Origin of the sequence: Bacillus cereus group sp. MYBK5-2, assembly GCF_051915685.1 — a bacterium.
Taxonomy (GTDB): domain Bacteria; phylum Bacillota; class Bacilli; order Bacillales; family Bacillaceae_G; genus Bacillus_A; species Bacillus_A cereus.
Genome location: NZ_JBQAFE010000001.1, coordinates 284,193 through 1,206,938 on the forward strand (window position 1 = coordinate 284,193; position 922,746 = coordinate 1,206,938).

Genomic DNA, 922,746 nt, shown 5'->3' on the forward strand with positions numbered 1-922,746 from the left:
AAGATGTATCGTTAAATCAATGGATGGCACTGACTCCTAAAGAAATAGTGGAGAGTAATATACATGTTGGCCCGCAAGTAATGGATTCTCTGCGTAAGAAGAAGTGGCCTGTTGTGAAATATCCGGGGTTTTCATATAGTCCGAAAAATGATGAGTAAAAATGAAAATTTGCGTTATTCTTTCTGGAGACTGATAAGAAGGGATGGCGTATTTTTTATGCCTAATCTAGTCTTTATCCCGCTATTTGTCGGGCAGTAAGACCCACCTCAAAATTCAGCTGAAGTAAAGAAGTTAGGTGGGGCGCGGGCTGTCCGTAAAAGCCCGATTAGTGAGGGCTGATTAAAGTTTCACTTTATTAGTATCCGTCCCTTGTATTATTGTTCGGGAAATTATTATTGGAGCATAGTATAGGGAAGATACATATAAAAGAGCGCCATTATAAGCTGTAACGTATAAGTTGTGCAGGAAATGCAACGATAACTCGCTTTACTCTTCATCATTTATTTGAACATAATGGGCATAGAGAGGTGATAAACACAGTATGATTTTTAGTGAGCGTTTAAAAGAAGAAAGGGAAAAAAGAAATTGGTCGCAAAATGATTTGGCTGAAAAACTTCATGTGAGCAGGCAATCTGTTTCGAAATGGGAGACGGGAAAGAACTATCCGAGCATTGAAATTATTATTCATTTAAGTGATCTGTTCGGTATTACAATTGATGAACTGCTAAGGAGTGATGAAGAATTGACGCAGAAAATAATTGAAGATAGTAAACAATTAGCATATCCAAAATGGAAGTTGTTTTTCGATAGTCTATTCACGCTTGGAGTATTTTTGTTTCTTATCAAAATCGTTGTATGGATGCTAAATAAGTTTGCAGGAGCAAGTATTACAATTGTAGCAGATGCGCCATATGTAATGAATCTTTTGCCCCTTGTATTCATGATTATAGGTGGTATAGGTTCCGATAAGTTGAAGAAAATATATAAATAGAGGAAAGATTTGAAAGAAATCCCCAACACTGGCTGTTCTTTTCACTTAAATTGTGTACTATAAAGGATAGGATGACATAAAGAAGGGGACATTTAGAATGGAATTTCATGAACAGAAGATTTTGCCGGCAGTGAGGCAAATTAAAGATTTGGAAAAGCTATTACATAGTTCGTATGAATATATCGTTATTTTAGATATTCATGTCGGTCAATTGAAGAGTGTTATATCGCTTGCGAAGCAATATTGTAAAAAGGTGTTTTTACATGTGGATTTAATTCATGGTTTGCAGAGTGATGGGCATGCGACGGAATATTTATGTCAGGAGTTTAGACCGTACGGGTTACTTTCAACAAAGGCGAGCGTTATTATGAAGGCGAAGCAAAAAGGTGTTGTGGCAATACAACGCATCTTTTTAATCGATTCGAGTGCGATGGAGAAGAGCTGCAATCTTTTAGATAAGACGAAACCGGATTATATTGAGGTACTTCCTGGAGCATTAACGGATGTTATCGCTGAAGTGAAAGAGCGTACTGGTGTACCGATTTTAGCAGGTGGTTTTATTCGTACTGTAGAAGATGTGGAAAGAGCATTAAACGCTGGTGCGACAGCAATTACGACATCAAAACGTGAACTATGGAAACATTACCAAAAAAAGTGACGAAAATGTGAAAAAATTCTGTTGACACCGCTTTCATAAGAGGTTAACATTATAGACAAGTTAATAAACGTGACGGAGAAAAGTAGAGATCCACATTTCATTGTTTCTATATAAATTTATATAGAAGCGTGCAAAGCTGTGGGTCTTTTTCTTTTGACAAAAACGAATGGCCATTCATTTTACCTCTATCACATTTGGAAGCGTTTAAATTGATTGTGGAGGGATACTATGTCAGCATTTTTAGGAGAGTTAATAGGGACTGCGTTGTTAATCGTACTTGGTGGCGGCGTTTGTGCTGGTGTAAGTTTAAAGAAATCGTTTGCGAAAGATTCAGGTTGGATTGTTATTACAATGGGCTGGGGCTTAGCAGTAGCGGTTGCAGCGTATGCGGTTGGATCAATTAGTGGGGCACATTTGAATCCAGCTTTAACGATAGGATTAGCATTTAAGGGAGCGTTCCCATGGAGTGACGTACCAGGTTATATCGTAGCACAAATGATTGGGGCAATTATCGGGGCAGTTATCGTATATTTACATTACTTACCACACTGGAAAGAAACAGAAGATCCAGGAACAAAGTTAGGTGTATTTGCAACAGGTCCAGCAATTCCGAACACATTTGCAAACCTTTTAAGTGAAATGATTGGAACATTCGTTTTAGTATTTGGTATATTAGCAATTGGTGCAAATAAATTTGCAGATGGATTAAATCCATTTATCGTAGGTTTCTTAATTGTAAGTATTGGTTTATCATTAGGTGGGACAACAGGATACGCAATTAACCCAGCGCGTGATTTAGGTCCGCGTATCGCACACTTCTTCCTTCCGATTGCAGGAAAAGGCGGTTCAAACTGGAAGTATGCATGGATTCCAGTAGTTGGTCCAATTTTAGGTGGATCACTTGCAGGTTTATTCCATCAAGTTGTATTTGAAGGAAAACAAAATTCAGCACTTATTTATGTGATTATCGCAACTGTGATTGTACTAGCAATCTCTTATATGACAAGTAAAAAAAGCGGAAGCAATACAAATAGTAGAAAAGTAGCATAAGGGGGAAACCGATATGAAAAAATATATTCTTTCATTAGACCAAGGAACAACAAGCTCACGCGCAATTCTTTTCAATAAAAAAGGTGAAATTGTTCATTCAGCTCAAAAAGAGTTTACACAACATTTTCCAAAGCCGGGCTGGGTAGAGCATAATGCACAAGAAATTTGGGGATCTATTTTAGCAGTTATCGCAACTTGCTTAAGCGAAGCGGATGTAAAACCAGAACAAATCGCTGGTATCGGTATTACGAACCAACGTGAAACAACGGTTGTATGGGATAAAACAACTAGTAAACCAATTTACAACGCAATCGTATGGCAATCTCGCCAAACAGCTGAAATTTGTGATGAGTTAAAAGAAAAAGGTTATAGCGAAATGGTTCGCGAAAAAACAGGTCTTTTAATTGATGCATACTTCTCTGGTACGAAAGTAAAATGGATTTTAGATAACGTTGAAGGTGCAAGAGAGAAAGCAGAAAACGGCGATCTATTATTCGGAACAATTGATTCGTGGCTTGTATGGAAACTATCTGGTGGTAAAGCACACGTAACAGATTACTCAAACGCATCACGTACGTTAATGTTTAACATTCACGACTTACAGTGGGATGATGAGCTTCTAGAAATGTTAACAGTACCAAAGAGCATGCTTCCAGAAGTGCGTCCATCATCTGAAATTTACGGAGAAACAATTGATTACCACTTCTTCGGCCAAAATGTACCGATTGCAGGTGTAGCTGGTGACCAACAAGCAGCATTATTTGGACAAGCTTGTTTCGGTGAAGGTATGGCGAAAAATACTTACGGAACTGGTTGTTTCATGTTAATGAACACTGGTGAAAAAGCAGTAGCTTCTGAGCACGGCCTATTAACAACAATTGCATGGGGAATAGATGGTAAAGTAAACTACGCATTAGAAGGAAGTATTTTCGTAGCAGGTTCTGCAATTCAGTGGTTACGCGACGGAATGCGCATGTTTAAAGATGCAAGTGAGAGTGAAGTATATGCTTCTCGCGTTGAATCAACTGACGGTGTATACGTTGTACCAGCATTCGTTGGACTAGGAACACCTTATTGGGATAGTGAAGTACGCGGCGCTATGTTTGGTGTAACACGCGGTACGACGAAAGAGCACTTCATTCGTGCAACGCTAGAATCTTTAGCTTACCAAACGAAAGATGTATTATGCGCAATGGAAGCAGATTCAGGTATTGAACTGAAAACATTACGCGTTGATGGCGGAGCAGTTAAAAATAACTTCTTAATGAAGTTCCAAAGTGATATTTTAGATGTTCCTGTAGAGCGTCCAGTGATCAATGAAACAACAGCTTTAGGTGCAGCATACTTAGCTGGTCTTGCGGTTGGATATTGGAAAAACCAAGATGAAATTAAAGAACAGTGGCATATGGACAAACGCTTTGAGCCAACGATGGAAGCGAAAACAAGCGAAGAGCTATATGCTGGATGGAAAAAAGCAATTGAAGCAACAAAAGCTTTCAAATAATCATAAACAGTGTTATAATGGTGACAAGTTAATAATTCGGTAGGAGATTTGGAGAGACCACAACGCGCTATAGAGGCGAAATCTATAGCGGAGTTTGTGGTCTCTTTTTTCGTTATCAAAGGGAGGAATTACCATGAAATTTTCAAGTAAACAACGTAAAGACGTATTAAACGGAGTAAATAAACAAGAGTTAGATGTGATCGTAATTGGTGGAGGTATTACTGGTTCTGGTATTGCATTAGATGGAGCAACACGCGGGTTATCAACAATTGTGTTTGAAATGCAGGACTTTGCAGCAGGTACATCAAGTCGTTCAACGAAGCTTGTACACGGTGGTCTACGTTATTTAAAACAACTTGAAGTGAAAATGGTAGCAGAGGTGGGTAAAGAGCGTGCGATCGTATATGAGAACGGTCCCCATGTAACAACACCAGAGTGGATGTTACTTCCGTTCCATACAGGCGGTACGTTCGGATCATTTAGTACATCAATTGGTCTTCGTGTATACGACTTCTTAGCAGGTGTAAAACGAAGCGAGCGCAGAAAGATGTTTAACCGTGAAGAAACGCTAAACAAAGAGCCTCTTGTAAAAAAAGAAGGATTAAAAGGCGGCGGTTACTACGTAGAATATCGTACAGATGATGCGCGTCTTACAATTGAAGTAATGAAAGAAGCAATTGAGCACGGCGCAAAAGCTGTTAACTACGCAAAAGTAGACAGTTTCTTATATAAAGATGGAAAAGTATGCGGTGTACGTGTAATCGATTTACTAGACGGTGAAGTATACGAAGTTTACGGTAAGAAAATTGTAAACGCAGCTGGTCCTTGGGTAGATACACTTCGTGAAAAAGATAACTCGAAAAAAGGAAAAGTACTTCAGTTATCAAAAGGTGTTCACTTAGTAATTGATCAAAAACGTTTCCCGTTAGGTCAAGCGATTTACTTCGATACACCAGATAAACGTATGGTGTTCGCGATTCCTCGCGGCGGAAAAACATATGTAGGTACAACAGATACGTTCTATGATAAAGACGCAGCTGTACCACAAATGACAACAGAAGATCGCACATACATCATTAATGCGATTAACTATATGTTCCCAAGCGTAAAAATTACGGAAAAAGACATCGAATCAAGCTGGGCTGGTGTTCGTCCGTTAATTTATGAAGAAGGTAAGAGTGCATCTGAAATTTCGCGTAAAGATGAAATTTGGACTTCTGAATCTGGTTTAATTACAATCGCAGGTGGTAAATTAACTGGATACCGCAAAATGGCTGAAATGGTAGTAGACTACGTAACGAACTTACTACAAAAAGAAGGTCATAGCGCATATCCGAAGAGCGACACGAAACATATGCCAATCTCTGGTGGACATGTAGATGGTTCACACGGATTCCCAGCATTCGTTGCGAAAAAAGCTGGCGAAGGTACGAAATATGGTTTAACAACAGCCCAAGCAGAAGAATTCGCGAAATTCTACGGCTCTAACGTTGACGTACTATTTGATTTAGCGAAAAAGCATAAAGACGAAGCGAAAGAATACAACATGCCGCTAGACGTTCTAATCCCACTTGTATATGCAATGGATTACGAAATGACAGCAAAACCAGTTGACTTCTTCGTACGCCGCAGAGGCGCTGTATTCTTCAACATCCACTGGGTATATGAGTGGAAAGAAGCAGTAATCAACTACATGGCTGCGAAACTAGGCTGGAGCAAAGAAGAACAAATGAAATATACAGCTGAACTAGAAAAAGCACTAACAGACGCTGTAATTCCTGTAGATCAACAAGAACAGGCAGCTGCGTTAGCATAAAATAGAGAACCACCTGAAGGGGAGCCTTTAGGTGGTTTTTTGTTTTATTATGCACGCACTAAAACCGTGATTATAAGTAAATAGAGTGTATTAATTTTATTTTGAATATTAAGGTTTCTAATGGGTTTATAAGCTTTTTTGCATAAAATAAAAAAAGACAGAACACTCATGAATTTCTGTCTTGTACAACCATACTTCTATGGTGGTAGTAGATGTGGTTATTGAACAATCAAATCAACAATTTAATTGAGAACCGCCCTTACCTTTTTCGCAAGCAGGGTGTTTTTCACTTTTTGTACTGCACGAAATCATTAAAACGATATGTGAAGTAACAAAGAACAAGAAGGAAACGTATGTTTCAAACGGGGACAGTTAAAATTAAATAAATTTCCATCAAAGAACACTCTTCTATTTTGTACTAGATGATTAGAAGAATTTTTATATTTGAAAATTATAATTAAGTGGGAGTATTCGGATTCTCTTCTGTCAGAATATTTAGATATATGTATCTCTAAAGGGAATTTTAATTTATTTATCCAGATATATAAAATTGAATATTGGAAATTATGTGGAACTTATATACAAATTTTGGTTCGTATTGTAATATCAAGATGTCGCTAATGGAAAAAGTAAAAAAACATATTTTTTGTAAAAATATGTTTTGTGTTGTGAAATATAAATGGCAGGAAAATGGAGTTGATTAATTGGATATTTCGGTAAATAAAGATGTAATTGTATATGAAGAAAATAATGAAATTATTCTAGTGAATATGATTAAAAATAATTTCTATGCATTAGATCACACAGGATCTGAGATTTGGAAGAAAATCGAACTTCTATCAGAAGTAACAAAGATAATTGACTCTATATTTCAAGAGTTTGATGGCGAAAGAGAAGTTATTAAGAATGAAATAATGGATTTTATTTTTAATTTAGAGAAGGCAGGGGTAATTGAGATTGATAAGTAAGTTTAAGAATTTGAATACATACATATACTTGTTAGTATTATTAGTAAAATTCGACATGGAATTATCAAGAAATGGATTTAATAATACATTTAAAAGATATGCATATAAACATCTTGATATAAGGGATATAAAATGGGACAAGGAATCTATAGAAAAAACTAAAAGTGAAATCGAAAGAATATTCCATATATTAGATGTTGTTTGTGTTTGGTATCCAAGAAAGGCCGATTGCATACATAAAACTTTACTAGGGTATAAAATTATTAGAAAAAATTTCGCAATACCAGTTGAGATGGTTATAGGGATTAAAAAATTTCCTTTTGAGGCTCACGCATGGTTACAGTGCAATGGTGATAATTTTTTTGATGACCAAGAAGAAACAAGTCGATATAACATTATATTGGATTCGAGGGAATTAAAGAAGGAGGATTTAAAATGAAATGGTTTTTGGTATCCGTTTCTTCTAAGGAAAAAGATTTTAAAAATCTAAGTATAAAGAATACTATTTTTGATGAATTTAAAATAAAAGTTGAAGAAAATTATGGAATGAAAAATCATTTTGAATTTTTTGCCGCCAATAGCCATAAGAATATAAACACTAAATTTGAATTTGGTGACATATTAATTATTGGGGATATTGTATTACATAACAAAAGAGAGCTTATAAGGAAATATAATCTTTCAATATCGTTAGATGAAGACGTAGAAAGTGAATATATCATTAGTTATTTATACAAAGAAAAAGGGATTGAATTTATAAAAGATTTGGTAGGCGAATTCTCATTTGTACTGTATGATCAAGCGAAGCAAAAAACATTTGCAGTAAGAGATCATATAGGGGTGAAAACTTTATTTTGGGTTAAGCATAAGGATGAATACGTTTTAGCAAGTGATATTTTCTTATTAAAGAGTTACTTTGATTTTAAAGATATAAATTATAACTATTTCAAAGAATTTCATGAGAGAAACGGAATAATTGATACAACAGATACACCCTATAATAATATTTTTAGAATCCCTAGTGGATGTTATTTAAACATAAATCAGGACGTATCTAAAGTGCAAACATATTGGGATTTATCTAAAGTTTCTGGAACAATATTATATAAGACTGAGGAAGATTATTTCAGAAAATTTTCAGATTTATTATTTCAAGCTGTAAAAGATAGGCTAGATAAAGAGGAAGGAAACGCAATAATGTTGAGTGGAGGGATGGATTCTACCTCGTTGTACGCAGCTTCCAAAATTATTGCGAAGGAAGAAAAAAAACTCCATATTTCATCAGTTAGTGCAGTTTTTGATGAATTGAAGAATTGTGATGAAAGAGAATATATTAATGAATTAACTCACAAATATAATGATGAAGGAATATATTTAAATTTAGATAATACATTGATGTTTGAAAAATTCCCTAATGATGACCCTTTTACTTTTGAACCGAATGTAAATTCAATATCTTTTAATTTCACATATAATACTGTGAAAAAATCAGTTGAGAATAACTTAGTTAACATATTGAGTGGCTTCGCGGGTGATCATCTATTAAAAGGTTCCTTACATACAACTCGAGATTTTTTTAATAAAGGACAACTGAAAAAAACATTTTCTTGGATTACTGATTATTCTATAACTACAAATACATCAGCCCTTAAAAATTTTTATAACTGTGTACTATCTCCTGATTTAGCCAAAGAATTTATTGGGAATACAGATAGTAATTATTATAAGTTTATGAATAAAAAAATGAGAAATATTAAACGTTTTCACCAAAAGGAATTATATTACCAAATTACTAATGCTAAAGCGCACTTATATATAGATAGGGTAATAGGTGCTGCAGTAGGTGCAGATATTAGTCATCCGTTTTTAGACAGAAGATTAATCGAATTCGTTTACAAAATCCCCGGTGAATTTAGATTTTCAACTGAAACTACTAAATATATATTAAGAAAATCAATGGAGAAATACTTAACTCCAAATATTGTTAATAAAATTAATAAAACAACCCACTTAGATTATACTTATAAAAGCATTCGAAAGAATTGGGATAAAATATACAGATTAATGGAAAATCCGATGATTGTAGAGAAGCTTAACCTGCTTTCGCATGAAGAGTGGCACGAGGAACTCGCAAAATGGAGAAATGGTCTTGAAAATAGAAAAGATTTTTGGACATTATTTTGTATTGAAATATGGTTTATAAAGTATCAACAAAGATTAAATCAAAATAATTAGTAGAAAATATATCAAATAAATAACACAATATTTTTATATATGAAATTAATGTTAACTAATTTTTTGTGAATTTATAATGAATATATTTAATTAAAATTAGTATAAAACTATTGCGTTATTTATCAAAAAACAATAAGGGAGATTGATTTAAATGAAAACATTTGTAAAACCTTCAATGGTGAATTGTGGTAAAAGTGAAAGTGTAATTAAAGGAGATTGCTCTTGGGGGAAAGAAAATTTCGCATTAGATGAAACAGGAGCGTACTATACGAAAAAAAGAAAATATGTACATGCTGGTTGGCTTCCAGGATATAAAGAAGTATTTAAATGTGCGGTTGTAGATGGTTGTAGTTCTGACTCTAACCAATGCTAAAAATAAATAAATAATTATTTTATTAAGCAAAAATATACAGGTGAATAGCGCAATATGTATATTTATTGGTAACAGATTTTTCGAAATGCACAATATGTCAGGAATGTAATTGAAATATAGTTAGAAATTATTTGAAGTTATTATACTCATAAAACTAAAGGGGATAAGTTAAATGAAAACATTTGTAAAACCTTCAATGGTGAATTGTGGTAAAAGTGAAAGTGTAATTAAAGGAGATTGCTCTTGGGGGAAAGAAAATTTCGCATTAGATGAAACAGGAGCGTACTATACGAAAAAAAGAAAATATGTACATGCTGGTTGGCTTCCAGGATATAAAGAAGTATTTAAATGTGCAGTTGTAGATGGCTGTAGTTCTGACTCTAACCAATGCTAAGAAATAATATGTAATTATTTAGGATTATTATACTTATAAAGTTAAAGGAGATAAGTTAAATGAAAACATTTGTAAAACCTTCAATGGTGAATTGTGGTAAAAGTGAAAGTGTAATTAAAGGAGATTGCTCTTGGGGGAAAGAAAATTTCGCATTAGATGAAACAGGAGCGTACTATACGAAAAAAAGAAAATATGTACATGCTGGTTGGCTTCCAGGATATAAAGAAGTATTTAAATGTGCGGTTGTAGATGGTTGTAGTTCCGACTCTAACCAATGCTAAATAAATTGAAAGATAATCATACCAGCTGTGTAGCTGGTATGATTGCCTAATTTTATAGTTTTTAATGAGAGGAATATTAATCCATTGATAAAACATGTTAATTTACTAAACTGATGAAACAAAAAATGTTTAATTGTTTTTAAATTTATTTTATTAGTATTCATAGGAGAATTTTAATGGTGACTTACCTTTTTATAATAATTTTAATAGTAGCAATTATTACATGCGCATACATATATATCAAAATTAAAAAAAATCAAGATTTTACCGCAAGTATTATGAGTGGATCGGAATTTAGGAAGAAGATTAATGACTATACAGGATATGCTATATGCTCAGATAGAGAAAGCTTTATACATGATTTTAATTTGTTTATAGAGTTGTTAAATATTATTAATAAAGAAAGACGATGTGTTTTAGTAGATTTATCTAATGACACACATGCTTCAACTGAACTAAATATGGAACTTATTAAAATGTTAGACATTAGTTTTATTCCTTCAATTATATATATGAAAAATGGTAAGGAATTAAAAGAAATCATACATTTTGGTGAATTCGAGGAAAACTTCAATAATCAAGAATTTCTGGTAGAACTCAAAAAAAGGTTAGGGCAGGATTAAATTATGGATACAGTTTATCTAATTATGATTAAGATGTCATATGTTATTCTTGGTTTGATTTTTCTAAAAAGTGTTAGAACTAAAGTGAAAAAGCCATTTGCTTATTATATGGCTATGAAAGATTATCAAATAGTTAAAAAAGAAAAATCACTAAATGTTATTACTTCTCTATTAATTGCTTTAGAGCTATTCTTAGCATTGTTATTAATAACTACAATATATTCAAATATTGTTCTAATTATAGGTTTAATAATTCAAGTGTTTTATATATTACTGATAGTAATTAACATAAACAAAGAATTTATAAATAATTGTGGTTGTTTTTCCTTAAATATGCCTAAGAAAGTAACAACAAAAAATTTAGCTGTTAATATTATTTTATTATTATCCATAGTACTGATATATGGTTGTGAGATTAGACTTTTATAATAGACCATATTTTAACATGATATATTATGCAGACTAGTTATCGATTAGGAGGAATTAGGCTTTTGAATGTTATAACATTAATATTTAGTGTGTCTGTAGGATTACTTTTTTTTATTTCGGGTTTGTTTAAATTGATTGCTATAAAAGAAGCATCTCAATCGATTGTTGAAATGAATTTAATGCCTGAAAAATTAGCATCTATATTTGGAATGTTATTCCCTTTTCTGGAGATTTTTTCAGGTGTATCCTTAATTATTTTTAATAATAATATGTTTATTAATATTATAGCGATAGGTTTGATAGTCATGTTTATTTTAATCAACTTCAAAGTAATTGTTGAAAAAAAGCAAAAGAAATGTTTTTGTTTTGGAAAAATAATAGAGACTAAACTTGGTTATGGTGGATTAATTCAATGTCTACTATTATTGCTTAGTATTATTCCAAATATAATATTTAATGGCACAAATTTAAGCACAGTATTGACTCATAAGGAGCATTTAATGTATGGACTAGAAATTATTATAATTTCTGTATTTTGGACAATAACATTAATATTAATTCGATTAATATTTGAAATTATATTTCCTAATAAATTATCTAATTAAGTTGTAATTGGAGGAGCAATAATGGATATAAATCATCAAATAATAATTTCATTACTTATTATTATAACGATACAAACAGCCTTACATATAATTACAATTTTAAAATTAAAATGGGGTCAAGTAGTTCAGGGGGGACTAGAAATCGGAGACAAGATTCCAAACGTTGATTTTAACAATGTTGATGGAGACATAAAGGGGATTTACGATAATGTATTAGGAAATAAAAATACACTTGTTTTTTTAGATCTAGATTGCAAAGAATGTAATAAAGTTTTTAGCTCGTTAGATGTTTTTAATATTAGCTACCTAAGTGAAATTAAACTAGTTTTAATAAAAACAGAAAAAAATTTCAAATATATGAGCAATAGTGTTTATAAGGATAGAGCATTATTTATTGATGAAGATATTATTATTAATAAATTCAATATTGATGTATTTCCTTTTGCAATGAGAGTGGATGAAAGTGGTAAAGTTGAAGAGAATAGTCATATTACTAAAGAAAACTTGATTAACTATATAACTTGAAAAATTAAACTAGCTAATTGAGAGGAGGATTATAGTGAAGGAGAAAAGACATAATCAATTTTGGGCATTTATAAAAACTCAGAAATATTTTCTAGGTTATATATATAGAGAGCATCCTTTGAGTTTAATCTTATTTTGTATATTATCACTTATTACCGCTACTATTCCACCAATTTTAATCATTTTAAATAAACAAACCATTGACACGATTACTAATATACATAATAACCCTGATGCTCAAGAAGTTGTAATAATTTTGTTGGTAGTAACTTTTTTATTGCAGTACTTCTCTTCTGTATTAAGTAATATAGGAATATATATATTTACTCGTATTACCCAGACTGTTAATTATGTTCTAAAAAAAATAATGTTAACAAAATTGATTAAAATACCATTAAAAGAATATGAAGATAGTAGTTTTTTTGACACTATAAATTTAGCGAATATAGCAATAAGCGGAAATGGTGTAAGGGTAATTAGTAGTTTGATAGGGGTTTTACAAAGTTTGATTTCTTTAATTGGGATTTGTGGGATATTACTTGCGATCCATTGGATATTACCTATTGCACTATTTTTGTCTACATTGCCAGGTATTATTTTGATTTTTATAGCAAAGTCTAAAAATTATAGAATGACTAAAGAAACAGCGGCTAAAGATAGAGAACTGGGCTTTACTGATAACCTTTTTGTTGATAAAAGTGCTATCAGAGAGATAAAGATTAATGATTCGGGAGATTTTTTATTAAATAAATGGTCTAACTTATTTAAAGTTATACAAAAATATAAACTCAACTTAGCTTTATGGGAGTGCAAAACTAAATCGATTGCCGCATTACTGTTACAGGTGTCTAGTTTAGTTGTATCTTTAATACTTGTATACCAAATATTTGATAATAAGTTATCCATTGGTGACTATGTTGCTTTACTTGGGGCAGTAGCTTCTGTGCAATCAATATTTGGTTCAATTGGTTCTCATCTAGGTTCGATTTTTGAGACAGCTATCTATAATAGTGCTCTAATGCAAATATTGGATTACGATGTTAAAAATAAAAAAGAAGTAGATCCCATAGAAATTCAAAGCGTAGAAGAGATATCTTTAAAAAACATAAGTTTTTATTATCCAAAAACTAATGTTAAGGTATTGGATAATATAAACTTAAAGATTAATAAGGGAGAAAATATTTCAATTGTAGGGCATAATGGTTCTGGAAAGACTACACTAGTTAAATGTATTTTAGGCCTTTATGATGTAAGTGATGGTGAAATTAGAGTAAACGAAAAAAATATTAAAGATATTGATAAAATAACTTATTTTGAAAGAGTAGCAGCAATTTTCCAGGATTTTTATAAATATAAATTTAGTGTAAGAGAAAATTTAGGATTTGGGAATCTAAAGAAGTTAAACGATGATCAGGAATTATATAATGCACTACAAAAGGTAGGGTTATATGAGAAAGTAAAAAATTATCAATTTAATCTGGATACATATTTAACTAGAGAAATACCAGCTGGGAGAGAGTTATCTGGTGGAGAGTGGCAAAAATTAGCTATTGCAAGAGGGTTCTTGAAAGATTCAGATTTAATTATTTTAGATGAGCCTACTGCAGCATTAGATCCACTAAGTGAGATGAAAATTTTTGAACTTTTCAACAAATTATCTGAAAATAAAACGACAATAACTATTTCTCATAGATTAGGACCTACAAAGTATTCAGATAGAATTATTGTAATGGACAATGGGAATATAGTTGAAGAGGGAAACTACGATGAGTTGATGAATAAACGTGGAGTGTATTATGAAATGTATTTATCACAAGCAAAATGGTATGAGGAACAAATAACGCAAAATTCGATTTAAGACATTGAGGTGTATTATGGAAAAGAGTCAGTTTTTATTATCTGTGAAAAATTTGTGTAAAACTTATAAGGGCGTTGGCTATGAAGTTAAAGCGCTAAAAAATGTATCCTTTGATTTATATAGAGGTGAGTTACTTGCAGTTATGGGAACAAGTGGTTCAGGAAAGAGTACATTACTTAACATATTAGGTGCTTTAGATAGTCCAGATGAAGGCACTATTTTGTTAAATGGGGAAGTGAAAAATAATATGTTTACTGAACCATATGCGACAAAATACCGGAGTGAGAATATAGGGTTTGTGTTTCAATCATTTAATTTATTGAAAGATTTATCAGTTAAAGAAAATATTGCATTACCGCTTATTTTAAAAGATATAAAAAAAGAGGAAATAGACACTGAGGTACAGCAGATGATAGAACTAGTTGGTTTGGAAAACTGGTCTAATCATCGACCAGTTCAACTTTCAGGGGGGCAACAGCAACGTGTTGCTATCGGAAGAGCATTAATTACATCACCACCTATCGTATTAGCTGATGAACCAACTGGGAATTTAGACTTTAATAGAACTACAGAACTTTTAAAAATGTTAGTAGAGATGAAAAAAAAATTAAATCAAAGTATGGTTTTAGTTACACATGATCCCAATGTAGCAACATACGCAGATCGCGTGATTTTTTTCCATGATGGAAAAATTGTGGACAATTATGTATGTGATAATGGACCGGTCGATATGGAAAATATTTTAGAGAAGTTTAAAGCGTTGATGGAGAAAGTGCAATGATTAGATCTATTAGGGGAATAGCATTACGTTTTTTTAGAGCGAATAAATTTATTGCATTGTCATCAATTGTTAGTGTGATGTTGTCCATTTCGTTAATTATCACAATGGGAACTTTCTCGGTAAATGCTAGACATTCAATAGAAAATAAAGTTAAACAGATATATGGAGATATGGATTTGTCAGTTGGTTACAGTAGTGATCAAACAAAAGTCATGGATAAGTCCCTATTAGATAAAATTACATCCTCAAAAAGTATTAAACAATCATCGAGTGCCTTGGTTACACGTTTAAAAGTTGATAGTTTAAACACAAATATGTATACAGTTGGGGTTCAAAATGATTTACTAACAAAAAGTAAGTATCATTTTAATGAGAATATAGAATCCAATGAGGTGATAATTAATAAAGAATTAGCTCAAGTATTGAAGGTTCGAATAGGGGATAGTATTTTAATAGAAAATAAACAATATAAGATAAAAGAGTTATTGACAGATTTAGATGCAACGGGGATGCCTCCTGATATAATTATGTTATCTAAAGATACAGTTCAACGACTTATGCAGGAAAAGAATAGTAAAAATATTGAAGCCACTTATGTTTTAATTAAGATGAAAGAAAATGAAGATGTACTAACATTAGCTAATCAAATTAGAGAAATTGATTCGGACTTACGAATTGATGTAACAGAAGAAGATGAATTTTTAAAGAGTAATCTAGCCTCATTAAATATATTTATGATTATTTTGTCGGTACTCATGCTTGTTGTTACTTCATTGATGATTATTTCTAATTTTGAATTGTTTTTATATAAATATAAAAATCAAATTTCTATTATGAGATCCATTGGAGCGACAACAAAACAAATATTTAAAGTTGTGTTATTTCAATGTAGCTTGATTAATATTATTGGTACTATCTTGGGCTTTGTGCTAGCTGTAATAAGTAATCAATTCTTGCAAAAATGGCTGGAAAAATTATTTTCTTTTCAAATTAGTTCGTTAGGATTTGATTATAAAATAGCAGTAATGGTCATGATTTTTGGCGCAATATTGATTGAAATATTCATGCTGTTTCCCTCTTATAAGAGTGCAAAAGTGTTGCCATTTAAAATTATGCAGGACAATGAAAAAGTCGATTTTTCTAATAAAAATAAGTATTTGAAATTTGGGAAATTCATAACTTTTATCAGTGTAGCTCTAATTCTTATAGGAAGGTTTGTAACTTATGGAGAAGATACAAGAGTAGCGTTTGTATTAATTGGATCACTGTTATTAATATTAGGGATATTTATATTGTTTCCTATTTATCTTCCAACGTTATTAACGCGCACTTTACCTATCATTAAATTTCTTATTGGTAATACATCATTTGTAGCAATTAAGAATCTTATACCACAAGTAAAAAAGAATACATTTGTTGTTTTGACTATTAGTACAATGATGATTATTGCTGTTTTTGGATCGGCACTATTAAAAACTATTCAAAAGAATGAAGAAGCATATTTAAAACAAGAATATCCAACAAATATTATTGTGAAAAGTCATTTAAGTAAAAATTCAACAATTAAGCATGCAGAATTGCAAGCGGAGATAAAAAAAATAAAAAGTGTTAAGGAAGTAAGCACGCTAAGTAATTTTGTTTCTGCAGAATTGAAGAAAGGCGATCAATATGTTTCTTTTAATTATGCATTAGCTGATTTAAAGGAGATGGGGAAACAAAATTTACTTCCACTTCTTTCTACAAATGTGGAAAATAAGGTTGTTATTACTAAAGGTTTTGCGCTACAACATGATCTTCATGTAGGGGATAGTATTGTTCTTGGTATGTACTCAGAATCCTCACAAAAAATAGAAGAGAATGGAAGAGTTGTTGTGGGGGAAATCGTTCAAAAATTATCTGGCTCAAATGTAGAAATGTATATGGATTGGAGAAATAAAGAATTTAATACAGATTTCACTGTATTTAGTCGTTTATTTATTAGCTCCAACGATGAACAATATACCTTGAAACAATTAGAAGAATTAAAAAAACAGTATCCAGAATTACAAATCAATAGCTATGAACAGTCGGTCAAAAAGGCAAAACAAATGTTTTATCAAAGATGGTCCATATTTATTGTAGTGATGATAGTAATGGTGTTTAGTGTTATGTTAGGAGTATTTAATACTCTTATTAATAATATAAATTCAAAAAGAAAAGAATTTGCTGTTTTAAGGACGATATGTATTGATAAAAGAGGGATTATAAGGGTCATAATGACACAAGTTATTCTATATATCCTTATAGGATTAATACTTGGTACTTTTGCCGGGATTCTATTAACATATGCTATTAGTTTAATTGATCATGGGAAAGTATATATTGATTTTATTTTTGTGAATACGATTGTAGGAGTTATGTTAGGAATGGCGTTTATTATTTTTGTTCCTTTTGCAAATCGAATAGGGAAAAGAAAGGTTTCTATAGAATTAAATCAAGATAATAAATAATAGGCCATCATTATTGTAAGTTTTGAACGAATTAAGGTATTATTTATCATACTCAAAATTCTCCAGATCTAAGAAGGCTTTCACCACTGTATATGTCTTTATAGCGTTATTAATGATAATAGTGTTGAAATGAAATACACAGCAGAACTAGAAAAAGCACTAACAGACGCTGTAATTCCTGTAGATCAACAAGAACAGGCAGCTGCGTTAGCGTAAAATAGAAACCCACCTGAAGGGGAGCCTTTAGGTGGGTTTTTCTCTTGACTAAAAATAAATAAAATGTGTTACAATGATGATAGAGTATTTAGTGTGAATTTTGCATAAAATAAAAAAGACAGAAGCCTGAGAAACTTCTGCCTTGTGTAACCTAACTTGCTATTGTGGTGGTAGTAGGTGCGGTTATAAGACAATTACATTAACGTTTTAGCCGAGAACCGCCCTTACCTTTTCCACGAAGCAGGGTGGTTCTCGCTTTTTTGTATACAGAAATTAGCCATGGACCGACGTATCTTCTACCGATGACAACGCCAGCTCCGGTTAGGATACCATACACTAATTTAATTACAAACATCGCGATCATATTATCACCTCCCCCTTTTTTCAAAATGGAAGAGATGATTACCACGCCTACTAGTTATAGCTTATTAAGTTACATATTAATTGTATTATGTTTTAAAATAGGGAACAAGACATATGGATGAAAATTCCTGTTTTTAAGCAGAACATTAGTGTCAGGGGACAAGAAGTAAATAAATATTCATAAAAAAACGGTATGGACATTACCATCCGTATTTTTTTATGTATTTATAAAACTTTTCCATACAGTGCGTCGTCTAATATATGGGAAGGAGGAAATGATGTGGATGAATTAACGATAGAAGCGTTTGAAATAGAGGATAAGGAGGACCTTATCGACGAAATAATGAACAAGTATGGACAAGAAGTCCTGCAGCTTGTGTATTCGTATGTGAATAATAAAGAGGTTGCGGAGGACGTAACGCAAGATATATTTGTGAAATGTTATAAATCTCTTCATACATATAGAGGGAAATCGAATGTGAAAACGTGGTTATGGAGAATTGCGATCAATCAATGTAAGGACTATTTAAAAAGTTGGTATAACAAAAAAGTTATCGTGACAGAGGATGACTTTACGTATATGGAGAGTCAAAAAGAAAGTGTGGAACAAACTGTCATTCAAAATGCAGAGGATAGTAGGCTTGCTTCTGCGGTAATGAGTTTACCGATAAAATATCGAGAGGTCATTTATCTATTTTATTATGAAGAATTATCAATTAAAGAGATTGCTATGGTAATAGACGTAAAGGAAAACACGATAAAAACGAGACTGAAAAAAGCGAAGGAGCTTTTGAAGAAAGGATTGGAGGAATAATCAAATGGAAGATCGATTAAAAGGTTTGCGAAAATCAATGGAGAACACAACGTTTAAACATTTGAGTTTTTCTGATCGGCACCAAAAGCGGGTGCACGAAAAAATCAATCAATCGTCCGAAAAGGAAGAAGACATCCTTTTAGCAGTGTTGCAACTTCTTATGAATGAAAAAACAGGTTATGAATTGATGCAGTTACTGCGGGGGAGAGGAATTCAAAAATTCGAAGGTGATGAAGGATCTCTATACACTTTATTGCATCGTCTAGAACAAAATCGCTTTATCCAATCTAGCTGGGATCATGCGGGAGGTAAATATTATCAATTAAATGATAAAGGAAACAAGATGCTGCGAAAGGCAGAGAAGAATGCTACGAAGGCACGATTTATATTAAAAGGATTAGTACAGGAGTGAGGCGGAATTGAACAAAAAAGGGGAGCGTTTTGTAAGCGAAGTTACGAATCATATTAAATCAAAAGAAGCAAAGAGCTTTGTAGCAACGGAACTAGATTTTCACCTAAAACAGGCGAAGAACACATGGATAGAAAAAGGCTTAAGTGAGGAAGTCGCTGAAAATAAAGCGGTGGAACAAATGGGAAGTCCGATTAAACTAGGGCAAGAACTTAATAAACTTCATAAGCCAAAGGTGGATTGGTTTTTACTTATTTTATTAGTGGCTGCTATGGGGTTAGGTTTTTTATCGGTTTTTGTTTTTGAATATACGAATGAAGTAATAATAAATAAGGTGATATTTATTATTCTCGGTGTTGTAACAGCGATTGGGATGATGTTACTTGATTATCGGAAATTAGAGAGAATGGGATGGTTGTTTTATATAATCGGAGTAGTTGTCCTGTTAATACTATACTGTTTTCCAAACGCTTCAATGATTGGAGAATCGTTAATACAAATCGGCCCAATTGCAATTGACTGTCTAATGGCAGTGCCTTTCTTTTTTCTAGCTTGGGCTTCTTTTTTTAATGATAGTAGGTTAAAGATTATACATCTTGTGGTTTTATATTTATTTTCTTTGTATTTATTTTTGATTGTATCCACCCTTTCTTCAATTTTTATCTATATTACGATGGTATTCGTTATGCTTTGGTGGAGTAAGCTAGGAAAGAAAACGTCGTTGATTATTACGATTGTACCTATTTGTTTATTTGTTATCAAGGTATCCGTATCATGGTCTTCAGGATACCACTTAGATAGACTTTTAGGGTATTTAAATCCTGAGAGTGATGCAGGTGGCGCAGGATTTATGTATATACGATTAAAAGAGGTAATGTCATCAGCAGGTTGGTTTGGTACATATGGAGATATGAAATTCATCCCTGCTCCGGATACTGATTTTGTATTTGCAAGTTTGACTTACTATTATGGGTATTGGCTTGCATTAATTCTTGTCTTCGTTCTTTCTCTTTTTGTAGCAAGATTAATAGTCATCTCTTATAAAATAAATGATCGGTACGGTAAATTGCTACTCGTTGGTGGATTGACTCTTTTTGTATTCCAGTTCATTTATAATGTTGGAATGATACTAGGATTATTGCCGCTTGCTGCTATATCCTTACCTTTTATTAGTTACGGATTAACGCCGACTGTATTTCATGCGCTTATAATGGGGATTGTGCTGAGTGTATATAGGCGTAAGGGTATTTCATTCAGAATTAGAAAGACACCTTGATACTTATATAAGTTGCATATAAAAGAATTCATTATTATGATCAAGTAAAAACGTAAATAGATAGTAGAAGAGGGGTATGATAAATACTCCTCTTTTCGTGTTTAAATAAGTGCACTCTCTTTAATAGAAATACATAATTCAGAACAAGAAATTGATTCAGCTAGCTGGTGTAAATAGGCGTATTCTTCCGCGTCTTTTTCGGAAGTGTTAGGATCCAATAAAGGTGAAGAGAGAAGTACAACAATCGTAAGTATGTCTGCATCATGAGAGACGATGTTATAACCTGCAAATACAGGTCGTTTTAAGTCTTTTACTTTTTGAATCATTTGATGGAATTTCGTAACACTTATATGGATTTGTGCGAATGGAAAGCATTTTTGGATTGGATTCTCGATGTTCTTTCTAATTTTATAATCGTATACATAGTAGTACTTTTCTTGCTGCTCGAGTGTTTGCAACTCTTTCGTGAATAAGTGGTATTTGTCTATAAATCCAGTTGTGAGTGCACGATGTTCTTCGCCAACTAATAATGTGAAAGGTCTTGGTGAGGAAATTGAAATGGTGCGGAAGTTTAGGTTAGTAAAAGTATGCTTAGATTGTAAAATGGTATGTAATTTTTCGGTAGGAAATTCACCGTCATAAATAGCAATGAAATAATGATTCATATTTCCACTCCTTGTTTTTTTCTAAAATGATATATTCTACTTTAAAGGTGCAAATCCTGCACAAAAAAAGAAACACCTTGGTTGTTATCAAGGTGTTGTTATAAGCTCAAAACTCTCCGAATCAGCCCCAAGCACAAAAGGACTAACCTCACCAACGCTATAAAGTTGTAATTCATGCATTGCGCGCGTACAAGCAGTGTAGAATAATCTACGAACGCTCTCATCGCTGTATACATCTTTAGAAGCATTGTAAATAATAACAGCATCAAATTCGATACCCTTCGCTAAATAAGCAGGGATCACGACGACGCCTTGCTCATACTCGGCTGAGTTACTTTTCACGAGTTTAATATTCTTGATATGATTAAGTGCTTCGTAAGCAGCGGCGCTTTCAGCCGCAGATTTACATATAATTGCGATCGTATTGTGCTGCTCTTTTTGTAGTTCAGCAACTTTGGCAGTAATATGTTCGTGCAGTTCGCTTTCATTTGATACTTTCGTCACTGTAGGTTTCGCGCCGTCACGTTCAAAGGCGTGAATGTTCTTGCCTTCCGGTACGAGAGCACGTGTGAATTCAATAATTGGTTTTGTTGAGCGATAGCTACGAGTTAAGTTGATACCGTTCGTTTCATCTGGTCCGTATAAGCTAGTAAGTGTATTGAAATTCACTGTTTCACTCGCATGGGCAAATATCGCTTGGTTAAAGTCCCCGAGTACCGTCATTCTTGCAGCAGGGAAGAGACGTTTTAAAAACTCGAACTGAAACGGCGAGTAATCCTGTGCTTCGTCTACGAGTACGTGTTTAATCGATCTGTTCGTTTGGAAGCCTTCAATTAATTCTTTTAAAAGTAAAAATGGAGTCGCATCCTCGTAATATAGCTTTCCTTCATCAAGCATATTTACTGTTAATGAGCAAATATCATCCCACTCTTTCGGTTTTTCTCCAGTAACCCATGATGCATCTGTGAAAAGCTGTTTATATATACCTGTAAAATTGATGAAGCGCAATGTTTGAACGCCTTTACGAAGAGGCTTCAATTTTTTACGGACAATCATACGTCCAAGTACTTTCGCCTCTTTCTCAAAATCGTTAAAGGAGTTGTCGTCAAACTCGCCTTTTTTCTGTAAATATTTATAAGCCTTTTGATATTCATCTTTACTAAGTAGTTCGATTTCTTCTTCTACCCAAGGCTTTTTCAGTTCTGCTTTTTCAAGTGCATCTATTTGCTTATTTAGCCAATCCGTTAACTTCTCAATTCGGCTATGGAAGTGGAGAGAGGAGTCAGTATTATAAAATTGCCCTGTAATTTCTTTAGCTGAGGCAATTAGTTTCCCTCTAAATTTCATTCCTCTAAATAGCATGCCTGAAGATTCAAGAGATTGTCTGTAAGCTCTAATCATCTCGAAAAATTGAGTAGATGCTTTAAATCGGATGCTAGCATTTCTCGTTTTATAGGTAGGGCTATTTGTTTCAGTTAGCATATATTCTAATTGCTCATAAGGGTCTTCAACGGCAAATGACTTACTCAGTCTATGATTTAAATATTCTTGGAATGTCACTTGCTGCATATTTTCTTCACCGAGTTCAGGTAGTACGTTAGAAACGTAGCTATTGAACATAGAGTTAGGGGAGAAGAGAATAATTTGATCCGCTTTTAGCCATTCGCGATATTTATATAGTAAGTAGGCGATTCGCTGAAGGGCAGCTGATGTTTTACCGCTACCAGCAGCTCCTTGCACGATAAGGAGTCGGCCTTCATCGTGACGGATAATTTCATTTTGTTCACGCTGAATCGTAGCGACGATACTTTGCATATGTTTGTTTGTACCTTTTCCGAGCGCTTGTTGCAAGATTTCATCACCAATTGTCAGGCTCGTATCGAACATAGAATCAATCTCGCCATTTTGAATAATGTATTGTAATTTTTTCTCCACATTACCGTGGATTACGCCGCCTGGTGTACTGTATTCAGCTGGTCCTGGTGGATAATCGTAGTATACACTCGAAATAGGTGCGCGCCAGTCATATATAAGAAAGTTTTCTCCGCTAGCATCCGTAAGTGTAGCAACACCGATATAAATTTGATCCGCAGCAGATTCTCCTTCTTCTTTGAAATCAATTCGTCCAAAATAAGGTGCTTTATGCATACGTTTTAGTGCGGCAAGTCGATTAAAGGTGTGCTTATGAGTAATTTGTGTGACAGCTAGTGACTGAGCTTGTTGTCTTAAGTTGATAACTGTTTCAAGATAATCATCAAAAGTATCCGTGTTCACTTTCACATCATCCCAAAAGTGTTTACGAATATTGATTACTTCTGCCCGGCGTCTGCCAGTTTCGTTTTCCAGTTTATCAATTTGCTCCTTAATCGTTTCGATTACGGTATCCAATCTTTTTTGCTCTAAATCAAGTTTTTTGTTCATACGGTAGCACTCCTTTAAAAGTGAAAAATAGAGGTTGACTGAAGATGTGTTTTGGTGTACAATTAAGATACGGATAAATACGTTCCTTTAGTTTTAGAAAACGTGTTTCTGTACTAATTTAACATAGTTTTTGAATTTAATCAATGATAATAAGATAAACCTTGGTTCTGCGTGGCGTGGATCAAGGTTTTTTTGTGTTTTTCTTTAAGGAAGAATTGCAATTTTATTGAGGAGAATGTAAGTAAAGCAAAGAAGAAAATCAGGAATAGGGGGATACTGATGCAAAAATATTTTGAGGAAGCGCATCGTTTTTGTTCTCGTAATAGAAAGCACTTGGAAAAGGATGTTATATGTGGTTGTTTCTATTGTTTAGAAATTTTTCATCCAGAAAAAATTACAGAGTGGTGGGATGATGATAACACAGCAGTTTGTCCGCATTGCGGGATTGACTCTATTATAGGAGAAAATTCTGGATTTAAAATTACAGAAATGTTTTTAAGTGAAATGCATAAAAGATGGTTTTAGTTAAACGAATGAAAAAATAAACTTTCATTAACGAAGAGGATACATAAAAAAGCTCGGGCCGAAGCCCAAGCTTTTTTTACTTCATTATTTCTTTTCTTCTTTTTTATCGTCAGCTTTTTTCTCTTCGAAAAGATCTTTTAAATCTTTATCGTCAACTTTTACGTCAGCTTTTTTGATTTCTTTCATCATAAGATCGTTCATGAATGCGCCATCTTGCACTTTCTTCGCAACAAGTTCTTTTTTGATGTCAGCTTTAGATTGTTCGAATGATTTTTCTGGCTCTTTAATGTCTGTAACTTTAATGATGTGGTAACCGAATTGTGATTTTACAGGCTCACTTACTTCATCTTTTTTCAGTTTATAAGCAGCATCTTCGAATTCTTTAACCATTTTACCAGGTCCGAAGAATCCTAAGTCTCCACCTTTTTCTTTTGAGCCAGTATCTTCAGAGTATTGTTTCGCTAACTCTTCGAAAGATTTACCTTGTCCAAGTTCTTCTTTTACCTTTTTCGCAGTAGCTTCATCTTTTACAAGAATATGGCTTGCTTTAATTTCAGGCTTGTAGTTGTCTTTTAATTCTTTATCAGTGATTGTTTTTTCAATTGCTTTTTCTTGAGCTAATTGAGCACGTAACATATTTTTAAATGTTTCTTCTTTCAGACCTTGTTGTTTTAACAGTGTATCGAATTGATCACCAACTTGTTTTTTCGTTTCATCGAACTTTTTATCTACTTCTTTGTCGTCTACTTTGTAGTTTTTAATAAGTACTTTTTCCATAACCATGTTGTTTAGTACTTGTTTACCAGCTTGTGTCTTCATTTGATTGTAAAATTCTTCTTTTGTAATGTCACCAGCTTTAGATGTAACAATTTTGTCTGATGATGATGTTCCACATGCTGATAATGCGATTACACTTGTTGCGGCTAAGGCAAGCATAGCTTTCTTCATTCGATAAACACTCCTACTATTATGTATTTTTAATTTATCCTACACCAATGAATTTTGATTCATAAGAGCCCGATTAAGTCTCACTGATACTTTTGCTTTTTTATATTGGTAAAGCGCGCTTAACAGGGCTTACCGAGGCTGAGGATAAAGTTTTGATGAATGTTTTGTTCTATAGTATAAGCAATATGTACAAAATTTAATATATCATATTTCGAACCGTTTTCATATTGATAAAGAAAAATTAACCAGCACGTGTCAGATTTTGAAAGTGTGCCATATTGGGCGTATGCCGCATATATAGAATAGAGGAGGGGATGGGGATGAATTCTCAACTTATTTTATTACTTGTACTGTTTATTTTATTGGTTATTGTAGGTATAATTTGCTTATAGAGGAAAAAAGTGAGGAAGGGGCTTTCCTTCCTCACTTTCCATGAAATATAATTTCTATATAACTAGAAATTAATAAAATTGTTATACATACATTAATAACCCGAAAGACACCGGGCTGGCGGCTCGCAGCTATTTGTTTTCGTTCACACAGTGTATGTGTCATGAAATTCGTGTAAAATATAACAAGAAGTGCGAATGCGACAAAAACAACTGTTATAAGTGTCATGAGGCGAGACCTCCTTTTGGCTAAAATACATATACATATATTGTATCACACGATATTTTGTTCGTGTTACAAAATTCAGAAATAGAAGACTTTGTGTTAGAAAGTGAGGGAGAAAATGGACGTTGTTAGAAGATTAGAACAAGCTGAATACTATGTAGACCTACTATTTAAAATGATTGATGAAGAGAAGTGTCCATTTTATTCTTTGATCATAAAGAAAAAAGCTCGTAAAAAAGATATTGAACGTATACTAAATCTTTGTGAAAAACTGAACGAGCAATATGTAGTGGAGAAAGCAGAAGGGCTTCTTTTGTTCGATGCGCTGTTAGATCAATTTGAAAAAGCGCTTCCACATCAGCTCGAAGTACACGAAACTGCGGAAGCGCTAGCAAAACAAGGTTTATTTAAGCCGCTTATGAATGAATTCTTAAGCATGATTGCGAAAAAATAAATAGATTATTTCTTAACTAACTTTTGATCGGATTCTGTAAAGTTCTCTTCAATATCTTCTAATGATTTCTCAAAAATATCGATAAAGTCTTGTCCGTAAATATTACGCAGGATTGCAATCAGTTCGATATTTTCTGGGAACTTCCCATAAAAATTACGAAGTGCAAGAGCTCCATTAAACACTGAATTATTTTCAGGATCATACTCCTCCATTAAGCGAAGTAGTAATTCTTCCCCTTTGTCTGTAATTTCAATGTACGTATTTCGTTTATCATCTTCCTTTTTTGAGAATACAAGATAGCCGCGTTCTTCCAGCTTTTTAGAGAAGTTAAACGCCGTTGATACGTGCATAACTCCAAACTTAGCAATCTCAGAAATAGAAGCCCCTTTTAAATGATAAGCGATTGTTAAAATATGATGTTCATTAATATTTAAATCGTAAGGTTTAATCCACTGCTGCCAATCTTTCTCTACACATTTCCATAACGCTTTCGATAATTGAGCAATGCGTTGGCTGAAAATCATCGCTTCTTTTACCGAGTAATCTTTTTCTCCACTTTTCATTTACTCACCCACTTTAACATTCTTTTTTCATTACTATCTATTATGCCAGTAAAATAAAAATTAATAAAGTCTTTTTGTGAGAATTGTGAAAATTTTTCGGAAAAATGACATTCTATACAAATCATGCATAACTATGGAAGCGTTTTATGAGTCGTGAATACATACGTTGTCCTTACATGTTAAGTGATAACATATATTGTAAATGCATAAAAACACGGCATATCTATACGACATGCCGTGTCAAGGTCAATTTATATAAAAAATATTTGTTATATGCAAAAAACTAAGCAGGAATTTGTTTACGCTTTTTCTGGAACAGCTTCTTGTAGTTTCTCAATTGACTTTTGGATGTCCAAAATTTCTTTCTCAATATGGCGCTTGTTTTGAGAAATATCTTGCTTCCAGTTAGAAAGTGTATCGTGCATATCGTCTTTTAATTCTTGGAACACTTCTTTACCTTCTGAAGCAGTTTCAACGATTTGACGTTTTAATAATTTCGTATCAGCTGTAATATCAGCTAAAGTCTTTTTAATATCATTTCCTTTTTCTTTTAACTTGCCGCGCATGTCTTTACCAGAAGAAGGAGTTGAGAAAAGAACAGCTAGTCCAGCAACTGCTCCGCCGCAAATAACACCTGTAATAAAGGATTTAGCTTTTGACATAAAAGGAGACCTCCTTATTTTTTGTTCGTATTCATGATGGGAAAATATGCATATCTTTCTTATATGTGCTATGCACAAACAATCATCCCTGAGCATTTTAAGTAAAGAAACAAGCCATGCGGAATTTGATGACTTCAGGGAAGTGGCTTGTTATGTATTACGCCTTCTTATAGTGTCATTATTTCACACTATTTGCAATTGTACTTGCGATGTTTTGTAAATTTTCCATAGTGTATTCATTTTGGTGTGATTTCCAAACAGCACCGAAACCATCTTTTTCACCGTAGCGTGGAATTAAATGAAGGTGGAAGTGGAACACAGTTTGTCCAGCTTTTTCACCGTTATTGTTAAGTAGGTTAAAGCCAACTGGATTAAACTCTGCTTTAATCGCATTTGCGATTTTTGGAACGACAGAAAAAATATGTGATGCGATTTCTGGCGTTAACGCAAAAATGTCTTGTTTGTGAACTTTCGGAATAACAAGAGTATGTCCTTTTGTTACTTGACTAATATCTAAAAATGCAAGCACATGTTCATCTTCGTATACTTTTGAGCAAGGGATTTGCCCGTCAATGATTTTACAAAAAATACAATTGTCTGCTGTATGATTCATTGATCTCATCCTTTCAAATATCCTTAGCCGTATTTTACCATAATTACATAAGAGAACAAACACGAAAAACAGGAAGCTGACTCAGCTTCCTGTTTTCTGAAGAGGGATTGAAAAAGCATTATCGTAATTTACGTTTCGCAGACACCTCATTTATTTAAGAAATGCACGGTAAATCGGCTAAAGTTTCTGCCGCAGACACCCCATTTTCAAGTGAAATGAATTGCAATCTTTTTTTAAATGAAATTGTTTATTTTTTAAAACAGTATATGCTCTTTCAGAGACACCCCGTTTCGAAAATGAAACAAATGATCTGGTTATGTGTAAATTTCATTGTCCAACTTGGACACCCCATTTCATGATGACTTCACTATGTTGTTGTACTCATCAATTGGTGGTTGCTTTTTCAATGTGTTCCTTCTTCAATAATTATGATGTCCGCTTTCGGGAAATTATATGCTAATAAATTTAAAAATTTTTTTTGAGTACATGGATACTATGTAGTACAGCATAATTTTTGGTAAGATGAATATAGAATGAATACTAATGAAGAAAGTGGTGTCGTATGAGCGAGTTATTGCGTGTAGAAAATGTTACAGGAGGATATACGAAACGACCTGTATTAAAAGACGTTTCGTTCTCTGTTAATAAAGGCGAACTTGTCGGCTTAATCGGTTTAAATGGAGCTGGTAAAAGTACGACGATTAAACATATTATCGGTTTAATGGAACCGAAAAAAGGAACTGTCACAATTAATGGGAAAACAATTCGTGATGATATGACAGCGTACCGTTCTAGCTTTTCATTTATTCCGGAAACGCCGGTATTATATGATGAATTAACGTTAGAAGAGCATTTGAAATTAACAGCTATGGCGTACGGCGTGGATGAAAAACAATATGAAGAACGTGTAGGACAACTACTACAAGAGTTTCGTATGAAAAATCGTTTAAAATGGTTTCCATCTCATTTCTCAAAAGGGATGAAACAAAAAGTAATGATTATGAGCGCATTTTTAGTGGAGCCATCTCTTTACATAGTAGATGAACCTTTCGTTGGATTAGATCCGTTAGCGATTCAATCCCTTCTTCAAATGATGGACCAAATGAAAAAGAGTGGTGCCGGTATTTTAATGAGCACACATATTTTAGCGACGGCAGAGCGTTATTGTGATTCGTTCATTATTTTGCATCAAGGTGAAGTAAGAGCGAAGGGAACGCTATCTGAACTGCAATCACAGTTTAATATGCCAGGTGCAACGTTAGATGATATTTACATCGCGCTAACAAAGGAAGAAGATTATGAATAGCACAGCGTTATGGAAAGAACGATTTCGTCACTTTCTAAAAGAAGTTCGTACATATAGTAAATACGTATTTAATGATCATTTGAAATTTATTTTCGTGTTCATCATCGGTGCGGGAGCGTATTATTACCAGCAATGGTTACAAACGTTAACAACTTCGTTTCCAACTGCGCTCGTAATGGCAGTATTAATTGGACTCGTGTTAACGGCTGGATCCATTCAAACATTATTAAAAGAAGCGGATCTCGTTTACTTACTGCCAGTTGAAGAAAAGTTAAAACCTTACTTCACAAAGGCATTTCTTTTTACATTTATGATTCAGTTATACATAATCGCAATCGTAGCAGCTGCGCTTGCTCCGTTATACTTCCAACAAATGAAGCAAACAGGAGCTGGCTACATATGGATCGTACTCGCATTTGTCATTGTAAAAGCGTGGAATTTATTTGTAGCGTGGGAAAAGTCATTTTTAACAGATCAAAATATACAAAGAGCGGATTGGTTCATTCGTTTTATCCTAAACGGTTTATTTGTATATTTCCTTGTAGAACGTACTTCAGTTCTTTTCATTGGTGGAATCGTCCTTCTCATGGTGTTATACCTTGCTATCATGCATCAAATGGTCAAAGGAAAGCCACTAAACTGGGAGTATTTAATTTCCGAAGAAGGTAAGAAGATGATGCTACTGTACCGCATTGCGAACATGTTCGTTGATGTACCAGCATTAAAAGAAAGAGTAGCCCGCAGAAAATGGCTAGATTTCATTCTGTCGATGATAGGCGAAAAGCGTACATATTTATACTTATATACGAGAACATTTTTAAGATCTGGTAATTATTTTGGATTATATGTGCGTCTGCTCGCTCTTGGCGGAGTAATTCTTTACTTCATTCCATTTTTATATGGACGATTTATCGTAAGCCTTATCTTCCTATACTTAATCGGTTATCAGCTATTAACTTTATGGAAACATCATCGCATGAAAATTTGGCTTGATTTGTATCCAGTAGGGGGAGAAGAGAAGAAGAAGGATTTTCTTGCTTTATTAAACGCGATTCTAATCATCGGAAGCGTAATCTTTACAGTTATATTTGCACTAGCAACGAAAGATTTCATGATGACAGGAATTTTACTTATCGTAAGCATATTATTTAGTATCGGTTTCGTTTACCAATACGGGGCGAAGCGCATTGAGCGTTTAAATTGAAAGGAATGAACCTATGATTACATACGAAGAGAAGGTTATAAAAGAATTGGAGCAGTGGAAAGCTACATTCATGAAAGGTTCTTCTATGATGACACGGTTCTCCAAAAAAGTGCAGACGAAGGTGCAACAGCTCATTCCGGCGAAAGTACAAAAGGTACTAACAGAGACGATTCGTATGATGGTGCAAACGATTAGCGCCGGGTCAAACTTTATAAAGCCGAAACTAAAAGAGACGACATGGTCACTGCAAAGACGTGACGATGAAGTTCGTAAAAAAATGGATGAGTACAAAAAAATAGCAGCGGCAGAAGGAGCAGGGACTGGAGCTGGTGGTATTCTCCTCGGTCTTGCTGACTTTCCGCTTTTACTTACAATTAAAATTAAATTTTTATTCGATGCAGCGACATTGTACGGATTTGATACGAGTAAACAAGAAGAGCGTCTTTTTATCCTTCACGTTTTCCAACTTGCCTTTTCAAGTGACGATCACAGAAAAGAAATATGGAAAGCAATCGAAACGTGGGATACAGAAAAAGAAAATCATATGGACTGGGAAAAGTTCCAAACAGAGTACCGAGACTATATTGATTTAGCAAAAATGCTTCAGCTCGTCCCAGTAATCGGCGCCCCAGTCGGCGCGTATGCGAACTATCAATTACTGCAAAGGCTTGGAGAAGTGACGATGAATTGTTATCGTATGCGATTGCTGAATAGGGATTAAAAACAAGGCGTCCTACATATGTAATGTAGGACGCCTTTTCTTAGAAGCTAAGTCCGATATAGCTAATTCCAACTATAATCAATACGATAAAAAGTACAATGATTAATGAAAATCCGCTCTTACCAGCTTGTCCCGCTTCACCGCCGCCATTACCACCACTACCACCACTACCACCACTACCGCCATTACCACCAAGTCCCATATGATATCCTCCTTATTCTTATATGTTGCTTTTACTTTATAACTTTCTGTATTTTCCAATAAATACCTTCTGTAGTGCTAACTAAATTGAAAATCATTTCGTTTTGTTTTATAATTTACTTACCGAACGGTAAGTAAAAATAAGTGAGGTACAGTATGACGAAGAATTTACAAACATCGCAGAACATTGTAGAGGCATCATTTAAACTTATGGCAGAACACGGCATTGAGAAGATGAGTCTTTCCATGATTGCGAAAGAGGTAGGTATTTCAAAACCGGCTATTTACTATCATTTTTCTTCTAAAGAAGCGTTAGTTGATTTTTTATTTGAAGAGATTTTTTCTGATTATCATTTTACAAAATACTTTAATGAAGAGCGGTATACGAAAGAAAACTTTGCAGAAAAGCTAATCGCAGATGGTTTACATATGCTCTCTGAGTATGAAGGGCAAGAAGGAATACTACGCGTTATCAATGAATTTATCGTAACTGCATCGCGAAATGAAAAGTATCAGAAACGTTTATTTGAAATACAAGAGGATTTTTTGCATGGTTTCCATGATTTATTGAAGAAAGGCGCGAGACTGGGCGTTGTGTCACAACATGAAACGGAAGAAAATGCTCATACGCTAGCGCTCGTGATCGATAATATGAGCAACTATATGCTCATGGGATTCCAGTTAAAGTATAAAGAAATTTGGATTCGAAATGTGAAAAACGTAATGAAGGAGGAGTAAAAATGAAAATGCAAAAAAACTGGTGGCTCGGTTTTCTTGGATTTATTGGGGTTTATAAAATACCAGGTATGATTGAAGCTTTTCAAGCGGATGGAAATTGGATGAAGTTAATCGGTTTCATTTGGCTACTTTGGTTCGGATATTTTATTCCTGAGAAGAAAGAAGATTAAATTCCAATTTTCTGTAAAGTTACGTAAAATATAGATTGAGAGTATTCATATATTAGATTACTAGATTTGGAGTGGTTACATGGATCCATTGAAAAATGAAATTCACCCTGACATGGTCAAGGTGTGGAAAGCGCGTTCTTTAATTGAGCTAGGAATCAGTATTATAGTCATTTTTGCATATCTTTTCTTTATGATTAAGTTTAATTGGTGGGCTTGGATTTTCTATGTGCTCATCGGATTAACAATTGTATATACACCGTTTGATTACTTTACGTTTCCGAAACTACGTCAACGTTATTACAGCTACCAACTAAATGAAGAAGAACTTGAAATTCAGCATGGCCTTTTCGTTGTTAAGCGCGTATTAGTGCCGATGATTCGTGTACAGCACGTAACGATTGAACAAGGGCCAATTATGAGAAAATACGGATTAGCAGAATTACACATTTCAACAGCAGCAACTTCTCATAGCATCCCAGGTTTAACGATGTATGAAGCTGAAATGTTGAAAACGAAAATCGCAGAATTAGCGAAAGTGAGTGATGAGGATGTATAAAAGGCAGCATCCAATCACGATGTTATTAGAGTTAAAAATAACAGACTTTATACCACTCATTATTTTCATGTTTAGCTTAAACGGAAAGTTCCCGTTTTGGTATTTAATTCCCGCTGCATTCGGTTTACTCACCGTCTTTTCAGCGTTTGAAAAATGGTATTACACAACATACTGGGTTGAAAATAACGTATTACATGTGAAACAAGGTCTCTTTGTGAAAAAGGAGAGCTACTTAAATAAAGAACGTGTTCAAACAATTAATACAAGTTCTAACGTACTATACCAAATGCTCGGTTTGAAAAAAATTCAGATTGAAACAGCTGGCGGAGGCGATGAAGCAGAAGTTAGCTTAGCTGGAATTACGGTAGAAGAAGCGACAGAGCTTATCGCAATGTTAAATGAGTCGGCTTCAGAATTGAAAGTAGAAAAAACATTAGAAGAAGTAGAAGTAAAAGAAATTATTACAGAGGAAAAACAAGCGAGAGAATACAAATTAACGTGGAAAGAGATTTTAATAGCCTCTGTTACATCTGGTCAATTTGGATTATTATTCTCATTAATCTTTTTTGTGTATCACCAAGTAGATGAGTACATTCCGAAATGGATAGAGAATAGCGTAAAGTCGTATGTAATGGAACATGATATATATGGCTGGATTTTGATGATAGCTATTTTGCTCGTCCTTTCGTGGATTATATCGACAATTGGCTACGCGTTAAAACACGGTAACTTCACAGTGAATCGAAAAAATGATGAAGTCCGTATTTCGCAAGGGTTACTGGAGAGAAAAGAACTCGTACTAAAATTGCACCGCATTCAAGGGATTACGATAAAAGAAGGCATTTTACGCCAACCGTTCGGTTATTGTGCTGTGCAAGTAGAAGTCATTCAAAGTGAAGGGAAAGAAGAAAAAGTTACACTGCATCCTATCATTCGAAAAGATCGAGTGCAACAATTACTCGCGCATTTACAATTACCATACGAACTGAATGCAAGTATTACTTCGTTACCAAAAGCAGCATTGCGCCGCTATCTCATTGATAGTTTTATCTTTTTCGCTATGCTCGCAATCCCGCTTACTGGAATAAGCATATACTTTGAAAAGTATTACATCATGTGGGCATTACTACCGCTCGCAATCCTTATCTTTACACTTGGCTACGCAACATTTAAAACAAATGGCTACAGTGTTAACGGAGAACAAATTACACTTGTCTATCGTAGCGTCGGAAAATATACAGGACTTATTAGAAGAAGACACGTCCAATCAATGGAGAAGACACAATCATATTTCCAGCGCCGTGCGGATTTATGTACGTATAAGTTTTCGAGTGCATCATCTAGTTATAAAATAGAGCATACGAGAGTAGAAGATGCGGAGAGAATGCAGGATTGGTATAAGAAGAAAATAAATGAGATGTAACTTGAGAAAGCTTGCCTATTATGAAAGGCAGGCTTTTTTGTTATAGGGAAAAGAGTCGTTTAATCCATATATTAGTACAACTACAGCACACATGTATCAATACGTATGAAAAAAGGTAATATGCTTCTGTTTTAGGAAAATATGTGGGATTTTTGATATAAATGGTATAATAAAATGGAAATAGTATTAGGAGGTTATATATGATAAGTCAGTTGAAAAGAGAAGCACTTGATGCATTAAAAGGAAGATGGGGACTAGCGGTAGGGGCAACCTTATTAATTGGAATCCTTATTGGAGCTGTTGAAATGCTAACAACAGGTATTTTCTCGATATTTTGGGGTTGGGAAGAAGCAAGTGATTCACTTACAGTAAGTATTATAGTAATGCTTGTTATTGGTCCATTAACAATAGGTGCCTATTATCTTGTTTTAAATGCAATTCGTGGGACTGATGCTCGCATTGGTCATATATTTAGATGGTTTAGCGATGGAAGTAAGTTGATGAAGTCGTTTTTAACATATTTACTAATGTATGTATACTTGACTCTATGGACATTACTTCTTATTATTCCAGGTATTATTAAATCATTTTCTTATTCTATGACATATTTTATTTTGAATGATCATCCAGAATATACAGCGAATCAAGCGATTACTGAGAGTCGTCATATGATGAATGGACATAAAATGGATTACTTTTTACTATGCTTAAGTTTCTTAGGTTGGTTCATTTTAAGTATTCTTACTGTAGGAATCGGTTTCTTATGGTTAGCACCTTATTTCTACGCGACATCAGCCGCATTTTATGAAGAGATTTCAAAAGAATATTATAAAAAAGAAGGCACTACTTTCTAATAAAACATATAAACTATCTACCCTAAAGAATGTAGGGAGCAGATAGCAGATGGTTTAGGTGTTTTGATATTTGTCCTATTTTCGGGATTCACTTCAGGATAAGGTATAGATTTTTATATAGAAATGCTACCCTCTATGTTTTATCATAGAGGGTTATTTTTTTATGTAAAAATGATAGGAAATAATGAATAATATATGTAAAGAAACAAGCGAGGTGAATGAGAGTGAGCAAATTTTTAATACCGTATTCATTTTCTATATTAAGTTTCTTTATTTCAGCAACAGCACTTGATTTATATGATAGGATGGGAAACGATAGTGAGCTGGTTTCGCCGAACATAATTGGAAAGATAATTCAATCTACTGCGCAAATGGGAGTCCTTACATTGTATTTCGGAGTACCTATTATTTTAGGTGGCTGTCTACTTGGTGAGCTATTGTTTAGAGGTATCATTTTACGATTTAAACTCAGCTATATTATGTCTTTATTATTATATCTACTTTTAGCTTTTAGTATTGTTTTCGTAACGGTAGGCATTCCAACTACATATGAAGATTCTAATACATTTTTCATGGGGATAACTATGATTTGTGCTGTGACATTCTTTATGGGCCGGAATATATGGGAGAAAAAAGAAATGAATAATGGAGTAACAGAATGAAATATACATGTCCGTGCTGCGGGTATAGAACAATAGAAGAAGAACCACCAGGTACATATGAAATTTGTAATATATGTTACTGGGAAGATGATGAGGTACAGTTTAACAATCCTGACTTTGAAGGTGGTGCAAATGAAGTCTCGTTAAGACAAGCACAGAAAAATTTTATTGCATTTGGTGCTTGCGAGGAATGTTTTATTGGATTAGTTAGAAAATCGACTAGTGAAGATGTGAAGGATGCTAGTTGGCAGCGAATTTGTTAAGTAAAATGTTATTACTCAATTCAATGGGAGTAATAACATTTTTTATTTAGTACTGAAAGAATTACTGCTGTCTTAAAGTAATAAGAAGGAATAAATCGGTAAATTTTATTAATGGATATATTTTCAATAAATACAAAAGTATAGATGTATAGTCAGCTTTGTGTATTTAATGTTATCATATTGAATGATATGGAAATTTTTAATAGAATAAGTAACTAAAAATTCAAAGGTAATGAAGCTTTTGTTGTATAAAGAAAATACTTAGTAGTAATCAACAATATTAAAAATAAGATTCGTATTTATATAAATTTAGTAGAAATGGGGTTTTAAAAAGGAATGAGTATAAGCATAACGCGGCAAAAGATTTTGGCGGCCGCTTCTCAAATTGTGCAATGTAAAGGGGTTGCTAAATTAACCTTAGAAGCAGTGGCAAAAGAGGCGGGTGTAAGTAAAGGTGGATTATTGTATCACTTTTCAAATAAAGAAGCTTTAATAGAAGGTATGATAGTCAGAGGGGTAGAGGATTATGAGGGAGCCATTTACAATAAAGTAGCGGAAGACGCAGAGAAGAAAGGGAGATGGGTTCGCTCTTTTGTAGAGGAAAGATTAAATAATGAGAGAAGAACAGAAGAGTTATCTAGTAGTATGATGGCAGCATTCATGTTAAAACCTGAATTACTTGAGCCATTACAACAATCATTTCAGCAACTGCAAAAGAATATAGAAAACGATGAGATAGATTCAGTTTGTGCAACAATTATTAGATTAGCAGCAGATGGATTATGGTATTCGGAATATTTAGAGGTTGGAAGACTAAGCCCCGAGTTAAGAGAAAAAGTGATTCAAGCTCTTATTGGTAATTCATATAAATAGAATATACGAACTATATAATGCGAAAATAATTCACCATTGCTTCTTTAATGTAGTGGTGAATTATTTTTTTTATTAGAAAAATAGAACAATTTTATAGAGTATTGAATTATAACCGTCCAGACGGTATAGTAATATTTGGTTTAAGAGGAAAATGAAACAAAAAAAGAATAAAAGATATTTTTAGCACACTATTCGAAAGGATAGGCCGCAAAGCTTAGAGTCTACGGTAATACATATTGGTTACTAAGATCGTCTGGTTGCACATTTTTGATGCAACCGGACGGTCTTTTTTTGTTATATAAATATAAAAAATAGGAGGGAACTATGCAAATGAAAAGTACTAAAAGACATATTTCAATGGTTTCATTAGTTTTTCTAGTATTATTTTCAGTGCTGAATGTGTGGGCTCCAGTTATTCAAGCTGCTGTGATGAAAAGTCCAGTGGACGAAATTAATATTTCCCGTACTGATGGCACGACATCTGAACCGTATCAAGCCTCAGATGGTATGAAAGTAGAAGTGAAGTGGTCAGCTAAAGAAAAAATAAAAAGTGGAGATCAATTCACAATTGATATGCCAAAAGAGTTTCGAAAAGACCTTATGAATATGAGTTTTCCTTTAAAAGATGCTGAAGGAAAAACAGTTGGTACATGTGAGATGAAAAAGGGTCTATTAACGTGTACTATGGGGGATTACGTAGAAGGAAAGAATAACATTAAAGGTTCTTTATTCGTAGAATTCTACTTTGGTCTAGAAGCATATGATGGTGTTAAAGAAATTCCATTAGAATTTAACGTTGATGGTCAAATCGTCAATAAAGAAGTAAATGTAAGTAATACGACAGAGAGACCGAAGCCACAGCCCAATACAGATAATCTATTGAAATGGGGTTCTTATAATCAAGAAGATCCTTCGATTGCTGATTGGCTTGTATATGTAAATGCAACTGGAACAGAAATGCAAGATCTTAAATTAACAGATACATTAGGACCTGGGCATGAGTTAATTACAGACAGCGTAGTATTAGAAGAGGCTGTATTTGAAGATGGTTATGCACCAACAAATATTAAGCCAGCAGATTTATCTAACATTAAAATTAATGCAACAAAGGCTGGATTTACAATTGAGTTTCCAGACAGTTCAAAAGGCTATATTTTAAGATATAAAACAAAGGTTACAAATCCTGCTGCGAAGCCTCATAAAAATACTGTGAAATTAGAAGGTAAAAATATTAAAACTGAAGAAAAAGTAGGACAAGTATTTGTAAGTGGTGGGGGAGGATCCGGTTCAGGTGACAATAATCCACCTAGCATTGAAAAAAATATAGTTGATGAGAATGGCAAGCTTGTAGAGAATGAGCAGTTAACAAAAATGGATCAAGTGATTCAATACCAAGTTGGTACACACATACCGAACGATCCTCCTAAATACACATCTATGGTAATTCGTGATGATTTAGAAGATGTTTTAGAAGTATTAGAGGCAAAAGTGTATGATCAAAATGGCCAAGATATTACTTCTAAAGGAACGTTAAATATAGATAAACAAAGAAGTGAAGTAACATTTACGTTTGGTGAGAGTTTTGACTATAAGTCGTATGAAGACCAGATAATTAATCTTAGTATCAAGGCGAAAATTAAAAATGATGCAGACTTATCTTCTTACGTAGATAAGAAGATTCCTAATAAAGCGGAATTACATTTTGATGATAAAACATTAACATCAAAAGAAGTAACTATTACGCCGCCTGAAGCTCCAAAAGATGGTACAGTATCGCTTTATAAAATAGATTCTGAGAATCCGAACAAAGGGTTAAAAGGTGCCGAATTTGAAGTCCGAAATAGTGCAAATGAAGTTGTTGCAAAACTGAAAACGGACGAAAAAGGTTTTTCAGTACCTCAACCTTTAGCTCCTGGGACGTATAAAGTATATGAAACAGTAGCACCAGAAGGATATCAAAAATTAAAAGAACCAGTAGAGGTTACACTTCAAGCTGGAGAAACAAAAACAATTGAAATTAAAAATACTATGCAAAAGGGTCAAATTGAAGTAAAGAAAATTGATTCGGAAAATGGTGAAAAACCATTAGCAAATGCAGAGTTTGATATAGTAAAAGACGGTGTAGTAGTCGAACATATTGTTACAGATAAAGATGGTAAGGCAATCTCTAAACCGTTAGCACCAGGGAAATATATTTTAAAAGAAACGAAAGCGCCTGAAGGCTACCAATTAAAAGAAGCAGAGTTCGAAGTAAATGTAACAGGGGACGGCATATTCCCAATACAAGTGGAAAATGCAATGGTAGACAAAGGTAATATAGAAATTACAAAAGTGGACAAAGAAAACGGAGCAGTATTAGCGGGTGTCGAATTTGAAGTCCAAGATGAGAAAGATGGAGTGGTAAGAAAAGTAGTAACAGATAAAGATGGAAAAGCAAACGTTTCAGATCTATCAGTAGGAAAGTACAAATTAGTAGAGACGAAAAGCTTACCAGGTTATAAAAAGCTAACAGAACCAGTACCATTTGAAATAAAAAAAGGTATGACAAAATCTTTAGCAATAAAAGTAGAAAATGAGCAGTTAGACAAAGGCTCAGTAGAAATTACAAAAATAGATAAAGATAGCCAAAAAGTACTAGAAGGCGTAGTCTTCGAAGTGCAAGATGAGCAAGGCAAAGTAGTAACAGAAGTAAAAACAGATAAAGATGGTAAAGCAAAAATCTCTGATTTATCAGTAGGGAAGTACAAGTTAGTAGAGACGAAAAGTTTACCAGGCTACAAAAAGCTAACAGATTCAGTATCATTCGAAATTACAAAAGGTATGACAACAGTCCTATCGTTGAAAGTAGAAAATGAACAGTTAGATAAAGGTTCAGTAGAAATTACAAAAATAGATAAAGACAGCAAAAAAGCATTAAAAGGCGTAGTCTTTGAAGTGCAAGATGAAGCTGGAACAGTAGTAAAGGAAGTAAAAACAGATAAAGATGGTAAAGCAAAAATCTCAGATCTATCAGTAGGAAAGTACAAATTAGTAGAGAAAGAAAGTTTACCAGGCTATAAGAAATTAACAGAGCCAGTATCGTTTGAAATTACAAAAGGTATGACCGAGATCTTATCATTAAAAATAGAAAATGAAATGGTAGATACGGGAAATATAGAGATAACAAAGATAGATAAAGATAATAAAGCACCGTTAGCGGGAGTAACATTCATCGTACAAGATGAAAAGGGTAAGGAAGTTACGAAAGTAACGACAGATAAAGAAGGAAAAGCAAATGTTTCAGATTTACCTGTAGGAAAGTATGAATTAGTAGAGGTAGAAAGTTTACCTGGTTATAAAAAGTTAGAAAAACCAGTATCATTTGAAATTACAAAAGGCATGACCGAGGTCCTATCATTGAAAGTAGAAAATGAAATGGTGGATACAGGGAATGTAGAGATAACAAAAATAGATAAAGATAGTAAAGCTCCATTAGAAAATGTTGTATTTGAAGTACGTGATTCAAAAGGAAAAGTAGTTGCGAAAGTAAAAACGGATAAAGAAGGAAAAGCAAACGTTTCAGATTTATCTATTGGAAAGTATGAGTTGGTAGAAGTAGAAACACCGGCAGGATACAAACCACTAGAAAAGCCAATTTCATTCGAAATTGAAAAGGGTAGAGTAACAGCGCTAAAGCTAACAGTAGAAAATGAATTAGTGGATACAGGAAATGTAGAAATTACAAAAGTAGATAAAGAAAATAAAGATGCTTTAGCTGATGCAGTCTTTGAAATTCAAGATGAAGCAGGACAAGTAGTCGCTAAAATAACGACAGATAAAAAAGGACAAGTACAAGTTACTAACTTATCAGTCGGCACATACAAGTTAGTAGAAGTAAAAGCACCAAAAGGATATAAACAATTAGTAGATACGATTACTTTCCAAATTGAAAAAGGCATGACAAAATCTCTTGCTTTAACAGTAGAAAACGAAATGTTAGACAAGGGAAATGTGGAAGTAACAAAAGTAGATAAAGATAGTCAAAAAGTATTAGAAGGCGTAGTCTTCGAAGTACAAGACGACAAAGGCAAAGTAGTAACAGAAGTACAAACAGATAAAAATGGTAAAGCAAAAATCTCAGACTTATCTGTAGGAAAGTACAAATTAGTAGAGAAAGAAAGCTTACCAGGTTACAAAAAATTAACGGAACCAGTATCAGTCGAAATCAAAAAAGGTATGACGAAAGTCTTATCATTGAAAGTAGAGAACGAACAGTTAGATAAAGGTTCAGTAGAGATTACAAAAGTGGACAAAGAAAGTGGCGCAGTATTAGCGGGCGTAACATTCGAAGTGCAAGATGAAAAAGGCAAAGTAGTAACAAAAATAACGACAGATAAAGAAGGAAAAGCAACAATTTCAGATTTATCAGTAGGAAAATATAAGCTAGTAGAGGTAGAAAGCTTACCAGGATATAAAAAACTAGCGAAACCAGTATCATTCGAAATCAAAAAAGGTATGACAGAAGTTTTATCACTAAAAGTAGAGAATGAGCTAGTAGATAAAGGTTCAGTAGAAATTACAAAAGTGGACAAAGAAAGTGGCGCGTTATTAAAAGGCGTAACATTCGAAGTGCAAGATGAGCAAGGCAAAGTAGTAACAAAAGTAACAACAGATAAAGAAGGAAAAGCGAAAATTTCAGATCTATCTGTAGGAAAGTACAAACTAGTAGAAGTAGAAAGCTTACCAGGCTACAAAAAGCTAGCAGAGCCAGTATCATTCGAAATTGAAAAGGGTATGACAGAAGTCTTATCATTAAAAGTAGAGAATGAACAGTTAGACAAAGGTTCAGTAGAAATCACAAAAGTAGATAAAGATAGTCAAAAAGTATTAGAAGGCGTAGTCTTCGAAGTACAAGACGACAAAGGCAAAGTAGTAACAGAAGTACAAACAGATAAAAATGGTAAAGCAAAAATCTCAGATCTATCAGTAGGAAAGTACAAATTAGTAGAGAAAGAAAGTTTACCAGGTTACAAACAATTAACAGAACCAGTATCGTTTGAAATTACAAAAGGTATGACAGAAGTTCTATCATTAAAAATAGAAAATGAAATGGTAGATACGGGAAATGTAGAAATTACAAAAATAGATAAAGATAATAAGGCACCGTTAGCAGGTGTAGTCTTTGAAGTACAAGACGACAAAGGCAAGGTAGTAACGAAATTAACGACAGATAAAGCTGGAAAAGCAACAGTTTCAGATTTATCTGTAGGAAAGTACAAGCTAGTAGAAGTAGAGAGTTTACCAGGCTACAAAAAATTAGAAAAGCCTGTACCATTTGAAATTACAAAAGGTATGACAAAATCTTTAGCGTTCACTGTAGAAAATGAAATGGTAGATACGGGGAATGTAGAAATCACAAAAATAGATAAAGACAGTAAAGCACCATTAGAAAATGTTGTATTTGAAGTACGTGACTCAAAAGGCAAAGTAGTTGCGAAAGTAACGACGGATAAAGAAGGAAAAGCAAACGTTTCAGATCTATCAGTAGGAAAATACAAATTAGTAGAGACGAAGAGCTTACCAGGTTACAAAAAGTTAACGGAACCAGTATCATTCGAAATTACAAAAGGTATGACAAAAGTCTTATCATTGAAAGTAGAGAACGAACAGTTAGACAAAGGTTCAGTGGAGATTACAAAAATGGCCGCTGAAAGCAAGGAAGTCTTATCAGGAGCTGTGTTTGAAGTTCATGATGAAAAGGGAAAAGTAGTAGTGAAAGTAACAACAGATAAAGATGGAAAGGCAAAAATCACAGATCTATCTGTAGGTAACTACACACTAGTAGAAGTAGAAGCACCAAAAGGATATGAAAAATTAACTAATCCAATTCCATTTGAAATTACAAATGGAATGATAAATGCAGTTCAATTAGAAGTATTAAACAAATTGAATCATTTAGCACCACCAGGTCCAGAAACACCAGATCCAGAAAAGCCTGGAACACCAGATCCGGAGAAACCTGGAACACCGAATCCAGAAAAACCTGGAACACCAGATCCAGAAAAACCTGGAACACCGGATCCGGAGAAGCCTGGAACACCGAATCCAGAAAAGCCTGGAACACCAGATCCAGAAAAACCTGGAACACCGAATCCAGAAAAACCTGGAACACCAGATCCAGAAAAGCCAGGGACACCGAATCCAGAGAAACCTGGAACACCAGATCCAGAAAAGCCAGGGACACCGAATCCAGAGAAACCTGAAAAAGAATTACCGAAGACAGGGCAGAAAATGCCTGTGGAACCATATATGGGAGCACTTCTTGTAATGATGAGTTTTGGGTTACTCGTATTAGGTAGAAAACAGCAGAGATAATAAAGGTGAAAAGGTATCCTCAAAGTATTTGAGGATACCTTTTTTAGCATAAAAAAAAGCATCTAGCAAAAGTACTAGATGCAAATAAAAACACAAGGGAAGACAAAATTCTTCCCTTTTCCCGTATGTAATTATATCAAAAAATTTATAAAAAACTAGCTATATTTAAAATATAATTTTTAAAAAAGTTATATACATAAATAATTGCAATACGCGCAGTTTTATCTTTCTGAAAAATCCATTTCTTTAATTTCGAATATTAAGACTAATGTTGATAAATCTTCAGATAATTAGAAAAAATAACCAAAAGGATATATAATATTGCTTAATAAATAATTTTAATGAATTACATATATTTCATTTGGTGTATTAATTGAATATCATAATTTAAAATTTTACTAAGCAAGAATCTTGGTTACTTATTGCATTTCTAACATAGGGTGAGATAGAAAAATACAATAGTGTGGAGGTTTTTATAATGACGTTTGTTCTTAGTAAAATGAATGGGTTTAGCATAGAAGAAAAGGTACATGAATTTGAATCTAAAGGATTCCTTGAAATCTCAAATGAAATCTTTTTACAAGAGGAAGAGAATCATCGTTTATTAACACAAGCACAGTTAGATTATTATAATTTGGAAGATGATGCGTACGGTGAATGCCGTGCTAGATCTTATTCAAGGTATATAAAGTATGTTGATTCACCAGATTATATTTTAGATAATAGTAATGATTACTTCCAATCTAAAGAATATAACTATGACGATGGCGGGAAAGTTAGACAGTTCAATAGCATAAATGATAGCTTTTTATGCAATCCTTTAATTCAGAATATCGTGCGTTTCGATACTGAATTTGCATTTAAAACAAATATAATAGATACAAGTAAAGACTTAATTATAGGTTTACATCAAGTAAGATATAAAGCTACTAAAGAAAGACCATCTTTTAGTTCACCTATTTGGTTACATAAAGATGATGAACCAGTAGTGTTTTTACACCTTATGAATTTAAGTAATACAGCTATTGGTGGAGATAATTTAATAGCTAATTCTCCTCGGGAAATTAATCAGTTTATAAGTTTGAAGGAGCCTTTAGAAACTTTAGTATTTGGACAAAAGGTCTTCCATGCCGTAACGCCACTTGGAACAGAATGTAGTACGGAGGCTTTTCGTGATATTTTATTAGTAACATTTTCTTATAAGGAGACAAAATGAGAGAGAATAAAATAATTATGATTTCTGGAGCCAATAGCGGTATAGGTCATGCTTGTATAAAATACTTTTTAGAAAAATCATTTCATGTAATAGCGCTTGATATTCATAATAATAATTTAATAGATTATATGAAAACAGATATGCCTTTGAAAGTAGTGCAAATTGATTTAAGTAATAGCGAAGCGATTCATAATCTTTTTACTCAATTAGATTTAGAAAAGCTTTCTCCTGATATATTAATAAATGCAGCTGGTATTCGAGAGATAACACCTGTTTTACATTTATCCGATGATATGTTTAAAAAAGTAATTGATGTAAATTTAGTAGCCCCATTTATCCTTTCTAGGGAAGTAGCTAAGCGATGGTGTGAATCGAAAATAAAAGGTTGTATTGTGAATATAGCATCAGTTTCTGGATTAATGGCTGAACCAGAGCGAGCTGCTTATGTTGCATCAAAGCATGCTTTAATCGGATTGACTAAACAGATGGCTATGGAATTTGGGAAGCAAAATATAAGGGTAAATAGCATTTCTCCCGGTGTTATTAGAACCGAACTTACAGAAGAATACTTTAGTAATAAAGCCTTGATGTCTATGATAAAAAGTAATCAATCTTTAGATACTTGGGGGTTGCCGCAGGATATTGTTTCATGTATTGAGTACTTGATTTCTGATCAGGCCCGCTTTATTACTGGTTCTAATTTTGTAATTGATGGTGGTTGGACTGCTGGGAAAAATTTATAATTGAGTGTTTTTGAGGAAAAGCACCTGTCCTTTTTTAGGCTGGTGTTTTTCTCACTATAAACCGAGTTTTTATTGGAGGGGGATTAATTTGCTTCAAAAGAGTTTTAAGCAAGAGAAAACGGTACCGGCCTTAAAGATGATAGCATCAATGGTTATCTTTGGATCAGTTGGATTTTTTTCGGTTCAAACAAACTTACCTTCGTTTGAATTAGTGTTTGTAAGGTGTATTTTTGCGACAATATTTTTAAGTGTATGCTGGTTGCTTACAGGGCAATATAAACAAGATAAATGGGAACGAAAAGAAGTTATTCAAGTTTTAATATGTGGTTTTTTCTTAGTATTTAATTGGGTTTTCTTATTTAAAGCCTTTGAAAATATGTCAGTTACAATTGCTATATCAGTTTATCATCTTGCACCAGTAATTGTACTGTTAATTGGAAGTATCGTCTTTAAAGAAAAATTAACATTCATATCTATCATTTCAATAATTGTGTGTTTTGCAGGAGCTTTATTAATTGCTGGTATTGATGGAAGCTTCTCTGTCGGCTCATTAATGTCTTCAGGTATGATATGGGGATTTCTTGCGGCTCTCTTTTATGCATTTACAACTTTATTTGGTAAAGGGATTAACAAAATGAGTGCGTATGCAATGACATTTTTACAAACATTCTTGGGGATATTTCTTTTAATACCATTTATAGATTTAGATGCTTTTAGTGGCCTCACTCAAAGTAATTGGACATATATTATAGCTACTGGTTTTATTCACACAGGGATAGTATATTATCTGTTTTTTGATAGTTTACGCTATTTATCTACAAAAACAATCTCAATATTAGTTTTTTTAGATCCGGCAGTGGCAATATTATTAGATACTGTACTTACTGGATTCCGTCCAACTTTAATGCAAATAACAGGAATTCTTTTTATTTTTATTGGCATGACTTTAACATTAAAAAAATCTAAAGATAAAAAACTAAGCCAAAAAGAAAAGCGAATTGAAAGCGATGCTAGTATATCTCAACAATAATGAAATATATTGTGTATAAAACGATAAACCTTGCATGAATCATGTAAGGTTTATTTTATTTCAATATAATTCATATTTATAATACATAATTTTCAAAACTGAGGTATGTGTTTCTTTAATATGTTTTTGATTCAACTATTTTTATTTGACTATAAATTTACAAAATTGTATATAAAACCTTATTTTTTGATAATATATAAGTAATAAATTCATAGAATTGGAGTGATGAGATGCAGCCTTTAGAAAGGGAGATTCATTCTAATATGCTGAAAGTGTGGAGGATGCACGCTTTAATTGGGGCGGCAGTTATACTAACAGTCGTAATTGCGTATTTCTTTTTTATGATTAACTTTAACTGGTGGGGCTGGTTGTTCGGACTGTTAGTAACAGGAGCTAGTACATTTATTCCACTTGATTATTTTGTGTTTCCAAATTTACGTCAGCGCTATTATAGTTACAGATTAAATGAAGAAGAGATTGAGATTCAAAAGGGAATGTTCGTTGTAAAACGCGTACTTATTCCGATGATCCGTGTGCAGCACGTAACGATTGAGCAAGGGCCGATCATGAGAAAGTATAATTTAGCAGAATTACATATTTCAACAGCCGCAACTTCTCATAGTATTCCAGGTTTAACGAAAGAAGAAGCAGAACAGCTGAAAAGACAAATTGGAGAACTTGCGAAAGTGAGTGATGAGGATGTATAAGAGGCAACATCCGATTACGATATTGTTAGGTATTAGGATTGCGAGTTTGTTGCCACTTATTATTCTTGTTTTATTTAAACCTGATGAACAAGTGGAACCTTGGTATTTATTTTATCTTTTTCTTCTGGTTGTTTTATTCATCATGGCTATTTTTTCAGCAATTAAATGGTATTTTAAAGTGTACTGGATTGAGAATAATATTTTACATATAAAGCACGGTGTTTTTGTAAAGAAGGAAAGCTATTTAAATAAAGAGCGTGTACAAAATATTAGTACGTCTTCTAACATCATTTATCAAATGCTCGGACTTATGAAGTTAAATATAGAAGTAGCCGGTGGTGGTAATGAACCAGAAGTGATGTTGGCTGGTATTAAAGAAGACGAGGCAAAACATTTAATTTCTTTATTACATAAGAAAGAAACTACTGTAAAAGAAGAAATAGAAGAGGAAGAAAGCAAGACGGTTTATCAGTTAACAGCGAAAGAGGTTTTAGCCGCAGCGATTACATCTGGTCGGTTCGGACTAGTGTTCTCTGGACTAGTACTTCTTTACACAAAGTTTGATTTTGTTCTTCCTGAAGGATTCACAAGTAAAGTAGAAGCGTATGTGATGGGAAACGGTGTTTATAAACTAATTGTAATTGCATTAATTTTAATGGCAATTTCGTGGATTATTTCCACGGCTGGATATGTGTTGAAATATGCAAACTTTAAAATTGAGCGAAAAGGGGAAGAGATTCGTATCGTTCAAGGATTATTTGAAAAGAAAGAGTTTGTCTTAAAATTGCACCGCATTCAAGCGATTACTGTAAAAGAAGGTATGCTTCGCCAGCCGTTTGGCTATTGTGCTGTTGAAGTGGAAGCAATTCAAAGTATTGGAGCAGCAAGTAACGAAGTAATGTTGCATCCATTTATGAAGAAAAAAGATGTACAGCACCTGATCACATATTTAGAGTTACCATATGAAATCGAAGCGGAGATCGTTCACTTACCAAAAACAGCGTTGCGTCGTTATTTCATTATGGGCTGGTTAATAAGTATCATACTCACAGTTCTAATTGCCAGCGTGAGTATATATTTTAAACAATATATTGCGTTGTTTGTTATTTTACCGTTATTTATCGTGTTTTCGTTACTTGCGTATGCTAGATATAAAAGTGGCGGTTATGAATTAAGAGAAAATCAACTAACGGTTGTATATCGTAATTTTTCGAAATATACAGGAATAATGCGAAGAAGACATGTTCAAGCAGTAGGTTATAATCAATCGTATTTTCAAAGAAAAGATGAATTATGTACAACTCTTGTAGCGGTAGCTGGGCGCGGTTATGAAGTAAAGCATATGAGAAAAAAAGATTCACTTCGTATATATAATTGGTACAAAGAAAAAGGAAACACCGGTGTGTAATGGTGTTTCCTTTTTGTCATTAAATTGATATCTTTAGTCGAATCGTTGATATATTTCAAGATATGATAGATATATTCGGAAAATCGTTGATATATTTCAAGATGTGATAGATATATTCGGAAAATCATTGATATATTCAAAGATATGATAGATATATTCGGAAAATCGTTAATATAATTTCACGTACTGTTAGTGTTGTATTATGTTTTAATTAAACTAACACATCAAAAGTAGTCACAAAAGATGGACGAGAGAAAATACTCTTTTGCTGTTCCGCATGTGGATGCGCTGGAGCTTGTCCTTCTGCTTGCGTGGGACGTTTTTTATGAGCGTTTTCGAATGAACGTGATTCTGTCCAGTCTTTAAAGTTTTGCTCTGTTTCCCACATCGTTAAGATGACGTATGTATCGTTACTTAATGGGCGTAGAACACGGATCGCTTGGAATCCTGGTTCGTTTTCAATAAGGCCTGCGCGGTTTTTAAAGCGGTTTTCGAATACTGGGCGACCTTCGTCTGTGACAGAAATGTTGTTACAAACGATATAGCCAGGTTGTCCTTTAAATTCACCGACAGCATCTAGTACGTCATACTGAAGTGAGCCTTCTACAGATTCTTCTGTATTTTCTTTATAAAACATATTTTTTTCATCATTTTTTGCAGTGAAATGTGCTTGTTCTAGAGGTGTTTCGTATGAAATAATAGCCTTCATTTTAATGCCCCCTTAATAGTTTGTTTCTATTATATCAACTCTCTTAAAAAACTTCGAAGATTATATACATAAAGATACTTCTTTTTCAAATAATAAATGTACCATCATTTGGAAAGAAGGACGATGTATGAAGAAAGTAAAGTGGACTTTATTAGGCGGCGTCGCAACGTTCGTAGTAGCGATTGTAATCTATAAACTTATCGTGTTAGCTGGTGGCTATATGATGGATGAAAAGCAGCTCGTTTTCCACTCTTCATCACGTATCGTTGACCAGAAAGGGAAAGAAATTACGAAATTATACGTAGAAAATAGAGAGCTCGTACCAATCGAGCAAATTCCGAAGTATGTGCAGCAGGCGTTTGTTGCGGTGGAAGATTCTCGTTTTTATGAGCATCAAGGGATTGATTATCCGTCTATATTCCGTGCTCTTTATAAAGATACGTTAGCTAGAGAGAAGGTAGAGGGCGGTAGTACCATTACGCAGCAACTCGCTAAAAACGTCTTTTTAACTCGTGAAAAAACATTTACGCGCAAATTGAAGGAAGTCGCAATTTCTCTTCAATTAGAGCAAAAATATACGAAGCAACAAATTCTTGAAATGTATATGAATCATATTTATTTTGGTCATGGGGCTTACGGCATTCAAGCGGCAGCAAAGTTGTATTTTAATAAAAATGTTGAGGATTTAACAGTAGAGGAAGGGGCAATGCTTGCAGGCCTTCCGAAGTCACCAAACGGATATTCACCGTACTATTCTGCAGAGAAGAGTAAGGAACGCCGTGATCTAGTGTTGTCACTTATGCATAAACAAGGCTATTTGACTGCAGAAGAAAGCGTTCGTTATCAAGGGAAGACAATTGCTCTATATAAAAATTTAGATGAGAATGAGCTTGCATATATGCCGTATATTGATATGGTCATAGATGAAGCCGCTCGTTTATACGGATTGTCTCATCAAGAAGTACTTCGCGGAGGATATACGTTTGTCGTACCTATGGATGAAAAGATTCAAAAGGTAGCATATAACCAGTTTCAAGATGTAAGGAATTTCCCTGGGAAAGAAGAGGGGGCGCAAGGTGCTTTCTTATTAATGGATAATCGTACGGGAGGGATTAAAGCGGCGATTGGGGGAAGAAAGTACGTCCCGAGAGGATTTAATCGTGTTTTTGCCAAAAGGCAGCCTGGATCTGTTTTAAAACCACTTATCGTTTATGCACCAGCACTAGAAACGAAAAAGTATAATCCGTATTCTTTATTAACGAATGAAAGAAATTCTTTTGAAGGGTATGAACCTCGAAATTATAATCATGAGTATTCAAAAGAAATGACGATGTATGATGCGATTTTAGAGTCGGCAAATGTACCGGCAGTTTCTTTATTAAATGAGTTAGGGGTAGAAGAAGGAAAGCAATATTTAGAAAAAGGAAATGTTCATATTGCAGATGCTGGTTTAAGTACAGCGCTTGGCGGATTGAAAAATGGCGTTTCAACATTTGATCTTGTAAAAATGTATCGTTCATTTTTAGCAAATGGAAATATTATCGAGCCGCACGTTATTGATAAAGTATTAAATAGACACGGTGCAGTCATTGGGGAATCTCCAAAAGTAGAGACAAAAATCTTCTCGAAGCAGACAGCATGGTATATGACGAAAATGTTAGAAGGAGTTGTGAAGGAAGGAACAGCAAGATTTGGTGTATATAACGGTGCGTTAGCTGGAAAAACGGGTACAACTTCATTGCCAAATGACGATAAGGGAGCAAGAGATATGTGGTTCGTTGGTTATACACCGAACTTAGTAGGCGCTGTTTGGATTGGTTATGACCGTACGGATAAGGAGCATCAGTTGCAAGGAGAAAGTGCATCTGCGACAAAATTGTTTAAGAAAATTTTAACGAAGGCTAATGTAGAACATAAAGAGAAGTTTATGAAGCCTGAAGGTGTGGAAACAATCGGCGCTCCGATTCGGCTGCGCAAAATTGAAGATGTAAAAATGAAATTATCATTTAGCCCTTTCGGTTTATTTAAAGCAAAATTAAGCTGGACGCCACTTCCAGATAACAGAATTATGTACCGAATCTATAGAGTGGAGAATGGAATTCATACGCATGTTAGCACTGTAAATGGTGCTGGAGAATATGAGGAAAAGTTCATTAACATATTTTCAAAACCGAGCTTTTACGTTGTACCATATAATACACAAACGAATCGTGAAGGAGAAAAGTCAAAAGTAGCTAAACCATAGTTTTTCTCTGTGTTATAATAAGAATGTTGTGAAAATAGTAAGCGTTTTTACGAATGTTTGTGTCAATTTAATGAACAACGTACATAATATTATGCATTTTGTTTTTACAAGCTGTATAGTAAAAAAAGATAAATATCGAACGTATTCGAAGCATTGGTAAGGAAGGGAGCAAGGGTCTTGGTAAGAACTATAAATGAGACATTTTTAAAAGCATGTAGGGGGGAACGTACTGATTATGTACCAGCATGGTATATGCGTCAGGCAGGTCGTTCGCAGCCGGAATATAGAAAGATAAAAGAAAAGTATTCTTTATTTGAAATTACACACAATCCAGAGTTGTGTGCTTACGTGACAAAGTTGCCGGTTGATCAATATAACGTAGACGCAGCAATTCTTTATAAAGATATTATGTCACCACTACCTGCAATTGGTGTGGATGTAGAAATTAAATCAGGTATTGGCCCAGTTATCGATAACCCAATCCGTTCTTTACAAGATGTAGAAAAACTAGGGGAAATCAATCCAGAAGATGACGTACCGTACATACTAGATACAATTCGTTTATTAACGACAGAAATGTTAGACGTACCGTTAATCGGTTTTTCAGGAGCTCCATTTACATTAGCGAGCTATATGATTGAAGGCGGTCCATCTCGTAACTACCATAATACGAAAGCGTTCATGTATGCAGAGCCGAAAGCTTGGTTCGCTTTAATGGATAAACTAGCAGATATGGTTATTACATATTTAAAAGCGCAAATTAACGCAGGAGCAAAAGCAGTTCAAATTTTCGATTCTTGGGTTGGAACAGTAAATGTAGCAGATTATCGCGTATTTATTAAACCAGCAATGGAGCGTATTTTTGCAGAAGTTCGTAAGATGGGTGTTCCAATGATTATGCACGGCGTAGGAGCTGCACACTTAGTGAATGAGTGGCACGACTTACCGCTTGATGTAGTCGGCTTAGATTGGCGCTTACCGATTGAAGAAGCACGTGCACGGGGCGTTCATAAGGCGGTACAAGGTAATATGGACCCTTCATTCTTACTTGCACCATGGTCTGTTATTGAAGAACATGTAAAAGGTATTTTAGATCAAGGGATGAAACAGCCGGGTTATATCTTTAACCTAGGTCACGGTGTATTCCCAGAAGTAAATCCAGATACATTAAAACGTTTAACTACATTTATTCATGAATACTCTAAAGGGCAGTTAGCGAAGTAAAGGAGCATTGCTGTATGAAAAAGAAAATTGGTTTGCTTGTAATGGCATACGGAACGCCATATAAAGAAGAAGATATTGAACGTTACTATACACATATTCGCAGAGGAAGAAAGCCAAGTCCTGAAATGCTGGAAGATTTAACAGAGCGTTACCGTGCAATTGGTGGTATTTCTCCTTTAGCTACTATTACATTAGAGCAAGCTAAGAAGTTAGAGAAGCGTTTAAATGAAGTACAAGATGAAGTAGAGTACCATATGTATCTTGGCTTAAAACATATTGAACCGTTTATTGAAGATGCGGTGAAAGATATGCATAACGACGGAATACAAGATGCAATCGCACTTGTTCTTGCACCTCACTATTCTACGTTTAGCGTGAAATCGTACGTTGGACGAGCACAAGAAGAAGCTGAGAAACTTGGAAACTTAACAATTCACGGCATTGATAGCTGGTATAAAGAGCCGAAATTCATCCAGTACTGGGTTGATGCAGTGAAAGGTATATATAACGGTATGTCAGATGCAGAGCGTGAAAAAGCAGTATTAATCGTATCTGCACATAGCTTACCAGAGAAAATTATTGCAATGGGCGATCCATATCCAGATCAATTAAATGAAACAGCGGATTATATCGCGCGCGGAGCTGAAGTAGCAAACTATGCAGTAGGCTGGCAAAGTGCAGGAAACACACCAGATCCTTGGATTGGTCCAGATGTACAAGATTTAACGAGAGAACTAAATGAAAAGCACGGTTATACTTCATTCGTATATGCACCAGTTGGATTTGTTGCGGAACATTTAGAAGTTTTATATGACAACGACTTTGAGTGTAAAGTTGTAACGGATGAAATTGGCGCGAAATATTATCGTCCAGAAATGCCAAATGCATCGGACGCATTTATTGATTGTTTAACAGATGTTGTATTAAAGAAAAAAGAATCTGTACTGTAAGAAGAAAGGGGGAGCCTGCTTGAGGAAAAAGGTTGTGATCATCGGCGGAGGCATCACTGGATTAACAGCAATGTATAACTTACAAAAAAATATTCATGAAAAAAACTTGCCGATTGATACATTACTTATAGAAGCATCGGGTAAACTTGGCGGAAAAATTCAAACCGTTCGAAAAGATGGATTTACAATTGAGCGCGGACCAGATTCTTTCTTAGCACGAAAAGAAAGTGCAGCTAGATTAGTGAAAGAATTAGGTCTTGGCGATGAACTTGTAAATAATCAAGCCGGTCAATCATTTATCCTTGTAAACAATCGGTTACATAAAATGCCGAATGGATCAATGATGGGAATTCCAACGCAAATTACGCCGTTTCTATTTTCCGGGCTGTTCTCCCCAATTGGTAAACTAAGAGCTGGCTTTGATCTATTAATGCCGAGGTCAAAGCCAGTATCTGACCAATCACTCGGACAATTTTTCAGACATCGTCTTGGAAACGAAGTGGTTGAAAACTTAATAGAGCCGTTACTATCGGGTATTTATGCAGGGGATATTGATGAAATGAGCTTAATGTCAACATTCCCGCAAATGTATCAAATTGAGCAGAAACATCGCAGTATTTCACTCGGTATGCGTACGCTCGCTCCGAAAGAAGAGAAAGCTGAACCGAAAAAGGGAATGTTCCAAACAGTGAAAACAGGTTTAGAATCTATCGTAGAATCTCTCGAAGCAAAGATGCATGAAGGTACGATAATAAAGGGAACTCGCATTGAAAAAGTTGCAAAACAGGGTGATGGTTATACGATTACTCTTAGTAACGGAAAAGAAATAGAAGCGGACGCTATCGTAGTGGCAACTTCGCATAAAGTATTGCCGTCCATGTTTGCTCAGTACAAGCAGTTTCGTTTCTTCCGTAATATTCCAGCCACATCCGTTGCGAATGTGGCACTTGCTTTCCAAAAGTCTGCAATCCAGCGCGATATTAATGGTACAGGATTTGTCGTATCACGAAATAGCGATTACACCATTACAGCATGTACGTGGACGCATAAAAAATGGCCACATACAACGCCAGAAGGAAAAACACTCCTTCGCTGTTACGTTGGACGTGCTGGTGATGAAGCGGTTGTAGAACAAACTGAAGAAGAACTCGTTCAGCTCGTACTAGAAGATTTAAGGAAGACGATGGATATTACAGAGGATCCAGAGTTTACAATCGTAAGTCGCTGGAAAGAAGCGATGCCTCAATATACAGTAGGCCATAACGAGCGAATGAAAAAGCTCACAACATTTATGGAGAAAGAGTTGCCAGGTATCTACTTGGCAGGTAGCTCCTATGCTGGTGCTGGACTTCCAGACTGTATGAATCAAGGTGAGGAAGCTGCAAAGCGTGTATTATCTCATTTGGAGAAAGTAATAGATGCTGAATTAATCGCACAATAAATTATAAGAAACGCCTTCAATCATATTGAAGGCGTTTCGTTTATTATATAAAATACTTATTCGCCAATAAACATATATAAGTTATTTGGCTTTATAATAGCATCTCCTGCATAAATAACCCACTCTGTTAAGTTATCAAAATCTAAATGATAACTATTTCCTTCACTCATATCCTCTATAAAATATGGTTCATTAATGAGTATTCCTTGAATGAAATCTTCCGTAATGTTTTGCATTTCAAACCACATATGTTCACTTTTTCCTTCTTCGTAGGAGACACCAAACTTAGCAAGGAAACGAAAATCTTCATTTGATTGTTCAATGTGAAAAATGTTGCTGAAATACCCGAAAGTATTTTTCGCATTGTAAGCCATACGATCGGTTTCACTATTTGTTTTATAGAACATGAGCCCTGTAGCTTCCTCGTGTTCTTTGAAAAAACTTTCAATATATTCTTCTGAAGTATTAAATTTGAATAAGAGAACGGATGGAGATTGATGGTATTCATCTCGGGCATCCATTCCGCCTAAGAATGTATTTTGTGCATCTATTGGCTGTAATTTCACTTCTTCATCCTCGATTGAAGATAATTGGTCCATACTCGTTTTATGCCCTATATAAGATAATCCTTTCTCCCACGGAACAGCGACTGTATGTATAGAACCTTGCTGACTATGCGCGATAACGATAGGCTCATTCATAGGGACTTGTCCATTCTCAACGGCATTATTAGCAAATGTTTGAAAGAGATCGCCAATGCCGTAGTAGGAAGAAATACGATTTGGAATAATTAACTCTATTTCAGTTACGCCCGCTCTTAAAAGGCCGTGTGTATGAAACCAATATTGCGTAGGCTCGCCTTCTTTATCGTCTTCATAAACGGAATGAATAACGTATAAGTCAGGAATGTCAGGTAATAATTCATTTTCAACGTGATATTCAATATAGTTTCTAGATATCACTTTCATTGCTGCACTTGAATCGATTACAAATAACAAATCTGGGGCGAGGTTCCATAAAAATTGTATTTGCTGGAAAAAGCAGTCGAGTACATCGCCTACAAATAGCGTACGAGTGAAAATTTCAGTACCGAAAGCCGCATCTTCAAAATTACGATCTACAATTGTAGAATCTTGTCTATTGTACATTTTATATTCTTCTGGGTCATTCGCCTCATCAATATGCAGTTCATACGGTATGATTGTTTCATCCATATGTAACTCAACAATAAGGCTTGTCTCATCACTATAAACAATTTTTAACTCATCAACTTTAGTAGCGATATTTTCTAGCCGTTGTTTTAACTGCTCAATTGTAATTCTAGTTGGTATAACAGCAATCATATCTGAAAAATGACGTTCTAATGTTCCATTCATAGCTGCGCGGTATGTTTCTGTTTGCACTTCCATCCAATCACTCCTATTCAAATGAATCCATTTTACATGCCAATCAAATGTCGATATTTTCTGTTTTCTCTCTCTAACATTATAGAGTGCATTTGTAGAAGGTGTAAAATTATTATTTTGTATTATAGTTTGAAAGCTTGTAAATTAAATAAATCTTTTGTAAAATTTGTCGAAAAATAGTTCTATATAACGAATCATTTGTTATGATAGAAATGCTGAGAAAATATGAAATAGGGAGAGGAAAATGGCTGTGAAGAAATTGTTAAGCGTCTTTTTATCATTCTTGCTATTGCTTTCATTTACTGGAACTTTAGCGCAAGCAGAAGAAACTGCTTCTATGTCAGTAGAAAAAGCAATTCAAGTATTTAAGCAGCAAGGAAAAACGAAGGGGATTGTGGAAGGCTATATTGTCGGATATACGCAAAGTTCTTCTAAATATACGAAGGATCCAGCTAAGTTTGATGATACAAACGTAGCAATTGCAGATTCGCCAAACGAAACGAATCCAGACAAAATCATGCCCGTTCAGTTGCCAAAAGGTGATGTGAGAACGGCAGTGAATGTAAAAGATCACCCTGAAAATATCGGGAAGAAAGTTAGTTTGACTGGGACTCTTGAATTATATTTTAGTAACTCAGGCCTAAAATCAGTAACAGCTTATAAGTTTCAAGGTGAAGGACAAAATCGTGTTAGCGATGTAGTAGCTTCACCGAACGGCGGAGAAGTTGCTAAAGGAACAGCGGTAACATTAACGACGAATACAGAAGGCGCAACAATCTACTATACGTTAGATGGCTCTAATCCTACTAATAAAAGTGTTCTTTATAATGGACAAATTATAGTGAATGAAAATAGTGTAGTGAAAGCAATCGCAGAAAAAGAAGGACTTACTTCTTCAGCAATTTCGACATTTTCATTTATTATCGTAAATAATGAACAGGTTCGTATTCATGACATTCAAGGAAAATCACATATGTCTCCTTACAACGGGAAGAAAGTAAACAATGTGGAAGGCGTTGTCACAGCGCTTGATAAAAACGGCTTTTATATAGAAGATAATCAGCCAGATAATGATCCAGCTACTTCAGAAGGTATGTACGTATATAAAAAAGATGCGAATGTAGCAGTAGGAGATCTTATTCAAGTTGATGGAGTAGTAGAAGAATATGTTGGACCAGGATATGCAGAGCGATTTGAAACAGACTTAACGACGACAGAAATTAAGGCGAGTCGCGTGGCTGTAATCGCAAAAGATCAATCTTTGCCGGCACCGATTGTACTTGGGGAAAACGGTGTGAAAATCCCGGACCAGATTATTGATAATGATGCATTTGGTTTATTTGATCCAAATGAAGATGCAATCGACTTTTATGAAAGTATAGAAGGTATGCGTGTTACGATGCCAACACCAAAAATTATTACACCTCAGAAAAACGGAAATTTATATGTAACAGTAAAAAATGGTGGAGATAAAATAGTAACACAATATGGCACACCTCTATTAGATGAAAATCAATTAAACCCAGAGCGCCTTTCTGTAAAAGTACCTCGTGATTATGTAGCAAAAGTAGGAGATACTTTCACTGGAGATATAACAGGGGTAGTAGGATATGATTACGGTTCTTTCCGTATTTCGCCAATAACAGAACTGCCAGCTGTAGTGGATGGTGGATTTAAGCAAGTAGGCGCAAATATTCAGCCACGTCTTGATAAGTTAACGGTTGCTACATATAACATTGAAAACTTCTCAGCGAATAAAAAAGAAACAACAGATGAAAAGGTAAAAGCGCTAGCGTATTCTATTAAATACAACTTAAAAATGCCAGATATTATCGGTGTAGAGGAAATGCAAGATAATAACGGATCAATTAATGACGGTACAACAGATGCGTCATTAAGCGCAAAACGTATCATTGATGCAGTGCTAGAAATTCGTGGACCGAAGTATGAGTATGTAGAAATCGCTCCAAACAATAATCAAGACGGAGGAGCACCAGGAGCGAATATTCGCGTCGGCTTCTTCTATAATCCATCACGCGTGAAATTAGCGACGGTACCGAAGTTACTTGATAAAAATGTTGTTCGTATTGGAGACGAAAATCCATTATTTGAAAGTACACGTAAACCGTTAGCGGCAGAATTTACGTTCCAAGGACAAAACATTGTTGTCGTTGCAAATCACTTAAACTCAAAACTAGGAGATGCAACGCCATTTGGAAAAGTGCAGCCGCTCGTATTAAAAAGTGAAGACAAACGAATTCAGTTAGCACAAGAAGTAAATCATTTCGTGCAAGGAATTCAGAAAAAGAATACGAATGCACCAGTTGTCGTGTTAGGTGATATGAACGATTTCGAATTCTCTAAACCACTAAAAACACTAGAGGGAACAATCTTAAAAGATATGTTAAACACAGTGCCAAAAGAGAATCGTTACACGTACATTCACGAAGGAAATGCACAAGTGTTAGATCATATTTTAGTAACAAATAATATCGCACCACACACAATTGTAGATCCAGTGCACTTAAACTCAAATATAATGAAAGAGCACGGACGTGTAAGCGACCATGACCCAGTACTTGCTCAAATTGATTTGAAGAAAGCTTCTTAAAGAAAGGAACGCTTAGGTGACTAAGCGTTCTTTTTTTGCATCGTTATAGAATAGTATAAAGAGATGATTCCTTTTTTTGTAATCTAATGATAAAATTGATTGAATATTTAGTTTTTTAATAAGGAGGACAACAATGCAGTTACAAATAAATGGAAAGGTAATGAATCAGTTTGCAATTTTTTTTAGTACGATCGTCATGCTTCAGTTTGTAGCTGATATAACAGGACTTACAAGCAATCTAGATATTACGTATAACTTAATACATACAGCAGCTTCTTATATAACATTTAGTTTGGCGGTTATTTTCACTTTAATAGGTGCAAGAAGAGAATTAAGTAAATATGCAATTGTTTCATTATGTTTAGTAATAGCGATTAAAGCGATTTATTTTGTAGCGGTTGTTATTTTATGGGGATTGGCAGATACACCGTAAGTGAATAGTAAATAAAACCCTAATTTCCAATATAGTAAGGAAATTAGGGTTTTATTATACTTGAAACGCCTTTCTACACCGCTCTCTTTTTTGCAACCTTCTTCTATATTTTTTTCTATCACGTTTTACTCCTTGTATATACATGATTAAGCTAACGAGGAGGAAAAAGGCACATTGTATTGTCAAAATATATGGTGACATGCCATGCAGCGGCTGCCTTGGATCATATAAATGAATAGGTGCTCCGCCTATTGTAGGGAGTACCGTATTTAGCAGGACGTAAGGAATAGAGGTAGTTGCAAATGGAAATAGAAGCGCCATATAGTCCTTTTGGGACCATGCAGATGCAGCAAGTCCTAAAAGAGCCATCAAACCTGCAAATAAAAAATTAATTCCGATATATACAGCAATGTAAGTGATGGGAGAAGTTTCATATAAGTTTGCGAACATCCCGTTATCATTTATAATGCCTGAACCAGCCGTTGGTACTCCGTCTGGAATGGTTAATTTGCAAAATAATAACGATAAGATGAATGGAAATGTATAAAGAAGTCCGCCGCAAAAAAATGTAACGATATATTTCGTTACTGAATAAGAAAATAAAGAAATTTCTTTACTGACAAACGGTTTAAAACCATCGGACTTATCCGAGTTATAACTTGTACTAAAGGGAAGACTTGCAATAACTGGCATTAATAATAAATAAACATCCATTTCATTTCCACGAAATCCAATCCATTTAATATCCGTCGATATAGGTCCATTCGCAGCGTCTCCTAAATAACGAATTACATAATAATAATGATAAATACAAATAAGAACAAATCCACTAAACATAATAATTAAAGAAACACGATTACAAAAAGCTTGCTTTATATTTAAACGAAGCGCACGCATCATGACTGAAAAAGCCTCCACTATTTTGATAAACTTGTCTATTTTCTATATTACTATTAATTGTAAAGATTTTCTTGTTTTTTTATTTGATTATTTGAAAAAGAGGAATTTTGTTGTTGTGAAGTAAGGTTTAGCTGAAATTAATTTTTCTAAAATATGGTTGACAATTAAGTATTACATTTGTAATCTTAATTATAGATTACAAATGTAATACTTAGGAGTGAAACATACGATGACAAATCAATTACCTAAAATATCTGAAGCGGAATTAGAAATTATGAAAGTACTTTGGTCGAGTTCTCCGCAAACAGCGAATGAAATTATAGAAGAACTGGAAGATGCAATGGACTGGAAACCGAAAACAATCCGCACATTAATTAATCGATTAGTACAAAAGGAAGCCGTTTCTTACCATCAAGATAAAGGGCGTATGTACGCTTATTATCCGTTAGTATCACAACATAATTATTTGCAAGTGGAAACGAAATCTTTACTAAAACGTTTTTGCGGTGCAGCGTTTAAGCCATTACTTGTTAATTTCTTAAAAGAGGAGAAATTATCTTCAGAAGATATTAATGAATTAAAACGCATTTTAGATGAGAAGACAGAGGAGAATAAGAGGAAGGATCGATAAAAATGATAAACACGCTTATAAATGTATACCTTCCTCATTTTTTTGATTGGCTTATAGAAACGTCACTTATGGCTAGCATATTAGTCGGATTTATTTTATGTATAAAAGTTCTATTTAGAAATAAATTAACCCCCCGGTGGCAATATATGCTGTGGATCGTATTAATGATAAGACTCCTTTTACCGTGGTCGCCAGATAGCTCTTATAGCATTTACTCATTACTTTCTTATAGTTCTAGCGTATCGGAAGTTATTCCAAAAAATATGCCGGCTACTGAGAATATAGTGAACATAGAAAGCGACCGAAAAGTGGAATTGGAATCAAATTCTAAAATGGTGACAAAAACTAGCGAACCGGAAGTAAAAGTCAGTTCGGAAAAACAGACTACATTTTCTTTATACAAACTTGCTTTGTATGTGTGGCTAGCTGGGGTAATCATAGTAGCAGCCATCACGTTTCTTACAAATAGACGTTTATATTCTTACATAAAGAAACAACCGGATATTACGGACGAACAGGTCACTACAGTGTTTAATCGCTGTAAGCAGTCTATGAAAATGAAGAAGGCAGTTTCATTACGTCTTGCAGGAAAGATTGCAAGTCCAACGGTTTTTAGTTTCTTTCGCCCGAAAGTATTACTATCAAAAAAACATATGAAAGTATTAAATGAACAACAATTACAATATGTCTTTTACCATGAGTTAGCTCATATTAAGAGAAACGATGTAGCTGTAAATTGGATTATGTACAGTTTAATCCTATTAAATTGGTTCAATCCGATTCTTTGGTACGCCTATTTTTGTATGCGAGAAGATCAAGAATTAGCCTGTGATGCATATGCACTTACTTTTATAGATAAAGAGGAACAAATTGCATACGGACATACAATTATTACCCTTCTACAACACTATTCCTATCAAGTACCAAGCCTAGCAAATTTAAGTAGAAATAAACGAACACTAAAAAGGAGAATCATTATGATTAAAAAATTCCAAAAGAAATCGTATCGTCTTTCTTTACTTGGAGTGATTGCGATAGCAGCTATAGCAGGCGGATTTTTATTAAATGCAAGGATAACTGAGGGAGATGAAAGACAGGAAGAAAAGATTGTAGAAAAAAAGCAACATAAAGCGGCTTTTGAAGAAGCGATAGAAACAGTATTAGGTACACCAGAGAATGCAAGTAGAGAATGGGGTATGTCGATAAAGTCATATAAAATGAATACAGATTTTTTGTATTTGGCAGAAAAGAATTTTACGAAAGAAGAATTTGAGCAGTATGTTCAATTATTTAAGGAAGCGCAAGAAATTCATAAGAAAGCAATGGTTAAGAAAAATGTGCCTGAGAATTATGATGGAGATACAAAGGAATATAAACCTGAACGCTTGAAGAAAGCTGATCAAGAAAGACTAGCTACTATTGAGAAGACATTAAAGCCGCTTGAAGATAAGCTGGAGAAGTCTTTAACATATACTATAGAAGAAGCAAAAGAACATGTACCGTATCAAATTAAGCAGCCGACTTATATACCAGAAGGTTATGAGCTAAAGAGAGAATGGGCTGACTCATATTTTGGAAGAGATGTAGAATTAGTTATTAAATCAGAATATACAAAAGGGAAATATGGTTTTACGATTTATCAGTCAAGGATGTATATGGATGGTAATGGTAATGGTGGTAAGGATCCACTACACTATATGATGCCTGGAGAAGAGAATTTAGAAAGTTATAGTTTAGACGGGAAAGGAATGGTCTATAATAAATCTTCTCATGGAGAGGGGAAGTTAAGAGGCCTTAAAATGTTTGTACCAGCACAAGGTAAGAATAGTGATTATCAAATTGTCATAGTGAATGATATTTTTACAAGAGATACAAAGATATACGAAGAGATAATCGATGATGAGCTAACTAAGAAAGAAATGGAGAAAATATTACTTTCTATGTCAAAATAATAGACAGTGTTCTTAAACCTTTGGTTTTAAGAACACTGTCTATTTTATTAAATTTCTAGTGGGATCTAGTCAGCAATTATTTACGAATATATTCTAGCTTTCCATACAAGTATACTTTTTGATAAACTATGGACAGTATGATATAACTTGACTGGAATCTTTTATACTGGAAATAATAAAAAGAGAACTTGTATAGAATGTAAGCGTGTGGTAATATCAAAGATGTACTGATTGACTATATCGTCCGATTGGTCATTTTTGGAGGTGAAGATGTGGCGATAGATCGAAAACGTTCTATTATTGAAGCTGCAACAAAGTCTTTTTCAGCGTTCGGTTATAAAGCAACAACGATGGATCAAGTAGCGAAGTTAGCGAATGTAGGAAAAGGAACGATTTATACTTTTTTCAAAAATAAAGAAGAGCTATTTGGTGAAATTATTTCTAATTTAATTACAGAAATGAAGCAAGTTGCAGAAAGTGCAATTCGTTCAGATGTTTCATTTTTTGAAAATGTACATAGAGCATTATATAGCATCTTGGAATTTAGAAAAGAACATCAGCTTATGATTAAATTAATTCAAGAAGAGCGCGATATGGGAACGAAAGAAGTACAAGAAGTTATGCAACAAGTTGATGTGGAAATCGTTTCTGTTATTCAATCGTATTTAAAGATTGCGATTGAAAAAGGTGAAATTAGCAAATGTGATCCAGAAATTACAGCATTTATTATGCTTCGTCTATATGTATCGCTTATTTTTGATTGGGAAAAAAATCATGAACCGCTAGAAAAAGAAAAAATTGCAGAGTTATTTGAACTTTATTTACTAAAAGGATTGTCAAACTAAGATAATCCTTTTAATTTTATAAAAAATGACCGAATGAACAATGTGGTCATATATTTAAGTTAAGGGGGGATATAGAAAAAATATAATCATAATGAGAAAAAGTTGCATAGTAATAAATTCGGGGATAAGGCATATGTATGAACAAGTATAGCCTTTTTGTTTGGGTAAAAATGACTATATGAACATTTTGGTCATTTTATAAAAGGGGGAGAAATTATGAAAGGTAATCAGTTACTTCGGAAAGAGTTCACGGAAATTATAAAAAGTAAAAAAATATTAATTCCAATTATTGCGGTCTTATTCGTACCGATTTTATATGCAGGGATGTTTTTGTGGGCCTTTTGGGATCCGTATAAACAGTTAGATGACTTACCAGTTGCAGTAGTCAATTTAGATAAAGGCGCAGTATTTGATGGGAAACCAATTGAGGTCGGAAAAGGGCTCGTTGATAATTTAAAAGATAATAAAAGTTTTAAATGGGAGTTCGTAAGTGAAAAAGAAGCAAAGAAAGGAATGGAAGGTAGAAAGTATTACATGTTAGTGCGCATTCCAGATGACTTCTCAAGTAACGCTACAACGTTACTAAAAGACAATCCAAAGCCATTAAACTTAGAGTACATTCCAAACGAAAGTTTAAACTTCTTATCTTCACAAATTGGAGGAACAGCCATTGAAAAGATTAAAACTGAAGTATCAAGCACGTTAACGAAAACATATGCAGAGAAAATGTTCGATTCTATTAAAGACGTCTCAAAAGGATTAGCAGATGGAGCGGAAGGGGCAAGTAAACTACACGACGGATCAAGTGAATTGCATGATGGTTCAAGTAAAGTGACGGATGGCCTTCATACACTTCAAGGGAAGTCTGGGGAGATGAAGGATGGAGTTCAGAAATTAGCGGATGGATCTAATAAATTAGTAGATGGGTCAGGCAAAGTAACAAACGGTTTAAATGTGCTAAATAGTAAAACAGGTGAAATGCAGGTAGGTATAGGGAAATTAGTAGATGGGTCAGGCAAAGTAACAAATGGTTTAAATACACTAAATAGCAAAACAGGTGAAATGCAGATAGGTATAGGGAAATTAGTAGATGGGTCAGGCAAAGTAACAGATGGTTTACATGCATTAAATAGCAATGCAGGTATTGGGAAACTAGTAGATGGATCAGGTAAAGTAACAGATGGTTTACATGCATTAAATAGCAATGCAGGTATTGGGAAATTAGTAGACGGATCGGGCAAAGTAACAGACGGTTTAAATACGTTAAATAGTAAAACGGGTGAGTTGCGTGATGGATCTGAGAAAGTGACCGGTGGCTTGAACAAATTAGTAAGTAAATCCGGTGAATTAAAAACAGGAACAACGGACCTATCAAATGGTATGGGAAAACTCGTTGAAGGGCAAAGCCAATTAGAGAAAGGTTCTCAAGCGATCCAAAAGGGATTGCAAGAGTTAAATAGTAACGTACAAAAGTCTGCTGCAGGCTTAGAGGAAATGCAGTCGAAAGTTCCTTCTATATTGAATACAGTAAATGAAAAAATAGATGGAGCTGGGGCGAATGTAAATCAGTTAAATGAACTTACACAATCAACAGCAGGAGATGCAAAAAATGCAGCACAAGAGGTAGCGAATTTACAAAAGCAAATTGAAAGTTTACCAAAAGAATATCAAGAGCAGTTACAACCGTTCATAACAAGTGCTGTAAAAAGTACAGCGACAGTTCAGCAAAAGGCTGCCGGAGTAGCAGGTGGAACAAATAAACTAAATGAAGAAGTAAAACAATTAAAGGGCGAAATACATCAAACAACAAATGGGTTGCAAAAAAACTTACCAAATCCAGCAGGGATAAAAACTCTAGCAGGTGGTATTGAGAAACTAACGAGCGCACAAAATGAATTTGTTAGTAAGTTTCATGGATTTGGTGAGGGATTAGATAATGCAAAAATAGGTGCCGATAAATTAAAAGATGGATCAGTTCAATTAATTGATGGAGTAACGCAATTACAAAGTGGCTCTGGAAAAGTGACAGCAGGATTAGGTCAATTATCTGCAGGAGTAAATCAATTAGCAGATGGGTCTGGTCAAGTAACAGGCGGTTTAGGAACATTATCTGTAGGAGTATCCAAATTAGCAGATGGGTCTGGTCAAGTAACAGGCGGTTTAGGGACATTATCTGTAGGTGTAACGAAATTAGCAGATGGCTCAAGCCAAGTAACAGGTGGTTTAGGAACATTATCTGCAGGAGCAAACCAAATGGCAGGTGGCGTAAATCAATTAGCAGATGGTTCAAGCCAAGTAACAGATGGTTTAGGAACATTATCTGTAGGAGCAAACCAAATGGCAGGTGGCGTAAATCAATTAGCAGATGGATCTAATCAAGTAACAACTGGCTTAGGTACTCTAAATGGTGGCCTAAATAAAATGTCAACCGGCTCAACCCAGCTAATCGACGGCGTAAATAAACTAGCAGACGGATCTGGTCAAGTAACAGATGGCCTCGTAAAAGTAAACGATGGTTCAGGTGAACTTGCTGAGAAACTTGGCGAAGGGGCAGAGAAAACTGGTGAAGTGAAAGGAACAGATAAAACGTATGATATGTTTGCAAGTCCTGTAAAAGTGAAGACGGAGAAAATGGCGGAAGTTCCTAACTACGGAACTGGATTTACGCCGTATTTCCTATCACTCGGTTTATTCGTTGGGGCATTACTATTATCAATCGTATATCCATTACGTGATACAGTAGGAGTTCCAAAATCAGGATTTAGTTGGTTTATTAGTAAGTTCGGTGTTTTACTATCAGTTGGTATTATTCAAGCGATAGTAGCAGATGTTATATTACTGTTCGGATTGGGTGTAGAAGTACAAAGCATTCCATACTTCATACTCTTTAGTATCATTACAAGTTTAGCATTTATCGCATTAATTCAATGTTTAGTAACAGCATTCGGTGATGCAGGCCGTTTTATTGCCATTATCACATTAATTATGCAGCTTACAACGAGTGCCGGAACATTCCCGCTAGAATTGATTCCGAAGTTTTTACAACCATTCAATGCTTGGTTACCGATGACATACTCTGTATCAGGATTGAAAGCAGTCGTATCGAGTGGAGACTTTGACTTCATGTGGCAAAACATAGGAATGCTCATGATCTTTATCGTTGTATTATCACTTGGAACGATCGCTTCCTTAACTTTGATGCACAAACGACAATTTAAAAATGTTGCTGAAAATCAATCGGTTGAAGCGTAGATAAAAGCACCTTTTTGGTGCTTTTTTATTTTAATAGAGGGCACATCTTTTCCTTAGTTCATCTATAAATCTTTCTAAAAGCTATAGAAACGAAAGAAAAGGAATTACAACAATTTACAGAGAAACATAGGGTAGAGGAGTTGATATGATGAAAGGCAATCTTACTTATTATTTTATCGTAAATCCGCTAATAATCTTTCTTGTTTATGCCCTTTCACCTATATTGTTTGATAAAGAAGTATATACAAGTATGAAAGATGCATTTGGAATACTTACGTTCTATGTAGTAAGTCTATGAACGCTTCAACATTCGAACTTGTAATGTATCCAAGCGTTATATATTCATCTTCATAGTAAAATATTATTTTTTTGTCAAAGATTCTTCTCTTCGTTTCTATGGATAGAATTTTTTCATAATCAAATTCGGCAATGAATGTGTTTTTATATTGGTTAAAAAAGAGAAGTCTTTGATTAGTAGCAAGTAACATGCCAGGATACGGGACTTTATGCGTAATCATATAGCCAGTAAGTGAACATTTTAAAGTAGATAAAATTTTTTCTTCTTTATGTAATAGTTGTTTTGCAGCTGTTAAGATTGGATTCATTGTATACATTCCTTTTATTTTGATATATGAATATTGTATCAAGAGTAAAAAGATTCTCAATATGTAATATTGCATATTGGCCGTTTTATAGTTGTAATATTATTTTTAAAAAGAAAAAGTACGAGGTGATTCAATGATACGGTTAGTAAAAGAGACTGATGCAGAAGCAATTATGAATATTAGAAAAGAAATTATATTATCGGAAACTACTACAAAATTTTTCATAGTATCCCCAAAGAAGTTACCGAATGATATGAATGCAGAAAGAGAAAAGATACGGAAAAGTAATGAGAAAGGTAATCTTTATATCGTGTATGAAGTAGATGGGAAGGTAGTTGGCTTTTTAATTTTCAATCGATATGAACTAGAACGGTTACAACACGCAGGCACAATGGGAATGGGGATTAAAGAGGCGTATTGTAATCAAGGCATAGGCACGAAATTAATTGAATTTCTTATTAGATGGGCGAAAGAGCAGAAAGGTTTAGAAAAAATTTGTTTAGGTGTAGTTTCTGTTAATGATCGGGCAATTAAAGTGTACAAACGTATGGGCTTTGTAGAAGAAGGCAGACAACGAAAGCAAATTAAATATGAAGATGGATCATATGGAGATGACGTATTGATGGGGTTTTATATTGAATAAAGGATATATGGTATTAAGAAAAGGAATGTACATAACGTAAATTTCTAAAAGCAGTATATTGCCCCTGCATTAACAGACTTTTACCTATGTATAATATTAATATAGTAAAATCATAACAACCGATATTGCAGTTTCCAATAATATACTATATAATCAATTTAAGAAAACGTTTTCATGCAAAGGGGGAGAATTTCGTGTCGACTATAGAGGACGTGGCGAAATTAGCGGGGTTATCAAGGACAACGGTTTCTAGGGTGATTAATAATCATCCATATGTTTCAGATGAGAAGAAAAAAAGGGTTCAATTAGCAATGAAGCATTTAGGCTTCGTTCCTAATTCTGCGGCGAGAAGGCTTCGTAAACAAAAAACGGAAACAATTGCGGTGCTAGTTCCAAGGATTACAAATCCTTTCTTCAGTAGATTTATCGAAGCAATCGAGATTGCTGCTTCTGAACATAAATATAAACTGATTATTTGTCAAACAAGATATTTACCGGAAAAAGAGATGGAGTATTTACAATTATTATCTACGAAGCAAGTAGATGGAATTATTTTATGTTCACTAGAAAATCCGTGGGAAGATGTAGAGCCATACTTACAGCACGGTCCAATCGTGTTGTGTAATGAATATATTGAGGAAGCAAATATTCCAACAGTGAAGTTTGATCATGCGCAAGGAGCATACATAGCTGCGAAGCATGTGTTAGATCAAGGATATCGTAATCTTATTTTTTGCCGTGGTAACGAAACCAAAGTCGTTAGCCAGCAGCGAAAAATGGGCTTTTTACGTGCAATAACTGAGAAGAGCCGCCAAGTAGAAGCGATTGACTTTCTTGAAAACGCTTTCTCTTGGGAAGATGGAAAACGAATATTCCATGAAGTATTAAAGGACAAAAAAAATCCTACCGCGATTTTGGCAGGAGGCGATGAGGTAGCAGCTGGAATTATCTCAGAGGCGAAACGCCATAACTGGAGCATTCCAGATGATCTCGCTGTTATCGGTTTTGATAATCAAATATTATCACAGATTACAGAACCAGGTATTACGACAATTGAACAGCCAATTGATGAAATGGCCCGAAAAGTTGTCGACCTAATGATGGATAAAATTCATACGAAAAATTATCGAAAAAAAGAATTGTATGAGTTTGAACTGGAGCTCTTGGTGAAAGGTTCAACGATGAAGGATAAGATGTTATTAGCCTAGTAGACTATGTCTGCTAGGTTTTTTTCTGTTCACAAACTACTATTCTTCGTGAACGCAATCATCACATTTGTTATGGTATGCTTCGTGCTGCTCATCAATTTCTTTCCCGCAGTGCGCACAAGTTTTCGTCGGTAAATTTCTGAAAAACTCCATTGGTTGATCGATCATGTCAATCCCTCCATTTCCATTTCTTACTATCATTGTATTAGTACAAAAAATAAAAGTCAACAACTGTTTTATAACAAAATTGAAAATTAATGAAAAAGTTTAGGAAATGGATTATAGTTAACAATGTAGGATGTAAGTAAAAAACTTTCTCAAGTACGGAGAAAAACTGCATTCCTACTCGGTTTTAGAAAGGATGGATACATATGAAAATGACTGTTGTCGGCTTTTGGGGCGGCTTTCCAGAAGCGGGAGAAGCAACGTCGGGGTATTTGTTTGAACACGATGGTTTTCGTTTACTTGTAGACTGTGGTAGTGGTGTACTAGCACAGCTTCAAAAATATATAACACCATCTGATATAGATGCAGTTGTACTATCGCACTATCATCACGATCATGTTGCAGATATTGGGGTATTGCAATATGCGAGATTAATTACGAGCGCGACAACAAGGCAACTACCAGAACTACCAATATACGGTCATACGTTTGATGAGAATGGTTTCCATTCTTTAACACATGAACCGCATACGAAAGGAATCGCGTACAATCCAGAAGAAACACTTCAAATTGGACCGTTCTCGATTTCATTCTTAAAAACTGTTCATCCTGTTACATGCTTTGCGATGCGCATTACAGCAGGTAGTGATATCGTAGTATACAGCGCTGATTCCAGTTATATTCCTGAGTTTATTCCATTCACGAAAGATGCTGATCTTTTCATTTGTGAGTGTAATATGTATGCACATCAAGAGGCTGCCAAAGCAGGGCATATGAATAGTACAGAAGTAGCAAGTATTGCAAAAGATGCGAATGTAAAAGAACTTTTATTAACGCACTTACCGCATACAGGCAACCCATCTGATTTAGTAACAGAAGCAAAACAAATTTTCAGTGGCCATATTACGCTAGCGCATAGTAGCTACGTATGGAACTCATGAGGTGATATGATGTTATTTATTGATAATAAAGGAATTACAGACCCTAGAATAAACTTAGCGATTGAAGAATATTGTGTGAAGAATTTAGATATTAACGAAACATATTTACTGTTTTACATTAATGAGCCTTCGATTATCATTGGTAAAAACCAAAATACAGTAGAAGAAATTAATGCTGATTACGTAAAAGAAAAAGGGATTCATGTCGTTCGTCGTCTATCAGGCGGGGGCGCAGTATATCACGATTTAGGAAACTTAAACTTCAGCTTTATTACGAAAGATGATGGAGACAGTTTCAGCAACTTCAAAAAATTCACAGAGCCTGTAACGAAAGCGCTTAGTAAATTAGGCGTAAATGCAGAACTAAGTGGTCGTAACGACATTTTAGCTGAAGGTAGAAAAATTTCGGGTAATGCGCAGTTCTCAACGAAAGGTCGTATGTTCAGTCACGGTACGTTACTATTTGACTCTGAAATCGATCACGTCGTATCAGCGTTAAAAGTAAAAATGGATAAAATCCAATCAAAAGGTATTAAATCAATCCGTAGCCGCGTTGCGAACATTACAGAGTTCCTAAACGAAGAAATGACGACAGAGGAGTTTAGACAACTTCTTCTAGAAACAATTTTCGAAGGAGAAACAGAAATCCCAACGTATGAATTAACAGAAAATGATTGGAAAGAGATCCACAAACTTTCTGAAGAACGTTACCAAAATTGGGATTGGAACTACGGAAAATCACCGAAGTTCAACTTACAACATTCACACCGCTTCCCAGTTGGACAAGTTGATGTTCGTCTTGAAGTGAAAAAAGGAACAGTAACAGAATGTAAAATTTACGGCGACTTCTTCGGTTCACTAGATGTTCATGATATCGAAGAGCGTCTAACAGGCGTTCAGTTCGATAAAGATGCATTCACTGCAGCTTTAGAAGGCGTAGATATTGCACGCTACTTCGGTAACATTACAACAGAAGATTTCTTACATTTATTCTTCTAAAAATGAGGGAGGCTTCCATAACGGGCAGCCTCTTTCTTTTTGCGTAGATTGTCAGGTTTTGTCGGTAAGTCGATATATTTGAAAAATCGCCGATATAAACCGAGTTGCGCTGATATATTTGGAAAATCGCCGATATAAATTGAGTTGCGCTGATATAACTGAAAAATCGCCGATATAAATCGAGCTGCGCTGATATAACTGAAAAATCGCTCATATAATTTCATTTACCACAAAACATAAAATCACAGGACATCTGCCTCTTATAAAGGAATATATATATTCAAAAGGAGGCGGATTGATATGAAAAGGGTGATGTACGTTTTATTATTACTCAGCTTCGTCATCGGAATGACAGCGTGTAACAGTGGATTGCCCTCAAGTCGTACAATTTTGTCTATCGGAAAACCGGCTGAGGATAATGTTATATATTTTACGCATACAGATAACAAACGAAAGATACATGATATACAAGACATGTTTCAAAATAAGAAGTGGAAAAGAAATGAAACATTCAGCACTGTTAATAAAACACCAGATGTCGTCTTATCAATAGATGAAAACAACAAAGGGTTACCGACGTTATATGTTACGGTGTATTTTCATGAAGATGGAGCGGACGCTCTTAACTTGCACGGCGAGCATACGACGTTAAATAAAGAGGAACTTAATAAACTTAGAGAAAAGATGAATGCATATTATCCTAAAATGATTTCTGGTCTAGTTTCATAAATTACTTACAAATAAAATCCCCTTATTTTTCCAAAGTAAACTAAGAGAAGGTGGTCTGTCTATATGCAGTTAATAGAATATCACTTGCCACTTTAATTTTCTTTTAATATAATTAATTTAGAATTTTTAAATATTCTAAATTTTATAAAGGTGGGGTTTTTGTGAATCTCGTTCAATCTTTGGCTGAAACGGCAAAAAAGAAGGGGGATAAACCGGCTTATATATTTATGGATCAGTCGGTCTCATATGACCAATTAAACAAAATGGTCACAAGGTTTTCTGGCAATTTAGCAGAAATGGGCATTGGAAAAGGGGACAATGTCGCATTAGTTGTTGGGAACTCACCACATTTTTTGGTCGGTTTATACGGAACAATGAAAGCCGGAGCAACTGTTATTCCAGTTAATCCAATTTATACAGCAGACGAAATGCATTATATTTTACAAAATGGAGATGTAAAAACAATCATCGTACTCGACGTCCTTCTACCTGTTATACAATCTCTTACAACAAGACTTCCTTCATTAGAAAACATCATCATATGCGAAACCTCATCAGATTTTAACCATACAGAAACCGAAAAAATGAAAACGTTTACTAGTTTTGTGGGGATTGGAGATACAACTTACGAAGGTCCTGAACTAGATGAAGAAGATGTAGCGGTTATCCTATACACTTCGGGCACAACTGGAAAACCGAAAGGCGCTATGTTAACACATAAAAATTTATATAGTAATGCGAGCGATGTGGCTTCGTATTTACAATATACGGCTGATGACCGTGTTGTTGCGGCACTGCCTATGTTCCATGTATTCTGTTTAACAGTTGCGGTAAATGCACCGATTGTGAACGGGGCAACGATTTTAATGTTACCGAAATTTAGTCCGAAAGAAGTATTCCGTATTTGTCGTACGTACGAACCAACGATCTTTGCTGGCGTACCGACGATGTACAATTATTTATATTTATTTGAAGAAGCAAGCGCAGAAGATGTGAAGACGCTTCGTCTTTGTATTTCCGGTGGTGCATCGATGCCTGTTGCTCTTCTACAAAACTTTGAAAAACGTTTTAACGTTATTGTTTCAGAAGGATACGGTTTATCAGAAGCATCACCAGTTACTTGTTTCAATCCGCTAGATCGTCCTCGTAAACCAGGGTCGATTGGCACAAATATTTGGCATGTGGAAAATAAAATTGTAAATGAACTTGGGGAAGAAGTACCTGTCGGCGCAGTCGGCGAATTAATCGTTCGCGGACCTAACGTTATGAAAGGATACTATAATGCACCAGAAGATACAGCTGCGACATTGAAAGACGGCTGGCTATATACAGGTGACTTGGCGAAAATGGATGAAGAAGGTTACTTCTATATCGTTGATCGTAAAAAAGATATCGTCTTAGTTGGCGGTTATAACGTATACCCTCGTGAAGTAGAAGAAGTATTATATACGCACGAATCAGTAGCGGAAGTTGTTGTAATCGGTGTTCCTGATGAAAACTTAGGAGAAGCAGTGCGAGCTTACGTCGTTCTGAAACAAACGAACGTAACAGAAGAAGAACTAATGCATTACTGTACGTTACATTTAGCGAAATATAAAGTGCCGAAAAGCATTGAGTTTTTAATAGAATTACCGAAGAATACGACGGGTAAGTTGTTAAGAAGAGCATTGAGAGAGAAAGCGATGCAAGTGTAAAAATGAGGCAACCATCTTTGAAGGTGGTTGCCTCATTTTTTTGTGCATTGATTAAGCTGTGGTGCCATATATTTAAAGCTTCATATGACCAACAAGGAGGAGATATACATAGAACAGAAGGGATTAACGCTTACGGCGAGTGCAATATCTTATTTGTAAAATTATGGATGAACTCTGAAAATGATAAGAACGGTAATTTTAATCAAAATGGAGTAATGAACCGTGAATCAATGGCTACGGTGTTAGTAAATGCATATAAATTAGAATGGAATGAAAATAGTAAGTTACCAAAAGAATTTGCTGATTTGAAAAATCATTGGGCTCGAAGTATGCCAATATTTTAGTTTAGCAAGAAAATTTAAAATCCAAGTTGACACATATGAATTACAGAATTAAAATGAAAAGAAATCGAATACAATACATTAGAAGCTAATCAGATAAACTGAAGGCGCACAATGTTCACATTTGTGAATATATTGTGTGCCTTTTTCTATTGTATAAACTAAGGGGGCTTAACGATGAAAAAGTGGGGTAAGGCAGCGTTTATGAAAAGTACAGGTGTTTTATTATCAGCAGTTGTACTTTTATCAGGGTGTGGTTCGGCAACATCCACTAGTAATTCTGAAGGAAGTGGGGATAAAAAAACAGTTGAGCTTTTAAATGTTTCTTATGATCCAACTAGGGAGTTATATCAAGATTTTAATAAAGATTTTGCGAAGTATTGGAAAGAGAAGCACGGGCAAACAGTAAATGTAAAACAATCACACGGGGGATCTGGAAGTCAGGCGCGTTCTGTTATTGATGGCTTAGAAGCAGACGTTGTTACACTAGCACTTGCTTATGATATTGATGCCATTAGTAAGAAAAAACAACTAGCAGAAGATTGGCAGAAGCGACTTGCGAATAATTCCACTCCATACACGTCAACAATTGTATTTCTTGTTCGAAAAGGAAACCCGAAAGGAATTAAAGACTGGGATGATTTAACGAAAAAAGGTGTGTCTGTCATTACACCAAATCCAAAAACATCAGGCGGAGCACGTTGGAACTATTTAGCGGCGTGGGGATACGCATTGAAAAAATATAATAATAGTGAAGATAAGGCGAAAGAGTTTGTTAGCCAAATTTATAAAAACGTAGAAGTATTAGATTCAGGAGCGCGCGGAGCAACGACAACATTTGTTGAAAAAGGAATTGGTGACGTATTAATCGCATGGGAAAATGAAGCGTTATTATCTCAAAAAGAGCTTGGAAAAGATAAATTTGAAATTGTAACCCCTTCTATTAGTGTACTTGCAGAACCACCAGTAGCGGTTGTAGATAAAGTCGTTGATAAAAAAGGAACGAAAAAAGTAGCAGAAGGGTATCTTGAATATTTGTACTCAGAAAAAGGACAGGAAATTGCGGCGAAAAACTTTTATCGTCCGCGTAATGAAAAAGTAGCAGAAAAATATGCATCTCAATTTCCGAAAGTTCAATTATTTACAGTAGATGAACTATTTGGTGGCTGGAAAAAAGCACAAGAAAAACACTTTAATGACGGCGGCGTATTCGATAAAATTTATCAAAAATAATGCGTACTGCTAAAGGGGGATGAGGTGAAAGAGGATGAGGAAGAAGCGTGTTTTACCAGGGTTTGGATTATCGCTTGGATTTACAATGTTGTACATGAGCTTATTCGTACTTATACCACTTTCTATCGTATTTATTCAAACTTCACAGTTAGGTTGGAAGAAGTTCGCTGGGGTTATAACGAACGAGCGTGTGTTGCATTCCTATCAAGTTAGTTTTACAACTTCATTTGCAGCTGCTATTGTAAATGCCATTTTCGGTTTATTAATAGCTTGGGTGCTCGTACGCTACAAGTTTCCAGGGAAACGACTATTAGATGGACTCATTGATTTACCGTTTGCACTTCCGACAGCTGTAGCTGGTATTACACTTACAACGCTTTATGCGGAAAATGGATGGATTGGGAAAATATTTAGTCTGTTTCATATAAAAGTAGCTTTTACACCAATCGGAATTATCGTTGCGCTTACTTTTATCGGTTTACCATTTGTCGTTCGAATGGTGCAACCAGTGCTGCAAAATATTGATAAAGAAGTAGAAGAGGCGGCTTCGAGTTTAGGTGCATCCCGCTTGCAAATATTTGTGAAAATCATTTTACCAGAAATCTTTCCCGCTCTTCTTGCAGGTTTTTCACTCGCATTTGCAAGAGCATTAGGAGAATACGGATCTGTCGTTTTCATCGCAGGTAATATGCCGATGAAAACAGAAATTGCGCCACTGATGATTATGACGAAACTAGAACAATATGATTATGCGGGGGCAACAGCTGTAGCAACCGTGATGCTTATTATTTCTCTCCTTTTCCTTCTTCTTATTAATATGATTCAAAGCTGGAGTAGAAGGCATGAACTAAAAAGTGAATAGGAGGAGAGAAAATGGAACCAACATTATTAGAAAAGAAAATAGTAAAAAGCGTATCAGCTAAAAAAGAATCTAAGCTTGTACCAGGCATATTAATTACGATTACAGTTTTATTTTTATCTCTCTTTCTATTACTGCCACTCATAACTATTTTTCTAAAAGCCTTTGAAAGAGGGATGGATGTATACATTGCCGCTATTACAGATCAAGAAGCATTTTCAGCAATTAGATTAACGCTTCTCGTTGCGTTAATCGTTGTGCCGCTTAATACGATATTTGGGGTAGCGGCCGCATGGCTTATTACAAAGTTTCAGTTTAAAGGAAAACAAGTATTACTCTCTCTTATTGAACTGCCGTTTGCTGTGTCACCAGTTATCGCAGGATTAGTATTCGTTTTACTTTTCACACCGAGGGGTGCTCTTGGCGAATGGTTACTTGAACATGGAGTGAAACTCATTTTCTCTGTACCAGGCATTATTATTGCAACAATCTTTGTAACCTTCCCGTTCGTTGCACGTGAATTAATTCCCATTATGCAGGCGCAAGGGAAAAGTGAAGAAGAGGCAGCTTTATCACTTGGCGCAAGTGGCTGGAAAATGTTTTGGCGCGTTACGCTTCCAAATATAAAATGGGGTCTTTTGTACGGCATGATTCTATGTAATGCCCGTGCTATCGGTGAGTTTGGAGCCGTTTCTGTCGTATCAGGTCACGTGCGCGGTATTACGAATACGATGCCGCTCCATATTGAAATTTTGTACAATGAATATCAATTTTCAGCAGCATTTGCAGTAGCGACGTTAATGTCATTAATTGCAGTGTTTACACTCGTTATAAAAAACTGGATTGAATGGCGAATGGAAAAACGACAATAAGAGGGGGATTACGGTGAGTATTCAAATTCAAGGTGTATCAAAGCAATATGGTACATTTCAAGCACTAACAGACATTCATTTGGATATTCCAAAAGGTGAACTTGTTGCCTTATTAGGCCCGTCAGGTTCTGGGAAAACGACGTTATTACGCATTATTGCAGGATTAGAAGAAGCGGATGGAGGCTCTGTTTCATTTGATGGGGAAGATCTAACAGACATTCACGTGAAAAACAGGCAAGTCGGTTTCGTCTTTCAGCACTATGCGCTCTTTAAACATATGAATGTATTTGAGAATGTCGCTTTCGGTTTAAAAGTAAGAAAGAAAAGCTTAAGACCGTCAGCAGAAGCGATAGAAGAAAAGGTAACAGAATTATTAAAGCTCGTAAAAATGGATGGCTTTGCTAAACGTTATCCAGCGCAATTATCTGGTGGACAACGTCAACGTATTGCACTAGCCCGGGCACTTGCAGTCGAACCGAAAATTTTATTACTTGATGAACCGTTCGGTGCACTCGATGCAAAGGTGAGAAAAGAATTACGAAGATGGCTCCGAAAATTACATGACGAATTTCAAATTACGAGCGTATTCGTAACGCATGATCAAGAAGAAGCGTTAGACGTTGCAGACCGCATCGTTGTAATGAATGAAGGCTGCATTGAACAAATGGGAACACCGGAAGAAGTATATGAAAACCCAGCAAGCCCGTTCGTTTACGATTTTTTAGGAAATGTAAATTTATTTCACGGCCGCGTTCATAAAGGAAAGCTAAATGTAGGATCGGTCGAACTAGAAGCACCAGAGCATAAGCACGTTTCCAACGTAGACGGAATAGCCTACGTAAGGCCGCATGACTTATCAATCTCTCGTACGAAACAAAGCATAGATGCAATCCCGGCAAAAGTATCTTATTCTCACGCAGTCGGAAATATCGTATATGTAGAATTAAAACGAGACGGAACAGATGAATATTTAGAAGCAGAAATTACGAAAGAACAGTTCAAGCAGCTGAACATTCAAGCGGGTGATTTCGTATACGTACAGCCGAAAGAAGTGAAAGTGTTTATTCCGGAGGATTTTGTAATTTAAGAGTGTTCACTCTTAAATTACAAAATCTATTAATAAGAAAAGGTCTCCTAAAATATCTTTTAGGAGACCTTTTCTTTGTTTATCGTAATAACTTTTTCTCATATGAAATGTAGTCGGAAGTTTGTATATATAATAGCGGAGCGTGTTCAAACAACTATTTGATACGAGTAGTAATGAAGATATTCTTCCTACGTTCTTACATAAAATTTTTAATTTTGGATATTTGTATCATATGTTTCTGCAACAAACACAAAGTCTACATGCTCTTTATCAATAAAAATACTTGTTTTAGATGGAAGACCTGTTATGGTAGAAACAATATCAACCTCAACAAGGTCAAATCCTACACGATAAGCATCTTCAATTTCAATTCCACCAGTTAGAAAATGCAATCCATCCCCAAATGACTTAAATACAAATACATTTTCTTTCAAACTTTTATTGTCCATTTCAATCCATTCTTCGTTAATATAAATCTTAAATGTTGTGCACTTTGGAACACACTCGATGTGATGTATCCCTTTATAACTATTAAGCGAAAACATATAGGTATGAGTTTCTTTAAAGTTAATATCTATCCCGTATTTAAAAGCAAAAGTTTTATATACCATCTCATAAAACAATGGCATTACAATATCATCCCATGCGTCATAGGCAAAAGCATGAATTGGTATTAGATGAGGATATAAACTTACAATCGCTTTTTGAAAATTAAGTAAGATGGTTGTATCTGTAATTTCTTTTAAAGAATCATCTATTTCATGATCATAATCTTTCGAAATTCTGTTATCAATCATATGACAAACTCCTTACATAGTCTTCTATATACTACGTTTTTCCGCATCATCAGTTTGTTCCTTCTTCAACTAAATTGCAAGTTTAACCGATGATTCCAAAAAGGCCCTTGTCTTATTTTATCAATCGTTAAATCGGATTGGGATACTACAAGCATAAATGAGAAAAGAAATCGTCTTTTCTTTTTTATGATAGATGTATTTATTTTTAAACTGCATTTACTTTACTCTTTATTTTATTTAGATTTGGATATGTAACATTATTGTGTTAAAAAATATTTCAGCGAGGTGAGTTTATGAAAGAAAAGAAATGGTATAGGCAATTAGTCGTAATGGTGTAGGAGTATCATCTAAGGCCATTTTAAATGCCGTTAAAACTGGCGAAAAAGTTATACAAAGTGGTGGTAGAGCTAAATCTACTAGTAAACAGGCTGTAGTAGTTTTAAATAAAAAAGGTAAAGTAATTACAACTTTTGCTAAGGGTTCAAAATAAACTGGGAAAGGAGAAGATAAGGTTGTTTAAATTAAATAAAGAGATGCAGATTTTATTGAAACAGACATTAGAATCACAAAATAAACATTTACTATAGTTAAATGTTTATGAAGACTTAAGTATGATAGAAACTGAAAAAATAAATAAATTGAGAGATATTATAGTAGATGAATTAATGGAAAAAGGTTTTGATGAATGAGACAATATAAACGATTTGGGAAGAGCATTAGAAGAGCTAATTGATATCTTAGGAAATTTAATACCCTAGAAAATGTTAAGCTGTATTGCAAAGTTTTTAGCAGATGGAAAGTTCCGTTAATTACAGAATGAAAGATTATATAACTTCTAACAATGCACTTAATACGAGCGTAGCTATGATTAGAGAGTTTTGCATGTGTAGAATAACTCCAAAAATATAAGGATATATTCTGAGGGCCTATGATTATATAGTATATTTATTGATTCGAATATTTAAAAGGAGGGGAAACATGGGGAAAATAATAGGGATTATTCTGATTATAGGTGGTATGATTCCATTAATTTATGCAATGATACAAATCTATCGGCAATGGAAAGAAAAAGGGCCTTCTTTTGCTCTTAAATCAATAATTTTCCTAGCCGTAAGCATTTTGCTAGATACTGCAACAACTATTATATTGTGTATAGTAACAGTATTCATTGGTATTTGTTTAATTATCTACACATAATAAGTTCAAGAAGGCTAACTTATCGATTGTTACTAATTGGAGGGATTGGATGAACTTCATTTTACATGGATCTAAACATACAGTTTTAGCTTCCGTTTTTGACTCATTTCAAGGTAGGGAAAAAGAGTATAATTGGCTTATAACAGACATGGAGATTGTCGCACATCAGGAAGAGAAACTTATCCGAGATTATCCTAAAATGTCGCATCCAATAGTTTGGATAGCAGGTGAAGATCTTTCAAATCTCGTAAAAAAATATAATCCTCAATTTATTTGGGGCGTACTATCTGCGTTTGATAAGTCTATAAACATTGATATTCATAATTTGCTTGTAGAGCCCTATGCAAATGGAAACGAAGGGCTCTGGGTACCAAGTCCAAATATCCAGCACCCTCAAGCAAAAATTGAAATTGTTTGTTGGGATTCCAGTTTAATGTTGTTATTAAGTAACGATATAAATATTGATGATAAATTTAGAAATTACTTTAAAGAAGCTAGGGATTTAAATGCCTATAATTCGGAATTTTGATTTAAATGGAGACAACATTAATCCGTTATACGAAACAGATATGGAAAAGGGAACGGTATGCGTACTCTACAAGTAGCGTATTATAAGGTGAAAAGCGGATTCTCTGTGAGGAGAATTAGATTATTATTGATTTATAAAAACAAATAGGAATAGATAAACTTAATATTATTAAATGAGAATAGTAGGATGGAATAGGGATAAATATAACTTTGAGAGAAAAGAAGGTGTATTATGGAGTTTACATTCGAAAAGGTTCAACGTATTGAAGATGCAAATATATACCGTGTTAGTAATATAACTGATATTTATGAAACAGATTTATTTGATGATTATAATCGTAATGTTGATAATTTAAGTTTACTTGTTCAAGAGAGGATTAATCAGTTTATTGTACATGTAGATAAATCTGAGGAAAAAAATGTGAAAGAAGAAATAGAGTCTAAAAACATTTCCTACACAGTTTTTGATTCGGGAAGAAGGAACATTTTCTTTGTTTTTGATTCTATACCAAGGACAGAAGTATCATATATAATCAAGTATTTTTATGGTGTAAGTATAGAAAATACTTTTGCTATTATCAGTTTAGGAAATAGCGTTGGTATTAAACTAGAGGAAATAAATCAAAGTAAATTGATGAAGTGTTTAATGGGAGAATGTGTTGTACCACAAATCGAATTAGTTCCATCATCGGCGTGTGCATTTATTCAATATGATGGTGCGCTTTTAACAATTGCTAGTAATAATTTCGATATTTATGCAACATGAAAATAATAAGAGGTAATTAAATGATTTTTTTAGCGCAAGGAGATACTGGAGATATCCAAAGTTAATTAATATATATATGTCGCACCACTTATATTTTTCAGAAAAGGTAACTTTAAGAATATAGGAGGATAAAAGATACATGGATAAAGAATATGAAGAACTCATAGTTAGGAGTTTTAAAAAAAAAAAATCCAGGATAGAATTATTTTTGAACTAACTTCACCTAAAAAAAGAGTGAAGGCATTAGGGCGTTTGGCGCATAACCATGACACTATCTTAAATTCTATGTATTTTGAATCTATCCCAAAAAATATGGTGTATGCTGAAGGAATATCAACGTAATTAAAAAAATATGGAGCAAAGGATTCTTGTTACGTATCGGTATAATGTTGATAACAAATTAATGGTAGTTTAAGATGCATGGTAATGTTACATATTAGTATGATGTGAATGCAAAACGATTGTTGAATCTTTCTAGTAAAAATAGAATAGCTGCATTAAAAATTTACAATGAACCTTATGCTATAGGAAAAGAAAGAGGGAATTGTTGATGTGGATAGCGTTTCTAGAATTTTTAGAGTTTATTATAGTTTTGAGTTTAAGTCTTATATTAACATTGGTCGTTTTTTTTCAAGAAAATTATCTGTTTGATATTAAAGAAAGTATTACTAATAATAGGATCTTGTTAATTATTCAAGTCACACGTATTTTAATGGGAATGTGGATAGTATTTGTTACGGAAACTACTATAATTGCTGTCTCAAAAGTGACTGCAATTCAATTAATTATTTTACTTCTTTTTTGGGCATGCTCGAAGTATGTACAAAAAACTCGTGAAAATTGGCTAATCACTATAGTTGCTTTTGTTATTTATGGTGTTGGTACATACATGTATATTCAGTTTGCTTTTAGAGGCTATTAATATATCATCAGAAAAGTTAGTGGTTAGAAAGATGCATTTGTTAAATGTGTATATGAAGGAAGAGCAAATATAGGCTCTTTTTTCTTTATATATAGGATAGGACATGTATCTAATCCTCGTTGGACAAATCAAAATAGAGAGCGGAAGGAATTATATGAACAAAAAAGAATTAAAATTAAAGCTACTGCAAGGTCTAATTGAAGATTTTTCTGCTATGTAATATTTAGAGGTCCTAAATATTTTTAGTTGTGGGGATGTACCTACAATAAGTTTTATAGAAACATTGTGTAGATTAAAGTAGTTCTCTTTTACAGAAAGTAATGTTGTAGATGATAATTTTAGTGTCTGTAAAGGGATAGAATTTGGTAGCTTTATGGATAAGAGGCATTATTCGCATAAAAATAAGAGTTTTAATGGTAAATAGGAGGTTATTATAATGAAATTCCCAAAAGATGAAGATGGACAAGTATTAAATATGTTATACAAGCAAGGTATAGATTTTAATAAAAAACATATAGTAGATTTCTTTATTGCAATTCCTGATCAAGGTAATGGAGAAAAAATAATTGGCAGACTACAAGCGCTGGGCTTAAATTGTGAGTTAGATTATAATGAAGAATTTGAAGATTGGACATGTACTTGTTCTAAAGAAATGTTCTTAATTTATGAGGATATCGTAGAGATGCAAAAGGAATTGAATAAACTGGGTGAAGAGTTTGGTGGATATACAGATGGTTGGGATACATTTGTGTAATATTGAATTTATTTATCGTGATAAAACAAATTATATGGAGTAAAGAAACAATTTATGGAAAGAAGGGCTTATATAAGTTCTTCTTTCTTTGTATATATTAAGATATCTTAGTGGTAGAAACGTATATGATATGTGGGCGGGGGGCTACCGATAAAAGCCCGATTGGTAAGGACTAATTAAAGTTTCACTTTATATAGGATTTGAGAGAGTAAGATATAAGATATATTGTTTGTAGCGGAGATCTTGAATGAAGGGAGCGTGTGATAATTGGCAATGATGGATGAACAATTCGAGAATTATCTTGTTATGTGTTATGACAAATTAGAAAGTAAACAGCAAAAATTCATTTCGGATTATAATATCTATAACTTTGATGAGTATTGGTATGATCAAGATCGATGTATATTACAGTTTGAAAAAAATGGTCAAGTGTTACTTGAATTTAGTGTTGTTTTTATAGGGTCTTGGTCTGGAAAGAGTAACAGTTGGATGTGGTCTTGGGCTAATGAGAATGTGGCTGATTATGCAAGAAGTAAGTCTAACTGTTTGAAAGATCTACAAAATATTACAGGAAATGAAGTTTTTATAAATTCACTTTTTGAATGTGATCAAGAAATGGCGTATGAGCTAGCAGCCTTTTCCATTGAATATTTAGATGCAGAAGGAGTGTATATAGCACCAGGTGAGAGAAGTGATGTATTTATGGCTGTTATGTCACCGTGTGCGTTGTGAGTAGAGCATATTAAAAATATAGATAAGGTAGAATGAAAAAGGAGTACAGTTTAATAAATTAATAAAAGGTATCATAGGTCCCCGATGCATGGTGATAAATTTAAAGGAGTGAATTATATTGCTTGAAGTAAAGTTTTACGATTGGAAAAAAAACGTCCTAAAAAACATTATTTGCTTGTACATGAAATTAGAATTTTTGAGCTAATTTTCTCAAAGAAAGTTAGCGAGTTTGAGATGGGATTAAGAGAGATTGAAAAAGTAACTGTCTTTTGTTTAGCTAACGAAAACACTGATATTTCATATGAAGTGAATAGAGCTTTGGGTGAAATTCGTATATATGTTCCATATGATTTTATGGACTTTTTAGCATTAAATTCAGTTGAAGAGAAATACAAAGAGTTTTGCAAATTAGTACGCCAATATGTTGTCCCTGGACTTGAAGAAAACTCTACTCTTTCATCATCTGTTGTTAAAGGGTATATAGAGGAATCTTTAGATGAAATTGTGAAGCAAAACTATGAAGGAATATTTTTAGTTGGGAAGACACCTAAGAAAAGCCCAAGCCGTAAGAAGATAGCGATATTAAAAGGAATTCATCGTGTTAAAGGTTTCCAGCTACGATGTGAAGTGTATGATGAAAAGGGATTAAAGATTCGAGATCAACTATTGGTGGAAGAGGTAGGTAACGAAATGGTATATTCTAGATTCTTAGGGACATTAAAATGGGAAAGTGAAAATCTAATAGTAGTTCAATCTAAATCCAGTAGTTGGAAAGAAGAAATCTATCTTTAATAACAAGGTTATATAGTAGAAAGAGGGTTGTAGAGCATAAATGAATTTTTTTCGAAAAAATAAATTAAGTGACATTCAGAAAAAATACTATGAACATTTTGGAGAGCCGATTCAATTTGTTAATTATTATAGCCGTGGATCGGTTATGTATTTTCAAACGGATGATACGCTTTATTATGTTAATTTACTGAATGTATGAGGTGATAAATGTGAATGAACGTTTAAAGAAAATTGCAATGTTAAGAGAAAAGGTCGAGGAAAAGGCTACTAGAGAAAAGTTTTTGATGTTATGTCCGTCTATAAAAGAATTTGAGATTATTAGCGGGAAGAAAATTGCTTCATTAGTAAACTTTTTAATTGATGAAACACCGAATCCTATCAAAGTTATGAGTAAATTAAATGCTGAACAAGTTATCAATGAAATAAAAGAATTTGAACGTGAATTAACTAGTTTATTGTCTAAGAAGATTATTGTATGGTATGCACATGAAAATTGGGACTTTGGTGTGCAATTAGAATTAGAAGATTTCATGTTATATACAAAAGAAGTATTACATTTCATTGGATATGACGATGCTCAAAGAGGATTAATTTATTCTAGCCTTATTGTAGTAGATGAAGCAATGAGAAGTGCTTTTTCTTTTCTAAAGAATGAGTATAATGTCGAGATAGTACTATGGAAAGAAAGCTGAGTGTATTAGAGTGTTTTAAAACAAATTGGATGAATGGTTGAATTATTATTAGAAGAAGTGGTGCGTGGTTTAGTGTGATAGAAAGAAAAAGAGAGTCTTCAAGGGATATGTATAAGAGAGTAAAGGAGAGAAAATATGTCTTTTTATAAAGAGGAAATAAAAGGGGATAAATTGATTATAAGTGATGAAAGCATTGATATTTTAATGGATGCTTTTCAAGAGATTGAAAAGATATATAATGAAGGGCCTCGCAGATTACCACATATAAATGAGTTAGAGATTATGTTGAAAAATGCATTAGAAATGCAGAGTGATAGTTTTTCTTTAGAGGAACAAGAAGTAGTAGATTGTAAGTTTAAATTAAAGAAACGTCGCAAAAAATCATTTAAGCCAGGGATAGTTTTTGCGATAAATCTTAAAAATATTAATAAGTATGGGTACGGAATGTTAGTGAAAGGACAAAATGTTACGAGGCCATATGATGGGGAAACATATGTAGAATATTTTTCTTTATTTACAGATGAAAAAATACGGATAAGCGAGTTTAAAAACTATTACAAGAATCAAAAAGAAGTATTATTTACGGCGTATACTGCCTGGTCTGGTTGGTTAGATGGTGATTGGAAAATTATTGGTGGATTACCAATGGAATTGTTTGATCCGGGGGAGTATAATCTTCCAGATTTTTTGTTTGAGAATAAGAATCAGGGGACTTATTTTGTGAGCCGAGGGAGAGCAGATGGTCCTTTAATCGATTTTGAAATGGTTAGTGAAGAAGAAGGGAAGAAAATTAAAAATCCTTCAGGGATAGCAGGACAATATGTTATAGAAGATTGGTTGGAAGAGAAATATAGCATTTTATAAAAAAGAATGTTTTTGTGTTGAAGAGATCGAGGGTTTTACTTGTATTTGAAAGGAGTAATAATATGGATATGTATGAGTTAGCTAATGGTGTAGATTCAAAAGAAAAATTAGTAGAATTCCTGTTTTATTTTCAAAAAGATTTCAAAGAAAATAAAGATGAGTGGGAGAATATAACATTAGAAGATTATTTAGAATCAAAGGAAGCATGGCTAAATGATTGTGATGGTGCTTTTCAAAATAAAGATGAAGAGATGCCTAAAAATATATCATGGAATTTCATAGCGACGGTATTACTCGCGGGATCTTATTATGAATAAGTAAAAAAACGAAGAGTTTAAATAGCCCTTCGTTTTTTTTTACTTTATTTTTTCTCTACTAATTTTTTATTCTTCCAATCTAGTGTGAACAATTTATTAAATGTTTTTTGATCAACGTCTTTTACGTTGTTTCCAACCCAGTTTGCAGTTCCGAATGTGTAGCCTGGACGAAGTTGGTAGTCGTCGGCGTGTTTTGTATAAGCGACTTGTAAGTTAGATTGATCTGTATTTTTTTCAGAGATAACAACAGCAATCATACCAGGAGAGAAACCGCTATTTGTTAATGCTGGAAGTTGATCCATCGGTATTAAATTACCTTTTGCATCAGATTCATATAGGTATGTGCGAGAGTACATGAACAGTTGGTTTCCATATAAAGAATGATAGGAGTCACGTGTGTAAATACCCCAGTTTTGATTGTTATATCCGTTAAAGAATACGTTCCACTTTACGTTTTTGTTTGTTTGGTCAATTAAATTTGTTTTATAACTAGTTTGTTTATAGCTTACAGAGTCAGACCAAGTGACTTGACCAGTTGCACCAGCTTCACCGCTAGGGCCATTAGGCGTTACAGAAGCTTTAACAGAGCCACCAAGTTGATAAGATACGCTAGATGTTACAGTCGTTTCTTCTACAGCATTTGTAGGTGCTACGTTAAAGAAACGAGCGCTGTTATCTTGAAGGTTAAATGCAACATCATATTGTGAAGGATAACGTAATGTTGCACTAGCGCCAGGGATTGGGTAGTTATCAATAGGTGCATCACTTATAGTAGGATTTGCTTTTAGAAAACTACCAGTTGTATTAATAACGGCAATCTGTTTATCAGCGCTCGGGTCATCGATAAAAGTTACCTTTAAAGACATTGTCATATTATCAGCTTGATCATTATTAAATGTATTATAGCTCGTATGTGTTTTTGCATTTTGCCCGATATCTGTTACAACTTGTGACGTCGTTTGAGCGTAAGCAGCAGGTGTTGAAAGAGTTACAGCGCTACTAGCAAAAACAGCGGATAATGCTAAACATTTTAAGTATGTTTTAGAACGTTTCACACAATCACTTCCTTTTATCTTTGTCGATATATGTCGTATTACATTTATATCGTAACATGAAAATAAAACGGAATGGATGGTTATGCATAATTGCATAGGTGAGTTTTGAACGATAAAGATAATAGAATTTCATCCAACACTTAAGACTCAAAAATGTCCATTACAGCCGTTCTTAAAAATTTTAAGATAATATGTTTATCAATGTTCTTATTATGAAGATTGAAGCGCTTAATATTTACGTTATAAGTGCATAACAAGTTATAATAAAAGAAATCAATAAGGAGGCTGGCTGTGAAGAATCTTCGTTATCTCAATATATTTACCATATTAATTATATACACACTACTTATGTTTTACATCGGCTGGAACGGATGGGTTTGGCTTCATGCGGTATTTGGCTGGGAATCTTGGGGATATTATGCTTTTATAGTCGCATTTATTTCATATGCGTACATTCTCGTGCAAGTGTTTAAGTTTTTGCCATTTCTACGAACGATCGGTTCAATTTGGTTCGCGGTCATACAATACGCGCTTATGTTGTTGCCATTAGCTAATATTATGGTCTTTCTTTTACAGTTTTCAGTAGAGAAAGAAGCGGCAATTATTTGGACAGGGGCGGCTGTGATAGCTGCATTTATCTTTATCTTTGCGTATGGAGTATTTAATGCGTATAGTCCGGTAGTAAGAAAGTACGAGGTGCACATACCGAAAAAGGTAGAGGGGCGTAAAAGTTTACGCATTGCGATGGCTTCTGATATGCATTTCGGTAAACTGTCTGGCGTTTCGCATTTAAAAAGACTTGTTCGTCATGTAAATGAGATGGAACCTGATATTATTTTACTGCCAGGTGATATTATCGATGATCATCCAGGTGTGTTCATTCAAAAGAATATGGGACCAATCATGAAACAAATGAAAGCACCATTAGGCGTATATGGCGTATTAGGAAACCATGAATACTACGGCAGAGCGGTTCCAGAGTTTTTACAAGAGATGGATAAGATTGATATTCGTATTCTTTTAGATGAAGTAATTACAATTGAAGATGACTTTTATCTCGTTGGAAGAAGAGATAAAACAGAGCGAGATCGTCAAAGCTTTGAACAATTAATGAGTACGGTAGATAAATCGATGCCTGTTATCGCAATGGATCACCAGCCATTTGAGTTGAAACAAGCAGCAGCGGCAGGTGTAGATTTATTATTATCCGGTCATACGCACCGCGGACAAATGGCGCCCAATCATATTGTAACGAGAAGAATGTACGAGCTAGACTGGGGATACGCACAAAAAGGCGCGTTCCACGCAATTGTTTCTTCTGGATTTGGATTTTGGGGACCACCGCTTAGACTTGGAAGTAGGTCGGAGATTGTGCAGGTAGAAGTTACATTTGAATAGGGGTTATGAAATAGAGAGCTGATGGCTCTCTATTTTTTCAATAAAAACAAATAACAATAAATATTTATGTTGGTGCTAATTTCATAAAAGAGATAAGATTATAAGACTCGATTAAAATAAAGGGGGATTGTAAGTGATCATATCAGATGTACTATACGGAGAATTTGAAGTGGATCAAGTAGTAGAAGAATTAATTTCAAGTAAGTCTATGCAAAGGCTAAAAGGCATTCATCAAAATGGCGCAAGTTACTTAATGAACGAGAAATGGAATGTAACGCGCTTTGATCATTCAGTTGGTGTTATGTTATTAGTTAAAAAACTAGGTGGTTCAGTAAAAGAACAGATTGCTAGTTTACTGCATGACGTATCACATACTGCTTTTTCCCATGTGATTGATTACGTTTTTGATAATGAAGATGAAAGTTATCATGAAGAGATATTTAGTTCTGTTGTGAAAAACTCAGAAATTCCAGCGATCCTTGCGAAGCATGGTTATAACTATGAAGATATTTTATTAGATGATTCGAAGTGGACATTACTGGAAAGGTCAGCGCCCGAATTATGCGCAGATCGAGTAGATTATACGTTACGAGATATGTATACATACGGATATATTTCTTTAGAAGAGGTTCATAGATTTTTAGAGGATATTATTGCAGTAGAGGGGAAAATGGTTGTTCAAAGTGTCGAAATGGCAGAATGGTTTACAGAAACGTATTACAAAGAAGTAATTGATTTCTTTATGAAACCAATGAATATTTACGGAAACGATATGTTAGCGAAAACGTTAAAGTTATCTCTTCATAAAAAGGTTATTCATGCAGATGATTTTCTTCTTGAAGATGAGGAGCTTATTTCGAAATTGCAGCAATGTAATGACCCCGAAGTAGAAGCTTTATTAAGCAAAGTTCATCCAAATGTAAAGGTAAAAGAAGATAGAAACGATTATGATTTACATCAGAAAAATAAAGTGCGTCTTATTGATCCGCCGTTACTTCGTGAAGGGAAAATCGTTCAGTCATCTGTTGTGTCAGAAAACATAAGACAGATAAGTGATATTGCTTATGAAAAAGCGGTGAGAGGGATGTATGTGAAAGTGATTTCGAATTAAAAAAGAAGTAGCGCATCGTTTTTAGAGCGCTACTTCTTTTTTATTAATGATCAAACCAATTCCAAATCTCAATATCTCCAAGAGTCGCATAACGTACGTGCGGGGAGTTTTGTAATTTTAATAACTCTTTCGATGGACCAGTAATAACAATTCCGTATACTTTTACACCGTTGTCCTTTACATATTGATAACGTTTATCTAAGTTTAGTTCTTTCTCAGAAAGCGCTGCTATTTTGCTTACCGTTTTTTTATGGATAGAAAGGATGCGCATCATTTCGGTTACTTTGTCTTCTTGCGTTTTCTGCCCGTCAGTTTCATTATCGAGGAATCTTACATGTTCTGGAAACCCTATAGCTTCTCCGCCATGTAGGATATAGTCATCTACATTTTTTCTTTCTTGTCCTGTATCTAAAGCGTACCATAAAGGAGTTGGAGGGAGTTCTTGTGCCTCGAATATGCTATATAAAAGCGGTTCTAATTCTTTTAAAGTGTAAGCTTTATCAAAAGAAATTGCTACTTCTGCAACGGTTCCATCATGTACTTTTGCAAGTGTATCCCATACTTTTTTTGATGAATCCTTTAAATAATCACCCTGCTCTGTTTTTGGATGAACAAAGAAGAGTTTTGGTTGATAGAACGGATTCATCCAAGTTCGCTTCGTAACATCTACAGATGATAAGAAGCTTTTTGTTTCTATTGTACCGAGGGGCATTTCTTTTGTACCGACGGTTCGTACTAAATCAAATTGGCTATTCGTACGGAAAAAAGCTTCTACACTTGTTCCGCCTCCCATAACACGGCTATTTGGGATCGTTGCTTCAAGTGCAAGCGAAGGAACCTCTCTAATTTCTTCTAGCCTTTTATCATTATTAGCTTGAAAATAAAAGGCTGATAATACCCCGCCGATTATATAGATAACGATGCAAATTGATAATATAAAACCAAACGTTTGTAAACGATGTTTCCACTTAATTCTCCAAAAAGGAATTTTAAGATTTTTTGGAGGTAACTTTTTCTTAATTGGTTCTGTTTTTGTTAACAGCTCATCTAAGTAAGCTTCACACTCTTCACATGACTCAATATGACTTTCTAACAGTTCTTGTTCATCATGCGTGAGCGTTCCATTTTCATACTTCTTCCATAGTTTTTTAAATTCTGTACAACCCATCCGTATCACTCCTTTATGCTTTTCGTGTCTTTCCGTCCCCTGTGTAATTCAATTTTCACTTTCGCTAATGAGAGACCAGTCATTTCTGCTATTTCCTTATAGGAGAATCCATAGTAATCTCGTAGTAGTAGGACATTTCGTCTTTCGAGCGGAAGAGCGTATAAACTGTCTAACCAACTAGCAATCTCATGTTTTACGAAATATTCATGTTCTGTACTTGGCACGTTTGGTAAATGGAATTCTTCCACTGTAGTTGTTTTATACTTTTTTTCTTTTCGATACCAATCGATAAAGGCATTGTAGGCAATTGTAAATAACCACGGCCTAATTTCTTCTCCTTTATAATAGTCAATATGGACGAGCATTCGGTAAAATGTTTCTTGCATGAGATCTTCCGCATAGTGGGAATCTCCGGTTAGGGAGAGAAGATAGCGAAATAAATCTTGCATATGCTCTGAGTAAATTTCTTCTAATGATTGTTTACGTTTCACTACATTTCCCTCCCTTCATACATAACAACGAAATACATATAAAAAAGTTACAATTTTTTATGGAATTATAGTAAAAAACGTCAAGAATTGGATTGCGTTCTCTTTTATCATAATACATATAAGGCGGGTGAACAGAGATGGAAAGCTATGAAACACAAATTCAAAGGTCAATTGATTATATTGAGGAAGATGTAATGGAAAAACAAACGCTGCGTAATTTAGCGCGGGTTGCAGGTTTTTCTGAGTCTCATTTTCATCGTGTATTTCAGGCGTTAGTAGGTGATACGGTAATGGAGTATGTTCGAAAGAGGAGGTTAGCCCGGGCAGCTTATCAACTTTCTCATACGGATGAAAAAGTTATTGATATCGCGTTTGAACATGGCTTTCAATCTCACGAAACGTTCACGAGAGCCTTTAAAAAATTATTTCAAATGACACCGAGTGAATATCGAAAACAAGAAATCGAAACACCGATGTATTACAGAGTAAATGTAAAGCAAAGAAAATTAAATCCGTATTTAGGAGGCATACAAATGGAATATCGTATTGTAAATAAACCAGAATTTTTAGTGGCGGGTTATGAACTGAAGACGACAAGTAAAGAAGGGAAAAACCATCAAGACATTCCAGCATTTTGGCAAGAATATTTACAAAAAGATCTTGGAACGACGATTCCGAATCGTAAAGATACGAGCCAATGGGTAGAGCTTGGATTATGTACTGATTTTAATTTAGAAACAGGAGACTTCACTTATATTATCGGAATGGAAGTTACAGACTTTGAAAATGTACCAAATGAAATTGCAAAGCGTACTTTCCCGGCAGCAACATATGCAGTATTTACAACGCCGAAAGTTCCTCATGAAGAAATGGTATCGTCTATCCACCAAACTTGGAATGCAGTATTCTCAGAATGGTTTCCGCATTCAGGGTATGAACATTGCGGAGTTACAGAGTTTGAACTATACGATGAGCGTTGCCACGAAGATAAGAGTGAGTTTGCACAAGTAGAGCTTTGGATACCGGTGAAGAAAAAATAATAGGGTAAGAGCGAATCATTGGGAGATGGTTCGCTTTTTCATAAAAGGGGAAATAGGAAAATGTTCAAAAAACTAGAATGTGTATCTATACATACGAAAGATATAGAAAAATCAATTTCTTTCTATAAAGAAATGGGAATGAAGCAAAACTGGATGATAGAAAGAGAACTAGAAGAAGGGGGTATTTGGACGTTAATAGGATTGAAGTTTCCAGATGAGAAAAGTTCAGAGTTAGTAATAAGCAATCATCCGGATATTAATTTTACGGAAGTCGAAGTATTAGTAGAAGATGTACAACAAACGTATGAAAGTTTAAAAGATAATAAAGATGTAAAGTGGATTCGCGAACCATTTCCAACAGAATCAGGACATGTTGCAGTAATGGAAGCACCTGATGAGAATGTGTTTGTGTTAGTAGGGAAATAGCTGAAATATGGAGTGACCTTTCATAGTGAGTTATGAAAGGTTATTTTTATCCCGCTATTTGCCGGGCAGCGCGATTGGTGAGGGCTAATAATCAATGGGGGATGAACAAAACCTCCACTGATTAAAGTTTCACTTTATAAGTGGATTGTTAAATTTGTATTGTTTTATCTGTAATACATATGAAAATGGTAAAATAAAGTAGCAATTAAATATTGCGGGTGGAAGGTTATGCCCTTTCTTCATTTTGTGAAGAAAGAAGGTGTAATCGTATGGAATTTCTTTTGCAAATTTTGTTGGAAATTACAAAAACTATAGCTAGAGAAGGTATAGTTTTTGGATTTAAGAAATTAACGGCAAAAAAGCGCAAAAAGAAGACCACCCGTCTGCCTGCGAAGCGTGGGAAGTCTTCTAAGCGCAAATAAGCTTTAGTTGCAACCTTCCACCTTGCGGTAATTAGTTGCAGTGACGGGGTGTTGGAAGCACCTCGTCTACTTCATTTTATGCAAAACTTAGTTAGTTTATACTTCTATTTATAGTATAACAGTTTAGAAATGTATTTGTTAATAGTTTTATTTCTACTTTTACCTTGTATAGTAGGGAAGCAGGTTAGTATTGTCGGTTTTTGTCGGTAAGTCGATATATCTAGAAAATCGCTGATATAATTCGAGTTGCGCTGATATATTCAAAAAATCGCCGGTATAATTTCATATACCTCTAAAACACCTCAAAAAAAACGATCCACATAATTTCAATTACAGTAAAATTATTCCAGGGGAGAAGAAAGACGCCACATAGCGTCTTTCCTACGAACGAAACGGAAATACAAGAATAATCGTCGTTCCTTTTCCGAGTGCACTATCAACGGAAATTGTTCCGTTATGAGCATGAACGAGCTGTTTTGTAATGGCTAGGCCAAGTCCAGTTCCGATGTTGCTTTCTTCTGTGTTTGTTCCGCGGTAATATCGTTCAAATAGAAGTTCTTTCGTTTTTTCATCCATTCCTTTTCCGTCATCTGAAATGGAGAGTGTAAAGGAATTAGCGTTTTGTGATAATTTTACGATGACAGTAGTTGTTTCGTTATTATGTTTTACAGCATTTACGAGTAAGTTTTCGATAATACGCTGGAACCATTTTTCTTCAATGAAATATTGAATTTTATTTGAGCTCGGTACGAATTCAATATTTTGATTTTGGAGTGTTGGATTGTTAATAAATTGCAATAACACTTTTTGAACGAACTGATTGATTTCAACGTTTACGTGTTGGGCAGGAAGGCTGTTATTTTTTAATTGATACGTTAAGCTTAAATCATCAATTAATGTCGTCATATATTGAGATTTCTCTTTCATAACACTACCAAATTGCTGAATATCACGATCAGTCCAGTTATATTGATTCGATTCGAGTAATAATGCGTAGCCATATATAGAGCTAAGTGGTGTTTTTAAATCATGCGTTAGACCGGTAATCCATTCTTCTCGTGTTTGCTGGAGTACTTGCCTCATCGCATCATTTTTTTTGAGTGTAATAGAAAGGTGTTCTAGTGAACTTGTTACATCTCTAAACAAACGAAATGACCATTTTTCTTTACCAGATCGCCGGAACCTGACAGGTTTTCCTTTTTTATTAATAGGTTCTTCATACTTTCCACCAGCGATATTTTTAAGCCAGCGCATCGCATGTAATAACGGTTTCCCGAATTTATTACCGTACCAAATAGAAAGAATGACTAAATAAACAAATACGATAAGAAGGATTAATCCGCATCCAATGAGAAACTTCTTAGTAAATACATCTTCAATTTCGTCATCTGGATAGTAGTGCTCATTTTTTGCAGTTACAACGAGAAGGTTGCCACTATTTGCATCGTAAAAGCTAGACGTGTTTTCTTTATGATTCCACGGCTCTTTTTCATTAAGGGCAATTTGTATCGCTGAAAATGTTTTTTTCTTTCCAGCTGGATAGGCAAAAACCTCTTCGCCATTTTGATTAAATATTTGAAGTGCTGCTTTTTCTTTAGACAGTAACTGTTTTTCTTGATCTGTTAATGTGAACGAATCCATCGTTAAAGAGGAGTGATCCTTTTGAATTGCTGTCAGTAACGCATTGCTTTTTAACATACCACCATAAATAACAAGTACTTTCTTTTCTTCTAATTCAATTTCCCAATATGTAAATTTATAATTACTTTCGATATGATGTTGTATATATGCGACTAAAGATGTCTTCGTATAAGCATTCGGAACATCATTTGGTGTATTAAAGTGGTAGAGGATTTTTCCGTTTTCATCTACAACTTGGAGCCAATCATTTTTCTCCTTTATTAAATCTTGCACTTCAGATTGTAACGAAATATGCCCATCTTCTGAAGAGATGTATCTTGAAATTGTAAAACTATCAGAATCTGGAATGTTAGGTTCGTATAAAGTACTAGTAAGAAGAAAAATTAAATAAGTAAAAGCAGCAACTACAGCGATAAGTAATGTAACTAAAACAAAAACGTGTTGCATGATAAATTGAATAATAAGTCGTTTATTAAAATTCATATCGTCACCCTACTTTGTAACGAACTTATAACCAAGCCCGCGAACGGTTTTTATATATTCTGGTTTACTTGGATCATGTTCAATTTTTTCACGTAGTTTTCGAATGTGGACCATAACAGTGTTGTCATCGCCATTATAGGCAGGTGCTCCCCAAACTTTTTCGTATATTTCCTCTTTCGAAAATACGTAGTTCGGATTCTCGCAAAAGAAGAGTAGTAGTTGAAAGAGTTGAGCGGAGCATTCGACAATGTGCCCATCTACTGTTAGTTCTGCAGAGTGCTGATCAATTTCAAATCTTCCAAATGAAATCGAGTGTGATTTTTGTTCGTGTGGTACGGTTTGTTTCATATGTCTCCGAAGCTGTGCTTTCATGCGTGCTACTACTTCTAATGGATTAAATGGTTTCGTAATATAATCATCTGCACCGTATGAAAATCCGGATATTTTATCTAAATCAGATGCTTTTGCTGATAGGAAGAAAATTGGACAATCTGTTTGTTGGCGAATGATTGGACAAATATCAAAACCAGATTGTCCAGGAAGCATTACATCTAAAATAATTAAATCGTAATTGTTTTGCTTAGTTAGAGATAAAGCCATTTCAGCTGATGTTGCAGTTGTAATATGAGAAAAGCCTTCTTTTTCAAGAATGGTAGTTAGTAATTGTAAAATTGCTGTTTCATCATCAACGAGTAAAATATTTGCTTGGTACATAAACATCCCTCCTAATTTTCTCGAATATCATATCATCATTTTGTAACTTATGGAATTTTTAAGGAAATTTTAAGGTTTTCTTTCGCAAAAAATTAAGAATCAAATGATATGATAAAAGTAACATAGGGGAGGAGATGAGTGTGAACCCGTTTCAAGTGATGCGAGCTAGATATTTTTTAATTGTATTTGCACTATTAATTTTAATAGCGAGAAGTAGTGGCGATTTGCTAACAAGTATATTTCATATACAAAATTCTTCTTTTATAAATATCCTTATATTCTATATCCTTCCGATGGTATGGATTTCTTATGAGTATAGAAAGCACCACATTTCATTTTCATTATTTGTTAATAAAAATGAAACATTTAACTTGGTACAAGTTTTATACATTACGGTTATGTTATGCATGTTTAGTTACGGGTATCTTATTTTGTATATGTATAGTTTTGCATGGATTACACCGGACTTTATTATGAACGCCCTGCATGAACCAATTGTAGATAGTACTGGGGGATATGTATCTCAAGTCATTAGGGTCGTATTCATCGCACCAATTATCGGGGAATTTGTTTTTCGCGGATTTTTACTTCAACGTTTTGCAACAAAATGGGGAACGAGCATAGCGACCATCGTTGTAGCAATATTGTTTGCGTTGTTACATGTTGATTTCCTCGGTGCAGCCATATTCAGCATCGTATTGTCAATCGTATATATTCGTACGAAAAGTTTACTCATGCCAATTGCAATACATATGTTAAACAATGCATTTGTAATAGGTGCGTCTTTTCTAATAAGTAGAGAAAAAATTATGAGTTTTGCCGATTTCTCAAATTATACGACATTCTTTCCTGGACTTATTATTTTTATAACAGGATTAAACTTAGTACTTATCTTTTTATTTGTTAATCGTAAATATTGGAGTAAAGAAGTGCCAGTTATATATGCAGAGCAGGAAAAGAGCTTTTCAGATGTAGTCGGGAGTAAATGAGATGAAGAAGACGGTTGAAAAAATATTAAAAGACATTATAGATACTACGTCTATTACAGATATGTGTGATAAAAGCGTTTGTCATTGGATTCAACCTGTAGTAGATACGATTGTGTTTCCAGAGTATTACTTATTTTCTAGTACTCATTTAAAAGAAAATATTATTTCTCTTCTTATTGTGTTCGGGGTTTTACTAATATTTGGTCTAATTGTAGAAGAAATGATGAAGCGCATCTTCAGAAAGAATGAAGAGAAGTATATGTAGATTCATAAAGTATTCGAGAAAGTAATGGTGGCTTTCCTTTTGTTTTATGGTATAAAAACAATCATTTACTTTATAGCTTTGAAACATCATTAATTCGAAATTTGAAAGGGATGTATAAAATTATATGAATGAAACGATATCGTCAAATAAGTTTTTTTATTTGATTTTACTTAGTCTAGTGTTAATAACGACAGTAAATGTTATTTTGCGCTGGGAGGAAGCTTATTTTTTCATGTATTTAGCGCTCCATTTGTTGGGGATTTTATGTATAAGTGGTGGAGTCGTTACTGAAAAAAAGAATGAAGAAAGCGTTAACTATATGTGTGTGATCGGTCTTGTTTTACTTTTAGCTGTACAGGGTATTATGAAATATAGTTCTTTCTCTTTACAAGATTTTAGTTTATTAATAGATGTACTTCCTTAAAGAGGCTTTTTATGTTATCTAAAAAGCAAGTAGGGTACGTGCTGGTTTGTAAGTGCGATTCTTATTCCGGATTATGAACCGAAGAAAGTGTTTAAAGGTAGGTAAAACTCTTCTTATGTAGAAGAGTTTTTTTATGTAAATAAAAAGATCCAGAGCAATTCACATAATAAGCTTGTTCTAATTTAGCGTGTACGAACTTACAATAATAATAGACAGGCAGCATAGAGGAGGGAATAGCGTGAGGAAGGTTATCGGTTGGTCGCTTTTTTTGTACGTTGGATTTGCGTTACTTATATATTGGTATTTATTTGGATGGAATCATGAACTTATTCCGGACATGTATAAGGGAACGAGTGCAGATCCAGAAACGTTTATGAGTACGAGAGAGCTTACGCTAAGCCAAGATTATTCGCGCGTGAAAAATTTACTATACTTTTTAGCGACGCCTCTTGAATGGATTATTTTATTATTTGTACTTGTGCTAGGTATTTCAAGAAAGTTTGAGAAATGGTCGAAGGAAACGACTAAAATAAGTGTTTTGCAAGTTGCGATTTATTTCTTTTATTTATCATTACTGACAACAGTGCTTGCCTTACCGATGCAATGGATTGGCCGGAAAGTGTCCGTTGATTACGGCATTTCAACACAAAGTACACAAAGCTGGATAAAAGATCATGTTATCGGTTTTTGGGAAAGTTATGCGACTATGTTAATCGTAGTTACCGTTCTATTATGGCTTATCCGTAAATTTCCGAAGAGATGGTGGCTCGCAGGATGGGCGCTCTCTGTTCCATTTACAATCTTTTTAACATTCATACAGCCTGTCGTTATTGATCCGCTTTATAACGACTTCTCGACGCTGAAAAATAAAGAATTAGAAACGAAAATTTTAGCGATAGCAGACAAAGCGGACATTCCTGCTAAACACGTATATGAAGTAAACATGTCAGAAAAAACGAATGCATTAAATGCTTACGTAACAGGAATTGGTCCTAACGCCCGTATTGTAATGTGGGATACAACGCTTAAGCAGTTAAAAGATAAAGAGATTTTATTTATAATGGCCCATGAAATGGGGCATTACGTTATGAAACATATATATTTTGGCGTTGCAAGTTATGTATTGCTATCGTTTATAGGTATGTTTTTAATTAGTCGTATTATAAATATGTGTATTCGCAAATGGGGAGATACATTGCAAATTTCAAAAGTGGCATGTTTCTCCATTTTACCTTTATTTTTCTTAATTTCTTCTATACTCTCATTTGCAGTACAACCAGCAACAAACTATGTTTCACGTATAGAAGAAAGAGCGGCAGATCAATATGCTTTAAATATGACGAAGGACGGAAAATCTGGTGTGAAAACTTTTCAATATTTATCAAAAACGAGTTTAAGCCAAGTGAATCCGCCTGCGTTAGTGAAATTTTTCTTATACACGCACCCACCAATTTTTGAAAGAATTCATACGTTTGAACAATATGAGAAACAAAGAAAAAAGGAGTAGCTATTATGCTACTTTTTTTTATAGAGATATAAGTTTCATATTGGGAATATTTATCATTGCTTTTTATTGCGATTTTGTAAATAATAAGCTATAAAATTCTAAAAATCTATATATAAAGGAATAAAGGTGAAAAAATGTATTTTTTACAAAATTTAAAAGTGAAATATAAATTATTAGCGCTTATTTCATTAGCAGTTTTAGGTATGGTAATTATAAGCAGTGTAGCAATTCATTCTATTAATAAGATTAAGCATGATACAGAGGTTGTAGTAGATGATTATCAATATTCTGCAATTTTATTAGAAGGAATGCTTCGCACACAAAATTCACTAGAATATAACTTATTAGAGTTAATTACGGCATCACAAAATGAAGTGGCAAATAAAGAGGGAATAATTAATAATATTGAAAAGGATCTTAAAAAATATGATTCTTTATTAAAAGAATATGATGATGGTTTTAATTTAAGTAAGCAAGAGGATGAACTGTTTCAGAAGATGAAGAAATCTTTACCAAGTTATAAAGATACATATAAGAAATTATTTGAAAAGGCAAAGGCAACAAACGAGCCGCAAATGGTAAATGAATTTCAGAAGGAATTAAAACCGAAGGGAATAGAGTTAGCTGGTTATGCAGTGGATCTAGAATCGTATGTTTCAAATTTAGCTGACCAAGTATTTAAAGATTCGCAAAAAATGATTGATCGTTCCGTTATTACCTTTATCATTCTTGTAGTAGTTACTACAATCGTTATATGTATAGTAAGTTATATTATTAGCAAGCTTATAGTTGCTCCTTTACAAACGGTTAGTCGTATGATGGAAAGAGCGAAAGAAGGAGATTTAACTGTACATGGTGATTATACTGCTAAGGATGAATTAGGTGTATTAGTAAGTAATTTTAATGAGATGATTGCAGGGCTAAGAACAAATATGCAAGAAGTAGAGAATAATATTCAGCTTCTATTCCAATATGCAGACGGAGTAGCATCTGCGTCAGAAGTATCTAGTAGTGCAGCCAAAAAAATCACTATGGATATTGAAGAAGTCGCAAATGGCGCAGAGAGTCAAATGCAAGCAATGGAACAAACTGCGGGTGCGATGGAAGAGTTGACACAAGGAATGCAGAGTATAGTCAATACATCATCCTCTGTAAATGAATTATCTGCTCAATCAGCATTAGATGCAGAGAGTGGTAACAAATTAATGAAACAAATGATTCAACAGATGGATACAATCCAAAATTCGGTACATAGCGGTGTGAAACAAGTAGAGACTATGAAAGAACAATCAGAAGAAATTGTTAAAATCATTGATGTAATGCAAGGTATTACCTCCCAGATTAACTTATTAGCATTAAACGCCGCAATTGAGGCTGCACGTGCTGGTGAAAGTGGTAGAGGATTTGCAATTGTGGCAGATGAAGTGCGGAAATTAGCAGAACAATCTAGTGATTCTGCAAAACAAATTGAGAATCTTATTACTCAAGTTATGGGAACAACGAACCATACAGTACATATGATGGGGAAAGTAGATAATGAGGTACAGGCAGGTACACAAGTAGTAATGCATACAGAAAAAGTATTTGGAACAATTACAGAAAAAGTACAGCAAGTATCTGAGCAAATTCAAACGGTATCTATGTCTACAGATGAAATTGCAGCGAGTAGTGAGGAAATCTCGGCTTCTGCAGAAGACATGGCTCAAATTTCCCAAAGATCATCTGACCGAACTGATAGGGTAAAAGAGTCTATTCAACAGCAAGAAAAATCTGTTCAAGAGATTTCGGTTTCAATTGAACATATGCATGACGCAGCAGGAAAACTAAAACAAATAGTTGCCCAATTTACTCTTCAAAAGTAGTAGCATATTTGAGTGTTAATAAATATAAAAAAATCATCCTCTTTTAAGAAAAAAGGATGATTTTTTTATCCCGCTATTTGCTGGGCAGTAAGACCTCCACCTCAAAATTCAGCGAAAGCGAGTTATCAGTGAAGGGGAATGCTACCTCTGAAATATAAACCATGAATATAGTAGCCTCCACTATGTATCTCCTTTAGGTGCTAATAAAGGGAAGTTATAAAGTGAAAAGGAGTTTATAAAGAGATTGTAGAATGTTTTAGTATATAACACCTTAGATGTGACAACTTCCTTTTTGAAAAAGAAAGAAGGGAGTATAAAGCAGAAAGGTAGTGGAAATATTTCTTCTAGAAGATTTACATTTTATCTTACATTCACCAAAAAATAATACTCCTGAAACAATGAAGTTCATTTTATTTGAATGAAATAGGGAGAGAGGACAATGAAGAAAAAAATATTGGGTGTAATGATGATTGCGACAATGGCAGGAGGTATATTTGCAGGGACGAATGTGACGCCTGTAAAAGCAGAAGAGTATCCACAAATGATTGTGTTTGAAGATGTTCCATACGGATTTTGGGCATATGATGCTATTATGGACTTAGCATATCATAAAATTATATTAGGGTATGGAAACGGGAAGTATGGTGTTGGCGATCTTATAACACGTGAACAAGTAGCTGGGACTATTTACAGAACACTTGAGATAAAAGAAGAAGGGCCAGTAGCGAATCCATATAAAGATGTTTCTGATAGTACAACAACTTTTAAAAAGGAAATTTTGGCGTTAACAAAACGTGGTGTTTTTTCAGGGGATGGCCAAGGGAATTTTAGGCCGAAAGCACCAATCTCTAGAGCGGAAATGGCTGTCATTTTAAAACGAGCATTTCATTTTGAAACGAAACAAAAACATACATTTAAAGATATTCCAAAAGGCCACTGGGCAGAAGATGCAATTAGTGCGTTACAATCTAATAATGTTGTGAGAGGAACTGGGAATGACATGTATGAATTAAATCGCCCTGTACCTAGAGAACAATATGCTCAGTTTATTAATAATGCGATTATTAATTATCATTTGAAAGAGGATTGGAAGTAGAGTGAAATATGAAAGCACAAATAGAAATATTTGTGCTTTTTTGTTTGTTTAAAAAAGAATTATTATTCTCATTTATGTATTTTTATGGTTATACACAAGCTTTATAATCAACCCGATGAAAAAGACATGATGTGTAATATGATTCACAAAACCGTCACGAAATGTGTCGAAAAATATATTGTCACTATACCATTTATTCTGTATATTTTTAAAAAAACATATACATATTGGGGAGATAATTTGATGAGCAAAAAATTATTAAAAACAGCTACAGCATTAACAATTATGGGTGGGGTGTTATTCTCAGCAGAGAGTAACAGTGTAAAAGCGGAAAGTGCACCGTTGCAAAAAACAAATACAATTGTATTTAAAGATGTACCAAAAGGGCATTGGGCATATGAGGCAATTCATGAATTAGCGGAACAAGAAATTATTTTGGGATATGGCGATGGAATATTCGGTTTTGGGGATAATGTAACACGTGAGCAAGTTGCAGCTTTAATTTACCGTGTGTTTGATATGGAAGAACAAGATGAATATGAAAACCCATATGGAGATATTGATGAAAATTCAACAAGCTTTATCGAGGAGATATTGGCTTTAACGGAAATGGGAATTTTCCAGGGAGACGAGAATGGAAACTTTAGACCGAAGGCGACGTTAACGCGTGCGGAAATGGCACAAGTTCTTACGAATGCTTTTGACTTACAGGCAAAGGGATCTCATAACTTTAATGATGTTTCAGCAAATTCATGGGCAACGAATGCAATTAGTGCAGTACAAACAAATGGTATTACAATGGGAATCGGAGAAGGTAAATTCGGTCCGTCTATGAAGGTAACGAGAGAACAATACGCACAGTTTTTACATAGAGCAATATTGCATGATATGGAACAAGGGCAGTAATAAAGTTTAACTAGTCAAAGTGAAATTTAAAAATAATACAAAAAGGTCGTTGTTGTATAACAGCGGCCTTTTTTGTATGAAATAAAGCGCGAAAGAATGGCGTTTTGAAAAAAAATGAAATGAATTTTCAAAAAAAACTTCCTTTTCTGAAGATTTGTTATATAATATAAAACATGAAATCAAATCTGTTATAAAACAGTTTAAGAAGGGGATGCTAATATGTCGACGCAAACTTCACGGGTTACATTGCCCGGAGAAATGTTACCAGCGTACAACGAAATATTGACACCTGAGGTGCTTAGTTTTTTGAAGGAACTACATGAGAATTTTAATGAGCGCCGCATAGAACTTTTACAAAAACGTGTAGAAAAACAAAAGAGAATTAATGCAGGGGAGTTTCCGAAGTTTCTAGAAGAAACAAAACACATACGTGAAGCGGATTGGACAATTGCCAAGCTGCCAAAAGACTTAGAGGATCGCCGCGTAGAGATTACTGGACCGGTAGATAGAAAGATGGTCATTAACGCTTTAAATTCAGGAGCGCATCTTTTTATGGCGGATTTTGAAGATTCGAATTCACCAACTTGGGAAAACGCAGTTGAAGGGCAAATCAATTTACGAGATGCAGTAAAGGGAACGATTTCACATAAAAATGATAAAGGGAAAGAATATAGATTAAATGAGAAAACAGCTGTACTCATTGTACGTCCAAGAGGATGGCATTTAGAGGAAAAGCATATGCAAGTTGATGGGAAAAATATGTCGGGTAGTTTAGTAGATTTCGGCTTGTATTTTTTCCATAATGCGAAAGCTCTTTTAGCAAAAGGGAGCGGCCCATACTTTTACTTACCGAAAATGGAAAGTTATTTAGAAGCGAGATTATGGAATGATGTATTCGTATTTGCTCAAAAATATATCGGCATTCCAAATGGAACGATTAAAGCAACTGTGTTACTAGAAACGATTCACGCTTCGTTTGAAATGGATGAAATTTTATATGAGCTAAAAGATCATTCTGCTGGCTTAAATTGCGGAAGATGGGATTATATTTTTAGCTTTTTAAAGAGTTTCCGTAATCATAATAAATTCTTACTACCAGATAGAGCACAAGTCACGATGACGGCGCCATTTATGCGTTCGTATTCTTTGAAAGTAATTCAAACATGTCACCGCCGTAATGCACCAGCAATTGGAGGAATGGCGGCACAAATTCCGATTAAAAATAATCCAGAAGCAAATGAAGCAGCTTTTGAAAAAGTGCGTGCTGATAAGGAACGCGAAGCTTTAGACGGTCATGACGGGACTTGGGTCGCCCACCCTGGACTTGTACCGGTTGCAATGGAAGTGTTTAATCACATTATGAAAACACCAAATCAAATTTTTAGAAAACGTGAAGAAATATGTGTAACAGAAAACGATTTACTAGAGGTACCGGTGGGAACGATTACAGAAGAGGGCCTTCGCATGAATATTAGCGTAGGTATTCAATATATTGCATCTTGGTTAAGCGGACGGGGAGCAGCACCCATTTATAACTTAATGGAAGATGCGGCAACAGCTGAAATTTCAAGAGCACAAGTATGGCAATGGATTCGTCATGAAGGTGGAAAACTAAATGATGGTCGTAATATTACGCTTGAATTAATGGAAGAGCTAAAAGAAGAAGAATTAGCAAAAATAGAAAGAGAGATTGGTAAGGAAGCCTTTAAGAAAGGGAGATTCCAAGAGGCGACAACGTTGTTTACAGATCTCGTTCGAAATGATGAATTCGTACCATTTTTAACATTACCGGGTTATGAAATTTTATAAAAAATGAAAAGGGGATGGAACAAATGAAAAACGAAAGAATCGAGAAGTTACAAGAAAGCTGGGAATTAGATGAGCGTTGGAAAGGGATCACACGTCCATATTCGGCAGAAGATGTAATTCGCCTGCGCGGGTCAATTGATATTGAACATACGTTAGCGCGTCGCGGTGCTGAGAAGCTTTGGACATCGCTTCATACAGAAGACTATATTAACGCACTTGGCGCATTAACAGGAAACCAAGCGATGCAACAAGTAAAAGCTGGGTTAAAAGCGATTTACTTAAGTGGTTGGCAAGTAGCAGCTGATGCAAACCTTTCTGGACATATGTATCCAGACCAAAGTTTATATCCAGCGAACAGCGTACCTGCTGTAGTAAAACGAATTAATCAAACGCTTCAACGTGCGGATCAAATTCAGCATATGGAAGGAAGCGATGATACAGACTATTTCGTACCGATTGTAGCAGATGCAGAAGCTGGATTTGGTGGGCAATTAAATGTATTCGAACTGATGAAAGGTATGATTGAAGCAGGTGCATCAGGTGTGCATTTTGAAGATCAATTATCTTCAGAGAAAAAATGTGGCCATTTAGGTGGAAAAGTACTACTACCAACGCAAACAGCAGTACGCAATTTAATTTCTGCACGCCTTGCAGCAGATGTAATGGGAGTGCCGACAATTATCGTTGCAAGAACAGATGCGGATGCAGCTGATTTAATTACGAGCGATATCGATCCTGTTGATAAAGCATTTATTACAGGAGAAAGAACACCAGAAGGGTTTTACCGTACGAATGCAGGTCTTGATCAAGCAATTGCGCGCGGTTTAGCGTATGCACCGTACGCAGACCTCGTTTGGTGTGAAACGTCAGAACCAAATTTAGAAGATGCAAAACGATTTGCGGACGCAATTCATAAGGAGCATCCAGGGAAGCTACTTGCATATAACTGCTCACCTTCATTCAACTGGAAACAAAAACTAGATGAAAAAGCAATTGCAAGCTTCCAAAAGGAAATCGCATCTTACGGTTACAAGTTCCAATTCGTAACACTTGCTGGATTCCATTCATTAAATTACGGTATGTTTGAACTAGCACGTGGCTATAAAGAGCGCGGCATGGCAGCATACTCTGAACTACAACAAGCAGAATTCGCAGCTGAAAAACATGGCTACTCTGCAACACGTCATCAACGCGAAGTAGGAACAGGTTACTTTGATGAAGTTGCACAAGTGATTACGGGCGGAACTTCATCAACGACAGCGTTAAAAGGATCTACGGAAGAAGCACAGTTTACGAAATAAAAGGAAGGGGCACCTTTTTGAAGGGTGCCCCTTGTTATTTTCTAAACGATTCGAAAAGAGAGAGGGAGTTGTCGGCAAAAAACGATACTTCCTTTTCTTTATTACTAAATCAACTCCACTCAGCCCTATGATCACGAATAAACTTTATATCTTTCTCATAATGCTCTAGATGTCCTTCATCAATCATTCTTTGGAAATTCAAGTCGCCTTCTTGCGCTTTTCGTTTCATATATGTACATAATCCTTCTAATCGAAGCAACACCATTCCTAAGTAATCTTCATCCATATTTTTACCATAGGACTGAACGAACAATTTGACTCTCTCTTTAATACGATCTGCATGTTGCGGTGAATCATAATGAACGGCTTCACCGGATTCTGTATAATACACTCTACTTAAAGGCACACAAGTATAAAGTGTATAAGCGATATCCCATAGTCTTGGACCAGGAGCAGCAACATCAAAATCAATAATCCCTACTGGCTTCTCATTATTAAAAATAATGTTATATATGGCAAAATCATTGTGACATAAAACCTCAATGTTATTTGGCGTGTGATCCATCGGTTTCCAATCATTTAATAACGGAAAATCACTTACAGCATCATGGTAAAGGCGGAGCATCTTTGCTATTTCTTTTAATACATCATTAGATCGCATATATTCTTTTAAAGGATAATTGCCAGCTTCTCCTTCAATAAAGGATAAAATCTCTCTATCCTTTTCATCTACACCTAAAAACTTTGGAGCATAATGAAATCCTTTGTTTTCTAAATGTTGCAATAGCTTATGGATCTTTGCACTATCTGGCTTTAACTCTCGACGAACAGTATTTTTAGAACGATATACGTTCGAAACGTTTCCACCTGTTAGCTTTTCTTCGTTATCGTAGTTTGACATGTGAAAATTCCCCCTATAATTAAAAAATCCAATTCCAAATAGTGAATAGACCAACAATGGCAGAAAAGAGAAGGGAAGCAAGCAATGCTAGACAGCCAAAAGGGACTAGCTTATCTTGCCATGTTTCTTTATACTCATAAATTAACTCTTCTGCACTGAAGATAAAGGTTGCTCTTTATACAAACTTTTTATATGGTTAGAATCGCCTTTAAACTTTAAAGCACGTGCAATATGATGAGGACTATTTCCCATTGATTTTTCAAATAATAAACATGATTCATGCATAATGTCTGTTTTATGCTCCTCTAGATACCAGTAACGTCCAGCCATTTCTGGATATTGTAATTTATAATAAATATCTCCGAGTTGTTTTCGAAGATGTAATTCATTTGGGTATGTAAAGATGAGGCCATGCAATCTATCTCTTGCTTTTCCAAGATTATTATTTTCAATATCCTCTTCAATTCTTTTTAATGTTTTTCTAGAAATTTTATTGGTCATAAACTCCCCCTTATTTAGAATAGAGATAAGTATATTTTATAAGAAATACTAAAAATTAGAAATTCTATTTTCGAAAAAGATTGTACATTTTATTTTAATGTGCTATGATGATGTCAGTTGAATAGTTAAATTAAGCAATCCATATGTTATCAAGTGCTGAAAACGAACGAGAAAAAGTATGTGAGAACTAGTTTATGTTTCGTATTTGATAATGTGTGGATTCTTTTTTTAGACAGGAAGACTAAAAAATTTAAAATTTGTATTTTCTTAGGAGGAAATAATTATGGCAGTAACAGGACAAGTAAAATGGTTTAACAACGAAAAAGGTTTCGGTTTCATCGAAGTTCCAGGCGAAAACGACGTATTCGTACACTTCTCAGCAATCGAAACTGACGGTTTCAAATCTTTAGAAGAAGGTCAAAAAGTTAGCTTCGAAATCGAAGACGGTAACCGTGGACCTCAAGCTAAAAACGTAATCAAACTATAATTTTATAGTTGATGATGGAAAAAAGGATGGCTAATGCCATCCTTTTTTTGTTGTGGGGAAAGTTTTTTCAGAGCCTGTTTTTATATCTAAATCTCTTTTTCTATGTTAAAACTGGTGAAAAATTATCTGGAATGCGTATTAGTTTCTGTAGAAGAATTAGTTCAGCAAGAGCATTTGCTGCGTATGATAGTAAATAACTATAAATTTGTATTCTCTATTGAAATAGGGGAATCTTTTCCAGATAGACCTTGAGTAACATCTTTTTTGTTAGCATTGTTGTTGGAATTTTGTACGTTTTGAGATGATGTTTCTAACAGTTGTTCTTGTTCCTTACTAGGGGTATTCAGAGCATCTGAGGGAATGCTATTAACCTGCTGATTTAATGGATTTTCTTTATCCATAGTATACAACTCCTTTTTAGAATTCGATAAAAAGCAATGTAATTATAAATAGCTACTTATATATATTGTGTTTTTGAATGACATTATATACAAAACTTATATTACAAAGTTAACTAATTAACGAATTGTTAGTGATGGATAAAGATGTACAAATTTGAAGTGTTTAATAAAAATTAAAAGCGGGTAACAAGTAATACTCTTTCTCATGTTTTATATAAGGATCATATTACAAATCAAAAAAGATGTAGAGAACCTTGGAAGAAAATATAGTCGTTTTTTAGGGGGAAGAAGAATAAATAAAATGATACTACGAATGTAAAAAGGCATTCCATAAAGGAAGGCCTTTTATTGTTCTTGTCCTGATTTTTTCTTCTCACGTTTTTTACATTCTGGACATTTTGATTTACGAAACGGTTTGGCAAAGAATAGCAGAATGAAAAATAAACCGAATATAATACTAGCTGAGTTTTCACGATAATGACGCTACTATTTTTCATTTGAATCGATGGTTGGATCTCTTTTTCTTCCATAGTGGCCCTCCATATATTGGATTTACATTTTAATTATAGCAAAGTTAATTGTTTTCATGATGTGAAAATAGGAAGGGATAATAAATATTTATAGGTAGTATAAATGCTGTTTTTATAACTTTAAAATTAAATCATTACTATATCGTGATTTTTTTATTTAACAAATGTTTGATAAATGATAAAAAATTGTAAAAAAGCGGAACTTGTAAGCTATTTCCTTTTCATAGATGCTAAAATTATATATGCAGCTGCTAATATAAATGGAAAAAAGGAGATAATGGAGTATGGAAAGTAAAGTGGAACGCTATGTCGAAAATTATGTTGTAACGAAAAATACGATGGCCTTACTTCCTGTTATTCTAAGTGAAAAGAAAATTGTTACGCGAGTCGTTGAAATGAATGATTCTTTTTTCGTATTTCAAAAACCTCTAGATATTATAGAAAGAAGTTGCCGCAAGCATGGCTCTAGTTTCTTAGGCAGAAAAGAAGGAACGAAAGAGTTAACTCATATTACACATAAAGCACCGATTGCGATTAGTCCAGCAGATCAACTTTATTTTTTCCCTACCTATTCTTACTCTAGAAAAGAGTGCGCTTGGTTGTCTCATTTTTATATTGAAAGTAATAAAGAATTAAAAGATGGAAATCTTATTATTAGATTTATAAATGGCTTTGCTGTGAAATTAGAAATATCAAAAACTAGTTTTGAAAATCAACAAAATCGTACAGCAAAATTACGTACTGAATATGAAGATCGTAGGAAAAAACAAGGGAGTCCTTGTTTTAAAGAGGTTGATAAAAAAGAGGAATCAACATTAAGACCCGCTTATGAGAGTGTGTATTTTGTGAAGGAAGGCGAAGTGTGAAAGGATGGGGGAATCCCCATTCTTTTTTTGTTTATCCTGTTATTTGTGGGCAGTAAGACCCCCGCCTCAAAATTCAGCGAAAGCAAAGAAGTTAAGCGGGGTATCAACAAAATCCCCACTGATTAAAGTTTCACTTTATCAGTCTTTGTAGGTAAGGCGATATATTAGAAAAACCGAGTTGTAATTGTTATATTTAGAAAATCACCATTGTAATTTCATTTACCGAAAAAATCAAAAAAACAATCTAAATAACAAAACGAACGACACGTCCTGTCGAATATTGATAGATTATCATAGCTAAATAATGAAGGAATTCTTATGAAAGATATGGAAACTTTAATAAATACATCTCCATATGTCGTATCTACCATTTCCTCTTTCATATAAGCAATGATACAGTAGGGATAGTATTTAGAGTAAAGGGGTAAAGTGTAGAATGGATTTTCAGACAATCAAAGAGTATTTTTCACCAGAAAATATGGATCATATTGTTGAGAGTTATAAAGCGTTCGGACCACTTCTTGGTATTGGTTTACCGATGATAGAGGCGTTGATTCCAGCATTACCGCTTATCGTATTTGTACTGGCGAATGCTGTTGCATTTGGCTTTTGGCTCGGTTTTCTTTATTCATGGCTTGGATCAGTAATGGGTGCATTACTTGTCTTTTTCATCATCCGCCATTTTGGTCGCAGTCGTTTCTTTTCGTTTGTAAATAAGCATGAGAGAGTACGAAAAGCAATGGGGTGGATTGAAAGGAAAGGATTCGCACCGATTTTTGTTATATTTTGTTTTCCGTTTACACCGTCAGCGCTCATAAATGTTGTCGCTGGTTTATCCCGAATTAGTGTAAAACAGTTTGGTCTAGCGTTAGCATTCGGAAAACTTGTGATGATTTTTATTTTAACGTATATCGGTCATGATTTAATGTCATTTATTCATAATCCGGTGAAATCAGTTATTGTAGCGATTGGTATTTTTATTTTATGGTATGTCGGTAAGAAAATCGAAGTAAAGTTAGAACTACATTAAGAATAGTCTTCTTTGTAAAGGAAAGCTTCAGTATTAAAGGATAAGGGGAGAAGCAGATGAAGAAAACTTTGAAAAAAGAAGGCATGGAGTGGATACGAACAATTTTAATTGGTGTATTATTAGCTGTATTTTTTCGAACGTTTTTCTTTTCAACGTATGTTGTAGAGGGGAAGTCAATGATGCCGACATTGCAAGATGGCAATATGCTAGTTGTAAATAAGGTGAGTTATCAAGTTGGGGACTTGAACAGATTTGACGTTGTGGTATTTCATGCGAATAAAAAAGAGGACTATGTAAAGCGGATTATCGGTTTACCTGGAGATCATATTGAATATAAGCAGGATAAGTTATATATAAACGGTCAATTTATTGATGAGCCGTATTTAGAGAAGTATAAGAAAGAGATAAACGGAAGGCAACTAACAGGCGACTTTACATTAGAAGAGTTAACGAAAGAAAAACTGGTGCCACCTGGGTTTATTTTTGTAGTAGGTGATAACCGGCTCGGGAGCTGGGATAGTAGACACTTTGGCTTTGTAAAAGCTGATACAGTCGTCGGTAAAGTTGATTTGCGATATTGGCCAATTCAAGAGGTGCAAACGAATTTTTCAAAAGGTTGATATAATAGATAGAAGTATAGAAAAAGGCAAACAACTCAGTTTGTCTTTTTTCGTGTCCTATAATACAATTATAGTAGCAAACTAACGTTCGTTATGTAAGTGAAAGGTGGGGTTACATGTCACTTCGATTTGTGATTGGTAGAGCGGGAAGTGGAAAAAGTACACTTTGTTTACGCGAAGTGCAAGAAGAGTTAAAACAACGCCCGAGAGGGAAAACAATATTATATCTTGTGCCAGAACAGATGACATTCCAGACGCAGCAGGCGTTAATTGGAAGTGAGGATGTAAGAGGTTCTATTCGGGCACAAGTTTTTAGTTTTTCACGATTAGCGTGGAAGGTACTGCAAGAAGTTGGCGGAGCGAGTCGTCTTCATATTGATGAAGCTGGTGTACATATGTTACTCCGTAAAATTGTAGAGTCTCGTAAAGATGGATTATCGGTGTTCCAAAAAGCAGCGGAGCAAAACGGTTTCTTTGAACATCTTGGCAGTATGATTGCAGAGTTTAAACGTTACAATGTAACGCCATCTAACGTATATGAAATGTGGCAACAATTAGATGCGCATAGTAGCAGTGCCGAACAAAAGTTACTAGCGAATAAAGTGTATGATTTACAGCTATTATACGATGATTTTGAACGTGCTTTAATTGGAAAATACTTAGATTCAGAAGACTACCTGCAATTGCTAGTGGAAAAGCTTCCGCAGTCTGAATATGTAAATGGTGCGGAAATTTATATAGATGGATTTCATTCATTCTCCCCGCAAGAGTTAGAGATTGTAAGACAGCTTATGATTTGCGGAGCGAGAGTTACGATCACGTTAACGATAGATGAAAAAACGTTAGCGCAGCCAGTAAATGAACTCGATTTATTTTATGAAACGACGTTAACGTATGAAAAAATAAAACAAGTAGCGCGTGAAGAGAAAATAGAAATTGAAAAAACAATTCCACTTATGGAACAGCCGCGTTTTCATTCTCCAGCATTAGCGCATTTAGAAGCGCATTATGAAGCGCGTCCGAATGAAAAATTTAACGGTGAAGCGAGTGTAACGATTAGTACAGCTGCGAATTTACGAGCGGAGGTAGAAGGTGTTGCTCGTGAAATTCGTAAACTTGTTGCGAATGAAAAATATCGTTACCGGGATATTGCAGTGCTTCTTCGTAATGGGGAAAGTTATTACGATGTGATGCGAACGTTATTTACAGATTATAATATCCCGCACTTCATCGATGAAAAGCGCCCGATGTCACACCACCCATTAGTAGAATGTATTCGTTCTGCACTCGAGATTATTAGTGGGAATTGGCGTTATGATGCGGTGTTCCGTTGCGTGAAAACAGAGCTTTTATATCCATTAGACGTAAGAAAAGAAACGATGCGTGAAGAAATGGATGAATTTGAAAATTACTGTTTAGCGTACGGTGTACAAGGAAAGAGATGGACTTCAGAGGATCCATGGATGTATCGCCGTTATCGTTCTCTTGATGATACGAACGGGATGATCACAGACAGTGAACGTGAAATGGAAGAGAAAATAAATAGGTTACGTGACGTTGTAAGAACACCTGTTATTCGCATGCAAAAAAGGTTAAAGCGTGCAGGAACAGTTATGCAAATGTGTGAAGCAGTTTACTTATTTTTAGAAGAACTGGATGTTCCGAAAAAACTAGAAGAATTACGTATACGTGCAGAAGAAAGTGGAGATTTCTTATTTGCGACAGATCATGAACAAGTATGGGAAGAAGTAATGAGCCTTCTTGATACGTTTGTAGAGATGCTTGGTGAAGAGAAAATGTCTCTTTCTATGTTTACGGACGTTATGTCGACTGGTCTTGAGGCGCTTCAATTTGCTAACATTCCGCCGTCATTAGACCAAGTGTTAATTGCTAATATTGATCACTCCAGGTTATCTGACGTGAAAGTAACGTTTATTATAGGTGTAAATGAGGGTGTTATTCCAGCAGCACCTATGGACGAAGGTATGCTTTCTGATGAAGAAAGAGAAGTTCTTGGTGCAGCAGGGATTGAATTAGCGCCAACGACGAGACAAACTTTGTTAGAAGAACAGTTCGTTATGTATCAAATGGTAACGAGAGCATCTGAGAAGCTATACATTTCATGCCCGCTTGCAGATGAAGAAGGAAAGACGTTACTTGCGTCTAGCTTTATTAAGAAAATAAAAAGAATGTTCCCTAATGTGAAAGATTCATTTATTACGAATGACGTAAACGATTTATCACGTTCAGAACAAATTTCATACGTAGCAACGCCAGAAGTAACGTTATCTTACGTTATGCAGCAACTACAAACGTGGAAGCGATACGGATTTGAAGGGAATTTAGACTTTTGGTGGGACGTATATAATTTCTACGTAACTTCAGATGAATGGAAACAAAAAAGCAGCCGCGTCTTATCAAGTTTATTCTATCGAAATCGTGCGAAGAAATTAAGTACAGCAGTAAGTAGAGATTTATACGGAGATATAATTAAAGGAAGCGTCTCTCGTATGGAACTATTTAACCGTTGTGCATACGCTCATTTTGCACAGCACGGTTTATCGCTTAGAGAGCGTGATATTTTCAAGCTTGATGCGCCGGACATCGGCGAATTATTCCATGCGGCATTAAAGAAAATTGCGGACAAGTTATTGCGTGAAAACCGTACTTGGGCGGATTTATCCATAAAAGAGTGTGAGCATCTTTCTGTTTTAGTAATAGAAGAAATCGCACCGTTATTACAACGACAAATTTTATTAAGTTCAAACCGTCATTTCTATTTAAAACAAAAACTACAACAAATCATTTTCCGTACTTCAATCATTCTTCGTGAACATGCGAAGTCAAGCGGATTCGTACCAGTTGATTTAGAAGTGCCGTTCGGTATGGGTGGTACAGGATCACTTCCGCCGATGGAATTCTCATTACCAAATGGTGTGAAGATGGAAGTAGTCGGCCGTATTGACCGTGTTGATAAGGCAGAAGATGAAAACGGGACGTTCTTACGTATTATTGATTATAAATCAAGTTCAAAAGCGTTAGATTTAACGGAAGTGTATTACGGATTAGCACTTCAAATGTTAACGTATTTAGATGTCGTTACTTCGAATGCACAGACGTGGATGAAAAAAGGCCACGCAGCATCACCAGCTGGTGTATTGTATTTCCATATTCATAACCCAATCGTTGAGATGAAAGGTGACGCATCTGAAGCTGAAATTGAAAAAGAAATTTTAAAGAAATTTAAAATGAAAGGACTCGTATTAGGAGATGCTGACGTTGTTCGTTTAATGGATAACAAACTTTCAACAGGGAGCTCAGATATTATTTCTGCTGGCCTGAAAAAAGACGGTAGCTTTAGTGCGCGTTCAAGTATTGCAAGTGAGCAAGAGTTTAACGTACTGCAAAAATATGTACACCATACGTTTGAAAATATCGGAAAAGATATTACAGAAGGTGTTATCGATATTGCTCCTTATAAAATGGGAAATAAAGCAGCATGTACGTTCTGTAACTTCAAGTCTGTTTGTCAATTTGATGAGTCACTTGAAGATAATCAGTTCCGATCGTTAAAAGATATGAAAGATAGCGAAGCGATGGAGAAAATAAGAGAGGAGGTTGGCGGAGAATGATAGAAAATTGGCCTAAAAAACCAGAAGGTAGTCAATGGACAGATGACCAGTGGAAAGCTGTTGTAGCGAACGGGCGTGATATTTTAGTTGCGGCTGCAGCTGGATCAGGTAAAACAGCAGTATTAGTTGAACGTATTATTAAAAAGATTATTAATGAAGAGAATCCAGTCGATGTCGACCGCCTGCTCGTTGTAACATTTACGAATGCAGCAGCGCAAGAGATGAAAAACCGAATCGGGGAAGCGTTAGAAAAGGTATTAATTGATGAACCAGGCTCTCAACACGTAAGAAAGCAGCTGAGCCTATTAAATAAAGCTTCCATTTCAACAATTCACTCATTTTGTTTACAAGTAATTAGAGGATATTACTACATGCTTGATGTTGATCCTCGTTTCCGTATTGCGAATCAAACAGAAAATGAATTGTTAAAAGAAGAAGTGCTAGATGACATATTAGAAGAAGAGTACGGAATCGAAGATAATACAATCTTCTTTGAACTTGTTGATCGTTATACGAGTGACCGTAGTGATGATGACTTGCAACGTATGATTTTAGCGCTTCATACAGAATCAAGGGCGCATCCAAATCCGGAAAAATGGCTTGATAAATTAGTAGAAGCATATGACGTAGAAGGAAAGACAATTGAAGATTTAGTATATGCTTCTTATTTATTAGAAGACGTGAAATTCCAGCTTGAAACAGCGGAACAGCATATTCGTAAGGCAACTGAACTCGCAATGCTTCCTGATGGTCCAGCGCCTCGCATTGAAACCCTGCAAGCAGATGTAGCATTACTTGGAACGCTATCATCAGCTGCTCGTGAATCGTGGACAAGTGTGTATGAAGCGATGCAAAACGTATCGTGGCAAACGTTAAAGCGTATTAAGAAAAGTGATTACAATGAAGATGTTGTAAAACAAGTAGACTCTCTTCGTAATAAAGCGAAAGATGAAGTGAAGAAATTACAAGAAGAGTTATTTAGCCGCAAACCTGAAAGTTTCTTACGAGATTTTCAAGATATGCACCCAGTATTAGAAAAGCTTGTTCAACTTGTAAAAGTATTTACAGAGCGTTTCCAAGCGATGAAGCGAGATAAAGGAATGGTTGATTTCACAGATTTAGAGCATTTCTGTTTACAAATTTTAAGTGAACAAAGTGAAAATGGTGAAATGAATCCGTCAGCAGTGGCGCTCCAATATCGTAATAAATTTGCTGAAGTATTAGTCGATGAATATCAAGATACGAACTTCGTACAAGAATCAATTATTAAATTCGTAACGAAAGATTCTGAGAGTGAAGGAAACTTGTTCATGGTAGGTGACGTGAAGCAGTCGATCTATCGTTTCCGACTAGCAGAACCAGGATTATTCCTAGGAAAGTATAAACGCTTCACACAAGAAGGATTAGGCGGCGGAATGAAGATTGACTTAGCGAAAAACTTCCGTAGTCGTCATGAAGTACTAGCAGGTACGAACTTTATTTTCAAACAAATTATGGGCGAAGAAGTTGGGGAAATTGACTACGATGCTGACGCCGAACTAAAGCTAGGTGCTACCTATCCAGAAGGTGAAGATGTAGCAGCAGAATTATTATGTATTCAGCAAACGGAAGAAGAAGTAATAGACGGTGAAGAAGGTGCAGAAGTCGAAAAAGCACAGCTTGAAGCTCGCCTTATGGCGCAGCGCATTAAAGCGATGGTTGATTCCGGTTATGAAGTGTATGACCGTAAAAATGATAGTATGCGTCCGGTGCAATACCGCGATTTCGTTATTTTACTTCGCTCCATGCCGTGGGCCCCGCAAATTATGGAAGAGTTAAAATTACAAGGAATTCCAGTATACGCTGACCTCGCGACTGGTTATTTTGAAGCGACGGAAGTAAATATTATGATGAACGTATTCCGCGTTATTGATAATCCGATGCAAGATATTCCGCTTGCCGCTGTACTTCGTTCCCCAATCGTTGGATTGAGCGATGAAGAACTTGCAACGCTTCGTGCTCATGGAAAGAAAGGCTCGTTTTATGAAGTAATGAGCTCATTCTTAAAAGGGGCACCGCTTGAAGAGGAGCAAGAACTTCATGATAAATTAGAGTGGTTTTATAACTTACTGCAAGGATGGCGTGAATTTGCACGTCAACAATCACTTTCTGATTTAATTTGGAAAGTGTACGGTGAGACAGGTTATTACGACTTCGTTGGCGGTTTACCAGCTGGAAAGCAAAGGCAGGCAAACTTACGCGTACTATATGACCGCGCAAGACAATATGAAGCAACATCATTTAGAGGATTATTCCGCTTCTTACGTTTTATTGAACGTATTTTAGAACGCGGTGATGATATGGGTACGGCGAGGGCTCTCGGTGAACAAGAAGACGTTGTTCGCATTATGACAATTCATAAAAGTAAAGGGTTAGAGTTCCCAGTTGTATTTGTAGCTGGACTCGGTCGTCGTTTTAATACACAAGACTTAATGAAACGTTTCTTATTGCATAAAGATTTCGGTTTCGGTTCGCAATTTATCGATCCGCGTAAACGAATTAAATATACAACATTATCACAGCTTGCGATTAAGCGTAAAATGAAAATGGAATTAATTGCGGAAGAAATGCGCGTACTATACGTAGCATTGACGCGTGCGAAAGAGAAGTTAATTTTAATCGGCACAGTTAAGGATGCAAATAAGGAAATGGAAAAATGGCTTGATGCGAGGGAACATAGTGAATGGTTATTACCAGATCACATACGTGCCGGAGCGTCTTGTTATTTAGACTGGATTGCACCTTCATTATATAGACACCGTGATAGTGAAATGCTTCTTGAATTAGGACAAGGAAGTATTCCAGATGAAATTTACGGGTATGACACTAGCTGGAAAGTAGAAGTTGTGGACGGTAACACGCTACTTGCACCAGAGCCAGTTCAAGAAGAGAAACAAGAATTGTTAGAAGCGCTTCGTGAGAAAAAGGCTGTTCCCCTGCAAAGTGAACGGAAAGAAGAAGTGTACGACAGATTAATGTGGAAGTACGGATATGAGGATGCGACATCTCATCGTGCGAAGCAATCTGTTACAGAAATAAAGAGAAATTATCAATCTGAAGAAGGTAGCGATAACGCCTTTATTAAAAAACTACGTGCACCAATTAAAACACGCCCGCGATTTATGGAGAAAAAAGGGTTAACGTACGCAGAGCGCGGAACAGCAGTCCATGCCGTTATGCAGCATGTTGATTTGAAGAAGCCGATTACGATTGAGGTTCTTCAAGAGCAAATTGCTGGAATGGTAAATAAGGAATTATTAACATTCGAGCAGGCGGAAGAAATAGCGATTGAAAAAGTAATTTCATTTTTTGACAGTGGCTTAGGTAAAAGGGTATTAGCGGCGAAAAGTGTTGAGCGTGAAGTACCATTTACGATGATGCTTGCAGCAGAAGAAGCATATCAAGATTGGCAAGGGAAGAGTGAAGAAATGATTCTTGTCCAAGGGGTTATCGACTGCATGATTGAAGAGGAAGATGGCATTACGTTAATCGACTTCAAAACAGATACGATTGAAGGGAAATTCCCAGGCGGATTCGAACAAGCGAAACCAATTTTAGAAGATCGATATAAAGTGCAGCTTTCGTTATATGCAAAAGCACTGGAGAAAAGCTTACAACATCCTGTAAAAGAGAAATGTTTATACTTCTTTGATGGGAATCACGTTGTAAATATTGAAGAATAGAGGGGCTTGAAAATGGTAACGGAAAAAACGTTAAGAACTTGTGAACAGGGACACGAGTACTATAAAAGTAGCGATTGTCCAACTTGCCCAGTCTGTGAGAAAGAGAGAAAACCAAAAGAAGGTTTTCTCTCTCTTCTTTCAGCGCCAGCAAGAAGGGCATTAGAGCACCGTGGAATTCAAACTGTAGAAGAACTCTCAAAATAAAGTGAAAAAGAAATTTTAAAACTGCATGGTATGGGACCTGCGTCTTTGCCGAAGCTTAGGAAGGCTTTGGAGGAGAGTGGGTTATCATTTAAATAAAATAGTGCCTCTTCACTACTTACTTGTTTATACCACTATTTGTGGACAGTGAAGCTCTTGCTTATTAAAATTTCATTTTAATAATTTTGAATTAGATAAAAGAAAAAAGTAGGAGAATATCTCCTACTTTTTTTACGCTGTTCCAATCTGATCTTGATCTGCCACATCAGAATCAAATGTATTCGTTGCACTAACACCGTTAAACGTATTCACGACAAATCCAACATTGGAAGCTCCAGATCCATTATAAGCTTTCGTGTTTTCTTTCGGAGAAACGTTATAAAAATCTCCTAAATTGAAAGAACCGTTACTGTTTTGAACGACGAGATTTCCAACAACAGAAGGCATATCCATCCACCTACTTTACTAAACTTTGTAATTACTATATGAATTATTGTGCGGAAGGTTCATCTGTAATATATTGGCGGATTTGCATAATACGAGAGTTATTAAAAACATAATCAACATTTCCAATTTGAAATCCACCAGAGTTTAAAAGTGTGCGCAATTCAACGTTATTCACTTCAATAAAAGGGCATTCATTTACAATATTTAATTTTACATCTGTCGTTCGTTTTGGAATTGTAATGTGTTCATCTGTAAAGATTTCAAAAGCATCAAAGCGACCTTCTCCCCGTATATAACAAGGAATTTCACGGTGGACGGCAATAGCTCTACTTTTTAATTCCATTTGGTTTGCATCTCCAACTTGAAATACGGCAGCAATCCCTAACGAAACAATAGAAACATTTTGGACAATAGACACATGATGCAACATAATTTTTCAGTCTCCTTAACCTGGAGTAGGAGGGACATCTGTTACTAATGGTACAAATGGACCCTCTGTAACTGTTTCAAATGGTGTATCGAGAATAGAAGATAGAATGAGGAGATTTGCATCTCCAATTAAAAAGAGTGCGGACGACGATACACCGTTCATTTTAATCTGTCCGACTTTTAATTCACGGTTTACAACGTTAAGGTTCATACCTACTTACTCCTTTCGGAAATTTCCCGGTATGTGCTGAATAAAGGAGAGAAAGGCTTTGTCAATATCTTGTTTCATTGCCTGAATAATGATATCTCGTAAATAATCTGGATCTGTTGAAATACCTTCATATGATTGCGCTTGTGATAAATAATAAGGGAGTCGATGCTCCATCTGTTTTTTTATGTCATCCACCATCATTTGTCGATACATTTCATCAAGCGGTGTTCTCTCTTCTTGTTCAAAATGGAGAATACGATTATATGCTTCTTCATCTAAGTATCGATGCATTTCTTGGAGGATACCTTGATAAAAGTCTGGGTTTGTTTCGGTTTCAGGGTTTACCTTCAATGTTTCTGTATCCACTTGAAAATCTTCAATTTGTTGTCCTTTTGCTGAAAATGGGTTTAAACCAATATTTAAAGTACCATTTAAATTTTCGACTTTTAATTGATCGAATTTGTATTCCACTTTTCCTACAGAAGAGGAGGGGCGATTTTTTAATTCGTTAAGCTCTTCTTGGAGTTGGCGCACTTGATCTTCTAAATTCAGGATGGCTGCTTGTTGTGTTTGAAGAGCTTGTTGAAGTTGGTGTAAGTAAGTATATATATCTTGATTCATTTGTGAAACCTCCTTTTCAATAGGGAGGGTAAAAATATTCCTGCTATATATTTATGACAAGGATGTCTTAAGAAGAACTAGTTGATGGTTTGATAGAAATAATTTGTCCTTTTGCCTGTAATGGGCGAAGCGGTTCCGTAAATCCGCCCGTATTTGAAAATTTAGATAGGGCTTTAATACTTCCGGCAGTACCAATTTGGAACACAGAAGAGGTTGTAATGCTATCAATTTTAATACTGTTGATGATGATACTTTGGTTTACATAAAAATTCAATGCAATTGCCTCCTTTAAGTTGAGCCAATTATCGCTTGATCGATTACATCTGAATCGTTGACAGTCGTTGCACTTTGATAATTGTAGACAGAAACATTATCTCCAACGTTGAAAGAGCCGGCCCCGGCGAAAGCACGTGAGTAACTAATAGGCCTAATCGCAAATACATCTCCAATATGAAAAATACCACTTGATCCAATATTGACGATACGAATATGTCCGACCATAGCTGGCATACAAAACACCCTTCGTTTTTAAAATTTTCTTTTCTACTATTGTATGGGCGTTTCCAATAAAATGTGTATTTTTTTGAAATAAAAGAAACACACGCATTATTGCGTGTGTGTTTTGAACGTTTGATTAGGGTGTAAATCCGTATGTACATGACAAATTACATTTAAGAGCCTGTCCAGTTCTTGGCTACAATCCACTGTTTTTTGAGAAGTCATTCCATAGCGTTCAGCAAAATAAATCATTTTTTCACGTTTTTTTTCAATCGCTTGCTCAAACATTGAAATCGGCTCCATCTCTAAATGAAATTTTTAGTATATATGTAGTACATATTATACAAAAACTTCATAAAAAAGAAATGCATTCGCTAAAAAAAGTAAAATTTCTACATTTTATGCCAAATGATAAAGGGGTAACGAATAGGGGATGAGAAGAATATTGTAAAAATTAGCGTGCATGAGAAGGTTTTTTTCTTGCGGATGCGAATACAATTAAAGGGTATGAGTTTTAGGATGGAGAGTGGAAATATTGCGTTTTGTAACGGCGAAGAAAGAAGAAAAGGTATTTGTAGGTATTGTAGATGAAGAAGAAGAAAAGGTATTACACTTAAGAGAAGCGCAAAGACAAAAAGGGGAAAAGGTTACAATCCCTATTACAATGTTAGAGTGTATTGAAAGAGGGACTGAATGCTTTGAGAAAGTATGTGAAATTGTAAATTGGGCAAAAGAGAACGGGGAAGCGGCGTATTATCCGTTAACAGAGGTGAAAATATTAGCGCCGATTCCAAGGCCAAGAAAGAATATTTTGTGCGTTGGAAAAAACTATCGTGAGCATGCGGTAGAAATGGGCGGAGTAGAGTCTATTCCAGAAAATATAATGATCTTTACGAAAGCACCAACAACAGTTATTGGCATAAATGAGCAAATTAATGGTCACCCTCATGCAACGGACGAACTAGATTACGAAGGAGAATTAGCTATCATTATTGGTAAGCGAGGGAAGCAAATAAAAAAAGAAAAAGCGCTTGAGCATGTTTTTGGTTATACGATTATCAATGATGTAACAGCTCGAGACATTCAAAGAAAACATAAACAGTTTTTCCTTGGGAAAAGCTTCGATACATTTTGTCCGATGGGACCGTATTTAATTCATAAATCGGTGGTTAATGCGCCGAATGCATTACACATTGAAACGGTAGTAAATGGAGAAGTAAGGCAAGCTTCTAACACAAATAAAATGATTTTTTCAATAGAAGAAATTATTTCAACGATAAGTAAAGGAATGACTTTAGAACCAGGCGATATTATCGCAACAGGAACGCCGGCTGGTGTCGGAAAAGGTTTTACACCACCGAAGTTTTTACATGCTGGTGATGAAGTGGTCATTACAGTAGAAGGAATTGGTACTTTACGAAATGTAGTGAAATAAAGAAAAGAGCTATCTTGTTAAAAGATAGCTCTTTTTTATGGCCTTGGGTTATAGAGGTAATCGATAACGGCAAAAGTGTAAAGACCAATGAATGCAAGTGTACAAATGCCAAATAGTATAACCGTAAGTGCGCTTTTTTCTCGTCCAAAACCAATGATAGTAAGAATAACAGCAGTCCAAAATGATGCTTTCAGTAGTGTGAGTGTAGTAGGAGTTGAGTAATGAAGCCATGTTGTGGAAAGTAGGAAACCAAAGAATGTAACTAAAATAAAAGCTGTAGCTAAATAGTTAATATGTTTACCATATCTTAATAGCATGTCGCACCTCCTTTACGATTTTAAAATACAGAAAATTACAATTTTATCTTAATATAAATGAATATAAAAAGAAAGAGGTTGTCCCAACATGTCGGACAACCTCTCTATCATTACGATAATACAGCTTTAATTTTTTGGAATGCCCACTCTAAATCTTCTTCAGAGATTACTAGAGGTGGTGCGATACGAATTACATTTTCGTGTGTTTCTTTACATAATAGACCAGCTGCTTTTAGTTGTTCACAGTAAGGACGAGCTGGCTCGTTTAATTCGATACCGATGAATAAACCTTTACCACGAACTTCAGTGATCATTGGGTTATCAATCTCTTTTAATTGCCCAACTAATTTTTCACCTAATTGAAGAGAACGCTCTGTTAATTTTTCTTCTTCTAACACTTCAAGAGCCGCGATAGAAACAGCACATGCAAGTGGATTACCACCGAATGTAGAACCGTGAGAACCTGGTTCAAATACACCTAAAATGTCGCGGTTTGCTGCTACGCAAGAGATTGGGAACACACCGCCGCCAAGTGCTTTACCAAGTATGTACATGTCAGGAGTTACATTGTCCCAGTCACAAGCAAATACTTTACCAGTACGGCCTAAGCCAGTTTGGATTTCATCTGCTACAAATAAAACGTTTTCTTTTTTACATACTTCAAAAGCTTCTTTTAAGTAACCAGCTGGTGGGATATTAATTCCTGCTTCACCTTGAATTGGCTCTAAAATGAATGCTGCTGTGTTTGGGGTAATTGCGGCTTTTAATGCTTCTAAATCACCGTAAGGAATTACAACGATGCCAGGAAGCATTGGACCGAATCCACGCTTGTACTCTTCATTTGAAGACATAGAAACAGAACCCATTGTACGTCCGTGGAAGTTATCTTCACAAACGATGATTTCAGCACGGTTTGCTTCCACTTTCTTCACATCATAAGCCCAGCGACGAACTGTTTTAATTGCAGTTTCAACAGCTTCAGCACCTGTATTCATTGGAAGTACCATTTCTTTATTAGTTAGTTTCGCAACTTTTTCGTACCAAGGACCTAATTGATCGCTATGGAAAGCACGAGAAGTTAACGTAACACGATTAGCTTGGTCAATTAAAGCGTTAATAATTTTCGGGTGACGATGACCTTGGTTTACTGCAGAATATGCACTTAATAAGTCCATATAGCGGTTTCCTTCAGGATCTTCTACCCAAACACCTTCTGCTTTAGAAATAACGATTGGAAGTGGGTGATAGTTATTTGCTCCGTATGTGTCTGTAAGTTCGATAATATCCTTAGTTTGAATCATGATTGTTCCCCCTTTTGTTATTACAAGAAGTTTGTAAATACTCTAAATATTATAGCATTTAAATGTAAAAAAGCGAAACATTTCCTGAAAATAAATGAACATGTTATCATATAGAGTGAAAAAGTGTGAAAAGAGGAGGTAAGGGATACGATGGTACATATGCATATTACAGCATGGGCGTTAGGTTTAATTTTATTCTTCGTTGCGTATTCACTTTATTCAGCAGGAAGAAAAGGGAAAGGTGTACATATGGGGCTTCGCCTAATGTATATCATTATTATTGTGACAGGCTTCATGTTGTACATGAGTATTGTGAAGACAGCAACAGGTAGCATGCACATGTGGTATGGCTTAAAAATGTTAGCTGGTATTTTAGTTATCGGTGGAATGGAAATGGTTCTTGTGAAAATGAGCAAAAACAAACCAACAGGGGCGGTTTGGGGCTTATTTATTGTTGCGCTAGTAGCAGTATTTTACCTTGGGCTGAAATTACCGATTGGCTGGAAAGTATTCTAATAAAAAATAAAGCCACCTTATAATCTCAAAGACTTGGGAGATTATAAGGTGGTTTTTTACTTTATCCCGTAAACATCAGATTGGTGAAGGCTAATAATCAGTGGGCTACCCCACTGATTAAAGTTTCACTTTATGTCGCATCGATATGCAACTCTTCTCCATTTACTTTCGTAAAACGGAACATATTTTTATTTGACGTAGTGTGACGGACGAAATGGTGCTGCAGTGTACAGATCATTTCTTCGTTATCAAACAAAAGAATATTTACTCCTTCGCGTGACTCCTCTTGCGGTAAGAAAGATAAATAATTATGACAATACATGCAATCATATAAAGAGTAGTGAAGTGATTGCAATGATTCGGTTAATAATGTGAAGACAGAGTCAGGTAATTCCTCCAGCCATTCATTATAGCTAAGAAGTAACTTTTTTCGAATACGTATCATTTCACCATTTTGCAAATGGTGTTGCTCGTTGGCGATTTGTAATACATCTTGTTCATAGAAACGGGCTGGTAGCCAATTGTTATTATACAAAATTTCAAACCCATCTTCGGCAATATCTTCTAATAAAAACGCTTCATCATTTTCATCATCAAAGAATACCCACTCATTGTTTATATATTCTACATTACCGACTGTATGAGCACGGGGCTGATTATATAAAATATGTTTACGTTGTATCATACACGATTTCTCCTTTATGAAAAGTAGTTATTCCTGTTATAGACAGTTCGTGCGTTCTTTATAACTAGACACATCTAGACATAGGTGGGCATACAATAAAACACGTTTTACTGAGTGAGAATGCTATTCCATATGTGGATAGTAGGTTATCGTCAAGTTTTTCATTTTTTGATCCGCACTCTTAGGGTGGGGATTACTGCACGTTCAAGAAAAGAAATAAGATGGAAGGATGATTTATATGTGCGGGATTACAGGATGGGTGGATTATAAACGCTCATTAGAAGGAGAAAGAGATGTCGTTACGAAGATGGCTGAGACGTTAGCGAAACGGGGGCCGGATGATAATAAAGTTTGGATTAAAGGAAATGTCGCATTTGGGCATAAGCGGTTAATCGTTGTGGATCCTGAGGGCGGTAAACAGCCGATGACTTGTTTAAAAGATGAAACGAATTACGCCATTTGCTATAACGGTGAACTTTATAACACAGAAGACATTCGAAAGGAATTATTAAGAAGAGGATATACGTTCAAAGGTCATTCTGATACAGAAGTATTATTAGCTTCTTATATTGAATGGAAAGAAGAATGTGTCGATCATTTAAACGGTATATATGCGTTTGCAGTATGGGACGAACAGAAAGAGCAAGTATTTATTGCGAGAGATCGATTAGGTGTAAAGCCACTTTTTTATAAATATGATAGCGGACGCTTACTATTTGGTTCGGAGTTAAAAGCGATATTGTCGCATCCAGATGTGAAGGCGGAAGTAACGTTAGAAGGATTATCAGAAATATTCGGGCTCGGACCGTCAAGAACGCCTGGCCACGGTATTTATGCTGGTATAAAAGAATTGCGTCCAGGTCATGCGATGACATTTTCAAAGAACGGTTTATGCATATGGAGATATTGGAATGTAGAAAGTAAAAAACATGAAGACTCTTTTGAAGAAACAGTAGAGAAAACGCGCTTTTTATTACAAGATGCTATTACAAGACAGCTTGTTTCTGATGTACCACTATGTACTTTTTTATCGGGTGGTGTAGATTCGAGCGCTATTACAGCTATTGCAGCGAAAGAATATGAGAGATTGGGAAAAGGGCAATTACACACGTATTCTATTGATTACGAAGATAATGACAAATACTTTAAAGCGAATGCATTCCAGCCAAATTCAGATGCTCCGTTTATTAATTTAATGACTGAGACATTTCAAACAACCCATCATCGCTGCGTCATTTCGAATGAAAAATTAGCAGAGTATTTAACTGAAGCAGTACTCGTTCGTGATTTGCCTGGTATGGCAGATATCGATTCGTCATTATTATGGTTTTGCCGAGAAATTAAACAAGATTTTGTCGTTGGCTTATCTGGAGAATGTGCAGATGAAATATTTGGTGGATATCCGTGGTTTTATAGAGAAGATGATTTACAATCGAGTGCATTTCCGTGGATGCGTTCTACAGAGGCACGTGAACAACTTCTAAAAAAAGAATGGAGAAATAAATTAAATTTACAACAATATGTACAAAGGCGCTATGAAGAGTCGATTCAAGAAGTTCCTATTTTAGAGGGGGAAAGTCCGCTAGAAGCAAAAAGACGCCAATTATTTTATTTAAATATGGTATGGTTTATGACAACATTATTAGACAGAAAAGACCGCATGAGTATGGGAGCGAGCTTAGAAGTACGTGTTCCATTTGCAGATCATCGTCTTGTCGAATATGCGTGGAATATTCCTTGGGAAATGAAAATGTATAAAAACCGCGAAAAAGGTCTATTACGTAAAGCGTTAGAAGGTGTACTTCCACATGACATCTTATATAGAAAGAAGAGTCCTTATCCGAAAACGCACAATCCGCACTATACAAAAGCAGTAACAGTATGGCTTCAAAATCTATTAACGGATAAAGGTTCAATTTTACACGAACTGTTTGATAAAGAGCAGTTGAGCGGATTAATTCAGTCTGGCGGCAGTGCATTTCAAACACCATGGTTTGGTCAATTGATGACTGGGCCACAGCTTTTAGCTCATTTAGCACAAATTCACGTTTGGTTTAAAGAATATGGGGTAAATATTAAGGAATAAGGGAAAAGCGGCTTACAATTATGTAAGTCGCTTTTTATTAAAGAAATTTTCATATAAAATTCAAAATCACCTTATAAACAATATTTAATTAGAATTATTATTTTGACGTATTTATTATTACTTGTTATAATTGGAAACGAATGTTCTGAAAAGTATTCTCATTTATAAAATTGAGGTGTTATATAGATGACAAAGAAAAAAATAGGTTTACTCGTAATGGCGTATGGAACACCAGAATCATTAGACGATGTAGAGGCATATTATACACATATCCGTCACGGGCGTACGCCATCAGAAGAAGCGCTTGAAGATTTAATTGGCCGCTATAAAGCGATTGGTGGAATTTCGCCGCTTGCAAAAATTACGAAAGAACAGGCGCATAAATTAACAGATTCAATGAATAACATATTTACAGAGTATCAATTTACTTGTTACTTAGGTTTAAAACATATTGCACCATTTATAGAAGATGCGGTAGAAGAAATGAAGCGTGATGGGATCGAGCAAGCGATTAGTATCGTATTAGCGCCACATTACTCTACATTTAGCATTAAAGCGTATAATGACCGTGCTATTCGTCTTTCAAAAGAAATCGGTGGTCCTGTTATTGAACCAATTGAACAATGGTACGATGAACCGAAGTTTATTTCGTATTGGGCAGACCAAATAAAAGAGACGTTTACTAATATTATAAATAAAGAGAAAGCAGTCGTAATTTTTTCAGCGCATAGTTTGCCAGAAAAAATTATTGCAGCAGGAGACCCTTATGTAGAACAACTAAAGCATACGGCAGATTTAATTGCAGAAGCTGCAAATATTCAAAACTATACAATCGGTTGGCAAAGTGCTGGGAATACTCCAGATCCGTGGATTGGTCCAGATGTGCAAGATTTAACGAAAGATTTATATGAAGAGCATGGGTACGAATCTTTCATATATTGCCCAGTTGGTTTTGTAGCGGAGCATTTAGAAGTTTTATATGACAACGATTATGAATGTAAAGTTGTAACTGATGAATTAAATGCCAAATATTTTAGACCAAATATGCCGAATGCACAATCAGCATTTATCGACTGTTTGGCTGAAATTGTTTCCAAAAAAGTGAAGGAAATAGTTGACAAAGATTTAGTTTTGAATAATAATTAATTTATAATAATTTTAAATAAATAATAATTACTACGAAATAAAGAGGAGGATCCCCCTAGATGAATCCAAATAATCGCTTAACAACAAACCAAGGTGCTCCAGTTGGAGACAACCAAAATTCTCGTACAGCTGGTCGTCGTGGACCAGTATTATTAGAAGACTATCATTTAGTAGAAAAACTTGCACACTTTGATCGTGAACGTATTCCAGAGCGCGTTGTGCATGCACGTGGTGCAGGTGCTCACGGTGTATTCGTAACGAAAAATAGTATGAAGCAATATACGAAAGCGGCATTTTTACAAAATGAAGGAACTGAAACGCCTGTATTTGTTCGTTTTTCAACGGTTATTCATGGTCAAGGTTCTCCTGAAACAGCACGTGACCCACGTGGGTTCGCTGTTAAATTTTATACAGAAGAAGGAAACTACGATATCGTAGGTAATCATTTACCAGTTTTCTTCATTCGTGATGCAATTAAATTCCCAGATATGGTACATTCCTTAAAACCAGCACCTGATACGAATATTCAAACGCCAGATCGTTATTGGGATTTCATGACGTTAAGTCCAGAATCTACACATATGATGACATGGGTATTTTCTGATTACGGTACACCAGCAAGCTATCGTGAAATGGAGGGTTTTGGCGTCCATTCATTTAAATGGATTAATGAAGAAGGTAAAATTGTTTATATAAAATACCACTGGAAACCACAGCAAGGTGTACGTAACCTAAATGCGAAAGAAGTGCAAGAAGTACAAGGGAAAGACTTCAATCATGCAACTCGTGACTTGTTCGATGCAATCGAAAAAGGAAATCACCCAAAATGGGATTTACACGTACAAGTTATGCAATTAGATGAAATGGACTCTTTAGACTTTGATCCACTAGATCCAACGAAAGTGTGGCCAGAAGATCGCTTCCCATTAATGGAAGTAGGGACAATGACGTTAAATCGTAATCCGAAAAACTTCTTTGCAGAAGTAGAACAAGTAGCGTTCTCTCCAAGTGCAACTGTAAATGGTATTGAGCCATCGGAAGATAAATTATTACAAGGTCGTTTATTCTCTTACCCAGATACACAACGTTATCGTCTTGGGGCAAATTACTTACAAATTCCTGTAAACTGCCCATACGCAGCTGTTCATAACCAACAACGTGATGGTGCGATGCAAGTAAATCAAAACCCATCTACAATCAACTACGAACCGAGCCGTCATGCTGAAAATCCAGTTGAAGACCCAGCTTACCGCGATTCAACTATGAAAGTAGAAGGCTATGTATCTCGTGAAAAAATTGAGAAACCAAATGACTTTAAACAAGCAGGTGAGCGTTACCGTTCATTCTCTAAAGAAGAGCAAGATAACTTAATTGCAAACTTAACAAATGACTTGAAAGACGTAAATGAACGCACAAAATTATTAGCTGTTTGTAACTTCTTCCGTGCAGATCAAGAATACGGTATGCGTTTAGCGCAGGCATTAAATGTTGATATTACGCAATATGTAGGAAATGCTCCGAAATAAATAGGAAAAGACGACCGGGCTTCGGTCGTCTTTTTTGTATAAAGTTATGTGGGGTATTTCGCATGTAAAACATGTCGGAATTTGTTGGTAAATCGATATGTTGTGTCGAACCGTTGATATATTGAAAGAAACAATCGATATATTTGAAAAATCGTTGATATATCCAAAAAACCGTTAATATATTTCCAGTTATACTAGGTGGGGTATGTTGCCCGGTACGCAAAAAAGAGATGCAATCTATCATCGATAGATTGCATCTCTTTTTTAGTTCACTCGCTCAGTATACTCATAAGCTTTCTCCCCATGCATCGAAATATCAAGTCCCATATGTTCCTCGTGCTCATCTACCCGGACAGGGAGGAAGAAGTTGATTGCTTTAATAATGGCATACGTCATTATAATTGTGAACGCATATGTTGCGCCGATTGCTACAAGTTGTTTCAACAGCAGCGAGGCGTTTCCGTAAAATAATCCGTTAGCGCCATCACCGTTTACGGCAGTAGTTGCAAATAATCCTGTCGCAATACCGCCCCAAGTTCCACCGATGCCGTGACATCCGAATGCATCGAGTGTATCGTCGTATCCGAATTTTGTTTTTAAGAAAAAGACCGCTCCGAAGCATAATACGCCGCCAATTGCTCCGATAAGAAGAGCTGAGAAAGGTGTAACGAACCCGCAAGCTGGTGTAATAGCGACTAGACCGGAAACGGCGCCACAAGCAGCTCCCATCGCAGTCGGTTTTGATTGGAAGAACCACTCTGAAAGCATCCAAGTTAATGCTGAGGCAGCAGCAGCTATATTTGTATTAATAAATGCAGTTAAAGCTACATCATTTAAAGATAATGCGCTTCCGACGTTAAAACCGAACCAGCCAAACCATAATAATCCTGCGCCTAACATTGTAAATGGCAAATGGTGAGGAGAAGAACCATTTATGTTTTTTCGTTTTCCAAGGAAAATAGCTAATACAAGACCAGCAACTCCGGAAGTGATGTGAACGACGTTTCCGCCAGCGAAGTCTAGTGCACCAAGTTCCCTTAGCCACCCGCCGACGCCCCATACCCAATGAGCGACAGGATTGTAAACAATCGTTGTCCATAGAAGGATAAAAATAAGAAAGGCAGAAAATCGCATTCTTTCAGCAAATGCACCTGAAATTAAAGCTGGAGTTAAAATGGCGAACATGAGTTGAAACATCATGAATAAATTGTGAGGAATAGTAGATGAGTAGTCTGGATTTGGTGCGTAGGTAACTCCGTTTAGACCGAACCAATCAAGTGTACCGATAAGCCCGTGCCAATCTGGTCCGAATGATAAAGAATAGCCGATAACAATCCATTGAATCGAAACGATAGCCATTGCACTATAACTATGCATCGTTGTACTGAGTACATTTTTGCTGCGAACCATACCTCCATAAAAAAGTGCCAATCCTGGTGTCATCAACATGACCATTACTGTCGTCACAAACATAAAAACTGTATCTCCCATATTCATGAGCTCTCCTCCTGTAATGTTAGAAAAAATAACATCGTTTTGTTATGTTTCATATCATATTCGAAAAGGAACTAAAAATCAACTAAAAATTCAGAAAAATATATACGTGATGTTAGAAAATGTAACATAGATTATTTTGTGAGGATTGAAATCGACATATGCGTTTCCCTCGGATAATTGGTATAATATTCTTACAATTAAAAACTTGGGGGATGCGTGTGGGAAAAATACGGACTAGGAAACTATTCATTTGTTTTTGCTTAGCTTTTGTTTTGTTTGTACCAATACATACTTTTGCAGACGAAAAAAGAGAGTGGAAAGATGAAGTTATATACTCCATTATGATTGATCGCTTCAATAATGGAGAACCGAAAAATGACAAACAATTAGAAGTTGGTAATTTAGAAGGGTATCAAGGCGGGGATATAAGAGGAATTATAAAAAGGTTGGATTACATAAAAGAAATGGGTTTTACTACCGTTATGCTTTCGCCGCTTTTTGAAAGTGGAAAGTACGATGGATTAGACGTGCGAAATTTTAAAAAGGTAAATGAACATTTCGGGACAGACAATGATGTGAAAGAACTTGTAAAAGAAGCTCATGCAAAAGGAATGAAAGTTGTATTTCAATTTCCGCTTGGAGAAAACGAACGACAGGTAATTGACGCAATGAAATGGTGGATAAAAGAAGTTGATTTAGACGGAAGTTATGTTATACATAGTGAAAAAAAGCCGCGTTCCTTTTGGGATAACGCGCAAAAAGATATGCAAGTGATAAAGAAAGATTTTCGTATTATGACAAAGGAGGATAGCGAATACAACGAAAAAATAGTAGAATCGTTTTCCGAAGCGGATGTATCGGTGAAATCGTTATACGATGTGAGTAAAAAAGAAGGGGACTTTGTTACGTTTTTAGATGATCAAGAAACAAAAAGATATGCGCGTATTGCAAAAGAAAATATGTATTATCCGCCATCACGTTTAAAGTTGGCGCTTACTTATTTGTTAACATCACCTGGGATTCCGAATTTTTATTACGGAACTGAAATTGCATTAGATGGAGGAAGTGTACCCGATAATAGACGATTAATGGATTTTAAGTCAGACGAAAAGTTTATGCAACACATAACAAAACTAGGTGAACTTAGGCAGGCGAGACCGTCTTTACGACGCGGTACGTTTGAGCTTCTGTATGATAAGAGCGGGATGAGTATACTAAAACGAAAATATAAAGATGAAGTAACTTTAGTAGCAATTAATAATACGAAAGAAACACAAAAAGTCTCCTTACCTGCAAGTGAAATTGGTGAAAAACAAGAGTTAAGAGGATTGTTACAGGATGAAATTATAAGAGAGGAAAATGGAAAATTTTATCTCGTTTTAAAGCGTGAAGAATCAAACGTGTATAAAGTTAACGGAGAAACAGGTGTGAATTGGTTATTTATCTCCTTAATCGTTGGTGTGAATGTATTATTTATTGCGTTTTTAATTGCAGTTAAAAGGAAACGTAGATGAGATGAGAAGTTACTCACTCTATGTTCATGTCTTCTTATTGGATTTGTAAGTTTGTTCGGTGGGGCCAGGTTAGGGAGAAAGTCTTCTTCCTAGCCTGTTTTTGTGTCAATACGGATAGAGAAAGACCTTTGAAACAAACAATAATTGCAACTATATTAATTTTACATTACATTAAAAGTTAGAGAATACTCTTATACTAATATAGTGCTAAATAGTAGGTGGGAAAATGGAGTTTTACGATTTGGGTATTACCATTAAAGAGCTTAGAATTAAAAAAAATATATCACAATCCGAATTATGTCATGGAATATGTTCACAAAGTCAAATTAGCAAAATAGAAAAAGGTGTGATTTATCCATCTAGTATATTATTATATCAATTATCAGAAAGACTTGGTATTGACCCAAATAATATATTTGCATTAACTCAAAACAAAAAATTAAAATATGTAGAAAATGTAAAATGCGTAATAAAAGATTGCTTAAAGCAAAAACAATATAATGAACTTTATGAAATCGTGAAAAAAGAGAAAGATGAAAAGAATTTCCAGGCAAAAGAAGATAAACAATTTCTCCTATGGCATGAAGCGATTGCTATATTTGAGGTGAACAGATCCATAAAAACTGCTTTAAAGCTTTTAAATAATGCATTAAAACTAACTTTAACCAATGTTGATTTTTTATCAGAAAGAGAAATAGATATTATGCAGACGATGTCTATATTTTATGCGGAAAATAAAGAATATGATAAAAGTATTACTATATTAAGAAGGTGTTTAACTAATTTTAATAAGTTAGATTTCCCGAGAGATAAAGCGATTAAATTAAAAATCATTTTTAATTTAGCGAAATGTTTAGGTATGACCTATCAATATGAAGAGGCGGTAAAATACATTGACAAAGGAATCAAATTAGCTATTAATCTAAATACTTTATACTTATTAGGTGAACTTTACTATTTAAAGGGATGGAATTTATTAAGATTTAAACAACAGAATGAAGAAGATATTGCAAATAACATGAAAAAAGCATTATTTATATTTGAACTAACAGAAAAAGAAAATCTGATAAAAATGGTTAAAGAAAAATATTTAGAAAACCAAACTGAAAAAAGTCACTTATAATTCATTTGGAAATCACTTGAAATATAATAAAACCTACAGGGAAAATCTCTGTAGGTTTTATACTTATAAACTTGCTTCTAAAATATTAGTGTTTAATATAAATTTTTGAATAAGAGTTTACTTAGTGTACTTTTTATTTTGAAGTCTGCATCTTTATTAACAATTTATGCTTCTTTTTAATCACATCCAAATATTGTTAAGATTGAGATGATTCAAGTCGGAGGAAGGCACTTTGAGGTGTCTTTTTTTATGACCTTTATCATTAACTATTTAATGTTTTTTTAAATGATTACATGACATATTTTTTTTGTACCAAGCTTTGTTGATACAGTTAGACTTATCCGTTAGTGTATTCGTATTATTAGAACATCCTACAGTATTTAGGGAGAATGTGGCCAATAAAAACCATAATATTAATTTCTTCAAATAACCACTTCTAACTCTTTTTTAATTAACATTTTTTAAAATACTTATTAATTTTACATTACATTAAAGGTTGGAAAATATTCTTATACTCATAAATTGTTACGTTTCGGCGAGGAGAGGAATTATGAGTTATAGCAATTTTTAAGATGACTTTGGCCTAGGATGTAATTGCTAAGAAAAGTAATTCAAATCGAAGGGAAAACGTCTTAAGGTGTCTTTTCCTTATTTTCAATTTACTTAGCGATTTTTACCGCACATACCCTTTTTTCTATAGTTTGTTCTCGTAATATTGTCTCTACAAGACTAAAAAGAAAACTCCTCTAATTAAGAGGAGTTTTCTTTTTAGCGGTAGTTAATGAACTGTACGTCGATTGGTAAATCAGCGCTACGAACAGCTGCGATTACTGCTTGTAAGTCATCACGGCTTTTCGCTGTAACACGTACTTGATCATCTTGTACTTGTGTTTTTACTTTTAATTTCATTTCTTTAATGATGTTGTTAATTTTTTTCGCGTTATCTTTATCGATACCTTGTTGAAGTGTTGCGCGTTGGCGAACAGTGTTGCCAGTTGCAGCTTCAACTTTTCCGTAATCTAAGTTCTTAATTGGAACGTTACGTTTTACAAGTTTAGAGATAAGAACGTCTTTTACTTGCTCTAATTTAAACTCGTCATCAGAAGTTAAAACAAGTACTTCTTTTTCTAATTTAATATCACTTTTACTTCCTTTAAAGTCATATCGGTTTTGGATTTCTTTTAATGCGATATTAATTGCGTTTGTTACTTCAGGTAATTCTACTTTCGAAACGATGTCAAAAGAACTATCTTTTGCCATAGTTAGCACCTCCAAATAAATTTCTAATCTTTTTATGTACTGTACATACTAAAGTATAGCTGAAAACGAGTCTAGACTTAAGTGTTTTCGTATTTATATTCATGTAACCTCATTTTATTATAGTGAATTTTGGGCAGTTGGACAAATATAGGAAAAATCATGTTATAATTAACTTTTGTTTGGAATGATAAAAAAGATAATTTTATATATATAGAAGGGAATTAAAAAATATGTATTTGCAAATAGGATCGATTGAACAGGTAACTGTTTTACGCGAAACGGAAATCGGATATATGGTTGGGAATGAAGAAGAAGAAATTTTCCTACATAAAAACGAAGTGGCTGGAGAAATTGAAGAAGGCGATACGATTGATGTATTCTTATACCTTGATCACCAAAATCGTATTTCAGCAACAATGAAGGAACCAATTATTACAACTTATGATTGGAACTGGGTAAAGGTTGTAGAAGTTATTCCTAGTTTAGGTGTGTTTGTTGATATTGGTGTGTCAAAAGATATACTAATTCCAGCTGATGAGTTCCCGATTTATATGCCGGTATGGCCAGAAGTAGGCGACGAATTATATTGTACGTTAAAATTAACGAATCGTGATCGTTTAATCGCTCTTCCAGCGAGAGACAGTGATATGCAAGAAATTATCGTAGATGCAACGCCATCTATGCGTAATAAAAACGTAAATGGACGTGTATATCGTTCGCTTCAAGTTGGTTCATTCATACTAACTGATGAGCATTTCCGTGCTTTCTTACACCATACAGAAAGAAAAGAACAAGTTCGCATCGGTCAGCGTGTAACGGGCCGTATTATTGACGTGAAAGATGATGGTACAATTAACATTTCACTTCTTCCTCGTAAAGAAGAAGGAATGGAAGACGATGCTGCAGTAATTTATGCATATATGGAAGAACGAGGCGGAGCAATGCCGTTTTGGGATAAGAGCCATCCAGAAGATATTAAAGAACGCTTTAACATGAGTAAAGCTGCATTTAAGCGCGCACTTGGTAAGTTGATGAAAGAAGAAAAGGTTTACCAAGAAGAAGGTTGGACTTACTTTAAGAAATAAGATGAAAGATTAAAAAGCACACCCTTATCTAAAAAGATAAGGGTGTGCTTTTTTTAATTTCCTTGCGGAGAAACAAGAGTAAATGTATCTTTCAACTCACTATCGTTTATTTTAATATTTGCCTTTTTTAATTCCTCTTGTAACAATTTTTTGCTGAATACACGATCAGCAGTACGTTCTTCCTCTAAGTTTTTGCGAATAGAGTTTTTTACCTCATCGTAAGGTTTTAAATCTTTTTTATCAGTTAATTTAATAACGTGATAACCGTTTGATGATTTTACGGGATTGCTAATTTGTCCAACATTTAGTTTGTAGGCAGCCATTTCGAATTCAGGAGCCATTGTACCTGAATTGAAGTATCCAAGGTCTCCGCCTTTATCTTTTGATAGCAGATCTTGTGATTCTTGTTTTGCTAATTCTTCAAATGAAGCACCAGCATCTAGTTTACTCTTTATTTCTTTCGCTTCATTTTCGTCACTTACTAAAATGTGACTCGCTTTAATTTCTGGCTTATAGTGGTCTTTTACGTCTTTTTCTGTAATGCTTTTCTTAATCGCTTCATTCATAGCAAGTTTGAACTTAATTTGATTTTTGAAATCCTCTTCATCTTTTAAACCATAATTTTCTAATACTTTTTTGAATTGATCTCCATATTGTTTTTTTACTTTTTCTACTTCTTTATTTACCTCTTCATCAGGTACTTTATATTTTTTTGTGATGACGTCTTGTGCCATCATTTCGTATAGCATGTCTTTTCCGTAACGATCTTTCAATTGTTTTTCGAAGTTATCCTTTGTAATGGTGGAGTCTGTTGCTGTAGCGACTGTAGCTGAGCCATTCTTTTGTCCGCAAGCAGATAGCATCAATATACTTATTAGTGCAGTAATAATGAAAATATGTTTCCCTCTCATGCCAACACCTCATCCGAATATGTTATCGCTATTGTAGAATATAGAAGTGAACATGAAGTGAATTTTTAATGTTTTTTCCTTTAAAATGTAAAAAAGTACATCAACATAATTGTTGATGTACGATGGAATTAAAGGTGATCGGTCTTTTTAGAGTATGCACGTTTACCTTGCTGAATATTTTTTTGCGCTTGCTCATTTTTTTGTGTGCGTTTTGCGTTATTATCACGTGCTTTTTTGTCGTTATCACTCGTATGTGGCATATGTATCAACTCCATTTCTAAACGTTGTACGTTTATCATTTCCTTTTTCGTAAAGACTATGTATAGCGGTGCATTTATGAAGGGTAAAGGTGGATTCGAAATGGATTTGAAGTTGAATTATACTGAACTTATAAAGAAGTTAATCGTTGTAATCATCGCAGGTTTATTAAACGCGATTGGGATGAATTTATTTTTAACGCCAGCAAAAGTGTATGCGAGCGGCTTTGCTGGATTGTCTCAATTATTATCACAAATATTAGGTGATTTTTTATCGATTCACATATCTACGGGAGTATTGTTTAGCTTATTTAATATTCCTGTCGTTATTTTAGCGTGGAAAAAGGTTGGAAAGGCCTTCACCTTTTTCAGTTTTCTTTGTGTTATATTTATGACTTTGTTTCTAGAAGTCATCCCTGTTAGAGCGGTTTCGAATGATATCATATTAAATGCGATTTTTGGCGGGATTATTTCGGCGATTGGAGTAGGGATTGCTTTAAAGTGGGGGGCTTCTACAGGTGGATTAGATATTATCGCCATGATTTTATCAAAAATAAAAGATAAGCCTGTCGGTACATACTTTTTCTTTTTTAATGCAATTATCATTATCGCTGCTGGCTATGTATATGGATGGGAAAAAGCGTTATATACGCTAGTGACTTTATATGTATCAACGAGAATTATTGATGCAATTCATACTCGTCATGTAAAGATTACAGCATTAATTGTTACGAAGAATGGGGCAGATGTAAGAAAGGCGATTCACTCGCGATTAGTAAGAGGGATTACAACGATACCAGCAACAGGTGCTTATACGAATGAAAATAAAGAAATGTTAATGATGGTTATTACTCGTTATGAGTTATACGAATTAGAGAGGATTATTAAACAAGTGGACCCAGGTGCATTTACAAATATACTGCAAACAGTTGGGGTGTTCGGATTGTTTCGGAAAGATTAAAGAGGACCGAAGTTGGTCCTCTTTTTTAATGTAAATTCGTAATGTTTTGCAATTGCTCTTGCATTTCACGGAGCTGAACTTTTTCAGCAGTTGAAGAGTTTGCGTAAGCGGATTGCAAAGCATTTTTTGCTCTATACACGAGATCTTGTTGCTCAGTACCGCTTGAACAAGATACGGCATTTTCAACAGCATCTCTAGCTTGTTGGAATAGTAAGTTCCCCATTTAAACCCCTCCAAAAGAAGAGTTACTTCTTGCTTTTTCTGCCTCAGCTAATGTACCTCTGTACGGGAATCTTGCATCATGCTTCATAACAGCATCGGCTCCTTGTTGGATAAAACGTTTTGATTTGTTCTTTTTACCCATTCGAAAAACCCCCTTTATTTAGCTGAAAACAATCGACGCAATGTCTCATGCGTCTACTTATAGTATGGACATTTGGCAGGAAACTATAAGTAGGAAATTTTTAGATTACAACCCAAGAACCTCTTCTAAATATAAAGCAATACCATCTTCTTCGTTCGTTAACGTCGTATGGTTTGCGAGTGATTTTAATTCAGGGATGGCATTTCCCATTGCGATGCCGTGACCAGCAAATTCAATCATTTCAAAATCATTATCTTCATCACCGAAAGCGATAATTCGCTCTTGTGGAATGTTGTAATGACTAGAAATTTTTTGTAATCCAACTGCTTTATTTAATCCGCTTTTCACAATTTCAATAATCGGCCAAGGTGCGCCCCATTTTCTATGGTCGATTACTTCCGCATGCATATCGGTTAAATGTTGACGAATTGCAGTAGAATGCTCGTCATGGGCGTCAATTAATAAGCAAGTTGGATGATCGTTTAAAATATTTAATAAGTCTCCCGTAAAAATCTTAGGAGAGCCGAATTCGAAAATATGTTTTTTATCTTCATCAATTTCACGAACATACACATCGTCCATTACTTCCGCGTATATATTTTTTACGCCAAAATCAAAGCAAGCTCGGACAATTTCTTGCGCTGTTGCTAGCTCAAGAGGAGAGTGATGTGTTCCCCAGTTTGAATCAAGAGGATGATGTACGTAAGCGCCGTTAAAGTTTACGATAGGTGTGTTAAGATCAAGTTCTTTATAGTAATCATAACTAGCACGGAATGGACGTCCTGTTGAAATAACGACAATATGTCCCTGTTCCTTTGCTTTTGCAATTGTATGTTTCGTTCGAGTGGAAATTATTTTGTTGTCTGTTAATAAAGTGCCGTCTAAGTCTAATGCGATTAAATGTTGTTTGTTCATAATTTCACCTCTTATAATAATTTTTTTGTATCTATCTGTATTTCCGTTTTTAATATGCAGAAATAAGAGGTTAGACTCGGTGAAATCACCATAGATGGAAATTTCACTATATATCCATCTTACGTCTCAAAGTGCTGTGGTGTCTACTATTTATCGTTGGAAATTAAGAAAAGTCAACATCTTTTTAGAAAGTTCAAACAATGTTTCTTTCATTATGTACAAATTGTGAAAAGGGTTACATTGCTCGTGTGATGAGGCATATAATGAACATGTAATCTTCTCGTATATGTTTGACTCTCCTTTGAAACTAGCCTAGAGTAGGTTGGTTTCTTTTTTTTTCTACAAGTAGGAAAGAAATCCCTGCTTACGCTTGTGTCATTCATATATATGTACAAGAATGAGATGTAGTACTGTTTCCTAAACATGACAGAAAAGCTTTCTTTTAAAATGGATATACTAATGAGGCAAGACGTCATGGAAGGAGAATGAAGATGGGACAAAATCGCAGGTTTCGTTCTGGACAAAAAGCGCCGAATGATGGCATTTACGTAGAAATTGGTGAAACGGGAAGTATGGTGAAAGATCCGCAAATGGTGAAATTAACTGCCGGTGAAAAGTTTCCGGATAACACGAATCATAACCGCCAGTGGACATATAAAAGAAAACCGTAACAGAAGCCGCAATCATTATTGCGGCTTTTTTGTCGTTACACATTGTAATTTCATTTACCGTATTTTTTAGCAGTATAATGAATGCTCTCTTTTTCTTTTTCAAATAATAAGTTTGAAAATACATAGGCAAAATTATTGTATAAAAAAGTCAGTTGGCGTATAATCAAATCAAAGGTCAAAGAAAGTCAAACTTTTGGAGGGCTGTAAAGATGGACTTAAATCAAATGACAACAAAAACACAAGAGGCGATTATGAGTGCCCAATCTTTAGCGGTATCTCATCATCACCAAGAGGTGGATACTGTTCATCTATTACTTGCATTATTAGAAGAGCAAGATGGGTTAGCGGTACGTATATTTCAAAAAATGAATGTTGATATAGAAGCATTAAAGCAAGGTGCTGAAAGTTTAATTAAAAAGAAACCTTCTGTAACGGGGAGCGGTGCAGAAGTTGGAAAATTGTATGTAACGAGCGCTCTGCAACAACTGCTTGTAAGAGCAGGGAAAGAAGCAGAAAAACTGCAGGATGATTACATTTCAGTAGAACATGTATTGCTTGCTTTTTCTGAAGAAAAAGGCGATATAAATCAATTATTTACAAGATTGCATATTACGAAAGATAACTTATTACAGTCTTTAATGACAGTTCGGGGGAATCAAAGAGTGACGAGTCAAAATCCAGAAGCAACTTATGAAGCGTTAGAAAAATATGGCCGTGATTTAGTGGCGGAAGTGAGAGCAGGGAAAATTGATCCTGTAATCGGCCGTGATAGTGAAATACGACGTGTAATTCGTATTCTTTCACGTAAAACGAAAAACAATCCGGTTTTAATTGGGGAGCCAGGTGTTGGTAAAACAGCAATCGTTGAAGGGCTAGCACAGCGTATTGTGAAAAAGGATGTACCTGAAGGATTGAAAGATAGGACGATTTTTGCGTTAGATATGAGTGCACTCGTAGCTGGTGCGAAATTCCGTGGTGAGTTCGAAGAGCGTCTGCAAGCTGTATTAAATGAAATTAAAAAGAGTGAAGGACGCATTTTATTATTCATTGATGAACTTCATACAATAGTTGGAGCTGGTAAAACAGAGGGAGCCATGGATGCAGGAAATATGTTAAAACCGATGCTTGCGCGCGGTGAACTGCATTGTATCGGGGCGACGACGCTCGATGAATATCGCAAATATATTGAGAAAGATCCAGCGCTAGAAAGACGTTTCCAACAAGTATTAGCAGAAGAACCAACTGTTGAAGATACGATTTCCATTTTACGTGGATTAAAAGAACGCTTTGAAATTTATCACGGTGTAAATATTCATGACCGTGCGATTGTAGCAGCATCTGTTTTATCAGATCGATATATTTCAGATCGCTTCTTACCAGATAAAGCAATTGACCTTGTTGATGAAGCGTGTGCAACAATTCGTACAGAAATTGATTCTATGCCAACAGAATTAGATGAAGTAACGCGCCGCATTATGCAGCTGGAAATTGAAGAAGCAGCTCTTGGGAAAGAAACGGATCGTGGTAGCCAAGAGCGTCTAAAAACATTGCAACGTGAATTATCGGATTTAAAAGAAGTTGCAAGTGGCATGAGAGCGAAATGGGAGAAAGAAAAAGAAGACATTCACAAAGTTCGTGACTTACGTGAACATTTAGAACGTTTGCGTCGTGAATTAGAAGAAGCAGAAGGCAATTACGATTTAAATAAAGCAGCCGAACTTCGTCACGGGAAAATTCCCGCAATTGAAAAAGAGTTAAAAGAAGCGGAAGAAATGGGCGCGCATAATAAACAAGAAAATCGTTTATTACGTGAGGAAGTAAGTGAAGAAGAAATTGCAGATATTGTTTCACGCTGGACTGGTATTCCTGTTGCGAAACTCGTGGAAGGTGAACGCGAGAAATTATTACGCTTAGAGCAAATCTTATCAGAGCGTGTCATCGGACAAGAGGAAGCAGTAAGCTTAGTGTCAGACGCAGTTCTTCGTGCTCGCGCTGGTATTAAAGATCCGAACCGCCCGATTGGTTCTTTCATCTTCTTAGGACCAACAGGTGTTGGTAAAACAGAACTTGCAAAAACGTTAGCCCAGTCTTTATTCGATAGTGAAGAGCAAATGATTCGCATTGACATGTCTGAGTATATGGAAAAACACGCCGTGTCTCGCTTAATTGGTGCACCTCCTGGATATGTAGGATATGAAGAAGGCGGTCAATTAACAGAAGCGGTAAGACGTAAACCATATTCCGTTGTTTTATTAGATGAAATTGAAAAAGCACATCCAGAAGTATTCAACATTTTATTACAAATGTTAGATGATGGACGCATTACAGATTCACAGGGCCGTACAGTGGACTTTAAAAATACAGTTATTATTATGACTTCAAATATTGGATCTGCTCATTTACTAGATGGATTAGAAGAAGATGGTTCCATTAAAGAGGAATCAAGAGACCTTGTAATGGGGCAATTAAGAGGACATTTCCGCCCTGAATTTTTAAACCGTGTGGATGAAATTATTTTATTCAAACCTCTTACAACGAATGAAATTAAAGGCATTGTTGATAAAATTGTAAAAGAACTACAAGGTCGTCTAGCTGACCGTCACATTACAGTAGAATTAACAGATGCAGCAAAAGAATTTGTTGTGGAAGCCGGTTTCGACCCAATGTACGGAGCTCGTCCATTAAAACGATACGTACAGCGTCAAGTGGAAACGAAATTAGCACGAGAATTAATTGCAGGAACAATTACTGATAATAGTCACGTAGTTGTTGATGTAGAAAATAACGAATTAGTCGTTCATGTGAAATAAAAATAAAAAAGAGTTCGGATAAAATCCGGACTCTTTTTTTAGTGTTGTTCTACTGGCTCGTTTGGAATTGCAGCTGAAATTGCTAGTACTAACACAGCAAGAACAACTGAGAAAATAGACGCTTGGTTAAAGTCGTATGTACCGCCAGTCATAGAGCCGATTACATAGCTCATCATATGTACAAGTAAGAACGACCAAATTAATGCCCAAATGAAACGCATATTTTACACCTCTATTCGTTCAATCTGTCCTTATTGTAACACAATTGAAAAAAGAATATAGAAAAATATTTGTAGATTTTTCAACGCAAATTTGCATTCCGTTCATACATTATAAAAGAGTGGTTTTATATGTTTAGAAAATAAGGCGGGGGAAAAATGAGTATTACGGAACGTTTTTTTTACTTAGAAAAAGAACCATGTGTCATTTATTTACCGGAGAAGCCAAATGGATTTTCTGTTATGCTCCTCGGTGATTATAACTACTTTATTGAGAATGGTACAAGTTTATGGACACAGCATGCGGGTAGATCTTATTTTTTACATGGCCTTATTGAGCAAGGCTACACAGTCTTTTCTTCTAATTTATACGGAAGACATTGGGGAAACGACCAATCTGTTCGTCTAGCGAAACGTTTATATGACGTTGTGTTGAGAAAAGAGACATTGAATGCGAAAATGCACATTATGGCAGATGGTATGGGAGCACTTGTAGCACTCGAAATGATGAACAAATACCCTGAGTGTATACGCTCTGTCATTATGTTAAATCCGTGTTTAGATTTACCAGAATATGTGGAGTTTGAGAAAGAGCATAAGTTTTTTTACAAGAGACTCGTGAAGGAATTAAGTTTGGCGTATGATGCCAAAGAAGAAGAATTAGAATCAAAAATAAATAAGAAATCATTTACGCTTCTTCCATCTTGTGTACCTGTTAAAATTTTCGTATCAACACAAGAAAAAAGAGGAAGAAAACAGCAGTTGCGTAGATATGAGAAAATGAGGCAACTAAATCAATGTGATACTTCTGTCTTGTTCCATCTGCAAGATGTGAAATATAAAATGGTTAGGCAAACGACCGATTTCTTTAAAAAATATGAAGAAGAATTATGAAGCTCCCATATACATAAATGAGGAGCTATTTGTTTCAGAGGGAAAGGGTTGGTGGTATGGAACGCGTGCTAATTGTAGGTGCACTTACGTTTGTAGGTTATCACCTTGTAAATAAAATGATTGCAGAAGAAGTGGAAGTATATGGTCTTGATTTTGATGAATTCGATAGTATGACGAAAATTAATGAAGAGAAGTTATTATTAATTGGGCGAAATGCATTATTTACGTATTATTCGATAAGAGATGAAGATGGATGGAGATCGGTTGAGGAAGAGAGATTCGATACTGTTTACTTTTGCTTATATGAGCCAAATCAGCAAAGTGGATTTCGGAATGAAAGAGTCATATTACAATATTTAAAGCGAATTATAAGAATGTGTGAAGAACAAAAAGTGAAGTTAAATTTAATTTCTTCTATTGAAGTAGGCAGTACAGATGAATCCGAAAATAAGCGACTATTTTTGAAAGTAGAAGAAGGATTGAAAAAAGGGAATTTACAATATAGTGTATTTCGAGTTCCAACATTATATGGACCGTGGCAACCGTCCTTTATGATGTTTCATCAGCTTATTTTATCAGAATTAGGTGAAAAAGAGTGCCGTTGTACGATTGAGGAAAAGGGGAATGATTTACTTTACGTTGAAGATGTATGTGAATACTTATGGGAAAATGGAACGAACGGGGCGCATCTTGGTATATACAATTTACTTAGTGGTAAACAGTCATTATGGGAGAAAGGTATGAATCTTTTACGCGCGGATGATAAAGTAAATAAAAATAATAACGAAGTAAGAGATGAGGCTATCGAGGTAATTTCAATAAAAAGAAATACTCCGTTAGAATACGGTTTAAATAAGCAACTGGCACACATGAAAAAATATAAAGAGTTATACGAAGAGTAGTACGCGTGTTACACTATTGTATGTGAAAGTTTTAATGGAGAGGAAGAGCATAATATGAACGAAAAAAGCATGCAGTTTTTACAAATCGCAATGAAGCATTTACCGGAAGCAAAGGCAATTTTAGATGATAATGGAATTGCACTTGATATGGAGAAGGCACAGCCGGTGTTAGAGTTGTTAATGAAAGTTATGAACGAAGCTTATGAGCTTGGGAAAGCAGATAAAGAATAAAAAGAATAAAAAGAATAAAAAGCATCTTCTTAAGATGGAAGAGAGGCCCGAACCGTGGATAGAAGCGGTCAGGGCCTTTTTTATTCTCGCCTGGGGGGGAAAACCAGAGATATGAAGAGGATAAAGGAAAAGTAGTGAGGAGAACTCTCTAGTTTAGAAGGAAAGCAGATCAAGAATAAAAAGCATCTTTTTAAGATGGAAGAGAGGCCCGAACCGTGGATAGAAGCGGTTTGAGTCTTTTTATATTTTAGAGGTATGTTTCTGTTTCTTTTAATGAAAAATAACGTGAATAATGCGTTAGCTTTCTGTTTTATGCGAAATATATTCTAGACAAAAATACATTTATGTTTTAAAATTAGTACCAAGTCATAATATTTGATATAAAACGGAGGGCTGCGATGTGAACGTGGGCATTTTAGGGATCGGAAGATATGTGCCAGAAAAAGTAGTCACAAATCACGATTTAGAGAAAATAATGGAAACATCCGATGAATGGATTCGTACGAGAACGGGAATTGCAGAAAGACGCATTGCCGATGATACAATAGATACTTCATATATGGCCGTAGAGGCTTCTAAAAAAGCACTTGAAGATGCAGGAATTAGCGGAGAGGATATCGATCTTATTTTAGTAGCAACAGTAACACCAGATCGTGCTTTTCCAGCAGTTGCTTGTGTAATTCAAGAAGCAATAGGAGCGAAACATGCAGCTGCAATGGATTTAAGTGCAGCATGTGCCGGTTTTATGTACGGAATGATTACAGCGCAGCAATTTATTCAAACAGGAACGTATAAAAATGTATTAGTAGTTGGTAGTGATAAACTCTCTAAAATTGTAGACTGGAACGATCGAAATACAGCAGTACTATTTGGAGACGGAGCCGGTGCTGTCGTAATGGGAGCTGTTTCAGAAGGTAAAGGCGTTCTATCTTTTGAATTAGGAGCAGACGGAAGTGGCGGCAAGCACCTTTATCAAGACGAGTATGTTATGATGAATGGCAGAGAAGTGTTTAAATTTGCCGTTCGTCAACTTGGTGATTCTTGTCTTCGCGTTTTAGATAAAGCTGGTCTTACGAAGGAAGATGTGGATTTCTTAGTACCGCATCAAGCAAACATTCGTATTATGGAATCTGCAAGAGAGAGGTTAAATTTACCACAAGAAAAAATGAGTATGACGATTGAGAAGTTCGGTAATACATCAGCTTCTTCCATTCCGATTGCAATGGTAGAGGAATTGCAAAACGGACGTATTCAAGACGGTGATTTAATTATACTTGTTGGTTTTGGCGGCGGATTAACATGGGGAGCAGTTGCTCTTCGTTGGGGTAAATAAGGACTGAGAGAAAAAAGGAGTGTATTTTGTATGGAAAAAAAGAGGGTCGTAATTACAGGACTAGGAGCTGTTACACCGGTCGGTACAGATGTTGAAACAGCGTGGGAAAACATTAAAAAGGGTGTATCTGGAATCGGGCGACTTACAAGAATTGATCCAGAACTATTTCCAGCAAAAGTAGCAGCGGAAATTAACGACTTTGAAGTCGAGAAATATATTGATAAAAAAGAAGCGCGCCGTATGGATCGCTTTACACAATATGCAGTAGCAGCAGCGAAAATGGCAGTTGCAGATGCAAAGCTTGAAATTACAGAAGAAAACGGACCTCGAATTGGTGTATGGATTGGATCTGGTATTGGCGGTATGGAAACATACGAAGAACAATTTAAGATTTTTACTGAGAAAGGCCCACGCCGCGTGAGCCCATTCTTCGTGCCGATGATGATTCCAGATATGGCAGCAGGTCAAGTATCAATCGCAACAGGAGCAAAAGGAATTAACACTTGTTCTGTAACGGCTTGTGCATCTGGTGCAAACTCAATTGGTGATGCATTTAAAGCAATTCAGCGTGGTGATGCTGATGCAATGATTACAGGCGGAGCAGAAGCACCGCTAACAAGTATGGCATTCGCAGGATTTAGCTCAGCGAAAGCATTAACATTTAATGAAGACCCAGCAACGGCTTGCCGTCCATTTGATAAAAACCGTAGCGGTTTCGTAATGGGTGAAGGTTCAGGTATTCTAATTCTTGAAGAATTAGAGCACGCATTAGCACGCGGTGCTCACATTTACGCGGAAATTGCTGGTTATGGTGCAACTGGAGATGCGTTCCATATTACAATGCCTGCTCCTGGTGGGGAAGGCGGAGTGCGTGCAATGCGTCAAGCTTTAGCTGATGCAGGCCTACAGCCAGAAGATATTGATTACATTAATGCGCACGGTACAAGTACTGATGCGAATGAAAAATATGAAACGATGGCAATTAAAGAAACTTTCGGCGAGCACGCGTATAAAGTAGCGATTAGCTCAACGAAATCAATGACAGGTCACTTATTAGGAGCAGCTGGTGCTGTTGAAGCGATTTTCTCTATTAAATCAATTACAGACGGAGTAATTCCTCCAACAATTAACTATGAGACACCAGATCCAGAATGTGACTTAGATTACGTACCAAATCAAGCGAGACACCAAGAAGTAAATGCAGTATTAAGTAACTCATTAGGATTCGGTGGTCATAACGCAGTGTTAGTATTTAAATCGTATAAATAATCGATGAAATAAGGAGTTTTTTCGCAATAGATTGCGAAAAAACTCCTTATTTATTTTTACGCCTTTTTCTCCTGTAGCATATACATAAGAAAAAGGAGGGATAAAGATGGGGATTGTTGAAACAGCTGAATGGCTACATTTATATTATGGACGGCCAGAAAAACTTTGTGAGAAATTTACGAAGTATATTCCGTTGCCAAAAGAAAGGTTGTATCGCTTTTTAATTTCAAAAGGGATGTATCGCCCGATCATGCGCGGAGAAAAGGAAATTAAAGAATTAGAGGAAAAGGAAATTTGGAAAGAATTGAGCCTGGAGTATGATAAACTGAAAAATTGGTTAAAAGGCCCAGATGTCCCTGTCTTTATTTTATTATCAGATTCCTATAATCGAACTGTACAAGAAGAGTATAACGGTAGGGCTGGATTATCTATGCGTCATGTTATTTTCTTATTCGTATGTGGGCGGAATTCGGTAGAAGAATTAAAAGTGTTATTGGCGCATGAATATCATCACATATGCAGGTTACATCAAATTGAGACGAAAGAAACAGAATATACATTACTTGATACGATGATTATGGAAGGGCTAGCGGAACAAGCAGTAACAGAAAGGTATACAGAAAAAAACAATGCACCGTGGACGGCGTATCTTTCAAAAGAAGAGGCTGTTTATTATTGGAAAAATGTTGTACATGAAAGAATAAGTATAAAACGAGGAACAAGGGAACATGACATCTTATTAAATGGCTTTCACTCTTATCCGAAGATGCTTGGCTATGCGCTTGGATTTCATATTGTCAAAGATTGTGTAACTTTGGAAGGAGAAGATACACTTTCTTTATTATCTATAGATGCAAAAGAAATATTGAATAAAGCAAGTACATTTCATATATAAAAAAACAGGAGTTCTATTTCCTGTTTTTTTAGTATTAATAGAAGAAAAAATAATAATTAGAATATATTTCCTCAAGTGGAATAAAGTTAAGCAAAAATGAACATAATGATTGGTACAAACAGTAGTGAAGTGAGGGGTAGTGAATGTTATATCTACATGATGTATGGGTAAATTGGTTTGAAGGTGAAGAGAATGGGTATAACGTTTGTCATTTTTACGAATGGCGGAAAGATGATACGATTGAGCTATTAGATCAAGTGCCATTATTAAAAGTAGATGCCACATTATATCATTACATCGAGAACGAATTGTTAGAGCTTCCGCAAAAAATGCTGGAAGACGTACATCATAAGGCTTATATTCGTAAAAATCATGAACGTTTGCAGCAAGAGTATTGCTTTGTTGTTACAGATGGGAAAGGCATTATTGCCATTGACACAATTGGTTACAATGTACCTATTCGCAAAAGTAGACTTATACCACGTCAAGAGCAGATGGTATATGAGATGGTAGAAAACGTACAAGCAGAAAAGTATGAGTTCCAAGTAGAAGAAACAGAAAAAGAACATCATATTTTATCACCATCGCCTTTCATTATGAATGGCTTGACTCGTAAAGAAAGACAGTTAAAACAATTATTATTTATGGCGTTAGATCAATTACATACAACGAAAAACACAGCAGAAATTCGCTATTGGTTCACAGAGTGGGATCCATCAGCATATGGAATGGTTCAACATATGGAATTTGAAGATATTTGGGCTAAGCTGTATGATGAAGCGAAAACAGGCTGGTCTGATAAGCACGAACAATTATGCGAGCGTCTCGTAAAAGGACAGCCATTTTTTGAAAAGTTATGGGAAATGGAAAATGAGCAAAAGGTAAATTAAAAAACCGCCAATTGGCGGTTTTTTAATTTTGTAGTAATCTAGCTCCGGCAGCAAGAATGTTCGGTGGCTTCGCGCCTTCCTGCGAGGCAAAAAGCGCCTCTACGTCAGGAGCTCCATCCCCCTCACATTCTAAACGAGCCGCCTCCGCTTTTTGTAGAAATCCAGCTCCGGCAGCAAGCTCTTCGTGTCTAAGAACCTTCCCCACAAGAAGGTAAAAAGCACCTTCTGTGGGAAAGAACCTTAGCCGTCAGGGCTAAGCAGTCGCCTCCGCTTTATATGTTACCTACGTTTTCTGCTTAGTCCCATTGCGTTTTCTACTTTGCGTAGTTGTTTGAATGCAACGCGGTTTGCTTTTTCTGCACCTTTGTCTAGGATTTCGTCTAGTTCTGGTGAGTTGATTAGTTCGTTATATTTGTCTTGGATTGGACGAATTGCTTCTACGACTACTTGCGCTAGGTCGCCTTTGAAGTCGCCGTATCCTTTTCCTTCGTACATTGCTTCGATTTCTTCAACTGTTTTTCCAGAGAATGAAGAGTAGATTGTTAATAAATTAGAGATACCAGGTTTGTTTTCCTTATCAAATTTCACAATACCTTCAGAGTCAGTTACAGCACTCTTAATTTTCTTTTCAATTGTTTTTGGCTCATCAAGCATACTAATCATTGATTTTGGATTCGGATCAGATTTACTCATTTTTTTCGTAGGCTCTGTTAATGACATAACGCGAGCTCCTACTTTTGGAATGCGAATTTCAGGCATTGTGAAGATTTCGCGGTAACGTTTGTTGAAACGCTCTGCTAAGTCACGTGTTAATTCGATATGTTGCTTTTGGTCATCACCAACCGGCACGATTTCAGTGTTGTAAAGTAAAATATCAGCAGCCATTAATGGTGGATACGTAAGTAATCCAGCTGGAACTGAATCTCTACCAGAAGCTTTATCTTTATATTGCGTCATACGTTCTAATTCTCCAACGTAAGCAACAGATTGCATGATCCATCCTAGTTGAGCGTGTGCTGGTACTTCTGATTGTACAAATAAAGTAGCTTTTTCAGGATCGATGCCGCATGCTACATAAAGTGCAGCAAGACTGCGGATGTTTTTACGAAGCCCGACGGGATCTTGAGGTACTGTAATCGCATGTTGGTTTACAATACAGAAATAACAGTCGTGTTCATTTTGAAGCTCTGTAAACTGCTTCATTGCTCCTAAATAGTTTCCAAGTGTAATCGTTCCACTTGGTTGAATACCAGAAAAGATAACTGACATAAGTAATTCCTCCTAAAATAGAATGCGTGATGTGGGGAAGAGAAGGCAAACAAAAAAGCCCATTCATCCCAAAAAACTATAGGGACGAATGGACCGTGGTACCACCCTAATTATTTCACTACTGTGAAATCTCTCTAATCCATAATAACGTTTGGATATAACGCCAAAGCCTACTACTTTCGGTTCAGTTTGGTGCTCAAAAGCCCATTCCATACTGTACAATTACTTGTTCACACCAACCACAAGCTCTCTGAAATTGCCTCAATATGTACTCTTCTTTATCATCGCATACATATAAATTTATTTATTGTTACTTGAGCTCTTTTAATATGAAAGAACTAAAGTTTTATAACAAAATGTTTTGCTGATTATTATATCATATGGGATAGTGTTTGCAAACTACATCAAAATAGTAAAGCTAATGAGGGTCGAGAACAACCCAAGGAAGATACCTGTAATACAAATTGGATATGTCCATTTGAATGAATATGTTTTATAAATACGTTCTTTCTTATCTGTAGGTTCCTCGACTTCTTCAATTAAAGAGTCAATCTTTTTGTTCGTACCAAATACTCTTTGGAATGCGTAAATGGTTACATTGAAAAAACCATTTTGAAATATGTATAAAAAACCGCCGATCAGAATAAAAAACAGTGCAATATAAAACAAAATGTTGACAAAGTTCAACAAAAATTGAGATGAAATGAGGAATGCACCAATACTAGAAGCAATCATCGCTATAAAAATTAGTATACAAGTATGAAAAAAAACTTTATTCAAAATATTCCCCTCCGTCAAAATATTACTAGAATTATTATACTATAAAAGCTATAATAAGTACTAGGATTAATTTTTTGAAAATTATATGCAATTAAAGGTCTGATTTTAAGATGATGGTAGCAATGTTAATGTATCCCTTTACGAAAAATTAAAAATATAAATATTTTATTAAAAATTTTAACAAAAAAACAAAAAACTATATTCACAATTGTTATATTATATGTATAATGAAAATTGTAGAAACTTGGAGATTATTCTTTCAATTCTACTTTTTAACAAGTGAGGGTACAGGAAGTGCAATTAGGGGAGGCAACACAACATGAAGAAAAAGATACCGTTATTACTTGCATCAACTTTAACTGCAAGTATGTTGCTTAGCGCGTGTAGCTACCAAAAAGATGACGCAAAAGCAAAAGGGAAAGAGAACGCTACGAGTAGTAGTAACGGAAAACAGATTCTTAATTTAACAGAGTTATCTGAAATTCCGTCAATGGATGCATCATTAGCATCTGATTCTTCATCTTCTACAGCATTAAATAATACGATGGAAGGTTTATATCGTATTGGCAAAGATCAAAAGAGAATGCCTGGAGTTGCAGAAGATGTCGAAAAGCTAGATGATGGGAAGAAATACATATTTAAATTAAGAAAAGATGCGAAATGGTCGAATGGGGAACCTGTAACAGCTAAAGATTTTGTGTATTCATGGAAAAGAGCAGTAAATCCAGATACAAAAGCAACGTATTCGTACATTATGTTCGATATTAAAAATGCAGAGAAAATTCATAAAAAAGAATTACCTGCTGACCAATTAGGTGTAAAAGCGATTGATGATTATACATTAGAAGTAGAATTAGACAATCCCGTTCCTTACTTTATCGATTTAACAGTTTATCCAGTATTTTACCCACTAAATGAAAACTTTGTAAAAGCACAAGGTGATAAATTTGGTTTAGAGGCAAATACAACATTATATAACGGTCCATTCGTTATGAGTGATTGGAAACATGAACAAAGTTTCCAATTCAAGAAGAATCCTTCATATTGGGATAATAAAACGGTTAAAATCGAAGAAATCAACTTTAATATTGTAAAAAATACAGCAACTGATGTAAATTTATATGAGACAAACGCGATTGACCGAGCGGCTTTAACGTCTGAATTTGTTGATAAGTTTAGAAAAAGTCCAGAGTTCCAAACAAGAAAAGAAGCAGGGGTTGCTTACTTAAGATTTAATCAAAGTAATCAGTACTTAAGTAATAAAAACTTAAGAAAAGCAATTTCAATGTCCTTTGACCGTGATAACATTGCAAAAGTTATTTTAAATAACGGTGCAATTGGAGCTTACGGATTTGTTGGAAAAGATTTCGCTGAAGGTCCGAATAAAAAAGATTTCCGAGCTGAAAATGGAAAGCTAGTTGAAACAAATCCAAAAGAAGCGAAAAAGCTTTGGGAAACAGCGAAGAAAGAGCTTGGAACTGATAAAATCGAACTAGAATTCTTAAACTTTGATAATGAAGATGCTAAAAAGGTTGGGGAATTCTTAAAAGGTGAGATGGAAAAGAACTTACCAGGTTTATCAATTAAAATTAAACAGCAACCATTCGCACAAAAAAATAAATTAGAAGATTCTCAGCAATATGATATTGCGTTTGGTATTTGGGGACCAGATTTCCCAGATCCAATCTCATATTTAGATATGTTTGTTACGAATGGTTCTCAAAATAAAACAGGGTATTCTAATCAGAAATATGATGAGTTAATCCTAAAAGCTAAAACAGATACAAAAGATTTACAAGCTCGCTGGGACAACCTTCTAGAAGTAGAGAAGATGTTAATTAAAGAGGATGCAGTTATCACTCCAATCTTCCAAAAAGGTTCAGCGTATGTAGTAAAAGGTGCCGTAAAAGATATTATCCCAATTAACTATGGTGGTAAATTAACTTACAAATGGGCATCTGTTGAACAAAAATAATCTTTTTTTCCATCGTTTACAAGGGTATATGCCTATGATGGGCATATGCTCTTATTTTAAAAAAATAAAAGTAAGAATATTTTAAACTATCTTATTGCTTTTGAGAAAAACGGGGAGGTGCTTGATATGGGACGTTATGTATTAAAACGTTTCGTGTACATGGCTTTGACATTATTTTTAATTACTACAATGACTTTCTTTTTGATGAAATTACTTCCGGGTTCTCCGCTTAAAAACCAGGAGAAGCTATCACCGGCACAAAAAGAAATCATTCTTGAAAAATACGGATTGAATGATCCGGTACCAGTTCAATACGCACGTTACTTAGGTAACCTAGCAAAAGGTGATTTAGGGGTATCATTCCAATATGATAACCGCCCAGTAACAGACATGATTGTGGATCGTATTGGACCATCAGCCCAATTAGGTTTACAAGCGATTATATTAGGAACATTTATCGGTTTAATTTTAGGTATTGTTGCCGCACTTCGTAATAATACGTGGGTAGATTATAGTGCAACAGTTATTTCGGTACTCGGAATGTCGGTACCATCATTCGTATTCGCCGCATTACTGCAATATTTCGTAGGGGTAAAACTTGGCTGGTTCCCAGTAGCATTCTGGAAAGGACCAGAGTTTACTGTAATGCCTACAATTGCATTATCGATGGGAGTTATTGCAACAATCGCACGTTTCTCTCGTGCAGAATTAATTGAAGTTATGCAAGCCGATTACATTTTAACAGCGAAAGCGAAAGGAATTAGCCAAGGCGTTATCATTGTCAAACATGCACTTCGTAACGCGTTAATTCCAGTTGTAACAATTTTAGGACCAATGGTTGCGGCATTAATTACAGGAACACTTGTTATCGAGCAAATTTATGCTGTACCAGGACTTGGGGAACAATTCGTTAAATCGATTACTTTAAATGACTATACAGTTATTATGGGAACTACGATTTTCTATAGTGCAATCTTCATTTTAGTTATTTTCATTGTCGATATTTTATACGGAATTATTGATCCTCGTATTCGTTTAGCGGGAGGGAAAAAATGATGAAAGATGTACAAAAATTATCTCCAGATTTATTTCAACAAGCCAATCAAAATAATGTTGATAATGAAGTCATTGCCCGTCCAAGCCTAACGTTTTGGCAAGATGTAAGAAGACGTTTATTCCAACATAAAGGTGCGATGCTTGGCCTTGTATTATTAGTTATCATTGCACTATTAGCGATTTTTGGACCGATGGTAAGTAAACACTCGTATAAAGAGCAAGATTTAGGTCGAGCGAAATTACCACCAAAAATTCCAGTTATTGAAAATGTTCATTGGTTACCATTTGACGGTACAGATCAATATGGTGTTGACCAATATGAAAAACGTGATATTAAAGAGTACTTCTGGTTTGGTACAGATGATCTTGGCCGTGACTTATGGACAAGAACATGGGAAGGTACACGCGTATCATTATATATCGCTCTTTTAGCAGCAGCAATTGACTTAGTAATTGGGGTTGCATACGGAGGTATTTCAGCATTCTACGGCGGTAGAGTAGATAACATTATGCAACGTATTATGGAGATTATTAACGGTATTCCATACTTAATCATCGTTATTTTAATGGTAATCATTATGGGATCTGGTATTTGGTCAATTACACTCGCGATGGCGATTACAGGTTGGATAGGGATGTCGCGTATTGTTCGTGGACAAATCTTAAAGTTAAAAAACCAAGAATATGTATTAGCATCTCGTACATTAGGTGCAACAAATACACAATTAATTGTGAAACATTTAATTCCAAACGTAATGGGACCTATTATCGTAATGACAATGTTTACAATTCCATCAGCGGTGTTTGGTGAAGCGTTCTTAAGTTTCATCGGTTTAGGAATTCAGCCGCCATTTGCGTCACTAGGTTCTCTTGTAAATGATGGTTATAAATCTATTCAAACGTATCCGCATATGATGTTCATCCCTGCGGTTGTCATCAGTATATTAATTTTAGCGTTTAACTTAATGGCAGACGGATTACGCGACGCGTTAGATCCAAAAATGCGTAAGTAAAAGAGGGGAGAGGCAAAGATGAAAACATTGTTAGAGGTAAAAGATTTACAAGTCTCCTTTGATACACATGCAGGTGAAGTACAAGCTGTACGCGGCGTTACTTTTGATTTGAAAAAAGGAGAAACATTGGCGATTGTAGGAGAATCTGGTTCAGGGAAATCAGTTACTTCTAAAGCGTTAATGGGATTAATTCCGAATCCTCCTGGACGCATTAAAAATGGTGAAATCGTATTTGAAGGTCGTGACTTAACGAAATTAACAGAAAAAGAAATGCAGCAAGTACGCGGTAAAGATATCGCGATGATTTTCCAAGATCCAATGACATCATTAAACCCAACGATGACAATTGGAAATCAAATTATGGAAGGTCTAATTAAACACCAAGGGATGAGTAAAGCAGATGCACGTAAAGTTGCTTTAGAATTAATTGACCTTGTAGGTATTCCAAATCCAGAAGCTCGTTTAAAACAATATCCTCACCAATTCTCAGGTGGTATGAGACAGCGTGTAGTTATTGCGATGGCGTTAGCTTGTAACCCGAAATTATTAATTGCCGATGAGCCGACAACAGCGCTAGACGTTACGATTCAGGCGCAAATTTTAGAACTTATGAAAGACATTCAGCAAAAAACAGAAGCAGCAATCATTTTCATTACGCATGACTTAGGTGTAGTAGCAAACGTTGCGGACCGAGTGGCAGTTATGTACGCTGGTAAAGTTGTTGAAATTGGAACTGTAGATGAAATTTTCTACAATCCGAAACATCCATATACTTGGGGTTTAATCGCATCTATGCCAAGTTTAGATGGTTCAGAAGAAGAGTTATATGCAATCCCTGGAACGCCTCCAGATTTATTGAAGCCGCCAAAGGGAGATGCTTTTGCACCACGTAACCCGCAGGCACTGAAAATTGATTTTGAAATGGACCCACCTTTATTTAAAGTAAGTGATACGCACTATGCGGCAACTTGGTTACTTCACGAGCAAGCTCCAGAAGTAAAACCGCCAGCAGTCGTTGAAAAACGCATTCTTCAAATGAAAGCAGGTGAACAACATGACTAAACAACGTGAGAAATTAATTGAAGTAAAAAATGTAAAGCAGCACTTCGACGTGAGTGGTGGTGTTGTCAAAGCGGTTAATGATATTTCATTTGATATTTACCGCGGAGAAACATTTGGTCTTGTAGGAGAATCAGGTTGTGGTAAATCGACAACTGGAAGAACGATTATTCGTTTATATGATGCAACTGCTGGTGAAGTATTGTTCGATGGTGAAAACGTACATGGTAAGAAATCACGCGCAGAACTGAAGAAATTCAACCGTAAAATGCAAATGATTTTCCAAGATCCATACGCATCATTAAATCCTCGTATGACAGTAGGGGATATTATCGCAGAAGGTATTGATATTCACGGATTAGCGAAAAGTAAAAAAGAGCGCATGGACCGTGTTCATGAACTATTAAACACAGTTGGTTTAAATAAAGAGCACGCAAACCGTTTCCCACACGAATTCTCAGGTGGACAACGTCAGCGTATCGGTATCGCTCGAGCGCTTGCTGTAGACCCAGAATTTATCATTGCCGATGAGCCGATCTCAGCACTTGACGTATCGATTCAGGCGCAAGTTGTAAACTTACTGAAAAAGTTACAAAAAGAAAAAGGTTTAACATACTTATTCATCGCCCATGATTTATCAATGGTAAAATACATTAGTGATCGTATTGGTGTAATGTACCGTGGCCAAATCGTTGAGTTAACAACAAGTGATGAATTATATGCGAATCCAATTCATCCATATACGAAATCACTATTATCAGCGATTCCACTTCCAGATCCAGATTATGAGCGCAATCGTAAACGTATCGTATATGATCCATCACAGCATAATTATGGTAGTGAAGCACCAACAATGCGTGAAATTCGCCCAGGACATTTCGTACTATGTTCGGAAGCGGAGTACAAGAAATATAAAGAGATTTATCAATAAGAAAAAGAGCCATTCTTCTGTTATGGAAGGATGGCTCTTTTTCTACTATATAAAAGAATTGTATACATTTGTCGGTCAGTCGATATATTTAAAGAATCGCCGATATAAATCTCATGTATCATTAGTGATATCCATATGCAAAATTACTGAACTTGAACAGAAACATTCTCCTCTTGTTCTTCAGGTTTAACAAGTGCATAACGCTCCCATGCTCTACTTTTCCAGCGGAAGAACATAATAATGGCACGTGTCCATTCGTCGATGGCGATTGCTAGCCAAATACCAACGAGCCCCATATCTAAATGAAAGGCGAAAAAGTAACCTAGTGGTAAACTCATTAACACCATAGAGAAGGCACCGATTAAAACAGGATATTTTGCATCACCAGCTGCACGAAGCGAATTAATGATGACGATATTCATCGTACGTCCCGTTTCAAGTAGTACACTTAGTAAAAGAACACTTGCGCCTAACCCGATAATGTACGGATTATCTGTAAACAGTCCCATTAATTGTGTACGGAATGTAATAACGAGAGCGACCATACATAAAGTTACACCAATCGCCCATTTTACACTTTTCCACAAGCGTTCGTATGCTTCATCTTTTTCGCCACCACCAACGAGGCGGCCAATAATAATGGCTGTTCCCATACCAATTGCAATAGCGAATAAATAAGTGAACATAGAAATGTTCGTAGCGTATTGTCTAGCCGCTAACGATTCCGTTCCTAAATATGTTGCATAGTATAAGAAGACAATTTGACAAGCTTGATACATAACTTGCTCAAAAGCAGATGGAATCCCGATTTTTAAAATTTTCCCGATATATTCTTTTGATAAGGTGAAATAATATTGTAATTTTACACGATATTCCATAACGCGGTATAGTAACCAGAAGAAAACAATAAGCGCTATAAGTCGGCTGACAGCAGAAGAAATGGCAGCCCCTTGTACACCGAGCTCAGGGAAACCAAATTTCCCGAAAATGAGTACATAGTTTCCAGCGATATGAATCATATTCATTCCGAGTGAAATAAACATCGCTTGCTTTGTGAAACCGTGTACACGGATAATTGCGGCTAATGAGTTAATAATAGCTTGTAGGAAGATGGCTCCTCCGACGATAGATAAGTAGTTTTGCGCATACGTTAGTACATCGCCTTGTAAGTTCATTGCGAGCATCATATGTTTCGAAAATAAAAGAAAACCAGCGCTTATAACGAGCCCAACTATTAAATTTAATGTGACGGCTAATGCTGATATTTTAGATGCTTCCATAAAGCGTTTGGAACCGAGGTATTGAGATACGACGATAGCTGCGCCGTTCCCGATGACTTCTAGTACCAAAATAGCGATATGGAGGTATTGATTCGCTGCACCAACCCCAGATACAGCATCGTCTGATAATGCACTTAACATGAAAGTATCAGCGATCCCCATTAACATAAAAAGAAAAACTTCTAGAAAAATAGGCCATGTTAATAAGAATAAACTTAATTTCTCAGTAGGCCCGTTTTTTGCCTGAATTGCTGCCATGTCCGTCCCCTCTTTACCGATATCTATTTTTAGCAAAATGTATCGTAACATACTTTCTTAACCTTTGCACTCATTTTAGCCTACATATTTTTATTATGAAGAGAGTGCTATTTTATGATAAAAACAAAAGGATAATTATACATAAAGTATTATGAGATATAAAATTCATTTTTCTCTGATAATTTAGAAAAGTATAAAAAATATTGTTTTTAACACTTTAGTAAGAATGATCAGCAATATGAAACGTTTACAAAGATTTATTTTTTAACAGGAAATTTTAATGAAATAGAAATATAAATATACAAAAAATATATTTGTGTGTATAATATGAATTATTAGAACATATATATATTTCTTTCTGTTTGAAAATGAAAGGGCTAACATTTTTATGGAGGGTGGAAGTATGAAAAAAAAGATGCCAGTTTTTGTAGTATCAACAGTAGCAATGAGCATGATGTTAGGGGCATGTAGCTACCAAAAAGATGAACCGCAAGCGAACGCAAAAGGGGATAGCGGGAAAAGCGGTGCGAAGCAAGTTATTAACTTAATTGAAACGCAAGAAATTCCAACGATGGATCCAGCGTTATCAGCTGATGCAGTTTCTTCAAGAGTAATGGGTAATACGATGGAAGGCTTATACAGTTTAGGAAAAGATGATAAGCTAGTTCCTGGTGTAGCGAAGGAATTCCAAAAATCAGAAGATGGTAAAAAATATACATTTAAATTACGTGAAGACGCAAAATGGTCAAATGGTGATCCTGTGACGGCAAAAGATTTCGTATACGCATGGCAAAGAGCGATTAACCCAGATACAGCTGCGAAATCAGCGTACATTATGTATGATATAAAAAATGCAGAGAAAATTAATAAAAAAGAGATGAGTCCGGATCAATTAGGGGTAAAGGCGATTGATGATTATACATTAGAAGTGGAATTAGATAATTCAATTCCATACCTTGTAGATTTAATGGTATATCCAATCTTCTATCCTGTGAATGAAAAGTTTGTGAAAGAGCAAGGTACGAAGTTTGGTTTGGAAGCGAATACAACGCTTTATAACGGGCCATTTACATTAAGTGATTGGCAACATGAACGTAGCTTTAAAATGACAAAGAGCGCGTCATATTGGGACAATAAAGAAGTGAAGATTGAAGAAGTAAACTTTAATATTGTAAAAGATACATCTACGCCAATTAACTTATATGAAACAAATGCAATTGATCGAGCGTCGTTATTAGCGGAGTTTATTGATAAATATAAAGGAAAACCAGATTTCCAAACAGTAGAAGATACATCTGTATTCTTCCTTCGTTTAAATCAAAAAGATCCAGCTTTAGCAAATAAAAATATTCGTAAAGCAATTTCACTTGCTTTTGACCGTAAGCCATTCGTGGATACATTATTAAATAACGGTTCTAAGCCAGCAACAGGATTAATTCCTGATAACTTCATTAAAGGACCAGATAAAAAAGATTTCCGTGCTGTAAACGGGGATATTGTAAAACCAAACGTGAAAGAAGCGAAGAAATATTGGGAAGCTGGTAAAAAAGAACTTGGTAAAAATGAAATCGAATTAGAATTATTAAATGAAGATGTAGAGTTATCAAAGAAAACTGGTGAATATTTAAAAGGTGAATTAGAAAAGAATTTACCAGGTTTAACAGTAAAAATTAAACAACAACCATTCGCACAAAAACTAAAATTAGAAGATGCGGGCGATTATGTCATGTCATTCTCTGGATGGAGTGCGGACTTCCCAGATCCAATTACATATCTTGATATGTTTGTAACAGATGGGTCACAAAATAAGATGAAGTACTCTAATCCAAAATACGATGAAATCATTATGAAGGCGAAAAAAGATGGAAGCGATGTAAATGCTCGTTGGAAGAACTTATTAGAAGCAGAAAAAATGTTACTTGATGATGCTGCGATCGTTCCAGTATATCAACGTGGTAGAGCATATTTACAAAGAGATTCAATTAAAAATATGTATAACCATAAATATGGCGGCGATTTAAGCTTTAAATGGGCGTCAGTAGAGAAATAAGAAAAAAAGCAGGCGATCGCCTGCTTTTTTTTAATACGTTCGTTTCTTATAAATGCCTTTTCCGCCAACTTGGTTCCAGCCAGATTGTACACCCAAACTTTTGTTAACAAACTTCATTTTTTCTTTTCCACCAAAGAGCTTTTCGCCGATGCTATTTGTAATGACACCAATCAATGCTGTTATTCCGATGATGAGGGCAGCAACCGTAATAAAATCAATAAAAAAAGCAATCATTTGAAAACTCCCCCTTTGCCTGTCTGTATGTTTATTGTATGAGATAAAAAATGAAAAAGAAAGAAATGTCAGAAAAATATTTAATTTACTTTAGAAATCGTGTAGACAGGAGGGAGGATATTTGTTAAAATAAGAACAAATGTTCCTTTTTATTCTCATTTGTATAGTCTTACATTTCTTAATTGATTTATCAAGAAAAAGTAAGAAAACGTTCTCTTTTTCATAGGGAAGATTATAGATAAATAACTATATATTATATGAAAAATCTATGAGAAGTGAGTAGTAAAAGGATTGAAAGTTATTGTTAAAGTACAGCTGAAGTGAGCGTAATCATGTTACATAGCAGTGAAATGCACGGAAGAGTTTTCTCAACTAGCAGGAAATTTACTGTATATTTCTTGCAAAATCTATTGTATAATGATTATAGAAGTTACTTATTAAAAGTAATTGTTGTTTATTATAAGTTGTTGCTTACATGAAATGCGATTTTTGTACTTTTCAATAAGACAAGTTATCGCGAAAAATTGCTGAAGTTAGAAATTAAAACTGTATTTAGTACAGAATTTGTACTCTTTAAGGAGAGTGAGCTTTGTATGGTAACATTATATAGTTCTCCAAGCTGTACGTCTTGTAGAAAGGCGAAATTATGGCTAGAGGAAAATCATATTCCCTATACAGAACGTAATATTTTCTCAGATCCATTAACGATTGAGGAAATTAAAGAGATTTTACGTATGACAGAAAGCGGAACGGATGAGATTATTTCTACTCGTTCGAAAGTTTTCCAAGAATTGAATGTAAACTTAGAGTCTTTACCACTTCAAGATTTATATAAGATGATTCGTGACTATCCAGGGATTTTACGTCGTCCAATTATGATTGACGAGAAACGCCTTCAAGTTGGTTACAACGAAGACGAAATTCGTCGTTTCTTACCACGTACAGTAAGAACGTTCCAATTACGTGAAGCACAACGTCTTGTAAATTAATTATAATAATATGAAAACCTTCTACCTATTATATAGTAGAAGGTTTTTTTTAATGTTTCACATTGCGTAATCGAACTTGTTGTACGATAAAGCCGATGCATAAAATAGTGAAAATGAACAAATAAGGAATGCTTGTAGTGAAACTTGGATTGTTATGAAAAAAGGTTGCAAGTCTGTCTTCATGTGTAACCATTTTTCCTGCAGTATAGGCAAGAATCGCTGCCCCGCAATAAATGAGGAATGGAAATCGTTCCATAAGTATTAAAATAAGTTTGCTGCCCCAAATAATAATCGGGATAGAAATGAGTAAGCCGATTATGACGAGTAAAAATCTTCCGTGAGCTGCACCTGCAATGGCAATAACATTATCAAACCCCATAACGAGATCCGCGAAAACAATTGTCCGCACAGCTTGAAATAAAGTTGTTTTTCCTTGAATAGAAGAAAGATCGTTGCTATTATCGGTTAATAAATTGACTGCAATTAATGTAAGTAAAACCCCGCCAATCAATTGTAGAAATGGAATGTCGAGTAAATAGACAGCTAGTATAGTAAGGATGATTCTTAGTACAATCGCTAAAAGAGTACCGATCAAAATAGCCTTATTTCGTTTCGATTCAGGTAAATTTCGGCTAGCTAGTGCGATGACGATTGCATTGTCACCACCTAATACAACATCGATACCGACAATCATTAGTACGGATGTTAAAAACTCTAAGTCCATTCGTCTGCCTCCATTTATGATGTTTTAATAAGCGAACTATATGTATGTGATGAAGAAAGTTGTTGTTAAATAATCTCTTCTAATAGAAGTTTCACTTTATTACAGTGTACGGGGGAATGTGGAAATGTATGTCCAAATTTTTTGTAAGTAAGAAATCGCTATAATAATATATTTATGTAGTTTATCGAGGAAAGATAGGCATATAACTATTTTTGTAAAATAAATCGATTTTATTTCCATTCTGGAGAATCTTATCATAAAATGAGAGTACAAGGATCTATTGATTTGTCATATGAGTGGGGAATCCCTTCATAACAATTCTAAGCAGGAAGGGAGAGTTGTATTTTGGATATTGAAAGAATTAATGATCATACGATGAAATTTTTTATTACGTACATTGATATAGAGGATAGAGGATTTAATCGTGAAGAAATTTGGTATGATCGCGAACGAAGTGAAGAGCTCTTTTGGGAGATGATGGACGAAGCTCGTGATCATGACGATTTCTTTATTGATGGACCGTTATGGATTCAAGTGCAAGCAGTCGATAAAGGGATTGAAGTACTTGTCACGAAAGCAGAGCTTTCAAAGGACGGACAAAAGCTGGAACTACCGATAGGGGTAGACAAAATTATAGATATTCCTCTAGATGAAGGCATCGAATCATTATTCCAACAAGAATTAGTCGAAGAGGTAGAAGAACAAACAGGAACAAACTTTAATGAAGATGGTACGTTTGGCTTTTTAATTAAATTTAATGATTTTGAAGATGTCATTTCATTAAGTCATCGTCTTATCTTTGAAGATATAAAAGATGAGCTGTATTCATTTGAGGACCGCTATTATGTATATGTGGAATTCGATGAAGTGCTACATGATGAAGAAGAAATCGATCGTATTTTAAGTATTATTTTAGAATATGGAGAAGAATCAACTTTAACAATTCATCGTGTAAGTGAGTATGGAAAACAAATTGTGAAAGAGCATGCGCTTGAAACGATTCGCAATAATTTTCCTGCTAAAACGTAGGCCGATTTCTGTAGTATGAAATCGGCTTTTTATATGAAGAATAGGAAAGCTTTCTTAGTTAGGAGGTAAGAGATGAAAAATACGTTAAAGCTGATTTTCTTTATACTGCTATTGTTCGCATTATTTGTTTCGTTACGTATGTTTATTGATGTAGCATTTTATTCAGATGTGATTGGGATAAAAGATGTTTCGATTTTAGGTATTATTAGTATTTTATTTACAGTATCTGCGTTTTTAATTGGTTGCGTTATTTTCTTAGAAAATCGACATCCATCTAAAACACTTACATGGTTAATTGTTTTAGGGATTTTTCCGGTATTTGGTTTCTTTGCTTATTTATTATTTGGACAAAATTTTCGAAGAAAAAGAATGTTCCAAAAGAAGGCGTTACTTGATGAACAGGCGTTTTTACAATATAAAGGGCATGAAGATTACGAAGAACGAATTTTACGCAATCATAAGCATCAAGAACTGTTATTTCGTTTAGCGGATCGATTAGGAGCTTTAAATATTTCATTTCAAACTGAAACGAGGACATTAACAAATGGAGATGAAACGTTTCGGGCTATTTTAAATGGGTTAAAACGAGCGAAACATCACATTCATATGGAATATTACATTGTGCGTGATGATAAATTAGGAACAGAAATTAAAGATATTTTAATACAAAAATCGAAAGAAGGCGTTGTTGTTCGCTTTTTATATGATGCGGTTGGAAGTTTTAAGTTATCGAAATCGTATATTGAAGAATTAAACGATGCAGGTGTAGAAATGATTCCATTCTTTCCTGTGCGCTTTCCGATTTTAAACGATAAGATTAATTATCGAAATCATAGGAAAATTGTTGTGATTGATGGGAACGAAGGGTTTGTAGGCGGATTAAATATCGGTGATGAGTATTTAGGGAAAAATAAATATTTTGGCTTTTGGCGAGATACGCATTTGTATTTACGTGGTGAAGCGGTTCAAAGTTTACAACTTATTTTCCTTCAAGACTGGTTTTATATGACTGGAGAGGCTGTGCTAGCCCCTGAATATTTACAAGCAAAAGCAGTTGAGGGTGATCATTGGGGAGGAGTGCAGCTAGTTGCAGGTGGCCCCGATAATAAGTGGGAAACGATTAAGCATTTATATTTCGCAATGATCGCTTCTGCTCGGAAATCAATTTGGATTGCAACGCCGTATTTTATTCCGGATGATGATATTTTATCCGCATTAAAGGTTGCTGCACTTGCTGGTATTGATGTTCGTTTATTAATGCCGAGTAAACCGGATAAGCGTACTGTCTTTTACGCATCGAGATCGTACTTCCCAGAGCTTTTAGATGCAGGAGTAAAGATATATGAATACGAAAAAGGTTTTCTTCATAGTAAAATTGTCATCGTTGATTCTGATTTAGCTTCAATTGGGACAGCTAATATGGATATGAGAAGTTTTCATTTGAATTTTGAAGTAAATGCCTTTTTATATGATACAGATAGCATTCGAAAACTTGTTCAAGACTTTAAAGATGATTTAGAAGAATCAAGTGAAATTCATGGTGATCATTTTCATAAAAGACGTCTTCATAGACGAATTGTTGAATCAACGTACCGATTATTATCACCTTTATTATAAAAAGAGATGTCCGAAATTGGGACATCTCTTTTTTAAAAGGAATTTGTAACAAATTGTAGAATATAAGGAGCTGAAAGGGTGTGATTACGATATTTATCGCTAAAAGAGAAAACGGTGAAAAAATTCATTTACTCTATAATTGTAATGAAGAGCTTTTGCGCCGTATGCGTCAACAAGAACGATTCTTTTGTGTAGCTTGCGGAAAGGAAGTGCAAATGAAATTAGGGAAACAAAAAAGTTGGCATTTTGCTCATAAAAAAGTGGATTCATGTCTTGCCTTTTATGAAGCGGAATCAAAGTATCATATGCATGGTAAAGAATTGTTATATAGATGGTTCAAACGTCAAAACTTTCAGGTGGATATAGAGTACTACCTCCCAGAAATTAAGCAACGACCAGATGTTTTTGTAGAGAGGGCGGGTAGAAAAATTGCAATTGAATACCAATGTGCAAACCTCGCTATAGAGCAGCTGTACAAAAGAACATATTCGTATTGGCAAGCTGGTATACAGGTCATTTGGATCGTTGGTGGAAATCAATTGAAAAAGCAATCTGCATATTGGATGAAATTTTCCTCACTTATGGCTTTCTCCTTACAATCTTATCCTCAGCCACTTCTTATTTTCTTCTGTCCGAAACAAAAATCATTTATGAAATGTGCATTTGTCACTCCCTTTTCTACAAATGTTTTTTTCTCACATACTATATATTTACCAACTGATGCGACTACTTTTGAAATGCTTTTTTCTCCTGTTCCTTTCGGGAAAGAAAGATTGGGTGAAGAGTGGAAGAAGAGAAAGAAAAACTTTCGCCAAAATGCCTTACCGATTTGGAATTATAATTATAAGTCATTATTACGCCTCTTATATCAATTTAAATGTACCCCAGCGAGCTTTCCTTCTGAAATTGGTGTTCCACTCCCTTCTGCATTTGCTTTTCAAACAAACCCATTTATATGGCAAGCTTTTCTATATATGAAGTGTATAGGGGAGTTTGCAGTGGGAGAGTGTATTTCTCTTCAATACGTGTGTAGTTATGTAAAAAGGTATACGAAAAGGCGGATACTTCCGTACTTTTCGCAGCACATATGGAAAATGGCAGTTACTGAATATATGACATTTTTATGCTATATAGGTGTTTTACGTAAAGTGGGAACTTATACGTACCGAAAAATAAGGGATGCCGTGATGTTAAAAACAGAGGAGGAAATTATGAAACATGATGAGATTTGCTTAATACATGCGCTATCTTTATTTGAGGCAAATTTTAACATGAGAGGAGGAAAAGCGGATATAATAAAGAATGATTGTGAAGGAATTACATAAGAAAAAAACGAATTGTACTTAAGTAGAGATATTTAAAGGAGGGCTTAAAGAATGTCTGAACAAAACAAAGCGAAAGCATTACCAGATCGCAACGAGATTGAAGAAGCAAGTACGTGGCGATTAGAAGATATTTTCCAAACGGATGCAGAATGGGAAAAAGAATTCCAAGCTATTAAAGAGCTATTACCGAAGTTAACTGAATTTAAAGGGAAACTTGGTGACTCTGCGGACAATTTACTTGAGGCATTGCAATATGAAGATGAAATATCAATGCGATTAGGTAAGTTATATACATATGCTCATATGCGTTACGATCAAGATACAACAAACTCTGTATATCAAGCATTAAATGATCGTGCAACAAATTTATATTCACAAGTATCTAGTAGCACAGCGTATATTGTGCCTGAAATTTTATCGATTTCAGAAGATACATTGCAAACATTCTTGAAGGAAAATAGAGATTTAAGTGTATATGAACATGCATTAGAAGAAATTACACGTCAACGCCCGCACGTATTATCAGAAGCTGAGGAAGCTTTATTAGCGGAAGCATCTGAAGTAATGAGTTCATCAAGCAATACATTTGGTATGTTGAATAACGCGGATTTAAAATTCCCATCTATTAAAGGGGAAGACGGAGAAGAAATAGAAATTACACATGGCCGTTACATTCAGTTTTTAGAAAGTGATGATCCTCGTGTTCGCAAAGATGCATTTAAAGCTGTATATGAAACGTACGGAAAATTTAAAAACACATTCGCAAGTACGTTAAGCGGAGCAGTAAAACGTAATAATTTCAATGCGCGTGTTCGTAAATATGATTCTGCTCGCCAAGCTGCACTGAGCAATAATAATATTCCGGAAGCAGTATACGATCAACTCGTTGAAACAGTAAATGACAACTTACATTTATTACACCGTTACATCGATATTCGTAAGCGTGCACTAGGACTTGATGAGCTTCATATGTATGATTTATATACACCACTTGTACCAGAAGTGAAAATGAATGTGAAATACGAAGAAGCGCAAGACCTTTTATTAAAATCTTTAAACGTACTTGGTGATGAATATGTTGATATTTTGAAAGAGGCATATGAAAATCGCTGGGTAGATGTGTATGAGAATAAAGGAAAACGAAGCGGGGCATATTCATCTGGTGCATATGGAACAAATCCGTATATTTTAATGAACTGGCATGATAATGTAAATAATTTATTTACACTTGCTCATGAGTTTGGTCATTCGGTGCATAGTTACTATACAAGAAAAACACAACCGCACGTATATGGTGATTATTCCATCTTCGTAGCAGAAGTGGCATCTACTTGTAATGAAGCACTTCTAAATGATTATTTATTAAAAACGACAGAAGATAAGAAAGAGCGTCTATATTTATTAAATCATTATTTAGAAGGGTTCCGTGGTACTGTATTCCGTCAAACGATGTTTGCAGAGTTTGAACATATTATTCATAAGAAAGTACAAGAAGGACATGCTGTTACGCCAGACATGTTAACGGAAATTTACTATGATTTAAATAAGAAATATTTCGGTGACGCTTTAGTAATCGACGAAGAGATTGGTTTAGAATGGTCTCGTATTCCACACTTCTACTACAACTATTACGTATATCAATACGCAACAGGATTTAGTGCAGCGACAGCTCTATCTAAACAGATTTTAGAAGAAGGACAACCAGCAGTAGAACGTTATATTAACGAGTTCTTAAAAGCAGGAAGCTCTGATTATCCAATTGAAGTGCTGAAAAAAGCAGGAGTAGATATGGCATCTCCTGAACCAGTAAAAGAGGCACTACAAGTATTTGAAGAGAAATTAAATGAATTAGAAGCATTATTATTTGAAGAAAAGTAATGAAAAAAGACGAGGGATTGTATCCTCGTCTTTTTGTTGAATAGATTCAATGTCGATATTTGTCGGAGAGAAAGGTGAATTTCTTTGTTTTTCTAACTGAAAGGATAGTTTTACGACTGATTTTTAAAATTAAAACCCTTTGAATCGTTTTTTATAATTGAAATAAGAGAGAGTGATAACGATGATTCCGAATAAAAGAGGTAAGGCAATAATTTTAGGAAAAGCTTGTAGTAGAGAGAGGATGTACAAGAAAAAAGAAACGATGACAGCTAGAAAGAGAAGAGCAATATAAGATTTTTTCATAAATAAACCCCCTAAATGACCTTTTTTATAGCTTATTCAAAAATGAAAACGTTTAGAATGTGACAAAAGTGTGAAATTCGACAAAAGGGGTTGTCATCTGACGTCGAATCTTGTAATATAATAAGCGTGAACGAATTCACATACAAACATATACCCCTTTGTTTGAACGTGAAAATTTCTCCCATCCCCTTTAATATTTTTATAAGCCGTAAAGAAAAAGACCTGGTGTTTACACCAGGTCTTTTTCTTTTGCTATCCATTTCCAATAACGTTCGCATTTTACTTCTATCATTTGTACTTTTCGTTTCAGTTGTAATTTTTTTAGTTCGCGTTCAATTTCTTGTTGCGGACAATCATAAATAAATGCTACTTCTTTTGAAGATATAAATTGTGTTGCTTCTAGTAACACTTCTAAAGGTGGTAATGGTTCTGGCTCAATTTCACATTTTACAAGTTCTTTCAATAATTGTACGTATACATCGTAGGAATAATTTCCAGCGATTTTAATACCTTCTTCATCTGAGTTCGCATGAAAAAAGACGAGGGAAGGTATTTCTGTAATATGCATTTCATTCGTGAATTTCAAGTCACATTGGAAAGCTTTTTTTGCACTAGCAGAATGTAGATCTTTTTTAAATTCTTCTACATCAATATTGCTATCTTTCGCACATGCAAGTAATAGTTCGCAGTCAGGGTTTGATACATTTTCAAGGAAAATGTATTCTTGGAGTTTTCGCAAAAACTTCGAACCTGCTTTTCGGCCTTGCAACTCCGCTGCCTTAATTGCCATCGAAACTAAATATGGTGTTGACGATGCTTCTTGCATATGTACCTTTCCATCACATGAAAAACCTTGTAAACTGGTTGTCTTTTCCCACACAAATCGAATATTAGCAGGTTTATTCCATTTGTGTGAGGAAGCGTTCGTTCCATCCACTTTTCCTGTTACGATATGACGAATAGAGAAGTATTTCCCGTATTCAAGCCATAGTTTAATAATAAAAGGCTCAATTTCCCAGCAATCTTTACAAAGTGGATCAATAAATAAATATGCTTCTACAGACTTATGCTCGCATGCGGAAGGAGATGGCATATTTATATGCTTTGCTTCCTGCTTATCCATTACACTTCACCTGTTTCGTTTGGAGTATTAACCATATGCTGAGCGGTTAATGCTAAACGTTCAAAAACAAACTCTCTTATATGACCATGAACTCCAGTATCATCCATTGCTTGCTCCATACATGATAGCCAAGCCTCTGCTCGTTTTGGAGTAATCTCAAACGGAAGATGGCGTGCTCTTAACATAGGATGACCATGTTCTTCAGTGTACAAATTAGGACCACCTAAATATTGTGTTAAAAATTGCTTCTGCTTCCTAGCGGTTTCTGTTAAATCTTCCGGGAAGATGGGAGATAAGTCAGGGTGTTTACTGACATAGGAATAAAATGTATCTACTAATATTGCAATGCATTGTTCACCGCCAATTGCTTCAAATGGTGTCATCGGTTGCTTGCTCATCCTTTATAAACTCCTTTTTCCATGAAATGTATATCTATTGTAGCAATGGAATGTTCGAGAGGGCAAATAAACAGCTTTCTCAAAGATTCTTTGCTTATTCTACGGGTGTAAACTTTTTTAGTGAGATGTATCCACTAGTGAAACATATTCACTAGTGGAATTTTCACTTTAGCGTGCTTTTTTTTGTTTGGCAAGGAAAAAGCGTTTTACTTTGTTATTTGTATGGCGAACAGGTATGTTATGTTGCGTTAATAAATGAATAAATGCAGCTTTTCCTGTTTCTTCATCTTGCACTTCAAATTCAATTTCATAATCATCGTGATTGTAATAGAAACTATGATCAAAGACAAGCGTTCCGCCTTTAAATAATGTTTCTGCTCTTTCTGTTGTTAAACTACCCATATATGTTAAAGCAGAAACAGGAATTTGTAATTTGTGTAATTGATCTACTACTGCTCCTTGAATGATTGTGTTTGTTTCCATCATCATTTTTGCTTCGTCTTCTGTTACGACTTGATGCGTTTCTAATAAACCGATTTCTGCAGGTTGTTTCAACGTTAACGTATAAGTTTCTCCTTTATGACGAATACGAAGTGCAGAGCCAACTTCTTTTAACGAGAAGTCAGGTGTTTCAAAGTAGTGATTCACTTGTTTTGTAAATGCTTCAATAGAAAACGATTTACATAATGTATCGAATTCTTCTTTTGTAACGATATTTTTGAATTCAATTTCAATTTCTTGTGTCATTGTATAATCTCCTTTTGAAAAATAATTCTTTACACATTATCGCTTTTTCATAAATTTGGTTCAATGTTTTATTTGTTTGCGTCCATGTTATGATACAATAATACTGTTAAGTAAGACAGGAAGTTGAGATGGAGGAGTTAGAGCATGCAAAATAAAATCCAAGTTAAGAGCGTAGAAAAGAGAGAGAATGCTCTTATTTTTTGTGCGGAAAATAGTGAAATAGAGGTAAAGGAGTTAAGTGCGCGTAATCACGTACTTGTAGACTCAGACAATTTATCATTTTTATATATCTTAGAAAATGAATCATCTTTCATTTATGTAAGTATTCCGCACACATGCTGGGAAGCAATGCATGAAGCGATGAATAACGATGTGGTTATGTTCGTTCGCGTGAATGACATTGAAATGGAATTAGAAGGATTAAAAGAAGAAGTAGAATATTTAGTTGAAAATATTGAAGGTAATGCAAATTACGGAGAAGAATTAGTAACTGCTGTAGAAAAAGTATTTCTATAAGCAAATGGATTGATTTTGGTGGTGGTTGAAATGAATCGAAATTGGGAAGAATTTTTAGCACCTTACCACCAAGCGGTGGCAGAGCTAAAAGTGAAACTAAAAGGAATGCGTACTCAATTTGCAATGTTAACAGAGCATTCTCCAATTGAGTTTGTAACAGGAAGGGTAAAGTCGGTTGCAAGTATTATTGATAAAGCGGAGAAGAGAAATGTACCGCTAGACCGATTGAGAGAAGATATGCAGGATATTGCTGGGCTTAGAATGATGTGTCAATTTGTTGATGAGATTAAGCCTGTTGTAGAATATCTTCGAAAACGAAATGACTTTGAAATCGTGGAAGAACGTGATTATGTCACGCAAAAGAAAGATAGCGGTTATCGTTCTTATCATGTTGTCATTAGTTATCCTGTTCAAACGATTCAAGGTGAACAAAAAGTATTGGTAGAAATCCAAATACGCACGCTAGCAATGAACTTTTGGGCAACAATTGAGCATTCTTTAAATTATAAATATAGTGGACGTTTTCCTGAAGATATTAAAATACGATTGCAACGTGCAGCTGAAGCGGCGTTTTTATTAGATGAAGAAATGTCTTCTATTCGTCTTGAAATTCAAGAAGCGCAAAAGGCTTTTTCAAGAAAGCAAGAAACGAAAGATTCCGAATCATAAACTAAAGGGTGTTGGGCGATGAAATTTACAATTATGTCAAAGGGAGATCAATCATCAGATACACTGGCAAGCACGATGAAAGAGTACTTGCTAGATTTTGGATTTATAATGGATGAAAAGGAACCCGATATTGTAATTTCTGTTGGGGGAGATGGAACGCTTTTATATGCGTTTCATCGTTATTATAATCGATTGGATGAAACAGCATTTGTTGGTGTACATACAGGACATCTAGGTTTCTATGCAGATTGGTTACCAACAGAAGTAGAGAAATTAGTAATTGCGATTGCGAAAACACCATTCCAAGTGGTGGAATATCCGCTTTTAGAAGTTATTATTCGCTATGTGAATGGAAGTAAAGAGTCACAGTATTTAGCGATGAATGAGGCGACTGTAAAAAGTGCAGAAGGTACATTAGTAACAGAAGTAGAAATACGCGGAGAATATTTTGAAACATTCCGCGGAGATGGCCTTTGTATCTCTACTCCTTCAGGAAGTACCGCGTATAATAAAGCGCTTGGCGGAGCAATTATTCACCCATCTATTGAAGCGATTCAAATTGCAGAAATGGCGTCCATTAACAATCGTGTATTTCGTACTGTAGGATCGCCACTCGTATTGCCGAAGCATCATACATGTGTGTTAAAGCCAGCTGCAGGAATGAACTTACAAATTACAGTGGATCATTTAACGATGGTTCATCAAGATGTGAAATCAATCCAGTATCGCGTCGCAAACGAGAAAGTACGATTTGTTCGTTTCCGCCCATTCCCGTTCTGGAAACGAGTTCGTGACTCGTTTGTTGCAGATAAATAGAAAGGGTTATATATTTGAACAGATTTACATTGAAATGGGATATAGGGCCGGCTGAAGAGGGAACTTTAGTTAGGGAATTTTTGAAAACGAAAGGTATTTCTAAAGCCGCTTTAACGGATATAAAGTTTCATGGCGGAGCAATTGAAGTAAATGGTCAACATGCGAGTGTTCGTCATCAGTTGCGTGCTGGTGAAGAATTACGTGTCTTTTTTCCAGTGGAGGAAAGAAGTGAAGGGATGATGGCAGAAGATATTCCTTTATGCATTATATATGAAGATGACGCGGTTCTTATCATTAATAAAGAGGCGAATATGTCAACGATTCCGTCTAGAGAACATCCGGCAGGAAGTGTTGCCAATGCGCTGTTATCTCATTATGATAAGCAGCATCTTGCAAGTACAGTGCACATCGTAACACGTTTAGATCGTGATACTTCGGGGCTTATGCTTATTGCAAAAAATCGTTTCGTGCATCATCTTTTATCGAAGCAGCATCAACAAAAAGCTGTGAAACGAACGTATGAAGCAATTGTTCACGGAAAGATTGTAGAACGAGAAGGAATGATTGATGCACCAATTGGTCGAAAATCTGATAGCATTATTGAGCGAACGGTTTGTGAGGATGGACAAAGGGCAGTTACTCATTTTAAAGTAATTGATAGTACATATCATAAGACACATGTAGCGCTTGAGCTTGAGACAGGAAGAACGCATCAAATTCGTGTGCATATGGCTCATATAGGACATCCATTACTTGGTGATAGCTTATATGGAGGGAGAAGGGATGAAATGAAACGGCAAGCACTTCATAGTAAATCTTTGACGTTTTATCATCCTATTTTAGAGAAAGAGGTGTCTTTCACTATAAAGCTTCCAAGCGATATGCAAGAAGTGTTGCGGCATACTTAAAAAGGGAACAAAATTCTTATATTATAAAGAATTTTGTTCCCTTTTTTCTTAGCGGAATAATATTAAAATTTGGTTTTCACCCGTACGCTTTATAACGAAAAATCCACTTTCGGCTTTTGTAGCAATGCCATTGTCATTTGGAAGACAAAATCCATGTGCTTCGCAAGTGCCGTCATCACGTACTAACATTTGTCCAATTAATCCGACAGGAAGCCACTCGGCGCGATCTTTTCTTGCTACATATTTGCGAGTTGGATCCCATTCTGTATTTAAAAGAGGTTGTATTTCTTCGGTTTCCGTCCATACATATTGGCGTTTTCCAAAGTTATCTGTTTTATAACGTTTTTCCCAACTTAAAGCCCCGCTATTTCCTATAAGGGCAGGGGTTGCACTAGATATTCCTAAAATGAACGAGTCGTGTGAAGTAGCTATCCGAATTTTTTCTTCGCTACTAAATGTAACGAAATAACCGACATCAATAGGTTTATGATCTTCGGTTTCAAACATTTGTGCAAAATCCGTTCCACTTGCATTGTAAGACGCACCCTCAATGTACATTTCTCCATTATGGGCAAGCCATTTAGCCCCGATATTATGGTCGGTGTCGCTTACACCATTTGCAATAAACCAAGAATAAGCTTCTTCTGCAGTGCCGAAGCGCCCCATAATATGGCTACCTGCAAAATGAGCTGTTGATGTATGATGACCTTCCGCATGAGAAGAGGATCCGTTAGCGATAGTTGCGGTTCCTTCTGCGTGTGCTGCTTCGCCTAAAGCAATCGTCTGTTTACCCTCTGCATGAGAATAAGCTCCGCCTGCTGTCGTTTCACTTCCCTCACTATGGGAACTATGTCCGGTTGCTTTTGAGTTTGATCCTTCTGCATGAGAGAAAGAACCTTTTGCATGTGTTAATAAGCCTTCCGCATGTGCTGCCATGCCCTCCGCATGAGAGTGAAGCCCTTCCGCATATGCATATCGGCCGCCCCTTTTAACTTTTGTATTTTCAGGTGTAGGTGTCTCAATTATGAGTGGTTTTTCAGTTTGTATATCATTCGATGAAGCCAATGCCTCTTTTATTTTTTTTACTTTGTTTATAATAGCAGCTGGAATTTCTGGTTCCACTTTTTTATTTATTGCTACAGAAATATTTTCTTCCGTCTTTTCTTCTGTTTGATTAGAATGTATTACCTGTTCATCTTGATTTGAGAGCTGTTTATTTTTTTGTTGCATCTTTATTTTTCTGCGATCGATTATGCGGCTCATCACAGCATTTTCTAAAGAGACATATGTTGGTTTTACTTTGCTTTTTTTTGATGACTCTTGTTCTTCCAGTTCTTCTATCGCTGCAGCCCGAATACTACACCAGTTGTTAATTCCGTACATGGGCAGATATAAAGGGGGAAATTTTCTTTTTTGTTTAGAAGATTTTTTCTTCATTCTGTCACCTCCTGCGACATTATATGTAGTGTAATTAAAAAAAGATGCACTTTATTGCATCTTTTTTTAATTACTTTACCTAGTTTTATATGAGATCTGCCTAAATAATACGGTAATCTTTCGCTAAGTAAGGTAGTTATGAAATTGGACGGAATTTCTCAGCGACAAAAGGTAAAGAAGAAGGAACAGAGATAGTCTCCATTTCAGGATAACGTAATCCGGTTAATTTGCCACCAAATACAGCACCAGTATCAATATTGACTGTCTGATTGACGAATCGAGGTTCTGCTACTGGTGTATGTCCATATACAATCCAAGCTTGCCCCTTGTACTCTTGCGCCCAATCGCGACGGACAGGTGAGCCATCGGCATGCTTCTCTCCTGTAATATCGCCATATAATACAAAGGTTTGTACTTTTTTATCTCGTCTTCCTATGTAATCTTGCCGAATCCCAGCGTGACATACGATTACTCTTTTTTCATCTAGTATGTGGTAGAGCGGTGATTGTTCATAAAGAGTGATAAACTTTTCTTTTATAACGTTTTGCTTATGAGAAGGAAGTGCCTCATATTCAGCAACAGTTGTTTCAAGTCCGTGAGCGACTGTTACATTACGCCCAAGGAAAAATCGATATAGTTTATTACAGTGATTTCCAGGAGCGTAATAAGCTTCTTTTTTATGTATGACAAGTTCCCATACAATTTCAATCATACGTAATGAATGAGGACCACGGTCTGTAATATCGCCAACGAATGCAAGTTTACGTTGGTCAGGGTGAACCGGTAGACCGCTACTCCAGTTATATCCTAGCTTCTCTGTTAAATTTTGAAACTCTTGGAAGCATCCATGAATATCTCCTATAATGTCATATTTCATCTTTAAACCTCCATCGTATTTTTCATTAGTATATCTAAAAAAGGATAGAGATAAAAATATAGCGTTTTTGTGTTGTTCATTTAAACATAAAGATTTTCGTTCTTGAGCGAACATTTAAAATGAATCCAATCGCAATCATGTATGTAAGCAGTGAACTTCCTCCGTAACTCATAAGAGGTAATGTTATCCCTGTAATGGGAAGTAATCCGATTGTCATCCCGATATTTTGGAATACTTGGAAAGTAAACATTCCGATTGTACCAGCGCAAATGTAACTACCGAAAGGGTCATTACTTTCTAAAGCAATATGAATCATTCGAAAAATGAGTAAGAAAAAAAGAGAAATAATGACACTTGCGCCTAGAAATCCAAATTGTTCAGCGACATTAGTGAAAATAAAATCTGTATGTGGTTCTGGAAAATATACTTGTCCATTTTCCCACCCTTTTCCTTGCATTTCTCCGGATCCAGTCGCTAAGAATGCTTGTCTTAATTGATAGCCTTGTGCATCATATTTGTAAGGTGCTAACCATCCGTAGAAGCGATTTAATTGATATTCTTTTAAAATGTGTGCTTTAAAGAAATCTGTGTGAGTAAAAAAAATATATATTAATGTAGATCCAGCAACGAAAGTACCTGAAACTAATCCAAAAATAAAACGCCATCGGATGCCAGAAACTAGTATCATTGCTGCAAGCATCGCTGAAATGACCATTGTGTTTCCTAAATCTGGTTCTTTTGCAATAAGTAGTAGTGGTGGCAAGCTTGTCGCAAATATTTTTCCAAGTAGTAAAAAATCGTCATGTATCGTTTGGGAAAAATATTTCTCATTATGATTTGCTATAATTCTTCCAATGACGATAATTAAAAACAATTTCATAATTTCAGAAGGCTGAAAATTTCCAATGCCTGGGAGCCTGTACCAAGCGGTAGCGCCTTTAATTGTAACGGCACCTGGTACTTGAAGTTCTAGTCCAATAAGTAGTACCATTGCAAAGCTGTACAAATACCAAGCAATTTTTTGATAACGATCGAAGTCGATAATCATAATAACACCAATGGCTATAAATCCAATGAAATACCATTGGATTTGCTTTAGTACAAAATTGACGTTTTGTAAAAATGGCGGTAAAGAGGCTTGCGCACTTGCAATAGCACAACAACTAACAATCCCAATGGCAAATAAAATAAATAGTAATACGTAGTCTATTTGATATTGAGAATTTGGATCTTTCAATGTAGGTATTCCTTTCTACTGCTCTTTATAGTAATGGATTTTATCCCGCATTAATGGGCAGTAAGACCCCCACCTCAAAATTCAGCGAAAGCGAAGAAGTTAGGTGGGGGATCAACTGCCCGTAAAAGCCCGATTGGTGAGAGCTGATTAAAGTTTCACTTTATAGTATGAGAAAGAATGTATGAACTATACGAATGATTCACATATAGTCCATACATTTTTAATTTTGCAGAGTAGTTTAATTGTTTAGCTCTTTAATAATTATATCCAAACAATGGGAGAGACGTACATGTGCGTCAGGAAAAATATCTAGTTGATGAAGATAGTATTTTAAGGAACTTTTACACCATTGGTAAGCACTAAGTAGAGCTGCTCTATAGTCCGTAGTATTTTGTAAAAAGCCATATTCTTTTGCTGTTATAACAAGGTGTGTGAAATCTTCACAACCTTGAAGGAGCTTATTGTGTATTTGTTGTCCAGCATGGTAGCGAAATTGACTTAAAGGCTCAGAAATGTATATTGCATTTCCTTTAGAAAGTAAAGAAATCCATGAGGCCATATCAACACTACAAGAATATTGTCGCTCTTTAAGGGTGCCAAAAGGTTCAGTGAGCAATTCCTTTCGGAACAAAGTAGTTGTAGGCTCACCGATAATGTTGTGTCCGCCCTTTAACATCCAATTACCTAAAAATATCCCGTTTAATGGGGTGTCTTCACTATATAACCTTTGTGTTGGATGGGAATCACCTATTAGATTTCCATGATCATCAATGCGTACTCGATAAGAAGTAACAAGAGCAAGATTTTTATTGGGATCTTGCTCAAAATAGGTCATCATTTTTTGTATTTTATGCTTATAAAACACGTCATCGTCCATTAAAAAATTTATATACTCACCATTTGATTTTTCTATGAGCATAAGGTCATTGTGAAATTGTCCTAGAGTAGGGGTATTTCGAATGTATGTTATATTTTTATAATTTGGTAAGTATTGTTCGTGTATTAAAGTTGCTGTTTCATCATTTGTACTATCATCTCCGATGATGATTTCAATATTTGAATAAGTTTGTGCCAATGCACTTTCTAGAGCAATTTTGAAATAATGAGGCCGATTATAAGTGGGAATAAGGATGGAAACGAGAGGTGGATTTTTTTCATTCATCATACATAACTTCCTTTCAGAAGCTTTTTTTTGTAAGAACAATATCTTGGTAACTTGTATATTCATGTCTGCCGCACCATAAACCGTAATGCGGCTTATTGATTATTTCTAGGCCGTACTTATTCAATAGATTGCAAATATCTGTCTCAGGATAAGCAACTGCGAAATTCGGAATATCTTTATTTACAACGTAGCAATTTTCGATTCGATGATAAAAACCTAATGTACTTTGTCCTGCATTTAAATAATAGGACGATTCAGGATTTATAAGAAAGAATGTAATGAAACATCTCCCGTCTTTTTTTAATACACGTACAATTTCAGATACGTAATGTTCTAATTCTTTTGGGAGAAGATGCGTAAATACAGAAGTTAAAAAGATAAAATCGAATGTCCCGTCTTCATAGGGGAAACGATATTGAGAGGCATCTTCTTTTCCTTCTGGATTATAGAATTGATTGTATATGTCAACATGTTCAAAGTGAAAATTATTACGCATAGTTGAAATGTTATTTTGACACCAAGTAATTCCATCTTTAAACAAATCAAATCCATAATACGCTCCATCATCATTTAAGTAATTCAATAATGGTACAGCCATTCGACCGACGCCGCAGCCTACATCTAATACTTTTTCATTTGGTTTTAAAGCGCCAATTTGAATAAAATGCTTTAGGAACTCTTTTCCAACTTTTTTGAAGTCGCCACCTACATATTGGACGAGTTCAGGAGGGGGGAGTAAAGTCATTTCTTTGTTAAGTTCGCTCATGAGTATACCCCTTTCTTATGTGAGAATATGCAGTAACTCTATTAATGAAATTTTCAATTTGTAGTGAGAGAACACAGGAAAACAATTGTTATATGTAAGGAGATTCCGAAAAAAATATTTTGTTGGATTAGAAGTGAGAGAAGGATGAGTGAAAATGGGATCTCCTATAGATTAAATCTTTTTTATTCTTTTCTCCAATAAACGCCAAATACATCAATTTTAGTAATAGGGGCTTTTAAATTTCGTTGGTTTCTAAAGTCTGTCACAGCCTCAGCGCATGGCGGTAGTCCGTAGTCATCGATAATTATATAGCCACCTTTAGAAACTTTATCATATAAGTTCACGAGACCATCCATTGTGGATTCGTACATATCACCATCAAGCCGTGCAATTGCTATTTTTTCAATTGGTGCTGTTGGTAAAGTATCTTTAAACCAACCTTTTAAAAATTTCACTTGATCATTTAGTAAATCATATTTTTTGAAATTCTCTTGTACTTGTTCTAAAGAGACGCGTAAGTAATCGAATGTGTGTAAATAATCACCGTAATCTTTTGGATATTGTTCTAGATTCGGTGCTGGCAAACCTTCAAATGAATCTGCAACCCACACATTACGATCCCTAATGTTGTTTGCTTGTAAAAAACCATTCATAAAAATGCATGATCCTCCGCGCCATACACCTGTTTCAATAAAATCACCTTCTATATTTTCACGAACAACGGTTTCCATCGCCTCTTGTAATTGGTTCATACGTTCTCGACCAATCATGCTATGTGCTGCTCTTGGCCAATCCATTCCATCATGACGTTCACTTTTTGAGACATTTGGTTTTACAATTTTTAAGTTATGGTTTTCGGCATATTGCTTAATGAATAAAGGGAGGGGGACTGTAACTGGTTCGAATTCTAGTTCTTTCGAAATATGTAGAGATGCCGGTAAGTATGCCTCATATTCTAACCATATTTCAAATAAAATTGTCTTCTTTAGCAATTCGAGATAAAGCTGAACAGCAGATTTACTTTCCATATTTGTGCCTCCTGCAAAATGTCATACAACAATATGATTATGTAGATAGCGAATGTTTCATGATTGAATTTAAAATTGAAAAAGCAGTAAAACTGATAACAGTTCTACTGCTAAGTAAAAATTAAGCAACTTTTTCAATAATAATAGATGCATTTGTACCAAGAGCTAATGATAGCCCAAGTCCTGTAACGATTACTTCAACTAATGATGGAGTTGTCGTAATTTGCGTAATTGCTTGAACAACGATAGGTGCTCCAACTGAGATTAAAGTAGCCCCAGTACCTGGTACAGATACCCCATTTACTTGGATTGTAAGCCCCCCTAATACACTTATTGCCGCAGTATATACGATAACAGTGATTTTATAGAATCCAGTTTCAGCAATAACGAAAGTATCAGCATCTAATTGAGAAATTGCTGTACCAAACTGAGATCCAACAGTATTAAATGGTACTGGAGCATTAAGTCCAAGATCTAAAGAAATTCCAGCGGAGTTAAATGCATACAATCCTGCTGGAAGTCCTAGTCCGGATGGTCCAGTCGGTCCAGTCGGTCCAGTAGCCCCAGTCGGCCCCGTAGGTCCAGTAGCTCCAGTGTCACCAGTCGGCCCCGTAGGTCCAGTAGCCCCAGTGTCACCAGTCGGCCCCGTAGGTCCAGTAGCCCCAGTGTCACCAGTCGGCCCCGTAGGTCCAGTAGCCCCAGTGTCACCAGTCGGCCCCGTAGGTCCAGTAGTCCCAGTGTCACCAGTCGGCCCCGTAGGTCCAGTCGGTCCAGTTGGCCCAGTCGGCCCCGTAGGTCCAGTTGGCCCGGTAGGTACAGTCGGCCCAGTCGGTCCAGTCGGTCCAGTTGGCCCGGTCGGCCCAGTCGGAAGGGTAAACGGTGGTATCGGTGGTAATGTAGGTCCTACAAGATTAGGGTCAAATGCACTAGCTGATAAAGATTCATCGGGATTTAATCCATTTGAATAATTATTATTTGACATAAATTCACCTCCATAAAGCGTTCATTATATAGTAGATGCAAAACCGAAAGAAAATGACACGGACATTTGAATTATTGAAAAGAAATCTTAAACTACTTGAACAATTTAAAAAAATGGAAAGTTTAGTATATGTATAACATATGATTGATTTGGAAGAGGGTGATTATGTTGAACAAGCAAGGAATTACAATTAGTTTATGTATGATTGTTCGAGATGAGGAGGAGACAATAGCCCGTTGTTTAGACACAGTTGAAAAAATTGTGGATGAAATTATAGTGGTTGATACAGGCTCCGTCGATCGAACGAAAGAAATCGTAGAGAAATACACTTCTAACATATATGATTTCCAGTGGATTGATGATTTTGCAGCAGCAAGAAATTTTTCTTTTTCAAAAGCGACGCAAGAGTATATATTGTGGCTAGATGCAGATGACGTATTATTAGAAGATGCTCAAGAAGCATTGAAACTTTTAAAAAGAGAATTAGATCCTAAAATTGATGCTGTTTCGATGCCTTATCATCTTGCGATGGATTCTAACGGGAAACCTTTATATTGTACAAAAAGAAATCGACTTGTAAAGCGTGAAAAACAATTCCAATGGTTTGGAAAGGTTCATGAGTATTTAGCTATTTCTGGTGAGGTTTTTAGTAGTAATGTTGCTATTACACATAAAAAAGAAAAAAAAGTAACAAATCGTAATTTGAAAATTTTTCAAAATACTGTAGCGGCAGGTGAAGAATTAAGTCCGAGAGATTTATTTTATTACGCAAATGAATCTACGGATAACCAAAAATATGATGATGCAGTTCTTCTATATGAAACATTTCTTAATCAAGACGAAGGATGGTATGAAGAGAAAATTTATGCATGTGGTAAGTTAGGAGATTGCTATGCAAAGCTCGGAATGTGGGAGAAGGCAATCGAATCTTGTGTGAAGTCGTTTCGGTATGGCGTCCCTAGAGGAGAGAATTGTACAAGAATAGGATATATATATATGGAACAAGAAAAATATAATGAAGCGATATTTTGGTTTAAACTTGCAACGGAAGTACCAATGGCAACGGAGAGTCCTTTCCATAGTCCAGCTAGCTACACATGGCTACCCTATTTACAAATGTGTATTTGTTATAGCAGGTTAGGGGAGCAGGATAAAGCGTATTATTACAATGAATTAGCAGCTTCTTATGTTCCGAATAATGCTGCAATTGAATATAACCGTAAATATTTTCGGGGAGTTTTTGATAAACCATATAAAGTGTAATAGGTTTCGTTTTTTAGAAATGATGTATCGTTATTCTAACTCTAATAGATTGGTTATATATTAGAGTATCAGTAACGTAACCAATATAAATAAAAGGTTTTATACTACTATTTGTGGGCTAATAATCAGTGGGGGATGAACAAAATCTGCACTTTATAGAATTCATATGAGATTTATATTTCTAATTCAATTTGCATAAGGAGTGTGTGAAATGAGTCGCGAAAAAAGTTCTTTATATGAAGAAAAATCCGAGCATTATTATAATGCAGCGAATCCGAATTTATTAAAGCATATAAAAAAGGAATGGAAAGAAGTTCTTGATATTGGTTGCTCGAGCGGTGCATTGGGAGCAGCTATTAAAGAAAACGGTACACGTGTATCAGGAATTGAGGCATTTCCAGAGGCGGCAGAAAAAGCGAAGGAAAGACTAGATCATGTTATTTTAGGGGATATAGAAAAAATAGATCTTCCTTATGAGGAGGGGCAATTTGATTGCGTCATATTTGGGGATGTATTAGAGCATTTATTTAATCCATGGGCTGTAATAGAAAAAGTAAAGCCATATATAAAGCAAAATGGTGTGATTTTAGCAAGTATACCAAACGTTGCTCATATTTCAGTATTAGCTCCCTTGCTTGCTGGAAATTGGACGTATACAGAATATGGTTTATTAGATAAAACACATATTCGTTTCTTTACATTCAATGAAATGCTAAGAATGTTTTTAAAAGCAGGATATTCAATTAGTAAAGTAGATCGTGTATATGTTGATCATAAAATGTATGAGCCGCTTATTGAGGAGTTATATGGAATTTGTAAAAAATATCGTCTTGGAAGTGGCTTCATGGCTGAGACAGTTGTATTTCAGTATATTATTGAAGCTGAAAAATCACAATTATGAGTGCTGCAGACAAAACAATATTATTTGTTACATGTATAAATGATCGGAAATTGTATGCAAACTGCGTGCGACATATATTGCAATTGTTAGTACCGCCAGGATATATTGTCCAATTTATGCCGATTCGAAATGCGAAAAGTATGACGAGTGGATACAATCAAGCCATTTCGCATCCAGCAAAGTATAAAGTGTATATACATCAAGATGTTTTTATTATAAATAGAGCCTTTTTATACGGGTTACTTCAATTATTTGAGGAACATGAACATCTTGGTATGATTGGGATGGTTGGAGCGCAATATGTTCCTCCAACTGGTGTATGGAACGAAGGGCGTGGAATTGTAGGAAAGGTCATTGGTTATATGAATGATTTGTTTTATATGGCAAGTTTAGAACAACCGTATCATGAATCAAAAACATTTATTCCTGTAGAATGTATTGATGGTTTATTAATGGCGACACAATATGATGTTCCGTGGCGAGAAGACTTATTTGACGGATTTGATTTTTATGATGTATCTCAATCGTTTGAATTTAAAAAAGCAGGATATACAGTTGGTGTACCTGTACAGCGCGATGCTTGGTGTATCCATTATCATTTTGATGTGAATATGACGAACTATGAAAAGTATCGAAAAATATTTGTGGAACACTATATGTCAGATATAAATAAGGAAGAATAAAAGGGGGGACAAAAATGAAAGATCATACAATATTAGTCGTTGTTTGTGTAAATAATGAGGAGCTTTTCAAACAATGTGAGAGCCAAATAAGAAACATTTTTGTTCCCCCTGGTTATGTCGTACAAATTTTTCCGATACGAGATGCACAAAGTATGGCGAGTGCATACAACCGAGCCCTTTCATATCCAGCGAAATACAAAGTGTATATACATCAAGATACATATCTTATTAATCGAGACATGTTTTCTACACTTATATCTCTTTTTAAAGAAAATGAAAAGCTTGGTTTAATAGGAGTCGCTGGGGCTCAGTTTTTACCGAATAACGGGATATGGTGGGAAGGAAAAAATTTAGTAGGGAAAGTGATTGAGTATAGAAGATGGAATTATCAATTATTAAATTTAGATCAGGTTTTTTATGATAATCAACCATTTTTGTCAGTTCAGGCAATTGATGGCTTATTCATGGCAACGCAGTATGATATTCCGTGGCGAGAAGATTTGTTTCAAGGGTTTCACTTTTATGATGTGTCACAGTCTTTAGAGTTTCAAAGGGCTGGTTATTTAATTGGTATCCCAAATCAAGCAAATTTATGGTGTATTCATTACAACGGGGATGAGTTTGATGCGGATACATATGAGAAGTACCGGAAAGTGTTTGTAGAACATTACAAAGATATATTATCTCCATCATAAAGGAGAGATGCAAAGTGAAAGGAATTATTTTAGCAGGTGGTACTGGATCGAGATTATATCCAATAACGAAAGTAACGAATAAACATTTACTTCCTGTTGGTCGGTATCCAATGATTTATCATGCGGTATATAAGCTAAAACAATGCGATATTACAGATATTATGATTATTACAGGTAAAGAACATATGGGGGATGTTGTTAGCTTTCTAGGGAGTGGTCATGAATTTGGAGTGTCCTTTACGTATCGTGTGCAAGATAAAGCGGGCGGAATCGCACAGGCGTTAGGGCTTTGTGAAGATTTCGTCGGGAATGATCGTATGGTAGTTATATTAGGGGATAATATTTTTTCAGATGATATTCTTCCGTATGTTGAAGAGTTTGCAAATCAAGAAGAAGGTGCGAAAGTGCTATTGCAATCTGTAGAAGATCCCGAAAGATTTGGCGTAGCACATATTCAAAACCGAAAAATAGTTGAAATTGAAGAAAAGCCGAAAGAGCCAAAAAGTTCTTATGCGGTTACGGGAATTTATTTGTATGATTCGAAAGTCTTTTCTTATATTAAAGAATTAAAACCTTCTGCACGGGGAGAACTTGAAATTACAGATATAAATAATTGGTATTTAAAACGAGGGGTACTTACTTATAATGAAATGAACGGCTGGTGGACTGATGCGGGAACTCATGCTTCGCTTCAAAAGGCGAATACGTTAGCGCGTGATATTAATTTTGGGAAACAGTTTAACGGAGAATAGGTGAGAATATGAAAGTTGTAGAAACAAATTTTACCGATGCAAAATTGTTAGAACCGAGGTTGTTTGGAGACGAGCGTGGCTTTTTTTCAGAGAGTTATAATAAGCAGGTGCTAGAAACATTAGGGATAACGTATTCATTTGTACAGGATAACGTATCTTATTCGGCTAAGGCAGGAACGATTCGGGGACTACACTTTCAAAAAAAACCGAAAGCACAAACGAAACTCATTCAAGTTATGCAAGGGGCAATTTATGATGTTATCGTTGATTTACGAAAAAAATCACCAACATTTAAACAATGGAAAGGATATATTTTAAGTGCAGATAACCATCGGCAATTACTAGTGCCAAAAGGGTTTGCGCATGGATTTTGCACGCTTGTTCCGCATACTATCGTTATGTATAAAGTAGATGAATATTATAGCGCAGAGCATGACTCAGGATTACTTTGGGAAGATAAAGATTTAGCAATTCCTTGGCCAGTAACCGATCCTATATTGTCCGATAAGGATCAGATATTACCATTATTAGAGGAATATGAAGATAGTTTTTAAGTAGGAGCGTTGTTTATGAATATATTAGTAACAGGTGGGGCTGGATTTATTGGGAGTAATTTCGTTCATTACATGCTACAAAGTTATGAAACATATAAAATTATTAATTACGATGCATTAACATATAGCGGGAATTTAAATAACGTAAAATCTCTTCAGGATCACCCGAATTACTCTTTTGTAAAGGGAGAAATTCAAAATGGAGAGCTATTAGAACATGTTATAAAAGAGCGGGACGTACAAGTGATTGTAAATTTTGCAGCTGAATCACATGTGGACCGTAGTATTGAAAATCCGATTCCTTTTTATGATACAAATGTAATTGGGACGGTTACTTTATTAGAACTAATTAAAAAATATTCGCATATAAAATTTGTGCAAGTGTCAACAGATGAAGTGTATGGCTCTTTAGGAAAAACAGGGAAGTTCACAGAGAAAACGCCGTTAGCTCCAAATAGTCCATATTCTTCAAGTAAGGCGAGCGCGGACATGATAGCTCTATCTTACTATAAAACATATCAATTACCGGTTATAGTAACGCGTTGTTCTAACAATTATGGACCGTATCAGTATCCTGAAAAATTAATTCCATTAATGGTTACGAATGCACTAGAAGGAAAAAAATTACCGTTATATGGTGATGGTTTAAATGTAAGAGATTGGCTACATGTAACGGATCATTGCAGTGCGATTGACGTTGTTTTGCATAAGGGACGTGTAGGAGAAGTATATAATATAGGTGGAAATAATGAAAAAACAAATGTAGAAGTTGTGGAACAAATTATTAATCTTTTAGGAAAAACAAAAAAAGAAATTAAATATGTTACAGATCGTTTAGGGCACGATCGTCGTTATGCGATTGATGCAGAGAAAATGAAGAATGAATTTGATTGGGAACCAAAATATACGTTTGAACAAGGATTACAAGAGACGGTGAAATGGTATGAAAAGAATAAGGAATGGTGGAAACCACTAAAAGATTAGTAAGGGGCATGTTAAATGAAAGAGAGGGTTATCATAACAGGAGCAAACGGTCAATTAGGAAAGCAACTATTTGAAGAGTTAGACTCTGAAGAATATGATATATATCCATTTGATAAAAAATTATTAGATGTGACAAATATATCCCGAATACAACAAGTGGTACAAGAAATAAAACCACATATAATTATTCATTGTGCTGCCTATACGAAAGTAGATCATGCGGAGAAAGAACAGGATCTTGCATATAGAATAAATGCAATCGGAGCTCGAAATGTAGCGGTTGCTTCACAATTAGTAGGGGCGAAGCTAGTTTATATTAGTACTGATTATGTATTTCAAGGCGCCAGACCAGATGGATACGACGAATTTCATAGTCCAGCGCCGATAAATATATATGGGGCCTCTAAGTATGCGGGGGAGCAGTTCGTCAAAGAGTTACATAATAAATATTTTATCGTTCGCACATCGTGGCTATATGGTAAATATGGGAATAATTTCGTGAAAACGATGATGCGATTAGGAAAAGAAAGAGATGAAATATCTGTTGTAGCGGATCAAATTGGCTCTCCTACGTATGTGGCGGATTTGAATATGGTTATTAATAAGCTCATTCATACTTCTTTATACGGTACATACCACGTATCAAACAGAGGTTCATGCTCTTGGTTTGAATTTGCACAAAAGATATTTTTGTACGCCAATATGAAAGTGAATGTATTACCTGTTTCAACGGAAGAATTCGGGGCTGCGGCTGCGAGGCCCAAATATTCTATTTTTCAACATAACATGCTAAGATTAAATGGTTTTTCACAAATGTCGTCTTGGGAAGAAGGATTAGAGCGTTTTTTTATAGAAACCAAAAGTCATTAACAAATTTCTGTTAATGACTTTTTTGTTTGCCTTTAAGCGGTTTTATGGTACTATAATTATAGTATCAGGTACTAATAACAAGTATAAGTATTTCTGGGAGGATATATCATGGAACTATTACAAGGGAAAACATTTGTTGTTATGGGCGTTGCGAACCAAAGAAGTATTGCATGGGGAATTGCTCGCTCTTTGCATAATGCAGGTGCAAAATTAATATTCACATATGCAGGAGAACGTTTAGAAAGAAACGTTCGTGAATTAGCGGACACATTAGAAGGACAAGAATCACTTGTATTACCTTGTGATGTAACGAATGATGAGGAACTTACAGCTTGCTTTGAAACAATTAAACAAGAAGTAGGTACTATTCACGGTGTAGCACATTGTATTGCTTTTGCAAATCGCGATGACTTAAAAGGTGAATTTGTAGATACTTCTCGCGATGGATTTTTACTTGCACAAAATATTAGTGCATTCTCTTTAACAGCTGTAGCAAGAGAAGCGAAGAAAGTAATGACAGAAGGCGGAAATATTTTAACGTTAACATACCTTGGTGGCGAGCGCGTTGTGAAAAATTATAACGTTATGGGTGTTGCGAAAGCTTCATTAGAAGCGAGCGTGAAATATTTAGCGAACGATTTAGGTCAACACGGTATTCGTGTTAACGCTATTTCTGCAGGACCAATTCGTACGTTATCTGCAAAAGGCGTAGGCGATTTCAACTCAATCTTAAGAGAAATTGAGGAGCGCGCACCACTTCGTCGTACAACAACGCAAGAAGAAGTTGGCGATACAGCAGTATTCCTATTCAGTGATTTAGCACGCGGTGTAACAGGAGAAAACATTCATGTTGATTCAGGGTATCATATCCTAGGATAAATATAATATTAATTTTTAAAGGACAATCTCTAAATGCTGAGATTGTCCTTTTTATTTGTTCTGAGAAAGAACGATTTTTAACGAAAGTTCTTACCACGTGATGAATATAACTATAATAGTACACGATTTATTTAGCTACGTATGGAAGTGGGAGGGACGAGTGTGAAGAATAAAAATAAAAGTTCAACAGTTGGAAAACCGTTGTTATATATCACGCAAGTAAGTTTAGAACTTGCTGCACCGAAAATAAAAAGGATTATTCTGACAAACTTTGAAAATGAAGATCAAAAAGAGAAAAGTAATAGACAAGAAAATATTGTAAGTAGTGCTGTGGAAGAGGTAATAGAACAAGAACAACAAGAAGAGCAGCAAGTGGAAGAAAAAATAGAAGAAAAAGAAGAACACGCAGAACAAGAAGAGCAAGAAGAGCAAGAACCAGAACCAGTAAGAACTGTCCCGTATAATAAATCATTTAAGGATATGAATAATGATGAAAAAATTCATTTTTTACTAAACCGCCCTCATTACATTCCGAAAGTAAGGTGCAGAATAAAAACAGCTACAGTCTCATATGTTGGATCGATCATATCGTATCGAAATGGCATTGTATCTATTATGCCGCAAAATAGTATGAGAGATATTAGGCTGTCTATAGATGATATCCAATCGATTAGTATGGCCGGTTTTTAAATATGTAAAGGTGGTAGAAAGCTTCTACCACCCCAATAGTTTTTTAGTTTACTTTACGATAGAAACGTCGCGTAAGCATTGAATCGCACAGAAACAGCTTAAATCAACAGTAATGCAAGTAGTTGTAGATATTAATCTTGCATTTGGTACAGCTAAAAACGTACAAATTGGATCGTCACCAGGTGGTACCGGAGAACTGTCACCTAAAACTACAGTTAATACACGTAGTACAGCACAGCTATCGTCATCTACACTTTCCACACGGAAAATTGGAGAACGGCAGCTAGTAAGGCTTGATGATGGTGCAAATGCTTCAAAAGGTTCTCCAGTTTTTGTGTATAAAATAAAAGGGCGTGTATTCGCTACTGATGCAGTATTGTGTGCACCTAAGAATGGGATTTCACAACCAGATCCACATGTTGTTGTAGAACAATCTTGTAATTCATTGATGAATTTTACAACGTCAACTACACAATGAGAAGAGCCATGGTGTTTATTTTCGTTACAACTCATTAATGTCACTCCTTATCTTCTTGTTTGTATTTACATTAATAAGATATTGGAGTCGAGGAGATTTGGTCACAATCTCAAGACCTTTTTTTTTAAATAGGCGAAAGAGGATAAGGGAAGGTGGAATCATGCTGTTTACAAGCTGGCTTTTATTTTTTATTTTTGCGTTAGCTGCTTTTAGGCTCACTCGTTTAATTGTTTATGATAAAATTACAGCCTTTTTGCGAAGACCATTTATTGATGAATTAGAGATTACGGAGCCAGATGGAAGTGTATCAACGTTTACAAAAGTGAAAGGTAAAGGATTAAGAAAGTGGATTGGCGAATTGTTAAGCTGTTATTGGTGTACAGGTGTATGGGTTAGTGCTTTTTTATTAGTCTTATATAATTGGATCCCTATCGTTGCAGAACCGTTACTTGCATTATTAGCTATTGCAGGAGCAGCAGCAATCATTGAAACGATTACAGGATATTTTATGGGAGAATAATATATTTTCATAATAAGAGAAAAAGCGGAGTTTAAAAGAATGAGGGAACGGAAATAAAGAGTTGTTCATATAGTAAATAGACAGAATTGACAGTAGAGGAGATGTTTGCTGTGAGCAATAATCCAAGGCAAAATTCATATGACCTGCAGCAGTGGTATCATATACAGCAACAACACCAAGCACAACAACAGGCATATCAAGAACAATTACAACAACAAGGATTTGTGAAGAAAAAGGGATGCAATTGTGGGAAAAAGAAGAACACAATAAAACAATATGAAGAATGAAACACTCATGCTACTGTGAGTGTTTTTTATTATATATAAAAAGCGGTATTTCTGTATTAGAAATACCGCTTTTTACTAGCTAATTTGTGCAACTGTTAATGCTGCAGCACGAATGTCTACAGTTCCAATTAACTGAACTGGCACAATTTGAATTAAGTCACCAGGATTTAAGTTAATAAGAATAACACCGCTGGATACGTCTACTTCACCAGTACCAATAACGTTAGAACGAACTGCTGTACCTGATCCAGGAATAATATTAGCTGGTGTATTTAATGATAAGAAGAAACGACCAGCTTCTGGTGCAACAGGTGAGTTATCAAGACTAATTGTTAATGTATAACTGATTTGATAAATACCAGCTCGTAGAATTCGAATGCCATCTCCGACACTTACTGTATCATTTATTACAGGAACAGTAATATTTGGGTTTGGACTTACGCTAGGTAATAATAGTGGTGTAAATAGTGAAGCAAACTGAGGTGCAGACGCGTTGAAAGCAAAACCAAAGGCAGGTAGTGTACTAGCTGGCTTCGCCTCGCAATCGATTTTAGTAAATTCACAATCAGAAGAGAACATGTTTTTCACTCCTTTATCTGTTTCTACTTTCAGTTAATGAAAAGGACAGGTTCTATGTTCTAGACAAGTTCCCAATTTTAAGAAATTTACATAAGAATACTCGTTAAGCATGGATTGGGTGGCAGATAATTCTGCCACCCAATCCATGCTTAACTCATTATTTAGTTTTAAATAGAAACATCGCGTAAGCATTGAATAGCGCAGAAGCAACTTAAATCAACAGTAATGCAAGTGGAGGTTGATATTAGTCTTGCATTTGGTACAGCTAAAAACGTACAGATTGGGTCGTCACCAGGTGGTACAGCGGTACCATCACCTAAAACTACAGTTAATACACGCAATACAGCACAGTCATCATCATCTATACTTTCTACGCGGAAAATGGGAGATCTGCAGCTAGTAAGGCTTGAAGATGGTGCAAATGCTTCAAAAGGTTCTCCAGTTTTTGTGTATAAAATAAAAGGACGTGTATTCGCTACTGATGCATTGTTATGTGCACCTAAAAATGGAACTTCGCAACCAGATCCACATGTTGTCGTTGCACATTCTTGTAGTTCATGTATAAAACGAACAACATTCGATACACAGTTGAAATCACACTCATGTTGATGATCTTCATTACAATTGCAGCTCATTATGTTCACTCCTTCTCGTGAGTTCTGACATACACTATTACAATATGAGTGGAATATGGCTGATATTACGTTAATTCTCACGATAAAAACAAGGAATTTATATAGGAGGGATGTACATAACGTGATATAAAAAAAGACATCCTTATTTAGTGGATGTCTTTTCAGGTAAATCTTTTCGCACAGTATATAAAAAACGAGATATATCTAATTTCTTTCCTCTGAAAAATTGCGGAGAAGAAATATAAAGTTCTTCTTTCGCACGTGTAATGGCGACATACAGTAATCGGCGTTCTTCTTCTAACGCTTCAGAAGTTTCCGTAACACGATCATTTGCATCTTTTAAAGAAGAAGTATGAGGCAGGATTCCATCACTTGCTCCAAGTAAAAAGACACATGGAAATTCAAGGCCTTTTGCGTTATGGATTGACATAAGTGAAACGGCATCTTTTTGCGGCATTGTTTTTAATGCTTCCATTTCTTTTTGACCTTGAATCGCCTCGTCGATAAATTGTAAATAAGCTGGAATATCGGTGAAACGAGTTGCAGACTCCATTAATTCTTCCAACATTTCTTCTTGTATGTCTTTATGCATCGTAAAGGAAGAACGATCGTTACTTTGTAAGTATTCTAAATATTTTCCTTTACCATGAATGATTTCTTTTAATGCTTTTTTCGGTTCTAATTCTTTAATAAATTTAATAAAATCGATGCGCTCATTTACCTTTTTCACTTGAAAAGGTTTTAAGCTTGGATTTAATAGTAAGAAATGAAGAAGAGAAGGGAAGCGCCCCTCACCATATTTCCATTGTTCACGTTCAATAAATGAAATACAATCATCACGTCCGATATACATCGTCGGCAATATGTTTGAAAGTGATTCTAGTCGAAACGGCTCAATCACGAGTCTTAAATGATCTAATACAGGCTTAATTAAAGAATGTTCATAAAATGATTGGCTCGCCCCGTGTTTAATAAACGGGACTTTATGAATGGTAAGCTGATCAAGTAACGAACGACTTACAGAATGTGTGCGATACAGTAAACAAAAATCTTTAAAGTTACGTTCACCACTCTCTACTTTTTCTTGAATAAGCTGCAAAATTTGATTTGCTTCGTCAAGAGTCGTAGCAGGTCTTGCATAAAAAGGTTGTACACCTTCTTCACGAACGGAGTATAGCTCTTTATCAAAACGTTCTTGATTTAATTTTATAACTTCATTTCCAAGCCCGACGATAAAGGGATTGGATCGATAATTCGTATTTAGTGCAATGATTGTTGTGTTATCAAATTCTTTTGGAAAAGATAAAATAATTTGGTGACTTGCCCCTCGCCAGCCATAAATTGCTTGATCATCATCACCTGCGATGAACAAATTATTTCTTGGCGTGGCTAACAATTTTACAATTTCATATTGTGCATAGGATGTATCTTGAAACTCATCTACTTCAATGTAGTGAAAACGTTGTTGTAATTGAGTTAGTAAAGGAGCATTATTTTCTAACATATAATATGTTTCCAATAAGATGTCATCGAAATCAATATAATTGTATCGTTGTTTTACCTCTTCAAAACGTTCATATACTTCTTTAAATTCTTGTTCCACTGGTGTTTTCGCTTTTACATCTTTCGGACGATTTAATTTGTTTTTTTCAAGTGAAATCATCGCGAGCATCGTTTCCGCATCGTAATCGTCTTTTAAACGCAATTCTTTTAAGATTTTCTTTATCATAATTTGTTTATGTTTTTCATTTGCTAAAATTTGCTGATTATACCCTTGACTACGAAGCAATTTTAAGAAAACAGAGTGGAATGTACCAGCAACAACGTAGCTACTTGCTGCATGATTCATACCTGGTAACTTCGCAACACGACTTCGGATTTCTTCAGCTGCTTTTTGTGTAAATGTAAGTAATAAAATATTTCGTGGATGAACTTGTTTTACATTTACTAAATAACCAACGCGAGTTGTTAAAACAGATGTTTTCCCGCTTCCGGCACCAGCTAGTGTAAGAACAGGACCTTCTGTTGTGCGCACGGCTTCTAATTGTTTTTCGTTTAAAAAAACATTTTGTTGTTCGAGAGCACGGAAATAAGCCGCATCTACATCTTCTTCCATAATTAAATGGGTAGATGTTTTCGGAATATGATATGTCGCACGTGGAATATCAGCGTGTGTTAACGATTTTTGTGAAAATTTTTCTTGTGTCATATGTTCACCTTCAAAACTATAGCATCAACATTTAACTTTAGCGGAAGAAAAAGAAAATAGCAATGTAAAAAAACAGGAGGGGTCACCTCCTGCTTTCAAATTACAATTCTTTTATCATTACGACGTGCGGGATATTTGCTTCCATAAATACATCAGAACTTGTTACATATCCAAGTTTTTTATAGAAATCTTCAGCATGTGTTTGAGCGTGAAGTTTCAATTTTGGTAGCGAATTTTCTTTTGCATACGCTTCAAGCGAATCCATAACAATTTTTCCGATGCCTTTTTTGCGATGGGAATTTAGCACGCAAATGCGTTCTATTTTTCCTATACCATCAAGGATGCGAAAACGCCCAGCACCAACTGGAACATCATTGTCATATATAACAACGTGTGTTGAAGTTTCTTCAAACTCATCGTACTCTTCTTCAGCAGAGACATGTTGTTCATTTACAAACACTTGTTTACGTACAGAGAATGCATCTCTTAGTTGTTCGTCCGTTTGTACAATCTGTGCGTGCAAATTAGTTGTTCCCCTTTCCAAGACGGAATGTTTCGTGTACAGTCCATGTTCCATTTTCTAATTGATATAGAAGATGGAAACGATCAATTGGTTGTTCGTAATAGAAATCTTTCATACGTAATCGGCCCAACACATCAGCATGCTCTGCATCTGATAAGCCTTGTCCGATTGTTAAATGAGGTACGAAAGCATATTCGCGTTCTTGCGTGAATAACCCGCTATGCATTTCTTCATTTAAGAAAGTAAGTTCAGGTGTTTTTTCTACTTTAAAGTAAAGGACGTTATTAACAGGTGCGAAAGAACCAACTTTCCCAACATGAAGGGTGAAAGGGTTCGTTTTACTTGCGATTGTATGTAACTCGTTTACAATCGACTCTAATTGTTCATCTTGCGCCTCAAAGGGTGTTTTCAATGTAATATGTGGCGGAACTAATGCGTAGTGCGGGTCATAACGTTTACGCAATCCGTTCGCTTTATCTTGAATCATTTTAGATGGAAAAATTACAATGCCTAATTTCATGTTCCAATTCCTCCCTTTGTAAGTCTAGTTAGATTTTGAGATAAATAAATCTCTTTATCTATTATATCAAATTATTCTGAATACTGCTCTCTATTATTTCATTGATAGAATATGAGAGAAGGCTTTCGGTAAATCAGTCTGCCAATATTTCCAAGTATGATTGCCTTCAAATTCCTCGTAATGCGTGATGAAGTTTCTATCTGTAAGAAGCGTATTTAACTCACGGTTCGGCCCTACGAAATCAGATACTTGTCCATCAGTACGCTTTACAGCCGTTTCTTCTGTACCGATGACGTGATACAGTTCTAACGCCTGTGGATCTTTGAATTCTTTTGCTAAGTTCATCACTGTCTCATCCACAAATGGTGATTGCATAACGACTTTACCGAATGTATGCGGATACATAAGTGCAGTCATAAAGGAAACTGTTCCGCCAAGAGAATCACCAATTAAAACACGACCTTTTCCCATTTGATACGTTGGATAATTTTCATCAATATATGGTGCAAGTTCATGAGCAAGGAAACGAATATATGCAGCATTTTTTACTTCATTTGGGAAATATTTTTCTTTACGATCATGTACATTTTTATATGGAATACCGACAATAATTGTACGGTCAATTTCTTCGGTTTCACGAAGGCGCTCAATTACACGGTGCGCTTTACCGAGCTGAAAATAATCTCTACCATCTTGTGCAATTACAACTGTATGTTTGTGCAGTGGTGTGTAATTTACTGGTAAATAAACGAGAAGTGTAACATCTTCTTGAAGTGATGCGCTATAAAATGAAATTTCTTCAATTCTCCCTATTGTTTGACTCATGTAGATCCCCCTAAATAAAAATTTACTGTAACGATTGTAAGAGCGACGCTTGTAGTGAAAAGGAAAGAAATATTCACTAATTGGTGCCTTAATTTCTATTTTACCATAATGGTACGAAGAATCTAAAAAATTAGTATTTAAGTTACGAAAGAAAACGGATATAATGAAGTGGGATTTTTGACAGGTGAGAGGGGAGACAGGATTTGAAACAAGAAAAATCAATCGCACTACCATTGGCTATTTCTATAATTGCCATTTCCTTTGCAGCAGTTTTTGTAAAGATGTCCTCAGCACCATCTTCAATATTAAGTATGTACCGCTTATGGATTATCGTACTTATTATGCTGCCTATCGTATGGAAAAAAAGAGAGGAATTTAATAGGATTCAAATGAAAGATTGGGGCTTTTTAATTGGATCTGGTTTCTTTTTAGCACTTCATTTTCTTTTATGGTTTGAATCTTTAAAGCATACAACAGTTGCTAGTTCAACAATTATTTTGGCGCTTCAACCAATCGTATCTTTAGTTGGAGGTTTTTTTCTATTTAAAGAAAGAACAACATATTCAGCCATTGCAACGATGGGAATCGCTATTTTAGGAGTAATGTGCATTGGTTGGGGAGATTTAGGTTTAAGTAAGCAAGCAATTTATGGTGACATATTATCCTTTCTAAGTGTAATAGCGGTTGTCGGTTATTTATTTATCGGGCAAACGACAGTGAAGAAAGTATCGCACTGGATTTATAGCTTTACAGTCTTTGCGTTCGCAGGTCTTTTTATGGGGATTTATAATGTCATATTACAAGTACCCTTTACAGGTTATACGAAGTGGGATTGGACTGTTTTTCTTTTACTTGCGGTTGTGCCGACAGTGTCACATGTAATTAATAACTGGCTATTAAATTATGTAAATGCAACGACAATTTCAATGAGTATTTTAGGAGAACCTGTTGGAGCATCTATACTTGCGTTCTTCTTACTTGGAGAAAAATTAAATGCAATGCAAATTATCGGTAGCATGCTCGTATTGTTTGGTGTATCTGTTTTCTTACTGCAGCAACAAAAACGTACAGCAAAAAACGTCGTAAACGAGCCGGTGTATACACAGGAATTATAATGTTAGGGGAGCAAAGAGAAGTTGTGATACTTCTCTTTTTGTTTTATAGGAATATGGGCATAGAAGGGGGATGGAAATCGAATTTCCATCAAAAAAAGATACATGGTTATATCCAATTTTTGTAGGGAGAGAATATTTTCTTTTGCTTTTTACAATTCCATTAGCAATGTTGTTTAGTTGGAGTTGATTTTTGGCAAAATATATTGCCGGGAAAGAAACAATTACGATTAGATCGGGTCTCATTACAAAACGTATATTTATACGAGATATAAAACAAATTTCAAATACGAAAAATCCAATAGCAACTCATGCATTATCATTTGACTGACTTGAAATTGTTTACGATACACATAAAAACAGAAATTATTTCTCCAAGAAATAAAGAACAATTTATTAACTTTGTAAAAAGTAAAAACTCAAATATTGAAACAAAGTAAAAGAGTGGCTACGAAGCCACTCTTTTACTTTGGGTTTGTCATATAAGGTTGTACGTGAATGACACATAGGTCACGGAATTTGCCTTCAGCAGTTGTGACAATTACGACTGCTTTACCTGCACTTTTTCCAGTAATCGTCACGGTGTCACCTTTTGGATATATGGTGATGATATCAGAATTCATATTTGACCAAATAAGCTCTTTATTCGTTGCTTGTATTGGCAAAATGGAAGCTGCTAACACAATGTTTTGTCCCGTTTTTATTTTTAATTTATGTTTTTCCATATGAACACCGATGACTGAAATAACAGAAGGAGCAATTGAAATTTTAGGCGGGTTAGGTTGCATGTTTAAACAAGATGCAGAAGTATTTGTGATAGGTGAAAATTTTCGTGTTTGTTGTTGCTGGAAAGCTGCTAACATGTTGGAGTCCCCTTTCTGTATAAGTGCTGATATTCATACTATAAAGGAGTAGTGTTATGTTAAATTTAACGAAACATAAAGAATTTGTTAAATTTGATAAGAAGATTGTCGAACTGTAAAAAAATCTCTGCTGTTACGATAACAGCAGAGATTTTTTTATAAATTATGACGATGTTGTTTTTCGAAATCCTCGAATTGCTCTTCAACTTCTTTTGAAGGTTGTGTTAGTAAACTAACAATTACGATGGCTAGTAAACTAATAGCGAAACCTGGAATCATTTCATATAAGAAATCTTTTAAGAATTTGAATTGAGTCCAGATAATAACAGTAGCGGCACCAGAAATCATACCAGCAAGCGCGCCCCATTTCGTCATACGTTTCCAATATAAGCTTAATAAAATAGCAGGTCCGAATGAAGAACCAAAACCAGCCCAAGCGTATCCAACAAGAGCTAAAATCGTATCATTTTGTTTAAACGCTAAAGCGCACCCAACTAATGCAATAACAAGTACAGCCATACGACCGACAAATACAAGTTCTTTATCAGATGCAGAACGTTTGAAGAATGTACGATATAAGTCTTCCGTTACGGCACTAGAAGTAACGAGTAACTGAGATGAGATTGTACTCATAATCGCTGCTAAAATTGCGGCTAATAAAAATCCAGTAATAAGTGGGTGGAATAAAATTTTCCCAAGTTCAAGGAAAATTGTTTCTGGGTTAGATAATGTTAACTCTTGTTGTGAATAGTAAGCAATACCAATAAGACCAGTAAACATAGCTCCAACAACAGAGAAAATCATCCAGCTCATACCAATTCTTCGTGCGCTTTTAAGTTCTTTTACAGAAGAAATTGCCATAAAGCGTACGATAATATGAGGTTGTCCGACATAACCAAGGCCCCATGCGAATAGAGAAATCATTCCTAAAGTAGAGGCACCTTTAAAAATATCTAGACGTGTTGGATCTACAGATCGAATTGTATCAAATGCAGGTCCAAGTCCGTTCGAATTCATAATTGTTACGATAGGAACAAGAATAAGAGCAACTACCATAATGATTCCTTGCACGAAGTCTGTCCAACTTACTGCTAAGAAACCACCAAATAATGTGTAAGCGACAACAACGCCAGCTACAATGAATAATCCAACATGATAGTTCATGCCAAATGAATTTTCAAATAATACAGCGCCTGAAACTAATCCTGAAGCTACATAGAAAGTAAAGAAAATCATAATAACAAGTCCAGATACTAAACGTAGCATATGAGATTTGTCGTGGAAACGGTGTTCCAAAAATTCTGGGATAGTAATAGAGTTATTTGCAATTTCTGAGTAGGTACGTAAGCGAGGAGCGACATATAGCCAGTTTGCGTATGCGCCTAGTGTCAGGCCGATCGCAATCCAACTACTACTTAATCCAACGCTAAACATTGCACCGGGTAATCCCATTAAAAGCCAACCACTCATATCGGATGCTCCAGCGCTTAATGCTGTTACTGCGGGGCCTAGTGTACGCCCGCCAAGCATATAATCTGTTAAGTTGGACGTTCGTTTATAAGCGAAATAGCCAATTACTAACATCCCGAGCATGTAAATTGAGATAGAAGTTAAAGTTAACATCTGCGTACTCATGTAGTTCCCCTTCCTTTTGTCATGTCTTTTGATGCGTTATGCATATTTATAATCTATCATGATTATTCTGAAAAATCCATACAGAAATATGAATTTTCAGAAATGTAAGCGTTTTTTGATGTTATTTTACTTTTTTAATATATAATATTCATACAAAAAACCTTATTTTTAATAGAGTATTTATTATATTTACATAAAAAGCGGTTGTTTTGTCAATATAATATTGAAAGGAAAGAAAAATAAAATTTTTAAAAAAGTATTGACTTGTGAAAAAAGTCAGGTCTATAATGAGTGCAACTTAAAAAAATGCAAGCGTTGATGAAGAAGAGTACACATGATGAACATGTCAGAGAGCTGATGGTTGGTGCGAATCAGTATGGAATTAATGTGGAATGGGCTTCGGAGCTTCCAAACCGAAACGAAAGAAGTAGGCTTTGGCGACATGATCTCATCGATATAAGAGACACGTATTGTTTTTGATACGGTAAAGTGCGTTACATTCGTAACGAATTAAGGTGGCACCACGGGAGTACCCGTCCTTTCTATAGGATGAGTACTCCCTTTTTGTGTATAAAAAATTAAATAAATGAAATCGTTTAAGTAAGAAGAGTACGTATATTGGAGACGTTACAGAGAGCCGGGGATAGGTGGGAGCCCGGTGCGGTGCCATATACGGAATGGGCTTACGAGAGGTATGCTGAACAATTATTTTCAGTAGGCAACCCGGGTTCCGCCGTTAGAAGGATAAGGTATAAATTTTGTACCTGAACAAAGCGGGATGCTTTTGCATCCAACACGAGGTGGTACCGCGGTATATTTATCGTCCTCTACATATTTTCGATATGTAGAGGACTTTTTTATTTTTCAGGGCGAGGTGAAGGACATGATGACGAAAGAAGAATTTATAAAACAAAAAAGAGAGAGAAAGACATTTTTAGTAATCACTGAAGAAGAAGGAGATAGCATTACGCCAATTTCTTTATATAGACGTATGAAAGGGAAGAAGAAATTCTTATTAGAAAGTTCACAGCTTCATCAAGATAAAGGGCGTTATTCTTACTTAGGATGTAATCCTTATGGAGAAGTGAAAAGCGTTGGTACGGAAGTGGAACGAACGATTTACGGCCGGTCAGAAAAATTGCAAAGTAACGTACTTCAAGTGTTAGAAGAAGTGATCGCGTCAGCTCAAGTAGAGAGTCCATTTCCATTTTGCGGGGGAGCAGTTGGTTATATTGGATATGACGTCATTCGGCAGTATGAAAACATTGGAGCGGATTTACACGACCCATTAAATATTCCGGAAGTACACCTTTTACTATATCGTGAGTTTATCGTTTACGATCATTTACGCCAAAAGTTGTCGTTTGTATATGTATGCAGGCAAGATGATTCAGCAGATTATGAAGAAGTATACGAAAGGCTACGAGTATACAAAGAGGAAGTGCTACAAGGAGAAGAAGCTGAAGTAAATGCAATACAATCCCCATTATCATTCACTTCTTCTATAACGGAAAAAGAGTTTTGTGAGATGGTAGAAATGGCGAAAGAATATATAAGAGCGGGAGACATATTCCAAGTTGTACTGTCACAGCGTTTACAAAGTGAATGTATTGGTGATCCATTCGCGTTATATCGAAAACTTCGAATTGCAAATCCATCACCATATATGTTCTATATCGATTTTCAAGATTATGTTGTACTCGGTTCTTCGCCAGAAAGTTTACTATCAGTAAGGGAGGATAAAGTGATGACGAATCCAATTGCTGGTACAAGGCCGAGGGGGAAAACGAAGAGGGAAGATGAGGAAATCGCAAAAGAACTGTTAGGCAATGAGAAAGAGCGAGCAGAGCATATGATGCTTGTAGATCTTGGGCGAAACGATATTGGTAGAGTGAGTGAAATCGGCTCGGTTACGATAGATAAATATATGAAAGTAGAAAAATATTCTCACGTTATGCACATTGTATCCGAAGTTTACGGAACATTGCAAAAACAAATGGGCGGATTTGATGCGTTAGCGTATTGCTTACCAGCAGGGACGGTTTCTGGAGCTCCGAAAATTAGAGCGATGGAAATTATAAATGAACTAGAGAATGAAAAAAGAAATGTATACGCTGGTGCAGTTGGATACGTTAGTTTTTCAGGAAATCTTGATATGGCGCTCGCCATTCGAACGATGGTCGTAAAGGATGAAAAAGCATATGTTCAGGCAGGAGCAGGAGTCGTTTACGATTCAGATCCAGTAGCTGAATATGAAGAAACATTAAATAAAGCGAGAGCGCTTTTGGAGGTAATGAAATGATTGTACTTATCGATAATTACGATTCGTTCACATATAACTTGTATCAACTGTTAGGCGAACATGAAGAAGAAATTGTAGTTGTAAGAAATGATGAAATAACGATAGAACAGTTAGAAGAGGTGAATCCAAGAGGAATTGTACTTTCACCAGGACCAGGAAAACCAGAGGATGCTGGCATTTGTATCGACGTCACCCGTCATTTTTATAAGAACGTTCCCATATTAGGGATTTGTCTTGGCCACCAAGCGATCATAGCTGCATTTGGAGGAGACATTGTTAGAGCAGAATGTATTAAACATGGAAAAACATCGCGTGTGAAACATAACGGAACGTCAATCTTTTCATACGCTACACAGCCGCTAACGGCAATGCGCTATCATTCCCTTGTTGCAGAGCAAACGAGCTTGCCAGAGTGTTTTGACATATTAGCGACAGCGATGGACGACGGAGAGATAATGGCAGTCCGTCACAATTATTATCCGCTCTTCGGATTACAGTTTCATCCGGAATCAATCGCAACAGAAGAAGGCGGAAAGTTAATACGTGCCTTTTTAACAGAAATAAAAGAGGAGGAAAGAGTATGAATAACTATCTTCGTAAATTAGTGGAGGGTCAACATTTAACAGAAGAGGAAATGTATAAAGCAGGACTACTTTTATTAAGTGAAAACATATTAGAAAGTGAAATTGCAGCTTTCTTAGTCTTACTGAAAGCGAAAGGTGAAACTGCAGAAGAAATATACGGTCTCGTTCGAGCTCTTCGCGAAAAGGCATTGCCGTTTTCGAACCATATACAAGGAGAAATGGACAATTGCGGGACGGGTGGTGACGGTGCTCAAACGTTTAATATTAGCACAACATCAGCATTCGTACTGGCAGGAGCAGGTGTAAAGGTTGCAAAACATGGTAATCGTGCTGTTTCTAGTAAAACAGGAAGTGCAGACTTATTAGAAGAACTAGGTGTAAATATTAGTAGTACGCCAAACGAAATTGATTATTTACTAGAGCATGTGGGCATTGCATTTTTATTTGCACCAGTGATGCATCCAGCACTAAGGCGCATTATGAAAATAAGAAAAGAGTTAAACGTGCCGACGATCTTTAATTTAATTGGCCCTTTAACAAATCCAGTGAATTTAGAAACACAATTTGTCGGTATTTATAAACGAGATATGTTATTACCAGTTGCAGAAGTATTACAAAAGTTAGGTCGGAAACAAGCGCTTGTCGTAAATGGAAGTGGTTTTTTAGATGAAGCGTCATTACAAGGGGAAAATCACGTAGTCCTTTTAAAAGATAATGAAATAGTAGAAATGAGTATTGATCCAGAAAAGTATGGTTTTTCAAGAGTGAAAAATGAAGAAATTAGAGGGGGGAATTCAAAAGAAAATGCAAAGATTACGCTTGAAGTATTGAGCGGAGAAAAGAGTGTTTATCGTGATACAGTTTTATTAAATGCAGGTCTAGCTCTTTTCGCAAATGGAAAAACGGAAACAATTGAAGAAGGAATTAAACTCGCGGCACATAGCATTGACTCTGGAAAAGCATTAGCCAAATTAAACTTATTAATTGCAGCAAGCAATGAAAAATTAGAAAGGGTGAACTAAAGTGGGGACGATTTTAGATGAAATTGTAGAACAGAAGCAAAGGGAAGTTGCGGAGTTGTATGAAATATATACACCAGTAAAAACAAAAAGAAAGACACATTCACTTGTAGAAGCGTTACAGCAGTTTACTGTCATTGCAGAAGTAAAGCGAGCATCACCATCAAAAGGAGATATCAATTTACACGTTGACGTACGAAAACAAGTGGGAACATATGAGAAATGTGGTGCAGGAGCAGTATCTGTTTTAACAGATGGTCAATTTTTTAAAGGGTCGTTTCACGATTTACAAACAGCAAGAGAAGAAAGTAACATTCCGCTTTTATGTAAAGATTTCATAATTGATAAGATTCAAATCGATAGAGCATATGAAGCGGGAGCAGATATTATTTTACTAATTGTAGCAGCGTTAACGAAAGAGAAGTTAAAAGAGTTGTATAGCTACGTGTTAGAAAAAGGATTGGAAGCGATTGTTGAAGTTCATGATGAACGGGAATTAGAAACTGCGATTGTATTAAATCCGCACGTTATTGGTATTAATAATCGTAATTTAAAAACGTTCGAAGTAGATTTAAGCCAAACTGAAAAGCTTGGAAAAAGATTGAATGAGGAGAAACTACTTTGGATTAGTGAAAGTGGCATTCATTCAAAAGAAGATATTATTCGTGTTAAAAGAGCTGGAGCCAAAGGTGTATTAGTTGGAGAGGCGCTTATGACATCATCTTCTATTAGTAGTTTTTTTGAAGATTGTAAGGTGAATATATGAAAGTGAAAATTTGCGGCATCACTGATGTGGAAACAGCGAAAAGTGCGTGCGAATACGACGCAGATGCACTCGGATTTGTTTTTGCAGAAAGTAAACGGAAAATCACTCCAAAGAGAGCGAAAGAAATCATTCAGGAGCTTCCAGCCAACGTGTTAAAAATCGGTGTTTTCGTAAATGAATCAGTAGAAGTGATCCAGAAAATTGCAGATGAGTGTGGGTTAACACATGTACAACTACATGGGGATGAAGACAATTATCAAATTAGAAGATTGAATATTCCGTCTATAAAGTCGCTAGGAGTAACTTCAGAGAGTGATATGAAAAACGCTCAAAGGTATGAAACGGATTATATATTATTTGATAGCCCGAAAGAAAAGTTTCATGGAGGAAATGGAAAGACATTTTCATGGGAACTACTTGGGCATATGCCAAAAGAATTGCGAAAGAAAACGATATTAGCTGGTGGATTAAACGCTCTTAATATAGAAGAAGCAATTCGAACTGTTCGGCCTTATATGGTCGATGTGAGCAGCGGAGTAGAGACAGAAGGAAAGAAAGATGTAGAGAAAATAAAACAATTTATTATAAAAGCGAAGGAGTGTTCCAAATGAACTACGCATATCCAGATGAAAAAGGACATTACGGTATATACGGAGGACGATACGTTCCAGAAACGTTAATGCAATCTGTACTAGAACTAGAAGAAGCATATAAAGAAGCGATGCAAGATGAAGCATTTCAAAAGGAATTAAATCATTATTTAAAAACGTACGTCGGAAGAGAAACACCGCTTTATTTCGCTGAAAATCTGACGAAGTATTGCGGAGGTGCAAAGATTTATTTAAAACGTGAAGATTTGAACCATACAGGAGCTCATAAAATTAACAATACAATCGGTCAGGCACTACTTGCAGTGCGAATGGGCAAGAAAAAAGTTGTCGCTGAAACAGGAGCTGGACAACACGGAGTTGCAACAGCTACTGTATGTGCTCTTCTCGGATTAAAATGCGTCATTTTTATGGGAGAAGAAGATGTAAGACGTCAAAAATTAAATGTGTTCCGAATGGAATTACTCGGAGCGAAAGTAGAAAGTGTAGCGGCAGGTAGTGGTACATTAAAAGATGCGGTAAACGAGGCGCTTCGTTACTGGGTTTCACATGTGCATGATACGCACTACATTATGGGATCTGTTCTCGGACCACATCCATTCCCGCAAATTGTACGTGATTTCCAAAGTGTAATTGGAAATGAAACGAAAAAACAATATGAGGCGTTAGAAGGAAAGTTACCAGAAGCAGTCGTTGCTTGTATTGGCGGTGGCAGTAACGCGATGGGGATGTTTTATCCGTTCGTACATGATGAAGAAGTTGCTCTTTACGGCGTAGAAGCAGCTGGAAAAGGCGTTCATACAGAAAAGCATGCAGCAACTTTAACGAAAGGAAGCGTTGGCGTTCTCCACGGATCAATGATGTATCTTCTGCAAAACGAAGAAGGACAAATTCAAGAAGCACACTCTATTTCAGCAGGACTTGATTATCCAGGTGTTGGTCCAGAACATAGCTTGCTAAAAGATATTGGCCGCGTTTCTTATCATTCGATAACAGACGAAGAAGCATTAGAAGCATTTCAATTATTAACGAAAAAAGAAGGCATTATCCCGGCGTTAGAAAGCTCGCATGCTGTCGCATACGCATTAAAATTAGCGCCGCAAATGAAGAAAGATGAAGGGCTTGTCATTTGTTTATCTGGCCGCGGTGATAAAGATGTAGAGAGTATAAAACGTTATATGGAAGAGGTGTAAAAAATGGGAGTAGAAAAAATTAAAGCAGCGTTTGAAAATGGAAAGAAAGCATTTATTCCGTACGTAATGGGCGGAGATGGCGGCTTTGAAAAATTAAAAGAAAGAATTCGTTTTTTAGATGAAGCAGGAGCGAGCATCGTTGAAATCGGCATTCCTTTTTCGGATCCAGTCGCAGACGGTCCAACGATTCAAAGAGCAGGGAAACGAGCGCTAGATAGCGGCGTAACAGTAAAAGGTATTTTTCAAGCATTAATAGAGGTAAGGAAAGAAGTGCAAATTCCGTTTGTACTCATGACATATTTAAATCCGGTACTTGCATTCGGAAAAGAGAGATTCATTGAGAACTGTATAGAAGCAGGTGTAGACGGCATCATCGTTCCAGACTTACCGTATGAAGAACAAAATATTATTGCGTCGTTACTTCGAGAGGTAAACATTGCGCTCATTCCACTCGTTACCGTAACGAGTCCTATTGAAAGAATTGAAAAAATTACGAGTGAATCAGAAGGGTTCGTTTATGCTGTTACAGTAGCGGGCGTAACGGGAGTACGTCAAAACTTTAAAGAGGAGATTCATAGTTACTTAGAAAAAGTAAAATCACACGTCAACTTACCAGTAGTCGCTGGATTCGGCATCTCAACAAAAGAACATGTAGAAGAAATGGTTACAATATGCGACGGAGTTGTCGTTGGAAGTAAGGTCATTGAGCTTTTAGAAAATGAAAAGCGAGAAGAAATATGTGAATTAATATATGCAACAAAACAAAAAGAAGAGGCGTAGTCTCTTCTTTTTGTTTTGCGTAATAAATGTTAAAATATACAGAAAATACATATAATTCAGAGGAGGAGAAGGCATGCTAAGACGTAAATTACTATATCTATTTTTAACTGTACCATTATACGCTTGGCTCATTAGCATGACGAAAATAGAGTTAATGGCTCTATTTTTAGGGTATGTATTTATCTTTTCCAACTTAAATCGCATTCAAGAACAGTCTATTTTAGAAATATGTCTATTTTCGATTAGTATAGAATTATTTAGTATCGTTTCGATTGTATTATTAAACGAATTATTTCTACGGATTCATTCATTTACATTAATGAAATTTTGGAATATTATATTGCAAGCAATATGTACTTACATTGTGTTTGTTGTGTTGAAAGAAATAGTCGGAAAGCAGACAGTTTTTCAGGATAATAGAAAATGGGAGTGAATGAAAAGGAGCCGTTTGGTTCCTTTTTTGAATCTGTTGTAAAAACAATTGAAAAATATAGCATCTGTTATATAATAGTTAAAAATTGTATTTTAAACGAAATGAGATGATAATATGGCCATATTGTTGGCACTTATCCCAATTATGATGATTTTCATTTGTTTATTTTTATTTAAACAAACGTCATTAAGGTCTTCGTTAATTTCTTATGCTGTGTCTGTTGGAATCGTTTTACTCTCGCCAACGTTTCAATTAGGGATAAGTGAAACTGTACACGCAACGATTAAAGGATGGTTAATTTGTTTTATTGTCGGGTACGTTTTATTTTTCGGTATTTTTTTATTTCACCTCATGAACAAAATGGGGTACATCGATCAAGTAGCACGTTTTCTAGAAGCAGTTACTCAGGATCGCTTATTACAAATGCTGCTTATGTGTTTTGGCATTTGCCCGCTTATTGAATCAGTAAGTGGATTCGGTATCGGCTTCATGGTTGCAGCACCTATTTTTCTTTCACTAGGATATAAACCATTTCAAGCTGTACTGCTCTCATTCATCGGCTTACTAGCTAGTTCATGGGGCGCAATGGCAACTGGTACGATTATCGGTTCGCAGCTAATAAATATGCCTCTTACAACACTTGGTACAAATACAGCGCTATTAAGTATTCCGATGTTTGCTTACTTTGTTATTCTTTCTTTACACGTTGTTGGCGGCTGGCAAGCGGTTATAGAAAAGTGGAAAGAAGGAGTAGGATTCTTTCTATTATTTTCTCTCGGAATCTATCTTTCTAATGCGTACGTAAGTGTTGAACTAGCCGGGATATTAAGTTCTATCGTTACGATTACATTTGGCTTTCTTATCATTAAATTAAAAGGAAAAAGTGGGCAAAATCTTATAACAGAACATGCGGCTGCAACGGAGAGAGAAGTATCCATTATAAAAATTATTAGCCCTTATATATTTCTAACAGTTTGTATTTTACTTTCTCGCCTCGTTCCTGCATTACATGACTTGTTCAGATCATATGCAGTCCTTGATTTGAAATCATACTCTTACAAATTAGAAATGCTGTATTCACCAGGATTTTGGCTCGGTATGACTTGCTTATTTACTATTATTTTCTTCCGCATCCCGTCTAATATTATTAAACAATCACTCTCACAAACGATTAAACAATGGATTCCTTTTGCGATTACGACGACAATGTTTATCGCCATTTCAGAACTCATGGGTGCATCAGGCATGCATTCATTACTCGCAAAGACAGCTGGTGATACATTTGGAACCTTTTTCGTTTTCGTTGCTCCGTTTATTGGCGCTATTGGTGGATTTTTAACAGGTAGTAACGCAGGATCAAATGCAATGTTTATAAAACTCCAAATGCAAACCGCACAAAACGTAGCACTCCCGTGGCAATATGTCACAACCCTTCAAAACACTGCATCATCAGTAGCGACAATCGCTTGTCCATCACGGATTACATTAGGTGCTTACTTATGTAATATCCCTTACCATGAAAATGAACTATTAAAGAAGACGACGTTAATGATCTTTGGTGCGGTTTTACTTGTAGTGGTAGAGGTTATTGTTTGGTATATGTTGAGAAATTAAAAATCCTCCTAAAATAGGAGGATTTTTTTTATGAATGGATAATGATTTAAATATGAATAGCTTCTACTAAATGAATAGGAGATGAAATGTATGCCCCTAAAAAACTACGGTGTGTTAAAAGGTACAGTTATACAATCAAAGATGGGAAAAGGGAAAACTCCTCATTATCAAGTTCATTTACAAGATGAAGCAGAAGTAGATTATCGCATTGCAATTAACGTAAAATCGCAAAGCTATCCATCAGAAGTTTTATATTTTGCGAGTAACAATATTAAGTCAGAGGCGATTCATATTTTACCGACATTACCATTCGGTTTTACAGAAATAAAAAACAATGAACCGAAAGTAGCTTTAGATTATGTAAGAGGAAATCTATTTGACTCAAATCAAATGATTCCTTTGCCTCCCGAAAAAGCAGGAGCAGATAATGATTTAAATGAAAAAATAGAACGTTATATAAAACGAGCAATAGAAGAAAAAGCAATTATTTACGCGTTTGGTGAAAGATGGGGACCAGAAGAAAATACACCAGATTCCTATTTTCATTTCAAACCAGGAAATGGTATACATGATATTCATATGAATCAAGGGAATGTAGAAAAATGGCAAGGTGATGATGGCATATGGCAAGACGGAGGAATACTCATTCACTTTGAAAAGGAAGAAGAATGGATTGGTATCTTTCTTGCATTCCAATCACAGTCATGGTGTACCGATGAAGAAGGGCATGCTCGTGTGCCTGTTGAGCATTGTGATTATAAGGGGAATAATTAATAAGAAGAGGGCGTTCAAAACGAACGCCCTCCTCTTATTTTATAAAACCCAAAACTTACAAGTGTAGAAATACAAGAGAAAAGCAGTGCTACACTAGAAAACGCAATGAGATACATATTATATTTCATAACCTGTCCAATTAGCTGGTTACTGTCGTATTGAAACAGTCCCGCGATGATGTTGAATAAAAATAAAACGATAAACATGACGATAACTCCGTCTATTGATCCTTTAATGTCTGGTTTACTTAAAGCGATATGTGCGGAAATGCAAATGGCGATAAATAAAAATAACCAAAAGGAAGGATTCAATAAATTACCGATTGTAAATAAGCTTTTCAATAATACAAACGTCGACAAGAGCATGTTTTGGATCATTTCTACATTAATAGAAGTAGAAGCAATCGTTTTTTCGAGAGTTGTATTAAATAAAAAATATGATTCTGGTACGAAATAGCGCATTAAAAGGATTAGTGCAGTAATACCAGAAATAATAGGCCCAATGCCGATGAAGAAATTCCCAATCCGTTGATACACACTTTTTTGATTGTATTGATGTTGTACGTAACCTAAAGCCCCTTGACTTGTATCTGTCGGGAAGAACTGCGTTGCTACAATCTTATGACGGAACAGCACGCACATAATGGCATGTCCAAGTTCGTGAATCGGAACACCAATCCAAGCCGTTAATAGGAATCCTTTTCTTCCGAAAGCTCTCGACCAATACATGCGTGTGAGAGATTCTAAATAGCCTAATAGAAATCCAATTACAATGATAACGCCAATTAAAGATAATAATTGGATTACGCTTGTAAGGAGTATTTGAAAAATTGAGTTTACCAATTCCATTGCCAGTCATCCAATCTGTTAAAAATATTATTTATTCTGTTTCATAATAGCATTTTTTTTCAAGATTACTAGCACATATATTTTCTTTCGGAAGAAGGATTTCAGAATCTTTTTCTTGTAGTCATGTTTTATGTCCAAAGTCATATATTGAACTTGTAACACCCTATATGGTATATGCTTAAGGAGGGATAAGAGAATGAAATGTCCGTCATGTCATACAGAAAATGCAGCGGAGGCAAAGTTTTGCGGGAATTGTGGACATTCGTTAACGGAAGAAGTAGTGGCAAGTAGTGGCCAAGAAGAAGGGCCGGAACAAGTACGTGCGGCACAAGCAAAGGAAGCTCGGCCAAATGAAACGGTAGAGCAAGCGAAACGGTTTGCGAGCGGCTATTTTCAATTTTTTAAACATGCATTACAAGCACCGACAGCGATTATGAAAAGCGGCGCTATTGAAGTGCGAAAAGGAATTGTAAGTCTTGTTCTTATTTGTTTTTTAGGAGCATGTATTTTTTATAGAATGATGAGTGCAGCATCAGCAGTTACGAGAACATTTGCACCAGATATATCTACTCCCACGTTTTTTGGAGAATCTATAACGGTCTTTTTCTTTTTATTAATTTTAACTTTATTTGTCGGATTTATTATTTTTGTAAGTGGTAAGATGATGAAATCATCTTTTTCGTTTCTTGAAGTATTTGGTATATGGGGAACGATAGCGACGCCGGCTATTGTCATATTAGTCCTTTCTTTTCTTTTTAGTTTCTTATTAATCTTTTTCTTACCTATATTATTATCCGTAGCTGCAACTTATATAGGGATTAGTATAACTGTAGCCGTATTAAAGCTAGACAATGGCGGATTAGATCTCGTTTACACACTTATTATTGCAAATGTTTTAATTGGAATTGCAACGTTCATTGTACTTTGGTCTTACATTAGCACGATAATTCAAGCCTTAACACAGGGAATAACTGGCTTCTAATGAAAAGGTGGTTGACTGAATGAATGTATGTACAAAGTGCGGAGCTCAGTTTGAAGATGGTTTGCAATTTTGTCAAAACTGCGGGTCGAAGAGGGGACGTCCTGTAGTAAAGAAGAACATGAGCGGTGGTGCAAAAGTTGGTATTACACTGTTAGCGCTATTTGTTATAGTGATTATTGGATTGTATTTGTACGGATCGTCGTATTATACGCAGCTGGCACAAGTAGACCGGATGATTACGATTTTACAAGAGAGGGACGGAGAGAAATTAGCTGAGATCGTTACGGCAGATGATCCATCGGTTATGATAACGAGAGAGAGTGTAAAGCCCCTATTTTCATATATAAAAGAAAATCCATCTTACGTAAATGAATTAAAAGGATATTTGAGACAAGGTGAAAAACAACGGGACGGAATAGAAAGAGCTGATTTTTCATTAACGAAAGACGGAAAGTATTTCTTTATATTTGATCGATATAAATTGAAAGCGAAGACGTACTATACAACTTTGCTTACAAATGAAAAAGGCGTATCGTTAAAAATGAACGGAAAAGAAATTGATAAGACAGATGACAAAAAGTTTGAGAAGCAATATGGGCCATTTCTTCCGGGAAATCAAGTGTTTCAATCAGATTATAAAAATGACTATGTAAAATTATCTCGTGAGGAAAAGGTTGTACTTATGAAACAGAGCCAAAATAACGTAACGATAGATTTAACGTTGCAAGGTCAATATATTACAGTTCAAACGAACGCGCCGGGTGCAACATTGTACGTAAATCAAAAACCGGTTACAGCGCTGGCAGGAGAAGAAATTACATGGGGGCCAGTAGCGACTGATGGAAGTGCGACGATTTATTTAGAACGAAATGGAGAAAGCGGACGGGAAACGACACAAGTAGAGACGGTAACGGCACTTTCGTCTTATAATCTTCCATTCCAAAAGAAAAGTACAGAAAAAACAGTTGTTTATAATGTTACTCCAACGCCCGCGACTGGGTATGTATATAATGGTTTCATCTTTCCTGATAGTGATATTCGAAAATTAACGAGCGCAGATTTAACATATTTATCGAAAGAGCAGTTGAAAATTGCTAGAAATGAAATATATGCAAGGCATGGACATATTTTTCAAACGAAAGATATGCAAGCGTATTTTGCAAAACAGTCTTGGTATAGAGAAAATCCTTACTTTACAGGAACGTTAACAGATATCGAAACTTATAATATTGAACTAATCAAATCAAGAGAATAGAACACATGAAAAAAGTACAGTGCATAACTGTACCTTTTTTATGGTTTTTTATCTGAACCAGGATCCCTTGAGAAAAAGATATGAAAGAGAAATGTGACTTTACTTGCTCCTCCTGATGTACTTGCTTGCACATCAGATAAAGAACTAGACGTTAAAGCAGCTTCAGAATGTGGAGGGACGATTATTTTAAGAGCATCTTTTGATTCTGATGATATAGTAACCGTTATTGTATCATCAGAAACATTTACAATTTTAACAGTACCGACTGGGAAGATGGAACTACCAGCGTGTGATGCAGAAGCGAAGCGGGTAGCTTTCCAAATAGTTTGAGAGAAAGTGTCATTGTCTGATAACCAAGCGCGAGCACTGTATAATGTTGCATTAATGGTAAATTCTTGTTCAAGCGGGAGGGCGGCTTTCGGTTCTTTCGGTTCCTCTGGAAACTGAGCGAGAAGACCAGCGCACATGTATGTTTCACCTACTTTCAATAGTTACTGTTATAGCATATTAAACATGTTGTTTATAAGACACGACAGTTACCTATTCAAGCATAGGTTTGTGCACAAAATTTGAAGATGAAATTCTCTTTCTTTACAATGGAAGTAGGTGTTATTTCTATAAAATATGGAAAACGTAAAGAGTATGTAAGAAAGAAGGAGTGGTAAAGTGAACTATGTCATTATTGGCGGAGATGCAGCTGGTATGAGTGCAGCGATGCAAATTGTTAGAAACGATGAAAATGCAAATGTTGTAACTTTAGAAAAAGGTGAAATTTATTCATACGCTCAGTGTGGATTACCGTATGTCATTAGTGGTGCTATCGCTTCACCTGAAAAGTTAATCGCGCGTAACGTAAAGACGTTTCGTGAGAAATATGGAATTGATGCGAAAGTGCGTCATGAAGTAACTAAAGTAGATACGGAAAAGAAAATGGTGTACGCAGAGCATACGAAGACGAAAGATGTCTTTGAATTTCCGTACGATCGATTATTAATTGCGACTGGAGTGCGTCCTGTTATGCCAGAATGGGAAGGACGGGAATTACAAGGCGTTCATCTTTTAAAAACAATTCCTGATGCTGAGCGCATATTAAAAACGCTAGAAACGAATAAAGTTGAAGATGTAACGATTATTGGCGGTGGCGCAATCGGACTGGAGATGGCAGAAACATTCGTCGAACTTGGTAAGAAAGTAAGAATGATTGAGCGAAATGATCATATCGGTACGATTTATGATGCAGATATGGCAGAGTACATACATAAAGAAGCAGATAAACATCATATTGAAATTTTAACGAATGAAAATGTAAAAGCGTTTAAAGGGAATGAACGGGTAGAAGCAGTTGAAACGGATAAAGGTACGTATAAAGCGGATCTTGTTTTAGTATCTGTCGGAGTGAAGCCAAATACTGATTTTCTTGAAGGGACAAATATACGTAAGAATCATAAAGGGGCAATTGAAGTAAATGCATATATGCAAACGAATGTGCAAGACGTATATGCAGCTGGTGATTGCGCAACACATTACCACGTTATAAAGGAAATTCATGATCATATCCCACTCGGAACGACTGCCAATAAACAAGGGCGACTTGCTGGACTGAATATGCTTGATAAACGAAGAGCATTTAAAGGCACGTTAGGCACAGGCATTATTAAATTTATGGATTTGACGCTCGCAAGAACAGGCTTAAATGAAAAAGAAGCGAAAGGGCTAAACATCCCGTATAAAACAGTTAAAGTAGATTCGACTAATATGGCGGGCTATTATCCAAATGCAAAACCACTTTATTTGAAATTACTATACCGTTCTGACACGAAACAATTATTGGGCGGGCAAGTAATTGGAGAAGAAGGCGTAGATAAACGTATTGATGTAATTGCAATGGCACTCTTCAATAAAATGAGCATTCACGATTTAGAAGATGTCGACTTAAGTTATGCCCCACCATATAACAGCGTTTGGGATCCAATTCAGCAAGCGGCAAGGAGAGCGGAATAGCACTTTTTAAAGTGCTATTTTTTTCGTTAAAGGGGAATAAGCCTTTTTGCCGAATAAAAAAGGGGGAAATAATTACAAATAGGGAAGAGGGATCATTAAAAATGTTTGTAACACTTCAAACCGTTCAAGAATCAGAAAAAGAAATATTACGTAATTTGTACGCACTATATCTTCATGACCTCTCTACATTCACTCCTAATATAACGATTGGGGAAAATGGATTTTTTGAATACGAAGATTTGCACATGTTTTGGGAAAATGACGGAATCACTCCGTATTTTATTAAAAGTGATAATGATATTGTAGGATTTTTATTACTACTGGAACGTCCTTTTTTGAAGAAGGAAAACGACTTTGGTATAAATGACATTTTCATATTGAATCAACACAAGGGGAAAGGAATCGGTAAACAAGTTATTGAGAATGTACTAAAAGAGAAACGGGGGCAATATTTCGTTATCGAGCTTGTGAAAAATATACCAGCTGTTTCTTTTTGGAAGAAAGTATATAGGGAGCTAAACATCGAATTTGATGAGAAAATACAGTTAATCGATGATGAAGAATGCCTCGTTCAAACGTTTAAAATACAATGAGATTGGTGCTCCTAGTATATTACTTTGAAATTTAACTTTATTTTGAATATATCGTTCACCCTTGAAAACATAGTACGTATCGCTTATATTGTCATATAGTATTTATTTTTTAAACAAAGCAATGAACGAACCAGGGGGCGCAGTATGGCAATTAATATGAAAACAATCGAAGAATGGATTGTTGAATCAAATACAAGACATGAAGAAGACTTTGGACACGTTGTGGAAGAAATGAAAGAAGTATGTGTCGGACTTGATAACGCGACATTAATTTATACGAAAAATGTATTTTGTTTCGGTAAAAAAGTAGAAGTATTTTTCTTCTTCCAAGACCATGTCGTGATTGGACAAGAAAAAGACGAATATGTTGAGATTGAAAAATTAAAGTATGATGCCATTACAAATAGTAACTTAAAAACAAATGACAAAAATACTACGTTAGAATTAAAGTTTGCTAACGGACAATCTATCAATTTAGATAGTTTAAATGATAACTACGGTACGAAAAATTGGTTATTTGCAAGACAAATTAAGAGTATTTTTAAGTTAATCTAGTAAAAAAGCACGCCGATAGACGGCGTGCTTCTAACAATGCAAAGCCCCTTTTAACCAATTCCGCGCTCGATATGCCCCAACTGGAACTTGAATAAGAGATGTTTCATTCCCAGCATCTATTCCGTACAATTGATCACATGAATTTGTATCAAAACTAAGTAAAGGATGCCCGCCCATCCCCATCGCGGTCGCTGCAAAAACGAGTTTATGAACGAGTATACCTGCTTCCATTTGATGGATACGGTACCCTCTATAGCCTAATGCATTTGTATAATAATCTTTCTTTCCGACTACATGTAGGCAAAGTGGTACTTGAAAAAGGTTTACGTTATCCATCGTCATACTAGACTGAAGTGGGTAGCGAAGGTCTCCATATCGAATTGGTTGTATGGAATGTGTTTTACTGTTATAAGCGTAAGCTCCGTTTTCAATATTTTTCACGTTATAAAAACATCCATATAAGGAGACGCGTGTATTTTTATTTGTATACTTACCATCAAGGTCGTTGTAATAGGGGAAGGAGAGGCTCGCTTCTTGTAGTAAAGTAGCGAGCTCAGCTGCATCCCATTTCGTTAAAGTAAAGTCAGCATCAGGGGAATACCGTTTTCTGCAAAGTTGCAAGAAATCATAAGATAAACGCTCTACTTTCGGCAGTTGTACAGCATACTCATGATGTTGATAGTGCTCTTCATGAGCTAGTGTTTGGAAGTGTGCTGTCGATTCGATCATAGAAGCTTCATTTATTTTTGTTATCATCGGATATTCATCTACATGTTTTGAGCGAACGAAATGTTCATGTGCGAGCGGCGGAATTTGTTGCAACAACTCATGAGAAGTAACTGTTTTATTTTCACGGTAATCATTGTGAAACCAATTAGTTTCTGGCTCTGTACTTAAAGGAATAACGGCATACACACTTTCTTCACCTTCTGACAATCCGAGTAAATGGTTCAGTGCACGGTCTAGAAATTGAAAGTATACGCCGTTCGTATAACCGAACTGATTTGCACATTCTAGTAATTGTCCAATGAGAACCCCGCTATCTAATCCTTGAAGTCGATATGAAAAGTTATTGTATTTAAAGAAGTTTTTCCAAAACATAGTGGATACGAATGCAGCACCGAAACAATCCTGTATGTTACAGCGATTACCGAGTGCGTCTGCTAAATAAGAATCGAAATTTCCTTCGCGAAGTAAAATAAGTCGGTGATGCGCGGCGTCATAATGGTAAATGCCGTCTGGATAATCGTCAATCTTTAAATAGATATACAATTCATTCGGGTATAAGGCACCGCCTGAAGGAATGGATCTACGTAATACATTTCTCTCGCTATTTAGCTGACATAATTGTGTTACACCAAATGAATACCAAAGGTAGTGACCAATCTCATTTAGAGTAGGTGTAGTAGAAGAGTTCGATAAAGATAACGGGATTTCTAAGGAGAGCGGGATGGTAGGTACATTTCGATATAATTTATAAGGAAGCGGTGCGTCTTTCCAGTCCACCTCATGATTTGGCATAATTTCATCGATAGAGAAATGGAGATGATGTAAAAAAGTATCTAGCTGCATGAAATCCCTCCTTTACTATGGAAACGGATGTGGATGTGGATTTAATCTTTCATTTGTTAAAGGTTCGTCTGTATATCCAAGTGTCATCGGTACGGTATATACCCGGTCCAGTCCTGTAACCCGAGTAAGATGGTGTCCGAACGTCATCGGTAACATACCTGGAATAATAACTTTTACACAGTGTAGTCCGTTCTTTTCTATAAGGGGAACGGTTTGATCTACAACGATTACTTCAAGGTCAGATTGATGCAAACGATTTAAAAGTTGGTGGAGATCGGATGTTAAATCCATATCAAATGATTGTGATACATTTATTTCTTGGAACGTTTGCACCGGTGCATCTTCTCGTAAAAGGAAGTGAAGACGTTCTTCCGTTTCTTTCAATCCGTACAGCATACTATGGTCTTCCATTTTATTAACGAAATAAGGATCTTGTAAGCACTTTTCGTAGTATTCTCTTTTGTGCTCGAGCTCATCGTCTGTTATTAGTAACATGCCTGCTATTTCTTGAATGGCGCTTTTTAAGGCTCGAATAGGATCTAAATGAGCGCCTCCCGCACAAACAACGTTCATTCCATTTTCACGCGTATTTTTTGCAATTACCCATAAGCTCGGGATGCCGTGTTCCATCGTCGCATTAAAAGCGTGTAATTCATACCCGGTAATCGTACGTAACCGCTGGATCATTAATTGTAATTCTGTATCATTTGCTGAACTCAGATCAAGGCGGGGAAGAGGTAATTCTGCATACCAAGTGAGTAAGAAGGCATCACGCTCTACAATTTCTAAAATACCGTGAAAAATCGCTTCTTCTAAACTACCGCCAATTGCACATCCATTTGATGTTTCATACACGAAAGCATCTCGATGACCGAGGCTATAATAAGCAATTGATTCAGGAACTAAAAGCGGTCTGTTTTGTGATAAAGAATATCCCCATACCCAGTTTTGCTCATAATCAGGATCAAACGGCTTAAATGGAAAATTATCACGATTGTAATGTTCATTTGCATGTACACCGAGTGTGAGGGGATTTAGTGCATGTTCCTCTAAATCATGAAAACTACCATGCACATTTGTCTTTTTCCCGCGAGGCGACATACCGCAATATCGTTCTAAACCTTCTAAAATAGCAGTTGCTTCACTCATTGCAAATGAATGAGTTCGGCCTGCAACACCTTCATTTCCGAACATTAATGGCATGTTTATAATGACGTCAGCGAATGGTAATAATGAATGCTGCATTTTGCCGTTTAACATACCGACCCGATAATCTAAATAGTCTCGCGTTAAAAATGTGTTTAATTCATGAATGGAACGGCAGCGATACGTTTCGGTGCTTACTTTTAAACTCGGTTGTAAAGAAACTTCCGCCGCATCCGCAGTATCATCAGGTAAATTACTACATACAGGACAGAGAGGATCTGGAAGAAAAGAATGCCGCGTACATTGTAATGTTTGTAAGTTTAGTAAAATAAGTTCATTTTCTAAAGAAGAATGGTTATGAGTTAATATTTTTTCTGTTTCTGCGCAAATAAGATGGCACATTTGTAACATTCCATTTTGGGTGGCACGTACATCACGCCTCGTTACATTATCTGCTTTAAAGGCATATTTCCGTTGTAGTTCCCACATTTCTTTTTGATCAAAGCCAGCGATAAAACGGCGTCCATCAGAACAATGGGAACATCCGGGCGTAAGAGGATGAATGTAAGGACCGATAATACCTTCGCCAAATGAAGTAAAACCACGTAACCACGGAATATGATTTGACCGAAAAATTAGCTCAGCGTCATGATGAATAGTAGAAGGAGATCCGTCATGTAATACGAGAGCGAGATGAATATTTTCAGGAAGTTCTTCTGTAAGGGTATGCTGACGAATGATGGAATATTGTTTGCATAATTGATCATGTACATAGTCTGCAAGAAGGCCATCCCCTATAAGTAATATATTTTGAGTCATAGACCGTCCTCCTTTGCAATTAATACCCCATACACACCGTCTAAGTTTTCTTTCAAAAATGGTTCGATTGCTAAATCAAACACGAAGGGATAAAAATTATGTTCTTCTAAATGCTGTAAGGCAAGCTGTAAAGATTGCACACTTGGAATTTCTTCTTCCGCTTGTATTTCCACTCTAAAAGAATCCGTGTCATATAAAATAATAGATGATTCAGGCAAGATATTAGCTCTGTAAGGAGTCTCTTCACTTTGAATGTGTAGCAGTGATAGTTGTAGTGCGCTTCGTAACGCTAACGTCATATTAATATTAGATGCACCGTACCATCTATCATTTATACCAATCCAAATGACTGGAAAACTGAGAATCTCTTCACTCATTGCAATTTTAGGTGTTTCATGAATTGTAGCAAGAGCATCGTAATAAAATCTACAATGTTTATCGTGAATATCAGTTAAATCAATCGTTGTAAGTTCTTCTAGCATATGTGACTGCCGCTCATACAGTTTATTGTTTAAATGTTGTTGTAGTGCCCGGTAAAATCCTTCTGTCATCGTTTCTCCAGCACCGATACCGATATCGTTATGTTCAGGAATAAGGCGGTGAATGATTTCTGCTACATATGTTTCAATTCCTGTTAAACCGGCTTCTCGGCGTGCTTCATTATGAGTCAATCCACTGCAAGTCATAAGAGGCAGAAGGGGAGCTGGGCCATCTGATAGTGGAGTGGCTACTTGAATATAGCACTGTGATAACGGTAATTGATATGAATCTTGTTCATCCCATACATGGAATATACCGGCTTCTTTAGAAGTTAATGAGTCGAAAAAGCGGAATACATCAGTTGAAGTATGTTGGTTCGACCGATGCTCAAGTTTTTCAGAAAGATTTTCTATCGTATCAATTGTAAAACTTTCATCAGTTGCAAGAGGGTGTTTTATAAAAGGATGCCACGTTCCTTCAAGTGTTTCATAGTTTAATAAAAAGAATTGTGATTCTTTTTCACGATATGAATCATCCGCGACATGTTTAAACAATTCAAAAACGATTACATTTGCTAACATGGCAGATGTAATTTGTGAGAAGGAATCCGATGAATTTTCATTTTGCAAAGTCGTTTCATGTAGTCGATGCCATGCGGATTCCCAGCATTCATCACGGTTTTCCATTACGACAGGTCCAGCTATACCGAGTGTTGATAAACAAATAGCTGGTATAAAATTCTTTTTCGTTTCTCTACAAATAGTGTGAACTGTTTTTAAACCGTCAATGTCTCCGTTTTGAGAAACATATAAAATCCAATCAAAAGGTTCGAATACTTCATGCAAGGGACGGTCAATTGTAGTATCGATTTCTTGAAGGAGTACACTGTTATCAACTTCATATGCACGTTCTATTAGCTCATGTATTCTGTCATAGTTTGTTTCATCCCGATCTGTAACGAGGTAATAAAATGTAGGTAAACCAGATTCTAATAAAGAAGAAACTAAGGAAGTGAGCATATCCCCAGAACCAAGTACAAGGACATTTGCTCCGCGGTACGTTTCGAATTTTAAAGCACCTGAATGAGAATCGGCTTCTAAAAATTCAATTTGCGAAGCATATCTGTCGAGTAATGTACTGTTTAATTCATGAGGTGCATCTTGATTTGCATCACGAACGAAACCATTTTCATATAAAATCTCTCCAATTTCAAATACCCGGTTTTGATAGGGGAGAGGGAGGCCATCGGTTATTTCGGCTAAAGAATAATTCCCGTTAAACATTGGCATTAATTTTTCAATCCAGTCATAAATTCCATCACCGTCCATACGAAATGAACTGGCGTTATTTCGAAAATAGACACCCCCGTTTGAATCGGGGAGGAAGAAAGTATCCTTATTTACTTTAAGTTTTGCATGAATTGGAAGGTTATTCATTTTAATCCTCCTTACGTTTAGGCATACATTATTACCTTATGTCATGAAATTTGTCCCGTATGAACACAATAAAAAAAGGCTGTAGAATGAATCATTCTACAGCCTTTAATAGATTTTTAATCTATCAACCTTCTAATAATAATGACTTTGGATCTTCAAGCATATCTTTAACAGCAACAAGGAAGCTAACTGCTTCTTTACCATCAACAATACGGTGATCGTAAGATAAAGCAATGTACATCATTGGGCGGTTTTCCATACGCTCGTTATCAATTGCAACTGGGCGTACTTGGATTTTATGCATTCCTAAAATACCAACTTGAGGGCTATTTAGGATCGGTGTTGACATTAGAGAACCGAATACACCACCGTTTGTAATTGTAAATGTACCACCTTGTAGTTCTTTTAATGAAAGTTTGTTATCGCGTGCTTTTTTACCTAATTCACGAATTTCGCTTTCGATTTCAGCGAAGTTTAATTGGTTAGCATCGCGTACAACTGGAACAACTAATCCATCTGGAGCTGCTACTGCAATACCGATATCATAGAATTTTTTAATGATAAGCTCGTCACCTTGAATTTCAGCATTTAATAATGGGAATTGTTTTAATGCTGCAACAACTGCTTTTGTGAAGAATGACATGAAGCCAAGACGTACATCATGTTTTTTCTCGAAAGCATCTTTGCGTTCTTTACGTAATTCCATGATCGCACTCATATCAACTTCGTTAAATGTTGTTAACATTGCAGATGTTTGTTGAACTTCTACAAGACGTTTTGCAATTGTTTGACGGCGGCGGGACATTTTCACGCGCTCAACTGGTTTTTCGAATTCCGTTTTTGCAACTGGAGCAGGAGCTGGACTCTTTGGAGCAGCTGGTGCTTCTTTTGGTGCTGCAGCATGAGCTTGTACATCATGTGGTCTCACGCGTCCAAGTGGATCTGTACTACGTACGTCGTTTAAGTCGATTCCTAATTCACGAGCCATCTTTCTAGCAGCTGGTGATGCGATAGGACGGTTTGTATTTGGTAACCCTTGTAGTGTTGCAGTTTGCTCAGCACTTGGTGCCGCAGCTTTCGGTGCTTCAGCTGTTTCTTGTTTTGGTTGCTCAGCCACTGGTGCAGGTGTACTTACTGCAACTGGTGCTCCATTAGCATCTAAAATTGCGATAGTTGCGCCAACTTCAACTGTATCCCCAGGTTCGCCTAGTAACTTCGATACAATACCTGAATCTTCTGCAATGATTTCTACATTGACTTTATCAGTTTCAAGCTCAACAACGCTGCCACCTTTCTCAACTTTGTCGCCTACGTTGATAAGCCATTGTGAAATAGTTCCTTCAGTAATAGATTCTGCAAGCTCAGGTACTTTAATTTCGATCATTTTAAATGTCCTCCCCTTATTTGCCTAACGGTGTGTTTTTTCTTCTTTTGTCTTCGGTAATCTCCATTTGTTAGCCTGGCCTTGGGCAGAATATCTGCCCAAGGAACAAGCTAGAAACCTTCATTGTTACTTTTTAGTTGCTGTAAACTTCAATTTCTTGTTTATCTTGACGGAAGTTATACTTCACATCTAAAGCATGTGCAACAATTAGTTCTTGCTCAGCTTTGTGAGCGAATGGATCGCCGCCAGATGGACTAGAGCGATCAGGACGTCCAATGTAGCCTGTTTTCACTTTATCTCCAGCAAGTTCGAACAGAATTGGAGCCATGTAATGCCATGCACCCATATTACGAGGTTCTTCTTGAACCCAAATGATTTCTTCTAAGTTTTTAAAGCGTTTAATAATAGATTGAACTTTCTCAGCAGGGAATGGGTACAATTGCTCAATACGAACGACATGAACTTCGTCTAAGTTGTACTCATGTTTACCAGACTCGATTTCTGCTGCTAAGTCAATCGCCATTTTACCTGTGCTTAAAACAAGACGTTTTACTTTATTTGGTTTCATGCCAAGGTTTTCTTGTTCTAAAGCAGGTTGGAAACGTCCTTCGCTTAACTGACTAGCAGTTGAAAGCGTAAGTGGGTGACGTAATAAACTCTTCGGCGTCATCAATACTAATGGTCGAACAGCTTCTGTTCCTAAGATAGATGCTTGACGACGCAGGATATGGAAGTATTGTGCCGCACTCGTTAAGTTTGCAACTGTCCAGTTATTCTCAGCAGCTAGCTGTAAGAAACGCTCTGGACGTGCACTAGAGTGCTCTGGTCCTTGACCTTCATAACCGTGTGGTAATAGAAGAACTAAGCCAGATTTTTGACCCCATTTTGCTCTTCCAGCTGAAACATATTGATCAAATAATGCTTGCGCAGTATTTGAGAAGTCACCATATTGCGCTTCCCACATAACAAGAGTTTCTGGAGCGAATACGTTATAACCATATTCGTAACCAACAACAGCAGCCTCTGATAACGGACTGTTATGAACAGAGAACGATGCATTAATGTTTGGTAAGCGATGCAATGGTGAATATGTTTCGTTTGTATCAGTATCGTGTAATACGATATGACGGTGTGCGAATGTACCACGCTGTGAATCTTGACCAGTTAAACGAATTGGCGTACCTTCTTGTAAAATAGAAGCGAATGCTAACGATTCAGCAAGTGCCCATTCAATTTTACCATTTTCTTCAAGAGCATCTTTACGGCGCTCAAGAATTTTCTTCACTTTCGGATATACGTTAAATCCTTCCGGCCAAGATAGTAGACCTTCATTAATTGCACGAAGTGAGTCAATCTCAACACCAGTATCAATTGACTGAATACCTTTTGCAACAACATCTGGCACTTTAACGTGAATTGTTGCATCGCTCGTATCAGCTGGTGGTACTTGTGCATAGTCAGATTTTAATTGTTCTTGTGTAAACTGTGTAATTGTTTCAACCTCATCTGCATTTAGAACACCAGCAGCTTGTAATTGATCTGCATAAATTGCTCTTACAGTTGGATGGTTTTTAATTTTTTTGTACACTTGTGGTTGCGTAACTGCTGGATCATCCATTTCGTTATGACCGTAGCGGCGGTAACCAATTAAATCGATTAAGAAATCTTTTTTGAACAACATGCGATATTGAATTGCAAGGTTAGCAGCTGCAAGACAAGCTTCCGGATCATCAGCGTTCACGTGAACAATCGGAATATCGAAACCTTTTGCAAGGTCACTAGAATATTTCGTAGAACGAGAATCATAGCTATCAGTTGTAAAACCAACTGCATTGTTTGCGATAACATGAATCGTTCCGCCTGTTTGATACGCGTTCAATCTGCTTAAGTTGAGTGTCTCAGATACAATACCTTGACCAGGGAATGCAGCATCACCATGAACTAAAATTACGAATGATTTTGAAGTATCTTGATCTGGAAGACCAGATTTTTTACGATTCTCTTGAGCAGCACGTGCGAAACCTTCTACTACAGGATTCACGAACTCAAGATGACTCGGGTTATTTGCTAATGTCACGCGAGTGCTAACTTCTTCGTTACTAACGACTTGTTCTCTACCTAGGTGGTATTTCACATCGCCAGTCCAGCCAGAATTAGCCACTGCGCCTTCTATTTTTGCATGTTTGAACTCAGCAAACATGTGGCTATATGGTTTTTCTAATACGTGAGCAAGTACGCTTAGGCGACCGCGGTGAGCCATACCAATCATGACATCCTCAACGCCGTTTTTAGCACCTTCTAGAACAATTTCATCTAAAACAGGTACAAGCATATCAACGCCCTCGATAGAGAAACGTTTTTGCCCAACGAATGTTTTATGCAAGAATTGCTCGAAACCTTCAACAGCTGTTAAACGTTTTAAAAGAGCAGTTCGTTTTTTATTTGATAGTGGTTGACGCAATGAATTTGATTCCACCATTTGATGCAACCACGCGCGTTCTTCACTATCTTGTATATGAGAAAATTCATAAGCTAAAGATTTTGTATAAACGTCTTTTAATCTATGAATTACATCAAGTGCAGTGTGAATACCTTCTGGTGCATCTTGCCATACTGTTTTCGCTGGAATCGCTTTCAAGTCAGCATCGCTCAGTTCGCTCATTGCTTTCTCAAGAAGAGATTGTCCATTTGCAGCATCTTCCATCGGGTTGATGTGAGCCAACGTGTGCCCGAAAGAACGAATTTGCTCAACTAGTTGAACGACTTTAAGAATTTTTTCAATGTTACCTGTGTTTTGAGGAGAAAAATGTGTTGCTGTGTTGTCCCCTGTTACGACATCATCTTGAAACGAAGGAGCTCCAAAAATTTCAAAAAGCTCTTGTAATTCCGGATCAACAGAACCTGCTCCAGTTACGTAAAGATCATACTGTTCAATAACATAACCAAGGTTCGGACCGTGGAACTTGGCCCAAGGGTTTGTCGTTGTATTCTTCCTCGTCATTTGTTTAAACCTCCCAATGCATATAATCCTTTTCCATACAAAGGTGCATTTTGCTCTTTTTCAATAAGTAATGAATCAATAATCAATGTAAATGTTTTCTTTACTCTTATGTTATTACAATAATTTACATAATACCAAACACTATTACTTATCTGTTTTGTAAAAAAACATTCACAATAACTTATCACCCAAGTTAATCTTTCATGTTATAAAGTAATTTTACAGAAAAATGGGGTGGATATATTTGGTATGCCTATACTAATAGCTATAATTGTTGCATTTAAATATAGGTATAATAGTTAGAATGTTTCGATAAAATCAGTTTGAATTATGTATATTGAAATAATAAGCGCTTTCATAGATATTATACAACAATATAACGGAATATAGTATAAAAAATAAAAAATTATGAATTTATCGTAAACTTTATTTAGATAGTGTTAAATATTGAAAGGAAAGTGAAGGATTTCTACAAAAAAAGTTGCTAAACATAAAAAATGCTCCATAAACAGTTAGTTTCTATAAATATGACGAAAAACACCGTAAAACAAATAACGTATTTCGTGAAATAAAGAAATAAATGAAATGTTTTAAAAGGATAAAACAAATATGGAGATATTAAATTTTAAAAAAAGAAGTGAGGAGATATAGTAACAGTTATTTACAGTGTTCCGTGTTTCGCTTCAAAATAGACGTGCTGAAATTGAAAAAAGTTTCTTCTATATTATTGAATATACTTATGGCACTTACAATGAGTACCGTCTTTATCTCATTTGTTGTTTTGGCAAAAAGATATTAAGATGGAAGAGAGAAAGGAAGATTAACATATGCAAATGATGTATGCTTTTGGCATTGGGCTTGTATTATTTTTAGCCGTATTCTTATTTATTCGTAAAGACGTTCAAGGCGGGACGTTAACGAAACGAGGATTTTATAAATTAATCGCCTGTTTAGTTGTTATGCTTATAGCGATTATTGTAATGATTGTTTTAATAAGTCAGTCACTATAGAATGTAAAAACGGAACCTTACTTCGGTAAGGTTTTTTTTTATTATTCAACCTAAAAAATACCATTAAATCCATTTACTATAAATAACTTATATTATATAATCCAATGAAATGATAGATAAGGAGTGTAGTATATGAATAAAAAACTATCTTCTATTTATTAACTTGTCTACTACTTGTAGCTAGTACTACTTATATAATATGTAACAAAAGAGAACAAGTGCCACCTATATTAGTATGGGACGAACAAGAATATTATGTTACGAATGAACCTGCCAAAGTAGAAGAAGTTGGGCGAAAACTTGGCGAAGTAACAAGGGAAATTAAAACAAGTAAAAAACCTACTAAAAATAGAGAATCTAATACATTACAAGAGAAAACAGAAGTATTCACAATGATTGAGGAAGAAAAAAGTGAATATCCGCCTTTAATCATAAAGGAAGCTTATAGTGATGAATATAGGGTAGTGAGGTCGATGTCGAAGCAGGTATTGTGATGAAAAGGAGAATCTTTTGTAGACAGTAATTTAGTATTCGTGGTCGTTAAGAAAAATATTTGTCTTTTCCTCCTATCGGTGCCGTTTACATTTTGATGAATAGAGGAGCAATGCAAAAGAGAGATTTCATTTTATATTTATTATTTACTGCTATTAATATATCGCTTTGGTTATCGTTTATGATTTTTGATTGGAGTATGTGGATGGTAGTAGGGCATTATTTGTTTGGAGCAGTTGTTATTGTTTTTTCGAATATGAATAAGAGCTAAGCCAGCAACCTTAAAGTTGCTGGTTTTTATTTTGCTATTTATAATGAAGAAACAAATTTTTAATAGAGAGTAGTGGGCGTTATGAGATGGAAAGAGGGAACGTTTGAAAAAATAGACACGAATGACTCATCTGTTGAGCAACTTATAAACACGTTTAAGGAACAAAACTTAATTGGTGGAACAATAATAAGCTGTTTTAAAGTGCATAACGAAAATTTTTTTAAAGAAATACCACATTCGAAAGATGGACATGAGCACTTCTTTAGAAGAATCTTCAACTCTTTAGACATAATCAATAACTTAGAAGAGTTAAAAATACATACATCAGACAAATATAAGTTTCGTTTTAAAGAGCAGCTGGCAGTTATGCTTGATGGTAGCATTGCTGCGCAAATTTTGTGGGGCGGAGCATATGAAGGGTTTAAGGAACGACCAGTTATCGCAAAACAATTAGCAGTCAATGTATGTCAATATATGTTCCAAGATCGATACGAAGATATTAAAGTCTTCGAAAGCTATCGCCCTTGGACAGATTGGTTTTACGATGTTGCGTGGGATGTTACTTGGATGGTGTTAGATAGTAGGGAGCGTAAAATGTGGTTCATTTGTGCTACGGATACAGATTGATAGAAGAGGGGCCTTGTAGGAATGCTGCAAGGCCCTTTATCTTTTGGGAATTAATAGAAAACGAATCATATAAATGCTATACTAAAAAATGTTTGTAATGTCAGTTTCATAATATTGTATGATGCTGACTTACTAGAAAAGATAAGAGGAGAATGAACGTGCAAAAGATAAAGAAATTATTGCTATTAATGATGGTAGTAGGATTAACAGCAGGTGTTTTAGCGGGGTGTGCAAATCCGAAAGATACTACAGAAGAATTTTTAACAGCGATACAAAAAGGTGATGTAGAAAAGGCTCGTACATTTGTTGAGAGTGACAAGGAATTTAATAAACTAAATGAAAAAACAGATGATGCTGAGGCAAAAGCAATGCTAAGTGCAATTACAAAGAACTTTAAATTTGAAAAGCTAGAAGAAGTATCGAAAAAGGATGACAAAGCAGAAGTGAAAGTGAAAATTACATCTGCAGATCTATCCGTTGCTGTAACAAAAGCAGTGGGAGAAGTTATGCCAATGGCCTTCGCTAGTGCCTTTAGTGAAGACAAAGAACAATCTGAAAAAGCAATCGAAAAAACAATGACATCAACTATCGTCAAAAACTTAGCAGATAAAGATGCAGCAATGGCAACTCGCGAAGTTACATTGAACTTAAAGAAAGACAAAGATGGCGACTATAAAATCGTTGCTGACGATAACTTGAAAGAAGTATTGTTTGCCAATGCGAAGTCTTTGGAGAAGATGTTTGGTGGGAAGTAATTGAATTAGATAAAAAGAGACACCATATCACGTAGAAGGTTGATATGGTGTCTCTTTTTTATGACCCCGGAGAGGCTCGAACTCACGACCTCCACCCTGTCAAGGTGGCGCTCTCCCTGCTGAGCTACGGGATCCCAACTATAAATGTTACCATCAGCAATGTATTTTCATTTCATTCGTGTAATCGGAGGATTTGTACAATTTGTTGGGTATTGTAACATTTGATGTATTCCTATAATAGCAACAAACTTTAATGGTGTAAAGATGTAATTTTCTGAATATTTATATTCTAATTTTTGTATAAAAAAATAAGCCCCGAAGAGCTTATTTTAATAATAATATCAACGCAATTATCAATGATATTTTCAAAAATACAATCATAAATAATGGAGCTTGTTCATAAGCTATTGTCCTGTAACTGTCATTCCTGCTGTGTAAATTGTATCAATAGAACCGTCAGCGCCTTTTATTTCGACTTTATAACGATATGTTCCATCCTCATAAATATCATCGCCATATCCTGTGAAAGTTGCAATTTCATCATTGCTTCCAGCTGGGACCCATTGATTTTGCCAACGGAAGTTGGTTTCAAATTCTCCCCATCTATCGCCATATTTCTTTTCAAGGCTGACATTGTAATGAATTTCTTCAGCTCGGTCATTTGTAATTCTTGCAATTACGCTGTTACCAAAAGTAACTTGTGTAGAGTGTACCTGAACTGTAACACCGTTCACCGTTTCACCAGGACCACAAATGTAATGACAACCATCCCATTCGTCAGCATGTGCTTTTGGTGTTTCAATGTTCATAACCGTTAAAACGCCTAAAGCTAATGCGCCAGTTAATAATACTTTACTAAATGCCTTCACTTGAAATTCCCCCTAAGTATATTCTCAATTCGTTCGATAGATATCACATTAAGTAGTTTTATAACATTAATCTAATCGAACACTTTTTTCCTCGAGTGCATTCGCTATGAATCTTTCATCTTGTAGTAATCTAATCCCTACATAAAATTTCATAGTTTTGATTCCATATATGTATCATGATTTACATAGAACAAATCTGTTAATACGTTTTGGTTATTTGCTTATCCCACTACTCTTTATTACCTTTTATTGGTAAAACGTTGGTTTTATTATATACCATTATTATCTATTTACAAGAGAAAACAATACTGTATGCAAAAATGCATAATAAAAAACACTACTTGTATTCTGAATTACAGAATACAAGTAGTGTTGGGTTTCAATTAATATTTAATTGGAACCTAATGCTAATTTTTTATGTTTAACAGTATACATATATCACTGTTTTTTTAGTCATAATTGATAAAATTTGTTCAGGGGACGCTCTTCCTGCTGAGCTACAGAATCTTCAAAAGGGAAAGTATAAGCGATTATGCTAGTAATGGAGGGATAATGATAAGAAGAAAATTCAGTAAAAAGTAGTTTTTGAATGTAGCTGTTATATTATTTCCGGTATTTATCTAAAGGATTTTCATCGCTTAAATCAACAATTAAAGGGCATAAAAATAACAGTGGTAAAGCGGCGTTAGCTTGATGAAAAGTATCATTAGACATATATTGCCTCCCAAAACAATACGGACAATCTTTTTCAAATGTCACGAGTATTGACCATACATCTTTTACTTTCCATTTCGTTTTACAATACGTACAATGCGCCATTGAGTTCCTCCTCAGTTTAAGGTGTTTTCTAATATATTCTACTTTATTGTACGAAAGTCATTTGAATTTGATGTGGTAAAATACAAAACAAGCCTAACCTCTTTCTACATTCAGGAAGGGGTTAGGCTTGTTTTAATTCCGTTCAAAGTCTCTGTGTATCAGGCTGTTTATACATTTCCTAGATAGCTTCGTGTTAAATTCGGGAGAATAATTTTTCCATCTTTACTGTATTTTTCGAATAGCTCTGATAGGAGAAAAATAAAATTTTTATACTGTTCTTCATTTTCTTTCGGAGCATAAGATGCTGATAAATTCCTTCCCAAAAAACTTTCATAATCAAAAAGTAAATCATTTTGATATTCTTTAAACTCATACTTTCCATCTTTAAAAAAGCTGTTAAAAATTTCTGGCGTTTCCTCGATTCCACCGCTAAATCCTTTGAATTTCGGGCAGGTCTTCTGGCAAATTTCTGCATTCTCTTTAATAATCGGACTAGTTACATCTCTACTATTCCAAACAAGAGTAACATTTGCCTTTTGTTTCAAAATTCGTTGGCATTCGATTTTGAAAGCTTCTTTATCAAACCAATGAAATGCTTGAGCAACAGTTACTAAATCCACACTATTTTCTTTTAAAGTGGTATTTTCGGCAGTTGCTTTTATTGATTGAAAAAGAGAATATCGTTTTAACGATTGCTCTGCCATTTTTCTCATATCATCATTTGGCTCAACTCCAATAACATGCAAACTACTTTCAAGTAACTGACGGCTAAATATCCCCGTACCTGAACCAATATCGGCCACAATCTGATTCTCATTCAGTTCGTTAGCCGAAAGCAAATAATCAATATATTCTTTAGGATAACTAGGGCGATATTTCGCATATATATCGGCCTTGTCGGTAAAATTTTCTGTTGTTTTCACAGTACTACCTTCTTTCTTACGATATGATGTACAGAAATAGAAATTAAATATGAATTCCGGCATCAGTCTCTAAGTCTACAACTTAAGAGTCCAGCTAAATAGAAAGCCTCAGTTTCTTTATTCAAATATCCTTTATCCGTTTAGTATACTATTTTAGATAATATCTTCCAAAAGACTATAATGGCTTACTCAATTATGTTTTAAAGTGTATATTTTTATGGATTTATTTAATAATTTATGAGCAATTGTATGTCGTATTACGTTTACGTAGGTAAGAGATTTTCATTTTTGCTATTTAAATTGGCCAATATATCCTTTTTACAATTTACTGAAAATCATGTATAACAGAGATACATGATTATTTTATCTCGCTATTTGCGGGCAGTAAGATCCCTTACCTCGAAATTCAGCAAAAGCAAAGAAGTTAGGTTGGGTCGGGATGGCCGTAAAAGTCCGATTCGTGAGGGTTGATTAAAGTTTCACTTTATAAATATTCAGAAGTAGAGGGAGAAAAGTTGTAATGGTAAGAAAAACGTTCAAGATGCGCGTGTCTAAAAATAGAACGATTTCGATTAATGGTTCGATTCTTGATGTAGATGTTACACATGATGAATTTTTACAAGAGTTTGTTGAGTGGGTCGATTCTAAAGGTTGGTCGTTTATGGGGATAACGGATGAGATTACGCCCGAGGAAGCTAGTCAAAAGTTAATAGATTCGTTGATTGATGAGAAGGATAAGAAAGAGTAATTCCTTCTTATTTTTATTGTATATTTATGTTCTTTATCGTAAAAATATGATATAGTAAAAAATAGTGAAAATTCTTCCAGTTTAATACAAATTACATATGATTGGTAGATTTATTATTTTGTTAGAGGAGTAAATGGAAAAGGGAGAGTCATATGGTAAATTTTAAGAAAATTTTGGTTTTTATTACAGTTATTTGTTTGTTTTTGTTGACACCTATGACATTGCGTGCTGAGACGAATATTGGAGTAAATCCAGAACAAGTTGCACCACCACCTGCAGAAGGACCGAATGTTTTTAGTCAGTTTGCAACGACAATTGATGCAAAAACAGGAGATGTTTTGTATGACAAAAACGCATATCACCGTGCATATCCTGCTAGTACGACGAAGGTGTTAACAGCGATTTTACTCATGGAGCATACAAAGCCAGAGGATCAATTTACATTTTCACAATTAGCATTAGATCAAGAGAAGAGTAATTATCAAATTGAGTTTCAACCTGGAGAGACAATTAATAGAAATACTGCGCTTATGATTTTAATGGTGCTGAGTGCGAATGATGTGTCGTATGCGATTGCGGAGCGGATTGGCGGGAGTGTTGAGAATTTCGCTAATATGATGAATGAGAAAGCGAAGCAATTAGGGGCGAAAGATAGCCACTTTGTAACACCGAATGGATTACATGATCCGAACCATTATACGACGCCGTATGATATGGCTATGATTACGAAGGGTGTGCAAAAGTATCCTGAAATTTTACAAGCGATGAATACGAAAAGAACGACAGTTACGACGTCTAGGCAGACGGTGTCTATTTTTAATAAATCTAATTTTTTTGAAAATCCATATAGCATTGGCGGTAAAACAGGGTTTACGAATGAAGCGCGTAATACACTTGTTTTATTAAATGAGAAAGATGGAAATCGTATTATAAGCGTAGTAATGGCTTCTCAAAGACCTGAAATTTATGAAGATTTGAAGCAGATGGCGGACTATTCTTTCGGTCAATTTACGAAGCAAATGGTGCTTGATAAACATAATTGGCATCAAAAAACAACATATTTAAATAAAGATGTTAATTCTGAGTTGGAACAAAGTGCAGAGCTTATGCTTAAGAAAGATGAAGGGAAAAATGTGAAAACTATTTTCCGGGCGGCTTCATTAGATAAAGAATCTTTATATCATAAAGGAATACATCGTGGTGAGGTAGTTGGTGCAGTTGATATTACGAAAAATAATCAAACAATTGCGACGGTAAATGTTCTTTCAACAGAAGATGTCACTTTTGCGATGCCTAGAAAAGATACAACTATGCCTGAAGTAAAAGACTCAAATATGAAAGTAATAAGTGTTGGGATAGGTGCGATTGTATTATTTGGAGCAATTTTATATGTAGTGTTGCGCCGAAATACAAAAGGAATGAAATCAGAAGGTAAATAAATTACTAATAAAAAGACTGTGTAAAATTTTGGCACAGTCTTTTTTATATATCTTAAATAACTAATAATTGTAAATTTTCTTATTGCAATAACTTAAAGTTCGTTATATCATTTACTTGTGTTCTTGTTAAAGAACGCAATGGATATTGCATACTTCAAATAATATAAAACAACGGAGAGGGAGAGAGACGATGAAATTAATATGGAAGATAATTAGCAACGCGATCTCATTTGTTTTATTTGCATTGATGGTTTTTTTAGCTTTTGTAGTTATTTCTTCAAAAGCAAGCGGTGGTGATCCGACAGTGATGGGATATCAATTTAAGAGCGTTCTTTCAGGATCAATGGAGCCGACGTTTTTAACAGGATCAATCATTGCAATAGAACCAAACAAAGATGGTTCTAAATATCAAAAAGGTGATGTTATTACCTTTAAAGAGAAAGATCAAAAAATTATCACTCACCGTATTATCGGTGTGAAAGATACAAATGGAAAAGTAATGTATGAAACAAAAGGGGATAACAACAACGGACCAGATTTAGAGCCAGTACTTGCAGAAAATGTAGTTGGAAAGTATGCAGATATTACAGTTCCATATGTTGGTTATTTACTGAATTATGCGAATTCGAAAGCAGGAGCAGCATTACTTCTTATTATTCCAGGAGTCTTTTTGCTTGGTTATTCCGCTATTTCTATTTTTGGTGCTATTCGTAGCATTGACGGAGAAAAGAAAGATAAAAAAGTAGAACAATCCGTCTAGTTCGTTTGGTTATACTTTCCGTTTAGGAAGTTAACAAATATATATTAAGGGGATATGGACATGACTTTAAAGAAAAAATTAGGAATGGGTATTACATCAGCAGTATTAGGAGCAGCTTTAGTTGGTGGAGGAACATTTGCATTTTTCAGTGATAAAGAAGTGTCAAACAATACATTTGCGGCTGGAACACTGGATTTAGCATTAAATCCATCAACAGTTGTTAACGTATCGAATTTAAAGCCTGGGGATACAATTGAAAAAGAATTTAAACTAGAAAATAAAGGCTCTTTAGATATTAAAAAGGTTCTACTGAAAACAGATTATAATGTAGAAGATGTAAAGAAAGATAATAAAGATGATTTTGGTAAACATATTAAAGTAACATTCTTAAAAAATGTAGATAAGCATGAGACAATTGTGAAACAAACTACTTTAGATAAATTAAAAGGTGACACACTTACAGCTGTAGATAATGATTTATCGGCTTGGTTCTGGGATGAAAAAGGTATTTCAGCAGGTAAATCTGATAAATTCAAAGTGAAATTTGAGTTCGTTGATAATGGAAAAGATCAAAATCAATTCCAAGGCGATAAGTTACAATTAAATTGGACGTTTGATGCACAACAAACAGCAGGTGAAGAAAGATAATAATAAAAAGGGCTATCACATGGATAGCCCTTTTTCTATTTTTCTAGTATTTGTCTATCAATTTTAATAGTTCTTTACTATAATATAGATAATGTTCTGTATAAAGAACGTAATGTTCGATGGGAGAGATTAAGATGCTGAAAAGACCGCGTAATTTTAAAAAGATGCTTATATTGCCGTGTATGTGTTCTATTACGTTTTATTTAGGATCTCAAATTATGACGCATACAGAAGCGGCGTTCATTCATGAAACGAAAGTAGAAGCGACGCTTTCTACAGCAATTATATTTCCGAAAACAGTTAATACGTTAAAAGAGCAATCTGAGAAACATAAACAGTTTATTGAGCGTGAGTATGGAACGATGAAGGGGAAATCGAAAGCAACTTCTATTGAAGAAATAAAACAGGCGATTTCTGTATGGCAACAAGGGCGTGAGAAAATTGTTGCTGAGAAGGAAGCTCTGCAAAATGTATATACTGAAATAGAAGCTCCTTACAATCAAATACAAGAAGAATTAAAGGTAAATAAAGATGAGTCGATGCAGCAAGTGTCCATATATGTAAATGAAGGCTTTCGCAGTATCAAAGAGAAGCGTGACTATATTGAGAAAGAAATTAGCTTGAAAGCTATTGATGAGCAAATTCAGGCTCTTCAGCAACAATTAAACGTTGCAATTGAAGCGGAAGGACAAAAGAAAGTAGAAGAACAAAAGAAAGCCGAAGAACAAAAGAAAGTAGAAGAACAAAAGAAAGCCGAAGAACAAAAGAAAGTAGAAGAACAAAAGAAAGCCGAAGAACAGAAGAAAGTAGAAGAACAGAAGAAAGTAGAAGAACAGAAGAAAGTAGAAGAACAGAAGAAAGTAGAAGAACAGAAAAAAGTAGAAGAACAGAAAAAAGTAGAAGAGCAAAAGAAAGCGGAAGAACAGAAAAAGCTAGAAGAGCAGAAGAAAGCGGAGGAACTGCTTTAGTGAAACAGCTAGAAAACAAGAATGTGGTGTAAGAGAGAGTGAACGAATAAGCAAGACTAGTAATATTTATACGAGTGTGAGGGAACGTTAGCCCTCACCTCTTTGTTTTTCTTTTTTCTTATAGTATTAAATGATTTGAGTGTGAAAAAAGTTATAAATTATCATCATTTTTTTCTGAAAAGTCTAAATAATATTGAGAAATAAAAATAACTGAAAATATTAATAAATATGTGTTGTGTTTATATAGGGTTGTTCGTTATAATGAACATAAGGTTTTTAAAAAAGAACACATATTAGCTAAGCTAATATAGTTTTCTTTACATCTCTTATTGAAAAATAAGTGATAAAAATATAAAAAAAAGCTAGGGGGAATTGATTGTGAGTCTGAAAAAGAAATTAGGTATGGGAGTTGCATCAGCAGCATTGGGGTTAGCTTTAATTGGTGGAGGAACATTTGCATTCTTTAGCGATAAAGAAGTATCAAACAATACATTTGCAGCTGGGACGTTAGACCTTACATTAAACCCTAAGACGCTTGTAGATATTAAAGATTTAAAACCAGGGGATTCTGTTAAGAAAGAGTTCTTATTACAAAACAGCGGTTCGTTAACTATTAAAGATGTTAAATTAGCAACAAAGTATACTGTTAAAGATGCAAAAGGTGATAATGCTGGTGAAGACTTTGGTAAGCACGTTAAAGTAAAATTCCTTTGGAACTGGGATAAACAAAGTGAGCCTGTATACGAAACAACTTTAGCAGACTTACAAAAAGTTGATCCAGATCTTTTAGCTAAAGACATCTTTGCTCCTGAGTGGGGAGAAAAGGGTGGATTAGCAGCTGGTACAGAGGATTATCTATGGGTACAATTTGAATTTGTAGATAATGGAAAAGATCAAAATATCTTCCAAGGTGATACATTGAATTTAGAATGGACATTCAATGCTAACCAAGAAGCTGGGGAAGAAAAATAATAAAAAAGCGGGTATCCCCCGCTTTTTTTATAAAGAAAAAGAAGTGCTACTTGTAAGCACTTCTTTCTATTTATTATTTTGCTTCCACTTTGTAAATTCAAGAAATTCACGAAATTGTTCTTTGGAGACACCAGAGTTCATTGCATCTTTAACGAGTTGTGTCCATTCGGAGTCTAGGTTAGTTTCCTTTGTTGTTTCATCATGAAGTAAAGTATCAACTGGAATTTGTAGAACTGCTGCGATCTTTTCAAGAAACTGAATGGAAGGGTTTTTTTGTAAATTTCGTTCTATAGAACTAATGTAAGATTTAGCAACGCCAGCTTTTTCGGCAAGTTCAGTTAATGAAATCCCTTTTTGTAAACGAAGGCGTTTTATACGTTCTCCAATCATATTTGCGCACCTTTCTATCAATATGTAGTTGTCTTATGATGTCATTATTATAACATAAACTTCGTTAAAAAGAACAAACCTATTGAGCCTGACTGGATGGCTTCATACGTTGGAAAAATTGCTCGATGTCTTGCATGGCGATACCGGCATCTAGAGCTTCAAGTATTAAATCAATCCATTCTTGATCCAGTGCGTCTGTCTTATCTTTGTACAAATGTAATTCCTCCCTAATTATCGGTCATAATTGCTGCTACAGAATACATGATAATGCAATTGGATTTTGTGTTTTATATAGTGAATTATCAAATATTGTGTAGATGAAACAAAGATAAAAACCCCATTAAACTCCCTCTATGGAAATTATAAATTGTTCGATAAAAACTTTCAATATTTTCAGAAAACATTGTTGAATTGTGATATATTCGTATGCTAACTATGAAATTTTTACAAATATATTAAAAATATTACATAATATGACTAAATATTGAAAAAATATTGAATTTTTAATAAAATTCAATTTGTAATACATATTATTTATTAGGGGAGGAAATAAGGGATGAACAAGAAACCGTTCAAAGTTTTGTCATCAATCGCTTTAACAGCTGTATTAGGCCTTTCATTCGGGGCTGGCACTCAATCTGCATATGCTGAAACGCCTGCGAATAAAACGGCTACGAGCCCAGTTGATGATCACTTAATTCCGGAAGAACGTTTAGCAGATGCGCTAAAAAAACGTGGGGTAATTGATTCGTCAGCTTCAGAGAAAGAAACAAAGAAAGCTGTCGAAAAGTATGTAGAGAACAAAAAGGGTGAAAATCCTGGGAAAGAAGTACCGAATGGGGATCAACTTACGAAAGAAGCATCTGATTTTTTAAAGAAAGTGAAAGATGCGAAAGCAGACACGAAAGAAAAATTAGATAACCCTGCAACAGGAACACCTGCAGCGACAGGCCCAGTTAAAGGCGGTCTAAATGGTAAAGTACCAACTTCTCCAGCGAAACAAAAAGACTATAACGGTGAAGTTCGTAAAGATAAAGTACTCGTTTTACTTGTAGAGTACGCTGACTTTAAACATAATAATATCGACAAAGAGCCTGGATATATGTATTCTAACGATTTTAATAAAGAACATTATGAAAAAATGTTATTTGGCAACGAGCCGTTTACATTAGATGATGGAAGTAAAATTGAAACGTTTAAACAATATTACGAAGAGCAATCTGGTGGTAGTTACACAGTGGACGGAACAGTTACAAAATGGTTAACAGTTCCTGGTAAAGCTGCTGATTACGGTGCAGATGCTGCTAGCGGCGGTCATGATAATAAAGGACCAAAAGGCCCACGTGATTTAGTAAAAGATGCATTAAAAGCAGCTGTAGATAGCGGTCTTGATCTATCAGAGTTTGATCAATTTGATCAATATGATGTAAATGGTGATGGAAATAAAAATCAACCGGATGGTTTAATTGATCACTTAATGATTATTCATGCAGGTGTTGGACAAGAAGCAGGTGGGGGTAAATTAGGTGATGATGCAATTTGGTCACATCGCTGGACAGTTGGACCAAAACCATTCGCAATTGAAGGTACACAAGCGAAAGTTCCATATTGGGGTGGAAAGATGGCAGCGTTCGACTACACAATTGAACCAGAAGATGGAGCAGTTGGTGTATTCGCGCATGAATATGGTCATGATTTAGGTTTACCAGATGAGTATGATACACAATATAGCGGTGCTGGTGAGCCAATTCAAGCTTGGTCTATCATGAGTGGCGGAAGCTGGGCTGGTAAAATTGCAGGTACAACACCAACGAGCTTATCACCACAAAATAAAGAGTTTTTCCAAAAAACAATCGGTGGTAACTGGGCAAATATCGTAGAAGTAGATTACGAGAAATTAAATAAAGGTATCGGCCTAGCAACATATTTAGACCAAAGTGTTACGAAATCTAACCGTCCAGGTATGATTCGTGTTAACTTACCAGACAAAGATATAAAAACAATTGAACCGGCATTCGGAAAACAGTATTACTACAGCACAAAAGGTGATGATCTTCATACGAAGATGGAAACACCACTGTTCGATTTAACAAATGCAACGACTGCAAAATTTGACTTCAAATCATTATATGAAATTGAAGCAGAGTATGATTTTCTTGAAGTACACGCTGTAACGGAAGATGGTCAACAAACGTTAATTGAAAGACTTGGTGAGAAAGCAAATAGTGGAAATGCAGATTCGACAAATGGAAAATGGATTGACAAATCATATGATTTAAGCCAGTTCAAAGGTAAGAAAGTAAAATTAACATTTGATTACATTACTGATGGTGGTTTAGCATTAAATGGTTTCTTACTTGATAATGCTTCATTAACAGTAGATGATAAAGTAGTATTCTCTGATGACGCAGAAGGTACGCCACAATTCAAATTAGATGGTTTTGCTGTTTCTAACGGAACAGAGAAGAAAAGCCATAACTACTATGTTGAGTGGAGAAACTATGCTGGTTCAGATAACGCGTTAAAATTTGCACGTGGTCCAGTATATAACGCTGGTATGGTTGTATGGTATGCAGATTCAGCTTACACAGATAACTGGGTAGGTGTACATCCAGGACACGGTTTCCTAGGTGTAGTTGATTCTCATCCAGAAGCAATTGTAGGAACTTTAAATGGTAAACCGACAGTGGAAAGTAGTACGCGATTCCAAATCGCAGATGCGGCGTTCTCATTCGATAAAACGCCAGCTTGGAAAGTTGTATCTCCAACGCGTGGAACGTATACGTATGATGGTTTAGCAGGTGTACCGAAGTTTGATGATTCTAAAACGTATATTAATCAACAGATTCCAGATGCAGGACGTATTTTACCGAAGCTTGGTCTGAAGTTTGAAGTAGTAGGACAAGCTGATGATAATTCTGCAGGTGCTGTTCGTTTATATCGTTAATACTGTAAAACTACCGAGAGATTTTCTTTCGGTAGTTTTTTTGTGAGCAATGAATTTTATATAGCTGAAAAAGTCATATATAATGTAACCTTAAGAATAGAAATTTGTTATATATGAAGTCTATATAAATAATGAAAGAATTGGATAAAAATAGTGGGAGAAGGTGAGTGAATGAGTATTTCCTCTATTGTAAGTAGGCAAAAGGAATATTTTTTAAAAGGGCATACGAGAAGCATCGAAATGAGAAAGAATAATTTGAAGAAGCTTTATGAAGGCATTCAGCATTTTGAAGAAGAAATATTTCAGGCATTGAAATTAGATTTAAATAAGTCAGTTCACGAGTCGTTTACAACGGAAGTTGGATATGTATTAAAAGAAATTTCCTTTCAATTGAAACATATTTCATCGTGGAGTAAACCGAAACGAGTTCGAACAGCACTTACTCATTTGGGGTCAAAAGGAAAAGTAGTGCCAGAACCGTATGGTGTGACGCTTATTATTGCACCGTGGAACTATCCTTTTCAATTAGCAATTGCACCACTTGTAGGAGCACTGGCAGCTGGAAATACAATCGTTTTAAAGCCGTCAGAGTTAACACCAAGCGTTTCAAAAGTGCTTAAGAGAATGTTAGATGAATTATTCCCAGAAGAGCTTGTAGCGGTAGTAGAAGGTGGCGTTGAAGAGAGTACATCTTTGCTGAGGGAACCATTTGATTATATTTTCTTTACTGGTAGTGTTGGCGTTGGAAAAGTTGTAATGGAAGCAGCAGCGAAACAGTTGACGCCGCTCACTTTAGAACTTGGCGGGAAAAGTCCTTGTATTGTACATAAAGATGCAAAGATAGAGATGACAGCAAGAAGAATTGTTTGGGGTAAGTTTTTAAATGCAGGGCAGACGTGTGTAGCGCCAGATTATATGTATGTGCATTCTTCCGTGAAAGAAAAGCTAATTGAGGCACTGCGACATGAAATTATAGAGCAGTATAGTAAAGAACCTTTGCAAAATGAAAATTATGTGCGTATTGTAAGTGAGCGTCATTTTGAACGATTATGTGGATTTTTACAAGATGGTCAAGTCGTAATTGGTGGAAACTATAAGAAAGATACATTACATATTGAACCGACAGTACTAGCGGATATTACATGGAAAGATACTGTTATGGAAGATGAAATTTTTGGTCCGATTTTACCAATCATAGAGTACGACAACATAGAAGATGTAATTGGCACAATCCAGCAACATCCGAAGCCGTTAGCGTTATATGTATTTTCTGAAGATAAAGAAGTACAAAAGAAAGTGACGAGTAATATTTCATATGGTGGAGGCTGTATTAATGATGTTGTCTATCATCTTGCCACGCCATATTTACCTTTTGGGGGTGTTGGAAGTAGTGGATTAGGGGGTTATCATGGGAAAGAAAGTTTTCGGACTTTTTCACATTATAAAAGCATTTTAGCCCAATCTACAGCATTCGACATGAAAATTCGTTACTCTTCTACAAAAAGTGCTTTAAAATTCATACGAAAGTTGTTAAAATGATGATGGTGTTTATCAGTAGGCGTAGCCGTATGATAATAGCCCCTTCGCAATGGAAGGGGTTTTTCTGTTCGACGTTATGTATCATGCGAAAATGAATCAAACATACTACATAACGAATAGAAACGAACGCTTGTTAAATAACCATTTTTGTTTGGATCGAAACAAAAAATAGTCTATAGAACATAAATATTTATTCATGAATATAAAAATTTAAAATTTAAGGTAGATAGGACGGGAAAATGAAAAAGATTATTAAAGTTGAAGCAGTTGAAAAACATTTTGGAAATCAAGTGATTATCCCACCTCTTTCTTTAGATATTAAAGAGGGAGAGTTTTTAACAATTTTAGGGCCGAGTGGCTGCGGGAAAACGACTTTACTTCGTATGATCGCAGGATTTGAAACTCCAACTAAAGGGAATCTTTTATTAGATGATGAAAGAATTAACGATTTGCCGCCATATAAGCGTCATATGAACCTAGTGTTCCAACATTACGCACTATTCCCACATATGACAGTAGAGAAGAATATTTGTTTTGGTATGAAAATGCAGAAAGTATCAGCAGCAGAGCAGAAAGAGCGTGCTGAAGAGGCAATGCGTTTAACGCAGTTACTTGAGTTCCGTAATCGTAAACCTGCGAAGCTTTCTGGTGGACAACAGCAGCGTGTTGCAATTGCAAGAGCGATTGTAAATAATCCGCGTGTATTACTATTAGATGAGCCACTTGGAGCGCTTGACTTTAAGTTACGAAAAGACTTGCAACGTGAATTGAAAAACTTACAACGTAATTTAGGAATTACGTTCATATACGTAACGCACGATCAAGAAGAAGCAATGAGCATGAGCGATCGTATTGTCGTTATGAATAAAGGACATATCGAACAAATCGGAACGCCGAAAGAAATTTATAATAAGCCGAAAACATTGTTCGTTGCGACATTCATCGGTGAAAATAATATTGTGAAGAACGGGGAAGGCTATGTAGCAATTCGCCCTGAAAATGTAAAAGTACGTTCGGTTGAAGAACCAATTTTAAAAGAATATCATCTTGGACATATTGAAGATATTGAGTTTGTCGGAAATATGGAGAAGATTTATGTACGTGATGAGAAAACATCAGAATTACTAATGGCATATCAAACTGCTGAAGAGGCAGCGCAGTGGAGCATTGGAGATAATGTATATGTAGGCTGGGAGCAAGAGGACGAGGTGACCTTAAATTGAAAAAAGGGAAATTACTCGCACTACCTACAGTCGCGTGGCTGTTAATTTTCTTCCTAATCCCGCTCGTATTCGTATTAGGATTCGCCTTCATGCAGCGCGGAGCTTACGGGACAGTAGAAATGCAATTTACGCTGGAGAATATATCCCGTGTATTTGATCCATTGTACTTAGGAACGTTATGGGAAACTGTTAAGATCGCAGTTATTACAACAGTAATATGTTTATTAATTGGTTATCCGTTTGCGTATACAATTACAATTGTTGACCGTAAATATCGCTCTATTCTTTTATTATTGGCAACGATCCCGTTTTGGATTAACTTTCTTGTTCGTTCATACGCATGGATTGTTATTTTACGTTCACAAGGTCTTGTGAATACGTTGTTATTAAAGCTTGGCATTATTAGTGAACCGTTAAATTTATTATATAATACTCCTTCTGTAATACTCGGAATGGTCTATTCTTTATTACCATTTATGATTTTACCAGTGTATGCAGCAATTGAGCAGCTGGATAAGCGTAAGCTAGAAGCGGCTTATGATTTAGGAGCAACACCAATAAAGGCATTTTGGAATATAACAGTGCCGATGACGATGTCAGGAATTGCGACTGGTTCTATTTTAGTATTCGTTTCTTCTATCGGAATGTTTGTTGTATCAGACGTGATGGGCGGATCGAAAGTAGCATTAATCGGAAACGTTATTCAAAATCAATTCTTAGGTGCACGTGACTGGCCGTTTGGATCTGCGTTATCGATTATCGTTGTTCTATTCTCTGTTCTGTTAATTTACTTATATTATCGTGCAACGAAAGTATATAAATATAATGAGAACGGAGGGGAATAGGCAAAGATGAAGAAGTTTTTAGTTTCTTATTCTTGGTTAATTTTGTTATTCTTGTATTTTCCAATGATGGTTTTAATGGTCTATTCTTTCAACGACTCTCGCATTAATGCGGAGTGGGAAGGTTTTACATTCCATTGGTATACAGATTTATTTCAAAAACAAGATGTTATTGATGCATTTGTAAATAGTATTACGATTGCAGTTATAACAACGATTGTGACAACAGTACTTGGTGTATTCTTTGCAATTGCTTTGCATCGTTATAAATATCGTTTCGAAGGGGCTATTAATGGCCTTGTATATTTACCAATTTTAATTCCTGATATTTTAATGGGATTATCTTTACTAATTCTTTTCAGTCAGTTAGGAATGGAACTTGGACAAACAACGATTATTATTGCACATATTACATTTAGTATTTCGTTTGTTGTTGTTATTTTAGCTGCGCGTCTTTCAAGTATGGGACGTGACTTAGAAGAAGCTGCAAATGATCTAGGAGCAACGCCTTGGCAAACGTTTCGTTATGTAACGTTCCCAGCAATTGCACCGGGAGTTATTTCGGCAGCATTATTAACATTCACATTATCAATTGATGATTTTGTAATTAGTTTCTTCGTATCAGGACCAGGATCAACAACATTGCCACTATACATTTACAGTATGGTTAAGCGCGGAGTATCACCAGAAATTAATGCTCTTTCTACAATTTTAATTGTTGCTATCGTAGGATTAATGGTTCTATCTGAAATCTTCCGGAACAAAGGTGCAGATGGTGAAGAAAACTCTGGAGGACACCTTCCTTTATAATACGAACGATATAGAAAGTACAAGGGGGTAATAAACCGATGAAATTAATGAAAAGAATAGCTGGCGCAGCAATTAGCTTTAGCCTTGTTGCTGGTGTGCTTGCTGGTTGTGGTGAAAAGAAAGAAGAATTAAATATTTATAGTTGGGCTGACAATTTTGATGAGCAAGTGCTAAAAGATTTTGAAAAGAAGTATAATGTGAAAATTAACTATGACAAGTACGCAAGTAATGAAGAAATGCTTGCGAAATTACAAGCTGGTGGCGCAAAGTATGACTTAATTCAGCCGTCGGATTACATGGTTAAAACAATGGCGAAAATGGACTTATTAGCGCCGTTAGATAAAAAGAATATCCCGAATATCGAAAATATGGTTTCTAATTTTAAAACACCTGCGTTTGATCCAGAGAATAAATATTCTTTAGTGTACACTTGGGGTGTAACAGGGATTGCATACAATAAAAAGTATGTGAAAGAAGCACCTACAAGCTGGGCGGACTTATGGAATGAGAAATATAAAGGACATGTAACGTTACTGAACGATTCTCGTGAAGTATTAGGAGTGGGTCTTAAGAAGCACGGGTTCTCAAACAGTACGAAAGACGATGCACAATTAAAGACAGCAGCAGATGATTTAAAGAAGCTGCTTCCAAACTTATTAGCATTTGATACAGATAACATTAAACAAAAATTCATTACAGAAGATGCTTGGATCGGAACAGTTTGGTCTGGAGATGCAGCATTTATCGCAAAAGATAATAAAGATGTAGAATATGTTGTACCAAAAGAAGGCGGCACAATTTGGGCTGATACGTTAGCAATTCCAAAAGGTGCAAAACATAAAGAGCTTGCTGAGAAATTTATGAACTACTTACTAGATGAAAAAGTAAGTGTGAAAAACTACGAGTCAATTGGTTACAGTAATCCAAATGAAAAAGCTCATCCTCTTCATAGTAAAGAATACCGTGATAATCACATGATTTTCTTAACGAAAGAAGAGTTAGATCGTACAGAATGGCTTGTTGATGTAGACGATAAGTTAAAAGACTATGATCGTTACTGGACAGAGCTAAAAACAAAAGGTAAATAAGCAAGGAAATGCGGTTTCTAAAGTAGAAATCGCATTTTTTCATAGTAGGAGGAAATCGTTTGAAGAAGAAGTTACATCAGTATGAGGTAATGTGTATCGGTTTGTTATTTGCTGTATTTGGTATTGTTGCTTGGCGCGTACATGCAGGTGGCGTTACAGTGATGGATACATATGTCCGTGGATTAGTAAGAGGGCTACAAACGGAAAGTTCTCTTACATTTTTCTCGTACTTTACAAAATTGGGATCAGCAATTGGGATAGTCGCTACGCTCGTTATAAGTTTGCTTGTTTTTTGGAAGAAGCGTTATTATGCTGCGATGATTGTATATCCAATGGGAATTTTAATAACACATCTTGTGAATAAAGGGATAAAAGAGATTGTAAAGAGAGAACGTCCGTCATTAAATGAAGCGCTAGATGCACTTGGATATAGTTTTCCTAGTGGACATGCAATGTTATCGATTATGACATTTGGATTTCTTACTTATATCATTGCTGCTAATTTGAAAAGCGTAGCTGGGAAATGTGTCACAACGATTTTGATGGGTATAGTAATTCTATCGATTGGATTAAGTAGAGTCATTTTAAATGTACATTACCCAACTGATATTTTAGCTGGTTACTGCGTAGGTGGTATTTTGTTAATTATCGCGATTTACTACCATCGTTTACTTACTGAGAGATTAGGGCTTAATAAAGAGAGATAGAAAAACGTCTGGAAAAACTATTATTATAGTTTTTCCAGACGTTTTTTGTTTATATCAAGATGTGATACAGTATAAGTGACAATTGAATTATGTAAAGTAGGTGAAAATGTGTGAAGACAAATGTACATAAAGTTGATAAGTGGGGGAAGTTAGGAGCCTTTTTGTATCAGTTTCGTTATACAGTAATTGTAGCGTTACTGTTGCTCGCAATCGCACTTGGGATTTTTGCTCCAAAGCTACCGGGAGTATTAGGTGGTGACGGTTTCCAAACGGAAGGCGACTATCAAAAAACGAAAGAAATTTTAGATAAAGATTTTAAGAAGTCTCAAGATACGCTGCTGCTCGTTTTTGAGAAAAATAAAGATGCTTCGCATGAGGAATTTAAAAAGCGAATAAATGAAATTGTAAAGAATGTTCAAGAGAAAGAGAACTATGAATCTTTCCATCACCCAATCCAAAATAAAGAAATGCTACAAGATGACATCGGCTATGCGACAATTTTATTTTCCGGGAAAACAAATAAGGAACGAATGGAAAAGACATTACAATTTGCTGATGAGATTGAGAAAGAAAGTAATATAGCATTAAAAGTAACACCTACAGGGTTTCCGAAAATTAATAAAGAGATTAATGAAAGAACGCAAAATGATTTAAAAGTAGCAGAGATGATTGGATTACCAATTGCGTTTCTTGTATTACTATTTTCGTTTGGTAGTCTTTTGGCATCAATTTTACCGATTTTGAATGGGGCGCTTAGTGTTATTAGTACGATGGGTATATTGTATTTCATCGGTGTTGATAAAGAACTATCTATTTTCGTGTTAAACGTTGCACCGATGATTGGACTTGCATTATCTATTGATTTTGCGCTATTATTTGTGAACCGTTTTCGAGAGGAAGTTGCTAAACGAACGGTAAAAGAAGCGATAGCAATTACATATCAAACGGCAGGACGTGCGATTGTATTTTCAGGATTATGCGTATTTGTTGGGTTATCCGGTTTGTTTTTCTTTAAGATAGATTATATTCAATCTGTCGCGATTAGCGGAATGATTGTTGTCATTATGAGTATTTTATTCTCACTCACACTTCTTCCAGCACTATTATCGTTAATCGGTAAAAGAATATTAAAAAAGAATCAAGTAGCACATACGCCGGCAAAAGCATGGCGTAAATTTGCACAATTTGTGATGAAACATCCAATTGCAATGATTATTGTTGTTACAACATTTATTGTTATTTGCTTATTACCGTTACGTACAGCTAATTTGCAGTTCTCTGGTGTTGAAGCTTTACCTGAAAAGAGTGATACAAGGATTGCATATGAAAAGTATGAAGAAGCATTTAATGAAACTGTCAAAACACACGCTGATGTTACATTAGTTGTAGAGACGAAAAAAGATATGAAAGAAAAAGAAAGTCTACAAAAGATAGAAGAAGTCGTTCAAAAGTTAAAAGATGATAAGAAAGTACATGAAGTAAGAAGTTTATACGACGGGTTAACTGGAATGAAAGCAGATCAAGTTGTTGGAATGTTGCAGTCGCCAGAATCAGCGAAACTAACTCCTGTATTTGAAGCATACACGCAAGGGAATAAGACGACGATAGAAATCTTTTTGAAAACAAAACCACGTACAGAGACTGCAAAACAGTGGGTACGTGACTTTAAAAAGAACTATAAAGAAACGGATGTTACGTATTATCTAGGCGGAATGACGACGTTTCAACAAGAATTAGAAGATGAAATTAAAGATAAAGTTGTAATTGGTATGTCTGTTATATTTGGATCGACCTTTGTTATATTATTATTTGCATTCCGATCTATACTCATTCCAATTAAGGCAATTGTTATGAATATACTTAGTTTAAGTGCAACCATTGGAATTGTTGTTTGGTTATTTGAAGGTGGTCATTTCGGTTTAGAAGCAAGTCCGGTTCTGTTTGTCTTACCAATCTTCATTTTTGGCCTCGTATTTGGGCTTAGTATGGATTATGAAGTATTTCTTATTTCACGTATTCATGAGCTCTATGAAGAAACAGGAGATAACGATCAAGCAACGTTAGAAGGGCTCGTTTCAACAAGTAGAATTATTACATCAGCTGCTTTAATAATGATTGTCGTAACTGGTGCATTCGCATTTACTGATATTTTACCAGTAAAGCAGATGGGTCTTGGCGTTGCATTAGCAATATTTCTTGATGCAACAATTATTCGTCTTATGCTCGTACCAAGCTTAATGAAGTTATTTGGAGACTGGAACTGGTGGTTACCATTTCGAAAAAAAAGAGAAAAAGCATCATAAAAGATGCTCATCAATATGATGAGCATTTTTTATGAATAGCAAAGCCTACATTTTGCAAATAGTATGTGATAAGAACATTACATAATGAGTAGGTGAAGGCAATGTTTCGTTATTTTAAGTTTAAGTTAAATGATACAGTACAGTTTGCCGAGAACGATGGGCATATGTATCGCATTGTCGGTTATCGGTTAGAAAAAGGGTTTTATCCAAAAGATGAATGGACTCATATCATTTATGAACTACTTAGAGAATTTGACGGGTATACGATGGATGCAGAAGAGGAAGAACTTGTAAAGGTCGTTCAAGTAGAGGATGAGTATTACAAAATACAAGAAGTATCAGGTTATCGCTATCCAGTAAAAATGAAACAAAAACAACAAGTGATGAAAATAGAAAAGATGGACGATTTATTAGATGCTTACAATGATTATAAAAGGTTGGCGGATTTCTTTAAAGATTTATCGTATGAACAAAAAGCTGAAGAAGTATTGTTAGAAATGAAAAGACTTAGAGCTTGAGGGGCAGTCTATTATAAGACTGTCCTCTATTTTTGACGGTGCATCAAAGTGTGTTTTCCGTTACAATGAGAGAATCAATAGAAATAAGGTGATAAACAGTATGGAAACAAAGAAAAAGGGTGAATGGTGTGAAATTACCGTTCCAGCTAAATGGAATGGTATAAGTATTGAATCGGTATTAAAAGTAGAATGGGAAATACCGAAAAAGCTATTACATCAGCTTCGTATGGAAAAAGGTGTTACGGTTAACGGGGAACAAAGAAGATGGAATGAGCTTTTAAAAGAGAACGATAAGTTACAAGTCCATATGTTTGCGGAGGAAGAGTACGGTGTAGATCCAGAATATGGTGAATTACATGTAGTATACGAAGATGATCACGTACTTATCGTAAATAAACCAGAGCAAATGGACACGCACCCTGCTGAAAAAGGTGGAACCGGGACGCTTGCAAATCTTGTTGCTTTTCATTTTCAAATGCAAGGTTTAGAGACGAAGGTGCGTCATATTCATCGTTTAGATAAAGATACGACAGGTGGTGTCGTGTTTGCTAAGCATAGAATTGCTGGTTCAATTATGGATCGCTTATTAATGGAAAGAAAAATTAAAAGAACGTACGCAGCGCTCGTTGAAGGGAAAGTAAAGAAGAAAAAAGGAAAGATTGATGCTGCTATCGGAAGGGATCGCCATCATGCTACAAGGCGTCGTATTTCTCCAAAAGGTGACCAAGCTATCACATATTATAAAGTAGAAAAGTATTTTAAGAAGCAAAACACGACTTTCGTAACGTTACAATTAGAAACGGGTAGAACACATCAAATTCGTGTTCATATGAGTCATAATGGTAATCCATTAGTTGGGGATGTATTATATGGTGGACAAACAAAATATATGTCCAGTCAAGCATTGCATGCGATGAAGATAAATTTCTTGCATCCAATTACGAAAGAAGCGATTGAAGTTGATGTGCCGTTTCCTACAAAGTTAAATAATAAAATAAAAGAATTTCAAAAAGAAAATGCGTAAAGTATAAGTTTTAACTTGAAAAAAGTAGATTTTTGCAGGGATTTCTCTAAAAGAAGCGAAGCCGTTAAGAGAAAAGAGAGGTGAGAATCACTTGATTAAATATAAGTATGTACTGGGAATATTTTTCGCTTGTCTTTTACTTACTCTATTTCTCTATCCCTATTTACCAAATCGTATGGCAGTACATTGGAATGTAAATGGTCAGCCAAACGAGTTTATGAGTAAACAAGTCGTTGTAGCATTTATTCCCTGTTTTATTATTTTTTCATATGGATTTTTGTATATTATTTCACATAATATATTTAAGTTTAATGAAAGAGAGCATGGTATTATAGGCGGATTTATAAAGAAAATTACGTTATTTATGTTGTTTATTCATACGCTTATCCTCTTTATTAATTTTGGGGATTTGATATCCTTTCAAACAGGATTAACGATTGGGATTAGTATGTTTCTTTTTATGCTGAGTAAAGAATTTAAGAAAATAAAAGGCAAAGAAAAAGAAAAAGATCCAATTAAATTACAAAAAATTTGTTTAGTGAGTAGACGGATTTTTCAAGTGATGGCATGTGGCATATTGTTTTCATTGTTTTTGAACTTAGAGTGGGGATTTTATGTATTGCTTAGTGTAATAAGCTGTGGATCTATGTTGTTTATGTTATATATTTTCTATTCATACATAATAGAAAGCTATGAAACTTAAAAAAGAGTCTTCTCATTATGAGAAGACTCTTTTAATCTATTTACTTCGTAATAAATTGTTGTGTCCAGTAGTTGCCGCTTTCTACATAACCAACACCGATGTGAGTGAAGCCGTTATTTAAGATGTTTGCACGGTGTCCAGCGCTGTTCATCCAAGCTTGTACTACTTCTTCAGGTGTACGTTGACCTTGAGCGATGTTTTCACCTGCAGATGTATAAGAAATACCAAATTTCTTCATCATGTCAAACGGAGACCCGTATGTAGGGCTGTTATGATCAAAGTAGTTGTTTTTTTGCATATCTTCAGACTTAATACGTGCTACTTTGCTTAATTCAGTATCGATTTTTAGTGCTGGTAAGCCTTGTTTTGCACGCTCAGCGTTTGTTAATTCAACAACACGTTGTTCAAACTCGCTTAAAGATTTTGCTTCTTCAGCAGGCTTTTGCTCAGCTGGTTTTTGCTCAGCTGGTTTTTGAGTATTGTTGTTTTCAGCAGGCTTTTGAGCTTCTGGTTTTTGAACTTCTTCAGCAGGCTTTTGCTCGGCAGGTTTTTGCTCAACTGGCTTTTGAGTTTCTGGCTTAGCTGTTGGTTGCTCAGTTACAACATTTTCAGTAGGTTGTTGACCAGGAATGAAGCAGTTTGGTTGGAAGTTTCCTTGTTGCCATTGTGCTAATGATTCAACTCCCATAGATTGTAAGAATGCTTGTAATTCTTGTTGGCTCATTTGTTTCATCATTACTTTTGAATGCTGAATATTTTGAACCTTTACGTTAGATGGTTGTACTGTTGCAGCTTGTGCATCTAGAGAAGATACTCCTAAAGTAAGAGCTGTTGCAGCAGCTACAGATAATAAAACACGCTTTTTCATGATGTGTGTCCCCCTATATAAAGTTTTAATTTGTTTTCACACGATTTGTTTTTGACAGCCTGTCTGACTGACAAATTCATCGTAGCATACAATTTGCGAGAAAAAAGATGGAAAAAAATTCATAGACTTTAAAATTACCTAATTTATCCTAAGAGAAGAAGGGAGTAAAAATAAGAGAAATATAGAGTATAAAAGGAATTTATAGTGTTTTTATACTTGGTTTTAAGAGGGGATTTTTGGATAAAGTTACCTAAATAGAAAATGAAGAATCCTATTGTATCAATGGTTTGAACGATTTTTTGAGGAATATAATGGATTGATTTTTACAAAACTGTAATGTTTCTGTTGTTCTTTTTTATAATAAAGTAACATATTTTTAATGTTGTAGCAGACAAAAAAGCGGCTATCTCTTTACATAGACGAAGGAGATAGCCGTTTTCCTATTATTACGTATGTTACGAGTTAGTTTCAATTGCTTCTAATAATAAATCCACAATGTGAATTCCTCTCATTTTATGAGAAAGCCCTTCTCGCTCAATGCCCAATTTCATTTGTAATAAACAACCTGGATTTGCAGTAACAATGGTTGCTGCTTCTGTTTCATGCACACGGTCCATTTTGTAATCTAGAAATTCCATTGATAACTCTGAATGAACAATATTGTAAATACCAGCAGAGCCACAGCAGCGGTCGGCATCTTTCATTTCTCGATATGTTGCACCTTGGATAGCCTCTAGTAACATACGAGGTTCAGAAGATGTGCGCATAACATTGCGTAAATGACAAGAGTCTTGATACGTAATAACCTGCGGCGTGAGTCGTAAGTCAGTTCGCTTATGGAAGTCTAGTTCTACTAGTATAGCAGTAATATCTTTAATTTTAGAAACAAACTGCTTAGCACGTTCAGCCCAATCCGGATCATCCTTTAAAAGATAATCATAGTCTACAAGATAAGCCCCGCAACCACCTGCATTCGTAATAATATAATCGATGTTTAAATTTTCGAATGCTTTTATATTTCGCTTTGCTAATTCTTTTGCTCCACTCTTTTCACCAGCATGTCCATGCAATGCACCGCAGCAACTTTGTGTTTTCGGAATAACGATATCACAACCAGCTAATTGAAGAAGTTTCATCGTTGCATTATTTGTTTCTAAAAACATCGTATCCATTAAGCAGCCTGTAAAGAATGCAACTTGTTTTTTCTTTGTACTTTCTGCAGGTAAAAATGAAGGACGATCTTTCATCGCTTTCATTTTAGGGACTTTTGGTAAAACGAGATCCATCGTTGCAAGGGTTTCAGGGAATAACTTCATAATCCCTGTTTTATGTGTTAGCGTTTGTAAACCAGAACGTTGATAAAATCCGATTAGTCCAGTTAATGTTCTCATTCGATTTTGATGGGGGAATAATCCTTCAAAAACGACTTTTCGAACAGCTTTCACTGGCACTGAGAATTTTTTATTTTGATTAATAATATCACGAGCTTCTTCTAATAAATGTCCATAATTTACACCAGATGGACAAACAGGCTCACAAGCACGGCAACCAAGACAAACGTTTAATGTATTTTCAACATCTTCATCTGGTTCGATTAAACCATCAACGACTGCTTTCATTAATGCAATACGTCCGCGCGGTGAATGTGACTCTTTATATCCGGATTGAATGTAGGTAGGACAAGTAGGTAAACAAAAACCGCATCGCATACAGTTTAGTAATTCATCTTCACTTAATCGTTCTTTAAATTCTTTTTGAATATTTTCTTTATTTAATGTGGTCATCGCTCAACCACCACTCTTTTTCGAGTGTCTTTCGCGAACATTTTTCCAGGATTCATAATGTTATTTGGATCGAAAGCTTGCTTTATTCCTTGCATAGCTGCAATACCTTCTTTACCTAATTTCATTTCTAAATATGGAGCTTTCATTGCACCAACACCATGTTCACCAGTAATTGTGCCACCAAGTTCAATTGCTTTCGCAAATATTTCGGCAAAAGCTTGCTCAGCTCGGTGCATTTCTTCTGCATTACGAGCGTCTGTCATACAAGTTGGATGTAAATTACCATCACCAGCATGTCCAAACGTACAAATAGGAATATTATATTTTTTTGCAATGGCATTAATAGCTTCAACCATCGGAGCGATTTGTGAACGTGGTACAGTCGCATCTTCTAATATTGTAGTAGGTTTTAATCGTGCGAGCGCTGATAGAGCACTACGGCGAGCGGTACGAAGCGCATCTGCTTCTGTTTCACCTTTTGCAACGCGAACATCAACCGCATTCATAGAGTGACAAACGTTAGCCATTTTTTCAATATCTCGATTGACTACTTCGGGCGGACCGTCTTGCTCGATTAATAAAATTGCTTTTACATCTGTAGGTAAACCGATTTGTGCAAACGCTTCTACTACTTCAATTGTCGGTTGGTCTAAAAACTCCAGTGTTGCTGGAATGATTTTATTTGCAATAATAGAAGAAACAGCACGTGCAGCTTCATTAATATCTTCATATAGTGCAAGCATTGTTTTCTTTGTTTCAGGCATAGGAACAAGTTTTAATATAGCTTCTGTTACCACGCCAAGTGTTCCTTCAGAACCGATAAATAAACGAGTTAAATCGTAACCAGCTACATCTTTTGCTAATTTACCACCAGTGCGAATAATATCGCCATTTGGTAAGACAAGTTCAAGCCCCATTACATAATCACGTGTTACGCCATATTTCAAACCGCGTAATCCACCTGAGTTTTCATTAATATTACCGCCGATTGTAGAAATTTTCATCGAGCTTGGATCTGGTGGATAAAATAAACCTTTTTCTTCTACCGCTTTAATAATATCAAGTGTAATGACACCAGCTTGTACAGTAATTGTTAAGTTTTCTTCATCAATTTCTAAAATATTGTTCATATGGCGGAAAATAAGGACGATACCGCCTTCAAGTGGACATGTTCCTGCGCAAAGGTTTGTTCCAGACCCGCGCACATACACAGGGATTTTGTGAGTGTTACATACTTTTAACACTTCAGCTACTTCATTTGTATTACGAGGAGCAATGACTGCATCAGGCATTGCTTGGAAGTTTGGAGTGGCATCATAACTATAAGTTAAACGCCCCATATTGGATGTATCTACATTATCTTCGCCAACAATAGATACGAATGAATGAATAATTTGTTTTTCTAACATTGGAAATCCCCCTCAAACTGTTAACGTGTTTAGTTATAATAAACAACGTGGTAACAGTGCTTTCATTATAATGATAAAAAAGTCGAGGGATTCTTTCTATGTATAATCATCTAAAGATTAATCTGTTTTATCATTCTTTTTTGTATAATTATCTAATAGGAGAAGTGCGAAGTACAAAACGTTTAAGTCTTTGAATTGTTTTGGATCAAGTCCTGTATGTTCTTCAATCTTTTTTAGCCTGTAATGTAATGTGTTAATGTGTATATGTAATTGTTTAGCCGTCTGTTTATAAGATTGGTTATAATCGATAAATAAGCGTAAAGTTTGCATAAGCTCAGGAAATGATAATAAGTTTTCGATGGTACGCTCTAGAAATTGTTCACGCGTTTCGACAGAAATATCTTGTAAACACATTTCTAAACGTAAATCTTCATTAAATACAATTTTTTTCGTTTCCAATGATACAGAAAGAGCGCGTAATGCTTGTTCGTAACATATGCTCATATTGTTTGGGGTAACTGTTTGTCCAATCCCTATATATAAAGGAATAGAAAATAAAGTTTCGCAGTCTTGTTTTAACCGTTTTAAAAATTGATAAGTTTGTTCTTTGGAGCTCATCGCTGTAAATAAAATAAAACGATCATTTCCCCAGCGAACAAATAGATGCTCTTTTGTTAAAATATTACGTATGTGTTGCCATATTTTACGCTGGAGCATCGTGTCATTTTTGCCAATAGAAAACAAAATAAGTTGTTTTTTCTTATATAAATCAATGCCAAGTGTTTTGGCGCGATCAAGAAAACTCGGGGACCACTCTGTATTTTGAAGCCAATCAAAGACAAAAGCTTCATAAGAACGGTGCTCAAGTTCTAGTTGCTCTAAAAAGTAGTTTTCATGAATTAATAATTCGGTCATCTTACGCAATATTTCTCCATAGCGTGAAATATTTTCAGGTTCTCCTGTAATCCCAATGACACCAATTACTTCATCATGAAATAATAAAGGAAGATTCATCCCAGCCTTTACACCTTGCAATTGCCTTTCATCTTCTTTTGTAATGATGACGGTTTTCTTTTGTTTGGCACAGCGGAGTGCACCTTCATGAAATTGACCAATTCTTTCTGTATCTGTACTTGCGATAATAACGCCTTCTATATTAATGATAATAATATTTTCTGTAATTAGTCTGCGTACTTCTCGTACAATTTTATTCGCTAAATCAGGAAATAGCATAATTGACACACCTCAAATTCTATTTGTTGTACATTATATATGTAAATTGAGTAAGAAAGGGAAATTTCACACTTTCCACACATTTATTTGTTATTTTACAATTATAACGAAATCATCCGAAGATGGAGGGAATCTTTTGAGAAAGTATGTTTTTCTTCTCTGTTTTTTATTTCTATTAGTAGGGTGTCAAGGAAGTTCATATACACCAATTGCTAAAGATAAAAATGTTATTATAACTACGAATATAAAAGAAGGCAGCATTAGTTTTATTGATAAAAAAGATAAAAAGTTAATTACGACATGGGAACTAAATGAGCCAATGGCCGGAATCACACTGCTTCCAAATGGCGATGAAATACTTGTATACGGTAAGCAATTAGAATATATGTATGTATATTCACTAGCGGAAGGAAGGCAAGTGGGAAAATATAAAACTGGAAAGGGCATTGTAAATGTGGTCGTATCAGCAGATAAAAAACAATTATTTGCTGCTGATCAAAATGTTCAAAAGGTAAGGTTCTTTACGATAAATGGGAAAGAGACAGGAAATGTTTCAACAGGAAAAGGGCCTATAACGATGGTAGAGTATCAGAATCGGTTATCTGTACTAAACTTTTATGATACGAAACTAACGACAATTGATACGAAGAAAAAAGAAGTTATTCAATCCTTTATGATTCCGCCAGCATCAACAGGAGCGACGATTAGTCCTGATGGGAAAGAAATATGGATTGGCGGACATGGTGATGGAAATCAAGTAAATGAGAAAGTGTTAGTGTATTCTTTACAGAGTGGAGAAATGGTGCGTTCTTTACACGCTCCATTTATGCCTGTGAATATAACGAGGGATAGTAAGTACGTATATGCACTCAGTCATGGGTCGAATACACTTAGAAAGTTTGATATTAGAACATATAAAGAAATAGCTTCTGTAGAAGTAGGGTCCAATCCATTTGCATTTTTTGAGAGCGGAGCAGAAGGGTATGTAGCCAGTTATGATAGTGATGAAGTGTGCGTTATAGATATGAAGAATTTGAAAATAAAACAAACAATTAAAGTCGGAAAAGGACCGTTTCAACTCATAGAGAGGGAAGGGAAGGACAATGAATAAATATAGAGTGCTAGTTGTAGATGATGAAAGTGATATGAGACAGCTTGTTGGAATGTATTTGGATAACTTTGGATATGAGTGGGGAGAAGCTGAGAATGGAAAAGAGGCTCTTAAAAAACTAGAAACGGATCATTATGATTTCGTTGTATTAGATATAATGATGCCAGAAATGGATGGACTTTCAGTTTGTAAAGAAATTAGAAAAACGTCAGATGTGCCGATTATATTTTTAACGGCAAAAGGTGAAGAGTGGAATAGGGTGAACGGCTTACGTATGGGAGCAGATGACTATATTGTAAAACCGTTTAGTCCTGGTGAATTGGTTGCCCGTATGGAAGCGGTGCTAAGAAGATATACAAAGCAAGAACAGCAAGAAGAGATTCAATTTGGACCAATTCTTATCAATGAAAAAAGTAGACGAATAGAGGCGGATGGTGAGTCGATTTCTCTTACTGTAAAAGAGTTTGATTTATTATATTTTCTTTGCCAACATACAGGACAAGTATTTAGCCGGGAGCAATTACTTGAAAAGGTATGGGGATATGATTATGCCGGAAGTACAAGAACGGTAGATACGCATGTGAAAACGATGCGCTTGAAGCTTGGAGAAAGTGGAAACTACATTCAAACTGTTTGGGGTGTAGGCTATAAATTTGAGGTGTAACGTATGTTTACGATGGTACAAAAACTTTGGCTTACAGTAGTATGTGCAGTATGTGTAACAGTGTCCTTTCTTTATTTCGTATCTTTATACTCGTATGAAAAATTATACGTTGATAATTTAAAAGCTTCGTTAGTAATGGAAGGAAAAAGTCTTGCTGCTCAATATGATAAGCGTGAAGGAATATCAACTTTTGAAGAGAAAGTAAGATCGTTTGATCAAATATCTAGTTCAGACGTTATTTTCGTGTCTAATCCGCGTGATTTAAGCGCATGTTTGCCTTTTGATGTGCATCATCATTCTCTTATAAGTGAAGGAGATAGGCAAACGCTATTAGATGGGAAAACTGTGACAAAAATAGGATATGAAGAACATTTTGACCGTAATATTATGGGGGTTGTCATCCCTGTATTGGAAAATAAAAAATTAGTCGGAATTGTCTATTCGTATATTCCTTTAAAAAGTATAAAAGATTTAATCTATGATATGGGTCTTATTTTAGCACCGTTAGCAATTGCTATGATTTTAATTACGATATGGGTTGGAAGGAAAATTATAATTGCAATTACGAAGCCACTTTCGCAAATGGAGCGGGTTGCAAATCATTTGGCTACGGGAGATTTTTCGGAGCGGATTACAGTTTCTTCAGAGGATGAAATTGGACGATTAGGAAAAGCATTTAATAAAATGGCAAATTCATTAGAAACAGAAGATGTAAAGCGTAAGGAATTTTTAGCAAATGTTTCGCATGAACTTAGAACACCACTTAGTTATATAAAAGGGTATAGCGAGGCTATTTTAGATGGTGTTGCAAAGGGACCGCAGCAGGAAAAAGTAACGCAGCTAATTCATAAAGAAGCAGGTCGTATGCAGCGTCTCGTTCATGACTTGTTAGACTTAGCACAATTAGAAGGTGAGCACTTTCCGTTAAAGAAGCAACCTATCGTTTTTTCACAGCTGATTGAAGACGTATTAGATACGTATGAGATTAAGTTTATAGAAAAGGAAATTCATATTTCAACTAATTTAAATCCAGAGGTCATTGTCATGATTGATGAAGATCGTATGCAACAAGTGCTTCATAATGTGTTAGATAATGCGATACGGTATACAAATCAAAAAGGAAATATCGTTATAACTTTAGAGCAAATCGATGATTACTGTGAATTAAAAATAAAAGATACAGGAATTGGTATTGATATAGAACATTTGGAGAATCTTGGAGAACGCTTTTACCGAGTTGATAAAGCGAGAAGTCGTCAACACGGTGGAACAGGTTTAGGCCTTGCTATTGTGAAACAAATTGTTCATATACATGGTGGACAGTGGAAAATTGAAAGTGAAAAAGATAAGGGAACAACGGTTATTATTAAACTGAATGTACAGGATGAGGGGAGCATGTTCTAATTTTTAGGACATGTTCTTTATATTGAAGAAAATATTTATCCCGCTATTCGCCGGGCAGTAAGACCTTCACCTCAAAATTCAACGGAAGCAAAGAAGTTAGGTGGAGGCCCTGCTGCCCGTAAAAGTCCGATTCGTGAGGGCTAATAATCAGTGGGCGATGAACAAAACCCCCACTGATTAAAGTTTCACTTTATACGTAAAAATATAAATTAATATGTAATAAATATCGAAAATTTGACTATTTTATGAACAAAACATTTGTACTTCTTATCAATTCGGTCTAAAATAGTTATGATGCAAAGTTCTTATAAATCGTTTCAATTGTTGTTTGGAAGATACTGAGGTGATTTAACTGGAGTACAAATCTATTAAACCGAAAAAAATTTACGAAGAAGTATCTGAAGCTATTTTAACAATGATTAAAAATGGTACGTTAAAACCTGGTGACAAACTACTCCCTGTGCATCAATTAGCTGAGCAGTTTCAAGTTGGCAGATCTGCTGTTCGTGAAGCGCTAAGTGCGCTAAGAGCGATGGGCTTAATTGAGATGAAACAAGGAGAAGGTACATATGTGAAGAACTTCGATTCTTCTTCATTAACGAAATCATTAAACAATAGATTATTAATGAAGAAAGAAGATATTTTGAATTTATTAGAAGTACGAAAGGTGCTTGAAGTGGGGGCAGTTCGAGTAGCGGCGGCAAAACGTACGGAAGATAATTTACAAAATATGAAACATTGGTTAGATGAAATGGCAAAGAGCATTGGAGATGAAAAGGCTGGCGAAAAAGCCGATTTTCAATTTCATATGGGAATTGCAGAGTCTTCGCATAATAACATTTTGCTTGAACTCATGAATCATGTTTCAGAGATGATTGCTGAAACAATTGGTGAATCAAGACGCATTATTTTATATGGTGAACAAACGACATCAGAACGACTTATAGAAGAGCATCAAGTTATATATGATGCGGTGTTAAAACAAGATGTAGAATTAGCGCAGCAAGCAATGCTAGATCATTTAACAAATGTAGAACATATTGTCACAGGTAAAAACGATATAAATTCGTAATTTAATCTTTTAAAAATTTAATTTTCTGATAAAATAGAGAAAGATTAAGTAAGCGTTTTCTTTAGAAGAGGGAGAGGATAGGCCATGGTTGAGCCTATTTCTTCTCTACTAAGTCATCTGATGACCATATGTTTGTTGGTGAAGTTGTAAAAAGGGGGAGTAATAGTTATGAAAGTTACTTTATTTGTTACTTGTTTAGTCGATATGTTTGAAACAAATGTCGGCAAAGCAACAGTTGAAGTGTTGGAGCGTTTAGGTTGTGAAATTGAATTTCCAGAAGCACAAGTTTGTTGTGGTCAGCCTGCTTATAATAGCGGCCATGTAGAAGCAGCAAAAGAAGCGATGAAACATATGATTGAAACTTTCGAAGATGCAGAATATATTGTTACGCCATCTGGTTCTTGTGCGACAATGTTTCATGAGTATCCGCATGTTTTCAAAGATGATCCAAAGTGGGCTAAACGTGCACAAAAAGTTGCTGATAAAACTTATGAATTTACACAGTTTATTGTAGATGTTTTAAAAGTTACAGATGTTGGTGCAAGTTTACCAGGGATAGCTACTATTCATAAATCATGTCATATGACGCGTATGCTTGGAGTAAAAGAAGCACCAGGAATTTTATTATCAAATGTAAAAGGATTAACTGTGAGAGATTTGCCAAACGTGCAAAATTGTTGCGGGTTTGGGGGAACGTTTTCAGTTAAGATGACTCCAATTTCTGAGCAAATGGTAGACGAAAAAGTAGATAGTGTCATGGAAACAGGTGCAGATTATTTAATCGGTGCAGATTGTGGGTGTTTGTTAAACATTGGCGGACGTATTGAGCGTTTAGGAAAAGAAGTAAAAGTAATGCATATTGCTGAGGTACTGAATAGTCGCTCATGAAGGGGGAACATAAGCTATGTCTATGAAAATCAGTGAGAAAAAATTTAATGATCGCGTTGGTGATGGAATTCAAGATTCGTTTATGCGCGGAGCAGTATCTTCTGCACAAACGCGTTTATATACGAATCGCTTAAAAGCTGCAGATGAATTAGGAAACTGGGAAGAGTGGCGTGAACTAGGTGAACAAATTCGTCAACATACGTTAGAAAATCTGGATTATTACTTAATGCAGTTAAGTGAAAATGTATCAAAAAGAGGCGGACACGTGTACTTTGCGAAGACGAAAGAGGAAGCTGCAAAGTATATTCAAGACGTTGCCAAAAAGAAACAAGCGAAAAAAGTAGTAAAATCAAAGTCGATGGTAACAGAAGAAATTAGTATGAACCATGCGCTTGAAGAGATTGGCTGTGAAGTGTTAGAGAGTGACTTAGGAGAGTATATTTTGCAAGTAGATAACGATCCACCTTCACATATTATTGCACCTGCACTTCATAAAAATAGAACGCAAATTCGCGATGTATTTAAAGAAAAGCTAGGCTATGAAAATTCTGATGACCCATATGAAATGACAAAGTTTGTTCGTAAACAACTTCGTGAGAAATTTATGGATGCAGAAATTGGTGTAACTGGTTGTAACTTTGCTGTTGCAAATACTGGATCTCTTTGTTTAGTAACGAATGAAGGTAATGCAGATCTTGTTATGTCAATTCCTAAAACACAAATTGCGGTAATGGGTATGGAACGTATGGTTCCGACAATGGAAGAATTAGATGTTTTAGTTGGTTTACTATGTCGTAGTGCAGTAGGTCAAAAATTAACAAGTTATGTAACAGTAGCAGGACCAATTCAAGAAGAGGAAGTTGATGGACCTGAAGAATTCCATTTAGTGGTTGTTGATAATGGTCGCTCTCAAATTCTTGGATCTGAATTCCGTTCCGTATTACAATGTATTCGTTGCGCTGCTTGTGTTAACGTATGTCCTGTATATCGTCACGTTGGTGGACATTCATATGGATCGATTTACTCAGGACCAATCGGTGCGGTATTAACACCGCTTCTAGGTGGATATGATGATTACAAAGAGCTTCCTTATGCATCTAGTTTATGCGGAGCATGTACAGAAGCTTGTCCAGTAAAAATTCCATTGCATGATTTATTATTAAAACATCGTCAAGTCATCGTTGAGCAAGAAGGTCGTGCACCACTTGCAGAAAAACTAGCGATGAAAATGTTTAGTATGGGTGCTTCTTCAGCTGCTTTATATAAAATGGGTTCAAAAATGGCACCAGCGGCAATGAGTCCATTTACATCTGGTAATCGTGTATCAAAAGGTGTTGGACCACTTAAAAACTGGACGGATATTCGTGAATTCCCAGCTCCAAGTAAAGAACGATTCCGTGATTGGTATAAAGATCATAAGAAAGGCGGGGATAAATAATGACAGGATTAATTCAAAACCGTGATGCCTTTCTAGATAACATTGCAAAAGAACTTGGGCGCGCACGTAAAACAGAAGGTGTAGAGCGTCCAGTATGGAAAAGTAATGTGAATATAGAAACGTTAAAAGATTATTCACAAGAAGAATTACTAGAAGTGTTTAAAAAGCAATGTACAAACATTCATACAACTGTAGTAGAAACGACAAATGACCGTTTAGGTGAAGACCTTCAAAAAGTAATCATGGAAAACGGCGGGGGACCTATTTTATTATCAGCAGATGATCGTTTTGATGCATATGGTTTAACATCTTTATTTAAAGAAGAACTTCCAAAGCGAGACGTTGAAGTAAACGTATGGGATCCAGAGAGAAAAGACGAAAATATGCGTTTAGCTGAAAAAGCGAATATTGGTATTGCATTTAGTGATTATACATTAGCCGAATCTGGTACAATTGTTGTACAAAGTCATAAAGGGCAGGGACGTTCTTTACACTTTTTACCGACTGTATATTTTGCTATTATTCCACGTGAAACACTTGTGCCTCGTATTACACAAGCAGTTCAGGATATGAACTCACGCGTAGAAAATGGGGAGACAGCGGCATCTTGTATTAACTTTATTACAGGGCCAAGTAACTCGGCTGACATTGAGATGAATCTTGTTGTCGGAGTACATGGACCATTAAAAGCAGTATATTTCATCGTATAAAAGAGGGGAAAGCAGGCCGGAAAATGGCCTGCTTTTTTAGTAGAATAAAGGATAATATGAAGTAGAAGTTCTCTCCTTTTTTTGCTATGTTTTTTTGGAAAGGAGAGGAAGGGATGTTCACTTATTTATATGCACTGTTAGCAGGGATGGTGTTTGGTTCTTTTTTTATGTTAGTTGCGGTGAGGGTTCCATTAGGTGCGTCTATTATTACCCCGCGTTCACATTGTTATTATTGCAAATATGTGCTAAGGCCAAAAGAACTAATCCCCATCATTTCATTTTATATACAAAGAGGCTGTTGTACGAATTGTAAGAGGAAAATTCCAATTATATATGTAGCATTTGAATGTATAACAGGAAGTATATTTCTTCTTACCGTGTATATGATTGGAATAGAACGAGAACTTATTATCATTTTATCCCTTTTTTCGCTACTTCTTATTATTTCAGTTACAGATTACTTATATATGTTAATTCCTGATTGTATTTTAATTTCGTTTGCCGTTTTACTCATTCTCGAAAGTATTTTTGTACAATTAGTTACTTGGACAGATAGTATAGTTGGTAGTGGTGTTATATTCCTTTTGTTATATTGCATGCAAAAGATATATCCAGAAGGGCTTGGCGGAGGAGATATAAAACTACTTTCGTTACTTGGTTTTATAGTAGGAGTGAAGGGAGTTTTTATCGTTTTATTTTTAGCATCTTGTTTTAGTCTTTGTTTTTTCGGGATTGGTATCGTATTAAAACGTATAGAAGTAGGAAAGCCAATTCCATTTGGTCCTTTTATTAGTCTTGGGGCAATGTGTTATGTATTGGCCGCATATTCAAATTAGAGAGGGAGTCAAAAATGAACGTATATATGGGTGATCAAAGAAGTTGCCCGTTCGGGTATGTGTCCGCAACTACGGTAGAATGTGCCTTGCAAATGGTTCGGAATTATGATGTGAATATTCTTTCCCTTGATTTTAATATGGGGTGGAGAGCAAAAAATGGACTAGATTTTGTAGAAGCTTTTTGTACAGAGGGATTATATGTGAATGAAATTCACCTTCATACGAATGATGTCATCGGTATGCACAAGATGAAACAGAGAATGGATAAGGGAAAAGAAGAAGGAGAAATTAATCCTCACCTTGTTGTTAAATACGTGGGAAGCTAAAAACTCCAAAGTAAAACTTTGGAGTTTTTAATGTTTCATATGTGCTTGTAAAGGAATAATCTCTTCTTGTTGAGCTGCTGCGATTTCAGTTTCTTCCTGTTGAACTTCAGGTGTTTTCTTTGTTAAGTAGTGGTATACCATACCGACAAATACTGATCCGCCAATAATGTTACCGATTGTAACAGGAATTAAGTTATGAATAGCACCTGAAAAAGAAATTGTCTCAGGATGCGGTGAAACTAAAGATAAAGCAAAGAGTGATAAGTTTGCAATACTATGTTCGTAACCAGATAAGAAGAATGTGAAAACAAGTAGCATCATGACTATTATTTTTGCTGTGTCACCTTTAACCTGAGAAGGTAAGAAACAAGCAAGACATACGAGCCAGTTACATAAAATGGCTTTAAAGAATAACTGCATTGTAGGTGTGTTCATCTTTCCTTCAACGACTTTACTCATTAAGTGACCGTGATCAATTGCTTCAAAAATTCCAGTTGCGTAAAATAGTAAGGCAAAGAATAACGCGCCGGCTAAGTTACCTGCATAACAAGCAACCCAGTTACGTAGTGTATCAGAAATCGTTGTTTCTTTTCTTAAAGTTGCTACAGTAAAGTACATTGTGTTCCCAGTAAACAATTCAGCACCGCCATATATAATAAGTACGAGAGCAATCCCGAAAAACATAGAAGCAGCTAAATAAGTTGCTGGTGAATCTGCAATGTGAAAAAAGTTACCTAATTTAAAACATAGTACAATAATAAAACCGATATAAATACCCGCAAGTGCAGCACGAATGAAATATTGCATTGGGTTTGTATCTAGTATTTTCTTTTTGCTTTTAGCCAGTTTGACAACATAATCTAGTCCTTGTTCTAGCATGAGTAATACGCTCCTTTAGTAAATCTTCTATAAATACTCCTTATATGAATAAAGTACATGGAATTGTTCTCACTTTCAATAAGTTTGTGCAATGTTTCACAAAAAGGACATACATACATTAAGAAAACGTTTACAAAAGGTAGTATAATGGAATTTTTTCTGGACATTGGGAGGAAGAAAGAAAAAAGAAAAAGCGCTGTAATTACAGCGCTTTTTCGTCTAAATTCTTTTCTACTTTTACTTCTACTTCTTTTGAGAAGAACCAACCACCAACTGCGATTCCGACTAATACAATCCAGAATGTAAGCTTCCACGGAGTGGATTCTGGGAATGAATGTGGAATTACATTTAATGCAGGGTGTGCTAATGTATAAACTGCTAGCTTCACACCAACCCAACCTACAATTAAGAATGCTGCGGTTTCAAGTCCTGGTTTACGTTTTAAGATTTGTACGAAAGCAGTTGCTGCAAATCGCATAATGATTAATCCGATAAGTCCACCTACAAAGATAACAACGAATTGCCCAGTATCAAGACTACCAATTGTACCTAATCCTGTTTTTGGTAAAGTCATTGCTAGTGCAACAGCAGCTAAAATTGAATCAACTGCGAAGGCGATATCAGCAACCTCAACTTTAAATACAGTCCACCAAAAGTTCTCTTGTTTTTTCTTTGCTTCTTTTTCTTCTGTTTCTTCATCTGTGTTCTTTTTAACATATGTTTTAAATAAGTGATTACCAGCGATAAACATAAGGTAGATGGCACCGATTGCTTGCACTTGCCATACATCGACTAAGAAAGAAATCATAAATAACGATCCAAATCGGAAAACAAATGCCCCCGCTAATCCATAAAATAGTGCTTTCTTTCTTTTTTCTTCTGGTAAATGTTTTACCATAATTGCAAGAACAAGAGCGTTATCAGCCGCTAAAATCCCTTCAAGTGCAATTAGGATGAGTAATACCCAACCATACTCCAATAATAATGATACATCCATGTACATTCTCCTCTCATTTCTATAAGTTCTAAATAAGTGAAGAATTTCCCCACTATTTAGTTTCCCCATACTCCTGCCTATTAACTTTGGAAGAATCTGGAAGTGAATGCAAAAAAGACCTCTGCCGTTAATAGGCAAAGGTCTTGCTAGACATATGTAATAAAAAATGCCAACAAAGCCGGAAGAACTAAGTTCTACGTAATGACGACTTTGTTTCCAAGAAATATTCTTGGACGCTACTCCCCTTTGGAGATATGTTATTGTATTCTCATTATATGGATAATTTATACGGTTGTCAACCTGTTAAAATATCTTCATTCGGATATTTTATTTTCAGGTTCTTTTTACGAGCAAATGAAAAAGCCAATGTTAAAGGACCCATTTTCCCGAAAAACATCATAAAGATAATAATAGCTTTTCCGATTATAGTTAAGTGGGGTGTTAAATTCATACTGAGGCCAACAGTCCCAAATGCTGAAAATACTTCGAAAGCACTCATCAATAGAGGAACTCGCTCAGTAATACTCAAAATTAAAATAGCAAAAAAGATAAATGAAATTGAAATAATAGTAATGGTTAATGATTTGACAATGAGAGTATCTTTAATGGATTTTTTAAATACGACAATATCCTCTTGTTGTTGTAAAAATTTAAATACGCCAAAAAATATGATTAAAAATGTTGTTAACTTAATCCCACCACCAGTTGAAGCGCTACCAGCACCAATAAACATAAGGAGCATCATTAATAGGAGAGAAGGTTTTGACAATGTAGAAATATCAACAGTATTAAACCCGGCAGTTCGCGTTGAAATTGCTTGAAAATAAGAGGCCAATCCTTCTTCAAATGGGGTAAAACCTCTCATAGAAAGGGAGTTATGGAACTCGAATATAAAAATAAAAAGGGTAGCAATAATGTTGACGATTAGAGTAGAAGAGAGCATAAGTTTTGAATGTAGTGTAAGGTTTTTAAAGTTTTTCTTTCTTTTTATGTCTACGATTACTGTAAAACCAATTCCACCTAAAATGATGAGAGAGGAAATGACGAGATTGACAAGAATGCTATGAGAATGGGACATTAAATTATCGCTCCACACAGAAAAGCCAGCATTGTTAAAGGCTGAGATTGAATGGAAAAAACTATAATAGATCCCTTTCATAACCCCATATTTTGGTACCCATTCAAAAGAAAGAATTATAGTAGCGATACATTCGACTGTAAAAGAGAATAAAAATAATGCTTTGGCAAGACGGATGATGCCGCCGATATTCGTTTGATTTAATGCTTGTTGCAGTAAAATTCGATTTTGAAGACCGATTTTTCTTCCGAGCATAATCGCAATTAAGACAGCAAAGCTCATAATGCCAAGCCCGCCAACTTGTATAAGCGTTAAAATGACACATTGTCCAAACAAAGTAAATACTTTTCCAGTATCTACAACACCAAGCCCAGTAACAGTACAAGCGGAAACGGTTGTAAATAAGGCATCGAGCCATGAAATGGACGTTGTCGTAGCAATGGGTAGTTTTAATAAACATGTGCCGACAACTGATAATACAAGAAAAGACAAAGTAAGAACGCGGGGAGGGCTCATGCTAATATTAATCCGTTTCATTTTACAGATCGCTCCTTTCGTTTTGATTAGTATGTGAAAAAGCACCATTATGTATGTTGAAAATAGAAAGAGGCAGAGAATATCTGCCTCTAAGCCATATGTTATATTATTATCCACGTAATTGTTGTTGAGCTAAAGCAACAAGACGTTTTGTTACTTCACCGCCAACTGAACCGTTAGAACGAGATGCTGTATTAGATCCTAAGCTTACACCAAATTCTTGTGCAATTTCATATTTAAATTGTTCAAGTGCTTGTTCTGCACCTGGAACTAATAATTTGTTTGTTTTTACCATGTTGATACACATCCTTATGAGTAGTCCAGTTCAGCTAAGTTCTTATCTAAACTGGTAACGTTATTTTATGTGGAAACGACGTACTCATACGCGGAAGTAATCGGTGCGATTAGAAGTTCTTGGATAGAAAAAAGAGTAGCAAATTTGCTACTCTTTTTTTAGTATTGTCGCTGTTCCTTCCACGACAATATCATCTGATTGATTATATATGTTTGTTTGTAGCGTAATGATTTTTTTATCATCACGCTTCTTAATAACCTCTGCCACAACGCGAAGTGTATCACCGATTTTGACAGGGGCACGGAATGAAACATTTTGGGATAAATAAATCGTATTTTTGCCTGGGAGTTTCGTTCCAAGGATGGTAGAAATAAAACTCGAAACGAGCATACCGTGAGCAATACGTTCTTTAAACATTGTCGTTTTTGCAAAAGAATCTAAAATGTGAATAGGATTCACATCCCCAGTCAATTTTGCAAAATTGATAACATCTTCATCTGTAATTGTTTTTGTAAGGGATGCTTGATCACCGACTTGAATCTCATCATAGCGAAGCTCCGGAACAGTTTGTGCTTCTTGAAATGGATTCATTTTGTCCTCCTTCTTTTCCATATCGAAAAATGTTAGCCATCTTGATGTAGTAGGAGGAAGAAAGAGTTTTGTTTGTGCTGCGGTTAGCTCCCACATTTTTCTTACTTGATGGAAGTAAATAGATTTTTTGAGTTTTCCTCGAACTTTTTTGCGAGTTCCAACTGTTTTGACTTGAACTCTTCCAAAAAACCCTCTAACTGTTTTTGAGCCTCTTCACGTTGTAATTGTTGTTGCTCAATAAATTGTTTTGTTGTTTCTTCAAATTGGCCGCTTGTTTGGGTAAGAATTGACAATGATGTTTTTGTAGGAGAAACAGTAAGCTGATGCATATGAGCAGAAAGTTCCTTCCATTTGTCCTGCCACTCGTTAATTTGATCATTTAAGGAGTTTCCAGTTAATTGTTTCACGTAATCTGTATATTGGTTATTGAACTGAGCAGTGAGTTGTTGTAGTTCTTTTTCTAGTTCATCTACTCCTGATGTTAATTTATGCAAAGCGTCTTGTTGTTGTTTTAATGTTTCTAAAGTAAGTTGCTCTAATTGCTTCCCAGCTGAAGAGAAAAGGGAAAGTGATTGAGACCAGTTTTTCCAAAATGCATCGACTAATTCGTATGGTTTAGTTTCCATTGTTTGACCCCCAAATGTTTTTTTGCATATTGTGAACGCAGATTACTCTGCTGTACCACCAGGTGAAGATGAAGAATCCGTTTCATCCTTTTCTGGAGAAGTAGAAAATGGAAAGAATGCATTGGTGTATAACGTGAAAAACGTTCGCAACATATTTTGATAATGTTCAAAAGAAGTCGCACATGTTGTTAAATATTGCTCTCCATATTCAGTTAAAGAATAAATTCTTTTTGCCGGCCCTCCATCGCTTGTATCCCAAGTAGAAGAAATAAGGTTTTCTTTTTCTAATTTGCGTAGTGTTCTATAAACATTACCTTGGTCAACAGAAGAAAAGCCGATATCCATTAGCATTTGAATAAGTTTGTAACCATGAAGACTCCAGTCTTTTAGACAGAGAAGTAAGAAGGGAACTAAGAAGTTTTTTGGCATGGAGTTTGGTTGTTTCGCTTGGTTGCTCTCCAAACTTTCGCGTTGTTCTGGTTCATTTTGTAGCATGATTGTGCATCACCTCATGAATCAGTTAGATGGAATTTTTTGCTTATAAGTGCAATTTACACCTATCTGTTTTTAAAGTCAACACATTTGTTAGAAAATAGAAAAAAATAAAATATAGACTTGAAGTTTTATTCAGAATATTAGAAAATAGTGAATAGGTTGAATTGTTTCAAAAACGAAAAAGGGAGTGTAGGTAAAGTGATTGATCAAAAATTCGATCCACTACAAGCATGGAAAAATGCTTATGAACAAACCGAAACATTTTGGGGAAAAGCGCTCAATGAAACAATTAAAACAGAAGAATATTCTGCTTGGATGGGCAGCGTTCTAGATTTGAATTTGTTTTATCAAAAAGCATTAAATGATACGACAAAAAACTATTTAGAACAAGTAAATGTGCCGACGAAAGAGGATATCGCAAGAGTGGCTACGCTTGTTATTAACTTAGAAAATAAAGTAGATAACATTGAGGAGTTTCTAGAGGAGAAAGTAGATTCTTTAGGGCAAGCTCCTACATTAAAGCGTGATGTAACGAAAGTAAAACAAGATATTCGTACGCTTGAAACAAAAGTAGATCAAATTTTAGAATTGCTAGAAAAGCAAAATGCAGTACTAGCTAAACTACAAGTACCTGTAAAAGAAGAGGTAAAGCCTGCGAATAAACCAGAAAATAAAAAATGATAAAAGCGCTTGTTTATAACAGATAAAAGAGAGAGGGAGAATCTCTTTTCACGTATAAACAGCGAAACATAATTATATATGGACTCTATAGTATGAGTACCAAAATGATTCATAACAATCGTTCACAAATTCATTTAAGGGGGAAAAGAAATGGTTCAATTAAATGGAAAAGTAGCAATCGTAACAGGTGGAGCAAAAGGAATTGGAAAAGCAATTACAGTAGCATTAGCACAAGAGGGAGCGAAAGTAGTTATTAACTATAATAGCAGTAAAGAAGCAGCTGAAAATTTAGTAAATGAATTAGGAAAAGACGGACATGACGTTTATGCAGTGCAAGCGGATGTTTCTAAAGTAGAAGATGCAAACCGACTTGTAGAAGAAGCTGTGAATCATTTTGGTAAAGTTGATATTCTTGTTAATAATGCTGGTATTACAAGAGACCGTACATTCAAAAAGTTAAATCGTGAAGATTGGGAGCGCGTAATTGACGTGAATTTAAGCAGCGTATTTAATACGACAAGTGCGGTTCTTCCATACATAACGGAAGCAGAAGAAGGAAGAATTATTAGCATTTCTTCTATTATTGGTCAAGCAGGTGGATTTGGCCAAACAAACTACTCAGCAGCAAAAGCGGGGATGTTAGGATTTACAAAATCATTAGCGTTAGAACTTGCAAAAACAAATGTCACTGTAAATGCTATTTGCCCAGGATTTATTGATACTGAAATGGTAGCAGAAGTACCAGAAGAAGTACGTCAAAAAATCGTTGCAAAAATCCCGAAAAAACGTTTTGGTCAAGCTGATGAAATTGCAAAAGGTGTAGTATACCTATGCCGTGACGGTGCGTATATCACAGGTCAACAATTAAACATTAACGGCGGATTATATATGTAATGAAGTAAGAAAAAAGTGCATATCCATAGCAGGAATGCACTTCTTTTTTTTAAGAAGGAAATCGACCAAAAAGGAGATAGAAAAATGACTACATTCGCAACAGAATGGGAAAAGCAATTAGAGCTATACCCAGAAGAGTACCGAAAAGCATACCGCCGAGTGAAAAGGGCGAGTGAAATTTTATTACGTGAACCAGAGCCGCAAGTCGGATTAACGCCGAAAGAGGTTATTTGGACGAAGAATAAGACGAAGCTTTATCGCTACATTCCAAAACAAGAAAAAATACAAAGAGTTCCAATTCTGTTAATATATGCTCTTATTAATAAACCATATATTATGGATTTAACTCCTGGAAATAGTTTAGTGGAATATCTAGTGGATCGTGGTTTTGATGTATATATGCTTGATTGGGGCACATTTGGTTTAGAAGATAGTCATTTGAAATTTGATGATTTCGTGTTTGATTATATTGCAAAAGCAGTAAAAAAAGTAATGCGAACTGCAAAATCGGACGAGATTTCTTTACTTGGTTATTGCATGGGTGGAACGCTAACTTCTATTTATGCAGCGCTTCATCCGCACATGCCAATTCGTAATTTAATTTTCATGACAAGTCCTTTTGATTTCTCTGAAACAGGATTGTATGGTCCTTTATTAGATGAGAAATACTTCAATTTAGATAAAGCGGTTGATACATTTGGAAATATTCCGCCAGAAATGATTGATTTCGGAAACAAAATGTTAAAGCCAATTACGAACTTTGTTGGTCCATATGTTGCTCTAGTAGATCGTTCAGAGAATGAACGCTTCGTCGAAAGCTGGAGATTGGTTCAAAAGTGGGTTGGTGATGGTATTCCGTTCCCAGGTGAATCATACAGACAGTGGATTCGTGATTTCTATCAAAATAATAAATTGGTTAAGGGTGAACTCGTTATTCGCGGACAAAAGGTAGATCTTGCAAATATTAAGGCGAATGTCTTAAATATTTCCGGGAAACGTGATCATATCGCTTTGCCATGTCAAGTAGAAGCATTACTAGACCATATTTCTAGCACAGATAAACAATATGTATGTTTACCAACAGGGCATATGTCTATCGTTTACGGTGGAACAGCTGTAAAACAAACATATCCGACGATTGGAAATTGGCTTGAAGAGCGTTCTAATTAAAAATAAAAAATCCAACTAGCCTATGTTAGTTGGATTTTTTTATGAAAAATAACAAAACATAGAAAGGAGAAATTTATATTTTAGGAGTATAATTATGAAACTTATGACAGGTAAGTTGTTTTGGAATACAGGAGTTTCAGTACCTTGTTATCCACCGTTAGGAAATGATATGATATGTGATGTGCTTGTAGTCGGAAGTGGCGAAGCAGGTGCCCATATAGCGTATTCTTTAGCGAAAATAGGTATGAGTGTAATGCTTATTGAAAAAAGAGAAATTGCATGTGGTAGTACATTTGCAAATGTAGGTGTATTACAGTTTCTTCATGATAAATCGTTAACCTCACTTATCCATACATTTGGTGAAGAAAAAGGGGTACGAGCATATAAACTGTGTTACGAGGCGTTACGGACAATGGAGAAAGTGGTACCTACTCTCGATATTGATCCCTATTTTATTCCGAGAAGTAGTTTATATTATGCAAGTAAAAGTGAGGATGTCTCATTTTTACAAGAGGAGTACAATACGTTACAGAATTATGGATTTCCTGTTGAGTATTTTACAGAATCTGATATTAAGAAACGTTATCCTTTCATAAAACAAGCGGCATTATATACACACGGTGATGCCGAGGTGAATCCGTATTTATTAGCGCACAGTCTTTTGCATAAAGCAAATCAAATGGGAGCTAATATATATGAACATACAGAGGCAATACATATAAAAAAACGTAAAAATGATTTAATTTGTTACACGAAAACAGGAAAACAAATTGTAGCAAAGAATATTATTATGGCGACAGGTTATGAAGCGCTTTTTGGAAAGAAAGAAAGAAAAAATACAACAGTAGACACCTCTTATGCAATTGTAACAAATGAAATAGATCAGTTTGAAGGCTGGCATGAGCGATCGTTAATTTGGGAAACGGCACGGCCCTACTTATATTTTCGAACGTATCGAAACCGCATTATTATAGGCGGATTAGATGAAGCGCTGCAAATTCAAACAATTGGTGATACGAAATTATTGCATAAGCGTGATATCCTTATTAATATTGTAAAAGAGATGTTCCCGCAGTATAAAAATATACAGGCAGACTACTATTGGGCAGCCGCGTTTGGTGGTACTCATGATGGTCTCCCCATTTTAAAAGAAGACGAAAAGATACATAATTTGTTTTACGCATTGCCGTATGGAGGTAATGGAACTGTATATGGAATGGTCTTTGCCAAATTATTTGAGCAGTTATTTACAAATAAAGAAAGTAAAGATTTTTCTTTATTTAATCGATAGAAAAAAGGTAGCGAAGTGATGGAATGAGAGATATAAAAAAGTTTTTACAAAAATTACGTCCTGTACAACTCATCGTTTTGTTTTATTTGTTAGCAGTAGTTGTATCGGTGATATTGCTTAGTTTACCGTTTGTTACGAAGCCTGGTGTGAAATGGACATTTATAGATGCGCTTTTTACATCGGTTAGTGCGGTAAGCGTTACGGGACTGTCTGTTATTACGATTTCAGATACGTTTACTACAGCAGGAATTATTGTTTTAGCCCTTATTCTACAATTAGGCGGCTTAGGAATTATGGCGCTTGGTACATTTGTTTGGATCATTACGGGGAAAAAGATTGGTTTGCAAAGAAGAAGATTAATTATGGCAGACCATAATCAAGGGAATTTATCGGGTCTTGTAGAATTGATGCGTTCTATTTTGATTGTAATTATTTCAATAGAACTTATTGGAGCAATCCTATTAGGTACAAGATTTTTACTTTACTTTCCGACTTGGAAAGAAGCTTATTTTCACGGTTTCTTTGCAGCTGTTAGTGCGACTACGAACGGCGGATTTGATTTAACAGGACAATCATTAATTCCTTATAAAAAAGATTATATTGTTCAAATGATTCATATGTTACTAATTATTTTAGGAGCGATTGGTTTCCCTGTGCTAATGGAAGTGAAACAATTCCTTAGTAAAAGGAGACAACAATTATTCCGTTTTTCATTATTTACAAAATTGACGACAACAACATTTTTTGCACTCGTTGTTGTTGGTACAATTATGATTTTTTTACTGGAGAGAAATCATTTTTTAGTAGGAAAGTCATGGCATGAAACTGTATTTTATACATTATTCCAATCTGTGACGACGCGAAGTGGTGGACTTGCTACGATGGATATACGTGAATTGTCACAACCGACGCTTTTATTTATGAGTATATTAATGTTTATAGGGGCATCTCCAAGTTCGGTTGGGGGCGGAATACGTACAACAACATTTGCTGTTAGTATATTGTCACTATATACCTTTGCAAGGGGTGGTAGAACAGTTAGAGTCTTCAAACGTCAGCTACATGAAGAGGATGTACTGAAAGCATCTGTCGTTATGACGATGGGGATTTTGTTATGTGCTACTGCGCTATTCATTTTATCTATTACGGAAAATGTACCGCTTATGAGCTTAATTGTTGAAGTTTGTTCTGCTTTCGGAACGACGGGACTATCAACAGGTGTTACGCCTGATTTAACAACTGTTGGGAAACTTGTACTTATTGTGCTTATGTTTATCGGACGCGTTGGTATTTTAACATTTATTTTAGCTAGTGGTGGAAGGGAACAACCACCTCGCTATAAATACCCGAAAGAGCGGATTATTATTGGATAGTATGAAACCATTCTACCTACGTTAGGTAGAATGGTTTTTTAGTCGTTAATTCCAAATTGTGGATGCATAAAAGCTTCATTTTTATTATCCGCTTCGTTTTTTAGCAACTCTTGATTTTCTTCTGAAATCCACCCAATATCATTTGTAGGATGGATCCACTCATCGCCAGCCATAATGGCAGGATCTATTTTATCACTCCAATTGTTAAGTGGACTGTTCTCGGAATTATATTTACTGTCTCCAATTACAACATCATATTGATTCACAAAAGGTTGTTGCATCGTTTTTCCTGTTCCTTTAAAAGATGGAAAATTCATTTGATGCGGGAGCGTTTCGTCTAAAATTGGTGATTGAATCTTTTCTTTTTTCTTCAAAATTATCGCTCCTTTTTATAATGATTTCTTCATACGTAGTATTTCCATCTAACGCCTCTTATGTACTTGTTAACACTTGCCAGTAATAATTATTTTAAGTTGTTTCAAACTAGAGTAGAAAGTGATTTCTTGAGAGCAGGTGAATGTATTGGTAAAAAGAAAAGTGAAACAAAATGCGGCAATCAATAATAATAAAACTCCGAAAGAAAGCTTACCAGATGCAGAATTTGCATTAGAGTATGAAGGAGAAAATAGCACAAAGTATGCTAATCGTAATTCAAAAAAAGGGAAACAAAAATGAGGCGTTTTTTACAAACGCCTCATTTTTTTGTGGGATTATAAAGGTTTTTTTAATTATTTGTAAATTTAGTGTTTTCTATTAGCAGAAAAATGCGAAAAAACATAGAAGTAGCAACGTATTACACAAAAACAAACAACAAACAAAAGATTAATGTTGGTTTAATACTGCTTTTACACTAGTTGTTTATATTTGAGTTGTACATAAGATTTGTAAAAGGAGAGAGAAACAGTGAAAAAAACAATCTTTAAAGCTGTAGCGACTGGAATGGTATTTTCGTTATTAATGGGGTGTGGTGCAAAGAAAGAAGAAAGTGCTGGAGCGAAAGTGAAAGATGACAAATTATCTGGATCATTAACTGTTTACACAGCCATTGAAGAAGAGCTTGTACCAATTTATCTTGATTCCTTTAAAAAGAAATATCCTGATGTGAAATTGAACATTGTACGTGATTCAACAGGAGTTATTACTGCGAAATTACTAGCTGAAGGGAAAAATACACAAGCAGATGTTGTATGGGGAACTGCGGCATCAAGTCTATTAGCTTTAGATAAAAAAGATATGTTAAAAGGATACTCTCCAAAAGGAGCAGATCGTGTTCTTCCACAATTTAAAGATGATAAGCAACCTGAAAAATGGGTAGGAAATACTGCATTTATGACGGGGATTGCTGTAAATAAAGAAGAGTTAAAGAAGAAAAATTTACCGATGCCAGAATCATATGAAGATTTAACGAAACCAGAGTATAAAGGAACACTTGTTATGCCACATCCAGCATCATCTGGAACAGGATTTTTAACAGTTTCTGCATGGCTACAAATTATGGGTGAAGATAAAGGCTGGGATTACATGAAGAAACTTCATGATAATATGGCAAGTTATACGCATTCAGGTTCAAAACCAGCGAAATTAGCAGGAGCAGGTGAATATCCAGTCGGTGTATCAATGGTTTATAGTGCTTTAAAAGAGAAACAAAAAGGTGCACCAGTTGAAGTTGTACTGCCGAAAGAAGGATTAGGATGGGAAGTAGAAGCGAACGCACTTATTAAGAAAGATAATGCGAAAAATGATAAATTAGCGCAAGCATTTTTAGATTGGGCAATTACTGATGATGTAATGAAGTTATACTTTGAGAAAAATGGATTTGCGACAATTAAAAATGACTATAAACTTCCAGAGGGATTCCCGAAAGATGTTACGGAAAAATTATATAAAAAGAATGACTTTAAATGGGCAGCAGAAAATCGTGACAAAATTTTAGAAAAATGGGAAAAAGAGTTTGGCCAAAAAGCAGAACCGAAAAAGTAAGTGAGTGGGAGAGAGAAAAATGAGCGAATATTTATCAATTCAACACATTCAAAAACAGTTTGATGCATTTACAGCGTTAAAAGATATTTCTTTTACTGTGAAAAAAAATGAGTTTGTTTGTTTATTAGGCCCAAGTGGCTGTGGGAAAACGACGTTGCTTCGCATTTTAGCGGGACTAGAGGAACCAACGACTGGCAGTATAGCTGTGAATGGAAAAGATATTACAGCATTGCCTCCTGGAAAGAGAAACTTCGGAATGGTTTTCCAATCGTATGCTTTATTTCCGAATTTAACAGCACTTGAAAATATTGAATACGGCTTAAAGACAAAAAAATATGGGAAAGCAGAAGTGAAAGAGAAAGCGCTAGATGCGTTAAAACTTGTAGATTTGCTGAATGTAAAAGATAAATATCCTGCTCAAATGTCTGGTGGACAACAGCAGCGAGTAGCACTTGCACGTGCGCTCGCTCTGTCTCCAGATATTTTGTTACTCGATGAGCCGTTATCAGCTTTAGATGCAAAAGTGCGTGAAAAATTACGTAGGGAAATGCGTGATTTGCAAGAGAAAATAGGAGTAACGACGATTATGGTAACGCATGATCAAGAAGAGGCATTAACGATGGCTGATAAAATTGTTGTAATGAATCATGCGGAAATTATGCAGATTGGAACACCAGAGGAGATTTATCAAAGACCAGCCAATCCGTTTGTGGCAGATTTTATTGGTTCTATTAATTTCTTTTCGAAAAATAACGAAGAACATGCAATTCGTCCTGAACATGTAACAATTGTACAAAAGGACGGTATTAAATCAGTTGTGGAAAGTATGGAATTTCGCGGATCTGTATATCGGACGGAAGTGCGAGTCTTAGAAGAAAACACACACCTTTATAATGAGAAAATTGTAGTGGATATATTAGCATCAGAAGTAGAAGCAACGGCTATTAGAAAAGGAAAGCCGATTCAAATCTCTTTCTCAGAAAATCATATGTTGTCATATGGAAAGAAGGTCATTGTATAGATGGAGATGTTAGAAAACTATAAGGTAGAAAGTACGAAAAAAAAGATTAAGAGAATTATAGGGAAAGAGGAATGGATCCAAAGGCTCGTAATTATCGGTATGATTTTTTCTTTCCTTATCATACTTGTATTACCGCTATTACAACTATTTACACAAGCTTTTTATAATAAAGATGGAGTTTTCGTTGGTTTATCGAATTTCAGTAAATATTTCACAACACCAACTTTAGTTCAGTCTTTACAAAATACAGTATGGATTTCGGGCGCAACAACAATTATTTCAGTTGCAATCGCATTCGTTTACGCATATGCAATTGCCCGTACGAATGTTTTTGGAAAGCGTGTATTTCAGTATGTAGCGTTATTACCATTGTTCGCACCAACGATGATGCACGGTATAGCACTTACATATTTATTTGGTAATCAAGGGCTAGTAACGAAAGGAATGTTTGGTTTATTTGAAGGTATACAAATCCCTTTATATGGACCAGTAGGAATTGTAATAGCTGAAGTTATGTATACATTTCCGCAAGCCTTTCTTATATTGCTAATTGCCTTCCAAGGATCTGATTATCGTTTATATGAAGCTTCTAATATGTTAGGGGCGAGTAAAACAAAGCAATTTTTCACGGTTACTTTACCTAGTGTAAAGTACGGATTAATTAGTGCAATGTTTGTTGTGTTTACACTTAGTTTTACTGATTTTGGGGCACCAAAAATTGTTGGTGGTCAATATAATGTGCTTGCTACTGACGTATACAAACAAGTAATTGGACAGCAAAATATGCCGATGGGTGCAACTGTCGGAATGATTTTATTAATCCCAGCTATATTCGCATTTGTAGTTGATCGTATTACGCAAAGAAAGCAGGCGAATTTCTTATCTTCAAAAGCAGTACCGTACAGAATAATAGCTAATAAGAAAAGAGATGTAATCTTATTCATATATTGTAGTGTGATTACACTTATGATCATTCTATTATTTGTTGCAGTTGGTATTGCTGCAAGTGTGAAAGTATGGCCATATAATATGAGTTTTACATTTGAGCATTTTAATTTTTCAAGTTTAACAGGAGATGGACTTGAAGCATTTAAAAATAGCGTAATTGTTTCAGCAGTTACAGCAGTTATTGGGGCGATTTTAACATTTGCATTCGCATATGCAATTGAGAAAATAGACCAGCTACAATTTTTCAGAAAAACAGGTTACTTTTTCTCTATAGTGCCGTTAGCGATACCAGGTTTAGTACTCGGATTAGGATATGTCTTTTTCTTTAGTCAACCAACGATTCAAATTCTTGGACTATCAGTAACGAATCCGTTTCATTCTTTATACGGAACAATCGCTGTATTAGTACTAGTAAATATCATTCATTTTTATTCTGTAACATTTGTCACGGCAACGACTGCCTTAAAGAAATTAGACCGAGAGTTTGAGCTTGTTTCGCAGTCGATGGGTATTCCGTTTTATAAAACATTCTTCCGAGTAACAGTACCAATGTGTTTACCAGCAATTTTAGAAATGGTAATGTACTACTTCGTAAATTCAATGGTAACTGTATCGGCAGTTGTATTCCTATATGCAGCTGATTTTAAACTAGCTGCCGTATCAATCGTAAATATGGATGATGCAGGAAATGTAGCGCCAGCAGCTGCAATGAGTGTACTTATTGTTGTTACAAATATTGTAGTGAGAGTTGTATATGAATGGGGAACGAAAGCACTTCGTAACCGAACTTCACAATGGCAAAAAAGATAAGTAAGAAGGGTGATGGACAGAATGAAAATTGAAGCAGTTATTTTTGATTGGGCAGGTACGACGGTTGATTACGGATGTTTTGCACCGCTAGAAGTATTCATGAAGATTTTTCAAAAACGCGGCGTTGAAATTACAGCAGAAGAAGCACGTAAGCCAATGGGATTATTAAAAATAGATCATGTAAGGGCACTAACAGAAATGCCTCGTATTGCGGATGAGTGGAAGCGTGTCTTCGGTCAATTACCAACAGAAGCAGACATTCATGAGATGTATGAAGAGTTTGAAGAAATTCTCTTTTCTATTTTACCAAGTTATGCTACGCCGATTGATGAGGTAAAAGAAGTAATCGCTTCTTTACGTGAGAGAGGCATTAAAATCGGTTCAACAACGGGCTATACGAGAGAAATGATGGAAATTGTAGCAAAGGAAGCAGCGTTACAAGGATATAAACCTGATTTTCTTGTTACGCCAGATGATGTTCCAGCAGGCCGCCCATACCCATGGATGTGCTATAAAAATGCAATGGAACTTGGTGTGTATCCGATGAACCATATGATAAAAGTAGGGGACACAGTATCAGATATGAAAGAAGGTAGAAATGCTGGAATGTGGACAGTTGGTGTAATTCTTGGAAGTAGTGAGCTCGGTTTAACGGAAGAGGAAGTGGAGAGTATGGATTCGGTAGAGCTTCGTGAAAAAATAGAAATAGTTCGTAATCGGTTTGTTGAAAATGGGGCTCATTTTACGATTGAAACGATGCAGGAGCTCGAAAACGTAATGGAACATATCGAGAAACAAGAACTTATTATTTCATAAAAGGGGTACGGGATCATGAATGAAAATCACTACTTATTATTAACACCAGGACCATTAACGACAACAAAATCAGTAAAAGAAGTTATGCTATACGATTGGTGTACGTGGGATGTTGAATATAATACGATGGTGCAAGAAGTAAGAGCTAAACTTGTATCGTTAGCGACGAAGGAAGAAGAGAAATATACAACAGTGTTAATGCAAGGAAGCGGTACGTTTTCAGTTGAAGCAGTAATTGGCTCTGTTATTCCGGGAAATGGGAAGCTTCTCGTTTGTACAAATGGTGCGTACGGTAAGCGCATTGTACAAATGGCAGAGATGTTACAGATTGATGTAGTGGTCAGCCAAACAGAAGAGTGGGAACCTACTAATATTGTAGAAGTAGAAAAGTTATTGGAAGAAGATAAAGAGATTACGCATATTGCAGTTGTTCATTGTGAAACAACGACAGGCATTATAAATCCAATTGTAGATGTATGTAAATTAGGAAAGCAGTATGGAAAGGTTACAATTGTTGATGCGATGAGTAGTTTCGGCGGGATTGAAATAGACATTGCTGATTTACAAATTGATTTTTTAATTAGTAGTGCGAATAAGTGTATTCAAGGGGTTCCTGGATTCGGATTTGTAATCGCAAAACGTGATGAATTATTGAAGTGTAAAGGGCAAGGACGCTCTTTATCTCTTGATTTATATGATCAATGGGAAACGATGGAAAAACAAAATGGGAAATGGCGTTTTACTTCACCTACACATGTTGTACATGCTTTTTATCAAGCACTACTTGAACTAGAAAAAGAGGGTGGAGTAAGAGCGCGTTACAATCGATATTACAACAATCAAAAACTACTAGTGAATAGAATGGGAGAAATCGGATTTAAGCCACTAGTAGATGAGAAATATCAATCTCCTATTATTACATCTTTCATTTATCCAAAAGGGGAGTTCGAGTTTCAACAGTTATATAACGAATTAAAATGCTATGGATTTGTTATTTACCCTGGGAAAATTTCGAAAGTAGATACGTTCCGGATTGGAAATATAGGTGATGTACATGAAGAAGATATTAATCGCTTAGTTGATAGTATTGCTAAAGGAGCTGTTATTGGGTGAAAGTATTTTGTTTAGGTGGAGCAGGTAAAATTTGTCGTGAAGCTATTTTGGATTTAATTCAATTTTCATCTTTTGAGACGATTACTGTAGCCGATTTTAACGAGGAAGAAGGCCGTAAAGTAGTAGAATGGCTCAACGATCCTCGTGTTGATTTTGTAAAAGTAGATGTAACGAATCACGAGGATACGGTTGCAAAAATGAAAGGTTATGACATTGTATTGGATGGTACGACGATAAAGCTAAACGGATTGTCGACTCGCTGTATTGCAGAAGCAGGCTGCCACGGTGTGAACTTAAATGGATTTGGTGAAGAAAATGAATCGCATGCTATATTTGTTCAAAATGAAAAAACATGTTTGCCTGGGTTTGGCATGACGCCAGGTGTAACGCAAATGATGGCAATGCATGCAGCAAATCAACTGGATACTGTAGAGTCTGTCCGTGTAAGTCACGGTTCGTATCGTCCGATTGCTTTTTCTGCTTCAATTACAGAGACAACGACATATGAATATGATCCACATTTACCATCGCGTACAGTGTATGAAGATGGTGAATTTAAACAAGTACTTCCGTTTGCGCGTCCGAGAGAAATAGAATTGCCAGCGCCTTATGGTAAGGAAACGCAGTATATCATTCCGCATTCTGAAACGATTACGTTAGCAAAGGCACTAGAAAATAAAGGTGTCAAACTGATAGAGACGAGAGGAACTTGGCCGAAGCAAAATATGCAACTTGTACGTGCTTTATATGATTACGGCATATTGCGTAATGATCAGATTGAAATAAACGGGAAAGAAATAGGCATTATGGATTGTATTTCGCAGTATTTATTGCAATCGAAAGAAGGACAAGAAACAGAGCTTTATGGTTATGCACTTCATGTAGAAGTAATAGGTATGAAAAATAATGAGAAGCAAAGACATGTGTTATATCATACACATCCGTTATCTGATGGTTCTGTTGTAGGATGGGAAAAATTAAGGGCGTATACGAGAAACGTCGGTATTCCATTTGGGATTGCTGCAGAGTTAATTGCAACTGGAAATGTAAGTAGGGTGGGTGTTGTTACGCCTGAAGAAGCTTTTGAAAATCCACAATTAATTTTTGATGAACTAGCAAAGCGCGGTATTCATATTCATGAAGAAGTTTCTACTTACAAAGAAAATTATAACTTTGTATAAGCAAGGAAGCTTATGAGGGAGATATAAATGAGGTGAATCTATGTCTGTAGTAGGAGAAGAAAGAAAGCGAACCATTCTTGAAAAGGTAGAATTTAAAGGAAAAGTAAAGGTTTCAGAATTAGCGAGAGAATTTGCTGTATCAACAGAAACGATTCGTCGATATTTAGAAGAATTAGATCGTGAAAAGAAGCTGAAAAAAGTGTATGGTGGAGCTGTTCAACTTCCAGGCGCTGGGGTAGAGGCGCCAATGTTAGAAAGAGAAATGCTACATATAGAAGAGAAGAAAAGAATTGGTTATAAAGCAGCGACATTTGTAGAAGATGGTGATGTCATTGCAATTGATGATGGAAGTACACCGCTTCAAATGGTTCCATACCTTGTTCATCGTAAAAACTTAACGATTGTAACAAGTTCATTTCCAGTCGCAACACAATTAATTTCTTCTATTAATAAAAAGATGTTTCACGGTGAAGTTTTATTTATAGGTGGAAAAGTATCTCCAAAGCATTCGCGTGTATCAGGGTCTATTTCTCAGCAAGTAATACAGCAATTCCATTTTCATAAAGCGTTCGTTTCGATTGATGGGTTATTACCTAGTTTTGGAGTTTCCAGCTTTGAATTAGAGAAAGCGAAATTGTCAGAGGCGATGATGAAATTAGCTGAGAAAACATATATTTTATGTGATCATACGAAGGTAGGCGTGAAAGGGAATTATCGTATAGCAGCATTTTCACGTATTCAACACGTAATTTGTGATAAAAAAATGCCATATAGTTTTGAAGAAGAACTTATGAAGCATAATATTCAGTGGACAGTTTGTTAAATACAGTGAAAGCACATAAACTCCCACCTAATTTTTAGGAGGGAGTTTTATTATCTGTAAATCGTAAAATAAAAGATTTGCAGTTATGCAAAAAGTGGACACATTTTCTCACCTCTTTCATATAATTTACCAATACAAAAAAAGTTGGTCGAAGGAAAGAAGGGAGAACATGTCAGAACGAATATATAATAAACTTGTATTGTACGCGAATATTTTGCAAAAAATAGGTGTCATCAATGAGAAGGAAAAAAGTGAAATTCTTCATACGATAGGTAAAAAAGCCCTTTGAATAAAGGGCTTTTTTATTTTGTACCTTTAAAAATATAAATTTAATGTAATATTCTCATTGACAATGATAATGAGATTCATTATCATTTATTGTGATTAATTGATAAATGTTATCAATTGTGAAAATTATATATGATAGGGGATATTATTTTGAAAAAAAATTATATGAAGGCGCTAGTAGTAGCGACAACATTAGCGATTCCATTTGCTACGTACTCTACTCCAGCATTAGCGGCATTAAAAGTTGAAGCAAATCAATCGGTAGCAGCAGCGAGTGATCGCACGTATGATACTGAGATTAAAATATATAAGGACCAAAAAGATGAGCCATCTATGGTTTCTCAATATATAAAAAATCCTAAAGTAACGATTGCAGCTGGCAAAAAAATTGTCACTGTAACAATGCAAGATAGCGATTATTTTCAATATCTTAGAATAGAAGATAAAAACCAGCCTGGTGTATTTCATGATGTGAAGGTTTTGTCAGAAGATAAGAGGAAGAATGGAACGAAGGTAGTTCAATTTGAAATTGGCGAGTTTGAGAAGAAGCACAATATGCAAATGCATATACTTATTCCAGCTATTGGATATGATCACAAATATCAAGTTCAATTTGAAATTAAAGATCCAACTGTAGGTAACAAAGAAACAGAGAAACCAGATGATAACTCTAATTCAGGAAATACGGAAACGGATAATCCAGTTGATAATCAAAATATGATAACAGATAACAAATTAAGAGAGCTTGTTAATAAAAAAGTATTTAATAGAAAAGATTTAAATACACCAATTACGAAAGAAGATTTATTACAAGTAAAGGATTTGTTTTTAAATACAAATGAGATACTTGATTATAGTGCATTAAAATATATGCCAAATTTAAAATCTTTAACAGTTGCGAATGCGAAGATAAAGGATCCGTCGTTCTTTGCGAACTTAAAGCAATTAAATCATTTAGCTTTGCGTGGTAATGAATTTGCAGATGTAACGCCACTTGTTAAGATGGATAATTTAGAATCCCTTGATTTAAGTAATAATAAAATTACAAACGTTGCACCACTAACTGAAATGAAAAATGTAAAAAGTTTATTTCTATCAGGCAACCAAATAGAAGATGTAACAGCATTAGCGAAAATGGAACAACTAGATTACTTGAATTTAGCAAATAATAAAATTACGAACGTTGCTCCATTAAGCAATTTGAAAAATGTAACATACTTAACTTTAGCAGGTAATCAAATTGAAGATATTAAACCGCTTTATACGTTACCGTTAAAAGATTTAGTATTAACACGTAATAAAGTGAAAGATTTATCAGGCATTGATCAATTGAATCAATTACAAGAGCTATGGATAGGGAAAAATGAAATAACAGATGTTACTCCTCTAAGTAAGATGACACAGTTGAAAATTTTAAACTTACCCAACAACGAGTTAAAAGATATTACTTCATTATCAAGTTTAGTAAACTTACAAAAGCTTGATTTAGAAGCGAATTATATTTCAGACTTATCACCAGTTAGTAATTTAAAAAAATTAGTATTTCTAAGTTTTGTTGCAAATGAAATCCGTGATGTCCGACCAGTTATAGAACTAAGTAAGACGGCTTATATTAATGTCCAAAATCAAAAAGTATTTTTAGAGGAAACAGAAGTAAATAAAGAAGTAAAAGTACCTATATATGAAAAAGATGGTGAGATTTCTACGAAAATCCGTCTGAAGAGCGATAATGGTACGTATAGTAATGGTGTAGTGAAATGGAGTACACCAGGTGAGAAAGTATATGAATTTGGTGTGAAAGATCCATTCGCGGATACAGGAATCTTCTTTACAGGATCTGTTATTCAAAATGTAGTAGAAAGTAAAGACGGTAATACATCTAAAGAAGATGAGAAAACAGAAGTGGTAGAATTTAAAGATGTACCAAAGGGACATTGGTCAGAAGAAGCAATTAATTACTTAGCGAAAGAAAAATTATTTATAGGCTATGGAAATGGTGAATTTGGATTTGGTGATAACATTACTCGTGGACAAGTAGCACTTCTAATACAAAGGTATTTAAAATTAGAAAATAATCTAGAACAAAAAACGGCATTTACAGATACGAAAGGAAATATGTATGAAACGGCTATTGATGCAGTGGTTCAAGCTGGAATTATGACAGGCTATGGAAATGGTATGTTCCGTCCGGATGGAGTATTAACTCGATATGAAATGTCAGTAGTACTACAAAGAGTATTTCAGTTAAAAGAAAATGAAAATAGTGCAGAGAATTTTAAAGATGTACCAAATGGCCATTGGGCGAAAGGATATGTGAAAGCTTTAGTGGATAATAAAATATCAAAAGGCGACGGGGAAGGGAATTTTTTAGGAGATAATTTCGTAACACGTGAACAATACGCACAGTTTTTGTATAATGCAATAAAGAAATAAAGTGAAACTTTAATCAGTGGGGGTTTTGTTCATTCCCCACTGATTAGTAGCCCTCACCAATCGGGCTGCCCGTTAATGCGGAATAAAAAATGAGGAAAATACGCTATTCTTTAATTAAAGAATAGCGTATTTTTTATGTGCAAAATGAAATAGGAAATAGATAGGAGTATAGACATATGAATAGCCTATTTTAAAGAAGAACCACGAAACTATATTGACAAAAAAGCGTTCTCATGTGATAATTCAATTAAATTTTTAGAATAATCAAAAAATATTCCTTTTACATAGAAAGGATTCGAACCTTATATGAATATTATGCCGGGGGTGACGAAATGTTATTTTTTCTGAAGAAATGGAATGAATTAAAAGATGTGAAATCTGAATTGGCACTTCGTGATTGGTTTTATGGTACCAAAATTAGCTTATCGCTATGTACGTCAAAAGAGCCGTTAACATTTTTAGTAAATGTTGAGGGAAGAGATAAAGGGCTATTTTCGGAAGAAGATTTTATTGTCGTAAATTGCATGTGCGAGTCAGTATTTGAAAATGAAGAAAAACCAGCTGCAGAGTCATTTATGCATGCGGATATTTATAAAAAAAGTAGTGCAGGATGTATTTTACAAGTGCAGACTGTAGATAGTCATTTAATATCAGAGTTATATGGGGAAGAAGGAGAAGTAACGTTCGATAAACGCAGTGTGGAGCGTGTTTTCGGAAAAGAAGGTATAACAGAAATGACAATTCCAATTGTAGAAGATGAAAAAAAATTCGCTGATTTATTAGAAAGCAATGTTCCGAATTTCATTGAAGGTGGAGGAGTAGTTCTTGTTCATAATTACGGCATGATTGTGTGGGGAAAAACGCCAGAAGAAGCGAAAAAATGGCTAGAGGGTATAGAATATTTAATGAACTATCATGTAAAGTTATTAATGATTAAGGGTGCAAGGAGCTCTGTTATATAAAAATGGATGTGATATGGATACAAGTTAATAAACAAATGAAAGCGTTTTAAAAATAATTTCACTCATAAAATATAGGTCTCCTTATTATATATAGATTACATGTTGACATGTAAGGAGGAACATATTTTGCGAGTTAAATATCATTTTCTGCCAAAGCAGCAAGTAACATTTTGCAAGATAAATGATTCTGGTGAAGAGGCACTGCAAATGATGAACGAAACGGGATTTCGAGCCATCCCGGTATTAGCAGAAGATGAGAAGAAATTCACGGGGATTATTTATAAAGTAGATTTATTAGAAAAAAAATGCAATAGCGGATTAGAGCATGTAAGTGCAGGGGATATGCTTGATGATTCCAATGCATTTATTTTTGAAAAGGATTCATTCTTCAGAGCTTTTTATGTAATTCGTCGGCTTCCGTTTTTAGCCGTGCTAAATGATTATAATGAATTTGTCGGTATGTTAACGCATTCGAATATATTTGATGTTATTGAAGATTCATTTGGTATGCGAACAGGTGGTTATATATTAACAATTGCAACACAAGATTGTAAGGGAACGATTAAAGAGCTTGGGACATTGTTAAAAGCATATAATATCGGTGGCCTATTTACGTTAGATAACGGTGATCAATATATCCGCCGCGTTATTGTAAATATATCAGATGAGTTAGATGAAACAAGATTAAAGCAATTAATCGGAAAAATAGAGAAAAAAGGATTCAGAGTGAGTCATGTAGATTATATTTAAGTTAAAAAAAGTACCTATCTGTTATATATAGATAGGTACTTTTTTGTCCCGCCATTTGTGGGCAGTAAAATCCGAGCCTCAAAATTCAGCGCAAGTAAAGAAGTTAAGTGGGGGGACGGATTGCCCATAAAAGCCCAATTGGTGAGGGCTGATTATATGTGAGTAATGAACTTTATTTTGAAACAGGAGGCGGGGATAATGCTAGATCAGATAAGAAAATAAAGTCTGCATGCTCACGAATTTTAGGGATAGAAGTTTCAATAACGCGTGATGTAATTTCACCTGGAGGGCCCACATGCCCGATAGCTACCATAATAGGTTTTTCTTGAATTTTTTTGATGAGTAATTGGGCTTGTTTTGAAATATGTCCTGCTGTATACACATCATCAAAAAATAGTTGGTTTTCAATAATAGGAACTCCTAATTCTTTTCCGATTTTTGGGACGACACTATTAGGATTCGTTTTACTATCTAAGTAAAATAAACCGTGTTTTTTACAAGCAGCAAGTATAAGGCGAACAATTCTTTCATCCGCTGTTACTTTTGACCCCATATGATTGTTCATTCCAATTGCATGCGGTACTTCTTGAATCGCTTGTTCAAGTCGGTTGTTTATTTCTTCATCGCTTAAATCAGTTGTAATTGCTTTCGGCCCAAGCCATTCTTTTTTACCTTTTATAGGTTCCATTGGCATATGTATAATAACTTCATGGCCTTTCTTATGGGCAGCTATTGCATCTTCTTTTGTGGAAGGAAGAAAAGGCATAACAGCAACAGTGAGTGGAATGGGAAGTGATAACATTTGATTAGTCCCCTTCATATTATTTCCGAAATCATCAATGACAATAGCAACTTTATTCGTATGAGCATTTGCTTGAATAGGAAATAAGAAGGACGGTAAAAACAAAACAATGATGAATAATGCAATCGTATATTTTCGCATATAAATATTTCCTTTCTATTGTTATCCCGCTATTTGTGGGGAGTAAGACTCCCACCTCAACATTGGGCTGGATAGGTGGGAGATTCACTGCCTACCCGATTGGTGAATACTAATAATCAGTGGGGGCTGAACAAAAAACACTGATTAAAGTTTCACTTTATCAATCATCATTATGTTTTGCTTTTTTATATAAATTAAACAAAAAATGTCGAAGAAAAGTAGGTGGAAAATTAAGAATCACCGGTTTACGTAGCATTTATAAAAAAACAAGATGAAAAAAATGTCTATTATTGCGAATGTATTTACAAAGATAGAATAATTTGTAATAATTCTCAAAGTGAGGGTAAAGATTTGTAAATTACAGGGAGAAAATGTTAAAATTTCTGATTCTTCAAATTTGTATATGATTAAGTAGTTAAAAAAGTCAATGGAGAAGTGAAGTTAAGAGCATGGAAGTATAATAAGGGGGATATGGATGTTTACTGTAAAAAGGAAGTACACATTAGAAAAGCTTTCACGTGATATTCATATGAAACGTGAAGAAATGATTCAACTAGGATTAACAAGTGGGCTAAATAGTAGGGAGACAATTCAAGTTAGTCAAGAATTGGACAAGCTTATTTTACAATATCAATGTTATAAAGAAAAACAAACACCGAAATGGTTTTCAATTATAAAAATACCTATTTTCCAAATCGGGTATGAAGGAAAATCAAATAATTTTTGGCGAATGCTTGTGGCTGGTTTTATGAAATAAGTATAATTACCCTTATAGGATAAGGATAATTATACTATGTGTAACGGAATTTCGATATGAACTGTTGTTCCTTCGTTTTCTGTACTGTCAATAAAAATATGCCCATTATACATCTCTACAATTCGTTTACATATGACAAGTCCAAGACCTGTTCCAGTATCTTTATTAGTAAAGAACGGATGAAAGAGGTGTTTTTGAATATGTTGCGGAATCCCTTTTCCAGTATCTATAATCTGCAATTGTGCGTGTGTTTCATTGTTTTTTACTACAATGGTTAGTGTATCACTAGAAGTCATGGCCTCAATTGCATTTTTTGTAATGTTTAAAACCACTTGTTTCATATGGTCTTTCGAACAACGGATATGAACAGGATGGTCTGGCAAATGTAAATGGAATACAATGTTATGTAAATTCGCCTCAGATTGAATAATTAATGCTACCTCATTTAGAATTGTTCTTACATCATACGTTTGTTCGATGATGGCGGTTGGCTTTCCGAGAATAAGAAATTCACTTACAATTTCATTGATTCGCTCTATTTCTTGTTCAATTACGGAAAAGTAGAACTGATCTTGCTCATCTTTATATTTCTCTTTTAATAGAGCGACGAGCCCTTTAATTCCAGTAAGAGGATTACGGATTTCGTGTGCTGTACTCGCTGCAAAAGTTCCAACTAATTCAATTTTCTGTAGTTCATTTTGTTGTCTTTCAAGTTTTGTTTGCCGTTTTAACAACATATATTGAGCAAGTAAAAATAAAATAGACATTAAAAATAAAGTAGCTATACACTCTATTGTAACCCACTGGTATAAGGTTTTTTGATGAATAGGTAATGGAGAAACAGAGACCTTCCAATTTAATCTTTGGAGTGGGGTAGTAAGCATATTAGAATGCGTATCACTTGTGTCGTTATTATCATCGGTTAGAAAAACTACATCATGTTTATCAGTTACCTCAAAATGGTATTGTGGTTTAATGGCATTTAAAGAAGATGAAATGTAATCAAAGCGTAAACTAGCTAATAATAATCCTGAGAGCTCCTTCTGTTTATTAAATATGGGGGCAGCAATTATAATAGCTTTATGTCCAAGAACGCGATCAGTAATGACTGATGATACAGTGGTTTTTTTAGTTTGGAGCGCGTCTTGAATATATTTACGGTCTGAAACATCTATAGGCTTTGATTCATCTTCAGATGCGATTGTAATGACTCCTTCTGGTGTAGCGTAATATAGACCAGAAAAGCGTGCATCGTTTCCATCTGTATCATGTACAATTTGTTTAATGCCATTTATATTACCAGTCTCGGTGCCTACAACTTTTGCAAGCATGTCTAAAGCAGAAATTGCTTCACCAAGATGATGATCCAAATAATCTCTATATAAAAAGAGAACTGTATGGGCAGATAATTTGTTTTCCTGTTTCATTTTATATGTATGATACGAATAAAATGTAGCACCAATCCCTATTGTCGGTAGGATAACAAGCAATATATATACAATTATGCTTTGGAATTTGACTTTCAAATGTGGTACTCCTTCTTTTTTTATTATCATTATATATAAACTATGTTAAAATTGTCATGTTTTTATTCAAGAATGATTCTTAATATATTAGGGGAGAGGAAATGGATGAGTGAATGCTCATTCGGAATTCACATGAAGTATGAAGTGGCATTTTCTTTTTATTGCTGAGAATTTAAGTGAAGGGTTGAAAGTTGTATGACATCAAATAATGAACGAGAAGATATTTCTCAATCTTTAAAAGTATTTATTGCATTATCTCGTGTACATCGTTCTGTTATGGATACTACAAATAAATCTATACAAAGTAACGGGTTAAATCCAACTGAATTTGCTGTATTAGAACTGCTATATCATAAAGGCGGTCAACCACTTCAGCAAATTGGTGAGCGTATTTTAATAGCTAGTGGCAGCATTACATATGTTGTAGATAAGCTGGAGAAAAAGGGATTAGTAAAGAGAATTCCATGTCCGAATGACAGACGTGTTATTTACGCGCAATTAACTGAGTCTGGCGAGAACTTTATTGCTTCTATTTTTCCGGGGCATGAGAAAGTTATACATCAGTCTTTTGAAATGTTAACGAAAGATGAAAAAGATGAATTACTTGATTTATTAAAAAAAATTGGGAAGTATGAAAAATAATATGTTCCAAAGGAGCTTTGGATAAATAAATCCAAGGCTTTTTTATTTGTAATGAACTCAGGGCAATCACTGCCGAAATTTGTTGAAAATTAAGAGGGAATTCAAGAATACGTATTGAATTATAATAAAGGTATGTAATGGAGAGGAGGCTCGTTCATGTCATTTAAAGACTATGAATATAAACGCCCAAATATTGAAGAGTTAAAAGAGAAATTTACTGTTGCTTTAGAGAAGTTTGATAACGCAAAAACTGTAGAAGAACAAAAACAAGTCATTCATTCAATTAATGAGATTCGCAACGATTTTGGTACAATGGGAAACCTTTGTTACATTCGCCATTCTGTTGATACGACGGATACTTTTTATAAGGAGGAGCAGGATTTCTTTGATGAATTCTCTCCAGTTGTACAAGGATATGGTACAAAATATTATAAGGCACTCATTAATTCTCCATTTCGTGAAGAATTAGAGGCGTATTATGGAAAACAATTATTTGCTCTAGCAGAATGTGATTTAAAAACATATTCAGATGAAGTCGTGAAAGATTTACAATTAGAAAATAAATTATCATCGCAATATACACAGTTATTAGCATCTGCAAAAATTGACTTTGCTGGAGAAGAAAGAACGTTATCGCAACTGATTCCGTTTATGCAAGGAAAAGAAAGAAGCGAACGTAAAGCAGCAAGTGAAGCATACTACGGATTTTTAGCTGGAAATGAGGAAGAACTAGATCGTATTTATGATGAGCTTGTTAAAGTGAGAACGAAAATCGCAGAATCTTTAGGTTTCAAAAACTTTGTTGAACTTGGATATGCAAGAATGTACCGTACAGATTATAATGCGGAGATGGTGGCTAATTACCGTCAGCAAGTGCTAGATTATATCGTTCCCGTTACAACGGAATTAAGAAAGCGACAACAAGCACGTATCGGTGTAGAGAAGTTAGCTTATTACGACGAAAACTTTGAGTTTGCTACAGGTAACCCAACTCCAAAAGGAGATGCGGATTGGATTGTTGATCATGGAAAGACAATGTATAAAGAGTTATCGGCTGAAACAGATGAATTTTTCAATTTCATGCTAGATAATGATTTATTAGATTTAGTTGCGAAAAAAGGAAAAGCTGGTGGCGGATATTGTACATATATTGAGAATTATAAAGCGCCATTTATTTTCTCAAACTTCAATGGAACATCTGGTGACATTGATGTATTAACACATGAAGCAGGTCATGCTTTCCAAGTATATGAAAGTCGTAAATTTGAAATTCCAGAATATAATTGGCCAACATATGAGGCGTGTGAAATCCACTCTATGAGTATGGAATTCTTTACATGGCCATGGATGAAGCTATTCTTTGAAGAAGATGCAGATAAATATTACTTCTCTCACTTAAGTTCAGCACTTCTGTTTTTACCTTATGGTGTATCTGTTGATGAATATCAACATTATGTATATGAAAATCCTGAAGCATCACCTGAAGAGCGTAAGACAGCATGGCGTAACATAGAGAAGAAATATTTACCACATCGTGATTATGAGGAGAATGATTATTTAGAGCGCGGTGGTTTTTGGCAACGTCAAGGGCATATTTATAGCTCACCGTTCTATTATATTGATTACACGCTTGCTCAAATTTGTGCGCTACAATTTTGGAAACGTGCAAGAGATAATAGACAAGAGGCGTGGGAAGATTATGTGAATCTGTGCCAACAAGGTGGAAGTAAATCGTTCTTAGAATTAGTAGAGGTTGCAAATTTAACATCACCATTTGCTGAAGGCTGTGTGAAAAGTGTTATTACAGAAATTGAAGCATGGTTACATGCGATTGACGACACAAAATTGTAAAAAACATGCGCTTTTTTCACATGTTTAACATCGACATAATGGGAAAATGATGAGATAATAAAAGAAAATTCAGAATACTGAAGGGGTGTTTCTAATAAGGAGCACCTCTTTTCACCAACAAAAGGGGGGAACAAGTATGCTTCAATCTAATATGGATGTAAGTTTAGAAAGTTTAGTAAACTCATTACAGGCTACTCGAAGCACGCTATTATCAGAAATTGAAATGTTAAATGACACAGAAGTGAATGTAAAGCCACGCCGTGATAAATGGAGTATTATTCAAATTTTACACCACTTGCATTTAGTTGAACAATCTGTCACGTCTGCCCTTGTATATGCTTTACAAAAAAATGAAAGAAACATGACTCCATTTAAAGACCTCCAACTTACGCTTGATCGCACACATAAACGAGAAGCTCCTCAGCAAATGCAACCAACAGAAACTTTAATGAAAAAACAGCAAGGAATTCAATTGCTAGAACATTCACGCCAAGAACTATTACACGCGCTTCATAGTGTTATAGATGAAAAAGATTTATTTGAAAATGGATTAAAGCATCCTGTTTTTAATGATCTGAATTTGTATCAATGGGTTCAATTTCTTGATTTGCATGAACAAAGACATCTTACGCAGTTAAAAGAGGCGAAACATGCAATTTTGCAACGCTAAAGTGGAAGAAGTGGGAAACCACTTCTTTTTTGATACGTGCATAGTTTTCTTTCTTATTTTGGAATACTACATGGAGAAAGAAAAGAAGGAGTTGAAAAAACATGTCTAAGAAGAAGCGAGAAGAAGAGCGCGCCTGGAAAGCACGTAAAGAAAATCAACAACCGCACGGAAAAGTGAAAGCTTTTGCTGAATTAGTTGAAGGAACAGAAAAAACGTGATGAGTATTTCATCACGTTTTTTGTATGAGTGGAAAAGTTAATAAAAAGGTTGTACCGATTCCTTTTTCACTTATAATATCAATTTTTCCATTCATAGCTTGAACAACACTGAATACGACCATCATTCCAAGTCCAGTACCTTTTTCTTTCGTTGAATAAAAGGGCGAACCAAGACGTTTTACTTGTTCTGAATCCATACCGACTCCTGTATCTTTTATATATAACTGAATATGCTTATGATCAGGAACTAATGTGAAATAAAGATCACCGCCTTTTGGCATAGCCTCAATGCAATTTTTTAAAATATTTAATAAACATTGATTTAGTTTTTGCTTTTCTCCAGCGATAAAAAAAGAAGTGCTTTGCTTTATATAATGAGTACGTACATTTGTTAAATTAGCAAGCGGTGTAATTAACGACAATGCATGTAGTAATTCTTCTTCTAACTGTAATGTTTGTTCTTTTTCAATGCTTGGTTTAGCAAAGGTTAAATAATCTGTAAGAACATGATTTGCTTGTTCGATGCCATTAATGGCAATGTCGATATATAATTTTCGTTCCTGCTCAGTGCATGTATCTGATTGTAACAGTTGTAAAAAACCTTTCGTTGAAGTTAATGGATTGCGAATTTCATGAGAGATAGACGCTGCCATTTCACCAATTAAATGAAACTTTTCAGCATTTATAAGTTCGTTTTGGAGACGAACTTGAGTTTGTAATATGTGTAGTAAATATAAAATTAGAATCGTACCAAGCATTGAACATAATTCATACACAATAATATGCGGTATATAATCAGTCTTATTTGTAACCTTTGAAAGGAAGAAGGGTATCCAACTAAATCCGTATGTGAGACTGTAGATAATAGCAAGTGTTATTTTTATACGATTAGAAGTTCGATTGAAAAATTTATATGTTAATAATAGAACAATAAATAGAAGAACAGAACCGATAAGAGATGGGAAAACACCTATCCCACCTAATAATAAGCGATATATGTTTAATACAACTAAGATAGAACCACCAGCAATAGGCCCTCCCGTTAATGTACCGACAATTAATACAATATGGCGCATATCAAATTGAAAACCATTATTTGTTTTTGCTGCAAATGTAATACAGAGTACGGTAGCAAGGCAACAGAGTACAATGAATATAGCTGAATTTAATTTAGGAGAGCGTTTCCCTTTTTGATTCCAAAATAAATGATATACGAGCATTGTAATCAGGATGAATAATATATTTAAAAAGAGATAAATAATAAAGGGTTTCAGTGGGATGCCTCCTCTCTTCTTATATTAAATTAATCATACTATAAAATGAAAGAAATGAAATAATAAATAGCTGAAAAATCAGAAATTTTTACGCTAGTATACAATATGTTACAATAAGCTGTGTCAATGAAAGAAGAAATTCCGTGCACCGCGCGGGAGAGGTTCGCGAACTCCCTCTATAAAAAACTATGGAAACAACAATATCCTTAGGTATTGTTTTGTTTTTTTATTGTGACAGTTCAAGAACGTTCTTTCTTCTTATTTATAGTAGAGAAGGAGAATGAGTGAAATGAAAAAAGAAAAAGCAGTTGTTGTTTTTAGTGGAGGACAAGATAGTACGACATGTTTATTTTGGGCAATAGAGCAGTTTGCAGAGGTAGAAGCTGTAACGTTTAATTACAATCAACGTCATAAGCTAGAAATTGATTGTGCAGCGGAAATTGCAAAAGAACTAGGAATAAAGCATACGGTACTAGATATGAGTCTATTAAATCAACTTGCTCCAAATGCTTTAACGAGAACGGATATGGAGATTACACATGAAGAAGGTGAATTGCCATCGACATTTGTAGATGGACGAAATTTACTCTTCTTATCATTTGCTGCTGTATTAGCAAAACAAGTTGGAGCACGTCATATTGTAACGGGTGTATGTGAAACTGATTTCAGTGGTTATCCAGACTGCCGTGACGTGTTTGTGAAATCGTTAAATGTTACTTTAAATTTATCTATGGATTACCCGTTTGTCATTCACACGCCACTTATGTGGATTGATAAGGCTGAAACATGGAAATTATCAGATGAACTTGGAGCATTTGAGTTTGTTCGAGAAAAAACATTAACATGTTATAACGGAATCATTGGTGATGGTTGCGGTGAATGTCCAGCATGTCAACTTCGTAAAGCAGGATTAGATACGTACCTACAAGAACGCGAAGGAGCGAACAACTAATGGATAACTTTTTTGGATTTCGCATCGTAGAGAATTTGCAAAAAATGGACAAGGATATTCAGCGTAAACAACTCAAATACCATAATAAAAGAGTAATGGTCAGCAAGGAATTTACATTTGATGCAGCACACCATTTACACTGTTATGAAGGGAAATGTAAAAACTTACATGGTCACACATATAAAGTTGTATTTGGAATTAGTGGATATGTAAATGAAATAGGTCTTGCAATTGACTTTGGAGATATAAAAGAAATTTGGAAGAATGAAATAGAAATTTATCTAGATCATCGTTATTTAAACGAAACGTTACCTGCAATGAATACGACTGCTGAAAATATGGTCGTTTGGATTTATGAAAAGATGGCAGAAGCACTAACAAAAGAGAATCGAGTGAACGAATATAAAGGAGCTCGCGTTGAATTTGTTCGTCTATTTGAGACGCCGACTAGTTATGCGGAAGTAAGACGGGAGTGGATGCTTGATGAGTAAAATCCCTGTCTTAGAAATATTCGGTCCGACTATTCAAGGTGAAGGAATGGTTGTAGGGCAAAAGACAATGTTTATCCGTACAGCTGGTTGTGATTATAGCTGTGCTTGGTGTGATTCTGCTTTTACGTGGGATGGATCAGCTAAAGATCAAATTAGACAGATGACACCAGAAGATATTTGGGATGAGCTTGTTGCAATTGGAGGAGAAAATTTTTCTCATGTTACGATTTCAGGTGGAAATCCGGCATTACTGAAAAATATTGAGTTTCTTCTTTCTATATTAAAAGAAAATGGAATGCGAACGGCAATTGAAACGCAAGGGAGTAAATGGCAAGATTGGTTACTTCAAATTGATGAGATAACAATTTCTCCAAAACCACCAAGTTCAACGATGAAAACAGATTTTCAGAGGTTAGATGCTATTATTCAGAAACTAGCAGGAAAAGATATTAGTTTAAAAGTAGTAGTATTCGATGATCATGATTTTGAATATGCAGTTAAGATGCACGAACGTTATCCAAAGGTACCATTTTTCTTACAAGTAGGAAACGATGATACAAAAACAGTGGATGATGCGATGCTTATAAAAAAATTATTAGATAAGTATGAATGGCTGATTGATAAAGCTGTAAATTGTAAAGAGATGAATGATGCAAAAGTATTGCCTCAGCTTCATGCGTTAGTATGGGGAAATAAGCGCGGCGTATAACGAGAAGGGATGTTTAAAATGACAGGAAGATTAGATGAAGATTTAAAAGATGTAACATTACTAGGGAATCAAAATACAAAATATTTATTTGAATATAGCCCAGAAATATTAGAGGTATTTGATAATAATCATCCAAACCGTGATTATTTTGTAAAATTCAATTGTCCTGAATTTACAAGTTTATGCCCGAAAACAGGACAACCAGATTTTGCAACAATTTATATTAGCTATATTCCAGAGCAAAAAATGGTAGAGAGTAAATCTTTAAAGTTGTATTTATTTAGTTTCCGCAATCATGGTGATTTCCATGAAGATTGCATGAACGTTATTATGAACGATTTAATTAAATTAATGGATCCACGTTATATTGAGGTATGGGGGAAATTCACACCACGTGGTGGTATTTCAATTGATCCATACTGCAACTACGGGCGCCCAGGGACGAAGTATGAACAAATGGCTGATTACCGCATGATGAACCACGATCTATATCCGGAAACAATTGATAATCGTTAATAGAAAGAAAGGGCCTGTATAGTATACAGGCCCTTTCTTTCTATTATATTATGCATTTTGATTAATGACAGTATAGTTTTTATGACTTACAACTGTAAGAGGTTCCATATCTAGTTCTCTAAAATTCTTCATAATTGTTATATCAACAATAACAGAGTTTTGATTTACTTTTTGAACACGGCCTTGCATTCCACCTTTAAATTCGATGATATCTCCAGTTTCTGCGATCTGCATAAGCAACTCTCCTTGTTACAGTTTTCCCAAAAAAAGAATAAATTTGGGTTTTTTTATTTCCTCCTATTTTGAACCATATTTCCTACTTTGTAAATGTTTCCAAAGTAAAAATTCGAAAAATATTCACTTTTTGTAAGAAAATATGTAGAAAATCCATGTTTTTTGAAAAAAATAGCAAAAATGCGAGAATCTTTATATCGAGGTATAATGAAAAAGTAGAATAACCTGCTGAAGTGGGAGAAATTAGAGGCGGTAAAATGATGTTTGAATTTGTGGGGAGTGTTATAGCTTTAATTTTATTTTTATTTTCTTATATGCATTTAAAAAAGATTCGTCAATATGATACGAGTACATATTTTGATGGGATGGATGGTATCCATGCTTCGATAACACATGATAATGGTGGGGAGATGTAAAGGTATATAACTTTATTTTCTTGCGTGGTATGATGTTTAGAACTAGTGCATAATAGAGTTCATAAGTGATGAATGGAGAGTGAAAAGAATGAAGATTTCTTTTATTCGTCATGGTCGCTTAGATTGTACTATAGAACCAATGACGGTTACATCCTTTCATGAATGGATAAAAGGATATGACTTACATACTATAACAGAAAAACAACCTATACCATTGGAAACAAGAGAAGCGGTTGAAGTAGCGAAATTGATTGTAACGAGTGATCAAAAGTGTGCTGTACAGTCAGCAGCTGAATTAATGGATTCTTTATGTTTTATACAAAATTCTCTTTTTAGGGAAGTGGCAGTTCCGGCGAGCTTTTATGCGCCAAAATGGTTGAAGTGTAAACTTAACGTATGGATGTGTATTGGACGAGCATTATGGATACTTGGTTACCATAAAAATGTTGAATCTTATAAGGAAGTAAGAGAGAGGGCAAGGCAAGCAGCTTACGTATTACATCGTTATGCTCTCGTACATGGAAGTATTGCTCTTGTAGGTCATAATTATTTTAATTCGATGATTGGAACGGAGCTGAGGGCAATGGGATGGTCTGGTTCGCCTATTTTGCATAGAAAGCCATGGGGATGTACAACATATACGTTTCACGAGGCGATGGATGGAAATATATTAAATACGAATTTAACATAAAAGCACACGATTTATATAAATCGTGTGCTTTCTTTTTAAGATACAGAAATTTTGACGTTTAATGGTTTTACGAGATGAGCATAAGGTTCGCCTACTAGCATAACAATTTCATCTTTTTTATAACCTAACTTTTCGTATAGTGAATAGGCGCGTGTGTTTTCTAAATTAACAAGTAAAGCGATTTTTTCATGCCCTTTTTCAGTTGCATAGATTTCGGCAGCTTCAATTAATTTAGAACCGATACCTTTTCCGCCGTGTGCACTTGAAACTGATAGTGTATCAATGTAATACTCATCAAGCTCAGCTTCTTTTTCTAACGTAATTGATTCATCTTTATGTAATTCTCTTAAGTGATGTACAATTGGTGCGTCAAGCTGTGTTGCTTCACTACCGTGATAAGCGACAATAACTCCAACTGCACTCTCGTCTTGTTCATAGACAAAACAGTTTTCGTAGCTCAGACGGTTATTTTCTTTTGAGAACCATGTCTCAAGTCCTAGTAATACTTCTGCTTCATCTGTGCTACCTGTGATTTTTTCAGCAATTTCATGCAGAGCATTATACAATAAAGGAGCTATTGCCATTGCATCTGTCTTTTTTGCTTTCCGAATCATAGTATCCCTCCTAGTTCTATTTGTATATTGTAGCATAGTGGTATGGAACTTTGCATAATTGAATGCCGAAATGTTTGATATAGAGAAGTAGCTATGTTAGTATATGATATTTAGTGGACATATAGTAAAACGATATTGTTTGCGAAATAACGAAAATAAAATCATGGCATAACAACGAGATAAAGTGAAACGTTAATCAGTAAGATTTTTTGTTCATTCCACGACTGATTAGTAGTCAACACCAATCGCACTACCTGCAAATAGCGGGATAAATTTACAGTTGTTGACCTATAGAATATACGATAAAATAAAATATTGCAGAGAGGTGAAATACATGGATAAAGAATTAGCAAATACAATTTTAGATCAGCTAAAAAATGGTGAAATAAAGGAGTATGTTGTTACGAAAGATGTATTTTATACGTTCAGAGAAGTTGTTGTAAATAGAGAAGACTTTAAGCATTTCATTGGTAACGCACAGCGAGGCGGGCAAGTGATTTATACATATTCAGAAACGCCACGTTCATAAAGGGGAATTTTGATCAGCAGGGCATCTTTCACTGATTAGTAGCCTTTCACCAATCGGACGTTTAATGCGGGATAAATAAAAGATAAAGGAGAGGGGAATTATGGGCGATTTTAAACAAGGCATTTTACCACATTGGGATTATATGTGGAAAGATAGAGCCGGCAATCGATTTATGGGAATGGTTATGTATCCAGAGAAACGAAAATGTTCAGCAAAAATGCTTCAGAAAATAAAAAGAGCATATGAAGAAGCAGTAGAAATTAAAGTAACTGTACAAGTTCGACATACATATCAGTACGTAGAAGGAATGATTGTATACTTTGATGAAGAGGCTCCGGTATGTACAATGATTGATAAAGATGAAAATCCGCATCATATATTTGTAAAAGATATTTTGCGCATTGAGCACTCTGAATAAACTTTTCATAAATAAATTGAAGTTCCATAATAATAATCTTTTTCTATAATAGTTATCTTTTAGTATGTAACGAGAAACGAAAGTATATGTATAATATATTTAATAAGGTAAATTTGATAAATGTAATCGTTTTTTAGAGCAGATTATAGTTTCATATCTGTTCTTTTTTGCGTGATGCTGGAGAAATATATTTCTTCAGCATCTACCGTTTTATGACAAAATATATTGTTAACTTTTTTAAAAATAAGGTTAAATTCGTTGACAACTTTTTTGAAAAGCACTTTATTGACATGAGTTTTAGAATGTTGTTTCATAGTCATTGTATTGAAAAAAAACGGCTATCATGTCGAAAAGTAAAAGTTAAAAAAAGAAAGAATTTATACATATATCTTGTGTCTTATTTTGAAACGTAATACAATATATAGAGAAATCAAGAACAACATATAGAGAATATAGATTTGAGAGGGAGGGTCGGAAATGTTAGTTGCATATGATTCTATGACAGGAAACGTGAAGCGTTTCATTCACAAATTAAATATGCCGGCCGTTCAAATTGATGAAGATCTAGTAATAGATGAAGACTTTATTCTTATTACGTATACAACAGGTTTTGGCAATGTACCAGAACGTGTTTTAGACTTTTTAGAGCGCAATAATGAAAAATTAAAAGGCGTATCTGCAAGCGGCAATCGTAATTGGGGAGACATGTTCGGTGCAAGTGCTGACAAGATTTCTACTAAATATGAAGTGCCTATTGTATCAAAATTTGAGTTATCTGGAACAAATAACGATGTAGAATATTTTAAGGAAAGGGTGCGGGAGATTGCGACACATTGAACTGAATAATGAAATCACGCAAATGCAGGACGGTTTTTATCAGCTTCATAAAGATAAAGAGGCATTAGAAGTCTTTATGGAAGAAGCTAGAGAGAATACCGTTCCTTTTAATAGCGTGGCAGAGCGAATGGAGTATATGAAAGAACATGATTACTATTACAACGTTCTGGACGAGTATAGCTTGGAGGAAGTAGAGGAAGTATATAACATCGCTTATGGTGAAAACTTCGAGTTCCAATCTTATATGGCAGCATCTAAGTTCTACAAAGATTATGCGTTAAAAACGAATGATCAAAAACAATACTTAGAAAGCTATGAAGATCGTGTAGCAATTGTTTCATTATACTTAGGACGCGGTGATGTTTCGAAGGCAAGACAATTCGCAAGCATGATTGTAAAACAAAACTACCAACCAGCGACACCAACCTTTTTAAATGCGGGAAGAAGCAGAAGAGGAGAAATGGTGTCTTGTTTCTTGTTAGAGATGGACGATAGCTTAAATTCGATCGGCTTTAACATTAATACTGCGATGCAATTATCGAAAATCGGCGGGGGAGTAGCTTTAAACTTATCTAAGCTACGCGCACGCGGTGAGCAAATTAAAGGTATCGACAACGCTGCAAGTGGTGTAGTACCTGTTATGAAATTGCTTGAAGATTCGTTTTCATATGCGAATCAGCTTGGCCAACGAAAAGGTGCCGGTGCAGTATATTTAAACATTTTCCATTGGGATATTATTGAATTCCTTGATACAAAAAAAATAAATGCCGATGAGAAGAGCCGTATTCAGTCTCTATCAATCGGAATTATCGTTCCAAGTAAGTTCTTTGAGCTTGCTGAGAAAAACGAACCTTTCCATGTTTTCGCGCCTTATACGGTTTATAAAGAATATGGCAAGCATTTAGATGATATTGACATTGATGAAATGTACGATGAATTAATGAGCAATCCGAAAGTGAAGAAGAAGCCACTAGATATTAGTGCACGTGATATGCTTATTAAAATCGCTATGATTCAGCTTGAGTCTGGTTACCCATACTTAATGTTTAAATCAAATGCAAATAATCAACATCCATTGAAGGATATTGGAACTGTGAAGATGTCGAACTTATGTACAGAAATCTTCCAGCTTCAAGAAACTTCAGAAATAAATGATTACGGCACAGATGACATTATCCGTCGTGATATTAACTGTAACTTAGGATCGTTAAATATCGTAAACGTGATGGAAAATAAAGAAATTCGTGAAGCAGTTCATGCGGGAATGGAAGCTTTAACAGCTGTTTCTGATATGACGATTATTCCGAATGCACCAACTGTGAAAAAAGCAAATGATGAGCTTCATTCAGTTGGACTTGGAGCAATGAACTTACACGGATATTTAGCAAAAAATAAAATCGCTTATGAAAGTGCAGAAGCGAAAGAATTCGCTCGTACATTCTTTATGATGTTAAATTACTACTCTATTGAGAAAAGTATGGAAATCGCTACAGAAAAAGGCGAGACATTTAAGGACTTCGATAAATCTGATTATGCGAATGGCACATACTTCGAAAAGTATGAAACAACAGATTACAGCCCAGTAACTGAAAAAGTTCAGCAACTATTTGAAGGAATTCATATTCCAACAAAAGAAGATTGGACAAGTTTAAAAGAGCAAGTGCAGAAGAATGGTTTATACAACTCATATCGTCTTGCCATTGCTCCAACACAATCAATCAGTTACGTTCAAAATGCAACTTCAAGCGTAATGCCGATCGTAAGTCAAATCGAATCAAGAACATATGCGAATGCGACAACATATTATCCAATGCCGTATTTATCAAAAGATACGTTCTGGTACTATAAATCTTCTTACGATATGAATCAGTTTAAATTAATTGATTTAATCGCAGAAATTCAAGAACATATTGACCAAGGAATTAGTACAATTCTTTACGTTAATAGTGATATTTCAACACGTGAATTAGCACGTTACTACATCTATGCACATAAAAAAGGCTTAAAGAGTCTGTATTATACGAGAACACGTAAATTAAGCGTGGAAGAGTGTGTGGCTTGTACCGTTTAATATAAAAAGTGAGACATGATGAGCAGGGTTTTCTGAACCCTGCTCATGCTTAGTTATCATATTTAGAGAAGGGGCGATTTAATGCGTGCGGTAAACTGGAACAAAAAAGAAGATGATTTTAGTTTAATGTTTTGGAAGCAAAACATCGCTCAGTTTTGGACAGAAGAAGAAATTGCGGTTTCGTCTGACAAAAATACTTGGGTGCAATTATCGAAAGAAGAGCAAATTGCTTATAAGCGTGTATTAGGTGGTTTAACACTTTTAGATACGAAACAAGGTGGCGAAGGAATGCCACTTGTACTGGTTCATCTTGAAAATTTACAAGCGAAAAGTGTATTAGCTTTCATGGGAGCTATGGAAGAAGTACATGCGAAAAGTTATAGTCACATTTTCACAACATTAGCTACAGAAGAAGAGATTGATGATATTTTTGACTGGGTAGACAATCATCCGTTACTTGAGAAAAAAGCTGGTATTATTACTAGTTACTATCGTCGTTTATTAAAGCCTGAAGTAACAAAAAAAGAGTTATACATGGCAATGGTAGCAAGTGTGTTCTTAGAAAGTTACTTATTCTATAGCGGATTCTTCTATCCACTTTACTTAGCTGGTCAAGGAAAACTAACAGCAAGTGGTGAGATTATCAACTTGATAATTCGTGATGAGTCAATTCACGGCGTATTCGTCGGTATTTTAGCACAACAAATCTTCGCAGAACTTTCTGCAGAAGAGCAACAAGAAGTGCAAAAAGAAACACAAGATTTATTAATGGAACTATATGAAATTGAAATGGCCTATACAGAAGAAATTTACACTTCTATCGGTCTTGTAGAAGATGTAAATCGTTTCGTTCGTTACAATGCGAATAAAGGGCTTATGAACTTAGGACTTGAGCCGAAGTTTGAAGAAGAAGAAATTAACCCAATCGTTTTAAATGGTTTACGTACAGATACGAAAAACCATGATTTCTTCTCTGTAAAAGGAAATGGTTACGTAAAAGCAACGAACGTTGAAAAGTTAGCTGACGATGACTTCGTGTTTAACTTTTAATATAGGATTATAAAGAAAAACTGTCTTATTCATTGATAAGACAGTTTTTCTTTATAATTTTGTTTACATAACACTATTATTTTTGTATAGCGATTTATATTTGGGAAGTTCTATTCGTTTAACGGATAGAACTTTTTTGTAATTAAATGGGTATTTACAAACCTTTTGTATCGGTGTATTATTTAACTAGTACACCGATACAAAAGGAGGGAAGAAATGAAAATAGAGTTTTCTCCAAATACACCAATTTACATTCAGGTAATGGAATACATAAAAAAAGAGATCGTAACAGGACATTTATTGCCTGGTGATAAAATTCCCTCTGTCCGTGAATTAGCGAGTGAATTACAAGTGAATCCAAATACGATTCAGCGTACATTTCAAGAGCTAGAACGGGATGGAGTTGTTGTCACACGTAGAGGAATGGGACGGTATGTAACGAATGAAGGGGAGAAAATTATGGAGCTGCGAAAAGAGATGGCGAAAGAATTACTTCATTCTTTTATAGATGGAATGGACAATTTAGGTTTTTCAGAAGAAGAAATTCTTACAATTCTTCGTTCTTCATTACATGATAAGAGGGAGGAGAGCCAATGACAGAGCTATTGAAAATAGAAAACTTATGGAAGAGATACGGATTAAAAGCAGTGATCCGTGAATTAAACATAGAGATTACGGAAGGGAAAATCGTTGGGCTTGTTGGAGATAACGGGAGCGGGAAAACGACGTTATTGAAAATGATTGCAGGCTTGCAACACCCTTCTGAAGGTAGTATTACAATAGACGGTAAAAAGGTAGGGTTACAGACGAAAGAAATTGTTTCATTTATGTCCGATAAGCCAATCTTTGATGATTGGATGACTGTAAAAAACGCTTTATTTTTCTATCGAGATTTTTATAAAGACTTCGATATTCAAAAAGCGGTAGATACGATTGCAGAATTTAAAATACCGTTAGAAGAAAAAATTACAGCATTGTCAAAAGGTATGGTTGAGAAGTTGCAGATTATTTTAACGTTTTCTCGAAAAGCGAAGCTATATGTACTGGATGAGCCATTGGGCGGGATTGATCCTCTTTCTAGAGAACATGTATTGGATCTAATTCTACAGTTCTATAGGGAAGATTGTACGATATTAATTTCCACTCACTTAATAAATGAAATTGAAAATATTTTTGATGAAGTGATCTTTTTAAAAGATGGAGAAATGGTTCTATATGAAAATGTAGAAGAAATTCGTTTTCAGAGAGGAAAAGCAGTTCATGAATTGTTTAAGGAGGTGTTTAGTAAGTGAAGTCAGTACTTTCCTATTTATGGAATGTAAATAAGAAAAGATATATTGTTACTTTTTTATTCTTTGTGCTAATTGAAGCTGTGTTATTTTCACAAATGATTGTAAGAAAAAGTGATGCGGCTATCAGTAGACAAGAGGGTATATTTGGAATCATTATGATTATATTTTTCTTTTATATTGTTTATATGTTTATACAAACAATGAAATCATATTCACGCTTACTAACTAATCCAATGTTACGACTTACAGCAATATCTGGGAAACAATATGTAATTTCTATGCTTATTTTCTCATTTATCGCAATGGCTATATGGTATGGGATATGTGGAATTCTTTTCTACGTAAGTTATGTATTAGCTTTTCCTACGACTTCTGTATATGTAGAAGCAAAAGAGATTATGCAAGTAGGCATAATTAATAATTTAATATATACGATAAGCGATTTATTTGAGTTTTTGTTTAGTGTTTTACAAATCATATTGGTAATTACTCTAGTAAAGTTACTTACGAAAAAGAAAAAGGCGCAAAATATACTAATCGTTATTATTTTTCTAGTAATAAATATCGCGATTACTTTAGCGACAACCTTGCTAGGAAAATTAGCTCCAGCTTTCCAAGTATTGCGAAGAGTAGAATATCATAGTGAAAGCAAGAGTCTGTTTATTAATATGTTTCAAGAAAATGGATTTAACATTTTTAATATAAGTTTCATGGTAATGGTTAGTGCTCTAATAATATATGTAATTGCTTATATTATCGATAAAAAACTAGAAGTCTAAAGGAGGAATCAGCATTGGGAAACGTAGTAGTAAAGTTAGAGAATGTTCGAAAAAAGATTGGTGGAACGGAAATTATTCGTGGTTTATCATTTGAGGTTCGTGAAGGAGAAGTATACGGATTCCTTGGACCGAACGGTAGCGGTAAGACGACGACAATCCGTATGATGACAGGTCTTATTTCAATGACAGAGGGCGATATTACAATTTGTGGACATAGTATTCGCTCGGAGCGTGAAAAGGCACTAGAGCAAATTGGAGCGATTGTAGAAAATCCTGAACTATATGATTATATGACAGGAATGCAAAACTTAAAGCATTTTGCGAACATGGCCATTACACCAATTAGTAAAGAGCGCATTGCTGAGATTGTAAAGCTTGTTGAGTTAGAGCATGCGATTCATAAAAAGGTGAAAACATATTCACTTGGCATGAAACAACGTTTAGGAATTGCACAGGCATTACTGCATCAGCCGAAAATCTTAATTTTAGATGAACCGACAAATGGATTAGATCCAGCTGGTATTCGCCAAATTCGTGATTATTTACAACGTTTAGCGAAAGAAGAGAATATTGCTGTAATCGTATCAAGTCACTTATTGAGTGAAGTTGAATTAATGTGTGATCGCGTCGTTATTATTAAACAAGGTGAGTTTGTACAAGAGTACAACTTACATGAAAAAGTGAAACATGATGAGGCAGTCGTTGTAGCGTTTGAAGTAGATGAAGTTCAGAAAGCAAATGAAATCATTAAAGGTAAAGCAAAAGGGAATGTAATTGTAGCATCTGTAACAAAAGACAACATTCCGCAACTTGTAAAAAAACTTGTTCATGCTGATGTGCTTGTATACGGAGTTACTGTTCAAAATAAAACGTTAGAGGATGAGTTCTTAGCGATTACTGGGGGAGTGAAAGCGTAATGTTTAAATTAATTCAAAATGAATTTTTAAAGTTGCATGCGAAAAAAGGTATGTATATTTTAATTGGTGTCATTGCTTTATTGGAGATTTTAGGAGCAGTAGTACTGGCGAAATGGGGTGAAGCTGGTAGTTTAAATGGATCTTACTTAGATTTTGTAAGTTCAGATATCGGCTTAATTATGATATTCGCAACGATTTTTGGAATTACAACAGCTTCGCGTACAATTACAGATGAATTCCAAAAAGGAACGATTAAACAATTATTAATTCGTCCAAGAAAACGAATGACAGTTTTATTTTCTAAATATATTACAGTGTTATTAACGATGTTATTTATTGTATTTGCTAGTACGTTAATTGCTATGATTATTGGATTAATTGTAATGGACGGTAGTAAAACTGAATTAACGTTAGGAATTGTTTTAAAAACAATATTATATCAGCTGCTATCACCATTTTTCTTTGCAACACTTGCATTTTTCTTAGCAAACGTATTTAGAAAATCTGTATTACCATTAATTATTACGATGTTCCTATTCTTCTTACAAGGTGCAATTAATATGGTATTAATAATGTTTGCAAAAGGTGTAGCGAAGTTTGTAGTATTCAACCATTTGGATTTAAGAGCTTACGATAGTAATAAATTAATTAATGGTGGAATGGAACCAACATTTACAGAATTTACGTTTACAACTTCATTATTACTTGTAGTTGCATACTTTGTTGTGTTACTTGTAGCATCAAGTACATTATTCCAAAAACGTGACGTATTATAATAAAAGAAATCCCCGCTTGTAAAAACGGGGATTTTTATTACATAAAATTCATTTAGATTGCAACTTGAAGAACAGGGATACGGTATTTTAAGAGATATGCTGTTTGAAATAATTTGAGAAAAATAGGAAGAATTTCAACTATATTCATATTATAATTTAGTTATCCTGCTATTTATAGGGAAAGGATTGCCTATAAAGTACTGATTAAGGTTTTATTTTATTTTTACTATCTTTGGGGGTGTTTTATATGCACTATGCATTTTCACGTATAAGGCTACGTAGCTTTTTTGGATGGATGATTATAGGGGTGTTCCTTATAATGATTCCATTAGATCTAACAAATGTTTCTGAGAATACGATGGAGGTTATTTCACAAATAACTGTATTTTTTGTATTTCCGTTACTTTGGCTATACGTAAAAACAAATAAAAATAATGTTGTATTTAACAGTTTTTTTGATAAGCCAGGACGTTTATCTTGGGGATTAATTGTATTAGCAACGATAATGGGGATGATTTTTTCAGTTGGCATATCTCAGATTCAATTTTACATATTAGCACATACGTTACCGAATTTCTTAGTTACTATGCTAGAAGACGGAAATGTTATTAATACGAGTAACGTATATATGACGATATTTACTTTCATTTCAGCATGTGTGTTAGCACCTATTATGGAAGAGGTTATTTTTAGGGGATTTTTCTTACAGCGAATGGCTTATAAATGGGGAATTAAAAAAGCTGTAATTATATCTTCAATTATTTTTGGCTTAGGACATCTTGATGTTATTGGTGCGTTCATGTTTGGTGTCGTTATGTGTCTTTTATACATAAAGACAAAAAATATATGGACGAATATAGCTGTGCACGCTCTCAATAATTTGATTGCAACAAGTATGCAATTTTTCGGTGGAGAAGAAAGCGGTACAATCTCGATTACTGAATTACAAGCGCAAAGTAATTTATGGATTGGTATCGGTCTTACAGTTGTTGGATTACTTTGGTTAATTCCTTATGTTTGGAAACAATGGCGTACAGTAAAAGAAGTTGGCGTGCCACCAGTACGTTTTATAAATGAGCAAAAAGTAGTGAGTTCATCACAAGAAAATGAAGTGTATAGTCAAGTGATCTTAACCGATAGATTGATGGCCATAGAGTTACCAGATGAGGCTGTAAATAAGCTTCGGTTAGAAGAAAATGATTATGTAACAGTATCTGTAGAAGAAGATAAAATCGTTATAAAGAAAGCACATAATAGATAATTAAAAAGTAGCTCCTAAAGAGCTACTTTTTAATTTGTAATAATTTCTACTCGAAAATTATTACCGTTCTTTACATATTTAATATCTGTAACAGTGCGGACCGTCTTTAAAATCTCCACTTTTTCACCAATTCGCGGGATTGTTGGGACATTGTCCCAAATACCAAGCAAGTCATCTAATTGTGCCGTTTTTTCATAAAACCAGATTTTCAATGTAAAGCCCCTTTCTCGAACTTTATGTATTTTAATACATAATATATTATTTTTATTCTTATTGTAAGGGGTTTTTTTATATTTTTTTGAATAAAAATAAATTAATCTTCTGGGAAGATATGTTCAATATCAGGAGTAAGAGATACTTCTGATAATACGATATGAGAAACGGTCGTTGCATATGAAGAAACATCATTGATAAATTCTTCAAGTTCAACGAGTGAAGGAACAGAAATTTTTACAATGTAGCATAAGCTTCCTGTTACTCGGTAACAAAAACTTGCAGATGGATAAGACTGAATAAATTGTTGCATACGTGTTGTATCACCATTTTTTAAAGTGATTTCTAAAATACAATCTAAAACGAGTCCTGCCTTTTTATAATCAATATCGATTGTGTATTTTTGAATAACACCTTCGCTTTCGAGTTTACGAACACGTTCTGAAGTAGACGGAGCAGATAAGTTTACTCGTTTCGCCAATTCACGCATCGAAAGGCGACTATCATTATATAATTCATTTAAAATTTTTCGATCAACACGGTCTAATTGCATTTGTAAATATACCTCCAGTAAAATAATGATTTTTGTAAAGGAAAAATATAAATTAAGATTCATATGAAATGTAAAGTGAACGTTATTTATTTTACAATAAAACAGAAGGGAATAGGAGGGGAAATGATGGAGAGAATTTCATTATCAAATGTAGGAGATACAAAGTTTCAAAAGTTATTAGGGCATAATTCGGATATATTACATTCGTGGAGTACGTTAGAAGATACACTGTACAATACAGGAACTCTTTCAGCAGAGTTGAAGGAGCAAGTGAGAAGAACATTAGCGTATGGGAATGAATGTCCGTACTGTATGGCAAAGGGAAGACCTGATGATGTGCAAAAGGCAGAGGAGATTGGTGTAGCTGTTACTTTTGCGCATACATTTGTTCATGACCGAAAAGCAATAGATGATACTATGTTTCACGTATTAAAACAATATTGGACAGAAAAAGAAATTGTAGAGCTTTGCGCCTATGTTTGCTTTATTACTGCGTCACAACAACTTGGTTTTCTATTTCAATTACAGCCAAATTAAGGGGGAAATGATGACAAATCAAATAGCACTTATCATAATCGATGTACAAAAGGCATTTCAATTACCAGATTGGGGCGAGAGAAATAATATTTTTGCTGAAGAAAACATGAGAATTTTGTTAGAAGAATGGAGAAAAAGGGAACGACCAGTTTTTCATATTCAACATGTAAATAAAGAAAATGCTCAGTCAATGTTTTATGAGAGAGCGGAAACGGTAAACTTTAAAGCAGAAGTGCAACCACTACTTGGTGAAGTGGTTATTCAGAAATTCGTTAACAGCGCGTTCATTGGGACAAATTTAGAAGAGCAATTAAGAAAGAACAAATGTAATGCAGTAGTGGTTGTAGGATTAACGACAAATCATTGCGTGGAAACTACGACACGAATGGCAGGGAATTTAGGATTTACAACATATTTAGTGAGTGATGCAACGGCTACGTTTAACCGTAAAGGTTTAGATGGTAAGGAGTATAGTGCAGAGGATATTCACAATATGACACTTGTAAATTTACATGAAGAGTTTGCTACGATTGTGACGACAAAAGAAGTATTAAAATTATTTTAAGAAAATAATTGCGAATTATGTAGAAAAAAATAAGAATATTTCGTATAATCTAAGTACAATCATTTTGAAAATAGGGGTGGCATCATATGGAGCAAATTTCAGTAAAGAAATTAGAAGAGGTACTTGTTGTAGCAGGGGATGATAAACAGAAGCAAAAGGAATTTTATGAATTGCTCTTATCTACTGAGTTTTATGTTGCTGGTTCACTAGAAGCAGAGGACGGGGCAACAGAAGGAATACTTCGTTTGCGTCATTTCCAAGGAGAAGGTAGATGGATCGTTCCGTTCTTTACACAAATGGAATTTGTAAAAGATGTGTTGCCAGAAGGAACGCCCCTTATTACGATACGTGGGAAAGAGTTATTTGGTAGCATTGAGAAAGATGCTACAGCTGTATTAAATGTTGGCACTGATATAAGTAAAACATTTATTCCAGAAGAAATTGCAGATATCGCATCTGGACGAATTTTTAATTATTATAAGTAAAAGGAAAAGCGTAATCGCTTTTCCTTTTTAATTTGAATATGGAGTGGCAATACCAGAAGAAATAGAGACTGTTTTATTATTCGTGTTTATTGTTGCTGTAGCTCCAAGTGGAATACCGATGTTTGGACTTATATGTCCAATTGGTAAATCGAATAGGACAGGTATATGATATGGCGCGAAATATTCATATAATATTGTTTGCAATGATTGAGAGGGCTTTGAAGGAGTGCAGTCGTGACAACTTGTGAAAATAACGCCCCTGCATTCATTAAACTTTCCAGATAAAAGTAGCTGATTTAACATACGGTCAATGCGGTACGGTTCTTCACCAATGTCTTCAAGTAATAAAAGTGTATTGTTCGTAATTATCTCGTAGGGCGAGCCAATTATACTTGTTAACACAGCTAAATTTCCTCCAACTAACGTACCTGTAACTGTACTGTGAGAGCTAGGTACGATACATTCTGATGCAGATAAAATGGTTGAATACGGATGGAATAGCTGATTAAAAGAGGATAAAGATAGGGAATCAATGCCTTTTCCTAGTTCTTCAATCATCGGACCATGAAATGTTATAAGCTTTGCATAACGTGAAACAGCAGTATGTAAAGCTGTAATATCGCTATATCCCCAAAAGATTTTTGGATTTTGCCTAATAACTTCATATTGAATGTGAGGAAGAAGACGAGCACTTCCATAACCACCTCGTGCACAAAAAATTGCCTTCACTTCATTATTTATAAATGCTTCATGTATATCGTCAAGCCGAACTTGATCACTTCCGGCTAAAAATCCATATTTCTCGTAAACACTCTTCCCGATTATTACGGATAACCCCATCTCTTGTAATACATTCACACCTTTTAATACATTTTCGATTGTAGGTGGACCAGATGGTGCAATAATCATTACTGTATCACCTTGTTTTAATGCATTTGGATAAATCATTAAGCTCAGCCTCCTTCTCTTTCAATATATTCGCTTCATATGAAGTTCAACCCTTGCAAAAGCAGGGGAAAGCTTATCAAATAAAGAAGATATAAAGGAAATAGGAGGGAAAATGATGTTTACAAGTCGAGTAACAGACATATTAAAAATTGAGTATCCCGTTGTTCAAGCCGGTATGGCAGGCGCGATTACGACGCCAGAACTTGTTGCAGCAGTAAGTAATAGTGGAGGATTAGGGACGCTTGGAGCGGGCTATATGAGCCCAGAACAAATTCGTGAAGCGATTTATAGAATAAGAGAACTAACAGATAAGCCTTTCGGTGTTAATTTACTTGTAACGAAAGAGATAGAAATAGAAGAAGAGAAGGTAAATGAGGCGAAAGTATTACTAAGCGGAGTGAATAGAGAATTAGGTATAGAAGTAGAAGGAACGTTAAAGCTTCCAAAAAGCTATAAGGAACAATTACAAGTGCTATTAGATGAAAAAGTACCGGTCGTTAGCTTTGCATTTCAAACGTTAGAAAAAGAAGAAATAAATGATTTAAAAAGAAGTGGAATAAAAGTTATCGGAACAGCTACCCATGTGAAGGAAGCGAAAGTACTTGCTGAGCTAGGAGTAGATATTATTATTGGGCAAGGTAGCGAAGCAGGAGGGCATAGAGGAACGTTTATTGGGAAAGAACGAGATGCTATGATTGGTACGTTTGCGTTAATACCTCAGTTAGTAGGAGCTGTTCCGCATATCCCAATTGTCGCAGCAGGTGGTGTAATGAACGGACAAGGGCTTGTTGCGGCATTGGCACTAGGAGCAGAAGGTGTTCAAATGGGATCAGCCTTTTTAACAAGTGAAGAGAGTATTACGCACGATGTGTATAAAGAAGCGGTTTTACATAGTACAGATACGAGCACAACTGTAACTCGTGCGTTTTCCGGGAAATATGCACGCGGTATTCGGAATGAATTTATAGAGAGACATGAAGGAAAAGAAGAAGGGCTTCCGGTATATCCAGTGCAAAACGTATTAACTTCTAAAATACGCCAAGAGGCAGCGAAGCAAAATAAGGAAGAATATATGTCACTTTGGGCAGGACAGGCAGCATCATTGGCACGAATCGAATCAGCTCAGCATGTAGTGGAGCGAGTTATGAAAGAAGCGGCGAATGCAATCGAGCAATTACAAAATATATACAAAAAGACCACTTGAGTAATTCAAGCGGTCTTTTCGTTAGTTTGCTTTATAAAATTGTTGGATGGCTTCGTCGATGTAAACCCAGCCTTTCCAACCTAAGTGCATATGATCTTTTAAGAAGTATTTATCGTATTCATGATTTGAGAAGTCGGCAATTGGATAACCAGCTTTTTCAATTTGCTCATGAATTTTCTTATAGTATGCTTCGCGGCGTTCTTTCGGGAAGCCAGCGTAGTCGTACCAAGGACCTTTGACAGGAACAGAAATGAAGAGTGGTTTTGCACCAGATTGTTTTAATAAATCAAGTACAATTTGTAAATCTTCATATTCTGGCGATTGGTCATAAGCATCATTTTTTAAGTAACCTTCACGTTGCTTTAATTTTTTCTTAATTTTGCTATTGAAGTAACCATCTTCGATACCATATTCATTAGATCCAGATTCTGCTGCACCTGTTTGATCCGCATGTTTACGAGCCTCTTCCCAGTTCATTTGTTTTAATGAAGGATCGAGCTTCTCTTTATGCGGTTTAATATTAAACATAGCTGTAAATAAATCTTTACGATCTAAAATGTTACGGTAAATATAAGCGAAAGGTTTAGCAGCAAGTGCTTTTACTTTATACTTCGTATCATCATAAGCGATACCTTCAAGCGAAATTTTTAATAAAGTTTCTTTTTTTACAATCTCAAAGTTTAATAAACGCTTTGCAATTTGTTTTTTCATTTCAGGTTTTAAATCATTGTTGAAAATGAAGTGGTAACCTTGTTGTTTTGAAAAGTTAGGTGCAAAGTGCGTTTCGTCAATACCTTGTGGTACAAACCATTGCGGAGAAAGAACGAATACCATTTTCTTATCTTTCAATTGATCCATTGTAGATGCGAAGTTTAATACATGTACAAGGTCTTGTGTTCCGCCGCGTCCAAGAAGGAATGGCGTAAATCCTTCAGGCTTTACTTTAAAATAATTAGATGGATGGAAAGCATCCATACGTGCGAATTCCGATGAACCGTACATCGGAAGATATTTTGGATCTGCTAACATCTTTTGCTGTAAAATCATACTTTGAATTTTTTCTTCTTTTAAAGAAGTAGCAGCTTGTTCTACTTTTTCATCACTTAAAAGTGGAAGTAGGAAGCGCGTTGGAATAAGTAAGAATACAGCAAAAAGGGCCAATGCTAAAAGCATCGGACCAAATTTTGCTTTGTTCATCGGATTTCTTCCAACTTTTTAATAACCATGTTTGGTGTAGCCCACTCGTCACGGTCAAAATCAGAAATAGAAACTTCAATATCTAAACGCTCTTGGAATTCAACTAATAAAGATACTACAGCGAAAGAATCAAGGATACCTTCTTCAAATAATTGAACATCTAAGTTTTCTTTCACAATATCGTTTTCACATACTTCTTCTAAAATATCTAATACTTGCTCTTTGAATTCTGCCATTTTTAAAATCTCCTTTATATCCGAAATTATTATATGTGCAACTTCTTAATGGAATAAGAAGGGTGCATTAAAAGTATCTGTTAAGGTGTCCAGAGAAGATTAGGAAACCGAAACATACAACGTGGAACGTAATTACAATCGCAAGGATGTGTGTAAATTTATTGTTTGGCCAAAACTTATGCTTCTTGTTTTTTCGTTCGAAAATATCGAATAAAATAAACAGTGCGGCATGGTATAGACCATAAATAACATACTGCGCAACAGCGCTTCCTTGGATGTGCCAAATTCCCATAATGAAGAAGTTTAAAAATGCCCCGATATACGAAATAGTGTAACGGTTCTTAATTAACTTTTTCTTCGTTGCAAAAAAGACGAAACGCATGTAAATAAAATCACGGAACCAGAATGATAAACTCATGTGCCAGCGGTTCCAGAAGTCTTTAATATTACGACTAAGGAATGGCTTATTGAAGTTTTCTGGCGTTTTAATTCCCATCATGTAACTTACACCAATTACAAAAGAGCTATAACCAGCAAAATCAAAGAATAGATATAAGCTATAGCTATACATGTAAATCATATTTGAAAATATTGTATCGTGTTGAGCGAATGCTGGATCCATACAATATTGCTTTATTAAGTAAGCAATAATAAATTTATACAAGAAACCTTGGAAAATACGATTTAGTCCTGTATATAGTAAATTTTGATATTCTTCAGCGCTAGGTGGCTTTTGAATATCTTTTTGGAATCTTCGGTAACGATCGATAGGTCCTGTTGAAATCGCAGGGAAGAATAAAACGAATTCCCAGAAGTTAAAGAAAGAAAGCTCTTTAATTAAACCATCACGAACTTCAAATACCATTTGAACTGCTCTGAATGTTACGTAAGATATACCTAGGAAAACAACAAGTTTTAACTCAGGTAAAAACGATGCAAACGGCGCGATTTTTGCCAAAATAAGAGGCAAAATCGATAAAATAACAGCTATGCAAAATGTGAATGTACTATTATTTTGTTTTCTTAAAATTAAATAGCCTTTAATAAGGACATATTGCCAAATAATAAATGCAGCTAGCATCATTGCTTGCTTTGGTTTATCTGAGAAGATAATAGCAATCATGACTAATGTTAAAACGGCATTATATTTGCGCAACATTTTACCTTTTAATCCAGCTATGATAGTAGGTATTAATAAAATGCCCACTATAGCGAAAAAATAAAATGATCCATATGCGGTCATGCTGTAACCTCACTCAATAATTTTTTGCGATCTACCTTTCCATTTGGTGTCATTGGAATAGAAGATTGATACATGAATTTACGTGGAATCATGTAGTTTGGTAATCGCTCATTGAGTTCTTTTTTGATTGCAGATGTTAATTTGAATTCTTTTTCAAACGAATGCTCCCCAGGAACAACAACCGCTAATAAATAATCGTATTTCTCACCTTTTTTAATTGGAACGATAACTGCTCCTTCTACGTAAGAACACGCACGAAGGTGATGCTCAATTTCTTCTAATTCCATTCGATAACCATGCAGCTTAATTTGGAAATCAAGACGACCATTATAGAATAGAAGACCATTTTCAACATAGCCAGCATCGCCTGTTTTATAGGCGCGCTCACCGTCAATCATAGTAAATGCTTTTTCTGTTAATTCAGGGCTTCCTAAATATCCAACGCTTACGCTTGGACCGACAATTACGATTTCACCTTTTTCACCATCAGGTGCGATCGTGCCATCTTCTTTCATAATAAGAAGGCGACAGTCTGATTTACAATAGCCAACTGGAAGTGATTTGTATTGATCAAGCACTTCTTCTGTAACGTGAATACCTGTTACAGCGACAGTAGCTTCTGTTGGACCATACGTATTCATAATTGTTGCTTTAGGGAAACGCTCAATTAATTTTCTAGCTACTTCATTTGGTAACACTTCACCGCAGAATAAGAATGTTTTCATGTTCGGTAGCATACTCTCAGAGAAAGATGCTTCCATTAAACACATTTCAGCGAAAGAAGGTGTGGAAGTCCATACTTGAATATCCGATTGCTCTAAAGAAGCAAACAAGTCTTTTGGACGCGCAATCATATCTTTATCGATTGCCCAAAGTGTACCACCTGTTACTAATGATGGGTAAATATCCATTACAGATAAATCAAATGAGAAAGGTGCTTGGTTTAAGAATACTTGCCCTGTTTGTAAGTTGAAATCTTCTACAGCCCATTTTGTAAAGCTAACAAGGCAGTTATAAGTAATCTGAACCCCTTTCGGATTACCTGTGCTTCCTGATGTGTAAATAATGTAGAAGTTCTCATCACCTTTTACCGCATGTTCAGGATTTGGAGTGTTCCCTTTATGAGTAAAGAAAATATCTTTTAAGTTGTCTTCACTTACGATGCGAACTGGTAAATCAGTTACAGTTACTGCTGTTGCCGATAAAAGTAATTTCGCACCAGAATTTTCAGCAATACGTTGTACACGATCAGCTGGGATAGATAAATCTACAGGAATGTAAGCATGTCCAGCTTTTACACATCCTAAAAAGTTAATAATCATTTCAGGTTGCATATGGCCATACACCATAATTGGTGAACGATCGTCTGGATACTCAGAAGAAATCCAATGTGCCAACGCATCAGAATCTTCCTTTAATTGTTTGTACGTAATTTTCGCATCTCGCCAAACAAAAGCGGTTTGATCAGGCGTTTCTGCAGCCCACTTTTCAATTTGTTCTAATAACTTCATAACGTTCCCACCCTAGAATTCATTGTAAATAAATGTACTTGTGTTTGTATCATGGAATCCATACAACCAAAGTAATGCAAATAAAATTGCAAGATAATAAACCGTCTTTGCAACCCATTGTGTGAGTGGTCGAGACCATATCTCTTTTAATCTTTCCATGTCTTTCCCTCTCTTAATGAAATAATAGCTCTTTGTAGGTATCATGTCCTACATTATTGTGAAAAAAACAAAATCCCACATTTTAGGTAAAAATAAGTCAAAAGGCTCTTTTTTGATATTAGCACTAAATACTAAAAAAGAAAATCCCTAACTTAGCAATTATATTACATTCAGCATGAATTTGTAATGGGTTTGACATGTAAATAGAAAGTGGATTGTGTGAATACATAAAAGTGGACTATAAGAATACGTAAAAATACAGTGTTTGTTTTTATTAATCATTTAAGACGGAGTAAACTTTTAAATTTCTAGTTCTTTTGAAAAGGAGGAAATTATCATGAATAGAGTGTGGAAGAATCTAATTTCGGAAGAAAATATCGTGAAATGGAGAAGGCATTTCCATAAGTATCCGGAATTATCATTTCATGAAAAAGAAACTTCGCAATTTATATATGATACATTATGCTCATTTTCTTCTTTTGAAGTAACGAGACCGACGAAGTATAGTGTACTAGCAATTAAAAGAGGTGTGAAGCAAGGGAAAGTAATTGCGATTCGAGCTGATATAGACGCTTTGCCAATTCAAGAGGAGACAAGTAAATCTTATACATCTGTGAATAAAGGAATGATGCATGCATGTGGGCACGATGCTCACGCAGCTATTTTATTAAGTACAGCAGAGGTGTTATCAAATATAAAGGAAGATTTTGCAGGTGAGATTCGTCTATTCTTTCAGCACGCAGAAGAGGTGTATCCCGGTGGGGGACAAGAAATGGTTGAGGCAGGTGTAATGGACGGTGTTGATTATGTAATAGGTTTACATGTTATGTCAGGACTTGAGAGTGGAAAGATAGGAATTGCATATGGACCGATGATGGCAGCTCCAGACGTATTTACAGTTGAGATTCAAGGCAAAGGAGGACATGCGGCGCGACCAGAAGAAACGATAGATCCTATTGCTATCGGAGCACAGATTATTACAAATCTACAACATATCGTATCAAGAAATACAAGTGCTTTTATGCAAAGGGTTGTTTCAGTTACACAATTTCATGGGGGAACGGCTGACAATATTATTCCTAGTACAGCAACTTTAATGGGAACTGTTCGTTCATTTAATCAAGCATTGAGGGTGGAAGCAGAAGGGAAAATCGAGAAAATTGTGAAAGGAATTACAGAAGCACATGGAGGATCGTATACATATACGTATCGATATGGATATGATCCGGTTATTAATGATGAATATATTACGAAAATAGTAGAAGAAAGTGCACTACATTTGTTTGGGAATGAGCGTGTTGTGAAGCTTGAACCTTCTATGGGTGGAGAAGATTTTTCAGCATATTTAAGAAAAGCACCTGGTTGTTTCATTAAATTAGGAACAGGTAATGAAAATATATATACTTGTTATCCACATCATCATCCGAAATTTGACGTGGATGAATCAGCATTAATTTGTGGAGTGGAGCTATTTTTAGAGACGACTATAAGATTACTAAAATCATAGAAAAACAAAAAAAGGCAACTGCACTCTATTGCAGTTGCTTTTATTTCTTTCCGTCAGAGAGGGCTGAGAAAGAACTATGCTCATTCATAGTATATGAATAGCTAACGGACAAGCTTGTACATTTTAATCATTTTTTTAAAAATAGTTATTGACATTGATAATCAATGTCAATTAATCTAAATATAGTTGAAATTGATAATTATTATCAATAGGATGGATGCGACATGTTAATGAGAAAGAATTTTCACCTTCTGCGGAGGGGATTAAAAGATAAAAATAAAGATGTTGATCAGCATATGGAATGGCAAAGAAATGTAATTCGGTCTGAATATGTAGATGAGAAGAAGAGCATTCAAACAGAAAAAGAGATACAAAGTAAAGGGAGAGGTTCAGTTGAGTAAGTTAGTAATGATTTTTGCAAGTATGAGTGGAAATACAGAGGAAATGGCTGACCATATTGCCGGCGTAATTCGTGAAACAGAAAATGAAATTGAAGTTATTGATATTATGGATTCACCAGAAGCTTCTATATTAGAACAGTATGATGGAATTATTTTAGGTGCATACACTTGGGGAGATGGCGATCTTCCTGATGATTTCTTAGATTTTTATGATGCAATGGATTCTATTGATTTAACTGGGAAAAAAGCGGCAGTATTCGGATCATGTGATTCGGCTTATCCGAAATACGGAGTGGCAGTTGACATTTTAATAGAAAAGCTACAAGAGCGCGGGGCAGCAGTTGTGTTAGAAGGACTAAAAGTAGAATTAACGCCAGAAGATGAAGATGTAGAAAAATGTTTACAGTTTGGAGCTGAATTTGTAAAACACCTTTCTTAATGGCAGAAGGGAGATGAAGAGCAAGTGCATGAGAAAATCTCAATCAAAACGATGACAGATTATCATTTGTATGATTTTATGCGTTGTCCGCATAAATTTTATTTTCGTCACATAAAAAGAAGAGAACCTTCTTCATTTGAATGGCAACAAATAGCACAAATGATTGTCAATCAAATTATTAACGAGTATTACACGCTACCTGCGGGTCAACAAACGAAAATTGTACTTTTAATATTAATAGAAAAGTATTGGAAAAAAGTAAGGATTAATATGTTTGCTTCGAAGACGGAATACTATATTGTATTAGCGAAGCTAACGGATCACTTATTACAGTTCGTTGAAAAGGATGATAGTCAGACACCACCATTGTTTTTATACGAGAAGTTTCAAACATATATGGAAGAGTTAGGTGTCCACATGTCATTGACATTTGAAGTTGGTGAGTGGAGTGCTGAGTCGTTTGTAATTAAAAAGTATGTTGTCGATGCAGATGAGGAAATGCTTGCTCTTTGTCAGAAGCTAATGACAGTATTCAGTTATAAAGCTTTCGGAGTTCTTCCAGGAAAAATTGAAGTTATTAATTTAATAGAAGGAACTAAGTATGAGTACATTCCGAAACAGGAAGATATTATAACTGGAATGGCTGATTTATCTAGAATGAAAGAAATGTTAGAGCAACCTGAGCATTATACAGAGCGTCATTTTCGTTCTGAGTGTATAAGTTGTGCGTTTCGTAGTGAATGCCAAGGGGAAGAAGTAAAGACAGAAGCGAAACAGAAGAAAAATATAGTTCATTAAAGGATGCAACTTTGCATCCTTTTTTGTTATTGACATGAAAAGCTTTTCATCATTTACGGTATATTTGTAGCAGATTTTAATAAAGTGAAACTTTAATCAGTGGGGGTTTTGTCAATCACCCACTGATTATCAGCCCTCATTAATCGGGCTACCCACAAATCAGAATAAAGGGAGGAATAATCAATGAAAGATGAAACAAAAGTATTTCAATGGTTAAAAGAACAAAATGCTCCTTTTGAAATTCAACTGCAAATTTTACAGGCGTTTCAATTGTATAAAGTTATTGTTGAAATGGATAAAAAGTTAATGATGTATGAGGAGAGAGTATATAGGGAGAGAATGTAATCTCATCCCTGTAATATCGTTTTTAGCTGTTCTGTGCCTGTAATGAATTCGAGTTCATTCTCTGACTCAAAATTATAAATAATATTATGTAGTAAAGGACTGTATTGATAAAAGGTAGTAATACGATGAATGAGTAATGGATCATGATGAGAAATAAGTGTACTGTACTGTTCATATACAGATGTAGTAAACTCATGTCCGAAATCATAATATAGTCCTGCAAAATCAAAAGCAGGATCGCCAATTTGCGCATCACCAAAATCGATAACACCTGAAATACTTTTGTTATGCTTGTTAAATAAAATGTGATGATGAGTAAAATCAGCGTGAATGATTGTGTTTTGAAAAGTGGATGTAGCTAAACATGCAAAGAAATTTTCAAATAAGCGATTTAAGGCTAGTTTCTGTAATGAAGTAAGGCTAGTAGTGAGATATTGGTTTAATTTTGTTTGTAGCTCTTTCCAGTAGGTACATGTTTTTTCAATAGGGAAACATAGCGTTGTAACTTGGTGTAAAGGAATACTATGTAGTACCGCAAGGAAAGTAGCTAATTGTGTAATAATTGCTTTCAGCTTTGGATCCTCCAGCGTGGCAACTGTTTCTGTTTTTAATGGTTCACCATGAATGAGAGTATAGTAACTACAAAGAGGAACCTCATCAGATTCATTTTTATAAATTAGGTGATATTGTGGAACTTCGATTTCTTGTAGTGATTGAGTGAGAATTGCGCATAGTTCTTTTTCTAACGGAATTCGCATCGCATATTCCTGTTTTCGCGGGAAACGAAACAGTAGCTCATCATTTACTATAACTGCTACATTATCCCATCCTTCTTCATTTTGTTTATATGAATGTATAGAAAGATTAGGCAAAGCTTCTTTTATATAATGTTTGTAAGAGTCCATAATTGTTCCTCGTTTCTGAGTTAAGTTATTCTATTTTATGATATCAGAATTTTCTTTCTATATGTTAAAATATATCTATTATTATGAAGAAGGGCGGGAGTATTACGAAAAAAAGACTGTTAATCATTTCTCTATGTATCGCTTTTGTATTGTTTTGGTCATATAAAGAGGAGGTTTTTGCTACCTTTAAACCGATTGATCAGTACGAGTTAAATAAGGAGTTAAAGAACAAAAGTATAGAAAACTTAACTCATAATGAAATGAAAAAGGTAGGAGAGCATTTTGTGACCGAGCAACTATCAGTGTTTGGGTCTACTAATAAAGAAGATGTGAAACGAAAAGGTGAAGAACTATTTTTAAATAGAGGGTATGAACAATTAATGGGAAATTATTATCCAAATCGTTTTCAAGATTTAGAGTATAAATTTACAAACGAGGAGATACGTGAAGAGACCAATGAGAGTTTTCTTTATCAAGCTGTAGCGTACGTTGCGGGTACTGAAAATGGTAAGAGTAAGAGAAGCGAAATGAAATTGAATTATGAAGTGAAAATTGTAAAGGTTAATAATATATTTATGGTGCTAGAACAAAAGCAGCGCGTACAATAAAGGAAATTCATTGCTCAATAGAACATTTGAGGGTGTATTACTTAATGCGGAATAAAAAGACCCTTAAGGAATAAAGGGCCTTTAAAGATTTTCATTTTGTTGACCAAGTTCTTTTTGAGCAATATATAAATTCCCTTGCTCGACTTGTTTAAGAGTATGAACAGAATCTCCTGCATATCCTTTTTGTGTTTTAACAGTTCTTTTTGAACGATTGGAATCTTGTTTCTTCATATAATAGGCCACCTTTCATCAAAAATAAACGAAAATGATAAGTATGAGTAATACAGCAGCGAAAATGGTAATGCCCATTAAAAACGAAGTGTTTTTATATTTAGGTGGCTTATGTACATCTTGCCGATATCCAGGTGAAATTTCAGGGGCAAATTCTTCATCGAATGATTGCTTTTTTTCTTTGTCGTCCATATGTACCCACCTTTCTTTTTCATTATATTATACGTTACAAGAAAAAATATGCATAAAGAAAACAGCCGCTTTATTATTAGCGGCTGTTTTGTGTTGTATATTTTCGTTGTACTTGAAAGAGACGGATAAGTAGGAAGGCAGCGCCAAATGCTAGACCGATAATAAGACCGATCCAATAGCCTTTCGCGGCCCATTCTGTATACGTCGCTAATATGTAACCTAGTGGTAGACCTATTATCCAATAAGCAATTAAAGTCATAATTAGAGCAACATTTACATCTTTATAACCACGCAAAGCTCCTTGTACAGGGGTTGCAATTGCATCTGAAATTTGAAATAAAATTGCAAAGATAAGAAATTCTTTTGCTAAATGATGAACTTTTGCATCTGTCGTATAAATAGAAGCAATTTGATCATCAAAGAAGTAGAGAAGAATCGAATATAATAAAGCAAAGGCAAGGGCTAATCCAATTCCAATCAGTCCGTATTGTTTTGCATTATCGTAACGTTTTGCTCCAACTTCGAATCCAACCGCAATAGTCATTGCCATTGCTAAACTTAGCGGAGTCATATATAACAAGGAAGCAAAGTTCATAGCTGCTTGGTGAGCTGCAATAGTTGTCGTACTAAAATTACTCATCATGAGCGTTACCGCAGCGAAAATACTCGTTTCAAAAAAGATAGCAAATCCGATAGGGACGCCAAGTTTTAAGAATGCTATCCAACTCGAAAGAGAAGGTCGGTATAATTGTTTGAAAATGTTGAAAGAGGCAAAAGGCTCTTTCGTCTGAATAATAATGACTGTAATAATTAAAATGCACCAATATGTTGCAGTGGAAGCAATTGCTGCTCCGACACCACCGAGCTTTGGGAAACCGAAGTTACCAAAAATTAATAGGTAATTTAATATTACATTAATTGGTAATGATAATAATGTAATAATCATCGTTGTTCGAGTTTTTCCTAATGCATCAATAAATCCACGTAAAACAGTGTAAGTGAATAAAGGTATAATTCCTATTGCGATAATACTTAAAAATTGCGCTGCAATACGTTCCACAGGTTCTTCTAAGCGCATGCCATTTAAAATAGGTGAAACGACGAAAAAACCGATGAGGATAACAACGAAGCTAGCACAAATTGCTAAATAAACTGCTTGTATGACAACGTGGGGAACGTCCTCTTTTTTCTTGGATCCAACGAGCTGTGCAACAATGGGAGTAGTAGCCATTAAAATTCCTGTTAACCCCGTACTAACTGGAATCCATATACTTGTTCCAATTGCAACACCTGCTAAATCAGTTGGACTTGCATGTCCTGACATCGTTGTATCAAAAAAACTCATCGCAAATAATGACATTTGCGTTACGAAAATCGGAAAAAATAGTAATACAAATTGCTTTAACTTTTGTGAGAATGAAGTAGTTTCTTTCATAAAATCCCCTTTCCGTATAAAAAAACAAACTCTTACTATCATACAATTTAATCAAAGATTAGAAAAGAAATACGCGCCTATAACATATGAAGCCAATAAAAAAAGGATGCACTTTGAAAAGGGATAAGGTATTATGATAAGGTGTGAAAAAATTACATATTATTTGTTATTAAGGAGGCACTACTTGTGGCTGATTGGTTAATTGGTTTAATCATGGGTGCTGTTGAAGGGTTAACAGAGTTTCTACCAGTATCATCAACAGGACATATGATTTTAACAGGACATTTAATTGGATTTGACGATGAGAGAGCGAAAGTTTTTGAAGTTGTTATCCAATTGGGATCGATTTTAGCAGTTGTTGTTATATTTTGGAAGCGTCTATGGTCGTTAGTTGGAATAGGTAAAGTAACAGACGGACCATCGTTAAATTTATTACATATTATTATCGGGATGATTCCTGCCGGGGTACTTGGCGTATTATTCCATAGCACTATTAAAGAGGTTTTATTTGGTCCAGGACCAGTTGTTATTAGCTTAGTAGCCGGTGGTATTTTAATGATTGTTGCTGAGAAGTTTTCGAAACCAAGTACAGCAAGAACGTTAGATGAAATCACATATAAACAGGCATTTACAATTGGAATGTTCCAATGTTTAGCTCTTTGGCCAGGATTTTCTCGTTCTGGTTCTACAATAAGTGGTGGTTTATTAGCTCGCGTGTCGCATACAGCGGCAGCTGAATATACGTTCATTTTAGCGGTACCGATGATGGTAGCTGCAAGTGGCTTAGATTTAATTAAAAGCTGGGATGTATTAAGCTCAGCAGATATAACGCTATTTGTAACAGGATTTGTAACTGCATTCGTTGTTGCGATGCTTGCAATTGTTTCATTCTTGAAATTATTATCTCGTGTAAAACTAACACCGTTCGCTTATTATCGTTTCATTTTAGCTGCGGTATTCTATTTCTTCATTATGTAATAAAAAAACCTGCCGAGCTCGGCAGGTTTTTATTTTACTACTTTTTCCATCATGTTTTCCATTACATGTTCCCAAAGAGAAGTATCATCAGCTAATGTAGCACGGAAATTAGCATACATTTCTTTTTGTTTTTCTTCGAAAGTTGGATCTTCTTTTTCAGGTAATGTAGCGCGCATTGAAGTTACTAATTCTTGTACTTTTGGAGCGCGTGGTCCCCAAACAGCTTGTTCATTTCCATCTTTATCAATGAAAATAAAGATTGGAATCGCACGTGCTGTTCCATTTGTTAAATATTGATCCATTAATTCTAAGTTTTCATCGCGAATTAATAAACTCATATCAATATTTGCAACTTCAGAAATTCGTTTCATAACAGGTACGCATAAAAGAGCATCGCCACACCAATCAGCAGTTAATACGATAACACGCCAGCCATCATTTTGACGTTCTTCTAATACAGGAAGTAATTCATTTGGAATTAAAAAATTATTGTAAATGTGTAGTAGCTCGTATTGGTTTACTTGCATTTCATTCACATATGTATCAAAGGACATACCTTTATCAGCCCATTGTTGTAAGTTCATAATTAACACCTCTTTAGTAAGATTTGCTTTCATTGTACCAATTTTTATATAGAAAAGCTTGTAATCTTACTCTTTCTTGTCACTTAATAATTTATTTAATAGAAAAAAGAATAGTATGACACATAATTCAGTTAAGTTGGACATTTGTACGCTTTCTATCCAATCATCAGCAGTATGAATGACGAACCAATCTAGTGTAATTTCAATGAATGAGAAAAGAGTGAGAGAAATCCAATTTGACATGTTTTGAGTCAATGGATATAGCAGCGCTTTGAAGAAACTGAAAATAAATAATGTAATACCATCTAAGAAAGTGATTAATAAAAAAAAGAGAAGTAAAGCAGTACGTGAACTATACGCTATACCTGTAATTTGAAAGATTCCTACATATACAAAAAATATAAATGTAAAAACTATAATGAGAAAAAGAGCAATAATACTAATGATAATTGTTTTATCTTTTAGGCTGAGATTTGAGAACCTATCCTCCTCATGCATTAAAATACCCCTTTTTCTGGAAGTTGACTTCATTTTATCATGAAATACATATTAAAAAACTACGAATTATGGGAAAATAAGGTGACAAAAAGTAAGATTTCATGTAAAATTATTAATAAGGTTTTTATTTAACTAAATGAAATAAAAGGAGCTGTCAATGTTGTCTCAAAATCGAGAGCAATTAATGGAAGAACTATCGACAAATGTGTTTGCTATGTTTCGCACGTTGCGTAATGATATCGGAAAAATATTTGGTGGTTACATACCGTGGAATGAATTCATCGTCCTAAGAATATTAAATCGTACGAATAAAGAAATGGTATCGCGTGTAGCAAATGAATTAAATGTGTCGAATAGTCATATTACAGCTGTTACAGAAAAATTAATTAATAAGGGTTTTGTAACTCGTTCACGTTCTACATCAGATCGCCGAGTTGTGTATTTAGAGATTACAGAACAAGGGAAAGATTTAGTTGCGAAAATGGAAGATGCGAAAAAACAATATTTACAAGAAAGATTCTCTGCACTTTCAGAAGATGAAATGAATGTAATGATTTCAATTTCCAAAAAACTTATTTAAGTGATTATAAACAAGAAAACGCTTACGTGATAAAATAGAAGGTCTTCCTTATAGATGGGAGATCTTCTTTCGTGTGTAATAGATGTTAATAAATAAAATGTGTATGAAAAAAGATAGAGCGCCATACTACTAATACAAGGAAGGAGGGAGAAATATGACGAATCGTAACGGTAGTAAAGGGAGCGGTAATCAAGGATCACCAAAGTCCGGCCAGTTTAATCAGGAATTTAGCACTGAATTTGAAACTGGTAATGATAATAAAGGGAAAGAATATCGTTCTAAAAAAGGGAGTAAATCAAAAAAGGAGTGAAATAATTCACTCCTTTTTTGATTTACGATGCTGCCGATTGATCCGTATTATATTTTTCTTCTGATTTTGCGACAATCATTGCGCAAATTGCATCACCAGAAATGTTTACAGCTGTTCTAGACATATCTAGAATACGGTCAATACCGATAATTAAAGCGATACCTTCTACTGGTAGATTTACTTGATTTAAAACCATTGTAAGCATTACAAGTCCAACACCAGGTACACCAGCAGTACCGATACTAGCTAGTACAGCAGTTAATACGACCATAGCTAATTGCGGTAATGTAAGTTCAACTCCGTATACTTGAGCGATAAATACAGTGGCTACTCCTTGCATAATGGCAGTACCATCCATATTAATAGTTGCCCCTAGTGGTTGTACAAATGAGCTTATCGCTTTTGGAACGCCAAGCTTATCTTGTGCTGTTTTCATTGCAAATGGAAGCGATGCATTAGAGCTAGATGTACTAAATCCAATTGCCATTACTGGTCCGAAATGTTTAAAGAAACGAACAATACTTTCTTTTGCTAATACCTTTAATAAGCCGCCATATACAAAGACCCCGTGAATAATGAGTACTAACATAACGACAATCATATACTTGAACATCGCAGCGACGCCTGCAAGCCCCATTTTACCAACGGATGAAGCGAGCAAACCGAATGTTCCAATTGGGGCTAATTTCATAACGAGATTAACAAGATACATCATTAATTCGTTGCCCTGTTCAAGTAATGAATGGATACCTTGAACTCGTTTTCCTAAAATAGCTATACCGAGTCCAATCAATACGGCAAAGGCAATGATTTGTAACATGTTTCCGTCAGCCATCGCTTTTGCTGGGTTATCTGGTACGATATTTAGCAATGTGTCGACGAAAGATGTTTCAGTTTTTGCACCTTCATACTTAAGACCTTCTGTTTTAAAATTACCGCCAGCTCCTGGTTTTATAATAAGTGCAAATGTAACCGCTATAGAGATGGCAACCGCAGTTGTTACGAGAAAGAATGAAATTGATTTTAAACCGATTCTTCCAAGTTGTTTCGGATCTCCAAGGCCGGCAGCACCAAGTACGATAGAAATGAACACAACAGGAACAACTAGCATTTTAATAAGTCGAATAAACAATTGACCAATTGGGTTGAACACATATTGATTTAGTGGCTCAAAGATAGATGGAGCAGCTAAATTTAGAGTGAGTCCAACAACTAGACCTAGAAATAATGCGATTAAGATTGCTTTTGTTTGTTTCAATAAAATCCCCCCTTTTGTTTTTGCGAAATTTCTTTCTAAAGTAATTATACCGAAAAAATACCTAATTTGACAATATTTTCTGAATTTTTCATTTTTGTTTAAGTGTAGATAGACCGATTTTGTGTTTGGAAAATAAAATAGACCATCACATAGGATGGTCAAGGGAAGGGGACAATTTATGTCAATTTAATTAGGGATGGAAGTTGCTTTAAGACACTGGGGAATGTCTTATAAATTAGGGAGGAACAACTTCGATACATATACTATAAAAGATAGGTGTGACTCTCATGTGAACATAGGGTGAAAGAGAGGGGGAGTTTTAAATAAAAGATAGAAAGACAAAAAAATAAGACCATCATATATAAGATGGTCAAGGAAGGGGACAATTTATGTCAATTTAATTAGGGATGGAAGCTGTTCAAAGACACTGGGGAATGTCTTATAAATTAGGGAGGAACAACTTCGATACATATACTATAAAAGGTGGATGTGACCTCTGTGTGAATATAGAGTGAAAGAGAGAGGGAGTTTTAAATAAAATGAAAATTTAATGAGTGTTTTTTGTTCATCCCCTGTTGATTATTAGCCTTAACCAATCGGGCGTTTATTGCCCACAAATAGCGGAATAAAAGATAGAGAAAACAAAAAAATAAGACCATCATATATAAGATGGTCAAGGAAGGGGACAATTTATGTCAATTTAATTAGGGATGGAAGCTATTCAAAGACACTGGGGAATGTCTTATAAATTAGGGAGGAACAGCTTCGATACATATACTATAAAAGGTGGATGTGACCTCTATGTGAACATAGAGTGAAAGATATGGGGATTTGAAAAATAGTACATATGAAATTGTTATTGCTAGCAATATTGAGTTAGGATATAGAGTTTTCCCAGCATAAAACGAAAAGGAATCTGAATATAAATAAAAGTTGTAATCTATGAAAAAAAGGATTATGCTCAACTATATTATGAGAATATAAGGTTTGTCCCAATTATTTAAGGGCTTTTAAAAAGCTTTTTATTGTATGAGGGGAAAGCTTCACTTTAATAAGGGAGTTAGTGATATGGACGTAACAAAAAAACAAGGGCTGTATAATCGTCTTATACGATTAAACCCACCACAAATATTAGCATTAGGCTTTTTCTGCTTAATTGTGGTTGGCGGTTTGTTATTAAAATTACCATTCGCAACGAAAGTACATATTAGTTGGGTAGATGCTTTCTTTACAGCAACGTCAGCAGCGACCGTAACTGGTTTGGGAGTAGTGGATACAGCAAGTACATTTACGATGTTTGGCGAAATTGTTATTATGTTTTTAATTCAAACAGGTGGTCTAGGTCTTATGACAATTGCCATTTTAATTGTTTGGGTACTAGGTAAAAAAATCGGATTACGCCATCGTTTATTAATTGGAGAAGCATTTAATCAAACAAATATAGGTGGTCTTGTAAAATTAGTAAAGCGTGTCTTTATATTTTCGATTTGTATTGAACTTATTGGGGTCATCTTTTTATCGTTTCGCTTTATTCCAGAGTTTGGTTTTGGAAAAGGTTTATATTATAGTATTTTTCATGTAATTGCATCTTATAATAATGCAGGATTTGCTTTATGGCCAGATAATTTAACAAGATATGTAGGGGATCCCATTATTAATATTGGGATTTGCTCTTTAATTGTAATTGGGGGACTCGGTTTTACCGTATTAATTGATATATGGTATAGCCGCAGTTTTCGAAAATTATCACTTCACTCAAAAATAATGATTATTGGAACAGTAGTGCTAAATGTTATAGCAATGATTGTAATTTTTGTATTGGAATATAATAATGTGAAGACGTTAGGGAATTTATCTTTAAATGAAAAACTATGGGCTTCCTTCTTTCAAGGTATTACTCCGCGGACAGCTGGATTTAATACGGTTGACTATGGAGGTATGGAAGAATCATCTATATTATTTACGATGATTTTAATGTTTATTGGTGCAGGAAGTGTATCGACAGGTGGAGGAATTAAATTAACGACGTTTGTTATCTTAATTACATCTGTCCTTTCTTTCTTTAGAAAAAAGGAGGAAATTGTTTTATTTCAGCGTACAATTAAAATGTCGACAGTAACGAGGGCCTTAGCGATTGCTGTTGCCAGTCAAATACTTATTTTAGCAGCGGTATTCATATTAATGCTTACAGAAAACTTCAGCTTTATTCAATTATTATTTGAGACAATATCAGCGTTTGGCACAGTCGGATTAACGATGGGAATTACTGCAAAGCTATCGGCATTCGGAAAATGTATTATTATGTTTGTTATGTTCTGCGGATTAATTGGACCATTAACACTTGTGTTCTCTTTAGCGCGACCAGCAAAACAAAAAATAAAATATCCATCGGAAGATGTGTTTACAGGATAAGGTATCCCGCGTTAAGCGAGATACCTTTTTCTTTTTTAGAACAGGGAGAACAATAGACCAATAAGTGCTACTCGGAATAAAATTGCGATAAGTGCAGCAATTCCACCGACAACTGCAGCGATACCGCCAGTTACAGTAGCTCCGCGATTATAAGCGTAAATACCGAGTAAAACAGAAACAAGACCAAATAGTGTTGGAAATGTAAATAGCGATAAGATAGATAGCGCAAGAGCGATAAAACCAGCAGTTGATCCAGCAGCGGACGATTTTACAACATCTTTATCGTCTTTATCATCGTAATCATAATCAATGCGTTGTGGTGCAACCTCAGCGGCGTACTCTTCTTTATAGTCACTATAATCACTATCTATTCTATCTTTTCTTTTATAATCATCAAATTTCTCAGTCAAAGTCATGACTCCTTTCATAACAAGGTTCAATAGTAGTATGTATCTCTTTTTCTTTTTTATCCCGCTATTTGTGGGAGTCGAGAAACGTGCACATCCCACTGATTAAAGTTTCACTATACCGGAGCATGTACAGGGAGTAGTATCTTTTAAAAGGAGGAAAATGTTTTCTTGAAATAGGAAAAGTTAGTATGACTTCCTCTATTTTGGAAAATATAAAAAGGAATAATGAGGAAAGGGTGCAATACATAATGGAACATCCAATTGAAAATTTAATGAAAACGGCAATGACAAATTTAAAAGAGATGGTAGATGTAAATACAATTGTTGGGAGCCCGGTTTCAACAGCTGACGGAAATGTAGTATTAACAGTATCTCAAGTGGCTTTTGGTTTTGGAGCTGGTGGAAGTGATTTTAAAGGGGATTTCATTACTGAAAAACATAACGGTGGGCAAAATCAGCATAAAGAGAACAAACAAGGGCATCCATTTGGAGGAGGAAGCGGGGCTGGGGTTTCCATTAGTCCAGTAGCTTTTTTAGTAGTTGGTTCTAATGGGGTGCAAGTATTACATCTCAACAGCAGTACACATTTAATTGAAAAGGCTTTAAATACTGTACCAAGCACTGTAGATAAATTTGTGAATGGTCGTCAAAAGTGAACTTGCATTTTTTAGGAATTATGATATATTAGAAAAAGTGCGCTTTAGGATGATCGGAATAATTGAAATGTAAATATATATGATGTGTGGAATAAGGGAGAGGAATTTATGATTAATATCAAAAACTTAGTAGTTGGCTTATTTATGTTAGTAAGCGGCTTTGTTGTATATGTAATAAAAGAAAAAGCTCCATTCTAAAACAGACAAACCGTTAATGTCTGTTTTTAATTTGGGGAAAAAAGTTGACAAGTTATTGTATTGGTGTTAGAATTTTAATTCGTGTCTCGGTTACAGCTAGTGTAAAGTAAATATCTCTTATGAATGCAATACGAAAAGTTTGCGAAAGATCGGGTAATTTTATCAACAACTTTTGTGAACAAACCCTATAAATTGTATTTGTAAGCTATATATGTATACTAGTGAATCAAGGAGCGGTCAGTGGAACCGTAATGATGAGAGAGAGGTAGGGCTTTCATCCAGTATATGTTACTTTCCCGTTAGGTGAATATAAAAAAGAGGACTCCTTTTAAAAGGAGTCCTCTTTCATTTTTTAAGTGCGACTTTCAACTTGTTGACAAATTTCATCCGTTGTTAAACCGTGAGCTGTAATGACTGATCCTTTAATTGATGTATCTGCAATGCCCATCACATTAGAATCTTGCCCAGTTACAACGCAACAATCACACCCTTGTGCATCCTGTTCTGAGTTAAGTGTAACAACTTCATGACCTTGTTGTTGAAGAGCTTGTTGAACGTCTGTTAATGAGTTTTCAACGCCAATTCTAGCCATAATTATCACCTCCTACCATCTAATTGCTAGTATGCTCAAGTTCACTGCATATATTTATGAAAAGACGGTAGGAAGTAAATCTTTGTTTAGTCGTTATATACGCCAGTAAGCATTTGACTAACGAATTGATCGTTTAATGTATCTTGTGCTGAAGAAGTATTTGAATGGATGTCGATTGAAGCAATAAAATGATTATGTTCTTTCGTATTTGGTTCTACCTCTACGTAATTATCGAATTTACAAAAACCTTTCGTATCCATTAGATCAAATAATTGCAGCATTTCTACTACCTCTTGTCTCGTTCCTTTAATTTGTACACACGCCATATTTATTTCCTCCTTTATTTTGACAAATTGTTTTTTAAAAATAGGATTATGATTACGAAATGAAAAATATGAATGTTATTTTTAGACAGCGCTATTTTTGTTATTTTCCCCCTTTTTCAGCAAAAGTCGTTATATATCCCCGGATTTATAAAATCGGACGTCCGTTTATTGAATACAATAGATTCGTATCAATTGATGAAAATCCTTCTTTTAAACAAATATTTTTTTAGTGGAAATTGGCGAAAAAAATTTTTTGACTTTTTGTAAACGTTAACAATGTTGTTAAATCAGTATAAGCAAAGAAGTACGTATGATTAAAAATTATAAATTTTCTAAAAATTCACTTGATTTATTTAGAAAGGAGAGTAAACTAGGAAACAATAAAAAATTCATAGAACATAGGAGGCGCTTCTAGTGAATGAGCAATGGATTTTCTTAAATGGAGAATTTGTTCCAAAAGATGAGGCAAAAGTTTCAGTATATGATCATGGCTATTTATATGGCGATGGAGTGTTTGAAGGAATTAGAGTTTATAGCGGTAATGTTTTCCGTTTGAGAGAGCATCTTGTCCGGCTGTATGAATCAGCAAAATCAATCCTTTTAGAAATTCCATATTCATTAGATGAAGTAACAAATATTGTTGTTGAGACGATTCGACAAAATAAATTATCTAATGGATACATTCGCCTTGTTGTATCAAGAGGAGCAGGAAATCTTGGATTGGATCCCGATTCATGTAAGAAGCCGAATGTAGTAGTAATTGCAGAACAATTATCTTTATTCCCACAAGAATATTATGAGAAAGGGATTCCAGTTGTAACAGTTGCAACGCGCCGAAATCGTCCCGATGTTTTATCCCCTCAAGTAAAATCTTTAAATTACTTAAACAATATTTTAGTTCGTATTGAAGCGAAATTAGCTGGAGTACAAGAAGCACTTATGTTAAATGATCAAGGATATGTAGCTGAAGGATCAGGAGATAACGTGTTTATTGTTAAAGGAAATAAATTAATTACACCACCAAGTTCTGCTGGAGCGTTAGAAGGTATTACACGAAACGCCATTTTAGAAATCGGCGAAAAACTTGGGTATGACGTAAGAGAAGAGTTATTTACAAGACATGATGTATATGTAGCTGATGAAGTGTTTTTAACAGGAACAGCTGCTGAAGTGATTGCTGTTACGACAGTAGATGGTAGAACGATTGGCTTAGGGCAAACAGGTCCACATACGAACCGTTTATTAGAAGAGTTTCGTAAGTTAGTTGTAGAAGATGGAGAGAAAATTTACGAAGAAAATAAAGTTGGATAACAACTTTTTTAACATAAGAAAGCGTTGATAGGGAGGAGTAGTTGATTGTGAAGCCTCACAGAGAGTCGGTGGTTGCTGAAAACCGATGGTTCACGTCGACGAACATCGCCCTTGAGTGCTAAGCTAAAGCATTTGTCTAGGCTTAGACGGTAGCTCCGTTATTAGCTAGATCCATTTATGGATCACTGAGGCAAGAGTATTCTTGCAAAGAAGGGTGGTACCGCGAAATCTTTCGTCCCTTCAGCACATAGCTGGAGTGTGGACGTAGGATTTTTTTATTGTATAAAAGGTTGAAAAAGGGGGCTTATAAGAACAATGTCTTCAAAAACGGAAGAGAAACTGGAAACTGGTGCACAGCTATTGTTAGAAGCGCTAGAAAAGGAAGGCGTAGAAGTGATTTTCGGTTATCCGGGTGGTGCCGTTTTACCTCTCTATGATGCATTGTATGATTGTGAAATTCCGCATATTTTAACAAGGCATGAGCAAGGGGCAATTCACGCTGCTGAAGGGTATGCCAGAATTACAGGGAATCCAGGGGTTGTAATTGCAACGAGTGGACCAGGTGCTACAAATGTAATTACGGGTCTAGCTGATGCGATGATTGATTCATTGCCACTTGTAGTATTTACAGGCCAAGTAGCAACAACGTTAATTGGGAGCGATGCTTTTCAAGAGGCAGATATTATGGGACTTACGATGCCAGTGACAAAACATAACTATCAAGTGCGAAAGGCCTCAGATTTACCTCGAATTATTAAAGAAGCATTTCATATTGCTAAAACAGGAAGACCAGGACCAGTCGTTATTGACCTTCCGAAAGATATGGTAGTCGAGAAAGGTGAGCGATGTAGCAATGTACAAATGGATTTACCAGGATATAACCCTAATTATGAACCGAATCTACTTCAAATAAACAAATTACTCAAAGTAATTGAAACCGCAAAAAAACCGTTAATTTTAGCTGGAGCGGGTATATTGCATGCGAAAGCTTCGAAAGAATTGACAAGTTTTGCTCGTAAATATGAAATCCCTGTTGTGCATACATTACTTGGACTTGGTGGTTTTCCACCAGATGATGAACTATTTCTAGGGATGGGGGGAATGCACGGTTCTTATACAGCCAATATGGCATTATATGAATGCGACTTACTCATTAATATAGGCGCGAGATTTGATGATCGTCTTACTGGAAATTTAGCTTTTTTTGCTAAAGGGGCGACTGTTGCACATATCGATATTGATCCAGCAGAAATCGGGAAAAATGTGCCAACAGAGATTCCTATTGTTGCAAGTGCTAAGCAGGCGTTAGAAGTATTGCTTCAATCAGAAGGAAAGAAAGAAAATCATCATGAATGGCTCTTTTTATTAAAGAATAGAAAAGAAAAATATCCATTCTCTTATAAAAGAAATTCTGAAAGTATTAAACCTCAATATGCGATTGATATGCTATATGAAATTACGAAGGGAGAAGCGATTGTAACAACAGACGTTGGGCAACACCAAATGTGGGCAGCGCAATATTATCCACTGAAAAATCCAGATAAATGGGTAACTTCTGGTGGATTAGGAACGATGGGGTTCGGATTTCCAGCAGCAATCGGTGCGCAAATTGCAAAGCCTGAAGAATTAGTTATTGCAATTGTTGGTGATGCTGGGTTTCAAATGACTCTGCAAGAATTAAGTGTATTAAAAGAACACGCTTTACCCGTTAAAGTATTTATTTTAAATAATGAAGCTTTAGGAATGGTAAGACAATGGCAAGATGAATTTTACAATCAAAGATATTCACATTCTTTATTACCATGCCAACCAGATTTCGTCGCTCTTGCAAATGCATATGGCATAAAAGGTGTTCGTATTGACGATCCACTTCTTGCAAAGAAGCAAATCCAGCATGCGATCGAATTACAAGAGCCAGTCGTAATTGATTGTCGTGTACTTCAATCAGAGAAGGTTATGCCGATGGTTGCGCCAGGAAAAGGTGTTCACCAAATGGAGGGAGTGGAAAAAGGGTGAAGAGAATTGTTACAGCGACAGTTCGAAATCAAAGTGGTGTGTTAAACCGAATTACAGGGGTTATGACACGAAGACATTTTAATATTGAAAGTATTTCAGTAGGTCATACAGAATCATCAGATATATCGCGAATGACGATTGTTGTACACGTTGAAAGTGAACAGCAAGTGGAGCAGTTAATTAAACAACTGCATAAGCAAATTGATGTTCTGAAAGTATCAGATATTACAGAAGAAGCGATGATTGCTAGAGAGCTTGCTCTTATTAAAGTAGCAACTTCTGTAGCGAGGGCAGAATTATATAGTTTAATTGAACCGTTTCGAGCCGCTGTAATAGATGTTGGGAAGGATTCCATAGTTGTGCAAGTAACAGGTACGCAAGACAAAGTAGAAGCGTTAATTGAATTACTTCGTCCATACGGTTTGAAAGAAATTGCTAGAACAGGTGTAACAGCATTTACACGTAGTATGAAAAAACAAGATAAGCAAGTTATGTTAATTCAATAATCATTTAAATATAGGGGGAAATGAAAATGGCAAAAGTTTATTATGAGAAAGATGTAACAGTAAATGTATTAAAGGAAAAGAAAGTAGCAATCATCGGATATGGCTCGCAAGGTCATGCGCATGCGCAAAATTTACGTGATAACGGATTTGATGTAGTAGTAGGTTTAAGAAAAGGTAAGTCTTGGGATAAAGCGAATGAAGATGGATTTTCTGTATATACAGTAGCAGAAGCTGCGGAAAAAGCTGATGTAGTAATGATTCTATTGCCTGATGAATTACAACCAGAAGTATATGAAGCTGAAATTGCACCAAATTTACAGGCTGGAAACTCTCTCGTGTTCGCACATGGATTTAATGTTCACTTTGATCAAGTAAAACCACCAGCTAATGTAGATGTATTTCTAGTAGCGCCAAAAGGACCAGGGCATCTCGTACGCCGTACGTTCGCCGAGGGCGGGGCTGTTCCTGCATTATTTGCAGTATATCAAGATGCAACAGGAGTTGCGACTGAAAAAGCACTTTCTTATGCTGACGGAATTGGAGCAACGAGAGCTGGTGTACTAGAAACGACGTTTAAAGAAGAAACAGAAACAGATTTGTTTGGAGAGCAAGCTGTACTTTGCGGCGGAGTGACTGCACTTGTAAAAGCAGGGTTTGAAACGTTAGTTGATGCGGGATATCAGCCTGAACTTGCATATTTTGAATGTTTACATGAACTGAAGCTAATCGTTGACCTTATGTACGAAGGTGGACTTGAAAATATGAGATATTCAGTTTCAGATACAGCGCAGTGGGGAGACTTCGTATCAGGACCACGCGTTGTGACTGAAGATACGAAGAAAGCGATGGGGGCAGTATTAGCAGAAATTCAAGATGGTACATTTGCAAGAGGGTGGATTGCAGAACATAAAGCAGGAAGACCAAATTTCCATGCGACAAATGAGAAAGAGAATAAACATGAAATCGAAGTAGTTGGACGTAAATTACGTGAAATGATGCCTTTCGTACAGCCGCGAGTAAAGGTAGGGGTTAAATAATATGAAGCAGGTTTTGTTCATGGATACAACGCTTCGTGATGGCGAACAATCACCAGGAGTAAATTTAAATGAACAAGAGAAATTACAAATTGCTAGGCAATTAGAGAGGCTTGGTATTCATGTAATGGAAGCTGGATTCGCGGCAGCTTCCGAAGGCGACTTCCAATCGGTAAAACGTATTGCGAATACAATTCAAAATGCTACGGTTATGAGTTTAGCTAGAGCGAAAGAAAGTGACATTCGAAGAGCATATGAAGCTGTGAAAGGCGCTGTATCTCCTCGTCTACACGTATTTCTAGCTACGAGTGATATTCATATGAAATATAAACTTTGTATGTCAAAAGAAGATGTGTTAAATAGTATTCATCGCTCGGTTACGCTCGGAAAATCATTATTTCCGACAGTACAATTTTCTGCAGAAGATGCGACAAGAACATCGAGAGCATTTTTAGCTGAAGCAGTAGAAATTGCGATTCGAGCAGGAGCGAATGTAATTAATATTCCGGATACAGTTGGATATACAAATCCGGAAGAGTATTATTCTCTTTTTAAATACTTACAAGAATCCGTTCCATCATATGAAAAAGCGATTTTTTCTTGTCATTGTCACGATGATCTTGGTATGGCAGTAGCAAATTCGTTAGCTGCGGTTGAAGGGGGAGCATTGCAAGTAGAAGGAACGATTAATGGCATTGGAGAAAGAGCAGGGAATGCAGCGTTAGAAGAAGTTGCGGTAGCTCTTCATATTAGAAAAGATTTTTATAAAGCAGAGCCTTCGATGACTTTAAAAGAAATTAAGGCGACGAGTATATTAGTAAGCAGGTTAACGGGTATGGTTGTACCGAAAAATAAAGCAATCGTTGGAGCGAATGCATTTGCTCATGAATCGGGCATCCACCAAGACGGGGTTTTAAAAGAAGTAACAACTTATGAAATTATCGAACCAGCGCTTATAGGAGAATCTCAAAATCTCTTTGTACTTGGGAAACACTCTGGCCGTCATGCGTTTACGGAAAAAATGAAAGAGCTTGGTTATGAATTTACAAATGAAGAGCGAGATGCGGCATTCGAAGCATTTAAAAAATTGGCTGATCGTAAAAAGGAAATTACTGAAGAAGATTTACGCGCACTTATGCTTGGTGAAGCAGCATTTGCAGCTCAGCAATATAACATTACGCAATTACAAGTGCATTTCGTATCAAATAGTACACAATGCGCAACAGTTGTGCTGAAGGATGAGGAAGGAAATATATATGAAGATGCAGCCACTGGTTCTGGTAGTATTGAAGCGATATACAATGCGATTCAAAGAATTTTAGGATTAGAATGTGAATTGGCAGATTATCGCATACAATCTATTACACAAGGTCAAGATGCACTTGCTCACGTTCATGTTGAATTAAAAGAAGGTAGTCACCAAATATCAGGTTTCGGAGTTGCGCAAGACGTATTGGAAGCGTCGGCGAGAGCTTATGTCCATGCAGCAGGGAAATTAAAATCTCTTATAGCGCTTGTGAAATAAATATTTGATAGGTGAGAGAAGCTTTCCTCACCTATCAAATTAAAGTTCTGAAAATTCAGTTAAAAGGAGTGTTAAAAATGGAAAAACGTATCGTTTGTTTAGCTGGTGATGGTGTTGGTCCAGAAGTAATGGAAAGTGCGAAGGAAGTATTGCATATGGTAGAAAGGCTATATGGACATCATTTTCATTTGCAAGATGAGTACTTTGGTGGTGTTGCTATCGATTTAACTGGGCAACCATTACCACAGCGAACACTTGCCGCCTGTTTAGCGAGTGATGCGGTTTTACTTGGAGCAGTAGGTGGACCAAGGTGGGATAGTGCGAAAGAAAGGCCTGAGAAAGGATTATTAGCATTAAGAAAAGGACTCGGTGTATTTGCGAATGTTCGCCCTGTAACGGTAGAAAGTGCAACTGCACATTTATCACCATTAAAAAACGCTGATGAAATTGATTTCGTTGTCGTTCGTGAATTAACAGGCGGAATTTATTTTTCTTATCCGAAAGAGCGAACGGAAGAAGTGGCGACAGATACACTTACGTATCATCGCCATGAAATTGAACGTATCGTTTCGTATGCTTTTCAATTAGCGAATAAGCGGAAGAAAAAAGTAACATCTATTGATAAAGCGAATGTTTTAGAGTCTAGTAAATTATGGAGAACTGTGACAGAAGAAGTAGCACTTCGCTATCCAAATGTGGAAGTAGAACACATTTTAGTAGATGCAGCAGCTATGGAATTAATTCGGAATCCAGGAAGATTTGACGTTATTGTAACGGAAAATTTATTTGGTGATATTTTAAGTGATGAGGCTTCAGTATTAGCTGGATCATTAGGAATGCTTCCATCAGCAAGTCACGCTGAAAAGGGGCCTTCATTATACGAGCCTATTCACGGATCAGCACCGGATATTGCGGGGAAAAATAAGGCGAATCCAATTGCGATGATGCGTTCTGTTGCAATGATGCTTGGGCAATCGTTCGGATTAACGAGAGAAGGATATGCAATTGAAGAAGCAGTTTCTGCAGTCCTTAAATCAGGAAAATGTACAGCAGATATCGGGGGGACTGAAACGACAACTTCATTTACAAAGGCAGTTATTCAAGAAATGGAAGAGCAAGCGTTAGTAGGGAGAGGAAGATAATGGGGAAAAGGTTACTAGATAAGCTTTGGGAAAGACATGTAGTTGCGACTAATGAAAATGGATTGGATTTATTATATATCGATCTACATCTTGTTCATGAAGTAACGTCACCGCAAGCCTTTGAAGGCTTGCGGCTTACAAATCGAACAGTCCGCAGACCAGATTTAACATTTGCAACGATGGATCATAATATTCCAACGAAAGATGTTTGGAATATTACCGACCGCATTGCGAAGCAGCAACTAGATACACTTCGGGAAAACTGTAAACAATTTCAGGTGCCATTAGCGGATATCGGAGATGAAGAGCAAGGGATCGTTCATGTAATAGGACCAGAACTTGGACTCACACAGCCAGGAAAAACGATTGTTTGTGGTGATAGTCATACAGCAACACACGGTGCTTTTGGCGCACTAGCGTTTGGTATTGGTACGAGTGAAGTGGAACATGTATTGGCGACGCAAACGTTATGGCAACGAAAGCCGAAAGCGATGGGCATTGAGTTAAAAGGAAAGTTACCGCAAGGTGTTTATGCGAAAGATATTATTTTACACCTTCTTTCAAAGTACGGAGTAGCAGTTGGAACAGGTTACGTAATGGAATTTTACGGAGAGGCCATTCATGCTATGGATATGGAAGAGAGGATGACGCTTTGCAATATGGCAATTGAAGGGGGAGCAAAGGCTGGCATTATTGCACCAGATGAAAAAACGGTTGCTTACGTAAAAGGGCGTAAATATGCACCGAAAGACTATGAATCTATTAAGAAAAAATGGTCAGAACTTTATACAGATTTAGATGCAGTTTATGATTTACATATTCTAGTAGATGTTACGGATTTAGCACCGTACGTTACGTGGGGAACAAATCCTAGTATGGGTGTTCGGATCGATGAGAAATTGCCAGAAAAGCATGATGCAAATGACGAAAGAGCGTTTTCTTATATGGGATTGAGTCCCGGACAAAGTACGTATGACATTCCAGTTCAACATGTTTTCATTGGATCTTGTACAAATTCCAGGCTTTCTGACTTAGAAATTGCTGCATCTGTCGTGAAAGGTAAAAAAGTAAAAGAAGGTGTGCGAGCACTTGTTGTACCTGGATCTCAAAGGGTAAGAGAAGCAGCGATGCATAAAGGATTACATCGCATATTTGAAGAAGCTGGATTTGAATGGAGAGAGCCCGGATGCTCAATGTGTCTAGGTATGAATCCAGATCAAGTGCCTGAAGGGGAACATTGTGCCTCTACGTCAAATCGCAATTTTGAAGGAAGACAAGGAAAGGGAGCACGAACGCATTTAGTTAGCCCTGCAATGGCGGCAGCGGCTGCGTTATATGGTCATTTTGTTGATATTAGAAAGGAGAGTTATGATGGAGCCATTTCGTATTCATAAAGGTACTGCCGCAGTACTGATGAATGATAACATTGATACAGATCAAATTATTCCGAAGCAATATTTAAAAAGAATTGAAAGAACTGGGTTTGGGAAGTTTTTATTTGATGAGTGGCGATATGATAATAATCGCCAAGAAAACCCTAATTTCCCGCTTAATGCACAAGAAAGAAAAGGAGCCAGTATATTAATCACAGGCGATAATTTTGGATGTGGCTCGTCAAGAGAACATGCTCCATGGGCACTTGCTGATTATGGTTTCCGCGTTATTATCGCTGGAGGATTTGCCGATATCTTTTATATGAATTGTATGAAAAATGGCATGTTACCGATTGTAATGGATAAAGATATGCGTGAACAACTTGCTAAAACAGATGCGAGAGAACAAATCATAGTTGATTTAGAAAATGAAATAATGACAACGAATACGCATAGATTCCATTTTACAATCGAGAAAATGTGGAAAGAGAAGTTATTAAATGGTTTAGATGAAATTAGTATTACAATGCAATATGAACAAGAAATAAAAGAGTATGAAAGAAAAGTGGCTTTACATTAAAAAAATGACGGAATATTAAAAATGTATTTACATTCAAAATTAACTGTTATATACTATGTGAAAATCAGAGGAGAAAGGGAGTAAGTATTATGAATATCGTGCAATCTATTACAATGCTTACACAACTACATCATCATACATGAAACCCTTGAACCTAGCGTGAAAACGTGTAGGTACAAGGGTTATTCCCGTTGTACCTACACTCTACTGAAGAGCCTTGTAGGTATTTTGTCTACAAGGCTCTTTTTATTTTCGGCTTAGGGGAATGAAATAGGCATACATTAGAAGGGGAAAGGTGTGAAAATTTAGATGACAAAATGGAAACGGGCAAATCCGAATGGAACGAGAGATTATTTATTCGAAGAATGTACGTTAATTGAAGAAGTAGAACAAAAATTAAGGCTTACTTTTTTAGAGAGAGGTTATGAAGAAATAAGAACACCTACAATTGAATTTTATGACGTTTTTGCATTTCAAAATAGACCGATAGATGAAGAGAAGATGTATAAATTTTTTGATGAAAAGGGAAGGATTATCGTTTTACGTCCAGATATGACAATTCCTTTAGCGAGAGTTATTGGAACACAGAGATGGGATACGCCACTTAAAGTGACGTATAGCGGGAATGTATTTCGAGCGAATGAATCCCATTCTGGAAAATATAATGAAATCGTACAAAGTGGTATTGAAGTTATCGGGATTGATAATGTAAGAGCTGAAATTGAATGTGTAATAAGTGTCATTCAAGCACTTCAAAAGTTGAAGGTGCAATCTTTTACAATTGAGATTGGGCAAGTACAGTTATATAAATGTATTGTAAAAAAACTCTCCATCCATGATGAAGAAGAAAGGGTACTTAGAACGTATATAGAAAGTAAAAATTATGCAGCCCTCTCAAATTTTATCGGAGAAAAGAAATTAGATCGATGCGATGAGACAGTAAGATTACTTGAGAAATTACCAAGGCTATTTGGAAATTTAGAAGTTATTGAGGAGGCAGAAAAGCTTGCTTCAAGTAATGAAATGAAAATGGCAATTGCAAGAATAAAAGAAATGTATGAAACAATTGAAACGTTAGGATATGGTTCTTACATATCAATTGATTTGGGCATGATTCAACACTTAGATTACTATACGGGTGTTATTTTCAAAGGATATATATATGAAATTGGAGAAGAAATCGTTAGTGGCGGAAGATACGATGAGCTAATTGGCAATTTTGGAGAAATGCTGCCAGCTGTTGGACTCGCGGTACAAGTAAATCAAATTGTGAAGGCGCTGCAAGAGCAGCAAGAACCATATGAACGAAATCAAATTGATATTGTGATTCATTATGAGTTAAATAGATTAGCGGAAGCAGAAAGGCTACGAAATTTACTTCGAAAGGATGGGAAAAATGCTTGGTTATCTCTATTCTCTAATTTAAGCGATACCTTTCAATTCGCAAGAAAAAATAAAATAGGAACGGTCGTTGAGGCAAAGAATGAATACTTAGTGGAATATGTATGGAATGAGAAATGGGTAGTCCAGAAAGAAGGAGAGGCTTCATGCGTAACATTCAAATTGCGTTAACGAAAGGAAGATTAGAAAAACATGTCATTCCACTTTTTGAGCAGATTGGAATTGATTGTTCCGATCTCAAAAATAAAGGTCGGAAGCTTGTATTTCAAAGTAAAAATACAAATGTTTCATTTATTTTAGTAAAAGCGGTTGATGTTGCTACTTATGTAGAACATGGGGTAGCTGATATTGGGATCGTTGGAAAAGATATTTTAATGGAAAACGAGAAAGATATTTATGAAATGCTGGATTTAGGAGTGGGGATTTGTAAGTTTTGTGTTGCTTCTATTCCTACGTATAATCCGAAGAGTTACCGGAAGAAAAGAATTGCTACGAAATACCCGCATATTACTTCTACTTATTTTCATGATAAGGGAGAGGATGTAGAAATTATTAAAATAGAAGGTTCTGTAGAAATCGCTCCTCTTCTTGGATTGGCAGATGCGATTGTAGATATTGTTGAAACAGGAAAAACAATACAAGAGAATGGACTTATTGTATTTGAGGAAATGCACTCTATATCGGCTCGGATGATTGTAAATAAGGCAGCCTTAAAAACTAAAAAAGACGAAATGTTCAGTATTATAAATATGATGGAGCAAGAAATCTTATCAGGGAAATAGGAGGACTTAAAATGAAAATCATTTATGAAGACTTTAAGGAGGCATTATCTAAAGTAAAAGTGCTAAGAGAAAACGCTAATATAATAGAAGAAACTGTTCAAAGAAGTGTAAGAGAAATCATTAGAAATGTAAGGGAAGGGAAAGATGAAGCTTTATCTTTCTATACAAAAAAGTTTGATGGTGTAGAGATGAAAGATTTTCGTGTAAGTGAAGAAGAAATACAGCAAGCGAGTATGTTTGTAGAGAATTCATTTTTAGAAGCTTTAAAAGAGGCGAAGAAAAACATTGTTTCGTATCACGAAAAGCAAAAGAAGCACTCAATATTCGATTGTGAAAGTAAAGGCATAATTAGAGGGCAACTCATTCGGCCGTTAGAAAATGTAGGTGTATATGTACCGGGTGGGACAGCCTCATATCCTTCTTCAGTATTAATGAATGTATTGCCGGCGAAACTCGCAGGTGTGAAAAAGATTGTAATGGTAACACCGCCGAGGAAAGGAGGAATTGATCCGCATATATTAGCTGCTGCAAATCTTGCGGGAGTAGATGAAATTTATACGATAGGTGGCGCGCAAGCAATTGCTGCTTTAGCATACGGGACGGAATCGATTCCGAAAGTGGATAAAATAGTTGGACCGGGAAATTTGTATGTCGCTCTAGCGAAGCGAGAAGTATATGGAATAGTAAATATCGATATGATTGCTGGTCCATCAGAAATTGTAGTTGTCGCGGATGAAACAGGTAATGCAAAATATATCGCAGCGGATTTATTATCGCAAGCAGAGCATGATGAGAGAGCAACGGCGATTTGTATTACAACGAATATGGAACTAGCTAAAGAAGTAGAAAAAGAGATAGAAAGACAGTTAGAAATGTTACCAAGAAGTGAAATTGCACGTGAATCGATAAATAGAAATGGAGCCATCTTTATCGTTCCTTCTTTAGAGGAGGCACTAAAGTTATCAAATGAAATTGCTCCAGAACATTTAGAGTTACATATAAAAGAACCGATGAATGCTCTAGATTATGTGAAACATGCAGGTTCTATTTTCCTTGGGTCATATGCACCTGAACCGCTCGGGGATTATTTAGCGGGACCGAATCATGTATTACCAACGAGCGGAACGGCAAGATTTTTTTCTCCGTTATCAGTCGATGATTTCGTGAAAAAATCAAGTTTTATTTCTTATACGGAGGAAGCATTAAAAAATGTACAGCATCATATTGTAGAGCTTGCAAATAAAGAAGGGTTACATGCACATGCGAGAGCAATCCAAATAAGGTTTGAGGAGGAAAAATAATGCGTCAGTTCAGTCAAGTACGTGAGACGACAGAAACAAAAATTAAATTAAGTTTGCAACTTGATGAAAGTACAAATGTATCTATTCAAACGGGGGTTGGTTTTTTCGATCATATGCTTACTTTATTTGCTAGACATGGAAGATTTGGATTGCAAGTTGAAGCAGAAGGTGATGTATTTGTCGATGCACATCACACCGTTGAAGATGTTGGAATTGTACTCGGAAATTGCTTGAAAGAAGCATTGCAAAATAAAGAGAGAATTAATCGTTACGGTTCAGCGTATGTACCGATGGATGAATCTTTAGGATTTGTTGCAATTGATATAAGTGGACGCTCATATTGTGTATTTCAAGGGGAATTAACAAATCCAAAGCTCGGGGATTTTGATACAGAATTGACGGAAGAATTTTTTAGAGCAGTTGCACATGCTGCCAATATTACATTACATGCGCGCGTTCTATACGGAAGTAATACGCATCACAAAATTGAAGCATTATTTAAAGCTTTTGGTAGAGCGCTTAGAGAAGCGGTCGAAAAAAATGCCAACATTACTGGTGTAAATTCAACGAAAGGGATGTTGTAATTGATTGCCATTATAGATTATGGAATGGGGAATATTCGCAGTGTAGAGCAAGCATTAAAATATATTGGCGCAGAGTACATTGTAACGAGTAATAAAAAAGAGATATTGAGAAGCGATGGCGTGATTTTACCGGGAGTAGGTGCATTTCCGAAAGCGATGGACGTATTAGAAGAAAGAGATTTAGTGTGTGTACTAAAAGAGGTTTGTGATATAGGAAAACCACTCCTCGGTATATGTTTGGGCATGCAGCTTTTATTTGAACGAAGTGAGGAACTAAAAGATTGTAGCGGGTTAGGTTTACTACCAGGGGAAATTCGTAAGTTAAAAGTTTCGTATAAAATTCCTCATATGGGATGGAATGAATTAAGGAAGGAAAGAGAATTTCCGCTTTGGAATGGATTAGTGGATGGTTCTTTCGTGTATTATGTTCACTCATATTACGCGGATTGTCCAGATGAAATTGTATGCGGAGTAAGTGATTATGGAATGCAAGTACCAGGGTTTGTAGCGAAAGGAAATGTATTTGGTGCACAGTTTCATCCAGAAAAAAGTGGTGAAATTGGCATGCAAATATTAAAAAATTTTCAAGGGGTGGTAGAAGCATGGAAATCTTCCCAGCTATCGATTTAAAAGAAGGACGATGCGTTAGACTTTATCAAGGAGAGTTTAGTAAAGAAACGGTGATGAATGAAGATCCGGTAGCGCAGGCAATCATATTTGAAAAGCTTGGAGCGGAAATACTACACATTGTTGATTTAGACGGTGCAATTGCTGGCGAGTCGTTAAATTTGCCCGTCATTGAAAAAATCTGCAAGGCGGTACGTATTCCTGTGCAAGTGGGAGGAGGAATTCGTTCACTTGTAGCGGTGGAGAAGTTATTGTCAGTAGGTGTAGAAAAAGTGATTTTAGGAACAGCAGCTCTTTATGATAAGTCATTTTTAGAGGAAGCAGTTCGTCTATATAAAGAGAAAATCATTGTTGGAATTGATGCGAAAAATGGTTTCGTAGCAACGAGAGGTTGGCTTGATCTGTCTGAAATTTCTTATATTAGTTTAGCGAAACAAATGGAAAGTTTAGGTGTTCAAACGATTGTGTTTACAGACATTTCGAAAGACGGGACGCTTGCAGGGCCAAATTTTGAACAATTGGCGTTACTTCAAAAAAGTGTGGGCATTCGTCTCATTGCCTCTGGAGGAGTGGCATCTATTCAAGATGTGAAAAAGTTAAATGATATGAATATATATGGTGTCATAATTGGAAAGGCGCTTTACGAGAAAACGATTGATTTAGAAGAAGTGTTACAGGTAACGAAGTTATGTTAGCGAAACGAATTATTCCATGTCTAGATGTGAAAGAAGGGCGAGTCGTAAAGGGTGTAAATTTTATAGGATTACAAGATGTCGGTGATCCGGTTGAAATAGCTGAAGCATATAACGTGGCAGGGGCAGATGAAATCGTATTTTTAGATATTACAGCGACTCATGAAGGAAGAAAAACGATTATAGATGTTGTAGAAAAAACAGCAGCTAAAGTATTTATTCCTCTTACGGTTGGCGGGGGGATTTCAAGTGTGAAAGATATGTACAATTTACTAAGAGCTGGAGCAGACAAAGTTTCAATAAACTCAGCGGCAGTGCGAAACCCGAAGCTAATAGAAGAGGGCGCAGAACACTTTGGATCACAATGTATTGTCGTGGCAATTGACGCTAGAAAAGTAGCAGAAGATAAATGGAACGTATACGTCAACGGCGGAAGAGTTGACACAGGAATGGATGCCATAGAATGGGCGAATCGTGTTGTTAAACTTGGGGCAGGTGAAATTTTGTTAACGAGTATGGATGCAGATGGAACGAAAAGCGGATATGACCTTCGTTTAACAGAAGAAATTTCAAAAAGTGTTTCTATTCCAGTCATCGCATCAGGGGGCTGTGGTCATACGGATCATATTATAGAAGTTTTTCAAAAGACAACAGTTGATGCAGCGTTAGCGGCATCCATCTTTCATTATGGTGAGGCGACAGTGCATAGTGTAAAGCGAAAATTAAGAGATGCAAATATTGAGGTGCGGTTATGAAACCTAATTTTTCAAAAGGATTAATACCGGCAATTGTCATCGAAGAAGGTACGAAAGACGTTTTAATGCTAGCTTATATGAATGAAGAAGCATATGAAAAAACGTTAGAGACGAAAAGAACATGGTTTTATTCTCGTTCGAGGCAGTCGTTATGGAATAAGGGGGAAACATCAGGGAATGTTCAATATGTGCAATCTTTATATTTAGATTGTGATCAAGATTCAATTGTTGTGAATGTGAAACAAGTAGGACCTGCTTGTCATACGGGAGAGAAGACATGTTTTCACTATCAAATTATATAGGGGGATACATATGGAAAATGCCTTTAAGTTGCTGTATAAAACAATTGAAGAACGAAAGGGAAGCCCACTTCCTGAATCGTATACAAATTATTTATTTTCAAAAGGAGAAGATAAAATTTTAAAGAAGATTGGTGAAGAGTGTGCTGAAGTAATTATCGCATGTAAAAATAATGATAAAGAAGAAGTAGTGAAAGAAATGGTTGATGTATTTTATCACTGTTTCGTTTTATTAGCTGAAAAAAATATTGCATTGGAAGATGTCATGCGAGAGGTGAAAGAACGAAATGGAAAGCTTTCGAGAGTTGGGGATAGAAGGGAAATAGATACATTATAAGGGGGAATGTATATGAAAGTAGATTATCATCTTCACTTAGAAGAAGGACCGTATTCAATAGGATGGCTTGCTAAAATAAATGAAGCGTTGGAATGTTATGAACCGCTTCAAGAAAGACATTCTATTGATTGGCTTATGAAAACACAAGAGCGTTTGCAAAAGCGTGTGAAGGAAGGGCCATTTACAACAGAATGGATAGATCTATATTTAGAAGAAGCTGTACGAAAAGGAATAAAAGAAGTGGGAATTGTTGATCATCTATATCGTTTTCATGAAGCAAAAGGATATTATGAAAAATATGTAGATATTAGTGATTCTAAGCTCGGTCGTATACAGAAAGAATGGTTGGATCAAGTAAGGGTAGTTTCACTGTATGATTTTACAAAGGCAATTGAAGAGGCGAAAGAACGATGGGGGAAAAGAGGTGTCACACTTAAACTTGGAATTGAAGCGGATTATTTTATTGGTTGTGAAGGAGAGTTAAAAGAATTATTAGCGCTAGGAGACTTTGATTATGTAATTGGTTCCGTTCATTTTCTAAATGGCTGGGGATTTGATAATCCAGATACGAAAGAATATTTTGAGGTGCATGACCTACGCGCATTATATGATATGTTTTTTAAAACAGTTGAGAGTGCGATTCGTACCGAGTTATTTGATATTATCGCTCATCTTGATAATATAAAGGTATTTAATTATCGATTGGATGAGAATGAACAGCTTTCTTATTATGAGGAAATTGCCTGTGCGTTAGTAGAAACGAATACGGCAACAGAAATAAATGCAGGATTATACTATCGTTATCCTGTTCGTGAAATGTGCCCAAGTCCACTATATTTACAAGTATTAGCTAAGTATGGTGTTCCAATTACGATTTCTTCGGATGCCCATTACCCAAATGATTTAGGGAATTATGTACAAGAAAATGTACAAACATTACGAGCTCACGGTGTTACTCAGGTTGCAACATTTACGAAGCGAGCAAGAGTAATGAGGTCGCTTGAAGAAGAAGTAACAAATTCAAAATGAAACGCAATTTTTTGATGAAAACGGTCCTTTTTGTTCAAAATAAGAAAGAATGAAAAGGAGGGTAAGAAATGGCGAAACAACAAAATAAACAAAATGTACAAGGTGCACAGCAACAAGCTTATACTTCTGAAACGAATGCTGCATCTCAATCGGTTATTGAGGAGCAAATTAGCGATACGGTTGCAGAAGGAACTATTGATGTGAAGCTCGGAAAAGAATCGCAGGAAAAAGCGTAAGAAAAGGGGAGAGTTGCATCTCCTCTTTTTTCATGGAAAAGTGTCGATTTTCAAAACTATAATCAAATTCCTTGGTTTTTATATGTGGATTTCTTACAATGAAATATAAGAGATGTCTTATTTTCTATAGAAGAGGTGTTAGTAGTGGCAAAAATATTAGTAGCGGGAAAAATTCCGGAAATTGGATTAGAACTATTAAAAGATCATAATGTAGAAATGTACAATAAAGAGGAGTTAATTTCTATAGATGAATTAACAGAGCGTGTAAAAGATAAAGATGCATTGTTAAGTTTACTTTCGACAAAGGTGCCAAAAGAAGTTATTGATGCAGCGCCTCATTTAAAGATTGTTGCAAACTATGGTGCTGGTTACGACAATATTGATTACACGTATGCGGGCGAAAAAGGAATTGCAGTTACGAATACACCGAAAGTATCAACGGAAGCGACTGCAGAATTAACATTTGCACTTCTTTTAGCAGCGGCGCGTAGAATTCCTGAAGGGGATACGTTATGTCGTACGACTGGATTTAACGGATGGGCACCGTTATTTTTCTTAGGACGAGAAGTTCATGGTAAGACAATCGGAATTATAGGTCTTGGAGAAATTGGGAAGGCTGTTGCAAAACGTGCGAAAGCATTTGGAATGGATGTTTTATATACAGGGCCAAATCGTAAGCTTGAAGCTGAAAGTGAACTGGGAGCAACGTATGTGACGTTGGAAGAATTATTACAAACAGCAGACTTTATTACAATTAACTGTGCTTATAATCCAAAATTACATCATATGATTGATGAAGAGCAGTTTAAAATGATGAAGAAAACAGCGTATATTGTAAATGCTTCACGTGGACCAATTATGAATGAAGCAGCACTTGCTCATGCATTAAAAACAAATGAAATTGAAGGAGCAGCTCTTGACGTGTTTGAATTTGAACCGAAAATTACAGAAGAGCTAAAAGAATTAAAGAATGTAGTACTTGCTCCACATGTAGGGAATGCAACATTTGAAACTCGTGATGCGATGGCTGAAATGGCTGTCAGAAATATTTTAGCTGTATTAAACGGCGAAGAGCCAGTAACACCTGTAAATCAAAAGGTATTAGTTACAAAATAAAAAGAAACCTTCCGGACTTGGAAGGTTTTCTTATTTTTCTTTATTCGCTTTTTTAGACGGTCTTTGTCTAATGAATTGAGATAACATGTACAAAATATATAGTGGAATGGCAATGAATAAGAAAACAGAAAAATTTCCAAATCCTGTTTGATACATTGTAATAATGATTCCAACTAAAAATAGTGTAATAATGATGCTATATCGTGGAATTGGTACATCTTTTAAACTTGGGATACGAATGCGGCTCACCATTAAAAATGCGAACGTTACAAATACGGTAATAAGAACGATTTTTGGAATGGTATGTGAAAATAATGTTAAGAAAGCAACAAGCCCTCCCGCTGCTGTAATCGGTACTCCAGTGAAATATTTCATTGAAGTAGAAGATGGTGTTACATTAAATCGTGCTAAACGATATGCTCCGAAAAGAGGGAATAATCCCGCTATGTATAATCCGATGATTCCGTAGTTTGAGAAAGATGTGTAATACATTAAAACAGCTGGTGCTGCACCAAATGTTACGACATCTGCAAGCGAGTCGAGCTCTTTTCCCATTTGTGAATCAACACGTAATAAACGAGCAACACGACCATCAAGACTATCTAACATCATCCCGATAAGTACTAAAATAGCAGCTGATTTATAATATCCTAAAGATGCATAGCCGATTGATAAAAATCCGCTATATAAATTTCCGAGCGTAAATAAGTTTGGAATAGCTGCTCTATACAAAATCTGATCCCTTGCTTTCTGTAATAAATTCTTAATTAGTGTATGAAAGTTTACTTATTTTATCATACCATAAATTTATTCCTCATACGAAAGAAATTACCAATTTGTGAAAGATTTCATAGAAGGATGGTTTGAAAATTAAGTGAAAATAAAAAGAGGAAGCAACTTGTATAAAGTTGCTTCCTTTACTATTCAAATTTCGTTGTCATCGTTCCAGTTTTATATCGATTATTAGGATCGAAGCGTAATAAATCTCCATAAATTAATTTGTCGGAGAATTTTAATTCTGTTTTTGCTTTTTCAATATACGGCTGACATAGCGTCATGTCAGCTTCTTCACCCGTACTTCTTTTGTAGCACATATTTTTTGTATAAACATACTCTTCAGAAACAAAGCTACCATCACGCATTACCATAAGCGGGTCTTTCTCTTTAATAAATAAGTCAGTTCCAAATTCAACGGATTTATTTGTTTTAATACCAAGTAAATGAAGGAGCGTTGGCTTAATATCAATTTGACCGGATACTTTAGAAACAACTTTTCCTTCTTGGCCAGGCACATGAATAATAAGAGGGACTCGTTGTAATTGCATAGAATCGAATGGTGTAATAGTATCTTTTCCTAGGAACTGTGCCATAGCTGTGTTATGGTTTTCGGAAATACCGTAATGATCACCATAAATGACAATAACGGAATTATCATATAATCCTTCTTCTTTTAATTGTTGAATAAATAATTTAAGAGCTTCATCTGTGTAACGAACAGTTGGGAAGTAGCGGTTTACAACACCACTTTCCGAGTTGAATTCATCAACATATTGATCTTCCGGATTTAGAAGAAACGGAAAATGATTTGTTAATGTAATAAATTTTGTATAGAACGGTTGCGGTAAAGATTTTAACTTTGGAATAGATTGTTCAAAGAACTCTTTATCTTTTAATCCCCAACCGACAGACATTTGCTCCGTTCCTGCGTAATCATTTAAATTAAAATAACGATCATATCCAAGCGCAGGATACATTACATCCCGATTCCAAAACGTTTTATCGTTTGAATGGAAGACGGCAGAAGAATATCCGTATTTCTTTAATTGTTCTGGTGTCGCTGTGTATTCATTTGTTGCATGAGTAAAGAATACAGAACCACGATCTAGCGGATAAAGTGAGTTTTCAACGATAAATTCAGCATCAGAAGTTTTGCCTTGTCCAGTTTGATGATAGAAGTTATCGAAATAGAAACTATCCTTAATAAATTCATTTAAAAATGGTGTAATTTCTTTTCCATTTATTTTTTTATTAATAACAAAGTTTTGTGTAGATTCCATTGAAATTAAAATTACATTTTTACCTTTTGCAGCTCCAAATAAGTTTTTATCAACTTGTTTGTCTTTTGAGTCTGTATAGTTTTTAATTTCAGAAAACCCATCCCCACTTGCAAATACACGCTCAGCTGAAGACTTGGATTGAAGCGTAATATCAAATAGATGGTATGTGTATAAACCTAAATTCTTCACGACAGTTTGACGGTCAAATGAGCGCGAGAACATTTGTGGTTTATAAATAACTGATACAACAATTTGTAGTGCTAATAAAGCTGTTACACCGCTAAAGAAAGTTCGCTTCTCTGAGCGGGAAAGTGGTGTTTTGTCGCCAAATGATGGGAATTTCCGTGAAATAAACATTAAAATAATTGCATCTGCAAATAAAAGTAATGTTTTGTACGTAAAGAGTTCTTTTATACTTGTCCCTAAATCAGCCATATTGTTTGTTTGGAATAAAACCGGGAAAGTAACGAAATCGTTATAGAACCCATAAAACATTGCGTTTCCAAATAAAATAAATGACAGTATAAAACTGATTCCAATTATAATTCGGTTTCGGTGCTTAGATGCAAGTAAAGCTAAGCCGAAAAATAAAAGTAACGCAGCTAGTGGATTGATAAAAAGCATGAATTCTTCAAAGAAATTATCAATTTTAATATCAAATGCTAGCTTGTACACAATATATGTTTTAATCCATAGTAAAACGACTGCAACGAGTGCAAATCGCAGTTTTGGAAACAGATGTTGTAGCATAATATACTCCTCTCCTAAAAAGCATGACAGTTCTTGTGAGTCAGTTTGCTTAACGACTCATTTTATATATACGAACAGTCCTTTGTTATTATGATTATTATACTATGAGTATCATTATACGAAAATAAAAGAAGGTTGTGGGCTTTTTTATAATAATCGAGTAGAAAAAGAGTGGTGGGAGACAATAAAACAGAATTTCTATGTATGATAATTATCGTACGCAGAAAGAATCGCGTGATAATACGGAGGTTATAATGCGAAAATTATTATATTTTATAGCATGCAGTAGTGTTATACTTTTTACTTCACCGAGTGTGTCGGTAGCCCAATATGATGCACCTCTTATGGAAGATGCACTTTATTCTGTTTTATTTCCAAAAATAAATAAAGCAATTGAAAAACAATATGGAAGTTTGAAACCTTATCAATGTCCTAAAATTATTAGTTTAAAAAAAGTGTATAGCGGTACATATTTATTTCAAGCAAGTATTGAAGTGACAAAGTATGAACGTGTTGCTGGGAAAATTGCTCCACCATTTGAGAAGGTAACGATTACATTTAATAACGAAGAAGGCGAATGGGAAGTGACAAAGATTTCAGTAAAGCGCTTACCAAATGATACGAAACTAAACTGTAAAAAAACAATATAAAAAATTGTTTGACAAATAAAATGGTCCTTTGGTATTGTTAATAGCAACAATTAGATGTTTGAAAATTAAATAGACTTACCTCATCTACTCTCAAAGGTAGAGGCCGCGATAGGAAAGAGTAAGCTATGGGAGATTTAATGGAATCTGTGATCATAGGTTGAAAGGGACTATTGCCGAAATATAAGAATAACCATCTTATTCATATATTGGGACTGCATTGAATAAATGTAGTACTGTCATAAGATTTATTTTATGGAGAGCTATTTGGAGATGTTGATGCGGTTTCTTATTTTGAGGAGATAACAACTCGTTTATTTTTTCAATATATATTTTTCCTAATAAGAAACGCGTGTGAACATTGTTCCGCGCGTTTTTTGTCTATCTAAAAGCGTGCTGCAATGAATAGAAGATTGGGGTTATGAGTTTTAGAGGAAATAAGGGAGGAATTTAAATGTATTTACACGGCACAAGCCGAATTAATGGGCAGGGACACTTAGAAATTGGAGGGTGCGATACGACGCAGCTAGCAAAGCAATACGGAACACCACTTTATGTATACGATGAAGAGTCTATTCGAGGAAAATGCCGAGCATTTCATCGTGCTTTTAAAGAAAGTGGTTTCTCTTATCAAATAGCATATGCAAGCAAGGCGTTCTTGTGCATGGAGATGTGCCGAGTAGCTCGTGAAGAGAGTATGTCATTAGACGTTGTTTCTGGGGGAGAATTATATACTGCGCTCCAAGCAGGATTTCCGGCATCACGTATTCATTTTCATGGAAATAATAAAACAGAAGAAGAAATAGTGATGGCTCTTCAGGCGAATATCGGTTGTTTTGTCGTAGATAACTTCTTTGAATTAGAAGTTTTACACGATTTAGCGATGCAACATGGGAAATTTGTGAACATATTAATTCGTGTAACGCCTGGAGTAGAGGCGCACACACATGAATATATTACAACAGGTCAAGATGATTCGAAATTTGGATTTGGTGTTTCAAACGGTCAAGCGATGCAGGCAATTGGATTTGCTTTACAAAAATCAAATTATAATGTGCTAGGGATCCATTCACATATTGGGTCGCAAATATTTGAAACAGCTGGTTTTGTTCGAGCAATTGAAGTTCTTCGCCAATTTTTAGAAGAAGTGAGAGAGCAAACAAACTATGTAGTAAAAGTGTTAAATGTAGGCGGGGGATTTGGAATACGTTACACAGAGTCAGATACACCATTAACTCTTGAGACATATGTGCGAGCTGTAACAAGTGCAGTGAGAGAACAATTTACTGTATGTGAATATCCATTGCCAGAAATATGGATTGAGCCAGGCCGTAGCATTGTAGGTGATGCTGGGACAACAATTTATACAGTTGGATCTGTGAAAGATATTCCTGGTATTCGGAAATATGTATCAGTCGATGGTGGAATGACAGATAATTTAAGACCTGCTTTATATAATGCGCGTTATGAAGCGATGTTAGCGAATCGAGCGAATGATGAGAATGAGGAACTCGTTTCGATTGCCGGGAAATGCTGTGAGAGTGGAGACATGTTGATTTGGGATATTCATTTACCGAAAGTCGCTGCTTCTGATTTACTAGCAGTTTCCTGTACAGGAGCATACGGGTACTCGATGGCGAATAATTACAATCGGATTCGAAGACCAGCCGTTGTCTTTGCAAAAGGCGGAACATCGCAAGTAGTTGTGGAACGCGAAACATATGAAAATATTATTGGGAACGATCGCATACGTATTAAAGAGCTTGTCTAAATAGGAAAAGGAGTTGTTCGAATGGGCAATTCCTTTTTTATAAAATAAAATAATTAAAATATATCGGAAAACTAGGATTGAAAAAAATCAGAATTGTGATAAAATACAAATACAAAGCTTATCAAGAGAAGCGGAGGGAACTGGCCCGAAGAAGCTCGGCAACCTGCTTATAGAAAGCAAGGTGCTAAATCCAGCAAAATGGGATCCATTTTGAAAGATAAGGTAAAATATATTACCGAACAGTCTTTTCGAAATGGGAAAGATTTTTTTTATGAATAAAAAGGGGGGGCTGTTCGCGTGAGTGTACGGGAACATTTTGATGAAGTATCCGAGAAGATTGAAGCGATGCTTGCTGATATGAAATATGGTTCAATTACAATTGTTGTGCAAGATGGAAAAGTAATTCAGTTAGAGAAAAGTGAAAAAGTACGTTTAAAGTGAAAAGCGCTGACTAGAAAAACTAGAGGCGGTTTTAACCTATTTTCATTAGGTTAAAACCGTCTTTTTGCTTTTACAGGGGGAAAAAACATGTTGACGTATGAAACGTGGGAAGAAAATGTTGTTTCGTTTTCGGAAGAAGATGAAACAAAAGGTGCGTTATCAGTATTAAATTGGGTTTATAAAGAATATAAAGATGAGGTTGTCTACGCATGTAGCTTTGGGGTGGAAGGTATGGTATTGCTGCACATTATAAACCAAGTAAATCCATCTGCTAAAGTTGTATTTTTGGATACAAATGTTCATTTTCAAGAAACGTATGAATTAATTCGAAAAGTGCGGGAACGATTTCCTTCATTGAATATTATAGAAAAACAGCCAGAACTTACACTTGATGAACAGGCGAAGTTGCATGGTGAAAAACTGTGGGAGAGCAATCCGAATCTTTGTTGTAAGATTAGAAAAATTTTACCTTTAGAAAAATCATTAGTCGTGGAAAAAGCATGGATATCGGGCTTAAGAAGGGAACAATCAGAAACACGTAAGCATACAAAGTTTATAAATCAAGATCATCGTTTTCAATCTATTAAAGTTTGTCCACTCATTCATTGGACGTGGAAAGAAGTTTGGCGATATGTATACAAACATAGCTTGCCGTATAACCCGTTGCATGATGTTGGCTATCCAAGTATTGGGTGTGAGAAATGTACGTTACCTGTAGGGGATGGTGGCGATTCAAGAGATGGTAGATGGGCTGGAAAAGTGAAAACTGAATGTGGTCTTCATTACCAATAAGATGAATCTTGAAATAAAGCTAAGAGAGGATATAGAAAAATGAGCATAGTAAACGAATTAGTAAACCGTATAGATGAGACATATGATGTATCACAAATTGAAAAAGAAATTAAATTAGACAATATTGCGTTAAGTGATTTAGAACTATTGGCGACAGGTGGATATAGCCCCCTTACTGGTTTTTTAGGGAAGGAAGATTATGATTCTGTTGTAGAAACGCTTCGTTTAGCAAATGGTAGTGTGTGGAGTATACCGATTACATTACCGGTAACAGAAAAAGTCGCAGAAAGCCTGAAGGCTGGAGAGGAAGTAAAGCTTGTCAACAATGGAAATATATACGGTGTCATTCAAATAGAAGATATTTTTGTACCAGATAAAGAAAAAGAAGCGTTACTTGTATATAAAACAACGGATGAGGCTCATCCAGGAGTGAAAAAATTATATGAACGACCAAACGTTTACGTTGGAGGAACTATTATTCTAACAAAACGCTTTGAAAATAATCAATTTCCTTCTTATCATTTAGACCCAATTGAAACGAGGGAAGCATTTAAAAAACGTGGGTGGAAAACAGTGGTCGGATTTCAAACGAGAAACCCGGTACATCGTGCCCATGAGTATATTCAAAAATCTGCTCTTGAAATTGTAGATGGTCTCTTTTTAAATCCGCTCGTTGGAGAAACGAAATCGGATGATATTCCTGCTGATGTAAGAATGGAAAGCTATGAAGTACTTCTTCAAAACTATTATCCGAAAAATCGTGTCTTTTTAAGTGTATTTCCTGCTGCCATGCGTTACGCAGGACCGAGGGAAGCGATATTTCATGCGTTAGTAAGAAAGAATTTTGGATGTACCCACTTTATAGTAGGGCGTGATCATGCTGGAGTAGGAGATTATTACGGAACGTATGAAGCGCAAGAAATCTTCACAAATTTTACGATAGAAGAGTTAGGAATTACACCACTATTCTTTGAGCATAGTTTTTACTGCACGAAATGTGAAGCGATGGCTTCAACGAAAACATGTCCGCACGGAAAAGAAGATCATGTTATTTTATCGGGTACGAAAGTAAGAGAATTATTAAGAAACGGTGAGATTCCGCCAAGTACATTTAGTCGTAAAGAAGTAGTGGAAGTGCTAATTAAAGGCTTGAAAAAAGAAGTAGTAACAGAATAGGGAGAGAACGAGATGGATACGAATATTACTTGGCATACAGCTTCGGTTTCAAAAGATGAGAGAAGAGTGAAGAATGGACATCATAGTTTTGTAATTTGGTTTACTGGTTTATCAGCTTCGGGTAAATCTACAGTAGCGAATGCGGTCGCTCGTAAACTGTTTGAAAAGAATATTGGAAATTATGTGCTGGATGGGGATAACATTCGCCACGGTTTAAATAAAGACTTAGGATTTTCTGAAAGTGATCGCATGGAAAATATAAGACGTATTGGCGAAGTGGCAAAGTTATTTGTAGACCAAGGAGCAGTTGTCCTTACAGCATTTATTTCACCATTTCGAGTAGACCGCAAACAAGTAAGAGATTTATTAGCGGCAGATGAATTTATTGAAATTTTTGTGAAGTGTCCGATTGAAGAGTGTGAGAAACGTGATCCGAAAGGACTTTATAAAAAGGCAAGAAAAGGTGATATTAAGGATTTCACAGGTATTGATTCGCCTTATGAAGAGCCAGAGCAGGCGGAATTAATTGTAGAAACGCACAAATATTCTATTGAAGAATGTGCAGAACAAATCGTGAAGTACTTACAAGAGCGTAGTTTTATATAGGGGGATAAACAATGAGTTATGAAAAAGTATGGGCTAACAATGAAAAATTAAATCAGACCGAGAAAAATAAATTAGAAAAAGATGGCTTAGAAATTTTTAATGATATTCCTTACTATGCGGAAAATGGTTTCGAATCTATTCCGAAAGAAGAGTGGGATGCCTTTAAATGGGCAGGCTTGTATTTACAAAGACCGAAAGAAGCTGGTTATTTTATGATGCGGGTAAATATTCCGTCAGGGATTATTACAAATGCACAGGCAGAAGTACTTGCTTCTATCGCTGAAGATTATGGACGTAATGTAATAGATATTACGACGAGACAGGCGATTCAGTTTCACTGGTTAGAAATTCAGCAAATTCCAGATATTTTTAAAAGATTAGCAAGAGTTGGGTTATCTTCAGCGGGGGCTTGTGGTGATATAACGCGGAATATTACAGGTAATCCGCTTGCTGGTATTGATGCAAATGAACTATTCGATACAACGCATATTGTAAAAGAAGTATATGATTACTTCCAACATAATGAAGAGTTTTCTAACTTGCCACGTAAATTTAAAATGTCTATTAGTTCTAATATTTATAATTCAGCAAACGCAGAAATTAACTGTGTTGCATTTACGCCTGCAACGAAAGAAATAGATGGTGAGAAAAAAGTTGGTTTTCATATAAAAGTAGGTGGAGGATTATCAGCTCGACCGTATTTAGCTGATGAATTAGATGTATTCGTTTTACCAGAAGAAGTGAAGGCGGTGGCGATTGCGATTGCTACTATATTCCGTGATTTTGGATATCGTGAAAAACGTCATTTAGCTCGGTTGAAATTTCTTGTTGCGGACTGGGGAGCAGAGAAATTTAAAGAGAAACTAATAGAGTATACAGGGCCTTTACAAAGTAAAGGGGAAAGTGCACTCAAAGGATGGAATGCAGGCTATTTTTATGGTGTTCAAGACCAAAAACAAAAGGGATTAAAATATGTAGGTTTTAATGTACCGGTAGGTCGTTTACATGCAGAAGAAATGTTTGAGATTGCAAGAATCGCAAAGCAATATGGAAATGGACAAATTCGTACATGTAACTCGCAAAACTTCATTATTCCGAACGTTCCTCCAGAAAATGTAAAAGGATTACTTAGTGAACCGCTGTTTGAAGCGATATCTGCTAGCCCGAAATCATTTATTGGTCATGCGGTTTCATGTACCGGTATTGAATATTGTAATCTTGCACTAGTAGAAACGAAAGAAAGATTACGAAAAATTGCAGAATACTTAGATACACAAATTGCACTCGATGTTCCAGTTCGAATTCATATGGTAGGCTGCCCGAATTCATGTGGTCAACGTCAAATTGCTGACATTGGGTTACAAGGGGTGAAAATGAAAACGAAGGAAAAAGGTATTGTTGAAGCGTTTGAAATATACGTAGGTGGAACATTGTTAGATGGCGGTGCCTACAATCAAAAGTTAAAAGGAAAAATAGATGGCGAGGATCTACCTGATGTACTCGCATCATTTATAAGTTATTTCAAAGAGAATAAATTACCAGCCGAAACATTTTATGATTTTGTAGGTCGTGTTGGTGTAGATACATTACAAATAGCGTTAAATAACGTGCTAGAAGAAGTAATAGCGTCTTAGGAGGGACGATATGGATTTATATCGATTTGAAGCTGTGTTAGTAAATAGTATTGTTCCGATTGTTGTTGTTGCTCAAAGTGAAGAACAGGCATTTAAGCTTGCGGAGATTGAGCTTGAAAAGCATTTTTTACCGTTGCCAGAGGTAAAAGAGATTTCTTTGTTTGAAAAAAAGAAGATTCGAAAAGGTGGGGCATTTGTTATCCATGAGTAGAGATCAGTAATACGAAAAAATAAAAACTTCCATTCTTATATACGAATGGAAGTTTCATTTTAATAGAAGAAATGAGGAGAGATGATGGGAAAGGTTTATATTGTTGGAGCGGGTCCTGGCGATCCAGATTTAATTACTGTTAAAGGGTTGAAATGTATTGAGAAGGCAGATGTTATTTTATACGACCGACTTGTGAATAAAGAGCTGCTTTCATACGCAAAGCCTGACGCGGATTTAATTTATTGCGGAAAACTCCCGAATTATCACACGATGAAGCAAGAGACAATTAACACGTTTCTTATTAAGTATGCGAAAAAAGGAAAAGTTGTAACGAGGCTTAAGGGCGGCGATCCATTTGTGTTTGGTAGAGGGGGAGAAGAAGCTGAAGCATTAGCAAAGCAAGGTGTACCATTTGAAATCATTCCTGGTATTTCAGCTGGAATAGCTGCTCCTGCTTATGCGGGCATTCCAGTGACGCACCGTGATGCAAGTGCAAGTTTTGCTATTGTGACTGGGCATAGGAAAGAAGGTGCTGAAGAAGAAGTGAAATGGGAAAGTTTAGCGAAAGGTGTAGAGACTTTAGCGGTATATATGGGGGTTAGTAATTTGCCCTACATATGTGAGCAACTTATGAAGCATGGAAAAGATAAAAGTACGCTAGCTGCTATTATTGAGCAGGGGACGACGTCTATGCAACGCACAGTTGTTGGAACGTTAGGGACAATTGTAGATGTTGCGAAAAAAGAGCAAATTCAAAATCCGAGTATGATTGTAATTGGAGAGGTTGTCCGTTTTAGAGAAAAAATTCATTGGTTTGAGAAGCAGACAGAAAATGCTTATCAAGTAAGTGGAGTGTTGTAAAATGAAAGCCGTCTTATATATATGTCATGGAAGTCGTTTGAAGACAGCGAAAGAAGAGGCGATTCAATTTATTACATCATGCATGAGCCGTATAGAAGCGACTATTCAAGAAGTTTGTTTTTTAGAGTTAGCGAATCCTTCTATTGAAGATGGTTTTCGTACATGTGTGAAGCGTGGGGCCACTGAGATTATTGCTATCCCTGTTTTTTTATTAGCGGCAGGTCATGTAAAAAAAGATATCCCTTTTGAATTGGAAAAGTTAACTAATCAATTTTCGGATGTTAAAGTGACCTATGGTAATCCGTTTGGTGTATCAGAAACACTTGTTAAATCGGTGTATAGCGGAAGTGGCATCGAACAGGAAGATAAAAATGAAGTGACGTTACTTCTTGTTGCAAGAGGGAGCAGTGATCCTGAAGTATTAAGAGATATAAACTGGATTGCTTCTTTATTTCAAACAAAAGAGAAGGTTAAAAAAGTAGAAGTTTGTTATTTAGCGGCTGCAGAGCCAAAATTTGAGGAGAAGTTAAAGGAAGTTGTAGAACGAAAAGAAAAGAACATCGTTGTACTGCCTTACTTGTTATTTACAGGTTTACTTATGAAACATATTGAGAAAGAAGTGCGCCAATATGAAGTGGAAGAGATAAAAATCAGTCCATATTTAGGGAAGAATGAAGCGTTTCAAGATATGTTAATTCAGAAAACGACGGAGTTATTGAAAGGAGATCAGTATGTATCCACTTACAGTGCGAGTTAATGAGAAACGCGTTGTTGTTATTGGCGGGGGAAAAGTTGCAGGATTTAAAATTATTCCTTTACTCAAACAGGGTGCGGATATAGTTGTGATAAGTCCAGAATTAGATGCGAATTTAGTAAAACTTGTGGAAGAAAAGAAAATTCGTTGGTATCAAAGAGAATATGAAAAAAGTGATATTAAAAGTGCTTTTTTAGTTGTTGCAGCGAGTAGTGATTCAATATTAAATGAACAAGTTGCTGAAGATGCCGCTGAGAATCAATTAGTAAATATTATTACAAATCCGGAAAGTGGTAATGTTCATTTTCCGGCAGCGATTCATCGTGGTTTACTTAATATAGCAGTTTCTACTGGGGGAGCGAGCCCGAAGCTCGCAAAAAAAATTCGAGATGATATTGCAAATAAATATGATGAGACATATGAATCGTATTTAGATTTTTTATATGAAGTAAGGTTGAAGTTAAAAGATTTACAGTTAGAAAAGAGGGAACGAAATATATTGCTCCAAGAAGTGTTGAAATCAGTATATGTGCAAAATGAGGGGAAAAGAGAAAGTTTTTTACGTGAGTTAGAGGAAAAGGTTTTAAAATAATAAAAGATAAAGTGCGCTTTACAAATATAAAAATATAATTTATAATCACAAGTAACTTCAATAGATGAAATCGATGAGCAAGAAGAGTACGTATATTTGATGCGTTCAGAGAGCTGGGGTTAGGTGGGAGCCCGGTACGATAAAATATACAGAATGGGCTTGCAAGAGGTATGTTGAACATTGTAGTAGGCAACCCGGGTTCCGCCGTTAAAAGGATAGAGTATCGGAATTATTCCTGTACTTGAACAAGTGGGATTTATCAATCCAATTGAGGTGGTACCACGGTATTTACATTACATATATCGTCCTCTACATGCATATTTGCGTGTAGGGGACTTTTTTATTTTCTAAAGGAGGTGTGCGAGTATGAAATGAAAGTGTATAATTAACAAAAGTTTAAATATTCAGAAAAGGAGAAATTATGATGAAAGAAACACAGCAATGGACGTCGAAAATAGGCTTTGTACTCGCAGCAGCCGGAGCCGCAGTAGGTCTTGGTGCGATATGGAAATTTCCATATGTTGCAGGTAATGGCGGGGGAGGCGCATTCTTCCTTGTATTTTTACTATTAACTTTATTTATAGGTATGCCTCTTTTAATAGCGGAGTTTGTTATTGGACGTAGCACGCAAAAAGAGGCCGTTACAGCTTATAAAGTACTAGTGCCAAATAGCAAAGTATATCCTTGGATTGGTCGTATGGGAGTTGTTACTTGTTTTAGTGTACTATCTTTTTATAGTGTTGTAGGTGGATGGATTTTACTTTATTTATATTATAGTGTGACAGGAAGTTTCTGGAATGGAGCAGCTGATTATGGACAATTGTTCGGTGAAACGATTTCAAATCCGTTAAGTGCGATTGGAGCACAATTTATCTTTATGCTTTGTACAATTTTTGTCGTAAGTAAAGGTGTAGAGAAAGGTATAGAAAAGGCAAGTAAGTACATGATGCCGCTATTATTTATTTTATTTATTGCGATTATTGTTCGTGCGTTAACACTCGATGGTGCTTTTGCTGGAGTAGAGTTCTTCTTAAAGCCAGATTTTTCAAAGCTTACAGCAGATACGATTTTATACGCGATGGGACAATCTTTCTTCTCACTAACAGTAGGTGCCTCAGTAATGGTCACGTATAGTTCGTATTTAAAGAAAGAGGAACATTTAGCGAAATCAGCAACATCTATTGTAAGTTTAACTGTTTTTGTTACAGTACTTGCAGGATTAGCAATTTTCCCAGCGATTTTCGCATTAGGAGTAAAACCAACTGAAGGACCAGGATTACTGTTTATCGTCCTTCCAGCAGTATTTGCAAAAATACCATTTGGTCAATTTTTCTTTATTATGTTTTTAATTTTATTCTTCTTTGCGACTTTAACATCAGCAATTTCAATGCTTGAAATTGTAGTAGCATCTGTTGCGAAAGGTAATGAGAAGAAGCGTCCGTCAGCATCATTATTAATTGGTATTCTTATTTTTGCAGTCGGTATTCCATCAGCGTTATCATTTGGGATTATGAGTGACGTGAAAATATTTGGGAAAACGTTCTTTGATTTAGTCGACTTTTCGGTAAGTAACGTATTGCTACCGTTAGGAGTACTAGCTATTTCATTATTTGTACCAAATAAAATGAGTAAAGAATTGTTGATGAAAGAATTAGAAGTGACGGAAACGAAAGGGAAAACGTTATTTAACATTTGGTTCTTCTTACTTCGTTATGTTATTCCGGTAACTGTAATAATTGTATTTTTAAATGCGATAGGTGTATTTAAAATGTTTGCATAAAAAAAGGCGGGGATCTCCCGTCTTTTTTTATGTTGATGAATGTAATAGACGATTATACGCTTTATAGGCTGTGGTGACTGCGAGGAATGAACCGATTAAAAATAAAACTGAGCCGCCAAATGTAAATATTCGGCCAATATACGTTCCTCTAGCTTCTTCTATTTTTTGTTGTAATTGCGTATTCATATGGATCACCTCGTCAACTATAGGCATTTAGTTATAGTCTATGTAGAATGCCTATATTGTGTGAAGTGTAAATAAAAAACCTCGGTAGGCACCGAGGTTTTTTTATAATCCGATATAAGGAGATGGGTCAACTGCGTTTGTCTTGCCGACATTCCATTCTCCAAGATGAAGTTCGAAGTGTAAATGTTGTCCGTATGATTGGCCCGTATTCCCCATAAATCCAAGCTGATCGCCTTGTTTTACAGTTTGTCCATTCGATACAGAACGGCTATTCATATGAGCATATACTGTCGTATATGTTTTTCCGTTTATACGGTGAGATAAATACACTACGTTTCCGTAACTAGATGATAATTCTGAGCGAATAACAACGCCATCTGCAGCAGCGATAATTGGAACCGTTCCCGAAGCAGCGATGTCAATTCCTTTATGGTTATCTAAAGAACGTACACCAAATCCGGAAGTTTTTGATCCAGCTGCTGGTTTGATAAAACCACCGATATTTGTATCATGTGGTGTTGGGGCCGCTTGAGCAGATTTAGTAGCTTGTTGTTTGCGAGCCTCTTCTGCCTGGCGGGCTTCTTCCGCTTTACGAGCTTCTTCCGCCCGTTTTTCTTCTTCAATTGCTTTTTGAACAGCTTGACGTTGATTTTCTAAAATGCCCTTGGATTCTTCTAATCCTTCAATCTCTGAATCTACTTTTGCTACTTTCGTATGTAGATCGTTAATAAGAGTTTGTTGCTGCTGTTGGTTATTTTGTAATTCTTGTTGTTTTTGTTCTAGTTTTTGTTCAGAGTCTTTCAGTTGTTGTTCTTTTTTCTCAACAGCCTCTTTTTCTGTCGTTACAGCATTTTGATCAGATGTTTGTTTTTTTACAATATCTGTATCGTTGTTTAATATTAAACTTACGGAGTACATATTATCAACAAGATCAGCAATGTTTGTAGAGTTTGTTAATACTTCTGTAATGATATTTGTACGCGGTTTTTCTTGCATAGATTGTAATCGTTGTTTAATAACTTCCTGACGTGTATCTATGTTTGTTTGTAATTGTTCTATATGTTTCTTTTTGTCAGTAATTACTTGTTGTGTTTTGCTAATTTCTTTTTTTGTATCGTTTAATTCAGTCTCATTTTTATTAATGGAAGTAGTTAATTCATCGATTTTCTTCTGTAATTCTTGAATTTCTTTTTCTATTTGTTCTTTCTCGACTGATTTATTTTGTAAGTCACTTTGTTTGCCTTCTAATTCAGATTGAATGTTAGATAATTTATCTTGATTCGTTTCAGCGTATACGGGTGAAAGTAACGGGGAAGCAAAAATCGTTCCTGCTGCTAAAACACTAAACGCTGCAAATTTCTTTTTCATTGTTGTCTGACTCCTTTCCCTATGAATGTTATATATCATAAGAAGAAGGGTGTCTATCGTTGTAATCATAATGTAAAGAAAATTTTATAAAATTGCTAAGTTTTGTCGGAATTTATCATTTTTCAACTGTAATTGTCATAGTGCTTACATTTTATTCATATGTGTAACAAAGGTGTATTTTGGAATTTTCCTGTAAAATGAAGGAGGAAAGTAATCGTTTTTATGAGGTGAAATATTACTTGGAAAGCTAATAAAACACTAGTGAGGAATCGTTCTCATGTGAGGTTTTCTGACATAGGTCTACTTTTTGTCAAGAAAATTATTTGCGTTCGGGCAAAGTTATTTTGTTGTCAGATTTAAATTTTTGATTTATGATTTTTAACAGGGACAAAATGTAGTGAATTGTCGAATAATATGTAATACTCTTAATTTCTTAGTTTTATAGAGATAGAATGAGAGATAGAGTGACACATCGAAGAGGGGGTTACAACAAATATGAAAAGAATAGGACTAGCATGGCAAATATTAATAGGACTTGCGCTTGGTATTGCGGTTGGGGCGATTTTCTTTGGCAATCCAGCAGTGGTGAGTTATTTACAACCAATTGGTGATATTTTCATCCGATTAATTAAAATGATCGTTGTGCCAATTGTTGTAGCAAGTATTGTTGTTGGGGTTGCTGGTGTTGGCGATGTTAAAAAATTAGGTCGACTAGGCGGAAAAACAATTATTTACTTTGAAATCATTACAACAATTGCAATTATTGTCGGTCTATTAATAGCGAATATTTTCCAACCAGGAAAAGGCGTAAATATGGAGCAGTTAACAAAGACAGATATTTCGAAATATACACATACGACAGAGCAAGTACAAAGTCATTCATTTGCAGATACATTTGTAAATATTGTTCCAACGAACATTATGAAGTCGTTAGCTGACGGAGATATGCTAGCTATTATCTTCTTCTCTGTACTATTTGGTTTAGGTGTAGCAGCGATTGGTGAAAGAGGAAGACCAGTTCTTCAATTTTTCCAAGGTGTAGCTGACGCGATGTTTTACGTAACAAACCAAGTTATGAAATTTGCACCATTTGGTGTGTTTGCACTAATTGGTGTTACAGTTTCTACATTTGGTCTTGCTTCATTAATTCCATTAGGGAAATTACTAATTGTCGTATATGGAGCAATGATTTTCTTCGTCGTAGTTGTCTTAGGACTTACAGCGAAAATATTTGGAATTAACATTTTCCAATTCTTTAAGATTTTAAAAGACGAGCTGATCTTAGCGTATTCTACAGCAAGCTCAGAAACAGTTTTACCAAAAATCATGGAGAAAATGGAGAAATTCGGTTGTCCGAAAGCAATTACATCTTTCGTTATTCCGACAGGTTACTCATTTAACTTAGATGGATCAACTTTATATCAAGCAATTGCGGCTATTTTCTTAGCGCAAATGTACGGTATTGATTTATCTATTACACAACAAATTACATTGTTGCTTGTATTAATGGTTACATCAAAAGGGATCGCAGGTGTACCGGGCGTATCATTCGTTGTATTATTAGCGACACTTGGTACAGTAGGTATTCCACCTGAAGGCTTAGCGTTCATTGCTGGTATTGACCGTATTTTAGATATGGCTCGTACAGCAGTTAACGTTGTAGGAAACTCTTTAGCAGCTGTAGTTATGTCTAAGTGGGAAGGTCAATATGACGCTGAAAAAGGACAAGCTTATTTAAAAGAGATTTCTGAAAAGGGTCAAGCGGCTTAATTATAATATGAACAAGCTCTCACATAATATGTGGGAGCTTTTCTGTATATAGAAGAGGAGTAGACATAATGAAACGTAAATATGGTGACGGTTCTTCGTGGAAGAGACTAATAGAAAAGAGTTATACGGTTAAGCAAATGGAAGAGGGAATGCTCGGAATACTGGATATAAAAAAGGTGAGAGAGCCTAGTTGTAAAGAATATGATGGTGAAGAACTTTGTATTGCAGCGGATCAGTATACGTGGATTCAATATTTCATAGACGGGAAAAACTTTGCGATTACCGCTATGTTAGATGATCAGAAAAAATTAGTGCAATATTATATCGATGTGGCGAAAGAATATAAAATAGACGATCGTGGTTTACCGTATTTTGATGATTTATATTTAGATGTAGTATTATTATCTAGCGGTAAGGTGTATGTATTAGATGAAGAGGAGCTAGAGGATGCTTATAAAAGTGGTGATGTCACGAAGGAAGAGTATGAGCTAGCTTGGTACACTACGAAATGGATATTAGCAACAATGAAAAATAGTGAATTTTATTGGATTTCAATATTGGAAGAAGAAATCGAAAAGTTAAAATGATTGTTGTATTCAAATTTTTGTATAATTACCAAAAAAATCTATACAAAAAATAATTGACTTTTGTTTTGTAAGCGAGTAAAGTTAGGGAAGAAATTATTATTAAAAAATAAATATGAAACCTTCTTATAAAGAGAGGCGGAGGGACTGGCCCTACGATGCCTCGGCAGCGGACTCGATTTCAGAGTGCTGTGCCAAATCCAGCAAGCGTGTGCTTGAAAGATGAGAAGAGTGTTTCTTATAGATGTATAAGACCTCTTCTCATCGGAAGAGGTCTTTTGTTATTCATTAGAAAAAGGTTGAAACTAGGGAGAGATGGTACTTTGAAAGAAACGAGAGGAAATGGTTTAGCTTTATTACCACTTGGGATATTTTTGGCGCTATTTATTGGTTCTGGAATTATTACAGGTGATTTCTATAAATTGCCGATACTTGTAGCGATTTCAATTGCTGTAGGAGTCGCTTTAGTGATGAATCGTAAAGAAAGTTTTAATGTGAAAGTAGAGCGGTTCGCTAAAGGTGCAGGAAATCCGGATATTATGATTATGGTATTAATTTTTGTGCTTGCAGGTGCGTTTTCTGAAACTGCTAAAGGAATGGGCGGAGTAGACTCAACTGTTAATTTAGCGTTAACTATTTTACCGCCAGGATTTATCGTAGCTGGAATCTTTGTTATTGGTGCATTTATTTCATTAGCGATGGGAACTTCAATGGGAACAATTGCAGCATTAGCGCCGATTGCTGTAGGTATTAGTGGTCAAACTGATATCTCAATTGCGCTTGCAATGGCTACTGTTGTTGGCGGAGCGATGTTTGGTGATAATTTATCATTTATTTCAGATACAACAATCGCAGCTGTTCGTTCACAAGGAACAGAAATGAAAGATAAGTTTAAAACGAACTTTTTAATTGTGTTACCAGCGGCTATTATTACAATTGTACTATTAGTAATAGTTACTTCAGGGAGTGACACGCAGATTAAAGCACATAGCTTTGATTGGATAAAGATTTTACCGTACGCAGGAGTACTGATTACAGCGCTACTTGGCTGGAATGTACTTATTGTATTAACTGGTGGAACTGTACTATCTGGTGTTATCGGTCTTATAGATGGAAGTTACACGTTAGAAAGTTTCTTTAAAAGTGTAACGACTGGAATGGGCGGTATGATGGAGTTAGTATTACTTGCTATATTAATTGGCGGTATGGTTGAATTAATCCGATATAATGGTGGTATTCAATATTTAATGAATGTATTAACACGTAATATTCGTTCGAAAAAAGGAGCGGAATTTGGTATTGCTGGTTTAGTGAGTATGACGAATATGTGTACAGCGAATAATACGATTTCAATTATTTTTACAGGCCCGCTTGCAAAAAATATTGCAGATCAATATGAAATAGACCCTCGTAAATCAGCGAGTGTATTAGATCTTTTCTCATGTTGTGTGCAAGGATTAATTCCGTACGGTGCCCAAATGTTAACGGCAGCAGGATTTGCAGCGTTATCTCCAGTTGAATTGTTACCGTATGCATTTTATCCAATTTTAGTTGGAGTATGTGGGATTGTTTCTATTTTAATTGGGTTTCCAAGGTTTTCGAAAGTAGCTAAGAAAAAAGAGTATCATAAAACAGCTTAATTTAATATGAATGTTAGTAATTAAAAAACGTGCAGAGAATAGACTCTGCACGTTTTTTTTGCGTAAAGGGCTGAATATGACTCGGTCTTAAGTCTGAGTAGAAAACGGTTCTTAAGCTCGTTATGGAAAGATGAAAAAATAGTTAAGATAAGAGTATCAAATCGAAGGGAGGCAAGCACAAGATGAAACAATTTCTAGCGTTTATCGCAGCCGGTATTTTGGCTTTAATTGCTCTTGGTAGTCTTGCTGGTATTGTAGGATTCGCAATCGGAGCAGGAGTTGTATATTGGAGCTATAAATCATTTGTGCGAGCTAAATCATTTTTTGGAAAGTTAGCTTGGGGTATTGTTGGTTTAATCGGTTTATCCATTGCACTTTCTCATTCGCCAGCATTAATCGGTATCGCTGCTTTAGTGGTTTTATACTACGGATACCGTGAGTGGAAAAAAGAAAAAGATGTAGTTGTTGAATCTGCTCCAGAAAGTTCTAAATCATATAGCAACTTTGAAGATGAGTGGAACAAATTAATGAAAAACTAAAACAATAAATCAAATTATAATTAAAGTAGAAGAGAGGAAGATTTATAATGAAACAATCTTTATTCGGACGTGTACGCGATGCAATTTTAGCTGATTTTCATAACGTGTTAGATGAGAAGGAAAGAAAAAATCCAATTGCGATGTTAAACCAATATTTACGTGATAGTGAGCGTGAAATAACAAAAATTGAGAAGTTAATTGAGCGTCATAAAACATTAAAATCTAATTTTGCTCGTGAGCTTGAGCAAGCACGTTATTTCGTTAATAAAAGATCAAAGCAAGCTATCATTGCTCAAGAAGCAGGTGAATTACAATTGCACGAACGTGCGTTAGAAGAGGTAGCTTATTATGAAGGGCAAGTAACTCGATTAGAAGAAATGTATGCAGGTGTTGTAGAGCAAATTGATGAGTTAGAGCGTCGTCTTTCTGAAATGAAAAATAAATTAAAAGAAATGCACGCAAAGCGCATGGAACTAATGGCACGTGAAAATATGGCACATGCAAATCGTCGTATGAATACTGCGATGCATAAAATGGATGAAAATAATCCGTTCTTACGATTTGAAGAGATTGAAGATCATATTCGTGACTTAGAAACTCGTATGAATGAAGAGCATGAGCGTGACACGTTTGATATGAAAATTGCAAAACTTGAGCGTGAAATGAAAGAAAAGAATGATGTATCGTTAACGAAAGAGTTAACAAAATAATAGTAGTATATTATAAAACAGGCTTATGATATAGTGATAGGAGAAAAGGTGTTGGAAAGCAATGCCTTTTCTTCTATGTATATGTGACAAGAAGGGGGGAGCTGAAATGAAGAAACATTTTTCAAAGACACAATTAATGGGGATGCTCCTCATCATATTTGGATTCGGTCTTTTTCTTGATATGATACTTGGACATTTTGAACCAGGTGGTCTCATTTTTGCATTTATTATGCTTATGTTTGGAAGGCATTATCGTAAAAAGAATCGTTATGTACGGGGAAATGTATTTTTATTTGTTGGTGGTATCGTATTTTTATTTTTCTTATTTTCATCAGCAGCATTTGTTCTTGTCGTATTTGCTTGTTTAGCTTTAATTGGTTATCAATTGATTCAACAAGGGCATCAGCAAAAAGCAATGAAGGTTGAAATTAAAGAAAAAGGGATTATAGACGAAGAGAAGCAAATATATCGTACAGAAACATATTTGAAAAATATGTTTGTAGGCAATGTACGAATGATGGATCATATTTATGAACTTGAGGATATTAATGTTCAATATGGTGCTTGTGATGTGGAAATAGATTTAACAACTGCTATGATTCCAGAAGGGGAAACGGTAATTGTTATTCGGGGTGTCGTTGGTAATATTCGTTTATATGTGCCGTATGATATTGAACTTTCTTTAAATCATTCTGTTATTGTCGGACGTGTGCTCTTGCCAGGTCATGAAGAGACAGGGTTTAACCGCAATGTTACATTTAGAACAGAGCAGTATAAAGAGGCTCCTCGACGTATTAAAATTATTTCTTCGCTTGTCGTAGGCGACACGGAAGTGAGGAAAGTATAATGAAGAAACAAAAAAATATTTCGTGGATGTATATTCGTTATTCTATGTTGTCCTCTGTTAGTATCGCACTCATTTGTACAATTGTATATGTATGGAAAAGCGAGCAACAAGTGTATGATTTATTATGGAAGGAATCCATCGCTTCTGTTCCAATTGGCTTGTTTATTATGACTACAAGTTTACTTATCGGGGGAATTGTAGGATATGCAATCGGTTATTATATAGAGCAGCGTATACAAGGATTAAATACTTTTCTATTTGAAGTAGAGCGAGGGAATTTTCCGAGCGATGTTTCGTTTACTGCAGATGATGAATTTCATGAAGTGGAACGAAAAGTAATCGTTCTGGCTCGTCGATTAGAGGAGCAAGCTGGACTCTTTCAAAAAGTAACGAATGAACGAGCTCATTGGAATGAAGAGATGAGACAAGAAGCGATTTCTCAAGAAAGGCATCGTTTAGCAAGGGAGTTGCATGATTCAGTAAGTCAGCAGCTTTTCGCAATGTCGATGATGATGTCAGCGATTAATGAACAAATAACTGAATTTCCAGATGTGACAAAAAAACAATTGCAACTTGTTGAAAATATGGTTGTAAATGCTCAATCAGAAATGAGAGCATTGCTCCTTCATTTACGTCCTGTACAATTGGAAGGTAAGAAACTGACAGAAGGTATAGAGGAATTATTAACGGAATTATCGCGAAAACAACATATGAAAATTGAATGGCTTATTGAGCCAATAGAATTAAAAAAAGGTGTAGAAGATCATTTATTCCGTATTGTGCAAGAAGCGCTATCAAACACGTTGCGACACGCGAAGGCAAAGAAAACAGAAGTGCGCCTTCGAAAAATTGATCAATATGCGATTTTAAAAATCATTGATGACGGCGTTGGGTTTGAAGTAGGGGTTAATAAGGCTGGTTCATATGGCCTAAGATCGATGCAAGAGCGTGTTCATGAAATTGGTGGGACACTTAAGGTACTTAGTTTCCCGGCCAAAGGTACACAAATAGAAGTAAAAGTACCGATTATGATTGAGAGAGGGGGAGAAGTATGATAAAAGTATTGCTTGTCGATGATCATGAAATGGTTCGTATGGGTGTATCGGCATATTTATCGACACAGCCAGATATTGAAGTAGTAGGGGAAGCTGAGAATGGAAGAAAAGGATCAGAATTAGCATTGCAATTAAGGCCGGATATTATTTTAATGGACCTTGTTATGGATGAGATGGATGGTGTCGAAGCAACACGTGCTATTATTCAAGAATGGCCAGAAGCAAAAATTGTAGTTGTAACAAGCTTTTTAGATGACGAAAAATTGTATCCTGTTATTGAGGCTGGGGCGACCAGTTACTTATTAAAAACATCAAGAGCAAGTGATATTGCTGATGCTGTACGAGCTACTTATGATGGAGAAACAGTATTAGAGCCGAAAGTTACCGGGAAAATGATGTCCCGTATGCGTCAAAAGAAAGAGCAACCTTTGCATGATGATTTAACGGAAAGAGAGTTTGAGATTTTGTTATTAATTGCAGAGGGAAAAAGTAATCAAGAGATTGCGGACGAGTTATTTATTGCACTGAAAACGGTAAAGACACATGTGAGTAATATATTAAATAAATTGAATGTAAGTGACCGTACTCAGGCGGTTATTTATGCATTTAGGCATCAATTAACGAAGTGATAAAGTGAAACTTTAATCAGTGGGGAGGTTGTTCCTCTCCCACTGATTATCAGCCCTCACCAATCGGACTTTTACGGGCAGTTAATGCGGGATAAAGTAAAACTTTAATTGGCGGGGAATTCCTCGCTGATTATTGGCTCGATACAATATAGATTTGGCGTTAAAACAATTGAATGTTTTTATTGACGACAAATAATGTAAGCGTTATCATTGAGGTGTTAACAGTACATATAAAGGGGAGAATGTATATGTTAGTTCAAACTATATTCGGAATGGATAAGTCTAAAAAATTAGGGGATTATGTGAACGCATTACAAGCGCTTTGTGAACAATATAATGTTGAAACAGATAAAATTGCGATTATTGAGGCAACAGAGGAATACTATTTATTTTTAGTAAAGCAAGAAGAGCGCTATGATGTTGTCAAGGTAGAAACAGTTGATACGAATATTGAATATTATACGAAGGCTTATAAAATAAGCAGTTTTAATCATGCTGCGTATCAAATGTAAAAAAACTCCCTTTTGGGAGTTTTTTTAGGAGGCTTTTACTTCGTGAGATTCGGTTACTAATGGAACTTTTTTCGTACCGCTTAACTTAGCCATTGCAAGACCAATAAGACCTCCTACTAATGCTGGTATTAGCCAGCCGATTCCTTCATTATATAAAGGGATAAATTCAAAATATGGTGTGATAAATGAAACTGAAATACCACCTTGTTTTAATCCATCAAATACGCTCACTACAGCTGCTCCAATTAAAGCACCTACATAAACAGAGCGATATCCACCGAAGTATTTATGAAGTAATGATAGTAGTACGAGTACAATCGCAATTGGATACACAACAAGTAGAATTGGAACAGAGATTGCGATAATTTTCGTTAAACCTAAGTTGGCAACTAGTAATCCTAATGCGCAAATGATACTCGCGAACGTTTTGTATGAAAATGTAGTCAATAATGTTGAAAAATATTGGCTGCACGCAGATACGAGTCCAACGCATGTCGTTAAACAAGCGAGTGTAACGATAAGAGATAATAGGAGCAAACCGTATGGACCGAATAATTGTTGTACGATAACAGTAAGTAGCTGTCCGCCATTTTTTGCATATCCGAGCGAGACGCTAGTTGCCCCAAGCCAGCCGAGTGCACCGTATACAAGTACGAGCCCTGTAGCGGCAATAAGCCCTGCTTTTGCTGTGGCGATGGCAATGGACTTACGATCATTCACACCTTTAGAGCGAATTGCATTTACAACGATAATTCCGAATGCAAGTGCTGAAATAGTGTCCATTGTTAAGTAGCCTTCCATAAAGCCTTTGAAGATTGGAGAAGTTTGATACTCTTGCATTGCTGGTCCTGATTGCCCAAGTGGTGTAAATACACTTTTAACAAACAATAAGAAAATAGAGAGTAATAAAATAGGTGTTAATACATTTCCAATACGATCAACAAGTTTAGATGGATTCAAACTCAGCCAAAATACGATAGTAAAGAAGATGATTGTATATACAAATAGCACTAGGCTGCTAGAGCGGATTGTTTCTGGTAAGAAAGAACTAACACCCATTTCATAAGCGACATTTGCAACACGTGGGATGCCCATAGATGGACCGATAGCAATGTATACAATTACTGTAAAGAAAATTCCGAATAATGGATGAACATGACTTGCAAGTTGCTGCATTCCATTTCCAGATAGAGAAATTGCGATAACAGTTAGTAGTGGTAAGCCAACTCCTGTTAGTAAAAATCCAATCATTGCTGGCCAAAAGTTTTCACCTGCATTTTGGCCAAGCATGGGAGGGAAAATTAAATTACCTGCCCCAAAAAATAAAGAAAATAGCATAAGACCCGTGAAAAAAATATGTTTTTTTGATACAGTGTTCATTGTTTTTCCTCCTTTTTTAAATTCATTTGTAAGAACACAAAAAACTCGTCCCTAAAGAAAGGGACGAGTTATATTTACCCGCGATACCACCCTAATTTACACATGTAGAAATAAATCTATATGTATACGGCTTTGCAACGTACAACATGATACGTGTTCCTTGTAACGGGGGACGGCCGGTAAGAACTTACTGTAACATTCGGTTCTACTTCTCGGAGATGATTTTCGGTTACGCGCTGAACGTTGGCTTTCAGCAAATCGCCAACTCTCTGGGGAACAGTTCTATAACGTACTCGTTCTCGTCAATGAATTTTTATTCAAGTATTCTGACAGTATTGTTGCATGTTTTTTTTAGAAAGTCAATATGTTTTTTGAAAGATATATTTATATACGGAAATATCGAAAGTGATATTCGTTGTTGTAAAGGAAATGATGAATTGTAAAATGGGAGTGAAAATTTGCGGAGAATTGTAAAATTTATAGAGAAAGTTGATATTTATAAGAGTAAAGAAGGGATTGTTTGAATTTACAGAGAATAATACAACAATCCACTTGCTGGAAAGAACAAACCAAAAGAGGTGACTGAAATGCTTGCGATGGGAGTATTATTTGGCATTATTGCTATAATTGGTTTTATGTGGTTATATTATTCGCGTTCGTTTAAACAAGCAGAAGTTTTACTCTTTCAAAAAGGTAGTTTATTGACAAATCAGTCTAGATATTTAGTATGTCCGAAGTGTGGAAGTGCACAGGCCAGAAGTGGAGGATATCAAGAGTGTTGCAAAATTAGATTATGAAAGAAAGGAAGCCTCACATTATTTTGTGAGGCTTCCTTCCTTACAACTTCATGGCGCTCCAAATTGTCCATCGATCTCTTTCAATAATAGGAGAGACGTTTTGTAATGCGGTCTGTATATGTTGTAGAAGTTGAGAAAGTTCATCATCTGTTAACTCATATAGAATAGATCGACCTGTTCGAGGAGATAAATCTTGCAATAATGCTTCTACAGAATCATGTATTTTTCGTATTTCCCATTGTGTTTGTGCGGGAAGTACATGAAGAGAATGTTTTTGTAATTCTGTCTGTATAGTGTTGGTTTTTGGACGTCTTTTTGACTCTATTTCAATAAGTTTTGGAAATAGAGAGAAAAAATATCCGCGAATGTGTTCGGGACTTCCTGGAATTGTACAATCTTCAATTGTTCGATCTTGTAAAATAAGTACACCGTTTTTATTTAATATACGAGAAGCTTCACGTAAAAATGTAGGAATGTCTTGTAAATGATGAATAACTGCACGCGAAATAACTATGTCGAATGTTTCATTAGGGTATGGGATATTATGTGCATCACCGTGGATGAATGAAATGTTTGAAAAGTTGTTACAATTTTCTTTTGCAGCTTGTAATATTTCTTTTGAAAAATCAAGTCCCACAACATTATTGGCTCCCATAAGAGCGAGTTCTTTCGTATAAATCCCACCACCACAGCCGATATCAATTATTTGCTTGTTTTGTATTTCTGTAATGTTTTTTACCATTTCAGCCCAAGAAATATGAGCGTTTCTTGTTGCATATGTGTACTTATTATTTTCATCATGAAAATTAATGGACATGATAAAGACCTCCTTTCAATGATTAGTATAGCGTATTTAATAGGATGTCACGTTTTTGTTTTATGTATGAAGATTATAAGGATTTCTTATCGTAAGAGGAGGATTAATTTGAAAGGGAAATATGTATTGGTGTTGTTGTTTGTTATGTTACTAGCAGCTTGTGGTCAAGTTGAACCGAAAAAAGAAACAAAAAAAGTAGAAGAGACGGTGAATGAAGTGAAAGAAACAATAGGGGTAACCGTTATACAAAAAAAACATAAAGAGAAAAAGTTGCAGGAATCAGAAGCGAAGTTAGTAATAGACATTTTGAATAAAGCTGAGAAACAAGAAATAACAGGAAGCTTCGGTGAACCTGAATATGAAATACAAATTAGTAGAGATGGGAAAAAAGAAACTTATTATGCATGGTTAAGGGGAGAAGATAGACGAGGATGGGTGCAATATAAGAAAGCTATGTATATGTTGAATGAAAAAGATACGGAAAAGCTTTTGGATATATTTCCAAATGTCTCAGAACAAAAAGAAGATGAGATGCAGGTAAGCCCTTTAACGGAAGTAACAAAAAAAGATTTGCAGATTACCGCGTTTCATATTAAAACAGGCGATCAAAACGTGAATTATACGGTACGGTATACGATTTCACAATCACTATACAATAAGTTAGTGAAGGAGCAAGAATATTATTTGCAACTCAATTTTCCAGAAAAAGTTCAAAAATTAATTGGAGCAAAAGAGAGTGAAATGATTTTAGGTGAAAAAGTAAAGGAAGGGTATAAGCAATATGAATTACATGCTACTGTTCCGATAAACAGCGCTTCAGAATCACAATTAAAATCATTAGAAACATATTACGAAAATTATGATTTGAAAATATTAAACAGTGAAAAAGAAAAAATAGGTGTGTTTCAAAATATAATTCAGATTGTTAAAGATTATGGTGAAAAAATGAATTTTCAAAGATAAAGTGAGACTTTAATTAGCCCTTACGGATTGGAATGAATGTAAACTCGTCAAATCTATATGACCTTTCCTAGGAAATGATAATAGAGAGGGGAAAGCACCCCTCTCTATTACTTTGCTTTTGTAGATGGCTCATTCATTGATTTTCGTGTAATAAGAAAAGAAATCATAAGAGCGGAAAGGATGACAAGGGCAATAAATACGTGATTGGGCAACAAATCTAATAATAATACGTAACTAACGGTATAAAAAATAAGAGTTGAAGCTAAAAACGATAGAGCACCTATTATAAGAGATTGTAAATTCATTTGTGTACACCTCCTTTTATTTATATTTTTGGCTGAAAATGGATTATATAAACATTATTTCTAACAATAGAAAAAAATATGTCATAATAGAGAAAAGAACAAGCTTTGATGAATGATATGATTCATTAATGAGAGATAAAGGAGAGGAATATGAAAAATAATAAAAAAGGATTATGGGGAATTATTGTTGCGATAGGTCTATTTTTACTGTCTAAGTTAAAGTGGGTATTTGCAATTTTTAAATTAGCAAAGTTTTCAACGGTATTTAGTATGTTTCTATCGCTTGGCGCATACGCAGTTCTATATGGTTGGAAATTTGGAGTGGCGCTCATTTATTTGTTGTTTGTTCATGAAATGGGCCATTTATGGGCTGCGAAAAGAAAGGGGATCCCAACATCGCCAGCAATCTTTATTCCATTTATGGGGGCCCTTATTGGAATGAAAGAGATGCCGAAAAATGCAAAAGATGAAGCTTACATTGCCTATATGGGTCCGCTTTTCGGACTTCTGTCATTTTTACCAGCGATACCGCTTTATATAATGACGAAAGAGCCATTTTGGGCGCTTGTTATTTTGCTTGGAAGTATGATTAATTTCTTTAATTTAATTCCCGTTTCGCCGCTAGATGGTGGGCGAATTATTTCAGTTGTCAGTACTAAAATTTGGGGAGCAGGCCTTATTTTATTACTTGGCTATTCAATTTACTTTAAAAGTATTTTGGGAGGATTTATTGTTATTATCGGTTGTATGGAGTTATATAGAGTAATAAAGAGAGATGAGCCGATTAAGGAATTAGGGCGTAAAATTGATGGGATGAAAGAATATGTTACTAGGCTTGAAGAGGAATTAAAAGAAACGGGTGCTGTACATCGGACTATATACGTGATGCATCATGAGATGAATGCATTAAGACAAAGAGAACGGGAAAAAGAGTTACAAATAGGTGAACTTCAAAAAATGGAAGTGTTAGAGTATCTTTTACCGAAGTTCGAACCGTTAGATTATGTTCCATATGAAGATGAAAAAGATGAGTATACAATTCACATAAGGGAAGCATTTGAAGCGTCAGAAAGAAAATTAAATGAATGGAAAACAGAAAAGGAACAACAAGAAAACTATTATAAAGTGGATGCGAAAACGAAATGGACAGTATTTGCTTGTTATATCGGATTAATGGCTATACTCGGTTACACAGCTTATGAAGGATATATTGTTTTACAAGAACATTTGCCAACGAGAAATGTATAGAAAAATATTGTCGAAATGATAGGAAGAATTTATACAGGAATTATATTTCTACGAGAGAAAGTTACAAGTATAGTCATACATTGTAATATTTTTAGTAGAGAAGGAGTTCTGTATATGAAGAAATTGTTAAGTGTATTCGGGATTATTATCGTGATGATCATTGCAAGCTATAGTCTTATGAAAGTGCTGTTACATTATGCGAATAAGCCTGCTGAGGTAAATACAATAGCTCAAATAGAAGATGTGCAAGAAGAGACAAAAGTGCTAAATTTTATTCGAATGACACATGAAAGCTATAATAATTTCTTAAATTACGGTAAAGCAGAGAATTATACAGACGGGGATTGGAATCAATTTAAGCAATGGTTTCAACAACAAGAATCATCGTTAAAAAATATACATACAGAAATAAAGAATGAAAAAATAAAACGCGATGTAAATAGAAGCTATGAAATTGTAAAAAAAGGTGTGGAACTTCAAAATATTGAGTATGTAGTGTATGCCCACCGTGTATATCATGACTTGGATATTATCGTAAATAAATATAGAGGTGAAACGAATATCTGGGGATATACGGAGTTTGGCGATGGGAAAGATATAAAAGTAATTGAACAAGCTATACAAACAAAATAATAAGCTAGCTAGAATTCTAGTTAGCTTATTTTCTTTTGTAAATATAATGTTCATATATTATTCACAAAAACACCGTGTTAATAGTGATTAAAATCACAATCTGCATTATAAGATTCAGTTAAACTAAAAACAGTTAAGGAAATAGAGGAGTGGGATACAATGTTAAGTGCAAAAACAATTGAAATCGTAAAGTCAACAGTACCATTATTACAAGAAAAAGGCGTTGAAATTACAACGAAATTTTATGAAATTTTATTTTCGGAACATCCGGAGTTATTGAATATTTTCAACCATACAAATCAGAAAAAGGGAAGACAACAACAAGCGTTAGCGAATGCTGTTTATGCAGCTGCAACGTACATTGATAATTTAGAAGCTATTATTCCAGTTGTAAAACAAATTGGTCATAAGCATAGAAGTTTAGGTATTAAAGCAGAGCATTATCCGATTGTAGGTACATGTTTACTACGTGCCATTAAAGAGGTCGCAGGTGCACCTGATGAAGTTTTAAATGCATGGGGAGAAGCATATGGTGTCATTGCTGATGCATTCATTAGCATTGAAGCAGAGATGTATGAAGAAGCTGCACATAAAGAAGGTGGATGGAAAGACTTCCGCAACTTTGTGATTGTAAAAAAAGTGAAGGAAAGCGATGTTATTACGTCATTTTATTTGAAACCTGAAGATGGAGGGAAAGTTTCTTCATTCATCCCAGGTCAATATGTAACGATTCAAATCAATATTGAAGGTGAGACATATACACATAATCGTCAATACAGTTTATCCGATGCTCCTGGGAAAGAATATTATCGTATTAGTGTAAAAAAAGAAAAAGGTGTAGATACACCAGACGGTAAAGTGTCTAATTACTTACATGAACATGTAAAAGAAGGAGATGTTTTACCAGTAAGTGCACCAGCGGGAGATTTCGTGTTAAATATGGATTCAACATTACCAGTTGTACTAATTAGTGGTGGAGTAGGGATTACACCGATGATGAGTATGTTAAATACGTTAATTGAACAAGATTCAAAACGTAATGTATATTTTGTTCATGCAGCAATAAATAGTAATACACATGCAATGAAAGAACACGTTAAGGCAGTAGAAAATGAATATGAACAAGTTAAAGCATATACTTGTTATTCTGCACCGACTGAAAAAGATTTAGAAATGAAGAACTTTGATAAAGAAGGTTTCATTGAAAGTGAATGGTTAAAAACTATTATTCCGACAACTGAAGCAGAGTTCTATTTCTGTGGTCCAGTAGCATTTATGAAGCATATAAATGCTGCACTAACTGATTTAAGTGTGAAACAAGAGCATATTCATTATGAATTTTTCGGCCCAGCAACAAGCTTACAATAAGCAAAAAAACGAGGTATTTATTTTACCTCGTTTTTTATTTGTTCTCGTAATAAACGGTTTACTGTTTCACGGCGTATACCTATCAGTTGGCCAATTTCGGTTTGTGTTAATATTTCATATATAGGAATGTCACCTAAATATAGAGTGAACCATTCTTGTAAACGATGAAGACGTTCTTTCGGAGAGACGGTTGTCAATTGATCAATTCGTTGTTGCATCATTCTTAATTTAGATTGCAATTGCATAGCAATGTTAGCATACGATTCGGGATTTGCTTGAAGCCTCTCATACCATTCACTACTAGTGATCGGTTCCACTTCTGTTTTTATTAAAGCGATAGCTGTACCGTGATATTCTTTCGGTGAAATTAAAGAATGATGAGGTATCGTTTCACCTGGAACGATAATATTGAATAAAAATGGTGTTCCGTTTTCTTCTAGCCGAACTACTTTTAATAAGCCTGTTTTTATAAAGTATAAAGGACCGTCCTCGCCTTGACGGAATAGTACATCTCCTTTGTGTAGAATCAATGTTAGCCCCCCATTAATATGTTTCTATTTCTTCTATTTTAGCGTATATGTATATAGACAATATGCTATTTCAACAGCAATTTCATTGACGAAATGTATGCTATTACAGTAGTATACTATTTAGTGTGTAATAGTACTAGCAATGAATACGCTGTAGGGGGTTTAGTATATTGTTAGATGCGATGAGAATGACGGATATGAGAATTCCGGCGAATGCTATCATTCATGTAGAAGAGATGAAAGGTGGAGTCGTTTTATCCGTTGAAGTAGACGGCCAAATTATTTATACGATGGCTTATGATGAAGAAACAGATAGCTATGCTGAATTATATGATCGAAACGATAAGAGGGCGTGCCAAGTACATGAAGACTTCATGGGGTGGTCACTTCTTCATTAAAAAAGATGTCAATATGACATCTTTTTTTATTAAATCGATAGAATATACAAAGAAATGAAATATAAGGATAAAATTTGTAATAATTGATTTTGCATTGTTAGCACTCTGTAACTGCAAGTGAACTATTTTTTCGCTATCATAAAGATAACAGTCGCAGTTATAGGAGTGGTCAACTTGAAGAAAGTACATATTTCAAATTATATGTTATTATGTGTTTGTTTAATTTTATTTGTTCTCCTCGGAGGATTTTTATATTCATGTGTATAAGAAAAACGCATTCTAAAAAGAATACGTTATAAAAGGGAAATAATGATTAATCTAGTTCCAAGAATAATCAACGTAATACGTAATAAATTAATTACGGCGTTACCACTTAGTTTTGTATTAATGTAAGCCCCGATTTTTCCGCCAATCCATGCACCCGGAATCAGGATTAATGCATAAATCCAGCTGACATTTCCAAGTGAGATGTGAGTTGCAGAACTTACAATTGCTGATAGAAATACGATGAACATTGAAGTTGCTACTGCAATATGTGCTGGGAATGCAAAAAGAAGCATCATTGCTGGAACAAGTAAGGCACCGCCACCAATTCCAAATAATCCAGATATAAACCCAACTATAAAGGCGATAAAGATAGCAAGAAACGGTGGGAATTGGTAGTGTACAGTATTTCCATCATTATCTGTAAAAGAACGCTTAATTACAGACGTATTTGAGAGGGAAAGAGGTTTTAATTTGTCTCGAAGCATAAGTAGAATTGAGACGAATATAAGGAAAATCCCAAAGTATAAAGAAAATGTGTCTTGGTTTAAAAATTTATTTGCCCATGATCCGATAATACCACCAGGGCCGCTTCCGATAAATAAAATAAGTCCACTTTTATAATCTACTCGCTTATGCTTCATGTAAGTAAGGGTGGAAGATAGTCCTGTGAAAACGACTGTTACCATAGAAGTCCCTACTGCAAGTTGTGGTGATAAACTGTGTAATCCAATTAATAACGGAACAATAATAATTCCGCCTCCAAGCCCAACTAGGCTGCCGACTGTTCCGGCGATTAGTCCGATGAAAAGTAACATGATGTATTCCAAAATTGCCAACTCCTCTAAATAACTTATCCACCAATTATTATACACGCTTTTTAATGAGAAATAGGCTTGTTCACAAAAAAGTCGTCTTCCTAGAAAAATAAGGAAGACGACTTTTGATTAGAAAACAAAATGTAATAGGTAGTAAAACAGAGCAGCTAAAGAAGCTGAAATAGGAAGTGTAATAACCCATGTAATTAACATGCGTTTTGCAGTTCCCCATTTTACCCCTTTCACACGGTGAGAAGCACCAACCCCTAAAATAGAAGAAGAGATAACGTGCGTCGTACTAACCGGTAAGTGAATGAATGTTGCACCGAAAATAACAAGTGATGATGATAAATCGGCAGCTACACCATTTACAGGACGAATTTTCATAATTTGTCCACCGACAGTTTTAATAATTTTCCATCCGCCGACAGAAGTACCAAGCCCCATTGCGATAGCACAAGATAATTGTACCCAGAACGGGATATCGCTAGAAGTATGATAGTTATTAGCCATAAGAGCCATCGTAATGATTCCCATTGCTTTTTGTGCATCATTCGTACCGTGTGTGTAGGCTTGTAATGCTGCAGTGAAAATCTGGAATATACGGAAGTTCTTATTCGTTTTTGTTAAGTTAAAGTTTTTAAATACTACTTTAAAAATACTGTATACGGTATAACCAATAACGAAAGCGATAATCGGTGAAATGATTAAAGCTTCAATAATTTTAATAAATCCTTTAAGATTTAGCGAGCTAATCCCAGCGGCCGCAATTGCTGCACCTGCGATTGAGCCGATAATTGCATGCGAAGAACTACTTGGAATACCGTAGTACCAAGTAATTAAGTTCCAAGCTATTGCCGCAAGCAAAGCAGCTAAAATTACAAGAGAACCATTTTGTAAGGCGAATGGATCAACGATATCTTTTGTAATCGTTTTTGCTACACCTGTAAATGTCATTGCGCCTAAAAAGTTCATAATAGCCGCCATAATAATGGCATGTCTAGGCTTTAGAGCTTTCGTTGAAACAGCCGTTGCAATAGCGTTTGCTGTATCGTGAAATCCATTGATAAAGTCAAAAGCTAAAGCGCAAATGACTACTAAAACGGTCAGTATCAAGAGTGTATCCATGATCAAACTCCTTACGCGTTCTTCATAATAATTGTTTCTAATACGTTTGCAACGCTTTGACAGCTATCAGCTACTTCTTCAAGCTCTTCGTAAATCTCTTTAAATTGAATAATCTTAATCGGATCTTTTTCACGAGAGAATAAGTTCTTAATCGCATGACGGCGAATATCATCACACTGTGATTCATAATCCTTAATCTTAATCGCATTTGTACGAATGTCGACTAATTTTTTGTTAGACATTAATTCAACAGAGTTTGCAATCTCAATCGCACATTGATTAATTGCTTCTACGAATTTAATCATGTATTCATCTGCTTCTGTAATAGAATACATTTCGAACAGACCAGCACTGTGATCTAATCCGTCTAATACATCATCCATACTCATTGCAAGTTGTAGGATGTCCTCACGCTCAATCGGAGTGATAAACGCTTTGTTTAACTCCATAATGATTTCGTGAATAAATGAGTCACCTTTTGACTCATACTCTTTCATGCGCATAGAAAACTCTTTTAAATCGCTAGCATTTTTAATTTTATACTCCACGAAAAACTGCGCGCCTTCTTTTAAATTTTCGGAAACATTCATTAACATTTCAGAAAATTTATCTTTTTTTGATTTAAAGACCATTATTGTTACCCCCACAAAAGTAATATATGTAAAATATATTGGCTAATCAATTCTAACAAAAAACTGTCGTTTTTTAAAACATTTTATCGAAAAGTTTACAAAAACTTAACATAACTCTCGTTGTTCTATTAATAATATTAATATCCAATAGTGAATATCTTACTTGTAGAATGTCCTTTTCTTGCAAAAAGTATGAATGTAAAAGAAAAGCTTTACACTATAGGAATGACTACGTTATTATAATAAATTTAAAAGGCGGTATATTCTTCCTTTTAAAAAGAAGAGTGTAAATAAATGAAGGAAGTGAACGAATGAAATTGAAGAACACTCATTTTAAAAAAATGCTTGAGTGGTTCAATAAGAGGAAGAAACTTCGTAATTCATTAATTGTATTGGGAAGTGTATTCGTTACTCTATTTATTGCTGTAAATATAATAATTTCCATTCAAGACATATCTGAATTAAAACAAGCTGTTCCACAACCGACTTTAATTTATGATGCAAATAATGAGGTCGCAACTAAATTAGCTTCCTCGAAAACAGAAGGCGTTAAAAGAAAAGATATTCCTGATATTATGGTTCAGGCAATTGTTGCAGTAGAAGATAAGGAATTTTTTAACCATCATGGTATTTATTATAGTGGAATTATAAGTGCGGTTTTTAAAAATATTACAGCAGGAGAAGTTGTAGCAGGGGGAAGTACAATAACACAACAACTTGCGAAAAATGTATTTCTGACACAAGACCGCACATACTCCCGAAAAATAAAGGAATATTTTTTAACGAAAAAAATAGAGCGCACGTATACGAAAGATGAAATCATTGAAATGTATATGAACCAAATTTATTTTGGTGAAGGTGCTTGGGGTATAAAAAGGGCAGCTAAATCTTATTTTGATAAAGATGTAAAAGATTTAACAATTTCAGAAGCTGCAACGATTGCGGGCTTGATTAAAGCACCATCTGCGTATTCACCTTATAAAAACTTTAACAAGTCAATTGAAAGACGTAATGTCGTATTAAGTTTAATGAAAGAGCAAGGGTATATTTCTGACGAACAGTATAATAAAGAAAAAGAGAGCGGACTTGTGTTAAAACGTGGCGTTGATGATAAATATAAGGGAAAATACTCTCAATATGTAGACTATATTGTTAGAGAAGCGATGGAAAAGTACGAATTAACACAAAATGAAATTTTAGCGGGTGGTTATCGTATTTATACAGAGCTTGACCCGAAAAAACAACAGGCTGTAGAAGACGTTGTGAATAATGATAGTTATTTCAAAGATAGTGGCTCAGACCAACTTATGCAAACGGGTGTAGTTCTTATGAACCCCAAAACAGGTGGTGTACCAGCTCTAGTTGGAGGCAGAGGGCCGTATCAGTTTTTACAGTTTAACCATGCAACCCAATTAAAAAGACAACCTGGCTCAACGTTAAAGCCTTTGGCTGTATATGTACCAGCGTTAGAACAAGGATATGAAGTATACGATATATTAAAAGATGAACCATTTAACATTAAAGAATATAAACCACAAAATAGCGATCATACTTTCCACGGTGATGTGACAATGTATGAAGCTGTGGCAAAGTCGTACAATGTTTCAGCTGTGTGGCTATTAGAACAAATTGGATTAGATAAAGGATTGAAATCTTTAGAGCGATTTGGTATCCCATTAGTGCCAGAAGATCGTACGTATCCGATTGCTTTAGGCGGTATGCATGTGGGGACATCTCCATTTGTAATGGCTCAAGCATACAGTACATTTGCAAATGATGGAGTCCAAGTGGAAGCTCATGCAATTAGGGAGGTACAAAATGCTGAAGGTGAAACGCTTGGAAAGTGGTATAAGAAAGAGACACGAGTGACGAGCGAGAAAGTTTCTCAAAAGATGACATATTTATTAAAAGGTGTTGTCGAAAAGGGAACGGGCGAAAAGGCGAAAGTTAATAATGTTGATACGGCAGGTAAGACAGGAACTACTCAAATTGTAAATGGCCCGAGCACCGGTGCAAAGGATTCATGGTTTGTTGGATACACGCCAGATTTGGTAGGTGCGATTTGGGTAGGATATGATAAAACAGATAGCGATCATTATGTTCCGGGTGGTAGTCAAATTACGACGACAATGTTCCGGGATATTATGAAAAAAGCAAACGCAAATCCAGCTCAAAAAGCATTCCAGTTATCGCTCATATCTGAGGCTGATTATAAAAAACAATTGACTACAATAGAAGAGGAAAAACGAAGAAAAGAAGAAGAGAAGAGAAGGAAAGAAGAGGAACAACAACGAAAACAAGAGCAACAAGAGTGGCTTGATAAAGTGAAAGAATGGATTCCTTCATTTTGGTAAAAGAAAGAGGCGAATAAAAAAATTCGCCTCTTTTTTTGTATGAAAACAAAATAAAATTTTAATCGGTAGAGATTTTTGTCTATCTTAATTAGCTATTAATCCATATCCGTTGAGATACATGATATTACTCATTAAGTACAATATTCGTACTGCCAAAGGATTCGGAATCGTATGTGACGATTATTTTGCCTTTACTAATAGGTTCGTAAGGCAATTCTTCTTCGTACTTACCATTATTTTCATTGTGGATAGAAAGTGTAATTTCATCGATTTTTTTATTTGTATACTGATCTTTAATCGTTTCAGCGATTTGGAGTAACGCCTCGGAACTAGAAGCTTTCGTAATAAGCATTCCTTTTATAACTTTTTTTTCATTATTTGTTGCATTGGAATAAGGGATGTTGCTTTGTTTTGTATACAAAAGTTTGTATGGAACAGTTTTTCTCTCTGCTTTTGATATAGTGGAATATTTTAGAGTTAAAAAAAATCCTACACATAAAATAATGCATACCATAAGAGCAAACCAAATGCGTATTAGTGACATAACTCTCATTTTCATCCCTCTTTCATATCTTTGACTTCATTATTTATCATACAAAAAGAGGATTAAGATAGAGTAAATTTGAGGTAAAGAAACGTAAAGAAGGAGCACTTATCCTCCCAAATAAGTGCTCCTTTTTATTAAAAGAGAGATTTAATAGTCAATCAAAATCACATCTATTACTTATAAATGTGCCTAGTCCTCCCAAAATATTTTCGGAAATTGTGGTTAGTAAATTCGGAAGACAGATAGTGTCGCAGTTGTATCGCCCGCAGGTCCTTGTTGAGGCCCTTGAGCACCAGTAGTCCCCGTAGTTCCTCCGCCTAGGCAACCAGATCCATATTGAACTAGAATAGCTTGACCAAGAGTTTGAAGAAGTCTAACAAATTCTGTAAGTTCTGACTTAGGGATGTTAATGTGACTGCAAGTTCTGACTTCACAACAATCATTACCATAAAATACTTTTCCTTTATTTTTATTGTTCATCTTTTCATTCTTTTCTTTCATAGAATCATTAGTCATTACTATATATTAAAATGAAATTTATACTAAATTCGTGATGGACAAACTACCATTTCTAAAAAAATAAGAAATTGGCCCACCTAGAAAGAAATAAGTAAGATATAGAGAAAGGTTTATATAATGTAAAGAAGAAAAGTGCAACATAAAAAACTACATGCTAATTGTTGGGAGTGTTTAACAATTGGCATGTAGTTCGTGCATTAGTCCTTTATTTACATTGATTTAATTTTTCAAGGGTTGTTTTAGGTAAGATTGGAATAGAAATAGTGAAAGTTGTACCGTTTGAAGCACTAGTCATTTTGAGCGTGCCGTTATGATTTTGGATGATTTTTTTTGTTACTGACAAGCCTAGTCCTGTTCCCGAATCCTTCGTTGAGAAGAATGGATCAAAGATATATTCTTGAATAGCTGGAGGAATACCAATTCCATTATCTGTGAAAGTAATCCGAACGAAGTTATCAAGGCGATAACTAGTAATTTGAATAGAAAGAGGTTCGTCGCCTTGAGCATCGACGGCATTTTGAAATAGATTTAAAAACACTTGAACAAGTTCATGTCGATCAATATTGACTAAAATATCATCTAATTCATTAGAGAAGTTATAATCAATTGAAATATTATGCAAGGAAACTTCACTAACTAGTAACTGTTGAATATACTCACGTAAAAATGTATTAATGGGAAAGGGTTCTCTTTTAAATTCACGTGTTTTTGAAAGAGATAAAAATTTTGTAATGATACTATTTGCTCGATCTAATTCAGGAATAAGTAAATTTTTAAATAGTTCTTTATTAGATGGAGAAACACTTTCTTGTAAAAATTGTAAATATCCTCGTACTGTTGTAAGAGGATTTCGTACTTCGTGTGCAATTCCAGCTGCGATTCGCCCTGCTAACGAAAACTTCTCTGCATCACGTTCTGTATTTAAATAATGAAAGACACTAATAACTCTAAAAATCTCCCCGTTATAATCACGAATAATTCGGTTATTTATAATGCCATAGTTTTTGTCTAAAACTTCTTCATTATATATTTCTGTTCCCGTTTTTAATGTTTCAATCGCTTTAATTTTTTCTTCCGGCAAGTTTAGTAATTGTTGAATCGGTTTTCCGATAATATCATTTCGTATTACACCGAAATCATCTGCAGCAACTTGATTACATAAAGTAATATTCCCTTTATTATCGACAAAGGTTACATGATGTGAAAAGGCATCAAAAATATGTACAAAGTGTTTTTCGAGTTGTTCAAATAAAAATAATGAATCACAAGTAAGTTGAAAATGAGCCTCTTTATTCTCTTTTGGTATTTCTTGAATGGAATGGGTTGTTCTAGTTTTCTTTATTCGTAAACCAATATGTGGATTTTTGTATGTGAAATGATGTGGTAATTGATTCACAAGTTCTTCATAAAAACGTACTTTATTTTCTAGTTCTTCAATTCGTTTTTCATGAGATACAGTAGCATCGTTTGGAAGCATAAATAAATAACCCCTCATTTTAAAAATTCTTCCGTATAGTATATCATATTTTTATAAGGATACTCTTAAAGAAAAGGCTACATGATGCAAAGTGTTTGGAAAGTGAATAGAAGATGAAGTTAAAAAGGGAGGGGTATATGTGCTGTTTATTGGAGTGACAGGATGGGGAGATCATGATTCTTTATACATAAATCCCTATGAAAATAGAAATAAATTACGAACATACAGCGAGTATTTTCCTATAGTAGAAGTGGATAGCTCATTTTATGCGATGCAACCTGCACGAAACTATACAAAATGGGCAATGGAAACACCGAAAGATTTTTCTTTTATCGTAAAAGCATATCAAGGAATGACAGGACATATGAAAGGTGAAATTCCTTTTTCTACGTTCGATGAGATGTTTGATGTATATAAACAATCTATTCTTCCTTTAATTGAAGCTGGTAAATTAAAAACGATTTTATTTCAATATCCACCATGGTTTGATTGTAAAAAGAAAAATGTAGATTTTCTCCGATATACAAAAGAAAAAATGGAAGGTTTACCATGTGCAATAGAATTTCGAAATCAAACATGGTTTTATCCAGAAATGAGAGATAGGACGTTACAGTTTCTAGAACAAGAGAAATGGATTCATACAATTTGTGATGAACCACAGGCTGGGATAGGTTCTGTGCCACTCGTGTTAGAGGTTACGAATTCAGACATGGCATTAATACGTTTTCACGGTCGAAATGTTCATGGTTGGCTTGATAAAGGGGAAAACTGGAGAGCGGTTCGCTGTTTATATCGCTACAACAATAAAGAATTAGAAGAATGGGTAGAAAGACTAGAACAATTAAAAAAGAAGACAAAGGACATATACGTACTGTTTAACAACAATTCAGGTGGGGATGCAGCAGATAATGCGAAACAGCTTATGAAAATGATGAACATTACATATGGTGAGCCGAAGCCGGAGCAATTAAATTTTTTTGAATGATAATAAACAAGAAAGGCACTGTACAAACAGGGGGAATGTACAGTGCCTTTCTATATGAAAAAGAGGGGTAACAATGTTACTGAGCGTTTGGTTGATTCATCAATTGTTGGCTTCATAATAAATGATAATGGTTATCATTATCATTGTCAATGGTTTTTCTAAAAATATATATAAAACTTTGTATATTTTAAATAGAGATAAAAAAAGAACAGCATTAATGCTGTTCTTTTCCGTTGACGAATTGTTGTAAATCAAAAGGAGTTATCGCCTGGATAAATTCTTTTGAGATAAGTGTTTGAACGAGAGTGCTCTCAGAGATAGAAGCACCTGTTTTCTTTTCATAAGCTTGTTTTAATAAATCAAGTTTTTCAGCCGTTTCTTTCGGTAATTCAATTGTAAGTGTGTTCATAATTTCTCCCCCTTATTATTAGAGTACCACTACAGTATAGGAGAGACAAGAAAAGAGAATATGAAATATAAAAAAGGTTACCAAATTTTCAAATGGTAACCTTTTTTATGTATAAGAGTTATTAAGCAATACCGATATACTTTAAAGTTTTTGATGGAGTACTGTGATCAAAGAAGTGTTGTAAAAATGCAATATCAACACCTGATTTGTATGCACAATAACCCCAAGTTTTTCGAAGTGTATGTGAGCTAATCCCTTCTAATCCAACTTCTTTTGCAGCTTTGTTTAAAATGTACCATGCATGTTGTCTCGTAATAGATTTTGTTCCTTTTTGAGATTTTAACAATGGTTCATTACGTTTCCAAGTTTTACGTTCTTTCATGTAGTCTTCGATTGCGTGCTGTAAGTCTTCATTTACAGCAAACCATTTATGTTTCTTCACTTTTTCATTGTAAAATAAAATGGAATGGCGAACATTTTCATTTTCATCGATTACATCACTAACTTTTAATTGTAAGATTTCACTTACTTTTAAGCCAGAATTTACAGCTAATACGAATAATAAGCCATCACGTTTCGAAGATTGTAAAAGTATATTTTTGATAGTTTCTAATTGTTTTTCATTTTGAATAGGTTGTCCTGCTTGTTTCATTTCACGCACTCTCCTCTTTTATATGTGTAAAGGAAAGGATTAACTTGTTTCTTACTATAAAGGGAGAGTGTGAATTTCATGTGAACTCCTAGTGAAATTAAGACAAATTATTTGACTTCTTTTACTTTTTGTAAATTGAAATAGAATACAACACTGTTAGTCGTATTATACACACCATACTCGGCATGATGGAGGTCTAAAATGTTTTTTACAATAGATAATCCGAGACCGGTACCTCCAGTGTGACGGCTACGCGATGCATCTAGACGATAGAAGCGATCCCAAATTTTTTCAAGACTTTCTTCAGGGATAGGGTTTCCTGTATTCTCGATTTCGACTTTTACGGTATCTTCTGCTTCTATAATGGAGACTTGTATTTTTTCTCCCTCTGGCGTATAACGGATTGCATTACTTAGTAAGTTCACAACTACTTGCTCAATGCGACTGCGATTTGCTTTAACAAGTATAGAAGAGTCTGCATCGATGTTCACTTGTAAATGTTTTTCTTCCATGCTAAATAATAATTTTGTGTAGACTTGTTGCGTTAATTCACCGATTGAGAACGTCGTCATATCTAGTTTGTAAGTACCAGATTCCAACTTTGCTAATTCTAACATTTCAACAATCAGCCTGTTCATATTTTCTGTTTCTTCTAAAATAACATCAGTATAATACGAAGTATCCTTACTAACACCATCTTTAATTCCTTCTGCAAAACTTCTAATTACACTTAGCGGTGTTTTTAATTCGTGTGATACGCCAGAAATGAATTCTTTTCTTGTTTTTTCTAATTGACGTTCACGTTCAATATCTTGTTGTAACTTTGTATTAGCAACATTTAATCGATCGATTCGATCTTTTAAATTTACAGATAATGTATTGATACTGCCAGAAAGCCCGCCAATTTCATCGTCAGCTGTAACAGGTAATTTCTCGCTGAAATCAAAATTAGCCATTTTTTTTGTAACACGATTTATTTTAATTAATGGCTTAACAATGATTTTTGAGTAGTAGAAGGATAACAAAATAATTACGAGAAACACGATGATTAAGGCATAGACATAATAATCTTTTAAAACGAGCATCGCTTCATTAACAGGCTGCAAAGATGCTATCGCAAAAGCGTATTCTGTAATCCTTCCATTTTCTATAATCGGTTTTACAAAGATACTATTTTTTATATTTTCTCCGCCATCTAATATGAAAGTACTTAATTGGTTCGAGTTAGAAGTTCCCTCTCTAATCATATCTGCAAAATATTGAACGGCTTGTAATGTTTCAATATCATTTGCAAGACGAACCTCCGCTTTGGATGGGAGCTGTAACTTAGTTATAACACCTGTAAAGACAATTCGAGTTGTAGATTTGTATCGGCTTGCAAGTCTGTTCTTAGAAGGGTTACCATTAATTGACTGAAAATCCGAATAGAAATGTTCGTTCTGCCATTGATTATAATTCGTTCCTAATTTTTGTGGTGTGATTATATTATTCTCTTGTACGACTCCATCAACATTGATTATTACATCTTTTTTTAAACCTAAATTTTCGAATTTATTATATTCTTCTGGTGTTAAAAGATTATTGAGTGGAATGGAATACTGTTTATTATTGTTGGGATTAAATACATCGATATAGTAATTGTTATCACTTTTAATAATACCGTTAGAATCCAAAAACTGCATATCGGCATTTGTTTTATCATGAAATTCTTGTTTTAGTTTTCTAACCTGCTCATAACTTTTATCACTTTTATCATAATTATCTACGAATTTTTCAAAAGCAGTTTGGACTGTTTTTACTTTCTTATTAATATAAAATTTCTCTAAAAATAGAGATTGTCCTAGGAAAAAAAGTAGGAATATGATTGTAAATAAAGTGGATGTTAATAAAAATAGTTTAAAGACGATACTTCTGTTTTTCACTGCGTCACCTCTTATGAGAAATACTGTAAATGATTTCTTTATCCCGCTTTAATGGGCAATAAGACTCCCACTTCAAAATTCGGCGAATACAAGGGAGTTAGGCGGGAGATCAATTGCCCGTAAAATCCGATTGGTTCAACTAATAATCAGTGGGGGATGGAAAAAACCTCCACTGATTAAAGTTTCACTTCATTATAACAAACGTTACAAGAAAGTAGAGGGGAGAAATCTGTCTCTTTATAAAGTAGTTATTTATAAAAAGTCACATAAAAAGAACTCGCCAGACGTATGACAAGTTCTTTAGTGTATTATTGTTGAATTGCTGCATCTAAAGCGATTTCAATCATTTCGTTAAATGTAGTTTGACGCTCTTCAGATGTTGTTTCTTCGCCAGTGAAGATGTGATCGCTAACTGTTAATACAGATAATGCATTTACACCGTATTTCGCTGCTAATGTATAAAGAGCAGTTGTTTCCATTTCTACTGCTAATACACCGTAATCTCCAAGTTTTTTAACCATGTCCATGCTTTCACGATAAAACACATCTGCTGTTAAAACGTTACCGACACGAACGTGTAATCCTTTTTCAGTTCCAGCATCATAAGCTTTCTTTAAAAGGTCAAAGTTTGCAGCTGGTGCAAAATCAAATCCTGGGAATGTTAAACGGTTCATATTAGAATCAGTACAAGCCGTCATTGCGATAATAACATCACGAACTTTTACATCTTTTTGAATTGCACCGCAAGTTCCAACGCGAATTAAATTTTTAACTCCGTAGCTTTGGATTAATTCGTTTACATAAATAGAAATAGAAGGAACACCCATACCTGTACCTTGAACAGATACACGTTTTCCTTTATAAGTTCCAGTGAAACCTAACATACCACGCACATTATTATAGCAAGTAACGTCCTCTAGAAATGTTTCAGCGATATATTTTGCACGTAATGGATCACCAGGTAATAGAATAGATTCAGCGATTTCGCCTTGTTTTGCTTCGATATGTACACTCATAAAAAAGTCCTCCTTATAATGTATTGATAGAAATCAATATCATTTGCATTATACACTACGAATCCTTTCAATTAAAATCTTTTTATTATTTGTAATATGTACAAAATAGGAGGATTTCATAAATCATAATCTAGAATATATATCTTAAGAAGTTTTGTATGAATAGAGACAATAAAAATGGTAGGTGATGTTTTGAAAAATCTTGTCATTGGGCTTATTGCGTTAGTACTTATTGTGGCAGGAGGATTTTACATAAAAAAATATCAAGAAAACGAAGAGACTGTAGGAGATGTTCAGGAAGTAAAGTGGGATGTTTCAAATGGAAAGGGAAATGAGAAAGTAGATATTGTATTTCAGTTGTTAAACAACAAGAATAATGAAATTCGTGGTGTAAATGATCAAATGCGGGCAGTGATTGTAGATGGACAGTTAAAAAACATACAACAAATTAAACCCACATTTGCAGGGAACGGGTCATATAAGTTATCTTCCAAAATAGCGAAAGACGAAGAATATACAATATTTTTATACGAAGACAAAAATAAGTCCGTAGAGTCATTCGCTAAGAAAGATTTTGGTAGAACGAAAGAGGAGAACAATAAGAAAAAAGTGAAATTTCCAATCGACAGTGTACTTACAAAAAAAATAGGAGAGTATGAAGTTTCTCTTTTATTTGGCGCATTACATCCGAATGAACCAGTTACGTTAACATTTCAGTTTCAAGCGAAAAAGGGTGAAAAATTGAAATTGCATTCAGAGAGAGGAGAAGTAGAGTCACTCTATATAGTGGATGAAACGAAGGAGAATTTTTTATACGCTATGCCTGTAGATACGGATGAGCAATTACAATACCGAATTACATTTCCTGCCGAGGGCACGTATAAAATGTGGGGGAATTTCTATATAAATGGTAAGAAGTATGAAAAAGAATTTATTGTACAAGTTCAAAAAAGAAAAAACAGCTAAGAATTTAGCTGTTTTTTCTTTTTCCTATTAATTTTGTTACAGAGAGCATTGTAATTGGTAAAGAATGATTCTTCCTAAATGCTAAATATTTACCGCTCCATGCTGGTTTATATTTTTCTTTAAAATGTCGTAATCCGCTGAAACTATACGTATAACGAACGTTATTAAAGATTGCAGCAGCCACTCGTTCAGACCAGAAAGACTGTGTGGATAAACCAACATTTGAAAGTGGTGCCATACCGATATTAAAGGAGTGGTATTCATTTTCTTTTGCCCACTGGAATAAGTGGATGAAAATTGCGTCCATAATGCCGCTAGGCGCATCTGGATAATATCGCATTAAATCGACAGATAATGATCCGTTTTGATATACAGGCATGAATGTTGTGAATGCAATAATTTTTCCATCCGCATCAGATAATGTTGCGATAGGAGCGCGACTAATATATTCACGATCGAAGTATCCGAGTGAAAAACCTTTCTCTTTTTTTCCACCAAGCCATGCATCTGAAACTTTTCTTAACTCTTCATATAATTCGTCGGAGAAAGGTGGCTCATGAATAGAGAATGTATAGCCTTCTCTTTCAAAACGGTTGAAAGTAGCTCGCATGCCAGCGCGTTTCTTTCCTGTTATTGTAAAGGTATTTAAATCAACAACAGCTTCTTCACCAAGCTTAAAGAAGTTATAACCAAAATCGTGGTATAAACTCATCCATTTACTTTCAATTTGATAGAATACACAAATGTATCCAAATCGATCAGCCTCAGCTAAAAACTCTTGCAATACAGTACGATAGGAGGAAGGGTCCCCAATTGGATCACCTAGTACAATAAGCCGTTTTCCAGTTATTGAGAAGAGAATGAGTGCTTTTCCATCACTACTGAAAAAGAATTGTTTATCTCCTAAAAAACCTAAATGACTAAGCACATTTCCACCATGTTCATCTAAGAAGTTTTGTAATCGTTTATCATTAGCTGGTTGCCCAGGAAATTCATTTCGATAACGATTTGCAATGAGTGAACCAATTAGTAAAAAAGTAGGAACAAAAAAGGCAGCTGCTAATGCACTTCGTTTCACTTGTGTAATATTACGAACGACAAAATCAGGTTTGAAAGCTTCTTTTGCACCTGCAAATAAAATACCTAAGTTTTTATATAAATATAACGTTACAAGTAGGAATATAAAAACTTTTACGATATCGGAAAGTGAGACTTCCATTTTCTCACGTACAAACCTTTTACGAAGCATATACAATACAGCGAGTACGATTAATAAAATAAAAGTTTCTTCAACATCAATTCCTTTTAGTGTGTTAAAAATAGCCGCTCCAATTAAAGAAACAATCGTCATATAATAAGAACGTTTTGTTCCGTAATATATCCCCCGCGAAAGAATGAGGAGGAGAATACCGAATGTTAGGGATAAGCTAAAAGAAAATTGAATAAGATGTTTTGGAGCTAGAATATGTAAGGCGTGTGCCCGATTTATACTTGTCGGTAGAATGGTTGATAAAATAACCATTAAGCCAGCAAATACTGTTAAAGCAGCAGATGCCCAAGAACCTAACTTTCCTAGAAAGTCACGCTGCAAAGTCCATATAACACCAGTTGTCTCTAATGCAGGCGCAATAAAAGGTTTATCTTCAAACTTTTTAATGGCTACTCCTGTCATTTCAAAAGCTGCAAAAATGAGACCAAGGCAGAAGGGCAAGATGTAATAGACGAGACGATATAATAACATAGCAGGGAGTAAAACACCTGTATCGATGCCGTATTGCCCAAGCCCAGTTAAGAAGACAAGATCAAATGATCCAAGGCCACCAGGAACAAGGCTAACGACACCAGCTAAAGCAGCAATAACATATACGCCTAAAAACTTTTGGAATTCGATTTCAATGCCAAATAATAGTAATATGACGTACATAACAATACCAGCAGATACCCATTCGACTAATGAAACTAATGAGTATAAAACAGTTGGGTTTTTCTCCTCTTCTTCTTGTTCCTCTGTTTGCGTCGCTTTTCTATTTTTTAATTTAGAAAATCCGATATATATAGGGACGAAAAGAGCGAAGAAGATAAGAACAGGCCATAGCCATGGTTTTTCATGCAAAATAAATCTCGTGTCTAATATTCCGATAAGACCAAGAAATGAAAGAATGGCTAATCCATTAATAAAGGCAGTTGTCATCCAAGCGATACTTTTAATAAGTTTTCCATTTTCTTTTATATATGGACGATAAAGCATTGTGCGTACGCCGGCTCCAACAAGACCACCAAACCCGATAAATCCATTTAAAGTATTAGCAATCCACGAGATACGGAAAATCTTTTGGACAGGAATATCAGCTTTTAAGTAACGAAGCATAACATAGTCATAAAAGAACATTGTTGATACAGCGAATGCACCAAGTGTAATTGCTAAAAAGACTCCTCCAGTTGGAATGTTTTTAATTGTATCAATCGCTTCTAAAAAAGAAATGCCCGCTAATTCTTTTTTTGCTTGAAAGAATACAATTGTTAATACAACAAATGGGAAGATAATTTTCCCGATTTGTAAGAAACGTTTCCATGAAAACGACATAAATACAACTCTCCTTGTATAAGAAAACTGAGACAATAATATTATTATGACAAACTTCAAGAAAAATAAAAAGGTAATTTCCTGTATAGGGGAGCTATTTTTTATATAGGTATATTTAAAAGAATATTTCGTTTATCAGAAAATTAAGTTAGAATAAGGTGAAAGAAGGGTGAGGGGGGAGTATATGATTATAAAAGGTTACGTAGGATATGAGTTAGAAAAAGAGAAACCTAATACATCAGAAAATTTTTTTAACAGATCTGAAGTGACATATATATTAAATGGTAAAGAGAAAACTTTTTCGGTTTTATACGTTCGATATTTTGAAGAAGTTTTACAAGAAATTACTCCTTTTGAAGGAAATCCAGTGTATAAAGTAGAAGAACAAAACATATATTTGCGCGATATTGTAGCGATATGTTGTTTAATGAAAGATAAGGAGCTTCGTGCGCAAAAACGTTTGTATTTAAATAATATGGAAGAATTTCAACAATATTTTGATGAGGGAACGGTGTCGAAAGTACAAGAAATATTGGCTGAATTACATAAAAATAAAAGAGTAGAAATAGCGTGAAATGGCAAAGGAGAGAGAAAAAATGTCTAATTTGATGGTTGAAAATCAAACAGAACAAGTTTCTATATTTTTAGAAGATGCTATTAATTTGATAACCAATTATGTAAATTATCATACGTTACCTTCTTTATTAGAGGAAACACCAGCAGGGAATGAGCGATATTATAAAGGGTTATTAGCATCAATGAGACGACTTCTCGTTTTTTGCGAAGAAGGACAGGATGCATGTTTTGTTTTGTTGAATAGCCAGCCATTTCGAAAAACAGCAGCTGAAAAAATTTTATATAAGATTTACCATCAAGTAATTGCAGAGTTTTTTTCACCGAAGAGTGATCATTGGTATGAAAATAGTCGGTCTGCATATACAGGGAAAAATTCTATCGTTTTTCAACAAACACCACCTGCATCTTTAGAGCAAGTGATGAAGAGTTTAGAAGGTAAATTTCAATTGATGCGTGAAGAACTAGAATATTATGAGACGGATTATCAGACAAAGATGTTACACAAATATTGATTGAGGAAAAGAAGCTAAGGTGACTTAGCTTCTTTTCCTTTTGTACAGTTATATAAGGGATTTTCATTGAATATAGTTAAGTGGATAGCATTAGGGAGGTGCAACATGAATCAGCAAGGTGTATTTACAGATTACTTTCATGAAGTAGAAAATTGGTGTGAAAGTGTTCTTCACGTATTAGATAGTCGCGCAATGGAAGTGTATGATGTCCATATGCTTGCTTATAAAATTCAGACGTTATTAGAGCGTATGAAAGAGCATGAGTATGAAACAGATGCAGAGTTTATGTATGAAATAAGCGATGATGTAGAACATATTCAGCATCACTTGCAGGAAGTATTTATGCAAGAAGAAGAGGAATATGAATTATATGAAAGAGGGGATAGTGAACGAGCTGTCCCAATTGGAGGACATACACTCCCGCCATTACCTTATCCGTATAATGCATTAGAACCGTATATTTCTAAAGAAATTATGATGTTACATCATGATAAACATCATCGGAGTTACGTGGAAGGATTAAATAAAGCAGAGAAGATGATGGAAGAAGCGAGAAAAACAAATAAATTTGATTTAATTAAGCATTGGGAAAGGGAAGCGGCTTTTCATGGGTCAGGTCATTACTTACACACGATATTTTGGAATAACATGAAAAAAGACGGTGGTGGAAGTCCAAGAGGAACTTTTTCACAACAAATTGAACAAGATTTTGGGAGCTTTTTACGTTTCCAAAAACATTTTACAGAAGCAGCCTCTAAAGTAGAAGGTTCAGGCTGGGCAATTCTCGTTTGGGTACCCCGGTCTGGAAGGTTAGAAATTTTGCAAAGTACACTTCATCAATTATTTACACAATGGGATACGATACCGCTCCTTGTACTAGATGTCTGGGAACATGCGTATTATTTACAATACCAAAATCGAAAAGATGAATATATTAAAAACTGGTGGAATGTTGTAAATTGGCCTGATGTAGAAAAAAGGTTTGAAACTGCGAAACAAATTGAATGGACACCATATTAGACGCAAATTCTCTGCGTCTTTTTTAATGGAAGTAGAAGGAAGATTTCGTTCATATTTTAAAAGGCCAAGCATACACTTGTACAAAAAGTGCCAAAAGGACGTGGGGGGAAATATGAGACGAATTTGTGTAATCATTACGCTTCTTATGATGTATGCAAGCGTTATGCCGATTCCTACATATGCAAAGATGAACAGCAATGTTAGTGCTCGAAATGCTGTATTAATGGAGCAACAGTCTGGTCGTGTATTATACGGAAAGGCAGAACATGAGCCTCAAAAAATTGCTAGTATAACAAAAATTATGACCGCCTTATTAGCTGCTGAATCAGGGAAGATGAAAGAAATGGTATCAGTTAGTAATGAAGCGGTGAGGGTGGAAGGATCGGCAATCTATTTAAAGCCTGGACAAAAAGTGAAGTTAGAAGATTTAGTATACGGACTCATGCTTAGATCTGGTAATGACGCAGCGCAAGTAATTGCTGAAAGTGTGGGTGGGAGTATAGATGGATTCGTATATTTAATGAATCAAAAAGCGAAAGAAATTGGAATGAAAGATACGCACTTCTCAAACCCTCATGGCTTAGATGGAGATGGATCACATTATTCGTCGGCTTACGATATGGCATTATTAACGAAATATGCAATGGGAAACGAGACATTTAAGAAAATCTTTGGAACCAAAACATATAAATCAGATTCTTGGGATTACCCGTGGAAAAATAAACATAAGCTGGTAACGTCTTATTATGAATTTGCAACAGGGGGAAAAACAGGCTTTACGAAGAAAGCTGGGCGAACGCTTGTTACAACGGCATCAAAAGGTGGACTAGATTTAATTGTCGTAACTTTGAGTGCCTCTAGTGATTGGGATGATCATATGAATTTGTTTGATAAAGGTTTTGACCGTTTCAAACAAACGAAAGTTTTAGGACAAGGAGCAATTGCTGAAATAAATGAAAAGAAGTATGCCAACCATGTTTATACGAAAAATAGTTTTTCGGTACCGTTAACTGAAGAAGAAAAAAAGAACGTAGTATTAAAAGTTGAACTTGATAAAAGTACAAAACTTACGGATGGAGTAAAGGTTGGGAAGACAGACATTTATGTTGGTAATGAAAAAGTTGGAGAACGGAATTTATTTTATAGTAAACGAAAGTTAGTAGCTACAACGGGACTTTACTGGAATAATGTGAAAGAAATTTTTTCTTACATGATAGGTGTTGGGAACGATGGTTAATCTCGTATGGGTAGCGATGGCTGTCATTGGGATTGTATACGCCATGATAAATGGAACGATGGAAGAAGTGAATAAAGCTGTATTTGACGGAGCAAAAGATGCGGTAACGATTTGTATAGGACTTATTAGTGTTTTAGTATTTTGGCTCGGTTTAATGAAAATTGCAGAGGAAGCCGGATTGTTAAAAAAATTAGTTGCACTTTTTATGCCGATAGTAAAAAGGTTGTTTCCAGAAATACCAAAGGATCATCCGTCTATGGGATTTATTCTATCAAATATGATGGCAAACTTTTTTGGTCTAGGTAATGCAGCGACCCCTCTTGGTATTAAAGCGATGGAACAACTGAAAGAGTTAAATGGAGGAAAGGATTCGGCGAGCCGTTCTATGGTGACGTTTCTAGCATTAAATACATCAGCTATTACATTAATTCCTACGACAGTCATTTCCATTCGAATGACGTATGAATCAGCGAATCCTACTGAAATTGTTGGGGTAACATTTATTGCACAAGTACTTTCTATGATCGGGGCAATTTGGATTGACCGCTATTTTTACCGAAGAAGGAGTAGAAAGGGGCGGAAAAAATGAGCATTGTAAATACAATTTCCTTATGGGTAATCCCTTGTGTAATTGGTTTTATCCTTTTATATGGCACAATAAAGAAAGTGCCGACGTATGAATCGTTCGTTGAGGGAGGAAAAGAAGGGATTCAAATTGCAATTTCCATCTTACCGTTTATGGTTGGAATGCTTGTGTCTATTTCTATATTCCGGTCTTCAGGTGCGTTAGATGCAATGATATCGGTAATGAAGCCAATGTTAGATTTGATCCATGTTCCAGCAGAAATTGTACCCTTAGCACTTATACGCCCTATTTCAGGCTCTGCTGGTTTAAGTATTACGACCGATTTAATTGCAACATATGGGCCAGATTCGTTTATTGGGAGATTGGCTTCTACGATGCAAGGGAGCACAGATACGACTTTCTATATTTTAACTGTATATTTTGGAGCGGTTGGGATTAGAAAAATGGGGGATGCACTAAAAGTAGGACTTTTTGCAGATTTAATCGGGATTATATGCTCAATTGTGTTCGTTTCTTTATTGTTTCAGTAATACTATTCATTTTTTACGCTATTTCGCTTATAATACGTATACGACCACTATTAAGGTGTAGCTTAATAGTGGTTTTTTTATGTGGTATTTTTGACAAAATGATGAACTTTTATTGTGAGAAATATGAAAAATATGGACAATAATAAAGGGTAAAAACATGATTTGACCTTTATATGTTTATTATCATCGCTATGTTGTTTAAGTAAGATGAAGCGAATAGCCGTAAAGCGTATGCGGTTGCCAAGTCTTTCTAATGTAAGGTAAGATAAATTCGAGGTGAAAAAAAGAAATGGAACGATTACAAAAAGTGATTGCGCAAGCAGGTATTGCATCGAGAAGAAAGGCTGAGGAATTAATTCAGCAAGGAAAAGTGAAAGTTAATGGAAAAATAGTGAAAGAGTTAGGGACAAAAGTAACTCCTCAAGATAAAGTAGAAGTAAATAATATCCCTCTTGAAAAAGAAGAACCTGTTTATTTTTTACTATATAAACCAACTGGCGTAATTTCAAGTGTATCAGACGATAAAGGAAGAAGTGTTGTAACGGACTTTTTCCCGGAAATTACACAACGTTTATTCCCAATCGGACGCTTAGATTATGATACGTCTGGCGTATTATTAATGACAAACGATGGGGACTTCGCAAACGTATTAATGCATCCTAGATATAAAGTTGAAAAAACATATGTTGCAAAAATAAAAGGGCCATTAACAGGTGAGAAAATTCGCATGTTAGAACGCGGTGTTACGTTAGAAGACGGTAAAACAGCACCAGCACGTGTGAAAATTATTTCTTGGGACAAGCGTAAAGAGATGGCTATTGTACAATTAACAATTCATGAAGGACGTAATCGTCAAGTACGTCGTATGTTTGAAGCGTTAGACTGTAAAGTAGTGAAATTAAAACGTGAACGTTATGCTTTCTTAGAAGTAGGAAGCCTGCGACCTGGTGATGCGAGAGAATTGACACCACATGAGGTGAAACAATTACGCGCGCTTGCTTCTACAAAGCCAAGATAAGCTATAGAGTTAAAAATTCACCAGTGGAGTGCTCTGCTGGTGATTTATTCAATACAACATTTACAGAAGATAATACATAACATTTACCGAGGAGAGGAGAGGTAATATGAAGAAAAATCGCTTATTATTTCGCGTTATTATTCTACTCATTTTATGTGGTGCTGTAGGATTTACCCTTTATCAAGGATTCTTTGCTAATAAAGAGAAAATGCAAATCGGAAAAGAAGCACCTAACTTTATTGTGACGGATTTAGAAGGAAAGAAAATTGAACTAAAAGATTTAAAGGGAAAAGGTGTATTTTTAAACTTTTGGGGCACGTGGTGTAAACCTTGTGAAAAAGAAATGCCTTATATGAATGAATTATATCCAAAGTATAAAGAAAAAGGCGTTGAAATCATAGCGTTAGATGCAGATGAAACGGATATTGCAGTAAAGAACTTTGTGAACCAATATGGTTTGAAATTCCCAGTTGCCATTGATAAAGGACAAAAGATTATAGGAACATATGGAGTAGGTCCTTTACCGACAAGCTTTTTGATTGATAAAGATGGAAAAGTAGTGGAGCAAATTATAGGGGAACAAACGAAAGAACAGTTAGAAGGGTATTTAAAGAAAATTACTCCGTAATAAAGAAAGCCTTTACATAAGGGGTGCGTGTTTATAGTGCCTCTGGTTTAAAAATTCTGAGTATTGCGGTAACTTGAGGTTAGAATATACAATAGTACATATAGATACAGGGGCGGTGAGAGTGTTGAAAGAAATTAAATGTGAATGTGGACATGTTAATCCGATAGGAACCGTTTTTTGTGAAGCTTGCGGGAAACCATTTGAAAGCAATGAAAATGCAAAACTATTGGATATGCGCTATGAGGGGAGTGCACGGAGATCTCTCACGCAGACAAAAACGATAGTCGATAAAATTTGGAGCTTTTTCTCTTCTGTAAAAGTAGGTGTATGGCTAATCGTAATAACTTTAGCTGCATCAGCGATAGGAACTATTTTTCCGCAAGAAATGTACATAACTCCAGGTATTGCACCAGCTGAATATTATAAACAAGAATACGGATTTTTAGGACAATTATACTATCAATTAGGGTTTAATAATTTATACGGTTCATGGTGGTATATGATTTTGATTGCTTCTATCGGTATTTCACTTGTGATATGTAGTTTAGACCGCGTTATTCCACTTTATAAAGCTTTAAAAAAGCAAGGGGTAAAAAGACATCCTAATTTTTTAAAGAGACAGAGATTATATGGGACTGGTACACCGCAAGAAGGTGACCTGGAAAGAGTGCAAGAGAATTTAAAGAAAAGAAACTATAACGTGAAAGTGGAAGACGGAAACGTTTTAGCAGAAAAGGGACGCTTCTCGCGTTGGGGTCCATATGTAAATCATATCGGTCTTATTATCTTTTTATTCGGTGCGATGCTTCGTTTTTTACCGAGTATGTACGTAGACGAAGCACTTTGGTTACGTGACGGTGAAACGAAAGAAATACCAGGGACGGATGGACAATACTACTTAAAAAACGAGAAATTTATAAAAGAAGTTTATGATAAAAGTAAGGACAAGGAAGTTTTTGATGAAGCGATTGATCGTGTAGGCGATAAAATGATTGCGAAAAACTTCCAAACGAATGCCGTATTATATAAAGCGGTAGGAGAAAATATAGCAGGACAAAAACCGAAATTAGAAAAAGTAAAAGAAGCGGAAATTCGAGTGAATGAACCACTGAAATTTGATCAATTTGCAGTGTATCAAGTTTCTTATAAAGAAAGTGAATTTAAAAGTATGTCCTTTAACTTGCAAAATAAAGAAAATAATCAAAAGTGGGGACCAATTAAAGTAGATTTAACGAATCCTAAGGAAAAATATGATTTAGGAAATGGTTATTCTCTAGAACTATTAAGCTATTTTCCTGATTTTTATTTTGATGAGAATGGAAAACCAAATACAAAAACGAAATTACCAAACAATCCTGCATTTGTATTTAAAATGTTTACACCTGAAACACCAGATGGTGAAGTGAGTTTTGTTGGTATTCAGCAAAATATAGAACCAGATGGAAACAACAAATATAAAATGTCGTTTGCAGGTGTTGAAATGCAAAATGCAACAGCACTTACTGTAAGAAAAGATTTAACGCTTTGGATTCTCGGCATTGGAGGATTTATATTTATGGTTGGTGTCATTCAAGGTATGTATTGGAATCATCGCCGTATTTGGATACAACGTGTTAATGATGAATGGTGGATTGCAGGGCATACAAATAAAAATTGGTTCGGTTTAAAGAAAGATATTGAAAGAGTAATAGAAGGTACAGCAATTCCACAGCCAAATGATAAAGTAATTGATAAAAAAATTAGTTAAGGTGGGGAAACGATATGGTGCAAATAAGTAGTAACTTTCTCTTTACCGCATTTATTTTATATTTAATTGCGACTCTATTTTTTGGGGGAGCCATTAAAGAAAAGGGTCATAAATGGGCAAATGTAGGAATAACGATTACAATTTTAGGGTTTATAGCACAAACAGTATATTTTGTTACAAGGTGGATTGCATCAGGGCATGCGCCAGTTAGTAACTTTTTTGAATTCGGTACATTTTTCGGCATGATGCTTGTAGGAGCATTTATTGTTATGTATTTTATGTACCGTGTAAGCATAATCGGACTATTTGCATTACCAGTTGCGCTTTTATTAATTGCCTATGCAAGTATGTTTCCGAGGGAAATATCTCCGCTTATTCCATCTTTAAAAAGTAATTGGTTACATATTCACGTGACGACTGCAGCAGCAGGACAAGCCATTTTAGCGATTAGTTTTATTACAGGCGTTATGTATTTATTGAAAAATGTAGATCAATCGACGAGAAGTAAACGTACATTTTGGCTAGAGACGGTAGTATTTACACTTGTTTGTACAGTTGGATTTATTGGGGTAACAACGGTATTTTCTAGTATGAAATATGAAGCGAAGTTTCAATGGATTGACAAAAATGAACAGCAAGCGGAAATGAAGTACAATCTTCCGGCTTTAGTTGGACCGCATGAAGGGAAGTTACTGACAGAAAATAAATTAGAACCGGCAGTTGAAGTTCCAGCAATTGTAAATGCGAAAAAATTAAATACTGTTATTTGGTCAGTGTTAGTTGGAACATTACTGTATATTGTATTAAGACTTGTTTTACGGAAGCGAGTATCGGCGGCACTTCAGCCGTTAGTAAAGAATACGAATAGTGATCTACTAGATGAAATCGGATATCGATCTATTGCAATTGGATTCCCAGTGTTCACATTAGGAGCGTTAATTTTTGCGATGATTTGGGCTCAAATAGCGTGGACGCGCTTTTGGGGCTGGGATCCGAAAGAGGTTTGGGCACTTATAACGTGGCTCTTTTATGCTGCAGTACTACATTTACGATTATCTAAAGGGTGGCATGGAGAGAAATCAGCTTGGCTTGCAGTAATTGGTTTTGCAATCATTATGTTTAACTTTATTGTAGTAAACTTAATTATTGCCGGTTTACATTCATATGCATAGAGAAATAAAATAGGGGAGTGCATGTCACTTTCCTATTTTATTTTTGTCAACTTTTCTTCTTTTTTGAGAAAAACATGACAAAGTAGCGGTTGATTTTGTAAAATGATGTCGAGGACATTATATACTGTTCAAAAAAAATACATAGTTTTGGAAAAAAATTGAACAAAATTTATTATTCTTGTGAAGCATAATATGGGAAGTGAAACATTTAGAAGATTGCTTAAATAAACAAGAATAGCGCAACATAATAGTTAAAGAAGGGTAGGTGTGAACCGCTGAGGTGAGAGTGCGCAGCGGGTAGAGATGGAAAATGAATCAAGAATTTTAATTGTAGATGATGAGGATCGTATTCGTCGTTTATTGAAAATGTACTTAGAAAGAGAACAATATACGATTGAAGAAGCAGATAATGGTGATACAGCTTTAGAAATGGCGTTGCAAAATGATTACGATTTAATCTTATTAGATCTTATGATGCCTGGTAAAGATGGCATTGAAGTATGTAAAGGGGTTCGTGAGAAGAAAGCGACACCAATTATTATGCTGACAGCAAAAGGTGAAGAAGTAAATAGAGTACAAGGATTTGAAGTTGGAACAGATGATTATATTGTAAAGCCATTTAGTCCACGTGAGGTCGTACTACGTGTGAAAGCGGTATTACGTCGTGCTGTACCAACAACATTCTTTACACAAGATACAACGACAAAAGATGTTACTGTATTCCCGCACTTAACAATTGATAACGATGCACACCGTGTTACTGCAGATGGTAATGAAGTAAACTTAACGCCGAAAGAATATGAGTTACTATTATTTTTAGCGAAAGCTCCTGATAAAGTATTCGATCGTGAGCAACTGTTAAAAGAAGTATGGCAATATGAATTCTTCGGAGATTTACGTACAGTTGATACACATGTAAAGCGTTTACGTGAGAAGTTAAGCAAAAAATCACCAGATGCAGCGAAAATGATCGTTACTGTTTGGGGTGTAGGTTATAAATTTGAGGTTGTGAACGACTGATGCTTTGGAGAAGTGTAGTAGGGAAGTTATGGATGACCATATTACTTCTCGTTTCGTTTGTTCTTGGATTTGTTGCGATTTTACTTTCACAGTTTTTTAGAACGTATTATGTTGATATGAGTGAAGCTAGGCTTCAAAAAGTTGCAACAAGTGTTTCAGAGTTAATTGAAGAAGGTGCCGATGTAAAAACGATTGAGAATATCGCTTACAAATTCTCTGACCCACTTTCAAGGATTATTATTGTAGAAGACGGTAAAGAAATCTCTTCTTCACCGAAACAAGAAGGGTTAGTCACTCTTACAATGGATGACTTAAAAGAAGATAAAGAATTAGCGGCTGTGTTTACAGACAAAAAAGAAATTAAGAATAATATTAGAAAAGCGTCTAATAGTAGGAAGAATAAAAACACCGAAAATGATATTATGATCGTCGGAAAACCAGTGCAATCAAAAAATCAAAGTGCAGTGTTCGTATATGAATCTTTACAAGTACCGATACAAGGTATGGAAAGAACAACTGATTTTATTTTCTTATCGGCTGGAATTGCGATTATATTAACAACTTTCTTTGCGTTCTTCTTATCTACTCGGATTACAGCACCGCTTCGTAAAATGCGTGAGGTTGCTTTTGAAGTGTCACGTGGGAAGTTTGATGCAAAGGCTCCTATGGTATCTCAGGATGAGATTGGTGAGCTTGCAACGGCCTTAAATCAAATGGGAAAACAGTTGAAGTTTAATATGAACGCCTTGCAACAAGAAAAAGAACAGTTAGCAAGTATTTTGAGTAGTATGGCAGATGGGGTTATTACGTTAAATCAAGAAGGGGAAGTCGTAGTTATTAATCCACCGGCCGAACATTTCTTACAAGTTTGGCAAGAAGAAAAAGAGATAGAGTTAAGTAAAAAATTACCTTCTGAACTTGTGGAACTATTCCATCTCGTTGTAGAAAGCGAACAACAACAAGTTGTTGAAATTAATTTACAAAAAGGGAACTATGTAGTTCTTATGACGCCGCTTTACAATCAAACGAAAATTCGTGGAGCTGTAGCAGTGCTGCGAGATATGACGGAAGAACGTCGTCTTGAAAAGATGCGTCAAGATTTTATTGCGAATGTATCGCATGAACTTCGTACACCAATGGTAATGCTGCAAGGGTATAGTGAAGCGATTTTAGATGATATTGTGCAAACGAAAGAGGAAATAGATGAGTTTGTTCAAATTATTTATGATGAATCTGTTCGTTTAGGTAAACTTGTAAATGAATTGTTAGATTTAGCTCGTATGGAAAGCGGTCATGTAGAGTTACATATTGGTGAAGTGGATATACATCCGTTTGTTGAAAAAATTGGTCGTAAATTCCAAGGGATTGCAAAGGATAAAGAGGTCGCGTTAACGGTTGATTTCAAAGATCCAATTGAACAATACCCGTTTGATGCAGATCGTATGGAACAAGTATTGACGAATTTAATTGATAACGCAATACGTCATACGAATGCAGGCGGACATGTAACGCTTGTAATTGATACGAAAAATAACGGTCTTATTTTTGAAGTACAAGATTCGGGTGCAGGCATTCCAGAAGAAGATATTCCATTTTTATTTGATCGTTTCTATAAAGCTGATAAAGCAAGAACACGTGGGAAAAAGGGTGGAACAGGACTCGGGCTTGCGATTGCGAAAAATATTGTTCAAGGCCATGATGGTAAAATTTCTGTATCAAGTGTTGTTGGAGAAGGAACTACATTCTCTGTATATTTACCGAATCGTATAATTTAGATATGCGTTTTTAAAGTTGATAATGAATAAAGTTCTGCTGTTTTTTATTTTTTTGTAAACTCAATTAAATAAAGAATGGTAGAACTTTTTTCTATCTTGGTCGAATTAAAAATAACAAGAGAGGTGCTGTGAAGAAATGAAATTATATACAAAAACAGGAGATAAAGGAACGACAAGTGTAATAGGTGGCAGGGTTGATAAAGATGATATCCGTGTGGAAGCGTATGGAACAATAGACGAGGCAAATTCTCATATTGGATATGCAATGACTAAGCTTCAAGGTGGGGCTTTTATAGATATTTACAATGAGCTCGAAAATATTCAACATGAACTATTTGATTGTGGAGGAGACTTGGCAATAGTGGAACAAAAAATTCCTTATAAAGTGACAATTGAGATGGTTGAAAGTTTAGAAAGAAAGATTGATTTATATATAGAAGAAGCCCCGCCACTAGAACGCTTTATTTTGCCAGGTGGTAGCGAGGCGGCGGCTACTATTCATATTGCACGTACTGTTGTAAGGAGAGCAGAACGCTCTATAGTATCATTGCAAAAAGAAGTGAAAATAAATGAAGTTGTATTAAAGTATGTAAATAGATTATCTGATTATTTGTTTGCGATAGCTCGAGTAATAAATGCCCGATTACAAGTGAGAGATGTGGAGTATAACCGTAGTGCATTAGTTTTTCGTGATAAAAAAGAGAAGGAAGTGGAGTAATTCACTTTCTTTTTTTGTATACTTTTTTCTGTAATATACCAAAATAGAGAAGGTATGGTGGTAATTAGAAAACGGAGGATGTATATGAAAGTTTTAAAATGCGGTGTCATGTTATTGAGTATACTGTTTGTATCTCAATTACATGTTTATGCAGAAGAAAATCGATGGACATGGCCTGTTGAAGGTCAGATAAGTGATTATTTTGGGACAAGGCATGGAAAACACTATGGTATTGATGTAGCTGCGCCGATTGGAACGCCTGTGGCAGCTATCCAAGATGGTAAGGTAACGAGGTCTTATTATTCAAGTAGTTATGGAAATGTTGTATTTATTAAACACGGAGAATATGAGGCTGTATATGCACATTTAAATAAGAGATATGTGAATCAAGGAGATTATATTTCCAAAGGAGAAAAAATTGGAGAAGTAGGGAACACGGGAGAATCGCGAGGTGCGCACTTACATCTAGAACTTCATCAAGGAAGATGGACGATGGCGAAAAAGAATGCGATGAACCCATTGCTTGTTTTAAGTGAACAAAGAAATGAAGTTGTTTCTTCGTCATTATATGTCGTACAAAAAGGGGATACTTTAGTTAGTATTGCACGGAAATTTAGTATGACACTTAAGGAAATTAAAGAAAAAAATGGATTGCAGCAAGAGCTAATTTATCCTAATCAACAATTATATGTTAAGTAAAGGAAACGCTTCGAAAATTAAACTTTGAACAAATTTATGTTCTTCTTAAATAAGATTCAATGTAAATGAAATTATATGGGCGCTTTTGCTAGAACTATTGAGTGAATCAGAGCATCTATATCTAAAAGAAAGCCGTCCCAAAATTTATTTTGGGACGGCTTCTTTTACCAAAAAATAAAGACACATATAAATCCAGAAATAGCTAAATAGCTATATAAGTAAAAAACTTTTGTTCTTGTTTTCTCTTTTGTTCGAAACAGTACGATAGTCGGTTCAATTAAACCGATTGTCAAACAAAGTAGGCCAAGAAGCATACAACCAATCGAGATAGAATACAGGGCGATTTGTGGTGCTTGAAATGGAATCATCCATTTTAATAAAAATGCAATAAGTGCAGTGTAACAAATACTACCGATGTATTTATTCAGTGGTGTATTAGAACGAAAACCAGGAAGTTTTTTTAAGAAAGAGCGGGAAACAACTTCTGTTTGTAAAGATGTATGCTCTTCAATAATTTTTTGAGCTTCTTTTCCTTTTTGAAAAAGAGATAAGATCCAATTTCGCTCACCCTGAAAAATAAATTGAGAAGTTGTCAAATAGTGATCAATCTTCACTTTATTCCAACTCTTCCACGGATGACGCTCACACAATTTTAATTTACTTTCTGTTTTTTTATCATACTGATAAATACTGATGCCATCTTCATCGAAAGTAGCATAGTATGTCTCGTTTGAGAATGTGCCTAAATCAATTGGGCAGTAGAAAAGTAATTCTTTTTTTAAGTAAAAGTATTCTTTTCTTAAGTTTTTTTTCATTGCTTCTCGAATAGAATGTCTCTTGTCTTTTTTCATGACATTTCCTCCATAACTCAGAAAATGTTCTTATCTTAACAATTCAATATCTTATCACTTTTAATTATATATGACTAGGTAATTCAAAAGAGAAATGCCGAATAATAAAAAATATGGATTGTATTGTAAAATATCTCGCAATTTATTTGTTGTTACGAAAAATAAATAACTAATTTTAAATAAGTTACAATTTTTTAGTTCACAATGTTATGAGGTTGTTGTATAATGAAGGGGAAAATAGAATATCGGTCTATCTTCGGGGCAGGGTGAAAATCCCGACCGGCGGTGATGAACTATTTATGATTTTGTTCTAAGCCCGCGAGCCGTTAAGGCAGGATTTGGTGTGATTCCAAAGCCGACAGTATAGTCTGGATGGGAGAAGATGGAGGTTCAAGCGTTCAAAAAAGATATGGATTTGAACGTCTGTTTGATGTGCCTTAAATTCTCCCTTTGTGTAAAACACAAAGGGTTTTTTCGTTCTATGAAAAAATAGGCATAGCAGAACCTTTCCACTTTCCATGAGATGATCGATGGAAAAGGAGAGAGAAAGATGAAACAAAAAAACAGTGTAGTGCAGATGGTGAGTGTAGCGATGCTAAGTAGTATTGCATATTTACTAATGATGTTGGATTTCCCGTTCCCAGGGCTTCCGCCATTTTTGAAAATTGATTTTAGTGATGTACCAGCTCTAATTGCGGCAATTATCTTTGGACCAGTAGCAGGAGTGATTGTAGAGGCGATAAAGAACATTTTACATTACGGGATTCAAGGAAGTTTAACGGGAGTACCAGTTGGAGAAATTGCAAACTTTATTGCAGGATGTTTATTTATTGGGCCAGCAGCTTTCTTATTTAGAAAGTATCGTACTGTGAAGAGTTTAACTACAGGATTAATGCTAGGGACAATTACAATGGCACTTATTATGAGTGTATTAAACTACATCATCATATTCCCGGCGTACACTTGGTTTTTAAATTCACCGGCTATGTCTAGCGAAGCTATAAAAACAACGGTTGTAACGGCAATCTTACCATTTAATTTAATTAAAGGGATTGTTGTAACAATTGTATTTGTAGCATTATTCTCACGCCTGAAAGTATGGGTGTTTGCAAAAATGAAAAATGCATAATATATACTAAAACCATTAGTAGTGTGAAACTACTAATGGTTTTTTATTAAGGAAAATAAAATTTAGATACAAAAAACGCCCCTCATCAATAGGAGGGGCGTTTTTTGAAGTTAATAAAAGACTATTCGAATTTTAAAGCGTCTCCGTCGAATGATTCGTCAGCAACTTTAATTGAGTCAGTTGGACAGCCTTCGAATGCATCCATCATATCTTCAATTAATACATCTGGAATTTCAACGATACCTTGGTTATCATCTAATGTTACAAATGCAATACCTTCATCATCATAGTCATAAATGTCTGGTGCAGCAGCGCCACAAGCACCACATGCAATACAAGTATCTTTATCAACGATTGTATATTTTGCCATCTTTTTTCCCTCCTGATAATATGTATGTGAAAAGCTCGCCATAAAAATTATAACCTTATTGTAAAACGGTTTGTAAAACTTTTCAACATAAAATTATAATGATAATGCTTATCAATTAGAGTGTCAACTTATTTTTGAATTATGTCATAAGATTTTCAAAATACGTAAATATGATTTCGTTTGATACAATAGAATATATACAAGTATATAGTTCTTATATGATAAGTTTAATGAGCGACAGTAGATAGTGTAATTGTACTGAAAAGAATGAAGTTAAGATTGGAAGGTGGAAGCGGTCATGCAAATACAATATACTTTGTTGCATTGTTTAAAACAATTGAATGGTGAAAGAACCGTTTCTTCTATTTATTATTTACTAAAGGGCAAACGTTCTTCGCAAACTTTACAAGATGGAAATATGTTCCGAATTTCTTTTTTGTTCGGAATATATAAATCATTAAATAGAAATGACTATGATGGTGAAGTTGCAAAGTTGTTGCAAGCGGATTTTATTCAAGAAATACATGAAAATACATATGTGTTAACACCTACGGGTAAAATGCAGTTACATAAATGGGAGGAAGTTTATGCTTTTCCGGCGCATTTGCATGGTTTACATTATGGTGAATTAGGTGAAACATTTTGGAAAAGATTATCATTAATTATTCAAACCATATCAAATTTACAACAGAATAATACGAGGTTTATTCCAATTCAGCAAGATACAGAAATAATGATGTGGGTGAAACGTTTTCTAACAGGAAGGCCATATAAGAGAAGTGAGTTGGCGAGAAAACTATGGACGGAAGTACATAATCTTTTAGAAAAGAGTAATGCGATAGAAGCGACGATTGTAACATATCGATTAACAGGTTATGAACGCATTGGTTGTACATTGCAACAATTATCAGAAATTACGAAACAAGATATATTCAGGGTGTATTTTTTATTTTGGGGTACAATACATTTCTTTATACAAGAAGTTCGTGATAAAGAAAATGAATTTCCACTATTAGCTGAAATTATATCTTATCCAAATGAGAGAGCTGAATTATTTAGTTTATCCACGAAAAAAACATATAATTTTTGGAGACAAGGACGTTCTTTAGAAGAAATAGCGACGATTCGGAATTTAAAGGTTGCAACGATAGAAGATCATTTTGTTGAAATTGCTTTGCGAGAAAAAGATTTTTCTATTGAAATGTTTATGGAAAAAGAAAAGATAGACAAAGTAATAAAAGTAATTGAAGCATTGCAAACGCGGAAGTTACGTGTTTTGAAACAAGCGGTTGGAGAAGATATCTCTTATTTTGAAGTTCGTCTTGTATTAGCGCGGATGGAGGGTGTAAATGAAACTTGAAGAATATTTATATAAGTGGTTTGGATATTCTGAATTTCGTCCAGGTCAAAAAGGAGTAATTACAGATTTATTAGAAGGAAAAGATGTGATAGCAATGCTTCCGACTGGAAGAGGGAAATCTATGTGCTATCAGTTTCCGGGGCTTATGCGAGAAGGAACCGTGCTTGTTGTATCACCGTTATTATCTTTAATGGAAGATCAAGTGACACAATTAAAGTATGTTGTGAAAGACCGAGTGATAGCATTTAATAGTTTTCGGACATTAAATGAAAAAAGAGAAGCGATGAAAAAATTATCTTCATATAAATTTATTTTTGTTTCACCAGAGATGTTGCAGTCGGAGTTATTAATTAGGGAATTGAAGAAAATTCATATTTCATTATTTGTTGTTGATGAGGCTCATTGTATTTCTCAATGGGGTTATGATTTTAGACCGGACTATAAAAAACTAAATGTAGTTATTGAAAATATTGGTTCTCCTACAGTATTAGCATTGACAGCCACAGCGACAAAAGGGGTACTGCAGGATATCGCAGATAGTTTAAATTTAAAGGGTGCCGCGGAACATGTATACTCTATTGATCGTCCTAATATTGCAATGGATGTGCAATTTGTAGAGACGATAGAAGAAAAGAAAGAGGCGCTTTTAGAGCAGGTGATGTATTTACAAGGGCCGGGGATTGTTTATTGCTCAAGTAGAGCGTGGACAGAAAGGTTAACGGAATACTTGAGAGGGAAAGGTGTTACTGGTGTAGCTTTTTATCATGGTGGTATGGAACATGAAGAGCGTATGTTAATTCAACAGCAGTTTATGAACAATCAATTGCAACTTGTAATATGCACAAGTGCATTTGGTATGGGGGTAAATAAGGCGAATACGCGATATATTATTCATTTTCATTATCCAACTAATATAGCTTCTTACTTACAAGAAATCGGAAGAGCTGGAAGAGATGGCGAACTGAGTATAGCTATTTTATTATGTAGTCCGTTGGATCATGATTTACCAATTTCAATCATTGAGGATGAACTGCCAAGTAAGTCACAAATACAATTTTTATTTTCTTTACTACAAGAAAGAATGTTTCAAACGAAAGAATTACCAATAGAAGATGTAGAAGAAATTTGTTATAATGCAGCAAGATTTAATGAGCAATATTGGCGTTTCGTTCGTTATCATCTCGAACAGGTTGGAATTATACAACAACGAAGATTATTATTAGAAGGTTTGTCAGATGAAATCATGAACCGATTAATAGCTGAAGTAGAAATAAGGTTGCGTAATAAATATAGTGAGCTAGAAAATATGAAGTCATGGATACAAGTTAAAGGGTGTAGACGTGAATATGTGCTGCAACAGTTCGGTTATAGGAAAGAGCAAGAGTTAATGAATTGCTGCGATTATTGCGGTATTACCAAAGAAGATTATAAAAAAAGACGAGCGCAACAATCGGATTTCGACTATAATTGGGAAACAGAGTTACAAAAGCTTTTCGGCCTAGAAAAGATGGAGGAATGATGAACATTCAAAGGCATAATGTTGAAGATATGAGTCCGCAGGAAATAAGGCTGAATCTATATATAACACAGTTAATTATTATCGGTATTGGCTGTTTACTGGCATATATATTATTTCAAGATGCAAAAGAAGTCTTTAATTTATGGAAATGGGAACCAGTATCTATACTTATTATAGGTGGTTTGTTAGCGATTGGTATTGTGTTATTAGATTATGTTGCAATGCGAGTGTTTCCAGAGTCTTGGTTTGATGATGGTGGTATTAACGATAAGATGTTTCGAGGAATGTCCGTTCTGCACTTACTCGTTATTACGTTCTTGATTGGTTTTGCAGAAGAATTTTTATTTAGAGGTGTAGTACAGACTCATTTTGGAATTGTAATTGCGAGCTTCGTATTTGCAGTGTTACATATTCGTTATATAACAAAGCCATTTTTGTTTTGTTTCGTCTGTTTCATTAGTTTTGTCTTTGGTTATGTATTTGAATGGACAGGAAATTTGTTTATAACAATCTTTGCACACTTTCTTGTTGATTTTATAATGGGACTCCAATTAAGAAAATAAATGGAAGGTGGTGGTGAACAACATGAGGAAACGAATTCCTGATTTTGAAGAGGAATTAGAAGTTGAGCGAGTGGAAGAAAAAGAAAGTTTACCGCCGCGTAGTGAAATTCATAGAAATAAAGAGAAAAAACAAAAGTTTAAAATAAATCACATTTTCGTCCGGGTTTTAACATTTCTATTCATTCTGCTGCCGATTAGTATTTTGTGGTACACGGATAAATATATTCAGGTGAAGGGCGATAGTAATAATGCTGGAAAAAGTGCGTTTGAAGTAATCTTCTTTGATTCAGCTAAATCTGAGTCGCAGAAACATTCTGAAAAAGTAATAACGCATACTGTGAAAGAGGGAGAAACTTTAGAAAGTATAGCGAAGCAATATTTTTCAGATGGAAATGGAATTGAAGTAATTAAAAAGTATAATAACTTGCAGGAAGATGAAGTGAGTGCAGGTCAAGAATTAAAAATTCCGATAAAAGATAAGTCCACAAAGCAAGAAAGCTAGCGAGTTAAGCGATCACAGTTTGTTATAAAAGCCTAGGATTATCTTTATGAGGAGGGAGTCAAAAATATGATATGGATTATATTATTCAGTACTCTCATAGGCATGGGGATTTTATTACTTTTTGTGATGTATAAAGAAGCGATGCGTAATACGGTGTTGGAACATACTTTAGTATTTAAAGAATTTCCGAAAAGTTTTCAAAAAGTAAATGTGTTTTTTATTTCTGATATTCATAGAGGGGTCATTTCAAATTTGTTAATTGAACAAGTAAAAGGAAAAGTAGATCTCGTAATTATCGGAGGAGATTTAGCAGAGAAAGGTGTCTCTTTATCAAAAATCTCTGCGAATATTCAAAAGTTAAGAGAGATAGGTCCTGTATATTTTGTGTGGGGAAACAATGATTATGAGATAGAATATCATGAATTAGATGCGTTATTATTAGAAAATAACGTAAAAGTTTTAGATAATACAAGAGTGGTATTTGAGTCTGAATTAGGAGAGAAAATTTGTTTGCTCGGTATAGATGATGTTGGATTGCACCGTGATCGTCTAGATTTGGCATTGGCGGATTGTAAAGAAGATGGTTTTCGTATCCTAGTTAGTCACAACCCTGATATAATAAAAAAAATGTCTGGAAATGAACAGATTTCACTTGTGTTAAGTGGACATACGCATGGAGGACAAATCCGATTATTCCCATCTAAAAAATATTTAAAAGGTGGCGTATATAACCATTTGAATACGATTCTCTTTGTTAGTAATGGGTATGGAACAACATTGATACCACTTCGTTTCCGAGCACCTGCTCAAACACATATCATTACATTGTGCGGAGGGAAATGATGCCAACTCTTAGTGGGAAATATAATATAAAAGCCGTTTCGAATATAATTGGAGTTCAGCCGAGTACGCTTCGTGCATGGGAAAGACGATATCAAATTATTGCCCCAAAGCGGAATCAAGCTGGGCATCGCTTATATACAGAAGAGCATATTCAAATTTTAAAATGGTTAATGGAAAAAGTTTCTTCCGGTATGATGATTGGACAAGCAGTTCAGTTATTAGAAGAGAATCGTTTGCAGAGTACAGTTCAAAAAGAGATACATTTCGATAAAGAAGTTGTTTTAGTGGACGATTTGCTACAAGCTTTGTTAAAATTTGATGAAATTACAATTGCTGCATTATTAAACGAAGCTTTTAGTATATATTCAACAGAAAAGGTTGTTGCCAGTATCGTTCTTCGAGTGACAGACAAATTATTAACGTCAAAAAATAATAATGAGATTTCAATGGTGCAATTTCAATATGCACTATCATTTTTACAAACGCGTCTAGGGATGGTGTATCACAATGCCTCAATGTTTTCCTCTTTACACAAAGTTATTGTGTTAGAAAAGGATGCATTGAAAGGATTTATTTTTTCAACTTATTTACGCTTAAAAGGATATGAGGCGATATATATTAGGACAAGCTTAGCTGAAGATGGTATGTTATCAGCGGTAGAGGAAATACAGCCGAAATATGTATTTATATCTTTTGCTGACGAACAAGAAATGAAAAAGACGATGAACTTTATAAATTTATTACAAGAAAAAAGGGAATCTCTTTCTGTTGGATTTATCGGAAAGCTAGGCGTTCTAAACCAGTTGGACATTGAAACAATCTTAATTGGTGATACGAAAGAAGAATGGGATGGATGGTTAAAAATGTCGGAATAGTTGTTCGAAAAGAACCATCTATTTTCTATTTCATATAATAAAAATTAGATGCATTGGTTACGTAGGGAGGGTATGAGATGAGGCTGGAACGATTAAATTACAATAAGATAAAAATTTTTCTAACATTTGATGATTTATCTGAACGAGGATTAACGAAAGAAGATTTATGGAGAAATGCACCGAAAGTACAGCAATTATTTCGTGATATGATGCAAGAAGCAAATAAGGAATTAGGGTTTGAAGCAGATGGTCCGATTGCAGTTGAAGTGTTTTCTCTACAAGCACAAGGGATGGTTGTAATTGTAACGAAAGAAAATCAAGAAATGGATACAGATGATGAGTTCCGTGACGAGTTTATTGAAATGCAAGTGACTCTAGATGAAAGTGAGCATATATTATATGAGTTTGCTACGCTAGATGACGTAATTAACCTGTCGAATCGCTTATATAACCTTGGTGTAACTGGCGGAAAGCTATATACGTGGGATGAGCGCTTCTATCTTTGGGTGGAAGAAGAGGAACAAATTCAATTGTTAAAGGCGGATTTTATAGCTATTTTAGCGGAATACGGTAATCCGTCTACAGCAACCATTTATCGCATCATGGAGTACGGTAAAGAATTAATGGATGTTAACGCGATAGAACAAATACACAATTACTTTGTGAAAAAACAAAACCTCAGCTAATACAACATAGCTGAGGTTTTGTTTTTATTTGGAGAAGGGAAGGGATGATTGTAAATACTCGAACATACTTTTTGAAAATAAAATATGCAGTTTTATGGGAGTGTGGTTGATGAGAATAAAAAATATTTAAATATTTAAGTATTTTACTTTTCTAAAAGTAATAAAAGGACTATAATAATAGTGAAAACGCTTGCAACAGAAAATAGTTTGTATATATTTGTTAGCGTTTTCTATTGCATTCCAAATTTAAGGGTGTATACTAGGCAATGAAGGTTTACTAAACAAGTGAAATTACAGGGGGTTTACTTACTATGGTAGCCGAAAAGGGAACTCAAACAAAAACACAACAACAAAGGGAACAACATTTTGAACTATTGAATTCAACACAAATTGTTATTAGTGAAGCGTTAGAAAAATTGGGTTATCCAAACGAAGTATATGAATTATTAAAAGAACCAATTCGTATGATGACAGTGAAAATACCAGTTCGTATGGATGACGGGACTGTTAAAATATTTACAGGATATCGTGCGCAACATAATGATGCTGTTGGTCCAACGAAAGGTGGAATTCGCTTCCATCCGAATGTAACAGAAAATGAAGTGAAAGCACTTTCAATCTGGATGAGTTTAAAATGTGGTATTGTTGATTTACCATATGGTGGAGGTAAGGGTGGAATTATCTGTGATCCACGTGAAATGTCATTCCGTGAGTTAGAAAGATTAAGCCGCGGTTATGTACGAGCAATTAGCCAAATCGTAGGTCCGACGAAAGATATTCCAGCTCCAGATGTATTCACAAACTCTCAAATTATGGCGTGGATGATGGATGAGTATAGCCGTATTGATGAATTTAATTCACCAGGATTTATTACAGGTAAACCGCTTGTATTAGGTGGATCACATGGACGTGAAACAGCAACAGCGAAAGGTGTAACAATTTGTATTCGCGAAGCTGCTAAAAAACGTGGCATTGATATTAAGGGTGCACGCGTTGTTGTTCAAGGATTCGGTAATGCTGGTAGCTTCTTAGCTAAATTTATGCATGATGCAGGTGCGAAAGTTATTGCAATCTCAGATGCTTACGGCGCGTTACATGATCCAAACGGATTAGATATTGATTATTTATTAGACCGTCGTGATAGCTTCGGTACAGTAACAAAGCTATTTAACAATACAATTTCAAACAAAGAATTGTTAGAACTTGATTGCGATATTTTAGTACCAGCTGCAATTGAGAACCAAATTACAGAAGAAAATGCTAATGATATTAAAGCAAAAATCGTTGTTGAAGCTGCAAATGGTCCAACAACATTAGAAGCGACTAAAATTTTAACAGATCGCGGAATTTTGCTTGTTCCAGACGTGTTAGCAAGTGCTGGTGGTGTAACAGTATCTTACTTTGAGTGGGTACAAAACAACCAAGGTTACTACTGGACTGAAGAAGAAGTAGAACAACGTTTAGAAAAAGTAATGGTAAGATCATTTGATTCTATTTATGAAACAGCACAAGTTCGTAAAGTGAACATGCGCTTAGCGGCGTACATGGTTGGTGTTCGTAAAATGGCTGAAGCAAGCCGCTTCAGAGGTTGGGTATAAAATATTATATCTTGAGAAAACGTGATTTCCTTTCGAGGGAATCACGTTTTTTTGTTGAAGTATTAAATGAGGTGTTGTATATGGAGAATGAAATGCTGGAACGAGTAGAACAATTAGAAGAAAAGGTTAAGAGGTTAGAGGGAGAACTTGCAAGAACGATGAAAGCTCGAAAAATAAGTACCGTTCGGATGTTCGGGGAAGGGCTACTGTTTTTGGTATTTGGTGTGGTTGTAGTAGGGCCGATTATTGCCGTTGTAATCTCGATTTTTACTTGGCTTGCTGAAAAATAAAATAAAAATAAAAAGAACGCTTGTTCTATACGAACAAACGTGCTATACTCTCCTTAGATAAACAAAACGGAAATGATTTTAAGGAGAGATAAATGATGAAAATGACAGTAGACCAAAGATTTATGATGCCAGCAGATGTTGTAGAGCGAGTGGAAGTATTACGAAACAAACAAAGCAAGCGTGGCACATTATTACAATCGGTAAATAAATTTTTCGGTTTAGATACGAAAGAAGATTGTGTTTGGTTTTACGGTTTTTATGGAGTGGCTGTAAGTATCTTGTTGTTTATGGTGTTCACTTCAAATATTTTCGATTTTCTCTTCGCGTAAGAAATATGCGATAAGGACATTGCTACCGAATACATATATAAGGAAGTAAGGTAATCTTCTAGAGCGGGAGTTGGTAGCAATGGCGATGTTTCCTATAGAGCGCAACTATATTGGATATGGAAGTTCACGACCGGGGATTCCTCTGACTAAAGTGAGATTTATTGTAAGCCATGATACGGGGAATCCTGGAAGCAATGCGATAGGGAATCGAGATTACTTTAATGAATTACAACCGAAAGCTTCGGCGCATACATTTATAGATGATAAAACAATATTGGAGATTATTCCTATAAATGAAGTTGCGTATCATGTTCGATATGGTGTGCCGACGGATAATGACTTATATGGCTATGACGCGAATAAGGCGGCCATTGGAGTGGAACTTTGTTATGGTGGTGATGTTAACTTTTGGGAAGCATATAATCGTTTTACATGGTATCATGCTTATTTATGCCAAAACTTTGGCTTAAATCCGAAAAAAGATATCGTGTCACATAAAACGCTTGATCCAGCTAGAAAGATTGATCCTGAGAATGTATTAGGGAAACAAGGTATTAAATTTCAGCAGTTTTTAGCAGATGTCTATCGGATGTACGTTTCGTTTAGATGACAAATATATGAAAAATGAATACAATAAAGATAGGTGCCTACTGCTGTAAGTAGGTTTTTTCTTGTTTTTATAAATAGTGTATTGGTAGAAGACTAGGAGTGGACGAGTATGCAGAAAGAAACAGTTATTATAATCGGAGGCGGTCCGTGCGGATTAGCGGCTGCAATTTCGTTACAAAAGGTAGGGATAAATCCGTTAGTAATTGAAAAAGGAAACATTGTAAATGCCATTTATAATTATCCAACTCATCAAACATTTTTCTCTTCTAGTGAAAAATTAGAAATTGGTGATGTAGCTTTTATTACAGAAAATCGTAAGCCAGTTCGAAATCAAGCGCTTGCGTATTATCGTGAAGTAGTAAGACGTAAATCTGTACGTGTAAATGCTTTTGAGCGAGTGGAGAAAGTTCAAAAAGATGGAGAAGTTTTTCAGGTTGAGACGACAAAGCGTGACGGAAGTAAGGAAATATATATAGCGAACTATATTGTTGTAGCAACTGGATATTATGATAATCCAAATTATATGAATGTTCCAGGTGAGGAATTGAAGAAAGTAGCTCACTATTTTAAAGAGGGGCATCCTTATTTTGATCGAGATGTAGTAGTTATAGGTGGGAAAAACTCGAGTGTAGATGCCGCGTTAGAACTTGTTAAATCTGGTGCACGTGTAACGGTACTGTATCGTGGAAGTGAGTATTCACCAAGCATAAAGCCTTGGATTTTGCCGGAATTTGAGGCGTTAGTACGAAATGGTACAATTCAAATGCATTTTGGGGCTCATGTGAAAGAAATTACTGAGCATACATTAACGTTTACAGTTGATGGTGAAGCTCTTACAATCAAAAACGATTTTGTATTTGCGATGACTGGTTATCATCCTGATCATAGCTTCTTAACGAAGATGGGTGTTCAGATTGATGAAGAAACAGGACGTCCAATTTATACAGAGGATAGAATGGAAACGAATGCTGAAAATATTTTCATTGCAGGTGTCATTGCTGCTGGAAATAATGCAAATGAAATATTTATCGAGAACGGGAGATTTCATGGAGATGCGATTGCGCAAACCATTGCATCAAGAGAAAAATAAAAAGGAGCTGTCGGGAAAACCTCGACAGCTCCTTTTTATTCGTGCATAAACATATTTTGAATGGATTCATGAGAATTTGTATTCTCTAATGCAACAAGTAATTTAATGCGTGCTTTTTGTGCATTTAAGCCGTATGTGAATACAATGCCCATATCTTTTAAGTGTTTACCGCCACCTTCATACGAATATACGTCTTGAACGATACCGTTGAAACAGCGAGAAACTAATACGACAGGAATACCTCTATTTAATAATCTTTCTAGACTAGGTAGTGTTCTTGGAGGGAGATTACCTTGTCCAAGAGCTTCGATAACAATGCCGTCTACAGGAAGATTTTCGATTGCTGCTAATAATGTATCATCCATGCCAGCATATGCTTTTAGAACAACTACATTTTTAGACACTTTGTTTATCGTATATGTTTCGTGATGTACTAAAGCGTGATGGAAGACAACGCCGCGTTTTGTTACCATTCCAATTGGTCCGTATTGTGGGCTTTGGAATGTTGCAACATTACTTGTATGTGTTTTCGTTACATTTGTAGCGCAATGAATTTCGTCGTTTAATACGACTAAAACACCTTTTTCTGCAGCTTCATCACAACTAGCAACTTTTACAGCTGATAAGAAGTTATATAGACCATCAGCACCTAACTCATTGCTAGAGCGCATTGCACCTGTCACTACGATCGGAATAGTTGCTTGTACTGTTAAATCTAAGAAATAAGCTGTTTCTTCTAATGTATCCGTGCCATGCGTAATGACTACGCCATGAATGTTGTCTTGTTTTACTCTTTCATCAATGATGACTTGTAATTGTAACATTTCGCTCGGTGTCATATGAGGAGATGGTAGGTGGAACACATCTTCAACGATTAAATCAACATCGCCTTCTAAATCAGGAATGAATTTTAAAAGAGGATTTTTTTCACCTGGTTGTACGACCCCAGTTTCTTTATCTTCCTCCATTGCAATTGTTCCACCTGTGTGTAAAACTAGGATTCTTTTCAATGCTTATACCCCTTTCAAGTAAAAAAATACATTTAGAACATAACATGTTTTGAGTAAATTCGACAATGGAAATGTATAAAAGTATGCCTCGAAAATGACAATAAAATTAACTGCTATATGTACGATGTATAAAATTATGAAACGAAATGTGCAAATATAGTATAGGAGGGAAGAATTCCGGTGAAAAAGATGGAGAGAATTTTTATTCGTATATTAATAATACAATTCATTTGTCTTTCTATTGTGCAATTGTTATTTATACATAAGTCATCAGTGAAATATTTATCTAAAATTGTTTATTATGAGGGTGTCATGGTAAAAAACAAAGTGGAAATCTTGCAGGTGAATAGGTAGTTTTCATTTTCTTCTATGAAGGATTATGCTACAATAATTGAGGATTTAATGACGTGAAGCAAATGAGAAGAAGCAGGGTGAACACCTGCTTTTCGTTTTGTTTTATAAGTGAAAAAATGAGGTGTTACAATGGATAAACGAATTTCAATTGCTATAGATGGTCCAGCAGCTGCTGGGAAAAGTACAGTGGCAAAAGTTGTTGCGAAGGAACTTTCTTACGTTTATATTGATACAGGCGCAATGTACCGTACGCTTACATATGCAGCCCTTGAACAAAAAGTAGACATTGAAAATGAAGAGCAGTTAATGGAAGTTGTAAAGAATGTAAATATTGAGTTTCAGCAAGGAGAAAATACACAGCTTGTATTTTTAAATGGACAAGATGTTTCTGAAGTAATTCGTACACCTGATGTGACGAATCGAGTATCTATTGTAGCGAAACATCGCCTTGTTCGTGAAGAAATGGTACGTCGTCAGCAAGAGTTAGCGAAAAAAGGCGGCGTTGTAATGGACGGCCGTGATATTGGTACACATGTATTACCGGATGCTGAAGTGAAAATCTTTATGCTTGCTTCTGTTGAAGAAAGAGCGGAAAGAAGACATTTAGAAAATTTAAATAAAGGTTTCGATTCTAATTTAGAGCAGCTAAAAGAAGAAATTGCTCAGCGTGATAAATTAGATTCAGAACGCGAAGTTTCTCCACTAAAAAAGGCTGATGATGCATTGGAATTAGATACGACTTCTTTATCAATTGAAGAAGTTGTCCAAAAAATTATGAGCATTGTTTCTGGAGTGTTTGCGAAATAAAGAAAGGGGATAATCCTCTTTCTTTTTTTGTTTAAATAGAAATGTAAAGGATACGTGAATTGTGAGTCTCTTTCCTTGACAAATGAGCTGATTTGTAAGAAGTTAGTTAAAGAGGAATAAAACTGTCAGAATATATTCGCTATTATATTTCAAAACATACTTTTTTCAAGCTGGTTTTGCTGTATACTATTTATATAGGTTTAATATATTTTCTTGTGAATGTTATTGAAAAAGAGTATGTGATGAGAAATTCTTAAACATGCAAATGAAAACTTTGTTTTCATTTCGTATATACATAAAAAATGCTTTGTCAATTCTGTAGGGAGGTATTTCCATGGTAGAGAAAATGAATGAAGAAGTTATGGATTCAAAAGAATTACAAGTTGGTGACGTTGTTACAGGTTCTGTAACGAAGGTTGAAGAGAAACAAGTGCTTGTAAATGTTGGATACAAAACAGATGGCGTAATTCCAATTAGTGAATTAGCTAACGTTCATATTGAAAAAGCAAGCGATGTTGTAGAATTAGATCAAACACTAGAGTTGAAAATTATTAAATTAGAAGAAGATGATCTTGTCTTATCTAAACGTGCTGTTGATGCAGAAAAAGCATGGGTAGAACTACAAGAGAAATTTACTTCTGGTCATGTATTTGATGTTACTGTAAAAGATATTGTGAATGGCGGATTAGTTGTGGACCTTGGTGTTCGCGGTTTTATTCCAGCTTCACTTGTAGAAGTACATTATGTAGAAGACTTTACTGACTATAAAGGTAAAACATTAGCGGTGAAAATTGTTGAATTAGACCGTGAAAAAAATCGTGTAATCCTTTCGCATAAAGCGGTAGTAGAATTAGAACTAGATTCTAAGAAAAAAGAAGCAATTTCTTCATTAAAAGAAGGGGACGTTGTTGAAGGAACAGTACAACGATTAACTGACTTTGGCGCATTCGTTAACGTTGGTGGAGTGGACGGTTTAGTTCACATTTCACAAATTTCACACGAACGTGTAGAGCAACCTTCTGAAGTGTTAGAGCAAGGTCAAAAGGTTAAGGTAAAGGTGTTATCTGTTGATGCTGATACACAACGTATTTCTTTATCAATTAAAGCAGCTCAACCAGGACCTTGGGAAAACGTTGCTGGCGAAATAAAAGCTGGAGATATTCGTGAGGGAGTAGTGAAACGCCTTGTTACATTTGGTGCATTCGTTGAGATTTTACCGGGCGTTGAAGGGCTTGTACACGTATCTCAAATTGCAAATCGTCACGTGAAAAATCCGAATGAAGTATTGGAAATGGGACAAGAAGTAAAAGTGAAAGTACTTGAAGTTCACGTAGCAGAGAAACGTATTTCTTTAAGTATAAAAGAAGCGCTTGAGGAAAATAATGTAACTGAAGATTATAGTCAGTATGAGCCAAATGCTGATTCTGCTACTTTCCAATTAAGTGATATTATTGGTGAACAACTGAAAAAATTAAAGAAATAATGAGGGGTACAAGTGGTAAGGGCAAAACGTAAATTAGATCATATTGAATATGCTCTTTCTACTGGTCAGTCTCGTACGCATGGCTTTCATGATATTGATTTTGTGCATCAAAGCTTGCCAAATTCAAATTATGACACAATAACATGTGAAACAAAAATCGGCGAACTTTCACTAAGTTCGCCGATTTTTATCAATGCGATGACTGGTGGTGGAGGAGAGAAAACGTTACATATTAATGAGCAATTAGCATATGTAGCGAAACATCATAACCTTGCTATGGCTGTAGGTTCGCAAATGGCGGCGTTAAAAGATGAAAGTGAAGCTGCTTCTTATAAGGTGATTAGAAAGGTAAACCCAAATGGTATTTTCTTTGCTAATTTAGGTAGTGAGGCAACTATCGAGCAGGCAGAGCGCGCCGTTGATATGATTGAAGCGAATGCATTACAAATTCATTTAAATGTCATACAAGAGTTAACGATGCCAGAAGGAGACCGTGATTTTACTGGAGTACTTCAGCGTATTGAGAAAATTGTTTTAAATAGTAAAGTTCCTATCATTGTAAAAGAAGTTGGATTTGGGATGAGTAAGGAAACAATGCAACAGTTAGTGAACGTAGGTGTAACAGCAATTGATATTGGTGGGCAAGGTGGTACGAATTTTGCTGCTGTTGAAAACGAAAGAAGGCAGCGAATGCTTTCTTATTTTAATAACTGGGGCATACAAACAGCAACCTCGATTATTGAAGCAACCTCTACAAATAATAACCTCTCTTTTATTGCATCTGGGGGTATACAAACAGCGCTTGACGTAGCGAAAGCGATCGCATTAGGGGCGAATACAACTGCGTTTGCTGGTTACTTTTTACGTATTTTAATGCAAGATGGTATTGAGAAGTTATTGGATGAAATTGAGCTTCTACATACAGATTTGAAATTTATAATGACAGCTCTTGGTGCGAAGACGATAGAAGAGTTGCAATCTGTACCTCTTGTTGTAAAGGGTGAAACATATCATTGGTTAATGCAGCGTGGTATTGATACTGCGCATTATAGTAGGAGATAAAAAATCAACCATTCGGTTGATTTTTTTTTGTTCTATTCTTTTTCGTAATATAAAGTGGAGAATGGAATTAGCATTATATAAAAATATCATTTCATAAAAATTGTAATTGAAAAAGGGTTGAAAAATGTAGATGGTGTGTTGTCGAATTACTGGAGAGAACTTAAGTTTTAATGGGAATAGGTGAAGGTAAAAAGAAGTAATGGGAGGATATAGTGTGCGAAATATTATTTCAATATAAATAGAAATCATTAAACTGATTATGTAAAAGACGGTTTCGTACAATATCGAAACCGTCTTTTTGTATTAATTAGTGCTGGTTTTGTTTTCGAGCCTGTTCTGGTGTATCAAGTCCAGTTGCACCTGGATATTGTAGTGATTGATCACGATCGGATTCAACGCGGCGTGATTCTCGTAGTTTTCGTTCTTGGCGATCTTTACCCATAATGAATAACACCTCCTTGTTAAAAGTGTTGCTGTTATAAGAAAAAACTATGCGTAAATAAAGTGGATTAACTTTCATAAAAAGTTCCCATAATGGAAAACATAGGAGGTGAAGTTGATGGATGGAAGTACTTTTTATTTTGTAGCTTGGATAGGGTGGATCATTGTAACCTTTTTTATGAAAAAGGACTCTATCCGGTGGAAGTTAGGCGCTTGTATACTGATTTTTATAATTTGCTCTCCGTTACATGTAACGATTGCCTCATTCGTGGTATCAGTAAATGCTCTTTTACTTTGTATTATTTCTTTTATAGGGATCACGCTATATTCTGTCTGGAAAAAATTGTATAGCTTACTTTCGGCACTTATTATTGCAATGTTATATACAAGTTTTCATCTGTTAGAAATATATGATCCGATTTGGATTGTGGTGGATAGAGTGTTTCTGCTAAGTAGTGCTCTTGTGTATGCATCGGTGTTATTGCATGGGGATCGCATATTACGATTATGTTCTCTATATGTAGGGATGTTACAAGGAGAGCTGCTAGTGACATTTATTTTTAGGAAATTGAATTTTCCATATGATTACGGTAGTTTAGCATTTTTTGATATCGTCGCCATTTCTACATTATTCATGGCAATATTGTTTTGGATTGCAAAAGCATCAGTATACATGGAACGGTTTAAGAGAAAAACACGTAAAAGAAAGGCGAGGGTAATACATGACTGAATATACACCAGCCATTTTATGCGGCGTAATAGCGGGGACAGTTACAAGGGTGCTAATGCTTCGGACGGATACGCGGCAATATCCGACGAGGCTACATGGGAAAATTATTCATATTGCAATGGGGTTAATTGCAGCTGCTTTAGGAGCGATTGCAATCCCGTCTATTTTGAAAAAAGATTTTTCTGCCATTACATTTCTTACATTAGCAGCGACACAATTTCGTGATGTACGTAATATGGAAAGAAATACGCTTCAACAATTAGATGGGTATGAGCTCGTACCGCGTGGAAATACATACATTGAAGGAATTGCATTGGTTTTTGAAAGTCGCAACTATTTGGCAATGTTAACGTCGTTTGCAACGACGTTTGCGTATATAGGATTCCGTTCATGGATTGCAGGAGTAATTATGGCTATAATCGCATTTTTTATCGCGAAAAAATTAATGTCTGGTAAAAGGCTACATGATCTTGTTGAAATTGAGCACGTTCCGCTTCGTTTTGAAGGAGCAGGGCTTTATATTGACAATATTTACATTATGAATATTGGATTGCCAGCAAGACAAGAAGAAATTATGAAATATGGTATGGGTTTTATTTTAAAGCCGAAATCAATTGATGCGATGGTTACAATCTCAAATTTAGGGCAACGACAAGCTATTTTACACGATGTTTCAGTAGCGTTAGGGATTTATAGAGATTCTGGTACACCAGCGCTTGTACCGTTAGCAAAGCGTGATTTAGAGGATGGCAGGGTTGGGATTTTTGTCCTGCCGCAAGATCAAGATGCAGAGAAAGCGATAGGTGTCATAGGAAATGTACCAACGTTAGAAAGTGCTGTCCATATGTCATCGGAAGCCCCAAAAGGAAGGGGAGATAAGAGATGATGTTAGAAAGTGTTATTCTGGCAGTTATAACAACGACTCCAGAAAAATTTGCAGGTGGTGCTCCTTTATTCGTTTGCGAATCGACGGAGGAACTAGAATTTGTTGCAAATAATTTAGAAGCAATTTTAGATGGTATTGCACATCGCTTACAAGAGAATGTATATATTATTGTGAAACATTAGCAACGTGTGTTATAATGTGAGGTGTTTTGATACGTTGAGAAATATTCTGGAATGCAAATCCCTTCTTGCACAAAGAAGGGTTTTTTACATAATAAACAGAAGCAAGTTGAAAGGATGAAAGTATATGCCGAAACCAGTAATAGCGATAGTAGGTCGCCCGAACGTAGGGAAATCTACTATTTTCAATAGAATTGTTGGAGAAAGAGTTTCAATCGTAGAAGATATTCCAGGTGTAACGCGCGATCGTATTTATAGCGCTGGAGAATGGTTAAATCATGAATTTAATATTATTGATACGGGCGGAATTGATATTGGAGACGAGCCGTTTTTGACACAAATTCGTCAACAAGCTGAAGTAGCAATTGATGAAGCGGATGTTATCATTTTTATGACAAACGGTCGTGACGGTGTAACAGCAGCTGATGAAGAAGTTGCAAAAATTTTATATCGTTCAAATAAACCGGTTGTACTTGCAGTAAATAAAGTGGACAATCCGGAAATGCGCAGTGACATTTATGACTTTTATGCATTAGGATTTGGCGAACCATTCCCAATTTCAGGTACACACGGATTAGGGTTAGGTGACTTACTAGACGAAGCTGCACAACATTTTCCAAAGATTGAAGAAGACGGATATGATGAAGACACAATTCGTTTCTCTTTAATTGGACGTCCAAACGTAGGGAAATCATCACTTGTAAATGCTCTTCTTGGTCAAGAGCGTGTAATTGTTAGTAATGTAGCAGGAACAACTCGTGATGCTGTCGATACACCATATAGTAAAGATGGAAAAGATTATGTAATTATTGATACAGCTGGTATGCGTAAAAAAGGAAAAGTGTATGAAAGTACAGAAAAATATAGTGTACTTCGTGCGCTAAGAGCGATTGAACGTTCTGACGTTGTTTTAGTCGTTTTAGATGGTGAAGAAGGAATTATTGAGCAAGATAAAAAAATCGCTGGATATGCTCATGATTCAGGGCGAGCTGTTGTTATCGTTGTAAATAAATGGGATGCAGTGAAAAAAGACGAAAAAACAATGAAAGCATTTGAAGAAAATATCCGTGCTCATTTCCAATTCTTAGAATACGCACCAATTGTTTTCTTATCTGCAAAAACGAGAAAACGTACACAAACATTAATACCGGTTATCGATGAGGTAAATGAAAGTCATAGTATCCGTATTCAAACGAACGTATTAAACGATGTAATTATGGATGCGGTAGCGATGAATCCGACGCCAACTCATAATGGTAGCCGTCTGAAAATTTTCTATGCAACACAAGTTGCGGTAAAACCACCGACATTTGTTGTGTTTGTAAACGATCCAGAATTATTGCACTTCTCATATGAGCGTTTCTTAAAGAATCGCTTACGTGAATCATTTGGCTTCGTAGGAACGCCGATTCACATTATCGCTAGAGCAAGAGACTAATGGAGAGGATGTGATTTTATGACAAAAATCACAGTAGTAGGAGCAGGTAGCTGGGGAACAGCGTTAGCGATGGTATTAGCTGACAATGGACATGATGTACGTATTTGGGGAAATCGCCCAGAACTTATGGATGAAATTAATACGAAACATGAGAATAGTCGATATCTCCCAGGCATTACATTGCCAAGCACAATCGTAGCCTACTCTTCTTTAGAAGAAGCATTAGTAGATGTAAATACAGTACTGCTAGTAGTACCAACGAAAGCGTACAGAGATGTATTACAAGAGATGAAAGAAATTGTTACTGAACCAATTACTTGGATTCATGCGAGCAAAGGAATTGAACCTGGTACGTCAAAACGTATTTCGGAAGTGATTGAGGAAGAAATTCCAGAGCACTTAATTAAAGATGTTGTTGTACTGTCTGGACCGAGTCATGCTGAAGAAGTCGGTTTACGACAAGCGACAACAGTTACGTCTGCAGCAAAGCGTATGGAAGCGGCTGAGGAAGTACAAGATTTATTTATGAATAGTTATTTTCGTGTATACACAAATCCAGATATCGTTGGAGTTGAACTTGGTGGTGCGTTAAAAAATATTATCGCATTAGCTGCTGGTATAACTGATGGTCTTGGATTAGGTGATAATGCAAAGGCGGCATTGATGACACGTGGTTTAACAGAGATTGCTCGTTTAGGAAGAAAAATGGGCGGGAATCCGTTAACGTTTGCTGGTCTAACTGGTATGGGAGACTTAATTGTAACTTGTACAAGTGTTCATAGCCGAAATTGGCGCGCTGGAAATATGCTTGGAAAAGGACACTCTTTAGAAGAAGTGTTAGAAAGCATGGGTATGGTTGTGGAAGGTGTAAGAACAACGAAAGCTGCTCATGAATTGGCAGAGAAAATGGAAGTTGAAATGCCGATTACAGCTGCTTTATATGACGTGCTGTTCAATGGGAATAACGTAAAAGATGCAGTAGGCTCATTGATGGGACGTGTTCGAAAACATGAAGTGGAAGCTATACCTGATTTACTGTAAAGAAAAGCGACAGAAGTACATTTGTACTTCTGTCGCTTTTTTATTTTTTGGGTCTTTTCACCATTTTTTCATTTTTGCATAGGATGAAGAGTAACTTGAGGAGAGGGTGAAAAGAATGGATAATAATATTTTTAATAATATTGAGAAGGAAGCGAAAGTAAATAAAGAGGATATTTTTAAATTAGCATCATCCGTGCAAAATGCGAATTTACGTGATGAAACTGTACTTCGTCAATTAATTCATCAAGTGGCTCTTATGGCGGGACGTGAAGTGCCGAAAGAGCAAGAGGATCAAATTGTAAAAGCGATTATTAATAATAATATGCCAACAGATTTTGGTTCGTTAAGCAAAATGTTTAAAAAATAAATTATGAGAAACAAAGAGTTTGGAGATTGCATATGATAGCCATGAAAGAATGGGAATAGAGCTGTTTTTGGGCATATTTGGTCAACCGAAGCGAGAGATACAATCGCTTCGGTTTTATTTTTGCCTAGATTGGTGAGAAATGCTGGAAAACCTATTGATTAAAGTTACATACTCGCGATTTGTAGTAAAATGTTCTTTTTGTATTTGTTTAAAGATTTTAATTTGTTAAAATAGTATAAAAATAGATTAATAAAAAGGGGTGTGTATATGTCAGAAGGGCTTATGAAAATGTGGCTGGCTTTAGGGGCAATTGGATTTATGTTTTTTGCAGTAAGTTTTATTTTATTAAGTAGACATAGAATAAAGAATAAATTTTTGAAAGGGATTACAGCGTTAGTAGCGTACACCCTTATGATTGTGTCAGGAATTGTTATTTTTCTTGTTGTATTTAGTGGACCTGTACAGCAGTAAATGGAATGGTCTCGAAAATACTACATACGGAGCAAATTAGATTAGTATGAAAAGGTGATGCTAGTGAAAAAATTCCATATTATTTTAATATTTTGTTGTATGAGCCTTTTAACGGGGTGTCTGTATCCGAAAGAAAATATGAAGCAAAATGCGGTTCCTTATGAAGATCAGCTACAGGTTGTTCAAAAAGCTGTTGTGACATTTAAGGAGCAAAATGATGGGATATTGCCAATTAAGACGAGGGATATGAGTACACCTATTTATCAAAAGTATCCAATCGATTTTCAACAGATTGCCCCGCGTTACATACAAGAAGCGCCAGGGAATGCGTATGAAAGTGGAGGAGTATATCAATACGTATTAATAGACGTTGAAACAAATCCGACAGTAAAGTTAATTGATGTTAGGATGGCTGAACAAATTCAGGAACTATCTTTAAAGCTTAGGATGTATCGTGATGAACATCAATATCCACCTTTTAAAAAAGTAATTTCAGATGGTGTATATGAATTGGATTTCAAAAAACTAGGATATAAAGATGTGCCACAAGTGACAAGTCCATATTCTGGTAAAGGACTTCCTTTTGTAATTAATGAAAAAGGAGAAGTTTTTGTTGATTATAGAATCGACCTATATGACGCTTTGAAAAAAAATGAAGGGCAGTTTACAGAGGGAGAAGATATTCGAAATATACTTTCGAAAGGTTCCCCGTTTGTACCAGCTTATTCTTTACCGTACACAGTAAAGGACGGAGAACCAATTTTTTTAAAATGATAAGTCATGAACCTTTCTTTTAGTGAATAAGTTCTAGAAGAAAGGTTTTTTATGTTATACAACTTATGATGCAAACAAAAGATATTTTTTAATAGTCATATGAAATTGGACAAAATTATATGATATATTGTCCGAACTTCTAGAATACCATTATATTATATCAGATATTATAGGCAACGTTAGAGAAGGTATTAGTTGACTATAAACGCGGAATTATTCCCAAAAATTTTGAGGGAGGGAATCACTTGGAAAAGGTAGATATTTTTAAAGATATTGCAGAACGAACAGGCGGTGATATTTATTTTGGAGTTGTAGGAGCTGTTCGAACAGGGAAATCAACATTCATTAAAAAATTTATGGAACTTGTAGTTATTCCAAATATTGAGAATGAGTCTGACCGTCAAAGAGCGCAGGATGAATTGCCTCAAAGTGCTGCTGGTCGTACAATTATGACGACGGAACCGAAGTTTGTTCCAAACCAAGCGGTTTCTATCGAAGTAGATGAAGGACTTGAAGTGAATATTCGATTAGTAGATTGTGTTGGATATACGGTTCCTGGAGCGAAGGGCTATGAAGATGAGAATGGCCCGCGTATGATTAATACCCCTTGGTATGAAGAACCTATTCCATTCCATGAAGCTGCAGAAATCGGCACGCGTAAAGTAATTCAAGAACATTCAACAATTGGTGTTGTAATTACAACAGATGGAACAATTGGTGAAATTCCAAGAAGAGATTATATAGAGGCAGAAGAACGCGTTGTAAATGAGTTGAAAGAAGTAGGAAAACCTTTCATTATGATAATTAATACGGTACAGCCGTATCATCCAGATACAGAGCAATTACGCCAAAGTTTATCAGAAGAATATGATATCCCGGTTATTGCAATGAGTGTGGAGAGTTTAAGAGAAACAGATGTATATAATGTACTTCGTGAAGCGCTATTTGAATTCCCTGTATTAGAAGTGAATGTGAACCTTCCGAGTTGGGTAATGGTGCTAAATGAAGGGCATTGGTTGCGTCAAAGTTATCAAGAAGCAGTTCAAGAAACTGTGAAGGATATAAAACGTCTTCGTGATGTGGATCGCGTTGTTTGGCAGTTTAGTCAATATGAATTTATTGATCGAGCGAGCCTAGCTGGCATTGATATGGGGCAAGGTGTGGCGGAGATTGATTTATATGCGCCAGATGAATTATATGATCAGATTTTAAAAGAAGTAGTAGGAGTAGAAATTCGAGGGAAAGATCATTTGTTAAAGCTTATGCTCGATTTATCTCATGCGAAAATAGAGTACGATCAAGTGGCGGATGCACTGCGTATGGTTAAGCAAACAGGATATGGTGTAGCAGCACCTGCATTAGCGGATATGAGCTTAGATGAGCCAGAAATTATTCGTCACGGTTCAAGGTTTGGTGTGAAGTTAAAAGCGGTAGCGCCATCTATTCATATGATTAAAGTAGATGTAGAGTCAACGTTTGAGCCGATTATTGGTACTGAAAAGCAAAGTGAAGAATTAGTTCGTTATTTAATGCAAGATTTTGAAGATGACCCGTTATCAATTTGGAATTCTGATATATTTGGACGTTCACTTAGCTCGATTGTTCGAGAAGGAATTCAGGCGAAATTATCTTTAATGCCAGAAAATGCTAGATATAAATTAAAAGAAACGCTAGAAAGAATTATTAATGAAGGATCTGGCGGATTAATTGCGATTATACTATAAGAAAAAATCCCTCTCATTGTAGAGGGATTTTTTGTTTTTTTTGATTATAAAATAGAAAAATAAACAGTCATTATCTAATACATTGTTGTAAATTGTCAAGTTTCATCAGATTTTCACATTTTAAGAGTAACAATTTCCTTAAAAATATTGAATTATAAAGGAGAATCGTATAATATAGGCGTTGATAATGATTTATCTACATCTTTGTAGTATAGAATTTGCAAAAATTGCCTACAAATGAAAGTAAGACTCATTTTATGATCATTATACAGTCTTATCTTTGGGAGGAGGTGAATGGCATGAACAAGACAGATTTAATCAATGCTGTTGCAGAAGCAAGTTCCCTTTCTAAAAAGGACGCAACAAAAGCAGTAGACGCTGTTTTTGATTCTATCTTAGAAGCTTTAAAACAAGGTGATAAAGTACAACTGATCGGATTCGGTAACTTCGAAGTTCGTGAGCGTGCGGCTCGTAAAGGTCGTAACCCACAAACAGGTGAGGAGATTGAAATCGCTGCAAGTAAAGTACCTGCATTCAAACCTGGTAAAGCGTTAAAAGATGCGGTTAAATAATCCTTACATATTAACAGGGAAGAAGAGTTTCCTTTTTGGGAACTCTTCTTTTTGCTTTTAAAAACATAAATATGCTAGAATGTGTTCGTATCACTTTTAGGTTTTCGGGAGGGCTAGCGGATGGCAAAAGTTAATTTAGAACAAATTGAACATGCAGTACGCCTTATTTTAGAGGCGATTGGGGATGACCCAAATCGTGAGGGAGTACTTGATACACCAAAGCGTGTTGCAAAAATGTACGCAGAAGTGTTCTCAGGTATGCATGAAGATCCGAAAGAGCATTTGCATAAAGTATTCGGAGAAGATCACGAAGAGCTTGTACTAGTAAAAGATATACCATTTTATTCGATGTGTGAGCATCATTTAGTACCATTCTATGGAGTTGCTCACGTTGCATATATTCCGCAAGGTGGAAAGGTAACAGGGTTAAGTAAATTAGCTCGTACCGTAGATACAATTGCACGTCGCCCACAACTGCAAGAACGTATTACATCAACAGTAGCGAACTCTATTATGGAAGTACTAGAGCCTCATGGTGTAATGGTAGTAGTAGAAGCAGAACATATGTGTATGACGATGCGTGGTGTGAAAAAACCAGGTGCGAAAACAGTAACGACAGCAGTGCGTGGTGTGCTTGAAAATGATGCTGCAGCGCGCAGTGAAATTTTATCGTTTATTAAAACGAAGTAAAGAAAAGCGGGAAACTGCTTTTCTTTTTTTTTTTAGTAAATAAATGATATAGTTTTAACTAGACAGAGTGAGATTAGAAAGATTGCTTACATGAATGGTAGGTGTAGCCAAGTTTTGGTTATAGAAAATAGAGTGTATGTGTTATAATAAGTTTTATGAATTAGAAAACAAGGGTGATTTTTTGTGTGTGACATCTACGGAGGGTATGCGGGTATAAAAGAAAAATTGATGGAGAAATTACGCCATCCTTATTTTATAAACTATATTGAAGAACCATTTATTGATGAAGAAAAGATAGCATTGTTATATGGTGCTTTAAAGAGTGCAAACTTACATATAGAACAAATTGAGCATTACGTAGTAACAATTATGCTTGTACAAATTGCGCTTGATACGCATGAAAGGGTATCAAATAAAGCAGGCGAGGAAGAGATTGAATTCCATAAATGTCGTCAATTAACAGTACTTGCAGGCGATTACTATAGTGGACTATATTATTATTTATTGTCTATGAATCGTGATATTGTTTTAATTCGTGCACTTGCTGAAGGAATTAAAGAGATAAATGAACACAAAATTATGTTATACCAAAAAGCGCATGAAACGACGGATGACATAATGAAAAGCATAGTAACGATTGAGTCTGCGCTCCTTCAAAAAACATGTGATCATTTTCAGTTATCACATTGGAAGCCATTTATCACATACGTATTAGGTGGAAATCGCCTTCAAAAAGAAATTCAATTGTATGCTGATAAGCAACATTCACCTGTTTTTCAAGCTATGCAAGATGCTTTAGGGGATAAAGCAGAAGTAGTGATTAATGGTTGGATGAAGGAATTGAGAAAGAAAGAAAAACAATTTTTAGAAAATCACACAGACATAAATGAAATAAATTCTGTGTTAAGGAATAAATAGAAGACATAAGCAATTTTACATTGGAAGAAGGTACGAGCATGCAACAATCAAAAGAAGAAAGAGTACATGACGTATTTGAAAAGATTTCTGATAAATACGATGTGATGAATTCTGTAATTAGTTTTCAAAGACATAAAGCGTGGCGGAAAGAAACGATGCGAATTATGGATGTACAACCAGGCAGTCAAGCGCTTGATGTATGCTGTGGAACCGCAGATTGGACAATTGCGCTAGCTGGAGCTGTAGGTGAGCAAGGAAAGGTTGTTGGCTTAGACTTCAGTGAAAATATGTTATCTGTCGGTAAGCAAAAGGTAGAGGCGTTACAATTAAAACAAGTAGAACTTCTACATGGGAATGCAATGGAACTTCCGTTTGAAGATAATACGTTTGATTATGTGACGATTGGGTTTGGTTTACGTAACGTACCGGATTATATGCACGTATTAAAAGAAATGACGCGTGTAGTAAAACCAGGTGGAAAAGTAATCTGTTTAGAAACATCTCAACCAACAATGATTGGTTTTCGACAAGGGTATATTTTATACTTTAAATATATCATGCCGTTATTTGGAAAGATGTTTGCGAAAAGTTATAAAGAATATTCATGGCTTCAAGAATCTGCTAGTACGTTCCCAGGGATGAAAGAATTGGCTCAAATGTTTGAGCAAGCTGGACTTGAACGTGTGCAAGTGAAACCATTTACTTTTGGGGTAGCAGCAATGCATTTAGGAATTAAACCAGAATCAAAATAGAAAAAAGAAGTTTTAGGTTAAGGTGAACAATATGAAGTTACAACTTATGTACTCTTTTTTACGATCGGATATTAATGTGATAGAAAAAGAATTAAAAAAGACAGTCGCTTCTGAACAGCCATTAGTAGAAGAGGCAGCATTACAGCTTATTGAAGCTGGTGGGAAACGAATTCGTCCTGTATTTGTGTTGCTTGCAGGGAAATTTGGAGATTATAAGTTAGATGCGATTAAGCATGTTGCTGTTGCGTTAGAACTTATTCATATGGCTTCTCTTGTTCACGATGATGTTATTGATGCTGCATTTTTACGACGCGGCAGTGCGACTGTGAATGCGAAATGGGGAGATCGTATTGCGATGTATACAGGGGACTATCTGTTTGCTAAGTCTCTTGAATGTATAACCAATATCGAAATTCCAGAGGCACATCAAGCGTTATCACATACTATTTTAGAAGTCTGTAAAGGTGAAATTGAACAAATTAAAGATAAATACAATTATGACCAAAATTTAAGAACGTATTTAAGAAGAATAAAGCGAAAAACAGCATTATTAATTGCCGCGAGTTGTCAATTGGGAGCGATTGCTGCTGGTGCTAATCGTGATACGGTAAATCGTCTATTTTGGTATGGGTATTTTGTAGGAATGTCTTATCAAATTATTGATGACATTTTAGACTTCGTTTCTACAGAAGAGAAACTTGGAAAACCTGCTGGTGGGGATTTACTACAAGGGAATATTACACTTCCTGCTTTATATGCGATGGAAGATCCCGTACTTCGTCAGAAAATCACATCTGTACATGAAAATTCAACAGCAAGTGAAATGCAAGAAATTATTGATGCTGTAAAAAATAGTACAGCAATTGATCAAGCATTTGCGTTTAGTGAACGTTATTTACATAAAGCTTTAGAAATAATAAAACCACTCCCACGTGGAAAAGCAAAGTACGCATTACAAAATGTTGCAAAGTATATTGGAAAACGAAAATTTTAAGGTTTATTCTAAAAAATAAAATAATCTCTCTATTTCAAAACTATTGCACAATTGTGATAAGGGTGATAATATGTGTGTGGGGATATACAATTACATACATAATTCAGAAGTGGAGAGATTTTTTATGGAAAAAACATTTCTAATGGTAAAACCAGACGGTGTACAACGTGCCTTCATTGGGGAAATTGTAGCTCGTTTTGAGAAAAAAGGCTTTCAATTAGTTGGTGCAAAATTAATGCAAGTCACTCCAGAAATTGCTGGACAACACTACGCTGAGCATAAGGAAAAACCTTTCTTTGGTGAGTTAGTAGACTTTATTACATCTGGACCTGTATTCGCAATGGTATGGCAAGGTGAAGGTGTAGTAGATACAGCTCGTAACATGATGGGGAAAACAAGACCACATGAAGCAGCTCCTGGAACAATTCGTGGAGATTTCGGTGTAACTGTTGCGAAAAACATTATCCATGGTTCTGATTCTTTAGAAAGCGCAGAGCGCGAGATTGCTATTTTCTTTAAAGAAGAAGAATTAGTTGACTACTCAAAATTAATGAATGAATGGATTTACTAATTATTTTGAAATAATTTGTAAACGCTTTAATCACTGTGATAATAGTAAAAAGTGCAAGGAGAATAGGGGTATTCTTCTTGCACTTTTTTTATTTTCAGTTAGTTACGAAGTTTGAACTGTTATGATATGTTGATATTTAAATTAGGACTATCGGAAATATAGAATAAGAAAATGGTCGATTTATGATATAATTTCTTTAATATTTTTAGAATGATAAAAGTTAATATAGTGAGATAAATACATATACGAAAAGAGGAATAACGTATGCGATATATTACAGCTGGTGAATCTCATGGTCCACAACTTACAACGATTATAGAAGGTGTTCCGGCAGGATTGTCTTTAGTAGCAGATGATATAAACGAAGAGTTAGCTAGAAGGCAAAAGGGATATGGGCGCGGTAGACGCATGCAAATTGAAACGGATCAAGTGCAAATTTTAAGTGGTGTTAGACATGGAGAAACATTAGGTTCTCCTATTGCACTTGTTGTTGAAAATCGTGATTTTGCACACTGGACAAAAATTATGGGGGCGGAGCCTTTAACTGAGCAAGAAGAAAAAGAGATGAAAAGGAAAGTGACAAAACCAAGGCCTGGGCATGCTGATTTAAATGGTGCGATTAAATATGGTCATAGAGATATGAGGAATGTACTGGAACGTTCGTCAGCGCGCGAAACGACGGTGCGTGTTGCTGCTGGTGCGGTTGCTAAAAAGGTGTTAGCAGAACTTGGTATTAAAGTAGCGGGCCATGTAATTGAAATTGGCGGTGTACAAGCTAAGGAGATTACGTATAGTTCAATTGAAGAATTAAAGAGTATTACCGAAGCATCTCCTGTACGTTGCTTAGATGACGAAGCTGGTAACCAAATGATGAAAGCGATTGATGATGCGAAAGCAAATGGTGATTCAATTGGTGGAATCGTTGAAGTAATTGTGGAAGGGATGCCAATTGGAGTAGGTAGCTACGTGCATTATGATCGAAAACTGGATGCGAAATTAGCAGCTGCAATTATGAGTATTAATGCTTTTAAAGGTGTCGAGATTGGAATTGGTTTTGAAGCAGCGCATAGACCAGGAAGTGAAGTTCATGATGAAATTCTGTGGAATGAGGAGCATGGATATACACGAAGAACAAATAATGCAGGTGGATTAGAAGGCGGTATGACGACTGGAATGCCAATTGTTGTGCGCGGTGTGATGAAACCGATACCTACACTTTATAAACCTCTTCAAAGTGTAGATATTGATACGAAAGAGCCTTTTACAGCGAGCATTGAACGTTCAGATAGTTGTGCAGTGCCAGCAGCTAGTGTCGTTGCAGAAGCGGTTGTGGCTTGGGAATTAGCGACAGCTTTAATAGAACAATTCGGATTAGATCGTATGGAACTAATTCGTGAAAATATTGAGAAACATAATGAATATGCGAGGGGATTTTAATGGGAAACATACATATTCAAACGAAATCAAAAGAATATGATGTACATGTTGGTAAAGAAGTGTTGTCAAACTTAACAACGATCGTTCAAAATATGCAGCCAGCGGTATCTAACGTAATGATTATTTCAGATGAAGCTGTTGCATCACTACATTTACAGACAGTTATCGATGCATTACAAGTAGAGCAGCACGTGTTTTCGTTTGTTGTACCAAGTGGCGAAAAAGAGAAGTCTTTCGAAAATTTCTATGCGGCTCATACGTCAGCTCTTGAAAATAAATTAGATAGAAATTCTTTAATTCTTGCACTTGGAGGCGGAATGATTGGAGATTTAGCTGGTTTTGTTGCTGCATCGTTTATGCGTGGTATTCGCTTTGTGCAGGTTCCGACAACTTTATTAGCGCACGATAGCGCAGTGGGTGGGAAAGTAGCGATTAACCATCCGTTAGGTAAAAATATGATTGGTGCATTCCATCAGCCAGAAGCAGTTGTATATCATACACCGTTTTTACAGTCTCTTCCTGAAAAAGAGTGGCGTTCAGGTTATGCAGAGGTGATAAAGCATGCTCTTATCGGTGATGTGGAGCTATACCATTGGTTAAAAGAAGAAGTGCAAACATTAGCGGATCTTCATGATGAGAAGTTAATCCATATATTAACGAAGGCGATTCCTGTAAAGGCAAATGTTGTGTCACAAGATGAAACAGAGAAGGGTGTACGTGCTCATTTGAATTTTGGACATACGTTAGGACATGCTCTTGAAAAAGAGCTAGGGTATGGAAATATTACTCACGGTGACGGTGTAGCGGTTGGAATGTTATTCGCCATATTTTTAAGTGAGCAAGTGTACAAGGTTGATCTTGCTTATGAAGATATGAAGCAGTGGTTCTTGAAATACGGCTATCCAAAAATGCCAGGAGATTTGAATGTAGAGCGCCTCGTTCAATTGATGAAACAAGATAAGAAAGCAAATGCAGGAGCAATTCATATGGTGCTTATGCAGGAATATGGGGTAGTGAATGTCGTATCTATTTCAGATGAGACTGTTCATATTGCGTTAGAGGCATTTCAAAAAGATATGGTTTAAAATGATAGCGAAGTGCTGTGAAGTGCTCATTTAGAGGTATTCTCGTAATAGTGACGGTTATGACAAAAGATTACAGTAAGGGGCTATAACCGTATTGTAATCAAATTGAATGAAATGACTGGGGGAAGAAAAATGAGAGTGAAAGAGCAATTGTTAACTTTGAGAGCGTATGTGCCTGGGAAAAACATTGAAGAAGTAAAACGAGAATATGGTTTATCAAAAATTGTGAAATTAGCATCCAACGAAAATCCATTCGGTTGCTCAGCACGTGTGACAGAAGCATTAACTTCTTTAGCGAGCCAATATGCCCTTTATCCAGATGGATATGCCTTTGAACTTCGGACAAAAATAGCGGAACATTTAGGTGTAAAAGCAGAACAACTACTATTTGGTAGTGGATTAGATGAAGTCATTCAAATGATTAGCCGAGCGTTACTACATGAAGGAACAAACGTTGTAATGGCGAATCCTACGTTTTCACAATATCACCACCATGCTGTTATTGAAGGAGCAGAAGTTCGTGAAGTATCACTTAAAGATGGTATTCACGATTTAGATGCAATGCTAGAGCAAGTAGATGAGAAAACGAAAATTGTATGGATTTGTAATCCGAATAATCCAACAGGTACATATGTTGAGAAACAAAAATTACTTTCATTTTTAGAATCAGTTCCTAAGTCGGCTCTCGTTATTATGGACGAAGCATATTATGAATACGCGGAAGCAGAAGACTATCCGCAAACATTACCACTTCTTGAAAAGTATGAAAATCTTATGGTTTTACGCACGTTTTCAAAAGCATATGGTTTAGCTGCTTTTCGTATCGGATATGCGATTGGGGATGCGAAGTTAATCGGACAGCTAGAAGTAGCTAGGTTACCATTCAATACATCAACTGTAGCCCAATCTGTAGCACTCGCTGCATTAGAAGATCAAGCTTTTTTACAAGATTGTGTGCAAAAGAATGCTGAAGGTTTAAATCAGTATTATGCATTTTGTAAAGAATATAACGTATTCTATTATCCATCTCAAACAAATTTCATTTTCTTAAAACTCGGTATACCAGGTAATGAAGCTTTCGAACGATTAATGAAAAAAGGATATATCGTTCGTTCTGGTGCTGCATTTGGTATCGATGATGGTATTCGTATTACTGTCGGTTTGAAGGAAGAAAATGATGAAATTATAGAGTTACTGAAAGAGCTTGTAAATGAGCAAGTACAGAAAGAAGAAACATATTCTTAAGAGATTGTGAAGGCTCCTATTATAGGAGCCTTTTTTATCGCATTCAAAATAAAGGTTGAAGACTGCTAATTAAGTTATTCTGTAAACCACGGTTTGTATGGCTTGATAATTAGTGAGAGAAGTTATTTGCACGGTCATAAAAGAAAGCGGTACAATAGAAGATGATGATAAGGTATCGGTGTCATATCCGAACCTTTTGAACAATTAACTACTCTGTAGGAAGAAGTATAAGAAGAAGCATGCTCATTCTAAAGGTTGCGTTCTAACAGTGAGTTGCTTATGATAAATGAACAGAAAAGAATATTTTTTAGAATTAAAGGAGACGTTTATGCAAAAGTTTGAACAAGCTGTTTCATATATTGAAAATGGTGAAGCAGAAAAAGGATTACAATTATTAAAAGAACAATTAAAAATTGCGAATGATGAAGAGAAGTATGATATCGCTCGTTACTATCATACACTTGGATTTACAGATGAGGCATTAGCAATTACTGAAGACTTACGTTTACTGTATCCAGAAGAAAGTGAATTCACTGTATTTTTAGCAGAATTATATATTGATCTAGATAAAGAAGATGAAGCGATTGAAGTGCTTCATGATATTCCAGAAAATGACGATTTATATGTTCAATCGTTATTACTTGTTGCAGATTTATTCCAAATGCAAGGTTTTGATGATGTAGCAGAGCAAAAACTATTAAAGGCGAAAGAAATGATGCCTGATGAACCTGTTATTACGTTTGGGTTAGCAGAATTATATAGTAGTAAAGGTGAAGAACAAAAGGCAATTACTTATTATGAATCGCTATTAGCGGAACATAAAGTAATGGGTGGTGTTGTGATCGCACTTCGCCTCGCAGAAACGTTAAGCGCGATCGGAAACTGGGAAGAAGCGATTTCTTATTATGAAGCAGGCCTAGAGGAACAAAAAGATATTCACTCATTATTTGGATATGCCTTCACATTATACCAAGGTGAAGAATATCAGAGAGCAATTGGTGCTTGGCAAGAACTAAAAGAATTAGACCCTGAGTACGCATCACTGTACATGTATTTAGCGAAAAGCTATGAAAAAGAAGGAATGCTTCAAGAAAGCTATGAAACGCTTCATGAAGGAATTAAAGTAGATGAGCTTTCAGTTCCATTTTATGTAGAGTTAGCGAACATTGCGGCGAAATTAGGAAAAATAGTAGAAGCAGAGGAAGTTCTTCAAAAAGCGCTTGAGTTAGATCCAGGGCATTTAGGTGCAACATTAAAATATGCATATATCTTAAAAGAACAAGAAAAGTACGAAGAGTTAATTGCAATTGTAGAGCGTGCTATTGATAGTGGAGAACCAGATACACAACTACTTTGGGATCTTGCGTATGCAAAAAAACAATTAGAAATGTATTCGGATGCATTAAAACACTATGAAAGTGCATATACTTCTTTTAAGAATCATCCAGACTTCTTAGAAGAGTACGGTTATTTCTTATTGGAAGAAGGAAAACGAAAAGAGGCGAAAGAAGTATTTACCCAGTTATTACAACTAGACCCGACACAAATTCATATTGAAGAGTTGTTATATAATTTAGAGGATTTTTCATAAGTTGGAAGGAAACTGAATGCCGCTTCTTGAATCTAAAAAGAAAAGAGAAAGACAGAGGAGGGACTTAATTGCTATGAATACCCCTGTTTCTGTAAACGAGAAGAAGGATTTTGTAAAATGGTTTTTGAATAATTACCAACTGAAACAGCGTGAATGTGTATGGATTCTGAATTATTTAATGAGTCACGACCAATTGATGCATAAAGTCCACTTCGTAGAGCATGCAAAATATTGTCCGCGTGGCTTAGTGATGTCAGCGAATTGTGTGAAAGACACACCGTTTCACTTTTTTAAACAAAATGTTATGACAACAGATGCTGAAAAATCGTTTCATGATATTCGTTTAAATCGAGATGAGGATATTTATATTCAACTCAACTTTAAATCATCGTTTCAAAATGCGAATTATGTAGCTGTATTAGAAGAAAACCCATATCTACCAAAGCATATTGAAGTAAATGAAAAAGATCGTTTACTTGCAGAAAGGTTTTTGGAAGAAAGTGTATTTTCGTTTAGGAGAGAACGCCTTTTGAAACAAATTGATGAAGCGTTAGATAAGCAAGATAAGGAAGCGTTTCATAGATTAACGGCAGAGTTAAAAACTTTATAGAATTTATTTGGATTAATAAATTTTTACAAATTTCAGACTTTCATCAAGAAAAACTACCTATATTGGGTAGTTTTTCTTTTTTTACCTCTTTTAGTATGGTTTAATATATATAAAGTGAAAGTTCTGTCATTTGTAAGTGAAGGAGGGAAGGAATTTGAAGTGGATTGTAAAAGATGTGGAACAGTTTGAGCAAGCAAGAGAGTATGTTGATACAGGAGTAATACCGCTGTTATCAATTTCGGCAGCAAAAGAAATGAAAATGGTTGTAGAACAAGGTGAATTTATCGAATTGTTGAGCACGGAATTGGAAAGAGAGTATAAGGGAAGAGTGCTTTTACTGCCTGCGTTTACGTATTTGGTAGAAAGTCAAAAGAATGAAAAAGGTCGTTTGCAAGAATGGACAAATCATTTACGAAGTGAAGGTTTTAAGCATATTGCTTATGTTACAAGTGATTTTTCATGGAAAGAGGATATGCAAGAGTTACAGGGAGATTTGTTTTGGTTTCCTTCATTAGCATTAGAACAATTTAGTGATCAAGCAAAAAGAGAAGTTATTCATGCACATATAAAAAATATAATGGTGATGTTGGAAGAGAAATGGGGAAACTCATAATAAACAGAAAGTTCTTATTATTATGAGTAGTATGATATTGACCTGTGCATGAGCGTATTATATCATGATAGTGTCCTAGTTTTTATTTTTTATATAATTTATCACGAGGGGACAATTTCTGATAGAGGGGGGAAATTTTCGTGAGCGAGAAAGAACATCGCGTGTCAAGAAGACAATTTTTAAATTACACACTCACAGGGGTAGGAGGCTTTATGGCTGCCGGTATTTTAATGCCGATGACGCGATTTGCGCTTGATCCGGTGTTAAGAAAAGAAGCGGGAACGGATATGGTTGCTGTTGCGCAAGTAAAGGATATTACAACAGAGCCGAAGCGTTTCGATTTTAAAGTGAAGCAGGTTGATGGTTGGTACAAGTCTGAAGAACCAAAATCAGCTTGGGTTCATAAAGATGAAAGCGGAGACATTGTTGCGTTCTCTCCAGTATGTAAACATTTAGGATGTACAGTTAACTGGAATTCGGACAAAGCACATCCGAATCAATTCTTTTGCCCATGTCACGGGGGTCGTTATACAAAAGATGGGATTAACATTAAAGGTACGCCACCCCTTGCTCCGCTTGATGTGTACGAGTCTAAAGTGAAAGATGGAACGCTGTATCTAGGAAAAGCGAAGCCAAGAGGGGGTGCAAAGTAGATGTTAAATAAAATTTATGATTGGGTGGATGAAAGATTAGATATTACACCAATATGGCGTGATATCGCTGATCATGAAGTACCTGAACATGTAAACCCGGCACATCACTTTTCTGCATTCGTCTATTGCTTTGGAGGACTTACCTTTTTCGTTACTGTAATTCAAATTTTATCTGGAATGTTTTTGACGATGTATTATGTGCCTGATATTAAAAATGCTTGGGAATCAGTTTACTATTTACAAAATGAAGTTGCTTATGGGCAAATTGTTCGTGGTATGCACCACTGGGGTGCTAGTCTCGTAATTGTAATGATGTTTTTACATACACTCAGAGTTTTCTTCCAAGGTGCGTATAAAAAGCCCCGTGAGTTAAACTGGATTGTTGGTGTTCTTATTTTCTTTGTTATGTTAGGTCTTGGTTTTACCGGATATTTATTACCGTGGGATATGAAAGCTTTATTTGCTACAAAAGTAGGGATTCAAATTGCAGAGCAAACACCGCTCATTGGTCCTTATATTAAAACATTACTCGCTGGTCATTCCGAAATTGTTGGCGCTCAAACATTAACTCGCTTCTTTGCTATTCACGTCTTCTTCTTACCAGCAGCACTTCTAGGTTTAATGGCCTTCCACTTCATCATGATTCGCAAACAAGGTATTTCCGGTCCGCTATAAGAGATTGCTAAATTAAAGGGGAAAGAACTAAAGGAGGGAGATTATGCATCGCGGCAAAGGGATGAAGTTTGTAGGAGATTCTCGGGTACCAGTAGCTCGGAAACCAAATATTCCAAAAGACTATTCTGAATACCCAGGGAAAACAGAAGCATTTTGGCCGAACTTCTTGTTAAAAGAATGGATGGTTGGTGCAGTTTTTTTAATCGGTTATTTATGTTTAACAGTGGCGCATCCGTCGCCGCTTGAGAGAATGGCGGACCCAACAGATGCTGGATATATACCACTTCCAGATTGGTATTTCTTATTCTTGTATCAGTTATTAAAGTATTCGTATGCTTCCGGTTCATTTACTGTAATTGGAGCATTTATTATGCCAGGGATTGCGTTTGGAGCATTACTGTTAGCTCCATTTCTTGATCGAGGTCCAGAAAGACGTCCATTGAAGCGTCCTGTGGCAACTGGATTTATGCTTTTAGCAATTGCATCGATTATCTTTTTAACTTGGGAATCTGTAGCACACCACGACTGGGAAGCTGCAAAAAAACAAGGAGCAATTGTAAAAACAGCGCCAGTTGATAAAAATGATGATGGCTATAAATTAATGCAAAAAAATACTTGTTTAACATGTCATGGTGACAATTTACAAGGCGGGGCAGCAGCACCGGCACTGCAAAACTTAACTTTAAAGCCAGAAGAAATTGCTAAAATTGCGAAAGAGGGAAAAGGTTCAATGCCTAAAGGTGTATTTAAAGGTACGGATGAGGAACTGAAGAAGCTTTCGGAATTCGTTGCAAAGTATAATAAAAAATAATAAAAAAGCTGACTACAAAATTTGTAGTCAGCTTTTCTATTTAGTTGGATGAAGTTTGTTATAATAGAGTAGGATTTAGTGAATGAATTACTTTGCTTGAAAGGTGTTGGACATACGGATTGGTGTACTTGTATGCAATGTTAAGACAACGCTCGGTATTATTATTTTTATTAATTGTTAACTTATTAGGTACAATTTATGGATTTATATGGTACGGAAATCAATTGAAAGAAACGTCACCTATATTTTGGCCGTTTGTACCAGATAGTCCTATGGCGACTCTCTTTTTTGTCTTTGTTTTAATTGCTTTTTTGGCAAAGAGAAACTGGGGATTAATAGAAGCGTTAGCGATTGTAACTTTAATAAAATATGGTATTTGGGCTGTTGTTGTAAACGCGATTATGATTTACGTAAAAGGGCCTATAGGCCTTATGGGCTACATGTTAATGCTTTCGCACTTCGCGATGGCAATACAAGGATTTTTATATGCTCCATTCTATCGTATAAAAAAATGGCATTTTATAGTAGCAGCTGTGTGGACGTTGCATAACGATGCAATTGATTATTTATTTTGGCAAATGCCGCGATATGGAATTATGCATTTGTTTGTAGAGGAAATTGGTTATTTTACGTTTTGGTTAAGTATTGCTGTACTATGTATTACATATTATTGTTGCTTACGTGAGCAAAGAAAACAATTTTCTTTATGATGGTTAGAACATTTAGGGGGAGAACATGGAGAAAAATAAGAGTGGTACAAAAATATTGGATCGATTGATTACTTTAGTTGTTTCATATAGCATAGCATTTTCTATTTTTGCACTCGCAACAATGGCAGTTGTATATGGAAAATGGTTGTATTATTTTGAAATTGATTTTTTAAATATTCCTGATTTAGCGGATATGACGAAGGATGAAATTAAAAGAAATTACGATGTGCTTATTACATATTTATCCCCGTTTTATGACGGAGCATTACATTTGCCCACATTAGATATGTCCACAAATGGCCGTATTCATTTTGTAGATGTTAAAAATATTTTAGTAAAGATTCAATATGTGATGTATGCGACAATTATGATTGCAGTGATAGGCGGAATTTATTTATTAAAAAAGAAAAATGAAAAGTTTTTACTGCACGGATCGATTTTAACAATCATTTTTCCGATAGCGCTTATATTACCAATTGCTATTAATTTTGAAAAGAGTTTTGTATTATTCCATAAACTTTTATTTAGTAATGATTATTGGGTTTTTGATCCTGAAAAGGATCCAATTATATTAATGTTACCAGAAGAGTTCTTTATGCATGCTGCGTGTGCTATTTTATTATTCATTTTAGGTGGGAGTATACTTTGTTACAGCTTATATAGATATCTCGTAAAAAAGAAAAGGATGTCACAGAAAAAATTCTCTGCTTAAAGAGAATTTTTTTCTTTGTAAAACGATAATATATTTTTCGGTCTAGTTCTGTTCTATTCTTGTCCAAATTAACATATTTTGTACTAGTAGTTAAGGGGGGACCGGGATGAAGAGAACATTAATTGGATTGATAGCATTTCTAATTATAATGTTTCCGTTACGTATATATGCTGAAGAGTGGAATGAGCTAACAGGGTTGTTAGACGACTCGTTACAGTTAGTGAAGCGTAATGAAGATGAAAAAGCGGTACAAGTATTACAACATTTCTCGGAGCAGTTTTTAATAAAGGGGAATGAAAAGAAGCAGGAAGTAACACCAGATCAAGTTAGAGTTATTTCTTTAGCTTACGATAAGGCGCAACAATCGCTCTCTGAAGAAGGTTTAGGTAAGCAAGCTAAAATTGATAATGTGCTGGCATTACAACTTGCTGTTGATGCACAAGTATCGAAATATCAACCACTTTGGATGGAAAGAGAAAGGAAAGTAATGGATGCCTTTTCTCAAATGGAAAAAGCGATGGAAAAAGAAGATGCTGGGCAGTTTCAACAAACGTTAAATACGTTTTTAAATGAATTCAATATTATTTATCCAAGCTTAATGATTGCTTTGCCAGAAAACGAGGTCCAGCGTGTAAATGTTCATTTATCTTATTTAGATGAATTTCGTAACGTTATGTTAAAAACGAAAGGCGGCCAAATGCAATTAGGGATTATTAAAGGGGATTTGCAAAAGATATTTCACACAGTAAAAAAAGATGAAATTGCACCCTCTCTCATTTGGTTTATGACAATTACTGGGGGACTTATTTTATTCACATTAACTTATGTTGGATGGAGAAAGTATAAAGGAGAGAGAGAAAAAAGAAAAAGTAATGTACATTCTAAAAATAGATAATGCAATAAATAAAGATATGGATTGTAAGGTTTATTCATTGACAATAGTGGCAGAAGAAAATAGAATGAGAAGTACTATAATTAAAACTTCAATGGAGGTTCATGATGTTTTATTTAATTTACTTCGCGATCATAATGATCATACCGTTGTATGCACAGTCAAGAGTACGTAGTGCCTATAGCAAGTATTCACAAGTTTATTCAACATCAGGTATGACAGGAGCGGAAGTGGCTCGAAAAATTTTAGATGAAAATGGATTATACAACGTAGCTGTAGAAGAAACACCAGGTCATTTATCAGACCATTATGATCCAACCGCTAAGACGGTTCGATTATCAACAGATAACTATTATGGACATTCAGTTGCTGGTACAGCAGTTGCAGCACACGAAGTAGGACACGCAATTCAAGATGCACAAGATTATAACTTTATGCGTATTCGTCATTCGTTAGTTCCTGTGGCTAATTTTGGATCGAATATATCATGGGTATTTATTATGATTGGTATATTTGCGACAATGTCAAAACTATTGTTATTAGGTATCATTTTAATGGCAGCAGGTGTTGTGTTCCAGCTCGTTACATTGCCAGTTGAGTTTGATGCGTCAAAGCGCGCAATGCAACAAATTGAAGCGTTAGGTATTGTATCAACAGATGAATATGGGCAAGCTCGTAAAGTATTAAATGCGGCAGCATTAACATATGTAGCAGCTGCAGCTGTAGCGGTATTTGAATTATTACGTCTCGTATTAATGTATACTGGTATGCAGCGTAGCGACGACTAAAGACTATCAATTTTGATAGTCTTTTTTTGTTGTGTGGATTGAATTATATAATGTATTGCAAATAGAAATAATAGAAGTAATGCGGAAAGGTGGTGGGGGAAATGAAATATCCAGACCATTTAGTAAAACAAGTGCAAAAGCGTAGTGCTCCTTATCAACTAGAAGGTTTTTTAAGTGGACAAGGTCCTGAAAATCCCAAATTTATGTTGTTAGGAGAAGCACCTGGTGAAACAGAAATTCATAATGGGATTCCGTTTAGCGGGAGGGCGGGAAAACAATTAATGGTTTTTTTAGAGCGTATCCACGTTACAAGGGAAGAAGTATATATTACGAGCGCTGTTCGGAGTAGACCTTATAAATGGCGAGAGAAAAAAGAACGAAATGGTGAAATCATACAAAAAAAGTATAATAGAACGCCAAATCAGGGAGAAATAGTTGCCCATGCGCCTTTGTTAGATTATGAATTAGAGAAAATACATCCGAAGCTTATCGTCACGCTTGGAAATATCGGTCTTCAACGTTTAACAGGAAAAAATAAAAAAATCACAGATGTACACGGGCAATTATTAAAACAGCCCATTCAAAAATTAAAGGATATGCAAAGTGCAGAGTTTACATGGTCAGAGAAAGAATATCATGTTTTTCCGACTTTTCATCCAGCTTCCATTTTTTATAATCGGAGTTTATTGGAGCTTATTCATGAGGATTTTGAGAAGCTTAAAAGACTTGTAATAAAAAACTAGAAAAGCTAAGGCGCTTTTCTAGTTATATTTAATTATGTAAAGGGTTTTTATTTTCATCTAACGTAAACCCTTCACCAACTACATCATGTACATCACTTACAGCGACAAAAGCATGAGGATCTACAGAAGTAATGATATTCTTTAATTTCACGATTTCATTTTTAGCAACAACGCAATACAATACATTACGTTCCACTTTTGTATACGATCCAACAGCTTTTAAAAAGGTTGCTCCGCGCTCCATTTCAGATAAAATTTTGGCAGCAATTTCATCGTTTTTCTCTGAGATAATAGTCGCTCCTTTGGCAGCATAAGCTCCTTCTTGCATAAAATCAATGACTTTAGCACCGATAAAAACAGCAACTAGCGTATACATGCCCTCACGGTATGATAAATAGGTAAGAATAGAGACGACGATAACGACAGCATCAAACATAAACATTGTTTTCCCCATACTCCAGCCAACATATTTGTGCGCTAGTCGTGCGATAATATCTACACCGCCAGTAGTCCCGCCATATTTAAATATTATTCCAAGGCCGATACCGATAAATGCCCCGGCGAATAAAGCTGCGAGTGTCATATCATTTTGCAAGTTTAAATGTAAGTTGAGTACTTCGTAACGCTGGAAAATCCATAGAAATAAAGATACGCTAAAGGTGCCAATTAATGTATATAAAAATGTCGTTCTGCCAAGTAACCTCCAGCCAATAAAAAATATAGGGATATTTAAAATTAAGTTTGAGTAGGAAGGATCAAACTTAAATAAAAAATACAATAATAGTGTAATACCAGTAAACCCACCCTCTGCAAGGTGGTTTTCAATATTGATATTGACAATACCGAAAGAAAATATAGCGGAACCAATTAAAATAAAAATAATATTTCGCATCTTCAATTTTGATGTCATATAGAAATCCCCCTAATTATGTAATGATTGCATTGCTCCGCTGAAACGGTAAAACATAATAATAAGTAATTTCTAGTTGCTAGTGAAAATAGTAAGAACCTGATTGATGTGGGCTGATTTTTTGTGAAAAGTGCAAAAGAAAGTTTCACTTTATCCCGCTCTAAAGGCTGATAGGAGATGAAGCAAAGAAGAGGGGCAAACCAGCCGTAGGAACCCGATTGGTGTGGGCTGATCTTTTGCAAAAATCGCAAAAGAAGTTTCACTTTACCCCGTACCAACGGCTGGTAGGAGATAAACCTCTGAAGAAAGGCAAACCAGCCGTAGGAACCCGATTAGTTCAACTAATCTTTTGCAAAAAAATCACAAAAGAAGTTTCACTTTATTATAGTCTATCCAAAAATGGGTCGCAAATAGGTGTTTGGCGGGGAATAATATTTGTCAAATCGCGATGAATTGGCTAACATGAAAGAGGAAGGATTAGAGGTGAATAGTATGGAAGCAAAAACGATGAAAGATATGCAGAAAGAAGTAGATGCATATATTGGTCAGTTTAAAGAAGGTTATTTCAGTCCGCTTGCAATGATGGCTCGTTTAACGGAAGAAATGGGAGAGCTTGCAAGAGAGGTAAATCATTATTATGGTGAGAAACCGAAGAAAACAACTGAAAAAGAAAGAAGTATTGAAGAAGAGCTTGGTGATGTATTATTTGTTATGATTTGTATGGCAAATAGTTTAAATATTGATTTAGAGACAGCACATAACATTGTAATGAATAAATTTAATACACGTGATAAAGATCGCTGGACACGTATTGATGAGGGAGAGAAAGAATAATGAAAGAAATTAAAGTAATTATCGCCGGACCAAGAGGACGTATGGGACATGAAGCAGTCCTTCTTATGGAAAGAACGGAACATTTTAATTTAGTAGCAGCAGTGGATTATAAGCATGGTGGTGAGAAGATTTCTGATTTACCTGGCATGCCAGCATTACATGCGCCGATTTACGCTGATTTACATACTTGTTTAGATGAAGTAGAAGCAGATGTGTTGTTAGATTTAACAACACCAGAAGTGGGGAAACAACACGTTACACTTGCAGTTGAGCGTGGACTTCGTTCGGTTATTGGTACAACTGGATTTACAGAAGAAGAATTGGCACGTTTAACAGAGAATGCAAAAGAAAAAGCAGTAGGAACAATTATTGCTCCAAACTTTGCAATTGGTGCAGTTCTTATGATGAAATTCTCACAAATGGCAGCGAAATATTTCCAAGATGTTGAGGTAATTGAATTACATCATGATCAAAAATTAGACGCACCATCTGGTACAGCTGTAAAAACGGTAGAGTTAATTCGTCAAAATCGTGAATCAAAGCAGCAAGGGCATCCAAATGAAGTAGAGCAACTAGCAGGTGCACGAGGTGCAAATGTAGACGGTATTCACATTCATAGTGTACGTTTGCCAGGGCTTATTGCACACCAAGAAGTAATGTTCGGTGGAGATGGACAAATGTTAACAGTTCGTCATGATTCATTCAATCGTGCATCATTTATGTCAGGTGTAAAACTATCAATTGAGACAGTAATGAACCTTGATCATCTTGTGTACGGTTTAGAAAATATTATCGACTAAAGGGGAGACAACGGATGAAAATTGCCTTAATTGCACATGACAAAAAGAAAAATGATATGGTTTCGTTTGCATACGCGTATAAACCAATTTTTGAACAACATGAATTATTTGCAACAGGAACGACAGGGCTTCGCATTATGGAAGCGACTGGATTAGTTATAACAAGATATCAATCTGGCCCTCTTGGTGGAGATCAAGAAATTGGTGCAATGATTGCAAAGAACGATTTAGATATGGTGATTTTCTTCCGCGATCCATTAACAGCACAGCCGCATGAACCGGATGTGAATGCATTACTTCGTTTATGTGATGTATATGCGATTCCACTTGCAACGAATATGGCAAGTGCTGAAATGTTAATGCACGCATTAGAGCGAGGAGATTTAGATTATCGTAAGTTAAGAAAATGAGGGGAACAATTATGAGTGGATTACATATATTAGCGTTTGGTGCTCATGCCGATGATGTTGAAATCGGCATGGCTGGTACCATCGCTAAATATACAAAGCAAGGGTATGAAGTAGGTATTTGTGATTTAACAGAAGCTGATCTTTCTTCAAATGGAACGATAGAGTTGAGAAAAGAAGAAGCGAAGGTCGCAGCTCGTATAATGGGAGTAAAAACGAGGCTGAATTTAGCGATGCCAGACCGTGGTTTGTATATGAAAGAAGAGTATATACGTGAAATTGTCAAGGTGATCCGTACATATAAACCAAAACTAGTTTTTGCGCCGTACTATGAAGATCGCCATCCAGATCATGCAAATTGTGCAAAGCTTGTGGAAGAGGCTATTTTTTCAGCAGGAATCCGTAAATATATGCCGGAACTTTCACCACATCGTGTGGAGTCTTTTTATAATTATATGATTAATGGTTTTCATAAACCGAATTTTTGTATAGATATAAGTGAGTACCTCTCTATAAAGGTGGAAGCATTAGAAGCGTATGAAAGTCAGTTTTCAACAGGGAGTGATGGTGTTAAGACACCGTTAACAGAAGGTTACGTTGAAACTGTGATTGCTCGTGAGAAGATGTTTGGAAAAGAAGTTGGAGTCTTGTATGCCGAGGGATTTATGAGTAAGAAACCGGTTTTATTACATGCTGATTTATTAGGGGGATGTAAATGAAATTAAAAATAGGTATTACATGTTATCCTTCTGTAGGTGGTTCTGGAGTTGTTGGAACAGAATTAGGAAAGCAATTGGCGGAACGTGGGCATGAAATTCACTTTATTACATCGGGTTTACCATTCCGGTTAAATAAAGTATATCCAAACATTTATTTTCATGAAGTGACGGTAAATCAATACTCTGTATTTCAATATCCACCATACGATTTAGCGTTAGCAAGTAAAATGGCCGAGGTTGCACAAAGAGAAAACTTAGACATTTTACATGTGCATTACGCAATACCACATGCAATTTGTGCATATTTAGCAAAACAAATGATCGGAGAGCGTATTAAAATTGTTACAACCTTACATGGAACAGATATTACTGTGTTAGGTTCCGACCCTTCGTTAAATAATTTAATTCGTTTTGGTATTGAGCAATCGGATGTTGTTACTGCTGTCTCGCATTCATTAATTAACGAAACACATGAGCTTGTAAAACCAAGTAAAGAAATTCAAACGGTATATAACTTTATAGACGAACGTGTATATTTCAAGCGTAATATGTCTCAATTAAAGAAAGAATATGGTATAAGTGAGAGTGAAAAAGTACTTATTCATATTTCGAATTTCCGTAAAGTGAAACGTGTGCAGGATGTTGTTCAGGCATTTGCTAAAATTGTTAAAGAAGTAGATGCGAAGTTGCTTCTTGTTGGAGACGGACCAGAATTCTGTACGATTTTACAGATAGTGAAGAATTTACATATTGAAGATCGCGTTTTATTCCTAGGGAAGCAAGATAATGTTGCAGAACTACTTGCGATGAGTGATTTAATGTTGCTTCTATCAGAGAAGGAAAGTTTTGGTCTTGTTTTATTAGAAGCAATGGCGTGTGGTGTACCTTGTATCGGAACACGGGTTGGAGGTATTCCAGAGGTTATTCAACACGGGGAAACAGGATATTTATGTGAAGTTGGCGATACAACAGGAGTGGCAAATCAAGCTATTCAGCTATTAAAGGACGAGGAACTTCACCGTAATATGGGAGAACGAGCAAGAGAAAGTGTTTATGAGCAATTTCGCTCAGAAAAAATTGTTTCACAATATGAAACGATTTACTATGACGTACTAAGGGATGACAAAAATGGAAAGATTTAAAAAAGCTAGTTCTATTATTGAGACATTAAAGCAACAAGGACATGAGGCTTACTTTGTTGGTGGGAGCGTACGAGATCTTATTATCGATAGGCCGATTGGAGATATTGATATTGCGACATCTGCTCTACCAGAAGAAGTGATGGCTATATTCCCAAGAAATGTTCCTGTTGGTCTTGAGCATGGAACTGTAATTGTTGTAGAAAATGGTGAGCCCTATGAGGTAACTACTTTTCGAACAGAAAGCGAATATGAAGATTTTCGAAGACCTAGTAGTGTTCAATTTGTTCGTTCATTAGAAGAGGATTTAAAACGTCGTGATTTCACGATGAATGCAATTGCTATGACAGAAGAAGGCAAAATGGTCGATTTATTTGCTGGACAGGAAGCCATTCAACAGAGAGAAATTGTGACAGTTGGAAATGCTGCGGATCGTTTTCAAGAAGATGCCCTGCGAATGATGCGTGGTATTCGGTTTGTAAGCACGTTAGGTTTTTCATTAGAAATGAAAACGAAGCAAGCGATTGAAACGTATGGGCATTTGCTAGAACATATAGCAATTGAGCGTATTACAGTAGAGTTTGAGAAACTGTTAACTGGTACATATTGTGTGAAAGGTCTCAAAGAATTAGTAGAGACGAAGCTATTTTCTCATTTGCCATATTTACAAATGTCAGAAGAGAGACTGTTAAAAGCTACGCAGTATAAATGGGATTCTTTCGAAACGGATATTGAGGCGTGGGCATTTTTCTTATATTGTATCGGAGAAGAACATCCATCTGTCTTTTTACGTCAATGGAAGTTTTCGAATAAAAAAATAAAAGATATTGTTGCAGTTTTATTGACAATCCGTACTAGAAAGGAGAAGGATTGGGATACAGTCCTTCTTTATAAAACGGGAATTCATATCGCTGAAATGGCAGAGAGAGTATATGAAGCGATGATTGAACGCTATGACCCTACATCTGTTGAACGAGTACAATCAATGTTTCATGCATTGCCAATCCAGGAGCGTCAAGAAATGAATGTGACTGGTAATGATTTATTAAACTGGGCAAACAAAAAGCCTGGTCCGTGGGTTGCTGAGATGCTTCAGAAAATCGAAGAAGCAATCGTACAAGGAAACGTAGTTAATGAGAAAGAGCGTATAAGGGAGTGGCTACAAGGATGCAATCTACTATAAGAAAGCAGTTATTGCAAGTTTTTTCTGAAGCGGATGGCGAGTTTGTATCCGGCCAAACAATTAGTGATAAACTTGGTTGTTCAAGAACTGCTGTGTGGAAACATATGGAGGATCTGCGGAGTGAGGGATATGAACTTGAAGCTGTGCGTCGATTAGGTTACCGAATTGCAAGTAAGCCAGACAAAGTGACCGCTAATGAAATTCAGTTAGGGCTACAAACGAAGCGGATTGGTAGAACAGTGTATTTTGAAGAAACTGTTGAATCAACGCAGCACATTGCAGCAAAACTTGCTTATGAAGGTGCAGAAGAAGGAACAGTCGTTGTAGCAGAAGAACAAACAGCGGGAAGAGGTCGTTTAAGCAGAAAATGGCATTCACCAAAAGGAACAGGGATTTGGATGAGTATTATTTTACGCCCATCAATCCCAGTTCATCATGCACCGCAACTTACTTTGTTAGCGGCCGTTAGTGTTGCACAGGCAATTGAAAAATGCACGGGTGTAAACGTAGGAATAAAATGGCCAAATGATATTTTAATTCAAGGTAAAAAGGCTGTAGGTATATTAACAGAAATGCAAGCGGATCCTGATAAAATTAATGCTGTCATTATGGGCATCGGTATTAATGCGAATCAAAAGCAAGAACATTTTGATGAAGAAATTCAGCACATTGCTACTTCATTAGCGATTGAATCAGGTAAGCCGATTGTTCGTGCAGAACTTATGCAACAAATCTATTTACAACTAGAAAAATTATATGAAGAGTATTTACAAAATGGTTTCTCTGTCATTAAAATTCTTTGGGAAAGTTACGCTGTGAGCATCGGGAAAGAAATTACCGCTCGAACGATGAGAGAGACAATTACGGGGTTAGCAAAAGGAATCACAGAGGATGGTGTATTACTTCTGGAGGATCATGAGGGGAAAGTACATCATATTCATTCTGCAGATATTGAAATTAAGTAAAAGAAGTTCCTCTTTTGGAACTTCTTTTTATTTCAATAGTTTTGAGTTGAATTTGTAACATGATAATAAATTTTTTTCATATTTAAAGTTCATTTCAAAATATCTTCCGCCTAATTGGCAGGGCATGTTATTTGACGATTACTTTGCCTGCCATTCCTTTAAGAAGATGGTATCGACATATTAATTCATATGTACCAGTATTTTTAGGTTTCACGGTAATATTCTTTTCTTTTCCTGACTCGATTACGACGTCAATGCCGAGTTTTTTCACTGTAAAGGTGTGCTCGTTTTTACCTTTATTTTTCAATAGTAATGTTGTTGATCCTGCAAGCGGAATCGTGATAACATTTGGATTAAAGTAATCATCATTTAGTTCAACCTCCATCACTTTCGTTAAATCGGTGGGGGGTGTTACGACAGTAACTGAGGCAAATACATGGGAGGATCCTAAAGACATCCACCATACAATCATTACAAGCAAACTGCTGAATCGAAATAACCACCTGTTCATAGACATCTGCAATTCTCCTTTGTTAAGTACTTTCCTCAATTAACCTGCATCATTAGTTTAAGAGTTATACTATACAGTTAAATGGATTACAGAAAAAATTAACTTGGACTTTTTTAGCATGCGTTGAAAAAACATGTATCTTTTCAGGATAGAATTCTCCATAAAAACTGTATAGCATATATACTCTCGTGTTAAATTTCATATACCGTAATAAGAATAAAAAATTATTTTTTCAAAAAAATGTAGTAATTCCTTTTTGTAGTTTGCTATAATTAGTTCGAATGTGGGCAGTATCAGAGCGAACTGCACCATGATTCGAAGTCATACGAAAAATAATAACTTGGATTCTGCCTTGATCCAATAACGGACTGGGACAGAGGGATGAATAATGCCGACTAACACACAACCCTTCTGCCCTTTTATGGTCAGAGGGGTTTTTTATATGATTTCGGCCATCTCCTCTCTCCTGCATAAAGGAGGAGTAGTTTTTGAAAACAAAAACAGATTTTTTGAAGATGAAAGAGCAAGGTGAGCCGATTACAATGCTAACGGCGTATGATTATCCATCTGCTAAATTAGCAGAAGAAGCTGAAGTTGATATGATTCTAGTTGGAGATTCTCTTGGAATGGTTGTACTCGGATACGATTCAACAGTACCTGTAACAGTAGAGGATATGATTCATCATACGAAAGCTGTACGCCGTGGAGCGAAAGAGACGTTTATTGTAACTGATATGCCATTTATGTCGTATCACGTATCATTACAAGAAACGATGGTGAATGCACGTCGCATCGTTCAAGAGAGCGGGGCACACGCACTGAAGGTAGAAGGTGCTGGAGAAGTTATATCGACGATTCAATATTTGACGAACGCAGGAATTCCTGTTGTAGCGCATTTAGGTTTAACCCCTCAATCGGTAGGAGTGTTGGGTGGATATAAAGTGCAAGGAAAAGATGCGGAGAGTGCAAAAAAATTAATAGAAGATGCAAAGAAATGTGAAGAAGCTGGTGCAATAGCGCTTGTGTTAGAATGTGTACCAATGCAGTTAGCAGAACTTATTTCAGAGCAACTAACAATACCAACAATTGGGATTGGTGCAGGACAAAAAGTAGATGGACAAGTGCTTGTTTATCATGATCTTATCTCATACGGCGTAAATCGTGTTCCGAAATTTGTGAAGCAATATACGTCTGTTCAAGAGGAGATTGTGCGTGGGATTTCACAATATGTTACTGAAGTAAAGACAAGGCAATTTCCTGAAGAAAAACATTCGTTCACAATGAAAGAGGAAGAATGCTTAGCGTTATACGGAGGAAAACAATAATGAAAATCGTAACTACAGTGCAAGAGATGCAGCAAATTACAAGCGAACTTCGTGCAAGTGGAAAGAGTATTGGTTTTGTTCCAACAATGGGTTATTTACATGAAGGCCATGCTACTTTATTACGTAAGGCAAGAGAAGAAAATAAAATTGTAGTTTTAAGTGTATTTGTAAACCCGCTACAATTCGGCCCAAATGAAGATTTAGATCGATACCCTCGTGATATTGATAGAGATGAAAATGTAGCAAAAGAAAACGGTGTAGATTATTTATTTTATCCGAGTGTAGAAGAAATGTATCCAGCAGAACAAACAACAACAGTAGAAGTTGTGAAGCGCACGGACGTATTATGCGGTCAACAAAGACCTGGTCATTTCGCTGGTGTTGCAACTGTACTGATGAAACTATTTAATATTACGGTGCCAACGCGTGCTTATTTCGGTATGAAAGATGCTCAACAATTTGCAGTAATTGAAGGATTTGTAACTGATTTCAATATTCCAGTTACAATCGTACCAGTTGATATTGTAAGGGAAGAAGATGGTTTAGCGAAAAGTTCTCGTAACGTGTACCTATCACAAGATGAACGTGAAGAAGCTCTTCATTTATACCGCAGCCTATGTATAGCGAAAGAAAGAATTGAGGCAGGTGAACGTAATCCGGAAATCATTACAAATCTTGTGAAAGATTATATTGAGACGCATACGAAAGGCACTGTAGATTATGCGGATTTATATGCATATCCGTCATTAACAATGGTAGAGAAAGTCGAAGGAAGAATCATTTTAGCTATTGCAGTTAAGTTTGAAAATGTAAGATTAATTGACAATATAACATTAACGGTTAAATAAGGGGGAGCATCTATGTTTCGCACAATGATGAGAGCAAAGTTACATCGTGCAACTGTAACGGAGGCAAATTTAAATTATGTAGGTAGTATTACAATTGATGAAGACTTAATGGATGCAGTAAATATTGTAGAAAACGAAAAAGTCCAAATTGTAAATAATAATAATGGTGCTCGCTTAGAGACATACGTTATTAAAGGGGAACGCGGTAGTGGTGTTGTTTGTTTAAACGGTGCTGCGGCAAGACTTGTACAACCAGGGGACAAAGTAATTATTATTTGTTATGGGCTAGTTACGGAAGAAGAGATTCATACACAAGAACCAAAAATTGCAGTACTAGACGATAATAATCAAATTATTGAAATGTTAGGTGCTGAAAAAGCGGGTACGATATTATAAGTAGAAAGGCTATCTCCATTGCGGAGATAGCTTTTTTGTGCATCTTTTCATTAAGATGAGATAAAACGTGGTATAGTAACATTATATAAATTATTGTTGTTTGAAAGGTAAGAAATTGAGGTGTTACATATATGAGTAAGCGTTATGTCGTTGTTGATTTAGAGACGACAGGGAACTCCTGGAAAGATGGGAAGGATAAAATTACCCAAATTGCAGCTGTTGTAGTAGAAGATGGAGAGATATTGGAGATTTTTTCGTCTTTTGTTAATCCAAAGAGAGAGATCCCACCATTTATTACAGAATTAACAGGGATTGATGAAAGTCTTGTAAAACAAGCCCCGTTATTTCAAGATGTAGCCCCGATGATTGTTGAGCTATTACAAGGTGCGGCTTTCGTTGCGCATAATGTTCACTTTGATTGGAATTTTTTAAATGAAGAATTAAGGCAAGCTGGATATACAGAAATACATTGTCCGAAAATCGACACGGTTGAATTGGCTCAAATTCTTTTGCCGACAGCCGATAGTTATAAATTACGTGATTTAGCTAAGAAGCATGAACTAGAGCACGATCAACCACATCGTGCGGATAGTGATGCTCTTGCAACAGCGGAATTATTTTTACAATTTTTAAATGAAATTGAAAAGTTACCACTTGTCACGTTGCAATCGCTTTATGAATTAAGTGATGTGTTCCAAAGCGATATAGCTGATGTGCTTTCTGAAAATATTTTAAAGAAAGTAATGCACGGTAAAGAAGATATAGCGGAGTATGAAATACATCGAAATATTGCGCTGAAAAAGCGGAACTATTCCTTAAACCTTGGAGAAACGTGTTCATCAAAGTTTGATGCTTTCTTGAATAAAACGATGGATAAATTGGAATCACATATGCCAAAGTTTGAAAGAAGAGAAAGTCAACAACTGATGATGAAAGAGATATATACGGCGTTAAGAGATTCTCGTTTTTCACTAATTGAAGCCGGTACAGGAACAGGAAAGACTCTCGCTTATTTGCTTCCTAGTCTTTATTTTGCAAAGAGAAAAGAAGAACCTGTCATTATAAGTACACAAACGGTACAACTCCAACAACAAATATTAGAAAAAGAAATTCCGTTATTACAAAAAATAATGCCATTTTCATTTGAGGTAGCTCTTCTAAAAGGAAGAAAGCATTATTTATGCTTACATAAATTTGAGTATGCTTTGCAAGAGGAAGAAAAAAATTATGATATGGCACTTACAAAGGCGAAGATTTTAGTTTGGCTATTGCAAACTGAAACAGGTGATCGAGACGAATTAAATATTCCTGAGGGCGGAAAGTTACTTTGGAATCGTATTTGTAGCGATGCGTATAGTCCAGGCGGTATGCAAAGTAATTGGTTTAGTCGTTGTTTTTACCAGCGAGCGAAGAATAAAGCTTTATTTGCAGATATCGTTATTACAAATCATGCGTTATTATTTCAAGATTTTTCAAGTGAAGAACCGTTGTTTGCTTCATGCGAACATATTATTTTTGATGAAGCTCACCATATTGAAGAAGCCGCGAGTAGAACATTGGGTGAACAGTTCTCTTGTATGTATTTTCAATTGGTTATATCTCGTCTTGGGACACTAGAAACAGAAGATGTACTCTCCAAAGTATATAAAATGATGAAAAAATCAGAGCAAGCATCTCGTTCAACTTTCCGTATGATAAGTTATAGTTTGAAGGAACTTAAGTTTGATGCGGATGAACTCTTCCAAATGTTACGTACTTTTATATTTAAACAAACAAAGCAAGAGCAAGGAACGAATAATATGCCGCTCATCTATAGGTATAACGCAGAACTAGAAAAAGGTAAGTTGTGGGATAGTATCGTCGAATTAACAAATCGTTTTATATATGAATTAAGAAGGGTAGTAACTGCTCTTGAGAAGCAAGTGGATATATTGCAAAGTAAGTTAGAATGGGAGATGCATGTTGTAACAGGTGAATTTATGCATTTAATTGAGTTGCTGAGAAAGATGGCAGAATCATTACAGTTACTCGTATTAGAAAAGAATTCGTATGTAACTTGGATGGAGACTGAAACGAAAGGGACGATTCATTCAACAGTTCTATATGCACAGCCTGTTCATATTGGTGAAAGATTTGCTGATGAATTTTTAACAGAAAAAAAGAGTGTTATTTTTACATCCGCAACACTAACAGTTAACGATACGTTTGATTATATAAAAGAGGAACTTGGTTTACATGATTTCGCTCCAAATACTTTAAAGGTTCCGTCGCCATTTCGTTATGATGAACAGATGAAATTAATGGTGTCAACGGATGTACCTTTTATTAAGCAAGTAAGTAATGAGCGATATATTGAATCTATATCGGAACATATTGCAAAGATAGCGAAAGCCACAAAAGGCAGAATGCTCGTTTTATTCACTTCGTATGAAATGTTAAAAGAAGCGTATGCGAATTTAAAAAATAATGATGAATTAGAGGGTTATTTATTACTCACCCAAAGTGTGAATAATAGAAGTCGAAGCCGCTTAATTCGAAAGTTTCAAGAGTTCGACAAATCAATTTTATTAGGGACGAGCAGTTTCTGGGAAGGAATAGATATTCCTGGAGATGCCTTAAGTTGTCTTGTTATAGTCCGTCTACCATTTACACCTCCTCATCAGCCGATGATGGAAGCGAAAGGTGAGTGGCTAAAAAATCAAGGTGAAGATGTATTCGCTAAATTAGCGCTCCCACAAGCAATATTACGTTTCAAACAAGGATTCGGCCGCTTAATTCGAACGAATACAGATACAGGAACGGTAGTAGTGTTAGATCGTCGTTTGACGAGTTCTTCCTATGGAAAACGATTTCTACAATCGATTCCTAACGTACCTCTTTATGAAGGACCATTAGAAGAATTGTTAGTACAATTAGAAGAACCATCAAATGAATAAAAATGGAAGAAAAATACGCCTGAAGTACTTATAAACTTCAGGCGTAAAAAATGTGGGTAGGAGGAATTTTATTTTTCTTACTTCTTGTATACAAAATGTGTTGGTTTTCGACTTGAAACCTTTTTTTGCTGTACATGTCCTGCTATAATAGATGGGTGATGAAGCAGGGGTTGTAAAGAATGTACTCTTATTGTAACCGCATTGCGTTCTTCTATAATTAGAAATTTTTGTGTAACGGAGGAGTTTTTTCATGGATAAGAAAATCGAAGTACTATCAACGACGCGTATTAAATATTCGTCGGATTTGTATAAAATTGTTGATAGTTTAAATCGTACGTTAAAAGAGCAGGACCTCATGTTCGGACTAGCATTAGACGAAAAAGATAAAGAAACAGCTGTATTTACGATTTACAGAACGTAGTGATACAATGAAAAAGTGGATCTTTGCAATCATTATTGTTATCGTTGCTAGCGGAATATATGGGGCGTATGTTTATAATAAAGCGATGGGAAAGAAAATTCCAAAAGAGTCGAAATTTGTAGAAATTGCTAAAGAAAAAGCAAAGCTTACAAAGGTGAAATCTGTTGATTATTACAACGGAAAATCTGCATATATAGTCGTGCAAGGTACAGATGAAAAGGGAGAACAACTTATCGTTTGGGTGCCTGAGAAAAAAGGGGATACTGTAGTAAGGAAAAAGAGCGAAGGTATTTCTGAAAAAGAGGCTATACAAAGAACAATAGAGCAAGTCGGCAATGAAAGTAAGGAATCAAAAAGTAAGCCGAAAGAGATTATGAAAGTGAAATTAGGCTTTGAAAATGATGTACCACTATGGGAAGTTACATATATTGATGATGACAATCGTTATAGTTATTACTATCTTGAATTTAAAGATGGAAAATTTTTAAGACGATATAGCATTGAAAAATAGATGTAGGGGGAACTACAAATGAAATTAGCAAAGCGAGTAGCTGCTTTAACACCGTCTTCAACTTTAGAAATTACAGCAAAGGCACAAGCATTAAAAGCAGAGGGTCATGATGTAATTGGATTAGGGGCAGGGGAACCTGACTTTAATACACCAGAGCATATTATGGATGCTGCACATAAAGCGATGTTAGAAGGGCATACGAAGTATACACCAACAGGTGGATTACAATCGTTAAAACAAGAAATTGTGAAGAAATTTACTCGCGATCAAGGTATTGCGTATGATCCATCTGAAATTATTGTATGTAATGGTGCAAAGCATGCATTATATACATTATTCCAAGTATTACTTGATGAGGGAGATGAAGTTATCATCCCAACTCCTTACTGGGTAAGCTATCCAGAGCAAGTAAAGCTTGCTGGCGGTAAGCCGGTTTATGTAGAAGGTTTAGAAGACAATGAGTACAAAATTACAGCAAAGCAGCTGCGTGAGGCAATTACAGAGAAAACGAAAGCAGTTATTATTAATTCACCGAGCAATCCAACAGGAATGATTTATAGCAAAGAAGAATTACAACAGCTTGGAGAAGTATGTTTAGAACATGATATTTTAATCGTTTCTGATGAAATTTATGAAAAATTAATTTATGGTGGCGTAGAATATACTTCAATTGCCCAGCTTTCTAATGCATTAAAAGAACAAACACTTATTATTAATGGTGTATCTAAATCTCATTCTATGACAGGATGGCGTATTGGATATGCTGCAGGAAATAAGCAGCTTATTAAAGCAATGACGAATTTAGCGAGTCATAGTACGTCAAACCCTACTTCAATCGCTCAATACGGCGCAATTGCGGCATATGCAGGCTCACAAGAACCTGTGGAAACAATGCGTCAAGCCTTTGAAGAGAGATTAAACATCATTTATGATAAATTAATTCAAATCCCTGGCTTTACTTGTATTAAACCGCAAGGGGCATTTTACTTATTCCCTAACGTAAAAGAAGCTGTAGCTTTATCAGGATATGCAACAGTTGATGATTGGGCAAAAGCTCTATTAGAAGAGGAAAAAGTGGCTCTTGTACCAGGTACAGGATTTGGTGCTCCAAATAATGTTCGTTTATCATATGCGACATCTCTTGAACAAGTAGAGAAAGCATTAGAGCGCATCCATACATTTATGAAAAGTAAAGTGCAAGCTTAATTTTATATTTCATTCATGTAATATAAAAAACCTCCCTATTAATGGGGAGGTTTTTTTGACGGATTGTGGCAAAAAGAAATAGCTAAAGGTGTGTTATACTAGAGAGCGAGGTGTTTGGTGATGAAAAAGAAAATGATGTTACAGTGGTTTGAGCAGGGAAGCATTGCAATTCCAAAATTGCTTATGATGCATTATAAAAAATTAGGTTTAAATGAGACGGAATTTATGGTTGTACTTCATGTACACACATTTTTAGAATCAGGTAATTCGTTTCCGACTCCTTCAGAGATTTCTGAACGGATGACGATAACGGAAATGAAATGTATGGAAGTAATTCAGACGTTGATTCAAAAAGGTTTTTTATCACTAGAAGGTGGACAAAGATCAGAAGCGATGATGTGCGAAAGTTATTCTTTACAACCGTTATGGGAAAAAATATTACATTTCTTAATGGATGAATCAATAGAGGAAGAGCAAAAAGAAAAAAAACAGCTACAAGTAAATTTATATACAGTATTTGAAAAAGAATTTGGAAGACCACTTTCGCCGTTCGAATGTGAAACGTTAGGGATGTGGGAGGACCAAGATCAACATCATCCAAATTTAATTCAAGCGGCTCTTAGAGAAGCTGTAATGAGTGGAAAACTAAATTTCCGATATATTGATCGTATTTTATTTGAGTGGAAAAAGAATGGAATTAAAACGGTAGATCAGGCTCAAAATCAAGGTCAAAAATTTAGAGCGAATCAACAAAGGGCACAACAAATGACAAAACAAGAGACGAAATTTACTGGAAAAGTGCCTTTTTATAATTGGTTGGAGCAGTAATATAGGAGGAAAAATATGCTTAACAAAACGCAAATCCGTTATTGTTTAGACACAATGGCGGATATGTATCCAGAAGCACATTGTGAATTGGTTCATGATAATCCATTTGAACTTGTAATCGCGGTGGCGTTATCTGCACAATGTACGGATGTACTTGTAAATAAAGTGACAAGAAATTTATTTCAAAAATATAAAACACCAGAAGATTATTTAAGTGTTTCTCTAGAAGAATTACAACAAGATATACGCTCTATCGGATTGTATAGAAATAAAGCAAAAAACATTCAAAAATTATGCCGAATGTTATTAGATGACTATAATGGAGAAGTACCGAACGATCGAGATGAACTTACGAAATTACCAGGTGTAGGAAGGAAAACAGCGAATGTTGTAGTTTCCGTAGCGTTTGGAATTCCGGCAATTGCTGTTGATACACATGTGGAGCGAGTGAGTAAACGATTAGCTATGTGTAGATGGAAAGACTCTGTGTTAGAAGTAGAAAAAACATTAATGAAGAAAGTACCAATGGATGAGTGGGGAGTTACACATCATCGTATGATTTTCTTTGGACGTTATCATTGTAAAGCACAACGACCGCAATGTGAGGAATGCAGACTGTTAGAAGTATGTCGTGAAGGAAAGAAGCGAATGAAGGTGAAATAAAGGATGGAACGAGTTATAGAAATACCGAAAGAATTTCACTGTTTACCATTTTTTAAAGAAAGTGTAAATTTAATTAAGTATCATACAGACAATTCTTTTGAAGAGATAATACAAAATACTTACTTTATATTTGATATTGAAAGACAGTATGAGCCATGGAAGGAAATTGAAAACAGCATTCCAGTGATGTTGAATGTATGGAAAAATAAGCATGAAGACATTGCTATACTGTTTCGAAATAGAAATAAGCAAGAGGCTGAGGGACCAATGATTCTTTTTGCAGCTCACTTGTTATCGGTTGTCTATTGGCTAAATGAACAACCTGTTCATAGTTTGAATGAAATGCAAATAAATACGAATAAATTAAAAGTGCAACCTGTTAATTTTATGGAAAGATATTCATTCATTATAAAGAAACCGAGTAATTATCATTCTTATATTCAATTAGCGCAGTTGTATATCGAAATAGAAAAGCTGTATGTAAAGAAAATGATAACAAAAAAGAAGTCCGCTTCTCGTTAAGAGAAACGGACTTCTTTTTTTGTATATTAGGACTCTGTTGTAACAACAGCACCGTCTGCGTGAGGTGTATCTCCTCCGGGATTTTGGTGTTGCTGTTCTTGTTGTTTCTTAGCCTCTTCTTCAGCTTTTTTCTTGGCCTCTTCTTCAGCTTTCTTCTTAGCTTCTTCTTCAGCTTTTTTCTTAGCTTCTTCTTCAGCTTTCCTTCTAGCTTCCTCATCAGCTTTCTTTTGAGCTTCTTCTTGCTGTTTACGTTGTTGTTCTTGCTGTTGTTCTTGTTGTTTCTTAGCCTCTTCTTCAGCCTTTTTCTTAGCTTCGTCTTGTTTTACTTTATCTTCATTAGCCTTTTTCTGGGCTTCCTCATCAGCTTTTTTCTTAGCTTCTTCATCGGCCTTTTTCTTAGCCTCTTCTTCAGCTTTTTTTGCATCTGGAGTTCCGCCAGGCGCAGTGAAGGATGCACCAACTGCTGGGCTTGTGCCAGTACCTTTTTTCGCTACTACAGAGAAGCTGTAAGTAACACCTGGTTTAATACCACCAAGAGTAGCTGTCGTACCACTTATTGATAGGCTACCACTTGAACCGTCAGTTGCTTTATAGCTGGCTGCATATGCATCAACTTCTGCTGGTCCAGACCAGTTTAGTGTAACTGTGCTAGCGCCATCAAAAGTGACATTCAGACCACTAGGGGCATCTACTTTAATTTGTTTAATTGCATCTTTTTTCGCACCTTTTACGTATAACTCTCCGTTTATTTCTTGTACAGAAGAAGGACGTTCAAAGCGTGATTTATCTGTAGCGAATTTGCTCATCATTACTTGGAACATTTGCTGTGCAATTCTAGTGGAGCGATCGCTAACATAATTTTTTGGACCATCTTTTTCGTAACCGGTCCAAACAGCCATTGTGTATTGTGGCGTATATCCAGCAAACCAGCTATCTCTGTTTGCATCAGCTGGGATGTCATATTTTTGAAGAACTGATTCATCAAAGTTTTGTGTTCCTGTTTTACCTGCTACGTCAACACCTGAAACGTATGCTGTTGGACCTGTACCACCAGAACCAGGTTTTACTACGTCACGAAGAACGTCAGTAACCATATAAGCTGTATAGTCTTGCATTGCGCGATGTTCTTTCGGTTTAAAGCTTTTCTTTTTCCCGTCCGGGAAGGTTACTTCTTTTACGAAGTGTGGTTTATTATAGTTACCACTATTACCAAAGGTTGCATATGCACCTGCTACTTCTAATGGAGAACTATCGTTACTACCGATTGCTGTTGATTCGTAGACTTTTCCTTCTTTAAAGGTCATGCCTAAACCTTCAGCAAATTCTTTTGACTTATTAAGACCAACTGTTTGTGCTGTCTTTAAAGCTGGAATGTTTAATGACTTTTTCAAAGCTTCACGTAGTGAAACGTCACCTTTGTAACTCTTTGTTGCATTTTGTATTTTCTTACCATTGGAATACGTATACTCTGAGTCGTTTAATTGATGGTATGTAGACCATTGTAAATTTTCAATTGCCGGACCGTAGTCGAAAATTGGTTTCATTGTTGAACCAACTTGGCGTTTTAAATCAGTTGCCATATTATGACCTTTGAAAGTAGACTTACTTTCTTTACGTCCAGCACCAATTGCTCGAACTTCTCCAGACTGTGTATCCATAAATACGAATGACCCTTGGAATTGATCGTCCGGATACTTAATAAGATTGCCATCCATAATTTTGTCGGCGTAATCTTGAGCATCTTGATCAAGTGTTGTATGAATCGTTAAACCATCTGAACCGATATTTACATCAGGATATTCTTTTTCAACTTCTTTTACAACCGCATCTAAAAATGCTTGATACTTCATCTCAGTTACTTCTGAAGACGGTTGAAGGCCCTCAGTTACTGGAATCTTAACGGCGTTATTCATTTCTTCTTTTGTTATATAACCATGTCGATTCATTAATGATAATACGACATTACGACGATTTGTTGCTCGTTCAACATTTTCCTTTTTTGTTGGATCATAAATGTTTGGACCTTGGGGTAAACCAGCGAGCATAGCAGCTTCATGTAATTGCAAGTCTTTTAAATCTTTACCATAATATTTTTGCGCTGCTGTCGCAATACCGTATGAACGGTTACCTAAATTAATCTTATTTAAGTACATTTCTAAAATCTCATGTTTAGAGTATTGTTGCTCTAATTTGTAAGATAAGTACCATTCTTGTACTTTTCTTTTAGCAGTTTTGTCCATCGTTAGAAAGTAGTTTTTAACGACTTGCTGTGTAATCGTACTACCACCTTGGGAACCGAAACCACCAGTGACATTTTCCATAACTGCTTTTGTAGTTCGTTTAAAATCAATTCCATTATGATCATAGAAACGCGAATCCTCAGTTGCAAGGAATGCATTTTCAACTACTTTTGGAATTTGATCATAAGTAACGTGTGTTCGTTTTTCAGCACCGTATTCATAGAAGAAATTCCCGTTTTTATCAAGAAACTTTGTTGATAAAGGATTAACAAGTTTGGCTTTGTCTAATTTTGGAGCATCCTTTACCATAACAAAGAAAGCGGAAACGCCGGCTACAAGACCAACGATACCAAGAAGTAGACAACCTATAAGAAATTTCTTGAAAAAGGAGCCTTTTTTCTTTGGTTTTTCTTCTTTATGTGTTTTTTTCTCTTGATTTTTCACATGATTTCGTTCTGTACGAGAACGATAATTATCTGACATTATACTTTCTCCTACCTTTCATTCTCTCCCCCAAAAGTCGAAAAAAGAGCCTTAGTGATGACTCTATCACGAAAAATAAACCATGTCTAGTACACGGATATAGTCAATCCGAGGGTGATAACCGCATGATAATAAGGATCCATGCTCTTCTATTTCTTCTTTCGTAATCGACTTGCGTCCACCAGTATTTTGACGATTCCAAAATGCAATAATATGTTTTGCATCTAGTAAATAAAATTCATCAAAAAGTGTAAATTTAATAATAACAAATGCAATTCCATTATGAGCAACCACTTGCTTCATATGTTCAATTTGATGAAGGTGGAAGTTTTGAAGTGGGAAACTAGTTTTATTTTTTGTTTCCTTTGCTTCAAAATCGATGTATTTCCCTTTGTATACACCGTTGTAATCTGTTGTAGAAGGTTGTTTAAAATACGCTTCTTTTACCACTGCAGCACTTCGAGCGGGGTAATCTACTTTTACAATTTGAAGAGGTGTAGGCTTTTTATGTACACATGCAATATTATGGGTTAAGTAATATTGATTTGTTTCATTCAATTCCTCTTCAAGGGACATACCTCTATTACTATAAGTATGTGTTTTTATAGGTGTTTTTTGAGGTTGTGAAGCTTGATTATACCTTTTTCCATTTGGGTAACGAATGGTCATAGTGTGTCCACCCCCAACTTGCTAAGAATTACTTACAAAGGTGATTATATCAAAAAATGAAAAAAGATGTGACCTTTTTGATGAAAGGTATGATGACTTATTTATGTTTACATGGAATGATTATATGAAAATGAAACAAAATCGAGAAAAAAATTTTTGTACAGAGGAAGAAAAAGCAATCATTCACAATATTAAAAAGAAAACAGAAATAGCTAATGTGGACAATATTTCTCGGACACAATCTTATCAAGAATATTATGTAAGAAATAGTGAAATCAGGTGGGCCTTTTTAGCGAGTATGGTTTCGAGAAATGCGGGCTGGAATATGACTGATTTAGAAGGGAGATATTATGCTACTGTTTTACCTAGAACGGTAAAAAAACATTTATTTATTCTGTACGAACAGGCTAATTGGATTATTTTTTTAGATGCATTTCCTCAGCTATTATTGTATGAGGAAAGTAAGAAGAGACGTGCACCTCTCTTTCATTTGTTGCAATATTTCAACGTATCAATTTTTATGGAAAAAGAATGGTTACTTTTCTGGGAAAGAAGAGATATGAATAGGCTTATGACAGCGCTTATTATAAATGAACAAAATAAAATTCAAAAACCAGTCATTGAGAACACATATTTTAAAAAACATGTATTCCATACTGCACTTTTTAAAGTACAAGAAAGACTTCATATTAGTGCAGTTATCTTCCCAACAATTGAAGGGAGAATGTATGGATTTTCGGTTTATCAATTTGAAACGTTACAACAGCGTATAGAACTAGGAAAAAAATTAGCATGGTTATTGTTTCATCCAATTTATAATGGTTCGTTTTATAAGTTTGCATTGCAAACTACACATACTGGGTCTAGGGAAGATTATGAAGTTTACGCAAAGGAAACTCGAAAGTCTTATACGCCAACACTTAGAGATATTTATCCTGTTATTTTACATGAAGAAATAAAAATGAGAGATTGGTTTTGTGCAAATATGAAAATGAATGTGCTATTTGTACCTGAAGAACCTAAAGGGGAAGTTAATATAACAGAATGGTATAGAAGAAAGAGAGAACAAATCTATAGGCTATCTATCGCAAATCGTTTTGCTAAAAGGATGGATGAGTTCATGATATAATAAAAAAGAAGTCCCGTCTTCCATTTTGAAGACGGGACTTCTTAATTTGAAACAATCCTGCTATGTGTGCTACAACTTTAATCTCAAAACGTAATGCTAGTAGGAGATTAAGGGTGACTTGAAATTTAACTGTTCGTAATAAAGTCTCGCTTTATGTAGCAGGGAAGTTTGGACCATCTAGCTTTGGATTGCCAGTCTCGGGTTTATTTTGTTGTTTGTTTTGGTTTTTCTTTTTTTCATTTTTGTTCTTTGCCATTGTAATACACCTCCTTTTTGTATTGTTACCATTTCTATAAATGACATACGAAATGATTTCTTTGACGAATAACAACTAGTTTTGTCATGTGGGCAGGAGTGGTGAATCATTCGGCGAAATTACATGACAAAGGAAAAGCAAAGAAGGAGGCGTTTTGTATATGGCGATGGTTCAGAAGGAAGATGTAATGAAAAAAATGGATCAAATGTTAAGTTCTCTCGATTTGCTGGAAATGAATATAGGGATTAGAATGAATCATGCATTAAAGGATGCGAGTGAAAAAATATGCAATAAGATAGAAATAACAGAAATGCATATTGAACATATGGAAAATAAATTAGTGCATCACGAAGAGAAAGGGAATTGGGTAAAGACATTTCAAAACGTCGTAGTGAGTGCATAATAAGGTGGGAAAGAAATGAAGAATGAAGCATTAATACAGTCTTCAGAAAAACTCATGCAGTATAATAATGAAGCGAATGTAAAAAAGAGAGAACTAACCGAATACGACTTTTATAAGGATATGAAACCGTTTGTAGATATGGTAGATGAGGAATTAAAGAAGTGGAAAGAATTAGCTTATAAGTGGATTAAAGAAGAAAAGCCAAAATATATACATGTACAGCAAATTGATCAAGTATATGATAATTTACAAACGAATGTGTTGCAATGCTTTGTAAATAAAGGTAAAGGTAAACGATTCTTTGAAACACACCAAGCCATTTCGTATACTTTGCAAAATATAGTTGAGCAATGTAAATAACAAGAGGGAGAGCCCTCTTGTTATTTTTATGCTTCTGTCATTGTTGTAGGTTTTGTTGCGCCGTTTATTTCTAATTCTTTTATTAATGTTCGATAATCTGATATGCATATTTTTCCTTCGAGATACCAATGTCTCGCAAAGTCTAATAATTCATTTGCATTCTCTGTGCAATACCCCTTTTTTTGAGAAAACGCTTGTTTTAAATCCCCTAATACCATGTTGATTCCTCCCCCATGAGAATCTTCTTCTTCATTATCATAGCATGGAAGGGTTTTCTTTTTTAATTTTTTAAAAATTTAAACTTCCGACAAAAATAGACAGATACTCCATCACACATATTATTTTATAGGTACATATTATATATGTAGAAACTTATGTGAAGGAGGAGAGAATGCATGTTTCAACAACCTAACTTATATCAGCAAACGAATCCATATGCACAGCAAAATATGTACCAATATAATACGGATACATATTTACGGTATAATATGTATCCTTTCGAGCCTTATTATGGAAATCAAAATTATTATCAACCGTTTGAAGTGTCCTTTATGAATCAAGCTCAACAACCACAACAGCAGCAACCTTATGTGAATCAAGCTCAACAACCACAACAGCAGCAACCTTATGTGAATCAAGCTCAACAATCACAAGCTCAGCAACCATACATGAATCAACCACAGCAGCAGCCTTATATGAATTCGCAATATTATATGCCACCACCATCTCCGTATGCTAATCAACAAGCGATGTTTTATCCACCAAAACAACCGTACCCGACGCAGGGTAAGCAAAAGCAACAACAGCCAAGTCAGTTTTCTAGTTTTGTTTCTCAATTTAAAACATCAGATGGTAACTATGATGTAAATAAAATGATGAATACAGCTGGACAAATGATGAATGCGATGAATCAAGTGACAGGTATTGTAAAGCAAGTTGGAGGCTTTTTTGGTAAGTGATGTTGAAGAATTGTCTATAAAAACAATGTAAATGAAATAAAGGACTAGACAAATTTCCTTGTAATAAATGGGTATATATAACAAACGGCTTTCTCTCTTTTCTCATACTGTAAAGTGTAATCAGATTTTTTTAACGAGAGAGGAGAGAAAAAACTATGCATCATTGTCATCCTTGCTTTGGAGGGCATAAGCCTACAGGACCTATTTGTACGACTGCTCCTGTCATTCATCCGACGAAACAATGCGTAACACACTCTTTTTCAACAACGGTGGTGCCACACATTTTCCCAACACATACAACACATGTACATCATCAACAAATTAAAAACCAAAACTTCTTCCCGCAAACAAATTCAAATGTAAATGTTGTGGACCCAATCGACCCAGGATTCGGTGGCGGATGTGGACCGTGTGGCCATGGTCATCATCATCATCATCACCACGGTCATCAAATATCTCCATTTGGGCCAGGACCGAATGTATCACCGTTTGGACCAGGACCAAATGTATCACCGTTTTTACCAAACAATGTATCACCAGTAGGTCCAAATATCGGACCAAACGTTGGTGGAATATTTAAAAAGTAAATGATATGTTAGAACTAGCGAAATGCTAGTTCTTTTTTTGTAATTGGAGTGTTGATATGAAAGTTATTGCAGTAACAGGATATAAGCCATTTGAACTTGGAATATTTAAAAATGATCATCCAGGAGTGGAGTGTATAAAGAAAGCATTACACCGTAAATTAATCACTTTTGTAGAAGATGGTTTAGAATGGGTTATAATAAGCGGCCAATTAGGTGTAGAATTATGGGCTGCTGAAGTTGTTTTTGAAATGCAAGTAGAATATCCTGATTTAAAATTAGCGGTATTCACTCCGTTTTTAGAACAAGAAGAAAATTGGAAAGAAGATAATCGTGAATATTACGAATTTATTCTTTCTCAAGCAGACCATGTTGATAGTATCACGAAACGGAAGTATGAAAGCCCAGAGCAATTTAAATTAAAAAATCAATTTTTTATTGAAAAAAGTGATGCGCTTTTAGCGGTATACGATGAAGAAAAACCAGGAAGTCCCAAATATATTGTAGAATCAGCAAAGAAAAAAGGGGAAATAGAAAATTATCACAGTTATTTCATTCTTTTTTCTGATTTACAAGATATAATAGAAGAGGAACAGTGGAATAATGCAGAGTAATATGTAATATAGTACTCGTATATATGATTGACAAAAAGCATTGTTTCTGAAAAAATTTAGTTAATGAAAGTTTTGGTAAAAATTTGAGGTGAAGAAAATGATTTCGGATAAAATTAAATTAACAGCGAAAGATATTTTAGAAAAAGAATTTAAAACAGGTATGAGAGGTTATCAGCAAGAAGAAGTAGACAAGTTTCTTGATATGATCATTAAAGACTATGAAGCTTTCCACAAAGAGTTTGAGCAATTAAAGCAACAAAATGCTCGTTTAAAGCGTGAATTAGAGGAACAAAAACTAGCAGTAACGCAAGTTCCACAACAACCTGTACAAACACCAGTTGCACAACCGGTTTATAACAACACGAATACGGATATTTTAAAACGCTTATCTAACTTAGAAAAAGCTGTATTTGGAAGTAAGTTATACGAATGATGTAAGGTGGGAAAAGGTTTAAGCATTTTACATAGAAAAAAACGTTGCAAAATCTTTTTGTTTCCACTATACTAATGGATGTCATAACGTTTGGGTAATCGCTGCAACGCCAACGTTGTAGAGGAAAGTCCATGCTCGCACGGCCTGAGATGGCTGTAGTGTTCGTGCCTAGCCAATTCATAAGCTAGGGTATTCTGGCTGTAAGGCTGGTTTAACGGCAGGGAAAAAACCTAAGTCCTTTCGGATATGGTTTGACTACCTTTAAAGTGCCACAGTGACGAAGTCCTTGAAGAAATGATAGGAGTGGAACGAGGTAAACCCCACGAGCGAGAAACCCAAATAATGGTAGGGGAATCTTTTCCAAGGAAATGAACGACGGGAAAGGACAGGTTTTATAACCTGTAGATAGATGATTGCCACCGGAGTACGAGGCGTGGGCCGTTTGTAGTACAAAGGAACAGAACATGGCTTACAGAACGTTATGAACCAACTATGAAATAACTCAGCTCTCCTTTGTTAGAGGAGGGCTTTTTATTTGTATGAAGTTATAAAGTATGAGTTAAAATGGTTAATGAGAAAATTTTTCGTAAAATGTAATAATTAATAGGACCAATTGCTATTAATTATTGTTTGAATATACATAAGAGGTGAATGCAAATGGGAAAAGTTACTTTAATTGCAACAGCGGCAATGGGTATTGAAGCGTTAGTTGCCCGAGAAGTTCGCGATCTTGGTTATGAATGTCAAGTAGAAAACAGCAAAGTAACATTTGAAGCAGATGAAAAGGCGATTTGTCGTACGAACTTATGGTTACGTACTGCGGACCGTGTAAAAATTAAAGTTGGCGAATTTAAAGCAACGACATTTGATGAGCTATTTGAAAAAACGAAAGCATTAAACTGGGGAGATTATATTCCAGAGAATGGTGAATTCCCTGTTATCGGTAAATCTTTAAAATCTGAATTATTCAGTGTTTCGGATTGCCAACGTATCGTTAAAAAAGCTGTCGTTGAAAAATTAAAAACAACATATAAACGTACAACTTGGTTTGAAGAAGATGGTCCGTTATTCCGTATCGAGATTGCAATGCTCAAGGATATTGCAACATTAACAATTGATGCGAGCGGTGTTGGGCTTCATAAACGTGGATACCGTATGGATCAAGGGGAAGCTCCGTTAAAAGAAACATTAGCTGCGTCTTTAATTAAATTAACAAACTGGAAGCCAGATCGTCCATTTGTTGATCCATTCTGTGGATCAGGTACAATTCCGATTGAAGCAGCATTAATTGGACAAAACATTGCACCAGGATTTAACCGTGGTTTCGCATCTGACGAGTGGGGCTGGGTAGGTAAACAAAACTGGCGTGAAGCTCGTCAAGAAGCTGAAGATTTAGCGAACTATGATCAACGATTACAAATCATTGGATCAGATATTGATCATCGTATGATTCGAGTTGCTCAAGATAACGCAGAAGAAGTAGGCTTAGGCGATTTAATTACATTTAAACAAATGCAAGTAAAAGATTTCACAACAAAAGAGGATTATGGCTACGTTGTAACGAATCCTCCATACGGAGAACGTTTAAGTGAAAAAGCACTCGTTGAACAACTGTATAAAGAAATGGGACAAGTATTCCGCCCATTAGATACATGGTCAGCGTATGTATTAACAAGCTACGAAGCATTTGAGAAGTGTTACGGAAAAGATGCGTCGAAGAAGCGTAAGCTGTTTAACGGATTTATCCGTACAGATTACTACCAATACTTCGGAAAACGTCCACCGCGTAATTCATAGTATAAAACTCCTCTAGCGCGCATATACTGGCTATTATGTAATGCGTAAAGGAGGAAGTCATATGGATAATTTTCAATTATCAATGATTCAAAAAGCTATTCACCGTACGTATGATGAGCTCGGAAAAGAAGTGGATAGTCAAGGTGCGATTGTAGATGAAATACAAAAAGCACAAGAAGAATATTTGTCAGCTCTTTCACATGAAACAGCGATTGATAAACGGTATTTAAAGTCATTAATATAGAAGAAAATTTTCCTTTTTCGAAAGGAAAATTTTTTTTCGTGAATTTCTATGTATTGCAACAGGGGAAAGTGGCTGCACACATATGCGTAGCAGTTGCTATTATCTTTTTATAGAAAAACTTTTTGGTTGGAGGCTAAGGATGTTTACTGAGAAGAGATTACCATTTGAAGTAGGAAAACAAGATAATTTTTATGATAAGTTGAATGAGTGGATTGGAGATGTGTTTTACGACATCCTTCCGGAAAAAGGCTTTGAAGAGCGTGATGAACAAATTTTTATGGCGTTTCAGTTAGAACGCGCTTTCCAAGAAAAGAAAGTTATGTTCGCAGAAGCTGGTGTAGGAACAGGGAAAACAATTGTATATCTTCTATATGCAATTTGTTACGCGCGTTATACTGGGAAACCAGCTATTATTGCTTGTGCAGATGAAACGTTAATTGAGCAGCTTGTGAAAGAAGAAGGGGACATCGCTAAGTTATCTGAAGCATTAGGGCTATCTGTTGATGTAAGGCTTGCAAAATCAATGGATAATTATTTATGCTTACGTAAACTTGAAGATGTTATGAGTGGACGAGCTCCAGAAGTAATTGAAGACGTATATTACGAGTTACCACAGTTTGTATTCGATCATGGTACGATGCAAAACTTTACTCACTATGGTGACAGAAAAGAATTTCCACTTTTAAATGACGAAGAATGGTCAAAAGTAAATTGGGATTACTTCCAAGATTGCTTTACTTGTGATTCTCGTCATCGTTGTGGACAAACTCTTTCTCGTGAACATTATCGTAAAGCAGCAGATTTAATTATTTGTTCTCAAGATTTCTATATGGATCATATTTGGACGTACGATGCTCGTAAGCGTGAAGGGCAAATTCCATTATTACCAGAAAGTAGCTGCGTTGTATTCGATGAAGGACATCTTGTAGAATATGCAGCTCAAAAAGCTTTAACATACCGTTTAAAGCAAACGATGATGGAGCAACTATTAACGAGATTGCTACAAAACGATATTCGTGAGGAGTTTGCACATTTAGTAGAAGAAACAATTTGGCAAACTGAACGATTCTTTGATGTGTTACAAGAGAATAAAAAGGAAATTGCCGGTTCTGATCGTCTAGAAATTACTGTGACAGAAAAAGTAACAGCTGAAGCGAAACGACTTTATGCAAAAATCGGTGAAGTTGGAGATGCATTAGTATTCGAAAGTGAAATGCATACAGTAAACACGTATGATTTAAATATTGTTGATGAGCATTTAGATGTATTAGAACATTCACTTCGTCTGTTCATGCACGAGAAAAATGTAATTACTTGGGGTGAAGAAGGTGATGGTGCCTTCACGTTAGTTATTATGCCACGTGCAGTTGAAGAAGTGTTACAAGAGAAAGTATTCTCGAAGAAAATACCGTATATTTTCTCTTCTGCGACATTATCGAACAACGATTCATTCGCTTTCACAGCTAATAGCCTAGGGGTAAAAGATTACTTGTCATTCTCAGTTGCTTCACCGTTTGATTACGAAGAGCAAATGACAGTAAACTTACTATCACATACGAAAGAAAATGAATGGGAAAGAAAGTGTCAATATACACTTGAAAATATACAAAAAACAAATGGACGTACGCTTGTATTATTCCGTACAACGCAAGAGCTTGCAGCGTTCAAAGAGTATGTAAGTAAAGAGCAAATGTCGGTTCCGTTCTTATATGAAGGAGATCAGGAAATTAGCCAGCTCGTTTCTCGTTTCCAAAATGAAGAAGAGACTGTACTTTGTGCGGTTCATTTATGGGAAGGTTTAGATATTCCTGGTTCATCATTATCGCACGTTATTATTTGGTCTTTACCATTCCCTCCAAACGATCCTGTGTTTGAAGCGAAACGTAAGCACGTAAATGATCCATTCTGGGATGTAGATGTACCATATATGATTTTACGACTTCGTCAAGGAATTGGGCGTTTAATTCGTACAAGTGAAGATAAAGGTGCTATATCAATTTTCTTATCTGATTCAGAAGATGAGAAAGTAGTTGCAGCTGTGAAAAATGTACTGCCAGTAGAAGGTAAAGAATTATAAGGAGAAAGCTTGGCGCTTGCCAAGCTTTTTTTCTATTATAAAAGGAATTTATGTTTCTGTGTCGAATTAAATTTGAGGTAGAAAAAGGAGGCTTTTATACGATGACAGTTGCTACATATGAAGTAGAAAAACAATTTTTAACATACGTGAAGAAGATACAAAATTACGGAGAAGCATTAAGTTTAATGTTTTGGGATTTAAGAACAGGTGCACCCAAAAAAGGTGTAGATCAGCGTTCAGAAGTAATTGGTATGCTTTCGTCAGAAGTGTTTGCTATGTCGACTTCAGATGAGATGGGAAACTATTTAACAGAGCTTGAAGCTTTAATACGTGAAGATAAACTTTCTGAAACAACGAAGAAAATGGTTGAAGAGTGTCGGAAAGAATATGATAGAAATAAAAAAATTCCACAAGCTGAATATGAGGCTTATGTGAAATTAGAAGCGAAAGCAGAGAGTGTGTGGGAAGAAGCTCGTGAAAAATCTGATTTCGAAATGTTCCGCCCATACTTAGAAAAAATTGTTGAATTTAAAAAGAAATTTATTACATATTGGGGTTATGAAACATATAAATATAATACATTATTAGACATGTATGAGCCAGGTATTACAGTAGAAGTTTTAGATCACGTATTTGGTCAACTTCGTGAGCGCATCGTGCCGCTTGTAAAAGAAATCTCTGAGTCTAAAAAAGGATTAAAAACAAGTGCTTTATCGGAACAATTTTCAAAAGAAAAACAAAAGAACTTTACATTAGAACTATTAAAGCAATTGAATTATGACTTTGAAGCAGGGCGTCTTGATGAAACAGTGCATCCTTTTGAAATTACATTAAATAGAGGGGATGTTCGTATTACGACACGCTATGATGAAAAAGATTTTCGTATGGCTGTTTTTGGAACGATCCATGAATGTGGTCATGCAGTATATGAACAAAATATTGCAGAACAATTTGAAGGTACACCACTTTGCAGTGGTACATCTATGGGTATTCACGAATCACAATCATTATTCTTTGAGAACTTTATCGGCCGTAATAAATCATTCTGGAAGAAAAATTATGATTTATTAAAAGAGTATAGCAATGGTCAATTTGATGATATATCAGTCGATGAATTTTATGATGCAATTAACGAATCGAAGCCGTCATTCATTCGTATAGAAGCAGATGAGCTTACATACCCGCTTCATGTTATGGTGCGTTATGAATTAGAGAAAGAATTATTTGATGGTACATTACAAGTGAAGGACTTACCAGCAGCTTGGAATGATAAGATGGAAGCATATTTAGGAATTCGTCCGGAAAATGATGCGCAAGGTGTATTGCAAGATGTTCACTGGGCTGGTGGCTCATTTGGATACTTCCCATCTTATGCACTTGGTTATATGTATGCAGCGCAATTTAAGCAAAGAATGTTAAAAGACATTCCGAACTTTGATGCATTATTAGAAGAAGGAAACGTAACACCAATTCGTGAATGGTTAACAGAAAACATTCACCAATACGGTAAAACGAAAAAGCCACTTGAAATTTTAGAAGATGTAACAGGTGAAGGCTTAAATGCAAACTACTTAGCCGATTATTTAGAAGCGAAATATAAAGAGATTTATGAGTTGTAAAAAAAGAGCTGCTTAATTGCAGCTCTTTTTTAAAGGGGGATGGGAGAATGGACTATACATATAAAGTAATGACGCAAGAAGAAGCAGAAGAAATTGCATACAACTGGCATTATGAAGGGAAATATTCCTTTTACGATATAGAGGCAGATGAAGAAGATTTAGCTGAATTTTTACATGATGAAAGTAGAGGGAATCATACATTTTCTGTGAAGGAAAATGGCACTCTCATTGGTTATTTTACTGTTTGTAAAATAAATGACGGAACGGTTGATATTGGTCTTGGAATGAGACCTAATATAACTGGGAACGGATTTGGTTTACAGTTCTTAAACGCTATACTAGCTTTTAGTAAAGAAAAATATGGATGCAAGTATATAACACTATCAGTAGCTATATTTAATGAGAGAGCGATTAAAGTGTATAAAAGGGCAGGGTTTGAAGTAGTTGGAACGTTTATACAGAAAACAAATGGTAGTTGTTTTGAGTTTTTGAAAATGAATTATATATGTAAAAATGATTAAAAAACAGAAGAATCTCCTTCTGTTTTTTTATGCAGAAATAAATCATACTTTTTGTAATTGGAAGTTTTGAAATTTTGGAAGAGGATGTGTATGATTGAAGTTTAATAGTAAATAGCAAGTTTAGTAAGGAGAGACAGCATGAGTATAATTAAAACGAAAAATGAAATAGAGTTAATGCATGAATCTGGAAAATTACTTGCTTCATGTCATAGAGAAATTGCGAAGATGATGAAACCAGGTATTACTACAAAAGAAATTAATACGTTTGTTGAAGCATATTTAGAACAGCATGGTGCAACGTCTGAGCAGAAAGGGTACAACGGATATCCATATGCGATATGTGCATCTGTAAACGATGAAATGTGTCATGCGTTTCCGGCCGATGTTCCTTTAACTGAGGGTGATATTGTAACAATTGACACGGTAGTAAACTTAAATGGGGGTCTTTCAGATTCTGCTTGGACGTATAGAGTTGGAAAAGTTTCTGATGAAGCAGAAAAGTTGTTGTTAGTAGCTGAGAATGCTTTGTATAAAGGAATTGACCAGGCGATAATCGATCACCATGTAGGAGATATTGGCTATGCAATTGAAAGTTATGTAACAAATGAAGGTTTTTCTGTTGCAAGAGACTTTACGGGACATGGAATCGGTAAAGAGATTCATGAAGAACCAGCAATTTTTCATTTTGGGAAACAAGGACAAGGACCTCAGTTACAAGAAGGAATGGTAATTACAATTGAACCGATTGTAAATATAGGTATGCGATATTCTAAAGTAGATTTAAATGGGTGGACTGCACGAACGATGGACAGGAAATTATCAGCTCAATATGAGCATACAATTGCGATTACAAATGATGGGCCAATCATTTTAACGAAGTTGTAATTGGAAATGAAAGAGTTTGCAAAACTCGAACAAAAATAGTAGTTTTTAAAAATTTGTACGTGTTTTTTCGATAAATGCTTTTCAAAGCATAAAAAGTACGTTATAATCCTTCTATAAAATAAATAGTTAGCTACACTCATATAATCGCGGGGATATGGCCTGCAAGTTTCTACCGAAGCACCGTAAATACTTTGACTATGAGTGAGGACGAATATAATTGCTTGTTTAGCATTCTTTTTTTGCGAAACTCCAAAAGCGCGTCTCTCACTTGTAACGAGTGGTGGCGGCTTTTGGAGTTTTTTTATTGCATAAGAGGGGGAACAAACATGAAAGTATTACAAGAAAAGATTTTGAACGAAGGAAAGGTTTTATCTGGTGACGTATTAAAGGTAGATGCTTTTTTAAATCATCAAATTGATCCAGTACTTATGCAAGAAATCGGAAAAGAATTTGCTAAACGTTTTAAAGAAGAGAACATTACAAAAATCGTGACGATTGAATCTTCAGGCATTGCACCAGCAGTTATGGCTGCATTAGAGCTTGGTGTAAAAGTAATTTTTGCACGAAAACGTAAATCGTTAACGTTACAAGATAATATGTACGTTGCAAACGTATATTCATTTACAAAACAAGAAACAAATGAAATTTCATTATCTCGAAATCATATCGATGAAAATGATCGTGTATTAATCATCGATGACTTTTTAGCAAACGGTCAGGCTGCTTTAGGTTTAATGAGTTTAGTAGAGCAAGCTGGAGCGAGTATTGCAGGAATTGGAATTGTTATTGAAAAAGCATTTCAAGATGGAGGAAAGAAGCTTCGTGAACAAGGCGTTCGTGTTGAATCACTAGCAGAAATTGCATCACTTGATAACGGCACAGTTACATTTGTACAGCAAGAAACTGCGGAGGTGAAATAAACGATGAAGCAGCATCCATTTAAAATTGCATCGCTTGGTATGCAGCATATGCTTGCAATGTATGCTGGAGCAATTATCGTTCCGCTTATTGTGGGCGGTGGACTTGGTTTAAATCAAAAAGAGTTAACATATTTAGTCTCAATTGATTTATTAATGTGCGGCGTTGCGACAATTTTACAAGCATTATCAAATCGCTTTTTCGGTATAGGACTTCCCGTTGTACTTGGTTGTACATTTACAGCCGTTGGACCGATGATTGCGATTGGAAAACAATACGGTGTGTCTTCAATTTATGGAGCAATTATTGCTGCTGGGTTATTCGTTGTTATTTTTGCGAAATTATTTGGAAAACTCGTAAAACTGTTTCCACCTGTTGTAACAGGATCTGTCGTTACGGTAATTGGAGTTACACTTGTTCCAGCTGCTATTAATGATATGGCTGGCGGAGTAGGAAGTAAAGATTTCGGAAGTCTTGAAAACTTAGCGTTAGCATTTGGAGTGTTATTATTTATCATTATTATGTATCGTTTCTTTGATGGATTTATCCGTTCCATTTCTATTCTATTAGGTTTGTTGTTCGGTACTATCGTTGCAGCGTTTATGGGGAAAGTAAGTTTGCAAGCGGTTGGAGAGGCGGATTGGTTCCACGGTATTCAACCATTTTACTTTGGTACACCAACATTTGAATTAACACCAATTATTACGATGATTCTCGTTGCTTGTGTAGGGATTGTAGAAGCAACGGGTGTATACTTTGCATTATCTGATATTTGCAATAAAAAAATCGGTGAAAAAGAATTAACAAAAGGCTATCGCGCAGAAGGATTAGCGATGGTGTTAGGTGGCATTTTCAACGCGTTCCCATATACAACATACTCTCAAAACGTAGGACTTGTTCAATTAACTGGAGTAAGAAATCGCGTTATTATTTATACTTGCGGTGGTATGTTAATCGTACTTGGTTTCATTCCTAAAATCGCAGCTATTACAACAATTATTCCGAAATCAGTACTGGGCGGTGCGATGTTAGCGATGTTCGGTATGGTTATGGCATATGGTATTAAAATGTTAAGTAGCGTTGACTTCGGAAGACAAGAAAACTTATTAATCGTTGCATGTTCTGTCGGAATTGGGCTTGGCGTAACAGTCGTTCCTACATTATTTTCACAACTTCCAGAAAGCATTCGTATTTTAACAGATAACGGAATTGTACTTGGAAGTGCGTCAGCAGTACTTTTAAATATCGTATTTAATATGGTGCCGCAGCGCAAAGTGAAAGTAGAAGAAGAGCCAGTATCTATACAAAATGCAGTAAGAGAAGCGTAAAAAAGCAAGTTCTCGTTATGAGACCTTGCTTTTCTTTTTAAGTGGCATCATTTTCCCGTAAGTACCAAGACGCCAAATGTACTCAAGTGGCCCGTATTGGTAATGTGAAAGCCACCAGCGGCTAATAAAGATTTGTAACGTGTAGAAACTAATGCAGAATATTGGTCCAACCCATAATGGAGCAGGATAATAATTTTTAAGTAATAGACCAAATACAAGTAATGTAACAATTGTATGCGAGATGTAATTTGTTAATGCCATTCGTCCAACGTATTGGAATGGACGTAATAACGTTTGCCATTTTTCTTTTTGTAATAAACGCATTAGAGTGAAAATGTAGAATATGAATAACGTTTTTCCGCTAAACATTGTAAAGACCTGCATATAAATTGGTTCATAAAATGGTTTTGATAAGAAGTAACGGACCATGAAGAACCACATTGGTAATGTTAAAAGGAACATAATAATTTGCCATTTTTTAAGTTTTGGATCTAACTCTTTCGTGCGGCGGAAAATATCCTTTTTGCCGGCGTATAAACCAAGTAAAAATAGCCCAACTGTTTCTGGAAGCATAAGTAAATTTAATCCAATTCCATCAGCGTAAAATGCATGGAAACGATTTTGTATTTGTGACAGCCAGTCTTCTAATGGCATGATAGGTAAGGAAAAACCTAGCTCTTCCTTTGGTACCAATGCAACCGTAATACCAGCTATTAGCATAATGAATTGAAAAATACTCAATAAAACGATAGCCCATATTAAAATAGTACGAGGTTCTCTCTTATAAAATAAAAATAAGAAAAATCCAGCAATCGCATAAGTATGTAAAATGTCTCCGTCCCATAAAAGAACGTAATGTAAGAAACCGAATAATAATAAAATAAGTAAGCGGCGAACAAATAAAATTTTTGGATGATCTGTTTTCGCTTCAGCACGACTCATAAAAATATAAAAACCTAATCCAAATAAAAACGAAAAAATTGTATAAAATTTCGTTTGAATAAACATATCGTAAAATAGGCGAATGTAGCTGTCTATCCCTTCGTAAATTCCTGAAAGATCACGTGAGTCAACCCCGGCGATAACAGGCCAATTCACAAGAAAAATACCTAGTACAGCTATTCCTCTAATAATATCAATGGAGTGTATCCTCTCGCCTTGTGTGAGATTTTGTGTCATTTTTTTCCTCCTTGTTAAGTAATTCCCTTTTATTATACAAAATGTAAGGTGGAGGGGATAGGGGATATTTCCATTTTTTTAAACTGTTAAGTTATGTAGGATGAGATATAATAAGAGTGCACAACAAGTTTTAACCTTTTTCAAAACAGGCAGTAAAGCTCCTTCTTATAAGGAGCTTTCTTTATGAAAAGTGTTGATAATGATTCTCTTTAATGATAAACTGTATTCAAAAGTGATAATCATTATCAAAAAAGGTTGGTGCGTAAGTATGGTATATGCATTAGTAGCAGGTACAGTCGCTGTATATGCAGTTATTGCGAAGTATGTTTTAAATGGAGTAGGAACAGCAAAATGAGTGATATGACATAAAATCCCTTTCATTTGTAAAAAGAATGAAAGGGATTTTTTATTTTTAATGAGAATATGCTGAAAATTTAGTATGATAGTAAAGTGAAACTGTAATCAATGGGTAGGTGTAACTCTCACTGGTTATGAACTCGCAAATAGCGGGGAAAAGTATATACATCTTGGATAAAGGGGAACAAGGGGATGACAAACATAGTACAGACAAACGGTATGAAAAAACTTGTTTGTTTTTATGAAGAGTGGCAAAAACACGGCGATGCAGAGAATAGTTTAAAGTTGTTTGAGGTAATTCAAAAATATAAACAAGAACAGCTTATGATAGCGTTCTGCGGTCACTTCTCTGCAGGGAAATCAACGATGATGAATCATCTATATAAAGCGCAGTTGTTACCGACAAGTCCAATTCCGACAAGCGCTAACGTTGTCAAAATTGAAAAAGGAATGGATCGTGTTGTTGTAACGGTTAAATCTGGAGAGCAGTACGAATATGACGGTGCATATTCAGCAGAAGAATTAAAACAAATTTGTAAAGACGGCGATGAAGTAATTGGTGTTCATATTTATCGAAACGACGCGCCAATTCCTGAAGGGGTTATGTTAGTTGATACACCAGGGATTGATTCAACAGATGATGCCCATCAATTAGCGACAGAGTCGACACTTCATCTGGCAGATGTCATTTTTTATATGATGGATTATAATCACGTCCAATCGGAAGTGAATTTACAATTTGTTAAAGAATTGAAACAACGTAATAAAACGGTTTATCTCGTTGTAAATCAAATAGATAAACATAAAGAAAATGAATTATCATTTGAGAATTATAAAGATAGTGTAAAACAATCATTCTCTAACTGGGATATTGAAGTAGATGGTGTTTATTATACGTCATTACGAATGATGAACCATCCACATAATGAAATTAGAAGCTTAGAAGCGTTAATTACTTCTATTATGAAAGAAAAAGAGCAGTATGTAAGGACTGGAATGGAGCGAGAAACAGAATATTTAATGGGGGAACATTTCTCGTTTATTGTTTCTGAAAATGAAAAAGCTCTTTTGAAATATGAGGAAGAGTTAGCATCACCACTTTCTATTTCAGAGGTAGTTGAAAAGAAGGAAGAGTTAACGGAAGCGAAAAATTGTGAGGCAAGTAAAGAATCTCATGTGAGAAACGAATTTATAAAAGGTTTACAAGCTATATTAGATAACGCTTATTTAATGCCATTTGAAATGAGAGAATTGGCAAATGCATATTTAGAAACGAAATTAACAAAATTTAAGGTCGGTTTGCTATTTTCGAAAGGAAAGACGGAGCAAGAAAAACAAAGACGTGTAGAGGCGTTTTATTCTGCCCTTCAAAAAATTGTTGAAACGCAGCTTGATTTTCATGTGAAGGAATTTATTGTAGCCTTCTTAAAAGAAGAAGGATTGTTCACGGAGGAAATTGGGAAAGACATATATGGGTTAGAAATTGCTTTCGGACCAGAAATGTTGGCCGAAGTAATTAAACAAGGTGCAGGTTTCACAGGTGATTACTTACTTCTTTATACAGCGGATGTAGCGAATGAACTGAAGAAACGTTATTTTATAAAAGCACAGCAAATTTTTGATAAAAGTGCGGTCGTTTTAAAGCAAAAGGTGAGGGAAGCAGTTGCTCGTATTGAAGAAGAGATTGAAACATATACGATGTTGCAAACGGCGAAAGAAACACAATTACAATACAGTAACAATTTGGAGGCATATGAAGACCATTTACGAAATGTTTGGCACGATCATGTTGCTACGCCTGAAGGGTTGCAAATAGATGAGATATTGCAAAGGGAGGCACAAATTGTTAGTGAGAAATTTACACTACAAGAGCAGGAAATCGTAAACGATAACGTAGCGGTTCATGAAGAAGAGCTGAAAGGAACGGCGGCTTTAAATATTCAGCGGATATTAGAGAAAGTGAAAAAAGCTGAAACGATATTAGAGCCATTGCCAGCGCTGAAACATGTACAGCAAGAGGTAATAGAGAAAAGAAGACGTGCGGAAACAAAACAATTTACAGTAGCGTTATTCGGAGCATTTAGTGCTGGAAAATCATCATTTGCCAATGCCTTACTCGGTGAGAAAGTACTTCCTGTATCACCAAACCCGACGACGGCAACGATTAATCAAATTTTGCCGGTTACAGAGAAAAAACCACACGGAACAGTAATTGTTCAGTTTAAATCAAAGCAAGCGTTATTAGAAGATATGAAAGCTGTTTATAAGCTGTTTCATTATGAGATTGCTACGTTAGATGAAGCGTTAGTACAAATTGATAAAGTTATGAAATATCCTTCACCAACTGGGAAGCAAAAAACAACATTTAGCTTTTTACGAGCGGTACAAAAAGGGTATGATGCAGTTTCTACTTATTTAGGAGAACAAGTACAAGTTACATTAGAAGAGTTCTCTGATTATGTAGCGAATGAAGAGAAATCATGCTTCGTTGAGTATATGGAACTTTATTATGATTGTGCTTTAACAAGGCAGGGAGTAGCGCTTGTAGACACACCTGGAGCGGATTCTATTAATGCTCGCCATACGGATGTTGCATTCCAGTATATTAAAAACGCAGATGCTATTTTATTTGTAACATATTATAACCATGTATTCTCTCGTGCTGACCGTGAATTTTTAATTCAGCTTGGTCGTGTAAAGGATACTTTTGCCCTTGATAAAATGTTCTTCTTAATTAATGCGGCGGATTTAGCAGAGTCTGAAGAAGAACTTGAAATGGTAAAAGGTTATATCGCAGATCAGCTGCTGCAATACGGTATTAGAAATCCGCGTTTATTTGCAATTTCAAGTTTATGTGCGCTTGAAGAGAAACAAGGAAAGAATGTTGAAAAAGAGAAGTATGGTATTTTACAAAACTCTGGGATTACGAAGTTTGAGGAATCATTTACGTCCTTTATGATGAGAGATTTAATGCTTGTTTCTGTGCATGCTCTATATGGTGCTTTGCAAGGGGCAGATCAGCTTTTAGTAAACATGATAAAGGGTGCAAAACAGGGGAATGAAGAGAAAGAGAAGCAAACGAAAAAATATGAAGCAGAGCGTGATCAACTACTTCATATCATTTCATCATATAGTGTACTTGCTGAAGAACAGGCGATGCAAAATGAAGTGAAAGAGTTGCTTTATTACGTGCAACAGCGTCTATTCCTACGCTATAACGATGTGTTTACTGAATTTATTAATCCGGCGTCACTTCGAACGGATGGAAATGTGAAAACACAATTGCAACAGTGTGTTATGGAATTAGTAGCATTTATTCAGCATGATTTATTGCAAGAAATGCGTGCGACATCATTACGCCTTGAAAAATGGATAGATGAAGCGATGAAGCGTGCAAAGGACGAAATTGTAGTGAACTGTAAAGTAGAAAATGAATCAATTTCTATGAATGGAACAGTGGAGTATGAATATAAAGATATTACACATAAAGAACCGTTTCCTTCAGTTGAAATAAAAGATTTCAAAAAAGCATTGGCACATTTTAAAAATGAGAAAAGCTTTTTTGAAAAGAATGACAAAGCTTTTATGCAAGAAGACGCTAAATCTGTATTAGAACCGCTCGTATCAAACTATGTAGCTGATGAAAAAGATTTATTTGTTCATCATTATAAGCAAGAGTGGGATATGAAGTGGAACTTATTCCAAAAAGTGATGCAGCAAGATGTGATGAACTATTATGAAAGTATATTGTTTGCATTGGCTGAAACGATTGATGTATCTCTATATGAACAAAGTAAAGAACAATTGCAAAAGCAGTTAGTAGAGATTGAAAAAGAAATTTATGTTATATAGTCGTTAGGAGAAAAAGATTCGTTCAATTTTCTTTTGCAGTACAGTATCTAAAGATTTTACAAATCCAGCAAATTCATCGGTAGAAATCATATGAGTAAGAACGAGTCGTCTGCCATCTGGTGTTTCACCGCATAAGACGAATGAAGAAAATTCATATGTTTTGTTTTCAACTACTAATTTTGGATAGGAATACGTGTCGCTTTTCTTCTTCTTTCCATCAATAGAGATGACGTTGCATTTTTTCTCATTGTTGTCCATGGTGAATCCCTCCTTTCTATTACTTATGGTAGACAAGGAGGGTTTAGAACAATAGAGAAGGGGGAATTTTTTATGTCTGTTGTAATAGAACGTATTCCAAAAGAGGCTATACCGAAGTCTCTATTGTTACTTGCTGATCCAAGTGAACGGCAAATAGCTACGTATGTACAAAGAGGATTAACATACGTAGCTAAGCAGGGGGGGAGCGTTATCGGTGTATATGTTCTTTTGGAAACAAGGCCAAAGACGATGGAAATCATGAATATTGCGGTTGCAGAGCATTTGCAAGGAAAAGGGATTGGGAAGAAGCTATTAAGGCATGCTGTAGAAACTGCTAAAGGATACGGTATGTCAAAACTTGAAGTTGGTACAGGCAATTCTAGTGTTTCACAACTTGCTTTATATCAAAAATGTGGATTTCGTATTTTTTCTATTGATTTTGATTACTTTTCGAAGCATTATGAAGAAGAGATTATTGAAAATGGGATTGTATGTCGTGATATGATCCGGCTTGCAATGGAATTGAATAAAAACGTATAACTATTTAGGGGGAAGAGAAGATGGAAGTACATAAAGCAATTACAGCACATTCTCGTAAACAAAATGAAAGTGTAAAAGCATGTTTACAATTAGATGCACAGCGTGAAGCAGCTATTGAAGCTGCCGTATCTCTTGCGTCAAATGGGAAAGAATTTTCGGTTGATGTCATTAATGTTGTAACGAAGCAAATTAATGATCTTGCAAAAAATGGTGTTACCTTGCAGCGTAAATATGTTACAGAAGAAATGGTTATGGAGTATGTAAGTCGTTTGAAAGAGAAAGAAGGTCGTTAAAGATGATAGTTACAGTCGAATGGTTACGTGAGCATATAGAAGATGAGAATGTCCGTATAATCGATTGTCGTTTTGATTTAGCGAATCCTAATTGGGGTAGAGAAAAGTATGAAGAAGGACATATTCCTCATGCGTTATATTTTGATTTGAATTTAGATTTATCAAGTCCTATAGCAGAACATGGTGGCCGCCATCCTTTACCAAATATTGAGGAGTTTGCAGACAAGCTTTCGGAGGCTGGTATTGATGAGCATACGACAGTAATTGCGTATGACAGTCAAGCCGGTGCAAATGCTGCTCGTTTATGGTGGTTATGTAACTATGTAGGACATGAGAAAGTATATATATTAGATGGTGGTTTCCCGGCTTGGAAAGAGAATGGACTACCGACAACAGCGGAAATTCCTGTTGCTATACGAAAAACATTCAAAGCTAATATACAAGATTATATGCTTGTAACGATGGAAACGGTCAGAGAGAATATCCGTGCAGGTGCGGATGTTACATTAATTGATTCAAGAGAGCCGAAACGTTATGCTGGTGTAGAGGAACTTGTCGATCATAAAGCAGGACATATTCCAACAGCGGTAAACCATTTCTGGAAGGATGGAATGTTGCAATCAGGACAATTTAAGAATAAAGCTGGGCAACAAGAACGATTCCAAAATCTGTCGAAAGATAAGGAAACAATTGTATATTGTGGTTCTGGTGTTACGGCATGTCCCAATATCGTTGCATTAAAATTGGCTGGATTCCAAAATGTAAAATTGTATGCAGGTAGCTGGAGTGATTGGATTTCTTATCCAGAAAATCAAATTGCAAAAGAAGAAGATTAATCACTTGCATGCAAAAATAATTTGTATTAAAATAAGGTCACAAGCAAGAGATTGCTCGAAAAACTTTGTATTTTACACATTAGAAACAATGTGATAATATAACGACAAGTAAATAATACATCCTGCGGTGTGCGTAACTTATTTATGTCTAAAACCGATGTTAGTTATACGGAAGCTCAATATTTAGCGACCATCATCAAGCCTTCCTTGTGGAGGAAGATGTACGGTAACTGTGAGGGCATCCACCTGCGAGTAGCGGGTTTTTGGACATTTACGAGGAGCGGCACGTGCGGGGGTCTTATTTCAACTAACCTTATATAAAATTCCTACGGTGTACGTAGCTTATGCATGTCTTAAACCAATAAGTTTAATATGGAAGTTCAATATTTAAATGTAGCTAACATGCCATCTTTTTAAGAAGGAAGTTACAAACATTTGTGAGAGCATCCACCTGTGAGAGCAGGTTTATGGACATCTAGAGAGAACGGCATATGTGGGGCTATATAAAAACCTTACGTTTTATACGTAAGGTTTTTTTGTTGCATAGATATATCAATATTATCTTGATTCACCTGTGAAGTTTCCGTAATAAATGTAGCACTTTCTGTCTTCATCAATCTCTCTTGAATCTAAGGAGAACTCCATAGACATGCCGTCTCGCTGAATATATATAATATCTGAATGAAGAGATGGTAAAATTTCTTCATAGTTCCATACATCTTGACTATCTACTATGTTTGAACTCGTTTCACTTAGTTCTCTAATTTCAAAACCGATGTAGGAGTATGTAGGGTCTGAAGGGTCATTTGTGAAAACTTCTTTTTGAATATAAATAACTGCTGTTCCGTCTGGATCAACCGAAGTTGCAGTAACAACATAAGTATTTTTCTCTTTAATAAAATATTCACAAGTCATGCGTGCGATAATTTCAAAATTAGAAATATTGGCGTAGTTCCATAAAGCAGGATACCCTTTCGTTTCATCATTAAGTCGATATTCTAAGCGCATTTAATCCCTCTTCTTCCTTTTTCTTCTACTTTATCATGCCATCCTATATAATAGGAATAGAATTTAAAAAGGGGAGTGCGAAGGTGACAAAAACGAAATGGCTAGTAGGTGGTGTCGTAACGTCTTTAATGACTGGCACTTTATTTGGTTGCGTACAAGATCTTCCCCCAAAACCGAATGATAATAGTTGTTCTGATTGGGATTGGGATGATGAACTTGGGGTATGGCAGTGTGATGATAGTAGTTCAGGTTATCGTGGGCATTACTTCTATGGTGGACGATACTATCAAAATAAATCCACTTTTAAAAATTCATCGGCGTTTAAATCGTATCAATCGTCTGCTGAATTTAAAGGTGGAATTGGAAGCGGTTCAAAGGGAGGATTTGGGGGCTAAAATATGTCGCAATACATAAGGGATAGAAAAGAATTTTATTTAAAATATCCGAATTTTTGGTCGGATTTATATGAATGTGAGTATAGTTTGTTTCATGTTTTTTCTATAACAAATCAGACTTTGGAACAAGTACACTTAGCGACTGAACGAATGGGTAAAATATTTTTTAAGACTGCTAGACTTTTGCGAAATTTAAGTGACGAACAGCTTCTTGAGCTTGGTTTTCCTCCTGCGAGCTTATCATTCATTAGAATGAAAGGGCTTTATCCTGAATCTGTAATTTCGCGATTTGATTTTGCCGTAACAGAGGATAACCAAATCAAAATGCTTGAGTTTAATAGTGATACACCAACTTTTATTATGGAATGCTTTCAAATGAATGGGAAAGTATGTGGAAATCTAGGCTATGATGATCCAAACTCGGATCAAGAACGATTGCTATCTTCTGGTGTAACGAAAGCAGTAATGGAAGCAACAAAGGGATTAGATAATCCAAATGTTGTTTTTACAGCACATCATGAACATATCGAGGATTGGAATACCACTATGTATTTAAGTCAGCTATGCCATGTTGAAAATAAAGTAGTGCCAATGTCAGAACTTAGAATTACAAAGGATGCTCTAGTCGATAAAGATGGGGCGAAGATTGATGTTTTATATCGCCAAACATATCCGATAGAAGATTTAATTGAGGATCAAGATCCTGAAACAGGAGATTTGGTAGGTGTGGAACTGTTACAACTTGTAAAAGCCGGAAAGCTTTTTATAATAAATCCTTTGTCAGCATTTTTACTTCAGCCAAAATCAATTCAGTGTCTTATTTGGGGGTTAGCAGAAGAAGAGGCCTTTTATACAAATGAGGAACAACAGTGGATTAAAGAATATATGTTACCTACATATTTAGAACCAGATTTATTTTTAGGCAAAGGTTCTTTCGTTCAAAAACCTTCATTTGGGAGAGAAGGAGATACAATTACGATTCGCGATAAAGACGAAAATATTATGCTTCAAAATGCACACCAAACGTATAAAGCGTCACTGCCGATATTTCAAAAGTATACCGAACTGCCAGTCGTATCCTTGGAAACAGAAAAAGGGATCGAGAAACTGTCATATGTGTTTGGTTCGTTTTTAATTGCTGGAAAAGCGAGTAGTATCGGTATTCGTGCGGGAGAAAAGATTACAGGAAATGAATCGTACTATTTACCGGTAGGTATAAAAAGGAGGGGAAAAAATGATTAATTTTTTATTATATTTAGTAGTAACACTCGGCCTTTTATGTATAGGTCTGTTCTTGATGGAAGTGACAACGAAAGTAAAGGAATTTAAGTTAATGGCTCAAGGAAATAAGGCGGTAAGCTATGTACTTGGAGGACGATTACTTGGGTTAGCTGTTGTTTTATATTCGACAGCAGCTAATTCAATTTCACTTCTTGATATGATTTCGTGGGGAGCAGTTGGGATTTTGGCTCAAATTATCGTCTTTTATTTAGCTGAGTGGCTTACACCACGCTTTAATATAAACAAAAGTCTCGAAGAAGATAATCAAGCAGTCGGTCTTTTTCTTATGTTTTTATCAATTTCAATCGGGATTGTAATTGCTGGTTGTATAACTTATTAAAAACTTTACGTTTAAACGTAAAGTTTTTTATTTTATCCCGTAAAAGCCCGATTGGTGAGGGCTGATTAAAGTTTCACTTTATATATGTTAGTTTGCCATACCTTTTGAAAAAATTGTAGGCTACGGTTGACATCTATTTTAAATAAGAGTAACATTTTCAATGTAATGAAAATAAGTCTCTGTTAGGTGAGGCTCCTGTATAGAGAAATGCTACTGCCCAAAAATGTCGAGAGACGCCAATGGGTCAACAGGAATGATCGAATTAAGGTTTTTCTTAACGTAGCTGGTAATGTACCTATGCTATACAGTGCTAAAACTCGGTGAGGGAGAGGTCCGTAGATTTCTAATTATATTAGAAATCGTTTATTTGTGTATGTAATGGCCGCTACTCTCTTAAGGGTAGGGGCCTTTTTTGTTACCAAGCTATGAGTAATTTCATAGTATAAACTATAAAATTAAACGAGGAGGTGAGGAGCATGTCAAATTCTGACTCGGTTCCGTTACCCATATACTTCAAATCAAAAATATATGATGTAGGCAGGAAACGATTTGTTCCTCCCTCTATATTTATCATAATGTAGCGTTTATAAAACGCGAGACACTTTCACAGTAAAGTGGATAAATTGAGAAACAAAGCGTTTCTTCCTATGTTGTAAAGGAGGAGACGATAATATGTTATATGCAAACAAAACTGTGGGTAACACGTCATATAAACTAAGTAAAAAATCAATAAAAGAACAAACAATGCTCCAAAAAAATAAAGATTTATTAATTGAAATTGCAACAAGAGATGTAAAATCTGTATTTGCATATTTTAAAACAACAAGAGACGGACTATCAATGAAAGAGGCACAAAAACGTATTCAAGTATATGGCCGAAATGAACTAACTTCAAAAAGAGCACTTCTCGCAGAAGTAATGATGAAGCTTGGTGGCATGATTCCAGGTTTTTCAAAACAACGTGTGTGTGATGAATTACAACGTGAAACGATTACTGTATCTAGAGTAGAATGTTCTAGTAGTACAGGGCTAAATAGTGAACTGAAAATGATGGAGATACCAGTGCAAGAACTTGTACCTGGAGATATAATTTTTCTTTCGGCTGGAGATGCTGTGCCGGCTGATGTACGTATTATTTATGCAGATGATTTATTAGTGAATGAGTCTGTGTTAACGGGAAACGAAGCGAATATAGAGAAGTTTGAAAGCTGCTATCACCTTGAACGTAAACGATTTATTCCATTAAAACGGATGAAAGATTATAATCCACTTGAGCTTGAAAATGTATGTTTTAAAGGTTCACATATCGTTAGTGGAAATGCAAAGGCTGTCGTTGTTTCTACTGGAAAAAATACGTATTCAGGCATATTGCATACTTGTTGTAGTAGAACGTCTTAATGTGTTAATGGTGCTAAATATACAAAAACAATGTATAATAGACAAAGTTGAGCAAAAACGTAGAATGGTAATCTATTTATATAACCTTACGTGATAACGTAAGGTTATTATTTTTTTAATAGGAGAGGAATTATGAAAAAAGTATTATTAGTTGATGGTATGGCACTATTATTTCGTGCTTTTTACGCAACAAGTGTCTACGGACAATTTATGAAACGACAAGATGGAACCCCTACGAACGGGATTCATGGTTATATGAAACACTTATTAACAGCTACGCAAGCGATCGAACCAACACATATCGTTACATGCTGGGATATGGGAAGTACGACATTTAGAACAGAATCGTTCTCGAATTATAAAGCAAATCGTGCAGCGCCACCAGAAGAATTAATTCCTCAATTCGATTTAGTGCAAGAAATGACTGCGAAATTATCCATTCCAGTTATCGGTATGAAAGGCTACGAAGCGGATGATTGTATCGGTACGCTTGCAAAACAATACTGCAATGAAGCTGAAGTTTATATTTTAACAGGTGATACGGACTTACTTCAACTTGTTGATAAGAACGTTACAGTTATGCTTCTGCGTAAAGGAATTGGAAATTACGAATATTACACACCGGAGAAAATCATGGAAGAAAAAGGTGTAGAGCCGTGGCAAATCGTCCATGCAAAAGCTTTCATGGGAGATACAAGTGATAATTATCCAGGTGTAAAAGGTATCGGTGAAAAAACAGCGTATAAGCTTATTCAAGAGCACGGAACAGTATCCGCTGTACTAGAAAATGTAGAATCATTAACAAAAGCGCAGCGTACGAAGATTGAAAGTGATTTAGAGAACTTAAATATTTCGTTACAATTAGCCGAAATTCACTGTGAAGTTCCAATTTCATGTTCACTAGAAGAAGGGTTACACACAATGGATGAAGAAAAACTTAGATTTGTTTGTGAAGAAATGAATTGGGGAAGACCTGAAATATTAATAAATATGCTATAAATAGTTTGGAAAGAGGGATGTTGCATAAGTCGAACTTTGACTTGGTGACACCTTCTTTTTGTTTTTGTAAACAGTATGATAGTAAATAAAATTATGTCGAACTCAATTTTTAATATATAAATGTTTCGACAAGATATAATGATAAAAGTTGATGAAAATAGTAATTTTTATAATGAAGTGAATTAATTTCAACATAGTTTTAGAGAGCCTTTTTTTCGTGTTCACAAAGTTGTCAGAAAATAAACGGAATTTTCATATGAAGTTCAAATAGAATTCACAACAATCAATTATTATAAGGACACACAGATAATTCTTTATCTTTTATATAAACCATCCCCCAAGGAGGACAATGAAAATGAGAAAAAAAGTGAGAAAATCTTTTAAACAATTATTAATTGAAAATAAACAATCACTATTAAATAATAAAGAAAATATGAAGGAAATTGAAGAGAGAATTGAGAAACGACATGTAGCATATAGTGGTGCTAGTAATTAAATAAAATAAAAAAGATAGCCTATGCAGGCTATCTTTTTTATTTTATATTGAAAAAACGCTATTCATCTCTTTAATTTATGTAAATTTGCAAGATATTTTTATAGCGTTTTTCTATCAATATTACTCATTTTTCGAGGTTGAAATTGGTATATACCAATTTTTGAGATTCGCTATTCATAATATTACAAAAAATGTTACAATACACTCAAATTTATACTATAAAATCATTTTAATATGAAAAATTGGAATGAAAAGAAAGGAGAGGAATATGAATAAAGATGTCGCTTTGAAATGATTATTATCATTTCATTAGGAGTTGATGTAAAAAGATGAAGAGATACGAGGAATTGGATTCTATAAGAGGGATTTCTTCATTAATAGTAATGATCGGTCATCATTTAATGATTTTTTCAGCATTTCAAAATTACAGTTATGAAGATAATAAACCATTTGTTGTGTATCTATTAAAAGAAACGCCTGCTCGTCTAATTTTTAGTAGTGGTAACGAATCAGTTATTATCTTTTTTGTTTTGAGCGGATTTGTTTTGTATGAATCTATTCAAAAAAACTATAGTAGCTATGGGTCATACCTTTTAAAACGTATATGCAGAATATATATTCCTTATATTGTGGCAATAATTATAGCTATTGTATGCCAGATTACAATTAGTGAATATGGTATTTCTTATTTAAGTGAATGGTTTAATCGCTCATGGACGATTGAAAGTTCTTCAAGCTTAATCGCACAACATATTTTATTGGTTGGGAAATATAATACAGATGCATATAACGGTGTGATTTGGTCACTTGTCCATGAAATGCGAATATCAATAATTTTCCCGTTAATTTTGATGATTTGCTTACGAAAAACGTTAAGGTGTTCATTACTATTATTGTTTAGTTTTAGTATATGTTCTGTCGTAATATTATTTTTGTTTCGCTCGGGCTTAACATTAACAAGCTATGCATTAACATTGCATTACACAGTGCTGTTTTTACTAGGAGCACTAGTTGCGAAGTATAAAAATAATTTAATAGTTTTTTATAGTAATGGTACTAAAAACACGAAAATTGCATGGTTTTTATTTGCGATTTTACTTTTTATGTATGAAGGGCTTATAGGAGAAATTAAAGTGCTCAATAATTTTATATTTCGAGACTACGTAGTGGCGATAAGTGCATGTTTATTGGTCATATTAAGTTTGTCAATATCAACTTTGTCGTCCTTGCTACATAATAAATATTTGTTATATTTGGGGAAGATTTCTTACAGTCTTTATTTATACCATATTATATCGTTGTTTTCCCTTATATACATGCTCCATGAAATATTACCGTTGCCTATTATTTTAATTTTTTCACTTGTTTTTTCGTTTATACTTGCAATGCTTTCGTATGTATATGTAGAAAAATTTGCATTCGGAGTCGGAAAGTATGTAACAAAACAAGTGGATAGAAGAGAGAAAGGGTTATCTGTAAAGAGTGAATTGCAGGATGTTATTCAGAAAAGGGCGGTGAAATAATTGAAGCAAGAAATGAGTATAAAAGATTTTCAACAATTACTGAAAAGAAGATTCGTAACGATTATTTTAACGATGTGTTGTTTAACCGCTTCTTTAGTTCTTATCTCTATGTATGTTTTAAAGCCGTCATATCAATATTCAACGCAAATTCTTGTTGGGAATTTAGATGAGTTTAATAAGGAAAATTCAACAAATAAAACACAAGAGAATAAGCAACTAGTAACATCGTATGTTGATATTTTAAAAAGCCCATTAATTATTTCAACAGTCAAAAAAACTTTGAAATTAGAGCAATCAAGTTATGAATTAGCACAAAAAATCTCGGTTGTGAATACGGACAACTCACAAATTGTAACTGTTACAGTAAAAGATTCCAATCCGAAAATCGTGAAAGACATTGTAAAGACATTGGCAGAGCAATCACAAAAAAGCTTTCAACAGTACACAAATGTACAAGGGGTGAAAGTATTAACTGATCCTGAGTTACAGGAACAGGCTGAAAAATTGTTTCCGAAATTTCAACTGATCATTCCTATTTCTTTAATTGTTAGTTTTTTTGTTGGGATAGGTTTAGCTGTATTTCGAGATTATTTTGATGAACGTATATACACGGAACAGGATTTAGAGAAAATAACAACAGTCTCTGTTATTGGTCACATAAATATGAAACCGAATAGAAAAAAGAAACCTACAGAGGTTGATAAACAATCATCTATATATCGAGGTGAACATGTCGATGTTTAGGACAAAGAAACAGCTGCCATTCGATCTGCATGATGATCTGATGAAAGAGCAGTTTTATACGGTGTATCACGATCTGAAAAAATCTGGAAAACAACTGTTCACAGTTAGTTCAACGAAGGACAGAGGGGTTGTTGCCTCGCTTATAGTAAATATGGGTCTAGTGTTTGCGGAAATGAAGAAAAAGGTGTTACTTATTGATGTGAATTTTTCTGACCCTAAATTACAGGTATTATTACAAAGTGATCACATGATAACAGTAAACGATATAATAAGCTCTTCCCCCTACAATTATGAATCTTTTTCTAGTAATTTGTCTAAATACTTATATTGTATTCCTGCAAAAAAAACAGTACACACAGGGACGTCCTTAGTTGCTATGGATGAATTTGATAATGCGATTGCTAAGTGGAAAGAAGATTTTGATTACATTTTCTTTTATTCTTCTGAAGTATTTGATCTTCCTGCTACGCACATTATTGCAGGGAAATGCGATGGAGTGGTCTTAGCAGTTAAAAAGCGAAAAGATTCACTACGTACAGTGCAAAAAGTAATAGCGGATATAAATAGGAAAGAATGTGAATTAATAGGTATAATTTTATATTCTTGAATGTGGGGGTAACGATCCATGATTCGTGAAACAAATCAAGCCAAGTTGTATACGATTCCGGCTCAAGAAAAGCCTAGCATATTGAATCGAAGTGTAAAACGCTTGTTTGATATTATATTTTCACTCATATTGTTACTATTAACGATACCAATTATGTTGTTCTTTTGTATTATGATTACTTTAGAAACATCAGGGGCTCCAATTTACTTTCAAGAACGTTTAGGTATAAACGGGAAGAAGTTTAATGTATTTAAATTAAGATCAATGGTAAAGGATGCTGAAATAAATGGCCCACAATGGGCAAAAGAACATGATTCAAGAATTACAAAAGTTGGATTGTTTATAAGAAAAACGAGAATTGATGAATTACCACAACTTTTAAATATTTTAAGAGGAGATATGTCTTTTGTAGGTCCTAGACCAGAGAGAGAGTTTTTTTATAATGAATTTGATGCGTATATTCCAGAATTTAAGGAACGTTTAATAGTAAAACCAGGATTAACAGGATGGGCACAAATAAATGGAGGGTATAATCTTGATCCAAAGGAAAAGTTGAGGCTTGACATGGAGTATATTGAAATGAAAACATTTCGGATGGACATCCGTATTTTATGTAAAACCGTTTTAATTGTATTGAACGGTAATGGTGCAAGATAAATAAATATGTAAACAAACAACATATGTAAGTAGGTTACTTGCAAAGGAGAACTTGTATGGGTAGATCTATTCTAAACAATATTATCCATCTATTTTATAGTACGATTTTAGCTAACCTTCTTCAGGCCGTCAGTTTAATTGTTTTAGCAAACTTTTTTAACGCACAACATTATGGGATGTTTAGTGTTGCCATAGCAGTGACGTTTGTTATGTTATTCTTTACAGACTTAGGACTTAGTAATACGTTTCTTCGAGAAGGGGCAAAGGATGGAGCAGATTTAGAGAAGATTTTATCATCGTATATAAAAATAAGGATGATTCTACTTATTCTTATTTCTATAATCGGTTATATTGCTATTCATTATATGTATGCGGATAAAAATTTAATTTATATGATGATAAACGTAATGTTTTTCATGTTAATAGGATTAACTTGGCAAAACATAGGGATTGCCTATTTTCAACTGACGGAACGTATGAAGTATATAGCGCTCATAAAAGTTGTATCAGCATCAGTTGTCATTATAATTACATGTTTTTGTATTTTCGGAGAGTTACCGGTGTATGTAACGGCTCGTTTATATGCTTTTGGGTATATGATCGGTGGTTTATTCAGTATATATATCATGAGAAAAAAGACGAAAATGAATATGAAAGTCGTAATTCATAAAGCGTTATTTTGGCAATTAACTCCCTTTATTATTAGCGGTTTTTTAATAATGAGTACGCCACAATTAGCACCTATCTTGCTTAACTATACATTGCCATTAAGTATGGTAGGTGTTTTTGCAGTGGCGTACCGGATGCCGGCAGCTTTATATCAAGTACCAGGGGTAATTGCAGGTGCATTTTTTCCAGTGCTCTTTAAGCATTATAACCAGAATAATATAGAAGAGCATACGAAATTAAATTTACTTCAAATTAAATCAATGGCGATTGTAGGAATATGTATGACGATCGGTTTATATCATTTAGCACCATACTTTATTTCTATATTTTTTCATGAAGAATGGAGCAATGCAGTAGAGCCACTCCAAATATTATCATTTCTTATTGTGCTACAAAGTTTAAATATTGCCATTGCTGACGGTTTAACGACGAGTGGATGTCAAAATAAGAGAACTGTTGTGCAGTGTGTAGCATTGGTGATCGGTGGGGTTATGCTTTATAGCTTTAGTAGTCTTGGTGGAGTGATAGGAGCGGCATACGCTATGGTTTTATTTGAAATAGTCGCTTTAGTGGGATATATAGCGGTAAGTGTAGTGAAGAAAAAAATTGTATTCCAAATTGTAATACCGTATACAATTTATTTTGGTGTAACCTTTATTGGAGTGCAATATATATTGCATACATATCATTTAATTGCGCTTGTTCTTAATATACTAATTGTACTAGCTGCCATATTCCTATATGATTATGAGCTAAAAAAACTTCTTCTTTCTTTTATAAGAAAAATACGCAAAAAGGATTATATTACGAAACAGGGGATATAGCCTATGGAAAATAATATGAAAGTATCGATGGGATGGATTATTCTTCTAATATTATTTGTTATGTTAAGTAAATACAATTTATATATTGGATTTTCATTGAAGATATATATGATTTTTTTAGTCATATATTTTTGTTTAACAATTAAAGACTTTCATATTCAAAAATTATATTTTCATGAAGTTATATTTTTACTGTTTTATTTCATTTATTGTTTAAGTGGAATTCTTTCTATGTATTTAAATGCTAGTATTCGTATGATTTTTGGCGTGCTACTCGTTTTAGGATGCTATTTTATAATGAGGAATTTATTGGGGAATACGGAAATAGTGGTACTTGAATCATCTATTGCTTATGTAGGAGTAGTATTTAATGTTGTAAGTCTAATACTCTATATAATCGGTTTACAATACTTTAGTTTATACGGTGGAGAAGAGAGAGAAATTTTTGCTGGTTTATTAGTTGATAGAGGATATCCACGGTTAATTGGATTGCTAGATGATCCTAACATCTTTATTTTCTATAATACAATATTTTTTATGTACTATATGACGAATTTACAAAATATCACTAACATTCTAGGGTTAATTTTATGTGTTACGACGAGTTTATTAACCTTTTCAAGGGGTGGTATACTAGCGCTTGTGCTTGTCGTTTTTGTATATATATGTATGTCTAGTTTCGCTAAAAAAATAAAAATAATTATAAGTTTAGTATTGTTTAGTGTAGTTATTTTTAGTTTATCGAATAGTGTAATGGGGGGGCAATTAGATGACATATTAAATAAACGAATTTCTGATTTTTCCCATGATAATGGAAGTGGTAGATTTACATTATGGGAAGCTGCTTTTAAATATTATTTATCCAATCCATATATCGGAATCGGTGCTTTTAACTTTTCGAATTATTATGAGTATCAATTTAATGAAAAATTATATGTACACAATACATTTTTAGAAATCTTGTCTGAATCGGGTACAATTGGTTTTCTTCTATATAGCGCGTTTTTATTCATATTAATGTTCAAGCTAGCGCAGCATACTTTGTTTCGTGAAAAACCATATCTTCTATTGACTATGATTGCATTTATATTTCAGATGATGTCATTGTCACTCATTATTAACGAAGCATTCTTTTTATTTTTAGCAGTTGTTGTGAAGTATATTTCAATATATGAAGGAAGGGGAAAGATAGATGGTAAAATGTCTATCAGCACATAACGAGCCGCCTTATGTTTCTGTAATAACACCTTCTTATAATAGTATACGATTTATAGGTGAGACAATTTTATCTGTACAGAATCAATCGTATGAAAACTGGGAAATGCTTATCGTTGATGACGGTTCAACCGACCAATCTGCCACAAAAATTAAAGATATAATAGAAGGAGACTCACGTATTAGGTTATTATCATTAAAACAAAATGTTGGTGCTGCTAAAGCTCGGAATTTAGCGATCCAAGAGGCAAGAGGAAGGTACATTGCCTTTTTAGATAGCGATGATATATGGTTGCCGCATAAATTGAAGACACAATTGTTATTTATGGAAGAAATGAATATTGCTTTTTCATATGCGTCGTACAGTTTAATTGATGAAAACGGTAATGAATTAAATCGTGAAGTGAGTGCACCAAAATCTGTTGACTATCATTATTTAGTAGGAAATACAATTATCGGTTGTTTAACAGTGATGATTGATCGTGAAAAAATTCCATATGTCGAAATGCCTAGTATACAGCCGGAAGATACAGCGTTATGGCTGAACTTATTACATGAAGGGTATGAAGCAAAAGGTATACAGCAAGTGTTAGCAAAATATAGAATTGTTACAAATTCTGTTTCTAGAAATAAAATTAGAGCAGCTTTCCGGTATTGGAAATTGTTAAGGGAACAAGAACGACTGAATTCGGTGCAAATTTTTTACTATTTTAGTAAGTATGCTTATCATGCTTATAAAAAAAATAAAATCAATGTAGTTGGGAAGACGCAATTATGAATATACTGTTGATGACAGATAAATTGATAACTGGCGGAGCCGAGAGCTATTTCTGTAAATTGGAAAGTAATTTGCGTTATGATGATTTTAAGATTTATACAGCTGCAGGTGATGGAGAACTATATGAATCTCTTACTAGAAAAGAAAATTTTATATTACTTAGTCGATGGAATCATTTGAGAAATATTTATTATTTACGAAACGAAATTTGTAAACGAAAGATAGAACTTATTCATGCAAATAGTTTGCGAATGGTATTATATGCTTTTCTACTTCAAAAGTTTATTAAAAAAAAGATGAAAATTGTTTATACGAAACATAATGTAACGATATTAGAAAAAAAAATGCCAACGCTTTTTCGTTATTTCATGAATAAATATGTGAACAATATTATTACAGTAAGTGAGTTTGAAAAGAATAATTTAATTTCAATTCATGTAGCAGAAGAAAAAATAAATACAATTTATAACGGTGTCGATATTGAAAAGTTTTTATTCCAGCAGAAAAAGAAAGAATCTACATATAAAATAGGGATATTAGCTAGATTATCCAAAGAGAAAAACCATCAACTATTTGTCAAAATTGCAAATGTGTTGAAAAAGAGAAATGATTTTATGTTTTATATTGCTGGTGATGGCCCAGAGAAAGAATTGATTATGAAAGAAATAGAAAAATATGGATTACAGCAAAGGGTGAAGATGCTAGGGAATATTTCAGAGCCGCATGAGTTTATAGGGAATATGGATGCCTTACTTTTATTATCTTTTCGTGAAGTGTTTCCAATGGTAGTAATTGAAGCGATGGCTACAGGGACACCAATTGTTTCAATAGATGTTGGTGGAATACATGAAGCAATAGATGGAGAATCAGGTGTTTTGATATCTGAATATTGTGAATTCGAATTTGCAAATGCACTTGAGGAACTACAAGGGAATGAAGAAAGGGTAAATGATATTAGATTGAAAGCACGAGAGAAAGCATTGAGGTATTTCTCGTTAGCTAAAATGATAGAAGAAACGAAAAATATATATGAATTAAACAAATGACCGGGTAGGTCGTTTGTTTTTTTTATTATAGAAACTTTTAAGAGAAAACTCACATATTATATGAAAAAAGGTAATATGAGGAGTGAATTTATTTTGTCAGAATATATTTCTTCCCAAGAAGATTGTGCGCCAGAAAGTAGCGTTCACATTGATTGTTTTGGAGCAGTTCCAAACTCGGGAAATGATAGCTCATTAGCAATTCAGCAAGCTATTGATTATTGTGTAGCGAATCGAATTTCGACGGTTAGAATTACAGGGGTAAATACGTACAAAATTGTAAAGCCGATTGTTATTAAATCAAACGTAAGATTAGAGTTAGATCCTACCGTAACGCTGCAAATTGATGGGGATTTTAATGCATTTGAGCTACAAAGTAACGCTTCGATAGTTGGTGGTACTATTCAAGTTATAAATCCATTGTTTCAATCGGCTGTTATTTATGCTTCTGGTTCACAACAAATCGAAGTACCTAATCAATCTGTTATATCAAATATAAATATAATAAATACAACTCCATCGTATAAAGGAAAAGCTATACATTTTTATTGTCAAAAGGCATGGGATTATATTAGTTTCTTTCAAGTCAAATTTATTCAAATTAAAAACTTTCAAACTGCAATATATTTGAAAACAGAGTATATAGATGATATTAATACACCTTGCTGGATTAACGCCAATGTATTTCAATCTATATTTATTGATGGATGTGTGTATGGGATTGAAGTAGATGGAAATAGTGATTTGCCAAATGAAAGTTCAGGAAATACGTTTCATGATATTCAAGTGCAATGTAGACAACAAACGAAAAAAGTAATTCGTTGTTCAGGTGCGTATAATACATTTGATTGTATGATTTGGGATACGTACCGGATGAGTAGTGAACAAATTGTCATTGAATTTTCTTCTAATTCGCATCGTAACTACCTTTTTGCAAATTTACTTTCTACAACTATTGTAGATAAAGGACAATACAATGTTTGTAAGTCTACCTATGAAGAATCTCTTCGAATTCAGTTACCGATTACGTTAAATAAACCACATTTAATAGGGAATCAAGATGATATTTTAGTAAATGCTCAGCAGAAGTATACGATTAAGCAAGTAAGTGGGAAAGTGCCTTACGGGGGGAATCTCGCAAATTGCTTTAATTTAATAGATGAACAAAGTGTAAACTATATTGACGTTCCAGATAGTAATCCAGTTGTAATTGAACTGGATTTTACGAAAAAACCAATACAAATGTTAAATTGTTTTGGAATGTATTTTGGGTGGGGAGAGAGCCCAAAGAAAATTAAAATTGAATATGCATTAAGCGCAACTGGAAGTTGGGTTATCGCGTTGGATGTTCCATTAAATGTTGGCGATACAATTATATCGAATATGAAGGCGAGTCAGTTATATAAAGTTAGAATTACATTAAGTGGTTATTCTCAAGATCATAAACGTTTTCGAATTAATCGTATCTTTGCAAGATCTTCTATGGAAAATGGGAGTGCTTGGTTAGCGACAACTGGCGGAAGAATGTTTGGAGATATTGAAATAGAGGCAAGTAAAGGTATAATCATGAAGACTGCTAGTGGAGTGAAATGGAAAGTTACTATTAATGAAGCTGGCCAACTTATTACGACTAAAATAACTTGAGATGGTGTGTAATCGTATATCTTTGGACGAGTTACAACGTAGTGGGATATAGGTAATGAAAAAGAGATTGTAATTTGGTTTCAACCAAACTACAATCTCTTTTTTGTTTCAATTACTTCCACCAAATCCAAGTCCAAAGGTAATTTCGTACATTTCGAGGAGTAATGCGAATGAAGCGTTCACCGTCAAAGAAGCAATTTAAATTTGGAAGTGCTTCATCTGGATTTTCTGGAACAAAGGTGACGATGTTTTCGTTACTTGTAACGGTTACTGTAATTGGTGGGTCGGTAGGCGAGACTTGAAGTTGTAATGAAATATTGGCCGTATTTTTAAATGGATTATTAACAGGTGGGCTTATCACTTGTACTGTGAATAACACGATAATTGTTTCGTTTGGTTCCAAATTAGTAGCGACTAGGAAACCGATATTCGGATTCGCTAGTGGAGAGCGTTCACCGTTAATAAAGACAGTGCCATTTATAAAGTGTAAACCTGCTGGAATAGTATCTTGTAAAGAAATATTTGAGAGTGAAATTTTGGAAGTATTTGTAATACGTACCGTGTAATCAAAATATTGATTTAAATAAGCTGAGCTGACGGAAGCATTTTTCGTGACTGTTGCAGTTATAAATTGAATTGGTATACGAACAATATTTGAATTAACAATGAAAGTAATAATTGGATCCTGTGGTGTCAATTGAAAGGCAGCGGTAACTGTTGCAGAATTTATAATTGTACTGTTTGAAGGAATAGAAGTTACAAGAACTTGAAATGTTATAATTGCTACTGAATCTGCAGGTAAAGAGCCGATATTAATACCGGTGTCTGGACGAATATTTGGAACGGGAGTACCGTTAATTGTTACACTGTTTTCTATAAATGTTGTACCAGCTGGAATTGTGTCTATAACGGAAGTGCTGATTGTCGGAATTGGGGAGTGATTAAATACCGCTAATGTGAATGTAATGATATCTCCTATAACGACAATAGATTTGTCAGCTGTTTTTTCAATGTCAACCATCGGATCAACGACTGTCGTTGTAACGGTATTTGTTTGCTTTGTAACTGTATTTATTTGCTTTGTAATCGTAATAGGTGGTTGGATTGGACCGACAATAGGCGTATAGGAAATAGTAGCATCGTTATTGATTGTAGATTGAAGAGTAGAAGAGGAAATTGTCACTTGGAATGTAATAATAACAGATTCATTTGGAGCAAGATTTCCTAACGTAATACCATTTTCCGGATTCGCATTAGGTTGATTGATTCCGTTAATCGTAACACTACCAATAACAAATGTCGTATCTGCTGGTGCTGTGTCTACTAAAAGAAGGTCTTCGATAATGATATTACCATTATTAGTAATCGTGATGGTATACGTTAAAGTTTGACCGGGTAAGGCACTTGTGAAATCAACAGCTTTTATCGCAATGACATTATCATTTTGGACAGTAGTTGTGACGGTGTTTGTTGTAGTCGTATTTGTAACAGGTACGTTATTTGGGTTGACTATATAGTTAAAAGTAGTAATTGCGTTGTTGTTTAGTTCATTTGGTGTTGGAATAGAAGTCACAGTTACTTGGAATGAAACGATAGCATCTCGACCAATAGTTATAGTACCAATTGGTATGCCGCTTACTGGATTCACTCCTGGAAGAGTTTCTCCGTTTACAATGACGCTATTTTCTATAAACGTAGTACCTTGAGGAATAATATCTTGAATGATTACATCATTTACTGCAACATTACCGGTTTGATTTAGTGTAATCGTATACGTTAACGTATCACCAACCGTTGCAAATGCAAGGTCAACAGCTTTATTACTATTCAAATTTGCGTGATTAATTTCTGTTGCGGCAGCTGATGAAATAATAGTTTCGGTAATAGGTGGTCGATCTGGTACCGTGTATTCATATTCAATTGTACTCGTGTTAGAGATTGGATTTGTTTGTGGAATCGAAGTAACCCGTACTTGGAATAGAATGGTTGCTGTCGTATTAGGTGGAATAGTATCAATTTGTATACCGTTAAGAGGGTTGTCATTTGGCCGAGCGTTGCCGTTCACAATAACACTATTCTCTATAAAGCTCGTATTTGCCGGGATAATATCTGTAACAAGAATGTTTTCGACTTGTATATTTCCGTTATTTATGATGGAAATTGTATAAGGGATGATAGTTTGTAAGTCAGCATATTGGATAGGTGTTGTTTTTGTCGCAATTACATTAGCGGAAATAACTTCAGTGAAGGTAATATTGCTAGTCGATATTTGTTCTTCCGTGTTTATTGTATAACGAGAAGTTGATTGATTTTGAACATGACCGCTAGCAGGAAGAGCTACGACGGTAACAGAAAATGTGACTGGGATAGAAATGTTAGGAGCAATCGTTCCTACAAGTATACCTACACTTGGATTGGCGTTAAACTGAGGAATGTTATTTACTAAAACGCTACCGTCAATAAAGGTTGTTCCATCAGGTATATTGTCTGTAAATACAACAGCAGTGGCATCCGTATTCCCTGTATTCGTTAAAGTTGTTGTATAAGTTAAAATGTCACCAATCGTTACAGAGGTTAAATCAACGGTTTTAAGTGAAACGATATCAGCATCATTAATTTGAACGAAAGTAGTATTGGAAGTAGTAGATTTTTGAATTGGTGCAAAGTCAGGATTGAAAATAAAGTCGTAGACGATGTTTGCAGTATTAGGTGTTGGATTTACAGTAGGTAAATTCGTAACGGAAACTTGGAATGTTATTGTAGTCATTTGACCTGCTGCGACATTAGGAATGGAAAAGCCGATATTCGGATCTGCTGCAGGAAGTACAGTATTATTAACTATTACACTTCCTGGAATAAATACTGTTCCATCCGCTATAGTATCTGTAAAAAAGATGGAGTTAGTTGTAGCCGATCCATTATTTTGAATGAATACTGTATATTCAATGGTTTCATCAATAGTAGCTAATACAGTATTAGCAGATTTTGTAGTAATAAGAATAGCATCAATAAATTGTATGTTTGTAGCATTGGAAGAGGTCGTTTCTGAAATTGGTGGTGTGCTTGGGTCTGGTCGATACTCATAGTGAATGACGGCGATATTATTAATGTTATTTTGTGGCGGTATAGAGACTACGCTTACTTGGAACGTAACAATAATCGTATTATTTGGAAGAATTATATCAAGGTTGATACCGGTAATTGGATTTTCGTTAGGTCTTGGTACGCCATCTACAAGAATGCTATTTGGAACGAATGTGGTGCCAGAAGCAATTGCGTCAAGTAGGAGAGTGTTTGTAATAGGTATTGTACCGGCGTTTGTAACTGCGACTGTATATGTGATGATTTGACCGATACGTGTAATGGATCTGTTAGCGGATTTAATTGCACTAACATTTGCCGTTCGCACTTCAGTATTTACTGCATTTGATAACGATCTACGCTGAATAATTGGAGAACTAGGATCAATTTGGTATTCGTACGAAGTGTCTGAAATATTAATGACTGTATTGCCCTCTGGTATATTTGTAAGTTGTACTTGGAATGAAATAGTGACTGTTTCATTTGGTTGTATCGTGCCGAGAGTTACTCCGTTTTCAGGATTCACGCCAGGCTGAATTACATTATTTATTGCTAAGCTATCTTCAATGAATATAGTACCTTCTGGAATGGTATCAATGAACACGATATTGTTAGCCGGAACGGTTCCTATATTTTGAAGTGTATTTGTGTAGGTAATCATTTGCCCGATTGATACGAAGTTTACATCCGCACTTTTAACAGAAATAATATTTGCATTTTGAAGTGATGTTGTAACAATGTTAGAATTTGCAGAGCGATTTACTGGTGGGGCTGTAGGAATACTTACATATTGGTAAGTTGCTGAAGATTGATTTACAATTTCAGTTTCATTCGGTGGATTATTTGTTTGCACTTGAAATAGTATCGTTTTGGAACTGTTTGCTGGAATTGTTCCAATCGGTATTCCGTTTTCAGGATTTACACCTAGCTGAAGGACACCGTTAATTGTGACACTATCGGGAACGAATGTAGTCCCAGCTGGAATAGAATCTGTGAAATTAATATTTATTGCGTCAACATTACCGACATTTTTCACTTCAGAAATATAAAGGATAGTTCCACCGATATCTACAGTTGTTGGATTGGATGTTTTTGTAATTGCCAATTGTGCTTGCACGAAATTTGTAATGACGATATTACTAGTAGATGTTTCAGTAATAGGCGGTTGCCCTGGGTTTGGTTGGATTGTATATGTTGTATTGGATTGATTTGTAATCGATTCTTGGGAGAATGAATCGTTAATAAGAATTTGGAACGAAATAAGGTGAGTAGCGTTTGCTGCTAAAGTAGGTAAAGTAACACCTACATTTGGATTGGCATCAAGTATAGTTGTTCCGTTAAGTGTAAAACTATTTTCTACGAATGTAGTATCTTGAGGGATCGTATCTGAAAATATGAGATTCGTAGCTGGAATATTTCCTGTATTTTCTAGTGTTATTGTGTAAGTCAAAATATCACCTGTTGTTGCTTGTTGTGCATTGACTGCTTTTAAAGAAAGGATAGTCGCATCCGAAATTTGTGTGAAAGCAGGATTAGACGTAATTGTTCGAGAGATGATAGGAGCAGTTGGATCGGCGATAAAAGTATAGTCAATACGGGCTGTATTAGAAATTGGGTTTACGCTTGGAATAGATTGAACGATAACCTGGAATGTTACAGTGACGTTTTCTGACGGTGCGATGGAGTTTAATGGTATTCCTGCGTTAGGATCGGCACCTGAAACGGAAACGCTATTAATAGTTACGCTATTCGAAATAAATGCAGTTCCTTCTGGGACCAAATCTGTTAAAGTAACTGTATTTGCAGTAGTATTCCCGTTGTTTTGAACGACTACGGTGTAAGTGATTGTACCGTCAGTAGATTGTACGGGAGAATCTGTACTTTTAATTACGGATAACGATGCATCAACAACAGCTGTATTAACCGTATTAGACGAGGATGTTGCTGTAACAGGAGGTTGACTTGGATCGACAATATACGTGTAACTTGTAAGTGCTTGATTTATAATTGCTCCTTGCGGTGGAATAGAACTTGCAAGAAATTGGAACGTAATAGTAGCGGAATCACCTGGTGCGATAATACCAACGGGAATACCGAGAGTTGGACTTGCATCTGGAAGTGAAATCCCGTTGAGCGTAACACTATTTGGAACAAATAATGCTCCTTCAGGAACTCCGTTAATGAGTAATACAGAGTTTGCAGGGAAGTTTCCAGTATTCATTAATGTTGCTGTATACGTAATTACATCCCCGATAGACACAATTGAACGATTTGCTTGTAAAACAGTTGTAACAGTCGCGTTATTAATTTGTGTTGAAGCGCTATTAGAATTTATCGTGCCTGTAACAGGAGGAGAGGCCGGATCAACGATGAATGTGTATTGAATAGATGCTACGTTTGTAATCGGATTTGAAGGTGGAGTTGATGTAACTATGACTTGGAAAGTAACGGTTAAGGAACTACCTGCGCTAATTGTTCCGATATTCACTCCGTTATTTGGATTTGCACCTGGAATGGTACTTCCATTTACAGCAAAACTATTTTCAACAAAGGTTGTTCCTGCTGGAACTGGGTCTGAGAAATTTACATTCGTAGCGTTTGTATTGCCGCTATTTTGAATCAAAACTGTATAAGTGATCGTATCTCCAATATTTGCAAAGGCTGTATTAGCAGTTTTTACAGCTGAAAGTATTGCTGTATTAATAGAAGTAACGAAGACATTCGTTTCCACATTGCCAGGCTGAGCCAGTAATGCATTGCCTACGTTATATTGGAAGTTAACAAATCCTAAGTTTTGGAGTTCAGGTGTGAACGTTGTTGGATTACTTACGATTTGTACTTGGAATATGATTGTAACAGTTTGATTTGGATTGATTGTATTTATGCCAACACCGTTAATAATCGAAGCGGATGGTAATGGAGTGCCATCAACAATAACTGATCCTGCAACAAATTGTGTCCACGATGGTAAAGGGTCTGAGAATATAGCGTTGTTAGCAGGAATATTGCCTGTGTTCGTAATAGTCGTTGTATACGTAATCGTATCACCAATCGTTGCAAAAGTTTTATCTCCTATTTTAATAGTATTTAAAATAGCACTTTCAATTTTTGTTGTAACGTTGTTAGAAATAATATTTTTTGAAACTGGAGGATTAGCTGGATTAACGATATGTTGAAAGCTAACGCTAGCTTGATTAGTAATTGGATTTATAGGCGGAATTTCATTGGCGATAATGTTAAATGCTACGATGACAGATTCGTTTGGCGCGATATCACCGATTGGAACGCCTGTAATGATATCTGCATTTGGGATGCTAGTTCCGTTCAGTGTAAAGCTATTCGGTTCAAAGGAAGTTCCGTCTGGAATAAGGTCGGTAAAAATAACATTTGTTGCACTCACATTTCCGCTATTTGTAATTGTAACGGTGTAGGTAATATCCTGCCCGATATCTACCGTAGATACATTTGAATTTTTTTGTGCAGTAAGGATAGCGCTATTAATTTGTGTTGTCGTTGTATTAGATTGATTAGAAGTTGTAATAGGTGGCTGGCTAGGATCAACGACATAATGATATGTGGTAGAAGCAGAGTTAGAAATGGGATTAAGTGTTGGAAGTGTAATAACAGTTGCTTGGAATGTAACGATTGCCGTATTACCACCATTAATGGAACCAATATTTACACCAGTTGATAAATCGGCGTTTGGAATGGTTTGCCCATTAGCTGTGAAACTATTTGGAACGAAACTTAAATTGCTATCAAGAATATCGATAATAGTTACATCAGTTGCGGTCACATTCCCGGTATTAGGAAGGTTAAGTGTAAATGTTATTGTATTACCAACATCCGCAAAAGTAAGATTTGCTGTTTTGGTGCTAATAATAGTTGCGTTGTTTATTTGAAGGAGTGTAGTGTTGGAAGTAGCTGCACTTGAAACGGGAGGATTAACAGGATCAACAGTAAATTCATACGTCGTTGATGCTGTATTTGGTACTGGGTTACTAGGGGGAATGCTGTTCACTGTAACTTGAAAGACGATACTATATATTTCGTTTGGTGGAAGTGTTGCAAGTAATACACCTGTATTTGGATCCGCGTTAGGTTGTAAAACGCCATCGACAGTTAATGTGTTAGGAACAAATGTGAGTCCACTTGGTAATGTATCTGTGAATACAATATTAGTTGCATCGGTATTGCCTACATTGGTAATAGAAGTAGTATAAAAAGCAGTTTGCCCGATATCTGCAAAGGATACACTTTCATTTTTCGTCATAGACAATATTGCTTCGTTAATTTGGGTTGAAACAGGATTACTAATTGAAGTTTCTGCATCAGGTGGTGAGACTAATTGATACGATGTTGATGAGAAATTTACAATTGGGTTTTGGTTTGGTAATGATGTTACAGTAACTTGGAACGAAACTGTTACTGTAGTCCCGGCTGTTATTGTCCCAATATTCACACCGTTCGATGGATCCGCCCCACTTTGAGGAACTCCGTTAATAGAAAATGTGTTTGCAATAAATGTAGTGACGCTTGGCACTGTATCTGTAAATATAACATTTTGTGCAGATGAGTTTCCATTGTTTGTTAAAATGACAGTATAAGTGAGTGTGTCTCCAATACGACTAAAGGATTTATCGACTTGTTTTAATGAAAGAATGTTAGCTGTATTAATCGTAGTAAACACTGTGTTTGAAGTAACGTTTCTTGAAACAATCGGTGCATTTGGATCAGCGATAAATGTGTAAGAAGCAGTAGCGGAATTGGCTACAGGATTTTGGTTTGGTGTAGAAGTAGCAGTAACTTGAAATGCGATAGATATTGAGTTGTTAGGAGTAATTGATCCGATTGTTATACCTGTATTAGGATCGAGTCCGATGTGTGTACTGCCATTGATTGTGACACTATTCGGAATGAACGTTGTGCCGTCTGGAATAAGATCAGTGAAAGTAATATTCGTTGCATTTGTATTGCCATTATTCGTTAAAATGGTTGTATAGGTAATGGTATCACCTAGTGTAACAATTGTTTGATCGACCGATTTTGCCATCGTTATCATAGCATCTAGTACCGGGTTTGTAATGATATTCGTTGAAGTAGAAGTTGTAATAGGAGTTCCGTTTGGATCGACAGAATAAGAATATAAAATTGTGTCATTACCCATAATTGAACTTGAAGGGGGAACAGAAAGAACATTTGCTTGGAAAGTAACGGTTACTGTTTCACCAGGAGCGATATTTGGTATAGTTACTCCAAGTGCTGGTTGCGCACCAGATTGCTGAACCCCATTTATTTTGACTGAGTTTGGTATAAAGGTAGTGTTAGCTGGAATTGCGCTCGTGAACGTTATATTCGTTGCAGTCGTATTTCCTGTATTTGTAATAGTTGTTGTATACGTAATCGTATCTCCAACAGAAATGATAGATTTATCAACGCTTTTTTGGGTCGTTAATATTGCACTATTAATTGTTGTTGAAACAGCATTAGATACGTTCGTTTGTGTTACGGCAGGTTGGCTAGGATCAACTACATGTGCAAATTGTACAGAACTAAAATTAGAAATTGGATTTATACTTGGAATGTTTGTAACAAGTACGTTGAGAGTAATCACGGCCGTTCCATTTGGGTTTATATTTCCAATCTGAATCCCGTTAGATGGATTTCCGATTTGCTGTGTACCAGAATTGTTTGTAAGAGTGCCAGATATGAATGTCGTCCCATCAGGTAAAGTATCCGTGAAAATTATATTTTGTGAAGTGACATTTCCAGGGTTACTTAATGTAATTGTATAAGAAATTGTATCACCAATCGTTGCGAAAGTTTTATCTACAGATTTGATTGCCACAATTTCTCCAGAATTTATTTGTGTCGAAACAGAATTAGATGTCGTATTTCGTGAAACAAGTGGTAAATTAGGTCCTGTCATAAATTTATAATCAATAGAAGCGCCGTTTACAACCGGTGAGTTTGGTCCGCCTGGTCCAATTGTGAAAATTGGATTTGGAATGCTAACTACTTGCACACGGAAGGTAACATTTATAAAATCTCTGGCAATAATATCCCCAATCGGTATCCCATTCGCTGGATTTACTCCAGGTAATAAAACTCCGCCTACTCGAACGCTATCTTCTATAAATACTGCGTTATTTGGAATCGGATCTGTAAAAATGATATTCGTAGCAGTTGTGTTCCCTACATTTTCTAATAAAACTGTATATGTTAAAAATGAATTTCCAGGTGCAATGTCAGAAAATAGTCGATCCACACTTTTCGTTGCTTGAATAATCGCTTCGTTAATTTGAACTAAAGTTGGATTACTTGTAGCTGTTTCTGTCACCGGCGGCTGGGTAGGATCAACAATGATCGAGTATGTCGTGCTAGACTGGTTCAAAGTTGGGTTTGTAACTGGTATTGAGCCAACGATAGCTTGAAAGCTAATTGTTGTCGTTCCTCCAACTGGAATTGAATCTAAAGAAATCCCGCTATCTGGTCTAAATCCAAGTTGTGGGATGGTATTAATTTGTACGCTATCAGGAACGAATGAAAGTTCAGGTGGTAATATATCGATAAAAACAGGTGTGTTTGCGGCAGTATTTCCGCTATTGGTGAGGGTAGTTGTATACGTAATTGTATCTCCAACAGCAACAAAAGCACTGCTTGCAGTTTTTGTTGCGATAACAGAAGCAGTATTTACTTGTGTAAAGGTTTTATTAGATTGAACTGTTCGTGAAACTGGCGGTTCATTTATATCTACAATAAAGCTATATTGAAGCGATGATTTATTCGGGATTGGATTAGGGTTTGGAAGTGTTGCAATGTTTACTTGAAAACTGAGTGTAGCAGATGCATTTGAATTCAAGTTACCAATATTGATACCGTTTTGTGGATTTGCATTCGGAACGGTTACACCATTTATCTTAAAGCTATTTGGGATAAAGGTAGTACCGTTTGGAATTGTATCAGTAAAAATAATGTTGTTCGCAGTAGTATTTCCGTTGTTTGTAACAGCTGAAGTGAATGTAATTGTATCACCAATTGTAGCGAAAGTTGTACTAGCGCTTTTATTTATTACTAAAGTAGCGTCAATAATTGGTGTAACTGTTGTATTTGTTACAGTGCTACCAACAGCAGGAGATTGGTTTGGATTTACGGTATATTCATAATTTACAAGAGCATTATTTGTTAATGTGCCACTAGGTGGTATCGCTAAAATTTGTGCTTGAAAAGTAATGAATACAGTATCTCCTGGCGAAATATCTGCCAAGTGAACACCAAGTGATGGATCTAATCCTGGTTGTGGAACATTATTGATCGTTACGGAGTTTTGGATAAATGAAGCTCCTGCGCCAAGCCCATCTGTTAAAACAGTTGCACTAGCAGGGATATTACCTGTATTTGTTACTGCAATCGTATAAGTAACAATATCACCAATTGCAGCTGTCGGTGTATTCACAGACTTAGTAGCGACAATAGTAGCGTTATTAATTTGAGTTGTTATTACGTTACTTAACGTATTGGCGGATGCTGGAGGTAAGTTAGGATCTACGACATACTGGTACGTTGTATTACTTTGGTTCGGAATTGGATTTGGATTCGGGATAGAATTTACTTGTACTTGGAACGAGATGATCGTATTTGCATTCTGATTTATTGGATCGATTGCAATTCCGCTTGCTGGATTGACATTAGGCAGTGTATTCCCATTTACAGTAACACTATTAGGAATAAACGATGTTCCGTTTGGAATTACATCTGTAAATATTACATTTGATGCAAGTGTGTTCCCGTTATTCGTTAAAGTAGTCGTGTACGTAATAATATCATTTACGTTAGCAAACTGTTTATCTGCAGATTTAGTAGCGGCAATTGAGGCGTTATTAATAGTTGTCTGTACAGTGTTAGAAGCAACCATCTGCATCACAGCAGGTTTGGATGGATCATACGTATATTGGAATGTTGTGCCTGATTGATTTGTAATTGGGTTTACAGCAGGGATAGTTGGTACAAAAACTTGAAATGCAACGGTGCGTGATGAATTCGCTCCTATCGTACCAATTGAAATGCCGGTGGCAGGATTTGCGTTAGCTACAGGGACATTATTAATCGTTACAGTATTAGGAATGAAGAGGGTACCCGCTGGAATGATATCTGTAAACGTTACATTAGCAGCAGGGATATTCCCGTTATTTGTTAAAATAGTTGCATATAGTATGACATCACCGACATCAGCGAAGTTTGTACTCGTTAGTTTTGTAGCAACGATATTAGCAGTATTAATTTGTGTAGTTACTATATTGCTAGCAGCGTTTCTAACGAGAGCAGGTAAATTTGGATCAGCGATAAAGCTATATTGAAGTGAAGCGCTGTTTTGAATTGGGTTTGGTGAAGGTAGCCCATTTGCACTTATTTGAAAAACAATCGTTGCAAAACCACCTGAAGGAATGGAGCCGACTTGAAGACCGGTACTAGGGTCTGCACCTTGTTGTAAAGTACCACCTATAAAAATACTATTTGGTACGATAGTGGAGCCATTAGGGATTATATCGGTAACAATAACATTATTTGCTGTAGTATTGCCAAGATTAGCTAAAGAAATTGTATATGTGATTGGTTGCCCGACATCGGCGATAGTTAAATCTACTTCTTTGACAATCACTACATTTGCTAAATTAATTTGTGTACTTACAGTGTTACTTACAGATGTTTCTATAGTTGGTGGATCGCCCGGATTTAGAATAAAGCTATACTGTGTACTAGATGAATTTAATGTTGGGTTTTGTGTTGGTAAAGAGGTGACGGTTACTTGATAAGAGACAGTAAGTGAGCCATTAGCAGCAATGGAAGGTAGTGGAACACCTATATTTGGATCTGCGTTATTTTGGAGTACACCATTAATAAGAAAAGTGTTTGGAATAAAGGTAGTACCGTCTGGATTCGTATCTACGAAAGTAGGACTATCAGCAGAAACACTTCCTGCATTCGTCAAAGTAACAGTATAAGTTAATATATCCCCTACGGTAGCGAACGCTCGGTCCACTGTTTTGGCTGAAATGACATTTGCATCGTTTACTTGAGTAAATGTAGTAGTTGAAGTAGTGTTCTTACTTACAGGTGAAGCGTTTGGATCAACGATAAAGTTATAGGAGATGGAAGCGCTATTTGAAATAGGGTTTGGATTTGGAATGCTAGTTATTACTACTTGGAATGAAGCTGTAATTGTAGTATTAGCATTGATGCTACCAATATTGATGCTAGCTGGTGTAACGCCTGGCTGAGTAACACTGTTAACTATAACGCTGTTTGGGACAAAGGCGGTTCCATTCGCAATTGAATCAGATAGTAATATATTGTTCGCTGCAACATTTCCATCGTTAGTAAGAGCAAAGGTGTAAGTTAATACATCGCCAACTTCCGCAAACGTTTTATCTACAGATTTATTAACATGGAGATTTGCTAGTCTAATTGTTGATGTAACAGAATTAGAATTTGCTGTTTTTGAAGTCGGTGGCAAACTTGGATTTACAGTATATAGATAAGAAGCGAAGGCGTTATTAATGATAGGATTTTGGGTCGTAATATTGATGACTGTTACTTGGAAAGAAAGGGTAACAGTAGCCCCACCAGGGATTGTGCCGATAGGTAAAGCAACGAGAGAATCTACATTTTGTAAAACTCCGTTTAGTGTTACAGTACCAGGAGTCAATATCGTTCCGTTTGGAAGTGGATCTGTTAGTTGCACGTTATTAGCGGCTGTATTTCCACTGTTTGTAATAAGGATTGTATAACTTATTGTTTCGCCAATTGTAGCAAATTGTTTATTTGTTGATTTTGTTAATGTTACATTCGCATTGTTAATTTGAGTGGAAACGAGATTCGAAGAAATATTTTTTGTAACAGGTGATTGGCTAGGATTGACAGTGTATTGATAAGAAGCGCTTGATCCGTTAGATACGACATTTGACGTGGGTATTGTGTTTACTACTACTTGAAATGCAACATTTTTTGTTGTGCCGCTTGTTATGGATCCAATGTTCACGCCGGTAGCGGGATTTGCACCCACTTGTGTCGTGCCATCTATTGTTAAACTGTTTAGAACGAAAGTTGTTCCAGTAGGGATGATATCTGTAAAAATAACATTGTTCGCATTTGTATTACCTGTACCTGTAAAGGAAACGGTGTACGTTAGTGTATCACCAATATCTGCAAAATTTTTATCTACTGCTTTCGTCATTGTTACAGTAGCATTATTCACTTGAGTGGAGACAATATTTGTCGTATCAGTCCCACTTACTGCTGGTTGATTAGGTACAGGAATGTATTGATATGTTGTTGTTCCACTATTTAATATTGGGTTTGTTTGAGGGATAGAAGGAACGAGCACTTGGAATGAAATAGTAGTAGTGGAATTTGCGGCAATTGAACCAATTGTTATACCATTAGCGGGATTTGCGCCAGCTTGAGTAACTCCGTTCACAGTTACACTCCCTGGAATGAAAGTAGTCCCGCTAGGAATCGGATCCGTATATATCACATTCGTTGCAGCGATATTTCCTATATTAGCTAAGGCAATACTGTAAGTTAATGTTTCACCAATATCGGTAAAAAGTTTGTTAACTGATTTTGTTCCATTAATATCTGCAAGGTTAATTTGTGTTCCAGCAGAGTTACTTGTTGCAAGACCATTAAAAGTTGTTCCTCCGGCGATTGGTGTATATTGAAATGTAATATTAGCAGTGTTAGAGATAGGATTTTGACTTGGAAGAGAAACGACAGTAGCTTGGAAAGTTACTATACGAGAAGCACCATTATTAATTGTTCCAAGAGATATACCAGCCGCAGGATTTGCATTTGTTTTTGGTACGTTATCTACTGTTACAGTGCCGGGTATAAAAGAAGTACCATTAGGGAGACTATCTATAAAAATAGCGTTATTGGCAGGAAGAAGCCCGGTGTTAGGGATAGTAACTGTATAAGTGAGAATATCTCCAATTGCAGCAACACTTTTATTCACGCTTTTCGTCGCTTGTATATTTGGTGAGTTTATATTAATTTGTAAGCCTACTGTATTTAACATATATGCGTCTCCGTTAGTAGTTAAACGGATTGCGGCGGATACTTGTGAGTTTGTTAAATAAGGAGAAATATCAATGGAAGTAATGTCCCAGCCCTGTCTTCCTGCGGAGATGTTTGTACTTGTAGAAGCACTTTGATTTCGCGTTCCAAATGTCCCAGTTGTATCTAAGTTTCCTGCAGCATTATTAACTTGAGAACCGAAGAAATTATTTATGGCATTATTTGGCCCAGATAAAGCATTTAATGAACTGAAATTTGGTCCAAATAAAGCTTGATCCCCGGTTAAATCTGCATCTCCTTCGGTAGAACTTAAAAATAATCTCCCGCTTACTGGTCCTCCTGAAGGTGTTAAAAATCCAGAAACAGATACATCGGCACTACCAGTTTCTGCAGAAACACGGTTACCAGCTACATAAATGGTTAAGTTTCTTGCTGGCAATGTCCCGTTTTGATAAGCGACGATAAGCGTCCATCCAGCCGAATTAATTGTTCCATTAGAAGCATCTATAGGATCTACAAGCCCAGGAACCGCTCCTGTAGTATAGGAACCAGCACCTCCCGCTTGAATAAGAGTTGTTACGTCTGCTGAACGAGTGTAAAAGCCAAATGTAATAGAGTTTGAAACGAAAGTTTGATTTGAAGCCGTAACAGATGAAGGAGTAATCGAGTATGTTGAAACAGGTGTTGTAAAAGAAACTGGGTTTCCTAATACACTCGTAATGTTTTGATCACGAGATAAATAGTTTCCACCCCAAACGAGTTCTGCGTAAAGAATAGTACTACCAGCAGGGATATTTAAAATAGCGGTAGAACTATTTTGTGTATAGTTTAATGTTGTACCAGCAGGAAAAGTAGTTACTTGTAAAGCAGTATTCGTAGTTGCGAATGCACCAATTGCCCCGATTGTACCAGCACGGTTTTGATTGCTGATTTTACTTAAGCCTAAAGTATTACCTGTAATAGCGAGTGCGCCGTTAGTGGTGGTAGAAAATCGATTCGTAATGGGCATGTTGTCACCTCATTTACAATATAGTCTTGGTCAAAATAACATATGTGTGTGACAAATAAAGGGAAACATGTACAAGTTGATTTCGTAATAATGATTTAAATGTCTAGATAAGGGGATGGAGTATGAGTGAATTAGAAGTTAGGTTGGAGCGTCTTAGGGAAGAACAAATAGGCGATATTGTATCATTATCTTCTTATATTGGTTGGGATTATAACAGAGAAGAAATTGAGACTATTTTTAACGCAGGGATTGTATACGGTGTTTGGAATGAGAAAGAGGAACTAATTGCTAGCGCGGCAATAATATTATATGGGGAGAAATTAGCATCTATCGGAATGGTGATTGTACATCCAGATTATAAGGGGAGAGGGATTGGAAAGATAATAACGGAAGCGTGCGTTAAAAGCGTATCAGCTCATACTCCAATTATGCTTATTGCTACGGATGAAGGGAAACCTTTATATGAAAAGTTAGGATTTAGGGCAGTAAGTTATGTTTCTAAATACATATGTAACTCATACAATGCGAAAGATTATTGTATAAGAAATGAAGATTATGTGATGAATTATGAAGAGGGTGATTTAGAAAAAATAATAAAAATAGATGAATATGCGTTTGGAACAAATAGAAAAGAGTTTTTAAAGAAAAGAATTATGCAAAGTGAACAGTGTATCGTTGTAAAGGACAAGGAACAAAATGTATTAGGTTACGGTTTAAGCATACAAACACCAGAAAATAAGATAATAGGGCCGGTTGTTGCTAAAAATGATGAGATGGCAATGAGAATTGTACATGATTTAGCAAAAGGGCATAATGGTAAATTAAGAATTGATGTACTAGAAGGAAAGAAAGATTTCATGAAAGTATTAGAGATTGCTGGTTTTAAAAAGGTGAATACACCACCAATTATGATGAAAAATAGCGGTCAATTATTAAAAAGGAATAATGAGTTATATAGCATTGCAGCACAAATTTTTGGGTGAAAAAGAATCCTTCTGAATGAAGGATTCTTTTTCGCTAATCACGATATTGATCATGAGTCGGCTGAAAGAGGTCTTCCTCGATATCTCTCACCATAGAAAAATGATCAACGTTATAATGACCGTGTAAAGTTTTATTGTGATGACCAATAATTTGTTCTGCAGACAATACATTAGAATCAGTTGTTGAATGACCGTTTTTAATTAATGTAACGTCAAATCCTTGTACAGTTGCTGCTCTAACTGCAGTGTCAATGCAATGTTCTGTTTTACATCCGCCTATAACAATATGATTAATGTTTTCTTCTTTTAAAAGTTCAAGTAAAGAAGTGCCGTAGAATGAATTGGTTGCTGCTTTATTAATAAAGATTGCAGACTGAGGTATTTGAATTTGATTATGTACTTCAAATCCTTCGCCACTACCAGAAGCAACATCGATATCTCTTACGAAAACAATAAGGGCATTTGAATCTATTGCTTTCTGCAGGGCTATATTTAGTGTAGATAATAGCTCAGTTTTACGAAAAACTTCATTTTCTTGCTCATTTCCATCAATTAATTCTTGCTGAGCGTCGATAATTAATAGTGCTTGTTTCATCGTGTCTCCCCTTTAATATGAAATAAGTTCCACTGTACATATTCCTTCAGATTGTTAGAAAATCCTCCATTGTAAGCGAAGTAGAAGATTGATTTACAAAGTTGTCAAAGAAATTTCATTCTCATAGCGTGTAAAAACATGTATGATAGGAGATGGAGAATTTTTGAGTAGGTGGGAATAACATGCAAACAGTAGAAGATTATCTTTCATTCTTACATACGAAAGGATTTAAATTATCAGAGGAAGCACAAGGGTTTATTATGTTTGGACAAGGATATACTGGTGCGTCTGATGGGATTGTGAACGCAGCAATAGAAGCGACAATTAAACATCAATTGCAGTTTGATGGTAGTTATTTCGTTGCGTTATTAGAACGATTGAAAGAGGAAGAAATTACAGATAAAAAAAGCGCTAAGGCTTTTATGCGGAAGTTACAAGCGTAACTTCACGCAGCCTGCGCTTCTTTTTTTGTTTTGGAAGGTAATTCAACAAAAATCATGCCTAGAAAAATACATAGACATCCGATAATAGCAGAAATAGAAAGTTGTTCATTTGCAACGAGAACGCCTGTTAATGCAGCAAAAACGGGCTCCATTGCGAAAATAATTGCTACCCTCGTTGGAGAAGTGTGTTTTTGTGCCGATGTTTGAATGAAAAAAGCAATAGATGTTGCAAACAGGGCAGTTAGAAAGAGTGCGAATAAAAAGGATTGATTCGTCCATAGTGATACTGAAAATAACTTTTCCCAATCTTCAAACAAAAAAGCGCAAATAGAAGAAAATATACCAACAGCTAATACTTGAGATGTGCTTAATAATAAAGGTGATATTTTTTTAGAAAAGAAGCCGTTAATAAGAATATGGGCAGCGAAAGCGACTGCACAACCAAGAACAAGTATATCTCCTATATTTAATTGGAAAGAATCAGCAGCTGTTAATAAGTACAAACCTGTTGTAGCTACAGCAATACCAAGTATGATGAAAATGGTGGCTTTTTGTTTTAAAAAGATAAATGATAAGATTGGGACCATAACAATGCTTAGCCCAGTTAAGAAACCTGCTTTTGAAGAAGTTGTATAAAGTAAGCCAAATGTTTGTAATAAATAGCCGACAAATAAGAAGAACCCAACCATTAATCCAGCTAAACTACTATGTTTTAATTCTTGTTTTGAAGTTTTCTGTGAAAAAATAATTTGAACGAATAATAAAATAATTCCAGCGAATAAAAAGCGAATACCATTAAACGTAAATGGACCAACGAAAGACATAGCGTTTTGAACGACAACAAACGTAGCTCCCCAAATAAAAGAGACAAATAATAAAGCAAGAGGAGCAATCCACTCTTTTTTCACACTCATACCCCCGTTAATTTTGTAAGATAGCTTTTCTAGCTAATTCATCAGCTACTTTATTTTGACTACTTGGAATCCACTTAATAAAAAAGAGATCGAAGTTTTTTATGTACTGTAGTGCTTCATCTAAAAGAGGTACAAATATTGTATTTTTTGCGTATTCCTTTTCAACAGCCCGCTCAACAAGCTGCGAATCTGTACGAAAAGAGACAGTGCTATAATTATGCTCAATGCAATATTTTAATGCTATAAGTAAAGCGCGGTATTCTGCTTCATGATTGGACATTGTTCCAAGTGGTACTGATAATTGTACAGGCGGCTGAACGCCTTTAATAAACACTCCTGCACCAGAAGGACCAGGATTTCCTTTTGATGCACCATCAATATATACTTCAATCAAAATGAGAAACCTCCAAATTATAAGATGATCCCCTACTTAAATATTTTTTTGAAGTAGGGGATAGAGTAGTTATCCGATTGTGATGCTGTAACGACATGTAAATGTTTCATTCGCTTGTAAAGATTGAATTCCCTTTTTGTCCTTGAAATCTTTTGCTGGATTTACTTCATCAGCGATTCCATACCAAGGTTCAATACATAAGAAAGGTGCGTTATTCCCTGGTGTCCATACGCCGACAAATGGAAATCCATCAAATTCTACTTTTACAAATTTATTATGTTTATGAGAACGAATCGAAATTTCATTTGTATTCATATGTTCAAAAATAAGCGCATCATTTTTGAATAAATCATATGTAAGTGGCAATTCAGTCGTATTTTCAGCGATTAATTGCTTTTTGTTTGAAAGATAAGGTCCTTCTAATATGCTTGTTTCTAAGCGTTCCAAACCATTAAACGATAAGTGATAATCTGTAAATGATTCACCGTCCAATAAAGGGAAGTTGAATCCAGGGTGTGCTCCAATTGAGAAGAACACCTCTTTTGAAGTAGGATTGTTTACTTCATATGTTACATGAACACTTTGTCCATCTAGCTCATAAGAAACGAGTAATTCGAATTCGTATGGGTATTTTTTTAATGTTTCTTCATTACTAGTAACGGTATAAGTGATCTTTGTTTCGCTTTGTTCTTTCACAGAGAAAGTAAGATCACGGGCGAAACCGTGTTGTGTTAATGAATATGCTTTACCGTCTACGTAGTATGTATTATCTACTAATCGACCGACAATTGGGAACAAAATTGGTGCACGGCGTCCCCAATAAGTAGAATCACCTTGCCATAAATATTCTATGTTGTCTTCTTTTAAGCGAACGCTCTGTAATTCTGCACCTTTGTCAGAAATGGAAACGATCACTTTTTCATTTTGAATTGTTGCTGTCATGAAGTGAAACCTCCTAAATCTTTCATATGTTTTATTATACGTTGTCTTAAAGAAAAAAGGTAGTTCACGATAGGAATCTATTGACGAAAGAGGGGCTACCACGTAAAATATAATCTTGTTGCTTAAAAAACGAATAACGTGGTTCGAAACCATCCCACGTAAAAAAACTAAGGAGATTTTGTCATGAATATTAGAACATTAGTCGGTAATGGTATTTTAGCGGCATTATATATTGCTGTTTCTATGCTTATTCAGCCATTTGGCTTTACGAATGTACAGTTTCGTATTTCAGAGATGTTTAATCATCTCGTTGTATTTAACAAGAAAGCAATTTACGGAATTGTATTAGGTGTATTTTTAACGAATCTCTTTTTCTCACCTATGATCGCTTATGATTTAGTATTTGGAGTAGGTCAATCTATTCTTGCATTAGTTGCAACGATTATTTCTATGCGGTTTATTAAAGGTGTTTGGGCTCGTATGATTTTTAATACAGTTATCTTTACGATTACAATGTTTATGATTGCAATTGAACTTCATCTTGCATTTGATCTACCATTTATGTGGACTTGGTTAACATGTGCAGCAGGAGAATTCGTAGTAATGGCGATCGGTATGCCTGTAATGTACTGGATTAATAAGCGAGTACAATTTGAAAGATTTATGTAATAGATGAAAGAGCTATTCCTATGGGATAGCTCTTTTTGTATGTAATCATATTGAATATTATGCTGTGACTCTAGATAAAATATAATAAAATAAAGTGAGGCTTTCATTAGCTGGCTACATATAAGAAGTCTTATATAAGGGGAATGTAGTATGAAATATAAAATTCATTGGTTGTATAAAACGAAGCGCGGGTTGCAGACGGAATTAACAACAGAGTATATGAGCATAGAAGAAGTACTTCAATTTGCAGAGGATTTTGAGAAAACAGGAAGAGTAAAAGAATTTTCATTTTATGATGAAATGGACGCAGAATGGTCATTAAAAGAGATGAAAAAGTTAAGTAAGCAAGTAGAGGAAGAGCCCCAAGAAATACTCGTTTATTTTGATGGTGGGTATGATGTGCAAACGAAAGAAGCTGGCGTTGGTATATGTGTGTATTATAAAAAAGGAAATACAAACTACCGCATTCGCCGCAATGCATATATAGAAGGTATATATGATAATAATGAAGCGGAATATGCATCATTATTATACGGTATGAATATACTCGAGGAACTAGGGATTAAGTATGAAGCAGTTACACTTCGCGGAGACTCACAAGTGGTACTGCAGCAATTAGCCGGAGAATGGCCTTGTTATGATGAACATTTAAATCATTATTTAGATCAAATTGAACAAAAGGCGAAGCAAATGAAATTAAAACTTATATGTGAGCCGATATCTAGAAAACAAAATAAAGAAGCACATCAATTAGCTACGCAAGCATTGGAAGGAACAGTTATTGATAGTCATAAAGAAATAACTGAATAGAGAGGTGCAAAGGTGGATAAAAAGCAACTCATTACAGAGGTAAATGACTTATTAGAAACGTATTGTGAAGGCTGTTTTTTGCGAGAACATAATCGAAAGACAAATAGTAAGTATTACGCTCATTCATTTTGTATAAGGCAATGTACAGTTGGAGAAACATTGAAAAAGTATGGAGACCAGTTGTCATGAAAAACATCCAGAGAAAATTCTCTGGATGTTTTTTAGTGTCTTGCTTCGTTTAGTTGATGCTCACATTTATTTAATTTCTTTTCCTCATTCATTAAAAATGGTTCATCTAAATCAGTTGCAACAGATTTCATAATTTCAAGCTGAGAGCGAGCTGCTTCTACAGCAGTAGTAGCATGCTCTAATGTATCTGGATCCATTGAAATTGTTGCTGATCCTACCATTTTTTGTGCTGTTTCTACACGGAATTTCACTTCTTCAAAATCATTTACTTCTGATCCCATTAATAATTCCTCCTTTGTATAGTGCGCATTTCACATAGTTTTTGCTCTGTAAAACGGAAATATACAAAGGAATAACAAAGGAGGTTACCAAGTAAGGTAACCTCCTGTTATATGTTGGATTAAAGTTTTACTACGTTAGCAGCTTGAGGTCCGCGGTTACCTTCAGTAATGTCGAAAGATACTTCTTGACCTTCTTCTAAAGCTTTGTAGCCGTCGCCTTGAATAGCAGAGAAATGTACGAATACATCGTCAGCGCCTTCCATTTCGATAAATCCAAAACCTTTTTCGTTGTTAAACCATTTTACTTTTCCTTGCATGTTACAATTCCTCCTAAAAGCGTTTACTATTTTCATTTAGTGAAATTCATTTTAAAAGATAATATAAACTAAAAATGCTATATTCTTGAATATTCTGCTAAATGATTAATTTAAATATACACGAATTGGGAGAATTTAGTCAAGTAAGCGATTTTATTTTTTTGTATTTTTAAATAATTTTTCAGTCAAATTTTTAAATAGGTATAGGACAGGCCGAGTATGTAATATTCTTAATTGAATGCTATACATAATGAGGTGAAAGAATGAATAAGTCTTACTTATTAGATAATGAAGGAATGAGAACGAGAACCGACATACCGGATTGGGTTGCAAAAGAATTTGAGATTTTTTCAAATATTGTGTTAGAACCAACTTTTCCATGTTATTTCGGTTTAACAGCTTTGAAAAAGAATGAACTTCGTTATTCATTTCTTTCTCATAATGATTGGAGTCATTTGCCACATACAATGTTATCTTTTTTAGAGTTAATGAAAGAGAGGCCGATTGTAAGAAGGGGCTTTTTCCTTTTTGTAGAACCGGAATGTGAAGAACAGCCACTCGAATATTACCGTGATTCCTTTTGGAAAGTGTTACAGTATTTACATGAAAACGATAATCAAGCATGGCCAAAGCAAATTCCTGAAGATCCAGACCATTATTTATGGGAATTTTCATTTGGTGGTGAGCCAATATTCGCATTTGGAAATGCGCCAGCTTATAAACAACGAAAAACTAGACATTTAGGGAATTCTCTCGTTATTGGGTTTCAGCCACGCACTATTTTTGATGGATTAGAGGGAGATCGTCCTAAAGGAGCATATTCAAGACAAATGGTCCGTGAGCGAGTTGAAAAGTGGGATCAATTGCCGAAACATCCTAACATTAGTCATTATGGTGACCCAGAGCATCGTGAATGGAAACAATATTTCATAGGAGACGATGTAGAGCCAATAAAAGGGAAATGTCCTTTTCTTCATAGGATAGAAAAGTAAGAGCCATCACTTAGATGGCTCTTTTGTATATTTTGGATAAAAAAGGGTATTTTATTATGAAAGCTAGTCTATTTTTTCAAATTACATCATTAACTAGTAGTAAAGAGAGTAGAAAGGATAGAGCGATGTTTGGAGCAATTATACAGCAAATCGTATTAGGTATATCATTAGCTGCGCCAGTAGGGCCGATTAATATTGAAATGTTAAAACGAGGAATTGAACGTGGGTTTTGGCACGCTTGGGTTGTTGGAATTGGTGGAATGACTGCAGATGTTTTATTTATGCTTCTCATTTATTTCGGTTTATCTTCTGTGTTTATGTATACATATGTACAAGCCCTCATGTATTGCACGGGTTTTTTCTTGTTATTTTATTTAGGATTTCAAAGTGTAAAACAAGGAATTTTCGACTCGAATATGGAATATAAAAAAGAAGAGGTAGGTGGCCTTAAGCAATCGTTTATGGCAGGATTTTTAATTGCGATATCCAATCCATTAAATCTTGTTTTTTGGTTTGGTATATACGGAAGTACACTTAGCTCATTACTTACGAAGGTAACGAAACAAGAAGCTTTTTTGTACAGTCTTTGCATTATTGTTGGTATTATTTTATGGAATTTAAATATTGCTTTTTCTGTACATTTTGGAAGAACTTTATTAAAACCAAAAGCGCTTGGCTACATAACAGCCGGAGCAGGTATTATTTTAGTAGGTTACTCTATACATTTTGCATACAAAGCTTTACAGTTGTTCACATAAGATTGAAGGGGAGATTTTTATGTATCGAACCACTATTGACGGAAAAGAAATTATAATTACGTTAGCGCCAAAAATCCGAAAAGAAATTACTGATAGAAATCCACTATATGAAGCGGTATTTCATAATGCTGCAAGATTGTTACAAACAAAGCAACCGACGTTTGCAGTAAATCATGAAATACTTGGGCTCATTATTGGAGAAGTGCAAAGAGGAGAAGTAACAGTGTTTGCAGTGGAACATATTATTCCGAAGCAAAATATATTTGGACCAAACAATTTTTTCTCGACAATAGAACAGCAGGCAAATTTGTAAAGTGAATAGAATAAGAATAGAAAAGAAATAGTCGTAACGATATGTTGCGGCTGTTTTTTTGGAAAAGGGGGAAACAAGATGAAGAAAGTGGGGAAAGAGTTCTTTTTACAACATGATATCGTTATTATGTATAGCATTCTATTTGTTTTCATTATTATTTTAAAAATGCAATTTTTTACGTGGTTTGGCATGTTAGCATGTATGTTTGGGATTGTTTTCTATACACTTAATGAATATATGACACATCGTTTTTTATTCCATATAAAGCCACCTAAAAACACATTTCTATTAAAAATGTTAAGAAGATTGCATTATGATCACCACGTATATCCAGATGATTTAAAACTTTTGTTTTTACCTGTATGGTTTAGTATACCTAGTTTTACGATATATTTACTTATAGCATATGGTATTACAAAAAGTGTTACTATTACACTTTCATTTGGAATCGGAATGATTATTATGCTGCTCGTTTACGAATGGAAACATTATATTGCTCATAGACCGATTCGTCCCGTCACTAAGTTTGGAAGATGGCTAAAAAAACAACATATATTACACCATTATAAAAATGAAAAGTTTTGGTTTGGTGTTTCAAATCCAGTATTCGATTTTATATTTGGAACACTTAAAGACGGAAAAGATGTTGAGCTAAGCGAAACGGCTCGTAATTTAGAAAAGGAAAAAAAGACAAAAGTAGTGCGTTAAGCACTGCTTTTGTCTTAATGAGGATAAATAAGTAAAGTGTCACTTTATTTTGAAAAAGTATATTAAAAATTTAGGGGAAATTGCCGAAAAATGTCTATCAAAAAATCTTTGCATGAATGCATGGATTGTCTAAAATGAATGTAAGTTTCTGAATATTTATAAAATTTAGTCTTTAGGTATGCAAGGGGGAAGTGTATTTCAAGTAAGAGAGGGGATCGGTTAATGAAACGAGACGATACGTCAGCACGTAAGTTGCAAAATGAGGTGAATTATACAGAGGTCGTTCAGTCGGAAGAATTTCAATTGTTATTAAATACGAAAAAGAAGTTTATCATTCCAATGAGTATTTTCTTTTTTAGTTTTTTTATCGCATTACCTATTCTAACATCGTATTCAAAGGTGCTTAATACACCTGCATTTGGAGACGTTACATGGGCGTGGGTATTTGCTTTTTCCCAATTTATCATGACATGGGCACTATGTATGATTTACAGCAAAAAAGCAGAATCATTTGATGAAATCTCCCGAAAAATTCTGCAAGATATGAAAAAAGGGAGGGGCTGAACTTGAATACTACTGCATTTGCACTATTTTTAATTATTGTTCTTGGTACGCTCGTCATAACCTATTTTGCATCGAAAAAAACGAAAAATGCGAGTGAATTTTATACGGCTGGAGGGGGATTAACTGGTTGGCAAAATGGTCTGGCCATTGCTGGAGATTACATGTCTGCTGCTTCATTTCTCGGTATAGCTGGAGCAATCGCATTAACTGGGTTTGATGGATTCTTTTATAGTATCGGTTTTTTAGTTGCTTATCTAGTTGTACTATATCTTGTTGCAGAACCGCTTAGAAATTTAGGAAAGTACACTTTGGCGGATATGATTGCAGCACGCTTTGATGCGAAAAAAGTTCGCGGAGTTGCAGCTCTTAATACGATGACGATTTCTATTTTTTATATGATTGCACAATTAGTTGGCGCGGGTGCACTTATTAAATTATTATTAGGGATTGAATATACGACATCTGTATTAATCGTTGGAACACTTATGACGGTGTATGTTATTTTTGGAGGTATGACAGCAACGAGCTGGGTACAAATCGTAAAGGCTGTATTACTTATGGCTGGTACGTTTATTATTTCTGTTATCGTTTTCGCAAAATTCAACTTCAGCGTGACTGAAATGTTCGCTCAAATGAAAACAGCTACACCTTTAAAAGATTCATTTTTAAATCCAGGTGTAAAGTATAAGGATGGTCTTGATACACTTTCTTTAAATTTAGGACTAGTACTTGGTACAGCTGGATTACCACATATACTTGTCCGCTTTTTTACAGTACGTGATGCAAAAACTGCACGTCAATCTGTCGTATATGCGACGTGGTTAATTGGTGCATTTTATATTATGACGATTTTCTTAGGATTTGGTGCGGCAGCGTTTGTAGGAAATGAAGCGATTATTAAAGCAAACCCAGCTGGTAATATGGCGGCACCTTTATTAGCCAAAGCGTTAGGTGGAGACTTCTTATTTGCTTTCGTATCAGCAATTGCTTTTGCAACGATTTTGGCTGTAGTGGCAGGTCTTGTATTAACAGCAGCATCAGCATTCGCTCATGATTTTTATAATGAAATCATTCGTAAAGGAAAATCAACGGAAAAAGAGCAAGTATCCATGGCTCGTTATGCATCTATTGGAGTAGCGATACTATCTATCATACTTGCATTATTTGCCCAAACATTAAACGTAGCATTTTTAGTATCATTAGCATTTGCAGTTGCAGCGAGTGCAAATCTACCAGTAATTTTATTTACAATATATTGGAAGCGTTTTAATACAACGGGTGCTATTTCTGGTATGATTGTGGGTCTCGTATCAGCTATTGTTCTCGTAGCGTTGAGTCCGAATGTTTGGAACCCTGTAGCTGGAAAAGCTATTTTTGTTGGGGAAGCGATATTTCCATATACGACACCAGGAATTATTTCAATTCCGCTCGGATTTCTTGCAGCATATTTAGGAACTGTTTTATCTAGTAAGAAAGAAGATGCAGCGAAATTTGATGAAATTCTCGTAAAATCTAATACTGGTCACGGTATTAGCGATGCGTCTTCACATTAAATAAAAGAGGAGCTTTTCGATAGATAAGAAAAGCTCTTTTTTCTTTTGTCATTTTCTTGTAAATATTACTGAGTTGTAAGTAGGATTTGTCTTAATTTTGTGGAATGAAAATAGCAGGGAGAAATTTAAGTCATCATGGCACCAGCGCAGCTTTTGTGAAAAATAAGTTGTTATGGAAGGTGGAAGTAATGATGAAAGCGAAGCAAACTGATGAATTATTAGCAAAAGATGAGCAATATGTTTGGCACGGAATGCGTCCCTTTAGTCCAAATAGTACAATGGTAGGGGCAAAAGCTGAAGGGTGCTGGGTTGAAGATATACAAGGAAAAAGATATTTAGATGGTATGAGTGGCCTTTGGTGTGTCAATAGTGGATATGGAAGAAAGGAGCTCGCAGAAGCGGCTTATAAGCAATTACAAACATTATCATACTTTCCAATGTCACAATCCCATGAGCCAGCTATAAAGCTTGCTGAAAAGTTAAATGAGTGGCTTGGGGGAGAGTATGTTATTTTCTTCTCAAATAGTGGTTCAGAAGCGAACGAAACAGCTTTTAAAATAGCAAGACAATACTATGCTCAAAAAGGTGAACCACATCGTTATAAATTTATGTCACGTTATCGTGGGTATCATGGGAATACAATGGCGACAATGGCAGCGACGGGACAAGCGCAGCGTAGATATCAATATGAACCGTTTGCTTCAGGTTTTTTACACGTAACACCACCGGATTGTTACCGTATGCCTGGGATTGAAGGGCAGCATATTTATGATGTAGAATGTGTGAAAGAAGTCGATCGTGTTATGACGTGGGAATTAAGTGAAACAATTGCCGCTTTTATTATGGAACCAATTATTACAGGCGGGGGCATATTAATGCCACCACAAGACTATATGAAAGCTGTTCATGAGACGTGTCAAAAACACGGTGCCTTGCTTATTAGTGATGAAGTAATTTGCGGTTTCGGTCGTACAGGAAAAGCATTTGGGTTTATGAATTATGATGTGAAGCCAGATATTATTACGATGGCAAAGGGCATTACGAGCGCATATTTACCATTATCTGCAACAGCTGTGAAAAAAGAAATATATGAGGCTTTTAAAGGTAAAGGAGAATATGAATTCTTCCGCCATATTAATACATTTGGTGGAAATCCAGCAGCTTGTGCATTAGCACTTAAAAACTTAGAGATTATGGAAAATGAAAATTTAATCGAGCGATCTGCGCAAATGGGTTCCCTTTTATTAGAGCAACTAAAAGATGAAATTGGGGAACATCCGCTTGTTGGGAATATTAGAGGAAAAGGCCTATTAGTTGGAATTGAATTAGTAAATGATAAAGAGACGAAAGAGCCAATTGATAACGACAAAATTGCAAGTGTTGTAAATGCTTGTAAAGAAAAGGGCTTAATTATAGGACGCAATGGTATGACAACAGCAGGATATAATAACGTTTTAACATTAGCGCCGCCTCTTGTTATTTCAAGTGAAGAGATTGCTTTCGTTGTTGGAACGTTGAAGACAGCGATGGAGCGTATTTAATAAATAGAGAGAGGAGCGAGCTGTAATATAAGGCTCGCTCTTGTTTAGTAGGAGGGGACTTTTAATGGAGAAATATGATCCTAACAAACATTATCACATCGGATATTATGAAGACGGATATGATTTAGAAGTGACGGCGTACAAAAGAATAAATGAACCAGTTTGGGATGCTTATATTCCGCACTATGAGGCAGACGATTTTTATAAGAAAGTGGAGGAAATGAAACTGGGTGAATATATAGATGATTATGGTATTAAGGTGTATTCATTTAGTAATGATATCAATGATGAAGAAGCACGAACTATTTTTGAAAAATGGTTAAAAAAGAACGAGATTGTTTAAAGATAAAACAAAAAGGAGATTGCTATCTTATAAAATAGCAATCTCCTTTTATTATAGTAAACTTATTTACTTGCTTTCATTGCTTTATCTTTTGCACCAAAAGTGTATTTTAACATTGGTGGTGTAATCATTGTAGTTAAAATAACGACAATAACGATTGCTGTAAAGTAATCTTGTGCCAATAGACCTGAAGAAAGTCCTGTTCCTGCAATGATAAGTGCAACTTCACCACGAGAAACCATTCCAGCACCGATAATTGCAGAAGACTTAGCGTCAAATCCAGTCATTCGTGCACCGAATCCACAGCCGATTAATTTCGTTAATACAGCGATAACAGTTAATGCTAAGATGAACCAAATTTGATTGCCGATACCGTCAAATGTAATATTCATACCGATACTAACGAAGAATACGGGAACGAACATAGCGTAAGCAATTGGTTCTACTTTCTTTTCTACTTCATGTTTGTAGTTTGTTTGAGAAATTGCAATACCAGCAGCGAAAGCACCGATAATACCAGCAATTCCTAATAATTCGCCGAAATATGCGAATGAGAAACAGATGATAAGGGCCGCGCTCACGATAGACTCAGATACGCGCAGTGGTGATAACCAGCGCATAATCGCAGGAACACCTTTCCATCCGATTAAAATAATAGAAGCGAAGAATACTACTTTCTTCAAGATAACCATTGTTAAGTTAACATCATCAGTACCTAAGAAGCTCATTGCAAATGCTAATAAAATAACGACAAGAATGTCATCAAATACAGCTGCGCCTAGCATAGTTGTACTTTCACGTGTTTTCATCTTTCCTAAATCGCGAAGTGTTTGAACGGAAATACTAACACTTGTCGCACATAAAAGTAATCCTAAGAATACAGCGTTTCCTTGTTCCATTCCCATAATAAGGCCGGAAACGTAACCACCTACGAATGGAAGAATGATACCTCCGAGTGCAACTGCTAAAGAAGAATTACGATTGGCGTTTAATTCTTCTAAGTCTGTTTCAAGTCCAGCCATAAACATTAAGAGAATAACCCCGACATTACTTAATTGAGTTAGAAGCTCTGAATTTTCAATCCAACCTAATACAGCTGGACCGATAACGATACCGACAATTAATTTACCTAGTACAGAAGGTTGACCTAATCTAACACTAAGATCACCAGCAAGCTTTGTACTTAATAAAATAAGTGCAATTTGAAAGAAAAATTCGAATTCCATCTGATCCTCTCCTCGTCATTTTTAATTTTATCATACGATTTCTCGGAATTTGCCTAATGAAAATATGTAAAACCCATTAAACAAAAGGGTCTGGTTACAAGTTCTTTTGAACTCGTAATTTGAACCTGTAATTAATATATAATAGATTTTATAAAAAATCAATGAAAAAATGGGAGCTTTTTGAGGAAGAAGCTGCCTTATTGGGATATAGGTGTAAGAGTAGTGTGTGAATTTTATATGTATAAAATAGTATGAAGTCCTTTTCCATTACAAATAATAAATTCTACATACTATTTCACGAACTATAACTGTGAAAGGGAGGATTTATAATTTGAAGGCATTAAAAAATAACTTGTCTATTGTTGCTTTAGGTGGAGTAAATGAAATAGGAAAAAATATGTATGCTATCCAATATGAAAATGATATTGTCGTCATTGATTGTGGATCTAAATTTCCAGATGAAAGTTTATTAGGGATTGATTTAATAATTCCAGACGTCACATATTTGCAAGAAAATAAAGAAAAAATTCGCGGTTTAATAGTAACGCACGGGCATGAGGACCATATTGGCGGAATACCATATTTTTTAAAACAACTAAATGTACCAATCTATGCAACAAAGTTAACGTTAGGTTTAATTGAAATTAAATTAAAGGAACACAATCTTCAAAATGATACGGAATTAATCGTTATTCATTCAGAATCAGAAATTGATTGTGGTTCTATTAAGGCAACTTTTTTTAAAACGAACCACAGTATTCCGGATTGCCTCGGTATTGTTTTTCATACACCAGAAGGTACTGTAGTACATACAGGTGATTTTAAATTTGATTTAACACCAGTAAATAATCAACATCCTGATATTCATAAAATGGCTAAAATAGGAAGTGAAGGTGTACTAGCTTTATTATCTGAAAGCACAAATGCAGAACGCCCAGGTTTTACTCCATCAGAAAGGTCAGTAGGAGAACGGATAGAGGAAATATTTATGAAAGCAAATAGAAAAGTAGTTATTTCTACGTTTGCTTCTAATGTGAATCGTGTTCAGCAAATAGTTGAAGCATGTATAAAAACAAATCGAAAACTAGCTTTGCTAGGGAGAAGTATGGTAAATGTAGTAGAGGTTGCTCTAGAGAAAGGTTATTTACATATTCCAGAAGGTATGTTGATTGAAGCAAATGAGGTAAATCGTTTAGATCCAAAGCAGGTTGCAATACTTTGTACAGGAAGTCAAGGAGAACCAATGGCAGCTTTAGCGCGTTTAGCTAGTGGAAACTATAGACAAGTGGATATTTTACCAGAAGATACGGTTATTATAGCCGCGACCCCTATCCCAGGAAATGAACGTAACGTTTCTCGAATTATCGATAATTTATTTGCATTAGGAGCAAAGGTGATTTACGGATCAGGTAGTTCTACTGGAGTGCATGTATCCGGTCATGCATATCAAGAAGAGTTGAAGTTAATGCTTACATTAATGAAGCCAAAATATTTTATTCCAATTCATGGAGAGTTTAGAATGCTACATCACCATAGTTTGTTAGCAGAATCAATTGGTATTGAAAAGGAAAATATCTTTATTGTACGTAATGGAGATGTTGTAGATATAAGTAATGAAGTGGCAATTCAATCTAGAAGAATACAGGCAGGAAATATATATGTAGATGGATTAGGAATTGGAGATGTTGGAAATGCATTATTACGTGATCGTAAACAACTTTCAGAAGATGGAATGCTCGTTATAGTTATTACTTTTAATAAAGTGGATGGAGAAATAATTTCAGGTCCAGATATTATTTCTCGTGGATTTGTCTATGTCCGTGATTCAGAAGAATTTCTAAGAGAATTAAATAAATTAGCTGTTATTACGATTAATAATTTAAAGAAAGAGAATGTGAATAGCTGGGGTATTTTGAAAAGGGAGGTAAGAGAAGCATTAGGGAAGTATATATATACAAATACAAAACGAAAGCCGATGATTCTTCCTATAATAATAGAGGTTTAATAGTAAAAAAGAATTCTCGTATGGGAATTCTTTTTTGTTTTGAAGAGAAAATGAACATATAATGAAATAAATAGAAATGGAAGGAAATAAAAGATGTTATTAAATAAACGTTTTACAATTGGAGAAATGGCGAAAATGCATAATATCGCAGAATCTACATTAAGGTATTATGATGAAAAAGGAATTTTTCATCCGTCCATTGTGGATCCTCAAACGAATTATCGTTATTATACAATCGATCAATTTTCATTGTTAGATACGATTAAATTTTTACGCCAGTTAAATATTCCGTTAAAGGAAATTAAGAAATATATTGATGAAAGAAATCCAGCATACGCACTCAATTTACTGGAAAAACAACAAGAGATGATGCTGAAGAAACAAAGAGAAATTGAGTATGCTTTGGCGAAAATGGAGCATAGAATTCATTTAATTAAGAAAGCAACAAAAGCAAAAGCTGAACAAATGGTAATTAAAGAGATTCCGCAGCGAAAAATTACAGCAATTGCGGTTGCTCCAAATACGACGGATGATATGTTTGAGTACTACATCCATTCGTTACAAAAAAATATGAGGCAAATGGATGATAGTTTATTTTCTGGAGATATTGGTGTAACTGTTGCGAAAAAAGGATTAATGCAAAATGAGTTTCAAGCATATAGCAGTGTATTTATTCTTTTGGATTATATGCCGTATGAAGTGCATACTTCAGATGAAATTAAAGAAGGTTTATATGCTTGCTCTTATCATCATGGACCGTATGAAGAAACAGATGCAACGTACAAGGAGTTACTTACATACATTGATAAAGAAGGTTACGAAGTACATGGAGATTCGATTGAGATTGGATTGATTGATTGGTCTGTAACAGAAAATCCAGAGGAGCAAGTAACAGAAATTCAAATTCCTGTAGTGAAAAAATAAGATGAAAACCTTTGAATTGATTACAAATTTACATTCATTAGTATAAGTCAGTTACCTGTTTTTTAATTCTCTCTTGACCTTCAAGTTACTTGAAGGTTTAAACTGAGAAAAGAGAGTTGAAAAAAAGGAGCATATTAGAGTATGGAAGCAACAGAAAAATTAAGAGAAGAACCGATAAAAAGCTTATTTATTTCTTATTTAATACCAGCCGTTCTTGGAATGGTATTAATGTCAGTGAATATTGTAATTGACGCGGTCATGATTAGTAGAGGAGTTGGGGCGAACGGTTTAGCAGGAGTGAACGTGGCTATTCCAGCATTTTCGATTTTCTTCTCTATTTCATTATGGATCGGAATGGGCGGGGCAACGTTATACTCCATTGCATTAGGCGAAAATAAACGAGAAAGAGCAAGGTCTATTTTTACTCAATCCATGACGGTAGCAGTTGTTATCGTAGGGATTTTAGCAGCGATTTGCTTATGGAGAATAGAAGATTTAGCATACTTATTTGGTGCAAATGAAGTGATTCTACCATATGCGTTAGACTATTTACACGTATTATTAACATTTGGAATGATATACGTTTTAGAAAATATTTTAAGTACATTCATACGAAATGATGGAAATCCTAATTTAGCAATGGCTGGTCTTGTTGTAACAGCTGTATTAAATATAGTGTTTGACTATATCTTTATTTTTATCTTTGGATGGGGCGTAACAGGTGCTGCTTCAGCGACTATTCTTTCGGCAGCGATTGGTTTCCTTGTATTATTAACTCATTTCTTTAGAAAAAGTAGTATTTTAAAGTGGACGAAATTCCATTTTGAATGGGATACTGTCAAACAAATTATGGTGATTGGTTTCCCAAGTTTTACAGCAGAAAGTACGGTTGCAATCGTAACGATTGGTTTTAATATCGCATTCGTCCAATATGCAGGAGAAGTAGGAGTAGCTTCCTATGCGATGGTGAATAGTATTCATGCAATGACATTACTATTATTCTTTGGTGTTGGAGCAGCATTACAGCCAATTGCTAGTTTCCATTACGGGGCAAATTTATCAGAGAGACTTCGTGAAGGATTGAAGTTTGCTGTGAAAATTGCAGTTGTCCTCGGAGGCATTGCGATAATTGTCGGATTATTCTTCGGGAAATATATCATTGGTTTATTTGATGTCCAATCTCCAGAATTATTGGAGTTAACCTTAACAGGTATTAGCTTATTCTTTATCCAATACGTATTTTTAGGTTATAACATTGTGTATGGAGAGTACTTCCAATCAGTGCGACAAACGAAGAAATCAGTACTTATTATAATGAGCAGAGGATTACTATTTATTATTCCATTGTTATGGATTATGCCAAAATTATTTGGGATAAACGGAATTTGGCTCGTTATGCCAGTTGCAGAAGTAATGACAGCGATTATCGTATTTACGATGAATCGTATGAAACATCCTGTTCCATTAAATATGGCAGGAGAGAAAGAAGCGATATGATGAAGAAAATCCCCTTAAGCAATTAAGGGGATTTTTTTATTCCTTTAAACTAATCGCAAAAGATCCATCCGTTTCTTGAACAGAAGCAAAGGCAACGTTTTTAATATTTGTAATTCCTTTTTCCTTTAATTCTTTATATAACCATTTTTCATCTTTATGTATTAACTTTAAGTTATCATATTGAATTTGTGAATCGACGATAAGTGCAATTGGTAATCCAGCATACTTAACTTCTATGTTTAAATCTTTTGGAGTTAATGGTACAAGTTCTCTTTTTGGTAAAATACTAATAGCGCCGTTCGCTTCTAAAATAGCGTATTCAATTTCATGAACACTTGGATATCCTGCAACGCGAAGATTAGAAAGCAGTTCTGCAATGGGGTATCTACTTTTTTGTAAGTTCTCAAAAATAATATCACCATGTTTAATTAAAATGATAGGGTGTCCGAGAATAAAACGATTTAGTTTGTTGAATAGGCTTAATTTTGTAAGGAGTAAATGTAAACATGTGATAATAACCATACCGAGAAATGCTTGTAAAGCACCAGAGACGGGTATGGCTTGGAAAGCTAAATAAGATAAAAAGATTATAGCCCCAAAATCATGAGGAGTTAGTTGTGCTAACGCGGATTTACCGAGTAACTTAAGCGATAGTAAAAATAAGATAAAAAAGAACGACACGTTACATAAAAAGAGAAGCAATAGAGACACTCCTTCGTGTAAAGTTGTACTTACTATTCCCGAAAGTAATATAAATATTACCTTTCAGAGGATAAATTAGGGTTTATTGGAATCTGTCTGTATACAAACAAATAAATGGATATTATCATGAAGGAAGTAAAAGAAAATAGGAGTATATGAATATGAGAAAGAAGAAAATAATGAAGGGCATTTTAGTTGTTATAATGATTTGCGCCGTGTATGCGGGGTTTTTACAATATCACATTTATAAGCATGGGCATATGAATGCAACCTACGATGCTGATTACATAATTGTACTAGGATCGAAAGTAAATGGGACGAAACCATCTTATTCATTGCAATATCGTATTGATAAAGCAGCTGAATATTTAAAATCACATGAGAAAACAATCGCTATCGTATCTGGAGGACAAGGAAAAGGCGAAGACATTTCAGAAGCATTAGCAATGAAACAAGGACTAATAAAACAAAATATCGCAGAAGACCGCATTATAATGGAGGACAAATCTACGAGTACAGATGAGAATATTACATTCTCAAAACCGTTAATTCCAGCCGATATGAAAAAAGGTATGATCGTAACAAATGATTTTCACATGTTTAGAGCGAAAAAAATAGCGGCCAAACAAGGTTTACAATTAGAAGGTCTTCCGGCAAAAACACCGAAACCAATCATCATTCCATCGAATATACGAGAATATTTAGCAATTACACAGTATTGGTTTATGAATCGAATATAGTGAAAGTGATCCCGTCTGAAACTTCAGGCGGGATTTAGTTTGAGGAAAATCTTACAAATATGTCACGTTCGTGAAAGGTAAAGCGATAGTTTCTAGAATGATTTCCTGACATAATGAAGGTAACAAAAACTATTTAGAGGTGAATCGGATGAAAGGAAATAATATTTTATCTTCGTTATGTTACTTTAGTATCTTTTTTGCACCATTTTTACTACCAATTATCGTGTACTTTGTTGCAGAAGATGAAGTGAAGTATCACGCGAAAAAAGCATTTTGGTCACATGTTTTCCCATACGCAATCTTATTTGGAGGACTAGCAGTATCAGGCATGTACGGTTTAGGTTTCAATCAATCTGACGGTGCTGGAATTGGAATGGCTATCACATATGCAGTGTTCATTCTTGTAGGAATTTACTACTTCATTTGGAATATCGTAAAAGGTATTAAAGTTTTGAAAACGGCGTAATAAGATAAGTATAATTTCATTTACCGTATCGATAAACGTTTTAAAAAAGAGCAGTTCAAAAAAAGAATTGCTCTTTTTGTGCTTATAAGTTGTGAAAATTGAAAAAGATATGTTAATTTTTCATTATGAAGAGAAAAAAGGAGTGATTTTCATGAATGAGATCATACATAAGATGGAGCAACATGTTTCAGTTCGTAAATATAAAGAAGAATCAATTCCAAAAGATGTAGTAGAAAAGATGGTGCAAGCTGCGCAACATGCAGCTTCATCACATTTTGTACAGGCGTATTCTGTTATATATGTAACAGATCAGGAATTAAAGGCTAAACTAGCAGAGCTATCCGGAAATTGTCATGTGAAGGACTGTGCAGCATTTTTTGTTTGTTGTGCAGATTTAAAACGACTTGAAATTGCATGTGAAAAACATAGTACAGAGATAAAGCATGAGGGAGTAGAAGACTTTATCGTTGCGACGGTAGATGCTTCACTTTTTGCGCAAAACTTAGCACTAGCAGCAGAATCGTTAGGATACGGTATTTGTTATATTGGTGGTATTCGTAATAATCCGAGAGAAGTGAGTGAACTGCTTCATTTACCTGATAAAGTATATCCTGTATTCGGAATGACAGTCGGCGTACCAGATGAAGATCATGGAGTGAAACCACGTTTACCAGTAGCAGCAATCCTTCATGAAAATGGATATGATGAAAAGAAATATGATGAATTATTAAATGAATATGATGAAACGATGAGCGCGTATTATAAAGAAAGATCATCAAACAAGAAAAACGTAACATGGACGGAATCAATGAGTTCGTTTATGTCTAAAGAAAAAAGAATGCATATGAAAGAGTTCTTAAGTGAAAAAGGATTAAATAAGAAGTGAGTAAAGAGGCAAACCTGTGATGTAGGTTTGTCTTTTTGGGAAGGAGAAATACCTAAGGCCAGAAAGTTGTTTATTCTTTCTGAACTTAGGTATTTTGTTTGTTATCATATACATAGAAATAAAAATTAATAATTTTTTACAAAAGTGATAGAAAATGAGAATGAAATGCCAATAGTAAGTAAAAGCAGCTGCTAAAGGGGAACTGAGGAAGGAAGAGGCTTATGATTTTCAATTCTGAAGAGGATTTAATTATAGCTATGAAAAAACATGATCAAGATGCTTTGAAAGAAGTGATTGATCAATATGGAAAATTAATTTTGTACATTATTCATAAATCATTAAGTACCCCTATTGAAAAACAATATGTGGATGATTGTTATAACGATGTATTTACTGTCATTTGGTTTAATATCGACCAATTTGATACAGAAAAGGGAAACTTAAAATCTTGGATGATTGGTATTACTAAATTGAAGGCATTGGAATATAAAAAGAAAGTATATAAAGAGAATACAATCGATAAAGACGTAGAAATAGATACAGGTGTACATGATAGGTATGAAATAGAACAAGAAGAAGAGATTATGGAAATAGTTCAAGATTTAAATAAGAAAGATCGATATATTTTTTTAAAGAGGTATATTGATGGATATTCCATTGACGATATTGCGAAAGAATTAAAAGTAACGGCGGATTATATATACAATCGAATTTCTCGTGGGAAGAGGAAACTTCAAAAACTGTGGAAAGGGAGTGTGTAATATGGATAAAAGATTATTATCGATGTTAAATGAGCTCCAATATTCAGAGGAAGAAATTACACGTTTAGAGAAAGAAGCAAATGAGTCCATCAATATAGATAAGTATTATGTGAAAAACGGGGAGTTATTGAAGAAATTAACGATGCAAATGTTGGAAGAATTAGTTCGTAAAGAGTTACAAGAAGGAGAAAAAATCGAATGTGAAATATTAGTAGAAGAGGGGAGTCTTGTAAATTCTAAAGTTATACCGAATATATTCACGACAGGTGCTACTTTTTATTATTACATTGTTTTAACGAATACAAGATTACGAATTAAATCGTTAGATTGTTATTTCAAAAAAATAAATGAGTACAATGTGCTAATTAGCTCAATTCAAGCAGTTTCGAGACATAAAAAAATGAAGAATGTATATGGAATTACTATAGATAATAACTATATACAATTAGGAAGTACCGAGCATGAACAAGAATTAAAAAACGTAATTGAGAAGCTAAAACAACGTGGAGTGAAAGAAGAGAGATATAAAGATTTTGAAAAAAGTTGGCTGATTTTTTTCAATATGTTTGTAATAGCGATAGGTGGGCTTCTAGTTTTAAAATATTTAATTTGAAAATAAAAAGCGGCATAATAGCCGCTTTTTATCGTTATCATGTTTAAAAATATAACGATACTTCATTTGAAACCTATCTGTTATGGCACAAACTAAAGCACCTTTTATAACAAATGCAAACTTTCAATAAGAAGATATATACCTGTGCAGCTCAAAAGAATATACGTAAATATTTTAAAAATTCGTTGATTAAGCCATTTGAAAATAATTTGACCTATAAACAAACCTAAAAATACAATTGGAATGGCATAAAAACTTGATTCCCAAATGGTTTTGTTTGTGCCAGTAAAGAGTATTTGGGTTACTAGACTAATGAAATATATAAACAGATAAAAAGCTAATGTAGTTGCTCTTAACTTCTCTTTTTCAGTATTAGTTCCTGTAAAATAAAGTAACAGGGGAGGACCTGGCATACCGATACTTGTCGTTAAAAGACCAGATAATCCGCCAACTATGAAATCTCTAGATTGTGTTGATCTAACCTTAACGTTGCATATTAGCAACAATGTTAATAGTAAGAGTAGGATGCTAACTGCTAATTTAAAAGTGTTTATGTTAACGGAAATGAAAACTAAAATGCCAAAAGGAACACCAACTATACTTCCAAAAATAAACCTTTTCAGTAGAACAAAATCAACGTCCATTCTTATTTTCCAAATGAGTGAAATGGAGATAATTAAAGATAAAATAATATTTATTTGTATAGCTTCTTGTGGTAGAAATAACATAAGTAAGAAAGGGGTTGCCATTATGGAAAAGCCAAAACCTGTACTTGCTTGCAAAATAGAAGCCACTAATATAATACATATGAAAATGAATGTGATACCCAAAACAGCCCTCCTATTTAATCAAGTTTAACTAGTTAAAGTCTATTATTTAAGTGCAATATTTCACAAACTTATTTGTATTTTAACATAAATATCTAGTTTTTTCTCAAATAGTGTTGCCATATAAGGCTCTTTAACTAAAAAATCTGACTTGTATTTTTAAACAATTTTATTATGGGGAAACAAATAATGAGTGGGATCAAAATGTATTGATTATCATTAAATTATTCACTGAGATCCCCGCGGTAAAACAAGAACAGCCATATAAAACTTACAAAAATACAGCATGTAGCTAATAAACTGCCAATCATTTGAGGAGAAAGAATTTCTAACAGCCCTCCTGTAAAAAACATCGATAACTGAATAAGAGATCCGTAAATAGAATAATGGAATGAAAAAACTTTACCTATCATATTTTCGTGTGTGTAAGTTTGAAGTAATGTCGTATCAAGTGGAACGATGATTCCTCCTGCTATACGCATACAGAATAAAGTAATGATACCGATAATAAGTTGATCGGATAGAATGAATCCGAGAAAGAAAATTCCTTGTAATAAGTAGGCCCAACCGAATACTTTTTTCATTTTTTCTTTATTATGGGATATATAAAGATTAACGAGAAGGCTTCCTATCATAAGCCCAGCCCCTTGAACCGTATATAAAATCCCAATGTTCGTATGGAAAATTTTTTCGGCATAGATCGTTAGAAGTAGTTGATAAGCGCCTCCAATAATGCCCCATGAAATGCCGACAAGAATTAATGTTAAAATGATTTTTGTTTGTAATATGTATGTATAACCACCTTTTATATCAGTGAAAAATGCTTTGTTCTTGTTACAAGTATCATGAGCAGGAATACTCATGTTATAAATAAAATAGGCTGAAATAAAGTATGATAGGCTATTTACTAAAAAAGCGAACTCAATATGTAAAGATTGTGTAAGTATCCCGCCCAAAGAAGCACCTATAATAGACATAAAACCAGTAATTGTACTAGAAAGAGAGTTAGCAGTTACGAAATGGTTTTGGTGTACGATATTTTTTAAGGCTGCTTGTTTAGCCGGCTCAAATACACAAGAAAGTACGGATAAACATATATTGGCAATGAAAATAATCTCAATTTTATAGCCTGCGAGTAAGTATGTAAGAACTAGAATTCCCCGTGTAATATCGGTGAAAATCATAATATTCTTTTTAGAGAAACGATCTACAATTAAGCCTATGAATGGACTAAGAAGAAGCTGTGGTAAACCTTTACTTATAAAAGTAAGTGCGATCATAAACGGCGATTCCGTTATGCTGTAGACAAATGTTAATAAAGCTACCGTATGGAACCAATCCCCAAGTACACTTAATGTTTGCCCATAAAATAGTTTATTGAAGTTTTTATTTGTTTTAAGAAGTGTGGAATAAGAAACTGACATAAATAGATTACTCCTTATGTAATGACGATGTTTGAATTTGTTCTTTCCACTCACTTAAATACACTTTTTCCGCTGTAGGAAGTCCAACAGGTAATTGTGCAATCAATTCTAAACTATTTCCATCAGGGTCGTTAAAGTATACGGCTGCAGGTGCTAATTCCGGAAAAACAATCGGTTCAATTGGTTCCATTCCAAAGTCTTTTCGTGCTGAAATTCCTTTTTGATTTAGCCAATGAATCGCATTTTCTAAATTATGTAAACTTACTTGAAAGGCGATATGTCGTAAAGAGGGGTGATAATTCACTTTGTATTCTGTGCCTTCCCAAAGGCCGAGCCAACTCTCATTTTCTTTAATCCAAAAGAAAGCAATATTATCGCCTCTTTTATATAATTTTAGCCCTAGTGATTCATAAAAAGGTATTGATACTTTTAAGTTGCGGACAGGTAAATGTGCTTCGTAAAGACCTCTAATCATTGTAATCCCCCCTTAGTAAAAATGTTTCTTATTCCATAGTAAACAATATGTTGTTAGTTGAAATCGCAAATAAGAGGGATATAAATTCATACGAAAGTATGAAAAAAACAGCTCAAATATGAGCTGTTTTTTTATAGTTTTTCGTTCATTTGTCAAGGGTAGAATATATTAATATCCGTATCCGCCGCCACCCCAACAGCTACATCCGATGATGATTAGAAGGATGAATAGTACGATAAGCAAAGCAAATCCACCGCCGAAACCAGCGCAACTTCCACCATAACTCATATGTTTTCCTCCTTTTTAGTAAGTTAATCTATATGGTTCATGGACTACTATATACAGTATGTTTTTTGTATAGAAAACGAGCCAGTCTCATTTATAATTAGACAAATGCCTGTAGATTCATTAGGATTGCATGTTAGTGATTTGTAAATAAACCTTTACGTAATTCATAATTTAGGCATAAAAAATAAAAAATTGTAAAAAAAACCATTTTCTTATTTTTTTATGAGAGAATATGTACTATAATTTTACAAGTAATATTATGGGAAAAGGGAGTTTTAGTATAGAGATGGAGATGGGACAATTAAAAAATAAAATAGAAAACAAAAAGAAAGAGTTAATTCAACTTGTTGCGAGACACGGATTGGATCATGATAAAGTTTTGTTATTTAGTCGTGATTTAGATATACTTATTAATAAGTTTATGAACATAAAAGACAAAGTGCATAAATAAAAAATTTATAGTTTTTTATATTAAGATGTTTCACAGAAAGGAGAGGACAGTAATTGGAACATTTACAGGAAGAATTGTATAAACAAATAAAAGAAGAAAAAGGTACAGTTACAATTTTCTTAAAGAGTGGCGTTAGAATAATAGGAGAAGTTGTTGGAGTGGATAAATTTACACTTTTAATCTTAGTGGATGGAAAACAACAGCTTATTTATAAGCAGGCTATATCAACGATAATGAAATAAGACACTCTTGTTGAGTGTCTTATTTCATTATTGCTTGCATGCCTCAACATCAATGCCGGCAGCAATTAACTTCTTTTCTCCATCTTGTTCAATGATTTTTTGTAATTTAGATAGGAAAGAATCAAAGTTTGTATGCTTTGCTACTTGGAACGTCATTTTATGTTCAATTGGTAGCCACGTATCAATATCAGCTTCGTTATGCTGGATTTTCACCTCAAGTTTATCGAGTGCATTAGCAACTTTTGCTTCGTACGTTTCTTTCGCTTCAAACTCCATCCATAAGTCATATAATTCCTCACCGAGAGAACCTGTTAATGTTTGTTTAATATTTAAAATAGCTTCTAGTTCATTTTTTTGTTTTTGTAGCTGTAATTCATAACTATTCATTGTATCAAATGCAGGGATATCACCAGCTTCGGCTTCGACTAGGTCGTGAATAATAACCATTTTAAGTAATTTCTCAATATTTACTTTTTGATCCAAATAAGGTTCAACTAAAATGGCCATTAGAGACATACGCCATGTATGTTCGGCAACACTTTCTTGACGTCCGTTGGAAAGCCAGCTATGTCGCATTTCATATTTTAGTTTTTCTGCTAATGCAATGACTTGTAAAATGTTGTGTTCCATCGTGATCCTCCTCATTTATTCATACCATAATTCTAATATAGAAATGAAATGTGTCAATTTCATGAGTATATTGCGATAAACAGATGATAAGCGTATAATACATGTTATATGTGAAAACGTATTATTAAAATAAAAAAATGTTATATAAAAATGGAAAGGAAAGGGCAGAAATATGGGAGAGAAAAATCAAGTATTAGCTAGACCACAAAGAAGAAAAAGGAAGTTTGATATTTCTAGCCCAGTGGGCATTATAGTAGGTTTCATTATAGTGATAGCGGCAATTATGCTTGGCGGCGGTGGAATAAAAGCTTTCAAAAACTTTTTAGATGTTTCATCTATTTTAATTGTCATAGGGGGAACAACAGCGACAATTGTTGTGGCATATCGATTTGGAGAAATAAAAAAATATACGAAAAGCATTTTTACTGTTTTACATAGAAGAGAAGAAGATTTAGAACAGTTAACGGATTTGTTTGTCGATTTTTCGAAAAAGTCTAAAAAGCACGGCTTGCTTTCTTTAGAGGTAGATGGAGAGCAAGTAGACAATCCTTTTATTCAAAAAGGAATTCGATTAATGTTAAGCGGTTACGATGAAGATGAATTAAAAGAAGTGTTATTGAAAGATATTGAAACGGAAGTGTATGAGTTAAGAAAAGGAGCAGCATTATTAGATAAAATTGGTGATTTTGCTCCAGCTTGGGGAATGATTGGTACGTTAATCGGTCTTATCATTATGCTCCAAAACTTACAAGATACATCGCAAATTGGTACAGGAATGGCAGTTGCGATGTTAACGACATTATATGGGTCTGTACTTGCGAATATGATTGCAATCCCTCTTGCAGAAAAAGTATATCGTGGCATTGAAGATTTATATACAGAGAAGAAGTTTGTAATAGAAGCAATTTCAGAATTGTATCGTGGACAAATCCCTTCTAAATTAAAGTTGAAACTGGATACATACGTATACGAAACAAAGGTAAAAAAGGTAAAAGGAGCAGCCTAATATTTCAAGGAGTGGTATGATGAGTAAAGGACCGCAAAAGGGATCGCCTCGTTGGATGACGACTTTTACAGATTTAACGATGTTATTATTAACTTTCTTTGTATTACTAGTTGCTACATCAAAGCAAGATGCAGTAAAATTGTCAAAGATGCTTGAAAAGTTTAGTGATACGGGGCAAGTAGATGCAAAAGTAATGGAAAATACAATACCAGATATTTCACATGAAAAAAATGATGAAAAAATGATCTCAAAAAAGAGAATGGATGAATTATATAAGAAGTTAAAAGCGTATGTAGATAATAACGGTATTAGTCAAGTGAATGTATATCGGGAGGATACAGGGGTAAGCGTCGTTATAGTAGATAATTTAATATTTGATACAGGCGATGCAAACGTTAAGCCCGAAGCGAAAGGGATAATAAGTCAATTAGTTGGATTTTTTCAATCCGTACCTAACCCAATTGTTGTAGAGGGACATACAGATAGTAGACCTATTCATAACGAGAAATTCCCTTCTAATTGGGAGTTATCTTCAGCACGAGCGGCAAATATGATTCACCATTTAATTGAAGTGTATAATGTGGATGATAAAAGGCTAGCTGCGGTAGGATATGCAGACACAAAGCCAATTGTACCAAATGATTCACCGCAAAACTGGGAAAAAAACCGTCGCGTTGTTATTTATATAAAAGAGTAGTATATTATTATTTTAATAATAAAATAATAAAAATACGAAAATTCTTTTAAAAAAATATTAAATTTTATCATTTTATTTTGTATAATGAGTGAGAATGATAAGGTGAAATATTAAGATATATTTATACATAGAAGGAGAGAATTAAAAAGAATGGCACATAAAATTTTAGTAGTAGACGATGCGATGTTTATGCGAACGATGATTAAAAACTTATTAAAAAGTAATGCTGACTTTGAAGTTATCGGCGAAGCAGAGAATGGGGTAGAAGCGATTCAAAAGTATAAAGAACTTCAACCTGATATTGTAACATTAGATATTACTATGCCAGAAATGGACGGGCTTGAAGCATTAAAAGAAATTATTAAAATTGATTCAAGTGCAAAGGTTGTTATTTGTTCTGCAATGGGACAACAAGGTATGGTATTAGATGCAATTAAGGGCGGGGCAAAAGACTTTATTGTAAAGCCATTCCAAGCCGATCGTGTAATTGAAGCTTTAACAAAAGTAGCAAATAGTTAATATAGAAGGGGTGCCACAAGGAATCAAAACAGTGATAGCGGATCGACGTGTGGCCCCCTTTTTTCTCATTATAAAACACTAAATTGTTATACATAAATGAAATGTTTGTTAGACAGGTAGGGGATAAAAATGCAAACAGATCTATTAAATATATTTTTCGAAGAGTCAGAAGAACATTTACAGTCGCTAAATGAAAATGTGCTAGTGTTAGAGCAAAATCCTGCTGATATGGATGTTGTGGGAGAAATATTCCGCTCCGCTCATACATTCAAAGGTATGTCTGCGAGTATGGAATTTACGGAGATGGCTGATTTAACGCATAAGATGGAAAATGTGTTAGATGAAATTCGTCATGGAAATATAGTTGTAAATGCGGATATTATTGATGTGATTTTTGAGTGCATTGATAATTTGGAGAAGATGGTTGCAGATGTGCAACAAGGTGGAATGGGCAATATTGATGTAGCCTCAACTAAACAGAAATTAGAAGCGTTATTGAACGGCAATGTAGAAACTCCTACGGAACATATAGAGCAAAATCATATAGACAACGATGATGCAGTTTCGCATGAAGTGCATATAACAGTTGAACAGCAAGCGATTTTAAAAGCAGTACGTGCCATTATGTGTATTGAAGCATTGCAAAATGTAGGGAATATACAAAAAACAGCTCCGAGTATTGAAGAAATTGAAGCAGATGCTTTCGGATTTGAATTTACAGTATTTATGGATACGGATTGTAGTATAGAAGAATTGAAACAAGTAGTACTTCATGTTTCTGAAATTGAGAAAGTGGAAGTAAAGCAAGGAGAACCTATATCGAAGGAAGTAGCTTCTAAAAAAGTCGTTACACAAGAAGTTGTGCAAGTAGAAGAAAAGCTACAACCAGCTGTGGCTACGCAGGTAGAATCACCAATAGAGGCAACGAATCAACCTTCAAGTGCTATGCCAGCTAAAAGTACTACAAAAACGAAAAATGCTAAAGTGGAGAATCGTTCAATTCGTGTTCAATTAGAGAAAATCGAAAGATTAATGAATATGTTTGAAGAAAGTGTAATTGAACGTGGGCGCATTGATGAATTGGCTCAAACGATTCAAAACAAGGAGCTAATTGAACATTTAAATCGATTAGGCGATATTTCAAAAGATATTCAAAATGTACTATTAAATATGCGTATGGTGCCGATTGAAACTGTGTTCAATCGTTTCCCGCGTATGGTACGTATGTTAGCGAAAGATTTAGGGAAAAAAATCGATTTACAAATTACAGGTGAAGATACTGAAGTAGATAAAATTGTTATTGATGAAATCGGTGATCCGCTCGTTCATTTAATTCGAAATGCAATCGATCACGGTGTTGAAACTGTTGAAAAACGACGTGATGCAGGTAAAAATGAGACAGGTACGATTAAATTAGAAGCCTTTCATAGTGGAAATCATGTCGTTATTCAAATTACGGATGATGGAAACGGTATTAATAAAGGGAAAGTATTAGAAAAAGCGATTAAAAATGGCGTTGTAACTGAAGCAGATGCGAATAGATTAACAGATCGTGAAGTGTTTGATCTTATTTTCCAACCAGGATTTAGTACAGCTGAAGTTGTATCAGATCTTTCTGGACGCGGTGTCGGATTAGATGTTGTAAAACATACGATTCATAGTTTAGGTGGACATTTAATTATTGATTCTGAGGAAGGAAAGGGAAGTACATTTAGAATTGAACTTCCATTAACGTTGTCTATTATTCAATCTATGCTTGTTCAAACGAATGATAAGCGTTATGCTTTACCTCTTGGAAATATCGTTGAAGCAATTCGAATTAAGAGGGAAGACATCCAATCCTTACAAGGAAAAGATGTGTTAAATTATCGTAATCAAATTATTGAAGTGAAACATTTAAGTACTGTATTTGGTGAAAAAACAGTAGATGAGGCGTTTGCGTCATATGATGGTCAAATGGTTCCTGTGTTAATTGTTCGTAACACACATCGCAGCTATGGACTTATTGTAAACACAATTATCGGTCAAAGAGAAATAGTCTTAAAGTCATTAGGTGACTTCTTTGCAGAGAGTTCTAACTATTTCTCTGGTGCGACGATTCTCGGTGATGGACGAGTGGTCCTCATTTTAAACCCAGAAGGTTTATAATAGGAATGAAGGAAAGCTCCCCACTTGTATACAATTGGGGAGCTTTTTGGCTAATTGCTACGAATCTAATAATGGGATACATAGTAACGTTTTATACTAATGAGTTTGCTAAAATAAAATAAGAGTTTATATTATTTGATAGAAAAACAGAAATGAGGAGGCAGGGAAAATGCCTGAGCAACACACAAAAGGGGATACGAGCACGATTGTGCTAGAAAAAGAAAATGAGCATTTAACGCCTCAAGAATGCGATATTCTTGGCGAAATTGCAAATATATCATTTGGTTCAGCTTCGACTGTATTATCAACAATTTTAAATAGGCAAGTAAGCATTACTGCTCCTCGCATAGAGTTGGTAGATTTATATGATTCAAGAGATGTCGAAGTTCCACATGTTGTATTAAACATTCATTTTACAAAAGGATTGGATATGGAAAATCTTCTTGTCCTTAAGCAAGATGTTGCATTATCCATTGCTGATTTAATGATGATGGGAACAGGTGAAGTGGAGGACGGAAAAGAACTTGGTGAATTAGAGCTAAGTGCTGTACAAGAAGCGATGAATCAAATGATGGGATTCGCAGCTACATCTATGTCGGAATTCTTCCAAGATACAGTAGATATGTCTCCGCCGACGATTAAAGTTGTAAAGTTATCAGAAGAAATGGAGAAAATCTCTGAAATCGATGGGAATCATACGATTGTTAAAGTATCGTTTGATTTAAAGATAGATAATCTTGTAAACTCTAAACTTGTACAAATTGTTTCAGTTGAGCATGCGAAACAAATGGTAAATAAATTAATGCAATTATCTGGTGGAGTAGAAGAAACAGACGAACCAGCAGAAGTAGTGGAAACTGAGATTGTAGAAGAAGTTGAAAAAGAGCATTTAACACAAGAAGAGAAAGATGTGCTTGGTGAAATTGCAAATATTTCAATTGGCTCCGCTTCAACAGTATTGTCAACGCTTTTAAATCAGCCAGTTACAATTAGTACACCAAATGTGGAAGCAATCAATGTTCGTCATTATGATGGAGTACCAGTACCATTTGTTATTTTAAATGTCGACTTTGTTGAAGGGCTAAAGAATGAGAATGTATTTGTATTTACGAAAGATGTTGCCTTAACAATGGTAGATTTAATGATGATGGGAACAGGGGAAGTTGACCCAGAAAAAGAGCTTACTGAATTAGAACTGAGCGGTATTAAAGAAATTATGAACCAAATGATGGGTCATGCTGCTACGGCGATGTCAGAAATGTTTCAAGAAAAAATGGACATGACGCCGCCAAATGTTAAATTTGTAACGTTAAAAGAAGAAATGGAATATTTGGGAGAGTCAATGGAAGTGGACGAACTCGTTCAAATTACGTTCAATCTTGAAATTGGCGATTTGCTTCAATCGAAGATGTATCAAATTTTGCCAATTTCCGAAGCGAAAGAAATGGTAAGGCGACTTCTGTATCCGATGGTGGAAGAAGAAGAGATTGCCACAGAAGAAATTGAAGAAGAAAAAATTGTAGAACCAGTTGTGCAACCTATTGAATTTAAAGAAGTAAAACAAATGGAACCAGTATATATGGACACGTCCATTCTACAAAATGTAGAAATGAACGTGAAATTTGTATTTGGAAGTACAGTGAAAACGATTCAAGATATATTAAGTTTACAAGAAAATGAAGCAGTTGTACTAGATGAGGATATTGATGAACCGATTCGTATTTATGTAAATGATGTATTAGTGGCGTATGGTGAACTTGTAAATGTAGATGGATTTTTTGGAGTAAAAGTGACGAAATCACTATAAGGCATTGAAATAGGAGTTTGAACTAGTAGATGAAAAACGTAAAGTTTTTTCTAATGAGTTGGCTATGCATACATGTGTGCTTGTTCTTCCCCTTGCAAAGTCAGGCTGAGGAACAAATTGAGTCAGATCAAAAAATAAATGAAGTGAATGTACAAGAAGAAAATAAGGAATCTCAAGAATCGTCAGAACAAGTGGAAACGAAGCAAGATGAAGAGAAACAAAAAGAAGCAGAGCAACAAGAAGTAGTAAATAAACAATTGAATGAAAGAAAGATAGAAACAGAACAAGGAATTATTACAGTAAATAAGCCGGAGCTTAAAGTTGGCGAAGAAGTGCGAATTGCTGTAGAACCAAATGGGAAAAACATTCAAAGTATGAAAGGTATATTGCAGTTACAAAAAAATGGGGAGCAATATGCGCAAGAAAGAATGTTATTTTTTGAGTATGATGAAGAAACGAAGAGCTGGGTTGCTAACTATAAAGCAGGGGATTTTGATTTGCAAGGTGATTGGAATCTTCAGCTCGTTCAAAGTTACAAAGAGAATGAGAAAGAAGAGCTCATAAAAAATGAAGTGAAAGTCCCGCTCATTCGTATTAAAAATGAAACGCCAACTATAGATAAAGAATTGCCAAAGTTACAGGAAGTTACTATTGATGAAGTAAAAGAGAACTTAGTTGAACGAAAACAGGGAGATTCTATACATATACGAGTAAAAGCGTCAGATATAGAATCGGTTGTAAACGAAGTGCGCGTTACATTAAAAGGGAAAGAAAATAAAGAGCTTTCGTTTTTATTAGACTACAACAAGCATGATATGGATTGGCAAAAAGTATTTGAAATAACAGAAGCATTGCCGGCTGGGCCATACGAATTACTTGTAGAGATAATAGATGCAGCAGGTAATAAACTTGTTGAGGAAAGTGAATATACCATTTCTGTTTTGGTGCCAAAAAATGAAGATGATAAAAAGATAGAAGAGAAAGAAGATAAATTAGATAATAAACTAGAAAATGAATTAGAAGATAAGAAAGAAAATGAGAAGCAAGAAGATTCCAAAGTCAAAAACCCGGTTCCAGAAGAAAATTTGCCAGTTGTTCAAATTCCGAAGCGAGATGAGAAAGTAAATAAGTTTATAAAAGAACCGTTGGAAGAGAAAGAGGAATTTACTTACGTTATAAAAGAGCCGTTTGAAGACAACAAGGAAGTACATAAGGCGAAGGACCAAAAAGAGAAAAATAACAAACAAGTTGCCTCTAAAAAGAAAGAACAAAAAGAAGAACCGAAAGACAAGAAAGAAGAAAAAGGTGAACAGGGAGTGCAAGCTTCTGATGTGTTTACTATCATGTCAGGTTTATTCGTACTGTTTTTAGTTTTAAAGAGTAATAAAGAATGGGGCTAATTATTTCATAGTAGTGGAGGCGCTTAAATGGAGATTAAACGTACGACAATTGAAGATAAGGCGTTACAACCATTAAAACAGCCTGCAGCTATTTCGGAGCATGAGATCCAGAAAGAACGAAAGCGTAGCAATTTAGTGTTTACTGGACATTCTAAAATTATTTCGAAAAATAATGAAATAGGTATTTTACTTGCAAGTTTAAGTGATGGAAAGATTATGAAGGAAATGCTTTCTAAAGAGATGGATACAGTGTTACAACTTTTTAAAAAGTTACATACGTTATCTGGAGAAGGTAAGCAAACAGAAAAAATATTTGAACAAGTAATTAGAAGCCTACAAGGGCTTGTTAAGCAGGCGCATATAAAAGAACTTCCTTTGTTAGATGGAACATATGATTTCGCTGAAGTACAACTATCATTTGGTAGAAAAGTACATATTCCGTTACTAGATGTGAGTGCACTTATCTCTAGAGTGGAAAGTGATTCTTCAGAAGGAAATATAAATTTGATGGTAACGGTTATTACTGCTTATATAACGAAATTGTCTAACGAAACAATTTTAATTAGTGTTACAGACCGCATTGCTAAAGATCGGGATGTAAGTGTATGGAGGGCGCTTGCGGAAATGAACATGACACAATTATCACAGGCATTGAAACAAACGATGCAAGAACATAAATGGTCTATGACGCTTCTTTTTCTCTTTATATGGATTGTTGGTATTATTTTAATTCGAGTTATGTAAAAAGGTCGTCACTCCATTGTGACGACCTCTTTTATATTTTTTCGTAGAAGAATGTATCAAATCGCTGAAGATTGTAACGTTCGGGTGTTAAAATTTGTTCCGTACTACCAACAAATAGTACACCGCCTTTTCGTAAAGAACGACTAAATTTTTCGTAAAGTTTTACTCTTGCTTCTTCTGTGAAATATATCATTACATTGCGACAAATAATCAAATCATAATTTGTATCGAATGACTGCATTAAAAGGTCATGTTGTTTAAACGAGACGTTTTGTTTAATGTTTTGATGCAATGAATATAGATCATTCTCTTTTGTGAAATGACGTTCTTTCAAATCAGTAGGTAATTCCTTTAAAGAACGTTCTGTATATTGACCGCGTTTTGCGGTTTCTAAAATATGAAAATCAAGATCTGTTGCTTGAATTTCAAAACGAAATGGAGCAAGATGCTTCGATAAAATTAAAGAGAGTGTATACGGTTCTTCACCAGCAGCGCAAGCGGCACTCCATACCTTTAATTTTCCGCTATTTTGTTCGAGTAATTTTGGTAGTGCTTTCGACTCTAAAGTTTGCCATCGTTCTTTATTTCTAAAAAACTCTGAAACGTTAATTGTAATATAGTCAATAAAATTTAAAAATAAATTTTGATCAGCGCGTAATTTGCTTAAAAAATTAGTGTAGTTTTCGAAGCCTTTTCTCGAAATGAAAGCATCGATTCTACGGCGCATTCTATCTTGTTTATATGAAGCGATGTCCATATTGAATTGTTGTTTAAAACTCGCGATAAAATGATCATAATCTTGTTCAATTATCATATTTACAATGGGCACAATAATGATATTGTGCCTCCCCCTTTACATCATACGAATTTTTTGTTCAAAGCTTTTTTTCATTTGCTTTTCATGTAATCCTGGTAAATCATAAATGACAGCATCAATACCTGCTTCTTTTGCAACATCGACAGGGATGACAGATGTATGTTTGTCCCCATTATAAAAACAGAGAACTAAATCAGTGTCTTCAATAATTTGTTTAACAAAAAACATATAATCTGATCGGTAAATGGAGTCAGAAGGATGATCAAAAGCAACATATTCGGCTCCGTGTTTTTTTAAGTAATCAACGACTTCTTGGAATTCATCTGTAATTGCTTGCAATGGTTGCAGCGTGTAAAGGCATAAATTTTGAGCGAGTCTTTCATTCTCAACGAAAAAACGAAGAACCTCATTTTCAATAGATTTATAACATAATATGTAAATTTTATGTTTGTGAGCATAGTCAGTTAAAAATTTTTTAATTTCTTCTTGATCTAATGCTGTTAATTGATTTGAACCACAAAGGAAAATATTCATAGAATTGTGCCACCTCATGCTAAATTGTAACATATCTTTTATAAAAAATAACTGCAAAATATTACTGTTCAGAGTATAATTATAAATAACTGGATTTTACGATTAAGTTTAGGAAGAAATAAAAAAATAAATAGGTGATATATATGCTACGTTCTATCTCGCATAATCCAATTTTATCGCATATACCACCTGCTACTCAAATGCCGAAAGAAGCAAATGTCAGGACAGGACTTGCATTTTCGGATAATTTGCATGCAGATCCGAAAAAAGATAAATTACTAGAACAAATGGAAGCGTTTGTCGATAATATTGGAGAAATTAAAGAGAAAATTGAAATGGAATTAACGCTTGATAATGTAATGGAATACAAAAACACAGTAAAATCATTTTTGAATTTCTACGTTGATAATGTATTGCAGTATAAAGATGTCATGTCTCGTCACCCACGTTACGGATATTCACAGAAAATGACGATTGTGAAACAGGCAGAAATGGGATTGAATGAATTAGAAGATGTGATGAATCTAATTAATACGAAAACAGGACATTTAGAAATGTTAAATCAAATTGGAGAAATCCATGGTTTAATTGTGAATTTAGTCTTGTAAAAGGAAGGAAGCTATATGTACATACAATTATATGAAAAACTCGTTATTATTCAAAAAGCGTATGAAAATATTCAAGCGCTTGGAGAGCAAATATATGAGAATTTAAAAAATAAAAATGTAAATGCAGTTCAAAAGTTGCAAGTAGAGCAATTGCAGTACATTGATGGTTTAAAAGGGTTATCAAGCTCATTTGAAGAAATGGTTGTTCAGTTCTGTAAAGAACAAGGAGTTGAATCGTTTCGTGTAAGTGCGTTATTTTCGTATTTTTCTCAACAAGAAATTGAAAAAATGGATGAATTACAAAAAAACGTAACTGAATTAGAAGAGAATGTAAAAATGATTCTTTTGAAAAATCAATATTACTTAAACGTACTATTAAAAACTACAGAAAGTATTGTGGATTCTGTTTCTGAATATAACTTAGAGCGAAACAATAATTCGCAAATCTTTATGAACGAACTATTGTAAAGGAGAAGTGAAGCTTTATGAGATTATCTGATTATAATACACCGCTATCGGGTATGTTGGCGGCTCAAATGGGGTTACAAACAACGAAACAAAACTTGTCTAATATTCATACACCAGGTTATGTTCGTCAAATGGTGAATTACGAATCTGCTGGAGGGAGTAAAGGGTATGCACCAGAACAAAGAATAGGGTATGGTGTACAAACGTTAGGTGTTGATCGTATTACAGATGAAGTGAAGACAAAGCAATATAATGATCAAATGTCACAGTTCTCTTACTATGCATATATGAATTCTACTTTGTCGCGAGTAGAGTCTATGGTAGGAACGACAGGTAAAAATTCATTATCTAGTTTAATGGATGGGTTTTTCAATGCTTTTCGTGAAGTTGCAAAAAATCCGGAGCAATCAAATTACTACGATACATTAATTGCTGAAACGGGGAAGTTCACAAGTCAAGTAAGTCGTCTTGCGAAAAACTTGGATACAGTGGAAGCACAGACGACAGAAGATATTGAAGCGCATGTTAATGAATTTAATCGACTTGCTGCTAGTTTAGCAGAAGCGAACAAGAAAATTGGACAAGCTGGTACACAAGTACCAAATCAACTATTAGATGAACGTGATCGTATTATGACAGAAATGTCTAAGTATGCAGATATAGAAGTATCGTATGAAGCTACAAATCCTAATATTGCAAGTGTTAGGATGAATGGTGTTTTAACTGTAAATGGTCAAGATACATACTCACTTCAATTACAGAAGGATAAAAAGCCAATGTCTGTACAAATATCTGGAACAGATATCCCATTAAGTGGTGGAACAATTTTATCGGCAATTGATACGAAAGCAAAGATTACAAATTATAAAGATAATCTGAATGAGTTTGTAAATTCGTTAAAAAAACAAGTGAATAATACTATGAAGAAAGAGCTTTTTGTAGGAGAAGATGCGAAGAAACTTGAATTGAATCCTGATTTTATAAAAGATATTTCAAAAATGAAAATTTCGGCTGAAACTGCCAACAACCTTGCGGCTATTACAGATAAAGGCTATAAGGATGGACTTACATATAAGCAAGCCTTAGATCAATTTTTAGTTGGGGTAGCCTCTGATAAAAGTTCAGTAAATGCATATCAAAATATTCATAAGGATTTATTAGAAGGTATCCAGCAAGAAAAGATGAGCATCGAGGGCGTAAATATGGAAGAAGAAATGGTTAATTTAATGGCCTTCCAGAAATACTTCGTGGCGAATTCTAAAGCTATAACTACGATGAATGAAGTGTTTGATAGTTTGTTTTCGATTATTAGATAAGGAGTAGTCATGTATAGTTGGTAATTGGAAATATTTAAGGAGGAGATAGAAATGAGAGTATCTACATTTCAAAATGCAAACTGGGCAAAGAATCAGTTGATGGATTTAAATGTGCAACAGCAATACCACCGAAATCAAGTAACCTCAGGGAAGAAAAACCTTCTTATGAGTGAAGATCCACTTGCAGCAAGTAAATCATTTGCGATTCAACATTCATTGGCAAATATGGAGCAAATGCAGAAAGATATAGCAGATTCGAAAAATGTATTAACACAAACTGAAAATACTTTACAAGGTGTTTTGAAATCTTTAACAAGAGCAGACCAATTAACAGTACAAGCGTTAAATGGTACAAATAGTGAAAAAGAATTGCAGGCTATTGGTGTAGAGATTGATCAAATTTTAAAACAGGTCGTCTATTTAGCGAATACAAAAGAACAAGGTCGTTATATTTTCGGTGGTGATAGTGCAGAAAATCTGCCATTTACAGAAGATGGTACGTACCAGGGTGGAAAAAATGATGTGAACTGGAAACTAAATGACGGTTATGAATTCAAAGCGTTCCGTAACGGTGAAGCATTATTATCCCCTGTTATAAAAACGTTAAAACAGATGAGTGAAGCGATGCAAAACGGTGACCAAAAAGCACTAAAACCGTTATTAGAAGGAAATAAGCAAAACTTAGATGGCATCATTAACCGTACAACTGAAGTTGGTTCAACAATGAACACAATGGAGACGTTTAAAACAATTTTAAGCGAGCAAAATGTAGCACTTCAAGAAAACCGTAAAGAAATTGAGGATGTTGATTTAGCAGTCGCAATTTCTGATTTAGCTTATATAAACGCAACGTACGAAGCGACATTAAAAGCTGTTAGTACGATGAGTAAAACGAGTATTTTAGATTACATGTAAATGATAAGGAGTGAAAAATATGGCAGGAACAATATCTGATTATGGTGGCAGACAACAAATATGGAATTTAGGGAATAACATAATAGATACAAAGAAGTTAGTAGATTTAGAGTTACAAGCATTGGAAATGAAAAAATCACCTTATACTACACAAAAACAAACATTAACAAATGAAAAAAACGTGTATGCAAGCATGAAAAAAGAATTTGGAAATCTTGTACAAGTGTTCAAAGATTTATACGCATTTAAAGGTGATGAAAAGAAAACAACTTTATCCAAAGATGGTTTTATGAAAGCACAAGCAGACGCTGCTGCAATTCCTGGAACATACACGATTACAGTAGAACGGGTAGCTGAAAGACATCAAATAACTACAGCTCCACTTACTCCTTCAAAAACTCCTGAAGGTATGGAGCAAAAGTTTAGTTTAGATTTAAAACTTGGAGTAGATGATGTATTTCAGATAAATGGAAAAGAAGTTAAAATCTCAAAAGATATGACGTATAAAGATCTTGTCAATAAGATAAATAATGGGAATTATGGTGCATCAGTATACACATTAGGGGATCAACTATTTTTCACATCGACTACTGCAGGAGAAGCTGGAGAGCTGAAATTAACGGATGGCGCCAATGGTTTTTTACAAAATATAGGGTTAGTTACTTCTGCGAAAAATCCGGATGGAACGAATGTTGTTGCACATCAAGTGACAGGAGCAATAAATGCTGAGTATACAATAAACGGAATAAAAGGAACTAGTAAAACAAATAAGATTGATACAATTCCAGGATTAACCATTAATTTAGAAAAAGAAACTACAGAGCCAATAAAATTAACTATTGAAGATTCTGATATAAAAAATTCAATAGATTTAATAAAAAAAATGAAAGACGAGTATAATAAGGCTGTTAAAAGTTTGGATTTATTTGCTGGAGAAAATGGAGTAATGCAAGGGAGTAATGTGTCATTTGCTATCAATAATGCAATGACAGGTATTTTTAAATTTTCCCAAGATGATAAGTATTTATTTTCTTTTGGAATTCAAATTGATAAAAAAGGCAATATGACTCTTGATGAAGAAAAATTAAAAACAGCTTTTAAAGAGAATCCGGAATCTACGAAACAATTTTTCTTTGGTTTAAATGGTTTAGGTCATGATACAGAGAAAAAGTTAGATGGGATATTTGGAGATGAAGGAATTATTGGGAAACGTTCTAAAAGTATTGAAAAGCAAGTAACTGATTTAGAGAGAAAAATTCAAGATATTGATACAGTTAATAAGGAAAAACAAAAAACAATTATTGATAAATATGCAAAATTAGAAAGTCAGTTAGCATTGCTTGATAGTCAGTTGAAGACAATTCAAGCAATGACAAAAACAAAAAGTGATGACTAATGAAAGCTGAGGAAGTGATTGTATGCAAGCATGGCAACGTTATATGCAAAATGATATTATGACGAGTAATCCAATTAAAAATACAATATTTATTTATGAAAGATGCATCATTGAGTTTCGTAAATTGGAAGAACTTTTAAATACATTCAAACTTCAAGATGGTGATGAACTTCTTGAAAAGTTAGAACGTATATTTGAAGAGTTGAAGCTCCAGTTAAATCCTGATATTACGAAAGATTTATACGATAGTTTATTTGGTTTATATGATTGGATTAGCATTCAAATTCAAACGATGAAAGTCACGCGTGAAGTAAAAGACATTGATGCCATTGTGCAAGTGTTACAAGATTTAATAGATGGATACCGTGGAGCGCTTGAAAATGAACAATGATATTTATCGAACGTTTGTCAGTTGTTTTAATGAAATCGGTGAATTACAAGTGTCAGATGAAGAGTTTGCTGAGAAGAGTGAGATGTTAAATCGCTGGATGATGACACTAGATGAAGAAAGACGTGCACAAGTTGCAGCAGAAGTAAGCCCATTCATTATTAAGGCAGCACAGCACATTCGAGATAAGCAAAAGATTTTGGAAGAAATGATAATGGCAAATGATGGGCGAATGAAGGCTAATTCATTTTACGGTAAATATTAATAATAATGTCTGGAAACAGATTCCCCTTTTAAAAGGGGGTCTATTCCTTCGTTTACATAAAGAACTCCGCTGATTGAGGTTTCATTTTATGACTGTGATGAAACAATAATAGTAATCTAAATAATAGAAAAATGGACTTTAGTTTGTAGTTTATATATTGAAATGTTCTATAGATTACTATGTGTATACAGTTTTTTTGCATTCTTTTTTATATTTTTGTATTTTTCTAAAGACAACAATGAAAAAATGGAATAAAATATGTAAGGGTACATAATAGTAAATATTTTAATAAATGCATATAAGAAAATAAATAATGAAGTGAAACTTCTATCAGTGGATCATTACGTTAGAAAAGGAAGGGTGTGGAATATGCCAGATTTAGTGAGTGATGTAAGCCATTATATGAATTATTTAGTGACGAAACGAAATACTGTTTCTAGTAATATTGCAAATGCGAATACACCTGGCTATAAAGCACAAGATGTAACATTTGCTGAGCAGATGAATAAAAGTAGTGCGTTATATAAAAATAATGCGGCTGATTTAAAGAGCAATCCAGATTTATATCAAACGAATGAAATGCACTTACCGACAGTAAATACGAAAAATACATATGCAAAGATTCAAACAAAATCAATGCAAACGAATAAAGACGGAAATAGTGTGGATGTAACGACAGAAATGCTAGATTTAATGAAAGCAAATCAGTTATACGGTATTTCAATTAACGCAATTAATACACAATATGCAATTAACCAAGCGGCACGCGGACGTTAAAAGTAGAGGGAGAGACAACGGATGTTTCAGGCAATTAATGCAAGTGGCTCAGGGCTAACGACAGCGAGAAAGTGGATGGAAGTTACTTCTAACAATATTGTAAATGCAAATACGACGGCGGCTCCGGGGACAGATTTATATGAGCGTCGTAGTGTGGTGCTAGAATCAAACAATAGTTTTGCAAGTATGCTAGATGGGGCTCCTACTAACGGAGTAAAAATAAAAAGTATTGAAGCAGACAAAACGGAAAATTTAGTGTATGATCCGACGCATCCGCACGCAAATGAAGAAGGATATGTACGTTATCCAAATATTGATGTAACTGCTGAAATGACGAATGTAATGGTTGCTCAAAAAATGTATGAAGCGAATACGAGTGTATTAAATGCGAATAAAAAAATGCTTGATAAAGATTTAGAAATCGGCCGAGGATAAGGGGGAAGATCGTAATATGAAAATTCAACCAATGTTACATACACAACCATTTGGAGCAATTCAGTCAATTGGTGCACCGAAAACTTCTCAAACATCGGTAGCTCCGGAGAAAAAGTTTATTGATTTATTGGAAGATATGAATCAAACGCAAAACAATGCACAAACAGCAGTATATGATTTACTAACTAAAGGGGTAGGAGAAACACATGACGTTTTAATTCAGCAAAAGAAAGCTGAGTCTCAAATGAAAACGGCTGCTCTCGTACGTGATAATCTTATTGAAAATTATAAGTCACTAATTAATATGCAAATTTAGGAAAGTGGACGGGTGTGTTTAAATGGAAAAGATTAAAAATGTTATCCAATCGTTAAAAACGTGGCATAAGTTAGTAATCGGTGCTGCGCTTTTAGCGATTGTAACAGGAGCACTTTTATACTTCACCTTGCCAGATAAATATGTTGTTGTATATCAAAATTTAAATGATGCAGATAAACAAGAGATTACAGCAGAATTATCGAAGTTAGGTGTCGATTACCAATTAGCGGCCGATGGTTCAATTCGTGTGCAAAAGAATGATGCTCCATGGGTTCGAAAAGAAATGAATGGGATGGGCTTACCGTTTAATTCGAAAAGCGGTGAAGAAATTTTATTAGAAAGCTCTCTCGGTTCAAGTGAACAAGATAAAAAAATGAAGCAAATTGTCGGTACGAAGAAGCAATTGGAACAAGATATCGTAAGAAACTTTGCGACAGTTGAAACGGCAAATGTTCAAATTACATTGCCTGAAAAAGAGACAATTTTTGATGAAGAAAAAGCGAAAGGAACAGCGGCGATTACGGTTGGAGTGAAACGTGGACAATTGTTAACAGCTGATCAAGTTGCAGGTATACAGCAAATGATTAGTGCAGCGGTTCCTGGTGTGAAAGCAGAAGAAGTAAGTGTTATTGATAGTAAAAAAGGTGTTATCTCAAAAGGAGCAGATGAAGCACATTCTAGTAGTTCCTCTTCTTATGAGAAAGAAGTAGAGATGCAGCACCAACTTGAAGGTAAATTAAAGCAAGATATTGATGCAACGTTAATGACGATGTTTAAACCGAATGAATATAAAGTGAATACGAAAGTATCTGTAAACTACGATGAAGTTACACGTCAGTCAGAGAAGTATGGTGATAAAGGTGTACTTCGTAGTAAACAAGAGCAAGAAGAAAGCTCTACTGCGCAAGAAGGGGCAGATACGAAGCAAGGTGCTGGTATTACAGCGAACGGTGAAGTGCCAAACTACGGTACGAACAATAATCAAAATGGTAAAGTTGTCTACGATAATAAAAATGGCAACAAAATCGAAAACTATGAAATAGATAAAACAGTTGAAACAATTAAGAAACACCCAGAATTAACGAAAACAAATGTTGTTGTATGGGTAGATAATGATACGTTAGTAAAACGAAGAATTGATATGACTACTTTCAAAGAAGCAATTGGAACAGCGGCAGGACTTCAAGCTGATCCGAACGGTAACTTTATAAATGGTCAAGTTAACGTTGTAACTGTTCAGTTCGATCAGCCGAAAGCTGAAAAAGAGAAAGAGCCAGAAAAAAGTGGTATGAACTGGTGGTTATTCGGTGGAATTACAGCTGGCTTATTAGCAATCGGTGGTCTAGTATGGTTCTTATTAGCAAGACGTAAGAGAAAGAAAGAAGAAGAGGAATATGAAGAATACTTAGCAGAAGATGAAATTGCTGCAAGTAATGGAAGTATCTTGGAAATTCCTGAAGAAAAAATAGTGCCAGAGCCAAAACCTGAACCAGAAGAACCGAAAGAACCAACGTTAGATGAACAAGTGCAGGATGCTACGAAAGAACATGTAGAAGGTACTGCAAAAGTAATTAAAAAATGGTTAAACGGACAGTAAGGGAGGAACAACGATGCTAGATGAAATCTCCTCCAAAGAAAAAGCTGCCATCCTTATTCGTACATTAGAAGAAGGGGTGGCAGCAAAAGTCATTGAATATATGACAGCTGAGGAAAAAGAAGTATTACTTCGTGAAATCGCAAAGTTTCGTGTATACAAACCAGAAACGTTAGAAAATGTACTAGGAGAGTTCTTATACGAACTAAATGTAAAAGAATTGAACTTAGTCACTCCAGATAAAGAATACATTCGTCGCATATTTAAAAACATGCCAGAAGACGAACTGGAAAAATTATTGGAAGATCTTTGGTATAACAAAGATAATCCGTTTGAGTTCTTAAATTCACTTACAGATTTAGAGCCACTTCTTACAGTGCTTAATGATGAGTCACCACAAACAATTGCAATTATCGCTTCTTATATTAAACCGCAACTTGCGTCTCAATTAATTGAGAGATTGCCAGATCATAAGCGCGTTGAAACGGTAATGGGTATAGCGAAGTTAGAACAAGTTGATGGTGAGTTAATTAATCAAATTGGTGAGTTGTTAAAATCGAAATTAAATAATATGGCATTTAGTGCAATTAATAAAACTGATGGCTTGAAAACAATCGTAAATATTTTAAATAATGTTTCACGAGGTGTTGAAAAAACAGTCTTTCAAAAGCTGGATGAAGTCGATTATGAGTTATCTGAGAAAATTAAAGAAAATATGTTTGTCTTTGAAGACTTACTTGGTCTTGAAGATCTTGCGCTTCGCCGTGTATTAGAAGAAATTACAGATAACGGTGTTCTTGCGAAAGCACTTAAAATTGCAAAAGAAGAAATTAAAGAGAAATTATTTACATGTATGTCTTCAAACCGTAAAGAGATGATTCTAGAAGAATTAGATGGCTTAGGACCGCTTAAGATGACGGATGCTGAAAAAGCGCAGCAAACGATCACTGGTACAGTGAAAAAGCTAGAGAAAGAAGGAAGAATTATCGTTCAAAGAGGTGAAGAGGATGTCCTTATTTAAAAACAGAATTCCGAAGAATTCTGTTTCTTTTTCTGAAGAAACGTATGAATTACAATTTCCAAAACCAGCTTCAGTTCAAATAGAAGAGGAAGAATTACAAGCTGATCATGCAGAACTTCGCGCCCAGCAAGAATCGTTACATATGGAAATGAATCAGCTAAGGCAAGAGAAGCAAATGCTAGAACGAGAGCGTCAGCAGTTATTACAAGATAAAGAACAATTTCAAATGCATATTCATGAACAAATGGAACAGATGGAAGCAGCGCGTGTGCAGTTTCAAAAAGAACAACAAGAAATAGCATATGAATGGACAGAGTTATTATGGGATCAATCATTTCATTTAGCAGAAAAAATCGTGAATCAAGCGGTAGATTCACGATTGCTTGATGTGTTACCTATTTTAACTGGCATCGTGCAAACATTGCCAACTTCGTTTGAAAAATTAATTATTACAGTACATCCAGAAACGTTTGAACGTATTCAAGAAGAGAAGGAGAATACGAAAGAATATTGGTTACTACAATTAGTAGAATGGAAATATGATTTCTCCCTGCAGTTTGGTGAATTTGTTCTGGAAGAAGAGAAAGAGTTCTTTGAATTTAAATTTGCACCTATATTTGCGAAACTTCGTCAGAAATGGGAAGAAGAGAAGTTATTTGAGGAGCAAAATGTATGAGCCGCCTGTTAATGAATGAGAACGAAAAATGGAATAAGTTCATTGAAACACCGCTGTATACGAAAGTAGGCAAAGTTCATAGTGTACAAGAACAGTTTTTCGTAGCAAAAGGGCCGAAAGCGAAGATCGGAGATGTTTGCTTCGTTGGAGAACATAACGTCTTATGTGAAGTGATTGCCATTGAAAAAGAAAATAATATGCTACTTCCATTTGAACAGACAGAAAAAGTATGTTATGGAGATTCAGTGACACTAGTTTCAGAAGATGTTGTTGTACCACGTGGTAATCACTTGCTCGGAAAAGTGTTAAGTGCAAATGGTGAAGTGTTAAATGAGGAAGCTGAAAACATTCCATTACAGAAAATAAAACTAGATGCACCACCTATACATGCATTTGAACGTGAAGAGATTACCGATGTATTTGAAACAGGAATAAAATCAATTGATTCTATGCTAACAATTGGTATCGGTCAAAAGATTGGTATTTTTGCTGGGTCAGGTGTTGGTAAATCAACTTTACTTGGAATGATAGCAAAAAATGCAAAAGCTGATATAAATGTTATTAGTTTAGTAGGAGAACGTGGCCGGGAAGTAAAAGACTTTATTCGAAAAGAGTTAGGCGAGGAAGGTATGCGAAAAAGCGTCGTTGTTGTAGCGACGTCAGATGAAAGTCACCTTATGCAACTTCGTGCAGCGAAACTTGCAACGTCTATTGCTGAATACTTCCGTGATCAAGGCAATAACGTATTACTTATGATGGACTCTGTTACTCGTTTTGCCGATGCACGAAGAAGTGTTGATATTGCTGTTAAAGAGTTACCGATTGGTGGTAAAACACTGTTAATGGAAAGTTATATGAAGAAGTTGTTAGAGCGTTCCGGAAAAACACAAAAGGGATCTATAACAGGTATTTATACGGTGCTTGTTGATGGGGACGATTTAAATGGTCCTGTACCAGATTTAGCACGTGGTATTTTAGATGGACATATTGTATTAAAGCGTGAGCTTGCAACGCTTAGTCATTATCCTGCAATTTCAGTATTAGATTCAGTAAGTAGGATTATGGAAGAAATTGTTTCGCCACATCATTGGCAACTTGCAAATGAAATGAGAAAGATTTTATCAATTTATAAAGAAAATGAATTGTATTTTAAGCTAGGAACGATTCAACAAAATGAAGAAAATGCTTATATTTTTGAATGTAAAAATAAAGTAGAAGGCATAAATACATTTTTAAAGCAAGGTCGATCGGATAGTTTCCAATTTGATGATATCGTTGAAGCGATACAGCATATAGTATAAGGCCTCTGCATAAGAGGTCTTATTTTTTTGTTTTTTAATATTTCACAGATTTTTTTGGAAAAAAACTATATAATAGAAAAAGAGAACGTTATAATAGGAAGGGGTTATGAAAACAGGTGGATAAACAGCAGTACGACACAATAAAATTGCAAATAAATCAAGAAAAAGAACATATTTTAAAAGAAGTGTATGAATTAGCAGCTGAAAAAAGAAAAATAGAACAAAAAAAAGAATATGATTTATATGTTGTGAAATCGCGTAGTAAAGTCGTACAAACTGGGCAACGTATTATGGCTGGTATGCTTTCTTCACATACGTTTTCACCTGAAAGAATTGAAGAATGGAATCGGAAAATTAAAAAAACGGAAGGTTTTATTCAAAAAAATGAAAGTCTTTTAGAGCAAGTAAAAGAAAAAGAACGTGTCATTGATGAGATGTATCAAGAAGATTGCAAAAAGCTTGCGCAAGCACAAGAAAAGCTGGAAGAAAAAATGCTTCTGGATTTGAAAATGTGTATGAATGGATGAGGTGAATGTAGTGATACAGTCTGTATTACCGGTGCAACAAAGTTTACCTCCGCAAAAAGAAAAAGGGCTAGAAGTACAATCGAAAAATGAAGATTCTTCATTCGATCGTACGATGAGAATGGAAAATAAAAAACAGCCGAAAACGGAGAAAACGAAACGAGAAGAAGCACCAAAAGAAGAGAAAAAAGAATATAACCTTTCTAAACCATCGGTAACGAAAGAAGAACCAATTGTAAAGAAAGAAGAAAAAAAAGAGACAGAACAGTTGTTATTAGCTGTATCTGAGCAAATGGTTGCAATTGAGCAATTACATGTGCAGCCGGAATTGTTATATCAATACATACAAAAAATACAAGAGCTATATAAAGAATATGGCAATATTAAACTTAATGAATTACCTGCAGCTGAATTACAACAATTACAAGAACTTCTTTCAAATATGAATATCAAAAATGCTATATGTTTAGAAGATACAATGCAAATGGTATTAGACAAAATGAAGATGCCAGAGCAAACGATGCAAGCATTGAAGGTTGTAGAAACAGAAACTTGTAATATTGCAAAGGAACAAGAAGAGTCTAAAGAGGTAGATCTTCCGAAACTTGAGAGCGATGATGCAAAGGTAGAGTTGCCAGAAGTTGATGCATTAAACGATTCGAGCTTTGCAGGTGCAGAATTATTAAATAAAACGACGAATACCGAACAAATAGGGAAATCAAATAGTGGTGCTGAGAAAGTTTCATTACCTGACTTAGGAAAGAAAATGGAAGCGCAAGTAGAAGCGCTGCAAAAATTTGTAGTGAAACAAGAACGTGTTTTATTCCAGTTAAATCCAGAAAAACTTGGTACATTAACAGTGTTTATGAAAAAACACGGAGATCAAATTGACGTTCACGTAGAAATGGAAAAACACGATGCGAAAAAACGTGTTGAAATCATTTTTGATGAATTGAGATTAAAGTTAAAAGAAAAAGAAATCAATATTCAAATTAGCTATTCAGATAAAGATGAAAATCGTAAAGAACAGCGAGAACAAGAGCAAAGGCAAAAACAGAAATTAGCAAATACAAATCATGAAAAACAACAATCAACAGAATTTGCGGGATTATTGGAGGAATAACGCGTGCCAACAGTTGGATTAAATACAACGAGTACCAATCATATTCCGTTACAAGCAGGAGCACAAACAAAAAACGCATCTGTAAATGGTGTGCAATCGCCAGTTCAACAAACAAACGGAGTATCAGCAAGTAATCAAAAAACACCCGGTATTATGGATAAAGATGATTTCCTGAAACTTTTTTTAGCGAGCTTTCAACATCAAGACCCGTTTAATGCGATGGATATGAACCAAATGATGAATCAAACGGCTCAACTATCGCTTATGGAGCAAGTACAAAATATGACGAAAGCAGTAGATAAACTACAATCAACGATGTATACGACAGCTCTTGATGGTGGGATGAAATTTTTAGGAAAGTATGTTAGAGGTATAAACAATAAGGGGGAGCAAGTGACTGGTCAAGTGGAAACAGTTCGACTTGCCGAAAATAACGATGTACAACTTATTGTTGATAATCAAGTTGTCTCACTTCGTTTTGTAGAAAGGGTTTCAGATAAACCGATAGCAGAAACAAATCCAGAAGATGAGAAGAAAGATGATATAGAGAAAAATGAAGAGGTTAAGCAAAATTAATAAAAGGAGTGTATATAGGTTATGATTAAAGCGTTATATACGAGTATTACAGGGATGAATGCGGCACAAAATGCATTAAGTGTTACTTCAAATAATATTGCAAATGCACAAACAGTTGGATATAAAAAGCAAAAAGCTATTTTTGATGATCTGCTATATAATAATACGGTTGGTTCACGTGGGGATGGTGCTTATGCTGGTACGAATCCAAAGAGTATCGGTAACGGTGTAAAGTTTAGTGGGACATCTACAGATTTTAGTGATGGTTCTATTACTTTAACTAGTGATAAGATGGAGACAGCAATAGAGGGAAATGGTTTATTTTTAGTTGGCGATCGTAATAGCGGAAATGTAGAGTATACGAGAAAAGGGTCTTTCGGTGTATCGAAAGATAACTATGTTACAAATACAAGTGGTCAGTATGTGCTAGGGTATGGTGTGAAAACAGGAACTCAAGAAATAGATTTTTCTTCACGACCAAGTCCAATTCATATTCCAATGGGATCAGCTGTTGGTGGGATTCAAACAGATAAAGCAACAATAGGTGGAAACCTTCCTAGAAATCAAAATGCATTATCTCACGAATTCACAGTTTTTGATGAGGAAGGGAACTCGTTAACGTTACGTGTAAATATTAAACAAAAGACTACAAAAGAGACTGTAGATGGTAAAGAAGTTGAAAAACCTGTGCCAGGTGAATATACGTATACAGTTTCTGTAAGAAATGATTCTAAAAACGAAAAAGAGTTTAAGCCGGTTGAAGGCATGACGGGCGAAAAAAATCTTAAATTTGATACATTAGGAAATCTAAAGGAGACAGATGAAGCTGTACAAAAAAATCCAGTAACTGGTGAAATTACTAAAGGTGGAACGGTTAAAATTCCTTTTGGTAAGGGACTGACACTGGACTTAAGTGGTTTAACAAATTATCCAACAGGGAAAACTATTTCTACAACAGAAGTAACGGGGCGTCCAGCTGCAATTGCAAATGACTATTCAATTTCTGACGGTGGTTTCGTTATGATGAGATATTCGGATGGTAGTATGAAGGTTGTAGGACAACTAGCTGTAGCTACATTCCCTAATTCAGGTGGATTAATGAAAACTGGGAATGGCAATTACATTGCCACACCATCAGCAGGGATTCCAGGGATAGGTGTTGCTGGTGAGAATGGTGCAGGTAATGTAAGAGGTTCAGCAAAAGAAAGTTCAAACGTAGATTTATCTGTAGAATTCGTTGACTTAATGTTATATCAACGTGGATTCCAAGGAAATGCGAAAGTAATTAAAGTGTCAGATGAAGTATTAAATGAAGTTGTAAACTTAATTCGATAATGTATTATAAAGAAAGATCGTAATGTAGTAGAAAGGGTTTTTATTCGTATGACAAGACAAGAACGAATTTTACAATTGCCATTTTTCGAGAATAAACGTGAACTTGCTGAGCAAGTGCTAAAAATGGAACGAGAAGAGCATGTATATTTACCAGATCAATTTGAAATTAAGCAAGTGCCCCCGTATTCATTTGCTGAAAAGGAAGCGATTATTGGTCGTATTCATGAGTTTTATTTCGTCAGTATTGGCAGTGATGGCGCATGGAAGTATCAACTGTTTAAGGACGAGATGAAGTGCCGTGAGTTTTTTGTTACATTATCAGGCATTACGGATCAGCAAATTGCGTTTTGGTTCAACAATATCGAGTTGCTTAAAGGCGCTTAAAAGTGTTTTTAGTCTTAGGTGGCTCGGAGCTGTAAGAAGAGAACTATAGAAATGTACTGGAATGGTTGAACAATAATCTCTTTATAGCAAGTGAGTACTTTTTATAGTCTGTGAGTTGTGACAATAGGGCAATGAAATGAGAGTATGCTAGTTTCATTTCATATGTTTGTGACGATAGATTTTTATAAAAGGAGAGGTGAAGAGGATGGCGCAAAATAAGTATCGCGTTACATTCATTTCGCCGAGTGAGGTTGAGCAGCGGACTGTAATGGCGGCGAATAGTTTGCCAGATTTAATTCGTAAAGTAGAAAGTATTATTGCAGATCCAAACGGTTATTTTGTAAACGATAAAAAAAATAATTGCTATTTTAAAGTGATTAAAGAAAATGTTACGTTTATTCAATATGAGTTACTATTTTCGGATAAGGAAATTCATATTGAAAAATTAAAACATATAGCACCAGTGGTATTAAAACGATTATTTGAAAAAATAAATGACCCGGAACTATATGCACTCGCGCTACTTGATGTTGATATAGCAACGAAAGAATATGTGCTAGCAGAAATGAATTCTGAGCTGAGAATAAGAGTAGAGACGGAGCTTTCGAAAAAATGGGAAGCAATGCCGACAGAAATTGTAGGGGCGCAAGAAGTGTTATTAGAAGCACTTGCTTCTTTTATACAAGATTAATTGTTTTTTAATAAAATGAATCGATCGACTATCTATATTTTTTATATAGGTAGTTGACTTTTTCTCTTTTATAAAGCTTAATAATTAGATATACGGAATTAATGGAAGGGGAGCGACACCTTTATGTCACAAGCACAAAGTATTTTATTAGAAAGCGGAACAAATGAATTAGAGATTGTTACGTACACTGTTGGTGAAAACCTATTTAGTATTAATGTAATGAAAGTACGTGAAATCATTAATCCATTCCCTGTTACAACTGTGCCAGAATCTCATCATGCAGTTGAAGGTGTTGTTCAAGTACGTGGTGAAATTTTACCTGTTATTAACTTGGCAATGGCTCTTAATTTAAAGTCAACAAAGCCACTTGATCAAACGAAATTTATCATCTCAGAATTAAACCAAATGAAAGTTATTTTTCGCGTTGATGAAGTGCATCGTATTCAACGTATTTCGTGGGAACAGATTGATGAACCAGCTTCATTATCTATGGGACTAGAAGAAACGACATCTGGTATTGTAAAACTAGATGGAAAAATCATCTTACTATTAGATTATGAAAAAATTGTATGTGAAATTAGCGGCACTGGTTATGACAATAAATCAATTGCAGGATTAGAACAAAAAACAGATCGAGCTGAAAAAGTAATTTATATTGCAGAAGATTCAGCGATGCTTCGCCAAATATTAGAAGAAACATTATCATCAGCTGGATATACGAAAATGAACTTCTTCAGCAATGGTGCAGAAGCGTTAGCGCAAATTGAAAAATTAGCGAAAGAGCAAGGCGAAAAAATGTTTGAACATATTCACTTGCTAATTACGGATATTGAAATGCCAAAAATGGATGGACATCATTTAACGAAAGTGGTTAAGGATAGTGAAGTAATGAATCGTTTACCAGTCATTATTTTCTCTTCATTAATTACAAATGAATTATTCCATAAAGGTGAAGCTGTAGGAGCAAATGCTCAAGTAAGTAAGCCAGATATTCAAGAGCTAATTGGTTTAGTTGATAAGTTAGTGCTTTAAAAGCTTCTATTTAGCCGGAATAGAAGCTCTAGCCAAGTGTTGAGCGGTCAGTGCTTAATAGAGCCCTATGCGATGTTGAGATATAGGTAACTAGAAGAGCTGGTGTATAACATTTTTCTATTTAGTAGGAATAGAGGAACTACTTATGTAAGGAAGTTTTCAGTGCTTAATAGAGTCTCATGCGATGTGAGTTCAGAGGTATGAAGTAGTTTTAGGTAAGAAGAAGTGAGACTTCGATTGAGGATTTGAAGACTGGGTTTATAACTCTATTCTGTTAGAGAGAGGAAGGAATTAGCCAATGCTACATATGGCTAATTCCTTTTTAGTATTCTATACTTTAAGCTGGTAGAAAAATGAAAGGTTTCTTGGGTGTTTGTCGCTGTATGTGTGAATAATCTTTATTTAGAGATTTTTGATTTAAAAATATAAGCAAACGTATTTTCGATTGTTATTTTAGTAATATTTCGTGGTAACGCAAATTTTTTCGGTGAAAAAACATTTAAAATACCATATAATATAATTAAATGTAATTAATATGCAATTTTACATATTAATCAAAAAATATTTTCCGAATTTTTATACTTTCTATACATTTTTGTATGTTTATTATTTGACAGATAATTTCGAACTGTTATAATATGGATATGTAAAAATTGCTATTTTCTTAAAAGACATGGGAGTCAGATGAGAATTGTGAAAGGATGAGGGGGAGTGGCACAGATTATGTATCACCACACAGCAATTAATGTATTAGGTCTTTTACAAAACATGTCAAATAATAAAATGAACGATATGCAACTAGAGGTGGAATTTAAAAAAATAGAAAAAGAATTCCAAGTAAAGTATGAAGAATTAGTTGATTTACATAATAGAATGGTATTATTCCAAATAGATATAGAAAAAAATGGCGGGATGCGAGCATATGAAAAATCAACAATTACATGGCTGAAGTCTGAACTAGAGCTACTGTATGAAGTGTATCAATTTTGTCAGCGTCACGGTTTAAACATTTTAAATATTTCAAAATACGTAAGTAAAAATGAACTAAATCTTTTTCCTAAAACGGAAAGTCAATTGCAAAATACGTATTATAAATTGAAAAAACGTGAAATACCGTTTGAAAATATTGAAAAACAAAAACCGGGACGAAAGCGAAAATATATACCAGTAAAAGAGACAATCGTTGCAAGAAAACAAGAAAACGAGTACGAATTAAAAGAAGAAATCCAGCATAAAGAGGATGAAAAAAATCTTGTAACAGTTATATCTGGTATCGTTGATAACTTTGAAACAATTAATCAGTGTAGTGAAAGGAAAGAAGACGAACTACATCAGTTTATGGAAGGTATTTATAAGCTTTCTAGCATGGCGGCAGGGCGTTCTAGAGAAGCAAAGAATACACGTAGCTTAGAAGATGAATTGCAGTCGTTACAACTAGAAAATGAAAGGCTAAAACGAGAGAAAGAAGATCTTGTACAAGATATTAAAGGTATGACGCAGCTTTTAATTCATTTCATTACAAGTTCTGATATTGATCAAATACGTAAATTACCAACTTTCGTACAAGATTGTAAAATGGAATTACATAAACTAGGGCTATATAATGCACAGGACGGTAAAATGAAAATTATGGTTGATCGTAGCGGACAAGTTATGACCGTAACACAGTAATAAAATTTGGGTACAAAATAAAAGGGAGATACATAGTTTATATGTATTTCCCTTTTATTTTGTATGGAATCGTTCCAAAGAAGGAAGATGAATTTTTACGAGTGTAGTAGTTTAGAAACCATCTGCGGAATTTGATTTGCTTGTGAAACCATACTAAGCGCAACTTCAGTCAACAATCTGAACTTTAAAAAATCACTTATCTCCTGCGCCATATCCGCATCTTCAACTTGAGATACAGCATCTGTTAACGCCATACTTTGGCTATTTAAATTTTCAATATTGAACTGTAAACGATTTATCATAGAGCCAAGGTCGGCACGGTGAAGTGATACATTTTGTAAAGCCTCTTCAATTTTAAGAATCGCCGCGCTTGCTTCTTGTTCTGTTGAAATCTTGATGTCATGTTGTGTAGGGGAAGGGGGAATATGTTTCGTCATATGTACCGTATGACTGATATCGTCTAATGAAATAGGGCGGTTTTGACCGTCAAATACGGATAAATCATTAAATTCAGTTGTCTCGCTAATATAGCCAATTTGTTCTGTTAAAGATTGAAACTCTGTATTCAGTGAATCACGGTTTTTATTTGAATTCGTACCGTTCGTAGATTGAACGGCTAAATCACGCATACGCTGCAAAATATTCGTCACAGTTTGAAGGGCAGCTTCTGCCGTGCGAAGCATTGATATCGCATCCTCATTATTACGAATCGCCACGCGCATACCACTTGCTCTCGCATGCATTCGAGTCACAATTGCAATATTAGCGGGATTATCAGAAGCATGGTTTAACTTCTTACCAGTCGCCAAATGCTCCATTGACACATTCATACGTTTCTCATTCTCATACAACGACTGCCTAGCATTCATACTTAAAACATTCGTACCAATACGCATAATAGACACTCCTTATAGATTGATATAATCAATATTCAGAAGCTAATAAACGGCTATGAAGAGAAAAAGAGACTTATTCTCACTTTATCTTTTTGTTTTCATACACGGAACGAGAATAAAATAGGCCCTGACCGCTACTAAATATGGCTAGAGCTTCTCTTTAAGCTAAAAAATCTTTCAATCTATCTATATAGAAAAAATAAACCTCTCCGCAAGCAGAGAGGTTTATTCAGGAAACTAACTCAAATGGCTTATTGTAATAATTTAGAAACCATTTGAGGAGTTTGGTTAGCTTGAGAAAGCATGCTGATTCCAGCTTCGTTCAAGATTTTGAACTTAGTCATTTCAGACATTTCTTTCGCCATATCAGCGTCTTCGATTTGAGAAGCAGCTGAAGCCATGTTAGTAGCTTGGCTGTTTACGTTGTTTAAGTTATGGTCTAAACGGTTTAATTGAGAACCGAATGTTGCACGCATGTCAGCAACTGTTTGGATAGCTTTATCTAGTTGTACAATGGCACCTGCAGCATCATTATCTGCAGCAGGTGGTGCAGGCGGTGCAGGAGGCGTTACAGGTGCTGCAGGTGCTCCGATAGTTTTTGTAAGGCCAAGTCCTGTAGTAGCTGTTGCATCAACTGCTGTAAGTGTAAGGTTATCGCCAGATACATCAGAAAGCTGAATACTAATATTCTTATCTGTTCCAGCCTCAGCTAATAAACTTTTTCCGTTAAAGTTAGTTTTTCCTGCAATGTGATCAATTTCCTCTTGTAATGCCTTAAATTCTAAGTTTAGGGAATCTTTATCGTTGCCACCATTTGTCCCGTTTGCGGATTGAGTAGCAAGGTCACGCATACGAAGTAAGATGTTAGAAATAGAATTTAAAGCAGAATCAGTTGTACGTAAAGCAGACATAGCGTCTTGTGTATTACGAGCCCCAACATTTAATCCGCCTTCTTTTGCACGCATACGAGTAGCGATAGCTAAGCCAGCCGCATCGTCAGCCGCACTGTTGATTGATTTACCGCTAGATAAACGGTTCATCGCAGTGTTCATTTTGTCTTGGTTTTGTCGCATGTATTCTTGCGTACGCATGCTGTTAATATTTGTATTAATTCTCATGTTAAGAACCTCCAGTAGTCGATAAAATATAAAATTTACTATCCGTAGTACAGATAGTAAATTTTACTTTAAACGATCAAGTGAATTATTGTAATAATTTAGAAACCATTTGAGGAGTTTGGTTAGCTTGAGAAAGCATGCTAATTCCAGCCTCGTTTAAGATTTTGAATTTTGTCATGTTAGACATTTCTTTTGCCATATCTGCATCTTCAATTTGAGAAGCGGCCGCCGCCATATTAGTAGCTTGGCTTGTTACGTTGTTTAAGTTATGATCTAAACGGTTTAATTGAGAACCGAAAGTTGCTCTATTATCAGCAACTGTTTGAATAGCTTTATCCAGATTAGTAATAGCAGTACTTGCAGCAGCTGAAGTCTTAACATTTGTCCCAGCAGCTGTAAGTAGGTTATCAGCTTTTGCATCAATTGATGTAATTGTAAGTTTATCGCCAGATACATCAGAGAGTTGGATATCAATATTTGCTCCAGTTGCAGCTAATAAATTCTTGCCATTAAAGTTAGTTTTTTCAGCGATATGGTCAATTTCCTTGTGCAATTCTTGGAATTCTAAGTCTAAAGAATCTTGATCTTTACCACCATTTGTCCCGTTCGCGGATTGAGTAGCAATATCACGCATACGAAGTAAGATGTTAGAAATAGAATTCAAAGCAGAGTCAGTTGTACGTAAAGCAGACATAGCGTCTTGTGTGTTACGAGCCCCAACATTTAATCCGCCTTCTTTTGCACGCATACGAGTAGCGATAGCTAAGCCAGCCGCATCGTCAGCCGCACTGTTGATTGATTTACCGCTAGATAAACGATTCATCGCAGTGTTCATTTTGTCTTGGTTTTGTCGCATGTATTCTTGCGTACGCATGCTGTTAATATTTGTATTAATTCTCATGATAAGAGCCTCCAATAGCTTTTAGATATATATATAATTACTCTCTGTAATACAGAGAGTAAGAAACCATCAAATGAATTATTGTAATAATTTAGAAACCATTTGAGGAGTTTGGTTAGCTTGAGAAAGCATGCTAATACCAGCTTCGTTCAAGATTTTAAATTTCGTCATGTTAGACATTTCTTTTGCCATGTCAGCGTCTTCAATTTGAGAAGCGGCCGCTGACATATTAGTAGCTTGGCTGTTCACATTGTTTAAGTTATGGTCTAAACGATTTAATTGAGAACCGAATGTTGCACGCATGTCAGCAACTTTTTGGATAGCAGCGTCAAGTTCTTTAATTGATTCCGCAGCATCACCGGTGCCTGTCGCATCGCCAATAGTTTTTGTAAGGTTAAATCCTGTAGCACCTGTTGTTGCATCAACAGTTTTAATTGTAAGATTATCGCCAGATACATCAGAAAGCTGAATATTAATATCCTTAGTTGGATCAGCCTTAGCTAATAAATTCTTTCCATTAAAGTTAGTCTTACCAGCGATATGATCAATTTCTTCTTTTAATTCCTTAAATTCCAATTGTAAAGAATCTTGATCTTTACCACCATTTGTCCCGTTCGCAGATTGCGTAGCAAGGTCACGCATACGAAGTAAGATGTTAGAAATAGAATTTAAAGCAGAATCAGTTGTACGTAAAGCAGACATAGCGTCTTGTGTATTACGAGCCCCAACATTTAATCCGCCTTCTTTTGCACGCATACGAGTAGCGATAGCTAAACCAGCCGCATCGTCAGCCGCACTGTTGATTGATTTACCGCTAGATAAACGATTCATCGCAGTGTTCATTTTGTCTTGGTTTTGTCGCATGTATTCTTGCGTACGCATGCTGTTAATATTTGTATTAATTCTCATGTTAAGAACCTCCAGTAGTCGATAAAATATAAAATTTACTATCCGTAATACAGATAGTAAATTTTACTTTAAACGATCAAGTGAATTATTGTAATAATTTAGAAACCATTTGAGGAGTTTGGTTAGCTTGAGAAAGCATGCTAATTCCAGCCTCGTTTAAGATTTTGAATTTTGTCATGTTAGACATTTCTTTTGCCATGTCAGCGTCTTCGATTTGCGAAGCAGAAGCCGCCATATTAGTAGATTGGCTGTTGACATTGTTTAAGTTATGATCTAAGCGATTTAATTGAGAACCGAAAGTAGCTCTATTATCAGCAACTGTTTGAATAGCTGTATCAAGCTCAGTAATAGCAGCACTAGCGTCTGTCGCAGTAGTAATATCTTTTGTAATTTTAAGGTCCGCTGCTTTGGCACTAACACTTGAAATTGTAAGTTTATCACCAGATACATCAGAAAGTTGAACGTCAATATCAGTTCCTGCTCCAGCTAGTAATTTTTTACCGTTAAAATTAGTTTCACCAGCAATGTGATCAATTTCTGTTTTTAATGCTGCAAATTCTAAGTTTAAAGATTTTTGGTCTTCTGTACCATTCGTACCGTTCGCAGATTGAGTAGCAAGGTCACGCATACGAAGTAAGATGTTAGAAATAGAATTCAAAGCAGAATCAGTTGTACGTAAAGCAGACATAGCGTCTTGTGTGTTACGCGCCCCAACATTTAATCCGCCTTCTTTTGCACGCATACGAGTAGCGATAGCTAAACCAGCCGCATCGTCAGCCGCACTGTTGATTGATTTACCGCTAGATAAACGGTTCATAGAAGTGTTCATTTTGTCTTGGTTTTGTCGCATGTACTCTTGCGTACGCATGCTGTTAATGTTTGTATTAATTCTCATGTTAAGAAACCCCCATTTTTTTATATTGATTTTTCTGTTAATTGTTAAACGTAAATATGCAAAAAAATCAATTTCGAGATTAATTGTAATCCTTGGTATATATCGTGTCAACGAATAATTGTAATTAATGAATATAAAAAAATGATAATTTCCTATTTGTTCATTTTTTTATTACAATATTATCAAAAGGATTATTGCAAACTTTAAAAAAAAACTCTAATATTAGATTATCTTTGTTTACCGAAAAGGTGATATTATGATAGTTGGAAATATAGTAAAAGAAGTGCTTGCATATAAAAAAGGACAAATTCAGCAAAAGCTAAGTAGTCCACAAGCATTTGTTAGTAGTCGTTTTCAAGAGAAGTTGCAGAGTGAACCTGCGAAGGAGACGAAGGCTACTACGCAGCCGGCAAAAGTAGAAGATATGAGTCAGCCGGTACAATCTACGAAAATAGAAGCGGTTGTTAATAAGCCGGCAGAAACTATTAATAAAGTAGAGGAAGCGAGTAAGCCTGAAGAAAAGGTTGAAACGAAGAAAGCAGATGAAGTGCAAGTTGCGCAAAAAGAGTTTGAACGACGTTTCCCAGAAACGAAAAATGAGGCTGCTGATACGTGGGAATTAACGAAGAAGTATAATATTCAAAAAATACGTTCTTCCAATGAAGGGAAGTATGAGGACATTATTGATCGTGTAAGTCGTACATACGGAATTCCAAAAACGTTAATTCAAAAAATGATTGAAGTAGAGTCTAATTTTAATCCGAAAACGGTATCACATGCCGGTGCGATGGGTCTTATGCAGCTTATGCCAGCGAATGTGAAGGAGATGGGTGTGAAGAATCCCTTTTCACCAGCTGAAAGTATTGAAGGTGGCGTGAAAGAGTTAAGTGGTTATTTAAAGAAAAATAACGGTGACTTAGTATTGGCACTTGCTTCTTACAATGCTGGTCCTGGTAATGTGAGAAAGTACGGAGGCGTACCGCCATTTAAAGAAACGCAAGGATATATTAAAAAAATATTAAATATCGACGTTTCAAAATAAGAAGTTTCATATATAGAGAGAACATGAAATTTTCGTGAACATGATATGGGAGTTGGCTAGATTTGAAATTACAAGATGATATTCCGTTAACAATTTATTTTGAAATCGGAAATACGAAAAAGAAAATTGAAGATCTGCTTCATATTACGAAAGGTACATTGTATCGTCTTGAAAATTCAACGAAAAATACGGTGCGTCTTATGCTTGAGAATGAAGAGATTGGAACCGGAAAGATTTTAACGAAGAATGGAAAAATGTACGTTGAAATCGTTGAATTGAAAAGGTAGGGAAGGGGATTGTCATGAGTGGCGAAAAATTAAGCCAAGAGCAAATTGATGCCCTGCTGAAGGCGGTAAATGAAGGCGAGGAAATGCCAGCTTTCGCACAAGAAGCAGGAAAGCAAGAGAAATTTCAAGAGTATGATTTTAATAGACCAGAGAAGTTCGGTGTTGAGCATTTACGTAGTTTGCAAGCGATTGCTTCTACTTTTGGAAAACAGACGTCACAGACGTTATCAGCGCGTATGCGTATTCCAATTGAACTAGAGCCTTCAACAGTTGAGCAAGTTCCATTTACGAGTGAATATGTGGAGAAAATGCCGAAAGATTATTATTTATATTGCGTAATTGATCTAGGTTTACCAGAGCTTGGAGAAATTGTTATTGAGATTGATTTAGCATTCGTTATTTATATTCATGAATGTTGGCTTGGCGGAGATAGTAAGCGTAACTTTACGATGCGCAGACCGTTAACAGCGTTTGAGTTTTTAACGCTTGATAATATATTCTTGCTTCTTTGTAAAAATTTAGAGCAATCATTTGAAAGTGTTGTTGCGATTGAACCGAAATTTGTAACGACGGAAACAGATCCGAATGCATTAAAGATTACGACAGCGAGCGATATCATTTCATTACTTAACGTAAATATGAAAACAGATTTTTGGAATACGACGGTGCGTATCGGAATTCCATTCTTATCTGTTGAAGAAATTATGGATAAGTTAACGTCTGAAAATATTGTCGAACATTCTTCAGACAAGCGTAAAAAGTATACGTCTGAAGTGGAAATGAAAGTAAATCAAGTGTACAAACCTGTTCACGTTGCAATTGGTGAGCAGAAAATGACAATGAGTGAGATTGAACAAATTGAAGAAGGCGATATTATTCCGCTTCATACGAAAGTTTCAGATGAATTACTTGGTTATGTAGATGGAAAGCATAAATTTAATTGTTTTATTGGAAAAGATGGAACGCGTAAGGCGCTCCTATTTAAAAGTTTTGTAGAGTAGGAGGATCCATATGAAGCATGAAGTATCTCCCGTGTCATTAATGGGATTAGAAGATTTTGCAGGAAAGCGAAATGAAGCAGGTAAAGCACATATTGATACTGTTTCAGATATTTCGATTGAACTTGGTGTAAAGCTTGGAAAGTCATCTATTACACTTGGTGATGTAAAGCAGTTAAAAGTTGGCGATGTTCTGGAAGTAGAGAAAAATTTAGGACATAAAGTAGATGTGTATTTAAGTAATATGAAAGTCGGCATCGGTGAAGCAATCGTAATGGACGAAAAATTCGGTATTATCATTTCTGAAATTGAAGCTGATAAGAAACAAGCGGCGCTTATGAAAGCGCAAAGTCAAATGCAAGATAAAGAGTAGAGGAGGAGTCATATGTCGTATATGACGACCTTATTTCAAGTCGTTTTACTGTTTGGTGCGCTCGGTTACGGTGCATATTATATGACGAAAAAGACGCGCAAACAGCAGTTTTTTAAGCAAGGTGAAAATGGACATATTCAAGTAAAAGACGGCGTTTATTTAAATCATCAAACGAGTGCCTTTTTATTTGAAGTGGACGGAAAGCAAGTGTTCACTGTTATTAGTAATAACGGTGTGCAGTCTGTGCAATTAACCGGAACAGGAAATCAGTTTCAACAAGCACTAGAAGACGCGGTGAAGAGTGAAACGAAAAAAGTAGAGGATCCATCATGAGAATAAAGAAACAGTTATCATTATTAGCCGTTATTTTCGTATTTTCTATCGTTTTTTCAATTATTTTTGTAAATCCAGCGTATGCAGCCCCGAACGGTTTTATTAATTTCGAAAATGGAAAAGAGTTTACGAGTAATTCAAGTGTACAACTATTTGCGCTCGTTACCCTTTTATCATTATCTTCTTCTATCGTTCTATTATTTACACATTTTACTTATTTTATGATCGTTCTAGGGATTACACGTCAAGGACTTGGGGTAATGAATTTACCACCAAACCAAGTGCTTGTTGGACTTGCATTATTTTTATCACTCTTTACGATGCAGCCTGTACTTGGGCAACTGAAGAGCGATGTGTGGGATCCGATGACGAAAGAGAAAATAACGGTAAGTCAAGCTGCGGAGACGACAGCTCCTATTATGAAAGAATATATGTCAAAGCATACGTATAAGCATGATTTAAAAATGATGTTGAAAGTACGCGGAGAAGAGTTGCCAAAAGATTTGAAAGATCTTTCCTTATTTACACTCGTACCATCCTTTACGTTAACGCAAATTCAAAAGGGTTTACTAACAGGGATGTTCATTTATTTAGCGTTTGTATTTATAGATTTGATTATTAGTACACTTTTAATGTACCTCGGGATGATGATGGTACCGCCGATGATTTTAAGTTTACCGTTTAAAATACTTGTTTTCGTATATTTAGGTGGATATACAAAAATCGTCGACATTATGTTTAAAACGGTCGCCTGAAGCGTTTGATGCTATGTGATAGGAGTCATATAAATGAATACGTCACCAATTATAGATATTTTTCAAACCTTTTTTTATAAAGGGGTTATGATTTTAATGCCGGTTGCCGGCGTAAGTATGATTGTCGTTATTATTATCGCTGTCATTATGGCGATGATGCAAATTCAAGAGCAAACGCTGACATTTTTACCGAAAATGGCGAGTATTGTCCTCGTTATTATCATTTTAGGACCGTGGATGTTTCAAGAGTTAACGACGCTTATTTTAGATTTATTTGATAAAATCCCATCGCTATTGCGTTCGTACTAAGATAGGTGAACTGAAATGAATATGGAATTATGGGCGGCGACGTTTTTTGCGTTTTGCCGCATTACTTCATTTTTATATTTTTTACCGTTTTTCTCAGGACGATCCATTCCAGCAATGGCGAAGGTTACAGTTGGACTTGCTCTTTCAATTACAGTGGCTGATCAAGTGGATGTCTCTCACATCAAGACAGTTTGGGACGTTGCAGCTTATGCAGGAACGCAAATTGTAATTGGATTATCACTTTCAAAAATTGTAGAAATGCTGTGGAACATTCCGAAAATGGCCGGGCATATTTTAGACTTTGATATCGGTTTATCACAAGCAAGTTTGTTTGATGTAAATGCGGGCTCACAGTCTACTTTACTATCAACCATTTTTGATATATTTTTTCTCATTATTTTTATTTCACTTGGCGGCATTAATTATTTCGTTGCCACGATTTTAAAGTCGTTTCAATATACAGAGGCGATTTCAAAATTGCTGACGACTAGTTTCTTAGATAGTCTACTCGCAACGCTATTATTTGCGATCACATCAGCGGTTGAAATTGCTCTTCCGCTTATGGGAAGTTTATTCATCATTAACTTTGTTCTAATTTTAATTGCAAAAAACGCTCCGCAATTAAACGTTTTTATGAATGCATACGTAATTAAAATTACATGTGGTATTTTGTTTATTGCGATGAGTGTACCGATGCTCGGTTATGTGTTTAAAAATATGACGGATGTATTACTTGAAGAATATACGAAACTATTTAACTTTTTCTTAACGAAGTAGGGGGACGCGCATGGCAAAGGATAATAAAACAGAAAAGGCCACCCCGCAGAAGCGTAAAAAATCGCGTGAAGAAGGGAATATTGCCCGGAGTAAAGATTTAAATAATTTATTTTCCATTCTCGTATTAGCAGTTGTCGTTTATTTCTTCGGAGATTGGCTAGGGTATGAGATTGCAAATTCCGTAGCGGTGCTGTTTGATCAAATTGGAAAAAATACAGATTCAACCGAGTATTTTTATTTAATGGGGATTTTATTACTGAAAGTATCAGCTCCGATATTAATACTCGTATACGCTTTTCATTTATTCAATTATATGATTCAAGTCGGCTTCCTATTTTCTTCTAAAGTCATTAAACCGAAAGCGTCACGTATTAATCCGAAAAACTATTTTACGAGACTGTTTAGTCGTAAAAGTTTAGTAGATATTTTGAAATCACTGTTTTATATGGGATTAATCGGTTACGTCGCTTACGTTCTCTTTAAAAAGAATTTAGAGAAAATTGTCAGTATGATTGGATTTAACTGGACTGCATCACTTACTGAAATTATTAGGGAAATTAAATTTATTTTCTTAGCAATTTTAATTATTTTAATCGTTCTTTCTATTATTGATTTCATTTATCAAAAATGGGAGTACGAGCAAGATATTAAGATGAAAAAAGAAGAAGTGAAACAAGAGCATAAAGATAATGAAGGGGACCCGCAAGTTAAAGGGAAACGAAAAAACTTTATGCATGCAATCTTGCAAGGAACAATTGCGAAGAAGATGGATGGCGCAACGTTTATTGTAAACAACCCGACTCATATTTCGGTCGTACTTCGTTACAATAAACACGTTGATGCAGCACCAATTGTCGTTGCAAAAGGGGAAGATGAGCTCGCGTTATATATACGAACGCTTGCCCGTGAACAAGAAATACCAATGGTGGAAAACCGTCCGCTTGCTCGTTCTTTATATTATCAAGTCGAGGAAGATGAGACGATTCCAGAAGATTTATATGTAGCTGTAATTGAAGTTATGCGCTATTTAATTCAGACGAATGAACTTGAAGTATAATAGCGCGTTTGGAGGAGATCTCTTTGTTTAAGATAGATTCTGCAAGAACCTATTTTTCTATCTTTTTAGCAGCGTCATTCGTAGTGGCGCTCTTAATTCCACTTCCACCATTTATACTTGATATCATTATCGTTTTTCTACTAAGTATGTCAGTGCTTATTTATATGCGAGCGACAAGTATTAACGAGTGGGATGAATTAAAGTCATTTCCAACGATGTTGTTATTAATCGGGATTTTCCGCGTATCGATTAACGTTTCGACGACGCGAGCGATTTTGACAGATGGAAATGCAGGTCATGTTATTGAAGAGTTCGGCCAGTTCGTAATTGGCGGAAACTTATTAATTGGTATCGTTATTTTTACAGTATTAATCATATTCCAGTTTATTGTTGCAAACGGTGCATCTCGTACAGCTGAAGTAGCAGCTCGTTTTACACTTGATTCTTTACCAGGGAAACAAATGTCTATCGATGCTGATTTAAACCAGCGTATTATTTCAGAAAAAGATGCACAAGCAAAACGTAAAAAATTAAATATGGAAACAGAGTTTTACGGAGCGATGGATGGTGCCGGGAAGTTCATTAAAGGGGACGTTATTTTCGGGATTGTCATTTTATTTGTAAACATTATTTTCGGTTTAATTGTCGGAATGATGCAGCAAGGAATGAGCTTTGCAGATGCAGCTCTTCATTATACACAGTTAACTGTCGGTGACGGAATCGTAAACCAAATCGGTTCATTAATGCTTGCAATTTCAACAGGTATTATCGTAACGCGTGTATTTGACGGCTCACCGGATACAGTAACAGAAGGTATCTTTAAAGAGTTATTAGCGCATGAAGTCGTTGTATATGCGCTCGGTGGTTTATTTATCGCAATGGGTATTTTTACTCCGCTACCGTTTCTACCATTCGCACTCGTTGGCGGAACAATTATCCTCTTAGGCATTCGTAATAAAAATCGAATAAAGAAAGAAAAAGAAGACGAGCTTCAAAAAGAAATAGAAATGATCCAAGGCGAAGATGAGCAACTGCAACAAGTAGAAGATTCATTTGGAGTATTTACAGATAAATATCCAATTATAGTAGAACTCGGTTTAGATTTAGCAGCACTTGTAAAGCAGAAAATTAACGGAGAAACAGCTCGTGATAAAGTTGTTCTTATGAGGAAGTCAATTATTACTGACCTCGGTATTAATGTTCCTGGAATTAACTTTAAAGATAATACGAGTTTTAGACCACGCGGACGTTACATTATTCGAATTAAAGGTGCGAAGGCGGCTGAAGGTGTTTTAAAATCAGGTTATTTATTAGCACTGAAAACACCAAACGTAATGGCTGATTTAGATGCAGAGCCAGCGAAAGATCCAATTTTCGGTGAAGATGGGTATTGGATTTTAGAGCATATGGTGCAAGATGCACAAATGAAAGGCTATCAAGTGTTAGAGCCACTTAGCATATTAATTACACATTTAGATGTTGTCGTTAGACGTAATCTTCACGAATTAATTCAGCGCCAACATGTAAAAGACTTAATTAACTCACTTGAAAATGATAATGGCGTTCTATTAGAAGAGATTAAGAAGAAAGAAATTGATTTATCACTCGTTCAAAATGTTATTAAACAACTTCTAAAAGAAGGTATTTCTATTCGTGATTTACCAACCATTATTGAAGGTATTATTGACGGCAAAGAAATTTATCAAAACCACGTTGATGGTGTGACATCATTTGTTCGTGAATGTATTTCAAAAGTTATTTGTGAAAATGCGAAAAATCCGGACGGAAAAATATATGCAGCGCTCTTCTCTGATTCAATTGAGTTAGATGCAGATGTTGTGAATAATTCATATCAAGGTTACTTATTAAACTGGGATTTAGATTTAGAAACACGTGTCGTTGAGCAAGTGCAGCGTGTCTTTAAACAAGCACGTTTAATGGGAAGAGAACCAGTGTTATTAACACGTAGAAAAGATTTTAGATTTGCGATTGTAAGACTGCTAGAACGTTATCAAGTGGAAGCACAAGTACTTTGTATTAGCGAATTAGCACCAGAAATTGTTGTGGATCAAATTGCCTATATTGAATAGTAGGGGGTGAAGTAATGGAAAGTACAGAAAAGAAAGAAGCGTTAATGCGAATAAAAGCAGCTTCGAAAAATGAATTGTATCGAAAGTTATTTGACCAATATGGTACAGATTATTATTACGTTGTCGATGAAAGTGTAAAACGAAATATACCGTTTTTTTGGAAAAAGGATTATGAAATGTTAGTTGCATTTCCAGAAGAAAAACAGGAAGAAGTGAATGAAGGTACAGCTCAATTTCATGAACAATTAATGGATGTTGTGAATGATCCTTCAGAACAAATTGTGAAGGCGAATGGAATTCAATCAGTACTGCACAATTTAGAAAACGTAACGACTTCTATGTCATACGCGGCGATGCAAACAGGAAATAGTGAAGAATGGGCAAGAAAAAAAGAGAAACTATTAAAGCTGTTTGAAAAAGGAATCGTCGTTGTGAAACCGATGAAAGAAACGGAAGTAACGAAAGTAACGAAAAAGAAAAAAGTTGTGAAACAAGTCGTTCCAGTAAAGAAAGAAGAAGTAGCTCCAAAGAAAGAAAATCAAGAATCTGTACCGTTTATTATTCAAAAAGTAATTCGGATGCTAGAACAAAACGATGTGGAACAATATTTCATTCATGCATATGCTGAAAAGTTAAAAATAAAGTTTGAAAATGCAACGATGATTACGGAAGAAGAAGTTATCAGGTACATATTGGAAGATATGAAATCTCATTTTAATACGGAAAACGTCTTTGAAAAAGAAGTACAAACAATTGCATTAATCGGTCCAACTGGCGTTGGTAAAACGACGACACTGGCGAAAATGGCATGGCAATTTCACGGTAAGAAAAAAACAGTTGGTTTTATAACGACCGATCATTCGCGCATAGGGACAGTGCAGCAATTGCAAGATAACGTAAAGACAATTGGATCTGAAGTAATTGCTGTGCGTGATGAAGCTGCAATGACAAGAGCGCTTACGTATTTTAAAGAAGAAGCACGCGTCGATTATATTTTAATTGATACAGCAGGGAAAAATTATCGTACGTCAGAAACAGTGGAAGAAATGATTGAAACGATGGGACAAGTAGAACCAGATTATATTTGTTTAACGTTATCAGCTTCTATGAAAAGTAAAGATATGATTGAAATCATTACAAACTTTAAAGATATTCATATAGATGGTATTGTGTTTACGAAATTTGATGAAACAGCAAGTAGTGGCGAATTGTTGAAAATTCCAGCAGTATCATCAGCTCCTATTGTATTAATGACAGATGGCCAAGACATAAAGAAAAATATACATATCGCTACAGCTGAACATTTAGCAAAACAAATGTTACAAACATCGTAGAAAAGAGGTGAAGAATAAGGCGCTTGCCTTATTCAAACGAATATGAACGGTCTTTATATAGGTTCTATGGGCATGATGAATTACATGCAGCGCATTAATGTTCATTCGAATAACGTTGCAAATGCTCAAACGACAGGATTTAAAGCAGAAAATATGACGTCTAAAGTATTTGATGTACAAGACACATATCGCCGCGGAGATGGGGCGGTAACAAATATCGGTTCGGTCGATTACGCTGTAGTACCAGCTGCAACGCATGTGAATTTAGTACAAGGAAATATACAAATGACAAATAGCGCTACAGATTTCTTTTTAGATGACGGCGCGGCCGGCACAACATCATTTTTCGTTACTTCTAAAAATGATGAAACGTTTTTAACGAGAGATGGTAGTTTCACATTAAATAGTGATCGTTATTTACAAACGTCATCTGGTGCTTTCGTAATGGGAGAGAATAATGAGCGTATTCGTATTCCAGAAGGAGCAAAGGTTGCTGTACAAGCAGATGGTACATTATATGATGAAGTAACACAAAATAATATTGCTCGTTTACAAACAAAAACAGTAGATGCAGAAACGAATGCACGTCTCGTGCAACGTGAAAACAAAAGCTTTACACTAGCAGAAGGAAACATTGCTAATTTACCGAACGGAACAGGAATAGTAAAAAATCATATGCTAGAAAATTCAAATGTAGATATGACGAAAGAGATGGCAGATCTTATGACAGATCAAAAGATGATTCAAGCATCACAGCGTGTTATGACGTCATTTGATAAAATTTATGAAAAAGAAGCGAATGAAATATTGAGATAGTGGACTCCTAATAAAGGAGTCTTTTATTAATTTCAAATTTCAGAATTATCAATTGACTTTATGAAGCTTCTTTTTTATATTAGTAGGTATAACTATAACTACTAAAGAGGTGGGAGTATGACAACGGCATTATATTTAGAAGATGCATACAAAACGAGTTGCGAAACAGAAGTGATAAGAGTAGAAGGGAATAAAGTATTTGTAAAAGAAACAGTTTTTTATCCAACTGGTGGAGGGCAAGAATGTGATACGGGTGTCATTGTACAAGATGGGTCTGTATTTGAAGTTGAAAAAGTAAAGAAGGAGCAAGGAGAAATAGTTCACTATATAAAAGATGAAGCTCAAGTAAAATTAGGTCCAGTTAAATTAGAGATAAATTGGGAAAGACGTCATAATTTAATGCGTCATCACTCTTTACTGCATCTTATCGGAGCTGTTGTTTATGAAAAGTATGGAGCTCTATGCACCGGAAATCAAATTTATCCTGATAAAGCACGTATCGATTTTAATGAGTTACAAGAGTTATCGAGCGTGGAAGTAGAAGAAATTGTTGAGGAAGTGAATAAACTTATTAAGCAAAATAAAGAAATTTCTACTCGTTATATGAGCCGCGAAGAAGCAGAAAATGCTGTAGGAATGATTAAAACAGCAATAAATCTCCTGCCAACTACTATCCAAGAAATCCGCATTGTTACAATTGAAAATTTAGACGAACAAGCTTGTGGAGGCACACATGTGAAAAATACGAGTGAAATAGGAACACTTGTTATTGATAAAGTAAAAAGTAAAGGGAAGCAAAATCGTCGTTTTGAAGTAAGGGCGATTTAGATTGTGAGGGGTTACCGATGGATGAAATTATAAAGGAGTTACAAAAGTTAGGATTTTCCCAGTATGAATGTAAAGCGTATATTGGATTGTTAAAACATTCCCCAGTAACAGGCTATGAAGTGAGTAAACAAACAGGAGTACCTCGTTCTATGATTTACGAGGTACTCGGTAAGTTAATGGATAAAGGAGCGGTGCATATTGTACCTTCTGAACCAGTTAAATATGTACCAGTACCAGCTACCGAATTAATGAATCGAATGCGAAAAGACTTTGAAAAGTCCTTTGAGTTTTTAGACCAGAAATTAAATGGTTTAGAACAAGAAAGACAGATTGATGTAATTTCGCATATTCGCTCAAATGATCGTGTTTTGAAAGAAATATGCAATATAATTAGTAGAGCTAAGGAAGAGTTATGGATTTCTGTATGGGAAGATCAAGTGCATGAAATAGAGCCATACATTCATCAAAAGGAAGAGGAAGGTGTACATATATTTTCAATCTTATTTGGAGCTCCAGAAACAAAAATAGGAGCGACATTTCACCATAATTATATGACGCCCCACGTTGTTGAAAAGAGAATGGGTGGTCATTTAACTGTTATTGCTCGTGATGGAGAGGAAGTATTAATTGCGAACTTCTCAAATGATAGCACTTCATGGGCCGTTACAACGTATGACCCAGCGCTAGTTCTCGTTGCGACAGAGTATGTGCGGCACGATATTATGGTTGAAGAAATCACAAAGGAATTTGGAGCTGATAAGTTAGATACGTTATGGCGTGAAAATATAGATTTAGTTCATGTCGTAACAGGAAAACGAACTTTAGAGGGAATGGAGGATGATAGAGATGAGTAAAGCTCAGGCACATGTAGCTTTGCAGAGCGATGATACATTTCAGCAAGGAGTAAAAGATTGTTTACCAACTGTATTTGGTTATTTGAGCATCGGTATAGCAGCTGGTGTAATTGCAAAAACAGCAGGTTTTTCTATCATTGAAATTGCATTTATGTCCACTTTAATCTATGCAGGTTCTGCCCAATTTATATTAGCTGGTATGTATGCAGCCGGTGCTCCTGCTTCCGCAATTATTTTCACTGTATTTTTTGTTAATTTACGCCATTTATTAATGAGTGCTGCCCTCGCACCGTACTTTACGAAACTACCTCTATTAAAAAACGTCATTATTGGTTCGCAAATTACAGATGAAACGTTCGGCGTCGCAGTGCAGCATGCAGCGCAAAAAGGATATTTAGGCGAAAGATGGATGATTGGGCTAAATGTAACGGCTTATTTAAACTGGATTCTTGCTACCATTATTGGTGGTCTGTTTGGTGAGTGGATACCAGATCCACATACATACGGGATGGATTATGCATTACCAGCGATGTTTATCGGATTATTTGTACTTCAGCTCATAAGTAGTAAACCAAAGCTAGCAATTCATTTAAGTGTTGCAATTGTAGCAATTATTATCGCATACGTTTCACACCTATTTATGCCAGATAGTATAGCGGTTATTATCGCAACATTACTAGCTGCGACGATTGGAGTGGTGATTGAAAAATGGAAATGAGATTAGATGTATTATTACTTTTATTAGCAGCAGGAGCTGTTACACTCGTGCCACGTATTTTACCTCTACTCGTATTTAGTAAACTACAAATTCCAGACTGGGGTTTAAAATGGTTAAATTACATACCAATTGCAATATTAGCAGCACTTTTAGCACAAGTATTATTTATGCATGAGACGGTGCAATGGGATTACCTGATCGCAGCAATTCCAACATTTCTTGTAGCCATATATACTCGTAGTTTATTAGGTACAGTATTAACAGGAGTGGTTGTGATTATTTTGTTACGTTTCTTTTTCTAAAAAGGATTACGCTCATATAATAGCGAAAGGTGTAATAACATGAAAATATAGGGGTGGTGTTATGATACTTTTAACGATAGGAGCAATTTTGTTAACGTTGTTTATTTTCTTTATTATCGGTTTCGTTACGTTTATGATGTTTGTTGATAAGGCGACACCTCAAATATATTATACACCTTGTGAATCAGTGACAGTGAAAACTAAAGGTAAACAGAGAAGGAAGAAAAGTTGAAAGTTGGCTTTTCTTCCTTCTTCTATTACATCCCCGAAAGAATTAACAACAATAACCCAAATAAAAAACTAATAAAGGAAAGAAGAACGATACATATGGAAAATACACGATTATTTCTCCATTCGCGCCAGAAAGTTATAAAACCTAAAATACAAAGGAAAAACCAAATGGGTAGGAATAGGAACTCACTAATTTTTTCGGGAAGTAACGAATAAAAAGTTGTTACATATAAGGTCCAATTAGTAAAAAATAAAAGGCAAACGATAATAGATTGTAAGTAGGGGCGGTTGAAAAATAGCCCTTTTTTTACGGTTTTAAAAATGATAGTTAGCGCTGAGATAAAGGCAATGAGTATGAAAACAAGTAAGAGTAATGTCAGCGTCATTTAGAGTCTCCTGTATAAGATTGTTTTTATCACGCATGGGCAGTAAGACCCACACCTTAAAACTCAACGTAAGAAAAGAGATTAGGTGGGGGATGAACCCCCCCACTGATTGAAGTTTCACTTTACAAGAAATGAATCTATTAAATTGTATGCTTCTTTTGTAGAGTGCCCGTTATATTTTTCAGTGTACGGATTTAGAAATCCATGTTCACCGTGTAGTTGTTTTATTTCTAATAAAGGATTCTTTTGTTGCTGCAATGTGTGAATTAAAGAGGATACTGAAAAACTAGCTTCTTTTTCAGGGAATATAAGTAGTGTAGCGCATGTAGGCTTTATGTGAACATAGTCACGTATACGAGAACCGTAACATCCGATAATAAAATCTATTTTCGGATTGTTACTACATAGCCATGAGATGGTAGCTCCAACACTAAAGCCGATAAGTCCAATATGTGTATAACTACTAGAAAGATGAGAAATGAATTCTTCAATTTGCTTTTTTCCATCATCAAATCCAATATGATTTACAAAATGTTCATATGCTTTTTCTTCATCACTGTAATGAAATGCATGTTGTAAGTGTAGAAGATTAGGACAGAATACATCTATATGAGATGAAGTAAAGTGCTGGGTAACGTGATGCATATGGTCGTTCACACCATATATTTCATGAACAATAACGAGAGCTAATTTTTCTTTCATAGTTATATTGTGCCTCTTTGAAACTTAAATTCTTTCTCAACAAGGCAAATACGCAGGTTGAAGTTTTCATACCATTGCTCACGACCTCTTTTTTTCGCTTCTTTATGTAAGGTGTTCTTTTTCCAATTTTCAATCGCATCAAGTGATTCCCAATAAGAAATTGTTATTCCGAGTCCAGAATTACCTCGTGCACTTTCTACACCTAAAAATCCAGGTTGTTGCTTTGCAAGTTTCTCCATTTCTTCGGCAACGGTATTATAGTCAGTTGTATCATTTGATAAATTAGAAGTGAATATAACTGCATAATAAGGCTTGTTTTTTTCTAAATTAGATGCCATTATTTTTCCTCCTTAATGTATAGTACGAATAATTAATCCATAGTTTGTATTTTAGCAGGTCACAAAAAGAAAAGAAGTAGAAAATTCTTATTTTTTCAGCTCATGTAAAATAAAGGGTTGAAGAAATTTATAATAAGTAATCTGAAAGAAGAAAAATGCCACTTCAAAAGAGAAGTGGCATTTCTTATATTTCCTCTAAGCTATTAACTGGAACAGTTAATTCGCGTCCTGGGTTTTTTACTTCATATATGCGGGCGGTTTCATTGCTTTCATCGACGTGTTGAATCATAACAGGCATGCCTTGAAAGCTAACATTAGCTTGTTCCGCTGACGCAGAAAGCTCTATTGCACGTTGTATATTCATTTATATTCCTCCCATCATTATTATCTTTGCTAAAAAAGAGGAATAATATACCATTTAGAGACATTCTTAAAGTTTTTGTATTATTTGTAATGTTTCTTTAATAAATGAAGAAAAGATGGAATCAGGATAACCATCTATCGTTTGAACTGCTTCTTTTGCTTCTTTCAGAGCAGCTGGTTTATCTTGAAGTTTTATATGACACAGGGCACGATATGATCCAGCTGTTAATAACCATGACTGATCAAGTGGATGACTCATATAATCTGGAATATTAGCACGTTTTAATGTTTCCAAAGCTTCCTTGTAACGTTTTAAACCATACAGAGATTTTCCTTTTTCAAGATAATATAATCCATCTGCTTGAAAAATCGGTACATCTTTTAGTTTTCCTCGGAATTGTTCTAAATGTTCTAACGCAATTGTATATTCATTCGTAACGGTATTGTAGTAATAAGCTTTTAATATATCTATATTTGCAGCGGATAGAGTATCTTCTGTAAAAATGGCAAATTGCTCCGATTTTTTTATGTAATATAAATATCGTTCTTTATCGGTTGTAATGATTTTTTGATAAGATAAAATACGGTAAAATTCATCTGTTTTATAATACACTTGATGTTTTTTTGAAAATGCAAGTGCATCTAAAATGATTTTTTCACATTTTTCATAATTACCGTATGCGAGTAAAATAATTGCTTCTTTTAAATATAATTGTATATGTGTAATGAGATCCATTTCTAAATTCTTCGTTTTATATTCATCGCGAATTTTGGTAATCAACTGTAAACATTCTTTATATTTTTTCCGTTTGTAGAGCATATAGTAAAACAGTAGTTTCGTTTCAGTACTTTCACGATACAAAGTATATTTTTCAAATATAGAAACAGCTGTTTCAACGTAATATTCAATATTGTAATCGTTCATAATGGCCGCTCCAGTTATGAACTGTTTATATAAACGTGCTGTGTTTAAAGTAAGGGGTAGTTCTTTTTGAACGATAGGTAGTAAAGTCTTGTATACTTCATCGCATTTATTTGATTTTATTAATGGCTCCATTTTTTGAATAAGTTCCACAATTTCTTCTTCATCTTCTTCTAATAAAAAGCTCGTTTCACATTCAAGTTTTTCCGCAATATATTGTAATGTTTTCATAGAAGGTGTAGCTTTTCCATTTTCAATTTGACTAAGCATACTTTTTGTCAGTTCCGAACCTGCCAGTGCTGTTTGCGTAAGCTTTTTTTCTTTTCGTAACGTTTTAATTTTTTCACCGAGAGTAGCCATATAATTGCTCCTTTATAGTTAGAAAGTTAAATGTCATTAAACTTTTTGTTGTAAAAATTGGAAAGTTGATTATATAATAAGTTTAACACAATTTAACTTTTAAGGGGAGAGAGTCAAAAATGGGAGATATAAGTATAGGACAACATGATTCAAGAATGAAGATTGCAACTAGAAATATCATTTTAATGATGATTGGAAAAATGACGTCTTTATTAGGCGCAGGTATTTATACGTTCGCAATGGGGGTATATGTATTAAAGACTACTGGTTCAGGGATGGGTTTTGCAATTACGCTCGTTTGCGGATCACTTCCAAGGATGATCTGTGGCCCAATCGCTGGTGCTGTAGCAGACCGTGTGAATCGAAAATGGCTTGTCATTGGTACTGATTTATTAAGTAGTTTAACAATGCTTAGTATGTTTATTCTTGCTACTATATTTGGGCCATCACTTCTTTTTATTTATATTTCAGCAGCATTATTATCAATTTGTGCAAGTTTTTATTCTGTTGCATTAACTTCGTCTATTCCGAGTTTAGTAGATGAAGGACGTATTCAAAAAGCGAGTGCTTTAAATCAAACGGCGGCTTCTTTATCAAATATTTTAGGACCGATTATTGGCGGAGTTGTATATGGTTTCTTTTCAATTAAATCGTTTTTCCTATTAAATAGTATTACGTTCTTTTTAGCGGTTATTTTGCAATTATTTATCGTATTTGATTTATATAAAAAAGAAGTGGCTGAAAGTAAAGAGCATTTCTTGATGAGTATAAAAGAAGGTTTTTTATATGTAAAAAGACAACGTGAAATATATGGTTTAATGAAAATAGCATTGTGGGTAAACTTTTTTGCGTGTGGTCTAACAGTTGCACTTCCGTACATTATCGTCCATACATTGCATTTATCTTCAAAGCAACTCGGTACTGTAGAGGGAATGTTAGCAGTCGGGATGCTAATGGGAGCGATTGCTTTATCAGTGCGTAAAGAAGTGAATAATCCGTTTCGTTCTATTTATACTGGACTGTTTTTGTTTGCAGGTTTAAGTTTATGTACAGTCTTTCCGTTGTTAGTTATCATTCCAAAAGTAGCAAGTTTTATTTACTATATTGCTTTTATGATGTTAACTGGTATAGCAATTATGATTGTAAACATTCCAATGCAAGTACATATGCAAAAAACGACAGATCCGAGCTACCTAGGGCGTGTGTTTGGCCTACTTGAAACAATTGCGACTGCAATCGCACCACTTGGTATGATTGTATATGGACTACTATTAGATATGTTGCCAACTAGCATTGTTATGATGACAATAGGCGGAGGGTTATTGTTAGTTGTATTAGTTGGAGTAAAGCAACATATGGCGAAAAAACAAGTAGATGTGTCCGCTTAAAAATAAGAAAATAATAAAAATTTGACTTATCATTATAAAAATGACTAAATTAGTATTTTAGTTTTTGAAACTCTTTTTCATGTATGTTAAAGTAAAGTGAGCTTGCAAAGAAAAGGAGACAACAGCATGAAAAAATTAAGTTTTGTTATGCTTTTTCTATTAGTCGTAATGGCTGGATGTAGCAATTATGACACATATATTGAAACAGGTATGCAATCATTGAAAGATGAAAAGTATAGTGATGCAACAATGTGGTTCGAAAAAGCAGAAAAAGAGAAATCAGGAAATGAAGCGAAATCATATAAAGAAGTTGCTGAGAAAATGGATCACGGAGCAACAGCATTAAAAGACGGTAAGTATTTAGAAGCGAAAGACATTGCAAATGAAGTGTTACAAATGAAAAAAGACGATGCACTTGAAAAAGCTGTAACATCAAATGCAGAGAATATGCTTCAAAAAGCAAAAGATGTGGAAGAGAAAGTAAATGAAAGAGTGGCAAAGCGTAGAAAGGTAGAAGAAGAAGGAATCGATAAAATTATTAAAGCTGTCGATAGTATAGATGAAGTGAAAGAAAAAGAGAAGAAAGTATCAGAAGCATTAGATAAGGCTGAAGAGGCGCAAGCAAAAATTGAGGCAAAGAAAAATAAATAGATTTATAGTTTAAAAGGCTGTCGTGCATAACGACAGCCTTTTAATCTTTTGTTGCAAATGAAGTGATGCTCTGTAGTAAAAAAGAAATGATTTTAGAATTCCATCTGTCCTCATGATGAATCGTATAAATATTACGCTGAAATTCAAATTCAGGGATTGGTATATAGCATAGCTCATTTCGTTGTATTTCTTGTTCGATAGCAAGTTTAGAAATCAAGGCAATTCCATTACCATATTTTAAAATTTGTTTCATCGTTTCTAATGAATCTAATTCAATTTCTGATTGGAATGTAATGTTATGCGCCAACGTCCATTGTGTAAGTAAATCTCTTGTTGTAGATGGGTTACGATGCAATAGTATGCGTTCCTTTTCTATATTTTGTAACGATACATTGTCTTTCTTTGAAAAATGATGTTCTTTGGAAAAGGCAAGAACAAGTGTATCGGGCATTATATTCGTTTGTTTTAAAAGTGGTTCATCAAATGGAGCAGCGGAAATTATCCCAAGATCGATTTCGTGATTTTGTAGCATCATTCGAATTTCAGGAGCTGTTTTAACTAGTAGCGTTATTTTTATATTGGGAAATTCACATTGAAATTGATGAACGACTGCTGGCAAAAGATAAGTCGCTGGTACATAACTAGCGCCGATTGTTATAGCACCTTTATGAAAATCTTTAAACTCTTGCGTGACACGTCTAGCTTCTTTCATAAGTGCATCTATTTTACAAGCATAATGGTGCAAAGCCTCACCAGCCTCTGTTAAGAAATACCTTCCAGAACGTAATTCGAATAAAGACACACCGAGTTCTTCTTCTAAGCTTTTTATATGAAAAGTAATAGTTGGTTGTTTAACGCCAAGTTTTTCTGCAACGATTGTAAGCTTTTTGTATTTCTTAATAAGTACTACAATTTCTAATTTTAAGAGATTCACTATGAATTGCCGCCTTTTTTATTTTAACTATAGAAAAAATCTATAGAAATAAATAGTTTATTAGAAGTTTTTTAATTTAATCTTTACAGTACATTAACATTCAGTATAAATCTTCCATATAGAATGAAAGCAGGTTAAGAATGAGGGGAGAGAGGTGAAGCAATGGATATTACAATTAGTGGATTAGAAAAGACATTTGGAAAAATACAGGCGTTAAAGCCATTGCAGATTGTAATGAAACAAGGGGAATTCACTACACTTTTAGGACCTTCGGGGTGTGGGAAAACGACTTTACTTAGAATGATAGCAGGGCTTGAAGAACCGGATAAGGGAGAAATATATTTTGGAGACCAGTGCATGTATTCTGCTGCCAAAAAGATAAAGACATCTCCTCATGAACGGAATATCGGTATGGTATTTCAAGATTTTGCTTTATGGCCGCACATGACTGTTTTTGAAAATGTTGCATTTGGTTTAAGAGCTACAAAGCAAACGAATCAATTGCGAGAAAAAGTAGAAGATGCGATAAAGCGAGTTCGCCTGCAAGGTATGGAGAAAAGGTATCCACACGAACTTTCTGGTGGACAGCAACAACGTGTCGCATTCGCTAGAGCAATTGTAACAAAACCTCATTTTATTTTGTTTGATGAACCGCTAAGTGCACTCGATGCAATTTTGCGAGAAGAAATGAGAATAGAGCTTATGGATATCGTTCATTCCATTGGTTTAACTGCACTGTATGTCACTCACGACCAAACAGAAGCAATGTCAATGTCAGACCAAATTATTGTCATGAAACAAGGAGAAGTATTACAAAAAGGAACACCGGAAGATATTTATGTGAAACCGTCTCATGAATTTGTTGCCAAATTTGTTGGTAAGGCGAATTGGCTTGTAGAGGGTAAAAAAATGGTTCGTCCAGAGCATGTGAGCTGGACGAAAAATGAAGTGTGCGAAATGTATACAGGTGAAATTCAGCACGTTACATATGTAGGAGAACGGTATGAAATAAAAGTAAACATGGGGGCACTCGGAATATGGACAGCTTATCACAATAGTAAATTAAGCATCGGTAAACCAGTATCGTTATATGTGCCAAAAAAATGTATTCATCATATAGGGGGAGAATCGTATGAAGAAATTCAGTTCGCTTAAGTCTTTATTTGTATGTACTTTATTATTTTCGGCTGTAGTAACAGGGTGTAGTTCAAAGACAGGCAATGCAGATGCAAAAAGTAAAAATACGACTGAAAAGAAAATTGTTGTATATAGTGCAGGGCCAAAAGGGTTAGCAGAAAAAATTCAAAAAGACTTTGAAAAGAAAACTGGTATAAAGGTGGAAATGTTTCAAGGGACAACTGGTAAAATTTTAGCGAGAATGGAAGCTGAAAAGAAAAATCCAGTCGTTGATGTAGTCGTACTTGCATCATTACCAGCGATGGAAGGATTAAAGAAAGAGGGTCAAACGTTAGCTTATAAAGAAGCGAAACAAGCTGATAAGCTGCGTTCTGAATGGTCAGATGATAAAGGACATTATTTCGGGTATAGTGCTTCAGCATTAGGGATTGTGTACAATACAAAAAATGTGAAGACAGCGCCTGAAGATTGGAGCGATATAACGAAAGGAGAATGGAAAGGGAAAGTGAATCTTCCAGATCCAGCACTTTCAGGTTCAGCTTTAGACTTTGTAACAGGATATGTGAAAAGGAATGGAAAGGATGGATGGAATTTATTTGAGCAGCTTAAGAAAAATGAAGTTACAGTAGCAGGAGCAAATCAGGAAGCGTTAGACCCAGTTGTAACAGGTGCGAAAGATATGGTAATTGCGGGTGTTGATTATATGACGTACAGTGCAAAAGCAAAGGGTGAACCGGTTGATATTGTTTATCCAAAAAGCGGAACAGTTATTAGCCCACGTGCAGCGGGGATTATGAAGGATAGTAAAAATGTAGAAGGCGCAAAAGAGTTTATTGATTATTTATTATCCGATGATGTACAAAAACAAGTTTCTAAAGCGTATTTATTGCCTGGTAGAACAGATATAAAAGCTGAAAATAGACCAAATGTAGAAGAGATTCCAGTATTAAATATTGATTGGAAAACAGTTGAGAAAGAGCAAGATGAAATAGGAAAACAATTTAAGAAAGTATTTCAATAAGATGGTGATTCCATGGTAAATCGATTCGTATCAGTAAGACAAGTTGGAATGACGGTAGCGTTATTGCTTGTGGCGATGTTAATCGTCATTCCCCTTTTTCTTATTTTGTTTTCTAGTATATATGAAAATAGTAGTTGGAACTTTTTAAAGCCTTTTGAAGTGATGCAGAGTGGTGGATTAGCTGGGATTTTTCTGAATTCGATGCTTCTAGGTGTACTCGTTGTAATAGGAGCTACAATATTTGCATTTCCATTGGCGTTTATTATGAGCAAAACAGATGTAGGAAAGTATAGTAAGTTAGATATTGTTTTTATGATTCCATTTATGACACCGCCGTATATTGGATCAATGGGCTGGATTTTGTTCATGCAACCTAACGGCTATTTTGAACAATTTTTTCCGATGCTAAAGACAGTTTCATCATCGTTTTTTAGTTTAGGAGGTATGGTCTTAATTATGAGTCTGCATTTATTCCCATTCCTTTATTTCATGCTGAAAAACACGTTACTTCAGATTGGGAGTAGTAAAGAAGAAGCTGCAGCAGTTCATGGCGGAAGTTTTTTCTATCGTTTAAGAAAAATAATATTGCCGTTATTAGTATCAAGTTATGTAATGGGTGCTTTACTCATTTTCGTAAAGACGATTGCTGAATTTGGAACACCGGCTACATTCGGACGTAGAATAGGATTCCACGTGTTAACATCAGAAATCCATAAATTTATTTCGAGTTGGCCAATTGATTTTAGTAGTGCAACAGCATTATCTTCTTTATTACTTAGTGCTTGTATGCTTATTTGGTATATGCAAAATGTATTGAATCGAAAGTATTCATATGCAATGGTTAGTGGAAAAGGTGTGAAATCTAAAAGATATACTTTGTCTATATTTACGCGCGTTGTAGCATGGATGTATGTAATTGGTTTATTAATAGTATCAATTGGAATTCCATACTTTTCTATACTGATTGCTTCTTTGTCAAAATTAAGAGGCGGCGGTTTACATGTAAATAACTTTACAACAAGCCATTATGAGGCATTGTTTACAATAGGATCTCCGGGATTAGAGGCTTTATGGAATAGTTTTCTTTTTTCACTCGTAACAGCGATTATCGCGGTAATGATTGGAGTCTTTGTGGCACTTATGATTCGAAAGGGGAAAAAAACCTCTGAAAAATGGCTTGATATGTGCGGTATGTTACCGAATATGGTACCAGGAATCGTTATGGTTGTAGGTCTTATTCTATTTTGGAATTCACCATATATGCCTATGTCAATTTACAATACACCAATCATGGTTATCGTAACGTATGTTGTTCTGTTTTTACCTTACACGGTGCAATATGTAAAATCATCACTCGGACAAATTGATGATTCTCTCATGCAGGCAGGAAGTGTTTTTTCTGGAAATTATATTTATATTTTTAGAAAAATAATATTGCCTCTTATTATCCCAGGCATTTTTGCTGGATGGGCGATGACATTTACAATTTCGATAAGAGAGTTAGTAGCATCGCTTCTCGTATTACCTCCATCAGTAGAAACGTCAGCAACGTTTATTTTTGCTCAATTTGAACAGGGTGAAGTATCTATAGGCATGGCGATGGCCGCTGTTTCTGTTGGACTTACAACAATGTGCTTATTACTGCTGCAACATATGGAGCAAAAAAGAAAAGGGGTAGCATGATGAGAGTAGAAGTATGGGGAGGAGCTGGAGAGTACGGTCGCTCCTGCTATTTTGTAAAAAATAAAGAGACGAAAATAGTATTTGATTGTGGTATTAATCGATCTTATGAGGATAGTTATCCAAAAATAGAGAGAGAAGCTGTTCCATTTTTAGATGCGGTATTTTTATCACATATTCATGAAGATCATACGATGGGTTTACCTTTATTAGCGAAGTATGGCTATAAGAAAAAAATTTGGACGACTCGTTATACGAAGGAGCAACTGCCGTTATATTATGAAAAATGGAGAAACTATAATGTGATGCAAGGGTGGGATTTACCTTATAGCGACCAACACATAAAAGATTTAAATTATGTATGTATTGATGAGATTAGCAATCCAAATGAATGGGTACAAATTACTCCTACATTGCGGTTTCAATGGGGATATAGTGGGCATGTATTGGGAGCTGTTTGGTTTTTAGTTGATATGTATAATACATACGTATTTTATTCAGGCGACTATTCAGCAGAGTCTAATATACTACGAGCTAATTTACCTGAGAAATTGGGCCACAATATAAAAGTCGCAATTGTGGATGCCGCTTATCACACAGATGATGTTTCGCAAAATGAACGTGTAAACGAACTATGTGCAGAAATTGAACGAGTTATGCAAAATAAAGGAATAGCATTATTACCGCTGCCACAACTTGGTAGGGCGCAAGATATAGTATTGTATTTATATGAACGATATAAAGAATTTCCTCTTATAGTAGATAAAGAAATTTTGGCTGGATTTGAAGAGATGTTCGCATATAAAGATTGGATAAAAAATAATAAAGAACTTAAATGGGTTATGAAGAGTCTAAAAAGAAACATAATAGTGATGGATAATGACATTAGTATGCAAAATAGTTACGGAATAGTTGTAATGAGTGATGCGAATATGCAAACGAAACGAGCACAGTTATACTATGAACAGCTTCGGAATGAAAAGCGGAATGCCGTTATTTTTACTGGGCATATTGCGAAAGGGAGTTTTGCAGAAAAAGTTATGAAAGAGCATGTAAGGAATACATGTAGGGTGAATCGAGTTTCGTATAAAGTTCACCAAAGTATAAGAGACGTTAAAAAGATGTTAAATACATTATTACCAGAACATACGGTGCTAGTGCACGCTCTTAAAGAGGATACGGATCGATTACAACAAAAGCTAAGTACAGCAGGATATGAAAATGTATATTCACTTGCAATGGAACGTATAGAAGTCATTTGAAATGTAAAGGGGATAGGTATATGAAAAAAGTATTTGTATTCGTAAGCATTTTCTTTTGTTGTTTCCTTTATAACGTTAAGGAAGGGTTTACTGCTAGTCCAATGAAACCTAGTTTTGAAGTGAAGTTATTATTAAAGCCAGAACAAGTATTAGGTTATAACAAAGAGATGAAGCAAGAGGTGCTAGAACATTTCCAGGCTGGTACAAAATATGAAAGAATACAAGTGCAATTTTTAGATACTGCGAATAAAAGTTTAAGTGATGAAGGTTGGTTTGCTAGAATTCGAAAGAAAGAATTTAGTAAAGATTTTGAACTAACATATAAAAAAAGATATCCTATTCAAAATGGTGTAATTCAAGATGCACTAGAAGTAGCTAAAAAAGAAGGATTCGATAGTAATACGGATAGTTATGAGGCGGAAATAGATTGGGGATTTGAGAAGAAAACATTAAGCATTTCAAATAAGAAAAGCTACAGTGCTAAAGGATATGGGATACTTGATTTACCAAATGAACAAGCTGCTCAAAACATGTTAATAGAAAAATTACCAGGGAAAATGAACAAATGGTTGTATACAAATTGGGGAGAAGAGATGTTAAAGAATTCCCGTATTTACGGTCCTGTATTAATGAAGCGATATACAGGAGAGTTTGAAAACATAAAAGCAAATATTGAAATTTGGCCATTAAGTAATACTGGGAAATTAGAAGATGACTTCGTAATAGAAGTGTCATTTAAAACAAATGAAGAAAGTATTGTGACAAAACAAAGGGAATTATTAATGGCGGGTTTAGAGAAAAAAGGCTGGTTGTTACCGAAAGATAGTTTAAAGACAGAGCTTATTTTTCAGTAAATGAGAAAAAAGGAATCCATATTTCGTGGATTCCTTTTTCTAATATATGAGTATTAAGCTAAATCAGCTGACACGAACATATCACTATTTTGAAGATTTTTAGAGCGTAAACTATAAGCAACTACCTTCTTTTTATATTGTTTTACAACATCAACATGCTCTTCATGACTGTAAATATAAAATGTGAAATCTTTTTTACCACGTTTTGCATGGATAATTAAAGGCGTGCCTTCATTATGGGGTGGTGCATAATAGCGATCTAAAAATAAACCTTCGTTAAAATCATGAATAATTTTTGATTTCTGTTCGCCTTCTACGTTATTTCCGTGAATTGTAATAGTCACATTCTCTTCTTCAAGTTTTGGATGTGTTTCGTACTTGCTAATAATGGATTCAATAACAGTGTTAGGAAGGCTAGAAACGATAATTTTAAATGCTCCAAATACAACTAACATTACAATAAACCAAGTCGTCATAGTAATCATCCCCTTTATTCTATTTAATAATATAACTCATATGGTAATAGTACATATGGTGAAGTTTTGTATAATTTGTGAAAAATATGCCATTTTTACGAACGAAATGTTAGAAAAATCAATTTTGTTACAAAAAGTTGAAATTGAAGTATTTTGAAAGAAAAAGGTTTATAATAAAAATATAACTAATAACCACATTACTAATTATAAGGAAGTGTAACTATGAGTACTGTAGCAATCGTATATGGTATTATTCTTTCCACAATTATTGTTTTGTTTTTCGTTGGGGTTTCACGTTATATTCATAAATGGAAAGAAGGCGTTGCGAAATTAAATCACATTGAAGAAGAACTTAGTGATTTAATGTTACATCATGGTAAGTAAAATTTTTCAACTAAACAATGTGAAGAATATCACAAAACATGCTTTCCTAATGAAGGCATGTTTTTTTGTTGTTTAAGAAAAGAAGTATTTTTGTATAAATAATCTAATTATTACTTAAAAAGGGAAATTTGTTTAGTATAATATATAATATGTTTATTTTAGGGGGATTATCATGAGGGGATTAAAAGTTGTTGGAATTATAGCTGGAATTACTATAGTAGGCTGTATAGCTTTCTTTTCAGTGAAGGAATATGTCAATTCCAAAGAAGACTCTAATTATGTGCTAAATTACATAAAAGAACATAAGGATGATAAAACAACTTCTTTAATTGTTAAAAGAAATGGTGAAACATTGACATCAATAAATGAAAAAGAAAAACTACCGCTAGCAAGTATGTCGAAAATCGTTATAGCAATTGAATATGCTAAGCAAGTAGCTGAAGGGAAAATAAGAAAAGACGAGCAAATTTCATTGAAAGAATTAGAAAAATACTATGTGAAAAATACTGATGGTGGTGCACACCCTGCATGGCTAGATGATGTAAAAGTTAAAGAGTTAGTGAAGGGTGGTCAAAATTCTTTAGAAGAAGTAGTGAAAGGAATGATCCATTATAGTTCGAATGCGAATACATCATATTTATTGGACAAGCTTGGAGCAGCGCGGATAAATGAAAGTTTGAAAGAGTTAGGCTTAAATAGTCACGATGAATTTTATCCAACGTATACAGGGGCATTATATATGAGGGGCTATGTTGAAAAAGAACTGCATATTCCTCAAAATAAAGCATTGGACAAGCTACGTAATATGTCTAATGATGAATATGTTAAGCATGTATGGCAAATACATGAATGGATGAAAGACGAGAAAGAATGGACAAAACGCGAGATATCGTTAAAAGTCGATATGGACTTTCAGCGTATTTGGTCAGATCGGTTTATAGGTGCAAATGCGAAGGATTACATGAGTTTACTGGAAAAGATAAATAGCAGAAATTATTTTACACCACAAATGCAAGGTGAGATTGAGAATATATTTAAAGGAACCGTAGGAGAGGGTATGTTCGAATTTGCTGGACAGAAAGGTGGTTCTACGGCATTTGTATTAACAAATAGTTTCTATGGTACTGATAAAAAAGGGAATAAGATTGAGATTGTCTTTATGATGAACAATTTGAGTGAAAAAGCATTTGAAAAACTTCTAAGTAATATGGATTACTTTATTCGAGATATTGTCATAAGTGAGGAATTCAGAAATAAATTATAATGAAATAATTTTATTATGTAAACAAAAGGCGCTTATGAAAAGCGCTCTTTTGTAATACAGGATTTTCCAATCTTATTATTGAATATAGATTGAAAATAAGAAAGGAGGTTGAAAAATGACAACAATATATTTTGTTCGCCATGCCCATTCTACATATACAAAAGAAGAACGGGAACGACCTTTATCTGAAAAAGGGCACTGTGATGCAGAGAATGTAACGCATTTATTAAAAGATAAACATATTGATGTTGTTATTTCTAGTCCGTACAAAAGAGCAATCCAAACTGTACAAGGAATTGCGAATACATATAAATTATCAATACAAACAGAAGAAGATTTGCGTGAAAGATTATTGAGCACAGAGCCGGTATCAAATTTTAATGATGCTATGCAGAATGTGTGGGAAGATTGGAGTTTTGCATACGAAGGCGGAGAATCGAATGATGTCGCACAAAGGCGTGCTGTAATATGTATGCAAAATATATTAAAACAATATGAAGGTAAGAAGATTGTAATAGGTACGCATGGAAATATTATGGTATTACTCATGAATTATTTTAATTCGAAATATGATCTTGAGTTTTGGAAAACACTTCATATGCCTGATGTGTATCAATTAAATTTTGATAAAAATCGTTTCATTTCTGCTGAAAGAATAGAGAAAACAGGTCATCGGTTAAATATTTTGTAAAAGTTTATCAAAAAAAGAGGAAAGAGAGAAGTTATTGTAGAAGTATGACTTTGTAACATAAAAAATATATGTTAAAGGAGGCTGTTTACATGTTTGAGAAAGAGAAAGAAGGGCTTATTGAAGTTCAAAACGTATATGAAATTGCACCAGAAGATGGAACAATTATTGGTATGGCAACGGAAGAAGAAATGGAAATTGCTGCTGAACTAGAGTTACAGTACTATGCCCATTCTCGTTTGTTAGAAGCAAATATTCAGTTAGACGGTTCCTCCTACAAAGAGTTACTTCAGGAGTTCCAGGAGTACGAAAGAAAATCAATGAGCTTTTGGCGAGCGATACATAAACGTTTAGCTGTGCCATGGGCGTGGGTACTACGTATTGATGTTGCGAATGGCCCTATATATGTAAGTAATGGGAGTTCATATTACGAAGAAATCGATGATGAAGAAGATTATGAATAGATAAGTAAGGAAGCAGCTTTAGTTGCTTCCTTTTTTGATTTGTAAGAAATGAATCGCTTCAATAATAACATCTGGTCGATCATTTTCTATACCGTGACTAGCATGTTCGGCAAGAATATATTGGCTGTTAGTTGAGAGGTGTAATTGTTCGTGAATTAGTTCTTGCCACATTGCTTCAAGTTGTGTTGCTTCCTCTTTTGGCATGCCACCATTAGTCAATTGAGTAATAGAATATTGAGGATCTCTACCGATAACGATTAATGGTATTTCTAATGTTTTACATAGCTCTTTTAGTGAGAGAGCACAGTTTTTCCACGCCGATAGTTCAGAAGCTGTCGCTTTATATAATGAAGGCGAGGTAGAGAATTCAATTTGCTGTTTTGATTGATCGGTGAGAATAGGTTTTAGTTCATTATAAAGTGTGTCTACATCCATTTTGGAATATATATTATATTTTTGAAACCAAACATCATCAGAATCAGTTTGATCAGAAATTGGTAAATGAAGTTCATCTAAACGGTGTAAGTTCATCGAAGTAGAATCAACTAAAATAAGTGCTTGCAGCTTATCTTCATGTAACATCGCAAAATGTTGTGCACATAATCCTCCATAGGAATGACCGATTAGAATAAATGGTTCTTGAATAGCTAGTTTGTTTAGTAACATATGTAGCTCTTTTGTAACTTGCCTTATTGTACGCGGCTGATTGCCTAAATCACTTTTTCCGTAACCTGGGCGATGGTATGAAACAACTGTAAAGTGCTCTGAAAGCTTTTCTATAATAGGAAACCAATCATAAAATGAGCAAGTCATTCCGGTTTGAATGACTACAGTTTGTTTACCATCTCCTTTTATATGTACTTCTATATTTTGCCCCATTATTTCTACAAATTTATGAATGTTAATTCCTCCTAAGCTTGAAATAATTTTTGACAAGCAAAAACGATACACCAAACACCTATACCAAGTAGGACAGATGTACTAAGTGTAAATGAATTTTTCAAACCAATATAGACGATAAATAATAGTAGTGCTGATGCGGGGAATCCATATAATACCCCTAAAGCAAATTGACTCAATTCTTGTTTATTTCCGCCTTCGAATGAAATCCAAAATAGACTAAGTAAACTCACGAGAGGAAGGGCAGCAATAAAGCCACCTATCGTACTGTAATGTTTAGCGACTTCAGTGATAACGCCGATAATAAGTGCCGAAACGATTATTTTAACGAGGAAATGCATATTTTGCCTCCTTCGCTAATAAGGAAAATGCTTTTTCAATTAATTGTTGTTCTTCTGTTGATAACTGTGATTCTAATATTTTTATCTTTTCTTTATCTAGTAAAGTATGTTTTTCTAATACTTCAATTCCTTCAATTGTTAATGTAAGGTTTACCACTCTTTCATCTTTTTTATTTCTCTCTTTAACGATGAAACCCTTTTGAATAAGGCGTTTTATGTGTTCAGACGCTGTGTTATGAGAAAGACTAAGCTCAGTAGCGACTTTTCCAATTGTTATATCTTTCTCACGAGAAACGATTTGTAAAATACGAATTGCTTGGTGGGAAAGGTTGTCCTCGTATTCGTATCGTAAGTGATAATAAATGCTCTCCCAATGTTGATTAATGTTGTTCATAATAATAAATCCCCTTTTTTATATCGTATAGTAAGATATATTCGTTGTTTTAGAAATAAAATCCTTTTATTTGGATAAAAAATGTTGAAAAAGTTTATTTTTATTGAAATATAAGGTAATCTATGTGTAAAGGTATACATTTAGCAAGAGAGAGGATGATAGCTGTGAATACATTCAAATGGATTAGTCATGAACAGATGTATGTAGATGAAATACATGTTGAAAAATGTGGTCCTCTTTCAGTCGGCGTATATGGGGGAAATCAAGAGAGTGATGCATATGAACGAGGAGATGCGGTGCTGGCTTGGTGGGATCCTGAATTACAATTTGAATTTGTTATGATTTTTGATACACATCACAAAACAAAAAATATAGATTATATAATAGAAGCGATTTCGGAAAGAAAAGAAAAACTAAAAGAGTTATTCTCATATCCAATACATTTAGCTTTCCATCATACACATATGTACTTATTAGCGTTATTTACAGATGAGTTATTTATTAAAAAGTGTGATCAAGATGATGAGGAACTCGCTTGCTTAATTTGTTTACGAAAAGGCGAATTTTTATATTGGTTATCAGTTGGTGATTGTTTCGCGTATTTATTCCATTCTGAGAAAACGAAAAATGGAAAAGGACGATTAAATAAACGGAAGAATTACGAATATATTGGCAGGAAAAATATTTTTGCAGCAAATACACCTTGCTTTACGTCAGGTGTAAGAGGATTAGAAAAAGGAATGAATCACATTGTAATGGCAACGGACGGTATTTTAGAGTGTGACAAACGAAGGTTTGATGATGATCAATCTTTAGTAGAAATATTGCACGACGGAAATAGCTTGCAGATTGAGCCCGTATTAACAAATGTACTGCAGTGGAAAGGTAGAGACTGTGCCACGATTATTGGATGGTCTATTGATACTGATAATAAACAATGTGCTAATTAATATAAAAGGAGTTCAAGGTTTTTATCCTTGAACTCCTTTTTGCTAAGCAATATGGATGTGATATGTTTTCAACCATTCATTTACTTGTAGCATATACTCCATGGCACTTCTTGCCTCAAAATTGTTAATCTCTTTATTACTTTGATCAGCAATTGAAAGTAAGACGGAATGGTTAATAAGTGAGAAAATAGGATTGTTTTTATTGTTACACATATCAAGTGTTAAATTACGGATTGTTTGTAAGTAGAGTGGATCTTGTGAAGTTGGATAAGCGCTTTTTCTTCTATTGCGTACATCGTCAGGTAAAGCTGGTTGTAGTGCTCTACGTAAAATGCCTTTTTCAATATTATCAATACTTTTTATGTTGAAAGGAACATTCCATAAATATTCAACTAATCTATAATCACAAAACGGTACACGAACTTCAAATCCAACAGCCATACTCATGCGATCTTTACGGTCAAGTAAGAAAGGAAGGAATCGTGTTAAAAATAAATAAAACATTTGACGTTGTTTCGCGGATTTTTTACTTTCGCCTTCAAGAGTAGGTACTTCAAGTATCGCCTCTTGGAATCGTGTATCAATATAGTCTTCTAGATTACATTGGTTACTTACTTCATTTAGTAGAAGAGGAGATGTATTTTTCCAATTTGTTAGCCAAGGAAACTTATCTACATATAGTAGTTCTTCTTGATGAAACCAAGGATATCCACCGAATACTTCATCAGCCGATTCGCCGGATAAAGCTACGGTCGCATCTTTTTTCATTTCGCAAAATAGTAAATATAGTGAAGTTTCCATTTCACCAGCACTCGGTAAATCTTTTGCATGAAGGGGAACGAATAATTGATTTGCTAATTCTTCAGCATTCACAATAATATCATGATGCGCTGTCCCGACATGTTCAGAAACGCGTTTTACCCAAGGTGCATCTAAACCAGTGCGAGCAAATGTCAGTTCGAAGTCTTTTGCGCTATTTACAAAGTCAACAGAATACGTATGAAGTGTTTTATTTTCAGCAGCAAATTCTTTACCCGCAAGTGCAGTAATACCGCTAGAGTCTAATCCGCCTGATAACATACAAACGAGAGGAACATCGGCAATTAATTGTCTTTTTACTGTATCTTGTAAAATAGATAAAATATGCGAAGATGTATCTTCTATAGAGTCTGTATGGAACTTACTTTCTAAATTCCAATACTTCGTAACTACTTTTTTATGACGTGTAAATGTTATAGAATGTCCAGCACGTACTTCTTGAATATTTTTAAAGACGCCACATCCTGGAGTGCGAAATAAGCCTAATCCAAATATTTCATTAATTCCATCCGCATCAATTTCAGCAGGGACAGATGGATGCGCTAATAATGCTTTAATTTCAGAGCCGAAAATAATACTGCCATTTCTTTCTGTAAAAAAGAGTGGTTTTACACCTAAATGATCTCGTGCTAAAAACAATTGTTGCTTCTGATCATCCCATAAGGCAAAAGCGAAAATTCCGTTTAAATGTCGTACGCAGTCTTCTTTCCATTCTAAATAAGCATGTAGTAATACTTCTGTATCTGAATGGGTTTCAAATGCATGCCCACATTTTTGAAGCTGCTCTCTAAGTTCACGGAAATTATAAATTTCTCCATTATAAGTAAGAGCATAAGTATAATCACCAGCACGAAATGTTTTTGGCTGCGTTCCTCCTTTAGGATCTATTACGATTAATCGGCGGTGTGCAAAAGCTGCGCGAGGTGAAAACCAAAATCCTTCAGCATCTGGACCACGATGCTGAATACTATTTGCCATCTTTTTTAAAATAACATGTTGATTTGAAAGGTCTTCCTTCCAATCTACCCAACCTGTAATTCCACACATACACATCTCATCTCCTAAATTAAAATAGTAGATTAACGAAATAAAATGTACATCAAGTTAAAAAATGACTATATAAATAGTGTACTACATGAATTAAATTACAGACTTGAGAAAATTTTCTTTGAACGCATAGTTATGTGAGACAATGGCTAAGGGAAAGTATTCCATTACATACAAAAAATAAAAAAGATGAGAGAAAAAATTTTTTGAGACGTTATATAGGATGTAAAAGCTTTTACAAAACAATAAGGGGAATCGCTACATGAAATCAAATGAGAAAAATTTTATAAAAAGATTACAGCGGCAAAAAGAAGACGCGTTAGAATTTGTTGTCGATACATACTTACCACTCATAAAGGGGATCACGCATAAAGTTCTACTCCCAATTCAAAATGATGGACTCATAGAGGAATGTATAAACGATATATTTCTTTCCATTTGGAATAACGCAAATAAATTTCATGGAGAGCCGAGTGATTTTAAAAAGTGGATTGCAGCGATTGCGAAGTTTAAAGCAATTGATTATTACCGGAAATCGACTAAAACAGTAGAAATCATTTCAGATGAGTTTCATATCAGTACAGAAAAATCAGCAGAAGACGAATTAATCGTTATGGAAGATAGGGAAGAATTATTGAAGCTCATTAATCAATTAGAACCGCTAGATCAAAAGGTGTTCATTATGAAATATTTACTTGGTATGAAGACAGAGGAAATAGGTGGCAAGTTAGGATTAACTCGGGCAGCAATTGATAATCGAGTGTACCGGGGGAAAAAGAAACTACAACAAAATGCTACGAATATTAGTTTTGGAGGTAGTGCAATATGAAAGACATTTATGAACTATTAAATGATATTGATATAGATGAAAAAGAACTAGAAGAAATTGAGGCTTCTGAAATTGAAAAGGAAAAAGTAAAACGAAATGTAAAACAATCGATACGTACGAAGAAAAAGATGAAAAGTTGGAAAAAAGGTGTCGCTGCTGCATCTATTTTAGTAGGATTATCAGTTGCAACTCTTGGTATCGGTTTTCCTACATATGCTGGAGGGTTGCCAATTGTAGGTGACATATTCCGATTTTTAGATAATGGTAGAACGGGGTTATATGAAAATTATAAAGAATTTTCGACTGAGTTGAATATGACGAGAGAGAGTAATGGAGTTAAGGTTACACTCAATGATGCTGTTTTTAACGGAAGAACTGTAACGATAACATATTCTATTGAAAGTGATAAGGATTTAGGAGAAAATCCAAATGTAATAGAATTTTTACAAATTGCCGGATTTAATGGTACGACTGGTAGTTCTAAAATTACAAAAGTGGATGACAAGAAATACGTAGGTATGAGTACAGCAACTGATGTTGATGGTATAAAAATGGATGCTGCAAATGTCAAGTGGGAGATAGATAAGATAGAAACAGTAGATGGAACACAATCAATTAAAGGGAACTGGAATTTTGCGCTTTCTTTAAATGCGATGGACAGTAAAGAAGTGAAACTTAAAGGAAGTTCTGAAAATAAATTAATAAAAGTAAATATAGACAAAATGGAAGTAACCTCGATGTCCTTTATCGTTTTTTATAATCAAGAAGAATCTAAGGCGTTAAGAAGTATATGGGATAGCGCTGATGTGGAATTAGAAATAAAAGATGATTTAGGAAATCAATATGCAGGTCAAGGCAATGGTGGAAGTAGTACAGTAGCAGAGCCACATAAAAGTAGTTGGAGTGCTACATTCCAAAAACTGAGCGAAAATGCAACGAAACTTATTATTACACCTCATGTTAATTTAAGAGTTCATACACCAGAAAACTTTGGTGGAGTGGAATTTATTAATGGAATCGAGAAGAAAATAGAAGTACCAAAAAAAGAAGCGAAGAGCAAAGATATTGTTCTAGATGATATCGTAATTGATTTAAAGAAATAAAAGAAAGACTGCCTAAAACGATTAGGCAGTCTTTTTTCGTTAAGAACTAGTGACGAGTAGTGCATGCGGATGCTGCGTTTTATATTCATCTTTCCACGGAATGTTTAGTTGTTCCCACGATTCGCCGCTATCATTGGATTGAAAGACGCCATTGTTATTTAACGTGTAAAACGTATGTGGTTCGGCTTCGTTTGTAGCAAACATCGAAATGACTGTACCGATTGCAGATGGTAGTCCTTGTTGTACTTGCTGGAACGGAGTATCTTTCGTTTTTCGATAAATATAAGATTCATAAGGGATACGATGATGAGCGAGATCAGCACTTGGCGCAGCAGAAACGAGAATCGTATCACAATCAGCTGGATCGATAGCCATGCTGTATAAATAATGATGTTCAAGTCCTGCACTACATGAGATCCAACTGTTTCCATTGTTATAACTCTCAAGATAAGCACGATCAGGTCCGCCCATAAATCCGTCACCACATGATGCATAAAGGCGATTTGGTGCTTTAGGGTGCATAAGTAATTGATGAGCATCGATAGGAGCACCGAATTTTTTATCAATCCATGTATGCCCTTTATCGTTACTTTGAATAACAGCACCAGCTTCGATTGAAACGTGTATTGTATTAGGGTTATTTGGGTCAACTGTAATCCAGCGTACGTGATGGGTAAAAGGTCTAGGCGGAAATGCCCACGTATAAGAAGATAATAATGATTTCATATTTTTAAGTTCAGTCCACGTTTCACCACCATTTTCAGAGCGAAATAAAGCGCTCGGTTCTGTGCCGACATAAACGACACCATATCCGTTAACTTGTTCATTTGAGCTTATTGTTATGGAAGTGATAGAGGAGTGCAAAATACCATCTTCTTTAGGGAAATCAAAGTAACGATAAGAATCTCCAATTGGTCTCCATGAATCCCCCCTATCGTCACTTAACCATAGACCTCGTCCAAATGTTCCGCAATATACACGATTCTTTTGAAATGGATCAACAGCGATACAGGTAGGTTGCATATTTTGTAAGTGATAAGTCGTTTCATAGTTATCATTGTGTTCTTTCACTACAACAAGTTCACGTTCCATACAGAGAAATAAACGTTTCATTTAAGTAACCTCCTTAAAAATTCTTTCATTAGTAAACAATATGAAAATAAAAAAGAAGTAGTCTTGTTTTATTTGAGAAAAAGGGATTGTTTAAAAAATAGCGAAGTGTGTATACAGAGGAAGCGGGCGTTTACAATCAGTCAATTCGGGATAAAGATGGGGAGTTTGTTTCATACTAACATACAGATATTGTACTTAAAGGAGTATAAGTATGGGACATTCGCATGATCATGGTCATTCAAAAAATAAAAAGGCGTTACTAATTGCCTTCCTACTAACAACAAGTTTTATGATTGCAGAAGTTGTTGGTGGATTTGTAACAAATAGCTTAGCACTACTATCTGACGCGGGGCATATGCTAAGTGATGCAGTATCTTTAGCTTTAAGTTTACTTGCGTTTAAACTCGGAGAAAAAACAGCAACAACTGCGAAAACATACGGGTATAAGCGAGTCGAAATGTTAGCAGCATTATGTAACGGTGTCGTTCTTATTGTCATTTCGGTATACATTTTTATTGAAGCAATCCGTCGTTTTAAAGAACCAGTTGAGATTGCTAGTAATGGGATGCTCATTATTGCAGTCCTTGGTCTGCTTATTAATATTTTATCAGCTTGGATATTAATGAGAGGCGGAGATGTAAAAGGTAATTTGAATTTAAGAAGTGCTTTCCTGCACGTACTAGGCGATCTATTGGGTTCCGTCGGAGCGATTATTGCTGCGTTACTTATTAAATTTTTCGGATGGACTGCTGCAGATGCGATTGCTAGTATTCTTGTGTCTATTTTAGTCATTATTAGTGGATGGCGTGTAACACGTGATACGGTTCATATATTAATGGAAGGTGCACCACAGCACATAAATGTTGAAGAGGTAAAAAGTACGTTATTAAATATTCCGATTGTCAAAGAAGTTCATGATTTGCACATATGGTCTGTCACATCAGATTTTCAAGTATTAACATGTCATCTTATTATTAAAGGGAATGAAACGCAAAGTGTATTAAAAGAGGCTACGTATGTATTAAAGGAGAAATTTCATGTAGAACATGTCACCATTCAAGTAGAAATAGATGGTGAATTTCATCACGATGAGACAACTTGCAAAGTATGAAAGAAAAAGGATAAGAAAAAGTGTCATAACATTTTTCGCACGGCATACATATATATAATGTGGCCACAAATACTTTGCAAGGTAAATATTTCATGAAATTACTTTACTTATAAAGAGTCATCTTTTATAATCAAAAGTGGTAATTGATAAAGATTATCATTTTCAATGATTGTAGAAAGGAGTTTTTTAAAAGATGAGTAGTCAACTCCGTTTTGCTGTTGAAAATCGTAAGAGGCATTTAATTGATGAGTTAATTGGGGCAGGTGTGTTTAAGATTCGCGACCGACAATTATACGAGCTGTCTTTAGAGGAATTGGAAAAAGAGTACGAAGATATGGAAGATTATGCAAATGTTCAGGCATAGCTATATAGATTAGTCAAAGGAGAGCTGGTTACGATTTTGTGTAACCAGCTCTCCTTTTATTTCGTAGAAATTATTTTTTGTATTTCTTTCATGGGACGGAGCCAGTTTTGGGTCATTATTTGTTCCATTTGTTTTTCGTCCTGCTTCTGTAATGCTTGAATGATAGAGTGATGTTCTTCAATAGATTGACTTGCTGGAACAAAGTTTTGGAAAAACAAATATTCAAGACGTAAAACGTGAAGTTGCATATTTTCTAAAAAGGGTTCAATATATTGGTTTTTAGCAATAGAAGAAATTGTATTGTGGAATTGTATATCTAATTCTAAAGCTTGTTTTGCGTTTTTTTTCTCTATAGAGTGCTGAAAATGATCATTTATTTCAGAAAGTAGTTGAATATCAGCGTCTGTAATGTTTTGAAGAGCTTGCTTTCCTATAATAGAGTGAAGACCAGCCATCGTTTCATAAATGATAGATACGTCGTCTAACTTAATAGGAGCAATTTTTGTTTTTTGCCCTGGTACCATTTCCACTAATCCAGAAAGCTCTAATATTTGAAGTGCTTCTCTTACAGGTGTTCTGCTTACTCCTAGTGCCTCAGCCAATTCCCCATCATTAATTTTTTCATTGGGCTTCAGTACACCTTCAATAATCCAATTTTGTAGTTGATTTAAAACGAGTGATTTTGCTGAAATTCTTCCTGGTTTTTTATAATTTTGAGGGACAGGCATAGTGAATTCAATCCTTTCATTGTATATTTTCCTTTTTTGCATGAACAAGCTTTAATTTTTGTTTCCCTTCATCCGGCTTTTGGCTTAAGATGAGCACCATTACAATGACACAAAAAGCGCCTAATAACTGAAAAGATTGAAATGGCACGTGCAATATAAGTACAGAAGAAATAATAGCTGCGAGTGGTTCTGTGCAACCAAATAATGTTGTTTCTTTCGGAGTCAGGTATCGTATGCTGTCTAAGTATAAATAAAAGGCAATAAGTGTCCCGAAAATGACGACAAATGTGATGAGCGGTAGGGTACTTAGTTTTACATATTTCATAGTTGATAATAAAATGAATTCGTTTGTAGAAATAAAGTGTACAATCGTTACACCAATACCCCCAATAATCATGCCCCATCCAACGATAACGGAGGAAGACCATTTTTCTAACAATTCCTTTGAATATAAACTATAAAAAGCGAGAGATAATCCAGATAAAATACCCCAAATAATAGCTGGTGTAGAAACAGCCAAGTTATGAACAGACCCGTTTGTTAGTAAGAGAAAAGTGCCTACTAATGAAAGGGTAATTGAAATGAAATCAATTTTTGATGGACGAACGTTCCATTTGAAAAGTAAGTATACAGTGATGAATATAGGAGCTAAATATTGTAATAATGTTGCCACGGCAGCATTTCCTTCTTTAATTGAAGCGAAATACGTATACTGTACAGCAAGCATACCGAATAGACCAAACAAAATCATTTTAATAGCATCAGATTTTTGTTTCCAAATGCCAAATATCTCTTTTTTTCTCGTTCCGAATGAGGAAATAATGAGCAAAATAATTCCAGATATAAGTAAACGGATCGTAACTAACCATTCGGTTGAAACATTGTCATATTGAAAAAGTTGTTGTGCAGCTGTACCAGACAAGCCCCATAAACAAGCACCGATTATGACCATTATAATTCCTTTTAATCGATTTGAATCCATATGATCTAAAATTCTCCTTTCTAAAAATACAAATTGAATACAATATGCAATATATCACAGAATGACTCATCAATAAACTGAAATTTCTAATTTGTTTTTTATGTATAGTAAAATATTGTAGAGGAGGGGGAGTATATGTTAGCTGGATTTTTAGTTTGTTTATTTGTTGGGTTACTTATCATTTTTTTAGGGTATCAAATACATGTGAAAAAGAGGTTGTTTTTGTTAGCAGGATATCAAGAAGAAACGTTTGTTGGAGATAAAAATAAATTAGCGAAGCTTTCAGGAGCATTTTCTTATATAGTTGGAGTTGCTACTATAATATTACCGCTTGGCTTAGAAAAAATAGGGGGGGTAGTTGGTATCGTATATGCTATATTAATTGTTTTAGGTACAATTGTATTTATAATTAAAGCAAACCTATTAAACAAGAGTGCTATAAAGTAAAAAGGCTTCATTCTACTGAAGCCTTTTATTAATTATTATGAAGTATAAGTAAAAGCCGGGATAGGATCAATAAATGTATTCCAGTTTTGTTTCATTTCTTTCTCTGTTAATAGACAACTATCTAATGATTGTTCAATTAAAGAACGGTTCATATCAATTCCGATAAATACGAGTTCGGTTATTCGATCTCCATATTGTTTATCCCAGTTTTTCAATACTTCTGGTTCTTCTGTAATCATTTGATTTCTTTCAGTTTCAGGTAATGCCGCTATCCACTCACCGGCTCCTTGAATTGTAATAGAGGAACCTGCTTGAGATAGAAGCCCTATCATATTATTACGAGATGCCAGCCAGAAGAATCCTTTCGCTCTTACAACATCTAAAGGCCATTTTTCTAGCCAATTCATAAGGCGCTTGGGATGGAAAGGATATTTGCGGCGGTAAACAAAGGAATTGATACCGTATTCTTCCGTTTCCGGTGTATGATGGTCACTATTTAATTCTTGTATCCAGCCGGCCGATTGACTGGCTTCTTCATAATTAAATAGATTTGTGTTTAAAATTTCTTGTAATGGTACTTTGCTAAACGAAGATTCAAGAACTTTTGCATTAGGATTTAATTTTTTTAGTAAATGATGAAGCTCTATCACATCTTCTTTTTCTAGCAAATCTATCTTATTAAGAATAATTACGTTTGCAAACTCAATTTGATCTATTAATAAATCAATAACTTCCCGGGTATCATTCTCATCGATTGCTTGTTTTCGGTCTAATAAACTTTCTCCATCTGCAAAATCATCCCAAAATCTATTTGCATCTACAACTGTAACCATCGTATCGAGACGACAATTTTTCGTTAAATCAATGTTAAGAACTTCGTCTGTATAAGTAAACGTTTGAGCAACTGGAATAGGCTCACTTATACCAGAAGATTCAATAATAATATAGTCAATATCACCATTTTCCACAAGACGATTCACTTCTATCATTAAATCTTCTCGTAGTGTACAACAAATACAGCCATTTTGAATTTCTACTAGTTTTTCCTCCGTACGTGAAAAACCACCCTTTTTTATAAGAGATGCATCAATGTTTACTTCGCTCATATCATTAACGATAACAGCTACTTTTAAGTTATTCTTATTAGTCAAAATGTGATGTAGTAAGGTAGTTTTTCCAGATCCTAAAAAACCACTTAATACAGTGATAGGTACTTTTTTCATGAAATGATCTCTCCTTTAAATCGTAATAATTACGTTTTATGTTAAACGATGGGAAAAGAAAAATCAATAATAAATCATAATGATTACGATTTAAGAATAGAAATAGACTATAAAATTTGTGCTGTAGTATGAAGCATTTGGACAAGCATATGTTTACATATAAATAAAATGGAGGCGAGAAGCTTGGTCTTTAATAGAGTTTCAAAAGAAGTAGTAGGCATAGCTCTTATCGCTATGTTTCTCTTTTTATTATTTTTTGTAGATTTTACAAGTCTAGTAAATTTGCATAAAAATATGCCGCAGGAATGGTTGAATGTAAATACGGTATTTTTAAGTATCATTTTTGAAGCAATACCTTTTATTTTATTAGGGGTCATTGTTTCTTCATGTATTCAAGTGTTTGTGACGGAAGATATGATTCAAAAAGTAATGCCGAAATCTCCAATTGTTGCAATGATTCCAGCAGTATTTGTGGGAGTTCTTTTTCCAATGTGTGAATGTGTCATTATACCAATTGTAAGAAGGCTCATTCAAAAGGGGTTACCACTTCATGTAGGCATTGTTATTTTAATGAGTGCACCCATTATGAATCCAGTTGTTCTTTTATCTACTGTATATGCGTTTCCAAAAAATGATTACGTTGTATATGCACGCTTTGGGATAACAATTCTAGTTGCTCTATTCATAGGTCTAATTGTGTATTATTGCTATCGCGAAAGAAATGTTTTAAAAGACGTAGAGGTTTCAGTTCAAACAAGCAAAAAAAAGAGTTGGAAAGATGTTATGAATCACATTGTAGATGAGTTTTTTGATACTGGTAAGTATTTATTGATTGGTGCTTTTTTAGCAAGTGTATTTCAAACGTTTTTTGATCGGAATATACTGGATGCAGTAGCACATAACGAAGTAATTGCCCCCTTTATTATGATGGGATTTGGTTATGTTTTATCAATTTGCTCTGCAGCCGATGCTTTTATAGCGGCATCTTTTGGACATGTTTTCTCGGTAAAGGCACTTCTTGCATTTCTTGTGTTTGGGCCTATGCTTGATATGAAAAATACGTTAATGCTATTTGCGTATTTTCAAAAGAGATTTGTATTCTTTTTGATGGGAATTGTCATTGTATCTGTGTATACCATTCTGCAAATCATAATGTTATAGGAGGTGAGAAAGAATGGGGAACGAGGAGCAGAAGGCATATCATTGCTATATTCGTGGCATTATTTTAATTGGTTTAGCAATGCTCTTATTTAAACTACTTGTAACAGGGAATATTTATAATTTTATTGCTCCAAAAATGATCAAATTTACGTATATAGCTTTTGTAGTAATTTTAATTTTTGGTATTGTACAAGTTTGGGGAGATGGAAGAGAAAAACAGCATGATTGTAATTGTTGTAAACATCATACAACATCAAAATCAGGGATAAAAAGTTTCTTTGTATATGTTTTATTTGTTGTTCCGATAGTTAGTGCTTTTCTCTTTGGAAGTGTAACAATTGATGGAAGTTTAGCAGGAAAAAGGGGTATGAATCAAAGTGTACAGGCGAGAAGTCTGGAAAGGAACGAAAAAGAGGGGAAACAGGTTAAGTTTGATGGGCGAGAAGTATCAGTTGATCCAGAAGAAACATCAAATTTAGCAACGACTTATAAAACGGAAGAGCAAGTAGTAAAAAGTATGTTAGGACAGCGTAAACTACAAGTAAAGGATAAGGACTATGTTCAAACAATGAATGTAATTGGTCAAAATGTTAATTGGTTTAAAGGAAAAGAAATTACATTTTTAGGGTTTATATATAAGGATAAAGATGTGACGGGTAATAAAGCAGTAGTGGCTCGATATGGTATAACTTGTTGTATTGCGGATGCATCAGTCTGGGGGATGATTGTTACCGGGAAAAATATTGAAAAAATTCCAGAAGAAACATGGGTGAAAATAACAGGATTATTAGATGAAACGACATATAAAGGAACAGTCTTTCCACTTGTAAAAGTAAACAAAATCGAGAAAATTAATAAGCCAACTGATCCATATGTATATGATGCTTTACCTCAATAGAAAAGAATAAATTCTTCATATTTTCATGAAATAGAATCATAATCAAGGCGATAAAAAAATAAAGATAAGAGTAATTTGGTTTGTTAAAAATATGTGCAGAAGGAGTTATGCGATGAACTGGGTTACTCATAAACCATCATTTGAATTTGAAACATTTAGTCCTATTATTCGGTCACAATCTGCGTGGAGTGGACATTTAGATTTTGCATATGACTTAGTACGATTTGAAAAACCAGAAACTTTAGTTGAGTTAGGTACACATCTAGGTGCTTCTTTCTTCAGTTTTTGTCAAGGAGTAAAAGATGGAGGGTTATCGACTAAATGCTTTGCAGTAGATACTTGGGCTGGAGATGGGCATACAGGTCCATATGGAGAAGGGGTTTTTCAAATAGTAGAAAAAGTAGTGAGCGATAACTACCTTAATATAGGAAATTTAATTCGATCTACTTTTGATGATGCTGTAGACCGGTTTCAAGATGAAACGATAAATCTGTTGCATATTGATGGCTATCATACGTATGAAGCTGTTTCTCACGATTATAATACATGGCTACCGAAAGTCGCGAAAAACGGTATTGTATTATTTCATGATATTGAAGTTAGAAGTGGTGATTTCGGCGTGTATAAGTTTTGGGATGAGGTAAAAGCGAAGTGCCCTCATTTTCAATTTGCGCATTCATATGGACTGGGAGTGTTATTTCCGAAGGGTTGTAGTGATAAGTTTGAGGAAATAATTAAAAATAAAGAAGAAATACAAAATATGTATAAATAAAGATAGGGCATACATCATTTTAAGGATGTGTGCCCTATCTTTATGTGGAAAATAATGGTGTTAATTAAAAAGTGAAGATAGTTGTAAAAAGTTTTGTTGCAACAAATATTAAAAAAGTTAGTATGGGATTGTACCTTGTAAATAAAGTGAAGCTTTAATATGTTCATATCGATTCGGAATTTTACAGTAGTTAATTTCTTACCCAAGTGCTTTGCACTTACTGAATTTTAAGGTGGAGGTCTTATTGGCCGAAAATATCGGGATAAATAAAAATACAACATTTTTTATATTTTTCATTGCGAAAAACGTAATCTACTTTTACAATAGAAAGGGTTGTGAATATATTATACTGGAAAAATAAATCGAAATAATATGAAAATTTTGTTTTGTCTTCGCTAATTGTATATTACATACATGTAAGACGACATACGTCATGTTATCGACTTGTAAGGAGAGAAAAAAATGAAAAGTGTAAGATTACCATCGATGCTAGAAATCATAGTTCTTTTATTACTATTTCTTGCTGTTGTCTTTTCCTTCCAAACGATTTTTGATCTCCCAATTCAATTAGCGCTATTTATTTCATGGTTTTTAGTAATTGCGCTTGGATTAAGATTAGGATTTCGTTATCAAGAATTGCAAGATGCAATTACGAAAGGGATTTCTAACGGATTAGAAGCGATACTGATTTTAGTTGCAGTAGGTGCTTTAATTGGAACATGGATTGCTGGTGGGGTAGTACCAACATTAATCTATTATGGATTAGAATTTATTCACCCTAGCATATTCCTATTAGCAACATTAATTATTTGTTCTATAACTTCTATCGCAACAGGAACGTCTTGGGGAACAGTGGGAACAGCAGGTATTGCTATGATGGCGATTGGTGAAGGACTTGGTTTACCACTTCCGCTTGTTGCTGGTGCAGTTCTTTCAGGAGCTTATTTCGGCGACAAATTATCACCACTTTCTGATAGCACAGTTCTTGCAGCTTCTATGGCGAAAGTAGATGTTATTGCTCACGTTCGAGCTATGCTCGTATTAGATGTTCCGGCTTATATTATTACTAGTATTATGTTTACTGTAGCTGGTTGGATGTATGGCGGCGATAATGTAGATTTGAATCGAGTAGAATTTTTAAAAGAAGCTTTATTAAAGCAATTTGATATTAAAATATGGATGCTTGTTCCGGCGGTTATTGTTATCGTTCTATTAGCGATGAAGAAACCGTCTATGCCAACAATTGCAATGGGAGCTTTAATTGGTGCAATTTGGGCAACTCTTTTCCAAGGGATGAACTTTGGAGAGGCGATTGGAACAGCTTATAACGGATTCTCAATTCAATCTGGTGTTGAGTTTGTTGACAAGTTATTAAACCGTGGTGGAATTAACGGCATGCTTGGCTCAGTAGCCGTTATTATTTTCGGTTTAGGATTTGGTGGATTACTTGAAAAACTAGGTGTTTTAAAAGTAATCGTATCAAAATTTGAGAAGAAATTAAATTCTGCAGGTAATGTAACATTGTCTACATTAATCGTGGCATTCTTAGCTAATATATTTGGTTGTGCGATGTATGTATCACTAATTTTAACACCAAAAATTATGGAAGATAGCTATGATAAATTAAAAATAGACCGTCGTGTATTAGCGCGTAACTCAGAAGTAGGTGGAACGTTAACTTCAGGTATGGTTCCATGGTCTGATAATGGTATTTTTATGGCTGGTATTTTAGGTGTAGCAACGTTCTCATACGTTCCGTTTATGTGGTTAAGCTTCGTATCGTTAATTTTAGCAGTTATTTACGGATATACAGGCAAATTCATCTGGTATGTAGATGATGCAGATAAAGGAAAGCAAGCATCATAAAATAAAAATCACCTTCTACAATATGTAGAAGGTGATTTTTTTATTTTTTAATAGCATTTGCTGAAGTTATTTCATTCTCATATTTAGCAATTTTTTGTTGTATCTTTTTTAAGTTTTTTTCAGTGTCTTGCATGAGCTGTAAGACATTGGTCTCCTGTTGTTTCATTAATTCTAACCTTTGAAGGATGGTAGATTCTCCTTCCATAGACCAGTCGATAAATTGTTTTATTTTTTGAATTGGCATACTGGTGTTTTTTAAACACAAAATCATTTCTAAATATTTCAGTGCTTCTTCATCAAAAACTCGATCTCCTTTTTCGTTTCTTTGCAGAAAAGGAAACAGTCCTTGTTTATCGTAATAACGTATTTGAGAAATAGTTAAATGTTGCATTTTGGCGACTTGCCCAATTGTATAATACATATCATTCATCCTTTTATTACCAAGGTATAATGCCATCTTTGTTAAGTATTTTACCATTATAGTTTGTTTCACTTAATGCATATTTAATAATAATTTTAGCACTTTCAGTGGTTGTATGGCCACCGGGGGAATTTCCATTAAGATCCGTAGTTGTAAAACCAGGAGTTACCCCAAATACTTCGGGACCGTTAGTGGAAAATTCTTTACTAAAAGCTAATGTTAAAGCATTAATAGCTGTTTTGGAAGAATTATATCCTAGTGTATTAATTGGATGTGTTTCACCATTAGCAAACATTGTTAGTGAGGCCATGTCAGTTGTTACATTTATTATTTTACTGTTGCTTGAATTCTTTAATAATGGCAAAAAGGCTTGCATCATTTGGAAAGTTCCAAAAAAATTAACTTCAAATCCTTGGCGTAAAGTTTCAATATTTAATTCACTAGGTAGCGTATTGAAGTCTAGCGCTATGCCTGCGTTATTAATTAATAAATGTAAGTGGTCAGTCATTTCGTAAATTTTCTTTATTGCTTCTTGAATGGATTGTGAATTTGAAATATCTACTTGAATATAGGAAACGTTTGAAACATTTAAAGATTCTACGGCTTGTTGTCCAAGTTGTTCATTACGAGCACCTAAAAATACGTGATAATCTTTTTCTGCTAATTGACGAACAAGTTCATATCCAATTCCTTTATTTGCACCTGTTATAAAAGCATATTTTTTCATATTGAATTCCTCCAGTAGTGTTATAGTAGGTTACAATGGAAAGGATACAGCCTAAACTTAAGTTTAGGTCAAGAGGAATTTTTTAAAATAAATATAGAATATCTATATATAAGAGTGAGAATTCTTATCATTTAAGAGAAAGTCTGTTATTATAAGAGATGTAGGTATTATATTTTCAAGGGGATGAAAACATGGAGTACAGAATTGAAAGAGATACATTAGGAGAAATAAAAGTTCCAGCTGATAAATTATGGGCAGCACAAACACAACGTAGTAAAGAAAACTTTCCAATTGGAACAGAGCAAATGCCACTTGAAATTGTAAAAGCATTTGCAATTTTAAAGAAGAGTGCAGCGCTTAGCAATCAAAAATTAGGAAAGCTATCAGAAGAAAAAGCAGAAGCAATTGTAGAAGCTGCGGATGAAGTGATTGCAGGGAAATGGAATGAACATTTTCCGCTTGTCGTATGGCAAACAGGTAGTGGTACACAGTCAAACATGAATGTGAATGAAGTAATTGCAAATCGTGGGAATCAAATTTTGAAAGAGAAGGGATCTGACGTACATATTCATCCGAATGATGATGTGAACATGTCACAAAGTTCAAATGATACATTTCCAACGGCGCTTCATGTAGCTTGTGTAATCGCAGTAGAAAATCACGTATTACCAGCAATTACGAAATTAAAAGAAACTTTAGCAGAAAAAGTAACTGCATTTGAACATATTATAAAAATTGGTCGTACACATTTACAAGATGCAACGCCGTTAACTTTAGGGCAAGAAATTAGCGGATGGCACCGTATGCTTGAAAAAACAGAGCGTATGATTGCAGAGAGTAATACATATATGAAAGAGTTAGCAATTGGTGGAACTGCGGTTGGAACAGGTATCAATGCTCATCCTAAATTTGGTGAGATGGTATCAGAGGAAATTAGTCAATTTACAGGTAAACAATTTGTTTCTGCACCAAATAAGTTCCATGCATTAACGAGCCATGATGAAGTTGTATATACTCACGGTGCATTAAAAGCATTAGCTGCGGATTTAATGAAAATCGCTAACGATGTACGTTGGCTTGCAAGTGGTCCACGTAGTGGTCTTGGAGAAATTATTATTCCAGCAAATGAACCGGGAAGCTCTATTATGCCAGGGAAAGTAAATCCAACGCAAAGTGAAGCATTAACGATGGTTGTAGCGCAAGTGATGGGGAATGATGCAACAATCGGATTTGCTGCGAGCCAAGGTAACTTTGAGTTAAATGTATTTAAACCTGTTATTGCTTATAACTTCTTACAATCAGCTCACTTATTAGCGGATGCAATTGTTTCGTTTAATGACAATTGTGCAGTTGGTATTGAAGCAGATGAAGAAGTAATTAATGAAAATGTGAATCGTTCACTAATGCTTGTAACAGCGCTAAACCCACATATCGGATATGAAAATGCAGCGAAAATTGCGAAGCATGCTCATAAAGAAGGGTTAACTTTAAAAGAAGCAGCATTGCAATCTGGGCTACTAACAGAAGAGCAATTTGATGAAATTGTAGATCCAAAGAAAATGATTGCTCCAAAAGAGTAATAGAGAAAGCCAAGGTTCTTAGTATAGAACCTTGGCTTTTTTGATGTTCATTTTTATGTTTCATTTACTTGCAATACTACAAGCTTCAAAATATATTATTTGTTAGCAGGCGTATTCATTACTTTCATCTGTGGGCAGTTCTCTTTTAAGAGTGAAATGAATTTTTCTTCTTCTAGTGGTACGAAAGTGGTCACTGAGTCAAATAAATTGTAATGGATTTCTAATTGTTGTCTAGTCCATTTTTTTGAATGAAGTTTTTTACCAGAGTATTTAACGTGACGAATATCTTCAAATGGAATTTCAGTATGAAAAATGAAACCGTGTTTTACAACAAGAGATGATTCCGTTATGTTGTAGTGAGAGAAATAGAATGAAGAAAGATTCACGATGTTTAATAGCATCATGAGGGTGAAAAAAATAGAATTTTCATTTTGGAAGAATAGCGAAATGAAAAAAATAATTATAAATAATGTAATGAAAATGACGTGGAATGGATTTTTTTTCGCTTTAAACTTCAAGTTAGTCACCTCAGTATACTTGTCCTTTAACTAAATTAAATCATAACATTGTGATAAAACGTGTGAATATGCAGAATTGCATATTCATACATTTTATTATTCATGTAAAATTTCTTGATGGGATAAATTCAAAAGAAGTTTTGTAATAGTGGAGTGGCATAAAGTGACTTACAAGAATAGAAAGATAGCGTTAGTCATAATTAGTTGTATGATGATTATGAGTAGTTGTGCTAATAAATTTGTTGAAGATAGAAATCGAAAGCATACATTTGTACAAGCAAGTAAGGTTTTAGTAGAGACTGTAAATAGAATATATAAAGTGAAACGTTAATCAGTGGGAGGCTTACTGCCCGGTAAATAGCGGGATAAAAAGTAAAAGGTGTTTCTTATACGGAAACATCTTTTTTGTAGTTAAAATTGAATACTGAAGTTTTGGAATGAGTGAATACCGGTTTCATATTCACTAATCGCATATGTATTCTGTGCAATTTACTTAACGGTAAACCATAGGTCTTGAAGAATATTCATGTTCTATTTTACATCCTATAAAATGAATTTGTATAAACATATTCGCTTTTCGTTGTATTAAATCCTTTCGATAGATGTTTTTATAAAAGTTTATAAAATGGGCAAACGAAACGTTGAAATGTTTGTTTGTGTTGTGATAAGATGATGAAGTGATAATAAACGATATAGTGATTTGTTTGGTTTTTAAATAAACATTTTGAAGGAGTGTTTAGTATGAGCGATATTTCAGAGAAGTTTTGGGATGCGTCAATAGAGGAATTAAAGAAAGGGTATGTGTTTGATGAAGAAAAAGAGGGGTACATTTGCTTAGCTTGTGGTGAAACATTTATTAAAGGTGTTATTTATCAAGATAATCAAGTTTTGTATGAAGCAGAGAAGTTCGTCCAATTGCATATTCAAAATGAGCATACGTCTATGTTTGATTATTTGCTAAATATGGATAAGAAATTTACTGGATTAACGGATTTACAAAAGAAAATGGTTCAGTTTTTCTATACGGGACTGAATGATAAAGAAATTGTAAAAGAGTTGGATGGCGGGAGTACATCAACAATTCGTAATCATCGATTTACACTGCGAGAGAAAATGAAGCAAGCAAAAGTATTTTTAGCGCTAATGGAATTATCAGAAGAAAAATCAAAAGTACAAACGAAATTTGTGCCAATTCATAGAACAGCAACGATGGTGGATGATCGATACAATATTACGGAAGAAGAAAATAATGAAGTATTAAAAGCTCATTTTCCAGAAGGATTGGATGGACCTCTCTCTAAATTTCCGAAGAAACAAAAGCGTAAATTAATTATATTGCGCCATTTAGTGAAGAAGTTTGATAGTAATAAAAAGTATACTGAAAAAGAAGTAAATACAGTGATAGAAAATGTATACCCTGATTTTGTAACTTTAAGAAGATATTTAATCGAATATGGATTTTTAGATCGAACAGCCGATGGAAGTCAATATTGGGTGAAGTTATAATCATACGAAAAGAAAATGAATAGAAGCACAGTATTATAACAACTATACAAAGAGATAGAGATTGAAAATAGATTTTTAATAAAAGGAGAAATGACATTTGAAACCACCTGCAGATAACAATAAAGAAGGTGCGGAGTCACATAAGTTGGAAAGTGAGAGTAAACCGATTTGGAAATCGATGTCGATGTTTTTAGTACCGTTATTATTAAGTAATGTACTACAATCGGTTGGACAATTATTTGGTATGGTAGTAGTAGGAAGATGGCTTGGAGTTAATGATTTAGCGGCTATATCAGCATTCTTCCCATTATTTTTCTTGCTCGTTTCATTTGTAATTGGTATAGGTTCAGGAAGCTCTATTTTAATTGGTCAGGCGTTTGGTGCTAAAAACGAAGATCGTTTAAAAGCTATCGTTGGTACGACGCTGACATTTACCTTTATTATTGGAGTTGTGTTGGCGATAATAGGCAGTATTTTTGCGATGGATATTATGCGTCTAATGGGAACGCCAGAAAATATCATTGAAATAAGTGTACATTATGCACGGATTTTATTTATATCGATGCCAGTATTATTTTTATATTTCGCATATACAACATTTATGAGAGGTACAGGAGATTCTAAAACGCCATTTTACTTTTTAATTGTAAGTACAGGGCTAAATATGATTTTATTACCAGTTCTTATTTTTGGATGGTTAGGGGCTCCGAAATTAGATGTGTATGGAGCAGCCTATGCCTCTGTTATATCTACAGTTATTACGTTTATTGTCATGCTTGTGTATTTAAAGAAGAAAAATCACCCATTACAACTAGATGGAACGGTTAGAAAATACCTTCGAATGGATGGGGAGTTATTAAAGCTATTACTAAGGCTCGGTATTCCAGCGAGTATTAATATGATATTAGTTTCATTATCTGAAATTGCCGTAATCGCATTTGTAAATCGTTACGGTTCGGATGCAACAGCTGCTTACGGCGTTGTGAATCAAGTTGCAAGTTATGTACAAATGCCAGCAGTTAGCCTTGGTATTACAGTTTCTATTTTTGCGGCACAATCGATTGGTGCGAATCAATTTGATAGATTGCAAAAAGTTGTGAAGGCCGGAATTATTATGAACTACGTCATCGGTGGTGTGTTAATATCTCTTATTTACTTATTCTCAAGAGACATTTTATCACTATTTTTAACGAGTCAAACTACAATTGAAATTGCTCATAGCTTAGTTATGATTACGTTATGGAGTTATTTAATTTTCGGTCATGCACAAATTATTAGTGCGACAATGCGAGCGAGCGGTACAGTACTTTGGCCAACTGTTATTGGAGTTGTTTCAATTTGGCTTGTAGAAGTACCCGTAGCATATTATCTTTCTTACCATACAAGTCTTGGAATAGAAGGCATTTGGATCGGGTATCCAGCAGCATTTATTGTCAGCTTACTATTGCAGTATGCATATTATAAGCTTTCATGGCAAAAGAAACGAATTACACGATTAGTTAGTTAAATAGAAAAATGTCCCTAAGTTATTAGACTTAGGGACATTTTTTCGTAAGTGCAGGTTTACAAATAGCTTTTTAAAGTTATATCAAAATGTTGTCTAATGAATGTTTTATCACTCATATAAAACTCCCATGCTTTTTCCGATTCACCGATAATCTCAAAGGATTCCTCTGTAATATATAAAGCGCAATTATCCTCCAGTGCAATTCCTTCTATATTCCCTTGATGATTTTGTAAAAAGGAATGGAAGGCGTTCATTCTGTTTAATTGATTATAATGTGGACAGAATCTTTTATTAACAATTCCCCAACCGTTACTCTCTATATAACCAGAACCCTCATAATCTGATCGGATACTAGACGTGAACCAACACATAGCACCAGCGCTATAACCAGCAATAAGTGTTCCTTGTTGCAGAGCCAATAATAATTTTTCATCGAGTCTATGTTCTTTCCATTGCGTAAGCATGTGAATATAGTTCCCGCCACCTAGATAAATTAAATCAGCTGAATGAATCATCTCGTCTATTTCATACTTAGAAGGTGAATCTGTTGTAATGCGTAAAATTTGTACTTCACAATGTAATTGTTTTTCAAACGTGTCTAAAAATAATTTTATATAGCTTTCATCATCATGACTAGCCGTTGGAATAAACAATATTTTTGGGTACTGTTTATTTGTTAATTCTATAAGGCGTTCATTAATAGGCAAGTGATTTGAATCTTGTAAATCACCGCCACCAATGACAGCTAATTTCATAGTAAAGCACCACCTAATTATTTTTGTTATATAAAAATTCGATAGAAGAGAGTTACATTCCTTCCGTAATGTAATCAATAATTAGAAAATGTAGCTTAAGTATATCGGAATAGTAAAGAAACTACTGACTATATATACCAATGCATTAGAAACCATACATTGATATATAATATTTCATACTAATGTTTCAAAATATGGAAAAAATATGTTTAAATAGATATAATGACGCATTGATTCATATTGAATTTATACTTATATTTTAAAAGGGTATCGGAAATAATAGCGATTTTTTAAAACAGTTTTTACTTTTAATAGGAAGTTGTATTACAATATGTTAAAATTATTTCAATATATTTATTTAATATGAAATACAAAGAAGGAGCGTGAAAAAAGTGGATTTTCGATTTGAATTTACAACGAAGCTGAAAGAATACTTAGACGATGAGAAGGATGAAAAAATAATAAAAGATGGACACAGAGATGTAATTTTTCACTATTTATATGCGTTAGAGACTGAAATTGGCGTTGTTAAAAATCCTAATTTTACTTTTTTTGCATCAGGAAGACGTTCACATATAGTGTTAGAAAACGTTGAATTTAAAACAGAAGTAAATGTAAAAAGTAATATAATTGAAATTACAAAAATAGTGGATAATGTAGCTATTCCGTTAGATACTATCGTAGCGAAAGATCGGGAATTATTTGCACTTGGACGTAATGAGAAGTTTAGTGTACAAATATTAGAGCAGTATCTTTTTGATACATTTGGAGAAAAATTAGGTTTAAAATGAATGGAATAGCCTATGTATTTATGGGTAGTTAATTTTCATATATATCATTTACGTTTGACCTTTCATTTAATTTATACTACAATTCGTAGTGTGAAAGGAGTTGTACAATGTTTACTCAAAACTATAAGTTAAATGAGCACGGGTTAAATCATTTCTTTGGACCGCTTGAAGCGAAAATTATGGAGATTGTTTGGTCTAGCGATGGTATTACTATTAAAGAAGTGCAGCAGAAATTAAGTGAAGAATCACCTGTGAATTTTAACACTGTTATGACAGTTATGAACAGGTTAGTAGAGAAATTACACTTAGAAAAACAGACTGTGAAAAGAAGTGGTATATATCGTGCTGTACAAACAAAAGAAGAATTCTTATCCAATCAAACGAAGAAAATGACACAGGAATTGATGGGGGAATTTGGAGAGTTAGTTGTAAATCATATGTTAGATGAGTTAGAGCAGGCTGATCCGACTTTAATAAAAAAGTTAGAAGACAAATTGAGTCAGTTAAAAAGAGAGGATTAATGAAATGAAATGGCAAATGCGTAAAATCGTATTGTTAGCAGTAATTGTTAGTACCCTCTTTTTCAGTATGTTAGTGTATTACGTTACATATCCATTTCTGTTTCAAAATAAGATGTTCCTTCTTTCAAATTTTTGCTTGTTCCAGTTAGAAAAACATATGAAAGAATTATCGCTGATTCGTATTATAATCGCTGGATTATTATTACTTACTGTATTAATCGTGTGCAAAAGAATTTGGCGACAATTTTTCTATAGTAAAAAATTACAAAAAGTACTTATCCCTTTCGTCCGAAAAAGAAAACAAATATATATATTGCCGACTACGGAAGTTGCGGCATTTACAATTGGGCTATTTCGTCCGAAAGTTGTCATGTCAGAAGGGTTGCTTCAAACATTTTCAAATGAAGAAATTGATGCGATTATTTTCCATGAAGAATATCATCAAAAGAATTGGGATCCGCTAAAATTATTTTGTTTTACGCTATTAGCAGAAGGAATGATGTACATACCGATATTAAAAGGGTTGTTACAGCGATATCATACGTATCAGGAGCTAGCTGCTGATAAATATGCGATGCAAAAAATGGAATCTTCATTTGAGTTAGGTAGCGCGTTATTAAAATTAATTAAAATAAAGACAATGGAAAATCGATGTGTTACAGCTTCATTTGCAAAAACAGCAATAAATTTACGAATCGAGCAAGTGTTAAATGAAAAGGTTGTTAAGCTTACTATTCCGTTACATACGAATTCGGTATATGTAACAGTAGGTTTATTCTGTATGTCGGTTGTACTTATTGTCGGAGAGTGCATATAGCCTCTTTTTTTAAGAATAAACACTACTCATTGTAGTGTTTTAGGGGGAATAAAATGAATGCAGCAGATTTAACAATTTGGCTTGTGGCTGGGGCGGGAGTATTGTCATTTATATCACCGTGCTCTTTACCGCTATATCCATCTTATTTATCTTATATTACAGGTGTGTCTATTCAAGATTTAAAAGAAAATCGTGGGATTATGCAAAAATCAGCGATTATACATACAGTATTTTTTATGATCGGATTTTCGGTTATATTTTACGCGTTAGGTTTATCGGTAAGTTGGATTGGAATAACATTTTCATCTAACCAAAAATTGATTCAACAAATTGGTGGGATTTTTATTGTTTTAATGGGGCTATTTATGACGGGCTTGTTTCAGCCTAAGTGGCTTATGGCAGAGAAAAAGGTGCAGTATAGAAGTAAATCGACTGGATATATTCGCTCGATTTTAGTCGGTATGACATATGCAGCAGGTTGGACGCCATGTGTTGGACCGATATTTTCAGCTGTACTCATGCTTGGCGCGACGAATCCTGAAGGGGCGCTTCTTTATATTACAGCGTATACTCTTGGGTTTGCGGTTCCATTTTTCGTGATGGCATTCTTTATTGGGAAGGTAAAATGGATTGTTACATATGCCAATGTCATGATGAAAATTGGCGGTGGAATGATGATTGTAACAGGTATTTTATTGTATACAAATCAAATGACGAAAATTACAGCATTCTTTATTCGTCTATTCGGTGGATTTACAGGTTTTTAAAAATGAGGAGGAAGAAAAGTGAAGAAACTAATTGCTATTATACTAGTAGGTGCTCTCGCTTGGGCGGGGGTTAACTTTTATAATTCAAAGAAAGAAGAAAAGGAAAGAAAAGCAAAGCAAGCAGAGTTACAAGAGAAAGAAGTATTACCACAAGTAGGTTTTAAAGCACCTGGCATCACATTAAAAGGATTAGACGGAAAGTTGCAGTCGTTAAATGATGCCAAGGGAAAACCATATATTATTAATTTTTGGGCATCATGGTGTGGGCCGTGTGAAATGGAGGCACCTGACTTAGTTCATATGTATGATAAATATAAAAAGGATGTTGAAATTTTTGCGGTGAATGCAACTGTTAGTGACCCAGTACAAGAAGCAAGCGCATTTGCTAATCGCTATGGATTTGAGTTTCCGGTTCTACTAGATATGGACGGAGTAGCTGGACTAGATTATAAAGTATTCTCTTTACCGACGACATTTTTTGTTAATAAGGATGGAATTATAGTAGATCATGTACGAGGTGTATTGCCACCAGATCAATTAGAAAAGAAATTTAAGAAATTGATTGAGAGCTAAAAGGGGATTTCGTGATGATGGAGTGGATCGTGAGATTACAACCCGTATCTCTTATAATTGGAAGTCTATTTGGATTTATGTTGATGAAACGAAAGATGAGGCATCAAAATGTATCATATGAAAAAATGATGGATGCCGTAACAAATGCGTTTCTTATCATCGTATTTGTATGGAAGTTTGCACCAGCAATTTTAAATCCTGTATGGGCTTTTGGATCGCCAGTGCAAGCAATATTAGCTGTTGGAAGTATGCAACATATTGTAGTAGGATGCGTAATTGCTAGTGTATACATTGTTTGGAAAAGTAAAAAGGAAGAATTTTCGCTTCGTATTTTACTTGATGTACTGCCTTTTGGATTGTGTGTGAGCATTATCTTTTATTTTCTATTTCATCATGAAGTAGGTGCACAAACGACACTACCATGGGGAATGAAAATATATGAATCTAAACTATTATATCACCCTATTTTCGTATACGAGATCATCCTTGCTCTTTGTATAATGGGCTTGTTATGGATGAAAAATGAAAGGCTCGGAAATGGAAGGAATATAAGTATTTTTCTAATTGTTGAGGGGTTTGCTCATATTATTATTTCGCTTGTTAGTGAACAAAATTCGGTTCTGTTTGGTCTATCAGCACAGCAAATAATGAGCTTTTGTATTATTAGTTTAGGGATTTTGTTGGTGCCTAAAAAATAAAAAATAGCCATTAACGGATATTCCCCGTACATGGCTATTTTTTTATTACATATATTAAAAAATCGGCGGAGTAACAGAAAATAAGACTACCGCATTTTTCTCAAAATGATTCACCCATTTATGCTTTAAATAAGCAGGTATTTTTACACTGTCACCAGTTTCTAATACGTATTCTTCCTCATTTAAATATAATGTGATTTTCCCTTCTAAGACAAATGCTAATTCTTCTCCTTTATGTTCTAGCACATTTTCTGATGAAGCTGTATTAGGCGGGACGGTCATAATTGCTGTTGCTAAATTTCCAGTGAAATCAGGTGAAAGCATTTCATATGATAAATTATCGATAATCATTTTCTTTCGTTTATGGGAACGTACAATTAAATCGTCTGTATTTGTATCTTCAAGTAAAAAGCTAAATGTTGGCACATCAAGAGCTTTAGCAAGCACTTTTAATGTTTGAATAGAAGGGTTAGCGGACCCACGTTCAATTTGACTTAACATAGATGGTGTAATATTGGCCATCTTTGCTAGTTCTTTACTAGTTAAACCTTTTTCTTTTCTTTGTTTTTCAATTTTTTTACCAATATCTATATTTTCCATAATGAAAATCTCCTTAAGGATTATTAAATTATATTTAAATAAATTAAATTAAAATTAACTAAAGTGAACGATTTGTGTTAAACTATATTAAAATTAATTTAATTATAATTTATTATATGGTGAGCTACAAGGATATAAGGAGGAAACAAAATGAAAGAAATAGGGGCATTACAAGCAGAATACCCATTAGTGAATAAACTTATTGCAACAGAAGAAGTATTTTGGATAAACCCACACATAGAAAAGTATGAAAGGGCAATAAAAGATTCACCACTTAATGAAGAGAATGTAAAAGATGCGGAAGAGAGATTAAAGCGTTTTGCACCATATATTGCGAAAGTTTTTCCTGAAACGAAAGGGACGAACGGCATAATCGAATCACCTTTAGTGAAAATATCTTCTATGAAAGAAGCTTTAGAGACAAATTACAAGCAACCTATTTCAGGAGAATTATTATTAAAATGTGATAGTCATCTTCCAATATCAGGATCAATTAAAGCTAGGGGTGGCATTTATGAAGTGCTAAAATATGCTGAACAATTAGCTTTGCAGCATGGTATGTTAACAGAAGAAGATGATTATTCCATTTTAGATAGTGATACATGTAGAGAGTTTTTTGCCAAATATTCAATTGCGGTCGGTTCAACAGGAAATTTAGGGCTAAGCATTGGGATTATGAGTGCGAAACTAGGTTTTAACGTAACGGTTCATATGTCAGCAGATGCGAAACAATGGAAAAAAGATTTATTAAGAAGTAAAGGTGTAAACGTTATTGAATATGAAGATGATTATAGTAAAGCAGTAGAAGAAGGAAGAAGACAAGCGGATGCGGATCCTAGCTGTTATTTTGTAGACGATGAAAACTCACATGATTTATTTTTAGGATACGCAGTAGCTGCATCACGATTACAAAAGCAATTAGAAGAGTTAGAGGTTGTAGTAGATAAAGATCATCCTTTATTTGTTTACCTTCCGTGCGGAGTAGGAGGAGGACCGGGTGGAGTAGCATTCGGTTTAAAGTTATTGTATAAGGATAATGTTCATTGTTTCTTTGCAGAGCCTACGCACTCTCCATGTATGTTACTCGGCTTAATGACAGGCCTTCATGACAAAATTGCCGTTCAAGATATCGGAATTGATAATGTAACGGATGCGGATGGACTTGCGGTAGGAAGGCCATCTGGATTTGTCGGGAAAACGATGGAACCATTTTTGAGTGGGAATTACACAGTAAGCGATGAAGAGTTATATAGATTGTTAAAAGAACTAGCTGATACGGAGAATATTTATTTAGAGCCTTCTGCACTAGCAGGTATGATAGGGCCAGTGAAAGTATGTAAAGAAGATGAGTATTTACAAAAGCAACAGTTAACAGAGAAGGTGAAAAAAGGTACTCATATTGTGTGGGGAACGGGTGGAAGTATGGTTCCAAAAGATGTAATGAATGAATATTATAGGAAAGGTTTGGAATTAACGGTATAAGAAAAATGAGGCTAGTTGTAGCCTCATTTTTTCATGTACATAAAAATCTTTGTTATTTTCACAATAGTTCTTTATAGTATATATAAAGGATAACTAATATTGAATAAATATAACAAAAAGCTTTATTTTACATAATAAGAGGATGTGTATACGATGTCATTACAGACTAAATATATAGCGGGTATTTCGCTTGGGGTTATGGGTATAGGCTTTGCGGCTTCTATCCCTTTTCAAGGAACGATAGCTGGAGAGATTATACAAGGGGGATTTGAAGCTGGGTTAGTTGGCGGGCTTGCAGATTGGTTCGCAGTTACAGCATTATTCCGTCACCCGATGGGAATTCCAATTCCGCATACAGCTTTGTTACCTAAAAACCGTAAACGAGTAACGAAAGGGCTCATCAATACGTTAGAAAATGAGTGGCTAACGAAAGAAAGTATTACGAATAAAGTAAAAGAAATGCAGCTAGCACAAATGGTGCTACAAATTGCAGAGAGAGAAATACAGTCTGATGCTGTGAAAAAAGGCATTGTAACGATTGCTGAGAAGGCGATTGTTTCAATCGATACAGAAAAATTAGCGGTTATTATTGAAAAAGAATTAAAGACGTATTTACATACAATTAATACAAGTAACATCTTACAAGTGCTTGTTGATCAATTAGTTGTGCAAGAATATGATGAGAAGACACTTGATTACATTTTAGTAAAAGTGAAAGATTGGACAGCGCAAGATGAAGCACGCTACCAGCTTGGAAGTTTAGGTATGAAGGCGATGGAAAATATAAAAGTAGATGGATTCTTACAGTTTACATTGAAATCGTTTATGAATATTGTAGATGAAGATAAAATTGGCGGCATTTTGCAGAAGTTTATTATTAGCAATATTAACAGCTTACAAGATGCAGATAATAGCACGAGACAACTTATATTAGCGAAAATTCGTCAAGAAATTATAAATGTAAAAGAAAATGAAGCGTTACTACAAGAATTAGAAAATTGGAAAGAAAAATGGATTGCCAATTGGAATGCTACTGACAAAATAAAAGAGATGCTAGAGCAAGTACAGCAAAGAGCAGTTGCTTTTGTAAATAATGAAGAATTTGCTGATAAATATGTTATTCCATTTTTACAAAAACAAATGAATAAAATAAAAGAAGATGAACAGACAGTTCAAAAAATAGAAGATTGGTTACAAAAACAAGTTGTAAGTCTTGTTGAGAAGAACCATTCGAAAATTGGTAAGCTTGTACAAGAAAACCTTGATAAGTTAGATGATAAGACGTTAATCGAAATGATTGAAAATAACGTCGGTAAAGATTTACAGTGGATCCGAGTAAACGGGGCTGTTTGCGGATTTATGATTGGATTAGTGTTAGAAGGAATTAAAGCGATTATATGAGAAAAACCTTCCGCAATTGCGGAAGGTTTTTTATTTTTCGAGAACACTCATATTCAAATTATAAGCTTTCTCAATATTTAACTTGTACGTCCCATTTCCAGTTTTAATCGAATTTTTATACCAATGTTCTTGGTTGTTTAATTCTGGATGTTCTTCTGAAGAAGTATTTTCGTTTTTCGTTAAATCTTCTACTTGTTCCCAAGGTGTACTTCCATGTGTTTCTTTTTGATTCGTTACTGCTGTTAAAGATATATCACTTTCTTTTGCAAGATGGACAGACACTCTTGAGCTTTCCTGTACAAACCAATTATTTTGTAATTGACCTGGATAAAGAGATAGTTCGTTATTTGAAGCACGGATTTCCACATTTTTATTTTGCGGAAGAACAAGCGTTGGTTTCACCTGTGGTGCTGAATTAAATAACGTATGCTGAACAGGTAATGATTTTAAAGTGATATACATCGTTTCTCCAGCCGTTTGAACTGAAAGGAAATCATCTCGTTTTAAATTGAGTTTTTCATTTGCTTTCGTTGTCATTTCATAAGTTCCCAAAAGATGAATTTGATTTGTATTATTTCCCTCTATCGTTAGAGGTTGATGTCCTGCATCTACTACGATTTTTTTGATAGATTCAGGTATATCAAATTGTCCGTCTGGAATATTACTCGTTTGCCTCGTTGTGTTAATAGAGTGACGAACTTCTTCTAGTAATCCAGTTGATAATAAACAGTAAAAAGCAATTCCGACGCTTCCTAAAACGCCGATAAAGAAAATACTAAAAATATCATATTTAATAAATGATTGTTCCTTCTTAGAAAATAGAAGATATAGTAAAACTTCGGCTCCAAGTATGATAAGTAAAACTGGCCACCATGCAGTTAGTGTATCTAATACTTGAATTCCTTTTACGACTGAAAATAGTAAAAAGCATCCTAACGATATAATAGAAAGCCCCATTGAGAATGTTCCAACACGCCAAGTCCTCATTCGCTTGTCCCACCTTTGTTTTCTTTATTTCCAAGTAACAATTTAAAGCCGCCGCCAATTAAAAGGAGCGCAACGATAGATGTTTGGAAATAGCGATAATATAGTTCACTAAGATGAATATTAAATATAGTTGCAAAATAATCATTCAAAATAGGAAGGACTGTTTGATTTAATAAATAATAACCACCGAGTGTAATTAATCCGATACCGATCCATCTTTGATGATTTATAAAATAATCGATAATGGGTTCGTCTTGAACTCGTTCTTTTCCGTATTTTGCTGTTTGCTGTAACGCATCAAAAAAGCTATAGAACCAAATGATTGGTACTAAAAACAAAAATGCAGAAAGTCTTAATAAGTCGAGTAAATAAATAGATAGTAAGAAGGCTGCCATAAGCTGAAGACCACGGCGTTGTAAGCCTAAATACATATGACCTGCTCCAGGGAACATCGCTAAAATAGAAGCAAATGTTTTACTTTTCTTTCCCTGCTCTTGATGTTCTTCAAAATCTTCGAAAATAGTACGGTCAATTAATTGCTCGTCGCGTTCTTTTTTCTGTAGTTGCTGAACAACGTCAAAGAAATTATAAATCCATAAAACAGGTAACGTAATAAGGAAGATAAGGAAACTTCCTTGAGATGTTAATAAAGTCACAAATATAATCATGCTGCCTAAGCCAGCGCAAGCGACTAAAAACGTAAGACCGCGTTGCATAAGTCCTAATTGGAAATGGCCAAGTCCAGGGATGATAGATAGGAGAATGATATAAAATCGTTCGCTCTCTTTAGAGGAATTTATCAATTCTCCAGCTTCTTGTTTTTTCGTTTGTTTTATAATGGTGATAACTAAATCTAGTAAGTTAATTGCCCATAGAACGGCTAGTAAAAATAGAGAAAGAAAAGCAATATCACGTTCTCTTACTACTATTGTACAAAATACTGCAAAGGAGAATAGAAATAAAGATCCTCCGCTATATAAAATAAACCGTCCTAGCTTTTTTAAGTATAAATGTCCAAGCCCAGGAATTAGCCCTAATACAAGTGCTAAAAAGGGATTTTTATTCATGCTTTGAACCTCCGTTCTTTTTGGATGTGTCTACCGATTTGTTTACAATTTGTTGTGAAATAGAAGACTCGTTATGTTTTGAAGATTTCTCGAAATTTGATGTCGCTGTAAAAATATATTGGAATAAACCACTTACCATAAAAATAATTGTAGCCGCAGTCGCAATTATGTAGTGAATGATTGTGCGCTTTAGTGAGTTTGTTTTTATATTTTTATTAGACTGTAGTGTTTCAAAATTAATTTGCGTCATAACTTCGTTCGTAAATGAATCATCATTTATCATTGGAAGGTTTTCATGTTGTTCATCAATACTTTCCATATAAAGTGCTAAACAATCATCACATTCATAAAGATGTTCTTCCATAGATTCACGTTCATTGCTTTCTATAAAATCTAATGTATAATTGCGCCAATCTTCTTTTGAATAATGCATCATAGAAACTCTTCCTCCTTCCAATGTTTTTTAATCCATTTTCGTGCCCGATACAGTTTCATTTCGACTGTTTTTACTTCGATGTTTTCCTGTAAAGCAATTTCTTGATAACTTTTTTCTTCTAAGTAATGTGCGAGAACGACGTCACGGTAATTTTCGGGAAGTTCTCTCAGTTTTTGAGCAATGAGTAATTTTTGCTCTTTCGTCAATAGTAAAGCTTCAATGTTATGAGAGGATTTTATATTTTCCTCTGTTTCTTTACATAAGGAGAGTTCTTCGTTTTCTCTAGCTTTCTTTCTCTTATAATCAATAGCGTGATTGGTGGCAATACGTGCCATCCACGTTTTTAATCCGCGAAATTGATAATTTGGGAGAGAGGTGTGAATTTTTACGAATACTTCTTGTGTAACATCTTTCGCATCTTCTTCATGTCTTAAAATAGAAAAGATAACTTGAAAAATATAATGACGATATGTTTGTACAAGGATACGAAAAGCATGCTCGCTTCCTTGCTGTGCTTTTTCAATTAATTGTTTTTCCTCAATCGGTCTCTCCCTCCTTTTTGACGCATTCTATTATATAGACGTAAAGAATGATAAGTCACCCTACACATATTGTAAAAAAAGAATAATATATTTTTTGCAGGAGAGCTAGATGAAAAAAGGTGTGAAAAAATGGTAAAGAGAAGTATATAATGAGCAAGTAGGAAATGTTACGGGAAGAAAGGATGTGAATGTTAGTAGGGGAAGGGCCATACTAACAAACATGAAAATTAAAATATTAATAGCGGATGATAACTCTTTTATTAGAGAAGGCATGAAAATTATTTTAAATACATACGAAGAGTTCGAAGTGGTAGATACTGTAAATGATGGGGAAGAAGCTGTAGCATATTGTAAAAAGCATGAAGTTGATATTGCTCTTTTAGATGTTCGTATGCCAAATATGAACGGTGTAGAGGCGACGAAGTTCATTTGTGAAGAGACGAAAACAAAACCGCTTATTTTAACGACGTTTGATGATGATGAGTATATTTTGGATGCAGTAAAAAACGGAGCGAAAGGTTATTTATTAAAAAATAACGATCCGGAGCGTATTCGTGATGCGATAAAAGGAGTATATAACGGTCAAACTGTTATGCAAGATGTTGTCCTCGATAAAATTAAGTCTAATTTAATGGAAAGTAAAGAGGAAGAATGTAAAATTGATAAGAGCCTTTTCACAGAAAGGGAGCTTAGTATTATCGCATTAATTGCAAAAGGTTTCTCAAATAAAGAAATTTCGAAACAGCTTTTTATATCTGAGGGAACAATTGCAAATTATATTACGTCAGTTTTAGGGAAAACTGGACTTGAACATCGCACACAAATTGCGATTTATTGCTTAACAGGGAAAGTAGATTAATGATATGGAGTTTTGGTTAACTGTAAGTAAATTAATTGTCTTTTTATATATTGTGTTTAGTTATATTTACGCAAATGTAGCAAATTTACCATGGGTTATATTTACATTACTTATTTACCTCTCTGTAAACGTAATGATTTCTATATTTAAAAAAGATATGTATAAAAAAATATTAATCTGTATGTCCATTGGCATAGTTATGTTATTTACATGGAGGGTTCATCCATTTTTTATTTTGTTTTTACCTTTGAACTTATACGAAATTACATTCCATTACATAGAAAAGAATTGGCCACGCTTTGTCGTTATGATGCTCCCAATTACGATTGCAGATGAAAGTATTCGAATGACTTATGGATTAATTGTTGCATTTTCTTTTCTCATTTTAACTATGGCAGATCGATATATATCGCGTGTAGTAAAGCTTGAATCACAAAATGATAAGATGCGAAAAGATATGCAACGACTTACGAAAAGCTTACATGAAAATAAAGAGTACATAAGACAATCTGAATACACATTTAAGCTAGAAGAGAGAAATCGGTTATCGCAAGAAATTCATGATAAAATTGGTCACTCGATGACGGGTGCACTTATTCAAATGGAAGCAGCAAAAAGATTAATGGAAATAGATAAAGAAAAATCTGCGGAGTTATTACAAAATGCAATTCACATTTCAAAAGATGGAATTGAAAGTATTCGCATTACATTAAAAAATATGAAGCCACCAACTGAGCAAATTGGTATTCATCGTATGAAATTATTCATAGAGGAATTTGCCGGTAAGAATGATGTGAATATTCCTTTTGTATACAAAGGGAACTTAGATATGATTTCTCCCATTCAGTGGAAAATTATCGGTGAGAATGTTACAGAAGCACTAACAAATGCAATGAAATATGCTGATGCGACAGTTATTTCTATAGATATTCATGTGCTTAACAAGATGGTTAAGGTGCAAGTGAAGGATAACGGGAAAGGCGCAGCTTTTGTTAAGAAAGGTCTCGGTATTATGGGGATGGAGGAGCGAACAGCATCAGTAAACGGAAAAATTATTGTAGATGGAACAAGTGGTTTTTCAGTGACAATGTTGTTTCCGATATAAGAGAATGGGATGAAGATGAACCATCTCATATGAAAAAAGTGAATATTCTCATGTGAAAAGAATGAATTTCTGCACTGAGCAGGTTCATTCTTTTTGTTTATAATAACAGCAGAGAAACCGAAATAGGGGTGAAATGATGAATACATTAGAAATTAAAAATTTAACGAAAAAATTTGGTGATTTCATCGCAGTTGATAATATGTCTTTATCTATTAAAGAAGGAGAAATATTTGGCTTTTTAGGATCAAATGGTGCTGGTAAGAGTACAACGATAAATATGATTGCTGGTTTGTTAAGAAGTAATGAAGGTGAAATTAGCATATTAGGAAAAAATATAAAGAAACATAATCGATTTGCGAAAATGAATATCGGTATTGTTCCGCAAGATATTGCGATTTATGAAGAGCTAACTGCCTATGAAAATGTGAAATTCTTTGCTGGGTTGTACGGATTACGAGGAGCCGAATTAAAAGCTAGGGTAGAGGAAGCACTTCAATTTGTAGGACTTAGTGATAAACAGAAAAGTTATCCGAAAAACTTTTCTGGCGGGATGAAAAGAAGATTGAATATTGCTTGTGCAATTGCACATAGACCGAAGTTAATTATTATGGATGAACCGACAGTTGGAATTGATCCACAGTCAAGAAACTATATTCTTCAGTCTGTCCGGAAGTTAAATGAAATGGGAAGCACTATTATTTATACGAGTCACTACATGGAAGAGGTAGAAGAGATTTGTACGAAAATAGCGATAGTAGATCACGGTAAAGTGATTGCAGAAGGTACGAAAGAACAACTAAAATCGATTATTACTGACACGAAAGATATTTGGATTGAAGTGAAATCGGTAGAGAATTTAGATGTAGAAAAATTAAAAGAGATAAACGGTGTGAAAGCAGTTCAAATTGAAGAAAACGTAATTAAAGTGAATTCTGATGCGGGATTAAATAATTTAAATAAAATCATTCAACACTGTATCAATCATGATATTGAAATTCGTTCATTAGAGGAGCAGGCTCCCAACTTAGAAACAGTATTCCTTACATTGACAGGAAGAAACTTACGAGATAAATAAAAAGTAAATGAAGAAAAGGTAAAGGGAGGTTCATCAATTGAACATCTTCAATATTGCAATTATGCATATTAAAAGAGATTTCAGAGACGTAAGAACTTTAGTTTTTATGTTAGCATTTCCGATTGTGCTTATGCTTGTGTTAGGAACAGCGTTAACCAACGCATTTAATAGTGATAGTCATTCGATTAAAGATATACAAGTGCTATATAAAGATGAAGCGAGTAGCACGTTTTCTCAATCATTTGAAGCATTTACGAAAGAAGTGGATAAATCAGGTATTCATTTTAAAAAAGCTTCCGGCAGTATAGATGGGAAAGAAGAAGTGAAGCAAAATAAATCTGCCGCTTATGTAGAGTTAAATAAAGATGGTGCAAAATTTTATGGGAGTGACAAAAGTAGTATTGAGGGAAGTATTGTGGAAGGAATGCTTACAACATTTGTTGATAAGTACAATGTAGCGGTCGAAGTTGCAAAAGTAGATCCTACTAAGGTTAGTACGGTTATTTCAAACGGAAATCATAATGATTATATAAAAGAAACATCTTTACAAGCTGCGAAAAAACCAGGTTCTATGGATTACTATGCGGTTGTAATGACAACGATGATTGCACTATATGCTGCGATGGGAGCGAGTTCTTTAATTCGAGGAGAACGAATACGTAAAACAGGAGATCGTCTCATTGCTGCACCTATAAGTAAAGCTGAAATATTCATTGGAAAAGTACTTGGTAGCCTAGTAGCAAATGCCCTGTGCATATTACTCGTCATGTTATTTAGTAAATTTGTTTTTCAAGCGAATTGGGGCGACCATCTTGGAATCATATTTCTTATTTTATTAACACAAGTCTTTCTAGCAATTAGCTTCGGTTTAGGAATCGGATATATCACGAAAACAGCTGAAGCGTCTAGGGCAATTATTATGGTTGTTGTGCAATTAGCTTCTATTTTTGGAGGTGCATATTTCGTAGTAGAAGAAAATTTCGTTACGAATTTATCGCCATTAACTTGGGCAAATACAGCTGTTATGAAAATTATTTATGCAAATGATGTAGGGGCAGCACTACCAGTCATTTCTTTAAACATTGGAATTTCAGCACTCTTTTTATTAATTGCAATTATTGCATTACGTAGACGGGAGGGGCTATAGCATGAAGGATATTTTATGGCTCATACAAAAAACGTTATCTGTGCTTTTGAAAAATAAAAAAAGTTTACTCATTATAATTAGCTTGCCGATAATAGGGACGCTCATTTCCTTTTCGATATACGGAAATGCAGGGCAAGGAACGTTAAATATCGGGATTGTAAATAAAGAAAATGAGCCAATAGCAAATGATACGATAAAGTTTTTAGAAGGATTAAATCATGTGAATGTGAGTAAGGTTAAGGAGTCTGAAGTAGAAGATAAACTCACTTCCAAAAAACTTGATGGAGTTATTACATTAGATTCTGGTTTTTCAAAAAGTGTTCGAGAAGGGAAACCAGAGCATATTGAAATTTCATCGATTAAAGGTGATCAAGTAACAGGATTTATAAAATCATATTTATATAATTATATTGATAATATAGCAGCTATTAGTAAAGTAGCAGGAACAGATCAAAGTACATTCGACAATATGTACGCAGGGTATCAAAAAAGTTCATTTAAAATGAAAACTGAGACGCTAGAAGATACTTCGAAAAATAAAGATATGACAAATCAAACGATGGGTTACCTTATTATGTTTATGCTGTTTTCAGCAGCGAACTTATCAGGTCATATTTTAAAAGAAAAAGAGAATAGAACGTACTTTAGACTATTATCAACGCCGATAGATGGGAAGAAGTTCATATTATCTAATGTCGGGGTAAATATGATAATACTAATAGTACAAATTTTGATTACAATCCTATTCCTAACGAATGTTTTTCATACGAATATCAATATGCCTTTCATAGTGATGATGAGCGTACTAATGCTATTTGCATTAATCGCAATTGGAATATCATTAGTCCTTGTAGCTTTTTCGAAAAACTCAGCATCGGCAAATGCGATGCAAAACATGGTCATTGTACCAACATGCTTACTAGCGGGTTGTTATTTCCCATATGACATTATGCCAAGTGCAGTACAAAAAGTAGCTAATTTTCTTCCGCAGCGCTGGTTGTTAGACACAGTATCGAAACTACAACAAGGAATACCATTCTCGGAGTTGTATTTAAACATTTTAATTTTATTCGCTTTCGCAATTGCATTCTTCTTAATTGCTATTTATAAGTTTGGAAGAAATAATGATGCGAGGAATTTTGTTTAATGTGAAAAGGTGTGGCTTAATGCCATACCTTTTTTTGAAATTTAGAGTATCTTTTGTAGTATAGGAATGCTTTTGTAGAGCACTTCGTTATGTGAAGCATGCAAAACATATTTATTTCCCTCTAGAAGAAAAACGCTATGTAGAACAGCGTTACCGTCACCATGTTTTGTAAGTAAATCACCGACGACTTTGCCGTCTGTCCATTTCAGTTTGGAATGTGAAGGGACGACTTGTAAATATTGAATTGTTTCCTCTCCATCTCCGGCAATGAGTGTCGTTTCAATATTTCTTTTTTGTATAATAAATCTATTTTCATTTAATGTATCGAGGAAAGGGTTTTTCGTTTTCATCTTACTATAAGGAAGAAATGTAATAGAAGAGCCGGATCTTATAAATAAATAATTTCCGTAATCTTTACAAGGAATAACATCTTGTAATCCTGGAAAGTAAATGTGTATCGCCTCAACTTTATTCATTTTATGTAAGATGCTTAAGCAACAAATATATTGTTCCATATAAAAATGAACGATATTTATTTTAGAAGAGGCATGGATAGGGAGAGTACCTCCAGTCCAATAACTATAATTTAGTGAAGATCCAGCGTTTGGTGTGCAGAGTATTATAAGCTGATTCACATCATTTTTATATGTTGCACTTTGAACGTAAGAACGTCCAAGAAGGCCGCCCATACTATGACAAATTAGATTTAGTTTATCGCAACCTGTAATCTTTTTAGCATAAGCAATCGTTTGTAATAAATATTTTTGTGTAGAAAAAACAATACGCTGCCGCCAGTCATAAAAACAGATGAACAAATCTTTATTTCGTTCGTACCCCATACTTTCTAGCATCATGATGAATGGTTCGTAAACAAATGCAGAAAGTCCAAAACTCCAATTACCAGTGCCGGGAATAATAATATTGCTCATTGAACCGAAAAGACCTGGGATAAAAACAATAGGAGTTTTTCCTTTTCTCATATTCGTATCTCCTTTAACTGTTTAGTATTAATAAAAATAAGAAATACATTTCGTATGAAAACATATTTAAATGAAACACTACGAAATAGTAAGGAATATGATTGGAAGGAAACCAAAATGATTAAAAAAATATTAAGAGTTACTTCTATTATTATTGCTATTTTCGTTTTTATTTTAATTTGGATGCATATCGATGTTACCTTAGGTAGGAAAATGGAAGCTGGGAAAAACATGCCGACAGAGTATGCGCCTCATTATAGTGACTTTCAATTATATGTAGAAGGGAAGTCTTTTTATAAACAATTATTTACTGATATAAGAGAAGCGAAAAGCTCCATCTACACTTATTTCTTCATTTTGTCGGATGATAAAAGTAGTCATACTTTTTTAAACTTATTAAAAGAGAAGGCAAAAGAAGGAGTAAACGTCTATTTATCAGTTGATCGCATTAATGATTTATCATTTGAAAGAAAGGTGATAAATGAATTGCGGAAAAGTGGTGTACATTTTACATATAGTAGAAAACCTACATTGCCATTCGGATTTTATTCACTTCACCATCGTAATCATCGCCGTATTACGACGATTGATGGGGAGATTGGCTATACAGGCGGATTTAATATAGGAGATGAGTACTTAGGGAAAGATAAGCGATTTGGATATTGGCGTGATTATCATGTGCGACTTAAAGGAGAAGGAGCAAAAGATTTAGAACAGCAATTCGCTTTAGACTGGAAACGAGATACGGAAGAAGAGATAAAGAGAAGTACGAATAAAGCTAGTAAAGGGAATACATTACATACTATGACTAGTTACAATGGGCATTACGTTGCTGAAAAATATATAGAGCTCATAAAACAAGCTCAGCACTCCATTGTAATTGCAACACCGTATTTTATAGCGAAAAATAAAGAATCTATGAATGCTTTAATCGCGGCGCAAAAGCGTGGTGTTACAGTAAAAATACTTTGGTCATATAAACCGGATCTACCTCTTATAAAAGAAGCGGCGTATCCATACATACGTCAAGCTGTTAATAATGGAATTACTGTATATGGTTATAAAAAAGGAATGTTCCATGGTAAATTAATGCTTATTGATAATGAATTAACCGTTATTGGTACAACAAACTTTACTTCGCGTAGCTTCAATATAAATGATGAAATGAATTTTTATATTTATGGTGGTCCTATTGTAGGACAAGTTAATAAGGCGTTAACAGAGGATTTTCATGATTCGAAAGAAATGACGAAAGAGTTTTTTGAAAAGTTATCTTTTTGGGAGCGTTGTAAGGAGAAAGTGGCGGGATTGGTTGACTTCTATTTGTGATGATGAATTAGGAAAGGGTGCCTATAAAAGGCACCCTTTTTTGGTGGGAAATCATTATTTTTCATGCACCAGCATCGTAACATCATCATTGATCAACGTCCCCACATGTTCGCCTAAACATATTTTCTTCATGACACCAGGCTCATCAAAGTTAAAGACGTGTGCTGGTAAATTGTAGTCCCGGGCAAGCAGTAATGCCGCTTGATCCATGACTTGTATATTTTGTCTAACGACATCATTATAGTTTAGTTTGCTGTACATTTTTGCTGATTTATTATGCTTTGGATCACTTGTAAAGACGCCATCGACCCCTTGTTTTGCGACTAATATGGCATCACTATTCATCTCGATGGCTCTTTGTACACTTGGATAATCTGTTGTCACGAACGGTTGGCCGTTTCCGCCTCCAAAGATAACGATATAACCGTTATCTAAATGGTGGACTGCACGCAAGCGAATGTATGGTTCAGCTACTGCATTAAATGGAATGGAAGTCATAACGCGTACTTCTCTATTTGTTTTACTTGTTAAAACACCGCGAAGCATTAAGCTATTAATGATTGTACCTAACGTACCGATATTATCAGCTTCTACGCGATCAATTCCCCACTCTTCAGCTAGATGTCCCCTAAAAATGTTACCGCCACCGATGACGATGGATACTTCGATACCTAAATCAACAATGGATAAGATTTCGTTTGCGATATGTTCTAATCGTTTGGAGTTAAAGCTATTTCCAGTTTGATCGGCAAGTGCACCGCCGCTTAATTTAATTAAGACACGTTTATATGGTCTCATAACAATTCCCCCTATATAGATCGCAATAAAAAAGGAACAAAGGCGAATGCCTTTGTTCCTTTTTAAGAAAATGAAAAAGAAAAGAAGAAGATAGGACGAATTGCTTTGTATAGTTTTTCATAACATCCACTCCTTTTCATTTTGATTTGTTTTAAGTATATATCTTTTTGATTATACGAAACAATCTGATTACTTATCAAGTTTATTTTATCGTTTTTTAACAAAATGGTGTCAATGAAAAAAAGAAGAAAAATATTTGAATTTTTTGTGACGAACTTGTAGGTTTTTGTATGATTTTGTAGGTTCGCTTATAAGATGTGTGAGTAGCTTTTATAAATTCAAATTGAAAGCGTTCGCATGAAGGGGATGAACATAAATGAAAAAATTCGGATTGGCAACACAAATTTTTGTCGCGCTTGTTTTAGGGATTGTAGTAGGGGCAGTCTTTTATGGCAATAAAACGGCGATTTCTTATATCACACCAATTGGGGATATATTTATTCACTTAATTAAGATGATTGTAGTACCAATTGTTATTTCAGCATTAATTGTTGCGGTAGCTGGTGTAGGAGATATGAAAAAGCTTGGGAAACTGGGCGGTAAGACAATTCTTTATTTCGAAATTATTACGACGATTGCTATTTTAATGGGATTACTTGCAGCGAATATATTCCAACCAGGTACTGGTGTTGATATGAGTAATTTACAGCAAAGTGATATTTCTTCTTATAAACAAACAGCAGATGCAACGGAGAAGAAAGGTTTTGCTGAGACAATTGTTCACATTGTACCAAAAAACGTATTTGAATCGATTGCACAAGGTGACCTATTACCGATTATATTCTTCTCAGTATTATTCGGCTTAGGAGTTGCGGCAATTGGGGAAAAAGGAAAGCCTGTTTTTAACTTCTTTGAAGGCGTACTCGAAGCAATGTTTTGGGTTACAAATCAAGTTATGAAATTTGCACCATTTGGTGTATTCGCATTAATTGCCGTTACAGTTGCAAAATTTGGTGTAGCAACATTACTTCCGCTAGGAAAACTAGTGCTAGCTGTATACGTAACTGTTATACTATTCGTTGTGATTGTATTAGGTATTAATGCACGAATGGTTGGCGTAAACATTTTTACATTAATAAAAATTTTAAAAGAAGAACTGATTCTTTCGTTTACGACAGCAAGTTCAGAAGCTGTTTTACCTAATATAATGAGAAAAATGGAAGAGTTCGGTTGTCCAAAGGCAGTTGCCTCTTTCGTAATTCCGACAGGTTATACATTTAACTTGACTGGATCGGCTATTTATCAAGCGTTAGCGGCATTGTTTGTTGCACAAATGTACGGTGTGCACATGTCACTAACGGAGCAAATAACGTTATTATTCGTTCTCATGTTAACATCCAAAGGTATGGCGGGAGTTCCAGGTGCATCGTTCGTTGTTGTATTAGCAACGTTAGGTTCAATGGGGTTACCACTAGAAGGTATCGCGTTAATTGCGGGAATTGACCGCATTTTAGATATGATTCGCTCATCTGTCAATGTATTAGGAAATGCATTAGCGGCCATTGTTATGTCGAAGTGGGAAGGCGAATTCGATAATGAGAAAGCAAAACAATATGTAGAAACAGTCAAAGAAACAAAAGCAGCATAAGAAATCGTTAAGGAGTGAATAATCATGGCAACATTAACTGAAGTTAAAAATGGTGTTCGAATTGAAAAAGATTTTTTAGGTGAAAAAGAAGTACCAAACTATGCATACTACGGCGTACAAACAATGCGTGCAGTTGAAAACTTCCCAATTACAGGATACAAAATCCATGAAGGCTTAATTAGAGCGTTCGCAATTGTAAAAAAAGCAGCAGCGCTTGCGAATACAGATGTAGGAAGATTGGAATTGAACAAGGGCGGTGCGATCGCAGAGGCTGCTCAAGAAATTCTTGATGGAAAATGGCATGATCATTTCATCGTAGATCCAATCCAAGGCGGAGCGGGTACTTCAATGAACATGAATGCAAATGAAGTCATTGCCAATCGTGCGCTTGAATTATTAGGGATGGAAAAGGGAGACTATCATTATATTAGTCCAAATAGTCATGTAAACATGGCGCAATCAACAAACGATGCATTCCCAACGGCGATTCATATCGCAACATTAAATGCATTAGAAGGCTTATTACAAACGATGGGTTATATGCATGATGTATTTGAATTAAAAGCAGAACAGTTTGACCATGTTATTAAAATGGGTCGTACACATTTACAAGATGCTGTGCCAATCCGTCTTGGACAAGAATTTAAAGCATACTCTCGCGTACTTGAACGTGATATGAAACGAATTCAACAATCGCGTCAACATTTATATGAAGTAAATATGGGGGCAACTGCAGTTGGTACAGGCTTAAATGCAGATCCAGAATATATTGAAGCAGTTGTAAAACATTTAGCTGCAATTAGTGAATTACCGCTTGTTGGTGCAGAAGATTTAGTAGATGCGACACAAAATACAGATGCTTATACTGAAGTATCTGCAGCGCTTAAAGTATGTATGATGAATATGTCTAAAATCGCGAATGACCTTCGCTTAATGGCATCAGGTCCACGGGTTGGCTTAGCGGAAATTATGCTGCCTGCTCGTCAACCAGGTTCATCTATTATGCCAGGGAAAGTAAACCCTGTTATGCCAGAGGTAATTAATCAAATTGCGTTCCAAGTAATAGGTAATGATCATACAATTTGCCTTGCTTCAGAAGCAGGACAATTAGAATTAAACGTGATGGAACCAGTACTTGTTTTCAACTTACTGCAATCGATTAGCATTATGAATAACGGTTTCCGTGCCTTTACAGATAATTGCTTAAAAGGAATTGAAGCGAATGAAGATCGCTTAAAAGAGTATGTTGAGAAAAGTGTAGGAATTATTACAGCCGTGAACCCTCATATCGGTTATGAAGCAGCAGCTCGCGTTGCGAAAGAAGCAATTGCAACAGGCCAATCCGTTCGAGAACTTTGTGTGAAAAATGGTGTATTGTCACAAGAAGACTTAGAGTTAATTCTAGATCCATTCGAAATGACACACCCAGGGATTGCAGGAGCAACTCTTTTAAAGAAAAATTAAAAGAAGAGGGGGACAATCCCCTCTTTTTTGTTTACAATATAGAAATGCTATATATGAATAGAGGTAGGGATGTTATGAGCAAGTTTACAGTAGCTTCTAATGGTGCATTAGAAACAACATTAAGAGGAGCAGAAGTATTATCAACACCACTTTTAAATAAAGGGGTAGCTTTCACACAAAATGAAAGAGAAGAGTTAGGTTTAAAAGGGTTATTACCGCCAGCGGTTTTAACGTTAGAAGAACAGGCACGCCGAGCATACGAACAATTTAGTTCTCAGCCGGATGATTTATTAAAGAATGTATACTTAACTGCGTTACATGATCGAAATGAAGTATTATTTTATCGTATATTAACAGATCATTTACGTGAAATGTTACCGATTGTATATACACCAACTGTCGGTGTAGCAATTCAAAGATATAGTCATGAATATCGTAAACCACGTGGTGTTTATTTATCAATTAACGATCCATCAGGTATTGAAGAAGCATTCACGAATATCGGTGCAACAGCTGAGAACATTGATTTAGTCGTTGTAACAGATGGAGAAGGCATATTAGGAATTGGTGACTGGGGCGTTGGTGGTATTAACATCGCAATCGGAAAATTAGCTGTTTACACTGCTGCAGTTGGAATCGATCCTAGTCGTGTATTACCGGTAATTTTAGATGTAGGTACAAACCGTGAGGAGCTGTTAAACAATCCATTTTATATTGGAAATCGTCACCCTCGTATAACAGGTGAAGCTTACGATGAATTTATTGATACGTTTGTACAAGCGGTAAATAAACAATTCCCGAAAGCACTTTTACATTGGGAAGACTTTAGCTCTCGTAACGCACGAAAAATTTTAGATAAATATCGTCATGATGTTTGTACGTTTAATGATGATATTCAAGGTACAGGTGCAGTTTCACTTGCGGCAGTATTATCGGCAGTGAAAGCTTCTGGTGTACCGCTAAGTGAACACCGCGTTGTTGTATTTGGTGCTGGTACGGCTGGAATCGGTATCGCAGATCAAGTTAGAGATGCGATGGTCCGCGTAGGTGTATCTGAAGAAGAATCATATAAGCGTTTCTGGTGTATTGATCGTAACGGGTTAGTTACAGATAATATGGAAGATCTTCTTGATTTCCAAATTCCGTACGCAAGAAAAGAAGCAGAAGTAAGTGGGTGGAAGCAAAATGATGTGATCGGACTTGCTGAAGTTGTGAAACATGTAAAACCGACAATTTTAATTGGTACATCTACTGTTGCAGGTGCATTTAAAGAAGCGATTATTAAAGAAATGGCTTCTCACGTAGAAAGACCAATTATTTTACCAATGTCGAATCCAACGCCACTTGCTGAAGCGAAACCAGCAGATTTAATCGAGTGGACAGAAGGAAGAGCGTTAGTTGCAACAGGAAGTCCATTTGAACCAGTTACATATAATGGTGTAACGTATGTGATTGGACAATCAAATAATGCACTGATTTTCCCAGGTCTTGGTCTTGGAACAATTGTAGTACGAGCAAGTGTCATGACGGATGGAATGTTCGCAGCAGCAGCTGAAGCAGTTGCAAGTATGGTAGATACAAGTCAGCCAGGAGCACCTATTTTACCAGAGGTCGAAGAATTACGTAATATCTCAGAAATGGTTGCAATTGAAGTAGCTAAAGTTGCAGTTGCAGAAGGTGTTGCAAGAGTGAACTTAAGTGATAACGATATCAAGATGGCAGTGAAAGAAGCAATGTGGAAGCCAGAGTATCGCCAAATAAAAGCGGTAGAAAAGGTTAGAATATAGAAAAAAGCCCGTTTATAACAATAAGCGGGCTTTCGCTTTTACTACTGAAAAAAAGTATAGGAAGTGTCACCTTTGAATTGGAATCAATTATGGAAGAAAGATATGTCCCTTTTAATTATATTAATGGTCGTTGTTCCGATTGCTGGGGAGCTGAACTTTCATCCCTTTAATGATACGTTTCGAGTTAGCTTCGGTACACCGCTATTCTTCTTTTTATTATTATTTTTAAGAAGAGTACCAGCAGGAGTTGCAGGTATTCTTGTTGGTATATCTGTAGTCTTATTCCGAGTATGTCTTGACTGGATCATGCAAGGTTCATTTCATATGACAGAATCATTTTATTTGCGTTATCCTGTGTTCTTCTATTATTTTATTTATGGCAGTTTTTTTTCGCTTTGCAGGGTAAATAAGTTCCATCAGAAACCAATCATTATTGGATGCCTTGGAATTTCAATTGAAATTGTTGCAAGTATGTCAGAACTTGCGTTTTATCACATGTTAGTACTAGGTACAACAATAACGATTTCTGAAGTAAATAAACTCATCATTATTGCTATTTTTCGTAGTTTCTTTGCACTTGGTTTTTTAAATATGATGAATTTATATGAAACGAAATTAAAAGAATCGCAAGTTCGAAAAGAAAATGAAAATATGTTAATGCATCTTTCTAATTTATATGTGGAATCTGTTCATTTGAAAAAGACGTTACAAAATGCGGAGTTAATTACACAAGAAGCATATCAACTATATCGAAATTTACAAGTAAGCGCTGATTCAAGTAGTAAAACAGCATTGAAAATAGCGGGGGAAGTGCATGAAATAAAAAAGGATAATCAAAGGATATTTGCAGGATTATCTAAACTGTTATTAGATAAAAATGTGGCTGAATATGTAGAAGGACATGAGTTAGCAGAAATGATTGTTAGAATAAACGAGAAGTATGCTGAAATGCTAGAAAAGGATATACGTTTTTCTAAACATATAGAAGGTGAGCATGCTGCATACCACGTGTATACAGTTCTATCAATTTTTAATAACCTCGCTGCAAATGCAGTTGAAGCAATTGAAGATAAAGGTGTCGTTATTGTTAAGCTATATAAAAGAGATCAACATATATTTTTTGAAGTAATTGACGATGGACCTGGTATTGCACAAAAGTATAAGAAATTAGTATTTAAGCCAGGATTTACTTCCAAGTATGATCAAACGGGAACACCGTCAACTGGTATTGGGCTTTCTTACATAAATGAAATGGTAACAGAGCTAGGCGGAGAAGTGAGATTAGAAGGCCGAGAAAATAAAAGAGGATGTAAGTTTATCGTTTGTTTACCAGAGGGTAGTTTAAAGCGGGAAGGGGAATAGATTTGTTTTATTATATCGTAGACGATGATGAAGTTTTCCGTTCGATGCTTTCGCAAATTATTGAAGATGGAGATCTTGGAGAAGTAATTGGTGAGGCGGATGACGGAGCTTTTATTGAAGCGGATCAACTAAATTTTAAAAAAGTAGATATTTTATTTATTGATTTGTTGATGCCGATGAGGGACGGAATTGAAACAGTTCGTCACATTGCGTCAACTTTCACGGGGAAAATCATTATGATTTCTCAAGTGGAATCGAAGCAGCTTATAGGTGAGGCATATACACTTGGTGTAGAATATTATATTACAAAACCATTAAATAAAATCGAAGTTGTATCTGTTGTACGCAAAGTGATGGAGCGTATTAGATTGGAGCGTTCTATACATGATATTCAAAAATCATTGAATAACGTGTTTCAGTGGGAAACACCGCAATTGCGTACTGAATCAGTGCAAGAAGGAAAAAAGATAGGGGATTTAGGGCGCTTTTTACTATCAGAACTCGGTATTGCGGGGGAGAATGGAAGTAAAGATTTACTTAGTATGCTGGAATATTTATATGGGCAAGAAAAGGCACAGACATTTGAGTTTGGCTTTCCTGCGTTAAAAGAAATTTTTCATCATATTACGATAAGGAAATTAGGGAATCTAGCTTTAGAGGCGGATATTGATAAAGAGAAAAAAGCGTCTGAACAAAGAGTACGTCGAGCAATTTATCAGTCGTTAAATCATTTGGCTTCTTTAGGATTAACAGACTTTTCAAATCCAAAATTTGAAAGCTATGCTCCAAAATTTTTCGATTTTACCGTAGTTAGAAAACGGATGACAGAAATGACGAAAGATGAACTCGCATCTTCTGGTCATACGCGAATTAATACGAAGAAGTTTATTCAAGTGTTGTATTTTGAGGCGAAGAGGTTGATGGAGATAGAGTGAAGAAGATGCTTATAAATAAGCATCTTCTTTTGTTAAATCAACATTTTATATTTTCTCGTGGAGCATGTAAAATGTTAAGTAAGAGAAAATGGTTTTATATTAAGGAAGTGTCAAAGCGATGAGTTTCACATTGAATAAATCGATTATTAAAGAAGTGTGCGGAGAGACCTCATATAAAAGAGGTGAAGCCTATTATAAATCAAATAAAGTGATAATAGATCATTACGATGAAAATAAAGAAATTTGTGAGGCGACAGTAAAAGGGAACGAGGATTTCCGTGTTACAGTAGAAAAAGCTAAAAAAGGTGATATTGTTGCAAAATGTAGTTGTCCTTCATTAGCGTCTTTTCAAACGTACTGTCAACATGTTGCAGCAGTATTAATACAAATAAACTATAATCAACAAACAGGTGGAATGAGTTCCGCTAATAACAGAAACGATCAATTGACAAGTGGTATGTTTCAGCTGTTTGCGGACAAACCACTGAGGCCAAAAAGTAAACAACACCGTTTTGATACACGTGAAATATTAGATGTTGAGTTTATATGTACACCAGTAGCTACGAGAAGTGGTGGGGCTCTACTTGGAATTCAATTGAAACTTGCCAAAGTGTATTTCATAAATTATATTAGAGAATTTCTTTCTAAGGTGGAGAAAAGAGAGTCTTTTCATTGTTCAAATGAATTTACATATACACCAGATGTACATAGTTTTAAACAAGAAACAGATGCGATTATTCAGCAGCTCATTAAAATGTATCATAATGAAAAAATGTATGAAGATACGCTAGAAGTACATGCGAAACAAGATGAAAGTATGATATTTATACCACCAGCTTCATGGAAAGATATGCTCTTTTCACTTTCTAAAGTTGAATATGTACAGCTGAAACAAAATGAACAACTGTTTCAGGGATTACAAGTTTCAAAAGGGTTGTTGCCGTTACACTTTGAATTTACGAAGGGAAATAATGGCGGATTTACACTTCATATAGATGGTCTAAATCGTGTACAAGTTATGGATATGTATAACAATGCACTTTATGGTGGGAAATTATATCACTTACACATTGAAGATTGTATGCGACTTATTGAATTACAAAAGATGATGAGTCGCTCAAATAGTAATCAGTTTTATATTCCAGAAAGTAAGATGGAACATTTCGTCGCGAAAGTTGTACCAGGATTAATGAAGCTCGGAACTGTACACATTGATGAAGTAATATCGGATCGTGTTGAAACACCTTCGCTAAAAGCGAAATTGTATTTAGACCGCGTGAAAAATCGCTTATTAGCAGGTCTTGAATTTCACTATGGGAACGTCATGATTAATCCGCTAGAAGAGGATGGACAGCCGTCTGTTTTTAATCGTGATGAGAAAAAAGAAAAAGAGATTTTAGACATTATGAGTGAAAGTGCCTTTGCAAAAACAGAAGGCGGTTACTTTATGCATAATGAAGAAGCTGAGTATAACTTTTTATATCACGTCGTGCCAACATTAAAAGGTTTAGTTGATATTTATGCGACGACAGCAATCAAATTGCGAATTAGTAAAGGGGATGCAGTTCCTCTTATTAGAGTAAGAAGAAAAGAAAGAATTGATTGGTTGTCATTTCGTTTTGATATAAAAGGAATACCAGAAGCAGAAATTAAAGGTGTATTAGCGGCCCTTGAAGAGAAACGTAAATATTATCGATTGGCGAATGGTTCGTTTTTATCGCTAGAGAGTAAAGAGTTTAATGAAATTAATCAGTTTATAAAAGAATCAGGTATTCGGAAAGAATTTTTACATGGAGAAGAGGTAAATGTTCCGCTTATTCGAAGTGTAAAATGGATGAACGGACTTCATGAAGGTAATGTTTTAAGTTTGGATGATTCTGTTCAAGAGTTAGTAGAAAACATTCAAAACCCGAAAAAATTAAAGTTTGCTGTGCCAAATACTTTAAATGCAGAAATGAGAAAGTATCAAGTATATGGGTTCGAATGGATGAAAACACTTGCTCATTACCGTTTTGGGGGTATTTTAGCAGATGATATGGGACTTGGAAAAACGTTGCAAAGCATTGCTTTTATAGATTCTGTTTTGCCTGAGATTCGAGAAAAGAAACTGCCTATATTAGTCGTTTCACCATCATCTCTTGTTTATAATTGGTTTAGTGAATTGAAAAAATTCGCCCCGCATATTAGAGCTGTTATTGCAGATGGAATTCAAGCAGAGCGCCGGAAAATTTTGAAAGATATAACAGAATTTGATGTTGTAATTACGTCATATCCATTACTGAGAAGAGATATAAGATTGTATGCAAGACCATTTCATACACTATTCCTTGATGAAGCGCAGGCGTTTAAAAACCCTACAACGCAAACGGCAAGAGCTGTGAAAACAATTCAAGCTGAATACCGTTTTGGGCTAACGGGTACACCTGTAGAAAATTCATTAGAAGAGCTATGGTCTATCTTCCATGTCGTCTTCCCAGAATTATTACCAGGAAGAAAAGAGTTCGGTGATTTAAGGCGTGAAGATATAGCGAAGCGAGTGAAACCATTCGTATTAAGACGATTAAAAGGAGACGTATTAAATGAGTTACCAGAGAAAATAGAGCACTTACAATCATCGGAGTTATTACCCGATCAAAAGAGTCTTTATGCTGCTTATTTAGCGAAGTTAAGGGAAGAAACGTTAAAGCATTTAGACAAAGATACGTTACGTAAAAATAAAATTAGAATTTTAGCTGGTTTAACGAGATTGCGACAAATTTGTTGTCATCCTGCTTTATTTGTTGATGATTACAAAGGAAGTTCAGCTAAATTTGAACAACTGTTAGAGATTTTAGAGGAATGTAGAAGTACAGGAAAGAGAATATTAATTTTTTCTCAATTTACGAAGATGCTTTCCATTATTGGTCGTGAGTTAAATCGCCAAGCAATTCCATACTTTTATTTAGACGGGAGCACACCAGCACAGGAACGTGTAGAGCTGTGCAATCGGTTTAACGAAGGAGAAGGGGATCTATTTCTCATTTCTTTAAAAGCTGGTGGTACCGGACTTAATTTAACTGGTGCAGATACAGTAATATTATACGATTTATGGTGGAATCCTGCTGTTGAACAACAAGCGGCCGATAGGGCGTATCGAATGGGACAAAAAAATACAGTGCAAGTTATAAAGCTAGTAGCTCAGGGAACAATTGAGGAGAAAATGCATGAACTGCAAGAAAGTAAGAAAAATTTAATCGCTGAAGTGATTGAGCCGGGAGAAGAGAAATTGTCCTCAATCACAGAGGAAGAAATTCGAGATATTTTAATGATTTAATATAAAAAAGCTATGCCTTCAAATTTATGAGGGCATAGCTTTTTTGTTGTAATAATTATATTTTGTTTTGTACAAAGTAAAGAAATCAAATGTTATTTAAATTACTTCTTTGTACCTTTACTTTTGTAGGGTTTGGCAGCTGCCTTTTTCTTTGCACTTGATTGCCAACGGTTCCATCCTTTACTTCCTGTACCTTGTCCTACACCTTTTTTCGGTTTTGCTTTCGTTTTACTCATATGATCACTCCGTTATATAAAAATCTTATTTGATAATAGTCAATGATTTAGAAAATACTCTTTATAAATGACTATGATTGCTTTAAGTAAAAATAAACTGCTTGAATGCTATAGTATAACATGAATTTGCAAGTAAACTGAAAGGAATTATAAAGAAAATGAAAATAATAAGAAATACTGCAGATTCTATATTCCGAACGATCACATTAATTGTTGTGTATACGTTAGTTTCGGTCAGTGAAACATTTTTGGGATTGACGAGGCAGAAAAAGTAAAGATGTTAAATTAACAACAATCAATAAAGCCGTAAAATAAAGAATTGAAAAATATTTTAAAACTTTTTGTTGACTTTCTTTATTTTTTGTATAGAATAATCATTAATAAAATGTTTCAGAGATGTGACAACAAAACGACTATGAAAGGACGAGTAGTAGTAGGACGTAGTTTAAGCGAGTCAGGGGTGGTGTGAGCCTGATACGAAGCCTATTATGAAGAACCTCCTGGAGTTGCTAACCGAAATCCTTTATAGGAAAGTAGACTTAGCCGGGAACTTCGCCGTTACAAGAAGAACAGTATCGAGATATTTCATCTCCGTATTGTATAAGTGAGCAACCTCTGTTGCTAATTTGGGTGGTACCGCGGAACCAAAGCCTTTCGTCCCAGTTTTTTGGGAAAGAAGGGCTTTTTTTGTTGGCTTCTTTTTACAACATCCAAACATTTTAGGAGGAAACCACCATGTATCAATCATTAATGACAGTAAGAGAGACTCAAATCGCAATTAAGGAAGTTAAAACATTTTTCGAGGACCAATTAGCAAAACGCCTTGAACTATTCCGCGTATCTGCACCATTATTCGTAACGAAAAAATCAGGATTAAACGATCACCTAAACGGTGTAGAACGTCCAATTGAATTTGATATGTTACATTCAGGAGAAGAATTAGAAATTGTTCATTCACTAGCGAAATGGAAACGATTTGCATTACATGAATACGGATATGAAGCTGGTGAAGGTTTATATACAAACATGAACGCGATTCGTCGTGATGAAGAACTTGATGCAACGCATTCCATTTATGTTGACCAATGGGATTGGGAAAAAATCGTTCAAAAAGAATGGCGTACTGTTGAATACTTACAAAAAACAGTACAAACAATTTATGGAATATTCAAAGATTTAGAAGATCACTTATTTGAAAAATATCCGTTCCTTGGAAAGTATTTACCGGAAGAAATTGTTTTCGTTACTTCTCAAGAATTAGAAGATAAATATCCAGAATTAACACCGAAAGATCGTGAACATGCAATTGCAAAAGAACACGGTGCAGTCTTCATTATCGGAATTGGTGATGCACTTCGTTCAGGTGAAAAGCATGACGGACGCGCAGCTGATTATGACGATTGGAAATTAAACGGTGACATTTTATTCTGGCACCCAGTACTACAATCTTCATTTGAGTTATCATCAATGGGAATTCGTGTTGATAGTAAATCACTTGATGAGCAGTTAACGAAAACTGGTGAAGACTTCAAACGTGAGTATGATTTCCATAAAGGTATACTAGAAGACGTACTACCATTAACAATCGGCGGTGGCATTGGACAATCAAGAATGTGCATGTACTTCTTACGTAAAGCACATATCGGTGAAGTTCAATCTTCTGTATGGCCTGACGATTTACGTGAAGCTTGCAAGAAAGAAAACATTCATCTGTTTTAATAGAAGTGAGGGAATAGCTTAAATATAGAGCTATTCCCTCTTTTTTATAAAACATTACTTATTTATTACCGAGTTCTTCCGCTAAACCGATTAAAATTCCTTCGACTCCACGAATGTAGCAGAGACGATACGAGTTCTCGTACTGAACTACTTCGCCAACGAGCTCTGCACCATGCTTAGTGAGTCTAGATACCATTTCGTCAATATCTTGAACGGTGAACATGACGCGTAGATAACCGAGGGCGTTTACAGGAGCTGTTCGGTGATCTGCTATAGTAGGAGGGGTGAGAAATCGCGAAAGTTCAATTCGGCTGTGGCCATCTGGAGTGACCATCATAGCGATTTCTACGCACTGAGAACCGAGTCCAGTTACGCGACCAGCCCATTCACCTTCGACATTTGCTCGACCTTCGAGATTCAAGCCAATCTCCTCAAAGAAAGAGATTGCGTTATCAAGGGATTCTACAACGATGCTGACATTGTCCATTCGTAGTAATTTGTTTTTTGCCATAGTCTTATCTCCTTATGTATAAAAGTTTATTATTTAATTATCCTCATAAGTATACTATTAAGTAGTTACAAATTCCTTTCAGTCAAAAACACCTTGTCACAGTATAGGAAAATGTGACAAGGTGTTTTTTAATATATCATATAGCATCTTGTTAACGAATAGCTTTTTATTTAATAGGAAGGAAGTAGATTAATATGTTTTTTTTATAAGCGTTACTAAACATATCAAATTAGCTCATTTGCACGAAAGGCTCAATTTTCGCCATAAATGATTGATGCAGCGCCTCAACGCCTGTTACTAAATGAAGGCGGTCAATAACGACAGACACTTTAATTTCTGATGTACTTACCATTTTAATATGAATATCTTCTTCTTTTAAAGTAGTGAACATATTTGCAGCGACACCTGGGTTAGATACCATGCCAGATCCTACGATTGATACTTTTGCTAAATGATTTTCATATTCTACTGCTTCATAGTGAAGTGCCTCTTGATTTTGTTCCAATACTTCTAATGTTTCTCTTAAATCATTAGAATAGATGGAGAAGGAGAGATGAACAGTTCCTTCATTTGTAATACTTTGAATGATGATATCTACATTAATATGTGCCGCTGCTAATGTAGAGAAAACAGTTGAAAGTGAACCTTGTTCTAATCCTTTCACTGTGATGCGTGTAATATTATCTTCAAATGCAATACCTTTAACGATTGATTGTTGTTCCATGTTACATTCTCCTTTTACAATTGTTCCGTTTTCTTGTTCCATACTTGAGCGAACTTCTAAAATGACATTATGATTTTTAGCAAACTCAACAGCACGCGGGTGTAATACACCAGCACCGAGGTTTGCAAGTTCTAACATTTCGTCATAAGAAATTTCATCTAATTTATAAGCATCTTTTACAACTCGTGGATCCGTCGTATATACGCCGGTCACATCTGTGTAAATATCACATTTTTTTGCGTTTAGTGCAGCAGCTAATGCGACAGCAGTTGTATCAGAACCGCCTCGTCCAAGCGTTGTAATTTCAAAATCTTCACTGACTCCTTGGAAACCAGCTACAATAACAATCGTACCTTCAGCAAGATAAGATTGAATACGCTCTGTATGAATGTCAGTAATCCGTGCACTACTATGTACAGATTCTGTCGTAATACCTGCTTGCCACCCTGTTAATGAAATTGCATGATAGCCTTTTGCTTGCAGTGCCATTGTTAATAATGAAATAGTTACTTGTTCTCCTGTAGATAGAAGCATATCCATTTCACGTTTACTTGGATTTTCTGTGATAGCGTTAGCGAGTGCGACAAGTTCATCTGTGCTTTTTCCCATTGCTGAAACGACAGAGACAATGCTATGACCTCGTTCATATTCTTCAATAATTAAATTTGCTACATGTTGAATGCGTTCGACGCTTCCGACAGAAGTGCCACCGAATTTTTGAACAATTGTTTCCATTACAGATTCCTTCTTTCGTCTATTTTTAAGAATAGATTAGGAAATATATAAATCCCAATACTCCTGTAGTTACCAGAAAGACAAACAAAAAACACCATCTCAAATAAGTGAGGATGGTGCTGTTACAGGAAAAGGGAAACAGAAAACGGAGCTAATAAAAAAACCGCCAAAAAAGGAATATCATAAAAAATGATATCTCTTTTTTGTAGATAGCTCTTCATACGTACACGTCTGTACATATGACAGTTCTGTTTCTATTCGAAAACAGCCCCAATTGATAAATGCAGAGAAACTTATCAATTTCGGCAATACTTCCTTTCATCTAAGTTCATAGACATCTCTGTGTCTCCATTAGAATACTCATAAGTATCGCAACCTCTATCTCACGTTTTAGGCGAGAGTGTTTGATTTATGAAGTTGTTGGTAACATTTGTTTTATAATAATTTAAATTTTTCGGGGAATCAAGTGTTTTATATATATTTTAAAAATTCTTTCTTTTTTCTGAGGAAGTTTGTGAAAAATGTAGCAAAATAAATTCATTGCATGTACATTAAACTTATAGTGCATAGGAGGTGGGAGAATGAAAAGGAAACAGCCTATTTATGTTGCGACAAAAATGAACACGACGATAGGAAAATTATGGGAATATACGCAAGAACCAGCTATACATACAGAGTGGGATGCTCGCTTTACTGAAATTTCGTATTTAGAGAAAAAAGAAGGAGAACCACAGAAGTTTTTGTATAAAACAAAGATTGGATTTGGGCTTGAAATAGCTGGAGAAGGGGAATCAATAGGTGAAATAAGAAAAGATATTTTAATGCAGTTATGCAATTGGATGGAAACGAAAATGAAATTGTAGATTATTTTGGCGAACCACATTTACTCGTTTCTACACTGCATTTTCATATCGATGAGTTAGGGGCAATGCATATTTCTTCAAAGAAACAATGGTTTTATATGTTTGGAAGAAAAATGCCGTTACCAAAATTTTTGTATGGTGAAGCAAAAATTGTTGAAAGTTATGATGCAACACTACAGTGTTTTCGAATTCATGTACAAGTACGAAACCCGTTAATTGGCTCGCTTTTTTCATATAAGGGAACATTTGTGGAAAGGAAATAAACGATATGAAAAATATAATATTTGGGCTTGCTTGTTATGTTGTTTTTCTAATATATGAGTGGTCGAATATAAATCCTGTTGAAGCAATTATATTATTATCTGTTTTATTATTTATACCAATGTCACTTTGTATTAGTGATAAAAGAAAAAGAGATGGATCGTATTTATTATTTTATAAATTCGTATCGTTTTTATATCCAATCGCAGCAATTTGTGCAATGCTAGCTTTCGTCACAAATTACAATGTATTTGCGCTAGTTTGGTTTGTATATACAGGAATTGTTGCGTTATTTGGTGTAAGTAGATTGCTAGAAAGAGGATGGAAGCCGTTAGAAGAGATCGCCATAGATAGTGCGTTTATTTATTTGTTTTTAGGTGGTTTTTGGTTTTTTGCTTCAGTAGCAAAACTTTCAATTATGCATTTTAGCTCTGACATTGTTTTACTCACAGCTGCACATTTTCATTATTCGGCGTTTCTATTGCCATTATCAGCTGGTTTAATAGGGAGAAAAAGAGAAAAGAGAAGTAAAGTGTATGATGCTATTATGTTTATCATCATGATTTCACCTATGACAGTTGCAATAGGAATTACATACTCAAGAATATTTGAATTTTTTGCAGTGTTCCTATATTTATGTGCAATTTATGGGTATGGATTTTACGTTTGGAAAGCAAAATTTAATGCTATCAGTGCAAAGATTCTTCTAATCGTTTCGTCTAGTACACTCATGGTTACAATTATGTTCTCACTTATATATTCATACGGGAATTTGAAGCATGTCTTGACGATTACAATTGCTCAAATGGTTTGGATTCATGGTGTTGTCAACGGAATTGGAGTAGCGTTACCGGCATTTATCGGCTGGGTGATTGAAAAGAGTGTTCCGAATTATAAATACTATGGGAAACCAATGAGTAAGTTAAGAGGAAATGTGGCAATTGGTGAGGCTTATTTATATAGCAACAATTTAGTAGACAGTAAGGAATACAACGGTTTAGTCGATAAAGTAAATGACTTTCATAGTGAGGCATTTGATGTGACGAAGGTTCCTTTAAGTATGATTCATTTTTATGAAAATACAGCAGAGTATGAATTGCAATCGAATATTAAATGGACTCGTTGGTTCCGTCCGTTCGCACTTTGCTATGAGAAAATGAGTAAGCGTGTAGAACAAATACATTTAGGTATGGGCGGCAATTGGGAAACGATGCATGGCTCTATCATTAGTGTAATAGATGAGAAAGACGGAAGAGAGAATATAAGGGCTTGGATAAGGAAAAATGAAGCAGGTGAATCTATTTTTGTAGCTCTTTATTCAAAGCATACAAATAAGAATGAGACATATATGAATATCGCCTTACCTTTACCTTATTCGAATATGACTGGTATTTTGAGGCTATGTAATGATAATCATGATTTAATCATTACTAGTAAGTTAAGAGAAAATGGCCAGGGAGATGAGGGGATTTATTTACATACTCGGTTCTTAACAATCCGTTTACCGTTAGCAGAGACTTTCATCATTACAGAGGGTAAGGATAAAATGTTAACAGCTCATCATAGCATGTGGCTATTTGGACTTGAATTTTTACATATTCATTATAAGATTGAAAAAATTGCACAGAAGTAAGAAAGGCTTGGATGGGTTTCCAAGCTTTTTTATGTATGGGTAATTGTCATAGAAATTTGTTTATTTAGCTCATTATCCCAAACACGTTGAATTTCAAAAGTGCCTGTTTCAAAAAATAATGGGAATCTTTCTTTAAACCAAGTTTGCATAGGTAGCTTTAGTGCTGTATCAATTGGCATCCATAATAATTCACCCTCAGGAGGGTTCAAAAGAAGTTCACCTTCAAATGAGTCTGTCCAATAGTTGAATACCATATACCGAACATTCCCTTTCGGATTTACATATTCATCTAATCTCTTAAAATTTAAATCCGAAACAAGTAATCCGGTTTCTTCTTTTACTTCCCTTATAGCGGCTTGAACGATACTTTCGGGAAAATCTACTTTGCCGCCAGGAGCTATGTAGCCAGGGAAACCTCGATGATTGGGTCGTTTTATGAGTAAAACTTCATTGTTACGTTGGATCATACACATTGTATAGATCTGGTGTTCGATGTTATGTGAATTTAGAGGCAGAATGATGTATTCTCCTTTATATTTTTTTGATAATTTTACCATAACATAATTGTTTCTTATATAATTAGAAATATAATATTATAAATTTTCAGTCATATATTATGTATTCTATAGTCATTTGAAAAGAGGAGAGAGACATGCAAGGGGAAATACAAAAGGAGAAAAGTTTAGGTTATATTGGAAAATTATTATTACCAGTTAAAGTATCAACGCACTTTAAGTTTTTATGGATTGGACAATTACTCTCGGCCTTAGGTAGTTCGATAACTATGGTCATACTTCCAGTTGTTGTGTATTCATTAACTGGTTCAACAGTTGTAATGGGGATGACGATGGCAATGTACATGCTACCTAATATTCTTGCTTTACCGTTTGCGGGTTTAATTGTAGACCGAATTGATCGGGTTAGGTTAATGTTATTTACGGATATAATCCGCTGTATATTAATGCTATTACTTGCATCGCTTATATTTATGGATTTATTAACAATTACGATTTTATATATTCTCGTTGCCATATACGGACTTATGGAAGGGATATTCCAACCAGCATATTCTGCTGTAAGGGCGAAAGTATTCGTCCCTGAAATTCGTAATGCAGCTAACGCACTCACTCAAATGAGTAATCAAGGTATACGATTAATTGGGCCAGCACTTGGTGGATTAATCGTATCGGTTGCATCTGCAGGGATAGGTTTCGGACTAGATGCAGCAACGTACTTATTATCATTTTTATGTTTATTATTTTTAAAAGAAATTAAGTTTAAAAAAGTAAAACCCATTGAAAAGAGTAAGCTTAATTACAAACAAGAGTTTATGGAAGGTGTTTTAGTTTTAAAAAGTCATCCGTGGCTGTGGATTACAATTTTAGTTTTTTCTTTTATAAATATTTGTTATGCCGGCATTATCGTCGTATTAATTCCATGGTTATTTAATGTTCATCATCATTTTGAAGCTTACGTGTATGGGCTTGGCATGGCCTTTTCTGGTGGTGGGGCTGTAATTGCCGCATTAATATTTGGTGGGAAAGAGCTGTGGCATAAGAGAGGATTACTGGCTTATGGAGGTGTTTTAATGAGTGGCATTGCTTTATTAATTATGCCATTCATTTCTTGGGCACCCGCTTTAATATTCTTAATGGCAATTGAAGGATTTGGCATGATGATATTTGGACTCATTTGGGAAACGAGTTTACAGGAGCTTGTACCAGAAGAAGCATTCGGAAGAGTGGCAAGCCTTGATATGTTGGGTTCTTTTGCTTTATTGCCAGTAGGATACGTAGTTGTAGGCTGGTTAGCTACTGTCATAGGTGGCGAGATAACTATTATAACACTAGCTAGTTTAGTAATTTTAACAATTGGAATCGCATTGTCTGTACCGAGTATTCGTCGATTTAATTGATTATATGGGAAAAGAGGGCTAGACCTATATAGAAAATAACTTAGCATATAATCAACTAGTATTAATAAAACATCTTTGTAATGAAAAGCCTTCCATACACATTTGGCACAAAAAAATTAGTATGGAAGCAACAAAATTAGAAATCACAAAAGAAGTGACGGAAGCGATACAAGCAGGTTTCAAAAATGAAGAATAAGCCCTAAAGAAATTAGGACTTATTCTTCATTAAATACAAATGTTTGTTTCATTTTTTTACCTTCATTTACCGGATGGCCGTTATAAGAGAAATTCTTTTCTTCCCAAGTGATCACAACTTTAAAATTATGACTATTAAAGTCTAATGGGAACACCATGTAGTCAAAGCTTGTATGACTTTTAGAAATATTTTCATTAGGTGTAGTAGGTTTAAAGGTAGCTTTAGAGGTAGGGTTGTTATCAAGTATTTCCACAGATACATTTGATACATCATGACCGATGTTTTTTACGAGTAAACTATACGTATCAAATACACCTTGTTTTGGCTGAATTGCTTGCTTGTTTGAGTTATGAGATTTATCAATTTCGACATACCATTGTTTAGACTTTGACGCAATCGGCAGTGACTGAAATGTGTAAGCATTAGCTTGCATTGGTAGTGCTAAACATATAAGCGTAAAGAGAGTTAATATTTTTCGTTTCATTTTTTAGAGCTCCCATTCTTTAATGGATTTACTTGTTATTATCTTCTCTTTTTGAGATAATATACCATACGATTTTAGGGGAGGATATATTGAAAGAACTCATAAGTATGGGAAGCAGTATTTTTTTACAATTATTATTTTTGTATATATTTATTTCTGGTGTTTTATTAGAACTCAATCCATGGTATGCAGTAGTTGCTTATGTAACTATTGCTATAATAAGTCTTCTTCTGGGGGTATACTCGATGATTTTCTCTATGAAGAGAAGGCCGAATACCCTTTTTCTAACACTACCAGGTGGAATTATAATAACATTATTTTCAATTTTAATTATTGGCTTTACAGTATTCGCTTATTTTTTACCAGAAGGAGGTATTCCGCCTGTCATTCGTTTGTAGTATGAGTGAATTGATGGAGTTCCTATTTTTTATTGTTAATCTTTCTAATTAAGCGACATATATATTAAAAAAAGGAAGCTGTGTAGAGATTTTTTGCATAGTCTCCTTTTTTGTTTTTGTAATTAATAATAGATGTGCTTAAGGATGCTTAAAAGTATATCAGTAATATTAATTTATCGATATAAAGAAGAGGTGCGATTGTTTGTCAAAATAAATTTGGATTTGAAAAAAATCCCAATGGATATGTTAAAATAACATTGTCATACAACAAGGGGGATTTGTTTTATGGAAAATGGACATCTTGCTAAAGTAGACTTAACGAAAAAAATTGAATCAAAATCTAAGTACAACAAGAAACTCGAAAAATATCAAAGGCGCTTATTAGCATTACAGCAAATTTTGAAAGAAGAAAAAATCGCGGTTATGCTTGTTATGGAAGGATGGGATGCGGCTGGTAAAGGTGGGGCAATTAAGCGGGTGACGGAACATCTTGACCCGCGTGGGTTCCAAGTAAATCCAATTGGAGCGCCTGCACCTCATGAAAAACGTTACCATTATTTGCAACGTTTCTGGTGCAAAATTCCACAGTACGGGCAAATCACCATTTTTGATCGCTCATGGTACGGTCGTGTGTTAGTTGAGCGTGTTGAAGGATTTGCTACAAAGGAAGAGTGGATGAGAGCATATGATGAGATTAATGATTTTGAAAAACTACTAACAGATGACCATTACATAATAGGGAAGTTCTTCTACCATATAAGTAAAGAGGAACAGTTAAAGAGATTTAAAGATAGAGAGAAAAATCCTTTGAAAAGATGGAAAATTACAGACGAAGATTGGCGTAATCGTGAAAAATGGGATGAATATGTTGAAGCAATGGAAGACATGTTTGAAAAAACAAGTAAGCCAAATGCGAAGTGGCATATTATTGAAAGTAACGATAAATTGTATGCCCGTGTGAAAACGTTAAAAATCATTATTTCATTCATTGAGGATTATTTCTTAGAACATGGTATAGAATTGCCTTCTTATTATTATGAAATGAAAGAGGATATTGAAGTTTTGCAAGATGTAGGTGTGAAAGAGTAAAAAAGAAAATGGTCCTGTGAATTGGTGAAACCAAATTATGGGGCTTTTTTATTTAGAAACATTTTACAATTAACAGAATAAGGTATATAATCAACAATCATATTAACATTGTTAATATGATTGTTGATTATATACTATGTGGGGGTTTTACTTTGAAGGGAAGAGATGTTGTTTTAGGTTTATTAATGGAAAAGGAATTGTCTGGTTACGATATTAAAATTGTGTTTGAAGACGTATTTACTCATTTTTTTGATGGAAGTTTTGGAATGATTTATCCAACGTTACGACAATTGGAGAATGAAGGGAAAATAAAAAAAGAGGTTGTCATGCAAGAGGGGAAACCGAATAAGAAAATGTACTTTATTACAGATGAAGGACGTGAAGAGTTTTATCAATACATGCAGACGCCTGTAGAGAAGGATGTTTTACGTTCGGATTTTTTAATGAGAATGTATTTTGGCAACTATAGTGATGATGTGACAATAAAAAAATGGATTAAAGATGAAATTGAAAGAAAAGAAGCGTACATTGCAGATCTTCGATTGAAATATGAAAAGTGGAGAGTAGGTATTACTTTCGTCGAAGAAATTTCACTAGATGTAGGTATTGCATCGTATAGTGCACAAGTGGAGACATTGAAGAGAAAATTAGAAGAGTTAGAGGCAAAAGAAAACAATAAAACAGAAGAATGAAAAACGCATTCACAATAAATAAAGGGGTATATAAAGATGGAGCAATCAAAGGGTATTAAGATTGTCTTTTTAATGTGTCTAGGTATCTTTCTTTGTATGATTGATACGACAATTATGAATATAGCTTTACCGGCAATACAATCGAGTGTAAATACTTCATTAGAAAAGATGTCTTGGGTATTAAATGTTTATACAATGACGATTGCAGTACTTGCCATTCCGTTAGGGCGGATAGCTGATATTTTTGGAAAAGCAAAGATGTATATTCTTGGTCTGGTGATTTTTGGTGGTGGATCGGTACTTTGCGCTTTTGCTAATACAGGTGATTTTCTTATTTTTTCTCGTTTTATACAAAGTATTGGGGCAGCGATTTTATTTCCAACAAGTATGGTAATTGGTGTATCAGCTATGCCATTAGCTAAGAGGCATGTTGCGCTTGCAATTTTAGGAGTAACACAAGGATTGTCAGCTGCTATGGGACCAGTAATAGGTGGAATTATTACGCAAAATTTAGGATGGAGATGGGTGTTCTTCGTTAATGTTCCGGTTTGTATAATAGGAATCGTGTTATGTTGCATCATGCTACAAATAAAAAATGAAGAACGTATTATCTCAAAAATAGATTGGATAGGACTACTATTAAGTAGCACAGCAATTTTTTCATTTACTCTCATATTAGTAAAAGGTAATACATGGGGATGGCAAAGTAATATTGCTTTGTCTTGTTATGCACTTAGCACTATTTCTCTTATTCTATTTGTTTTAGTAGAACGAAAGATTCATAATCCAATGGTGAATTTAAAGTTATTTCAAGATCGAATGTTTGTCGGAGCGTCTATCGTTGTTATATTAAGTAATTTATTTTTAATTGGAGTTACTGTATTGCTTCCAACGTTCTTGACGAAACTACAGGGTCGAACGGAAATTGAAGCGGCTTTTTTAGTGACACCTATTTCAGCAATGATATTTTTTGTCTCACCAGTTGCAGCAACTTTAATTAAAAAACTCGGAAAAGTAACTATTATTTTGTCAGGATTTCTTGTTATGGGGCTTTCCTACTATTGGTTGCAAATGATTGATGTTCATTCAACAAATATAGAAATTATTATTCCATGTATGATATTAGGTGTTGGATATGGTTTAGTAGTGGGGCCAATTACAGTTTTAAGTGCGTCTTCGTTTGAAGGAGAATTGTTAACTGCTTCTCAAAGTGTTGTATCAATGTTACGACAAGTTGGAATTGTATTGGCAGTCGCAATATTTGTCTCTAACTTAACTCACAATTTAACTGTAAATAAAGAAAAAGTATATCGTTATGCAGAAGAAAAGGTGCGTACTATTCATGTGAATAGTACTGAGCAAACTGAAATTTTACAAATGACTAAAGAGAAAATAGAGAATCAAAGTTTAGAGTCGAATATAAATAAGAAACAAAATGCAATGACAATGGGATTAAGTAAAGAGAAAAAGGAAGAATTGATTCGCGACAAGACGGATGAAATATTAAGAAAAGTTCCAGTAGAATATAGAGATGTAAAAAGAGAAGAAGTTATGAGGAAAGTGACAAAAGAAGTTGAAAAACAAGGGGAAAGTATAAAGAAAGAGGTACTCACATTTTCAAATGATGTGAATCATTATGCCAAGAATCAGATGGCTATGAGTTTTACAGATTTATATAAAGCAAGTGTGCCAATTATTTTAATTTGTGCTTTCGTAAGTTTGTTGTTTTGGGAAGGGAAAGCTTTGAGTAAAAAGAGAAAGGGAAGGATAGTAGAAGAAGCGTAAAGGAAAACAGGCTGCTATTAGCCTGTTTTTTCATTGTTTTCTCCTTGCATATTGTGAATAGTAGTATTTTTAATATAGCATGGGATAAGTCGAGTATGATTAGAAAGTTTTTTAGAATGAAAGGGATGAATGGAAAATGCCATTGAATATGTAACGTTATACATAGTACATTAACAAGAGGGATTAATTTTAAAAGGAGGATGGGGAATTGCTAGATAAGGCAGGGGCTTTAATAGATAATCATGTGTACACAGAAGAAGAGCAACAAAAACTATACAAACGAACGTTAATAATCGTCAGCATTTCACAAATGTTTGGCGGTGCAGGACTAGCTGCTGGTATTACAGTGGGAGCACTTCTTGCGCAGCAAATGCTTGGAACAGATGCATTTGCAGGATTACCAACTGCTATGTTTACATTGGGATCAGCATTAGCAGCTTTCATAGTAGGGAAGCTTTCGCAACGATATGGACGCCGGATAGGTCTTGCAACAGGGTTTATAGTAGGTGGATTTGGAGCAATTGGTGTTGTAATGGCAGCTTTAACGAATAGCATTATTCTTTTACTTATTTCTTTACTCATATATGGTGCCGGTACAGCCACGAATCTACAAGCTCGTTATGCAGGTACAGATTTAGCAGATAAGAAGCAGAGAGCAACGGCTGTTAGTATTACGATGGTAATGACGACTTTCGGTGCAGTTGCAGGACCAAATTTAGTAGGAGTAATGGGTAGTTTTGCGCATTCAATTGGAGTTCCTAAACTTGCAGGTCCGTTCATACTATCGGCAGCAGCATTTATACTGGCGGGTCTAGTTCTTTTTGTTATGCTTCGTCCAGATCCGTTAATTATTGCTAACATAATAGAAAGATATAAACAGGAACATACATATAAAGGGCAACCAATAACAGAAGAAGTGAAAGAAAATAAACGAGGTATTACAGTTGGAGCAATCGTAATGATACTTACGCAAATCGTGATGGTTGCGATTATGACGATGACGCCAGTTCATATGGGACACCACGGTCACGGTTTAAGTGCAGTAGGACTTGTGATAGGTTTTCATGTAGGTGCAATGTATCTTCCATCTCTCGTTACAGGAATGTTAATTGATAAAATTGGCCGAACTACAATGAGCATAGCTGGTGGAGTGATTTTACTTGCAGCGGGTGTCATAGCTGCGATAGCGCCAAGTGATTCTTTATTACTATTAATCGTTGCTCTGTCTTTACTTGGGCTAGGATGGAACCTCGGATTGATTAGTGGTACAGCACAAATCGTTGATTCCACAACACCGTCTACACGTGCTAAAACACAAGGGAAAATAGATGTTTTTATTGCGCTAGCTGGAGCTTCTGGTGGAGCGATGTCAGGTATGGTAGTAGCGAATTCAAGTTATGCGGCATTGTCATTGGCTGGAGGCGTGTTAGCGTTATTACTTATTCCTGTTGTGATATGGTCTCGAAAAGAGGCAAGAAATTAAATGAAAAAGAGGTTCTAGTTACTGACTAGAGCCTCTTTTTATACACTTAAATTAAATTCCACTCTACAATAAGCCCTAAATGTGTAAGACCACCACCGAATCCGTATAGTAAAAGTGTGTCTCCATTATTTAACTTTCCTTCTTTTATAGCTAAATCTAGAGCGAGTGGAATGGTGACTGAAGAGGTATTCCCCATATATTCCACGCTCGTTAATGTTTTTTGTATTGGAATTTGAGATTTTTCGCAAATAGATTCGATCATTCGTAAGTTAGCGCTGTGGGGTATGAACCAGTCTATATCATCTACTTGCATATTTACGGTATGTAATAAATTTTTTATGCCTTTTGGTACTGTGCGTGTTGCCCATTTATATACTTCTCTTCCATTTTGAACGATTTTTTCATTTGTTTGCAGTGGTGTGCCATTCATAGTAGTAGATAAGTTTGTTCTATATAGATGAATGCCGCCATCACCGTTTGTTCCCATGTGAGCAGCGATAAAGCTTGGGGTGTTTTCATCTCTTTCTAATAAAATAGCTCCAGCACCATCACCGAATAAAATACAGGTCGTTCTATCGGTATAATCAGTAACTTTAGATAATGTCTCTGTCGCTACGACAAGTACTTTTTCATGTGATCCAGAAGTGATTAAGCTATTACCGACGTGTAGTCCATATGTAAAACCAGCACAAGTTGCATTTAAATCAAAAGCTAGTGTATGAGGTATGTTGAAGTATTGTTGTATTTGGCAAGCAACACTAGGGAAAATGTAATCAGCAGTAGTAGTAGCGACAATGATACAGTCGACATCTTCTAAGTTTTTCTTATATGTTGTACATAAATTTTTAATTGCTTTAATGGCTAAGTTTGAGGAGTATTCTTCGTCACTAGCGATTCTTCTTTCCTTTATTCCTGTTCTTTGTACAATCCATTCATCATTCGTATGGACCATCTTTTCTAAATCGTTATTAGACAATATTTGATCTGGAACATAAGTACCAATTGCAGTAATACGAGATTTAGAATGCATAGGAACATCTCCTAACTTTTATTTTTTATAACCTGATACTAATATTAGGTTATAAAAATGTCAATAAAGATTTTTGTTGTATTAAAACGATAATACTTAACTTACTATGAAGGAATTTGGCGAGTGCTGTAAAAATAATATACGAGAAGTTTCTAAAATTGATAATGAAGGGAGTTAAGCTCCTTGAAAAGGATTTTACACATGTTTCCTGTCGTCATCATTTGTAGCTTTATTCTTATTATTTTTCCTGAGAAATCTTATGCTTGTGATTGTATTAAAGTATCAACAGAAGCTGCATTTCAAAAAAACGATGTAGTGTTTGAGGGAAAAGTAATTGAGGTTGGAACTGAAGTGTTATTTGAAGTGAAGAAAATTTGGAAAGGGACAACTTCTTCGCAAATTATCGTATATACAAAGGGTGGTGATTGTATGTTTCGCTTTGTAGAAGGAGGAGGGTACTTAGTATTTTCTACTCAAAGAGGATCAGAAAAACAATTACACACAAATAGTTGTAGTGGAACGAAGAGATTGGATGAGGCAGGGGCGGACAAAGCGGCTTTAAGTCAAATTGCAAAAGAGTCTGTTCCGACGAAGAAAGTGGATTTAAAAGGTGAGATGGTGAGCGGTTTAAATTGGCGGCAAGTTGCTATTATTTCCATTGGTTTGTTATTGATGATTGTTTTTGTTATTTTTATTGTGAGAAAAACTCGCAAAAAATGACGATTAAAGTAAAAATATAACGATTTTCTTTCGTGTGATATAGGTTGTTAAACCTTGTGAAAGCGAATTACTTATGCTACACTTTATGTAACTTAAAATGAACGGAGGGGCTTCCTTTGATCTTAATCAGATTACGTCTCAATACTTTGTGCCAATAATTGAATAGCGCTCAAAGGCTCTGTCTGTGTACAGAGTGAACGGGATTGGTCTGCCTATTTTAAAGGAACCCTTTATTAAGCTTATATGTGAAAAAGAGGGAGGGAAGAATACGCCCTCTTTTTGTTTTGCCTTTATAAATAGAATGGGATTGTATAGGTGAACGCTTATTGTGGATACGTATACGATCTTGGGACTTTTTGACTATAAAATAGGATGAAAGCATAGCTTTCTTCTATTTCTTTGGTGAACCCTTATCCGTTTACGAAAACACAGGCAGCGACCTGTGTTTTTTATTTTACGTAATCGAAATGGAGGAATAAATATATGGAAGAAGTATTACAAAGAGCAGTTTTAGTTGGAGTAAATGTAGGTAATGAAGATGATTTTGCGTATTCGATGGAAGAGTTAACAAATCTTGCGGAAGCCTGCGATGTAGAGGTAATTGGGCAAGTAACGCAAAATTTACAACGAGTAAATCCGTCGCATTATATCGGAAAAGGAAAGATTGAAGAAGTAGCAGCGTATGTACGCGAAATAGATGCGAATATGGTCATCTTTAATGATGAATTATCTCCTTCACAAATTCGAAATTTAGAAGAGGATTTAGATTGTAAGGTAATTGATCGTACCATTTTAATTTTAGATATTTTTGCGCAACGTGCGAAAACGAAAGAAGCACAGCTACAAGTAGAAGTAGCACATCTTCAGTACATGATGCCTCGTTTAATCGGTCTTCGTGAATCGTTAGGAAGACAGAGCGGCGGCGTTGGTACGAAAAATAAAGGTGTCGGTGAGAAAAAGTTAGAGTTAGATCGTCGTAAAATTGAAGAACAAATTTCAGTTTTAAATAAAGATTTAGAAGCGCTCGTTGCTCAGCGTCAAACACAGCGAAAGCAACGTAAGAAAAATGAAATACCTGTTGTAGCATTAGTAGGTTATACGAATGCAGGAAAGTCAACGACGATGAATGCAATGCTTGAAATTTATAATGGTACAGAAGAAAAGCAAGTATTTGAAAAAGATATGTTATTTGCGACGTTAGAAACATCTGTACGAAATATTGATTTGCCAGATAATAAATCATTTTTATTAACAGATACAGTTGGATTTGTAAGTAAATTACCACATCATCTTGTGAAGGCGTTCCGTTCAACGTTAGAAGAAGTAGCGGAAGCAGATTTACTTATTCACGTCGTAGATTACGCAAATCCAAATTATGAACAATTAATTGATATTACAAATGAAACGTTAAAGAAAATTGGAGTAGAAAATATTCCAACGATCTATGCTTATAACAAATCAGATATGGTGGATGTTGAAATTCCGAAAGTACAAGAAGACCGCGTGTATTTATCTGCGAAGAAACATGTTGGAATGGAAGAGCTTGTAGAAATGATTCGTTCCCATATTTATAAAGAATATACGAAATGTGAAATGTTAATTCCGTATGATCAAGGACAGGTAGTTTCGTATTTCAATAATCATGCGCACGTTTTATCAACGAGTTATGAAAATGAAGGTACGAAACTAGAAGTGGAATGTAAGACGAGCGATTACGAGAAGTATAAGCGTTTTGCAATTTAATGTAAGAGGCAACCCAGTTTGTGATTGGGTTGCCTTTTTCTATAATGTTTTACTGCTGAAAGTTACAAGGATGCAAGTCAATGATGGGAGTTAAGTTATATTTCTGGAAAAAGAAATGAAAGCAGTATAGAATAGAAATGTTTCAAAAGTCAGAATTTATTACACCTACTGTAATAAATATATTTTTTGTACAGAAAGGAGCGATTCACATATGCAGGCAGTTTCGCAAAAAAACACAGTAGAAACACCGACAATATATCGAATATTATTTGCGATTAGCTTTGGACATTTTTTAAATGATTCGATGCAAGCAGTTGTGCCGGCGTTGTTTCCTATTTTGGAAAAAACGATGAATTTATCCTATATGCAAGTAGGGTGGATTGCGTTTGCGTTAAATATGACGTCATCGATTATGCAACCGGTGTTTGGTATGTATTCAGATAAGAAGCCGTCACCATTTTTATTACCACTCGGCATGTTTTCAAGTATGCTTGGAATGATTGGACTCGCGTTTGCACCAAACTTTATTATTGTTATTATTTCTGTTTTATTTATTGGTTTAGGTTCCGCAGTCTTTCATCCAGAAGGCGCTCGTGTTGCGTATATGGCGGCAGGTGCAAAACGAGGGTTAGCGCAAGCGATTTATCAAGTTGGGGGAAACACGGGGAATTCTTTAGCTCCTATTTTTACAGCGCTAATTTTCGTTCCACTCGGTCAAATTGGTTCATTGGGTTTTACAGCATTTGCAGCAGTAGGAATTGCATTATTAATTTTCGTATCGAATTGGTACAAAAATGAATTAGCAACCGGTGCTGTAAGAAGGAAGAAGAGGGCTGCACTTGAGGCGGAAAATGCAATTGTAAGTACACACATTAAATTCGTTATTATACTTCTTGTTTTTCTTACTTTTGTACGCTCTTGGTACGGTGCTGGTATCGGGAATTTCTATCAATTTTACTTAATAGAGCATTACGGTTTATCTATAAAAAATGCCCAGTATTTCGTATTCGCATTTATGATTGCTGGTGTGTTAGGCACTTTCTTCGGAGGACCGTTAGCAGATCGATTTGGTAAGAAAAATATCATCGTATTTTCAATGTTAGGTTCAGCGCCACTTGCACTGTTATTACCACATGTCTCACTTGTGTGGGTCGTACCGTTATTTTTATGTATCGGTTTTATTAGTTCAAGTAGTTTTAGTGTAATTGTTGTATATGCACAAGAGCTTGTGCCTGGAAAAGTGGGAATGGTGTCAGGATTAATCGTAGGTCTTGCATTTGGACTTGGAGCATTAGGTGCTGTAGTTCTTGGGAAATTAGCAGATGTATATAGCCTGCAATTTATTATGCTATTATGTAGTTGTCTACCATTAATTGGACTCACTTCATGGTTACTGCCAAGTGATAAGAAAACGATAGAATAGGGGATGCGCTATGAAATTGTGTGAAAACGTTACGGAATTAATAGGAGATACACCTGTCGTCCGATTATCTAAATTTATTCCGGAAGACGCAGCAGATGTGTATGTGAAACTAGAAATGTTTAATCCATCGCGCAGTGTGAAAGACCGTGCTGCTTATAATTTACTTCACGTTGCAGAAGAGAATGGTCTCATCAAACCAGGAGATACAATTATTGAACCGACAAGCGGGAATACAGGGATTGGTTTAGCGATGAATGCAGCAGCTAAAGGGTATAAAGCGATTTTAATTATGCCAGATAATATGTCAAAAGAGCGTATTAATTTATTGAAAGCATACGGAGCAGAAGTAGTTTTAACACCAGCAGAACAAAGAATGCCAGGAGCAATTGCGAAGGCGTTAGAACTGCAAAAACAAATACCGAATAGTTTTATCCCGCAACAATTTGAAAATCCAGCTAATCCGAATATTCACCGTTATACGACTGCACTTGAAATTTACGAACAAATGGATGGAGAGCTTGATGCTTTTGTTGCAACGGCAGGAACAGGCGGAACGATTACAGGGACTGGTGAAACGTTAAAAGAGAAATTGCCAAACTTATATATTGCAGTAGTGGAACCGAAAGGATCTCCCGTTTTATCCGGTGGTGTACCAGGTCCTCATAAACTAGTAGGAACAAGCCCAGGATTTATTCCGAAAAACTTAAATACAGAAGTGTATAACGAAATTATTCAAATTGCAGATGAAGAGGCTTTAACGACAATGAGAAACTTAGCTAGACAAGAAGGATTATTAGTTGGGCCATCTTCTGGAGCATCTGTTTACGCTGCAATCATGATAGCGAAACGCCTAGGCGTTGGTAAAAAAGTTTTATGTATTGCGCCTGATACAGGTGAACGTTATTTGAGCATGGGGTTATTTGAATAAAAAGGATAGAAACACCTTAATAGTGAATAGCTGCTATTAAGGTGTTTGTTTTATGGAATGAAGAGGGGGAGAAGAACAATGAAACTATTAAAACCAATCCATGAATATAGTGAGCATATTACGGCGTATAGACGAGCGTTTTTACACTCAGGGGAACAACCACATGGAAGTAGTTCTTTACAAAACTTTGATTCTCTTGATGAATGGTTTGAAAAAGTGAGTAAACAAGAACTAGGAGAAAACTTACTAGCTAATCGAGTGTCATCTAGTCAGTTTTTAAGTTTTGAAAAAGGGGAACTTATAGGTTTTGTGAATATTAGACATAGATTAAATCCAGAATTATTACGGGAAAGTGGTCATATTGGATATAGTGTCCATCCGAATAAACGTCGCCACGGTTACGCTACGAAACAACTACAACTTGCATTAGCTGAAGCGCAAAAATTAGGATTGCAGAAAGTATTAATAACTTGCGATAAATCCAATATCGGTTCTGCTAAAACGATTCAAAAGGTTGGAGGTGTGTTAGAAAATGAAGTAGTTTCTTCTCGTACTGGTGAAGTTATTCAGCGCTATTGGATAGAAATATGATTAAGTAGGAATTTGAAAAGGTAATGCAAGCTGTAATATCGAAATAGATAAATGAAATATAGGGGATTACTGCAATTTTAGGGGGAAATGAAATGGGATTAAAAGAGAAAGCGATAGAGATGTCAGAGATTTATAGGAAAAATCCGAAAGTAGAAGCTATTATTTTAGCGGGTTCAGTAGCTAGAAGGCTTGAAGATGAACATTCAGATATAGAATTACATATTTTATGGTCAACACCGCCGGAAGATGAGGATCGTAGGGCCCCTATTTATCATATTGATGGGAAAATATTATCGTATCATCCGTATGAGGAAGAAGAATGGTCGGAAACGTATTTAACGAAAGAGGGAATTAAATTAGAGATTAGTAACTTTTTAACAGAGACAGTAGAGAAAGTGATTTCGGATGTGGTGGATCAATATGATATAAGTTATGAAAAACAATGTATTGTATCATCCATTCATGATGGTGTTAGTTTGTATGGAGAAGGGAAAGTGAATGAATTAAAAGAAAAAGTAGCGGCATATCCAGATGAACTAGCAAAACGGATGATTTCAGAAAATCTATGGTTAAGTAATCGTTGGCACAATCGAAAGGCGCTTTTAAAACGGAAAGATTGGCTTATGCTTTATGACGTTATTTGCGAAGTACAAAGGAACATATTCGGTGTTTTATTTGGTTTGAATAAAATGTACGTACATCATCCAGCGTTTAAATGGATGCCTAATAATGTGGAACGAATGACTATTAAACCTGAAAAATTATATGAACGTATGGCGGACACATTAATAGGGAATCCAGAAAAAAGTGTGCAGGAGTTAGAGTTGCTAATAGAAGAAGTGTTGCAACAAGTTCATACATACGCGCCAGGAGTAAATGTGGATGAGCAAGAAAAATCTATTTTTTATTTTGTGAAATAGAAAATAGTAATAAGGGGGAAGTTATGGGGTTTTTTAATAGGTTTTTTAAAAAAGTTGAAAAAGTAAATGAGCAAGAAGCTACTCTTCATGAATTAAGTGAAGAATTGTATGTTGAATCACCGGTAGAGGAAGCGACTAGTTACTGGGTATCAATGGCACAAAATATAATTGTTAATGCTGTAAAAGCGGCTGACAATGATGTGGAACGTGCCTTCGTGTTATTGAATTTGAAGAAAGGTGAGGCTTCATTTGATATTTTTTATCAAATAAATGGGCAATTGTATTTCTGGGATCAGCTAGAAAATGAGACGATAAGAAATAGAATTCAGAACGAGTTGTTACCGCAAGCTCCAGAAGTTTCAAATGCAGTAAATGAGCAATTTCGTGGAGCTGATCATCCTATAATTTCGTTCGCACAATTGCAGTTTGAATGGGAAACGAAAGCCTGGTTCTCACATATAATTTGGGAAGATAGCCTTGCTGCTCAATTGCCCAAAACTCAAATTCTAAATGAATGGTTTCGTGTAATTAAAGAAGAAACGAAAAATAGACCACTGGATAGTGATGCGAAATTTTCTTGGTATCCATCAAACTCTTAAAAAATGAATACAGAGAGACAGGTTATGTTTCTAGATGATTTGTATTATTGAATAAGTATCAATAATACGTAATTCTTTTTCTATTGCCTGTTAGAATTCGTTATGTACTAAGCTACTTGTTTTCTAAACTAAAACTTATATTTCGAATTTTTAAATAGATTGTAATACATAAAAATTCGAAATATAAGTTGACACTATTTTTAATGTGTGATAAAAATGATAGTAATCAATTCGGAAAATAATATTTGGGCAATGAAAGGGTATAGTAGTGAATATCTCCCTATTTCAGAGAGCTGATGGTTGGTGTGAATCAGTATATAGATTATTCATGAAGTTCGTCCTGGAGCATCTTTCATAAATCTCATATTTTGAGGAAATGAAAGACGGTAGTTTATACCGTTATCAAATAAAGTGGTGAAGATTTTTTCACAACTAGGGTGGTACCGCGATATTTATCGTCCCTACGTATTTACGTAGGGACGTTTTTTATTTAGGTCCTAACTTTGGTGTGGCTTCATAACTAGGGTGGTACCGCGATATTTTATCGTCCCTACGTTTTTGCGTAGGGGCGTTTTTATTTAGGTGGTTTCTTAGTGTTCTTCACAACTAGGGTGGTACCGCGATAATTTTGTCGTCCCTACGTATTTACGTAGGGGCGTTTTTTTATTATTAGGGAGGAAGTGAACGTATTAGAAAAGAGTATTGATAGAACAATATAAATACCGAATTGTAACAAAGAAAAAGAGATAGAGAGGAGATTAACAAATGAATTCACAGCAATGGACATCGAAATTAGGTTTCGTATTAGCTGCAGCAGGTTCGGCAATTGGTCTTGGGGCGATTTGGAAATTCCCATATATGGCCGGCATTGGAGGAGGCGGAGCGTTCTTCTTAATTTTCATCGGTTTCACATTATTAATTGGTTTACCGCTATTATTAGCTGAATTTGTTATTGGAAGAAGTACACAAAAAGAGGCTGTCGATGCATATAGAGAGATTGCTCCTAAAACGTTATGGCCTTGGTTAGGTAAATTAGGAATTGTAACATGTTTCATATTACTTTCTTTCTACAGTGTTGTAGGAGGCTGGATTTTATTATATTTATGGAATGCAATTACAGGTAGACTATGGGAAGGAAATGGAGCATACGAAGCTACGTTTGGTGAAATCATTTCCAATCCATATTTAGCAGTTGGATCACAGCTATTATTCATCCTTATTACTATTTTCATCGTAAGTAAAGGTGTACAAAATGGTGTTGAAAAAGTAAATAAATATTTCATGCCAGCATTATTCGTTTTATTCTTTGTATTAATCGTTCGTGCACTTACATTAGATGGTGCTGGAGAAGGCGTTCGTTTCTTCTTACAACCTGATTTCTCACATGTAACATCAGAAGTTATATTATACGCAATGGGGCAATCGTTCTTCTCATTATCTGTCGGGGTAGCCGTTATGGTAACGTATAGCTCATACTTACCGAAAGAAGAAAGCTTACCACGTTCAGCATTTTCTATCGTAGCCTTAACTCTTGTTATTACATTACTTGCAGGACTTGCAATTTTCCCAGTTGTGTTCGCATTTGGAATGGAACCATCTCAAGGGCCGGGACTATTATTTATCGTGTTGCCAGCTATTTTCAGTAAAATGGCGTTCGGAAAATTATTCTTCATTGTTTTCTTATTACTATTCTTCTTCGCTACGATTACATCAGCAATTTCGATGTTAGAAATTAGTGTTGCATCGTTAACATCAAAAGGTAAAGGGAAACGTGAAAAAATGGCCTTAATCGTAGGGTTATTAATCTTCGTTGTTGGGGTACCATCAGCATTATCATTCGGTATATTAAGTGATCTGAAGATTTTCGGGAAGACAGTCTTTGATTTAGCGGACTATGCAGTAAGTAACGTATTAATGCCACTTGGTGTATTATTAGTTTCTATCTTTGTTCCTTTAAAAATGAAGAAAGATGTATTAATGAAAGAGCTAGGTGTAAGTAAAAATAAAGGTTATAAACTATTCGTATTATGGTTATTCTTACTTCGTTATATCGCACCAATTGCGATTATTATCGTATTCTTAAATGTACTTGGCATTATATAAAAAGAAAGGTAGCGTATCATACAAAGATACGCTACCTTTTTATTTTGCTCTTTTTTGCAATTCATTTACTGTTACGAACTGATAGCCCTTCTTAGATAAAGAATCTAAAATACCTTCAATCGTTTGTAAATTTTCATTAGACTCATCATACATAGAGTGCAGTAAAATGATAGAACCTGGCTTTACATTTTTATTAACGTATTTAATTTTATCAGCCGCAGATTTATAAAAAGTATCGGGCTCAAGATCCCATGTGATTGTTTCGATATTGTTTTTATTTAAATAATATGGCAGCCCTATTAACTTCTTACCGTTAGGGGGCCTAAAATCAATTTCGCCTGTAAATCCTGTTTGGCGGATTAATGAATTCGTTTTTTCTATTTCACCTTTAATAAAAGAAGGTGTTTTGAAAACCATTCTATTATGAGAATATGTATGGTTTCCAAGTTGGTGCCCAGATTGCGCGATAGCTTCACCTAACGATAGATTTTTCTCTAATTCATTTCCAATTAAAAAGAAAGTAGCTTTAGCGTTGTATTTATCTAGTAGCGGTAATATTTGTTTTACATTGTTAGTAGGGCCATCATCAAAAGTTAAAGCGATCACTTTTTCATTTGTTTCTACACGTTGTGTTAAATATCCAAATAATTGAAAGCTTCTTGCGTTCATCAATTTGTATGTTCCGAATAATGCCGTGATAATAAAGAATAGTGTAACGATTGTAATGATAATTTTTTTCTTCATAATGTAACCTCACAATGATTTTTGATTCAATTAAAAAGTATTATATCAAACTAAGTAATTTCGTGCTTTAAGAAGGGTGTGGATGCAAGGAGAAGGAATTTATCATATAATAAAATGCAAAAGGTATATTAGGAGGTGTTTATATGGCGATTATAATTCAATTGCCAGACACTGCAACGTCTCATGCAAAGCCAAGTATGGAAATGGCGATACTTTGCGTGAGGTAGACAAGTAATATACAATCGCCTATATGAGCTCGTATCATTTTTTATATTTGGCTTTGCACCTTATTGAAATGAACCATAAAAAATAAGGGGCGAGCAGAAATGAAATACGTAAAAGCTAATGCTGTTTTACCGGAGAGTTTAATTACTGAAATTCAAAAGTATATACAAGGTGAAACAATTTACATTCCGAAACAAGAAACGAAACATTATAAATGGGGTACACGATCTGGCGGAAGAAAACAACTAGATGAAAGAAATAAAGCAATTAAAGAAGCTTTTAAAAGTGGGATTGCTATTCATCAACTTGCAGAAGAATATTTTCTTTCTGGGGAAACGATTAAAAAGATTGTGTATTCTAAATAAGAGGAAAAGAGTCTGATTCATATATTACTTTGAATCAGACTCTTTTTGTTTTATATGTATTGGATATATGAGGTGTGAATGGGCATGATAATAGAAAAAATGTGCCGTTTTTTTATTAAATGGTATACAGAGCATTTGAAAAGTAGAAAGGTGAACATATATGAATCATATTGGACAAATAACGATAGAGCTTTTAGTTGGTTTTTTTGTTCTATTAATTGCTACAAAAATATTAGGGAAAACACAAATATCTCAGCTAACGCCATTTGATTTTATTTCTGCAATCGTCCTAGGTGAGCTCGTTGGAAATTCAATATATGATCCTAAAATTAAAGTATGGTCTATTTTATATTCAGTATTTGTTTGGGTAATTTTAATTTATACTATAGAAGTGATAACACAAAAAGTAAGAGGAACAAGAAGGTTTTTTGAAGGATATCCTTCAATTATTATTCGTAATGGAAAGATTGATCGTGAACAATTAAGCGTAAATCATTTGGATATAAACCAATTACAACAAATGCTTAGGCAACAAAAAGATATATTTTCAATCCGAGAAGTTGAATATATGATATTGGAACCGAACGGAAACATAAGCGTTCTGAAAAAAAGTAAATACGAATCTCCTACTATAAATGATTTAAGTTTAAAACATAAGCCTGTATACTTACCAATTTCATTAATTAGTGATGGAAAAGTAGTTAAGGATAATTTGAGGGAAGCGGGATTTGATGAAGGATGGCTTTATAAACAAATAAAGCAAAAAGGAATTACTAAATTTGAAGACGTATTATATGCGGAATGGAAAACAGATGATGGCTTCTTTTGTCAGGAAATGCAGCGGTAGAGAATAAGTGATATATGTAATGTTTGTTTCTAAGTTATCTTTTACATATCAAAAAACGTAATCATTGTATACAATAAAACTAGATCAACAATTTGTATGGAGTGATAAAGATGGAAGCGTTTATTAGAAGTGATCAATATAATTTTATAAAATCACAAGCTTATATTTTAGCAAACGGGCATGCAACGGCAAATGATAGAGGTGTAATTCAAGCGTTAAAATCGCTTGCGATTGAAAAGATAATACATGTATTTGAGAATTTAACGGATGAACAGAAAGAGTTAATTGATACGGTATTAACAGTTCAAAATAGAGAAGATGCAGAATCATTTTTAATGAAAATAAATCCGTATGTAATTCCGTTTCAAGAAGTTACAGCACAAACATTAAAAAAATTATTTCCTAAAGCGAAAAAGTTAAAACTTCCTGATATGGAAGAAATGGATATGAAAGAAATATCTTATTTAAGCTGGATTGATAAGGGGTCAAGCAGGAAATTTATTATAGCGAAAAATGATAAAAATAAATTTGTTGGTCTGCAAGGAACGTTCCAAAGTTTAAATAAAAAAAGCATTTGTTCGTTATGTCATGGACATGAAGAAGTAGGAATGTTTTTAGTTGAAATTAAAGGCGATGTACCAGGAACTTTCGTTAAAAAGGGAAACTACATTTGCAAAGATGGTGTAGCTTGCAATCAGAATATGAAATCGCTAGATAAATTGAACGATTTTATTGAACGCTTGAAGAAATAACGAGAAAACCTCTAGTATTTAAACTGGAGGTTTTTATTTTTTGAAGAAGTACAATAAGCTTTCTTTGTAAATGTAGATTTATAATGAAATTTGATAAAAATATCTATTATGATACAGTTGCTTATATGCAAGGAGGTAAAACATGGATTACCTTTTATCGAAAGAAAAAGTGAAGCGATGGCCCAAAGATATGATAGCGGCGGGGCGTTGTCATACAGTTGGCCTGAAATCGGATGGCACGGTAGTAGCGGTGGGCCGGAATAAAGAAGGGGAATGTAATGTAAGTGGCTGGCGAGATATTGAAGCAGTCGCAGTGGGCAATGTTCATATGGCAACGAACACGGGTAATGCTCATACAATCGGTCTTACATGTGACAGTACTGCGGTAGCAGTGGGTTGGAATAAGCATGAACAATGTGATGTAAACGATTGGCATAATATTGTAGCGGTTGCGGCAGGGTGGCGTCGTACTATTGGCCTGAAATCGGATGGCACGGTAGTAGCGGTGGGCCGAAATAAAGAAGGAGAATGCAATGTAAGCGGTTGGCAAGGTATTGTGGCAGTCACAGCGGGTGACTGGCATACAGTCGGTCTTAAATTGGACGGCACATTGACGACTGTGGGGAATAATCGATATGGTCAATGCAATGTAAGTAGCTGGCGAGGTATTGTAGCGGTCAAGGCTGGGTATCTTCATACTGTTGGTCTTAAACGAGACGGTACGGTGACAGCAGTGGGGAATGATAAACATAACCAGTGTGATGTAAGTGGCTGGCGAGATATTGTAGCAATAGCGGCTGGTACGAATCATACAATCGGACTTAAATCAAACGGTACCGTGGTGGCAGTGGGTTGGAATGAGTATGGTCAATGTAACGTAAGTGATTGGAGAGATATTGTAGCGATAGCGGCTGGTTGTGCACATACAGTCGGACTAAAATCAGACGGCACGGTGATCGCGGTAGGTAATAATGAATTTGGCCAATGCGATGTAGTTAGCTGGCGCGACATTCGGTTACCTGGCAAATAGTCAATTTACAATAAATCATTAGTAATATTATTCTATTTTAGGAGTAATTATGGAATAGGATATGTAGAAAATAATTAAACTTAAATCTGCTGAATAAGAATCTCTTTTGAAAAGGGATTCTTATTATTTTTCATAAAATGAGGGTGTAAATGGAATTTTTGAACAAATTTTATTTCAAAATTACAGTAGAAGATATAAATTAAAAAGTATAGAGGAGATAAAGGAATGCTTAAAAGGTTTTTACTTTCTTTACCGGATGTTTTACTTATATGTATCGTTCTCTACATAATGTACACAAATTCTTTTAGTTTTGGACAGATGCTAGTAATTTCCATTGCAATCGGAATTATTGGTGGTCTTGCTATTAGAATTTGTAAGGATGTATTCACGTATATAAGATGGACAATTAAACAAAGAAAAAATTGAATATGTTTAATAGTTATTAGGAGGGAATGAAATGACTAAGAAAAAGAATAGAGTGAAAAACGAGATAATACTTTGGTCACTAACAGCAATTGTTCTGTTAATTGTATGGTACTTTTATCAAAAATAAAAACGCAACGTACTAAAAAAGCACGATGCGTTTTTATTATTTTTTTTGCCAATTTTCTTTTATAAAGTCTTCACGCCCAGATTCTTTTTGCTCAGTAGCATATTTCTCTGGATTCTTTTTATAGAAATGTTGGTGGTATTCCTCTGCTTCGTAAAAAGGTGCAGCAGGACGAATTTCAGTCACGATTGGATCTTTAAACATACCGCTTTCTGCAAGAGCTTGTTTTGATTTTTCAGCAAGCCCTTTTTGTGTTTCGTTATGGTAAAAAATAGCGGTACGATAAGATGGACCACGGTCAAAAAATTGTCCGCCATCGTCAGTTGGATCGATTTGTGGCCAATATAAGTCTAGTAATTTCTGATAAGGAAAAATAGAAGGATCGAATGTAATTTGAACAACTTCTAAATGTCCAGATGTTCCAGCTTTTACTTGTTCATATGTTGGATTTTCTACATGACCTCCTGCATAGCCAGAAAGTACTTTATGAATACCAGGAAGTTCATCAAATGGTTTTACCATGCACCAAAAGCAACCGCCTGCGAAGGTTGCGAGTTCGTATGTTTTTTCGGACATTGCTGTAATCCTCCTAAATGTATATGTTTTATATAGTATTATATAAATTGTTTTATTGCGCAATAAAAAAGATTTGAAAATATATGTTTTTTACAAACAAGATCCTCCGCTCACATCAATTAATTGTCCAGTAACCCAGCGGCTGTCTGGAGAAGCAAGGAATGCAGCAGTATCGGCAATGTCTTCTACTTCACCTAAGCGATTGAAAGCGGAAATAGTAGTAGCGTACTGCTTCATCATCGGGTCGCTCAAGAGTTCTGCATTCATATCTGTTTTAATAAATCCTGGAAGTATTGCATTCACCGTTATTCCTCGTGCTCCAAGCTGTTTTGCTAGCGTAAAAGTCATTGTATTAATAGCGCCTTTCGTCATACTATATGCAACAAAATCAGGTAAAGAAATGCGGGTGGCAGCGGATGAAATATTAATAATTCGGCTATTGTCACGTAAACGTGGTAGTGCTAGTTGAATGATAAAGAATGGAGCTTTTGCATTTACTGAAACCATTCTATCAAAAAACTGTTCAGTCGTTTCTTCAATAAAAGCACCAGGACCAATGCCAGCATTGTTTATTAAAATATCAAATTGTGTTTCACCAGTGCGCTTTTGTAATTCAGTATCTAAAGCGTTATAAAGGTTTTCTACACCGTGTAAGGATTCTAGATTTGCGCCGATAGAAAAAGCTTGGCCACCATCTGATCGAATTTCATGAACAGTTTCTTCAGCGTCATCTTTTCGACTACCGTAATGAACAGCAACCAATGCACCGTCATTTGCTAAACGTTTAGCGATCGCTCGTCCAATTCCTCGGCTTGCTCCTGTAACTAACGCTACTTTCCCTTTTAACATAGTTTCCTTATCTCCTCATAAACTTTATAAGTTTTTCTTTATGTAGTAATGCAAACATACTTAAGTAATATATGAGTGTATGTAAGTAATGCATTCCAATTTTGATTTGAGAAAAAATAAATAGAATGAATTTTGATTTTTTCGAAAAAACATATTGACAACGAAAAGAACAACGTCCTATAATACGTGTAACAAATAAAAGTTAATTAAGAATTTTCTAACTTTATATGTTGTATATGCAAAGAAGAGGAAAGTAGATGATTATGATCGTTTCAGAGAGCTACTCCAAGGCTGTGAGGGTAGTAACAATCGAATCATTGAAGATCACCTCGGAGCATCGCTTGCGAAAGGGAAACTGAGTAGAGGGCGGCGGCATCGTCTCCGGTAAAAGGACGGAGGTCTGATTGGACCTACAAAGCTTATATTTCGTGAGAAGTATAAGGAAGCTGAGTGGTAACGCGAAACTCTCGCCTCAGCAATCAAAGCTACTAAATTGTAGTAGTTGATTGCTGAGGCGAGAGTTTTTATTTTTAAAAATAGAAGAAGAGAATGCGTAGAAGAGGAGAGTAAATGATAAAGATTGTTTCAGAGAGCTGCCCCGAGGCTGTGAGGGTGGTAACAATTCAATCATTGAAAATCACCTTGGAGCACTACTTTTGAAAACTAGTAAAAAGTAGCGGGGTTGTTCCCGATAGAAAAACAAAAGTCTAATTGGACTTGCAGAGCTTATATTTCGTGAGAAGTATAAGGAAGCTGAGTGGTACCACGATTCCCTCGTCTCAGCAATGGATTGCTACAAGTATGTAAGTAATCGATTGTTGAGACGAGTATATTTTCAAGGATTATATACTGAATATTCTGTTAAAAATACTCATCTCAGCAATCGATGTAGAAATAGATTGCAAAAAATAGAGAAAAAAAGAGGAGCGATGTGAGATGGGAAACCAGTACATTTACATGAATGGGGAATTTGTAGAAAAAGAAAAGGCAGTTGTTTCAGTGTATGATCATGGTTTTTTATACGGAGACGGTGTATTTGAAGGGATTCGTAGTTACGGAGGAAATGTATTTTGTTTAAAAGAACATGTGAAACGATTATATGAATCAGCGAAATCTATTTTACTAACAATTCCAATGACGGTAGAAGAAATGGAAGAAGCAGTTTTACATACACTCCAAAAAAATGAATACGCTGATGCTTACATTCGCTTAATTGTCTCAAGAGGAAAAGGTGACTTAGGGCTCGATCCGAGAAGTTGTGTGAAGCCGAGCGTAATTATCATTGCAGAACAATTAAAGTTATTCCCACAAGAATTTTATGATAATGGGCTAAGCGTTGTATCTGTTGCATCAAGACGTAATACGCCAGACGCGTTAGATCCACGTATTAAGTCAATGAATTATTTAAATAACGTACTTGTAAAAATTGAAGCAGCACAAGCAGGAGTGTTAGAGGCTCTTATGTTAAATCAACAAGGATATGTTTGTGAAGGTTCTGGCGATAATGTTTTCGTTGTGAAAGATGGAAAAGTATTAACCCCGCCATCCTATTTAGGAGCATTAGAAGGTATTACGAGAAATAGTGTTATCGAGCTATGTGAACGACTGAATATTCCGTGTGAGGAAAGACCATTCACTCGCCATGATGTATATGTAGCGGATGAAGTATTTTTAACAGGAACAGCAGCAGAGGTAATTCCAGTTGTAAAAGTAGATTCGAGAGAAATTGGAGATGGGAAACCAGGAAGTGTAACGAAACAATTGACCGAAGAATTTAAAAAATTAACGAGAGAAAGAGGAGTACGTGTTCCTGGGCTGACGGAAAGCTTAGCATAAATAAGGAGAGGAGTTAATGGAAATGAAGCAGCAGTATACAGCGTATGAGAAGTTACAGTATGAAGAAATGACAGGCGCTGGGCACGTGATTCAATGTTTGAAGAAATTGGGTGTAACGACCGTTTTCGGCTATCCAGGCGGAGCGATTTTACCAGTATACGATGCGTTATACGAAAGTGGTTTGAAACATGTTTTAACTCGTCATGAGCAAGCTGCCATTCATGCGGCTGAAGGATATGCGAGAGCTTCTGGAAAGGTCGGGGTAGTCTTTGCTACCTCTGGCCCAGGGGCGACAAATTTAGTTACGGGCTTAGCAGACGCTTATATGGATTCGATTCCTTTAGTTGTCATTACCGGTCAAGTTGCGACGCCTTTAATTGGTAAAGATGGATTTCAAGAAGCGGATGTTGTCGGAATTACAGTACCTGTTACGAAGCATAATTACCAAGTTCGTGATGTAAATCATGTATCACAAGTTGTGCAAGAAGCTTTTTACATCGCCAAAAGCGGACGACCGGGACCAGTATTAATAGATATTCCAAAAGATGTTCAAAATGCAAAAGTCACCAGTTTCTTTAATGAAGAAGTTGATATTCCGGGGTACAAACCAGAACTTGTACCAGACAGCATGAAACTTAGAGAGGTGGCTAAAGCAATTTCAAAATCAAAGCGTCCACTTCTTTATATTGGAGGAGGTGTCATTCATTCAGGTGGATCCGATGAACTCTTCGAATTCGCAAGGGAGAACCGTATTCCAGTCGTTTCAACTTTAATGGGACTTGGTGCATATCCACCGGGAGATCCATTGTTTCTAGGGATGCTTGGTATGCATGGGACATACGCTGCTAATATGGCGGTAACAGAATGTGATTTATTACTTGCATTAGGTGTTCGCTTCGATGATCGTGTAACAGGAAAATTAGAACTTTTTTCTCCGCACTCGAAAAAAGTACATATTGATATTGATCCTTCTGAGTTTCATAAAAATATAACTGTAGAGCATCCGATTGTTGGTGATGTGAAAAAAGCGTTACACATGTTGTTACATATGTCTATTTATACCCAAACAGACGAATGGCTTCAGAAAGTAAAGGCATGGAAAGAAGAATATCCACTTTCTTATAAGCAAAAAGAATCTGAGTTAAAACCACAGCATGTGATCAACTTAGTAAGTGAATTAACGAATGGTGAAGCGATTGTCACAACAGAAGTAGGACAGCATCAAATGTGGGCTGCTCACTTCTATAAAGCAAGAAAACCTCGGACGTTCCTTACTTCTGGAGGATTAGGAACGATGGGGTTTGGTTTTCCAGCAGCAATCGGTGCTCAGCTAGCTAAAAAAGAAGAACTTGTTATTTGTATTGCAGGTGATGCTTCTTTTCAAATGAACATTCAAGAACTACAAACAATTGCTGAAAATAATATCCCTGTAAAAGTATTTATCATAAATAACAAATTTTTAGGGATGGTAAGGCAATGGCAAGAAATGTTTTATGAAAATCGTTTATCAGAGTCAAAAATTGGATCACCAGATTTTGTGAAAGTAGCAGAAGCTTATGGAGTAAAGGGATTAAGAGCAACAAATTCAACCGAGGCGAAACAAGTGATGTTAGAAGCATTTGCTCACAAAGGTCCTGTCGTAGTTGATTTTTGTGTAGAAGAAGGTGAAAACGTATTTCCGATGGTTCCGCCAAACAAAGGAAATAACGAAATGATTATGAAGAGGTGGGAAGAATGAGTCATACTTTTTCACTCGTTATTCATAACGAGCCAAGTGTCTTATTACGTATAAGTGGGATTTTTGCTCGGCGTGGTTATTATATTTCTTCTTTACATTTAAACGAAAGAGATACTAGTGGTGTTTCTGAAATGAAACTCACAGCAGTTTGTACTGAAAATGAAGCGACATTACTTGTTAGTCAGTTGAAAAAATTAATTGATGTTCTGCAAGTAAATAAATTATAAGGAGTGTATGGAATATGAAAACATATTATGAAAAAGATGCAAATGTAGAGTTATTACAAGGGAAAACTGTTGCAGTAATTGGTTATGGATCACAAGGGCATGCGCAAGCACAAAATTTACGTGATTCTGGTGTAGAAGTAGTAGTTGGTGTTCGTCCTGGTAAGTCGTATGAAGTAGCGAAAGCGGATGGGTTTGAAGTAATGTCTGTTTCAGAAGCGGTTCGAACCGCACAAGTTGTACAAATGTTATTGCCAGATGAACAGCAAGCACATGTATATAAATCAGAAGTAGAAGAGAATCTCCGTGAAGGACAAATGTTACTTTTCTCACATGGATTTAACATTCACTTCGGCCAAATTAATCCGCCAAGTTACGTAGATGTAGCAATGGTTGCGCCAAAAAGTCCAGGTCATCTCGTTCGCCGTGTATATCAAGAAGGAAATGGTGTTCCGGCATTAGTCGCAGTGCATCAAGATGCGACGGGAACAGCGCTACATGTAGCATTAGCGTATGCAAAAGGTGTAGGTTGTACATGGGCGGGTGTAATTGAAACGACATTCCAAGAAGAAACCGAAACGGATTTATTCGGTGAGCAAGCTGTACTTTGCGGCGGGGTAACTGCACTTGTGAAGGCCGGGTTCGAAACGTTAACGGAAGGTGGATATCGCCCTGAAATTGCATACTTTGAATGTTTGCATGAATTAAAGCTAATTGTTGACTTAATGTACGAAGGTGGATTAACGACTATGCGCCATTCTATTTCAGATACGGCAGAGTTTGGAGATTATGTAACAGGATCGAGAATTGTTACAGATGAAACGAAGAAGGAAATGAAGCGTGTTTTGACAGAAATTCAGCAAGGTGAATTTGCGAAGAAATGGATTTTAGAAAATCAAGCAGGGCGTCCGACGTATAACGCAATGAAAAAAGCAGAGCAAAATCATCAATTAGAAAAAGTGGGAGCAGAGCTTCGTGAAATGATGAGTTGGATTCATGCACCGAAAGAATTAGTAAAGAAATAGAGTAAGAGAGTATAAATGAAAAATATGTAAGAGGGGATTTGACAAGATGAGAAGTGACATGATTAAAAAAGGTTTTGATAAAGCGCCGCACCGTAGTTTATTAAAAGCAACTGGTTTGAAAGATGAAGATTTTGATAAACCTTTTATAGCGATTTGTAATTCTTTTATTGAAATTATTCCAGGGCATAAACACTTGAACGAGTTTGGGAAACTTGTAAAAGAGGCAGTTCGTGCGGCAGGTATGGTACCATTCGAATTCAATACAATTGGAGTTGACGATGGTATTGCGATGGGGCATATTGGTATGCGTTATTCTCTTCCGAGTCGTGAAATAATTGCAGATTCAGTAGAAACGGTTGTAAATGCACACTGGTTTGACGGCATGATTTGTATCCCAAACTGTGACAAAATTACACCAGGTATGATGATGGCTGCACTACGTATTAATATTCCGACTGTGTTTGTTTCAGGCGGCCCGATGGCAGCAGGAAAAACATCTAAAGGAGAAGTTGTTGATCTGAGTTCCGTTTTTGAAGGAGTAGGAGCTTATCAATCTGGGAAAATTTCAGAAGAAGAATTAAAAGATATTGAAGATCATGGCTGTCCATCTTGTGGATCTTGTTCGGGTATGTTTACCGCGAACTCTATGAATTGTTTATGTGAAGTGTTAGGTTTAGCTCTTCCTGGTAACGGGAGTATTTTAGCAATTGATCCAAGACGTGAAGAGTTAATTAAACAAGCAGCAGAGAAATTGAAAATTTTAATTGAAAGAGATATTAAACCAAGAGACATTGTAACGGAAGAAGCAATTGATGATGCGTTTGCGCTTGATATGGCGATGGGCGGTTCAACAAATACAGTGTTGCATACATTGGCGCTCGCGCAAGAGGCTGGATTAGATTACGATATGAACCGTATTGATGCCGTTTCAAGACGTGTACCACATTTATGTAAAGTAAGCCCTGCTTCCAATTGGCATATGGAAGATATTGATCGTGCGGGCGGGATTAGTGCAATTTTGAAAGAGATGAGCCGGAAAGAAGGAGTACTTCATCTTGATCGAATAACTGCTACGGGGCAAACATTAAGAGAAAATATTGCTGAGGCAGAGATTAAAGATAAGGAAGTTATTCACTCTCTTGAAAACCCTCATAGTGAGGAAGGAGGATTGCGTATATTAAAAGGCAACCTTGCGAAAGATGGAGCGGTTATTAAAAGCGGTGCAACAGAGGTAAAGCGTTTTGAAGGACCTTGCGTTATTTTTAATTCACAAGATGAGGCACTTGCTGGCATTATGCTTGGGAAAGTGAAAAAAGGAGATGTAGTTGTCATTCGTTATGAAGGACCAAGAGGTGGCCCTGGTATGCCAGAAATGTTAGCACCAACATCAGCAATTGCTGGAATGGGATTAGGTGCTGAGGTTGCATTATTAACGGATGGACGTTTCTCTGGAGCTTCACGTGGAATTTCAGTAGGACATATTTCACCAGAAGCAGCAGCGGGCGGGATGATTGCACTTCTTGAACAAGGGGATATTGTATGTATTGATGTTGAAGAACGTTTGTTAGAAGTAAGAGTGAGTGATGAGGAATTAGAAAAGCGTAAAAAAGAATGGAAACGACCAGAACCGAAAGTGAAAACTGGCTGGCTTGGACGTTATGCACAAATGGTAACATCGGCGAATACAGGGGCTGTTCTGAAAATCCCAAATTTTGATTGAGCCAATTTAAAAGAGATAAGGATGATATATAATGGTGCAAAAGGTAAAGGAGAGAGTGAAAATTGAAGATATCTTAATGGCTCATAATTGCATGAAAGATATCGTTATTAAAACACCGTTACAACGTGATACAGTTTTATCTGAGAAATATGATTGTGACGTTTATGTAAAACGAGAAGACTTACAATTAATTCGCTCTTTCAAAATTCGTGGTGCATACAATTTGATTCAAAGTTTACCGAAAGAAAAGTTACAAAACGGTGTTGTTTGTGCAAGTGCTGGTAATCATGCGCAAGGAGTTGCTTATACATGTAATTTATTGAAGATTCCGTCGAAAATATTTATGCCCACAACAACACCGAAACAAAAAGTATCACAAGTACAATTTTTCGGTGGTGATTTCGCAGAGATTGTATTAGTTGGTGATACATTCGATAGCTCTTTCCAAGAAGCACAGTGTTATTGTGAAGAAAATAGAATGACATTTGTTCATCCGTTTGATGATCCGTATGTCGTTGCTGGTCAAGGGACAGTGGCAGTTGAAATTATGCATGATATGGAGAAACCGGTTGATTATATCTTTACAGCAATCGGTGGTGGTGGATTAGCATCAGGTGTTGGTACATATGTAAAAGGTGTTAGTCCTACTACAAAGGTTATTGGTGTAGAACCGATGGGAGCTGCATCTATGAAAGAGGCTTTTCTTCAAAATGATAATGTCGCATTAGAGAAAATAGATAGTTTTGTTGATGGGGCAGCGGTTAAAAAGGTAGGAAAGTTAACTTTTGAAACTTGTAAAGATGTAATTGATGACATTGTTTTAGTACCAGAGGGAAAAGTTTGTACGACGATTTTAGAACTGTATAAGAAAAATGCGATTGTAGCTGAACCGGCTGGTGCACTCTCTATTGCAGCACTTGATTTATACAAGGATGAAATAAAAGGTAAAACAGTTGTATGTACGCTAAGTGGTGGAAATAATGATATTGATAGAATGCAAGAAATGAAAGAGCGTTCGCTCATTTATGAAGGACTGAAACATTACTTTATCATTGAATTTCCGCAACGTTCAGGTGCGCTAAGAGAATTTCTAGATAAAGGATTAGGACCAGAAGATGACATTACGCGCTTTGAGTATATTAAGAAACATAATAAAGAAAATGGTCCAGCATTAGTCGGAGTAGAATTAAAACATAAAGGAGATTATGAGCAATTAATTACTCGCTTTAAAGAAAATAATATTCAATTTATGGAGCTTAATAAAAACCCTGTTTTGTTTGATTTGCTTATTTAATAGAAGGGAAGAGTTAGCATCTAAATAAAAAAGATAGATACAAGCGAGGAAATATAGTGCTTGTTCTATCTTTTTTATAGTTAAACTAGAACATAAAAGTAGAACTGCTATAGACATTTTATAAATATTCTCTAACAAACTTACATTTTCTAATAAGTCTTTCAGCATGTTTATCACCTATTCTGTAAAGTATATTACAGAGAAATAGATCTTGAACTGTCTAGTTTCGTTTGTTTTTTATTTTCCCTGTATCATCAATTTCTACATCAGTTGAAATTGTTTGTAAATATTGAAGAGCTTTTTTCTTTTCTTCCTCATTTACAGGGGAAACTTGGTTGTTGCGAATGATATAAGGATTGAATGACATTTGGACATCCTTTTCTTTAAAAGTTAAAGTTAATACGCCAGTTTCAGCGCTTTTCCCATTCACATAACTCGGGAATAAAAAGTTACCTAATGAGTAAGCGATAGGAACTTTATTATAATACTCAAACCCTTGTAACCAATGTGGATGGCTTCCGACAATTGCGTTAGCTCCTGCTTCAACCATTTTAGGTACATATTGCTTTTGGTATTCTACCGGACGATTTGATTTTTCAACGCCCCAATGCATATAGACGATTAAATAGTCTGCATCTTGTTTTTGTTCTTTAATTGTTTTTGTTACAAGATTTAAATCATAGCCATTCGCAACGCCAGGTTTATTCTCACCAGCTACCCAATTAGAATCAGGCATAAATCGAACGAAGGAAAGAAATTTAAATTTTTTCCCTTTTACGGTCATTTCTCGTGCTGTATATGCATCTTTCGCATTTTTTCCGGCTCCAATGTAAGGGAACTTTAATTTTTCTACGTGAGAAATCGTATCTAATAATCCGTCTTGCCCATAATCAAGTGTGTGGTTATTCCCAATATTTACGATGTCATATCCAGTGTTTTTAATAGCTTGTAGTGTAGATGGATCACTTTTAATCCAAAACAGTTGCCCAGGTGCTTTCTTTTCTTTCGTTGTAAATGCCGACTCTAAATTCACAAAAGAAATATCAGCTTTTTTTATTTCTTCTTTTACATGTTGGAATGGGTAATCAGCCCCATTCTTTTCGATTATAGGACGTAATTGCCAATCAAACATTGTATCACCAGAGAAGGTGAGTGTGATTTCTTGGTCTTCTATTTTCTTTTCGCTTTTTGAAGCGGTTTTACTAGATTTGTTTTGCAAATCGGGTTTGTCTTTTGCTTTTGAAATAAAAGAGTAATTGATTAATAAAACAATCGGTGTAATGAAAAAGGCTATTAACAAAAATCGTTTTAGTAAAGTTTTCATATATACCTTCCCTTTTAATATTATCCCGCAATTAAATTAACACTGAATCTATTAAAGGTAATTAAAGTTACAAAAAATAGCGGGTTATGTAGTGGAAAACATTTGTTAATATTCTCAATATTAAGTTAACATATAGATAACCTGTAAATCAATGTATAAACCAAAATATAGAAATAAAGAATTCGAAGGGTGAAGAATGAGAAATGGTTATATTAGGAGCAGTTGTAAATGGGATTTGTATTATATTTGGTACTTTACTTGGTAAATTATTTAGTAGGATTCCAGAAAGTATGAAAGGGACGATAATGCACGCAATCGGTTTAGCGGTTACTGTGCTTGGGCTTCAAATGGCATTAAAAAGTGAAAACTTTCTTGTTGTCATACTGAGTTTAGTGATTGGTACGGTAATTGGAGAATGGTTACAATTAGAAGAAAAGTTAAAACATTTAGGGGATTGGCTAGAAAATAAAGTTGGATCGAAAGGGAAAGGTAGCATATCAGAAGGTTTTGTAACAGCTACTTTAATTTTTGCAATTGGCGCGATGGGGATACTTGGTGCACTTGACAGTGGGATTCGCGGAAATCATGATATTTTATTTACAAAGGCGATTATCGATGGATTTATTTCTATTATATTAACGACAACTCTAGGAATTGGCGTAGTATTTTCGGCGATTCCAGTTGTTTTATATGAAGGTGGTATTGCAGTTTTTGCAACACAAATTAATAGTTTTGTCTCGAAAGAATTAATGAACCAATTTATAGTGGAGATGACGGCTACGGGCGGCATTATGATATCTGCTATTGGATTGAACTTGCTTAGTATCATTAAAATCAAGGTGGCAAATTTACTTCCAGGTATATTGGTAGTGGGTGTAATTGTTTCAATTATTTATGGTTACGGTTTGGTAGTAAATTAGTAGAGGATGGAAACACATATGGAGGAATTTCAATTTACAAAACGTGTGCATAAAATATTGGAGATTGCAGCAAAAGAGAGTGAGTATAACATAATTCACCCAGTCCATCTGTTTATAGGTATGTGTAAAGAAGGTACAGGAGTTTGCGCTGAGTTATTTATGTATTTGTTTCACAAAGTCGGTCCAGATTTTTTAGAAAAACTTTCGTTACGAAAACAATTCGATTTACATAATCAAGAGTATAAAAAAATAGGGCAATATAAACTATCTTATAAGGCGATAGAAATTTTACAAATAGCGAAGAAACGTATGGAACGCTTTCAGCAAGTAGTAGTAAATGAAGGACATGTTATGTATGCATTATTTCGTGTAGATACAAATATTGGTGGATTTATACATACACAAATGCAAAAAGATATATTACGTATTACAGCTGCACCGAGAGACTTAGCGGTTGATTTAAATCGTTTTAAAGCTATTTATAATACATTATTTTGTCATGTAAGAAGAGTTAGTCCTTCTGATTTTGATAAGTTATCACGATTTGTAGTGGATGAATTTGGTGAACGGTGGTTACAGTCGATTGATTATGGATTTCGGACATATAACGAAAAGTTACCTATCTATATTGCACAGCAGGAGGAAGTAATAGTTGGTTTCGCCTGTTACGATGTAGTGAGAGGAAAGAAAGGCTTGTTTGGTCCAATGGGCATAGCGAAACAAAATCGTGTGAAAGGTGTAGGAAAAGAATTATTGCATCATTGTTTATATAATATGAAGCAAGATGGATATGAATATGCGATTATTGGACAAGCAGGTCCCATTGAGTTTTACGAGAGAAATTGTAATGCTCGTTTAATACCGATAGATAATAAGTAACCAACTTCATATAGAGGAGTTGGTTTTATTATGAAAATGATGTAGAGATGTAGTGGTTTTTACTAGAAAATAGCGGGTTTTGTAGTAAATCTTGCATATAAAGCAAATTACTAAACTTTTTACAAGAAAGGGTGTAGAATGGGTATCTAAAGAAAGAAGGTGTGAAAATGGCCAGCTGGAAACGGAATTTAATGATTTGTTGGCTAGGTTGTTTTACCACTGCAGCCGGTATGAGTTTAGTAATTCCTTTCTTATCTTTTTATATTGAGGAATTAGGAGTAACTGGCACTTCAAGCATTGCACAGTGGTCGGGACTTGCATTTGGTGTAACATTTTTAATGGGTGCGATCGTATCGCCAATATGGGGAAAGCTTGGTGATATACATGGACGGAAATTGATGCTTATTCGTGCTAGCCTCGGTATGGCGATTATTATGACGCTTATGGGGTTTGTAACGGATGTGTATCAACTAGTCGCACTAAGATTTTTAATGGGAGCAGTATCTGGTTTCCTTTCAACAGCGATGACATTTATTGCAGCAGAAACTCCGAAAGAACATTCAGGTTGGGCGATTTCCACAATTTCAACTGGTGGTGTGAGCGGTTCGTTACTTGGCCCGTTACTTGGAGGTTATTTGTCTGAGTTAATTGGAATGCGTCATGTCTTTCTTGTTACAGGAGCTTTTTTATTCCTTTCCTTTCTCATCGTTTTTTTCTTCTTGCATGAAGAAAATCACTCTGCTCAAGCAAAAAAAACACAGCCGAAAAAAGTATGGACGATGGTCCCAGCGAAGCATTTAATTATTAGCTTATTTGTAACAACATTTATTATTCAACTTGCTAATATGTCAGTTCAACCAATTGTTACATTGTACGTGAAAAATTTAGTAGGTCCTCATACTGCACATATTGAAACAATTGCGGGTGCAGTTATGTCAGCGACAGGATTAGCAGTTATTTTGGCAGCACCAAGACTAGGAAGATTATCAGATCATATCGGTCCTCAAAAAACGTTAGTTGTAGCGTTGTTTGCAGCTGGAATTATTTTTATCCCGCAAGCATTTGTAACCTCAGCTTGGCAACTATTAATTCTTCGATTTTTATTAGGTATCGCACAAGCAGGATTATTGCCTTCCGTACAAACTCTACTAAAACAACATACACCAACCCATGTTACGGGACGAATATTTGGATATAATCAGTCGTTTCAGTTTTTAGGAAATATGATTGGGCCAGTGCTCGGGGGACAAATTGCAGCGCATGCAGGCTTCCAATATGTTTTCCTCTCTACATCATCACTATTATTTATTGCGTGTATTTGGGTTTATTTTCATAATAAGAACGAAGAAGTATCAGAGAAACAACGTTTGGAAGTTAGTTAACTAAGTGAATGAAAAAGAAAAAGGATGAAGCAACATGTGCTTCATCCTTTTCTTTAAAATCGAAGACAAAGATAACTTAATGTACCAAGCTCGTAACTACGGTGAATGACTTCACCGCTATTTTCACTACTTCCCATAGCGATAAATAAAGGAACAAAATGTTCTGCTCTTGGTACTGCTAATTGTGCATGAGGAGCATTTTTCTCCCAATTAAACAATGCATCTTTATCGTTATTCTGCATATGTTTAATAATCCAATCATCAAATTCAATTGCCCATTTTTCAGGTGTAGTTTGATTCCATTTCAGTGCTCGTAAATTATGAACGGTAACGCCACTCCCGATTACTAAAATATCTTCTTGTCCGAGTCCTTTAAGTGCTTCTCCAATTTCAAATTGTTCTTTTGCAGAAAGGAATGGATTGACTGATATTTGCACGACAGGAATATTTGCTTCTAGATACATGCGGTGCAGGAGTGTCCATGAACCATGATCTAAACCTCTCGTCATATTATGATGGACTGAAATACCTTTGTTCTTAAATTTTGTTTCTAAAATAGATGCAATATGAGAAGAGCCTTTCGCACGATATTTGATTTCGTATAACTCAGGGGGAAAACCTCCAAAATCATAAATTGTTTCATACTCGTTATCTGATGAGGAAATCGTTAATACTTCACTTTCCCAGTGAGCAGTGAAAATAACAATTGCTTTCGGTTTATATGTTTCTCCAAGTATTTTTAAAAATCGTGTATAGTCTGTATCTTGAATAGCGAGCATAGGCGAACCATGTGCTAAAAATAATGATGGCATCATAATAGTAGAAACCTCCTAAAAATTATACAATTACTTTATGTAAGTAACTATATAATTTTATTTTGAATTCGTCAAGAGATTAGTTTAAAAGCAGGTCTGAAAAATACATCATTTGTCATAATGAAAGCAATTACATATAATATAAAATAAGAAAAGTGAATGGATATTCATTTTCTTAAAGCTATACATAATAGAGTTGGGGGCTGACGAAATGAATGTACAGGAAAGTTTCGTTACGGCATTGGATGGATCGGAAATTTATTTGCGTAAATGGTTACCAGAAGGAGATCCGAGAGGAATTATTCAAATTGCACATGGCATGACAGAGCATGCAGGGGTGTATACAGAATTTGTAGATGCTTTATTGGAAGCAGGGTATGGTGTTTATGCGCATGATCATAAAGGACATGGGAAAACAGTAAAAAAAGAAGAAGATTATGGTCATTTTGAACCAAATATAGGGTGGAATCAAGTTGTATCGGATGTTATCTTTGTTTCAGAAAGGATAAAAGAAGAGCAGTCAAGTCCTTTGTTTTTACTTGGACATAGTATGGGTTCTTTTTTATCAAGACGTGCTGTACAACTTAGGGGTGAACTATACGATGGATTTCTGATTTCAGGAACAGGTGGAAATCCAGGGCTTTTAGGAGCTATTGGTCATAAAGTAGCAACAATCGAAATGAAATTGCGCGGGGCAAAAACGAAAAGTCCAATGTTAAACTTTTTATCTTTTGGAAACTTCAATTCGAACTTTAAGCCAAATCGTACAAAATTTGATTGGTTATCTTCAGATAATAATCAAGTTGATAAATATATTGCGGATCCGTTATGTGGTTTCATTTGTACGACGAGTTTTTACCGAGAATTATTTTCTGGAGTATTAGAAGTAAATAAACTAGAAGAATACAAGAAGACGCCAAAGAATCTTCCAATACATATATTCTCTGGTGATCGTGATCCTGTTGGCGATATGGGGAAAGGTGTAAAAGAAGTATATGAAAACTATAAAAAATGTGGTGTGAAAGACGTGACACTACGTTTATATGAAAATGGTAGACATGAAATGTTTCATGAAGTAAATAAGGATGAAGTATTTAAAGATTTAATTTCGTGGTTAGATGCGCATAATAAATGAGAAAGATAATCCCAAACTGTTTGTAATTTGGGATTATTTATTATACAGAAATAGGGGCAATAAATTCTTAAATTCACTTTACTTAATAAAAAATAAATCTTATTCTATAGTCGTTCAAAAAATAAAGAAATATTGTATGAGAGGAAACCTCACTTTTCTGAAGTGAGGTTTTTTGTAGTAACGAAGTAATAGTGAATAAAACTAATTTTAAAAGTAACCTAAAATCAAACTTTTTATAAAGCAACAGATGCTCGTTCATAATAGTAGTATAATAGTGAATGAGGTGTTAATAGAATGGAAGATAGAACATTAGGTTTATTACTAGATGTTGTTGGGGAATTATTTTCAGATGAAATTTCAATTGCTGTTTCGAATACGAAAGAATATATTTACTATCGGCCAAGTAAACGAATTGATTTAAAGATTAGTGTCGGGGATCCTATAAAGGAAGGAACGATTGCTCATAAAGCGATGGTGATGAATCAAAAAACATCTGAGTTTATGAATCGGGATGTTTTTGGTATTCCTTATCATGGAATGGCTGTACCATTTTCAAACAATGGAAAGCTTGAAGGGTGCGTAACGGCAATTTATCCAGCTTTAACGGATGGAAAGTCAGTCGTTACTTTAAAAACAACAGACGGCTGGATTCCGGTTCCTTTTTCAAAGGTTATGTATTTAGAGGCTAAAGATAAAAAGACGTACGTGAATTCAGAAGAGTTATCAGGAACACATAAATACTCTCTGCAAGAATTCGAATACTTGCTTCCGAAAGATTCATTTATTAGATGTCACCGTTCGTTTATTGTAAATGTTAATCATATTAAAGCGATTTATCCTGATACCCATTCTACTTTTGTACTTTCGATGGATAATGGTGAGAGAGTACCAGTTAGTCAATCATACGCTAGTTATTTCCGTAAGCTTCTAGGATTCTAAATTTTTCTGCTTTAGAACCTAGATTTGCTGTTCTGTCTGAATTTTCGGCATTGTATACTAAAATCCCTATTTTGATAGTGTTAATGTGTAAAATAATTATGAATATTCAATGAGAGAGGGATTACATATGGAGAATAATTTAGATAGAATCAGAGATCAACGTCTAAAAGATCGGGTAGTTACACCTGAAGAAGCAGCCTCCTGGATTCAAAGTGGAATGACTTTAGGCTTAAGTGGGTTTACACGTGCAGGTGATGTAAAAGCAGTCCCATTTGCGCTTGTAAACCGAGTTAAGAATGATGAATCTTTTAAAGTAAATGTTTATACTGGGGCTTCTTTAGGCTCGGATGTAGACAAATTATTTGCTGAGGCAGGAATTTTAGGGAAAAGATTACCTTTCCAAGCTGACGCGACTATGCGAAAAGGAATTAATAACGGAGACTTTTTATTTGTGGATCAACACTTGTCTCATACAGCAGAGTTACTCCGCGCTGACGTTCTGGATATAGATTTCGCTATTTTGGAAGCGGTTGCGATTACAGAGGACGGAATGATTATTCCAACCACTTCAATTGGAAATTCCTTAGCGTTTTCCTTAAATGCTAAGTCTATTATTATTGAAATGAATATGGCTCAATCCGCGCAATTAGAGGGGCTACATGATCTATATGAACCAGGTAAACAAGGGGAGAGGCTTCCAATTCCGCTTGTGAAAACAGATGACCGAATTGGAACAATCGGTATTCCAATTGATCCTGAAAAAGTAAAGGGAATTGTGTTTACGAATCAATTGGATTCGCCATCGACAATTGTTCCTCCGGATGAAGAAACTGTTATTATGGCACAGCATTTAATAGAATTCCTTCGAGAAGAAGTTAAAGTAGGCCGATTAACAAATCGTTTAGCGCCGTTACAATCAGGAATTGGTTCAGTGGCTAACGCCGTATTGCATGGAATGTTAGATTCAGAATTTGAAGATTTAGAAGTATATTCCGAGGTTTTACAAGATGCAGTTTTTGATCTTATGGATGCTGGAAAAGTCAATTTTGCTTCTTGTTGTTCTATCACGCTTTCTGAAGAGAAAATGCAACAAGTATTTTCTAACTTTGAAAAATATCGTGACAAATTAATGATGCGTCCGCAAGAGATTTCCAATCATCCTGAAATCATTCGTCGCCTTGGATTAATCTCAATTAATACTGCATTAGAATTAGATATATACGGAAATGTTAACTCTACTCACGTTTTAGGTACAAAAATGATGAATGGTATTGGTGGGTCTGGTGATTTTGCAAGAAATGCACGCTTAGCTATCTTTGTTACTAAATCGATTGCGAAAGGTGGTAACATTTCAAGTATTGTTCCTTTCGTTTCTCATGTAGACCATACTGAACATGATGTAGATGTTATCGTCACTGAAGAGGGGTATGCCGACTTAAGGGGACTTGCGCCAAGAGAAAGAGTGGAACTTATTATTGAGAATTGCGCACATCCAATGTATCGTGATCAACTACGTGCTTATTACGAAGAAGCAAAAACAAGAGGTGGACAAACTCCTCATATTTTAGAAAAAGCTTTTTCTTGGCATACGAATTATGCTAAAAATGGAACAATGCTTGAAGCGGTAGTAGAAACTGTATAGGTTTGTATCGTACAAAATAGTAAAATGAATGAGTGAGTTTGAAGATTAAATTTTAGAAAAAGAGAACGCCAACTTTTAGGGATGGCGTTCTTTTTCTTTAAAAAAATTGTTGAAAATTGTACTGGTTATAATAAAGATTTATAAAAATAATCTCTAATTTATGAAAATAAAAGGTTTTTTGAAGTGCTTTCCGAATCAATTTAGTAGTTTACATATCGAAGGTGAGGAAAAAGAATCATGAAGATAAGAGAAGCGTTATTAAGTGAAGCAAATGAATTAAGTGAACTCGCACTACAATCAAAAGCAACGTGGGATTATAGTGAAGAATTCATACTTGCTTGTAAGGAAGATTTAACAATTACAGAAGAATACATAAAAAATAATTTTGTATATGTTTTAGAAAACGATAATGCGAAGATTGGTTTTTTCTCATTTTTACGTAATGATAAAGCTCTCGATTTCTTGTACATTCATCCTGATTACAAAGGAAAAGGTTACGGGAAAATACTTTGGGAGTATGTAATAGAAAAAGCCAATGAACTAGGATTAAAAAGTTTTACGATTGATAGTGATCCGAATGCAAAAGGATATTACTTGAAAATGGGAGCACAGTTAATAGGAGAGACACCATCAACTGTCTTTAAGGGTCGTGTACTGCCTCTTTTGAAATATGATGTGTAAAACTATTAATAGTAGGGGAAGATTAGAATGGATGATGTAAAGGAAAAAAGAATATATGAAGCACTAATAAAATCGTGGTCGATTGAAACAAGTTCAAAGTGGATAATTGAAAACCCAGCAAAGGGACAATGTGGTGTTACAGCTCTTGTCGTTCAAGACATATATGGAGGAGAAATTAAAAAGACAAAAGTAAGAGAGGTATGGCACTTTTATAACTTTATAGATGGGCAGAGATTTGATTTTACAGAGACTCAATTCAATGGGAAATTGAATTATATGGATGAAAAGTCAAATCGGGAAGAAGCATTTGCAGATACAAATGAAAAACAATATAGCATTTTGAAGGGAAAAATAACGAAAGAATTAAAATTATCTTTTGACTCTTAATCTTTAATAAGTTACTATAATGGTGGTAACTTATTAAAGGGAACTTCATAGAGTTGAAAGGGGAAATACTTTTGAAAACAACTTATGTAAACGCTACAATTGTAACGATGAATGAACAAAACGAAGTGATAGAAAATGGATATATCATTGTAGAAAATGATCAAATTATAGATGTAAAGAGCGGAGAATTCGCTAATGATTTTGAAGTAGATGAAGTAATTGACATGAAAGGAAAGTGGGTTTTACCAGGGCTTGTAAATACACATACACACGTTGTAATGAGTCTCCTAAGAGGTATTGGCGATGATATGTTATTACAGCCGTGGCTTGAGACGAGAATTTGGCCACTGGAAAGTCAATTTACTCCCCAAATTGCGGTCGCTAGTACGGAATTAGGATTACTTGAGATGGTGAAAAGTGGTACAACATCATTCTCTGACATGTTTAATCCAATTGGAGTAGATCAAGACGCAATTATGGAAACGGTATCAAGGAGCGGGATGCGAGCTGCTGTTTCAAGGACTTTATTTAGCTTCGGAACGAAAGACGATGAAAAGAAAGCGATTGAAGAAGCTGAGAAATATGTGAAGCGTTACTATAACGAAAGTGGCATGTTAACTACGATGGTTGCACCACATAGTCCATATACATGTAGTACAGAATTGTTAGAAGAGTGCGCACGGATTGCAGTAGAGAATCAAACAATGGTTCATATCCACCTTTCTGAAACAGAGCGTGAAGTACGTGATATTGAAGCACAGTACGGAAAACGTCCAGTAGAATATGCAGCGAGCTGCGGATTGTTTAAACGCCCAACAGTTATTGCACACGGTGTAGTATTAAATGATGATGAGCGTGCATTTTTAGCAGAACATGATGTTCGAGTAGCACATAACCCAAATAGTAATTTAAAACTAGGTTCTGGTATAGCGAATGTAAAAGCGATGCTAGAAGCAGGAATAAAAGTAGGAATTGCAACAGATAGTGTTGCATCTAACAATAATTTAGACATGTTTGAAGAAATGCGCATAGCGACTTTATTACAAAAAGGTATTCACCAAGATGCAACAGCATTACCAGTTGAAACAGCTCTTACACTTGCGACTAAAGGGGCTGCTGAAGTAATCGGGATGAAACAAACAGGGTCACTAGAAGCTGGTAAGTGTGCTGATTTTATTACGATTGACCCGTCTAATAAGCCGCATTTACAACCAGCGGATGAAGTGTTATCACACCTTGTATATGCTGCTAGTGGAAAAGATATAAGCGATGTAATTATTAACGGAAAACGTGTCGTTTGGAATGGCGAATGTAAAACGTTAGATGAAGAGCGTATTATATTTGAAGCAAGTCGTTATAAACGAGGTCTGCAAAGATAGATAATTATGTGGCAGTTGAAAAAGCTATCCTTTTAAAAGGATAGCTTTTTTCTTGAACGAATAAATATTCAAAAGAATGTCGCATCTTTCTGTTAGTATTTCTGCTATAATATATTACGCTTTATAATATTTTATATTTAAGGAGAACAACTCATGAAGCGAAAAAAGAGCCATTTAATGGTAATGGCACTTGTTACATCTTTATTATTAACAGCTTGTAATAATAAAGCGGATAAAAGTGACATAGAGGTTAAAAAACAAGTGTTAAATGTAACAGTATCAGAAGAAATTCCTTCTCTGGACACTGTGAAAACAACAGATGGTACATCAGCACACATTATGCAGAATATATTTGAAGGGTTATATGTATTAAACGATCAAGATCAGCCTACTCCAGCCATAGCAAAATCGTTTAAAAGAAGTGAAGATGGTAAGAAATATACATTTGACTTGCGTAAAGATGCAAAATGGTCAAATGGGGATAATGTAACAGCAAATGATTTTATATTTGCTTGGAAACGTGCAATTAACCCTGAAACAGCCTCTCAATATGCGTCCATGCTCTTTTATGTAAAAAATGCGAAAGAGATCAATAAGGGAACAATGCCTCTTGATGCACTTGGGGTTAAAGCGATAAATAATTATACGTTAGAAGTTGAACTCGAACAGCCAGTTCCGTATTTTTTACAGTTGTTAGCACTACCTATATACTTACCACAGCATGAATCATTTTTGAAAGAACAAGGAAACAATTATGCATTGGAACCTAGTAATCTCATATATAACGGTCCATTTGTATTAGAAAAATGGAAGCATGAACAAGAGTTTCAATTAAAGAAAAATACTACATATTGGGATCGAAAGAAAGTGAAATTAGATGAAATAAACTTTCATATCCTAAAGGATACAATGACAGCTGTAAATTTATATGAAGCCGGAGATTTGGATCGAGTACCTATTAATTCGCAAGTTGTAGACAAGTATAAAGGGAATAAGGAATTACATATGTCGAGTGATCCTGGAATTGCTATGCTTCGTTTTAATGAAAAAAATAACGCGTTAGCAAATAAAAAGGTGCGTCAATCTATTTCATTAGCGTTAAATAAAGATGATTTCGTTGCTCACTTTATTAATAACGGAGCAAAACCTGCAAGTGGACTTGTACCAGTTGGTCATGTAAATGAAGTGACTGGTAAAGATTTTAGAAAAGAAAATGGAGATATTTCCTCATATGATTTGCAAAATGCGAAAAAACTTTGGGAAGAAGCGAAAAAAGAGCTTGGGGTAGAACAAGTAAACCTAGGGTTCTTAACGTTCGAACAAGATAACGCAATACGTATGGCAGAATATATAAAAGGTGATTTAGAGAAGAATTTGCAAGGACTCGCGATACAAATTAAACAACAGCCATTTAAGCAAAAATTACAGTTAGAACAAATAGGTGATTACGATATAACTATGGCAAATTGGGGACCTGACTATAAAGACCCAATTAGTTATTTAGAGTTATTTACGACAGGGAATCCGAATAATAAAATGAATTATTCTAATGTTCGTTACGATGAATTAATAAAGAAAGCGAAAACGGATTTTGTACTAGATACGGAAAAACGATGGGAAGCGTTGCGAGAAGCCGAGCAGGTATTATTAGAAGATGCTGCGGTGGCGCCGCTTTATCATATTGGCTCAGCATATGTACAAAAGGATTATGTAAAAGGAATTGAAAAGCATCAATTTGGTGGTATTTATACTTATAAGAATGCTTATATTGCTAATGAATAAATACAAAAAACCTTACTTTTTAAAAGTAAGGTTTTTTACACATAAATTCTATTAAACTGATTTTAATAAAGCGTAAAAATTCGTATCATATGGGATATCATCTTGATACATATAATTTTTTAGAACGCCTTCTTTTTCAAAACCTAATTTTAATAGTACTTTATTGGAAGCTTCATTTTCAAGAAATACAATTGCTCCAATCCGCTTTAAATGAATCGTATGGAAACCGTATGATATAACCTCAGAAACAGCTTCAGTCGCATATCCTTTTCCCCAGTGTTCAGGCAAAAAGGCATAACTTATATTGGCTCGTTTATGCTCAGAAGACCAATCGTGAAAACCAATGGTACCGATGAGTTCTTTCTTGTCTTTTAATTCGATTCCCCATTTTATACCGCTTCTTGCATTGTAACTCAACTTAAAGTTATGAATGATTTGTTTCACTTGATCAACATCTTGTAACGGTTTTTGGCCATAATAGCGCAGTACATTAGTATTAGAAAAGCATTGTAGTATACGCGGTGCATCTTCTTCGGTAAGTTCTCTTAAAATAAGTCTTTCAGTTTTTAATAAAGGAAACATATTTTCGCTCCTTTTCACATGAAAATAGAATGTATTTGTTATTATATAATTTAATCTGAAAATAAAGATTATTCAAGGTGTAAGGGTAGATTTGATTTATGATAAACTTAGATGTGGAATATATTTCAAAAAAGAGGTTTGGAAATGGAAAAAAATTCGATATTAATTGTAGATGACGATAAAGATATTATTCAATTTATTAATGTGAATTTAAAACAAGAAGGTTTTAAAGTTTTTAGTGCTCATAACGGAGAAGAGGCTTTAGAAATAATAAATAATAACAGTATTCAACTTGCTATTTTGGATATTATGATGCCTCAAATGGATGGTATAGAACTTTGTAGAAGGATTAGAGAGAAACATAGTTTACCAATTATGTTTTTAAGCGCGAAATCATCGGATGTAGATAAGGTAATTGGATTTAGTACTGGGGCAGATGATTATATTGTGAAGCCGTTCAGTACAATTGAATTTATAGCAAGAGTGAAAGCTCAATTAAGAAGGTATACATATTTCAATCAAAATGCTCCCCAAGTAATGGAAAAGAAAATAAATATTAGAGGTTTAGAAATAGATGAAGTGTCGAGAACAGTAATGTTATATGGAGAGAGAATCAATCTTACGAAAACTGAATATGATATTTTACACTTAATGGCAGCTGCAAGGAATCGTGTGTTCACAATTGAAGAAATATATGAGAGCGTTTGGAACGAAAGAGCCTATGAAAGTAATAATACAGTAATGGTTCATATTGCAAGATTGAGAAATAAAATTGAAGAGAATCCAAAAGAACCGAAGTTTATACAAAATGTTTGGGGAGTCGGATATAAAATTGAAGATTAAATCATTACAAGGCATTAGAGCTAAGTTTTTTATCGCATTCATATGTAGCATCTTGTTAGCGACTGTAAGTATAATAGTGTTTCAAATTTTGGTTGGAAATATATATAGTCAGGTTAATGTTTTAGAGGAAAAATATTCATTTTTATATTTTATAGTTTTTTTGATTTTTACTACAACATACTTTGCATTAATGACAAAAACACTGATGAAAAGGTTGTCTCAAATTAACAAGAACGTGAAGGAAATAAGTGACGGTAATTTTGAAATACATATACCTATTTTGAAAAATGACGAGATTGGTGAACTAGCGGCAAATGTTAATAGAATGGCGAAAAGTTTAAAAGAGTCTATCGAGAATGAAAAAAAATCACAGGAAATGAAAAATGAAATGATTAGTAATATTTCTCATGACTTACGAACGCCAGTAACATCTTTAATCGGTTATGCGGACCTGTTAGGAAATAAACTTCATTCGAATGGAGAAGAATGTGAACAGTATGTAAGTATATTAAAGCGAAAAAGTTATGAATTAAAAAATCAAGTAGATGATTTATTAGAATACTGTCAAATAAAGTATAGAGAGATTGAATTACATAAAGATGAAGTAGATATGAAAGCATTAATTGAACAAATCATGATTGACTTTGTACCACAATTAGATGATGCCAATATGAGCTTTTATATTAAAAGTGATGAAGTGCTACATGTAGAAGTTGATGTGACACTTATAGTGAGACTATTTGAAAATGTAATAGGTAATAGTATTATGTACGGGAGAGATGGAAAGGGAATTGCAATTGAAATTTTCAATAAAACAATGAATGTTGAAGTAGAAATTAAAAATTTTGGACAATGCATTCCGAAAGAGGACCTTCCTTACATTTTTGAGAAGTTTTATCGTAGTGAAAAATCACGTAGTTCTCATACGGGCGGTAAAGGAATAGGACTTGCAATTTCAAAAAGTATAGCCGAGCTCCATCAAGGGGATATCACTGTACGTAGTAATGATAAAGAAACAGTTTTTACTGTGAAATTACCGCAGTATAAAAAAGTAAGAAAGTCGTAAGTATTTCTTTTATATGTCGTAATTTTTACTTTGTATCATTGAGAAAAAGGATATGAGAGTAGGGATGCGACATGTGGAAGAAATTTTTATTAGTAATTATAGTTTCTTTTTTAATTATAAGTTGGATCTTAGTTTATGTAGCTAATGGTGTTACATCAGTCTTTGTTTGGTGGAGTATACAGGCTTTTAGTGTAATTTCCGTTTTTCTCTTAATAGGATCAATAATAATATTTTTTTGGAAAGGCATTTTTAGAAAGCGGATAGATAGAACGCTATTTTTAATCATTCTGTTTTCTATAATTGGAGCTTGGCCTTTCGGTTGGTTTGCTAATATAGGTAGAATTGCTTACCCAGCAGATATACAATCTATGAGTCCTAAAGTAGTAGTTCGTTTTCCTTTGAAGGAACGAGCATTAATCGGTTGGGGTGGTGATCGGTTAGAAACGAACTATCACGTTATAAAACCAAATGAAAGGTGGGCATATGATATTCTCATTCCACCTGCTGAAGTGAAAAGTAGTAAGTTAGAGGATTACGGAATATATGGAGCAAAAGTAATGGCGCCAGCTTCTGGGACGGTTGTATCAATTAATAATAATGAACAAGATTTAGTTCCGGGATCGGATAATTTTCAGTCAATGGCTGGTAATCATATTTATTTACGACTAGATGAAACGGGCACATTTTTGTTCCTTGGTCATTTAAAGAAAGGCTCAATTAAAGTAAAAGAAGGGCAACGTGTAAATGAAGGGGATATTCTTGCGCAAGTTGGTAACTCAGGAAGTTCAAGTGAGCCGCATTTACATATTCATCATCAAAGGCAAGATCCGTCCAAAGTAAGTATGTTTTTTGCGGAAGGATTGCCACTTTACTTTCGAACTGAAAATGGTGTGATGATGCCGGAAAGAGGGGCATACATAAGTGGTAACTAGAAGAAAATCATTTCATCCAAAAAGGGTACTCCAAATTAAAATTGGAATACCCTTTTTTCATTACCCTACAAATGTTTGATACAGTAAGAAGATATTTAAAACGATAACGAGTGCTGCAATTATCCAAGCGATAAATGTTGTTATACGGTGGTTAACGAGTGCACCCATAATCTTTTTGTTACTTGTAAACATAATAAGTGGCACTAGTGCAAATGCAATACCGAATGATAAGACGACTTGGCTCATGACTAGAGCATAAGTTGGATTTACACCTAAAGCGATAATAACTAATGGTGGAATCATTGTAATAAATCGGCGTAAGTATAACGGAATATGCATGCGAATGAAACCTTGCATAATAATATCACCCGACATTGTACCGACAGAAGAGCTAGATAGTCCTGCTGATAAGAGCCCAATTCCAAACAAAGCAGCTGATACAGGACCTACTAAGTTGGTAAATTGAGTGTAAGCAACATCTAAATCTTCAACGTGCAAGCCGTTTTTAAAGAATAGTGCAGCAGCAACAATTAACATACTTGCATTAATTGCTCCAGCAATAACCATTGCAATAATAATATCGATAAATTCGAAACGAAAAATCTTTTTCTTTTGTTCGTCAGTTGTTCCGACCACACGGCGTTGTGTTAATGCAGAATGCAAGTATATTGCATGCGGCATAACTGTCGCACCTAAAATCCCTGCTGCAAGTAATATACTGTCTACACCTTGGAATTTTGGAATAAATAGTCCTGAAAGAAGGGGACTTAATTCTGGTTTTGCATAAAAAACTTGAATCCCAAAAGCAATTACTACAATGAAAATCATTCCTGTAATAATAGCTTCTAGTGGACGAAATCCTCTACGTTGAAATTCAAGGATAATAAATGATCCGGCTGCTGTAATTAAAGCGGCAGGTAGCATCGGGATTCCAAATAGTAAGTAAAGCCCCAATGCAGCTCCAATAAATTCCGCTAAATCTGTAGCCATAATAACTAGTTCACCTTGTATCCATAAACCGATAGACACAGGCTTTGGAAAGTTTTCACGAGCTATTTCGGGTAAATTGTTTCCTGTAGCAATTCCTAATTTAGCTGATAAAGTTTGGATTAATACAGCCATTAAGTTAGAGGCGAGTATAACCCATAATAGTAAATATCCATATTGTGAACCAGCTGCGATATTTGTAGCAAAGTTGCCAGGATCAATATAAGCAACGGACGCTATAAAAGCGGGTCCTAAAAATGGTAACAGTCTTTTCCAGCCTTTTGTTTCTCCACTTAAAGCTAAGTGAGCTGATTGTACGGTTGTACTTTCAGAAGGGAGATGTTCATCTTTTGTTATATCTTTATTCATAGTAGTTTTCCCCTTTAAAATGTTAACTTGATGAAATTATTGTATTTATTCTTACTCATTATTTCAATACATTTAGATATGTTATATGATAATTTCATTTGAACACGAAAGTTTCCTTAATGCAAATTATATGCCTTTATGCAATGGATGGTGTGATAACGTAAAATAAATTGGGAGTTTATGGTGTGATGACGTGGGGAAACATAATAAATTAAAGGGTCAATTTTGAAATTTATGTGAACATAAAGCCGATAATCCAGCATATTAATTGATGGAATTGCATTTGTATGATATATAATATATTGGGATTACAACATAACCATAGTGTTTTGATGTGTAATCTTGTTTTTTATTTTTGTTAACTGATAGAAAATAGTATAAAGAAAAGAAAATGGGATTCATTTTCTTATTATATATGTTTTGATATGAACGTTAACTTATACATGATTTTAAAAATTAGATAGGTGGTAGAAATACATTGGCAACTACAAAACCATACAGAGTATTACTATATTACATGTACACAACAATTGAAAACCCAGAAGAATTCGCGGCAGAGCATTTAGAATTTTGTAATTCACTTGAATTAAAAGGAAGAATTCTTGTAGCGAAAGAAGGTATTAACGGAACTTGTTCTGGAACTGTAGAACAAACAGAGAAATACATGGAAGCAATGAACAATGATCCACGTTTTGACGGTATCGTATTTAAAATAGATGAAGCTGATGGTCATGCATTCAAGAAAATGCACGTGCGTCCTCGTCCAGAGTTAGTTACACTTCGTCTAGAAGATGACATTAACCCACACGAAATAACTGGGAAGTATTTAGAGCCAAAAGATTTTTATGAAGCAATGAAACAAGAAGATACAGTTATCATTGATGCACGAAATGATTATGAATTTGATTTAGGTCACTTCAAAGGTGCGATTAAACCTGATATCGAATCATTCCGTGAATTACCAGATTGGATTCGTGAAAATAAAGAAGTACTTGAAGGTAAAAAGATTTTAACTTATTGTACAGGCGGAATTCGTTGTGAGAAGTTTTCTGGTTGGTTAGTTCGTGAAGGCTATGAAGATGTAAGTCAGCTTCACGGCGGAATTGTAACGTACGGAAAAGACCCAGAGGTACAAGGTGAGCTTTGGGATGGACAATGTTACGTGTTCGATGAGCGTATTGCTGTACCAGTAAACCAAAAAGAACATGTTATCGTTGGTAAAGACCACTTTACAGGTGAACCTTGTGAGCGCTATGTAAACTGTTCAAATCCAGAATGTAATAAGAAAATTTTATGTTCTGAAGAAAACGAAGCGAAATATTTACGTGCATGTTCTCATGAATGTCGTGTAAGTCCACGTAACCGCTACGTAATACAACATGAATTAACGGAAGAGCAAGTAGCTGCTGCATTAGAGCAAATCGAAGCAGGGAAGTAAACTGAATTCGTATAATAAAAGGGGTACTCCAAGTTTTATTTTGGAGCACCCTTTTTTTATTATCCGGTCCTGTCATTTGTCGGTAAGTCGATATATTAAAAAAATCGCTGATATATTTCGAGTTGCGCCGATATAATCGGAAAATCGCTCATAAAAATTTCACTTAATGCAGCGCGCCAAGAATTTGAAAATAACCTTTTTTAATTTTTATCTTCTTTCTCTTTAACGGCAGAAAGTACAGTTTGTTTTACCCAAGCTTTTCTTCGTTTATGCTGTAGACCCCATTGGTATAAACTTTGGGCTCCTAAAATAAGTGAAATGACAATGCCGCTAATCGCAATTAATAGAGCGAAAAATTCAAGAGGTGACGATATTTTGTTTGAATCGGTGTTTCTTAAAAGGTCAATCATAGTAAACCCTAACATTTGGCCTACTACAGAGTAGAGCGTTAAAATTAATAATAAGAGGCTATCTTTTTTAGAGGCGACATTTTCTTGATATTTAAACAAACTATCAAGATTTTGTTTCGCGTTCGAGTATAGAACCTCAATATTAAAAAGTTTTCTTAAACGAAAGAAAATATCTTCACTTTGTGATTGGGATACTAATTCTAAAGAAAAATAATTAGCAGTGAACGAATTGATCGAATAAATTAATTTCTCTATTTCATTAGTATCTTGTTCAATGTTTAGCTCAGCATAGGCGTTAGCCATTTTTAATAAAACAATTTTATGGAATAGGTTTAATAATAAAGCGTAATAAAATTCTCCGTACATTTGACTAGCAAGTTTAGCGATTTTACGTTCTCCTTCATTTGTTACACATGTAAAAATATGTTCTTCCATTATGAAATAACGATTTGGAGCCCATCTCTGGTAAGCGTGTTTTTTTAAATAGTCATGAATGTAAGGAAGGTTATTTGCGCTCACATATGGCTTACCATCACTTGTTAATCCGGAAAGACTAGAAGTACGATAAACATCCACTTCATTAAGCTCCATACCTTCTTTTAGTGACAATAAAGTTTGGACGTACATTCTTTGGTCTTCGAAGAAAGGGAAGGTTTGAAAGTATGAACTTCTTAATCTCTTCTTTTCAAAGAAATCAGTTACACCATGAAATAAATAACCAAAAATGAATTTTTCAACTTGGGAATACTTTTTTCCGTTACATTCAATACAAATAGTCTCATTTGTATCATTTTTAGTTTCAAGTACACGGAAGCGAGCAGCGAATTCGATTGCTTCAGATAAAGTCATGTTTGGAGCAGTGTTTACTTCTGTTCGAATTGTTAAGAAGCCAAGTTCATAAGGACAAAGTGTGACATCAATAGAGTGTATCTTGAATGGAATTGAAATAAGGTTTGTTGTTAAATGTCCAGTTAAGTTAAGGTCCTTTGAATAACGTTGCAAGCCCTTTTGATGCTCTGAGTGAGGAAAGAGAATTTTATTTGTAAATGAAAGATAGTATGCTTCCATATTTTGATGTGAAACTTTAAACTCCCCATAATATGTATTTTCATCATCGAGATGATCGAGCCGAAAAGGACGAAAATCGTTTTTTTGTAAGAAAGGGAACATCTCTTGTTCATGTCCAGCTTTAAACGAAAACGGGAATATAAATTGAAATATAGCTGTTGCTACACCTTTTTCCTCAATTGATTGTATTGCCTCCATCTACATTGTGTCCTTTCCATATATGCTATAGAAACAACATGCCCAAATTTATTTGAAAATAACCACTCTTTTATACTCAATTGAGAGTGAAAATTCAGCTTATTTAGCAGGGAACATGTATAATGTTATGTATACTAAAAGTTATAAAATTGTATTTTGAAAAGGGGGATGCTGTATGCGGATTTTAGTATTAGGCGCTGGTGGAGTCGGAGGATTTTTTGGTGGCAGATTAGTCGAGAAGGGAGAAGATGTCACGTTTCTTGTTCGTAGTAAACGGAAAAAACAATTAGAGGAAAGAGGACTTGTAATCCGAAGTGTTAACGGGGATTTTTCCTTCCGACCGAAATTAATAACGAAAGAAGAGCGAACTTCTCCATTTGATGTTATTTTATTTTCAACAAAAGCGTATCACTTAAACGAGGCAATTCAAGATTTGAAGCCGTTTGTTGGCGAAAATACTGTAATCATTCCATTGTTAAATGGTATCGCTCATTTATCGCTATTACAAAAAGAATTCGGCGAAGAAAAAGTAATTGGCGGTTTATGCTTTATCGAGACGACGTTAAACGATCAAGGAGAAATTGTACAAACCAGCGCTGCCAACAGACTTGTGTTTGGAGAAATTAAGTCTCAAAATTCAGAGAGAGTAAAGCATATTTCTAAAGCATTTTCAGGTACGAAATCTAGTTTTGTTTTAAGTGAAAATATTACGCAAGATATGTGGCATAAATATTTATTTATTACTGTAATGTCAGGTGTGACAACGTTAATGCGTGCACCAATTGGACCAATCCGTGAAAGTGAAGGCGGCCGTGATTTTATCCGTAATGTGTTTGAGGAATCTGTACAAATCATGAGAGTATTAGGAGCTCCAGTAAAGGCTAATATTGCCCAGGAACATATGAAAACGATTGATAAAATTTCGTATGATATGAAGTCATCAATGCAACGTGATATGGAAAAGGGTTCGTTTATTGAAGGGAAGCACTTGCAAGGATATTTACTGGATGTAGCAGAGAAATTTTCTATAGCGGCACCATTATTAGAATCTATATATCAAAATTTAAAGGTGTATGAAGAGATGACCTTTAACAAATCTGTAATAGAATTAGATGTATGAAAAAATAAAAAAGATAGCAATATATAAGTGTATTGCTATCTTTTTTATTTTTTTGTATGACAAATTATTTATTTCTTTTCGTTCTATCTGTCAAATTTATTTCCTGTTCACGTTTACCATATAACTGATTAATTTCATTTGCTACTGCATCTAAATATGAATCGGAAAAAATAGGCTTCTTTTCTTTAGACATATGGGTCTCCTTTGCGGATTTTTAATATTCATTATGTATATTTCTCAGCGGATTATGCGCAATCATTTTAATTTTTTTCTTATTAAAAATTTTTGTTTACTTTTTGAAAATAAAGGAGTATTATAATCCACAGTTTCAATTTTCTAAATCGCTGAAACCGCATGGTACGGGGGACCCGTTTTTACGGATTAGTACATAATCCGATGGGGTGAATCCTTGAAAAAGGTAGGGCTACTCATAGGCCCGAATCCGACAGCTAACCTCGTAAGCGTTATATTGAGAAGGAAGGTGGAGCTTGTGCGACAAAAAAAATAATGTCTACAAGTCTATTTCGCTATGGCTTGTAGACATTTTTTGTTTTCTGAAGAAATCGTTTACTGGCTGTAACAAGCAGAAAAGTTCGTACAAAATTATTGGAGAGTGGACAGCATTGGTTTCATCTATTAAAAGATTTTTAATTGGAAGACCGTTAAAATCAACAGAGCTTGGAGAACAAAAGCTTAATAAAACGAAAGCTTTAGCTATTTTATCTTCTGACGCATTGTCATCAGTTGCTTACGGTCCAGAACAAATTTTAATTGCTTTAGCAGGTGTGGGAGCGATCGCTTATTGGTATTCCATTCCAATCGCTGTTGGGGTATTAGTATTATTGACAGCCCTTATTTTATCTTATCGTCAAATTATTTTTGCTTATCCGCATGGCGGGGGAGCGTATGTTGTATCAAAAGAAAATTTAGGGATGAATCCAGGCTTAATTGCTGGAGGATCTTTATTAGTCGACTATATTTTAACTGTTGCGGTAAGTGTATCTGCAGGTACAGATGCGCTAACATCTGCTTTTCCTAGTTTACATGCACATAATGTAATCATTGCGATTATATTTGTTATATTTATTACGATCTTAAATTTAAGAGGAGTAACGGAATCAGCTTCTGTTTTAGCATATCCTGTTTATTTATTTGTTTTAGCCCTATTTATATTAATTGGTGTAGGCATATATAATATTTTGACTGGTCACGTTTCACCAACTTTACACACGCCGATCGGAACGCCGGTTGCGGGTATTAGTTTGTTTTTACTGTTAAGAGCATTTGCATCAGGTAGTTCTGCTTTAACAGGTGTTGAAGCAATTTCAAACGCAATTCCGAACTTTAAAGATCCTGCGCCAAACAATGCTGCAAAAACATTGCTTGCAATGGGTGCATTACTTGCTGTGTTATTTTCAGGAATTGTATTTTTAGCTTATTATTACGGAGTGACGCCGAGTAAAGAAGTAACAGTTGTTTCTCAAATTGCTGAACAAACATTTGGACGTAATTTCATGTACTATTTCATACAAGGTACAACAGCTTTAATATTAATTCTCGCAGCTAATACAGGCTATTCTGCATTTCCTTTATTAGCGGTTAACCTCGCAAAAGATAAATTCATACCGAGAATGTTTACGATTAGAGGAGACCGTCTAGGTTACTCAAACGGTATTATAATACTTGGAGTTGCTTCGATTATTTTAATTGTAGCTTTCCAAGGACAAACAGAACATTTAATTCCGTTATATGCAGTAGGGGTATTTATTCCATTTACACTTTCTCAAACAGGGATGGTATTAAAGTGGCTTCGCGAAAAACCTGAAGGATGGGTTTTAAAATTAACGGTTAATTTAATTGGTGCAGTTATTAGTTTTATCGTAATGAGCATGTTCTTTTTAACTAAATTTGCACAAGTTTGGTCGATTCTTATTTTCTTACCAGTTATTATCTTCTTGTTTCATCGAATTAAGAAGCATTATGATGCAGTGGGTGATCAATTAAGTTTAAAAACTTGTGAACCTCTTATTCCAATTGAGGGGAATGTAATTGTCGTTCCTGTAGCAGGTATGACGCATGTAGTAGAAAATTCATTGAACTATGCGAAATCTCTTTCTGCAGATCAAGTTATCGCTGTATATGTTGCTTTTGACAGAGAAGAGGAAAAGAAATTTGAAGAGAAATGGAAGGTGTGGCAACCTGAAGTAAGGCTTGTTACATTACATTCTCATTATAGAAGTATTATTCAGCCGTTAACGAAGTTCATTGATACAGTGCAATATAAGGCAAGTGAATCGAATTACCGCGTTACGGTCGTTATACCACAGTTCATTCCGAAAAAAGGTTGGCATAACATTCTTCATAATCAATCCAGTTTACTCATACGTGCGTATTTACTTTATAAAAGAAATGTTGTTATTACGACAGTTCCATATCATTTGAAAAAATAAGAAGATTTTTTAAGGATAGTTTCATGAAAATGAAGCTATCCTTTTTGTGTATATGCTATGCATAATTGCATACGGGGTTAAAAATTATATCAATATAATTTTACCGGTTGTTTGCAAGTAGTGTTTTCTGTTGTGATATGTAGATATTTCAATCGATAAAGTGAATAGGATTATATTTTGAAATAAGGACATGAAAGCTTGAAAATAAAGGGAATGAAAATACTTCTTTACGTTATATAAACAGCTGTGTTTAAATGACCTTACAGTACAAAACTTATATGAAAACAAAACGAAATTTCATATTTACGTATGTTGTTTAGTTTAAAATGAATAATATTTTTATGTAATATATTCACTGTGTGAATGTGAGAATTTCGATGAAATAGAAAATTTATACAATATTATTCATACTAAACACATATGAAAAATAATAAAATGTTTTGTGACGATAAGTAAGTACTGTAGCAATACGAGAGAGGTGGTTCATACATGGATCACGGTGAGAACGTTCTCTATTTTAATCATCTCAAATTATGGGCAAGAAAATAGAATAATAAAATGCGATAGTAATAGTTGCTAATACATAGGAGGAGTTAAAGTGAAAAAGACTTTAATTACAGGGTTATTGGTTACAGCAGTATCTACGAGTTGCTTCATTCCTGTAAGCGCTTACGCTAAGGAGGGGCAAACGGAAGTGAAAACAGTATATGCGCAAAATGTAATTGCTCCAAATACATTATCCAATTCAATTAGAATGTTAGGATCACAATCACCGCTTATTCAAGCATACGGATTAATTATTTTGCAACAGCCAGACATTAAGGTAAATGCGATGAGTAGCTTAACGAATCATCAAAAGTTTGCAAAGGCGAATGTACGAGAGTGGATTGATGAATATAATCCGAAGCTAATTGACTTAAATCAAGAGATGATGAGATACAGCACTAGATTTAATAGCTATTATAGTAAGCTCTATGAACTAGCAGGAAACGTAAATGAAGATCAGCAAGCAAAAGCAGATTTTATGAGTGCATATGGAAAATTACAATTGCAAGTACAGAGCATCCAAGAGAGTATGGAGCAAGATTTATTAGAGTTAAATCGATTTAAAACAGTATTAGACAAAGATAGTAACAACTTATCAATTAAAGCCGATGAAGCAATAAAAACACTACAAGGATCAAGTGGAGATATTGTGAAATTAAGAGAAGATATTAAAAGAATTCAAGGAGAAATTCAAGCTGAACTAACTACTATTTTGAATAGACCTCAAGAAATCATTAAAGGTTCTATTAATATCGGTAAACAAGTATTTACAATCACAAATCAAACTGCACAAACGAAAACAATTGATTTTGTTTCTATCGGTACTTTAAGTAATGAAATTGTAAATGCTGCAGATAGTCAAACGAGAGAAGCAGCTCTTCGCATTCAACAAAAGCAAAAAGAGTTATTACCACTTATTCAAAAGTTATCACAAACTGAAGCAGAGGCGACTCAAATTACATTCGTTGAAGATCAAGTAAATAGCTTTACAGAATTAATTGATCGTCAAATTACAACTTTAGAAACGTTATTAACGGATTGGAAAGTTTTAAATAATAATATGATCCAAATTCAAACGAATGTTGAAGAAGGCACGTATACAGACAGTAGTTTACTTCAAAAACATTTCAATCAAATTAAAAAAGTAAGTGATGAAATGAATAAGCAAACAAATCAATTTGAAGATTACGTTACAAACGTTGAAGTACATTAAACAGAAAAATAATTAGCGATATAGGGAGAGAAGAAAAATGACAAAAAAACCTTATAAAGTAATGGCTCTATCAGCACTGATGGCAGTATTTGCAGCAGGAAATATTATGCCGGCTCATACGTATGCAGCTGAAAGTACAGTGAAACAAGCTCCAGTTCATGCGGTAGCAAAAGCTTATAATGACTATGAAGAATATTCATTAGGACCAGAAGGCTTGAAAGATGCAATGGAAAGAACAGGTTCAAATGCTTTAGTAATGGATCTGTATGCTTTAACAATTATTAAACAAGGTAATGTTAACTTTGGAAATGTATCGACTGTTGATGCAGCTTTAAAAGGAAAAGTGATTCAGCATCAAGATACAGCTAGAGGAAATGCGAAGCAATGGTTAGATGTATTAAAGCCACAGCTTATTTCAACGAATCAAAACATCATTAACTACAATACGAAATTCCAAAACTATTATGATACTTTAGTTGCTGCAGTTGATGCAAAGGATAAAGCGACTCTTACGAAAGGCTTAACTAGATTATCAAGTAGTATTAATGAAAATAAAGCACAAGTGGATCAGTTAGTAGAAGACTTGAAGAAATTCCGAAATAAAATGACTTCGGATACGCAAAACTTCAAGGGTGATGCAAATCAAATTACATCTATATTAGCTAGTCAAGATGCAGGGATTCCGCTTCTGCAAAATCAAATTACAACGTACAATGAAGCAATTAGTAAATATAATGCAATTATTATCGGTTCATCTGTTGCGACAGCTCTAGGACCAATTGCAATTATCGGTGGTGCAGTAGTTATTGCTACGGGCGCAGGAACACCGCTAGGAGTAGCATTAATTGCAGGTGGTGCAGCAGCTGTAGGCGGTGGTACAGCTGGAATCGTATTAGCGAAGAAAGAGCTTGATAATGCACAAGCAGAAATTCAAAAGATAACAGGACAAGTTACAACTGCGCAATTAGAAGTAGCAGGATTAACGAACATTAAAACACAAACAGAGTATTTAACAAATACAATTGATACTGCAATTACAGCGTTACAAAATATTTCAAACCAATGGTACACAATGGGATCAAAATACAATTCTTTACTTCAAAATGTAGATTCTATTAGTCCAAACGACCTAGTTTTCATTAAAGAAGATTTAAACATTGCGAAAGATAGCTGGAAAAACATTAAAGACTATGCAGAAAAGATTTATGCTGAAGATATTAAAGTAGTAGATACGAAAAAAGAATAATCGAATACGAATCGTTAGAGCGTTAAGTGTTGATGAATGATTTGAAGCTCCTGTTCAGTTGTGAGCAGGAGCTTTTGATATCCTTATAAAGAGAATAGGTGAAAAATATGCAGAAACGATTTTATAAAAAATGCCTTTTAGCGGTAATGATTGCTGGGGTGGCAACGAGTAACGTATTTCCTTTACATCCTTTTGCAGCAGAACAAAATGTAAAGGTGCTACAAGAAAATGTGAAAAACTATTCTCTTGGACCAGCTGGATTCCAAGAAGTAATGGCACAAACAACATCAAGTATATTTGCAATGGATTCATATGCAAAATTAATTCAAAATCAACAAGAGACGGATTTAAGTAAAATAAGTTCGATTAATAGTGAATTTAAAGGGAATATGATTCAGCATCAAAGAGATGCAAAAGTTAATGCAGCATATTGGTTAAATAATATGAAGCCTCAAATTATGAAAACGGATCAAAATATTATAAATTACAATAATACTTTTCAATCGTATTATAATGACATGTTAATAGCGATTGATCAAAAGGATAGCGGAAAATTAAAAGCGGATTTAGAAAAGTTGTATGCGGATATTGTAAAGAATCAAAATGAGGTAGATGGATTATTAGGGAATTTGAAAGCTTTTCGCGATAGAATGGCGAAAGATACAAATAGTTTCAAAGAGGATACAAATCAGTTAACAGCGATATTGGCAAGTACGAATGCTGGTATTCCAGCTTTAGAGCAACAAATAAATACATATAACGATTCAATTAAAAAGAGTAATGATATGGTCATTGCTGGTGGCGTACTTTGCGTAGCGCTAATAACATGTCTTGCTGGCGGGCCAATGATCGCGGTTGCGAAAAAAGATATCGCAAATGCAGAAAGAGAAATCGCTAATTTAAAAGATAGAATTTCAGGAGCGCAAGCAGAAGTCTTAATTTTGACTGATGTAAAAAATAAAACAACAAACATGACAGAAACAATTGATGCAGCAATTACAGCACTACAAAACATATCAAATCAATGGTATACAGTAGGTGCAAAATATAATAATTTACTACAAAACGTAAAAGGAATTAGTCCGGAAGAGTTTACGTTTATAAAAGAAGATTTACATACAGCGAAAGATAGCTGGAAAGATGTAAAGGATTATACAGAAAAATTACATGAAGGCGTGGCGAAGTAAACAGTGGACTAGTTCTGCTGTTTATTTTTTTATCCTGTTTTTTGTGAGAGTTGAACTTGCAATTATATATAAGTTTGTCATGTGTTTTATCCATGTGTGTATAAAAATCTTTTCGTTATCGCTCCCTTTGATAGAATCTATTTTTATATGGTTTTTTACCGAATTTTTTAAAAATTAAATTTTATAGCTTGATAATTCATTTAAAATGATTTAATCTTATGTCAAATGATATGTTTATCTATCAAAAATACTTTTGTAAAGATAAAGGAGTGATTGAGAATGTTAAACGCCCCATTGATGGTAAGTCTTTAGGTACAGCAGCATTGAAAAGATTGGGAAGAACTGAGTGAGCTTTCACAATAAAGAACTCTATAACTTTATGTAGTGTTTGATACCCTTCGATTAGATTTTTTGAAAAACAAATCAATATTAATTGAATCAAAGTTTAGAAATTAAATATATGAGTAGTAGAAAAAATCCATTAGTTGTTATCATGTCCTGATAAAAAATGTAAAAAATAGAAAATGGAAATTCTGAGAAAACCTGTTCAGAAAGTATGGTATGAAAGTAAGTTAGTGAGGGGAATTCAAAACCAATTTAATAAAAGCGAGGTAAATAATATGACTTTTGAAGAAAAATTACAAGCATATGCAGAACTTACGGTGAAAATCGGTGTCAATATTCAACCAGGGCAATACTTATTAGTCAATACATCAGTGGATGCATTGGATTTCGCCCGTATAGTTGTGAAAGAGGCTTATAAGGCTGGGGCAGGGCGTGTTCATGTTAATTTTTCGGATGAAGAAATGGAACGTGCTTACTTTGATTATGCCTCAGATGAAGAATTTAATCGCTTCCCAGAGTGGATAGTCAAAATGAATGATGAGCTGATCGAATGTAAAGGAGCACTATTAATGATAGATGCTACAGATCCTGATAAATTTACAGGTATTTCATCTGATCGTCTAGCTACCTATCAAAAGGTAGCAGGAGCTGCTCTGAGAAACAATCGCAACGCCGTAATGAAGGATTCAATAGCTTGGTCGATGGTAGCAGTTCCTTCACCAAAGTGGGCATCGAAGGTGTTCCCAGGTTTAGCAACTGAGGATCAAGTACCAGCATTATGGGAGGCTATTTTTAAAGCTGTTCGTATTGGTGACGGCAGTGCTATTGAAAAATGGCGTGAACATGTAACAAATTTAGAATCTCGTGCGGTCCTACTGAACGATAAAAAATATATGAAGCTTCACTATACAGCGCCAGGTACTGATTTAACAATTGCATTAGCACCACAGCATAAATGGGTTACTGGAGGTGGTAAAACTCCTGATGATACTATCTTTATGGCTAATATGCCGACAGAAGAGGTTTATACGTTACCGATGAAACAAGGTGTAAATGGCTATGTAAGCAATACAAAACCATTAGTTTATCAAGGGAATATTATCGATGGCTTTAAACTGACATTTGAAGAAGGAAAAATTGTTAAAGCTGAAGCACAGGTAGGACATGATTTATTACAAGAGCTTATTAATGTGGATGAAGGCTCTTGCTATTTAGGTGAAGTAGCACTTGTACCACATGAATCACCAATTTCAGCATCGGGAATTTTATATTTTAATACATTGTTTGATGAAAATGCATCGAACCATTTAGCGATTGGTAAAGCTTATCCAACTTGCTTAGAGGGTGGAAGAGATTTAGAAAACGATCAGCTTGAAACGTTAGGGGCAAATATTTCAGTAACACATGAGGACTTTATGATTGGCAGCAGTGAGATGGACATTGACGGTATTCTACCAGATGGAACTGTAGAACCAATTTTTCGTAAAGGTAGCTGGGCATTTTAAGTTTTTAATTTGAATAAAGGAGTAGAGTGGATGAAACGGTTACTAAGCATAATTGGTGCAACTATATAGGTGTTTCATCTGCTTTTGCTTAGGCTGAAAACTACCTCTTTAATTAGAAGTAAAATGCATGCAAAGGAGATAGGCCAATGAATTTCTGGGAAGTTGTTTTGATAGTAGTGAATTTTAGTCTATTGAGTTGGATACTGTTAATAGGCAGAGAAACGAAAAAGTGGTCTAAATTAGCTACTTTGATTGCCGTTGTAATGGTTACAGTTCAGTTATTGGCAGAAGGTTTTAGGTGGCAGATGATTCCGGCATATGTATCCCCAGTTATCTTAATTTTATGCTATTTATTAGCTGGGCGGAAAAAGGGCTTTAGAAGTTCGGGTATATTCATAGTTAAGACTTCGTTACTATGTATCTATTTGTCTGTAGCAGTTGCGCTACCCTTACTTATGCCAGTATTTTCATTTGAAGAACCAACTGGTCCACATAGGGTCGGTACGAAGCTATATCATTGGGTTGATCATCAGAGAAATGAACCATATTCAAAAAATCCAAACGATCGGCGCGAACTGATGGTGCAAATTTGGTATCCTGCAGCTGAAAAAAGCAAGGGGGATCCAGAACCTTATATTCGTAACATAAATGAGCTCTCCAAGGGATTGGAAAAAACATTGTCTATTCCTGCATTTGCATTCAGCCACATGGAATTGGTAAAGTCTCATTCGTTTATGGATTTACAACTCTCAGACTCAGAGAATCACTATCCCATATTACTCTTCTCTCATGGTTTTAATGGTTTTCGTAATCAAAACACGTTTCAAGTTGAGGAGTTGGCTAGTCAAGGATATATTGTTCTAAGTATCGATCATACCTTTGATGCTGCAGCTACCGTCTTTCCAGGTGGTCGAACTGCTTACGTACAGCCCATCAATTTAACTGATGAAGGAGATAGCCACATAAAATTATGGGAGGAAGATGTCAGCTTTGTCCTTAATCAGATAGAGAAACTTAACGAAAACGATGAGACCGGTTTCTTTACAGGAAGACTGGATACCTCACGAATTGGAATGTTTGGCCACTCTTACGGTGGAGCTACCGCAGCACAAATACTTGCAAAAGATTCTCGTGTCAAAGCAGCTATCAATATGGATGGTACATTGTATGGTGAAATCTTGCCTGAAAGTGGCATTGGAAAACCATTTCTGCTCATGAATGCAGAAGAGCCTGATGAAGCAGATCCCTTTGAAGTGAGGGAGCGATACGGACGCGGGTTAGCTGGCGGTGGTATGTCAATAGTCATTCCTCATACGGATCATACAAGCTTTACCGATTTACATTTGTTCTCACCTCTGTTGCAGAGCCCAGGTGAAAATCCAAAGGAAGTTCATCGTATTATTAACGAATTCAGCCTGGCATTTTTTGACCAGTATGTAAAACAGAAGGATGACGGCTCAACCCTTAAAAGGCTGATAACCAAATACCCGGAAGTGAATTTTAAAATAAACCGATAACTTTATGCAGAAAGTAACTCGTACCATTTCCTTTGGCTCTTGTATTTATTACATTAAAGAATTTAATTTCTTCATCGTTATCTAAATAATGAAATGCTAAAAATGAAACATTCAAAGTACTATCAGTTTCAGGAATATAATTCTTTTTGAAAAGCTACATTCAGCAGCTGGACACTTTATTTGAGATTGTTTATTATAATATCAAATGATATATTTATCTATCAAAAATGACGACTTTATACAGAAAAAGGGAGAGATTGACGATGAAGAAAGACTTGTCAGCGTTGAAGGAAGCGAGATTTAATGCAATTCTTGATTCAGCTACTATATTGCTTGTTGAAAATCCTACTGCTTCGATGAATGAAATTGCGGAATATGCGGGAATTGGAATTGCTACACTCCATCGCTACGTCGAAAGCAGGGAGAAATTGATGCTGTTCTTGGGCCATCGGGCTATACAACTGGTAAGTGATACTGTAAACCAGATTCCACTGGATGAGGAAAGAAGCGAAAACTATATCCCGGAACTCATTGAAGCGTTAATCCCTTTAGGTGACAAAATCTATTTTCTAGGTCATGATGCATCTGTATTTAACAACAAAGAATTAGGTGAAGCAGAAGAGAAGCTGAGGGAACCCTTAAGACGCGTTATTGAATTGCTACAACAAAGAGGTTACTTTCAGCAAACAGTTAGCAGTGAATGGATTTTGAATACGCTTTATGCTCTGCTTTTCCATACCTGGGAACAGGTACATGAAGGAAATGTGGCTAAAAAATCTGCTGCAGAGCTTGTTTTAAATACATTTTATTATGGTTTCAAAGCTAAGGATGAATTGAGAGGGAAGTGAACTGATTCAAATCCATGATAATTAATATTAATAATATAGAAAGTGAAAAGGAGCAATAGGATAATGAATAAAATCTCTATTGTAAAGGCTGTTCATCAATCCATGGTCGGCGCCCAGCTAAATGTAATGGCATTGGAATACATGGCGTTTCCACTTGCAGGATCTGAGGAGAAGAACACAGTCGATTGGACATTTTGTAAGCTATGGCGGCAGGAGAACAACCGTTTTAGTCATCAATACGCCTATGAAGCTCAAATGGACGGGAAAACTTTAGGGATGATTACTTGCTATCCCATACCCGTTTTAAATCGTCTTGCCTGGCCCACTTTTAAACAGCTGCTTTCGTTCCGAAAGCTGGGTTTTGTTGTTTATAACATTCTGAATATCAAAATGCTTTATTCCATGTTTACCTTGAAGGAGGGAGAAGATGACGAGTTTCACATCGGAACAATTGCCTTACTGCCCGAAAGTCGAGGACTAGGGATAGGTACCAGATTAATTGAGTTTGCTGAGGAACAAGCTTCGCTGCAAGGCTTTGCCAAGTGCTCTCTGACGGTAAAGAAAGAGAACCAACTTGCCATTAAATTGTATCAGAGGATAGGCTACCAGATTACAGGTGAAATCAATAAACCAAAGTTATCGTTGTACAGAATGGTCAAAAACGTAGAACCTTACAACCATTTATAAAAAATTTGTACAGTATTAGAGGGTACCAGCACATGCCCATAAGCTTAAGGATTCAAAATTACCCCAAAGTAAAAAAAGTACATTTTTTACAATTTAAAACAAAATTTTAGCTTGATAGTGATGGGATGAGGCTTCTATATAAAAAAACACAGTTTACAATCAAACTGTGTTTTTTCGACGTATAATGCTTTATCAACATCTCTTTTTATTCTTTAAAATCTGCAACAGAACCAGGCCCCTCCTCAAAGTATAAATTCCAAGGGAGGAACCGTTTTTTTATTTACTTATATACGTACAGCTGTACCACTGACAGCAACCATTAACATTCCATCACGTACAACTTCGTAATCTACGTCAATACCAACGATAGCGTTCGCACCTTTTTGTTTTGCAAGTTCTTTCATTTCGTCCATTGCAATATCACGAGCGTCTTTTAGCTTACTTTCATAAGCACCAGCACGGCCACCGACAACATCACGAACTGAAGCGAATAAATCGCGGACAATGTTTGCACCCATAATAGCTTCACCATTTACAATATCAATATACTCAATAATTTCTTTACCTTGAATTCCAGACGTTGTTGTTACAATCATAACCGACACTCTCCTAATAAGTTGTAGTTTTGATAAGATTTCTTATGATTTAGAAAAAGTGGTTCTGGTACCAAAAATACTCGATAGAAACATAGAGTATTTTTGCATCAAAACCTTCAATTACATATGTCTTGTTATGACATATGCAATTAAATAAAAGGAATAAAATTGTTTAACATATGTATCGCTATAACATATGCAAGGGATCTATTAGAAATAAGATAAGCCGCAGTAAGCATCACCGTACCAGGTAAATATATAGCAAGATCCGAAAGTTGATTTGAATGAAGACCTGCAAAAATTATAATCGAAACGATGGATGCAATAGCAGTACCAACATATTCCGAAAAACGATTCACTAATATATGACGAAATATGATTTCTTCAATTATTGGCCCTATAATCCCAAATAGAAGTAATGTGAATATAATAGGCACCTCTGCGCCCCTTGTAAGGACCTGTTCTTGGTTCTCTGGCTGACCTATGTTTAGAAAATGCATAATAGAATTTTCCACAATTACCATAAGTAAAACCACCATAGGAATGCTTACTATTTTCAAAATTGTTTTCTCTTTAAAATAAGTAAAACTTTCAATAATTTCTTTCCTAAAGAAAATTATTCCTACAATAGCAGGTACAGTCAAACCGATGGCACTAAGAGCAAATTCTGATTCAACTAAATTACTGTTAGTTAAAAGTGATAGGCCAAATAATATGAACAAGCCAATTTGGAGTAGTGCAAACATTGTATAAACTATTAGCATAATAATTTCTTTTTTATTCATTTTTATAAAGTTCACTTTATTACCTCCATAATTAAGTTACTTAGAATCTTTGATTTTTCTTGCTGCATTAGGTTCTCCTTCTAAAATATATTTATTTAATACCGAACCGGACCGTTCGGTTCGGAAACTAATGATACTATAAGTTTCTAGTTTTTTAAACCCCTTTTATAAATTATTAATAAAATAAAAATGGTAAATAACAAATATATTTATATCTCAGTTGCTTATTCACAAGCAAATTTCAGTACTCATTAATTTTTGACAATTAGCTTTTTATAGAATGAAGTGATAAGGCTTTTAACTGCAAGGACTGCGGGAGATATCCTAATATACGAAGTGAAAGTGGGAGTAGTTCAAACACTTTAGCTAAACATATTAATAAAAATTATATATAATAATCATAGTCTATACGTTAAAATTAACTATATATTTTTACACCTTCTACAATTGTAGGTGAAATTAGTTGTATAACAGGACTGAATTAAATAATTGGACATGTTAATTTTGACAGAAAATTTATTTGAATGATATAGATAATACAATTTGATTACCTCTTTTCAAACTGTATTGTTTGAGGTTCACATAATATAGGGATGGATAATATATTTTTGTTCCAAACTTATTTATACTTACAAAAAAATTCAAGAAAATAGATGGTAAATATCACCTGGAATATTAAGCTCGTTTTTATTAGGAGGATTACAAAGTATGACTAAAGTTGATAAGATTAAAGAAAAAATTATTGAAACATCTTTATATTTATTTAATACTAATGGGATAACTCGCACATCCATACAGGATATAATGACAGCTACTGAACTACCTAAAGGATCTATTTATCGTAGATTCAAAAGTAAAGAAGAAATTGTCCTTGCTGCCTATGACAAAAGTGGTGAGATTATGTGGAGTCATTTTCATAAAGCAATGGAAAATAAAAAGACAGCAATCGATAAAATCCTTGCAATTTTCCTTGTATATCAAGATGCAGCTAATAATCCTCCTATTGCTGGAGGCTGTCCATTACTTAATAGCGCAATTGAAAGTACTGGAGTATTTCCAGAATTACAAAAAGCAGCAGCAAAAGGTTATGATGATACAGTAATGTTAATGGCTTCTCTCATAAAAGAAGGAATAGAGAAACAAGAACTTAAAGAAGATATAGATATTATATCGCTCGCTTCTTTTCTTGCATCTTCAATGGAGGGAGCTATTATGGCAAGTCGCGTATCTAACGATAATATACACCATCATTATTTTATTGAACAAATAAAACATCATCTTTTCTCTTATTCTAAATAAGTGAGAACTTGCAGTGTTTCCATCCGATTTTTATAAACTTAAATTGAATACATACCCCTTATGAACAGTATCTTTTGTTTATGAGGGGTATTTGAATAGCTTTTAGACGATGTTTCATGTTTCTTATTGAACGGCTTTGTTATCGTTACTACAGGAAAAGCAATAAAGAATTACATATAAACCGATTTATATGTTTTAAGTGTTTCTATATTGGGTTTGTAAATCTACACAATAAGGTTTCATTGTATATAATAAGTGGAATAGAAGTTCAGTTAGATAAAATTCGGTAGTCGAATTTTTTTGCATAAAGCTGTATAATGCTTGTAACGAAAGGGAAATACAGGAAGGGATTTGTAATGAGTTACTATGGAAAAAGATAAACAACAATTAAGCGTTGAAGTTGCAAGATTATATTATCAATCAGATTATAGTCAGCAAGAAATTGCTAATAAATTAAATATTTCAAGACCGACGATTTCTAGATTGTTAAAGTACGCGAAAGAAAAAGGGTTTGTTCAAATTAGCATCGCTGATCCATTTGCTGATTTAGATAACGTCGGGAATTTACTGAAAGAAAAGTACAACTTGTTAGAGGCACATGTGGTATTTTCTCCAGTGCCGGAATATGCAACGATTACAGAGTATATAAGTAAATATGCTGCTGAGTATATGGAAAAGACGGTTAAAAACGGTGATATTGTTGGTGTAAGCTGGGGCATGACTATGTATGAAATCGCTAGAAAAATCGTACCGCAACATGTAAAAGGGGTAGAGGTTGTCCAGCTAAAAGGTGGTATTAGTCATTCAAGTGTAAATACATATGCGAATGAGACGATAGCTTTATTTGCAGATGCTTTTCAAACGACGCCAAGAAATCTACCTCTTCCGGTTATATTTGATAATGCAGTGACAAAAGAATTAGTGGAGCAGGATCGACATATTCATCACATTATCGAAATGGGAAAACAAGCGAATATTGCAATTTTCACTGTAGGAACAGTGCGAGACGAAGCGCTATTATTCCGATTAGGTTATTTCGATAAGGATGAAACAAATTTACTCAAAAAACAATCGGTCGGTGACATTTGTTCACGTTTCTTTGATGGAGACGGAAATATTAGTAGTGAAGAAATCAATAAGCGTACCATTGGAATTGAGTTAGAGGAACTGAAATTAAAGAAACGCTCTATTTTAGTTGCAGGTGGTAATAGAAAAATAAAAGCAATTGATGGTGCGTTACGTGGCGGGTATGCAAATGTATTAATTATCGATCAGCATACAGCAAAAGAACTGTTACATTATCAAAAAGGTTAGAAATAAAAGGAGTTCTCAAAATTAACATATTGAGAACTCCTTTTATTTTGTTATGTATGAATGATAGGAGTCTTTTTTGAACACAATTTGCCTTTTTAAAAATAATTATGGATATGGAGATACATACTACCATTGTTAACATAGAAAATTTGATTATATATGAACTGTTCTTTGTTAGAATGCGCTTTATTTACTACAAGAAAATGCTTTTTAAAAAATAATGAACAAAATTTCAAAAGTGTATTTACATTTGTTCAACTAAGAGTTAGAATGAAGTTGTTAAAAGATATGAGGAGTGAAGATAATGAACATTGCAAAGTTAATTGACCATACAATTTTAAAAGCTAATACTACTAAAGAAGATGTTATGAAAGTAATCGAAGAAGCAAAGGAATATAAATTCGCTTCTGTTTGTATTAACCCAACATGGGTAAAATTAGCGGCTGATGAACTAGCTGGACATGATGTAGACGTTTGCACTGTAATCGGTTTCCCATTAGGAGCAAGCACTACTGAAACAAAAGCATTTGAAACAAAAGATGCTATCGCAAAAGGTGCAACTGAAGTTGATATGGTAATCAACGTAGGCGCTTTAAAAGATGGCGATAACGAATTTGTTGAAAAAGACATTTATGAAGTAGTACAAGCAGCAAAAGGAAAAGCTCTTGTAAAAGTAATCATTGAAACTTGCCTATTAACAGATGAAGAGAAAGTACGTGCTTGTGAATTATCAGTAAAAGCTGGTGCTGATTTCGTAAAAACTTCAACTGGATTCTCAACTGGCGGAGCAACTGCTGAAGATATCGCATTAATGCGTAAAACAGTAGGACCAAACGTTGGTGTAAAAGCATCTGGCGGTGTTCGTACACGTGAAGATGCAGACAAAATGGTAGCTGCTGGAGCTTCTCGCGTTGGAGCAAGTGCTAGTGTTGCAATCGTATTAAATGATGCAAAAGGTGCTACAGATAACTACTAATCGATAAAAGCTTAAAGCAATAGATATACGTTTAAAGTATATCTATTGCTTTAATAATTGAAAAAAATGTAAGCGGATACGAATGGGAGGAAACGGCTTATGAAATACTTAATCGGTGTTTTTGGCCTCGTATTGATTTTAGGTATCGCTTGGCTTGCTAGTAATGATAGAAAGAAAGTCAAATATCGTCCAATCATAACGATGGTTATATTACAATTCATTTTGGGGTTTCTATTATTAAATACAAGTGTAGGGAATATATTAATTAGCGGAATAGCAGATGGTTTTGGAGAGCTATTAAAATATGCCGCTGACGGTGTGAATTTCGTATTTGGTGGATTAGTAAATCAAAAAGAGTTTTCGTTCTTTTTAAGTGTATTAATGCCAATCGTATTTATATCAGCCTTAATAGGTATTTTGCAACATATTAAAGTATTACCTATTATTGTGAAATCTATCGGTCTAGCATTAAGTAAAGTAAATGGAATGGGGAAACTAGAATCATATAACGCTGTTGCATCTGCGATTTTAGGACAATCTGAAGTATTTATTTCAGTTAAGAAACAACTAGGGTTATTGCCAGAGAAAAGAATGTATACATTATGTGCATCAGCAATGTCTACAGTTTCTATGTCTATCGTTGGATCATATATGGTGTTATTAAAACCACAATATGTTGTAACCGCTTTAGTGCTTAACTTATTCGGTGGTTTCATCATTGCTTCTATCATTAACCCATATGAAGTTACTGAGGAAGAAGATATGTTAGAAGTACAAGAAGAAGAGAAGAAGACCTTCTTTGAAGTATTAGGGGAATACATTATTGATGGATTTAAAGTTGCGATTACAGTAGCAGCTATGTTAGTCGGTTTCGTTGCTCTTATCGCATTCATTAATGCAGTATTTAAAGGTGTAATCGGTATTTCATTCCAAGAAATTCTTGGTTATGCATTTGCACCATTTGCATTTATTATGGGTGTACCTTGGCATGAAGCAGTTAATGCCGGAAATATTATGGCAACAAAATTAGTATCAAATGAATTTGTCGCTATGACAGATTTAGCACAAGGAAACTTTAATTTCTCAGATAGAACGACAGCGATTATCTCTGTATTCTTAGTTTCATTTGCAAACTTCTCTTCAATTGGGATTATTGCAGGGGCAGTTAAGAGCTTAAATGAAAAGCAAGGGAATGTAGTCGCAAGATTTGGTTTGAAATTACTATTCGGTGCAACATTAGTAAGTTTCTTATCAGCAACAATCGTTGGCTTATTATTTTAATAGATTTATATAATATAAAAAGGAATGGTGATTGTAATGAGAATGGTAGATATTATTGCAAAAAAACGTGACGGCAAAGAATTAACGACTGAAGAAATCAAATTCTTTATTAATGGATATACAGACGGAAGTATTCCTGATTATCAAGTGAGTGCGCTTGCAATGGCAATCTTCTTTAAAGATATGACAGATCGCGAACGTGCAGATTTAACGATGGCGATGGTTGAGTCTGGAGAAACGATCGACTTATCAGCAATTGAAGGAATTAAAGTAGACAAACATTCAACTGGCGGTGTTGGTGATACAACAACATTAGTATTAGGACCATTAGTAGCTGCTTTAGATGTACCAGTAGCAAAAATGTCTGGTCGTGGTTTAGGACATACGGGCGGAACAATTGATAAATTAGAAGCGGTAGAAGGATTCCACGTTGAAATTACGAAAGAGCAGTTCATTGATATTGTAAACCGTGACAAAGTAGCTGTTATTGGACAAACAGGAAACTTAACACCTGCAGATAAAAAAATCTATGCATTACGCGATGTAACCGGAACGGTTAACTCAATTCCTTTAATCGCAAGTTCAATTATGAGTAAAAAAATTGCAGCTGGTGCTGACGCAATCGTACTTGATGTAAAAACAGGTGCTGGCGCATTTATGAAAACAGAAGAAGATGCAAAAGAATTAGCACATGCAATGGTACGTATCGGAAATAATGTAGGACGTCAAACTATGGCTGTTATTTCAGATATGTCACAACCTCTTGGATTTGCGATTGGTAATGCTCTAGAAGTGAAAGAAGCGATTGATACGTTAAAAGGTGAAGGTCCAGAAGATTTAACAGAATTAGTACTTGTATTAGGAAGTCAAATGGTTGTACTTGCGAAAAAAGCAAATACGTTAGAAGAAGCTCGTGAAATGCTAATTGAAGTGATGAAAAACGGAAAAGCAATTGAGAAATTTAAAGAGTTCTTAAGTAATCAAGGCGGAGATAGCTCAATTGTAGACAATCCAGAAAAAATGCCACAAGCTAAGTATGTAATTGATGTACCTGCAAAAACTTCAGGTGTTATTTCTAACATTGTTGCAGATGAGATTGGTATTGCAGCTATGTTACTTGGTGCAGGTCGTGCAACGAAGGAAGATGAAATCGATTTAGCGGTAGGTTTAATGTTACGTAAAAAAGTTGGCGATGCAGTAAAAGAAGGCGAGCCATTCGTAACAATCTACGCAAATCGTGAAAATGTAGAAGATGTAAAAGCAAAAATTTATGAAAACATCTCTATCGCTGAAACAGCAGTGGCTCCTAAATTAGTTCATACAGTTATTACTGACTAATCATCATTTCATTTACTTTGAGGGGGAAATAATATGGATAAGAAAAAATATATTGAAGAAGCAAACAAGATGTTATCGAAAGCGTATATTCCGTATTCTAAATTTCCTGTTGGCGCAGCGTTAGTTACGAAAGAAGGGAAAATCTATACTGGTTGTAATATAGAAAATGCTTCTTACGGTTTATGTAACTGTGCAGAAAGAACAGCAATATTTAAGGCAGTATCAGAAGGTGAGCGCGATTTTAGTTATTTAGTTATTACAGGAGAAACTGATGGACCTATTTCACCATGTGGTGCGTGTAGACAAGTAATTGCTGAATTCTGTGATCCGAAAATGCCTGTATTATTAACGAATGTAAAAGGTGATGAAAAAGAAGTGACTGTTGAGCAATTACTTCCAGGTGCTTTCACAATTGACGATTTAAAATAAGTTAAAAAGCCATTCTGCAATAATTAATTGCAGAATGGCTTTTTTGTTCATATTCCGTTCATAAACTTTGCATAAAATGATTGCAACGAATATGGAAAGTTTACAGCAGGAGGAATATAATGAAGAAATTCTATAATGCGGGATGTAGTTACTTATTGGTTTATGATTTTGTTAAAAAAGTCATTTAAATAGATAGGAGTGAAAAGTATGATAGCACTTTTATCAAGTGTCGTAGCAGTTTGTATGGCTGTTGGGGTAATGTTTCTACGTTTTAAAGCAGCGAAAAAGCCGGTAACGAAAAAGAAAATTATATTGCCGCCAATTTTTATGAGTACTGGAGCAATGATGTACTTTTTACCGGAATTCCGATTAACGTCGTTAGAAATAATAGAAGCAATTATTGCAGGGCTTATTTTCTCTGTATTTCTTATAAAAACAACGAAGTTTGAAATAAGAGACGAACAAATATATATGAAACCGTCAAAAGCATTTATATTTATTTTAGTCGGATTATTAGCTGTACGAGTAGCGTTGAAATCATATTTAAGTCAATCGATTGATTTAGCGGAGTTAAGTGGAATGTTTTTCTTACTTGCATTTGCGATGATTGTGTCGTGGAGAATTGCGATGTATCGCTCGTTTACTAAATTAAAAAAGAGAATAAAAAGAGCTGGAATTTCTATATAGGAAATCCAGTTCTTTTTATGTTTTATTAAAATTCTTTAGCTCGGAACTCATTTGCTTAATTTTAAACGTATTTGAGCATCTTGTAATGCAGCAGGTGTAACGTTAAGACCATTTTGATCAACAATTTTTGTGTTTAATAAAATGGAATCTAAGCTTCCACGAAATGTTTGTGTATAGTTTTGGCGCAACATTTGTTGTTCTTGTTTTTCATCAACTGTTAATCCAGTTGCTTTTTCTTTTTTTGACAATTCGTTAATACGGAATAAAATATTTTTCATTTGTTTCACCTCTAGTTAGATTTAATTACATTAGCTACTTACTAATGTATAGTTATTTTAACCTATCTTTTAATAAGTGTCAATGTCTATAAAATGCCTTGTTTTGTAAGTGTATGGGGTGAGAGAGAATGTAAATGACTACTAATACTTGAAATAGAAAAGATGTTAATATACAATACTGTGGTAGGGTATATTAACTTGTTGTTTTACATTATGAAAGCAATAAGCAAAAAGGAGTATGCAATAATGAATGCAGTAATTTCAAAGAAAGAAACAATCATCTCATATACGATTGCTATTTTATTTATTTTAGCTATGGTAATAGCTGGTGTGTTATTAAATGATCCAGAAGTCATTTTGCCGGAAATAGCAGCGATGGCAATTGCTTTATGGGCGTATCGTGAGCCAGGATGGTTAAGACAACCAGAAAAAATTTTTATTGCACCGTCAATAACAGCTGTAATCGGTTTTATGGTGAATCAAATGGATATAGCCTATTTAGAGAAAGTAAGCTTAACGCTTGTATTCATGATGCTGTTTTTGCGTGTAATTCAATCCAATTTAGCACCATCCATTGCGACAGGTTTATTACCGTTAGTAACAAATGCGACGGAATGGTCATTTGTTATCGCGGTATTTGCTTTAACATTTATTTTAATGATAGGTGTTCTTATATTTAAATTGAACAACGGTATTGAGCGAAAAGTGCAAATACAGTATAAATATATGACTGTATTTCTAATACTAAATTTCGTATGGATTAGTTTATGCTGGATAACTGGTTATGAACAATTAGCAGTTATTCCACCAATATTAGTTGTTGTGTATGAATCACTTCAAAAGCCGATGTATAATGAAAAAATGGCTTTTAAACAAATATTAGTATTAACTGCATCGGCAACTGTTGGAACAATATTGTACTTTGCGATTGATTCATGGATTGTAGTCACGTTATTAAATATGATATTAATGGTTATTTTATTAAAAATCGTTGGAGTACGTATTCCAGCAGCGTATGCATTTCCATTATTGCCACTCGTATTTCCTGATGAAATGATAAAAATGTTACCAGTAGCTTCATTTGTTGCGGGAGTATTTTTATTTGGTGCAGTACTACTGTATAAAAAGTGGGAGATGAAGCAAAAGGACATGTAGAAGAGTTAAATATAATTTTTAAAAAAGGTAAGTTCAAATGAATTGAACTTACCTTTTTGTATGTATTACCAATATAGAGCAGTATCATAAAGTCCGATTAAAATAAGGAGAACACCGGCTATACGTTGAATGTTTTTTCCTATTTTTCGGCTCTTTTTAAGTAGTGCCCCATTTAATCCTAGATAGGAGATGATGGACATTAATACGACGATAGGCAGAGCAGTTCCTATCGAAAAGAATGTAGGAAACAAGTACCCGTAATTATAGGGTAAAGATAAAGGGAGTAACGTTCCGAAAAATAGCACAAACATAGTCGGACAGAAAGCTAAAGAAAAGAAAAAACCAAGTAAAAATGAGCTGACTTCATTTTGTTTTCGAATAAATTTAATAGGGAAAAGGGTAGAGAAGAAATTTCTTCCTCTTATAATATCTGATAATATTAGACCTATTATTATTAATAAAGGTCCGATCAGTTTGCGTAACCATGGGAAATACAAAGTTAATGTTTGTTGAATTTCTTTTCCTAATAACCAGACTAAAAGTCCAAGTGTCGTAAAAGCTATTACTTTTCCTAAAATGAATAACAGTATATGTTTCCAGGTATGTCCCTTTTGTAAAGATTGATTTCCATAAAGTGTAATAGCGCTAATGTTTCCTGTTAATTGGCAAGGAGCAAGTGTACCTACAATGCCTAATAAAAACGCAAATAAAAGAGGTACTGATTTCGTAGCATTCGCGACATCTATTAAAGGAGACATGAGTTGATAGCTCCATTCACTAATTATTGAAAACACGTTATATTCACCCTTCTAATTAATTTGGAATGTTCCTTCTTTAGTAAGCTGCTTCCATGTTTTACCCTCATCTGTAGAAAGGAACACATTTGCTTTCATTGTAGCAAATACAATTTCAGCTGAATTTTGAGGGTTTTGTGATATATACATAATTGTATCTTTAGGATCTAAAGGTGGAATTTGTATGTTTGTCTCCTCATTTGTAGCAATTGATTTCTTCGTTACGATTTGCTTATTGATAGGTGCGTAAATAACATCTTCATTACTTAATGTAATTGCGGTCGATTCAAGTGATTTAGCGAATATTTCAAACGTATTTCCGTAATCTGTAGATAAGTAAACACCGTCTTTGGCACTTACTGCGACTACACTAGATTGATTCGGATGTACGGAAAAGGAATGAATCGTACTTGAAAGACCTTTTAACTTACTATTTTCCCAATCTTGTCCGTTGTTCGTACTGAAATAAAAACCTTGTTGTAATTTAGAATTTGGACGCTCATTGTATAAATAAATTGCTTCTGTATTATATCCGACAGCAAGGTTATGAAAATCAGATTCTCCGTAAAATGCTAGCTTTTCAAGAGTATTACCACCATCAGAACTTTTCAATAATCCTAAAGGGTTTTTTAAATTTGCACCTGGTTCAGGGTGACCGCTGGCAAAGAATCCGTTCTTCGTTGCCTGAAATCCCATATAATCATGTAGCTCAGTCTTAGTTTCAAACCATTTGCCATCTTGATAAACTTTTATCCCGCTATGAGTGGCAATAGAAACACCTGGCATATTTCCTGCATAGCCAATTCCATGAATGTGCTCGATTTTTCCAGATGTAATTTCTTTATAGAAGTCTTGCGGATTCGTATTTGCTGTTTTTGTATTTTTTGGTTGAGATTGCGCCGTTTCTTTTTTCACTGGTGCTGTTTCGACGTTGCTAGAACATCCTGAAATTATTAATAAAGAAGTAATTGCTAACCCTGTTGCTACATAATGTTTCAAATTTGTAGGCCCCTTTCCTATATACGTGATTTTAAGTATATGGAATAAATGTCAAGAAATTGTGGAGTGGTATGCATAATTTAGCGTGGAAGGGACCTTAGTAATGAAAATTCTCCTTTGGCTATGAGTACTATTAATTGACGAAAAATTATAACAATAATAGAATGAATTGTATTGATGATTAGTTTCACAAGCATACATAGAACACTAGGGGGATTATTATGAAATCAACATTTTTTGCTCAAAATAGAGAACGATTAGCAAACACATTACCAGAGGGATCTATTACGATATTATTTGCGGGACAAGCACCGCATATGTCAGCTGATGCACATTATAAATTTGTACCGAATCGTAATTTTTACTACTTAACGGGAATCGATGAACCAAATGTTATTTTTATGCTGAAAAAGGTTGGAAGTAGTGTTGAAGAAACACTTTTCATTGAAAAGTCAGATCCAGTAATGGAAAAATGGGTCGGTAAAACAGTTTCTAACGAAGAAGCAGAGAAAATTTCAGGTATAAAGAAAGTTGTATATTTAGATAGCTTTGAAAAGACAATGTCAAATATACTTTTTACAGAAAATGCGAAGCATCTATATTTAGATATAGAACGTCGTGATTGGAATGGTACGGAGACAAAAACATTAGCATTTGCTAAACATGTAAGAGAAAAATACCCACATGTAACAATTGGTAATGTATATCCGAACATTTGTGAATTACGAGTATTTAAAACAGAGGAAGAAATTGAAATTATTAAAGAAGCGATTGCTATAACGAAAGACGGTATTTACAACGTACTTAAGCATGCAAAAGCAGGCATGATGGAGTATGAATTAGAAGCACAATTTGATTTTACACTGAAGTCATCTGGCATTAAGTACCATGCGTTCAATACAATTTTGGCGAGTGGGAAAAATGCTACAGTTCTTCATTATGAAGATAATGATGCACAAATTCAAAATGGTGACTTAGTATTACTAGATTTAGGTGCTCAAAAAGACTACTATAACGCTGATATTAGTTATACATTCCCGGCAAATGGAATATTCTCTAGTCGTCAAAAACAAATTTATAATATTGTATTAAAAGCATTAAAAGAAACAACAGCACTTATTAAGCCAGGATTAAAGTTCGCTGCATTAAATGAGCATACAAAAAAGGTACTGGTAGAAGAGTGTAAAGCAATCGGTTTAATTCAAGAAGATGAAGAGTTATCAAAATACTATTATCATGGTGTCAGCCATTTCCTTGGTTTAGATACACATGATGTAGGAATATATAAAGATAGAGTGTTAGAAGAAGGTATGGTTATAACAATTGAACCTGGTCTTTATATTGAAGGAGAATCAATTGGAATTCGTATTGAAGATGACATTCTTGTAACGAAAGACGGGTATGAAAACTTGTCAAAAGATATCATTAGGGAAGTTGAAGAAATTGAAGAATTTATGAGTGTAAATAATGAACATGTAAAAGGAAACCAAGCTGTAGTTAAATAATAAAAGAGTCATCACTAATTTATTTGAACTTTATCTCGAATCGTGGACAATTAAAAAATCCATGATTCGGGATAGGGTTCTTTTCTTCGAAATACTAATCTTTAATTATTAATCCTAATAAAGTAGCAAACTGAACAGCTTGATATGTTGATACTTTACATCCTCTTAAATCGTTCACTGAAACTGTAAGTGTATCAAAGGTAGAAGAACTAATATCTATCCCCTTCAGTGATGTCTGATCAAAATTAGCTTCATCAAGACTACATAATTGGAATTCAACTTTTTTAAGTTTACAGTCAAAAAAATCTGCATTATTTAATGAAGTTTCATTGAAGATGATTTTTTCTAGTTTGGAATTTCCAAATGCCGCTAAATTCAAAATTGAATTCTCAAATTTAACATTTCCTAAGCTAGATTCTGTGAAATTTACTCCGATTAATTTACTGTTTTTAAATTCGACTCTGTGAACAGAAGAATTGCTTAAATTAACATTTGATAGATCACAGTTTTCAAAACAAACATCTGTAATATCAATATTGCTAAAGTCTGTATTAGTAAACTTACAGTTTTTTATCACCGCATCATATAATCGCACTCTATCTACAGATTCATTTTCGAAAGTGGAGTCTATAATTTCACACACTTCCAATGTTGGATCTTCTTCATAAAAAATATCTTGAAAATTCTTTGAAGATAACTCTGGTGAAATTTTTGGTCTATCAATTTTCATCGTATATCAATCCTCTTCTATTTGATATATTTGTGTAATTTGAGTCCATTGTTTCCTTGTGAGGAACATTAGTTCTTATTATACAAAAATCTAAGTTCTTTTGTGAAGAGCATTTTAGCTACATTTTTCTTATTTAATAATAGCAGTGTTATTGTTTCTTAAGAAATAACGTCAAAATAAATATGAGAACGGCTAATATAGTCGCTACAAGGGAAGTATTTTATATTTTTAAAATATTCGCCTCTTGTAATGTCTCCGCTTTTAGTAATCTTCCAATTAGCTTACGTATTATCTAATTACATCTCCTTATTTTCTTGAAAATCAAGTTCTATAATGATTTTGAAAAAGAAAAAGGAGGGATTTTCCATGAAGCGATTTGTATTAACAGCTGTTACGGTCTCTGTAATATTTTTAATTGCTGCATGTTCTTTGGCCACAAATACAACAAATGATCATAAAAATATGAAAGATAAAAAAACAATACAGGCTGAAACAGCTACAAAACCATTGAAGGTTGAAAAAGGACCAGAAGTTACTTTAGTAGCGAAAGAAGAAAAGCAAAAGTTAGGTAACGGTGTTATTGTTCCAGTCTGGACATTTAATGGCTCATCACCTGGTCCAGAAATTCGGGTGAAAAAAGGTGAAAAGGTGAAAGTGACATTAAAAAATGAATTATCTGCACCAGTATCTATTCATTGGCATGGATATCCTGTCCCAAATAACATGGATGGAATTCCAGGCGTGACACAAGATGCAGTTGAACCAGGAAAAAGTTTCACTTACGAATTTGAAGCGAACGTACCAGGAACGTACTGGTATCACTCGCATCAAGATTCTGTAAATCAATTAGATAGAGGTTTGTATGGAGCGCTCATTGTAGAAGATACAAAGGAAAAATATGATAAAGATTACACATTAATGTTGGATGAATGGGTTACAGATAAAGAAGAAATGAATAAGCAGTTAAAAGAAATGACAAAAGGGCAAATAGGTAATAAATCTAAAGGTAATGAAAATGAGGAAAAGAATGATGATAAGAACGGCATGGCTCATTCTGGTATGGACATGGGCAGTGATCAAAAAGACTCTGGCAATATGGCAGGAATGGACCATGGAAATATGAAGATGGAAGGTCATGATATGAGTATGTATGATTTATTCACAATCAATGGAAAAAGCGGTGATTTAGTAGTGCCATTGAAAGTGAATAAGGGAGATAAAGTTCGTCTTCGACTCGTTAATGCTGGTTATCTATCACATGATATACATGTTCACGGTCATGATATAAAAGTAATTGCGACAGATGGTCAACCAATAAATGATCCAAAAGTTATAAAGGATAAAGTAATTTCAATCGCACCGGGTGAACGTTATGATATTGAATTTACTGCTAATAAAACTGGGAAATGGTATGTTGAAGACCATTCGAAAAATAAAGGTGCAAAAGGAATGAAAGCTGTTATTGAATATGATGGCAGCAAAGAGATGAAAGATAAAGCAGACGAAAAAGAAAAATTACCGAAAGTAGATATCATGAAATATGGTACTAAAAAATTAGGAAGTTTCCCGTTAAATCAAGAGTATACTGCCACATATAATATGGACTTAAATACGCAAATGAATGGAAATGAAATGGTATATACAATTAACGGAAAGGTATTTCCGGATATTGACCCAATTCAAGTAAAAAAGGGTGATTTAGTAAAAGTGAAGTTGGTAAATCGTTCTAAAATGGATGATCACCCAATGCATTTACATGGTCATTTCTTCCAGGTGTTGAGTAAAGATGGAAAACCGATAGAAGGTTCTCCGATTGTTAAAGACACATTGAATTTGAGGCCAGGAGAAGAATATGAAGTAGCCTTTGTAGCAGACAATCCTGGTGAGTGGATGTTCCACTGTCACGACCTACATCATGCTTCAGCAGGGATGGTAACGGAAGTGAATTATACAGATTATGAATCTGGTTATGTTCCAAACCCTAATATTCCTAATAAACCAGAATAATGTGAAAATCATGTAGTTTATTAATGATGAAAGCAGTTATCTTAATAGGTTGCTGCTTTTATATGTCATGTTGTGAATTGGGAATATTATTTTTATAAAAGTTTAGATAATACGAGAAGGTTATCCTGTAGAAAGAGTTTACAAGGTGAGAATGTTTTTTGTTATTTAAGAATTAAAAAACATGGTGGTTTTTGATTAGAAGTGGATAAATTTATTGTATTATATTGTAGTTCCGCAAGATTGAATACTTATATTTGACCTTTCTTTTATTTTATACTACAATTCGTAGTGTGAAAGGAGAAGTCAGATATTCAAGCAAAATTATGAGTTAAATGAAGAAGGATTCAATTATGATTTTTTTATTTTTGTAGTATTAATTATAGGTGATTATTTTTTCGGTATTTTTTTGGTAATTAAAACTACATTGTGTAGTGTTTGGTTGAAAGAATGAGAGGATTTTCAGAGTGTTATGAATTTAAATTTCTTTTATTACTAGATATAGATTATTGTGAATGATTAGAAATTTAATATGGGAAGTAAAAGAATAATTTTGCTGAATGGTTTAAGTGGGAAAAATATAATGATACTTGAATGTGTTTATAGGAAGGTGTTTTGTACTTATGAAAAAGATTTTAGCTAGTGTAGCAGTAGCTTCTGTTACAGGAAGTGTATTTATTAGTACTGCTCAAGCGAAAAATACTGTTATACCAAAAGACACGAAGCATGAGCAAACGACTGATGTAGTAAAATATGAAAATCAAGTAACAGTAAATACAAATGCTCTACGTGTCCGCACACAACCAAATATGTCTAGTGCAATAATGGGACGCGTGTATGAAGGAGAAGTTTTACAAGTTATTGGAGAAGAAAACAGTTGGCTGAAAATTAATCATAAAGGAAAAACTGGCTATGTAAGTAGTGAATTTGTTTCGGGAAATAATGTATCAGCGAAGACAAATGTAAGCATGAGTCGTAGTAAAACTGTAACTGCTAATGTATTACGTGTTCGCACACAGCCAAATACGTCTAGTGCAATAATGGGGCGCGTATATGAAGGGAAAGCTTTACCAGTTATTGGAGAAGAAAACGGTTGGTTGAAAATTAATCATAATGGAGAAGTAGGTTATGTAAGCAGTCAATTTGTAATAGACGGTAGTTCAAATGGAAGCGACAATAACAATGGAAAAGTTCAAGTAGCGAGTGGCAATTACAAAGTTAACGTATCTTCTCTCCGCGTACGTACAGGTCCAAGTACTTCCCATGCAATTTTAGGCTCTATACATAAAGGACAAGTTGTTCAAGTAACTGGTGAAATTCAAGATTGGGTCAAAATTAACTATAGTGGACAAACTGCTTATATTAGTAAAGATTATATTTCAAAGAGTGGTTCTAATGCAAATGTAGACCAAACAAATGAACAACAAAAGAATGTTACGGTTCAAACTGACGGCACATACATTGTAAACGCTACTTCTTTACGTGTTCGCACGGGCCCTGCTACTTACCATAGTGTAATTGGTGGTGTATTAAACGGACGAATATTGCAAGTAACTGGCGTTGAAAATGGCTGGTTGAAAATTAATCATAATGGAAGAACTGGTTATGTAAGTAGTGAATATGTAAAATTCGTTAAAGGAGGTACACCATCAAAACCTGAAACTAGTAATCTATCTACTGGGGCAACAGTTGGTGACTACTATGTTAACGTAAACGTGTTAAATGTAAGAAACGGCGCTGGTACAAATCATGGTGTAATTGGTGCATTATCAAAAGGAATAAAAGTACAGGTTCTATTTGAACAAAATGGCTGGTTGAAAATTAATTACAACGGTAAAAACGGTTATGTATTAAGTGAATTTTTATCAAAAACAAGTGAGACTGATGCAGAGAAGCGGCGGCAATCCCAAGAGGTAAATAAAACAAATGACTTTATTCAACCAGCTGCAGGAAGATATACTTCTAGATTTGAGAAACGTGGTGGGAAAATGCATCATGGATTAGATATTGCTGCTTCAGGAACAGTGCCGGTTGTTGCTGCCGCAGAGGGGGTAATCACTCGCTCTTATTATTCTACAAGCTATGGTAATGTTGTGTTTATTTCTCACAATATTAACGGACAAACATATACGACTGTATATGCTCATTTAAAGAGTCGTCCTGTTTCTGCTGGTCAAAAAGTGAAGCAAGGACAACAAATTGGCATAATGGGGAATACAGGACAATCTGAAGGACAGCACTTACATTTTGAAATCCATAAAGGTGAATGGAATGCAAAGAAGAGCAATGCTATGGATCCAAAAATATATATTGGTTAATTGAAAATTTATCCCGCATTAACGGGCAGTAAGCCCCACGTCTCAAAATTCAGCGAAAGCGAAGAAGTTAGGTTGGGGATCAACTGCCCGTAAAAGCCCGATTGGTGAGGGCTGATAATCAGTGGGGATGAACAAAACCCCTACTGATTAAAGTTTCGCTTTATTATTTCAACCTGGAATAGTATATTTTCTCAAGCAAAGAGAATTTCATAGATTTAGAAGTTTTGAACTAACAATTCAAAGTGTTTTTATCTTTGTCTGTTAAGAAATAAAAATAATGAAATCGATCCCCTCTACTATGATGAAATAGTAGAGGGGATCGATTATAGTTGTTAATGTTTATGTTGTTCTTCTGTGGAAGAGGTGGGCGGGATATGCTCTGGGAACGTTACAAATATAGTCAGGATAATTACTACACCAATTGAGAGTAATAATGGAAAACGTCGCTGAATAACAGCAGAAAAACTTTCTGATAAAAACTGAATCATACATGACATAGTTATTGTTATAGTAAGTAAAAGGCTAATGAACAATATACTATGAGCTTGTTGAGCATTTAACATTTCTGTAATCATTGCTCCCATCATACTTGCCATTAATCCAGAAAACATTCCTTCTAAAGCAGTATATAGGTGAAAACGTAGACCCACTAAAAAACCGATAAAACCACTAATTAAAATAGCAAGTAAAGTAGAATATAGTAATTCCCCCTTAAAGAGAATGCCTAAATAAAAACCAATACTTAAACCGATACTCATACTAAAAGACATAATAAATACCATATACTCCATTAGGGTACCCTTACGTTTAGAAATATTGGATGTAATAAGAATTGAGGTACAGCAAAGTGTTAAGGTAGTTAACGTATAAGCAAACATTATGATACCTCCTTGTCCTATCGTTCATTTCATCATATGTGTACTTATGATAATTTATATCTGCATATTATCTGCACAATTTCATAGATGTAAGCAAAGGAACGCTTGATTTTTTAGGGCGTCTTTTTTAATTGTAAGCATGTGAAAGAAATTGTTATATTATGAGTTTCTATTGTGAAGCCATAAAGAATAAGCGTATAATATTATAGGTCTCCCATTTGCGAGACAAACCGCGAATGATAAATAAGATTGTTGTTTTATCATCGCTTCTAAACATATAGACAATGAAAGTAACACTGGAATACAGATAGGGAGTTATAAAATGAAATTAATTATTGCCGAGAAACCAGATCAAGGGTTGGCTCTTGTTTCACAGTTTAAATATCGCCGGAAAGATGGATATTTAGAAGTAGAAGCGAATGAGTTATTTCCAAATGGAGCGTACTGTACATGGGCAATTGGTCATTTGACGCAGTTATGTAATCCAGAGCATTATCACGCAGAGTGGAAAAAATGGTCACTTGATACGTTACCGATGATTCCTGAACGATTTCAATTTGAAGTAACAAAGTCAAAGTATAAGCAATTTAACGTTGTGAAACAGCTGTTACATAATCCACAGGTAACAGAAATCATTCACGCAGGAGATGCTGGGCGTGAAGGGGAACTGATCGTACGAAATATTATTAATCTTTGTAACGTGCAAAAGCCGATGAAACGTCTATGGATTTCATCTTTAACGAAGCAAGCTATTTACCAAGGATTTAAAAATCTACTTGATGAATCAGATACAATTAATACGTATTACGAAGCATACACAAGATCTTGCGCTGACTGGGTTGTTGGTATGAATGCATCACGTGTCTTTAGTATTTTGTTAAAGAAAAAAGGAATGAATGATGTATTTTCTGCTGGTCGTGTCCAAACACCAACGTTAGCATTGATTGTAAAGCGAGAGAAAGAAATTGAAAACTTTAAGTCAGAGCCTTTCTGGGAAGTGTTTGCAACCTTTAATATAGAAGGAAAGAAATATGACGGGAAATGGGAAAAGGATAATGAATCCCGCTTAAAAGACCCTGATATGGCGAATAAAATTGCGGCATTTTGCCAAGGGAAACCGGCTGTTGTGAAGGAAATGAAAACGGAGCGTAAAGAGTTTCAGCCGCCGCTTTTATTTAACTTATCATCACTGCAAGCAACGGCAAATAAAGCCTTTAAGTTTTCACCGAAAAAGACGCTTGATATAACGCAAGCACTATATCAAAAAGGGATTGTTTCTTATCCACGTTCAGATTCTAACTATGTTACACAAGGAGAAGCAGCGACGTTCCCTGATATTTTACAGAAGTTAAGTCAGTTTGATGAATATAAAGGCTTATTACCGGCTCCGGTTGAATCCATTATGAATAACAAGCGTTATGTAAATGAAAAGAAAGTAACAGATCACTACGCAATTATTCCGACAGAGCAAGTTACAAACCCAAGCAGACTATCAGGTGATGAAAAGAAAATATACGATATGATCGTAAGAAGGCTTATTGCAGCTCATTATGAAGTTGCAATCTTTGACTATACAACAATCATTACGCTTGTAGATGAACGTGCTGAATTCATTTCAAAAGGAAAACAGCAAATTCAAGAAGGTTGGCGTAAAGTTATTTTCCAAGACGATAAAGATGACGAAACCATTCTTCCAATTGTAGCTGAAGGCGAAGAAGGAAAAGTTGTAAAGGTGAAAGTGAAAGAAGGAAAAACACAGCCACCGAAGCGCTATACAGAAGGACAACTTATTACGTTAATGAAAACAGCTGGTAAGTATTTAGAGAATGAAGAGCTGGAGAAAGTATTAAAGAAAACAGAAGGTTTAGGTACGGAAGCGACTCGCGCAGGTATTATTACGATGCTGAAAGACCGTAAGTATATAGATGTAAAGAAAAACCAAGTGTATGCGACTGATAAAGGAAAAGTATTAATTACCGCAATTGGTGACAAAATACTAGCTTCACCAGAAATGACTGCGAAATGGGAACAACGTCTTGCGGAAATTGGTGAAGGTACAGCTTCACCAGCTACATTTATGGAACAGACGAAAAAGCTATCAGCTAAAATTATTGAAGATGCAGTGGAAATGTCAGAGAAATGGGACTTTACTGGATTGCATGTTGAATCGATTGAGCGAAAAGGATCGAAATTTACAACAGGTAAAAAGGTTGGTAGCTGTAAAAAATGTGATGGCGATGTAATTGATAAGTCAACGTTTTACGGCTGTTCTAATTACAACACGACACAATGTGACTTTACCATCTCGAAGAAAATATTAAGTAAAACAATTTCGCAAAAGAATATGACAAAGCTATTAAAAGGTGAAAAGACCGATTTAATTAAAGGCTTTAAAAAGGGCGAGAAAACATTTGATGCGAAGTTAGAGTGGAAAGATAATAAGATTAATTTTGTGTTTGAGAATTAAGTTGTTTTAACAAATAAAAATATGATAATTAAAAAATATCCTATAGAATAGACGCTTAAAAAAGTCTATTCTATAGGATATTTTTTTGAATAAGTAGTACTATATATTTTTGTTTGAAATGAAATATACAATAAAAAAATCTTTATAATTGATAATTATTTATTGTAAAACAATAAATTGTGTATTAAAATCATTATCATAATAAATCAGTGAGATGCTTTTTATAGAAAGGTAACAAAGCTGTTTTTTATTAGAGGAGGTAAAATTATGAACAATCAAAATTTGATTATCGAAAATATGGATAACCCTCATGAGTTGGAGAAGATGTATAGAAAAGATCCGAAAGCTTTTAAAAAATCATTCTCACAAGCATGGGACCAAAATCCTGATTCCCAGGTTCTAGCTGCTTGGTATGAAAGGTTGCATTTCAAGGAGAAGGTAAATAAAGAAAAAACATCTTTGTTTCAAAAAGGTTTCTTATTCATGGGCCTTTTAGCTATTCTGGCCGGCATAAGCACTAGAATCATTTTCCACTTTGTTGAGCAGGAAGCAATTGCTCCAATTAATTTGGCTTTTGGTGTAATTCCCTTTATTGCTGCTTATTTTGTTTACAATAATACTCCGAAAAAAAGTATTATTTATTCCCTTGCAGCGTTGTTCCTAATTTCCGGGTATTATCTTAATACGCTGCCAGTAAATTATAAAGACAGTACCATACTTGTGTATTTACATCTTCCTATATTTTTATGGGGCTTAGTAGGGCTTGCATTTACAGGAAATGAATATTCAAAAGGCAGTACAAGATTAGCCTATATTAAATTTAATTTAGAATATTGTCTTCTCTACGGGAGCATGGCAGTGAGCGGAATGATACTTGCGGTATTCACCATGCGTTTATTTAGCTTTGTTGACTTAGATATAGGAGAATTCTATTTTAGTAATGTTGTTTTATTTGGAGCAGCGGCTCTCGCTATTGTGACTGCATACTTAGTATCAATGAATCTTAAGCTTGCTAAAAATATTACACCATACATATCTAAAATTTTTAGTCCTCTCGTCCTGATTACCTTGCTTATCTATCTTATAACGGTAATTTGGGTCGGAAAAAATCCATTCTTGGATCGCAATTTCCTAATGGCCTTCAACGGAATACTGCTTGGCGTATTGGCTGTTACTATATTTTCTATCGTTGAGAGTGACTCGGACGAGAAAAAGAACATTTCAGATTATATAAATTTTTCCTTAATTGTTCTGGCGCTTATTATTGACACTGTCGCATTGTCAGCCATAGTATTCAGACTTTCTTCTTACGGGATTACACCTAATAGACTTGCTGTTTTAGGTGTAAACATACTGGTCTGGGCAAATTTAATTTGGATTATGTTTTCCTATATGCGTTTCTTGCAAAATAAATCAGGACCAAAAGCTATCCAAGATGCCGTTACGAAGTATTTGCCAATATACGGACTTTGGGCAGCTTTCGTTATATTTACGTTTCCTATCATTTTTAATTAGAAAGGATCTGTTAATGTAACGAAAAGTTAATTCTCTATAACATATAAAATTTTTAGAGCCGATCAATTTATAATTGGTATTATTACGTTTGTAGTTTCGGTAATTTCATTTGTATTGATAAATAAGAAGTAAGTGTTGTATGTAATCTTTCCATAATAAAAAACGTCCCAAAATGGGACGTTTTTTATTATGCATATTGCCGTTTTTTCTTAATAAGCAACAAAACTTGTGACACACAAGCTAGTACCGGTAACTCAATCAATGGTCCAATAACGAGTGCAAGTGCGATAAGAGGTTCGTCTGGAAAAGCGGTCACAGCGATAGCGAGTGCAACAGGTGAGTTTCTTGCTAACGTTGTTAAGCTTAGACTTACTGTATCTTTGTAAGATAAATGCATGATGCGCCCGATAAATTGTCCTAGTAAGAAATTAATGATGAAGAACAATAGAACAGGAACGAGTAATAATAAAACGACATTCATATTTTGCAGTAAATATTTACCTTGTGATGCAAACATCGCTACTATTGCTAAACTTAAAAATACAATTTGAGCAGAGCTGAAAAACGGAATGAGTTTATTCTCGAGAGTTTCAGCTTTTTTCATTTTATTCATAATGAACTTTGTAGCGTGTGCAAGTATAAATGGTAAGACGATTACGATAACAATACTTTCTACTAAAACAGAAATCGCTACAGTTTTCATGACACCAACAAATAAAAATAAATAAATGGGAAGGAGCAGTACTTGCAAAATTAAATTTACAGGTAAAATTGCAGTAGAAAGTGCTACATTACCTTTCGCTATTTCAGTAAAGATTAAGTACCAATCTGTACATGGAGTAACCATTAACATTATAAATCCAACCCAAAGTGCTGGATGATCGGAAAGAAATAGTGCTCCTAACCCCCAAGCGAGTAAAGGTGTCCATAAGAAGTTAATAGTAAGACTTGTTCCAGCAAATTTTAAATTGCGAAATCCGTTTTTTATTTCTTTTAATGGAATGCTGAGGAATAATCCATATAGCATGAAAAATAAGAAGGGGACAATAAATTTGTCTGAATACGTATGTATCATATTAAATTGTCCGAGTACGATGCCGCATGTAACAGCAAAAAGAATAATAAAAGTTTGAAGCTTTTCTATAGTGCTCATGAATAAATCCTTTCTATATATGAATTTTCCTCTCAAAGTTTATTATACAAGTAATAAAGATGTATTTGGTGTTCAATTGTATTTTAGTTAATATTTTTAAGTTGAGATTTTATTTTTTATTAAAAGTTACTTGACTAAAGTAAGTGACTATATTACAATCACTTACATAAGGTAATTAAATAACAAAAAGTTATGATAGCGTAACTTAAGGTATCTATTGGAACTTTTTCTTAGAATAAGAATTTTTATGATGATGAATAATGAATATGAAAAGAAAGATTAGGTGAAGAAAATGGGACTATTTAGCTCATTATTTGGTAAAAAAGAAGAAAATACGAATGTAGAGGGGAATAAAAAAATGTCAAAAGTATTATTTGTAAAAGCAAACGATCGTCCAGCGGAGCAAGCAGTTAGTTCAAAAATGTATGAAACATTTGTAAGTACTTATAAAGAAGCAAATCCAAATACAGAAATTACGGAATTAGATTTATTTGCATTAGATCTTCCTTATTACGGAAATATCGCGATTTCAGGTGGATATAAACGTAGCCAAGGCATGGAGTTAACTGCTGAAGAAGAGAAGGCAGTTGCTACAGTAGATCAATATTTAAATCAGTTTTTAGAAGCTGATAAGGTTGTATTTGCATTCCCATTATGGAACTTTACAGTACCAGCGCCATTAATCACATATATTTCATACTTATCTCAAGCTGGAAAAACGTTTAAATATACAGCAAATGGCCCAGAAGGTTTAGTTGGTGGTAAAAAAGTAGTTGTGTTAGGTGCTCGTGGTTCAGATTACTCTTCAGAGCAAATGGCTCCTATGGAAATGGCAGTTAATTACGTAACAACGGTACTTGGATTCTGGGGAATTACAAATCCAGAGACAGTTGTAATTGAAGGACACAATCAATATCCAGATCGTTCACAACAAATTGTTGAAGAAGGTCTAGAAAACGTTAAAAAAGTAGCAGCAAAATTTTAATTCATGATAGTAAATGGAAAAACCAACATGGATGACCATGTTGGTTTTTTAGTCTATTTTTCATGTTAAAAAATGTATATTTATAAAATAAAAGAAAAGTTCGAAAATAGTATTGCAAAATATTATATAGCAAACTATAATGAGTTCAAGAATAGTTGATACTTAAATTAAATATTCAGAAAATTCAATTAGTTAAAATTGGAAAATGAGATAAGGAAACTTGAATGGGGGTTATATTATGGCGAATAAAGTACCGTTTTCGTTCATAGTAGTTATTGGATTAATGTTATTTGCACTATTTTTTGGAGCGGGAAATTTAATTTTCCCAGCGATGCTTGGTCAATCAGCAGGAGAGAATGTATGGATTGCTAACGCTGGATTTTTAGTAACTGGTGTTGGATTACCATTACTAGGTGTGCTAGCATTTGGTTTTTCAGGTAAAGATGATTTGCAGTCGTTAGCTAGTCGTGCTCACCCAGTGTTTGGGATTGTGTTTACAACAGTTTTATACTTAGCGATTGGTCCGTTATTTGCAATACCGAGAACAGGAAATGTTTCTTATGAAATTGGTCTTAAACCGTTTATGCCAGAAGGAGTAGGTTCTACACCTTTAATTCTTTTCACAATTATATTCTTTAGTATCACTTGTTTTTTTTCGCTAAATCCCGCGAAAATTGTCGATATTGTTGGAAAAATCTTAACACCAATTAAGTTGACTTTCATCGGTATTTTAGTAATCGTTGCTTTTATACATCCGATTGGAGATATGCAAGCACCAGTGGAAGCTTATACATCACATGCATTCTTTAAAGGATTCCAAGAAGGATACTTAACGATGGATACGCTTGCATCATTCGTATTCGGGATTATCATTATCAATGCTATTAAAGAAAAAGGTGCGAAAACGAAAACACAGATTATGGTCGTTTGTGCAAAAGCGACAATTATTGCAGCATCTATTTTAGCAATTATCTATACAGCACTTTCTTATATGGGTGCTTCAAGTGTTGCAAAGCTTGGACATTTAGAGAACGGCGGAGAAGTATTAGCGAAAGTTTCTAACTACTATTTCGGATCATATGGCGGAGTATTATTAGGATTAATGATTACAGTAGCTTGTTTAACAACTAGTGTGGGACTTGTATCAGCATGTTCTTCATTCTTCCATAAGTTATTCCCAAATGTTCCTTACAAAGCAATTGCAATCACGCTATGTGTATTTAGTGCAATTGTTGCAAATGTAGGATTAACACAGTTAATCGCAGTTTCTGTTCCAGTATTAACAGCAATTTATCCACTAGCAATCGTATTGATTTTCTTAACATTCTTCCATTCATTATTCAAAGGAAGAGCTGAAGTTTATCAAGTGAGTTTAATCGTAACATTTATCATCAGCTTATTCGATGGATTAAGTGCAGCTGGAGTTAACATTGAAGTAGTAAGCCAAGTGTTCACTAAATTCCTTCCGATGCAGGAAGTAGGATTAGGCTGGATCTTCCCAGCCATTATCGGTGGATTTATCGGATATGGACTTAGCATTTTAAAAGTGAAAAACCAAGTTCAACCAGCAACTAGAGCGGATAAGAAAATAGGTTAAATAAAAAAAGTTATAGAACTTGTTTCTATAGCTTTTTTTGTTACTATTAATAATGAGAAAAAATAAAGTAGTAGGGGAAATAAAATGAAAAAAACAATTGATCATATCGGAATCGCAGTTCGTGATATAGATAGTACGATACGTTTTTATGAACAGGTTCTATCAGGAGAATTAATAGATCGTTACGTAAGTGAGGCAACAGGTGTAGAAAGTGAAGTAGCCATTCTTGAAGTGGATGGAGATAGAATTGAATTACTTGCACCGACAAATAACACCACTTCACCAATTGCCCGATTTATAAAACAAAAAGGTAAAGGTGTACATCACGTTGCGTATCGTGTCGATGATTTAGATGTGGCTCTAGAAGAGTTAAAAGAACAAGGTATTCGGACATTAGAGCATACACTACGCATTAATAAGCACGGTAGAAGGTTAATTTATCTTAACCCAGCGGATACAGAAGGAACGATTATCGAGTATTGTGATTATCCGGAAGAGAAATAGAAGAGGGATATTTTTTTAAAGGTGTTACGTAATAACGTAATACCTTTTTATTTATGTATTTCACATTTTCTTCACAAATGATTCACGATAACTTTTCTTCTTTGATAACTTACATAAATATATTTTATGATATAATAACAATTGACTTTAAAAATGTAAGTTGTATCTATTGTGATAGTTACTATTATATTAGAAGTTTAGAGGTGGAAGAGAAATAAAGAGTCATACTTTATAGAATTTTATATTTAATCAGGTTAATATTTCGCCCGAGAATCAAACTTTGGAAGTTAAAGGAGTGAAAATAGAGCAATGAGGAAGAAAGAAGTGAAATGAGTGTGAAAGTAATGAGAAGATTAGGGACATGGTTATTACTTGCATGTGTGCTTATCATATTGATACCGAAAAGTGCATCTGCTCATGCGTACGTTGTGAAATCAAACCCTATGGAAAATGAAACGTTGAAGAGAGCACCATCTGTTGTAAAAATTGAATTCGATGAGGACATACAAGTTTCACGTTTTAATACATTGTACGTGAGAGATACATCAGGTAAAAGGGTCGATTTAAAAGATGCTCATATTGATACAAAAAATAAAAAACTATTAGAAGCCGGATTAAAAGAAAACCTCAAAAATGGTCTCTACTCTATTCAGTGGAAAGCAATTTCAGCTGATGGACATCCAATTCAAGGGGTTATTCCATTCCGTATTGGATTAGCGGAAGCGGAAACAGACGATGTACAAGTGGAAGAGATGGGGTATGTTCCGCAAATTGATATGATCATGGAACGTGGAATTTTATATACAAGTTTCTCACTATTTATAGGAGTGCTATTCTTTAATCTTATTATGTATAAAGGAAATGCAACCTCGGTTCGATCAAGGAGTAAGAACATAATATGGATTTCCTTATTAGGGATATTTATTAGCTTGTTATTCAATCTACCACTGCAAGCGAAAATAAATGCTGATGTTTCGTGGCTAGAAGCATTCAACCCTTTACTATTAAAAGAAACATTACAGCTTTCTGTTTTTGGTTATGTATGGATTACTCAAATGGTTCTCATTAGTACGCTTATAATTGTTACGTATTTTGCGGTGAAGCATGAGAAGTATTCGTCGTTTAAAGTATGGAGTATTCCAATACTATTATTTATAGGGTTACTTGTTATGAAAGCCTTTAATAGTCACGCATATGGTTTAAAGTTTAAAGAGATTGCTGTCGTTATGGATTTTCTACATTTATTCGCAGCTTCATTATGGGTTGGTGGTTTATCATCTATTATTCTTCTTTTACGTAAAGAGGATAACAAGTGGCATATGTATTGGGATATGATTAAGCGTTTTTCACCGTGGGTAACAGGTGCTGTTATCGTGATTTTAATAACAGGCCTTTTTAACAGTACATTTTTTATTCCAACAATCCACTCGTTATTTGATACGAAGTATGGATTGGCTTTATTAACAAAGATACTTTTATTCATTTTCATGGGGATATTGGGAATTATTCATTATATGAAAGGGAGAATGCGAGCGCAGCAAGGATTAGGTGCTACGGTGAAAGTAGAGTTTATCATTGGAATTATCATTTTCGTAATCGTAGCTTTTATGACAAACGTACAAACACCACCGATGCCTCCTACTGGACCTTTTACAGAGAGTAAACAATTAGATAATGGATATGAAATGACGCTAAATGTAAGTCCTAATAGAGTAGGACAAAATATATTCCATATTACTTTAAAGGATGAGAACGGACAACCCGTTACTGATATGGAACAAATTATATTAACGACTCAATCGTTAGATATGAATATGGGAAAAGGATCATTTAAAGTTTCGGCAGTTTCACCGGGAGAATATGAAGCAGAAGGTATGTATATTAACATGACAGGAAACTGGAATATACAAGTACATGGATTAACGAAACCGCTTGATAGCTTCGATACGGATTATAAATTTATTGTAGGTGGCAGATAAAGTGAAACTTTAAGCAGCCCTCATCAATTGGGCTACCCGGCGAATAGCGGGATAAAGAGTAGGTATAGATAAAAAGGAGCTAATTGAAAATGAAACGCATAAAAAAATTAGGAACAACAATGATCGCAACAGTAATTGCAATGGGAATGTTTTCGTTACCTGTTAGTGCGCACGTTACTGTGAAGCCAGCAACTTCTGACATCGGTTCTTGGGAGACTTACACGATAAAAGTACCAGTTGAAAAGAATATAGCAACAACAAAAGTTACACTGAAAATACCGTCTGGTGTGGAATTCCAACAGTATGAACCAGTGCCAGGGTGGAAAATGGAAGAGCAAAAAGATAATGCCGGAAAAGTGAAAACTGTAGTATGGGAAGCAATAGGAGAAGGGATTTTACCCGGTCAGTTCCAGCGATTTACTTTCGTCGCTAAAAATCCGGATAAAGAACAAAAAATAGCTTGGGATGCATATCAACAATATAAAGACGGAGAAATTGTTGAATGGACAGGCGATGAGAGAGCTGAAAAACCGCATTCACTTACTACAATTGCAAAAGGTACGTCATTAACAGGAGAACATGGTGAAGTATCTAATGTAGAAAAGAATAAAGGTACTAGTAATATGCAATTGATAGCGATTGTTTTATCTATTTTGGCAATTGTATCTTCGGTAGGTGCGTGTGTTTTTGTAGTGCGTCGTAAAAAATAAGATATAAAAAAGAGCCTACAAATAGCAGGCTCTTTCTCATATTTATTTCACTTCAACCTGCTGCCTTACAGCAAGTGTTTTCGGCTTTATATTTACAAAACAAATGCTCACAACAATAAATAATAGGCCAATAAATAAGCTCATTGTAATGGCTTCATGTAAGAAGATTGAACTTACAATAATAGCGATAAGGGGAATAAGGAATGTATAAGCCCCTACTTTACTCGCTTCACCAGCTCCAACGAGTGTGAAGTATGCAAGCCACCCCATTGCAATAACAAAGAATGAAATAAAGAGTAGTACACTAACAAATGGCATACTCCAAGCAATACTAGACCAACTTTCAAATTCTGAGCCAAATCCGATTAAACAAAGACCACCAATAAGAAGCTGAATTGTTACCATCCAAATGGCATTCACACGGTGACCAGTTTTCTTAATAAATACTGTTCCAAGTGCCCAGCCAATCGCACATCCTAATGCAAGAAGAATGCCAATGACAGAAATATGTCCAGTTAAACTACTAGAGCTAATAACACCTACACCAATAAATCCGAGTACAAGCCCGAAAATTTTTAAACCGTACATTGCTTCTTCAAGCCATATCCATGAGAAAATACCAAGTAAAACAGGTTGTAAAAATACGATAGCCGAAAATAGACCAGCAGGCATATATTGAAGACCAACAGTTTGTAACCCGTAAAATATAATGATGTTAAGTAAAGAAGAAATAACGTATAAATGCCACGTTTCTTTTAAATGTAATTCTTTATATTTGGGTAGAGCGAAAAGGAGTAAAATGAATCCTCCAATTAAAGTTCGAACGCCTGCAAATAAAACGGGTGGTGTATAATGCAGGGCAAACTTAGATAAAGGCCAATTGATTCCCCACATAAAAACGAGGAAGGTAAGGATTATGGCCGTCTTAGTTCGAGAAAGCTGTGTCACGGTAAAACCTCCTTGTTGTTATTCATTTCACTATGATATGATATCGAATGTAATAAATAAAATGAATCTTTTTTATAAGGAGTATAAGTGATTAGTTATGACTATTACACAACTGCAAGTATTAATAAAAACTATTGAGTTAGGTAGTTTTACGAAGGCTGCCAGGGTGTTAAATATGACGCAGCCAGCTGTAAGTCATGCCATTTCAAGTATTGAGTCAGAGTTAGGAGTTACGATTCTTATACGTGATAAACGACAAGGATTACTCGTTACGGATGTAGGAAACAGAATTCTTGTACATATTAGAGAGATTTTGAACGGTGTAGAGAAGATTGAACAAGAAGTTGCGATGGAGAAAGGACACGAAGTGGGGACGATTCGAATTGGGAGTTTTCCGAGTGCTTCTGCACATTTCTTACCGAAAATGATAAACCATTTTAAGGAGAAGTATCCGAGCTTAGAGGTCGTTCTTTGCGAAGGAACAATTAAAGAAGTTGAAGATTGGTTAATATTGAGGGTTGTTGATATAGGAATTGTTATTTTGCCTAATAAAGAGATGGAGATTGTCCCGTTAACGAAGGGAAAAATGGTTGCTATCTTAAGAGAGGATCATCCTCTTTGTAAGAAGGACTCTATTACAATTCGTGATTTGGAGAATGAACCGATCATATTATGTAAGGGCGGATACGAACCACCCATCATTGATATGTTTAAACAAGCCAACGTACCACTTCGGGCTGAGTATGTAATTTCTACCGTTACTACAGCTTTAAATATGATTCAAGAAGGATTAGGCATTGCAATATTAGCTGAATTATCTTTAACGAATTTACCACATAATGTGCAAACGAGAGAATTGGAACCGCAAGTATGGAGAGAAATTGCTTTAGCTGTTCCTTCATTAAAGGATTCTTCAATCGCTGTACAGCTATTTATTGAAGAATTTCAAGCGCTATTTGCAGAATAAAAAGGGGTGTCTCATATATCATAATGGGGCACTTTTTAATTTGCTTATAAAAAATCTATGAAAAGGATTGACTTATTTTTTAGTTGTAACTATAATGATTACATCAAGGTGGTGATTACGATGAAAATTAGTAGCCGCTTTTCCATAGCTGTTCATATTTTATCTATTTTGAAAAACAATCCATCTTCACTTTGTACTTCAGACTATATGGCTGAAAGTGTAAATACGAATCCGGTAGTCATTCGTAAAATGATGTCGTACTTGAAACAAGCTGGCTTTGTTTACGTAAATCGTGGACCGGGTGGCGCGGGATTACTAAAGGATTTACATGAAATCACATTGTTAGATGTGTATCATGCAGTGAACGTAGTCGAAGAAGACAAGCTATTTCATATTCACGAGCAACCGAATCCAGATTGTCCAATTGGGGCGAATATTCAAGCGGTGTTAGAAATTATTTTAATTCAAGCACAATCCGCGATGGAAGAAGTTTTGAGAAATATTACGATGGGGCAGTTGTTTGAAACTTTGCAAGAAAAAATGAATGTTTAAATAATATTTATATTTTTTTATCATCAATGTAACTAGTTTGATTACAACGATAAGGTAAGGTGTAAAAGTTATGACTGTAAAAATGAAAGTATACTCAGATTTTATATGTCCGTTTTGTTTTTTAGCAAAAGGTCCATTAGATGAGGTAGCGAAAGAGAAAGATGTAGAGATTGAATGGATGCCATTTGAATTACGTCCAAGTCCATATTCAAAAATAGATCCATGGAATGAACCAGAAAAATTAGGTTCATGGGATGCTTTCATTCTTCCGACAGCAAAGAAGTTAGGAATTGATATGCGCTTGCCACGTGTTTCACCACATCCATATACACATTTAGCTTTCGAAGGATGTCAATTTGCAAAAGAACGTGGACTAGGTAATGAGTATCATCACCGCGTATTCACAGCATTTTTCCAAGAAGAGCAAAACATTGAAGATATTGATGTGTTAACAAAATTAGCGGTAGAAATAGGACTTCCTGAGGCGGAATTTAAAGATGCTTTAGTAACTCGTAAATATAAAGAAAAGCATCAAGAAGCAATTCAACACGCATATGATGAAGCGAATATTATGGCTGTTCCAACTGTCATGATTGGAGATGAAGTCATTCAAGGGCTTGCTAGTAAAGAAACACTAGAAAGGGTCATTGATAAAGAAATTGAAAAGGATAAAACAAATTCATTTGAAGGTATGCAATGTAATACCGATGGATATTGCTAATTCGCTTGTTATGAAATAACAAAAAAAATTATAAAACAAACATTTGGAGGAATTAAAATGTCAGCAACTACAACAAACTTAAAAGAAGCAATCGTGAACCGCCGTTCAATTCGTAAAGTAACAAAAAACGATGCAATTACGAAAGAAAGAATTGAAGAAGTGTTAAAAACAGCTTTACACGCACCAACATCTTTCAATATGCAAAGTGGTCGTATGGTTGTATTAATGGATGGAGAGCATGAAAAGTTTTGGGATATCGTTAAAGAAACACTAAGAGCACGCGTACCAGCAGAAAACTTTGAAGCGACTGTAGAAAGACTAAAAGGCTTCCATGCAGGTGTAGGAACAGTTCTATTCTTTGAAGATCAAGCAACTGTAGAAAAAATGCAAGAAAATGCCCCATTATACAAAGATCAGTTCCCATTCTGGTCTCATCAAGGAAATGCGATGTTACAACATACTGTGTGGATGCTATTATCTGCTGAAGGAATTGGGGCGTCATTACAACATTACAACCCAATCGTAGATGCTGAAGTGAAAGAAACTTGGAACATTCCGGCAGAGTGGAGCTTAGTAGGTCAAATGCCATTTGGTGAACCAAACGAACAACCAGCAGAAAGAACGTTCTTGCCTACTGAAGATGTAGTGAAATTTTATTAAGAAATACAATATGTAACGAGAAGGAAGCTGTGCTAAAAAACAGCTTCCTTTTTTGTAGTGGTGTTAATTTATGCGCATTTAGGGAAGAAATATAAGAAATAATACGGTGAGAAGGGAATTAGAAAAATGAATGATGAGAAAAAATATACAGTGGTAGGTACTGATGTTGAGGAAGTAAAGCGTTTAAATAAAAATTCAGGATTAACGTATAATCAAGTGAAAGAAATGTTAGCAAAGCAAATGCAAAAAAAGAAGTAATTAGATTGAAATCTTTCATTTTTTCATTTAGCATTTTGATTGGAGAGAGTTAAGTAAAAGGTAACTCTCTTTTTTGTATAGCTAAGCATCTTATAGAGTGGAGGAAGCAACATGAAGAAATGGGTAAAGGTAATGCTGTCTATCACTGGAGGCATTGTCTTATTAGCGTGTGCCGGCGGATATTACGTGTATAAAAATTATTTTCCAAAGGAACCTGAGCGTATTGTATATGATAAAGAAAGAGTGCTACAACCGATACATAATCAGCTTAAAGGAATCAATATAGAAAATGTAAAGATAAAAGAAAAAGAAGTCGTAAATGCGACTATAGATGAGCTTCAAAAAATGATTGATGATGGAAAGTTGTCATATGAAGAATTAACGAGTATTTATCTCTTTAGAATACAAGAACATGATCAAAATGGAATAACATTAAATTCTGTTACAGAGATAAATCCTAATGCGATGGAAGAAGCAAGAAAGTTAGATCAAGAGCGGGGGAGAAACAAAAAGTCGAATTTATATGGTATTCCTGTCGTTGTAAAAGATAATGTACAGACGGAAAAAGTGATGCCGACTAGTGCAGGAACTTATGTATTAAAAGATTGGATTGCAGATCAAGACGCAACAATTGTGAAGCAGTTGAAAGAAGAAGGAGCATTTGTTTTAGGAAAAGCGAATATGTCTGAGTGGGCGAACTATTTATCTTTTACAATGCCAAGCGGGTATAGCGGGAAGAAAGGACAAAATTTAAATCCGTACGGTCCGATTACATTCGATACTTCAGGATCAAGTTCAGGATCTGCTACAGTAGTTGCAGCAGATTTTGCGCCGCTTGCAATTGGAACAGAAACGACGGGATCGATTGTTGCACCAGCGGCGCAGCAATCAGTAGTTGGGTTACGTCCATCTTTAGGTATGGTAAGTAGAACAGGAATTATTCCATTAGCTGAAACTCTTGATACAGCAGGACCTATGGCAAGAACAGTAAAAGATGTAGCAACGCTATTTAATGCAATGATAGGTTATGATGAAAAAGATGTTATGACAGAAAAAATGAAAGATAAAGAAAGGATTGATTATACAAAGGATTTATCAATAGATGGATTAAAAAGGAAAAAGATAGGGCTTCTTTTTTCTGTAGACCAACAAGATGAAAATAGAAAAGCAGTAGCAGAAAAAATTAGAAAAGACCTTCAAGATGCAGGTGCGATATTAACTGATAATATCCAGTTAAGTGCTGAGGGTGTAGATAATTTGCAAACATTAGAATATGAGTTCAAGCATAATGTAAACGACTATCTTTCACAGCAAAATAATGTACCGGTAAAATCGTTAGAAGAGATTATAGCGTTTAATAAAAAGGATAGTAAAAGACGAATAAAATACGGACAAACATTAATTGAAGGGTCTGAAAAATCTGCTATAACGAAAGAAGAGTTTGAAAACGTAGTGCAAACGAGTCAAGAAAATGCAAGAAAAGAGCTAGATAGGTATTTAGTAGAAAAAGGTTTGGATGCTCTAGTTATGATTAATAACGATGAAGTCCTTCTATCAGCTGTAGCTGGTTATCCGGAATTAGCGGTTCCTGCTGGATATGATAAAAATGGAGAACCAATCGGTGTAGTGTTTGTAGGGAAACAGTTTGGTGAAAAAGAGCTTTTCAATATTGGATATGCGTATGAACAGCAGTCTAAAAATAGAAAATCACCTAGTTTATAAAAGATTATATGAAAAATAACTGGAATCCACCGAAATTATGTTGGTGGATTCCAGTTAAACGAATCTAACAATATGAAAAGAAAAAAAGGATTCTTCTCAATTAGTAAGAAAGATTGTCTATAGGAGTTCATAAAATGTAATATATTCAATTTCCATCCATTGAAGGGGGAGGTTAATTCTTAATGAATGAAGTAAAGAGTTTTTTTCGAAGTAGAGGGTTTCAACGGTTTCTCGTTTTAATAATAGTAGCGCTTGTATTATACGCATTAAAAAGTATGATTAATTTAATATTAATTACGTTTATACTGACGTTTTTAATGGATCGATTTCAACGTTTTATTTCAAGAAAATTGAAAGTAAATCGGAAAATTGTTATTGCATGTTTATATATAATACTAGTTTCCTTTATAGGCACAACATTATATAAATATTTACCTGTGCTGACGATACAAATTTCACAATTAATTTATCAATTTAAACTGTTTTTTCAAAATCCACCTGATAATGAAATCGTTAAATATGCACTTTCGACAATTAATGGGATGGAAGTATCAAAATATATAGAACAAGGTGTAGACGTCATATATCAATCAATAGCAAATATAGGGAAGGTAAGTTTACAAATATTATTATCTCTAATTTTAAGCTTATTTTTCTTATTAGAAAAAGAGCGTATTATTACATTTACATCTAAGTTTAAAGATAGTAAGTTAAAAATCTTTTATGAGGAAATTGCATATTTTGGTGAAAGATTTGCAAGATCGTTCGGCAAAGTAATTGAAGCTCAGTTTTTAATTGCCGTGGTAAATTGTATTCTTACTGTTATTGCATTAATCGTTTTAGGATTTCCACAGCTACTTGTATTAGCTGTTATGATTTTCTTACTAGGCTTGATTCCTGTTGCAGGTGTGATTATTTCTTTGTTTCCACTTTGTATCATTGCTTACAACGTAGGCGGAGTTATGTACGTAGTATACATACTCGTATTCATAACAGTAATCCATGCTCTTGAAAGTTATTTTTTAAATCCGAAGTTTATGTCTGCAAAAACAAATTTACCAATATTCTACACATTTATGATTCTTATCTTCTCAGAGCATTTCCTCGGAATATGGGGGCTTATTATCGGGATACCAATCTTTATCTTTTTATTAGATGTACTTGATATAAATAATGAGGATGCGACTAAAAAATAAGAAATGATAGAAAATCACAAAAAGTCATAGGAGATAATGAAAATAAAAAGCAATCCAAAATAAATTGGATTGCTTTTTATTTTCATTAAAGAACCGGAGCCATTGTTTCTTTCAATACTTGAACAGAGTGATCGAATTTTAATTCTTCATCTTCACTTAATTCAACTTCTAAAATTTCACGAACACCGCCGCGATTTAAAACAGCAGGTACCCCTATATAAACATCTTTTTGACCGTATTGACCTTCTAAGTAAGCTGATACAGTTAATACACTATTTTCGTCGTTTAAAATTGCTTTTGTAACACGTAGAAGTGACATGCCGATACCATAATAAGTTGCGCCTTTACGCTCAATAATATGGTAAGCTGCATCACGGACGTTTATGAAAATTTTGTCTAAATCTTCTTGATTATACGTGTTGTCTTTTTCAAGCAGTGTTTGTAGTTTTTGGATACCAACGGAAACATGACTCCAAACAGGAAGTTCAGTATCGCCGTGCTCTCCGATAATATAAGCGTGAATGTTGTGTGGACCAATATCGAAGTACTCACCTAACATATAGCGGAAACGAGCAGAATCAAGCGTTGTACCAGAACCGATTACACGTTCTTTCGGTAAACCAGATTCTTTCCAAGTTACGTAAGTTAAAATATCTACAGGGTTTGTTGCGATTAAGAAGATGCCATCAAATCCGCTATCCATAATACTGCGAACGATTTGTTTGAAGATTTTAGCGTTTTTCTCAACTAAATCTAAACGTGTTTCGCCTGGCTTTTGTGGTAATCCAGCTGTAATAACTACAAGGTCAGCATCTTTACAATCTTCGTAGCTGCCTTTCCATACTCTAGTTGGAGCTGGTGCGAATGGAACAGCATGACTTAAATCCATTGCTTCCCCTTCAGCTTTTGCCTCATTTACATCGACTAAAACAAATTCTTCAGCTACGGCTTGGTTAATCATGCAGTAAGCATAACTACATCCAACTGCTCCTGTTCCTACTAATACAACACGGTTAATACCTTTTTTCATTTCAAAATTCCTCGCAATTTCATTGATTTTATTATGTAAGATAATACGTCTTACTTCTATAGAGTCATATCTAGTTTATTACATTTTATAAAAGATATTCAAGTATTTGAAAATGTATCCGTGCAAATCAGCGAACAAAACATAGGAATTCAGTGAACCGAATATAATTCAGTAAAATCCTTTGTAAAAGGGGAAATGGCATGGGGAATCCATTAGCAATGGAAGAAATGCTTCATATTATTCATGCAGGGCTTGTTAAAAAGAATAACCCAAAACGGATTACGATTGCAGGTGCAGGGATTTCTGGATTAGTTGCAGGTTCTTTATTAAAAGAGGCTGGGCACGAAGTAACGATTATAGAAGCAAATAACAGAATAGGTGGCAGAGTGTATACGATTCGGGAACCATTTAGTGTGGGTTTATATTTTAATGCAGGCCCGATGAGAATCCCTGACACCCATAAGTTAACCTTAGCGTATATTCATAAATTTAAACTACCTTTAAACCTTTTTATAAATAAAACTTTTGCAGATATCATTTATACGAATAACATTCAAACGAGATTGAATGTGTTTGAAAATGATCCAAGTGTACTTGAATATCCGGTTTTGGATAAAGAAAGAGGAAAAACGGCAGAAGAGCTAATGATTGAAGTATTAGAACCAATACTAAATTACATTAAGAAGGATCCTGATAAAAACTGGCTTATCGTTGAAAAAAAGTATAAAACGTATTCGCTTGGTTCATTTTTAATGGAGTATTATTCAGATGGTGCGATAGATATGATTGGGGTACTTCTTGATATGGAAGCTTATATGGGAATGTCCTTAATTGAAGTATTACGTGAAATGATTTTCTTTACTTCAACAACGAAATATTATGAAATAACTGGTGGAATGGATAAGTTATCGAATGCATTCTTACCACAATTAAGGGAACATATTTTAATGCCGTATAAGGTTGATAAAATTATACAAGAAGATAATAAAGTAATGTTACAAGGAAATCATGAACAAACGTTAGAGCAATTTACAATAACAAGTGATTTTGCTATTATTACAATTCCATTTTCATCGTTAAGATTTGTAGAAGTTCAGCCATACTATTTATTCTCTTATTTTAAAAAAAGAGCAATTCGTGAATTAAATTATATTGCTGCAACTAAAATTGCAATAGAGTTTAAAAGTAGATTTTGGGAGAAAGCGGGACAGTGTGGCGGTAAATCTATTACTGATTTACCGATACGGTTTACATACTATCCGAGTTATGGCATTCATACTCAAGGACCAGCTATCGTTATAGCAAGTTATACGTGGGCAGATGAGGCGTTAACATGGGATAGTCTCCCGCAAAGAGATCGTATTCGTTATGCATTAAAAAATTTAGCGGAAATATACGGTGACATCGTCTATAGTGAGTTTGTCACTGGAACATCTTTTAGCTGGAGTAAAAATCCGTATTCTTGCGGTGCATTTACAGCTTTCGAACCAGGCCAAGAGCTCGAGTTATTTCCGTATATTACACCACCATCTGGAAAAGTACATTTTGCAGGAGAGCATACGACATTAACACATGGATGGATGCAAGGGGCAATTGAGTCTGGAGTTAGAGTTGCATATGAAGTAAATGAACAGTGAATCTCTTATATTTACAAATGGTCATTCTTTTAATAAAATGATAAATATAAATCGTAATTATTACGCTTTGAATACATTTGAAGTAAAGAAATGGATGGTCGGTTGAATGAATAAAGTGGAGATTCATATATTAGGTGGTTTTTTAGGTAGTGGAAAATCAACATTATTACAAAATTTATTGTTAGCAGAGAAAAAGAAGAATAGAAAAGTTGCAGTATTAATGAATGAAATTGGTGAATACTCAGTAGATACAGATATTATTGGAAAAGAGAATGTTTTAAGAGAACTTCTTAAAGGATGTATTTGTTGTACGTTAAAAGAAGAGCTTGAAATACAATTACATTCGTTATACCAACAAGAAAGACCAGATGTAATTTATATAGAAACGACAGGTGTTGCGCATCCAATTGAAGTGTTAGACGCGTGTGTCTCGCCAATTTTAGCTCCTTTTCTGGAAGTGAAATCAATTGTAGTCGTTTTAGATGCAGTAAGGTGGTTAAATCGAAGTATATTAAGTGCAAATGTACAACAGCTATTGCATGAGCAACTGAAATTTGGTAGTCACATTCTTGTTAATAAAGCAGATTTACTAACAGATGAAGATAAGAATACAGTATTTGAAGAAGTAAAGGCAATAAATGATCATGCGAAAATGTATGAGACAAAGTATTGTAATATATCTTTAAAAGATATAGAAGAAGCAGAATTTCCAAATGATGAGGAACACGAGACACTACATGTCAAACAGCATTTACATATACAAACAATGACATATCAATTTACGAAACCGATTGATCAAGACAAATTATATGAATGGCTTTCGAATTTACCAGATAGTATTTATCGAGTGAAAGGTTTTGTGAAATTCCATGGAGATAAATACCCTCACCTATTCCAATATTCGTTCGGAGTACCAACTTTATTAGAACAAGACTTCGGTTTCCCGACAAACTTAGTAGTAATAGGAGAAGGACTAGATAAGAAACAATTGGCTGAAGGGTTAGAGAAAGTAGAACTTAACTCTAATTAAGGGGAAAAGACTAACTTAAAAATAAGTTAGTCTTTTTGTATGGTCATTACTGAAATGAAACAGTATTTTCAATTGGATTGCAGAATATATATTGATTGTATGTTCGTTTCCATTACATAGGAAGGTGATTATATATTTGTGCCGAATGTAGAGGGTACTACAAGAGTTTTCCATTATCTATCGAATTAGTTAGTCATGATTACGGACAGGGGATTTTGGCGTGTTTGATTCTATCAGAAAGTAAAGTATGGGGAGGATCACAATGTCGATGAAAAAACGTAAGTGGCTAAAAACAATGTTTACTGGTTGTGTTTTAGGTTCGTTATTAATAACGGCAGCTTGTTCAGGAAAGAAAACAAGTACAGAGGATGAAAAAACGATTAAGGTAGGAGTCCTTGCTTCTTTAACAGGACCGCTAGAATCGTATGGAAAACAAACAGTGAACGGATTTGAATTAGGGTTAGATTATGCAACTGGTGGAACTGGGAAAGTAGATGGGAAAAAGATTAAGTTTGTTGTAGAAGATACAGAAACGAAAGCGGATGTAGCAGTTAAAAAAGCTACGAAGTTATTAGAAGAAGAGAAAGTTGATTTTTTAGTTGGATCGTCTAGTTCAAGTGATACGTTAGCGGTTTTACCACTGGCTGAAGAATATGAAAAGATTATGGTTGTAGAACCGGCAGTTGCGGATAGTATTACCGGGAAGAACTGGAATAAATATATTTTTAGAACTGGAAGAAGTTCCTCACAAGATGCGATTGCAGGAGCAGCAGCAATTGCGAAAAAAGATGTAAAGATTGCAACATTTGCCCCAGATAACGCTTTTGGTCGTGAAGGGATTGCTGCATTTAAAGCGGGTGCGAAAAAATTAGGTGCGAACATTGTGAATGAGCAATACGCGGATACAAATTCAACAGATTTTACAGCGAATATTCAAAATATCATTAGTTCAAAACCAGATTATTTATTTATCGTTTGGGCAGGGGCAAATTCACCTTGGAAACAGTTGAAAGATATGAATGTGGAAGCGCAAGGTATTAAAATTTCTACAGGTGCGCCAGATATACCAGCATTAAAAACAATGGATGCATTAGTAGGTATGCAAGGTTTTTCTGTATATTATCACACACTTCCAAAAAATGAAGTGAATGATTGGCTAGTTGAAGAGCATAAAAAACGTTTTAATGGTGCAGTGCCAGATTTGTTTACAGCGGGAGGAATGTCAGCAGCAATTTCTATTGTAGAAGCCTTAAAGAAAACAAAAGGTGATACAGATGTAGATACCTTGATTAAGAAAATGGAAGGAATGGAATTTGATACACCGAAAGGAAAGATGAAGTTTAGAGAGAAGGACCACCAAGCGATGCAGACACTGTATTCTATCACATTGAAAAAGCAAGACGGTGTTGATTATCCGGTGCCAGTGTTAGAGCGAGAATTAACGATGAAAGAAACAGAACCACCAGTTCAAAATAAATAGACTGAATTTTCTGTTGTTTTCGTATAAAGAGGGGGGACCCTCTTTATACATATTTCTTTCATACTCACGGCTTTAAAGGGAGGGATTTCGTGACACATTTGCTAGAGACGAAAAATCTTAGTGTATCTTTTGGTGAACATCAAGTTATTAAAGATGTAAATTTAACTGTCCAAAAAGGAAAGCTCATTTCTATTATTGGGCCAAATGGTGCGGGGAAGACAACGTTATTTAATTTACTAAGTGGACAGATTTCACCCACAACAGGTGAAGTGTATTTTAAAGGGCAAGATATTACAAAACTATCGATTTCAGATCGAACACGCTTAGGAATCGGTCGCTCTTTTCAGCTTACAAACATATTCCCAGAATTAACGGTACTTGAAAATGTCCGTTTAAGTGTTCAATCATTCGTACAAGATTACTATAGTTTTTTCCCGAGTTCAGCAAAATTAAAGCAACAAGTTGGAGAGGCGAGACGTTTCTTAAAAACAGTATTACTTCATGAGAAAGAGAACGTATTAGCGAAAGATTTGGCACATGGAGAGAAAAGGAAGCTAGAACTTGCGATGTTATTAGCTTTAAAAACGGATGTGTTATTACTTGATGAGCCGACGGCAGGTATTTCGGTTGAGGAAGTCCCTGCTATATTACAAGTGATTGAAAATATTAAGAAACATCCAGAGAGCACAATTGTACTTATCGAACACAAAATGGATATGATACTAGGTTTGTCAGATCATCTTATCGTTTTATTTCATGGAGAGTTATTGGCTGAAGGATTGCCAGAAGAAATTATGAAAGATGAGCGTGTACAAAGTGCTTATTTAGGGGGATTATATAGTGGCACTATTACAAGTGAATAATATAGAAACGTATTTAGATCAGTTTCATATTTTGCAAGGAGTATCTCTTGCTGTTGAGAAAGGGACGATTACTGTACTGTTTGGTAGAAATGGGGCAGGGAAAACAACGACATTACGTTCAGTGATGGGGTTTCACCGCATTGCAGATGGTGAAATTTATTATGATAGTGCAAAAGTGAGTGGATTACCTACACATTTAATTTCAAGGAAAGGAATAGGGTATGTACCAGAAAATCAAGGTATTTTTCATGATTTGACAGTAGAAGAAACTTTCGCTCTTGCTAGGGGAAAAGGTGAGGAAGTAGAAGGGAAAATAGAGTGGATGCTGGAACTATTTCCGGATTTAAAGCAGTTTTGGAATAAGAAAAGTGGGCTCTTGAGCGGAGGGCAAAAGCAAATGTTGGCTATTTCAAGAGCGTTTATTAATAGTGATGGATTATTACTTATTGATGAACCGAGCAAAGGGCTATCCCCGATAATGGTGGAGAAATTAATGGTAGCTATTTTGAAGATGAAAGAGAAAACAACAGTTTTACTTGTTGAGCAAAATTTTATGATGGCCAGTCAAATTGGCGATTATTTTTACATTATGGATAACGGACGAATTGTTCATAACGGTTTTATGAATGAATTAAAAAAGGATAAGGAAATGTGTCATAAATATTTAGGAATCTCTTAACATGAATCCGAGGTGAAAAGGATGGATGTGTTAATCAATTTATTTGTAAATGGGATTTCAACAGGGATGCTCATTTTTTTGTTAGCATCAGGTCTTTCACTTATTTTCGGTCTAATGAGCGTTTTAAACTTTGCACACGGTGGTTTATTTGCATGGGGAGCATTTACAGGTGTTTGGTTATTTAATATGACAGGAAGTTATATATTAGCTTTAGTTGGAGCAGTAGCCATGGGAATGTTCCTAGGATTTATTTTAGAAAGGTTTCTTATTAGACCGGTATATGGAAATCATGTTCGACAGCTGCTCGTTACGCTTGGAGGAATGCTCGTTCTTAGTGAGTGTATTAAAATATTTTGGGGGCCAAACCCTATTAGTGCAAAATTACCGTTATGGTTACAAGGAAGTTTTACATTCGGAGGTATTATATTAATTAAATATCGTCTATTCGTTATTTTAATTGGGATAATTATTTACATTGCACTACTACTATTACTCAAAAAGACGAAGATAGGTCTTATGATCCGTGCAGGTGTAATGGATAAAGAAATGGTTCAAGCGCTTGGTATTAATGTAAAAGCGATATTTTCTTTCGTCTTTTTATTAGGGGCAGGGATGGCAGCTTTGGGAGGATTCTTATTAGCACCGTATTCGGGCGTTATTTTCGCCGAGATGGGCATGCAGTATGCAATTTTAGCTTTTATAGTAGTAATTATCGGTGGATTAGGAAGCGTTCAAGGTTCAGCTATTGCTTCTTTAATTGTCGGATTAGCTGGTGCTTTTACAGCGTATTTTATACCAGATTTATCACTTGCAATTAATATGTTAATGTTACTATTTTTCTTAATAGTGAAGCCAACTGGACTTGTTGGTGAAAAGGGGTGAAATGGTGAACAACACATCGGACCGAATTAAAGTATACTTCGGAGTATGTATGCTCATTTGTTTAAGTGTATTTCCGTTCGTAAATGATTCACGGAGCCTGTTAATTTTGTTCACTCAAATCTTCATCTTTGCTATTTTTGCAATGAGTTTTGATGTATTGCTTGGGTATACAGGAATTGTATCGTTCGGTCATTGTATGTTCTTTGGGATAGGAGCATATGGGGTAGCGCTTTTATTTGATCGACAAGGCGTATCAATAACGAACTTTTTAATTGGAATAGTAGCTGCAATTATCGTTTCAGCAATCGTTAGTTATATAATTGGTTTGCTTTCTTTAAGATTGAAAAGTCATTTTTATGCAATGTTAACACTTGCTATTTCACAGTTATTTTTCGTACTTGCTGAAAAATGGCGTGGGCTTACTCACGGAGGAGATGGTTTTACATTTGGGGTACCAGACGTATTCCGTGATCGTTTTACGTTTTATTATGTAACACTTATATGTTTACTTATCATTTTTGTTCTGTTACGTCTTTTCACCAAATCTTCTATTGGAAAAGTATTAAAGGCAATTTCCCAAAATGAGCAACGTGTTGAAGCACTAGGATATAAAGTGCTTCATTATAAAATTATTGCTAGCATTGTTGCAGGAGTAGTAGCTGCGATTAGCGGTGGTTTATTTGTTATCACATTGCGTTTTGTTAATACGACTGTATTTTCAATTGAAATGACATTAAATGCATTATTGATGACGATGATTGGTGGGGTTGGAACGTTAATTGGAGCAATTGCAGGAGCTGGAATTATTGAATCTCTAAAATATTATTTATCAGAACTAGCTACAGAGTATCCGATCTTTGAACGATGGACGATTATTCTTGGTTTATTGTACATTATCGTATTGCTAGTTTTCCCGAAAGGATTAGTTGGCACGGTTAAGGGACTGAAGAATATGAAACGGAATAAGAAGGAGAAAAGTGCAGAAGTGGAGCAAAATGTGTGAAAAATCAATTGTATAGAATATGAAAATCCCTCTTTTAGATTCATAAAGGAGGGATTTTTTATTAACCAAATAGTTCATCAGGGATTTGTTTGAAAGAGTTTTGATTTGTAAAAAAATGAACAGCTAATTTCTCAACTGGAACATCTTCAATTGGTACCAATTTATCATCTTTAATCGGCAAAAAGGCTATCCCTTTTCCGTCCTGAATAAACTCTTCCATAAGCGAATAAGAATCTAATTGTTGAAGTTGACGCTGAGATAAATTATTTTCTTTTAGAAATTGTATCGTCTTATTTCTAAAAGGGCACTTTTTGTCATTACTAACGAAGAAAATTTCTTTTGAATAATCAATGGTACATTTTTCTTTCGCTTTTAATAAGCCTACAGAAATTGAGATCGTGAACACTTTTTTAAACGATGCGTCAGGATAATCCTCATAAGTTATGACCATATCAACTTTTTGTTGCTGCAGTAATTTTTGCAAATGACTACTACTTTCTACATATATTTGATAATTTCTAAAGTTTTCTTCAATACGCTTACTTAAATAATTAGTCAAAATCGATTGTGACGTCGCGATTATATAAGAAGAACCACTCGTTTTAATTTCATCTTTTACTTCTTCTAATAGAGTTAATATTTGATTCGTGTAATCTAATAAAATGTCACCAGCAGGTAATAAGGAAACGCCTTTGTTATCTCTATGTAGTAAAGGTGTTTCTAACTCTTGTTCTAATTTTTTAATTCGCTCAGTTACGTTCGGTTGAACATATCCTAACTCTTTAGCAGCTTTACTAATAGAACCCTCACTGGCTACAGTTTTGAATATAATAAGATCATTTATTTCCAAGTATCTCAGCCCCTTATGCACTATCATTATAAATGATACCAAACATAATTTATACCTATTTTACGTTAGCCACTTATCGATTTATCATAATGTATATAAGATTGAAAGTGAGTGATAAACATGATTGGAATGCAATATAAGGTCATTCTTCCAAAGGATTATGACATGGAAATTATTAAGAAAAGGGTAAAGGATAATGGCTATAAAACTGATGGTTTCCAAGAACTAAATTTTAAAGCTTATTTAATTACGGAAACGGAGAAAAACGGGAATTTTTATAACTGCTATGCACCTTTATATATTTGGAATGGTCATGAAGGGATGAATAAATTTATCTTTGAAGGGTATTACGATAATATTTTACAATCGTTTGGGTGGCAACAAATACATATAGGTGTTCCGTTAGTTGTTAATCTATGTGATGGATTTAAGAAAAGTAGATATGTTGTTGAATATGCAGGAAGTATTTCTCAAAGTAAAACGTTGATTGGGACTGAATTAAACAAGATGAATGAAAATGTACAAAACAATGAAAAGTGTTTAGGGAATGTAATCGTTTATAATCCGGATAAATGGGGATACAGTAGGTTTGAGTTTTATGAAGAGAAGCCTGATATTGTAGTGACTAAGGGTGTTACAGTATATGAGATTTTACACATTTCACGATGAAATTTTGTTGTATATTAAAATTAAGAAAAGGAATGAAAATCTATGCCTTTTGTGAAGGTTTATTATCCTGAAAACATATTAAATGAGGAAAAGTTGGGAGAAATAGGTAAATGTATCCATCTTTCATTAATTGAACATTTTAACATCCCTGAAAATGATTATTTTCAAATGTTCTTACCTTATCAACAAAACAAATTTTTATATAATCCATATTATTTGTTGGAAAGAGGAGAAAAGAGAACAGAGAATATGATATATGTTTCTATTACATGTGGACCGGGAAGAACGGTACAACAGAAAAAAGATTTGTATCAATCTGTATCCTTAAAAATCCCGCAATATTCCGACGTTAAAGTTTCGGATATTTTTATTACACTAAATGAGACAGCTGCTGAAAACTGGTCATTTGGTCAAGGAATAGCACAAATGGTGAAAATAAAGGGAGAAAAAAATGAAGAATGAACTTATTGAAGTACAGATTAAAAAGAAAATGAGAGAAATGGCACCTGCATTTGCTCATTATAGTGAAAAGATATTGTTTGAGGAAGTGTGGCGGGATGCCACTTTAACATTAAGAGAAAGAAGTTTGTGTACTGTGTCAGCACTAATCAGTCTCGGTAATACAGAACAATTACCATTTCATCTGAAGCTAGCTAAACAAAATGGGGTTATGGAGAATGAATTGGTTGCATTAATAACACATATGGCTTTTTACGTTGGTTGGCCAAAAGCTATGGCAGCTTTAAATATAGTAATGAATGAAATGAAAAGTTAAGAATAATGATAAGTAAGAATTCATGTTTATATGAATTCTTACTTATCATTATTTATGCAATACTCTATCGCTATATTTATTACATTTTCTCTTGCTTTTTTATCACTTGCGTAGTAAAGTGATAGTAAGATTCACGATAGGAAGTGATCAAACATGCGTGATAATACGATAGGATCATTAATATGGTTACGTTTAATACGATTTACGAACCAAAGTAATCAAATGTCAAATGAGTTTTTAAAACGTTTTGATTTAACGACAGCTCAATTTGATGTGCTTTTGCAAATACGTACGTATCAACCACTAACACAAATGGAGTTAGCTGAAAAGGTAACTGTTACACAAGGTGGCATTTCTCGAATGTTAACTCGTCTTGAAAAGGAAGGGTATATTGTACGAAAACAAGATTGGAAAACGAAAACAATTAGTCTTACAGAGCAAGGAGAAGCAGCTTTAGAGAGAGCATTGCCAGAGCAACTTGCATTTCAATCATCGTTTTTTGATGATGTATTAAATGAAGAAGAGCAGAAAATATTATATGAGCTGATGACGAAAGTTCATAAGCATAGTGAAAAAAAAGAATTACCGCAAGAGTAATTTTTTTTACACTATCAATTGACTAATCAAGTGAAGTTATAGGCAATAGGAAAATACATTTGACTTACAAACGTTTTTAAAAGAGAAACTAATAACACTTCATTAAAGGAGAGAGTAATGATGGAAAAATACCGTATGGATACAAGTAAAGGGATGGAGTTTGGATTATATTCGATTGGGGATCATGTTTTAAATCCGCATAATGGAGAGAAAATTAGTACGGAACAAAGAATTCATGAATTAATTGAAACAGCTAAGTTAGCAGATGAGGCAGGGCTTGATGTGTTTGCTGTCGGTGAAAGTCATCAAACACATTTTACAACACAAGCTCATACAGTTATTTTAGGAGCTATTGCACAAGCTACGAAAAATATAAAAATTGCAAGTTCAGCAACGATAATAAGTACATCTGATCCGGTACGAGTATATGAGGATTTTGCTACAATTGACTTGATTTCTAATGGACGTGCAGAAATTGTGGCTGGTCGTGGATCTCGTATTGGAGGATATAGTTTACTTGGTTATGACGTGAATGATTATGAAGAATTATTCGAAGAGAAGATGGATCTTTTATTAAAAATTAATAACGAGGAACATGTAACATGGAATGGACAGTTTAGAGCACCGCTCGCACATGCATCGGTTATTCCAAGAGCGAAAAATAATAACTTACCAATTTGGCGTGCAGTTGGAGGTCCACCAGCTAGTGCAATTAAAGCAGGACGTGCAGGTGTGCCAATGATGATAACAACACTAGGTGGTCCAGCTATTAACTTTAAAGGATCAGTAGATGCTTATCGTGAGGCGGCTGCGCAAAGTGGATTCAATCCAACAAGTTTGCCAGTTGCAACAACGAGTTTATTTTATACGGCAAAAAATTCACAAGATGCACTTAGTGAATATTACCCTCACATTAATGCTGGTATGCTTACACTGCGCGGTGGTGGGTATCCGAAACAGCAATTTACAAATGCAATAGATTACCGTGATGCTTTAATGGTTGGTAGCCCACAACAAATCATTGAGAAAATGCTTTACCAATATGAATTGTTTGGCCAACAACGCTTTATGGCACAAATTGATTTTGGCGGTGTATCATTTGATAAAATTGAGAAAAATATTGAATTCATTGCTACTGAAATTTTACCAGCCGTTAGAAAACATACAGCAAAATAAATAAAAAAAACTGAGAGTTTAATCGATTCTCAGTTTTTTTATTTGTTCTGGAAACATGACAAAAAAATGAACTTTTAGTCGAGGGAGAGGGAAGTTATTTTCTATTTTTGAATAACATTATTTCGAGTTTGAATTTTGGAAATACATTTTTCTCTTGACAAAAAATAAGCATTTATCGAGGTTGCTTTCGAGGACATTTTTTCGGGTAAAAGTCAAGCGTATGAAGAAAAAACGATTGTTTTATAGATATAAAAGTAAGAAGTATATTGAAAAAACACATTTTGCTAATGAGAAAAATCTTCTTCAAAAAAATGACAAAAGACATATTTCAGACAAAATGATGTCAATAATACGTCAAAAATAACCTGAATTTACTATGCAGGTATATTATACAATTCGATTAACGAATAAAACACTACAGAAATAGTGAAAAGGTAAAAAATAGCATTAAAATAGTTTGAAAAACTGAAACTTCATATTTTTCGACAATACATACAAAATGTTTTTGTCTTTTCGTATTTCTTAATAATTGAGTTTGATAAGATTGCTCAATTAACTTTTATTATAAAAACTATGAAGGAAGTGATTTTAGTATGGAAACGCTCGAATTGGCACGAATACAGTTCGCATCAACAACGATTTTCCATTACTTTTTTGTTCCGCTGTCAATTGGTTTAGCTTTTATTATTGCGATCATGCAAACGTTGTATGTGGTAAAAGGGCAAGAAGTATATAAGAAGATGGCAAAGTTTTGGACGCAATTATTCCTTATTAACTTTGCAGTAGGTGTAGTAACAGGTATTTTACAAGAATTTCAGTTTGGTATGAACTGGTCAACGTATTCACGTTTTGTAGGTGATGTATTTGGTCCCTCGCTTGCAATTGAAGGATTACTGGCATTTTTCATTGAGTCTACATTCCTAGGTTTATGGGTATTCGGTGAGGATAAATTACCGAAGCGAATTCACTTAATGTGTATTTGGCTCCTTTCAATTGGAACGATGTTATCAGCATTCTGGATTTTAACTGCAAGTGCATTTATGCAGTCACCTGTCGGGTATGAAATGGCAGCTGATGGTCGTGCGCAAATGAATGATTTCTTAGCCATTATTCAAAACCCACAACTATGGGTACAATTCCCGCATACAATTACAGCGGCAATTGCAACAGGTGCATTCTTTATTGCTGGTGTAAGTGCATGGAAAATTACAAAAGGACAAGAAACTGTAGTATTTAAAAAATCTTTCCGTATTTCTATCATTGTTGGAACAATTACAACGGCGCTTGTATTATTCTTTGGTCATGCACAAGCGCAACAATTAATTAAGACACATCCAATGAAGATGGCGGCAGCTGAAGCGCTATGGAATACAAGTGAGGATCCAGCACCATTTACAGTATTTTCGAAAATTGATACAGAGAAGAAAGAAAATTCGTTTGAAATTCAAATCCCTTATATGCTAAGTCTATTATCGTATGATAAGTTTAGCGGTCAAGTTGAAGGGATGAATCAAATTCAAAAACAATATGAGGAAAAATATGGGCCTGGAGATTATATTCCTCCAGTGCATACAATGTTTTGGAGTTTTAGAGCGATGGTAATGAGTGGAACATTCATGGTTCTTCTAGGAGCTTACGGATGGTTCTTATCAAGAAAAGATCGTTTAGCTGAAAAAACGTGGTATTTAAAATTAATGGTGTATGCAATTTCTCTTCCATTCATCGGTAATACAGTAGGGTGGATTATGACTGAAATGGGTCGTCAACCTTGGGTAGTATTTGGGGTAATGAAAACAGAAGATGCTGTATCACCAAATGTAACATTCGGTGAAGTATTATTCTCACTTATTTCATTCACATCAATGTATTTAATTATGGGTGGAATTTGTGTGTACTTATTTGTTCGTACCATTAAGGGCCACACGAATAAGAAAACGAAAAAGGATTATCAAAGCCATGATCCATTTGATAAGGAGGAAGAGTATGTTATCTCTTAATGAGTTGTGGTTTTTAGTTATTGCAATCTTGTTTGTTGGATTCTTCGTACTGGAAGGTTTCGATTTTGGTGTAGGAATGGTTTCGAGGTTTTTAGGAAAGAATGATTTTGAAAAACGAGTTTACTTAAATACAATAGGACCGTTCTGGCACGCGAATGAAGTATGGCTTGTTTGTGCTGGTGGAGCCATGTTTGCGGCATTTCCGCACTGGTATGCAACTTTATTTAGTGGTTTTTATATTCCATTTGTATTTATGCTTCTTGCTTTAATTTTAAGAGGTGTTTCTTTTAAATTTCGTGCGAAAATAGATAATCATAAATGGAAGAGTGCATGGGATTGGGGGATGTTTATTGGAAGTATGTTACCTCCTATCCTTTGGGGAGTTGCGATTGCAAACTTTATGGTAGGTGTACCTATTGATGAGAGTAAAAATGTTGTAGGTGGATTCTTGCAATTACTTCATCCATTTGCGTTACTTGGAGGAGTAATGTTTCTCCTACTATGTATTGTTCACGGATTACAATTTCTTACGATACGTACAACTGGTAAATTAAGAGAACGTGCACGAATTGCTGCAATAAAAATTGCACCATTTTCATTAATTACACTTCTTGTTTTTGCTGGTGTGGGGTTATGGAAAACCGACATTTTCACTGCTCATGGAACAGAATGGATTATGGTACCAATCGGAGCTTTTGTAGCACTATTAGTGTCCACTTTATTAAATAAAAGAAGAAGAGATGGTTGGGCTTTCTTTATGACGAGTTTAACGATCATTTTACTAAGTGCGAGTGTATTTATCGGTATGTTCCCACGTGTTATGATTAGCTCTTTAGGAGCAATGAATGATTTGACAATTTACAACGCAGCATCAGGAGCTTATGCATTAAAACTTATGACTTACTTTGCGATTGCTATTTTGCCTTTCGTTATCGGAAGTCAAATATGGAGTTATTATGTATTTAGACAACCTGTTAAGTCAGACAACGATTTGGAGTACTAATGAAAAGAAAAAGAGGACTTCCGTCTTATCCCGGTAGCCGTATTTTATATGTAGCGTTAACGATTATTAGTATTTTAGAAGCTTTTAGTATTATTGCGCAAACAATCTTTTTAGCACGAGCTATTACGTTTTTATTTCATGGAGAGACAGTACAAACAATATTAAGTGAAGTTGTTTATTTTGGTATCGCGTTTGCAGCGCGTAACATAGTAGTTCGAACATCACAAATATTAGTGGAACGTTTTGCTGAAAAAACAGGGTCGTTACTAAGAAAACAATTGATAGAGGCATATTTCACATTAGGTCCAAGGTATGTTCAAACTGTTGGAACTGGTCATCTGGTTACCTTATCAATTGAGGGGATTGAGAAATTTAAAACATATATTGAATTAACGATTCCTAAAATGATTAGAAGTAGTATCGTTCCAGGTCTAATTGTACTATATGTTTTTACGCTAGATATTGAGTCTGGAATCATTTTAGTTGTAACGATTCCTATCGTGATCATATTTATGATTCTTCTCGGATTAGCAGCGCAAAAAATGGCAGATAGTCAGTATGAGATATATCGTGTACTTTCGAATCATTTTGTAGATACGTTAAAAGGTTTAGAAACATTAAAGTATTTAGGGAAAAGTGAACAGCACGAAGGAAAGATTGAAAAAGTAAGTAAAAGATATAGAAAAGCAACGATGCGTACTTTGCGAGTTGCTTTTCTTTCTTCTTTTGCATTAGATTTCTTTACGAGTTTATCAATTGCGTTTGTGGCAGTTGGATTAGGGATACGTTTAATAGATGGAACAATTATACTATTACCAGCCCTTACAATTTTGATTTTAGCTCCGGAATATTTTCTGCCGATTAAACAAGTGGGAGCAAATTATCATGCGACATTAGATGGACAAATTGCGATGGAGCAAATAGAAGAGATTTTGCAACAACAAAAAGGAATACAAAAGAAAGATTTAAATGAAGATATAGTATGGAATGCCTCTAGTAGCTTGAAATTACAAGATATCAAAGTTAATAATACTGAATCTGAAAAGGCTATATTAGAAGGAATTAATTTTACTTGGGAAGGTAACGGTGCTATTGGTGTTATTGGTGAAAGTGGTGCAGGGAAATCGACGTTAATCGACGTATTAGCAGGTTTTTTATCTCCTTCGAGTGGAAAGATGTTAGTAAATGGTGTAGAAGTTGATGGATCTACTCGTGAAGATTGGCAAAAAAATATTGCTTATATTCCGCAGCAACCTTATATTTTTCCGCTTTCATTAAAGGATAACATTCGTTTTTATGAAACAAATGCAACAGATGAAGAAGTTGAAAGAGTTATTAATGAAGTCGGCCTTCGTTCACTCGTTACATCACTTCCAAATGGGATACACGAAAGAATTGGAGAAGGTGGACGTATGCTAAGTGGCGGACAAGAACAGCGTGTTGCTATGGCGCGTGCGCTTTTAAGTAAAAAACCAATCATTTTATTAGATGAGCCTACGGCACATCTTGATATTGAAACCGAATTTGAAATAAAGCAAGCGATGTTACGTCTATTTAATGGAAAGTTAGTATTTTTAGCAACTCACCGTCTACATTGGATGAAACAAATGGACCATATTCTTATTCTAAATAAAGGGGAAATGAAAGAAAGTGGGACGTATGAAGAACTTTTAGAGAATGAGACATTACATTTTCATAGGGAAGAGAGGGGAGAGAAATGAGTAACTGGGTTAAACCTTATATAAAACAAAATAAAGGTAGAATGACTTTAACTATTTTCCTTGGTCTTCTTGGAGTTAGTTCAGGAGCGATGTTACTTTTTATTTCAGGTTATTTGATCTCAAAATCTGCCCTTAGACCAGAAAATGTAATGGCTGTATATGTCCCTATTGTTGCAACAAGAGCGTTTAGTATAGGGCAAGCTGTATTTCATTATATAGAGCGCCTAGTCGGACATGATGTCGTACTACGTATATTAGAAAAAATGAGAACGAGGCTATATAGAATAGTAGAACCACAGGCGTTATTTTTCCGTTCTCGATTTCAAACGGGTGATATGTTAGGAGTGTTATCCGAAGATATAGAGCATTTGCAAAACCTATATTTACGTACAATATTTCCTAGCATATTAGCGCTAGTTGTTTATAGTATCTTCGTACTTGTTATCGGTGCATTTGATTTTGTTTTTGCACTTATTGTAGGTTGTATGTTAGCTATTATCGTTTTTCTTCTTCCGTTTGTATCATTACTTTTGATGAAGAAACATCATGTTACTTTAAAGCAAGGAAGAAACCGTTTGTATCAACAACTGACAGATGCTGTTTTTGGATTATCTGATTGGCAAGCAAGTGGTCGTAAAGATGAATTTATTAATGAGTATGTAAAACAAAATGATCAGTTGTTAAAAATCGAAAAGAGAGTGAAACGCTGGTATCATATTCGGGACAGTATCATTCAATTAGTAGTAGGTATTGTAGTTATTTCGATGATCATATGGACTGGGAATGAAGCGGCAAGTGAACAAATTGCTCCTACAGTTATCGCAGCTTTCGTATTAATGACTTTATCTGTAACAAACGCGCTTATTCCTATTGCAGATGCCATCGATCGAATACCGTCGTACGTAGAATCTACCCATCGTCTTAATGGCGTAGAAAGTGATAGTGTTTTACATGATGAAACGGATTTGCATGGAGAGAAAGATTATATTGAACCAAAACATGTAGATATTGAACTGAATCACGTATCGTATAGTTATCCAGATAGTAATGAGATTGTATTAAAAGATGTATCATTACAAATAAAAGCAGGGAAGAAAATTGCTATTTTAGGGAGAAGTGGGACAGGGAAATCTACTTTACTAAAATTGTTAACAGGGGCGTTAAGCCCAGTAAATGGCCAAGTTGTAGTGAATGGTGAACGAGCTCATACGAATCTTTTATCTAAATATATTTCTGTATTAAATCAAAAGCCGCATTTGTTTGATACGACAATTGGAAATAATGTACGAATTGGCAAACCGGAGGCGACGGATGAAGAGATATGGAAAGCTTTAGAGAAAGCACAATTAGCTTCACATGTTACTTCTCTTCCAGACGGATTACAAACAAAAATGCATGAAATGGGAAAGCGGTTTTCTGGTGGGGAAAGACAAAGGGTTGCTTTTGCTAGAACTCTTATGCAAGAAACACCAATTATTGTACTTGATGAACCGACTATCGGTTTAGATCCAAAAACAGAATTGTCTTTAATCGAAACAATGTTTTCTGCAACGGAAGAAAAGACGGTTATTTGGATTACGCACCATCTTGTAGGAATAGAACATGTAGACGAAGTTATATTCCTTGATCGTGGTCAAATTGTCATGCAAGGTAGTCATAAACAACTTCTGAAAGAAAATGAAAAGTATCGTAAACTTTATGAGTTAGATAAAGGAATATGATTTAAATAAGCAATAATTGTAAAAATAGCTACGCCTAATGGTGGAGCTATTTTTTTTGTTAGATTGCAGGTGTATATGATTGTTACGAATTAAAAATGAATTTCATATTATACATATAATGGAGGGGATGTACATGAAGGAGCAATATAAAATCATTGTTTTAAGTGATGAGTTATCAGGGGAGAGGATTCGAAATACGTTAGACAAAAATAAATGTAAAACAATAGTTCATGTTGTAGACGTTTCAGATGTTGTTCGTATAGAAAGTTCTTTTCAATATATAGTCATTTGGAGAGGGGACGCAGAAAAACTTACAAATGACTTGATAAATAGGGGCGTGCAAAGTTCAAAAATTATTAATTTAACAAAATACATGTATGAATGGAAGGATAAATTAATTTCTATCTATCAAATAAATCCAGATCTTATGTCTTTATACATTTCTATGAAAAAAACAAAGAGTGATCCGACGTATGAATTGTTTGCTACCGGTTTGTCTTATCCACATTGTGGCATAAGTACGGAGCTTCTCTCAAAAAAGTCAATAAAATTAACACTTCCATCGCAAGATCTATACTATGATTATTTAATAGCGTCACAACTTTTATCAAACAATCATTCATTTCAATATTGTTTAATAGGAATAGCCTATTTCTCGTTTTACTTTGATATGTCGTTATCATCTGAATCATATAGAATTCACAAAGTATATTATCCATTGTTTCAAGATGGTCATCATACTGTAGTTCATTCTCCTCTACCCACTGATGGATTCTCACATCTAAATACTCCGAAGCCACTTCTTTCTATTTTTAATTTGCATTTTGAATATATTTTATTAGACGAACTAAAAGATGAATCATTGACGCTGCCTTGGATAAATGCTGAATGGAATACTACTTCTCTTCATATTCCTTTTGAAGAACACGGGAAAATAAGAGCAGCTTCACATGCTAAATTGGCGTATCCTCATACTTTAGTTGAAAATAAAATGATTTTTAAGAAATATTTAGAATTACTGTTAAAAAACGATATAAAGCCATTAATTGTTGTGTTCCCTGTTACTTCACATTATTTCAATTGTAGTAGTAAGAAATTAAAAGAAGATTTTTATAAAGTTATAAATGATTTTCAAACTCAATATTCTTTTCAAATTATAGATCTATTTGATTCGCCATTATTTTGTGACGATGATTTTTATGATAGTGATCATATGAATAAAAAAGGTGCAAATAAAATGTCCGCATTATTAAATATGTTTATTCAGGAACGAAAAGTATGATATTTTGTTTCCTGTTTGCATAAAAGTATATAGGCTCCATACAGTTAAAGTAATGTGATTTTTGTGTCGCGTATATAAATAATATGCGAAGAGGTGAGAGAGTTAAAATGAGAACTCGTATTGAAAGAACTGAAGAAATGGTAGAGCAACTTCCGTTGGTAAGTGTATTAATTCCTACGTATAATCGTCCTAGTTACTTTGAAAAGGCGTTATGTAGTGTGTTAGAACAAACGTACCCTAATATAGAAATTATAGTTGGAGATGACAGCACGAATGATGAAACAGAAAAATTGTTACAAAAATACTTATGTGATCATTCAAATATTATTTATATAAAAAATAGGTCAACTCTCGGACAATTTGAAAATGCGTTAATGTTATTTAATGAAGCGAACGGTGAGTATATAAATTTTTTAATGGATGATGATGTATTTCATGTGAATAAAATTGAAAAAATGATGAAGTATTTTTTCAATGATTTAGATAATGAAATTAAGCTTGTAACATCTCATCGTCAAGTCATTGATGATAAAGGGAAAGAACTGCGACATATTTATTCGACTGTCCGTTTATTTGAAGAGGATACCATTATAGAGGGAACAGAATTAGGAAATAAGGTAATTGTGGATCAAAAAAATTATATTGGAGAACCGACAACAGTTTTATTTCGTAAAAATGATTTACAAGAACCATATGGGATTTTTGATAAGAGGCGGTATTTATGTAACGTAGATATAGCTTCATGGTTATCTTTATTAAGTAAAGGAAAAGCAGTATATATAGCAGAGACACTGAGTTACTTTCGATTACATCCAGATCAACAGTTAAATGAATCTAATAAAATGATGGATGGGTTAGAAGATTTTTCACACAGTATTATAGCAGGAGAACAATATGGTTTCTTATCCACCGAAAAAGAGTTAGACAAAGCGATAACTAATTTTCTAGATTATGCAAGAAGGATAGTTCCATCATCAATATTATATACATTAGACTATTACCAAAAAATTAGAGCGAAGAAAATAAACATAGAAAAGAAAAAACAACATATAAATAATAATTCTTCATTACCGAAAGTAAGTATACTTATTCCTGCATACAATAGACCTTATTACTTGGAATTAGCACTCAACAGCGCTTTGAATCAAACATATGAAAATATTGAAATTATTATTTCTGACGATAGTACAAATAATGAAGTCAATGCTATGATTCAACCGTACTTACGTGAATATGAGTGTATTACATATGTTAAAAATGAAACGCCGTTAGTTGCCGAAAACTTTAATAAGTGTGTAGAACTTGCGAATGGGGACTATATAAACTTTTTATTAGATGATGATTTATTTCATCATGAAAAGATCGAGAGAATGATGAAATACTTTTTGACGTTAGAAAATATTTCATTTGTGACGTCATATCGTGAACTGATTGATGAGAATGGAGAGATATTACCACCTTCAACATTAAATATGAAAATCGCGAAAGAAACTACACTTTTTGAAGGAAAAGAATTAGGAAATTATATGTTAAAAAACTTAAAAAATGTAGTTGGTGAGCCGACAACTGTTTTGTTTAATCGGGATTTGTTTGACGGGAAGTTTGGATATTTTAAAGGAAAGGCTTATTCTGCTATTAATGACATTGCAACTTGGCTAGATATGATGAGGAAAGGAAAAGTAGTTTATATGCAAGAACCTCTTAGTTATTTTAGACAACATAGTGGACAAAATCAAAAACAAATGCATTTTATTTTAATGACAATTGAAGAGTGGATTGAATTAATTATAGATGCATATAATAGTGGATTTTTAAGCTCCGAAAGTGAGTATAAAGAGAGTTTATCTTATTGTTTAGAAAATGCGGGATTTATAGTTAAGGATGCAGTAAGAAATGGCGAACTAGATCAAATTTATAATGAAAAGATAAAAAAAGGGTTAAACAAGTTAGTTGCTCATATGTTTGAGAAAGAATCTTGTTATTGTCAATATTGCAATCAACAATTTGAAAAATTTTCACCTTGGCCAGCGCATTATGATTTTCCGAAATATAAATTTGAGATGTGGAATAAAGATACAGGGATATGTCCAGTTTGCAATTCGATGGATCGTGAAAGATTGTATCGTGCGTACATTGAAACGGAAACGGACTTGTTAAATAGAAACTATACAATGCTTCATATTGCACCTGAAGCGAAGTTAAGAGATTGGTTTAACGAGTATAAAAATATTACGTATGTATGTGGTGACTTAGAACCAAAGGATCCATTAATGAAGGAAATTGATGTTACAAGGATTACATATGATAGTAATACTTTTGATGTAATAGTATGTAGCCATGTGTTAGAACACGTTCCTGATGATGACAAAGCAATGCGAGAGTTATATAGAGTGTTAAAGCCAAATGGATGGGGAATTATTCAAGTACCGATCGTAATGAATGTAGATTTTATTATAGAGAATGAATTAATTGTAACACCACAATTGAGGAAATTAGCTTTTGGTCAAGAAGATCATGTGAGAATTTACAATCAATCGGGATTTATTCAACGATTAATGAATGCAGGATTTAAGGTAGAATTATATAACATAGCGGAAAAACAAGGAATGAAAAGTGCTAGGAAGTTTGGATTATCTGAAACAGATATGCTCTATATTGTCCGAAAATGATAGAAAGGAATAGATGCATATGGAGAATATTCCTTTTTTACGTGCGTCAATTGTACCTGCAAACGAGTACTTAGATGAATTAGAGCGAATTGATATATCCCACATATATACAAATTATGGACCAATAAATCAACGTTTTGAAGAAACAATTATGTCGGAATTTTTTCAGAGCAGGGGAGCAGTTACAACAGTAGCAAACGCAACGCTAGGGTTAATGGCGGCAATTCAATGTAAGAAAAGAGAAAAAGGAAAGTATGCTCTCATGCCTAGCTTTACATTCCCTGCGACTGCCTTAGCCGCTATTTGGTGTGGATTGGAACCGTACTTTATTGATATTTCAATAGATGATTGGTATATGGATAAAACCGTACTTTTGGATAAAATAGAAGAATTAAAAGAAGAGGTTGCGATTGTTATCCCGTACGCCACTTTTGGATCATGGATGAACTTAGAAGAATATGAAGAACTAGAGAAGAAGGGGATTCCGGTTGTCGTAGATGCGGCGCCGGGATTTGGATTAATGAATGGAGGGATGCATTACGGTCAAGATTTTAGCGGAATGATTGTATATAGCTTTCATGCAACAAAGCCATTCGGAATTGGTGAAGGAGGGCTCATATATAGTAAAAACGAAGAAGATATACAACGTATTAAAAGAATGGGGAATTTCGGATTTGATAAAAATCGTGAATGTACGATGATGGGGTTTAATTGTAAAATGTCTGAATACGCAGCAGCTATTGGGATTGCGACTATAAAAAAGTGGGATCAAAAATTAAAAGAACGCAGCCGTATTTCTGAATGGTATAAACAGTTGTTACAAAATACTGGGTTAATGAAAAAAGGGTGGAAAGTCCAAAAGACAGAAGCAGTTATTCACCAATTTATGCCTATCATTTGTCCAGAAGAAGTTCGCAACATACAAGTAATAGAAGAACTGAAAAAACAGAAAATAGAAGCTAGATTATACTTTTCACCATCTTGCCACCAACAAGTTCTTTTTAAAAACTATAAGTCTACAGATTTAACAAAGACGAATAAAATAGCAAAACGAATCGTAAGTTTACCTTTATGGGAAGGAATGACGAAAGAACTAGTAGAGCAAATTGTAATCTGTTTAGAGCAGAAGGTGGTGTCGGTAGATGAATAGTTTTTATAGTCAAGAAGAACTAAAGCAAATTGGATTTTTATCTGTTGGGAAAAATGTATTGGTTAGTAAAAAAGCAAGTATATATAATCCGAGTGCTATATCAGTTGGCAATCATGTAAGAATTGATGATTTTTGCATTTTAAGTGGTAAAATCACAATTGGAAGTTATTCGCACATATCAGCGTATACAGCGTTATATGGAGGGGAAGTTGGGATTGAAATGCATGATTTTGCAAACATCTCAGCTAAAACAATCGTATATGCAGTACTTGATGATTTCAGTGGAAATACATTAATGGGGCCAACCGTCCCAAATCAATATAGGAATGTGAAAGCAGAAAAAGTTATTTTAAAAAAACATGTGATTATTGGTGCCAATTCTATTATTTTTCCAAATGTAATTGTAGGAGAAGGTACGGCAGTCGGCGCGATGAGTATGGTAAAAGAGAGTTTAGATGATTGGTATATTTACGCTGGAATTCCCGTAAGGAAAGTAAAACCTCGTCAAAAAAAGATGCTAGAGTTAGAAATTGATTTTTTAAAAAGCATTCATTCTTAACAAAAAAGAATGAATGCTTTTTATTTTTATCCCGCTATTTGCCGATAAAGATTCCACTGGTGAGGGCTAATTAAAGTTTCACTTTATGATAGAGCAGAGAGTATCTTAACTTATTGTGTTTTAAATTTTGCTGACCAAGGCAATACTGAGCCATAGTGAATGTAAAGTTGGAGGGCGAGCGTATATGTTTGATGAAGATGGGATTGTTTTAATAATGGAACCAGCTGATGAAAGAAACTTGAGGAGATTTATTTTTTCAGTGCCAAAGTCAGTGTATGAAAAGAAGGGGCTTACATTACACTATGGAACAGCTATAGGACAAGGGTATATGGATATAATTGAAGATATTATAAGCGTACATATAGAAATAGATGTTGTAACGATAATAGGGCATGTAAGAGGATAAATAGCTATTTGAAAAAGGTTATAAACAATTTAGCTAGAAGTTATGTATAGAGAAAATTACAGACAATGATAAAGACGAAGGGAGCCTAACATGAAAATAAAATCAATTGTATTAGTATTTATAGTTTCAATTGGTTTAATGGGATGTTCAATAGTGGAAGAAGGAAAGAACTCCATAGATTATGCTCAAAAGGCGACAGACTATGTAAATGAAATAAGTGCATTTGCAAATGATGCACCAGCATTAGCAGAAAAGGCCGTTAATGATAGCGAGGCTCGAAAAGAATTAGAAACGAAGCTTAGTGAAATTAAACAAGATATACCCGCATTCAATGAATTAACGCCACCTGATGTAGCAAAGGATATTCATCAACAAATCGTCGGATATAACGAAAAGTTAAATGCGTTAATTGATACGGCGATGACAAAGATAGAAGAAGGAAAAGTGGATGTAGAGCAATTTAAAAACTCCGAGCTTATGCAGACGGTAGATCAAGTTCGAGATTTGAAAGATAAAGTGCAAAATTTAGGTCAATAGTAAAAAGCTCCGTTTGTGATAAACGGAGCTTTTTACTATTGGATACAATAAACGATTACACCAACGATAATAATCATGTTGCCGATGAGTTTACGTTTCGTTATTTTTTCTCCTAGGAAATACCAACCGAAAATTAATATGATGATATAACTTAAGGATTCTAATGCTGATGCTTGTTTTAATGCCATGCCCTTCATGGCGATAACATTTAATCCGGCGTTAATTACAAATAAAGAGTAGCCGATAATAACATAAGGATTCACATATTCTTTTATTCTAGAATCGTATTGTTGCAAAGTAGCTTTTTTTAATAATATTTGTGAGTAATTAGCTAAAATTATCCCGAAAATAAATAATAACATATAACTATTCATCTTTTGTCACCACCACAATTCCGACGATAATAATAGCTGCACCAAGTAAATGATTCCACTGAATCGTATCTCCAAATAGAAATACTGACCAAAGCATTGACCACAGTATAATAATCCCGCGATGTGAATATGCTTTTGAAATTTCGAAATGTTTAATTACTTGTTGCCATAAAATTGCATATCCGAATAAAAGTATAACTAATCCGAAATAAGCAACAAAAAATGAGATGGAAGCAATGGGGAATTTAGCTGCCCATTTCATGTAAACCATAATGATAGAATATATTAAAAAAGCTACATGTAAAAATACGTAATTTTTAATAGTTGGTTTCATTTATTCACTCTCTTTTGCATATAAATATATATTTATACCTAATTTTTCTAGTGTTAGATATTGGAACGTATTGTGTTTAATCTTTCACATTCCAAATTATATAGTATCATGGCTTTTATTGTAAAACAATAGAAGCTATGCATTCATTTTTTCCAAGGTTCTACAATGTGTATCGTTTTATTTGTTGCATCCAATTCTACTTGAACACCGATAGGCATGGTAATCATTGGATGTGTATGACAACAATCGAAGTCAGCTAGAAAAGGAATTCTTTGATTTTGAAGTACTTCTAATAGTATTTCAAAAGGTTTTCGATTTGTACCACAATCATCAAATTGCTCATGTTTTCCAAGAATGATACCTGAAATTTTATCGAATACACCGTTAATTTTAAGTAATGAAAAGCTTCTTTCAATAGTAGCTGCATCTTTTGAACTGTCCTCAATAAAGAGAATGTCACCTTCTTGAATATGTGGCATATAGGGGCTACCCCAAATTCCTTGTATCGTGTTTAAATTCCCGCCAATAATACGCCCAGTAGCTTTTCCATCAATTACTGAAATCCAATCGTTTGGTCGAAGTTCTTTCTCCTTTGTCTTTTCTTCCCAATTAATAAATTCATCTGACCAAAATAATGGTTGTTTTATATGATAAGGAAGAGAATGATCATGTAGTAAAGTTTCAGCGAAATATTTGTATGTGCAATCAACAAAAGGTTCAAATTCGCCAAAGGAAGGGACGAGAGCTGGTCCATAAAATGTAGGGATTCCTGTTTTGGCGTAAATTGCTAGTAATAAAGCAGTTGCATCTGAATACCCAATCATTATTTTAGGGTTATTTAGAAAAGCATCATAATCAATATAAGGTAATATTGAATTTGAATTCATCCCACCAATTGTTGACATAATACAAGAAATATTAGGATTTCTTATTAAGACATTTAGCTCCTCAGCACGCTCTTGTATACTACCAGAACGATAAAAATCATATCGACCTGTTAATGAACCTTCTAATATATGAAACCCTTTCTGTTGTAAGTAAGATTTTGCTCGTTCAAATCTTTTTGGAGAAGTGTAGGTTACTGGTGAAGAAGGGGAGTAAATCCCAATTGTGTCTCCGTATTTTAATGATTTTGGAAGTAGCATTTGTATGAATCCCTTCTATTAAATAGTTTATCTCGCTATTTGACGGGTAGCCCGATTGGGGGACTGATTAAAGTTTCGCTTTATTTACGAGATTTTATTATTAAATATTCTTACGTTTCAACATTGTAAGTTTAACATAAATAAATTAAAATAATCATTGCTGTATATGAATAAATATACCTTTTACCTTGACTATATAAAGGAATTGTTGATAAGGTTAAATGTGAGTGTATAAAAGGTTTGCTAAAGGAGTTTTGAAATGAATCGGTTAAAATGGGGAAGGATGACAGTCCTATTAGTCATTATTTTAGGGATATGTTGGTTCTTATTCCAAGGAAATCAAAAGAGCGTAGCGAATGTAGAGGGACAACCTTTGCAAGTGGCAGAACTACCTAAAGCAGGATTTACTGAAAAAGTAGTCCCGCCAAAGTACATCCCACCAGAAATTAACGCAAAAGCAGCTATGATTATCGATGCGAGTGATGGAGATATTATTTATCAATATAATGAAAATGAAGCTTTTGCACCGGCTAGTATGTCTAAGATGATGACAGCGTATCTTCTACTAGAGAGTATACATAACGGGAAAGTTCGCTGGGAAGATCCAGTGAAAATAAGTGCGAAGGCGGCACAAACAGAGGGAGCGAGAATCCCAGTACAAGTTAATGACACATTAACTGTTAAAGATTTATATCATGCATTAATGATTGAGTCAGCTAATAATTCAGCTGTGGCTTTAGCAGAACATATGGCAAAATCGGAGCAAGATTTCGTTCAGCTTATGGATGCAAAAGCGAAACAGTTAAAAATGTCGGAACATGCTAAATTTGCAAATGCTTCTGGATTACAAGAGCCAGATGGAAGTGAAACAAAAATGACGGCTGGTGATGTAGCACAATTGGCATATCATCTTATAAAAGATTATCCGGAAATATTAGAAGTGACTCACTTACGTCAAAGTCAGCTAGCATTTAATAATATTAATGTTATAAGCACAAACGACATGTTAAATAAAAATAATAAAAGTTTATATATAGAAGGAATGGACGGACTAAAGACTGGATTTACAGATAGTGCAGGATACTGTTTTACTGGGACTGCAAAGCAAGGCGATAATCGAATTATTACAGTGGTCATGGGGACATCAAGTAAAACAAAACGTTTTACAGAGACAAATAAGTTAATGTCGTATGCATTTGGATTAGTTAATTAAGTAAGTAAAATACGAATCTAGATCGCTACATAAGTAAGACTGTTTGTTGTTACTAATTTTAGATAACAACAAACAGTCTTTTTATTTTCATTTTAAAAAGGAAAAAGGCTCTAAATACAAGTGTTATCATTTGAGTTTATTTGTTGCTGTGATATTATAAAGTTATAAGCTTATTAATAATAAGTTTGAGGGGGCGTAATATGATATATACATATGAAATAGCCTCAATTGAAAATTGGAGGGAATTATGATGGCAAAAGATTTTTACTCAGCAATTGAAGACAGAAGATCTATTTATGCAATTAGTAAAGAGCAAGTAGTTTCTGATGAGAAAATTCAAGAAGTGATTTATCATGCTGTAAAACATACACCTTCAGCTTTTAATTCTCAAAGTGCTCGTGTTGTTGTTTTATTAGGAGAACAACATGATAAATTATGGGATATTACGAAAGAAACGTTACGAAAAATTGTACCTGAAAATAACTTTGCACCTACTGAAGAAAAAATGAATGCATTTAAAAGTGGTTATGGAACGGTTTTATATTTTGAAGACAGTGAAGTAGTGGAAAGCCTTCAAGCTAACTTTGCATTATATAAAGATAATTTCCCAACTTGGTCTCAGCAATCATCAGGAATGTTACAATTTGCAATTTGGACAGCTTTAGAAATTGAAGGGTTTGGTGCTACGTTACAGCATTACAATCCGCTGATTGATGAAGAAGTGAGAAAAGAGTGGGATGTTCCAGAGAATTGGAAACTTATTGCGCAAATGCCATTTGGTAAACCGGTAGTACATGCTGGTGAAAAAGAATTCCAACCGCTAGAGGACCGTGTGAAAATTTATAAATAATTTAAAAAGGTGAACAGGAATATAACCTGTTCACCTTTTTTTATACGTAATAAGGGTTTTTTTGTCCGGCATTTTTCATCTGATTTTTTAATTCATTTTTACGTGTTTCAATAGCTGATACTTTTTGTAATGTTATCATTGAAACGAATTGAATAAAAGCATAGTATAGCTCTATATTTTTTTGTATTGGATCATCTATTATATTTCTCACAAATATGCCTCCTCTTTTTATTCCAATAAAAATCCGCATTAACGGGCAGCCCGAGTGGTGAGGGTTAAAAATTAGCGGAGGATGTATAAAACCCTTACCGATTAAAGTTTCATTTTATAAAATGAAACTTTAATCAGTTCGCTAAAATTCTTGTTTATTAAGATATGTATATAATACTATAAATATCCTATAAATTCCATTATAAGAAAAAGAGAACAGTTGATATAGTGTGTGTTTTCTTTAAAGGAGAAATGGCTTTTGTGAAATAAATCTTACAATTCGTCAAATTATTTCAAAATTGTAGATAGTATAGAAATTTAGTTTTCTAAAAATATTATACTATTGATAAATAGAGTGATTTTTGTCATGATGAAAGTATACTTCATGTAAGGAGCTTTATAAGGAAATACATACTTGAGTTTGTATTAGGTTAATAGAATTTTTTATAATAGATAGAAAAGGGATATTTTATATTAAAATATTAAATAGAATGTCGAATTTTCATGCGATATATAAGAAATTTGAAAAAACCATTGCAAAAACACTGTGTTTAATGATAAAGTTCACATGAAGTTCACACGGATTTCACTTTGTTCATTTAAAATGAACTCTGTGTGAAAAATAAAACTCTTGCTAAAAAATGGAACTGGATGAATATTTTACTTTGATAATATTGTAAAGTATTAAAGTTTTAGTTTTTTTTAAGAGGATAGTAGGGAAAGGAAGTAAAGACAACTTATGAAAAAAGTAATTGCAGGTTTAGCAGCAGCTTCTGTAGCTGGCGTTGCAGTTCCAGGAATGGATTCTGCTCATGCACAAGTTTCAAATGAAGCGCTAAAAGAAATTAATGGACAAACTCAAACTCAAACTCAAACGACTGTAACTGAAACAAAAACTGTAGAAACAACTTCTGAATTAAAATACACAGTAACTGCTGATGTATTAAATGTTCGTTCAGGTGCTGGTACAGGACATAACGTTATTTCTAAAGTAAAATCAGGCCAAGTGCTACAAGTAGTTGGACAAGAAAATGGTTGGTTCAAAGTAAACGTAAATGGTCAAACAGGTTATGTAAGTGGTGACTTCGTAACGACTGGTGGCAAAACAGGAACGACTGTTCAACAAGGAACAGGTACTTACACAGTAAACGTTTCTTCACTTAACGTACGTACAGGCCCAAGTACATCTCATACAGTATTAGGTTCTGTAAACAAAGGTAAAACAGTACAAGTTGTAGGTGAAGTACAAGATTGGTTTAAAATCAACTTCAATGGTGGAACTGGATACGTAAGCAAAGACTTCGTAACAAAAGGTGGTTCTGCTGTATCTAACGAAACACAACAACCAACTACAAACAACAATACTACAACAGTTCAAACTGGTGGTTCTTATGTTGTTAACACTGGTGCTTTAAAAGTACGTACAGGCCCAGCTACATACAACGCTGTAATCGGTGGAGTAACAAATGGTAAAGTATTAAACGTTACTGGTGCTGAAAATGGTTGGTACAAAATTAACCATAACGGCCGCACAGGTTACGTAAGTGCAGACTTCGTTAAGTTTGTAAAAGGCGGAGTAAACAACGTTACAAATAACAATAATGTTACAAATAACGTTCAACAACCAGGTAAAGACGTACAAAAACCAACAACAGGTGGAGATACATCTTCAATCGCTGGATTCGCTAGATCTTTAAATGGTTCACCATACAGAACTGCTGGTACAACACCTGCTGGTTTTGACTGCAGTGGATTCATTCACTACGTATTAAATCAAACTGGTCATAAAGGCGCTCGTCAAACAGTTGCTGGATACTGGAGCTCTAAAACAAAAACTAGCAATCCACAACCAGGTGATTTAGTATACTTCCAAAATACTTATAAATCAGGTCCTTCTCACATGGGTGTTTACTTAGGAAACGGTCAGTTCATTAGTGCAGAAACAGATGCAACTGGTGTACGTATTAGTTCTGTAAGTAACTCTTACTGGAGCAAGCACCTATTAGGTTACACAAAAGCATACTAAGAAAAAGTAGTTTTATATACTTTTCGTATAGAGAAAAGGCTTTCCAAGGAAACTTGGGAAGCCTTTTTATAGTTGAATAAATTGGAAGTTTAATAGTTTTTATTTTAACTTTCCATTTAAAAATCGATCATATAAGTCATGGAAATAGTTAGGACGAAATAAGTTCGCTGCATGTCCCGCTAACGGTATTTCCTTATATAGAACGTTAGGCAAAATAGATTTCAAATCAAATAGACAAGATTTATAGAGATGATCATGCTCTCCCATTACCCATAGTATAGGGTGAGGAAGTGATTTTAATTTAGATTTTAAATCGAATTCTAACCGATGTCGTAATGACTGGGCAATTATGGATGAATGTAATTGTAATCCGAAACGGTAGTAAATATTTCTTGAAATGACTGCGAACGGATTTGCTTTTAATATACCGCTTGGAAAAATAGTATTTGCGTATTGAGAGAGCCATTTAGAGTATTCATCTCCTCGCTTCTCCCAAAAATTTTGAAATACATTATATAAACGAGAAGGGTTATTGTAATGTCCTCCAATATGACAAATACTTAATACTTTTTCTGGATGCATTTGTGCGAAAATTGTAGAGATGTAACAGCCGTAACTTAGCGCACAAATATGTGCTTTTTTAATACCTTCTTGCTCATATAAGTTTAATAATTGATCTACGAGGCGCTGTAATGAAAAGTCGATTGCTTCTCCTTTATCATCACCGTGACCTAATAAGTCATAAGTTATAATGTTGTAGGAGGAAGAAAAACGTTTTTGCTCCTTTTTGAAGGCGCGACGATTGCCAACTAATCCATGAATAAAAATAATTGTTTCCTTTTCAGAATGTATATTTGTTTGCAAAAAGGATACTCCTTTCACTAACTGGAGATTTATATCGTGTTGTAAATTATTTATCTATAATTTACATAGAATAATATTAAGTACCAGGTAATAATATCAGATATTTATATCTGTTGTAAAGATGAGTTTTTATGTATATTTTGTAAAAATAGAAAAAGTGTGTTTACATTCAGTTTACATTTGTATCGTATTCTAATTTTAGAAAGAACAGTTTGGTTTAACACGAGGAGATGAACAGGAATGGAAGTTAGAAATGAAATGAAGAAAAAAGGGAGTTGGAGGCAGTTTTTACGCCTTATTCAAGATACAAATCCTCCGAAAGGAATTTTAGTTTTTGCGTTATTAATGAGTTTGCTTTCTACGGGAGCGAGTTTATTTATTCCTATGCTTACAAAAGGATTAGTAGATAATTTTTCGCTTTCTTCAATTAGTGCAGGACAAATTGTTGGATTAGTTGCTTTCTTTGTAATGCAAACTATTGCGGCAGGGTTGTCTATATATTTACTAAATTATATTGGGCAGAAGATTGTAGCGGGACTAAGAGAACGTTTGTGGAAAAAGGTACTTATCTTGCCGGTATCTTATTACGATCAAAATAGAACAGGTGATACAATTAGCCGTATGACGAATGATACAGGTGTAGTGAAAACGTTAATTTCTGAGCATTTGTCAAACTTATTAACAGGTGGTATTTCAATTGTTGGATCGTTAATTGTATTATTTGTTTTAGATTGGAAAATGACTGCGTTACTTTTAACGGTTATTCCGTTGTCTGTATTAATTTTAGTTCCACTTGGACGAAAAATGTATAAGATTTCAAAAGCGCTTCAAGATGAAACGGCATCTTTTACAAGTGTGTTAACGCAAGTGTTATCAGAAATTCGTTTAGTGAAATCTTCAAATACAGAAAAAAGAGAATATGAAACGGGTAACACAGGTATACAAAAGTTATTACAATTTGGTTTGAAAGAAGGGAAAGTGCAAGCATTAATTTCGCCAGTTATGTCGTTTGTTTTAATGGCACTACTTGTTATTATCGTAGGATATGGCGGGATGCGAGTTTCTAGCGGTGCATTAACAACCGGTGAACTTGTAGCGTTTATTTTGTATTTAGTTCAAATTGTAATGCCGATGAGTCAATTATCTATGTTCTTTACACAATTCCAAAAGGCAATTGGTGCAACGGAAAGAATTAGTACGATTTTAGAATATGAAGTAGAAGATCATGAAACTGGTGTGAAAGTGACAAATGCTAAGCAACCGATTGTTCTTGAAAATGTACATTTTGAGTATAACGAAGAAGAGCAAGTTTTGAAAAATATTGATTTCACAATTGAATCTGGAAAAGTGACAGCAATTGTAGGACCAAGTGGTAGTGGGAAAACAACGTTATTCTCATTATTGGAACGTTTTTATGAGCCAACTAGTGGCGCCATTAAATTAGGGGAAGAATCAATTACGAGTTATTCATTAGAGTCATGGCGACGTCAAATCGGTTACGTATCACAAGATAGTCCGTTAATTGATGGAACGATTCGTGATAATATTTGTTATGGTGTCGAGGGCGAAGTAACGGATGAAGAAATTGAAAAAGTAGCTACAATGGCATATGTTGATGCGTTTATTCATGACTTACCAAACGGTTATGCAACAGAAGTTGGAGAACGCGGTGTGAAGCTTTCTGGGGGACAAAGACAGCGAATTGCTATTGCCCGAGCGTTACTTCGAAATCCGCAAATTCTTATGCTCGATGAGGCAACTTCAAGCTTAGATAGTAAATCTGAGTCTGTCGTTCAAAAAGCATTAAATAACTTAATGAAAGGCAGAACAACATTAGTGATTGCACATAGACTTTCTACTGTTGTAGATGCAGATAAAATTATCTTTATTGAAAAAGGGAATCTTACAGGTAGTGGTACGCATGATGAATTATTACAGACGCATGATATGTATCGTGAGTTTGCAACGCAGCAATTGAAAATTAAAGAGGGTGCATTATAAAATGAATCATCAGTGGGATTTTACTCCACTGATGATTCATTTTTAAAAAATATATTAGATGCTAAGTAGAAAGGAAATGGTTCCTTTGATACCTAAAATTTTAATAGTAGACGACGATCCACACATTAGAGAACTCGTTTCCGTATTTTTAGAACGAGAAGGTTTTCAAACATATGAGGCAATTGATGGAGTAGATGCACTTCAGAAAATGGATGACGTAAAAGTCGATATGGTTATTCTTGATATCATGATGCCAAATATGGATGGATTTGATGTATGTTTTGAATTAAGAAAATACTATGATATCCCGGTTCTGATGCTAACTGCCAAAGGGGAAACATCACAAAAAGTAAAAGGATTTCACCTTGGGACAGATGATTATCTTGTAAAACCATTTGATCCTATAGAACTAGTAGTGAGAGTAAAGGCATTATTGAAACGTTACCAAATTACTGTTTCGCAATCGATTCAAGTTGGAGATGTATTATTAAATCGTAAAACATTCGAAGTTACATGTGGAGAACAAACGGTTACGTTACCGTTAAAAGAATTTGAGTTGCTCTTTACTTTAGGGTCTAAATCGGGAAGAACTTGTTCGAGAGAGCAATTAATTGAAGAAATATGGGGATATGATTTTGAAGGAAATGAACGTACACTAGACGTTCATATTAATCGGTTACGTGAGAAGTTTCAAGAAGAGCAGTCGAAATTTAGTATTAAAACAATAAGAGGATTAGGGTATCGCTTAGAGGTAAGTAAATGAGAAAAAGAAAACGAATGAGTAAGTTGAAGATGCTGAAAGTATTTGGGGCGGTATTAGCGCTCTTTTCTTTTCTTACTATCATTTGGTCTATCGCATTTTATGTAGCAACTAGTTTATTGAATGCTTTTGACGTAAACGTATCGCCGTTTGTTGCCTTTCTAATTAGTGATATGGTCGGTTTTGTCTTTATTATTCTTATTTGGACATTGATTGGAATATTAATGAGACCAAAACGAGAGGCGATGATTTGGACTATTATTGAACCGATACAAAAAATTGCAAAAGGAGACTTCTCCGTAAAAATAAGAAATGAAGAAAAGTATGATGGTGAAATTGGCGTGCTCGTAAAAAGTATAAATGATATGACAGATGAACTGAATACGATGGAGAAAATGAGACAAGAGTTTGTATCGAATGTTTCTCATGAAATACAGTCACCGTTAACTTCTATAAAAGGATTTGCTAGAGCACTACAAGACGATAATCTTTCTGAGGAAAAAAGAAAGCATTATCTTACCATTATTGAAACTGAAACAACGAGATTATCTAAACTAAGTCAAAATTTACTAAAGCTAACTCTTTTAGAATCAGAAGAGTATACACCAGAAAGAGTGAGCTATCGATTAGATCAACAATTAAAGCAAATTGTGTTAAATAGTGAACCACTCTGGGCTGAAAAAGAAATTGAGTTAGAACTAGATTTAGAAAAAGTATATGTTATTGCTGACCAAGAAAGTATGAGTCAAGTGTGGATTAATTTAATTCATAATAGTATTAAATTTACTCCAAGCGGTGGTACGATTACTATTCAGTTAAAGGAACATGAGACAGTAGTGGAAGTGCGTATCCGTGATTCAGGAATTGGTATATCAGAAGAACAGAAACAACATATTTTTGAGCGCTTTTATAAAGCGGATTCTTCACGAAATCGTGCCTATGGAGGAAGTGGCTTAGGTTTAGCTATTGTAAAGAAAGTACTCGACCTTCATCAAGGGGAGATAAAAGTGGAGAGTGAGGAAGGAAAAGGTACTGAATTTATTGTGCGTATGCCGAATCATGAAGAGAAATAGTGTTAGAAGGTTCTCCTTCTAACACTATTTCTCTTTAAAAATGCATTTACCGTTACTGCAATTATATTGATAAGCTTTTCCTTCGCTATTCATACGATATGAGTAATCGGATTCTTTATCTTTCTTAAAGTCAACGTATGCTTCTGCACCGTTTTTATCGTCATCTATATCAATGAATTGAACGTGTCGTATAGAATAATCTTTCTTTTCTCTTAAACCTCTTCCTTGCAAGTTTGTATGAATACCATCTACTAACTGGTCAAACAACGACCAGTTTAAATGAAGATGTTCAAATGACTCAGTGTGTCTTCCTAAAATACCGTTGTCTTGTATTATTTTTTTATTATCATCGTATGTATAAGAGTAGGTGAAATATGGTTCGTCTTTATATACTACTGTTGCATAATAGCCAATATTATAAAGGGGAGTATATTTTCCGATTATGTTTTGTATTTCTTCTTGCTTATAACCTTTTTTAGTATGGAGATAATGGCTAGTATCTTTTTCAATTACTTTATAATTTAGTGGGTTACCAAATATAAAGTACAGTGCAAACAATATGATACATAGTCCGACTGCAGTTAGTGACAAGCACCGTTTTTTTCTTTTCATACTCATACACTCTCCTATGCTGGATTTGTTTTTATTTTACATGAATAATGGTAAAAAAATGAAACTTATAAATAAAACCTTTCTATAGTTACCTACAAGTAACCTACGCACATGAAAGTGCATCATTGCCTTTTTACATAAACATAGATACAATTTTAATATAATACATAACTGAGATGATTAAGGAGTGTTATACTTGGCAGAATTATTACAAGGTAAAAATGCTTTAATTACAGGAGCAGGTAGAGGGATTGGTCGCGCTGTAGCAATCGCATTAGCGAAAGAAGGCGTAAATGTAGGCTTATTAGCTCGTTCAGAAGAAAACTTAAAAGCTGTAGCGAAAGAAGTAGAAGCAGAAGGTGTAAAAGCTGTTATTGCAACTGCTGATGTTTCTTCATACGAAGAAGTAACAACTGCGATTGAAACGTTAAAAAATGGTTTAGGATCTATCGATATTTTAATTAATAACGCTGGTATTTCTAAATTCGGTAAGTTTTTAGAACTAGACGTTGCTGATTGGGAAAAAATCATTCAAGTAAATTTAATGGGTGTATACTATGCAACTCGTGCAGCTTTACCGAGCATGATTGAACAACAATCTGGTGATATCATTAACATTTCATCTACAGCAGGACAAAAAGGCGCACCTGTAACAAGTGCATATAGTGCTTCTAAATTTGGTGTCCTTGGCTTAACAGAATCGTTAGCGATGGAAGTTCGCAAACATAACATTCGTGTAACAGCTTTAACTCCAAGTACAGTAGCAACTGATATGGCTGTAGATTTAGGATTAACTGATGGAAACCCTGATAAAGTAATGCAAGCAGAAGATATTGCAGAATTTATCGTAGCGCAGCTGAAATTAAATAAACGTACGTTTATTAAATCTGCTGGGCTTTGGTCTACTAATCCATAGGAATTAAATTTATATTTAAAAGAAGGGATATCTATTCTGTAAGGGGTAGATATCCCTTCTTTATTTTTTGTATTCGAGACAGAATTTTCGGTATAATTAAAAGTAAATGGTAGAAAGCATTGGGAAATTGAAAGGGATGGCAGTTGTAAAAGAGTGATGTAAGGAGGAAAAAGGGATGAAAAAGAAGTTTCAAAAATTATAACATGTATCGTGTATAACGAGATTAGCTCGTGGACCTCCAGTATACATAACACTATATTATATATTAAAAAATTGGAGGATATAAGTAGATGAGAACTGAAAAAGAAATGTTAGACGTAATTATAAATATAGCAAAAGAGGATGAAAGAATTCGAGCAGTTATCATGAATGGATCGCGTGTAAATCCAAATGTGAAAAGAGATTGTTTTCAAGACTATGATATTATGTATGTTGTAAATGATATACAATCTTTTACGTCTAATCATAATTGGGTTCATAGATTTGGAGAAATAATGATAGTACAAATGCCAGAAGAAATGTCGTTAGTTCAACCAGATGAAGATGGGAAGTTTCCGTATTTAATGCAGTTCATGGATGGGAATCGGATTGATTTAACGCTAGTTCCAGTTGAGTTAATAAAAAAGTTCGTTGGACAAGATAGTTTAAGTAAACTGCTTCTTGATAAAGATAATTGTCTGGAAGAATTCCCGCCAGCAAGCGATAAGGATTACTTAATAAAAAAGCCTACAGAAAAAGAGTTTTTGGATTGCTGTAATGAATTTTGGTGGTGTAGTACGAATATCGCAAAAGGGTTATGGCGAGAGGAACTTTCTTATGCAAAAGGAATGCTTGAAGGACCAGTGCGAGATATGTTCATCGTAATGCTAGAATGGCATATTGGTATGAAAACAGACTTTACAGTTAATACAGGGAAGTTTGGAAAGCATTTCGAGCAATATATTGAAGAAGATATGTGGGAGCAATTTAAAAGGACATTTTCTAATGCTGAATATGAAAACATATGGGAGTCATTCTTTGTCATGAGTGATTTATTTAGGGAAGTGGCGAACGAAATCGCTAACACATATGAATATCAATATCCGCAAGATGAGGATGATAAAGTGACGAATTATTTAAAACATGTGAAAGCTTTGCCAAAAGATAGTACATCAATTTATTAATAATATAAAGTAGTAAGGCTGTCCTAATTAAGGACAGTCTTATTTTTGTTTATGACTAACAATTTCTCTAACAAAGTGCAGATGAATCACATATGAAAATTTAGGGAGGTTTTTTATCATGTATTATTTTTATTCGCCACAAATGTTTGCTCCATATCAATGGGGACTAGAACGAGATGTTTCGTATGCTTATATGCCATATAACTCATTTTATTATGGAGAATATATAAGCGCATTGCCATACGTATATATTCCTCAAAACTATGAAGTGAAAATGAAAGCAGATGATCGTGGATCGTGGACACTATTTTCATGGGTTGAAAAATATGCGTACGCATTTTCAGGACCGTATAATAAAGCGGAAGTCGCTCTTACATTTGATGATGGACCAGATTTAGAATTCACGCCAAAAATTTTAGATAAGTTAAAACAACATAATGTAAAAGCTACTTTTTTCTTACTTGGTGAAAACGCAGAAAAATTTCCGAACGTAGTAAAGCGTATTGCAAATGAAGGGCATGTAATTGGTAATCATACGTATAGTCATCCGAACTTAGCGAAAGTAAATGAGGATGAGTACCGTAATCAAATTATAAAAACGGAAGAAATATTAAATCGTTTAGCTGGTTATGCACCGAAGTTTATACGTCCGCCATACGGTGAAATACTTGAAAATCAATTAAAATGGGCCACAGAGCAAAATTTTATGATTGTACAGTGGAGTGTTGATACAGTTGATTGGAAAGGTGTGAGTGCTGATACGATTACAAATAATGTGTTAGGGAATTCATTTCCTGGAAGTGTCATCCTCCAACATTCAACACCAGGTGGGCATTTACAAGGATCTGTAGATGCACTAGACAAAATCATTCCGCAGTTAAAAACGAAAGGGGCACGTTTTGTAACACTTCCAAGTATGTTCCAGACATCAAAAGAAAGAAAGTGAATGTGTTATAAATTAGGAAAATAAGGGTTATGTCGTATAATGAAAGTGTAAGTTAGGGGGATATAATTGATTGATGCACTAGTAAACATAGGAATAAGCATATTGATTGGTATTGTTTTTATATTTGCGGCAATTATTCTTCAAAAAAATCCACCGACCGATATTAATGCGGCATATGGTTATCGTACGAAACGATCTATGAAAAATAAGGAATTATGGGATGCGGGTAACAGGTATAGTGTAGAAGTGATGAAGCAGAACGGATTCATCATGATGTTAATTGGAAGTGTTATTAGTATACTGTTTAGATATCCATATACAATAATAGCGATTATGGTGGTTATGGTATTGTTAATCATTCGCTTATTTATACGAGTAGAGAACAGATTAAAGACAATTGAACAATGATGATAAGGAAAATAGGACTCTCAGTCAATGATAGATAGGAGTCCTATTATATTTACAAACTATTATTTTTTAGTAGTTCTTTTCCTTGTGCAACAACAAATTCATAGTATGCAAGATCATACGGATAAATATCTTCAAATGTTATCGTAATCGGTTTATTGTTTAAGACTGAAATCGTTTTTAAAGATGAAATCTCTCCATTTAATAGTTGTAGAAAAGAAGTTGCATGTACTTTCATCACATCGTCTACTTCTTCACCTGGTGCGAATGGAAGTGGATTGATGACATTGTGAAAATACATATGACAAAATTCACGATCAGTAAGATTTGAAATTTTATAGTCTATTTTAAAGATTCCTTTGTATACTAAATCAGTAGTTTGAAAGGAAAGCCCCAATTCTTCTTCGATTTCACGAAGACCACCAATTTGTACATCTTCATCATGCATAATATGTCCAGCTGAAGTAATATCCCATATACATGGAGCTTCTTTTTTATTTTTAGAGCGTAACTGGAAATATAAGAATATATCTTTAGCATCTTTTTCTACAAACCAACAGTGAAATGTTTCGTGCCAATCACCGTCACGATGCACTTCATCGCGTAATTTCTTCCCAAGTGTATTTCTTTCAGAATCAAATATTGTTAACCACTCTGTCATTTTAATTCCCCTTTCTGCAAATTTTATTATACAATATTCGTATTGAATTTTGGGAAAATAAAGAAAAAGGGGCGATTATAAGTGGAGATAGAGCGTATGGAAATAAAATCGATTATTTCAACAGAGGAAGAGTTACGAAAAATATTGGGGCAACCAAGTGAGCGAGCATTGAAAAAAGTTATTTCATCATTAGACCACCATTGTGTAGATTTCCTTTCTAAATCTCCTTTTCTAGTATTATCTACTGCAAATAAGTTGGGGGAGTGTGACGCCTCGCCGAGAGGAGACGCACCTGGATTTGTATACGTACTCAATAATAATAAAATTATCATTCCAGAAAGACCAGGAAATCGTCGTATAGACTCCATTTTGAATATTATTTCAAATCCACGTGTAGGACTAATCTTTTTTATTCCAGGTCTTGGGGAGACACTCAGAATAAATGGCCGAGCATATATTACAAACGACGAAGAAATTTTGAAAGAAATGCAGGCGAATGGACGCAATCCGTTACTTGGAATTGTTGTTGAAATAGAAGAGTGTTACATTCATTGTGCAAAAGCGTTTATTCGTTCTAAGATGTGGGAATCAGAATATTGGTTAAATAAAAAAGAGTTACCTTCAGCAGCAAAAATGTTGCTGGAGCATGCGAAAGTGAATACTTCAGAAGAAGATGTTGCACGTTCTTTAGAAGAAAGTTATACAAAAAGATTGTATTGAAAATTTTATTGATATAGTTTTGTAAGGTGGGTATGTACGGGTTTTAGAATGGGGAATTTATCCCGCATTAACGGGCAGTAAGACTCCTACCTCAAAATTCAGCGAAAACAAAGAAGTTAGGTGGGGATAAACAAAATCCCCACTGATTAAAGTTTCACTTTATATATGAACCGTTGATTTATAAACTGGAGAAATGACAAAATAGGTAAATTGAGTGGCAGTTGCATAATGTTATTGTGAAATATAATAAAAAAATATTTTGAAAATAGTTAGTAAAAATAGGCTTGCTTTTTAAAAAGTTGATAACTATAATAAGTTAACAAATAGACATGAACGAAAAAGTAATGATAAGGACACGAAATCATTTTTACGGTTTACAGAGAGGGAAGTCAAGGGTGTGAGCTTCCTAACACGAGAAATGGTTTTACCACCTTTGAACTTCAATAGTGAACGAGTAATCTAGTAATTATTGGCGGTATCAGCCGTTATCTGAACTTGAGCAATCTAGGAGGAGGTACGTCTAGATTGGAACAAGGGTGGAACCACGAAAACACATTCGTCCCTTTCCTAGGGAAGAGTGTGTTTTTTTATAGTATTATAGATTGAAAATTTAAAATAATTAAAAAATAGTATTGATTTTGTTTTTTATGCGAGTATAATGAGTTAACAAATAAACATGAACGAAAAAAGTAACGATAAGGACACGAAATCATTTTTACGGTTTACAGAGAGGGAAGCCAAGGGTGTGAGCTTCCTAACACGAGAAATGATTTTACCACCTTTGAACTTCAATAGTGAACGAGTAATCTAGTAATTATTGACGGTATCAGCCGTTATCTGAACTTGAGCAATCTAGGAGGAGGTACGTCTAGATTGGAACAAGGGTGGAACCACGAAAACACATTCGTCCCTTTCCTAGGGAAGAGTGTGTTTTTTTATTACTTTGAAAGGAGGTGCGGTAATATGAAACGATTTATAAGTACGGAAATAACCACCACCTGCATGACAAAAAAGCAGAGTAAGGTGATTTATAGATGTAACAATTAAACTTTTAGGAGGAGATTAGAAGATGAATAACGTTATAAATGTTGGGGTATTAGGTTTAGGTACGGTCGGAAGTGGTGTTGTTCATATTTTGAAAGAACATTATAAAAAAATCGCACTTGATACAGGATACGAAGTGAAAGTGAAAACAGTCGTTGTACGTGATTTGGAAAAAGAACGCGATGTTTGTATTGATGGAATTGCAGTAACAAGTCATGCAGATGAAGTTCTAAATGATTCAAATATTGATATTGTAGTAGAGGTAATGGGTGGAATTGAAGAAGCAAAGCAGCATATTGTTAAGGCTTTACGAAATAAAAAGCATGTCGTAACAGCAAATAAAGATTTAATGGCTGTATATGGTGCAGAGCTTCTTCAACTGGCGAACGATAATGATTGTGATTTATGTTACGAAGCGAGTGTAGCGGGCGGTATTCCAGTGTTAAGAGGACTAACTGACGGGCTAGCATCAGATCAAATTGAAAAAATAATGGGAATTGTAAATGGTACAACAAATTATATGTTAACAAAAATGAGTCAAAATGGATGGTCTTATGAAGAGGCTTTACAGGAAGCGCAAAAATTAGGTTTTGCAGAATCGGATCCGACAGCAGATGTAGATGGACTAGATGCGGCGAGAAAGGTAGCAATTCTTGCAAACTTAGGTTTTTCGATGAATGTTTCATTAGATGATGTGCAAGTAAGAGGGATTCGAAAGGTCGAAAAAGAAGATTTACAAATGGCTGAAAAGTTAGGATTTACTATGAAGTTAATTGGTAAGGCTGAAAAACAAGGATCAGCCATTCATTTAAGTGTAGAACCGACGCTTTTACCGAGCCAGCATCCATTATCAAATGTGAATAATGAATTTAATGCAGTATATGTTCACGGTCAAGCGGTAGGAGAAGTAATGTTTTACGGACCTGGAGCTGGAAAGTTGCCAACTGGTTCTGCTGTAGTAAGTGATATTATTTCCATCGTTAAAAATATGAATCAAGTGCCGAAAAATAAAAGTGCGTTAAAAGAACCAGTTCCTTATGAATTACAAGGTGATGAAGAAGTAGTTTCGAAATATTTCTTGCGTATTTCATTACGAGATGAGCCTGGGATGTTACAAAAAATAACAGAATGTTTCGTTAATTACTCTGTAAGTTTAAAAGAAGTTATTCAATTACCTTTAAACCGTGAACTGGCAGAAGTTGTTGTTGTGACACATCGAACTTCCAAGTATCAATTTGAACGAGTTTTAGGAGCGATAGAAGCTGTCGCAAGTGAAATAAACAGTTACTACATTATTGAGGAGGAAAAACAATATGTATAAAGGACTATTAAAACAGTATGCTTCTTATTTACCGGTGAATGAAAATACACCTGATGTCAGCTTAATGGAAGGAAACACACCACTTATTCCATTATTAAACATATCAAAACAATTAGGGATTCAGCTATACGGTAAGTACGAAGGAGCGAATCCGACAGGTTCTTTTAAAGATCGTGGTATGGTCATGGCAGTTGCTAAGGCGAAAGAAGAAGGTTCAGAAGCAATCATTTGTGCATCAACAGGTAATACATCAGCATCAGCTGCAGCATATGCGGCACGTCTTGGGATGAAATGCATTATCGTAATACCAGAAGGAAAGATTGCACATGGAAAATTAGCGCAAGCGGTCGCTTATGGAGCTGAAATTATTTCAATAGAAGGGAATTTCGATGATGCACTTAAGGCTGTAAGAAATATTGCTGCAGAAGAGCCGATTACGTTAGTAAATTCAGTGAATCCTTATCGAATTGAAGGGCAAAAAACGGCAGCATTTGAAATTTGTGACCAATTGCAAAATGCACCAGATGTTCTAGCTATCCCTGTTGGGAACGCAGGAAATATTACAGCATATTGGAAAGGTTTCTGTGAATATGAGAAAGAAAAAGGTTATAAGAAGCCAAGAATCCATGGTTTTGAAGCGGAAGGAGCAGCTGCAATTGTAAAAGGGCATGTAATTGAAGAACCTGAAACAATTGCAACAGCGATTCGCATCGGTAACCCAGCAAGTTGGTCATATGCAGTAGAGGCTGCCGAGCAGTCTCGTGGTGAAATAGATATGGTATCAGATGAAGAAATTTTACATGCGTATAGGTTATTAGCAAAAACTGAAGGAGTTTTCGCTGAACCAGGATCAAATGCTTCATTAGCCGGCGTAATTAAACATGTTGAATCTGGAAAAATCAAAAAGGGAGAAACAGTTGTTGCAGTATTAACTGGAAATGGTTTGAAGGATCCTGATATCGCTATTTCTTCAAATCAACTAGACATCGCAAGTGTGTCAAATGATATAGAACAAATTAAAGATCATATTAAAGGGGTGATTATGTCGTGATACCATTTAGCGTTCGTGTCCCTGCTAGTACGGCGAATGTTGGTCCTGGATTTGATTCAGTTGGAATAGCTTTGTCATTGTATTTAGATGTGGTGGTTAAAGAAAAAGCTGATAAATGGCAAGTAATCCATTCCTTTGAAGAATCAATTCCAGCAGACGATAAAAATTTAATCGTTAGCACGGCATGTAAAGTATGTCCTTCTATATCACCCCATATAATAGAAGTTACTAGTAATATCCCATTAACGAGAGGGCTAGGAAGTAGTGCATCAGCGATTGTAGCTGGGATAGAGCTTGCGAATCAACTAGGCAATTTGAACTTAACTGCTGATCAAAAAGTTCAAATTGCTACAAATTTTGAAGGACATCCTGATAATGTTGCTGCTTCTATATTAGGTGGAACTGTAATTGGAGCACTTGATGGAAAGGATGTTTCCGTCGTAAGAATTGAGAGCAAGGAATTAGGTGTAGTTTCTCTCATTCCGAATGAAGAATTAAATACAGATGAAAGTCGATCTGTATTACCAAAGATGTTTCCGTTTCATGAGGCAGTTAAAGCGAGTGCGATAAGTAACGTATTAGTAGCTGCATTATGTCAAAAGCGGTGGGAAGTTGTAGGTGAAATGATGGAGAGAGACCATTTTCACGAGCTATATCGTTTAGAACTCGTACCGTTATTACCATCTATTCGTAAATGCGCAAAAGAATTTGGTGCGTACGGCACAGCACTTAGCGGTGCGGGACCATCTATTTTTATATTAACACCATATGAGAAACGTCAAGAAATCGCTGGGCAGTTAGCGAGAGTATTTACAGATATGAAAGTATGTGAGCTTGAAATCGACCATAAAGGTATTATTGTAAATAAGGAAGAGCATATTGGATCGTAAAGAAAGCTGGCATGGCTAGCTTTCTTTACGTTGCAAACCTATTTTAAATTAGGTTTTTTCGGAAGAAAATATAAAACAAATGTTGATTTTGAATAATGTAAGTAAAGAGTGCATTCATTTTGGAGGTGATTACATGAATAAAGAGTCACCAGAAGAAAAAAGAGAGCGTATGAGACAAAGTGAATTAAAAAGTAATCTTACGGGTTCTTTACATGACGGACTCAATAGAGCGGAAACAGGTAGTCCAGTTGATATAGCAGGCGGTATGAATTGGAAAGGCACAGGAATAATCATTTTAGTACTATTTTTAGGATACATTGTATACACTTATTTTTTCAGTTGAAGAATGCTTGTTAAAATTTTGATTTGTTTAGTTTCATAATTATTGAGAAAAAACGCAGTTACTGTATTACATATCTTCTAAGCAAGTTATAGTTGTTCATATCAACTTTTAATACTCCAAATAGAGCTAGCAAAATGCTAGCTCTATTATTTTTTGCCACATTCCTGTAACAAAGCACCTGTATATTCATTGGTGGAGGTGCAGAGGATGAAAAAAATGATAGCGATATGTCTTCTTACAACTATGTCGTTTTCGACTTTAGTCGGTTGTGACGTAAAAGGTAGTAATGCTGTACAAGAGTCTAAAATAAAGAAAGCGACGTATAAAGATTTTACTTATGATGTAAATCCAGAAACATTCACATTAACTGTAGAACATGAGGGGGTAAAGGAACAGGCATCACAACCCCTACCGAAAATGAAGGTATCGAATGTAAAAAAAGAAAAGGATCGTACATCGTGGGAATATCCAGATCAAAAAGTAAAAATAAAATTAGAAAAGAAAAAAGACCACTTAAACATTGAAGTGGAATCGACTGGTGCAGAAAGCTTTACATGGCCGAAAGTAGAAGCTGAAAATTATACACTTCCGTTATGGGAGGGTAAGCAAATTCCGAGCAATGATGAGAATTGGAAGAAGTTTTTAAAGGATGATGCATATTCATTTGCTGAATCATTTTCTATGAAGTTTTTCGCATTAAATGGTTCGAAATATTCAATTGTATATATTGCAAAGAATATGTTTAATAATGAATTGAAATTTCATTCGGATCCGAAAATAGGATTTGATTTTACACATGAATTTCCGAGCATAAATAAAAATAAAACATATGGATTTCAATTATATGTGACAAATAATGATGCGGTAAGCATTACTAAACTGTATAAGGATGATATTGTTCGAAAAGGTGAATTTAAAACATTACAAGAAAAGGCTAGAAAAAATAAAGAAATCGAAAAGTTATATGGAGCGGCGCATTTTTATTTTTGGAATCAAAATGGTTTATCAGAAAGTAATATAAATTGGTCAAAACTAAGAGAGCAAATAAATAGCCCGCTGTTTAGTCATATAAAAGAACTTATTCAAAAGAATAGTTCAGAGCCTGGGGAACTGAATGTATTAGATCAAGTAAGTAAACAAGATTTTATTGATAAGTATCAAAAAAATGTTATTTTACGTTATATAAACGAAGTGTTATCTATGAAGGAATTTTATAAAGAGGATATTTTTCAAAACGTTAATCAGGAAGCTAGTGTGCTATTAAAGAAAGGTGTAGGTCACTTAACGAATACAGAATTGTATAGCTTAAATAAGCATTTATTAAAGTCGCTACTTGGTGATGCGGTTGAAGAGGTAAGTAAATGGGGTAATGCAGATGGAACGGACATACTAAAGGAAATGAAAGAGGCAGGAATAGAAAAAGCATGGATTGGTCTGCCGAACTGGGAACAAGGATTTATGCAACCTAATTTCGTGACAAAAGCTAAGGAAATGGGGTATTTAGTTGGTCCGTATGATTCATATCATTCCATTCACGAAAAAAGTGATAAAAATTGGAACACAGCATCCTTTAATGACCCATCATTATACGAAGAGGCTACTGTAACGAAGAAAAACGGAGAAAAGGTGCAAGGCTTTTTAGGTAGAGGTCGCAAGTTAAACCCGACTTTATCGCTGCCTAGTGTAAAGGAACGCATGAATGATATATTACAAAATGGTCCTAAATATAATTCATGGTTTATTGATTGTGATGCGACAGGTGAAATTTACGATGACTATTCAGCGAAACATATAACGACGCAAGAGCAAGATTTAAAAGCACGTTTAAAACGAATGGACTACATTGCGCAAGAAAAGGGTATGGTCGTTGGTTCTGAAGGCGGAAATGATTTTGCTAGTAGTACGATTGCATTTGCACACGGAATTGAAACACCTGTTATTAAATGGGACGATGAAGATATGCGGAAAAATAAAACAAGTCCGTATTATGTCGGTGGATATTGGTCACCAAATCAAAATGTGCCTGAAAAATATGCAAAACAAGTACCATTGAAAGAAGAATATAAACAAGTATATTTAAACCCAGTATATTCGGTACCATTATATAAATTAGTATACAATGATTCCGTTATTACAACGCATCATTGGGAATGGGGAAGTTTAAAGGTAAAAGATGAAGTTGGAAATCGAATGCTGTCTGAATTATTGTATAATGTTCCTCCGTTGTACCATTTAGATGAAGTAGAGTGGAATAAGCATAAAAAAGAAATTACAGAGCATCTAAAAGTTTGGAATGAAGTTCATGAAAAAGCAGTAAAAGAAGAGATGACGAATTTTGCGTATTTGTCAGAAGATAAGCTAGTACAATCTGTTTCTTATGGAAAAGATATTAAAATCATTGTGAACTTCTCAAATGAAGACATGGAAATAGAAAAAACGAAAATAAAAGCAAAGTCGGCTTACATTGATAATCAGGGGAAGAAAAGTGTGTATACGCCGTTTGAGAAATAATAAAGTTAAATATACTGTATTCATAGAGATTTTATAATTAGCTGGATTCTTTATTCATATCGTTTGTTAGAAAAAAGACATTCTAATTTAAAATGAAAGAGTTAATAAATTTGTAAATCCGCATGTTGCGAAGTGCTAAATTTTTGAAATTGGTAAATAGTGACTTGCCAAAAATAAGTACGAGAGTATAATGTGAAATGGAATACGTATTGGGTTTAAGTAGTAACCTTACAAAATTGTAAGGTTAGTGAAAGGAAATTCAATATGAAGATAAATAGACTTACATTATACTTGGTAAAGAGAAAGAGAGGCGAATGGGTATGAGCTCTGAATTAGAACAAAATACGAGAAGTAATAAAAAGCGTTCTAAAAGAAAGTCAATAAAATGGTTCATATTAATTCCATTTTTCCTACTTATTTTTGGAGGAGTAGGATATGGTTCGTTTATATATAATAAAGCAAAAGCTGTTGTAAATGATGCGTATGCAAAAATTGATAAGTCATCAAAGCGTGATAAAGAAGTCGAACCTTTAAAGGATAATATTTCAATATTAATCATGGGTGTAGATGGAAGTGAAATGAGAAAAAGCCAATATGGCGAAGCAGTTCGAACAGATGCACTTTTATTAGCAACAATTAATAAAGATGATAAGTCTGTTAAGCTAGTAAGTATTCCACGTGATTCACGTGTTTACATTCCAACTAGAAAAAAATTAGATAAAATTACTCATGCTCACGTATTTGGTGGCGTAGAAAGCACACGCGATACAGTGGAAAGATTTTTGAATGTCCCTGTTGATTATTATGTGAAGTTTAACTTTGAATCATTCGTACAAATTGTCGATTCAATTGGTGGTATTGATATTGATGTACCAGTTACTTTCACTGAACAAGATAGTAAAGACCAAGCTGGTATGATTCATTTAGAAAAAGGTTACCAACATTTAAATGGAGAACAAGCACTTGCACTTGCAAGAACGCGTAAAATTGATAGTGACGCAATGCGTGGACAGAGACAGCAACTTGTAATAGAAGCAATTGCTAAAAAAGCGATGTCTGTTCAATCAATTAGCAAAATGGGCTCTTTACTAGATGCGGTTGATAAAAATATGAAAACGAACTTAACATTTGACGATATGCTTGCCATTACAAAAAATATGGCAGGATCTAATTTGGAAATGGAAAAATTGCAAATAGAAGGTACAGATAAACGTATCGGTGGTATTTATTATTACATTCCAAATGAAAAAAATGTAAAAGATATTTCAAAAAAATTAAATGATCATTTAGGTGTAACGCCAAAATCAGTCCGAAACGAATAATAAAAAAAGATTGGCTTTTGCCAATCTTTTTTTTTGGAATGTATTTGTAACTTTTCTGTAACGATTTTTTAGTTTAGAAAAATTATACTCATATGTATGAGTATAATGGATAGGTAAAAAAGTAAAAGGACATATTCAAAATTTGTGGTAAGGAAAGATATCATATGCAGAAATGGTTAAGCATGATGGGAATTATCTTTATATTGACTGGATGTAAAATGTCTGAAGCTCCAACAAGTCTAATGGAAGCTCCTACAAATGAAAAATGGATTAATGAATTAAAGGAACAAATTGATAAAGATTTACCTGTTAATTATCGCTTACTTACTCCAATGTCTAACAAAGATAAACAGATGATTTGGTCAATGAATTTTAAACAAGATAATAAGAAAGAAGCCATCTTATTTTATAAATTGCCGAATGAAGATCATAGCGTATATTTAGCCGTATATGAAGAAATCGGAAATGGCTGGAGAATAAAGTCCACACATAAATTTGATGGTGGAGATGTAGATATCGTTGAAGTCGGTGATTTTACAGGGAACGGGAAGAGAGAGTTGTTAATCGGAATCTCTGTAAATCGTGAATCGTTAGAACATGTTATGTATGTTTTTTCGGAAGAAAATGAAGAGATGAAGGAAATATATAATCGAAGTTATACGAAGTTATTCATAGAGGATCTAAATGAAAATGGACTGAAAGATATAAGCCTTGTTACATTTGAAAAAGATGAGAAGCTGACAGTTGAGTTCATGGAACAATTTAAGACTGTATCTGAAGTGTCATACGATCCATTTATAAATAGTATTCAAAGAATACAAATGGGCCGTATTTCTAAATCATTAAAGGCAGTTGTAATCGATGCGGGAACAGGGGCTCATTCAGGTATAACTTATGTAGCAAAATTTGATCAGGATCATTATGAAGTATTACCTATAGGTGGGAAAGAAGATTTATTTAATGAATATGTTGTAGAAAGTAAAGATGTTAATGAAGACGGCATTATTGAATTTGTTCGTACTGTACGTCCAAAAGGTTGGGAGGATAAATCACATGGTGATAGTCCGCTTTTTGAACGTTACATACAGTGGAGTGAATCTGGAATTAAACCAATTGAAGAACGATATATAGATATAGAAAAAGGGTATTATGTGAAAATTCCTAAAGAGTTAATAGGGAAAATTACAATACCAGATCAGCAAAAAGAATCAAATTCTCAAAAGTTTTTGGATACAAGAACAAATAAAATATGGCTTGAAGTTCATATTTTTAAGCGGAAAGAATGGTTCAATATAAAAGGCTACAGCGCAGCAATTAAAACGGCTTCTCACGTATATGCAGTACCGAAGCAATCGGAATTTGAAAAAGTGAAAGCATATATAAAACCGCTAGCGGATTATCAACAAGAGTAGGAGGTGGGAATTATGTCAAAAATTTTAGTTTTAGAAGATGAATTAACGATCCGTAGCTTTATTGTTTTAAATTTAAAACGTGCTGGATTTTATGTAATAGAAGCTACTACTGGAGAAGAAGCGTTACAGATTTTGAGTGAACAAACTGTTGATATAGCACTGCTGGATGTAATGTTACCGGGGATTGATGGTTTAGAAGTTTGTAAGGCTATCAGGAAAGAAAATAAAAAAATGGGTATTATTATGTTAACCGCACGTGTACAAGATGAAGATAAGGTGCAAGGACTAGGAATAGGTGCAGATGATTATATTGCAAAACCGTTTAGTCCAGTAGTATTAACTGCACGTATACAGTCTTTATTAAGAAGAATAGAAGTACATGAAGAAAAAACGAATATTGTTACGTCAGGTCCATTTTCGTTAAATATTATAGAAGAAAGATTGTATAAAGATGGACAATTAGTCGATTTAACACCTACAGAGTATATGATATTACAGTATTTAATGAATCAGGCTTCAAAGCCAGTTTCGCGTGATGAAATTTTAAATATGATTTGGGGAACCAATTACGTAGGTGAGACGAAAGTAGTAGATGTAAATATGAGACGGTTACGTCAAAAGATAGAATGTAATCCATCAGAACCTGAATTTATTCTTACGGTGTGGGGAAAAGGATATGTGTGGAAGGAAAGTATGAGATGAAACGGAAAGTGACTTTATATTTTATGACGGTCATTACACTTATGCTTGTATTATTTGAAGTTGTATTTTCAGTCTCAATTTATCGATACTATTATAATGGTATTGTGCAATATATAGAGTCTCATGCGAAAACGAGTACACGTTTTTTTTCAGAATACAATTCACTATACTTTATTCGATTACAAGAATATAGTGGTGACATAATTAGTAGCTTTCAATTAGAAGGAACAGAATTACAGTTAATTGATCGTCACGGCTCGGTTATACAATCTTCAAGTGGTGAAAAGGTAAAAGGTAAAGTGAATATTCCACAATCATTATTAGAAGGTGAAATGTATAATCAAGTTACTACGAAAGGTAATAAAAAACAACTAGAGGTGCTAAGCCCACTTATACATCAAGGACAAACTATTGGTGTTTTAAAATATACGACTGTTTTAACAAATGTAAATAAAAAGATTATTGAAATTATTACGTTTACTATTTCTGTAGGTATTGTTATTTCGGGAGTCGCCTTCTTAATTAGTAGACGTTTGGCAAATTCATTTGTTGAGCCAATTGAATCCATTATTCAAGCCTCTTCACAAATTGCAGAAGGCACATTAAAGCAAAAAATTAAAGAAGATTATCCTGGAGAATTAGGTGAATTGGCACATAGTTTAAATTATATGGCCTATAAAATAGATAAGGCTGAGCAGATGAAAAATGAATTCATTGCTTCTATCTCGCACGAAATACGAACGCCTTTAACAGGAATTAAAGGTTGGAGTGAGACGTTAAAAACAGTAGATCATTTAACAGAAGAAGAAATAAAGCAAGGTATGGGCATTATTTCAGGTGAGACAGATAGATTGATTCATTTAGTAGAAGAATTGCTAGATTTTTCAAGATTACAATCAAATCATTTTAATTTATATAAACAAAAGGTGCAGTTGTACGATATACTAGAGGAGACGATTTGGCAATTAACTCCTAAATCGGAAGAGAAGGAAATTCAATTTATTACTACTATAGACCGAATTGAATTGATGGGAGATCGAAATAGGTTAAAGCAAGTTTTCTTGAATATTGTTCAAAATGCAATTAAGTATTCACATAAAAAAAGTACAATACACATTGAAGCGACTAAAATAGAAGGACAAGCAGTGATTAAGGTAAGAGACGAAGGGATTGGAATTGCTAAAGAACATTTACCATATATTGAGCAATCATTTTACCAAATTAATAATCATGTTGCAGGTGCAGGTATTGGTTTAGCTATCGTTAAAAAAATGGTAGAGCTTCATGGCGGTGTGCTTAGTGTTACAAGCAAAGAAGGAATAGGAACAACAATTTTGATAAAACTCCCATTATAATACAAATAAAATCTATTTATATGGTGAAATAAAAATAAATAGATGTATAATTATATTGGGCGATTTATATATAAGATTAATAGGGAGAGGAATTCGATAGAATGGAAAAAGCTTTAAAAATTAAACAAATAGTAGTCGTTTTAATAGCGATTGCCGCAGTAGCTATTGGGTATTACATGTTTCAATCAATTACTTCACCAGCAAAAGCTGTTGCGAAACAAGAAAATGTAGTGCAGCTTGCAAGTGAACAGCCGAAAGTTGAAATGAATAAAACGGCACCAAGTCGTTTTAATGGAAAAGAAAGAAAAGTTGCTTATCTTACATTTGACGATGGGCCAGGGAAATATACGGCTGAATTATTAAATACGCTAAAACAACATGATGCGAAGGCGACGTTCTTTTTAATTGGAGCGAATGTAAAAGAATTTCCTGATTTAGTGAAACGTGAAAATGCTGAGGGTCATTATGTAGGCATGCATAGTATGACACATAATTTCGCAAAGTTATATAAAAATGGCGAGTATGTAAATGAGATGAAAGAAGATCAAGGTTTAATCGCTAATATTATTGGGAAATCACCTAAATTAACACGTCCTCCATATGGTTCGATGCCTGGATTGAATGAAGGTCTTCGAAATAAAGTGGTAGAAGGCGGATTTAAAGTATGGGATTGGACAATTGATTCATTAGATTGGAGATACAATAAAATGCCAGTTGATGCAGCTGCAGCACAAATTGCTCAAAACGTATTAACAAACGCAACAAAACCACAAGAAGTAATTTTAATGCATGATATTCACCCGCAATCAGTTGCTGCTGTGCCAGCAATTTTAAAGGGGCTAAAAGAAAAAGGTTATGAGTTTGAAGCTTATCATGAAGAGAGTCACTTCCCAGTGAACTTCTGGCATGATAACCGTATGTAATGGAGGAATGAACGTTGAAGTATGGAAAAGTAGCAGTAGTTGGAGCATTATCAGTAGGACTTTTAACAGGTTGTTTCGGTGAAAAGCCAGAAGAAAATCTATATACAGCTTTTGAAACAGCAGCAACACAAGAAAAATCTTTAGTGGATGAAGCAAAAAAATTAGAGCAGTTAGAGAAGCAAGGGCAAGAATTATATGCTCAAATTTTGCAAGAAGGTAAAGATCATAATGAAGCAGTTGTGAAGAAAATAGAGCAAGCTACTGCAAATGTAGATGATCGTGAAAAAGTATTGAAAAGTGAGAAAGAAATGCTAGAAAAAGCACAGAAGGAAACGAAATCTGTTCAAAGTAATATAGAGAAGATTGAAGATAAGAAGTTACAAAAACAAGCAAAAGCAGTAGAAGAGTCGTATAAGAATCGTTATGATGCATTCCAAAAGATGAATGAAAATTACACGAAAGTGTTAGCGACTGAAAAAGAACTGTATGAAAAATTAAAAGTAAAAGAAACGAAATTAAAAGAAATCGGTGAAAAAGTTAAAACTGTTAATGAATTAAATGTGGAAGCACAAAAGTCGAAAGAGCAGTTTAACAAATTTACAAAAGAGTATAATGACAGTAAATTAGCATTCTACAAAGGTGCAGAAATTAAGATTAAAGATCAGAAATAAAGAAGAATCTAAAGTGTAATAAAAAGCCGGAGAAACATCGTTATAAATGTTTGTTCGGTTTTTTATGTTAAATGAATAGAAAAGACTGGAATTGATATCATAAAAGAGTTATAGTGAGTTATTCTAAGGGAAACATTGTAAAGTAAGGAGAATGGGAATATGTCATATGAATTTTTACTCAAATTAGGTTTAGCACTCTTTTTAGGATTATTCATCGGGATAGATAGGCAGCTAAAGAATAAACCACTTGGTGTGAAAACAAGTATGGTTATTTCTGTAGCAAGTTGTTTAATTACGATGGTTTCAATTGAATCTGTGCATGTATATTCTGTTCCAGGACATACAAATATGGATCCGATGCGACTGGCCGCTCAAATTGTTAGTGGAATTGGTTTTCTTGGCGCAGGTGTCATTTTACGAAGAAGTAATGACGTTATTTCTGGATTAACAACAGCTTCTATGGTGTGGGCTGCTTCAGCTTTAGGAATCGCAATTGGTGCGGGATTTTATTTACAAGCGACAGTTGCTATGGTTTTAATTATTTTAGCGATTAATGTACTTCCGCAACTTGTGAAAATTGCAGGACCGTATTCATTAAGACAAAAGGATTTATCTATAAAAATTACTGTTAAAGAGCATCATGAGTTAGATGGTATATTTAAGCAAATTAAAAATTTAGGCATGCATGTGAAACGCGTGAAAATTAAAGATATAGATAGTGGAGCATTTCAGCAACTAGAGATGGTTATTTTAGCTCCAGAAGATTTATATACAACAGAGTTATATAGTTCCCTGAAAGAGATAGATCGAGTAGTTTCAGTTGAAGTGGAAAGTAGATAATTGTGATAAAAAAGAGTGAAGTGAATTCACTCTTTTTTATTTGGATTTTTAAGGAATGAAATTGATATAATGATGAGTAATAAAGGGGGAGAAATGATGGGAATACATATTAGAAGAGCAATAAAGGATGATATACAAGGTATAGCAAAGGTGCATGTCGATAGTTGGAAAGCAACGTATAAAGGGATATTTGCTGACGAAATTCTAGATAATATAGCATATGAGAAACGAGAAAAACAATGGGAAGATATTTTTCAAAAAGAAGGTAATCATCAATTTAGATTTGTAGCAGAGAATTTAAATGGAGAAATAGTTGGATTCATCGATGGGGGGATAGAAAGAACTGATACATATAATTGTGATGGAGAATTATATGCAATCTACCTTTTACAAGAGTATCAAGGAATGAAAATAGGACAAAAGTTATTTCAAGCGTTACTATCAGAATGTGTAAAGAATGATATGCAATCACTTTTAGTTTGGGTTGTTACGAATAATCCTTCTAAAAAGTTTTATGAAAAATTTAACCCAGAAAAAATTGATACAAAATTTTTAGAGCGATTACAGGTAGAAGAGACAGCATATTGCTGGAGAGATATAAATAATATTATTATGTAAACTTTATGTTTGAAAGAGGTATACCAATTAAGGTATACCTCTTTTGTTTAACCATTTTGGATAGATTACTAATGAAAAATAGTAAGTATGTAGTTTGAAGCTGAGTATTTTTAACTAGATTAAAGAAAAGGGAGAAAACAAGGAAAATTAAATCAGATAAAAAAATTCTGAAATATACTCTTGAATTGAATATCATTATCAATTAGAATCATAATTGATAACGATGTTCAATTATCGTTTATTATATAAAATTTCGATAGCTTTAATATAAAGAGGAGGACCAGTATGCAGCATGCGAAACAAATCGCAGAACATGCAACATTACAAAGCTTTTTAAACTGTTATTTAAGAGAAACAGGGAGTGGAGAATGGATTACAGAGGATGAAAGAATGAAGAGTATCTTCAGTAATACGTTGAATAGAGATACAGTCCCCACATATTTATGTTGTCGGCTATCGGCACAGAACGTTACTTTGTATGGAGAAGTTATATTTAAATCATCAACAGATCGCCATTTGTTTGGAGAACAATTTTATTATCAAATTGGAGATAGTAATTCCGTTATTACAGCAGATTACGTTACAGTTATTACGTTTTTAATAAAAGAGATGTCGATCAACTACGGAGAAGGAACGAATCCTGCGGAACTTATGCTTCGAGTTATCCGTAGTTGTCAAAATATTGAGGAATTTACAAAAGAGAGAATAGAAGATACATCCGCATTATACGGTTTCCATACAACTTTTATAGAAGCGGAGCAGTCTTTATTATTTGGGCATTTAACTCATCCTACACCAAAGAGTAGACAGGGGATATTGGATTGGAAAAGTGCAATGTATTCTCCAGAATTAAAAGGGGAATGTCAGCTTCATTATTTTCGAGCACATAAAAGTATAGTAAATGAAAAATCATTATTATCAGATTCTACAACAACGATTATAAAAGAAGAATTAAGTAATGATGAGATGGTTAGTAAGGAATTTATAGCGAAGTACTGTAAGGAAGATCAATATGCATTAATTCCAATTCATCCGCTTCAGGCAGAATGGCTCTTGCATCAAGCTTACGTACAAGATTGGATAATTCAAGAATTGCTTGAGTATATTGGTCCTGTAGGTAAGTATTATATGTCAACATCATCACTAAGGACGCTATATCATCCCAATTCGAAGTATATGCTTAAGTTTTCATTTCCGGTGAAAGTAACGAATTCAATGCGTATTAATAAACTGAAAGAACTTGAGAGTGGTCTTGAAGGGAAGGAAATGTTAAATACGGCTATTGGTGAAGTACGAGAAAGATTTCCAGGATTTGATTTTATTTGTGATCCAGCCTTTATTACATTAAATTATGGAACACAAGAATCTGGATTTGAGGTGATTATTCGTGAGAATCCTTTTTATAGTGAACATGCAAACGACGCAACATTAATTGCGGGGCTAGTTCAAGACGCTATACCTGGGGAGCGTACGCGGTTATCGAATATTATTCATCGCCTAGCAGATTTAGAAAGTAAAAGCTGTGAAGAAGTAAGCTTAGAGTGGTTTAGACGATATATGAATATTTCTTTAAAGCCAATGGTATGGATGTATTTACAGTATGGTGTTGCATTAGAAGCTCATCAGCAAAATAGCGTTGTTCAGCTAAAAGATGGTTATCCGATCAAATATTATTTCCGTGATAATCAAGGATTTTATTTCTGTAATTCAATGAAAGAGATGCTTAATAATGAATTAGCTGGTATTGGAGAACGTACTGGAAATTTATATGACGACTATATTGTGGATGAGAGATTTCGTTACTACTTAATTTTCAATCATATGTTTGGCCTCATTAATGGTTTTGGCACAGCAGGATTAATTAAGGAGGAAATTCTTCTCTCGGAATTAAGGTCTGTACTTGAATCATTTCTTCCATATAACCGGGAACCTTCTACATTTTTAAGAGAATTATTGGACGAAGATAAGTTAGCGTGTAAAGCAAATTTACTAACGAGATTTTTCGATGTCGATGAGTTAAGTAATCCATTGGAGCAAGCTATTTATGTGCAAGTACATAATCCACTCGTTAGAGAAGTGGCTGTTCGTTCATAAATAACGTTAAAATTTCACGTAATACAAATAATGGTATTTTGTCATAAGGTGGAGGGTTTTATGAGAGTGGACATGTATCATACGAAAGTATTGAAGGCGCTCGAATCAGAAGATTACATTTCAGTACGAAGAAGAGTGCTACGTCAATTAGTAGAATCGTTAATTTATGAGGGGATTATTACACCGGTTCGCATAGAAAAAGAAGAACAGCTTCTTTTTCTAATACAAGGACTTGATGAAGAAGACAAAAGTGTCACGTACAAATGCTATGGCAGGGAACGGATGACATTTGGACGTATTTCGTTAGACTCATTAATAGTAAGAGTTCAAGATGAACAGCAAGAAATACAGTCTGTCTCGCAATTTCTAGAAGAAGTTCTTCGGGTTACTACTGTAGAACAAGCTAAATTAGATTCTTTTATGCACGAATTAGAACAAACAATATTTAAAGACACGATTGCACAATATGAAAGAAATAATAAGAGAGAATATACTCAAAAATCTTACGATGAGTTTGAAAGCCAATTAATAGATGGCCATCCATATCATCCTAGTTATAAAGCACGTGTTGGATTTCAATATCGTGACAATTTTCAATATGGTTATGAATTTATGCAGCCAATAAAACTCATATGGATTGCAGCATATAAGAATTATGCGACTGTAGGTTATGAGAATGAAGTGATGTATAACAACCTTTTAAAAGAGGAGATTGGCGATCGTAAATTAGAAGAGTTTATGGAACGAATTCGTAATAAGGGATGTAATCCAAAACAGTACGTGTTTATACCTGTTCACCCATGGCAGTGGGAGAATTTCATCATTTCAAATTATGCGGATCATATACAGGGTAAATTTATTATTTATTTAGGAACATCAGAGGACGATTATTGCGCGCAACAGTCAATGAGAACGTTAAGAAATATTACGAGTCCAAAGAAACCGTACGTTAAATTATCGATGAATTTACTCAACACTTCAACACTTCGTACGCTGAAACCATACTCTGTTGTGAGTGCACCAGTAATATCAAATTGGTTAAATGATGTTGTAAGTAATGACGCCTATTTAATGGATGAAGCACGTTTAATCTTGTTAAGTGAGTTTTCAAGTGTAACGTATGACACGAATAAGAAAGCTATATATGGTTCATTAGGATGTATTTGGCGCGAAAGCGTTCATAAGTATTTAGATGCACAAGAGGATGCAATTCCTTTTAATGGTTTATACGCTAAAGAGAAAGATGGTACACCAATTATTGATGCGTGGTTGAATAAATATGGAATGAAGGATTGGCTACAATTACTTATTCAAAAAGCGATAATACCAGTTATACATCTTGTTGTAGAGCATGGCATCGCACTGGAATCACATGGACAAAATATGATTCTAGTCCATAAAGAAGGGGTGCCTGTTCGTATTGCGTTAAAGGATTTTCATGAAGGGCTTGAGTTTTATCGTCCATATTTGAAAGAAGTTGACAAATGTCCCGACTTTACTAAAATGCATAAAACATATGCGAATGGAAAAATGAATGATTTCTTTGAAATGGATGGCATTGAATGTTTGCAAGAGATGGTGTTAGATGCACTATTCCTGTTTAATTTAGGAGAATTAGCATTCGTACTTGCGGATGAATATGGATTGAAAGAAGAACATTTTTGGATGATGGTTGTTGAAGAAATTGAAGATCATTTAAGAATATATCCACATTTGAAAGGTAGATTTGAAAATATTCAATTATATGCACCTACATTCTATGCTGAACAATTAACGAAACGTCGATTATATATGGATGTGGAATCGCTTGTTCATGAAGTTCCAAATCCATTGTATAGAGTAAGAAAACTTATGAAACAAAAATCAATTGTTACAGGGGGAAATTATGCTAATCGTTAATAAACAAGAGTATAGCAAAAGTGATTTTAATTTGAGATTACAAGTTTATGAGGAATTGGAACAATTTCAAGAAGCAGAAGGAAATAGATTTGCACTTTGTCTGAAAGATCCATTCGATATTATTACGCTTGTGTTTTTCTTAAAAGAAAAGAAATCATCAGTATTACTTATACATGAAGATACGCCAAAAGAAACGGCTATTGAAATGGCAAAGCGTGCAAATTGTGTAGGAGTTTTATATGGAGAATATGGCGATTTTACAAAATTAGAAGTAGGGAACTTTTTACTAGAAGAGCCTTCTTTATTGCAATATAGTTCGGGAACTACGGGAGAACCGAAACTGATTCGTAGAGCATGGACGGAAGTTGATACAGAAATTACTGCCTATAATGAAGCTTTAAACTGTGAAGTAGATGAAGTTCCAATCGTTATGGCTCCTGTTTCACATTCATACGGACTAATATGTGGTACGTTATCAGCAATTACGAGGGGGAGCAAGCCTGTAATCATTACGAACAAAAATCCTAAATTCGCATTAAATATAGTTCGCAATACAGAAAAACATATCATATATGCAGTACCACTTATGTTACACATTATGGGGAGTTTTCCATTAGGAACGTTCCAGTTTCATAAAATTATGACATCAGGATCGCCTTTGCCAGAAGCACTATTTTATAAACTAAAAGAAATGACAACATATATGATGCAGCAATACGGTTGTTCTGAAGCAGGTTGTATTAGTATATGTCATGATATGAAAAGCCATTTAGATTTAGGAAACCCTCTACCTCATGCAAGTATTAGCATAGGTTCAGATGAAAATGCACCGGAAGAAATTGTCGTGAAAATGAATGATAAGGAAATTTTCACGAAAGATTTAGGTTATAAATCTGAGCGTGGCATTCATTTTATGGGGCGTATGGACGATGTAATTAATGTTTCAGGATTAAAAGTCTTTCCTATAGAGGTAGAAGAAACGATGCTTCGATTGGAAGGTGTGCAAGAGGCAATTGTATATCGAGGGAAACATCCTGTGATGGGCGAAATAGTTAAAGCGAAAGTGATCTCTCATGTTGATCCAGTGAAAATAAGAGAATGGTGTATTCAGCACTTACCTTCTTATAAAGTTCCGTATGAAATTGAAAGTGTAAATGAAATTCCTAAAAATAAAACTGGAAAAGTAAGTAGAAAGTTACTAGAGATGGGAGAGGTTACAACATGAGACGGGAAGCGTTAAAGAATGCCGTGTTAAAAATTATGATAGAAAAAATGGAACTGAAAAATGTAACGCATTTAGAAGAAACGATGCGCTTAAATCAAGATTTATATATAGATTCGGTAATGATGTTACAGCTTATTGTATACATAGAAATGGATGTAAAGCTATGCGTTCCAGAGGATGAGGTAGATCCAAAGGCATTTCTTACTGTAGGATCTTTGCTTGATTTTATGGAGGAGTTAGAGCCGTTACAGGAAGTAAATGTGAATAACTAACCTTTAGGAAAGTGGATGAGAGTATGACTTCAATTAAAGTGCACTGTTTAGTGAGTTGTTTTTGTGAAATTATAAAAAGGCGTAGCGACATTGATTTTCGTCCATTTTATTTTGGACTATGGGATGGAGATTTTGATATAACACAAGGCGGAATTATTTCATATCACTCTGAAAACATTAACCATGATCATTATTTACTTTGGTTTGAAAAATTGTACGGTATTAAAGTAAACGAATGGTATGATCATGCAAAAGATAAAGATAGCAATGTAGAAACGTTTTTAGAATTAGTAGAAAACAAGCCGGAAAATCGTTATGTCATTGTAATGGTTGATATGTCTCTATTACCAGAGAGGGAAAATAAATTTCATCAAAAACCGTTTCCACATTATTTAATGATATCAAAAACAGAGAAAGAAGAAGAGTGGTTCATGCTAGATCCTGATTTTCGTTGGGAAGGAAATATGGAAAGAGAAAAAGTACTTCACTCTATTCAAGATAACCCATTTGGTGGAGGTTATTTCATTGATATAGAAGGAATTGGGGAGCCAACGCAAGAAACAGTAGCTAGTTATTTCACAGAAACATTCAAAAAGAACGACAATGAACTGACTATGGAACTGAAAAATTTAATTGTAAAAATGGCAAATGAGGAAGAAGGATATGCGCTTTCTGGACTTGTAGCAGCAGTAAAACAAATACCAGTACTTGCAATTCGTAAATATAGTTATGAGCATGCCTTTGCATACTTCCGTGAAACGTTGCAATATTCGGAGCAAGAATTTGATTATTGGTGTGATCGGGTAGAGGATATTGTACAAGGATTTACAAATGTACAGTATCGTGCAATTAAAATGGCAATGACGAATAATAAAGGTATGCTAGTATCGATTATTGAAAAACTGGATGAAATGAATGCAATTGAACTGCAAATTAAGAAGGAATTAGAGAGACAGTTTCTATCATGGAAAGGTATGAAAACAAATCAATCTGTCGCAACTCTTTAATAAGCTAACTGAATTTAAGATAGGGGAGTTTAATGCTATGAAATATTCGCTATGTACCATTTCATTTCGTCATCAATTAATTTCATTTACTGATATTGTTCAATTTGCATATGAAAACAGTTTTGAAGGAATTGAATTATGGGGGACGCATGCACAAAATTTGTACATGCAAGAACGTGAAACGACAGAACGAGAATTGACTTTTCTAAAGGATAAAAACTTAGAAATTACGATGATAAGTGATTACTTAGATATATCATTATCAGCAGATTTTGAAAAAACGATAGAGAAAAGTGAACAACTTGTAGTACTAGCTAATTGGTTTAATACGAATAAAATTCGCACGTTTGCTGGGCAAAAAGGGAGCAAGGACTTCTCGGAACAAGAGAGAAAAGAGTATGTAAAGCGAATACGTAAGATTTGTGATGTATTTGCTCAGCACAATATGTATGTGCTGTTAGAAACACATCCCAATACACTAACGGACACATTGCCTTCTACTATAGAACTATTAGAAGAAGTAAATCATCCGAATTTAAAAATAAATCTTGATTTTCTTCATATATGGGAGTCTGGCGCAAATCCAATAGACAGTTTCCATCGATTAAAGCCGTGGACACTACATTACCATTTTAAGAATATATCTTCAGCGGATTATTTGCATGTGTTTGAACCTAACAATGTATATGCTGCAGCAGGAAGTCGTATTGGTATGGTTCCGTTATTTGAAGGTATTGTAAATTATGATGAGATTATTCAGGAAGTGAGAGGTACGGATCTTTTTGCTTCCTTAGAATGGTTTGGACATAATTCAAAAGAGATATTAAAAGAAGAAATGAAAGTATTAATAAATAGAAAATTAGAAGTAGTAAGTTCGTAATGTGAAATGATGTGAGAGTCTCGTTTTAGAGGCTCTTTTTTTATGGTAAAAAATAACCAAAAATTTCCATGTATTTTAATTTGAATTTAACACAATTTATATATAAATAAGGAGGTGATTGGTAATGGCTAGAAATCGTAATTCTAATCAATTAGCATCACATGGAGCACAAGCAGCTTTAGATCAAATGAAGTATGAAATTGCACAAGAGTTCGGTGTACAACTTGGAGCTGATACTTCTTCACGTGCAAACGGTTCTGTAGGCGGTGAAATCACAAAACGCCTAGTAGCGATGGCAGAACAACAGCTTGGTGGCGGATATACTCGCTAAATGTAGAAGGTTATAGGAGAAAGGAAGGATTCTTCCTTTCTTTTTTTTTCAATTAATTGGTATGAATATATTGCGAACAGAATTCAAAGAATAGAAGTAATACTATATTTTACCCAATTTCTTTTGTTGTGAATGGGAAGTATTAAAGATGTAATAGCCCTGGTGGAATGAAAACTATGTTCCAGCAGGGCTATTATATGGTAAGAAATATATGATGAAAGGTTCCGAAATCAACATGTTAAAAAAAGAAAACTGTTGTTTAATTGCGCTTGCATCAGTTCCACTTGTCATGACATTAGGGAATTCAATGCTCATTCCAATCTTGCCGACAATTGAAAAGAAATTACATATTTCATCGTTTCAAGTATCCATGATTATTACAATTTACTCTATCGTAGCCATTTTACTTATACCGATTGCTGGTTATTTATCAGATAGATGGGGACGAAAGATGGTAATGGTTCCGAGTTTGCTGATTGCGGCTATAGGAGGAGCGATAACTGGTTGGGTATCTTGGAAAGTTGATAATCCCTACACTTGGATATTAATCGGTAGAGCGATTCAAGGTATTGGTGCTGCTGGGGCAATGCCGGTTGTTATACCGTGTGTTGGTGATTTATACAAAGACGAAAAACAAGTTAGTACAGGCTTGGGAATTATTGAGACATCCAATACATTTGGAAAAGTGCTGAGCCCTATTTTAGGATCTGCTCTTGCTGCCATTGTATGGTTCTTACCATTTTGGGCGATTCCAGTTTTATGTATCATATCAATTGTTTTGTTACTTGTTCTAGTAAAGGCAAAGAAACAAGAAGGAGAAGTACCACCACTTAAAGAGTTTATAAAATCTATTCTGTCTACGTTTCGAGAAAAAGGAAGATGGTTAATTGCCATTTTTGCATTAGGTGCAATTATTATGCTTATTTTATTCGGAATTCTCTTTTATTTGTCGACTATACTGGAATCAAAGTATGACATTCATGGTATATGGAAAGGGTGTGTGCTTGCTATCCCGTTACTTGTACTGTCACTTAGTTCATATATGGCCGGTAAAAAAATTGGAGATAATCAAAATGTTATGAAGAAGTGTATTTATATTGGTTTTTTAATGGCAGCTGCATCAGTCATCATTCCTTTATTTATAAAAGGGATTTATTTACTACTTCTTTGTCTCGTTATTATGGGGATAGGGATTGGTATGGCACTCCCATGTTTAGATGCCCTCATTACACAAGGAATTGAAAAGGAGCAAAGGGGAACGGTTACGTCATTTTATAGTTCAATGCGATTTATCGGTGTAGCAGCTGGACCACCTTTATATTCTTTTTTCATGAAAGGGGCGGACCATGAAGTGTTTTATTTGACAAGTATTTTCGCTGCCATTGGTGCTATCATAGCAATCATTTGGATTAAACCAGCAAAGGATGCAAAGACGGTAAAACAGAAACCAGAGCCTACTTCATAATTTGTAAGAGAATTGCATGATGTTTTGAGTAACATGCAATTCTCTTTCGTTCATTAAGAATAAATAACTTGTTTTAACATATAAAGCGCGACACCCCATATGATGAGACCAGAAAATTTATTTAATAATAAAATTGTCTTTCCGGTTGAGTCTAGTCTTTTTAGAAATTTCCCTGCTAACGCTAAGCTTATAAACCAAATCCAAGAAACGATAATAGTTGCAAGTGTGAAAGCCCATTTTTCACTTCCTATGTATTGAATAGAATTTGTTCCAATTACACCGATTGTGTCTAAAATAGCATGTGGATTTAATAACGAAACGGATGCTGCGAAAAGGATTTGCTTTTTTAAGGGCATACTTTTTTCTTGTTTTACATCGTTGGAAGGGTTACTTCTCCAAATAACAAAGCCCATGTATAGGAGAAAGAAAAATCCAACTATATATAACGAGTTAGTTAGCCAAGAAAAAGTAAGGAGTACAAGGGAGACACCTTGCACTGCAATCAATATGAGTAACGTATCACATATAGAGGCAGTTAATACTACAGGGGCTGCCCTCCAAATGTTTGGTTGGCTCGCACCTTGGTTAAAGACAAAAACATTTTGTACACCTAATGGAATGATAAGTCCAAATGCAAGAATGATACCATGAATAATTGCTTCACTCATCATATTACCTCCTATTTTAATTCATTATGATAGTGTATATTGTATAGAAGAAATGAAAATTTGTATCCATCCATATGGTTGGGGAGGTTACCAACCAAAAAGAATATAAGGTGATATAATGGAAAGATTCGTTTGGAAACCGAATATGTCTCTAGCGACTCCTCTGTATAAACAAATAGAAACGTATATAAAAGAAAGGATCGTTAATGGAGAATGGACCGTTGGAACGAAATTACCTTCACAAAGAGATTTGGCACATACATTTGGTGTGAATCGAAGCACAATTGTAATGGCTTTCGGTGAACTAGTTGCAAAGGGATACATAGAAGGGAATGGCAGGAAAGGAACAATTGTTGTAAATAATAATGAGAATGCTTCAACTTACGCACCCCCGCCTAATTGGCAGTCTTATGTAGAAACAGGACTTCATTATCCGAATCTCCCAGCTATTCAGGAGATTAATCAAGCTGAATTTTATCCACATGTAATTCGATTAGGAACAGGTGAGCTCGCGCCGAGTCTCTTACCTGAGAAAAAGATGAAAGAAATTATGAATAAGCTTTTAAAGTCAAATGTGACGCTTGGGTATGAAGAGCCGAAAGGAAATTTTTATTTAAGGGAAAAGATTTCCGAATACTTAAAGGGGCATGGTATATGTGTATCTCCTGACTCTATATTAATTGTTTCAGGAGCAATTCAAGCGCTGCAACTTATCTCTATGGGGCTTCTTCCAAAAGGGGCATCCATCTTATTAGAAAAACCATCCTATTTATATTCGCTTAATGTTTTTCAATCCGCAGGAATGCGTTTCATTGGAATACCAATGGATGAGAACGGTTTAAATACATCATATATTACAAAATATAAGAAGCAATTTAATGCATCTATTTTATATACAATCCCGTCTTTTCATAATCCAACGAACTTTAGTATGAATGCGAAGAGACGAATAGAAGTGATGGAAATATGTAATGAAATTGGATTACCTATTATAGAGGACGCAGTGTATCAAGACTTATGGTTTGATGCACCTTGTTCGAAACCTTTAAAAGCCTATGATAAAAATGGAATCGTACTACATATTGGAAGCATGTCCAAAGTAATTAGTCCAGGGTTAAGAATTGGATGGATTGTTGGACCTGAGCCAGTAATTCAAAGATTGTCAGACATAAAAATGCAAACAGATTATGGTTCAAGCACTATATCCCAGCAAATTGCAGCAGAGTGGTTTACAAATGGTCTATATGATGAGCATTTGCGCTTTGTAAGAAGTGAATTGAAAAAACGAAGAGATTTTATGTTACTAATGTTAGATAAATATCTTCGTGAAATAGCAACTTGGCATGAACCAACAGGGGGATTTTATATATGGGTACATATAAAAGTAACCATTTCATATCGCAGTTTATTTGATAAAGCTCTGCAAGAAAAGGTTTTATTAAACCCAGGTACTTTATATGATAGAAGTGCAAATCAATTTTTGCGCCTATCGTATTCATACGCAACGTTAGAAGAAATTGAAATAGGTATAAAAAAACTTGCACAACTAATGAAAAAGTAAGAGGAGAAAGTAATGAAACAATATGTAATTTGCCAAATGATCAATGGAGAAAAATATTTAGCTGCTTATGCGGAGACGAAGCAAGAAGCGATTGAAAAAGCAGAACTGTTAGGATTAAGAACGGGAAATCGTTACATAGTTATTACTGCAGAGGAAGCCGAAGGGTTAACGTATCCTTAAACAATGTACGAGATTATATAATAATAAATAAGTCTAGTAATATAAGAAATTACTAGACTTATTTATTATTAAGTTGTTAAACGTTCTCGTATTTATACGCAAAGTAATAATATTATGAGTCAAGTTGACGAAAAAATCGATTTGTCTTTCGGTCTTGCTTTCCTTTTCTATATTCATCGATATATTGCCTAAAGTTCCAAGCTTGTAAAAATTTATTAGCAGAGTTATAACCAGAATTGTAAAGCCATTCTTTTTCTTCCTTTGTCAGTTCAAAATTAGTACTTGTAATCGTTCCTGTTGGAATTGTAATCGTTCTTGCTTTTGATTCCTTATCTAAATGACGTAAATCATGAGCTTGCATCATTGTTTTAAATAGTCCTTTGAACATGGAAATAGGCTCGTTATAGTGAGCAGGATCAGCTTGAATCTCATCTTTTACAAAATGAAATCCGAAAGTCGGCCAGCGAGGAGTGGTAGGTGAATCGAAGATCCAAATTGGATAATTACTTAGAATTCCTCCATCAACCATATAACAAGGCTGCTTCCATTTTGGAGTTCTCCATTTTACGGGTTCAAAGAAGAAGGGGATTGTACTACTCATTCTTACCGCTTTAGCGATAGAGAAGCGATAATTTAAAAATCCGTAGTTTGGTAAGTCGTCAGGAAAGACAACCATTTTACCATTACTAATATCAGAAGCGATGATTTTGAGTTTGTTTAGATCCGGTAAATCAGTAAATAAATGAACACCTTTTTTTCGAAGTAATTCTTCAATCCATTCTTCTATAAATACATTAGAGTATATACCTAGAGTAGTCCATGCACTTATTCCTTTTCCGATAAAGGGGATTTTGTCAATAAAGGTTTTCTTCGTAAATTTGTTATAATCGATATCAGTTATAATCGTTTTTAGCTCTGAACAAGAATATCCTGCCGCTACAAGTGCCGCAATAATTGCACCAGCTGATGTTCCAGCTATACGTTCCCATTCATAACCTTTTTCGGCTAATGCACAAATTGCTCCAACATGTGCAATACCGCGTACACCGCCTCCTTCAAAAACACCATCGATCTTCATTAAACATACTTCCTTTCAAATAAAAGATTTGGAAATGGCAAAAAAGCACGTATTGTACGTGCTTTTTTACAATGGTTTTTAAGTTTACTAGCAGCCTACAAAGCCGCCCCAACAGCTAGCTCCGATGATGATTAGAAGGATGAATAAAACGATTAATAAAGCGAAACCTCCGTAACCACAACCACCACAGCTACCGCCGTAACCGTAACCGCCGCAACTATATCCGTAACCCATGTGGAATTCCTCCTTATATTAAAAATAAAAATGAACGAGGGGAAAATGTACTGGAAGAACTAAAGAACTATCGTGTTTGTAGGAACAATGTATAGTATGCTTTTTTAAACTTGTTCGCGTACGAAGGATAAGCCCGTTTTTGGGAGGCTTGTTGATTTTGTAAAGAATGAAGTATAATCTTTGTACTATGATATAAATAAGTATGTAAATGTAAGGAGAATTTATGAATAAAAAAATTGAAGTATTAATTGATAAATATGAACTAACACACTTGAAAGAAGAACTTATTAATACTGTATTTCCTTGTATAAAAGTTGTGCCAAAGCAGCAGGGAACTGTTGCGATAGGTAGTTCGAAAATGGGAGGAGTTCCTGATCTACCAGCTTTATTTGAATATCCAAAGCATAAAGGAAATCCACTACAATTTATCGCGCAATTTAACTTAAGTGATTTACAAAACGTTGGTATGGATCACAATCTTCCTAAGACGGGGATGCTGTATTTCTTTTGCATTGAAAATTATTTTGAAGAAAATGTGAATCTAACAGAAGCTGGGCGTGTACTTTATTATGATGTTCCTGTAGAGCAATTACGAAGAGAAAATGAAATACAAGCGAAATATAACCAGTGTGCAATTACTTTTGAGCTGACATACAAATTACCAGAACTTTTCATTGAAGATGAGGCTGATTCAGATCGTTTCTTGCAATTACTTGAAGAGCTAATTCCAGATAACTACGATAACCATCAAATGTTTGGTGAGCCATTCTCTGTACAAGAAGAAGTGTTATATGAGACAGGAGAATATATGGGAGTAGACCCGCAGCAAATGACTCTTTTATTCCAAATTGATTCAGATCATAAAAATTGTAATATGGTTTGGGGAGAACTAGGGATGCTATATTTCTGTATTAGTAATGAAGATTTGAAAAATCAACGTTTTGAAAATACATGCTGTGTATTACAAACATGCTAATGAAAAAGGTTGTTCTTTTAAAAAGAACAACCTTTTTATGTGAATTAGTTAATATGCATAATCTCATATGACCTATACGAAAAAGTATTGTATACTCTGAAACTATACGATACTTTTTCGTATAGTTATAGAATATAAGGAGTGACAAGATGGGAAAGACAAGTAAGTATGTGACAGCTGCCGCACTTTGTTCAACTATAGTAATGGGAGGCTTGCAAGCGTCATCTGTATCTTATGCAGCTACAAATCCGACTACAGTGACAGCACAATCAGATGTAAAGTTATTAGATGATTTCAGAAAAGAATTAAAAAAACAGATTGATAATCGAGAAGAAAATATTACAATCACATATAAAACAAAAGATAGAAATGCTAGAAATATTATGGATCAATTGTATGGTGAGTTTAATAAAATTGTAGATGCTGATGAGTATGTAAAATATAATGTAGCATCTACTAGATATTCTATTAAAGGAATGCCAGGGGACTATACGTTTACACTGCAAGTAAAATACCGTGAATCAAAAGAACAAACTCAATATGTAAAAGCTCAGGCGAAATCAATTGTTGGATCAATTGTAAAACCAGGGATGGATGAGCATGAGAAAGTAAAAGCTATTCACGATTACGTTGTTAAGCATGTGTCTTATGATACGTCTTATCAAGCGTATACAGCATATGAAGCATTAGCGAATCGTTCTGCCGTTTGCCAAGGATATACATTATTAACGTATGAGTTGTTAAAAGAGGCAGGTATTCAAAACCATGTTGTAACAGGCACAGGAAACGGACAAGCTCACGCGTGGAATTTAGTGAACATTGAAAACAAATGGTATCACCTAGATACTACATTTGATGATCCAGTACCAGATAAAGCAGGGCGTGTAACTTACTCATATTTTAACATGTCTGACGAACAGTTAAGTAAAGATCACGACTGGGATCGTAGTAAATATCCAGCAGCAACTACAAGTTATTTTGGTGAATTAACAAACAAAATAAAAGCTGGTAGCTCAAAAACTGTCGTATATGAGCAGATGTTAAAAGAAACAAATTTACAATACTTATCTGCAGAATACGGAGCAGAAAATTATAATGAATTTAAGCAAAAGTTGCAGCAACAGTTTGCAGCCAAACCAGAAAAAGTAGAAGTGCGATATAAGCAGTCCATGGATGGGACGATGCAAGATATAAAGAAAGTATTAAATGAAATAAATTGGCCAAAAGGTGCAAAGCGTGTGTCTTATCAAGTAGCGCCTTATAGTGCATTGGCGGGTTATTCATTAGCGACAATTACATTTACGTATTAAGCAATGGGAAAAAGCACCTGTAAAAGGTGCTTTTTTTATTTATTGATTGATTACTTTTGAATATTAAGAATTATGTGATAAAATAAAAGGATAAGGATGTGAATGTGGAATGAACTTGTTCGAAAGCGATATTTTTACATTGATATATACTTGTTTAGTAATCGGACTTATCGTTTTGTTTTTCATATCATTTACTTTGTTTATTAGAAGAGTATTACAAAGCAGTGCTGCAAAGAAACACCACGTGATTAATATGAACCAGAAGCTAGATCGAATCATTGAATTGCTTGAAAAAGATAAGAAATAGCGATAGAAGAGGTATGAAAAGGGGAATGAGAATGGCGAATTATATAAAAGAATTACGTGAAAAAGTAGGACATGATTATGTTTTCTTAAACTTTGCCGGTGGTTGTGTATTTAATAAAGAAGGAGAAGTATTACTGCAAAAAAGAGGAGACTTTAACGCTTGGGGCTTTCCAGGTGGTGCAATGGAGATAGGAGAATCAGCTGCGGAAACTGCAATCCGGGAAATAAAAGAAGAAACCGGGTATGATGTAGAAATAAATGAGCTTATTGGAGTGTATACAAAATATTTTCAATCATATCCAAATGGAGACAAGGCCCAGTCAATTGTGATGTTCTTTTCATTCTCAATAGTTGGAGGTGACAAAAAAGTAGATGGTGATGAAACGTTGGATTTGAAGTTTTTCCCGTTAGACGACATGCCACCGTTATTTTGTAAACAACATGAAGATTGCCTGCAAGATTTATTGGAGAAAAGAGTAGGGGTATATCGTTAACATATAAAAAAGAAGCTAAATGAAGATTAGCTTCTTTTTTATGTTTAATTTATTTCCACCAATCATCAAACATTGACGCTGGTACTTGTCTTTTATGCTCACTCACTGTGTAACGTTTTTCAATTTTCTCTGCAACGTCAGCTGGAACTGCTTTACCTTCTAAATAATCATCTAATTGATCATAAGTAATACCTAACTCTGTTTCATCAGCTTGACCTGGTTTTTCATCTAATAAATCAGCTGTTGGCATTTTTAAGTACAGTCGCTCGTCTGCGCCTAACTCTTGTAATAATGCACGTCCTTGGCGCTTCGTTAATCCCGTTAATGGTAATAAATCTGCACCACCATCTCCGAATTTTGTAAAGAACCCTGTTACAGCTTCTGCAGCGTGATCTGTTCCGATAACAAGTAGCCCTTTTTGTCCACCAATTGCATATTGAGTAACCATACGGATACGTGCTTTCACGTTACCTTTATTGAAATCTGTTAGTGATTCACCCAATAAGTTTTCATATTGATTTGAAAAAGCATCAACAGTTGAAGCAATATCAAATGCAACAGATTGATCTGCTTGAATGAATTGTAATGCTAATTGTGCATCATCTTCATCTTTTTGTACTTTATAAGGAAGACGCACGGCGATAAACGTTGCATTACCACCTTCGTTACGAATTTCTTCAACTGCAAGTTGTGCTAAGCGTCCTGCTAATGTAGAGTCTTGTCCGCCGCTAATACCAAGTACAAATCCTTTTGCACCTGTTTTTTTTACATAATCCTTTAAGAAATCAACTCGTTTACGAATTTCAACTTTTGGATCAATTACAGGCTGAACATGTAATGCTTTCATAATCTGTTCTTGTAATGTCATTATGTTTTCCTCCTATTCATATTAAAGCGGTAAATAAGTTTATATGTATAATGGTACATACTTCTATCCTTTATTATTTCGCAAAACTAACGAATATACAATAGGATGTGTGTATGAATATGAATGTAGTCATTATAAATAAAGTAATACGTATAAGCAATTTTTTAAACCTTTCAAAAATGTAAGGTTTTTGTCATTTGAATCGATGGAAGGTATTTCCGCACTTTACTAATATAAAAACATAGATAGTAGAAGGGCGGAGAAGTAATATGAACATTAGAGAACTAGCATATCGGAATGTAACCCGAAATAGACGGACATACTCAGCCTATTTTTTGAGTAGTGCATTTGCAATTATGGCCTTTTTTGTGTATTCATTTTTTGCGTTTCATCCGGCATTAAGTGCAGGAGAATTAGGTCAGTACGTATTCGTAAGTATGTCTTTTGCACAGTCTATTATTTACTTATTTACATTCTTCTTTATTTTATATTCGATGGGAATGTTTTTAAAAACGAGAAAGCGTGAACTAGGAATTTTAATGATGCTAGGTATGACGAAATATCAATTAAAGCGTCTGATCTTTTTTGAAAATATTATGATTGGAATAGGGGCAATTATTTTTGGTATTCTTTCAGGTATGTTATTTTCAGGGGTATTACTATTTGTCGCTCCGATGATATTGAAACTAGATATCTCCTTATCCTATTACATACCGATGAAAGCAATTGTTGTAACGGGTATTATGTTTTTTATTTTATTTATGATCATATCATTGTTTAGTGCAGGAATGATTCGTAAAAATAAGATTATGAAGTTGTTTAGAGGATCAGCAGAGGCGAAACCGGAACCGAAAGCATCAATCATTTCTTCAATATTAGCAGTAGTATTGCTTAGTGCTGGCTATGTAGGAGCTCTTCTATCACATGGAGCAATGGTATTTATTATGATGATTCCTGTTACAACGGTAGTTATTATCGGGACGTATTTGTTGTACAAGCAGCTGAGTGTCTTTATTATTCGATTATGTAAAAAAAGTAAACGTTTCTATTGGACACAGACTAATATTATTACGTTATCAGATTTAGCGTATCGTATGAGAGATAACGCAAGAATGTTCTTTATTGTAACCATTATTTCTACTGTAGCATTTTCCGCAATAGGGACATTAGTAGGCTTCGCATCCATGACGAAAGGTATAATGGAGAGACCAATTGCGTTTCATTACCATTCTAAGCAAGGGAATAGTAACGAATCACAACATATACAAATGATTGACAAAGGATTAAAGAAACATAATATAGCAGCTTCAAAAACTAATATTTCGACAAAGAAAACGGAGGAACAGTCGTTAAGAAGCGCCACTTTTATAAAAGAATCAGACTATAAGGAATATGCAAAGTTAACGGGAGAACCATTTAATACTGTAGCAAATAAAGAGGTTGTATTTTTGTCAGCTGATATACCAGGGCCAGCGATGAAAGAAAGAAAAGAAATTACTTTACCTAATATGAATGAAAGTTTAAAGGTGAAAAAAGTTACTTCATCTTCATTGGGGAAAATATTAAGAGGAAATGTTTATGTAATCTCTAATGATCAATATGATTCATTACAAGATGGATTTATAGAGACAAAAGATTATATGTATAAAACTGAAAGAACGAAAGATGAGATTGAAATTGGTAAAGAGCTTACGCATCAAATTAAACCGTATCAAGAATATTCAACGTTTAGTGCGGAAGAGTACGAGCAAAACCAAAGTTTACAAATTGCAGGACCGATTTTATTTGTAGGTTTCTTTATTGGTATAGTATTTTTCGTTTGCGCAGGAAGTTTCCTTTACTTCCGTTTATTCTCCGATTTGGAGGATGATGTTCGCTTGTTCGAAATGATTCGAAAAGTTGGATTGACAAGCAGGGAATTATCGAAGGTAGTTACAATTCGATTGGCGCTTTTATTCTTCGTTCCAATTGGTGTTGCAACATTACATGGGGCAGTAGCCTTAACGGCGTTAGGGCAAATGTTTGAGTACTCATTGTTTAAAGAAAATACAGTTGTATTAAGTATTTTCATAGGTATTCAAGTTGTATACTTCTTACTTATAAGATCCCGTTATGTAAAACAATTGAAAGAGAGATTACGTATGCATTAAATGTGTTTTTTTAACTCGAGTACAAAATTTTCTAAAAAGAGGCAAGTATTGCCAAAAAGTGATAAAATGGAAAAAGCGAGGTGAAAAAATTAATAGAGAGAAAGGGGGGAGAAATATGAAAGCAACAGGAGTTATTCGAAAAGTAGACGAATTAGGACGAATTGTTATCCCTAAAGAATTACGCGATGTATTGGGAATACAAATCAAATCACCGCTTGAAATTTTTGTAGAAGCAGATAAAATCATTTTACAAAAATATCAACCTTACAATGCTTGCCAAATCACAGGTGATGTTTCAGAACAGAACATATCATTAGCAAATGGAAATATTACTGTTGGGATAGAGGGAGCGGAATATTTAGTAAAAGAAATAGAAAAGTTTTTAAACAAGAGTGAGGTTTAGTCTTAATTTATATTATTTTTCAAATTACATATCATTCTTTTAAAAGACTGTAAGAGGACCATTAATTGGTCCTTTTATTTTGGTTATTAGTTGAATGACCCAGGCTGTTATTTCCTATAAATCATAGGGGAAATACAAAAGTAGTATAGAGTTAGTAAATGATGTTGAGAAATATTTGAAAAGAAGGAAAACAAAAAGAATAAAACGAATGTTACATTTACACGTATTCAAAAGTGGTCTGAAATGAAAATAATACATTTTCAGGAGGGATTACGATGAGTAGTACAGTGAATAAACAAAAAGGTATACAATTGATTCCATTTACCGTAAATAAGGTTGTAGAACAAGTAAATGAAATTCCACCAGGTGTACAACTGATTCACGCTCCGCAAGTATGGGGAAAGAGTGTGAAGGGGCAAGATGTAGTCGTTGCCGTATTAGATACAGGGTGTGATACTAATCATATAGATTTAAAAGATCGTATTATCGGCGGAAGAAATTTCACAAAAGATTATGAAGCTGATCCAAATGTGTATCTTGATAATAACGGACATGGTACTCATGTCGCGGGGACGATTGCAGCAACTGAAAATGGTGTCGGTGTATTAGGAGTTGCACCGCTTGCTAAAATGTTAGTATTAAAAGTTTTAGCGGGAGATGGTTCTGGAAGTTACGAGCAAATTATTGAGGCAATTCATTATGCTGTAAATTGGAGAGGGCCGAATCAAGAGAAAGTGAGAATTATTTCAATGTCACTTGGTGGTCCGCAAGATGTTCCAGAATTACATGAAGCAATTCAAAAGGCGGTAAAGCAGGATGTTCTCGTCGTATGTGCTGCTGGGAATAATGGAGATTGTAATGATAATACAGAGGAACTAGATTACCCAGGTGCTTACTCGGAAGTAATTGAAGTCGGCGCTGTCAATTTAGAACGGAAAATCACATGTTTTAGTAATTCAAATCAAGAAATTGATCTAGTAGCGCCAGGTGATGAAATATTATCTACGTATCCAGATGGGAAATATGCAGTGTTAAGTGGAACTTCCATGGCGACGCCGCATGTTGCTGGAGCGCTTGCCTTGCTCATTAAACAGTGTGAGAAAGAATACGGTCGAAAGTTATCAGAGCCGGAAATATATGCACAACTTATTAAAAGAACTGTACCTTTAGGGTATGAACGTACATCCGAAGGTAATGGATTATTAGATTTATTAAAAGAATAGCCATATTAAAAAAACATCTCATATGAATATGAGATGTTTTTTTAATATGGCTCTGTCGCATGTAATACAACTTGTAATAAACCTGGGAATCTAGCATTTAAATCTTCTTCACGAATTGAAATGAAACGTTGTGTTCCTTCAAGGCGCGTGTACATAACACCTGACTCACGTAAAACTTTGAAATGGTGAGATAAAGTTGATTTTGCAACAGGGATGTTTAAAGCACCACAAGATTGTTCATTTTTCTCTAGTAACATATTTACAATTTGTAAACGAATTTGATCGCTAAGTGCATATAAGACAGAAGAAAATTGAATTTCTTCTCGATTTGGATGATAGAGTGTACGCATATTTCACCTACTTGTATAAGTTAAGATATTTGCACTATAACATATAAAGTGGTATATTTCTATTGTTCGAATATGTTCGAACAATAGAAATATAGGGGGAGAAAAAATGAAGTATACAAAATTGCAAAAGGCAGGATTAAATATTTCAAAGTTGGGTTTAGGTACAAATGCAGTAGGGGGACATAATTTATATGCTGATGTGAATGAAGAAGAAGGAAAGCGATTAGTAGAAGAAGCTATTCAGCAAGGGATTACATTTTTTGATACAGCAGATTCATATGGTTTCGGTAGATCAGAGGAATTAGTAGGAGAAGTATTAAAGGGAAAACGTCATGAGTTTATACTAGCTACAAAAGGTGGAATTCAACCGTTGTTAAATGGAGAAACTTATATTAACAATGAACCAAGTTATTTAAGGAATGCTGTGGAAAATAGCTTAAGAAGATTACAGACTGAATATATTGATTTATATTATTTACACTTTACAAATCCTGAAACAAGTTACATAGATTCAATCGGAGAGCTTACTCATTTAAAAGAAGAAGGGAAAATTCGTTCAATTGGAATATCGAACGTAAACATAGAACAATTAAAAGAGGCGAATCAACATGGTCATATAGATGTTGTACAATCTCCATACAATATGTTAGAACGTACAGCTGAGGAAGAACTGTTGCCGTATTGTATAGAAGCGGGTATTTCATTTATTCCATATGGGCCTCTTGCTTTTGGAATATTAGGCGGAAAATATACAGAAGATTTTAAATTAAATGAAGTCGATTGGCGTCAAAATGTAAATCTATTTGAAGAAAATACATATAAGAGTAATTTTAAGAAAGTGAATAAGTTAAAAGGGCTAGCTAAAGAAAATGATATTGAAGTGTCTCATTTAGCGTTAGCATGGTTATTAAATAAAGAAGGAATTGATACTGTTATACCTGGTGGAAAGCGGGCAGAGCAGGTAAGAGAAAGTGTGAAAGCGGTAGACGTTGCATTGAATGAAAGAGTCATGAAAGAAATCCAATCTATTTTAGAAGATTAGTTAAACAGAGGGAGAGTACCCTCTGTTTATATAAGGAGAAGGTCTAAATGAACAGAGTACTAGCTGTATTTTTTATGATAATGTTTATGATCGGTACAGATACTTTCTTAATTTCACCACTGTTGCCGACATTGCAACAGGTGTATCATGTTTCAACTGAGTTGTCAGGATGGATGGTGAGTTCGTATGCTTTAGGGTATGCTGGATTTGCGCTTATTGCTGGTCCTATATCAGATGGATTAAACAGAAAAAAAGTGATGGTACTAGGTATGAGTTTTTTTGCAATAAGTACGTTTTTGTGTGGAATTACACCGAGTTTTTTATGGATGCTAACATTTAGATTTTTAGCAGGTGTAAGTGCAGCTTTTGTATCTCCACAAGTGTGGGCATCTATTCCGCTCCTTATAGAGAAGAAGCAAATTGTGAAAGCAATTGGGGTTGCAACAGCAGGGTTATCAATCTCTCAAATTTTAGGGCTGCCACTGGGAGCTTATTTAGCAACGATACATTATACAATCCCATTCTATTTCATTGGTATATTATCAGCACTACTTGTCATTCTTATTTATGTTGTATTACCAGAAATACAGTCGGTTCATATAGGTGGAAATAAAAAAGCGATTTTACAGCGTTATAAACAATTACTTACAGATTCAAAGGTTTCACTTTCTTATTTTGCATACTTTGTTTTTCAAACCGGAAATTTTGCTGCATTTTCATTTTTTGGTGTATGGCTTTCCATTCAATTTGGCTTACAAGTTCATGAAGTAGGTACAGCTATGCTCGTATTAGGGTTAGGAAATTTAACTGGTAATATTTTTGGTCCTAGAATCGTAAATAAAATTGGTTATAACCTTTCTTTCTATGGTGGAATTATATTTACAGCAGTGCTATATGTATTACTTCCACATGTAAAGAACATTGTATTGGTGGAGTTATCGTTCTTTGCTTTGTTTTTTTGGACAGGAATTTTGTTTGTATTAATGATGAGGCACTTACAAAACATATCTAGTGCAGCAAGAGGAACAGGAGCCGCGCTTGCAAATGCTTCTATGTATATTGGTCAAATGATTGGTGCGGCAATAGCAGGAATGTTATTTGCAGTATCTCACAATTTTATACTTATAGGTAGTTTTACTGCTTTACTATATATAGGAGCTTTATTTTTGTTTAGAAAAAGTGAAAAACTTACTGAAAGTAGTGAAACAGGAATTGCATCATAAAGTTTTAGTAAATCAAAAAACAATTTTTTAGGATAAGTCTAGAAGGTGCTTTTTGATTGCATAGTTGCTGTATTTTTAATAATTCGTCGTTGAGCTGTATGATTGAAAAGGATTTGTAATAAAATTATGGGGAAATAAAAAATCCCTATATAGATAGGGATTTATATATCGGCATATAGCTCCTCGGAAAAGGATATACCTAGTTTAACATATAGGAGTACTTATAATTGTGAAATAGATGTGAAAGTAATGTGAAAAGTATTGTAATAAAAAGCACTGTTTTAGCTAATGTAGCTAAAACAGTGCTTTTCTCTTTGATTGAACAGTTGCAGCATTTTCATCATGTATACCTGCATCTTTAATAATTCGTTGTTTTGCTTTATTTAATAGATGGTTTACTGCTTCACCAAAATAGTTAGCTTCGCTTTTTGTGCGGGCTTCTCGTAAACATTTATAGTTTTCTAGCAGTTCCTCTTTTTCGGAGTTTGTTAAGAAATCTTCTATTTTCTTTTTTGTCATACGAAACACCCTTTCTCCTGACAAACGACGCAATAGAAAATATTTATTTCTCATTATAACAATAATTTTAAAAGAAAGTATACACTAACGTCGCAATAATTTGTCAATTTCTTGAATCTTCTCATCAGCTTTCCCAATTTGCGTATTTTTAGCCTGTTCGCCACCAAGAGCTTGATGTAGTAAGAAAGTTTGGCCAGAAATAGCAGTTACAATGGATACTTTTATAATTTCTTTTATCGCGGTGACATCGAATAAAACGAGCCCAAGAAGTGCGGCTAGGCTACCAGTAAAAATATCAGTTAAAAATCCAAAATGAAAAAATGTTTTCAAACGGCGTGGAAGCAATAACTTACCTTGGTTATTGATTAGATGGGAAACGAAGCCGGTAATGCCACCAACGAGAACAGCGGTTAGCCATTGATACATTTCCATCGAATCCACTCCTTTTAGTGAATAAGATTCGATTATTTTATATTGATTCCTTTTAATATTTCATATAAGCATATTGAGAAAGTTTGTTTGGGTATATTTTGTATTCAATTTAATTATAACAGAAAATTTCGAAAGGTTTCAGTCTATTATATGAATCATTTTTACAATAATATGAATGCAGAAAGGGGTGCGTGATATGAAGATAGATTATCGAATAAGAAGTGTAGATGGTTATACAAAAAATATAGGGGAATTAGTAAGCATGCTGGAGCATACGAGGGCTGTAACATTAGGCGAAGTAAAAAATTTATCAGTTGAGCAATTAGATTTAATTATGCAGAGCAGCGGAAATTCAATTGGCGCCTTATTAAAGCATATAGCAGCTATTGAAAAAGTTCATCAGCTTATTTCATTTCAAAATCGTGACTTTACAAAAGAAGAATTAGAAATATGGGAAGATGCACTGTATTTAGGGGAAGCGGGTAGAGCGATCCGTGGTCATGAAATACAGTATTATGTACAACTTCTACAAAGTGTTCGAGAAGAATCTCTGAAGTATTTAAGTGAACAAAGTGATGAGTGGCTCATGTCAGAAAGAAAGTGGCCTAACGGTGTAATATATAACCAGCACTATCTTTGGTATCATGTGCTAGAAGATGAAATTAGTCACCGAGGACAAATTAGAATGCTCAAAAGAAAGTTGTTTGAAAATTACGTTAAATAATGTAGCTTTTTATAGGAGAATTCCATATAATGAGAGTAATTAAAAGAAGAACGGGGTGATGTATTATGGCGAAAATAACTTATATGAATAATAAACCAAATACAAAGGTGGATGGAAAGGGCGAGACTATATAAGTGAGCGCACGATCCTTCCGCTTAGCTTACACTAGGGAGGATATCAATTTGAATCAAAATATTTTAGAATCGTTCGGCTGGGATTCTTTTTTTGAGGAACAAGCTGTTGAGAACTTTGAAGTAGGACGAATTTTACTCGAGCATAAGCATATATATCGAATTATTTGTAATGATGGTGAGTATATGGCAGAACTGTCTGGGAAGTTTCGGCATGAAGCAGTTACGAAAGGCGATTATCCAGCAGTTGGTGATTGGGTGTATATAAAGAAAATAGAAGATGAAAAGAAAGCGATTATTCATCGTATTTTCCAGCGAAGAAGCTCTTTCTCAAGACAAGAGGCTGGAACAAGAACAGAAGAACAGATTATAGCAGCAAATGTAGATTATTTATTTTTAGTGAATGCACTTAATCATGATTTTAATATTAGAAGGATGGAACGTTATTTATTATTAGCGTATGAAAGTGGCGCTATGCCAGTTATTGTTTTAACAAAGAGTAGTATATGTAATGATATAGAACAAAAAATTGTAGAAACGGAAGCTATAGCAATTGGTGTTCCTATTTTTGTTGTTGATAGTTTAGAGCATACAGGTATTGATTCGTTGAAACAATTCGTTTCTTCAGGGAAAACAATTGCTTTAGTTGGGTCATCAGGGGTAGGAAAGTCAACTTTGTTAAATGCGCTAATAGGAATTGAGGTAGCAAAAACGGGAGATATACGTGAGGAGGATAGTAGGGGAAGGCATACGACAACGCATCGAGAGTTATTTCAATTGCCAAGTGGCGCTCTCGTAATTGATACTCCCGGTATGAGGGAATTGCAACTTTGGGAAGGAAGCGAAGCGATTCAAACAACATTCTCTGATATTGAAGAACTTGCGACAACATGCCGTTTCCGTGATTGTAAGCATGAGAATGAACCAGGGTGCGCGGTGTATAGTGCAATTGAAAACGGACTTATTACGATAGATCGTTTGAAAAGCTATAAAAAATTACAAAGAGAACTGGCGTATTTTATAAGAAAACAAGATGCAATCCTTGCCAGAGCAGAGCGTGATAAGTGGAAAAAGCTTTCTAAACAACATAAAAAAATGTAAAAACCAAAGGGTGCCCCTTTGGTTTTTTCTATTTGTAAATTTTATAATAATATTATTCATATATATAGACAAAGGGAAATTAATTGTTTAAACTTTACAAAGTATTCATCATAATAGGTTATGAAAATAATAATTAGGGATTGGGAAATATTCATAATTAACTCAATTTAACTTTTAAATTTGAAAATTAGGAGGTTCATAATGGGTAAACTATTAAATTTGTTTCGTGATATGAAAGTAGCAAAAAAGCTATTAATTTCATTCTTTGTAATTTTAATTGCGGCTGTGTCTATTATCGGAGGCATGTCTTATCAAACAGCCAAAAAGAATTTTGAATCGCAAATTAAGAGTAGTGCCAACGACAATATAAAAATACTGGATAATTTAATCAATCAAATGATTGATGCAAAATTTAATGATGTGAATAATTTTGCACGGGTGATTCAGGGGAATATGTATCAAGGAGATAATCAGGATGAATTAAGAAAAATGTTATCTCAATATATAAATTTAAATAAAGATATTGAACAAGTATATGTTGCCGGAAATGATAAAAAATTTGTACAAGAACCAAATATACAAATGGCAGCAGACTATGATCCAACAGAGCGTTCTTGGTATAAAGATGCGGTTGAAAAACAAGGTGGTATTGTTGTTACTGAGCCATATAAGGCAAAAGGAAATGGACATATTGTCGTAACAATCGCAAAACAAACAGAAGATAAAAATGGAGTTGTTGCGCTAGATTTAAGTTTAGATAATTTATTAAAAACATCAAAGTTAATTAATATTGGTAAAAAAGGATATGCCTTCATTTTAGATGGAAAGCAAAAAATAATTGCTCATCCACAAGAAAAATCAGGGGAAAAAGCGGCTGATTCTTGGGCAAAGAAAATTTATGAAGATAATCACGGTGCTTTTTCATATTCTTATGGCGGTAGTGAAAAGAATATGGTATTTGCTACAAATGTAAAAACAGGTTGGAAAATTGGTGGGACGATGTACTCAAGTGAAGTAATTGAAGCTGCTCAACCTGTATTTTATAATATGTTAATTGTTATGCTTATCTCATTAGTAGTAGGCGGGGCACTTATTTATTTTGTAACACTTTCAATTACGAAGCCTTTAAAGAGATTAGTTGTTACCTCTAAAGAAATAAGCGAAGGGGATTTAACGCAAACAATTGAAATTCATTCTAATGATGAAATCGGCCAACTTGCTAAAGGCTTTAATGAGATGACGAATTCGTTACGGACGTTAATTGGAAGAATTAACGATTCAGCTGGGCATGTTGCAGCGGCATCAGAAGAGCTAACTGCAAGTGTAAGGCAAGCGAGTGAAGCGACTGAGCAAATCACAATCGCAATGGATGAAATATCAAGTGGGGCAACGACGCAAACAACAAGCGTAGAAAATGGCGCTATGTTACTGTTTGATGTAACGGAAGGAATTCAACATGTAGCAAATAGTTCATCATCTATTAATACGGCTTCTGCACATACTCGTGAAAAAGCAGAAGATGGTGGGAAACTAGTAGGAAGAACAGTAAACCAGATGCAGTCTATTGCAGAATCGGTTTCACAATCAGATGCAGTTATACAATTACTAAATAATAAATCAAAACAAATTGGTGATATTTTAGAAGTAATTCAAAATATTGCAGATCAAACAAACCTTCTAGCTCTAAATGCGGCGATTGAAGCCGCAAGAGCCGGTGAGCATGGAAGAGGTTTCGCAATTGTTGCAGATGAAGTGCGTAAATTGGCAGAGCAGTCTAGCGTATCTTCTAGTGAAATTAGTAAATTAATATGTGAAATACAAGATGATATGGGTAAGACAGTCAAATCTATGAATCATGTAAATGAGGAAGTTCAATCTGGACTTGTTATCGCAAATGAAACGAAGCAAAACTTTGCTGAAATCTTACAATCTACAAATGAAATAGCTAATCAAATTAAGACGATGGTTGAAACGGCTAATGGAATGTCAAAAGGGGCAAATGAAGTATCTATTTCGGTAGGACAAATTGCAATGACAGCACAAAATAATGCGACAAGCACACAAAATGTTGCGGCTTCAGCTGAAGAACAGCTAGCTTCGATGGAGGAAATTGGATCTGCAGCAGGCACGTTATCTCAAATGGCTGAAGAGTTGCAAGGACTAATTGAGAGATTTAAAGTTTAATAGAGAACAGACTATCCCCTAGTAGCATTATGCCAATAGAGGGTAGTCTGTTTTATTGTGTAAAATCAAATGGAGATGTAAACTTCCTTTATGACGTTTAAAATGGTATTTTGCATAATGTTTGTCGAAAAATAGAGGTATTTGTTAGCTTTGTGTATAATTATTAACGTATAGAATACAAATAAAAGGAGAGTATTATGGGAGTGTATTGGGGGACAAAAAGACATTCTTGGCTTAGTTACGTCTCATTTTGGCTAAGTATTTCATTTTTTATTGTTTTTCTAATTGAAGTGTTTATATTAAAAACACTTTCGAATAGCTCGTTGCAAATTGTTAAATATTTTTATTTTATATTTGTACCAGTAAATATTTTTCTTAGTTTAAAGTTACTATTTAAGAAGAATGAAAAGAAAGCGTTACCTATTTTTAGTTTCATTGTCTCATTATTATTTGCAATTTTAATAATCGTATTAGTTTTAGCAGCTATAGGGAAGGTCTTTTGAGGGGAGTGGTATAAGTCACTCTCCTTTTTTATTTGTGGTAGTCTTACTATATGTAAAAGTGTGAATGCTGTGAGCTAATAAAAGCAGAGAGTAGACAATATTTGCATGGATTAAAGTCTGTCGTTATTTGAACTTGTAAGAGTGTATGGAGTAATGAGGTAATATACATAATAATGGAGATAGAATTAGTTATTTTATAAGTATGTATGAAGCAAATGAATACGGTAAGAACGTTGATATATGGTACAATAGCTATGGATAGTGATAGAGATAAAGGGTATATAAAATACTCATCGTTTTTTAGTAAGAGAGGGGTTATCTTATGCTATACGAGGATTTGGAGACATTATTTCAAACAGCTCCGAAAGAAGATAGAGGCGGATGGAAATATATAATCCAAGAACAAAATAATACATTTAAAATTGTTGATGAAATACTGAAAAATCAAATGAGTGTCGAATTATATTTTAATGAATACGATGAGGTGAAAATCACTTTATATAAAGATGGAATTCCCATTACGACTATGCAAAGAATTGCGATTTCAAAAGTTGAATTAGACGAAGATGAAGAAGGTATTCAATTTGTTTTAGAGCGCATGCCTAGTCGAATGATTCGGTTGCAGTTAAAGCCATATTTAGCATTAGAAATGGGACCGTATTGGGAAGTATGTGATGATTGTGAATGAGCATAAAAAAGCATCCAATAACATGGATGCTTTTTTATGTTTTTTGAAGTTGTTTAAACGCAATGATTGGCAGTATAACAATACTTACCCATCCGATGATAGGATATAGAATGTGAAGTAAGTCACTGTAACCGATGTAGCTAAAGCAATAACTAATTAGTAAAATGAAGAAAATAATATTGTTATTTTTCCACCCAGTAATAGATTGCATCTGTTTTGTCATTCCGAACACATTACCAACTAAAGTTGTGAAAACTTCACCGAAAATAATGAGAACGAAAAAGAAGTGAAAAGTTGCATTAAATCTTCTTATGACTTCAGCCATTGGGATGTTATATTGGTAAAATTGATCGACTGATAAGATTGCTAAATGGCTGCATAATAAAATTAAAGAAAGTCCAGCACCACCTAAAATCCCACCCCAAAAAATGGCTTTTCGATCTCTTACTTCACTGGCTAATGGGACGAGAACACTTTGGGCGAGAGAAAGATTTAAGGCGACATATGTAATAGGGCTAGTAATCCATTTCATATTCCAGTTCTCTGCAGGAATAGTGTTATTAATGGAAGGTGTACCGTGAAAAAAGGTTGTAATAGCAAGTCCGATAATAAAAATCATCATAATAGGTACGACAAGTGTATTTACTTCAAAAACACCTTGTAATCCGCGGCTACTTATAATGAGACAAGCGATAACTGTAATAAGAATACCGAGTTGTCTTGGTAAGCGAAGTTGCTCTTCAAATACTGCACCAGCCCCTGATAACATAACGCTCGTTACGCCGAATAAAACGAGTAATAATAATGTGTTTACAACATTCCCAAATACATCCCCAAATAAATATTTGTTAAATTCTTGCGCTGAAAATGCCCCGATTTGTGATGAAAGTAACATCATCTTTGTGCCAAGCCAAATAAAAAAAAATCCACTTACACATATGCCAATTGTCCCGTATAATCCATTCACTGTGAAAAATTCAACAATTTCTCGTCCAGTAGCAAATCCAGCTCCAACGACAGTTCCGATATAAGTAGCGGCTACTTTCTTTGCTACTTGCCATTGTTGATTGTCCATGTTATCCCTCTTTCTACTATGATGAGCTTGATGTACTATTATGCATATGTATGAGCTTGGACAATTAGACGTATGAAGTGTTTAAAAAAATACATGAATTTAATGATATTAGGGAAGCATTAAAGGTGTTAAAACTTTGTTACATATAAGCCAATTGTTCGAAAGGAAAGGGAATGTATGGTAAAATGTAATTAGGTTATTAAAAGATAAACATTACAAAATGATAAGAGGAGTGATTGTATGAGTACGAAAACAAATGTTGTTGAAGTATTAAACAAGCAGGTAGCAAACTGGAATGTGTTATATGTGAAACTACATAATTATCACTGGTATGTGACAGGGCCACACTTCTTTACATTACATGAGAAATTTGAAGAGTTTTATAATGAGGCTGGAACGTATATTGATGAGTTAGCAGAACGTATTTTAGCTTTAGAAGGTAAACCATTAGCGACAATGAAAGAATATCTCGCAACATCTAGTGTCAGTGAAGGGACAAGCAAAGAATCTGCAGAAGAAATGGTGCAAACATTAGTGAATGATTATTCTGCACTTATTCAAGAATTAAAAGAAGGTATGGAAGTTGCAGGTGAAGCTGGCGATGAAACATCAGCTGACATGCTGTTAGCAATTCATACAACATTAGAACAGCATGTATGGATGCTAAGTGCATTCTTAAAATAACGATAAATATAATAGAAACCCATTGAAAAATTATTTCAATGGGTTTTTTTATGATTTTTCAGTTTTCTTTTATGCTATAATATAGTAAAAAGGAGGCGATGCGATGTTTCGCTTTTTCAGAACTGGAAAAGAAGAGCGGGAAATTACGAAAGATGAATTAGAACAAGCGATGGCTCAGTTTTTAGAAACGAATGCTAATATCGTTTATACAGTATTAGTAAATGAAGATTATACAGTAAATTATGATTTGTTAAAACCGTATTTACCTGCATTTCCAACAAATGATTTTCTCATAACGAAGGAAACGCTTGAGGTATTTGAACATACAGCAGAAAATTTAAGCCTAGTGAAAGAAATTGATGTCGTACAAAAAGCAGTAGACCAATACGTAACAGAAAAAGAAATGTTCCCAATTGTTGAAGGTAGCGAAGATCGCCTCATATGCGGAATGAAGCTAGGACCTTACTTAAATCGTAGCTTAAAAAGAGACTTATATATTTCAGAAAAACATTATTTAGTTTCAAGTAAACCAGATAGAAAAAAACAAAAGAGCGGGTAGATGTAATGAAAACAACAATACATATATTGTTGTCTTTTTTTGTTTGTTAAAATATTGATTTTTCAGTCTATTATTATTTATACTAAATGTATTGGACAGGGAAGAGTAACTATTAAGCATCATTTTGAGAATAAGGTATTGTTAGCGTGGGTTATACAAAGTGGTATAAAGATTCGCAAAAAATATTATAAAAGGTTTCGGGGGAATTGGTACATGAAAAATAGCATGACTTACATTCAATTATTAAATGAAACGTTACGTTGTTATGCAAATAAAGGAAGTTTTGAAGCGTACAATTATATAATGGAAAACGCTACAGGTGTAATAGGGAATGAGGCGCAAATATATAATTTTAAGTATGCACTCGCAAGTGCATCGGGACTTGAAAAAGAAGCATTACATTTAATGAGAGAGGCCATTATAGAAAAGGGATTCTGGTATGGAAATGAGTATTTAATTTCCGACGAAGATTTAAAATCACTACATAAATTTGAAGAATTTCATACAATGGTGCAATTATGTAAAGAAAGAGAAGAATTAGCACATAAAAAGGAAAGACCAGATGTGAAATATATATACAGCAAGAAAGAGGGAAATCTACTACTTACATTGCACGGTGACCAAGAAAATATACAAATAGTAGAACCATATTGGAAATCTGTGTTGACACAAGATTATATGTTAGCTTTACCACAGTCTTCACAAATTGAGTTTTCAGATGGATTTGTTTGGGATGATATAGAGAGAGGGAAAGAGGAATTAAAAGAGCATTACAATAAGTTTATAGAAAATCATACAGTAGAAAGTGTAATCATTGGTGGTTTTTCTGCAGGGGCGAGAGTAGCTTTATATACGATTTTACAACAAGATATAAATGTAGATGGTTTTGTTTTTATGGCACCATGGCTTCCCGAGATTGAAGAATGGGATGAGTTGTTAAGAGTGCTGCAGGATAAACATATAAAAGGATATATAGTATGCGGGGATCAAGATGAAGATTGTTTCGAATCCACGCAGCAATTTGTACAACTATTAAGAGAGAAGAATATAGAACATAAGTATAAAGTTGTGCCTGACTTAGATCATGATTATCCTATTAACTTTGAAGAGCTATTAAAAGAAGCTATTGAATATATAGGAAATGAAAACAATAAGTAGTAAGAAAAAGAGATGCATCACATGTGATGCATCTCTTTTTAGAATTATAAATTAAAAGCATTTGCTAATAAGCGATAAGACTTTAATTTATGTTCAAATTGATGAGTAATCGTGACAATCATAAATTCGTCAGTATTGTATGCTTTGCTTAAGTTTATTATTTTTTCTTTTACAGAAGACGGATCACCAACAATCATACGTTGACGATTTTCTTTTATACGGAATAAATCATAAGCGCTGTATGAATAATTTTGAGCAGTTTCAATAGAAGGTGTACCAGTAGTTCGTTTTCCTTGCTCTAATAATAAGATTGATAAATCTAAACTAGAAGCAATTTTTTCCGCTTCTTCATTTGTTTCTCCGCATATAACAAAGATGGCAACGATTGAATTAGGCTTATCTCCTAAAAATGAAGGCTGATATTGTTCTTGGTAAGCCCTCATAACTTCAGGGCCTCCGAAGCCGTTAATAAATTGTGCAAATGCGAAAGAAGCTCCGTTGTTTGCAGCAATTTTAGCGCTCTCTCCGCTAGAACCGAGCATCCACATTTCAGGAGACGTTGGGATAACTGGAGTGGCTTTTAAGTTTGCATAGTGATGGTTTTCTGGTACTTGATCATGTAAGTACATTGCAACGTCTGCAATTTGTTCTGGATATTGATCAAGTGAGACCATTTTCCCTTCTTGAAGTGCGCGAGTTGCTATTGGCATACCACCAGGAGCTCTACCAACACCGAGATCGATGCGGTTCGGATACAATGCTTCTAGAACACGGAAATTCTCAGCAACTTTATATGGGCTATAATGCGGTAACATAACACCACCTGAACCGACTCTAATACGGTCCGTTTTTGCGGCAATATGAGAAATAAGTATTTCTGGACTTGAACCAGCTAAGCTTACGGAATTATGATGTTCGGATACCCAAAAACGTGTGAATCCGAGTTTTTCAACTTCTTGTGCAAGCGTAACTGTATGTGAAAAAGCTTGGGCTGCTGTGCTACCATCTGAAATAGGTGATTGGTCTAATACACTTAACTTGATCATAGAATATACCTCTCAATCTTAATGTACATCCTATTATATATTTACTTATGAAAAATGCGTAGTGAAATGCTCAAAATGAAAAGCGGATAATCTTATTTCCGCTTTTAACGAGAAAATCCGCGTTCATAATGATTCATTTCGACTAGATTTAAAATATATTCATAGTTGTCAATTTCACGTTTTAGTTGTTCACGTTCTTTTTCAGATAGTGTCATATTGCTAAGTTTTTTACATAAGTTTTGTTTCTTTAATTCTAAATGTTTTTTTGTAGCATCATAGTCATAGGTATGTTTCATTTTTAACCACTCCTTCTTTGTAGTTGCTATATTATACGAAGTATAAAGAAAAGTGAGATCTGTCTCTTATGTACTTTTAGTGAATATTCAAATTGCAATGGTGTTATGTTTATGGGGATTTATGAATAAAATGCACTAAACCACTAACGTCCATTTGATGAAGTAAGGGGTGGAATTGTGCAGAAAGATATAATGTATAACACTGAAATGGATGAAGCGTTAAAAGTTATAGATAAAGGATTGAATAAGACGACAAGCCCAAAACAAATTATTGTAGTGGGAGCTGGTATGGCTGGGTTAGTTTCAGCCTCTTTATTAAAGGCTGCAGGACATGATGTGAAAATTTTTGAAGCAAATAACCGGGTAGGTGGCCGTATAGAAACGGTTAGAATGGAAGATACCGGATTATATTTAGATGTTGGAGCAATGAGGATTCCATATTCGCATACATTAACGATGACATATATAAGAAAATTTGGGCTACAGGTGAGACCTTTTATTAATAGGAATGAGACGGATATTATATACGTAAATGGACGGAAAACGACGTTAAAACAATATGAAAAAGATCCAAGTATTCTAAGATATCCTGTGGAAATGAATGAAGTTGGAAAAACGTCAGAGGAATTATTATTGTTAGCGGTACAGCCCATTATAAATTTTATAAAAAAGAACCCAGAAAAAAATTGGGACGTTGTAGTAAAGGATTTTGGAAGATACTCTACTGGGCAATTTTTAAAGTATCATCCTTATCAGTATAATACTTACTTTTCGCCAGTAACAATTGAGATGATTGGTGTTCTATTAGATTTAGAAGGTTTTTTGGAACGATCGTTTGTAGAGACTTTACGCTTTCTATACATTATGCAAGAGGAGAGCGGATTTTGTGAAATTGTGGGCGGGAACGATAGATTGCCAAAGTCATTTTTACCGCAATTAGAAGAGAATATTATATATAATCAAAAATTAATGAAGCTACATCAACACGATAATGGTGTGACAGCTGTCTATCGGAACGAGGAAACTTTTGAATATAGTAGTATTACAGGAGATTTAGTTATTGTTACCATTCCGTTTTCGACAATGCGTTTTGTAGAAGTAGATCCGTTTGATTCTATATCTCATGAAAAATGGAAAGCAATTCGTGAATTACATTATATGCCTGCGACGAAAATAGGAATTCAATTTAAAAGCCGATTTTGGGAAGAACAAGGACAATTAGGCGGCAGAATTATAACAGATTTGCCAATTCGTTATGCCTATTATCCAAGTTATGGAATTGGGCAGAAAGGGCCGGCTATGATGTTAGGTAGCTATACATGGTCTTATGACGCGTTGTTATGGGATGGTTTATCAAAAGGTGATCGTATTTATTACGCATTACACAACTTAGCAACAATATTAGGTGGTCAAGTGTATGATGAGTTCATATCTGGAATATCAAAAAGCTGGACATTGGATCCGTATGCGCTTGGAGGATTTGCACTTTTTCAAGCAGGTCAAGAATCTGAGTTGCAACCAGCGATTGTCAAACCAGAGGGGAGAATATTCTTTGCTGGAGATCATACAACGCTATATCACGGATGGATTCAAGGTGCGATTGAATCTGGAATTCGTGTAGCGGTGGAAGTGAATAAGTAAAAGGTTTTCAATTCAGAAAATTCTTTACTATATAACTTGAGATGGATATTATTATATATAAAAGAAATATAGGGAGTGTTTACAGTGAATCCGTTATTATTCGATTTTCCTTCTGAATTTTATACTGACAGGCTTTTTATTCGAATGCCGAAACCAGGAGATGGTAAAGTTGTATATGATGCAATTCAGGCTTCAATAGAACAACTAAAACCTTGGATGGTGTTTGCACAAAAAGAGCAAACAGAGCAAGAAGTAGAAGAAAGTATTAGAAAATCACATATTCAATTTTTGCAACGTGAGGATTTAAGATTACTAGTATTTTCGAAAGAAACAGGTGAATTTATTGCTTCAGCCGGATTGCATCGTATTAATTGGGATATACCTCAATTTGAAATCGGATATTGGATTGATACAAGGTTTAGCGGAAAAGGCTATATGGTAGAGGCTGCGAAAGGTATAACGGATTACGCTTTTTCTGAATTGAAAGCAAACCGTGTAGAAATTCGTTGTGATTCTTTAAATAAGAAGAGTAGAGCGATACCTGAGAAATTAGGTTTTAAGTTAGAAGGTACGTTAGAAAGTGCGAGTGTTGCGGTAGATGGAAACGGATTAAGGGATATGTGTGTATTTGCCATGACTAGAAATACATATGAAAAAGAAGAGCTGTAAGAAAATAGCTCTTCTTTTTATGCATTATGGTACAGGATGTCCATTAGAGCTTTCGAAAATTGTAAACCATTGTTGACGGTCTAAGTTAACTTTTGTAGCAAGAGCGGCAGTTTTTACGCGATCTAATTTACCAGAGCCAACGATTGGCATCATATTAGCTGGATGAGCAAGTAACCAAGCATACATAACCGTATCGATATTAGAAACACCTAGCTCAGTAGCAACTTTTTGCACAGTTTCGCGTACACGTACAGCACGTTCTGATTGACCAGTAAAGATCTCACCACCAGCAAGAGGTGACCAAATCATTGGATTGATTCGTTTTTCTTGGCATAAGTCAATTGTTCCTTTTTCAAAATGCTCAAGCTGCAATGCAGAAACTTCAATTTGGTTCGTAATAAGTGGAAAATCTAAGTACGAATTTAACATATTAAATTGTGAAGGTAAGAAGTTAGATACACCGAAGTGACGAACTTTTCCTTCTTGTTTTAATTGTGAAAAGGCTTTTGCCACTTCATTTGGATCCATAAAAGGATCGGGACGATGAATAAGTAATACGTCAATATAATCTGTATGTAAATTTTTAAGTGATGCTTCTACACTTTGCATAATATGCTCTGTACTAGTATTGTAGTGAGCAACATATCGTTCTGGAAATTTCGGTGATGGGGGAGCGATTCCACACTTTGTAATAATTTGCATGTTTTCTCGTAAGGAAGGCTTTAATTGTAAAGCTTCGCCAAATAACCCTTCACACGTATATGCGCCGTAAATATCAGCGTGATCAAAAGTAGTAATTCCCATATCCATACAATCTTCAATGAAAGAAAGTAATTCTTGTTTTGTCATATTCCATTCTGCTAAACGCCAAAATCCTTGAATAATACGAGAAAATTCTAGTGTTTCAGCCATTTGAACTCGCTCCATTATAAGTACCCCCTTGATGAATAATAATGTTTTGAAAAGGCTTTCTTACTACGTATTATTATATAGTTAATTAGGTGTACAGACAATAAATATGTTTTGCTACAAAAACGATTTTCTCTATATGTTATAATGTAGAAACATATAGCTATAAGGAGATGTACGAAATGATTCCAGTAACAATATTAACTGGTTTTCTTGGATCGGGGAAAACGACATTATTAAATCGTATTTTATCAGAAAATCACGGTAAGAAATTAGCGGTGATTGTAAATGAAATAGGGCAAATTGGCATTGATAATCAGTTGATTATGAATGTGGAAGAAGAAATTATGGAAATGACAAATGGCTGTTTATGCTGTACTGTACGTGAAGACTTACTTGTTGCTTTAAAACAGTTATTGGACGTAAAAGCAGAAGGGAAAATGGATTTTGATGGTTTAGTAATTGAAACGACTGGCCTTGCAAATCCAGGCCCGATTATTCAAACATTCTTTTTAGATCCAGTCATCCAATCTGCTTACCAAATTAACGGTGTTGTAACGGTGGTAGATAGTTATCATATACATAAACATTTTGAAAAAGGATTAGAAGCAAAAGAGCAAATTGCGTTTGCTGATGTTGTTTTAGTAAATAAATTAGATTTAATTGAAGAGAATGAGAAAGAAAATCTCTTGCATGAAATTCAAGGAATTAACCCGACTGCAAAGTTAATTGAGGCGACTAACTGTGAGGTAGATATACCATCTTTATTACAAATCCAAACGTTTAAAACGAAAGATACATTGCAAATTTACCCTCATAAAGAACATAACCACTTAGAAGGTGTGAAATCATTTGTATTACGTGAAGAACGTCCGCTGGATTTACAAAAGCTTAATGAGTGGATGTCAGCTGTCGTGCAAGAGCTAGGGGAATATTTATATCGTTACAAAGGAATTTTATCGATAGACGGAGTAGATAAACGTATCGTTCTCCAAGGCGTACATACGTTATTTGCTGCTTCGTACGATAGAGAGTGGCAAGAGGGCGAAGAGCGAGTAAGTGAAGTAGTTTTTATCGGAAGAGATATTAATAAAGAGTGGTTCCAAGAACATTTCGAGGAGTGTGTGAAATAAGTCTGCGTAAATTGTAGGCTTATTTTTTATGAGCATTCTATTAGATTGTAAAACAGAATTAAATAAGGGAAAGAAACTAAAAATTGATAACTGTATAATAAAAAGCCTGTTTTCACAGGCTTGTATTTTCGTCTATTAGTAACTCCATTACAACACCTACAACTGGACCTTCATCATCAATATCCCCATTTAAGCGGAAACCAAATGATTCATACAGTCCCATTGCAAGTTTGTTGTCTGGATGTAAACTTAAGTAAATTATTTTACATTCAAATTTTTCTTGTAAGAATTGAATAAGTAAGCGAAGGAAACGTTTTGCGTATCCTTTTCCTTGATATTGTTGGTCAATCATAAAGCGATCGAGCCATACACTTTTATGTTTTACTGAATACCATCCATACATTGCGTATCCTACAAGTGTTTCGCCATCATATAAACCTACTGACGTTCCGTTTCCTTCATATAATGATTCTGCTAAAGAAAACGCGTTACTTTCAATAAATTGTTGCTGATCTTTTGTGACGTCTAAAGCAACTACTGAACGCCAATTTTTTGCTGTTACTTCACAAATGTGAAGATTCATAATTCCAACTCACCTTCTAAATTAATATAGCTTTCAAGCTAATATGGATAATTTTACTTGTTATTTTGGCCAAGTCAAGGATAAATACATAAAAAGGCAGCTGAATAACAGATTCAGCTGCCTAGAAAATATAATGGATTAGTTTGTTGCTTCTTTCAATGTATTTACGTTTTCTTCCATTAAAGTGAAGTAATCTTTATTATTTTTTGCATCATCTTCAGAAATAGTAGCTAAGTGATTTAAGCGTAAAACTTTTGTACCAGTTTCTTTTTGAATTACGGATGCTACTTTTGGAGTAGAGAACGTTTCGAATAAAATATATTTTAGATTATGTTCTTTTACTGTTTTTGTAATGTCAGCAAGCTGCTTTTGAGATGGTTCATCAGAAGCTGAAATTCCAGCGATAGGAATTTGTTTTAGGCCGTATCGTTGTTCCCAGTAACCATAGGCAGCATGAGAAACTAAAATTTCTTTCGTTTTTGCGTTCGCTACAGCTGCCTTAAATCCATCGTCTAAATCAGTAAATTTAGTTTGAAGTGCTGCAAAGTTTTTTTCAAATTCTTTTTTATGTTCAGGTTGTAATTCTACAAGTGCATTTTTAATTTTTTCTGCTTGTTTCATTGCTAGAGTAGGATCTAACCAAACATGTGGGTCTTTATCGTGATGATGTTCATCTTCTTTATGGCCATCTCCATGATCATGATGCTCTTCTTCAGTAGAAGCACGAAGCTCAATACCTTTAGATGCATTTACAATTTTAACATTTTCTTTTTGTAATGTTTTTTCCATTTTTTCAGCAAATGGTTCTAATTCAGCGCCGTTATAAACAAATAAATCGGCTTTTGCAACTTGTACTGTTTGTTTTTGACTTGGTTCAAATGTATGTGAATCTGCACCAGGTGGGTAAATTGCTTCAACATTTACATAGTCGCCACCAATTTTCTTTGCGAAATCAGCAAGTGGGAAAATCGTTGTATAAACTGTTAGCTTTCCATCTTTCTTGGCATTACTTTCTTTTTTATTTGAGCAGCCAGCGAAAATTAAGGTAAAAATAAGTAAGAATGAAAATATAGTCAATCTTTTAGGCATGAAGTTCTCCTCTTTTCTTTTTTACGGATATATTTTCCCCAATTATAGAAGAAAAATATCATTTTAATACAAAACGGAATAATTACGTTTTAGTTTGCGAACTTAGTATAATACATCTTTAATAAAGTTGCAATAAATAATAATCATTCCGATTTGTTTTTGTTATAAATTTGTCAAATATAGGTGTATTATTTTTGCAAATGCATGCATATGTGACAACGCTGTTTTCATATATTGAAAAGGAGGTAAAGAGGGGGATGAGCGCTTGGGTTACTTAATGGAAGCTATTTTATTAATATTAGCGGTAGTATTGCCATTATCTTTCGTATTAATTTTTTTAAGAAGATTAATAAGTAATTTAGGGGACGCTACAACAATAACGAAATTACAAGAGAGAGATGAGAAAAAAGAGTGAGTAAAGCACTATGCGTACGCATAGTGTTTTACTTGTGGTAAAATAAGAGCAGGAAACTCCTAAAGGTTGTATTTTACTGAAGGAGAGAAAAGTAAAATAAGAGGTATATGCATATATGAATAAGCGAACAGCGTTAATACTTGGTGCAAGTGGTTTAGTTGGACAAGAGATAACGCGTCTATTACTTGAATCAGATTACTACGATTCGGTTACTATTTTTGTAAGAGAGCCAATGCAATTGCAACATGAGAAGTTACAGCAGAAACAAGTTGATTTTTTGGTATTAGAGGAATATAAAGAGTTCTTTGCTGTGGATGATGTTTTTAGTTGCTTAGGAACAACAATAAAAAAAGCAAAAACAAAAGCAAATTTTAAAAAAGTAGATTATGAATATACGTTACGAGCTGCTTGTTTAGCTGAAAAACAAGGGGTACAAAATTTCCTTGTCGTGTCTTCTATGGGAGCGAATCCTAAATCATTTTTCTTTTATTCACAAGTGAAAGGGAAAATGGAAGAAGAATTGCAAAAGTTAGTGATCGGTGGTATTCACATTTTTAGACCATCATTATTAGTAGGAAATCGACAAGAATTTCGTTTCGGCGAACAAATGGCTGAAAAGTTATCTCGTATTATTCCTTTTATCTTTAAAGGGGCTTTCAAAAAGTATAAACCAATTTCAGCTAAAGATGTGGCGAAAGGGATGTATATAACCGCGCTGCGAGAAGAATCGGGTATCCATACTTATAATTCAAATGAAATTACAACGATAGAATAAATAAAACCGAGAAGAATGACTTCTCGGTTTTATTTATTCGTATGAATTTTCCCTGGCGCTCGCTTGTATTGATATGGTTCTTGCAATTCAAAGCCAAGTTCATTGGCCGCTATTCTCGGGAAGTACGGATTGCGAAGTAACTCACGTCCGATGAAAATTAAATCAGCTTCGTTATTGTTTAAAATTTGCTCTGCTTGTACTCCGGTCGTAATTAATCCAACTGCACCAGTTGCAATGTTAGCATGCTCTTTAATATGTTTAGCATATTGTACTTGATACCCAGGATAAACATCGATGCTTGCAGGGACAACAGCTCCAGAGCTACAATCGATTAAATCTACTCCTTGTTCTTTCATCCATTTTGTATACTGAACATAATCTTGAACTGTTAACCCTTCAGGATGATAATCATTTGCTGAAATACGGACAAATAACGGTCCGTTCCAAACTTCATTTATCGAGTCAATGATTTCGCGTAAGAAACGATAGCAGTTTTCAGGTGAGCCGCCGTATTCATCCGTCCGTTTATTAGTAAGTGGTGATAGGAATTCATTGATAAGGTAACCGTGAGCGCCATGTATTTCAATAACATCAAATCCAGCTTGTTTTGATCGTACTGCAGCTTGCTGAAAAGCTAATACAGTATTTTTAATTTGGTGTTTGCTCATTTCTATTGGCATTTTCATTGTTTCATTAAATGGAATGGCTGAAGGAGCTAACGCATCTGTTTCTAATTCTGCTTTTCTTCCGGCGTGAGCGAGTTGAATGGCAGCTTTTGCGCCGTTATCATGTATAAAAGTAGTCGTTTTATGTAAGCCTTCAATTAGGTTGTCATCCCAAATACCTAAGTCTTTGTTAGAAATTCGTCCTTCAGCTAACACCGCAGTTGCTTCAACCATAACTAAACCTACTTGGCCAGCAGCGCGAGTTCCATAATGAATGAGATGAAAATTCGTAACGCTGCCATCCTCATTCCCCGAGGAATACATACACATAGGCGACATAACGATACGATTTTTTAGTGTAACGTTCTTAATTGTATAAGGTGAAAAAAGCTTGGAATTCATCAAATAGCCTCCTTGATTGAATTTTCTTATATTTTACCATTCTCTTTTTTGTTTCTCTAATAAAACGCTTATACGAAAAATTTTGTATATTCGTGTTACAATGACTAATATGAACTGAATTGGAGGATGGCATATGTACCAGGCTTATTATGAAAGCGAATTAGGTTTGCTTGAAATTACAGCGAATCAAGAAGGAATTACGTCTGTTATATTTGTTGATGAACGACAAGAAGAAAATAAAAATGAAATGATAGAACAATGTATAAATGAGTTAGATGAATATTTTAAAGGGAAAAGAAAAGAGTTTACGGTCCCGCTGTCTGCGGAGGGAACAGCATTTCAAAAAAATGTATGGGATGCACTTTATACTATTCCATACGGCGTAAGTGCTTCATATTTAGATATTGCAGAGAAAGTTGGAAATATAAAAGCTGTACGGGCAATAGGAGGGGCAAATAGTCGGAATCCAATTTCAATAATTGTTCCATGTCACCGTGTAATAGGAAAGAGTGGAAAGCTTGTTGGATATGCTGGTGGTTTATGGAGGAAAGAGTGGTTATTAAAACACGAAGGTATTTTGAAATGACGTATGGATGGGAAGAGGGATTGTTTTGAAATGTATAAATTGTGGGCAACCTTGCGAGGAGGAACAGTTAAATTGTGCAAGTTGTCAGCGAAACTTGGATAATGAACAAGAGGAAGGTAGCTCGTTAATAGATAAAGAATTGGAAGTATATGTAGGGAGACAATATCCGTATTACAAAAGGAAATGGGATCTTGAGAATAAGCGGATTGCTAGATGGAGCTGGAATGGTTGGGCTGCTATTTTCAATATAGGCTGGCTAGGATATCGTAAGTATTATGTACCAGCTGCTTTATTTATGTTGTTATTAGTAGCGTGTGATGCATTTTCGTATTATATGGGATTTAATGTAGCGTTGCCAATCATTAATATGGTGCCTCTTACGTTTTTATTACTCATTTTTATTCTGTTTGGAATGGGGATTTTTGCAAATGGATTATACTATCAATTTGCGGAAAGACGTATATACCGAATAAAAGCAAGAGAAATAAAAGATAAATCAGTTGAAAACTATCTAATCAATGATAGCGGCGGAACGAGCAAAATGGGAGCGACAATTGTTACTATTTTAGCAGTTGCTAGCATATTTTTTAGTCATTTCTTTTTTCCGACTGATCGAGACGTTATTCAAAAGGTTCGTACAAGCTCGCTTTATGAATATCCTTTCTTTTCAATAGGTGAATCTTTCGAAAATTATTTTCAAAATTCAGGTTGGATATATTATCGTGGAACGGAAGGGTTAGAATTAGTAGAATTCCAAGGATATAACACCAGAACGCCAAGACAAAAGGTGAAGATTCAATTTGTTGTCGATTATAAATTAGGTGAAGTGGAACCATACTCACTTATGGTTAATGGTGAATCTAAAACTGAAGAAGAGTTTTTGAAGCTGATGGAAGAAATATTTAAAGTTCAAAATCCATTTGATATAGAGGATGGATTACAAGTAAATGCTATTCAAGAAAGCGGCTGGAAAGAAATTTCCGATCGCTTTTTTCTATGTTTGTTAAAATAAATATTTAAAATAATCAGAATCTTTTGTATAATGAAATATATTATATAGGATTTAACTTATACATATAGATTGGGGGAAGGAAGAATGAAGAGAAAGACAACAACAATTGCTGCACTTGCGTTAACGACGAGTGTATTGGTTGCAGGATGTGGGAATGGTGAGAAGGCTTCGACAACGAAGAAAGAATCGAATAAGGGAATGGCCGATAAACAAGTTTTAAATTTGCTAGAAACAGCTGAAATTCCTTCAATGGATACATCTAAATCAACAGATTCTGTATCTTTCCGTGTATTTGTAAATGCAATGGAAGGTTTATATCGTCTAGATAAAGATAATAAACCAACACCGGGTATGGCAAAAGATGTGAAGATTAGTGAAGATAAAAAGACATATACATTTGAATTACGTGATGCGAAATGGTCAAATGGTGATCCAGTTCGAGCACAAGATTTTGTATATGCATGGCAACGTACATTAGATAAAGCATTAGCGGCAGAATATGCATTCATTTTATTTGATGTGAAAAATGCACAGAAAGTAAATAAAGGTGAATTACCAGCAGATCAATTGGGTGTTAAAGCGAAGGATGATAAAACGTTGGTAGTAGAATTAGAGCAACCAGCACCTTATTTTCTTGAGCTTACGTCGTTCCCTACATTTTTCCCATTAAATGAAAAATATGTGAAAGAGCAAGGAGATAAATACGGATTAGAAGCAGATAAATTATTATATAATGGACCATTTACAATGAGTCAATGGAAACATGAACAAAATTATCAGTTGAAGAAAAATCCTAATTATTGGGATAAAGATACTGTAAAATTAGACGAAATTAATGTAAGTATTGTGAAGGAAACAAGCACGGGAGTAAATTTATATGATAGTGATCAAGCAGATCGAGTTATTTTAACTTCTGAATTTGTTGATAAATATAAAAAGAATAAGCCAGATGAATTTAAAACGAAGTTAGATCCACGCATATATTTCTTGCGTTTTAACCAAAAAAATGCAACATTTAAAAACCAAAAAGTACGTGAAGCGATTGATTTAGCATACGATAAAAAAGGAATTGCTGATGTCATTTTAAATGACGGTTCATTGCCAGCATATTTCTTAGTACCTGAAAAATTCACGACAGGTCCGGATGGAAAAGATTTCCGCTCTGTAAATAAAAACTTCCGTGATAGTAAAGATAATGCAGAGAAAGCAAAAAAATTATGGGAAGAAGCGAAGAAAGAGCTTGGTCAAGATACAATTACGGTTGAATTACTAAACGATGATAACGGTAGCCGTAAAAAAGTAGGCGATTTTATTAAGGAAGAACTAGAGAAAAACTTGCCTGGTATTAAAGTAAATTTGAAACAGCAACCATACAAGCAGAAGCTAGATTTAGAAAAGAAATTCCAATACGAATTCTCATTATCTGCATGGAGCCCTGATTATCCGGATCCAATGACTTATATTGATATGTTTGTTACTGGAAGCTCATTTAATGAAATGGATTATTCTAATCCGAAGTATGATGATTTAGTAGCGAAATCAAAAGGAGAGCTATTAAAAGATGATAAAGCACGCTGGAATGCACTTGCGGAAGCTGAAAAAATCTTAATTGGTCAAGACGCAGCAATTTCTCCTACGTACCAACAAAGTACAGCTTATTTAGAGAAGCCGTTTGTAAAAGGCATTGCTAATCATACGTTTGGCGGGGACTTCAGTTATAAATGGGCATATATTACAAAAAAATAGTATAATGAAAGGTGAGTGAATTTTCGCTCATCTTTTATTTGTATAAGGAGGAATTATAGTTGTTAAGGGGAATCAATCATATTTGTTTTTCGGTATCTAATTTAGAAAACTCTATTATGTTTTATGAAAAAGTATTAGAAGGAGAATTATTAGTTAAAGGAAGAAAATTGGCTTATTTTAACATATGTGGAGTATGGATAGCGCTTAATGAAGAGACGCATATTTCGAGAAATGAGATTCATCAATCTTATACGCACATTGCATTTTCTGTTGAACAAGAAGACTTTAAATGTCTAATACAGCGATTAGAAGAAAATGATGTTCATATTTTACAAGGAAGAGAACGTGATGTAAGAGATTGCGAATCTATATACTTTGTTGATCCTGACGGTCATAAATTTGAGTTTCACTCAGGGACACTGCAAGACCGTTTAAATTATTATAGAGATGAGAAACCTCATATGACATTTTATTAGGGAGGGATAGCATTTGCATGCACTTGTAATTGGTGGAACAGGAATGCTAAAGAAAGTTTCTATGTGGTTTTGTGAGAAAGGATTTTATGTTTCTATTATCGGGCGAGATGAAGTGAAATTAGAAAATGTTAAGCGAATGAGTTCTGCACCAGAAAATATTACATGCCTTTCGTTAGATTATCATAATGATGAAGATGTAAAGCTAGCTATTAAAAGTACAATTGAGAAAAATGGCCCAATCACATTAGTTGTTGCATGGGTACACACAAGTGCAAAGCATGTACTATCAAATATTTGTAAAGAACTAGATTTGTCGTCTAAAACATATAGTTTATTTCATATTTTAGGTAGTAAAGCATCACGTATGCCTGCACAAAAAATAGGGAGTACGCGATGTATTTATCATAGAATTATTTTAGGTTTTATTTTAGAAGATACATATGGAAGATGGCTTACTCATGAAGAGATAGCTGATGGAGTTATAAAAGGGATTGAAAGTAAACGAGCGGAGTGGATTGTAGGGAGAGTTGAACCGTGGGAATTACGACCAACATGGTGAGGGGGAGTAAGAAATGAAAACAACTATATATGTAACAAGGCATGGTGAAACAGAGTGGAATGTAGCGAAGCGAATGCAGGGACGGAAAAATTCTGCTTTAACTGAAAATGGTATAGTTCAGGCGAAACAATTAGGGAATCGAATGAAAGATTTACCAATCCATGCGATCTATAGTAGTCCGAGCGAAAGAACACTTCATACGGCAGAGTTAATAAAGGGGGAACGTGATATACCCATTATAGCGGATGAGCATTTCTATGAAATCAACATGGGTATATGGGAAGGACAAACAATCGCGGATATAGAAAACCAATTTCCAGAAGAAGTGCATCTGTTTTGGAATGAGCCACATCTTTTTCAGTCAACATCAGGCGAAAATTTTGAGGCCGTTTATGAAAGAGTAATTGAAGGGATGCAGCTTCTTTTAGAGAAGCATAAAGGACAAAACATATTGATTGTTTCTCATGCGGCAGCAGCAAAATTACTTGTAGGGCATTTCGCGGGAATTGAAATAGAAAATGTGTGGGATGATCCATTTATGCATAGTGCCAGTTTGAGCATAATAGAATTTGAAGAGGGTATTGGTAAAGTGAAACAATTTGCAGATATAAGTCACTTTCAATAAATGTAAAAAAGGCCGCAAAACGGCCTTTATTGGGTGGTATAAAAACTAGCAGTTACGTTTTTTATACCAGAAGTGATCGAATTTCTTATTTTTGCAAGATGGGAATTTATGTCCGCCTTTGCAATCATTCCATTTGTGTCCGCTATCGTGACAGTCTTTACCATGATCACATGAATCATCGCAAGAGTGACCGTGTCTGTTAGGGAAGAATTCGCATTTTTTACAGAAACTTCGTTTTGTCCAGAAAAATTTCTTTTCAAAGCGTATGCATTTTGTAATGAATGTACAATGTTTTCTGCGAGTACGTTTTGTAACTAATACGCATTCTTTTCTACGCGTTACTTTCGTAACGAACGTCCATTTTTGAACACGTACACGTGTACATTTCGTAACAAATGTCCATTTTTTTACGTGCGTACATTTTGTAACGAACGTACAATGTTTCACGCGAGTACATCTTGTTCTTGGACATTTACCCCCAGTTGTACATTTACATCCAGTTGTACAATGATGATGAGTGAATTTATCATCATCGCATTCAAAAGTACTTGGATCTTGGTGTAAGAAATCCTCCATCCCAGCACTTTTGATTTCTTCAACAGCTTTTCTAATATCACGTTTCATAGAAATCCTCCTTATCATGTATTAAAGTGAAAAGGTATTCTTTTTCCTTAACATGATATGTATGTAGGCATCTTTCTGAACAGGACAAGAGTGTAATTTTATATAAATAGATGATTGCGGATGTATGGACAAGACAAGGCGCATACATTGAATGAAGAGAACTGAGAAGGGATGAGAAAACATGCTGCCTTCATATGATTTTTTTGTTCATCCAATGTACTTAGTGGAATTGAAAAAGGACATTTGGTCAGATAGTCCAGTGCCAGCAAAATTAACTTATGGAAAAAAGAAGTATGATATTGATATCGTATACCGAGGAGCTCATATTCGCGAATTTGAGAAAAAGTCTTATCATGTTATGTTTTATAAGCCTAAAAAATTTCAAGGTGCGAAAGAGTTTCATTTGAATTCGGAGTTTATGGATCCGTCTCTCATACGAAATAAATTATCTTTAGATTTTTTTCATGATATTGGTGTACTTTCGCCAAAATCACAACATGTATTTATAAAAATTAATGGTCAAATTCAAGGTGTGTATTTACAGTTAGAATCGGTTGATGAAAATTTTTTGAAAAATAGAGGATTACCGAGTGGTTCTATTTATTATGCGATAGATGATGATGCGAATTTTTCATTAATGAGTGAACGAGATAAAGATGTTAAGACAGAGCTCTTTGCGGGTTATGAATTTAAATATTCGAATGAAAATAGTGAAGAACAACTGAGTGAATTTGTATTTCAAGCGAATACTTTGACGAGGGAAGCCTATGAAAAAGAAATTGGGAAGTTTCTACATGTAGATAAATATTTACGATGGTTAGCAGGAGTTATTTTTACGCAAAACTTTGATGGTTTCGTTCATAACTATGCACTATATCATAACGATGAAACAAATTTATTTGAAGTTATACCGTGGGATTATGATGCGACTTGGGGGCGAGATGTACAAGGGAGACCACTTAATCATGAATATATTCGCATTCAAGGGTATAATACGTTAAGTGCAAGATTGCTAGACATACCTGTATTTAGAAAGCAGTATCGAAGTATTTTGGAAGAAATATTAGAAAATCAATTCACAGTTTCGTTTATGAGGCCGAAAGTAGAAGGGTTGTGTGAATTGATTCGCCCATATTTACTACAAGATCCATACATGAAAGAAAAATTAGAAACATTTGATCAAGAGGCTGATATGATTTATGAATATATAAATAAAAGAAGAAAGTATATACAAGACCACTTACATGAATTAGATTAATTTTGAAAGAGATTGAAACGTTATCAATCTCTTTTTTTTGTATAATAAAGATGTATCAATAAAAATGAAGTAATATATTTGATAGAGAATGGGGATGCGGATATATGACGATTAAATGGATTGATTGGGTAAAACAAATACAATCTATAGCTCAAGCGGGTTTAACGTATTCTAAGGATGTGTATGATATTGAGCGTTTCCAGCAATTACGAGATATTTCTATTTCAATGATGTCACATTACACGAAAACAGATTGGGAAGTCGTAGAGAAATTATTTGCACGTGAGACAGGCTATCAAACACCTAAAGTTGATATAAGAGCGGTTGTTTTTCAAAATGAAAAGTTATTATTTGTGAAAGAAAAAAGCGATGGGAAATGGGCATTGCCAGGTGGATGGGCTGATGTCGGTTATACGCCAACCGAAGTTGCAGCAAAAGAGGTTTTCGAAGAGACTGGTTATGAGGTAGATCATTTTAAGTTACTAGCTATATTTGATAAAGAAAAACATCAACCCTCTCCATCGGCGACGCATGTATATAAGATTTTCATTGGATGCGAGATTATTGGTGGAGAAAAGAAAACTAGTATTGAAACAGAAGAGGTGGAGTTTTTTGGTGAAAATGAATTGCCTAATTTATCAATTGCTAGAAATACAGAAGACCAAATTAAAGAGATGTTTGCCTACATGAAGGACCCGCAGAAAGAGAAATTAATAGATTAATCCTGCTTGAATTGTACATATTGTTAAAATGAAGATATTGGCAGATTGCAGCCTTTATGTAATAATGGGATGGTATGTGAAGAAAAAAGGAGATAAAAAAGAACATGTTAGCAAACATAATAGATCAGTTATTGCAATTTTTTGCAAGCTTAGGTTACTTTGGAGTAGCTCTTGCTTTAATGATTGAAGTAATCCCGAGTGAAATTGTACTTTCGTATGCTGGCTTTTTAGTAGCGAATGGTAAAATTAGTTTTGTGGGTGCAGTTATCGCCGGAACGATTGGTGGTACTTTAGCGCAAATCTTTTTATACTGGCTTGGATACTACGGAGGGCGTCCGGTTGTAGAGAAATATGGGAAATATCTACTTATTAATAAACATCATTTAGACATAGCGGAAGGTTGGTTTAAGCGTTATGGAGCAGGCGTAATATTTTCTGCGCGCTTTATCCCAGTAGTACGTCATGCGATCTCTATTCCAGCAGGGCTAGCTAAGATGCCATTAAAACTATTTACACTTTATACGGTTGTAGCGATCATTCCATGGTCAATTCTATTTATATACTTAGGTGAAAAACTTGGTGGGAATTGGCGACAAATTAAAGAGTATGCATCTGATTACACACATTACATAATTATAGGAGCTGTTCTTTTTATTGCTCTATACTTTGGTTTAAAGTATTTCAAAAAGAAAAAAGCAGCGCGTTAAAGTCAATGATTTTTCATTGGCTTTTTTTGTTTGTTTCGGTTCTAAAGAAAAGGAGTTGTCCATAATGTGTAATAATAAAGCGTAGCGGAGGAATGTGATGAAAGGGTCACCGTTTATACGTGGAACGATATTTTTAACGATGGCAACGATGATATCAAAAATGTTAGGGTTTATATATGTTATACCATTTACAGCGATGGTCGGTACGAGTGGTTACGTTCTATACACATATGCATATCGTCCTTATACCATCATGCTCAGTATAGCAACAATGGGATTACCGCTAGCTGTTTCAAAGATGGTATCAAAATATGATCAACTGAATGATTATCATACGGTTAAGAGAGTGTTGAAAAGTGGAATCGTGTTTATGTTTATAATGGGAGTCATTTCGTGTTTTACGTTATATATGCTAGCTCCGCATTTAGCTAAACTTGTCATCGATGGGAATGATCAAACGGGGAATAGTGTAGGAGCGGTTACTACTAATATTCGAATTGTAAGTTTTGCGTTAATACTTGTGCCAGTAATGAGTTTATTAAGGGGCTTCTTTCAAGGATTCCAATCGATGGGGCCTTCTGCATTAAGTGTAGTTGTAGAGCAATTTTTTCGGGTTTTAACCATTTTAATAGGAAGCTTTGTCGTTTTATATGTTTTAAAAGCTTCTGTTTCGCTAGCAGTTGGTATTTCAACGTTCGGTGCATTTATGGGAGCTGTAGGTGGCTTAACTGTTTTAAGTGCGTATTATATAAGAAGGAGAAGGCACTTAAAGAAAAAAGAGATGGAAAGTATACCACAAACAACGAAATCTTTTTTCTCATTGTATAAGGAGCTCTTTACATATTCTATTCCTTTTGTTGTGGTGGGCTTAGCAATTCCGTTGTATCAGACGATTGATACATTTACAATTAATAAACTACTTATACAAATAGGGTATATGCAAGGAGAAGCGGAAAAAATTAATGCGATAATTGGTCTTGTTCAAATGGTTGTGCTTATCCCGGTATCCGTTGCGACAGCTTTTAGTATGTCTCTCGTACCAGAGATGACGAAAGCTTACACAGCAGGAAATACGAAGCTATTGTACAAACATTTTACGAGAACAAATGTATTAGTAGTAGCAATTACGGTACCGGCGGCAATTGGAATGATGGTGTTAGCCAAACCTGTATATACTCTTTTATTCGGTGCTGGAAATGATCCAGAGATGGGGAGAATCATTTTACAGTATTATGCTCCTGCTTGCATACTATTTTCTCTTTTTACAGTAACGGCTGCTATGCTACAAGGAATCAATCAACAGCAGAAGACGGTGCTAGGACTAGTGATTGGAATTATTGTGAAGATAGTTTTAAATATTGTATTGCTTCCGTATTTCGATTATGTAAGTTTTATCATTTCAACATACGCGGGCTATACGATTTCAGTCGGGTTTAACTTGTGGATGCTTTCTAAATATGTTATAAAGGCAACATAAGCTTTTAAGGCAGAGAGCACTCTGTCTTTTTCTATGTTTATCCCGCTTTAACGGGCAGTGAGACCCTCACCTCAAAATTCAGCGAAAAAAAGAAGTTTGGTTGGGGGCGGATAACCCGTAAAAGCCCGATTTGTAAGGGCTAATAATTGGTGAGGATGAAGCCCCCCACTGATTAAAGTTTCACTTTATAATATTTTTCTTATAAAAACGTTTTCAAAATAATTTTTCTATTGAAATTTAAACGTATGTTTCATATGCTGAGAATGGCGGTTTAAAAACTGTGATTTAAGAGAGGTAGATTCCTACATGTAAAAAGAATCGGGGTGATAGTATGTTAAATATATATTTAACAGACCGAAACGGAAAACTACAAGAGATTGAGGAAATGCAAAAGGGGTGCTGGATTAATGTACTTCATCCAACAGAAGAAGAAATTCAATATCTAGTACAAACTTTAAATGTAGACTTAGATTTCATTAAAGACCCTTTGGATGATGAAGAACGCTCTCGTATTGAAAAGGAAGACAATAATACTTTAATTATCGTGGATATTCCGACAGTTAGACATGATGAAGAAGGAAATTCGATTTATGACACGATTCCAATAGGTATGATTGTGATGCCGGATTGTTTTGTTACAATCTGCTTAGAAGAGAATCCAATTTTTGAACGTTTTATTAATCAACGTATTAAAGAATTTTATACGTTTAAGAAGACGCGCTTTGCACTTCAGCTCTTATATACGATTTCTACTTATTATTTAAGATACTTAAAGCAAATAAATCGAAAAACAATTGATTTAGAGCATCAATTAAATCAGTCAATGAAAAATAAAGAGATTTTCACATTGTTAGGCCTTGAGAAAAGTTTAGTATACTTTACAACGTCATTAAAGGCTAATAAAATTGTAATTCAAAAGTTAATGCGTAATAGTACATTTTTAAAAATGTATGAAGACGATCAAGATTTATTAGAAGATGTATTAATTGAAAATAAACAGGCTATTGAAATGGCGGAAATATATAGTCACATTTTAAGTGGAATGATGAATACTTTTAGCTCCGTTATATCAAATAATTTAAATAGTGTTATGAAACTGTTAACGTCAATTACGATCATTTTATCTTTACCGACGATGGTTTCTAGTTTCTTTGGAATGAACGTAAAGGTTCCGTTTGAAGGGGAAGCCCACGGTTTTGTAATTGTACTCATCATATGTGTAACACTATCTTTCACGTTAGCTTTTGTTTTTTGGAAGAAACGTTACTTTTAACGATAAGAAAGCTGCTCTAGCATAGTTATATAACTACGCTAGAGCAGCTTTTTTGCTATGAAATCTCAAATTTTGAATAGAATATAACTTGTACAATGTAATGTATATAAAGGGTATGTATGCCATATAAACCTTGTTCAATTAATGAAATGGGGTTAAAATTACATATTGTTAATGAAAAGTTGGAGGAAATACATCATGGAATTGTTTCAATTACCGAAAGCATTCCTGCAAATGAATACAATTTTTATCTCCATATTGATCGAAGCACTTCCTTTCGTGCTCATTGGTGTATTTATTTCAGGATTCATTCAAATGTTCGTGACAGAAGATATGGTGGCAAAATGGATGCCGAAGAACCGATTTCTGTCTGTTTTATTAGCTACTTTTTTAGGTATGTTGTTTCCAGGTTGTGAATGTGGAATTGTTCCGATTGTAAGACGATTAATTGGAAAAGGCGTTCCACCATACGCAGGGATTGCATTTATGTTAACTGGACCTATTATTAATCCAGTTGTATTATTTGCTACTTATGTTGCCTTTGGGAGTAGTATGCACATGGTATGGTATCGTTCTATTGTAGCGATTATCGTAGCCATTATCGTTGGAATTATATTATCCTTTATGTTTAAAGAACATCAATTAAGAGATGATCACTTCCCAGAAGTGAATAATAAGCGTCCACTGCGTAAAAAAATGTGGGATGTATGTACACACGCTGTTGAGGAATTCTTCTCAATGGGAAAATATTTAGTACTAGGTGCGTTAATTGCAGCAGCGGTACAAACGTTTGTACAAACTTCAACACTTCTTGCTATTGGACAAGGTCCGTTTTCTTCATCAGCTGTTATGATGGGACTTGCTTATATATTATCACTTTGTTCAGAGGCAGATGCATTTATCGCTTCTTCGTTCCAAAGTACGTTTTCAACAGCTTCACTTGTCGCGTTCCTCGTTTACGGACCGATGGTGGATATTAAAAATATGTTTATGATGCTTGCGACATTTAAAACTAAATTTGTAATTGTTGTTATAGTTACAGTTACTCTTGTTGTTTATGCAAGCTCACTACTCATTTATGCGATGGGGTGGTAGGTTATGTTTCGAGCATATATATTATTAGGTTTTACAATATTAATTGCGCAGCTTCATATTTCCGGTAACATTACGAAGTATATCAATATGAAGTATGCCTATTTATCAACAACAGCAGCAATTATTTTAGGTTTCTTAACGATTATACAAATTATCGTCGTTTTCCAAAAAGAGCACCAAAAGGAAAAAGAGAAAAATGATTGCAGTTGTGACCATAGCCATTGCGGGCATGATCATTCAAAAGATGAGAATACATGGTGGAAAAAAGCATTTTCGTACTCCTTGTTTTGTTTTCCAATTATCTCAGGGTTATTTTTCCCAATTGCGACGTTAGATTCGGATATTGTTAAAGCGAAAGGATTTCACTTTCCTGTTGCACAAGCAGAAAGTAAGGATCCATTTATGACAAGACAATTTCTAAGACCTGATACGAGCATTTATTACGGGAAAGAAGGATACCGTGGTGTAATGGAAAAAGGGAAGAAAGAGTTTGTTACGAAAGACAATATTAATTTGAAAGATGAAGACTTCCTAAAGGGTATGGAAACAATTTATAATTATCCTGGCGAGTTTACTGGGAAAAAATTATCTTTTAAAGGGTTTGTTTTTAGGGATGATTCTTCTAAAAAAGAACAATACTTCTTATTCCGTTTCGGTATTATACATTGCGTAGCAGATTCTGGTGTGTATGGTATGTTAGTGAAAAAGCCAGAAGGCGTAGAGTGGAATAATGATGACTGGATTCAAGTAGAAGGAGAGATAACTACTGAGTTTTATCAGCCGTTTCATGCGAATATTCCTGTATTAGAAGTAACAAAATGGAATAAAGTTGAACAGCCGAAAGAACAATATGTATTTAGAGGAGCCGATTGATAAAATCGGTTCTTTTTTGTGGACTAAAAGTTCTGAATGTTGTTAATATTAAACGTGTAGTTCATTTAGTATAGTGATTATTGAAATATTAGGGATAAATCATTAAAGGGGTGATAACAATGACAGAAGTAAAGGGGAAAACAGCCAATGAGTCAAGGGTGTTCAAAACGAGCCGAGTATTCCCAACAGATTTAAATGATCATAACACGCTATTTGGTGGGAAGATATTAGCGGAGATGGATATGGTTGCTTCTATTTCAGCATCCAGACATTCGAGAAAGGAATGTGTCACAGCATCTATGGACTGGGTCGATTTCTTACATCCTGTTCGTTCTTCAGATTGTGTTAGTTATGAATCTTTCGTAATTTGGACGGGAAGAACTTCGATGGAAGTGTTTGTGAAGGTAGTAGCTGAAGATTTAATTTCAGGTGAGAAGCGTATAGCGGCAACGTCATTCGTTACTTTTGTGGCACTTAGTAAGGAAAATAATCCAGTTCCAGTACCGCGTGTTATCCCTGAAACAGAAGAAGAGAAAGAATTACATCGTATTGCTGTGTTACGTGCAGAACAGCGTCATATACGTAAGGCAGAGAGTAAGAAAGTAGCCACATTGTTAACCTTTTGAGATGAATATTTAGCCATTTAAGTTACTATAGCAGTCGGAAATGGTTTTAAAATGAAAAGCGGACACCTAAAAATAGGTGTCCGCTTTTATAGTTTTTTCATCCACATATCATATGACAGTAGCTACTTAGCAGAAGCAAGCAGCACCGACGATGATTAAGAGGATAAATAATACGACTAATAGCGCAAATCCATTACCATGTGCGAAGCCCATTGTTATTTCCTCCTTTTATTTTAAGATACAACATACAATATGCAAATGAGCTATTGTTTGATATGGACATATATCATGCAATGACATATTTTCTTGAATGATAATGTAATAAAAAAGGGAAGATATAGAAATAACAGTAAGTGGAGAAAGGAATTTATCCATGAAGCACTTTTTCGCTATAATCCTTTGTTTAATAGGTGTATTCATTTGGATGAACATCGATGTGGAAATGGGGAAGGAAATGGCTAGTGAATATGAATTAGGACAAGTTCGATTAGGTGAATTTCAATTATATACGAACGGTGAAGAGTTATATAGAAAATTATTTGAGGATATAAACGATGCAGAAAAGTATATATATATCCATTTTTATATTGTAGGAAAAGATGAAATAAGCCAAGAGTTTTTACAGTTATTAGAGAAAAAAGCATCTAGCGGAGTAGAAGTGAAATTGTCAGTCGATCGGATAGGTGGATATAAGCTGAAGAAAAAGGTAATTAGCCGATTAAAGGAAAACGGTGTGAAGTTTACATTTAGTAAAAAACCGAAACTGAAAAATGTGTTCTATTCTTTGCATCAACGGAATCATAGACGTATTGTTACGATAGATGGAAAGGTATCATATGTCGGTGGTTTTAATATCGGAAAGGAGTACCTTGGACAAAATCCAAAGTTTGGGCCATGGCGTGATTATCACGTGCGCATCCATGGTGAGGGTGCAGCGGATATGGAAAGAAAGTTCGCCGAAGATTGGAAAGAAGATACAGGAGAAAAAATGCCTATACATGAAAGTATACCTACATTAGGGAATGTGAAATATCAATATTTATTTTCAAATGGAAAAGGCTTATGGGAAAAGTATGGGGCACTTTTAAAAAAGGCTAAAAAGTCTTTAATTATCGCTACACCATATTTTGTACCAAGTAAAGAAATGGTGAAAGAGTTAAAAGCTGCATTAAATCGTGGTGTTAATGTGAAAATTCTCGTGCCATTTAAAAGTGATGCCATATTGTTAAAACAAGCTGCCTATCCATATTTGAAAGATATGTTACATGCTGGAGCGGAGATTTATCAATATCGAAATGGATTTTTTCATGGGAAAGTAACAATTATTGATGGAGAAATTGTTGATATTGGGACAGCGAATTTTGATAATAGAAGTTTTTATTTAAATTGTGAGTCTAACTGTATCATATATGATAAAACAGTTGTTGATGAAGTATGGAGTCGATTACAGGTAGACTTTCATAAATCAAAACGATTTTCTGAAGAAGATTTTGAGAAAATTAGTAGATGGGATTGGTTTTTAGCGAGAATAGCGAATGTTTTAGCATCATATTTATAGTATATGGACAAAAGAGAAGGGAGGCGCTTTAATGGACTGTATGAAAGAATTAATGAAATATAGTTATATGCTAATATACAAGGTTGGAGAGTATGCTGGAAAGGTCAGAGACGAAGAATTAAAAAATCTATTACAGCACCATTTACCATATATGTTACAAGCATATAATGAACAAGTAAATTTTCAAGAAGGAGAGAATGTGCAGCATATAACCTGTGAAACAATGGAGTTTGATTTGCATGAAATGGGAAAGGAAACAGTTAGTAAATATACAGGGGATATTCATATTGCAACCAGTTATATTGCGCATTTGAAACGATTAGCTTTAAAGTTTGCTCAAGTTGCAGTGGAAGTTGCTAACCCAGAGTTTCGCTCATTTTTGGAAAATTGTTTCCTGAAAATGAACCGTTACGCTTATAGTGTGTGGCAATATGTTATGAAGAAGGAATATAAGATTACACATCTATATGAAAATGAAAAGTTTGCATGAGAAACTAAGGCGAAATGGTATGCGCCTTAGTTTTTTTTACGTCTATTGAGAGAAAAAACTAGTTTTATTGTGTATCGATTGGAAATGAAATATATAAATTAAAATTAGGTTTTGTTATCGGAAAATTTACAAAAATTTACCGTATATTTACTGTTTTTCAATCTCTCCTTTAAAAATAGAGAGTAATATGAGGTTGTACATATTCTATCACAAGGAGGAAACGCAAATGAACAAATGGGTTAAATCATTAACTGCTATGGCACTTGCAAGTTCTTTATTAATGGTAGGTTGTAGTAAAGGTGAGGACAAGAAGAAAGAAGACGACACAACAACACAACAAGAGGACAAAAAGGATAAAGAAACAAGCGGAACCGAGAAGTCTACTGATTCTAAAGAAAAGAAATAAAGTAATAATAAAGCTTCCTCTTATATATGAGGAAGTTTTTTTGTTGTAAATTGACTGAGATTATTGAAAAATAGAAAGAGAATGAAAGAGGGGGAAAACAAATGAAAGTATGTATATTGGGAGCAACAGGACGAGTAGGTTCAAACATAATTAATTTAGCATTAAAGGATTCAGCTGAAGTGACTGCATTAGCGCGTGATTTAAATAGAATAGAAATACAACATGAAAGGTTAAGAGTGATAGAAGGGAATGTATTGAACGAAAATGATATAAAGAAAGCGATAGAAGGAAGTGATATAGTAATTAGTGCACTTGGAACGGATCAAAATGGAACATTAGCGAAGAGTATGCCACAAATTATAAAGAAAATGGAAGAAGATGGGGTTCGTAGGATCATAACAATAGGAACAGCTGGTATTTTACAAGCAAGAACAGATCTAAATTTATATCGTTTTCAATCAACGGAATCAAAAAGGAAAACGACAACGGCAGCGGAAGATCATTTGGCTGCATATAAGGTACTAAGTAATAGTAATAATTTATGTTGGACAGTTGTTTGTCCGACACATTTAATAGATGGTGAGGCGACAGAGGTATATCGAACTGAAAAAGATATATTGCCAGAGGGTGGATCAAAAATTACAGTGGGTGATACAGCACACTTTGCATGGGATCTATGTAAGAAAAATATATATGAAAATAGTCGAGTAGGTATTGCATATTAAAAAACCATCCCGAAGTCGGGATGGTTAAAAGATGATATAACACAAGAAGATGATAATCATAATGATTTGGAGAATTGCTTTCGCTACTGTACTGCTTAAAAAACCAACTACAGTAGCGACTCCAACTAGAAAAGCATCTTTTGGCGATTTTTTATGTACTAGTTCTGATATAAATACTGATAAGAACGGTATGATAATAAGTCCGAATGGTGGGAAGAAGAACGAGCCGACAATGATAGAAATCATTCCGACACGTTCACCCCATTTAGAACTACCGTATTTTTTTAAGAAATATCCATTTGCAATAAAATCAGCAACGAAAATGAAAAGAGTGAAAATGACTTGAATAATCCAAAAAGAAGTTGTTAATTCGCCTCCATTTATACCGAAATGGTAAATCAAATATCCAGCCCAGACAGCTAGTATGCCAGGGATAATTGGATAAATAAAGGCGAGAAATGAAACAACGAAACAGGCAATGATACAAATTGTTAATAAAACAGTCACTTTATAGCTCCTTTTTAATATCTAGTTTATGTACAGCAACTTTTTTGACTTGATGTCCATCAAGTTCTAATACTTTAAATTGAAAACCAGCGTATTCAATGGAATAGCCAGCTTCAATATTTAAGTCAACTGCTTGAGAGAGAAGCCATCCTCCGATTGTATCTAAATCACTATCATCAATATGTAGGCCAAACATATCATTTACTTCAGAAATAAGCACCTTTCCATCTAAAACAGTAAGCTTAGGTGTACGCTTTTCAATCATAGGTGATTCATCAGCATCGAATTCATCTTGAATTTCTCCAATGATTTCTTCAAGAATATCTTCCATCGTTAAAAGTCCGGCAGTACCACCATATTCATCCATAACGATTGCCATCTGAACGCGATTTTTTTGAAGGTGGACTAACGTTTTACGAATTGGAACTGTTTCAAATACAGTTAGAACAGGATGTATATAAGATTCAAGTGGTTTATAAATACCTTTCGTTTGATCATGGAATACTTCTTTCGTATTGATCATCCCAATGATATCATCTTTATCTTTTTCAATGATTGGATAGCGTGTATATTTTTCAGTAGCGACGATATCCATATTTTCTTCTAACGTATTTTCAGTAGACAAGCAAATCATTTCGGTACGAGGAACCATAATTTCTTTCGCAACTCGATCATCAAATTCAAAAATGTTATTTACATATTTATATTCGGTTTGGTTTATTTCACCGCTTTTAAAACTTTCACCTAAAATGAGTCGCAATTCCTCTTCAGAATGAGCAAGTTCACTTTCCTTCGCAGGTTCTAATCCGAGTAGTTTTGTGAAAAATATAGCTGTACTATTGAGTAGCCAAATGAATGGATACATAATTTTATCAAATAAAATAAGCGGTCTTGCAAATTTGAGTGTGATTGCTTCTGCTTTTTGAATTGCGAAAGACTTTGGAACTAATTCACCTAATACAACGTGGAAAAATGTAATAACACTAAAAGCAATAACAAAAGATAAAGTGTTAGCCATTGTTCCAGTAATATTAATTTTTTCAAAGAGCGGTCGTAGTATATGTTCCACAGTCGGTTCACCAAGCCAACCAAGCCCTAAAGAAGTGATTGTAATTCCGAGCTGACAAGCTGATAAATAAACATCTAAATTAGATAGGACGCTTCTTGCAGCTAAAGCTTGTTTATTACCTTCATTTGCAAGTTGGTCAATTCGACTTTTTCGTACTTTTACAACAGCGAATTCTGATGCAACGAAAAAGCCAGAAATAAGAATAAGTACAAAGATGAGAAAAATATTTAATATGTCCAAGCGTGTTCTCCATTCCAAGGTCTGGAATAAAGATGTCACCTCCTGCAATTATGTTATACTTTTATAATAAATCCAAATGAAAAGAATAGTCAAAGGAAAAGGGTAAATATTGGTATGTTTCTGTAATAGTTTTTGAATTTGCTGTTATTTTGTCCGCTATACAAAAGGAATAACCCCCTACTTTTAGATTATAGAGGGTTATTTTAAATTAAGGTTTTGGAACACTTCTCGTTAAAGTGTATGACTGTTGCTTGGAGTAGTTTGTGGTCCATAGTGTTTGAAGGAAAGAAAGTATGCTATATGGGATATAGAGTAGTAATAAGCCGATTGTAACAATTATAGGTGAATTTCCGCCAAATTGAACGATAAATTGTAACAGTCCATTTGCATGAAAAACGCATTCCATAAAAACGAATGAAAGAATAATGGAACCTAAAATTGATTTATGATTTGAAGTAAGCGCTAAAAACAATGTGTCTACAAGAAAAGAATCATGTTTTATTTCATATTCATTTGTGTTTTTTAAGAAAGGAATCCATTTTTTTACTGCTTGCATAACGATAATCATGGAAGTACTACATACGATGATAAATGATGAGTAGTAAGGAAGGTTTATAAATTGTGCGATGTATAGAAGTAGTAATAAGACTGAACATTGTAATACTACAGTGCAAAAAGAGTAAGGTATCCATTTCAATACAGTAGTAAACTTTTTAAACGAGTTAGGTACTTTGAAAAATAAATGGCCGATACCCAAACTTATGAAAAATCCGATCGCAAGGGTAAAAGTAAAACGAACAATCGATATAAAATATATTTCCCATATGTAAGGGAATAATGGTGTTGAATGATTAGAAGTATGTATCATTTGGTTTGCTGAGAAAAAGATAGATTCATGCATCCAATCAACCTTTGGAATTGATATAGAAGAAAGCTGTGCGAAGTTTTGAAAAATGCTAATAAATCCATTTTGATAAGAGTAATTGTGTGTAATAAAAAGAGCTGGAATAGGACTTATGGCAAAAATAAAAATAACACCAATTATAAATTTACATATATGTGAGCGTAATAAGGACATATAACCACCTACTCTTAGAATATTCAGAAAATTCTTATTCTTATTTTAGCTTTTTTTGAAAGAAGTTACAATATATTTTTCATTTAGTAATTCAGAGAGAAGATTTGATAGCAAAAATATACAAGTGAAGGATTCATGAATAAATTATGACAAGAAAATGAATAATTTTCAGAAAAATAAAATAAATTATTTATTTTTTTCTGAAAATATAATATAGTTATGGCACAGAAAGTATTTTAACATAAGGAGGCTTTTTATGAGGATTAAAGGGAATTACGTGCCGAAAAGGGAAGTTTTACTGTGCTCAAGTTCGATTACGATTGGGGAAGCGTTAGAGCATTTAAATAAAACGGGGTATCGTTGTGTACCAGTTTTAGATGAAAAAAAAGAGAAATTTTTAGGGAATATATATAAAGTAGATATTTTAGAATATAAAGGATCACTTGATGAGAGTGTAATACAATTATTAAACGATAAAGAAGGATTTGTGAGAGAAGATTCATCTTTCTTTAAAGTATTTTTTACAATAAAAAAATTGCCTTATTTATCAGTAGTTGATGAAAAAGGGGTTTTCCTTGGAATTTTAACGCATAAAAAAGTTTTTGAGTTATTAGAGGATGCATGGGGCGTTCACTCTAGTAAATACTCTGTCATGATTGGAACGCAAGACTATAATGGAGCAATCCAAAAATTATCGACAGTTTTAAAGAAATACACTGGTATTCAAAGTTTGATGACTTTTGATAATGATGCCTTATTAGTTCGTAGAATTATGTTTACATTAGGAGAAGAGTTTAACGACGGTGAATTAGAGACATTATTGAAAGATTTAGAAGATCACGGATTTAGAGTTGTGTATGTGGAAGAGATGAAAAATCCACGTGAAGTTGAAACGATAGAGTAACATACAAAAGCCATCTAATTATATTATTAGATGGCTTTTGTATGTTACGTGTATAAAGTTATTTGAAAATAACAATTGAATAATAGGTGAGATTGTAACAATATTTGTGTAAGAGAATAAAAAATGTAGATAATTTCGATTTTCAAAAAAATCAATTTGAAAATATGTTTTTATTTTGCAACTAAATATGTTACTATATGTGTGATAAAAACAAAGAGGTCTGACATCTACACTCCACGTAATAACACTCTAATGATTTGAAAATTCAAAAAAATCAAAATTCAAAATAATAATTGTATTAATGATTAGAGTAAAAATAAGGGGAATGGAGAAATTATGGAGAAAGACACTGCTTTGTAAGGGGCATATTTTATCATCTTGAGCAGAGAGGAGGATGCATAGCATATTGTAAAATATAGAGATAAACAATGAAAAAGTGCTATGCAAATGAAGAGCATGAAGGGACGTTTAAGGCCAGGTGATACGGTAGCAATTGGTTTAATGCTATTTGCATTATTTTTAGGAGCAGGAAATTTAATTTTTCCGCCAGTTTTAGGTCAACAAGCAGGAGAGAATGTTTGGATTGCTACAATAGGATTCCTTGTAACGGGAGTCGGATTACCCCTACTAGCTGTAACAGCTGTCGCGTTTGTAGAGGGGGACTTGAAAGCGCTATCTTCTAGAGTCCACCCTATATTTGCGTTTATTTTCCCATTGATTAGTTATTTAGCAATTGGACCATTTTTCGCGATTCCTCGTACTGGAGCTGTTTCGTTTGAAATGGGTATGAAGCCGTTTTTATCAGAGGCAATGGTTTCAGAGTGGTACATGCTATTTCTTTTCACGATAGTTTTCTTCGGAATAACGTGGTATTTATCATTAAATCCATCTAAATTAGTGGATTGGTTCGGAAAGTTTCTTACACCATTATTAGTATTAATTGTCGCTGTTATTGTCGGAAAGGCAATTATTGATCCAATTGGAGAGCCAGCTGCGCCGTTAGCTGCTTACAAAGAAAATGCTTTCTTTGGTGGATTTATTCAAGGATATTTAACGATGGATGCAATTAGCGCGCTTGTATTCGGAATTGTCGTTGTACAAGTTATCCGCTCTAAAGGGATAAAAGAGAGTAGTCAAATTGCAAAAATAACAGTAGTATCAGGTATTATTGCTGTACTTGGTTTAACGTTAATTTATTTATCACTTGCTTATCTTGGTTCAACAAGTACATCACTTGGTATCTCAGAAAACGGTGGCCTTATTTTAACGAATGTTGTAAATGAGCTATATGGGACGAGTGGTAAAATTTTATTAGGGCTTGTTATTATACTCGCTTGTTTAACAACTTCTGTTGGGTTAACATCTGCGTGTGCAGGTTTCTTTACAAACTTATTCCCAAAACTTTCGCATAAAACGATTGTAACAATGGTATGTGTATTTAGTTTAATTGTATCTAACCTAGGTTTAACACAATTAATCGCAGTAACATTACCTGTGTTAATGATCATTTATCCAGTTGCAATTGTATTAATCGTACTTTCGTATTTCCATAAGTGGATTGGGAAGCGTAATACAATTTATATTGGAGCTATTTTAGGTGCATTGTTAATTAGTTTCTTTAACGGTTTAGAAAGTGCGAAAATTAAAATTGACGCGATTTCTAATGTACTACAAATGTTACCGTTATATAACGAAGGAATCGGATGGTTAATTCCATCATGTATTGGCGGGATTCTCGGTTTCTTCTTCTATAAATCAAATGAATCAAGTGAATTACAAAAGAAAGGTGCTTAGGCACCTTTCTTTTTTTGAAGGGGATTTTTGTATTTTGTCTAAGTAATAATTGGGGGGAATGATAAATGGCTAATTTTGAAGATTTTTTAAATTTGGATTTGAGAATTGGAACTGTAATACATGCAGAGGAATTTAAAGAAGCGAGAGTACCAGCGATTAAACTAGCAATAGATTTTGGAGAAATCGGGATAAAGCAGTCAAGTGCTCAAATTACGAAAAGGTATATTCCAGAAGATTTAATCGGTCAACAAATCGTTGCTGTTGTAAACTTTCCACCAAAGCGTGTAGCTGGATTCAAATCAGAAGTGCTTGTGCTTGGTGGTGTTCCTGAAGCTGATGATGTTGTGTTACTTCAGCCTAATATGGAATTGCCAAATGGAACAAAAATTAGCTAGGGTGAAGGTAGGGGCTAATATGGATATCGGACGAGAATATTTGCAATGTGCGATTTCGAACTTTAAAGCAACAAAGAAACAAGGGGAACGGGCACTTTCTCAATTATCATATGAACAAATACAATGGTTTTCTCATGAAGAAACAAATAGTATAGCGATTATTATTAAGCATCTGCACGGTAATATGCGTTCTAGATGGACGGATTTTTTAACGTCTGATGGTGAAAAAACAGATCGTAATCGAGATGGTGAATTTGAAGGATGCTATCATTCAAAAGAAGAAGCCCTTATAGCTTGGCAAGAAGGATGGAAATATGTTTTTAATACGATGAATACTTTAACGCCGGAACACTTATTGAAGACGGTATACATTCGCGGTGAAGCACATACTGTCATGCAAGCAATTGAAAGGCAAATTTCTCATTATGCATTGCATATTGGTCAGATTATTTACATTGGGAAGATGTTAAAAGAAAATGAGTGGGAATGTTTAAGTATTCCGAGAGGTCAGTCTGCGCGTTATGTAGAGAAAAAACGTTCAACATAATAATAAGAAAGAAACCGATAAAAAATAGGAAAAAAGAAAGTCAGCCAAATAATAGATGGTTCTGTAATCATAAGAATACTGCCAAAAATAAGTCCATATATAATAAGAAAGAAATTGAAAAGTGTATTCACAGGGAGAAATCGTGAGATGAACACTTGCTGTCGTTTAAAACAATCACTGTGAAATAAATAAAAGCGGAAGTACCATGTGGCTGTAATAAGGTCTTTCTTTCTCACAATTCTTTTTTTGCATGTATGACAGATAAATGGTGGTTGCATTTCATTACGCTCCATTTTTTATTTTCATAATAATGTGAGACAAAAGTAGGTACAAAGTGTATGTTCCTATATACGCTCCTGCAATAAGGAAAAATGGATTCAGTAAAATTCCATGAATGCTCGTCATGAAAACTAAATCTTGTATTAAAACATCGTATATATTAATGGAAATAATTGTACCAAGTGCATATAGTGCCAAGTACGCAGAAATATGTAGCACAATAGAGATTTTTGGTTGCTTAGCGGACAAATAAAAAATGAATGATAGAGCGATTGGTAATATTCCTATTAATAGCTTCAATTCATTTCACCTCATTAACAATATAGCCGAAATTTTAACGGTCTATTCTCTAGGGCTTGTACATAACTTGAAATAGAGAGGTGATAGTATGAATCGGGGCTTTTTTTTTATGAAGTTTACAAATATGCGTAAGTTAGTTTTATTTGTTATTACTACAGTGCTAGCGACTTTTTTTCTTATTAGTCTGATGGTAACCTCTATGAAAGAGACAAAGTCAACGTATTTATATAATTGGTTAAATGAGTTATCGATGAATGGTTACATGTATGTACTTGGAAAAGAGAATCATTATTTTACACAGGAGTATCGAAATTTGAATCAAGATTTTTCAATTTCTTCTTTTCTCTTTTCTATGGCTACAAATATTCGCTTTAATGATGTACGCAGTTTTGTCGGGAAAGAGCTCCCGGGATTTGGTAAGTACGATACAGAAATTGTAATTGCGGGTGAGGGTACAAATTATTCTAACTTACCGATAGAGTCGAGTGTTCCTCTTGAAGAAGTAGTGAAGGAACGGACTAGTGGAACTGGACAAGCACCTAAACAAGATACGAATAAAGAGAAAAAACAGCCGTCCCAAACGACTGGGAAGAGACAAGTTGCGTTTATTTATCATACACATAGCTGGGAATCTTATTTACCTTTACTTAACTTAACGAATGACCCGAATCCGAATAAAGCAACGAGTTCTGTGTCGAATATTTCTATATTAGGAGATCGTTTCCGTGAACAACTAGAAGGTGAAGGGATTGGAGCTACTAACGATAAGAGTGATGTTGGTCAAAAGTTAATAAGTAAAGGTTTAAACAGTAATAGTTCGTATAAAATGTCACGAGAAATTGTGCAGCAAGCTATGGCTGGAAATAAAGATCTTCAATACTTTTTTGATTTGCATCGTGATAGTGCCCGAAAGAATGTAACGACAAAAACAATTGGAGATAAATCATATGCAAAGCTTGCATTTGTAGTAGGGAAAGGAAATAAAAACTATGAAAAAAACTTACAATTAGCGACAGCTTTACATGAGGCGATTAATAAGAAATATCCAGGAGTGAGCCGTGGGGTCATTCAAAAAGGGTTCCAGACAGGAAATGGAATCTATAATCAAGACCTATCAGGACAAGCGATATTAATAGAAGTTGGCGGTGTAGATAATACAGAGGAAGAATTGAATCGATCAATTGATGCACTTGCTAAAGCATTTGGTGAATATTTTTGGCAGGCAGAAAAAGTGAATGGATAAAGTGAAATTTAAATTGGTGAGAGACCTCACCTGATGAGGAGGAATTCACAGTATTTTTGAAAAAACGTAAGTGTAATGCTTGCGTTTTTTCTTTGTAATGATGAGACGTCACAGAATAGACATAATTTGTCGTTGTTATAGTAATATCGAAATTTGTCAATTTATAGCAGGAGATTTACAAAGGGATTTTCAGGAAAGTAGAGAAAATCTTTTTATAAGGAAAACTTTTTATGATGAAACTGGTAGGGTGATTGAAGTGATTAGGGAGATCGAAATAGAAGATGCATCATCATTTTTGCAATTAAGTAAGCAATTAGATGAAGAAACGAAGTTTATGTTATATGAACCAGGAGAAAGAAAAACTACAGCTGAGCAACAAGAAAAAATGATCCATCGCTTTATAGAAAATGAATGTGCAACAATATTTGTAGCAGTTGAAGATGAGAGGATAGTAGGTTTTATATTAGTGAATGGAAATAACATTCAAAGAAAGAGGCATGTGGCAACCATTGTAATTGGTATTTTACAAGAGTATAACGGGCGAGGTATTGGGACGAGGTTGTTTAAAGAGGTTGAGAAGTGGGCAAAATTACATGATGTATGGCGTTTAGAATTAACAGTAATGGCCCACAATACAAGAGCTCAGGCACTATATAAAAAAGCTGGATTTGAGAAAGAAGGTGTCAAAAAAGCTGCTCTTATTATCGATGGAAAGGGCATCGATGAGTATGAAATGGCCAAATTATTAAAATAAGAGGTCGTTATATGAAAAAAAGATGGGCACTACTTGGTATTGTAGCTGCAATAATTATTATTGGAGTAGCAGGAATCAATTATAAAATGTATAAGGATAAGCAGGCGCGGGAAGTAAGTGTAAATAGCATATTTCCGAAAGCGAAAGAAACGATTGCTAATATGGATGGGGATATTGCGGTAATTAATAATCCGAATTCAATGCTTGTACTTGTAAATAAAAGTAGGCGTTTACCAGATGGGTATAGACCGCCAGATTTAGTTATTCCGAAAGTGCGCTACTCTAGTGAAGGGGATCAAGAAAAGAAAAAGATGAGAAAAGAGGCAGCGAGGGCGCTTGAGGATATGTTTCAGCAGGCTGACAACGAGCGTATTTTTCTTTTTGCAGTTTCTGGATTTAGATCTTTTGATCGACAAAAAGCATTAAATACGATGTATAAAAAACAAGACGGGGAAGCAAAAACAGCAATGTCTAGCGCGGTTCCTGGCACAAGTGAGCATCAAACTGGACTAGCTATGGATATTACGTCTCAATCTGCTAAATTTCAGTTAGAGACAGTTTTTGGGGAAACGAAAGAAGGTCAGTGGCTTTCTGAAAATGCCCATAAATTTGGTTTTGTGGTTCGATACACAAAAGCGAAAGAAACGATTACGGGCTATCGGTATGAACCATGGCACGTAAGGTATGTGGGAAATCCACAAGCTACATATTTGTATGATAATCAACTGACACTTGAAGAAGTAACAGAGTGAACAATTGAGGGGAGAGACGTACAATGACGATGTTATATAAGAAAAAAGTACATGCATATATTACAAGAGAACAAGAGGGGGTTATGCAATTACTTGTTTTTAAACATCGTGATATACATGAAGCTGGTATTCAAGTGCCAGGGGGAACGGTTGATGAAGGTGAAACGTTAGAAGCTGCTATATTGCGTGAAGTACAGGAAGAATCCGGATTGCGTCATTTATGCATAGAGCGTTTTTTAGCAGATTACATTATACATATGAAAGAAAAACAGGAGTATGAAAAACGCCACTTTTTCCATGTAACTTTACTAACAGATGTAAAGGATACTTGGGAACATATTGTAAGTGCTGGTGAGGAAGATAAAGGATTAGTATTTTGCTACGAATGGGTTGATATTGCAAAATGCCCTGAATTAGCTGGAAAACAAGGTGAGTTATTACATTTATTAGATGAAGTATACGCACAGTAATGTAAGAGTCTGAAGCGAAGGTTAATCCGTTTCAGACTTTTTTTATTTTTCGGGAAATTAAAGGTGTTTAAATAAGGATATTGAATTTCTTTAAAGGGATATTAATTTAGGATGTGTTGAGATGAAAAATTGAAAAAGTAAGGGGTATATGCTAAAAAAAGTTCATATAAGGGAGAATATAAATGGAAATTCAGTTTAATCCAATCTTAAAAAAGGAATTAACAATTCAAGATATTCAAAATGAAATGGAATCTGGAAAGCTAACTTCAAAAGAGCTAGTGATGTATTATCTCTATAGAATCGCAAAGTATGATCAAGACGGGCCGAAAATTAATTCAATTTTAGAAATCAATCCAGATGCTATTTTTATTGCAGAAGCGTTAGATTATGAAAGAAAGATAAACGGCGTAAGGGGACCATTGCATGGAATACCTGTTTTGCTTAAGGATAATATTGAAACGAATGACTTCATGCATACAAGTGCAGGTACAATAGCTCTAGAACAAAATATAAGCAGTGAAGATGCATTTCTCGTTACTAAACTGCGAGAAGCAGGGGCAGTGATAATAGGAAAAACGAATATGACAGAATTAGCAAATGCAATGTCTTTTGACATGTGGGCTGGATATAGTGCAAGAGGTGGTCAAACAATCAATCCATATGGAACTGGCAAGGATCATATGTTTGTTGGCGGATCTAGTACAGGATCTGCAATAGCAGTTGCTGCTAACTTTACAGTAGTATCTGTTGGGACAGAAACCGATGCTTCTATTGTGAGCCCCGCTGTTCAAAATTCTGTAGTAGGTATTAAACCGACTGTCGGTTTAATTAGTCGTAGAGGAATTATTCCATTTACTTATTCGCAAGATACAGCTGGACCATTTGCTAGAACGGTAACCGATGCTGCTATTTTGCTAGGAAGTTTAACTGGAGTGGATGAGAAAGATGTAGTTACTCACAAAAGTGACGGTAGGGCATATCGGGATTATACATCTTACCTTGATGCAAATGGTTTAAATGGAGCGAAGATTGGTGTGTTTAACGATGCACAAAAAGATTATTACGAAAATGGTGAGTATGATGAAATCTTGTTTAAGGAAACGATCCAAGTATTACGTAATGAAGGAGCGACAGTAGTAGAAAATATTGATATTCCTTCTTTTCATAGAGAATGGAGCTGGGGAGTTCCGCTTTATGAGCTGAAGCATAGTTTAGATAACTATCTTTCTAAATTACCTTCTACTATCCCGGTACATTCTATTTCGGAGTTAATGGAGTTTAATAAAAACATAGCAGAAAGAGCTTTAAAATATGGACAAACTAAGTTAGAGGGAAGAAAAGATTTTCCTAATACGTTACGAAATCCAGAATATTTAAATGCGAGATTAGAAGATATATATTTTTCTCAAGAACAAGGCATTGATTTTGCATTGGAAAAATATAATCTTGATGCGATACTGTTTCCTTCCTATATAGGTTCTACTATATGTGCGAAAGCGGGTTATCCGTCTATAGCAATACCGGCAGGGTATATGGAAAGCGGGAGGCCTTTTGGAATTACCATTGCAAGCACTGCCTTTAGTGAAGGGATATTAATTAAATTAGCTTATGCTTTTGAACAAGCGACAAAGCATAGAAAAATCCCCAACTTATCATGAATAGAATAAACGAAGAGGACAGGAATCCCTGTCCTCTTTGTTTTAGTGATTAAATTGAAATATCGTTCTGCTCTGTCTTATGATATTTTAATAAACTAAAAGATAAACAAGCGGAACATAAAATAAGAATAGAAGCGATGATATAAATTGTACGAACACCGAACATATCAGTAATAATGCCAATGATAAGCATAGATAGTCCAGAGGCTGTTGAAAGAAGTGCGCCATGTGCTGTATACATTTTTGATAATAAAGAAGGGGCGACACTTGATTGTAAAACAGTCGTTTGGGAAATATCTCTAATTTGATAACAGGGTCCCATTAGAACACATAGAAAAAGCGCAATAAATCCGCTGCTTGTCATACCATATAAAAATGTAAGAATGCTAAATATAAGAGAGCCAATCGACATAGATCGTATTAAATTGTTTTGAATATAGGAACTCATTTTCCAGGCTAATAGACCACCGATTAACGTGCCAACATAATAACTTGTATTAATATACCCCCACCATTCTTCGCCCTTATGAAGGATAGTCGTAACGTATGCCATCGTAATAGCGCCAATCCATATTGTCCCTGCGAAAGTTTCGATTAAGTCCATATATGTAACGGTACGGAGAGAAGGATTTTGAAATAGGAGTTTCCAACCTTCCAATAAAACAGTACTTTTGGAAGAGGGAGAATCTGCTATTCTTTCAGTATGTATGGAACGTAATGAAAAATGTAATGCAATGCATCCGAAAATCATTAAAATGTTATTAATCATGAGTGTAGAAGTAGCGCCAATGAGAAGAACGACAATACTCGTAAATGAATAAGCAACGGCTTGCACAATTTGTGTTGAAAAGGAAAAGATACTATTTACTTTTACTAATTTTTCTTTCGGTGTAAGGCGCGGAAGAATACCGTATAATAATGGAGCACTCCACCCACTACATAATGAAATGACAAAAATAAAAGTTAATAGAGCTATAATGTTTGTGGATAAGACCGGGAACAAAATCATTAATAATAGTAAAAAGACTGTTTTCAGCCATTGGAGCGTATATAACAACGTATAAGATGGAAAACGATTTATTATAAGTGGTGCAGAGATGTTAGCAATTAGATTTGTGATAACTTGTAATAATGGAAAAAGAGCAGTAATAGTAGCTGATTTAGTTGCTATATAAATATGAGTTGTAATAATCATTACATATACGATGTCAGCGAGAGTAATGCATATTTTGGAACCTAAATAGTAGATTAGTGACAGGTTTCTCAATAAGAATATCACCTCTATAAAAAATAGTATTTAGTAATTTGAATAATTATAATTTAAAAATTAAAATTTTAAAAGAATTTAATTTTTTGTCACTTTTTGAAAGGGATTTTCATGTATAATGAAGAATATATTGATATAGTATTATATTAATGATCATTGTAACAGTGAATATGTACAATAGCTTGTAGCAAACGCCCAAGTGTAAGAAAGGGCGGATAAACCATTCTTTTCTTCATATACATATAGAAAATGAGAAAGAAAGTGAGGGTTGCATATGGCTGCTTGGGTAATTTGGTTTATAATAGCTGGTATTTTATTTATCGCGGAAATGTTGTCGATTACATTTTACATGCTTTGGCTTGGAATTGGAGCTGTTGTCGGAGGTCTTATTGCTTTGTTTGCTCCTGATGCACTACTGTTACAAGTTACTGTTGGTGCAATTGTAAGTTTAACTTTGACATTCTTTACGAAAAGAATTTCAAAAAACTTTCGAGAAGCAAAAGGTTTTACTGATACAGTAGATATGCTTGTTGGTAAAAGAGGGCTTGTTATGCAAGCGATTACAAATGAAGCGAATGGTATTGTGAAGGTGGATGGAGATACTTGGACAGCTATTGCAGATTCTTCAATTGATGCTGGAGAAAAAGTCGTTGTTATAAAGAGGCATAGTACTATATTACAAGTGAAAAAGGAGAGTGAATAAATATGGTAGCATTAACGTTAACGATTATATTCGCACTAATTGTAGTTACATTTATCGCATTAACAATTAAAATTATTCCTCAGCAAAAAGTTGGGGTTGTTGAAAGATTTGGTAAGTTTCAACGTATAATGCACCCAGGGTTAAATATTTTAATACCAATTGTAGATCGTGTTCGTGTATATCATGACTTACGCATTCAACAAACGAATGTACCACCGCAAAAGGTAATTACGAAAGATAATGTTCAAGTAGAAATTGATACAATTATTTTCTATCAAATTGTTGAACCAGAACTTGCGACATATGGTATTTCAAACTATGAATATGGTGTTCGTAATATTACTTCAGCAACGATGCGTCAAATCATCGGTAAAATGGAACTGGATGAAACGTTATCTGGTCGTGAAAAAATTTCAACAGAAATCCGCTTAGCGCTTGATGAAGCAACAGAAAAATGGGGCGTACGTATTGAACGTGTCGAAGTTGTTGATATTAACCCGCCAAAAGATGTGCAAGCATCAATGGAAAAACAAATGAAGGCTGAGCGTAATAAACGTGCGATTATTTTAGAAGCTGAAGCAGCAAAACAAGATAAAGTCCTTCGCGCTGAAGGAGAAAAGCAAAGTAAAATCTTGATGGCTGAAGGGGATAAAGAAGCACGTATTCGCGAAGCTGAAGGTATAAAAGAAGCAAAAGAATTAGAAGCACAAGGGGAAGCACGAGCAATTGAAGAAATTGCAAAAGCAGAACAAAATCGTATTGAATTGCTTCGTGAAGCGAATTTGGATGAGCGTATACTTGCTTACAAATCATTTGAATCATTAGCTGAAGTTGCAAAAGGACCAGCAAATAAAGTCTTTATTCCGTCTAATGCAATTGAAACACTTGGTACTCTTGGGGCAATTGGAGAAATATTTAAAGAAAAACAAGCGAAGAAACTACTTTCAAATGATACAGGAAAAGAACAATAAAAGTGAGGAAGAGAAATGGTATACCATTTCTCTTTTTTTGTGTGTATATTCTGAAAAGCTTGTACATATCCATGTATAAAGAAGGTGATGCAGTGAAAAAGTATGCAATTCGAATACATGGGAAGAAGCTGATTTCGTTACTCCTTTTATATGCGCTAATAGTAATTATAATAGCGTCGATTTTGACGTCATTTTTACATACAATGAAATCGAATTATGCAAATCAATGGTTTGGAAAAGTATCGATGCAAGGTTTTGTTCAAATGATAGAAAGTGAGAATCGCTATTACGGATTTGATTATTTTAAGAAGAATAAAAGAGAGTCAGTTGGGAATTTAATGTTCTCTATCGCGACAGATTTGAAAATTAAAGATTTAAGAACATTCGTCGGTAAAGAAGTACCTGGTATGTCAAAGTATTATTCTAATATTATCGTAGCTGGGGAAGGGACAAACTTGACGAATATCCCAAATGAATCTAGTGTACCGATTGAAGAAGTAACGAAAGAACGGGAAATAGCAAAAGATAAAGTTACAGAAGCGGAAAAGAATAATCCGGTTCAGAAAAAGAACGGAGCGAAAAAAGGTGAAAGTGCAGTATATATTTATCATACACATAGCTGGGAATCCTTCTTTCCATTATTACCAGGGGCAACTGATCCATCTAGCCCAGATGTAAATGTGTCTTTACTAGGGAAACGTATGAAAGAGCAACTTGAAGGACAAGGAATTCCGGTAGTTCATGATAAAACGAATATGGGTGATTTATTAGCGAGTAAAAAGTGGGTATGGTATCAGTCATATAAAGCGTCTCATGAATATGTAAAAGAAGCATTAGCACAAAATAATAAAATTGCGTTTCCGATTGATATACACCGTGACGATCAGCGTAAGAAAGTAACAACAAAAGTAATTAACGGAAAATCGTATGCAAGATTATATTTTATAATTGGGATGGAAAATGAAGGCCGTGCTGAAAATGAAAAAATTGCAAGAGCGATCAATAGTTATTTAGATGAAAACTATTACGGATTAAGTAGAGGGATTTTTCCAAAGTATAAAAAAGATGGAAATGGCGTTTATAACCAAGATTTATCGAAAAATGCGATGTTAATTGAAGTTGGTGGTGTTGATAATACGTTAGATGAATTATATAACACAATTGATGTGTTAACAGAAGCGTTTAGTAAATATTATTGGAATGATGCGGAAAAAGTGAATGGATGAGGGACGGGAGACCGTTCCTTTTTTATTTTGGAATCTTAAAATGTGATATAATGGAATTTTATGAATATTAAATAAAGGGAGAGAGAAACATGCAAATACTACTAATACGCCACGGAGAATCAGAAGCTGATATTTTACATGTGCATGAAGGTCGAGCTGATTTTGAGTTAACTGACAAAGGGAGACAACAAGTACAAAGACTTGTACAGAAAGTGAAAAAAGATTTTTCACCAGATTTCATTTGGGCAAGCACATTAAAACGCGCTCGTGAAACGGGTGAAACATTAGCAGAAGCAATTGGTTGTCCAATTCAATTAGAAGAGGAATTAATGGAGTTTAATAATGGAGTGCAAGCAGGCTTATCATTTGAAGAAGCAAAGAAATATCCAGAGCCAAAGTTTCTTCATGATCGTTTTGAAAACGGGGAATCGTTTATTGAGTTTCGAATGAGAATAGAAGGAATCTTTTCTAAAATCTTGACAGAGAATACATATGACCGAATTGCAATTGTTGCCCATGGAGGCGTAATTAATAGTCTATTACGTGCATTTTTCAAAATGCCAATTTCAATGGACTACTATTTCAAAATGGGAGATACGGGAATAAGTTTAATTGAAATTGAGGGTGAACAAAAAACGGTGCATTTCATTAATGATACGAATCATTTGGACGGGATGTAAAGACTTATGTACAAAGTTGTATTTTTCGATGTTGACGGTACGTTATTAAGTGAGATTGATAGAAGCATGCACGAAAGTACAAAAGAAGCGGTACAAAGATTAATAGATAAAGGAATTCACGTAGTTGTTACAACTGGAAGACCATATAGTTTATGCTCACAATTTAAGGAACTAGGTATAAATACGTTTATTTCAGCAAATGGTGCACATATAAAATGTGGGAAAGAAGTTATACATAAATCAGTACTTTCAAGCGAAATCGTTCATGATATTTCAAATTTTGCTGAATTACATGGTCACAGTGTTTCTTACTTTACAGAAGAATTTGCAATGAATAATATTGCTTCCAAAGATGAACGTGTCATGCGAGCGTTAAATGAAACTTTAAATTTAGAGCAGTATCCTGACAAAGTTAGAAACTTATCAGATGAAATGTATTGCATATGTCTGTATGCTGATGACACAGAAGCTCAAAAATTCATTGAAAGATATCCAGCACTTACGTTTGAGCGTTTTCATGGTTACGTTATAAATGTATTGGAAGATAGTAAAGTATCGAAGCTAACTGCAATTCAAAAAGTATTGGAACATTTAAATATTAGTAAATCAGAAGCCATTGCCTTTGGCGATGGTGGAAATGATATTGAAATGTTGCAGTATGTAGGATTAGGAGTTGCGATGGGAAATGGTGGAGAGGAGTTGAAGAGAAGGGCTGATTTCCTTACAACGAAGGCGAGTGAAGGCGGAATTTCTTATGCGTTAAAGAAGTTGCGCATTATTTAAAACTAATAGTTAGTCAGTGTGAAAAATCCTGTTTTAATAATGGCTTTTGTTAATATGTATACTGTTTTAGGGAATTATTTGAGCTCTCCTACTTACAATTTAACTGCAGAACAAATCCTTTATTTTCGCTTAGCAGGGCTGTTTGGTATGTTGCTGTCACCACTTGCAGGTCGTTTAACAAAGAGGTTTGAAGTAAGGAAAGTTCTTCAAGGAGGATTGTTGATTGCTATTTTTAGTCTAAGTTCAATGGGCTTTGTTTCGTATCTATCTCTACTTGTAATGATGAGTGTCTGTTTTGTAATAGGTATTGCTATATCCGTTCCGTCTTTAGTTTCTCTTGTAGGTCAATTAGGAGGGAAAGCAAGGGGAATAGCAGTATCTATTTATACTTTTATTTTATTTTTAGGTACTAGTATAGGACCTATCATTTCTATTTATCTTATGAAAATAGGCGGTTATGCTCAAACATTTATTTTATTAGGAATGATACTTTTTATTGGTTTTGTAGCTTCTCTATTTATAATTAATGAATGAGTGGAAAATCACTCAAATAAAGGAATGCGAGGATCTTTCATATGCTCGCATAATAAAATATGAATTTGTCCACGATGATGATAAAAGTGTGCAACGATTTCAAGTAACCATTCAAAGCGCGAATAAGAAATACCCCAATAGGCAGTCATAACTTCTGCTAATTCTATTTGGGAGTAGGAAAGAAATGTTTTAGAGAGAAGGTTGTATCCTTCAATCATCGTTTGTTGCATGTGAGCAACTGTTACGGGCGTATGTTCTATATAAAAGGTATGTAATTCTTTTTCTGAAATACCATTTAAAATGAGTAAATCAGCATGACAAATAAGAGAAAGATGTGCACACATTTCAAATAATGATCGTTTTGAGTGAATCGGTTGTATTTTTAAATCGTTTTCACTATATTGGTTAAGCATATAAATAGAAGTATCAATAGCAACTTTTAGTTGATGCAATGCAGATTGAACAAACATTGTAATTCTCCTCGTCTCCGTATATAATAGTTTCTTGAGGATATTATATCATACTCAAAATTCCGAAAATTCTAGTAGTTTGACTAGCATAATGAAAAGTATTATATTGTAAAAGGTCATATGAAACGTGAAATAGAATGGAATGCAATTATTGAGTTAGGAGTTAGACCAATGAGTTTGAAATATGGAAGAGATACAATTGTAGAAATTGACTTAAATGCTGTAAAACATAATGTAAAAGAATTTAAAAAACATGTAAATGATGAAGAAATTAAGATGATGGCTGCTGTAAAAGCGAATGGGTATGGCCATGGGGCAGTTGAAGTTGCCAAAGCTGCAATTGAAGCTGGGATACATCAACTTGCAGTTGCATTTGTAGATGAAGCAATAGAATTAAGAGAAGCAGGAATTACTGTGCCGATTTTAATTTTAGGATACACACCAGTAGCGGCTGTAGAAGATGTAATTCAATATGACGTTATGATGACTGTTTATAGAGTAGAAGATTTACATGGTATAAATGAAATTGCAAACCGTCTTCAAAAGAAAGTACAAATTCAAGTGAAAATTGATACAGGAATGAGTCGTATCGGTTTACAAGAAGAAGAAGTTAAACCATTTTTAGAAGAATTAAACCGTATGGAGTATGTAGAGATAGTAGGGATATTTACGCATTACTCTACGGCAGATGAAATCGATAAATCATATACGAATATGCAAACAAGTTTATTTGAAAAGGCTGTTAATACAGCGAAAGAATTAGGAATTCAAATACCATATATTCATAGTTCAAATAGTGCGGGATCAATGGAATTAAGTAACACATTTCAAAATATGGTACGCGTTGGAATAGGCGTGTACGGTATGTATCCGTCAAAAGAAGTGGATCATTCAGTCGTTTCTTTACAGCCTGCGTTGTCGTTAAAATCAAAAGTAGCTCATATTAAACATGCGAAGAAGAATCGTGGTGTAAGTTATGGGAATACGTATGTAACAACTGGTGAAGAATGGATTGCGACTGTACCAATTGGTTATGCTGATGGTTATAATCGTCAATTATCTAATAAAGGCTATGCGTTAATTAACGGGGTTCGAGTACCTGTTATTGGCCGTGTTTGTATGGATCAGTTAATGTTGGATGTTTCAAAAGCGATGCCAGTACAAGTAGGAGACGAAGTAGTATTCTACGGTAAACAAGGTGAAGAAAATATCGCAGTAGAAGAAATAGCGGATATGTTAGGTACAATAAACTATGAAGTTACATGTATGCTAGATAGAAGAATTCCGCGT

951 protein-coding genes, 1 tRNA gene, 3 other RNA genes, 14 pseudogenes, 12 riboswitches and 11 other annotated features (2 of these 992 running past the window's edge) are annotated in these 922,746 nt (G+C 34.9%); of the genes and pseudogenes, 716 read left to right on the forward strand and 253 right to left on the reverse strand.

The genetic code is table 11. From position 1 onward, the window contains the following. The 19 genes from ACTFP3_RS01620 to ACTFP3_RS01710 all read left to right on the forward strand — a co-directional run. Window positions 1-158, forward strand: partial view of an oxalate decarboxylase family bicupin gene (locus ACTFP3_RS01620; protein ID WP_098771954.1) — the 3' end only. Its footprint begins 1,039 nt before the window's first position; only the last 158 of its 1,197 coding nucleotides appear in the window; the start codon falls outside the window, past its left edge; its stop codon occupies window positions 156-158. Window positions 159-541: 383 nt separating this feature from the next. After that, window positions 542-991 carry a helix-turn-helix domain-containing protein gene (locus ACTFP3_RS01625; protein ID WP_124749364.1) on the forward strand — a complete coding sequence of 150 codons (450 nt, stop codon included), beginning with the start codon at window positions 542-544 and terminating at the stop codon, window positions 989-991. Window positions 992-1,088: 97 nt separating this feature from the next. Continuing rightward, window positions 1,089-1,649, forward strand: a complete 561-nt coding sequence (gene glpP, locus ACTFP3_RS01630; RefSeq protein WP_000394285.1) for a glycerol uptake operon antiterminator GlpP — start codon at window positions 1,089-1,091, stop codon at window positions 1,647-1,649. Between the two features lie 228 nt (window positions 1,650-1,877). After that, entirely contained in the window at window positions 1,878-2,699 is an 822-nt protein-coding gene (gene glpF / locus ACTFP3_RS01635) for a glycerol uptake facilitator protein GlpF (protein WP_001272200.1), read from the forward strand. Window positions 2,700-2,712: 13 nt separating this feature from the next. Then, window positions 2,713-4,203 carry a glycerol kinase GlpK gene (glpK, locus tag ACTFP3_RS01640; protein WP_000760011.1) on the forward strand — a complete coding sequence of 497 codons (1,491 nt, stop codon included), beginning with the start codon at window positions 2,713-2,715 and terminating at the stop codon, window positions 4,201-4,203. Between the two features lie 133 nt (window positions 4,204-4,336). Beyond that, window positions 4,337-6,019, forward strand: a complete 1,683-nt coding sequence (gene glpD, locus ACTFP3_RS01645) for an aerobic glycerol-3-phosphate dehydrogenase (protein ID WP_000672831.1) — start codon at window positions 4,337-4,339, stop codon at window positions 6,017-6,019. Between the two features lie 704 nt (window positions 6,020-6,723). Then, window positions 6,724-6,987, forward strand: a complete 264-nt coding sequence (locus ACTFP3_RS01650; protein WP_000355425.1) for a PqqD family protein — start codon at window positions 6,724-6,726, stop codon at window positions 6,985-6,987. Continuing rightward, on the forward strand, window positions 6,977-7,426 hold the full coding sequence (locus ACTFP3_RS01655; RefSeq protein ID WP_000623755.1) for a lasso peptide biosynthesis B2 protein: 450 nt from the start codon (window positions 6,977-6,979) through the stop codon (window positions 7,424-7,426). The genes ACTFP3_RS01650 and ACTFP3_RS01655 overlap by 11 nt, the downstream gene beginning before the upstream one ends. Next, a complete protein-coding gene (locus ACTFP3_RS01660) occupies window positions 7,423-9,222 on the forward strand; it encodes an asparagine synthase-related protein (protein ID WP_000870873.1) in 1,800 nt (599 codons plus the stop codon). Before ACTFP3_RS01655 ends, ACTFP3_RS01660 begins: the two co-directional genes overlap by 4 nt. A gap of 151 nt (window positions 9,223-9,373) precedes the next feature. Then, window positions 9,374-9,595 carry a hypothetical protein gene (locus ACTFP3_RS01665; protein ID WP_000847606.1) on the forward strand — a complete coding sequence of 74 codons (222 nt, stop codon included), beginning with the start codon at window positions 9,374-9,376 and terminating at the stop codon, window positions 9,593-9,595. Window positions 9,596-9,767: 172 nt separating this feature from the next. After that, window positions 9,768-9,989 (forward strand): hypothetical protein, encoded by a 222-nt coding sequence (locus ACTFP3_RS01670; protein ID WP_000847606.1) that lies wholly within the window; start codon window positions 9,768-9,770, stop codon window positions 9,987-9,989. Window positions 9,990-10,048: 59 nt separating this feature from the next. Next, window positions 10,049-10,270 carry a hypothetical protein gene (locus ACTFP3_RS01675; RefSeq protein WP_000847606.1) on the forward strand — a complete coding sequence of 74 codons (222 nt, stop codon included), beginning with the start codon at window positions 10,049-10,051 and terminating at the stop codon, window positions 10,268-10,270. A 176-nt stretch (window positions 10,271-10,446) separates the two neighbouring features. Beyond that, a complete protein-coding gene (locus tag ACTFP3_RS01680) occupies window positions 10,447-10,893 on the forward strand; it encodes a hypothetical protein (protein WP_000259342.1) in 447 nt (148 codons plus the stop codon). Between the two features lie 3 nt (window positions 10,894-10,896). Then, window positions 10,897-11,322, forward strand: a complete 426-nt coding sequence (locus ACTFP3_RS01685; RefSeq protein WP_000381999.1) for a MauE/DoxX family redox-associated membrane protein — start codon at window positions 10,897-10,899, stop codon at window positions 11,320-11,322. Between the two features lie 62 nt (window positions 11,323-11,384). Next, window positions 11,385-11,927 (forward strand): MauE/DoxX family redox-associated membrane protein, encoded by a 543-nt coding sequence (locus ACTFP3_RS01690; RefSeq protein WP_001100995.1) that lies wholly within the window; start codon window positions 11,385-11,387, stop codon window positions 11,925-11,927. A gap of 21 nt (window positions 11,928-11,948) precedes the next feature. Then, entirely contained in the window at window positions 11,949-12,452 is a 504-nt protein-coding gene (locus ACTFP3_RS01695) for a hypothetical protein (protein WP_000353919.1), read from the forward strand. Window positions 12,453-12,486: 34 nt separating this feature from the next. Beyond that, the gene (locus ACTFP3_RS01700) at window positions 12,487-14,310 is read left to right on the forward strand and encodes an ABC transporter ATP-binding protein (protein WP_000660696.1); all 1,824 of its coding nucleotides are present in this window, start codon (window positions 12,487-12,489) and stop codon (window positions 14,308-14,310) included. Window positions 14,311-14,326: 16 nt separating this feature from the next. Then, window positions 14,327-15,091 carry an ABC transporter ATP-binding protein gene (locus ACTFP3_RS01705; RefSeq protein WP_000415763.1) on the forward strand — a complete coding sequence of 255 codons (765 nt, stop codon included), beginning with the start codon at window positions 14,327-14,329 and terminating at the stop codon, window positions 15,089-15,091. Next, window positions 15,088-17,580: an ABC transporter permease gene (locus tag ACTFP3_RS01710; RefSeq protein ID WP_000621279.1), complete on the forward strand. Its 2,493-nt coding sequence runs from the start codon at window positions 15,088-15,090 to the stop codon at window positions 17,578-17,580. The genes ACTFP3_RS01705 and ACTFP3_RS01710 overlap by 4 nt, the downstream gene beginning before the upstream one ends. 415 nt (window positions 17,581-17,995) lie before the next feature. Here the strand turns inward: ACTFP3_RS01710 and ACTFP3_RS01715 are convergent, their stop codons facing one another. After that, on the reverse strand, window positions 17,996-18,160 hold the full coding sequence (locus ACTFP3_RS01715) for a hypothetical protein (protein WP_000561154.1): 165 nt from the start codon (window positions 18,158-18,160) through the stop codon (window positions 17,996-17,998). 279 nt (window positions 18,161-18,439) lie between these two features. On the opposite strand from ACTFP3_RS01715, the gene ACTFP3_RS01720 reads away from it, so the two are divergent. From ACTFP3_RS01720 to ACTFP3_RS01730, 3 genes are read left to right on the forward strand one after another with little or no spacing between them, the layout of a single operon-like run. Then, the gene (locus ACTFP3_RS01720) at window positions 18,440-18,973 is read left to right on the forward strand and encodes a sigma-70 family RNA polymerase sigma factor (RefSeq protein ID WP_440009170.1); all 534 of its coding nucleotides are present in this window, start codon (window positions 18,440-18,442) and stop codon (window positions 18,971-18,973) included. Between the two features lie 4 nt (window positions 18,974-18,977). Next, window positions 18,978-19,385 carry a PadR family transcriptional regulator gene (locus ACTFP3_RS01725; protein WP_440009172.1) on the forward strand — a complete coding sequence of 136 codons (408 nt, stop codon included), beginning with the start codon at window positions 18,978-18,980 and terminating at the stop codon, window positions 19,383-19,385. A gap of 7 nt (window positions 19,386-19,392) precedes the next feature. Further along, entirely contained in the window at window positions 19,393-20,658 is a 1,266-nt protein-coding gene (locus ACTFP3_RS01730) for an FtsW/RodA/SpoVE family cell cycle protein (protein ID WP_440009174.1), read from the forward strand. 101 nt (window positions 20,659-20,759) lie between these two features. Here the strand turns inward: ACTFP3_RS01730 and ACTFP3_RS01735 are convergent, their stop codons facing one another. Together ACTFP3_RS01735 and helD are read right to left on the reverse strand one after the other, a co-directional pair. Then, window positions 20,760-21,323: a hypothetical protein gene (locus ACTFP3_RS01735; RefSeq protein WP_440009176.1), complete on the reverse strand. Its 564-nt coding sequence runs from the start codon at window positions 21,321-21,323 to the stop codon at window positions 20,760-20,762. Between the two features lie 87 nt (window positions 21,324-21,410). Then, the gene (gene helD / locus ACTFP3_RS01740; protein ID WP_440009178.1) at window positions 21,411-23,744 is read right to left on the reverse strand and encodes an RNA polymerase recycling motor HelD; all 2,334 of its coding nucleotides are present in this window, start codon (window positions 23,742-23,744) and stop codon (window positions 21,411-21,413) included. Between the two features lie 279 nt (window positions 23,745-24,023). On the opposite strand from helD, the gene ACTFP3_RS01745 reads away from it, so the two are divergent. After that, window positions 24,024-24,269 (forward strand): hypothetical protein, encoded by a 246-nt coding sequence (locus ACTFP3_RS01745; RefSeq protein WP_001174905.1) that lies wholly within the window; start codon window positions 24,024-24,026, stop codon window positions 24,267-24,269. A gap of 84 nt (window positions 24,270-24,353) precedes the next feature. Here ACTFP3_RS01745 and prsA (ACTFP3_RS01750) read toward each other — a convergent pair whose 3' ends face one another. Next, window positions 24,354-25,217 carry a peptidylprolyl isomerase PrsA gene (prsA, locus tag ACTFP3_RS01750; protein ID WP_000710074.1) on the reverse strand — a complete coding sequence of 288 codons (864 nt, stop codon included), beginning with the start codon at window positions 25,215-25,217 and terminating at the stop codon, window positions 24,354-24,356. Between the two features lie 278 nt (window positions 25,218-25,495). On the opposite strand from prsA (ACTFP3_RS01750), the gene ACTFP3_RS01755 reads away from it, so the two are divergent. Further along, window positions 25,496-25,609, forward strand: a complete 114-nt coding sequence (locus tag ACTFP3_RS01755; RefSeq protein ID WP_002023459.1) for a hypothetical protein — start codon at window positions 25,496-25,498, stop codon at window positions 25,607-25,609. Between the two features lie 31 nt (window positions 25,610-25,640). Here ACTFP3_RS01755 and ACTFP3_RS01760 read toward each other — a convergent pair whose 3' ends face one another. Continuing rightward, window positions 25,641-25,835 (reverse strand): hypothetical protein, encoded by a 195-nt coding sequence (locus ACTFP3_RS01760; protein WP_000172690.1) that lies wholly within the window; start codon window positions 25,833-25,835, stop codon window positions 25,641-25,643. A 115-nt stretch (window positions 25,836-25,950) separates the two neighbouring features. Between ACTFP3_RS01760 and ACTFP3_RS01765 the strand changes: the two genes are divergently transcribed. After that, window positions 25,951-26,286, forward strand: coding sequence for a DUF1878 family protein (locus ACTFP3_RS01765; RefSeq protein WP_000383655.1), 336 nt, complete (start codon window positions 25,951-25,953; stop codon window positions 26,284-26,286). Window positions 26,287-26,291: 5 nt separating this feature from the next. Here the strand turns inward: ACTFP3_RS01765 and ACTFP3_RS01770 are convergent, their stop codons facing one another. The 3 genes from ACTFP3_RS01770 to ACTFP3_RS01780 all read right to left on the reverse strand — a co-directional run bounded on the left by ACTFP3_RS01770 (window position 26,292) and on the right by ACTFP3_RS01780 (window position 28,124). Then, on the reverse strand, window positions 26,292-26,849 hold the full coding sequence (locus ACTFP3_RS01770) for an HTH-type transcriptional regulator Hpr (RefSeq protein ID WP_000834924.1): 558 nt from the start codon (window positions 26,847-26,849) through the stop codon (window positions 26,292-26,294). A gap of 299 nt (window positions 26,850-27,148) precedes the next feature. Beyond that, window positions 27,149-27,511 (reverse strand): YtxH domain-containing protein, encoded by a 363-nt coding sequence (locus ACTFP3_RS01775; RefSeq protein ID WP_000030300.1) that lies wholly within the window; start codon window positions 27,509-27,511, stop codon window positions 27,149-27,151. Window positions 27,512-27,689: 178 nt separating this feature from the next. Then, the gene (locus tag ACTFP3_RS01780; RefSeq protein ID WP_001016835.1) at window positions 27,690-28,124 is read right to left on the reverse strand and encodes an HIT family protein; all 435 of its coding nucleotides are present in this window, start codon (window positions 28,122-28,124) and stop codon (window positions 27,690-27,692) included. Window positions 28,125-28,686: 562 nt separating this feature from the next. Between ACTFP3_RS01780 and ecsA the strand changes: the two genes are divergently transcribed. The 3 genes from ecsA to ecsC are packed head-to-tail and all read left to right on the forward strand — an operon-like array spanning window position 28,687 to window position 31,355. Continuing rightward, a complete protein-coding gene (gene ecsA, locus ACTFP3_RS01785; RefSeq protein ID WP_001292603.1) occupies window positions 28,687-29,430 on the forward strand; it encodes an ABC transporter ATP-binding protein EcsA in 744 nt (247 codons plus the stop codon). Beyond that, a complete protein-coding gene (gene ecsB, locus ACTFP3_RS01790) occupies window positions 29,423-30,634 on the forward strand; it encodes an ABC transporter permease EcsB (RefSeq protein ID WP_001089131.1) in 1,212 nt (403 codons plus the stop codon). Before ecsA ends, ecsB begins: the two co-directional genes overlap by 8 nt. A gap of 13 nt (window positions 30,635-30,647) precedes the next feature. Next, window positions 30,648-31,355 (forward strand): ecs operon protein EcsC, encoded by a 708-nt coding sequence (gene ecsC, locus ACTFP3_RS01795; protein ID WP_440009182.1) that lies wholly within the window; start codon window positions 30,648-30,650, stop codon window positions 31,353-31,355. 40 nt (window positions 31,356-31,395) lie between these two features. Here the strand turns inward: ecsC and ACTFP3_RS01800 are convergent, their stop codons facing one another. Further along, the gene (locus tag ACTFP3_RS01800; RefSeq protein WP_431149138.1) at window positions 31,396-31,557 is read right to left on the reverse strand and encodes a YjcZ family sporulation protein; all 162 of its coding nucleotides are present in this window, start codon (window positions 31,555-31,557) and stop codon (window positions 31,396-31,398) included. 155 nt (window positions 31,558-31,712) lie between these two features. Here ACTFP3_RS01800 and ACTFP3_RS01805 point away from each other — a divergent pair, with 155 nt between their 5' ends. The 14 genes from ACTFP3_RS01805 to ACTFP3_RS01870 all read left to right on the forward strand — a co-directional run bounded on the left by ACTFP3_RS01805 (window position 31,713) and on the right by ACTFP3_RS01870 (window position 48,553). After that, on the forward strand, window positions 31,713-32,294 hold the full coding sequence (locus tag ACTFP3_RS01805) for a TetR/AcrR family transcriptional regulator (protein WP_000164838.1): 582 nt from the start codon (window positions 31,713-31,715) through the stop codon (window positions 32,292-32,294). Window positions 32,295-32,296: 2 nt separating this feature from the next. After that, window positions 32,297-32,464, forward strand: coding sequence for a hypothetical protein (locus ACTFP3_RS01810; protein WP_000783813.1), 168 nt, complete (start codon window positions 32,297-32,299; stop codon window positions 32,462-32,464). Between the two features lie 79 nt (window positions 32,465-32,543). Next, a complete protein-coding gene (locus ACTFP3_RS01815) occupies window positions 32,544-33,020 on the forward strand; it encodes a PH domain-containing protein (RefSeq protein ID WP_000371345.1) in 477 nt (158 codons plus the stop codon). Then, window positions 33,013-34,443, forward strand: a complete 1,431-nt coding sequence (locus ACTFP3_RS01820) for a PH domain-containing protein (RefSeq protein ID WP_440009185.1) — start codon at window positions 33,013-33,015, stop codon at window positions 34,441-34,443. Before ACTFP3_RS01815 ends, ACTFP3_RS01820 begins: the two co-directional genes overlap by 8 nt. A 200-nt stretch (window positions 34,444-34,643) precedes the next feature. Continuing rightward, window positions 34,644-35,297: a DUF975 family protein gene (locus ACTFP3_RS01825; RefSeq protein WP_000625400.1), complete on the forward strand. Its 654-nt coding sequence runs from the start codon at window positions 34,644-34,646 to the stop codon at window positions 35,295-35,297. Window positions 35,298-35,521: 224 nt separating this feature from the next. Beyond that, window positions 35,522-35,959: a hypothetical protein gene (locus ACTFP3_RS01830; protein ID WP_440009187.1), complete on the forward strand. Its 438-nt coding sequence runs from the start codon at window positions 35,522-35,524 to the stop codon at window positions 35,957-35,959. After that, window positions 35,956-36,222, forward strand: coding sequence for a CPCC family cysteine-rich protein (locus ACTFP3_RS01835; protein ID WP_440009189.1), 267 nt, complete (start codon window positions 35,956-35,958; stop codon window positions 36,220-36,222). The genes ACTFP3_RS01830 and ACTFP3_RS01835 overlap by 4 nt, the downstream gene beginning before the upstream one ends. A 336-nt stretch (window positions 36,223-36,558) precedes the next feature. Next, a complete protein-coding gene (locus ACTFP3_RS01840; protein ID WP_440009191.1) occupies window positions 36,559-37,095 on the forward strand; it encodes a TetR/AcrR family transcriptional regulator in 537 nt (178 codons plus the stop codon). A 172-nt stretch (window positions 37,096-37,267) separates the two neighbouring features. After that, window positions 37,268-37,360, forward strand: a riboswitch (cyclic di-GMP riboswitch). 59 nt (window positions 37,361-37,419) lie between these two features. Beyond that, window positions 37,420-43,449: a SpaA isopeptide-forming pilin-related protein gene (locus ACTFP3_RS01845; RefSeq protein ID WP_440009193.1), complete on the forward strand. Its 6,030-nt coding sequence runs from the start codon at window positions 37,420-37,422 to the stop codon at window positions 43,447-43,449. A 478-nt stretch (window positions 43,450-43,927) separates the two neighbouring features. Continuing rightward, the gene (locus ACTFP3_RS01850; protein ID WP_000144813.1) at window positions 43,928-44,665 is read left to right on the forward strand and encodes a 2OG-Fe dioxygenase family protein; all 738 of its coding nucleotides are present in this window, start codon (window positions 43,928-43,930) and stop codon (window positions 44,663-44,665) included. After that, entirely contained in the window at window positions 44,662-45,408 is a 747-nt protein-coding gene (locus ACTFP3_RS01855) for an SDR family NAD(P)-dependent oxidoreductase (RefSeq protein WP_001208938.1), read from the forward strand. The genes ACTFP3_RS01850 and ACTFP3_RS01855 overlap by 4 nt, the downstream gene beginning before the upstream one ends. An 88-nt stretch (window positions 45,409-45,496) precedes the next feature. Beyond that, entirely contained in the window at window positions 45,497-46,438 is a 942-nt protein-coding gene (locus ACTFP3_RS01860; protein ID WP_000939625.1) for a DMT family transporter, read from the forward strand. Between the two features lie 230 nt (window positions 46,439-46,668). Beyond that, window positions 46,669-47,145, forward strand: coding sequence for a PH domain-containing protein (locus ACTFP3_RS01865; RefSeq protein WP_326035667.1), 477 nt, complete (start codon window positions 46,669-46,671; stop codon window positions 47,143-47,145). Beyond that, window positions 47,138-48,553: a PH domain-containing protein gene (locus ACTFP3_RS01870; RefSeq protein WP_000278131.1), complete on the forward strand. Its 1,416-nt coding sequence runs from the start codon at window positions 47,138-47,140 to the stop codon at window positions 48,551-48,553. The genes ACTFP3_RS01865 and ACTFP3_RS01870 overlap by 8 nt, the downstream gene beginning before the upstream one ends. Before the next feature lie 211 nt (window positions 48,554-48,764). On the opposite strand, the gene hmoB is transcribed toward ACTFP3_RS01870, so the two are convergent. Continuing rightward, window positions 48,765-49,262: a heme-degrading monooxygenase HmoB gene (gene hmoB, locus ACTFP3_RS01875; RefSeq protein WP_000644062.1), complete on the reverse strand. Its 498-nt coding sequence runs from the start codon at window positions 49,260-49,262 to the stop codon at window positions 48,765-48,767. 127 nt (window positions 49,263-49,389) lie between these two features. On the opposite strand from hmoB, the gene ACTFP3_RS01880 reads away from it, so the two are divergent. The 4 genes from ACTFP3_RS01880 to hemY all read left to right on the forward strand — a co-directional run bounded on the left by ACTFP3_RS01880 (window position 49,390) and on the right by hemY (window position 55,122). Then, window positions 49,390-51,507 carry a transglycosylase domain-containing protein gene (locus tag ACTFP3_RS01880; RefSeq protein WP_440009196.1) on the forward strand — a complete coding sequence of 706 codons (2,118 nt, stop codon included), beginning with the start codon at window positions 49,390-49,392 and terminating at the stop codon, window positions 51,505-51,507. A 177-nt stretch (window positions 51,508-51,684) separates the two neighbouring features. Then, the gene (gene hemE / locus ACTFP3_RS01885; RefSeq protein WP_000252605.1) at window positions 51,685-52,731 is read left to right on the forward strand and encodes a uroporphyrinogen decarboxylase; all 1,047 of its coding nucleotides are present in this window, start codon (window positions 51,685-51,687) and stop codon (window positions 52,729-52,731) included. 14 nt (window positions 52,732-52,745) lie between these two features. Continuing rightward, the gene (hemH, locus tag ACTFP3_RS01890) at window positions 52,746-53,681 is read left to right on the forward strand and encodes a ferrochelatase (protein ID WP_000726775.1); all 936 of its coding nucleotides are present in this window, start codon (window positions 52,746-52,748) and stop codon (window positions 53,679-53,681) included. 19 nt (window positions 53,682-53,700) lie between these two features. Further along, window positions 53,701-55,122, forward strand: coding sequence for a protoporphyrinogen oxidase (gene hemY / locus ACTFP3_RS01895; protein WP_139849527.1), 1,422 nt, complete (start codon window positions 53,701-53,703; stop codon window positions 55,120-55,122). A gap of 56 nt (window positions 55,123-55,178) precedes the next feature. Here the strand turns inward: hemY and ACTFP3_RS01900 are convergent, their stop codons facing one another. Beyond that, complete coding sequence (locus ACTFP3_RS01900; RefSeq protein WP_326035665.1) at window positions 55,179-56,531, reverse strand: DUF4026 domain-containing protein; 1,353 nt, start codon at window positions 56,529-56,531, stop codon at window positions 55,179-55,181. A 241-nt stretch (window positions 56,532-56,772) separates the two neighbouring features. On the opposite strand from ACTFP3_RS01900, the gene ACTFP3_RS01905 reads away from it, so the two are divergent. Beyond that, entirely contained in the window at window positions 56,773-59,139 is a 2,367-nt protein-coding gene (locus ACTFP3_RS01905) for a DUF6359 domain-containing protein (RefSeq protein WP_440009199.1), read from the forward strand. A 133-nt stretch (window positions 59,140-59,272) separates the two neighbouring features. Next, window positions 59,273-59,572 carry a hypothetical protein gene (locus ACTFP3_RS01910; RefSeq protein ID WP_326035663.1) on the forward strand — a complete coding sequence of 100 codons (300 nt, stop codon included), beginning with the start codon at window positions 59,273-59,275 and terminating at the stop codon, window positions 59,570-59,572. A 54-nt stretch (window positions 59,573-59,626) separates the two neighbouring features. On the opposite strand, the gene ACTFP3_RS01915 is transcribed toward ACTFP3_RS01910, so the two are convergent. Further along, on the reverse strand, window positions 59,627-60,472 hold the full coding sequence (locus ACTFP3_RS01915; protein ID WP_000984146.1) for a membrane protein: 846 nt from the start codon (window positions 60,470-60,472) through the stop codon (window positions 59,627-59,629). 229 nt (window positions 60,473-60,701) lie between these two features. Between ACTFP3_RS01915 and ACTFP3_RS01920 the strand changes: the two genes are divergently transcribed. The 4 genes from ACTFP3_RS01920 to ACTFP3_RS01935 all read left to right on the forward strand — a co-directional run bounded on the left by ACTFP3_RS01920 (window position 60,702) and on the right by ACTFP3_RS01935 (window position 67,152). Beyond that, window positions 60,702-61,103 carry a BlaI/MecI/CopY family transcriptional regulator gene (locus ACTFP3_RS01920; RefSeq protein ID WP_000184510.1) on the forward strand — a complete coding sequence of 134 codons (402 nt, stop codon included), beginning with the start codon at window positions 60,702-60,704 and terminating at the stop codon, window positions 61,101-61,103. Between the two features lie 2 nt (window positions 61,104-61,105). Beyond that, on the forward strand, window positions 61,106-63,055 hold the full coding sequence (locus ACTFP3_RS01925; protein WP_033692705.1) for a M56 family metallopeptidase: 1,950 nt from the start codon (window positions 61,106-61,108) through the stop codon (window positions 63,053-63,055). Window positions 63,056-63,327: 272 nt separating this feature from the next. Then, a complete protein-coding gene (locus ACTFP3_RS01930; RefSeq protein ID WP_000963381.1) occupies window positions 63,328-63,900 on the forward strand; it encodes a TetR/AcrR family transcriptional regulator in 573 nt (190 codons plus the stop codon). A 216-nt stretch (window positions 63,901-64,116) separates the two neighbouring features. Then, window positions 64,117-67,152 (forward strand): YhgE/Pip family protein, encoded by a 3,036-nt coding sequence (locus ACTFP3_RS01935; protein WP_440009202.1) that lies wholly within the window; start codon window positions 64,117-64,119, stop codon window positions 67,150-67,152. 272 nt (window positions 67,153-67,424) lie between these two features. Here ACTFP3_RS01935 and ACTFP3_RS01940 read toward each other — a convergent pair whose 3' ends face one another. After that, window positions 67,425-67,757, reverse strand: a complete 333-nt coding sequence (locus tag ACTFP3_RS01940) for a PH domain-containing protein (RefSeq protein ID WP_139849522.1) — start codon at window positions 67,755-67,757, stop codon at window positions 67,425-67,427. Window positions 67,758-67,890: 133 nt separating this feature from the next. Here ACTFP3_RS01940 and ACTFP3_RS01945 point away from each other — a divergent pair, with 133 nt between their 5' ends. Together ACTFP3_RS01945 and ACTFP3_RS01950 are read left to right on the forward strand one after the other, a co-directional pair. Continuing rightward, entirely contained in the window at window positions 67,891-68,400 is a 510-nt protein-coding gene (locus ACTFP3_RS01945; RefSeq protein ID WP_326035661.1) for a GNAT family N-acetyltransferase, read from the forward strand. A 194-nt stretch (window positions 68,401-68,594) separates the two neighbouring features. Further along, complete coding sequence (locus ACTFP3_RS01950; RefSeq protein ID WP_000103715.1) at window positions 68,595-69,608, forward strand: LacI family DNA-binding transcriptional regulator; 1,014 nt, start codon at window positions 68,595-68,597, stop codon at window positions 69,606-69,608. A 39-nt stretch (window positions 69,609-69,647) separates the two neighbouring features. Here ACTFP3_RS01950 and yhfH read toward each other — a convergent pair whose 3' ends face one another. Continuing rightward, window positions 69,648-69,776 (reverse strand): protein YhfH, encoded by a 129-nt coding sequence (gene yhfH, locus ACTFP3_RS01955; RefSeq protein WP_000567010.1) that lies wholly within the window; start codon window positions 69,774-69,776, stop codon window positions 69,648-69,650. A gap of 203 nt (window positions 69,777-69,979) precedes the next feature. Here yhfH and ACTFP3_RS01960 point away from each other — a divergent pair, with 203 nt between their 5' ends. The 9 genes from ACTFP3_RS01960 to ACTFP3_RS02000 all read left to right on the forward strand — a co-directional run bounded on the left by ACTFP3_RS01960 (window position 69,980) and on the right by ACTFP3_RS02000 (window position 78,528). Next, the gene (locus ACTFP3_RS01960) at window positions 69,980-70,714 is read left to right on the forward strand and encodes an MBL fold metallo-hydrolase (RefSeq protein WP_326035660.1); all 735 of its coding nucleotides are present in this window, start codon (window positions 69,980-69,982) and stop codon (window positions 70,712-70,714) included. Between the two features lie 9 nt (window positions 70,715-70,723). Further along, window positions 70,724-71,713 (forward strand): lipoate--protein ligase, encoded by a 990-nt coding sequence (locus ACTFP3_RS01965; RefSeq protein ID WP_000897285.1) that lies wholly within the window; start codon window positions 70,724-70,726, stop codon window positions 71,711-71,713. A gap of 300 nt (window positions 71,714-72,013) precedes the next feature. Further along, window positions 72,014-72,442, forward strand: coding sequence for a hypothetical protein (locus ACTFP3_RS01970; RefSeq protein WP_086412775.1), 429 nt, complete (start codon window positions 72,014-72,016; stop codon window positions 72,440-72,442). 161 nt (window positions 72,443-72,603) lie between these two features. After that, window positions 72,604-74,136 carry a fatty acid--CoA ligase family protein gene (locus tag ACTFP3_RS01975; protein ID WP_326035658.1) on the forward strand — a complete coding sequence of 511 codons (1,533 nt, stop codon included), beginning with the start codon at window positions 72,604-72,606 and terminating at the stop codon, window positions 74,134-74,136. Between the two features lie 167 nt (window positions 74,137-74,303). Next, on the forward strand, window positions 74,304-74,480 hold the full coding sequence (locus tag ACTFP3_RS01980) for a hypothetical protein (protein WP_001986183.1): 177 nt from the start codon (window positions 74,304-74,306) through the stop codon (window positions 74,478-74,480). A gap of 174 nt (window positions 74,481-74,654) precedes the next feature. After that, a complete protein-coding gene (locus ACTFP3_RS01985; RefSeq protein WP_000758695.1) occupies window positions 74,655-75,710 on the forward strand; it encodes a sulfate ABC transporter substrate-binding protein in 1,056 nt (351 codons plus the stop codon). Window positions 75,711-75,744: 34 nt separating this feature from the next. Next, entirely contained in the window at window positions 75,745-76,572 is an 828-nt protein-coding gene (gene cysT, locus ACTFP3_RS01990; protein WP_001227877.1) for a sulfate ABC transporter permease subunit CysT, read from the forward strand. Between the two features lie 11 nt (window positions 76,573-76,583). Beyond that, a complete protein-coding gene (cysW, locus tag ACTFP3_RS01995) occupies window positions 76,584-77,441 on the forward strand; it encodes a sulfate ABC transporter permease subunit CysW (RefSeq protein ID WP_000433826.1) in 858 nt (285 codons plus the stop codon). A 13-nt stretch (window positions 77,442-77,454) separates the two neighbouring features. Next, window positions 77,455-78,528 (forward strand): sulfate/molybdate ABC transporter ATP-binding protein, encoded by a 1,074-nt coding sequence (locus tag ACTFP3_RS02000; RefSeq protein WP_000027102.1) that lies wholly within the window; start codon window positions 77,455-77,457, stop codon window positions 78,526-78,528. A gap of 209 nt (window positions 78,529-78,737) precedes the next feature. Here the strand turns inward: ACTFP3_RS02000 and ACTFP3_RS02005 are convergent, their stop codons facing one another. Beyond that, complete coding sequence (locus tag ACTFP3_RS02005) at window positions 78,738-79,325, reverse strand: hypothetical protein (RefSeq protein WP_000566764.1); 588 nt, start codon at window positions 79,323-79,325, stop codon at window positions 78,738-78,740. Window positions 79,326-79,837: 512 nt separating this feature from the next. On the opposite strand from ACTFP3_RS02005, the pseudogene ACTFP3_RS02010 reads away from it, so the two are divergent. The 12 genes and pseudogenes from ACTFP3_RS02010 to ACTFP3_RS02065 all read left to right on the forward strand — a co-directional run bounded on the left by ACTFP3_RS02010 (window position 79,838) and on the right by ACTFP3_RS02065 (window position 86,889). Continuing rightward, window positions 79,838-80,083: pseudogene (locus ACTFP3_RS02010) on the forward strand (hypothetical protein). Window positions 80,084-80,303: 220 nt separating this feature from the next. Then, complete coding sequence (locus ACTFP3_RS02015) at window positions 80,304-80,522, forward strand: hypothetical protein (protein ID WP_016117399.1); 219 nt, start codon at window positions 80,304-80,306, stop codon at window positions 80,520-80,522. A gap of 49 nt (window positions 80,523-80,571) precedes the next feature. Continuing rightward, on the forward strand, window positions 80,572-81,051 hold the full coding sequence (locus tag ACTFP3_RS02020; RefSeq protein ID WP_440009208.1) for a hypothetical protein: 480 nt from the start codon (window positions 80,572-80,574) through the stop codon (window positions 81,049-81,051). A gap of 231 nt (window positions 81,052-81,282) precedes the next feature. After that, on the forward strand, window positions 81,283-81,816 hold the full coding sequence (locus tag ACTFP3_RS02025; protein WP_000397230.1) for a hypothetical protein: 534 nt from the start codon (window positions 81,283-81,285) through the stop codon (window positions 81,814-81,816). A gap of 550 nt (window positions 81,817-82,366) precedes the next feature. Beyond that, window positions 82,367-82,738 carry a hypothetical protein gene (locus tag ACTFP3_RS02030; RefSeq protein WP_044306664.1) on the forward strand — a complete coding sequence of 124 codons (372 nt, stop codon included), beginning with the start codon at window positions 82,367-82,369 and terminating at the stop codon, window positions 82,736-82,738. Between the two features lie 436 nt (window positions 82,739-83,174). After that, a complete protein-coding gene (locus tag ACTFP3_RS02035) occupies window positions 83,175-83,492 on the forward strand; it encodes a ribonuclease E inhibitor RraB (protein WP_044306663.1) in 318 nt (105 codons plus the stop codon). Window positions 83,493-83,759: 267 nt separating this feature from the next. Then, window positions 83,760-84,224, forward strand: a complete 465-nt coding sequence (locus tag ACTFP3_RS02040; protein ID WP_044306662.1) for a DUF6882 domain-containing protein — start codon at window positions 83,760-83,762, stop codon at window positions 84,222-84,224. 234 nt (window positions 84,225-84,458) lie between these two features. Continuing rightward, on the forward strand, window positions 84,459-85,016 hold the full coding sequence (locus ACTFP3_RS02045) for a hypothetical protein (protein WP_011109898.1): 558 nt from the start codon (window positions 84,459-84,461) through the stop codon (window positions 85,014-85,016). Between the two features lie 40 nt (window positions 85,017-85,056). Next, window positions 85,057-85,215 carry a hypothetical protein gene (locus ACTFP3_RS02050; RefSeq protein WP_162871155.1) on the forward strand — a complete coding sequence of 53 codons (159 nt, stop codon included), beginning with the start codon at window positions 85,057-85,059 and terminating at the stop codon, window positions 85,213-85,215. A gap of 10 nt (window positions 85,216-85,225) precedes the next feature. Continuing rightward, entirely contained in the window at window positions 85,226-85,708 is a 483-nt protein-coding gene (locus ACTFP3_RS02055) for a hypothetical protein (protein ID WP_139849517.1), read from the forward strand. A 135-nt stretch (window positions 85,709-85,843) separates the two neighbouring features. Beyond that, on the forward strand, window positions 85,844-86,572 hold the full coding sequence (locus ACTFP3_RS02060) for an Imm26 family immunity protein (protein ID WP_152121424.1): 729 nt from the start codon (window positions 85,844-85,846) through the stop codon (window positions 86,570-86,572). A gap of 62 nt (window positions 86,573-86,634) precedes the next feature. After that, window positions 86,635-86,889 carry a DUF7660 family protein gene (locus ACTFP3_RS02065; RefSeq protein ID WP_152121423.1) on the forward strand — a complete coding sequence of 85 codons (255 nt, stop codon included), beginning with the start codon at window positions 86,635-86,637 and terminating at the stop codon, window positions 86,887-86,889. Between the two features lie 44 nt (window positions 86,890-86,933). On the opposite strand, the gene cytK2 is transcribed toward ACTFP3_RS02065, so the two are convergent. Continuing rightward, complete coding sequence (cytK2, locus tag ACTFP3_RS02070; RefSeq protein ID WP_000830629.1) at window positions 86,934-87,944, reverse strand: beta-channel forming cytolysin CytK2; 1,011 nt, start codon at window positions 87,942-87,944, stop codon at window positions 86,934-86,936. Between the two features lie 143 nt (window positions 87,945-88,087). Beyond that, a pseudogene (locus ACTFP3_RS02075) lies at window positions 88,088-88,201 on the reverse strand (TetR family transcriptional regulator); the annotation flags it as partial. Between the two features lie 34 nt (window positions 88,202-88,235). Here ACTFP3_RS02075 and ACTFP3_RS02080 point away from each other — a divergent pair. Together ACTFP3_RS02080 and ACTFP3_RS02085 are read left to right on the forward strand one after the other, a co-directional pair. Further along, window positions 88,236-89,342, forward strand: coding sequence for a metallophosphoesterase (locus ACTFP3_RS02080; protein ID WP_000793735.1), 1,107 nt, complete (start codon window positions 88,236-88,238; stop codon window positions 89,340-89,342). A gap of 133 nt (window positions 89,343-89,475) precedes the next feature. Beyond that, on the forward strand, window positions 89,476-90,453 hold the full coding sequence (locus ACTFP3_RS02085; protein WP_000587069.1) for an HD domain-containing protein: 978 nt from the start codon (window positions 89,476-89,478) through the stop codon (window positions 90,451-90,453). A gap of 43 nt (window positions 90,454-90,496) precedes the next feature. Here ACTFP3_RS02085 and ACTFP3_RS02090 read toward each other — a convergent pair whose 3' ends face one another. Together ACTFP3_RS02090 and ACTFP3_RS02095 are read right to left on the reverse strand one after the other, a co-directional pair. Beyond that, window positions 90,497-91,621: an anti-sigma factor gene (locus ACTFP3_RS02090; RefSeq protein WP_326035653.1), complete on the reverse strand. Its 1,125-nt coding sequence runs from the start codon at window positions 91,619-91,621 to the stop codon at window positions 90,497-90,499. Between the two features lie 5 nt (window positions 91,622-91,626). Further along, entirely contained in the window at window positions 91,627-92,112 is a 486-nt protein-coding gene (locus tag ACTFP3_RS02095; RefSeq protein ID WP_000824008.1) for an RNA polymerase sigma factor, read from the reverse strand. A 137-nt stretch (window positions 92,113-92,249) separates the two neighbouring features. Between ACTFP3_RS02095 and ACTFP3_RS02100 the strand changes: the two genes are divergently transcribed. From ACTFP3_RS02100 to ACTFP3_RS02110, 3 genes are all read left to right on the forward strand, one after another. After that, the gene (locus ACTFP3_RS02100) at window positions 92,250-93,152 is read left to right on the forward strand and encodes an AraC family transcriptional regulator (protein WP_000446855.1); all 903 of its coding nucleotides are present in this window, start codon (window positions 92,250-92,252) and stop codon (window positions 93,150-93,152) included. Between the two features lie 60 nt (window positions 93,153-93,212). Beyond that, entirely contained in the window at window positions 93,213-93,578 is a 366-nt protein-coding gene (locus tag ACTFP3_RS02105) for a VOC family protein (protein WP_000473628.1), read from the forward strand. Between the two features lie 269 nt (window positions 93,579-93,847). Further along, window positions 93,848-94,000, forward strand: coding sequence for a hypothetical protein (locus tag ACTFP3_RS02110; protein ID WP_000394943.1), 153 nt, complete (start codon window positions 93,848-93,850; stop codon window positions 93,998-94,000). A gap of 381 nt (window positions 94,001-94,381) precedes the next feature. Here the strand turns inward: ACTFP3_RS02110 and ACTFP3_RS02115 are convergent, their stop codons facing one another. Together ACTFP3_RS02115 and ACTFP3_RS02120 are read right to left on the reverse strand one after the other, a co-directional pair. Beyond that, window positions 94,382-96,124: a sensor histidine kinase gene (locus ACTFP3_RS02115; protein WP_163093143.1), complete on the reverse strand. Its 1,743-nt coding sequence runs from the start codon at window positions 96,122-96,124 to the stop codon at window positions 94,382-94,384. A 9-nt stretch (window positions 96,125-96,133) separates the two neighbouring features. Beyond that, on the reverse strand, window positions 96,134-96,838 hold the full coding sequence (locus tag ACTFP3_RS02120) for a response regulator transcription factor (protein WP_000283871.1): 705 nt from the start codon (window positions 96,836-96,838) through the stop codon (window positions 96,134-96,136). 140 nt (window positions 96,839-96,978) lie between these two features. Between ACTFP3_RS02120 and ACTFP3_RS02125 the strand changes: the two genes are divergently transcribed. From ACTFP3_RS02125 to aceA, 10 genes and pseudogenes are all read left to right on the forward strand, one after another. Next, a complete protein-coding gene (locus ACTFP3_RS02125) occupies window positions 96,979-97,827 on the forward strand; it encodes a CPBP family intramembrane glutamic endopeptidase (RefSeq protein ID WP_001067985.1) in 849 nt (282 codons plus the stop codon). 1 nt (window position 97,828) lies between these two features. Continuing rightward, window positions 97,829-98,185: pseudogene (locus ACTFP3_RS02130) on the forward strand (hypothetical protein). Window positions 98,186-98,216: 31 nt separating this feature from the next. Continuing rightward, a complete protein-coding gene (locus ACTFP3_RS02135) occupies window positions 98,217-98,516 on the forward strand; it encodes a DUF2101 family protein (RefSeq protein WP_001006050.1) in 300 nt (99 codons plus the stop codon). Between the two features lie 238 nt (window positions 98,517-98,754). Beyond that, the gene (locus tag ACTFP3_RS02140; RefSeq protein WP_001233328.1) at window positions 98,755-100,023 is read left to right on the forward strand and encodes a M48 family metallopeptidase; all 1,269 of its coding nucleotides are present in this window, start codon (window positions 98,755-98,757) and stop codon (window positions 100,021-100,023) included. Window positions 100,024-100,157: 134 nt separating this feature from the next. Beyond that, window positions 100,158-100,937, forward strand: a pseudogene (locus ACTFP3_RS02145) (MCP four helix bundle domain-containing protein); the annotation flags it as partial. A gap of 156 nt (window positions 100,938-101,093) precedes the next feature. Further along, window positions 101,094-101,885, forward strand: coding sequence for a methyl-accepting chemotaxis protein (locus ACTFP3_RS02150; RefSeq protein WP_407707466.1), 792 nt, complete (start codon window positions 101,094-101,096; stop codon window positions 101,883-101,885). A 439-nt stretch (window positions 101,886-102,324) separates the two neighbouring features. Continuing rightward, window positions 102,325-102,981, forward strand: a complete 657-nt coding sequence (locus tag ACTFP3_RS02155) for an S-layer homology domain-containing protein (RefSeq protein ID WP_000727102.1) — start codon at window positions 102,325-102,327, stop codon at window positions 102,979-102,981. A 138-nt stretch (window positions 102,982-103,119) separates the two neighbouring features. Next, on the forward strand, window positions 103,120-103,887 hold the full coding sequence (locus ACTFP3_RS02160; RefSeq protein WP_113304420.1) for an S-layer homology domain-containing protein: 768 nt from the start codon (window positions 103,120-103,122) through the stop codon (window positions 103,885-103,887). A 219-nt stretch (window positions 103,888-104,106) separates the two neighbouring features. Continuing rightward, window positions 104,107-105,696 carry a malate synthase A gene (gene aceB, locus ACTFP3_RS02165; protein ID WP_000107315.1) on the forward strand — a complete coding sequence of 530 codons (1,590 nt, stop codon included), beginning with the start codon at window positions 104,107-104,109 and terminating at the stop codon, window positions 105,694-105,696. Between the two features lie 23 nt (window positions 105,697-105,719). Further along, window positions 105,720-106,997: an isocitrate lyase gene (gene aceA / locus ACTFP3_RS02170; RefSeq protein WP_163093144.1), complete on the forward strand. Its 1,278-nt coding sequence runs from the start codon at window positions 105,720-105,722 to the stop codon at window positions 106,995-106,997. Window positions 106,998-107,106: 109 nt separating this feature from the next. On the opposite strand, the gene ACTFP3_RS02175 is transcribed toward aceA, so the two are convergent. Further along, window positions 107,107-107,898 carry a phosphotransferase gene (locus ACTFP3_RS02175; RefSeq protein ID WP_163093145.1) on the reverse strand — a complete coding sequence of 264 codons (792 nt, stop codon included), beginning with the start codon at window positions 107,896-107,898 and terminating at the stop codon, window positions 107,107-107,109. A gap of 19 nt (window positions 107,899-107,917) precedes the next feature. After that, window positions 107,918-108,399: pseudogene (locus tag ACTFP3_RS02180) on the reverse strand (DUF6584 family protein). Window positions 108,400-108,682: 283 nt separating this feature from the next. Between ACTFP3_RS02180 and cspA the strand changes: the two are divergent. Then, window positions 108,683-108,886: an RNA chaperone/antiterminator CspA gene (cspA, locus tag ACTFP3_RS02185; protein ID WP_000301518.1), complete on the forward strand. Its 204-nt coding sequence runs from the start codon at window positions 108,683-108,685 to the stop codon at window positions 108,884-108,886. A gap of 197 nt (window positions 108,887-109,083) precedes the next feature. Here cspA and ACTFP3_RS02190 read toward each other — a convergent pair whose 3' ends face one another. Beyond that, complete coding sequence (locus ACTFP3_RS02190; protein WP_000356924.1) at window positions 109,084-109,287, reverse strand: hypothetical protein; 204 nt, start codon at window positions 109,285-109,287, stop codon at window positions 109,084-109,086. Between the two features lie 345 nt (window positions 109,288-109,632). Then, window positions 109,633-109,817 (reverse strand): annotated as a pseudogene (locus tag ACTFP3_RS02195) (hypothetical protein). A gap of 284 nt (window positions 109,818-110,101) precedes the next feature. Between ACTFP3_RS02195 and ACTFP3_RS02200 the strand changes: the two are divergent. The 6 genes and pseudogenes from ACTFP3_RS02200 to ACTFP3_RS02225 all read left to right on the forward strand — a co-directional run bounded on the left by ACTFP3_RS02200 (window position 110,102) and on the right by ACTFP3_RS02225 (window position 119,987). Continuing rightward, window positions 110,102-110,683: a competence protein ComK gene (locus tag ACTFP3_RS02200; protein ID WP_000444444.1), complete on the forward strand. Its 582-nt coding sequence runs from the start codon at window positions 110,102-110,104 to the stop codon at window positions 110,681-110,683. Window positions 110,684-111,119: 436 nt separating this feature from the next. Beyond that, entirely contained in the window at window positions 111,120-111,713 is a 594-nt protein-coding gene (locus tag ACTFP3_RS02205) for a TVP38/TMEM64 family protein (protein WP_000347517.1), read from the forward strand. A gap of 56 nt (window positions 111,714-111,769) precedes the next feature. After that, complete coding sequence (gene lepB / locus ACTFP3_RS02210) at window positions 111,770-112,333, forward strand: signal peptidase I (RefSeq protein ID WP_000751919.1); 564 nt, start codon at window positions 111,770-111,772, stop codon at window positions 112,331-112,333. Window positions 112,334-112,449: 116 nt separating this feature from the next. Beyond that, on the forward strand, window positions 112,450-115,965 hold the full coding sequence (gene addB, locus ACTFP3_RS02215) for a helicase-exonuclease AddAB subunit AddB (protein WP_368936427.1): 3,516 nt from the start codon (window positions 112,450-112,452) through the stop codon (window positions 115,963-115,965). Next, window positions 115,962-119,687, forward strand: coding sequence for a helicase-exonuclease AddAB subunit AddA (gene addA / locus ACTFP3_RS02220; RefSeq protein ID WP_440009214.1), 3,726 nt, complete (start codon window positions 115,962-115,964; stop codon window positions 119,685-119,687). Before addB ends, addA begins: the two co-directional genes overlap by 4 nt. Window positions 119,688-119,699: 12 nt before the next feature. Beyond that, window positions 119,700-119,987 (forward strand): annotated as a pseudogene (locus ACTFP3_RS02225) (RNA polymerase alpha subunit C-terminal domain-containing protein). A gap of 132 nt (window positions 119,988-120,119) precedes the next feature. Here the strand turns inward: ACTFP3_RS02225 and gerPF are convergent. The 7 genes from gerPF to ACTFP3_RS02260 all read right to left on the reverse strand — a co-directional run bounded on the left by gerPF (window position 120,120) and on the right by ACTFP3_RS02260 (window position 122,382). Further along, window positions 120,120-120,335 (reverse strand): spore germination protein GerPF, encoded by a 216-nt coding sequence (gerPF, locus tag ACTFP3_RS02230; RefSeq protein ID WP_001141566.1) that lies wholly within the window; start codon window positions 120,333-120,335, stop codon window positions 120,120-120,122. A 43-nt stretch (window positions 120,336-120,378) separates the two neighbouring features. Next, window positions 120,379-120,765 (reverse strand): spore germination protein GerPE, encoded by a 387-nt coding sequence (locus ACTFP3_RS02235; protein ID WP_139849506.1) that lies wholly within the window; start codon window positions 120,763-120,765, stop codon window positions 120,379-120,381. Window positions 120,766-120,780: 15 nt separating this feature from the next. Beyond that, complete coding sequence (gene gerPD, locus ACTFP3_RS02240) at window positions 120,781-120,975, reverse strand: spore germination protein GerPD (protein ID WP_001052807.1); 195 nt, start codon at window positions 120,973-120,975, stop codon at window positions 120,781-120,783. A 6-nt stretch (window positions 120,976-120,981) separates the two neighbouring features. Continuing rightward, a complete protein-coding gene (gene gerPC / locus ACTFP3_RS02245; protein WP_001070760.1) occupies window positions 120,982-121,596 on the reverse strand; it encodes a spore germination protein GerPC in 615 nt (204 codons plus the stop codon). Window positions 121,597-121,663: 67 nt separating this feature from the next. After that, window positions 121,664-121,870, reverse strand: coding sequence for a spore germination protein GerPB (gene gerPB / locus ACTFP3_RS02250; RefSeq protein ID WP_001012508.1), 207 nt, complete (start codon window positions 121,868-121,870; stop codon window positions 121,664-121,666). A 14-nt stretch (window positions 121,871-121,884) separates the two neighbouring features. Further along, the gene (gerPA, locus tag ACTFP3_RS02255) at window positions 121,885-122,106 is read right to left on the reverse strand and encodes a spore germination protein GerPA (RefSeq protein WP_001111187.1); all 222 of its coding nucleotides are present in this window, start codon (window positions 122,104-122,106) and stop codon (window positions 121,885-121,887) included. A gap of 96 nt (window positions 122,107-122,202) precedes the next feature. Continuing rightward, complete coding sequence (locus ACTFP3_RS02260) at window positions 122,203-122,382, reverse strand: aspartyl-phosphate phosphatase Spo0E family protein (RefSeq protein WP_000462841.1); 180 nt, start codon at window positions 122,380-122,382, stop codon at window positions 122,203-122,205. Window positions 122,383-122,629: 247 nt separating this feature from the next. Here ACTFP3_RS02260 and ACTFP3_RS02265 point away from each other — a divergent pair, with 247 nt between their 5' ends. Continuing rightward, window positions 122,630-123,529: a fumarylacetoacetate hydrolase family protein gene (locus ACTFP3_RS02265; protein WP_440009216.1), complete on the forward strand. Its 900-nt coding sequence runs from the start codon at window positions 122,630-122,632 to the stop codon at window positions 123,527-123,529. A gap of 35 nt (window positions 123,530-123,564) precedes the next feature. On the opposite strand, the gene ACTFP3_RS02270 is transcribed toward ACTFP3_RS02265, so the two are convergent. Continuing rightward, entirely contained in the window at window positions 123,565-123,846 is a 282-nt protein-coding gene (locus tag ACTFP3_RS02270) for a hypothetical protein (protein WP_000926857.1), read from the reverse strand. A 110-nt stretch (window positions 123,847-123,956) separates the two neighbouring features. Next, window positions 123,957-125,147 carry an ornithine aminotransferase gene (gene rocD, locus ACTFP3_RS02275; RefSeq protein ID WP_000616658.1) on the reverse strand — a complete coding sequence of 397 codons (1,191 nt, stop codon included), beginning with the start codon at window positions 125,145-125,147 and terminating at the stop codon, window positions 123,957-123,959. A gap of 150 nt (window positions 125,148-125,297) precedes the next feature. Between rocD and ACTFP3_RS02280 the strand changes: the two genes are divergently transcribed. After that, the gene (locus tag ACTFP3_RS02280; protein WP_000233494.1) at window positions 125,298-125,663 is read left to right on the forward strand and encodes a YisL family protein; all 366 of its coding nucleotides are present in this window, start codon (window positions 125,298-125,300) and stop codon (window positions 125,661-125,663) included. Window positions 125,664-125,793: 130 nt separating this feature from the next. Here the strand turns inward: ACTFP3_RS02280 and ACTFP3_RS02285 are convergent, their stop codons facing one another. Then, window positions 125,794-126,348: a DUF2777 domain-containing protein gene (locus ACTFP3_RS02285; protein ID WP_000616046.1), complete on the reverse strand. Its 555-nt coding sequence runs from the start codon at window positions 126,346-126,348 to the stop codon at window positions 125,794-125,796. 238 nt (window positions 126,349-126,586) lie between these two features. On the opposite strand from ACTFP3_RS02285, the gene asnB (ACTFP3_RS02290) reads away from it, so the two are divergent. The 3 genes from asnB (ACTFP3_RS02290) to katB all read left to right on the forward strand — a co-directional run bounded on the left by asnB (ACTFP3_RS02290) (window position 126,587) and on the right by katB (window position 131,106). Continuing rightward, on the forward strand, window positions 126,587-128,434 hold the full coding sequence (gene asnB / locus ACTFP3_RS02290) for an asparagine synthase (glutamine-hydrolyzing) (RefSeq protein ID WP_000333997.1): 1,848 nt from the start codon (window positions 126,587-126,589) through the stop codon (window positions 128,432-128,434). Window positions 128,435-128,620: 186 nt separating this feature from the next. After that, window positions 128,621-129,580 carry a ferrochelatase gene (gene hemH, locus ACTFP3_RS02295; RefSeq protein WP_000162629.1) on the forward strand — a complete coding sequence of 320 codons (960 nt, stop codon included), beginning with the start codon at window positions 128,621-128,623 and terminating at the stop codon, window positions 129,578-129,580. Between the two features lie 59 nt (window positions 129,581-129,639). Beyond that, window positions 129,640-131,106 (forward strand): catalase KatB, encoded by a 1,467-nt coding sequence (katB, locus tag ACTFP3_RS02300; RefSeq protein WP_001069179.1) that lies wholly within the window; start codon window positions 129,640-129,642, stop codon window positions 131,104-131,106. Between the two features lie 264 nt (window positions 131,107-131,370). Here katB and ACTFP3_RS02305 read toward each other — a convergent pair whose 3' ends face one another. Continuing rightward, on the reverse strand, window positions 131,371-132,603 hold the full coding sequence (locus ACTFP3_RS02305; protein ID WP_001055855.1) for an ammonium transporter: 1,233 nt from the start codon (window positions 132,601-132,603) through the stop codon (window positions 131,371-131,373). Between the two features lie 158 nt (window positions 132,604-132,761). Between ACTFP3_RS02305 and ACTFP3_RS02310 the strand changes: the two genes are divergently transcribed. Then, the gene (locus ACTFP3_RS02310) at window positions 132,762-134,117 is read left to right on the forward strand and encodes an alpha-amylase family glycosyl hydrolase (RefSeq protein WP_440009221.1); all 1,356 of its coding nucleotides are present in this window, start codon (window positions 132,762-132,764) and stop codon (window positions 134,115-134,117) included. Window positions 134,118-134,343: 226 nt separating this feature from the next. Then, window positions 134,344-135,240 carry a helix-turn-helix domain-containing protein gene (locus tag ACTFP3_RS02315; protein WP_086385471.1) on the forward strand — a complete coding sequence of 299 codons (897 nt, stop codon included), beginning with the start codon at window positions 134,344-134,346 and terminating at the stop codon, window positions 135,238-135,240. A 768-nt stretch (window positions 135,241-136,008) separates the two neighbouring features. Here the strand turns inward: ACTFP3_RS02315 and ACTFP3_RS02320 are convergent. After that, window positions 136,009-136,500, reverse strand: a complete 492-nt coding sequence (locus ACTFP3_RS02320; protein ID WP_001040149.1) for a YajQ family cyclic di-GMP-binding protein — start codon at window positions 136,498-136,500, stop codon at window positions 136,009-136,011. A gap of 230 nt (window positions 136,501-136,730) precedes the next feature. Here ACTFP3_RS02320 and ACTFP3_RS02325 point away from each other — a divergent pair, with 230 nt between their 5' ends. Continuing rightward, window positions 136,731-137,585, forward strand: a complete 855-nt coding sequence (locus ACTFP3_RS02325; RefSeq protein ID WP_000281260.1) for a CvfB family protein — start codon at window positions 136,731-136,733, stop codon at window positions 137,583-137,585. 53 nt (window positions 137,586-137,638) lie between these two features. On the opposite strand, the gene prsA (ACTFP3_RS02330) is transcribed toward ACTFP3_RS02325, so the two are convergent. Next, window positions 137,639-138,496: a peptidylprolyl isomerase PrsA gene (gene prsA / locus ACTFP3_RS02330; protein ID WP_440009226.1), complete on the reverse strand. Its 858-nt coding sequence runs from the start codon at window positions 138,494-138,496 to the stop codon at window positions 137,639-137,641. A 128-nt stretch (window positions 138,497-138,624) separates the two neighbouring features. After that, a complete protein-coding gene (locus ACTFP3_RS02335; protein ID WP_065704599.1) occupies window positions 138,625-138,756 on the reverse strand; it encodes a DUF3941 domain-containing protein in 132 nt (43 codons plus the stop codon). Between the two features lie 100 nt (window positions 138,757-138,856). On the opposite strand from ACTFP3_RS02335, the gene ACTFP3_RS02340 reads away from it, so the two are divergent. After that, entirely contained in the window at window positions 138,857-139,714 is an 858-nt protein-coding gene (locus tag ACTFP3_RS02340) for a YitT family protein (protein ID WP_000364444.1), read from the forward strand. Window positions 139,715-139,739: 25 nt separating this feature from the next. Here ACTFP3_RS02340 and ACTFP3_RS02345 read toward each other — a convergent pair whose 3' ends face one another. The 3 genes from ACTFP3_RS02345 to ACTFP3_RS02355 all read right to left on the reverse strand — a co-directional run bounded on the left by ACTFP3_RS02345 (window position 139,740) and on the right by ACTFP3_RS02355 (window position 140,993). Further along, window positions 139,740-139,937 carry a DUF3813 domain-containing protein gene (locus ACTFP3_RS02345; protein ID WP_000527407.1) on the reverse strand — a complete coding sequence of 66 codons (198 nt, stop codon included), beginning with the start codon at window positions 139,935-139,937 and terminating at the stop codon, window positions 139,740-139,742. Continuing rightward, on the reverse strand, window positions 139,938-140,078 hold the full coding sequence (locus ACTFP3_RS02350) for a hypothetical protein (protein WP_000516816.1): 141 nt from the start codon (window positions 140,076-140,078) through the stop codon (window positions 139,938-139,940). Between the two features lie 105 nt (window positions 140,079-140,183). Then, the gene (locus tag ACTFP3_RS02355; RefSeq protein ID WP_001041232.1) at window positions 140,184-140,993 is read right to left on the reverse strand and encodes a Cof-type HAD-IIB family hydrolase; all 810 of its coding nucleotides are present in this window, start codon (window positions 140,991-140,993) and stop codon (window positions 140,184-140,186) included. 491 nt (window positions 140,994-141,484) lie between these two features. On the opposite strand from ACTFP3_RS02355, the gene ACTFP3_RS02360 reads away from it, so the two are divergent. Next, entirely contained in the window at window positions 141,485-141,664 is a 180-nt protein-coding gene (locus ACTFP3_RS02360; RefSeq protein WP_000531421.1) for a YjzC family protein, read from the forward strand. Between the two features lie 209 nt (window positions 141,665-141,873). Beyond that, window positions 141,874-144,474 (forward strand): ATP-dependent chaperone ClpB, encoded by a 2,601-nt coding sequence (gene clpB, locus ACTFP3_RS02365; RefSeq protein WP_000365401.1) that lies wholly within the window; start codon window positions 141,874-141,876, stop codon window positions 144,472-144,474. 38 nt (window positions 144,475-144,512) lie between these two features. Here the strand turns inward: clpB and ACTFP3_RS02370 are convergent, their stop codons facing one another. Continuing rightward, entirely contained in the window at window positions 144,513-144,695 is a 183-nt protein-coding gene (locus ACTFP3_RS02370; protein WP_001211116.1) for a YjzD family protein, read from the reverse strand. Window positions 144,696-144,851: 156 nt separating this feature from the next. Here ACTFP3_RS02370 and ACTFP3_RS02375 point away from each other — a divergent pair, with 156 nt between their 5' ends. The 7 genes from ACTFP3_RS02375 to ACTFP3_RS02405 all read left to right on the forward strand — a co-directional run bounded on the left by ACTFP3_RS02375 (window position 144,852) and on the right by ACTFP3_RS02405 (window position 151,106). Beyond that, window positions 144,852-145,586, forward strand: a complete 735-nt coding sequence (locus ACTFP3_RS02375; RefSeq protein WP_000028712.1) for a hydrolase — start codon at window positions 144,852-144,854, stop codon at window positions 145,584-145,586. 29 nt (window positions 145,587-145,615) lie between these two features. Further along, the gene (locus tag ACTFP3_RS02380; protein WP_440009229.1) at window positions 145,616-146,488 is read left to right on the forward strand and encodes an NAD-dependent epimerase/dehydratase family protein; all 873 of its coding nucleotides are present in this window, start codon (window positions 145,616-145,618) and stop codon (window positions 146,486-146,488) included. Between the two features lie 54 nt (window positions 146,489-146,542). Next, entirely contained in the window at window positions 146,543-146,719 is a 177-nt protein-coding gene (locus tag ACTFP3_RS02385) for a ComZ family protein (protein WP_001986215.1), read from the forward strand. A 400-nt stretch (window positions 146,720-147,119) separates the two neighbouring features. Further along, window positions 147,120-148,052 (forward strand): beta-ketoacyl-ACP synthase III, encoded by a 933-nt coding sequence (fabH, locus tag ACTFP3_RS02390; RefSeq protein WP_001100547.1) that lies wholly within the window; start codon window positions 147,120-147,122, stop codon window positions 148,050-148,052. Window positions 148,053-148,082: 30 nt separating this feature from the next. Further along, window positions 148,083-149,321, forward strand: coding sequence for a beta-ketoacyl-ACP synthase II (gene fabF / locus ACTFP3_RS02395; RefSeq protein ID WP_000412656.1), 1,239 nt, complete (start codon window positions 148,083-148,085; stop codon window positions 149,319-149,321). 106 nt (window positions 149,322-149,427) lie between these two features. Beyond that, window positions 149,428-150,216 (forward strand): DUF2268 domain-containing protein, encoded by a 789-nt coding sequence (locus ACTFP3_RS02400; RefSeq protein WP_000513278.1) that lies wholly within the window; start codon window positions 149,428-149,430, stop codon window positions 150,214-150,216. Window positions 150,217-150,359: 143 nt separating this feature from the next. After that, window positions 150,360-151,106, forward strand: a complete 747-nt coding sequence (locus ACTFP3_RS02405) for a YjbA family protein (RefSeq protein ID WP_000966127.1) — start codon at window positions 150,360-150,362, stop codon at window positions 151,104-151,106. 22 nt (window positions 151,107-151,128) lie between these two features. Here ACTFP3_RS02405 and ACTFP3_RS02410 read toward each other — a convergent pair whose 3' ends face one another. The 3 genes from ACTFP3_RS02410 to ACTFP3_RS02420 form a co-directional block, all read right to left on the reverse strand. Then, window positions 151,129-151,311 carry a hypothetical protein gene (locus ACTFP3_RS02410; RefSeq protein WP_440009232.1) on the reverse strand — a complete coding sequence of 61 codons (183 nt, stop codon included), beginning with the start codon at window positions 151,309-151,311 and terminating at the stop codon, window positions 151,129-151,131. A 74-nt stretch (window positions 151,312-151,385) separates the two neighbouring features. Beyond that, window positions 151,386-152,375 carry a tryptophan--tRNA ligase gene (trpS, locus tag ACTFP3_RS02415; protein ID WP_000110982.1) on the reverse strand — a complete coding sequence of 330 codons (990 nt, stop codon included), beginning with the start codon at window positions 152,373-152,375 and terminating at the stop codon, window positions 151,386-151,388. A gap of 77 nt (window positions 152,376-152,452) precedes the next feature. Continuing rightward, window positions 152,453-152,669, reverse strand: a binding site (T-box leader). Window positions 152,670-152,774: 105 nt separating this feature from the next. Then, window positions 152,775-153,155 carry a DUF3899 domain-containing protein gene (locus ACTFP3_RS02420; RefSeq protein WP_001044997.1) on the reverse strand — a complete coding sequence of 127 codons (381 nt, stop codon included), beginning with the start codon at window positions 153,153-153,155 and terminating at the stop codon, window positions 152,775-152,777. A 319-nt stretch (window positions 153,156-153,474) separates the two neighbouring features. On the opposite strand from ACTFP3_RS02420, the gene ACTFP3_RS02425 reads away from it, so the two are divergent. From ACTFP3_RS02425 to ACTFP3_RS02445, 5 genes are all read left to right on the forward strand, one after another. Further along, complete coding sequence (locus tag ACTFP3_RS02425; protein ID WP_000727217.1) at window positions 153,475-155,130, forward strand: peptide ABC transporter substrate-binding protein; 1,656 nt, start codon at window positions 153,475-153,477, stop codon at window positions 155,128-155,130. Window positions 155,131-155,256: 126 nt separating this feature from the next. Beyond that, window positions 155,257-156,186 (forward strand): oligopeptide ABC transporter permease, encoded by a 930-nt coding sequence (gene opp3b, locus ACTFP3_RS02430; RefSeq protein ID WP_000534172.1) that lies wholly within the window; start codon window positions 155,257-155,259, stop codon window positions 156,184-156,186. Continuing rightward, window positions 156,183-157,199, forward strand: coding sequence for an oligopeptide ABC transporter permease (opp3C, locus tag ACTFP3_RS02435; RefSeq protein ID WP_000974106.1), 1,017 nt, complete (start codon window positions 156,183-156,185; stop codon window positions 157,197-157,199). The genes opp3b and opp3C overlap by 4 nt, the downstream gene beginning before the upstream one ends. 18 nt (window positions 157,200-157,217) lie before the next feature. Beyond that, window positions 157,218-158,261, forward strand: coding sequence for an ABC transporter ATP-binding protein (locus tag ACTFP3_RS02440; RefSeq protein ID WP_000854346.1), 1,044 nt, complete (start codon window positions 157,218-157,220; stop codon window positions 158,259-158,261). Continuing rightward, the gene (locus ACTFP3_RS02445) at window positions 158,254-159,189 is read left to right on the forward strand and encodes an ABC transporter ATP-binding protein (protein ID WP_000166348.1); all 936 of its coding nucleotides are present in this window, start codon (window positions 158,254-158,256) and stop codon (window positions 159,187-159,189) included. Before ACTFP3_RS02440 ends, ACTFP3_RS02445 begins: the two co-directional genes overlap by 8 nt. A 143-nt stretch (window positions 159,190-159,332) precedes the next feature. On the opposite strand, the gene ACTFP3_RS02450 is transcribed toward ACTFP3_RS02445, so the two are convergent. Next, window positions 159,333-160,778, reverse strand: a complete 1,446-nt coding sequence (locus ACTFP3_RS02450) for an MATE family efflux transporter (RefSeq protein WP_002164600.1) — start codon at window positions 160,776-160,778, stop codon at window positions 159,333-159,335. A 352-nt stretch (window positions 160,779-161,130) separates the two neighbouring features. On the opposite strand from ACTFP3_RS02450, the gene ACTFP3_RS02455 reads away from it, so the two are divergent. Continuing rightward, entirely contained in the window at window positions 161,131-162,777 is a 1,647-nt protein-coding gene (locus ACTFP3_RS02455; protein WP_000728609.1) for a peptide ABC transporter substrate-binding protein, read from the forward strand. Between the two features lie 30 nt (window positions 162,778-162,807). On the opposite strand, the gene ACTFP3_RS02460 is transcribed toward ACTFP3_RS02455, so the two are convergent. Further along, the gene (locus tag ACTFP3_RS02460) at window positions 162,808-163,011 is read right to left on the reverse strand and encodes a hypothetical protein (RefSeq protein ID WP_000559972.1); all 204 of its coding nucleotides are present in this window, start codon (window positions 163,009-163,011) and stop codon (window positions 162,808-162,810) included. 593 nt (window positions 163,012-163,604) lie between these two features. On the opposite strand from ACTFP3_RS02460, the gene spx reads away from it, so the two are divergent. Further along, entirely contained in the window at window positions 163,605-164,000 is a 396-nt protein-coding gene (gene spx / locus ACTFP3_RS02465) for a transcriptional regulator Spx (RefSeq protein WP_000258267.1), read from the forward strand. 49 nt (window positions 164,001-164,049) lie between these two features. Here spx and ACTFP3_RS02470 read toward each other — a convergent pair whose 3' ends face one another. Continuing rightward, a complete protein-coding gene (locus tag ACTFP3_RS02470; RefSeq protein WP_000362607.1) occupies window positions 164,050-164,724 on the reverse strand; it encodes a TerC family protein in 675 nt (224 codons plus the stop codon). Between the two features lie 345 nt (window positions 164,725-165,069). Between ACTFP3_RS02470 and mecA the strand changes: the two genes are divergently transcribed. The 4 genes from mecA to pepF all read left to right on the forward strand — a co-directional run bounded on the left by mecA (window position 165,070) and on the right by pepF (window position 170,573). Next, entirely contained in the window at window positions 165,070-165,753 is a 684-nt protein-coding gene (gene mecA, locus ACTFP3_RS02475; RefSeq protein WP_000350713.1) for an adaptor protein MecA, read from the forward strand. A 72-nt stretch (window positions 165,754-165,825) separates the two neighbouring features. Continuing rightward, window positions 165,826-167,370, forward strand: a complete 1,545-nt coding sequence (locus tag ACTFP3_RS02480) for a cardiolipin synthase (RefSeq protein ID WP_000799194.1) — start codon at window positions 165,826-165,828, stop codon at window positions 167,368-167,370. Window positions 167,371-167,450: 80 nt separating this feature from the next. After that, a complete protein-coding gene (locus ACTFP3_RS02485; RefSeq protein WP_149215038.1) occupies window positions 167,451-168,695 on the forward strand; it encodes a competence protein CoiA in 1,245 nt (414 codons plus the stop codon). Window positions 168,696-168,746: 51 nt separating this feature from the next. Continuing rightward, on the forward strand, window positions 168,747-170,573 hold the full coding sequence (gene pepF / locus ACTFP3_RS02490; protein WP_000003348.1) for an oligoendopeptidase F: 1,827 nt from the start codon (window positions 168,747-168,749) through the stop codon (window positions 170,571-170,573). Window positions 170,574-170,702: 129 nt separating this feature from the next. Here pepF and ACTFP3_RS02495 read toward each other — a convergent pair whose 3' ends face one another. The 4 genes from ACTFP3_RS02495 to ACTFP3_RS02510 form a co-directional block, all read right to left on the reverse strand. Continuing rightward, a complete protein-coding gene (locus tag ACTFP3_RS02495) occupies window positions 170,703-170,876 on the reverse strand; it encodes a hypothetical protein (protein ID WP_000750355.1) in 174 nt (57 codons plus the stop codon). 229 nt (window positions 170,877-171,105) lie between these two features. Then, on the reverse strand, window positions 171,106-171,999 hold the full coding sequence (locus ACTFP3_RS02500; RefSeq protein ID WP_000360645.1) for a ClpXP adapter SpxH family protein: 894 nt from the start codon (window positions 171,997-171,999) through the stop codon (window positions 171,106-171,108). Continuing rightward, window positions 171,999-172,397: a globin domain-containing protein gene (locus tag ACTFP3_RS02505; RefSeq protein ID WP_000043386.1), complete on the reverse strand. Its 399-nt coding sequence runs from the start codon at window positions 172,395-172,397 to the stop codon at window positions 171,999-172,001. The genes ACTFP3_RS02500 and ACTFP3_RS02505 overlap by 1 nt, the downstream gene beginning before the upstream one ends. A gap of 168 nt (window positions 172,398-172,565) precedes the next feature. Next, window positions 172,566-173,144, reverse strand: coding sequence for a CYTH domain-containing protein (locus ACTFP3_RS02510; RefSeq protein ID WP_266001371.1), 579 nt, complete (start codon window positions 173,142-173,144; stop codon window positions 172,566-172,568). A 144-nt stretch (window positions 173,145-173,288) separates the two neighbouring features. Here ACTFP3_RS02510 and ACTFP3_RS02515 point away from each other — a divergent pair, with 144 nt between their 5' ends. The 4 genes from ACTFP3_RS02515 to ACTFP3_RS02530 are packed head-to-tail and all read left to right on the forward strand — an operon-like array spanning window position 173,289 to window position 176,053. Then, window positions 173,289-173,660 carry a hypothetical protein gene (locus ACTFP3_RS02515; RefSeq protein ID WP_001180003.1) on the forward strand — a complete coding sequence of 124 codons (372 nt, stop codon included), beginning with the start codon at window positions 173,289-173,291 and terminating at the stop codon, window positions 173,658-173,660. Between the two features lie 30 nt (window positions 173,661-173,690). Further along, window positions 173,691-174,329, forward strand: coding sequence for a GTP pyrophosphokinase (locus ACTFP3_RS02520; RefSeq protein WP_001081482.1), 639 nt, complete (start codon window positions 173,691-173,693; stop codon window positions 174,327-174,329). A gap of 18 nt (window positions 174,330-174,347) precedes the next feature. Beyond that, the gene (locus ACTFP3_RS02525) at window positions 174,348-175,145 is read left to right on the forward strand and encodes an NAD kinase (RefSeq protein WP_000673190.1); all 798 of its coding nucleotides are present in this window, start codon (window positions 174,348-174,350) and stop codon (window positions 175,143-175,145) included. A gap of 14 nt (window positions 175,146-175,159) precedes the next feature. Next, window positions 175,160-176,053, forward strand: coding sequence for an RluA family pseudouridine synthase (locus ACTFP3_RS02530; RefSeq protein ID WP_440009239.1), 894 nt, complete (start codon window positions 175,160-175,162; stop codon window positions 176,051-176,053). A gap of 48 nt (window positions 176,054-176,101) precedes the next feature. Here the strand turns inward: ACTFP3_RS02530 and ACTFP3_RS02535 are convergent, their stop codons facing one another. The 7 genes from ACTFP3_RS02535 to ACTFP3_RS02565 all read right to left on the reverse strand — a co-directional run bounded on the left by ACTFP3_RS02535 (window position 176,102) and on the right by ACTFP3_RS02565 (window position 183,545). Next, complete coding sequence (locus tag ACTFP3_RS02535) at window positions 176,102-177,490, reverse strand: peptidase G2 autoproteolytic cleavage domain-containing protein (protein ID WP_000730518.1); 1,389 nt, start codon at window positions 177,488-177,490, stop codon at window positions 176,102-176,104. A 136-nt stretch (window positions 177,491-177,626) separates the two neighbouring features. After that, entirely contained in the window at window positions 177,627-178,367 is a 741-nt protein-coding gene (gene prpE, locus ACTFP3_RS02540) for a bis(5'-nucleosyl)-tetraphosphatase PrpE (protein WP_000872700.1), read from the reverse strand. 76 nt (window positions 178,368-178,443) lie between these two features. Further along, a complete protein-coding gene (locus ACTFP3_RS02545) occupies window positions 178,444-179,604 on the reverse strand; it encodes an FtsW/RodA/SpoVE family cell cycle protein (protein WP_000654702.1) in 1,161 nt (386 codons plus the stop codon). 238 nt (window positions 179,605-179,842) lie between these two features. After that, window positions 179,843-180,769, reverse strand: coding sequence for a glycosyltransferase family 2 protein (locus tag ACTFP3_RS02550; protein WP_163093150.1), 927 nt, complete (start codon window positions 180,767-180,769; stop codon window positions 179,843-179,845). Window positions 180,770-180,782: 13 nt separating this feature from the next. Beyond that, complete coding sequence (locus tag ACTFP3_RS02555; RefSeq protein ID WP_001292838.1) at window positions 180,783-181,535, reverse strand: class I SAM-dependent methyltransferase; 753 nt, start codon at window positions 181,533-181,535, stop codon at window positions 180,783-180,785. Window positions 181,536-181,717: 182 nt separating this feature from the next. Then, window positions 181,718-182,563 (reverse strand): TylF/MycF family methyltransferase, encoded by an 846-nt coding sequence (locus ACTFP3_RS02560; RefSeq protein ID WP_163093152.1) that lies wholly within the window; start codon window positions 182,561-182,563, stop codon window positions 181,718-181,720. Window positions 182,564-182,684: 121 nt separating this feature from the next. Then, complete coding sequence (locus tag ACTFP3_RS02565) at window positions 182,685-183,545, reverse strand: BclA C-terminal domain-containing protein (protein ID WP_330943260.1); 861 nt, start codon at window positions 183,543-183,545, stop codon at window positions 182,685-182,687. 165 nt (window positions 183,546-183,710) lie between these two features. Between ACTFP3_RS02565 and ACTFP3_RS02570 the strand changes: the two genes are divergently transcribed. The 10 genes from ACTFP3_RS02570 (at window position 183,711) to ACTFP3_RS02615 (ending at window position 191,816) form a co-directional block, all read left to right on the forward strand. Next, complete coding sequence (locus ACTFP3_RS02570; protein WP_000932908.1) at window positions 183,711-184,808, forward strand: glycosyltransferase; 1,098 nt, start codon at window positions 183,711-183,713, stop codon at window positions 184,806-184,808. A 211-nt stretch (window positions 184,809-185,019) separates the two neighbouring features. Next, complete coding sequence (locus ACTFP3_RS02575; RefSeq protein ID WP_000085805.1) at window positions 185,020-185,709, forward strand: class I SAM-dependent methyltransferase; 690 nt, start codon at window positions 185,020-185,022, stop codon at window positions 185,707-185,709. Then, window positions 185,706-186,392: a glycosyltransferase family protein gene (locus tag ACTFP3_RS02580; protein ID WP_001271180.1), complete on the forward strand. Its 687-nt coding sequence runs from the start codon at window positions 185,706-185,708 to the stop codon at window positions 186,390-186,392. The genes ACTFP3_RS02575 and ACTFP3_RS02580 overlap by 4 nt, the downstream gene beginning before the upstream one ends. 14 nt (window positions 186,393-186,406) lie before the next feature. After that, window positions 186,407-187,087, forward strand: a complete 681-nt coding sequence (locus ACTFP3_RS02585; protein ID WP_088363099.1) for a glycosyltransferase family protein — start codon at window positions 186,407-186,409, stop codon at window positions 187,085-187,087. Window positions 187,088-187,101: 14 nt separating this feature from the next. Continuing rightward, complete coding sequence (locus ACTFP3_RS02590) at window positions 187,102-187,839, forward strand: sugar phosphate nucleotidyltransferase (RefSeq protein WP_326263387.1); 738 nt, start codon at window positions 187,102-187,104, stop codon at window positions 187,837-187,839. A gap of 8 nt (window positions 187,840-187,847) precedes the next feature. After that, window positions 187,848-188,393: a dTDP-4-dehydrorhamnose 3,5-epimerase gene (gene rfbC / locus ACTFP3_RS02595; protein ID WP_000869415.1), complete on the forward strand. Its 546-nt coding sequence runs from the start codon at window positions 187,848-187,850 to the stop codon at window positions 188,391-188,393. Between the two features lie 15 nt (window positions 188,394-188,408). Further along, entirely contained in the window at window positions 188,409-189,377 is a 969-nt protein-coding gene (gene rfbB / locus ACTFP3_RS02600) for a dTDP-glucose 4,6-dehydratase (protein ID WP_440009248.1), read from the forward strand. Window positions 189,378-189,392: 15 nt separating this feature from the next. Beyond that, on the forward strand, window positions 189,393-190,247 hold the full coding sequence (gene rfbD / locus ACTFP3_RS02605; RefSeq protein ID WP_033695712.1) for a dTDP-4-dehydrorhamnose reductase: 855 nt from the start codon (window positions 189,393-189,395) through the stop codon (window positions 190,245-190,247). 108 nt (window positions 190,248-190,355) lie between these two features. After that, on the forward strand, window positions 190,356-191,126 hold the full coding sequence (gene fabI, locus ACTFP3_RS02610) for an enoyl-ACP reductase FabI (protein WP_000421886.1): 771 nt from the start codon (window positions 190,356-190,358) through the stop codon (window positions 191,124-191,126). Between the two features lie 141 nt (window positions 191,127-191,267). Continuing rightward, complete coding sequence (locus ACTFP3_RS02615; RefSeq protein ID WP_002023550.1) at window positions 191,268-191,816, forward strand: spore coat CotO family protein; 549 nt, start codon at window positions 191,268-191,270, stop codon at window positions 191,814-191,816. Between the two features lie 48 nt (window positions 191,817-191,864). Here ACTFP3_RS02615 and exsY read toward each other — a convergent pair whose 3' ends face one another. Continuing rightward, on the reverse strand, window positions 191,865-192,329 hold the full coding sequence (exsY, locus tag ACTFP3_RS02620; protein WP_001277744.1) for an exosporium assembly protein ExsY: 465 nt from the start codon (window positions 192,327-192,329) through the stop codon (window positions 191,865-191,867). 125 nt (window positions 192,330-192,454) lie between these two features. On the opposite strand from exsY, the gene ACTFP3_RS02625 reads away from it, so the two are divergent. Then, on the forward strand, window positions 192,455-192,814 hold the full coding sequence (locus tag ACTFP3_RS02625) for a DUF1360 domain-containing protein (protein WP_000899662.1): 360 nt from the start codon (window positions 192,455-192,457) through the stop codon (window positions 192,812-192,814). Window positions 192,815-192,915: 101 nt separating this feature from the next. Then, a complete protein-coding gene (locus ACTFP3_RS02630; protein WP_029948404.1) occupies window positions 192,916-193,101 on the forward strand; it encodes a hypothetical protein in 186 nt (61 codons plus the stop codon). A 75-nt stretch (window positions 193,102-193,176) separates the two neighbouring features. Here ACTFP3_RS02630 and exsF read toward each other — a convergent pair whose 3' ends face one another. From exsF to ACTFP3_RS02660, 6 genes are all read right to left on the reverse strand, one after another. Next, window positions 193,177-193,680: an exosporium protein ExsF gene (exsF, locus tag ACTFP3_RS02635; RefSeq protein ID WP_000492939.1), complete on the reverse strand. Its 504-nt coding sequence runs from the start codon at window positions 193,678-193,680 to the stop codon at window positions 193,177-193,179. 167 nt (window positions 193,681-193,847) lie between these two features. Then, entirely contained in the window at window positions 193,848-194,315 is a 468-nt protein-coding gene (gene cotY, locus ACTFP3_RS02640) for a spore coat protein CotY (protein WP_001277719.1), read from the reverse strand. 142 nt (window positions 194,316-194,457) lie between these two features. Next, window positions 194,458-196,524 carry an ATP-dependent helicase gene (locus tag ACTFP3_RS02645; RefSeq protein ID WP_149215045.1) on the reverse strand — a complete coding sequence of 689 codons (2,067 nt, stop codon included), beginning with the start codon at window positions 196,522-196,524 and terminating at the stop codon, window positions 194,458-194,460. 100 nt (window positions 196,525-196,624) lie between these two features. Next, window positions 196,625-197,047 carry a GNAT family N-acetyltransferase gene (locus ACTFP3_RS02650; protein WP_025687711.1) on the reverse strand — a complete coding sequence of 141 codons (423 nt, stop codon included), beginning with the start codon at window positions 197,045-197,047 and terminating at the stop codon, window positions 196,625-196,627. A gap of 1 nt (window position 197,048) precedes the next feature. Beyond that, window positions 197,049-197,567 carry a YjcG family protein gene (locus ACTFP3_RS02655; RefSeq protein ID WP_000765863.1) on the reverse strand — a complete coding sequence of 173 codons (519 nt, stop codon included), beginning with the start codon at window positions 197,565-197,567 and terminating at the stop codon, window positions 197,049-197,051. A 93-nt stretch (window positions 197,568-197,660) separates the two neighbouring features. After that, window positions 197,661-198,392, reverse strand: coding sequence for an alpha/beta hydrolase (locus tag ACTFP3_RS02660; protein WP_000084013.1), 732 nt, complete (start codon window positions 198,390-198,392; stop codon window positions 197,661-197,663). A 203-nt stretch (window positions 198,393-198,595) separates the two neighbouring features. Between ACTFP3_RS02660 and ACTFP3_RS02665 the strand changes: the two genes are divergently transcribed. Together ACTFP3_RS02665 and ACTFP3_RS02670 are read left to right on the forward strand one after the other, a co-directional pair. Next, a complete protein-coding gene (locus tag ACTFP3_RS02665) occupies window positions 198,596-199,507 on the forward strand; it encodes a DMT family transporter (protein ID WP_000806939.1) in 912 nt (303 codons plus the stop codon). A 76-nt stretch (window positions 199,508-199,583) separates the two neighbouring features. Next, window positions 199,584-199,944 (forward strand): annotated as a pseudogene (locus ACTFP3_RS02670) (PH domain-containing protein). A 24-nt stretch (window positions 199,945-199,968) separates the two neighbouring features. Here the strand turns inward: ACTFP3_RS02670 and ACTFP3_RS02675 are convergent. Both ACTFP3_RS02675 and putP read right to left on the reverse strand, forming a co-directional pair. Beyond that, window positions 199,969-200,367: an Ig-like domain-containing protein gene (locus ACTFP3_RS02675; protein ID WP_000878730.1), complete on the reverse strand. Its 399-nt coding sequence runs from the start codon at window positions 200,365-200,367 to the stop codon at window positions 199,969-199,971. Window positions 200,368-200,523: 156 nt separating this feature from the next. Next, window positions 200,524-202,002 (reverse strand): sodium/proline symporter PutP, encoded by a 1,479-nt coding sequence (putP, locus tag ACTFP3_RS02680; RefSeq protein WP_000107210.1) that lies wholly within the window; start codon window positions 202,000-202,002, stop codon window positions 200,524-200,526. A gap of 306 nt (window positions 202,003-202,308) precedes the next feature. Further along, window positions 202,309-202,546 (forward strand) — a binding site (T-box leader). A gap of 42 nt (window positions 202,547-202,588) precedes the next feature. Next, window positions 202,589-202,833 (forward strand) — a binding site (T-box leader). 52 nt (window positions 202,834-202,885) lie between these two features. Here putP and trpE point away from each other — a divergent pair. The 10 genes from trpE to ACTFP3_RS02730 all read left to right on the forward strand — a co-directional run bounded on the left by trpE (window position 202,886) and on the right by ACTFP3_RS02730 (window position 212,075). Beyond that, window positions 202,886-204,304 (forward strand): anthranilate synthase component I, encoded by a 1,419-nt coding sequence (trpE, locus tag ACTFP3_RS02685; protein WP_025690139.1) that lies wholly within the window; start codon window positions 202,886-202,888, stop codon window positions 204,302-204,304. Beyond that, window positions 204,301-204,888 (forward strand): aminodeoxychorismate/anthranilate synthase component II, encoded by a 588-nt coding sequence (locus ACTFP3_RS02690; protein ID WP_326035637.1) that lies wholly within the window; start codon window positions 204,301-204,303, stop codon window positions 204,886-204,888. The genes trpE and ACTFP3_RS02690 overlap by 4 nt, the downstream gene beginning before the upstream one ends. Beyond that, window positions 204,885-205,910 carry an anthranilate phosphoribosyltransferase gene (gene trpD / locus ACTFP3_RS02695; RefSeq protein WP_326035636.1) on the forward strand — a complete coding sequence of 342 codons (1,026 nt, stop codon included), beginning with the start codon at window positions 204,885-204,887 and terminating at the stop codon, window positions 205,908-205,910. Before ACTFP3_RS02690 ends, trpD begins: the two co-directional genes overlap by 4 nt. Before the next feature lies 1 nt (window position 205,911). Next, on the forward strand, window positions 205,912-206,673 hold the full coding sequence (gene trpC, locus ACTFP3_RS02700; protein WP_440009255.1) for an indole-3-glycerol phosphate synthase TrpC: 762 nt from the start codon (window positions 205,912-205,914) through the stop codon (window positions 206,671-206,673). Next, window positions 206,670-207,284 (forward strand): phosphoribosylanthranilate isomerase, encoded by a 615-nt coding sequence (locus ACTFP3_RS02705; protein WP_326035634.1) that lies wholly within the window; start codon window positions 206,670-206,672, stop codon window positions 207,282-207,284. The genes trpC and ACTFP3_RS02705 overlap by 4 nt, the downstream gene beginning before the upstream one ends. Next, window positions 207,281-208,474 (forward strand): tryptophan synthase subunit beta, encoded by a 1,194-nt coding sequence (trpB, locus tag ACTFP3_RS02710; RefSeq protein ID WP_290102252.1) that lies wholly within the window; start codon window positions 207,281-207,283, stop codon window positions 208,472-208,474. Before ACTFP3_RS02705 ends, trpB begins: the two co-directional genes overlap by 4 nt. Before the next feature lie 3 nt (window positions 208,475-208,477). Then, entirely contained in the window at window positions 208,478-209,254 is a 777-nt protein-coding gene (trpA, locus tag ACTFP3_RS02715) for a tryptophan synthase subunit alpha (protein ID WP_000537816.1), read from the forward strand. A 73-nt stretch (window positions 209,255-209,327) separates the two neighbouring features. Then, the gene (locus ACTFP3_RS02720; RefSeq protein WP_000946131.1) at window positions 209,328-209,687 is read left to right on the forward strand and encodes a DUF4029 domain-containing protein; all 360 of its coding nucleotides are present in this window, start codon (window positions 209,328-209,330) and stop codon (window positions 209,685-209,687) included. Window positions 209,688-209,801: 114 nt separating this feature from the next. Beyond that, on the forward strand, window positions 209,802-211,301 hold the full coding sequence (locus tag ACTFP3_RS02725; RefSeq protein ID WP_326035632.1) for an L-lactate permease: 1,500 nt from the start codon (window positions 209,802-209,804) through the stop codon (window positions 211,299-211,301). Window positions 211,302-211,391: 90 nt separating this feature from the next. Then, window positions 211,392-212,075, forward strand: a complete 684-nt coding sequence (locus tag ACTFP3_RS02730; protein ID WP_098235209.1) for a DUF2278 family protein — start codon at window positions 211,392-211,394, stop codon at window positions 212,073-212,075. A gap of 14 nt (window positions 212,076-212,089) precedes the next feature. On the opposite strand, the gene ACTFP3_RS02735 is transcribed toward ACTFP3_RS02730, so the two are convergent. Then, entirely contained in the window at window positions 212,090-212,923 is an 834-nt protein-coding gene (locus tag ACTFP3_RS02735) for a hypothetical protein (RefSeq protein ID WP_326035631.1), read from the reverse strand. A gap of 196 nt (window positions 212,924-213,119) precedes the next feature. On the opposite strand from ACTFP3_RS02735, the gene ACTFP3_RS02740 reads away from it, so the two are divergent. Both ACTFP3_RS02740 and ACTFP3_RS02745 read left to right on the forward strand, forming a co-directional pair. Next, window positions 213,120-213,905, forward strand: a complete 786-nt coding sequence (locus ACTFP3_RS02740) for a zinc ribbon domain-containing protein (RefSeq protein ID WP_440009261.1) — start codon at window positions 213,120-213,122, stop codon at window positions 213,903-213,905. Window positions 213,906-213,924: 19 nt separating this feature from the next. Further along, window positions 213,925-215,160, forward strand: a complete 1,236-nt coding sequence (locus ACTFP3_RS02745; RefSeq protein ID WP_326035629.1) for a TcaA 3rd/4th domain-containing protein — start codon at window positions 213,925-213,927, stop codon at window positions 215,158-215,160. 38 nt (window positions 215,161-215,198) lie between these two features. On the opposite strand, the gene ACTFP3_RS02750 is transcribed toward ACTFP3_RS02745, so the two are convergent. Then, a complete protein-coding gene (locus ACTFP3_RS02750) occupies window positions 215,199-215,627 on the reverse strand; it encodes a hypothetical protein (RefSeq protein WP_113304334.1) in 429 nt (142 codons plus the stop codon). A gap of 199 nt (window positions 215,628-215,826) precedes the next feature. Here ACTFP3_RS02750 and ACTFP3_RS02755 point away from each other — a divergent pair, with 199 nt between their 5' ends. From ACTFP3_RS02755 to ACTFP3_RS02765, 3 genes are all read left to right on the forward strand, one after another. Further along, window positions 215,827-217,161: a CoA-disulfide reductase gene (locus tag ACTFP3_RS02755; RefSeq protein ID WP_326035628.1), complete on the forward strand. Its 1,335-nt coding sequence runs from the start codon at window positions 215,827-215,829 to the stop codon at window positions 217,159-217,161. Window positions 217,162-217,262: 101 nt separating this feature from the next. Continuing rightward, entirely contained in the window at window positions 217,263-217,754 is a 492-nt protein-coding gene (locus ACTFP3_RS02760) for a GNAT family N-acetyltransferase (RefSeq protein ID WP_012593175.1), read from the forward strand. 144 nt (window positions 217,755-217,898) lie between these two features. After that, window positions 217,899-218,309 carry a DUF3908 family protein gene (locus ACTFP3_RS02765; protein ID WP_025967025.1) on the forward strand — a complete coding sequence of 137 codons (411 nt, stop codon included), beginning with the start codon at window positions 217,899-217,901 and terminating at the stop codon, window positions 218,307-218,309. Window positions 218,310-218,339: 30 nt separating this feature from the next. Here the strand turns inward: ACTFP3_RS02765 and ACTFP3_RS02770 are convergent, their stop codons facing one another. The 5 genes from ACTFP3_RS02770 to odhA form a co-directional block, all read right to left on the reverse strand. Next, the gene (locus ACTFP3_RS02770) at window positions 218,340-219,881 is read right to left on the reverse strand and encodes a SagB family peptide dehydrogenase (RefSeq protein WP_001175550.1); all 1,542 of its coding nucleotides are present in this window, start codon (window positions 219,879-219,881) and stop codon (window positions 218,340-218,342) included. Between the two features lie 15 nt (window positions 219,882-219,896). Beyond that, window positions 219,897-221,846, reverse strand: coding sequence for a TOMM precursor leader peptide-binding protein (locus tag ACTFP3_RS02775; RefSeq protein ID WP_326035627.1), 1,950 nt, complete (start codon window positions 221,844-221,846; stop codon window positions 219,897-219,899). Continuing rightward, the gene (locus ACTFP3_RS02780; protein WP_001061566.1) at window positions 221,843-223,762 is read right to left on the reverse strand and encodes a putative thiazole-containing bacteriocin maturation protein; all 1,920 of its coding nucleotides are present in this window, start codon (window positions 223,760-223,762) and stop codon (window positions 221,843-221,845) included. Before ACTFP3_RS02780 ends, ACTFP3_RS02775 begins: the two co-directional genes overlap by 4 nt. 124 nt (window positions 223,763-223,886) lie before the next feature. Further along, window positions 223,887-225,146, reverse strand: a complete 1,260-nt coding sequence (gene odhB, locus ACTFP3_RS02785; protein ID WP_000569922.1) for a 2-oxoglutarate dehydrogenase complex dihydrolipoyllysine-residue succinyltransferase — start codon at window positions 225,144-225,146, stop codon at window positions 223,887-223,889. A 133-nt stretch (window positions 225,147-225,279) separates the two neighbouring features. Next, window positions 225,280-228,147, reverse strand: coding sequence for a 2-oxoglutarate dehydrogenase E1 component (gene odhA, locus ACTFP3_RS02790; RefSeq protein WP_000197161.1), 2,868 nt, complete (start codon window positions 228,145-228,147; stop codon window positions 225,280-225,282). Window positions 228,148-228,868: 721 nt separating this feature from the next. On the opposite strand from odhA, the pseudogene ACTFP3_RS02795 reads away from it, so the two are divergent. From ACTFP3_RS02795 to ACTFP3_RS02820, 6 genes and pseudogenes are all read left to right on the forward strand, one after another. Then, window positions 228,869-228,946, forward strand: a pseudogene (locus tag ACTFP3_RS02795) (permease); the annotation flags it as partial. A 28-nt stretch (window positions 228,947-228,974) separates the two neighbouring features. Beyond that, the gene (locus tag ACTFP3_RS02800) at window positions 228,975-229,157 is read left to right on the forward strand and encodes a DUF3976 domain-containing protein (RefSeq protein WP_001178291.1); all 183 of its coding nucleotides are present in this window, start codon (window positions 228,975-228,977) and stop codon (window positions 229,155-229,157) included. 146 nt (window positions 229,158-229,303) lie between these two features. Next, entirely contained in the window at window positions 229,304-229,651 is a 348-nt protein-coding gene (locus tag ACTFP3_RS02805; protein ID WP_041183977.1) for a hypothetical protein, read from the forward strand. Window positions 229,652-229,706: 55 nt separating this feature from the next. Continuing rightward, window positions 229,707-229,920 (forward strand): annotated as a pseudogene (locus tag ACTFP3_RS02810) (hypothetical protein). Window positions 229,921-230,001: 81 nt separating this feature from the next. Beyond that, window positions 230,002-230,547, forward strand: coding sequence for a hypothetical protein (locus ACTFP3_RS02815; RefSeq protein WP_326035626.1), 546 nt, complete (start codon window positions 230,002-230,004; stop codon window positions 230,545-230,547). Between the two features lie 158 nt (window positions 230,548-230,705). Further along, window positions 230,706-231,302: a DUF4878 domain-containing protein gene (locus tag ACTFP3_RS02820; RefSeq protein WP_001169482.1), complete on the forward strand. Its 597-nt coding sequence runs from the start codon at window positions 230,706-230,708 to the stop codon at window positions 231,300-231,302. A 61-nt stretch (window positions 231,303-231,363) separates the two neighbouring features. Here the strand turns inward: ACTFP3_RS02820 and ACTFP3_RS02825 are convergent. From ACTFP3_RS02825 to ACTFP3_RS02840, 4 genes are all read right to left on the reverse strand, one after another. Beyond that, a tRNA-Val gene (locus ACTFP3_RS02825) sits at window positions 231,364-231,436 on the reverse strand. A gap of 270 nt (window positions 231,437-231,706) precedes the next feature. Then, the gene (locus ACTFP3_RS02830; protein ID WP_326035625.1) at window positions 231,707-232,171 is read right to left on the reverse strand and encodes a hypothetical protein; all 465 of its coding nucleotides are present in this window, start codon (window positions 232,169-232,171) and stop codon (window positions 231,707-231,709) included. A 603-nt stretch (window positions 232,172-232,774) separates the two neighbouring features. Then, complete coding sequence (locus ACTFP3_RS02835) at window positions 232,775-232,990, reverse strand: hypothetical protein (protein WP_086389280.1); 216 nt, start codon at window positions 232,988-232,990, stop codon at window positions 232,775-232,777. A gap of 167 nt (window positions 232,991-233,157) precedes the next feature. Beyond that, window positions 233,158-233,913 carry a class I SAM-dependent methyltransferase gene (locus ACTFP3_RS02840; RefSeq protein ID WP_326035624.1) on the reverse strand — a complete coding sequence of 252 codons (756 nt, stop codon included), beginning with the start codon at window positions 233,911-233,913 and terminating at the stop codon, window positions 233,158-233,160. 520 nt (window positions 233,914-234,433) lie between these two features. Here ACTFP3_RS02840 and ACTFP3_RS02845 point away from each other — a divergent pair. From ACTFP3_RS02845 to calY, 6 genes are all read left to right on the forward strand, one after another. Continuing rightward, window positions 234,434-234,661 (forward strand): hypothetical protein, encoded by a 228-nt coding sequence (locus ACTFP3_RS02845; protein WP_000251856.1) that lies wholly within the window; start codon window positions 234,434-234,436, stop codon window positions 234,659-234,661. 152 nt (window positions 234,662-234,813) lie between these two features. Then, window positions 234,814-236,100, forward strand: a complete 1,287-nt coding sequence (locus ACTFP3_RS02850; RefSeq protein WP_000247021.1) for a D-alanyl-D-alanine carboxypeptidase family protein — start codon at window positions 234,814-234,816, stop codon at window positions 236,098-236,100. Between the two features lie 190 nt (window positions 236,101-236,290). Then, complete coding sequence (sipW, locus tag ACTFP3_RS02855; protein WP_000767792.1) at window positions 236,291-236,860, forward strand: signal peptidase I SipW; 570 nt, start codon at window positions 236,291-236,293, stop codon at window positions 236,858-236,860. Window positions 236,861-236,920: 60 nt separating this feature from the next. Continuing rightward, complete coding sequence (locus ACTFP3_RS02860; protein ID WP_000172852.1) at window positions 236,921-237,508, forward strand: CalY family protein; 588 nt, start codon at window positions 236,921-236,923, stop codon at window positions 237,506-237,508. 134 nt (window positions 237,509-237,642) lie between these two features. After that, window positions 237,643-238,476, forward strand: a complete 834-nt coding sequence (locus ACTFP3_RS02865; RefSeq protein ID WP_149215060.1) for a DUF4047 domain-containing protein — start codon at window positions 237,643-237,645, stop codon at window positions 238,474-238,476. A 378-nt stretch (window positions 238,477-238,854) separates the two neighbouring features. Continuing rightward, complete coding sequence (gene calY, locus ACTFP3_RS02870) at window positions 238,855-239,448, forward strand: biofilm matrix protein CalY (RefSeq protein ID WP_000053714.1); 594 nt, start codon at window positions 238,855-238,857, stop codon at window positions 239,446-239,448. A gap of 66 nt (window positions 239,449-239,514) precedes the next feature. Here the strand turns inward: calY and ACTFP3_RS02875 are convergent, their stop codons facing one another. Further along, window positions 239,515-239,838: a helix-turn-helix domain-containing protein gene (locus ACTFP3_RS02875; protein ID WP_000578884.1), complete on the reverse strand. Its 324-nt coding sequence runs from the start codon at window positions 239,836-239,838 to the stop codon at window positions 239,515-239,517. A gap of 79 nt (window positions 239,839-239,917) precedes the next feature. Beyond that, window positions 239,918-240,052: an anti-repressor SinI family protein gene (locus ACTFP3_RS02880; RefSeq protein WP_000276219.1), complete on the reverse strand. Its 135-nt coding sequence runs from the start codon at window positions 240,050-240,052 to the stop codon at window positions 239,918-239,920. 342 nt (window positions 240,053-240,394) lie between these two features. Between ACTFP3_RS02880 and inhA1 the strand changes: the two genes are divergently transcribed. The 11 genes from inhA1 to ACTFP3_RS02935 all read left to right on the forward strand — a co-directional run bounded on the left by inhA1 (window position 240,395) and on the right by ACTFP3_RS02935 (window position 253,542). Next, window positions 240,395-242,785: a M6 family metalloprotease immune inhibitor InhA1 gene (inhA1, locus tag ACTFP3_RS02885; RefSeq protein WP_001035937.1), complete on the forward strand. Its 2,391-nt coding sequence runs from the start codon at window positions 240,395-240,397 to the stop codon at window positions 242,783-242,785. 171 nt (window positions 242,786-242,956) lie between these two features. Next, window positions 242,957-244,324, forward strand: coding sequence for an aldehyde dehydrogenase (locus tag ACTFP3_RS02890; RefSeq protein ID WP_000028370.1), 1,368 nt, complete (start codon window positions 242,957-242,959; stop codon window positions 244,322-244,324). A gap of 239 nt (window positions 244,325-244,563) precedes the next feature. Continuing rightward, window positions 244,564-245,547: a spermidine/putrescine ABC transporter ATP-binding protein PotA gene (gene potA / locus ACTFP3_RS02895; protein WP_049107432.1), complete on the forward strand. Its 984-nt coding sequence runs from the start codon at window positions 244,564-244,566 to the stop codon at window positions 245,545-245,547. Then, the gene (gene potB / locus ACTFP3_RS02900; RefSeq protein ID WP_000715500.1) at window positions 245,544-246,392 is read left to right on the forward strand and encodes a spermidine/putrescine ABC transporter permease PotB; all 849 of its coding nucleotides are present in this window, start codon (window positions 245,544-245,546) and stop codon (window positions 246,390-246,392) included. The genes potA and potB overlap by 4 nt, the downstream gene beginning before the upstream one ends. A gap of 6 nt (window positions 246,393-246,398) precedes the next feature. Continuing rightward, the gene (gene potC / locus ACTFP3_RS02905) at window positions 246,399-247,199 is read left to right on the forward strand and encodes a spermidine/putrescine ABC transporter permease PotC (RefSeq protein ID WP_000714192.1); all 801 of its coding nucleotides are present in this window, start codon (window positions 246,399-246,401) and stop codon (window positions 247,197-247,199) included. A 38-nt stretch (window positions 247,200-247,237) separates the two neighbouring features. Next, window positions 247,238-248,287 carry a spermidine/putrescine ABC transporter substrate-binding protein PotD gene (gene potD / locus ACTFP3_RS02910; protein WP_000772485.1) on the forward strand — a complete coding sequence of 350 codons (1,050 nt, stop codon included), beginning with the start codon at window positions 247,238-247,240 and terminating at the stop codon, window positions 248,285-248,287. Window positions 248,288-248,346: 59 nt separating this feature from the next. Next, window positions 248,347-248,994 carry a phosphatase PAP2 family protein gene (locus tag ACTFP3_RS02915; RefSeq protein ID WP_000727792.1) on the forward strand — a complete coding sequence of 216 codons (648 nt, stop codon included), beginning with the start codon at window positions 248,347-248,349 and terminating at the stop codon, window positions 248,992-248,994. A 110-nt stretch (window positions 248,995-249,104) separates the two neighbouring features. Beyond that, window positions 249,105-251,297: an MMPL family transporter gene (locus tag ACTFP3_RS02920; RefSeq protein ID WP_440009276.1), complete on the forward strand. Its 2,193-nt coding sequence runs from the start codon at window positions 249,105-249,107 to the stop codon at window positions 251,295-251,297. A 101-nt stretch (window positions 251,298-251,398) separates the two neighbouring features. Further along, on the forward strand, window positions 251,399-251,815 hold the full coding sequence (locus ACTFP3_RS02925) for a hypothetical protein (RefSeq protein ID WP_000490301.1): 417 nt from the start codon (window positions 251,399-251,401) through the stop codon (window positions 251,813-251,815). Window positions 251,816-251,915: 100 nt separating this feature from the next. Then, window positions 251,916-252,839 (forward strand): RluA family pseudouridine synthase, encoded by a 924-nt coding sequence (locus ACTFP3_RS02930; RefSeq protein WP_000448349.1) that lies wholly within the window; start codon window positions 251,916-251,918, stop codon window positions 252,837-252,839. A gap of 91 nt (window positions 252,840-252,930) precedes the next feature. Further along, window positions 252,931-253,542: a DUF1648 domain-containing protein gene (locus tag ACTFP3_RS02935; RefSeq protein WP_006917704.1), complete on the forward strand. Its 612-nt coding sequence runs from the start codon at window positions 252,931-252,933 to the stop codon at window positions 253,540-253,542. Window positions 253,543-253,582: 40 nt separating this feature from the next. On the opposite strand, the gene ACTFP3_RS02940 is transcribed toward ACTFP3_RS02935, so the two are convergent. The 4 genes from ACTFP3_RS02940 to ACTFP3_RS02955 form a co-directional block, all read right to left on the reverse strand. Next, window positions 253,583-254,410, reverse strand: coding sequence for a CAP domain-containing protein (locus ACTFP3_RS02940; RefSeq protein WP_000747596.1), 828 nt, complete (start codon window positions 254,408-254,410; stop codon window positions 253,583-253,585). Window positions 254,411-254,865: 455 nt separating this feature from the next. Beyond that, window positions 254,866-256,194 (reverse strand): (Fe-S)-binding protein, encoded by a 1,329-nt coding sequence (locus ACTFP3_RS02945; RefSeq protein ID WP_006917711.1) that lies wholly within the window; start codon window positions 256,192-256,194, stop codon window positions 254,866-254,868. Then, window positions 256,191-257,603: a glycolate oxidase subunit GlcD gene (gene glcD / locus ACTFP3_RS02950; RefSeq protein ID WP_000890752.1), complete on the reverse strand. Its 1,413-nt coding sequence runs from the start codon at window positions 257,601-257,603 to the stop codon at window positions 256,191-256,193. Before glcD ends, ACTFP3_RS02945 begins: the two co-directional genes overlap by 4 nt. Window positions 257,604-257,720: 117 nt before the next feature. Then, window positions 257,721-258,845: a CdaR family transcriptional regulator gene (locus ACTFP3_RS02955; RefSeq protein ID WP_157797734.1), complete on the reverse strand. Its 1,125-nt coding sequence runs from the start codon at window positions 258,843-258,845 to the stop codon at window positions 257,721-257,723. Window positions 258,846-258,972: 127 nt separating this feature from the next. Here ACTFP3_RS02955 and ACTFP3_RS02960 point away from each other — a divergent pair, with 127 nt between their 5' ends. The 9 genes from ACTFP3_RS02960 to ACTFP3_RS03000 all read left to right on the forward strand — a co-directional run bounded on the left by ACTFP3_RS02960 (window position 258,973) and on the right by ACTFP3_RS03000 (window position 267,285). Beyond that, window positions 258,973-259,947 carry a YncE family protein gene (locus ACTFP3_RS02960; protein WP_001234152.1) on the forward strand — a complete coding sequence of 325 codons (975 nt, stop codon included), beginning with the start codon at window positions 258,973-258,975 and terminating at the stop codon, window positions 259,945-259,947. Further along, a complete protein-coding gene (locus ACTFP3_RS02965) occupies window positions 259,940-260,611 on the forward strand; it encodes a response regulator transcription factor (protein ID WP_001046397.1) in 672 nt (223 codons plus the stop codon). The genes ACTFP3_RS02960 and ACTFP3_RS02965 overlap by 8 nt, the downstream gene beginning before the upstream one ends. Before the next feature lie 3 nt (window positions 260,612-260,614). Next, a complete protein-coding gene (locus tag ACTFP3_RS02970; RefSeq protein WP_000494796.1) occupies window positions 260,615-262,015 on the forward strand; it encodes a sensor histidine kinase in 1,401 nt (466 codons plus the stop codon). 382 nt (window positions 262,016-262,397) lie between these two features. After that, window positions 262,398-263,087, forward strand: coding sequence for a FadR/GntR family transcriptional regulator (locus ACTFP3_RS02975; protein ID WP_254904515.1), 690 nt, complete (start codon window positions 262,398-262,400; stop codon window positions 263,085-263,087). Between the two features lie 168 nt (window positions 263,088-263,255). Next, window positions 263,256-263,975 carry a (Fe-S)-binding protein gene (locus tag ACTFP3_RS02980; protein WP_000869148.1) on the forward strand — a complete coding sequence of 240 codons (720 nt, stop codon included), beginning with the start codon at window positions 263,256-263,258 and terminating at the stop codon, window positions 263,973-263,975. A 16-nt stretch (window positions 263,976-263,991) separates the two neighbouring features. Further along, a complete protein-coding gene (locus tag ACTFP3_RS02985; RefSeq protein ID WP_000061930.1) occupies window positions 263,992-265,413 on the forward strand; it encodes a LutB/LldF family L-lactate oxidation iron-sulfur protein in 1,422 nt (473 codons plus the stop codon). Beyond that, complete coding sequence (locus ACTFP3_RS02990) at window positions 265,413-266,123, forward strand: LutC/YkgG family protein (protein WP_000147187.1); 711 nt, start codon at window positions 265,413-265,415, stop codon at window positions 266,121-266,123. Before ACTFP3_RS02985 ends, ACTFP3_RS02990 begins: the two co-directional genes overlap by 1 nt. A gap of 113 nt (window positions 266,124-266,236) precedes the next feature. After that, window positions 266,237-266,959, forward strand: a complete 723-nt coding sequence (locus ACTFP3_RS02995; protein ID WP_000495725.1) for a prepilin peptidase — start codon at window positions 266,237-266,239, stop codon at window positions 266,957-266,959. Between the two features lie 14 nt (window positions 266,960-266,973). Further along, window positions 266,974-267,285: a cyclic-phosphate processing receiver domain-containing protein gene (locus tag ACTFP3_RS03000; protein ID WP_440009283.1), complete on the forward strand. Its 312-nt coding sequence runs from the start codon at window positions 266,974-266,976 to the stop codon at window positions 267,283-267,285. A gap of 27 nt (window positions 267,286-267,312) precedes the next feature. Here the strand turns inward: ACTFP3_RS03000 and ACTFP3_RS03005 are convergent, their stop codons facing one another. The 7 genes from ACTFP3_RS03005 to phaQ all read right to left on the reverse strand — a co-directional run bounded on the left by ACTFP3_RS03005 (window position 267,313) and on the right by phaQ (window position 272,783). After that, window positions 267,313-268,164 carry a formate/nitrite transporter family protein gene (locus ACTFP3_RS03005; RefSeq protein WP_000893026.1) on the reverse strand — a complete coding sequence of 284 codons (852 nt, stop codon included), beginning with the start codon at window positions 268,162-268,164 and terminating at the stop codon, window positions 267,313-267,315. Window positions 268,165-268,366: 202 nt separating this feature from the next. Next, on the reverse strand, window positions 268,367-269,161 hold the full coding sequence (locus ACTFP3_RS03010; RefSeq protein ID WP_000383326.1) for a TerC family protein: 795 nt from the start codon (window positions 269,159-269,161) through the stop codon (window positions 268,367-268,369). A 90-nt stretch (window positions 269,162-269,251) separates the two neighbouring features. Then, window positions 269,252-269,418: riboswitch (yybP-ykoY riboswitch) on the reverse strand. A gap of 38 nt (window positions 269,419-269,456) precedes the next feature. Continuing rightward, window positions 269,457-270,776, reverse strand: a complete 1,320-nt coding sequence (locus tag ACTFP3_RS03015; protein ID WP_000822361.1) for a TrkH family potassium uptake protein — start codon at window positions 270,774-270,776, stop codon at window positions 269,457-269,459. Window positions 270,777-270,885: 109 nt separating this feature from the next. Continuing rightward, a complete protein-coding gene (locus tag ACTFP3_RS03020; RefSeq protein WP_000241212.1) occupies window positions 270,886-271,071 on the reverse strand; it encodes an alpha/beta-type small acid-soluble spore protein in 186 nt (61 codons plus the stop codon). Window positions 271,072-271,218: 147 nt separating this feature from the next. Continuing rightward, entirely contained in the window at window positions 271,219-271,662 is a 444-nt protein-coding gene (locus tag ACTFP3_RS03025) for a MaoC family dehydratase (protein WP_001067916.1), read from the reverse strand. Between the two features lie 101 nt (window positions 271,663-271,763). Continuing rightward, window positions 271,764-272,288: a polyhydroxyalkanoic acid inclusion protein PhaP gene (gene phaP / locus ACTFP3_RS03030; protein WP_000448594.1), complete on the reverse strand. Its 525-nt coding sequence runs from the start codon at window positions 272,286-272,288 to the stop codon at window positions 271,764-271,766. 42 nt (window positions 272,289-272,330) lie between these two features. After that, a complete protein-coding gene (gene phaQ, locus ACTFP3_RS03035; protein WP_000939956.1) occupies window positions 272,331-272,783 on the reverse strand; it encodes a poly-beta-hydroxybutyrate-responsive repressor in 453 nt (150 codons plus the stop codon). 198 nt (window positions 272,784-272,981) lie between these two features. Between phaQ and phaR the strand changes: the two genes are divergently transcribed. From phaR to ACTFP3_RS03060, 5 genes are all read left to right on the forward strand, one after another. Beyond that, window positions 272,982-273,464, forward strand: a complete 483-nt coding sequence (phaR, locus tag ACTFP3_RS03040) for a polyhydroxyalkanoic acid synthase subunit PhaR (protein ID WP_000566942.1) — start codon at window positions 272,982-272,984, stop codon at window positions 273,462-273,464. A gap of 150 nt (window positions 273,465-273,614) precedes the next feature. Further along, window positions 273,615-274,358, forward strand: a complete 744-nt coding sequence (locus tag ACTFP3_RS03045) for an acetoacetyl-CoA reductase (protein WP_000250407.1) — start codon at window positions 273,615-273,617, stop codon at window positions 274,356-274,358. 84 nt (window positions 274,359-274,442) lie between these two features. Next, window positions 274,443-275,528, forward strand: a complete 1,086-nt coding sequence (phaC, locus tag ACTFP3_RS03050; protein WP_256426316.1) for a class III poly(R)-hydroxyalkanoic acid synthase subunit PhaC — start codon at window positions 274,443-274,445, stop codon at window positions 275,526-275,528. A gap of 94 nt (window positions 275,529-275,622) precedes the next feature. Further along, entirely contained in the window at window positions 275,623-276,819 is a 1,197-nt protein-coding gene (locus ACTFP3_RS03055) for an FAD-dependent oxidoreductase (RefSeq protein ID WP_326035617.1), read from the forward strand. A gap of 23 nt (window positions 276,820-276,842) precedes the next feature. Beyond that, window positions 276,843-278,192 carry a TrkH family potassium uptake protein gene (locus ACTFP3_RS03060; RefSeq protein ID WP_001204705.1) on the forward strand — a complete coding sequence of 450 codons (1,350 nt, stop codon included), beginning with the start codon at window positions 276,843-276,845 and terminating at the stop codon, window positions 278,190-278,192. A 38-nt stretch (window positions 278,193-278,230) separates the two neighbouring features. On the opposite strand, the gene ACTFP3_RS03065 is transcribed toward ACTFP3_RS03060, so the two are convergent. Beyond that, entirely contained in the window at window positions 278,231-278,566 is a 336-nt protein-coding gene (locus ACTFP3_RS03065; protein WP_000726025.1) for a DUF3905 domain-containing protein, read from the reverse strand. A 148-nt stretch (window positions 278,567-278,714) separates the two neighbouring features. Here ACTFP3_RS03065 and ACTFP3_RS03070 point away from each other — a divergent pair, with 148 nt between their 5' ends. The 11 genes from ACTFP3_RS03070 (at window position 278,715) to cbpA (ACTFP3_RS03120) (ending at window position 291,317) form a co-directional block, all read left to right on the forward strand. Next, window positions 278,715-278,867, forward strand: coding sequence for a hypothetical protein (locus tag ACTFP3_RS03070; RefSeq protein ID WP_033728219.1), 153 nt, complete (start codon window positions 278,715-278,717; stop codon window positions 278,865-278,867). Window positions 278,868-279,095: 228 nt separating this feature from the next. Continuing rightward, window positions 279,096-280,172, forward strand: a complete 1,077-nt coding sequence (locus ACTFP3_RS03075; RefSeq protein ID WP_000750893.1) for a putative 2-aminoethylphosphonate ABC transporter substrate-binding protein — start codon at window positions 279,096-279,098, stop codon at window positions 280,170-280,172. A gap of 19 nt (window positions 280,173-280,191) precedes the next feature. Further along, window positions 280,192-281,193 (forward strand): putative 2-aminoethylphosphonate ABC transporter ATP-binding protein, encoded by a 1,002-nt coding sequence (locus ACTFP3_RS03080; protein WP_000006189.1) that lies wholly within the window; start codon window positions 280,192-280,194, stop codon window positions 281,191-281,193. Further along, window positions 281,194-282,951 carry a putative 2-aminoethylphosphonate ABC transporter permease subunit gene (locus ACTFP3_RS03085; protein ID WP_326035616.1) on the forward strand — a complete coding sequence of 586 codons (1,758 nt, stop codon included), beginning with the start codon at window positions 281,194-281,196 and terminating at the stop codon, window positions 282,949-282,951. A gap of 21 nt (window positions 282,952-282,972) precedes the next feature. After that, the gene (phnX, locus tag ACTFP3_RS03090) at window positions 282,973-283,767 is read left to right on the forward strand and encodes a phosphonoacetaldehyde hydrolase (protein WP_000687399.1); all 795 of its coding nucleotides are present in this window, start codon (window positions 282,973-282,975) and stop codon (window positions 283,765-283,767) included. A gap of 15 nt (window positions 283,768-283,782) precedes the next feature. Continuing rightward, window positions 283,783-284,880 (forward strand): 2-aminoethylphosphonate--pyruvate transaminase, encoded by a 1,098-nt coding sequence (phnW, locus tag ACTFP3_RS03095; RefSeq protein WP_001004784.1) that lies wholly within the window; start codon window positions 283,783-283,785, stop codon window positions 284,878-284,880. Then, window positions 284,877-286,061, forward strand: a complete 1,185-nt coding sequence (locus ACTFP3_RS03100; protein ID WP_000862128.1) for a saccharopine dehydrogenase family protein — start codon at window positions 284,877-284,879, stop codon at window positions 286,059-286,061. The genes phnW and ACTFP3_RS03100 overlap by 4 nt, the downstream gene beginning before the upstream one ends. 40 nt (window positions 286,062-286,101) lie before the next feature. After that, window positions 286,102-286,884, forward strand: coding sequence for a DeoR/GlpR family DNA-binding transcription regulator (locus ACTFP3_RS03105; RefSeq protein WP_000117666.1), 783 nt, complete (start codon window positions 286,102-286,104; stop codon window positions 286,882-286,884). Window positions 286,885-287,304: 420 nt separating this feature from the next. Then, window positions 287,305-289,605, forward strand: coding sequence for an NEAT domain-containing leucine-rich repeat protein (locus ACTFP3_RS03110; RefSeq protein WP_086385514.1), 2,301 nt, complete (start codon window positions 287,305-287,307; stop codon window positions 289,603-289,605). A 332-nt stretch (window positions 289,606-289,937) separates the two neighbouring features. Further along, window positions 289,938-290,567, forward strand: a complete 630-nt coding sequence (locus ACTFP3_RS03115) for a class II aldolase/adducin family protein (RefSeq protein WP_000896006.1) — start codon at window positions 289,938-289,940, stop codon at window positions 290,565-290,567. A 126-nt stretch (window positions 290,568-290,693) separates the two neighbouring features. Continuing rightward, on the forward strand, window positions 290,694-291,317 hold the full coding sequence (gene cbpA / locus ACTFP3_RS03120) for a cyclic di-AMP binding protein CbpA (protein ID WP_001264208.1): 624 nt from the start codon (window positions 290,694-290,696) through the stop codon (window positions 291,315-291,317). 172 nt (window positions 291,318-291,489) lie between these two features. Here cbpA (ACTFP3_RS03120) and ACTFP3_RS03125 read toward each other — a convergent pair whose 3' ends face one another. Beyond that, window positions 291,490-292,260 (reverse strand): divergent polysaccharide deacetylase family protein, encoded by a 771-nt coding sequence (locus ACTFP3_RS03125; protein WP_001234107.1) that lies wholly within the window; start codon window positions 292,258-292,260, stop codon window positions 291,490-291,492. A gap of 475 nt (window positions 292,261-292,735) precedes the next feature. On the opposite strand from ACTFP3_RS03125, the gene ACTFP3_RS03130 reads away from it, so the two are divergent. Then, window positions 292,736-293,017 carry an aspartyl-phosphate phosphatase Spo0E family protein gene (locus ACTFP3_RS03130; RefSeq protein WP_000495536.1) on the forward strand — a complete coding sequence of 94 codons (282 nt, stop codon included), beginning with the start codon at window positions 292,736-292,738 and terminating at the stop codon, window positions 293,015-293,017. A gap of 29 nt (window positions 293,018-293,046) precedes the next feature. Here ACTFP3_RS03130 and ACTFP3_RS03135 read toward each other — a convergent pair whose 3' ends face one another. Beyond that, complete coding sequence (locus tag ACTFP3_RS03135; protein ID WP_069604575.1) at window positions 293,047-294,543, reverse strand: DUF3149 domain-containing protein; 1,497 nt, start codon at window positions 294,541-294,543, stop codon at window positions 293,047-293,049. A gap of 195 nt (window positions 294,544-294,738) precedes the next feature. Here ACTFP3_RS03135 and ACTFP3_RS03140 point away from each other — a divergent pair, with 195 nt between their 5' ends. From ACTFP3_RS03140 to ACTFP3_RS03155, 4 genes are all read left to right on the forward strand, one after another. Beyond that, window positions 294,739-295,185 carry a MarR family winged helix-turn-helix transcriptional regulator gene (locus ACTFP3_RS03140; RefSeq protein ID WP_000203336.1) on the forward strand — a complete coding sequence of 149 codons (447 nt, stop codon included), beginning with the start codon at window positions 294,739-294,741 and terminating at the stop codon, window positions 295,183-295,185. 156 nt (window positions 295,186-295,341) lie between these two features. Further along, window positions 295,342-297,036: a M3 family oligoendopeptidase gene (locus ACTFP3_RS03145; protein WP_326035614.1), complete on the forward strand. Its 1,695-nt coding sequence runs from the start codon at window positions 295,342-295,344 to the stop codon at window positions 297,034-297,036. A gap of 136 nt (window positions 297,037-297,172) precedes the next feature. Next, a complete protein-coding gene (locus tag ACTFP3_RS03150; protein ID WP_000941961.1) occupies window positions 297,173-297,706 on the forward strand; it encodes a DinB family protein in 534 nt (177 codons plus the stop codon). A gap of 101 nt (window positions 297,707-297,807) precedes the next feature. Beyond that, window positions 297,808-297,924, forward strand: a complete 117-nt coding sequence (locus ACTFP3_RS03155; protein ID WP_000038355.1) for a DUF6254 family protein — start codon at window positions 297,808-297,810, stop codon at window positions 297,922-297,924. 11 nt (window positions 297,925-297,935) lie between these two features. Here the strand turns inward: ACTFP3_RS03155 and kinB are convergent, their stop codons facing one another. Next, window positions 297,936-299,144: a sporulation sensor histidine kinase KinB gene (kinB, locus tag ACTFP3_RS03160; protein WP_000964151.1), complete on the reverse strand. Its 1,209-nt coding sequence runs from the start codon at window positions 299,142-299,144 to the stop codon at window positions 297,936-297,938. A 206-nt stretch (window positions 299,145-299,350) separates the two neighbouring features. Beyond that, window positions 299,351-299,394: riboswitch (PreQ1 riboswitch) on the forward strand. Window positions 299,395-299,487: 93 nt separating this feature from the next. Here kinB and queC point away from each other — a divergent pair. Genes queC through queF form a run of 4 tightly spaced genes read left to right on the forward strand, consistent with a single transcriptional unit; the run spans window position 299,488 to window position 301,866 of the window. Beyond that, window positions 299,488-300,150 carry a 7-cyano-7-deazaguanine synthase QueC gene (queC, locus tag ACTFP3_RS03165; RefSeq protein ID WP_000711595.1) on the forward strand — a complete coding sequence of 221 codons (663 nt, stop codon included), beginning with the start codon at window positions 299,488-299,490 and terminating at the stop codon, window positions 300,148-300,150. After that, the gene (gene queD / locus ACTFP3_RS03170) at window positions 300,150-300,641 is read left to right on the forward strand and encodes a 6-carboxytetrahydropterin synthase QueD (RefSeq protein ID WP_000368414.1); all 492 of its coding nucleotides are present in this window, start codon (window positions 300,150-300,152) and stop codon (window positions 300,639-300,641) included. Before queC ends, queD begins: the two co-directional genes overlap by 1 nt. After that, on the forward strand, window positions 300,634-301,350 hold the full coding sequence (queE, locus tag ACTFP3_RS03175) for a 7-carboxy-7-deazaguanine synthase QueE (protein WP_000036294.1): 717 nt from the start codon (window positions 300,634-300,636) through the stop codon (window positions 301,348-301,350). The genes queD and queE overlap by 8 nt, the downstream gene beginning before the upstream one ends. Window positions 301,351-301,368: 18 nt before the next feature. Next, window positions 301,369-301,866, forward strand: a complete 498-nt coding sequence (queF, locus tag ACTFP3_RS03180) for a preQ(1) synthase (RefSeq protein WP_001986050.1) — start codon at window positions 301,369-301,371, stop codon at window positions 301,864-301,866. Window positions 301,867-301,914: 48 nt separating this feature from the next. Here queF and ACTFP3_RS03185 read toward each other — a convergent pair whose 3' ends face one another. Then, window positions 301,915-302,100 carry a YkvS family protein gene (locus tag ACTFP3_RS03185; protein ID WP_001165082.1) on the reverse strand — a complete coding sequence of 62 codons (186 nt, stop codon included), beginning with the start codon at window positions 302,098-302,100 and terminating at the stop codon, window positions 301,915-301,917. A gap of 233 nt (window positions 302,101-302,333) precedes the next feature. Between ACTFP3_RS03185 and ACTFP3_RS03190 the strand changes: the two genes are divergently transcribed. Further along, window positions 302,334-302,516: a hypothetical protein gene (locus tag ACTFP3_RS03190; protein ID WP_002023607.1), complete on the forward strand. Its 183-nt coding sequence runs from the start codon at window positions 302,334-302,336 to the stop codon at window positions 302,514-302,516. A gap of 88 nt (window positions 302,517-302,604) precedes the next feature. Continuing rightward, window positions 302,605-303,207 carry a hypothetical protein gene (locus tag ACTFP3_RS03195; protein WP_000703102.1) on the forward strand — a complete coding sequence of 201 codons (603 nt, stop codon included), beginning with the start codon at window positions 302,605-302,607 and terminating at the stop codon, window positions 303,205-303,207. A gap of 35 nt (window positions 303,208-303,242) precedes the next feature. Here the strand turns inward: ACTFP3_RS03195 and ACTFP3_RS03200 are convergent, their stop codons facing one another. After that, window positions 303,243-303,821 (reverse strand): GNAT family N-acetyltransferase, encoded by a 579-nt coding sequence (locus tag ACTFP3_RS03200; RefSeq protein ID WP_000619542.1) that lies wholly within the window; start codon window positions 303,819-303,821, stop codon window positions 303,243-303,245. 334 nt (window positions 303,822-304,155) lie between these two features. On the opposite strand from ACTFP3_RS03200, the gene ACTFP3_RS03205 reads away from it, so the two are divergent. The 11 genes from ACTFP3_RS03205 (at window position 304,156) to ACTFP3_RS03255 (ending at window position 313,751) form a co-directional block, all read left to right on the forward strand. Beyond that, window positions 304,156-304,350: a hypothetical protein gene (locus ACTFP3_RS03205; RefSeq protein WP_000356684.1), complete on the forward strand. Its 195-nt coding sequence runs from the start codon at window positions 304,156-304,158 to the stop codon at window positions 304,348-304,350. 100 nt (window positions 304,351-304,450) lie between these two features. Next, window positions 304,451-304,768, forward strand: a complete 318-nt coding sequence (locus ACTFP3_RS03210) for a hypothetical protein (RefSeq protein WP_000502205.1) — start codon at window positions 304,451-304,453, stop codon at window positions 304,766-304,768. A 477-nt stretch (window positions 304,769-305,245) separates the two neighbouring features. Beyond that, entirely contained in the window at window positions 305,246-305,605 is a 360-nt protein-coding gene (gene nrdI, locus ACTFP3_RS03215) for a class Ib ribonucleoside-diphosphate reductase assembly flavoprotein NrdI (protein ID WP_000959447.1), read from the forward strand. Then, window positions 305,592-307,676, forward strand: coding sequence for a class 1b ribonucleoside-diphosphate reductase subunit alpha (nrdE, locus tag ACTFP3_RS03220; RefSeq protein ID WP_001215839.1), 2,085 nt, complete (start codon window positions 305,592-305,594; stop codon window positions 307,674-307,676). Before nrdI ends, nrdE begins: the two co-directional genes overlap by 14 nt. A gap of 81 nt (window positions 307,677-307,757) precedes the next feature. Continuing rightward, window positions 307,758-308,726, forward strand: coding sequence for a class 1b ribonucleoside-diphosphate reductase subunit beta (nrdF, locus tag ACTFP3_RS03225; RefSeq protein ID WP_001203028.1), 969 nt, complete (start codon window positions 307,758-307,760; stop codon window positions 308,724-308,726). A 216-nt stretch (window positions 308,727-308,942) separates the two neighbouring features. Continuing rightward, complete coding sequence (locus ACTFP3_RS03230) at window positions 308,943-309,323, forward strand: GntR family transcriptional regulator (protein ID WP_000687512.1); 381 nt, start codon at window positions 308,943-308,945, stop codon at window positions 309,321-309,323. Next, window positions 309,320-310,018: an ABC transporter ATP-binding protein gene (locus ACTFP3_RS03235; protein WP_000137745.1), complete on the forward strand. Its 699-nt coding sequence runs from the start codon at window positions 309,320-309,322 to the stop codon at window positions 310,016-310,018. The genes ACTFP3_RS03230 and ACTFP3_RS03235 overlap by 4 nt, the downstream gene beginning before the upstream one ends. Beyond that, entirely contained in the window at window positions 310,015-310,797 is a 783-nt protein-coding gene (locus ACTFP3_RS03240; RefSeq protein WP_000843921.1) for a hypothetical protein, read from the forward strand. The genes ACTFP3_RS03235 and ACTFP3_RS03240 overlap by 4 nt, the downstream gene beginning before the upstream one ends. Window positions 310,798-310,811: 14 nt before the next feature. Continuing rightward, window positions 310,812-311,714, forward strand: coding sequence for an ABC transporter ATP-binding protein (locus ACTFP3_RS03245; protein WP_440009298.1), 903 nt, complete (start codon window positions 310,812-310,814; stop codon window positions 311,712-311,714). Continuing rightward, the gene (locus tag ACTFP3_RS03250) at window positions 311,714-312,490 is read left to right on the forward strand and encodes an ABC transporter permease (RefSeq protein ID WP_440009301.1); all 777 of its coding nucleotides are present in this window, start codon (window positions 311,714-311,716) and stop codon (window positions 312,488-312,490) included. The genes ACTFP3_RS03245 and ACTFP3_RS03250 overlap by 1 nt, the downstream gene beginning before the upstream one ends. Before the next feature lie 247 nt (window positions 312,491-312,737). Continuing rightward, entirely contained in the window at window positions 312,738-313,751 is a 1,014-nt protein-coding gene (locus tag ACTFP3_RS03255) for a CPBP family glutamic-type intramembrane protease (protein ID WP_440009304.1), read from the forward strand. Between the two features lie 29 nt (window positions 313,752-313,780). On the opposite strand, the gene ACTFP3_RS03260 is transcribed toward ACTFP3_RS03255, so the two are convergent. Both ACTFP3_RS03260 and ACTFP3_RS03265 read right to left on the reverse strand, forming a co-directional pair. Then, the gene (locus tag ACTFP3_RS03260) at window positions 313,781-313,963 is read right to left on the reverse strand and encodes a DUF3913 family protein (RefSeq protein ID WP_000707107.1); all 183 of its coding nucleotides are present in this window, start codon (window positions 313,961-313,963) and stop codon (window positions 313,781-313,783) included. Window positions 313,964-314,064: 101 nt separating this feature from the next. Beyond that, window positions 314,065-314,517 carry an Lrp/AsnC family transcriptional regulator gene (locus ACTFP3_RS03265; protein ID WP_001175505.1) on the reverse strand — a complete coding sequence of 151 codons (453 nt, stop codon included), beginning with the start codon at window positions 314,515-314,517 and terminating at the stop codon, window positions 314,065-314,067. 123 nt (window positions 314,518-314,640) lie between these two features. Between ACTFP3_RS03265 and ACTFP3_RS03270 the strand changes: the two genes are divergently transcribed. The 3 genes from ACTFP3_RS03270 (at window position 314,641) to ACTFP3_RS03280 (ending at window position 316,104) form a co-directional block, all read left to right on the forward strand. Continuing rightward, window positions 314,641-315,054 carry a carboxymuconolactone decarboxylase family protein gene (locus tag ACTFP3_RS03270; RefSeq protein ID WP_006928837.1) on the forward strand — a complete coding sequence of 138 codons (414 nt, stop codon included), beginning with the start codon at window positions 314,641-314,643 and terminating at the stop codon, window positions 315,052-315,054. A 10-nt stretch (window positions 315,055-315,064) separates the two neighbouring features. Next, window positions 315,065-315,619, forward strand: coding sequence for a cysteine hydrolase family protein (locus ACTFP3_RS03275; protein ID WP_157418851.1), 555 nt, complete (start codon window positions 315,065-315,067; stop codon window positions 315,617-315,619). 86 nt (window positions 315,620-315,705) lie between these two features. Beyond that, the gene (locus tag ACTFP3_RS03280; protein ID WP_000435265.1) at window positions 315,706-316,104 is read left to right on the forward strand and encodes an SseB family protein; all 399 of its coding nucleotides are present in this window, start codon (window positions 315,706-315,708) and stop codon (window positions 316,102-316,104) included. 27 nt (window positions 316,105-316,131) lie between these two features. Here the strand turns inward: ACTFP3_RS03280 and ACTFP3_RS03285 are convergent, their stop codons facing one another. Then, window positions 316,132-317,052 carry a S66 peptidase family protein gene (locus tag ACTFP3_RS03285; protein ID WP_242244722.1) on the reverse strand — a complete coding sequence of 307 codons (921 nt, stop codon included), beginning with the start codon at window positions 317,050-317,052 and terminating at the stop codon, window positions 316,132-316,134. A gap of 115 nt (window positions 317,053-317,167) precedes the next feature. Between ACTFP3_RS03285 and ACTFP3_RS03290 the strand changes: the two genes are divergently transcribed. Next, entirely contained in the window at window positions 317,168-318,256 is a 1,089-nt protein-coding gene (locus tag ACTFP3_RS03290; RefSeq protein ID WP_000495277.1) for an NAD(P)H-dependent flavin oxidoreductase, read from the forward strand. 21 nt (window positions 318,257-318,277) lie between these two features. Here ACTFP3_RS03290 and dltD read toward each other — a convergent pair whose 3' ends face one another. From dltD to ACTFP3_RS03315, 5 genes are all read right to left on the reverse strand, one after another. Beyond that, window positions 318,278-319,453: a D-alanyl-lipoteichoic acid biosynthesis protein DltD gene (gene dltD / locus ACTFP3_RS03295; protein WP_326035610.1), complete on the reverse strand. Its 1,176-nt coding sequence runs from the start codon at window positions 319,451-319,453 to the stop codon at window positions 318,278-318,280. Then, the gene (dltC, locus tag ACTFP3_RS03300; RefSeq protein ID WP_000807310.1) at window positions 319,450-319,689 is read right to left on the reverse strand and encodes a D-alanine--poly(phosphoribitol) ligase subunit DltC; all 240 of its coding nucleotides are present in this window, start codon (window positions 319,687-319,689) and stop codon (window positions 319,450-319,452) included. Before dltC ends, dltD begins: the two co-directional genes overlap by 4 nt. Before the next feature lie 67 nt (window positions 319,690-319,756). Next, entirely contained in the window at window positions 319,757-320,932 is a 1,176-nt protein-coding gene (dltB, locus tag ACTFP3_RS03305; protein ID WP_000127933.1) for a D-alanyl-lipoteichoic acid biosynthesis protein DltB, read from the reverse strand. After that, window positions 320,929-322,443, reverse strand: coding sequence for a D-alanine--poly(phosphoribitol) ligase subunit DltA (gene dltA, locus ACTFP3_RS03310; protein ID WP_000770505.1), 1,515 nt, complete (start codon window positions 322,441-322,443; stop codon window positions 320,929-320,931). The genes dltB and dltA overlap by 4 nt, the downstream gene beginning before the upstream one ends. A 12-nt stretch (window positions 322,444-322,455) precedes the next feature. Next, complete coding sequence (locus tag ACTFP3_RS03315) at window positions 322,456-322,602, reverse strand: teichoic acid D-Ala incorporation-associated protein DltX (protein ID WP_000440293.1); 147 nt, start codon at window positions 322,600-322,602, stop codon at window positions 322,456-322,458. Window positions 322,603-322,939: 337 nt separating this feature from the next. Between ACTFP3_RS03315 and amaA the strand changes: the two genes are divergently transcribed. The 5 genes from amaA to ACTFP3_RS03340 all read left to right on the forward strand — a co-directional run bounded on the left by amaA (window position 322,940) and on the right by ACTFP3_RS03340 (window position 326,092). Next, on the forward strand, window positions 322,940-324,109 hold the full coding sequence (gene amaA / locus ACTFP3_RS03320) for an N-acyl-aliphatic-L-amino acid amidohydrolase (protein WP_025688941.1): 1,170 nt from the start codon (window positions 322,940-322,942) through the stop codon (window positions 324,107-324,109). A gap of 224 nt (window positions 324,110-324,333) precedes the next feature. Beyond that, window positions 324,334-324,510, forward strand: a complete 177-nt coding sequence (locus ACTFP3_RS03325; RefSeq protein WP_000929023.1) for a hypothetical protein — start codon at window positions 324,334-324,336, stop codon at window positions 324,508-324,510. Next, complete coding sequence (locus ACTFP3_RS03330; RefSeq protein WP_000041153.1) at window positions 324,503-324,949, forward strand: flavodoxin; 447 nt, start codon at window positions 324,503-324,505, stop codon at window positions 324,947-324,949. The genes ACTFP3_RS03325 and ACTFP3_RS03330 overlap by 8 nt, the downstream gene beginning before the upstream one ends. Window positions 324,950-324,973: 24 nt before the next feature. Then, window positions 324,974-325,747 carry a hypothetical protein gene (locus ACTFP3_RS03335; protein WP_000544574.1) on the forward strand — a complete coding sequence of 258 codons (774 nt, stop codon included), beginning with the start codon at window positions 324,974-324,976 and terminating at the stop codon, window positions 325,745-325,747. 183 nt (window positions 325,748-325,930) lie between these two features. Further along, entirely contained in the window at window positions 325,931-326,092 is a 162-nt protein-coding gene (locus ACTFP3_RS03340; RefSeq protein ID WP_000651086.1) for a hypothetical protein, read from the forward strand. A 2-nt stretch (window positions 326,093-326,094) separates the two neighbouring features. Here ACTFP3_RS03340 and ACTFP3_RS03345 read toward each other — a convergent pair whose 3' ends face one another. After that, entirely contained in the window at window positions 326,095-326,997 is a 903-nt protein-coding gene (locus ACTFP3_RS03345; RefSeq protein ID WP_000378982.1) for an aminoglycoside phosphotransferase family protein, read from the reverse strand. An 83-nt stretch (window positions 326,998-327,080) separates the two neighbouring features. Between ACTFP3_RS03345 and ACTFP3_RS03350 the strand changes: the two genes are divergently transcribed. After that, window positions 327,081-327,605, forward strand: coding sequence for a hypothetical protein (locus ACTFP3_RS03350; protein WP_000715254.1), 525 nt, complete (start codon window positions 327,081-327,083; stop codon window positions 327,603-327,605). 81 nt (window positions 327,606-327,686) lie between these two features. Here the strand turns inward: ACTFP3_RS03350 and ACTFP3_RS03355 are convergent, their stop codons facing one another. The 3 genes from ACTFP3_RS03355 to ACTFP3_RS03365 all read right to left on the reverse strand — a co-directional run bounded on the left by ACTFP3_RS03355 (window position 327,687) and on the right by ACTFP3_RS03365 (window position 329,463). Continuing rightward, entirely contained in the window at window positions 327,687-327,836 is a 150-nt protein-coding gene (locus ACTFP3_RS03355; protein ID WP_000743742.1) for a hypothetical protein, read from the reverse strand. An 18-nt stretch (window positions 327,837-327,854) separates the two neighbouring features. Next, complete coding sequence (locus tag ACTFP3_RS03360) at window positions 327,855-328,028, reverse strand: hypothetical protein (protein ID WP_000341062.1); 174 nt, start codon at window positions 328,026-328,028, stop codon at window positions 327,855-327,857. Window positions 328,029-328,104: 76 nt separating this feature from the next. Further along, the gene (locus ACTFP3_RS03365) at window positions 328,105-329,463 is read right to left on the reverse strand and encodes an MATE family efflux transporter (protein ID WP_000665546.1); all 1,359 of its coding nucleotides are present in this window, start codon (window positions 329,461-329,463) and stop codon (window positions 328,105-328,107) included. A 186-nt stretch (window positions 329,464-329,649) separates the two neighbouring features. Between ACTFP3_RS03365 and uppP the strand changes: the two genes are divergently transcribed. Further along, a complete protein-coding gene (gene uppP, locus ACTFP3_RS03370) occupies window positions 329,650-330,441 on the forward strand; it encodes a bacitracin resistance undecaprenyl-diphosphatase (protein ID WP_000796256.1) in 792 nt (263 codons plus the stop codon). Window positions 330,442-330,470: 29 nt separating this feature from the next. Here uppP and ACTFP3_RS03375 read toward each other — a convergent pair whose 3' ends face one another. Further along, the gene (locus ACTFP3_RS03375; protein WP_002023667.1) at window positions 330,471-331,058 is read right to left on the reverse strand and encodes a thioredoxin family protein; all 588 of its coding nucleotides are present in this window, start codon (window positions 331,056-331,058) and stop codon (window positions 330,471-330,473) included. A 33-nt stretch (window positions 331,059-331,091) separates the two neighbouring features. Further along, window positions 331,092-331,523: a YrvL family regulatory protein gene (locus tag ACTFP3_RS03380; RefSeq protein ID WP_098905961.1), complete on the reverse strand. Its 432-nt coding sequence runs from the start codon at window positions 331,521-331,523 to the stop codon at window positions 331,092-331,094. Between the two features lie 160 nt (window positions 331,524-331,683). On the opposite strand from ACTFP3_RS03380, the gene ACTFP3_RS03385 reads away from it, so the two are divergent. Beyond that, on the forward strand, window positions 331,684-332,103 hold the full coding sequence (locus tag ACTFP3_RS03385; RefSeq protein WP_000081432.1) for a MarR family winged helix-turn-helix transcriptional regulator: 420 nt from the start codon (window positions 331,684-331,686) through the stop codon (window positions 332,101-332,103). 154 nt (window positions 332,104-332,257) lie between these two features. Beyond that, on the forward strand, window positions 332,258-332,413 hold the full coding sequence (locus ACTFP3_RS03390; protein WP_000184928.1) for a hypothetical protein: 156 nt from the start codon (window positions 332,258-332,260) through the stop codon (window positions 332,411-332,413). 22 nt (window positions 332,414-332,435) lie between these two features. Here the strand turns inward: ACTFP3_RS03390 and ACTFP3_RS03395 are convergent, their stop codons facing one another. Next, a complete protein-coding gene (locus ACTFP3_RS03395; RefSeq protein WP_000814809.1) occupies window positions 332,436-333,671 on the reverse strand; it encodes a dicarboxylate/amino acid:cation symporter in 1,236 nt (411 codons plus the stop codon). A gap of 1,068 nt (window positions 333,672-334,739) precedes the next feature. Here ACTFP3_RS03395 and ACTFP3_RS03400 point away from each other — a divergent pair. Beyond that, window positions 334,740-336,083, forward strand: a complete 1,344-nt coding sequence (locus ACTFP3_RS03400; protein WP_000383526.1) for a TrkH family potassium uptake protein — start codon at window positions 334,740-334,742, stop codon at window positions 336,081-336,083. 35 nt (window positions 336,084-336,118) lie between these two features. Here the strand turns inward: ACTFP3_RS03400 and ACTFP3_RS03405 are convergent, their stop codons facing one another. Then, complete coding sequence (locus ACTFP3_RS03405) at window positions 336,119-336,493, reverse strand: hypothetical protein (protein ID WP_000136541.1); 375 nt, start codon at window positions 336,491-336,493, stop codon at window positions 336,119-336,121. A gap of 188 nt (window positions 336,494-336,681) precedes the next feature. On the opposite strand from ACTFP3_RS03405, the gene ytfJ reads away from it, so the two are divergent. Continuing rightward, window positions 336,682-337,149 carry a GerW family sporulation protein gene (ytfJ, locus tag ACTFP3_RS03410; protein WP_000204234.1) on the forward strand — a complete coding sequence of 156 codons (468 nt, stop codon included), beginning with the start codon at window positions 336,682-336,684 and terminating at the stop codon, window positions 337,147-337,149. 108 nt (window positions 337,150-337,257) lie between these two features. Next, a complete protein-coding gene (locus ACTFP3_RS03415; RefSeq protein ID WP_000608227.1) occupies window positions 337,258-337,347 on the forward strand; it encodes a hypothetical protein in 90 nt (29 codons plus the stop codon). Window positions 337,348-337,699: 352 nt separating this feature from the next. Here ACTFP3_RS03415 and ACTFP3_RS03420 read toward each other — a convergent pair whose 3' ends face one another. Then, a complete protein-coding gene (locus tag ACTFP3_RS03420; protein ID WP_000101022.1) occupies window positions 337,700-337,939 on the reverse strand; it encodes a YkuS family protein in 240 nt (79 codons plus the stop codon). A gap of 86 nt (window positions 337,940-338,025) precedes the next feature. Further along, window positions 338,026-338,265: a DUF3911 family protein gene (locus ACTFP3_RS03425; protein ID WP_000752512.1), complete on the reverse strand. Its 240-nt coding sequence runs from the start codon at window positions 338,263-338,265 to the stop codon at window positions 338,026-338,028. A 414-nt stretch (window positions 338,266-338,679) separates the two neighbouring features. Here ACTFP3_RS03425 and ilvE (ACTFP3_RS03430) point away from each other — a divergent pair, with 414 nt between their 5' ends. From ilvE (ACTFP3_RS03430) to ACTFP3_RS03525, 20 genes are all read left to right on the forward strand, one after another. Further along, window positions 338,680-339,576 (forward strand): branched-chain-amino-acid transaminase, encoded by an 897-nt coding sequence (gene ilvE, locus ACTFP3_RS03430; protein WP_001005486.1) that lies wholly within the window; start codon window positions 338,680-338,682, stop codon window positions 339,574-339,576. A 15-nt stretch (window positions 339,577-339,591) separates the two neighbouring features. Continuing rightward, window positions 339,592-339,819: a binding site (T-box leader), on the forward strand. Between the two features lie 72 nt (window positions 339,820-339,891). Beyond that, entirely contained in the window at window positions 339,892-341,592 is a 1,701-nt protein-coding gene (gene ilvB / locus ACTFP3_RS03435) for an acetolactate synthase large subunit (RefSeq protein ID WP_000095876.1), read from the forward strand. Further along, complete coding sequence (gene ilvN, locus ACTFP3_RS03440) at window positions 341,589-342,098, forward strand: acetolactate synthase small subunit (RefSeq protein WP_000822952.1); 510 nt, start codon at window positions 341,589-341,591, stop codon at window positions 342,096-342,098. The genes ilvB (ACTFP3_RS03435) and ilvN overlap by 4 nt, the downstream gene beginning before the upstream one ends. Before the next feature lie 26 nt (window positions 342,099-342,124). Then, window positions 342,125-343,135 (forward strand): ketol-acid reductoisomerase, encoded by a 1,011-nt coding sequence (gene ilvC / locus ACTFP3_RS03445; protein ID WP_001151741.1) that lies wholly within the window; start codon window positions 342,125-342,127, stop codon window positions 343,133-343,135. Window position 343,136: 1 nt separating this feature from the next. Next, window positions 343,137-344,657 carry a 2-isopropylmalate synthase gene (gene leuA, locus ACTFP3_RS03450; protein ID WP_153582512.1) on the forward strand — a complete coding sequence of 507 codons (1,521 nt, stop codon included), beginning with the start codon at window positions 343,137-343,139 and terminating at the stop codon, window positions 344,655-344,657. 77 nt (window positions 344,658-344,734) lie between these two features. Then, on the forward strand, window positions 344,735-345,799 hold the full coding sequence (gene leuB, locus ACTFP3_RS03455) for a 3-isopropylmalate dehydrogenase (RefSeq protein WP_000415384.1): 1,065 nt from the start codon (window positions 344,735-344,737) through the stop codon (window positions 345,797-345,799). Next, window positions 345,799-347,193 carry a 3-isopropylmalate dehydratase large subunit gene (gene leuC / locus ACTFP3_RS03460; protein WP_000518102.1) on the forward strand — a complete coding sequence of 465 codons (1,395 nt, stop codon included), beginning with the start codon at window positions 345,799-345,801 and terminating at the stop codon, window positions 347,191-347,193. The genes leuB and leuC overlap by 1 nt, the downstream gene beginning before the upstream one ends. Beyond that, window positions 347,171-347,752, forward strand: a complete 582-nt coding sequence (gene leuD / locus ACTFP3_RS03465) for a 3-isopropylmalate dehydratase small subunit (protein WP_000433186.1) — start codon at window positions 347,171-347,173, stop codon at window positions 347,750-347,752. Before leuC ends, leuD begins: the two co-directional genes overlap by 23 nt. Window positions 347,753-348,061: 309 nt before the next feature. Beyond that, window positions 348,062-349,324 carry an ATP phosphoribosyltransferase regulatory subunit gene (locus ACTFP3_RS03470; protein WP_025967054.1) on the forward strand — a complete coding sequence of 421 codons (1,263 nt, stop codon included), beginning with the start codon at window positions 348,062-348,064 and terminating at the stop codon, window positions 349,322-349,324. Continuing rightward, window positions 349,300-349,935, forward strand: a complete 636-nt coding sequence (gene hisG, locus ACTFP3_RS03475; RefSeq protein WP_440009319.1) for an ATP phosphoribosyltransferase — start codon at window positions 349,300-349,302, stop codon at window positions 349,933-349,935. The genes ACTFP3_RS03470 and hisG overlap by 25 nt, the downstream gene beginning before the upstream one ends. An 11-nt stretch (window positions 349,936-349,946) precedes the next feature. Then, a complete protein-coding gene (hisD, locus tag ACTFP3_RS03480; RefSeq protein ID WP_065228507.1) occupies window positions 349,947-351,236 on the forward strand; it encodes a histidinol dehydrogenase in 1,290 nt (429 codons plus the stop codon). Further along, window positions 351,236-351,820 carry an imidazoleglycerol-phosphate dehydratase HisB gene (gene hisB / locus ACTFP3_RS03485; protein WP_326036888.1) on the forward strand — a complete coding sequence of 195 codons (585 nt, stop codon included), beginning with the start codon at window positions 351,236-351,238 and terminating at the stop codon, window positions 351,818-351,820. The genes hisD and hisB overlap by 1 nt, the downstream gene beginning before the upstream one ends. Beyond that, window positions 351,821-352,450, forward strand: a complete 630-nt coding sequence (hisH, locus tag ACTFP3_RS03490; RefSeq protein WP_000560361.1) for an imidazole glycerol phosphate synthase subunit HisH — start codon at window positions 351,821-351,823, stop codon at window positions 352,448-352,450. Further along, entirely contained in the window at window positions 352,423-353,142 is a 720-nt protein-coding gene (hisA, locus tag ACTFP3_RS03495; protein ID WP_000402296.1) for a 1-(5-phosphoribosyl)-5-[(5-phosphoribosylamino)methylideneamino]imidazole-4-carboxamide isomerase, read from the forward strand. The genes hisH and hisA overlap by 28 nt, the downstream gene beginning before the upstream one ends. Then, window positions 353,136-353,894 (forward strand): imidazole glycerol phosphate synthase subunit HisF, encoded by a 759-nt coding sequence (gene hisF / locus ACTFP3_RS03500; protein WP_000880112.1) that lies wholly within the window; start codon window positions 353,136-353,138, stop codon window positions 353,892-353,894. Before hisA ends, hisF begins: the two co-directional genes overlap by 7 nt. Beyond that, window positions 353,891-354,196, forward strand: coding sequence for a phosphoribosyl-AMP cyclohydrolase (gene hisI / locus ACTFP3_RS03505; RefSeq protein ID WP_000803955.1), 306 nt, complete (start codon window positions 353,891-353,893; stop codon window positions 354,194-354,196). The genes hisF and hisI overlap by 4 nt, the downstream gene beginning before the upstream one ends. Window positions 354,197-354,206: 10 nt before the next feature. Then, the gene (hisE, locus tag ACTFP3_RS03510) at window positions 354,207-354,530 is read left to right on the forward strand and encodes a phosphoribosyl-ATP diphosphatase (RefSeq protein WP_000426358.1); all 324 of its coding nucleotides are present in this window, start codon (window positions 354,207-354,209) and stop codon (window positions 354,528-354,530) included. A 12-nt stretch (window positions 354,531-354,542) separates the two neighbouring features. Beyond that, window positions 354,543-355,559 (forward strand): histidinol phosphate phosphatase domain-containing protein, encoded by a 1,017-nt coding sequence (locus tag ACTFP3_RS03515; protein ID WP_000861838.1) that lies wholly within the window; start codon window positions 354,543-354,545, stop codon window positions 355,557-355,559. A 68-nt stretch (window positions 355,560-355,627) separates the two neighbouring features. Then, window positions 355,628-355,795 carry a YozQ family protein gene (locus tag ACTFP3_RS03520; protein WP_001118878.1) on the forward strand — a complete coding sequence of 56 codons (168 nt, stop codon included), beginning with the start codon at window positions 355,628-355,630 and terminating at the stop codon, window positions 355,793-355,795. 144 nt (window positions 355,796-355,939) lie between these two features. Beyond that, window positions 355,940-356,911, forward strand: a complete 972-nt coding sequence (locus ACTFP3_RS03525) for an NAD(P)-dependent oxidoreductase (RefSeq protein ID WP_001062858.1) — start codon at window positions 355,940-355,942, stop codon at window positions 356,909-356,911. A 30-nt stretch (window positions 356,912-356,941) separates the two neighbouring features. On the opposite strand, the gene pssA is transcribed toward ACTFP3_RS03525, so the two are convergent. Further along, window positions 356,942-357,643 (reverse strand): CDP-diacylglycerol--serine O-phosphatidyltransferase, encoded by a 702-nt coding sequence (gene pssA / locus ACTFP3_RS03530; RefSeq protein ID WP_000285417.1) that lies wholly within the window; start codon window positions 357,641-357,643, stop codon window positions 356,942-356,944. A 188-nt stretch (window positions 357,644-357,831) separates the two neighbouring features. Next, the gene (locus ACTFP3_RS03535) at window positions 357,832-359,718 is read right to left on the reverse strand and encodes an LTA synthase family protein (RefSeq protein WP_000939079.1); all 1,887 of its coding nucleotides are present in this window, start codon (window positions 359,716-359,718) and stop codon (window positions 357,832-357,834) included. A 254-nt stretch (window positions 359,719-359,972) separates the two neighbouring features. On the opposite strand from ACTFP3_RS03535, the gene ACTFP3_RS03540 reads away from it, so the two are divergent. From ACTFP3_RS03540 to ACTFP3_RS03595, 12 genes are all read left to right on the forward strand, one after another. Next, a complete protein-coding gene (locus ACTFP3_RS03540; RefSeq protein WP_001228823.1) occupies window positions 359,973-360,368 on the forward strand; it encodes a DUF3888 domain-containing protein in 396 nt (131 codons plus the stop codon). A gap of 89 nt (window positions 360,369-360,457) precedes the next feature. Continuing rightward, window positions 360,458-360,639, forward strand: a riboswitch (Lysine riboswitch). Between the two features lie 180 nt (window positions 360,640-360,819). After that, window positions 360,820-362,136 (forward strand): diaminopimelate decarboxylase, encoded by a 1,317-nt coding sequence (gene lysA, locus ACTFP3_RS03545; RefSeq protein WP_000280634.1) that lies wholly within the window; start codon window positions 360,820-360,822, stop codon window positions 362,134-362,136. A 115-nt stretch (window positions 362,137-362,251) separates the two neighbouring features. After that, window positions 362,252-362,360: riboswitch (SAM riboswitch) on the forward strand. A gap of 73 nt (window positions 362,361-362,433) precedes the next feature. Beyond that, window positions 362,434-362,577: a YezD family protein gene (locus ACTFP3_RS03550; protein ID WP_000116158.1), complete on the forward strand. Its 144-nt coding sequence runs from the start codon at window positions 362,434-362,436 to the stop codon at window positions 362,575-362,577. An 87-nt stretch (window positions 362,578-362,664) separates the two neighbouring features. Continuing rightward, window positions 362,665-363,369: a phosphoadenylyl-sulfate reductase gene (locus ACTFP3_RS03555; RefSeq protein WP_440009328.1), complete on the forward strand. Its 705-nt coding sequence runs from the start codon at window positions 362,665-362,667 to the stop codon at window positions 363,367-363,369. Between the two features lie 39 nt (window positions 363,370-363,408). Beyond that, complete coding sequence (sat, locus tag ACTFP3_RS03560) at window positions 363,409-364,545, forward strand: sulfate adenylyltransferase (RefSeq protein WP_000029491.1); 1,137 nt, start codon at window positions 363,409-363,411, stop codon at window positions 364,543-364,545. A gap of 12 nt (window positions 364,546-364,557) precedes the next feature. Next, entirely contained in the window at window positions 364,558-365,151 is a 594-nt protein-coding gene (gene cysC, locus ACTFP3_RS03565; RefSeq protein ID WP_000380499.1) for an adenylyl-sulfate kinase, read from the forward strand. An 11-nt stretch (window positions 365,152-365,162) separates the two neighbouring features. Further along, window positions 365,163-366,785 (forward strand): nitrite/sulfite reductase, encoded by a 1,623-nt coding sequence (locus ACTFP3_RS03570; RefSeq protein ID WP_000119621.1) that lies wholly within the window; start codon window positions 365,163-365,165, stop codon window positions 366,783-366,785. Between the two features lie 10 nt (window positions 366,786-366,795). Beyond that, window positions 366,796-366,996: a DUF3906 family protein gene (locus ACTFP3_RS03575; protein ID WP_000366914.1), complete on the forward strand. Its 201-nt coding sequence runs from the start codon at window positions 366,796-366,798 to the stop codon at window positions 366,994-366,996. 84 nt (window positions 366,997-367,080) lie between these two features. Beyond that, window positions 367,081-367,857 carry a uroporphyrinogen-III C-methyltransferase gene (gene cobA / locus ACTFP3_RS03580; protein ID WP_000521261.1) on the forward strand — a complete coding sequence of 259 codons (777 nt, stop codon included), beginning with the start codon at window positions 367,081-367,083 and terminating at the stop codon, window positions 367,855-367,857. A gap of 1 nt (window position 367,858) precedes the next feature. Beyond that, window positions 367,859-368,614, forward strand: coding sequence for a sirohydrochlorin chelatase (locus tag ACTFP3_RS03585; RefSeq protein WP_000648887.1), 756 nt, complete (start codon window positions 367,859-367,861; stop codon window positions 368,612-368,614). Then, window positions 368,589-369,203, forward strand: a complete 615-nt coding sequence (locus tag ACTFP3_RS03590; protein WP_000283353.1) for an NAD(P)-binding protein — start codon at window positions 368,589-368,591, stop codon at window positions 369,201-369,203. The genes ACTFP3_RS03585 and ACTFP3_RS03590 overlap by 26 nt, the downstream gene beginning before the upstream one ends. A 64-nt stretch (window positions 369,204-369,267) precedes the next feature. Next, window positions 369,268-369,516: a binding site (T-box leader), on the forward strand. A gap of 111 nt (window positions 369,517-369,627) precedes the next feature. Next, entirely contained in the window at window positions 369,628-370,983 is a 1,356-nt protein-coding gene (locus ACTFP3_RS03595; protein WP_000665440.1) for a sodium-dependent transporter, read from the forward strand. A gap of 27 nt (window positions 370,984-371,010) precedes the next feature. Here ACTFP3_RS03595 and ACTFP3_RS03600 read toward each other — a convergent pair whose 3' ends face one another. Both ACTFP3_RS03600 and ACTFP3_RS03605 read right to left on the reverse strand, forming a co-directional pair. Continuing rightward, a complete protein-coding gene (locus ACTFP3_RS03600; RefSeq protein WP_001096006.1) occupies window positions 371,011-371,169 on the reverse strand; it encodes a hypothetical protein in 159 nt (52 codons plus the stop codon). 102 nt (window positions 371,170-371,271) lie between these two features. Further along, window positions 371,272-372,537, reverse strand: a complete 1,266-nt coding sequence (locus ACTFP3_RS03605) for a murein hydrolase activator EnvC family protein (RefSeq protein WP_000726086.1) — start codon at window positions 372,535-372,537, stop codon at window positions 371,272-371,274. Window positions 372,538-373,032: 495 nt separating this feature from the next. Between ACTFP3_RS03605 and gltP the strand changes: the two genes are divergently transcribed. The 9 genes from gltP (at window position 373,033) to ACTFP3_RS03650 (ending at window position 380,823) form a co-directional block, all read left to right on the forward strand. Next, entirely contained in the window at window positions 373,033-374,307 is a 1,275-nt protein-coding gene (gene gltP, locus ACTFP3_RS03610; protein WP_000821134.1) for a glutamate/aspartate:proton symporter GltP, read from the forward strand. Between the two features lie 68 nt (window positions 374,308-374,375). Beyond that, window positions 374,376-374,894 (forward strand): DUF402 domain-containing protein, encoded by a 519-nt coding sequence (locus ACTFP3_RS03615; RefSeq protein WP_000824658.1) that lies wholly within the window; start codon window positions 374,376-374,378, stop codon window positions 374,892-374,894. Window positions 374,895-375,014: 120 nt separating this feature from the next. Further along, a riboswitch (SAM riboswitch) is annotated at window positions 375,015-375,120 on the forward strand. A gap of 94 nt (window positions 375,121-375,214) precedes the next feature. After that, window positions 375,215-376,531, forward strand: a complete 1,317-nt coding sequence (locus ACTFP3_RS03620; RefSeq protein WP_025709328.1) for a Na+/H+ antiporter NhaC family protein — start codon at window positions 375,215-375,217, stop codon at window positions 376,529-376,531. A 182-nt stretch (window positions 376,532-376,713) separates the two neighbouring features. Next, a complete protein-coding gene (locus ACTFP3_RS03625; protein WP_000808641.1) occupies window positions 376,714-377,070 on the forward strand; it encodes a lmo0954 family membrane protein in 357 nt (118 codons plus the stop codon). A gap of 47 nt (window positions 377,071-377,117) precedes the next feature. Continuing rightward, window positions 377,118-377,780 (forward strand): PspA/IM30 family protein, encoded by a 663-nt coding sequence (locus tag ACTFP3_RS03630; RefSeq protein ID WP_000814127.1) that lies wholly within the window; start codon window positions 377,118-377,120, stop codon window positions 377,778-377,780. Between the two features lie 106 nt (window positions 377,781-377,886). Continuing rightward, window positions 377,887-378,627 carry a cell wall-active antibiotics response protein LiaF gene (liaF, locus tag ACTFP3_RS03635; protein WP_000716095.1) on the forward strand — a complete coding sequence of 247 codons (741 nt, stop codon included), beginning with the start codon at window positions 377,887-377,889 and terminating at the stop codon, window positions 378,625-378,627. Then, window positions 378,627-379,682 carry a sensor histidine kinase gene (locus ACTFP3_RS03640; protein ID WP_000744326.1) on the forward strand — a complete coding sequence of 352 codons (1,056 nt, stop codon included), beginning with the start codon at window positions 378,627-378,629 and terminating at the stop codon, window positions 379,680-379,682. The genes liaF and ACTFP3_RS03640 overlap by 1 nt, the downstream gene beginning before the upstream one ends. Continuing rightward, window positions 379,679-380,311, forward strand: coding sequence for a response regulator (locus tag ACTFP3_RS03645; protein WP_000598707.1), 633 nt, complete (start codon window positions 379,679-379,681; stop codon window positions 380,309-380,311). Before ACTFP3_RS03640 ends, ACTFP3_RS03645 begins: the two co-directional genes overlap by 4 nt. Window positions 380,312-380,484: 173 nt before the next feature. Further along, entirely contained in the window at window positions 380,485-380,823 is a 339-nt protein-coding gene (locus tag ACTFP3_RS03650; protein ID WP_002025529.1) for a DUF3922 domain-containing protein, read from the forward strand. A gap of 24 nt (window positions 380,824-380,847) precedes the next feature. On the opposite strand, the gene brnQ3 is transcribed toward ACTFP3_RS03650, so the two are convergent. Beyond that, window positions 380,848-382,203 (reverse strand): branched-chain amino acid transport system II carrier protein BrnQ3, encoded by a 1,356-nt coding sequence (gene brnQ3 / locus ACTFP3_RS03655; protein WP_016122166.1) that lies wholly within the window; start codon window positions 382,201-382,203, stop codon window positions 380,848-380,850. 56 nt (window positions 382,204-382,259) lie between these two features. Next, window positions 382,260-382,518: a binding site (T-box leader), on the reverse strand. Between the two features lie 272 nt (window positions 382,519-382,790). Between brnQ3 and ACTFP3_RS03660 the strand changes: the two genes are divergently transcribed. Further along, window positions 382,791-383,000: a hypothetical protein gene (locus ACTFP3_RS03660; protein ID WP_000880630.1), complete on the forward strand. Its 210-nt coding sequence runs from the start codon at window positions 382,791-382,793 to the stop codon at window positions 382,998-383,000. 40 nt (window positions 383,001-383,040) lie between these two features. Here the strand turns inward: ACTFP3_RS03660 and ACTFP3_RS03665 are convergent, their stop codons facing one another. Further along, window positions 383,041-383,817, reverse strand: coding sequence for a class I SAM-dependent methyltransferase (locus ACTFP3_RS03665; protein WP_016122167.1), 777 nt, complete (start codon window positions 383,815-383,817; stop codon window positions 383,041-383,043). A gap of 108 nt (window positions 383,818-383,925) precedes the next feature. On the opposite strand from ACTFP3_RS03665, the gene ACTFP3_RS03670 reads away from it, so the two are divergent. Further along, window positions 383,926-384,780: a hypothetical protein gene (locus tag ACTFP3_RS03670; protein WP_006915519.1), complete on the forward strand. Its 855-nt coding sequence runs from the start codon at window positions 383,926-383,928 to the stop codon at window positions 384,778-384,780. A gap of 107 nt (window positions 384,781-384,887) precedes the next feature. Here the strand turns inward: ACTFP3_RS03670 and ACTFP3_RS03675 are convergent, their stop codons facing one another. Beyond that, window positions 384,888-385,085, reverse strand: a complete 198-nt coding sequence (locus ACTFP3_RS03675; RefSeq protein WP_001053357.1) for a hypothetical protein — start codon at window positions 385,083-385,085, stop codon at window positions 384,888-384,890. 150 nt (window positions 385,086-385,235) lie between these two features. Here ACTFP3_RS03675 and ACTFP3_RS03680 point away from each other — a divergent pair, with 150 nt between their 5' ends. The 3 genes from ACTFP3_RS03680 (at window position 385,236) to hmpA (ending at window position 388,334) form a co-directional block, all read left to right on the forward strand. Then, window positions 385,236-386,333: a site-2 protease family protein gene (locus ACTFP3_RS03680; protein WP_440009336.1), complete on the forward strand. Its 1,098-nt coding sequence runs from the start codon at window positions 385,236-385,238 to the stop codon at window positions 386,331-386,333. Window positions 386,334-386,447: 114 nt separating this feature from the next. After that, complete coding sequence (locus tag ACTFP3_RS03685; protein ID WP_000735526.1) at window positions 386,448-386,966, forward strand: hypothetical protein; 519 nt, start codon at window positions 386,448-386,450, stop codon at window positions 386,964-386,966. Between the two features lie 159 nt (window positions 386,967-387,125). Next, window positions 387,126-388,334 carry an NO-inducible flavohemoprotein gene (hmpA, locus tag ACTFP3_RS03690; RefSeq protein WP_434713883.1) on the forward strand — a complete coding sequence of 403 codons (1,209 nt, stop codon included), beginning with the start codon at window positions 387,126-387,128 and terminating at the stop codon, window positions 388,332-388,334. Between the two features lie 17 nt (window positions 388,335-388,351). On the opposite strand, the gene ACTFP3_RS03695 is transcribed toward hmpA, so the two are convergent. Continuing rightward, a complete protein-coding gene (locus ACTFP3_RS03695; protein WP_000600589.1) occupies window positions 388,352-388,864 on the reverse strand; it encodes a Crp/Fnr family transcriptional regulator in 513 nt (170 codons plus the stop codon). Between the two features lie 170 nt (window positions 388,865-389,034). Between ACTFP3_RS03695 and ACTFP3_RS03700 the strand changes: the two genes are divergently transcribed. Beyond that, window positions 389,035-389,262 carry a hypothetical protein gene (locus tag ACTFP3_RS03700; protein WP_000883009.1) on the forward strand — a complete coding sequence of 76 codons (228 nt, stop codon included), beginning with the start codon at window positions 389,035-389,037 and terminating at the stop codon, window positions 389,260-389,262. A gap of 293 nt (window positions 389,263-389,555) precedes the next feature. Here ACTFP3_RS03700 and ACTFP3_RS03705 read toward each other — a convergent pair whose 3' ends face one another. The 3 genes from ACTFP3_RS03705 to ACTFP3_RS03715 form a co-directional block, all read right to left on the reverse strand. Further along, a complete protein-coding gene (locus tag ACTFP3_RS03705) occupies window positions 389,556-390,356 on the reverse strand; it encodes a sulfite exporter TauE/SafE family protein (protein WP_000455762.1) in 801 nt (266 codons plus the stop codon). Window positions 390,357-390,473: 117 nt separating this feature from the next. Continuing rightward, window positions 390,474-391,472: an inorganic phosphate transporter gene (locus ACTFP3_RS03710; RefSeq protein ID WP_000380273.1), complete on the reverse strand. Its 999-nt coding sequence runs from the start codon at window positions 391,470-391,472 to the stop codon at window positions 390,474-390,476. Between the two features lie 11 nt (window positions 391,473-391,483). Then, entirely contained in the window at window positions 391,484-392,104 is a 621-nt protein-coding gene (locus ACTFP3_RS03715) for a DUF47 domain-containing protein (RefSeq protein ID WP_000231449.1), read from the reverse strand. Window positions 392,105-392,415: 311 nt separating this feature from the next. Between ACTFP3_RS03715 and ACTFP3_RS03720 the strand changes: the two genes are divergently transcribed. Then, the gene (locus ACTFP3_RS03720; RefSeq protein ID WP_000769245.1) at window positions 392,416-394,458 is read left to right on the forward strand and encodes a transglycosylase domain-containing protein; all 2,043 of its coding nucleotides are present in this window, start codon (window positions 392,416-392,418) and stop codon (window positions 394,456-394,458) included. Between the two features lie 124 nt (window positions 394,459-394,582). On the opposite strand, the gene ACTFP3_RS03725 is transcribed toward ACTFP3_RS03720, so the two are convergent. The 3 genes from ACTFP3_RS03725 to ACTFP3_RS03735 form a co-directional block, all read right to left on the reverse strand. Then, window positions 394,583-395,011, reverse strand: a complete 429-nt coding sequence (locus ACTFP3_RS03725; RefSeq protein ID WP_001265568.1) for a hypothetical protein — start codon at window positions 395,009-395,011, stop codon at window positions 394,583-394,585. Window positions 395,012-395,227: 216 nt separating this feature from the next. Next, complete coding sequence (locus tag ACTFP3_RS03730; protein ID WP_025689010.1) at window positions 395,228-395,506, reverse strand: hypothetical protein; 279 nt, start codon at window positions 395,504-395,506, stop codon at window positions 395,228-395,230. A 223-nt stretch (window positions 395,507-395,729) separates the two neighbouring features. Continuing rightward, window positions 395,730-397,001 (reverse strand): ATP-binding protein, encoded by a 1,272-nt coding sequence (locus ACTFP3_RS03735; RefSeq protein WP_166694835.1) that lies wholly within the window; start codon window positions 396,999-397,001, stop codon window positions 395,730-395,732. A 139-nt stretch (window positions 397,002-397,140) separates the two neighbouring features. Here ACTFP3_RS03735 and ACTFP3_RS03740 point away from each other — a divergent pair, with 139 nt between their 5' ends. Beyond that, window positions 397,141-397,986 (forward strand): DUF72 domain-containing protein, encoded by an 846-nt coding sequence (locus ACTFP3_RS03740; RefSeq protein WP_000897361.1) that lies wholly within the window; start codon window positions 397,141-397,143, stop codon window positions 397,984-397,986. 214 nt (window positions 397,987-398,200) lie between these two features. Here ACTFP3_RS03740 and ACTFP3_RS03745 read toward each other — a convergent pair whose 3' ends face one another. From ACTFP3_RS03745 to deoD, 4 genes are all read right to left on the reverse strand, one after another. Next, on the reverse strand, window positions 398,201-398,395 hold the full coding sequence (locus ACTFP3_RS03745; RefSeq protein WP_001094860.1) for a DUF3924 domain-containing protein: 195 nt from the start codon (window positions 398,393-398,395) through the stop codon (window positions 398,201-398,203). A 121-nt stretch (window positions 398,396-398,516) separates the two neighbouring features. Next, complete coding sequence (locus ACTFP3_RS03750; protein WP_000806236.1) at window positions 398,517-399,047, reverse strand: tyrosine-type recombinase/integrase; 531 nt, start codon at window positions 399,045-399,047, stop codon at window positions 398,517-398,519. Window positions 399,048-399,154: 107 nt separating this feature from the next. Beyond that, window positions 399,155-400,969, reverse strand: a complete 1,815-nt coding sequence (locus tag ACTFP3_RS03755; RefSeq protein WP_000797518.1) for a sensor histidine kinase — start codon at window positions 400,967-400,969, stop codon at window positions 399,155-399,157. A 308-nt stretch (window positions 400,970-401,277) separates the two neighbouring features. Then, window positions 401,278-401,985, reverse strand: coding sequence for a purine-nucleoside phosphorylase (deoD, locus tag ACTFP3_RS03760; protein WP_000110707.1), 708 nt, complete (start codon window positions 401,983-401,985; stop codon window positions 401,278-401,280). 177 nt (window positions 401,986-402,162) lie between these two features. Between deoD and ACTFP3_RS03765 the strand changes: the two genes are divergently transcribed. Continuing rightward, entirely contained in the window at window positions 402,163-402,951 is a 789-nt protein-coding gene (locus ACTFP3_RS03765) for a hypothetical protein (RefSeq protein WP_000232606.1), read from the forward strand. Window positions 402,952-402,955: 4 nt separating this feature from the next. On the opposite strand, the gene mprF is transcribed toward ACTFP3_RS03765, so the two are convergent. After that, window positions 402,956-405,535 (reverse strand): bifunctional lysylphosphatidylglycerol flippase/synthetase MprF, encoded by a 2,580-nt coding sequence (gene mprF, locus ACTFP3_RS03770; protein WP_000010848.1) that lies wholly within the window; start codon window positions 405,533-405,535, stop codon window positions 402,956-402,958. Between the two features lie 184 nt (window positions 405,536-405,719). On the opposite strand from mprF, the gene ACTFP3_RS03775 reads away from it, so the two are divergent. The 14 genes from ACTFP3_RS03775 to ACTFP3_RS03840 all read left to right on the forward strand — a co-directional run bounded on the left by ACTFP3_RS03775 (window position 405,720) and on the right by ACTFP3_RS03840 (window position 418,773). Next, window positions 405,720-406,109 carry a hypothetical protein gene (locus tag ACTFP3_RS03775; RefSeq protein ID WP_440009343.1) on the forward strand — a complete coding sequence of 130 codons (390 nt, stop codon included), beginning with the start codon at window positions 405,720-405,722 and terminating at the stop codon, window positions 406,107-406,109. Between the two features lie 22 nt (window positions 406,110-406,131). Continuing rightward, entirely contained in the window at window positions 406,132-406,623 is a 492-nt protein-coding gene (locus ACTFP3_RS03780) for a YpuI family protein (protein WP_000067557.1), read from the forward strand. 105 nt (window positions 406,624-406,728) lie between these two features. Then, a complete protein-coding gene (locus tag ACTFP3_RS03785) occupies window positions 406,729-407,643 on the forward strand; it encodes a superoxide dismutase (protein ID WP_001075741.1) in 915 nt (304 codons plus the stop codon). A 112-nt stretch (window positions 407,644-407,755) separates the two neighbouring features. Then, on the forward strand, window positions 407,756-408,880 hold the full coding sequence (gene dacB, locus ACTFP3_RS03790; RefSeq protein ID WP_001252638.1) for a D-alanyl-D-alanine carboxypeptidase DacB: 1,125 nt from the start codon (window positions 407,756-407,758) through the stop codon (window positions 408,878-408,880). After that, window positions 408,873-409,469: a spore maturation protein SpmA gene (gene spmA, locus ACTFP3_RS03795; protein WP_098614328.1), complete on the forward strand. Its 597-nt coding sequence runs from the start codon at window positions 408,873-408,875 to the stop codon at window positions 409,467-409,469. The genes dacB and spmA overlap by 8 nt, the downstream gene beginning before the upstream one ends. Next, window positions 409,466-409,996: a spore maturation protein SpmB gene (spmB, locus tag ACTFP3_RS03800; RefSeq protein ID WP_000029514.1), complete on the forward strand. Its 531-nt coding sequence runs from the start codon at window positions 409,466-409,468 to the stop codon at window positions 409,994-409,996. Before spmA ends, spmB begins: the two co-directional genes overlap by 4 nt. 289 nt (window positions 409,997-410,285) lie before the next feature. Beyond that, window positions 410,286-411,014 (forward strand): 23S rRNA pseudouridine(2605) synthase RluB, encoded by a 729-nt coding sequence (gene rluB / locus ACTFP3_RS03805; RefSeq protein WP_000440556.1) that lies wholly within the window; start codon window positions 410,286-410,288, stop codon window positions 411,012-411,014. A gap of 106 nt (window positions 411,015-411,120) precedes the next feature. Further along, the gene (gene resA, locus ACTFP3_RS03810) at window positions 411,121-411,642 is read left to right on the forward strand and encodes a thiol-disulfide oxidoreductase ResA (protein ID WP_000742192.1); all 522 of its coding nucleotides are present in this window, start codon (window positions 411,121-411,123) and stop codon (window positions 411,640-411,642) included. A gap of 121 nt (window positions 411,643-411,763) precedes the next feature. Next, a complete protein-coding gene (resB, locus tag ACTFP3_RS03815) occupies window positions 411,764-413,389 on the forward strand; it encodes a cytochrome c biogenesis protein ResB (RefSeq protein ID WP_326036897.1) in 1,626 nt (541 codons plus the stop codon). 14 nt (window positions 413,390-413,403) lie between these two features. After that, window positions 413,404-414,561 (forward strand): cytochrome c biogenesis protein ResC, encoded by a 1,158-nt coding sequence (resC, locus tag ACTFP3_RS03820; protein WP_000250079.1) that lies wholly within the window; start codon window positions 413,404-413,406, stop codon window positions 414,559-414,561. 303 nt (window positions 414,562-414,864) lie between these two features. Beyond that, window positions 414,865-415,581, forward strand: a complete 717-nt coding sequence (gene resD / locus ACTFP3_RS03825; protein ID WP_000426861.1) for a DNA-binding response regulator ResD — start codon at window positions 414,865-414,867, stop codon at window positions 415,579-415,581. Beyond that, window positions 415,581-417,356 carry a sensor histidine kinase ResE gene (gene resE / locus ACTFP3_RS03830; protein ID WP_000964673.1) on the forward strand — a complete coding sequence of 592 codons (1,776 nt, stop codon included), beginning with the start codon at window positions 415,581-415,583 and terminating at the stop codon, window positions 417,354-417,356. Before resD ends, resE begins: the two co-directional genes overlap by 1 nt. 136 nt (window positions 417,357-417,492) lie before the next feature. Further along, a complete protein-coding gene (locus ACTFP3_RS03835; protein WP_000781267.1) occupies window positions 417,493-418,074 on the forward strand; it encodes a cob(I)yrinic acid a,c-diamide adenosyltransferase in 582 nt (193 codons plus the stop codon). An 84-nt stretch (window positions 418,075-418,158) separates the two neighbouring features. Beyond that, complete coding sequence (locus ACTFP3_RS03840) at window positions 418,159-418,773, forward strand: peptidoglycan DD-metalloendopeptidase family protein (RefSeq protein WP_000866119.1); 615 nt, start codon at window positions 418,159-418,161, stop codon at window positions 418,771-418,773. Window positions 418,774-418,937: 164 nt separating this feature from the next. Here ACTFP3_RS03840 and ACTFP3_RS03845 read toward each other — a convergent pair whose 3' ends face one another. After that, window positions 418,938-419,624 (reverse strand): hypothetical protein, encoded by a 687-nt coding sequence (locus ACTFP3_RS03845; protein ID WP_000710837.1) that lies wholly within the window; start codon window positions 419,622-419,624, stop codon window positions 418,938-418,940. Between the two features lie 248 nt (window positions 419,625-419,872). Continuing rightward, window positions 419,873-420,012: riboswitch (FMN riboswitch) on the forward strand. A 162-nt stretch (window positions 420,013-420,174) separates the two neighbouring features. Between ACTFP3_RS03845 and ACTFP3_RS03850 the strand changes: the two genes are divergently transcribed. Then, window positions 420,175-420,753 carry an ECF transporter S component gene (locus ACTFP3_RS03850; protein WP_000810855.1) on the forward strand — a complete coding sequence of 193 codons (579 nt, stop codon included), beginning with the start codon at window positions 420,175-420,177 and terminating at the stop codon, window positions 420,751-420,753. Window positions 420,754-420,874: 121 nt separating this feature from the next. On the opposite strand, the gene ACTFP3_RS03855 is transcribed toward ACTFP3_RS03850, so the two are convergent. Then, the gene (locus ACTFP3_RS03855; protein WP_001151993.1) at window positions 420,875-421,123 is read right to left on the reverse strand and encodes a ferredoxin; all 249 of its coding nucleotides are present in this window, start codon (window positions 421,121-421,123) and stop codon (window positions 420,875-420,877) included. 298 nt (window positions 421,124-421,421) lie between these two features. On the opposite strand from ACTFP3_RS03855, the gene ACTFP3_RS03860 reads away from it, so the two are divergent. The 12 genes from ACTFP3_RS03860 to ACTFP3_RS03915 all read left to right on the forward strand — a co-directional run bounded on the left by ACTFP3_RS03860 (window position 421,422) and on the right by ACTFP3_RS03915 (window position 431,387). Then, window positions 421,422-422,483 (forward strand): helix-turn-helix domain-containing protein, encoded by a 1,062-nt coding sequence (locus ACTFP3_RS03860; RefSeq protein WP_144596651.1) that lies wholly within the window; start codon window positions 421,422-421,424, stop codon window positions 422,481-422,483. Next, window positions 422,473-424,002, forward strand: a complete 1,530-nt coding sequence (recQ, locus tag ACTFP3_RS03865) for an ATP-dependent DNA helicase RecQ (protein WP_440009349.1) — start codon at window positions 422,473-422,475, stop codon at window positions 424,000-424,002. The genes ACTFP3_RS03860 and recQ overlap by 11 nt, the downstream gene beginning before the upstream one ends. Then, entirely contained in the window at window positions 424,002-424,565 is a 564-nt protein-coding gene (locus ACTFP3_RS03870) for a CPBP family intramembrane glutamic endopeptidase (protein WP_001025776.1), read from the forward strand. Before recQ ends, ACTFP3_RS03870 begins: the two co-directional genes overlap by 1 nt. Before the next feature lie 22 nt (window positions 424,566-424,587). Then, a complete protein-coding gene (locus ACTFP3_RS03875) occupies window positions 424,588-425,067 on the forward strand; it encodes a LysM peptidoglycan-binding domain-containing protein (RefSeq protein WP_001231553.1) in 480 nt (159 codons plus the stop codon). A gap of 66 nt (window positions 425,068-425,133) precedes the next feature. Further along, window positions 425,134-425,910 carry a metallophosphoesterase gene (locus ACTFP3_RS03880; protein ID WP_440009351.1) on the forward strand — a complete coding sequence of 259 codons (777 nt, stop codon included), beginning with the start codon at window positions 425,134-425,136 and terminating at the stop codon, window positions 425,908-425,910. After that, the gene (locus ACTFP3_RS03885; protein WP_001142718.1) at window positions 425,910-426,785 is read left to right on the forward strand and encodes a MerR family transcriptional regulator; all 876 of its coding nucleotides are present in this window, start codon (window positions 425,910-425,912) and stop codon (window positions 426,783-426,785) included. Before ACTFP3_RS03880 ends, ACTFP3_RS03885 begins: the two co-directional genes overlap by 1 nt. 77 nt (window positions 426,786-426,862) lie before the next feature. Further along, on the forward strand, window positions 426,863-427,471 hold the full coding sequence (locus ACTFP3_RS03890; RefSeq protein ID WP_001235402.1) for a genetic competence negative regulator: 609 nt from the start codon (window positions 426,863-426,865) through the stop codon (window positions 427,469-427,471). A 311-nt stretch (window positions 427,472-427,782) separates the two neighbouring features. Beyond that, window positions 427,783-429,069, forward strand: a complete 1,287-nt coding sequence (gene gudB, locus ACTFP3_RS03895; RefSeq protein ID WP_000225173.1) for an NAD-specific glutamate dehydrogenase — start codon at window positions 427,783-427,785, stop codon at window positions 429,067-429,069. Between the two features lie 80 nt (window positions 429,070-429,149). Next, window positions 429,150-429,359 carry a hypothetical protein gene (locus ACTFP3_RS03900; RefSeq protein WP_000426763.1) on the forward strand — a complete coding sequence of 70 codons (210 nt, stop codon included), beginning with the start codon at window positions 429,150-429,152 and terminating at the stop codon, window positions 429,357-429,359. Between the two features lie 92 nt (window positions 429,360-429,451). After that, complete coding sequence (locus tag ACTFP3_RS03905; RefSeq protein ID WP_001983018.1) at window positions 429,452-429,688, forward strand: DUF3961 domain-containing protein; 237 nt, start codon at window positions 429,452-429,454, stop codon at window positions 429,686-429,688. A 79-nt stretch (window positions 429,689-429,767) separates the two neighbouring features. Next, a complete protein-coding gene (locus ACTFP3_RS03910; RefSeq protein ID WP_001240655.1) occupies window positions 429,768-430,298 on the forward strand; it encodes a peptidoglycan recognition protein family protein in 531 nt (176 codons plus the stop codon). 108 nt (window positions 430,299-430,406) lie between these two features. Then, entirely contained in the window at window positions 430,407-431,387 is a 981-nt protein-coding gene (locus ACTFP3_RS03915; protein WP_001168525.1) for a YpdA family putative bacillithiol disulfide reductase, read from the forward strand. A gap of 35 nt (window positions 431,388-431,422) precedes the next feature. Here ACTFP3_RS03915 and ansA read toward each other — a convergent pair whose 3' ends face one another. Continuing rightward, a complete protein-coding gene (ansA, locus tag ACTFP3_RS03920) occupies window positions 431,423-432,397 on the reverse strand; it encodes an asparaginase (protein ID WP_000822010.1) in 975 nt (324 codons plus the stop codon). A 180-nt stretch (window positions 432,398-432,577) separates the two neighbouring features. Here ansA and ACTFP3_RS03925 point away from each other — a divergent pair, with 180 nt between their 5' ends. The 4 genes from ACTFP3_RS03925 to ACTFP3_RS03940 all read left to right on the forward strand — a co-directional run bounded on the left by ACTFP3_RS03925 (window position 432,578) and on the right by ACTFP3_RS03940 (window position 436,103). Beyond that, on the forward strand, window positions 432,578-432,751 hold the full coding sequence (locus tag ACTFP3_RS03925; RefSeq protein WP_000738054.1) for a YpfB family protein: 174 nt from the start codon (window positions 432,578-432,580) through the stop codon (window positions 432,749-432,751). A gap of 129 nt (window positions 432,752-432,880) precedes the next feature. Beyond that, complete coding sequence (cmk, locus tag ACTFP3_RS03930) at window positions 432,881-433,558, forward strand: (d)CMP kinase (RefSeq protein WP_000361252.1); 678 nt, start codon at window positions 432,881-432,883, stop codon at window positions 433,556-433,558. A 334-nt stretch (window positions 433,559-433,892) separates the two neighbouring features. Beyond that, window positions 433,893-435,041 (forward strand): 30S ribosomal protein S1, encoded by a 1,149-nt coding sequence (gene rpsA, locus ACTFP3_RS03935; protein ID WP_000229559.1) that lies wholly within the window; start codon window positions 433,893-433,895, stop codon window positions 435,039-435,041. Between the two features lie 12 nt (window positions 435,042-435,053). After that, window positions 435,054-436,103 (forward strand): type 2 isopentenyl-diphosphate Delta-isomerase, encoded by a 1,050-nt coding sequence (locus ACTFP3_RS03940; protein ID WP_000251035.1) that lies wholly within the window; start codon window positions 435,054-435,056, stop codon window positions 436,101-436,103. A 307-nt stretch (window positions 436,104-436,410) separates the two neighbouring features. On the opposite strand, the gene ACTFP3_RS03945 is transcribed toward ACTFP3_RS03940, so the two are convergent. Then, entirely contained in the window at window positions 436,411-436,545 is a 135-nt protein-coding gene (locus tag ACTFP3_RS03945; RefSeq protein ID WP_000513900.1) for a YpzI family protein, read from the reverse strand. A 117-nt stretch (window positions 436,546-436,662) separates the two neighbouring features. Between ACTFP3_RS03945 and ACTFP3_RS03950 the strand changes: the two genes are divergently transcribed. The 29 genes from ACTFP3_RS03950 (at window position 436,663) to ACTFP3_RS04090 (ending at window position 461,216) form a co-directional block, all read left to right on the forward strand. Beyond that, window positions 436,663-437,274 (forward strand): YphA family membrane protein, encoded by a 612-nt coding sequence (locus tag ACTFP3_RS03950; RefSeq protein ID WP_000349105.1) that lies wholly within the window; start codon window positions 436,663-436,665, stop codon window positions 437,272-437,274. Next, a complete protein-coding gene (locus tag ACTFP3_RS03955) occupies window positions 437,267-438,160 on the forward strand; it encodes a YIEGIA family protein (protein WP_000141596.1) in 894 nt (297 codons plus the stop codon). The genes ACTFP3_RS03950 and ACTFP3_RS03955 overlap by 8 nt, the downstream gene beginning before the upstream one ends. After that, a complete protein-coding gene (locus ACTFP3_RS03960) occupies window positions 438,157-438,342 on the forward strand; it encodes a capping complex subunit for YIEGIA (RefSeq protein WP_000979059.1) in 186 nt (61 codons plus the stop codon). Before ACTFP3_RS03955 ends, ACTFP3_RS03960 begins: the two co-directional genes overlap by 4 nt. Window positions 438,343-438,466: 124 nt before the next feature. Further along, window positions 438,467-439,777, forward strand: coding sequence for a ribosome biogenesis GTPase Der (gene der / locus ACTFP3_RS03965; protein ID WP_001125893.1), 1,311 nt, complete (start codon window positions 438,467-438,469; stop codon window positions 439,775-439,777). Between the two features lie 18 nt (window positions 439,778-439,795). Beyond that, window positions 439,796-440,818 carry an NAD(P)H-dependent glycerol-3-phosphate dehydrogenase gene (locus ACTFP3_RS03970; RefSeq protein ID WP_000161763.1) on the forward strand — a complete coding sequence of 341 codons (1,023 nt, stop codon included), beginning with the start codon at window positions 439,796-439,798 and terminating at the stop codon, window positions 440,816-440,818. A gap of 115 nt (window positions 440,819-440,933) precedes the next feature. Then, the gene (locus ACTFP3_RS03975) at window positions 440,934-441,185 is read left to right on the forward strand and encodes a stage VI sporulation protein F (RefSeq protein WP_000369754.1); all 252 of its coding nucleotides are present in this window, start codon (window positions 440,934-440,936) and stop codon (window positions 441,183-441,185) included. Between the two features lie 267 nt (window positions 441,186-441,452). Then, window positions 441,453-441,656, forward strand: coding sequence for a DUF2768 domain-containing protein (locus ACTFP3_RS03980; protein WP_001289008.1), 204 nt, complete (start codon window positions 441,453-441,455; stop codon window positions 441,654-441,656). A 63-nt stretch (window positions 441,657-441,719) separates the two neighbouring features. Continuing rightward, window positions 441,720-442,430: a hypothetical protein gene (locus tag ACTFP3_RS03985; protein ID WP_000713407.1), complete on the forward strand. Its 711-nt coding sequence runs from the start codon at window positions 441,720-441,722 to the stop codon at window positions 442,428-442,430. Window positions 442,431-442,675: 245 nt separating this feature from the next. Beyond that, on the forward strand, window positions 442,676-444,154 hold the full coding sequence (gene spoIVA / locus ACTFP3_RS03990) for a stage IV sporulation protein A (protein WP_000416519.1): 1,479 nt from the start codon (window positions 442,676-442,678) through the stop codon (window positions 444,152-444,154). A 299-nt stretch (window positions 444,155-444,453) separates the two neighbouring features. Then, the gene (locus ACTFP3_RS03995) at window positions 444,454-444,726 is read left to right on the forward strand and encodes an HU family DNA-binding protein (RefSeq protein WP_001043860.1); all 273 of its coding nucleotides are present in this window, start codon (window positions 444,454-444,456) and stop codon (window positions 444,724-444,726) included. A 120-nt stretch (window positions 444,727-444,846) separates the two neighbouring features. Further along, window positions 444,847-445,416 carry a GTP cyclohydrolase I FolE gene (gene folE, locus ACTFP3_RS04000; protein WP_001151482.1) on the forward strand — a complete coding sequence of 190 codons (570 nt, stop codon included), beginning with the start codon at window positions 444,847-444,849 and terminating at the stop codon, window positions 445,414-445,416. A 183-nt stretch (window positions 445,417-445,599) separates the two neighbouring features. Continuing rightward, on the forward strand, window positions 445,600-446,334 hold the full coding sequence (locus ACTFP3_RS04005) for a heptaprenyl diphosphate synthase component 1 (RefSeq protein WP_000332847.1): 735 nt from the start codon (window positions 445,600-445,602) through the stop codon (window positions 446,332-446,334). 38 nt (window positions 446,335-446,372) lie between these two features. Further along, window positions 446,373-447,086: a 2-heptaprenyl-1,4-naphthoquinone methyltransferase gene (menG, locus tag ACTFP3_RS04010; RefSeq protein ID WP_001187674.1), complete on the forward strand. Its 714-nt coding sequence runs from the start codon at window positions 446,373-446,375 to the stop codon at window positions 447,084-447,086. A 31-nt stretch (window positions 447,087-447,117) separates the two neighbouring features. Beyond that, window positions 447,118-448,080: a heptaprenyl diphosphate synthase component II gene (gene hepT / locus ACTFP3_RS04015; protein ID WP_000776077.1), complete on the forward strand. Its 963-nt coding sequence runs from the start codon at window positions 447,118-447,120 to the stop codon at window positions 448,078-448,080. A gap of 124 nt (window positions 448,081-448,204) precedes the next feature. Further along, window positions 448,205-448,651, forward strand: a complete 447-nt coding sequence (gene ndk, locus ACTFP3_RS04020) for a nucleoside-diphosphate kinase (protein WP_000415883.1) — start codon at window positions 448,205-448,207, stop codon at window positions 448,649-448,651. Between the two features lie 264 nt (window positions 448,652-448,915). Next, window positions 448,916-450,088, forward strand: coding sequence for a chorismate synthase (aroC, locus tag ACTFP3_RS04025; protein WP_001269384.1), 1,173 nt, complete (start codon window positions 448,916-448,918; stop codon window positions 450,086-450,088). Beyond that, window positions 450,088-451,173 carry a 3-dehydroquinate synthase gene (gene aroB / locus ACTFP3_RS04030; RefSeq protein WP_000526819.1) on the forward strand — a complete coding sequence of 362 codons (1,086 nt, stop codon included), beginning with the start codon at window positions 450,088-450,090 and terminating at the stop codon, window positions 451,171-451,173. The genes aroC and aroB overlap by 1 nt, the downstream gene beginning before the upstream one ends. Window positions 451,174-451,305: 132 nt before the next feature. Next, the gene (hisC, locus tag ACTFP3_RS04035) at window positions 451,306-452,418 is read left to right on the forward strand and encodes a histidinol-phosphate transaminase (protein ID WP_001264019.1); all 1,113 of its coding nucleotides are present in this window, start codon (window positions 451,306-451,308) and stop codon (window positions 452,416-452,418) included. Window positions 452,419-452,746: 328 nt separating this feature from the next. Then, window positions 452,747-454,009 carry a tetratricopeptide repeat protein gene (locus ACTFP3_RS04040; protein WP_001168671.1) on the forward strand — a complete coding sequence of 421 codons (1,263 nt, stop codon included), beginning with the start codon at window positions 452,747-452,749 and terminating at the stop codon, window positions 454,007-454,009. 73 nt (window positions 454,010-454,082) lie between these two features. Beyond that, complete coding sequence (locus ACTFP3_RS04045) at window positions 454,083-454,619, forward strand: ReoY family proteolytic degradation factor (protein ID WP_001095925.1); 537 nt, start codon at window positions 454,083-454,085, stop codon at window positions 454,617-454,619. 154 nt (window positions 454,620-454,773) lie between these two features. Next, window positions 454,774-455,232, forward strand: a complete 459-nt coding sequence (locus tag ACTFP3_RS04050) for a YpiF family protein (protein WP_000871313.1) — start codon at window positions 454,774-454,776, stop codon at window positions 455,230-455,232. A 140-nt stretch (window positions 455,233-455,372) separates the two neighbouring features. Beyond that, entirely contained in the window at window positions 455,373-455,885 is a 513-nt protein-coding gene (gene qcrA, locus ACTFP3_RS04055) for a menaquinol-cytochrome c reductase iron-sulfur subunit (RefSeq protein WP_001290418.1), read from the forward strand. Then, window positions 455,886-456,560, forward strand: a complete 675-nt coding sequence (gene qcrB, locus ACTFP3_RS04060) for a menaquinol-cytochrome c reductase cytochrome b subunit (protein WP_000932700.1) — start codon at window positions 455,886-455,888, stop codon at window positions 456,558-456,560. Between the two features lie 43 nt (window positions 456,561-456,603). Beyond that, a complete protein-coding gene (gene qcrC / locus ACTFP3_RS04065; protein ID WP_000554603.1) occupies window positions 456,604-457,371 on the forward strand; it encodes a menaquinol-cytochrome c reductase cytochrome b/c subunit in 768 nt (255 codons plus the stop codon). 119 nt (window positions 457,372-457,490) lie between these two features. After that, the gene (locus ACTFP3_RS04070) at window positions 457,491-458,081 is read left to right on the forward strand and encodes a DUF1405 domain-containing protein (RefSeq protein ID WP_025709269.1); all 591 of its coding nucleotides are present in this window, start codon (window positions 457,491-457,493) and stop codon (window positions 458,079-458,081) included. Between the two features lie 25 nt (window positions 458,082-458,106). Continuing rightward, window positions 458,107-458,793, forward strand: coding sequence for a lipoprotein intramolecular transacylase Lit (gene lit, locus ACTFP3_RS04075; RefSeq protein ID WP_440009356.1), 687 nt, complete (start codon window positions 458,107-458,109; stop codon window positions 458,791-458,793). A gap of 106 nt (window positions 458,794-458,899) precedes the next feature. Further along, on the forward strand, window positions 458,900-459,688 hold the full coding sequence (gene ypjB, locus ACTFP3_RS04080; protein ID WP_000831584.1) for a sporulation protein YpjB: 789 nt from the start codon (window positions 458,900-458,902) through the stop codon (window positions 459,686-459,688). Between the two features lie 101 nt (window positions 459,689-459,789). Next, window positions 459,790-460,473 carry a zinc metallopeptidase gene (locus ACTFP3_RS04085; RefSeq protein WP_011109966.1) on the forward strand — a complete coding sequence of 228 codons (684 nt, stop codon included), beginning with the start codon at window positions 459,790-459,792 and terminating at the stop codon, window positions 460,471-460,473. A 101-nt stretch (window positions 460,474-460,574) separates the two neighbouring features. Then, window positions 460,575-461,216 (forward strand): uracil-DNA glycosylase, encoded by a 642-nt coding sequence (locus tag ACTFP3_RS04090; protein ID WP_000876878.1) that lies wholly within the window; start codon window positions 460,575-460,577, stop codon window positions 461,214-461,216. A gap of 28 nt (window positions 461,217-461,244) precedes the next feature. Here the strand turns inward: ACTFP3_RS04090 and ACTFP3_RS04095 are convergent, their stop codons facing one another. Next, window positions 461,245-462,126, reverse strand: coding sequence for a YitT family protein (locus ACTFP3_RS04095; RefSeq protein ID WP_000202121.1), 882 nt, complete (start codon window positions 462,124-462,126; stop codon window positions 461,245-461,247). A 492-nt stretch (window positions 462,127-462,618) separates the two neighbouring features. Between ACTFP3_RS04095 and ACTFP3_RS04100 the strand changes: the two genes are divergently transcribed. From ACTFP3_RS04100 to ACTFP3_RS04130, 7 genes are read left to right on the forward strand one after another with little or no spacing between them, the layout of a single operon-like run. Continuing rightward, on the forward strand, window positions 462,619-462,960 hold the full coding sequence (locus ACTFP3_RS04100; RefSeq protein WP_002108639.1) for a nucleotide pyrophosphohydrolase: 342 nt from the start codon (window positions 462,619-462,621) through the stop codon (window positions 462,958-462,960). Then, window positions 462,960-463,760, forward strand: a complete 801-nt coding sequence (dapB, locus tag ACTFP3_RS04105; RefSeq protein ID WP_000658810.1) for a dihydrodipicolinate reductase — start codon at window positions 462,960-462,962, stop codon at window positions 463,758-463,760. Before ACTFP3_RS04100 ends, dapB begins: the two co-directional genes overlap by 1 nt. A gap of 14 nt (window positions 463,761-463,774) precedes the next feature. Beyond that, a complete protein-coding gene (mgsA, locus tag ACTFP3_RS04110; protein WP_000684761.1) occupies window positions 463,775-464,170 on the forward strand; it encodes a methylglyoxal synthase in 396 nt (131 codons plus the stop codon). Between the two features lie 11 nt (window positions 464,171-464,181). Next, window positions 464,182-464,886 (forward strand): bacillithiol biosynthesis deacetylase BshB1, encoded by a 705-nt coding sequence (gene bshB1 / locus ACTFP3_RS04115; RefSeq protein ID WP_000015673.1) that lies wholly within the window; start codon window positions 464,182-464,184, stop codon window positions 464,884-464,886. After that, window positions 464,883-466,028 (forward strand): N-acetyl-alpha-D-glucosaminyl L-malate synthase BshA, encoded by a 1,146-nt coding sequence (gene bshA / locus ACTFP3_RS04120; RefSeq protein WP_000768305.1) that lies wholly within the window; start codon window positions 464,883-464,885, stop codon window positions 466,026-466,028. The genes bshB1 and bshA overlap by 4 nt, the downstream gene beginning before the upstream one ends. Continuing rightward, entirely contained in the window at window positions 466,015-467,208 is a 1,194-nt protein-coding gene (locus ACTFP3_RS04125) for a CCA tRNA nucleotidyltransferase (RefSeq protein ID WP_000439321.1), read from the forward strand. The genes bshA and ACTFP3_RS04125 overlap by 14 nt, the downstream gene beginning before the upstream one ends. Continuing rightward, a complete protein-coding gene (locus ACTFP3_RS04130; protein ID WP_001192063.1) occupies window positions 467,193-468,173 on the forward strand; it encodes a biotin--[acetyl-CoA-carboxylase] ligase in 981 nt (326 codons plus the stop codon). The genes ACTFP3_RS04125 and ACTFP3_RS04130 overlap by 16 nt, the downstream gene beginning before the upstream one ends. A gap of 127 nt (window positions 468,174-468,300) precedes the next feature. Here ACTFP3_RS04130 and ACTFP3_RS04135 read toward each other — a convergent pair whose 3' ends face one another. Further along, window positions 468,301-468,690 (reverse strand): cupredoxin domain-containing protein, encoded by a 390-nt coding sequence (locus ACTFP3_RS04135; RefSeq protein WP_440009359.1) that lies wholly within the window; start codon window positions 468,688-468,690, stop codon window positions 468,301-468,303. A 482-nt stretch (window positions 468,691-469,172) separates the two neighbouring features. Between ACTFP3_RS04135 and panB the strand changes: the two genes are divergently transcribed. The 10 genes from panB to ACTFP3_RS04185 all read left to right on the forward strand — a co-directional run bounded on the left by panB (window position 469,173) and on the right by ACTFP3_RS04185 (window position 478,340). Then, entirely contained in the window at window positions 469,173-470,009 is an 837-nt protein-coding gene (gene panB / locus ACTFP3_RS04140; protein ID WP_000851108.1) for a 3-methyl-2-oxobutanoate hydroxymethyltransferase, read from the forward strand. After that, window positions 470,009-470,857, forward strand: coding sequence for a pantoate--beta-alanine ligase (gene panC, locus ACTFP3_RS04145; protein WP_440009361.1), 849 nt, complete (start codon window positions 470,009-470,011; stop codon window positions 470,855-470,857). Before panB ends, panC begins: the two co-directional genes overlap by 1 nt. A gap of 12 nt (window positions 470,858-470,869) precedes the next feature. Then, complete coding sequence (gene panD / locus ACTFP3_RS04150; protein WP_000490184.1) at window positions 470,870-471,253, forward strand: aspartate 1-decarboxylase; 384 nt, start codon at window positions 470,870-470,872, stop codon at window positions 471,251-471,253. Window positions 471,254-471,384: 131 nt separating this feature from the next. Beyond that, the gene (dinG, locus tag ACTFP3_RS04155) at window positions 471,385-474,189 is read left to right on the forward strand and encodes an ATP-dependent DNA helicase DinG (protein ID WP_000044960.1); all 2,805 of its coding nucleotides are present in this window, start codon (window positions 471,385-471,387) and stop codon (window positions 474,187-474,189) included. Between the two features lie 250 nt (window positions 474,190-474,439). Further along, entirely contained in the window at window positions 474,440-474,610 is a 171-nt protein-coding gene (locus ACTFP3_RS04160) for a YpmA family protein (protein WP_000358352.1), read from the forward strand. Between the two features lie 7 nt (window positions 474,611-474,617). Further along, complete coding sequence (locus tag ACTFP3_RS04165; RefSeq protein ID WP_000758739.1) at window positions 474,618-475,121, forward strand: cell wall elongation regulator TseB-like domain-containing protein; 504 nt, start codon at window positions 474,618-474,620, stop codon at window positions 475,119-475,121. 18 nt (window positions 475,122-475,139) lie between these two features. After that, window positions 475,140-476,327 carry an aspartate transaminase AspB gene (gene aspB / locus ACTFP3_RS04170; protein ID WP_000761571.1) on the forward strand — a complete coding sequence of 396 codons (1,188 nt, stop codon included), beginning with the start codon at window positions 475,140-475,142 and terminating at the stop codon, window positions 476,325-476,327. Window positions 476,328-476,447: 120 nt separating this feature from the next. Further along, window positions 476,448-477,155 (forward strand): DNA replication protein DnaD, encoded by a 708-nt coding sequence (gene dnaD, locus ACTFP3_RS04175; RefSeq protein WP_000728552.1) that lies wholly within the window; start codon window positions 476,448-476,450, stop codon window positions 477,153-477,155. Between the two features lie 15 nt (window positions 477,156-477,170). Then, complete coding sequence (gene nth / locus ACTFP3_RS04180) at window positions 477,171-477,818, forward strand: endonuclease III (RefSeq protein ID WP_000933034.1); 648 nt, start codon at window positions 477,171-477,173, stop codon at window positions 477,816-477,818. A gap of 3 nt (window positions 477,819-477,821) precedes the next feature. Next, window positions 477,822-478,340, forward strand: coding sequence for a YpoC family protein (locus ACTFP3_RS04185; RefSeq protein ID WP_000442652.1), 519 nt, complete (start codon window positions 477,822-477,824; stop codon window positions 478,338-478,340). A 26-nt stretch (window positions 478,341-478,366) separates the two neighbouring features. On the opposite strand, the gene ACTFP3_RS04190 is transcribed toward ACTFP3_RS04185, so the two are convergent. Beyond that, window positions 478,367-481,063 carry a PBP1A family penicillin-binding protein gene (locus tag ACTFP3_RS04190; protein WP_001283086.1) on the reverse strand — a complete coding sequence of 899 codons (2,697 nt, stop codon included), beginning with the start codon at window positions 481,061-481,063 and terminating at the stop codon, window positions 478,367-478,369. Window positions 481,064-481,129: 66 nt separating this feature from the next. Then, window positions 481,130-481,732 carry a Holliday junction resolvase RecU gene (gene recU, locus ACTFP3_RS04195; RefSeq protein ID WP_000155598.1) on the reverse strand — a complete coding sequence of 201 codons (603 nt, stop codon included), beginning with the start codon at window positions 481,730-481,732 and terminating at the stop codon, window positions 481,130-481,132. Between the two features lie 103 nt (window positions 481,733-481,835). Here recU and ACTFP3_RS04200 point away from each other — a divergent pair, with 103 nt between their 5' ends. After that, complete coding sequence (locus tag ACTFP3_RS04200) at window positions 481,836-482,861, forward strand: DUF2515 domain-containing protein (RefSeq protein WP_042866562.1); 1,026 nt, start codon at window positions 481,836-481,838, stop codon at window positions 482,859-482,861. A 151-nt stretch (window positions 482,862-483,012) separates the two neighbouring features. Here the strand turns inward: ACTFP3_RS04200 and ACTFP3_RS04205 are convergent, their stop codons facing one another. Continuing rightward, entirely contained in the window at window positions 483,013-483,192 is a 180-nt protein-coding gene (locus tag ACTFP3_RS04205; RefSeq protein WP_001987054.1) for a hypothetical protein, read from the reverse strand. 85 nt (window positions 483,193-483,277) lie between these two features. Here ACTFP3_RS04205 and ACTFP3_RS04210 point away from each other — a divergent pair, with 85 nt between their 5' ends. Together ACTFP3_RS04210 and ACTFP3_RS04215 are read left to right on the forward strand one after the other, a co-directional pair. Then, on the forward strand, window positions 483,278-483,520 hold the full coding sequence (locus ACTFP3_RS04210) for a hypothetical protein (RefSeq protein ID WP_001252036.1): 243 nt from the start codon (window positions 483,278-483,280) through the stop codon (window positions 483,518-483,520). Window positions 483,521-483,535: 15 nt separating this feature from the next. Continuing rightward, window positions 483,536-483,880: a YppE family protein gene (locus ACTFP3_RS04215; RefSeq protein ID WP_000786939.1), complete on the forward strand. Its 345-nt coding sequence runs from the start codon at window positions 483,536-483,538 to the stop codon at window positions 483,878-483,880. Between the two features lie 26 nt (window positions 483,881-483,906). Here ACTFP3_RS04215 and ACTFP3_RS04220 read toward each other — a convergent pair whose 3' ends face one another. After that, the gene (locus ACTFP3_RS04220; protein WP_000242652.1) at window positions 483,907-484,098 is read right to left on the reverse strand and encodes a YppF family protein; all 192 of its coding nucleotides are present in this window, start codon (window positions 484,096-484,098) and stop codon (window positions 483,907-483,909) included. 177 nt (window positions 484,099-484,275) lie between these two features. On the opposite strand from ACTFP3_RS04220, the gene ACTFP3_RS04225 reads away from it, so the two are divergent. The 13 genes from ACTFP3_RS04225 to pbuX all read left to right on the forward strand — a co-directional run bounded on the left by ACTFP3_RS04225 (window position 484,276) and on the right by pbuX (window position 495,859). After that, window positions 484,276-484,839 (forward strand): YppG family protein, encoded by a 564-nt coding sequence (locus ACTFP3_RS04225; RefSeq protein WP_016122190.1) that lies wholly within the window; start codon window positions 484,276-484,278, stop codon window positions 484,837-484,839. Between the two features lie 155 nt (window positions 484,840-484,994). Then, window positions 484,995-485,426: a CotD family spore coat protein gene (locus ACTFP3_RS04230; RefSeq protein ID WP_000546272.1), complete on the forward strand. Its 432-nt coding sequence runs from the start codon at window positions 484,995-484,997 to the stop codon at window positions 485,424-485,426. 56 nt (window positions 485,427-485,482) lie between these two features. Continuing rightward, window positions 485,483-486,037, forward strand: a complete 555-nt coding sequence (locus ACTFP3_RS04235; RefSeq protein ID WP_000862908.1) for a DUF1273 domain-containing protein — start codon at window positions 485,483-485,485, stop codon at window positions 486,035-486,037. Between the two features lie 97 nt (window positions 486,038-486,134). After that, on the forward strand, window positions 486,135-486,470 hold the full coding sequence (gene gpsB, locus ACTFP3_RS04240; protein WP_000622431.1) for a cell division regulator GpsB: 336 nt from the start codon (window positions 486,135-486,137) through the stop codon (window positions 486,468-486,470). A gap of 86 nt (window positions 486,471-486,556) precedes the next feature. Continuing rightward, window positions 486,557-486,947, forward strand: an RNA gene (gene rnpB, locus ACTFP3_RS04245) — RNase P RNA component class B. A 180-nt stretch (window positions 486,948-487,127) separates the two neighbouring features. Continuing rightward, complete coding sequence (locus ACTFP3_RS04250) at window positions 487,128-488,267, forward strand: THUMP domain-containing class I SAM-dependent RNA methyltransferase (RefSeq protein ID WP_000521224.1); 1,140 nt, start codon at window positions 487,128-487,130, stop codon at window positions 488,265-488,267. A 61-nt stretch (window positions 488,268-488,328) separates the two neighbouring features. Then, window positions 488,329-488,511 carry a DUF3921 domain-containing protein gene (locus tag ACTFP3_RS04255; RefSeq protein WP_000368570.1) on the forward strand — a complete coding sequence of 61 codons (183 nt, stop codon included), beginning with the start codon at window positions 488,329-488,331 and terminating at the stop codon, window positions 488,509-488,511. A gap of 139 nt (window positions 488,512-488,650) precedes the next feature. Continuing rightward, entirely contained in the window at window positions 488,651-490,588 is a 1,938-nt protein-coding gene (locus tag ACTFP3_RS04260; protein WP_000493709.1) for an ATP-dependent DNA helicase, read from the forward strand. Between the two features lie 101 nt (window positions 490,589-490,689). Continuing rightward, window positions 490,690-492,207, forward strand: a complete 1,518-nt coding sequence (gene ypwA / locus ACTFP3_RS04265) for a carboxypeptidase (protein WP_440009369.1) — start codon at window positions 490,690-490,692, stop codon at window positions 492,205-492,207. A gap of 47 nt (window positions 492,208-492,254) precedes the next feature. Beyond that, window positions 492,255-492,728 carry a GNAT family N-acetyltransferase gene (locus tag ACTFP3_RS04270; protein WP_000386765.1) on the forward strand — a complete coding sequence of 158 codons (474 nt, stop codon included), beginning with the start codon at window positions 492,255-492,257 and terminating at the stop codon, window positions 492,726-492,728. Between the two features lie 138 nt (window positions 492,729-492,866). Continuing rightward, the gene (locus ACTFP3_RS04275; protein ID WP_440009372.1) at window positions 492,867-493,613 is read left to right on the forward strand and encodes a type I methionyl aminopeptidase; all 747 of its coding nucleotides are present in this window, start codon (window positions 492,867-492,869) and stop codon (window positions 493,611-493,613) included. Between the two features lie 116 nt (window positions 493,614-493,729). Next, window positions 493,730-493,831: riboswitch (purine riboswitch) on the forward strand. Window positions 493,832-493,939: 108 nt separating this feature from the next. Beyond that, the gene (locus tag ACTFP3_RS04280; RefSeq protein ID WP_000866483.1) at window positions 493,940-494,533 is read left to right on the forward strand and encodes a xanthine phosphoribosyltransferase; all 594 of its coding nucleotides are present in this window, start codon (window positions 493,940-493,942) and stop codon (window positions 494,531-494,533) included. Between the two features lie 3 nt (window positions 494,534-494,536). Next, window positions 494,537-495,859: a xanthine permease PbuX gene (gene pbuX / locus ACTFP3_RS04285; RefSeq protein WP_149149433.1), complete on the forward strand. Its 1,323-nt coding sequence runs from the start codon at window positions 494,537-494,539 to the stop codon at window positions 495,857-495,859. Window positions 495,860-495,874: 15 nt separating this feature from the next. On the opposite strand, the gene ACTFP3_RS04290 is transcribed toward pbuX, so the two are convergent. Beyond that, a complete protein-coding gene (locus ACTFP3_RS04290; RefSeq protein WP_326036907.1) occupies window positions 495,875-497,038 on the reverse strand; it encodes a DUF418 domain-containing protein in 1,164 nt (387 codons plus the stop codon). 199 nt (window positions 497,039-497,237) lie between these two features. Between ACTFP3_RS04290 and ACTFP3_RS04295 the strand changes: the two genes are divergently transcribed. Then, a complete protein-coding gene (locus ACTFP3_RS04295) occupies window positions 497,238-497,393 on the forward strand; it encodes a hypothetical protein (protein ID WP_000600125.1) in 156 nt (51 codons plus the stop codon). 194 nt (window positions 497,394-497,587) lie between these two features. Next, entirely contained in the window at window positions 497,588-501,247 is a 3,660-nt protein-coding gene (locus ACTFP3_RS04300) for a dynamin family protein (RefSeq protein ID WP_326036908.1), read from the forward strand. Window positions 501,248-501,250: 3 nt separating this feature from the next. On the opposite strand, the gene ACTFP3_RS04305 is transcribed toward ACTFP3_RS04300, so the two are convergent. Beyond that, the gene (locus tag ACTFP3_RS04305) at window positions 501,251-501,505 is read right to left on the reverse strand and encodes a DUF3931 domain-containing protein (RefSeq protein ID WP_000369740.1); all 255 of its coding nucleotides are present in this window, start codon (window positions 501,503-501,505) and stop codon (window positions 501,251-501,253) included. 72 nt (window positions 501,506-501,577) lie between these two features. On the opposite strand from ACTFP3_RS04305, the gene ACTFP3_RS04310 reads away from it, so the two are divergent. From ACTFP3_RS04310 to ssrS (ACTFP3_RS04330), 5 genes are all read left to right on the forward strand, one after another. Next, window positions 501,578-502,045: a GNAT family N-acetyltransferase gene (locus tag ACTFP3_RS04310; protein WP_000117689.1), complete on the forward strand. Its 468-nt coding sequence runs from the start codon at window positions 501,578-501,580 to the stop codon at window positions 502,043-502,045. 20 nt (window positions 502,046-502,065) lie between these two features. Beyond that, window positions 502,066-502,338, forward strand: coding sequence for a YpbS family protein (locus ACTFP3_RS04315; protein ID WP_000451818.1), 273 nt, complete (start codon window positions 502,066-502,068; stop codon window positions 502,336-502,338). A 2-nt stretch (window positions 502,339-502,340) separates the two neighbouring features. Further along, entirely contained in the window at window positions 502,341-503,174 is an 834-nt protein-coding gene (locus tag ACTFP3_RS04320) for a sulfurtransferase (RefSeq protein ID WP_139849132.1), read from the forward strand. Window positions 503,175-503,290: 116 nt separating this feature from the next. After that, window positions 503,291-503,473, forward strand: a non-coding RNA gene (gene ssrS / locus ACTFP3_RS04325) — 6S RNA. Between the two features lie 21 nt (window positions 503,474-503,494). Next, window positions 503,495-503,678: non-coding RNA, 6S RNA (gene ssrS, locus ACTFP3_RS04330), on the forward strand. A 54-nt stretch (window positions 503,679-503,732) separates the two neighbouring features. Here the strand turns inward: ssrS (ACTFP3_RS04330) and ACTFP3_RS04335 are convergent. Then, window positions 503,733-504,182 carry a hypothetical protein gene (locus ACTFP3_RS04335; RefSeq protein WP_326036909.1) on the reverse strand — a complete coding sequence of 150 codons (450 nt, stop codon included), beginning with the start codon at window positions 504,180-504,182 and terminating at the stop codon, window positions 503,733-503,735. A gap of 83 nt (window positions 504,183-504,265) precedes the next feature. On the opposite strand from ACTFP3_RS04335, the gene ACTFP3_RS04340 reads away from it, so the two are divergent. The 15 genes from ACTFP3_RS04340 (at window position 504,266) to ACTFP3_RS04410 (ending at window position 518,795) form a co-directional block, all read left to right on the forward strand. Continuing rightward, entirely contained in the window at window positions 504,266-504,577 is a 312-nt protein-coding gene (locus tag ACTFP3_RS04340) for a hypothetical protein (protein ID WP_440009378.1), read from the forward strand. A gap of 3 nt (window positions 504,578-504,580) precedes the next feature. Next, the gene (locus ACTFP3_RS04345) at window positions 504,581-505,819 is read left to right on the forward strand and encodes a glutathionylspermidine synthase family protein (RefSeq protein ID WP_061113346.1); all 1,239 of its coding nucleotides are present in this window, start codon (window positions 504,581-504,583) and stop codon (window positions 505,817-505,819) included. Beyond that, window positions 505,812-506,198, forward strand: coding sequence for a DUF350 domain-containing protein (locus tag ACTFP3_RS04350; protein ID WP_000606868.1), 387 nt, complete (start codon window positions 505,812-505,814; stop codon window positions 506,196-506,198). Before ACTFP3_RS04345 ends, ACTFP3_RS04350 begins: the two co-directional genes overlap by 8 nt. 171 nt (window positions 506,199-506,369) lie before the next feature. Continuing rightward, window positions 506,370-506,535: riboswitch (M-box (ykoK) riboswitch) on the forward strand. A gap of 335 nt (window positions 506,536-506,870) precedes the next feature. After that, window positions 506,871-507,596 carry a P-type ATPase gene (locus ACTFP3_RS04355; RefSeq protein WP_000964947.1) on the forward strand — a complete coding sequence of 242 codons (726 nt, stop codon included), beginning with the start codon at window positions 506,871-506,873 and terminating at the stop codon, window positions 507,594-507,596. Window positions 507,597-507,728: 132 nt separating this feature from the next. After that, window positions 507,729-508,595, forward strand: coding sequence for a 5'-3' exonuclease (locus tag ACTFP3_RS04360; RefSeq protein WP_000757067.1), 867 nt, complete (start codon window positions 507,729-507,731; stop codon window positions 508,593-508,595). 355 nt (window positions 508,596-508,950) lie between these two features. Beyond that, window positions 508,951-509,091 (forward strand): FbpB family small basic protein, encoded by a 141-nt coding sequence (locus ACTFP3_RS04365; protein ID WP_001228048.1) that lies wholly within the window; start codon window positions 508,951-508,953, stop codon window positions 509,089-509,091. A gap of 329 nt (window positions 509,092-509,420) precedes the next feature. Next, a complete protein-coding gene (locus ACTFP3_RS04370; RefSeq protein WP_326036910.1) occupies window positions 509,421-510,614 on the forward strand; it encodes an acyltransferase in 1,194 nt (397 codons plus the stop codon). Further along, window positions 510,615-511,358, forward strand: coding sequence for a YveK family protein (locus ACTFP3_RS04375; protein WP_088363426.1), 744 nt, complete (start codon window positions 510,615-510,617; stop codon window positions 511,356-511,358). Beyond that, window positions 511,345-511,965, forward strand: coding sequence for a CpsD/CapB family tyrosine-protein kinase (locus tag ACTFP3_RS04380; RefSeq protein ID WP_326036911.1), 621 nt, complete (start codon window positions 511,345-511,347; stop codon window positions 511,963-511,965). The genes ACTFP3_RS04375 and ACTFP3_RS04380 overlap by 14 nt, the downstream gene beginning before the upstream one ends. A gap of 18 nt (window positions 511,966-511,983) precedes the next feature. Further along, window positions 511,984-512,622, forward strand: coding sequence for a sugar transferase (locus ACTFP3_RS04385; RefSeq protein ID WP_000617653.1), 639 nt, complete (start codon window positions 511,984-511,986; stop codon window positions 512,620-512,622). A gap of 56 nt (window positions 512,623-512,678) precedes the next feature. Beyond that, window positions 512,679-514,115 (forward strand): oligosaccharide flippase family protein, encoded by a 1,437-nt coding sequence (locus ACTFP3_RS04390; RefSeq protein WP_326036912.1) that lies wholly within the window; start codon window positions 512,679-512,681, stop codon window positions 514,113-514,115. Window positions 514,116-514,118: 3 nt separating this feature from the next. After that, window positions 514,119-515,333, forward strand: a complete 1,215-nt coding sequence (locus ACTFP3_RS04395; RefSeq protein WP_000429874.1) for an O-antigen ligase family protein — start codon at window positions 514,119-514,121, stop codon at window positions 515,331-515,333. Further along, a complete protein-coding gene (locus ACTFP3_RS04400; protein WP_000237682.1) occupies window positions 515,308-516,108 on the forward strand; it encodes a glycosyltransferase family 2 protein in 801 nt (266 codons plus the stop codon). Before ACTFP3_RS04395 ends, ACTFP3_RS04400 begins: the two co-directional genes overlap by 26 nt. Beyond that, a complete protein-coding gene (locus tag ACTFP3_RS04405; protein WP_144596602.1) occupies window positions 516,105-517,154 on the forward strand; it encodes a glycosyltransferase family 4 protein in 1,050 nt (349 codons plus the stop codon). The genes ACTFP3_RS04400 and ACTFP3_RS04405 overlap by 4 nt, the downstream gene beginning before the upstream one ends. 93 nt (window positions 517,155-517,247) lie before the next feature. After that, on the forward strand, window positions 517,248-518,795 hold the full coding sequence (locus ACTFP3_RS04410) for a hypothetical protein (RefSeq protein WP_440009386.1): 1,548 nt from the start codon (window positions 517,248-517,250) through the stop codon (window positions 518,793-518,795). Between the two features lie 112 nt (window positions 518,796-518,907). Here ACTFP3_RS04410 and ACTFP3_RS04415 read toward each other — a convergent pair whose 3' ends face one another. Then, entirely contained in the window at window positions 518,908-533,961 is a 15,054-nt protein-coding gene (locus ACTFP3_RS04415) for a DUF7507 domain-containing protein (RefSeq protein WP_440009389.1), read from the reverse strand. A 122-nt stretch (window positions 533,962-534,083) separates the two neighbouring features. On the opposite strand from ACTFP3_RS04415, the gene ACTFP3_RS04420 reads away from it, so the two are divergent. Beyond that, the gene (locus ACTFP3_RS04420; RefSeq protein WP_440009392.1) at window positions 534,084-534,944 is read left to right on the forward strand and encodes a GNAT family N-acetyltransferase; all 861 of its coding nucleotides are present in this window, start codon (window positions 534,084-534,086) and stop codon (window positions 534,942-534,944) included. Window positions 534,945-534,978: 34 nt separating this feature from the next. Here ACTFP3_RS04420 and ACTFP3_RS04425 read toward each other — a convergent pair whose 3' ends face one another. Next, window positions 534,979-535,539, reverse strand: coding sequence for a cysteine hydrolase family protein (locus tag ACTFP3_RS04425; RefSeq protein ID WP_016122201.1), 561 nt, complete (start codon window positions 535,537-535,539; stop codon window positions 534,979-534,981). A gap of 182 nt (window positions 535,540-535,721) precedes the next feature. Between ACTFP3_RS04425 and ACTFP3_RS04430 the strand changes: the two genes are divergently transcribed. Next, window positions 535,722-535,982, forward strand: a complete 261-nt coding sequence (locus ACTFP3_RS04430) for a DUF6123 family protein (RefSeq protein ID WP_001195212.1) — start codon at window positions 535,722-535,724, stop codon at window positions 535,980-535,982. 2 nt (window positions 535,983-535,984) lie between these two features. On the opposite strand, the gene ACTFP3_RS04435 is transcribed toward ACTFP3_RS04430, so the two are convergent. From ACTFP3_RS04435 to ACTFP3_RS04445, 3 genes are all read right to left on the reverse strand, one after another. Continuing rightward, the gene (locus tag ACTFP3_RS04435) at window positions 535,985-536,890 is read right to left on the reverse strand and encodes a DMT family transporter (protein WP_000712605.1); all 906 of its coding nucleotides are present in this window, start codon (window positions 536,888-536,890) and stop codon (window positions 535,985-535,987) included. A gap of 13 nt (window positions 536,891-536,903) precedes the next feature. Then, window positions 536,904-537,290, reverse strand: coding sequence for a reverse transcriptase-like protein (locus ACTFP3_RS04440; protein ID WP_086384966.1), 387 nt, complete (start codon window positions 537,288-537,290; stop codon window positions 536,904-536,906). A 69-nt stretch (window positions 537,291-537,359) separates the two neighbouring features. Further along, window positions 537,360-538,232 carry an aldose 1-epimerase family protein gene (locus tag ACTFP3_RS04445; RefSeq protein ID WP_440009397.1) on the reverse strand — a complete coding sequence of 291 codons (873 nt, stop codon included), beginning with the start codon at window positions 538,230-538,232 and terminating at the stop codon, window positions 537,360-537,362. Window positions 538,233-538,364: 132 nt separating this feature from the next. After that, window positions 538,365-538,409, forward strand: a riboswitch (PreQ1 riboswitch). Window positions 538,410-538,415: 6 nt separating this feature from the next. Here ACTFP3_RS04445 and ACTFP3_RS04450 point away from each other — a divergent pair. From ACTFP3_RS04450 to ACTFP3_RS04460, 3 genes are all read left to right on the forward strand, one after another. After that, entirely contained in the window at window positions 538,416-538,901 is a 486-nt protein-coding gene (locus ACTFP3_RS04450; protein WP_001026471.1) for a QueT transporter family protein, read from the forward strand. Between the two features lie 150 nt (window positions 538,902-539,051). After that, window positions 539,052-539,711 carry a ribonuclease H family protein gene (locus tag ACTFP3_RS04455; RefSeq protein ID WP_000875557.1) on the forward strand — a complete coding sequence of 220 codons (660 nt, stop codon included), beginning with the start codon at window positions 539,052-539,054 and terminating at the stop codon, window positions 539,709-539,711. 12 nt (window positions 539,712-539,723) lie between these two features. Beyond that, window positions 539,724-539,900 carry a zinc-finger domain-containing protein gene (locus ACTFP3_RS04460; RefSeq protein WP_002023738.1) on the forward strand — a complete coding sequence of 59 codons (177 nt, stop codon included), beginning with the start codon at window positions 539,724-539,726 and terminating at the stop codon, window positions 539,898-539,900. Window positions 539,901-539,932: 32 nt separating this feature from the next. Here the strand turns inward: ACTFP3_RS04460 and ACTFP3_RS04465 are convergent, their stop codons facing one another. Together ACTFP3_RS04465 and cspB are read right to left on the reverse strand one after the other, a co-directional pair. Then, entirely contained in the window at window positions 539,933-540,181 is a 249-nt protein-coding gene (locus ACTFP3_RS04465) for a DUF2564 family protein (protein WP_000534392.1), read from the reverse strand. A gap of 119 nt (window positions 540,182-540,300) precedes the next feature. Further along, on the reverse strand, window positions 540,301-540,498 hold the full coding sequence (gene cspB / locus ACTFP3_RS04470; protein ID WP_001161731.1) for a cold shock-like protein CspB: 198 nt from the start codon (window positions 540,496-540,498) through the stop codon (window positions 540,301-540,303). 263 nt (window positions 540,499-540,761) lie between these two features. On the opposite strand from cspB, the gene ACTFP3_RS04475 reads away from it, so the two are divergent. The 8 genes from ACTFP3_RS04475 (at window position 540,762) to ACTFP3_RS04510 (ending at window position 547,270) form a co-directional block, all read left to right on the forward strand. Next, window positions 540,762-541,490, forward strand: coding sequence for a YqcI/YcgG family protein (locus ACTFP3_RS04475; RefSeq protein WP_440009401.1), 729 nt, complete (start codon window positions 540,762-540,764; stop codon window positions 541,488-541,490). A gap of 14 nt (window positions 541,491-541,504) precedes the next feature. Continuing rightward, window positions 541,505-542,248 carry a LysE family transporter gene (locus tag ACTFP3_RS04480; RefSeq protein ID WP_140335645.1) on the forward strand — a complete coding sequence of 248 codons (744 nt, stop codon included), beginning with the start codon at window positions 541,505-541,507 and terminating at the stop codon, window positions 542,246-542,248. A gap of 19 nt (window positions 542,249-542,267) precedes the next feature. After that, a complete protein-coding gene (locus tag ACTFP3_RS04485) occupies window positions 542,268-542,561 on the forward strand; it encodes a hypothetical protein (RefSeq protein WP_048656995.1) in 294 nt (97 codons plus the stop codon). A gap of 78 nt (window positions 542,562-542,639) precedes the next feature. Next, entirely contained in the window at window positions 542,640-543,269 is a 630-nt protein-coding gene (locus tag ACTFP3_RS04490; protein ID WP_000755401.1) for a sterol desaturase family protein, read from the forward strand. Between the two features lie 222 nt (window positions 543,270-543,491). Next, the gene (locus ACTFP3_RS04495) at window positions 543,492-543,833 is read left to right on the forward strand and encodes a DUF485 domain-containing protein (RefSeq protein WP_025709227.1); all 342 of its coding nucleotides are present in this window, start codon (window positions 543,492-543,494) and stop codon (window positions 543,831-543,833) included. Between the two features lie 2 nt (window positions 543,834-543,835). Then, window positions 543,836-545,386, forward strand: coding sequence for a solute symporter family protein (locus ACTFP3_RS04500; RefSeq protein WP_001098235.1), 1,551 nt, complete (start codon window positions 543,836-543,838; stop codon window positions 545,384-545,386). Window positions 545,387-545,577: 191 nt separating this feature from the next. Continuing rightward, entirely contained in the window at window positions 545,578-546,927 is a 1,350-nt protein-coding gene (locus ACTFP3_RS04505; protein ID WP_440009405.1) for an aspartate aminotransferase family protein, read from the forward strand. Window positions 546,928-546,991: 64 nt separating this feature from the next. Beyond that, the gene (locus ACTFP3_RS04510) at window positions 546,992-547,270 is read left to right on the forward strand and encodes a DUF3986 family protein (protein WP_153595208.1); all 279 of its coding nucleotides are present in this window, start codon (window positions 546,992-546,994) and stop codon (window positions 547,268-547,270) included. A gap of 62 nt (window positions 547,271-547,332) precedes the next feature. Here ACTFP3_RS04510 and ACTFP3_RS04515 read toward each other — a convergent pair whose 3' ends face one another. Beyond that, on the reverse strand, window positions 547,333-548,496 hold the full coding sequence (locus ACTFP3_RS04515; protein WP_000393889.1) for a cation:proton antiporter: 1,164 nt from the start codon (window positions 548,494-548,496) through the stop codon (window positions 547,333-547,335). 331 nt (window positions 548,497-548,827) lie between these two features. On the opposite strand from ACTFP3_RS04515, the gene ACTFP3_RS04520 reads away from it, so the two are divergent. From ACTFP3_RS04520 to ACTFP3_RS04530, 3 genes are all read left to right on the forward strand, one after another. Continuing rightward, window positions 548,828-550,501: a ribonuclease J gene (locus tag ACTFP3_RS04520; RefSeq protein ID WP_000645621.1), complete on the forward strand. Its 1,674-nt coding sequence runs from the start codon at window positions 548,828-548,830 to the stop codon at window positions 550,499-550,501. Between the two features lie 93 nt (window positions 550,502-550,594). Further along, window positions 550,595-551,425 (forward strand): MerR family transcriptional regulator, encoded by an 831-nt coding sequence (locus ACTFP3_RS04525; RefSeq protein WP_000925935.1) that lies wholly within the window; start codon window positions 550,595-550,597, stop codon window positions 551,423-551,425. Window positions 551,426-551,566: 141 nt separating this feature from the next. Next, window positions 551,567-552,922, forward strand: a complete 1,356-nt coding sequence (locus ACTFP3_RS04530; RefSeq protein WP_440009409.1) for an MATE family efflux transporter — start codon at window positions 551,567-551,569, stop codon at window positions 552,920-552,922. A gap of 36 nt (window positions 552,923-552,958) precedes the next feature. Here ACTFP3_RS04530 and ACTFP3_RS04535 read toward each other — a convergent pair whose 3' ends face one another. Beyond that, complete coding sequence (locus tag ACTFP3_RS04535; RefSeq protein WP_025709222.1) at window positions 552,959-553,624, reverse strand: DUF421 domain-containing protein; 666 nt, start codon at window positions 553,622-553,624, stop codon at window positions 552,959-552,961. 161 nt (window positions 553,625-553,785) lie between these two features. Here ACTFP3_RS04535 and ACTFP3_RS04540 point away from each other — a divergent pair, with 161 nt between their 5' ends. The 5 genes from ACTFP3_RS04540 (at window position 553,786) to ACTFP3_RS04560 (ending at window position 557,090) form a co-directional block, all read left to right on the forward strand. Next, window positions 553,786-554,364 carry a YdcF family protein gene (locus ACTFP3_RS04540; RefSeq protein WP_025709221.1) on the forward strand — a complete coding sequence of 193 codons (579 nt, stop codon included), beginning with the start codon at window positions 553,786-553,788 and terminating at the stop codon, window positions 554,362-554,364. A gap of 148 nt (window positions 554,365-554,512) precedes the next feature. Next, a complete protein-coding gene (locus tag ACTFP3_RS04545) occupies window positions 554,513-554,830 on the forward strand; it encodes a DUF4870 domain-containing protein (protein ID WP_000678055.1) in 318 nt (105 codons plus the stop codon). A gap of 151 nt (window positions 554,831-554,981) precedes the next feature. Continuing rightward, window positions 554,982-555,716, forward strand: coding sequence for an oxygen-insensitive NADPH nitroreductase (gene nfsA, locus ACTFP3_RS04550; RefSeq protein WP_440009412.1), 735 nt, complete (start codon window positions 554,982-554,984; stop codon window positions 555,714-555,716). A gap of 221 nt (window positions 555,717-555,937) precedes the next feature. Next, window positions 555,938-556,477, forward strand: a complete 540-nt coding sequence (locus ACTFP3_RS04555; RefSeq protein ID WP_017672982.1) for a sigma-70 family RNA polymerase sigma factor — start codon at window positions 555,938-555,940, stop codon at window positions 556,475-556,477. Between the two features lies 1 nt (window position 556,478). Next, the gene (locus ACTFP3_RS04560; RefSeq protein ID WP_006922653.1) at window positions 556,479-557,090 is read left to right on the forward strand and encodes a hypothetical protein; all 612 of its coding nucleotides are present in this window, start codon (window positions 556,479-556,481) and stop codon (window positions 557,088-557,090) included. A 104-nt stretch (window positions 557,091-557,194) separates the two neighbouring features. Here the strand turns inward: ACTFP3_RS04560 and ACTFP3_RS04565 are convergent, their stop codons facing one another. The 4 genes from ACTFP3_RS04565 to ACTFP3_RS04580 all read right to left on the reverse strand — a co-directional run bounded on the left by ACTFP3_RS04565 (window position 557,195) and on the right by ACTFP3_RS04580 (window position 560,104). Then, window positions 557,195-557,920, reverse strand: coding sequence for a sulfite exporter TauE/SafE family protein (locus ACTFP3_RS04565; protein WP_440009416.1), 726 nt, complete (start codon window positions 557,918-557,920; stop codon window positions 557,195-557,197). A gap of 221 nt (window positions 557,921-558,141) precedes the next feature. Further along, window positions 558,142-559,341 (reverse strand): MFS transporter, encoded by a 1,200-nt coding sequence (locus ACTFP3_RS04570; protein WP_000117055.1) that lies wholly within the window; start codon window positions 559,339-559,341, stop codon window positions 558,142-558,144. Window positions 559,342-559,348: 7 nt separating this feature from the next. After that, on the reverse strand, window positions 559,349-559,816 hold the full coding sequence (locus tag ACTFP3_RS04575; protein ID WP_016122210.1) for a VOC family protein: 468 nt from the start codon (window positions 559,814-559,816) through the stop codon (window positions 559,349-559,351). Between the two features lie 168 nt (window positions 559,817-559,984). Next, the gene (locus tag ACTFP3_RS04580) at window positions 559,985-560,104 is read right to left on the reverse strand and encodes a YjcZ family sporulation protein (protein WP_000120179.1); all 120 of its coding nucleotides are present in this window, start codon (window positions 560,102-560,104) and stop codon (window positions 559,985-559,987) included. A 232-nt stretch (window positions 560,105-560,336) separates the two neighbouring features. Between ACTFP3_RS04580 and ACTFP3_RS04585 the strand changes: the two genes are divergently transcribed. Next, a complete protein-coding gene (locus ACTFP3_RS04585) occupies window positions 560,337-560,555 on the forward strand; it encodes an aspartyl-phosphate phosphatase Spo0E family protein (RefSeq protein WP_000291688.1) in 219 nt (72 codons plus the stop codon). 53 nt (window positions 560,556-560,608) lie between these two features. After that, window positions 560,609-560,797 carry an RNA chaperone Hfq gene (gene hfq / locus ACTFP3_RS04590; protein ID WP_000400663.1) on the forward strand — a complete coding sequence of 63 codons (189 nt, stop codon included), beginning with the start codon at window positions 560,609-560,611 and terminating at the stop codon, window positions 560,795-560,797. Between the two features lie 27 nt (window positions 560,798-560,824). Here the strand turns inward: hfq and ACTFP3_RS04595 are convergent, their stop codons facing one another. Beyond that, window positions 560,825-561,427 carry an HD domain-containing protein gene (locus tag ACTFP3_RS04595; RefSeq protein ID WP_088859450.1) on the reverse strand — a complete coding sequence of 201 codons (603 nt, stop codon included), beginning with the start codon at window positions 561,425-561,427 and terminating at the stop codon, window positions 560,825-560,827. Between the two features lie 172 nt (window positions 561,428-561,599). On the opposite strand from ACTFP3_RS04595, the gene ACTFP3_RS04600 reads away from it, so the two are divergent. The 7 genes from ACTFP3_RS04600 (at window position 561,600) to ACTFP3_RS04630 (ending at window position 569,748) form a co-directional block, all read left to right on the forward strand. After that, window positions 561,600-562,433 (forward strand): flagellar motor protein MotP, encoded by an 834-nt coding sequence (locus tag ACTFP3_RS04600; protein ID WP_000504191.1) that lies wholly within the window; start codon window positions 561,600-561,602, stop codon window positions 562,431-562,433. A gap of 19 nt (window positions 562,434-562,452) precedes the next feature. Next, complete coding sequence (locus ACTFP3_RS04605; RefSeq protein WP_000033627.1) at window positions 562,453-563,130, forward strand: OmpA family protein; 678 nt, start codon at window positions 562,453-562,455, stop codon at window positions 563,128-563,130. 150 nt (window positions 563,131-563,280) lie between these two features. After that, on the forward strand, window positions 563,281-563,649 hold the full coding sequence (locus ACTFP3_RS04610) for a response regulator (RefSeq protein WP_000940565.1): 369 nt from the start codon (window positions 563,281-563,283) through the stop codon (window positions 563,647-563,649). A gap of 129 nt (window positions 563,650-563,778) precedes the next feature. After that, complete coding sequence (locus tag ACTFP3_RS04615; protein WP_001192608.1) at window positions 563,779-565,797, forward strand: chemotaxis protein CheA; 2,019 nt, start codon at window positions 563,779-563,781, stop codon at window positions 565,795-565,797. Window positions 565,798-565,966: 169 nt separating this feature from the next. Further along, window positions 565,967-567,604, forward strand: coding sequence for a flagellar motor switch protein (locus tag ACTFP3_RS04620; protein ID WP_001115014.1), 1,638 nt, complete (start codon window positions 565,967-565,969; stop codon window positions 567,602-567,604). Between the two features lie 29 nt (window positions 567,605-567,633). After that, complete coding sequence (locus tag ACTFP3_RS04625; RefSeq protein ID WP_075677466.1) at window positions 567,634-569,004, forward strand: transglycosylase; 1,371 nt, start codon at window positions 567,634-567,636, stop codon at window positions 569,002-569,004. Window positions 569,005-569,031: 27 nt separating this feature from the next. After that, on the forward strand, window positions 569,032-569,748 hold the full coding sequence (locus ACTFP3_RS04630) for a hypothetical protein (protein ID WP_075677464.1): 717 nt from the start codon (window positions 569,032-569,034) through the stop codon (window positions 569,746-569,748). A gap of 31 nt (window positions 569,749-569,779) precedes the next feature. On the opposite strand, the gene cheR is transcribed toward ACTFP3_RS04630, so the two are convergent. Next, a complete protein-coding gene (gene cheR / locus ACTFP3_RS04635; protein ID WP_000582882.1) occupies window positions 569,780-570,562 on the reverse strand; it encodes a protein-glutamate O-methyltransferase CheR in 783 nt (260 codons plus the stop codon). 39 nt (window positions 570,563-570,601) lie between these two features. Then, window positions 570,602-571,099, reverse strand: coding sequence for a flagellar motor switch protein FliG (locus ACTFP3_RS04640; RefSeq protein ID WP_001020110.1), 498 nt, complete (start codon window positions 571,097-571,099; stop codon window positions 570,602-570,604). A gap of 143 nt (window positions 571,100-571,242) precedes the next feature. Between ACTFP3_RS04640 and ACTFP3_RS04645 the strand changes: the two genes are divergently transcribed. The 22 genes from ACTFP3_RS04645 to ACTFP3_RS04750 all read left to right on the forward strand — a co-directional run bounded on the left by ACTFP3_RS04645 (window position 571,243) and on the right by ACTFP3_RS04750 (window position 589,911). After that, entirely contained in the window at window positions 571,243-571,707 is a 465-nt protein-coding gene (locus ACTFP3_RS04645) for a YaaR family protein (protein ID WP_000946323.1), read from the forward strand. Window positions 571,708-571,722: 15 nt separating this feature from the next. Beyond that, entirely contained in the window at window positions 571,723-572,175 is a 453-nt protein-coding gene (locus ACTFP3_RS04650) for a hypothetical protein (protein WP_086411900.1), read from the forward strand. A gap of 17 nt (window positions 572,176-572,192) precedes the next feature. Beyond that, on the forward strand, window positions 572,193-573,491 hold the full coding sequence (gene flgK / locus ACTFP3_RS04655; RefSeq protein ID WP_440009425.1) for a flagellar hook-associated protein FlgK: 1,299 nt from the start codon (window positions 572,193-572,195) through the stop codon (window positions 573,489-573,491). A 51-nt stretch (window positions 573,492-573,542) separates the two neighbouring features. Then, the gene (locus tag ACTFP3_RS04660) at window positions 573,543-574,406 is read left to right on the forward strand and encodes a flagellar hook-associated protein 3 (protein ID WP_001266409.1); all 864 of its coding nucleotides are present in this window, start codon (window positions 573,543-573,545) and stop codon (window positions 574,404-574,406) included. Window positions 574,407-574,425: 19 nt separating this feature from the next. Beyond that, window positions 574,426-575,802, forward strand: a complete 1,377-nt coding sequence (locus ACTFP3_RS04665) for a flagellar hook-associated protein 2 (RefSeq protein ID WP_000929220.1) — start codon at window positions 574,426-574,428, stop codon at window positions 575,800-575,802. Window positions 575,803-575,824: 22 nt separating this feature from the next. Beyond that, window positions 575,825-576,193, forward strand: a complete 369-nt coding sequence (locus ACTFP3_RS04670; RefSeq protein WP_001149504.1) for a flagellar export chaperone FliS — start codon at window positions 575,825-575,827, stop codon at window positions 576,191-576,193. Beyond that, the gene (locus ACTFP3_RS04675) at window positions 576,183-576,455 is read left to right on the forward strand and encodes a hypothetical protein (RefSeq protein WP_001058084.1); all 273 of its coding nucleotides are present in this window, start codon (window positions 576,183-576,185) and stop codon (window positions 576,453-576,455) included. The genes ACTFP3_RS04670 and ACTFP3_RS04675 overlap by 11 nt, the downstream gene beginning before the upstream one ends. A 318-nt stretch (window positions 576,456-576,773) precedes the next feature. Continuing rightward, the gene (flgB, locus tag ACTFP3_RS04680) at window positions 576,774-577,232 is read left to right on the forward strand and encodes a flagellar basal body rod protein FlgB (protein WP_370445031.1); all 459 of its coding nucleotides are present in this window, start codon (window positions 576,774-576,776) and stop codon (window positions 577,230-577,232) included. A gap of 21 nt (window positions 577,233-577,253) precedes the next feature. After that, window positions 577,254-577,667, forward strand: coding sequence for a flagellar basal body rod protein FlgC (flgC, locus tag ACTFP3_RS04685; RefSeq protein ID WP_000484685.1), 414 nt, complete (start codon window positions 577,254-577,256; stop codon window positions 577,665-577,667). 16 nt (window positions 577,668-577,683) lie between these two features. Then, window positions 577,684-577,983, forward strand: a complete 300-nt coding sequence (gene fliE / locus ACTFP3_RS04690; protein WP_000701670.1) for a flagellar hook-basal body complex protein FliE — start codon at window positions 577,684-577,686, stop codon at window positions 577,981-577,983. 22 nt (window positions 577,984-578,005) lie between these two features. Further along, on the forward strand, window positions 578,006-579,580 hold the full coding sequence (locus tag ACTFP3_RS04695; protein WP_440009430.1) for a flagellar M-ring protein FliF C-terminal domain-containing protein: 1,575 nt from the start codon (window positions 578,006-578,008) through the stop codon (window positions 579,578-579,580). Between the two features lie 13 nt (window positions 579,581-579,593). Beyond that, the gene (fliG, locus tag ACTFP3_RS04700) at window positions 579,594-580,598 is read left to right on the forward strand and encodes a flagellar motor switch protein FliG (RefSeq protein WP_000883364.1); all 1,005 of its coding nucleotides are present in this window, start codon (window positions 579,594-579,596) and stop codon (window positions 580,596-580,598) included. After that, complete coding sequence (locus tag ACTFP3_RS04705; RefSeq protein WP_000051690.1) at window positions 580,585-581,274, forward strand: FliH/SctL family protein; 690 nt, start codon at window positions 580,585-580,587, stop codon at window positions 581,272-581,274. The genes fliG and ACTFP3_RS04705 overlap by 14 nt, the downstream gene beginning before the upstream one ends. Continuing rightward, the gene (gene fliI, locus ACTFP3_RS04710) at window positions 581,271-582,575 is read left to right on the forward strand and encodes a flagellar protein export ATPase FliI (protein ID WP_000088695.1); all 1,305 of its coding nucleotides are present in this window, start codon (window positions 581,271-581,273) and stop codon (window positions 582,573-582,575) included. The genes ACTFP3_RS04705 and fliI overlap by 4 nt, the downstream gene beginning before the upstream one ends. A gap of 116 nt (window positions 582,576-582,691) precedes the next feature. Beyond that, a complete protein-coding gene (locus ACTFP3_RS04715; protein ID WP_324658968.1) occupies window positions 582,692-583,102 on the forward strand; it encodes a cytoplasmic protein in 411 nt (136 codons plus the stop codon). A gap of 10 nt (window positions 583,103-583,112) precedes the next feature. Continuing rightward, window positions 583,113-584,222 (forward strand): flagellar hook-length control protein FliK, encoded by a 1,110-nt coding sequence (locus ACTFP3_RS04720; RefSeq protein ID WP_440009435.1) that lies wholly within the window; start codon window positions 583,113-583,115, stop codon window positions 584,220-584,222. A gap of 3 nt (window positions 584,223-584,225) precedes the next feature. After that, entirely contained in the window at window positions 584,226-584,798 is a 573-nt protein-coding gene (locus ACTFP3_RS04725) for a flagellar hook assembly protein FlgD (protein WP_001143477.1), read from the forward strand. A 21-nt stretch (window positions 584,799-584,819) separates the two neighbouring features. Next, complete coding sequence (gene flgE, locus ACTFP3_RS04730; protein WP_000588310.1) at window positions 584,820-586,133, forward strand: flagellar hook protein FlgE; 1,314 nt, start codon at window positions 584,820-584,822, stop codon at window positions 586,131-586,133. Between the two features lie 48 nt (window positions 586,134-586,181). Further along, window positions 586,182-586,517: a DUF3964 family protein gene (locus ACTFP3_RS04735; protein ID WP_000198175.1), complete on the forward strand. Its 336-nt coding sequence runs from the start codon at window positions 586,182-586,184 to the stop codon at window positions 586,515-586,517. Between the two features lie 205 nt (window positions 586,518-586,722). Continuing rightward, window positions 586,723-587,208, forward strand: coding sequence for a hypothetical protein (locus ACTFP3_RS04740; protein WP_000068301.1), 486 nt, complete (start codon window positions 586,723-586,725; stop codon window positions 587,206-587,208). Window positions 587,209-587,331: 123 nt separating this feature from the next. Continuing rightward, entirely contained in the window at window positions 587,332-588,240 is a 909-nt protein-coding gene (locus tag ACTFP3_RS04745; protein ID WP_000075943.1) for a chemotaxis protein, read from the forward strand. 723 nt (window positions 588,241-588,963) lie between these two features. Beyond that, a complete protein-coding gene (locus tag ACTFP3_RS04750; RefSeq protein WP_000274687.1) occupies window positions 588,964-589,911 on the forward strand; it encodes a DNA-binding domain-containing protein in 948 nt (315 codons plus the stop codon). A gap of 95 nt (window positions 589,912-590,006) precedes the next feature. On the opposite strand, the gene ACTFP3_RS04755 is transcribed toward ACTFP3_RS04750, so the two are convergent. The 5 genes from ACTFP3_RS04755 to ACTFP3_RS04775 form a co-directional block, all read right to left on the reverse strand. Beyond that, a complete protein-coding gene (locus ACTFP3_RS04755) occupies window positions 590,007-590,807 on the reverse strand; it encodes a flagellin N-terminal helical domain-containing protein (protein ID WP_440009440.1) in 801 nt (266 codons plus the stop codon). 251 nt (window positions 590,808-591,058) lie between these two features. Further along, entirely contained in the window at window positions 591,059-591,925 is an 867-nt protein-coding gene (locus ACTFP3_RS04760; RefSeq protein ID WP_050252173.1) for a flagellin N-terminal helical domain-containing protein, read from the reverse strand. 85 nt (window positions 591,926-592,010) lie between these two features. Beyond that, window positions 592,011-592,826, reverse strand: a complete 816-nt coding sequence (locus ACTFP3_RS04765) for a flagellin N-terminal helical domain-containing protein (protein WP_048657275.1) — start codon at window positions 592,824-592,826, stop codon at window positions 592,011-592,013. 78 nt (window positions 592,827-592,904) lie between these two features. Then, window positions 592,905-593,735, reverse strand: coding sequence for a flagellin N-terminal helical domain-containing protein (locus tag ACTFP3_RS04770; RefSeq protein ID WP_440009443.1), 831 nt, complete (start codon window positions 593,733-593,735; stop codon window positions 592,905-592,907). Between the two features lie 85 nt (window positions 593,736-593,820). Further along, a complete protein-coding gene (locus ACTFP3_RS04775) occupies window positions 593,821-594,630 on the reverse strand; it encodes a flagellin N-terminal helical domain-containing protein (protein ID WP_142408549.1) in 810 nt (269 codons plus the stop codon). A 256-nt stretch (window positions 594,631-594,886) separates the two neighbouring features. Between ACTFP3_RS04775 and ACTFP3_RS04780 the strand changes: the two genes are divergently transcribed. The 17 genes from ACTFP3_RS04780 (at window position 594,887) to ACTFP3_RS04860 (ending at window position 607,735) form a co-directional block, all read left to right on the forward strand. Next, window positions 594,887-595,672, forward strand: a complete 786-nt coding sequence (locus tag ACTFP3_RS04780; RefSeq protein WP_000635224.1) for a lytic transglycosylase domain-containing protein — start codon at window positions 594,887-594,889, stop codon at window positions 595,670-595,672. Window positions 595,673-595,734: 62 nt separating this feature from the next. Then, window positions 595,735-595,959 (forward strand): flagellar motor switch protein FliN, encoded by a 225-nt coding sequence (locus ACTFP3_RS04785; RefSeq protein WP_000775712.1) that lies wholly within the window; start codon window positions 595,735-595,737, stop codon window positions 595,957-595,959. Between the two features lie 14 nt (window positions 595,960-595,973). After that, a complete protein-coding gene (gene fliM / locus ACTFP3_RS04790; protein WP_000012356.1) occupies window positions 595,974-596,960 on the forward strand; it encodes a flagellar motor switch protein FliM in 987 nt (328 codons plus the stop codon). A 10-nt stretch (window positions 596,961-596,970) separates the two neighbouring features. Continuing rightward, window positions 596,971-597,330, forward strand: a complete 360-nt coding sequence (gene fliN / locus ACTFP3_RS04795; RefSeq protein WP_000680010.1) for a flagellar motor switch protein FliN — start codon at window positions 596,971-596,973, stop codon at window positions 597,328-597,330. Window positions 597,331-597,342: 12 nt separating this feature from the next. Then, window positions 597,343-597,663: a hypothetical protein gene (locus tag ACTFP3_RS04800; RefSeq protein WP_000121176.1), complete on the forward strand. Its 321-nt coding sequence runs from the start codon at window positions 597,343-597,345 to the stop codon at window positions 597,661-597,663. Continuing rightward, the gene (locus ACTFP3_RS04805) at window positions 597,660-598,418 is read left to right on the forward strand and encodes a flagellar type III secretion system pore protein FliP (RefSeq protein ID WP_001220582.1); all 759 of its coding nucleotides are present in this window, start codon (window positions 597,660-597,662) and stop codon (window positions 598,416-598,418) included. The genes ACTFP3_RS04800 and ACTFP3_RS04805 overlap by 4 nt, the downstream gene beginning before the upstream one ends. A gap of 33 nt (window positions 598,419-598,451) precedes the next feature. Beyond that, window positions 598,452-598,727, forward strand: coding sequence for a flagellar biosynthetic protein FliQ (locus tag ACTFP3_RS04810; RefSeq protein ID WP_001098085.1), 276 nt, complete (start codon window positions 598,452-598,454; stop codon window positions 598,725-598,727). A 15-nt stretch (window positions 598,728-598,742) separates the two neighbouring features. Beyond that, window positions 598,743-599,504: a flagellar biosynthetic protein FliR gene (locus tag ACTFP3_RS04815; protein WP_001055718.1), complete on the forward strand. Its 762-nt coding sequence runs from the start codon at window positions 598,743-598,745 to the stop codon at window positions 599,502-599,504. A 10-nt stretch (window positions 599,505-599,514) separates the two neighbouring features. Beyond that, window positions 599,515-600,561, forward strand: coding sequence for a flagellar type III secretion system protein FlhB (gene flhB, locus ACTFP3_RS04820; protein ID WP_001030111.1), 1,047 nt, complete (start codon window positions 599,515-599,517; stop codon window positions 600,559-600,561). Between the two features lie 23 nt (window positions 600,562-600,584). Further along, window positions 600,585-602,651, forward strand: coding sequence for a flagellar biosynthesis protein FlhA (gene flhA, locus ACTFP3_RS04825; protein ID WP_000472537.1), 2,067 nt, complete (start codon window positions 600,585-600,587; stop codon window positions 602,649-602,651). A gap of 14 nt (window positions 602,652-602,665) precedes the next feature. Next, the gene (gene flhF, locus ACTFP3_RS04830) at window positions 602,666-603,985 is read left to right on the forward strand and encodes a flagellar biosynthesis protein FlhF (protein WP_000446171.1); all 1,320 of its coding nucleotides are present in this window, start codon (window positions 602,666-602,668) and stop codon (window positions 603,983-603,985) included. A 42-nt stretch (window positions 603,986-604,027) separates the two neighbouring features. Then, window positions 604,028-604,801 carry a flagellar basal-body rod protein FlgG gene (locus tag ACTFP3_RS04835; RefSeq protein ID WP_001013934.1) on the forward strand — a complete coding sequence of 258 codons (774 nt, stop codon included), beginning with the start codon at window positions 604,028-604,030 and terminating at the stop codon, window positions 604,799-604,801. A gap of 117 nt (window positions 604,802-604,918) precedes the next feature. Continuing rightward, the gene (locus ACTFP3_RS04840; RefSeq protein ID WP_000205398.1) at window positions 604,919-605,629 is read left to right on the forward strand and encodes an alanyl-tRNA editing protein; all 711 of its coding nucleotides are present in this window, start codon (window positions 604,919-604,921) and stop codon (window positions 605,627-605,629) included. Window positions 605,630-605,646: 17 nt separating this feature from the next. Further along, window positions 605,647-606,483 carry a TrmB family transcriptional regulator gene (locus tag ACTFP3_RS04845; RefSeq protein WP_059303953.1) on the forward strand — a complete coding sequence of 279 codons (837 nt, stop codon included), beginning with the start codon at window positions 605,647-605,649 and terminating at the stop codon, window positions 606,481-606,483. Next, complete coding sequence (locus ACTFP3_RS04850) at window positions 606,476-607,201, forward strand: AzlC family ABC transporter permease (RefSeq protein ID WP_000030489.1); 726 nt, start codon at window positions 606,476-606,478, stop codon at window positions 607,199-607,201. The genes ACTFP3_RS04845 and ACTFP3_RS04850 overlap by 8 nt, the downstream gene beginning before the upstream one ends. Continuing rightward, window positions 607,192-607,503 carry an AzlD domain-containing protein gene (locus ACTFP3_RS04855; protein WP_000425946.1) on the forward strand — a complete coding sequence of 104 codons (312 nt, stop codon included), beginning with the start codon at window positions 607,192-607,194 and terminating at the stop codon, window positions 607,501-607,503. The genes ACTFP3_RS04850 and ACTFP3_RS04855 overlap by 10 nt, the downstream gene beginning before the upstream one ends. Window positions 607,504-607,564: 61 nt before the next feature. Further along, window positions 607,565-607,735 carry a DUF3951 domain-containing protein gene (locus ACTFP3_RS04860; RefSeq protein WP_086384950.1) on the forward strand — a complete coding sequence of 57 codons (171 nt, stop codon included), beginning with the start codon at window positions 607,565-607,567 and terminating at the stop codon, window positions 607,733-607,735. 25 nt (window positions 607,736-607,760) lie between these two features. On the opposite strand, the gene ACTFP3_RS04865 is transcribed toward ACTFP3_RS04860, so the two are convergent. From ACTFP3_RS04865 to ACTFP3_RS04885, 5 genes are all read right to left on the reverse strand, one after another. Beyond that, window positions 607,761-608,120 carry a hypothetical protein gene (locus ACTFP3_RS04865; protein ID WP_320480950.1) on the reverse strand — a complete coding sequence of 120 codons (360 nt, stop codon included), beginning with the start codon at window positions 608,118-608,120 and terminating at the stop codon, window positions 607,761-607,763. A 117-nt stretch (window positions 608,121-608,237) separates the two neighbouring features. Continuing rightward, window positions 608,238-608,822, reverse strand: coding sequence for a dienelactone hydrolase family protein (locus ACTFP3_RS04870; RefSeq protein ID WP_440009453.1), 585 nt, complete (start codon window positions 608,820-608,822; stop codon window positions 608,238-608,240). A 2-nt stretch (window positions 608,823-608,824) separates the two neighbouring features. Next, complete coding sequence (locus ACTFP3_RS04875; RefSeq protein WP_320480949.1) at window positions 608,825-609,160, reverse strand: antibiotic biosynthesis monooxygenase family protein; 336 nt, start codon at window positions 609,158-609,160, stop codon at window positions 608,825-608,827. Window positions 609,161-609,344: 184 nt separating this feature from the next. Beyond that, window positions 609,345-609,524 (reverse strand): H-type small acid-soluble spore protein, encoded by a 180-nt coding sequence (locus tag ACTFP3_RS04880; protein WP_320480948.1) that lies wholly within the window; start codon window positions 609,522-609,524, stop codon window positions 609,345-609,347. A 66-nt stretch (window positions 609,525-609,590) separates the two neighbouring features. Continuing rightward, on the reverse strand, window positions 609,591-610,805 hold the full coding sequence (locus tag ACTFP3_RS04885; RefSeq protein WP_320480947.1) for a helix-turn-helix transcriptional regulator: 1,215 nt from the start codon (window positions 610,803-610,805) through the stop codon (window positions 609,591-609,593). A gap of 119 nt (window positions 610,806-610,924) precedes the next feature. On the opposite strand from ACTFP3_RS04885, the gene ACTFP3_RS04890 reads away from it, so the two are divergent. Both ACTFP3_RS04890 and ACTFP3_RS04895 read left to right on the forward strand, forming a co-directional pair. Beyond that, window positions 610,925-612,193, forward strand: a complete 1,269-nt coding sequence (locus ACTFP3_RS04890; protein WP_440009458.1) for an MFS transporter — start codon at window positions 610,925-610,927, stop codon at window positions 612,191-612,193. Window positions 612,194-612,319: 126 nt separating this feature from the next. Next, complete coding sequence (locus tag ACTFP3_RS04895; protein WP_044796742.1) at window positions 612,320-612,844, forward strand: DUF4398 domain-containing protein; 525 nt, start codon at window positions 612,320-612,322, stop codon at window positions 612,842-612,844. 40 nt (window positions 612,845-612,884) lie between these two features. On the opposite strand, the gene ACTFP3_RS04900 is transcribed toward ACTFP3_RS04895, so the two are convergent. Further along, window positions 612,885-613,778: a LysR substrate-binding domain-containing protein gene (locus ACTFP3_RS04900; RefSeq protein WP_440009461.1), complete on the reverse strand. Its 894-nt coding sequence runs from the start codon at window positions 613,776-613,778 to the stop codon at window positions 612,885-612,887. A 162-nt stretch (window positions 613,779-613,940) separates the two neighbouring features. On the opposite strand from ACTFP3_RS04900, the gene ACTFP3_RS04905 reads away from it, so the two are divergent. Genes ACTFP3_RS04905 through ACTFP3_RS04925 form a run of 5 tightly spaced genes read left to right on the forward strand, consistent with a single transcriptional unit; the run spans window position 613,941 to window position 619,732 of the window. After that, window positions 613,941-614,933, forward strand: a complete 993-nt coding sequence (locus ACTFP3_RS04905; RefSeq protein ID WP_065483044.1) for an ABC transporter ATP-binding protein — start codon at window positions 613,941-613,943, stop codon at window positions 614,931-614,933. Continuing rightward, window positions 614,911-615,936, forward strand: coding sequence for an ABC transporter substrate-binding protein (locus tag ACTFP3_RS04910; RefSeq protein ID WP_065483046.1), 1,026 nt, complete (start codon window positions 614,911-614,913; stop codon window positions 615,934-615,936). Before ACTFP3_RS04905 ends, ACTFP3_RS04910 begins: the two co-directional genes overlap by 23 nt. Window positions 615,937-615,948: 12 nt before the next feature. Then, window positions 615,949-617,619 carry an ABC transporter permease gene (locus ACTFP3_RS04915; RefSeq protein ID WP_440009465.1) on the forward strand — a complete coding sequence of 557 codons (1,671 nt, stop codon included), beginning with the start codon at window positions 615,949-615,951 and terminating at the stop codon, window positions 617,617-617,619. Next, the gene (locus ACTFP3_RS04920) at window positions 617,616-618,878 is read left to right on the forward strand and encodes an MBL fold metallo-hydrolase (RefSeq protein ID WP_145959676.1); all 1,263 of its coding nucleotides are present in this window, start codon (window positions 617,616-617,618) and stop codon (window positions 618,876-618,878) included. The genes ACTFP3_RS04915 and ACTFP3_RS04920 overlap by 4 nt, the downstream gene beginning before the upstream one ends. A 20-nt stretch (window positions 618,879-618,898) precedes the next feature. Beyond that, window positions 618,899-619,732, forward strand: a complete 834-nt coding sequence (locus tag ACTFP3_RS04925) for a hypothetical protein (protein ID WP_440009469.1) — start codon at window positions 618,899-618,901, stop codon at window positions 619,730-619,732. A gap of 53 nt (window positions 619,733-619,785) precedes the next feature. On the opposite strand, the gene ACTFP3_RS04930 is transcribed toward ACTFP3_RS04925, so the two are convergent. Further along, window positions 619,786-620,208, reverse strand: a complete 423-nt coding sequence (locus tag ACTFP3_RS04930) for a YfmQ family protein (protein ID WP_000214586.1) — start codon at window positions 620,206-620,208, stop codon at window positions 619,786-619,788. 40 nt (window positions 620,209-620,248) lie between these two features. Here ACTFP3_RS04930 and ACTFP3_RS04935 point away from each other — a divergent pair, with 40 nt between their 5' ends. The 5 genes from ACTFP3_RS04935 (at window position 620,249) to ACTFP3_RS04955 (ending at window position 623,008) form a co-directional block, all read left to right on the forward strand. Further along, on the forward strand, window positions 620,249-620,365 hold the full coding sequence (locus ACTFP3_RS04935) for a hypothetical protein (protein WP_001987133.1): 117 nt from the start codon (window positions 620,249-620,251) through the stop codon (window positions 620,363-620,365). A gap of 65 nt (window positions 620,366-620,430) precedes the next feature. Next, entirely contained in the window at window positions 620,431-620,592 is a 162-nt protein-coding gene (locus tag ACTFP3_RS04940; protein WP_000108701.1) for a hypothetical protein, read from the forward strand. A 172-nt stretch (window positions 620,593-620,764) separates the two neighbouring features. Further along, window positions 620,765-621,856, forward strand: coding sequence for a serine hydrolase (locus ACTFP3_RS04945; RefSeq protein ID WP_440009472.1), 1,092 nt, complete (start codon window positions 620,765-620,767; stop codon window positions 621,854-621,856). Window positions 621,857-621,971: 115 nt separating this feature from the next. Beyond that, a complete protein-coding gene (locus tag ACTFP3_RS04950) occupies window positions 621,972-622,547 on the forward strand; it encodes a histidine phosphatase family protein (protein ID WP_106822501.1) in 576 nt (191 codons plus the stop codon). Between the two features lie 89 nt (window positions 622,548-622,636). Then, window positions 622,637-623,008 carry a hypothetical protein gene (locus ACTFP3_RS04955; protein ID WP_000461779.1) on the forward strand — a complete coding sequence of 124 codons (372 nt, stop codon included), beginning with the start codon at window positions 622,637-622,639 and terminating at the stop codon, window positions 623,006-623,008. Between the two features lie 18 nt (window positions 623,009-623,026). Here the strand turns inward: ACTFP3_RS04955 and ACTFP3_RS04960 are convergent, their stop codons facing one another. The 3 genes from ACTFP3_RS04960 to ACTFP3_RS04970 are packed head-to-tail and all read right to left on the reverse strand — an operon-like array spanning window position 623,027 to window position 624,643. Next, complete coding sequence (locus ACTFP3_RS04960) at window positions 623,027-623,959, reverse strand: alpha/beta fold hydrolase (protein WP_320480942.1); 933 nt, start codon at window positions 623,957-623,959, stop codon at window positions 623,027-623,029. Then, window positions 623,920-624,249, reverse strand: coding sequence for a DUF3147 family protein (locus tag ACTFP3_RS04965; RefSeq protein WP_000545608.1), 330 nt, complete (start codon window positions 624,247-624,249; stop codon window positions 623,920-623,922). Before ACTFP3_RS04965 ends, ACTFP3_RS04960 begins: the two co-directional genes overlap by 40 nt. After that, the gene (locus ACTFP3_RS04970) at window positions 624,233-624,643 is read right to left on the reverse strand and encodes a MarR family winged helix-turn-helix transcriptional regulator (protein ID WP_048656963.1); all 411 of its coding nucleotides are present in this window, start codon (window positions 624,641-624,643) and stop codon (window positions 624,233-624,235) included. The genes ACTFP3_RS04965 and ACTFP3_RS04970 overlap by 17 nt, the downstream gene beginning before the upstream one ends. A gap of 122 nt (window positions 624,644-624,765) precedes the next feature. Here ACTFP3_RS04970 and ACTFP3_RS04975 point away from each other — a divergent pair, with 122 nt between their 5' ends. Then, window positions 624,766-625,593 (forward strand): protein phosphatase 2C domain-containing protein, encoded by an 828-nt coding sequence (locus tag ACTFP3_RS04975; protein WP_002040904.1) that lies wholly within the window; start codon window positions 624,766-624,768, stop codon window positions 625,591-625,593. Window positions 625,594-625,635: 42 nt separating this feature from the next. Here ACTFP3_RS04975 and asnB (ACTFP3_RS04980) read toward each other — a convergent pair whose 3' ends face one another. Then, window positions 625,636-627,459 carry an asparagine synthase (glutamine-hydrolyzing) gene (gene asnB / locus ACTFP3_RS04980; protein WP_000333945.1) on the reverse strand — a complete coding sequence of 608 codons (1,824 nt, stop codon included), beginning with the start codon at window positions 627,457-627,459 and terminating at the stop codon, window positions 625,636-625,638. Between the two features lie 262 nt (window positions 627,460-627,721). Here asnB (ACTFP3_RS04980) and ACTFP3_RS04985 point away from each other — a divergent pair, with 262 nt between their 5' ends. Together ACTFP3_RS04985 and ACTFP3_RS04990 are read left to right on the forward strand one after the other, a co-directional pair. Then, window positions 627,722-628,288 carry a sigma-70 family RNA polymerase sigma factor gene (locus ACTFP3_RS04985; protein WP_046392557.1) on the forward strand — a complete coding sequence of 189 codons (567 nt, stop codon included), beginning with the start codon at window positions 627,722-627,724 and terminating at the stop codon, window positions 628,286-628,288. Next, entirely contained in the window at window positions 628,285-629,391 is a 1,107-nt protein-coding gene (locus ACTFP3_RS04990; protein ID WP_440009477.1) for a DUF4179 domain-containing protein, read from the forward strand. The genes ACTFP3_RS04985 and ACTFP3_RS04990 overlap by 4 nt, the downstream gene beginning before the upstream one ends. 39 nt (window positions 629,392-629,430) lie before the next feature. Here the strand turns inward: ACTFP3_RS04990 and ACTFP3_RS04995 are convergent, their stop codons facing one another. Continuing rightward, complete coding sequence (locus ACTFP3_RS04995) at window positions 629,431-630,504, reverse strand: WD40/YVTN/BNR-like repeat-containing protein (protein WP_440009480.1); 1,074 nt, start codon at window positions 630,502-630,504, stop codon at window positions 629,431-629,433. Window positions 630,505-630,715: 211 nt separating this feature from the next. On the opposite strand from ACTFP3_RS04995, the gene ACTFP3_RS05000 reads away from it, so the two are divergent. Beyond that, the gene (locus tag ACTFP3_RS05000; protein WP_000510034.1) at window positions 630,716-631,615 is read left to right on the forward strand and encodes a cation diffusion facilitator family transporter; all 900 of its coding nucleotides are present in this window, start codon (window positions 630,716-630,718) and stop codon (window positions 631,613-631,615) included. Between the two features lie 193 nt (window positions 631,616-631,808). After that, entirely contained in the window at window positions 631,809-631,979 is a 171-nt protein-coding gene (gene fbpA, locus ACTFP3_RS05005) for a Fur-regulated basic protein FbpA (RefSeq protein ID WP_000098303.1), read from the forward strand. A gap of 56 nt (window positions 631,980-632,035) precedes the next feature. Here the strand turns inward: fbpA and ACTFP3_RS05010 are convergent, their stop codons facing one another. Continuing rightward, entirely contained in the window at window positions 632,036-632,707 is a 672-nt protein-coding gene (locus ACTFP3_RS05010) for a GntR family transcriptional regulator (protein ID WP_002023787.1), read from the reverse strand. Between the two features lie 16 nt (window positions 632,708-632,723). Further along, window positions 632,724-633,689: a DMT family transporter gene (locus tag ACTFP3_RS05015; protein ID WP_000378080.1), complete on the reverse strand. Its 966-nt coding sequence runs from the start codon at window positions 633,687-633,689 to the stop codon at window positions 632,724-632,726. Between the two features lie 135 nt (window positions 633,690-633,824). Between ACTFP3_RS05015 and ACTFP3_RS05020 the strand changes: the two genes are divergently transcribed. Beyond that, window positions 633,825-634,136: a DUF3784 domain-containing protein gene (locus ACTFP3_RS05020; RefSeq protein ID WP_006923259.1), complete on the forward strand. Its 312-nt coding sequence runs from the start codon at window positions 633,825-633,827 to the stop codon at window positions 634,134-634,136. A gap of 35 nt (window positions 634,137-634,171) precedes the next feature. Here the strand turns inward: ACTFP3_RS05020 and ACTFP3_RS05025 are convergent, their stop codons facing one another. Then, window positions 634,172-635,359 (reverse strand): GTP-binding protein, encoded by a 1,188-nt coding sequence (locus tag ACTFP3_RS05025; RefSeq protein WP_006923257.1) that lies wholly within the window; start codon window positions 635,357-635,359, stop codon window positions 634,172-634,174. Window positions 635,360-635,527: 168 nt separating this feature from the next. Here ACTFP3_RS05025 and ACTFP3_RS05030 point away from each other — a divergent pair, with 168 nt between their 5' ends. The 4 genes from ACTFP3_RS05030 (at window position 635,528) to nhaC (ending at window position 640,056) form a co-directional block, all read left to right on the forward strand. Then, complete coding sequence (locus ACTFP3_RS05030) at window positions 635,528-636,520, forward strand: permease (protein ID WP_172804185.1); 993 nt, start codon at window positions 635,528-635,530, stop codon at window positions 636,518-636,520. A 13-nt stretch (window positions 636,521-636,533) separates the two neighbouring features. Next, the gene (locus ACTFP3_RS05035; protein ID WP_000526067.1) at window positions 636,534-637,418 is read left to right on the forward strand and encodes a TIGR03943 family putative permease subunit; all 885 of its coding nucleotides are present in this window, start codon (window positions 636,534-636,536) and stop codon (window positions 637,416-637,418) included. 112 nt (window positions 637,419-637,530) lie between these two features. Next, entirely contained in the window at window positions 637,531-638,190 is a 660-nt protein-coding gene (locus ACTFP3_RS05040) for a class I SAM-dependent methyltransferase (protein ID WP_046392564.1), read from the forward strand. A 462-nt stretch (window positions 638,191-638,652) separates the two neighbouring features. Continuing rightward, window positions 638,653-640,056, forward strand: a complete 1,404-nt coding sequence (nhaC, locus tag ACTFP3_RS05045) for a Na+/H+ antiporter NhaC (RefSeq protein WP_000843992.1) — start codon at window positions 638,653-638,655, stop codon at window positions 640,054-640,056. Between the two features lie 40 nt (window positions 640,057-640,096). Here nhaC and ACTFP3_RS05050 read toward each other — a convergent pair whose 3' ends face one another. Both ACTFP3_RS05050 and ACTFP3_RS05055 read right to left on the reverse strand, forming a co-directional pair. Then, on the reverse strand, window positions 640,097-640,477 hold the full coding sequence (locus ACTFP3_RS05050; protein ID WP_012593198.1) for a MerR family transcriptional regulator: 381 nt from the start codon (window positions 640,475-640,477) through the stop codon (window positions 640,097-640,099). Window positions 640,478-640,493: 16 nt separating this feature from the next. After that, a complete protein-coding gene (locus ACTFP3_RS05055; RefSeq protein WP_000759545.1) occupies window positions 640,494-641,204 on the reverse strand; it encodes an SDR family NAD(P)-dependent oxidoreductase in 711 nt (236 codons plus the stop codon). A gap of 191 nt (window positions 641,205-641,395) precedes the next feature. On the opposite strand from ACTFP3_RS05055, the gene fumC reads away from it, so the two are divergent. Next, window positions 641,396-642,784: a class II fumarate hydratase gene (gene fumC, locus ACTFP3_RS05060; RefSeq protein WP_000456608.1), complete on the forward strand. Its 1,389-nt coding sequence runs from the start codon at window positions 641,396-641,398 to the stop codon at window positions 642,782-642,784. A 95-nt stretch (window positions 642,785-642,879) separates the two neighbouring features. Here fumC and ACTFP3_RS05065 read toward each other — a convergent pair whose 3' ends face one another. Next, window positions 642,880-643,302, reverse strand: a complete 423-nt coding sequence (locus ACTFP3_RS05065) for a PH domain-containing protein (protein WP_000669066.1) — start codon at window positions 643,300-643,302, stop codon at window positions 642,880-642,882. Window positions 643,303-643,465: 163 nt separating this feature from the next. Between ACTFP3_RS05065 and ACTFP3_RS05070 the strand changes: the two genes are divergently transcribed. The 3 genes from ACTFP3_RS05070 (at window position 643,466) to ACTFP3_RS05080 (ending at window position 646,315) form a co-directional block, all read left to right on the forward strand. Beyond that, window positions 643,466-643,633: a hypothetical protein gene (locus ACTFP3_RS05070; RefSeq protein ID WP_000221433.1), complete on the forward strand. Its 168-nt coding sequence runs from the start codon at window positions 643,466-643,468 to the stop codon at window positions 643,631-643,633. A 410-nt stretch (window positions 643,634-644,043) separates the two neighbouring features. Further along, window positions 644,044-644,808, forward strand: coding sequence for a DUF2087 domain-containing protein (locus ACTFP3_RS05075; RefSeq protein ID WP_001280279.1), 765 nt, complete (start codon window positions 644,044-644,046; stop codon window positions 644,806-644,808). Window positions 644,809-644,905: 97 nt separating this feature from the next. After that, window positions 644,906-646,315 carry an MATE family efflux transporter gene (locus ACTFP3_RS05080; RefSeq protein WP_000804129.1) on the forward strand — a complete coding sequence of 470 codons (1,410 nt, stop codon included), beginning with the start codon at window positions 644,906-644,908 and terminating at the stop codon, window positions 646,313-646,315. Between the two features lie 56 nt (window positions 646,316-646,371). Here ACTFP3_RS05080 and ACTFP3_RS05085 read toward each other — a convergent pair whose 3' ends face one another. Continuing rightward, window positions 646,372-647,070 (reverse strand): peptidase E, encoded by a 699-nt coding sequence (locus ACTFP3_RS05085; protein ID WP_440009490.1) that lies wholly within the window; start codon window positions 647,068-647,070, stop codon window positions 646,372-646,374. A 392-nt stretch (window positions 647,071-647,462) separates the two neighbouring features. On the opposite strand from ACTFP3_RS05085, the gene ACTFP3_RS05090 reads away from it, so the two are divergent. The 6 genes from ACTFP3_RS05090 (at window position 647,463) to ACTFP3_RS05115 (ending at window position 651,237) form a co-directional block, all read left to right on the forward strand. Beyond that, window positions 647,463-647,861, forward strand: coding sequence for a DUF3942 family protein (locus tag ACTFP3_RS05090; RefSeq protein WP_000347525.1), 399 nt, complete (start codon window positions 647,463-647,465; stop codon window positions 647,859-647,861). Window positions 647,862-647,968: 107 nt separating this feature from the next. Continuing rightward, entirely contained in the window at window positions 647,969-648,382 is a 414-nt protein-coding gene (locus ACTFP3_RS05095) for a BlaI/MecI/CopY family transcriptional regulator (protein WP_326036104.1), read from the forward strand. 4 nt (window positions 648,383-648,386) lie between these two features. Beyond that, entirely contained in the window at window positions 648,387-649,199 is an 813-nt protein-coding gene (locus ACTFP3_RS05100) for a M56 family metallopeptidase (RefSeq protein WP_000871958.1), read from the forward strand. A 53-nt stretch (window positions 649,200-649,252) separates the two neighbouring features. Beyond that, window positions 649,253-649,966, forward strand: a complete 714-nt coding sequence (gene ccdA, locus ACTFP3_RS05105; protein ID WP_000990443.1) for a cytochrome c-type biogenesis protein CcdA — start codon at window positions 649,253-649,255, stop codon at window positions 649,964-649,966. An 18-nt stretch (window positions 649,967-649,984) separates the two neighbouring features. Further along, the gene (locus ACTFP3_RS05110; RefSeq protein WP_000733174.1) at window positions 649,985-650,539 is read left to right on the forward strand and encodes a TlpA family protein disulfide reductase; all 555 of its coding nucleotides are present in this window, start codon (window positions 649,985-649,987) and stop codon (window positions 650,537-650,539) included. Between the two features lie 17 nt (window positions 650,540-650,556). Further along, a complete protein-coding gene (locus ACTFP3_RS05115) occupies window positions 650,557-651,237 on the forward strand; it encodes a prolipoprotein diacylglyceryl transferase family protein (protein ID WP_025689552.1) in 681 nt (226 codons plus the stop codon). A gap of 54 nt (window positions 651,238-651,291) precedes the next feature. Here ACTFP3_RS05115 and ACTFP3_RS05120 read toward each other — a convergent pair whose 3' ends face one another. Continuing rightward, window positions 651,292-651,837 (reverse strand): helix-turn-helix domain-containing protein, encoded by a 546-nt coding sequence (locus ACTFP3_RS05120; protein WP_000427653.1) that lies wholly within the window; start codon window positions 651,835-651,837, stop codon window positions 651,292-651,294. A 150-nt stretch (window positions 651,838-651,987) separates the two neighbouring features. Between ACTFP3_RS05120 and ACTFP3_RS05125 the strand changes: the two genes are divergently transcribed. Then, entirely contained in the window at window positions 651,988-653,319 is a 1,332-nt protein-coding gene (locus tag ACTFP3_RS05125; RefSeq protein WP_440009495.1) for a D-serine ammonia-lyase, read from the forward strand. 153 nt (window positions 653,320-653,472) lie between these two features. Next, window positions 653,473-654,720, forward strand: a complete 1,248-nt coding sequence (locus ACTFP3_RS05130) for a DUF445 domain-containing protein (RefSeq protein WP_000058284.1) — start codon at window positions 653,473-653,475, stop codon at window positions 654,718-654,720. A 30-nt stretch (window positions 654,721-654,750) separates the two neighbouring features. On the opposite strand, the gene exsE is transcribed toward ACTFP3_RS05130, so the two are convergent. From exsE to ACTFP3_RS05150, 4 genes are read right to left on the reverse strand one after another with little or no spacing between them, the layout of a single operon-like run. Next, window positions 654,751-655,707, reverse strand: a complete 957-nt coding sequence (gene exsE / locus ACTFP3_RS05135) for an exosporium protein ExsE (protein ID WP_001261426.1) — start codon at window positions 655,705-655,707, stop codon at window positions 654,751-654,753. Continuing rightward, the gene (locus tag ACTFP3_RS05140; RefSeq protein WP_001039112.1) at window positions 655,704-656,774 is read right to left on the reverse strand and encodes a hypothetical protein; all 1,071 of its coding nucleotides are present in this window, start codon (window positions 656,772-656,774) and stop codon (window positions 655,704-655,706) included. The genes exsE and ACTFP3_RS05140 overlap by 4 nt, the downstream gene beginning before the upstream one ends. After that, window positions 656,767-657,210: a hypothetical protein gene (locus ACTFP3_RS05145; RefSeq protein ID WP_000972345.1), complete on the reverse strand. Its 444-nt coding sequence runs from the start codon at window positions 657,208-657,210 to the stop codon at window positions 656,767-656,769. Before ACTFP3_RS05145 ends, ACTFP3_RS05140 begins: the two co-directional genes overlap by 8 nt. Further along, window positions 657,207-657,752, reverse strand: a complete 546-nt coding sequence (locus tag ACTFP3_RS05150) for an RNA polymerase sigma factor (RefSeq protein ID WP_306292138.1) — start codon at window positions 657,750-657,752, stop codon at window positions 657,207-657,209. Before ACTFP3_RS05150 ends, ACTFP3_RS05145 begins: the two co-directional genes overlap by 4 nt. A 220-nt stretch (window positions 657,753-657,972) precedes the next feature. Between ACTFP3_RS05150 and ACTFP3_RS05155 the strand changes: the two genes are divergently transcribed. The 5 genes from ACTFP3_RS05155 to ACTFP3_RS05175 all read left to right on the forward strand — a co-directional run bounded on the left by ACTFP3_RS05155 (window position 657,973) and on the right by ACTFP3_RS05175 (window position 663,085). Next, entirely contained in the window at window positions 657,973-658,611 is a 639-nt protein-coding gene (locus ACTFP3_RS05155; protein ID WP_440009499.1) for a response regulator, read from the forward strand. 4 nt (window positions 658,612-658,615) lie between these two features. Next, window positions 658,616-659,716, forward strand: a complete 1,101-nt coding sequence (locus ACTFP3_RS05160; RefSeq protein WP_440009502.1) for a sensor histidine kinase — start codon at window positions 658,616-658,618, stop codon at window positions 659,714-659,716. A gap of 136 nt (window positions 659,717-659,852) precedes the next feature. Then, window positions 659,853-660,791, forward strand: coding sequence for an ABC transporter ATP-binding protein (locus tag ACTFP3_RS05165; RefSeq protein WP_001093823.1), 939 nt, complete (start codon window positions 659,853-659,855; stop codon window positions 660,789-660,791). A 37-nt stretch (window positions 660,792-660,828) separates the two neighbouring features. Continuing rightward, the gene (locus tag ACTFP3_RS05170; RefSeq protein WP_326036101.1) at window positions 660,829-661,938 is read left to right on the forward strand and encodes an ABC transporter permease; all 1,110 of its coding nucleotides are present in this window, start codon (window positions 660,829-660,831) and stop codon (window positions 661,936-661,938) included. Between the two features lies 1 nt (window position 661,939). Beyond that, entirely contained in the window at window positions 661,940-663,085 is a 1,146-nt protein-coding gene (locus ACTFP3_RS05175; protein ID WP_440009506.1) for an ABC transporter permease, read from the forward strand. 41 nt (window positions 663,086-663,126) lie between these two features. Here the strand turns inward: ACTFP3_RS05175 and ACTFP3_RS05180 are convergent, their stop codons facing one another. After that, window positions 663,127-664,065 carry an esterase/lipase family protein gene (locus ACTFP3_RS05180; RefSeq protein WP_440009509.1) on the reverse strand — a complete coding sequence of 313 codons (939 nt, stop codon included), beginning with the start codon at window positions 664,063-664,065 and terminating at the stop codon, window positions 663,127-663,129. 117 nt (window positions 664,066-664,182) lie between these two features. Between ACTFP3_RS05180 and cls (ACTFP3_RS05185) the strand changes: the two genes are divergently transcribed. Further along, complete coding sequence (gene cls / locus ACTFP3_RS05185; protein WP_440009512.1) at window positions 664,183-665,394, forward strand: cardiolipin synthase; 1,212 nt, start codon at window positions 664,183-664,185, stop codon at window positions 665,392-665,394. A 54-nt stretch (window positions 665,395-665,448) separates the two neighbouring features. Here the strand turns inward: cls (ACTFP3_RS05185) and pyrH are convergent, their stop codons facing one another. After that, window positions 665,449-666,192 (reverse strand): UMP kinase, encoded by a 744-nt coding sequence (gene pyrH, locus ACTFP3_RS05190; protein WP_001248059.1) that lies wholly within the window; start codon window positions 666,190-666,192, stop codon window positions 665,449-665,451. A 376-nt stretch (window positions 666,193-666,568) separates the two neighbouring features. Here pyrH and ACTFP3_RS05195 point away from each other — a divergent pair, with 376 nt between their 5' ends. The 6 genes from ACTFP3_RS05195 to ACTFP3_RS05220 all read left to right on the forward strand — a co-directional run bounded on the left by ACTFP3_RS05195 (window position 666,569) and on the right by ACTFP3_RS05220 (window position 676,701). Further along, a complete protein-coding gene (locus ACTFP3_RS05195; protein ID WP_000713291.1) occupies window positions 666,569-667,840 on the forward strand; it encodes a cation:dicarboxylate symporter family transporter in 1,272 nt (423 codons plus the stop codon). A 24-nt stretch (window positions 667,841-667,864) separates the two neighbouring features. After that, window positions 667,865-669,304, forward strand: a complete 1,440-nt coding sequence (aspA, locus tag ACTFP3_RS05200; protein WP_000224194.1) for an aspartate ammonia-lyase — start codon at window positions 667,865-667,867, stop codon at window positions 669,302-669,304. A gap of 74 nt (window positions 669,305-669,378) precedes the next feature. Then, a complete protein-coding gene (gene malS / locus ACTFP3_RS05205) occupies window positions 669,379-671,091 on the forward strand; it encodes an oxaloacetate-decarboxylating malate dehydrogenase (RefSeq protein WP_157797739.1) in 1,713 nt (570 codons plus the stop codon). A gap of 63 nt (window positions 671,092-671,154) precedes the next feature. After that, a complete protein-coding gene (locus tag ACTFP3_RS05210) occupies window positions 671,155-672,453 on the forward strand; it encodes an ATP-binding protein (protein ID WP_440009517.1) in 1,299 nt (432 codons plus the stop codon). Between the two features lie 2 nt (window positions 672,454-672,455). Then, window positions 672,456-673,388 (forward strand): response regulator, encoded by a 933-nt coding sequence (locus tag ACTFP3_RS05215; protein WP_326035981.1) that lies wholly within the window; start codon window positions 672,456-672,458, stop codon window positions 673,386-673,388. A gap of 118 nt (window positions 673,389-673,506) precedes the next feature. Beyond that, entirely contained in the window at window positions 673,507-676,701 is a 3,195-nt protein-coding gene (locus ACTFP3_RS05220; protein ID WP_440009520.1) for an SNF2 helicase associated domain-containing protein, read from the forward strand. Between the two features lie 101 nt (window positions 676,702-676,802). Here the strand turns inward: ACTFP3_RS05220 and ACTFP3_RS05225 are convergent, their stop codons facing one another. Beyond that, on the reverse strand, window positions 676,803-676,937 hold the full coding sequence (locus tag ACTFP3_RS05225; protein WP_000047588.1) for a DUF3934 domain-containing protein: 135 nt from the start codon (window positions 676,935-676,937) through the stop codon (window positions 676,803-676,805). A gap of 406 nt (window positions 676,938-677,343) precedes the next feature. Next, window positions 677,344-677,602, forward strand: a binding site (T-box leader). A gap of 70 nt (window positions 677,603-677,672) precedes the next feature. On the opposite strand from ACTFP3_RS05225, the gene asnA reads away from it, so the two are divergent. Continuing rightward, window positions 677,673-678,656 (forward strand): aspartate--ammonia ligase, encoded by a 984-nt coding sequence (gene asnA / locus ACTFP3_RS05230; RefSeq protein WP_000284917.1) that lies wholly within the window; start codon window positions 677,673-677,675, stop codon window positions 678,654-678,656. Between the two features lie 58 nt (window positions 678,657-678,714). On the opposite strand, the gene ACTFP3_RS05235 is transcribed toward asnA, so the two are convergent. Then, complete coding sequence (locus tag ACTFP3_RS05235) at window positions 678,715-679,167, reverse strand: VOC family protein (protein WP_048657255.1); 453 nt, start codon at window positions 679,165-679,167, stop codon at window positions 678,715-678,717. Window positions 679,168-679,396: 229 nt separating this feature from the next. Next, on the reverse strand, window positions 679,397-680,626 hold the full coding sequence (locus ACTFP3_RS05240) for an aspartate kinase (RefSeq protein ID WP_440009523.1): 1,230 nt from the start codon (window positions 680,624-680,626) through the stop codon (window positions 679,397-679,399). 202 nt (window positions 680,627-680,828) lie between these two features. Further along, a riboswitch (Lysine riboswitch) is annotated at window positions 680,829-681,015 on the reverse strand. 192 nt (window positions 681,016-681,207) lie between these two features. Between ACTFP3_RS05240 and ACTFP3_RS05245 the strand changes: the two are divergent. The 3 genes and pseudogenes from ACTFP3_RS05245 to ACTFP3_RS05255 form a co-directional block, all read left to right on the forward strand. Further along, window positions 681,208-681,486: pseudogene (locus tag ACTFP3_RS05245) on the forward strand (hypothetical protein); the annotation flags it as partial. Continuing rightward, window positions 681,429-681,752, forward strand: a pseudogene (locus ACTFP3_RS05250) (DUF4166 domain-containing protein); the annotation flags it as partial. The pseudogenes ACTFP3_RS05245 and ACTFP3_RS05250, both read left to right, overlap by 58 nt. Window positions 681,753-681,757: 5 nt before the next feature. Beyond that, window positions 681,758-683,383, forward strand: coding sequence for a YndJ family protein (locus ACTFP3_RS05255; RefSeq protein WP_440009526.1), 1,626 nt, complete (start codon window positions 681,758-681,760; stop codon window positions 683,381-683,383). Window positions 683,384-683,412: 29 nt separating this feature from the next. On the opposite strand, the gene ACTFP3_RS05260 is transcribed toward ACTFP3_RS05255, so the two are convergent. Next, the gene (locus ACTFP3_RS05260) at window positions 683,413-683,898 is read right to left on the reverse strand and encodes an 8-oxo-dGTP diphosphatase (RefSeq protein WP_440009982.1); all 486 of its coding nucleotides are present in this window, start codon (window positions 683,896-683,898) and stop codon (window positions 683,413-683,415) included. A gap of 137 nt (window positions 683,899-684,035) precedes the next feature. Here ACTFP3_RS05260 and ACTFP3_RS05265 point away from each other — a divergent pair, with 137 nt between their 5' ends. Then, window positions 684,036-685,298: an MFS transporter gene (locus tag ACTFP3_RS05265; protein WP_098273001.1), complete on the forward strand. Its 1,263-nt coding sequence runs from the start codon at window positions 684,036-684,038 to the stop codon at window positions 685,296-685,298. 215 nt (window positions 685,299-685,513) lie between these two features. Here ACTFP3_RS05265 and ACTFP3_RS05270 read toward each other — a convergent pair whose 3' ends face one another. Then, entirely contained in the window at window positions 685,514-685,978 is a 465-nt protein-coding gene (locus tag ACTFP3_RS05270) for a hypothetical protein (RefSeq protein ID WP_049107139.1), read from the reverse strand. An 89-nt stretch (window positions 685,979-686,067) separates the two neighbouring features. On the opposite strand from ACTFP3_RS05270, the gene ACTFP3_RS05275 reads away from it, so the two are divergent. From ACTFP3_RS05275 to ACTFP3_RS05295, 5 genes are all read left to right on the forward strand, one after another. Beyond that, window positions 686,068-686,376 carry a hypothetical protein gene (locus ACTFP3_RS05275; RefSeq protein WP_033691776.1) on the forward strand — a complete coding sequence of 103 codons (309 nt, stop codon included), beginning with the start codon at window positions 686,068-686,070 and terminating at the stop codon, window positions 686,374-686,376. 285 nt (window positions 686,377-686,661) lie between these two features. Continuing rightward, entirely contained in the window at window positions 686,662-687,465 is an 804-nt protein-coding gene (locus tag ACTFP3_RS05280) for a polyphosphate kinase 2 family protein (protein ID WP_069355390.1), read from the forward strand. Between the two features lie 152 nt (window positions 687,466-687,617). Continuing rightward, window positions 687,618-688,157, forward strand: a complete 540-nt coding sequence (locus ACTFP3_RS05285; RefSeq protein WP_006916931.1) for a PadR family transcriptional regulator — start codon at window positions 687,618-687,620, stop codon at window positions 688,155-688,157. Between the two features lie 36 nt (window positions 688,158-688,193). After that, a complete protein-coding gene (locus ACTFP3_RS05290; RefSeq protein ID WP_086412153.1) occupies window positions 688,194-689,942 on the forward strand; it encodes an MFS transporter in 1,749 nt (582 codons plus the stop codon). A 208-nt stretch (window positions 689,943-690,150) separates the two neighbouring features. Beyond that, window positions 690,151-691,425, forward strand: coding sequence for an MFS transporter (locus ACTFP3_RS05295; protein WP_326035985.1), 1,275 nt, complete (start codon window positions 690,151-690,153; stop codon window positions 691,423-691,425). A gap of 46 nt (window positions 691,426-691,471) precedes the next feature. On the opposite strand, the gene ACTFP3_RS05300 is transcribed toward ACTFP3_RS05295, so the two are convergent. After that, on the reverse strand, window positions 691,472-692,455 hold the full coding sequence (locus ACTFP3_RS05300) for a ketoacyl-ACP synthase III (protein ID WP_440009533.1): 984 nt from the start codon (window positions 692,453-692,455) through the stop codon (window positions 691,472-691,474). Window positions 692,456-692,638: 183 nt separating this feature from the next. Here ACTFP3_RS05300 and ACTFP3_RS05305 point away from each other — a divergent pair, with 183 nt between their 5' ends. The 8 genes from ACTFP3_RS05305 to ACTFP3_RS05340 all read left to right on the forward strand — a co-directional run bounded on the left by ACTFP3_RS05305 (window position 692,639) and on the right by ACTFP3_RS05340 (window position 701,482). Continuing rightward, window positions 692,639-693,175, forward strand: coding sequence for a cobalamin biosynthesis protein CbiN (locus tag ACTFP3_RS05305; RefSeq protein ID WP_326035986.1), 537 nt, complete (start codon window positions 692,639-692,641; stop codon window positions 693,173-693,175). A 483-nt stretch (window positions 693,176-693,658) separates the two neighbouring features. Beyond that, on the forward strand, window positions 693,659-694,918 hold the full coding sequence (gene hflX / locus ACTFP3_RS05310) for a GTPase HflX (RefSeq protein WP_000393291.1): 1,260 nt from the start codon (window positions 693,659-693,661) through the stop codon (window positions 694,916-694,918). Window positions 694,919-695,129: 211 nt separating this feature from the next. Then, complete coding sequence (locus ACTFP3_RS05315) at window positions 695,130-696,341, forward strand: MFS transporter (RefSeq protein WP_001149413.1); 1,212 nt, start codon at window positions 695,130-695,132, stop codon at window positions 696,339-696,341. Window positions 696,342-696,351: 10 nt separating this feature from the next. Further along, on the forward strand, window positions 696,352-697,269 hold the full coding sequence (cysK, locus tag ACTFP3_RS05320) for a cysteine synthase A (protein WP_000762273.1): 918 nt from the start codon (window positions 696,352-696,354) through the stop codon (window positions 697,267-697,269). A gap of 78 nt (window positions 697,270-697,347) precedes the next feature. Next, the gene (locus tag ACTFP3_RS05325; protein ID WP_000771277.1) at window positions 697,348-697,860 is read left to right on the forward strand and encodes a GNAT family N-acetyltransferase; all 513 of its coding nucleotides are present in this window, start codon (window positions 697,348-697,350) and stop codon (window positions 697,858-697,860) included. Between the two features lie 92 nt (window positions 697,861-697,952). Beyond that, window positions 697,953-698,780, forward strand: coding sequence for a DUF4037 domain-containing protein (locus ACTFP3_RS05330; RefSeq protein ID WP_000523181.1), 828 nt, complete (start codon window positions 697,953-697,955; stop codon window positions 698,778-698,780). A 23-nt stretch (window positions 698,781-698,803) separates the two neighbouring features. Next, the gene (locus ACTFP3_RS05335) at window positions 698,804-699,379 is read left to right on the forward strand and encodes a hypothetical protein (protein WP_000505545.1); all 576 of its coding nucleotides are present in this window, start codon (window positions 698,804-698,806) and stop codon (window positions 699,377-699,379) included. A 243-nt stretch (window positions 699,380-699,622) separates the two neighbouring features. Further along, window positions 699,623-699,845, forward strand: a binding site (T-box leader). Between the two features lie 299 nt (window positions 699,846-700,144). After that, window positions 700,145-701,482 carry a sodium-dependent transporter gene (locus ACTFP3_RS05340; RefSeq protein ID WP_001088187.1) on the forward strand — a complete coding sequence of 446 codons (1,338 nt, stop codon included), beginning with the start codon at window positions 700,145-700,147 and terminating at the stop codon, window positions 701,480-701,482. Window positions 701,483-701,521: 39 nt separating this feature from the next. Here ACTFP3_RS05340 and ACTFP3_RS05345 read toward each other — a convergent pair whose 3' ends face one another. Next, window positions 701,522-702,226 carry a polysaccharide deacetylase family protein gene (locus tag ACTFP3_RS05345; protein ID WP_061113561.1) on the reverse strand — a complete coding sequence of 235 codons (705 nt, stop codon included), beginning with the start codon at window positions 702,224-702,226 and terminating at the stop codon, window positions 701,522-701,524. Window positions 702,227-702,552: 326 nt separating this feature from the next. Here ACTFP3_RS05345 and ACTFP3_RS05350 point away from each other — a divergent pair, with 326 nt between their 5' ends. From ACTFP3_RS05350 to ACTFP3_RS05370, 5 genes are all read left to right on the forward strand, one after another. After that, on the forward strand, window positions 702,553-702,816 hold the full coding sequence (locus tag ACTFP3_RS05350) for a CD3324 family protein (RefSeq protein ID WP_000878325.1): 264 nt from the start codon (window positions 702,553-702,555) through the stop codon (window positions 702,814-702,816). Window positions 702,817-702,976: 160 nt separating this feature from the next. After that, window positions 702,977-703,663 (forward strand): DUF421 domain-containing protein, encoded by a 687-nt coding sequence (locus ACTFP3_RS05355; RefSeq protein ID WP_001015543.1) that lies wholly within the window; start codon window positions 702,977-702,979, stop codon window positions 703,661-703,663. A 110-nt stretch (window positions 703,664-703,773) separates the two neighbouring features. Next, window positions 703,774-704,415 (forward strand): FusB/FusC family EF-G-binding protein, encoded by a 642-nt coding sequence (locus ACTFP3_RS05360; protein ID WP_000387074.1) that lies wholly within the window; start codon window positions 703,774-703,776, stop codon window positions 704,413-704,415. 142 nt (window positions 704,416-704,557) lie between these two features. Beyond that, entirely contained in the window at window positions 704,558-705,445 is an 888-nt protein-coding gene (locus ACTFP3_RS05365) for a chromosome condensation regulator (protein ID WP_326035987.1), read from the forward strand. A gap of 225 nt (window positions 705,446-705,670) precedes the next feature. After that, complete coding sequence (locus tag ACTFP3_RS05370; protein ID WP_000919314.1) at window positions 705,671-705,871, forward strand: hypothetical protein; 201 nt, start codon at window positions 705,671-705,673, stop codon at window positions 705,869-705,871. A gap of 163 nt (window positions 705,872-706,034) precedes the next feature. Here the strand turns inward: ACTFP3_RS05370 and msrA are convergent, their stop codons facing one another. Together msrA and ACTFP3_RS05380 are read right to left on the reverse strand one after the other, a co-directional pair. Then, window positions 706,035-706,571, reverse strand: a complete 537-nt coding sequence (msrA, locus tag ACTFP3_RS05375) for a peptide-methionine (S)-S-oxide reductase MsrA (protein ID WP_001291883.1) — start codon at window positions 706,569-706,571, stop codon at window positions 706,035-706,037. 90 nt (window positions 706,572-706,661) lie between these two features. Continuing rightward, window positions 706,662-707,420 carry an SDR family oxidoreductase gene (locus tag ACTFP3_RS05380; RefSeq protein ID WP_000911822.1) on the reverse strand — a complete coding sequence of 253 codons (759 nt, stop codon included), beginning with the start codon at window positions 707,418-707,420 and terminating at the stop codon, window positions 706,662-706,664. Window positions 707,421-707,965: 545 nt separating this feature from the next. Then, window positions 707,966-708,205, forward strand: a binding site (T-box leader). A gap of 151 nt (window positions 708,206-708,356) precedes the next feature. On the opposite strand from ACTFP3_RS05380, the gene ilvE (ACTFP3_RS05385) reads away from it, so the two are divergent. Genes ilvE (ACTFP3_RS05385) through ilvA form a run of 6 tightly spaced genes read left to right on the forward strand, consistent with a single transcriptional unit; the run spans window position 708,357 to window position 715,257 of the window. Continuing rightward, window positions 708,357-709,256: a branched-chain-amino-acid transaminase gene (ilvE, locus tag ACTFP3_RS05385; RefSeq protein ID WP_000528155.1), complete on the forward strand. Its 900-nt coding sequence runs from the start codon at window positions 708,357-708,359 to the stop codon at window positions 709,254-709,256. 22 nt (window positions 709,257-709,278) lie between these two features. Then, a complete protein-coding gene (gene ilvB / locus ACTFP3_RS05390) occupies window positions 709,279-710,994 on the forward strand; it encodes an acetolactate synthase large subunit (RefSeq protein ID WP_326036083.1) in 1,716 nt (571 codons plus the stop codon). Further along, window positions 710,991-711,221 carry an ACT domain-containing protein gene (locus tag ACTFP3_RS05395; RefSeq protein WP_000019916.1) on the forward strand — a complete coding sequence of 77 codons (231 nt, stop codon included), beginning with the start codon at window positions 710,991-710,993 and terminating at the stop codon, window positions 711,219-711,221. Before ilvB (ACTFP3_RS05390) ends, ACTFP3_RS05395 begins: the two co-directional genes overlap by 4 nt. Before the next feature lie 14 nt (window positions 711,222-711,235). Continuing rightward, window positions 711,236-712,243, forward strand: a complete 1,008-nt coding sequence (gene ilvC / locus ACTFP3_RS05400) for a ketol-acid reductoisomerase (protein ID WP_440009542.1) — start codon at window positions 711,236-711,238, stop codon at window positions 712,241-712,243. Window positions 712,244-712,289: 46 nt separating this feature from the next. Further along, a complete protein-coding gene (gene ilvD, locus ACTFP3_RS05405) occupies window positions 712,290-713,963 on the forward strand; it encodes a dihydroxy-acid dehydratase (RefSeq protein WP_001255815.1) in 1,674 nt (557 codons plus the stop codon). Between the two features lie 31 nt (window positions 713,964-713,994). Further along, window positions 713,995-715,257: a threonine ammonia-lyase IlvA gene (ilvA, locus tag ACTFP3_RS05410; RefSeq protein ID WP_440009545.1), complete on the forward strand. Its 1,263-nt coding sequence runs from the start codon at window positions 713,995-713,997 to the stop codon at window positions 715,255-715,257. Here ilvA and ACTFP3_RS05415 read toward each other — a convergent pair. After that, on the reverse strand, window positions 715,177-715,425 hold the full coding sequence (locus ACTFP3_RS05415; protein ID WP_016122285.1) for a hypothetical protein: 249 nt from the start codon (window positions 715,423-715,425) through the stop codon (window positions 715,177-715,179). The two genes, ilvA and ACTFP3_RS05415, sit on opposite strands and share 81 nt — an antisense overlap. 52 nt (window positions 715,426-715,477) lie before the next feature. Further along, window positions 715,478-716,581: a CapA family protein gene (locus ACTFP3_RS05420; RefSeq protein WP_440009548.1), complete on the reverse strand. Its 1,104-nt coding sequence runs from the start codon at window positions 716,579-716,581 to the stop codon at window positions 715,478-715,480. A gap of 203 nt (window positions 716,582-716,784) precedes the next feature. On the opposite strand from ACTFP3_RS05420, the gene ACTFP3_RS05425 reads away from it, so the two are divergent. The 3 genes from ACTFP3_RS05425 to ACTFP3_RS05435 all read left to right on the forward strand — a co-directional run bounded on the left by ACTFP3_RS05425 (window position 716,785) and on the right by ACTFP3_RS05435 (window position 719,762). Then, on the forward strand, window positions 716,785-717,501 hold the full coding sequence (locus ACTFP3_RS05425) for a DUF554 domain-containing protein (protein ID WP_440009550.1): 717 nt from the start codon (window positions 716,785-716,787) through the stop codon (window positions 717,499-717,501). Window positions 717,502-717,519: 18 nt separating this feature from the next. Then, window positions 717,520-718,380: a GNAT family N-acetyltransferase gene (locus ACTFP3_RS05430; protein WP_103597463.1), complete on the forward strand. Its 861-nt coding sequence runs from the start codon at window positions 717,520-717,522 to the stop codon at window positions 718,378-718,380. 167 nt (window positions 718,381-718,547) lie between these two features. Continuing rightward, window positions 718,548-719,762, forward strand: coding sequence for a multidrug efflux MFS transporter (locus tag ACTFP3_RS05435; RefSeq protein ID WP_000179302.1), 1,215 nt, complete (start codon window positions 718,548-718,550; stop codon window positions 719,760-719,762). 53 nt (window positions 719,763-719,815) lie between these two features. On the opposite strand, the gene ACTFP3_RS05440 is transcribed toward ACTFP3_RS05435, so the two are convergent. Continuing rightward, window positions 719,816-720,577 carry a class III extradiol ring-cleavage dioxygenase gene (locus ACTFP3_RS05440; protein ID WP_326035989.1) on the reverse strand — a complete coding sequence of 254 codons (762 nt, stop codon included), beginning with the start codon at window positions 720,575-720,577 and terminating at the stop codon, window positions 719,816-719,818. A gap of 211 nt (window positions 720,578-720,788) precedes the next feature. On the opposite strand from ACTFP3_RS05440, the gene ACTFP3_RS05445 reads away from it, so the two are divergent. The 7 genes from ACTFP3_RS05445 to ACTFP3_RS05475 all read left to right on the forward strand — a co-directional run bounded on the left by ACTFP3_RS05445 (window position 720,789) and on the right by ACTFP3_RS05475 (window position 728,522). Then, window positions 720,789-721,712: an alpha/beta hydrolase gene (locus tag ACTFP3_RS05445; protein ID WP_001102583.1), complete on the forward strand. Its 924-nt coding sequence runs from the start codon at window positions 720,789-720,791 to the stop codon at window positions 721,710-721,712. 294 nt (window positions 721,713-722,006) lie between these two features. Continuing rightward, the gene (locus ACTFP3_RS05450; protein ID WP_000390211.1) at window positions 722,007-722,651 is read left to right on the forward strand and encodes a LytTR family DNA-binding domain-containing protein; all 645 of its coding nucleotides are present in this window, start codon (window positions 722,007-722,009) and stop codon (window positions 722,649-722,651) included. 127 nt (window positions 722,652-722,778) lie between these two features. After that, a complete protein-coding gene (locus ACTFP3_RS05455; RefSeq protein WP_440009556.1) occupies window positions 722,779-724,293 on the forward strand; it encodes an acetyl-CoA hydrolase/transferase family protein in 1,515 nt (504 codons plus the stop codon). Window positions 724,294-724,530: 237 nt separating this feature from the next. Next, complete coding sequence (locus ACTFP3_RS05460) at window positions 724,531-724,974, forward strand: GNAT family N-acetyltransferase (protein ID WP_000701909.1); 444 nt, start codon at window positions 724,531-724,533, stop codon at window positions 724,972-724,974. 27 nt (window positions 724,975-725,001) lie between these two features. Next, window positions 725,002-725,361: a YunG family protein gene (locus ACTFP3_RS05465; protein WP_000342902.1), complete on the forward strand. Its 360-nt coding sequence runs from the start codon at window positions 725,002-725,004 to the stop codon at window positions 725,359-725,361. Between the two features lie 53 nt (window positions 725,362-725,414). Continuing rightward, window positions 725,415-726,740, forward strand: coding sequence for a bifunctional S-methyl-5'-thioadenosine deaminase/S-adenosylhomocysteine deaminase (locus tag ACTFP3_RS05470; RefSeq protein ID WP_002023818.1), 1,326 nt, complete (start codon window positions 725,415-725,417; stop codon window positions 726,738-726,740). Between the two features lie 153 nt (window positions 726,741-726,893). Beyond that, window positions 726,894-728,522: a peptide ABC transporter substrate-binding protein gene (locus ACTFP3_RS05475; protein WP_000823500.1), complete on the forward strand. Its 1,629-nt coding sequence runs from the start codon at window positions 726,894-726,896 to the stop codon at window positions 728,520-728,522. Window positions 728,523-728,573: 51 nt separating this feature from the next. On the opposite strand, the gene ACTFP3_RS05480 is transcribed toward ACTFP3_RS05475, so the two are convergent. Continuing rightward, window positions 728,574-729,104, reverse strand: coding sequence for a GNAT family N-acetyltransferase (locus ACTFP3_RS05480; protein ID WP_000484225.1), 531 nt, complete (start codon window positions 729,102-729,104; stop codon window positions 728,574-728,576). Between the two features lie 144 nt (window positions 729,105-729,248). Between ACTFP3_RS05480 and ACTFP3_RS05485 the strand changes: the two genes are divergently transcribed. The 3 genes from ACTFP3_RS05485 to ACTFP3_RS05495 all read left to right on the forward strand — a co-directional run bounded on the left by ACTFP3_RS05485 (window position 729,249) and on the right by ACTFP3_RS05495 (window position 731,945). Then, a complete protein-coding gene (locus ACTFP3_RS05485; protein ID WP_000414517.1) occupies window positions 729,249-729,947 on the forward strand; it encodes a response regulator transcription factor in 699 nt (232 codons plus the stop codon). Continuing rightward, window positions 729,913-731,013, forward strand: coding sequence for a sensor histidine kinase (locus tag ACTFP3_RS05490; protein ID WP_440009562.1), 1,101 nt, complete (start codon window positions 729,913-729,915; stop codon window positions 731,011-731,013). The genes ACTFP3_RS05485 and ACTFP3_RS05490 overlap by 35 nt, the downstream gene beginning before the upstream one ends. 71 nt (window positions 731,014-731,084) lie before the next feature. Next, the gene (locus ACTFP3_RS05495) at window positions 731,085-731,945 is read left to right on the forward strand and encodes a M23 family metallopeptidase (RefSeq protein WP_000265538.1); all 861 of its coding nucleotides are present in this window, start codon (window positions 731,085-731,087) and stop codon (window positions 731,943-731,945) included. A gap of 60 nt (window positions 731,946-732,005) precedes the next feature. On the opposite strand, the gene ACTFP3_RS05500 is transcribed toward ACTFP3_RS05495, so the two are convergent. Continuing rightward, window positions 732,006-733,301: an Nramp family divalent metal transporter gene (locus tag ACTFP3_RS05500; protein WP_001030679.1), complete on the reverse strand. Its 1,296-nt coding sequence runs from the start codon at window positions 733,299-733,301 to the stop codon at window positions 732,006-732,008. A gap of 478 nt (window positions 733,302-733,779) precedes the next feature. Between ACTFP3_RS05500 and trhO the strand changes: the two genes are divergently transcribed. Beyond that, window positions 733,780-734,739 (forward strand): oxygen-dependent tRNA uridine(34) hydroxylase TrhO, encoded by a 960-nt coding sequence (trhO, locus tag ACTFP3_RS05505; RefSeq protein WP_000246231.1) that lies wholly within the window; start codon window positions 733,780-733,782, stop codon window positions 734,737-734,739. A gap of 200 nt (window positions 734,740-734,939) precedes the next feature. Here trhO and ACTFP3_RS05510 read toward each other — a convergent pair whose 3' ends face one another. After that, complete coding sequence (locus ACTFP3_RS05510) at window positions 734,940-736,415, reverse strand: hypothetical protein (protein ID WP_326035990.1); 1,476 nt, start codon at window positions 736,413-736,415, stop codon at window positions 734,940-734,942. A 175-nt stretch (window positions 736,416-736,590) separates the two neighbouring features. On the opposite strand from ACTFP3_RS05510, the gene panE reads away from it, so the two are divergent. Then, entirely contained in the window at window positions 736,591-737,535 is a 945-nt protein-coding gene (gene panE, locus ACTFP3_RS05515) for a 2-dehydropantoate 2-reductase (RefSeq protein ID WP_001221912.1), read from the forward strand. A 64-nt stretch (window positions 737,536-737,599) separates the two neighbouring features. Here panE and ACTFP3_RS05520 read toward each other — a convergent pair whose 3' ends face one another. After that, the gene (locus ACTFP3_RS05520) at window positions 737,600-737,728 is read right to left on the reverse strand and encodes a hypothetical protein (protein WP_000031873.1); all 129 of its coding nucleotides are present in this window, start codon (window positions 737,726-737,728) and stop codon (window positions 737,600-737,602) included. 139 nt (window positions 737,729-737,867) lie between these two features. After that, window positions 737,868-738,014, forward strand: a riboswitch (cyclic di-AMP (ydaO/yuaA leader). A gap of 144 nt (window positions 738,015-738,158) precedes the next feature. On the opposite strand from ACTFP3_RS05520, the gene ACTFP3_RS05525 reads away from it, so the two are divergent. The 9 genes from ACTFP3_RS05525 to ACTFP3_RS05565 all read left to right on the forward strand — a co-directional run bounded on the left by ACTFP3_RS05525 (window position 738,159) and on the right by ACTFP3_RS05565 (window position 749,079). Further along, window positions 738,159-739,985, forward strand: a complete 1,827-nt coding sequence (locus ACTFP3_RS05525) for an APC family permease (RefSeq protein WP_326036084.1) — start codon at window positions 738,159-738,161, stop codon at window positions 739,983-739,985. A 598-nt stretch (window positions 739,986-740,583) separates the two neighbouring features. Further along, window positions 740,584-741,744 carry a non-hemolytic enterotoxin NHE subunit A gene (nheA, locus tag ACTFP3_RS05530; protein ID WP_000751828.1) on the forward strand — a complete coding sequence of 387 codons (1,161 nt, stop codon included), beginning with the start codon at window positions 740,584-740,586 and terminating at the stop codon, window positions 741,742-741,744. Window positions 741,745-741,781: 37 nt separating this feature from the next. Further along, on the forward strand, window positions 741,782-742,990 hold the full coding sequence (gene nheB / locus ACTFP3_RS05535; protein ID WP_440009565.1) for a non-hemolytic enterotoxin NHE subunit B: 1,209 nt from the start codon (window positions 741,782-741,784) through the stop codon (window positions 742,988-742,990). A gap of 107 nt (window positions 742,991-743,097) precedes the next feature. Continuing rightward, on the forward strand, window positions 743,098-744,177 hold the full coding sequence (nheC, locus tag ACTFP3_RS05540) for a non-hemolytic enterotoxin NHE subunit C (protein ID WP_326035991.1): 1,080 nt from the start codon (window positions 743,098-743,100) through the stop codon (window positions 744,175-744,177). 218 nt (window positions 744,178-744,395) lie between these two features. Beyond that, window positions 744,396-744,527 (forward strand): hypothetical protein, encoded by a 132-nt coding sequence (locus tag ACTFP3_RS05545; protein ID WP_440009568.1) that lies wholly within the window; start codon window positions 744,396-744,398, stop codon window positions 744,525-744,527. A 270-nt stretch (window positions 744,528-744,797) separates the two neighbouring features. Continuing rightward, window positions 744,798-746,027, forward strand: a complete 1,230-nt coding sequence (locus ACTFP3_RS05550) for an aminopeptidase (protein WP_326035992.1) — start codon at window positions 744,798-744,800, stop codon at window positions 746,025-746,027. A 146-nt stretch (window positions 746,028-746,173) separates the two neighbouring features. Next, a complete protein-coding gene (locus ACTFP3_RS05555; RefSeq protein WP_017657309.1) occupies window positions 746,174-747,544 on the forward strand; it encodes an alpha/beta hydrolase family protein in 1,371 nt (456 codons plus the stop codon). 263 nt (window positions 747,545-747,807) lie between these two features. Continuing rightward, entirely contained in the window at window positions 747,808-748,392 is a 585-nt protein-coding gene (locus ACTFP3_RS05560; RefSeq protein ID WP_000710981.1) for a TetR/AcrR family transcriptional regulator, read from the forward strand. A 63-nt stretch (window positions 748,393-748,455) separates the two neighbouring features. Then, window positions 748,456-749,079 (forward strand): GNAT family N-acetyltransferase, encoded by a 624-nt coding sequence (locus ACTFP3_RS05565; protein ID WP_001033856.1) that lies wholly within the window; start codon window positions 748,456-748,458, stop codon window positions 749,077-749,079. Between the two features lie 284 nt (window positions 749,080-749,363). On the opposite strand, the gene ACTFP3_RS05570 is transcribed toward ACTFP3_RS05565, so the two are convergent. Both ACTFP3_RS05570 and ACTFP3_RS05575 read right to left on the reverse strand, forming a co-directional pair. After that, window positions 749,364-749,675 (reverse strand): heavy metal-binding domain-containing protein, encoded by a 312-nt coding sequence (locus ACTFP3_RS05570; RefSeq protein WP_000637505.1) that lies wholly within the window; start codon window positions 749,673-749,675, stop codon window positions 749,364-749,366. Between the two features lie 149 nt (window positions 749,676-749,824). Further along, a complete protein-coding gene (locus ACTFP3_RS05575; protein WP_001009308.1) occupies window positions 749,825-750,475 on the reverse strand; it encodes a CPBP family glutamic-type intramembrane protease in 651 nt (216 codons plus the stop codon). A gap of 693 nt (window positions 750,476-751,168) precedes the next feature. Between ACTFP3_RS05575 and ACTFP3_RS05580 the strand changes: the two genes are divergently transcribed. The 7 genes from ACTFP3_RS05580 to ACTFP3_RS05610 all read left to right on the forward strand — a co-directional run bounded on the left by ACTFP3_RS05580 (window position 751,169) and on the right by ACTFP3_RS05610 (window position 757,784). Then, window positions 751,169-751,759, forward strand: a complete 591-nt coding sequence (locus ACTFP3_RS05580) for a TetR/AcrR family transcriptional regulator (RefSeq protein WP_000169640.1) — start codon at window positions 751,169-751,171, stop codon at window positions 751,757-751,759. Window positions 751,760-752,125: 366 nt separating this feature from the next. Beyond that, entirely contained in the window at window positions 752,126-753,073 is a 948-nt protein-coding gene (locus tag ACTFP3_RS05585; RefSeq protein ID WP_000409781.1) for a sugar-binding transcriptional regulator, read from the forward strand. A gap of 304 nt (window positions 753,074-753,377) precedes the next feature. Next, on the forward strand, window positions 753,378-754,049 hold the full coding sequence (gene deoC / locus ACTFP3_RS05590; protein WP_001017440.1) for a deoxyribose-phosphate aldolase: 672 nt from the start codon (window positions 753,378-753,380) through the stop codon (window positions 754,047-754,049). A 99-nt stretch (window positions 754,050-754,148) separates the two neighbouring features. Then, window positions 754,149-755,330, forward strand: coding sequence for a NupC/NupG family nucleoside CNT transporter (locus ACTFP3_RS05595; protein WP_000876188.1), 1,182 nt, complete (start codon window positions 754,149-754,151; stop codon window positions 755,328-755,330). Between the two features lie 36 nt (window positions 755,331-755,366). Further along, a complete protein-coding gene (locus ACTFP3_RS05600; RefSeq protein WP_025710128.1) occupies window positions 755,367-756,668 on the forward strand; it encodes a pyrimidine-nucleoside phosphorylase in 1,302 nt (433 codons plus the stop codon). A gap of 33 nt (window positions 756,669-756,701) precedes the next feature. Beyond that, window positions 756,702-757,097: a cytidine deaminase gene (locus tag ACTFP3_RS05605; RefSeq protein WP_000358533.1), complete on the forward strand. Its 396-nt coding sequence runs from the start codon at window positions 756,702-756,704 to the stop codon at window positions 757,095-757,097. A gap of 207 nt (window positions 757,098-757,304) precedes the next feature. Next, window positions 757,305-757,784: a CcdC family protein gene (locus ACTFP3_RS05610; RefSeq protein ID WP_440009572.1), complete on the forward strand. Its 480-nt coding sequence runs from the start codon at window positions 757,305-757,307 to the stop codon at window positions 757,782-757,784. 47 nt (window positions 757,785-757,831) lie between these two features. On the opposite strand, the gene ACTFP3_RS05615 is transcribed toward ACTFP3_RS05610, so the two are convergent. Then, a complete protein-coding gene (locus tag ACTFP3_RS05615) occupies window positions 757,832-758,062 on the reverse strand; it encodes a DUF896 domain-containing protein (protein ID WP_000789783.1) in 231 nt (76 codons plus the stop codon). A 246-nt stretch (window positions 758,063-758,308) separates the two neighbouring features. Here ACTFP3_RS05615 and ACTFP3_RS05620 point away from each other — a divergent pair, with 246 nt between their 5' ends. Next, window positions 758,309-759,217 carry a hypothetical protein gene (locus ACTFP3_RS05620; RefSeq protein WP_326035995.1) on the forward strand — a complete coding sequence of 303 codons (909 nt, stop codon included), beginning with the start codon at window positions 758,309-758,311 and terminating at the stop codon, window positions 759,215-759,217. Between the two features lie 65 nt (window positions 759,218-759,282). Here the strand turns inward: ACTFP3_RS05620 and ACTFP3_RS05625 are convergent, their stop codons facing one another. Both ACTFP3_RS05625 and ACTFP3_RS05630 read right to left on the reverse strand, forming a co-directional pair. Continuing rightward, window positions 759,283-760,011: an urease accessory protein UreH domain-containing protein gene (locus tag ACTFP3_RS05625; protein WP_002061125.1), complete on the reverse strand. Its 729-nt coding sequence runs from the start codon at window positions 760,009-760,011 to the stop codon at window positions 759,283-759,285. Window positions 760,012-760,026: 15 nt separating this feature from the next. Further along, the gene (locus ACTFP3_RS05630; RefSeq protein ID WP_000683844.1) at window positions 760,027-761,010 is read right to left on the reverse strand and encodes a F510_1955 family glycosylhydrolase; all 984 of its coding nucleotides are present in this window, start codon (window positions 761,008-761,010) and stop codon (window positions 760,027-760,029) included. A gap of 221 nt (window positions 761,011-761,231) precedes the next feature. On the opposite strand from ACTFP3_RS05630, the gene ACTFP3_RS05635 reads away from it, so the two are divergent. Next, window positions 761,232-762,515 carry an aminopeptidase P family protein gene (locus ACTFP3_RS05635; RefSeq protein ID WP_326035996.1) on the forward strand — a complete coding sequence of 428 codons (1,284 nt, stop codon included), beginning with the start codon at window positions 761,232-761,234 and terminating at the stop codon, window positions 762,513-762,515. A 94-nt stretch (window positions 762,516-762,609) separates the two neighbouring features. Here ACTFP3_RS05635 and ACTFP3_RS05640 read toward each other — a convergent pair whose 3' ends face one another. Beyond that, complete coding sequence (locus tag ACTFP3_RS05640) at window positions 762,610-763,245, reverse strand: pentapeptide repeat-containing protein (protein WP_000687270.1); 636 nt, start codon at window positions 763,243-763,245, stop codon at window positions 762,610-762,612. Between the two features lie 366 nt (window positions 763,246-763,611). Here ACTFP3_RS05640 and ACTFP3_RS05645 point away from each other — a divergent pair, with 366 nt between their 5' ends. Both ACTFP3_RS05645 and ACTFP3_RS05650 read left to right on the forward strand, forming a co-directional pair. Further along, window positions 763,612-765,252: a multicopper oxidase family protein gene (locus ACTFP3_RS05645; protein WP_016122305.1), complete on the forward strand. Its 1,641-nt coding sequence runs from the start codon at window positions 763,612-763,614 to the stop codon at window positions 765,250-765,252. Between the two features lie 620 nt (window positions 765,253-765,872). After that, entirely contained in the window at window positions 765,873-767,567 is a 1,695-nt protein-coding gene (locus tag ACTFP3_RS05650) for an SH3 domain-containing protein (protein WP_326035998.1), read from the forward strand. 332 nt (window positions 767,568-767,899) lie between these two features. On the opposite strand, the gene ACTFP3_RS05655 is transcribed toward ACTFP3_RS05650, so the two are convergent. Next, window positions 767,900-768,445: a hypothetical protein gene (locus ACTFP3_RS05655; RefSeq protein WP_025710121.1), complete on the reverse strand. Its 546-nt coding sequence runs from the start codon at window positions 768,443-768,445 to the stop codon at window positions 767,900-767,902. A gap of 322 nt (window positions 768,446-768,767) precedes the next feature. Between ACTFP3_RS05655 and topB the strand changes: the two genes are divergently transcribed. Both topB and ACTFP3_RS05665 read left to right on the forward strand, forming a co-directional pair. Beyond that, the gene (gene topB, locus ACTFP3_RS05660) at window positions 768,768-770,912 is read left to right on the forward strand and encodes a DNA topoisomerase III (RefSeq protein ID WP_000766734.1); all 2,145 of its coding nucleotides are present in this window, start codon (window positions 768,768-768,770) and stop codon (window positions 770,910-770,912) included. Between the two features lie 267 nt (window positions 770,913-771,179). Then, window positions 771,180-772,427: a DUF4153 domain-containing protein gene (locus ACTFP3_RS05665; protein ID WP_326036000.1), complete on the forward strand. Its 1,248-nt coding sequence runs from the start codon at window positions 771,180-771,182 to the stop codon at window positions 772,425-772,427. 187 nt (window positions 772,428-772,614) lie between these two features. Here ACTFP3_RS05665 and ACTFP3_RS05670 read toward each other — a convergent pair whose 3' ends face one another. Next, on the reverse strand, window positions 772,615-773,580 hold the full coding sequence (locus tag ACTFP3_RS05670) for a bile acid:sodium symporter (RefSeq protein ID WP_326036001.1): 966 nt from the start codon (window positions 773,578-773,580) through the stop codon (window positions 772,615-772,617). A gap of 292 nt (window positions 773,581-773,872) precedes the next feature. On the opposite strand from ACTFP3_RS05670, the gene ACTFP3_RS05675 reads away from it, so the two are divergent. The 5 genes from ACTFP3_RS05675 (at window position 773,873) to ACTFP3_RS05695 (ending at window position 779,355) form a co-directional block, all read left to right on the forward strand. Then, a complete protein-coding gene (locus ACTFP3_RS05675; RefSeq protein ID WP_000522528.1) occupies window positions 773,873-774,565 on the forward strand; it encodes an FMN-dependent NADH-azoreductase in 693 nt (230 codons plus the stop codon). 238 nt (window positions 774,566-774,803) lie between these two features. Next, window positions 774,804-776,162: a branched-chain amino acid transport system II carrier protein gene (gene brnQ, locus ACTFP3_RS05680; RefSeq protein WP_001284786.1), complete on the forward strand. Its 1,359-nt coding sequence runs from the start codon at window positions 774,804-774,806 to the stop codon at window positions 776,160-776,162. Window positions 776,163-776,246: 84 nt separating this feature from the next. Beyond that, window positions 776,247-776,666: a VOC family protein gene (locus ACTFP3_RS05685; protein ID WP_000750856.1), complete on the forward strand. Its 420-nt coding sequence runs from the start codon at window positions 776,247-776,249 to the stop codon at window positions 776,664-776,666. Between the two features lie 329 nt (window positions 776,667-776,995). After that, a complete protein-coding gene (locus ACTFP3_RS05690; RefSeq protein ID WP_440009582.1) occupies window positions 776,996-778,645 on the forward strand; it encodes a copper resistance CopC/CopD family protein in 1,650 nt (549 codons plus the stop codon). Between the two features lie 89 nt (window positions 778,646-778,734). After that, window positions 778,735-779,355: a YcnI family copper-binding membrane protein gene (locus tag ACTFP3_RS05695; RefSeq protein ID WP_440009585.1), complete on the forward strand. Its 621-nt coding sequence runs from the start codon at window positions 778,735-778,737 to the stop codon at window positions 779,353-779,355. 42 nt (window positions 779,356-779,397) lie between these two features. Here ACTFP3_RS05695 and ACTFP3_RS05700 read toward each other — a convergent pair whose 3' ends face one another. After that, window positions 779,398-780,303, reverse strand: coding sequence for a DMT family transporter (locus ACTFP3_RS05700; RefSeq protein ID WP_000192791.1), 906 nt, complete (start codon window positions 780,301-780,303; stop codon window positions 779,398-779,400). Window positions 780,304-780,400: 97 nt separating this feature from the next. Between ACTFP3_RS05700 and ACTFP3_RS05705 the strand changes: the two genes are divergently transcribed. From ACTFP3_RS05705 to ACTFP3_RS05735, 7 genes are all read left to right on the forward strand, one after another. Continuing rightward, entirely contained in the window at window positions 780,401-781,270 is an 870-nt protein-coding gene (locus ACTFP3_RS05705) for a LysR family transcriptional regulator (RefSeq protein ID WP_086385880.1), read from the forward strand. A gap of 120 nt (window positions 781,271-781,390) precedes the next feature. Continuing rightward, complete coding sequence (locus ACTFP3_RS05710) at window positions 781,391-781,822, forward strand: Rrf2 family transcriptional regulator (protein WP_042515328.1); 432 nt, start codon at window positions 781,391-781,393, stop codon at window positions 781,820-781,822. Between the two features lie 70 nt (window positions 781,823-781,892). Continuing rightward, window positions 781,893-782,543 (forward strand): DsbA family oxidoreductase, encoded by a 651-nt coding sequence (locus tag ACTFP3_RS05715; protein ID WP_006922059.1) that lies wholly within the window; start codon window positions 781,893-781,895, stop codon window positions 782,541-782,543. A gap of 57 nt (window positions 782,544-782,600) precedes the next feature. After that, window positions 782,601-783,203 carry a nitroreductase family protein gene (locus tag ACTFP3_RS05720; protein ID WP_001277021.1) on the forward strand — a complete coding sequence of 201 codons (603 nt, stop codon included), beginning with the start codon at window positions 782,601-782,603 and terminating at the stop codon, window positions 783,201-783,203. A gap of 126 nt (window positions 783,204-783,329) precedes the next feature. Next, entirely contained in the window at window positions 783,330-783,461 is a 132-nt protein-coding gene (locus ACTFP3_RS05725) for a hypothetical protein (protein WP_000997344.1), read from the forward strand. A gap of 111 nt (window positions 783,462-783,572) precedes the next feature. Continuing rightward, window positions 783,573-785,183, forward strand: a complete 1,611-nt coding sequence (locus ACTFP3_RS05730) for an amidase family protein (protein ID WP_326036003.1) — start codon at window positions 783,573-783,575, stop codon at window positions 785,181-785,183. A gap of 182 nt (window positions 785,184-785,365) precedes the next feature. Next, window positions 785,366-786,379, forward strand: a complete 1,014-nt coding sequence (locus tag ACTFP3_RS05735; RefSeq protein ID WP_001006597.1) for an AI-2E family transporter — start codon at window positions 785,366-785,368, stop codon at window positions 786,377-786,379. An 85-nt stretch (window positions 786,380-786,464) separates the two neighbouring features. On the opposite strand, the gene ACTFP3_RS05740 is transcribed toward ACTFP3_RS05735, so the two are convergent. Then, window positions 786,465-787,409, reverse strand: coding sequence for an L-lactate dehydrogenase (locus ACTFP3_RS05740; RefSeq protein WP_000715321.1), 945 nt, complete (start codon window positions 787,407-787,409; stop codon window positions 786,465-786,467). 200 nt (window positions 787,410-787,609) lie between these two features. Here ACTFP3_RS05740 and ACTFP3_RS05745 point away from each other — a divergent pair, with 200 nt between their 5' ends. The 7 genes from ACTFP3_RS05745 (at window position 787,610) to ACTFP3_RS05775 (ending at window position 794,983) form a co-directional block, all read left to right on the forward strand. Then, on the forward strand, window positions 787,610-789,046 hold the full coding sequence (locus tag ACTFP3_RS05745) for a flavin monoamine oxidase family protein (protein WP_440009589.1): 1,437 nt from the start codon (window positions 787,610-787,612) through the stop codon (window positions 789,044-789,046). A 106-nt stretch (window positions 789,047-789,152) separates the two neighbouring features. Then, window positions 789,153-790,076, forward strand: a complete 924-nt coding sequence (locus tag ACTFP3_RS05750; RefSeq protein ID WP_001044939.1) for a CobW family GTP-binding protein — start codon at window positions 789,153-789,155, stop codon at window positions 790,074-790,076. A 262-nt stretch (window positions 790,077-790,338) separates the two neighbouring features. Next, window positions 790,339-791,556, forward strand: a complete 1,218-nt coding sequence (locus tag ACTFP3_RS05755; RefSeq protein ID WP_326036005.1) for a substrate-binding domain-containing protein — start codon at window positions 790,339-790,341, stop codon at window positions 791,554-791,556. An 89-nt stretch (window positions 791,557-791,645) separates the two neighbouring features. Next, window positions 791,646-792,419, forward strand: coding sequence for an ABC transporter ATP-binding protein (locus tag ACTFP3_RS05760; protein WP_000149338.1), 774 nt, complete (start codon window positions 791,646-791,648; stop codon window positions 792,417-792,419). Then, window positions 792,397-793,098, forward strand: a complete 702-nt coding sequence (locus tag ACTFP3_RS05765) for an ABC transporter ATP-binding protein (RefSeq protein WP_001196696.1) — start codon at window positions 792,397-792,399, stop codon at window positions 793,096-793,098. The genes ACTFP3_RS05760 and ACTFP3_RS05765 overlap by 23 nt, the downstream gene beginning before the upstream one ends. A gap of 21 nt (window positions 793,099-793,119) precedes the next feature. Continuing rightward, window positions 793,120-793,980: a branched-chain amino acid ABC transporter permease gene (locus ACTFP3_RS05770; RefSeq protein WP_000382787.1), complete on the forward strand. Its 861-nt coding sequence runs from the start codon at window positions 793,120-793,122 to the stop codon at window positions 793,978-793,980. Between the two features lie 49 nt (window positions 793,981-794,029). Beyond that, window positions 794,030-794,983 carry a branched-chain amino acid ABC transporter permease gene (locus ACTFP3_RS05775; RefSeq protein WP_002040965.1) on the forward strand — a complete coding sequence of 318 codons (954 nt, stop codon included), beginning with the start codon at window positions 794,030-794,032 and terminating at the stop codon, window positions 794,981-794,983. A gap of 61 nt (window positions 794,984-795,044) precedes the next feature. On the opposite strand, the gene ACTFP3_RS05780 is transcribed toward ACTFP3_RS05775, so the two are convergent. Next, entirely contained in the window at window positions 795,045-795,833 is a 789-nt protein-coding gene (locus ACTFP3_RS05780) for a LysR family transcriptional regulator (RefSeq protein ID WP_326036006.1), read from the reverse strand. Between the two features lie 120 nt (window positions 795,834-795,953). On the opposite strand from ACTFP3_RS05780, the gene ACTFP3_RS05785 reads away from it, so the two are divergent. From ACTFP3_RS05785 to ACTFP3_RS05855, 15 genes are all read left to right on the forward strand, one after another. After that, on the forward strand, window positions 795,954-796,502 hold the full coding sequence (locus ACTFP3_RS05785) for a DUF4865 family protein (RefSeq protein ID WP_440009593.1): 549 nt from the start codon (window positions 795,954-795,956) through the stop codon (window positions 796,500-796,502). A gap of 42 nt (window positions 796,503-796,544) precedes the next feature. Then, window positions 796,545-796,964, forward strand: a complete 420-nt coding sequence (locus tag ACTFP3_RS05790; protein ID WP_088115747.1) for a tautomerase family protein — start codon at window positions 796,545-796,547, stop codon at window positions 796,962-796,964. Then, on the forward strand, window positions 796,954-797,277 hold the full coding sequence (locus tag ACTFP3_RS05795) for a carboxymuconolactone decarboxylase family protein (RefSeq protein WP_016082019.1): 324 nt from the start codon (window positions 796,954-796,956) through the stop codon (window positions 797,275-797,277). Before ACTFP3_RS05790 ends, ACTFP3_RS05795 begins: the two co-directional genes overlap by 11 nt. A 153-nt stretch (window positions 797,278-797,430) precedes the next feature. Continuing rightward, a complete protein-coding gene (locus ACTFP3_RS05800) occupies window positions 797,431-797,874 on the forward strand; it encodes a MarR family winged helix-turn-helix transcriptional regulator (protein ID WP_001205523.1) in 444 nt (147 codons plus the stop codon). Between the two features lie 120 nt (window positions 797,875-797,994). Beyond that, a complete protein-coding gene (locus ACTFP3_RS05805; protein WP_000417583.1) occupies window positions 797,995-799,050 on the forward strand; it encodes an LLM class flavin-dependent oxidoreductase in 1,056 nt (351 codons plus the stop codon). Between the two features lie 593 nt (window positions 799,051-799,643). Further along, complete coding sequence (gene cydA, locus ACTFP3_RS05810) at window positions 799,644-801,047, forward strand: cytochrome ubiquinol oxidase subunit I (RefSeq protein WP_440009598.1); 1,404 nt, start codon at window positions 799,644-799,646, stop codon at window positions 801,045-801,047. Continuing rightward, window positions 801,034-802,050 (forward strand): cytochrome d ubiquinol oxidase subunit II, encoded by a 1,017-nt coding sequence (gene cydB, locus ACTFP3_RS05815; RefSeq protein WP_000950083.1) that lies wholly within the window; start codon window positions 801,034-801,036, stop codon window positions 802,048-802,050. The genes cydA and cydB overlap by 14 nt, the downstream gene beginning before the upstream one ends. After that, complete coding sequence (gene cydD, locus ACTFP3_RS05820; RefSeq protein ID WP_000824039.1) at window positions 802,050-803,771, forward strand: thiol reductant ABC exporter subunit CydD; 1,722 nt, start codon at window positions 802,050-802,052, stop codon at window positions 803,769-803,771. Before cydB ends, cydD begins: the two co-directional genes overlap by 1 nt. Then, entirely contained in the window at window positions 803,768-805,492 is a 1,725-nt protein-coding gene (gene cydC, locus ACTFP3_RS05825; protein WP_440009601.1) for a thiol reductant ABC exporter subunit CydC, read from the forward strand. The genes cydD and cydC overlap by 4 nt, the downstream gene beginning before the upstream one ends. Before the next feature lie 133 nt (window positions 805,493-805,625). After that, window positions 805,626-806,774: a hypothetical protein gene (locus ACTFP3_RS05830; protein ID WP_000664267.1), complete on the forward strand. Its 1,149-nt coding sequence runs from the start codon at window positions 805,626-805,628 to the stop codon at window positions 806,772-806,774. Between the two features lie 107 nt (window positions 806,775-806,881). Beyond that, window positions 806,882-809,443 (forward strand): glycosyltransferase, encoded by a 2,562-nt coding sequence (locus ACTFP3_RS05835; RefSeq protein ID WP_440009604.1) that lies wholly within the window; start codon window positions 806,882-806,884, stop codon window positions 809,441-809,443. A 19-nt stretch (window positions 809,444-809,462) separates the two neighbouring features. Continuing rightward, complete coding sequence (locus ACTFP3_RS05840; protein WP_440009607.1) at window positions 809,463-810,593, forward strand: DegT/DnrJ/EryC1/StrS aminotransferase family protein; 1,131 nt, start codon at window positions 809,463-809,465, stop codon at window positions 810,591-810,593. Further along, window positions 810,586-811,152 (forward strand): acyltransferase, encoded by a 567-nt coding sequence (locus ACTFP3_RS05845; protein ID WP_001084193.1) that lies wholly within the window; start codon window positions 810,586-810,588, stop codon window positions 811,150-811,152. The genes ACTFP3_RS05840 and ACTFP3_RS05845 overlap by 8 nt, the downstream gene beginning before the upstream one ends. 184 nt (window positions 811,153-811,336) lie before the next feature. Further along, on the forward strand, window positions 811,337-811,558 hold the full coding sequence (locus tag ACTFP3_RS05850; protein WP_000459099.1) for a hypothetical protein: 222 nt from the start codon (window positions 811,337-811,339) through the stop codon (window positions 811,556-811,558). Between the two features lie 90 nt (window positions 811,559-811,648). Continuing rightward, window positions 811,649-812,095 carry a DUF6376 family protein gene (locus tag ACTFP3_RS05855; RefSeq protein ID WP_440009611.1) on the forward strand — a complete coding sequence of 149 codons (447 nt, stop codon included), beginning with the start codon at window positions 811,649-811,651 and terminating at the stop codon, window positions 812,093-812,095. Window positions 812,096-812,130: 35 nt separating this feature from the next. Here ACTFP3_RS05855 and ACTFP3_RS05860 read toward each other — a convergent pair whose 3' ends face one another. The 3 genes from ACTFP3_RS05860 to ACTFP3_RS05870 all read right to left on the reverse strand — a co-directional run bounded on the left by ACTFP3_RS05860 (window position 812,131) and on the right by ACTFP3_RS05870 (window position 813,948). Continuing rightward, window positions 812,131-812,469: an EamA family transporter gene (locus ACTFP3_RS05860; RefSeq protein WP_001089868.1), complete on the reverse strand. Its 339-nt coding sequence runs from the start codon at window positions 812,467-812,469 to the stop codon at window positions 812,131-812,133. After that, window positions 812,462-812,803, reverse strand: coding sequence for an EamA family transporter (locus ACTFP3_RS05865; protein WP_000805125.1), 342 nt, complete (start codon window positions 812,801-812,803; stop codon window positions 812,462-812,464). The genes ACTFP3_RS05860 and ACTFP3_RS05865 overlap by 8 nt, the downstream gene beginning before the upstream one ends. 143 nt (window positions 812,804-812,946) lie before the next feature. Then, a complete protein-coding gene (locus tag ACTFP3_RS05870) occupies window positions 812,947-813,948 on the reverse strand; it encodes a S66 family peptidase (RefSeq protein WP_017656796.1) in 1,002 nt (333 codons plus the stop codon). A gap of 259 nt (window positions 813,949-814,207) precedes the next feature. On the opposite strand from ACTFP3_RS05870, the gene ACTFP3_RS05875 reads away from it, so the two are divergent. Both ACTFP3_RS05875 and ACTFP3_RS05880 read left to right on the forward strand, forming a co-directional pair. Further along, window positions 814,208-815,161 (forward strand): D-alanyl-D-alanine carboxypeptidase family protein, encoded by a 954-nt coding sequence (locus ACTFP3_RS05875; RefSeq protein ID WP_440009614.1) that lies wholly within the window; start codon window positions 814,208-814,210, stop codon window positions 815,159-815,161. 247 nt (window positions 815,162-815,408) lie between these two features. Then, a complete protein-coding gene (locus ACTFP3_RS05880) occupies window positions 815,409-816,011 on the forward strand; it encodes a nitroreductase family protein (RefSeq protein ID WP_001987122.1) in 603 nt (200 codons plus the stop codon). 40 nt (window positions 816,012-816,051) lie between these two features. Here ACTFP3_RS05880 and ACTFP3_RS05885 read toward each other — a convergent pair whose 3' ends face one another. Further along, entirely contained in the window at window positions 816,052-816,222 is a 171-nt protein-coding gene (locus tag ACTFP3_RS05885; RefSeq protein ID WP_001244279.1) for a hypothetical protein, read from the reverse strand. 738 nt (window positions 816,223-816,960) lie between these two features. Between ACTFP3_RS05885 and entFM the strand changes: the two genes are divergently transcribed. Continuing rightward, complete coding sequence (entFM, locus tag ACTFP3_RS05890; protein ID WP_000755513.1) at window positions 816,961-818,247, forward strand: enterotoxin EntFM; 1,287 nt, start codon at window positions 816,961-816,963, stop codon at window positions 818,245-818,247. Window positions 818,248-818,346: 99 nt separating this feature from the next. Here the strand turns inward: entFM and ACTFP3_RS05895 are convergent, their stop codons facing one another. Then, window positions 818,347-819,111, reverse strand: coding sequence for an alpha/beta fold hydrolase (locus tag ACTFP3_RS05895; RefSeq protein WP_001194309.1), 765 nt, complete (start codon window positions 819,109-819,111; stop codon window positions 818,347-818,349). 240 nt (window positions 819,112-819,351) lie between these two features. On the opposite strand from ACTFP3_RS05895, the gene ACTFP3_RS05900 reads away from it, so the two are divergent. The 3 genes from ACTFP3_RS05900 to hitS all read left to right on the forward strand — a co-directional run bounded on the left by ACTFP3_RS05900 (window position 819,352) and on the right by hitS (window position 822,945). Continuing rightward, complete coding sequence (locus tag ACTFP3_RS05900) at window positions 819,352-821,112, forward strand: ABC transporter ATP-binding protein (RefSeq protein ID WP_440009618.1); 1,761 nt, start codon at window positions 819,352-819,354, stop codon at window positions 821,110-821,112. A gap of 85 nt (window positions 821,113-821,197) precedes the next feature. Then, a complete protein-coding gene (gene hitR, locus ACTFP3_RS05905) occupies window positions 821,198-821,875 on the forward strand; it encodes an envelope stress response regulator transcription factor HitR (protein ID WP_153580759.1) in 678 nt (225 codons plus the stop codon). Further along, entirely contained in the window at window positions 821,872-822,945 is a 1,074-nt protein-coding gene (gene hitS / locus ACTFP3_RS05910; RefSeq protein WP_001231627.1) for an envelope stress sensor histidine kinase HitS, read from the forward strand. The genes hitR and hitS overlap by 4 nt, the downstream gene beginning before the upstream one ends. Window positions 822,946-822,969: 24 nt before the next feature. Here hitS and ACTFP3_RS05915 read toward each other — a convergent pair whose 3' ends face one another. Then, on the reverse strand, window positions 822,970-823,563 hold the full coding sequence (locus ACTFP3_RS05915) for a DUF3139 domain-containing protein (RefSeq protein ID WP_440009623.1): 594 nt from the start codon (window positions 823,561-823,563) through the stop codon (window positions 822,970-822,972). 190 nt (window positions 823,564-823,753) lie between these two features. Here ACTFP3_RS05915 and ACTFP3_RS05920 point away from each other — a divergent pair, with 190 nt between their 5' ends. The 4 genes from ACTFP3_RS05920 to ACTFP3_RS05935 all read left to right on the forward strand — a co-directional run bounded on the left by ACTFP3_RS05920 (window position 823,754) and on the right by ACTFP3_RS05935 (window position 826,990). Further along, window positions 823,754-824,473, forward strand: a complete 720-nt coding sequence (locus ACTFP3_RS05920; RefSeq protein ID WP_000818985.1) for a 3-ketoacyl-ACP reductase — start codon at window positions 823,754-823,756, stop codon at window positions 824,471-824,473. A gap of 290 nt (window positions 824,474-824,763) precedes the next feature. Then, window positions 824,764-825,636 (forward strand): aminoglycoside 6-adenylyltransferase, encoded by an 873-nt coding sequence (locus ACTFP3_RS05925; RefSeq protein ID WP_440009625.1) that lies wholly within the window; start codon window positions 824,764-824,766, stop codon window positions 825,634-825,636. A gap of 118 nt (window positions 825,637-825,754) precedes the next feature. After that, window positions 825,755-826,582, forward strand: a complete 828-nt coding sequence (locus tag ACTFP3_RS05930) for a peptidoglycan-N-acetylglucosamine deacetylase (RefSeq protein ID WP_440009628.1) — start codon at window positions 825,755-825,757, stop codon at window positions 826,580-826,582. Window positions 826,583-826,648: 66 nt separating this feature from the next. Then, window positions 826,649-826,990, forward strand: a complete 342-nt coding sequence (locus ACTFP3_RS05935) for an SdpI family protein (protein ID WP_440009631.1) — start codon at window positions 826,649-826,651, stop codon at window positions 826,988-826,990. 52 nt (window positions 826,991-827,042) lie between these two features. On the opposite strand, the gene ACTFP3_RS05940 is transcribed toward ACTFP3_RS05935, so the two are convergent. Beyond that, the gene (locus tag ACTFP3_RS05940) at window positions 827,043-827,651 is read right to left on the reverse strand and encodes an NUDIX domain-containing protein (RefSeq protein ID WP_326036013.1); all 609 of its coding nucleotides are present in this window, start codon (window positions 827,649-827,651) and stop codon (window positions 827,043-827,045) included. Window positions 827,652-827,732: 81 nt separating this feature from the next. Here ACTFP3_RS05940 and ACTFP3_RS05945 point away from each other — a divergent pair, with 81 nt between their 5' ends. The 22 genes from ACTFP3_RS05945 (at window position 827,733) to ACTFP3_RS06050 (ending at window position 852,547) form a co-directional block, all read left to right on the forward strand. Beyond that, complete coding sequence (locus tag ACTFP3_RS05945) at window positions 827,733-828,371, forward strand: pyridoxamine 5'-phosphate oxidase family protein (protein WP_440009634.1); 639 nt, start codon at window positions 827,733-827,735, stop codon at window positions 828,369-828,371. A 335-nt stretch (window positions 828,372-828,706) separates the two neighbouring features. After that, window positions 828,707-828,938: a binding site (T-box leader), on the forward strand. A 116-nt stretch (window positions 828,939-829,054) separates the two neighbouring features. Further along, window positions 829,055-829,286: a binding site (T-box leader), on the forward strand. 154 nt (window positions 829,287-829,440) lie between these two features. Beyond that, window positions 829,441-830,736, forward strand: coding sequence for a homoserine dehydrogenase (locus ACTFP3_RS05950; RefSeq protein ID WP_016124457.1), 1,296 nt, complete (start codon window positions 829,441-829,443; stop codon window positions 830,734-830,736). Next, window positions 830,729-831,787, forward strand: a complete 1,059-nt coding sequence (gene thrC, locus ACTFP3_RS05955; protein ID WP_000276438.1) for a threonine synthase — start codon at window positions 830,729-830,731, stop codon at window positions 831,785-831,787. Before ACTFP3_RS05950 ends, thrC begins: the two co-directional genes overlap by 8 nt. Continuing rightward, window positions 831,784-832,677 (forward strand): homoserine kinase, encoded by an 894-nt coding sequence (gene thrB, locus ACTFP3_RS05960; protein ID WP_440009638.1) that lies wholly within the window; start codon window positions 831,784-831,786, stop codon window positions 832,675-832,677. Before thrC ends, thrB begins: the two co-directional genes overlap by 4 nt. 133 nt (window positions 832,678-832,810) lie before the next feature. Further along, window positions 832,811-833,020 (forward strand): DUF6366 family protein, encoded by a 210-nt coding sequence (locus ACTFP3_RS05965; protein WP_326036015.1) that lies wholly within the window; start codon window positions 832,811-832,813, stop codon window positions 833,018-833,020. Between the two features lie 207 nt (window positions 833,021-833,227). After that, on the forward strand, window positions 833,228-835,531 hold the full coding sequence (locus tag ACTFP3_RS05970; protein WP_324659039.1) for a glycoside hydrolase: 2,304 nt from the start codon (window positions 833,228-833,230) through the stop codon (window positions 835,529-835,531). Between the two features lie 320 nt (window positions 835,532-835,851). Further along, window positions 835,852-836,853 carry an LCP family protein gene (locus ACTFP3_RS05975; RefSeq protein WP_002163948.1) on the forward strand — a complete coding sequence of 334 codons (1,002 nt, stop codon included), beginning with the start codon at window positions 835,852-835,854 and terminating at the stop codon, window positions 836,851-836,853. A 164-nt stretch (window positions 836,854-837,017) separates the two neighbouring features. Further along, complete coding sequence (locus ACTFP3_RS05980) at window positions 837,018-838,265, forward strand: hypothetical protein (RefSeq protein WP_427251322.1); 1,248 nt, start codon at window positions 837,018-837,020, stop codon at window positions 838,263-838,265. 12 nt (window positions 838,266-838,277) lie between these two features. After that, on the forward strand, window positions 838,278-838,967 hold the full coding sequence (locus ACTFP3_RS05985) for a response regulator transcription factor (protein WP_000036071.1): 690 nt from the start codon (window positions 838,278-838,280) through the stop codon (window positions 838,965-838,967). Continuing rightward, window positions 838,964-840,322: a sensor histidine kinase gene (locus ACTFP3_RS05990; protein ID WP_088338912.1), complete on the forward strand. Its 1,359-nt coding sequence runs from the start codon at window positions 838,964-838,966 to the stop codon at window positions 840,320-840,322. Before ACTFP3_RS05985 ends, ACTFP3_RS05990 begins: the two co-directional genes overlap by 4 nt. A gap of 101 nt (window positions 840,323-840,423) precedes the next feature. Next, entirely contained in the window at window positions 840,424-841,245 is an 822-nt protein-coding gene (locus ACTFP3_RS05995; RefSeq protein WP_000409484.1) for a peptidoglycan-N-acetylglucosamine deacetylase, read from the forward strand. Window positions 841,246-841,259: 14 nt separating this feature from the next. Further along, on the forward strand, window positions 841,260-841,916 hold the full coding sequence (locus tag ACTFP3_RS06000) for a YkyA family protein (RefSeq protein WP_000873566.1): 657 nt from the start codon (window positions 841,260-841,262) through the stop codon (window positions 841,914-841,916). Between the two features lie 159 nt (window positions 841,917-842,075). Continuing rightward, window positions 842,076-842,756, forward strand: a complete 681-nt coding sequence (locus tag ACTFP3_RS06005) for an MgtC/SapB family protein (protein WP_000119510.1) — start codon at window positions 842,076-842,078, stop codon at window positions 842,754-842,756. 96 nt (window positions 842,757-842,852) lie between these two features. Then, on the forward strand, window positions 842,853-843,374 hold the full coding sequence (locus ACTFP3_RS06010; protein ID WP_136363314.1) for a GNAT family N-acetyltransferase: 522 nt from the start codon (window positions 842,853-842,855) through the stop codon (window positions 843,372-843,374). A 285-nt stretch (window positions 843,375-843,659) separates the two neighbouring features. Next, the gene (locus tag ACTFP3_RS06015) at window positions 843,660-845,468 is read left to right on the forward strand and encodes an IucA/IucC family protein (RefSeq protein ID WP_440009645.1); all 1,809 of its coding nucleotides are present in this window, start codon (window positions 843,660-843,662) and stop codon (window positions 845,466-845,468) included. Between the two features lie 60 nt (window positions 845,469-845,528). Beyond that, window positions 845,529-847,367: an IucA/IucC family protein gene (locus tag ACTFP3_RS06020; protein ID WP_440009647.1), complete on the forward strand. Its 1,839-nt coding sequence runs from the start codon at window positions 845,529-845,531 to the stop codon at window positions 847,365-847,367. Continuing rightward, window positions 847,354-848,592 (forward strand): AMP-binding protein, encoded by a 1,239-nt coding sequence (locus ACTFP3_RS06025; RefSeq protein WP_144596458.1) that lies wholly within the window; start codon window positions 847,354-847,356, stop codon window positions 848,590-848,592. Before ACTFP3_RS06020 ends, ACTFP3_RS06025 begins: the two co-directional genes overlap by 14 nt. Next, complete coding sequence (asbD, locus tag ACTFP3_RS06030; RefSeq protein ID WP_001250560.1) at window positions 848,589-848,864, forward strand: petrobactin biosynthesis protein AsbD; 276 nt, start codon at window positions 848,589-848,591, stop codon at window positions 848,862-848,864. Before ACTFP3_RS06025 ends, asbD begins: the two co-directional genes overlap by 4 nt. 23 nt (window positions 848,865-848,887) lie before the next feature. Beyond that, window positions 848,888-849,871, forward strand: coding sequence for a DUF6005 family protein (locus ACTFP3_RS06035; protein ID WP_000200729.1), 984 nt, complete (start codon window positions 848,888-848,890; stop codon window positions 849,869-849,871). A 37-nt stretch (window positions 849,872-849,908) separates the two neighbouring features. Beyond that, window positions 849,909-850,751 carry a sugar phosphate isomerase/epimerase family protein gene (locus ACTFP3_RS06040; RefSeq protein ID WP_326036018.1) on the forward strand — a complete coding sequence of 281 codons (843 nt, stop codon included), beginning with the start codon at window positions 849,909-849,911 and terminating at the stop codon, window positions 850,749-850,751. 124 nt (window positions 850,752-850,875) lie between these two features. After that, window positions 850,876-851,082 carry an alpha/beta-type small acid-soluble spore protein gene (locus ACTFP3_RS06045; RefSeq protein WP_000113545.1) on the forward strand — a complete coding sequence of 69 codons (207 nt, stop codon included), beginning with the start codon at window positions 850,876-850,878 and terminating at the stop codon, window positions 851,080-851,082. A gap of 235 nt (window positions 851,083-851,317) precedes the next feature. Then, window positions 851,318-852,547, forward strand: coding sequence for an MFS transporter (locus ACTFP3_RS06050; protein WP_121868406.1), 1,230 nt, complete (start codon window positions 851,318-851,320; stop codon window positions 852,545-852,547). Window positions 852,548-852,600: 53 nt separating this feature from the next. Here ACTFP3_RS06050 and ACTFP3_RS06055 read toward each other — a convergent pair whose 3' ends face one another. Next, window positions 852,601-853,215, reverse strand: a complete 615-nt coding sequence (locus ACTFP3_RS06055; protein ID WP_086402054.1) for a LysE/ArgO family amino acid transporter — start codon at window positions 853,213-853,215, stop codon at window positions 852,601-852,603. 118 nt (window positions 853,216-853,333) lie between these two features. Between ACTFP3_RS06055 and ACTFP3_RS06060 the strand changes: the two genes are divergently transcribed. Both ACTFP3_RS06060 and ACTFP3_RS06065 read left to right on the forward strand, forming a co-directional pair. After that, on the forward strand, window positions 853,334-854,776 hold the full coding sequence (locus ACTFP3_RS06060) for an aminotransferase-like domain-containing protein (RefSeq protein ID WP_000439422.1): 1,443 nt from the start codon (window positions 853,334-853,336) through the stop codon (window positions 854,774-854,776). Window positions 854,777-854,788: 12 nt separating this feature from the next. Further along, complete coding sequence (locus tag ACTFP3_RS06065) at window positions 854,789-854,956, forward strand: DUF3933 family protein (protein WP_000816389.1); 168 nt, start codon at window positions 854,789-854,791, stop codon at window positions 854,954-854,956. 112 nt (window positions 854,957-855,068) lie between these two features. Here the strand turns inward: ACTFP3_RS06065 and ACTFP3_RS06070 are convergent, their stop codons facing one another. Next, window positions 855,069-856,034: a patatin-like phospholipase family protein gene (locus ACTFP3_RS06070; RefSeq protein ID WP_440009654.1), complete on the reverse strand. Its 966-nt coding sequence runs from the start codon at window positions 856,032-856,034 to the stop codon at window positions 855,069-855,071. An 87-nt stretch (window positions 856,035-856,121) separates the two neighbouring features. After that, window positions 856,122-856,268 carry a YjcZ family sporulation protein gene (locus ACTFP3_RS06075; protein ID WP_000540425.1) on the reverse strand — a complete coding sequence of 49 codons (147 nt, stop codon included), beginning with the start codon at window positions 856,266-856,268 and terminating at the stop codon, window positions 856,122-856,124. A gap of 223 nt (window positions 856,269-856,491) precedes the next feature. On the opposite strand from ACTFP3_RS06075, the gene ACTFP3_RS06080 reads away from it, so the two are divergent. The 4 genes from ACTFP3_RS06080 to ACTFP3_RS06095 all read left to right on the forward strand — a co-directional run bounded on the left by ACTFP3_RS06080 (window position 856,492) and on the right by ACTFP3_RS06095 (window position 859,354). Then, window positions 856,492-857,244 (forward strand): YwqG family protein, encoded by a 753-nt coding sequence (locus ACTFP3_RS06080; protein WP_001034844.1) that lies wholly within the window; start codon window positions 856,492-856,494, stop codon window positions 857,242-857,244. Window positions 857,245-857,393: 149 nt separating this feature from the next. Then, complete coding sequence (locus ACTFP3_RS06085; RefSeq protein WP_000520866.1) at window positions 857,394-858,554, forward strand: transglutaminase domain-containing protein; 1,161 nt, start codon at window positions 857,394-857,396, stop codon at window positions 858,552-858,554. 109 nt (window positions 858,555-858,663) lie between these two features. Then, complete coding sequence (locus ACTFP3_RS06090) at window positions 858,664-858,861, forward strand: DUF4083 domain-containing protein (protein ID WP_001048091.1); 198 nt, start codon at window positions 858,664-858,666, stop codon at window positions 858,859-858,861. 31 nt (window positions 858,862-858,892) lie between these two features. Next, window positions 858,893-859,354 carry an NUDIX hydrolase gene (locus ACTFP3_RS06095; RefSeq protein ID WP_000024999.1) on the forward strand — a complete coding sequence of 154 codons (462 nt, stop codon included), beginning with the start codon at window positions 858,893-858,895 and terminating at the stop codon, window positions 859,352-859,354. A gap of 49 nt (window positions 859,355-859,403) precedes the next feature. On the opposite strand, the gene nadE is transcribed toward ACTFP3_RS06095, so the two are convergent. Continuing rightward, complete coding sequence (gene nadE, locus ACTFP3_RS06100) at window positions 859,404-860,222, reverse strand: ammonia-dependent NAD(+) synthetase (protein WP_000174901.1); 819 nt, start codon at window positions 860,220-860,222, stop codon at window positions 859,404-859,406. 269 nt (window positions 860,223-860,491) lie between these two features. Here nadE and ACTFP3_RS06105 point away from each other — a divergent pair, with 269 nt between their 5' ends. The 3 genes from ACTFP3_RS06105 (at window position 860,492) to ACTFP3_RS06115 (ending at window position 863,998) form a co-directional block, all read left to right on the forward strand. Continuing rightward, window positions 860,492-862,372, forward strand: coding sequence for an FtsX-like permease family protein (locus tag ACTFP3_RS06105; protein WP_001025988.1), 1,881 nt, complete (start codon window positions 860,492-860,494; stop codon window positions 862,370-862,372). A gap of 115 nt (window positions 862,373-862,487) precedes the next feature. Continuing rightward, on the forward strand, window positions 862,488-862,775 hold the full coding sequence (locus tag ACTFP3_RS06110; RefSeq protein ID WP_000648324.1) for an AbrB/MazE/SpoVT family DNA-binding domain-containing protein: 288 nt from the start codon (window positions 862,488-862,490) through the stop codon (window positions 862,773-862,775). 275 nt (window positions 862,776-863,050) lie between these two features. Then, entirely contained in the window at window positions 863,051-863,998 is a 948-nt protein-coding gene (locus ACTFP3_RS06115; protein ID WP_000099760.1) for a serine protease, read from the forward strand. A 41-nt stretch (window positions 863,999-864,039) separates the two neighbouring features. On the opposite strand, the gene ACTFP3_RS06120 is transcribed toward ACTFP3_RS06115, so the two are convergent. Further along, window positions 864,040-864,348, reverse strand: a complete 309-nt coding sequence (locus tag ACTFP3_RS06120; protein WP_001259906.1) for an ArsR/SmtB family transcription factor — start codon at window positions 864,346-864,348, stop codon at window positions 864,040-864,042. 106 nt (window positions 864,349-864,454) lie between these two features. On the opposite strand from ACTFP3_RS06120, the gene ACTFP3_RS06125 reads away from it, so the two are divergent. Together ACTFP3_RS06125 and ACTFP3_RS06130 are read left to right on the forward strand one after the other, a co-directional pair. Beyond that, window positions 864,455-865,390: an aldo/keto reductase gene (locus ACTFP3_RS06125; protein WP_000877965.1), complete on the forward strand. Its 936-nt coding sequence runs from the start codon at window positions 864,455-864,457 to the stop codon at window positions 865,388-865,390. A 47-nt stretch (window positions 865,391-865,437) separates the two neighbouring features. Further along, entirely contained in the window at window positions 865,438-866,613 is a 1,176-nt protein-coding gene (locus tag ACTFP3_RS06130) for an MFS transporter (RefSeq protein ID WP_440009660.1), read from the forward strand. Between the two features lie 294 nt (window positions 866,614-866,907). Here the strand turns inward: ACTFP3_RS06130 and ACTFP3_RS06135 are convergent, their stop codons facing one another. Together ACTFP3_RS06135 and ACTFP3_RS06140 are read right to left on the reverse strand one after the other, a co-directional pair. Beyond that, entirely contained in the window at window positions 866,908-867,132 is a 225-nt protein-coding gene (locus tag ACTFP3_RS06135) for a hypothetical protein (protein WP_000162602.1), read from the reverse strand. Between the two features lie 84 nt (window positions 867,133-867,216). Continuing rightward, window positions 867,217-867,564: a DUF4257 domain-containing protein gene (locus ACTFP3_RS06140; RefSeq protein WP_000426317.1), complete on the reverse strand. Its 348-nt coding sequence runs from the start codon at window positions 867,562-867,564 to the stop codon at window positions 867,217-867,219. Window positions 867,565-867,760: 196 nt separating this feature from the next. Between ACTFP3_RS06140 and ACTFP3_RS06145 the strand changes: the two genes are divergently transcribed. The 6 genes and pseudogenes from ACTFP3_RS06145 (at window position 867,761) to ACTFP3_RS06170 (ending at window position 872,895) form a co-directional block, all read left to right on the forward strand. After that, window positions 867,761-868,288 (forward strand): DinB family protein, encoded by a 528-nt coding sequence (locus ACTFP3_RS06145; RefSeq protein ID WP_000687338.1) that lies wholly within the window; start codon window positions 867,761-867,763, stop codon window positions 868,286-868,288. Between the two features lie 182 nt (window positions 868,289-868,470). Further along, complete coding sequence (rsgA, locus tag ACTFP3_RS06150; RefSeq protein ID WP_440009663.1) at window positions 868,471-869,520, forward strand: ribosome small subunit-dependent GTPase A; 1,050 nt, start codon at window positions 868,471-868,473, stop codon at window positions 869,518-869,520. 303 nt (window positions 869,521-869,823) lie between these two features. Then, window positions 869,824-870,762: pseudogene (locus ACTFP3_RS06155) on the forward strand (HAMP domain-containing protein); the annotation flags it as partial. 123 nt (window positions 870,763-870,885) lie between these two features. Then, window positions 870,886-871,704 (forward strand): methyl-accepting chemotaxis protein, encoded by an 819-nt coding sequence (locus ACTFP3_RS06160; protein ID WP_406622349.1) that lies wholly within the window; start codon window positions 870,886-870,888, stop codon window positions 871,702-871,704. A gap of 197 nt (window positions 871,705-871,901) precedes the next feature. Next, entirely contained in the window at window positions 871,902-872,207 is a 306-nt protein-coding gene (locus tag ACTFP3_RS06165) for a hypothetical protein (RefSeq protein WP_440009666.1), read from the forward strand. A gap of 322 nt (window positions 872,208-872,529) precedes the next feature. Next, window positions 872,530-872,895, forward strand: a complete 366-nt coding sequence (locus tag ACTFP3_RS06170) for a DUF3979 family protein (RefSeq protein WP_000965068.1) — start codon at window positions 872,530-872,532, stop codon at window positions 872,893-872,895. Window positions 872,896-872,929: 34 nt separating this feature from the next. Here ACTFP3_RS06170 and ACTFP3_RS06175 read toward each other — a convergent pair whose 3' ends face one another. Next, window positions 872,930-873,970, reverse strand: coding sequence for a YkvI family membrane protein (locus tag ACTFP3_RS06175; protein ID WP_000370205.1), 1,041 nt, complete (start codon window positions 873,968-873,970; stop codon window positions 872,930-872,932). Between the two features lie 240 nt (window positions 873,971-874,210). Here ACTFP3_RS06175 and ACTFP3_RS06180 point away from each other — a divergent pair, with 240 nt between their 5' ends. From ACTFP3_RS06180 to ACTFP3_RS06190, 3 genes are all read left to right on the forward strand, one after another. Beyond that, window positions 874,211-874,654, forward strand: a complete 444-nt coding sequence (locus ACTFP3_RS06180) for a Dps family protein (protein ID WP_000105199.1) — start codon at window positions 874,211-874,213, stop codon at window positions 874,652-874,654. A 103-nt stretch (window positions 874,655-874,757) separates the two neighbouring features. After that, on the forward strand, window positions 874,758-875,213 hold the full coding sequence (locus tag ACTFP3_RS06185; protein ID WP_000488210.1) for a DUF3939 domain-containing protein: 456 nt from the start codon (window positions 874,758-874,760) through the stop codon (window positions 875,211-875,213). A gap of 213 nt (window positions 875,214-875,426) precedes the next feature. Next, the gene (locus tag ACTFP3_RS06190) at window positions 875,427-876,371 is read left to right on the forward strand and encodes an alpha/beta hydrolase (protein ID WP_000798313.1); all 945 of its coding nucleotides are present in this window, start codon (window positions 875,427-875,429) and stop codon (window positions 876,369-876,371) included. Window positions 876,372-876,415: 44 nt separating this feature from the next. Here the strand turns inward: ACTFP3_RS06190 and ACTFP3_RS06195 are convergent, their stop codons facing one another. Both ACTFP3_RS06195 and ACTFP3_RS06200 read right to left on the reverse strand, forming a co-directional pair. After that, a complete protein-coding gene (locus ACTFP3_RS06195) occupies window positions 876,416-877,417 on the reverse strand; it encodes an LLM class flavin-dependent oxidoreductase (RefSeq protein WP_000594045.1) in 1,002 nt (333 codons plus the stop codon). Window positions 877,418-877,521: 104 nt separating this feature from the next. Then, window positions 877,522-877,713, reverse strand: a complete 192-nt coding sequence (locus ACTFP3_RS06200; protein ID WP_000683359.1) for a DUF3896 family protein — start codon at window positions 877,711-877,713, stop codon at window positions 877,522-877,524. A 177-nt stretch (window positions 877,714-877,890) separates the two neighbouring features. Here ACTFP3_RS06200 and ACTFP3_RS06205 point away from each other — a divergent pair, with 177 nt between their 5' ends. Together ACTFP3_RS06205 and ACTFP3_RS06210 are read left to right on the forward strand one after the other, a co-directional pair. Then, complete coding sequence (locus ACTFP3_RS06205; protein WP_326036023.1) at window positions 877,891-879,354, forward strand: flavin monoamine oxidase family protein; 1,464 nt, start codon at window positions 877,891-877,893, stop codon at window positions 879,352-879,354. Window positions 879,355-879,438: 84 nt separating this feature from the next. Further along, window positions 879,439-880,023, forward strand: a complete 585-nt coding sequence (locus ACTFP3_RS06210) for a GNAT family N-acetyltransferase (RefSeq protein WP_149215729.1) — start codon at window positions 879,439-879,441, stop codon at window positions 880,021-880,023. A 24-nt stretch (window positions 880,024-880,047) separates the two neighbouring features. On the opposite strand, the gene ACTFP3_RS06215 is transcribed toward ACTFP3_RS06210, so the two are convergent. Continuing rightward, window positions 880,048-880,950, reverse strand: a complete 903-nt coding sequence (locus ACTFP3_RS06215; protein WP_000442783.1) for an aldo/keto reductase — start codon at window positions 880,948-880,950, stop codon at window positions 880,048-880,050. 164 nt (window positions 880,951-881,114) lie between these two features. Here ACTFP3_RS06215 and ACTFP3_RS06220 point away from each other — a divergent pair, with 164 nt between their 5' ends. Then, the gene (locus ACTFP3_RS06220; RefSeq protein ID WP_440009670.1) at window positions 881,115-882,065 is read left to right on the forward strand and encodes a CobW family GTP-binding protein; all 951 of its coding nucleotides are present in this window, start codon (window positions 881,115-881,117) and stop codon (window positions 882,063-882,065) included. A gap of 112 nt (window positions 882,066-882,177) precedes the next feature. On the opposite strand, the gene ACTFP3_RS06225 is transcribed toward ACTFP3_RS06220, so the two are convergent. Both ACTFP3_RS06225 and ACTFP3_RS06230 read right to left on the reverse strand, forming a co-directional pair. After that, window positions 882,178-882,648 carry a GNAT family N-acetyltransferase gene (locus ACTFP3_RS06225; RefSeq protein WP_221839539.1) on the reverse strand — a complete coding sequence of 157 codons (471 nt, stop codon included), beginning with the start codon at window positions 882,646-882,648 and terminating at the stop codon, window positions 882,178-882,180. A 138-nt stretch (window positions 882,649-882,786) separates the two neighbouring features. Continuing rightward, complete coding sequence (locus ACTFP3_RS06230; RefSeq protein WP_001126148.1) at window positions 882,787-883,737, reverse strand: metal ABC transporter substrate-binding protein; 951 nt, start codon at window positions 883,735-883,737, stop codon at window positions 882,787-882,789. A 265-nt stretch (window positions 883,738-884,002) separates the two neighbouring features. Here ACTFP3_RS06230 and ACTFP3_RS06235 point away from each other — a divergent pair, with 265 nt between their 5' ends. Both ACTFP3_RS06235 and ACTFP3_RS06240 read left to right on the forward strand, forming a co-directional pair. Further along, on the forward strand, window positions 884,003-884,152 hold the full coding sequence (locus tag ACTFP3_RS06235; protein ID WP_000540932.1) for a hypothetical protein: 150 nt from the start codon (window positions 884,003-884,005) through the stop codon (window positions 884,150-884,152). Window positions 884,153-884,267: 115 nt separating this feature from the next. Next, the gene (locus ACTFP3_RS06240) at window positions 884,268-884,927 is read left to right on the forward strand and encodes an oxidoreductase (RefSeq protein WP_001042733.1); all 660 of its coding nucleotides are present in this window, start codon (window positions 884,268-884,270) and stop codon (window positions 884,925-884,927) included. A 29-nt stretch (window positions 884,928-884,956) separates the two neighbouring features. Here ACTFP3_RS06240 and namA read toward each other — a convergent pair whose 3' ends face one another. Beyond that, a complete protein-coding gene (gene namA, locus ACTFP3_RS06245; RefSeq protein ID WP_016122352.1) occupies window positions 884,957-885,994 on the reverse strand; it encodes an NADPH dehydrogenase NamA in 1,038 nt (345 codons plus the stop codon). Window positions 885,995-886,127: 133 nt separating this feature from the next. On the opposite strand from namA, the gene ACTFP3_RS06250 reads away from it, so the two are divergent. The 6 genes from ACTFP3_RS06250 (at window position 886,128) to ACTFP3_RS06275 (ending at window position 890,998) form a co-directional block, all read left to right on the forward strand. Beyond that, window positions 886,128-886,580, forward strand: a complete 453-nt coding sequence (locus ACTFP3_RS06250) for a methylated-DNA--[protein]-cysteine S-methyltransferase (RefSeq protein WP_000283907.1) — start codon at window positions 886,128-886,130, stop codon at window positions 886,578-886,580. 7 nt (window positions 886,581-886,587) lie between these two features. Next, entirely contained in the window at window positions 886,588-887,592 is a 1,005-nt protein-coding gene (locus ACTFP3_RS06255) for a DUF2628 domain-containing protein (RefSeq protein WP_440009675.1), read from the forward strand. Window positions 887,593-887,676: 84 nt separating this feature from the next. Then, window positions 887,677-889,338, forward strand: a complete 1,662-nt coding sequence (locus tag ACTFP3_RS06260; RefSeq protein ID WP_000824276.1) for a peptide ABC transporter substrate-binding protein — start codon at window positions 887,677-887,679, stop codon at window positions 889,336-889,338. Window positions 889,339-889,397: 59 nt separating this feature from the next. Further along, window positions 889,398-889,814, forward strand: coding sequence for a FosBx1 family fosfomycin resistance bacillithiol transferase (gene fosB / locus ACTFP3_RS06265; RefSeq protein ID WP_000943774.1), 417 nt, complete (start codon window positions 889,398-889,400; stop codon window positions 889,812-889,814). Between the two features lie 13 nt (window positions 889,815-889,827). Then, the gene (locus ACTFP3_RS06270; protein WP_000543106.1) at window positions 889,828-890,373 is read left to right on the forward strand and encodes a short-chain dehydrogenase; all 546 of its coding nucleotides are present in this window, start codon (window positions 889,828-889,830) and stop codon (window positions 890,371-890,373) included. Window positions 890,374-890,386: 13 nt separating this feature from the next. Then, entirely contained in the window at window positions 890,387-890,998 is a 612-nt protein-coding gene (locus tag ACTFP3_RS06275) for a phosphoserine phosphatase 1 (protein WP_000858832.1), read from the forward strand. Window positions 890,999-891,043: 45 nt separating this feature from the next. Here the strand turns inward: ACTFP3_RS06275 and exsB are convergent, their stop codons facing one another. After that, on the reverse strand, window positions 891,044-891,622 hold the full coding sequence (gene exsB, locus ACTFP3_RS06280; protein ID WP_000817498.1) for an exosporium protein ExsB: 579 nt from the start codon (window positions 891,620-891,622) through the stop codon (window positions 891,044-891,046). Between the two features lie 181 nt (window positions 891,623-891,803). On the opposite strand from exsB, the gene cotH reads away from it, so the two are divergent. The 8 genes from cotH (at window position 891,804) to ACTFP3_RS06320 (ending at window position 899,653) form a co-directional block, all read left to right on the forward strand. Then, window positions 891,804-892,880, forward strand: coding sequence for a spore coat protein CotH (gene cotH, locus ACTFP3_RS06285; RefSeq protein ID WP_326036038.1), 1,077 nt, complete (start codon window positions 891,804-891,806; stop codon window positions 892,878-892,880). 104 nt (window positions 892,881-892,984) lie between these two features. Then, window positions 892,985-893,602: an NUDIX hydrolase N-terminal domain-containing protein gene (locus tag ACTFP3_RS06290; RefSeq protein WP_000153583.1), complete on the forward strand. Its 618-nt coding sequence runs from the start codon at window positions 892,985-892,987 to the stop codon at window positions 893,600-893,602. A 104-nt stretch (window positions 893,603-893,706) separates the two neighbouring features. Next, window positions 893,707-894,309 (forward strand): DedA family protein, encoded by a 603-nt coding sequence (locus ACTFP3_RS06295; RefSeq protein ID WP_000880691.1) that lies wholly within the window; start codon window positions 893,707-893,709, stop codon window positions 894,307-894,309. A 97-nt stretch (window positions 894,310-894,406) separates the two neighbouring features. Then, on the forward strand, window positions 894,407-895,786 hold the full coding sequence (locus tag ACTFP3_RS06300; protein ID WP_000678845.1) for a putative polysaccharide biosynthesis protein: 1,380 nt from the start codon (window positions 894,407-894,409) through the stop codon (window positions 895,784-895,786). A gap of 331 nt (window positions 895,787-896,117) precedes the next feature. Continuing rightward, window positions 896,118-897,059, forward strand: coding sequence for a magnesium transporter CorA family protein (locus ACTFP3_RS06305; RefSeq protein WP_000932389.1), 942 nt, complete (start codon window positions 896,118-896,120; stop codon window positions 897,057-897,059). Window positions 897,060-897,257: 198 nt separating this feature from the next. Further along, window positions 897,258-898,154: a permease gene (locus ACTFP3_RS06310; protein ID WP_000418716.1), complete on the forward strand. Its 897-nt coding sequence runs from the start codon at window positions 897,258-897,260 to the stop codon at window positions 898,152-898,154. 3 nt (window positions 898,155-898,157) lie between these two features. After that, a complete protein-coding gene (locus ACTFP3_RS06315) occupies window positions 898,158-899,027 on the forward strand; it encodes a TIGR03943 family putative permease subunit (protein ID WP_000488043.1) in 870 nt (289 codons plus the stop codon). Between the two features lie 119 nt (window positions 899,028-899,146). Further along, on the forward strand, window positions 899,147-899,653 hold the full coding sequence (locus ACTFP3_RS06320) for an acyl-CoA thioesterase (RefSeq protein WP_000141164.1): 507 nt from the start codon (window positions 899,147-899,149) through the stop codon (window positions 899,651-899,653). A 126-nt stretch (window positions 899,654-899,779) separates the two neighbouring features. On the opposite strand, the gene ACTFP3_RS06325 is transcribed toward ACTFP3_RS06320, so the two are convergent. Then, window positions 899,780-899,866 (reverse strand): YjcZ family sporulation protein, encoded by an 87-nt coding sequence (locus ACTFP3_RS06325; RefSeq protein WP_000505094.1) that lies wholly within the window; start codon window positions 899,864-899,866, stop codon window positions 899,780-899,782. A 160-nt stretch (window positions 899,867-900,026) separates the two neighbouring features. Here ACTFP3_RS06325 and cls (ACTFP3_RS06330) point away from each other — a divergent pair, with 160 nt between their 5' ends. The 4 genes from cls (ACTFP3_RS06330) (at window position 900,027) to ACTFP3_RS06345 (ending at window position 902,832) form a co-directional block, all read left to right on the forward strand. Next, window positions 900,027-901,211: a cardiolipin synthase gene (cls, locus tag ACTFP3_RS06330; RefSeq protein WP_002023919.1), complete on the forward strand. Its 1,185-nt coding sequence runs from the start codon at window positions 900,027-900,029 to the stop codon at window positions 901,209-901,211. 31 nt (window positions 901,212-901,242) lie between these two features. Next, window positions 901,243-901,701 carry a spore coat protein gene (locus ACTFP3_RS06335; protein ID WP_000340527.1) on the forward strand — a complete coding sequence of 153 codons (459 nt, stop codon included), beginning with the start codon at window positions 901,243-901,245 and terminating at the stop codon, window positions 901,699-901,701. Window positions 901,702-901,927: 226 nt separating this feature from the next. Continuing rightward, a complete protein-coding gene (locus tag ACTFP3_RS06340; protein ID WP_001045960.1) occupies window positions 901,928-902,107 on the forward strand; it encodes a hypothetical protein in 180 nt (59 codons plus the stop codon). A gap of 101 nt (window positions 902,108-902,208) precedes the next feature. Next, window positions 902,209-902,832 carry an NAD(P)-dependent oxidoreductase gene (locus tag ACTFP3_RS06345; protein ID WP_000861645.1) on the forward strand — a complete coding sequence of 208 codons (624 nt, stop codon included), beginning with the start codon at window positions 902,209-902,211 and terminating at the stop codon, window positions 902,830-902,832. Window positions 902,833-902,856: 24 nt separating this feature from the next. Here ACTFP3_RS06345 and ACTFP3_RS06350 read toward each other — a convergent pair whose 3' ends face one another. From ACTFP3_RS06350 to ACTFP3_RS06360, 3 genes are all read right to left on the reverse strand, one after another. After that, on the reverse strand, window positions 902,857-903,339 hold the full coding sequence (locus ACTFP3_RS06350; protein ID WP_440009682.1) for a DUF456 domain-containing protein: 483 nt from the start codon (window positions 903,337-903,339) through the stop codon (window positions 902,857-902,859). A 1-nt stretch (window position 903,340) separates the two neighbouring features. Further along, entirely contained in the window at window positions 903,341-904,648 is a 1,308-nt protein-coding gene (locus ACTFP3_RS06355; protein ID WP_000353738.1) for a hemolysin family protein, read from the reverse strand. 208 nt (window positions 904,649-904,856) lie between these two features. After that, on the reverse strand, window positions 904,857-905,726 hold the full coding sequence (locus ACTFP3_RS06360; protein WP_000055265.1) for a hypothetical protein: 870 nt from the start codon (window positions 905,724-905,726) through the stop codon (window positions 904,857-904,859). A 256-nt stretch (window positions 905,727-905,982) separates the two neighbouring features. Between ACTFP3_RS06360 and cbpA (ACTFP3_RS06365) the strand changes: the two genes are divergently transcribed. The 4 genes from cbpA (ACTFP3_RS06365) to ACTFP3_RS06380 all read left to right on the forward strand — a co-directional run bounded on the left by cbpA (ACTFP3_RS06365) (window position 905,983) and on the right by ACTFP3_RS06380 (window position 909,366). Continuing rightward, window positions 905,983-906,630, forward strand: a complete 648-nt coding sequence (gene cbpA / locus ACTFP3_RS06365) for a cyclic di-AMP binding protein CbpA (protein ID WP_001220526.1) — start codon at window positions 905,983-905,985, stop codon at window positions 906,628-906,630. A 456-nt stretch (window positions 906,631-907,086) separates the two neighbouring features. After that, the gene (brnQ4, locus tag ACTFP3_RS06370; protein ID WP_011110049.1) at window positions 907,087-908,424 is read left to right on the forward strand and encodes a branched-chain amino acid transport system II carrier protein BrnQ4; all 1,338 of its coding nucleotides are present in this window, start codon (window positions 907,087-907,089) and stop codon (window positions 908,422-908,424) included. A gap of 65 nt (window positions 908,425-908,489) precedes the next feature. Then, on the forward strand, window positions 908,490-908,819 hold the full coding sequence (gene csaA, locus ACTFP3_RS06375; protein WP_001263013.1) for a chaperone CsaA: 330 nt from the start codon (window positions 908,490-908,492) through the stop codon (window positions 908,817-908,819). After that, window positions 908,800-909,366 carry a DUF1572 domain-containing protein gene (locus ACTFP3_RS06380; protein ID WP_440009685.1) on the forward strand — a complete coding sequence of 189 codons (567 nt, stop codon included), beginning with the start codon at window positions 908,800-908,802 and terminating at the stop codon, window positions 909,364-909,366. The genes csaA and ACTFP3_RS06380 overlap by 20 nt, the downstream gene beginning before the upstream one ends. Here the strand turns inward: ACTFP3_RS06380 and ACTFP3_RS06385 are convergent. Together ACTFP3_RS06385 and ACTFP3_RS06390 are read right to left on the reverse strand one after the other, a co-directional pair. Beyond that, on the reverse strand, window positions 909,339-909,644 hold the full coding sequence (locus ACTFP3_RS06385) for a hypothetical protein (RefSeq protein WP_002164560.1): 306 nt from the start codon (window positions 909,642-909,644) through the stop codon (window positions 909,339-909,341). The genes ACTFP3_RS06380 and ACTFP3_RS06385 overlap by 28 nt on opposite strands. A 4-nt stretch (window positions 909,645-909,648) precedes the next feature. After that, window positions 909,649-909,945 (reverse strand): hypothetical protein, encoded by a 297-nt coding sequence (locus tag ACTFP3_RS06390; RefSeq protein ID WP_048535520.1) that lies wholly within the window; start codon window positions 909,943-909,945, stop codon window positions 909,649-909,651. An 88-nt stretch (window positions 909,946-910,033) separates the two neighbouring features. On the opposite strand from ACTFP3_RS06390, the gene spoIIP (ACTFP3_RS06395) reads away from it, so the two are divergent. The 5 genes from spoIIP (ACTFP3_RS06395) (at window position 910,034) to ACTFP3_RS06415 (ending at window position 914,822) form a co-directional block, all read left to right on the forward strand. Then, on the forward strand, window positions 910,034-911,188 hold the full coding sequence (gene spoIIP / locus ACTFP3_RS06395; RefSeq protein WP_001079278.1) for a stage II sporulation protein P: 1,155 nt from the start codon (window positions 910,034-910,036) through the stop codon (window positions 911,186-911,188). 256 nt (window positions 911,189-911,444) lie between these two features. Then, a complete protein-coding gene (locus tag ACTFP3_RS06400) occupies window positions 911,445-911,942 on the forward strand; it encodes an N-acetyltransferase family protein (protein WP_440009688.1) in 498 nt (165 codons plus the stop codon). A gap of 11 nt (window positions 911,943-911,953) precedes the next feature. Further along, window positions 911,954-912,694, forward strand: a complete 741-nt coding sequence (locus ACTFP3_RS06405) for a M15 family metallopeptidase (protein WP_000747647.1) — start codon at window positions 911,954-911,956, stop codon at window positions 912,692-912,694. Window positions 912,695-912,717: 23 nt separating this feature from the next. Continuing rightward, window positions 912,718-913,164, forward strand: coding sequence for an NUDIX domain-containing protein (locus ACTFP3_RS06410; RefSeq protein ID WP_326036040.1), 447 nt, complete (start codon window positions 912,718-912,720; stop codon window positions 913,162-913,164). 182 nt (window positions 913,165-913,346) lie between these two features. Continuing rightward, window positions 913,347-914,822 carry an amidase family protein gene (locus tag ACTFP3_RS06415; RefSeq protein ID WP_440009692.1) on the forward strand — a complete coding sequence of 492 codons (1,476 nt, stop codon included), beginning with the start codon at window positions 913,347-913,349 and terminating at the stop codon, window positions 914,820-914,822. Between the two features lie 49 nt (window positions 914,823-914,871). On the opposite strand, the gene ACTFP3_RS06420 is transcribed toward ACTFP3_RS06415, so the two are convergent. Beyond that, on the reverse strand, window positions 914,872-916,089 hold the full coding sequence (locus ACTFP3_RS06420; protein WP_001245229.1) for an MFS transporter: 1,218 nt from the start codon (window positions 916,087-916,089) through the stop codon (window positions 914,872-914,874). 274 nt (window positions 916,090-916,363) lie between these two features. Between ACTFP3_RS06420 and ACTFP3_RS06425 the strand changes: the two genes are divergently transcribed. From ACTFP3_RS06425 to ACTFP3_RS06450, 6 genes and pseudogenes are all read left to right on the forward strand, one after another. After that, entirely contained in the window at window positions 916,364-916,792 is a 429-nt protein-coding gene (locus ACTFP3_RS06425) for an NfeD family protein (RefSeq protein WP_000741977.1), read from the forward strand. Window positions 916,793-916,794: 2 nt separating this feature from the next. Then, complete coding sequence (locus tag ACTFP3_RS06430; protein WP_000226251.1) at window positions 916,795-917,763, forward strand: SPFH domain-containing protein; 969 nt, start codon at window positions 916,795-916,797, stop codon at window positions 917,761-917,763. 71 nt (window positions 917,764-917,834) lie between these two features. Further along, on the forward strand, window positions 917,835-918,989 hold the full coding sequence (gene spoIIP / locus ACTFP3_RS06435; protein WP_025710179.1) for a stage II sporulation protein P: 1,155 nt from the start codon (window positions 917,835-917,837) through the stop codon (window positions 918,987-918,989). Window positions 918,990-919,078: 89 nt separating this feature from the next. Continuing rightward, complete coding sequence (locus ACTFP3_RS06440; protein ID WP_001166439.1) at window positions 919,079-919,669, forward strand: histidine phosphatase family protein; 591 nt, start codon at window positions 919,079-919,081, stop codon at window positions 919,667-919,669. A gap of 6 nt (window positions 919,670-919,675) precedes the next feature. After that, window positions 919,676-920,452, forward strand: coding sequence for a Cof-type HAD-IIB family hydrolase (locus ACTFP3_RS06445; protein WP_000278974.1), 777 nt, complete (start codon window positions 919,676-919,678; stop codon window positions 920,450-920,452). Window positions 920,453-920,482: 30 nt separating this feature from the next. Then, window positions 920,483-920,986, forward strand: a pseudogene (locus tag ACTFP3_RS06450) (MFS transporter); the annotation flags it as partial. An 8-nt stretch (window positions 920,987-920,994) separates the two neighbouring features. Here the strand turns inward: ACTFP3_RS06450 and ACTFP3_RS06455 are convergent. Then, a complete protein-coding gene (locus ACTFP3_RS06455; RefSeq protein ID WP_000498002.1) occupies window positions 920,995-921,456 on the reverse strand; it encodes a DinB family protein in 462 nt (153 codons plus the stop codon). A gap of 171 nt (window positions 921,457-921,627) precedes the next feature. Between ACTFP3_RS06455 and alr the strand changes: the two genes are divergently transcribed. Then, window positions 921,628-922,746, forward strand: partial view of an alanine racemase gene (gene alr, locus ACTFP3_RS06460; RefSeq protein WP_440009988.1) — the 5' portion only. 57 nt of this gene lie beyond the right edge of the window; only the first 1,119 of its 1,176 coding nucleotides appear in the window; its start codon is at window positions 921,628-921,630; its stop codon lies beyond the right edge, outside the window.

What these genes read in the sequence shown, in the direction of transcription:
- ACTFP3_RS01625 (WP_124749364.1), top strand. Translation starts at nt 542, where the DNA reads ATGATTTTTAGTGAGCGTTTAAAAGAAGAAAGGGAAAAAAGAAATTGG.
- glpP (WP_000394285.1), top strand. Translation starts at nt 1,089, where the DNA reads ATGGAATTTCATGAACAGAAGATTTTGCCGGCAGTGAGGCAAATTAAA.
- glpF (WP_001272200.1), top strand. Translation starts at nt 1,878, where the DNA reads ATGTCAGCATTTTTAGGAGAGTTAATAGGGACTGCGTTGTTAATCGTA.
- glpK (WP_000760011.1), top strand. Translation starts at nt 2,713, where the DNA reads ATGAAAAAATATATTCTTTCATTAGACCAAGGAACAACAAGCTCACGC.
- glpD (WP_000672831.1), top strand. Translation starts at nt 4,337, where the DNA reads ATGAAATTTTCAAGTAAACAACGTAAAGACGTATTAAACGGAGTAAAT.
- ACTFP3_RS01660 (WP_000870873.1), top strand. Translation starts at nt 7,423, where the DNA reads ATGAAATGGTTTTTGGTATCCGTTTCTTCTAAGGAAAAAGATTTTAAA.
- ACTFP3_RS01665 (WP_000847606.1), top strand. Translation starts at nt 9,374, where the DNA reads ATGAAAACATTTGTAAAACCTTCAATGGTGAATTGTGGTAAAAGTGAA.
- ACTFP3_RS01670 (WP_000847606.1), top strand. Translation starts at nt 9,768, where the DNA reads ATGAAAACATTTGTAAAACCTTCAATGGTGAATTGTGGTAAAAGTGAA.
- ACTFP3_RS01675 (WP_000847606.1), top strand. Translation starts at nt 10,049, where the DNA reads ATGAAAACATTTGTAAAACCTTCAATGGTGAATTGTGGTAAAAGTGAA.
- ACTFP3_RS01680 (WP_000259342.1), top strand. Translation starts at nt 10,447, where the DNA reads ATGGTGACTTACCTTTTTATAATAATTTTAATAGTAGCAATTATTACA.
- ACTFP3_RS01685 (WP_000381999.1), top strand. Translation starts at nt 10,897, where the DNA reads ATGGATACAGTTTATCTAATTATGATTAAGATGTCATATGTTATTCTT.
- ACTFP3_RS01695 (WP_000353919.1), top strand. Translation starts at nt 11,949, where the DNA reads ATGGATATAAATCATCAAATAATAATTTCATTACTTATTATTATAACG.
- ACTFP3_RS01705 (WP_000415763.1), top strand. Translation starts at nt 14,327, where the DNA reads ATGGAAAAGAGTCAGTTTTTATTATCTGTGAAAAATTTGTGTAAAACT.
- ACTFP3_RS01710 (WP_000621279.1), top strand. Translation starts at nt 15,088, where the DNA reads ATGATTAGATCTATTAGGGGAATAGCATTACGTTTTTTTAGAGCGAAT.
- ACTFP3_RS01715 (WP_000561154.1), bottom strand. Translation starts at nt 18,160, where the DNA reads ATGATCGCGATGTTTGTAATTAAATTAGTGTATGGTATCCTAACCGGA.
- ACTFP3_RS01725 (WP_440009172.1), top strand. Translation starts at nt 18,978, where the DNA reads ATGGAAGATCGATTAAAAGGTTTGCGAAAATCAATGGAGAACACAACG.
- ACTFP3_RS01735 (WP_440009176.1), bottom strand. Translation starts at nt 21,323, where the DNA reads ATGAATCATTATTTCATTGCTATTTATGACGGTGAATTTCCTACCGAA.
- helD (WP_440009178.1), bottom strand. Translation starts at nt 23,744, where the DNA reads ATGAACAAAAAACTTGATTTAGAGCAAAAAAGATTGGATACCGTAATC.
- ACTFP3_RS01745 (WP_001174905.1), top strand. Translation starts at nt 24,024, where the DNA reads ATGCAAAAATATTTTGAGGAAGCGCATCGTTTTTGTTCTCGTAATAGA.
- prsA (WP_000710074.1), bottom strand. Translation starts at nt 25,217, where the DNA reads ATGAAGAAAGCTATGCTTGCCTTAGCCGCAACAAGTGTAATCGCATTA.
- ACTFP3_RS01760 (WP_000172690.1), bottom strand. Translation starts at nt 25,835, where the DNA reads ATGACACTTATAACAGTTGTTTTTGTCGCATTCGCACTTCTTGTTATA.
- ACTFP3_RS01765 (WP_000383655.1), top strand. Translation starts at nt 25,951, where the DNA reads ATGGACGTTGTTAGAAGATTAGAACAAGCTGAATACTATGTAGACCTA.
- ACTFP3_RS01770 (WP_000834924.1), bottom strand. Translation starts at nt 26,849, where the DNA reads ATGAAAAGTGGAGAAAAAGATTACTCGGTAAAAGAAGCGATGATTTTC.
- ACTFP3_RS01775 (WP_000030300.1), bottom strand. Translation starts at nt 27,511, where the DNA reads ATGTCAAAAGCTAAATCCTTTATTACAGGTGTTATTTGCGGCGGAGCA.
- ACTFP3_RS01780 (WP_001016835.1), bottom strand. Translation starts at nt 28,124, where the DNA reads ATGAATCATACAGCAGACAATTGTATTTTTTGTAAAATCATTGACGGG.
- ecsA (WP_001292603.1), top strand. Translation starts at nt 28,687, where the DNA reads ATGAGCGAGTTATTGCGTGTAGAAAATGTTACAGGAGGATATACGAAA.
- ecsB (WP_001089131.1), top strand. Translation starts at nt 29,423, where the DNA reads ATGAATAGCACAGCGTTATGGAAAGAACGATTTCGTCACTTTCTAAAA.
- ecsC (WP_440009182.1), top strand. Translation starts at nt 30,648, where the DNA reads ATGATTACATACGAAGAGAAGGTTATAAAAGAATTGGAGCAGTGGAAA.
- ACTFP3_RS01800 (WP_431149138.1), bottom strand. Translation starts at nt 31,557, where the DNA reads ATGGGACTTGGTGGTAATGGCGGTAGTGGTGGTAGTGGTGGTAGTGGT.
- ACTFP3_RS01805 (WP_000164838.1), top strand. Translation starts at nt 31,713, where the DNA reads ATGACGAAGAATTTACAAACATCGCAGAACATTGTAGAGGCATCATTT.
- ACTFP3_RS01810 (WP_000783813.1), top strand. Translation starts at nt 32,297, where the DNA reads ATGAAAATGCAAAAAAACTGGTGGCTCGGTTTTCTTGGATTTATTGGG.
- ACTFP3_RS01815 (WP_000371345.1), top strand. Translation starts at nt 32,544, where the DNA reads ATGGATCCATTGAAAAATGAAATTCACCCTGACATGGTCAAGGTGTGG.
- ACTFP3_RS01820 (WP_440009185.1), top strand. Translation starts at nt 33,013, where the DNA reads ATGTATAAAAGGCAGCATCCAATCACGATGTTATTAGAGTTAAAAATA.
- ACTFP3_RS01825 (WP_000625400.1), top strand. Translation starts at nt 34,644, where the DNA reads ATGATAAGTCAGTTGAAAAGAGAAGCACTTGATGCATTAAAAGGAAGA.
- ACTFP3_RS01835 (WP_440009189.1), top strand. Translation starts at nt 35,956, where the DNA reads ATGAAATATACATGTCCGTGCTGCGGGTATAGAACAATAGAAGAAGAA.
- ACTFP3_RS01840 (WP_440009191.1), top strand. Translation starts at nt 36,559, where the DNA reads ATGAGTATAAGCATAACGCGGCAAAAGATTTTGGCGGCCGCTTCTCAA.
- ACTFP3_RS01845 (WP_440009193.1), top strand. Translation starts at nt 37,420, where the DNA reads ATGCAAATGAAAAGTACTAAAAGACATATTTCAATGGTTTCATTAGTT.
- ACTFP3_RS01850 (WP_000144813.1), top strand. Translation starts at nt 43,928, where the DNA reads ATGACGTTTGTTCTTAGTAAAATGAATGGGTTTAGCATAGAAGAAAAG.
- ACTFP3_RS01855 (WP_001208938.1), top strand. Translation starts at nt 44,662, where the DNA reads ATGAGAGAGAATAAAATAATTATGATTTCTGGAGCCAATAGCGGTATA.
- ACTFP3_RS01865 (WP_326035667.1), top strand. Translation starts at nt 46,669, where the DNA reads ATGCAGCCTTTAGAAAGGGAGATTCATTCTAATATGCTGAAAGTGTGG.
- ACTFP3_RS01870 (WP_000278131.1), top strand. Translation starts at nt 47,138, where the DNA reads ATGTATAAGAGGCAACATCCGATTACGATATTGTTAGGTATTAGGATT.
- hmoB (WP_000644062.1), bottom strand. Translation starts at nt 49,262, where the DNA reads ATGAAGGCTATTATTTCATACGAAACACCTCTAGAACAAGCACATTTC.
- ACTFP3_RS01880 (WP_440009196.1), top strand. Translation starts at nt 49,390, where the DNA reads ATGAAGAAAGTAAAGTGGACTTTATTAGGCGGCGTCGCAACGTTCGTA.
- hemH (WP_000726775.1), top strand. Translation starts at nt 52,746, where the DNA reads ATGAAAAAGAAAATTGGTTTGCTTGTAATGGCATACGGAACGCCATAT.
- ACTFP3_RS01900 (WP_326035665.1), bottom strand. Translation starts at nt 56,531, where the DNA reads ATGGAAGTGCAAACAGAAACATACCGCGCAGCTATGAATGGAACATTA.
- ACTFP3_RS01905 (WP_440009199.1), top strand. Translation starts at nt 56,773, where the DNA reads ATGGCTGTGAAGAAATTGTTAAGCGTCTTTTTATCATTCTTGCTATTG.
- ACTFP3_RS01910 (WP_326035663.1), top strand. Translation starts at nt 59,273, where the DNA reads ATGCAGTTACAAATAAATGGAAAGGTAATGAATCAGTTTGCAATTTTT.
- ACTFP3_RS01915 (WP_000984146.1), bottom strand. Translation starts at nt 60,472, where the DNA reads ATGATGCGTGCGCTTCGTTTAAATATAAAGCAAGCTTTTTGTAATCGT.
- ACTFP3_RS01920 (WP_000184510.1), top strand. Translation starts at nt 60,702, where the DNA reads ATGACAAATCAATTACCTAAAATATCTGAAGCGGAATTAGAAATTATG.
- ACTFP3_RS01925 (WP_033692705.1), top strand. Translation starts at nt 61,106, where the DNA reads ATGATAAACACGCTTATAAATGTATACCTTCCTCATTTTTTTGATTGG.
- ACTFP3_RS01935 (WP_440009202.1), top strand. Translation starts at nt 64,117, where the DNA reads ATGAAAGGTAATCAGTTACTTCGGAAAGAGTTCACGGAAATTATAAAA.
- ACTFP3_RS01940 (WP_139849522.1), bottom strand. Translation starts at nt 67,757, where the DNA reads ATGAATCCAATCTTAACAGCTGCAAAACAACTATTACATAAAGAAGAA.
- ACTFP3_RS01945 (WP_326035661.1), top strand. Translation starts at nt 67,891, where the DNA reads ATGATACGGTTAGTAAAAGAGACTGATGCAGAAGCAATTATGAATATT.
- yhfH (WP_000567010.1), bottom strand. Translation starts at nt 69,776, where the DNA reads ATGATCGATCAACCAATGGAGTTTTTCAGAAATTTACCGACGAAAACT.
- ACTFP3_RS01960 (WP_326035660.1), top strand. Translation starts at nt 69,980, where the DNA reads ATGAAAATGACTGTTGTCGGCTTTTGGGGCGGCTTTCCAGAAGCGGGA.
- ACTFP3_RS01965 (WP_000897285.1), top strand. Translation starts at nt 70,724, where the DNA reads ATGTTATTTATTGATAATAAAGGAATTACAGACCCTAGAATAAACTTA.
- ACTFP3_RS01970 (WP_086412775.1), top strand. Translation starts at nt 72,014, where the DNA reads ATGAAAAGGGTGATGTACGTTTTATTATTACTCAGCTTCGTCATCGGA.
- ACTFP3_RS01980 (WP_001986183.1), top strand. Translation starts at nt 74,304, where the DNA reads ATGAACTCTGAAAATGATAAGAACGGTAATTTTAATCAAAATGGAGTA.
- ACTFP3_RS01985 (WP_000758695.1), top strand. Translation starts at nt 74,655, where the DNA reads ATGAAAAAGTGGGGTAAGGCAGCGTTTATGAAAAGTACAGGTGTTTTA.
- cysT (WP_001227877.1), top strand. Translation starts at nt 75,745, where the DNA reads ATGAGGAAGAAGCGTGTTTTACCAGGGTTTGGATTATCGCTTGGATTT.
- cysW (WP_000433826.1), top strand. Translation starts at nt 76,584, where the DNA reads ATGGAACCAACATTATTAGAAAAGAAAATAGTAAAAAGCGTATCAGCT.
- ACTFP3_RS02005 (WP_000566764.1), bottom strand. Translation starts at nt 79,325, where the DNA reads ATGATTGATAACAGAATTTCGAAAGATTATGATCATGAAATAGATGAT.
- ACTFP3_RS02015 (WP_016117399.1), top strand. Translation starts at nt 80,304, where the DNA reads ATGGGGAAAATAATAGGGATTATTCTGATTATAGGTGGTATGATTCCA.
- ACTFP3_RS02020 (WP_440009208.1), top strand. Translation starts at nt 80,572, where the DNA reads ATGAACTTCATTTTACATGGATCTAAACATACAGTTTTAGCTTCCGTT.
- ACTFP3_RS02025 (WP_000397230.1), top strand. Translation starts at nt 81,283, where the DNA reads ATGGAGTTTACATTCGAAAAGGTTCAACGTATTGAAGATGCAAATATA.
- ACTFP3_RS02030 (WP_044306664.1), top strand. Translation starts at nt 82,367, where the DNA reads ATGTGGATAGCGTTTCTAGAATTTTTAGAGTTTATTATAGTTTTGAGT.
- ACTFP3_RS02035 (WP_044306663.1), top strand. Translation starts at nt 83,175, where the DNA reads ATGAAATTCCCAAAAGATGAAGATGGACAAGTATTAAATATGTTATAC.
- ACTFP3_RS02045 (WP_011109898.1), top strand. Translation starts at nt 84,459, where the DNA reads ATGGGATTAAGAGAGATTGAAAAAGTAACTGTCTTTTGTTTAGCTAAC.
- ACTFP3_RS02050 (WP_162871155.1), top strand. Translation starts at nt 85,057, where the DNA reads ATGAATTTTTTTCGAAAAAATAAATTAAGTGACATTCAGAAAAAATAC.
- ACTFP3_RS02060 (WP_152121424.1), top strand. Translation starts at nt 85,844, where the DNA reads ATGTCTTTTTATAAAGAGGAAATAAAAGGGGATAAATTGATTATAAGT.
- ACTFP3_RS02065 (WP_152121423.1), top strand. Translation starts at nt 86,635, where the DNA reads ATGGATATGTATGAGTTAGCTAATGGTGTAGATTCAAAAGAAAAATTA.
- ACTFP3_RS02090 (WP_326035653.1), bottom strand. Translation starts at nt 91,621, where the DNA reads ATGGGTTGTACAGAATTTAAAAAACTATGGAAGAAGTATGAAAATGGA.
- ACTFP3_RS02100 (WP_000446855.1), top strand. Translation starts at nt 92,250, where the DNA reads ATGGAAAGCTATGAAACACAAATTCAAAGGTCAATTGATTATATTGAG.
- ACTFP3_RS02105 (WP_000473628.1), top strand. Translation starts at nt 93,213, where the DNA reads ATGTTCAAAAAACTAGAATGTGTATCTATACATACGAAAGATATAGAA.
- ACTFP3_RS02110 (WP_000394943.1), top strand. Translation starts at nt 93,848, where the DNA reads ATGGAATTTCTTTTGCAAATTTTGTTGGAAATTACAAAAACTATAGCT.
- ACTFP3_RS02115 (WP_163093143.1), bottom strand. Translation starts at nt 96,124, where the DNA reads ATGAATTTTAATAAACGACTTATTATTCAATTTATCATGCAACACGTT.
- ACTFP3_RS02120 (WP_000283871.1), bottom strand. Translation starts at nt 96,838, where the DNA reads ATGTACCAAGCAAATATTTTACTCGTTGATGATGAAACAGCAATTTTA.
- ACTFP3_RS02135 (WP_001006050.1), top strand. Translation starts at nt 98,217, where the DNA reads ATGAATGAAACGATATCGTCAAATAAGTTTTTTTATTTGATTTTACTT.
- ACTFP3_RS02150 (WP_407707466.1), top strand. Translation starts at nt 101,094, where the DNA reads ATGCAAGCAATGGAACAAACTGCGGGTGCGATGGAAGAGTTGACACAA.
- ACTFP3_RS02155 (WP_000727102.1), top strand. Translation starts at nt 102,325, where the DNA reads ATGAAGAAAAAAATATTGGGTGTAATGATGATTGCGACAATGGCAGGA.
- ACTFP3_RS02160 (WP_113304420.1), top strand. Translation starts at nt 103,120, where the DNA reads ATGATTCACAAAACCGTCACGAAATGTGTCGAAAAATATATTGTCACT.
- aceB (WP_000107315.1), top strand. Translation starts at nt 104,107, where the DNA reads ATGTCGACGCAAACTTCACGGGTTACATTGCCCGGAGAAATGTTACCA.
- aceA (WP_163093144.1), top strand. Translation starts at nt 105,720, where the DNA reads ATGAAAAACGAAAGAATCGAGAAGTTACAAGAAAGCTGGGAATTAGAT.
- ACTFP3_RS02175 (WP_163093145.1), bottom strand. Translation starts at nt 107,898, where the DNA reads ATGTCAAACTACGATAACGAAGAAAAGCTAACAGGTGGAAACGTTTCG.
- cspA (WP_000301518.1), top strand. Translation starts at nt 108,683, where the DNA reads ATGGCAGTAACAGGACAAGTAAAATGGTTTAACAACGAAAAAGGTTTC.
- ACTFP3_RS02190 (WP_000356924.1), bottom strand. Translation starts at nt 109,287, where the DNA reads ATGGATAAAGAAAATCCATTAAATCAGCAGGTTAATAGCATTCCCTCA.
- ACTFP3_RS02200 (WP_000444444.1), top strand. Translation starts at nt 110,102, where the DNA reads ATGGAAAGTAAAGTGGAACGCTATGTCGAAAATTATGTTGTAACGAAA.
- ACTFP3_RS02205 (WP_000347517.1), top strand. Translation starts at nt 111,120, where the DNA reads ATGGATTTTCAGACAATCAAAGAGTATTTTTCACCAGAAAATATGGAT.
- lepB (WP_000751919.1), top strand. Translation starts at nt 111,770, where the DNA reads ATGAAGAAAACTTTGAAAAAAGAAGGCATGGAGTGGATACGAACAATT.
- addB (WP_368936427.1), top strand. Translation starts at nt 112,450, where the DNA reads ATGTCACTTCGATTTGTGATTGGTAGAGCGGGAAGTGGAAAAAGTACA.
- addA (WP_440009214.1), top strand. Translation starts at nt 115,962, where the DNA reads ATGATAGAAAATTGGCCTAAAAAACCAGAAGGTAGTCAATGGACAGAT.
- gerPF (WP_001141566.1), bottom strand. Translation starts at nt 120,335, where the DNA reads ATGCCTTCTGTTGTTGGAAATCTCGTCGTTCAAAACAGTAACGGTTCT.
- ACTFP3_RS02235 (WP_139849506.1), bottom strand. Translation starts at nt 120,765, where the DNA reads ATGTTGCATCATGTGTCTATTGTCCAAAATGTTTCTATTGTTTCGTTA.
- gerPD (WP_001052807.1), bottom strand. Translation starts at nt 120,975, where the DNA reads ATGAACCTTAACGTTGTAAACCGTGAATTAAAAGTCGGACAGATTAAA.
- gerPC (WP_001070760.1), bottom strand. Translation starts at nt 121,596, where the DNA reads ATGAATCAAGATATATATACTTACTTACACCAACTTCAACAAGCTCTT.
- gerPA (WP_001111187.1), bottom strand. Translation starts at nt 122,106, where the DNA reads ATGCCAGCTATGGTCGGACATATTCGTATCGTCAATATTGGATCAAGT.
- ACTFP3_RS02260 (WP_000462841.1), bottom strand. Translation starts at nt 122,382, where the DNA reads ATGTTTGAGCAAGCGATTGAAAAAAAACGTGAAAAAATGATTTATTTT.
- ACTFP3_RS02270 (WP_000926857.1), bottom strand. Translation starts at nt 123,846, where the DNA reads ATGCTATTAAGATATGGTAAACATATTAACTATTTAGCTACAGCTTTT.
- rocD (WP_000616658.1), bottom strand. Translation starts at nt 125,147, where the DNA reads ATGATTCAAACTAAGGATATTATCGAACTTACAGACACATACGGAGCA.
- ACTFP3_RS02280 (WP_000233494.1), top strand. Translation starts at nt 125,298, where the DNA reads ATGGTACATATGCATATTACAGCATGGGCGTTAGGTTTAATTTTATTC.
- ACTFP3_RS02285 (WP_000616046.1), bottom strand. Translation starts at nt 126,348, where the DNA reads ATGATACAACGTAAACATATTTTATATAATCAGCCCCGTGCTCATACA.
- asnB (WP_000333997.1), top strand. Translation starts at nt 126,587, where the DNA reads ATGTGCGGGATTACAGGATGGGTGGATTATAAACGCTCATTAGAAGGA.
- hemH (WP_000162629.1), top strand. Translation starts at nt 128,621, where the DNA reads ATGACAAAGAAAAAAATAGGTTTACTCGTAATGGCGTATGGAACACCA.
- katB (WP_001069179.1), top strand. Translation starts at nt 129,640, where the DNA reads ATGAATCCAAATAATCGCTTAACAACAAACCAAGGTGCTCCAGTTGGA.
- ACTFP3_RS02305 (WP_001055855.1), bottom strand. Translation starts at nt 132,603, where the DNA reads ATGAATATGGGAGATACAGTTTTTATGTTTGTGACGACAGTAATGGTC.
- ACTFP3_RS02310 (WP_440009221.1), top strand. Translation starts at nt 132,762, where the DNA reads ATGCGTTTCCCTCGGATAATTGGTATAATATTCTTACAATTAAAAACT.
- ACTFP3_RS02315 (WP_086385471.1), top strand. Translation starts at nt 134,344, where the DNA reads ATGGAGTTTTACGATTTGGGTATTACCATTAAAGAGCTTAGAATTAAA.
- ACTFP3_RS02320 (WP_001040149.1), bottom strand. Translation starts at nt 136,500, where the DNA reads ATGGCAAAAGATAGTTCTTTTGACATCGTTTCGAAAGTAGAATTACCT.
- ACTFP3_RS02325 (WP_000281260.1), top strand. Translation starts at nt 136,731, where the DNA reads ATGTATTTGCAAATAGGATCGATTGAACAGGTAACTGTTTTACGCGAA.
- prsA (WP_440009226.1), bottom strand. Translation starts at nt 138,496, where the DNA reads ATGAGAGGGAAACATATTTTCATTATTACTGCACTAATAAGTATATTG.
- ACTFP3_RS02335 (WP_065704599.1), bottom strand. Translation starts at nt 138,756, where the DNA reads ATGCCACATACGAGTGATAACGACAAAAAAGCACGTGATAATAACGCA.
- ACTFP3_RS02340 (WP_000364444.1), top strand. Translation starts at nt 138,857, where the DNA reads ATGGATTTGAAGTTGAATTATACTGAACTTATAAAGAAGTTAATCGTT.
- ACTFP3_RS02345 (WP_000527407.1), bottom strand. Translation starts at nt 139,937, where the DNA reads ATGGGGAACTTACTATTCCAACAAGCTAGAGATGCTGTTGAAAATGCC.
- ACTFP3_RS02350 (WP_000516816.1), bottom strand. Translation starts at nt 140,078, where the DNA reads ATGGGTAAAAAGAACAAATCAAAACGTTTTATCCAACAAGGAGCCGAT.
- ACTFP3_RS02355 (WP_001041232.1), bottom strand. Translation starts at nt 140,993, where the DNA reads ATGAACAAACAACATTTAATCGCATTAGACTTAGACGGCACTTTATTA.
- ACTFP3_RS02360 (WP_000531421.1), top strand. Translation starts at nt 141,485, where the DNA reads ATGGGACAAAATCGCAGGTTTCGTTCTGGACAAAAAGCGCCGAATGAT.
- clpB (WP_000365401.1), top strand. Translation starts at nt 141,874, where the DNA reads ATGGACTTAAATCAAATGACAACAAAAACACAAGAGGCGATTATGAGT.
- ACTFP3_RS02370 (WP_001211116.1), bottom strand. Translation starts at nt 144,695, where the DNA reads ATGCGTTTCATTTGGGCATTAATTTGGTCGTTCTTACTTGTACATATG.
- ACTFP3_RS02375 (WP_000028712.1), top strand. Translation starts at nt 144,852, where the DNA reads ATGAGTATTACGGAACGTTTTTTTTACTTAGAAAAAGAACCATGTGTC.
- ACTFP3_RS02385 (WP_001986215.1), top strand. Translation starts at nt 146,543, where the DNA reads ATGAACGAAAAAAGCATGCAGTTTTTACAAATCGCAATGAAGCATTTA.
- fabF (WP_000412656.1), top strand. Translation starts at nt 148,083, where the DNA reads ATGGAAAAAAAGAGGGTCGTAATTACAGGACTAGGAGCTGTTACACCG.
- ACTFP3_RS02400 (WP_000513278.1), top strand. Translation starts at nt 149,428, where the DNA reads ATGGGGATTGTTGAAACAGCTGAATGGCTACATTTATATTATGGACGG.
- ACTFP3_RS02405 (WP_000966127.1), top strand. Translation starts at nt 150,360, where the DNA reads ATGTTATATCTACATGATGTATGGGTAAATTGGTTTGAAGGTGAAGAG.
- trpS (WP_000110982.1), bottom strand. Translation starts at nt 152,375, where the DNA reads ATGTCAGTTATCTTTTCTGGTATTCAACCAAGTGGAACGATTACACTT.
- ACTFP3_RS02425 (WP_000727217.1), top strand. Translation starts at nt 153,475, where the DNA reads ATGAAGAAAAAGATACCGTTATTACTTGCATCAACTTTAACTGCAAGT.
- opp3b (WP_000534172.1), top strand. Translation starts at nt 155,257, where the DNA reads ATGGGACGTTATGTATTAAAACGTTTCGTGTACATGGCTTTGACATTA.
- opp3C (WP_000974106.1), top strand. Translation starts at nt 156,183, where the DNA reads ATGATGAAAGATGTACAAAAATTATCTCCAGATTTATTTCAACAAGCC.
- ACTFP3_RS02440 (WP_000854346.1), top strand. Translation starts at nt 157,218, where the DNA reads ATGAAAACATTGTTAGAGGTAAAAGATTTACAAGTCTCCTTTGATACA.
- ACTFP3_RS02445 (WP_000166348.1), top strand. Translation starts at nt 158,254, where the DNA reads ATGACTAAACAACGTGAGAAATTAATTGAAGTAAAAAATGTAAAGCAG.
- ACTFP3_RS02450 (WP_002164600.1), bottom strand. Translation starts at nt 160,778, where the DNA reads ATGTTACGATACATTTTGCTAAAAATAGATATCGGTAAAGAGGGGACG.
- ACTFP3_RS02455 (WP_000728609.1), top strand. Translation starts at nt 161,131, where the DNA reads ATGAAAAAAAAGATGCCAGTTTTTGTAGTATCAACAGTAGCAATGAGC.
- ACTFP3_RS02460 (WP_000559972.1), bottom strand. Translation starts at nt 163,011, where the DNA reads ATGATTGCTTTTTTTATTGATTTTATTACGGTTGCTGCCCTCATCATC.
- spx (WP_000258267.1), top strand. Translation starts at nt 163,605, where the DNA reads ATGGTAACATTATATAGTTCTCCAAGCTGTACGTCTTGTAGAAAGGCG.
- ACTFP3_RS02470 (WP_000362607.1), bottom strand. Translation starts at nt 164,724, where the DNA reads ATGGACTTAGAGTTTTTAACATCCGTACTAATGATTGTCGGTATCGAT.
- ACTFP3_RS02480 (WP_000799194.1), top strand. Translation starts at nt 165,826, where the DNA reads ATGAAAAATACGTTAAAGCTGATTTTCTTTATACTGCTATTGTTCGCA.
- pepF (WP_000003348.1), top strand. Translation starts at nt 168,747, where the DNA reads ATGTCTGAACAAAACAAAGCGAAAGCATTACCAGATCGCAACGAGATT.
- ACTFP3_RS02495 (WP_000750355.1), bottom strand. Translation starts at nt 170,876, where the DNA reads ATGAAAAAATCTTATATTGCTCTTCTCTTTCTAGCTGTCATCGTTTCT.
- ACTFP3_RS02500 (WP_000360645.1), bottom strand. Translation starts at nt 171,999, where the DNA reads ATGGATAAGCAGGAAGCAAAGCATATAAATATGCCATCTCCTTCCGCA.
- ACTFP3_RS02505 (WP_000043386.1), bottom strand. Translation starts at nt 172,397, where the DNA reads ATGAGCAAGCAACCGATGACACCATTTGAAGCAATTGGCGGTGAACAA.
- ACTFP3_RS02510 (WP_266001371.1), bottom strand. Translation starts at nt 173,144, where the DNA reads ATGACACAAGAAATTGAAATTGAATTCAAAAATATCGTTACAAAAGAA.
- ACTFP3_RS02515 (WP_001180003.1), top strand. Translation starts at nt 173,289, where the DNA reads ATGCAAAATAAAATCCAAGTTAAGAGCGTAGAAAAGAGAGAGAATGCT.
- ACTFP3_RS02520 (WP_001081482.1), top strand. Translation starts at nt 173,691, where the DNA reads ATGAATCGAAATTGGGAAGAATTTTTAGCACCTTACCACCAAGCGGTG.
- ACTFP3_RS02525 (WP_000673190.1), top strand. Translation starts at nt 174,348, where the DNA reads ATGAAATTTACAATTATGTCAAAGGGAGATCAATCATCAGATACACTG.
- ACTFP3_RS02535 (WP_000730518.1), bottom strand. Translation starts at nt 177,490, where the DNA reads ATGAAGAAAAAATCTTCTAAACAAAAAAGAAAATTTCCCCCTTTATAT.
- prpE (WP_000872700.1), bottom strand. Translation starts at nt 178,367, where the DNA reads ATGAAATATGACATTATAGGAGATATTCATGGATGCTTCCAAGAGTTT.
- ACTFP3_RS02550 (WP_163093150.1), bottom strand. Translation starts at nt 180,769, where the DNA reads ATGATGAATGAAAAAAATCCACCTCTCGTTTCCATCCTTATTCCCACT.
- ACTFP3_RS02555 (WP_001292838.1), bottom strand. Translation starts at nt 181,535, where the DNA reads ATGAGCGAACTTAACAAAGAAATGACTTTACTCCCCCCTCCTGAACTC.
- ACTFP3_RS02560 (WP_163093152.1), bottom strand. Translation starts at nt 182,563, where the DNA reads ATGGAAAGTAAATCTGCTGTTCAGCTTTATCTCGAATTGCTAAAGAAG.
- ACTFP3_RS02565 (WP_330943260.1), bottom strand. Translation starts at nt 183,545, where the DNA reads ATGTCAAATAATAATTATTCAAATGGATTAAATCCCGATGAATCTTTA.
- ACTFP3_RS02570 (WP_000932908.1), top strand. Translation starts at nt 183,711, where the DNA reads ATGTTGAACAAGCAAGGAATTACAATTAGTTTATGTATGATTGTTCGA.
- ACTFP3_RS02575 (WP_000085805.1), top strand. Translation starts at nt 185,020, where the DNA reads ATGAGTCGCGAAAAAAGTTCTTTATATGAAGAAAAATCCGAGCATTAT.
- ACTFP3_RS02580 (WP_001271180.1), top strand. Translation starts at nt 185,706, where the DNA reads ATGAGTGCTGCAGACAAAACAATATTATTTGTTACATGTATAAATGAT.
- ACTFP3_RS02585 (WP_088363099.1), top strand. Translation starts at nt 186,407, where the DNA reads ATGAAAGATCATACAATATTAGTCGTTGTTTGTGTAAATAATGAGGAG.
- rfbC (WP_000869415.1), top strand. Translation starts at nt 187,848, where the DNA reads ATGAAAGTTGTAGAAACAAATTTTACCGATGCAAAATTGTTAGAACCG.
- rfbB (WP_440009248.1), top strand. Translation starts at nt 188,409, where the DNA reads ATGAATATATTAGTAACAGGTGGGGCTGGATTTATTGGGAGTAATTTC.
- rfbD (WP_033695712.1), top strand. Translation starts at nt 189,393, where the DNA reads ATGAAAGAGAGGGTTATCATAACAGGAGCAAACGGTCAATTAGGAAAG.
- fabI (WP_000421886.1), top strand. Translation starts at nt 190,356, where the DNA reads ATGGAACTATTACAAGGGAAAACATTTGTTGTTATGGGCGTTGCGAAC.
- ACTFP3_RS02615 (WP_002023550.1), top strand. Translation starts at nt 191,268, where the DNA reads ATGGAAGTGGGAGGGACGAGTGTGAAGAATAAAAATAAAAGTTCAACA.
- exsY (WP_001277744.1), bottom strand. Translation starts at nt 192,329, where the DNA reads ATGAGTTGTAACGAAAATAAACACCATGGCTCTTCTCATTGTGTAGTT.
- ACTFP3_RS02625 (WP_000899662.1), top strand. Translation starts at nt 192,455, where the DNA reads ATGCTGTTTACAAGCTGGCTTTTATTTTTTATTTTTGCGTTAGCTGCT.
- ACTFP3_RS02630 (WP_029948404.1), top strand. Translation starts at nt 192,916, where the DNA reads ATGTTTGCTGTGAGCAATAATCCAAGGCAAAATTCATATGACCTGCAG.
- exsF (WP_000492939.1), bottom strand. Translation starts at nt 193,680, where the DNA reads ATGTTCTCTTCTGATTGTGAATTTACTAAAATCGATTGCGAGGCGAAG.
- cotY (WP_001277719.1), bottom strand. Translation starts at nt 194,315, where the DNA reads ATGAGCTGCAATTGTAATGAAGATCATCAACATGAGTGTGATTTCAAC.
- ACTFP3_RS02645 (WP_149215045.1), bottom strand. Translation starts at nt 196,524, where the DNA reads ATGACACAAGAAAAATTTTCACAAAAATCGTTAACACACGCTGATATT.
- ACTFP3_RS02655 (WP_000765863.1), bottom strand. Translation starts at nt 197,567, where the DNA reads ATGAAATTAGGCATTGTAATTTTTCCATCTAAAATGATTCAAGATAAA.
- ACTFP3_RS02660 (WP_000084013.1), bottom strand. Translation starts at nt 198,392, where the DNA reads ATGAGTCAAACAATAGGGAGAATTGAAGAAATTTCATTTTATAGCGCA.
- ACTFP3_RS02675 (WP_000878730.1), bottom strand. Translation starts at nt 200,367, where the DNA reads ATGTTAGCAGCTTTCCAGCAACAACAAACACGAAAATTTTCACCTATC.
- putP (WP_000107210.1), bottom strand. Translation starts at nt 202,002, where the DNA reads ATGAGTACGCAGATGTTAACTTTAACTTCTATCTCAATTTACATGCTC.
- trpE (WP_025690139.1), top strand. Translation starts at nt 202,886, where the DNA reads ATGATGACGAAAGAAGAATTTATAAAACAAAAAAGAGAGAGAAAGACA.
- ACTFP3_RS02690 (WP_326035637.1), top strand. Translation starts at nt 204,301, where the DNA reads ATGATTGTACTTATCGATAATTACGATTCGTTCACATATAACTTGTAT.
- trpD (WP_326035636.1), top strand. Translation starts at nt 204,885, where the DNA reads ATGAATAACTATCTTCGTAAATTAGTGGAGGGTCAACATTTAACAGAA.
- ACTFP3_RS02705 (WP_326035634.1), top strand. Translation starts at nt 206,670, where the DNA reads ATGAAAGTGAAAATTTGCGGCATCACTGATGTGGAAACAGCGAAAAGT.
- trpB (WP_290102252.1), top strand. Translation starts at nt 207,281, where the DNA reads ATGAACTACGCATATCCAGATGAAAAAGGACATTACGGTATATACGGA.
- trpA (WP_000537816.1), top strand. Translation starts at nt 208,478, where the DNA reads ATGGGAGTAGAAAAAATTAAAGCAGCGTTTGAAAATGGAAAGAAAGCA.
- ACTFP3_RS02720 (WP_000946131.1), top strand. Translation starts at nt 209,328, where the DNA reads ATGCTAAGACGTAAATTACTATATCTATTTTTAACTGTACCATTATAC.
- ACTFP3_RS02725 (WP_326035632.1), top strand. Translation starts at nt 209,802, where the DNA reads ATGGCCATATTGTTGGCACTTATCCCAATTATGATGATTTTCATTTGT.
- ACTFP3_RS02730 (WP_098235209.1), top strand. Translation starts at nt 211,392, where the DNA reads ATGCCCCTAAAAAACTACGGTGTGTTAAAAGGTACAGTTATACAATCA.
- ACTFP3_RS02735 (WP_326035631.1), bottom strand. Translation starts at nt 212,923, where the DNA reads ATGGAATTGGTAAACTCAATTTTTCAAATACTCCTTACAAGCGTAATC.
- ACTFP3_RS02740 (WP_440009261.1), top strand. Translation starts at nt 213,120, where the DNA reads ATGAAATGTCCGTCATGTCATACAGAAAATGCAGCGGAGGCAAAGTTT.
- ACTFP3_RS02745 (WP_326035629.1), top strand. Translation starts at nt 213,925, where the DNA reads ATGAATGTATGTACAAAGTGCGGAGCTCAGTTTGAAGATGGTTTGCAA.
- ACTFP3_RS02750 (WP_113304334.1), bottom strand. Translation starts at nt 215,627, where the DNA reads ATGTGCGCTGGTCTTCTCGCTCAGTTTCCAGAGGAACCGAAAGAACCG.
- ACTFP3_RS02760 (WP_012593175.1), top strand. Translation starts at nt 217,263, where the DNA reads ATGTTTGTAACACTTCAAACCGTTCAAGAATCAGAAAAAGAAATATTA.
- ACTFP3_RS02765 (WP_025967025.1), top strand. Translation starts at nt 217,899, where the DNA reads ATGGCAATTAATATGAAAACAATCGAAGAATGGATTGTTGAATCAAAT.
- ACTFP3_RS02770 (WP_001175550.1), bottom strand. Translation starts at nt 219,881, where the DNA reads ATGCAGCTAGATACTTTTTTACATCATCTCCATTTCTCTATCGATGAA.
- ACTFP3_RS02775 (WP_326035627.1), bottom strand. Translation starts at nt 221,846, where the DNA reads ATGACTCAAAATATATTACTTATAGGGGATGGCCTTCTTGCAGACTAT.
- ACTFP3_RS02780 (WP_001061566.1), bottom strand. Translation starts at nt 223,762, where the DNA reads ATGAATAACCTTCCAATTCATGCAAAACTTAAAGTAAATAAGGATACT.
- odhB (WP_000569922.1), bottom strand. Translation starts at nt 225,146, where the DNA reads ATGATCGAAATTAAAGTACCTGAGCTTGCAGAATCTATTACTGAAGGA.
- odhA (WP_000197161.1), bottom strand. Translation starts at nt 228,147, where the DNA reads ATGACGAGGAAGAATACAACGACAAACCCTTGGGCCAAGTTCCACGGT.
- ACTFP3_RS02800 (WP_001178291.1), top strand. Translation starts at nt 228,975, where the DNA reads ATGCAAATGATGTATGCTTTTGGCATTGGGCTTGTATTATTTTTAGCC.
- ACTFP3_RS02815 (WP_326035626.1), top strand. Translation starts at nt 230,002, where the DNA reads ATGAGATGGAAAGAGGGAACGTTTGAAAAAATAGACACGAATGACTCA.
- ACTFP3_RS02835 (WP_086389280.1), bottom strand. Translation starts at nt 232,990, where the DNA reads ATGGCGCATTGTACGTATTGTAAAACGAAATGGAAAGTAAAAGATGTA.
- ACTFP3_RS02845 (WP_000251856.1), top strand. Translation starts at nt 234,434, where the DNA reads ATGGTAAGAAAAACGTTCAAGATGCGCGTGTCTAAAAATAGAACGATT.
- ACTFP3_RS02850 (WP_000247021.1), top strand. Translation starts at nt 234,814, where the DNA reads ATGGTAAATTTTAAGAAAATTTTGGTTTTTATTACAGTTATTTGTTTG.
- sipW (WP_000767792.1), top strand. Translation starts at nt 236,291, where the DNA reads ATGAAATTAATATGGAAGATAATTAGCAACGCGATCTCATTTGTTTTA.
- ACTFP3_RS02860 (WP_000172852.1), top strand. Translation starts at nt 236,921, where the DNA reads ATGACTTTAAAGAAAAAATTAGGAATGGGTATTACATCAGCAGTATTA.
- ACTFP3_RS02865 (WP_149215060.1), top strand. Translation starts at nt 237,643, where the DNA reads ATGCTGAAAAGACCGCGTAATTTTAAAAAGATGCTTATATTGCCGTGT.
- ACTFP3_RS02875 (WP_000578884.1), bottom strand. Translation starts at nt 239,838, where the DNA reads ATGATTGGAGAACGTATAAAACGCCTTCGTTTACAAAAAGGGATTTCA.
- inhA1 (WP_001035937.1), top strand. Translation starts at nt 240,395, where the DNA reads ATGAACAAGAAACCGTTCAAAGTTTTGTCATCAATCGCTTTAACAGCT.
- ACTFP3_RS02890 (WP_000028370.1), top strand. Translation starts at nt 242,957, where the DNA reads ATGAGTATTTCCTCTATTGTAAGTAGGCAAAAGGAATATTTTTTAAAA.
- potA (WP_049107432.1), top strand. Translation starts at nt 244,564, where the DNA reads ATGAAAAAGATTATTAAAGTTGAAGCAGTTGAAAAACATTTTGGAAAT.
- potC (WP_000714192.1), top strand. Translation starts at nt 246,399, where the DNA reads ATGAAGAAGTTTTTAGTTTCTTATTCTTGGTTAATTTTGTTATTCTTG.
- potD (WP_000772485.1), top strand. Translation starts at nt 247,238, where the DNA reads ATGAAATTAATGAAAAGAATAGCTGGCGCAGCAATTAGCTTTAGCCTT.
- ACTFP3_RS02925 (WP_000490301.1), top strand. Translation starts at nt 251,399, where the DNA reads ATGTTTCGTTATTTTAAGTTTAAGTTAAATGATACAGTACAGTTTGCC.
- ACTFP3_RS02930 (WP_000448349.1), top strand. Translation starts at nt 251,916, where the DNA reads ATGGAAACAAAGAAAAAGGGTGAATGGTGTGAAATTACCGTTCCAGCT.
- ACTFP3_RS02940 (WP_000747596.1), bottom strand. Translation starts at nt 254,410, where the DNA reads ATGAAAAAGCGTGTTTTATTATCTGTAGCTGCTGCAACAGCTCTTACT.
- ACTFP3_RS02945 (WP_006917711.1), bottom strand. Translation starts at nt 256,194, where the DNA reads ATGACCACATTAAATAAAGAAAATATTCAAAAAGAATTTAAAGAACGA.
- glcD (WP_000890752.1), bottom strand. Translation starts at nt 257,603, where the DNA reads ATGTTAGAAAAACAAATTATTCATTCATTCGTATCTATTGTTGGCGAA.
- ACTFP3_RS02965 (WP_001046397.1), top strand. Translation starts at nt 259,940, where the DNA reads ATGAATAAATATAGAGTGCTAGTTGTAGATGATGAAAGTGATATGAGA.
- ACTFP3_RS02970 (WP_000494796.1), top strand. Translation starts at nt 260,615, where the DNA reads ATGTTTACGATGGTACAAAAACTTTGGCTTACAGTAGTATGTGCAGTA.
- ACTFP3_RS02980 (WP_000869148.1), top strand. Translation starts at nt 263,256, where the DNA reads ATGAAAGTTACTTTATTTGTTACTTGTTTAGTCGATATGTTTGAAACA.
- ACTFP3_RS02985 (WP_000061930.1), top strand. Translation starts at nt 263,992, where the DNA reads ATGTCTATGAAAATCAGTGAGAAAAAATTTAATGATCGCGTTGGTGAT.
- ACTFP3_RS02990 (WP_000147187.1), top strand. Translation starts at nt 265,413, where the DNA reads ATGACAGGATTAATTCAAAACCGTGATGCCTTTCTAGATAACATTGCA.
- ACTFP3_RS02995 (WP_000495725.1), top strand. Translation starts at nt 266,237, where the DNA reads ATGTTCACTTATTTATATGCACTGTTAGCAGGGATGGTGTTTGGTTCT.
- ACTFP3_RS03000 (WP_440009283.1), top strand. Translation starts at nt 266,974, where the DNA reads ATGAACGTATATATGGGTGATCAAAGAAGTTGCCCGTTCGGGTATGTG.
- ACTFP3_RS03005 (WP_000893026.1), bottom strand. Translation starts at nt 268,164, where the DNA reads ATGCTAGAACAAGGACTAGATTATGTTGTCAAACTGGCTAAAAGCAAA.
- ACTFP3_RS03010 (WP_000383326.1), bottom strand. Translation starts at nt 269,161, where the DNA reads ATGGATGTATCATTATTATTGGAGTATGGTTGGGTATTACTCATCCTA.
- ACTFP3_RS03015 (WP_000822361.1), bottom strand. Translation starts at nt 270,776, where the DNA reads ATGAAACGGATTAATATTAGCATGAGCCCTCCCCGCGTTCTTACTTTG.
- ACTFP3_RS03020 (WP_000241212.1), bottom strand. Translation starts at nt 271,071, where the DNA reads ATGGTAAAAACAAACAAATTATTAGTTCCAGGTGCAGAACAAGCACTT.
- ACTFP3_RS03025 (WP_001067916.1), bottom strand. Translation starts at nt 271,662, where the DNA reads ATGAATCCATTTCAAGAAGCACAAACTGTTCCGGAGCTTCGCTATGAT.
- phaP (WP_000448594.1), bottom strand. Translation starts at nt 272,288, where the DNA reads ATGGAAACTAAACCATACGAATTAGTCGATGCATTTTGGAAAAACTGG.
- phaQ (WP_000939956.1), bottom strand. Translation starts at nt 272,783, where the DNA reads ATGCTACAAAATGAACCAGAACAACGCGAAAGTTTGGAGAGCAACCAA.
- ACTFP3_RS03045 (WP_000250407.1), top strand. Translation starts at nt 273,615, where the DNA reads ATGGTTCAATTAAATGGAAAAGTAGCAATCGTAACAGGTGGAGCAAAA.
- phaC (WP_256426316.1), top strand. Translation starts at nt 274,443, where the DNA reads ATGACTACATTCGCAACAGAATGGGAAAAGCAATTAGAGCTATACCCA.
- ACTFP3_RS03055 (WP_326035617.1), top strand. Translation starts at nt 275,623, where the DNA reads ATGAAACTTATGACAGGTAAGTTGTTTTGGAATACAGGAGTTTCAGTA.
- ACTFP3_RS03060 (WP_001204705.1), top strand. Translation starts at nt 276,843, where the DNA reads ATGAGAGATATAAAAAAGTTTTTACAAAAATTACGTCCTGTACAACTC.
- ACTFP3_RS03080 (WP_000006189.1), top strand. Translation starts at nt 280,192, where the DNA reads ATGAGCGAATATTTATCAATTCAACACATTCAAAAACAGTTTGATGCA.
- ACTFP3_RS03085 (WP_326035616.1), top strand. Translation starts at nt 281,194, where the DNA reads ATGGAGATGTTAGAAAACTATAAGGTAGAAAGTACGAAAAAAAAGATT.
- phnX (WP_000687399.1), top strand. Translation starts at nt 282,973, where the DNA reads ATGAAAATTGAAGCAGTTATTTTTGATTGGGCAGGTACGACGGTTGAT.
- phnW (WP_001004784.1), top strand. Translation starts at nt 283,783, where the DNA reads ATGAATGAAAATCACTACTTATTATTAACACCAGGACCATTAACGACA.
- ACTFP3_RS03105 (WP_000117666.1), top strand. Translation starts at nt 286,102, where the DNA reads ATGTCTGTAGTAGGAGAAGAAAGAAAGCGAACCATTCTTGAAAAGGTA.
- ACTFP3_RS03110 (WP_086385514.1), top strand. Translation starts at nt 287,305, where the DNA reads ATGATAGGGGATATTATTTTGAAAAAAAATTATATGAAGGCGCTAGTA.
- ACTFP3_RS03115 (WP_000896006.1), top strand. Translation starts at nt 289,938, where the DNA reads ATGTTATTTTTTCTGAAGAAATGGAATGAATTAAAAGATGTGAAATCT.
- ACTFP3_RS03125 (WP_001234107.1), bottom strand. Translation starts at nt 292,260, where the DNA reads ATGCGAAAATATACGATTGCATTATTCATCATTGTTTTGTTTTTACCG.
- ACTFP3_RS03130 (WP_000495536.1), top strand. Translation starts at nt 292,736, where the DNA reads ATGTTTACTGTAAAAAGGAAGTACACATTAGAAAAGCTTTCACGTGAT.
- ACTFP3_RS03140 (WP_000203336.1), top strand. Translation starts at nt 294,739, where the DNA reads ATGACATCAAATAATGAACGAGAAGATATTTCTCAATCTTTAAAAGTA.
- ACTFP3_RS03145 (WP_326035614.1), top strand. Translation starts at nt 295,342, where the DNA reads ATGTCATTTAAAGACTATGAATATAAACGCCCAAATATTGAAGAGTTA.
- ACTFP3_RS03150 (WP_000941961.1), top strand. Translation starts at nt 297,173, where the DNA reads ATGCTTCAATCTAATATGGATGTAAGTTTAGAAAGTTTAGTAAACTCA.
- ACTFP3_RS03155 (WP_000038355.1), top strand. Translation starts at nt 297,808, where the DNA reads ATGTCTAAGAAGAAGCGAGAAGAAGAGCGCGCCTGGAAAGCACGTAAA.
- kinB (WP_000964151.1), bottom strand. Translation starts at nt 299,144, where the DNA reads ATGCTCGTATATCATTTATTTTGGAATCAAAAAGGGAAACGCTCTCCT.
- queC (WP_000711595.1), top strand. Translation starts at nt 299,488, where the DNA reads ATGAAAAAAGAAAAAGCAGTTGTTGTTTTTAGTGGAGGACAAGATAGT.
- queD (WP_000368414.1), top strand. Translation starts at nt 300,150, where the DNA reads ATGGATAACTTTTTTGGATTTCGCATCGTAGAGAATTTGCAAAAAATG.
- queE (WP_000036294.1), top strand. Translation starts at nt 300,634, where the DNA reads ATGAGTAAAATCCCTGTCTTAGAAATATTCGGTCCGACTATTCAAGGT.
- queF (WP_001986050.1), top strand. Translation starts at nt 301,369, where the DNA reads ATGACAGGAAGATTAGATGAAGATTTAAAAGATGTAACATTACTAGGG.
- ACTFP3_RS03185 (WP_001165082.1), bottom strand. Translation starts at nt 302,100, where the DNA reads ATGCAGATCGCAGAAACTGGAGATATCATCGAATTTAAAGGTGGAATG.
- ACTFP3_RS03195 (WP_000703102.1), top strand. Translation starts at nt 302,605, where the DNA reads ATGAAGATTTCTTTTATTCGTCATGGTCGCTTAGATTGTACTATAGAA.
- ACTFP3_RS03200 (WP_000619542.1), bottom strand. Translation starts at nt 303,821, where the DNA reads ATGATTCGGAAAGCAAAAAAGACAGATGCAATGGCAATAGCTCCTTTA.
- ACTFP3_RS03205 (WP_000356684.1), top strand. Translation starts at nt 304,156, where the DNA reads ATGGATAAAGAATTAGCAAATACAATTTTAGATCAGCTAAAAAATGGT.
- ACTFP3_RS03210 (WP_000502205.1), top strand. Translation starts at nt 304,451, where the DNA reads ATGGGCGATTTTAAACAAGGCATTTTACCACATTGGGATTATATGTGG.
- nrdI (WP_000959447.1), top strand. Translation starts at nt 305,246, where the DNA reads ATGTTAGTTGCATATGATTCTATGACAGGAAACGTGAAGCGTTTCATT.
- nrdF (WP_001203028.1), top strand. Translation starts at nt 307,758, where the DNA reads ATGCGTGCGGTAAACTGGAACAAAAAAGAAGATGATTTTAGTTTAATG.
- ACTFP3_RS03230 (WP_000687512.1), top strand. Translation starts at nt 308,943, where the DNA reads ATGAAAATAGAGTTTTCTCCAAATACACCAATTTACATTCAGGTAATG.
- ACTFP3_RS03235 (WP_000137745.1), top strand. Translation starts at nt 309,320, where the DNA reads ATGACAGAGCTATTGAAAATAGAAAACTTATGGAAGAGATACGGATTA.
- ACTFP3_RS03250 (WP_440009301.1), top strand. Translation starts at nt 311,714, where the DNA reads ATGTTTAAATTAATTCAAAATGAATTTTTAAAGTTGCATGCGAAAAAA.
- ACTFP3_RS03255 (WP_440009304.1), top strand. Translation starts at nt 312,738, where the DNA reads ATGCACTATGCATTTTCACGTATAAGGCTACGTAGCTTTTTTGGATGG.
- ACTFP3_RS03265 (WP_001175505.1), bottom strand. Translation starts at nt 314,517, where the DNA reads ATGCAATTAGACCGTGTTGATCGAAAAATTTTAAATGAATTATATAAT.
- ACTFP3_RS03270 (WP_006928837.1), top strand. Translation starts at nt 314,641, where the DNA reads ATGATGGAGAGAATTTCATTATCAAATGTAGGAGATACAAAGTTTCAA.
- ACTFP3_RS03275 (WP_157418851.1), top strand. Translation starts at nt 315,065, where the DNA reads ATGACAAATCAAATAGCACTTATCATAATCGATGTACAAAAGGCATTT.
- ACTFP3_RS03280 (WP_000435265.1), top strand. Translation starts at nt 315,706, where the DNA reads ATGGAGCAAATTTCAGTAAAGAAATTAGAAGAGGTACTTGTTGTAGCA.
- ACTFP3_RS03285 (WP_242244722.1), bottom strand. Translation starts at nt 317,052, where the DNA reads ATGATTTATCCAAATGCATTAAAACAAGGTGATACAGTAATGATTATT.
- ACTFP3_RS03290 (WP_000495277.1), top strand. Translation starts at nt 317,168, where the DNA reads ATGTTTACAAGTCGAGTAACAGACATATTAAAAATTGAGTATCCCGTT.
- dltD (WP_326035610.1), bottom strand. Translation starts at nt 319,453, where the DNA reads ATGAACAAAGCAAAATTTGGTCCGATGCTTTTAGCATTGGCCCTTTTT.
- dltC (WP_000807310.1), bottom strand. Translation starts at nt 319,689, where the DNA reads ATGGCAGAATTCAAAGAGCAAGTATTAGATATTTTAGAAGAAGTATGT.
- dltB (WP_000127933.1), bottom strand. Translation starts at nt 320,932, where the DNA reads ATGACCGCATATGGATCATTTTATTTTTTCGCTATAGTGGGCATTTTA.
- dltA (WP_000770505.1), bottom strand. Translation starts at nt 322,443, where the DNA reads ATGAAGTTATTAGAACAAATTGAAAAGTGGGCTGCAGAAACGCCTGAT.
- ACTFP3_RS03315 (WP_000440293.1), bottom strand. Translation starts at nt 322,602, where the DNA reads ATGGAAAGATTAAAAGAGATATGGTCTCGACCACTCACACAATGGGTT.
- amaA (WP_025688941.1), top strand. Translation starts at nt 322,940, where the DNA reads ATGAATAGAGTGTGGAAGAATCTAATTTCGGAAGAAAATATCGTGAAA.
- ACTFP3_RS03325 (WP_000929023.1), top strand. Translation starts at nt 324,334, where the DNA reads ATGTTAATGAGAAAGAATTTTCACCTTCTGCGGAGGGGATTAAAAGAT.
- ACTFP3_RS03340 (WP_000651086.1), top strand. Translation starts at nt 325,931, where the DNA reads ATGAAAGATGAAACAAAAGTATTTCAATGGTTAAAAGAACAAAATGCT.
- ACTFP3_RS03345 (WP_000378982.1), bottom strand. Translation starts at nt 326,997, where the DNA reads ATGGACTCTTACAAACATTATATAAAAGAAGCTTTGCCTAATCTTTCT.
- ACTFP3_RS03350 (WP_000715254.1), top strand. Translation starts at nt 327,081, where the DNA reads ATGAAGAAGGGCGGGAGTATTACGAAAAAAAGACTGTTAATCATTTCT.
- ACTFP3_RS03355 (WP_000743742.1), bottom strand. Translation starts at nt 327,836, where the DNA reads ATGAAGAAACAAGATTCCAATCGTTCAAAAAGAACTGTTAAAACACAA.
- ACTFP3_RS03360 (WP_000341062.1), bottom strand. Translation starts at nt 328,028, where the DNA reads ATGGACGACAAAGAAAAAAAGCAATCATTCGATGAAGAATTTGCCCCT.
- ACTFP3_RS03365 (WP_000665546.1), bottom strand. Translation starts at nt 329,463, where the DNA reads ATGAAAGAAACTACTTCATTCTCACAAAAGTTAAAGCAATTTGTATTA.
- ACTFP3_RS03375 (WP_002023667.1), bottom strand. Translation starts at nt 331,058, where the DNA reads ATGAAAGCAAATCTTACTAAAGAGGTGTTAATTATGAACTTACAACAA.
- ACTFP3_RS03380 (WP_098905961.1), bottom strand. Translation starts at nt 331,523, where the DNA reads ATGCATGAGGAGGATAGGTTCTCAAATCTCAGCCTAAAAGATAAAACA.
- ACTFP3_RS03390 (WP_000184928.1), top strand. Translation starts at nt 332,258, where the DNA reads ATGACGAATCGTAACGGTAGTAAAGGGAGCGGTAATCAAGGATCACCA.
- ACTFP3_RS03400 (WP_000383526.1), top strand. Translation starts at nt 334,740, where the DNA reads ATGGACGTAACAAAAAAACAAGGGCTGTATAATCGTCTTATACGATTA.
- ytfJ (WP_000204234.1), top strand. Translation starts at nt 336,682, where the DNA reads ATGACTTCCTCTATTTTGGAAAATATAAAAAGGAATAATGAGGAAAGG.
- ACTFP3_RS03415 (WP_000608227.1), top strand. Translation starts at nt 337,258, where the DNA reads ATGATTAATATCAAAAACTTAGTAGTTGGCTTATTTATGTTAGTAAGC.
- ACTFP3_RS03420 (WP_000101022.1), bottom strand. Translation starts at nt 337,939, where the DNA reads ATGGCTAGAATTGGCGTTGAAAACTCATTAACAGACGTTCAACAAGCT.
- ACTFP3_RS03425 (WP_000752512.1), bottom strand. Translation starts at nt 338,265, where the DNA reads ATGGCGTGTGTACAAATTAAAGGAACGAGACAAGAGGTAGTAGAAATG.
- ilvB (WP_000095876.1), top strand. Translation starts at nt 339,892, where the DNA reads ATGTCTTCAAAAACGGAAGAGAAACTGGAAACTGGTGCACAGCTATTG.
- ilvC (WP_001151741.1), top strand. Translation starts at nt 342,125, where the DNA reads ATGGCAAAAGTTTATTATGAGAAAGATGTAACAGTAAATGTATTAAAG.
- leuA (WP_153582512.1), top strand. Translation starts at nt 343,137, where the DNA reads ATGAAGCAGGTTTTGTTCATGGATACAACGCTTCGTGATGGCGAACAA.
- leuB (WP_000415384.1), top strand. Translation starts at nt 344,735, where the DNA reads ATGGAAAAACGTATCGTTTGTTTAGCTGGTGATGGTGTTGGTCCAGAA.
- leuC (WP_000518102.1), top strand. Translation starts at nt 345,799, where the DNA reads ATGGGGAAAAGGTTACTAGATAAGCTTTGGGAAAGACATGTAGTTGCG.
- leuD (WP_000433186.1), top strand. Translation starts at nt 347,171, where the DNA reads ATGGAGCCATTTCGTATTCATAAAGGTACTGCCGCAGTACTGATGAAT.
- ACTFP3_RS03470 (WP_025967054.1), top strand. Translation starts at nt 348,062, where the DNA reads ATGACAAAATGGAAACGGGCAAATCCGAATGGAACGAGAGATTATTTA.
- hisG (WP_440009319.1), top strand. Translation starts at nt 349,300, where the DNA reads ATGCGTAACATTCAAATTGCGTTAACGAAAGGAAGATTAGAAAAACAT.
- hisD (WP_065228507.1), top strand. Translation starts at nt 349,947, where the DNA reads ATGAAAATCATTTATGAAGACTTTAAGGAGGCATTATCTAAAGTAAAA.
- hisB (WP_326036888.1), top strand. Translation starts at nt 351,236, where the DNA reads ATGCGTCAGTTCAGTCAAGTACGTGAGACGACAGAAACAAAAATTAAA.
- hisA (WP_000402296.1), top strand. Translation starts at nt 352,423, where the DNA reads ATGGAAATCTTCCCAGCTATCGATTTAAAAGAAGGACGATGCGTTAGA.
- hisF (WP_000880112.1), top strand. Translation starts at nt 353,136, where the DNA reads ATGTTAGCGAAACGAATTATTCCATGTCTAGATGTGAAAGAAGGGCGA.
- hisI (WP_000803955.1), top strand. Translation starts at nt 353,891, where the DNA reads ATGAAACCTAATTTTTCAAAAGGATTAATACCGGCAATTGTCATCGAA.
- hisE (WP_000426358.1), top strand. Translation starts at nt 354,207, where the DNA reads ATGGAAAATGCCTTTAAGTTGCTGTATAAAACAATTGAAGAACGAAAG.
- ACTFP3_RS03515 (WP_000861838.1), top strand. Translation starts at nt 354,543, where the DNA reads ATGAAAGTAGATTATCATCTTCACTTAGAAGAAGGACCGTATTCAATA.
- ACTFP3_RS03520 (WP_001118878.1), top strand. Translation starts at nt 355,628, where the DNA reads ATGGCGAAACAACAAAATAAACAAAATGTACAAGGTGCACAGCAACAA.
- ACTFP3_RS03535 (WP_000939079.1), bottom strand. Translation starts at nt 359,718, where the DNA reads ATGCTACAACATCTGTTTCCAAAACTGCGATTTGCACTCGTTGCAGTC.
- ACTFP3_RS03540 (WP_001228823.1), top strand. Translation starts at nt 359,973, where the DNA reads ATGCGAAAATTATTATATTTTATAGCATGCAGTAGTGTTATACTTTTT.
- lysA (WP_000280634.1), top strand. Translation starts at nt 360,820, where the DNA reads ATGTATTTACACGGCACAAGCCGAATTAATGGGCAGGGACACTTAGAA.
- ACTFP3_RS03555 (WP_440009328.1), top strand. Translation starts at nt 362,665, where the DNA reads ATGTTGACGTATGAAACGTGGGAAGAAAATGTTGTTTCGTTTTCGGAA.
- sat (WP_000029491.1), top strand. Translation starts at nt 363,409, where the DNA reads ATGAGCATAGTAAACGAATTAGTAAACCGTATAGATGAGACATATGAT.
- cysC (WP_000380499.1), top strand. Translation starts at nt 364,558, where the DNA reads ATGGATACGAATATTACTTGGCATACAGCTTCGGTTTCAAAAGATGAG.
- ACTFP3_RS03570 (WP_000119621.1), top strand. Translation starts at nt 365,163, where the DNA reads ATGAGTTATGAAAAAGTATGGGCTAACAATGAAAAATTAAATCAGACC.
- ACTFP3_RS03575 (WP_000366914.1), top strand. Translation starts at nt 366,796, where the DNA reads ATGGATTTATATCGATTTGAAGCTGTGTTAGTAAATAGTATTGTTCCG.
- cobA (WP_000521261.1), top strand. Translation starts at nt 367,081, where the DNA reads ATGGGAAAGGTTTATATTGTTGGAGCGGGTCCTGGCGATCCAGATTTA.
- ACTFP3_RS03585 (WP_000648887.1), top strand. Translation starts at nt 367,859, where the DNA reads ATGAAAGCCGTCTTATATATATGTCATGGAAGTCGTTTGAAGACAGCG.
- ACTFP3_RS03590 (WP_000283353.1), top strand. Translation starts at nt 368,589, where the DNA reads ATGTATCCACTTACAGTGCGAGTTAATGAGAAACGCGTTGTTGTTATT.
- ACTFP3_RS03595 (WP_000665440.1), top strand. Translation starts at nt 369,628, where the DNA reads ATGAAAGAAACACAGCAATGGACGTCGAAAATAGGCTTTGTACTCGCA.
- ACTFP3_RS03600 (WP_001096006.1), bottom strand. Translation starts at nt 371,169, where the DNA reads ATGAATACGCAATTACAACAAAAAATAGAAGAAGCTAGAGGAACGTAT.
- ACTFP3_RS03605 (WP_000726086.1), bottom strand. Translation starts at nt 372,537, where the DNA reads ATGAAAAAGAAATTTGCAGCGTTTAGTGTTTTAGCAGCAGGAACGATT.
- gltP (WP_000821134.1), top strand. Translation starts at nt 373,033, where the DNA reads ATGAAAAGAATAGGACTAGCATGGCAAATATTAATAGGACTTGCGCTT.
- ACTFP3_RS03615 (WP_000824658.1), top strand. Translation starts at nt 374,376, where the DNA reads ATGAAACGTAAATATGGTGACGGTTCTTCGTGGAAGAGACTAATAGAA.
- ACTFP3_RS03625 (WP_000808641.1), top strand. Translation starts at nt 376,714, where the DNA reads ATGAAACAATTTCTAGCGTTTATCGCAGCCGGTATTTTGGCTTTAATT.
- ACTFP3_RS03630 (WP_000814127.1), top strand. Translation starts at nt 377,118, where the DNA reads ATGAAACAATCTTTATTCGGACGTGTACGCGATGCAATTTTAGCTGAT.
- liaF (WP_000716095.1), top strand. Translation starts at nt 377,887, where the DNA reads ATGAAGAAACATTTTTCAAAGACACAATTAATGGGGATGCTCCTCATC.
- ACTFP3_RS03640 (WP_000744326.1), top strand. Translation starts at nt 378,627, where the DNA reads ATGAAGAAACAAAAAAATATTTCGTGGATGTATATTCGTTATTCTATG.
- ACTFP3_RS03645 (WP_000598707.1), top strand. Translation starts at nt 379,679, where the DNA reads ATGATAAAAGTATTGCTTGTCGATGATCATGAAATGGTTCGTATGGGT.
- ACTFP3_RS03650 (WP_002025529.1), top strand. Translation starts at nt 380,485, where the DNA reads ATGTTTTTATTGACGACAAATAATGTAAGCGTTATCATTGAGGTGTTA.
- brnQ3 (WP_016122166.1), bottom strand. Translation starts at nt 382,203, where the DNA reads ATGAACACTGTATCAAAAAAACATATTTTTTTCACGGGTCTTATGCTA.
- ACTFP3_RS03660 (WP_000880630.1), top strand. Translation starts at nt 382,791, where the DNA reads ATGCTTGCGATGGGAGTATTATTTGGCATTATTGCTATAATTGGTTTT.
- ACTFP3_RS03665 (WP_016122167.1), bottom strand. Translation starts at nt 383,817, where the DNA reads ATGTCCATTAATTTTCATGATGAAAATAATAAGTACACATATGCAACA.
- ACTFP3_RS03675 (WP_001053357.1), bottom strand. Translation starts at nt 385,085, where the DNA reads ATGAATTTACAATCTCTTATAATAGGTGCTCTATCGTTTTTAGCTTCA.
- ACTFP3_RS03680 (WP_440009336.1), top strand. Translation starts at nt 385,236, where the DNA reads ATGAAAAATAATAAAAAAGGATTATGGGGAATTATTGTTGCGATAGGT.
- ACTFP3_RS03685 (WP_000735526.1), top strand. Translation starts at nt 386,448, where the DNA reads ATGAAGAAATTGTTAAGTGTATTCGGGATTATTATCGTGATGATCATT.
- hmpA (WP_434713883.1), top strand. Translation starts at nt 387,126, where the DNA reads ATGTTAAGTGCAAAAACAATTGAAATCGTAAAGTCAACAGTACCATTA.
- ACTFP3_RS03710 (WP_000380273.1), bottom strand. Translation starts at nt 391,472, where the DNA reads ATGGATACACTCTTGATACTGACCGTTTTAGTAGTCATTTGCGCTTTA.
- ACTFP3_RS03715 (WP_000231449.1), bottom strand. Translation starts at nt 392,104, where the DNA reads ATGGTCTTTAAATCAAAAAAAGATAAATTTTCTGAAATGTTAATGAAT.
- ACTFP3_RS03720 (WP_000769245.1), top strand. Translation starts at nt 392,416, where the DNA reads ATGAAATTGAAGAACACTCATTTTAAAAAAATGCTTGAGTGGTTCAAT.
- ACTFP3_RS03725 (WP_001265568.1), bottom strand. Translation starts at nt 395,011, where the DNA reads ATGAGAGTTATGTCACTAATACGCATTTGGTTTGCTCTTATGGTATGC.
- ACTFP3_RS03730 (WP_025689010.1), bottom strand. Translation starts at nt 395,506, where the DNA reads ATGAAAGAAAAGAATGAAAAGATGAACAATAAAAATAAAGGAAAAGTA.
- ACTFP3_RS03735 (WP_166694835.1), bottom strand. Translation starts at nt 397,001, where the DNA reads ATGCTTCCAAACGATGCTACTGTATCTCATGAAAAACGAATTGAAGAA.
- ACTFP3_RS03745 (WP_001094860.1), bottom strand. Translation starts at nt 398,395, where the DNA reads ATGAACACACTTACAATTGAATTACCGAAAGAAACGGCTGAAAAACTT.
- ACTFP3_RS03750 (WP_000806236.1), bottom strand. Translation starts at nt 399,047, where the DNA reads ATGAAACAAGCAGGACAACCTATTCAAAATGAAAAACAATTAGAAACT.
- deoD (WP_000110707.1), bottom strand. Translation starts at nt 401,985, where the DNA reads ATGAGTGTACATATCGAAGCAAAACAAGGCGAAATCGCTGAATCTATT.
- ACTFP3_RS03765 (WP_000232606.1), top strand. Translation starts at nt 402,163, where the DNA reads ATGGTAGGTGATGTTTTGAAAAATCTTGTCATTGGGCTTATTGCGTTA.
- mprF (WP_000010848.1), bottom strand. Translation starts at nt 405,535, where the DNA reads ATGTCGTTTTCATGGAAACGTTTCTTACAAATCGGGAAAATTATCTTC.
- ACTFP3_RS03775 (WP_440009343.1), top strand. Translation starts at nt 405,720, where the DNA reads ATGATTATAAAAGGTTACGTAGGATATGAGTTAGAAAAAGAGAAACCT.
- ACTFP3_RS03780 (WP_000067557.1), top strand. Translation starts at nt 406,132, where the DNA reads ATGTCTAATTTGATGGTTGAAAATCAAACAGAACAAGTTTCTATATTT.
- ACTFP3_RS03785 (WP_001075741.1), top strand. Translation starts at nt 406,729, where the DNA reads ATGAATCAGCAAGGTGTATTTACAGATTACTTTCATGAAGTAGAAAAT.
- dacB (WP_001252638.1), top strand. Translation starts at nt 407,756, where the DNA reads ATGAGACGAATTTGTGTAATCATTACGCTTCTTATGATGTATGCAAGC.
- spmA (WP_098614328.1), top strand. Translation starts at nt 408,873, where the DNA reads ATGGTTAATCTCGTATGGGTAGCGATGGCTGTCATTGGGATTGTATAC.
- spmB (WP_000029514.1), top strand. Translation starts at nt 409,466, where the DNA reads ATGAGCATTGTAAATACAATTTCCTTATGGGTAATCCCTTGTGTAATT.
- rluB (WP_000440556.1), top strand. Translation starts at nt 410,286, where the DNA reads ATGGAACGATTACAAAAAGTGATTGCGCAAGCAGGTATTGCATCGAGA.
- resA (WP_000742192.1), top strand. Translation starts at nt 411,121, where the DNA reads ATGAAGAAAAATCGCTTATTATTTCGCGTTATTATTCTACTCATTTTA.
- resC (WP_000250079.1), top strand. Translation starts at nt 413,404, where the DNA reads ATGGTGCAAATAAGTAGTAACTTTCTCTTTACCGCATTTATTTTATAT.
- resD (WP_000426861.1), top strand. Translation starts at nt 414,865, where the DNA reads ATGGAAAATGAATCAAGAATTTTAATTGTAGATGATGAGGATCGTATT.
- resE (WP_000964673.1), top strand. Translation starts at nt 415,581, where the DNA reads ATGCTTTGGAGAAGTGTAGTAGGGAAGTTATGGATGACCATATTACTT.
- ACTFP3_RS03835 (WP_000781267.1), top strand. Translation starts at nt 417,493, where the DNA reads ATGAAATTATATACAAAAACAGGAGATAAAGGAACGACAAGTGTAATA.
- ACTFP3_RS03840 (WP_000866119.1), top strand. Translation starts at nt 418,159, where the DNA reads ATGAAAGTTTTAAAATGCGGTGTCATGTTATTGAGTATACTGTTTGTA.
- ACTFP3_RS03845 (WP_000710837.1), bottom strand. Translation starts at nt 419,624, where the DNA reads ATGAAAAAAGACAAGAGACATTCTATTCGAGAAGCAATGAAAAAAAAC.
- ACTFP3_RS03850 (WP_000810855.1), top strand. Translation starts at nt 420,175, where the DNA reads ATGAAACAAAAAAACAGTGTAGTGCAGATGGTGAGTGTAGCGATGCTA.
- ACTFP3_RS03855 (WP_001151993.1), bottom strand. Translation starts at nt 421,123, where the DNA reads ATGGCAAAATATACAATCGTTGATAAAGATACTTGTATTGCATGTGGT.
- ACTFP3_RS03860 (WP_144596651.1), top strand. Translation starts at nt 421,422, where the DNA reads ATGCAAATACAATATACTTTGTTGCATTGTTTAAAACAATTGAATGGT.
- recQ (WP_440009349.1), top strand. Translation starts at nt 422,473, where the DNA reads ATGAAACTTGAAGAATATTTATATAAGTGGTTTGGATATTCTGAATTT.
- ACTFP3_RS03870 (WP_001025776.1), top strand. Translation starts at nt 424,002, where the DNA reads ATGAACATTCAAAGGCATAATGTTGAAGATATGAGTCCGCAGGAAATA.
- ACTFP3_RS03875 (WP_001231553.1), top strand. Translation starts at nt 424,588, where the DNA reads ATGAGGAAACGAATTCCTGATTTTGAAGAGGAATTAGAAGTTGAGCGA.
- ACTFP3_RS03880 (WP_440009351.1), top strand. Translation starts at nt 425,134, where the DNA reads ATGATATGGATTATATTATTCAGTACTCTCATAGGCATGGGGATTTTA.
- ACTFP3_RS03885 (WP_001142718.1), top strand. Translation starts at nt 425,910, where the DNA reads ATGCCAACTCTTAGTGGGAAATATAATATAAAAGCCGTTTCGAATATA.
- ACTFP3_RS03890 (WP_001235402.1), top strand. Translation starts at nt 426,863, where the DNA reads ATGAGGCTGGAACGATTAAATTACAATAAGATAAAAATTTTTCTAACA.
- gudB (WP_000225173.1), top strand. Translation starts at nt 427,783, where the DNA reads ATGGTAGCCGAAAAGGGAACTCAAACAAAAACACAACAACAAAGGGAA.
- ACTFP3_RS03900 (WP_000426763.1), top strand. Translation starts at nt 429,150, where the DNA reads ATGGAGAATGAAATGCTGGAACGAGTAGAACAATTAGAAGAAAAGGTT.
- ACTFP3_RS03905 (WP_001983018.1), top strand. Translation starts at nt 429,452, where the DNA reads ATGATGAAAATGACAGTAGACCAAAGATTTATGATGCCAGCAGATGTT.
- ACTFP3_RS03910 (WP_001240655.1), top strand. Translation starts at nt 429,768, where the DNA reads ATGGCGATGTTTCCTATAGAGCGCAACTATATTGGATATGGAAGTTCA.
- ACTFP3_RS03915 (WP_001168525.1), top strand. Translation starts at nt 430,407, where the DNA reads ATGCAGAAAGAAACAGTTATTATAATCGGAGGCGGTCCGTGCGGATTA.
- cmk (WP_000361252.1), top strand. Translation starts at nt 432,881, where the DNA reads ATGGATAAACGAATTTCAATTGCTATAGATGGTCCAGCAGCTGCTGGG.
- rpsA (WP_000229559.1), top strand. Translation starts at nt 433,893, where the DNA reads ATGGTAGAGAAAATGAATGAAGAAGTTATGGATTCAAAAGAATTACAA.
- ACTFP3_RS03945 (WP_000513900.1), bottom strand. Translation starts at nt 436,545, where the DNA reads ATGGGTAAAGATCGCCAAGAACGAAAACTACGAGAATCACGCCGCGTT.
- ACTFP3_RS03950 (WP_000349105.1), top strand. Translation starts at nt 436,663, where the DNA reads ATGGATGGAAGTACTTTTTATTTTGTAGCTTGGATAGGGTGGATCATT.
- ACTFP3_RS03955 (WP_000141596.1), top strand. Translation starts at nt 437,267, where the DNA reads ATGACTGAATATACACCAGCCATTTTATGCGGCGTAATAGCGGGGACA.
- ACTFP3_RS03960 (WP_000979059.1), top strand. Translation starts at nt 438,157, where the DNA reads ATGATGTTAGAAAGTGTTATTCTGGCAGTTATAACAACGACTCCAGAA.
- der (WP_001125893.1), top strand. Translation starts at nt 438,467, where the DNA reads ATGCCGAAACCAGTAATAGCGATAGTAGGTCGCCCGAACGTAGGGAAA.
- ACTFP3_RS03970 (WP_000161763.1), top strand. Translation starts at nt 439,796, where the DNA reads ATGACAAAAATCACAGTAGTAGGAGCAGGTAGCTGGGGAACAGCGTTA.
- ACTFP3_RS03975 (WP_000369754.1), top strand. Translation starts at nt 440,934, where the DNA reads ATGGATAATAATATTTTTAATAATATTGAGAAGGAAGCGAAAGTAAAT.
- ACTFP3_RS03980 (WP_001289008.1), top strand. Translation starts at nt 441,453, where the DNA reads ATGTCAGAAGGGCTTATGAAAATGTGGCTGGCTTTAGGGGCAATTGGA.
- ACTFP3_RS03995 (WP_001043860.1), top strand. Translation starts at nt 444,454, where the DNA reads ATGAACAAGACAGATTTAATCAATGCTGTTGCAGAAGCAAGTTCCCTT.
- folE (WP_001151482.1), top strand. Translation starts at nt 444,847, where the DNA reads ATGGCAAAAGTTAATTTAGAACAAATTGAACATGCAGTACGCCTTATT.
- menG (WP_001187674.1), top strand. Translation starts at nt 446,373, where the DNA reads ATGCAACAATCAAAAGAAGAAAGAGTACATGACGTATTTGAAAAGATT.
- hepT (WP_000776077.1), top strand. Translation starts at nt 447,118, where the DNA reads ATGAAGTTACAACTTATGTACTCTTTTTTACGATCGGATATTAATGTG.
- ndk (WP_000415883.1), top strand. Translation starts at nt 448,205, where the DNA reads ATGGAAAAAACATTTCTAATGGTAAAACCAGACGGTGTACAACGTGCC.
- aroC (WP_001269384.1), top strand. Translation starts at nt 448,916, where the DNA reads ATGCGATATATTACAGCTGGTGAATCTCATGGTCCACAACTTACAACG.
- aroB (WP_000526819.1), top strand. Translation starts at nt 450,088, where the DNA reads ATGGGAAACATACATATTCAAACGAAATCAAAAGAATATGATGTACAT.
- hisC (WP_001264019.1), top strand. Translation starts at nt 451,306, where the DNA reads ATGAGAGTGAAAGAGCAATTGTTAACTTTGAGAGCGTATGTGCCTGGG.
- ACTFP3_RS04040 (WP_001168671.1), top strand. Translation starts at nt 452,747, where the DNA reads ATGCAAAAGTTTGAACAAGCTGTTTCATATATTGAAAATGGTGAAGCA.
- ACTFP3_RS04045 (WP_001095925.1), top strand. Translation starts at nt 454,083, where the DNA reads ATGAATACCCCTGTTTCTGTAAACGAGAAGAAGGATTTTGTAAAATGG.
- qcrB (WP_000932700.1), top strand. Translation starts at nt 455,886, where the DNA reads ATGTTAAATAAAATTTATGATTGGGTGGATGAAAGATTAGATATTACA.
- qcrC (WP_000554603.1), top strand. Translation starts at nt 456,604, where the DNA reads ATGCATCGCGGCAAAGGGATGAAGTTTGTAGGAGATTCTCGGGTACCA.
- lit (WP_440009356.1), top strand. Translation starts at nt 458,107, where the DNA reads ATGGAGAAAAATAAGAGTGGTACAAAAATATTGGATCGATTGATTACT.
- ypjB (WP_000831584.1), top strand. Translation starts at nt 458,900, where the DNA reads ATGAAGAGAACATTAATTGGATTGATAGCATTTCTAATTATAATGTTT.
- ACTFP3_RS04085 (WP_011109966.1), top strand. Translation starts at nt 459,790, where the DNA reads ATGATGTTTTATTTAATTTACTTCGCGATCATAATGATCATACCGTTG.
- ACTFP3_RS04090 (WP_000876878.1), top strand. Translation starts at nt 460,575, where the DNA reads ATGAAATATCCAGACCATTTAGTAAAACAAGTGCAAAAGCGTAGTGCT.
- ACTFP3_RS04095 (WP_000202121.1), bottom strand. Translation starts at nt 462,126, where the DNA reads ATGACATCAAAATTGAAGATGCGAAATATTATTTTTATTTTAATTGGT.
- ACTFP3_RS04100 (WP_002108639.1), top strand. Translation starts at nt 462,619, where the DNA reads ATGGAAGCAAAAACGATGAAAGATATGCAGAAAGAAGTAGATGCATAT.
- dapB (WP_000658810.1), top strand. Translation starts at nt 462,960, where the DNA reads ATGAAAGAAATTAAAGTAATTATCGCCGGACCAAGAGGACGTATGGGA.
- mgsA (WP_000684761.1), top strand. Translation starts at nt 463,775, where the DNA reads ATGAAAATTGCCTTAATTGCACATGACAAAAAGAAAAATGATATGGTT.
- bshB1 (WP_000015673.1), top strand. Translation starts at nt 464,182, where the DNA reads ATGAGTGGATTACATATATTAGCGTTTGGTGCTCATGCCGATGATGTT.
- bshA (WP_000768305.1), top strand. Translation starts at nt 464,883, where the DNA reads ATGAAATTAAAAATAGGTATTACATGTTATCCTTCTGTAGGTGGTTCT.
- ACTFP3_RS04125 (WP_000439321.1), top strand. Translation starts at nt 466,015, where the DNA reads ATGGAAAGATTTAAAAAAGCTAGTTCTATTATTGAGACATTAAAGCAA.
- ACTFP3_RS04130 (WP_001192063.1), top strand. Translation starts at nt 467,193, where the DNA reads ATGCAATCTACTATAAGAAAGCAGTTATTGCAAGTTTTTTCTGAAGCG.
- ACTFP3_RS04135 (WP_440009359.1), bottom strand. Translation starts at nt 468,690, where the DNA reads ATGTCTATGAACAGGTGGTTATTTCGATTCAGCAGTTTGCTTGTAATG.
- panC (WP_440009361.1), top strand. Translation starts at nt 470,009, where the DNA reads ATGAAAATCGTAACTACAGTGCAAGAGATGCAGCAAATTACAAGCGAA.
- panD (WP_000490184.1), top strand. Translation starts at nt 470,870, where the DNA reads ATGTTTCGCACAATGATGAGAGCAAAGTTACATCGTGCAACTGTAACG.
- dinG (WP_000044960.1), top strand. Translation starts at nt 471,385, where the DNA reads ATGAGTAAGCGTTATGTCGTTGTTGATTTAGAGACGACAGGGAACTCC.
- ACTFP3_RS04160 (WP_000358352.1), top strand. Translation starts at nt 474,440, where the DNA reads ATGGATAAGAAAATCGAAGTACTATCAACGACGCGTATTAAATATTCG.
- ACTFP3_RS04165 (WP_000758739.1), top strand. Translation starts at nt 474,618, where the DNA reads ATGAAAAAGTGGATCTTTGCAATCATTATTGTTATCGTTGCTAGCGGA.
- aspB (WP_000761571.1), top strand. Translation starts at nt 475,140, where the DNA reads ATGAAATTAGCAAAGCGAGTAGCTGCTTTAACACCGTCTTCAACTTTA.
- dnaD (WP_000728552.1), top strand. Translation starts at nt 476,448, where the DNA reads ATGAAAAAGAAAATGATGTTACAGTGGTTTGAGCAGGGAAGCATTGCA.
- nth (WP_000933034.1), top strand. Translation starts at nt 477,171, where the DNA reads ATGCTTAACAAAACGCAAATCCGTTATTGTTTAGACACAATGGCGGAT.
- ACTFP3_RS04185 (WP_000442652.1), top strand. Translation starts at nt 477,822, where the DNA reads ATGGAACGAGTTATAGAAATACCGAAAGAATTTCACTGTTTACCATTT.
- ACTFP3_RS04190 (WP_001283086.1), bottom strand. Translation starts at nt 481,063, where the DNA reads ATGTCAGATAATTATCGTTCTCGTACAGAACGAAATCATGTGAAAAAT.
- recU (WP_000155598.1), bottom strand. Translation starts at nt 481,732, where the DNA reads ATGACCATTCGTTACCCAAATGGAAAAAGGTATAATCAAGCTTCACAA.
- ACTFP3_RS04200 (WP_042866562.1), top strand. Translation starts at nt 481,836, where the DNA reads ATGTTTACATGGAATGATTATATGAAAATGAAACAAAATCGAGAAAAA.
- ACTFP3_RS04210 (WP_001252036.1), top strand. Translation starts at nt 483,278, where the DNA reads ATGGCGATGGTTCAGAAGGAAGATGTAATGAAAAAAATGGATCAAATG.
- ACTFP3_RS04215 (WP_000786939.1), top strand. Translation starts at nt 483,536, where the DNA reads ATGAAGAATGAAGCATTAATACAGTCTTCAGAAAAACTCATGCAGTAT.
- ACTFP3_RS04220 (WP_000242652.1), bottom strand. Translation starts at nt 484,098, where the DNA reads ATGGTATTAGGGGATTTAAAACAAGCGTTTTCTCAAAAAAAGGGGTAT.
- ACTFP3_RS04225 (WP_016122190.1), top strand. Translation starts at nt 484,276, where the DNA reads ATGTTTCAACAACCTAACTTATATCAGCAAACGAATCCATATGCACAG.
- ACTFP3_RS04230 (WP_000546272.1), top strand. Translation starts at nt 484,995, where the DNA reads ATGCATCATTGTCATCCTTGCTTTGGAGGGCATAAGCCTACAGGACCT.
- ACTFP3_RS04235 (WP_000862908.1), top strand. Translation starts at nt 485,483, where the DNA reads ATGAAAGTTATTGCAGTAACAGGATATAAGCCATTTGAACTTGGAATA.
- gpsB (WP_000622431.1), top strand. Translation starts at nt 486,135, where the DNA reads ATGATTTCGGATAAAATTAAATTAACAGCGAAAGATATTTTAGAAAAA.
- ACTFP3_RS04250 (WP_000521224.1), top strand. Translation starts at nt 487,128, where the DNA reads ATGGGAAAAGTTACTTTAATTGCAACAGCGGCAATGGGTATTGAAGCG.
- ACTFP3_RS04255 (WP_000368570.1), top strand. Translation starts at nt 488,329, where the DNA reads ATGGATAATTTTCAATTATCAATGATTCAAAAAGCTATTCACCGTACG.
- ACTFP3_RS04260 (WP_000493709.1), top strand. Translation starts at nt 488,651, where the DNA reads ATGTTTACTGAGAAGAGATTACCATTTGAAGTAGGAAAACAAGATAAT.
- ypwA (WP_440009369.1), top strand. Translation starts at nt 490,690, where the DNA reads ATGACAGTTGCTACATATGAAGTAGAAAAACAATTTTTAACATACGTG.
- ACTFP3_RS04270 (WP_000386765.1), top strand. Translation starts at nt 492,255, where the DNA reads ATGGACTATACATATAAAGTAATGACGCAAGAAGAAGCAGAAGAAATT.
- ACTFP3_RS04275 (WP_440009372.1), top strand. Translation starts at nt 492,867, where the DNA reads ATGAGTATAATTAAAACGAAAAATGAAATAGAGTTAATGCATGAATCT.
- ACTFP3_RS04280 (WP_000866483.1), top strand. Translation starts at nt 493,940, where the DNA reads ATGAAAGTATTACAAGAAAAGATTTTGAACGAAGGAAAGGTTTTATCT.
- pbuX (WP_149149433.1), top strand. Translation starts at nt 494,537, where the DNA reads ATGAAGCAGCATCCATTTAAAATTGCATCGCTTGGTATGCAGCATATG.
- ACTFP3_RS04290 (WP_326036907.1), bottom strand. Translation starts at nt 497,038, where the DNA reads ATGACACAAAATCTCACACAAGGCGAGAGGATACACTCCATTGATATT.
- ACTFP3_RS04295 (WP_000600125.1), top strand. Translation starts at nt 497,238, where the DNA reads ATGATTCTCTTTAATGATAAACTGTATTCAAAAGTGATAATCATTATC.
- ACTFP3_RS04300 (WP_326036908.1), top strand. Translation starts at nt 497,588, where the DNA reads ATGACAAACATAGTACAGACAAACGGTATGAAAAAACTTGTTTGTTTT.
- ACTFP3_RS04305 (WP_000369740.1), bottom strand. Translation starts at nt 501,505, where the DNA reads ATGGACAACAATGAGAAAAAATGCAACGTCATCTCTATTGATGGAAAG.
- ACTFP3_RS04310 (WP_000117689.1), top strand. Translation starts at nt 501,578, where the DNA reads ATGTCTGTTGTAATAGAACGTATTCCAAAAGAGGCTATACCGAAGTCT.
- ACTFP3_RS04315 (WP_000451818.1), top strand. Translation starts at nt 502,066, where the DNA reads ATGGAAGTACATAAAGCAATTACAGCACATTCTCGTAAACAAAATGAA.
- ACTFP3_RS04320 (WP_139849132.1), top strand. Translation starts at nt 502,341, where the DNA reads ATGATAGTTACAGTCGAATGGTTACGTGAGCATATAGAAGATGAGAAT.
- ACTFP3_RS04335 (WP_326036909.1), bottom strand. Translation starts at nt 504,182, where the DNA reads ATGCGCTTAGAATATCGACTTAATGATGAAACGAAAGGGTATCCTGCT.
- ACTFP3_RS04345 (WP_061113346.1), top strand. Translation starts at nt 504,581, where the DNA reads ATGTCGCAATACATAAGGGATAGAAAAGAATTTTATTTAAAATATCCG.
- ACTFP3_RS04350 (WP_000606868.1), top strand. Translation starts at nt 505,812, where the DNA reads ATGATTAATTTTTTATTATATTTAGTAGTAACACTCGGCCTTTTATGT.
- ACTFP3_RS04355 (WP_000964947.1), top strand. Translation starts at nt 506,871, where the DNA reads ATGTTATATGCAAACAAAACTGTGGGTAACACGTCATATAAACTAAGT.
- ACTFP3_RS04360 (WP_000757067.1), top strand. Translation starts at nt 507,729, where the DNA reads ATGAAAAAAGTATTATTAGTTGATGGTATGGCACTATTATTTCGTGCT.
- ACTFP3_RS04365 (WP_001228048.1), top strand. Translation starts at nt 508,951, where the DNA reads ATGAGAAAAAAAGTGAGAAAATCTTTTAAACAATTATTAATTGAAAAT.
- ACTFP3_RS04370 (WP_326036910.1), top strand. Translation starts at nt 509,421, where the DNA reads ATGAAGAGATACGAGGAATTGGATTCTATAAGAGGGATTTCTTCATTA.
- ACTFP3_RS04380 (WP_326036911.1), top strand. Translation starts at nt 511,345, where the DNA reads ATGTCGATGTTTAGGACAAAGAAACAGCTGCCATTCGATCTGCATGAT.
- ACTFP3_RS04385 (WP_000617653.1), top strand. Translation starts at nt 511,984, where the DNA reads ATGATTCGTGAAACAAATCAAGCCAAGTTGTATACGATTCCGGCTCAA.
- ACTFP3_RS04390 (WP_326036912.1), top strand. Translation starts at nt 512,679, where the DNA reads ATGGGTAGATCTATTCTAAACAATATTATCCATCTATTTTATAGTACG.
- ACTFP3_RS04395 (WP_000429874.1), top strand. Translation starts at nt 514,119, where the DNA reads ATGGAAAATAATATGAAAGTATCGATGGGATGGATTATTCTTCTAATA.
- ACTFP3_RS04400 (WP_000237682.1), top strand. Translation starts at nt 515,308, where the DNA reads ATGGTAAAATGTCTATCAGCACATAACGAGCCGCCTTATGTTTCTGTA.
- ACTFP3_RS04405 (WP_144596602.1), top strand. Translation starts at nt 516,105, where the DNA reads ATGAATATACTGTTGATGACAGATAAATTGATAACTGGCGGAGCCGAG.
- ACTFP3_RS04415 (WP_440009389.1), bottom strand. Translation starts at nt 533,961, where the DNA reads ATGCCCATTACGAATCGATTTTCTACCACCACTAACGGCGCACTCGCT.
- ACTFP3_RS04420 (WP_440009392.1), top strand. Translation starts at nt 534,084, where the DNA reads ATGAGTGAATTAGAAGTTAGGTTGGAGCGTCTTAGGGAAGAACAAATA.
- ACTFP3_RS04425 (WP_016122201.1), bottom strand. Translation starts at nt 535,539, where the DNA reads ATGAAACAAGCACTATTAATTATCGACGCTCAGCAAGAATTAATTGAT.
- ACTFP3_RS04430 (WP_001195212.1), top strand. Translation starts at nt 535,722, where the DNA reads ATGCAAACAGTAGAAGATTATCTTTCATTCTTACATACGAAAGGATTT.
- ACTFP3_RS04445 (WP_440009397.1), bottom strand. Translation starts at nt 538,232, where the DNA reads ATGACAGCAACAATTCAAAATGAAAAAGTGATCGTTTCCATTTCTGAC.
- ACTFP3_RS04450 (WP_001026471.1), top strand. Translation starts at nt 538,416, where the DNA reads ATGAATATTAGAACATTAGTCGGTAATGGTATTTTAGCGGCATTATAT.
- ACTFP3_RS04455 (WP_000875557.1), top strand. Translation starts at nt 539,052, where the DNA reads ATGAAATATAAAATTCATTGGTTGTATAAAACGAAGCGCGGGTTGCAG.
- ACTFP3_RS04465 (WP_000534392.1), bottom strand. Translation starts at nt 540,181, where the DNA reads ATGGGATCAGAAGTAAATGATTTTGAAGAAGTGAAATTCCGTGTAGAA.
- cspB (WP_001161731.1), bottom strand. Translation starts at nt 540,498, where the DNA reads ATGCAAGGAAAAGTAAAATGGTTTAACAACGAAAAAGGTTTTGGATTT.
- ACTFP3_RS04475 (WP_440009401.1), top strand. Translation starts at nt 540,762, where the DNA reads ATGAATAAGTCTTACTTATTAGATAATGAAGGAATGAGAACGAGAACC.
- ACTFP3_RS04480 (WP_140335645.1), top strand. Translation starts at nt 541,505, where the DNA reads ATGGCTCTTTTGTATATTTTGGATAAAAAAGGGTATTTTATTATGAAA.
- ACTFP3_RS04485 (WP_048656995.1), top strand. Translation starts at nt 542,268, where the DNA reads ATGTATCGAACCACTATTGACGGAAAAGAAATTATAATTACGTTAGCG.
- ACTFP3_RS04490 (WP_000755401.1), top strand. Translation starts at nt 542,640, where the DNA reads ATGAAGAAAGTGGGGAAAGAGTTCTTTTTACAACATGATATCGTTATT.
- ACTFP3_RS04495 (WP_025709227.1), top strand. Translation starts at nt 543,492, where the DNA reads ATGAAACGAGACGATACGTCAGCACGTAAGTTGCAAAATGAGGTGAAT.
- ACTFP3_RS04505 (WP_440009405.1), top strand. Translation starts at nt 545,578, where the DNA reads ATGAAAGCGAAGCAAACTGATGAATTATTAGCAAAAGATGAGCAATAT.
- ACTFP3_RS04510 (WP_153595208.1), top strand. Translation starts at nt 546,992, where the DNA reads ATGGAGAAATATGATCCTAACAAACATTATCACATCGGATATTATGAA.
- ACTFP3_RS04515 (WP_000393889.1), bottom strand. Translation starts at nt 548,496, where the DNA reads ATGGAATTCGAATTTTTCTTTCAAATTGCACTTATTTTATTAAGTACA.
- ACTFP3_RS04525 (WP_000925935.1), top strand. Translation starts at nt 550,595, where the DNA reads ATGTTATTAAATAAACGTTTTACAATTGGAGAAATGGCGAAAATGCAT.
- ACTFP3_RS04530 (WP_440009409.1), top strand. Translation starts at nt 551,567, where the DNA reads ATGGAAGCAACAGAAAAATTAAGAGAAGAACCGATAAAAAGCTTATTT.
- ACTFP3_RS04540 (WP_025709221.1), top strand. Translation starts at nt 553,786, where the DNA reads ATGAGAAAGAAGAAAATAATGAAGGGCATTTTAGTTGTTATAATGATT.
- ACTFP3_RS04545 (WP_000678055.1), top strand. Translation starts at nt 554,513, where the DNA reads ATGAAAGGAAATAATATTTTATCTTCGTTATGTTACTTTAGTATCTTT.
- nfsA (WP_440009412.1), top strand. Translation starts at nt 554,982, where the DNA reads ATGAATGAGATCATACATAAGATGGAGCAACATGTTTCAGTTCGTAAA.
- ACTFP3_RS04555 (WP_017672982.1), top strand. Translation starts at nt 555,938, where the DNA reads ATGATTTTCAATTCTGAAGAGGATTTAATTATAGCTATGAAAAAACAT.
- ACTFP3_RS04560 (WP_006922653.1), top strand. Translation starts at nt 556,479, where the DNA reads ATGGATAAAAGATTATTATCGATGTTAAATGAGCTCCAATATTCAGAG.
- ACTFP3_RS04570 (WP_000117055.1), bottom strand. Translation starts at nt 559,341, where the DNA reads ATGTCAGTTTCTTATTCCACACTTCTTAAAACAAATAAAAACTTCAAT.
- ACTFP3_RS04575 (WP_016122210.1), bottom strand. Translation starts at nt 559,816, where the DNA reads ATGATTAGAGGTCTTTACGAAGCACATTTACCTGTCCGCAACTTAAAA.
- ACTFP3_RS04580 (WP_000120179.1), bottom strand. Translation starts at nt 560,104, where the DNA reads ATGAGTTATGGTGGAAGTTGCGCTGGTTTCGGCGGTGGATTTGCTTTG.
- ACTFP3_RS04585 (WP_000291688.1), top strand. Translation starts at nt 560,337, where the DNA reads ATGTACTATAATTTTACAAGTAATATTATGGGAAAAGGGAGTTTTAGT.
- ACTFP3_RS04595 (WP_088859450.1), bottom strand. Translation starts at nt 561,427, where the DNA reads ATGGAACACAACATTTTACAAGTCATTGCATTAGCAGAAAAACTAAAA.
- ACTFP3_RS04600 (WP_000504191.1), top strand. Translation starts at nt 561,600, where the DNA reads ATGGGAGAGAAAAATCAAGTATTAGCTAGACCACAAAGAAGAAAAAGG.
- ACTFP3_RS04605 (WP_000033627.1), top strand. Translation starts at nt 562,453, where the DNA reads ATGAGTAAAGGACCGCAAAAGGGATCGCCTCGTTGGATGACGACTTTT.
- ACTFP3_RS04610 (WP_000940565.1), top strand. Translation starts at nt 563,281, where the DNA reads ATGGCACATAAAATTTTAGTAGTAGACGATGCGATGTTTATGCGAACG.
- ACTFP3_RS04615 (WP_001192608.1), top strand. Translation starts at nt 563,779, where the DNA reads ATGCAAACAGATCTATTAAATATATTTTTCGAAGAGTCAGAAGAACAT.
- ACTFP3_RS04620 (WP_001115014.1), top strand. Translation starts at nt 565,967, where the DNA reads ATGCCTGAGCAACACACAAAAGGGGATACGAGCACGATTGTGCTAGAA.
- ACTFP3_RS04625 (WP_075677466.1), top strand. Translation starts at nt 567,634, where the DNA reads ATGAAAAACGTAAAGTTTTTTCTAATGAGTTGGCTATGCATACATGTG.
- ACTFP3_RS04630 (WP_075677464.1), top strand. Translation starts at nt 569,032, where the DNA reads ATGGAGATTAAACGTACGACAATTGAAGATAAGGCGTTACAACCATTA.
- cheR (WP_000582882.1), bottom strand. Translation starts at nt 570,562, where the DNA reads ATGATAATTGAACAAGATTATGATCATTTTATCGCGAGTTTTAAACAA.
- ACTFP3_RS04640 (WP_001020110.1), bottom strand. Translation starts at nt 571,099, where the DNA reads ATGAATATTTTCCTTTGTGGTTCAAATCAATTAACAGCATTAGATCAA.
- ACTFP3_RS04645 (WP_000946323.1), top strand. Translation starts at nt 571,243, where the DNA reads ATGCTACGTTCTATCTCGCATAATCCAATTTTATCGCATATACCACCT.
- ACTFP3_RS04650 (WP_086411900.1), top strand. Translation starts at nt 571,723, where the DNA reads ATGTACATACAATTATATGAAAAACTCGTTATTATTCAAAAAGCGTAT.
- flgK (WP_440009425.1), top strand. Translation starts at nt 572,193, where the DNA reads ATGAGATTATCTGATTATAATACACCGCTATCGGGTATGTTGGCGGCT.
- ACTFP3_RS04660 (WP_001266409.1), top strand. Translation starts at nt 573,543, where the DNA reads ATGAGAGTATCTACATTTCAAAATGCAAACTGGGCAAAGAATCAGTTG.
- ACTFP3_RS04665 (WP_000929220.1), top strand. Translation starts at nt 574,426, where the DNA reads ATGGCAGGAACAATATCTGATTATGGTGGCAGACAACAAATATGGAAT.
- ACTFP3_RS04670 (WP_001149504.1), top strand. Translation starts at nt 575,825, where the DNA reads ATGCAAGCATGGCAACGTTATATGCAAAATGATATTATGACGAGTAAT.
- ACTFP3_RS04675 (WP_001058084.1), top strand. Translation starts at nt 576,183, where the DNA reads ATGAACAATGATATTTATCGAACGTTTGTCAGTTGTTTTAATGAAATC.
- flgC (WP_000484685.1), top strand. Translation starts at nt 577,254, where the DNA reads ATGTTTCAGGCAATTAATGCAAGTGGCTCAGGGCTAACGACAGCGAGA.
- fliE (WP_000701670.1), top strand. Translation starts at nt 577,684, where the DNA reads ATGAAAATTCAACCAATGTTACATACACAACCATTTGGAGCAATTCAG.
- ACTFP3_RS04695 (WP_440009430.1), top strand. Translation starts at nt 578,006, where the DNA reads ATGGAAAAGATTAAAAATGTTATCCAATCGTTAAAAACGTGGCATAAG.
- fliG (WP_000883364.1), top strand. Translation starts at nt 579,594, where the DNA reads ATGCTAGATGAAATCTCCTCCAAAGAAAAAGCTGCCATCCTTATTCGT.
- ACTFP3_RS04705 (WP_000051690.1), top strand. Translation starts at nt 580,585, where the DNA reads ATGTCCTTATTTAAAAACAGAATTCCGAAGAATTCTGTTTCTTTTTCT.
- fliI (WP_000088695.1), top strand. Translation starts at nt 581,271, where the DNA reads ATGAGCCGCCTGTTAATGAATGAGAACGAAAAATGGAATAAGTTCATT.
- flgE (WP_000588310.1), top strand. Translation starts at nt 584,820, where the DNA reads ATGATTAAAGCGTTATATACGAGTATTACAGGGATGAATGCGGCACAA.
- ACTFP3_RS04735 (WP_000198175.1), top strand. Translation starts at nt 586,182, where the DNA reads ATGACAAGACAAGAACGAATTTTACAATTGCCATTTTTCGAGAATAAA.
- ACTFP3_RS04740 (WP_000068301.1), top strand. Translation starts at nt 586,723, where the DNA reads ATGGCGCAAAATAAGTATCGCGTTACATTCATTTCGCCGAGTGAGGTT.
- ACTFP3_RS04745 (WP_000075943.1), top strand. Translation starts at nt 587,332, where the DNA reads ATGTCACAAGCACAAAGTATTTTATTAGAAAGCGGAACAAATGAATTA.
- ACTFP3_RS04750 (WP_000274687.1), top strand. Translation starts at nt 588,964, where the DNA reads ATGTATCACCACACAGCAATTAATGTATTAGGTCTTTTACAAAACATG.
- ACTFP3_RS04755 (WP_440009440.1), bottom strand. Translation starts at nt 590,807, where the DNA reads ATGCGTATTGGTACGAATGTTTTAAGTATGAATGCTAGGCAGTCGTTG.
- ACTFP3_RS04760 (WP_050252173.1), bottom strand. Translation starts at nt 591,925, where the DNA reads ATGAGAATTAATACAAATATTAACAGCATGCGTACGCAAGAATACATG.
- ACTFP3_RS04765 (WP_048657275.1), bottom strand. Translation starts at nt 592,826, where the DNA reads ATGAGAATTAATACAAATATTAACAGCATGCGTACGCAAGAATACATG.
- ACTFP3_RS04770 (WP_440009443.1), bottom strand. Translation starts at nt 593,735, where the DNA reads ATGAGAATTAATACAAATATTAACAGCATGCGTACGCAAGAATACATG.
- ACTFP3_RS04775 (WP_142408549.1), bottom strand. Translation starts at nt 594,630, where the DNA reads ATGAGAATTAATACAAACATTAACAGCATGCGTACGCAAGAGTACATG.
- ACTFP3_RS04780 (WP_000635224.1), top strand. Translation starts at nt 594,887, where the DNA reads ATGATAGTTGGAAATATAGTAAAAGAAGTGCTTGCATATAAAAAAGGA.
- fliM (WP_000012356.1), top strand. Translation starts at nt 595,974, where the DNA reads ATGAGTGGCGAAAAATTAAGCCAAGAGCAAATTGATGCCCTGCTGAAG.
- fliN (WP_000680010.1), top strand. Translation starts at nt 596,971, where the DNA reads ATGAAGCATGAAGTATCTCCCGTGTCATTAATGGGATTAGAAGATTTT.
- ACTFP3_RS04800 (WP_000121176.1), top strand. Translation starts at nt 597,343, where the DNA reads ATGTCGTATATGACGACCTTATTTCAAGTCGTTTTACTGTTTGGTGCG.
- ACTFP3_RS04805 (WP_001220582.1), top strand. Translation starts at nt 597,660, where the DNA reads ATGAGAATAAAGAAACAGTTATCATTATTAGCCGTTATTTTCGTATTT.
- ACTFP3_RS04810 (WP_001098085.1), top strand. Translation starts at nt 598,452, where the DNA reads ATGAATACGTCACCAATTATAGATATTTTTCAAACCTTTTTTTATAAA.
- ACTFP3_RS04815 (WP_001055718.1), top strand. Translation starts at nt 598,743, where the DNA reads ATGAATATGGAATTATGGGCGGCGACGTTTTTTGCGTTTTGCCGCATT.
- flhB (WP_001030111.1), top strand. Translation starts at nt 599,515, where the DNA reads ATGGCAAAGGATAATAAAACAGAAAAGGCCACCCCGCAGAAGCGTAAA.
- flhF (WP_000446171.1), top strand. Translation starts at nt 602,666, where the DNA reads ATGGAAAGTACAGAAAAGAAAGAAGCGTTAATGCGAATAAAAGCAGCT.
- ACTFP3_RS04835 (WP_001013934.1), top strand. Translation starts at nt 604,028, where the DNA reads ATGAACGGTCTTTATATAGGTTCTATGGGCATGATGAATTACATGCAG.
- ACTFP3_RS04840 (WP_000205398.1), top strand. Translation starts at nt 604,919, where the DNA reads ATGACAACGGCATTATATTTAGAAGATGCATACAAAACGAGTTGCGAA.
- ACTFP3_RS04845 (WP_059303953.1), top strand. Translation starts at nt 605,647, where the DNA reads ATGGATGAAATTATAAAGGAGTTACAAAAGTTAGGATTTTCCCAGTAT.
- ACTFP3_RS04850 (WP_000030489.1), top strand. Translation starts at nt 606,476, where the DNA reads ATGAGTAAAGCTCAGGCACATGTAGCTTTGCAGAGCGATGATACATTT.
- ACTFP3_RS04855 (WP_000425946.1), top strand. Translation starts at nt 607,192, where the DNA reads ATGGAAATGAGATTAGATGTATTATTACTTTTATTAGCAGCAGGAGCT.
- ACTFP3_RS04860 (WP_086384950.1), top strand. Translation starts at nt 607,565, where the DNA reads ATGATACTTTTAACGATAGGAGCAATTTTGTTAACGTTGTTTATTTTC.
- ACTFP3_RS04865 (WP_320480950.1), bottom strand. Translation starts at nt 608,120, where the DNA reads ATGACGCTGACATTACTCTTACTTGTTTTCATACTCATTGCCTTTATC.
- ACTFP3_RS04870 (WP_440009453.1), bottom strand. Translation starts at nt 608,822, where the DNA reads ATGAAAGAAAAATTAGCTCTCGTTATTGTTCATGAAATATATGGTGTG.
- ACTFP3_RS04875 (WP_320480949.1), bottom strand. Translation starts at nt 609,160, where the DNA reads ATGGCATCTAATTTAGAAAAAAACAAGCCTTATTATGCAGTTATATTC.
- ACTFP3_RS04880 (WP_320480948.1), bottom strand. Translation starts at nt 609,524, where the DNA reads ATGAATATACAACGTGCAATAGAGCTTTCTGCGTCAGCGGAACAAGCT.
- ACTFP3_RS04885 (WP_320480947.1), bottom strand. Translation starts at nt 610,805, where the DNA reads ATGGCTACTCTCGGTGAAAAAATTAAAACGTTACGAAAAGAAAAAAAG.
- ACTFP3_RS04890 (WP_440009458.1), top strand. Translation starts at nt 610,925, where the DNA reads ATGGGAGATATAAGTATAGGACAACATGATTCAAGAATGAAGATTGCA.
- ACTFP3_RS04895 (WP_044796742.1), top strand. Translation starts at nt 612,320, where the DNA reads ATGAAAAAATTAAGTTTTGTTATGCTTTTTCTATTAGTCGTAATGGCT.
- ACTFP3_RS04905 (WP_065483044.1), top strand. Translation starts at nt 613,941, where the DNA reads ATGGATATTACAATTAGTGGATTAGAAAAGACATTTGGAAAAATACAG.
- ACTFP3_RS04910 (WP_065483046.1), top strand. Translation starts at nt 614,911, where the DNA reads ATGAAGAAATTCAGTTCGCTTAAGTCTTTATTTGTATGTACTTTATTA.
- ACTFP3_RS04915 (WP_440009465.1), top strand. Translation starts at nt 615,949, where the DNA reads ATGGTAAATCGATTCGTATCAGTAAGACAAGTTGGAATGACGGTAGCG.
- ACTFP3_RS04920 (WP_145959676.1), top strand. Translation starts at nt 617,616, where the DNA reads ATGATGAGAGTAGAAGTATGGGGAGGAGCTGGAGAGTACGGTCGCTCC.
- ACTFP3_RS04925 (WP_440009469.1), top strand. Translation starts at nt 618,899, where the DNA reads ATGAAAAAAGTATTTGTATTCGTAAGCATTTTCTTTTGTTGTTTCCTT.
- ACTFP3_RS04930 (WP_000214586.1), bottom strand. Translation starts at nt 620,208, where the DNA reads ATGACGACTTGGTTTATTGTAATGTTAGTTGTATTTGGAGCATTTAAA.
- ACTFP3_RS04935 (WP_001987133.1), top strand. Translation starts at nt 620,249, where the DNA reads ATGGTAATAGTACATATGGTGAAGTTTTGTATAATTTGTGAAAAATAT.
- ACTFP3_RS04940 (WP_000108701.1), top strand. Translation starts at nt 620,431, where the DNA reads ATGAGTACTGTAGCAATCGTATATGGTATTATTCTTTCCACAATTATT.
- ACTFP3_RS04945 (WP_440009472.1), top strand. Translation starts at nt 620,765, where the DNA reads ATGAGGGGATTAAAAGTTGTTGGAATTATAGCTGGAATTACTATAGTA.
- ACTFP3_RS04950 (WP_106822501.1), top strand. Translation starts at nt 621,972, where the DNA reads ATGACAACAATATATTTTGTTCGCCATGCCCATTCTACATATACAAAA.
- ACTFP3_RS04955 (WP_000461779.1), top strand. Translation starts at nt 622,637, where the DNA reads ATGTTTGAGAAAGAGAAAGAAGGGCTTATTGAAGTTCAAAACGTATAT.
- ACTFP3_RS04965 (WP_000545608.1), bottom strand. Translation starts at nt 624,249, where the DNA reads ATGCATTTCCTCGTTAAAATAATCGTTTCGGCACTTATTATCGGCGTT.
- ACTFP3_RS04970 (WP_048656963.1), bottom strand. Translation starts at nt 624,643, where the DNA reads ATGAACAACATTAATCAACATTGGGAGAGCATTTATTATCACTTACGA.
- ACTFP3_RS04975 (WP_002040904.1), top strand. Translation starts at nt 624,766, where the DNA reads ATGTGTAAAGGTATACATTTAGCAAGAGAGAGGATGATAGCTGTGAAT.
- asnB (WP_000333945.1), bottom strand. Translation starts at nt 627,459, where the DNA reads ATGTGTGGAATTACAGGTTGGGTAGATTGGAAGGAAGACCTTTCAAAT.
- ACTFP3_RS04985 (WP_046392557.1), top strand. Translation starts at nt 627,722, where the DNA reads ATGAAATCAAATGAGAAAAATTTTATAAAAAGATTACAGCGGCAAAAA.
- ACTFP3_RS04990 (WP_440009477.1), top strand. Translation starts at nt 628,285, where the DNA reads ATGAAAGACATTTATGAACTATTAAATGATATTGATATAGATGAAAAA.
- ACTFP3_RS04995 (WP_440009480.1), bottom strand. Translation starts at nt 630,504, where the DNA reads ATGAAACGTTTATTTCTCTGTATGGAACGTGAACTTGTTGTAGTGAAA.
- ACTFP3_RS05000 (WP_000510034.1), top strand. Translation starts at nt 630,716, where the DNA reads ATGGGACATTCGCATGATCATGGTCATTCAAAAAATAAAAAGGCGTTA.
- fbpA (WP_000098303.1), top strand. Translation starts at nt 631,809, where the DNA reads ATGAGTAGTCAACTCCGTTTTGCTGTTGAAAATCGTAAGAGGCATTTA.
- ACTFP3_RS05010 (WP_002023787.1), bottom strand. Translation starts at nt 632,707, where the DNA reads ATGCCTGTCCCTCAAAATTATAAAAAACCAGGAAGAATTTCAGCAAAA.
- ACTFP3_RS05015 (WP_000378080.1), bottom strand. Translation starts at nt 633,689, where the DNA reads ATGGATTCAAATCGATTAAAAGGAATTATAATGGTCATAATCGGTGCT.
- ACTFP3_RS05020 (WP_006923259.1), top strand. Translation starts at nt 633,825, where the DNA reads ATGTTAGCTGGATTTTTAGTTTGTTTATTTGTTGGGTTACTTATCATT.
- ACTFP3_RS05025 (WP_006923257.1), bottom strand. Translation starts at nt 635,359, where the DNA reads ATGAAAAAAGTACCTATCACTGTATTAAGTGGTTTTTTAGGATCTGGA.
- ACTFP3_RS05030 (WP_172804185.1), top strand. Translation starts at nt 635,528, where the DNA reads ATGGAGGCGAGAAGCTTGGTCTTTAATAGAGTTTCAAAAGAAGTAGTA.
- ACTFP3_RS05035 (WP_000526067.1), top strand. Translation starts at nt 636,534, where the DNA reads ATGGGGAACGAGGAGCAGAAGGCATATCATTGCTATATTCGTGGCATT.
- ACTFP3_RS05040 (WP_046392564.1), top strand. Translation starts at nt 637,531, where the DNA reads ATGAACTGGGTTACTCATAAACCATCATTTGAATTTGAAACATTTAGT.
- nhaC (WP_000843992.1), top strand. Translation starts at nt 638,653, where the DNA reads ATGAAAAGTGTAAGATTACCATCGATGCTAGAAATCATAGTTCTTTTA.
- ACTFP3_RS05050 (WP_012593198.1), bottom strand. Translation starts at nt 640,477, where the DNA reads ATGTATTATACAATTGGGCAAGTCGCCAAAATGCAACATTTAACTATT.
- ACTFP3_RS05055 (WP_000759545.1), bottom strand. Translation starts at nt 641,204, where the DNA reads ATGAAAAAATATGCTTTTATAACAGGTGCAAATAAAGGAATTGGATAT.
- fumC (WP_000456608.1), top strand. Translation starts at nt 641,396, where the DNA reads ATGGAGTACAGAATTGAAAGAGATACATTAGGAGAAATAAAAGTTCCA.
- ACTFP3_RS05075 (WP_001280279.1), top strand. Translation starts at nt 644,044, where the DNA reads ATGAGCGATATTTCAGAGAAGTTTTGGGATGCGTCAATAGAGGAATTA.
- ACTFP3_RS05085 (WP_440009490.1), bottom strand. Translation starts at nt 647,070, where the DNA reads ATGAAATTAGCTGTCATTGGTGGCGGTGATTTACAAGATTCAAATCAC.
- ACTFP3_RS05095 (WP_326036104.1), top strand. Translation starts at nt 647,969, where the DNA reads ATGTTTACTCAAAACTATAAGTTAAATGAGCACGGGTTAAATCATTTC.
- ACTFP3_RS05100 (WP_000871958.1), top strand. Translation starts at nt 648,387, where the DNA reads ATGAAATGGCAAATGCGTAAAATCGTATTGTTAGCAGTAATTGTTAGT.
- ccdA (WP_000990443.1), top strand. Translation starts at nt 649,253, where the DNA reads ATGAATGCAGCAGATTTAACAATTTGGCTTGTGGCTGGGGCGGGAGTA.
- ACTFP3_RS05115 (WP_025689552.1), top strand. Translation starts at nt 650,557, where the DNA reads ATGGAGTGGATCGTGAGATTACAACCCGTATCTCTTATAATTGGAAGT.
- ACTFP3_RS05120 (WP_000427653.1), bottom strand. Translation starts at nt 651,837, where the DNA reads ATGGAAAATATAGATATTGGTAAAAAAATTGAAAAACAAAGAAAAGAA.
- ACTFP3_RS05125 (WP_440009495.1), top strand. Translation starts at nt 651,988, where the DNA reads ATGAAAGAAATAGGGGCATTACAAGCAGAATACCCATTAGTGAATAAA.
- ACTFP3_RS05130 (WP_000058284.1), top strand. Translation starts at nt 653,473, where the DNA reads ATGTCATTACAGACTAAATATATAGCGGGTATTTCGCTTGGGGTTATG.
- exsE (WP_001261426.1), bottom strand. Translation starts at nt 655,707, where the DNA reads ATGAGGACTTGGCGTGTTGGAACATTCTCAATGGGGCTTTCTATTATA.
- ACTFP3_RS05140 (WP_001039112.1), bottom strand. Translation starts at nt 656,774, where the DNA reads ATGAATAAAAATCCCTTTTTAGCACTTGTATTAGGGCTAATTCCTGGG.
- ACTFP3_RS05145 (WP_000972345.1), bottom strand. Translation starts at nt 657,210, where the DNA reads ATGATGCATTATTCAAAAGAAGATTGGCGCAATTATACATTAGATTTT.
- ACTFP3_RS05155 (WP_440009499.1), top strand. Translation starts at nt 657,973, where the DNA reads ATGAAAATTAAAATATTAATAGCGGATGATAACTCTTTTATTAGAGAA.
- ACTFP3_RS05160 (WP_440009502.1), top strand. Translation starts at nt 658,616, where the DNA reads ATGGAGTTTTGGTTAACTGTAAGTAAATTAATTGTCTTTTTATATATT.
- ACTFP3_RS05165 (WP_001093823.1), top strand. Translation starts at nt 659,853, where the DNA reads ATGAATACATTAGAAATTAAAAATTTAACGAAAAAATTTGGTGATTTC.
- ACTFP3_RS05175 (WP_440009506.1), top strand. Translation starts at nt 661,940, where the DNA reads ATGAAGGATATTTTATGGCTCATACAAAAAACGTTATCTGTGCTTTTG.
- ACTFP3_RS05180 (WP_440009509.1), bottom strand. Translation starts at nt 664,065, where the DNA reads ATGAGAAAAGGAAAAACTCCTATTGTTTTTATCCCAGGTCTTTTCGGT.
- cls (WP_440009512.1), top strand. Translation starts at nt 664,183, where the DNA reads ATGATTAAAAAAATATTAAGAGTTACTTCTATTATTATTGCTATTTTC.
- pyrH (WP_001248059.1), bottom strand. Translation starts at nt 666,192, where the DNA reads ATGAGACCATATAAACGTGTCTTAATTAAATTAAGCGGCGGTGCACTT.
- ACTFP3_RS05195 (WP_000713291.1), top strand. Translation starts at nt 666,569, where the DNA reads ATGAAAAAATTCGGATTGGCAACACAAATTTTTGTCGCGCTTGTTTTA.
- aspA (WP_000224194.1), top strand. Translation starts at nt 667,865, where the DNA reads ATGGCAACATTAACTGAAGTTAAAAATGGTGTTCGAATTGAAAAAGAT.
- malS (WP_157797739.1), top strand. Translation starts at nt 669,379, where the DNA reads ATGAGCAAGTTTACAGTAGCTTCTAATGGTGCATTAGAAACAACATTA.
- ACTFP3_RS05220 (WP_440009520.1), top strand. Translation starts at nt 673,507, where the DNA reads ATGAGTTTCACATTGAATAAATCGATTATTAAAGAAGTGTGCGGAGAG.
- ACTFP3_RS05225 (WP_000047588.1), bottom strand. Translation starts at nt 676,937, where the DNA reads ATGAGTAAAACGAAAGCAAAACCGAAAAAAGGTGTAGGACAAGGTACA.
- asnA (WP_000284917.1), top strand. Translation starts at nt 677,673, where the DNA reads ATGTATCAATCATTAATGACAGTAAGAGAGACTCAAATCGCAATTAAG.
- ACTFP3_RS05235 (WP_048657255.1), bottom strand. Translation starts at nt 679,167, where the DNA reads ATGGCAAAAAACAAATTACTACGAATGGACAATGTCAGCATCGTTGTA.
- ACTFP3_RS05240 (WP_440009523.1), bottom strand. Translation starts at nt 680,626, where the DNA reads ATGGAAACAATTGTTCAAAAATTCGGTGGCACTTCTGTCGGAAGCGTC.
- ACTFP3_RS05255 (WP_440009526.1), top strand. Translation starts at nt 681,758, where the DNA reads ATGAAAAATATAATATTTGGGCTTGCTTGTTATGTTGTTTTTCTAATA.
- ACTFP3_RS05265 (WP_098273001.1), top strand. Translation starts at nt 684,036, where the DNA reads ATGCAAGGGGAAATACAAAAGGAGAAAAGTTTAGGTTATATTGGAAAA.
- ACTFP3_RS05270 (WP_049107139.1), bottom strand. Translation starts at nt 685,978, where the DNA reads ATGAAACGAAAAATATTAACTCTCTTTACGCTTATATGTTTAGCACTA.
- ACTFP3_RS05280 (WP_069355390.1), top strand. Translation starts at nt 686,662, where the DNA reads ATGGAAAATGGACATCTTGCTAAAGTAGACTTAACGAAAAAAATTGAA.
- ACTFP3_RS05290 (WP_086412153.1), top strand. Translation starts at nt 688,194, where the DNA reads ATGGAGCAATCAAAGGGTATTAAGATTGTCTTTTTAATGTGTCTAGGT.
- ACTFP3_RS05300 (WP_440009533.1), bottom strand. Translation starts at nt 692,455, where the DNA reads ATGCATTCTAAATCTCGTATTACTGCAATTGGTACTTATGTTCCAGAT.
- hflX (WP_000393291.1), top strand. Translation starts at nt 693,659, where the DNA reads ATGGAAGAAGTATTACAAAGAGCAGTTTTAGTTGGAGTAAATGTAGGT.
- ACTFP3_RS05315 (WP_001149413.1), top strand. Translation starts at nt 695,130, where the DNA reads ATGCAGGCAGTTTCGCAAAAAAACACAGTAGAAACACCGACAATATAT.
- cysK (WP_000762273.1), top strand. Translation starts at nt 696,352, where the DNA reads ATGAAATTGTGTGAAAACGTTACGGAATTAATAGGAGATACACCTGTC.
- ACTFP3_RS05325 (WP_000771277.1), top strand. Translation starts at nt 697,348, where the DNA reads ATGAAACTATTAAAACCAATCCATGAATATAGTGAGCATATTACGGCG.
- ACTFP3_RS05330 (WP_000523181.1), top strand. Translation starts at nt 697,953, where the DNA reads ATGGGATTAAAAGAGAAAGCGATAGAGATGTCAGAGATTTATAGGAAA.
- ACTFP3_RS05335 (WP_000505545.1), top strand. Translation starts at nt 698,804, where the DNA reads ATGGGGTTTTTTAATAGGTTTTTTAAAAAAGTTGAAAAAGTAAATGAG.
- ACTFP3_RS05340 (WP_001088187.1), top strand. Translation starts at nt 700,145, where the DNA reads ATGAATTCACAGCAATGGACATCGAAATTAGGTTTCGTATTAGCTGCA.
- ACTFP3_RS05345 (WP_061113561.1), bottom strand. Translation starts at nt 702,226, where the DNA reads ATGAAGAAAAAAATTATCATTACAATCGTTACACTATTCTTTATTATC.
- ACTFP3_RS05350 (WP_000878325.1), top strand. Translation starts at nt 702,553, where the DNA reads ATGAAATACGTAAAAGCTAATGCTGTTTTACCGGAGAGTTTAATTACT.
- ACTFP3_RS05355 (WP_001015543.1), top strand. Translation starts at nt 702,977, where the DNA reads ATGAATCATATTGGACAAATAACGATAGAGCTTTTAGTTGGTTTTTTT.
- ACTFP3_RS05360 (WP_000387074.1), top strand. Translation starts at nt 703,774, where the DNA reads ATGGAAGCGTTTATTAGAAGTGATCAATATAATTTTATAAAATCACAA.
- ACTFP3_RS05365 (WP_326035987.1), top strand. Translation starts at nt 704,558, where the DNA reads ATGGATTACCTTTTATCGAAAGAAAAAGTGAAGCGATGGCCCAAAGAT.
- ACTFP3_RS05370 (WP_000919314.1), top strand. Translation starts at nt 705,671, where the DNA reads ATGCTTAAAAGGTTTTTACTTTCTTTACCGGATGTTTTACTTATATGT.
- msrA (WP_001291883.1), bottom strand. Translation starts at nt 706,571, where the DNA reads ATGTCCGAAAAAACATACGAACTCGCAACCTTCGCAGGCGGTTGCTTT.
- ACTFP3_RS05380 (WP_000911822.1), bottom strand. Translation starts at nt 707,420, where the DNA reads ATGTTAAAAGGGAAAGTAGCGTTAGTTACAGGAGCAAGCCGAGGAATT.
- ilvE (WP_000528155.1), top strand. Translation starts at nt 708,357, where the DNA reads ATGGGAAACCAGTACATTTACATGAATGGGGAATTTGTAGAAAAAGAA.
- ilvB (WP_326036083.1), top strand. Translation starts at nt 709,279, where the DNA reads ATGAAGCAGCAGTATACAGCGTATGAGAAGTTACAGTATGAAGAAATG.
- ACTFP3_RS05395 (WP_000019916.1), top strand. Translation starts at nt 710,991, where the DNA reads ATGAGTCATACTTTTTCACTCGTTATTCATAACGAGCCAAGTGTCTTA.
- ilvC (WP_440009542.1), top strand. Translation starts at nt 711,236, where the DNA reads ATGAAAACATATTATGAAAAAGATGCAAATGTAGAGTTATTACAAGGG.
- ilvD (WP_001255815.1), top strand. Translation starts at nt 712,290, where the DNA reads ATGAGAAGTGACATGATTAAAAAAGGTTTTGATAAAGCGCCGCACCGT.
- ilvA (WP_440009545.1), top strand. Translation starts at nt 713,995, where the DNA reads ATGGTGCAAAAGGTAAAGGAGAGAGTGAAAATTGAAGATATCTTAATG.
- ACTFP3_RS05415 (WP_016122285.1), bottom strand. Translation starts at nt 715,425, where the DNA reads ATGCTGAAAGACTTATTAGAAAATGTAAGTTTGTTAGAGAATATTTAT.
- ACTFP3_RS05420 (WP_440009548.1), bottom strand. Translation starts at nt 716,581, where the DNA reads ATGAAAACTTTACTAAAACGATTTTTGTTAATAGCCTTTTTCATTACA.
- ACTFP3_RS05425 (WP_440009550.1), top strand. Translation starts at nt 716,785, where the DNA reads ATGGTTATATTAGGAGCAGTTGTAAATGGGATTTGTATTATATTTGGT.
- ACTFP3_RS05430 (WP_103597463.1), top strand. Translation starts at nt 717,520, where the DNA reads ATGGAGGAATTTCAATTTACAAAACGTGTGCATAAAATATTGGAGATT.
- ACTFP3_RS05435 (WP_000179302.1), top strand. Translation starts at nt 718,548, where the DNA reads ATGGCCAGCTGGAAACGGAATTTAATGATTTGTTGGCTAGGTTGTTTT.
- ACTFP3_RS05440 (WP_326035989.1), bottom strand. Translation starts at nt 720,577, where the DNA reads ATGATGCCATCATTATTTTTAGCACATGGTTCGCCTATGCTCGCTATT.
- ACTFP3_RS05445 (WP_001102583.1), top strand. Translation starts at nt 720,789, where the DNA reads ATGAATGTACAGGAAAGTTTCGTTACGGCATTGGATGGATCGGAAATT.
- ACTFP3_RS05450 (WP_000390211.1), top strand. Translation starts at nt 722,007, where the DNA reads ATGGAAGATAGAACATTAGGTTTATTACTAGATGTTGTTGGGGAATTA.
- ACTFP3_RS05455 (WP_440009556.1), top strand. Translation starts at nt 722,779, where the DNA reads ATGGAGAATAATTTAGATAGAATCAGAGATCAACGTCTAAAAGATCGG.
- ACTFP3_RS05460 (WP_000701909.1), top strand. Translation starts at nt 724,531, where the DNA reads ATGAAGATAAGAGAAGCGTTATTAAGTGAAGCAAATGAATTAAGTGAA.
- ACTFP3_RS05465 (WP_000342902.1), top strand. Translation starts at nt 725,002, where the DNA reads ATGGATGATGTAAAGGAAAAAAGAATATATGAAGCACTAATAAAATCG.
- ACTFP3_RS05475 (WP_000823500.1), top strand. Translation starts at nt 726,894, where the DNA reads ATGAAGCGAAAAAAGAGCCATTTAATGGTAATGGCACTTGTTACATCT.
- ACTFP3_RS05480 (WP_000484225.1), bottom strand. Translation starts at nt 729,104, where the DNA reads ATGTTTCCTTTATTAAAAACTGAAAGACTTATTTTAAGAGAACTTACC.
- ACTFP3_RS05485 (WP_000414517.1), top strand. Translation starts at nt 729,249, where the DNA reads ATGGAAAAAAATTCGATATTAATTGTAGATGACGATAAAGATATTATT.
- ACTFP3_RS05490 (WP_440009562.1), top strand. Translation starts at nt 729,913, where the DNA reads ATGTTTGGGGAGTCGGATATAAAATTGAAGATTAAATCATTACAAGGC.
- ACTFP3_RS05495 (WP_000265538.1), top strand. Translation starts at nt 731,085, where the DNA reads ATGTGGAAGAAATTTTTATTAGTAATTATAGTTTCTTTTTTAATTATA.
- ACTFP3_RS05500 (WP_001030679.1), bottom strand. Translation starts at nt 733,301, where the DNA reads ATGAATAAAGATATAACAAAAGATGAACATCTCCCTTCTGAAAGTACA.
- ACTFP3_RS05510 (WP_326035990.1), bottom strand. Translation starts at nt 736,415, where the DNA reads ATGGAGGCAATACAATCAATTGAGGAAAAAGGTGTAGCAACAGCTATA.
- panE (WP_001221912.1), top strand. Translation starts at nt 736,591, where the DNA reads ATGCGGATTTTAGTATTAGGCGCTGGTGGAGTCGGAGGATTTTTTGGT.
- ACTFP3_RS05520 (WP_000031873.1), bottom strand. Translation starts at nt 737,728, where the DNA reads ATGTCTAAAGAAAAGAAGCCTATTTTTTCCGATTCATATTTAGATGCA.
- nheB (WP_440009565.1), top strand. Translation starts at nt 741,782, where the DNA reads ATGACAAAAAAACCTTATAAAGTAATGGCTCTATCAGCACTGATGGCA.
- nheC (WP_326035991.1), top strand. Translation starts at nt 743,098, where the DNA reads ATGCAGAAACGATTTTATAAAAAATGCCTTTTAGCGGTAATGATTGCT.
- ACTFP3_RS05545 (WP_440009568.1), top strand. Translation starts at nt 744,396, where the DNA reads ATGTCAAATGATATGTTTATCTATCAAAAATACTTTTGTAAAGATAAA.
- ACTFP3_RS05550 (WP_326035992.1), top strand. Translation starts at nt 744,798, where the DNA reads ATGACTTTTGAAGAAAAATTACAAGCATATGCAGAACTTACGGTGAAA.
- ACTFP3_RS05555 (WP_017657309.1), top strand. Translation starts at nt 746,174, where the DNA reads ATGAATTTCTGGGAAGTTGTTTTGATAGTAGTGAATTTTAGTCTATTG.
- ACTFP3_RS05560 (WP_000710981.1), top strand. Translation starts at nt 747,808, where the DNA reads ATGAAGAAAGACTTGTCAGCGTTGAAGGAAGCGAGATTTAATGCAATT.
- ACTFP3_RS05565 (WP_001033856.1), top strand. Translation starts at nt 748,456, where the DNA reads ATGAATAAAATCTCTATTGTAAAGGCTGTTCATCAATCCATGGTCGGC.
- ACTFP3_RS05570 (WP_000637505.1), bottom strand. Translation starts at nt 749,675, where the DNA reads ATGATTGTAACAACAACGTCTGGAATTCAAGGTAAAGAAATTATTGAG.
- ACTFP3_RS05580 (WP_000169640.1), top strand. Translation starts at nt 751,169, where the DNA reads ATGACTAAAGTTGATAAGATTAAAGAAAAAATTATTGAAACATCTTTA.
- ACTFP3_RS05585 (WP_000409781.1), top strand. Translation starts at nt 752,126, where the DNA reads ATGGAAAAAGATAAACAACAATTAAGCGTTGAAGTTGCAAGATTATAT.
- deoC (WP_001017440.1), top strand. Translation starts at nt 753,378, where the DNA reads ATGAACATTGCAAAGTTAATTGACCATACAATTTTAAAAGCTAATACT.
- ACTFP3_RS05595 (WP_000876188.1), top strand. Translation starts at nt 754,149, where the DNA reads ATGAAATACTTAATCGGTGTTTTTGGCCTCGTATTGATTTTAGGTATC.
- ACTFP3_RS05600 (WP_025710128.1), top strand. Translation starts at nt 755,367, where the DNA reads ATGAGAATGGTAGATATTATTGCAAAAAAACGTGACGGCAAAGAATTA.
- ACTFP3_RS05605 (WP_000358533.1), top strand. Translation starts at nt 756,702, where the DNA reads ATGGATAAGAAAAAATATATTGAAGAAGCAAACAAGATGTTATCGAAA.
- ACTFP3_RS05610 (WP_440009572.1), top strand. Translation starts at nt 757,305, where the DNA reads ATGATAGCACTTTTATCAAGTGTCGTAGCAGTTTGTATGGCTGTTGGG.
- ACTFP3_RS05615 (WP_000789783.1), bottom strand. Translation starts at nt 758,062, where the DNA reads ATGAAAAATATTTTATTCCGTATTAACGAATTGTCAAAAAAAGAAAAA.
- ACTFP3_RS05620 (WP_326035995.1), top strand. Translation starts at nt 758,309, where the DNA reads ATGAATGCAGTAATTTCAAAGAAAGAAACAATCATCTCATATACGATT.
- ACTFP3_RS05635 (WP_326035996.1), top strand. Translation starts at nt 761,232, where the DNA reads ATGAAATCAACATTTTTTGCTCAAAATAGAGAACGATTAGCAAACACA.
- ACTFP3_RS05640 (WP_000687270.1), bottom strand. Translation starts at nt 763,245, where the DNA reads ATGAAAATTGATAGACCAAAAATTTCACCAGAGTTATCTTCAAAGAAT.
- ACTFP3_RS05645 (WP_016122305.1), top strand. Translation starts at nt 763,612, where the DNA reads ATGAAGCGATTTGTATTAACAGCTGTTACGGTCTCTGTAATATTTTTA.
- ACTFP3_RS05650 (WP_326035998.1), top strand. Translation starts at nt 765,873, where the DNA reads ATGAAAAAGATTTTAGCTAGTGTAGCAGTAGCTTCTGTTACAGGAAGT.
- ACTFP3_RS05655 (WP_025710121.1), bottom strand. Translation starts at nt 768,445, where the DNA reads ATGTTTGCTTATACGTTAACTACCTTAACACTTTGCTGTACCTCAATT.
- topB (WP_000766734.1), top strand. Translation starts at nt 768,768, where the DNA reads ATGAAATTAATTATTGCCGAGAAACCAGATCAAGGGTTGGCTCTTGTT.
- ACTFP3_RS05665 (WP_326036000.1), top strand. Translation starts at nt 771,180, where the DNA reads ATGAACAATCAAAATTTGATTATCGAAAATATGGATAACCCTCATGAG.
- ACTFP3_RS05670 (WP_326036001.1), bottom strand. Translation starts at nt 773,580, where the DNA reads ATGAGCACTATAGAAAAGCTTCAAACTTTTATTATTCTTTTTGCTGTT.
- ACTFP3_RS05675 (WP_000522528.1), top strand. Translation starts at nt 773,873, where the DNA reads ATGGGACTATTTAGCTCATTATTTGGTAAAAAAGAAGAAAATACGAAT.
- brnQ (WP_001284786.1), top strand. Translation starts at nt 774,804, where the DNA reads ATGGCGAATAAAGTACCGTTTTCGTTCATAGTAGTTATTGGATTAATG.
- ACTFP3_RS05685 (WP_000750856.1), top strand. Translation starts at nt 776,247, where the DNA reads ATGAAAAAAACAATTGATCATATCGGAATCGCAGTTCGTGATATAGAT.
- ACTFP3_RS05690 (WP_440009582.1), top strand. Translation starts at nt 776,996, where the DNA reads ATGAGTGTGAAAGTAATGAGAAGATTAGGGACATGGTTATTACTTGCA.
- ACTFP3_RS05695 (WP_440009585.1), top strand. Translation starts at nt 778,735, where the DNA reads ATGAAACGCATAAAAAAATTAGGAACAACAATGATCGCAACAGTAATT.
- ACTFP3_RS05705 (WP_086385880.1), top strand. Translation starts at nt 780,401, where the DNA reads ATGACTATTACACAACTGCAAGTATTAATAAAAACTATTGAGTTAGGT.
- ACTFP3_RS05710 (WP_042515328.1), top strand. Translation starts at nt 781,391, where the DNA reads ATGAAAATTAGTAGCCGCTTTTCCATAGCTGTTCATATTTTATCTATT.
- ACTFP3_RS05715 (WP_006922059.1), top strand. Translation starts at nt 781,893, where the DNA reads ATGACTGTAAAAATGAAAGTATACTCAGATTTTATATGTCCGTTTTGT.
- ACTFP3_RS05720 (WP_001277021.1), top strand. Translation starts at nt 782,601, where the DNA reads ATGTCAGCAACTACAACAAACTTAAAAGAAGCAATCGTGAACCGCCGT.
- ACTFP3_RS05725 (WP_000997344.1), top strand. Translation starts at nt 783,330, where the DNA reads ATGAATGATGAGAAAAAATATACAGTGGTAGGTACTGATGTTGAGGAA.
- ACTFP3_RS05730 (WP_326036003.1), top strand. Translation starts at nt 783,573, where the DNA reads ATGAAGAAATGGGTAAAGGTAATGCTGTCTATCACTGGAGGCATTGTC.
- ACTFP3_RS05735 (WP_001006597.1), top strand. Translation starts at nt 785,366, where the DNA reads ATGAATGAAGTAAAGAGTTTTTTTCGAAGTAGAGGGTTTCAACGGTTT.
- ACTFP3_RS05740 (WP_000715321.1), bottom strand. Translation starts at nt 787,409, where the DNA reads ATGAAAAAAGGTATTAACCGTGTTGTATTAGTAGGAACAGGAGCAGTT.
- ACTFP3_RS05745 (WP_440009589.1), top strand. Translation starts at nt 787,610, where the DNA reads ATGGGGAATCCATTAGCAATGGAAGAAATGCTTCATATTATTCATGCA.
- ACTFP3_RS05750 (WP_001044939.1), top strand. Translation starts at nt 789,153, where the DNA reads ATGAATAAAGTGGAGATTCATATATTAGGTGGTTTTTTAGGTAGTGGA.
- ACTFP3_RS05755 (WP_326036005.1), top strand. Translation starts at nt 790,339, where the DNA reads ATGTCGATGAAAAAACGTAAGTGGCTAAAAACAATGTTTACTGGTTGT.
- ACTFP3_RS05770 (WP_000382787.1), top strand. Translation starts at nt 793,120, where the DNA reads ATGGATGTGTTAATCAATTTATTTGTAAATGGGATTTCAACAGGGATG.
- ACTFP3_RS05775 (WP_002040965.1), top strand. Translation starts at nt 794,030, where the DNA reads ATGCTCATTTGTTTAAGTGTATTTCCGTTCGTAAATGATTCACGGAGC.
- ACTFP3_RS05785 (WP_440009593.1), top strand. Translation starts at nt 795,954, where the DNA reads ATGATTGGAATGCAATATAAGGTCATTCTTCCAAAGGATTATGACATG.
- ACTFP3_RS05790 (WP_088115747.1), top strand. Translation starts at nt 796,545, where the DNA reads ATGCCTTTTGTGAAGGTTTATTATCCTGAAAACATATTAAATGAGGAA.
- ACTFP3_RS05795 (WP_016082019.1), top strand. Translation starts at nt 796,954, where the DNA reads ATGAAGAATGAACTTATTGAAGTACAGATTAAAAAGAAAATGAGAGAA.
- ACTFP3_RS05800 (WP_001205523.1), top strand. Translation starts at nt 797,431, where the DNA reads ATGCGTGATAATACGATAGGATCATTAATATGGTTACGTTTAATACGA.
- ACTFP3_RS05805 (WP_000417583.1), top strand. Translation starts at nt 797,995, where the DNA reads ATGGAAAAATACCGTATGGATACAAGTAAAGGGATGGAGTTTGGATTA.
- cydA (WP_440009598.1), top strand. Translation starts at nt 799,644, where the DNA reads ATGGAAACGCTCGAATTGGCACGAATACAGTTCGCATCAACAACGATT.
- cydB (WP_000950083.1), top strand. Translation starts at nt 801,034, where the DNA reads ATGTTATCTCTTAATGAGTTGTGGTTTTTAGTTATTGCAATCTTGTTT.
- cydD (WP_000824039.1), top strand. Translation starts at nt 802,050, where the DNA reads ATGAAAAGAAAAAGAGGACTTCCGTCTTATCCCGGTAGCCGTATTTTA.
- cydC (WP_440009601.1), top strand. Translation starts at nt 803,768, where the DNA reads ATGAGTAACTGGGTTAAACCTTATATAAAACAAAATAAAGGTAGAATG.
- ACTFP3_RS05830 (WP_000664267.1), top strand. Translation starts at nt 805,626, where the DNA reads ATGAAGGAGCAATATAAAATCATTGTTTTAAGTGATGAGTTATCAGGG.
- ACTFP3_RS05835 (WP_440009604.1), top strand. Translation starts at nt 806,882, where the DNA reads ATGAGAACTCGTATTGAAAGAACTGAAGAAATGGTAGAGCAACTTCCG.
- ACTFP3_RS05840 (WP_440009607.1), top strand. Translation starts at nt 809,463, where the DNA reads ATGGAGAATATTCCTTTTTTACGTGCGTCAATTGTACCTGCAAACGAG.
- ACTFP3_RS05845 (WP_001084193.1), top strand. Translation starts at nt 810,586, where the DNA reads ATGAATAGTTTTTATAGTCAAGAAGAACTAAAGCAAATTGGATTTTTA.
- ACTFP3_RS05850 (WP_000459099.1), top strand. Translation starts at nt 811,337, where the DNA reads ATGTTTGATGAAGATGGGATTGTTTTAATAATGGAACCAGCTGATGAA.
- ACTFP3_RS05855 (WP_440009611.1), top strand. Translation starts at nt 811,649, where the DNA reads ATGAAAATAAAATCAATTGTATTAGTATTTATAGTTTCAATTGGTTTA.
- ACTFP3_RS05860 (WP_001089868.1), bottom strand. Translation starts at nt 812,469, where the DNA reads ATGAATAGTTATATGTTATTATTTATTTTCGGGATAATTTTAGCTAAT.
- ACTFP3_RS05865 (WP_000805125.1), bottom strand. Translation starts at nt 812,803, where the DNA reads ATGAAACCAACTATTAAAAATTACGTATTTTTACATGTAGCTTTTTTA.
- ACTFP3_RS05870 (WP_017656796.1), bottom strand. Translation starts at nt 813,948, where the DNA reads ATGCTACTTCCAAAATCATTAAAATACGGAGACACAATTGGGATTTAC.
- ACTFP3_RS05875 (WP_440009614.1), top strand. Translation starts at nt 814,208, where the DNA reads ATGAATCGGTTAAAATGGGGAAGGATGACAGTCCTATTAGTCATTATT.
- ACTFP3_RS05880 (WP_001987122.1), top strand. Translation starts at nt 815,409, where the DNA reads ATGATGGCAAAAGATTTTTACTCAGCAATTGAAGACAGAAGATCTATT.
- entFM (WP_000755513.1), top strand. Translation starts at nt 816,961, where the DNA reads ATGAAAAAAGTAATTGCAGGTTTAGCAGCAGCTTCTGTAGCTGGCGTT.
- ACTFP3_RS05900 (WP_440009618.1), top strand. Translation starts at nt 819,352, where the DNA reads ATGGAAGTTAGAAATGAAATGAAGAAAAAAGGGAGTTGGAGGCAGTTT.
- hitS (WP_001231627.1), top strand. Translation starts at nt 821,872, where the DNA reads ATGAGAAAAAGAAAACGAATGAGTAAGTTGAAGATGCTGAAAGTATTT.
- ACTFP3_RS05915 (WP_440009623.1), bottom strand. Translation starts at nt 823,563, where the DNA reads ATGAGTATGAAAAGAAAAAAACGGTGCTTGTCACTAACTGCAGTCGGA.
- ACTFP3_RS05925 (WP_440009625.1), top strand. Translation starts at nt 824,764, where the DNA reads ATGAGAACTGAAAAAGAAATGTTAGACGTAATTATAAATATAGCAAAA.
- ACTFP3_RS05930 (WP_440009628.1), top strand. Translation starts at nt 825,755, where the DNA reads ATGTATTATTTTTATTCGCCACAAATGTTTGCTCCATATCAATGGGGA.
- ACTFP3_RS05940 (WP_326036013.1), bottom strand. Translation starts at nt 827,651, where the DNA reads ATGACAGAGTGGTTAACAATATTTGATTCTGAAAGAAATACACTTGGG.
- ACTFP3_RS05950 (WP_016124457.1), top strand. Translation starts at nt 829,441, where the DNA reads ATGAATAACGTTATAAATGTTGGGGTATTAGGTTTAGGTACGGTCGGA.
- thrC (WP_000276438.1), top strand. Translation starts at nt 830,729, where the DNA reads ATGTATAAAGGACTATTAAAACAGTATGCTTCTTATTTACCGGTGAAT.
- ACTFP3_RS05965 (WP_326036015.1), top strand. Translation starts at nt 832,811, where the DNA reads ATGAATAAAGAGTCACCAGAAGAAAAAAGAGAGCGTATGAGACAAAGT.
- ACTFP3_RS05970 (WP_324659039.1), top strand. Translation starts at nt 833,228, where the DNA reads ATGAAAAAAATGATAGCGATATGTCTTCTTACAACTATGTCGTTTTCG.
- ACTFP3_RS05975 (WP_002163948.1), top strand. Translation starts at nt 835,852, where the DNA reads ATGAGCTCTGAATTAGAACAAAATACGAGAAGTAATAAAAAGCGTTCT.
- ACTFP3_RS05980 (WP_427251322.1), top strand. Translation starts at nt 837,018, where the DNA reads ATGCAGAAATGGTTAAGCATGATGGGAATTATCTTTATATTGACTGGA.
- ACTFP3_RS05985 (WP_000036071.1), top strand. Translation starts at nt 838,278, where the DNA reads ATGTCAAAAATTTTAGTTTTAGAAGATGAATTAACGATCCGTAGCTTT.
- ACTFP3_RS05990 (WP_088338912.1), top strand. Translation starts at nt 838,964, where the DNA reads ATGAAACGGAAAGTGACTTTATATTTTATGACGGTCATTACACTTATG.
- ACTFP3_RS05995 (WP_000409484.1), top strand. Translation starts at nt 840,424, where the DNA reads ATGGAAAAAGCTTTAAAAATTAAACAAATAGTAGTCGTTTTAATAGCG.
- ACTFP3_RS06005 (WP_000119510.1), top strand. Translation starts at nt 842,076, where the DNA reads ATGTCATATGAATTTTTACTCAAATTAGGTTTAGCACTCTTTTTAGGA.
- ACTFP3_RS06010 (WP_136363314.1), top strand. Translation starts at nt 842,853, where the DNA reads ATGGGAATACATATTAGAAGAGCAATAAAGGATGATATACAAGGTATA.
- ACTFP3_RS06015 (WP_440009645.1), top strand. Translation starts at nt 843,660, where the DNA reads ATGCAGCATGCGAAACAAATCGCAGAACATGCAACATTACAAAGCTTT.
- ACTFP3_RS06020 (WP_440009647.1), top strand. Translation starts at nt 845,529, where the DNA reads ATGAGAGTGGACATGTATCATACGAAAGTATTGAAGGCGCTCGAATCA.
- ACTFP3_RS06025 (WP_144596458.1), top strand. Translation starts at nt 847,354, where the DNA reads ATGCTAATCGTTAATAAACAAGAGTATAGCAAAAGTGATTTTAATTTG.
- asbD (WP_001250560.1), top strand. Translation starts at nt 848,589, where the DNA reads ATGAGACGGGAAGCGTTAAAGAATGCCGTGTTAAAAATTATGATAGAA.
- ACTFP3_RS06035 (WP_000200729.1), top strand. Translation starts at nt 848,888, where the DNA reads ATGACTTCAATTAAAGTGCACTGTTTAGTGAGTTGTTTTTGTGAAATT.
- ACTFP3_RS06040 (WP_326036018.1), top strand. Translation starts at nt 849,909, where the DNA reads ATGAAATATTCGCTATGTACCATTTCATTTCGTCATCAATTAATTTCA.
- ACTFP3_RS06045 (WP_000113545.1), top strand. Translation starts at nt 850,876, where the DNA reads ATGGCTAGAAATCGTAATTCTAATCAATTAGCATCACATGGAGCACAA.
- ACTFP3_RS06050 (WP_121868406.1), top strand. Translation starts at nt 851,318, where the DNA reads ATGTTAAAAAAAGAAAACTGTTGTTTAATTGCGCTTGCATCAGTTCCA.
- ACTFP3_RS06055 (WP_086402054.1), bottom strand. Translation starts at nt 853,215, where the DNA reads ATGAGTGAAGCAATTATTCATGGTATCATTCTTGCATTTGGACTTATC.
- ACTFP3_RS06060 (WP_000439422.1), top strand. Translation starts at nt 853,334, where the DNA reads ATGGAAAGATTCGTTTGGAAACCGAATATGTCTCTAGCGACTCCTCTG.
- ACTFP3_RS06065 (WP_000816389.1), top strand. Translation starts at nt 854,789, where the DNA reads ATGAAACAATATGTAATTTGCCAAATGATCAATGGAGAAAAATATTTA.
- ACTFP3_RS06070 (WP_440009654.1), bottom strand. Translation starts at nt 856,034, where the DNA reads ATGAAGATCGATGGTGTTTTTGAAGGAGGCGGTGTACGCGGTATTGCA.
- ACTFP3_RS06075 (WP_000540425.1), bottom strand. Translation starts at nt 856,268, where the DNA reads ATGGGTTACGGATATAGTTGCGGCGGTTACGGTTACGGCGGTAGCTGT.
- ACTFP3_RS06080 (WP_001034844.1), top strand. Translation starts at nt 856,492, where the DNA reads ATGAATAAAAAAATTGAAGTATTAATTGATAAATATGAACTAACACAC.
- ACTFP3_RS06085 (WP_000520866.1), top strand. Translation starts at nt 857,394, where the DNA reads ATGGGAAAGACAAGTAAGTATGTGACAGCTGCCGCACTTTGTTCAACT.
- ACTFP3_RS06090 (WP_001048091.1), top strand. Translation starts at nt 858,664, where the DNA reads ATGAACTTGTTCGAAAGCGATATTTTTACATTGATATATACTTGTTTA.
- ACTFP3_RS06095 (WP_000024999.1), top strand. Translation starts at nt 858,893, where the DNA reads ATGGCGAATTATATAAAAGAATTACGTGAAAAAGTAGGACATGATTAT.
- nadE (WP_000174901.1), bottom strand. Translation starts at nt 860,222, where the DNA reads ATGACATTACAAGAACAGATTATGAAAGCATTACATGTTCAGCCTGTA.
- ACTFP3_RS06105 (WP_001025988.1), top strand. Translation starts at nt 860,492, where the DNA reads ATGAACATTAGAGAACTAGCATATCGGAATGTAACCCGAAATAGACGG.
- ACTFP3_RS06110 (WP_000648324.1), top strand. Translation starts at nt 862,488, where the DNA reads ATGAAAGCAACAGGAGTTATTCGAAAAGTAGACGAATTAGGACGAATT.
- ACTFP3_RS06115 (WP_000099760.1), top strand. Translation starts at nt 863,051, where the DNA reads ATGAGTAGTACAGTGAATAAACAAAAAGGTATACAATTGATTCCATTT.
- ACTFP3_RS06120 (WP_001259906.1), bottom strand. Translation starts at nt 864,348, where the DNA reads ATGCGTACACTCTATCATCCAAATCGAGAAGAAATTCAATTTTCTTCT.
- ACTFP3_RS06125 (WP_000877965.1), top strand. Translation starts at nt 864,455, where the DNA reads ATGAAGTATACAAAATTGCAAAAGGCAGGATTAAATATTTCAAAGTTG.
- ACTFP3_RS06130 (WP_440009660.1), top strand. Translation starts at nt 865,438, where the DNA reads ATGAACAGAGTACTAGCTGTATTTTTTATGATAATGTTTATGATCGGT.
- ACTFP3_RS06135 (WP_000162602.1), bottom strand. Translation starts at nt 867,132, where the DNA reads ATGACAAAAAAGAAAATAGAAGATTTCTTAACAAACTCCGAAAAAGAG.
- ACTFP3_RS06140 (WP_000426317.1), bottom strand. Translation starts at nt 867,564, where the DNA reads ATGGAAATGTATCAATGGCTAACCGCTGTTCTCGTTGGTGGCATTACC.
- ACTFP3_RS06145 (WP_000687338.1), top strand. Translation starts at nt 867,761, where the DNA reads ATGAAGATAGATTATCGAATAAGAAGTGTAGATGGTTATACAAAAAAT.
- ACTFP3_RS06160 (WP_406622349.1), top strand. Translation starts at nt 870,886, where the DNA reads ATGGATGAAATATCAAGTGGGGCAACGACGCAAACAACAAGCGTAGAA.
- ACTFP3_RS06165 (WP_440009666.1), top strand. Translation starts at nt 871,902, where the DNA reads ATGGGAGTGTATTGGGGGACAAAAAGACATTCTTGGCTTAGTTACGTC.
- ACTFP3_RS06170 (WP_000965068.1), top strand. Translation starts at nt 872,530, where the DNA reads ATGCTATACGAGGATTTGGAGACATTATTTCAAACAGCTCCGAAAGAA.
- ACTFP3_RS06175 (WP_000370205.1), bottom strand. Translation starts at nt 873,970, where the DNA reads ATGGACAATCAACAATGGCAAGTAGCAAAGAAAGTAGCCGCTACTTAT.
- ACTFP3_RS06180 (WP_000105199.1), top strand. Translation starts at nt 874,211, where the DNA reads ATGAGTACGAAAACAAATGTTGTTGAAGTATTAAACAAGCAGGTAGCA.
- ACTFP3_RS06185 (WP_000488210.1), top strand. Translation starts at nt 874,758, where the DNA reads ATGTTTCGCTTTTTCAGAACTGGAAAAGAAGAGCGGGAAATTACGAAA.
- ACTFP3_RS06190 (WP_000798313.1), top strand. Translation starts at nt 875,427, where the DNA reads ATGAAAAATAGCATGACTTACATTCAATTATTAAATGAAACGTTACGT.
- ACTFP3_RS06195 (WP_000594045.1), bottom strand. Translation starts at nt 877,417, where the DNA reads ATGATCAAGTTAAGTGTATTAGACCAATCACCTATTTCAGATGGTAGC.
- ACTFP3_RS06200 (WP_000683359.1), bottom strand. Translation starts at nt 877,713, where the DNA reads ATGAAACATACCTATGACTATGATGCTACAAAAAAACATTTAGAATTA.
- ACTFP3_RS06215 (WP_000442783.1), bottom strand. Translation starts at nt 880,950, where the DNA reads ATGGAGCGAGTTCAAATGGCTGAAACACTAGAATTTTCTCGTATTATT.
- ACTFP3_RS06220 (WP_440009670.1), top strand. Translation starts at nt 881,115, where the DNA reads ATGATTCCAGTAACAATATTAACTGGTTTTCTTGGATCGGGGAAAACG.
- ACTFP3_RS06225 (WP_221839539.1), bottom strand. Translation starts at nt 882,648, where the DNA reads ATGAATCTTCACATTTGTGAAGTAACAGCAAAAAATTGGCGTTCAGTA.
- ACTFP3_RS06230 (WP_001126148.1), bottom strand. Translation starts at nt 883,737, where the DNA reads ATGCCTAAAAGATTGACTATATTTTCATTCTTACTTATTTTTACCTTA.
- ACTFP3_RS06240 (WP_001042733.1), top strand. Translation starts at nt 884,268, where the DNA reads ATGAATAAGCGAACAGCGTTAATACTTGGTGCAAGTGGTTTAGTTGGA.
- namA (WP_016122352.1), bottom strand. Translation starts at nt 885,994, where the DNA reads ATGAATTCCAAGCTTTTTTCACCTTATACAATTAAGAACGTTACACTA.
- ACTFP3_RS06250 (WP_000283907.1), top strand. Translation starts at nt 886,128, where the DNA reads ATGTACCAGGCTTATTATGAAAGCGAATTAGGTTTGCTTGAAATTACA.
- ACTFP3_RS06255 (WP_440009675.1), top strand. Translation starts at nt 886,588, where the DNA reads ATGGGAAGAGGGATTGTTTTGAAATGTATAAATTGTGGGCAACCTTGC.
- ACTFP3_RS06260 (WP_000824276.1), top strand. Translation starts at nt 887,677, where the DNA reads ATGAAGAGAAAGACAACAACAATTGCTGCACTTGCGTTAACGACGAGT.
- ACTFP3_RS06275 (WP_000858832.1), top strand. Translation starts at nt 890,387, where the DNA reads ATGAAAACAACTATATATGTAACAAGGCATGGTGAAACAGAGTGGAAT.
- exsB (WP_000817498.1), bottom strand. Translation starts at nt 891,622, where the DNA reads ATGAAACGTGATATTAGAAAAGCTGTTGAAGAAATCAAAAGTGCTGGG.
- cotH (WP_326036038.1), top strand. Translation starts at nt 891,804, where the DNA reads ATGCTGCCTTCATATGATTTTTTTGTTCATCCAATGTACTTAGTGGAA.
- ACTFP3_RS06290 (WP_000153583.1), top strand. Translation starts at nt 892,985, where the DNA reads ATGACGATTAAATGGATTGATTGGGTAAAACAAATACAATCTATAGCT.
- ACTFP3_RS06295 (WP_000880691.1), top strand. Translation starts at nt 893,707, where the DNA reads ATGTTAGCAAACATAATAGATCAGTTATTGCAATTTTTTGCAAGCTTA.
- ACTFP3_RS06300 (WP_000678845.1), top strand. Translation starts at nt 894,407, where the DNA reads ATGAAAGGGTCACCGTTTATACGTGGAACGATATTTTTAACGATGGCA.
- ACTFP3_RS06305 (WP_000932389.1), top strand. Translation starts at nt 896,118, where the DNA reads ATGTTAAATATATATTTAACAGACCGAAACGGAAAACTACAAGAGATT.
- ACTFP3_RS06310 (WP_000418716.1), top strand. Translation starts at nt 897,258, where the DNA reads ATGGAATTGTTTCAATTACCGAAAGCATTCCTGCAAATGAATACAATT.
- ACTFP3_RS06315 (WP_000488043.1), top strand. Translation starts at nt 898,158, where the DNA reads ATGTTTCGAGCATATATATTATTAGGTTTTACAATATTAATTGCGCAG.
- ACTFP3_RS06320 (WP_000141164.1), top strand. Translation starts at nt 899,147, where the DNA reads ATGACAGAAGTAAAGGGGAAAACAGCCAATGAGTCAAGGGTGTTCAAA.
- ACTFP3_RS06325 (WP_000505094.1), bottom strand. Translation starts at nt 899,866, where the DNA reads ATGGGCTTCGCACATGGTAATGGATTTGCGCTATTAGTCGTATTATTT.
- cls (WP_002023919.1), top strand. Translation starts at nt 900,027, where the DNA reads ATGAAGCACTTTTTCGCTATAATCCTTTGTTTAATAGGTGTATTCATT.
- ACTFP3_RS06335 (WP_000340527.1), top strand. Translation starts at nt 901,243, where the DNA reads ATGGACTGTATGAAAGAATTAATGAAATATAGTTATATGCTAATATAC.
- ACTFP3_RS06340 (WP_001045960.1), top strand. Translation starts at nt 901,928, where the DNA reads ATGAACAAATGGGTTAAATCATTAACTGCTATGGCACTTGCAAGTTCT.
- ACTFP3_RS06345 (WP_000861645.1), top strand. Translation starts at nt 902,209, where the DNA reads ATGAAAGTATGTATATTGGGAGCAACAGGACGAGTAGGTTCAAACATA.
- ACTFP3_RS06360 (WP_000055265.1), bottom strand. Translation starts at nt 905,726, where the DNA reads ATGTCCTTATTACGCTCACATATATGTAAATTTATAATTGGTGTTATT.
- cbpA (WP_001220526.1), top strand. Translation starts at nt 905,983, where the DNA reads ATGAGGATTAAAGGGAATTACGTGCCGAAAAGGGAAGTTTTACTGTGC.
- brnQ4 (WP_011110049.1), top strand. Translation starts at nt 907,087, where the DNA reads ATGAAGGGACGTTTAAGGCCAGGTGATACGGTAGCAATTGGTTTAATG.
- csaA (WP_001263013.1), top strand. Translation starts at nt 908,490, where the DNA reads ATGGCTAATTTTGAAGATTTTTTAAATTTGGATTTGAGAATTGGAACT.
- ACTFP3_RS06380 (WP_440009685.1), top strand. Translation starts at nt 908,800, where the DNA reads ATGGAACAAAAATTAGCTAGGGTGAAGGTAGGGGCTAATATGGATATC.
- ACTFP3_RS06385 (WP_002164560.1), bottom strand. Translation starts at nt 909,644, where the DNA reads ATGCAACCACCATTTATCTGTCATACATGCAAAAAAAGAATTGTGAGA.
- spoIIP (WP_001079278.1), top strand. Translation starts at nt 910,034, where the DNA reads ATGAATCGGGGCTTTTTTTTTATGAAGTTTACAAATATGCGTAAGTTA.
- ACTFP3_RS06405 (WP_000747647.1), top strand. Translation starts at nt 911,954, where the DNA reads ATGAAAAAAAGATGGGCACTACTTGGTATTGTAGCTGCAATAATTATT.
- ACTFP3_RS06410 (WP_326036040.1), top strand. Translation starts at nt 912,718, where the DNA reads ATGACGATGTTATATAAGAAAAAAGTACATGCATATATTACAAGAGAA.
- ACTFP3_RS06415 (WP_440009692.1), top strand. Translation starts at nt 913,347, where the DNA reads ATGGAAATTCAGTTTAATCCAATCTTAAAAAAGGAATTAACAATTCAA.
- ACTFP3_RS06425 (WP_000741977.1), top strand. Translation starts at nt 916,364, where the DNA reads ATGGCTGCTTGGGTAATTTGGTTTATAATAGCTGGTATTTTATTTATC.
- ACTFP3_RS06430 (WP_000226251.1), top strand. Translation starts at nt 916,795, where the DNA reads ATGGTAGCATTAACGTTAACGATTATATTCGCACTAATTGTAGTTACA.
- spoIIP (WP_025710179.1), top strand. Translation starts at nt 917,835, where the DNA reads ATGTATAAAGAAGGTGATGCAGTGAAAAAGTATGCAATTCGAATACAT.
- ACTFP3_RS06440 (WP_001166439.1), top strand. Translation starts at nt 919,079, where the DNA reads ATGCAAATACTACTAATACGCCACGGAGAATCAGAAGCTGATATTTTA.
- ACTFP3_RS06445 (WP_000278974.1), top strand. Translation starts at nt 919,676, where the DNA reads ATGTACAAAGTTGTATTTTTCGATGTTGACGGTACGTTATTAAGTGAG.
- ACTFP3_RS06455 (WP_000498002.1), bottom strand. Translation starts at nt 921,456, where the DNA reads ATGTTTGTTCAATCTGCATTGCATCAACTAAAAGTTGCTATTGATACT.